The organism is Bacillus cereus group sp. RP32 (genome assembly GCF_040459735.1).
GTDB lineage: Bacteria > Bacillota > Bacilli > Bacillales > Bacillaceae_G > Bacillus_A > Bacillus_A wiedmannii.
Window position 1 is genome coordinate 1325003 of the sequence record NZ_JARVHO010000001.1, and the last position, 922746, is coordinate 2247748.

The following is a 922746-nucleotide window of genomic DNA, read 5'->3' on the forward strand; positions in this document are numbered from 1 at the left end:
TCTTCGGACTTGTATGGTTGTTACTTTTTATTGGAGCTGCTCTTGCGATCATTTATTTCCATGAAGATGTAAGCATGCAACAAGTGCACCAGCGGTTATATTACATGATTACGGGAGAATTTAAGGCGCAGCCACTGCTATTTCAAATTCCTTATTCAGTAGGTCTTGGGTTAGGTATGGTCTTATTTTTTAATCATGTATTTCAAAAGCGAATTAATGAAGAGCCGAGTCCGTTAGAAGTGGAGATGTTCCAATATCAGCAGTCACTTGACCAATATGTAATTGTTCATGAAAACAAGGACAATATGAAACAACTTGCCGATGATTGAGTCTGGGCTTGTTATTTTAATTGCTTTAGCGGGAGGAATTGCAGTGGGTAGCGGATATGTCGCATTTTTAGCTGTACTTGGTATAATCCCCCGTCTAGCTCAATTAACGAGAAGTGGAAAGCACATTCAATATTTTGAGTGGGCAGTTATTGCAGGTACGTTAACAGGAGCTTGGTGTAGTTTGAAAAACATTACATTTCAAACGTCGCAATATTGGCTTGTTATATTAGGAATATTTTGTGGCACATTCATTGGAATGCTTGCAGCCGCATTAACAGAAGTGTTAAATGTTTTACCTATTTTAGCGAAACGAGTAGGGGTAGAAGGGAAAATCGTTGTTTTACTCGTTGCTCTTGTACTTGGCAAAGTAATAAGCTCATTGTTTCACTGGATTTATTTCGTAAAGTAGGAGGCAGTATATAAATGACAGGGCGAAAACTAAAGGATGATTACATAAATAAAGTGAAGGAGTACCATCCAAAACCAAACTATTTCCTAAATTGTGTCAAGGCATTTCTTGTAGGTGGATTCATTTGTACTGTCGGAGAAGTATTGATGAAATTTTATATACATTATTTTCATTTCAGTGAACAAGAGGCAGGAAATCCGACAGTTGCAACGCTTGTATTATTATCGGCGATTTTAACAGGTTGTGGTGTATATGATAAAATCGGTCAATTTGCTGGAGCGGGATCGGCCGTACCTGTTACGGGATTTGCGAATTCTATGGCGAGCGCTGCGCTAGAACATAAGAGTGAAGGAATTGTGCTTGGGGTTGCTACAAATATGTTTAAGCTAGCGGGAAGTGTTATCGTTTTTGGGGTCGTTGGTGCATACGTTATTGGATTAATAAGATATACTTTTAACATTTTTATGTCTTAAAGGAGGGGCTAGTATGAGGTTGACCGGAAAACAAACGTGGGTATTTCAAAATGATATTTATGTGAATGCAACCGGTACTGCTGTCGGTCCAAAAGAAGCTGAGGGCCCTCTTGGGAAGGATTTTGATATTTCATATGATGATTTACATTGCGGAGAGGAAAACTGGGAACTTGCTGAACGAAGATTAATGTCAGATTCAATTCAACAAGTCTTGCAAAAAGGAAATGTAAAAACATCACAAATTGATTTCTTTTTAGCGGGTGATTTATTAAATCAAACAGTGACAGCAAATTATGTTGCGCGTAGGTGGGGGATTCCCTTTTTAGGGATGTTTAGCGCTTGTGCAACCTCGATGGAGACTTTAGCGGTTGGATCAGCCTTTATAGATGGTGGATTCGCAAATCGTGTTTTAGCGACGGTAAGTAGTCATAATGCAACGGCTGAAAGACAGTTCCGTTATCCAACAGAGTATGGGGGACAAAAACCAGGAACAGCAAATTCCACTGTTACAGGTGCGGGATCCATATTAATTAGTAAAGAAAAAGGTGCTATTAAAATTACGGCAGCTACGATTGGAAAAGTGCAAGATTTAGGGATTGCGAATCCTTTAGATATGGGGTCGGCGATGGCACCTGCTGCTGCTCATACAATTCAACAACACTTTGAAGATTTGAAGAGAAGTGCAGCAGATTATGATTTGATTGTTACCGGTGATTTATCAGCTATTGGGACACCAATAGCAAAACAACTGTTACTGGAAGAAGGTTATGATCTTGGGCATATATATAATGATTGCGGATTAATGATTTATGATCCCGGTCAAGAAGAAGTATTTGCCGGTGGTAGTGGTTGTGCTTGTTCAGCTGTTGTCACATATGGTCATTTATTAAGCGAGATGCAAAAAGGGAACTTACAACGAATTTTTGTCGTTGCTACTGGTGCGTTATTAAGTCCGACGATGATGCAGCAGAAAGAAACCATTCCAACAATTGCACATGGTGTCGTATTTGAGAGAGTGAAGGGAGAGTGAATTGTGGATTTTATATATGCATTTCTTGTAGGAGGCGCCATTTGTGTAATTGGACAGGTATTGTTAGATTTCGCAAAGTTAACACCAGCCCATTTAATGGCTACCTTTGTAGTTATAGGAGCAGTTTTAGATGGATTCGGATTGTACGATAAGCTTATAAAGTTTGCTGGTGCTGGGGCGACAGTTCCTATTACAAGTTTTGGACATTCACTATTACATGGGGCAATGCATGCGGCAGAAAAACACGGATATATTGGGATTGGTATGGGTATGTTTAGTTTAACGTCTGCAGGCATTTCTGCAGCGATATTATTTTCATTTTTTGTAGCACTTATATGTAAACCGAAAGGATAAATCAAATGAGACGAAGGGTTGTTTTGGTCACAGATGGAGATGAATATGCAAAGCGAACAATTGAGCTTTTAACGAAGGAATTTGGGGGAAGGTGTATTTCAGCATCACAAAGTAATCCAACCAAATTGACAGGGAAGAAAGTTGTTGAGCTTATTATGCAAACGCCATATGACCCTGTATTTGTCATGTTTGATGACAGTGGATTTATTGGAGAAGGATCTGGTGAAAAGGCTTTAAAATATGTAGCCACACATAAACAAATTGATGTACTGGGGATTTTGGCAGTAGCGTCTAATACACATCATTGGGAATGGGCACGTGTAGATGTCAGTGTAGATCGAAACGGGAATTTAACCGAATACGGTGTTGATAAATTTGGGCTTCCAGATGGTGAAATTGGCAGAATTAGCGGAGATACAATTTATTGTTTAGATGATCTGAATGTTCCTGTCATTGTGGGAGTTGGTGATATTGGTAAGATGTGTGGAAACGATGAATGGGAGAGAGGATCACCTATTACTAGAAAAGCGATTCAATTAATTTTGGAAAGGAGTGGTTTTTATGACGAAGCCTAAAAAAGTGGATATCCCTATTTCATCTTTCATAAGTGATAATGAAAATTACTTAAAGCAAACAGCTGGACTGGGTGTTACATACGACGTTGGCATTCGTAAATTTCAAATTTTAAATAAAGAAATTGGTGTGTTATTTGTAAACGGACTTTGTGATACAAATTATATTATCCCTATTTTAGAAGAAGCGGTGGATACAAATGAGATAAGGGATGTAGAAGAAGATACAGTGAAGCTTTTAGAGAATCGTTTAATCCATCAACAAGTAAGCAAAGTGAAAACGATGGATGAGGTAATGCTCCAAGTATTATCAGGACTTATCGTTATATTTGTGGAAGGTGAAACGGAAGCGTTCGCAATAGATGTTCGCAGCTATCCAGGACGAACACCGACAGAACCTGATACTGAAAAAGTAGTACGCGGTGCGAGGGATGGATTTGTTGAAAATATCGTTGTAAATACAGCGTTAATTCGTAGGAGAATTCGAGATCCACGTCTTCGAAATGAAATGATTCGAGTAGGAGATAGATCCCAAACTGATATTTGTATTACATATGTTCAAGATGTTGCAAATCCAGATTTAGTAAAGATTATAAAGCAAGAATTAAATAACATTGATGTCGATGGAATTACGATGGCGGATAAAACAGTGGAAGAATTTGTTGTAAAGCAAAGCTATAATCCATTCCCGCTTATTCGATATACAGAAAGACCGGATGTAGCGGCGAATCATTTATTAGAAGGACATGTGTTAGTACTAGTTGATACATCACCGAGTGCTATGATTACTCCAACAACATATTTCCACCATTTACAGCATGCGGAAGAGTTTAGACAAAATCCAGCTGTCGGTACATTTTTACGTTGGGTACGCTTTTTAGGTGTCTTATTCTCCTTATTTTTACTACCATTTTGGTTAGTGTTTGTATTTGATCCAACTCTTTTACCAGAAAACCTTGCTTTCATTGGACCGACTAAGATGACACATTTACCAATTCTATTACAGGTGTTGATGGCTGAAATCGGACTTGAGTTTTTAAGGATGGCAGCCATTCATACGCCAACGCCGTTATCTTCTGCAGCAGGGTTAATTTCCGCCATATTAATTGGTCAAATAGCAATCGATGTAGGTTTGTTTGTACCAGAAGTTATTTTGTATGTAGCAGTTTCTATGATCGGTGCATATGCAACACCGAGTTATGAATTAGGATTAGGAAATAAAGTTGGAAAATTGTTTGTTATTATTTTAACAGGTCTCTTCCATGAGATGGGATTTGTAATTGGTATGACGATATTGATTTTATTTTTAACGTCTATAAAAAGTTTACAAACGCCTTATTTATGGCCGTTTTTACCATTTGATTGGGGTGCATTAACAAAAATTCTACTTCGTCCGACGATGTCTAGTTTAAAAGTACGACCAAGTATTGTAAGACCTCAAAATGTAAAAAGACAAAAATAAACGGGATTATACACCCGTTTATTTTTTTAGCAAAAATTTATTGTTTTTTTACAAAAATCAAACATTTTTTGTGTACACTTAGAGTAGATATTGTGTATGGAAGGGGAAGAGGACATGATTAAATTATTTGTAAGTGATTTAGATGATACGCTCGTTTACAATGTGAATCATATGCAAAAAGAAGATGAACGTGCACTTTGTTGGTTAGCTGAAAAAGGGACAAATATTTGTTTTGCCTCTGGCCGCTTTACTCATCGAATTGATGAAGTCGTAAATAGGTTTGCATTCCCGTATTACACAACTAGTTTAAATGGAGCAACGATGTTACTGCCGGATGGAAAAATATTTCATGAATCAAGTTTTGAAGATGGGATTGCCCAGGAAATATATCGATATATCCATAAAAAGGGACTAGCAGATATTGTTTGTGCAAATGAGCAACGGTATACAAAAAGAAAGAATGAACATCATCATACTTTTGAAACGTATATGGGCGTGCATATTGCTGAGATAGAAGCATTAGAAGAGGAATTTGGTAAGACTGTACATCCTGCGAAATTGTTTGTTTTTGGGGAAGAAGAGACAATTGCAGCATTAGATCAAGAGTTACGAGATACATTTCAGAGCGAAGCGGAAGTTTTTATGTCTGGTAAACGCTATGTTGACATTATGCCAAGGGGAGTAAGTAAAGGGAGTGCTTTAAGGCGACTAATGGAACATTTACAAATTGAAGCAAATGAAGTTGCATGCATTGGAGATTCTTTCAATGATATTTCTATGTTTGAAGTAACTCCGCATTCATTTACTCTACATCATGCTCATCCATATGTGAAGAATAAGGCAAATCATATTGTTCGTTCGGTCGAAGAAGCTGTTATGAAATTGCCATTACTTGTATAAAAAAAGAAGCTCGTCACTGACGAGCTTCTTTTTTACTTGAATAACGATTTAACAAAATCAATGATACTTGAGAAGAAATCTTTAACTTTATCTAGGAAACTTTGCCCTTCTTCAGATCCTAAAAAGGCAGAAACGTGTTCTTTTGCTTTATTTAACTGACTGCCAACTTGATTCCAATCGATATTAAGATTTTTCATCTTATCAAATAACGCTACTAAGTTATCTAATTGTTCATCCGTTAATGTAATACCAAGTTGATCAGCAATTTTTTTAATTAATGAACGTAAATCTTCAGTCGTTTGTGGCTGCTCTTTTGCAATCTCTTCTTTAATTTTTGCAACAAGTTGAACTGCTTTTTCTTCACCAATTTTATCGCCGAGCTGGGCTGTTTGCACCATTTCTTCATTAGCTACTTTTTTTACTTCTTCAGGAATTGCTTTGTTCGATGTTGTTTCATAGGCCTTCATTAAACCTGTTAAAGCAGCAGTTCCTGAAACTTTAAATGGTGCGGTGATTTGAATCTCCGCATCTTTCACACCCGCTGTAATAAGTGCGTTTGTGTACATTGCATCTGTTATCGAATTAATGTTTTTTGAACGTACAATAAGACCAGATCCTGGTTTTGTGTATGTAATCATAGAAGAGGAAATTGCTCTCGTGCCAATTTGTGCTTTTGGAACAATGCCTTCTAGAAATTTATGTTCTTCCGCATTAGATACAGTAATGATCGTAGCATCTTTCGGTGCTTTCATTTCTTTTAACAGATCTTGCTTTTGCTGTTCGGACAAGTTCTCTCCTAGTGTAACAATTGATTCTCCCTCGATGATGTCTGCAAACGAAGCTGTTGGCATCATAAATACCGTTACAGCTAATAGCAGAGCTAGTAATTTCGTTTTCACGAAAAATCGCTCCCTTTCTCTTTCTAAAATTTTCGGGCAACACAGTTATTATAGTATATTTTTTTTATTTGTCACCTAGCTTTTTCCACATTTCAAAAAAGAAGTATGTAGATTGTCGGATTCTTTTTGTTTCTAGTCATGAATGTGGTAATATAGTGCTGAGATAGTTGAAAGGAGACATATACGTATGAAAACTTTAGGATACATATTAATGGAAAATGGTGAAAAAATCGAGTTAGAATTTTTCCCAGAAGAGGCACCAAAAACAGTAGAAAACTTTAAAAAACTAGCAGAGCAAGGATTTTATGATGGTGTGACATTCCACCGCGTTATTCCTGGCTTCGTAAGCCAAGGTGGAGATCCAACAGGAACAGGTGCAGGTGGCCCAGGTTACTCTATCCCATGTGAAACTGATGGAAATCCTCATAGACACCTTGTAGGTTCACTTTCTATGGCTCATGCTGGCCGTAATACAGGCGGTAGCCAATTCTTTGTTGTTCATGAGCCACAACCGCATTTAGATGGTGTACATACTGTATTCGGTAAAGCAACAAGCGGTATTGAAACAGTATTAAACATGCGTCAAGGTGATGTAATGAAAGAAGTTAAAGTTTGGGAAGAATAAGTTAATGAGAAAAGAGAGCTATGGCTCTCTTTTTTGTTTTTTTAATAGGAATGGGTATTCCGTTTACAGTACATGATACAAGTAGTATTGTAATTATGGTGAAAATATGTCGCTTATGAGAACAAAATTTTAACAAATTACATAGAATACATTAGGTTACGTGTTTCAATAAATATTTTTTATTAAATTAATTTTGCTAGAATTCATTTGCTCTAAGGTGATGAATATTGGAGTGGTAATGAGCGGTGGATGTTTCTTTTTACTTTCATATAACAGCGTTTCTTTGTTAATCTACTTAGAAAAAATAGTACTGAAACATATATTTGACTTTCTTCTTTTCGCTTTGTATGATTATCAAGTTGTTTTAGGCCCTTCTCACTCTGTTGAAAATATTGTAAAATGAATGTGATATGAAAAGAGTGGTTGAGGGGATTAATAGTTTGTAACTTTTGTAAGAAGGGATAAGGGTTATGTTAATTCGTTTTAAAAAAAGTTATGAAAAGATTGCAATGGGGCTTCTTTCATTTATGCCAACTGAAAAAGATGTGAAAACATTACAATTGACTATGAAAGATTATGAAGCAAAGGATGATTGGCAATTGTATTTGTGGAAACAAAACGAAGATTTTGTTGGGATAATGGGGATTGTAAAAAAAGAGAATCAAGTGTTGGAAATTCAGCATTTGAGTGTGAACCCGTCTCATCGTCATATGGGTATTGGAACGAAGATGGTTCAAGAGTTAAAGAGTAAATTTCTTGAGTTTACAATTTGCGGAAATGAGCAAACAGCAAGTTTTTGCAAAAAGTGTAAAGGGCTAGAACAAAATATACATTCGTAAAAGCAGAGATAAGTGGTTTATTATCTCTGCTTTCTTTTTTGTAATTGTTCGTTTCGTTCAGCGATGACCTCTGTTCGATCACGTAATGTGTGCTTATGTATTATATATTCATTAGAAGTAGCATTCACGTCTTTCCAAGGAAGGTTTTGTTTCTGACATAATTCCATGCAGTGCTTTTCTAATGCTGTATCCGATAACGGTAAAAATAACGGTGTAAAACTCTCTTCTTTCTGTATAGATTGCAATCTATCCTCGAGTAAGAATAGAAGTTGTGTCTGATTTATTCCTAAACTTAGTAAAGGTGCACTGTTTTTTTCTAAAATCGTTATGGCGCTTTTCATCATCTTTTCTGAGCCATTCCAGTTAGAGCGTCTTTGATGGTATAAAGAAACTGCAATTTGAATGAGACCGACTAAATAATTATCACGATTTCCTCTCGGTTTTGTTTTCCAATATTCTTCCAGTGTTTCGTGGCATTCAAAATAATCATAATCTCCGTGAAAATGAATTAAAAATTGTATGTATTCGGTAGGATACATTTTCTTCACCCCTGTTTAACGGTTATAAATACAAGTGTATCATAGAAATATGAACAATAAACGACTAGGGGATTCTCCCTAGTCGTTATTGTTCATATTAGCAGAAGCAAGCTGCCCCTACAATAATTAGTAAAATAAACAATACAACAAGTAATGCGAACCCACCGCTAAAACCGCAATCAACGTGACCCATAGTTTTTTGACCTCCTACATTGTTCTTACTACACTGTTATCATATGAAGCGGTGGGCATGATGATATAGGCATAGGTCTATTTTTAATTAAATTTCTTAAAAAGGTTGGATAGAGCATGAGTATGCTCTATACTTATGTTGTTATAGAAAAAATGTGGTGGGATGCTTTGTGCAGTATAATTTTAAAGTAGAGGCTTTTGAAGGGCCTTTAGATTTATTGTTACATTTAATACATCGTTATGAAATTGACATATATAATATTCCTGTAGCGGAAATTACAGAGCAATATTTATCTTATGTTCATACGATGAAAGAACTACAATTAGATGTTGCAAGTGAGTATTTAGTAATGGCTGCGACTTTATTACAAATTAAAAGTAAAATGTTGTTGCCGAAACATGAAGAAGATGTACTTGATAACGGTGATGACTTTATAGATGATCCTCGTCAAGAATTGATGGAGAGGTTAATTGAATATAAGAAATATAAGCAAGTTGCTACTGAGCTAAAAGAAAGAGAACAAGAAAGAGCACAGCTATATACACGTCCGCCAATTGATTTTACATCGTTACAACAAGAAGAGGAGACAAACTTGCCTCTTGATGTTACGTTATATGATATGCTAGCGGCATTTCAAAAATTAATGCGCCGTAAAAAAGCAAAGAAACCTGTAACAACACGTATTACTCGTCAAGAAATACCAATTGAAAAGCGCATGATTGATATTTTAAAACAGTTAGAAATACAAGGTGGTCGTCAAAGTTTTTATGATTTGTTTGTTGATGATGAACGGGAAATAATGGTTGTAACATTTTTAGCGGTTCTTGAGCTTATGAAAAATCAACAAATCATAATTGAACAGGAACATAATTTTGATGAAATTTTCGTATCAAGCTCTACTAAATCTGCATAGATTTAGTATGGAAAATGGGATGGAAATAATATATCTCATGCTAGGTTTGAATGTATCGTTTGGAACAAGAGAAAAAATATTGAACCGAACGCATTGATTGTGATTCGGTTTTTTGATGTGTATTTTTATGGAGAAAATTGGAGGAAGGAGCTTGTAAAATGGATAGAAAAGAACAGAAATCAATCATTGAAGGGCTTTTATTTGTTTCTGGTGATGAAGGGATTTATCCAGAACAAATAGCGAAAGTGCTTGAAATTGAAGGAAATGAAGTAATCGATATTTTAGAAGAAATGCAAAAAGAATGTGAAGGTGCACACCGCGGTTTGCAAATTGTACAGTATGCAAAAGTATATCGTTTTGCTACAAAGAAAGAACATGCTTCGTACTATCAAAAATTAATAGATATCCCAACAGCTGCTTCACTTTCTCAGGCTGCTTTAGAAACGTTAGCGATTGTGGCATATCGTCAACCTATTACAAGGACTGAAATGGAAGAGATTAGAGGGGTGAAAACCGATAAGGCGTTACAAACGTTAGTTTCACACTTACTTATAAAAGAAATGGGAAGAGCAGAAGGGCCAGGGCGTCCTATTTTATATGGAACAACGAAAGAATTTTTGGATACATTTGGATTGAAAACATTAGATGATTTACCGGCACTTTCTGAAGAGAATGAACAAATGAATGAAGCAGATTTATTCTTTGGTTCTTTACAGGAGATATCGAAATAAAAGCTTAGCATTTTGCTAAGCTTTTTTTGTATATCAATTATATACCGTGCCATACTAATTGAAAAAAGGAGACGAGTTATGAGAAGTATGCGAGGTATTTTATTGTTAGTTTCTGTTTTGTTATGCTTTTCTTTAAATAGTGCATCGGCTAAAAGATATATGATGTCTATTCATACCGCGTCTCCTTTACATATGCAGCGGCAACATTTTGGTAAAATGAAAGTGAGTTTTTTAAAAGTTGGACAAGGTGATGCGACACTTATTACATTGCCAAATGGACAAACGATGTTAATTGACGGGGGACCTTATGAAGCCGGAGAGGTTATCATTCAAAAACTAATCGAAAAAGGGATTAACCATTTAGATGCTATCGTCAGTACGCATCCTGATATGGATCACATTGGAGGACTTATTCCGATTGTAGAGCAAATGCCGGTATCGCTTATATTAGATAGTGGAAAAACATATAGTTCTTTTACATATCACACATACCGGAATCATATTAAAAAAAGAGGAATTCCTTTCGTTTCAGTAAAAGAGGGACAATATATCCCGCTGGATCCGCATGTTTCTATACAAGTATTAAACAATGGGAAATCAAAAGATGAAAATAATGAATCTTCAATTGTGTTGAAGGTACGATACGGAAAAGCGGATTTTTTACTAATGGGTGATGCTGATGTGCGGACGGAAACTGAAATATTAAAGCAATTTGATGTACATGCAGATGTGTTAAAGGTGGGACATCATGGCTCCTATACTTCAACAAGTGAAATGTTTATAAAAAAAGTAGAACCACAGTTTGCGATTCTTTCATATGGAAGCAGAAATCCATATGGACATCCGCATCAAAGTGTAGTGAGACGCTTAAAACAGCATGGTATAATGATATATGGAACAAATAAACGTACAGTAGAAATGGAAACAGACGGCGAGCATATTACAATAGGCTCTAGTGGATTAATGCCATTACTTAAGTGAGTAATATGATAGGGGATATTCTCCCTTTTTGGAAAACTGAATAACATATATTATAATTGCAAGAGACGTACTAAGTTTCCTTTTTGTTAAACAAAGAGGAAATTTTATTCGAATGTCTAGACAACTACTCGTGCATATATTAAGATGGAATTAGGCGAATAAGGTAATAATAACAAGTAGGTATTTCATGGGAAAGGATCGATGAAAATGAAAACGCAAGTTGTCATCAATGCCAAAATTTATACAGGTCAAGAAGTAGTGGAAAACGGATTTATTCGTTACGCAGAAACAATTAAAGAAATTGGTTTGATGGCTCAATATGTATCACAAGAAAATGAAGCGGTTTTAGATGCAGCAGGGAAGATTGTGATTCCAGGTATGATTGATGTTCATATTCATGGTGGATACGATATTGATGCGATGGATGCAAATAGCGATGGATTAGTAACTCTAGGTAAAGAAATGTTAAAAGAAGGAGTTACAACTTACTTTCCAACAACAATGACACAAGCTCCAGAAGCAATCGAAGCGGCACTACATGCTGCGAAGGAAGCGAAAGAAAAAGGAGCACATTTCGAATATATTCACTTAGAAGGACCGTATGTTTCAAAAAAACGTGCAGGTGCACAACCACTTGAACATATTGTTCCTGCGAATATTGAACAATTTAAACAATGGCAGGAAGCAAGCGGGAATCTAATTAAATTAGTAACATATGCACCTGAAGAAGAAGGTGCGTTAGAGTTTGAGCAGTATCTTGCTGAAACTGGTGTTGTTGGCACAATGGGGCATACAGATGCAATTGATGCGCAACTAAAAAATAGAAACATTACACATGCAACGCATTTATACAATCAAATGCGTGGATTACATCACCGAGAACCAGGAGTTGTTGGTCATGTGTTATTAAATCCAGATGTAATGGTTGAAGTAATTACAGATGGTATTCATATTCACCCTGATATGGTGAAATTAGCATATAAATTAAAAGGACCGAAAAAAGTAAGTGTTATTACTGACGCAATGCGTGCAAAAGGTCTTGAAGATGGATTATATGAGCTTGGCGGACAGCCAGTACATGTAAAAGATGGTAGTGCTCGATTAGAAGATGGAACGTTAGCTGGTAGTATTCTAAAAATGGATCAAGCTTTCCGAAATGTAATTGAATTTACAGGTTGTTCAATCGAAGATGCAGTACTGATGACATCAGTTAACCAAGCAGAAGAGTTTGGATTAAATCATAAAGGTGCATTAGCGGTAGGAAAAGATGCAGACTTTGTTGTGATGAATGAAGATTTACATGTATATGATACGGTTCGTTTAGGAATTCATATGAAGGAAGGGAAGTAATTAAATGAATATTCTTGTTGTAAAAACTCCAGAAGAACTAGCAGAAGCAGGATATAAATTAATTGAAGAAGTTGTAAAAACAAAAGAAAATCCAACATTAGGAATGGCTACAGGAAGCTCTCCATTAGGTATTTATGCAGAAATGCGAAAAAATAAACTTGATACAAGCCGTGTAACCACTGTAAACTTAGATGAGTACGTAAATTTACCACATGAAGATAAAAACAGCTATCACTATTTCATGCAAGAACAGTTGTTTGATCATCTTCCATTTAAACAAACTTATGTACCAAACGGGATGGCAAGTGATTTAGAGGAAGAGTGCAAACGTTACGAGGGCATTCTAGCTGCTAACCCAGTTGACCTACAGATTCTTGGAATCGGTGAAAACGGTCACATCGGATTTAACGAACCAGGAACACTGTTTAATTCTCCAACAAACATTGTTGAATTAACAGAATCTACACGCCAAGCAAACCTTCGCTTCTTCGAAAAAGAAGAAGATGTGCCAACGCATGCGATTACAATGGGAATTGGAAGCATTATGAAAGCGAAACAAATTCTACTTGTTGCTATGGGTTCTAAAAAGGCAGAAGCTGTGAAAGAATTATTGCAAGGTGAATATAGCGAAGCGTGTCCTGCTACAGTTTTACAACGTCATCCGAATGTAACCGTAATCGCTGATCAAGAAGCTCTATCTTTATGCAGTGAGGCGATTGCTGATGAACATCGACAAGTATTCACCATTTCCGATCTATTATCAGATTCAAGAGTGGGTGAAACAGCTAATTGAGGACGGCGAATGGAAGCCGGGAGATAAAATCCCATCTGAGAATGAACTTTGCGATAAGTTCGAAGTGAGTCGTATGACAATCAGACAGGCGATTAATAATTTAGTGGAACAAGGTTATTTATATCGGAAACGTGGAATCGGTACGTTTGTCCAACTTCCGAAAGTGGAACAAAAATTGCAAGGAATGACGGGATTCACAGAAGATATGATTTCTCGTGGGATGAACCCAAGTAGTCAATTACTTAGTTTCCGCCTAGTTCCAGCTACTGCGAAAATAGCAGACCGGTTGAGAATACAGGAGGGAGAGTCGGTTTATGAAGTGAGGCGTATACGTTTAGCTGATGATGAACCGATTGCTTTTGAGACGACATATTTGTCGCCAGCTCTTGTAAAAGATATTAACGAAGAAATATTGCAACAATCTTTATATGAACATTTAGAGAAAAAACTGGGCTTTAAACTTGTTAGCGCTACTCAATCAATTGAAGCTTCAATTGCAACGGATAATGAAGCTGAACATCTGCATATTCCTAAAAAGGCGCCAGTGCTTGTAATGCGTCAATGGTCATATTCAGAAGGTGAAGTACCGTTAGAGTATGTGAAATGTATTTATCGTGGGGATCGTTATAAGTTTATTACAAACATCGCACGTAACAAATAATATATTTCAGTTCGTGAAGTACAGTTAATGTCAAATTGTTTAACATGTAAAGAAAAAATACGACTCATCCTTACAAGGAGTGAGTCGTATTTTTATTATGAGTAATTACGTGGTTAACAGCATCTTTAACTGTATTTACTACATAGTGAGCGTGTTCTTTTACTGCTTCATCTGCTTGAGACATAGCAAAACTGTGAGGAGTTAAAGAAAACATCGGGATATCATTATAAGAATCCCCTATGCAAGCAACTTCCTCTGGTTGTAGTTGAAACTCTTTTAATAAAACAGAAATAGCAGCCCCTTTACTAATATTAGGTGGCATTACATCTAAACATTGTTCTGCTGAAATGAATGTACTAACTTTTCCGTGGAATTTTTCATCAATTTTTTTCTGAAGGAGTTGTAAGCTTTCCTTTGTTCCACCGACAGAGATTTTATTTGGGAAAATTGTATCATCAATTTTCTGTAATAGATGCGGTTCTTCAACAGAAGTCATCGTTACTTGTTGTTCAAGCTCATGAATGAACGGTGTTTTCTCTTCAATGTAATAATTATGCTCATCACTTACATAACGAAAATAAGGATCTTCATTTGTCATTGCTAACAGATCAGGTAGAATACTCGAATCGAATGTTGCGGATAATAGTTGCTTGTTTTCATGTGTGTACACGAAAACACCATTTACACTAATACGATGGAAATTTTTATTTACAGCTTTCATTAAGTCTGCAATTTCATTATCCAGTCGGCCAGAAGCGAAACAAAGAATAACATTTTGCTCAGCAAGACTACGAAGTGCTACAATATCCTGTTCGTCAATTAACCCTCCGTGTTGCATCATTGTACCATCGATATCGCTTACAAACATTTTAATCATGTTGTTATCTCCTTTCTATGTACAGTTGCTCTTACATTATACGCATCATATATAAACATGTCTAAAAAATGAATTTTTATGAAATGGTAGATGTTTTACATTGACGACAAAGAAGAATGTTCTGTAACATAAAAGCAGGCTATTTAAGTACGAGGGTGGTTTTATATGAATAATTATCTAGAAATTAAAAAAGTTTTAAATAATAATGTCATCATTGCTAGCCATCCTGAACATGAGGAAGTAGTAGTGATCGGTAAAGGAATTGGATTTGGGAAAAAAGCGAAAGATGTATTGGAGCAAGAACAAATTGAAAAAATGTTTGTTTTAAAAAATGAACGTGATCGTGAACAATACAAACTGTTAGTGCCGCATGTGAGTGAAAAACTAATTGAATTAATGAATGATATTATGTTCTACATTCAAGAAAAAGCAAAATCACCATTGAATGAACATATTCATATCGCTTTAACAGATCATATTTCTTTTGCGATTAAGCGGTTAAAACAAGGACTTACAATTGATAATCCTTTTTTAGTTGAAACGAAAATGCTCTATCCAGGGGAATATGAAATTGCTGGAGGTGTTGTAGACCTTTTAAATTCTCGTTTGCAAATTACATTGCCAGAAGGAGAAATTGGTTTTATTGCACTCCATATTTACAGTTCGCTTACAAATTCAGATTTATCTTCAGTTAATCAAAACTCCCGTCTCATTGCACAACTCGTATCTTTAATTGAGACAAACTTACAAATTACATTAGACCAAGAAAGTATCCACTATTTACGCCTTATCCGTCATTTACAATATGCTATTGAACGGGTGAAAAAAGGGGAGAAAGTAGAGGAATCACAAAGTTTTGCTGATTTATTAAAGGCAGAATATCCTGTCTGTTATAATTTAGCTTGGAAGCTGGTTAAGGTCATGCAAAAAGAATTGCAACTTCCTGTATATGAAGCAGAGAGCATATATTTAACGATGCACCTGCAGCGCTTAGTGAAAGCAGAGCATGTGTAAAAAGACATATATTTTTGTCTAAAATGAAAACGTTAAAAAAAATCATTGAATCGCTTACAATAGTTATGTATAATAACTATTGCAAAGCTATACAGATTTCGACAAACACATTAAGGTAAGTAACGAAAACGTTTGCCTTAATTATAGTGAACTTATACGTAAACCTATTTTTGACACGTGTTACTGATTCGATCAGGCATGAGTGGAGAAAAGTAAGGAATGTAAGCTAAAGAAAGGGATATACTACCCTTTGTATAGCTATCGTTCTATCTTTTTTTCCTCATGTCTTTTTGGCGTTTGTCGGAAGGTATCAATATAGATAAGAGAGGAAGGGTTTCCATGTTTAAGAAGATCTTTGGTGTTCTTCAAAAAGTCGGAAAAGCGTTAATGCTTCCAGTAGCGATTTTACCGGCAGCAGGTATTTTACTTGGATTTGGTAATGCATTTCAAAATCCACAGTTAACAGATGTTATTCCTGCTTTAAAAGCAGATTGGTTCGTAATGGTAGCAAAAATTATGGAACAATCTGGTGATATTATTTTCGCTAACCTTGCATTATTATTCGCAGTTGGGGTAGCAATTGGTTTAGCTGGTGGAGACGGAGTAGCTGGATTAGCAGCGTTCGTCGGCTACTTAATTATGAACAAAACGATGAGTGTGTTCTTAGAAGTAGATAAGCTAGTGAAAGTAACAAGTTCTGGAGCAGACCCAGTAAAAATTGGATTTACAGATCCAGCATATGCAAACGTATTAGGAATTCCAACGCTACAAACGGGAGTGTTTGGTGGTATTATCGTCGGTATAGTAGCGGCATATTGCTACAATAAATACTTCAACATTGAATTACCATCATACTTAGGTTTCTTCGCAGGTAAGCGTTTCGTACCGATCGCAACTGCAACATTCTCTTTAGTAGTAGGTATAATCATGTGTTTCATTTGGCCATACATTCAAGGTGGCTTAAATACGTTCTCACATCAAATGATTGATGCAAATAGAACATTAGCAGCATTCATATTCGGTTTAATTGAACGTTCATTAATTCCATTTGGATTACATCATATTTTCTATTCACCGTTCTGGTTCGAATTCGGTCAGTATACAAATGCAGCTGGCGAATTAATCCGTGGTGACCAAAAAATCTTTATGGCACAGTTAAAAGACGGTGTAGAATTAACAGCAGGTACATTTACAACTGGTAAGTATCCGTTCATGATGTTCGGTCTTCCAGCAGCAGCATTAGCAATGTACCATGAAGCACGTCCAGAAAATAAAAAATTAGCAGCAGGTATTTTAGGTTCTGCTGCATTAACATCTTTCTTAACAGGTATTACAGAACCACTTGAATTTTCATTCTTATTCGTAGCACCAGTACTATTCGGAATTCACGCAGTATTCGCTGGTCTATCATTTATGACAATGCAAATTTTAGGTGTTAAAATTGGTATGACATTCTCTGGTGGTTTAATCGACTTTATGTTATTCGGTGTACTGCCAGGCCGTACAGCATGGTGGTGGGTAATTATTGTTGGTCTTGTACTAGCAGTTATTTACTACTTCGGATTCCGCTTTGCAATCCGTAAATGGGATTTAAAAACACCTGGTCGTGAAGTAGCAAATGCGAATGACGGTGCAGGTAAAACAGAAGCAGGAGAACTTCCACGTGAAGTATTAGTAGCACTTGGTGGTAAAGAAAACATTGCTTCTTTAGACGCTTGTATTACTCGTTTACGTGTTCAAGTTAACGAACAAAAGAATGTAAACAAAGATCGCTTAAAAGAGCTTGGAGCAGCGGGTGTACTTGAAGTTGGAAATAACATTCAAGCTATTTTTGGACCGAAATCTGACACATTAAAATCACAAATTCATGATATTATGTCAGGTCGTACACCTCATGTTGAAAAAGAAGAGCCTGTAAAGGTAGAAGAAACTCCTAAACAAGTTGATGAAAACGAAACAATCGTATCACCAATTGAAGGGAAAATCTTACCGATTACAGAAGTACCTGATCAAGTATTCTCAGGAAAAATGATGGGAGACGGATTTGCAATCGAGCCAACAGAAGGAACAGTAGTTTCTCCAGTTAACGGTGAGATCGTCAACGTATTCCCTACAAAGCATGCGATTGGTATTCAATCTGAAGGCGGAAAAGAAATTTTAATCCACTTCGGTATTGATACTGTAAAATTAAATGGTGAAGGTTTTGAAGCACTTGTAGCACAAGGCGACAAAGTGAAACAAGGACAACCATTATTAAAAGTAGATCTTGCATTTGTAAAAGAAAATGCACCATCAATCATTACACCAATTGTCTTTACGAATTTACAACAAGGACAACAAGTCGAATTGAAAAAAGATGGAAATGTTAAGAAGGGCGAAAACGCTATTATTGACATTCAGTAGGAATTTGACGCAAAATGTTTATAATTATAATAGGCGATGTGGTTGACCGAACATCGCCTATTATATACAATAGATGATGTAGTACTCACGTCTATACAACTAAAAAAATACTGTAATTTAAAGGAGATAAATTATCATGGAAAAAATCTTTAAAGTAACTAGCGACTCAGGAATTCATGCTCGTCCAGCAACTCTACTTGTAAACACTGCAAGCAAATTTGGTTCTGACATTAACTTAGAGTATAACGGAAAAAACGTTAACTTAAAATCAATCATGGGCGTTATGTCTTTAGGCATTCAACAAAACGCAGAAATTAAAATCACTGCAAATGGTGATGATGCAGCTCAAGCACTAGCAGCTATCGAAGAAACTATGAAAAACGAAGGATTAGGAGAATAATGACTCTTAACATTCAAGGGATCGCTGCATCAAGTGGGATTGCTATTGCAAAGGCTTTCAGACTTGAGAATCCTGAATTTAACATCGAAAAGAAATCAATTACAAACGAAGCTGCTGAAATTGCACGCTTAGACGCTGCGCTTGAGAAAGCAAAAACTGAATTAGAAGCAATTAAGGACCATGCTTTTGCTGAGCTGGGTGCTGATAAAGCTGCGATCTTTGAAGCACATTTATTAGTGTTAAATGATCCAGAACTAGTAAACCCAGTAAAAGATAAAGTAAATAGCGAAAAAGTAAATGCTGAATTTGCAATGGATGAAGTTGCATCAATGTTTATTTCTATGTTTGAAAACATGGATAACGAATATATGAAAGAACGTGCTGCGGACATTCGTGACGTAACAAAACGTGTTCTTGCACATTTACTAGGCATTAACTTCTCAAATCCAGGTACAATTTCTGAAGAAGTAATCATTATTGCTGAAGATTTAACACCATCTGATACAGCTCAGTTAAACCGTAAGTATGCAAAAGGTTTTACAACTGATATCGGTGGACGTACATCTCACTCTGCAATTATGGCTCGCTCTATGGAAATTCCAGCTGTTGTTGGTACGAAAGTTGTTATGGAGAAAATCCAAAACGGCGATATCGTAATCATTGACGGTTTAGATGGAGAAGTAATTGTAAATCCATCAGAAGAAACTCTTCGCTCGTTTGAAGAAAAGAAAGCGAAATTTGAAGAGCAAAAAGCTGAATGGGCAAAATTAAAAGACCAAGCTACTGTAACAAGTGATGGACATCACGTTGAGCTTGTTGCAAATATCGGAACACCAAATGATGTACAAGGTATTATCGATAATGGCGGAGAAGGCGTTGGTTTATACCGTACAGAATTCTTATACATGGGCCGTGACAATCTTCCAACAGAAGAAGAGCAGTTCGAAGCGTATAAAGCAGTTCTTGAAGGTGTAAAAGAAGGACAACCTGTTGTTGTTCGTACACTTGACATCGGTGGAGATAAAGAGCTTCCATACTTACATTTACCAAAAGAAATGAACCCATTCTTAGGATACCGTGCAATTCGCTTATGTCTTGATGAGCAAGATGTGTTCCGTACACAACTTCGTGCATTACTTCGTGCTAGCGTATACGGTAACTTAAAAATTATGTTCCCAATGATTGCAACTCTTGATGAGTTCCGTCAAGCGAAAGCAATCTTATTAGAAGAGAAAGCGAAACTTGTAGAAGCGGGTACAACTATTTCTGATTCTATTGAAGTGGGTATGATGGTTGAAATCCCAGCTTCAGCAGTATTAGCAGACCAATTCGCAAAAGAAGTTGATTTCTTCTCTATCGGAACAAATGATTTAATCCAATACACAATGGCTGCAGACCGTATGAATGAACAAGTATCTTACTTATACCAACCATATAACCCATCTATTTTACGTCTTGTAAAAATGGTTATCGATGCTGCTCATAAAGAAGGAAAATGGGCTGGTATGTGTGGTGAGATGGCGGGAGATTCACTTGCTATCCCATTATTATTAGGATTAGGTTTAGATGAGTTCAGTATGAGCGCAACATCTATTCTTCCTGCAAGAACACAACTAAGCAAGTTGTCAAAAGCAGAAATGGAAACATTAGCAGAAAAAGCATTAATGATGTCAACTGCTGAAGAAGTTGTTGAACTAGTTAAAAGCATATAATCAATAAAAAAACCTGAGTCGATTTGAAATCGGTCTCAGGTTTTTTCTATGAGAAAAGTAAATCTTGTTTTCTTACTATAGAGGATAAGACACAGAACTAGATAGCGATAGCAACGATATCAGTTGGGCATACACGTAAAATACCATTAAAAGTATTACGTTGACGGTGCTTATCATCTTTGTTGTCGTCTTTATTATCTTTGTCATTATTATTACGAGCTAAAGCGGAGAAAAGAGCAACACCGTTAGCGAAACCTTCAAAAATTACATCGTTGAAAGATCCGATACCTTTAATGCTTAAAAGAGAAAGCTCTGTTCCAACTGAAATGCTAGCAAGTACGTTACATACAGCTGGTTGTTGTGGTTTTACCTCTCTCTCTCTCTCTTTCTCGCGATGGTCACGATGGTCGCACTCTCTTTCACGATGATGACAGTCTCTAAAGTTATCACAGCATCCAAATGATCCAAACATAATCCTCATCACCCCCTTCACACTTATAATCTATGTAAGTTCGGTAGTGAGTGACTGGACAGAGAGTGGAATTTTTTCTGGGGGATTTTCTCATTTTAAAAGACTAGCTGGGTGTTTAGTACGGAATGATGTTTAAAATAGGGGAAATGTCACAAAAAAGTGTAAAGACCACCGAAATGAATGAAATAGGTAGGCTTTACACTTTTTTACTTTTATATAAAACGATGATATATACAGGGAGAGCTAAGAGTAGTGGTGCAATGGATCTTGCAGTATGTTTTTCTGCGTCTAATTTGAACGCTTCTTCTTTTGGGAATTGTAACACTGATATGTTTGTAGCATCGCCAATAAAATATAACAGCAGTACAGTTACTATGTAACTTAAAAGTGCGATAAAGCTTCCGTATGAACTCAATGAAAATCCCTCTCTTGTTATCTATTTGTTATCATTGTATCATAATTGTAACAAAAATACACGGTTATATTTCGATACTTTAACAAAATTCGACACAAAACGCCATTTATGTGTATGGGAATAGCATGAAGTTTACTGTTTTTTTATGTATAGATGTCGAATAATACTTTGTAATATTACGGGTGTGTGACAGGATAAAAAAGAAACGAAGGTAATGAAATTACCTTCGTTTCTTTTTTATCCTGTATTAAAGAGCAGTAAGACCCCCACCTCAAAATTCAGCGAAAGCAAAGAAGTTAGGCGGAGGATTAACTGTCCATAAAAACCGATTATAGTTTCACTTTATTATTTTGCCCATTCACTCACTTGTTCTACGCTCATTCGTGGTGCAGGATGACCTTTTAAAGTTGATTCACCAATTGTAATAAGCATAATTGGTACGTAACGAGATGAAACATTGAATTCTTCTATAAGTGCTTGTGGGTTGAAACCACCAATAGCACAAGTATCCCAGCCAGTTGCTTTAGCCGCAAGCATAAGTTGCATTGCTGCTAAAGATGCATTTGAAAAGGCTGCATCTCTTGGGAATTGCTCACGAGCATATGCAGACTCAATATTTTTAGCTAAGCGCTCTTTTGCTTCTTCTTTCATAAATCCTTGTTCTACAATTGGACCATAAACTGGTTCAACGTTTTTATAAGCTTCTAAATCACCTAAAATAGCGACTACAGCAGAAGCATCAAGTATTTGTTGCTGGTTATAAGCAATTGGATGCAATCGTTTCTGTACATCTTCACCTTGGAATACAAGGAATTTCCAGTGCTGCAAGTTCCAAGCAGAAGGTGCTTGAGCAGCTCCCTTTAAAATCTCGTGTAACTCTGTAGATGAAATTTCTTTCTCTGGGTTGAATGCACGTGTAGATGTGCGTTCGTATAGAACATTAAAAAAGTTGTCGTTTGTCATTATATATCCTCCAAGTAGCATATCAAATTATAAAAAAATACATGTAATATATTCTACTTACATTTTGTAAGTTGTCGAATTTAAGAATATAATATATTTATTTTAATTGTCAAGTTTTAAAGAGGAAGCTAGGGCATTCATACAAACGATACAATTCCTATAATCATACACTAGAAAAGGAATTTATAGAGAAAAAGCGAAGAGAGCATTCTCAATTAGCTTGTTAATATGTATCCCTCACTCATTAAAGTATTTAGAGAACAGTCTTTTTATAAAATGTTTGTGAGGAATGCAGTAGAACAAGATATATGAAGTGAGTGAAGACTAGTGATGAACATACTACATTTTTTATTAGAGAATACGGTTTTCCAAAATGTATTACAAGATCTTCAGTTAAATGTCCTTTATATAGAAAATGGATGTACACATCAACAAACGATAGAAAATATTCATCCAAAATGTATGTTTATAGCAAATAGTTTTGAAGAAGGAGAATTATTGTTTCAGAGAACAAAACCACATATTGTAATTATGTATGTAACAGATTTTTCTCAAATAAAATATATAAAGAATATGTATAATCCACAGAGTACATTTATTGTCATTTGGGATCAACAGATAACAAGCGAGTTTGCAGAGGTGCTTACGTTAGGAATACGTAATATTGTGATAGCTCCTGTGACTCCACAAATGGTGTTAGAGGAAGTGAATAAGAGTTTGTATCAGCTTTCTTTAGTGCGGCAAGTAAGTTTGCAACAAGAATTACTTCAAACGATGTTTGATTTTCAAAATGATCTATTATTTATAGTAGAAGACGATGAGATTGTTGATTGTAATACAAATTTTTTAGAGTTTTTCGGATATGAAAATTTATTTGCCTATCGTGAGCAACATTTAGTATTTGCTGAACATTTTATTAGAGAAAACGGATACTATTCAACAACTCACGATATAACATGGTTAGATGATACATTATCATATGATAGAAGAATTAAGATGTCCAATTATGAAGGGGAAGTGTCAACTTTTTTATTGCGTGCGACACCACTGCCAGAAGATTTATCAAGATTTATTGTGAAGTGTACAGAGATTACAGAATTAGATGAAATCTATCAAGAACAAGAAAGGCTTGCTATGATAGATTCGTTAACAGAGATTTATAATCGTTTGAAGTTCCAACAAATACTAGAGGCAGAATGGGATAATGCAATGCGTAACGATGAAAAAATAGCACTTATTTTATTTGACATAGATAATTTTAAAACAGTAAATGACACGTATGGCCATGATTTTGGTGACTTAGCATTAATTCAGCTTGCAGAGCTTATGAAATCTAAAGTGGAGCAGCAACATGTATTTGCAAGGTGGGGAGGAGAAGAATTTATTATATTAGTAACTAACACAGTAGAAAAAGAAGCATTTCAGGTTGCGGAATCATTACGATTTTTCATTGAAACAAAGCATTTCTCCGGAATTTCGAAATTAACAGCGAGTTTTGGAGTCGCGTTATATGAACAAGGGATTACAAGAGAAGAATTAATGCAACGAGCGGATATTGCATTATATGAAGCGAAAAAAAATGGAAAAAATCAAGTGTGTGTATATAGAAAAGAAAAAAAGTGATTTTTCGCAACAAATTGTTGCGATTTTTTTTTATTGTTTGATAATAGAATGTGGGGGGGATTTTGAACGAAGGAATTATGGAGGAACAACATGATAAAAAAAATAATGACGATGGCTTCGCTGTCTGCTGTAGTTTGTGGTGGAGTATACTATTTTTTCTATAACCCCAATATAAAGGGAAGCACTGTATTGACAACTAAGGTGAATCCTACTATTGAATCAGAAGTACAGGAGAATATAGAAGAAAAAAAGAACAACAAATTGATTATGCTAGTATATCTCAAAAATTAGATCAACATTTAATAGGAAAGCAATTTAATGGGACAGTTTTAGTAACAGATAAAGAGCATGTTATATTGAATAAAGGATATGGATATGCTGATGTTCAATATAAGATAGAGAATACGACTCAAACAAAATCTCGTGTCGGTTCTATTACGAAAACCGTTGTGGCAACATCTATTTTACAGCTGCAGGAACAAGGGAAGTTAAATATTCAAGATAATGTAAATAAATATATTCCCTCTTTTCCAGTAGATAAAAATATTACTTTATATCATTTGTTAACACATACATCAGGTTTACCGGAAAGTGGAAAAGGGAAAGTGAATGCCGCTTCTCGTATAAATTTAGTAAATTGGATTGGAAGTCAAAAATTAGAATTTCCACCAGGCTCAGGTTGGAGATATACAGATTATAATTATATGGTGCTTGCCTATATTATAGAAAGTATATCAAAAAAACCTTTAGGAGATTACATAAAAGAAAATATATTTACTAAAGCAGAAATGCATGAATCTGGTATGGGAAATATGGTTCAGGGAGATCAGCATTTTACTAAAGGATATGTAAAGAAAGAGAATGTACTTGAACCTGCATAAAAATTGTTAATGGAGTGGTTATACGGATGCGGTGAGATGTATACGACAGTTGGTGATATGAAGAAGTTAGACGAAGCGATTATAAATGGGAAACTTCTTTATGAACAAAGTAGACAAGCGATGTTTTCACCTTCAACAGAACGAAAATATGCATATAGTTTTTACATATATCCGGATTATTTTCATAATCATGGTGTACTATCTGGTTGGAACACTTTCAATAATTTTAATAAAGAAAAAGGCACTTTTGTTATATTATTTTCAAATGTGAAAAATAGTATAGATGATGATTTTAATAATGAGTTTCGAAAGATGGTAAGTGATTTATTAGAACAAAGGGGATGAGAAAATGGAACGTAAAAATGTATCAATAGGTTTCATCGGTATTGGTGTAATGGGAAAAAGTATGGTGCGTCATTTAATGCAAGACGGCTATAAAGTATATGTATATAATAGAACGAAAACGAAGACAGACTCTTTAGTGCAAGATGGTGCGAATTGGTGTGATACACCGAAAGAGTTAGTGAAGCAAGTTGATGTTGTAATGACTATGGTTGGATATCCACATGATGTAGAAGAAGTGTATTTTGGGATAGATGGAATTTTGGAGAATGCAAATGAAGGTACGATAGCAATTGATTTCACGACATCTACACCAACATTGGCAAAACGTATTAACGAAACCGGTAAAAGTAAGAATGTATATACGTTAGATGCGCCTGTATCTGGAGGAGACGTTGGTGCGAAAGAAGCAAGGCTCGCAATTATGGTCGGTGGCGAAAAAGAAATATATGAAAAATGTTTACCGTTATTTGAAAAACTAGGGACAAATATTCAGTTGCAAGGACCAGCTGGAAGTGGACAACATACAAAAATGTGCAATCAAATTGCGATTGCTTCTAACATGATTGGAGTATGTGAAGCTGTTGCTTATGCGAAAAAAGCTGGACTAGACCCAGATAAAGTATTAGAGAGTATTTCAACGGGAGCAGCAGGTAGCTGGTCATTGAGTAACTTAGCTCCCCGAATGTTAAAGGGAGATTTTGAACCAGGGTTTTATGTAAAGCATTTTATGAAAGATATGAAGATAGCTTTAGATGAGGCTGAAAAATTGCAATTGCCAGTGCCAGGTTTAAGTTTGGCGAAGGAATTGTATGAAGAGTTAATGAAAGATGGGGAAGAGAATAGCGGAACACAAGTTTTATACAAAAAATACATAAGGGGGTAAATGAGATGGATCTTCAAAAATTTGATGAGATGATTGATACTGTTCAGCGAGCAACTTGTATACAAATTAGTGCAAAACAAAAAGAAGCTTTTAAACAAAAATATGATTTTGAGCCGGAATTCGAATATGGAAGAGATGAGAAGGGGCATTATGTTATTCGAGCTTCAAAAAAGATGTTAGAAGAAATGGATTTTTATTTGGCGTTGAAATATGATCGAGATGGGGTTGATCTTTATATGCAAGCAGAGATTGACGGTATATGTCACGTATCTGTTAGCTATAGTGAAGATGTCCTACATTTACAAGAATTGTTTCAATTTCTAGAAGAAAATAAATAAAAGTCCTCATTTGAGGACTTTTATTTATTTAGGTATATTTAATTTTTATAATTATAAGCTAGAAGCTCGGCGGCATCGTTCAATTGGGAATGGAATAACTTGCGCGATGTGATTAGGACCAAATTGTTTTGCACGAGCATGGCGTACTATATAAAATGCACACAGAATTGAAACAGGAATAGCGCCGAATAAACCAAAAAATAAAGCGCTTACACAAGATGCGACAAAACCTAAAACACCAACTTCTAACTCTTCCATAATAGCTCCTAGAATAACAGGAAGTGCTCCACACGTAACCCCTAGTATAAGTGCGATAAGTAAACTCATGATTATCCCCCTCTGTTTGCGATATTCTTTTCCTTTTTACTTAATAGTAGTATACCATACATAAAACAGAATTTTCAGAAAAAAATTCAAAAAAAGTTCAATAAATGTTCAAAAAGTGTTCAGAAATACACTTAAAAAATAGAAGGGAGAGGTTGTTTTTTTGAACGAAAGGAATCGTATGGTTAGGTACATAAAAAAACAGGCTTATTTCATTTTTTGAAATAAGCCTGTTCCATAGGAGGATGTATATATGTAGAGTGAATAAAAGGTTGGAAAAGGGGATCCAAGTCCTTTTATTCAACTAACTACCTTAATAAATTGGAACCCAGCCTTCAGTTGTAACAAAAATACGAATAGCTACAACTTGACGATCATCTTGCAAGGTAAAATAGTGTCTTGCATTTTCTGGAACAGATATGAGATCGCCTGGCTCAAGTTCAACGTCAAAGAATTTGCCATCTTTTCCTTCAATGGCAAAGATGCCATGTCCACTAACAATAAAGCGAACTTCATCATCGGTATGATGGTGTTCTTTTTGGAAATTAATTAATAATTCGTCAAGGTTAGGTGTGCTATTTGAAAGTGAAATTACATCATGTGCTTTATAACCTCGGCGCGCTGAAACATCAGCGATTTCTTTTGAAAACACAGCTAATATTTCAGCCTTGTTTTCATCTGTTAACGAATAATTTTCATTTAAATAAGTAGGAAGTTTAGAGATGTTCCATTTCTCATATAAAACGCCTTCCTCTTGTAGAAATTTAGATACTTCTACTTCATTTTCTATGCGAGTATTTACTTCATGAATACGAATTTGCGCCATTAGAAACGCCTCCTTGAATTGATAATAGTTTTATATGAAATTGGAATAAAAACTCATAAGCTTCTAATCTTTTCTTTGCATCAAAGCTATCTCGGCCCCATACGGTAATACCGTGGTTACGAATTAGTACTGCTCCCGAATCTCCTTGTATGTGCTTTCGGAAGTTTTCTCCAAGCGTTGGGATATGGGCATGGTTTTCGATAATAGGAATGTGAATTGTTGCACCTTCTTCCCAAATATCGAGAGCTTTAATAATTTCTTGATTTTGAAGGGTGACTGCATCACTATATAAATTTGTGATGACATTATTATCAGTTGTATGAACATGAAGTACGCACCCAGCATTCGTATTGTTATAAATATGTGTATGCAATATAGTTTCTGCTGAAGGGCGTAATTCAGTCTCTAATACGGGAACCCCTAGATGATCTACTAATAGAAAATCATCTGGAGTAGTTTTTGTTTTATCTTTACCACTTGCTGTAATAAGAAAAGTAAGTGGCTCATGACTAACCTTTATAGAAATATTACCACTCGTTGCTGGAAACCAATTTCGTGTTGTTAATTCTTTTTTTATCTCGCTTAAGTCATACCATTGACGAAAAAGTTGTTTCATGATTTCACCTCCAACAAATGTTTTAATTGGGTTTGAACATCGTGAAATGTTTCAAACGGTGTATAAGCAATATAATTCTCTTCACACTTTGTAATAAGGAAGTCGCGAGCGAATACTTTATCTGCTTGTTTCGCAGCTTGTAAATCAGTAATTGAATCTCCAATCACAATATGGAAGTCATTCGTATCACTTAATTTACGGATTAAAGATGATTTGCATAATCCGCAATGATTTTGACAATGATGATCACAAGGATGAGGCCACTTAACTGTAATGAATTCACTTGAAAAGTCTGTTTCATTACAGTAAATTTGCTCTTTTGGAATGATTCCTTGTAAGAGTGGATAGACGAAGAAATCCATTCCACCTGATATAACGTAAAAAGAAATGTTATTTTCATTTACAAATTGTATAAATTCATGAAAACCACTACGGATTTCAGCAGTTTTTATTAAAAATTGAATCATATCATCGTGTAGACTAGTAGGTATTAATTGAAATAATTGAGAAACACCTTCTTGAATAGACAGCTCTTGTGATAAAATTCTATTCTTTACTTCTTCGGCTTCTGGTGGTGCGAATTTTTCCATAATGGACATAATGTTATCATTATTTGTAATCGTGCCATCGAAATCACAAAATACTTGAATACTCATAATTTCACCTCATGAGAGGGATTTCCCCATATTTGTAGTGCACTATGCAAATTTATGTCATCTACTTCATGGAGTGGTGTATTTTGCAAAGTAGCATTAATTGCAGTACGGAAAGCTTTACCGCCCCCTTGCGCCCCACTTGGATGTCCATGTATCCCGCCGCCAGCATTAATAACAACATCTTTACCGAAATCTCGTAGAATAAAGGGAACGAAACCAGGGTGAATACCAGCAGACGGAACAGAAAAACTCTTCTTGAAAAATGCATCGTCTTCAGTTAAATGTTTTGAGATGGCAAGAGCCTCCTCTTTTTCTAGTGCAACACTTCCGTATGGAGATGGGAATAATGAAAAGTCAGCCCCAGCATAACGTAGTAGCTTTCCTAGTAATAATGGAGAGGAAACTCCATATAACTTGGATGATGAATAAACACCACTTACAGCAGGGTGTGCCATAATAGGAACTGGGATTTCATCATCTTCTGCAAGTGATTGTAGTACATCTAGTCCGTAAGCAAATACATTAAATAATAGAATATCTGCCCCAGCTTGCACTGCGCGTTTCGCATTTTCTTTTAAATCAAAAGTTCGTCCTGTTAAATTTACGGCATATAACGTTTTATGTCCGTATGTTTCATATACGGATTGTAAAACTTCTTTTCCAGATACAATGCGTTTCGTAAGTGGTGTTAATGTATTCTCAAATAATATTTCATCATCTTTTACTATATCTACACCACCAATTGCTTGATCGCGTAATTGCGTTTTTAAATACCCAATATTTCGTCCAATCATTCCTTTAAAAATACTCATTAAAAGGGGACGCTCATGCACTTGTAAAAGATTTCGAATACCATCTATCCCGAATTTTGGACCAGGGAAATATTGCTTTAACTCGTCTGAAAATGTTAAGTCGATTAATTTCACTTCACCATCAAGTGATAGCTTTCCGAATGTAGTTGTTAAAATTGCTGGTAAGTCCGGACTGAAGTTTAATAACGGATATTCGATTTTAATAATCCCGCGTTTAACTTTTTTACGTAAATACGAATTGGTATGTTCTTGTTCAGCTAGTTCCTCAACATGAATGACGTTGCCTTTATGCTGTTTTAATTGTTCTTGCAATAAGTGTGGCAAATGAGTCCAAGAGCCAATTGTTAAACCGAGTGCAATTTGCTCGGCTTTTTTTTCTAAGTTATGTGAATCATCATGGATTAAATACGTTGCTATAATTCCGCTCATTGTTAAAACCTCCTAGTTAAATAAAAAAACCTCTCAGCTAAGGAGAGGTTTTTTTACAACCAGCTCCTTATCTGTCAGCGTAATGCTGCGAGAATTAGCACCGTGTCTACAATTGTAGATCGGTTGCCGGGTTTCGTCGGGCTCGTCCCTCCACCTGCTCTTGATAAGAAGTATTTAGAAATGTTTAAATTTTTAAGATAACTGAATTTTGGCAGATATTTTTCATGTTGTCAATTACTTTTTGAAAAAATTTAATTTATCAATTCGATTAATGGCTTCTCGTAATCTATCTTCTGTATGCAAGAGACCAACACGGACATATCCTTCGCCATGTTCACCAAATCCAACACCAGGAGCAACTGCAACGTGTGCTTTTTCTAGTAAAATATTAGAAAATTGCTCAGATGTATATCCTTTCGGAACAGGAAGCCATGCAAAGAATGAGCCTGTTGGAATATCTACATTCCAACCAATTGAGTGACAAGCTGAAACAAGAGCGTTTCTTCGAGATTCGTAACTATTTACAAGGTCTATTACGCAAGACTGTGAACTTAATAGTGCTTCGCGGGCAGCATCTTGAACTGCACCAAAAATACTAACATACATATGATCTTGTAATAAGTTAATTGTCTCAATCACACTTTCATTCCCCACAGCAAAAGCGATGCGCCATCCAGCCATATTGAAAGTTTTCGATAGAGTGTAAATTTCAATACCTGTATTTTTAGCACCGTCTGCTTGCAAGAAACTAACAGGTTTTTGACCATCGAATCCAATAGCACCGTAAGCAAAATCATGAACGACTAATATATTATGTTTATTAGCAAAATGAATGGTTGCATCAAAGAAATCTTTTGATGCAGTAGCACCGGTAGGATTATTTGGATAGTTTAAAAACATTAACTTTGCACGCTTAGCGGTAGTGGCATCAATTTTTGTATAATCTGGTAAAAAATTATTTTCTGCAATAAGCGGCATTGTTTCAAATTGTGCTTTTGCTAAAGCAACTCCTGATAAATAATCTGGATAGCCTGGATCTGGAACGAGAATAGTATCACCAGGGTTTGTAAAACAAAGTGGTAATTCTACTAATCCAGCTTTTCCACCAAACAAAATAGCAACTTCTGTTTTTGGATTTACTACTACATCATATTCGCGTTGATAGAATGTTGCCACGGCTTCTTTTAAACTTTCGTGTCCGCGAAATGGCGGATATTTATGATGAATGGTCTTTTCGGCAGCATCTTGTAAAGCTTTTACGATATGCTGCGGTGTTGGTTGATCTGGATTACCTTGACCTAGATTAATAACATCGTGACCATCTGCAACGACTTTGTTAACTTTTGCAACAAGTGAAGCAAAAAATTGTGTAGGCAATGATGTTACTATCTCAGAAGGTTGAAATAATTTCATACTTTCCACCTCTTTTGAAAGTTGTTACAATTCTAGTGACAAATGATATAATCTTTCCAGTATTTTGTAAAGAAAAAATTAAGAATGGGGCTGACAAAATGAAAGTCGCATGTATTCAAATGGATATTGTCTTTGGAGATGTAGAAAAAAATATTGAGAATGCTAAAAATAAAATAAGCGAAGCGATGAAGGAAAGACCAGATGTGATTGTCTTACCAGAACTATGGACAACGGGATATGATTTAACGAGGCTTACTGAAATTGCAGATAGGGATGGATTGCAAACGAAAGAAAAGCTGAAAGAATGGTCGAAGCAATATGGTGTACATATTGTCGGTGGGTCTATAGCGAAGCAAACAGAACAAGGTGTTACAAATACAATGTATGTGGTAAACAAGGAAGGAGAACTAGTCAATGAATATAGTAAAGTGCATTTATTTCAGCTTATGGATGAACATAAATATTTAATTGCTGGAAATAGTACAGGTGAATTTAAGTTAGATGATGTAGAGTGCGCCGGCACAATTTGTTATGATATTCGTTTTCCAGAGTGGATGCGCGTTCATACTGCTAAAGGTGCAAAAGTTTTATTTGTTGTAGCAGAATGGCCATTGGTTCGTTTAGCGCATTGGCGTTTGTTATTGCAAGCAAGAGCAGTTGAAAATCAGTGTTATGTTGTTGCATGTAATAGGGCAGGAAAGGATCCGAATAATGAGTTTGCCGGTCATTCTTTAATTGTCGATCCTTGGGGCGAAGTTGTTGTAGAAGCGAATGAAGAAGAATCAATTTTATTGGGAGAGCTTCATTTTGAGAAAATTAAAGAAGTACGCAAAGGAATTCCAGTTTTTGCAGATCGTCGTCCAGAATTATACAAATAAAATGTTGACAAGTGATTTTTATTCTTGGTATAGTCTTCAACATAAAGTTAAAAATTCAAAAAATTATACAACTCTTATCAAGAGCAGGTGGAGGGATTTGGCCCGATGAAGCCCAGCAACCGACCGTAATACCATTGTGAAATGGGGCGTTTATTTACGCCAAAAGGCACGGTGCTAATTCCAGCAGAAAGTAAACCTTTCTGGCAGATAAGAGGGGAGAAGATAAACTTCAAACCTCTTTCTTTGTGGAAAGAGGTTTTTCTACGTCAGAAAAACCTCTGAATTAAAAAAGGGGGAGAAGACGATGGGATATTATTCATTAACTGAAACGACAGCTATACAATATGCGAAAGAACACGGTTATTTTGAAAAGAAAGCAAATGTAGTTTGTCATGAAATTGGAGATGGAAATTTAAATTACGTGTTCAAATTAGATGATGGAGAGAAGTCTATTATAATAAAACAAGCACTACCATATGCGAAAGTAGTTGGTGAGAGCTGGCCACTGTCTATAAAAAGAGCGACAATTGAAAGTAAAGCATTACAAATTTTTGCGAAGTATGTGCCGGAATATGTGCCGGTAGTGTACAGTCATGATGAAGAGTTAGCAGTAACAGTCATAGAAGATCTATCAAGGCTAATAATTGCAAGAAAAGGATTAATAGATGGAGAGGAGTACCCGCTTTTATCCCAACATATTGGTCGCTTTCTAGCACATGTGTTGTTTTATACTTCAGATTTCGGTTTACAATCTGAAGAGAAAAGGGTACTAGAAGGTGCATTTGTAAACCCAGATCTTAGTAAAATCACGGAAGATTTAGTGTTTACAGATCCGTTTAGTCATTATGATACGAATGATTATGAACCAGAGTTACAACTAGCGGTGGATGAACTGTGGAGTGACAAAAATTTAAAATTAAAAGTAGCACAGTATAAATATAAGTTCTTAACAAGAAAAGAAGCGCTTATTCATGGTGATTTACATACTGGTAGTATTTTTTCATCACCTGCTGAAACGAAAGTAATTGATCCAGAATTTGCAACATATGGTCCATTTGGATTTGATCTTGGCCAATTTATTGCAAATTTATTATTAAATGCACTATCCCGTGAAGAGGAAAAAAGAAGTGTGCTATTTTTCCATATTGAGAAAACATGGAGTTATTTTGTAGAAGCTTTTACGAAGTTATGGATTGGAGAAGGTGTAGAAGCATATACGAAAGAGAAACAATGGTTGCCAATTATTTTGCAAAATATTTTTACAGATGCCGTTGGATTTGCCGGATGTGAGCTTATCCGTAGAACAATTGGCTTAGCGCATGTAGCTGATTTAGATGGAATAGCAAATAAAGAAACGAGAATTCAAGCTAAGAAACAAGCGTTATCCTTAGGTAAAGAACTAATAAAATATGAATCTAAGAGTGCTGATATTCAACTGTTCCGAACATTATTTCAACAAACAGTTTCTGGAGGGATAAAAGCATGAGTACAATTGTTACTGTTCCGAGATCTGTCAGTTGGAAAGGTGATGCCATTGCAGTATTAAATCAAACAAAGTTGCCGCATAGTACAGAATACAAAACATTAACGACGATTGAAGAGGTATGGAAAAGTATTGTCATGCTAGAAGTACGAGGAGCACCTGCAATTGGAATTGTAGCTGCATTTGGCTTGGCACTTGCATCAAAAAAATATAATACTGTACATATGGAAGAATTTCAAAAGAAGTTTAATAGAGATTGTAATTATTTAGGAACGTCACGCCCAACAGCAGTCAATTTATTTTGGGCAATCGATCGTATGAGAGAATCAATTCGAGAAATTACTACAATAAAAGAAGCACAAAAAAAATTAGAAGAAGAAGCGCTTCTCATTCAGCAAGAAGATGAAGCAGTATGCCGGAGTATTGGAGAACATGCATTAACATGTTTTAAAGATGGTGATCACATTTTAACAATTTGTAACGCTGGAAGTATTGCAACTGCTAGATATGGTACTGCATTAGCACCGTTTTATATTGGGAAAGAAAAAGGTGTACGTTTACATGCGTATGCGTGTGAAACGAGACCGGTTTTACAAGGCGGGCGTTTAACGACCTGGGAATTAAAACAGGCAAATATTGATGTAACACTTATTACCGATAATACGGCAGCTCATGCTATTCAAACGAAAGAAATAAACGCGATTATTGTAGGAGCGGACCGAATTGTCGCAAATGGAGATACAGCAAATAAAATCGGAACAATGAATTTAGCTATATTAGCAAATTATTTCGATATTCCATTTTACGTTGCAGCTCCGTTATCTACGTTTGATATTACGAAACAAACAGGTACAGAAATTGTTATTGAAGAAAGAGATGAAACCGAAGTTACGAAAATTTTTGGAAAACAAGTGGCGCCAATTGGAACTGATGTTTATAATCCTGCATTTGACGTAACACCGAATGAATTAATTACAGGTATTATTACTGAAAAAGGCATCATACACGGAGATTATAAACGGGAAATTGCATCATTATTTGAAAGACAAGCTAATACATAATAGCTTGTTTTTTTTATGCCTAAATGTTTTCTTTTCTCTTATTTATATAATGGAAGGAGGCGGAAAAGATGGAAGAGTGGATCAGGATGGTAGGTAATGTAGGGTTTCCGATTGTTGTAACATTATATTTACTCCATCGTATTGAAAGTAAATTAGATGGGGTAATTGTTGCAATCGAGAAACTCCCTAAACAATTACTAAAGTAGGAAGGTCCTCGCGATAGAAAGTAAAATAAAGTTTGCTCTTCGTGAGCAAACTTTATTTTTTACCCCGCATTAATGGGCAGTAAAAGCCTTCACTTTATTGAGCAGTATAACCACCATCGATAACAACGGCTTGTCCAGTTATACCTCTTGCTTTTTCACTCGCTAAAAACATAGCATAATCAGAGATTTCTTGTACTTGCAATAAGCGTTTTTGTGGTACAAGTGGATAAATAACATCTTCTAAAACATTTTCAAGTGGTACATTTCGTGTAGTAGCTAAATCTTGTAGTTGATTACGTACAAGTGGGGTATCGACATAACCAGGACAAAGCGCATTAACGGTAATTCCGTGAGTAGCGCCTTCTAAAGCGGCAACTTTTGTTAATCCGATTACGCCATGCTTCGCGCTATTGTAGGCGGATTTTCCTGCAAATCCAACGAGGCCATTAATGGAGGCTACATTAATAATTCGGCCATACTTTTGTTTTTTCATGATTGGGAAGGCATGCTTAATTGTGATAAAAGGAGCGATTTGCATAATTTTAATAAGTAGTTCAAACTTTTCAGTTGGAAAATCTTCAATTGGTGAAACGTGCTGCATTCCTGCGTTGTTAATTAATATATGTAATGAACCGAAATGAGTAACGGTTTGAGAAATTGCAGCGGTAATTTCTTCTTCAGATGTAACATCACATTTTAAACCGATAGCTTGATAGCCTTCTTTTTGTAATTGTTCAGCAGCTTCTTTTGCACGTTCTTCAAGACGATCGGTAATCACAACTTTTGCACCTTCTTTTGCGAAAGCGTTTCCCATTTCATAACCAATACCGCTTGCAGCACCTGTTAAAAAGACAACTCGATTTGTAACCATGGTGAAAAACATCCCTTCGTAATAAAGTTCTCATATTGCTCTATTTAGAGAGGGGATAATAAAAATCCTGCAAAGATTTGGAAAAAAATTGTTAGCTATCTTGTTTTACAAAATAGTCTCTGCTATATTATTTTGTAAAGCAAGATACTTACGCTTATCTATCTTGTAAAACAAGATAGTGGGAGGATTTGAATTATGTCGACAAGTCAAATGCTGAAAGGGATTTTAGAAGGATGCTTACTTGCTATTATTTCTGAAGGTGAAATATACGGTTATGAAATGAGTGAAAAGCTAGCGAAGTATGGCTTTACTATGGCGAGTGAGGGAAGTATTTATCCGCTATTAATACGAATGCAAAAGGAAGGATTAATAACAAGTGTAATGAAGGAATCTCCATCTGGTCCAAAGCGGAAATATTATACATTAACAGAAAAAGGCGAGGAAGCACTTAATGAATTTATGGATCGCTGGGAAGCGATGCAAAGTAGTGTAGAGCGTTTACTTGAGGGGAAGGGAAAAAATAATGTTATCAAGTGAAGCACGAAAGTTTTTATTAGAAATGAGATTATTTTTAGCAGCAAAGGGTGTAAAAGAAAGCGATATTGAAAATTTTATAGAAGATGCAGAACTTCATTTAATCGAGGGTGAGAGTGATGGGAAAAGTGTAGAAGATATTTTCGGAAGCTCACCGAAAGAATATGCAAATGAACTTGTAAAAGTAATGGAAAGAGATAGACAGGAAACGTGGAGACAAATTGGTTTTACAGTAATGAATATCGTATCGTTTTGGATTATTGCTTCTATCCTAATAGTGAATAACGGATTATTACAGATCTCACTTATTCAGTGCGTTGGGTATAGTTTGTCATTGATTTTAGTTGTTATAGGTCCTAATTTTTTACTTCGCAAAATGACCTTCGTAACAAGCTTTACAAAAACGTGGTTTTCTATGTGGTTTTTAGTTATGGTAGCGCCAATGTTTTTAATGGGGGCTGTTACGATATTAGATGTAATCTATCCTACCAAAACGTTTACATTCACCCAAACGCAAAGTTATATATTAGCTGGAGCTATTTTTATGATCACAGTAGCGATAAATATATATTTTGAAGGATGGTTTAAAAACTTATATTTAATTATTCCACTTTCGATTATGTTACTGTTTAAAACATTTACATCAGAAGATCTCGTGCCAATGTTATTTCAAATTATATGTTTATACGGAAGTTTGTTTATTTTAATTTTCCTTGAAATTATGATGAAGACGAATAGAAGAGAAGTGGTTAAATGAGGGAGGGATTACCATGCAAATTTCTAAAGAAGGTGAAAAGTTTTTAATCGATACGAAAGTATATTTAATAACAAAAGGAATGAAAGAAGAAGATGTGGACGCTTTTCTAGAAGATGCAGAACTTCATTTAATAGAAGGTGAGAAAGAGGGAAAGACGGAAAGACGGTAAGGGATATATTCGGTGATTCACCAAAAGAGTATGCGGAAGAATTAGCGAAAGAGATGGAGAAGGATAAAGGTGGGAGTATAAAGAGTATTCTTGCGATGATAATTGGTATTGGCGGGTATTGGATATTAACTCATATTTTATTTAATAATCCAAATCAGCAATTTACACTAACGAATATACAGTTAATGGGCTATCCTACCGTCTTAATCATTACGATTGTTGGAACCATTGTTGCGTTTAGAATGTCTTCTTTTAAAAATAAATTTGTAGAGTTCGGGATTATTTACATAATAGTAATGATTCCCATTTTATTATTAGTATTATTGATGTTTGTTGATAAATGGTACGGTACACCTATTTTGCAATTATCGACAATGCAAACATATATATTAGCAGCAAGTATCTTTTTATTACTTTTCGTTGGAGAAGTGTATGTCCTTGGTTGGATGGGTGTTTTGGTGCTAATTGTTCCTTTAGCGATTATGTTTATATTTAAAGGATTAGAAGAAAAAAATGTATTTTGGGGAATTGCAAAGATATTACTTATGTATGGAAGTATATATGGGTTAATGAGATGGTCTTTAAAAATTGAAGAGAGAAAAAGTGTAAACTAGTATTTCAAAAAAAGTGGCTGCTCTGGATATACAAAAAATTATTTCCAAAGAAATACTATATTTTGATTTTTAGAGGGATTCGTTTTAGGTGTATAGTGTATCCTTTGCAGCCGGTATATCGTTTATTAATTGGAATAAATTGTTTTAAACAGTAACATGACAGTTACTGTTTTTTTTTTTGTAATAAAGAACTTTGTAAAGAGAGTGCTTTTTGTTCGTTTGTTAATAGGGATTGAATATGGACGTTTTCAGGACGAGGTACGATAGGGTACATAAGATTTGTTGGAGAAGGATGGTGCTCCGAGCCAGTTGGAGAATGAGGATCTGCGTGAGTAAGTTTTCCATGAACACGTCTTGTAAATAAAATATGACCGACTTCGTGAGCGAGCGTATATATATTTTTCATGGGAGCAGCCGAATTTGTTAAAACGATATAACCAGTAAGTTGCTGTTGTTTGGCTAAAGAGTACGCGCAGGCAATTACGGCTGTTTCTTTGAAATAATCACTGCCAATATAACAAATGTAAAGGTCGCATTCAGGAGCTTCATTTACACATGTTTGGAAAAAGGATGCTAATTTTTCCTGACTTTGAATAGAATTTTTATAACTAATTTCACGGTCAGAAAAACGAAAAAGTTCATTTAAAATAATTACGTCTTTAATTTGAAATGTAATGGGGTGCCAAATTGATTCTGCAACTGCTAAATCTTTTGCGATACGGTCATCAGAAATATCGGCGCCTGGAGTAATGCAAATACATATATTGACGTATGGATCCATAAGGAACACCTCAACTGAAAAAATTCTTTCTATAATATATGTTGGGAAAAGACCCTATGTATGGATAAAAGCCTTGTTTATTACAAGTCGAAAAAATTTCATAGTTCTATAACATGGTGTGGTCATCTTTTTGATATAGTAAAGAAAAGGGGGAGAATATATGTATACATTAAAAATCGTTTCAGACAGAGAAGCACTTTATCAATTTGCGAGTTATGTAAGAGTTGTACAAGGGGTTGAAGATGTATATGTAGAGGTGGGAGAATCTTTATATGAACATCCATTAATGAAGTTTTATGTACATATTAAGCTGGAGGAAACATATGAGCAACATAAAGCGTTACAAGAAATAGCAAGATTAGTAGAATTAGGGCGTTTTACATATGTTCATTATCGTAATGATGAAATTGAAGAAGCTTTTGAAGCTGTAAAATATGAAAGTTTTAAGAAATAAAAATGGAAAAAAGGAAGCGAAAGCTTCCTTTTTTTTCTTGGAAATTACATCAACAAAAGGAGAAGAATTTTGTTATGATAAGGGAGGGTAAGGAAAGGAGAATTTACATAATGGGGTATATTGAAGAGTTACGCAAAGTTGTTGGGACAAGACCACTTATTCTCGTTGGATCAGCAATAATTATACTAAATGATAATCAGGAAGTATTGCTTCAATATCGTTCAGATACATATGATTGGGGTGTACCTGGCGGCGCGATGGAACTAGGAGAAACGACGGAAGAAACTGCTCGCCGAGAATTATTCGAGGAGACGGGATTAACTGCAAAAATAATGCAATTTCTAGGTGTCTTATCAGGAAAGGAAGTATATTTCCGTTATCCTAATGGGGATGAAATTTTTAATGTTATTCATCTGTATCAGGGGCATCATGTGAGTGGAGAATTAAGGCTTGATCATGAGGGATTGAAGCTTCAATATTTTCCGGTAGATAAGTTACCAAAATTGAATGAAACGACAGAGAAAATTTTACAAAAATTTTTATACGCATTAACAGAATAGAAGGTTAATTCCTTCTATTTTTATTATATTAAATATTTTGATTTTTTAGTATGTTTATAGTATGATAGATGTAGACATACATCTTATGGAATTTCACCTAAAAACTGACTAGGGTACATAAGAGAGGGGCAAGTGCAAAATGCATAATGTTGTTATTACAGCTGCAGTTCGTTCGCCAATTGGAACTTTTGGAGGAGCGCTAAAAAATGTAACGCCAGTAGAATTAGCGGTTCCTGTACTTCAGGAAGCTGTAAAACGAGGCGGGGTAGAACCACACGAAGTTGATGAAGTAATTTTAGGTCATTGTATTCAAAGAACTGATGAAGCAAATACTGCAAGAACAGCTGCATTAGCGGCAGGATTTCCTGACACAGTTACGGGTTATACAATCCAACGCCAATGTTCTTCAGGTATGCAAGCAATTATGTCAGCTGCAATGCAAATTCAATTAGGTGTAAGTGATGTTGTTATTGCAGGTGGAGTAGAAGCAATGAGTTCAAGCCCTTATGCATTAAAACAGCACCGCTGGGGACAACGTCTACAGCACGGAGAAATTCGTGATACGGTGTGGGAAGTACTAGAAGATCCGATTCACCATATTATGATGGGTGAAACGGCTGAAAATTTAGTTGACCAATATGAAATTACAAGAGAGGAACAAGATGAAGTTGCGCTTCGTAGTCATACATTGGCACTGCAAGCAATCGAGTCTGGATATTTTGACGAGCAAATTGTTCCTATTACGATAAAAGAACGTAGAAAAGAAATAGTATTTTCGAAGGATGAACATCCACGTGCAGATATTACAGCGGAAAAATTAGCAGGATTAAAACCAGCTTTCCGTAAAGATGGATCTGTAACGGCAGGGAATGCATCTGGCCTTAATGATGGAAGTGCGGTTCTAGTATTAATGAGCGAAGAAAAAGCGAAAGAAAAAGGCTTACAACCGTTAGCTAGAATTGTTGGATATTCAGTAGCTGGAGTAGATCCGAAAATTATGGGTATTGGACCAGCACCAGCAATTCGTAAAGGGTTAGAAAAAGTAGATTGGTCATTAGAAGATGCTGATTTACTGGAAATTAATGAAGCTTTCGCGGCTCAATACCTAGCTGTAGAGAAAGAATTAGGTTTAGACCGTGAAAAAGTGAATGTAAACGGTAGCGGTGTAGGACTTGGACATCCAATCGGTTGTACAGGAGCTCGTATTACTGTAAGTTTAATTCATGAATTGAAGAGACGCGGTTTAGAAAAAGGAATTGCTTCTCTATGCGTCGGTGGCGGTATTGGGGTAGCATTATTTATAGAAGCACTATAAAAAAGAAGCAGCAATCGCTGCTTCTTTTTTATTAAGAATCAAATAAATGATGAAATAATCGATCACGATTTTCAAAGAAAAGTTTTGTCGTTTGGTAATGCTCGGTTTCTTCTAATGTGGATTCATGAATCCCTTCTTGTGTTAAAGAATATATAGTGGATTCAGGATAAGCCATTAAAATAGGAGAGTGCGTCGCGATAACAAATTGTGAACCTTGTTCCGCTAGTTCGTGCATTCGAATAAGCATGGAAAGTTGCCTCATTGGTGATAGAGCGGCCTCAGGCTCATCTAAAATGTATAAACCTTGTCCTGAAAAACGGTTCATAAATAAGGAAAAGAATGATTCACCATGGGATTGTTCGTGAAGTGAAACACCACCATAAGATTTTATAGCGTCTATCTCATCAATATAAGAAGCAACGTTATAAAATGATTCAGCACGAAGAAAGAAACCGTCGTTTGGTGTATTGAAACTTTTAGAAATTCGAAGGTATTCATGTAAAGATGAATGTGAATCGTTTGTGCTAAAGCGGAAATTCTTCGTTCCACCTTCTGCATTAAATCCTAAAGCGATTGCAATTGCTTCGAGTAATGTTGATTTTCCCGTTCCGTTTTCTCCAATAATGAATGTTACATTTGGGTGGAAGGCAAGTGATTGTAAAGTTCGGATAGCGGGTAGACAGTAAGGATATGCGGAAAAACTAGGGATATTTTCTTTTTTTAATGTGACATTTTTTAAAAAGGGTACGTCAATCAATATATAAACCTCAATTCATAACGGATTTTGATTCTAAAAAAGCAGCAAATACAAGGGTAAGGCAACTTGCAAATAGTATTGTATATTGAAGTGCGCCAAAGCCAAGACCTTCCCAGCCGAAAGTCATTCTCTTCCATATGAAAATAAAAAGAACGCTTATAAAACCAACGAGAGCAGGCATATATTTTATAATTTTTAAGTGCTTCCACAGAAAAAAGCTGATGTATGTAAGTACAAAGAAGATAAGCAGAATGAGAAAAAAGGCAAGTGTTAATGACACGTGAACCTCTCCTTATTTTCTGAATATTTCATGTGGATTATAACATGTAAACTATCATATTCCAATGTGAAAATAAATATTGCATCAAGATCAATTCTCTCGTTATGATAGATGGTATTCTATTGAAGATATGAAAAGGAGTTAAAACATGCCGTTTACATTTGCGCATCCAGCAGCAGTCCTTCCTTTTGTGAAAAGGCAGTCCAAATATATTTCAGTAACGGCTCTTATATTAGGGAGTATGGCGCCTGATTTTGAATATTTTTTACACTTTAGACCGTATGGTGTTATTGGGCATACATGGCTTGGGTTCTTATATTTAAATTTACCACTTGTAGTTCTATTCGCATATATGTATCATTACATTTTAAAAAAGCCGTTTATAACACATTTACCTAAACCATTTGCAGGCTATTTTGCATATGCAGTAGATGAGAGGTGGGGGCTTCATACATGGAAGGATTTCTTTGTATTTTGCTATTCTGCTTTATTCGGTATGCTCACGCATGTCGTTTGGGATGCGTTTACACATAAGACAGGCTACTTCGTTATGGAAATACCATTGTTACAAAGGGAATTACATAGTATCCCGGTGTATAAATATATGCAACACGGGAGTACATGTGTTGGTTTCTTATTACTATTATATGTATTATGGAAGTATAAAGATGAAACAGGGAAAGATATTATGATAGCTTCAGAAAAAAGGAAGTATTGGGTTTCGGCAGTCATTGTCGCAGCTCTAGTATTTATCGTTCACGCGTTTGTAGATCCCTATTTTCATATTTTCCAAATAGGGGGTATAATAGTATCTGGACTGACAAGTTCGTTTTGTGGACTTCTCATTGTTTCTATAGTCTACAAAGCAAAGGACTAATTTATATTAATGAATGATAGTGTTAGGAGAAATTATATGATGAAAGCATGGAAAAATATTTTTGTTTTATGTAGTTTTCTTCTTATGTTAAGTGGTTGCTTCCATCAAGAAGAAAAGAAAGTTGAACCGAAGAAGAAAGAATCTATTCCTGAAACAAAAGAATATGGTGGGCGTGAGCTGAAAAAAGTAGGACAAAAAGTGAAAGAAACAGGGTGGGGTACTTTTAAGTTAGAACAGATTCAATCTGTAAATCAAACATTTGAAGTAGCACCAATGAAAATTCACATACAAGATGTAAAAGTAATCTCTTTATCGCAGATGAGTAAAGATGCAAAAAATGCATTAAAAGTATTTACGGCATTAACTCCTGAAGAAGTAAAGCGTAGATTAGGAGATAAAGTAAGTCAAGAAGATGCGGAGTTATATGCATCGATAAGTGGTACAGAGATTAGTGATACGATTCGTTACGTTGAAATTACATATAAGGTGGAAAATAGTGGGAATAAAAATATGCAATTTTTCTCTATGAATGATGTTACGATTAATGATAAGCAACATTTTAAAGTAGCAACTCAAAACTTTTTATATGATGAAGATACGCTCGTTGGTACAAAAAATGTATCAAGGGAAGACTATAAGCCTGGTGAAACAAGAGATGGTATTATCGGCTTAATACTTGATGATGGAAAAGAAAAGGTAAAGGATATTAAGTTTACAACAGATAATGTAGTCGCAGCAGATATAGAAACGCAAGATGTTGTAAAAGAGGCACAAACTTTTAATATCTCACTTTCTGAGTAGGGGATTTTTAAAAACATAAAAGAAAAAACAGTCAGCGTTAAAAATATTATGCTGACTGTTTTTTCTTTTCTTTTATGTATGAATCTACATTTTGAAAAGGTACCTTAATTTTAAATGCATCTTTTTGTTCATTAAATTGCTTTTCATTATAAGGACCAAAACGTTTATTATGCTTTACGTCAATAATCCAATAATGCTCACTTTTTTTATTTGCAATTGCTCCGTCAGGGTTATTCGGATCTGACTTTTCCTCAATTTGTTTTGCAATAATGTATTTATCATCCCAAGCTATGTCTGTAATTTTTGCAGGAATGTATTGTGTGGCATATACAGCATCTTGCGATGGGAAAAGTTCAAATGCATTTCCAGAAGTACGTATGAGTTCGTATTCATCGTTAATCGTATAAGTTATATGATTTGTATTTCCAGCACAACCGGCTAATAGGAATGCGACGAATAGGATTATCCATTTTTTCAATATGGGAACCTCCTTTACAATGCTGTTGTAACACATTGTACAAGAAAAGTAAGAGAAACGCTAGTTTACAATGTTTTTTAGAAGTGGTACGATGAGACGGGTAAAGAAGGATATGAAGGAGTCGACATAAAATGAAGTTAAAGATGCATCGTCCAGCGCTTGTAATGAATCGCATAGGTGCTTCCCTAATTGACATGTTTTTAATCTCGGTTATGTATGGTGCAGTAGTAGCTATTATGACCGGAAATTATAGTGCTATTTTTAATCGCTTTAATATTAGTTTTGGTGATTATAGATATGATCTCGCAGTAGTTTTTATATTAATGGCGATATATTTTATTTTGGTACCCTTTATTTGGAACGGTGTTACACTTGGTAAAAAGGTAACGAGGATAAAATTAATTTCATTGAAGAGTGAAAAGTTAACATTACAAACATTAATTATTAGATTTTTTGTATTGTTATTACCGAACATAGTGCTACTTGGAATTCCGATATTATGTAACGTATATATGATGTTATTTCGCAAAGATAATTGTGGTTTTCAAGATTTAATTACAAAAACAAAAGTGATAAGTCTTGTATAATAAAACAGAGACCTTTTTATACATAAAATAAAAAGGTCTTTTTTTATTATACAAATATATTTTAAAGGATATATAATAGGAAAAAAGTTAATCCATATCATTTTTGATTTTAATAGATTGAAAATTAGGAAAATGTTATAATAATTAAAATAATATCTATATATAATAAGGGGGAAATTGAAATGACTGGAGGTAGCGTAATCTTTTGGGGGATTTTAATTTTCATCGGTTTAGTTTTCGATCAGCGTAATAGTAAGAAAAAAGAAGGAGTAAAAAAGTAATCGCTTACAAATAAATAAGCAACTTTTCTTGCTTGCAGACTAATCTCATAAAGGAGTATACTGAATGACGGTAAGACTTATAGAAGGGGTAATGAAAATGAAGCTTGCAGGAAAAGTTGCTATCGTAACTGGCGGTGGCATCGGTATTGGACGTAATACAGCTCTTTTGTTGGCTAAACAAGGCGCAAAAGTAATTGTGACGGACATTGATCAAGAAAGTGGACAAGCAACAGTGGAGGAAATTACGAATCTAGGCGGAGAAGCACTTTTTGTATCCTATGATATGGGAAAGCAAGGAGATTGGCAACGCGTTATCAGTATTACTTTGAATGCATTTAGTCGCATTGATATGCTTTTTCAAAATGCTGGTTTATATAAAATAGATTCTATTTTTTCTCGCCAACAAGAGAACGATTCCAATGTACTTTGTATTAATGACGTTTGGATAGAGATAAAACAATTAACGTCATCTTTTATGAAACAGCAAGAAGAAGTGGTGCTGAGTGACTTACCGATTTCCGGTATCATTGGCACGAAAGGACAATCATTTCATACAGTAGAAGCCCTCGTATAATAATGAAAACCGCCCTCAAAGTATGTGGACGGTTTTTTTGTATGTTATACAGAGGAAAATTATTTTTTAACGAATACGTTGTTCAGTTTGACTATCAAAGAAATGTGCTTTATTCATATCAAATGCTAGTTTAATTTGATCTCCAGGTGAAAATGTATGTCTTGCATCAACACGTGCTGCAAAATCTTGATCTCCAAGTTTCATATATAAAATAGATTCAGCACCTAGTAACTCAGCAACTTCGATTTTTGTTGTGAAGGCAGTAGATTGTGAAGCTTCTAAAAATAATAGTTCATCATGAATGTCTTCAGGACGAATACCTAAAACAATTTCCTTATTTACATAGCCTTGTTCACGTAACATCTTCATTTTTCCTTCAGTTACTTTGACTTTTAATGAATTATCTATAACGAAATCGGTTTCAGTCAATTTACCACGGAAGAAATTCATTGCTGGAGAGCCAATAAATCCACCAACGAAAATATTTTCAGGTGTTTCATATACTTCTTTTGGAGTTCCGATTTGTTGAATCTTTCCGTCTTTCATAACAACGAGACGTGAAGCCATTGTCATTGCTTCTGTTTGATCATGTGTTACGTAAATTGTTGTCGTTCCAAGACGGTGATGTAATTTAGAAATTTCTGAGCGCATTGCAACACGTAATTTAGCGTCTAAGTTGGATAAAGGCTCATCCATTAAGAACACTTTCGCGTCTCGAACAATCGCTCTCCCTAACGCAACACGTTGACGTTGTCCACCAGATAACGCTTTCGGTTTTCTATCTAAATATTGTTCCAGTCCTAAAATTTTTGCTGCATCTTTCACACGACGATCGATTTCATCTTTTGGTATTTTTCTAAGTTTTAATCCAAATGCCATATTATCATACACACTCATATGTGGATATAAAGCATAGTTTTGGAAGACCATTGCAATATCGCGATCTTTTGGAGGGACATCATTCATTAGCTTACCATCAATTGAAAACTCTCCTTTTGAAATATCTTCAAGTCCAGCCACCATTCGTAATGTTGTAGATTTTCCGCATCCAGAAGGACCGACAAATACGATAAACTCTTTATCTTGAATGTGTAAATTAAAATCTGTTACAGCTGTTACGTTATTATCATATATTTTATAAATGTTTTCTAATTTCAATTCTGCCATGGTATTGCCCCCTAGAAAAAAATATGCAAACGTTTTCTTTGAGTTCATTATAAACTAATAGATTCAAAAAATAAACAAAAAAATAAAACGTTTTCATTTATTAGAGGAATATTAGTAATTTGCGTATGTTTTCTTAGAAAAATAAGAATAAAAGTTGTAAGCGCTATTTTAAATTAAGATAGAATCTGTTATCATTCATTAATGAAAACGTTTGCGCCTTAAAAAAGAGAAAATCGAATTATTAATGAAATGGGGTAGCATAATGGAAAAACAGTGGTGGAAAGAAAGTGTAGTATATCAAATTTATCCTCGTAGCTTTATGGATAGTAACGGTGATGGTATTGGGGATCTTCGTGGGATTATTTCAAAGCTAGATTACTTAAAAGAATTAGGGATTGATGTCATTTGGTTATCGCCGGTCTATGAATCTCCAAATGATGATAATGGTTATGATATAAGTGATTATTGTAAAATTATGAATGAGTTCGGAACAATGGAAGATTGGGATGAGCTATTACATGAAATGCATGAACGTAATATGAAACTTATGATGGACTTAGTTGTTAACCATACTTCTGATGAACATAATTGGTTTATTGAATCACGTAAATCAAAAGATAATAAATATAGAGATTACTATATATGGCGTCCTGGAAAAGAAGGAAAAGAGCCGAACAACTGGGGAGCAGCTTTTAGTGGATCTGCATGGAAGTATGATGAAATGACAGATGAATATTATTTACATCTGTTTTCTAAAAAACAGCCGGATTTAAATTGGGATAATGAAAAGGTAAGACAAGATGTTTATGAAATGATGAAGTTTTGGTTAGAAAAAGGAATTGATGGCTTCCGTATGGATGTTATTAATTTTATTTCTAAAGAAGAGGGATTACCAGCTGTTGAAACCGAAGAAGAGGGATATGTTTCAGGTCATAAGCATTTTATGAACGGTCCAAACATTCATAAATATTTACATGAAATGAATGAAGAAGTATTGTCTCATTATGATATTATGACGGTTGGTGAAATGCCTGGTGTAACGACAGAAGAAGCGAAAATGTATACTGGAGAAGAACGAAAAGAATTGCAGATGGTATTCCAATTTGAACATATGGATTTAGATTCGGGAGAAGGCGGAAAATGGGATGTAAAACCATGCTCACTTCTTACTTTAAAAGAGAATTTAACGAAGTGGCAAAAAGAATTAGAGCATACAGGGTGGAATAGCCTGTATTGGAATAACCATGATCAGCCACGCGTTGTATCTCGTTTTGGTAATGATGGAATGTATCGCATTGAATCTGCGAAAATGTTAGCGACGGTGCTTCATATGATGAAAGGAACACCGTATATTTATCAAGGAGAAGAAATCGGAATGACGAACGTTCGATTTGAATCGATTGATGAATATCGAGATATTGAAACATTAAATATGTATAAGGAAAAAGTGATAGAGCGCGGTGAAGATATAGATAAAGTGATGCAATCTATTTATATAAAAGGCCGAGATAATGCTAGAACACCGATGCAGTGGAATGATAAAAATCATGCTGGATTCACAACAGGTGAGCCTTGGATTACGGTAAACCCTAACTACAAAGAAATCAATGTGAAACAAGCGATCCAAAATAAAGATTCAATTTTTTATTACTATAAAAAATTAATTGATCTACGCAAAAACAATGAAATAGTTGTGTACGGATCATATGATTTAATATTAGATAATAATCCTTCTATTTTTGCATACGTAAGAACATATGGAGAAGAAAAACTTCTTGTTATTGCAAACTTTACGGCGGAAGAAAGTGTATTTGAATTGCCTGAGGACGTTATTTATAGTGAATCAGAGTTATTAATACACAATTACGACGTAGAGAGTGGATCGATAGATAACATGACATTACGTCCATATGAAGCGATGGTATTTAAATTAAAATAAAAAAATCCTTATGCCACACCTTGGCATAAGGATTTTTTATTACCATTTTAAGATTGAGAATCCATATGGAGGAAGTGTAACCTGTAATACACTTGCTTCCGCTGAAAATTCTTCGTTTGTATAAATGTTAATAATTTTCTTTCCAGTGACATGGAGAGGGAGTGAAGCTGTAACATCACTATTAGTCGGATTTAAAACGAAAAAGATAGTTTCATCTTCATATGTTTTCGTATAAGAAATATAATTATGTTCATCATTTGCTTCAATGAATTGGAAAGTACCATGTCCTCCAAATGCTTTATATTGCTTTCGTAATGAAATTAATGTTTGTATATGTGTAAATAATAGATGATCTTGTTCTTTCGTATCCCAAACCATACATTTGCGACAATCTGGGTCCATACCACCGTCCATACCAATTTCGTCTCCATAATAAATACAAGGAGAGCCGATGAAGGAAAGATGGAATACATAAAGTAACTGTAACTTATTTTTATCTCCGTTACATGTTGTCAATATTCTTGGTGTATCATGACTGTCTAATAAATGAAACGCTGCTTCATTTACATTCATAGAGTAGGAATGTAGAGATTCTGTAATTTGTTTCATAAATTCATTTGCTTTAATGGAATCATTAGCAAAGTAAGACAGTAGAGCGTTTGTAACAGGGTAGCTCATTACAGCATCAAATTGATCTCCTTGTAGCCATGGAAGTGCATCGTGCCAAATTTCTCCTAAAATATATACTTCAGGATTTAATGCCTTTATCTCACTTCGGAATTCTCTCCAAAAGCTGTGGTCTACTTCATTTGCTACATCAAGGCGCCAACCGTCTATATTGAATTCTCTTACCCAATAACGCCCTACTTCAAGTAAGTATTCTTTTACATCTGGGTGTGCTGTATTTAATTTAGGCATATACGGTGTAAACGCGAAAGTATCATAATTCGGGAGTGGCTCCGTTACAATTGGAAATTCATGAATATGGAACCACTCTTTATAAGCGGACTTCTCACCGTTTTCTAGTACGTCTTGGAATTTATCGAAAAAGTATCCACTATGATTAAACACGGCATCGAGCATTACTTTTATACCGTGTGTATGACATGCCTGAACGAGTTCTTTGAACGTTTCTTTCGTCCCGAATTGCGGATCGATTTCCATGTAGTCAATTGTGTCATATTTATGGTTTGAATGTGCTTTGAAAATAGGTGTGAAGTATATTCCCGAAATTCCAAGCTTAACAAGGTAATCGAGATTTTGAATAATACCAGCAAAATCTCCGCCGAAAAAATTAGTTGGAGTTGGCTCAGCGCTTCCCCAAGAAAGAGTGTTTTCTGGATTTAGTGCACGATCTCCATTAGCGAACCGTTCTGGGAAAATTTGATACCAAACGGTGTCTTTAATCCAAGAAGGTGCTTGAAACACATCATTTGCATGAATAAATGGCAAACAGAAAAAGTTACCAACGTCATCATTTGGAATACTGGAAAAAAATCCTCGCTCTGCATAAATAAGCGTTTCTGTATCATTTTTTAATTCGAATCCATAACGTAAGCGCTTAAATTTAGGCTCGATGGAAATGGACCAATAATCAAACAATGCAGTAGAACCAGTTTTTTTCATCGGTGTGCTTGATGTAATCCATTTCCCGTCTTTCCATTCATAAGGATCACCGTAAATAAGAGTGGCGCTTTGAACATCTTCTCTTTTCGTACGTATTCGGATGTGAATCGTTTTTTCATCGTAAGCGTATGCGTAATTATCTTTTGGCCTATGATAAATAGCTTCTTTAAGCATATAGAAAATCCCCCTTTAATATCTCCATGCATATTGTTCCCTTAAGTATAATAATAAAGTATATGTTGCAAACGATTGCTTTTTGCATAGCTTTAATATTGCTTATAAGAGTAGTATTCATTTCATATAAAGTCAATGTATAAGGAGTGTAGTAATAATATTTTAAAATTAATATTTGCAAAATGAATAAAAGAATGTATAATGATAGACAAATAGCGCAAACGTTTTCATAGATTGAGATATTGTTTGTGCTTCTATTAAACCATTTAATGCAAACGTTTTCAATTAGTAAGGTACATATACAATTTAGGGAGGTTTTTGGGATGAAGAAAGCATTATCATTATTAACGGTTTCAGCATTATCAATTGGTATGTTATCTGCATGTGGACCGAAAGATTCAGGGAAGAAAGAAGAAAGTAAAGCGAAGAAAGATTACGACCTTCTCGTTTGGGAAGATGATAAAAAAGGTGTTGGTTTAGAACCAGCAGTGAAAAGTTTTGAGGAAAAATATAAAGTAAAAGTAAAAGTCGTTGAAATGCAAATGACAGATCAAGTGAAGAAGTTACGCCTTGATGGACCAGCGGGGACGGGACCAGATGTTGTAACATTGCCACATGATCAAATTGGAAACGCAGTAACAGAAGGTTTACTTTCTGAAGTGAAAGCTGATGATGCTGTGAAGAGTAGATTTACTGAATCATCAATAGAAGCACAGACATATAACGGGAAATTATATGGTTTACCAAAAGCAATTGAGACACCAGTCTTTATTTACAATAAAAAATTAATGCCAAAAGCACCAGAAACGATGGACGAGCTGTTTAACTTCTCAAAAGAATTTACGAAGGATGGCAAGTATGGATTTTTAACACTAGGAGATAACTTCTACTTTGCTAATGCATTCATGGCAGGTATGGGTGGTTATGTGTTTGGTGAAAAAGATGGAAAGCCAAATGCAAGTGATGTTGGATTAAATAATAGTGGGGCAGTACAAGGTGCTGAATATCTTCAAAAATGGTACAAAGAAAAGTTATTCCCGAAAGGTATTATCGGTGAATCGGGTGGACCTGCTGCTGATGGACTATTTAACGAAGGAAAAGCAGCATCTATCATGAATGGTCCATGGGCGTTCCAAGCAATGGAAAAGAACGGAATTGATTATGGCGTTGCTCCAATGCCGAAATTACCAAACGGTCAACCAATGAAAACATTTGTTGGGGTTAAAGGGTGGCATGTAACAAGTTTCTCTAAACAAAATGATTTAGCTACAAAGTTCACTGAATGGGTAACAAATGAAGAGAACGCAAAAATTCGATTTGAGAAAACAAAAGAAATTCCTCCAGTAAAAGCAGTAATGGAAGATCCAATCATTAAAGATAATGAAGCTGCAAAAGCAGTTGCAACACAATCTGAAAATGGAATTCCAATGCCGAACATTCCAGAAATGCAAGAAGTATGGAAACCAGCTGGAGATGCGCTTCAATTAGTTGTTACGGAAAAAGAGGCACCAAAAGCAGCACTTGACAATGCAGTGAAGCAAATTAAAGGTAATATTGAGGCAAATCATAGTAAGAAAAAATAAGGTGAAATTCGTGCCTCTCATATGAGGGGCATGAATTCTCTCCCAGAAAAAAGGGGGAAGGAACATGCAAACATCTATGGAACCAGCAAACGGCTTAAACGGTTCAAAACATAGGAAAATGGCAACCATGTTATCAATCATTCCAGGCATGGGCCAAATGTATAATAAACAATTTGTAAAAGGTCTTATTTTTCTAGTATTAACAGGTTCATTTATTGTAGCATTTGCTGATTTATTAAATATGGGATTATGGGGAATTGTAACGCTTGGTACAGAAGTTCCACGTGACCATTCTGTCTTTCTATTAGTAGAAGGGATTTTGGCACTCATTGTCATCATGTTTGGACTCGGAATATATGCATTTAATTTATATGATGCATATCAAAACGGGAAGAAACGTGATATAGGAACCCCATTAAACTCTGTAAAAGAGCAATACCGTAATTTACTAGATCAAGGTTTTCCATATTTAATGGTTTCACCAGGTTTTCTATTACTTATCTTTGTAGTTGTATTTCCAATCATCTTCGTAATTTTAATTGGATTTACGAATTATGATCTATACCACTCTCCTCCAGCTAAATTAGTAGATTGGGTGGGCTTCAAAAACTTTATTGATATCTTTACATTACCGATGTGGAGAGAGACATTTTTAAGCGTATTTTCTTGGACTGTCATTTGGACATTCGTTGCAACGACATTACAAGTTGCGCTTGGTATTTTCTTAGCGATTATCGTAAATCAGCCTGGTATTAAAGGGAAGGCAATTATTCGAACAATCTTCATTTTACCGTGGGCGGTCCCAGCATTCGTATCTATTCTTGTTTTCTCTGGTATGTTTAATGAAACATTTGGAGCAATTAACAATCAAGTATTGGCGTTATTCGGAATCGAAAAGATTGCTTGGATGACAGATCCATTTTGGGCAAAAATCGCTTTAATTATGATTCAAACGTGGCTTGGATTCCCGTTCGTCTTTGCAATGACAACAGGTATATTGCAATCGATTCCAGGGGAGTTATATGAAGCTGCTACAGTAGATGGAGCTACAGCTTGGCAACAGTTTCGTAAAATTACATTGCCACTTGTTCTATATGCAACAGCACCAATATTAATTACGCAATATACGTTTAACTTTAATAACTTTAGTATCATCTATCTATTTAACGGCGGAGGTCCTGCTGTAGCTGGACAAGACGCAGGTGGAACGGATATTTTAATTTCATGGATTTATAAGTTAACGATGACTTCGGCGCAGTACGGGAAAGCAGCAGCTCTTACAATGATCTTATCGTTAATCGTTATTACAGTTGCGTTATGGCAATTTAAGAGAACAAAATCATTCCAAGAAGAGGATATGATGTAAATGAATATTAAAAGACAAAAGATGTTACGTCTCTCATTAAGTTATTTCGTTATTTTCGTAATGTGTGCCATCATTTTCTATCCATTATTATGGATTATTGGCTCATCGTTTAATCCGGGTGATAGTTTATCTGGATCAAGTATTATTCCGCAAAATGCAACGTTAGATCATTATCGTAAGTTATTAGATTTAGAGAATAGTAATTATTTACTATGGTATAAAAACACATTAAAAGTAAGTGTTATAACGATGATTTTCTCAGTGTTAGCAATTAGTTTTACTGCTTATGCATTTTCAAGATACCGTTTTGTTGGAAGAAAAAATGGTTTATTAACATTTTTAATTCTGCAAATGATTCCAAACTTTGCGGCGCTAATCGCTCTATACGTATTAGCACAGTTAACAGGGTTAATCGATACGCACCTTGCATTAATTTTAATTTATGTAGGCGGGGCAATTCCAATGAATACATGGCTTATGAAAGGATATTTTGATACGATTCCGAAAGAATTGGATGAGTCAGCTCGTATGGATGGGGCAGGACATTTCCGTATTTTTTGGCAAATCATTATGCCACTTGCAAAGCCGATCGTAGCGGTTGTGGCGTTATTCACTTTCATCGGTCCATTTACAGATTTCATTTTAGCGAGTGTTATTTTGCGCACACCAGAAAATTATACGTTAGCAGTTGGGTTATATGAAATGGTAGCGAAGAAATTTGGTAATGAATTCACAACGTTCGCAGCGGGTTCAGTATTGATTGCAATCCCAATTTCAATTTTATTCCTATCACTACAAAAATACTTTATCTCTGGTTTAACTGCTGGAGGTACGAAAGGATGAAAAATGGGACATTATGTCCCATTTTTCTTTTCATCTCCCTATAAAAAGCTTTATAGGGAGATGAAAAGAGATTTGACATCACATATGAAAAGAAGTGAAATAAATAGTATATTATAGTATAGGAAAAAAGAGCTATATCCCTTACAATACATGGAGAGGGAGAATATGATAGGTATTACAAGATAGAATCAATGAAAGTTTATGATTGCTCCTATTACTTGCAACGGGTGCAAGATTAAAATATATAACAAAATGGCAGAGAAGTGAGAGGAGGGGGATTTTTATGACAGTTACAATTAAAGATGTGGCGAAGAAGGCGAATGTAGCACCATCTACCGTTTCTCGTGTAATTGCTGATAATCCAAGTATAAGTGAAAAAACAAAGCGTCGTGTTCGGAAAGTAATGAGTGAACTAGGGTATCATCCCAATTTAAACGCAAGAAACCTAGCTAACCAAACAACAAAAACACTTGGTCTTGTTATGCCAAGTTCTGCAAGTAAAGCTTTTCAAAATCCGTTTTTCCCAGAAGTTATAAGAGGGATTAGTTCATTTGCACATGTGGAAGGGTATGCGCTTTATATGTCGACAGGTGAGACGGAAGATGAAATTTTTAATGGTGTTGTAAAGATGGTACAGGGGCGCCAAATTGGTGGCATTATTCTTTTATATTCAAGAGAGAATGATCGGATTATTCAATATTTGCATAAACAAAATTTCCCGTTTGTTTTAATTGGGAAACCGTATGATCGAAAAGATGAAATTACATATGTAGATAATGACAATTATACAGCTGCAAGAGAAGTAGCAGAATATTTGATTTCATTAGGTCATAAACAAATCGCGTTCATCGGCGGTGGATCAGATTTACTTGTAACGAGAGATCGTTTGGCTGGTATGAGTGATGCTTTAAAATTAGCGGACATTGTATTACCAAAAGAGTATATTTTACATTTTGATTTTTCGAGGGAAAGTGGTCAACAAGCCGTTGAGGAGTTAATGGGACTACAGCAACCACCGACAGCAATTGTCGCAACGGATGATTTAATTGGACTTGGTGTGTTAAGTGCTCTTTCTAAAAAAGGATTCGTTGTACCAAAGGATGTTTCCATTATAAGCTTTAACAATGCTTTATTATCAGAAATTGCGAGTCCGCCACTTTCGACAGTTGATGTGAATATTTATCAACTAGGATATGAGGCAGCAAAAGCTTTAGTGGATAAAGTAGAGAATGCAGAGTCTACTGCAAAGTGTATTATTATTCCTCATAAATTACTAAAGCGCCAAACTTGCGATCATTATGCAACAAAAAGCTAAGAGTTTAACTCTTAGCTTTTTGTTGTAGAAAGGCCTCTAATCGATCACAGCCTTCTTTTAAAGTTTCAATACTATACGCATAGGACAAGCGAAGATAGCCTTCACCATATTCAGAAAATGCAGTTCCAGGAACGACAGCTAGTCCAGCTTCTTTGACAAGGTCAAGTGCAAAATCAAATGATGAAGATGTTAAATGACCAACATATGGGAATAAGTAAAATGCACCTGTTGGCTTTTCAACTGTTAAGCCCATTTGAATGAGTCGATTATATACATAATCGCGGCGTTTCTTGTATTGATGACGCATCATTTTTGGTGCATCTTTAGCAGCTGTTAATGCTTCAATTGCAGCATATTGAGCGATTGAAGTAGCACACGTTACGTTGTATTGATGAACTTTTAGTATATGTCCTGCTAAATAGCTTGGTGCGAATAATAGACCGATACGCCAGCCAGTCATAGAATGAGATTTTGATAAACCGTTAATGACGATAGTCTTTTCACGCATTTCTGGGAAATGAGCGATAGATGTATGCTTTTGTTCATATACAAGTTCGCTATAAATTTCATCAGAAAGGACGAAAATATTTTTATCTTTTAAAACAGTTACAATATCCTGTAATTCTTCTTTTGATAAAGTTACACCAGTTGGATTAGAAGGATACGGCAGTACGACGCATCTTGTTTTTTCTGTAATAGCATTTTCTAGCGCTTCGGCTGTTAAACGGAAGCCAGTTTCACGAACATCGATAAAAATAGGTGTAGCACCGCATAATCGAATAATTGGTTCGTATCCTGGATAAATAGGGGCAGGTAAAATAACTTCTGTTCCTGGCTCTAAAATCGTTCGGAATGCAATATCAATTGCTTCACTAGCACCGATTGTAACGATGGTTTCGTTTTCAGGTAAATACTGTAAATCGTAGTTATCTTTTACAAAGTTACAAGCTGCCTTGCGTAATTCTAGTAAACCAGCGTTATGTGTATAGCTTGTATAATTTTCTGTAATAGCCCGTTTTGCCGCTTCTTTTACGAGAGAAGGCGTAGGGAAATCGGGTTGTCCAATTGTTAAAGAGATAAGATTATCATAGTTTTGAATCATGTTAGAGAATTGACGGATTCCAGAAATTTGGATGTCCGTCACTCTAGGATTAATGAATTGTTCCATTGTATCTCCCTTTCTTCCGTTTGAAAATTAAGTTCATTTTAACATATTTTCTATGATTTCGCTTGCGTATATGTTATGTAGAAAGAGAGGGATAATAGAAAAAAAGCCGCTGTAAGCGACTTTTTAATATCCGTACTCCCAATCTATTTCATCTTCATTCCAAAGTACAGAGGATACTTTGCCAAGGTGAACAACTGATTCGTTCACAGCACATGTGCAATTTTCTTCTCCGGTTTTATGCTGTAACTCTTCATATACTGATTTTTCAACATTTTCTAGAACGACCAAATTTTCTTCTTTTAAAACAAGCGTAGTACCCGCCATATTTATCTTCCTCCTACTAAAATAATGATCACTTATTTGTAAACATAGATAGTATGGATTATATGCTGTATTTTGCTATAGTTGTCCGTCTCATGAAGTATTTTTTATTTTCTTTGTAATCCGTATTCATTGTATACTGTCAGGCCGAAATTTGGTACAGGGTTTACATTCATTTCGAAAATCTGTAACAATTATTATGTGCTGTTAACAAAGAATTAATAAATATGTTAAGAAAAATCAAAATTTTAAAACAAATAAACCCGTAAAATGATATAATCATATCAAAATACATATAGGGGATGAGAGGCTATGGAGCTGATCCGTGATTTAATGATCCAAATTGCCATCATTATTTTGCCACTATTTTTATATGAAGCGATTCGTTTAAATCGTTATCAAGAAATGCCTCCGAAGCCGAACCGCTACTTTATTATGTTTTTATCCAGCATTACACTCATTCTCTCCATGACATACTCTATTTGTTTTGGTGACATTTGTGGGTATAATTTTCACCCAATCCCGATTGTTAGTGGTTTTTTATATGGTGGAATTGTTGGTTTAATCCCGGCCGTTATTTTTGTTGCATATGAATGGGCGCTAAAGGGAATGAGCCTTCTTCCGGTCATAGAAGTAATATTTCTATTGATAGTTCCATTATTTTTATCAAAGAAATGGTCTCTATTTTCAAGGGATAAGAAGCTAATTTTAGCATTTATGATTTCATCATTGTACGTACTTGTTTCTTTAGTGATTGGTATGATTAACGTTCTGTTAGAAACGGGGTTTACACCACACATTTCACACTTATATAGCGGATATATATTTGCTTCGCTTATTATGGTTATGACTATGGTATTTCAAGTGTACTTAACAGAATATTTAAACGAAAATGCAATATTACGTACAGAGATGCAAAAGTCAGAAAAGCTTAATATTGTAAGTGAGTTGGCAGCAAGTGTTGCACATGAGGTTCGAAATCCGCTCACTGTTGTTCGTGGTTTTATTCAATTGTTAGAAAGTACGGAAGATGTGAAGAATAAGGATTATATGCGTCTCGTATTAGCCGAATTGGATCGGGCAGAACAAATTATTTCAGATTATTTGAATTTAGCAAGGCCGCAAATTGAGAAAAAAGAACACATTTGCTTATCCGCTCAATTAATTGAAATGACAACTCTTATGTCATCATTTGCAGCGATGCAAGGTGTATATTTGCAAGTTGAGATTTCTGAAAGTCTTTATACGATCGGTGATAAGACGAAATTGAAGCAAGCTATTATGAATGTTGTTAAAAATGGTATTGAAGCAATCCAAGGAAATAAAGGATATTTAAAAGTAACGGCTATGCAAAAAGATGAAACGATAGTAATAAGAGTTAAAGATAGTGGTGTTGGAATGACGAAAGAACAGTTAGTAAGACTGGGACAACCGTATTATTCTTTAAAAGAAAAAGGGACAGGATTAGGACTTATGGTAACATTTAGTATTTTACAAGCGCATAATGGTACGCTGGAATATAAAAGCGAAAGTGGGAAAGGAACTGAAGCGATTATTACATTGCCAGCTGTAAGAAATAAGGAATAAAAGTTACCGATGGAAGGTAACTTTTTATTTTATATAGGAAAAAAATATTATTTTATTCAGATGTTTTTTCTTGTTTTGATCGGCTAAATAAACTTCTAAATGATTGAAAAAAACTTTGTTCTTTCGAAGCTGCGACTAATCTTTTTGTTTCTTGAATTTCGCGAATCACTTGCATAAGTTGTGCATCCCGGTTGCTGTCTTTATTATAAATTTGATTTACGAGTTTATTCATTTTTTCCTCTTGCTTGGATTCTCGTTTATACATATGATTCATTAATAAGTCCATCTTTTCTTTTTGCAGGGCATCTGTTTGAGCGGCATGATCTACTAACTCTTGTAGCATTTTTTCTTGAGAGCCTTCTTTTACATAAACTTGTTGCATCAATTCATCTAGCTTTTCATCTTTTAAACGATTTTGGGTAATAAGGGTAGAATTTTGATGAATAATTGCTTCATTTAATTGAGCGAGCATTTCAAGTTTTAACATGAACTCCTCAAAGTTACGCCCATCTTCTTTTTCTTTCGTTTGTATTTCTTGCTTATCTTGTATAGCGGGTACAGGCGGGGCCTCTTTTTCTTTTAAAATAATAGGTATCGTTTCTGAAATATCTTCTTGCAGTTTAGCAGCTCTTTCATGTATAGATTTCAATAGTTTTAAATCATCCAGTTTATAAATACGAGCATCAGCTGTTTTTGAAATGATATAACCATGTTCCTCTAACAGTTGGCTATATTTACGGACTATATGTTTTGGGATGCCTGTTTTATTCGTGACATCTTTCGTTTTATAGATAGCTTCCATGTTATTTCCTCCCCAAAAAGTATCGTATATATCATTTCAATCTTTTATGAGGACTTCCTTTAAAAAAGAATGTCGGAAGGTTATTAGTTTTCTACAGCATTAGTGAAAAGATGAAGAAAAATGAGAGTTTTTGGCGGAATGGCGAAGAAGAGCTAAAATAATGTCTGAAAACATATACAGGAGAAGTTTGTTATAATAACTGAGGAAAAGAAACTGGTAGAAGCATGGAGGTATACATGAAGCAATTAAAAGGTATTATCATTTCAATTATTGCAATTCTTTCTATTGTAGTAGCGGTTTATGAAGTACTTGTTCCAGAGGAAACAAGTATCAAAAAAACCAATGCATATGATCAAGTTCTAGAATTTCCGAAAGAGCGCTATCCAGAGACAGGGAAACATATTACGGATGCTATAAAAGAAGGACATTCAGAAGTTTGTACAATCGACCGTGGTGGTGCTGCGGATAGAAGAAAATTATCGTTAGCTCCATACCCATCAAAAAAAGGGTATGATCGTGATGAATGGCCAATGGCGATGTGTAAAGAAGGCGGAAAAGGAGCACATATTGAATATATAAGTCCAGCAGATAACCGCGGAGCAGGGTCTTGGGTAGGAAATAAGTTAGATAAATACCCAGATGGTACGCGTGTGAAATTTGACGTAAAGTAGTAGTTGCATATTTCATAATGAAGGAGAAGGGGAACGATGGAGTTAACAATTTCTTATTCGCAATTAATGTTGATGAACTATGACGGTGATCAGCCTTACGTAGACTGGACGGATGAAGATTTTGAAAGAGGTTATGCGAAGGCGGATGGAACTGTTATTTTTGAAGCACTCTCTGATTATACTTGTGAAGTAAAAGTGACCCCTGGGAAACATATTGAGAAAGAAGAGGTGATTAGAACGGTTACAGTTCCTTTTACAGTTAAAAATGAATGTATCGTTGTAACAAGTATTCTTTCGAATAAATTCCAAATCCCTATTCCGAATGGTGAGTATACAGTTGTATTACAGGCAACTCCTCTTGAAGAACCAACGGATGATGAATTATATAAAATACAATACGAATTCTTTTTTGAAAGTAAAGAATAAAAAATGGGTTATCCTTTTTGAGGATAACCCATTTTTGTTATGCGTTTGTTTTTAGCAGGGAACGAGCATCTTTTGCTGCTTGCACCATGTGTTCTAAAGCCGGGATAACTTCTTCCGTTCTTCTCGTTTTTAAACCACAATCAGGATTAATCCAGAAATATTTAGGATCACATACTTCTAAAGATTGTTCTACGATTTTATACATTTCATCTTTACTCGGTACACGTGGGCTATGAATATCATATACACCTAGACCGATGCCTTTTTCGTATGTTGTATGTTTTAATGTGTCAATAAATTCACCGTGACTTCTTGATGTTTCGATAGAAATCACATCTGCATCTAATGCGCGAATCGCATCAACAATATCTTCGAAGTTACTGTAACACATATGCGTATGAATTTGTGTTTCATTTGCTACAGAAGAAGTTGCTAAAAGGAAGGATTGTACTGCCCATGTAATATAAGCATCCCAATCTTTTTCTTTTAGTGGCATTCCTTCACGAAGTGCTGGCTCATCGACTTGGATTACTCGAATTCCGGAAGATTCAAGTAGTTCAATTTCGTGACGAAGAGCTAATGCAATTTGATACGAAACTTCTTTTCTTGGAATGTCATTTCGAACGAAGGACCAATTTAAAATCGTAACAGGTCCAGTTAACATTCCTTTTACAACTTTCTCTGTTAAGCTTTGTGCATAAACCGTTTCCTTAATAGTCATTCCGTTAATAAAGGCAACATCGCCATAAATAACAGGTGGTTTTACGCAGCGAGAACCGTATGATTGTACCCAACCGTTTTTAGTGAATGAGAAACCAGCAAGGCGCTCACCAAAATATTCGACCATGTCAGTTCTTTCGAATTCACCATGTACAAGAACATCAAGACCAATTTCTTCTTGGTAACGAATCCATTTTTCTGTCTCTTTTTCAATAAATTGTTCATATTGTTCATTTGAAATAACACCGTTACGCCATTCTTTTCGAGTTTGACGAACTTCAGTTGTTTGCGGGAAGCTACCAATAGTCGTTGTTGGTAATAACGGTAACTCCAGGGCAACTTGTTGTAATTCGTATCGTTTTTCAAATGGAAGAGGACGTGAAAAATCTTCTTCTTTTAGTGCTGTTCGTGCTGCTTTAACATCTTCTCGGTTACGTGCAGCAGATGAACGAATTGTATGATGTACATTTCGGTATGTTTCCAGCTCATTACTAATGCTTTCTGTACCTTGAGTAAGAGCGGAATGAATAAGAACTAACTCTTCTAATTTTTGATTTGCAAATGCTAACGCATCGAATAGCTCAGTTGATAAGTGAGTTTCTTCTGTTTTATCAATTGGCGTATGCAATAAGCTACAAGAAGGCTGAACGATGAAATCTTTCGTTTGGACTTGTTTTTGTAACGTTGTAAATAACGTAAGAACTTCATCAAGGTCAGCTCTCCAAATGTTACGGCCATCTATACAACCGACAGCTAAAGTTTTATCAGCTGGGAATCCATATTTTGAAATAGCATTTAGATTACCTTCTTTACCATGAACGAAATCTAATCCAATACCGGATACAGGGAATGTAATAATTTCTTCATAGTTTTCTTCTACACTATCAAAATATGTTTGTAAAAGAAGATTCGCATTTGGAACTTCTTTACGAATAGCTTCATAAATTTCTTTTGCTTGTTGAACTGCTTCTTTCGTTAAAGAAGCAAAAATCGGTTCATCAACTTGAATGACTTGTGCACCAGCTGCATGTAGTTCTGAAATCAGTTGTACGTAAGGTGCAACTAACTGTTTTAAAATCGTAGCAAATTGCTCTTGTGTGTAGCCTTTAGCTAATTTTAAGAAAGTATATGGTCCTAAAATAACAGGTTTTCCATCTACTCCTAATTCTTGTTTTGCCTCTTCGTATAAGCGAAGTGGACGATTATCTTTTAAAGAGATTTGTAATCCCTCTTCATATTCAGGAACGATATAATGATAGTTTGTGTTAAACCATTTTGTCATTTCAGAAGCTACGTGATCTTTAGAGCCACGCGCCATTGCGAAATATACATCAAGGTAAGATGTAAACTCAGAAAAACGTGATGGGATAAATCCTAGCATATAAGCAGTATCCAAAACGTGATCATAATATGTAAAGTCGCCAATTGGAATGAGTTCAATCCCTTTTTCTTGCTGTACTTTTACGTGTTGAAGGCGAATTGTTTTCATCTTTGTTAAAAATTGTTCTTCATCGATTTTATTGGACCAAAAAGCTTCCAATGTCTTTTTCCACTCTCGTTGTAGTCCGATACGTGGATAACCTAAGTTACTTGTTTGAATTGCCATTTTAAATTCCTCCCTAATTGAAAGTAAGCATTTCCGTTTACTAGGAAATACCTATAACAAAAAGCATAAAGGCATAGAAAATAAGCCTTCCTTTTTGTTTTAACACCTCATCATCATCCGTGAATCTATCAGTGTTGTTAAAACAGGCAGGTCTCCTGACTTATGCTTCATATAATCTCTTTTACCTTCCCGTTTTCACAGTGGCATAGAAAAGAAATCTCAGCATTTACAGTGGCGGGACCGTGTTGGAGTTTCACCAAGCTTCCCTTTTAAACACGAAACGAAATTTTCGTGTACCTATTTTCCTTTTGAAAGGAAGTTAACAAGCGATATGATATTGAAACAAATTCTAACACAATTTTTGGAATTTTGTCTACTGTTTTAAAATAAGAAAATTCTAAAGTTTTTTATTTTTATTATTCGGATTATTCTGGTTTTTATAAGACGAAGAAAAGTAAGAGGAATTGAAAGTAAGTACGATTAAACATACAAAGAAGTATGTACTTGTACAGAGCTAAGATGCTAGTTATGTTATTTGAAAATTAATCCATATTCTGGAATGAGGAAGGGGATTGAATGGTTCATTTTGAAATAGTAAGTTATCACAAGAAAGAAAAAGGTTTCTGTATAAAGATACATATACTAAGTTTATAGAAATGGGGAATTTCAATTGGAACAAAGTACACAAAATATTTATTCACCACCAAAACATATAGTTTCAGCAGCGACAATTGTAATTAATGAACAAAAAGAAATCTTATTAATTAAGGGACCTAGAAGAGGATGGGAAATGCCAGGTGGACAAGTTGAAGAAGGAGAGTCTTTGAAGGATGCTGCAATAAGGGAGACTAAAGAGGAGACAGGTATTGATATTGAAGTTTTAAAATTTTGTGGAGTATTCCAAAATGTGAACCATTCAATATGTAATACGTTGTTTTTAGCTAGACCAGTTGGAGGTAAATTAACGACTACACCAGAAAGTTTGGAAGTAGGGTTCTATCCTATTGAGCAGGCGTTAGAGATGGTGAATTTTATGAATTTCAGACAAAGAATTGAATACAGTTTGGATGAAAATCAACAACCTTTTTATATAGAATTTTAAGAAATAATCTTCTATTATGGGATGCCGGTGATAAATAAATCTTTGTTATATTTTTGAGTGCAGTGAAATAAGTATCTTATAGCGAAAATAAAACAAGCATCCCCCGTCCTAAATTAGAACGGGGCTATGCTTGTTTTAGGGTGTAAAAAGAAATAACTTTATTGTCTTTTTACAGTTTCTTCTTTATAAGTTTAATTTGTATCTATATCAATTTCCGACAGTCGCCCTGCAACTGCATCTGTAAGGAGGGTGTTTAACCATTGCAATTCAACTGTAATATGTTCAATAACGCTTTGTAAAATATATAGTTGTGCACGTGGAATTTGTCCTTTACTACAATCATATATAGTTTGCATTTTATGTAAATATTGAACGGTATCATTTTTCTTTTTTTCTAAAATAGGAATTAACTCTTGATCATCACCAAAATGAGCGAAAGAGAGTGCTGAATAAATTGGTTTATATATTTGATTTTTTGCCTCGAATTGTTTTAATAGTAACGTGTGAAATAACCGTTTACCTTCTTCTGTTATATGAAAGATTGTTTTATCGGGTCTATTCGTATCTCGAACAATCGTGGTAATACGAATTGCACCCTGCTTTTCTAATTGCTCGAAGGCGTAGTAAAGTGATCCTTTTGCATATTTAATATAACAATCCATTTGTCGTTCTTTCATGATGTGCTGCACTTCATATGGATGTTTATCCCCTTCGAGTAGCAAGCCGAGAATGACTAGTTTCATGCTCATGCTGTCTCAACTCCTATAAATAAAAACTTTATACATAGTATAAACGGCATATCCGTTTTCATAAAGGGATATGCCGTTTCTTTTCTCTATATTAACTTACTTGCTTTTGTTTTTGTTTCGTTTTTGGACCTGTAAAGAGGCGTTCATTTCCCATAAGTAAAATACAAATAACACTTAGTACAGCCGGGATCAGTGCCCAGAAGAATGTACTGGCAATAGAGGTAGCGAGAGCATCTTTAATACCAGTTAATATTTCAGCTGGAATCTTCTCGGTAGCACCTTGTGATAATAAGAAACTTGTGTCTCCGCCTTTTGGAGCTAATTTAGCTAGTTCTGGAGGGAACACAGTGTTTAATTTAGTAGTAAAAATATGGTTTTGAATTGTACCAAAAATCGTTACACCAAGAGTCATACCGAGTGAACGGAAGAATGAGTTTGTTGATGTAGCAGAACCACGGTCTCGCATTTCTAACTTGTGGATAGAAGACATACTTAAAACTGAGAACGAGAAACCAACTCCAAGTCCAGTGAGAACCATAAATAGCGTTACAAGTAGACGAGGTGTATCCATTGTTAAAGTGCTTAGTAAATAAATACCAATTACGAAGAAAATGCCAGATACCATCATGATGTTACGATAGCTTGTTCGAGAAGCTAACTGTCCACCTGTTTGACTTCCAATTACAGAGCCAACCATCATAGGTGTTAAAATTAATCCAGCATTGGAGGCTGAACCACCGAGAACACCTTGAACGAAGATTGGGATATAAACTGTACAAATAATAAAAGCGGCACCATAGAAAAAGGCAACGCCTTGGCTAGCTGCGAATAAAGGTTTTTTAAATAGATGGAAAGAAATGATAGGCTCAGTTGCTTTTCGTTCTACGAAGAAGAAAATAATAAGCGTAATAACAACTGTTGTAAATAAACCGATAATTACAGTGGAATTCCATGCGTATTCTTTACCACCAAGTTCTAAGGCGAACATTAAGCAAACGATACTAATAACAAGTGTAATAGCGCCAGCCCAATCAATTTTTTGTTTTCTAAATTCTAGAGATTCACTGTAGTATTTAGTAATGAAGAAGAAGGAGATAATTCCTAATGGAATATTAATATAGAAGACCCAATGCCAACTTATATAGTCTGTAATATAAGCACCTAATAAAGGGCCAAATACACTAGATGTCCCGAAAACCGCACCAAATAGCCCTGTCATTTTTCCGCGCTTTTCTGGTGGGAATATATCGTACATAATCGTGAAGGCGATAGGCATAAGAGCACCGCCACCGATCCCTTGAATTGCTCTATAAATACTTAGTTGCTCAATACTAGATGCTGTCCCGCAAAGTGCAGAACCGAATAAGAAAAGAATGAGACCACCAATATAAAAGCGTTTCCGTCCGTACATATCAGAAAGTTTTCCGAAGATAGGCATCCCTGCCATTGTTGCTACCATATATGCAGACGTGACCCAAACAAACTTGTCAAATCCTCCTAAGTCTCCAACGATAGTTGCCATTGCTGTTGCAACGATTGTATTATCCATTGCCGCCATTAAAATACCAAGTAGTAAACCAGCAACAACAAATTTTGTATTGTTGGAGTCTTTTTTTGATAATTGAGATTCCAAATATAACCCTCCTTTAATAATAAGTAAACTATATGAAGTTTTGAGTGCAGCGCATAAAAATTTGAAATATAGTTTTTTAAATTAATTTACATAAGTGCACTGACAAAGCCATAAAGAATATTATAGTCAAATTTGACTAAAAGGCAAACTTTTTCTTCCGCCAAAATATTCTGTTGTATGGACAGAGAAAGAGTGAGCAATACTTAGTATTGGTGTAAAGTCAATGAAGGAAATTGTAAAAAAATATTTCAGTAAGAATACCTTCTGTTAACAGAGGAAAAATGGTTTTTTCTTTATATTGTCGAATAGGATAAAAGAAAGAGTAATAACTATATATCGTTTGTAACAAGCTTTATTAATATTGTGTGGAGAGGCAGAATAAGGTCGTATGGATATGATGCATCTGAAATGGGGTGAATATTATTATGAAAATATGGAAACGAATTTCAGATCAAGGTAGGCGTTCAATGCCGCTACAACCGGTGTTATGGATTGATGGCTCAAAAAAAGAAAACGAATGTCCTAATGTAGCAGTTACATTGCAAATCCGTAGTATGTATAAAGAAAAATTTTCATATGAACTGACCTATGATGTAAATGACATACTTATTATTCGAATTGAAGTTGAAAATAAAGGAATGGAAATGATTTCACGAGTTGTAGTAAGTCATATGATTCGAGATTATTTTGCCTATATTCCAAACTCATTAAAGGCTGATAAGGGGATGAGTGAGTTCCTGTTCCAGCTTGTAAGGTGGCGGATTGATAATTTATTACCGAATGAGAAGGTAGAACTAATTTGTAAAATAAAAGCAAATAAAGATAAAGCACTTAAAAACGCATTATTTCAGGCTACATATACATTTCAATATAAAGGAGTATCATATGGTCCACTGCAAACAAATGAAGTTGTTGTGCGGCAATGATAAAAAGGAACCTGTAAGAAAGGTTCCTTTTTTAATGAAGATTGTGTTTTTTGAGTACTTTTTTTTGCTCGATTCCTTTTTTCCTACATAATTATTTTTATAACCAAAATATAAAATGAAAAGAAAGGAAGCAACATTTACAATAGCATCAATTTGATCGTTTGTAATAAAGTTCACTCCGAAAGAATTAAACAGTAATTTTAATGATAATAGAAAACCTGCTAGTAAACGTATAATATCTGATAGATTCTCTTTTTGTAGCATATAAGTCACCTCTTTCTAAAACGATATATAGTATATATATGAAATAGAATAGAAATGGTAGACAAGCTTAAGCGGAAATGTACACTCAATATGTACATTTTTTATTTTGTAGAAAAACATAATTGTTATAGAAACATATATTGGTATAGAAAGGAGGAGAAGTATGAAACATAAAGGGAAAATTAGTGGGTTATTACTTGGGAATACAGTGGCAGTTACAGAATGGATTGCGCTTCAGGATGTAATTACAAAACTGGATTCGCGATCATTTTATACCGTCTTTATTATTTATATATTGCAAATGATACTCAGCTATTATTTTGGACATTGGTATGATAAAAGAGCGAGTGGGCGTATGGATACGGAAGTAGGGGGAATGGCAAGTAATGATTTTGTAGTTGATTTCTTTGAGAAAGTAGCTGCTTTATCAGAACGGGATTCTCATAATATTACAGTGTACATTCTTTCTGTGAAAGAATGGAAAGAACTAAAAGAAACAGTGCAAGAAAAAAAATTGGAGGTGTTAGTACAAAAATTGGAGAGTACGATTGTAAAGACAATTCGTAAAGGAGATGTCGTTACTAGGTGGGATGAAAATAAGTATGTTATTGTGGCGATTGATAACGGACATGAAAAGTCGACAATAACAAATCGATTAATGAAAAATATTGAAAGTGAAATAGAAAATGGTTTGTTAAGTATGACGCTATTATTTGGAGCTGCTAGTTATCCAATAGGAGGAAAAACTTTTGAAGAATTGTTAAGAAAGGCACAAAATCAATTGTACCAGCATAGGGATTTGTAAGAAAATGAGTGAAACTTTGATTTAAAGAAATATGATATGAAGAAGTTTTTAATGTAACATTTTTTTGACTTTTATTACAAAAAGAACTTTTATTGTAATAAAAGTCTTTAAAAATATATGGAATAAGCATATAATTATGATGGATGTGTCAATGCATTTTGCACAATGTGTTTCATTTTAAAAGTGTAGAGGGAAGCATGCTCTACACTTTTCCTTTTTAGGGAATGACAAGAATAATTGTAAGTTTTTGCAAGTTAGCATTTAAACTGTGTAAAATGAACAAAGAAATTATTTGATAGAAAGCGGAAAGGGAATGATAGAATGATAGACGTGAGAGAATAACGAACATCTTTTATCAGGTGAATTATTACTGTTGTTCTTCAAATTATTATGGCTGTGATGAATTCCGTTGTACTTTTATGTAATACATAGGATGAACAAGTTTTAAAAAGTACCAAGTAAAAGTATATGTAAAGATGGATACGAAACTGCTATTGAGTTCAAAGACGTAAAATGTAATTTCAAGTAATACAATTTGACAAGTATAATAAATAATATCAATGATTTTCGTAAAAAAGGTGCGAGTGTGGAGTTTATAGAAGGGTATATAATTTTCATAGCTTTTTACACGATGATCGTATATAAGTAGGAGGAAAAAGATGTTGAAGTATAGTAAATTAGCAATTGTAACTGCATTATCAATGACTTTATTAGCCGGTTGTTTCGGGCCGAAACCAGAAGAGGAATTATATGTTGCGTTTGAAAATGCTGCAAAGCAAGAAAAAACAATGTTTGAAGATGCAAAGAAACTTGAAACTTTAGAGAAAGAAGGACAAGAATTATATAACCAGATTGTTCAAGAAGGAAAAGATAATAATCAAACTGTTAAGGAAAAACTGAACCAAGCAGTGAAAAATACAGATGAACGAGAAAAAGTGCTAAAAAAAGAAAAAGAATCTTTAAATAAGGCACAAGAAGAAGTGAAATCAGTAGATAAATATGTGAAGAAAATTGAAGATAAGAAATTGAAAGATCAAGCAGGTAAAGTGAAAAGCACATATGAGAAACGACAAGATTCATTTAACAAGATGTATGATAGCTATAATAAATCGTTAAAACAAGAAAAAGAATTATATACAATGTTACAAGATAAAGGTACAAAATTAAAAGATATTAGTGAAAAGGTAAAAGTAGTAAATCAATCTTATAAGGATATTGAATCAGAAAAAGACAAGTTTAATGAATTTACGAAATCTTATAATACAGAAAAAATAGCTTTTTATAAACAAGCAAATATTAAAATTAAAGAAGAGAAAAAATAAAACAGTTTGGCCTACAATTGGCCAAACTGTTTTATTTTTTTGTATAAGTACGACTATACCATGGAACAGGTTCACTTAATTTTTTTTCTTGTTTCAATGCTTCAGGACCAATATAATCTTGAAGTGTTTTTTTTGCTACTGTTAAAGATAGGGTTGTTTTCGGATTTCGATAGGAGGATTCAAGATGACCAAGATGTGGTAGGATTCGAAAATCTTCTTTGGTAGGAGGAATATGGAAAAAATAATCACCTAAACGTATAAGAACATCAGATTGTTGTTGGCTAAAACGTGGATTTCTAGAAAAATGTAATCCTTCTTTAATAGCTTTTTTTTCAGCAATTAAGCGTTCTAAAGCCGTCTTTTTTAACCAGTATAAATACTTCGGATTAGTTGCAGCTTTAGCATGACGATTCACAACGAAAATAGATTGAGCTAGTCGATTAATAGAATGTTGGTTTTGTAATTGAGATTGTGGTTGTGAAGGTTTCATATTGAATCTCCTTTCAATTTTTCATTATTATAACATAAATAAAAGAGGTTTTTATTATATGCAAAAAGTGATTGTATATATTTTCAATATTAAAGCAATATTGTCACAAAAAACAACTATTTTGTATAATAGTAATAGAATGTGTTTTAGAAATTTGATAATGAAAGAGTGAGAAGTTTGAAAGAAATATTAAAACAGCAATATGCCATTATAGATATTGGATCTAATACAATGCGTTTAGTTATTTATGAAAAGCAAAACGGAGGTTTTTATAAGGAGATTGAAAATACGAAAGTGGTTGCTCGGCTAAGGAATTACTTAATTGATGGTGTGTTGAATGAAGAAGGAATAGAGGTATTGTTACAAACGTTATTTCAATTTCAAGAAAGTACACGATTCCACCAGTTGCATCATGTACTTTGTGTTGCAACAGCAACAATTAGACAGGCTGAGAATCAAGAGGCAATTAAAAAACTGGTTGAAGGACAAACAGACTTTACTCTTAGACTCTTATCAGAATATGAAGAAGCACGTTACGGCTATTTAGCGGTTATGAATTCAACTTCGTTCTCTGAAGGAATTACAGTAGATATTGGTGGAGGAAGTACAGAAGTTACATATTTTCGAAATAGAGAGATTCTAGAGTACCATAGCTTTCCTTTTGGAGCACTTTCTTTAAAGCAACAATTTATTAAAGGGGATATACCTACTGAAGACGAGTTGGAAAAGATTCAAACGTACTTAGAATATCAATTTCGAACATTACCATGGTTAATTGATAAGAAATTGCCTCTTATTGCAATTGGTGGTAGTGCGAGGAACTTAGTGAAAATCCATCAAAATTTAATTTGTTATCCTATAGCAGGGGTACATTTATATAAAATGAAAGAAGAAGATATTAAAAATGTGAAAGAAGAATTGGAAGCATTGTCGTTCATAGAACTTCAAAAATTGGAAGGATTGGCAAAAGATCGAGCAGATACAATTATTCCAGCAGTCGAAGTTTTTCATACGCTTGTTAATGTTATAGAGGCACCAGCATTTGTGTTAAGTAGAAAAGGGTTACGAGAAGGTGTTTTCTATGAAGAGTTGACAAAAGATTTGGGGATTTCATATTATCCGAACGTAGTCGAAGAAAGTTTGTATTTATTATCACATGAATATGAAATGGATATGGAATTTGTAATGCAGCTTATTAAACATGGAAGACTCATTTGTCAACAACTTGAAGAAACAGGGCTGATTTCTATGTCAGTAAAAGACTGGGAAGTATTTCATCAAGCAGCGAAAGTATTTAATATAGGTAAATATATAGACGAAGAAGCGAGCCGCTTACATACGTTTTATTTATTAGCGAATAAAACAATTGATGGGATGATGCATAAAGAGCGAGTTAGATTAGCGCTTATTGCGTCTTATAAATCAAAAATGTTATTCAAACAACATTTGTCCCCATTTGAAGGATGGTTTGATAAAAATGAACAAAAAAAAATCCGCCTATTAGGGGCTGTTTTACAGTTTTCAGCAGCTCTGAATATAAGACAAAGATCACTTGTTGAATCGATATCTATAACAGAAAGTAAAGAAGGATTAACATTTAAAATTGTATGTGAGCAATCGGCATTAGCGGAAAAAGTGCAAGCTGAAAAACAAAAAAAGCAGCTGGAAAGAGTGTTGAAAACGACTATTAATTTATCCTTCGAATCAAAACGTTAAGTTGTACGGATGTCTTTACAAAAAATTAACACCTTGGAATATTGTAATTTGCTAAAATAAAAGTAACTAAATTATAGTAAAAAAGTTTCAGGGGAAGTGTGAAGAGGATGGAAATGTTGATGGGGAATATAGTAAATTTAAATGATACAGCTTATTACAATAATCGAGAATTAAGTTGGTTAGCATTTAATGAACGTGTACTACAAGAAGCGCAGGATGAAACAAATCCGCTCTTGGAAAGATTAAAGTTTATTAGCATTTTCAGTTCCAATTTAGATGAATTCTTTATGGTACGCGTAGCAGGATTGAAGGATCAAGTGAGTGCTGGGTTTAACCAACCAGAAAATAAGGCTGGCTTAACACCAAAAAAGCAATTAAATAAAATTGCGATAAAGGCCCATGAATTAATGACTGTACAATATGATACGTTTAAAAATTATGTGTTGCCAGCGCTGGAGTTAGAGGGGATTGAACGTTTAACATTCCACGATTTGACGAAAGAACAGAGGGAATTTATAGAAGAGTATTTTGATGAGCAGATTTTTCCAGTCTTAACACCTGTAGCTATTGATGCATATCGTCCATTTCCGATGTTATTAAATAAAAGTTTGAATTTAGCTACTCTTTTATATGATGAGAAACAAGTGGAGGAAGAAAACCGCACGAAGTTAGGAATTGTACAAGTTCCTTCATTACTTGAACGTTTCATATTTTTACCGAGTGAGGGGCAAAAGCATAAATTTATTTTATTAGAAGATGTAATTAGTGGTTTTACTCATAAATTATTTACAGGATATAAAGTATCGTCTGTTACTCGTTTCCGTATTACACGCAATGCGGATTTAACGATTCATGAAGAAGGTGCGAGGGATTTATTAAAGGTAATTGAAAAAGAATTAAAAAAGCGTAAGTGGGGAGCTGCTGTACGTTTAGAAGTTGGCAAAGAGCATATTGATGAAAGAGTATTAGCATTATTATATGAGGTGTTGGAAGTAAAAGATGAAGATGTGTATATAATGGATGGACCATTAGATTTAACATGTCTATTTTCTTTATATAAAAAACTAGCTCCTTTATATGAACATCTAGTATATCCGGCTCTTATTCCGCAACGGCCTCAAGACTTGGGGGATGCGGAAGATGTATTCGAAAAAGCAATTGAGCATGATATTTTATTACATCATCCTTTTGAATCATTTCAGCCAGTAGTTGATTTTGTCCGTGATGCGGCAGACGATCCGAATGTACTTGCAATCAAACAAACATTATATCGAGTAAGTGGGGATTCGCCGATTATTCAGGCGCTAAAGGTAGCAGCTGAAAAAGGGAAGCAAGTTACGGTATTAGTTGAATTGAAGGCAAGATTTGATGAAGAAAATAATGTGCATTGGGCTAAAGAATTAGAAAAGGCAGGCTGTCACGTTATTTACGGTGTAAGTCATTTGAAAACACATAGTAAAATTACGCTAGTTGTAAGAAGAAAAAACGGAAAAATCGAAAGGTTCGTACATCTCGGGACTGGAAATTATAATGACGCAACAGCAAAGTTATATACTGATTTTGGGTATATTACATCACGAAAAGACTTTGGGGTCGATGCAACAAATTTCTTTAATTATTTGAGTGGTTATACAACCAAGCCACATTTTCATCATTTATCGGTTGCACCATTTGATATAAGAGAGCAATTTATGGATTTAATAGATGAAGAAATCCGTTATCATAGGCAATATGGAAATGGATATATTATCGCTAAGATGAATTCATTAACAGATAAACCATTAATCAAAAAAATGTATGAAGCATCACAAGCTGGAGTAAAGGTAGAGCTCATCGTTCGAGGAACGTGTTGTTTAAGGCCTGGTATTCCAAATGTAAGTGAAAATATTCGGGTAGTTAGTGTTGTCGGGAGATATTTAGAACATAGCCGAATTTATTATTTCCATCATAATGGAGAAGAGAAAATATACTTATCTTCAGCTGACTGGATGACGCGGAATATGGAGAAGCGAGTAGAAATATCTTTCCCGATATTAGATATTGAAATGAAGGCAAGAATTAAGGCGATTTTACAACTTATATTAGCTGATAATGTGAAAACACGTGAACAGAATAAATCTGGTGAGTACTACTATATTATTAATAGTAGTACAGAAGAAATTGATAGCCAAGTGAAGTTGTTTAAGATGGCGTATCAAAACACGGATGCTGAATAATGAGAACAAAGTAAAAAAACCTCTTTTTTTAAGAGGTTTTTTTACTTTGTTCTCTACTTATTATACATTCTCTAAATAGAAGGATGCGTAGAGAGAATAGTTTTTATTGTAAGCATGTTAATGGATCAGTTAAGAGAGGGAATAACATTGGTAGAATTGTTGGAGTACATTAATAATAGAATGGTTGTTGACAAGGTCCGCCATAACAAGGATAAGGTGTTGGCGGTGGGAAAGGTGGTGGATATGGTGGGTAATATGGTCTAGGACCGAAAGCTAATGCTCCACCGAGCAGTCCACCAGCAATCCCAGCTAGAAATGGAACACCAAAAAACGGAAAGAAGCGTGAGTCGCCTACTGGACCAATAGGTGCTGAACGGACTGGGATTGGTTGATAATATGGATACATGAACAAACCTCCTTTATTGGACTCATTTTTATCATATGGTAAATGAAACGTGGATGAGCGCGTACAAGAAAGGATATGTAAGAAAATAGGCGAATTATTACGAATGTTGGAGCGTAAAAATTGTAATTTCAGGTTTTGCCATAAATCGGAATGGGACGCGTGTTCTGCCAAGACCTCGATTGACATAGAGAGCTAAATCTTGAATCGTATAGAAACCTTCAACATAGTTTTTAGCAAGTGATGGGGTAATAATAGCACCTAAAAAGGGAATTTGTACTTGTCCGCCATGGCTATGACCAGAAAGTTGTAAGTTAACTGGATATTTAGCGATTTGTGGTGCAATATCTGGCTCGTGAACAAGAACAATGTTATAAGTGTTTTGCCTCGCGTGCTGTAGTGTTTTCTCTATTTTGGGTTTGCCTAGTAGTATATCATCAAGACCGAAAATTGAAATTTCACTATTATCCAGTAGACGAATTCTCTTTTCGCTATTTAGTAGTAGTTCAAATCCAGATTCACGCATGATGTGCTCGTAGTATTCCGTTCCATATCCGCCGTGATCATGGTTACCATAAATAGAAAATTTACCGAAGGGTGCTTGTATATTTTTTAAAATAGATGGAACGAAAGGAGTGTCAGTATATGTTTGATAATTATCAATGAGATCACCAGTGAAAAGAACAATGTCAGGTTTTACAGCATTAATTTTAGAAACGATTTGAGATAAATGTTGGAGAGAGAAATAGTATCCGAGATGTAAATCGCTAAATTGAAGAATCTTCATACCATGAAAACTTTTGGGTATGAGTTGTGATTTAAGTGTATGCTCTGTAAAAGAGAGTAAATGAGGCTCAATATATTTAGCGTAATAGTATCCGATGCTAGTGGTTATAAATGAATATAGACAAGTGCGCATTCCAGCTTTAAAAAAATCTCTTCTTGTAATTTTCTTCATAAAAATATGAGTATACCTATTTAACTTATATCACATGTTTTTGTTACATTTATAGGTTACTCAAATCTCCTTTCAGTTTATTTAAAATATATTTTAAATAATAAAAAAGTAGTATAGATTACGAAAAAAACGAATAAAAAGAAACCTCTTTACGTTAAAATATCAGAAAAGTTTAAAAATATAAAGATTTCTATTAAATAAAATGATAAAATGAATGTGTATTCATTTTTGGGAGGGGATGTATGTGAAAGAAAAGGTAGTTATTATAACAGGTGGATCGAGCGGAATGGGAAAAGGAATGGCGACCCGTTTTGCAAAAGAAGGGGCACGAGTTGTTATTACAGGACGCACAAAGGAAAAACTAGAGGAAACAAAGTTGGAAATTGAACAATTTCCGGGGCAAGTATTACCCGTACAAATGGATGTAAGAAATACTGATGACATTCAGAAAATGATTGAAGAGATTGATGAGAAGTTTGGTCGAATTGATGTTTTAATAAACAATGCAGCTGGAAACTTTATTTGTCCAGCAGAAGATTTATCCGTGAATGGCTGGAATTCAGTCATTAATATTGTATTAAACGGTACATTTTACTGCAGCCATGCTGTCGGAAAATATTGGATTGAAAAAGGTATAAAAGGGAATATCATTAACATGGTAGCAACATATGCATGGGATGCAGGTCCGGGAGTTATTCATTCGGCTGCTGCGAAGGCTGGAGTATTAGCAATGACGAAGACACTCGCTGTTGAGTGGGGCCGTAAATATGGAATACGAGTTAACGCTATCGCGCCAGGACCAATTGAACGTACGGGCGGTGCTGATAAATTATGGATTTCAGAAGAAATGGCTAAGCGTACGATACAAAGTGTTCCGCTTGGAAGACTGGGCACGCCAGAAGAAATTGCAGGTCTAGCTTATTATTTATGTTCAGATGAAGCTGCGTACATAAATGGAACTTGCATGACAATGGATGGAGGACAACATTTACATCAATATCCATTTTAAAAGGGATAAGAAAATGAATGTTTGATTCATATTCTCACGGTTAAATGTGACGGAATTGTGACATATGAAAGAAAAGTGTTTACAAGAGGTCATATATACGTTATATTTAAGACCTCTTTTTTCTTCATAGTAGAATTGCTAATTCCCCTTAGCATTTTACCCCTCTAATCCCTTCAGGAAAACTGAAGGGATTTTTTATTATTTTTCCGTAAATATCATGTTATAATTTTTGAAAAGTAAAGGGAGGGAAGCACATTGATAGATGCATTAGATGTAATGAGTAACTTGGATAAAGTCCTTCCTTATTATCAAGCTATTTTTAGTGCTGATGAGCATACTGTAATTGGATATGAAGTAGTAGGACGTATTCAAACAGAAGAGGGCATACAAAGTTTAGCTTCTTTCTTTCATGATGATTCTATTCCGAGTGAGTTTCAACTGGAAGCGGATAACATTATAGTAGAAAAAGCTTTAAATCGTTATTTAGAAAGTGATCAAAAACTATTATTATTTATACATCGGAATGCTAACGTATTAATGAACGATGATGATGAAAGTTTACTTCAACTTTTATTGATGTATGAAGAGCAAGGTTTAAATTTGAAACACATTGTTTTAGAAATTACAGAACATGAATGTAAAGAAGATATAGAGCAATTTAATCATTTGCTTATGTATTATCGTACATATGGTATTCAAATTTCGATTAATAAAGTCGGAACGGGTACAAGTAATTTAGAACGTATTAGCGTGTTAGCACCGGATATTTTAAAAGTAGATTTAACAAACTTAAGGCAAACTGCACTTTTACAATCTTATCAAGATATTTTATATTCTTTATCATTACTTGCTAGAAGAATTGGTGCAACATTGTTATATGAAGAAATAGATGCTTTTTATCAACTACAATATGCTTGGAAAAACGGTGGTAGATATTATCAAGGGAATTATTTGAAAGAGTGCTTACCTGATTTTATTGAAACGAATGTTTTGAAAGAACGACTTGGTAATGAGTGTCATCAATTTATTCAACATGAGAAGAAGAAATTACAAAAAATTTATAATTTAACAGAAATGTTACGTGATCGAATTGGTGATGTTCTAGCCAAACAGAAAAAGAATGAAGATATAAATGATTGGTTATTACAATTTAGCCAAAGTGTATCACAGTGTAGTTTCCGCATATTTATTTGTAACGAAGATGGTTTCCAACAATCAGGAAACGTTATGAAAAAAGATGGGGAATGGATTGTGATGCCTGAGTATTATATGAAGAACTGGAGTTGGCGTCCGTATTTTCTAGAAAATATTATGAAAATGCGTTTTGAGAATAAGGCAAGACTTTCAGATTTATATGCTGATATTGAAACCGGTGAGATGGTACGAACATTTTCCTTCCCAATTGATGATGAAAACTTTTTATTTATAGATTTATCGTATGAATATTTATATGAAGAAGATGTTTTATTTTAATGCACGAAGAGATTCGTGCATTTTTTGTTTGTTTTTATCATAAATTGGTAATAGTGAAAATGGTGATGAAAATGCTGTCTATCGTTGTAAAGATTTTACGAACGAAACCACCCCTGTCTTTGCATAATCATTGTTACAATGAATACTACAAAGACAAGTTTTCTTAAAAGGAAGGTGAAAAAATGAGGAAATATGGAATATGGTTAGTTCTATTTGTATGCGTTGCCTTTCTAGTTGGTTATAGTGTCACAACTGTTTTAGGAAAAGAGGAAGTGAAAGTCGATCGGGAAGAAGTGTTTACAACGATACAAAAGGGCTATGAAACCCAATTTTCAATTCGTGGGAAGCATTTGCCGATGAATAAGATGATAGAAACGTTATCACCATATTTTACAGAGAATTTCCTTCAAGTATTTACAGATGAAAATAGTAGAAGTGATAAACAAAGTGGTGAATATTTACTTCCAGCAAAAGAAGCGCCGTTTTCTTTTCATTCAGAAACGAAAATGTCATATGATGAAGAGCATAAAATTTTATATGTATATGAGCGGGCGAAAAGTGGACAATATCAAATTGTAACATTGCAAAGAGATCAAGGGAAATGGAAATTGGCCGGATATCATGAAAGCCAAGAACTTTTAACTGAAATAAAACGATTACAACAATTATAAAGTGAAACTGTAATTGGTGGGGGATGTTCATCTCTCACTGATTAATAGCTCGCACCAATCGGGCTATTATTGCCCACAAATAGTGGGATAAAAATAAGAATAGGTCTTTACCTATTCTTATTCAATATTGAGTAGCTGTTGTAATTTTTCAATTTGAAAACCAGCAACAACTTCTCCATCAATTACAACTGTTGGAGTTGAATACGAATCATAGTCGTATAAAAGACGATTGCGTGCAGCAGCGTCTTTTTTTACGTCAAATTCTTCATATACAACGTTATTATGCTTTAAAAATTCTTTCACAATGACACATGGCGGACAATCAGGTTGTGTGTAAACCTCAATTTTTCTCATTGTAATTCCTCCTTTTTTCTGTTTTTTATTATATTCTTCCAGTATAAAAATCGCAATAAAGAAGGGAAAAGATGTTCTTTCTGTTTTTTCCTTCGCATTTCGACAAATTTTTAGTTGAGTTTCTGGCCAATAACCTTTATCCTAGACTGTGGAACATTTTTTCTGTTATGACGGATAGAATGAGTATAGCTGTAAAACCTATTGGTAGGAAGATCAGAGAAAGGAGAGATTTCATGTCTCTACTCCAAGGAATTTTAACTCGACTTGTTAGTCTACAAGAACAAGCTGAAAGCGGTGAAGTAGCACAACGCTATTTTGAAGTGAACGGTGAGCGCAAATGTAGCGTGAAATTTTTCGATAAAAGTGAAATGTATGAGTTAGAAGTGTATCAACAAGGTGAAAAACCTCAAGTGTATCAATTCGATAATATCGATATGGTTGCAATTGAGATTTACGATATCATTTCTTGATACATATAAAAAAGGTGTTGCCATATGGCAACACCTTTTTTAGTTCTATTACTTTTTAGCATATATGTATAGGGAGTTTTCATTTTTCCTACAATGGTAATAAAGTGAAATTGTAATCAGTGGGGCTTCTTCGTCCTATACTGAATATTAGTCATCACCAATTGCTTGTTTACAGATAGCAAAAGCGAGATAAAAATAACGAGGAGGTGTGTTGTATGGAACGTTTACCAGTTGTGATTTGTCCTAAATGTCACAATTCTGCTGAGATTATTCATGTATTAACAGCTCAATCGAATCAAAATGTAATTTATACGTGCCAAGTTTGCCATTATGTAATTCGAAATATTGAAACGAATAAAGGATAGGAAGTTATAATTTTTATTTTTGTCCCATACAATGAGAATACGAAAAGTCTGTCTAATTGAAAGGACGTGACTATGTGGCCGGTGAACATACATTTTATAATGTTTCAGAGAGACATTTAAATTTTGATATGGTCTTTAGCCGTATTTGTAGTTTCATTGAAAAGGATCCACGAAATTTATATCGCTTATCCATTGGGACAGACTCACAAGCACATCAAAAGGATACGAGGTTTATTACGGCAATTCATATTCATCGCGTTGGAAAAGGTGCCTGGGGGTGTTTACACCATAAATCAGTGAAAGATAAGCCAGCAACTTTACGTGAGAAAATATATTTAGAAACGCAGTTTAGCCAAGAGATCGCATGCCTATTTACTCCAAATCATATACAAACAATATGGGATTTATTGCATCCATATGCTCAAGAGGGAGCTGGATTTATAATGGAAATTCACTTGGATATCGGAAATGATGGTTTAACAAAAGAATTTATTCTAGATATGACAGCGAAAATTCAAGCGATGGGATTAACTGCAAAAATTAAGCCAGATGCTTATGCGGCGTTTAGTTATGCAAATCGATATACGAAATAAAAAACAATTTTTATATATCCTTTGCTAAAAACTGAATATTACATCTATTAAATAGGTTGGAAATTATATATAATAAGAGTAACGATGCGAGTATAAGGAGAGGGGTATATGAAAAGGGAATTTGTTTTAACAGAAGAAGAAGAGAGTTTGTTACTAGATATTCTATTTCAGCAAAATTATGCGAGTGAAATTTTAGCTGTGGAAATTACAGATATTGAGAATGGTTTAAAACAGACAGATGTGACACAATATAAAAAAATCACAAGGTTATTTTACAGATTAAAAAATAAGGGGTATTAAGCGCTACCGGGATGGTAGTCTTTTTTTTGTGTTGTATGCTAAAATAGCTGTGTAATTTTGTTTTTATTGAAATAAAGTAAGGACAAAATAATAATATGAAAACGCTGTCATAAAATATGAATAGATTCGGTGATTAAAAGTAGGAAAATGGGGGATGTAATATGATTAGTATTCCGAAAGACGAGTTTCAACAAATTTTTGTGAAAGATTTAATGATTTCATCAGAAAAAGTAGCACATGTCCAAATGGGGAATGGTTTAGAGCATGCTTTACTCGTTCTTGTGAAGTCTGGATATTCGGCGATACCTGTTTTGGACCCGATGTATAAATTGCATGGGTTAATTAGTACTGCTATGATTTTAGATGGTATGTTAGGGTTAGAACGTATTGAGTTTGAAAGACTTGACGAAATGAAAGTAGAACAGGTGATGAAGGAAGACATTCCGGTTCTTAAGTTAGAAGATTCGTTTGCAAAAGCTTTAGAAATGACAATTGATCATCCTTTTATTTGCGCTGTCAATGAAGATGGGTATTTTGAGGGGATTTTAACACGTCGGGCTATTTTAAAATTGTTGAATAAAAAAGTAAGGCAACATAATCGATAATGTGAGAAAAGTGACTTCATAGAAGCGGAGAAGTCACTTTTTTTTCGTGCATATCAGTTGTGTATGTATTATATTTAAAAAGATAAAAAATATAAGAGTATATAGTTAAATTAAGGATGAAAAGCTTATTGAGATAAGGTGTATGGAAGCTAAGGAAAGAGGGAGAAAGTTGCAAATTGATGATTTTCAAATGATGGTTGTGTTAGCTCAGGAATCAAATATGAGAAAAGCGGCGGAACGTTTATTTGTTTCACAACCTGCGCTTAGTCAACGATTACAATCTATGGAGAAACAATGGGGAATGAAGTTTTTTATTCGCTCACAAAAAGGATTGACAATTACACCTGAAGGGGAAAAAGTCGCAAATTATGCAAAAGAAATGCTGCAAAAGGAAGAGGATATTAAAAGTGAGCTAGCTGTTTTTAGAACAGAAACTCATGGAACGTTAAAAATAGCTGTTGCATCAGTTATTGGTCAATATTGGCTTCCTCCTGTTTTGAAGAAGTTTGTACATAAATACCCTTCTGTGAAAATATCGCTGTTTACTGGCTGGAGTAGTGAAGTACAAAAGCAATTTTATGAAGGGGACGTTCATGTTGCTATATTGAGAGGAACACAAGAATATAAAGGTCAGAAGCAACAATTATTTGAAGATGAACTTTATTTAGTGGATAAAGAAATAAAAGATATTACGATGTTAAAAGAAACAAATAGACCATTTATTCAATTTAAAAGTGATTCGACTTATTATGGACAAATACAAAATTGGTGGTATGGTTTATTTTCTAATCCACCTAAGAGAACAATTGTGGTTGATCAAATTGAGACTTGCAAACAACTCGTTTTAAATGGTATAGGTTATGCTCTTTTACCTTCTACTGTTTTAAAAGAAGTACAGGAAAATATGTATAAAACACCTGTTCAATTAACGAGAGAAACATGGTTATTGACGAGTGAATCGGCCAGACAATTGAAGCAAGTAAGGGCATTTTTAGAAATTATAGAAGAAATTCAAATGGAAAAATAGGATTATTATCTTGCTACTCGCTCTATCGTTTGGTAGAGTAACATTATAAATGGATTTAGGAGGCAACAAGAATGAAAATGATGGACGCTAACGAAATTATTTCGTTTATTCAAAAAAGTGAAAAGAAAACTCCTGTAAAGGTATACATAAAAGGGGATTTAAAAGAAGTAACATTCCCTGAAACGGTACAAGCATTTGTAAATAAAAAGTCTGGTGTATTATTTGGAGAATGGTCTGAAATTAAGACAATTCTTGATGAAAATAGCAAGCACATCGTTGATTACGTTGTTGAAAATGACCGTCGTAATTCTGCAATTCCAATGCTTGATTTAAAAGGTATTAAAGCTCGTATTGAGCCAGGCGCGATTATTCGTGATCACGTTGAAATCGGCGACAACGCTGTTATTATGATGAATGCAACAATTAATATCGGTGCTGTAATTGGTGAAGGTACTATGATTGACATGAACGCGGTACTTGGTGGACGTGCAACTGTTGGTAAGAACTGTCACGTAGGTGCAGGTGCAGTACTTGCAGGTGTTATTGAGCCGCCTTCAGCAAAACCAGTTATCGTTGAAGATGATGTTGTAATTGGTGCAAACGTAGTTGTGTTAGAGGGAGTTACAGTAGGTAAGGGTGCAGTTGTAGCAGCAGGAGCTGTTGTAACAGAAGATGTACCTCCATATACAGTTGTTGCCGGTACTCCAGCACGTGTAATTAAAGAGATTGATGAGAAGACAAAAGCAAAAACTGAAATTAAACAAGAGCTTCGTCAATTAAACCCAGAGAAATAAACACAAAAAAAGCGTAAGAGCATAACAGGCTCTTGCGCTTTTTATAGATAGAGGTGCAAAAATGGCAGTAAGCAAATTCGTTCAAATTCGTAGAGACTTACACAAAATACCGGAAATTGGATTTAAAGAGTGGAAAACACAACAGTATATTTTAAATTACATAGGAACGCTTTCGAATGAATATGTGGAAGTGAAAGTATGGAAAACGGGTGTCATTGTTAAAGTAAACGGAAAAAATCCAGAAAAAATTATCGGTTATCGCGCAGATATAGACGGTTTACCAATTACCGAAGAAACTGGATATGAGTTTGCTTCTATTCATGAAGGAATGATGCATGCATGTGGACACGATTTGCATACAACAATCGGTTTAGGCCTTCTAACAGCAGCTGTAACAGAAAGAATAGATGATGACCTTGTGTTTCTATTCCAACCAGCTGAAGAAGGGCCAGGAGGGGCTCTTCCTATGTTAGAGAGTGAAGAGTTAAAAGAATGGAAGCCGAATATAATTCTTGGTCTTCATATTGCACCTGAATACGCTGTAGGAACAATTGCCACAAAAGAGGGGCTATTATTTGCAAATACATCAGAGTTATATGTTGATTTGAAAGGGAAAGGTGGACATGCAGCCTACCCGCATACTGCAAATGATATGATTGTAGCGGCAAGTCACCTTGTTACACAACTTCAATCCGTTATTAGTCGTAATGTGAATCCTCTTGATAGTGCAGTGATTACAATCGGAAAAATAACAGGTGGTACAGTTCAAAATATCATAGCAGAAAAGTCTCGGTTAGAAGGAACGATTCGAACTTTATCAGTGGAATCAATGAGGCGTGTTAAAAGTAGGATTGAGGCAATTGTTGCAGGTATAGAAGCTTCCTTCCAATGTGAAGCTGTTATTGACTATGGAGCGATGTATCATCAAGTATATAACCATGAAGTATTAACGAGAGAGTTTATGCAGTTTGTAAGTGAACAAACTGATATGAATGTAATTACATGTACTGAGGCAATGACAGGGGAAGATTTTGGTTATATGCTTCAAGAGATTCCTGGATTTATGTTTTGGCTTGGGGTAAATTCAGAATATGGTTTACACCATGCAAAATTAAAACCAGATGAAGAGGTTATTGAGAAAGCTATCGCATTTTTAGATCAATATGTAAAGTGGAAAGGAACTAGAAAGTAAACTCGCTCGCCAACTTTGAAAAAACTTACATTGGGTACTTGTTAGTTCCAAGACAAAAACATCTTTCATATTTGTTTTGGATACACATGGGCATACAAATGGATAAAGTAATGAGCAGCGGTTTTGAGCCGCTGCTCATTATTCATTATCGCTTATTGAGAAGATGATTAGTTAACTAGCTTATATATGTTTACATTTCGTGTAGAAAGTGTGTAAAATCAAGGTGAAACATAGAAAAAAGGGTGGGGAATTACGTGCAAATTAGCAGTGCAATGTTGTGTTTCGTCTTATATGCGTATGTTATTATTGCGGCGGTGTATTTTGGGATAAGTTTTTATGCCTACCGTTTAGTAGATAATCACGAATATGACGAAACATATAAATGGGTGAAAAGATATTTATCACCTGTATTAGAAATTATGAATGGGTTTGTGCTCTTTTTATTTATTGGATTAATTGCTTTCTCGACGAGTTTAGTAGGGAATAAAACGACATTATTTGTACTAGGTATCATTATTTTTATGTTGTTAGGGATACGGATTGGTAACACAGTGTTTTGGAATGAAAGAAAAGTAGATGGTTGGACTGGAATGTTAATCCCGTGTATGTTAGCGGCTATCGTGACAAACATAGAGCATGAGTATTATCAATTACATTTTTGGCTTATTATCGTTTTAACAATTCTTTCAGTTTTGTACATAAGTACGGTAGTACTCACATACATTGCACATGAAAAAGGTGATGTTAAAGGAACACGCTTCTTTAGAGGGCGAGCATTATTTTGGAGTGTGCCAACAATGGCTGTTATAGGAATTATTGCGATATTAGTAAATGGATATCAATTTACTAATTGGCAACTGTTTTTAGAAAATTGGTGGATTTTCATTATTTCGTTTATCGCTTTTTTAGGTGCAACACATTATTTATTCCATCAACATCATTATATATTGGCATTGCTATTCGCATTTACACAACTATTATTTGCTTTCTTCGGACAAGAAACGTTATTATTCGTTTTTGAAACATTTAGTTCATTTGGAAATATATTTGTATTTGGTATGTTAATTTTCAGTATCGCATTTTATTTACAACAGTATTTTTATATGCAAAAACAAAAATAAGAATGATATACAGGTTTTTGTAGCAAATCTAAAGTATGTTACAATAAAAATACATAGTATTCGATGTTATTGGAGGAATTCCTGTGGGTGAAAAAGAGAAAGAATTTGCTGTCATTGGGCTTGGACGTTTTGGTGGAAGTATTTGCCGAGAACTCGCTCAATTAGGTATGGAAGTAATGGCAATTGATTCAGATGAGGATAAAATTAATGAGTTTGCAAATATAGCTTCACATGCTGTAATTGCAGATTCAACAGATGAGATGGTATTAAAAAGTCTTGGTATTCGTAATTTTGATCATGTAGTCGTTGCTATTGGAGACAATTTAAATTCAAGTATTTTAACAACATTAATTTTAAAAGAGTTAGGTGTAAAAAATATTACTGTAAAAGCTCAAAATGATTACCATGAAAAAGTGTTAAGTAAAATAGGGGCAGATCACATTGTGCACCCCGAGCGTGATATGGGAAAAAGGATTGCTAATAATATTGCATCAAGTAATGTATTAGACTATCTTGAGCTTTCAGATGAGCATAGTATTGTAGAGATTATTGCAAATAAAAAAATTGATGGTCATTCTTTAATCGAATTAGATATTCGTGCGAAGTTTGGATTGAATATTGTAGCGATTAAACGTGGTAAAGAAGTTATTGTATCTCCTCGAGCTACGGAAAATATTCAAGCGGGAGATATATTAATTGTAATTGGTCATGACGATGAAGTAGATCGTTTTAAACACTTTTTAAGATAAGAGAAAAGGACAATACCATGAAGGTATTGTCCTTTTTCTTATATTTCCATAATGATTGGTAAAATCATTGGGCGACGTTTCGTTTTCTCATATAGGAATGGTGCTAATGTGTCTGTAATTTCATTTTTAATTTCAGACCATTGTGTTGTTTTGCGCTCCATTACTTTTTCTAAATGAGTTGTAATTAATGTTTGAGCATCATTAATTAAATCACTACTTTCGCGCATATACACGAAACCACGTGAGATAATATCAGGTCCTGCTGCAACTTTAAACTCTTTCATATCAATGCTTACAACTACAATAACAAGTCCTTCTTCAGAAAGAATACGACGATCGCGTAACACGATATTACCGATATCTCCAATACCATTTCCGTCAATATAGACAGATCCAGATGGTATTTTACCAGCTACGCTTGCTTCATCAGAACGAAGAGCAAGAACATCTCCATTATCCATGATGAAACAGTTTTCTTCTGGAATACCACAATCGTTTGCTAACTTCATATGCATACGTTGCATGCGGTATTCACCATGAATTGGCATGAAATACTTCGGTTTAATTAGACGAAGCATTAGTTTTTGTTCTTCTTGTCCACCGTGTCCACTCGTATGAATGTTTGACAGTTTTCCGTGGATTACATCAGCACCAGCACGATACAACATGTTAATTGTACGGCTTACACTAATTGTATTACCAGGGATTGGTGAAGAAGAGAAAACAACTGTGTCGCCAGGAATAATTTGAATTTGACGATGGGTACCATTAGCAATACGTGAAAGTGCTGCCATTGGCTCACCTTGACTACCTGTACATAAAATAACAACTTTATTAGCCGGTAGGCGGTTTAGTTGAGCTGTATCTATGAATGTATCCTTCGGACAGCGAATATAACCAAGGTTTTGTCCGATTTCAATCGCCGCTTCCATACTGCGACCGAACACAGCCACTTTACGATTGTTTTCAACAGCCGCTTCAACAACTTGTTGTAGACGATGGATATTTGATGCAAAGGTTGCAAAGATAATACGACCTTCTACTTTGCGGAAAATATCTTGAATACTATCACCAACACGGCGCTCAGACATTGTAAAGTTTGGAACTTCACTGTTTGTACTGTCAGATAAGAGACAAAGTACGCCGTCTTTTCCGATTTCAGCCATTTTTGTTAAGTCCGCTGGTTCACCGACTGGTGTGAAATCAAATTTGAAATCGCCAGTATGAACAACTTGTCCTTGAGGTGTTTTCACAACAACTCCGTATGAATCTGGGATACTGTGAGTTGTACGGAAGAAGGAAACAGATGTCTTTTTAAATTTAATAACATCATCTTCTTGAATTTCATAAAGTTTTGCTTTACGAAGTAATCCGTGCTCTTCTAATTTGTTTTTGATTAGTGCAATTGCTAATTTTCCGCCATAAATCGGGATGTTTACTTGACGTAATAAGTAAGGAATTCCACCGATATGATCTTCGTGACCATGTGTAATGAATAATCCTTTAATTTTATCTTCGTTTCGCACAAAATAAGTGTAATCTGGTATTACATAATCGATTCCGAGGAGTTCGTCTTCTGGAAATTTAATTCCAGCATCAATAATAATAATTTCATCTTGAAATTGAACAGCATATGTATTTTTACCGATTTCACCAAGTCCACCTAAAGCAAAAACGGCAGCTTGATCATTCTTTAGAAATTTCATATGACTATACGATTTCCGCTAATATTAAATCAGCGTTTTCTTTTTCATATTCAAGATGAGCACCAGTAACAGACTGAACGAACTCGATATTATATGCGAACTTATTTAATTTCTTACGAACATCTTTTTCAGACGTAGCCTCTAAATATAAAACTTTTGTATTTTCACGTACTGGAACCTCAGTCAATTTTACTTGATAAAATACTTTAAAAATCATTTGGAAAACCTCTCCTTGTCTATGTTTTGCATTATCTGTTACTTATTATAAAGCAAACAGTCACGATTTTCATGTTTTTTCGAATGAGAATGAAGAAAAAGCCCGAAATGGGCACAATTTAAGCGATTGTCTTTTTACGGACTAGATCTTTTAAATAACGCTTGAGCTTTTTCTTCAGCTTCTTCAGCATGATTACTCCTTCCTTTCCTTATTTAAAACATGCATATTACTAGTGAAAACTCCGTCTCTGATATAAGAAAGAAGACAAAAGTGAATGTTGAATCTTGTCCTTTCTCATACAGGGAAAGTTATTCTATAGTAACGATTAGTAGCCGTTAGTTATAGGTATAGTATGAGAAAGAATAGAAAAGAAAATTCATACGAACAAGTATCCACATTTTTTACTAATATATATATGCAGGTTTCATAAATAAGGTCAGAAAGTGAACGCTTTCTTCACAGATGTTTAATATGTTATACTTTTTTTTAGAATTTGAAAAGCGATAATCAAAATAGGAATATAGAGTAACAGAAAGGATTTTGACAAATGAATGATAAAATTGTCTTTTTTGATATTGATGGAACATTATTAGATCATGATAAGAAGATTCCGCAATCTACACGAGATGCAGTAAGACATTTACAAGAGAAAGGTGTGCATGTAGCAATTGCGACAGGACGTGCGCCATTTATGTTTGAAGATATTCGTGAGGAACTCAATATACATAATTATGTTAGCTTTAATGGACAGTACGTTGTATTTGAAGATGAGGTAATATTTAATAACCCGTTACATCCAGCTGCCTTACATAAGTTTACTCAGTTTGCAAAACAAGAAGGATATCCACTTGTATATCTTGATCATCAAGAAATGAGAGCATCAGTGGAATATCATGATTATGTGAAAGAAGGTTTTGGAAGCTTAAATTTTGAGCATCCGGCATATGAACCTGATTTCTATGAGAAACGTAATATTTATCAAACACTTCTTTTCTGTGAAGTGAATGAAGAAGAAAAGTTTATTAATCATTACCCAGACTTTCATTTTATTCGCTGGCATGCATATTCCATGGATATTATTCCAAATGGCGGTTCTAAGGCAAAAGGGATTGAGAAATTCATTGGAAAATTAGGATTTAACCGTGAACAAGTGTATGCATTTGGAGATGGTTTAAATGATTTAGAAATGATTGAAGCAGTTGGGACGGGTATTGTGATGGGGAATGGTCATGAAGACTTGAAAAAACTTGCAAATCATGTGACAAAGGATGTTAGTGAAGACGGCATATATCATGGCTTAAAATGGGCTGGATTGCTATAAGTGAATATGGAACCCATTTCATATAAAAAAAGGCGGAAGATTAACTCCCGCCTTTTTTATTATCGCTCTAAAGGTTTTGAATCGTCAGGAGCAGCAAATGGATTTTCTTTATTAATGTGATCATAGAACATAACACCATTTAAATGGTCAATTTCATGCTGAAATACGATTGCTGGTAAACCTTTTAAACGCAATTTTACTTCTTCGCCGTTGATAGATGTTGCTTTCACTGTAATTCTTGTGTAACGAGGGACATAACCAGGTACTTCACGGTCTACTGATAGACAGCCTTCACCACTTTGTAAATATGTACGCTCAATAGAATGACTAATGATTTTTGGATTGAATAATGCATGACTATATAATGTACCGTCTGTATCTGTTACATGAACCGCAATCATTTTCTTTGAAATACCGATTTGCGGAGCCGCTAATCCGATTCCAGGGCGTAAATTATATTTTTCAGCCATTTCAGGATCTTGGCTATTTATTACAAATTCAATCATTTCTTTAAGTGTATTTGTATCTTCTTCGCTCGCTGGTATTACTACCTCTTCTGCAACATTTCGCAAAATAGGATCTCCTTCGCGAATTACATCTTTCATTGTAAGCATATGTAATCTCTCCTTTCCCTTTTAGTCTACCAAAGGAGCCGAAAAAAGTCATCGACAAGTAGGGAGAAGCGCTTTGGAAAGAGTTCTATTGTATGTAATAAAAAGAAACAGACGGCAAAGCCGTCTGTTTCTTTCCATAGTTGTTTCATTTTACATTAGCGAATGCAAGCAGCACCAACGATAATTAAAAGAATAAACAACACAACGATTAAGGCGAAGCCGCGTCCAGACCCGCCACAAGAACCGCCATAACCGTAGGAAGGATATGAACAAGTTGGATAGCAATATGAGTATCCGTACATGAGATGACCTCCTTTATCATTTCCCGCTAATACTGCGGTTACTATAATGTATGGAGGGAAGAGTAGAAATGTATGGGTAATTACCTATAAAAGGAAGAAGAGTTTGTATATTTTTGCTAAGAAGGGAGAAAAACTAAAGAGAATTAAATCGTTTACATATTATTCTAAGAGAAAAAACAAGTTAAAAAGGGAATAATATAACAGCGGGTTAATGCTTACTAATACAGATGTGAAAAATAAAAACACGTTTGTGTAGAAGAAGCCTGCAGATTATTTATAAAAAAACGTATTCAAAGTAATTGACATCGTAATTAGAATAGTTGTAAACTAAAAAACGTGATCAAGATTGTATTAATATGTTTCTGAAAAAACATTAGTACAGATTGTTAGGTACACAAAATTATTCTCAACCGACAAATAAATTTGTTGGTTTACATTGTTGCGTTTTCAGTCTAGCCAATAGATAGTGAAAGCGTTTCAGAATATGGTTCAAGAGAGGAAGAGGTGAACGGAATGGGTACTAAAACAAAAAAGACCCTATTTAATGTTGATGAGCAAATGAAAGCTATCGCAGCTCAATTTGAAACATTACAAATTTTAAATGAAAAAGGCGAAGTTGTGAATGAAGCAGCTATGCCTGAATTATCTGATGATCAATTAAAAGAATTAATGCGTCGTATGGTGTATACTCGCGTATTAGATCAACGTTCTATTTCTTTAAACCGTCAAGGACGTTTAGGTTTCTACGCACCAACAGCTGGACAAGAGGCTTCTCAATTAGCAAGTCATTTCGCACTTGAAGCAGAGGATTTCATCTTACCAGGATATCGTGATGTGCCACAATTAGTATGGCACGGTTTACCATTATACCAAGCATTCTTATTCTCTCGTGGACATTTCATGGGTAACCAAATGCCTGAGAACGTAAATGCACTTGCTCCACAAATCATCATCGGTGCGCAAATCATCCAAACTGCTGGTGTTGCGTTAGGTATGAAACTACGTGGTAAAAAATCTGTTGCAATTACTTACACTGGTGACGGTGGTGCTTCACAAGGTGACTTCTACGAAGGTATGAACTTTGCGGGTGCATTCAAAGCTCCAGCAATCTTCGTTGTTCAAAACAACCGTTATGCAATCTCTACTCCAGTAGAAAAGCAATCTGCAGCTAAAACTGTAGCTCAAAAAGCAGTAGCAGCAGGTATTTACGGAATTCAAGTAGACGGTATGGATCCATTAGCTGTATACGCAGCAACTGCTTTCGCTCGTGAGCGTGCAGTAAACGGAGAAGGCCCTACTTTAATCGAGACTTTAACATTCCGTTACGGTCCACATACAATGGCTGGTGATGACCCAACTCGTTACCGTACAAAAGATATCGAGAACGAATGGGAACAAAAAGATCCAATCGTACGCTTCCGTGCATTCTTAGAAAACAAAGGCCTATGGTCTCAAGAAGTTGAAGAGAAAGTAATCGAAGAAGCAAAAGAAGATATCAAACAAGCAATTGCTAAGGCTGACCAAGCTCCAAAACAAAAAGTTACTGATTTAATGGAAATCATGTACGAAAAAATGCCTTACAACTTAGCTGAACAATATGAAATTTACAAAGAAAAGGAGTCGAAGTAAGCCATGGCTCAAATGACAATGATTCAAGCAATCACTGATGCTTTACGCGTTGAAATGAAAAATGACCCTAACGTACTTGTGTTTGGTGAAGACGTTGGTGTAAACGGCGGTGTATTCCGTGCTACTGAAGGTTTACAAGCTGAATTCGGTGAAGATCGTGTAATGGATACTCCACTTGCAGAGTCTGGTATTGGTGGACTTGCAGTTGGACTTGCATTAGAAGGCTTCCGTCCAGTTCCAGAAATCCAATTCTTCGGTTTCATTTATGAAGTAATGGATTCAGTTTCTGGTCAATTAGCTCGTATGCGTTACCGTTCTGGTGGACGTTGGACTGCTCCAGTAACAATTCGTTCTCCATTCGGTGGCGGTGTTCATACTCCTGAACTACATGCTGATAGCTTAGAAGGATTAGTGGCTCAACAACCTGGTCTAAAAGTTGTTATTCCATCTACTCCATACGATGCAAAAGGTCTTTTAATCTCTGCGATTCGTGACAACGATCCAGTTATCTACTTAGAGCATATGAAATTGTACCGTTCATTCCGTCAAGATGTACCAGAAGGCGATTACACAATTGATTTAGGTAAAGCTGATATCAAACGTGAAGGTACAGATGTATCTGTTATCGCTTACGGTGCTATGGTTCATGCTGCATTAAAAGCTGCTGAAGAACTTGAAAAAGAAGGTATCTCTTTAGAGGTAGTTGACTTACGTACAGTTCAACCATTAGATATCGAAACAATCATCGCTTCTGTTGAAAAAACAGGCCGCGTAGTTGTAGTTCAAGAAGCACAAAAACAAGCTGGTATTGCAGCTAACGTTGTAGCGGAAATTAACGACCGTGCAATCTTAAACTTAGAAGCTCCAGTTGTACGTGTTGCAGCTGCTGATACAGTATTCCCATTCTCTCAAGCTGAGAGCGTATGGTTACCAAACCATAAAGATATTGTTGAAGCTGTTAACAAAGTAATGAACTTCTAATTTTTAGCTTTTCATGTGCAAAAGAAATCAGCACATGCTGGTTTCTTTTGTACATATTCCATAATAATGAAATGAATCAGGGGGCTGAATTCCGTGGCATTTGAATTTAAACTACCAGATATCGGTGAAGGTATCCACGAAGGTGAAATCGTAAAATGGTTTATTAAACCAGGCGATGAAGTAAACGAAGATGATGTACTTCTTGAAGTACAAAATGATAAAGCAGTAGTAGAAATCCCTTCTCCTGTTAAAGGTAAAGTACTTGAAGTACTTGTAGAAGAAGGAACAGTTGCAATTGTAGGAGATACATTAATTAAATTTGATGCTCCTGGATACGAAAACCTTAAATTTAAAGGTGACGATCATGATGCAGCTCCAAAAGCTGAAGAAGCAGCAGTAGAAGCTCCAGCAGCGGAAGCTACTCCAGCAGCAACTGCAGAAGTAGTAAATGAGCGCGTAATCGCTATGCCATCTGTTCGTAAATATGCTCGTGAGAACGGCGTAGACATTCATAAAGTAGCTGGTTCTGGTAAGAACGGCCGTATCGTAAAAGCTGACATCGATGCATTTGCAAATGGTGGACAAGCAGTAGCAGCAACTGAGGCTCCAGCAGCAGTAGAAGCTACTCCAGCAGCAGCGAAAGAAGAAGCACCAAAGGCACAACCAATCCCAGCTGGTGAATATCCAGAAACTCGTGAGAAAATGAGTGGTATCCGTAAAGCGATTGCGAAAGCAATGGTTAACTCTAAGCATACAGCTCCTCACGTAACATTAATGGATGAAGTAGATGTAACAGAACTTGTTGCTCACCGTAAGAAGTTCAAAGCTGTTGCAGCTGACAAAGGTATTAAATTAACTTACCTTCCATACGTTGTTAAAGCTTTAACATCTGCATTACGTGAATACCCAATGTTAAACACTTCTTTAGATGATGCTTCTCAAGAAGTAGTTCATAAACATTACTTCAACATCGGTATCGCAGCTGATACAGACAAAGGTCTATTAGTACCAGTTGTTAAAGATACAGATCGCAAGTCTATCTTCACTATTTCTAACGAGATCAATGATCTTGCTGGTAAAGCACGTGATGGTCGTTTAGCTCCGGCTGAAATGAAAGGTGCTTCTTGCACAATCACAAACATTGGTTCTGCAGGTGGACAATGGTTCACTCCAGTTATCAATCACCCAGAAGTAGCAATCCTTGGTATCGGCCGTATCGCTGAGAAGCCAGTTGTGAAAAACGGTGAAATCGTTGCAGCTCCAGTATTAGCATTATCTCTAAGCTTTGACCATCGTTTAATTGACGGCGCAACTGCTCAAAAAGCATTAAACCAAATTAAACGTCTATTGAATGACCCACAATTATTAGTAATGGAGGCGTAATAACAATGGTAGTAGGAGATTTCCCAATTGAATTAGATACAGTCGTTGTTGGTGCAGGTCCTGGTGGATACGTTGCGGCAATTCGTGCAGCACAATTAGGTCAAAAGGTAGCAATTATCGAAAAAGCTAACCTTGGTGGCGTATGCTTAAACGTTGGATGTATTCCTTCAAAAGCGTTAATCAATGCAGGTCATCGTTATGAGAATGCAATGCATTCTGATGACATGGGTATCACTGCAGAGAACGTAAAAGTTGACTTTACAAAAGTTCAAGAATGGAAAAACGGCGTAGTTAAGAAATTAACTGGCGGTGTTGAAGGCCTTCTTAAAGGTAACAAAGTTGAAATCATTCGCGGTGAAGCTTACTTCGTAGATGCTAACACATTACGCGTAATGACTGAAGATGCAGCACAAACGTATACGTTTAAAAATGCTGTTCTTGCAACTGGTTCTACACCAATCGAAATTCCAGGATTCAAATACTCTAAACGTGTTATCAACTCTACAGGTGCTTTAAGCTTACCTGAAATTCCTAAAAAACTTGTTGTAATCGGCGGCGGTTACATCGGTATGGAATTAGGAACTGCATATGCTAACTTCGGTACAGAAGTTACTGTAGTAGAAGCTGGCGACGAAATCTTAGCTGGTTTCGAAAAAGCTATGAGCTCTGTTGTTAAACGTGCTCTTCAAAAGAAAGGTAACGTAAATATCCATACAAAAGCTATGGCTAAAGGCGTTGAAGAAACAGAAACTGGCGTAAAAGTTAGCTTTGAAGTTAAAGGTGAAATCCAAACTGTAGAAGCAGATTACGTATTAGTAACTGTAGGTCGTCGTCCAAACACTCAAGAAATTGGTCTTGAGCAAGTTGGAGTTAAAATGACTGACCGCGGCATCATCGAAATCGATGAGCAATGTCGTACAAACGTATCAAACATCTATGCAATCGGTGATATCGTTCCTGGACCACCATTAGCTCACAAAGCTTCTTACGAAGGTAAAGTAGCTGTTGAAGCAATTAGTGGCCATGCATCAGCAATCGATTACATCGGAATTCCTGCAGTATGCTTCACTGATCCAGAATTAGCATCTGTTGGTTACACTAAGAAACAAGCTGAAGAAGCAGGAATGACAGTATCTGTATCTAAGTTCCCATTCGCTGCAAACGGTCGTGCGTTATCATTAAACAGCACTGACGGTTTCTTACAACTTGTAACGCGTAAAGAAGATGGTCTTCTTGTAGGTGCACAAGTTGCAGGTGCAGGTGCTTCTGATATTATCTCTGAGATTGGTTTAGCTATCGAAGCTGGAATGACAGCAGAAGATATCGCTCAAACAATCCACGCTCACCCAACATTAGGTGAGATCACAATGGAAGCAGCTGAAGTTGCTCTTGGAATGCCAATTCACATTGTAAAATAATTATAAAAAAACGTCTTCTAAATTTAGAAGACGTTTTTTTTATTCTTTATTTTCAAATTGATACATTTTTTATTTGTACTAGTGTCATTATAAAGGAATAACACGATATCAGCATTTAGTTTTTCAAGTTCTTGTTTTACATTTTTGCTTGCCGCAAATCGTGGATCAATAAATGTTGTTTGTTCAAACTCTTGTGCAAATAAAGGATAAGTTGCATCTGCATAAGAATCTTTAATAATGACAGCATGTAGTTTGGTTTTTGCATCTGGATTTAAAATATTTATCTGTGCATAGTCTGTTTTGTAAACGGAACTATAGTCTGGTGAAAGCTTATTTTTGTCCACTGCAAAGAATTCCTTCATCGATTCTTCTGATTTTGGACCGAGATATACAGTTTAATTATCCCACATATTTGGGTTTTGCTTTAATTGTACATATGGGATTGTTTCAGGTGTTTCTATTAAATTATACAGTTGTTTATTCCAACTACCGATAAATTGTCCATTCGGTTTTTCTATAGTTATTTTATAATCACCTCGATTAACAGCATTACCTTTAAATGTTTTAGATTGCATTAGCAATGTGCTTCATTGTTTGCTCGTATGCATAAAATGCACCTTTCATATTCCAATGATGATCGGTCTTAAAGTATAGATCTTCTAATTGTTCATGAGTAAATTCCTTTAGTGAAATTTTTCATAGTTAGCCCTCCTTTAGAAGCGGAAGTAAATAAATGGATTGTAAGTTGCATTCGTTAAATACATCATAGTTATGATTAAGACACTCAAGTAATAAAGTGGAGATAAAATGACTACCTTTTTATTTGCTAATTGATTCTTGATCCAAGAGAAAAATGGAGCGGATATAATAATAGCAAGTATTAAAGATTCCCCGATAATTCATCACATAGAAATAACTCGTAATGTCAGTCAACGATCTATTTAATCCGAACATTTTTCCTACTCCGATTGCCATATCACTGTAACCTGAAAAATCGAAATAAATTTGTAATGTGTAAGCGATCGCACCAATCCAAGCGGTAGATACGCTCATTGTTGCTGGATCCATCGCAAATATTTCATCGGCAATAGCTCCTAATTGATTCGCAATTAAAACCTTCTTTCCTAATCCAATGATAAAATGACGAATTCCTTCTGAAAACTTATCAGCAGTAACTGTTCTAACATGTAATTGAAAAGCGATTGTATTATATTGAACAATGGGTCCTGCTACTAATTGTGGGAAAATAGTAAAGTATAGTGCAAGGTCAAATAGATTTCGCTGAGCTTCTACTTTTTTCTTATAAATGTCAATAATATAACTCACTGCATGGAAAGTGAAAAATGAAATCCCAATTGTAAGGGGATTTTTTCTAGTACAATGTTTGTATGAAAAATGCCATTTATATTATCTACTAAGAAATTAGCGTATTTAAAATATCCGAGTATAGCAGTATTGACAACGATTGCTATAGTCAGAATAACTTTTCTATTTGTACTAGACAGTCGGTCTTTATTAAGCCATATTTCGAACCAATAGTTGATGAAAATAGAAAAAAGCATTAGGAAGACATATATTGGTTCTCCCCAAGCATAAAATAATAAACTAAATAATAGAAGAACTATGTTTTGTAATTCTTTCCGTACTGAGTAGTACACGAAAAGAATTGCAGGTAAAAAAAGGCATAAGAAAAACAAATTGCTAAATACCATGTATCATTAAATTCTTTCTATCTTTTCTCTTTAAGGAGTATGCCATGCGATGAATGAATAATCTATCTTATAGGAGATATGAGAGAATGTATTGTTAAAAACGAGGAATATTCGCATTAGAATAGTTGGAGAATTTGAAAAAGAAAAATACAACGATGAATTAGGTGGGATTTGGAAAAGTCTACCTTCAAAATGTTAAGAGGGAAGAGCTGAAGCATATAATAGGAAGAAAAAGGAGGTAACGCTATGAAAATTACACTAGCTTCATTTTTTCATCTAGTTTTATGGAGTGGATTTTCAGTAGTGTTATTATTGTCAAGTCGTGATAAACTTCATTATAAAATTTTTCTTTTTCTTATATTTTTGTACTTAGCGTATGTAATAGCGTATGTCATACTAAGTGCAAGGAGAAAAGCGATGCTTCTTACTTGCACAAATAGTATGATCTTTCTAATCATTTATTTTTGTTTTTAAATTAACGTTTATAGAAATACATTGTTCTTCCATTAAATAATTGTAATTCTCCTTCTAATTTCTTCGCTAGAAAACGGCAAAATTCATTTGCTTTTCCTTTATCACCGAATGTTGCATTAGGTGGTAAAGAAATCTGAATAAAAGATTGTTCCTTTTCTATACCAACACCAACATATATGGAGTCATATCGATCGTGAGTAGCTTGTAGTTTTAATGTTGTTGCTGATGTATCTAAAATTTCATAAGGAAAAGCGGTATTTGTATAAGTGTAATTAATTTGAACACCAGTTTTGGAAGTAACTGTTTTATAGTACTGAAAAAGTTGTTTTATATCATCTGTTGAAACAGTTTGTTGATTGGATTTAGGTACAAGCGTAATAAAGGCATGTTGCATATAAGTTCCTCCTAACTTAGTAGAATACTATCATTCTACATCCTACTGAATTTTTTGACAATTAAAAGGAGTATTCCTTTTTTTGTTTAATATACTAATGAAAGGTGATGTAGAAAGGTGGAAACCGATGTTTGAAAAATTGTATGATGAGCATGAAAGTGTGAAGGTACGATTTTTGGGATTTATGACACATGATACTCGTTATGATTTTGGTGTTATTTATACAAATATGTTTTTTGGAAAGCCGCTCATTGTTTGTATGCAAACAGGAAGGTCTACTTTACTTGGAAGAGATGATGTAGAGAATGTGCAACATATACAGGAAGTTTTTAAATTAGGGTCAGAAGAGGAAGCAGCAGAGTTAGCTCAGTTTTTTAAATTTTTAGTCCCATCTACTTCTTTGCATGCGGAATATGAAGAATAATTAATGTAAAACAGTCGTACGTATAAATATGGCTGTTTTTTTGTTTGAATATCGCATACTAATTTAAATTAAAAATATTTAATGTGTTATACTAAAAACCTATTGACGTAAAAAGTATAACATATTAAAATAAAGACAGAAAGTTAAGCGGTTACAAAAGTTTTTGGGATTATAAACTTAGGGGGAAATGAAAAATGGGAACGATCGTATGTCAAGATTGTGAAAGTACAATTGCACACTTCGAGGATGAGAAAGTAACGGTACTTTACGGGAAATGTGGATCTTGCGGATGTGATCACACAGAGCATACAAAAGCCCAATAGTTGATAGGAAATGGACAGCTAAAAGTTTTTAGGACCATAAACTTAGGGGGAAATGAAAAATGGGAACAATCGTATGCCAAGTATGTGAAGGAACAATCGGACATTTTGAAGATGAAAAAACGACAGTGCTTTACGGAAAATGTGGTACAAATTGTGACTGTGCTAATAGAGACAAGGCGAAAGCTTAATTATAAATAAGTAGATTATTATTAAAACTCAGGGGGAAATGAAAAATGGGAACAATCGTATGCCAAGTATGTGAAGGAACAATCGGACATTTTGAAGATGAAAAATCAACAGTACTATACGGAAAATGTGGATCTCATTGCGAATGTGACCATAAAGAACATACAAAAGCTTAAATAAGAAGAAGCGCCTACATATACATATGTAGGCGCTTTTTTAATAAATTGTAGTTGTATGGCCAACTGTTGCAACGATTGCATCATCTCTAATCGGAATAAATCCTATCGATGTCTGTGGAGTGCTAGGAGAGGCGTAGTGGCTCATGAGACGGCTATCAATACGGGTAATAGTATCGGTCAAGAAAGCTGAAATAAAAGCGTAAGGGACTCGTCGTTCATTTAATGAGTATATAATTTCCTCTTTTGTTTTTACACCTACGCCATGTCCGTAAAAAAAGAAATTTCCTAGATAGATTGTATTTTCTCCTTGCCACTCGATCGTAGCTGGATTCACTTGTGGATTTTTAAAATAAACGAGATCACCTGGAACAAGATCGCCACCCGTTTTTGTTATGAGCTTTAAATCTTGATCGTAGTCCCACGTATAAAGTAAAAGGTTTGCAAAGAGACGGTTGAAAGTTTCTTCCTCATATAATGATAGTAAAGCTTTGTAAAAAATAATGATCATAGCGGTGGCGCATTCAGTTCCATATAGTTTTCCGTTTTTGAAAATATCTTGTATGGCAATGGAAGGGGGTATGTTTGGTAGTAGCTCGAATCCTCCAAGTGGTGTTCTTTTCCAATACTGGGGGTTGCAAAAGGATTGTTGAAATGTGCGAAACTGAAATCCACTTTGAAAAAGTTCTAATGCAGAAGTAATAATATTCACTCGCAAATTTAGATCAAAGCTGAGTTCATCAGATGTTCGGAAGGAATAAATTTCTTGATTTCCTGCCATTATCGATAAAATTTGTTGTTTCTCAGCTGCAAATGGCTCATATTCATTTGTGATATAAGGATGTACAATAGAACGGCCTATTACAATCATAATAGTATCCCCACCTATACGTTACATTACTTAATATCGTATGGGAAAAGAGAAAAAAGGTGAAAGAAAAGCCTATCAACTGATAGGCTTGTACTCTTTAATCACACGTAATGTTTGTAATGTCATATCTTCAGGACCTTGTACAGGTAAACCCGCTTCTAAGTTTTTACGAATATACTCTAAGTTATCTTGTGTAATAATTTCCCCTGGAGTAAAGATTGGAATCCCTGGCGGATAAACCATAACGAAATCAGCTATAATACGACCTGCTGCATTTTCAAACGGAATGACTTCTGTTTCCGAATAAAAAGCATCTCGAGGAGAAAGTGCTAGCACTGGTATTTCTGGAATTTCTACTTGTATTTGAACACCTTTATCGGCTTTATTTCTAAATGTTGCTGCTAAATCTTGTAATGCTGCAATAAGTGTATTTGTCTCACTTTCTGTATCCCCAAAAGTGACAAGACATAGTATGTTGTATAAATCCGAGAGTTCTACTTCAATGTTATATTGCTCTCTAAGCCATACTTCAGCCTGATGGCCTGTAATACCTAAATCTTTTACAGATACAATTATCTTTGTAGGATCGTAGTTAAAAGTAGCATCTGTACCTAGCATTTCTTTCCCAGGACAGTAAAGATCCTCAACAGCATTAATAGCATCACGAACTTGTTCCGCTAATTGAATTGTTTGTTCTATGAGTGCCGTTCCTTCTGTAGCAAGACGTTTTCTAGCAACATCTAGGGATGCTAACAAGATGTAAGAAGTTGATGTAGTCGTAAGCATGCTAATAATAGATTGAACATGTTTAACGTTCACAAGGCCTTCCTTCACGTTAAGAATAGAACTTTGCGTTAAAGATCCTCCTAATTTGTGAACACTTGTTGCTGCCATATCTGCACCGGCTTGCATCGCTGACATCGGCAATTCATCGTGAAAATGAATATGAACACCATGAGCCTCATCAACTAGTACAGGGATATCATAAGAATGGGCTAATTGGACAATCTGTTCTAAGTCCGCAGCAAAGCCAAAGTATGTTGGATTAATAACAAGTAAGCCTTTCGCATCTGAATGCTCTTCAAGTGCCTTTTTGACAGATTGAATTGTGATTCCGTGTGAAATACCAAGTTTTGGATCGATTTCAGGATGCATGAAAATCGGTTTTGCACCTGAGAAAATAATAGCTGACATTACTGATTTATGCACGTTTCGTGGCACTAGGATTTTGTCACCAGGACCGCACACGCTCATCACCATTGTCATTATTGCACCACTTGTACCTTGAATAGAAAAGAAAGTATGATCTGCACCAAATGCAGCGGCTGCTAAATCTTGTGCTTCTTTAATCATACCTTTTGGATGATGTAAATCATCGAGCGGCGCAATATTAATTAAATCAATTGCTAATGCATTATGCCCAATAAATTCGCGAAATGTAGGATCCATGCCCTGTCCTTTTTTGTGACCAGGAATATGGAATTGAATTGGATTTCGCTTACTGTGCTCAACTAAAGCGGTAAACAATGGTGTTTCGTATTGGGACAATCTATACACCCCTTCTTTTTCATAATATTTATTAGAGTTTGTTTTATATAATCTTGTTCTAAAAAAGTTAAGTGCTTTTTAGAATGAGACTTGTTTTTCTGCCAATCACAAAAGCATTTTTGAGATGGTAGGTTCACTTTATTTTCTATAAAACAAAAGCATTATATCACCAATAATTATAGATGTATAGAAAAAAATATTTTTACAGTGAGTATGTTAAATAGTTGTTTCCAATTAACTTATAGAGGAAGACAATTCCATCACAATGAATAAATAGTGTATAATGCAAAGTGGCTATAGTGAAGAAGAAAAAAATCCCTTTAAGATAGCATATTGAAATAAGAAGAAATGATAAATGAGGTGCGAAATGGAATATCAATATCCGTTAGATTATAATTGGTCAAATGAGGAAATGGTTGTAATTGTGAAGTTTTATGAAGCAATTGAGAAAGCATATGAAAAAGGAATTATAAGAGAAGAATTAATGGGATTATATCGTCGTTTTAAAGAGATTGTTCCATCTAAAGCAGAAGAGAAGAAAATTGATAAAGAGTTTCAAGAAGTAAGTGGATATTCTATATACCGTGCGATTCAAAGGGCGAAAGAAACTGAAGAACAAAAACTTGTGAAAATGTAAAAAAATTTTGAAAAATGAAAACTGAAGTGATATAATGTGATAACAACTAAAAACGGACAATATAAATTGTCCGTTTTCTACTATCGATTACAAAGTGCATATAAAGGAAGGAGTGATTGCATCGTAGATTCAATCTTAGCAAGGAATTGTTCGTTGGTCATTGCTGAAAACTCCTCTGGTGATATATGAATACCAACTAATAATTCTGCTTTTTTCACAGTAGCTAGACGTTCAATCATCTTTTGTAAGTCTTCTGTTTCAAGTGTTTTATGTAATTTTACACTTGGTTTAGTATGGTCAATGGACCAAACGAAGTCATTTGGAATATTTGTTTTTAAATCATTTAAATGTTCTAAGAAGGCGTGAGCCGTCTCCAATTTTTGTGGACACTCATAGATTAAACCAAAGTATATGAAGGCATGAGTACCCCATAATCCAATTTGGAAATGTGGCAGCATTTTATAACCGCGTTTATTTGTTGAAAAAGCAACCCAAGTATCGTTTGGTGGATTGACTTTGCGGCGTGCATGTTTTGCTACATGATAAAAAAAGTTCTCATCAGTTTGTTTGGATAAATACGTTGCAAACTGTTCCCCTAAAGCTTCAAGCTTAGGATGAATGTTCGTTTTAATTGCACTCATTCGTTCTTCGAGACCATCAACTGTAAAGACCTCAAAATCAGTTGACTTGAATGTTTGTAGTGTCATGATTGTTCCTCCAACTCCTATTTTGCTTTTATTTTAGCATAGCTTGTACTATTCATAAAAAAAACAGCACAAAAAAATTTAAATAAAAAAATATAATTTTGTTGCATAGATGATTTATCCAACATAGTATAGTATAAAACAAAAAATCAGAAAATTGAATCAATTCTAGTCCGAGGGCAGACGAATATTGGGAGGAGGCAAATAATATGAGACAGGTGATTAATGCGTTAAAGAGAACAGATGCTGAAAAGAGAATACCGGTGCTACGTTTGGAGCTAGATTATGAATTAGCAACTTTATATGATGCGATGATGGAAAATGATAAACTGAAAAAAGAAGAGTGTGTACAAAAGTTAGAAGTGTTAAGACTTGAAATGATTCGTTTAGAAGCGTAATAATAGTATATGTATAAAAAATTAGTTGGTGCGAACCTTATAAAGGGTTCGTTTTTTCTGTGAACAGTATAGATCGGAGTGTTTAAACATGCAAGAAGTATGGAAAGACATCGATGCACACGCCAAACAGTGGATTCGAGATGCAGGAGAGTTTTTAATGGCATCAATGGAAAAAGCACTTATTATAGAAACGAAATCCAATGCAGCTGATTTAGTAACAAATATGGACCGAGAAATAGAACAGTTTTTAATTGGGAAAATTAAAGAAACATTCCCGAACCATAATATTTTAGGAGAAGAAGGTTATGGAGATGAGGTAACTTCTTCTGATGGGGTTGTTTGGTTAATTGATCCAATTGATGGCACGATGAACTTTGTTCATCAAAAAAGAAATTTCGCAATTTCAATTGGAATTTATGAGAACGGTATCGGAAAGGTTGGACTCATTTATGATCCAGTTCATGATGAATTATACCATGCGGTAAAGGGAGCTGGGGCATTTTGTAATGAAGTACCAATACCTTTATTGGAAAAAGGAACTGTAGAGCAAGGTATTGTAGCTTTAAATGCGATATGGCTTACCGACAATCCAATGCTTAATAAGGAAAGTATGATGGCACTGGTTAAGAAAGCAAGAGGCACGAGATCATATGGCTGTGCAGCGTTAGAGATGGTATACGTTGCAACAGGAAGAATAGATGCATATGTAACGCCGAGATTATCACCATGGGATTTTGGTGGGGGACAGATAATTGTAGAGGAAGTTGGAGGCAAGGTGACAACTTTTTCTGGATCCCCGCTTTCTATCGTAGAGAAGAGCAGCGTATTAGTTGCAAAACCAGGAGTGTATGAAGAGTTGTTACGATTTATAGCGGAGTAACAAAAAAAGTAAGAGGCTGTATAAGCGCTTCTTACTTTTTGACGTTATTTCGATTTACGCATTTTTCTTTTTGTTACAAAACCGTATCCAACTGTAACAAATGTGCCGATAATGCAAATAATAATACCGATGGGACTATTTTCAGCAACCATAATGCCGATACCGATTAAGAAAATAACACCGATAATTGCAGTTAATAAAAAGCGATATTGAATGTGTTCCATTTCTTCACCCTCCAATCTCATTTTACTTTCACAAAAGTAAGAATACAACTATATTTTCATTCTTGATTTTATTTTGATTGCCATTGTATCCCCTTCGCTCTTATAATAGAGAAGGATTAAAAAGACATTAGGAGTTGGACATGTTGAAAAAACGACAAGATTTACGAAATATAGCAATTATTGCCCACGTTGACCATGGTAAAACAACACTTGTTGACCAGTTATTACGTCAAGCGGGGACGTTCCGTGCGAATGAACATATTGAAGAACGCGCAATGGACTCAAACGATCTAGAAAGAGAACGTGGTATTACAATTTTAGCGAAGAATACTGCGATTCACTATGAAGATAAAAGAATTAACATTTTAGATACACCTGGTCACGCTGACTTCGGTGGAGAAGTAGAACGTATCATGAAAATGGTTGATGGTGTTCTACTTGTTGTTGATGCATATGAAGGTTGTATGCCACAAACACGATTTGTTTTAAAGAAAGCTCTTGAGCAAAACTTAACTCCAATCGTTGTTGTAAACAAAATTGACCGTGACTTCGCTCGCCCTGATGAAGTAGTTGATGAAGTAGTTGACTTATTCATCGAACTTGGTGCAAACGAAGATCAGTTAGAGTTCCCAGTTGTATTTGCATCAGCAATGAACGGAACAGCAAGCTTAGATTCAAATCCAGCAAATCAAGAAGAGAATATGAAATCATTGTTTGACACAATTATTGAACATATTCCAGCACCAGTTGATAACAGCGAAGAGCCACTTCAATTCCAAGTAGCACTTCTTGATTACAATGACTATGTTGGTCGTATCGGGGTTGGACGCGTATTCCGTGGTACAATGAAAGTAGGACAACAAGTTGCATTAATGAAAGTTGATGGAACTGTAAAACAATTCCGTGTAACGAAATTATTTGGTTACATTGGATTAAAACGTCAAGAAATTGAAGAAGCAAAAGCTGGAGATTTAGTAGCTGTTTCGGGTATGGAAGACATTAACGTAGGTGAAACGGTATGTCCGGTTGAGCATGAAGAGGCTTTACCATTATTACGTATTGATGAGCCAACACTACAAATGACATTCCTTGTAAATAACAGCCCATTTGCAGGTCGTGAAGGTAAATTCATTACATCTCGTAAAATTGAAGAGCGTCTTCGTTCACAATTAGAAACAGATGTAAGTTTACGTGTAGATAATACAGATTCTCCTGATGCGTGGATCGTATCTGGACGCGGGGAATTACATTTATCTATCCTAATTGAAAACATGCGTCGTGAAGGTTATGAACTACAAGTATCTAAGCCTGAAGTAATTATTAAAGAAGTTGATGGCGTAAGATGTGAGCCTGTAGAGCGCGTGCAAATCGATGTACCTGAAGAATACACTGGTTCTATTATGGAATCTATGGGTGCACGTAAAGGTGAAATGTTAGATATGGTGAATAACGGAAACGGTCAAGTTCGCCTTACTTTCATGGTTCCAGCACGTGGTTTAATTGGTTACACAACAGAATTCTTAACATTAACTCGTGGTTACGGTATTTTAAACCATACATTCGATTGCTACCAACCAGTACACGCTGGACAAGTTGGTGGACGTCGCCAAGGTGTTCTAGTTTCACTTGAAACAGGAAAAGCATCACAATACGGTATTATGCAAGTTGAAGACCGTGGTGTAATCTTCGTTGAACCAGGTACAGAAGTATATGCTGGTATGATTGTTGGAGAACATACTCGTGAGAATGACTTAACAGTTAACGTTGTAAAAATGAAACAACAAACTAATATTCGTTCTGCGACGAAAGATCAAACTTCAACAATGAAAAAACCACGCTTAATGACTTTAGAAGAGTCATTAGAGTACTTAAACGATGACGAGTTCTGTGAAGTAACTCCAGAATCAATTCGTCTACGTAAAAAGATTCTTGATAAGAGCGAGCGCGAAAGAGCTGCTAAGAAAAAGAAATCTGTAGAAGCGTAAAATAATAGAACAGCTACCTTTGAGGGGTGGCTGTTTTTTATTGTATTTATTTTTGGAATATTTACTCTTTTTTTGTGGACAGTATTTTTTTTGCGGGTTACTCTTGTATTAAGTACATAAATAAAATTTGTTTCTTGTGAGAAAGGGGGATGAATGATGTTAGAAAGAATGTCGTTTTTTGCGAAATTATGTAAAGTTGATGAAAATCCGGAACTAGGGATGTGGTTGCTGTATGGCATCATTATTATATTAAGTGCACTTGTGTATAATTTAGGTTTTGCAAGAAAACTATCAATAATAAAAAATATAGTGATATATATATCGTTAGCGATTGGATGTACAGTTTTAACTTTCTTTGCAGTTTTTTTACCTGTTGGAGAGGGCCTTGTTGTAGCGGCAATTGTACTTGGGATTTATAGGTTGCGTTTACGTCAAGCGAGACAACAAAAAGCAGGGTGAGGGGGCAAATTTTTATGCGTTCAGTACAAGATGCGTTATATAATTGGTTAACAATTAAAACAGTTGCCGAAGCACGTCCAGATGATCGTGCTGCACAAGAAACGTATTTGTTATTTGAAAATATGATATATGAAGAACATAAATTAAAGAATGTGGAAGTTAAAAAGAATGAAGAAATGTATTTGATTACATATGAAATGAATGGAGAAAGAAAATCTGCAAGGTTTCCGTTAGAAGCTATTGATTGTTTTTTGGATCAAATGAATCGTGAACCTGAAAAATATAAATAAGTCCTTATCTATATGATTAAGGACTTATTTACATTTTACCAATCGTCTTCGACTTTTTTATCACGGTATAATCGGAAATTACCACTTGCATGACGTTCCATCGTACGTTCTGCAATTCGTTCCGAACATTCCATGCACATATATGTATGAATAGGGCGGTTACGTAGTTTTTTTGCCATAGGATTTTCATCATCTAACATATCTTTTTTATCACAAATCATACACTTGACTCTCATTTCGTCACCTCAATACGAATTCTATCAGTATAAGTATATCATGGAAGTGTAATATTTTTGAATAATAGCGGGAAAAAATAATATTTTCGCAATTCGAAAAATAAGTTATGATAAGGATATAGTAAGTATATTTGGAGGTGGAAATATGGCGAATGTAGTAGATCCTACATTAACAGATGATTTAGTACAAACGTTACGTAAAGAATGTATTGTTATGGTAGCAACAACAGACTTCGAAAAACAAGTTCCTAACGTAAGTGCTATTTCTTGGGTGTATGCAGTGAGTAAAACTAGTATTCGATTTGCAGTAGATCAACGTTCACGTATTGTGGAAAATATACGGCATAGTACTGGGCTAGTATTGACTATAATGGCGAATGAATCCGTATTTTCCATAAGTGGTGCAGGTGAAATTTTGACTGATAGAATGGAAGGCATTCCTCTAAAATTAACTGTAATAGAAGTAAATGTACAAGAAGTACGTGATGTTATGTTTTATGGAGCGAAGCTTGCAACTGAGCCAACCTATGAAAAAACATATGATATTCGCGCAGCGAAAAAGCTGGATAACCAAGTGTTAGTAGGAATAAAAGAATTATAAATGTGATAAATAAGAAAATAAGTTATTAACTTTTGTAATCAGTTATTGTGATTTTATGTTAATAATTATAATTAAAAGTAATATATTGAATAGAAATGAATAAAAAATAAATAAAAGGTTTCATGGTTATGAATTTCGATTCTACCTCGTTTATACGGTACATATAATTATAACAATGGTTCGTCCATATTTTATGGATGAAACCCTTGTTCTACAAATTTAAAAGTGGAGTCAGGGGGTAACAGGTTGGATAAAATTTATGTGTTAGATACGAATGTACTTTTGCAGGATCCTTTATCTATTTTTTCATTTGAAACAAATGAAGTAGTGATTCCAGCAGTTGTATTAGAAGAGGTTGATTCGAAAAAACGTTATATGGATGAAGTAGGACGAAACGCTCGTTATGTATCTAAGTTAATAGACAAATTTCGTGAAATAGGAAAGCTGCATGAAAGTATTCCGTTAGAAAACGGCGGTACATTTCGTATTGAATTAAATCATCGTTCATTTGTTCAACTACAAGATATTTTTGTAGAAAAAACAAATGATAATCGAATTTTAGCTGTAGCAAAAAATCTATCTTTAGAAGAACAAGAAAAAGAGGACGGGAAGTCTGTTATTTTAGTAAGTAAAGACGTGCTCGTAAGGGTAAAAGCTGATGCAATTGGTTTGAAGGCGGAAGATTATTTAAGTGATCGTGTAATTGAAGTAGATAATATATATTCAGGATTTTTAGAAGGGTATATATCAAAAGAGCAATTAGATTATTTTTATGAAAAAGGTGAATTGCCTTTATCCGAAATTGCAAATCACCCTTTTTATCCAAATCAGTTTGTAGTAATGAAAGATGCATTAGGGGGATCTAGTTCAGCACTTGGCATTGTGGATCATTTAGGTAAGAAGGTAAAGAAACTTATTTTTCACAATGAACAAGTATGGGGGATACGACCACGAAATGTGCAGCAAATTATGGGGTTAGAATTGTTGCTTCGTGAAGATATTCCGCTAGTAACGTTAACGGGGAAAGCTGGTACAGGAAAAACATTACTCGCGTTGGCTTCGGGACTCATGCAAACGGAAGATTTAGGACTATATAAAAAACTACTCGTTGCAAGGCCAATTGTTCCAGTCGGAAAAGATATCGGTTATTTACCAGGAGAAAAAGAAGAAAAGTTAAGACCATGGATGCAACCGATTTTTGATAATCTAGAGTACTTATTTAATACGAAAAAGCCAGGAGAGTTAGATGCTATTTTAGCTGGAATGGGTTCGATTGAAGTAGAGGCCCTTACCTATATACGTGGGAGAAGTATTCCAGATCAGTTCATTATAATTGATGAAGCACAAAATTTAACGAAGCATGAAGTGAAAACGATATTAACAAGGGTAGGAGAAAAAAGTAAAATTGTATTAATGGGAGATCCTCAGCAAATTGATCACCCGTATTTGGATGAATATAATAATGGTTTAACATATGTTGTAGAGAAGTTTAAAGAGCAACGTATTAGTGGTCATGTAAAGTTTGTTAAAGGGGAGCGGTCTAATTTAGCTCAACTTGCAGCGGATTTATTATAAAAGGAGTGAGCTGAGGCTCACTCCTTTTTCTTCCAAGTATACACTTTAAATAATTGTAAATTTACGGATGTTACGGATTGGATTTTGTCTATTAGATCCATCATTGTAATATAGATGAACAGGTCCATCCTCTTTTAATGGCTTTCCTTCTTTTGAAAAACCAAGAATAGCATTTTCTACAGTTTCTAATGGAAGTATTATTGTTTGATCTACTGTTTCAATTTCGACTTGCGTAGCGTCCTCTGAAATTTCGGCGTTAGCAAGAAATGGATGAAGTGGTATACCGAACGTTCCAGTAATTAGTTGTTCTTTTTTATATTTCTTTACACTTTGTTGTATCGGTGGAAACGCAGCACCATCACGGATTTCGCGATCCCAATGCTCTGAAGTGTTTTTTAAATAAGCTTCTAGTTCTGAAGTGTTTTCTCTTGTTTCATCAAAGTAAGTTGTCAAATCTACTTTTCGATCATCAAAGATCCAAACAGTTGGATCGATAGTGATTGGAAAACGAACTTTTCCATTAATAAATAAAATTTCGCTCATTGTTGTTCCCCCATTTGTGTTATACTCCCACTTTTCAGTATAATAGCATTAGACACGGTTGTCACAAAAAATGTTTCTATTGCAATTTACTAAAACTATCGCTAATATTAATAGATAGGAGAGAGTAGGACGGAAACGGAGGGAATCAATTTGGCGTCTGAGACAGTATCAAATCATCAGGAAAAGGCACTAGCCCTTCTACAAGCGGATGCGGAGAAGATTTTAAGACTTATTAAGGTGCAAATGGACAATCTTACAATGCCGCAATGTCCATTATATGAAGAAGTGTTAGACACACAAATGTTTGGACTATCCCGCGAGGTCGATTTTGCAGTTCGCCTTGGTCTTATTGCAGAAGAACAAGGGAAAGCAATGTTAGGAGAGCTTGAACGTGAGTTATCTGCACTTCATGAAGCATTTACGAACAAACAACAATAACGGGTTCAAATAGGGGGGCTCAAACTGAAATAGTTTGGGCTTTTTATTTGTATAATAAAGCAGGAAGAATCAATGTACATATGGAATACAACAATAATTAAATTGAAACAGAAAGAGGAAATGAAATGAAAAGAGTATGGAAATCAATGGATTATTCATTATTACTTCCTCTTGTTATCTTATGTGTGTTGGGAGTTATAATGGTATATAGTTCTAGTTCCATTGTCGCGATTTCGTCGAAATATAACTGGCCAGCAGATCACTTTTTTAAAAAACAATTAGTTGCTCTTGCTATTGGAACAGTAATACTAGTGATTGTCGCTGTAATTCCTTACAAATTTTGGAGGAAAAAAATAGTTCTTACAGCGATGGGGTTAGGGAGTCTGGGCTTACTAACAGCAGCTTTTCTTTTCGGTAAGGTAATCAATGGTGCAAAAGGATGGATACTAGGTATACAACCAGCTGAGTTTGTAAAAATAGCAGTTATTATTACGCTAGCAAGTTTTTTTGCTAAGAAACAAGAGAGGCAAACCCCTTTTTTTCAAGGGATAATACCTCCTATATTTGTTGTCGGTGGATCGATGGTATTAATTTTATTACAAAATGACTTAGGGACTGACATATTAATAGGTGGAACAGTGTTAGTTATGTTCTTCTGTTCAGGAGTTAATGTTAACTTGTGGATTAAAAGATTTTTATTAACATCTGTCGTGTGGGTTCCGGCGTTGTATTTTATCGGAAACTATAAATTAAGTCTATACCAAAAAGCTCGATTTTCAGTTTTTCTTGATCCATTTAGCGATCCGCAAAAAGATGGATTTCAATTAATAAATTCATTTATTGGAATTGCCTCAGGTGGGTTAAATGGTAGAGGACTAGGAAATAGTATACAAAAGTATGGCTACTTACCAGAGCCGCAAACGGATTTTATTATGGCGATTATATCTGAAGAACTAGGTTTTATAGGTGTAGCTATCATTTTAATCTGTTTACTACTTATTATCATTCGTTCGTTTAGAGTAGCGCAAAAATGTAAAGATCCATTTGGAAGTTTAATTGCAATCGGAATTGCAAGTTTAATTGGGATACAAACTTTTGTTAATGTTGGTGGTATGTCTGGATTAATACCACTTACAGGAGTACCTTTACCGTTTATTAGTTATGGTGGTAGTTCTTTATTGGCTAATTTAATTGCGATGGGTATATTATTAAATGTTGCTAGTCATGTAAAACGACAAGAGAAACAACAAAATGAGATAATGAAAGAAAGAGAGCAAGATGGACCGCGTCTTGTTGTAGTAAAATAAAAAACACATTGTGCTTTAGAGCGCGCTGTGTTTTTTTTATGTGCAAGAAACATTAAATAGGATGCATTAATTGGTATATACACTAAAAAATATATCACATTTAATTAAATGTGATATACAATTAAGTTGTTAGAAAAGGAAGAGGTATGCTATACTATTTTTGTGAAACAAATTGATCAGAAAACTTATCATTTGTTAAAAAATAAGGTATGATGGATAAAAATAAAGTGAAGCTTTCTAAGTATAATATAATGTAGAAAGTGAAGAACTTCACGCTCTTTAGGGTGTGTATATATTTTATCTCTAGAGTGGTAGGAAAGTAGAGGGGGAAAATCATGACAAAGCTGCAACGTATTCAAAAAGTATTGGTAGCTAACCGCGGAGAGATTGCAATTCGTGTGTTTCGAGCTTGTTCGGAACTTGGATTAAAAACAGTTGCAATCTATTCTAAAGAGGATAGTGGTTCTTATCATCGTTATAAAGCCGATGAGTCCTATTTAGTTGGGGAAGGGAAAAAGCCAATTGATGCTTATCTAGATATTGAGGGCATTATTGAGATTGCGAAAAGTAATCATGTAGATGCAATCCACCCTGGATATGGCTTCTTGTCAGAAAATATTCAATTCGCAAAACGTTGTGAAGAAGAAGGGATTATCTTTATTGGTCCAAAGAGTAAGCATTTAGATATGTTTGGAGATAAAGTGAAAGCAAGAACACAAGCGCAGCTAGCACAAATTCCAGTTATTCCTGGTAGTGATGGGCCGGTAAATTCAGTAGAAGAAGTTGGAGAATTTGCTGAAAAGTATGATTACCCGATTATTATTAAAGCTTCCCTTGGCGGTGGCGGTCGTGGTATGCGTATTGTACGTAGTAGTGAAGAATTAAGAGAATCGTATAATCGAGCGAAGTCAGAAGCGAAAGCAGCCTTTGGTAATGATGAAGTATACGTTGAAAAATTCGTTGAAAAACCTAAACATATAGAAGTTCAAATTTTAGCAGATGAAGAGGGCAATGTTGTTCATTTATACGAGCGTGACTGTTCTGTACAACGTCGTCACCAAAAAGTGGTAGAAATCGCGCCTAGTGTGTCGCTTTCAGATGATTTGCGTCAGCGTATTTGTGATGCTGCGGTGAAATTAACGAAAAATGTAAATTATTTAAACGCAGGTACAGTAGAATTTCTTGTAAAAGGTGATGAGTTTTACTTTATTGAAGTAAATCCGCGTGTTCAAGTTGAACATACAATTACAGAAATGATCACAGGGGTAGATATCGTTCAATCGCAAATTTTAATAGCTGATGGACATGCATTACATAGTAAAATGGTAGGTGTTCCGAAGCAAGAGGAAGTAGTTGTTCATGGATTTGCGATCCAATCTCGTGTAACGACTGAGGACCCACTAAATAATTTCATGCCGGATACAGGGAAAATTATGGCATACCGATCAGGCGGTGGTTTCGGTGTTCGTCTTGATACAGGTAATAGTTTCCAAGGTGCTGTTATTACACCGTACTATGATTCTTTACTTGTAAAAGTTACAACATGGGCACTTACTTTTGAACAAGCTGCTGCGAAAATGGAACGTAACTTAAAAGAATTCCGTATTCGTGGTATTAAAACAAATATTCCATTCCTAGAGAATGTAGTAAAACATAAAAACTTCTTATCAGGAGAATATGACACTTCATTTATTGATGCGTCACCTGAATTATTCCTGTTCCCGAAACGTAAAGACCGCGGAACAAAAATGTTAAATTACATTGGGTCAGTAACAGTAAATGGCTTCCCAGGAGTAGGGAAAAAAGAGAAACCAATTTTCCCGGATGCTCGTATCCCGAATGTATTACACTCAGAGCCGGTTCAAAATGGAACGAAACAAATTTTGGATGAGCGTGGAGCGGACGGATTAGTAAAATGGGTACAAGATCAAAAGCGTGTACTTTTAACGGATACAACATTCCGTGATGCGCATCAGTCATTACTGGCGACGCGTATTCGTACAAAAGATTTACATCAAATTGCAGAGCCGACAGCGAGAATGTTACCGAACCTATTCTCAGCGGAAATGTGGGGTGGTGCAACGTTTGATGTTGCATATCGTTTCTTAAAGGAAGATCCATGGGAACGATTACTAGATCTTCGTGAAAAAATGCCAAACGTTTTATTCCAAATGTTACTTCGTTCTTCAAACGCAGTTGGTTACAAAAACTATCCGGATAATTTAATTCGAAAATTTGTGGAATGTTCTGCTCAAGCAGGAATTGATGTGTTCCGTATTTTTGATAGCTTAAACTGGGTAGAAGGTATGAGAGTTGCGATTGATGCTGTACGAGACACTGGTAAAATTGCAGAAGCAACAATGTGCTACACAGGAGATATTCATGATCCGTTACGTAGTAAATATGATTTAAATTACTATAAAAAATTAGCAAAAGAGTTAGAAGCATCAGGAGCACATATATTAGGAATTAAAGATATGGCAGGCTTATTAAAACCTAATGCGGCATATGATTTAGTTTCTGCATTAAAAGAGACGGTATCGATTCCGATTCACTTGCATACACACGATACGAGTGGAAATGGTATATTAACGTATACAAAGGCAATTGAAGCAGGTGTTGACATTGTCGATGTAGCAGTAAGTTCTATGGCTGGTCAAACGTCACAACCAAGTGCGAACACGCTATACTATGCATTAGGTGGAAACGAAAGACAGCCAGACGTTAATATAGATTCATTAGAAAAACTATCTCATTATTGGGAAGATGTACGTAAATACTACGCACCGTTTGAAAGTGGTATGAATGCACCTCATACAGAGGTATATATGCACGAAATGCCAGGCGGACAGTATAGTAATCTACAACAACAAGCGAAAGCGGTTGGTTTAGGAGATCGCTTCGATGAAGTGAAAGTAATGTACCGCCGTGTGAATGACATGTTTGGCGATATTGTTAAAGTAACACCATCATCTAAAGTTGTCGGTGATATGGCATTATTTATGGTTCAAAATCACTTAACAGAACAAGATGTTTTAGAGCGTGGGCATTCTATGGACTTCCCAGGATCTGTTGTTGAAATGTTCTCAGGAGATTTAGGACAACCGTATGGTGGTTTCCCGAAAAAGTTACAAGAAATTATTTTAAAAGGGAAAGAGCCATTAACAGTAAGACCGGGTGAATTATTGGAGCCAGTAGATTTCGACGCGTTAAAAGAAGAGCTATTCCATAAGCTTGGACGCGAAGTGACGATTTTTGATGTTGTTGCATATGCATTATATCCAAAAGTATTTATGGATTACGAAAAAGTTGCTGAGCTTTATGGAAGTGTGTCTGTGCTTGATACACCGACATTCTTCTATGGTATGAGACTTGGTGAAGAAATTAATGTGGAAATCGAACAAGGTAAAACATTGATGGTTAAACTAGTATCAATTGGAGAGCCTCAGCCAGATGGAAATCGTATTCTTTACTTGGAGTTTAACGGTCAACCGCGTGAGATTGTTGTGAAAGACGAAAGTGTGAAAGCAACAGTGGCACAACGTGTGAAAGGAAACCGTGAAAATCCAAACCACATTAGTGCAACAATGCCAGGAACGGTTATTAAAGTAGTTGTAAAAGAAGGCGATGAAGTGAAAAAAGGCGATTCTATGGCAATTACAGAAGCGATGAAAATGGAAACGACAGTTCAAGCGCCGTTCAATGGTAAAGTGAAAAAAGTATATGTTAACGATGGAGATGCAATTCAAACGGGTGACTTACTGATTGAATTAGATCACTAAAAAAGAAAAAGAGCTGTGTAAATGCAGCTCTTTTTCTTTATCCCGCTATTCGCCGGGCAGTAAGACACCCGCCTCAAAATTCAGCGAAAACAAAGAAGTTAGATGGGGGATCAACTGCCCATAAAAGCCTGATTGGTGCGGGCTAATAATCAGTGGGGGATGAAGACCCCCACTGATTAAAGTTTCACTTTATTGCAAAAAATACCTTGCCAATTCAGCAAGGTATTTTAATTTAAATTTATTTTGTTTGTTTAGAAGTTGATTCAGCTTCTTTTGCATTCACTTTACTTCGTGTACCTAACATAACTAAATAGCATAGTACAGCAAACAAGCAAGAAATGAATAGTGAATGTAATAATGCCATTACTAAATTAGCATTTGTAAATACGACTAAAATTCCTACGATAGCTTGAAGTGTAACAAGGATAAATGAAATGATCCATCCCCAGTATACGACAGGCTGCTGTTTGTAATGGCGAATAGCGAGAATCATCGCGTATAGTATCCAAGCGAAAATTAACATCGCTGCAACTCTATGTCCCATTTGAACCCATTCATGTAGTTGAGTTGGCATAGGTCTATTTTTGCTACATAAAGGAAAGTCTGGACAGGCTAAGCTAGCTCGTTCGTGACGTACTAAAGCACCCGTGTAGACGACAATATAACTGTAAATTGTTACACCATAAATATGAAATTTCATTTTTTTGTCCATAATAAGTGAACGTGCATCAAATTTCTGATCAATTTCAAAGATAAGACACGTTAATAAAATGACAGAAGCAAATGAAATTAAGGAAATACCGAAATGGATAGCAAGTACAGCTGGCATTTGTCCCCAAACAACTGCTGCCGCTCCCATTAATGCTTGCGCAACTAAAAATACGAAGGATAAAATTGCTAACGTTTTTGTTTCGCGCACATGTTTATAATATTTCCAGGACAAAATACAAAGGAGAGTGACAAGAATTCCTGCTGATCCTGATGTAAGGCGGTGACTTAGTTCAATAATAGTTTCCATTGATAAATTAGATGGAACAAATTCACCGTTACAAAGTGGCCATGATTTACCGCACCCTTGGCCAGAACCTGTTTTTGTAACTAAGGCGCCTCCTAGTAAAACTATTAATAAATCAAGACTCGTAATGACTGCTAACCATTTAATAAAGCGTTGCAATCTATTTCACCATCTTTCTGCTATGAAGTTATTGCGAAATATTTTCATTCCATTATGTATAGAATAAAAAGCGCTAGTTCCTATGATATATAAAAAATAATAAAATAGCAAAGAAATGGCGGGGGCAGACAGGGGAGAGAAAATGGGTGTGGAAATAGGATATATAAGGGGATTTTTAGGTGAAAAACAGGCTATTTTGAAAAGATATGGGGAGAATACGTGTTAAATATGACAAAAAAGTTTATTATAGAAGGTAACATCATGTTATGATAAGGACAAGTAAGAATTAAGTTTTTATATTCGACACAAAAAGTTCATGTTTTCTTCACAAAATGTTCGGGAAATATGATTTAATATATTGGAGTATGGGCGTAGATTAGTAGTAGAATGGATTAACAATATTTCTACTGTAATAATATTGCTATATAGAAGCGAAATATTTCATTCGAAATAGGCGCAAAAAGAAAGATGAAAGTTTTAAGAGGGGGTTAAAGTGATGAGCCATGCAACAAGTGAGCTGCATGATGAGTCAGCTGTTACAAGTGTACCGGAAACAACTCGGCTACAAGATTTATCAGCGCTCGTTAAAATGGGGATTGTAAACTCAAATACACTTACTGTATTTACAGGATTTTGGTTGGCATTACATTTTAATGGATTAAGTGTGATGGACAATCTGGATAAGTTATTCTTTACAATCGTTGGTTCTGGATTAATTATGGCAGGGGTATGTTGTTTAAATAACTACATTGATCGAGACATCGACCCGTTAATGGAAAGAACAAAAACCCGTCCAACAGTTACTGGGAAGTATAAACCGGGATTTGCACTTACATTTGGACTAGTTATATTACTTCTTGGATTTGTATTTTTATTATTAACAACACCAATGGCTGTATTAATGGGATTTATTGGTGCTTTCACATATGTTGTCTTATATACGTTATGGACAAAGAGAAAGTATACACTAAATACTGTTGTAGGTAGTATATCTGGAGCAGTTCCACCTTTAATTGGATGGGCAGCAATCGATCCATCTTTAGGCCATCCAATTGCTTGGATGTTATTTTTAATTATGTTTATTTGGCAAATCCCACATTTCCTCGCATTAGCGATGAAACGTGTTGATGAATATCGAAATGCAGGAATTCCAATGCTTCCTGTAGTTCATGGATTTGAAATTACGAAACGCCAAATTATGATTTGGACAGTATGTTTATTACCACTACCATTTTATATGAGTGGACTAGGGATAACATTTATGGTAATTGCAACATTGTTAAACATCGGATGGATCGTTTTAGGATTTTATGGCTTCCGTAAGCAAGATGACATCAAATGGTCCGTACAAATGTTTGTTTATTCCCTAAATTATTTAACAATCTTATTTGTATCAATGATTGTAGTTACATTCTTCTAAGACAACGACATAATTGGATTTCTTTACGTTGAGATTTACTTTACTTAACTATAAAGTACAATCTAATTCACAAGGAAAGTGGGGGTTGTTTGTATGAAGAAACAGTGGCGACTGCTTTCGTTCGTTTCACTGCTGGCTTTACTGTTAGGGGGATGCGGTAAAGCCTTTCAATCTACTTTAATTCCGCAAGGAGAAGTAGCAAAAATGCAATATGATTTGCTCTTACTAGCAACTGCGATTATGGTAGGAGTAGTACTAGTAGTTACTATTATTTTCTTATATGTAATTGTGCGTTTCCGACAAAAGAAAGGTCAGGAAGATTATATTCCAGAGCAAGTTGAAGGGAATCACAAACTAGAAATTATTTGGACAGTTATTCCGATTATTCTTTTGTTAATCTTAGCTGTTCCGACGGTTACATATACATTCAAACTTGCTGATGTAAGTGCGATGGAGAAAAAGAATATTGATAAAGATACTATCGTTGTTGATGTAACAGCGAATCTTTATTGGTGGGAATTTTCTTATAAATCAGAAAAAATAGTAACTTCTCAAGATTTAGTCATCCCCACAGGTAAGAAAGTGTATTTGAATTTGAAGGGTGCCGATATTAAACATTCGTTTTGGGTTCCATCTTTAGCTGGGAAAATGGATACAAATACAGACAATGTGAACAAAATGTGGTTAAAGGCAGATAAATCGGGCACTTATAATGGTTTTTGTACAGAATTTTGCGGCCCATCACATTCTTTAATGCAATTCAAAGTGAAAGCTTTAGATGAAAGCGAGTACAAAAAGTGGCTTGCTGATATGAAGAAGATTGATGGGAAGAAAGAAGTAGCTTCAACAAAGGCGCAAGAGGGCCAAGAAATATTTAATAAAAGCTGTATTGGTTGTCACGCAGTTGGATCTAATGATAGTAGACCACCTTCCGCTCGTATCGCACCAAACTTAGCAAACTTTGCGGATCGCGATATGGTTGCCGGTATTGCCGAAAACAATGAAGAAAACTTAAAAAAATGGCTGAAAGATCCTGAAAATATGAAACCAGGAAATAAAATGACTGGTAAATATGGCAACTTAACGGATGATCAAATTGATGCATTAAATGCATACTTACAAACGTTAAAAGTTGAAAAGTAAAGAGGGATTATTCGCGAAGGGGAGGTTGAAAACGTGAGTTCTGTAGCAAAAAAACAGGGGATGGGTGCTGTCATATGGGATTATTTAACGACAGTAGACCATAAAAAGATTGCCATTCTCTATTTAATTGCAGGTGGATTGTTTTTTATAATAGGCGGAATAGAAGCTCTATTTATTCGCCTTCAATTAGCGATTCCTAACAACGCTTTTCTTGTTGGGGATGCTTATAATCAAGTATTAACGATGCACGGTACAACAATGATTTTCCTCGCAGCTATGCCACTCGTGTTTGCATTTATGAACGCCGCTGTACCACTTCAAATTGGTGCACGTGATGTAGCGTTCCCGTTTTTGAATTCACTCGGATTTTGGTTATTTTTCTTTGGTGGAGTATTTTTAAATTTAAGTTGGTTTTTAGGTGGAGCACCTGATGCAGGCTGGACATCTTATGCATCTTTAGCTTTAGCCTCTAAAGGCCATGGTGTTGATTTTTATGTACTCGGCTTGCAAATCTCCGGTATTGGTACATTAATTGGAGGTATTAACTTCCTTGTAACCATTATTAATATGCGTGCGCCAGGAATGACGTATATGCGTATGCCGATGTTTACATGGACGACATTTGTAACATCTTCTCTAATATTATTCGCTTTTCCACCGTTAACTGTAGGATTAGGACTTTTAATGTTAGATCGTTTATTTGGAACAAGTTTCTTTAATCCAGCATTGGGCGGGAATACGATTATATGGGAGCATTTATTCTGGATTTTCGGTCATCCAGAAGTATACATTCTTATACTCCCAGCTTTCGGAATATTCTCAGAAATCTTCGCGACATTTTCGAAAAAACGATTATTTGGTTATTCGTCGATGGTGTTCGCGACAGTATTAATTGGATTCTTAGGATTTATGGTATGGGCGCATCATATGTTTACTGTTGGACTTGGTCCAGTTGCAAATGCTATTTTCTCAGTTGCGACAATGGCGATTGCAGTACCGACCGGTATTAAAATATTCAACTGGCTCTTTACGATGTGGGGAGGAAGTATTCGTTTTACGACACCGATGATGTGGGCAGTAGCTTTCATTCCATCATTCGTAATGGGTGGAGTTACAGGTGTTATGCTAGCATCTGCACCAGCGGATTATCAATTTCATGATAACTATTTCGTAGTAGCTCACTTTCATTATGTAATTGTCGGCGGTGTTGTATTTGGTTTACTTGCAGGAGCTCATTATTATTGGCCACTGATGTTTAATAAAGTATTGAATGAAACGTTAGGAAAGATAACATTTTGGCTATTCTTTATCGGTTTCCATTTAACGTTCTTCATACAGCATTTCCTTGGTTTAATTGGTATGCCACGTCGTTACTACACATATCTTGAAGGCCAAGGGTTGGAAATGGGGAATATGATTAGTTCTATTGGAGCGGTATTTATGGCTCTTGGAACGATTGTTCTTCTATTCAATGTAATTAAAACGACAGTTTCAAAAGAAAAGGCTGGTCGTGATCCATGGGATGCACGTACATTAGAATGGACAATGCCAGCACCAACACCAGAATATAACTTTAAACAATTACCATTTGTTCGCGGGTTAGATCCGTTTTGGATTGAAAAACGTGAAGGGAATAAAGAGATGACAGCGGCGGAACCAATTGGTGATATTCATATGCCAAATCCATCGCTTTCACCATTTATCATTTCTTTAGGATTGTTTATAGCGGCATTCGGTGCAATGTATATGCAGGGTGGAAAAGATAAGTTTTGGTTATTAGTAGCAATTATCGGTTTAATCATTACATTTGGTACAATGTTCCTACGTTCAGTAATCGATGATCATGGATATCATATTCATAAGGAAGATTTAGAAGATAAGGGGGGCAAGGCATAATGCATGTAGATGAAAAATTAACGAATGAAACATTTCCAGCAGAGCCTGAAAAAGCAACCCTTGAGGGAAAAAATAAGTTCGTCGGTTTTTGGTTATTTCTTGGAGGCGAAACAGTATTGTTCGCTTCCTTGTTTGGCACATATTTAGCGTTAAAGAATTCTACAAATGGTGGACCAACATCTCAAGAGATGTTCCAAATGCCACTCGTTTTCATTATGACGATGCTTTTATTAACGAGTAGCTTAACGAGCGTATATGCGATGTATCATATGAAAAACTTTAACTTTAAGAAAATGCAACTTTGGCTATTAGTAACAGTGTTGCTAGGTTTAGGGTTTTTAGCATTTGAGATATATGAGTTTTATCATTATACGCATGAATTTAAGCATACTATGAGAAGTAGTGCATTTGGTTCCGCGTTTTATGCTCTTGTTGGTACACATGGTCTCCACGTATTGTTTGGATTATGTTGGATTTTAACATTAATCTTTAGAAATGCGAAGAGAGGTCTAAATTTATACAATGCACCGAAGTTTTATGTTGCATCGATTTATTGGCACTTTATTGACGTAGTTTGGGTGTTTATTTTCACTGTAGTATATTTGATGGGAATGGTGGGATAAACAATGGCGATAAAGCAAATGAATAATCCTAAAGTTGATCTTGTTTATCGGAAGAGAAAAAGTGCGGAGGAAATGAAGCATCAAGTTATTACATTTGCATTAATGATTTTTTTAACATTAGTTGCATTTGCAGCAGTCGCATATCCGAAAACTTTTAGTCCGACTTTCTCAGTACCATTTATTTTACTATTAGCAGTGGTACAAGTAATTTTTCAATTGTATTATTTTATGCATATGAGTCATAAAGGACATGAAGCGGCAAGTTTCTTTCTTTATTCTGGTCTGTTGATCGGGTTAATTACAATTTTAGCTTTTATGACAATTGTGTGGATTTGAAAAGTGAAGAATAAGGGAGCTTGTGTCGTCACAGCTCCCTCTTCATGTTATGTGAAAGGATAATCTTAAGAAGGTAGGTGTGACAATGAGTAACTTGTGGATATTTGGTTTTCAAGCTCTATGGAGTCCAATCTTTTTACTATTTATGCTTTCGATCCTTATCGGGTACTTTTTAATTATTGGGCCATATAGAATGCGATTTGAACATGCGACAAAGGTAAGTAAGAAGCAAGTTTTTTATTTTACGACCGGGATTGTTCTTTTGTATTTTGTAAAGGGAGGGCCTATTGATTTAATTGGTCATATTATATTTAGTGCACATATGTTTGAAATGGCAGTTATGTATATTGCAGTTCCACCGTTATTGTTGCTTGGTATACCAGTTTGGTTATATCGTTATATTACTTCTTTTAAGTTCGTTCAAATTATATTGAAGATATTTGCTAAGCCACTTATTGCATTGTTTGTATTTAATGGTCTGTTTTCTTTTTATCATTTACCAGTTGTTTTTGATACAGTAAAACAAAGTCAAATTGCTCATCCTATTTGTCTCGCTATATTGTTCTTTACGGCAATCATGATGTGGTGGCCGATGCTAAATCCATTACCAGAATATCAAACGTTAAGTGATATAAAGAAACTGGGTTATATGTTTGCTAACGGTATATTATTAACGCCAGCTTGCGCGTTAATCATTTTTGCGACGGCGCCATTATTTGCAACGTATACGGATCCGGCTGCTTGGATGAAGGCGATGGAACTATGTGTACCAGCGGGAACTTTATCTGATTTAAATATAACTGGACCAGAATTTTTACACTGGATGCCAGTCGTACAAGATCAACAAACAGGTGGCATCATTATGAAAATTGTCCAGGAAATAGTGTACGGTACGATTATTGGTTATGTATTTTTTAGGTGGGCACGTAGAGAGCGTGAAAAAGATAAAGAGCAGTTGCAACAATTACCGCCATATTTACAGACTAAGTAAAAAAGTGTATGGGTTTCCATACACTTTTTTAGTTTTAGTAAACTATAAAAAGATTGAATTTTCAATTTATTCATGTTAAGTTAGTGTAGGCATGTACTAAAAGTGGATATAAGATTTACTACTAGCTTTAATACGTAATGATTCCATGTGTAGTGCAAGTTTTTTAGAGAGTTACAAATTTATATTGTTATCTTTAATAAACAAGAACTATTTTAAGGGGGAATTTAAATGGGTAGTAGTGGAAGTATGGTAAAGCCAATTAGTGGTTTTTTAACAGCATTAATACAATATCCAGTACCTGTAGTAGAGTCACGTGCAGACATTGATAAACAAATTAAACAGATCATAAAAACAATTCATTCAACTAAATCAGGGTATCCTGGATTGGAATTGATAGTATTTCCAGAATATAGTACACAAGGGCTTAATACAAAAAAATGGACTACAGAAGAGTTTTTATGTACAGTTCCTGGGCCAGAAACAGACTTGTTTGCTGAGGCATGTAAAGAGTCTGAGGTATATGGTGTTTTTTCTATAATGGAAAGAAACCCTGATGGTGGAGAACCGTATAATACAGCAATAATTATTGATCCACAAGGTGAAATGATTTTGAAGTATCGTAAGCTAAATCCTTGGGTGCCAGTCGAACCTTGGAAAGCTGGAGATTTAGGCTTACCTGTTTGTGATGGACCTGGAGGAAGTAAATTAGCTGTTTGTATTTGTCATGATGGTATGTTTCCTGAAGTAGCTCGTGAAGCAGCTTATAAAGGTGCAAATGTCTTGATTCGTATTTCTGGATATAGCACACAAGTTAGTGAACAATGGATGTTAACTAATCGTTCGAATGCATGGCAAAACTTAATGTATACATTGTCAGTGAACTTAGCGGGTTATGATGGGGTATTTTATTACTTTGGTGAAGGACAAGTTTGTAATTTTGATGGGACTACTTTAGTGCAAGGACACCGAAATCCTTGGGAGATTGTTACTGCCGAAGTATATCCAGAGCTAGCAGATCAGGCTAGATTAGGATGGGGTCTCGAAAATAATATATATAATTTAGGTTCAAGGGGATATGTAGCGACTCCTGGAGGGGTGAAAGAAAACCCGTATACGTTTGTAAAAGATTTAGCTGAAGGTAAATATAAGGTTCCTTGGGAAGATGAGATTAAAGTAAAGGATGGAACTATTTATGGGTATCCAGTCAAAAAGACGATTCATTCTTAAGTAAGATAAATAGAAAAAGCGCATCAATATGATGCGCTTTTTCTATTTACTCAATGATTTGGAACTCTTTTAACTCTTTTTCGATATTTTGTAGGAGTTGTTCGCTTTTTTGAAGTACATTCGTTGGGAAAGTTTCACCATCACCATATTCAACGCCGTGAGGATAATAATGTTTTCCTAATAAGGGAGGAAGTAGCTTTATTTCAGCGTGTCTGCTACCAACATCACCTTCAACAGCCAAACCTTGTACGCGCAAATAATAAATATCATTTAATATTTCAAATTTATAATCGTATGTAACTCGTTCATAATCCCACTGTCCAGCAAGTACAAAATGGTTCTTTTCCATAATCTCTGTTAATAGTGTTAAATCAACGACTGCCCCATTAAATTTCGTATTTGTAAATTGCATATAATACCTCCTCTTTTCATGTTACATCATTATTTTTATAATAGTATGAATAATAAGAAAGTGCAATTCATATTGAGAGAAAAGGTAGAATCCAGACTTTTTTTGCGAAAATATGATATAGTGAAAAGAGTACGGTACACACAAAAAAGGAAAGAAAAGGATTTGTGTATATCTCAATTTATGTTTTGTGCAGGAGGTATATCGATTGAAGAAATTATTGCGTATCGTAATGATTACATTTTTAATTTTAGCTGTTGATTTATACGGGAAATTACTCGTTTCACAATATATATTAACCCCATCTCAATCAAAGCAAGAAAATAAAATTGTGAAAAAGAAAAAACAAGTAAATGAAGACTCTTCCGATACTGTTTTAAATATGATTGGTGGGGACTCTGAAAATTTATTAGCAAAATGGGGCGAACCATCTCGAATAGAGCCATCTGCTTACGGATATGAATGGTGGGTATATAATCAAGATTTAACTAAGTATGTTCAATTTGGAGTTGCAGAACGAAAAATTGTAACGGCGTATGTTGCTGGTGAGCAAGTTAAGGTGCCGCCTTATTATATAAATGAAAAGTATGAAGAAGTGTATAAAAAGAATCCACTCTCGCATGAGATTTCGTTAAAAAGAGGGAAAAATAGTTATCAATTTGAGTTATCTGACACGGAAGTGATGGAACAACCATTAATACCTGTAGAAGATGGCTGGGCACAATTATATTTTGATCATTTTACACATGAGCTTGTTGGTGTTCGTTATATGGATGATGAAACGTTATTACACCAAAGACCGTATCAGCTTGTTTATTCGGGTGAATTACTAGCTGAACAACCATTGACTCCAGATAAAATGAAACAAATAGAGAATGGGAATATGCAACAAATTTTTGATTTAACAAATATTATTCGAAGTCGCCATAAGTTACCGCTGTTAGCTTGGGATCAACAAACAGCAGAGGTGGCTATAGGGCATAGTAAAGATATGAAGGATAATAATTACTTTTCACACGATTCACCTACACTAGGTACGTTAGGAGATCGTTTACAGCGCGGGAAAGTAGGGTTTCAACTTGCTGGTGAGAACATAGCGGCGCAACATAGTGATGGAATTGCGGCGGTGCAAGGTTGGTTAAATAGTGAAGGGCATAGGAAGAATGTATTAAATGAACAATTTACAGGATTAGGTGTTGGGGTATACGATAAGTTTTATACACAAAACTTTATTCGAAAATAAAGTGAAATTTTAAGTTGTGTAGGGGAAACCTCACGTTTAAGTACTTCGTATTCACTGAAGTGTAGGTCGGAATCTTACCGTATGCAAATAGCAGGATAAAAAGGTGCATGAATCGTCTAAAAATAGGCGAACCATGTGCCTTTTTTTTCTTACTATATAGTAGATATACATGAAGAGGTGAGGATTATGCCAACAACAAAAGGGCCGTTACATCCATCGGTTCAACAGTTTAAAGAGTTTGTAAACCATCACCCTAAAATGGTTCATGAGGTTAGAAGTGGTCACAAAACTTGGCAACAGTTTTATGAAGAATGGTACTTACTTGGTGAAGAAGATCCGATATGGGCAACTTTTAGGCCTGATGGAGCGCCAGCTTTTTCTTCGGTAAAAGAAAATAAACAAGAAAAAGAAAAAGAAAAAGATAATCGAACTGAAGAGGAAAAAACTGCTGATGTGATGGGACAAATGCTTTCTTTCTTTAAAAAGCTAGATGTGGAACAGATGCAACACCATTTAGCTAATGTGACGAGTGCTATTGGTAGTGTGCAACAAGTTTTTCAACAATTTCAAGGGAAGCCCGCGCGGCAAGAAGAAAGTACTTCCGAAAATAATCCATTTTTCTTTCAGAAGGATTAGGGGGAAAGCGGATGAGAGCAGAAATTATGGAGTTTATAAAGGCTGATGAGGATTTATCTCGCTATATTAGGGAGCAACCGTACTGGTATAGAAAACTAACGCGAAACCCTGAAGAAAAAGAGGCATTTGAGTTAGCGGCTATGCAGCATTTCAAAAAAACGATACCAGATAAAGTTGAGAAATTTCAAAACCAATTGGCAGTTGCCTCCATTATGATCGATATGTTTCAGTATATGAAGCAGCAAAATACAACATAATTGGAAGGGAAAACTATGTCCGTCATGCAGAACTTTTGATACAATAGAAGCGGATTATTTAAAAAGGAGTTGCAGCATGAGCATGACGGAAATTTGTTTAGTACGACATGGACAAACTGATTGGAATTTTCAAGAGATTATTCAGGGACGTGAAGATATTCCACTTAATGAAGTGGGAAAGAAGCAAGCAAGTCAAAGTGCAGTTGCTTTGCAAGCGGAAGCATGGGATGTAATTATAAGTAGCCCATTAATTAGAGCGCACGAAACAGCTAAGGAAATTGCAGGGGCTGCAGGATTGCAATCGATTTTATTAGATGAGCGATTTGTTGAACGTAATTTTGGTGAAGCTTCTGGGAAGCCGGTTGCGACTGTTAGGGAGCTAATTGCAGAAGGTAAAGTAGAAGGTATGGAGCAAGATGAAGAGATTGTAACTCGTTGCTTTGCTGCTATAAAAGATGTTGCAGAAACCCATTCTGGCAAACGTATTATCATTGTAGCTCATTCACATGCGATAAAAGCAATTTTACATGCAATTGCACCAGAAGATATTTCGTTTAAGACACCATTAAAAAATGCATGTATTAGTTATGTGAAAGAAAATAGTGGGAAATGGGATGTTCTGAAATATAATATTGCGGAACATATTAATGTATAAGTATGTGCTGGGATTATACGGAAAATAGTTAGAGTGATATCTTTTTTAGTGAGACACTTCAATTAGTAGTTCTATTCTAAATGTGGTATGATGAATACTCGGAGGTGTCTCTCATGATTGTAGCGACGCTGGAAAGCGTATTGATATTAGATAAGGCAGAGCAGCTTGCAAAAGCGATTATCTGTTCAGATATAGCAGAAGACTATCGTAAGTGTTATAAAGAATTGCATGAAGATATGGAAGTTCAGACGTTAATTCAGCAATTTACAGCGATGAAAGAACGATATGAAGAAGTGCAACGTTTCGGTAAATACCATCCTGATTATACTTTCGTTTCGACGAAAATGAGGGAGTTAAAGCGTTCTGTAGACTTACATGATAAGGTTGCAGCTTTTAAACGAGTAGAAACAGCTTTGCAAAAGTTGTTAGATGAAGTTAGTGTAGCAATCGGTTCTGAGGTGTCTTCTTCCATCAAAGTTCCAACAGGAAATCCATTTTTTGATGCTGGTGGCTGTGGTGGCGGTTGTGGTACCGGCGGAGGTTGTGGCTGTAAAACGGGGTAAATTACCCCGTTTTTTAGAAGATAGAAGAAAACGTATACAGAGTTTGTCCTGTAATGTCATAAATTTCTGATTGGTTTTCATAAAATATAAAATATATGTTTTTAAAAGGAGAAGATGGAGAAGATTATGTTCGGGCAACGACAAAGTATGATTGTTTATTTACATTCATTGAAACATGCCAAGATTTTAAGGAAATATGGTAACATACATTACATATCAAAACGCTTAAAATACGCAGTAGTATATTGTGATATGGAACAAATTGAGCATATGATGCAAAAGTTGAACAAACTTCCTTTTGTGAAGAAGATAGAACAGTCGTACCGCCCGTATTTAAAAACGGAATTTGAAAATTCACGTCCTGATCGGGCAAAAGAATACGATTATAGTTAATAGAAAAAATCCCCTGCTAATTTTAGTAGGGGATTTTTTACTTGAAATAACACTTTATTTCATTGGAGGAATGAAATTATTCATTCGTAAAATACCAATTAAATGATTGAAAAACAGTTCTTTTTCTGGGAAAGTTGTGGATGGTTTTACCGTAAAGGTAGTCACTTTTCTTCCTAGTTGTTCTGCCGTTTCTTCAAATAAAATGACGCGTTTACTTTTTTTATTTTCAAGTACAGGAATGCCTTCACGACATATGTATAATGGTTGGAAATCACCAGTAGTAGTTGGTTTTAATATTACAACAAGTGAGCACACTTTTTTTTCATTTTTAATCGTTTCAAATTGTAACATATGTGTTATACGTTCTTGATTTGCTTTGGCAATTTCAAGTAATTCATATAAATCAGAGTAGCCTTCTCCGAGTTCTATAAAGCGTTGAATCATATTTTTTCCTCCTCTTTCTTTTACTTACTGTACCATCTCACTTTTTAAATGAAAAGTAGACAAAGAAAAAAAACCCTGCAAAGCAGGGCCCTTCTTATACTAGCATGTACTAGTAAGAAGGCAAAGGGAGAGGAGAAACCGGAGGAAGAACTTATGGGGAAACGTAAGTCTTCTCCGCGGTTGGCAACAACATCGAAGGTGATGTTGTTATAATTATTTATGTCCAATCTAAATGAAGATATACATCATGAAATTAAATTTTATGTTTGGCTTTTTATTTTTCTTTTTTTTATTTTATGATAGGATAAAAAAGATAAAGTGAAACGAATATACATAATGGGTTCGTGTTAGCGCATGGTGAGATGAATACATAAAAATGCAGAGCGGTTATTTTAAGCCAAAGTTCTCCTATTGTTCGTTGAGAAATGAATGGAAATTTTCATGGAATAGTATAGTTTGGTAGCGGTTACCGAATGGAGAAAGGTTTTCTATAATTGCTCGATAGATTGAAATAAAGGTAGTGACAACAGATGAGAGTAGTTTCAGGAAAATGTAAAGGGCATCCACTAAAAGCGGTGCCAGGTAATACAACACGTCCAACGACAGATAAAGTAAAAGAATCAATCTTTAATATGATAGGTCCTTATTTTGATGGTGGTATCGCTCTTGATTTATTTGGCGGTAGTGGTGGTCTTGGAATCGAGGCTATAAGTAGAGGGATTGATAAAGCAATTTTTGTTGATCGAGATAATAAAGCGATAAAAGTAATCCATCAAAATTTAGAAAGTTGTCGAATACAGGAACAAGCTGAAGTATATCGAAATGATGCAGAACGTGCGGTAAAGGCTCTTATAAAACGTGAAATATCATTCGATCTTATATTAATTGATCCTCCATATAAAGATCAAAAAATTGTATCTTTAATTAGTGTGATGGATCAACATGGATTGCTACATAGAGATGGATTAATTATGTCAGAGCATGGTAATGATGTGGTTTTACCTGATTCTATAGGGAGTCTTGTAAAAGTAAGAGCTGAAAATTATGGGATTACAGCAATATCGATTTATAAGTATGAAGGTGAGGGGACGGAATGACTAGTATAGCTATTTCTTCGGGAAGTTTTGATCCAATTACCCTTGGGCATCTGGATATTATTAAAAGGGGAGCAAAAGTATTTGATGAGGTATATGTAGTAGTTTTAAACAACTCGTCAAAAAAACCGTTCTTTTCAGTTGAAGAGCGCTTAGATTTAATTCGAGAAGCAACAAAGGATATCCCGAATGTAAAAGTAGATTCACATAGTGGACTACTAGTGGAGTATGCGAAAATGCGTAATGCAAACGCGATTTTGCGTGGGTTACGAGCGGTTTCTGATTTTGAATATGAGATGCAAATTACTTCTATGAATCGAAAATTAGATGAAAATATTGAAACCTTTTTTATTATGACAAATAACCAATATTCATTTTTAAGCTCGAGCATTGTAAAAGAAGTTGCGAGATATGGAGGAAGCGTAGTAGATCTTGTACCTCCTGTTGTAGAACGTGCTTTAAAAGAAAAGTTTCAAACCCCGTTAAAGTGAACGGGGTTTTTCTTTGTTGCTACGAAAAAATAATAAGATAACATATACATATAAACAAAATAAAGTAAAGATCGGTCCATAGTGTACAAAAGATGTCCAAATTTCTTGCAGTATAGAAGAATGATTCGATAAAAATACGGGGATATCTTTTTGCATAGGTGAAAAAGAGCTTACTTTTTCATAAAATGGTTTCCAAAATATAAAAGTAAAAATAGGAGCCAGAATACTTTGGATAATTCGTGCGAAAAAATAGGGCTTAAATCGGATGTCTGTTTCAGCTAATATGCTAGCAACTTGTGCCTGAATAGAAAGGCCGCTAAACGCTAAAATAAAGCTTGTTACCATAGCTTGCTGCAGGAGGGGTGTTTCATTTATTTGACTAATCATTTGGCTACCGAGTGTCATTTCAAAAATGCCTGATAAGATTGGAATACTAAATTCTGTAGTTAGTTGGAAGAATGATAAAATATGTTGCATAATAAAAGAAAGTGCTGCTGTAATATGAAATACAGTAATCATTTTATTTAAAACAGAGAATAAAATAATAAATCCACCAATCATAAGTAACGTTTGAATAGAAGAAACGATAGCGTCCCCAAGTAATTTTCCTAATGGTCTTTTTTCTTGCATGCGCGTCTCGTGTAGGACTGAAAAAGGGTTTTGAAAAGGACGTTTTTTAGTAGGATGTTGATCCTTTGTGGAAATATTGTTATTGCCGTAAAAACGCATCAATAACCCGACGGCAAAGTTACTTAAATAATGTGCAGCAGCTAATACGATTCCTAATTTCGGATTATTGAAAAAACCGATAGAAACAGCTCCAAAAATAAAAAGTGGATTAGATGAGTTTGTAAAAGATACGAGGCGTTCTGCTTCGATTTGTGTTAGCTGATTACTTTTACGTAGTCTAGCGCTTAATTTGGCGCCAGCAGGGAATCCAGAAGCCATTCCCATTGCCCAAACAAATCCGCCTACCCCTGGAACGCGAAAAAGTGGTCGCATGAGTGGTTCTAATATAACACCTATAAATTTTACAACACCAATACTAATTAGAAGTTCCGCAATGATGAAAAACGGTAAAAGTGAAGGGAATACAACTTCCCACCATATATTTAACCCTCGAATGGAAGCTTGCAAAGCAGCTTGGGGGTGAAGTACAAGAGAAAAGGTTAAAAACAGTGTTAATATGGTAAGAAAAGCCGTTTTCCATTTTTCATACATGTAAGTAAATCCCCCTTTGTCCCAAAAAACGTTCATTTCAGTATACGTGGATACGTTGTGCATTTAGACCATAAGTATGAAAAAGGAATGAAAAAAATTAAAGGGTGAGAAAAATGAAAGAACCGAAAATTGGTTTAGCTCTTGGATCTGGGGGCGCAAAAGGGTTTGCGCATATTGGTGTTATAAAAGTTTTAAGAGAAAATGGTATACCGATTCATATGATTGCAGGAAGTAGTATGGGGGCTTTAGTAGGTACGTTTTATGCAGCTAGCTCAAACGTTGAAAGGTTGTATAAACTGGCAAATGTTTTTAAGAGGAAATATTATTTAGATTTTACAGTTCCGAAAATGGGATTTATTGCTGGAAAACGTGTCAAAGATATGATTAAAATGTTTACATATAATAAAAATTTAGAAGAGTTAGATATCCCGACGGCTGTTGTGGCTACTGACATCTTGAAGGGGGAAAAAGTAGTTTTTACAAGTGGTCCTGTTGCAGAGGCTGTGAGAGCTAGCATATCTGTACCTGGAGTGTTTGTACCAGAAAAGATAGATGGACGATTATTGGTGGATGGCGGAGTGATTGATCGCATTCCAGTATCGGTTGTGAAAGAGTTAGGTGCCGATATTGTTATTGCTGTTGATGTATCGCCGATTAAAGTGAATGGAGAGGTTACGTCTATTTATGATGTAATTATGCAGAGTATTGAAATTATGCAACATGAGCTGGTGATGAATCGACAAATTGCATCGGATTTAATGATGCGACCAGCTGTAGAACAATTTAGTTCACGTGCTTTTACAAATATTGAAGACATTATTCGAGTTGGAGAAGTAGAGGCGGAAAAACATGTTGCAAATATTTATTTATTAATTGAGCAGTGGAAGGAGAAACATAATGTTTAAGCGTTTTCGGTTTATATATGCAATTTTAATAGGGGTTATATTGGCGATGTTACTTGTTTACGTACGTTTACCGTATTATGTAACAAAACCAGGAATGGCGGCCAAATTAGAGCCTTACGTTCAAGTTGAGGGTGGAACGAAAGAATCCGGTGATTTTATGCTTGTTACGGTTTCAATGGGACCAGCAAATGTGGTGAATTTAATAGCGGCACAGTTTAATAAATATACACATATTTCGAAAGCGGAAGAAATATTGCAAAAAGGTGAGAGTGATGAAGAATATCAATTTCGCCAAAATTATGCGATGAAAGATTCGCAAAATGCAGCAATCTATAATGCGTATAAACGTGCAAACCGTACTGTTTCTTTTGAAAATAAAGGTGTATTGGTTGCAGGAGTAGCGAAAGGGATGCCGTCAGAAGGAAAGCTTAAGCTTGGAGATGTCATCATAGCTGTCGACGGAAAAACATTTGAAAAGACGGAGCAATTTATTGAATATATGACAGGAAAAAAAGAAGGGGAAGCAGTAAATATTGAGTACAAGAGAAATGGAAAACAGTTAAAAGAAAATTTAAATGTAAAGACCATTCCGAATGGAAATGGGCGTGTCGGTATAGGGGTTTCTATCGTTACTGAAAGAGAATTAATGGTAGATCCGAAAGTGAAAATTGATTCTCATGAAATAGGCGGACCATCGGCAGGCCTAATGTTTACATTAGAAATATATAATCAACTTGTGGAAGATGATTTAACAAGAGGGCATGAAATAGCTGGAACAGGGACGATAAATGAAAAGGGAGAAATTGGCCCGATTGGTGGTATTCAGCAAAAAGTGGTTGCTGCAAGTGATGCTGGTGCTGAAGTGTTCTTTGCGCCAAATGAAAAAGGTGCGGAGAAATCGAATTATAAAGATGCGCTTGAGGCTGCGAAAGATATTAAAACAAGAATGAAAGTTGTACCAGTTGATACGCTGGATGATGCATTGCTGTATTTGGAAAAAATGGGCGAGAAAAAATAAACCTCTCTGAAAAAGAGAGGTTTTTTATAGAAATTTTGCAGTTGTTTCATCATAACGAATTGGATGGTGTGTTGCATCTTGTTTTAGTAGTTGTGTTCGTAATGGTTCTTGCATGATGGAGAAATATACAGAATTGGCTTTTCGCTCTATATGTAAAGTAGGATGGTCAAATGTTTTTGTATGGGTAAGGATGGGAAGTTCTATTTTTTTCTTGTTTTTTGAAAGGTAAGTTTGTCCTTTTTGTGACATGCCTAGTAGACGAATGTACGGTGCATGCTGATCTATATTTGCGCTATGTATTTCTTCTTTTGTTGTATTTGTTAAAATGTGTGTACAAGCTCTTTGTAATCTAGTCCATGTATAACGCTTCGTTTTTAATGCTTCCATGAATGAATGGAAGGAGGAACTGTTTTGTATTTTTGATAAAATACGATGCTCTAAACCTTCTTCTATTTCATATATATGTCGTAAGTCTTCTGGAGACATCGTCATGAGTTTGTATTTGAAAAATGAAAAGTATTGTTCCCAATTATGTAATATCCCGTAGTTTTGTTTGTAACTTGCTAAAAGAGAAGCAGTCGCTTTTGGGATAAAAGGCTCAATTTCTGTAAAAGAACTATTTTCGCTAAAAAGTTGTTTACGAATACTAGTTGCGCTTGCAATATGTTGGTCGCTAAATGTTTCATCATGATAATGAGATGCGAATCTTTTTATCGTTTGTGCTTGCATAGAACTATTTTGTAAGAAAATTGATTTCATGTATTGGAATCCTAATATGTTATTCGGTTGTGACATGTCTATGTTTTTTTCGGATGGTAAAATGTGTAGGAAGGCTTCAGATGTAGCTTTTGCGTAACTGTTGCCTGCATTCATAAATTGCTTTACAAGACGATTAAAAGTATCTTCTTCATTTTTTTGCACAGAGATGGTGTTATGAAAATTTTCAATCTGCCCATCTTCACTACCGAAACAAATTTCAGAAACACGCAGGGCGTTTAAAATAGAAATAGCGCCATTTGCAAAGGTTTCAGCCTTTTGTGTTGAGAAGGCGTATGGAAGCTCTACAACAAGGTCTACACCGCATGATAAGGCCATTTTGGTACGATACCATTTGGATATGAGTGCTGGCTCACCACGCTGTAAAAAAGGGCCACTCATAACAGCGATTGTAATATCGGCGTGTGTTAACTTTTTTGTTTGTTGCACATGATAATCATGACCGTTATGAAAAGGGTTATATTCAACAACAATACCACTGGCTTTTATGGTAATCTCTCCTTTCGATGTAGCATCTTTTTCAAAAACGTGATACTCTATATATTATTTACTATGATGACTTCATTATAGTGTAAAGAAAAAACATTGACAAATATAAAATGGCTAGCTATAATTTTGTTTGTTGCCTTGAGGTGATATGATATGAAATGGTCCATCCATCAATTGAATAAATTGAGAAATAAAGGATTGACATTGGATGAGATGGTAGATGTAAGTGAGCTACAAGAGGTCGAGAAAGATATTCGTGAAATTAATCCTGCTCATGTAACAGGAAGAGTTGATTTTGGCTCCGGTAAGTTTACGTTCCATCTACATATAACTGGAAGCATGGTTTTACCATGTTCTCGCTCTTTAGTAGATGTGACATTACCATTTGACATTAAAACAACTGAGGTGTTCCAAACTTCACAAGAAGAATTTGAAACTGAAGCTGAAATTCATTGTTTAGAAGGAGAAGTACTTGACTTACTGCCCGTAATCAAGGAAAATATACTTTTGGAGATTCCAATGCAAATTTTCAGTGATGATGTTTCTGGTGGAGCACCGATGCAAGGTCAAGACTGGCAAGTGATTTCGGAAGAAAACAAAGAAAAGACTGTTGATCCACGATTAGCAGGACTTGCAAAGTTTTTTGACAAATAATCGGAAGACTGGTTTAGGCCTTCATATGAAAATAACTATTTCTTTTAAGGAGGTGGGAAGAATGGCTGTACCTTTTAGAAGAACTTCTAAAACAGTAAAAAGAAAGCGTCGTACGCATTTCAAATTATCAGTACCTGGTATGGTAGAGTGCCCAAGCTGTGGTGAAGCGAAATTAGCTCACCGTGTATGTAAAGCATGCGGTACTTACAAAGGTAAAGAAGTAATCAGCAAGTAATTGCGGGAAAATAAACGTAGAAGATATCTTCTGCGTTTATTTTTTTTGTCTTATTCTTTATTTGTTGTATTCTATCTTTTCTAGTAACTGCATATGCTTAATAAAAAATGCATAGGGAGGACTAGAGAGATGGCGACAACAAGACAAGATGCTTGGACTGATGATGAAGATTTGCTTCTGGCAGAAGTAGTACTCCGGCATATTCGAGAAGGTGGAACGCAATTATCTGCCTTTAAAGAAGTGGGAAGACATTTGTCTCGTACACCAGCAGCATGTGGCTTTAGATGGAATTCTTACGTTAGAAAGCAATACAAAGAACGTATTGAAGAAGCAAAGCAACTACGTAAAGTAGAAAATTATGAAGTAAAAGAGACAAAGGTAGTAGAGCCTACGTCAATTACATTGAATGATGTTATTGATTTCTTGCAAAATTATAAAGATGAAAACTCTTTAATGGTGTTGCAACAGCAAATTGAATCGTTACAAACAGAGAGAGAGAGTCTTTTGGAGCGATTATCAGTATATGAGGAAGAGTATAGAACATTGCTTGATTATATCGATCAAAAAAGAAGTGTAATGGTAGCGGAAAGAAATAGCGCTCGTTCGAATGGGAAATTAGAAAAGTTAAAGAAATAAAAAAACAGCTGCTATGTAGCTGTTTTTTTATTTCTTATGCAGACTCTTCGTTTGTAACCGTATTCAAATTTGTTTCTGGGTTCCAAACATAAAAATCACCATCAGGTACTGATACAGGCTGGAAATTTAATTTATCCCAAAAACCAGCTGAATGGATACGTGCGATCGTTTTAATTGGGAACTGTAGCCCCTTCGCATAATTTACAAGCATTTCTCCGAATCCTTGTTTTTGGAAAGTTGGTAACACTTCAAGTTTATAGAGTTCTAGGTAAGTACCTGTAATTTCGAATGGTTCCCCGCCGTGCCTTTTCATATATAGACTCATACGTGCAATTAGTGATCCGCCATAATAAATACCGTAAAATGGAGATTCACTATCGTTTTCAATAATGTTTGCCTGTAATTCTTCTAACATGGATAATTCTTGAGCTCCGCAACCTTTAAATTTTTTAAATTCGTCTAATGTTTTATAATTGATGAGCAAGCGCTCAACTTTTGGGAATCCCATAACATCACATCCTTTTCTTGTCTCGTTGAATGCAGAAAAGTAAAAATATTTATAATAATATTATAACTCATTTTTTTATTTTTATGAAGAAGATAGGATATTTCTTTTATTATTTTTTTGAGGATTTGCTAAACTAAGAGTAGAAGCATATTAATAGGTAGTATATACATATTGAAAGAAGAGGTTGCATTTGTTTGTTAAAGAGTAATGAAATTGTAAACTATGTTCATGGAATTGAGAAAGGTAAAGTGAAACTGTAATCAGTGGGATTTGTTCACCTTTAGTTAATTATGATTCCGCACCAATCAGGCGTTTGCGGGATAAAAAGGGGGAGGGAAAAGGGACTTGTGTAACGTATTTATATGAGTTCCTTGTGTGAAAATGAAAATCGGAGTTGTGGGACCAGGAGCTATCGGTCTGTTATATGCATTTTATTTACAAAAAAGTAATCAAGATGTTACGTTGTTTACAAGGACAGCTAAACAGGCTGAGGAATTGAATAGAACGGGTGTAACTTGTATGAGGGAGGAAAAACGTGAAACCGTATTCCCACCTGCTTTACCAATAGAAAGTATGCTAGACCAGAAGCTAGACTATATATTTATTGCTGTTAAGCAATATCATATAACTGACATACTACCTTTTGTGCGAGGGGAATCCTCATTAATCTTTTTGCAAAACGGAATGTCGCACCTTCATGCTATGCAGCAAATAAGGAATGAAAATATTGCGGTTGGGATTGTAGAGCATGGTGCAAAAAAAGAAGAAAGACATATCGTTTATCATACGGGGATAGGTGTAACGAAGTTTGGAATCGTGCACGGCCAGTCTATACATTTTGAAAAAATATTTAATTGCTTTCCATTTCCTCATTTTCCGATTCAAATAGAAGATGATTGGAAGGATGTCATGCACAAAAAATTAGTAGTTAATGTATGTATCAATCCATTGACAGCATTATTACAAGTCCAGAACGGAGAGTTGATTACGAACCCGTTTTTTTATCGATTGATGGAGCAAGTTTTTCAGGAAGTCGTTTTTCTTGTTAAAGAAGAAAAAGAAATGGTATGGAAAATGGTACATCGCGTATGTGAAAGAACGTCTCGTAATACATCATCTATGCTGGCAGATGTAAGGGCAAATAGACAAACGGAAATCGGTGCGATTGTTGGATATGTATTAGAAGAAGCTAAGAAACAGCAACGATCTGTTCCGACACTGCAATTTTTGTTCGATGCAATAAAAGGATTAGAAGTAAAAGAATAAGTGTAATTCTTTGCTTTTACGTGCAACATTGACTACAATGTGGATTGGTGAGAGAACAGGATACGAAAGGAAGAATTATATGGAGATAAAAGAAATCTCTGTTCCGCAACAAGGTGTTGTAGCGGACTATATGAACGGTGAAAAAGAGATACAGTCGTGTTTTGACTATATGTTAACAGAAGATGCTTTTAAACAGCGTGTACATGATTTGCGTGAGAGGGAGTTTTTCCGCCAAGATTTAGTAGCGCATTTATTAGAATATAATACAAAATTACAAGCGGGAGAAGCTACGATTCAAAATGTAAAAGCGCTTGGAGATGAAAATACATATGTTGTTATAGCTGGACAACAAGCTGGGTTATTAACTGGACCACTTTATACAATTCATAAAATTATTTCAGTTTTACAGCTTGCGAGGGAAAAGGAAGAAAGTTTAGGTGTTAAAGTCGTTCCTGTTTTCTGGATTGCTGGTGAAGACCATGATATGGATGAAATTAATCATACTTTTGTAACGAAGAATAAAAAAATAAAAAAGACTATTTTTCATGACCGTAATCCGAAAGTGGCGAGTGCTTCAGAGTCCGAGCTTTCTTTGGAAGACTGTAGAAAGTGGATTGAAGAAATTTTCAAAACATACCCTGAAACGAATTTTACAAAGGATGTACTGCAATTTATTGATGATTCTTTGGGGAAATCGAATACGTATGTAGATTTCTTTGCCCATCTTATTATGAAAATGTTCGTTAATTCTGGTTTAATTCTTGTTGATTCGCATCATCCTGAATTAAGAAAATTAGAAGTGCCGTTTTTTAAGCAAATTATAGGTAAGTATAAAGAAGTGCAAGAGGGGCTTCATAACCAACAGGAAATAATTAAAGAATTAGGATATAAACCGATTATTGAAACAAAGTATAATGCAGTACATATATTCATGGAAATTGATAATGAGCGAGTATTACTTGAAGACGATCAAGGGAAGTTTGTAGGGAAGGGTGGAGCGTATTCCTTTTCATATGAGGAATTGATGGAAGAGATGGAAAGAAGTCCGGAACGCTTTAGTAATAATGTTGTAACGCGCCCTCTTATGCAAGAGTATCTATTTCCTACGCTCGCGTTTATTGGAGGACCAGGGGAATTAGCTTACTGGAGTGAATTGCAACAAGTTTTCCATACGATTGGTTTCCAAATGCCGCCTGTCGTTCCGCGTATTACAATCACTTATGTAGAGAGGGATATAGCGACAGATTTATACGATTTGCAATTGCAAGACAGTGATCCTTTTTTAAATAACGTAGATAAGTTGCGTGAAAACTGGTTATCTAATCAAATAGAGGAACCGATAGATGATCGATTTGTAGAGGCGAAAAAAGAAATAATTGATATCCATACGTCATTACAACAGTTTGTGAAGAAAATAGATCCTGGATTAAGTGCGTTTGCAGGGAAAAATGAATTCAAAATTAATGAACAAATTGAACTGTTGGAAAGAATGTTGAAAAGAAATGTTGAGAAAAAACATGAAGTACAGCTAAATAAATTCCGTCGCATACAATTTGCACTTCGTCCATTAGGGGCGCCGCAAGAGCGTGTGTGGAATGTATGTTACTATTTAAATCAGTTTGGTTTGGATTTCGTTGATCGTGTAATGGAAAAACCGTTTTCTTGGGACGGAAAACATCATGTTATAAAACTATAGAATCTTGCTCTTAGGAGCAGGATTTTATTTTTGTCTTGTTGAATTTACTGTGAAGTGAAATTTTTCTGAATTATCAATTTTAAAAAAGTGAATATCGTAATTATGCAGGATACTTAAATATATGACAAAATAGCACAAAATGTAAACGTATTATCATCTTTTTCGACAGTTTTTTATTTAAATTCCCGCAAAAGATGATAAAATTTAGTATATAATAAAAGAAAATAGCGATTTGTATAGTATGCTGCCTTTGTAGGCAAGTTAAATGAGTCGTTCTTTCATAGTATTTCGTTCTCTAATCGTGAAATATGCGTTTGGAGGAGGAGATGCATTCAACATAATTAATTGGAAAAAGAGTAGGTGCAACAATGTTTAAACACGTAACAGTGCTTTTGAAGGAAACAGTAGACGGCTTAGATATAAAGCCAGGTGGTACATATGTAGATTGTACACTGGGGGGAGGAGGACATAGTTCTTATTTATTATCCCAATTAACTGAAGGTGGAAGATTAATCGCGTTTGATCAAGATGAGATAGCGATTCAAAATGCGAAAGAAAGATTCTCTTCATACGGTGAGCAGTTCATAACAGTAAAAAGTAATTTCCGTTATTTATCTGAAAAACTACAGGAATTAGGTATAACAGAAGTAGATGGTATTTTATTTGATTTAGGCGTTTCATCCCCACAATTAGATACACCAGAGCGTGGCTTTAGTTATCATCATGATGCACCGTTAGATATGCGGATGGATCAAGATGCCCCATTAACAGCATATGATGTTGTAAATAGCTGGTCATATGAGCAACTTGTAAGAATTTTCTTCCAGTATGGTGAGGAGAAATTTTCAAAACAAATAGTAAGGAAAATTGAAGCGTATCGTGAGAATAAAGCTATTGAAACGACAGGAGAATTAGTAGAACTAATTAAAGAGGGTATTCCAGCTCCTGCTCGTAGAACGGGTGGACACCCTGCGAAGCGAGTGTTCCAAGCAATCCGTATTGCGGTAAATGATGAATTGAAAGTATTTGAAGAAGCGTTGGAATCTGCAATTGAGATGGTCAAGCCGGGCGGAAGAGTTAGTGTTATAACATTCCATTCTTTAGAAGACCGTATTTGTAAAACGACGTTTAAACGAAATAGCACAACGCCACAATTGCCACCAGGATTACCGATTATTCCTGATGAATTTAAGCCAAAATTAAAGCTTATTACGAGAAAACCGATTTTACCTTCTGATATAGAGTTAGAAGAAAATAATCGAGCGCGTTCTGCGAAATTGAGAATCGCTGAAAAACGATAAAAAGGGGAGAGAGGTATGAGTAACTTAGCTGTAAAGTACAAACAACAAGCGCAAGAAGAGATACAGATTCAAACGCCCCCACAGCAGATGGTTCAGCCAAAAGCTAAAGCGAAGATTACAAGAATCGAAAAACTGTTGTATGTAGCATTTATTGGCTTTTTATTGTATGCCTGTGTAGCGTTTATTGGAAATAAAGCAGGCCTTTATCAAGTTAATGTAGAAGCAGCGACGATAGAACAAAAAATTGTACAGAAGCAAAAAGAAAATCAAGAGTTACAGGCTGAAGTAGAGAAGTTAAGTCGCTATGAACGAATCGCTGAAGTTGCAAAAAAACACGGGCTAGAAATTAATGCGAATAATGTGAAGGGCCTCAAATAAGGCAATAGGTGTGAAGGGAAAATGAAGAGAAATATGACTAAATTTCATACCAATAAGGGAGCAGGGTATTTTATGATTTTATTCCTCCTGCTCTTTTTGCTATTATTAGCCCGATTTTTTTACATACAAGCAACAGGAACAGTGCATAATCAAGATTTGGATAAACTCGCTCAGCAAAAACATAGTAAAGCAGGAGTTCTCGAAGCAAATCGAGGAACGATTTATGACCAAAATGGTCATGTATTAGCGCAAGATGCAAACTCTTATAAACTTGTAGCGGAATTAAAAGGTGCGAAGCCGGTTGAGAATAAAGAGGACACTGCAAAGAAAATTGCAGGAGTACTTGGAAAAGGCGAAGAGGATATTTTAGCTGCGTTAAATAAAGATAAAAGTCAAGTGGAATTCGGGAAATTAGGTAAGGGCTTGACGAAAGAACAGAAAGATCAAATAGAAGCATTAAAATTGCCAGGTATATCTTTTATTACTGAAAATGCCAGAGTATATCCAAACGGTGATTTCGCATCCTATGTCGTAGGTCATGCGAGACCTGATGATAAGGGGATTGCTATAGGACAATTTGGTTTAGAAAAGAGTTTGGATAAGTATTTAGGAGCTTCTAACGGAGAAGTAGCTTATACAGGCGATCGTAGAGGCGTATCTCTTGACGGCGGAAAAGTGAATGTAAAGGCACCTAAAAATGGAGATAATGTATATGTAACGCTTGACCAGCGTATTCAAAGTTATTTAGAAGACGCAATGAAAGAAGCGAGTAAACATTATGAACCAGAAAGCTTAATAGGGATTGTTGCGGATCCAAAAACAGGGAAAATATTAGGAATGTCTACTAAACCTAGTTATGATCCGAACCGAGAGGATATTAAATATTTTTATAATGACGCAATTGCAAATGCATTTGAACCTGGATCAACAATGAAAATTTTCACGCTAGCAGCAGCTATTAATGAAGGTGTGTACAAAGGACAAGATTATTATCAGTCTGGTACATATCAAGTCGGAAACCGAAAAATAAAAGATCATAACGGTGGCGCTGGATGGGGATCTATCACATTTGATGAAGGGGTAGAGCGCTCTTCCAACGTAGCGTTTGCAATTTTAGGGGATCAAAAACTTGGACCAGAACGATTCCGAAAGTATATTCATAGTTTTGGATTAGATGAAAAAACGAAGATTGATTTACCTGGTGAAGGTTCAAATACAATTATATTCGATCAGCAAATACAGCAAGTAACAACAGCTTTTGGACAAGGTTCTACTGTAACACCAATTCAGCTTGTGCAAGCTGCAACTGCTATTGCAAATGACGGAAAAATGATGAAGCCTTATACAGTTGATAAAATTGTAAATCCAATAACAGGGGAAGTAAAATTAGAACATAAGCCAGAAGAAATGGGAAAACCTGTTACAAAAGAAACAGCAGCGCAAGTAAGACAGTTATTAGAACGTGTTGTTACATCGCCGAAAGGAACAGGAACCGCTTATAAAGTCGATGGTTATTCAGTTGGTGGTAAAACAGGAACAGCCCAAATTCCGGATGGAAAAGGTGGCTATATGACAGGGAGAGAGAATTATATATTCTCGTTCTTAGGTATGGCACCTATGGATGATCCGCAACTTGTTGTATATGTAGCTGTTAAACAACCGAAATTGAAAGATGATGAGAGTGGCGCACAACCTTTAGCTGATATTTTTAAATATGTAACGAAGAATAGTTTAGAGTATTTAAAGATTAAGCCTAATGAAGTGAAAGATCCGAAGAAATATGTGAAAGAGCAGCAAACTGCTGTTCCAGATGTAACCGGAAAAACGATGGAAGAAGCGAAAAAAGCTATTGATAAAGCAAAACTTCGTCCAATCGTATTAGGTGAAGGGAAAGTACAGCAGCAAGTGCCAAAAGCAACTGAGCAAACATTAAAAGGTGACCGAGTCTTCTTAGTAGGAGATAAACCTACAATGCCAAATATACAAGGCTGGGCACTGCGTGATGTTATGAATTTAGCGAAAACATTAAAGCTTAACCTAAAACCTACTGGTACCGGATATGTAACTGAACAAAGTGTGGCAGAAGGAACATTGTTACAACCTGGTACAGAGTTAGGTGTAACACTTGTACCGCCACTTGAACCACAACAAGAAGCAGAAGAACAGTAATGGTAAAAGAGAAGAAGTTCTAATTAAATAAGTACAAGCATATATTGGAACAAGCTAGGCGTAAGGGAGGCTTGTTCCAATATGCGTGTATCAAATGTAACGGTTAGAAAACGACTTATTTTTATACTCATATCAGGTATACTTATTTTCACTATCATCGATATTCGTCTTGGATATGTGCAATTTTTTCTTGGCAATATGTTAACGGATCGTGCGAAGGATTCATGGAGTCGAAATATTACTTTTGAACCTGAACGTGGGAAGATTTTAGACCGGAATGGTGTGGAACTTGCTACGAATAAAAGTGCCCCAACTGTCTTTGTTGTACCGAGGCAAATTGAAAAACCAGCAGAGACTGCAGAGAAGTTAGCTGCAGTATTAGGTGTGGAAAAAGATGAGATTTATAAGAGAATTACAAAAAAAGAATCAATTGTAAGGTTAGATAAAGGCGGAAGGAAAATATCACATGATAAAGCGAAAGAGGTACGAGGATTAAGTTTGAAAGGTGTTTATATCGCAGAGGACTCTATCCGGTACTATCCATTTGGCAACTTTTTATCACACGTATTAGGGTTTGCAGGTAGTGATAACCAAGGTCTTATGGGACTGGAAAAATATTATGATAAAGAGCTAAATGGTGATGAAGGTCATGTGCGTTTTTTTGCAGATGCAAAAGGACAAAGGATGCCTAATGTTGGCGATGATTTCAAAAAACCAGAAGCTGGTTTGAATTTAGGTTTAACAATTGATGCACGTATTAATAGAATTATGGAAAGAGAAATGAATATTGCAGAGTCGACATATAATCCAGATGGTATGATTGCGATTGCAATGAATCCGAAAAATGGTGAAATTTTAGGTATGTCGAGTCGGCCGAGTTTTGATCCAGCAGATTTTCAAAGTGTTTCTCCAGAAGTGTATAATAGAAATTTACCAGTATGGAGTACGTATGAGCCTGGTTCAACATTTAAGATCATTACGTTAGCAGCAGCCTTGAATGAAAATTTAGTAGACTTAGAGAAAGATACGTTTTATGATGATGGAGCAGCTGAAGTGGGTGGAGCTAGATTGAAATGCTGGAAAGCGGGAGGCCATGGTAGCCAAACGTTTTTAGAAGTAGTTCAAAACTCATGTAACCCAGGATTTATTGAACTTGGTGATCGTCTTGGTAAAGACCGATTGTTTAAATACATTCGTAATTTTGGCTTTGGACAGAAAACCGGAATTGATTTGCAAGGTGAAGGTAGTGGGATTTTATTTAATTTAGATAAAGTCGGTCCAGTCGAGCAAGCAACTACTTCATTTGGTCAAGGAGTTTCTGTAACACCAATTCAACAAGTAGCAGCAGTAGCAGCGGCTGTAAATGGTGGGACATTGTATCAACCGTATATAGCTAAGGAATTTATTGATCCGAAAAATAATCAAATTGTAAGTAAAAAGACACCTGTGGAAAAAAGAAAAGTTATTTCCAAGGAAACTTCAGAAAAAGTTCGGTATGCATTAGAGAATGTTGTAGCAAAGGGATCTGGTAAAGGTGCTTTCATTGATGGGTATCGTGTAGGTGGAAAAACAGGTACGGCTCAAAAGGTGAAAGATGGTAAATATTTAGAGAATAATTATATAGTATCTTTTATCGGTTTTGCTCCAGCGGATGATCCGGAAATTGTTGTCTATGTTGCTGTTGATAATCCGAAAGGTGTAACGCAATTTGGTGGAGTAGTAGCAGCTCCAATTGTTGGGAATATTCTTCGGGATGCACTTCCTGTTATGGGAGTGAAACCGAGAAAAGAACAAGTTGAGAGAGAATATAAATGGGGCGATACACCAACTGTGGAAGTTCCGAATTTAATTGGTATGAAAAAGAAAGACTTACAGACACAACTCGTCGACTTGAAGCTTGATATAAGTGGAGACGGAGAGAAAGTAATTAAACAATCCCCAGAAGCAGGAGCTAAAGTGAAAGAAGGCTCAAAAATTAGAATTTACTTCGGGAATTAAAGGTAACCTAGTACGTTTTATGGTACAATTGGTGGAAGTGAGTTCTTTATAGAAGAGTTACTTAATTTGAGGCTGTAAGAGCCCCAATTATAAATAAGTCTATTTATTAGACACAGTAGCACTTACCTCCTATTTTACATATTTAGGAGGTAACGTGTTGCTTATTAAAAAAGAGATAAATACACAATGTAGAGAGGGTTTAGTGAAATGAAGTTGCATACACTTTTATCATGTTTGCATGATTTTCCAGTTGTTCCAAAAGAAAATCCAGAAATCACATCTATAGAAGCTGATTCACGTAAAGTGAAAGAGGGAAGCTTATTTGTATGTATGAAAGGATATACGGTTGATAGCCATGATTTTGCTAAGCAAGCAGCGGCACAAGGAGCGGCTGCTATTGTTGCGGAAAGACCAATTGATGTTGACGTTCCAGTTGTACTTGTGAAAAACACTTTTCGTTCGTTAGCGGTTTTAGCTGATTATTTTTATGGTCAACCAACACACAAGTTACATTTAATCGGAATTACAGGTACAAATGGAAAGACAACAACATCGCATATTATGGATGAGATTATGCGCGCACATGGTCATAAAACAGGGCTGATTGGAACGATTAATATGAAAATCGGTGATGAAACATTTGAGGTGAAAAATACAACACCAGATGCACTAACACTTCAACAGACATTTTTAAAAATGGTTGAGCACGGTGTAGATAGTACAGTAATGGAAGTTTCGTCACATGCTTTAGATCTTGGTCGTGTACACGGATGTGATTACGATGTAGCAGTGTTTACAAATTTAACACAAGATCATTTAGACTATCATAAAACGATGGAAGAATATAAACATGCAAAAGGGTTGCTATTTGCACAACTTGGCAATAGTTATAACCATGATCGTGAAAAGTACGCGGTACTGAATAACGATGATGCTGTAACTGCGGAATATATGAGAAGTACTGCGGCAACTGTTGTAACGTATGGAATTGATACAACAAGTGATATTATGGCGAAAGATATCGTTATGACGAGTGCTGGAACTACATTTACGCTTGTAACACCGTATGAAAGTGTAAATGTTACGATGAAATTGATTGGGAAATTTAATGTATATAACGTACTAGCGGCAACAGCGGCAGGACTTGTTTCTGGTGTAAGTTTAGAAACGGTTATTGATGTAATAAAGCAACTAGCTGGAGTTCCAGGACGTTTTGAAGTAGTTGATGGTGGACAAAATTATACAGTTATTGTTGATTATGCACATACACCAGATAGCTTAGAGAATGTATTAAAAACAGCAAAACAGTTTGCAAAAGGCGATGTATATTGCATCGTCGGTTGTGGTGGAGATAGAGATCGAACAAAGAGACCAATCATGGCAAGTGTTGCAACAAAATATGCAACTCATGCAATTTACACTTCAGATAATCCAAGAAGTGAAGAGCCAGGAGCTATTTTAGATGATATGGTGCAGGGTGCAAATGGGAATAATTATGAAGTAATTATTGATAGAAAAGAAGCGATATACCATGCAATTGCTAACGCGAAAGCTGAAGATATCATCATTATTGCTGGTAAGGGTCATGAAACGTATCAAATTATTGGTAAAGACGTTCATCATTTTGACGATCGTGAAGTCGCTAAAGAAGCAATTACAGAGCGTTTAAACAACGAAGAGTAACAACGTGAGAGGAGGACTACATGTGCTTGAGCAAGGTTTATTAGTAACGGCTGGGGTAGCATTCTTAATTTCTGTTGCCCTTTCGCCATTGTTTATTCCATTTTTAAGGAAATTAAAGTTCGGACAGAGTATTCGTGATGAGGGACCAAAGTCACATCAAAAAAAATCAGGGACACCTACAATGGGTGGTATTGTCATATATGTATCTATGATGGTAACTTCACTTATTATGGCGATTAAGTTTAATCATTTAGGTGCAGAGGTTTCGTTATTATTATTAGTGACATTTGGCTACGGATTAATTGGATTTTTAGATGACTACATAAAGGTAGTTAAGAAGAGAAATCTTGGTTTAACATCAAAACAAAAATTAGTAGGTCAGCTTGTTATTGCTATTGCGTTCTTTTTAATTGGAAAAGGGCAAGCGTTCCATACATACATCATGATTCCGGGAACAGATGTTAAGTTTGAACTAGGTTGGGCGTATTTTGTACTTGTATTATTTATGCTTATTGGTGGATCAAATGCAGTTAACTTAACTGACGGTTTAGATGGTTTATTATCAGGAACAGCTGCTATTGCATTTGGAGCTTTTAGTATTATTGCAGTAGCGCAAGAGCAATTTGGAGTAGCGATATTCTGTATGGCAGTTGTAGGAGCTGTACTTGGATTTTTAGTATTCAATGCAAATCCAGCGAAAGTGTTTATGGGAGATACAGGTTCCTTAGCTTTAGGTGGAGCCATTGCAGCTGTAGCGATTTTATTAAAACAAGAATTACTACTTGTAATCATTGGTGGAGTATTCGTAATGGAAACTTTATCTGTTATTATTCAGGTCATTTCTTTTAAAACAACAGGAAAACGTGTCTTTAAAATGAGTCCATTACACCATCATTATGAATTATGTGGTTGGTCAGAGTGGCGTGTTGTTGTGACATTTTGGTCTGTAGGATTTTTATTAGCTGTGTTAGGAATTTATATCGGGGTGTGGATGTAATTGAAAACTGTAACTGAATTTCAAAATAAAAATATTCTTGTATTAGGCATTGCAAAAAGTGGTTATGCAGCAGCTACGTTGTTACAAAAATTAGGGGCAAATGTTATCGTAAATGACGGAAAGCCTTTAGCAGGTAATGTACTTGCTGCAGAATTACAAGCAAAAGGAATGGACGTTGTATGCGGTGGTCATCCTTTAGAATTGTTAGAGAGAAATATTTCTCTTGTAGTAAAAAATCCAGGAATCCCGTATTCTAATCCAATATTAGTTGCTGCGAAAGAAAAGCAAATTCCAATTGTTACGGAAGTTGAATTAGCATATCGTATTTCAGAAGCGCCATTTGTTGGGATTACGGGGTCTAACGGTAAAACGACGACGACAATGCTTGCATTTGAAATGCTAAAAGAAGGACAAAAGCATCCTATAATTGCAGGGAACATAGGAACTGTAGCGTGTGAAGTAGCACAGGATGCAAAAGAAAATGAAGTTGTAGTTACAGAGCTTTCATCGTTCCAACTGATGGGAGTAGAATTGTTCCAACCTAAAATTGCTGCGTTTTTAAATTTATTTGAGGCCCACTTAGATTATCACGGGACGAAGAAGGAATATGGTTTAGCAAAAGCAAATATTTTTAAAAACCAAACAGAAAATGATTATAGTGTAATAAATGCAGATGATGCAGATGTGATGGCTTTATCTGCTTATAGTAAAGGGGAAAAAGTACTATTCTCGACAAAGAAAGAAATTGAAGATGGTGCGTGTATAAAAGAGAATGCTCTTTGTTTTAAAGGTGAAAAAGTTGTTGAAGTAGGCGATATCGTTTTACCTGGTCAACATAATTTAGAAAATATTTTAGCAGCGATGAGTATCGCAAAATTATTGGGTGTTTCTAATGAAGCGATTACGGTGGTATTAAAACGTTTTACAGGTGTAAAACATCGTTTAGAATATGTAACAACTATTAACAATCGTAAGGTTTATAATGACTCAAAAGCAACGAATATGTTAGCGACTGAGAAAGCTTTATCTGCGTTTACACAACCGATTGTGTTATTAGCAGGTGGGCTTGATCGTGGAAATGAATTCGATGATTTAATTCCATATTTCAAAAATGTAAAAGCAATTGTAACATTTGGACAAACAGCTCCAAAACTAGTAAGAGCTGCAGAAAAAGCGGGATTAGATACAATTGAAAGTGTCGATACTTTAGATGAAGCGGTAGTGAAAGCTTATGCTCATTCTACAGATGGCGATGTAATTCTTCTTTCTCCAGCATGTGCAAGCTGGGATCAATTTAAAACATTTGAAGAAAGAGGAGACATTTTTATACAAGCTGTGCATAAACTTATATAAAGTAAATCAAAACATCAGTAGGCTAACACCTACTGATGTTTTGTTACATAGGGCAAAAGTTTCTGCCTAAAGAGGTGGTGTTTATGGGTAATGAAGAAAACGCCTGATTTTATTCTCATCATCGTTACACTTGCGTTGTTAACAATCGGAATGGTTATGGTGTATAGTGCGAGTGCGGTTTGGGCCTCTTATAAAATGGGGGACTCATTCTTTTTTGCAAAAAGGCAATTGCTATTTGCAAGTATTGGTGTAGTGGCTATGTTTTTAATTATGAAAATTGATTATTGGGTGTGGCGTACGTATTCAAAAGTAATTTTGCTAGTTTGCTTCATTCTTCTTATTCTTGTTCTTATTCCTGGGGTAGGACTTGTTCGAGGAGGAGCGCGAAGTTGGATTGGAATCGGGGCATTTTCCATTCAACCGTCAGAATTTATGAAGTTTGCGATGATTATTTTCTTAGCAAAATTTTTAGCGGAACGACAAAAATTAATTACCTCTTTTAAACGTGGTTTACTACCAGCTCTTAGTTTTGTATTTCTTGCTTTTGGGATGATTATGTTACAGCCAGATCTTGGCACAGGAACCGTAATGGTTGGGACATGTATTATTATGATATTTATCTCGGGGGCAAGGGTCTTTCACTTTGCAATGTTTGGTTTGCTTGGTGTAGCAGGATTTGTAGGGCTAATTGCATCAGCACCGTATCGAATGAAACGTATTACATCATATTTAGATCCGTGGTCAGATCCGCTTGGAAGTGGATTTCAAATTATTCAATCGTTACTCGCAATTGGACCTGGTGGATTATTCGGGCTTGGACTTGGACAAAGTAGACAAAAGTTTCTTTATTTACCTGAACCGCAAACAGACTTTATATTTGCGATCTTATCCGAGGAATTAGGTTTTATTGGTGGTTCATTTGTGTTATTATTATTTAGTCTATTATTATGGCGTGGGATTCGTATAGCTTTAGGAGCGCCAGATTTATATGGTACGTTTTTAGCAGTAGGTATTGTGGCGATGATTGCGATTCAAGTAATGATTAATGTTGGTGTTGTAACAGGATTGATGCCTGTAACAGGTATTACTTTGCCGTTTTTAAGTTATGGTGGATCAAGTTTGACATTGATGTTAATGGCAGTAGGTGTATTATTAAATATAAGTCGCCATTCTCGCTACTAAACCCTGTTTTATAAGACAGGGTTTTTCGTATGTGCGCGAAGAAACATGATGTATATAGAAATAAATACGACTGAAATAAGAAAAGAGAAGCGGAGGAGTTAGTAGTGCGTGTATTAGTAAGTGGTGGGGGCACTGGAGGTCATATTTATCCGGCTCTTGCTCTAATAAGAGAAATAAAAAAATTAAATCCGGAAGCAAGGTTTTTATATATTGGTACGGAGAGTGGATTAGAGAGCACAATCGTTCCAAAAGCAGGCATACCGTTTCAATCTATTGTTATAAGTGGATTTAAGCGTAAAATATCGTTAGATAACGTGAAAACGGTGATGCGTTTCCTAAAGGGTGTACAAGATAGTAAACGATATATTCGTCGTTTTAATCCAGATATTGTGATTGGAACGGGTGGATATGTATGTGGACCAGTTGTATATGCTGCAGCAAAATTAGGTATTCCAACCATTGTACATGAACAAAATAGTGTACCTGGTGTAACGAATAAATTTTTAAGCCGCTATGTTGATAAAGTTGCGGTTTGTTTTGAAGCGGCTGCAGAACATTTTCCACAGTCAAAAGTGGTGATGACAGGAAATCCAAGAGCATCAGAAGTAATGGATCAGAATGGAATGAAAGGAAAACGTTCAGTAGGTTTATCTCTTCCTAAAAAATCGGTACTTATTTTTGGTGGAAGTCGTGGGGCTAGACCGATTAACGATGCTTTCGTAGAGGCAATTGAACAGTTTGGAAATAAAAGTTACGAAATATTGTATGTAACAGGTGAAGTTCATTATGACAAAGTGATGGAAGCAGTGAAGCAAAAAGGGAATCCGAATAATGTTATTATTAAACCTTTCATTCATAATATGCCAGAGGTACTTACAGGTGTAGATCTTGTTGTTTCAAGAGCTGGGGCAACAACACTTGCAGAATTAACCGCGTTAGGTAAGCCAAGTGTGTTAATACCGAGTCCTTACGTAACAAATAACCATCAGGAAAAGAATGCACGTTCCGTTGTCGATAAAGGAGCAGCAAAAATGTTGCTTGAAAAAGATTTAACAGCAGAAACGCTTATTCGTGATATTGATGAGATTTTATTAGATGCACAAACATTACAAAATATGAAGCTGGCTGCGGGGCAATTAGGTATTCCAGATGCAGCAAATAAGCTGTATGAAGTAATGAATAAGCTTGTAAAAAAATAACGTTAGGTGAACGCCCTGCATACTACTGTAATAAGGATACTTAGTATGGGGGAGATTGTTTATGGAGCAATTAGTAAATGAGCTTATAGAAGCAAATGTTGGTCGCGTGTTAGTGAATGAAGCGTTAGCGCGTTATACCACTATGAAAATAGGTGGACCAGCTGATATTTTAATTGTGCCAAAGCATGTTGCCAGTATTGAAAAAACGTTGCAGTTAGTAAAAAAATATAAAACAAAGTGGACTGTAATTGGTCGAGGTTCGAACCTTCTTGTATCTGATCTAGGTATAGAAGGTGTCGTTATTCGTTTAGGAGAAGGATTAGACCACTTAGAAGTCGAAAAACATAGAGTAAGAGTTGGTGGTGGGTATCCCCTTATTAAATTATCAACTTTACTTAGTCGTCAAGGGTTATCCGGCCTGGAATTTGCCAGTGGTATTCCAGGAAGTGTTGGTGGTGCAGTGTATATGAATGCAGGAGCACATAAATCGGATATATCAAACATATTATCAAAAGCTCTTATTTTGTTTGAAAACGGAACAATTGATTGGTTAACACATGAAGAAATGGAGTTTTCCTATCGTACTTCTGTATTGCAAACGAAACGTCCTGGTATTGTTTTGGAAGCTGAGTTTCAATTGCAGGTAGGGGAGCGTGAGGGAATCGTAAGCGTCATGCAAAAGAATAAAGACTACCGTCGTGAAACACAGCCGTGGAATCATCCTTGTGCAGGAAGCATATTTCGGAATCCAATCCCATACTTTGCAGGAGACTTAATAGAAAAGGCGGGGCTTCGTGGTTATCAAATAGGCGGAGCTCAAATTTCTGAAATGCATGGGAATTTTATTATTAACACTGGGGGAGCCAGTGCGCAAGATGTCTTATCTTTAATTGCATTAATAAAACAAACAATCGAGGATAAATTTGGCGTAGAAATGCATACAGAAGTAGAAATCATTGGAAGATAACGGTTATTCGTTCCGCTCATTATCATTTATGTTATAATAAGAAGATAAGAACGGCATGAGGAACATGCCGTTTTTTATGTTACGTAGGGGGATCGTACATGAAAAATAGTAAAGTGATTAAACTACAGGATCGTGTACCAAAGTTAAAAAATCAACAGAAGAAAAACAAGAAAAATGTTAATCATCGGTTGATTTTATACATATCAATTTTATTTTTATTAGTGCTCTTTTTAATTTATTTTCGGTCTCCGCTAAGCAATATCAAAAAGATAAGTGTGTTTGGAAATCATTATATGACAGATGAACAAGTGATGAAGGAATCAGGTGTGACGTATGATACAAGTTATTTCCGAGTGACAGCACATAAAGCAGAAGAAAACCTAACGAAACGAAAAGAAATTAAAGCAGTAAATGTAAAAAAACGTTTTCCAAATAAAATTGATGTTCATATTGAAGAATATTTAACGATTGGTTATATAAACAAAGATGGGAAATTACAACCGTTACTTGAGAACGGGAAAACACTTGATGTACTTCCGAATGGAAAACTTCCTGTTGCAGCACCAATTTTTGAACCTTTTAAAGAGGAAAAAATGAAGGAGTTAATTGCTGAGCTTGAAAAATTAACACCAACTATTTTAAGGTCTATTTCTGAAATTCGTTATTCACCGACGAATGCGAATGAAGATCATCTTACTTTATATATGAACGAAGGGTACGAAGTGAGCACTACGATTCAAAATTTCGCAAAGCGTATGGAAGCTTATCCACTTATCTTAAAAACAATTGAGCCGGGTAAAAAGGTATTAATTGATTTAGAAGTAGGGGCATATACGAAAGAATTAGGAGCGGAAGAAAAAAAAGAATAGAACGATAGTTTTTACTACGTTCCTGTAGAAAAAACGAAACGAACGTTCTATTGAATGCATCTGAATTTACAAGAATGGTTCATTTGATGAAAAAGATGTAAAAATTCTTAGATTCATACTAGGATTGGTACAAGTTTCACTTTTCTATGAGTACATCTTAGTGTAGACTTATACTTGGCGGTAATCTTTACACTTGAAATAGAATTATTTCAAGATAAGCAGTTATTCACAGTTTACTGCGATATTCTTAAATGAATATTAAATAAAAATAAGAAAAATATAGGGTTAAAAAAGGGAAACGTATAAAGACGTTGAATATTTTTCTTATAAATAGTAAAGTTGCGATTGTTGTTCCATATATTGAGTTGTATGGTATAAATAAAGAAGGAGGTGCCAAAGAATGAACAGCAATGAAATATATGTTAGTCTTGACATCGGTACATCCAATGTTAAAGTCATCATTGGTGAAATGGTTAATGACAGCTTAAACATTATTGGTGTTGGAAATGTAAAATCAAATGGTTTAAAGAAGGGATCGATAGTTGATATAGACGAGACTGTTCGATCAATTAAAAAAGCAATTGAACAAGCTGAGCGCATGGTGGGAATCCACATTGAGCAAGTTGTAGTAGGTGTCAATGCAAACCAGGTACAGCTACTTCCTTGTCACGGAGTAGTCGCTGTTTCAAATGAAGATCGTGAAATCGGGAATGAAGATGTCTTACGCGTTCTAGATGCAGCACAAGTTGTGTCAATTGCTCCAGAGCGTGAGTTTATTGATGTGGTACCTCGACAGTTCATCGTAGACGGTCTTGACGAGATTAACGATCCACGCGGGATGATCGGTGTAAGATTAGAAATGGAAGGTACACTTATAACAGGCTCGAGAACTTTACTACATAACCTACTTCGTTGTGTAGAAAAAGCAGGTCTTGAAATAGTTGATATTTGTCTTCAACCTTTAGCGGCTGCAACAGTTGCTATATCTTCAGATGAAAAAAATAGAGGAGTAGCCCTTGTTGATATGGGGGGAGGATCTACAACTTTATCTATTTTTAAAGATGGAGAGTTACAAGCGACGAGCGTATTACCGTTAGGTGGAGACCATATAACGAAGGATATTGCGATTGGGTTGAAAACTTCAACAGACAATGCAGATCAAATAAAGTTGAAATATGGACATGCTTTTTATGATACAGCATCTGAAGAAGAGATGTTTACGGTTCCTATTATGGGAAGCGATCAAACAGAACAATATTCTCAGTTGGAATTATCGGATATAATAGAGGCTCGTGTAGAGGAAATTTTAATGTTTGTTCAAGATGAAGTGCGTAAGTTAGGAGTAAAGCAAGTAGCTTCTGGCTATGTACTAACTGGTGGAATTGCTTCTATGCCGGGTGTTCTTGATCTTGCATATGATATTTTACATGAAAATGTTCGTATAGCGACTCCTGATTATATTGGTGTGCGTGAGCCCCAATATACAAGTGGAGTAGGATTAATTAAACATTCTTATCAAAAAGCTAAATTACGTGGAAAAAATGTGCAGGAAAAGCAAGAACATTTTGAACCAGTACCAGCACCAGCACCAATGCCGGTACAACAGCAACCTGCGAAACAAAAAACTCGTAATCAAAACAATAATAATCAAAATGATGAACGTATGATGTCAAAAGTAAAACGTGTATTCCGTTATTTATGGGATTAAAATTGGACACGAAAAATGAGGTTCTAGGGGGATTTCGACATGTTAGAGTTTGATACTACTCAAGATCAATTAGCGAATATAAAAGTTATCGGTGTCGGCGGTGGCGGAAACAATGCTGTAAACCGTATGATTGAACACGGTGTACAAGGTGTAGACTTTATCGCTGTGAATACTGATGCACAAGCATTAAATCTATCAAAAGCTGAAACAAAAATGCAAATTGGTGGAAAATTAACACGTGGACTTGGTGCAGGTGCAAACCCTGAAGTAGGGAAAAAAGCTGCAGAAGAAAGTAAAGAACAGATCCAAGAAGCACTTCGTGGTGCGGATATGGTCTTCGTAACTGCTGGTATGGGCGGCGGAACTGGAACTGGTGCAGCTCCAGTTGTTGCTCAAGTTGCAAAAGAATTAGGTGCATTAACAGTTGGTGTTGTGACACGTCCATTTACATTTGAAGGACGTAAACGTGCAACGCAAGCAGCATCTGGTATTGCGGCATTTAAAGAAAATGTAGATACACTTATTGTAATTCCAAACGATCGCTTATTAGAGATTGTTGATAAAAATACGCCGATGTTAGAAGCATTCCGTGAAGCAGATAACGTATTACGTCAAGGTGTTCAAGGTATTTCTGATTTAATTGCAACACCAGGTTTAATTAACTTAGACTTCGCAGACGTAAAGACAATTATGTCTAATAGAGGTTCTGCTTTAATGGGTATTGGTTCTGGTAATGGAGAAAATCGTGCTGCTGAAGCTGCGAAAAAAGCGATTTCTAGTCCATTATTAGAAACATCTATTGATGGAGCTCAAGGTGTTATCATGAACATTACGGGTGGAGCTAACTTAAGCTTATATGAAGTACAAGAAGCGGCAGACATTGTAGCTTCAGCTTCAGATCCAGAAGTAAATATGATCTTCGGTTCTGTTATTAATGAAGGATTAAAAGATGATATCGTTGTAACTGTAATTGCAACTGGTTTTGATGATAGTGCTTCGACGCAGCCACCAAAACCAATTATCCGTCCGACTGCGAATCACACGCAACAACAGCAACAGCAAGTAGCTCAACCTTCAAAACAACGTGAAGTTAAGCGTGAAATGAAACGTGAAGAGCCGGTTGTGCATGAGCGTCATACAGATTCAGATGACATCGATATTCCAGCATTCTTACGTAACCGTCGTAGACGATAAAAGAAAAGGAGCTTTTATGCTCCTTTTTTGTTTTATACAGGGAAAAGATCTGCTAAGCAGGTCTTTTTTTATTTTATATATTTCGATTTATCCCGCTATTTGCTGGGCAGCCTGATTGGTGCGGGGTGATTAAAGTTTCACTTAATATATAAGTAAAAAGATATAGTATTCTATGAAACATATACTTTTATTTTTTACCGACAGATTTTGTCTAGAAAGCACAAAATAACAAAAAAACACCTCCGCAAATTGACACACTTTCCTATTGGATATGCATTATACTAGTCTCAACTTAAAAAAAGAGGTGAATTGTTTGGTTGTTTACGCCGACGTTGTTTGGTTGTTAAACGCCTGCATTGATTTTCTTTTACTTTTATTAACAGCAACCGTGTTAAAAAAGAAGATCAAAAGATGGAGGCTTGTGTTAGGGGCATTTATAGGTTCAACCATTGTTATTTTTGCCTTTACTCCTTTTGCTTCTATGATGACACATCCAATTATGAAACTACTGTACTCGTTACTTATTGTGTATACAGCATTTGGGTTTACAACGTTTAGAAACTATGCACAAACTGTTTTTACTTTTTACTTTGTAACCTTTATGGTTGGCGGAGGGTTAATTGGGACTCATTTCTTTTTGCAAACGAATGAAATGGTAAATGGATTGGTTCAATCTCAATCAATTTCTTACGGTGATCCAATTAGCTGGTTGTTTGTTGTTTTTGGTTTTCCAGTAATTTATTATTTTTCTAAAAAGCGTATTGAAAGCGTAGAGGTTACAAAAATACACTATGACCAAATTGTGAAATTGAAAATTCAATTAGCTGAAGAGGAACTAGAACTCGCAGGTTTAATTGATAGTGGGAACCAACTTTACGACCCGTTAACAAAAACACCCGTTATGATTATGCATATTTCATCATTAGAGCATTGCTTGCCAGCTTGGTTAACAGAACAAATTTATTCCAAAACAGAGATTCCTCAAATACCAGAAAATGATTCTGGCTGGGCGACAAAATTACGCTTAATTCCTTTCAGAGCAGTAGGAGTAGAGAATCAATTTTTATGGGCAATTAAGCCAGACAGTGTGCAAATTTATCATGAAGGTAGTTCTATTGTAGTCAGCAAAGTATTGATTGGATTAAATACACAACAGTTGTCAACCAATGGAGAGTATCAATGTATTGTGCATCCGAAAATGTTAATTTCGCAAAAAATGGTAATTGCTTAATAATGGGAGGCGGGATAATATGATGAAATTAAAATTTTATTTAGTATACCTTTGGTATAAAGTATTGTTGAAATTAGGAATTAAGACCGATGAAATTTATTATATCGGTGGAAGTGAAGCGTTGCCACCACCGTTAACGAAAGAAGAAGAGGAAGTTCTTTTGAATAAATTGCCAAAAGGAGATCAGGCAGCAAGATCGTTACTGATTGAACGCAACTTACGGTTAGTTGTATATATAGCAAGAAAGTTTGAAAATACAGGGATAAATATTGAAGATTTGATTAGTATAGGAACAATCGGCCTTATTAAAGCAGTGAATACATTTAATCCGGAAAAGAAAATAAAATTAGCGACATATGCCTCACGTTGTATAGAAAATGAAATTTTAATGCATTTGCGTCGGAATAATAAAAATCGTTCAGAAGTTTCTTTTGACGAACCGCTTAACATCGATTGGGATGGGAATGAACTTTTGTTATCAGATGTATTAGGTACAGATGATGATATTATTACAAAAGATTTAGAAGCTACTGTAGATCGTCATCTTCTAATGAAAGCATTGCATCAATTAAATGATCGTGAAAAACAAATTATGGAACTTCGGTTTGGGCTTGCTGGAGAAGAGGAAAAGACGCAAAAAGATGTGGCGGATATGCTTGGGATTTCACAGTCATACATTTCGCGTTTAGAAAAAAGAATCATAAAAAGATTACGAAAAGAATTTAATAAAATGGTGTAAAGAATAAGACCAGCCGTTATCTAGGCTGGTCTTATTCTCTTTCGTTGTATGAGAAGAGACAACGAAAATGAAAAATGAAGAGAAAACCGCATGCATAAAATCCCCTTCAAAGGAAATACTTTACACTGTACAGCAACTCCCGATAGGAGGGAACACTTTGACGAGAAACAAAGTAGAAATTTGCGGTGTTGATACAGCTAAACTTCCCGTACTAAAAAATGATGAAATGCGTAAATTATTTCGTGAAATGCAAAGTGGAGAGATAAGCGCAAGAGAGAAATTAGTGAATGGAAACTTACGTCTTGTACTGAGCGTCATCCAAAGATTTAATAACAGAGGAGAATATGTTGACGATTTATTTCAAGTTGGTTGCATCGGACTTATGAAATCCATTGATAACTTTGATTTAGGCCAAAATGTAAAATTTTCAACGTATGCTGTGCCGATGATTATTGGGGAAATACGCAGATATTTGCGTGATAATAATCCGATTCGCGTATCTCGATCATTACGAGATATTGCGTATAAAGCGTTACAAGTAAGAGAGAAATTGATTGCAGAAAATTCAAAAGAACCAACAGCAATGGATATTGCAAAAGTGCTTGAAGTGACTCATGAAGAAATTGTTTTTGCATTAGATGCGATTCAAGATCCAGTTTCATTATTTGAACCGATTTATAACGATGGGGGAGATCCTATCTTTGTTATGGATCAGTTAAGTGATGAAAAACAAAAGGACGAGCAGTGGGTTGAAGAGTTAGCGCTGAAAGAAGGGATGAAGCGTTTAAATGATCGTGAGAAAATGATTATTCGAAAACGTTTCTTTCAAGGAAAGACACAAATGGAAGTTGCAGAAGAAATTGGGATTTCTCAAGCACAAGTGTCACGTTTAGAGAAATCAGCTATTAAACAAATGAATAAGACGATTCAAGGATAAGGTTTCACCATTTATGGTGAAACCTTTTTATATGTAATATAGTTTGTCTTCGCTCATAGTAGGGAAGCTGTGTTCATATAATGAAAATAATATGGGATTAGTAGAGGGTGCTTCCTGTTAATTTGAGAAACAGTGTTTTTTCAATTCGTCATATATAAGGGAGAGGATGAAAATGATAAGAATTTCGGAGTTGCAGATGAAAGAGATAATAAATGTTTCAGATGGAAAAAGGCTTGGGAATATTGGAGATATTGAAATTGATATGAACACAGGGAAGATCGGGTCTATTATTATTTCCAAACAGGCACGTATGTTAGGGATCTTTGGGAAGGATGTAGAAATTGTAATTCCTTGGGAGGAAATTATGAAAATTGGGGAAGATGTCATACTTGTTAGAGTAAATCCTGTTAATTCTGTAACAGAATCAATACAAACACCGACAATTTCATAAAGAATATTACAAATTCCTCTTTTTTTTCTGTTGGCATTATGAAAAAATAAAAGTATGGTAAAATAGACAGGAAGTACCATGCTTTTTTATGTTATTTTAATTAAAAGGAGTCACTTTATGAGACAACCATTTAAATATGTGGACGGTATACTGTATTTACAAGCGTGGAAAGAACTTGGAAACATTACTGCTGGATTTACGACAAAAGATGGTGGGGTAAGTACGGGCTCCTTTCATGCGATGAATTTAGGATTACATGTGAATGATATCGTGGAGAACGTTCATGAAAACAGACGCATTTTAGCAAATAAGTTACAAAAACCATTAGAAAACTGGATTTGCTCTGAACAAGTTCATGATCATCATGTTGAAAAAGTAGGACAACAGGAAAAAGGAAGTGGCGTCTATTCATATGAAGACGGCATTTCAAAAACAGATGGCATTTATACGACTAATAATGATGTTCTTCTAACATCATGTTACGCGGATTGTGTTCCACTCTATTTTTATGCACCATCACATGGTATGATAGGACTTGCGCATGCTGGATGGAAAGGGACTGTAAAAGAGATTGCAAAGGAAATGATTCAAAAATGGAATGCAGAAGGGATTTCAAGTGATGAAATTCATGTTGCAATTGGACCAGCAATTGGATCTTGTTGTTACGTTGTTGATGATCGAGTGTTAACAGCAGCAGAGCAAGTAGTAAACGGCTCTGTCCCTTATAAAAAAATTTCTGATGGGCAGTACGCAATTAATTTAAAAGAAATTAATCGTATATTATGTGTACAATCAGGCATAAAAGAAGAGAATATTGTAATGTCATCTCTTTGTACAAGCTGTGAAGAACAACTATTTTTCTCTCATCGTCGTGATCAAGGTAAGACAGGAAGAATGTTGAGTTTCATAGGTTTTAAGGAGGAAGAAAGCAAGTGACAGTACAAAAAAATTTAACAACTGTAAATGAAGCAATTAAACAATCTTGCGTACGAGCGGGACGTTCGTTGCAAGATATTAAACTCGTTGCGGTTACAAAAACGGTAGGAATTGAAAAAACAAACGAAGTAATTGAAGCTGGAATTATCGATTTAGGTGAAAATAGAAATGAAAGTTTCTTACAGAAGTACGAACATTTCGGTTCAAAAGTGAATTGGCATTTTATTGGATCATTACAAACGAGAAAAGTAAAAGAAATCATTAATGAAATTGATTATTTACATTCGTTAGATCGTCTTTCACTTGCAAAAGAAATTCAAAAACGTGCTGATAAGAAAGTGAAATGTTTTATTCAAGTGAAAACATCATCTGAAGAATCAAAGCAAGGATTGGCAATAGAAGAAACCGTTTCTTTTATTCAAAGTTTGCAAGAATTGGATAAGATTGAAGTGGTGGGACTAATGACAATGGCTCCGTTTACAGAAGAAGAGGAAGAAATCAGACGCTGTTTTAAGGAGTTGTGTATGCTACAAACAGAGGTGCAGGAGCTAGAATTATTACATGCGCCATGTAAAGAATTATCAATGGGAATGTCTAATGATTACACGATTGCAATTGAAGAAGGTGCTACATATATTCGTTTGGGGACGATTTTAGTAGGAAAAGCGTAAAAGGAAGGAGAATCTTATTATGAGTTGGTCAAAAGTAAAATACTTCTTTTTTGATACACCGGAAGAAAAAGAAGCAGCTCAATATAGTTATGAAAAGGAGCAAACAGACATGAAGAAGCAGCAAGATCCGCCAGAACAACAAGATGTTGCGTTTCCAAAAGCGCAACCGAAACAAAATGTTGTGAGCATTGAAACGGCAAAGCAATCTTCAAAAGTTGTTTTATTAGAACCACGCACATATTCGGAAGCACAAGGGATTTCGGACCATTTAAAAGGTAGACGGGCTGTTGTGATTAATTTACAACGAATGTCTACTGATCAAGCTGTACGTATCGTTGACTTTTTAAGTGGTACTGTATACGCTATAGGCGGGGACATTCAAAAAATAGGACCGAAAACATTTATGTGTACCCCTGAAAATGTAGATATTGTTGGTGCAATTTCAGAGTTATTCGGTGAAGAAGAAGACACAAATATAAAGAGGTGGTAATACGCCATGGTAACAGTTTTAAACGTTTTAATTACTGCTATCGAGATCTACTCGTGGGCACTTATTATTTACATTCTTCTATCATGGTTCCCTGGTGCAAAGGAATCAACTTTTGGAGAAATTCTTGCGCGTATTTGTGAACCGTATTTAGAACCATTTCGCAGATTTATTCCGCCGCTTGGTATGATTGATATCTCTCCACTCGTTGCGATTTTCACGTTAAAGCTTGCTACGAATGGTTTAATAAGTATATTCAACTATTTCTTATAGTAAGAGGTTAAATACATGAGCATCTATGAACATTTCAGACCCGATGAAGAGGTCTTTGTGGATAAGGTGTTAGAGTGGAAGCGAGCAGCGGAGTACCATCAAGTGAAGTTAACAGACTTCCTTGATCCAAGACAACAACAAATTGTCACTATGGTAATAGGACAAGGGGATGTTGCTGTACAGTTTGATGGTGCAACGCCTCATGCAGAGCGTAAGAGAGCACTCATTTATCCGGACTATCTAGTAGTGAATGAAGAGGAATTTCAAGTAGAAGTATTGGAAATTGACTATCCTTCCAAGTTTTATACGCTAGAACATAGGCAAATATTAGGTACATTTATGTCTCTTGGTTTAACGAGAGAAAAATGTGGTGATATTTTGCTTCAAGAAGATCGTGCCCAAATTGTAGTCGCGAAAGAAGTTGTATCTTATATTGAGATGAACTTACAATCTATAGGGAAAGTGAAAGTCTCCTTATCACCAGTGCAAGGAGAAAAAATTTTACAGATGCAAGAAACGTGGGGAGAGAAATCTGGAACGGTTTCTTCACTTCGTTTAGATGTTATGTTAGCTGAAATGTTACATATATCCAGACAAAAAGTACAACCTTTCATAAAAAATGGTTTAGTAAAAGTTAATTGGAAAACAGTGGAGCAAACTTCTTATGAATGTTATCCAGGAGATGTTTTTTCAGTGAGAGGATATGGACGAAGTAAATTGTTTTCTGTAGAAGGTAGAACAAAGCGCGACAAATGGAGAATTTTGTATGGTATACTAAAATGATTGGTTTTTTAGAAGGAAATCCTCCTATTTTGTCGAAGAGAAGATATAATTGAAATAGGAAATTTAGATAACTACTTGGAGGTGGCGTTGTGCCGTTAACACCATTAGATATTCATAACAAAGAATTTGGTCGCGGATTCCGTGGCTATGATGAAGATCAAGTAAATGAGTTTCTTGATCAAATTATCAAAGATTATGAATTAGTCATTCGTGAGAAAAAAGCTTTAGAAGAAAAAGTTGCGCAATTAGAAGGGAAGTTAGATCATTTCTCTAATATTGAAGATACGTTAAACAAATCTATCATCGTTGCACAAGAAGCAGCGGAAGAAGTAAAACGTAATGCGCAAAAAGAAGCAAAATTAATCGTACGTGAAGCTGAAAAGAATGCAGACCGTATTATTAACGAAGCGTTAGTAAAATCAAGAAAAGTTGCCTTTGATATTGAAGAGCTAAAGAAACAAGCGAAAGTATTCCGCACTCGTTTCCGTATGTTATTAGAAACACAGCTTGAAATGTTAAACAACGATGATTGGGATAAACTAATTGAGTTAGAAGACGAAGTAGATGAACTGTTGAAAAAAGAAGAAACAGTGTAAGCTTGACGTTTTTCTCATTATTACATATAATTTTAAACAACATATTTATTAAGAAAAACGAAGATAGGGATAAGTACCTTTTTCATACCTTATATAGCGAACTGAGGATGGTGTAAGCTCAGGATAAGGAGATAATGGGAATATCACCCTGGAGTTCCGCGCTGAACAAATAGAGTAAGCGTAGGCGTATATTCGCGTTAAGAATATAAAGAGGATTGTATACATACGTATAGGATCTACTAGGGTGGTACCGCGGGAGACTTTCTCGTCCCTTTTTGGGATGAGAAGGTCTCTTTTTTATTCCGTTTTTTAAGTGTTTCTTTTATACATGTAAGGAGGAATTGAGCATGGAGTACAAAAATACATTACTAATGCCAAAAACAGAGTTCCCAATGCGTGGGAATTTACCAAAACGTGAGCCTGCAATGCAAGAACAGTGGGCTGAAATGAATATTTATGAAAAGGTACAAGAACATACGAAAGGTCGTCCTTTATTTGTACTGCATGATGGACCTCCATATGCGAATGGTGACATTCATATGGGACATGCATTAAATAAAGTGTTAAAAGACTTTATTGTTCGTTATAAATCAATGACTGGTTACTGCGCACCATATGTACCGGGTTGGGATACACACGGTTTACCAATTGAGCAAGCTTTAACAAATAAAGGTGTAAAGCGTAAAGAAATGACAGTTGCTGAGTTCCGTAAGTTATGTGCAGAGTATGCATATGAACAAGTAGAACGTCAACGTGAACAATTTAAGCGTTTAGGTGTACGTGCAGATTGGGATAACCCATATATTACTTTAGAGCCGGCTTATGAAGCGCAACAAATTAAAGTGTTCGGTGATATGGCGAAAAAAGGTTATATCTATAAAGGGCAGAAACCAGTTTACTGGTCTCCAACGAGTGAATCAGCTTTAGCAGAAGCTGAAATTGAATACCAAGATAAAAAATCAGCATCTATTTACGTAGCATTCCCTGTAAAAGACGGAAAGAACGTATTAGAAGGTGATGAGAAATTCATTATCTGGACAACAACACCTTGGACGTTACCTGCAAACTTAGGTATTTCTGTTCACCCAGAACTTGAATACGCTATTGTAAAAGTAAATGATGAAAAATATATTATTGCTTCTGAACTATTTGAGACAGTTGCAAAAACGTTAGAGTGGGAAAATGCTGAAGTTGTGAAAACGGTAAAAGGTAGCGAACTTGAGTATACAGTTGCAAAACATCCATTCTACGATCGTGATTCATTAGTTATGCTAGGAGATCACGTAACAACAGATGCAGGTACAGGTTGTGTTCATACAGCACCAGGACATGGGGAAGATGACTTCGTTGTTGGTAAAAAGTATGGATTAGAAGTACTTTGCCCAGTGGATGATAAAGGTGTATTAACAAATGAAGCACCTGGATTTGAAGGCTTATTCTATGATAAAGCTAACAAGCCAATTACAGAAAAATTAGAAGAAGTAGGCGCGTTACTGAAGCTAACATTCATTACGCATTCATACCCACATGATTGGAGAACGAAAAAACCAATTATTTTCCGTGCGACAGCACAGTGGTTTGCATCTATTGAAGCGTTCCGTAAAGAATTATTAGAAGCTGTTGCGGAAACAAAATGGGTACCAGCATGGGGAGAAACTCGTCTTCATAATATGGTTCGTGACCGTGGTGACTGGTGTATTTCTCGTCAGCGTGCATGGGGTGTGCCAATCCCTGTATTCTATGCAGAGAATGGTGATCCAATTATTACAGATGAAACAATTAACCATGTAGCAGATTTATTCCGTGAGCACGGTTCTAACGTATGGTTTGAGCGTGAAGCGAAAGATCTATTACCAGAAGGATTTACACATACAGGTAGCCCAAATGGTGAATTCCGTAAAGAAACAGACATCATGGATGTATGGTTCGATTCAGGTTCTTCTCACCAAGCAGTATTAGAAGAGCGCGAAGACTTACAACGTCCAGCTGATTTATATTTAGAAGGATCTGACCAGTATCGTGGTTGGTTTAACTCTTCATTATCAACAGCAGTTGCTGTAACAGGTAAAGCTCCATATAAAGGCGTACTAAGCCATGGTTTCGTATTAGATGGTGAAGGACGTAAAATGAGTAAGTCGATTGGAAACATCGTCGTACCGAAGAAAATTATGGATCAATTAGGTGGAGATATTTTACGCTTATGGGTATCTTCTGTTGACTATCAATCTGATGTACGTATTTCAGATGATATTTTAAAACAAGTAGCAGAAGTGTATCGTAAAATCCGTAACACATTCCGTTTCTTATTAGGAAACTTAGATGACTTTAAGCCAAGTGAAAATACAGTAGCTGTAGCTGAACTTCGTGAAGTAGATCGTTACATGTTAGTGAAATTAAATGACTTAATTACAAAAGTAAAAGAAGCATATGAAACATACGACTTCGCTGCTGTGTATCATGCAATTCATAACTTCTGTACAATTGATTTAAGTTCATTCTACTTAGACTTTGCAAAAGACATTTTATACATTGAAGGTGCAAACCATGAAGATCGTCGTGCAATTCAAACTGTATTATACGATGTTCTTGTTGCATTGACGAAACTTGTAACACCAATCTTACCGCATACAGCTGATGAAGTATGGCCATACATTCCGGGTGTAACAGAAGAAAGTGTACAATTAACTAATATGCCAGAAGCTGTACAATTAGATGGTGCGGAAGCATTAAAAACAAAATGGGATGCATTTATGACGCTGCGTGATGACGTATTAAAAGCGTTAGAAGTAGCTCGTAATGAGAAAGTAATCGGTAAGTCATTAAATGCAAGTATTACGCTATATCCGACTGTAGAAATGAAAACTATGTTAGAGTCTATTAGCGAAGACTTAAAGCAATTATTCATCGTTTCTGAGTATAAACTTGGTGGTATGATGGAAGAAGCGCCAGCAGATGCGCCGAAGTATGAGCATACAGCGGTTGTTGTTGCTCAAGCAACTGGTGAAACATGTGAACGTTGTTGGGTAGTTTCAGAAACAATTGGTAAAGACGCTGAACATGAAACATTATGTGAGCGTTGTGCAACAGTTGTTAAAGAAAACTATGTAAAATAATAAAAAAACTGACTGTGCGTAAGTACAGTCAGTTTTTTTGTTGATGATATATTAAAATAACTTTCACTCTCTTTCCTATGAAGGAAAAATGTGTGTGAGGTAAGCATAGAAATTTCGGACACACTAATCGTACATTGCAGCTGGGAGGAATGTACACGTGAATGAAATGTATATGGAAATCAAAGAAGAATTGCAATTGATGCGAAAAGAGTTACAAGAGAGGCTAGCTAAAGAGGTCATGCATAAATATGATACAGAGTTTAGCGAAGAGCTTGGATATGAAATTAAGGAAGAGATAAAGAAAAAACTCCTATTACATGATATAAAAGAGGACTTAAAAGATGTAGAACGTGCATTATTTAAAATGGAAATAGATATGTATGGTATTTGTGAAGAAACGGGGAGAGCAATTTCGGTAAAACAAATGAAGACGATGCCGACTGCCCGTACCATTCATGAATTTTTCTATGAAAAAGTAAATGTATGAATGCGCACAACGATATTATATTACCTTTTTTTAATTTATTTTATTCTTCTATAAAGGTTCATTGTGAAAAGGTTGCAGCTATGCTAAAATTTTGAGGTACACTGTCTTTGTGGGGGAAATGAAAATGATATATTATGTAATAGCGTTATTTGTCATTGCCATCGATCAAATATCGAAATGGCTAATTGTAAAGAACATGGAATTGGGTACGAGCATTCCGATTATCGATAATGTATTATACATAACATCACATCGAAATAGAGGAGCTGCCTGGGGGATTTTGGAAAATAAAATGTGGTTTTTCTACATTATTACAGTCGTTTTTGTAGTATTTATCGTAATTTATATGCAAAAATATGCGAAAACAGACAAACTTCTAGGGATTTCATTAGGTCTAATATTAGGCGGAGCAATTGGTAATTTCATTGATCGTGTATTTAGACAAGAAGTAGTGGATTTCATTCACGTGTATATTTTCTCGTACAACTATCCAGTATTCAATATAGCTGATTCAGCATTATGTATTGGTGTTGTATTAATTATTATTCAAACATTATTAGAAGGCAAGAAAACGAAGGAGTAATTGAATGAGTGAAGTAGTACAAGTAACAGTTGCAGAAGAACAAAAAAGTGAGCGAATTGATAAATTCGTTGCAGAAATAAACAGTGAATGGTCACGTTCACAAGTACAACAATGGATTAAAGATGATGTCGTTACAGTTAATGGAAAATCGGTAAAAGTGAATTATAAAGTTAAAGAAAATGATGAAATTACAGTAACGATTCCTGATCCAGAAGAGTTAGATATCCAAGCAGAAGATATGGGCTTAGAAATTTATTATGAAGATGCAGATGTACTCGTTGTAAATAAGCCACGTGGTATGGTTGTACATCCAGCTCCAGGGCATACAAGCGGTACGCTTGTAAACGGACTTATGCACCATTGTACAGACCTGTCAGGTATTAACGGTGTAATGCGTCCTGGTATTGTGCATCGTATTGATAAAGATACATCTGGACTATTAATGGTTGCTAAAAATGATGTGGCGCATGAGTCACTTGTAAATCAACTTGTAGCAAAAACAGTAACAAGACGTTACAAAGCGATTGTACACGGTGTGATTCCGCATGATAAAGGAACGATCGATGCGCCAATTGGTCGCGATAAGAAAGAACGTCAAAGCATGACAGTTGATGAAAATGGTAAGAATGCTGTTACACACTTCCAGGTGTTAGAACGCTTTAAAGATTTTACACTTGTAGAATGTCGCTTAGAAACGGGACGTACGCACCAAATTCGTGTTCATATGAAATATATTGGCTATCCACTTGCAGGAGATCCGAAGTATGGTCCGAAGAAAACATTAGACATGAATGGACAAGCACTTCACGCAGGTATTTTAGGGTTTGACCATCCTCGTACTGGTGAATATATTCAGTTTGAGGCACCGATTCCAGAAGTGTTTGAAGACGCATTAAATATTTTACGGAAATAGTATTGACAAATCATAAGAAAACTGAGATACTGACAACAGTTAAATAATGATCCTTTAACACAGCCCCGTGAGGTTGAGAAGGTAACGGTTTGAAATACATAGGGTATGCTGTACCCTTTTTTCAAAAGTCCTCTCGCACACGCTGAGAGGACTTTTTTTATATCATTACTCTCACGCAAGAAAAAAGCTTGGAGGTGTAGAGCATGCAAGAGAAAGCTGTCGTTTTAGATGACCAAATGATTCGCCGCGCTTTAACACGAATTAGTCATGAAATCGTGGAACGAAATAAAGGTGTCGATAATTGTGTTCTTGTTGGAATTAAAACTCGTGGAATTTTTATTGCACAACGTTTGGCAGAACGAATTGGTCAAATTGAAGGAAAAGAAATGGAAGTTGGAGAGCTAGATATTACGTTATATCGTGATGATCTAACACTACAATCGAAAAATGAAGAACCACTTGTAAAAGGTTCTGATATCCCTGTAGATATTACGAAGAAAAAAGTTATCCTTGTGGATGATGTATTATATACAGGAAGAACAGTTCGAGCAGCAATGGATGCTCTTATGGATTTAGGTAGACCATCACAAATCCAACTGGCGGTTCTTGTTGATAGAGGTCATCGTGAACTACCAATTCGCGCTGATTATGTAGGAAAGAACATTCCAACATCAAGTGAAGAGCGTATCGAAGTTGATTTGCAAGAGACAGATCAACAAGATCGAGTAAGCATATACGATAAGTAAAGCCCTTTTAAATGTAGTCCTGTGAGGCTGCCAAAGGGTCTTGGCTTTCATATGTCAAATTTGGCATACGAAAGTGTAGGACTCTTTGTGCACAGGCACAAAGAGTTTTTTTATTGCAAAGATTTAAACTGAAGGAGGATGTAACAATGGAACAAAAGCCAGTGTTAGACATTAATGAAGTACCGAAACCGGGAAAATGGTTATTTTTAAGTATACAACATTTGTTCGCGATGTTTGGATCAACAGTGCTTGTTCCGTTTTTAACAGGATTGAATCCGTCAGTAGCATTAATATCAAGTGGATTAGGAACGCTAGCGTTTCTTCTTATAACGAAAGGTCAAGTACCTGCCTATCTAGGATCATCATTCGCCTTTATCGCACCGATTATAACAGCGAAAACAGCAGGTGGACCTGGAGCAGCAATGCTTGGTGGTTTGTTTGCAGGACTTGTGTACATCTTAATCTCACTCGGAATTAAGAAGTCAGGATCAGAGTGGATTATGAAATTACTTCCGCCAATCGTAGTTGGTCCAGTCGTAATGGTAATCGGTCTAGCTTTAGCACATACAGCAGTTAACATGGCGATGAACGGTGCGGATGGCAAATATAGCTTTACACACTTTTCAGTAGCATTAGTAACATTAGCAATTACAATTATCTGCTCTATATTCGGAAGAGGGTTTTTCAGTATCATACCAGTGTTACTGGGCATTATCGGCGGATATATCTTTGCTTACTTCCAAGGGCTAGTAAACTTAAAGCCGGTAGCTGAGGCAAAATGGTTTGTTGTACCAGATTTCACAGTACCATTTGTAACATATACTCCGGAGTTTTCGTGGAAGATTGTACTCTTGATGGTACCAGTAGCATTAGTAACAATTTCAGAACATATCGGACATCAAATTGTACTAGGAAATGTTATTAAAAGAGATTTAATTGAAAAACCAGGTTTACATCGCTCAATCTTCGGTGATGGAATAGCAACATTGATTGCATCACTAATAGGTGGACCACCGAATACAACGTATGGTGAAAACATCGGTGTGTTAGCAATTACGAGAGCATACAGTGTATACTTATTCATCGGCTCAGCAGTGTTTGCAATCATGTTCGGATTTATCGGTAAGATTTCTGCACTGATTCATTCGATCCCAACACCAGTTATGGGTGGTGTATCAATCTTACTATTCGGTGTAATTGCATCAAGCGGATTACGCATGATGGTAGATGATAAAACAGACCTAAGTGACAAACGAAACTTAATGATTGCATCAGTAATACTAGTAATCGGTATTGGTGGAGCGGTACTCCACGTAGGAGAATCGTTCCAAGTAGAAGGAATGGCACTAGCAGCAATTGTAGGTGTACTATTAAATCTACTACTACCAGAAACGAAACAAATAAAACAATCTAAGCAGATTGCTTCATAATAATAACCTTTTAATTCAGTCCTGTGAGACCGGAAAGGGTGGCTTCTTCCTTGCACCCTAGTCTCAAATGACTAGGGTATTTTTATACAAAAGTTGTTATAAAAATACAAAAGTGGTAACATAAAAATCAGAAAGATGAGGGATGACGATGAGCCATTTGTTAACGATGAGTGAATTATCGGAAGTAGAAATTTCAGAAATCCTAAAAGACGCAGAAGATTTCGCGAATGGAAAAGAGAGCAAAACGACAGAGCAAACTTTTGTTGCGAACTTGTTCTTTGAGAATAGTACGAGAACGAGATTTAGCTTTGAAGTTGCTGAGAAGAGATTAGGACTTGAAGTTTTAAACTTTTCAGCGGATGCATCAAGCGTACAAAAAGGAGAAACTTTATACGATACGATAAGAACACTGGAATCAATCGGAACAAAAGCGGTGATCGTCCGCCATGAGCAAGATCGCTACTTCGATGAACTAAAAGAACAGGTAAATATCCCAATCTTAAACGCTGGAGATGGATGTGGAAACCATCCAACGCAGTGCCTACTCGATCTTCTTACAATTAAACAAGAGTTTGGAAGATTTGAAGGATTAAAGATTGCGATAGTAGGAGATATTCGTCATAGCCGAGTAGCACGTTCTAATGCAGAAGCATTAACGAAACTGGGTGCAACAATTTACTTTGCAAGTCCAGAAGAGTGGAAAGATGAAGACAGCACGTTTGGAACATACAAACCATTAGATGAACTTGTTCCAGAAGTGGATGTAATGATGTTACTTCGTGTACAACATGAGCGTCATGATCATTATGAAACAGACATTATGAAAGAGTATCATGAGAAACACGGATTAACAGTGGAAAGAGAAAAGCGTATGAAAGAAGGAAGCATTATTATGCATCCAGCTCCTGTAAACCGTGATGTTGAAATTGCAAGTGAACTTGTTGAGTGTGAGCGTTCACGCATATTTAAACAAATGGAAAATGGAGTTTACGTAAGAATGGCTGTACTAAAACGCGCCTTACCAAATGTATTAGGAGGAATGAAACATGAATTACTTGTTTAAAAATGGTCGTTATATGGATGAAGAAGGAAAAATCGTAGCAACAGATCTTCTCGTACAAGACGGTAAAATCGCTAAGGTAGCAGAAAATATTACGGCAGATAATGCTGAAGTAATCGATGTGAACGGAAAGTTAATCGCACCTGGATTAGTAGATGTACACGTACATCTTCGTGAACCAGGTGGTGAACATAAAGAAACAATTGAAACAGGTACACTAGCAGCGGCAAAAGGTGGGTTCACTACAATTTGTGCAATGCCAAATACACGCCCAGTACCAGATTGCAGAGAACATATGGAAGACTTGCAAAATCGTATTAAAGAAAAAGCGCATGTCAACGTACTACCATACGGAGCAATTACAGTACGCCAAGCTGGTTCTGAAATGACAGATTTCGAAACATTAAAAGAACTTGGAGCATTTGCTTTCACTGATGACGGTGTAGGCGTACAAGATGCTAGCATGATGTTAGCTGCTATGAAGCGTGCAGCGAAATTAAATATGGCAGTAGTTGCGCATTGTGAAGAGAATACTCTTATTAATAAAGGTTGTGTACATGAAGGGAAGTTTTCTGAGAAACACGGATTAAACGGTATCCCATCAGTATGTGAATCTGTACATATTGCAAGGGATATACTGCTTGCTGAAGCGGCAGATTGTCACTATCACGTATGTCACGTAAGTACGAAAGGTTCTGTACGCGTAATTCGAGATGCGAAACGCGCTGGAATTAAAGTAACAGCAGAAGTAACACCTCATCACTTAGTGTTATGTGAAGATGATATCCCATCAGCTGATCCTAACTTTAAAATGAACCCGCCACTTCGTGGAAAAGAAGATCACGCAGCACTAATTGAAGGTTTATTAGATGGAACAATTGATATGATCGCAACTGATCATGCACCGCATACAGCGGAAGAGAAAGCGCAAGGAATTGAAAGAGCACCATTCGGAATTACTGGTTTTGAAACAGCATTCCCACTTCTATACACAAACCTTGTGAAAAAAGGAATTATTACATTAGAGCAGTTAATTCAATTCTTAACAGAAAAACCAGCTGATACATTCGGCTTAGAAGCAGGTCGCCTGAAAGAAGGTAGAACAGCTGATATTACAATCATTGATTTAGAACAAGAAGAAGAGATTGACCCAACAACATTCTTATCAAAAGGAAAAAATACACCATTCGCAGGTTGGAAATGCCAAGGATGGCCGGTAATGACAATCGTTGGTGGTAAGATCGCATGGCAAAAGGAGAGTGCATTAGTATGAAAAGACAACTTATCTTAGAAGATGGAACAGTATTAATTGGAAAAGGTTTCGGAGGAGAAATCGAAAAGTCAGGTGAGGTTGTATTTACAACAGGAATGACTGGATATCAAGAAACATTATCTGATCCATCATATTGCGGTCAAATCGTAACATTCACGTACCCATTAATCGGAAACTACGGCATCAACCGTGACGATTTTGAATCAATTCACCCATCTGTAAATGGTTTAATCGTAAACGAAATTTGTGATCATCCATCAAACTTCCGTAATGAAATTTCGTTAAATGATTACTTAAAAGAAAGAAATATCCCAGGGTTAGCAGGAATTGATACAAGAAAATTAACGAGAAAAATTCGTCAATACGGTACATTACGTGGACGTCTATGTAACATGGATGCAGATGTAGAATACATCGTGAGCCAATTAAAAGCGACAGTATTTACAGATCACGTGAAACGCGTATCAACGAAAGATCCATACCCAAGCCCAGGCCGTGGACACCGAGTTGTACTTGTAGACTTCGGAATGAAACATGGTATTTTACGAGAATTAAATAAACGTGACTGTGATGTAATTGTAGTACCTTACAATACAACAGCAGAAGAAATTTTACGTCTTAGCCCAGATGGAATTATGTTAAGTAACGGACCTGGAGATCCAAAAGATGTACCAGAAGCAATTGAAATGTTAAAAGACATTATCGGTAAAGTTCCTTTATTCGGAATTTGCTTAGGACATCAACTATTCGCTCTAGCATCTGGTGCGAATACAAGTAAGTTAAAATTCGGTCACCGTGGTTTAAACCATCCGGTAAAACATCTTGCAACTGGAAAAGTAGCAATTACATCTCAAAATCATGGTTACGCAGTAGAAGAAGAATCAGTTAAAAATACAGAACTTGAAATTACACATGTTGCTTTAAATGATGGAACAGTAGAAGGTCTTCGTCATACGAAGTTCCCAGCATTTACAGTGCAATACCATCCAGAAGCTTCTGCAGGACCAGAAGATGCAAACGATTTGTTCGAAGATTTCTTAGCAATGATTGAAAACTTCAAGAAAGAAGGGGAAGAGTTATGCCAAAACGCCTAGACATTAACACAATTTTAGTAATCGGATCAGGACCAATTGTAATTGGGCAAGCAGCAGAGTTTGACTACTCTGGTACACAAGCTTGTCAATCTCTTAGAGAAGAAGGTTACAAAGTAATCCTTGTTAACTCTAACCCAGCAACAATTATGACAGATACTGCAACGGCAGATAAAGTATATATAGAACCATTAACACTAGAATTCGTAAGCCGTATCATTCGTAAAGAACGTCCAGATGCAATCTTACCAACATTAGGTGGTCAAACAGGCCTGAATATGGCTGTTGAACTTGCGAAATCAGGCATACTTGAAGAGTGCGGAGTTGAAATTTTAGGAACAAAATTATCAGCAATCGAGCAAGCGGAGGATCGTGATTTATTCCGTACCTTAATGCAGGAATTAAATGAACCAATTCCATCTAGTACCATTATTCATACGCTAGAAGAAGCACATGAATTTGTAAAAGAAATTGGATATCCAGTTATTGTTCGCCCAGCATTTACAATGGGGGGAACAGGTGGCGGAATCTGTAGTAATGAAGAAGAACTAATTGAAATCGTATCAGGTGGATTAAAACATAGTCCGGTAACACAATGTTTATTAGAAAAGAGCATTGCTGGTTGTAAGGAAATTGAATATGAAGTAATGCGTGATTCAAATGATAACGCGATTGTAGTATGTAACATGGAAAATATCGATCCAGTTGGGGTTCACACAGGTGATTCTATCGTTGTAGCACCGAGCCAAACATTAAGTGACCGTGAATATCAAATGTTACGAAACACTTCATTACGAATTATTCGTGCATTAGGAATTGAAGGTGGATGTAACGTTCAGCTTGCACTTGATCCACATAGCTTCCAATATTATGTAATCGAAGTAAACCCGCGTGTAAGTCGTTCATCTGCACTAGCATCTAAAGCAACTGGATATCCAATTGCGAAGCTAGCGGCAAAAATTGCAGTCGGTTTAACATTAGATGAAATTATAAATCCAGTAACACAAAAAACATATGCTTGTTTCGAACCAGCATTAGACTATATTGTTTCAAAAATTCCACGCTGGCCATTTGATAAGTTTGAATCAGCAAACAGAACACTGGGTACACAAATGAAGGCAACTGGTGAAGTTATGTCAATCGGACGTAACTTAGAGCAATCATTATTAAAAGCGATTCGTTCTTTAGAACTTGGTGTTTATCACTTAGAGTTAGAGCATTTAAAAGAGCTTGATAAAGAGACAATGAAAAAACGCATTATAAAAGCTGATGATGAGCGACTGTTTATTGTAGCAGAAGCAATTCGTCAAGGTGTAACGAAAGAAGAAATCAACAATTGGTGTGAAATGGACTTCTTCTTCTTACAAAAAGTTGAAAATATCGTAAACATGGAACGCGAAGTAAAAGCAAATGTAGGAAATATGGAAGTATTACAATCAGCGAAAGAAATGGGCTTCAGTGACCATTACATCGCCAATGCTTGGAACAAAACAGAGCGTGAAATTTACGATATGCGTAAAGAAAGCAATATAACTCCTGTTTATAAAATGGTAGATACTTGTGCGGCAGAGTTTGAATCTGCAACACCATACTACTACAGCACATATGGTGACGAGAATGAATCAGTTAGAACAGATCGTAAGAGTGTAGTAGTTCTAGGATCTGGTCCAATCCGTATCGGTCAAGGTGTTGAGTTTGACTATGCAACAGTTCACTCTGTATGGGCAATTAAAGAAGCGGGATATGAGGCAATCATTGTTAATAACAATCCAGAAACAGTTTCAACAGACTTCAGTATTTCTGACAAATTATACTTTGAACCATTAACAATCGAAGATGTAATGCACATTATCGATTTAGAAAAACCAGAAGGTGTTATCGTCCAATTCGGTGGACAAACGGCAATTAACTTAGCTGCTAAATTAGAGGCTCACGGTGTGAAAATCTTAGGAACATCACTTGAAGATTTAGACCGTGCAGAAGATCGTGATAAGTTTGAAGCAGCTCTAACACAACTTGGTATTCCGCAACCAGTTGGTAAAACAGCAACGACTGTAGAGCAAGCGGTAGCAATCGCTGACAAAATTGGTTACCCAGTATTAGTAAGACCATCTTACGTACTAGGTGGACGCGCGATGGAAATCGTATATCGTCAAGAAGAACTGCTGCACTACATGAAAAATGCGGTTAAAGTTCACGCAGATCACCCAGTATTAATCGATCGTTACATGGTTGGTAAAGAAATTGAAGTAGATGCAATTTCAGACGGTGAGAATGTATTCATTCCAGGTATTATGGAACATATTGAACGCGCTGGAGTTCACTCTGGTGACTCAATCGGAGTATATCCACCGCAAAGCTTATCTGCAAAACTGAAAGAACAAATTATTGAACATACAATTGCACTTGGAAAAGGTTTAAACATTGTTGGATTACTAAACATTCAGTTTGTAGTATTCAAAGATGAAGTGTATGTAATTGAAGTAAATCCACGTGCGAGTCGTACAGTACCATTCTTAAGTAAAATTACAGGCGTACCGATGGCGAATGTTGCAACGAAAGTTATTTTAGGTCAAGATCTTGTAGAACAAGGATATGGAACTGGTTATCACCCAGAAGAGAAAGAAGTGTATGTAAAAGCACCGGTATTCTCATTTGCGAAGCTACGTTCAGTTGATACAACATTAGGACCTGAAATGAAATCAACAGGGGAAGTAATGGGTAAAGACTTAACACTTGAAAAAGCATTATACAAAGGGTTAGTTGCTTCAGGAATTAACATCCCAACGCACGGATCAGTAATCATCACTGTAGCGGATAAAGATAAAGAAGAAGCAATGGAAATTGCAAAACGTTTCCACGAAATCGGCTATAACTTATTAGCAACAGCTGGAACAGCACAATCGTTAGCAGAGCAAAACATTCCAGTGCAAGTTGTAAATAAAATTGATTCTGAAGAATACAACTTACTTGATATTATCCGTCAAGGAAAAGCACAGTTTGTAATCAATACATTAACAAAAGGCAAACAACCAGCGCGTGATGGTTTCCGCATTCGCCGTGAATCAGTAGAAAATGGTGTGGCTTGCTTAACATCACTTGATACAACGAGAGCAATCTTACGAGTACTAGAATCTATGACATTCTCAGCTCATTCAATGAAAGAAATTACGCAAACGAAGCGTCACGAGGTGGTACATGCATGATGCAAAAGCAAAATATGATCGTCGTTAACCAAAAAGAAATCGCAAAAAACATTTACGAATTAGTGCTTCAAGGGGATCTAGTGCAGCAAATGAACGATCCAGGGCAGTTTGTACACATTAAGGTAGCAGAGGGCATTACGCCCCTTCTGCGCCGCCCAATTAGTATTTGTAATGTCGATCAAGACAAGAACGAATTTACAATGCTATATCGTGCGGAAGGACAAGGAACAAAAACATTAGCGAAAAGAAAACAAGGCGAACTTGTAGATGTGTTAGGACCACTTGGACATGGTTTTCCTGTAGAAGAAGCGGAAGCTGGACAAACGGCTCTATTAGTTGGAGGGGGAATTGGTGTACCACCACTATATGAATTGTCACAGCGTCTTGTAGCAAAGGGAGTACGCGTTATTCACATCTTAGGTTTCCAAACGAAAGATGTTGTCTTCTATGAAGAGAAATTCGCAGAGCTTGGTGATACGTATGTTGCAACAGTTGATGGTACGCATGGTACAGAAGGCTTTGTAACAGATGTAATTGATAGCTATGGAATCGACTTTGACATTCTATACTCATGTGGACCTTTAGCGATGCTTCGTGCATTAGAAGGACGCTATAAAGAGAGAAAAGCCTACATTTCATTAGAAGAGCGTATGGGCTGTGGCATTGGAGCATGTTTTGCATGTGTATGCCATTTACAAGCAGATCCGAGTGGACATTCTTACAAGAAGGTGTGTAGCGACGGACCAGTATTTCCAATCGGGGAGGTTGTACTATGAACAGATTGCAAGTTGAATTACCAGGGTTATCATTAAAAAATCCAATCATCCCAGCATCTGGTTGCTTCGGATTTGGTCGTGAGTATGCACAGTTCTATGATTTAAGTGTACTTGGATCAATTATGATTAAAGCGACAACAGAACAGCCTCGTTACGGAAACCCAACGCCTCGTGTTGCGGAAACACCAGGCGGAATGCTAAATGCAATCGGGCTTCAAAATCCTGGATTAGAAAAGGTAATGAATTCTGAATTACCTTTTCTCGAGCAATTTGATCTTCCGATTATTGCGAATGTTGCTGGCTCACAAGCTGAGGATTATGTAGCAGTTGCGAAAGAAATTTCAAAGGCACCTAATGTTCATGCGCTAGAATTAAATATTTCTTGTCCAAACGTAAAAACGGGTGGTATCGCTTTTGGTACGAATCCTGAAATTGCTGCTGATTTAACGAAGCGAGTAAAAGAGGTTTCTGAAGTACCGGTATATGTGAAATTGTCACCGAACGTGGCAAACATTGTGGAGATTGCAAAAGCAATTGAAAATGCGGGTGCGGACGGTTTAACGATGATTAATACATTGCTTGGTATGCGTCTAGATTTAAAAACAGCTAAACCAATTTTAGCAAACCGTACAGGCGGATTATCAGGTCCTGCGATTAAGCCAGTAGCAATTCGTATGGTACATGAAGTAAGTCAAGCGGTTAACATTCCGATTATCGGAATGGGTGGTATTGAAACTGCGGAAGATGTAATTGAATTCTTCTATGCTGGCGCAAGCGCGGTTGCAGTTGGAACAGCGAACTTTATCGATCCGTTCGTATGTCCGACAATTATTGAAGAATTACCAGCATTACTAGATGAATTAGGATTTGATCACATTTCGGAATGTCAAGGAAGGAGCTGGAAGCAAACATGTCACAGTCGTTAATCGTTGCACTAGATTTTCCAGAGAAACAAGATGTAGAACAATTCTTACACCACTTTGAAGGGGAAGAGTTATTTGTCAAAGTGGGTATGGAGTTATTTTACAAAGAAGGCCCTGCGATTATTACGTACTTAAAAGAAAAAGGGCATAAGATTTTTCTAGATTTAAAACTCCATGATATTCCGAATACAGTAAAAAGCGCTATGCGTAGCCTAGCTAGTCTAGATGTTGATATGGTAAATGTTCATGCTGCTGGGGGAAGCAGTATGATGAAAGCTGCGATTGAGGGATTAGAGGAAGGTAAGCAAGAAGGAAAAGAGAGACCGATTTGTATTGCAGTTACACAACTAACAAGCACTTCGGAAGCTATGATGAAAAAAGAGATTGGCATTGAGAAAACGTTAGAAGAAGCGGTTGCTCATTATGCAAAACTAACGAAAGAAAGTGGACTTGATGGTGTTGTTTGTTCAACACTTGAAGTTCCGAAATTACGTGAAGTATGCGGAAATGAATTTGTAACAGTAACACCAGGGATTCGTCTTGCAAGCGATGATGTAAATGACCAGGTGCGCGTAGCAACACCGAAACGTGCGAGGGAACTTGGCTCAAGCTACATCGTAGTTGGACGTAGTATTACAAAAGCGGGAAATCCGCTTGAAGCGTATAAAACAGTAAAACAACAGTGGGAAGGTGTAACAGTATGAAAAAAGAAATCGCATCGCGTTTATTAGAAATTGGAGCAGTATTTTTACAACCGAATGATCCATTCACTTGGTCTTCAGGTATGAAATCACCAATTTATTGTGATAATCGTTTAACTTTATCTTATCCAAAAGTACGTCAAGCGATTGCAGCTGGATTAGAAGAGTTAATTAAAGAGCACTTCCCAACTGTAGAAGTTATTGCAGGAACAGCAACTGCTGGTATTGCGCACGCTGCATGGGTAAGCGATCGTATGGATTTACCAATGTGCTACGTACGTAGTAAAGCAAAAGGTCACGGTAAAGGGAACCAAATTGAAGGAAAAGCTGAAAAAGGTCAAAAAGTAGTAGTAGTAGAAGACTTAATTTCAACTGGCGGTAGTGCAATTACATGTGTAGAAGCACTTCGCGAAGCTGGATGTGAAGTATTAGGAATCGTATCAATCTTCACATACGAGCTAGAAGCAGGAAAAGAAAAACTAGAAGCAGCTAACGTAGCATCATACTCTTTAAGCGATTACAGTGCATTAACTGAAGTAGCAGCAGAAAAAGGTATGATCGGACAAGCTGAAACGAAAAAATTACAAGAGTGGCGTAAAAATCCAGCAAACGAAGCTTGGATCACAGCGTAACACGAAAAAGACGACCGCGGGGGAACGCGGTCGTCTTTTATAGTATTGTTAAAATTTTATGTGAAGTTCCATCGACATCAAAGAAAATCATATGACAATATCCTTGTTAATAATTATTTAGCGTTTTCCGCAACTTCATATCCTCTTACAAACAATAGCGTCATATAAGAAACAATAAATGAGAAAATGCTATACATGCCAACCCAAAAGAAAAATTTTGGAGTAAAGGCGATAACACCTATTATTAAAAAACTAGCAAACGTTACAATCGGCATTACGTAATACGTTTTCGTCTTGCGCGTTCCAATAACAGAAACGATAAAGATAAGTAATGGACAAATTAATAAGACGAAAATCAATTCATTCATAGTTATGTCCCCTTTTCTAATGGAAGTAATCTGTTTCTCGTAAACGTTTTGGAATAAATACTCTCTTAATATAATTTCGCTAACATATACATAACTCCTTTTGAAAGCCAGTAATTCATGATGAATTTTACAATAAAAAAACATAAGCAAGAGAACACTTGCTTATGTTATAGGATAAACATCGCAACGATTGTGGTGACAATTAAGCCAATCACAACCGGTAAAAAATTTCGTCTTGCAAGTTCAAATGGATCCACTTTACAAATGGCAGCGGCAGGAATAAGCGCCCAAGGAATTAAAGTCCCGCCTCCGGTCCAGATTGCAGCAATTTGCCCGAGTGCTGTTAATGTAGCTGTTCCATGCCCAAGTGCTGTTCCGAAAAGATTGGCAATTGAACCAGCAAGTGATATACCGGAAAAACCAGACCCATCTAAGCCTGTTATGACACCAACGATAGTTAATGTTCCCGCCGATACATATTGGTTTAAAGGAACAGTTTGAGATAAGGCGATCCCTAAGTCGTTAATGATTCCATGTGAACCTTTCGGTAAATAGTCTCCGATAATTTTTACAAAACCGCTATCTCCTAAATAAAAGAGTGCAGCAATTGGAATAACTGGGCCGAAAATTTTAAATCCAAATTGGAGCCCTTCTATAAAATAATCGGTCGTTTTATTCAGTCCATTTCCTTTGTAAGCGATGAGGGAAATAATGATAATTATAATAACAGTCGTCCCGCCGATAAGTGCAGTTGCGTCGCTTCCTTGTAGTTTAAATAGCATCATGCAAAGGATATCGATGGCATATACGATCGGAATACAAATAGCGAGCCATTTTTTTGTCCGAGGAGATAATGAAGTGAGCGTTTTAGAAGACTCAGTTGATGGGATAGATTCTTGTATAGATAAGCCTGTATGGAATTCTTTTCGTAAGAAGAAAAATGCGACGGAAGTTGTCACAATACCCATAACGATAACGAGGGGAACACTGGCAGAAACAACGCTGGAAACAGGAAGACCAGCAGCATCCGCTGTTAATTTCGGTGCACCTTGAATAACGAAGTCACCAGATAAGGCGATGCCGTGTCCGAACAAGTTCATAGCAATGGCAACTCCAATTGGCGGAAGGCCGACGCGTACAGCCACGGGTAATAAAATAGCTCCCATTAAAGCGACAGCTGGAGAAGGCCAAAAGAAGAAAGAAATTGTCATCATTAAAAGGCCGATAATCCAGTAGGCGAGGGTAGGGGTACGAATCATCTTTGTAAATGGTGAAATCATCGTATCATTTATGCCAGTATGAACGAGTAGATTGCTCATTGATACGATAATAGAGATGATTAATATAGTTGGTAATAGCTCAGTAATAGCGTAAATGAAACTTTGAAAAATACCGCTAACGGCAAGAGGGATAGAACTTGTAGCAGTTAATGCTAATAAAAAGATAAAAACGATACAAATAATCGTCGTATCTTTCCGGAGAATAAAAAAAGTAATAATAGTGAGTAAACAAAGAATATAGAGAGCATGCAACAGCGTTAATTCAACTTCCATAACATTCACATCCTTTAGGCATTCGTGTAGTTTATTGTATGAAAGCAGTAAAAGTATGTGAGTATAGGAAAAAGAAAAAAAGTGAAATTTCATGTACTGTAATGGTAAGAAGTAAAAATGGATGTTACAATACAATTAATCCTAAAAATGGAATTTGAGGAGGGTTTATGCGCAAAAAAATTGGGTTTTGGGGATTCATCCTTTCTTGTAGTCTATTAATCATTTTGAATCTGTTTACAAGTAATGAATGGATCAGTATTATACCTGTTTTCGGATTTGTATTTATACTTTTATATAACTGGGATGATATGAAACAATATAGTAAGAAAAGTATCGGATGTATGATAGGCATTATTGTTATTTGTTCATTTGTCGCAGGGATTATTTTAATAGAGGGGCAGAAGCAAATGGAGAAAATGTCTATTTTTCAAGAATGGATGTCATCTGCGAAGGGTCTTTATATTGTAATTTCAGTAGTTATTTTTCTGAAAATTGTTATAAGTATAGCAAGTTACATATTAAAGAAGTAGTAGAATGGGGGCGTACGAATGAGAGAGAAAATAGGTTATTATGGTGTGCTCGTTTGTTTACTATTATCAGTTGTTTCAGGGCAATTTCTTAAAAGTGAATGGGTACCAGTTATATTATGTATAGGAGTATTGATTTTTGCACCTATGTATCGCTGGAAAGAATGGAAGGCATATAGCCGAAAAAAGAAAATTGTTTTCAGCATCGAGTTTGTCATTGTAATAAGCACGATTCTATTTTTGTTATTGAAAGGAAATGAGATAATAGATGGAATTGTAATGTTTCAAGGCTGGTTATTTATTGCGAAATCAATATATTTAATATGCATTTTAATGTTGGTAGCGGTAGTCGCTAAAAAAGTAAATGAAAAGCTATTCGCTAATGAATAAAAGAAAATGCCACCTTATTCGGTGGCATTTTTTTCTATGATTTCAACAAGGGATAACAATTAGTTCCCGATTTGATTTTGTAATAACTTCATATCCGTCTTTTGTAATGACAATATCATCTTCAATTCTACAACCGCCCCAGTTTGGTATGTAAATACCAGGTTCAACGGTAACAACCATACCTTCTTCTAAAGTAGCCTTACTTTCTTGGGATAGACGAAGAGGTTCATGTATTTCTAACCCAAGACCATGACCAGTAGAGTGTCCAAAATATTGACCGTATCCATGTTCTGTAATGTAATCTCTCGTTATATCATCGATACTTTTCGCAGTTTCTCCAGGTTTAATTGCTTCCGTCCCACGTTTTAACGCTTCTCGTACAACATTGTATATCTTTTTGAATTCTTCTGATGGTTCTCCGATTGCTACAGTACGAGTTATATCGGAACAATATCCATCGTAAAGTGCACCGAAATCTAATGTAACAACTTCGCCTCGTTCGATTATTTTATTTGATGCAACTCCATGAGGAAGTGAAGAACGAACGCCAGAAGCTACAATGATTTGGAATGAAGAGGATGTAGCTCCTTTTTTTCGCATGAAAAATTCTAACTCATCTCGTACATCATTTTCACTTATTCCTGGTTTTAGAAACGTAAGGATGTGGTGAAATGCTTCGTCAGCAATATTAGCTGCAATTTTCATTGTTTCTATTTCAGGCATGTCTTTAATAATACGAATATTTTCGATGATTTCGCACACTTGAACCATTTCCGCATGTACGTATTTTTGTAAGTTTTTATATTGTTGCAATGTCATGTTGTTCTCTTCAATTCCGAGTTTTTGAATGTTTAATTTTGATACTTGATTTGCAATTTCTTTTTCTAAATTTCCTTTATGCATAATAATTTCAGCATCTTTTATTTGTGATTTTGCTTGATCTACATAGCGAAAATCAGTTATAAAAACAGCTTTATCCGCAGAGATTAAGACGACGCCAGCACTACCTGTAAAGCCTGTTGCATATTGGCGATTTTCTTTTTTTGTAATCAGTAATCCGTCAATTTCATAGTTTTGTAGTTGATTTTGGATTTTATTAATTTTTAAAGTCATGTTAATTCCCCCTATTCACAGTATTGAATAAAGCAAATAGCGTGCCAAAATATATATTTGGAGAAAAGATAGTAGGAACAACATATATTTTAGGGGAGATAAAAAATAGCAGGGGGATGAAAAAATATTGATTGGAGTTGCACTTTATTTACATGCTGTAAAAAAATTTATACAACTGTGAAATGACACTGTCAATTTTTTTGACAATATTGAAGGGGAGAATGATGTTTTGAGTTATTGAATGGATATAGGAACTAAATTGAAAAAATATAAAAAATGCGTTACTTATAAGCAACGCATTTTTTATTTACGCTTTTAATTTCATTACAGTATCAGCATCAGGTGTTACATATACGGTTTGCTGATTGTCGTACGTAACAAAACCAAGTTTTGCACCACTCGGTTTTTTGACATGGCGTATTTTGGTGAAATCTACAGGAACAGAACTAGAATCTTTTGCTTTACTGAAATAGGCAGCGATTTTAGCAGCTTCTAACACAGTTTCTTCGGTAGGTTCAAGAGAACGAATGACAACATGAGACCCAGGGATATCTTTCGTATGTAACCAAATTTCATCACGACGGGCAAACTTCGTTGTTAAATAATCATTTTGCTTGTTGTTTTTACCGACGAAAATTTCTGTTCCGTCACTAGCTAAATATTTGTCTAATACCGGCTTAGTTGGTTTCTTCTTAGCATTTTTTGCTTTACGATTGCGCATATAACCTTCTTCAGCTAATTCCTCGCGAATTTCTTCAATATCTTTTGAAGAAGCAGCTTCCATTTGTTGAAGTAAGCTATCAAAATAAATAATTTCTTCATTTGTTTTTTCGATTTGTTCTTCTACAACAACAACTGAATTTTTCGCTTTTTGGTACTTTTGGAAATAGCGTTGCGCATTGTCAGATGGTGTTTTTAAAGGATCTAATGTAATTTTTACAGTTCCGCCATTTTCTTCGTAATAGTTAACGACTTCAATATCTTTATCACCTTTTTTCAAAGCGTACATATTGGCTGTAAGTAGTTCTCCGAATAGTTGATATTTATCTGCTTTTCCGGCATCTTGTAATGTTTTTTCTAGTTTAATGAGTTTCTTCTCATTTTTATTTTTTTCGTTTTGCATAAAGCGCTCTAAATCATAAGCTTGTTGTTTTACACGGTCGCGCTCTGCTTTTCCGAAAAAGAAACGGTCTAGCAATTCACTAACAGATGAGAATGTCTTGTCTTCTCCTGCTAAGTGCGCAAGAGGGAAAAGATAAAAGAATTCTTTCCCATTTGAAGTAGTCATTGTTGGTGAATATGTATGAGTTAGTAATGGTTTTTGTATGGAGAAAAATGCGTCCGCTAATGCTTTTTCATTTACCATACCTGCTTTTTTCACTACTTCTTTTGCGAATAACGGCGAAATTCCCGTGAAGGTGCCGACAAGCTGTTTATCCATGTTTCCAGATAGAAAGTCTAGCGGTCTAATAAATTCATCATTTGTTTCAATCTGGAGTGGGTTAATTTTATGTTGTGCTGGTGGTGCAATGTACTCCGCTCCAGCATATACAGTTCGATGTCTGTTTACCGCTAAAGAAACGTGTTTTAAGCTATCTAAAATATTGTTTGTTTTTGTGTCTACTAAAATGATGTTACTATGTCGTCCCATTATTTCAATTACTAATGTTTTTAGCGATTCGTCACCAATTTCATTTCTGCTACGAACGGTAATTTGAATAATGCGCTCTAAATCAATTTGTTCAATTTTTTCAATGAACCCACCTTCTAAATGCTTACGAAGAAGCATACAAAACATTGGCGGAAGTGCAGGTGAATCGTAATTTTGATTTGTTAAGTGTAAACGTGCATATGTCGGATGAGCGGAAAGAATTAGTTTTTGATTTTTTCCGTTTGCTCGAATATGTAATAAAATCTCGTATTTTGAAGGTTGATATATTTTGGAAATTCTTCCTGTGTAAAGAGAATTTGCAATTTCATGTGTAATTGCTCTTGTAAATAATCCATCGAATGCCATAAATGAACACTCCTTTCTAACTAAAAGTTAATTATAGCATTTTTTTGGACGAGGCTGAATAAGCTTTCAATAGAGTATGTCTGGAATCAGGAGGTCGATAGCGGGATGAACTGGTATGGAATGCGCGCACACGAAGTGGAAGAAAGAACGAATACGAATGTGAAGGTTGGGCTTACAGAGAAGGAAGCAGAAGGGCGAATAAAAAAATTTGGTACAAATGAATTAGATGAAGCCAAAAGGCCTTCTGCACTGATGGTATTTTTGGCGCAGTTTAAAGATTTTATGGTACTTGTTTTATTTGGTGCAACAATAGTTTCAGCTTTTTTAGGTGAATACATTGATTCTATTGCGATTGTTGCGATTGTTATTATCAATGGTATTCTTGGCTTTTTTCAAGAAAGAAAGGCTGAAAAGTCACTGGAAGCTTTAAAAGAGCTAGCCGCCCCGCAAGTTACTGTAATGCGGAATGGAAATTGGGTAAAAGCACCGTCTAAAGCACTTGTTTTAGGTGATATCATTAAATTTTCTAGTGGTGATCGTATTGGGGCGGATGTACGTCTTGTTGAGGCATCAAGTTTATATATCGAAGAATCAGCTTTGACAGGAGAGTCAGTACCGGTGCAGAAGAAGGTAGAAGCTCTGCAGGGGCAAGATGTTTCAATTGGTGATCAAAAAAATATGGCTTTTATGGGTACGATGATTACACGAGGAGCTGGAACAGGGGTCGTTGTAGCAACTGGTATGAATACAGCGATGGGCCAAATTGCAAATATGTTACAAAATGCAGAGCAAATGGAAACACCACTGCAAAGAAGATTAGAGCAACTCGGGAAAATATTAATTATTGTGGCTCTTATTTTGACAGCGCTTGTCGTATTAGCCGGTGTGTATCAAGGGAATGAAGTGTATCATATGTTTTTAGCAGGCGTGTCGCTAGCTGTTGCTGCTATTCCTGAAGGATTACCAGCAATTGTTACAGTAGCTTTATCGCTTGGTGTACAGCGTATGATTAAAAAGAGAGCAATTGTAAGGAAGTTACCAGCGGTAGAAACGTTAGGATGCGCTTCTGTTATATGCTCTGATAAAACAGGAACAATGACGCAAAACAAAATGATGGTAACACATATGTGGTCAGGTGGGGAATTATGGAAAGTTACGGGTCAAGGATATGAACCTAATGGCTCTTTTTTGAAAGGTGAAAAAGAATGCGATCCAGCTAAAACAAAAGCACTGTATCAACTACTAACATTTGGTTCACTTTGTAATAACGCAAATATTATTCAAAAGAAAAAGGCGTATGTATTAGATGGAGATCCAACTGAGGGAGCACTTGTAGCTGCAGCAATGAAAGCGGGGATAACGCGTGAGGCACTGAAAAGGAAATTTGAAATTATTCGTGAATTTCCATTCGATTCAACTCGAAAAATGATGAGTGTTATTGTGCGAGATAGAGAGGGGAAAAAGTTTCTTGTTACGAAGGGAGCACCAGATGTCCTCCTGCAAATGAGTCAAACGATTTTATGGGGGGATAAGCAACAGCCGTTAAGTGAGTTGTATAGAAAAGAAGTACAGGCGGCTATTCATAGTTTAGGTAGTCAAGCGCTCCGAACAATTGCAGTTGCATTTAAGCCATTAAAAGTAACAGATTCTGTTGAACATGAAAGAGACGTTGAAAAAGATTTTATGTTGGTCGGGATACAGGGAATGATTGATCCGCCAAGACCAGAGGTAGAACAGGCTGTAAAAGAGTGCAGAGAAGCTGGTATTCGAACAGTGATGATTACAGGAGATCATAAAGTGACAGCAATGGCAATTGCGGAACAATTAGGGGTTTTACCACCTGGTGGACGTGTTGTTGAAGGAGTAGAACTCGCGAATATGGATGTAGAGGAACTAGAAAGTGTTGTAGAAGATACGTATGTATTTGCTCGAGTATCACCTGAACATAAATTGAAGATTGTTAAGGCGTTGCAAAATAAAGGGCATATAGTAGCGATGACAGGTGATGGAGTAAACGATGCTCCAGCTATAAAAACAGCGGATATTGGGATAGCGATGGGAATTACAGGGACAGACGTTGCGAAAGAAGCTTCTTCTCTTGTTTTGCTAGATGATAATTTTGCTACGATTAAATCAGCAATTAAAGAAGGTAGAAATATATACGAGAATATACGTAAGTTTATTCGTTATTTATTAGCATCGAACGTAGGAGAAATTTTAGTCATGTTATTTGCAATGTTACTTGCATTACCGCTGCCGATGGTTCCCATTCAAATTTTATGGGTGAACTTAGTGACTGACGGATTACCGGCGATGGCATTAGGATTGGATAAGGCGGAAGGAGACGTTATGAAGAGAACGCCGCGTCATCCGAAAGAAGGGGTATTTGCTAGAGGGCTTGCCTGGAAAATTATAAGCCGTGGCTTTCTAATTGGAGCAGTGACGTTAGTGGCGTTTATTATTGCATATAATCAACATCCAAATGAACTGAAATATGCACAAACTGTGGCATTTGCGACATTGGTACTTGCACAACTTATTCATGTATTTGATTGCCGGAGTGAACATTCTATCTTCCACCGTAATCCGTTTGGGAACGTGTATTTAGTAGGAGCGGTTATTATTTCTTTACTGTTAATGTTAGTGGTTATATATTACCCACCGCTACAACCGATCTTTAGTACAATGCCAATACAAGCGAGAGATTGGTTGTTAATTGGAGGTTTGTCATCAATTCCGACCTTCTTGTTAGTAGGTTCTTTATTAACAGGGAAAAAGGGGAAGAAGGAAAAGCCAGTATTATATAAGAAGGGATTAAACTTGAAATAGTCAATGATATGAAAATGTGATATAATTTACAGAAGGTAGTAGAGCCTTGTCTCTATTACCTTTTTCATTGAGTTATTTCATGGCTTGGATGTGATAAAAATGATTTGTAGTATGACAGGATTTGGAAGATCGAAAGTAGAAAATGATACTTTTCAAATTACAGTAGAAATGAAATCGGTGAACCACCGTTTCCTAGAGATGAGTATTCGACTTCCGAAGCAAATGATGATATTTGAAGAAAAAATTCGTAAAATAATTGCAGAACAAGTTCGGCGTGGACGCATTGAAGTGTCTATTAGTATAACGGGTGAAGGGCTTGTTGAAAGAAAATTAAGTGTGAATTGGTCGCTTCTTGAGCAGTACCAATCGATTATGGAAGATATAAAAGGAAAATTTCAATTACAAGATTCTATTACACTTCAGCAATTAATGGAAATGCCAGAAGTAACAGCGATTGAAGAAGTAGAAAATGTAAATGAACAATTTGAGAACGGTTTATATGAGGCTGTTCGCCAAGCTGCTCATATGTTAAAAACGATGAGAGATGGCGAAGGAGAACGATTACATAAAGATATAGCGTATCGTTTACAAGAGATTCACAATTGTGTAAATGCAATTATTCCGCATGTACCGATTGTTACACAAAAATATCGTGAACGATTAGAAAATCGCTTAAAAGAATTACATAATCAAGATCTAGATGAACAAAGATTGTTAACAGAAGTCGCAATCTTTGCAGAGCGTTGTGATATTCACGAAGAGTTAGTTCGTTTGCAAAGTCATTTAGAGCAATTTCGTGAAACACTGCAGATTGAAGAGCCTGTTGGAAGGAAAATGGATTTCATCGTGCAAGAGATGCATAGAGAAATTAATACGATTGGTTCTAAGGCAAATGACTTAACAATTTCAAAATATGTTGTAGAAATGAAAAATAACCTTGAAAAAATTCGTGAACAAGTACAAAATATTGAGTAGCTTTCAAAAAATATATAAAGTTATACGTGGTGGAGAAATCGGATAGACTTACTAGGAGGCGCAAACTATGGCCATGCGGTTTTTAAATATTGGATACGGAAATATTGTATCTGCTCATCGAATTATTGCTATTGTAAGTCCGGAGTCAGCTCCTATTAAACGAACAGTACAGGAAGCACGCGAACATAATGCTTTGCTTGATGCTACGTATGGGAGAAAAACAAGGGCGGTTATTGTTATGGATGATGGGCATGTGGTATTAAGTCCAATTCAGCCAGAGACGATTGCACATCGTTTGAATAATAAAGAAGATTTAAGTGAGGAAGGGTAGGTTTTACATATTTATGAGAAGTAGAAGAGGATTGCTCATCGTTCTTTCAGGACCTTCTGGGGTTGGTAAAGGAACGGTTCGAAAAGAGCTGTTTAGTCATGAGGATACACGTTTTCAGTACTCCATTTCAGTAACGACACGTAAGCCACGTGAAGGTGAAGTAGATGGTGTGGATTATTTCTTTAAAGAGAGAGAAGAATTTGAGGAAATGATTCGTAATGAAAAATTACTTGAGTGGGCTGAGTTTGTAGGTAATTATTACGGAACACCGATTGACTATGTTGAAAAAACATTACAAGAAGGAAAAGATGTATTCTTAGAAATTGAAGTGCAAGGAGCAATTCAAGTTAAGAAAGCTTTCCCAGAAGGTGTATTTATTTTCTTAGCACCTCCAAGTTTATCTGAACTAAAGAACCGTATTGTCGGCCGTGGTACAGAAACTGAAGATGTTATTGAAAATCGTTTAACGGTAGCGAAAGAAGAAATCGAAATGATGGACGCTTACGACTATGTTGTAGAAAACGATCAAGTTGAATTAGCTTGTGAAAGAATTAAAGCAATTGTGGTTGGTGAACATTGCCGCCGCGAAAGAGTAGCAAAATATTATAAAGAAATGACGGAGGGTCTATAATTATGTTAAATCCATCAATTGATTCATTATTAACAAAAATCGATTCTAAATATACACTTGTAACAGTAGCTGCAAAACGTGCGCGTGAAATGCAACTTGCTGATAACTGTGTTATCGAGCAACCTGTTTCTCATAAATGTGTAGGTAAATCATTAGAAGAAATCGATGCAGAAGTATTAAAATATGTACCAAGCGAAGGCAAAATCATCGATTAAGACATTCTTTTCGACAAATTAAAACATAGACTTTATAATTTTCTATGTAACGGTAACAACCTATTTACAAGTAGGTTGTTATTTTTTTACGATAGGGAAGAAATATTGGTACTGATGAGCTGGGAATTCTGTTTCAGTATTATAAGTTTGAAAAAGAAAGAGGACGAGCCATATGCTAAAAGGGAAAAAGATACTTCTATGTGTAACAGGAGGCATTGCGGTCTTTAAAGCGGCTGCGTTAACTAGTAAATTGACACAAGCTGGTGCTATTGTAAAAGTAATGATGAGTGAGTCGGCAATGAAGTTTGTTACGCCTCTTACATTTCAAGCACTTTCTCGCCATGACGTATATACAGATACATTCGATGAGAAAGACTCGGCTGTTATTGCACATATCGATTTAGCAGATTGGGCAGATGTAGTACTTGTTGCACCTGCTACTGCCAATTGTATTGGGAAGTTAGCTGGTGGTATTGCAGACGATATGATTACAACTACTTTGTTAGCTACTACAGCCCCAGTGTGGATTGCACCTGCTATGAATGTGCATATGTATGAAAACAAAATTGTACAAAAAAATATGATGACGTTGAAAACGTTAGGATATACATTTATTGAGCCTGGAGAAGGTTTTTTAGCGTGTGGTTATGTTGCGAAGGGAAGACTAGAAGAACCGGAAGCAATTATTGCACGGTTAGAAGAGGCTTTTTCCGAACAAAAACCGTTGCAAGGAAAAAAAATATTAATAACTGCTGGCCCAACTCGTGAAAAGATTGATCCAGTGCGTTTTATGACCAATTTTTCTTCTGGGAAAATGGGATATGCAATTGCGGAAGTGGCAGCGAAATTAGGTGCTGATGTCATACTTGTTTCGGGACCGACAGCATTAAACCCACCATTACATGTAAATACGGTACAAGTGGAATCTGCACAAGATATGTTAGAAGTAGTTCTGCAACAGTATCAAAACGTAGATGTTGTCATTAAAACAGCAGCAGTTGCAGATTATCGCCCGAAATATGTTCATGATAATAAAATGAAAAAGAAAAATGGAGATGCTGTAATCGAACTCGAGAGAACAGTAGATATTTTAAAAACGTTAGGTGAGATGAAGGATCAACAGTTACTTATCGGTTTTGCGGCTGAAACGACAAAGGTAGAAGAGTACGCAACAAAAAAATTACGTGAGAAAAATGCGAATATGATTGTTGCGAACGATGTAAAGGCACAAGGAGCTGGATTTGGTACAGATACAAACATTGTAACAATGTATAGAAAAGATGGAGAAGTTATCGAGTTACCACTTTTAACGAAGAAAGAGGTTGCTCGTGAAATATTAAAGCAAATTGAAATGATGTTAGAAGATGATCGTCTATGAAATTTGCAAGTGTAATTGTTGATGTACCTGCACGTCAGACAGATCGACCATTTGATTATATTATCCCTAAAAAGTGGGAAGATATTGTCCAGACAGGCATGCGTGTAGTAGTTCCATTTGGCCCAAGGAAATTGCAAGGCTTTATTATTGGGATTAAAGATTCGGCTGAAGTAGAAAGTAAGAAGCTAAAGACAATCCATGAAATATTAGATGTAACACCAGTTTTAAACGAGGAATTATTAAAGCTTGGATATTGGCTTACAAGCGAAACGTTATGTTATATGATTTCAGCCTTTCAAGTCATGCTTCCAACGGCGATAAAAGCTACGTATAAAAAGCGTCTACAACTTCGTAAACAAGAAGAAGTAGCACCTGAACTACTGTTTTTATTTCAGGACAAAGAAGCGATAGATTGGGAAGCTATTGAGACGCAGCCGCATCTATACCGCACGATTCAACAAGAAATTAAAAATGGCACGATTGAAGTTGTTTATCAGGTAAAAGATAAAGTGCAAAAGAAGAAACAAAGAGTCGTTCAACCGGAGTTGTCAGAAGATAAATTGGAATTAGCAGCATTTGAACTGAAAAGTAAAAAACAACAAGATGTACTTTATTATTTTGTGGAAAATTATAAAAGTGTGCCGTTGAAAGTGATAACAGAAGAGTTGCAAATAACAGACGCTCCGATTAAAGCACTTGTTAAAAAGGGGCTAATTTCAGAAAAGTATGTGGAAGTGTACCGAAATCCGTATGACGATGATGATTTTGAACAAACGAAACCATTCCCACTTACGGAGGAACAAAAGCAAGTTATTGCACCGATTTTATCATCAATTACAAATGAAACTTACAATCCATTTTTACTATATGGTGTTACAGGAAGCGGAAAAACAGAAGTATATTTACAATCTATAGCAGCGGTGCTCGCGAAAGGGAAGGAAGCTATTGTACTTGTTCCTGAAATTGCACTCACGCCTCAAATGGTAGATCGTTTTAAAGGCAGATTTGGCTCGCAAGTTGCGGTTCTTCATAGTGCGCTGTCTGTTGGAGAAAAATATGATGAATGGCGTAAGATTTTAAGAAAAGAAGTGAAAGTTGTAGTTGGTGCACGTTCAGCTGTATTTGCTCCTTTTGAAAATTTAGGGATTATTATTATTGATGAGGAGCATGAATCGAGCTATAAGCAAGAAGATAATCCGAGGTATCATGCAAGGGATGTAGCTGTCTGGAGGGGGCAATATCATAAATGTCCTATCGTTCTTGGTAGTGCAACACCGACACTTGAATCGTTTGCAAGAGCGAAAAAAGGTGTGTATGAATTACTAACGATGGAAAAACGTATGAATAAACAAGCGTTACCAACAGTAGAGATTGTTGATATGCGTGAGGAACTTCGTGACGGGAATCGTTCCATGTTTTCGAAGGCATTGCATGAAAAAATAGCAGATCGATTAGAAAAGAAAGAACAGATGGTACTCTTTTTAAATAGAAGAGGTCATTCTACATTTGTTATGTGCCGTGATTGTGGGTATGTTGTACAATGTCCGCATTGTGATATCTCGCTGACATATCATAAAATGAACCATCGTTTAAAATGTCATTACTGCAGTCACGAAGAGAATATGCCGACTGCGTGTCCTGCTTGTCAAAGTACATATATTCGTTTCTTTGGTACAGGTACACAAAAGGTAGAAGAAGAAATTACAAAACTATTTCCAGAGGCACGAGTCATTCGAATGGATGTAGATACGACAAGTCGCAAAGGAATGCATGAAAAATTATTAAAGGCGTTCGGGGAAGAAAAAGCAGATATACTACTTGGAACACAAATGATTGCGAAAGGATTAGATTTTCCTAAAGTAACGCTTGTCGGGGTTTTAACTGCAGATACGATGCTTCACTTGCCTGATTTTCGAGCGAGTGAAAAGACGTATCAGTTATTGACGCAAGTAAGTGGACGAGCAGGCAGACATGAATTGCCAGGGGAAGTTATAATTCAAACGTATACGCCAGAACATTACAGTATAGAGTTAGCAAAGAACCAACAATATGATGTGTTTTTTGACCAAGAAATGCAAATGAGACGAACAAGACAATATCCACCTTATTACTATGTTGTACTTGTAACAGTATCTCATCCAGAATTATTAAAGGCAGTGCAAGTGACGGAAAAAATTGTCGGTCATTTACGGGCGCACTGCACAGAGCAAACGATGGTGTTAGGACCGGTTGCTTCAGCAATTCCAAGGATAAAAGATAGATATCGTTATCAATGCATGATAAAATACAAACGGGAACCAAACTTAAAGAACGTGCTCAAAATGGTAAATGAACATTATCAAGCAGAAATGCAAAAAGAGCTACAAATCTCAATTGATTTTAATCCAACAATGTTAATGTAGCGGAGGGAAATATGGCAGTTTTAGAAATAGTAAAGCATCCAAATGAAGTGTTAGAAACACCATGTGAAAGAGTAATTAACTTTGATAAAAAGTTAGTGAAATTGTTGAAAGAGATGCATGAAACAATGTTAATTGCGGACGGAGTCGGTTTAGCTGCGCCTCAAGTAGGTGTGAGCTTGCAAGTTGCGGTAGTTGATATCGGTGATGATACGGGGAAAATCGAGTTAATCAATCCATCGATACTAGAAAAACGTGGTGAACAAGTAGGTCCCGAAGGCTGTCTAAGCTTCCCGGGACTTTATGGTGAAGTGGAACGTGCGGATTATATTAAAGTACGTGCTCAAAATCGCCGAGGTAAAGTATTTTTACTAGAAGCAGAAGGATTTTTAGCACGTGCAATTCAACATGAAATCGATCATTTACACGGTGTGTTATTTACATCGAAAGTGACAAGATATTATGAGGAAAACGAATTAGAATAGGTATTAAAAGGAGCGGTTTTTGAATGATAAAAGTAGTATTTATGGGAACACCGGACTTTTCAGTGCCGGTGCTTCGTCGTCTTATCGAAGATGGCTATGATGTAATAGGTGTTGTGACGCAGCCTGATCGTCCGGTAGGTAGAAAAAAAGTATTAACACCTACGCCTGTTAAAGTTGAAGCAGAAAAACATGGTATTCCGGTGTTACAACCGTTAAGAATTCGTGAAAAAGACGAATATGAACAAGTCTTGGCATTAGAGCCTGATTTAATTGTAACAGCTGCTTTCGGTCAGATTGTACCAAATGCAATTTTAGAAGCACCGAAGTATGGATGTATTAACGTCCACGCGTCTTTACTACCTGAACTTCGTGGTGGTGCACCAATCCATTATGCAATTATGGAAGGTAAAGAAAAAACGGGTATTACAATTATGTATATGGTAGAGAAATTGGATGCTGGTGATATCTTAACGCAAGTAGAAGTTGAGATTGAAGAGCGTGAAACGACAGGCTCTTTATTCGATAAGTTAAGTGAAGCAGGGGCACACCTTCTATCGAAAACAGTACCTTTATTAATTCAAGGTAAGTTAGAACCAATTAAACAAAACGAAGAAGAAGTAACGTTTGCATATAATATAAAACGTGAGCAAGAGAAAATTGATTGGACAAAAACAGGTGAAGAAGTATACAATCACATTCGCGGATTGAATCCATGGCCAGTCGCTTATACGACTTTGGCAGGACAAGTTATTAAAGTATGGTGGGGAGAGAAGGTCTCTATTACAGAGAAAGCTGAACCAGGTATAATAGTAGCTCTTGAAGAAGATGGATTTGTTGTTTCAACAGGGAATGAGACAGGTGTTAAAATCACTGAATTGCAACCTTCTGGTAAAAAACGTATGAGTTGTTCGCAATTTTTACGTGGCACAAAACCTGAAATTGGAACGAAGTTAGGAGAAAATGCATGAGACAAAATGTTCGTGAGTTAGCTCTTGATGGCTTAATTCAAGTAGAAAAAAGTGGTGCATACAGTAACTTACTTTTAAATAATCTAATTGAAAAAAATGCAATTGATAGAAAAGATATTGGTTTGTTAACTGAAATTGTATATGGAACGATTCAACGTCGTGACACATTAGATTATTATTTACAGCCTTTTTTAAAAAAGAAGGTTGAGGCGTGGGTAAGAGTATTACTTCGCTTATCTTTATATCAAATGATTTATTTAGACCGAGTGCCAGAAAGAGCGGCTATTCATGAAGCAGTTGAAATTGCAAAGCGTCGCGGGCATAAAGGGATTGCTGGTATGGTAAACGGGGTATTACGTTCGATTCAGAGAGAAGGGGTACCTTCTGTAGATGAAATCAAGGATCCAATAGAACGTTTGGCAATTGCAACAAGTCATCCAATGTGGCTTGTGCGAGACTGGGCTTCTGAATATGGTTTAGAGACAGCAGAGAAAATGTGTGAAGTGAACATGTTACCCCCGGTACCAACAGCGCGTGTAAATGTTGATAAAATAACAGTAGAAGAAGCAATAGAGTTGTTGGCTGGTGAAGGTATAGAAGCGAAGCGCGGCGATTTATCAGAGGATGCAATTCAAATTGAAAGAGGGAATGTAGCGCATACAGATGCGTTCAAAAAGGGTTTTCTTTCTATTCAAGATGAAAGTTCTATGCTTGTAGCACGCGCTTTAGAACCGAATGAGGGAGATGAAGTTCTTGATAGTTGTGCTGCTCCGGGCGGAAAGACAACGCACATTGCAGAGCGATTAAAAGGAACAGGTCAAGTTATGTCTCTTGATTTACATGCACACAAAGTACGTTTAATTAAACAACAAGCGGAGAGACTTGGTCTAGAAAATGTCGAAACAAAAGCACTAGATGCTAGAAAAGTGCAAGAACACTTTGCGAATGAAACATTTGATAAAATATTAGTAGATGCACCATGTTCTGGATTTGGTGTTATTAGACGTAAACCTGATATTAAGTTAGGTAAAAATAAAGGCGATAGTGAAAGATTATCGACGATTCAACTTGCAATACTAGAAAAAATAGCACCGTTATTAAAACAAGGTGGTCGCCTTGTTTATAGTACGTGCACAATAGAAAAAATAGAAAATGAACAAGTAATAAAGCAATTTTTAAAAGAGCATCCTGAATTTGAATGGGATACTACGATAAAAGATCGCATGCCAGAAAAGTTAAATCCGTATATTGATGAAGGTCAAGTGCGAATTTTACCGCATTATTTTGCAACAGATGGCTTTTATATTGCTTGTTTAAGGAAGAAGGTGTAGCATCGTGGAAACGACTGTGAGAAAACAAAAGAAAAATCTAGAAACGAAGAAACCATCAATTTATTCTTTACAACTTCATGAAATGCAAGATTGGTTAAAGGAACAAGGAGAACCTAAATTCCGTGCAGGACAAATCTTTGATTGGCTATATAAAAAACGTGTAAAAAATTATGACGACATGTCGAACCTTTCTAAAGGATTACGCGATAAATTGTCGAATTCCTTTGATATTACTACTTTAAATACATTAGTAAAACAAACATCTTCTGATGGAACAATTAAATTTTTATTCCAATTATATGATGGTTATTCTATTGAAACAGTGTTAATGCGACACGAATATGGAAATTCTATTTGTGTAACAACACAGGTTGGATGCCGTATTGGTTGTACGTTCTGTGCATCTACACTTGGTGGGTTAAAACGAAACTTAGAGGCTGGAGAGATTGTAGCGCAAGTAGTAGAAGTGCAACGTGCACTTGATGAAACAGAAGAACGTGTAAGTTCGCTTGTTGTTATGGGAATTGGAGAGCCGTTTGATAATTACGACAACTTAATGTCATTCTTACGCATTGTAAACCATGAAAAAGGAATTCATATTGGTGCAAGACATATGACAGTTTCAACAAGTGGAATTGTTCCAAAAATTTATAAGTTCGCTGAAGAAGATATGCAAATTAATTTTGCGATTTCATTGCATTCTGCAAATACAGAGTTACGTTCAAAATTAATGCCGATTAACCGTGCTTATAAGCTACCAGACTTAATGGAAGCTGTTAAATACTATGTAAATAGAACAGGGCGTCGTATTACGTTTGAATATGGCTTATTTGGAGGAGAAAATGACCAAGTTGAGCAAGCTGAAGAACTTGCTGCGCTTTTAAAAGGTGTAAAATGTCATGTAAACTTAATTCCGGTAAACTACGTACCTGAACGTGATTATGTACGTACGCCACGTGAACAAATTTTCTTATTTGAAAAAACGTTAAAAGATCGTGGAGTGAATGTAACAATTCGCCGTGAACAAGGTCATGATATTGATGCAGCCTGCGGTCAGTTACGTGCGAAGGAGCGTAAAGAAGAGACGAGGTGACGAGATGAAAGCCGTGTTTCTATCAGATAAAGGAAAAGTTCGTCAACATAATGAAGATAGTGCGGGAGTTTTTCACAATTTAGATGGAAATATTTTAGCGGTAGTAGCAGATGGAATGGGAGGTCATCGAGCTGGTGATGTAGCTAGCTCGATGACCATTCAATTATTCCATGATTATTGGAAGCAAACGCATAATATGAATGAACCAAAAAAAGTAGAAGAGTGGTTACATACGAGTGTTGGGATTATTAATGAGCGTATATATGAGTACTCTAAGCAACATGTAGAATGTAATGGTATGGGAACAACACTTATAATAGCGATTTGTACGCCAAACTTTGTGACAATAGGTCATATAGGAGATAGTCGTTGTTATATGGTATCAGAGGGAGAAATCTCGCTTGTAACGGAAGATCACTCACTTGTAAATGAACTTGTAAGACATGGTGAAATTTCAAAAGAAGACGCAGAATATCACCCGAAAAAGAATGTTTTGTTAAGGGCATTAGGAACAGAAGAAAAAGTCGGATTAGATGTTAAAACATTGGTGCTTGAGGAAGATGATCAGTTACTTCTTTGCTCGGATGGGTTATCTAACAAAGTTTCTATTGCTGATATGCAACAAATTTTACAGTTAAATGAACAGCTTGAAACTAAGGGACAACGTCTCATTCAATTGGCGAATGATCGTGGCGGGGAAGATAATATCACCCTTGTTCTTATTGATTATGCGGGTTCGACAAACGAAAGTAGGTGAAGTGCAACGTGCTGATTGGAAAACGCTTAAATGACCGTTATAAGCTGCTGAAAATGATTGGTGGTGGTGGAATGGCCAATGTGTATTTAGCTCATGATGATATACTTGGCCGAGATGTAGCGGTAAAAATATTAAGACTCGACTATTCAAATAATGAAGAGTTTATTAAACGTTTCCATCGAGAAGCGCAGTCTGTTACAACGTTGTCGCATCCAAATATTGTGAATATGTATGATGTCGGAGAAGAAGATGGTATATATTATCTTGTAATGGAGTATGTACCAGGACAAACATTGAAGCAATACATAATTGAGCGAGGGATGTTACCTATAGGAGAAGCTCTTGATATTATGGAGCAGTTAACATCCGCCATGGCACATGCCCATCATTTTGAAATTGTGCACCGTGATATTAAACCGCACAATATTTTAATTCGAGCTGATGGAGTAATAAAAGTAACAGATTTTGGAATTGCGACAGCTACAAGTGCAACAACAATTACACATACAAATTCGGTACTCGGTTCGGTGCATTACTTATCACCAGAACAAGCACGCGGCGGGATAGCAAATAAACAATCAGATATTTATTCCCTAGGAATCGTTATGTTTGAGTTGTTAACAGGAAGACAACCGTTTTCTGGCGAATCTGCTGTTGCTATAGCTTTAAAACATTTACAAAGTGAAATTCCGTCTCCAAAGAGATGGAATGAAAATATTCCGCAAAGTGTTGAAAATATTATATTAAAGGCAACTGCGAAAGATCCGTTTCACCGATATCAATCTGCCAATGCGATGAAACGAGATATTGAAACGGCGCTATATCCAGAGAGGATAAATGAGCAGCCATTTTACATACCGGAAGATATGGAAGCGACAAAAGCGATTCCGATTATTCAACAAGAACAATTATTCGAAAATGTAACTGATGAAACAATTGTTTTAAAAGGAAGTAAAGTGGATGAACAGAAAAGAAAAGAAGAAACGGAATTATATAAGAAGAAAAAACGAAGTAATAAATGGATCAAAGTTTTAATTACGACATTTTTACTTTTAGCAATTGGAATAACGTTAGCGCTTACTGTTATTCCGGGATTCTTTATTCCAAAAGATGTAAAAGTCCCTGATGTGGCTGGTATGAAGTATACGACAGCAGTAAATACATTAGTTGAAAAGGGTTTTGAGGTTACGGAACCTAATATTGTATATACAGATGATGTTGAAACCGGTGATGTGATAAAAACAGACCCTGTGGCAGGTAGAGTCGTGAAAGAAAACTCTAAAATTACTATCTATCAATCAGGTGGGAAAAAGAAAAGTAAGATGAGTGATCTCACAGGAAAAGATTTTGAGAGTATAAGGAATGAATTAGAAGAAAAATATAAGCAAGTTACAATAAATTATATTGAAAATGATAGGCCAAAAGGTGAAATCGTAGAGCAAATTCCGACGCCTGATCAAATGGTAGTAGAGGCGGAACAAGAACTGAAAATTTGGGTAAGTAAAGGTCCTTATCAAATTAGACCAGGTGATTTTTCAGGATGGACTGAAAATAGCGTAAATGGTTATTTGAATGAGAGAAAACTAACCCCAGATATAAAACGAGAGTATTCCGATACTGTTGATAAAGGACTTGTAATTTCGCAATCTCCAAAACCAGGAACGCCGTTAAAAGAAGGAGATAAAGTGACGATTATCATCTCAGAGGGGCCTAAGCCGAAAGTAACGAAAACAGTGAAAGTGGATAATATTTCTATTCCGTATGAGTCTTCTATAATTGGTGAGAAAAAACCGCAAACAATAGAAATTTATAAAGAAGATATGCAACAAAAAATGGATAGACCAATTGAAACTAGAACAATTTCAGAGTCGGCAACTATTTCTTTAGAATTTGTAATTCAAGAAGGTACAAAAGGACACTATAAAATTGTACGAGATGGTGTAACGATTATCGACAAAGAAGTACCATACCCAACTCAATAATAATGACTTCCATTTTCTTTCTAGAGGGGATGGAATGTATTACTCTTGCCTGTTATGCTGTCTACATATAGTGGACTGTATAACAGGCAAAAATATATGATTCAAAAAGCTATAAAAGTGATACTGTTATAAATAATATTTTAAATTTGATGGTAGATTAAATATATTAACTTGTATATATGACGGGTTTTGAAATAAGTATTTAAAGAATTTTAAACCATTTAATATTAATGACAGCTTCACCTTATACAAAATAAAGGAGAATTATATGCCAGAAGGAAAAATTGTAAAAGCTCTAAGTGGATTTTATTATGTGCAGCATGAAGAAGGGATTACACAATGCCGTGGGCGTGGTGTGTTCAGAAAAAATAAAATTACGCCACTGGTAGGAGACCAAGTTGTCTTTCAAGCAGATAATCCAACTGAAGGATATGTGCTTGAAGTATTTGATCGGAAAAATGAACTTGTTAGGCCCCCTATTGCTAATGTTGATCAAGCAATTCTCGTTTTCTCTGCAGTAGAACCAGATTTTAATCCGGGACTATTAGATCGATTTTTAGTGCTGATCGAATATCATAACATTAAGCCGATTATTTGCATTAGTAAGATGGATTTAGTGGATGAAAAAATGAGAGAGACTGTTGAATCTTATGCAAATGACTATCGTGAGATGGGATATGATGTATTATTTACTTCTATAAATACATCGGAAAGTATTGATATTTTAAAACCATTCTTAGAAGGTTGTATTTCTGTCGTTGCAGGGCAATCTGGTGTTGGGAAATCTTCTATGCTTAACGTTTTACGTCCAGAGTTAGAACTGAAAACGAATGATATTTCCTCGCATTTAGGACGCGGGAAACATACGACAAGACACGTGGAATTAATTGCGGTTGGAAGCGGACTAGTTGCAGATACACCTGGTTTTAGTTCACTTGATTTCATAGATATAGAAGTAGAAGATCTTACATATTGTTTTCCAGAGTTGAAAGAAGCGAGCCAATACTGTAAATTTAGAGGGTGTACACATCTTTCTGAACCGAAATGTGCTGTGAAGACAGCAGTTGAAGAAGGGAAGATTACAGAATATCGTTATAAAAATTACAAACAATTCGTAGAAGAAATTAGAGAGAGAAAGCCGAGGTATTAGTTATGATTAAAATTGCACCATCGATCTTATCAGCAGATTTTTCAAAATTAGGGGAAGAGATTAAAGATGTAGAAAAAGGCGGAGCGGATTACATTCACGTCGATGTAATGGATGGACATTTCGTACCAAATATTACGATTGGACCATTAATTGTAGAAGCTATCCGTCCAATTACATCTTTACCATTAGATGTACATTTAATGATTGAAAATCCTGATAACTATATCCCGACTTTCGCAAAAGCGGGAGCGGATATTATTACTGTTCATGTAGAGGCGTGCCCTCATTTGCATCGTACAATTCAGCTAATTAAGTCTCATGGCATTAAAGCGGGAGTTGTATTAAATCCGCATACGCCAGTTTCGACGATTGAGCATGTATTAGAAGATATCGATATGGTATTGCTTATGACAGTAAACCCTGGATTTGGTGGACAGAAATTTATCCATTCTGTATTACCGAAAATTAAACAAGTGGCAGAAATGGTTAAAGAGCGCAATCTAGAAGTAGAAATTGAAGTTGATGGTGGTGTAAACACTGAAACAGCACGACTTTGTGTTGAAGCAGGAGCAAATGTACTTGTAGCTGGATCAGCAGTATACAATCAAAAAGACCGTGGTGAAGCAATTCGTGTCATTCGTGGATAATGAATGAACGAGTCTTTATCCTAGTGAAACTGCTAGTGTAGTAAGTTTTCACTATTTATAAAGGATAGAGAAAAAATATGTAAAAAGGCAATCTACCGAATGGCAGATTGCCTTTTTACAATAGAAGGGGAAGGAAACATGATTATTCATATTTTAGCGGGTGGACCTGCGGAATATTGTGCAGATTTTTCTCGATATGAAAATGAGAAAGTAGTGTGGGCGGCAGTTGATAGAGGAGTATATCGTCTATTAAAAGGAGGGATTACTCCAGCTGTTGCATTTGGAGATTACGATTCAGTTACTGAAGAGGAATTAGTATGGATGGACCAGCAAACAAATGACTTACATATTGTTCCTCGTGAAAAAGATCAAACAGATTTAGAAATTGCGATTAACTGGGCGTTAGAACAAAATCCGACATTGATTCGTATTTTTGGTGCCACCGGTGGAAGGCTGGATCACGGTTTAGCAAATATACAGATGCTTTTAAGAGGGTTAGAAGTAGGGATAGAAATGTGTATTGTAGACAATAAAAATGAAATAAGCGTGAAAAAAGTGGGTACACATATAATTGAAGAAAATAAAAATTTCCCTTATGTATCTTTTGTGCCGGTTACTGAAATAGTAGAAGGGATTACATTACTTGGTTTTAAGTATCCTCTAACTAATAAAACAATAGAATGGGGATCAACACTTTGTATTAGTAATGAACTCGTTGAGGAAAAAGGTACTTTTTCATTTACTTCTGGCATATTAATGGTGATAAGAAGCACTGATTAAAGAAACAATTTTGCTCCTTACATCATATAGTGAACAAGTGGAGTAATGGGGATTAGGAGGGAAACCATGAGATTTTATACAATTAAGTTACCTAAATTTCTTGGTGGAATTGTTCGTGCCATGTTAAATACCTTCAAAAAAGATTAAAAAAAGCACCTATTACCGGTGCTTTTTCCATTGTCATAGTAAAAAAAGAGCCTAGCGGCTCTTTTTTTTATTATTAAACACGTTCGATTTTGCCAGATTTTAATGCTCTAGCAGAAACGTAAACACGTTGAACTTTTCCGTCGATGCGTACGCGAACTTTTTGAAGGTTAGCGCCCCATTTACGTTTTGTAGCGTTCATTGCGTGAGAACGAGAGTTACCAGAACGAGCTTTTCTTCCAGTGATAGCACAAACACGAGCCATTTATATTTCCCTCCCTTGATACCTTACCATACGTAATTTTTCAATGTTAGTCTTTTTTGCGATGCTAAAAACACTACTATAATTTAACACAACTAAAAAGAGAATGCAACACCGTAGAAAAAAGAAATCAAGAAAAATTACTTGACACCATATGTCGATGATGAAAAGTTGAAATCAAGAAAAATTGCTTGACATATTATAGTGGTACATGTTGTATAATAACAATGGACTATTTTGCTCATCATAAAAAATGTGATTTAAAACATAAAATATGAGAGTGAAAAGAAAGAACGATGGAATTTTCTTTAAAAAGATTATATGATAGTAACTAAAGTAGTCTAGCTCACTTTCACCATTTATGAAGGGGGAAACGAGATGTCAATTGAAATTAAAACGAAGTATGGTCAAATTGATATTAGTACAGATGTAATTGCAACAATTGCTGGAGGTGCCGCAGTAGATTGCTACGGTATCGTAGGTATGGCATCAAAAAATCAGTTAAAAGATGGTTTAACAGACATTTTACGAAAAGAAAACTTCACTAGAGGTGTTATTGTTCGTAAAGATGAAGATGAAGTACATATTGATATGTATATTATTGTGAGCTATGGTACGAAAATTTCAGAAGTAGCACATAACGTGCAGACGAAAGTGAAATATACATTAGATCAAACTGTAGGACTAGCAGTAGATTCTGTAAACATCTACGTACAAGGAGTTAAAGTAATAAACTTGTAATGTGCATTAAGGAGGAAAATCTGTGTCAATTCAAAAAATTGATGGGAAACGTTTATCACAAATGATCATGCAAGGAGCGAATAATTTAACAAATAATGTTCAGCTTGTTGATGCATTAAACGTATTTCCAGTTCCAGATGGCGATACCGGTACGAACATGAACTTATCAATGACTTCAGGCGCGCGTGAAGTGAAAGCAAATCCTTCACAGCATGCTGGTAAAGTCGGCGTAAGTTTAGCCAAAGGATTATTAATGGGAGCACGTGGTAACTCTGGAGTTATTTTATCTCAGTTGTTCCGTGGTTTCTCTAAATCCATTGAACAAAAAGAAGAATTAACAACAGTTGATTTTGCTGCAGCTTTAGATGCTGGGGTAGAAGCGGCTTACAAAGCGGTTATGAAACCGATTGAAGGAACGATTTTAACGGTTGCAAGAGAAACGGGTAAATATGCAGTGACAGTTGCGAAAAAACAGCGCGACTTTGTTTTGTTTATGGAAGACGTTGTGAAAGAAGCGAATGCATCGTTAAATCGTACGCCGGATTTATTACCTGTATTAAAACAAGTTGGCGTTGTAGATAGCGGTGGTAAAGGTCTTGTTGTTGTATACGAAGGATTTTTAGCTGACTTAAAAGGAGAAACGATTTCTTCTAATGTGTCTGCCCAACCATCTATGAATGACATGGTACGCGCAGAACATCACCGTAGTGTACAAAGCCAATTGAGTACAGAAGATATTAAGTATGGATATTGTACGGAATTCATGGTGAAATTAGAGCCTGAAAAAATGAAAGAACATAATTTCTCTGAACAAAAGTTCCGTGAAGATATTAGTGTGTACGGAGATTCACTACTTGTTGTATCAGATGATGAGGTTGTTAAGGTTCATATTCATGCGGAACATCCTGGAGATCCTATGAATTATGGACAACGCTATGGTAGTTTAATTAAGATTAAAGTAGAAAATATGCGTGAACAGCATACTGCTTTATTAGATGAGCCTACTATGATGCCTGAGCCAACTAGCCAGTCTAAAGAGAAACAACCGTATGGTATCGTAACTGTTGCTATGGGATCTGGTATTAAAACTTTATTTGAGAGCATTGGCGCGACGAAAGTTATTGAAGGTGGCCAAACGATGAATCCAAGTACGGAGGATATTGTGAAGGCGATTGAAGAAGCGAATGCTGAAAAAATCATTATTTTACCGAACAACGGAAATATCGTGATGGCAGCAGAACAGGCAGCGTCAGTTGTGGATCAAGAAGTGATTGTAATTCGTTCAAAAACAGTTCCTCAAGGTATGGCTGCAATGTTAGCATTTAATCCAGTTGGAACGTTAGAAGAGAACGAAGAAAACATGAAAGAAGCTTTATCTCATGTGAAAACCGGTCAAATTACGTATGCTGTACGTGATACGGAAATTGATGGTGTAGCGATTCAAAAAGATGATTTCATGTGTATTGCAGATGGGAAAATCGTATCAACAAATGCTGCAAAAGTAGGAGCTGCAAAGCAATTACTAGAAGCACTTATTGATGAAGATTCTGAGATTGTAACGATTCTACAAGGTGAAGATGCAACTGACGAAGAAGTAGCTGAGTTAGTTGCATTTGTAGAAGAGAATTTTGAAGATGCAGAAGTAGAAGTACATGCTGGAAACCAACCGGTGTATTCGTTCATCTTCTCTGTAGAATAAGAAAAAATTCGTTTTGAAAATAAATGGATTACTTACTTGCTAATGGATAAGAAGTAGTAATATGAAGTTAATTACTAGTTTTTATTCAAAAGGCTAGCATATTGAAGATAAAAAAGAGCCTTGCTGCTAATAGTGAGGCTCTTTTCTTTCGTATTGTTTATGAGGGATTTGAGTAGTTTCTCTAAGAATGCCTATGATAGAATATATAGGGTGAAAGAGAGCGATTACAGATGTCAATAGTATGAATGAATCAAAGAAAATAATGTGACGGAGCGTGAGAATCTTGAATGAAGTTGTACAAGTTCCTGTTACGGATGTAAAGGGAATCGGAGGAGAAACATCTGAATTACTACACGAGATGGGGATTTATACAGTTTCTCATCTATTAGAACATTTTCCGTACCGTTATGAAGATTATGCGATGAAAGATCTTGCTGAAGTAAAGCATGATGAACGTGTAACAGTTGAGGGAAAGGTTCATAGTGCTCCTTTACTGCAATATTATGGGAAGAAGAAGTCTCGTCTTACGGTTCGTGTCCTCGTCGGTCGTTATTTAATTACAGCTGTATGCTTTAATAGGCCGTACTATAAGCAGAAGTTAAATTTAAATGAAACAGTAACGATTACTGGTAAATGGGATCAGCACCGTCAAACGATTGCGGTATCAGAGCTTCATTTTGGACCAGTTGTACGTCAACAAGAAGTAGAGCCTGTATACTCAGTGAAAGGGAAACTTACAGTAAAACAGATGCGCCGTTTTATTGCCCAAGCGTTCAAGGAGTATGGAGAATCTATAGTTGAAGTGTTACCTGATGGATTGCTAAGTCGATATAAATTATTGCCGCGTTATGAAGCGCTTCGGGCGTTGCATTTTCCAGCAGGACAGGAAGATTTAAAACAAGCACGTCGCCGTTTTGTATATGAGGAGTTTTTCTTATTTCAGCTAAAAATGCAAACATTACGGAAAATGGAGAGGGAAAATTCGAAAGGGACGAAAAAAGAAATTCCTTCAGCAGAATTGCAAGAGTTTATTGATGCACTTCCGTTTCCATTAACTGGTGCACAGCGTCGGGTAGTAGATGAAATTATGAAAGATATGATATCTCCTTATCGGATGAATCGTCTGTTGCAAGGTGATGTAGGTTCTGGGAAAACAGTCGTTGCAGCGATTGGCCTTTATGCAGCGAAGTTAGCACATTATCAAGGTGCTTTAATGGTTCCTACAGAAATTTTAGCAGAGCAACATTATCAATCGCTTGCAGAGACGTTCTCGCACTTTGGTATGGATGTTGAATTGTTAACCAGTTCTGTTAAAGGTGTAAGGCGTCGAGAGATTTTGGCAAAATTAGAACAAGGAGAAATAGATATCCTTGTTGGAACACATGCTTTAATTCAAGATGAAGTTATCTTTCATAGGTTAGGTCTCGTTATTACTGATGAACAACATCGATTTGGTGTAGCGCAGCGACGAGTTTTAAGGGAGAAAGGTGAAAGTCCGGATGTTTTATTTATGACGGCGACGCCAATTCCGCGTACGTTAGCAATTACTGCATTTGGAGAGATGGATGTTTCTATAATCGATGAGATGCCAGCTGGTAGAAAGGTAATTGAAACATACTGGGCAAAACATGATATGTTAGATCGAGTTCTCGGTTTTGTGGAGAAGGAGATAAAAAAAGGAAGACAAGCATATGTTATTTGTCCCCTTATTGAAGAATCTGAGAAACTTGATGTACAAAATGCGATTGACTTACATAGTATGCTGACTCATCATTATCAAGGGAAATGTCAAGTCGGATTAATGCATGGCAGACTCTCATCTCAAGAAAAAGAAGAGATAATGGGACAATTTAGTGAAAATAAAGTGCAAATTCTTGTGTCGACAACAGTTGTTGAAGTAGGTGTGAACGTACCGAATGCGACTGTAATGGTTATTTATGATGCAGAGCGTTTCGGTTTATCGCAGCTCCATCAGCTCAGGGGACGTGTTGGGCGTGGTAGTGAACAATCATATTGTTTATTGATCGCGGATCCAAAATCGGAAACGGGAAAAGAGCGAATGCGTATTATGACCGAAACGAATGATGGATTTGTATTGTCAGAAAAAGATTTAGAGTTAAGAGGTCCTGGAGATTTCTTTGGAAGTAAGCAAAGTGGTTTACCAGAATTCAAGGTTGCTGATATGGTACATGATTATCGAGCGTTAGAAACAGCTAGACAAGATGCGGCGTTACTAGTAGAATCAGAAGCGTTTTGGCATAATGATCAGTATGCTTCGCTGCGTACTTATCTTGACGGGACAGGTGTGTTCCAAGGAGAGAAGCTCGATTAAAGGGAGGCAACGAAAGTTTTTGTTGCATTCTACTTTTAATGATTATATACTACTGTTAGTACCTAGTCATAAAAATGGATGGTGCGGTATGAAAAAAAGAAGAAATAAAAAAGAAAGACAACAATTATTACAACAAACAATAGAAACGAATCCTTTTATTACGGATGAAGATTTAGCAGAAAAATTTCAAGTGAGTATACAAACCGTACGTCTTGACCGTATGGAATTATCTATTCCTGAATTAAGAGAAAGAATTAAACATGTAGCTACAAAGCAACATGAAGAAGATGTGAAATCTTTACCGTTAGAAGAGGTTGTCGGAGAAATTATCGATATAGAATTAGATAGACATGCGATTTCTATCTTTGAAGTGAAGGTAGAACACGTATTTAAAAGAAATCAGATTGCCCGTGGGCATCATTTGTTTGCACAAGCAAACTCACTAGCTGTTGCGGTTATTGATGAAGAATTAGCTTTAACTGCAAAGTCTACCATTCGATACATTCGTCCTGTAAAATTAGGAGAGCGTGTTGTTGCAAAAGCGCGCGTTGAAGATGTAGAGAATGATAAAGGACGGACCGTTGTCAAAGTGCGTAGCTTTGTTGGAGAAGAACTTGTTTTTACAGGCACTTTTGAAATGTATCGATCTAGTAATTATAGTGAGGAAGGTAACAACTTATGAAAATCGCAATAGATGCAATGGGCGGCGATCATGCTCCAAAGGCTGTCGTATTAGGAGCAATGAAAGCTATTAAGGAATATTCTGATTTACATATTACGTTAGTAGGGAAAGAAGAGGAAATTCGTCAATACTTAACGAGTGAAGAACGAATTACTATACTTCATACAGATGAAAAAATCGAATCGACAGATGAACCAGTAAGAGCGGTTCGACGAAAAAAACAAGCCTCAATGGTACTAGCAGCGCAGCAAGTGAAAGACGGCGTAGCGGATGCTTGTATATCAGCTGGTAGTACAGGAGCTTTAATGGCGGCTGGATTGTTCGTTGTAGGTCGTATGGAAGGAATTGAGCGACCAGCTTTATCCCCTACAATGCCAACGGTTGATGGAGAAGGTTTTGTTATGTTAGATGTTGGAGCGAACGTTGATGCAAAACCAATTCATTTATATCAATATGCAGTAATGGGATCTGTATACGCTGAGAAAGTAAGAGGAATTAAAAATCCTCGTGTTGGACTTTTGAACGTTGGAACAGAGGATGGCAAAGGGAACGAGCTTTCCAAACAAGTCTTTGCAATGCTTAAGGATGCCCCAATTAATTTCGTTGGGAACGTTGAATCAAGAGATTTATTGCAAGGTGTAGCAGATGTTGTTGTATGTGATGGTTTTACAGGGAATGTAGCGCTAAAATCATTAGAAGGAACAGCACTTGCGTTATTTTCTATGTTAAAAGAGCAGTTAATGAGTTCGTTTACGAGCAAATTAGCAGCAGCGGTATTAAAGCCAAAACTTATGGTATTAAAAGATAAAATGGATTATTCGGAGTATGGAGGAGCGGCATTATTTGGATTGAAAGCTCCAGTCATTAAGGCTCACGGTTCTTCCAATGACCAATCAATATTTAGTGCGATTCGTCAAACGAGAGAAATGGTAGCGAAAGAAGTTATTCCTACTATTTCAAGCGTAATGGAGAAAGAGCCACTCCAATAAGAGGAGGATTTGAAATGGGAAAACTAGCATTTCTTTTTCCGGGCCAAGGTTCACAGGCAGTTGGAATGGGTAAACAGTTAGCGGAGAATAATAAAGAGGTTGCAAATGTGTTTGCGAAAGCAGATGAGGTGTTGCAAGATTCACTTTCAGAAGTGATTTTTGAAGGGCCGCAGGAAAAGCTTACGTTAACGACAAATGCGCAGCCGGCCTTATTAACAACGAGTTTTGCTATTTTGACAGCTTTGAAAGAGTATGATATTACACCAGACTTTGTTGCAGGGCATAGTTTAGGTGAATATAGCGCTCTTGTAGCAGCGGGTGCAATAACTTTTGAAGACGCTGTATATGCTGTAAGAAAACGTGGGGAATATATGGAAGAAGCTGTTCCTGGTGGAGAAGGTGCAATGGCGGCTATTTTAGGTGCTGATCCACATATGCTGAAACAAGTTACAGAAGAAGTAACAAGTGAAGGATATGCAGTGCAAATCGCTAATATGAATAGTACGAAGCAAATTGTGATTTCTGGAACAAAGCAAGGAGTTGAGATTGCTTCTCAAAGAGCGAAAGAAAATGGTGCAAAGAGAGCAATTCCGCTTAAGGTAAGTGGACCGTTCCACTCTTCGCTTATGAAGCCAGCAGCGGAGAAGTTCCAAAGTGTCTTAAAAGAAATTACAATTCAAGATACGAATATTCCTGTTATCGCAAATGTAACAGCAGACGTTATTACAAGTGGTGCACTTATTCAAGGAAAGCTAATTGAACAGCTCTATTCGCCTGTCTTATGGTACCCGTCCATTGAAAATATGGTGAATCAAGGGGTAGATACATTTATTGAGATTGGACCTGGGAAAGTGCTTGCTGGACTTATGAAGTCAATTGATTCATCAGTGAAAGCATATGCGATATACGATGAAGAGACATTAAAAGATGCCATTTCAAATTTGAGAGGAGAAAACTGATGTTAAAAGGGAAAGTAGCATTAGTAACTGGCGCTTCACGTGGAATTGGTCGTGCGATTGCGATTGATTTAGCGAAACAAGGGGCAAATGTTGTAGTAAATTATGCTGGTAATGAGCAAAAGGCGAATGAAGTAGTTGATGAAATAAAGAAATTAGGTTCGGATGCAATTGCAGTAAGAGCAGATGTTGCAAATGCTGAAGACGTTACAAATATGGTGAAACAAACTGTAGATACATTTGGACAAGTTGATATTCTTGTAAATAATGCAGGTGTAACAAAAGATAATTTATTAATGCGTATGAAAGAGGAAGAATGGGATACAGTTATTAATACAAATCTAAAAGGTGTATTCTTATGTACGAAGGCAGTATCTCGATACATGATGCGCCAGCGTCATGGACGTATTATTAATATCGCTTCTGTTGTTGGAGTGACAGGTAATCCAGGACAAGCAAACTATGTTGCTGCTAAAGCGGGTGTAATTGGATTAACAAAAACATCAGCAAAAGAATTAGCGAGCCGTAATATTACTGTAAATGCAATTGCTCCAGGTTTTATTGCGACTGATATGACGGATATATTAGATGAAAATATAAAAGCCGAAATGTTAAAGTTAATTCCTGCAGCTCAGTTTGGTGAAGCGCAAGATATCGCAAATACTGTAACGTTTTTTGCTTCTGATCAAAGCAAATATATTACAGGGCAAACGTTAAATGTTGATGGCGGAATGGTAATGTAATAAAAGAATTGATTTCAACTAGTTTTTTTGGCCAATATTTAATATAATATTTGAGGGGAGGTGAATGGAATGGCAGATGTTTTAGAGCGTGTAACAAAAATCATCGTTGATCGTTTAGGTGTAGAAGAAACTGAAGTAGTACCAGCTGCGAGCTTTAAAGAAGATTTAGGCGCAGACTCCCTAGATGTAGTAGAACTTGTAATGCAATTGGAAGATGAATTCGAAATGGAAATTTCTGATGAAGATGCTGAAAAGATTGCTACTGTTGGCGATGCTGTGACTTACATAGAGAGTCATCTATAATGCTTAAGTGAAGTCCCGTTTTTTAGCGGGGCTTCTCGGCTTATATCTGGAGGGACTTATGCCGTACCGAAAACATAGAGAAAAAAAATACGAAACAAAATATCGTGAAGCGTTTAAAGTATTTCAAGAAGAGATAGGTATTACGTTTTCAGATGAAAAATTATTGATTCAAGCATTTACGCATTCATCGTATGTGAATGAGCATCGAAAAAAACCGCATGAAGACAATGAGCGTCTCGAATTCCTTGGAGATGCAGTATTGGAACTTACTGTGTCACAGTATCTGTTTCAAAAATATCCGACAATGAGCGAAGGAGAGTTAACGAAACTACGTGCAGCTATTGTATGTGAACCATCTCTTGTTCGTTTTGCAAACGAGTTGTCATTTGGTAGCCTTGTTTTATTAGGAAAAGGTGAGGAAATGACAGGTGGACGTGAACGACCAGCTTTATTAGCGGATGTCTTTGAAGCGTTTATTGGTGCCCTTTATCTTGATCAAGGGTTAGAAACAGTATGGGGCTTCTTAAAAGAAATTGTATACCCTAAAATTAATGAAGGTGCTTTTTCTCATGTGATGGATTATAAGAGTCAATTACAAGAGTTGATTCAGCGTGATGGTAGTGGCAATATTGAGTATCAAATTTTGCAGGAAAAAGGACCGGCCCACAATCGAGAATTTGTGTCACGTGTTACGTTAAATAACGTGGCTTTAGGTCTTGGTAGTGGCAAGTCGAAAAAAGAAGCAGAGCAACAAGCTGCTGCAGAAGCATTGAAAAAATTAAAAGAACAACTATAAGGAATCCCCCTTTGAATGAGGGGGATTCCTTATGCATAGAATGAAACTTTCTTTTTATTTGTGAATAAAGGGAAGGGAAATCCGTATAATAGCTTGTTTTTGTATAGACAACAGTTATAACAACGGAGAATAGGAGGAAGGCCTTTCGTGTTTTTAAAAAGATTAGAAATAGCAGGGTTTAAGTCTTTTGCTGAGCGTGTATCTGTTGATTTTGTCCCAGGTGTAACTTCCGTAGTAGGACCTAATGGAAGTGGGAAAAGTAATATTACTGATGCGATTCGCTGGGTACTTGGTGAACAATCTGCAAAATCATTACGTGGTGCAAAGATGGAGGATATTATTTTTGCAGGCAGTGATACGAGAAGAGCAGTTAATGTTGCTGAAGTAACATTAACTTTAAATAATGAAGATCAACGTTTACCGATTGAATATAATGAGGTGTGTGTAACGCGTCGTGTATCTCGTTCTGGTGATAGTGATTTTTATATTAATAAACAATCATGTAGATTGAAAGATATTATCGATTTATTTATGGACTCTGGTATGGGAAGAGAAGCTTTTTCAATTATTAGCCAGGGGAAAGTTGAAGAGATTTTAAGTAGTAAATCAGAAGAACGTCGTGGTGTATTTGAAGAAGCTGCGGGAGTGCTGAAATACAAACTTCGTAAAAAGAAAGCTGAAGTGAAATTAGCAGACACACAAGAAAACTTAAATCGTGTACAAGATATCATTCACGAATTAAGTAGTCAAGTAGAACCTTTAGAAAGACAAGCTTCTATTGCGAAAGATTATCTCGAGAAAAAAGAAGAATTAGAGAAAGTAGAAGCGGCGCTTATTGTACATGAAATTGAAGAATTACATGAGAAATGGGAAGCGCTTCGAAATCAGTTTGGGCATAATAAAAACGAAGAAGCTAAAATGTCAACGCATTTACAAAAAGGTGAAGAAGAGCTTGAGGAATTACGAGGACAATTACAAGCAGTAGATGAGTCTGTAGATTCCTTACAAGAAGTGCTGCTTCTTTCTAGTAAAGAGCTAGAAAAGTTAGAAGGACAGCGTGAGTTATTAAAAGAGAGAAAACAAAATGCAACGACGCATTGTGCACAACTCGAACAGTTAATTGTTGAATTAACAGAGAAAGCTACAAGTTATGATGGTGAAATTGAATCCAGTACAGAAGTGTTGATGCAATTTGTAAATCAAGTAAAAGAGTTGGAGACAAAATTGCATGATAATGAGCTACTGCTTGCAACTTTTGCTGACAATTTAGAGGAACAAATTGAGAATTTAAAAGGTGACTATATTGAACTTTTAAATCAACAAGCCAGTCATCGTAATGAGTTATCTATGATTGAAGAACAATCTAAACAACAAAACTCAAAAAATGAACGCCTCGATGAAGAAAATGCGAAATATGTAGAAATACGCATGGAAATTACAGCGAAAAAGACGAAACTTGTGGAAAGTTATGAACAAGTGAAAGAAAAAGTAGCTGGTATTCTTTCAAATATACAAAAGACAGAAGCGGCACTTGGGAAATGCAAGACGCAGTATAGTGAAAATGAAACAAAACTGTATCAAGCGTATCAATTTGTACAACAGGCACGTTCTCGAAAAGAAATGCTAGAAGAGATGCAAGAGGATTACTCTGGTTTCTATCAAGGGGTACGTGAAGTATTAAAAGCTAGAGAAGATAGGTTGCAAGGTATCGAGGGTGCTGTTGCAGAACTGCTAACGGTACCGAAAGAATATGAAATTGCAATGGAAATTGCTCTAGGTGCAGCGATGCAGCATATTGTCGTACAAAAAGAAGAACATGCTCGTAATGCAATTACGTTTTTAAAACAAAATAAACATGGACGAGCAACGTTTTTACCACAAGCTGTTATTAAAAGTAGATCGTTATCATTTGAACAATTACGTATTGTAAATCAACACCCATCGTTTGTAGGTGTGGCGGCAGAACTTGTGCAATATAACAATAAATATGAAAATGTAGTTTCAAATTTATTAGGTACTGTTATTGTTGCGAAAGATTTACGTGGGGCGAATGAGTTGGCGAAACAACTGCAATACCGTTATCGCATTGTAACAATCGAAGGTGATGTAGTGAACCCTGGTGGTTCTATGACTGGTGGAGCGGTAAAACAGGCGAAATCTTCTTTATTAGGACGTCAACGTGAGCTAGAAGAGTGGACGAACAAGTTAACTGATATGGAAGAAAAAACGACTAAGTTAGAAAACTTTGTTAAAGCAGTAAAGCAAGAGATTCAAGAAAAAGAAGTGAAAATACGGGAACTAAGGCAAAGTGTAGAAGCAGAGCGTGTAGATGAACAGAAATTAAGAGAAGAAATTAGTCGCTTAGAATTAGAAGAACATCGTATTAATGATCGTTTATCTATTTACGATTTAGAGATTGAAGGATTCTTACAAGATCAAGTGAAAATACAGGGACGTAAAGAAGAGCTAGAAAAGATTTTAGCAACGCTTCAAGCGGAGATTACGGAATTAGATAGCAAAATTGTCGCTTTAACAAAACAAAAAAGTGAGCAGCATTCTTCGAAGGAAAAAGTGCAAAAAGAAATGACTGAGTTAAAAGTGTTGGCGGCTGAAAAGCAACAACGCTTATCTAATCAAAAAGAAAAAGTTGAACGATTGACGAAGGAAAAAGAAGAAACGGATGCAACGCTTGTCAAAACGAAAGAGGATTTAGCATTCTTAAAACAAGAAATGACATCTAATTCAAGTGGTGAAGAACAGATTACGAATATGATTGAGAAGAAAGCATATGATCGTAATCAAACTTCAGAGTTAATTCGCTCTCGTCGTGAACAACGCGTATCGTTACAAGAGAGAGTAGAATATTTAGAACGTAATCTGAAAGAAACAACAGGTAAACATAAATACATTCTTGAGATGCTGAAAAATCAAGAAGTAAAAATAAACCGACTTGATGTAGAGTTAGAAAATAGATTACAACATTTACGTGAAACATATACGATTTCATTTGAAGCAGCAAAACTGAAGTATACAATGATGATGCCTGCAGAGGATGCACGTAAAAAGGTGAAACTAATTAAATTATCCATCGAAGAGCTAGGCGCAGTGAACTTAGGGGCAATTGAAGAGTATGAGCGTGTAGCAGAGCGTCATACATTCTTACTAGAGCAAAAAGATGACCTAGAAGAAGCGAAAGCGACATTGCACCAACTTATTACCGAAATGGATGAAGAAATGAAAAAACGTTTTTCTACTACGTTTGAAGGAATTCGAATGGAGTTTCAATCGGTATTCTCTGAATTATTTGGAGGCGGTAGAGCGGATTTAGTCATGACGAATCCAGAGGACTTATTAAATACTGGTATTGATATTGTAGCGCAACCGCCAGGGAAGAAACTGCAAAACTTAGGTTTACTTTCTGGTGGGGAGCGTGCTTTAACAGCAATTGCGCTGTTATTCGGTATTTTAAAAGTGCGCCCGGTCCCATTCTGTGTATTAGATGAGGTAGAGGCGGCTCTTGATGAGGCGAATGTTGCCCGTTTTGCGCAGTATTTAAAGAGATTTAGTGATGAGACACAGTTTATTGTCATTACACATAGAAAAGGTACAATGGAAGAGTCTGACGTATTGTACGGTGTAACAATGCAAGAGTCAGGGGTATCTAAACTTGTTTCGGTTCGTTTGGATGATGGAGAAGAACTAGTTGCAAGTAATTAGGAAGGATGGGACAGTATGAGTTTTTTAAAAAAATTAAAAGAAAAAATTTCAAAACAAACAGATACGGTAACAGAGAAATTTAAACATGGATTAGAAAAAACGAGAAATTCGTTTGCAGATAAAGTAAATGATTTAGTTTATCGTTATCGTAAAGTAGATGAAGATTTCTTTGAGGAATTAGAAGAAATTTTAATTGGTGCAGATGTCGGAGTTTCGACGGTAATGGAATTAATTGATCAATTGAAAGAAGAAGTGCAACGTCGTAACATCCAAGATCCAAAAGAAGTACAAGCTGTTATTTCAGAAAAGTTAGTAGGAATTTACAAAGGCGACAGTGAGTTTAGTAACGAAATTAATATGCAAGAGGATCAATTAACAGTTGTTTTATTTGTCGGTGTTAACGGTGTAGGGAAAACGACGACGATTGGTAAACTAGCACATAAATTCAAATCAGAAGGTAAGTCTGTCCTATTGGCGGCAGGAGATACATTCCGCGCAGGAGCGATTGAACAATTAGAAGTATGGGGCAATCGCGTTGGTGTAGAAGTGATTAAACAAGGGTCAGGATCTGATCCAGCGGCGGTTATGTATGACGCTGTACAAGCCGCGAAAGCACGTAAAGTAGACGTATTACTATGTGACACAGCAGGACGCTTACAAAATAAAGTAAACTTAATGAAAGAGTTAGAGAAAGTGAAGCGTGTAATTGAGCGTGAAGTACCGGGGGCTCCTCACGAAGTATTACTTGTTATTGATGCAACAACAGGACAAAACGGTTTAAGTCAAGCGAAGACATTCCGTGAAGCAACGAATGTTACTGGTATTGTTTTAACGAAGTTAGATGGAACTGCTAAAGGTGGTATTGTATTAGCGATTCGTAACGAAATGGATGTACCAGTGAAATTTGTTGGATTAGGAGAGCAAATGGATGATTTGCAGCAGTTTGATCCAGAACAATATGTGTATGGTTTATTTGCGAACTTAGTAGAAACAGAAGAAGTGTAAGTGAAAGAAGCGGTCTTTTCCGCTTCTTTTTCTATAAAAATATGTGATGTTAAGAAAAAAACTTGACACTCTTTTGTACTCCATGTAAACTAATTCATGTAAAGGGAAATCACTTAACAAAGGATGATCCAACATGCTCGAGAAAACAACGAGAATGAACTATTTATTTGATTTTTATCAATCGTTGTTAACGCAAAAACAAAGAAGTTATATGTCGCTTTATTATCTAGATGATTTATCTCTTGGTGAAATTGCGGAAGAATTTGATGTAAGTCGCCAAGCCGTGTATGATAACATTAAACGGACTGAAGCGATGCTTGAAGAATATGAAGATAAATTAGTATTACTTCAAAAGTTTCAAGAGCGACAGCGACTTGTTGCAAAGCTAAAACAGCTAATCAGCGAAGAAGAGCATGTGAATGAAGAAATGAAACAAGTTGTTGAAGCTATCGAAAAATTAGATTAGGAGGGCGGCAATATGGCATTTGAAGGATTAGCCGACCGACTTCAACAGACAATGCAAAAAATCCGCGGCAAAGGAAAAGTTTCTGAAGCCGATGTGAAAGAAATGATGAGAGAAGTTCGTCTAGCTCTTTTAGAAGCGGACGTTAACTTTAAAGTAGTAAAAGATTTTGTAAAGCGTGTGTCTGAACGTGCTGTCGGACAAGATGTAATGACAAGTTTGACACCTGGACAACAAGTAATTAAAGTCGTACAGGAAGAACTTACAGAACTTATGGGCGGAGAGCAAAGCAAAATTGCTGTTGCTAATAGGCCACCGACTGTTATAATGATGGTTGGTCTGCAAGGTGCGGGTAAAACAACGACGACAGGTAAGCTTGCGAATTTGCTTCGTAAAAAGCATAATCGTAAACCAATGCTTGTTGCAGCGGATATTTACCGTCCAGCAGCGATTAAACAGCTTGAAACATTAGGGAAGCAATTGGACATGCCTGTATTCTCTTTAGGAGATCAAGTAAGTCCTGTTGAAATTGCGAAACAAGCGATTGCAAAAGCAAAAGAAGATCATCACGATTATGTTTTAATTGATACAGCAGGTCGCCTGCATATTGATGAAGAACTAATGGATGAATTAGCGAAAGTGAAAGAAGTTGCGAAACCGGATGAAATTTTCCTTGTTGTCGATGCGATGACGGGACAAGACGCGGTAAATGTTGCACAAAGTTTCCATGAACAGTTAGGTTTAACAGGTGTTGTATTAACGAAATTAGATGGTGATACGCGCGGTGGTGCGGCATTATCTATTAAGGCGGTAACAAATACACCGATTAAATTTGCTGGTATGGGTGAAAAACTAGATGCGATTGAAGCGTTCCATCCAGAGCGTATGGCATCCCGTATTTTAGGGATGGGAGACGTCTTAACATTAATTGAAAAAGCGCAAGCTACAGTTGATGAAGAGAAAGCAAAAGAACTTGAGCAAAAAATGCGTACGCTTTCGTTTACGCTTGACGATTTCCTAGAACAACTTGGACAAGTGCGTCAACTTGGACCGCTTGATGAATTGTTAGGAATGCTTCCTGGTGCAAATAAAATTAAAGGGCTGAAAAATGCGCAAGTTGATGAAAAACAAATTGGGCATATTGAGGCAATTATTCGTTCTATGACTAAATTAGAGCGAGAACAACCGGAAATAATCAATGCTAGTCGCAAAAAGCGCATTGCCAAAGGTAGCGGTACAACGGTACAAGAAATCAATCGTTTAATCAAGCAATTTGATGATATGAAAAAGATGATGAAAACGATGACGGGAATGCAAAAAGGTAAGAAAAAAGGACTAGGTGGATTGAAGTTTCCATTCATGTAAGGAAAAAAGATGGCTCTGTTAAGAAAAAATACTTTACAAAGCAATAGTCTTTTTGCTAATATAATTATCTGTGTGAAATAAATTCGGAGGTGCTTTATAAATGGCAGTTAAAATTCGTTTAAAACGTATGGGAGCTAAAAAAACTCCTTTCTATCGTGTAGTTGTTGCAGATTCTCGTTCTCCTCGTGACGGACGTTTCATTGAGGAAATCGGTACTTACAATCCGGTTGCTCAACCAGCTGAAGTTAAGATCAACGAAGAAGCAGCATTAAAATGGTTAGGAAATGGTGCTAAACCATCTGATACAGTTCGTAACTTATTCTCTAACCAAGGTATCATGGAGAAATTCCACTTATCTAAACAAGGTAAGTAATTGAGGCAATGACTATGAAGAAGTTAGTCGAGACGATTGTCAAGCCTCTTGTCGATCATCCTGAAGATGTAAAAGTTACACAGGAACTTTACAACGGAGAGATAAAGTATCGATTAACTGTACATCCTGAGGATGTTGGAAAAGTCATTGGAAAGCAAGGGAAAGTTGCGAAAGCAATTCGAATGCTCTTGTATTCAGTGGGACATCATAATGATGAAAAAGTAACACTGGAAATTCAATAAACGTAAAAAGGGCGAGGAGTTATTTCCTCTCCCTTTTTTAACATTTAAAGAGAAGTTGCATGTTCCATATGTGAAATGGAGATGCTTAATTTATATAGAAACCAGGGGTGACATACTATTTATGACAAAATGGTTTAACGTAGGGAAAATTGTAAATACTCATGGCGTAAGAGGAGAAATACGTGTTATTTCTCGTACTGATTTTCCAGAAGAGCGATATAAAGTAGGAAACACGTTATACATAAGTAATGAGAAAAGTGCAGACTACCTTCCAGTGAAAGTAACTTCTCATCGTCAACATAAGACATTTGATCTATTAACATTTGAAGGATACAACAATGTAGATGAAGCAGAGAAGTTTAAAGGTTCTTTAATAAAAGTACCAGAAGAGCAGTTAGGTGAACTAGCTGAAGGCGAATACTACTACCATGAAATTATTGGTTGCAGTGTTGTAACGGAAGAAGGAGAAGCGTTAGGAACAATAAAAGAAATTTTATCTCCTGGTGCAAATGATGTTTGGGTAATTAAACGTCCAAAAGGTCAAGATCTATTAATTCCTTATATTGATGATGTTGTACTTCAAGTTAACATTGAGAATAAATTAGTAACCATTCATGTAATGGAAGGGCTATTATAATGAAAATTGACATTTTAACATTGTTTCCAGATATGTTTACGGGTGTGTTTGGATCTTCAATTTTAAAGAAAGCACAAGAAAAAGAAGCGGTAGAGCTTCGTGTTGTCAATTTCCGCGATTATACAACGAGTAAGCATAATAGCGTAGATGATTATCCGTATGGTGGTGGCGCTGGGATGGTATTAACCCCCCAGCCTATCTTTGATGCAGTGGAAGAGTTAACGAAGGAAACAGACCGTAAACCGAGAGTTGTCCTAATGTGTCCACAAGGAGAGCGTTTTACGCAGAAGAAGGCAGAAGAACTTGCTGAAGAAGAGCATGTTATTTTTGTGTGTGGTCATTATGAAGGGTACGATGAACGAATTCGTGAGCATCTCGTAACGGATGAAATTTCTATCGGTGACTACGTATTAACCGGCGGAGAGTTAGCCTCTATGGTTATTACGGATAGTGTCGTGCGTCTCCTCCCGGGAGTGCTAGGAAATCATGCTTCACAAGTCGAGGATTCGTTTAGTACAGGTTTATTAGAACATCCTCATTATACACGTCCAGCTGATTTTCGTGGTATGAAAGTACCGGATGTACTAATGTCAGGAAATCATAAAAATATTGATGAATGGCGACACAAAGAATCACTACGTCGTACGTACATGCGTAGACCGGATTTACTGGAAGAACGAGAATTATCTAAGCAAGAAGCGAAATGGCTAGAACAAATTAAAGAAGACAAGTAAGGGCTTGATATATTTTCTATTGCAACAGTCCTAGCAATATGCTATTATAACACTTGTGCTACTGAAATCAGTGGCCGTATTAACGATGTTCCGCTGTAATTTATTAAGACTTTATAAGAGCATCTGTTTAAAGGAGAGAATTTAATATGCAACAATTAATCGCAGAAATTACTCAAGGCCAATTAAAAACTGACCTTCCTTCATTCCGTCCTGGAGACACTTTACGTGTACACGTAAAAGTAGTTGAGGGAACTCGTGAAAGAATTCAGCTTTTCGAAGGTGTTGTAATTAAACGTCGTGGTGGCGGAATCAGTGAAACATTCACAGTTCGTAAGATTTCTTACGGTGTAGGTGTTGAGCGTACATTCCCAGTTCACACGCCAAGAATCGCGAAACTTGAAGTACTTCGTCGTGGTAAAGTACGTCGTGCTAAGTTATACTACTTACGTAACCTTCGCGGTAAAAAAGCACGTATTAAAGAAATTCGATAAGACATGTATGGGAGCTTGTAAATACACAAGCTCCCTTTTTCCAATCTATATAAAATTTTGATATAATACGAGCAGCCTACATAATCGTGGAGGGGAAATGCATGAAAAAAGAAAAGAGTTCACTTTGGGAATGGATCAAAGCAATTTTGATTGCTGTTGTATTAGCGGGTGTTATTAGACAGTTTTTCTTTGCTCCAATTCTCGTAGATGGAGTATCGATGGCGTCTACTTTACATGATCGCGATCGAATGATTGTCAATAAAATTGGTTATCACATAGGAGATCCGAAACGATTTGATATTATCGTATTCCGAGCAACGGAAGATAAAGATTATATTAAGCGCATTATCGGCCTGCCAGGCGATGAAATAGAGTATCGTAATGATAAACTATATGTTAACGGAAAGGCTTATGAGGAGCCGTATTTAGACAAGCAAAAAAAACAAATTGCTGACGGACCGCTTACATATGATTTTACTCTTGAAGAAATGACAGGGAAGAAAACTGTTCCAGAAGGTCAATTATTTGTTTTAGGCGATAATCGTCGTTTTAGTAAAGATAGCCGTTCGATTGGTACAATTTCAATGGACCAAGTGATTGGAAAAGCAAATATACTATATTGGCCGTTAAAAGATGCTCGTATTGTGAAATAAAAGAAAAAGAAGGTGGCAACATGGTAATTCAATGGTTCCCGGGACATATGGCAAAGGCTAGACGCCAAGTAACAGAAAAATTAAAGTTAATTGATGTTGTAATTGAGCTTGTAGATGCTCGATTACCTTTATCTTCTCGAAATCCAATGATCGATGAGATTATTACACATAAGCCGAGGCTTGTTGTTTTAAATAAAGCGGATATGGCAGATGATCGTTTAACAAAGCAGTGGATTGCATATTTTAAAGAAAAAGGCCAAATGGCAATTTCAATTAACGCACAAGCTGGACAAGGTATGAAGGAAATTGTAGCGGCTTGTAAAGTGTTGGTGAAAGAAAAATTTGATAAAATGGTTGCAAAAGGTATTAGACCGAGAGCAATTCGTGCATTAATTGTAGGTATACCGAATGTTGGTAAATCTACGTTAATTAATAAGTTGGCGAAGAAAAATATTGCTAAAACAGGAGATCGTCCTGGTGTAACAACAGCTCAACAATGGATTAAAGTTGGGAAGGAAATGGAACTGTTAGATACACCGGGTATTTTATGGCCTAAATTTGAAGATCAATTAGTGGGTCTTCGTTTAGCGACAACAGGCGCAATTAAAGATTCAATTTTAAATTTACAAGATGTTGCTGTTTACGCTTTACGTTTTATGGAAAAACATTATCCAGAACGTTTGAAAGATCGATATAATTTAAATGAAATTCCAGAAGATATTGTGGAGTTATTCGATGCAATTGGAAAAAATAGAGGCTGTTTAATGGGCGGCGGAATGATTGATTATGATAAAACATCTGAGCTTATACTTCGTGAGCTTCGTGGTGGGAAACTTGGGAAAATGACGTTTGAAACACCAGAAGAGTTTGCGGAGCAAGTAGAAGGTGTTGAAAAAGTAGAAGAAGTATAAGACGTGCGTTTGTACGTCTTTTCTTTTTTGTATATAAAAGGAGTGTGCGTGAATGCAAAAAGTGACTATTCAAGAAGCGGAACATTTACTGCAAAAAATTATGAGTGAAGAGGACGACCGCTTTCAAATATTAATGAAAGATGAGCGAAAAGGGGTACAAAAGCTCATTTTGAAGTGGCATAAACAAAAAGAGTTAGCGCAGAAAGAAAAAGAAAAGTTTTTCGAAATGTCCAAGTATGAGATTGCATTACGTGAAAAAGGGCTCACATTTATTGCAGGTATAGATGAAGTAGGGCGTGGGCCGCTAGCTGGGCCTGTCGTGACGGCAGCTGTTGTCCTTCCGGAAGATTTTTATATTCCAGGGTTAAATGACTCGAAAAAGCTGAGTGAGGCGAAGCGAGAGCGTTTTTATGATGAAATTAAAGCACAAGCAATTGCAATTGGAGTTGGAATTGTATCACCACAAGTTATTGATGAGATAAATATTTATCAAGCGACGAAACAAGCGATGTTAGATGCGGTTGCGAATTTATCTTGTGCACCAGAACATTTATTAATTGATGCGATGAAACTTCCTACACCAATTCCGCAAACATCCATTATTAAAGGTGATGCGAAAAGTATTTCTATTTCAGCTGCATCCATTATTGCGAAAGTAACGAGAGATCGTATGATGAAAGAGCTTGGAGAAAAGTATCCTGCATATGGATTTGAACAACATATGGGATATGGCACAAAACAACATTTAGAAGCGATTGAAGCGCATGGAGTATTAGAAGAACATCGCAAATCGTTTGCACCAATTAAAGATACGATTCACAAATAAGCTGCGAATATGCAGCTTATTTTTTTTATTTTGGTATATGAACATTATTATTTTCAAAAAAGAATAAAGCGATTTCAGTTTTCTGACACTTTATTGTAGACAGCGTGCCAATCATCTTATACAATGGCAATGTAATGTTTTTTAAACATTTAAAAACTTTTCGAGTAAAACAGGAAAACAGGGGAGGATGGGACCATGAATATCCATGAGTACCAAGGTAAGGCAGTCCTTAAAAGCTATGGGGTTAGCGTTCCGAACGGGAAGGTTGCATTTACAGTAGAAGAAGCTGTAGAAGCAGCGAAAGAATTAGGAACGGATGTATGTGTAGTAAAAGCACAAATTCACGCTGGTGGACGCGGCAAAGCTGGCGGAGTAAAAGTTGCAAAAAATTTAGATGAAGTTCGTACATATGCAGAGAGCATTTTAGGAACTACACTTGTGACACATCAAACAGGTCCTGAAGGTAAGGAAGTAAAACGCTTACTTATCGAAGAAGGTTGCGATATTAAAAAAGAATATTATGTTGGTCTAGTTTTAGATCGTGCAACTTCTCAAGTTGTTTTAATGGCATCTGAAGAAGGTGGAACAGAAATTGAAGAAGTAGCAGAGCAAACACCTGAAAAGATCTTTAAAGAATATATTGATCCAGCAGTAGGCTTACAAGGCTTCCAAGCACGCCGAATCGCGTTTAACATCAATATTCCAAAAGAGCTTGTAGGACAAGCTGTGAAGTTTATGATGGGCTTATACCGTGCGTTTATCGAAAAAGATTGCTCTATCGCGGAGATCAATCCACTTGTTACAACAGGTGACGGTAAAGTTATGGCATTAGATGCGAAATTAAACTTTGATTCTAATGCTTTATATCGCAATAAAGACATTTTAGAACTTCGTGATCTTGATGAAGAAGATTCAAAAGAAATTGAAGCTTCTAAATATGACTTAAACTACATTCCTTTAGATGGAAATATCGGTTGTATGGTTAATGGTGCAGGTTTAGCGATGGCTACAATGGATATCATTAAACATTACCATGGCGATCCAGCTAACTTCTTAGATGTTGGTGGCGGTGCAACAGCTGAAAAAGTTACAGAAGCATTCAAAATTATCCTTTCTGACAAAAATGTAAAAGGTATCTTCGTTAACATTTTTGGTGGCATTATGAAGTGTGATGTTATCGCAGAAGGTGTTATTGAAGCGACGAAACAAGTAGGTCTTGAATTGCCTTTAGTTGTACGTCTTGAAGGTACAAACGTAGAGTTAGGTAAGAAAATTTTAAATGAGTCTGGCTTAAATATTGTTGCAGCAGAATCTATGGCAGACGGTGCACAAAAAATTGTTTCACTAGTGGGCTAATAGAAAGCGGGGGAGAAAAATGAGCGTATTAGTTAATAAAGATACAAAAGTTATTGTTCAAGGTATTACAGGTTCTCAAGGTTTATTCCACACAAAACAAATGATTGAATACGGTACGAAAATTGTCGGTGGTGTAACGCCAGGTAAAGGTGGCACTGATATTGAAGGTGTACCAGTATTTGATACTGTAGAAGATGCAGTGAAAGCAACAGGCGCAAACGCTTCAGTTGTATACGTTCCACCCGCTTTTGCGGCTGATGCAATTATGGAAGCAGTTGATGCAGAAATCGATTTAGTAGTATGTATTACTGAAGGTATTCCTGTATTAGATATGGTAAATGTAAAGAGATATATGGCGGGTAAACATACACGTTTACTTGGACCAAACTGTCCTGGTGTTATTACGCCTGATGAATGTAAAATTGGTATTATGCCAGGGTACATTCATAAAAAAGGCCATGTAGGTATCGTATCTCGCTCTGGTACATTAACGTATGAGGCTGTACATCAGTTAACACAAGAAGGTATTGGCCAATCTACTGCTGTAGGTATCGGCGGGGACCCAGTTAACGGTACGGACTTTATAGATGCGTTAAAAGCATTTAATGAAGATGAAGAAACACATGCTGTAATTATGATTGGTGAAATTGGTGGTACAGCGGAAGAAGAGGCGGCTGAATGGGTGAAAGCTAATATGACAAAACCTGTTGTAGGCTTCATTGGTGGCCAAACAGCGCCTGCTGGCAAACGTATGGGCCATGCTGGTGCAATCATTTCTGGTGGTAAAGGAACTGCTGCTGAAAAGATTAAAACGATGGAAGCTTGTGGTATTAAAGTAGCGGAAACTCCAGCGGTTATGGGTGAAACACTAATCTCTGTCTTAAAAGAAAAAGGTCTATTTGAGACTTGTAAAAACTACTAATCTGTAAAAAGACACCTTCTTGCTTGAAGGTGTCTTTTTACGCAATTCTTGTTTACATAATAAAAATTATGGGTAAGGAGAATTAAGATGAAAAGAGAACGATTATTACATCTTCATTATTTTTTAGCAGATCATTGGAAGGCAATGGAAAGACTACTATATGTCGATCCTGAATTGAAGGGAATATACACTTTTAATACAAAACAAATGGAATACTACACTGGAATATCCTCGAAAAAATCTTTAGAATTAGTAAATTTTCTTCAAAGTTCAAATCTCCCGCAATATATATCTTATTTAGAGAAAAATCGAATCTTCTATATGACTATATGGGACGAAGATTATCCACAATTATTACGTGAAATACAGGATCCCCCATTTGTATTATATGGAAAAGGAGAGAAGTGTTTTCTCAGTAAAGCGAATAAATTAGCAGTTATTGGAACGAGAGAACCGATTTTATATGGACATGAGAGTTTAAAATTTATTTTACACCCATTATTAGAAAGGGAATGGCTTATTGTCAGTGGGTTTGCAAGAGGGATAGATACAATGTCTCATGAAATTACAGTAAGACGGCATTGCCCGACTATTGCAATACTAGGACATGGATTATCGTATATGTATCCAAAAGAGAATAGACATTTATATGAAACGTGGAATGAATATATATTGTTATTAACAGAGTACCCGCCGCACTATGCACCGAAAAAATGGTATTTTCCAAAAAGGAACCGGATTATTAGTGGTATAAGTAAGGGTGTTTTAGTTGTAGAAGCGAAATCAAGAAGTGGAACACTTATTACTGCGGACCTTGCTTTAGAGCAAAATAGAGAGGTATTTGCACTTCCTGGACCTATATTTATAGATAGTGCATCAGGAACGAATCATCTGATTCAACAAGGAGCAAAACTAGTAAGAAATGCAGAAGATATCTTGGAAGAAGTTTTAAATTAACTTTATATTTTTATGTTTTTATTAAACAATTATTGACAAATGGTAGATAGGCACTGTATGGTATATTCATTCTTGATTGACAAAAACAAGAGAAATCAATAAGATTGATGAAGACTTGAATCCACCTCTTAAGGAGGCACTAGCATGTCAGATTACCTCGTAATCGTGGAGTCGCCTTCTAAGGCGAAGACCATTGAGAAATATTTAGGGAAAAAATACAAAGTTGTCGCGTCTATGGGACACGTTCGCGATTTACCTAAAAGCCAAATGGGGATAGAAGTAAAGAACAACTTCACCCCGAAGTATATTACCATTCGTGGTAAAGGTCCCGTCTTAAAAGATTTAAAATCAGCGGCCAAAAAAGCAAAGAAAGTCTATCTCGCGGCCGATCCAGACCGTGAAGGGGAAGCGATTGCTTGGCATTTAGCCAATACGTTAAATGTGGACGTTGAATCAGATTGCCGAGTTGTGTTTAATGAGATTACAAAAGATGCAATAAAAGAATCATTTAAACATCCTCGTGCGATTAATATGGATTTAGTAGATGCACAGCAAGCAAGGCGTATACTAGATCGTCTTGTTGGTTACAATATTAGTCCTTTATTATGGAAGAAAGTAAAAAAAGGATTAAGTGCAGGACGCGTACAATCTGTAGCAGTTCGTTTAATTATCGAACGTGAAAAAGAAATTCAAATCTTTGAGCCTGAAGAATTCTGGACAATTAAGACAGAATTTGTGAAAGGGAAAGACACATTTGAAGCAAGTTTTTACGGTGTAGATGGTGAAAAAGTTCAATTAACGAATGAAACGCAAGTGAATGAAATAATTGAACAGATGAAAGATAATGCGTTTTCAGTTGAAAATGTAACGCGAAAAGAGCGAAAACGTAATCCTGCATTACCGTTTACAACATCTTCCTTGCAACAAGAGGCAGCTCGTAAGTTAAACATGCGAGCAAAGAAAACAATGATGCTCGCGCAGCAATTGTATGAAGGGATAGATCTTGGAAAGCAAGGGACTGTAGGTCTTATTACGTATATGAGAACTGACTCAACACGTATCTCAGAAACAGCTCAAACAGAGGCGCGTACTTACATTACTGAGGCGTTTGGTGCGGAATACATAGGGACAGAAAAGAAGAAAGAAACGAAAAAGTCGAACGCGCAAGATGCGCATGAGGCAATTCGTCCTACTTCGGTAATGAGAAGGCCAGAGGAACTAAAGAGTTTCTTAAGTCGTGATCAACTTCGGTTGTATAAACTGATTTGGGAGCGATTTGTTGCAAGTCAAATGGCGTCTGCTATAATGGATACTGTGACAGCTAGACTCATTAATAACAATGTTCAGTTCCGTGCAAGTGGATCGGTTGTAAAGTTTCCAGGATTTATGAAAGTGTATGTAGAGTCGAAAGATGACGGGGCTGAAGAAAAGGATAAAATGTTGCCACCTTTAGAAGTAGGGGAAACGGTATTTTCGAAGGATTTAGAACCGAAGCAACACTTTACACAACCTCCGCCGCGCTATACAGAGGCTCGTCTAGTAAGAACACTTGAAGAGCTTGGAATTGGAAGACCGTCGACTTACGTACCGACACTTGAAACGATTCAAAAACGTGGATACGTAGGTTTGGATAATAAACGCTTCGTTCCAACTGAACTTGGTGAAATAGTAATTGAACTTATTTTAGAGTTTTTCCCAGAAATTATTAACATTGAATTTACTGCTAACATGGAGCAAAGTCTTGATGAAGTAGAAGAAGGAAATGCGAATTGGGTAAAAATTGTTGATGATTTCTACGTAGGCTTTGAACCGCGTTTAGAAAAAGCGGAAAAAGAAATGCGTGAAGTGGAAATTAAAGATGAACCAGCTGGGGAAGACTGTGAATTGTGTGATCACCCAATGGTCTTTAAAATGGGTAAATACGGGAAATTTATGGCTTGTTCGAATTTCCCAGATTGTCGTAATACAAAACCGATTGTGAAAGAAATCGGTGTTACTTGTCCGAAGTGTGATAAAGGTCAAATTATTGAACGCCGTAGTAATAAAAAGAAACGTCTTTTCTATGGATGCGGTACGTATCCAGAGTGTGACTTTGTATCTTGGGATAAACCAATTGGTCGTAAATGTCCGAAGTGTGAAGGTATGCTTGTAGAGAAGAAGTTGAAAAAAGGCGTGCAAGTACAATGTATTTCGTGTGATTATGAAGAAGAACAACAAATGTGAGCGTAACTGCTCACATTTTTTTCGGGAAGAAAAGGAAAGGTGATAAATATGACAACACAAGTAGTAAACGTCATTGGCGCAGGTCTTGCAGGAAGTGAAGCAGCTTACCAAATTGCAAAACGTGGTGTCCAAGTGAAATTATATGAAATGAGACCAGTAAGGCAAACGCCAGCTCATCACACAGATAAATTTGCAGAGTTAGTATGCAGTAACTCGCTTCGCGCAAACACATTAACAAACGCTGTTGGTGTTATTAAAGAAGAAATGCGTTTAATGGACTCTGTTATTATTCGTGCAGCTGATGAGTGCTCTGTACCAGCAGGAGGAGCTTTAGCTGTAGATCGTCATGAATTTGCGGCAAAGGTAACAGAGTATGTGAAAAACCATCCGAACGTAACTGTGATGAATGAAGAAATTACTGAAATTCCAGAAGGGCCTACTGTTATCGCGACAGGTCCACTTACGTCTCCTGATCTTGCTGCACAATTAAAAGAATTAACAGGTGAAGATTATTTTTATTTCTATGATGCAGCAGCACCGATTGTTGAGAAAGATAGCATTGATATGAATAAAGTATATTTAAAGTCTCGTTACGATAAAGGGGAAGCTGCATATTTAAACTGCCCAATGACGGAAGAGGAATTTGACCGTTTTTACGAGGCATTAATTGCTGCTGAAACAGTACCTTTAAAAGAATTTGAAAAAGAAATTTTCTTTGAAGGTTGTATGCCGGTAGAAGTTATGGCAAGTAGAGGAAGACAGACGCTAGTATTTGGACCGATGAAACCTGTTGGATTAGAAGATCCGAAAACAGGAAAAACGCCATATGCTGTTGTTCAGTTACGTCAAGATGATGCAGCAGGAACATTATACAATATCGTAGGTTTCCAAACGCATTTAAAGTGGGGACCACAAAAAGAAGTGTTACAGTTGATTCCAGGACTGGAAAATGCAGAGATTGTACGTTATGGTGTAATGCATCGTAATACGTTTATTAATTCACCTAACTTGCTTCGTCCAACATATCAATATAAACAACGTGATGATTTATTCTTCGCTGGCCAAATGACTGGAGTAGAGGGATATGTTGAATCGGCGGCATCAGGGTTACTAGCGGGTATTAACGCTGCTCGACTTGTGAAAGGTGAAGAACCGGTTGTATTACCGCCTGTAACTGCAATGGGAAGTATGGCGAATTATATTACTGCGACAAACGCGAAAAACTTCCAGCCGATGAATGCAAACTTCGGTTTGTTTGCACCGTTAGAGAAGAAAATTAAGAGGAAAGCAGAACGAAATGAAGCATATGCAACACGCGCTTTAGAAACAATTCAAAATTTTGTAAATATTTAGTTAAATTTCTTGCAAAGGCTACTAAGTTGTGATACGATTTAGTAGCCTTTATTGAGGTGAATTGTGTGAATGTGAAGAAATTGTTACAATTATTCGTTGGATATTTACAAATTGAAAGAAATTATTCAAAATATACAATTGCAAGTTATCAAAATGATTTAGAACATTTTGTGCAATTTATGGAGCGAGAAGGCATATCCTCTTTTTTAGATGTTACATACGCGGATGTTCGTTTGTACTTAACGACGTTGCACGATGAAAAGTTAGCCCGTAAATCTGTCGCAAGAAAAGTATCAAGCTTACGAAGTTTATATCGTTTTTTGATGCGTGAAGGTTATCGGAAAGATAATCCGTTTGCACTTGCGTCACTCCCCAAAAAAGAATTGTCAATCCCAAAGTTTTTATATGCTGAAGAATTAGAGGAATTATTTGAAGTTGCTGATACGGAAACACCGCTAGGTCAAAGGAATCAAGCTTTATTAGAGTTGATGTATGCGACTGGGATCCGTGTGAGTGAATGTGTCAATTTACAACTTACCGATATTGACTTCGCGGTGGGAACAATTTTAGTAATGGGAAAAGGAAAAAAACAAAGGTATATTCCGTTCGGAAGCTATGCGCAAGATGCTTTAATTACTTATATAGAGAACGGGAGAAAACAGTTGGCTCACAAAACTGAAGAACACTCTCATATGGTATTTTTAAATGCGAAAGGCACGCCGCTAACAAGTCGAGGGGTACGCTATGTATTAAACGAACTCATTAAGAAGGCTTCACTGACAATGCGGATAAGTCCCCATATGTTAAGGCATACATTTGCTACACATATGTTAGATGAAGGGGCAGATTTACGTACTGTACAGGAGCTACTCGGTCATGAGAATTTGTCGACGACACAAATTTATACGCATGTCTCTAAAGAAAGATTGCGTTCGGTCTACATGAAGCATCACCCGCGGGCATAAATTGCTTTTAAAGCTATAAAAACATATAAAGGAGTTTTTTCTATGGGAAATTTCCACGCTACAACGATATTTGCAGTTCATCATAATGGAGAATGTGCAATGGCTGGAGATGGTCAGGTGACAATGGGAAATGCAGTTGTAATGAAACATACTGCTCGTAAAGTCCGTAAACTTTTCCAAGGGAAAGTTTTAGCTGGCTTTGCAGGTTCCGTTGCTGACGCGTTTACTCTTTTTGAAATGTTTGAAGGGAAATTAGAAGAGTACAATGGGAACTTGCAGCGTGCTGCAGTTGAGATGGCAAAACAATGGCGTGGCGACAAAATGTTACGTCAGCTAGAAGCGATGCTCATTGTCATGGATAAAACAACTATGCTTCTTGTTTCAGGTACAGGAGAAGTGATTGAACCAGATGATGGGATTTTAGCGATTGGATCTGGTGGGAATTATGCGCTTTCTGCAGGTCGTGCTTTAAAGCAATATGCAAGTGAACATTTAACAGCGAAGCAAATTGCGAAAGCAAGTTTAGACATTGCTGGCGATATTTGTGTTTATACAAACCACAATATAATTGTGGAAGAATTGTAGAATCGTAAGGGAGGCATTTTATATGCATTTACATTTTACTCCGCGTCAAATTGTGGAAAAATTAGATCAATACATTATCGGTCAAAAAGATGCGAAGAAAGCGGTTGCTGTAGCTTTAAGAAATCGATATCGTCGAAGTAAATTAGCTGAAAATCTACGTGATGAAATTGCGCCTAAAAATATTTTAATGATTGGACCGACAGGTGTTGGTAAAACAGAGGTAGCACGACGAATGGCGAAACTCGTTGGAGCACCTTTTATTAAGGTTGAAGCTACCAAATTTACAGAAGTTGGATATGTAGGTAGAGATGTAGAATCGATGGTACGTGATCTTGTGGAAACGTCAGTTCGTATCGTGAAAGAAGAAATGGTAATTAAAGTACAAGACAAAGCAGAAGAACAAGCGAACCAACGTCTTGTTGAAATTTTAGTGCCGAGTCCGGAGAAACAATCTGGATTTAAAAACCCATTAGAAATGCTATTTGGCGGTGCTCAAAATTCGAATCAAACATCTGATGCACAGGAAGATGGTGAAATCGAAAAGAAACGTCAAGATGTGGAAAGAAAGCTTGCTGCAGGACTTCTTGAAGATGAAATTGTATCGATTGAAGTGACTGAGCAACAGTCTTCCATGTTCGATATGTTACAAGGAACTGGTATGGAACAAATGGGAATGAATTTCCAGGATGCATTAGGAAGTTTTATGCCGAAAAAAACAAAAAAACGTAAACTTTCTGTGAAAGAAGCAAGAAAACTCTTGACAAATGAGGAAGCACAGCGCTTAATTGATATGGATGAAGTTACACAAGAGGCTGTTTATCGTGCTGAACAGCTCGGGATTATTTTTATCGATGAAATTGACAAAATTGCTGGTAAGCAGTCGAATAGCGTAGATGTATCACGTGAAGGTGTGCAACGTGACATTTTACCAATTGTAGAAGGATCGAATGTTGCGACAAAATACGGATCAGTAAAAACGGATTATATTTTATTCGTTGCAGCTGGAGCGTTTCATATGTCTAAACCGTCGGATTTAATTCCGGAACTGCAAGGGAGATTTCCGATTCGAGTAGAATTAACAAAATTATCGACAGATGATTTTGTTAAAATATTAATCGAGCCTGACAATGCGTTAATTAAACAATATATGGCTTTATTAGCGACTGAAGGTATAGAAATTGAATTTTCAGACGAAGCTATTCGTAAGATTGCTGAGATTGCTTATCAAGTTAATCAGGATACAGATAATATTGGAGCAAGAAGACTTCATACGATTATGGAGAAACTCCTTGAAGATTTATCGTTTGAAGCATCTGAAATTACGTTAGAGAAAATAACGATAACACCTCAATACGTTGAGGAGAAATTAGCAACGATTGCTAAAAATAAAGATGTGAGCCAGTTTATTTTGTAATAGTGTCATCAGGTGACTCGCCCTAGTTTCCAAGTGATGAAAAAATATGTAAGTAACATGTAGGAGGAACTTTTGAAATGGAATTATTAGCAAAAACAAGAAAATTAAATGCGTTATTACAGAGCGCAGCAGGAAAGCCTGTAAACTTTAGAGAAATGTCTGACACAATGTGTGAAGTAATTGAAGCGAACGTATTCGTAGTAAGTCGTCGTGGTAAATTACTAGGTTATGCAATTCACCAACAAATTGAGAATGAGCGTATGAAACAAATGCTTGCAGAGCGTCAATTCCCGGAAGAGTACACGCAAAGCTTATTCAACATTACAGAAACATCTTCAAACTTAGATGTAAACAGTGCTTACACAGCATTCCCAGTAGAAAATAGAGAATTATTCGGTCAAGGTTTAACTACAATCGTACCAATCGTTGGTGGTGGTGAGCGTCTAGGCACATTAGTGTTAGCTCGTCTTGGTCAAGAGTTCTTAGACGATGATTTAATCCTTGCTGAATACAGTTCAACTGTAGTAGGTATGGAAATCTTACGTGAAAAAGCAGAAGAAATCGAAGAGGAAGCACGTAGTAAAGCTGTTGTTCAAATGGCGATTAGCTCATTATCTTACAGTGAGTTAGAAGCAATCGAGCATATCTTCGAAGAATTAAATGGAACAGAAGGTTTACTTGTTGCAAGTAAAATTGCTGATCGCGTAGGAATTACTCGCTCTGTAATCGTAAATGCACTACGTAAATTAGAAAGTGCTGGTGTTATTGAGTCTCGCTCTTTAGGTATGAAAGGAACATACATTAAAGTGCTAAACGACAAGTTTCTACAGGAACTTGCTAAATTAAAAACAAACTAATTTATAAAACTCTCCTCGTTTTTTGAGGAGAGTTTTTTGTGTATAAAAGATTAATGGTGTCTGTAAAAAGCGTCATAATCGTGTTCTTTGGAAAAGCTATGAGTTGAATTTCACTTTTTTGCTTAAAAGAAATGCAGGTTGGTAATACTAGAATTCGAGTGTGAACAAAGAAAGTTTTACATTGTTCGCATTTTCGACTTGATTGTAATATTTCAGTATGATATAGTAAGCAGTGGTGTCAGTACAAAGTACACACGTTTGCTGATTTAAGTGTTGGTGCTACGTTTGTAGTTTCGCTTAGAGATGAAGTAAACGGAGGATATCAAAAACCATTTAGGAGGAACTATATTATGTCAGTAATTTCTATGAAGCAATTGCTTGAAGCTGGTGTTCATTTCGGACATCAAACTCGTCGTTGGAACCCAAAAATGAAGCGTTACATTTTCACAGAGCGTAACGGTATCTACATCATCGACTTACAAAAAACTGTGAAAAAAGTTGAGGAAGCTTACAGAACGATGCGCGACATCGCTGCTGAAGGTGGAGACATTTTATTCGTAGGTACTAAAAAACAAGCACAAGAAGCTATTAAAGAAGAAGCAACTCGTGCTGGTATGTACTTCGTTAACCAACGTTGGTTAGGTGGAACTTTAACAAACTTCCAAACAATCCAAAAGCGTATCAAGCGTCTTAAAGACATCGAAAGAATGCAAGAAGATGGTACTTTCGAAGTACTTCCTAAGAAAGAAGTTGTTCAACTTAAAAAAGAGTTAGAGCGTCTTGAGAAATTCTTAGGCGGTATTAAAGATATGAAAGGTCTTCCAAGTGCATTATTCATAGTAGACCCTCGTAAAGAGCGTATTGCAGTTGCTGAAGCACGCAAATTACACATTCCAATCATCGGTATCGTTGATACAAACTGTGATCCAGACGAAATCGATCACGTTATCCCAGCAAACGATGATGCAATTCGTGCTGTAAAACTTCTTACATCTAAAATGGCAGACGCGATCCTTGAAGCAAAACAAGGTGAAGAAACTGTTACTGCGTAACAAATTTGGAAAGGTGATAAGGGGTTCGGCCTTTTATCACCTTTTTTAAGGTATAAACACCTTTATAAAAGGTATAAATACATATTTTAGGAGGATGAAAAATATGGCAATCACTGCACAAATGGTAAAAGAACTTCGTGAAAAAACAGGCGCAGGTATGATGGACTGCAAAAAAGCTTTAACTGAGACTAATGGCGACATGGAGAAAGCAATTGACTTCTTACGTGAAAAAGGTATTGCAAAAGCTGCTAAAAAAGCAGACCGCATCGCTGCTGAAGGCTTAACTTTCATCGAAACAAACGGTAACGAAGGTTTAATCTTAGAATTAAACTCTGAAACTGATTTCGTTGCGAAAAACGAAGGTTTCCAAGCATTAATTAAAGAATTAGCTGCACACTTATTAACTAACAAACCAGCTAACATTGAAGAAGCTATGGCTCAAACAATCGAAGGCGGCAAAACAGTAGAAGAGCACATCAACGAAGCAATCGCTAAAATTGGTGAAAAACTTACACTTCGTCGTTTCGAAATCGTATCAAAAACTGATGCTGATGCATTCGGCGCTTACCTACACATGGGTGGACGTATTGGTGTATTAACAGTTCTTGAAGGTTCTACTGACGAAGCTGCTGCTAAAGATGTAGCAATGCACATCGCAGCAGTTAACCCTAAATACATCGACCGCGATGCTGTAACAGCTGAAGAAGTTGAGCATGAGCGTCAAGTATTGACACAACAAGCTTTAAACGAAGGCAAGCCTGAAAAAATCGTTGCAAAAATGGTTGAAGGCCGTCTAGGCAAATTCTTCGAAGAAATTTGCTTACTTGACCAAGCATTCGTTAAAAACCCTGATATGAAAGTTCGTCAGTTCGTTGAGTCTAAAGGCGGAACATTAAAAGGATTCGTTCGCTACGCTGTTGGTGAAGGTATCGAAAAACGCGAAGACAACTTTGCTGAAGAAGTAATGAACCAAGTAAAAGGTAGCAACTAATAAAGATTAGGGAACACATTGTGTTCCCTTTTTTAAAATAAAGATGTAAGCAATTGGAGGTTCATTATGAGTAAACCGAAATATAATCGTGTCGTATTAAAGCTAAGCGGAGAAGCGTTAGCTGGCGAACAAGGATTTGGAATTAACCCGTCTGTTATTAAATCAGTTGCGGAACAAGTGAAAGAAATTGCAGAACTTGATGTAGAGGTTGCTGTTGTTGTTGGTGGCGGAAACATTTGGCGTGGAAAAATCGGAAGTGAAATGGGAATGGACCGTGCTGGAGCAGATTACATGGGTATGTTAGCAACAGTTATGAACTCATTAGCTCTTCAAGATAGCCTAGAGAACATTGGAATTCAAACTCGTGTTCAAACTTCAATCGAAATGCGTCAAGTAGCAGAGCCTTACATTCGTCGTAAAGCAATTCGTCATCTAGAGAAAAAACGTGTTGTGATCTTTGCAGCAGGTACAGGTAACCCATATTTCTCTACAGATACAACGGCAGCACTACGTGCAGCGGAAATCGAAGCAGACGTTATCTTAATGGCGAAAAACAATGTAGATGGCGTATATAATGCAGATCCATCTCTTGACCCAACAGCTACGAAATACGAAACACTTACTTACTTAGATGTATTAAAAGAAGGTTTAGGTGTAATGGATTCAACAGCTTCTTCTTTATGTATGGACAATGATATTCCATTAATTGTATTCTCGGTTATGGAAAAAGGTAACATTAAACGTGCCGTTTTAGGCGAAAATATCGGAACAGTTGTAAGGGGGAAATAAATATGGGACAACAAGTATTGAAGTCTTCAAATGAAAAAATGGAAAAAGCAGTTGCTGCTTACTCTCGTGAATTGGCAACAGTTCGCGCAGGTCGTGCAAGCTCATCTGTATTAGATAAGGTACAAGTTGATTACTATGGTGCACCAACACCTGTTGTGCAATTAGCGAACATTACAGTTCCAGAAGCACGTTTACTTGTAATTCAACCTTATGATAAAACTTCTATCGGTGATATTGAAAAAGCAATCTTAAAAGCAGATTTAGGCTTAAATCCTTCTAATGATGGAACTGTAATTCGTATTGCATTCCCTGCATTAACAGAAGAGCGTCGTCGCGATCTTGTAAAAGTTGTGAAAAAATATGCTGAAGAAGCAAAAGTTGCTGTTCGTAACGTACGTCGTGACAGTAACGATGATCTTAAGAAGCTTGAAAAAGCTGGCGATATTACAGAAGATGATTTAAGAGGATATACTGAAGATATCCAAAAAGAAACAGATAAATATATTGCAAAAGTTGACGAAATCGCAAAAAACAAAGAAAAAGAAATCATGGAAGTGTAATAGCGATACCTTCGCAAATATGACCCTCTTCTTAAGGGGGTCTTTTTACACTTTTAGGCATACGTCTGCTTGCTGGAGGGTATGAATGATGTTTAAAAACTTTCCTTTTTTTAAAAGTAAAAAGGTCGCATCGTTTGATCATCTCGTTGAAAAAGTGAAAAAAGGATACATCCCAGAACATATTGCCATCATTATGGATGGTAATGGAAGATGGGCAAAGAGGAGAGCGATGCCTCGTATTGCGGGACATCATGAAGGCATGCAAGTTGTAAAGAAAATCACAAAATTTGCAAGCAAACTTAATGTGAAAGTGTTAACTCTTTATGCTTTTTCAACTGAGAACTGGAAAAGACCGAAAAAGGAAGTTGACTATTTAATGAGACTTCCAGAAGAATTTCTAGGTACATTTTTACCAGAATTGATTGAAGAGAACGTACAAGTCCGAGTGATAGGACAACAAGATCGTCTTCCTACGCATACACGCAGAGCGATGGAAAAGGCCATGGAAGATACGAAAGAGAATACGGGATTAATTCTTAATTTCGCGTTAAACTATGGAAGTCGAGATGAGATCGTTTCTGCTGTGCAACATATGGTGAAAGATAGTGAGGAAGGAAAAATTCGTGTTGAAGATGTAAGTGAAGAAATGCTTTCTTCCTACTTAATGACGAGTTCTTTACCTGATCCAGAGTTGTTAATCCGTACGAGCGGAGAGCTACGTATTAGTAATTTCATGTTATGGCAAATTGCGTATTCGGAGTTTTGGTTTACAGATGTGTATTGGCCAGATTTTACCGAGGAACATTTGCTAAATGCGATTACAGACTTTCAACATAGAGGGCGCAGATTCGGAGGCGTGTAGAAAGAGAGGGTTTGGTAGTGAAACAGAGAATTATTACTGGAGTGGTTGCTGCCGCGCTATTCATTCCCATCGTAATTTACGGTGGCGTGCCTTTTACGGTTTTAGTGTATGCACTTGCTTCTATAGGTTTATATGAATTAATTCGTATGAATAAGCTTACGCTTATTTCAATACCAACAGTTTTAGCTGCAGTATTATTATGGGTTATTTTAATTCCAAGTAGTGCATCAGAACTGTTTACTTGGATTGGATTAGGTAAATTAGAAATCACATTTGTGATTGTTTTATTACTTTTATCATATACAGTCCTTTCTAAGAATACATTTACTTTTGACCATGCTTCCTTTTTACTAATGGCAACAACATATGTTGCAATGGGATTCTTATATTTGAATGAAACGAGAATTTTAGGAATTAAATATGTGTTTTGCGCATTATTTGTTATATGGGCTACCGATTCAGGCGCATATTTCGTAGGGAAAGCATTAGGAAAAAGAAAATTATGGCCAGAAATTAGTCCGAATAAAACGATTGAAGGTTCATTAGGCGGCATCGTTTGTGGGATTGTTGTGGCACTTGTTTACAATATGTTCTTCCCAGTTGAGGCTAATGTAGGGATTTTAATTGTGTTGACAATTATCATTTCTATTTTTGGACAAATTGGTGATTTAGTACAATCTGCATTTAAACGTCATTATGGCGTAAAAGATTCAGGTACAATTTTACCTGGACATGGTGGTATATTAGATCGAACAGATAGTTGGTTATTTGTTTTACCAATTCTCTACTTCTTATTACAATACAATTAATAAATGAACGAGGGGTTGGAGTCATGAAAAACATTAGTTTATTAGGTGCAAGCGGATCAATTGGTACACAAACTTTAGATGTATTACGCTCGCACCCAGACCAATTCCGTCTCGTTGCTTTTTCTGTAGGGAAAAATATTGACTACGCAGTAAAGGTAATTCAAGAATTTTCTCCGCAAATTGTCTCTGTGCAAAGAGAGGAAGATGTTTTAAAATTACAAGCTGTCTCTGGTAATACAAAAATTGTATATGGTAGTGAAGGGCTTTTAGAAGTAGCATTACATCCAGATGCAGAGATTGTAGTAAATGCTGTTGTAGGTAGCGTAGGGTTGTTACCAACACTTCGTGCAATTGAGGCGAAAAAAACAATCGGAATTGCAAACAAAGAAACGTTAGTAACCGCAGGGCATCTTGTAATGGAAGCAGCACGAAAACATAATGTTTCGTTACTTCCAGTAGACAGTGAACATTCAGCTATTTTTCAATGCTTGAATGGTGAAAATGAAAAAAGAATTTCTCGACTAATTATTACGGCTTCTGGTGGAAGTTTCCGTGATAAGACGAGAGATGAATTGCATCATGTGACCGTAGAAGATGCGCTTCGACATCCAAACTGGTCAATGGGTTCGAAAATTACAATTGATTCTGCTACAATGATGAATAAGGGGCTAGAAGTAATTGAAGCACATTGGCTTTTTGGTATCCCTTATGAGCAAATCGATGTTGTTTTACATAAAGAAAGTATTATTCATTCTATGGTTGAATTTGAAGATCGTAGTGTGATGGCACAGCTTGGCTCACCTGATATGCGAGTACCAATTCAATACGCACTTACATATCCTGATCGATTACCTCTTTCAGACACAAAGCAGTTAAATTTATGGGAAATGGGAACATTGCATTTTGAGAAAATGAACCAAGAACGTTTCCGTTGTTTGCGTTTTGCGTATGAAGCTGGAAAAACAGGTGGAAGTATGCCAGCTGTAATGAATGCAGCGAATGAAGTAGCTGTTGAAGCGTTTTTACAAAAGAGAATTGGTTTCTTAACAGTGGAAGACCTCATTGAAAAAGCAATGAACCATCACAATGTCATTGCACGTCCGAGCTTAGAGGAAATTCTGGAAATTGATGCAACCACAAGACGGTTTGTGATGGAACAAATTTAGCAAAGGTGGTATGGAATTGAATACAGCGATTGCCTTTATATTAATTTTCGGTGCACTCGTATTTTTCCATGAGCTAGGGCATCTATATTTCGCAAAAAGAGCAGGTATTTTATGCCGTGAGTTTGCGATTGGTTTTGGTCCGAAAATATTCTCATTTGAAAAGAATGAAACGGTGTATACGATTCGATTACTGCCCCTTGGTGGCTATGTAAGAATGGCTGGCGAGGATGCAGACACAGTTGAGTTAAAGCCTGGAAAAAAGGTTGGCCTTGTATTAAATGAAAAAGACGAAGTTGCGAAATTAGTTTTTGATGGATATGAAAAGTATCCAAATGTTCGTGTCATTGAAGTCGAACAAGCTGATTTAGAGCATAATTTAACAATTTCGGGCTATGAAGAGTACGAGGAAGAGCTTCAAACATTCCGAGTGAATGAAAAGGCTCGTATTATTACTGCTGGTGAAGAAATACAAATTGCTCCGTATAATAGGCAATTCGGCTCCAAGAAATTGGGTCAACGTGCCTTAACAATCTTTGCAGGTCCTGCAATGAACTTCATTTTAGCATTTGTTATTTTTGTGATTCTTGGATTTGTACAAGGTGTTCCTGTTGACAAGCCAATGGTCGGAAAAGTAATGGAGAATAGTGCAGCCGAGCAAGCCGGATTAAAAGAAAATGATACAATTCAAGCAATCGATGGGAAAAACACAAGTACATGGAAAGATGTTGTTACCATTGTACGTGAAAACCCAAATAAAGAAATTACGTTACAAGTAAAGCGTGATAATGAACAGTTTAATGTAAAAGTAACGCCAACACTCGATAAAGAAGGAAAAGACGAAGTAGGTAGAATTGGTGTTTACTCTCCAGTAGAGAAAACAGTAATGGGTTCTATTAAATCAGGCTTTGAACAAACATACCAATGGACAAAACTAATTTTTGATTCACTTGTGAAATTAGTAACTGGTCAATTCTCTATTAATGAGTTGTCAGGTCCAGTAGGAATTTATAATCTAACAGATCAAGTCGTAGATTATGGATTTACGCGTGTATTAAGTTTAGCAGCAGTTTTAAGTATTAACCTTGGTTTATTTAATTTACTACCAGTCCCTGCTTTAGACGGTGGACGTTTGTTCTTCTTCTTAATTGAAGCGTTACGAGGGAAACCAATTGACCGCCAAAAAGAAGGAATGGTTCACTTTATTGGTTTTGCATTATTAATGTTACTTATGTTAGTTGTAACTTGGAATGACATTCGTAAGTTTTTCTTGTAAAATAAAGTGAAACTTATAATGAAATAGAGCTCGTAGAATAAAATCCCTCACCTAACTCGAGGTGAGGGGTTTTACTGCGTGTAAGAGTAAAATGAAGAGGTGCGAATAAATGAAACAAAGTATGGTATTCAGTCCTACATTACGTGAAGTTCCAGCTGATGCGGAGATTAAGAGTCATCAGTTATTACTTCGTGCAGGTTTTATGCGTCAAAATGCTTCTGGTATTTATAGTTTTCTACCATTTGGATTAAAAGTACTACACAAAGTAGAACGTATCGTTCGAGAAGAAATGGAGCGCGCAGGAGCTGTAGAATTATTAATGCCAGCGATGCAAGCTGCAGAATTATGGCAAGAATCAGGCCGTTGGTATTCTTACGGATCTGAATTAATGCGTATGAAAGATCGTAACGCTCGTGAATTCGCATTAGGAGCGACACATGAAGAAGTAATTACGGATCTTGTACGTGATGAAGTGAAATCATATAAAAAATTACCGTTAACATTGTACCAAATTCAAACGAAATTCCGTGATGAACAAAGACCTCGTTTCGGTTTATTACGTGGAAGAGAGTTTCTAATGAAAGATGCATACTCTTTCCATGCTACACAAGAGAGTTTAGATGAAGTATACGATCGCTTATACAAAGCATACTCTAACATTTTTGCTCGTTGTGGCTTGAATTTCCGTGCAGTTATTGCTGACTCTGGAGCAATGGGCGGAAAAGATACGCATGAATTTATGGTATTATCTGAAGTCGGTGAAGATACAATTGCATACTCTGATACATCTAATTATGCAGCAAACATCGAAATGGCTCCTGTGGTAGCTACAGCTACGTATACGAAGAGTGATGAAGCAGAAAAGGCACTTGAAAAAGTAGCAACACCAGATCAAAAAGCAATTGAAGAAGTATCTGCATTCTTAAACATTGAAGCTGACAAGTGCATTAAGTCTATGGTATTTAAAGTAGATGAGAAATTAGTAGTTGTACTTGTTCGTGGTGATCATGAAGTAAACGATGTAAAAGTGAAAAATGTATACGGTGCTTCAGTTGTTGAGCTTGCTTCTCATGAAGAAGTGAAAGAGTTATTCAACTGTGAAGTTGGTTCTTTAGGACCGATTGGTGTAACAGGTAATATCGAAATTATCGCAGACCATGCTGTAGCATCAATTGTTAACGGATGTTCAGGAGCGAACGAAGAAGGATTCCATTATGTAAATGTAAATCCAGAACGTGACTTTAAAGTAAGTCAATATACAGATTTACGCTTCATTCAAGAAGGAGACCAGTCTCCAGATGGAAATGGAACAATTCTTTTCGCACGCGGAATTGAAGTTGGCCATGTATTCAAATTAGGAACTCGTTATAGTGAAGCAATGAACGCAACATTCCTAGATGAAAACGGAAAAACACAACCACTTATTATGGGTTGTTACGGTATCGGTGTATCTCGTACAGTGGCAGCAATCGCAGAGCAGTTTAATGATGAGAACGGTTTAGTTTGGCCAAAAGCTGTTGCACCGTTCCATGTGCATGTAATTCCAGTAAATATGAAATCTGATGCGCAACGTGAAATGGGTGAAAACATCTACAACTCATTACAAGAGCAAGGGTACGAAGTATTACTAGATGATCGTGCAGAACGTGCAGGTGTTAAATTTGCAGATGCAGATTTATTCGGCCTTCCAGTTCGCGTGACAGTTGGTAAAAAAGCAGACGAAGGTATTGTAGAAGTGAAAGTACGTGCTACAGGCGAGTCTGAAGAAGTGAAAGTAGAAGAACTTCAAACATATATTGCAAATATTTTAAAATAAGAAGAGGTACCTCGTAATGAGGTACCTTCTCTTTCTTTGTAAACGTATTTTGTAAAAGAAGAAGGGAGAAATCTTTCTTTGTAGTACGTTTCAATTTATAATAGCAAATGGAAGGAGAGTGCTTATGTCTTTAACAAATGAACAACAAGAGCGATTTCAAATTTTGCTCCAGCAGTTGCAAATACCAGACGACCTTATAAATCAATATTTACAAGGTGGTGGCATTGAAAGGCTCGTTATTGATAAAACGAATAAAAGTTGGCATTTTGATTTACAAGTGCCACGAATTTTGCCTACAGAATTATATGAATTGCTAGAAACAAAGCTTAAGCAATCATTTTCTCATATTGCAAGAACAACATTTGCATTAGAAACAGAGAATAAACAATTTACAGAAGAAGAAGTGAGGGCGTATTGGCCACTTTGTACGGAACGAATTACATTTTCACCTATGTTTGCTTACTTAAAAAAGCAGCTTCCGCAGGTGAATGGAGTGAAGTTGCTAATAAATGTGAATAATGAACTGGAATCTACTGCTTTAAAGAAAAACGTTGCGAAACCAGTAGGGGATCAATACGAAACTTTTGGATTCCCGCGTTTTCATTTAGACACACATATACAGCAAAATACAGAAGAAATGCAAAAGTTTCGTGAGCAAACGCAGCAAGAAGATCGTGAACGTGTTATACAAGCTATGGAAGAAATGGCAAAGAAGCAAGCTGAAGAAAGTAGCGTTGTGCATGAAGGACCGGTTGTACTCGGATATCTTATTAAGCCGGATGAAGAGATTACACCGATGCGAGAAATTCAAGATGAAGAAAGAAGAAAAACAGTTCAAGGGTATGTCTTCCATGTAGAAACGAAAGAGCTACGTAGTGGCCGTACGTTATTAACTTTAAAAATAACAGACTATACGGATTCAATTATGATCAAAATGTTCTCGCGTGACAAAGAAGATATTCCAATGCTGCAATCCTTGAAAAAAGGAATGTGGGTGAAAGCGCGTGGTTCTGTTCAAAATGATACATTCGTTCGAGATTTAGTAATGATTGCAAATGATATAAATGAAATAACAGGACCGTCTCGTAAAGATAAAGCGCCAGAAGGTGAAAAACGTGTAGAGCTGCATCTTCACACACCGATGAGCCAAATGGACGCGGTTACTCCTGTTTCTAGACTTGTTGCCCAAGCAGGTAAATGGGGACATGAGGCAATCGCTGTTACAGACCATGCTGTTGCGCAGTCTTTCCCAGAGGCATATTCTGCGGGTAAAAAGGCTGGGGTTAAAGTTATATATGGTGTAGAGGCGAATTTAGTTAATGATGGTGTACCGATTGCATATAACGAAGCGCATCGTTTACTTGCAGAGGAAACTTATGTTGTTTTCGACGTTGAGACGACAGGTTTATCAGCTGTATATGATACTGTTATCGAGTTAGCGGCTGTAAAAGTAAAAGGTGGCGAAATTATTGACCGCTTTGAATCTTTCGCAAATCCACATCAACCATTATCTGCGACGATTATTGAATTAACAGGTATTACAGATGATATGTTAACGGATGCACCAGAAGTGGACGAAGTGTTTAAAAGGTTTGAAGAATGGATGGGCGACCATACACTTGTTGCTCATAACGCAAGTTTTGATATGGGCTTTATTAACGTAGGTTTTAAAAAGGCTGGACTAGAAAAAACGAATAATCCTGTTATTGATACGTTAGAACTTGCAAGATTCTTATTCCCGGAAATGAAAAACCATCGATTAAATACGATGTGTAAAAAGCTTGATATTGAATTAACGCAACATCACCGTGCGATTTATGATACAGAAGCAACGGGATACTTACTTGTGAAAATGTTAAAAGATGTGATTGAAAAGGGATTTGAATATCACGATCAATTAAATGATAGCATGGGGCAAGGGGATGCGTATAAGCGTGGACGTCCAAGCCATATGACGTTACTTGCGACATCAGATGTAGGGTTGAAAAATTTATATAAACTTGTTTCCTATTCTCACCTAAATTACTTTTACCGTGTACCACGAGTACCAAGGTCACTATTAAAAAAATATCGTGAAGGAATTTTAGTAGGAACGGCTTGTGATAAAGGTGAAGTGTTTGAGGCGATGATGCAAAAAGCTCCTGAAGAGGTAGAAGAAATTGCGCAGTTCTATGATTACATTGAAGTAATGCCTCCAGAGGTGTTACGTCATTTAGTAGAGCGTGAACTTGTTCGAGATGAGGGACAATTAAAAACAATTATTTCTAACTTAGTAAAACTAGGTGAGACGTTAGATAAACCAGTTGTTGCTACAGGAAACGTGCATTATATAGATCCAGAGGATGCAATGTATCGTAAGATTTTAGTCAGTTCGCAGGGCGGAGCCAATCCGTTAAACCGACATTCATTACCACCTGTACATTTCCGTACAACGGATGAAATGTTAGAGTGTTTTTCATTCTTAGGTGAAGACGTAGCGAAAGAAATTGTTGTAACGAATACACAAAAGATTGCATCATTAATTGGTGATGTTCATCCAGTGAAAGATGATCTATATACACCGAAAATTGAAGGTGCAGATGATGAGACGCGTGATATGAGTTATAAAATGGCGCGTAGCATTTATGGTGAAGAGTTACCTGAAATTGTAGAAGCGCGTTTAGAAAAAGAATTAAAAAGTATTATTGGGCATGGATTTGCCGTAATTTATTTAATTTCACATAAGCTTGTGAAAAAATCGTTAGTAGACGGATATTTAGTAGGTTCGCGTGGATCGGTAGGTTCATCATTCGTTGCAACGATGATGGAAATTACAGAAGTAAACCCATTACCACCACACTATGTATGTCCGAAGTGTAAGCAATCAGAATTCTTTAATGATGGTTCTGTAGGTTCTGGTTTTGACTTGCCGGATAAAGAATGTCCTGCATGTAATGTTCCATACGTGAAAGATGGACATGATATTCCGTTCGAAACGTTCCTTGGATTTAAAGGAGATAAGGTACCCGATATCGATCTGAACTTCTCCGGGGAATACCAACCACGTGCCCATAACTATACGAAAGTACTGTTCGGTGAAGATTATGTATACCGTGCGGGTACAATAGGTACAGTTGCGGAAAAAACGGCTTATGGATATGTAAAAGGTTATGCAAATGATCATAATTTAACGATTCGAAATGCAGAGATTGACCGCTTAGTAGCAGGATGTACGGGCGTAAAACGTACAACCGGACAGCATCCAGGTGGTATTATCGTTGTGCCAGATTACATGGATATCTTTGATTTCTCACCAATTCAGTTTCCGGCAGATTCAATAGGGGCTGAGTGGAGAACGACACACTTTGATTTCCACTCCATTCATGATAATTTATTGAAACTTGATATACTAGGACACGATGATCCTACTGTTATTCGTATGTTACAAGATTTAAGTGGTATTGATCCGAAAACAATCCCAACAGACGATCCGGAAGTAATGAAAATTTTCTCAGGCCCGGAATCGTTAGGGGTAACGGAAGAACAAATTAACTGTAAAACAGGTACACTTGGTATACCAGAGTTTGGTACGAAATTCGTAAGGCAGATGTTAGAAGAGACGAAACCTACGACATTCTCTGAGTTAGTCCAAATCTCTGGACTATCACATGGTACAGACGTATGGCTTGGTAATGCAAACGAGTTAATTTATAACGGTACATGTACGCTGAGTGAAGTTATCGGTTGTCGTGATGACATCATGGTATATTTAATCTATCAAGGTTTAGACCCATCATTAGCCTTCAAAATCATGGAGTCAGTTCGTAAAGGTAAAGGTGTACCGGAAGAATGGGAAGATGCCATGAAAAGTAATAATGTACCAGGTTGGTATATTGATTCATGTAAGAAAATAAAGTACATGTTCCCTAAAGCCCATGCGGCTGCTTACGTACTTATGGCTGTACGTATTGCATACTTTAAAGTACATTTCGCGCTTCTATTCTATGCGGCATACTTTACAGTTCGTGCAGATGACTTTGATGTAGAGGCGATGGCGAAAGGTTCAGCATCTATACGTGTAAGAATTGATGAAATTGCGCAAAAAGGTTTGGATGCAGCGCCGAAAGAGAAAAGTTTATTAACAGTACTAGAAATGACACTTGAAATGTGTGAGCGTGGATACTCATTCCAAAAGGTTGATTTATACCGTTCGCATGCAACAGAATTTATTATTGATGGGGATACTTTAATTCCTCCATTTAATGCAGTGCCTGGACTTGGTACAAATGCAGCTTTAAGTATTGTAGAAGCACGCAAAAATGGAGATTTCTTATCAAAAGAAGATTTACAGCAGCGCAGTAAGGTTTCGAAAACAATTATTGAGTATTTAGATAGTCAAGGTTGCTTAGGCGATCTACCTGATCAAAACCAGTTATCACTGTTCTAATAGGTAGGAAAATTCTTTGCAAATCAACATTTGCTATGGTATACTATTAACCGAGATAACCATGTCATGTATATTGTGTAAAAAAAAGAGTGGGGAAACCCACTCTTTCGTGTTACTATCTACGTTTTATTGATGTGGAGAGGTAAGAAATTTCTGTCGTATATACATATTTTGTTACAAGTTTTACTTCTTAAATTTGGTAATACTAAGACAGATATTCCCTGCTTAACGGCAGGGGCTTTTGTTAGCTAACGAGAAAGAATAAGATGGACCGTTTTTATGGACGGGGTCTTTTCTTGTAAATGGTACATGGCGGCAGGAAGGAGGCTGTTTATGGATAAGAAAGTCACAGAAGTTGTAGAAGCATTTGCGCAGCCAATCGTTGAAGAGTTAAATCTTGAACTTGTAGATGTAGAGTATGTGCAAGAAGGACAAGACTGGTTCTTACGCGTATTCATCGATTCTGAAAAGGGAGTCGACATTGAAGAATGCGGTGCGGTAAGTGAACGTTTAAGCGAAGCTTTAGATAAAGAGGATCCAATTCCTCATCTTTACTTTTTGGATGTATCATCTCCTGGAGCGGAACGCCCATTAAAGAAAGAGAAAGACTTCCAGCAAGCGGTAGGAAAACAAGTGGCAATTAAAACATATGAGCCGATTGATGGTGAAAAAATGTTTGAAGGAAAGCTACTTTCCTACGATGGTACTACAATTACATTATTATTAACAATTAAAACACGTAAAAAAGAAATCCAAATTTCAATGGATAAAGTTGCAAATGCGCGACTTGCTGTTACGTTTTAGTTAGAAGGGGGATCTTCATGAGCACTGAGTTGTTAGATGCCTTGCTCGTATTAGAGTCAGAAAAAGGAATTAGCAAAGATATTATTATTGATGCGATTGAAGCAGCGTTAATCTCTGCTTATAAACGCAATTTTAACCAAGCACAAAACGTTCGTGTGAGCTTTAACCCAGAAGTGGGAACAATTCAAGTTTTAGCACGTAAAGACGTTGTTGATAATGTGTTTGATCCACGTCTTGAAATTTCTGTTGAAGAAGCAAGACAAATTAATCCAAACTATCAAGATGGTGACGTACTAGAGATTGAAGTAACACCAAAAGATTTCGGTCGTATTGCAGCACAAACTGCAAAACAGGTTGTAACACAACGAGTGCGCGAAGCAGAGCGTGGTGTTATTTACTCTGAGTTTAGTGACCGTGAAGAAGATATCATGGTGGGTATCGTACAACGTCAAGATGCTCGTTTCATCTATGTAAGCTTAGGGAAAGTAGAAGCTTTATTACCTGTAAGTGAGCAAATGCCAAACGAACAGTACAAACCACATGATCGTATTCGCGTATTCATTACGAAAGTAGAAAAAACAACGAAAGGACCACAAATTTACGTATCACGTACACATCCTGGTCTTTTAAAACGTTTATTCGAAATGGAAGTTCCTGAAATTTATGATGGAACTGTTGAAATTCGTTCTGTAGCACGCGAAGCAGGCGATCGCTCTAAAATTTCTGTACATGCAGAGAACATTGATGTTGATCCAGTAGGTTCTTGTGTAGGACCGAAAGGACAACGTGTACAACGCATTGTAGACGAACTAAAAGGCGAAAAGATTGACATCGTTCGCTGGTCAAATGATCCAGTAGAATATGTTGCAAATGCTTTAAGCCCATCACAAGTTGTTAAAGTGCTTGTAGATGAAGAAGAAAAAGCAACAACAGTTGTTGTTCCAGACCACCAACTGTCATTAGCTATTGGTAAACGTGGACAAAATGCACGTCTTGCAGCTAAATTAACAGGTTGGAAAATTGATATTAAGAGTGAGTCTGATGCGAAACAACTTGGTATTGTAACAGAAGAAGATAGCGTAATCGCATTCGGATTCGATTCAGTTGAAGACGAAATCGAATAGAGGTGATGAGTATGAGCAATCGAAAAGTTCCGTTACGAAAATGTGTTGCAACGCAAGAAATGAAATCAAAACGAGAGCTCGTTCGCATTGTTCGTTCCAAAGAGGGAGAAGTGTCCATTGATTTAACTGGAAAGAAATCAGGACGAGGTGCTTATTTATCAAAAGATAAAGAAAGTATTCTTCAAGCCCAAAAGAAAAATGTTTTGGAACATCATCTAAAAGCGAAAATCGACGGTTCTCTATACGAAGAGCTTCTTGAGCTTGTTGAGAAGGAGTCGAAATAAGTGTCCGATTGGAAATCGTTTTTAGGACTAGCAAACCGGGCTCGGAAAATTATTTCGGGTGAAGAACTTGTTTTAAAAGAAGTACGAAGTGGCAAAGCAAAACTTGTATTGCTATCTGAAGATGCGTCAGCAAATACTACAAAACGCATCACGGATAAAGCGACGTATTACAACGTACCAATGAGAAAGGTCGAAAATCGACAACAATTAGGGCATGCGATTGGGAGAGACGAGCGAGTCGTTGTAGCTGTGTTAGATGAGGGCTTTGCGAAAAAGCTGCGTAGCATGCTCGATACAAATTACCGGGGGTGAAGGTATGAGTAAAATTCGAGTGCATGAATATGCAAAACAACATAATATCTCAAGTAAAGATCTTATGACAAAACTAAAAGAAATGAATATCGAGGTTTCGAATCATATGACAATGTTAGAAGATGAAGTAGTAAATAAATTAGATAATGCGTATCAAACTGAAAAACCTTCTGTTGCAGATGAGTTTGAAGTAGAAGAAAAAGTTGTTCGTAGTAAAAAGAACAGCAATAAGAAAAAGAAAAAAGGCAAAGGAAATGAAGACAAACGTCAAGATAACTTTGCTGGAAGACAACAAACACAAACTGTAGAAACACCAGATAAAGTTACTTTCTCTGGAAGTCTTACAGTAGGTGAGCTTGCTAAAAAATTAAGCAAAGAGCCATCTGAAATTATTAAGAAGCTCTTTATGCTTGGAATTATGGCAACAATTAACCAAGACTTAGATAAAGATACAATTGAGTTAATTGCTACTGATTATGGTATTGAAGTAGAAGAAGAAGTAGTTGTAAGTGAAACTGAATTTGAAACATTCATCGATGAGCAAGATGATGAAGAGAACTTAAAAGAGCGTCCAGCTGTAGTTACAATTATGGGGCACGTTGACCATGGTAAAACAACTTTACTTGACTCTATCCGTAATTCAAAAGTAACTGCAGGCGAAGCAGGTGGAATTACTCAGCATATTGGTGCATACCAAGTTGAAGTAAATGACAAGAAGATTACATTCTTAGATACGCCTGGTCACGCGGCATTTACAACGATGCGTGCTCGTGGTGCGCAAGTAACGGATATTACAATCCTTGTTGTTGCAGCTGATGACGGTGTTATGCCACAAACAGTTGAAGCAATTAGCCATGCGAAAGCAGCTGGAGTACCAATTATTGTAGCTGTGAATAAAATGGATAAACCAGCGGCAAATCCTGATCGTGTAATGCAAGAATTAACAGAATATGAATTAGTTCCAGAAGCTTGGGGCGGAGATACAATTTTCGTACCAATTTCTGCAATTCAAGGTGAAGGAATTGACAACTTATTAGAAATGATTCTTCTTGTAAGTGAAGTAGAAGAATATAAAGCAAATCCAAACCGCTATGCAACTGGTACTGTAATCGAAGCACAGCTTGATAAAGGTAAAGGAACTATCGCGACATTACTTGTTCAAAACGGTACACTTCGAGTTGGAGATCCAATCGTTGTTGGTACTTCATTCGGACGTGTTCGTGCAATGGTAAGTGATATTGGTCGTCGTGTAAAAGTTGCTGGTCCATCAACTCCTGTTGAAATTACAGGTTTAAACGAAGTACCACAAGCGGGAGATCGTTTCATGGCATTCGCTGATGAGAAGAAAGCTCGTCAAATCGGTGAATCACGTGCACAAGAAGCGTTACTTGCTCAGCGTGGTGAAAAATCTAAATTAAGCCTTGAAGATTTATTCCAACAAATCCAAGAAGGCGATGTAAAAGAAATTAACTTAATTGTGAAAGCAGACGTACAAGGTTCTGTAGAAGCAATGGCAGCGTCACTTCGTAAAATTGATGTTGAAGGTGTTAAAGTTAAAATTATCCATACAGGCGTAGGTGCGATTACAGAATCTGATGTTATTTTAGCTTCTGCATCTAATGCAATTGTAATTGGATTTAACGTACGCCCTGATGTGAATGCGAAGCGTACAGCTGAATTAGAGAATGTTGATGTTCGTTTACACCGTATTATCTATAAAGTAATCGAAGAAATCGAATCAGCAATGCAAGGTATGCTGGATCCAGAATTCGAAGAAAAAGTAATCGGTCAAGCGGAAGTACGCCAAACATTCAAAGTAACAAAAGTTGGAACAATCGCAGGTTGTTACGTAATTGACGGTAAAATTACACGTGATAGTGGCGTGCGTATTATCCGTGATGGCGTAGTAATTTTTGAAGGACAACTTGATACGTTAAAACGTTTCAAAGATGACGTAAAAGAAGTTGCACAAAACTATGAGTGTGGTATTACAATTGAGAGATATAATGATCTTAAAGAAGGGGACATCATTGAAGCGTACATTATGGAAGAAGTGAAGCGATGATTATCGCTTCACTCTCATTCGAGTGTATGATTTACGATGTGCATTCTTTAAAAGAGAAACGAGCAATTTTGCAACGGGTGCTAACTCGTGTGAAGCAGCGTTATAATGTAGCTGTTTCAGAAGTAGGGCATCAAGATGTATGGCAACGTACAGAAATTGCAATTGTTTCTGTATCCTCTAATCGTGTTATTTGTGAAAAAGAAATGAATCGTGTACTCGAGTACATCGATTCATTTCCTGAAATTGAACGTACAATAACACAATTGGAATGGTATTGAATGAGGTGAAGAGTTATGAAATTACGTGCAAACCGTGTAGGCGAGCAAATGAAAAAAGAATTAGGCGACATCATCAGTCGTAAAATTAAAGATCCACGTGTTGGATTTGTTACAGTAACAGATGTACAAGTGAGTGGAGATTTACAAATTGCTACAGTATATATTTCTGTTTTAGGTGATGAGGAACAGAAAGAAAGTACATTAAAAGGTTTAGCGAAGGCAAAAGGTTTCATTCGTTCAGAAATTGGCCAGCGTATTCGTCTTCGTAAAACACCGGAAATTTCCTTTGAGTTTGATGAGTCTATCGGATATGGTCATCGAATTGATACACTTTTACATCAAATTAATAAAGACGGTAAACGTGAAGAATAATGGATAGACATTTGTCTATCCATTTTTTCAATGCAAAATTAATTTTGGATAATTACTATGAAAGAATTATGATGAGGTGAACATATATGGAAGGTGTAGTATTATTACATAAGCCAAAAGGCATGACATCACATGATTGTGTATTTAAATTAAGAAAGATATTGCGTGAGAAACGAATTGGTCATACAGGAACATTAGATCCAGATGTAACAGGAGTATTACCTATTTGTGTAGGACGAGCAACGAAGATTGCACAATTTTTAACAAGTGAGACGAAAACATATGAAGGTGAAGTAACAATTGGATTTTCAACGACAACTGAAGATGCTTCTGGTGAAGTTGTTGAAACGAAAAATGTAGATCGTGTTATTACTCGTAAGGAAGTAGAAGGGGCTCTTGCTGCATTAACAGGTACGATTGAACAAATGCCTCCGATGTTTTCAGCTGTAAAAGTTAACGGAAAAAAATTATATGAATATGCAAGAGCAGGACAAGAAGTTGAACGTCCAGTTCGTACAATTACAATTCATGAATTTGTATTACTAGATGACCGTGAAGTATTTGAGGGGGAAAATATTTCATTCCGTTTCCGTGTAACGTGTAGTAAAGGGACATATGTAAGAACGTTAGCAGTAATGATTGGTGAAAAACTTGGTTTCCCATCACATATGTCTCACCTTGTAAGAACAGCTTCTGGTGAATTTTTATTAGAAGATTGCATATCATTTGAAGAAATTGAAGAAAACGTGCAAAATGGAACAGTAGAGTCTATCTTCATTTCAATTGATGAAGCATTAAGTAAGTTTCCGAAAATGGTTGTAGATGAAAAGCAAGCAGAGAAAATAAAGAATGGTATGTTCTTAAAAAATGAATTGCAAATAACGGCGCCATTTATAACAGTGTTTGATACAAATAATCGCTGCCTTGCAATTTATGAGCACCATCCAAAACACCCTGGTATGCTAAAGCCGATGAAAGTACTTGTGAATAATCAAGAACTAAAGCTATAATGAATTATTGGAAGGATTATTACAGAAAAAGGTGAATTCAAGCGTGAAACTTATTCATTTAACTCATCCACATGAACAAAATAAATTAGAATTACCACCTACTGTAATGGCATTAGGATTTTTTGATGGCATTCATTTAGGACATCAATGTGTGATTCGAACTGCGAAACAAATAGCTGATGAACGAGGATATAAAAGTGCAGTTATGACATTTTATCCGCACCCATCTGTTGTTTTAGGAAAAAAGGAAGCGCATGCGGAGTATATTACACCAATGTGTGATAAAGAAAAAATAGTCGAAAACTTAGGGATCGATATATTATATGTTATTAAATTTGATGAATCGTTTGCAGGCTTATTGCCACAACAATTTGTAGATGATTATATTATTGGTTTGAATGTAAAGCATGTAGTAGCAGGGTTTGATTATTCATATGGACGTTTAGGAAAAGGAAAGATGGAGACTTTACCATTTCATGCAAGAGGGGAGTTTACACAGACTGTGATTGAAAAAGTTGAATTTCAAGAAGAGAAAGTAAGTTCTACAGCATTACGAAAGTTAATTCGAAATGGCGAAATGGAACGAATTCCATCTATTTTAGGTAGAGCATATACAGTAGGGGGAACGGTTGTACACGGTGATAAGCGTGGACGTCAAATTGGTTTTCCTACAGCTAATATAGGTTTAAGTGATGAGTATCTATTACCACCTGTAGGTGTTTATGCAGTGAGATTAAAAGTTCACGATGAATGGTACGATGGTGTATGTAATATTGGGTATAAACCAACTTTTAAAGAAGATGAGCGTCAATTATCTATTGAAGTGCACTTATTTGAATTTAACAAAGACATATATGATCAAAATGTTACAGTAGAGTGGCATATGCGTATAAGAGAAGAAAAGAAATTCAATGGCATCGATGAGTTAGTTGAACAAATTGCAAAAGATAAGAAAACAGCACAAGAATATTTTGCGAACGAAAAGAATATACTTGCTTTTTCAAATGAAAAGTAGTATTCTATGTTATGTACTTTATGACAACCATTGCTTGGCATTGCGACTCACCGACGCTTGCTAGGTAATTGGGGGTTTAATTAATAGGAGGTGAAATAGGATGGCTTTAACACAAGAGCGTAAAAATGAAATCATTGCACAATTTAGAACTCATGAGACTGATACTGGTTCTCCAGAGGTTCAAATTGCTGTCCTAACGGAGCAAATTAACACTCTAAACGAGCACTTACGTACTCACAAGAAAGATCATCATTCACGTCGTGGTCTATTAAAGATGGTTGGTAAACGTCGTAACTTACTAACTTACCTTCGTAATAGCGATATCACACGTTACCGTGAATTAATCACAAAGCTTGGCTTACGTCGATAGTCAAAGAAGCGGGAATATTCCCGCTTTTTTGTTAGGTAAAAATATATCTTCTACCCTTTATAGCTTACTTCATTTTCGGTAATACTAGAGGTAGAATATTGTGATATACTATCCATTTACATAGAAGAATTGAATACTTTAAATTGAGAGGGGTACTTAAATGAGTCAAGAAAAGCAAGTCTTCTCGATAGATTTAGCTGGTCGCCAGCTAACAGTTGAAACAAGTCAGCTTGCGAAGCAAGCGAACGGAGCAGTATTAGTAAGATATGGCGATACAGCGGTTCTATCTACAGCAACTGCATCAAAAGAACCAAAAAATGTAGATTTCTTCCCGCTTACAGTAAACTATGAAGAGCGTTTATATGCAGTCGGAAAAATTCCTGGCGGTTTCATTAAACGTGAAGGTCGTCCGAGTGAAAAAGCAATTTTGGCAAGTCGTTTAATCGACCGCCCAATTCGTCCACTTTTCGCAGATGGTTTCCGTAACGAAGTACAAGTTGTCAGCATAGTAATGAGTGTTGATCAAGATTGTTCTTCTGAAATGGCAGCTATGCTTGGTTCTTCATTAGCGTTATCGATTTCAGATATTCCATTTGAAGGCCCAATCGCGGGTGCAACAGTTGGTCGTATTAACGGCGAATTCGTTATTAATCCAACAGTAGAACAGCAAGAACAAAGTGATATTCACCTTGTTGTGGCTGGTACGAAAGATGCAATTAACATGGTTGAAGCAGGAGCAGATCAAGTGCCTGAAGAAACAATGTTAGAAGCAATTATGTTTGGACATGACGAAATTAAACGTCTAATTGCATTCCAAGAAAAGATTGTACAAGCTGTAGGTAAAGAGAAATCAGAAGTGAAACTTTATGAAGTTGACGCTGATCTTAATCAAGCTGTACGTGAAATGTCTGAGAAGGATATGCATTCTGCAATTCAAGTACATGAGAAACATGCACGTGAAGACGCAATTAATGAAGTGAAAAAGCGTGTAATTGAGCATTACGAAGCGCAGGAAGCTGACGCTGATACATTAGGACAAGTAAGTGAGATTTTATATAAAATTGTAAAAGAAGAAGTACGTCGTCTTATTACAGTTGAAAAAATCCGCCCAGATGGCCGTAAAGGTGACGAAATCCGTCCATTAGCATCAGAGGTTGGTATTTTATCTCGTACACACGGTTCTGGTTTATTCACACGTGGACAAACACAAGCATTAAGTATTTGTACATTAGGTGCATTAGGCGATGTACAAATTTTAGATGGTCTTGGTGTAGAAGAATCAAAACGTTTTATGCACCATTACAATTTCCCATCATTTAGTGTTGGTGAAACAAGACCGATGCGTGGACCAGGTCGTCGTGAAATTGGTCACGGTGCACTAGGAGAACGTGCTCTTGAGCCTGTAATTCCATCTGAAAAAGATTTCCCATATACAGTACGTCTTGTATCTGAAGTTTTAGAATCAAATGGTTCTACTTCACAAGCAAGTATTTGTGGTAGTACTTTAGCAATGATGGATGCTGGTGTTCCGCTTAAAGCTCCAGTTGCAGGTATTGCAATGGGTCTAGTTAAAACTGGTGAGCATTACACAATTTTATCTGATATTCAAGGTATGGAAGATCATTTAGGTGATATGGACTTTAAAGTAGCAGGTACAGCAAAAGGTGTAACTGCACTGCAAATGGACATTAAAATAGATGGTCTATCTCGTGAAATTTTAGAAGAGGCATTACAACAAGCGAAAGTTGGTCGTGTGCACATTCTAAATCATATGTTATCTGTTATTGCAGAGCCACGTACTGAATTATCAGCTTATGCTCCAAAGATTATTACAATGACAATTAACCCAGATAAAATCCGTGACGTTATTGGGCCGAGCGGTAAACAAATCAATAAAATTATTGAAGAAACTGGCGTTAAAATTGACATCGAGCAAGATGGTACAGTATTCATTTCTTCAATAAATCAAGAAATGAATGACAAAGCTAAGAAAATTATCGAAGATATCGTTCGCGAAGTACAAGTAGGTGAAATCTACGAAGGAAAAGTGAAACGTGTTGAGAAATTCGGTGCTTTCGTTGAATTATTCAGCGGTAAAGACGGATTAGTTCACATTTCTGAACTTGCACTTGAGCGTGTAGGTAAAGTAGAAGACGTTGTGAAAATCGGTGATGTAATTACAGTTAAAGTTATCGAGATTGACAAGCAAGGTCGCGTGAATCTATCTAGAAAAGTATTGCTAAAAGAAGAGCAAGAAAAAGAAGCTGCTAAAGAAGAAAACAAACAAGAGCAGCAATAAGTAAAAGCCAGTTAAACTGGCTTTTTTTGTTATGTAAAAAATATGATTTACATATATTTTTATGTCAGTATAGGTATAGTTTTCATTATAACGCTCAAATTAACAAAGATAAGAAGAAAAAAGGTTTTTATATAGTTAATGGGAGGGTTTATATGAAAGCTCGTGTATTGGCATACATATGTATATTCTTTTTATATGTCAGTGTAGGCTCTTATTCCGTTTTTGCACAGGATAACTTATATGAAGAAATTCAAAAACATGCAAAACAATATGAGATTGCACCTCAAAATGCGATGATTGATAAGATATGGAAAGCAACACCAGGGTATAATGGAAGACAAGTTGATATCGAAGCATCCTATAATAATATGAAGAAGCTAAAGAAATTTGATCAAAAAAATCTTGAATTCAAGGAAGTATCACCGAGTGTCCACTTAAAAGATTTATCACCAGCTCCAATTTATAGGGGACATCCAAATAAAAAGATGGTGGGATTAACAATAAATGTGGCATGGGGAAACGAGTATTTGCCTCGTATATTAGAGATATTGAAAAAGCATGATGTGAAGGCGACTTTCTTTTTAGAAGGACGCTGGGTGAAAGAAAATTTGCGATTTGCAAAAATGATTGTCGATGCAAATCAAGAAGTCGGAAATCATTCTTACACACACCCTAATATGAAAACGTTATCTTCTGATGAAATACGAGATCAGTTACAAAAAACAAATCGAATGATCGAAGCAGCTACGAATCAAAAGGTGAGATGGTTTGCTCCGCCGAGTGGAAGTTTTCGGGATGAAGTCGTGAAAATTGCTGATGATTTCCAAATGGGAACGATTATGTGGACTGTCGATACAATTGATTGGAAGCGACCTGATCCAGATGTACTATTGCAGAGAGTGATGAGCAAAATACATCCAGGTGCTATCGTATTAATGCATCCAACGTCATCTACAGCAGAAGCATTAGATACAATGATTACAAAATTGAAGGAACAAGGATATAAAGTAGGGAATATAACAGAATTACTGGATGAAAAACGTGTGGATTAAATACATTTGCATGACATTCATCCTTAAACTTGTTATCATTAAATAATAGCACTTATTTAGAGAAACTGGCAGTAGGAGGAAAGTTTTTGATTAAAAAATATACTTGTAAAAATGGTGTAAGAATTGTTATGGAGAATATACCAACTGTAAGATCGGTTGCGATTGGTATTTGGATCCATGCGGGATCAAGAAATGAAAATGAAAAAAATAACGGGGTTTCCCACTTTTTAGAGCATATGTTCTTTAAAGGAACAGAAACACGTAGTGCACGCGAAATTGCAGAATCATTTGATAGCATTGGTGGGCAAGTGAATGCTTTTACTTCAAAAGAATACACTTGTTATTATGCAAAAGTGCTAGATGAGCATGCTAAATATGCTTTAGATGTATTAGCAGATATGTTCTTTAATTCAACATTTGATGAGGAAGAACTGAAAAAAGAGAAGAATGTCGTATGTGAAGAAATTAAAATGTACGAAGATGCTCCAGATGATATTGTGCATGATATGTTAACGAAAGCAACATATGAAACGCATCCGCTTGGATATCCTATTTTAGGAACAGAAGAAACGCTTGATACGTTTACAGGTGATACGCTACGCCAATATATCAAGGATCATTACACACCTGAAAATGTCGTTGTTTCAGTTGCAGGGAATATTGATGAAGCCTTTTTACAAACAGTAGAGCAATATTTCGGTAGTTATGAAGGAACAACAAATCGTGAACAAGTACATAGCCCAATTTTCCATTTTAATAAGGTAGCACGTAAAAAGGAAACAGAACAAGCTCATTTATGTTTAGGATATAAAGGCTTACAAATGGGACACGAAGATATTTATAACTTAATTGTATTAAATAACGTTTTAGGCGGTAGTATGAGTAGCCGTTTATTCCAAGAAGTACGTGAGCAACGCGGGTTAGCCTATTCAGTATTTTCTTACCATTCTTCTTATGAAGATACAGGTATGTTAACGCTGTATGGTGGAACAGGTAGCCAACAATTAGATACACTGTATGAAACAATGCAAGAAACATTAGAAACATTGAAAAATACAGGTATTACAGAAAAAGAGCTTATTAATAGTAAAGAGCAATTAAAAGGAAACTTAATGTTAAGTTTAGAAAGTACGAATAGCCGTATGAGCCGTAATGGTAAAAATGAATTGCTACTTCGTAAGCATCGTTCACTTGATGAGATTATTGAAAGTGTAAACACAGTAACAAAAGAAAATGTTGATGAGTTAATTCGTAACATGTTTACAGATGAATTCTCTGCAGCATTAATTAGTCCAGATGGAAAACTTCCAAAAGGAATAAAACTATAATTGCTTTATATGAAGTATGTAAAAATAACCGTATCTCTTTTAAATGAGATACGGTTATTTTTTTTGGATATACAGAATAGGTACTAATTATAGATAACTTAAATTCATAATTCGGTAGGGGGAGAGTGTATGCGATTAAGTGAATTAAGTGGCAAAGAGATTGTAAATTTAGAAAGAGCAGAAAAAATGGGAGTTTTAGGTTATGTGGATTTAGAGATTGATGAGAAGGATGGCCAAATACAGGCTCTTATCATACCGGCTGGGAAATGGGGAGGTTTTAAAAAGGAACCACAAGAAGTAAGAGTCACGTGGAGCCAAATTAAGAAAGTAGGGCACGATATGATCCTTTGTGATATTACGGATCATTCAAATTCGAAGTGAAAGGTGGCCATTTTGGTCATCTTTTTTTGTTCATTCTCCTCTGAGTAAAAGCTCACATGAATCGAGCGTTTACCGGAAATCAATTTCCCGTATAATGTCCTCTCATATGTCGAATGTTGAGATGGAGGTCTAACTGCATACAAATAGCGGGATAAATCATACGTGCTTTTGTTTTTCAATCACCTAAAACTCGTACATTACATATGATGTGGAGGAAAAAGAAAAAGTAGGCACTTTTCTTATAAATGACAGAAAAAGAAGGTGAATTAGGGAATGTTGACTGAGATGCATATTGCTGTCATAGGAGGAGATGCAAGACAGCTAGAAGTAATTCGCAAGCTAGTTGAATTGGATGCGAAACTTTCATTGATAGGGTTTGATCAGTTAGATCATGGCTTCACAGGGGCAGCAAAAGAAAGTATACAAAATTTAGATTTCACTTCTGTAGATGCAATTATTTTGCCAGTTGCAGGTACAAATGCCAAGGGAGAAGTAGATACTATTTTTTCAAACGAAAAAGTTTCTATAACGAAAGAACAAATTGAAAATACACCAGAACACTTTACTATATATTCAGGTATTGGTACGCCTTACTTGGAAAATCTCGTATCTACTACAAACCGCAAACTTGTTAAATTATTTGATCGTGATGATGTGGCAATCTACAATTCTATACCAACTGTAGAAGGTACATTAATGATGGTAATTCAACATACCGACTATACAATTCATGGTTCCAATGTAATGGTTTTAGGATTTGGTAGAACAGGGATGAGTGTTGCCAGAGCATTTCAATCATTAGGAGCCCATGTCAAAGTTGGAGCAAGACGATCGGAACATATTGCACGTATTACAGAAATGATGTTTTCTCCTTTTCATATGCAAAATATTGAGAAAGAAGTAGGAAATATCGATATTGTCATTAATACAATTCCGCATCTCGTCGTGACAGCGAATGTTATTTCGAAAATGCCGGCTCATACGTTAGTAATTGATTTAGCTTCTAAACCAGGCGGTACCGACTTTAGATATGCGGAAAAAAGAGGAGTCAAAGCGCTGTTAGCACCTGGATTACCAGGTATTGTTGCTCCAAAAACAGCAGGACAAATTTTAGCGAACGTTCTTTCTCAGTTACTAGTAGAAGACGTAATAGCAAGAAAGGAGAATGGGGAATGAATTTAAAAGGGAAAAGAATAGGGTTTGGTTTTACTGGTTCACATTGTACGTATGAAGAAGTAATGCCTCATTTAGAAAAATTAATTGCTGAGGGAGCAGAAGTACGCCCCGTTGTTTCTTACACTGTTCAATCAACAAACACGAGATTTGGAGAAGGAGCAGAGTGGATTAAAAAGATTGAAGAAGTAACAGGATTTAAAGCAATTAATTCAATCGTTGGCGCAGAACCACTAGGACCTAAAATTCCACTAGATTGTATGGTAATTGCACCACTAACAGGAAATTCTATGAGTAAATTTGCAAATGCAATGACAGACTCTCCAGTACTAATGGCAGCGAAAGCGACGTTAAGAAATGGCAAGCCTGTCGTATTGGCTGTTTCGACGAATGATGCTTTAGGGCTGAATGGAGTAAATCTAATTACACCAATAAGGTGACGACAAAGCATAAACGCTTATATGTCGCCATCTTGAGGGAGCTTAGGGTAAAGAACAAGTTCGAAGTCATCGAGCCTTTGCCACTTTTCCTTTTTATAAACAGCCTTTTCTAAAACCGACTTTAGGAGGCTGTTTTTCTTTTTGGGATCATCTGTTTTAAAGTATAGATCTAGAACATGCTCTACTTGAGGTATTGTATCTTTCTTCACTTTTTCCTTCTTAATTTCTGTTTTAATTTCTTTCTTTAAGTTTTCCATCGTGGAAGTAATTTCAGTAATGCGATCAGAAATTATATTCGAACGTTCTAAAAACATATCGACTGTGTAAACACCACGTTCTAATAAATCATGTAAATTATTTTTTTGTTTTTGGACATCCACCAATTCTTTATCAAGCTTGCGTAATGCAGCTTCATTCATTTGAATAACTTGTGTCTCTTTTAATTTGTCATTTTGCTTATGTTTTTCAAAATCAGCTTTATAATTGATATACCACTCTTTTAATGCCTCGAGTAAACGCTTCTCAATTAATTCCGTATAGCTTGATTTGTTTTCGCAACCGCGATGCTTACAATCCATCGTTTCTTTTCGGTTCTTCGGATAACGTTGGACCATACTATAACCGCATTTACTACATTTAATAATACCAGCCAATGGATTCTTTATTCCGTTCGTATTGTAAGGAACGTGATATCTTGAGTTTAATTTTTCTTGCACTTGTTCAAATAAGCTTTCGGGTATGATAGGCTTATGTTTTCCATCAGCAATAATCCAATCGGATTTATCTTGTCTTGCACAGCTACGTTTTACGGCGTCAGGACGTTTTACTTCTTTTCGTTTTTGCCACGTTACTTTTCCGATGTACACATTGTTCTTTAATATATCTAAGATGCTATAAGGATTCCATTCGTTTCCTAACTTACTTTTGTAGCCAAGATCATTTAACTTGCTCCTAATTGCATTTGCTCCCATATCCTCATTTGCATACCAATCAAATATCATTCTAACGACAGAGGCTTCTTCTGAATTAATTGTTAAAGTACGTTCTCGCTTATTTAAACGATGGATATCATAACCGAATGGTGCATGTGTACCAAGGTAATTGCCAGCCTCTACACTAGCGACACGGCCACGTTGCATACGACGTGTAATAATCTTTAACTCCTTACGAGCCATAAACGCTTCAAATTCGCTGTATTCTTCATCCCACTCATCATTAAGGTCATAAGTCTTCCTAGGTGTCATAATCTTTGTATTCGAGCGTTTAAACGTCTCTAAAATGATTCCTTGCTCTTTCATACCACCACGACCTAAGCGGTCCATATCCATACAAAGAACAACATCATATTTGTTATCTTCAATTTCTTCAAGCAGCGCTAACATTTCAGGCCGTTTTACTAAGCTCTCACCAGAAACAATTTCCTCATGGACAGATAAAATATTTAAGTTCATTTCCTTGGCAATTTTCAGCAGGGTAGAGCGATGCTTTGCTAATGTTTCTCCTTCGCCGCGTGCTTCGGCTTCGAGATCGGCACGGGATTTTCTTAGGTAGATTGCGGTTTTCATAATTTGACCTCCTTATTAGTAGTTATTATATATAAGGTTAAAATATTAAAGAAGTAAATGTAATTAATAAAATATAAAGCCCCAAAAAGGGACTTTATATGAATACATATTTATGAAGTTATGTATTTTCTCCTTCATTTGATAAAATGAAAAAAGGAGTTTTATCAAATTAATCAATTTTTAAACGATTATATTAATTTAACTCAAGGACAATTGTTAGTTAAATATTGGTGGTTATGCTTACTTATAATTCTTTGCACAATGACTGTTGCATATTTACGATTTGATAAGAAGTAGTCAATCTTTCTTTAAGCAAAATTGTACAAACTTGATCCCATAGTCAGTAATTGAAATGTAGGTATCATGAGTCATATCTCCAGTGAACCCTGGTTTAAATCGTTCTTCCATTTCAATGAATCCATAAGATTGTAAACGGTGCATGGCGCCGCGTTCTTGAAACTTGCTTGATGCACCAGACATAACAGAGTCCATAGTCACTCTCCCAAATTCATTATAGAGATGCAACATGCTGTTACATTCTATTAAAGTCATCTTTGCTAAAGTATCTAAAAAGAACTTTTTATTATCATAGTCAACTCGTTTTGGATGTAGGATATTATTTATAAAATAAGTTTTAAAATAGTTCCGTTTTTCTTCAATATGCTCACGTTCAACTTTTTCATTTAAATCTTCAATGATACTGAGGAGTTCATCCATATCTGGAGTTGCCGATGAATTTTGCATGGTAACTTTTAGAGCACCTATTTCCACTAATAGCTCATTATAAAAGGATTCGAGTCGTTTAAGTTGTTTTTCTTTTTGATAACCATAGAAAGATGTTGAAATAGCCCCACCAACAGTGGGGATTAGTTGTAAGCACGCTTCTATACCGAGATGTAATTTTTCTTTTGAATTTAATTTAACATCGTTATTACTCACTATTAGTCACTTCTTTCCTTGATATTTCTCTGAATAAGCTAACTTGCATTAGAAATTAATTATCTATTCTTAAAAAACATAATCGGTTTCAAAAGTCTTTTAAATGATTTTGAAGTCGCCTTATAGTTCTCACGATATATGACCCTTTTTTTTATATCCTCTTTTAGTAGGACTACAGAAAAATCATCTTTAGGATTATTAGATCCTTCAGTGAGTCGTGGATGACTATATAATAGTATTTCTGTTTTATTCATACTTTTGATAATATATAATTTTCCATGATTCTCATGCATAATAAAGTGAGCATAATTCCCAAGATAATCTGGAATAATTAAACGGTATGTGAGGAAACTACTGATAAATAAGAAAGTGAAGCATGCTAAATAAGAAGCTATTAAACTTGTTAAATTAACTTTCTCAGGCCCCAGTAAATTAGAACAAACAATTGGCGTAAATAAAATAGATAGTACCATCGACATAATTACTATGTGAGCAAAACGGATAAGGATATTCTTTTCCATAGAGAAAAATATCTTTTCTACATTTGAACTTAATAACAAGCTAAAACCTTTAAGTGCGATGATAATTACGGTACTTATCATCAAGATATACGGAAACGGTAATTCCTTAAGAAGAGTTTGTAATTCTCCCATGTTTAGTTCCTCTCCTCTGTTTACTATAAAAATGATATTTTATTGAACTGTAACAAATTTCTTAAAGAATGCCTTACGTTTTGTTTTATCATACACGTATCGATCGTTAAACTTTTTGACCCAAGACTTGTCTTCAACTTTTAAATCTTCAATCTTAAATCCAAGATATGAATTTAAAGAATTTCTATCCAAGCTAGTGCTATATGTTTTCCCATCGAATGGAAGATTCATTTTTATCGTGTTTAAATCCGGAAATTGTCTTAGCAATCTAGCAGGTTCGCTTACAAACATTTTTTCAATAGCATCTCCAGTTGAAAAATATTGTTTATATTGATCTTCTGTATTAGAGCTAGTAGGGTTAGCTGATTTATATGATGCAAATGAATCATGGAATGTAATTTCAGCCTCATTATTGCTAAGTTTCATATCTTTAATAAAATTGCCACCTCTGATGTTTTTAGCGTAAGATACGAACTCTTTTTGCTTTTCTTCAGCCTTTTTTTGTTCCTCAGCTAATTTTTTTTCTTCAGCTTTTTGTTTATTCTCAGCATCTTTTTGCTCTTTAGCCTTTTGTTTCTCTTCTGCTTTTAGCTTATCCTCAGCATCTTTTTGCTCTTTAGTCTTTTGTTTTTCTTCAGCTTTCAGCTTATCCTCAGCATTTTTTTGCTCTTTAGTCTTTTGTTTTTCTTCGTCTTTTTGCTTCTCTTCAGCATCTTTTTGTTCTTTAGCTTTTTGTGCTTCTTCATTTCTTAACTTTGCATCAGCTTTTTGCTTATCTTGAATTTCTTGCTTTTCTTCAGGAGTCATACTCATATTAATTCCTACAAATGAAATGATAGTTAAAACAAAAGCCATACCAGTGAACTTTAAAAACTTTTTCGTTTTTGAGCTCTTTTTAAATAGAAGTATAAGAGAAGTAATTAATAAAACAGTAGTAGTTAAAGTGGCCAATACTAATAAAAGGGAGAAAAATATTTTCATAGATGTAACTCCTAACATATAAAATTGTATTTTAAATTCATATTAATAGGTTTTTAAACGAGCAAAATTTTTAGGAATTCCATAGATTTCAGCTACTTCTTGAATTGATAGATTTGTATCTTGATATTCAGAAATCATTTCATCAGGTAATAAGAGCTCAACTGCAAATGTATTTGCTTCAATCTCTAATCGATCTATAGAAAACAAGGTTTTATTTCGTAAAAATGGAGTATTAGCTTTGGGATGTAATAGGGCATGTCCTAGTTCATGGGCACACACAAAGCGTTGTGTAGTTTCATCAATCCTATTATTAATATGAATGAATTTAAAGCGTTTATAAGTGTTGTAAAAACCAAGAGTATTCCCAAGGTCTTCAAACAACACTAAAATATTTTTTCGTTTAGCAATTTCAAAAGGGTTTGCTGTGCTGTGTTTTTTAACGATTTTGAGTACGTATTCTTTAATTTCCATTTCTCGCTCCGTTCAATCTTTTTTATACTTGTTTGGAGTGAATTTTTGTTTTGCTAATTGTTTTGCCATGCGCATAGAGTTTTCTAGAGAAATACGAATCATTTCTTTTGTGTGTTCGTCTATGGGTTCTCCATCAAACATTAAAGCATCTTCGCTATTTTCTAAGTCTTTTAAAGTCTTTTCTAAGTCACGAGCGATATCACGAGTATCTTTTTTGTTTAAATCAGGAAGCGCATTAGATACTCTTGATTCATCTTCTCTTCCTAATAAATAATCTGTTGTTACTCCTAAAACATTCGCTAAATCTTTTAGCATTTCGTTTGAGGGAGTGCTATGACCATTCTCATAGTTACTAATGGTGCCTTTAGTGGTATTTACTTTATCGGCTAATTCTTGCTGAGTGAGTTTACGCGTTTTACGCATCTCTTTTAGCCTTTGTCTCAACATTTTTAGCACCTCCTGTTAATAAAAAGTACAAAGATATTGTACCTTATATAGATAGATTGTAAAACTTTGTACAAGATAATTGTACATTTATGTTGACGTACAAGAATCTTATACTTATAATGAAAGTACAAAATACTTATACAAGGAGCGAGACAGTGAACAAAAATATCAAATTAATTAGAGCTAGGAAAAAAAGTAAGTTAACGCAACAAAATCTTGCAAAAAGAATGCAAGTTACAAAATCTACAATAAGTAATTGGGAAAATGGTTATAGTAATCCAAATCTTGAAAAGGCTATTAGACTAGCCGCTATTCTTAGTAGTGATGTAAAGGATTTAATTTGATGTACAAATGTACAAGAATCTTATACTTTTGGTTAGAAAGTAGGTGAGAAAATGCCATCAACTAACATGGCAGTACCAACAGAACTGTCGCATAAACATATAAAAAGCACTTCAAGAGGTGACACCATGAGCCAACAAGAAGAATATGCGGCGACTTATGAATTTGGAAAAACGAAAGTCCATGTTGTGGCTCCTGAGCCAAAATCACAAAAGGATATTGATAAAATCCGTCAAGCATATTATAAGGCTGGTTGGGCCATCATCAAAGAAATACAAGTAAAAGAAAATGTTGAGGAATAGTTCCTCTCTTTTTATACGAAAAGTAGACAAGTTACATATGTACTAAGTTCATTGTAACCATTTGAAAACTAAATATGGAGGCGAACAGATATGGGAACAAGCATATACTGCAATTCAGCAATAGGAGAATTATTACAGAATGCTAGAGAATGTTGTGACAATGTTCAGCTGAAAACGAAGAAAGGGCTATCTAAGTACCTTGGTATTACACATGAACGATTAACCCGTATTGAATCTGGACTTTCTAAACCAGAATTTGAACTTGCGATGGATTGGTGCCATGCAACAGGAGCAAAGTTAAATCAACAAGCAATTAAACATATTTATGGTGTTGGGTTACCGCCTACAGATCAACGCTTAACTCAAGATGTAAATCTACAATTGATGAACTACATTAAGCAAGCTGAAGAGGGAATTGCGGCAGCAAAGGAAATCATGAACTTACAAGTTACAACAAGGTCATGGAAGCATGATGAAAAAAGGAAACATGAATACGCGGTTCATGCAAAAGAAATCTTCGATACAATCCAAGCTACTCAATGTGTAGTACAAGCCCTTGAACAAGTTCATTTTGGCATTATGGAACAAATACAAAGAAGTTGGTTGCAAAAGGCTATGGCGGAGAACGTTATTATTCAATCGGTGGATAGCTTAATGACTTTAACAAAGATGCTGTAAAGGAGGAAGAAAAATGACAGTAGATTATAAGAAACCTAGTTTAAAAGAATATAAGGAATTAATTCGATATGACGCAAAATTAACTGGTGAAATAAAAATAGCAGAATTACTTAATGAGGATTTAAAAACAGTTGAGTTAAAGCAAGAGAAGAAATTGTTGGGGATTCGAATCAAAATTATTGAAGCATCATTTATTTTGAAACATAAATGGGTAAATAAAAAAGCTACCGCCTAGACAACAGTAGCTCTGAAAAATATCGTAAAGCAATTATAACATTATATAAATCATTCGGACAAGCCACTGTGCTTGTCGTTATGACCAGAAAGGGATTGTTCCTCCCATACCTCTACAATGTTCCTTTCTGGTTGTAACGATGCGTACAGCATCAATTTAATTAGAAAGGAGATGTAATTCATGAACGATAAAAACAATCGTCTTCATGATCTAGTTCTTCTTGGAGATTTTTCATTTGCGAATAAACTTCGTAACTGTATGAGTGAATGTATTTATTACATGTTTAATGCAGAATCAATCGAAGAATCAAATCACTGGGAAGAAGAGCTGAAGCGATGTATGAGGGAATTTAAAATGCTTCGTGATACAAAAGAGGAACATGAGGCATCGATGAGTTATCGTGTAGTGATTAAAGATTTAAGAGCAAGAGGAGTTAACGCTTCGCTGGTAACACGTAGAAAATAAAAAGATCTATCACTTGGCAGAGTGATAGACAAACGGTCTTGCAAAAGATCTTAGGATTAATTATATCAAATTAGCATTCGTATAACAACGGAGTGTGCTACATGCTTTTAGACAAATCGTTACATAGAGTGTTGTTGAACCCTAATGTATTACAACAAGCAACATCAGAGCAACACCTAATTTACTTAGTAAAACAATATCTCAAAATAGGATACAAGAATTATCGCTTATTACGTGTAGAGGACGGATTCGCGATATGTAAACGGGAGGATGAATAATATGGCAGTTTATAGACCAGTACACGTTTCATTTTGGCAGGATTCATTTGTTTTAGATCTTACACCGGAGGAGAAGTATTTCTACTTATATTTGATGACAAATAGTAAGACATCTCAATCAGGAATCTATGAGCTTCCACTTCGCATCATTGAAACGGATACAGGATATAACCGTGAAACTGTTATGAAGCTATTAGAACGTTTTGTTGAGTATGGAAAAATTAATTACAACCAAAAAACAAAAGAGTTGTTCTTAATCAACTGGTTGAAATTCAATCCAATTAAAAATGTAAACATTGAAAAGTGTGTCTTAAAAGAGATTCAATCTGTGAAGGACCAGGATTTTTTAGTTGATTTCTATGAAACCTGTTTGCAATTAGAACGTGAACAAGATTTCAAAATCCCTCGTATTAAGGAGTATTTATCAATCCGTTTGGAGGGGCTTATAAGGGGCTTCCAAGACCCTAGCAAGGAAGAAGAAAAAGAAAAAGAAAAAGAAAAAGAACAACAACAAGAAGAACGCGCAAGCGCGGAAGAAGTTGTTGAGGTTAATCCAATTTCTTTTTACGAGCAAAACTTCGGACTGATTACACCTTTTATTGCAGACGGTATTCATGCATGGATAGATGATTTAAATGCAGAGCTTGTTGTAAAAGCTATGGAAATCGCTTTAGAGAAAAATACAAGAAACATGAACTACGTAAATACGATTTTAAGAGATTGGCATCTTAAGGGATTGAAAACAATAACGGACGTTGAAACAGCTGATAAAGCATTTCGTGATCAACGATTAGCAAAGGGACAGCAGCAAACTCAAGCACCTTATCAAAATAAAGGTTTATCAGCATCTACTCAAAACGTATTACAGCAGCAACAAGCGTGGGAGCAGAACATTCCAACAGAAGAAGAACTTGCAGTACTTAATCAACAGAATGCATGGTTGGCCAAATGAGCAACGATATGATTCGTAACGTAGAAGCTGAACAAAGTGTTTTAGGTAGCATTATCCAAGAAGGTGATTTAATTAAAGATTGTCAGCTAAAGGTAAAACAGTTTTCTTCACCTACGCACCAAGTGATTTTTAAGACGATGAGAGAATTAGAGGATGCCGAGGTTCCGATAGATCTTGTTGCTCTCATGGGGAAATTTGAAGACAGTTTTATGAATCAAATTGGTGGTATTGCGTTCTTTGTAAACTTAACTGAAGTTGTTCCAACTACTAAAAATTTCTCGTATCACGAAGGGTTAATTATTGAATCTTGGAAAATGAGACATGCTCAAGAGGTTGCTGGTAATTTATATAATCGTCTTCAGCAAGAAAGAGATATGAGCGCTATTAGTACTTCGATTGATGAGTTAAGCGCCATTGAGGAAACAGGTTATTCAGATGAATTTAACTTGAAAGAAACACTTGTTGATTTGTATAAGAATATGCAAGTTGATGTAGGTGATTTAACTGGGATACCAACTGGTTATGACGATTTAAACAGAATGACAGCAGGATTACAAGAAGGTGATTTAATCATAATTGGTGCTCGTCCTTCGATGGGGAAAACAGCATTTGTATTAAACGTCGCTTTTCATGCAGCAAGTGCTCATACAGCAACAGGAATCTTCTCGCTCGAGATGGGGGAAGAACAGCTACTTAAACGTATGATTTCGAGTACTGGAAATATAGATGCTACGAAATTAAAGAATCCTAAAAAACTATGTAATTTAAAGGATTGGGAAAAGATTAGTCAAGCGATGGGATTAATTAATGATTTGCCATTAGAAATTTACGATAAAGCAAATGTAACGATGCAAGAGATTTATGCAAAGGCTAGGAAATTAAAGCGTAAGTACCCTGATAAAAAGGTGTTAATCGCAATTGATTATTTGCAGCTTATTGTGGGAGATCCAAAGCATAGAGGGAACCGCATGCAAGAAATAGGTGAGATTAGTCGTAAGTTAAAACTGATGGCAAGAGAATTAAATGTATGTGTAGTTGCATTATCACAGTTAAGTCGTGCAGTAGAAAGTAGGCAAGATAAGAGACCATTGCTATCAGATTTACGTGAGAATGGTCAAATTGAGCAAGATGCGGATTTAATAGCATTCTTATACCGTGAAGATTACTATGATCGTGAAACGGAAAATAAAAACATAACGGAAATTATTTTAGCGAAACAGAGGAACGGTCCAGTTGGTGTTGTTGAACTAGCATTTATTAAAGAATTTAGTAAGTTTGTAAATTTAGAGAGAAAGTTTATCCATCAACAGGAGGCTTAATCATGTTGTTACATCAGGAAGTAGAACGTAGAAAACTAATAATCATTCGTAAATTATTGGGCTTAGGATTAGCTGAAATTAACGGACAAACATTAGATCAATTAACGTTAATGCAGCTTGAAGGGATTCTAATAGCAAGTTTGCAGGTATTGGAGGGGAAAAACAATGCCAAAGCAATTAACAATTTTTGACGTGGAACCAGTTTTATCATTTAATCCTAAGAAAGCTCATATTCACCGTTTGAATTCAAGATTACGGTATGCAGATGTGGTTGTGCAAATACCACGTCAAGCCAAAGCAATTGATGAATTAAAACCGACAACAGCGCCTGATGAGCGCTATGAGTTGTTTGAAGATTACGTAATAGGGATTTGGCGTTACAAAAGAGCGGAGGATAAACAATGTGTATGGGAAGAGGCTGAAAAAATGTGTAAGCAAGCAAGGGATGAAAAAAAGCCGATTCCAATACGGCTCCATTTGTCACTTGAACAATCATTTGTTCCAGAAAATGTTGTGCGATATCTATAGACAAATAAAAAAAGTTGAGATCACTCTCAACTTACTTCGACAAAGTAATTATAACATATGGGAGTGATCTTGGTGGGAATTAGAAAAGAAAATCTTGTTGAAATGACAGCTGAAATAGATTTGAAAACAAACGGAATATATATTGTTAAAAATGGTCAGGTTCAGCTAATAGAACCACCTCAAGGTGGATTTGGTGAACAATCATTTGTATATCAAAGTGGGAAAGTAATTCGTATGGAAGAACGAAAAACACAGTTATTATAATCAAATTTGAATTTTATTAAGAAATGGGGGAATGGGATATGAACAAACGATTACAGGAAGTGAAAGAAAATGTCACAAACATAGCAGATCATGCAATTTGTATGACGAAGTTTGATTATGATTGGTTAATTGAACAAGTTCGGAATTCAAATTTAGAAATAGATGATTGGAAACAAAGTCATGATAAGGTCGCAAGAGCATTAGAAAAGAGTGAATGTGAACACCTTGAAACCATGAACCTATTACATGATACGAATAATATGAGAACTGAAGTTAAATGGTTTGCTGAACAGATGGAAAGCAAGTTGCAGGAGAATGACCATAAAGGCGGTTGGCAAGATTGTGATTGCTATTGGCTTCTCAATAGAGCAATAAAAGAGTGCGTGGAGTTATCGCGTGAATTGGATGCTCATAGAGATTTAGGTGACAACAAGGAGAAAATTATTAAAGAATGCTCAGATGTTGCCAATTTCGTAATGATGATTGCGGATAAGGTGCGTAAAAACTAAACAAAAGCGTTATTTGAATAGAAAAGGGGCAAGCAAAGATAAAATAAGACCGCTCCTTTTATAGGAACGGTCGTACAAATATCATGTGCTGGAGGTCGCTCCAAATGGCATAAGATGTTTTCTCTAAAAAGTATGGACAAGAAGTTTTACGATTATACGTAAAAAACGGCAGGCAACTAATTAAGTTACCCACCTGTTCTCAAGTGGTACGGAGGAGAGAGCTCCGTTTTGAAAGAGTACAGCCGTGGGAAATCGGCTTGCAGATAGTATGTACGATATAAAAAAGATTATTCGTAAAGTGAAATATGAATGATTTTTTAATGAAAATATTATTTTGTAAATGAAAAAATAGGAGTGCTTGACCAAAGCACCCCCATGACGCTAACAACAACACCCTATAAAAATATATGCTCGTGTTGCCTAAAAATGATTTTTATAATGAAAATTTAAACAAAATAGTTATTGTGTGATGAAAAAATTAAAGAACCTGTTAGTACTAACAGGTTCTGTGTACAAGGAGTTCAAGGAATACAAGGAAACCGGTCCAGAGAAACCTGTGTATTTCTTGGCTTAATAGTAATGTATTCAAAATAAGCAAAAAAATGAATGAAAGTTAAACAAAAGTTTTTTATGACCAAAAATAAAATAACCCACTATTTAAAGTAGGTTATTTCAATGAGGTGTGCAAGGAATTCAAGGAAACTGGACCAGAGAAACCTGTGAAATTCCTTGTGATAATAATGTATGCAAAGGAATCAATAAGGTTGATGAATTTTAAACAAAATTCTTATTTAATAAAAAAATCGTGTACAAAAAATGTACACGATTATATAGAAACTATGTCTTGCGTGCTCATTGCATTCTATGTTTATTGTATGTAAAACGTGATACATTGCAATACATTAAAAGAGCACTTTTGACAGTGCTCTCTGACCAAAACTAACTGCTTGTTGTACAAAAGAAACGCTGCGCTTACAGAAATAGTTTGTAACTTTAAGTTACAAAAATAGTATGAACAGGGTTGAAAATGTTATTCGGAAATGAAAGAAAATAAAAAAGAGCACCATGCATAAGTGCTCTTTAAGATAGGAGGTAACACTTTGAGCTGGATGTTTAGGTTAAAAGTATATGATGTAGAAAAGAAATAAGACCTAAAACTTATTTTTAACTAAATACAAAAGAGCAGCTAGCATAGGCTAACTGCTATAAGAACATTACATCCACGAATTTAAGGAGTATAAATATTTCGTGAGTTTTGTATAGTATGGATAAAAATATCAAGTTTATGTAATGAAAATTAAAATAGAGCAGTCATTTGCATTAACTGCTCCATTCGATACAACCTGGGTAAGAAGCAGATTGTATTGTGATTATGATTAGCAGGATATTGAATTTTATGCAGTTCTTTAACAAAATCCTTATTTAATAAAAAAATCGCGTACAAAAAATGTACACGATTATATAGAAACTATGTCTTGCGTGCTCATTGCATTCTATGTTTATTGTATGTAAAACGTGATACATCTAAATAACTTAAAAGAGCACTTTTAAAAGTGCTCTTAAGACCAAGACTCTTATTGTAAAAGAGTACATGATAATATATGTACCTTTTTCTAAGAATGTGAATCGTTTAACCAGAATTTTTACATGAAAACTAAAGAGCGCTGATCGAGAGCGCTCCTTATGTCTCATTATAACGAAAGTGACGAGCTCACATTATATAGAAAGGCAATATTATTGTATGCCAAAGTATGAGATTAGTGAATGGGTTTAGACAAAATCGTTAATTGGTTAGAGGTGAAGAATCTTGAACTACTATGAAATGGGATTAGAAATTGCTGCAATATGGTTGTCACTTGATATGCGTAGCGGGCAAATAACAGATAACTATAGAGATAACGTTCATTGTAAGAATCTAAACGAAAAGGATTTAGAGTGGGTAGTTAATATGGCGAAAGAACGGTTAAAAAATAAAAACTAAACAAAAACGCTATTTTAATTTTAAACAAAAGAACAGCCAGCAAAAGCTAACTGCCTCGTTTTGGAGGAAAATCAATTGTTACAGACTGGCATATTCAAAGTATGTACAGAAATTGGAGATTTATTCAGACATAACTAAAAAGAGCACTTTTAAGTAGTGCTCTTAGTAAGTTAGTTCTGAGAGAGTAGTGTTGTACACAGGATAATATATGTGAGTTATTCATTGTTGTGCAAATTTCTAATAAAAATTTCATTTTGTATTAAGTTGGAATATAAAAAGGGCACTTAGTAAAGTGCCCTCGTGACGAGACCCATTTTATAACGACTATTTTATAAAGAAAGGAACTCAGAATATTATATGTGCGCCAGTTAATTGAGTACCTTGTACAAATAAAGAGCAGCTAGCAAAAGCTAACTGCCTAATACAAGGAGATACAGAGAAGGCTACTTTAAATGAGTGTTGGCATACAGCCTACATACAGTATTGACCGAATATTTATTTTAAATCCAATTTATTTAAAGTAAACATCCCAACAGATAAAATAGCTGCGCCGGCTGCAGAACCTAGCCAATCTCTCCAGCCTAATTTATTTAAAGGTGTATCTGTTAGATCCATAATTAAGAAGACAGCAAACATAAATACACCGAATGCTAAGCATCCCCAAAATGTTTGTAAAGATTTAATTATCTTCTTTCTGAACTTGTTCATATAAATCACCCTTACCAATACTTTGTATTTTTATAAATAAATTATTGCATGTATGAAAATTGAAAGTACTGAATATGCAATATTGCATATTGGAACTTAACAAAATAATCCTTTTGATTTAAAAATATTAATCATTCTCATAAATTCTTGGTATTAAATTGTTAGATCGAATATTCCGGATAAAAAAATTAAATCGTCTAATAATATATTAGACAATTTGTGTCAAGGAAAAGTAAGAGCTTAGCTTATATTAAAAAGGAAGGGGGATTTTATGGCACTATCTATGAGAAATGTAACTAGAGCGGCATCGACAGCGGTAGACCGGGTAGCAGAAGCAGCGGCAGCGGCTGAAAGAGCAGTTAGAGAAGAGGCAGCTAGAGCGGCAGAGAGGGCAGCAGCAGAAGCAAAAGTAGCAGCAGAGGAATTGGCTAAACAGGCTGAAGAAGAAGCGAAGAAGCAAGCCGAAGCATTAGCTGAACAGGCAAGGAAAGCTGAAGAAGCAGCAAGAAAAGCGGCGGAAGCGATACAAGCAGCTAAGGAGGAAGCAGAACGTTTAGCCATAGAGGCAGCACAAAAAGCAGCGGAAGAACTAAAAAAACAAGCGGAAGCTGTTGTGAAAAATCAAATTCAACAGACTCTAAATTCAGTTGTGGGGGATATAGAGCAGTTTACTGAAACAGGTCAACAATTTGTAAGACAGTTACAGGATGAAATACAGAATTTAATTGAATTAGCTAATATTGATGCATTAAAAAGAAAACTGCTAAGCAAAGCGGAAGAATTAAGTGAGGAATATTTAAATAACAAAGTTCAGCCACTTGCTGAACCAATTCAATTAGGAGCAGTATCAGATGTGAAGTTGGATTTATTAACCACAGAAATAAAAGTGGATGTGTACGTATATTTTATGCTTTTAGAGAATAAAGATAAGGATCCAGGTGAAAATGCTATTGCTGTATTAACAACTGAAGTGCAGCAAAGTATTACGAAATTAAAACTTCCTGATGTGCAGGTACAGTTTACATTTAATAAAGATAGATTGGAAGCGAATCTACAAGAAATGATTCAAGAAAAAATTGAGAAAGAAAAAGAAGCATTAATTAAAGGATTTTTGATGACGTTTTTCTCAGATTATGTTGCGGTTTTTGAAAAGATTATGGCATACCTTCCTAAATGATAAATCAATGAATGAATGAAACAGAGGTTAACACTAAATCTTATGTGAAGAAAAAGACGATTGTTCGTCCTACAAAAGTTATAAAAGCTGCTGAGAAAGAATCATCAAATCATAGATATAAATTGCAGGGGGATATTTTAAAGGTAATAAAAACAGTATATAGTCCGGCTAGAAAACTAGAGGACACCAATTTTTAGAGCAGCAATTAAAGCTGCTTTAAGGATGGTGTCCTTTTTATTTTGAAAAGGGAGATGGGGAGAATGAAAGCGCTAAGAGATCAATTACGGGAATGGAAAAAGAAATCCAAGCAAGGAAAGAAGAAAAATAAGAAAAAATCAAAAGAGAAATTAAGTACTCGTGAAATCGAGGATTTAATGAGGATGCATAGACCTTGTTATGAACGAAGACGCGGAGCATTAAGACAAAAGTAATTTAAAAATAAAAAGGAGTGGTCTTACATGACTAAACAATTATCTTTCTTACCAAAAATTGATAGAACAGCAACACAAGAGGAATTAGAAGGTGTGTTGGAAAGCGTACGTATACATAGACAATTTGGGATGATGCGTAAAGAAATGAAAGTCACTCCTTCTTATGAAGTACGTGAGCATGGTCCTACACATACAGTTGGAAAACCATTAGAAGATGTTGCTATGGCAAATATTCAACAAAGTAAACGAGAAGAGTGGCTTGAAAGAATGTCAGTACGTATTGATCAGTTTCTAAATCGATTAGGGAACGGACGTGCAGGAAGCATTCAAAGAGATATTATTTATAAACGTTATTTAGAAGAAGAGGACGTATGTGATTACATGGTTTACAACGAAATAGGGATGTCAGAGCGTACTTATCGACGTTGGAAGTCTAAAGCATTTTATAAGCTTGCTTTTGCGCTTGGATTAGAAGTTTACGAGACAGAAGAGACTGGAGGTAATGAATAATGAATTTTGTTCAGCCAATACGTAATCCAGAAGAAATACAGCAGCTAAAAGAGTATTTTAAAGAAAAGAGTTTACGTAATTACATTCTCTTCATTATGGGAATCAATACAGGCCTGAGAATCTCGGACATTTTGAAATTGAAGGTAGGAGATGTCAAAGGTAGTCATATATCTATGAGAGAAAAGAAAACAGGGAAGCAAAAAAGAATACAAATTACAGCAGCATTGAAAAGAGAACTGAAATGGTTTATTGAAGAAAGAGAAGACAATGAGTATTTATTACAAAGTAGACAAGGTAGGAATCGTCCAATTGGTCGTAGCATGGCATATAAGATATTAAGTGGAGCGGCGGCGGAGTTCGGATTAGATGAAATAGGAACACATACGCTGAGAAAGACGTACGGTTACCATATGTACATGCAAACGAAAAACATAGCATTACTCATGGAGATATTCAATCACTCGTCAGAGAAGGTCACACTACGCTATATAGGTGTAAACCAAGATGCAATGGATAAAGCAATGACTAGGTTTAAAATCTAAGCGTTGCTTTTTCTTTTTAAATCTATACAGTTACTCATAAATTTCGTACTGTGTAACTCAAAAGAGAAAGTGAAACCAAATCAATGATAGCAAGGGATTCAGCAAAGGTGTCAGTTACACACAATATAAGATATGGGTAAGTGAAGCAACGGCATAAAACAAAAGCATGATTTATCAAATGGACGTAAAGATTCATTATCATCAAGTTAAGAAATTCATTGTTTCCAATTAATAGTATCCGTTTTTATGTAGTTGTTATTGATTTTGAAAAAATAAAAAATCGCCTCATTAAAGGCGATTCATAGTTTATTCATTTTGCATTCTTTTGATAAGTAAGTATCTTTTAAATACAATGTTCTATATTAACGTCTTTCTGGTTCTTTTTCTTTTCTTCTAAGACCAAATAAACCTGCTAGTCCTAATAAACCAAGCCACGCCCAATTATTATTATCATCACGATCATTGTTCAAATCATTTGTTGTATTCACATTTCGAGTTCTAGTATCATTATTAACTCTATTCATGTCATTGTCATTAACTCGAGTTGTAATATTATTATTATTAACTCTATCCATATTATTTCCATCGTATTCAGCATGAACATTGGTACCAAAAACCATAATAGTTAGTAATAGAGCACTTAAAATAGATGAGAATTTTTTCTTCATAGTTTTTCCCTCCTTTCATATTCAGTAATGTCTCCAGTTTCTTTAGACAATATTCGTTTGAAAATATATAAAACCATTTGAATTGAAATTATGATAAACATCTTTAATTTTTATTATTAAAAGTACTTATAATAATGGATTAAGTTAATTGAAATGTATTTATTATTTATAAGAATAAATTTTTGGTAACGGTACATTCTATGAGGGAAAATTACTATATTTGGGTAAGGTGTTCCGTATGAGTTATAAGAACTTATTTTCTTCAATCCAGAACATGGTTAGGAAAATTTTTTCTATAGTAAGTATTGTTGCTAAAAGTTTAATTTCTTTAAGGAGGAATATTTTTATGGGTATTTTAAGTGGAAATCCACAAAATGAACCAATGCACTACGGAGAAGTCTTTGGGATTTGGAGTTATCTTGCAGCAGCACAAGGCACAATTGCTGGATATCAAGTTCTTATTAACCACACAGGGGACGAGGATTTAAAGGAATTTTTAGAAAACCTTGTAGAGAATGGTATCCAATCAGAGGTTGAAGAATTAAAAAATTTATTAAAATTAAATGGAGTTGCATTACCACCAGCACCTCCAGAAAGACCGGTTGCATCTATTGAAACGATTCCTCCTGGTGCTCGTATTAATGATGCGGAAATTGCAGCTAAAGTTTCTATGGATCTTGCTGCTGGGTTAGTAGCATGTAGTCAAGCTATGGGACAATCTCTTCGAGAAGATGTTGGAATGATGTTTGGTCAATTTCATATGAAAAAAGCACAAGCTGGAGCTATATTACTTCGTCTGAATAAGAAAAAAGGTTGGATTATTCCGCCTCCATTACATGTTCTACAATCAGATCAAGCATAATACCTAAATAAAATTTAATCTATTCTTTATGACTGTTGCAGTGAGGTTGTCTAGGGAAATAAAGGCTATTAGTAAATTGAAATAAGTGGCAGAGTTGTGACCGCTTTTTGGCAGTAAATATGCCGGTTGTTTTGGAATCAGCGTGCTATATTTGTATTGTGAGAAGTGGCGGAAAACATAACTCATAAAGATTTCTTTATAATCTATATGTTGTCTAAACGGTTTCATAATGACGGCACATAAAATCCGAAACCAGCAGATGGTAATGATTGAATGATACCGTTATTAAGGAGAGCTTTTGCTCTTCTTTGAGCTAACAACATCCTATGCAGACGGAATGAAGAGACCCGATAAGTCGGACAAGATTTTCTGTTGTGATTGTTAGCTGAAAGAAGAATAAAACTTCACATACCGTAATTCAAAAATAAATAATTAAATGATGACAAAGCATCCATTCGGGTGCTTTTTATTTTGGGGGGAGAATTGATATGGAAGAGTGTAAAGTAAGTCTTAGGTATACTTAGGATTGAACATCATACAATGATACAGAAAGGCCTTACCAAACGTGTTACCAACCCTAATTCATTTTAAAAAGAGCACTCGAACTGAGAAGTGCTCTTTTTTCTTGCACATAAGGGATTTCTAAACATACAATATTGAGTCGATGCTAACCCACACACTCCTTTTCAGAGGGACTTATATTCCGCAATAGAGCTGCGCCATATGAAAAGGAAAAGCATTGCTATGTATTTCATACTCAGAACCTTTCAAGGGTACTTAACAGTGCTCTTTTTTTATTGAACAAAATGGATATTTGAATAGAAAGGATGATATAGGAATGGCTAAAAATAAATTAACTATCAAAGTGGATGCTGATACAACAGAAGCATTAAAACAAATGAGGGAAGTAACTGAAGCTGCTAATGAATGTGTGGCTACGTTGGAGAAGTTAGAAACGGTTACGGGTAAGAGTGAATTGAATGGAATCACAGTAAAAGTTCCTACTGTTTTAGATGGGAAGACAATTAGTGAAGCTGTTTCTAGAATTCAAAGAACAGAAGATAAAATTGTTTCAAAAACATGCTAAGGAAAGGTAGGGGGAATAACGAATGAAACTAACTAAACAAGAACAAGCGGTTGTGATTGGAACATTCATTTCAATGTTAGGACAAGACCTTGTAAACGAACGTATCGATAAACAGAAATTAGAAAGTGTTATCCCAATCTTTAATGAGATGGAAGATAATACAACACCAAAGCAAAAGAGAGAAGCAATGGTTAGTTTGCTGGGTAAAGCGGTGGATGAATTCCTTGATGGTAAGGAGTGAGTATAGATGCAATTAACAAAAATTGAGAAAGCAATCGCTCTTGGTACAATCCTTAATGCTATTGATGAAGACAAGCTTGAAGAGTATGTGGAATTAGAAACATTGCGACCAGTAGTTAAAGTATTAAACAGGTTAAACAAAAGAACAAAGTCGGAAGAAAAGAAAGAAGCTATAACAAGTTTAATTAGTAAGTTGATGGATGATTTATTAAACGACAAGGAGTGAGATAGAATGCTATGGTTATTAGCTTATCTTATTGTAGGTATGGTTTACATTTCTTCTGGGATGCATTCAACTGCACGTAAGTTGTTAAAAGATGATAAAGGTGATCCGAATCAAGAGATGATAACAATTGCAGTAATGTTATTTCTTATTTGTATCTTCACACCTGTGTGGCCAGCGTTAGTAACAATGAGGATTGCTGGTAAGTTTTATAAGAATAAAGTAAAGGAGTGAGAACAAATGGCCAGTGGTTTAAACGGTAGGGTTGCTGCGCTTGGTCTTATACCTATTGATAAGAAAGCATACATCAAATACTTTAAGCCTAATGAGAAAGCGTACAAGAAGTCTGGGATTGATATTAATCGCTTTAAATATTATAAGCTGCATGAACAGGAGCCAATGTTTTACTCTATAGAATATCTTATGCAAACACCAATAAAAGATTTATTGGAAAGGGATAAAGAGAATCAAACACGCTGGATAAAGACAAATGAATGAATATAAAACCAAACAACAGAAGCGTAAGTTCTATGACAGTGGTGAGTGGAAGAGTATACGTGAACAAGTAAAGAAGCGAGACAACTATGAATGCCAAGAATGTAAGCGCAATGGTCGATTACAAACAGACACGAACGAATACAGTGAGAGTGCTAAGCGCAAGAAGATTCAACTCGTTGTCCATCATATAAAAGAACTAGAACATCATCCAGAACTTGCATTAGAAATGGATAATCTCGAAACAGTCTGTGTGGATTGCCATAATAAAGAACATGGTAGAGTATTCAAAAAGAAAATCAACAAATGGGAACACGATGAAAAATGGTAAAAAAGAATCAGCAATAACAATCCCCCCCTTAAAAAATTTCATCAAAAAATGCTCTAAGGGGCACCGGAGGAGGGGGTTAACTGTCAGGTTTTTTTCGGAATTACGCACGTAAGGGGGGTGGGTAGATGGCTGTTAGTATTGTAAGGTTAAAGGAACAGCTTATGAATAGTATTGATACGACAGATTTAGTTGAAGTTGAAAAGGTAGAACGCTATATTGATCTAGTTAAAGCATTTCGAAAAATTAATAAAACGATAACTAAAGAAGGGGAATCCGTAACAATTAAAAATGGAACTCAAGTTTTCGTTAAGGCCCACCCTCTTATAAGTGAGAGGAATAAAATTAACAGTTCTTTAATTGCATTAGGGAGAGATATAAAGTTTGTTGTTAAGAATACTATCCCTAATACAGGTTATAGCAAAAGTGATCTTACATGATTAAGCAAAAGTATGTGGAAGAATATATTGAACTTTATCGAAGTGGGAAAGTAAAGTTCAATAAAGAAAGAGAACTGTTAATTAAATATCTAGAAAAATATGTTTTAAACAGAGACGATTTGTATTTTGATGATGAAATGATTGAGGATTGTATCAACTTTGGTGAGAAGTGGTATTTTCCGTTGCAGCCATTTCAAAAATTCTTAATAGCATTCGTCTTTTTATTTTATAAGAAAAATGGACGTGTGTTTTATCGTAAATTCCTATGGATGCTAGGACGTGGCGGCGGTAAAAACGGTCTGATTTCTGTTATTATTCACTTTTTAATTAGTGAATTACATGGCATTCCAGAGTATAACATTTCAGTTGTAGCGAATAGTGAAGAACAAGCAAAAACAAGCCCTGACGAAGTTCATAAATGTGTGAAGAAGAATGAGGTCTTGAAAAGAGCCTTTAAAACAACGTTAACTCAAACAGTTTCAAAGGCTACTGAAAGTGTACTGAAGTTTAGAACTTCAAATGGAGATACAAAAGATGGTTTGCGTGATGGTGCGGTTGTATTTGATGAAATACATCAATACGAAAGCAATAAAGATGTCCGTGTTCATATCAGTGGTTTAGGGAAAAAGAAAAACCCACGTGAATTTTACATTGGTACAGATGGATATGTTCGTGACGGTTTCTTAGATAAGCAAAAAGAAAAGGCAATGAAGGTATTAAACGGCGAAGCACGTCCAAATGCTGTCTTTCCTTTTATTTGTAAATTGAATGACGAAACTGAAGTAGATAATCTTGATAATTGGGAGCTTGCGAATCCCATGTTATCTAAGCCTTTAAGTGAGTATGCTGAAGGGTTACTTGAAACAATTAAGGAAGAATATGAAGATTTAGAAGACGACCCTAGTAATAGAGAAGAGTTCATGACAAAGCGTATGAACTTACCTGTTACTAATTTAGAACGCTCTGTTGCAAAATGGTCAGAAATTCTTGCTACAAATCGACCGTTTCCAGATTTACACGGACAAGAATGCATTGGATCGTTAGACTTTGCAAGCATTCGAGATTTCGCGGCATGTGGTCTTTTATTTAGACAAACTGGAGAGTATATTTTTAAAACTCATTCCTTTGTACGAAAAGAATTTGTTGATATCTATTATGGATATTCAAAAAAAGCAGGAGAGTTCAAAAAACAGAAGTTTGCGCCAATAAAAGAATGGGAAGAACAAGGCTTGCTAACTGTTGTGGACGAGCCAACTATCAATCCTCAACACATTGTTGATTGGTTTGTAAAAATGCGTGAACAATATGGCATTAAAAAAATTATAGCTGATAACTTCCGAATGGAAGCGATAAGACCTTTATTAGTAGCAGAAGGGTTTGAAATCGAAGTTATACGAAACCCAAAAGCAATTCATAGTTTATTAGCGCCACGGATTGAAATGGCATTTGCAAATGAGCAGATTGTTTTCGGTGATAATCCTCTTATGCGTTGGTATACACAGAATGTATTGGTTGTGATTAAGGGTGACGGAAACAAAATATATGAAAAGAAAGAACCGGTGCGAAGAAAAACTGACGGATTCCAAAGTTTTGTTCATGCTCTTTATCGAGCGGATGAGATACAAGAAGCAACGGACTTCATACTAAGCGATATTAAATTCTAATAAAGGGGGTGATGACCATTGGATGGTTAGGTTCAGTATTTAAAAAAAATAAAGAACTACAATTTATGGTTGATCTGGATTTGATTGCTGATACAGCAAACAGGGTTCATATGAAACGACTAGCAATCGATACATGCGTATCATTCTTAGGAAGGACGATTAGTCAGTCAGAATTCAGAGTAAGAAATGGTAAAGCATTTGAGAAGAATGAACTTTATTATCGATTAAACGTTAGACCAAACAAGAATATGACGGCAAGCACTTTCTGGAAAAGATTTATTCGTAAACTTATTTATGATAATGAATGCTTAGTTATACAAGCAGATGATGGCGATTTGCTTATTGCCGATGGATTTCAACATAATGAGTATGCTGTGTATGAAGATACTTTTACTGATGTAATAGTAAAAGACTACACGTTTAAGAGAAGTTTTAAGCAAAGTGAGGTTATTCATTTAAAGTATCGAAATGATAAATTGTCTCCGCTTATTGATGGAGTATTTGCAGATTATGGGGACTTATTTAGTAGGATATTAAACTCACAAAAACGTAAAAATCAAGTTCGTGGCACGGTCGATATGGATATGATTGGTGCCAAAACAGAAGAACAAATAGAGAAGTTACAAGAGTTTATCGACAATATGTATAAGGCGATTGGTACGAAAGATATCGCTATTGTTCCACAACAAAAGGGTATTAATTATAACGAAATATATAATGGTGTTGCGAATGGGCCGAGTGTGGAAGAAATAAACAAAGTAACCAGTGGTTTTTTAAATCAAGTAGCAATGGCCATCGGTATTCCGACAGCTTTATTATATGGAGAAATGGCTGATGTAGAGAAGCAAACGAAAAATTATATGCTTTTCACAGTAAGACCATTATTAAAAAAGCTATCTGATGAAGCGAATGTTAAATTCTTTGAAATGAATGAATATCTTTCAGGACAAAAGATTATAGTTAAGGCTGTTTCTTATCAGAGTATATTTGACCTTGCAACAAGTATTGATAAGCTTATTTCTTCAAGTGCATTTACAGGAAATGAGATTCGTTCAGAAGTAGATTATGAAGATTCTAATGATCCGAACTTAAATATCCATCATATTACGAAGAACTATAAGAAACTAAATGAATCTGAAGGAGGTGAGAAATGATGGAACATTTGAACATGAATAAGCTTTTAAATTTAAAACGAGATATTCGTTTTGAGGCAAAAGGTGAAAATGAGTACAAGTTAACTGTTTATGGGGCAATCGGTGGATGGTTTAGTGAAAATAACGCTGAATCAGTAAGAAGAAAAATTCAAGATGTAAAAGCAGAAAAAATTCACGTTCATATTAATTCGGGTGGAGGTTCAGCGTTTGATGGTGTAGCAATTTGTAATCAGTTAAAGCAGCATGATGCCGAAATTATAGTTCATATTGATGGTTGGGCAGCAAGTGCCGCATCTGTAATTGCAATGGCAGGTGATAAAATCATTATGCCTAGTAATACTATGATGATGATTCATCAAGCGAGTACCTTTGAATATGGAAATGCAGATCTATTTGAAAAAACAGCACGAGATCTACGGAAGATTGATTCAGCTTTAGCAGCATCTTATAAGAAACGTTTTGTTGGAACAGATGAAGAATTAAAACAACTTTTAAAAGATGAAACTTGGCTAACGGCAGAGGAAGCAGTTGCTCTTGGTTTAGCTGATGAAATTGCTGATGAAATTGAAATAGATGATACGCAGGAAGAGGAAGAAGAGGAAGTTGTAGAAAATTTTAAAGAAGATTTAGTAGCTAAGTATACGAAACAGCCAAATAATCAAAAACCAAAAGAGCTTATTCAAGAGCCTGTTAAAACAAAACAGAATCTGAGTACGCTCTTTTTAAACTTAGGAGGAAAATAAATTATGGTAATTAAATTTAATAACTTTGAAGATAAAAAACTAGCTTTTGCAAAAGCAACGCAGGAAGGAACGCCAGAAGAACAAACAGCAGCTTTAAATTCCATGATTGAAGCACTTGCTACAGATGTTCGTTCGGATATCTTGAATCAAGTCAATGAATCTATTGTAGACCGTTCTATTATGCAGTCTCGTGGTTCTAACGTATTAACGAGTGAGGAAATGAAATTCTTCAATGCAGTCGTTCAAGATGGTGGATTTAAAGATACTGAAACATTGCCTAAGACAACGCAAGAACGAATTTTTGATGATTTAGTTCAAGGTCATCCGTTGTTAGAACATATCGGATTAGAAAACTTAGGTGCTGTGACAGAATTTATCTATGGAGATCCAGAAGGTGCAGCTGTATGGGGACCATTATTCGGTGATATTAAAGGACAACTAAATGCTACATTCCGAAAAGAGTCTATCTCTCAACTTAAATTAACGGCATTTATCCCATTGGCAAATGACATGCTTAAACTTGGTCCAGTGTGGGTGGAACGATATGTTCGTACAATGATTTCAGAAGCTATGTCTGTAGGTTTAGAACGTGGATTTGTAATTGGTACAGGTAAAGATGAGCCTATCGGATTGTTAAAAGATCCAAGTGGAAGTGTTGTTGGCGGAGTGTACCCAGATAAAAAGCCAGCAGGAACTTTAACTTTTGAACCTGGTCGTAAAACAATCAATGAACTGAAAGGCGTTGTTAAACTATTAGCTAAGAAGCTAAATGCAGATGGTACAGATGCAGACAGACCGAAAAATATTGCAGGAAAAGTAGTTATGGTAACAAATCCGTTTGATACTTTTGACATTCAAGCGAATGCAACAATTCAAAATGCAGCTGGAGTGTATGTAACGAGCTTACCTTTCAATCCAACCCCTTCAGAATCAGTATTTGTACCTCAAGGGAAAGTAATGTTCTTTGTTAAAGGCGAGTACATTGCAGCGATGGGCGGAACGGAGCCAATCAAAAAGTTTGAAGAAACTCTAGCTTTAGAAGATGCAACGCTTTATATCGCTAAACAATATGCTACAGGTAAACCAAAGGATAAATACACTTCACAAGTTTACACATTAAAACTTGAGGAAGTAACGCCACCAACACAAGGATGATGTAAATGGAAATAGTAATTTCAGAGGAAATACTACAGCAATTCAAAGATAGGATGCACTTAGGCGATGATGAAGATGATAACCTAAGACGCATCCTTTTTGCATCCACCAAAGCTTTAATAAAAGATTGTGGAGCATATGACATAAACGAAGATGAGACGTTCAAAGAATTGGTTTTTGAACGTTCTCGTTATGTTTATAATGACGCGCTTGAGTATTTTACTAAGAATTTTTTAACCGAAATTAATAGTTTTGGCATTGCAAAAGCATTAGAAGAAATTAAGTTGGACGGTGAGTAATATGCGTCCTTTTCAGTATAAAAAACCACTGAATACTGGCGATTGTAGAAATCGAATTATCATTGAACAACCTGAAGTAATAAAAGATGAATTGAATCAAGAAGTTGAAACAGGCAATTGGCAAGAAGTTAAAAAGGCATGGGCAATGATAAAAACGGTAAAAGGTTCGGAGTACATTGAAGCTTCAGCTTCACAGTCTACACGAATTTATCGGTTTGTAATGCCTTATACAACAGGTATTACAGAATTAATGCGAATTACTATGAAGGGTCGTATCTTTGACATTATCGAACCGCCAATGAATGATGATGAAATGTATCAAACATTGACTATTATCGCAAAGGAGCATACTTAATATGAATGATTTTGCGAGTGATCTTGCTAGAGAATTACAAAGGTATGCGAATGTTGTAGAAGAAGAATTGCTAACAGCACAAGAAGAAGTAGCTGATCATGCTGTAAGTAAATTAAGGCAAAGTGGTCCTAAAAAAACAGGTGCCTATCGTAAAGGGTGGCGTAAGAAAAAAGAAGGTAATAGTGTTGTTGTCCACAATACAAAAGGACAACTAACGCATCTTTTGGAAAATGGCCATGCAAAGGCTGGTGGTGGACGTGTTCCGGCTCAAGTGCATATTCGTCCAGTTGAAGAGTATGTAATTAATGAATTACCAAGACGAATTGAAAGGGCGCTTGAATAATGACATTAGGTGAATTAACAAAAATCCTTGAAGCTACAGGTTATCCTGTGGCTTATTCGCATTTCATAGCAACGCCAGGTAAGCCAGTGCCAGCGCCACCTTATATTTGTATCCTTGTGGATGGATCAGCAAATTTAATGGCTGATAACAAGGTTTATCACAAGATAGACGATGCAAATATTGAGCTTTACACAACTAAAAAAGATTTAGTTGCAGAAGCAAAACTTGAAAAAGTCCTAGACGATCATGAGATTCCTTATGAATCGTATGGGACTTTTATTGAATCTGAAAAAATGTATCAAAAAATATATGAAACGAGGTTGATATAAATGAATGAAAACAAAGTATCTTATGGTTTAAAAAATGTTCATTATGTACCATACAACGTAACTGATGGAGTCGTTACATTTAAAACGCCAATTCCAATGCCTGGTGCAGTTGAACTAACAAATGAGCCGCGCGGTGATTTAATTGAATTCTACGCAGACGATATGCTTTATTATTCAGCAGATAATAACCAAGGTTATGAAGGAGCGCTGAATATCGCTACTATTCCAGAACAATTTGCTATCGATGCATTAGGAGAGCAATTAGATGAAACGGATGGTGTATTAAATGAGTTAGCTGATGCAAAAGGTCAACCATTCGCACTATTATTTGAATTTGATGGCGATGTAAAAGCAACTCGACATGTTATGTATAACTGTTCAGCGAGTCGCCCTAACATTTCATCTAAATCAAAAACGAATTCCGCTGAACCAAATACAAATGAATTGAAATTCGTTGCTAGCCCACTGATTTTAGCGCCTGGCGGAAGACCAATGGTTAAAACGAAGACAACCGCTAAAACAACTCAAGCAATTTATGATAACTGGTACAAAGAAGTTTACATTAAAAAACCAGCAGCACCAAAAGGAGCGTAATAGTAAATGGAAAAGACAATTACAATAGACGGAAAACAAGTCAGATTAAAAAGTACAGCGGCAACGGTTAAAAAGTATAAAGCACAATTTAGACGTGATTTATTTGCAGACATGCTCAAATTAGGAGTTATTGCTCCTTCAAATCCTCAAGCTGGCGCTACTATTGATTTAGCAAATGCGGATTTAAGTAAAGTAGATTTTGAGGTTGTTTATGATCTGGTTTGGTTATATGCAAAAACAGCAAATCCAGAAATTGCTGATCCAATTACATGGTTAGATGGTTTTGATGAGTTCCCTATCTCTGAGATTCTTCCAGAAATTATGGACATGATTCAAAGTACGATGGGCGCAAAAAAAAAATAAAGAAAAGTAATGGAGAGCAAGGAGCTTTCAGTGATGAAGAATTAACCACTGATACGTTTCTTGCTCTTTGTTATAAAGCGAAACTAACAAGTTGGGATTTAGAAGATATGACAATCGGTGATTGTTTTGATTACATTGCTGAATTCGCTGAAATGGAGAACCCAGATAAAGAAAAAGTTAGAAAAGCAAATCAAAAAGACTTTGATTCATTCTAAGAAAGGAGTGAGATAATGGCTAGCGGAAGAATTAAAGGGATTACGATTGAAATTGGTGGAGAGACTACGGGTCTTCAAAATGCATTGAAAGATGTTAATAAGCAGAGTGATAACTTAGCAAAAGAACTAAAAGATGTTGAGCGGTTGCTAAAGTTTGATCCTGGTAATGTGGAAGCATTAGCACAAAAACAACAGTTACTTACACAACAAATTGAAAATACAACACAAAAACTAGACAAGTTAAAAGCAGCTGAACAACAAGTTCAAGCTCAATTTCAAAACGGTAAAATTTCTGAAGAACAATATCGTGCTTTTAGGCGTGAGATTGAATTTACAGAAGGGTCTCTTAATGGTCTGAAAAATAAGCTTGGAAATATGAAGGCTGAACAAGACAATGTAGCGAGTTCCACAAGGCAATTAGAAACATTGTTTAGCGCAACTGGGAAAAGTGTGGATGATTTTGCAGGAGCATTAGGAAATCGTCTTGTGAATGCAATTCGAAATGGAACGGCTACAAGTAAGCAATTAGAGCAAGCAATTGGAATTATCGGTCGTGAAGCATTAGGAGCAGGAACAGATATTGATAAATTACAACGTGCTCTTCGTTCTGTGGATGGCGGTAACTCAATACGGCAAGTGCAAAATGAGTTAAGAGATTTACAACAAGAGGCTGGTAGAACAGAGAAGAAGTTTGAAGGTCTAAAAATAGGGTTAGAAAATGTTATTGGCGGATTAGCAGCAGGTGGTGGAATTGCAACCGCAATTGAAAAAGCAATGGATATGTCAAAGTTACAAACAAAAATTGATGTATCTTTTGATGTCCCTGAATCCTCGAAAAAATCAGTAGAAGAAGCTGTAAGAGGAATTTCAGCTTATGGAGTGGATGCGGAAGCATCTTTAGAGGGTGTACGCCGACAATGGGCTTTAAATAAAGGCGTAAGCGATGAAGCGAATGCAGCAATCGTAAAGGGAGCAGCCGCAATTGCTCAATCTTATGAAGGGATTGATTTTACTGAGTTAATTCAAGAAACAAATGAAATCGGAAGTGAATTAGGGATTTCGCAAGAAGGCGCTCTTGGTATGGCTGATGCTTTACTTAAACTAGGATTTCCACCAGAACAATTAGATATTATTGCTGAATATGGAGGGCAGCTTACAAGAGCGGGATATTCAGCTGAAGAAGTACAAGCGATTATGGAAGCTGGGGTTGAAACAGGAACCTGGAATATTGATAATTTGCTAGATGGTTTAAAAGAAGGACGTATCAAAGCGGCTGAGTTCGGTCAAGGTGTCGATAAAGCTATGAAAGAATCACTTGAAGGCACAAAAATTTCAGCGGAGCAAGTTGAAAAATGGGGTCAAGCAGTAGCTAAAGGTGGTAAAGATGGTTCGGCAGCTATGACTGAAATTGCACAGGCTTTATCAGAAGTTGAGGATGAAACAAAGCGTAATGAATTAGGTGTTAAATTTTTTGGTACGATGTACGAAGACCAAGGGCAAAACATTATTAATACTTTACTAGGTGCGAAAGAAAAGACTGTTGATTTTAAAAAGAATCAAGATCAATTAAATGATTCCGTTAAGAAAATGGATGCAAATCCGGCAGTTAAGTTTCAAAAAGCAATGCAAGATTTACAAGTAGCCCTCAAGCCAGTTCTAAGTGTTATAGCTGATGTTGTTGCTAAAATAGCTGATTGGATTTCTAATAATCCAAAGCTAGCGGCTACCTTGGCAGCTATAGCAATAGCTATTGGAGTAATTGCAGGGGCGTTTATGGCTTTAGCGCCAATCGTTGTCGTCATATCGAGTATAGGGGCTGCAATGATGGGATGGGTCGCACTAATTGCCGTAGTTGTAGCCGCTGTAGTTGCCTTGGGCGTTCTAATCTATCAAAATTGGGATTCTATAAGGCAATGGACCATTGATGCTTGGAATGCAATTGGAGAGTTCTTAGTAGGAATATGGGATGGGATTGTACAATGGGCAAGTGATACCTGGAATAGTATTAGTGAAACTACATCGGAAGTCTGGAATTCAATTAAGGAGTTCTTAATAGGCTTATGGAATGGAATAGTTGAGTTTGTTGTAACCTGGGGAACCGCTATTCTAGAAGCATACATTGGTATTTGGACTTCTATTTTTAATTTTTGTATGGAAATTTGGAATGGAATTGTCGAATACCTTACTTCTGTCTTACAGGGAATAGCAACCTTCTTCACTGAGGTATGGACTTCAATTTCAACGTTTTTCCAAGAGACATGGAACGGATTAGTTGCCTTTTTAACTCCAATTTTACAAGGAATCGCAGATTTCTTTTCTATGATTTGGAATGGTATTTCCACAGTAATTCAAACTGTATGGAATTTTATCACTCAATACTTACAAGCGATTTGGACAGCAATTTTATATTTCGCCACTCCAATTTTCGAATCTATACGAGAGTTTTTAGCTTCGGTATGGGAAGCTGTTAAGCAAAAAGCTATAGCGGTGTGGGATGCACTTACAAATTTTTTAAAGACTTGTTGGAATGGAATAGTATCAATTGCGACAACTGTATTTGATTGGATTAAAAATACAATTACAACCGTTTGGGATGCAATCAGTTCAGCAACAATGACTGTATGGAATGCAGTGAAAAACTTCTTACAATCATGTTGGAATGGATTAGTTGCTTTTGTGACGCCAATATTTAATTCAATAAAAGACTGGATTGTAAACACCTGGAACACGATTAGCTCCACTACAAGTGCGGTATGGAATACAATTAAAAGTTATCTTTCTAGTCTATGGAATTCAATTGTTTCTACAGCAAGTTCGGTATTCAATAACATCAAGCAAGCTATCTCTACTGTTTGGAATATGATCAGTAGTACAAGTAGTAGTATCTGGAATGGGATTAAGTCCACGCTATCAAGCATATGGAATGGCATTAAATCCACAGCATCGTCAGTGTGGAACGGATTAAAGGATGCTATTATGACTCCTGTCCGCTGGGTAACAAATGCTGTGAGCGGAGCGTTCGAGGGGATGAAATCAGCGGTATTAGGTGTATGGGATGGTATTAAAAGTGGCATTCGTACAGCTATCAATGGAATCATTCGTATCATTAATAAATTCATAGATGGATTTAATACACCAGCGGAATTATTAAATAATATACCAGGTGTTAGTGCTCCAACTATTCCACATGTACCAATGCTTGCTAAAGGTGGAAAACCTGTAGGTGATGGTTCATTTATTACAGGTGAAGCTGGACCGGAATTGTTTACGAAAAAAGGTAATTCCATCACAGTTACACCTTTATCATCAAAAGAAAAATCACTTGGTATTACTGGAACCATGAATCAATTAATGGGTGATATGAGCCGTATGATGGCTAGTTCTATGAATCAATTATCAGGCTTGAAAACTGTTATGAGTGGTGTTTATGGAAATATGTCTAATAGTAGACAAGCTATGACAAATACGGTTGCAAACCAAGTGGTTAATTATTCTCCTGGACAAACAGGTGGAAATGGAATGATTCCAACACAAGGTGGAGATTTGGTTATTGAAGTGCCAGTTATTTTAGAGGGACGAGATGTGGCGCGTGGTACTTATCGATATACAAAAGAGTATCAAGAAAGAGAAGAACAAAGAAACTCAGCCTTTTAGGTTTGGGTTTCTTTTATTTTATACAGAAATGAGGTGTCAAAATGAGCTCTTTTACATTTAACAATGCACGTAAAGAATTTGTCCAAATTGCAAAAGGGTGGAAAAGACCGACTTGGGCACCATTGAAACGTAATTTTCTAAGTGTTCCAGGATATCCAGGTGCAAGGCTATTAAACACCCAAACGGAAATGCGTGTTTTATCTATACCTGTAGGAATCATTGTTCCTGATGGCGGGAACTTAGAGTTATTAAAAGAAGAAATTGCAAGTTGGTTAATTACCGATCAACCAGCCGAGCTTATTTTCGATGTAGAGCCAGATAGAACATATTTAGCAGTTGTGGATGATAGCTTTGATCCAGATGAATTTGTAACACTCGGAATCGGTACAATTAAATTTGTCTGCCCAACACCTTATAAACTAGGGAAAGTACAGACTCACACTTTCACACAAAGTTGGTCAACTGAGATTACTTCTTATTTCACGAATAAAGGAAGCGTAGAAGCTCCGGCATTAATTGAAATGACTGTAAAAAAACCAAGCACTTTTTTAGATGTATGGTTTGGTAAATATCCTTTAGAACGAAACTATTTCCGTATCGGTTATCCTCTAACTGTGGAGGAATCAACGGTACAAGAGCGTGAGCGTGTGTTATGGGATGAAATGGCTTCACCTATAGGTTGGACTCCTGTTACTGGGCAATTTGATGACATGAAAGGGACAGGTACTTTTAAATCAAAAGGCGGTTACGCACTATATTGTGAAGAATACGGAGAAGGGAAAGGGTTTTACGGTGCAATAGCTAAGAAAAGTATTCCAGGCGGTCCATTACAAGATTTTGAAATAGAGGCATGGATGACTTTAAAGTCCAAAAATATTGAGGAAATGGGGCGTTGTGAAGTCCTCTTATTGGATGAGGCAAGTAATTTGGTAGCTCGTATTAACATGAATGATTTATACGTAACGGCAGAAATTACAAAGGCACATATGAAAATCGGGAATAGCGGAACACCTAATAGCATTCGTAAATTAGTAGATACAAGTGGCTATTACTTATCTACTTTCAATCAATTTCGGGGACGCCTGCGTATTGCTAGAAGAGGGACAAAATGGTCTGTATATGTAGCTAAATTTATAGATGGTAAAGAGATAGACGGAGCTTCCCTAGTTGAACAATGGAACGATGTTGACAACAGTAATCCAATGACAAACCGAAAAATCGCACAAGTTATGATTGCGCTGTGTAAGTGGGATAATCACCAGCCTGTTAACGAAATGCAATTTGATGATTTGAAAATTTGGAAGGTAAACAAAGTCCCTTCTAATACAAAGCCTTATATTTTCGATGCAGGAGACAAAGTGATTATTGATACAGAAAAAAGTCTTGTTACGATTAACGGGAAAGATGCTATTAATATTAAAGATATTTTTAGTGAGTTTCCTAAGATCATACGTGGAGAGAACCGGATTGATATTATGCCGCCAGACGTTACAGCGACAATCAGTTACAGGGAGAGATACAGATGAGAACGCCAAGTGGTGAATTGCATGTTGTTGATTTTAAAACAGAACAAATTGTAGCATCTATTCAGCCTGCAGATTATTGGGATGATAAAAGACATTGGGAAATCAAAAATAACATTGATACGTTAGAGTTTCGAGTATTTGATAATACAAGGCATTCATCCACACTTATGCAGCAAAACTTAGTATTAAAAGAAGTGCGTGATGGTCGTATCGTTCCTTATGTAATTACTGAAATTGAAAAGAATTCCGATGATAGATCAGTAATTGCTTATGCATCAGGAGAATGGATTCAACTTGCTAAAGCTGGAATTATTCCACCACAAAAACTAGAAGGTAAGACAGTAATTGAAATGGTTGATATCGCTCTTGCAGGTACGAAGTGGCAAAAAGGAAATTTAGAATATGCTAGTTTCCGTTCTATGACGATTGATGAGTTTATCGATCCATTAACTCTCCTTAAAAAGATAGCTTCATTATTCGAATTAGAAATTCAATACCGTGCTGAAGTCGTAGGCTCTCAAGTCGTTGGTCGTTATGTAGATATGGTTAAGAAGCGTGGTCGAGAAACAGGAAAAGAAGTAACTCTTGGCAAGGATTTAATGGGGATTAAGCGTATTGAGAACTCTCAAAACATTTGTACAGCCTTATTAGGTTTTGTGAAAAAAGAAGGTGGAGAGTTTGTTACCATTGCAGAAATAAATAATGGTGTTCCTTATCTTGTGGACAATGATGCGTTTCAAAGGTGGAATGAGAAAGGGCAGCATAAATTTGGTTTTTACAGTCCAGAAACAGAAAACGAGGACATGGATTCAAAACGTTTAATGACTCTTATGAACACAGAGTTAAAAAAGCGTGTCAATACATCCGTTTTTTATGAAGTTGAAGCACAATCAATTGGTCGTGTGTTCGGCTTAGCTCACGAATTAATTAATGAGGGCGATACGATTCGAATAAAAGACATTGGATTCACACCTAAGCTTTATTTAGAAGCAAGGACAATCGCTGGTGATGAATCATTTAAAAATCCATTACAAGATAAATATGTATTTGGTGATTATCATGAGATTATTGATCCAAATGAGGAATTAAGAAAGATTTACAATCGTATTCTTAGTTCACTTGGCAATAAACAAGAAATGATAGATCAGCTTGATAAATTAGTGAAAGAAGCGAATGAAACCGCTAGTAATGCTAAAAAAGAATCAGAAGCAGCAAAAGCACTAGCTGAAAAAGTACAAGAGAATATTAAAAATAATACGGTTGAAATTATAGAATCCAAGAATCCACCGACAACAGGACTGAAACCTTATAAAACGCTTTGGCGTGATATTAGTAACGGAAAGCCCGGTGTTTTAAAAATATGGACAGGTGAAGCTTGGGAATCGGTTGTACCCGATGTGGAATCAGTCAAAAAAGAAACATTAGAGCAGGTTAATAAAGATATAGAAACCACAAAAACAGAGTTAAATCAAAAGGTTCAAGAAGCACAGAACCAAGCGACAGGTCAATTCAATGAGGTGAAAGAGAATTTACAAGGCGTTAGTCGTACGATTTCTAATGTCGAGAACAAACAAGGTGAAATCGATAAGAAAGTAACTCAGTTTGAGCAAGATTCAAGTGGATTTAAAACTTCAATTGAATCGTTAACGAAAAAAGATACTGAAATTAGTAATAAATTAAATACAGTTGAATCAACTGTTGATGGCACGAAAAAGACGATTACCGATGTGCAGTCAAAAGTGGATAATATGAAAATGGATATGCAAAATTTAATCGTGGATTCTGAGTTCAAATTAATGACTGATTGGATAAAAGGATCACAAATAAAAGTAGAGACTGGAATTAAATCATATAACGTTATTAACGCTTCTATTAAAGGTGAGGGTTTTGTAGATTTTACACAGTATATAGAGGTAGAATCGAATACAGAATATACATTCTCCTGTAATGCTGGTGGTAGTTTTAAAATCTTTTTATGGGAAAAGAAAGCTGATAAAACACCTACAGCAGTATATAAAGATAATCAAGCTACATATTCAGGCAAACCATGGGATATGTCTTCCTCACGGAGTGATTTTACTAGAACCATTAAAACACAACCTGATACGAAATTGATTCAATTTATTTTTAGAGTTGAGGATATTTCAGCCGATAAAACCGGAACAGGTGGACGTCTTGGTTTACCTAAATTATCTAAAGGGAATGTAGATACTGGATGGTCACCTTCTCCTAAAGACACGACTTCTGTTGCTGATTTTAAAAAAGTTACAACTGAAATTACAGAACAAGCAGGTAAAATCAGTGAAAAGTTAACAAGTGTAGAAACGAAAGTTGCTAATACAAAAATAGGTGGACGCAATACTGTTCTTGGTACATCCATTCCAGCTAGTGTAGTTGGTAACAATGCAGCAAACCAAACAGTAAATATTTATAGTTTTGCAGGTGGGGACTCTAGCGCGATTTTAAATAAAGAAATTTGCGTTTCTTTTGACTGGAAAATTGAAGGTACTACAGCACCAACGGGTACTATGTATATGCAAGGGAGCAATCCTTATCCCCTTATTGCATCCAGAATTACATTTTCTTCTCAAAACTTAAGTGGAAAATATTTGGGTGTAATCACGATTAGTGGTAGTGCTTTTAAGGATGTAAATATGAGATTAGATAATTTCACAACTGGAGCAAAAATTATCATTTCTAATTTTCAAATTGAAATAGGCAATACAGCTACTGAATGGACACCAGCTCCAGAAGATCAAGTAACAACCGATGAATTCACCAAGAAAACAACCGAGATTGAAAAAAGTGTGGAGGGCGTAAAAACCACTGTAACAAATGTCCAAAATAGCCAAGATGGATTTGAAAAACGCATGAGTAATGTGGAGCAAACAGCAACTGGATTATCTTCTACCGTAAGTAATTTAAACAATGTAGTATCCGATCAAGGAAAAAAGCTTACTGAAGCAAATACAAAACTTGAACAGCAGGCAACAGCAATCGGGGCAAAAGTTGAACTTAAACAAGTAGAGGATTATGTTGCTGGTTTTAAGATTCCAGAGCTGAAGCAAACGGTTAATCAAAATAAACAAGATTTATTAAATGAATTAGCCAATAAGCTTGCAACTGAACAATTTAACCAGAAGATGACTCTGATTGATAACCGTTTCACTATCAATGAACAGGGTATCAATGCCGCAGCAAAAAAGACGGAAGTATATACGAGATTACAAGCAGATGGACAATTTGCTACAGATTCTTATGTAAGAGATATGGAATCACGCCTTCAAATAACAGAAAAGGGCGTTAGCATATCTGTAAAAGAAAATGATGTAATCGCAGCTTTTAACATGAGTAAAGAAAACATTAAGTTAAATGCCGCACGAATAGATTTAGTTGGTAAAGTTAATGCTGAGTGGATTAAAGCGGGAATGCTAAGTGGTTGCCAAATTAGAACATCAAATACAGATAACTACGTAAGCTTAGATGACCAATTTATACGTCTCTATGAAAAAGGGGTTGCTAGATCATTTCTAGGACATTACAGAAGAACAGATGGTTCAGTACAACCAACTTTTATTTTAGGAACAGATGAAAAGACTAGCGCTCCAGCAGGCGCTTTATTTATGTCTCAAGCAGGTGCAGGATGGTCAGGGGCGTATGCGAGCATTGGTATTAGCGATGGCATAGTTGATGGTACAGTCCAAAAATCTGTGTACTGGGAGTTGCAAAGAAACGGACTAAGTGTTCTAAATGCTAATGATTACCATGTTTTTTATGCTGGTAATGGGAGTTGGTATTTTAGACGGGGAAAACCGGGGTTATATCAAACTTCGTTAGTCGTTGAAGATAATAGTACAGATTCTGATTTAAGACTACCTAACATCACTTTACGTAATAGCCGTGCAGCAGGATATACAGGTATCATTCAAGTCAAGTCACCTGTTACTCAGAATGGATGGGGTTCTGTTCAAGGTAATTTTATGAGCCCTTCATTACGGGAATATAAATCTAACATTCGTGATGTTTCTTTTTCCGCCCTAGAAAAAATCAGGAATGTACGAGTGAGACAATTTAACTATAAGAATGCAGTAAACGAGCTTTATAAAATGAGAGAAGAGAGAGATCCTAATGAGCCACCTTTGACAACAGAAGATATTAAAACATACTACGGGGCAATTGTAGATGAATGTGATGAATCATTTATTGATGAAAGTGGTAAAGGGATTCACTTATACTCATATTCGTCACTTACAATCAAAGCTTTACAGGAATTGGAAGTTAAGCATGATGAAGAAATTAAAGCATTAGAAGAGAGACACACGACGAATATGGAGCAGATGAACCGTAGAATTGAAGTGTTAGAACAATTATTAGTTCAAAAATTAATAAATGAGAAACTAGAGCAGCAGTTATAAGCTGTTTTTTATTTTCGCAAAATACGGCTTTTATAGGCACTCGAAGGGATGTTTTTCTTTTATCTATTTATTTTATATCTAATCTAGTAGATTTTTTATGGTAAATGGTGATTAAAAGAGAAAGATATAGTAATTTATAACAATTAGCTGACAGGATTTCTTTTTTTGTTAAATACTTTAAAAATAATTAATTATAATATAAAGTAATAGTAATATAATTATTAGTGTTATATATTCAATTTAATATCACATTTAGGAGGTATATTATGAAAAAGAAGTTTATGTTAATGATGCTTCTGTTTGCATTGATGGTAGGATTACATCCTAATTCAATGACAAAAGCAGAAACCACAAGTACACAAGGTGAACAATTCGAACAAGGAAAGTATAATCTGCAAGCTGAATTTCCATTTGGACAGAACTGGAACAAAAACTCACCTTATGCTGGAACAGAAACAAGTAAAGTGAAATGGGAATACAGGCTTTATGAAGAAAATGGTGGTATTCAATTGTTTAGTGCTCCACCAGCAATTGGAAGTGATGGGACGATTTATATTGGAAACTACAATGGGAAATTGCATGCGTTAAATAAAGATGGTTCCATTAAATGGATTAAAGATGATGTAACATATTTAAATAGTACACCGGTTATAGCAGAAGATGGAACTATTTATGTTGTAAAAGGAAAACTAACAGCTTTAAATCCCGATGGTTCCATTAAATGGCAAGTTAAAGATATAAATACTTATAATACTCCTATTATAGATAGTGAAGGTACAGTTTATGTATATAATTCAAAATCAATAACTGCTTATAACTCGAATGGATCAAAGAAATGGGAATCAAGTCCGATGTTTAAAGAAGCTACTAGTGGTAAAAATTCTATGCTTATGTCAAAAGATGGAACTATTTACACCTTACTTTCAAGTGGCGAAAACTATTTTCTCTATGCCCATGATAAAAATGGTAAAGAATTATGGAATAAAAAGGCTAAGGGGAATGGGGGGAATCCAGGTTTTTCTTTAGGATTAAATAATGAATTATATATAAATGGTGGATCTGTTATCCATGTTTTTGATAAAGATGGAAATCTAATAAAGCAGTGGAAGCGAAGTGAGATAGGTGCGAGACCTGCTCCTACAATCTCTTCGACGGATGGGACAATTTATATAGCTGGAGGTAGCGGGGTAACTGCGTATAATCAAGACTACACATTAAAGTGGCAATATTCAGCGGGTGGAGGAGTTGGGAACTCACCAATAATAGATAAAAATGGTGTAGTTTATGTCCATTCAAAGCAAGCATTATTCGCAGTAAATCCAGATGGAACACTAAAATGGAAGATGCCATTTTCAACATTTCATCCTGGTTCTTCAAATGATTCTATAAGCATTGGTAAAGATGGAACTTTATATATGATTGGATATGTGCCAAAACCAAATAACAACGGTCCTAAAGAAACGTATTATTCATTAGTCGCTATTGGCGACTCTTATACAGACACTGTATGTACTAAAGATAGTACATACATGCAAGTACTTAAATCACTTGAAGCGAAAAGTAAGAATGCTAAATTAACAGATGAAGAGAAGAAAGAAGCACGTGATATTTTAAAGAAATTATCAGATGATCTTGATAAAATAGATAAGTAAACTCAATTGTGTTAATAGAATTGAATGGTTTTTGAGAAAAGAGAGACAAGCGTCTCTCTTTTTTTATTCTAAATAAGGAGATGAAAAGATGGATCGTATTGACGTATTATTGAAAGCATTTGTAGCTACGTTTGGTGGCTTCTGTGGGTATTTCTTGGGAGGATGGGATGCAACATTGAAAGTTTTAGTTACGATGGCAATCATTGACTACCTAACAGGGGTGATTGCAGCGGGATTCCACGGAGAATTAAAAAGTAAAGTAGGTTTCAAAGGCATCGCCAAAAAGGTGGTGCTTTTTCTTTTAGTTGCAGCAGCCACTCAAGTTGATGTGATCATGGGAACAAATAGTGCAGTTCGTGAAGCAACAATCTTTTTATTCATTGGAAATGAGCTGTTGTCTCTTTTAGAAAATGCAGGACGTATGGGGATTACTTTACCTACAGCCTTAACGAATGCAGTTGAAATTTTAGGTGGTAAACAAAAACAAGAAATTAAAAAGGGAGATGTTGAATAATGGCTAGATATAGTTTACATGGTGGTCATACTGAATTTGTACAAGGGGCTAACTGGGGAAATAGAAAAGAGCATGTCATGGATCGACAGGTTAAAGATGCGGTTGCAGCTAAATTACGTGAGCTAGGTCATACGGTATACGATGACACTGATGAGGTAGGGGAAACACAAGCGCAAAACCTATCAAATATTGTTCGTAACTGTAATTCACATTATGTAGACCTTGTTATCTCATTTCATTTAAATGCTTATAACGGATCAGCTAACGGTGTGGAAGTTTGCTATTATGATCAGCTAGCTTTAGCAGCTAAAGTATCAGCGCAGCTTTCAAAAGATATTGGTTGGTCAAATCGTGGAGCGAAGCAACGTACTGATCTTTATGTGTTGAATGAAACAAAAGCGCCAGCAATCCTAATCGAACTTGGATTTATTGACAATGAAGCAGACATGGATAAATGGCATGTAGATAATATTGCTAACTCAATTGTATATGCTCTAACTGGACAAATCGCTAGCAATTCAAGTGGTAGTTTTACTGGAACACCAAAAACTAATTCGGTTCAAACAGGAGCATTTAGCCCTTACGAAGCAACTGATGCATCGTTAGCTTTAACTTCTTTAAAAATGACAGGTAAGTTTATTCTAGAGCCTTCTGGGTTATTTTACATTGTAACTGATGGTACTTCTAACGTTCAACGTAAGGCATTCACTGAATGGCTAGATAAAAAAGGTTGGTGGTATGAAGTTAAATAAAACAAAAGAATAGTTTTATGAACAAAAATTATCATCTGGTCCTATATGTAGATAATTATATATTGATTTTCATCTTTATAAATGTTAGGGTAAATATACACCGTTTCTTATTTATCTATGAGTACTGTCTGTAGAACGAATAGAATAATTTGAAAAAAATCCCCTTTTGCATCCATATGCAGAAGGGGATTTTTATTTTTATGAGATTTAAAATTTACTTTTAGATAATGCTTTTAATATTGGATTTATTATTCTACTCAACAAACGAAATACGTTAAATATTGAACGAGTGACTTTCATAAAGGTAGAATTTCTTTTTATTTTAAACACCTACTTTTTATGTACTAGTTATTTTTTTCTGTAGAATTTAGTACCTGTTCCTTTTAGGATCAATTTGTTTCCGGAATCAGCTTCAGCTTGCCTGAATTGCTCTATCTGTTGTAACGATGCAATTGTATTAGATTATTTTTTTTCGCAAGCAAATCCGTCTTTATCACGATCTAACTTAGCACTGTATGCCGGATGAGAAGATGGTACTCCATTCGGGTATTTTTTTCGTAATTCTGTACAATTTGAGAAACTTTCACTAGCATCGCTGTTATTAATGGTAGATTTACTAGTAGATTCCTGTTGTTTTTGAGCTTCCTCAAGTTTGCGTTGTTCCTCTTGTTTTTGAGCTTCCTCAAGTTTGCGTTGTTCCTCTTGTTTTTGAGCTTCCTCAAGTTTGCGTTGTTCCTCTTGTTTTTGAGCTTCCTCAAGTTTGCGTTGTTCCTCTTGTTTTTGAGCTTCCTCAAGTTTGCGTTGTTCCTCTTGTTTTTGAGCTTCCTCAAGTTTGCGTTGTTCCTCTTGTTTTTGGGCTTCTTCAAGTTTACGTTGTTCCTCTTGTTTTTGGGCTTCTTCGAGTTTACGTTGTTCCTCTTGTTTTTGAGCTTCTTCTTGTCTACGTTTTTCTTCAGCAGCCTTTTTCTCTTCTTTAGCTTTTATTTCCTGCTCTTCTTTTTCCTTTTCCTTTTCACTTTTCTCTTGCTCTTGTTTTTCTTTTAATACTTTCTCTTCAGTTCTTTTTTTATCAATGGCAGCTCTTTCTTCTGGAGTTATTGACTTATTAGCAAATACACCTGTTAAAATAAACGAAATGAATAATACCGGTAAGAAAATTAATATAACTAGACCTCTTGTTTTTTTGTTGCCAAAACGAATTACTTTTCCTGGCTTAATTAGACCAATAATCAATGTAATTATTGCTAGCACTGATAATAGTAAAAATAAAAATGTTAATGCAGTAAACAAATAAAAAACCTCCTAGATGAAATAATAACGATATTATTATATCAAACTTTAGAGATATTAGGGTTGTTTATGAAAGAATAAAATATATGCTTAGAAATTTTTGCTTCCATATAAAATCATAACAATTTAACTGATCATGATTTACACATATAATAGAAGAAATTAAAAAATCCTACTTTTGTTATCACCCTGTTGTCGTCAACCTCATGCGCTTAATGGCAACAAAAAACATCTACTTCGTCCCATTCGGTCAAGATGCACCAGAGAAAAAACCAAACTCAATGGTAGCTCGCATGGAGCTGCTGGAAGATACAGTATTAGAAGCGCTGCAAGGGAAGCAATTGCAACCGGTTGTCGTAGAAAAATTCAGATATATGAATTAAAAAACGAAAAAAAACGGACAATTTTTGATGAAACCATCATTCTTACTGTAGAATATGATAAAATTAACGTTATTAAGATTAGAAGGGGTATTGTATACTCCTTCTAATTCTAAGTTATAGAAGGATTGGTATCTAGAAAGGGGCATAGTGATGGAAAAGCAAAAAACTTTTCATGTCGCTGTAGTTGGAGCAACCGGCGCAGTTGGTGAACAAATGTTAAATACTTTAGAGAAACGAGAATTTCCAATCGGGAAGTTAACGTTACTTTCATCTAAACGATCTGCAGGTAAGAAACTTGTATTTAAAGGCGAAGAATTTACAGTTCAAGAGGCAACTCCTGAAAGTTTTGAAGGAGTAGATATCGCACTATTTAGTGCTGGTGGATCTGTATCAAAACAATTAGCGCCAGAAGCAGCAAAGCGCGGTGCGATTGTTGTTGATAATACAAGTGCATTCCGTATGACAGAAAACGTGCCACTTGTTGTACCTGAAGTAAATGAAAACGACTTAAAAGAACATAATGGTATTATTGCAAATCCAAACTGTTCTACAATTCAAATGGTAGTAGCTCTTGAGCCAGTTCGTCAGCAATATGGTTTAAAACGAGTAATCGTTTCCACATATCAAGCTGTATCAGGTGCTGGTGCGGCAGCGATTGAAGAACTTCATGAACAATCACAAGCAATCTTAAATGGTGAAGAAGTGAAGGCAAATGTTTTACCTGTATCAGGTGATAAGAAACATTTCCAAATTGCTTTCAACGCGATTCCACAGATTGATAAATTCCAAGATAATGGATTTACGTTTGAAGAAATGAAAATGATTAATGAAACGAAAAAAATTATGCATATGCCTGAATTAGAAGTAGCGGCAACATGTGTACGTTTACCAGTTGTATCAGGTCACTCTGAGTCTGTTTACATCGAAGTAGAAAAAGAAGGTGTAACAGTAGAAGAATTCAAGAGCTTACTTGCAAATGCGGAAGGTATCGTTCTGCAAGATAATCCAGAAGAGCAGTTATATCCAATGCCAGCTACTGCAGTAGGTAAAAACGAAGTATTCGTTGGAAGAATCCGTAAAGATTTAAATAACGATAAAGGATTCCATCTTTGGGTCGTATCTGATAACTTATTAAAAGGCGCTGCATGGAATTCTGTTCAAATTGCAGAGCGCTTAGTAAAATTACAATTAGTGTAAACGGCTAAGAGAAGGTGCAAAATATGAAAATTATTGTTCAAAAATTTGGTGGCACATCCGTACGTGATGAAAATGGACGTAAGCATGCGCTTCATCATATAAAAAAATCGCTAGATGCGGGTTATAAAGTAGTTACTGTCGTATCTGCTATGGGCCGTAAAGGTGAACCATATGCAACTGATACTTTGTTAAGTCTTGTAAATCAAGAGGAATCTCGCATTTCTAATCGTGAGCAAGATTTATTATTATCATGCGGAGAATTAATCTCAGCAATCGTCTTCTCTAACATGTTAAATGAGAACGGTATAAAAGCAGCGGCATTAAATGGTGCACAAGCTGGTTTTGTAACAAATGATGATTTTACAAATGCTAAGATTATTGAAATGAACTGTGATCGTATACATGAAGAGCTAGAAAATCTAGATGTAATCGTCGTTACAGGATTCCAAGGACAAACGAAAAAAGGTGATACGACAACACTTGGACGCGGAGGTAGCGATACTTCAGCTTCTGCATTAGGTGTTGCGCTTCATGCTGAATTTATTGATATCTTTACAGATGTAGAAGGTGTTATGACTGCGGATCCTCGCATTGTAAAAGATGCACGTCATCTTCAAACGGTAACATACAATGAAATTTGTAACATGGCATATCAAGGTGCAAAAGTCGTTCATCCACGTGCAGTTGAAATTGCGATGCATGCCAAAGTACCACTTCGTGTACGTTCTACGTATTCTGATAGTGAAGGTACGCTTATTTCAGCATCGGACGGTGCGACAAAAGGCCGTGATGTAGAAGAACGTCCTGTTACAGGTATCGCTCATGTATCAAATGTGACGCAAATTAAAGTGCTTGCAAAAGAAACAGCATATGATTTGCAACAGCATGTGTTTAAAGAAATGGCGAATGAAGGAATCAGTGTCGATTTAATTAACATTTCACCTACTGGGGTAGCTTATACGGTGAGTGATAGTGTATCAAGTCGTGCAGTTGAATTATTAAAAAACCTTGGATATGAGCCAATTGTGACAGAGCATTGTGCAAAAGTATCTATTGTAGGAGCTGGAATGGCAGGATACCCAGGGGTTACTGCGAAAATCGTTACAGCTTTAGCGGAAAAAGGTATTCAAATTCTGCAATCGGCAGATAGCCATACGACAATTTGGGTTCTTGTAAAAGAAACTGATTTAGTGGAGGCTGTAAATGCATTACATAGTGCGTTTGAGCTTTCAAAAGAAAAGCAACTGGAACAATAAGGAGTGAGACCATGATAGATTTTGGGACAATTGCAACCGCGATGGTAACTCCGTTTGATAAAAACGGAAATATCGATTTTGCGAAGACAACGAAATTGGTAAATTATTTAATAGATAACGGTACAACAGCAATCGTGGTAGGAGGAACGACAGGAGAATCTCCTACATTAACTTCAGAAGAAAAAGTAGCGTTATATCGCCATGTCGTATCTGTTGTCGATAAAAGGGTGCCCGTAATCGCTGGAACAGGTAGTAATAATACGCATGCTTCTATTGACTTAACGAAAAAGGCGACAGAGGTTGGTGTTGATGCAGTAATGCTAGTAGCACCGTATTATAACAAACCGAGTCAAGAAGGAATGTATCAGCACTTTAAAGCAATTGCTGAAAGCACGCCGCTTCCGGTTATGCTATATAACGTTCCAGGACGATCTATTGTACAAATCTCCGTTGATACAGTTGTTCGTTTATCAGAAATAGAAAACATTGTTGCGATTAAAGATGCAGGCGGCGATGTGTTAACAATGACAGAAATCATTGAAAAAACAGCGGACGACTTTGCAGTATACAGCGGTGATGATGGTTTAACGTTACCAGCTATGGCAGTTGGAGCGAAAGGTATCGTTTCTGTAGCATCTCATGTGATTGGAAATGAAATGCAAGAAATGATTGCAGCATTCCAAGCAGGAGAATTTAAAAAGGCGCAAAAATTACATCAATTACTTGTAAGAGTAACGGATTCATTATTTATGGCGCCAAGCCCAACGCCAGTAAAAACAGCGTTACAAATGGTTGGGTTAGATGTAGGTTCTGTACGTTTACCACTTCTTCCATTAACAGAAGAAGAAAGAGTAACGTTACAATCTGTTATGCAATCTATCCCTCGTTAATAAAAAAATGACCTAGTGTAGAACTAGGTCATTTTTTTATGGTATGAAAATCTTTGCCGCTCTTTTTTACCTGCCATATTACTCCATGTGTTTGATCGCTTTTTCATTATGTATTGCAACATGTACAAGAAAATAATTGTACCCCTTTAAATGAATCAAAAAAACACAGTTATTATAGAATAAACATTTGTATAAACGTAATAAACTATCGATTCTGTTTTTCAGAGGAATTGTCTCGAATGTGACGTGATTCATAAAAAAGCTTCATTTTATAAGTGTTTTTGTTCGGTTCTAGAAAAATAAGTCTTGAAAATCCATATAATGAAATAAATTTAGCGTATTTATGGCTATTTCTTCAAAATAATATGGAGTATAAAATCGGAGTAAATATAAAGGAAATACGCTCGATACTTTTGTTGTAATTCCGTTCTTTTACTTTCTCTTTCGCACGATTTAACTTGTGTTCTATTTCTTGTATCAGGTATAATATGGCTAAGTAGCTTAGTACGGGTATGCTTAGCAAAATTGGTAAAAATTATAATTTGATTACATTTTCATATCATATCGAATAAGATATTTGATTTATATAATGAAAGAGAGGTGAAACCTGGTTTAAAAAATAAACAAGGACATGATATCGCATAACGGTAAGGACATTCGTCTTGGACGGTGAATATATGGTGGTTGTAGAGTTTCCCCTGGTGTCTCTGCAATTTTCGTGAAATCAGTGTTTGAAAGATTTTTAAACCAGGCAACAACATGAAGAGAAAAGAGAATGAGTCTGTTAAAGTATTTGCTCTTGGTGGAGTAGGTGAAATCGGGAAAAACATGTACTGTGTTGAAATTGATTCTGAAATCTTTATTGTAGATGCAGGATTAATGTTCCCAGGAGATGAAATGTTTGGAATTGATATCGTTATTCCTGATATTACATATTTAGTGGAAAACCAAGAGCGAGTAAAAGGTTTATTTATTACTCACGGTCATGAAGATCATATTGGTGGAATTGTTTACGTACTTCGTAAATTATCAATTCCAGTGTATGCAACGAAATTAACAGTAGGACTTATACAAGAAAAACTTGGCGAAGCGGGTATGTTAGGCCGTGTAGACTTAAAAACAATCGATTCAAATTCAACAGTAGAGTTTAATACTACAACGGTGTCATTCTTTGGAACGACACATAGTATTCCAGATTCTGTTGGTGTTTGTTTCCATACATCAAAAGGTGCTATCGTATACACGGGAGACTTTAAATTCGATCAAACTCCAATTGGAAATAGTGGAGCAGACCTTGGAAAAATGGCACAAATCGGAAATGAAGGCGTACTGTGCTTATTATCTGATAGTACAAATGCTGAGCGTCCAGGCTATACAGGTTCTGAAAAAGAAGTTGGTGTAGAAATTTCTAAAGTGTTCTACGGCGCAGAAGGACGTATTATCGTTGCTTCATTTGCATCGAATGTACATCGTATTCAACAAGTATTTGATGCAGCTGCTGAAACAGGACGAAAAGTAGCGGTTGTAGGACGTAGTATGGTGAAAGTGGTAGATATCGCAAGACGTCTTGGTTATTTAGATGTTCCAGAAGGTATGGTTATTTCACTACAAGAAGTAGACAATTTTCCAGAGAAAAAGGTAGCTATTTTAACGACAGGTAGCCAAGGTGAACCGATGGCAGCACTTTCTAGAATGGCGAAGCAAGCTCATAAACAAATTTCAATTCGTAAAGGCGATACGGTTATTATTGCGGCTTCTCCAATTCCGGGTAATGAAATATCTGTATCGAAAATTATTGACTTGTTATTTAGAGCTGGAGCTGATGTTATTTATTACGGTGAAAGAAAAGTTCACGTTTCAGGTCACGGTAGCCAAGAAGAATTAAAGTTAATGTTAAATTTAATGAAACCGAAATATTTTGTACCCGTACATGGTGAGTTCCGTATGCAAAAAGCACATGCATATTTAGCTGAAGATGTAGGTATTGCAAGAGAGAATATCTTTATCGTAGAAAAAGGTGATGTGATTGCTTTTGGTGACGATGACGCAAACTTAGTTGGCAAAGTACAAGCTGGTAATGTGTTAATTGATGGATTAGGTGTAGGTGACGTTGGTAATATCGTTCTTCGAGATAGAAAAATGTTATCTCAAGATGGAATATTAGTAGTTGTTGTAACACTTGGTAAAGATGAAAAGAAAATTATCTCGGGTCCAGAAATCATTTCACGTGGTTTTGTGTATGTTCGTGAATCAGAAGCGTTAATTGACCGCTCTACAGAGATTGTACGTATGATTGTTGAGCAATCGATTAAAGAGTATTCAATTGAATGGTCTATGTTAAAACAAAATATTCGTGAATTATTAGGGCAGTTCTTGTACGAAGAGACAAAGAGAAAACCTATGATTTTACCGATTATTATGGAAGTATAAAAAAGATCACCTTTACGGGTGATCTTTTTTTCTTTTTAAACTCTATCGAATGAAATTTATAACTTAAGAAATAATAGTTATATACGAGTGAAAGGGGATGCGATATGACAGAACGTGATCGTTATACAAATGAAGGGAAAGAGGCTGAGCCGAAAGAAACTGGGAAAGAAGCTTCGATAGTGGAGAAAATTCAACAGCTAGGGCAAACGAATGTACCACAAATGAATGAATCAAGTATTCATTGTTTAACAATCATCGGGCAGGTGGAAGGTCATGTTCAGTTGCCGCCGCAAAATAAAACAACAAAATATGAGCATATTATTCCGCAAATTGTTGCGATAGAACAAAATCCGAAAATTGAAGGTTTGCTTTTAATATTAAACACGGTCGGAGGTGACGTTGAAGCAGGGTTAGCAATTTCTGAGATGGTAGCTTCGCTTTCAAAGCCAACGGTATCACTTGTTCTGGGCGGAGGGCATTCTATCGGTGTACCAATCGCCGTCTCTACGGATTATTCATTTATTGCGGAAACTGCGACGATGACAATTCATCCCATTCGTCTAACAGGTCTTGTTATAGGTGTGCCGCAAACATTTGAGTATTTAGATAAAATGCAAGAAAGAGTCATTCGGTTTGTGACGAAGCATTCGAAAGTAACCGAAGATCGTTTTAAAGAACTTATGTTTGCGAAAGGGAATTTGACGCGAGATATTGGGACGAATGTAATTGGTGGCGATGCAGTGAAATATGGTCTTATAGATGATGTCGGTGGTATTGGGAATGCGATTCGAAAACTGAATGAATTAATAGATGCTCGCATGGATGATAGTGCAGAAGGGACAATGTTACAATGATTTTATACACAATTATGCCAGAGCAACTTGTATATCCAGCTGATTATTCGCAATGTGAAAGCCAAAAATTTGTAAATATAAACGGTGTTGAATTAATGGTTTCTGAAGAAGAACATGGGTGTTATTCTATTGTACGTGTGTTAAGTACGGATCCGCTACACTACTTAGAGTTTGAGCCCGGCCAGAAAATAACCTTTTAGCAAAAAGAAGGATTTTGTTTAGAAGCTATGGTATAATATAAAAAACAAGACGGTTGAGCAGCCATGAGAGGGCTGCTTTCTTCTGTTTATTTAACAATTTACAAGAAGTGTAAAAATAGAAGATATAAGACCTGAAAAAATAGAGAAAACAGACATATAAGTAGTGCTTTTTTAAGGAAGCCCTACTTACATGTAGAACACGAGGTGAAGAAATGGCAAAACAAAAGCAAAGAGGGACGAAGGCAAAAGCAAGACGCACGATAAAGCCAACTTTGTATTATGAAATCGTCGGTTTAACTCTTTTTGCACTTTCAATCATTACGATTTTACAGCTAGGTGTTGTAGGGAAATCGTTTGTGTTATTTTTTCGCTTCTTCTTTGGTGAGTGGTACATAATTGGTGTGTTAGGTGTAATAGCTTTATCGGTTTCGTTTGTTATCAAACGTGGATGGCCGAACCTTTTAAATAAACGGTTAATTGGTTTTTATTTAATAGTATTGGCGATATTAATGTTTAGTCATATTACATTATTTAACCTTCTTACGAAAGATGGAGCAGTGCAAAATACTTCTGTTATTGTGAGTACGAAAGATAACTTCTTTCTTGAAATGAAAAAGGGGCCGGATAGCGTTCATTTAGGCGGTGGTATGTTTGGTGCGCTTATGTTCGCGACGTGTTACTTCTTATTTGACGAAGTAGGAGCTTATATCATTGGCATTATTTTAGTGATTCTCGGCATACTTTGTATAACAAATAAGCATATTGGGGAAGTGCTTGCCCCTGTAGGAAGAATCCTTAGAAGTCAATTTGAAGTAATGCAAGGGGATTATAAAGATTGGAGATCCAAAAGGACGGCTGAACAAACAGAAAAGAAAAAAACAACGAGAAGCACAAGGAGTAAACGTGCTGCAGAACAAGAAGAGATTATTGAGCCGATGGAAGAAATCTCAATTGATCCCCCAATTATTTCGAATTTCACTGAGAATTATCCTGTAAATGAAGAAGAGAATAAACGAATTAGCGAAGAACAGGAAGCAGAGTTAATAAATTCACCGTCTATTGAAGAGGCTCCGCCTGTTGAAGAATCTAAGAAAAAGCGTGGAGAAAAGATTGTAGAATCTTTAGAGGCGGAAACAAGTGCCCCACCAATGCAATTTTCAAATGTAGAAAATAAAGATTACAAGCTTCCTGCACTTGATATATTGAAATTTCCTAAGAATAAGCAAGTTACAAATGAAAATGCAGAAATTTATGAGAATGCTCGTAAATTAGAACGTACATTCCAAAGTTTTGGAGTGAAAGCGAAAGTAACAAAAGTACATAGAGGTCCTGCAGTTACAAAATATGAAGTGTATCCTGATATGGGAGTAAAGGTAAGCAAAATCGTTAGTTTGAGTGATGATTTAGCACTTGCTTTAGCTGCGAAAGACATTCGTATTGAAGCACCTATTCCCGGGAAATCAGCTGTAGGGATTGAAGTTCCGAACTCAGAAGTATCTATGGTAACGCTTAGAGAAGTTCTTGATTCTAAGGCTAATAATCATCCGGAAGAGAAGTTGTTAATTGGTCTTGGACGAGATATTACAGGTGAAGCTGTATTAGCCCGTTTAAATAAAATGCCCCATTTACTAGTAGCTGGTGCGACAGGTAGTGGGAAAAGTGTATGTATTAATGGTATTATTGTTAGTATTTTAATGCGTGCAAAACCACATGAAGTAAAATTAATGATGATTGATCCGAAAATGGTAGAGTTAAATGTATATAACGGTGTTCCGCATTTATTAACACCAGTTGTAACTGATCCGAAAAAAGCATCACAAGCTTTGAAAAAAGTCGTGAGTGAAATGGAACGACGTTATGAATTATTTGCTCATAGTGGCACGCGTAACATTGAAGGATATAATGATCATATTAAAGAACATAATAGTCAATCAGAAGCGAAACAACCGGAATTACCTTATATTGTAGTAATAGTGGACGAGTTAGCCGATTTAATGATGGTTGCTTCATCAGATGTAGAGGATGCGATTATGCGTTTAGCACAAATGGCTCGTGCGGCTGGTATTCATTTAATTATTGCGACGCAGCGTCCATCGGTTGATGTTATTACGGGAGTTATTAAAGCGAATATTCCATCACGTATTGCATTCGCGGTATCTTCTCAAACGGACTCTCGTACAATTCTTGACGGTGGTGGTGCAGAGAAACTGCTAGGTCGTGGAGATATGCTGTTTATACCAATTGGTGCATCGAAGCCTGTACGTGTACAAGGTGCATTTTTATCCGATGATGAAGTTGAGAGAGTTGTAGAGTATGTTATTGGTCAGCAAAAAGCGCAATATCAAGAAGATATGATTCCACAAGATGTTCCTGATACGAAGCAGGAAGTAGAAGATGAATTATATGATGAAGCAGTTCAGCTTGTAGTGGAAATGCAAACAGCATCTGTTTCTATGTTGCAACGTAGGTTTAGAGTAGGTTATACGCGAGCTGCCCGTTTAATTGATGCAATGGAAATGAATGGTGTAGTAGGTCCGTATGAAGGTAGTAAACCACGAGAAGTGCTCATTAATGATGTACAAGAAAAAAGTTCATAAAAAAAGCCTAATTGTTTTTACAATTAGGCTTTTTTATATGCTATTTTTGTTATATACTATATTCAGTGATAAAGAAAGGGCTTACATCTAAAGCGATTCTTTAGAATACGAATACTTTTATTATGTTTTTAATGAATGTTCGATATTTAATGTAGAAAAATGTTGAATTTTGTTGACACGTATGGGAGCAAGTGGTAAGATTACTTCGAAAAGAATCACTGCCTCATATAATCTTGGAGATAAGGTCCATAAGTTTCTACCCGGCAACCATGAATTGCTGGACTATGAGGGGAAAAGTGTGTAACAAAGGATGTAAGAGATCTTTGTGCCGAACTTTTTCTCGAAATGAGGAATGTTTATGGTGCGAAGTTTTTTTTATGCAGTAAAGAGTGAAAATTTCATCTTGAAAAATTATTAATATTTATTCGACAATTAAGTTTATTCTTAGTATTTAGCAATTTTTATTATGTTGTAAGTTGAAAAAAGAGAAAAGAAGTCTTACATCAGAGGTCGAATAATTGAAATGCGGGGGAGTCTTATGTCAGTAAAATCCGATAGTCGTCACCTATATTTACGGGTGATTGATCACATCAAAGAAAAAATTAAAGATGGAGCTTACAAAGAAAGACAGAAGTTACCATCAGAGTTTGATTTAGCGAAAGAACTTGGTGTAAGTAGGGCGACTTTAAGGGAAGCGCTGCGTATTTTAGAAGAAGAAAATGTTGTCATTCGTAGACATGGTGTAGGAACATTTGTAAATGCAAAGCCGTTATTTTCTTCTGGGATTGAACAACTTTCTAGTATTACAGATATGATTTCTAGTGTGGGGAAAACACCAGGAACTATCTTTTTATCATCATCTACAACAAGTTTAACAGAAGAAGAAAAAGAGAAGTTTAATAGTGAAGACGGTTTTAATGCCGTAATGATTGAGCGTGTGCGTACAGCAGATGGGGAACCTGTTGTATATTGTATCGATAAACTTGCAAAAGAAATCTTGCCAGATTTATCGGGATACAACGAAGAATCGTTACTTACAGTGATACATAACAATACGCACAAACGTATCACATACGCAGTTGCTCACATTGAGCCAATTGGCTATCATCCGAAAATCTCACCGATTTTAGAATGTGAACCGGAAACGGCACTGCTAGTTTTAAAACAAATGCACTATGATCAAAATGATGAGCCAATCTTATATTCTATCAATTACTTTAGAGCTGATAAGTTTAGCTTCCACGTATTAAGAAAACGTATGTAGGTAAGTTCCATTTTAGGGAGGTGACAGCAAGAAGTTAGGGACAGCAGCGTAAGAATAAAGAGATATATATAATTTTAGGAGGGGTTTCTAGTATGAAGAAAAAAACAGGTCTTTTATTATCATTAACATTAGCAGCAAGCGCGGTTTTAGGTGCGTGTGGTAACTCGGATAAAGCGAGTAGCGACAAAAAAGAGTTCAAAGTTGGTATGGTTACAGATGTTGGGGGTGTTGATGATAAATCATTTAACCAATCAGCTTGGGAAGGTTTAACGAAATTCGGTAAAGACAATGATTTAAAGAAAAATGAAGGATATCGTTATCTTCAATCAAGTAAAGATGCAGACTATATTCCAAACTTAACAAAATTTGCGAAAGATCATTATAACACAACATTCGGAATTGGATTTTTAATGCAAGACTCGATTGAAAAGGTTGCAAAACAATATCCGAAAGAGCAATTTGCAATTGTAGATAGTGTAGTGAAAGAGCCGAATGTAACAAGTATTACATTTAAAGACCATGAAGGTTCATTCCTAGTTGGTGCTGTAGCAGCAATGACGACAAAATCCAATAAAGTTGGATTTGTTGGCGGCGTGAAGAGTCCATTAATTACAAAGTTTGAATCAGGTTTCAAAGCTGGTGCAAAAGCAGTAAATCCAAATATCGAAATTGTAGCGCAATATGCAGATGCATTTGACAAACCAGAAAAAGGATCTGTATTAGCTTCAGCAATGTACGGTGGTGGAGTTGACGTAATTTATCATGCTTCAGGTGCAACTGGTAATGGTGTATTCACAGAAGCGAAAAACCGTAAGAAAAAAGGTGAAAACGTTTGGGTAATCGGTGTTGACCGTGACCAAAATCAAGAAGGTATGCCTGAAAACGTAACTTTAACTTCTATGGTAAAACGTGTTGATATTGCAGTAGCAAAAGTAGCACAAGAAGCGAAAGATGGTAAATTAAAAGGCGGTAAAGTAGAAGAGTTCGGATTAAAAGATGACGGTATTGGTATTGCGAAAACTACTGACAATGTGAAAAAAGTAAATCCAGAAATCTTAACAAAAGTAGAAGAGTTTGAGAAGAAAATCACTGACGGTGAAATTAAAGTACCTGCAACTGACGAAGAATATAAAACATATGAAGCTTCTCTAAAGAAATAATAATAGAGAAATAGCAAAGGTTAGTTCTTAGAACTAACCTTTGTATATATAAAAATACCTTTAATAGACTGCAATTGGGGAGTGTTCCCTGCTAGAAGGAGGAACAAAATGGAATACGTAATTGAGATGAACAATATTACAAAAGTATTCCCAGGCATTGTAGCAAATGATGATATTACGCTGCAAGTAAAACAGGGAGAGATACACGCTTTACTTGGAGAAAATGGTGCAGGGAAATCAACATTGATGAATGTACTGTTCGGTTTGTATCAACCAGAACAGGGAGAAATTAAGATTAAAGGAAAACCTGTAAAAATTACAAATCCGAATATAGCAAATGACCTTGGTATTGGGATGGTCCATCAGCATTTTATGCTTGTTCATAATTTTACAGTTACAGAGAATATTATTCTTGGAAATGAGCCGAAGAAAAAAGGAAGGATTGCTGTTGAAGAGGCTGCGAAAGAAATTAAACAATTATCTGAACAGTACGGTTTAGCAGTTGATCCAAATGCAAAGATTGAAGATATTTCGGTTGGGATGCAGCAAAGGGTTGAAATATTAAAAACGCTTTATCGTGGTGCGGAGATTTTAATATTCGATGAACCAACTGCGGTGTTAACTCCTCAAGAAATTCACGAGTTGATTCAAATTATGAAAAAGCTTGTGCAAGAAGGAAAATCTATCGTTCTTATTACACATAAATTGAAAGAAATTATGGAAGTTTGCGATCGTTGCACAATTATTCGTAAAGGTAAAGGAATTGGTACAGTTGACGTTGCGGAAATGAATGAACATAAACTTGCAGAATTAATGGTCGGACGTCAAGTGAATTTTAAAACAGAAAAAATAGAGGCTAAACCGAAAGAAGAGGTTCTATCTGTTTCGAATATTGTCGTTCATGATGCACGCCAATTACCTGCTGTAAAAGGCCTTGACTTAACTGTTCGTGCAGGAGAAATCGTTGGTATTGCAGGGATTGATGGAAATGGACAAAGTGAATTAATAGAGGCAATTACTGGTTTACGAAAAGTTGAGTCAGGTTCTATTGCAATTAAAGGAAAAGAAATAACAAATTGGCCTGTTCGAAGAATTACAGAGGAAGGAATTGGTCATATTCCAGAAGATCGTCATAAACACGGTCTTGTGCTTGATTTTTCTGTTAGAGATAATATAGTTTTGCAAACGTACTATAAAAATCCATTCTCAAAGAAAGGGATTTTAAACTTTAGTCAAATCACACAAAAAGCAAAAGCGCTTATTGAGCAGTTTGATGTGCGTACACCAGGTGAACACACGTTAAGTCGTGCACTATCTGGTGGAAACCAGCAGAAGGCAATTATCGCACGTGAAGTGGATCGTAATCCAGATTTATTGATTGCAGCACAGCCAACACGTGGTTTAGATGTAGGTGCGATTGAATTTATTCATAAAAAATTAATCGAGCAGAGAGATAAGGGGAAAGCAGTATTGCTTCTATCGTTAGAACTGGATGAAATATTAAATGTAAGTGATCGAGTTGCTGTTATATATGAAGGGAAAATTGTAGCAATTGTTGATGCGAAAGAAACAAATGAACAACAGCTTGGTTTGTTGATGGCTGGCGGAACGGAGAAAGAGAAGGTGAATACAAATGGCTAAAAAATTTTTAACGGAGCGAACAATTAATATTTTAGTTCCTGTATTATCCGTTATTTTTGGTTTACTTGTTGGTGCCATTGTAATGTTATTTAGTGGATATGATCCAATTGTTGGGTATGCAGCGCTTTGGGAAGGAATGGTTGGAAATCCACAAGCAATTGGTGAAACATTACGTACGATGATTCCGCTTGTATTAGCAGGACTTTCTGTAGCATTTGCATTCCGTACAGGCCTTTTTAACATCGGAGTAGAAGGGCAGTTATTAGTCGGGTGGCTTGCTGCTGTTTGGTTTGGATATGCAGTATCATTACCGGCAATTTTACATATTCCGTTGTCAATTTTAGTAGCGGCAATAGCTGGTGGGCTATGGGGATTTATCCCGGGATATTTGAAAGGGAAATTTAAAGTAAATGAAGTAATCGTAACGATTATGATGAATTATATTGCACTTTACGTGACGTATGATTTAATTAAGCGCTTCTTACATGAGGCAAATGAGAAGTCATATGATATAAAATCTAGTGCTTCTTTATCTTCTGAATGGTTATCCTCTTTAACAGATGGTTCTCGTTTGCACTGGGGGATTGTCGTAGCGATATTAGTAGCAATTATTATGTGGTTCTTATTGGACAGAACCACATTGGGATACGAATTGAAATCTGTTGGATTTAATCAACATGCTTCTCAGTATGCGGGGATGAAAGTTTCTCGAAATGTTGTACTATCTATGACGATTGCGGGTGCATTTGCAGGGATTGGTGGTGCTATGGAAGGACTTGGTACATTCCAAAACATGACAGCGATGTCTTCGTTTACTGGTATCGGATTTGATGGGATTGCGGTAGCTCTACTTGGGGGGAATAATCCGTTTGGTATATTATTAGCGGCTTTACTGTTCGGTGGTTTGAAAAGTGCAGCCCCTCAAATGAATTTTGAAGCAGATGTACCTTCTGAGTTAATTAACGTTATTATTGCATGTATTATTTTCTTTGTAGCGTGCAGTTATGTTTTACGCTGGGCACTTACACGCATGAGCAAGGAGGGGAAATAAATGAGCTTTTTAGATATTTTAGCCATTCTTGTGACGGGTACGTTATATACGGCAGCGCCACTTATTTTTACGGCGTTAGGTGGAGTGTTTAGTGAACGTTCTGGGGTTGTAAATATAGCGTTAGAAGGTTTAATGTTATTTGGTGCATTTACTGGTATCGTTACAACGTTATTAATGGGTGATACGTGGGGAGCGATGACTCCTTGGATAGCTCTATTATTTGCAGCGATTGGTAGTGGGTTATTTGCACTTCTTCACGCAGTAGCATCTATTACATTCCGTGCAGATCAAGTAGTGAGCGGGGTAGCGATTAATTTCTTAGCTCTTGGTTTAACGGTATTTGCGATTAAGAAAATCTTTGGCAAAGGACAAACTGATTTCATTCAATACCGTATTGAAAAAATCGATGTTCCGGGTCTTTCGGATATTCCGGTAATCGGAGAAATCTTTTTCTCAAATGTACCGTTAACATCGTATATTGCTATTATTTTAGCGTTTGTCGTTTGGTATGTCATTTATAAAACGCCGTTCGGTCTTCGTCTTCGTGCGGTTGGTGAACATCCAATGGCAGCAGATACGATGGGGATTAATGTATATAAAATGCGTTATATTGCAGTTGCTATATCTGGAATGTTTGCAGGGGTTGGTGGAGCGGTCTTCGCTATGTCGATTTCGGGTAACTTCTCAGGTGCTACAATTACGGGACAAGGTTTCTTAGCGCTAGCAGCTATGATTTTCGGTAAATGGAATCCACTAGGTGCTCTTGGAGCGGCTCTGTTCTTCGGATTTGCTCAATCACTAGGAATAACAGGTGGTACCATCCCGGTACTGAAAGAAATTCCAAGTGTATTCTTAACGATATTACCGTATGTATTCACAATATTAGCACTTGTTGGTTTTGTAGGTCGTTCTGAAGCTCCGAAAGCGTTAGGAACGCCGTATGAAAAAGGAAAACGATAAGTATAAAAAGCTTGCACATTAGTGCGGGCTTTTTTACATAGAATATATGTAATACGGAATTTTACTATGTTCCTTACATATGAAAGTTTTTAGAAAGAGCCTCATGTAAGTATAGTGAGGAAGAAAAGTTGATTTTTCATTTCTAAAAACTGTATATTGAAGAGGAATATTCCTATATACGTAAAGGAGGGCTATAAATGAAACTAATGGAACAACAGTTACATGAGTTAGGTGGTTTGCGAGTACATATTATTCCGACTGATAAATATAAAACAAATACTTTTGTATTTCGTTTTAAAGCACCTTTAAATGAGGAGACGGTGACAGAGCGTGCCCTATTGCCATACGTATTGCAAAGTGCGACAGAAAAGCTTCCTTCTGTAATTCGTCTTCGTCAATATTTAGAAGAATTATACGGATCTTCTTTGGCAGTAGATGTAAGTAAAAAAGGAGAAGACCATATTATCTCTATTTATGTAGACATTGCAAATGAAGTATATTTACATGATGCACCACCGCTATTTGAAAAAGCGCTTTCTATGTTATCGGATATCGTTTTACATCCAGCAACAGAGGGGAATGGTTTTTTACCTTCTATCGTAGAAAGTGAAAAGAGAGCGCTCTTGCAACGAATTGAAGCTACGTACGATGATAAAATGCGCTATGCAAACGAGCGTTTAATTGAAGAAATGTGCAAAGTAGAACCGTATCGTTTAAGTGCACATGGGAAAAAAGAGATTGTTTCTTCTATTACAAATGAAAGTTTGTATCAATATTATCAAAAAGTGTTAGCAGAAGATGAAATGGATCTATACATTATTGGTGATATTTCAGAAAACGCAGTGGATCTTGTAAGTAAGTATTTTTCTATTTCAGCGCGTCCTGCGAGAGAAAGAAATGTACTTCTTCATAAGAGAAATAATGAAGAAAAAGAAGTTGTTGAAAAACAAGAATTAAAACAAAGTAAATTACACATTGGTTATCGTACGTTTATTACGTATAAAGACGAAGATTATTTTGCGCTACAATTGTTCAATGGATTGTTTGGAGGATTTTCTCATTCGAAGTTATTCGTTAACGTTCGTGAAAAAAATAGTTTAGCGTACTATGCGGCATCCCGCTTTGAAAGTCATAAAGGCTTATTGTTTGTCATGTCAGGGATCGAAGCGAAAAATTATGAAAAAGCTGTTGAGATTATTAAAGAACAAATGTTAGCGATGCAAAATGGTGATTTTTCTGAAGAAGAGATGCATCAAACGAAAAGTGTTATTCAAAATCAAATATTAGAGGCGATTGATACACCACGCGGATTTGTGGAGATGCTGTATCATGGTATTATTTCAGATCGTACGCGTCCGGTTGAAGAATGGCTTACAGGCATTGAAAGTGTGACGAAAGAAGAGATTGTGAAAGTTGCTAAAAATATTGAACTAGATACAATTTACTTTTTACAAGGAACGGAGGGAGAATAAATGGAGAAAATTGTTTATGAGCAATTAAAAGAGACACTCTATTATGAAAAACTTCCTAATGGATTAGATGTATATATTTTACCAAAGCAAGGATTTAATAAAACATTTGCAACTTTTACGACAAAATATGGTTCTATGGATAATACATTCGTACCACTAGGTAAAGAAGAAATGGTTCGTGTGCCTGATGGAATTGCTCATTTTCTTGAACATAAATTATTTGAAAAAGAAGATCACGATGCTTTCCAATTGTTTAGTAAACAAGGAGCATCAGCAAATGCTTTCACATCTTTCACAAGAACAGCTTACCTGTTTTCATGTACATCAAATGTAGAACAAAATTTAAATACATTGTTAAACTTCGTACAGGAGCCTTACTTCTCTGAAAAAACAGTTGAAAAAGAGAAGGGGATTATTGGGCAAGAAATTCAAATGTATCAAGATAATCCAGATTGGCGCTTATACTTTGGATTAATTGATAGCTTGTTTGTAAAGCACCCAATTAAAATTGATATTGCAGGGACAATCGAGTCTATTAGTAAAATTACGAAAGACTTATTATATGAATGTTATGAAACATTTTATCATCCGAGCAATATGTTATTGTTCGTTGTGGGGGCAATTGATCCAGAGAAAACAATGGATTTAGTACGTGAAAATCAAGCGAAAAAAGATTATAAAAACCAGCCAGAAATTGTACGTTCATTTGAGGAAGAACCAGATGAGGTAAATGAAAAGAAGAAAATTATTTCCATGCCTGTACAAACACCGAAATGTTTAGTTGGTATTAAAGCGACAAATTTAAAAGAAAAAGGGAAAGCCCTTTTAAAACAAGAAATTGCGCTTACGTTACTTTTAGATTATTTATTTGGGAAAAGCTCCGTTCATTACGAATCTTTATATAATGAAGGTCTTATTGATGATTCGTTCTCGTATGATTATACGGAAGAGAATAACTTCGGTTTTGCAATGGTTGGCGGCGATACGAAGCAACCTGATGAGCTGGAAGAGCGTTTGAAAAGCATTTTACTAAATACAAATTATGATCAATTAGATGAGGTGGCATTAGAACGAGTAAAGAAAAAGAAAATAGGTGGCTTTTTACGCTCGTTGAATTCGCCGGAATATATTGCAAATCAATTTACACGATATGCGTTTAATGAATCTAGTCTGTTTGAGGCATTGACTGTATTAGAAAGTTTAACTGTTCAAGATTTACAAGAAGTAGCCAAATTATTATTATCAGAAGAGAAAATGAGTGTTTGTCAAGTTTTACCGAAAAAATAAAAGATTTCATAATAATACCCTCATCTTATCATTGATAAATTGTAAGATGAGGGTATTATTTATAGGAGAAAGACTTTGTTGAGATAAGAGAGGAATTGTATGAAAAAGTATGCATTAGTAACTGGAGGAAGCGGAGGGATTGGCTCTGCTATTTCAAAACAATTAATTCAAGATGGATATACAGTATATGTTCATTATAATAACGGTGAAGAGAAAGTGAACGAGTTGCAGAAAGAATGGGGTGAAGTGATTCCTGTTCAAGCGAATTTAGCTTCTACTGATGGGGCAGAGCAGTTGTGGGAGCAAATTGAACATCCTCTTGATGTTATCGTATATGCAGCTGGGAAGAGTATCTTTGGACTCGTAACAGATGTAACGAACGATGAATTGAATTATATGGTAGAACTTCAAGTGAAGAGTATCTATAAATTATTATCAAGGGCGCTGCCATCTATGATTCAGCGGAGAAGTGGTAATATTGTACTTGTTTCTTCTATATGGGGCCAAATCGGCGCATCATGTGAAGTGCTTTACTCGATGGTAAAAGGTGCACAAAATTCATATGTGAAAGCTTTAGCGAAAGAAGTTTCATTAAGTGGATTAAGGGTTAACGCGGTGGCGCCAGGTGCAATTGAAACGGAAATGTTACAAGTATTTTCAGAAGAGGATAAGAATGAAATTGCTGAAGAGATCCCGTTAGGCAGGTTGGGACTACCAGAAGAGGTAGCGAAAACAGTGTCATTCCTCGTATCACCAGGAGCATCTTACATAACTGGACAAATTATCGGAGTAAATGGTGGTTGGCATTGCTAAAAATTTCTTACATAAAAAATGAAAAACTGTACAAATTAAGCATGATTCTATTACTAAGTAGTGAGGTGCTTACACATGTCAGTTTTAGATAATTTTGATCAATGGAAGAGCTTTTTAGGAGAACGTTTAGAACAGGCATCAGGAAAAGGTCTTGATGGTGGTGCTGTATCAGATATGGCATTTCGTGTTGGAGATTATTTAGCAAATGAAGTAGAAGCGCGCAACGATCAAGAGAAATTATTGTCTGAGCTTTGGAAAGTTGCTGATGAACAAGAGCAACATACAATCGCAAACTTAATGGTGAAGTTTGTACAGCATAAGTAAAAAATAGAGAGGAGATTCTCCTCTCTATTTTTTTTGTATAATAATTGAACGGGATAGATTATACATTTAGCTTCCCTATTAAGGTGAAATCATATAATATAGTACGTAGGTGTAAAGTAAGCAAGGGGAGTGATCTTGGATGATTGAATGGTATTTTGAATATGAAATACATAAAAACCGACCTGGCTTGCTTGGTGACGTTTCTTCGTTAATCGGTATGCTCGGCATTAATATTGTCACAATTAATGGTGTAGATAATGCACGACGTGGATTACTCCTTATGTGTGATAATCAAGAGCAAATCTCTAGACTTGAATCAATTTTAAATACGATGGATAACATAACGGTAACGAAATATCGTCCGCCAAAGCTAAGAGATAAGCTAGCGGTTAGACATGGTAGGTACATACAACGAGATGCAGATGATAAGAAGACATTTCGATTTGTACGTGATGAATTAGGGTTACTTGTAGACTTTATGGCTGAAATAATGAAAAAAGAAGGTCATAAACTAATCGGGATACGAGGAATGCCTCGTGTCGGAAAAACAGAATCCATTGTTGCCGCAAGTGTTTGTGCAAATAAAAGATGGTTATTTGTATCATCTACTCTTATTAAGCAAACTGTTCGTAGTCAATTGATTGAAGATGAGTATAGCGACGACAATATTTTTATCTTAGATGGAATCGTGTCAACAAAGCGTGCTAACGAAAGGCATTGGCAGCTTGTTCGTGAAATTATGAGATTACCTGCAACGAAAGTTGTGGAACATCCTGACGTATTTGTGAGTCAGTCAGAATACACATTGGATGATTTTGATTATATTATCGAGTTGCGTAACGATTATGATGAAGAAATTCAATATAATTTAGTAGATGAAATTGAGCAAGGTACGCAAAATAATTTCTCTATGTTTGACTTTTAAAGAAATATTGAGGTGTTAGTAGTGACAGAATTAGGACAAAAGCTGAAAGAAGCAAGAGGAACGAAGGGCTTGTCTATGGATCAGCTGCATGAGATTACAAAAATTCAAAAACGCCATTTAGTAGCGATTGAGGAAGGCAATTATGATGTATTGCCCGGAGCTTTTTATGCGCGTGCATTCATTAAACAATACGCAGATGCGGTTGGGTTAAATGGAGAGGAACTGCTTGTAGAATATCAGAGTACGATACCACAATCTGAAAAACGCGACGTTCCACAAGTATCAACAGGACAGAAAACACAAGAAACAATGCAAAAATCTTCATCATGGCCAATTGCAGATCATATGCCGAAAGTTTTAGTTGCGCTATTAGTAATTGCATTTGGAGTGGTAATTTGGTTTGTTTTCCAAGCGTTAACTGGAAAAGGTGATGAGAAAGTTCCGAATGCTCAAAGTGAGAAAATTGAAGTTAAAAAAGCAGAAAACTCTCCGTTAGATACGAAGAAAGATGAAGTGAAAGCGGAAGAGCCGAAAAAAGAGGAACCAAAGAAAGAAGAGCCAAAGAAAGAGGAACAACCAGCACAACCAACGGGACAAGAAGAAGTGAAAGTAGTTGGTACAACTGGTAAAGTATCTACTTTGGAAATTCATAACAATAAAACATTAGAACTGGAAATATCGGGTAAAGGTGCGAGTTATGTAGATGTTAAAGATGATGCGGGGAATGTGATTCTAAACGCTACAGTACAAGAGGGCCAAATAGAAAAACGTGATGTATCAACATTAAAAGAAGTGCGACTTAATATTGGGAATGCAACGAATGTTGAAGTTAAACTGAATGGCCAAGTGGTCGCTTATCCATTGGATCCAGAAAAAGAACTTCACCAAAGATTGGTGATAAAAAACCAAGGGATAGGGCAACCTGCACAATAATAGTCATCGCTTCGATGACTTTTTTCAATGAACAAATGTTTTTGATATGATGGAGGAATAGCTGTGAATTTACCAAATAAAATTACAATATCTAGAATCTTCTTAATTCCAATTTTTATGGTAATTATGTTAGCGCCCTTTGATTGGGGTTCATACACAATTGGTGATGTTGATTTACCAATTCAACATTTAGTAGGGGCACTTATCTTTATTATTGCTTCGGCTACAGATTGGATTGATGGACATTACGCAAGAAAGTATAATCTTGTAACGAATTTAGGGAAGTTTCTTGACCCGTTAGCTGATAAATTACTTGTTTCAGCAGCGCTTATTACATTAGTTGAGATGCAATACGTACCTGCTTGGATCGTTATTGTAATTATCAGCCGTGAGTTTGCAGTAACTGGTTTACGCCTTGTACTTGCTGGAACAGGAGAAGTGGTGGCAGCAAATCAGTTAGGGAAAATTAAGACGTGGACACAAATTATTGCAATTGCGGCGTATTTATTACACGATGTACCTTTAAATTTAATCCATATCCCAGTTGCTGATATTTTCATATGGATTGCATTAATCTTTACTGTTATTTCAGGGTGGGATTATTTCTGGAAAAATAGAGCTGCTTTTGTAAACTCAAAATAGAAGTTTATGGGGGAATTGGGATGAATGCTGAAATTATTGCGGTTGGAACTGAATTATTACTTGGACAAATTGCAAATACAAATGCCCAGTTTTTATCTGAAAAGTTAGCTTCAATCGGAATTAATGTGTACTACCATACTGTAGTTGGAGATAATAACAAGCGATTACAGCAGGCGATTGAAGTTGCGGAAGAACGTGCTGACATACTTATTTTCACAGGTGGATTAGGCCCGACAAAAGATGATTTGACGAAAGAAACGATATCTTCTAGGTTGGGTGAAGAGCTTGTATATGATGAAAAGGCATTAGCATCGATAAGCGAGTACTTTAAGCGTACAGGTCGCGAGTTCACAGAGAATAATAAAAAGCAAGCGCTCGTTTTGAATGGAGCAACTGTATTTGCGAATGATCATGGCATGGCACCTGGTATGGGGCTAAATAAGAACAGGAAAGTTTATATTTTATTACCAGGACCACCGAAAGAGATGAAGCCGATGTATATAAGTTATGTAGAGCCTTTTTTACGTAACTTTACAACAGGAGAAAACATTTATTCTCGTGTGCTTCGCTTTTTCGGGATTGGGGAATCTCAATTAGAAGTGAAAGTTCAAGATTTAATTGATGGACAAACGAACCCGACAATCGCCCCCCTCGCGAATGATGGAGAAGTGACACTACGTTTAACTGCCAAACATCAAAATGCTGATGAAGCTGCGAAACGCATTCAGCATATGGAAGATTTGATTTTAGAAAGAGTAGGAAAATTTTTCTACGGGTATGATCAAGAGTTTCTGCATGATAAGGCGATAGAATTATTGAAGAGAAAAGGATTAACTTTAGCGTGTGCAGAAAGTTTAACCGGTGGTCTCTTTGGCAATCAAGTAACAGAAAGTGCTGGTGTGTCTTCAGTATTTAAAGGCGGTATCATTTGTTATCATAATGATGTGAAGCAACATGTTTTACATGTACCTGCGGAAGTGTTGTCTACTGATGGTGCAGTTAGTAAAGAATGTGCTCGTTATCTTGCTGAAAATGTTAAGGGCTTATTAAAAGCGGATATCGGAATTAGTTTCACTGGGGTAGCAGGACCGGATGCTTCAGAACATAAAGAGCCGGGAACAGTATTCGTTGGATTGGCGATTAAGGATGAACCAACTGTAGTCTTTCCTCTTATTTTAAGTGGAAGTCGTCAACAAATTAGGGAACGTTCGGTGAAATATGGATTTTATCATTTATATAAAAAGCTAGAAGAGATATAAGTTTCTTCTAGCTTTTTTTATGCTTAAACTCATTTTTATTTAATGGAAAATAAAAAAATCGAATAAATGTTCGATTTTGTTGGCAAATTGAATTGAAAATAGGTATAATAAGATTAGCAATTGAGTTAAGGAGGAATTTTGAATGAGTGATCGTCAAGCGGCGTTAGATATGGCGTTAAAACAAATAGAGAAGCAATTCGGTAAAGGTTCAATTATGAAATTAGGAGAACAAGCGGAGCGTAGAATTTCTACAATTTCAAGTGGTTCTTTAGCACTTGATGTGGCATTAGGGGTAGGCGGATACCCACGTGGCCGTATTATCGAAATTTATGGACCAGAAAGTTCAGGTAAAACAACAGTTTCATTACACGCAATCGCGGAAGTACAGCGTCAAGGTGGACAAGCAGCGTTTATTGATGCGGAGCATGCAATGGATCCTGTATATGCACAAAAATTAGGCGTTAACATAGATGAATTACTATTATCACAACCTGATACAGGGGAGCAAGGACTAGAAATCGCAGAAGCACTTGTACGAAGTGGCGCGGTTGATATTATCGTAATTGACTCTGTAGCAGCTCTTGTACCGAAAGCTGAGATTGAAGGAGACATGGGTGACTCACACGTAGGTCTACAAGCTCGTTTAATGTCTCAAGCACTTCGTAAGCTGTCAGGTGCAATCAATAAATCAAAAACAATCGCAATCTTTATTAACCAAATTCGTGAAAAAGTTGGGGTTATGTTCGGGAACCCAGAAACAACTCCAGGTGGTCGTGCGTTGAAATTCTATTCAACAGTTCGTCTTGAAGTGCGTCGTGCGGAGCAATTAAAGCAAGGTAACGACATCGTTGGTAATAAAACAAAAGTAAAAGTAGTTAAAAATAAAGTGGCACCACCATTCCGTGTTGCTGAAGTTGATATTATGTACGGAGAAGGTATTTCAAGAGAAGGTGAAATCTTAGATATGGCTTCTGAACTTGATATCGTTCAAAAGAGTGGTGCTTGGTACTCTTATAATGAAGAGCGTTTAGGGCAAGGTCGTGAAAATTCGAAGCAATTCTTAAAAGAGAATACGGATTTAAGAGAGGAAATTGCCTTCTTTGTTCGTGACCATCACGGAATTGGTGAAGACTCTGGTGCTGAAGAAACGGAAGATTCAAATCTTCAAGATTAAAAAATAAAAGACACGGTTCCGTGTCTTTTATTTTTAATTATTATGAAAGCGTTGTATATCGTTGGAGATAAAATATTTAATCTGCCTAAAAGGCTATGTATAAAGAGGGATATATGCATGTTTTGTATGCATAAACTGGAATTCACTAAGGTTTTCCAGGATAATATGCTGTCTTCTTTTTAAATTCATATATGAATTAGAGCTGAAGGTAAAGAAAGTAAAAGTAGACAACGCTTGACAATGAAAATTGCGATAGATACAATGAGAATGTATATTTTTTCTTATATACGAAACACTCTTCTCAAGAAGAGAAGTAATATTCGGAGTAAGACTTAAATCTTGCCGAAATAATAATATGACATTTTAATTGTGAAATGAAGAAAGTCCCTTAAAAAAGCGGGACGACGGTCTTTGCTGTATGTTGGTATTCAATGTACATGCCGACAGTCTTTTTTCATTCATAGCAAGGGGAGGTGAAATCATGAGTAGTACAGTTTGGATACTCATCTCCATTTTGCTTGCAACAGTCGGTGCAGTTGTTGGCTTTTTTGTTCGAAAGTCTATTGCTGAAGCGAAGATTAATGGTGCAGCTAACGAAGCGAAACGTATTCTAGACGAAGCGAATCGTGAGGCTGAAGCACTTAAGAAAGAAGCGCTTTTAGAAGCAAAGGATGAAATTCATACACTTCGTACAGAAGCTGAATTAGAAATTCGTGACCGTAGAAGCGAATTACAAAAACAAGAAAATCGTTTAATGCAAAAAGAAGAGAACCTTGATCGTAAAGACGAAACGCTCGATAAACGCGAGCGACAGTTAGAAAAGAAAGAGGATTCTCTTGTAGCGAGACAACAACAGATTGAAGAGTTGGAAAGCAAAGTGGGAGAGTTAGTTCAAAAGCAACAAACAGAATTAGAGCGCATTTCCAATCTGACACGCGAACAAGCGAAAGCAATTATTCTTGGTAAAGTAGAAAGTGAAGTTTCTCATGAAATTGCCGTAATGGTAAAAGAAAGTGAAGTTCGTGCGAAAGAAGAAGCGGATAAGAAAGCAAAAGAGATTTTATCTCTTGCAATGCAAAGATGTGCAGCTGATCATGTTGCTGAAACAACCGTTTCGGTTGTAAATCTTCCAAATGACGAAATGAAGGGACGTATTATCGGACGTGAAGGTCGAAATATTCGTACGTTAGAAACGTTAACAGGTATTGACCTAATTATCGATGATACACCAGAAGCGGTTATCCTTTCTGGATTCGACCCAATTCGTCGTGAAACAGCTCGTATCGCTCTTGATAAACTAGTACAGGACGGACGTATTCACCCAGCGCGTATTGAAGAGATGGTCGAAAAATCAAGACGTGAAGTGGACGAGTATATTCGCGAAGTCGGAGAGCAAACAACGTTTGAAGTGGGTGTTCACGGATTACATCCAGATTTAATTAAGATTTTAGGTCGTTTAAAATACCGTACAAGTTACGGACAAAACGTCTTAAAACACTCTATGGAAGTTGCATATTTAACTGGACTTATGGCAGCGGAGCTTGGTGAGGATGAAAAACTAGCAAGACGTGCTGGTCTATTACATGATATCGGTAAAGCAATTGATCATGAAGTAGAAGGTAGCCACGTTGAAATTGGTGTCGAACTCGCAACGAAGTATAAAGAGCATCCTGTAGTTATAAACAGTATTGCATCTCACCATGGGGACACAGAACCAACTTCTATCATTGCAGTTTTAGTTGCAGCAGCAGATGCATTATCAGCTGCAAGACCTGGAGCTCGTAGTGAAACACTTGAGAACTATATTCGTCGTCTTGAAAAGTTGGAAGAGATTTCAGAGTCTTATGAAGGCGTAGAAAAATCATTCGCAATTCAAGCAGGACGAGAAGTTCGTATTCTGGTAAAACCAGATACAATTGATGATTTAGAAGCTCATCGTTTAGCTCGTGATATTCGAAAACGTATTGAGAATGAACTGGATTACCCAGGACATATTAAAGTAACTGTTATTCGTGAAACACGTGCAGTGGAATACGCAAAATAAAGTGGTGAAACACCACTTTATTTTTTTGTGTTGGAATTGGTTAAAATAAAGGGAATTAGTATACAAGTGAAACAAACTTATAATAAATATATTGTAAGGAAATCACTTGAAGCTATAGTAATAAAAAATGTAGTACATAGGAAGGGTAAGGCATATGAGAATATTATTTGTTGGGGATGTAGTAGGATCTCCTGGTAGAGGTATGATTCAACAATACGTACCGGCATTAAAGAAGAAATATACACCTACAGTAACCATTATTAATGGAGAAAATGCAGCAGGTGGACGTGGAATTACGGAAAAAATATATCGAAACTTTTTAGAATGCGGGGCACAAGCGGTTACACTTGGAAACCACGCTTGGGATAACCGTGAAGTATTTGAATTTATTGATGACGCAAAATATCTTGCAAGACCAGCTAACTTCCCAGAAGGAACTCCAGGAAAAGGACTTATCTTTGTGAACTGCAATGGAACAGAAGTGGCAGTTATTAACTTACAAGGACGTACATTCCTTCCTCCAATTGATTGTCCATTCCGTAAAGTGGATGAATTAATTAACATTGCAAAAAAACGTACGAATATTATCTTTATTGATTTTCATGCGGAAACTACAAGTGAAAAACAAGCGTTAGGTTGGTATGTAGATGGTCGTGCTACAGCAGTAGTGGGTACACATACACATGTTCCTACAGCAGATAATCGTATTTTACCAAGCGGAACTGCATATATCACAGATGTTGGTATGACAGGTCCTTACGATGGGATTTTAGGTATGGATCGAGAAGCGGTATTGAAGAAGTTTTTAACAAACTTACCAGTACGATTTGAAGTGACAAGTGGTAGAACACAATTAAGTGCAGTGCTAGTTGATGTGGATCCTAATACAGGAAAAGCTAAGAAAATCCAGCGTATCTTAATTAATGATGATCAGCCATTTTTTGAGTAATTTCTGGGTAAGATTTAGAAAAGTTATTATTTTTTAATTTTTTAGAAAAATTACAGAAATTTAGCAGGAATACGCGTCATTCCTCGTGAATATAAGTTAAAGTGAAATAATTGCTAATACTTTTTATAGAAACGAGGAGGAAACGCGGAATGGAAATATTAAAAGTTAAAGCAACGTCGGTCCCTAATTCTGTAGCTGGTGCACTTGCAGGTGTTATTCGCGAACGCGGAACAGCAGAAATTCAAGCCATTGGTGCAGGTGCATTGAACCAAGCGGTAAAGGCAGTAGCAATTGCAAGAGGATTTGTAGCGCCTAGTGGTTTAGACCTGATTTGTATCCCAGCGTTCACAGATATTATGATTGATGGGGAAGAGCGTACAGCAATAAAATTAATTGTAGAACCTCGTTAAGTTTAAACAACCTGTTTGCAGTATGCAAACAGGTTGTTTTTATAATGGAGGAATGGAAATGAAAATTTTTGATGCTCATTGTGATGTACTCTTTCGGTTATGGAGTGCACAGGGGAAAAAGGATTTTAAAAACGATCCGCAATTACATATTACATTTGAACAGTTAAAGAAAAGAAAAGGAAGTATACAATGTTTTGCTATATATGTGCCAGAAACGGTCCTATATGAAAAACGATTTGAAGTGGCATTACAAATGGTAGATATTTTTTATAATGAAATTTTATCATTACCGGGTGTAAAGTTTATTCAGACAAAAGATGATATTAACATGTTAAAACAGGACGAGATTGGAGCGATATTAACACTAGAAGGATGCGAAGCAATTGGAAAAGATGCAATGAAATTACGGTTGTTTTATCGTCTAGGAGTACGTTCTTTTGGACTAACATGGAATTATGCCAATTTATTAGCTGATGGTGCGCTAGAGACACGTGGGGCGGGTTTAACGACCTTTGGTAAACACGTTGTACAAGAACTTAATACGTTACATGTATGGACCGATGTGTCGCATCTGAATGAAAGAAGCTTTTGGGATGTGATAGAAATTGCAAAAAATCCTATTGCCTCCCATTCAAATTGTACGAAACTTTGTCAGCACCCACGTAATTTAAACGATGAACAACTTAGAGCTCTTATAAAGCGAAATAGCATGATCGGTGTTACTTTCGTACCACAGTTTCTAATAAGTGAAAAACAAGCGAATATAGCAGATATAGTAAAACATATCGAATATATTTGTTCATTAGGTGGAGAGAACAATATAGGGTTTGGTTCGGATTTTGATGGGATATTAGAAACAGTTGTAAATGTATCAGCGTATGGAGAATATGAAAATATAATTAATGAGCTTTGTAAACACTATGCTGCATCTACTGTAGAGCGATTTTTATATGATAATTTTGTTGAACATATAAGCTTTTAAGATTTTTGTTTTAAAAATCCAGAAAAATTAGAATTAATTCATTTGATATTATTGCTTTTTTTAAGACCTAATACTAGAATGAAAAACAAAATAGCTTTATACTAAAGATTCAGGGAAATCAGAAGAGGCATAATTTGCGTCCGTTGTAGTTTATTTGTATAAAAAATGCTAAACTATTACTGTAAAAAAATACACTACAATGAATGCAGCCAAAAGGGGTGTAGGAGATGATTAGTCAACTTTCATGGAAAGTTGGAGGCCAACAAGGTGAAGGAATTGAAAGTACAGGAGAAATCTTCTGTATTGCATTAAACCGATTAGGATATTACCTATACGGTTACCGCCACTTCTCATCACGTATTAAAGGCGGCCATACAAATAATAAAATTCGTGTAAGTACAACAGAAGTACGCGCGATCTCAGATGATTTAGATATTTTAATTGCTTTTGATCAAGAAACAATTGATTTTAACTTCCACGAACTACGTCCAGGTGGAATTGTAGTTGCGGATGCGAAATTTAATCCAACAATACCTGATAATACAGATGTAAATCTATATGTGATACCGTTTACAGATATTGCTTCAGAATTAGGTACATCATTAATGAAAAACATGGTTGCTGTTGGGGCATCAAGTGCGGTATTAGGATTAGATGAAACAGCTTATTTAAATGTTGTTGAAGAGATCTTTGGTCGTAAAGGAGAGCAAGTCGTTCAAAAGAATATGGACGCAATTAAACGTGGCTCTCAATATATGAAAGAGTTGCTAGGTGAGAAAGTTAACATGATGCAGCTTGAAAAAGCTGATGGTAAGAAACGCATGTTTATGATTGGAAACGATGCAATCGCATTTGGTGCGGTAGCTGGTGGTGCTCGCTTTATGTCTGCATATCCAATTACACCTGCATCTGAAATTATGGAATACTTAATTAAAAAATTACCAAAAGTTGGCGGAACAGTAATCCAAACTGAGGATGAAATTGCAGCTTGTACAATGGCAATCGGTGCAAACTATGCTGGTGTTCGTACATTAACTGCATCTGCTGGTCCGGGTCTATCTTTAATGATGGAAGCGATTGGTTTAGCGGGGATTACAGAAACACCATTAGTAATTGTTGATACACAACGTGGTGGTCCAAGTACAGGATTACCAACGAAACAAGAGCAGTCGGATTTAATGGCGATGATTTACGGTACGCACGGTGAGATTCCAAAAATCGTAATGGCGCCAAGTACAGTTGAAGAAGCTTTCTATGATATTGTAGAAGCATTTAACCTAGCTGAAGAATATCAAGTACCTGTTATTTTCTTAACGGATTTACAGCTTTCTCTAGGAAAACAAACTGTAGAACCGCTTACGTTAGATAAAGTGGAAATTCGTCGCGGTAAGCTTGATTTAGAAGCGGAATTACCAGAACGTGAAAATAAAGCATACTTCAAGCGTTATGAAGTAACCGAAGATGGCGTTTCACCACGTGTTTTACCTGGTATGAAAAATGGTGTTCACCATGTTACAGGTGTAGAACATGATGAAACTGGTAAACCATCTGAATCAGCAATAAACCGTAAAGATCAAATGGACAAACGTTTCCGTAAAATGGAGAACTTGAAGTTTAACACCCCTGTCTATAAAAATGTTAAGCATAAAGAAGCGGACGTATTGCTTGTTGGGTTTAACTCAACTCGTGGTGCAATCGAAGAGGCAATGGAGCGCTTAGAACAAGAGGGTATGAAAGTAAACCATGCTCATGTACGTTTAGTTCACCCGTTCCCAACAGCTGAAATCGATCCACTTGTGAAAAATGCGAAGCGTGTTGTAGTGGTAGAAAACAATGCAACAGGTCAGCTTGCTAACATTATGAAAATGAATCTTGGTAACGGTGAGAAAATTTCTAGTCTTTTAAAATATGATGGGAACCCATTCTTGCCGAAAGAGATTTACAACGAATGCAAAAAAGGGGTTGTATTAAATGGCAACATTTAAGGACTTTCGTAACAGCATAAAACCAAACTGGTGCCCAGGTTGCGGAGACTTCTCGGTGCAAGCTGCAATTCAACGTGCGGCAGCTAACGTTGGTTTAAATCCAGATGAACTTGCTGTTATCTCCGGTATCGGTTGTTCAGGGCGTATTTCAGGTTATATTAATTCATATGGTGTGCATAGTATTCATGGTCGTGCCCTTCCAATTGCACAAGGTGTGAAAATGGCAAATCGTGATTTAACAGTTATCGCATCAGGTGGTGACGGTGATGGATTTGCGATTGGTATGGGACATACAATCCATTCTATTCGTCGTAACATCGACATTACGTACATCGTAATGGATAACCAAATTTACGGATTAACAAAAGGGCAAACTTCACCGCGTAGTGAAGCTGGATTTAAAACGAAAAGCACACCACAAGGTTCAATTGAACCGTCACTAAATGTTATGGAAATGGCTTTAACAGCTGGTGCTACATTTGTGGCGCAAAGCTTTTCAAGTGATTTAAAAGAACTAACACAAATTATTGAAGCTGGTATTAACCATAAAGGATTTTCATTAATTAACGTATACAGCCCATGTGTTACTTACAATAAAGTAAATACTTACGATTGGTTTAAAGAGAATTTAACAAAACTAAGTACAGTAGAGGGATATGATCCATCTAATCGCATGATGGCTATGCAAACGTTAATGGAAAATAACGGATTAGTAACAGGTTTAATATATCAAAATACAGCGCAACCTTCATACCAAGAACTTGTAAAAGGCTATAGTGAGAAGCCTTTAGTGCAAGCTGATTTAAATATGGATCAGAAAATGTTTGATGAACTCGTAGCTGAATTTATGTAATGTAAGAAGAGGAGGTTGCCATTTGGTAACCTTTTTTTATGAGTAAAAAATATAGGATAGTCTTATTTACTTAGAAAATTCAGAATGGTAAAATAATATATAAATCGTTGTATGAAAATGGCGAGTTCATTGCTGATGAAATGTAAGATCAGACAGAGCCTCTTTCTTGTTAAAATTGGCGCAACGCTTCATACTATGGTAATGTTTATAGGGATAAAGCAATATGCTTTTGGATAGGACAAAAAGAAGTATGAAAAGGGAATGTCTATTTGTGTGGGGAAGACTTCATTCTTATGAATGATTAGATTGATTACTCAAGTTTCAAAGGACAAGTTATCTCTCAAGCTATCTAACCATTTTTGAGGTGAGTCAAAGCGCATTAAAATGGACTATAGAGTGTGTATAGTTAAGGGTGAAAGGAGATTACCAATGAACGAGCAACAACGATTAGCAAGTCGACAAGCAAATTCCTCTACGAAAAAAGAAGAGAAAGATTATAGTAAATACTTTGAAAGTGTATACCAACCACCTTCCTTAAAAGACGCGAAAAAACGAGGGAAAGAAGAAGTTAAAATTGAACGGGATTTTGGCTTATCTGAAGAATTTCGCAATTTTGGTATAGGAAGAAAGTTCTATATTCGTACATATGGTTGTCAAATGAATGAGCATGATACGGAAGTAATGGCGGGTATTTTCACCGCACTTGGATATGAGCCAACCTTTTCAACTGAAGATGCAGATGTAGTTTTATTAAATACTTGTGCAATTCGTGAAAATGCTGAAAATAAAGTTTTCGGTGAACTAGGTCATTTAAAGTCATTAAAAAGAAGAAATCCGGACCTTTTAATTGGTGTATGTGGTTGTATGTCTCAAGAAGAATCTGTTGTAAATAAAATTATGCAAAAAAATCAGCATGTAGATATGGTGTTTGGAACGCATAATATTCATAGATTGCCGTATATTCTTAAAGATGCGATGTTCTCGAAGGAGACGGTAGTTGAAGTTTGGTCAAAAGAAGGGGATGTAATTGAAAACCTTCCGAAAGTACGCCGTGGTGATATTAAAGCTTGGGTAAATATTATGTATGGCTGTGATAAGTTCTGTACATATTGTATCGTGCCGTATACACGTGGAAAAGAGCGAAGCAGACGTCCAGAAGACATTATCCAAGAAATTCGTCATTTAGCTGCGAATGGTTATAAAGAAATTACATTACTTGGCCAGAACGTAAATGCATATGGTAAAGACTTTGAAGATTTTGAATACGGTCTTGGCGATTTAATGGACGAACTCCGTAAAGTTGATATTGCCCGTATTCGTTTTACAACGAGCCATCCACGTGATTTCGATGATCACTTAATTGAAGTGCTTGGAAAAGGTGGAAACTTAGTAGAACATATTCACTTACCAGTTCAATCTGGAAGTACAGATATGTTAAAAATTATGGCGCGCAAATATTCACGTGAGCATTATTTAGAACTTGTAAGAAAAATTAAAGAAGCAATTCCAAATGCAGTATTCACAACTGATATTATCGTTGGTTTCCCGAATGAAACAGATGAGCAATTTGAAGAAACGATGTCGTTATATCGTGAAGTAGGATTTGATACTGCCTTTACCTTTATTTATTCTCCGCGCGAAGGTACACCAGCTGCAAAAATGAAAGATAATGTACCGATGGAAGTGAAAAAAGAACGTCTTCAACGCTTAAATACACTAGTAAATACGTTGGCGATTGAAAAGAATAATCGTTACAAAGGTCAAATTGTAGAAGTGTTAGTTGATGGGGAAAGTAAAAATAATCCAGAAGTGCTCGCAGGTTATACTCGTACGAATAAACTTGTAAACTTCGTCGCTTCAAAATCTTTAATTGGTCAGCTTGTGAAAGTAAAAGTAACGGAAGCAAAAACTTGGTCTCTTAACGGGGAATTAGTTGAAGCGCCGATTGAGGTGGAATAATAGATGAAAGCATATTCGAAAGATGAAATTGTTGAACAAGCGAAAGAATTAGCAAAAATGATTTCTGAAACAGAAGAAGTTGATTTCTTTAAGAAAGCAGAGGCGCAAATTCATAAAAATGAAAATGTAAAGCGCGCAATTGATGAAATTAAAGCACTGCAAAAACAAGCAGTAAACTTGCAGCATTACGGGAAATGGGAAGCTTTGAAAAAAGTAGAAGCTGACATTGATGCATTGCAAGATAAGTTGGATAGTATCCCAGTTGTGCAAGAATTTAAATCTTCACAAACATATGTAAATGACTTACTGCAGCTAGTTGCAAGTACGATTTCTAACAACGTAACAGATGAAATATTAATTTCAACTAATGGCGATGTATTGAAGGGTGAAACGGGCGCAGCGGTAGAAAGTAAAAAAGGAAATTGTGGTTGTTAAAGAGATGTCGAATTGACATCTCTTTTTTTAATGGGTTAAACGTAAGTTCTTCTCGAAAAAAGAATGACACATTCCGCTATTGTCACGCATATGATTAAGTGAATAGTGATTGAGGAGGGTTACGAATGTCCGAATTTAGAGAGATTATTACAAAAGCAGTGGTTGGAAAAGGACGTAAGTATACAAAGTCAACGCATACATGTGAATCGAATAATGAGCCAACAAGTATTTTAGGGTGCTGGGTAATTAACCACTCGTACGAAGCAAGAAAGAATGGAAAGCATGTGGAAATTGAAGGTTTCTATGATGTGAACACTTGGTATTCATTTGATGGTAATACAAAGACAGAAGTTGTAACAGAACGTGTGAACTACACTGATGAAGTGAGTATTGGGTATCGTGATAAAAACTTTTCTGGTGATGATTTAGAAATTATTGCTCGTGTCATTCAGCCACCAAATTGTTTAGAAGCTCTTGTATCACCAAATGGTAATAAAATTGTTGTAACTGTAGAACGTGAATTTGTAACAGAAGTAGTTGGGGAAACGAAAATTTGTGTAAGTGTAAATCCTGAAGGTTGCGTAGAATCAGACGAGGATTTCCAAGTCGATGATGATGAGTTTGAAGAATTAGATCCGAACTTTATCGTCGATGCAGAAGAAGAGTAATAGAAAGCTAGGGAGAAGTTCTTCCTAGCTTTTTACTTTACATAAGTGATGCTTGAATGAACATGACTCCTTATGAAATGTGCTATAATGAGGAAAGACTCCTGAAATAGGAGATATGGATGTCCGTGAAGTGTGACATATATGAAAATTGATTACTATGTAAGAATTATGGAGGAAAAGTATGACTCAATATACCCCTATGATACAGCAATATTTAAAGGTTAAGGCAGACTATCAAGATGCCTTTTTATTTTTCCGATTAGGTGATTTTTATGAAATGTTCTTTGAAGATGCGGTTAAAGCAGCTCATGAACTTGAAATTACATTAACGAGCCGAGATGGTGGTAGTAGTGATCGTATACCGATGTGCGGTGTACCACATCATGCAGCTAAAAATTATATTGAACAACTTGTTGAAAAAGGATATAAAGTAGCTGTTTGTGAGCAAGTGGAAGATCCAAAAACAGCTAAAGGTGTAGTACGCCGTGAAGTAGTACAACTAATTACGCCAGGAACGATGATGGAAGGGCGTACTATTGATGAGAAAGAAAATAACTTCTTAGCAGCATTAACACATTTTGAAGATGGATCGTATGCTTTAGCTTGTAATGATTTAACGACTGGACAAAATACAGTAACGTTGTTAACAGGTTCAGTAGAAGATATTTTATTAGAAGTGTATGCAACTGGTTCAAAAGAAATTGTTGTAGATTCTACATTTTCAAAAGATGAATTAAATAAATTAACTGCAACATTAAAAATGACGATTTCGTATGAAGATGCAACAACGATTCCGGAAGGGTTAGAACATCTTGTGAAAAACGTTTCGCAAGCAAAGTTAATTAAAGCAGTTGGACGTTTATTTAACTATGTAATAAGAACGCAAAAACGTTCGTTAGACCATTTACAACCAGTGGAAATTTATTATACGAATCAATTTATGAAAATTGATGTGCATTCAAAGCGAAATTTAGAGCTGACAGAAACACTCCGAACGAAAGAAAAAACAGGATCATTATTATGGCTATTAGATAAAACGAAAACAGCTATGGGTGGTCGTATGTTAAAACAGTGGATGGAACGTCCGCTGATCCAAAAAGAAAAAGTAGAAGAGCGTTTAGAAATGGTTGAAACATTTGTAAATGATTACTTCTTACGTGAAGATTTAAAAGAAAAATTAAAAGAAGTATATGATTTAGAACGTTTAGCAGGGAAAGTTGCATTTGGTAATGTGAATGCACGGGACTTATTACAGTTAAGACGATCTTTACTTCAAGTACCGGCTATTTTAGAAGCGATTAGTTTGTTAGATAATGCTTATGCAGCAAGGTTAATTCAAGGTGCGGATCCATGTGAGAGCTTAACTGAATTACTAGGAAGAAGTATTCAAGAAAACCCACCGCTTTCTATTAAAGATGGAGATATTATTAAAGACGGTTATAATGACAAGCTTGATCAATATCGTTACGTTAGTAAAAACGGGAAAACGTGGATCGCTGAGCTTGAAAAACGAGAGCGTGATATTACAGGAGTTAAATCGTTAAAAATCGGGTACAACCGTATTTTCGGCTACTACATTGAAGTGACGAAGGCGAATCTTGCAGCGCTTCCAGAAGGCCGCTATGAGCGTAAACAAACGCTTGCTAATGCGGAACGTTTCATTACAGATGAATTGAAAGAAAAAGAAACATTAATCTTAGAAGCAGAAGAGAAAATTGTACAATTAGAATACGATTTATTTACAGCGCTTCGTGAAGAAGTAAAAGTATTTATTCCGAAATTACAACATTTAGCGAAAGTAATTAGTGAATTAGACGTACTGCAAAGTTTCGCGACAGTTAGTGAAGAAGAACAGTTTGTAAAACCTGTTTTAACAACTAAGCGCGAAATCTTTATTAAAGATGGTCGTCATCCTGTCGTTGAAAAAGTATTGAACGGGAAATTGTATGTACCGAATGATTGTATTATGCCGGAGAAGATGGATGTCTTTTTAATTACAGGACCGAACATGTCTGGTAAAAGTACGTATATGAGACAATTAGCACTTGTAACTGTTATGTCACAGATTGGTTGTTTCGTACCAGCAACAGAAGCGGTATTACCTGTATTCGATCAAATCTTTACGAGAATTGGTGCAGCGGATGATTTAATTTCGGGTCAAAGTACATTTATGGTCGAAATGTTAGAAGCGAAAAATGCAATTGCAAATGCATCAGAAAGAAGTTTAATTTTATTCGATGAAATTGGACGCGGTACATCTACGTATGATGGTATGGCACTTGCACAAGCAATTATTGAACATATTCATGACCAAATTGGTGCGAAAACGTTATTCTCTACGCATTATCATGAATTGACGGTGCTAGAAGAAAGTTTAGGACAATTGAAGAATGTACACGTTTCAGCTATTGAAGAGAATGGAAAAGTAGTATTCCTTCATAAAATCCAAGATGGAGCAGCTGATAAAAGTTACGGAATTCACGTTGCGCAACTTGCGGAGCTTCCAGATAGCTTAATCGCTCGTGCGAAAGAAGTGTTAGCGCAACTAGAAGGACAAGAAGAAATTATTATTCCAAAGCGTACAGAAGTGAAAGTACAAGAAGTGGCTCCAGAACCAGCTGTTGTAAAAGAAGAACCAGCAGAAATACAAGAGACGAAAGTAGAGACTGAGGAAGAATCGCAATTATCATTCTTTGGTGGAGAACAGTCTTCGAAAAAACAAGACAAGTCAGTTCTAGATGCAAAAGAAACGGCAGTACTTGCGCAAATTAAAAAAATTGATTTACTTGATATGACACCTTTAGAGGCGATGAACGAACTGTATCGCTTGCAGAAAAAGTTAAAGAAAGGATGAGTAAGTAGATGGGGAAAATTCGCAAACTCGATGATCAACTCTCTAACTTAATTGCGGCAGGGGAAGTAGTAGAGCGCCCTGCCTCAGTCGTAAAAGAACTTGTGGAAAATTCTATCGATGCGAATAGTACATCTATTGAAATCCACTTAGAAGAAGCTGGTTTATCAAAAATTCGCATCATTGATAATGGGGATGGCATTGCAGAAGAAGATTGTATCGTCGCTTTTGAACGACATGCGACGAGCAAAATTAAAGATGAAAACGACCTGTTTCGCATTAGAACACTCGGTTTCCGTGGTGAGGCACTGCCGAGTATTGCCTCAGTTAGTGAATTAGAATTAATCACTAGCACAGGTGATGCGCCTGGTACACACCTTATGATTAAAGGTGGAGACATTATAAAGCAGGAGAAAACAGCGAGCCGAAAAGGAACAGATATTACAGTACAAAACTTATTCTTTAATACACCAGCGCGTCTTAAATATATGAAAACCATTCATACAGAGCTTGGGAATATTACAGATATCGTGTATCGTATTGCAATGTCACATCCAGAAGTATCATTAAAGCTGTTTCATAATGAAAAGAAATTGCTTCATACATCAGGAAATGGTGATGTAAGACAAGTACTTGCATCAATTTATAGCATTCAAGTTGCGAAGAAGCTTGTTCCAATTGAAGCTGAATCTTTAGATTTTACAATTAAAGGCTATGTCACATTACCAGAAGTAACGAGAGCATCTCGAAATTATATGTCAACGATCGTAAATGGTCGTTACGTTCGAAATTTCGTATTAATGAAAGCCATTCAGCAAGGATACCATACATTACTGCCAGTCGGACGATATCCAATCGGCTTCTTATCGATTGAAATGGATCCAATGCTTGTTGACGTTAACGTACATCCAGCGAAATTAGAAGTTCGTTTTAGTAAAGAACAAGAATTACTAAAGCTTATCGAAGAAACATTGCAATCGGCATTCAAAAAAATACAGCTCATTCCAGATGCAGGTGTAACAACGAAGAAAAAAGAAAAAGATGAAAGTGTGCAAGAACAGTTCCAGTTTGAGCATGCGAAGCCGAAAGAGCGATCTATGCCAGACATTGTTTTACCGACTGGCATGGATGAAAAACAAGAAGAACAACTGGCTGTGAAACAGCCAGCACAACTGTGGCAACCGCCGAAACAAGAATGGCAACCACCACAGTCGCTCGTAAGGGAAGAACAAAGTTGGCAGCCATCTACTAAACCGATAATGGAAGAACCAATTCAAAAAGAGAAATCGTGGAACAGTAACGATGAAGACTTTGAATTAGAGGAATTGGAAGAAGAAGTTCAGGAAATAGAAGAGATTGAAATGAACGGTAATGACTTACCACCGCTTTATCCAATTGGACAAATGCACGGAACATATATTTTCGCTCAAAATGATAAAGGCTTATATATGATTGACCAACATGCCGCGCAGGAGCGTATTAATTATGAATACTTCCGTGATAAAGTAGGAAGAGTAGCGCAAGAAGTACAAGAACTACTTGTACCATACCGTATCGATTTATCTCTTACTGAATTTTTACGTGTCGAAGAGCAACTAGAAGAACTGAAAAAAGTTGGCCTATTCTTAGAACAATTCGGCCATCAATCCTTTATCGTCCGCTCGCATCCAACATGGTTCCCGAAAGGGCAAGAAACAGAAATTATCGACGAAATGATGGAACAAGTCGTCAAACTAAAAAAAGTTGATATTAAAAAACTACGCGAAGAAGCAGCCATCATGATGAGCTGTAAAGCATCCATTAAAGCAAATCAATATTTAACGAACGATCAAATATTTGCTTTACTGGAAGAACTTCGTACAACAACAAACCCATACACATGCCCGCACGGAAGACCAATTCTTGTGCATCATTCTACTTATGAGCTTGAGAAGATGTTTAAGAGGGTTATGTAGGGAGACTGTCAAAAAGGAAAAATTAATTAGACTAGAGAAAAATCAAAAGGAAATAAATTATTTTTGTTATTATTTTGGAAAAATGATGAGCTGAGAAAACGAAGTGATTAAAATAAGTCGCTTCGTTTTTATTAATTTTTTAGGTTCTGATGTAAGTAGGTATCGCCGTCAAGGTAAGAAAAGGAAATATCTCAAAATGAAAAAAGAAAAGAGAAGCTTTATTTCAAACTTATAATAAGATGGAAGATAATAGGGTTATCTTCGAGAAGAATTTAAGAGAAAAATCTAAAGTTAGTGAAGGATAGCTTGAAATCTTTTTTCAAATTTGTGCTGGGAAGCTAGAAAAACTAAAAAAGTGTCCTTTTTGCTTTTTAGTTTTTTTATGTTATTTTGTGGAAATTAATCTAAATAAAAATACCTATAAATATTGAAGGTTCTCATTTTACTCTATCTAGACCTTGCTATTTTGTGTAGCAAGGTCTTTTATTAAATGTTCTATTTATGAAAGTAAATTTAGTACGATAGAACATTTTCAATGCTCCTAGAAATCATAGCCGTGCTTTTTTTGTTATATAGGATAATATCATATAGGAGTAGAAGCCATGCATATGATAAAAAAGAACAATTTCAGTAGAAATCCTGATTGTTCCTAGAAATGTGTCCTATATTTGCACCAGAACCGATTAAAACGTTGGAGGAAGGAACCTTATAGTATCTTTGCAGTGATTTTATTTATATAATTATGTTATATGAATAAAAAGATGATAGAAGGGTAAGTGAATATTATAATTAATTTTGAACCATTTAATCCAACAATAAATGACATAGCAATAAAACTTGCTATGGTACTGTTTATACCGTTATTCTTAGCATTGCTTGTAAAAGTCATACTTATGAAATTTATGAGAGAATCAATTGCTGGCAGGCTAGCCTATCTATCTTGTCTATTTTTTATGTACTATGTATTTAAATTTATTACAGAATAGATAGGCATCTTATGATGCCTTTTCTTTATAAACAAAGTAACGTAGTATTTAAACCTATACGTTCACGCAAGATTACATGTATTTAGTTCTATAAATCTGCAAAATTTTAGTTTAGAATAAAATATCCATCAAATTATTCTTAATTAATAGATTCATGAGAAATAACATATTCTATTTTAATAATTATATATCACATTCACTTATACAAAAAACAAGAAACTTCTTATAATTAAGGAGCTTCTTGTTTTTAACTTTAGACAAAGCAAATTTATATCAGTTTTAAATAATTAACACAACTATAGATGTTAGAGCAATAGCATCTATATACTTAGTAGTATGGGGATTTTCCCATTGGATTCCTTTTGGTTATCTTGCCAACTTTTCAATGATTGGAGCTTTAGCAGATAAATCACCACTTGCCATATTACTCATAAAATCCGCACCATAAATAGTAACGGTATCCCCAACTTGAATATCCTCAAGTACTTTAGAAGAAACAACAGCAGTAACAGTCAGGCCTTCACTAGAAATTTGGATTGTTTCCTTCGTTTTATTGATTACACTTCCAGTGTGCATTTTATATTGTTTTTTTAGTACGTTTTCTTCATTTTCTTTTTGAACAATTGCATATTTAGCTGTAGCTGGCTCACCTGGTATTGAGCCTATAAACATAGGAGCATAAATGGTAACGGTATCCCCAATCTGAATATCTTTAAGTACCTCAGGGGAAGAAACGATGGCGTATACACTTGAGTTTTTACCAGAAACCACTAATCCGTCTTCTGTTTTTTCAATTACTTTACCTGAAAGTTTTTGGTGTTGATCCAGAGCATTTTGTTCTTTTTTATCGACTTTTGATATAGATTCCGATTTATCTACACTTGTATTAGGAGTCACTGTCTTACTTGCCAACTTTTCAATAATTGGAGCTTTAGCAGATAAATCACCACTTGCCATATTACTCATAAAGGCTGCCCCATAAATAGTAACGGTATCCCCAACTTGAATATCCTCAAGCACTTCAGAAGAAACAGCAGCAGTAACAGTCAGGCCTTCATTAGAAATTTGGATTGTTTCCTTCGTTTTATTGATTACACTTCCAGTGTGCATTTTATATTGTTTTTTTAGAACGTTTTCTTCATTTTCTTTTTGAACAATTGCATATTTAGCTGTAGCTGGCTCACCTGGTATTGAGCCTATAAACATAGGAGCATAAATGGTAACGGTATCCCCAATCTGAATATCTTTAAGTACCTCAGGGGAAGAAACGATAGCGTATACACTTGAATTTTTACCAGAAACAACCAATCCGTCATCCGTTTTTTCAATTATTTTGCCTGAAAGTTTTTGGTGCTGATTTAGAAGAGTATTAGTATTAGTACTTGTATAGTCTTTTTCTTTTAATTCACTATTCATATCTCTTGACAGCATATCAGTTTTAGCAGTAAGTTGAGCGGCTTCAGCTCTTGTTATGAATCTATTAGGTTGCCAACCGTTATCAGTACCAACTGAGATTTTTAAGTCAATTAAAATATTGGCGAATCTTTCACCCCAATGTCCTTTTAAATCCTCAAATTTACTTTGGCCATTTTCATGTGTTGTACTTTGTAATTTATAAGCATTTACTAGCATGGTCGCCATGGCAGCACGAGTAACTTTACCGGATGGATTGAAGATGCCATTCCCTTCTCCTTTAATGATGCCAGCTTTTTCAGCTGCAGCAATATAGGGAGTAGCCCAGTGGTCTTGGGCATCTGTAAAGGAAGGTTTGGCTGTTGTTTCAATTTTTATCCCTAAGGCTTTTGTTATAATTGTTGCGGCGGAAGCTCGATCTAACGTAGCGTTTGAGCCAAAGGTACCATCTGGTAAACCTGATATAGCTTGTTTTTCTACTAAATAATTAACAGATTGCTCTGCCCACTTTGGAACATCAGGAAATTTGTGAGTATCCGCAAAAATACTAGAAGAATAGGATAATATAGCCCCCGCAAGGATACCTGTTGTGATTAATTTGTGCTTCATAAAAATATACACCTCTACCAATCTATTGTATTACCAAATTGAGATTTTCTTTTTTTAATTTATATGTTTTTGATGATGCTGACATCTATCCAATTTGGTGTAACGATTATAGTTACTTATATGCATGAGTGTCAATGAATAACTTTAACAAAAATGTTTAATATTCACAAATAAAATCAATATAAATTAATTTTATTTACTAAAAATTAATAAATTGTTGACGCATTAATGTATACTTAACTATAATTAATCGATATTAATTGAGATTAATTTTCAAGTTTGTTTACTAGTTTAACAAGTATACAAACTTGAATTTAATTGGAAAAGTTGAATATAAACTTATATTTGTTCATTGACACTTATATACAGGTAGCTAAAATCGTTGAACCAAATGTATGTTATACTTAAAAATTTTTAAAAGATACATATTGATAGAAAACCTTTTCTCTATATACTCTGTTGGATAAAGAACCTTTATTTATGCAACTCCTTATATATAGTCCATTAACAATATAATTAATTATTCAATAAGCTCACCAACATTTATTGCAATTTCTTATTATTATATCTTAATAAAGAAATAATGTAAATTGAATGCATGAAAATGGATAGAAATTAAGATTTAGAAGGAGAATATTTTATGAAATCCAAGTTAATTGCTACAGGAATTATTGCAGGAAGTCTACTATCCTACTCATCTAATATATTTGCAGATACTCACAAATTTCCTGATGTTCCAAAGTGGGCAGAGCAATCTGTTAATTATTTAGTAGATAAACATGTATTAAGTGGCTATCCAGATGGGATTTTTGGGTCAAATGATTCATTAGACAGAGCTTCTGCGGCGACTATTATGACAAGGGTTTTGGATATGCAAATTGACTTCAATGCCAAACCTTCCTTTACAGATTCTCAAGACCACTGGGCTACTCCCTATATTGCTGCAGCTGAAAAAGCTGGCATCATTAAAGGAGAAGGGAATGGCATCTTCAATCCATCCGGTAAAGTTACTCGTGCTGCCATGGCGACCATGCTAGTAAATGCTTATAAATTACAAAGTACAACACATGAAAATGGCCAAAGTAAATTTGAGGATTTAAAAGGACATTGGGGTGAAAGATTCGCCAATATTTTAATTGACTTAAAAATCTCAGTTGGTACTGATAACGGTTGGCAACCTAATAGATTCATAACAAGAGCTGAAGCCGCTCAACTTACTGCTAAAACTGATATGTTGCAACAAAATCAAAATAATGGTTTAAAAGACAAAGAAATCATTACTGCTACTTCGTATGAGGATTTAAATTTAACAGTGGCTTCGAAAATTACAGCCCAAGAGATTGATAGTTTTATTGCAAAATACCATTCAGATAGTCCGTTAGTTGGACATGGGCAAGATTTTATTAATGCGCAAAATCAATACGGTGTCAATGCACAGTATTTAGCAGCACATGCAATTTTAGAGTCTGGATATGGAAAATCAGAAATCGCATATCGAAAACACAATTTATTTGGGTTACGCGCGTATGATAAGGATCCGTTTAAATATGCAAAATATTTACCAACCTACGGTGACAGTATTGCTTATAATGCCAATTATGTACGAGAAAGATATTTAGAAGAAGATGGCATGCACTATAATGGACCAACATTAGCTGGTATGAACGTAAAATATGCATCAGACAAAGGCTGGGCTGGAAAAATTGCAAATATTATGGAACGTATTAAACCTTTCCGTGCGGAAGACTATACATCTGCAAAAAAATTACCAATGAATCCTGAAACATTAGATGTTGAAGCGTTATCTAATAACATTCCATATAACATGTATGAAGATGGGACAACAGCAAATGTTGTATCAACAGCTGCTTATTACCATGTACCGTATCCATTTAACTTAAAAATTAAAAGTAAATCAGATGTAGCAGTCGAGGAAAATAAAGTTGGTACAGTAACTCGTGGAACAAACATCTTTATTTATCGTGAAGATCCAAATGGATGGGTGGAATTCTCTTTTGACACTACTGGAGAAAAATACTGGACATTAAAAAGTAAATTAAGTATGTAATTAGAAAGGTCTCTTTCACTACTCATAATCGTTTAGATTTAAATGACATATAATTATGAGACAAGTTTTTTACTTTTTTAAAATATAGTTATGTATACAAAAAAGTTAGAGAATTATTTTCTCTAACTTTTATGCGCTAGTACTTCAAATTAAAAAGATGGTGGGGTTACTCCAAATATAACAGTGACTTTGTGTAAAGAAGTGTTTTCCCATTTATGTTTTGCGTATGGTGGGATTTTAACACTATCACCTGGGTTAAGAAGTAAAACCTCATCATTTAGATATAGTTTTACTTGTCCTTCCATAACAAATGCTATTTCTTCACCTTTATGTGCCATAGGCTCCATAGAAGAAGCGGTTTGAGGTAACAGATTCATTAAAGCTAATTCCAGTGATCCATTTAAATTAGGTGATAATAACTCATACGAAACATTGCCGCTTTCAGGGAAAGTTATTTTTTTTCTTTGATTAGCTCTTACAACTAATTCTTCTGTATTGGTATCTTCTAAGAAAAAATTAAATAAAGCAATATTTAATGCTGCAGAAATTAGTTTTAGTGTTTGTAAGGATGGATTCGTGGTTCCTTTCTCAATCTGACTTAACATGGAAGGTGTTATATCAGCTAATTCAGCTAACCGTTTACTAGTTAATCCAGCACCTTTTCTAAATACCATAATTTTTTCACCGATATTAATATTGTTCATATGCGTAATCCCCTTTAAATAAGTAAATAAAATTAAAATTAAAATTAATTTTATTCACTTATACTAAACATGTTGTTAATATACTTAATTATAATAAAGTATGATTAATTTTCAAGCACCTGCATAGTTGTGAGAATAGTAAATAAGACGAGAAATGATGGATACTTATTCTTCCATGTGAACTATTAAGTGTGATGACCTGATTATATGATTGAATTTCTGTCTAAGATTTTGGGATTGACAATAATACAATAGCGGATGGACTGGCACTTGGAATAGCATCTGGGTTTGTAGGGAAAGCAATGGAACCATTTTTAAGTGGGGCATATACAGTTGGTGATAATCATTTATATAAACTATTAAAAGAAATAGTGGGTAAAGAGGATATTTAGCTAGAACCAACAACATTAGCAGGAATGATTAGACCTGTTAAATTGCATAAAGGGGGGAGAGGAGGAAGTATGATTCCAAAAAAAGTAATGGAAGAATACTATCAAACAGGTTCTCAGTTAATTAAAAAGAAGTTCTAATAAGTAAATGACAACATATGAGTAAACACCAATGCTTAATTATAAAATTTTTTAGGAAGTGAAAACATTATGAAATCAGCTTTAACTAACATTATGATCTCCTTGATTCTTGCAGTAGGAGGGGTCATTTCGCTTTTGTTTACTTTAATGGGAGGTCAAGATTGGATCTGGGATTGGGTAGGGCTATTACTGGCATATCTATCTTTAGGCATTCTAATAGGCTTATATAATAAAACGGTGGATTACAAAACATTTCCTAGAATACTAAAAAGAATTTTATTTATTTCCTTTAATGCTACAGTATTAGGAATAATAATAGGGATAACATGCCAACTATTAGGAAAGGTGAATCTTACTATAATGATGTATTATTGGTTGATAATGTTACTACTACATTTCATTACTATAATAACATTAGTTATCCTAGTATTTGCACATTCAAATAGTCAAAATTATAGCCTGTTATATACATTTATTGTGATTTTTAATATTTTCCTTACCCTAGGACCAGTATTATATCCTTTGGTTCTAACTATCATAGGAAATGGCATGAATGTTAGTGCAGGACACTAATTTTTACCTATATAGATTATTAAAATAAGTAATCCAAAATTGAGAGTGGTTAAGTTAAAAAAATTTATAAACTAATAGGATAATATAACTAAACAACATAAAGTGGAATAATAGGATGGAAAGAAGATTATAATATGAAAATTAAGCTTAAGAAAAAAAGAATTATCAGTGTATTGTTGGCTATTACATTAGTAGCAATAGGGTATTACATGTTTCAATCTATTACGAATCCTAAGCTGGTAAATGCGGAAGAGGTAAACAGTGTTCAACAAGTGAGCAGTCTACCTAAAAATGAATTAAAAAAATCGATACCTACTCGTTTTGATGGTAAAGAAAGAAAAGTTGTATATTTAACTTTTGATGATGGACCAGGAAAATATACAGCTAATTTATTAGATGTATTAAAGGAAAATGATGTGAAAGCAACATTCTTTTTAATTGGCGACAATGTGAAAAGGTTCCCAGATTTGGTGAAACGAGAGCATGTAGAGAACCATTATGTGGGCATGCATAGTATGACACATGATTTTAAAAAGTTATACACTAATCAGGAATATGTTAAGGAAATGAAAGAAGATCAATCTTTAATTCGGAATGTTATTGGAAACACACCGAAATTAACACGTCCACCATATGGATCAATGCCTGGCTTAAATGAATCACTTCGAAATGAAGTGGTCAAAAATAATTTAAAAGTATGGGATTGGACAATTGATTCTCTAGATTGGAAATACAATAAATTACCTGTGGATGTAGCAGCCGCAAAAATTGTTCAAAATGTCTTAGCAGGTGCGACGTCTTCGAAGGAAATCGTTTTAATGCACGATATTCATCCACAATCTGTTGCGGCTGTTCCAGCAATTATAAAAGGATTAAAAGAAAAAGGGTATGAATTTGAAGCTTATGATGAGAACAATCATTTTCCAATAAACTTCTGGCATGATAGCCGGATATAAAAGTATTTATGAGTTAAATGAATGGAATAAGAAATTGATATAGGGTTTAAATATATGTAAGAGCGCGTTGATCTAAATATATACCAACACGCCCTTTTAACCATTTATTTTTTATTATTTAAATTTAAGTATAAGGTTTTTATTGTATATAAATAATTAAATATCTTTTTTATACAATAAATTATTTAATCATTATATAAAATGGAGTGAATTTAATTGTCGTTTTTAAAAAACAGTAAAATTGGCACAACACTAAACGCAATGGTAGTTATAGCAAGTGTCTCTTGTATTATATTATCTATACTAGGGTTTTGGGGCCTTAAAAAAGGGGAACATGCTTCTACTACTATGTATGAAGATAGTTTATTGCCAATTCAGTGGATAGGAGCTATAGAGTCTAATTTTTATCTGATCAATATGAATGTAAAGGAAACGATCCTATCAAAAGATGAAAAACGAATAAAAGAACTTTTAACAGAAATAGATGTGACTCGTGCAGAAACTGATCAGTTATTAAAGAAGTTTGAGACAAGAGTTAGTTCTAATAGAGAAAAGGAATTGTATAACACATTTTATACAATATTCAAAGACTTAAGAACACAACTGAAAAAAGTGCAAGATTTGGGACAATCTAATAATGAAGAAGCATATGCTTATTACCTAAAAGAGGTTGATCCTAATATGAAAAAGTCAATTCAGGCAATTCGCGAACTTATCCAATTTAATAATAATAATGCAGATCAATTACAAAAAAATAATACTGACAGTGCAACAAATACCATGAAGCTATTTGTTAGTATCTCCATTATAGCAATTGCAATTGTTATTTTTATTGGCTATATCATTAAAAGCGCGATTAAACAACCAATTGTACTATTAGAAAGAGATATGGAAGGGGTATCTGCAGGTAATTTAACGATACGTACTTCTTATAAATCAAATAATGAATTGGGAAGCATTGTGAAGTCTTTTAATAGCATGTTGGATAACTTACAACAATTAATTGGTCAAGTAAAAATCACAACACAAGAGGTTATTTCTTCGACCGATGGGATGTTACAAGATACTAAACGAGCATCCCATATTTCAAGAGAAGTTGTTCAAACAATATCTGAGGTTGATAAAAAAATAGAAGTGCAAGTTACAAGTATTCAAGAAAGTTCATCATCAATGGAAGAAATTGCGACTGGAGTTCAAACAGTAGCTGAATCTTCAGCAACGGTTACAGAAGTAGCTGTCACAACAACAGAACAAGTCAATTCTGGTAGTGAAGTGATAAAACAATCTATACTTCAAATGAATAGTATTCATGAGGTTGTTGAAGAAACTTCTAAAGTAATTGAGAGGCTTGTTACACGTACGCAACAAATAGATAAAGCTCTGGATGCAATCACTAATATTGCTGAACAAACAAACCTACTTGCCTTAAACGCATCAATTGAAGCTGCACGTGCTGGAGAAAATGGCAAAGGATTTGCAGTAGTGGCAGCGGAAGTAGGAAATTTAGCTGAGCAGTCTAAAACATCTGCATATGAAATCAATCATTTAATACAAGCCATTCAAAAAGATACAAAAGATACAGTTGCTGCAATGCAAAAAGGCCAACAAAAAGCTTCAGAAGGAAAAGAAACAGCTAATAAAGCAGATCAAGCATTCTCATCTATTATGTCGGCTATTAATAAAATCACTAGTCAAATTCAAGAAGTATCTGCAGCGACAGAAGAAATGTCTGCTGGTACAGAAGAAGTCAATGCCTCTATGTCCAGTGTTTCTGAAACTGCCACGCAAGTAGCTAAGGAAACAACTCAAACTGTACAGTCTATCCAATCACAAGCAGCATCAATCGAGGAAATATCGAATCAATCTAACAAAATAAAAGAAAAAGTAGAAGCATTGTCAGCATTAGTTTCAAAATTCACTATCGAGAAGCAAGACAAAGAGCAATCAAATATAATGTAAGAATAATAAAAAAGACCATCGTAACTTTTATAAGGTATAATGGTCTTTTTTATTGGATAGATGTTCTAAAAATTCTTCACATCATTAAATACAAAAATCACATTAATTTATGTTTTAATTAAATTGTTAATAGAACAGGAGATGTATTTGTAATAAATTACTGTTAACTTATAGAAGTACAATTGATTACTAGTAGTTCAAATTGTTATTAATAAATTGTATTTTTATGGTAATCAAAGGTTACAAATGTAATTTTACATACAAACGCAATGATTTACTATATTGAGATATAATAATTAATGTAGTTATTTGACTAATTTAGATAATTAGTTATTTATCTAAAACTAAAAAAGGATTGATATAAAATGTCAAGAATGAGTATAACAAAGTCTCAAGATAGTGTAATGATTGCTTGGCAATCAGCAGAGATTACCATCCCCTTAAAAGATATAATTACTATATCTATGAATGACGTTCCTTATAATAAGCTTGGCCATGTTGTTTATATTGGAACGCCATCTTCCTCGAAGAATAGAATACTGATACATACTACACACTTAAACTTCATTATATTCACTTCTAATCCATCTATATTATTAGAAGAAATTAATATTAATTAATGCTGTTCTAATTAAAACACGAGCTTAAATAAAGTTTTTTAATTATGTTTAGTTATTAGATTCGGAAAAATGTACTGTCAGAGAAGTGGAGTGTTAAGGTGATTATTCACCTCATAAAAAGTTCAAGAAGTGAAAGTACAGACTTTCTTGTCTAAATAGTTTAGAGTTTCATGTCCTTGTACAACATTGGTGTACAAAGACATGAAAGTAGGAACTTATTTTATAGTGAAAAATGCTGCTTTATCTACAGATACATTGCATTTAGTACCCACTTTCCTGTCCATATATCGAGACAAGAAAATGGGTACTTTTTTAAACAAAGACACCAAAGTGGAAACTTTGTAAAAATAGCAAATACTAAATAGATGTGAAGTTGAAATCCAGTTCTATATTAGTAACAAAAATATTCATGAAGGATTTACTTTCTTATCTCATTAGCAGGACATGAGAGTCTAAACTTCTCTTAATTTTTTCCATTCTTATCTTGATAGGTATAGGAAAGGATTCCACAAACACCAAACAAGCTTGACAACAAGAGATTACAAGTGTAATATTCAATTGTGGATTACAAATGTAATCAAAGGAGGGTGTAATTTAAACTAATGAAACAATTACCTAAAATTTCGGAAGCTGAATTAGAAGTAATGAAAGAATTGTGGTCAAAATCTCCACAAACGGCAAATGAAGTAATTGAAGCGTTGGAGGTAAAAATGGATTGGAAACCGAAAACGATTCGAACACTGATTAATCGATTAGTTCACAAAGAAGCAGTGGCTTATCATCAAGATAAAGGGCGTTTGTACTCTTATTATCCTTTGGTATCGCAAGATAGTTATTTACAAGTAGAAACGAAATCTTTACTTAAACGTTTCTATGGTGCAGCATTTAAACCTTTACTTGTAAATTTCTTAAAAGAAGAAAAGCTGTCTTCAGAAGATATTAACGAACTTAAACGTATTCTGGATGAGAAAACTGAGGAAAATCAGAGGAAGGATAGATTATAGTGATAGAAAAATTTATAAATATCTATCTACCTGCTTTTTTTGATTGGATGATTGAGACTTCCATTATGGCTAGTATATTAGTGGGCCTAATCTTGTGTATCAAGGTCTTGTTTAGAAATAAGTTAACTCCACGTTGGCAATATATGCTATGGATCATATTAATTATAAGACTTGTATTACCTTGGTCGCCAGATAGTTCCTATAGTATCTATTCTGTTCTTACTTACAAGAATGATGATGCATTCATTTCTAGGGGAAATCCTGTAGCTAAGTTTCTTACAAAAGAGAGTACGCAAGAATTAAAAGGTATAGACGATACAAAGGTTCTCACAAAAGAAGATACTTATACCGCAAGTTCAACAAAAACTGTTCAGGCAAACAAGACACAAGCAGGTATTAATGAAAAGCAGGACGATGAGTCGATATCATTTTATACAATCTGTATATACATTTGGCTTACTGGCGTTATCCTTCTAAGCGTTGCTACTTTTATAATGAACAGGCGTTTATTACTTTACATAAAAAAACAACCTGTTATTACAGACGAGAAGATTGTCCAGATTTTTGAAAAGTGTAAACAATCTATGTCTATTCAACGGAATATCCCTCTATTTGTATCTGGAAAGGTTTCCAGTCCAACAGTGTTTGGATTTATTCGTCCCAAGTTGCTATTGTCAACTGTACATATGAAAATATTAGATGAGCAACAGTTACGATATATTTTTCATCATGAATTAGCTCACATCAAGCGAAGAGATGTTGGTGTGAACTGGCTTATGCATGGCTTACTCATTTTAAATTGGTTTAATCCAATTCTATGGTATGCCTACTCATGTATGCGGGAAGATCAAGAACTAGCATGCGATGCATTAGCTCTTACATGTATAGATGCAGAGGAACAAATTGCGTATGGACATACTATTATTAGTCTATTGGAACACTACTCAAGTTATTACCAAGTACCAAGTATAGCAAATTTTAGTAAAAACAAGAGAGCGTTAAAAAGGAGAATTCTAATGATTAAAAAATTCCAAAAAAAATCATATCGTTGGTCTGCGATAGGGGCTGTGGCAATTATTGTCGTTTCATCTGTATCCTTATTAAACGCCCGTGCTGATAAGCCGACTAGCCCTGAGAAACAACAAATAGAAGTGAAAAATAATATAAAGGAATTAAAAACACAATCCGATATTCCTATACAGCAAATTGTAGAAAAAATGATTGGTACAAAAGAACAAGCAGAAGCAAAATTTTTTGTTTCAGAAGGAGACTATAATACTTTACTTACAGAGCTTGGAGTGGCGAGGAATCTGTTTACGAAAGAAGAATTTGATCGATTCATTACTTTGGAAACAGAAGCACATATTTTAGATAAAAAAGTAAGGCAAGTAGGAAGTCCTGAAAAGTTAGACCCAGAAGAGGAAAAAAAATATGAGAAAAACAGTGAAGAAATTGGACCATTTAGAGAGAAAATTCATTCGCATTTTAGATTAACTAAAAAGGAAGCACAGAAATATGTTGATTTTCCAATTAAGACCCCAAGTTATGTGGTAAAAGGGTTTAAATTAACTGGAGAAGGTGTTACAACACCGATGACTACTGGAAAAATGAATCCCGATTTTATTTATGAATATCAAAATGAAAGTAAAGATAATGTATATATTGTGCACCAATCTGCAGTTACTGATGATGCAAAAGAATTCTCGAATAAAAGAGCGGAGTATAATGAAAAGGTAACAAATTATGAATTAGAAGGTACAAAAATAACCTTAGTTGAAAGTCTTGATACAGAGGAACCCTCTAAAGTAATGCAAATGATTGTTCCTGCAAAAGGAAAGAATAGCGCTTATCAAGTCATAATTCTTGCAGGTGATTTAAGTAAAGAAGAAACAGAGAAAATTATGCTGTCCTTTCTAAAATAAATATAGAGTCTCAGAAGTCCATTTAAATGGACTAAACTAAGAAGAGGGTATTATGTTCAATATACGAGCATATATCCTCTTTTCTTATACATATTAGATTAGTAATACAGATATTGAAAATCATGATAATTATACACGTATTTATATATAACTGAAGCAACTCCTTTATAAAAAAGTATCCATTTTCATGTCTTTGTACAATTGGAGGAGGGGAGTTAATTGCAAATCTCATCTTCGCGTTAAATCCTAATTTAAAGAATAATTTTGTTGCGTGAACTGAAAACAAGAAATTACATATTTCAAAAATAAAAGATACTAAAGTTTTTTTATGAAAGCAAAAGTAAAAAGGAATGCGTGTAAATTTAATTATGTAAATTACATTTCATATGCGATTTACCAGAAGAAAACTAATTATATGTTGAAAAATTCTTGAGTTGAAAACTTACAAAAAAGTTACCCTTTTTAATCTAACATGTTTAGAAAGGATAACTTTATCCTTTTCGGCAAGAAAACTCCATCTGATTTGTGTTACGGGTGAAACCCAACAATTCAGGTGGAGATGAATTGCCGTCAGAAGGTAGGCTGAACTCTTTTGTTTTTTGTCTTACGATACAATCTGCCCTTAGATAAGGAGGGAATATATCTTAAGATAACGAAATTGGATAATATTCATTACTTTTGGTTACTTGCACCAAAAGTAATGAATAAGTTTAATGAACTCTCTGAGAAAGGTGGTGAAAACAATGGTTAGAAAGAAAACAGTGAAAGTATTACGTAAACAAAAGAAAAGAGAAAATATACAACGATTCACGCAGAAACAAAATATCGGACGAGCTTGCCTCACAGCTAAAGAATTCCGCTTACTGCAACGCATGTCACATAGTTCAAAAGCATTGCGGAATGTTGGATTGTACACGATAAAACAAAGTTACTTGAACCATAATAAAATGGCTACTATAAAAGAAGTTGACACTGCTATGCAAGCCGATTTGAATTACTGGGGCATGCAATCAAACTCTGTGCAGGCTATTCGTAGAGCCTTATTTACAGAAGTGAAGAGCTTTTTTAAAGCATGGGAACAGTGGAAGAAAAATCCTGAGAAGTTCATAGAGCGTCATAAGTTTCCGAATTATTCTCGTTCTACTGACAAACGAATCATTGAAATCTATCAAGTTCCAAAAGTGGATGAGAACGGGTATTGGATGATTCCAATGAGTGTGGCATTTAGAAAAAAATTCGGTTCCATTAAAATACGTATGCCGAAAAACTTAAGAAATAAAAAAATCTCCTACATTGAGATTGTACCGAAGCAAAAAGGTCGGTTCTTTGAAGTGCATTATACATATGAAATGCATATTTCTCAAATGAAGAAACAATCCACGACTACGAGTAACGTTTTGAGTTGCGATTTAGGTGTAGACAGATTAGTAAGTTGCGTGACAAATACAGGCGATACTTTCTTAATTGATGGAAAAAAATTAAAATCCATAAACCAATACTTCAACAAAATGATACGAAATCTGCAACTGAAAAATATGGACAATGGAATTCCAAAACGTGTTGTAACGAATAAAATGGCTGCACTTTGGCATAAACGAGAACGACAAATAAATGGTTACATTTCACAAACTGTAGGCCTGTTGTTCAAAAAAGTGAAAGCATTTGGCATAGATACGATTGTCATAGGCTATAACGCTAGTTGGAAACAAAAATCTGATATGGGAAAAAAGAATAATCAAAAGTTTGTTCAAATCCCATTCCATAAACTGATTGCGGCAATTGAGAATAAATGTATAAAAGAAGGTATACGATTTTTAAAACAAGAAGAAAGCTATACTTCAAAAGCTAGTTTTCTTGATAAAGATCCGGTTCCAGTTTGGTCTAAGGATGAGAGGACGCATTATCGTTTTAGTGGCAAACGAATGAATCGTGGTCTGTACCAAAGTAAAGCAGGAACATGTATCCATGCTGATATTAATGGTGCATTGAATACATTGCAAAAGTCAAGAGTTGTAGAATTGGATGAAAATCTTAAAGTGAAAACGCCGATTCTATTAGAAGTGCAAAAACGTAAGGCCGTTGCTTCGCGCATAGCTTAGTGGGTGCGTCAACCATCCATGTGTACTCAACTTGTCGGGGCTTGTAGCACACGCCAGAGTCATCTGAGTGGTGGCTTCTTCCATAAGGAAGAACTGCTCTTTTTTGAAAGGGTGGTGCAAGTGGGAAAGCAATCGTTCGTTGCCAGTACCAACCAAAAACATACTTGGGGTGTCACCATAAGGTGGCATGGATGCTAGAGCGTCAACTGTCTAGCGATAGACGAAAAGACCTAGCGTTCGAACTCAAGCCCCCACTGAAACGATTCATCTCAGTGGGGGAGTTGACGAAAACTAAGTAGCTTTGAAACAACTTTTAGTAAATTTTTAAATATATATAATAAAGCAATAATGGCCAATATAATTCTTGGGTGCTTCTTTAACTTTGTGATTTATCATAAAGTTACTCCTTTTTTCAATGACTCCAACGAGTAAAAATATGCTAGTAGGAGCATTGGCTAAGAAACTTATTTTTAATTAAACTAGTTTTTATTTTTTCTAGAGGAGCCATTAAAGTGCTACTAGGTAAAATAAATATGGGCGTACTTTATTTATAAATAGTAAAGAACAAAAAGGGTATGGAAACTATCCATACCTTTTTTGTTCTTCTATTATCTATGTATAAAAAAGCGCTGTATATCAGCACTTTTTAAAAGTACATGAGTTGTATAAGAAAAATTTATTTATTACCTATAACTATGCAAGGTCTAATATAGATTCTTATTCGATTAATTGTTATAAGGGCCTATAAGGTTATTTGTTTTTATTATTATTAATTTTTTCCGTATATAACACCTGTTCTTTATAGTGTTTTTTAATTGGGAAAGTATGTGTACCAGAGCCGTTTTTGAAAGTTTTATTGATGGGGTTTTTTAGCGGGATTGTTGTAGTTTCAGTAAATTCATATGGGTAATTTATTTTAGATTTATCTTCAAACATGAAAATGCCTCCTTTTAGGATTTCCTGAATTCTTTACTATAACATGATATGCATATAGATTTTTTTTGGACTAGTTATTTATAGAGGTTAATGCAATTAAATTACGTAACTACTGAAATATTTCAAAGGAAAACAATGTGAGGAAATATATGATAATGCTTCTTTTATTAGGGAAGGGAATATTGCATATATATTCGTTATAAATTGTTTTTATAATATAGGTTTATATAGAATTTTCCTGATAATATAATGCGGGAGATTATAGTGTTATTAGGTTATTAGGAACATTTAATGCTGTTTCATAACTGAAAGGAAATTGAAAAAAAACTGAAACTTTTCTCATAAAAATTCAATCTAACTTGAAAAATGAAAGGAAAATGAAATTTTCCAAAAGATATTCTTTGTTAAGATAAAAAGCATACATACAAAAAGTATTGACATATCTTAAAAATGTATTTTCAAGATATAGTGGGGGAAAAGATGAGAGTAGAAAAACAATTAATAAAAAAGATGTATTATGAAACATTCCTAATGGAGAATGAAACAAAATCACCTCTTGACGTACTTGGAGAAGCTTATGTAAACGAAGAAAGAAATGAGATTTCTGATGGATCTTACATTCGTTTTGCACAAGGTGAATTTTATTATCGCCATCAAGATTTTGAAGCAGCTATTTTTAAATGGGAGAAAGTTAGTAATGAATTAGAACCATGGGCACAAAAAAATATTGCCGATGCTTATTTCGAGCTTAATCAATTACCAGTTGCTGAAAATGTTTATACTTCCATTACTACTGATAATATAATATTGATGACGGAGATTAGATTACAATTACTTTCTCTTTACATAGAGCAAAATAATTTTGACTCTGCTTTCGCTGTTATTAAAGAAGCAGTTTCTTTAAATCCGGATTATCCAAATGTCACAAAAATTGCCCGTTCCTTTTATGAGGAGCAGCAAGATTTTGATAGTGCAGTAGAGCTTGCTGTGAATGAGTTAATTCGAACAGAATCTTATCCGTGGTTTGAGGTTTTAAAAGGATATATCGATAAAAGATTTACTAAACATATTTCACCAGATTATTTTTATGAAGTATTAGTTACGTTAAATAATGTAGATCAAGTACAATTTACGCAAATGGTTTCATCACTTTGGAATAGTTATAAAAACGAACAAAATTACTTATCATGGCTTAACACAATAAATGAATTTTTCTTACATATTGAAATACATTCGTCCGATATATGGGACAAAATTTCTTCTCTTTACGAAGGAACATACTTTGAATTAATTCAAGGTCAATATATGCTTAAACAATTGCACGATATCATTCCAAACTTGTTAACAAATTGGTTAAAGGTTGTCAATCCATCTTATGCTGTATTTCCATCTGCAGCTGTATTGGCATGGGATGAGATTTTCCCTTCCGAAATAGATTCAGCAAATATAAAACATGCTGAAAACCTGTTGTTATATTCTATTAATCATGTGAACGGCTTAGAGTATAGTTTGCATCTTTTTGAATCTATTACAGAGTGGGCACAAAAGCATAATATAGAAATGGGTCACCGATTTAGATGGTTAGTTGGAGAGCTCGCAGATTTAAGCACAAATCGCATTTTAGTAACGGGAACTTCAGGAAACGGAAAAACTAAATTTATTAACTCTATATTAGGAGAAAATATATTAGAAAAATCAATTTCAAATGTAGTAGTTTTAAAAAATGATGCGCATACAGAAATTAACGCCATAACAGACTTAGCAATTACAACAACTGAAGATGTCTCGGATTACCATAATATGATGTCTCAGCACCATCAAACATATAGAGATAGAGCATGTGTTGAATTTAAATTACCATGCAGATTTTTAAGTGAAAATAAACTTACATTTGTAGTTACACCTGGATTTAATAGGAATAACGATACTAGAGATGAGGTATTCGAATATTTAAATTCTGTAGACGAATTACTATTCGTATTGAATGCGGATTCACCTTTTACTGACAAAGAACGTGATATTCTATTAAGCATTCAAGAATATACACCAAATTTACAAATTCATTTCTTATTAAATAAAATCGATAACATTTACAGTGATGCAGAAGTGAAAAGAGTATTACATGATACGCAAGCGAGAATAAACACATATTTCCCGCATGCGAGAATTTTCCCTTACTCTTCGTTATATACAAGTAGTCAACAATTAAATGATTTAACTGAGTTTATTCATTTTAACTTTAATCATAAAAATGTTGATGTAGAACGTACGGAAAAGCTATTGTTTTTCATTCGAAAAACAATTACATATCTATTGGATAAACGCGTTGAGAAAGAAAACAATTTAGTGGATTCTATTCATTGGAATGAAGATATGCTAGTGAAACTAAATGGTAGCATTAATAATCTTACTACTTTTGAGAAGGAAAAAATTCATTTCATTACAAAATCATATCGCACAATGAAAATGGAAATTACGAATGAACTTACTGAAAATATTCCGAAGATATTACAGAGTTGTTCGGATTTAATTAGTGAAGAAAGCGATTTCGGGCACATTGATACGGAACTAAATAAAGCGATGAATGAAAGAGTACATAAATATTTAGAACAAACTGTATTACCTAATTTTGCTCTTTCTATGAAAAATTGGATTGCGATTTCTAATAATGAGCTCCTTCAAAGTCAATCGTACTTAGAAGAACTTAGTGAAGGACTTAATTCTTTATTTGGAGAAAATCGAATACAGTTAGAATGTGATTTTAAAGTGCTTGATGACTGGCGCAGAGATACTGACAGAATGACGACTAGAATACAACTGGATGAAGTAAATATTTTACGTCGCTTTACACCAGCACAATTTTTACTGAAAAGTGCTGGTAAATTATTTGGAGTTCTTCCTAAAAACAAAGGTATGCTATATAACAAATACAAACAGTATGTAGAAAATGAAGATTATACTGAGGTAACGGCTTCTATTATGAAGAAATTTTTCTTGCAATTTGAGCTATTTGAAAACACGCAAGAGCGGGATATTAACATATTCTTTAGGAATCCATTTAACTCCTTGAAACAAGCTGTAGAAAATACTCATTTAGAAATACAAGAAAAACAAGAGATGTTACATAAGATGAAATCACAACCTGAAGTTTATCATGATTCTATCATGCTCTTTGAATTGAGATTACGTCAATGTGAAGTAATTTTAAATATAGGTGATGATCATACCTATACAGATGTAACTTTAGAAACAAGCGTAGAATAAAAGTAAAATATACGAGGTTTTTATACATTGCATCATATGTTATACGATAGTAAAAGGGAGCAACTTATTACAGTTGCTCCCTTTCATATTTAGATTATTTTTCAGTCTCTTTAATTTTAGTTTGTACTTCGCCAGTTTTAATTTTATTACTTTCTGAGAAACGTAATAAATCGCCTTCAATAATTTTGTCAGACATTCGTAATTCATTTTGTGCACGGTTAATGAGTGCTTGTGCTTCTTTTTTTGGTAAATCTACAATTTCACCTGTTATGCGGTCATAGAAAGTGTTGTTTGTGTATGCATACTTGTTTGTAATAAAGCTACCATCACGTAAAACAACAAAACCGGTATATTCATCTGAAAACATATCATGACCAAAACGGATATCGTTCGTAGTATTAATCCCTAATAAATTTAGAATAGTAGGTTTTATATCGATTTGCCCCGTAGGTTTTGAAATCGTTTGACCTTCTGTTTGGCCAGGCATATGAATATATAAAGGTGTGCGTTGTAAATTTAAAGTATCAAATTCTGTTATTTGATCTTTTTCTAAAAACTGTACCATTGCACGATTGTGTTTTTCAGAAATACCATAATGATCACCATACAACACAATAATAGAATCATCATACATTCCCTCGGCTTTTAAACGCTCAATAAATTTTTTAATTGATTCGTCTAAGTAACGTGCTGTTACGATATAACGATCAAATACGCCATTACCAGAGTTGTATGGTTCAATGAATTTTGTATCTTCATCATAAGTAAATGGATAATGGTTCGTTAAAGTAAGGAAACGAGCGTAAAATGGTTGGTCCACAGTTTTTAATATATCTACTGATTGATCAAAGTATTCGATATCTTTTAATCCCCAATTTAAATTTGTTTCGGGCGTAATTTTGTAATCAAGTTCATTATAGTAACGATCATAACCGAGAGCAGAGTACATAATGTTACGATTCCAAAATGTTGCGTTATTCGCATGGAATACAGAAGTGAAATAACCTTGTTGACGTAAAATTTCTGGAGTCGCAGTATAATCATTGTTACCGTGCGTGAAAAATACAGCTCCTCGATTTAATGGATACAGCGACGTATCGATTAGAAATTCAGAATCGGACGTTTTTCCTTGCCCAGTTTGGTGGAAAAAGTTATCGAAGTAATAGCTTTCATTGATGAATTCATTCAAGAATGGTGTAACTTCTTGACCGTTAACTGATGCGCCTATTAAAAAGGTTTGCAGGGATTCAAGAGTGACAACAATTACGTTTTTTCCTTTCGCTGCACCAAACATGTTAGGGTTTGGCTCACTTTGGTTTGCCTTTACGTAGCTTTCAGTTTCTTGTAATTTACTACTATCAGCAAGTGCTTTTTGTGATCCTGCTTTTACTTGCAGTGTTAAATCATATATTTGATGAGTGTATAGTCCTAAATTTTTAACAAGCATGACTCGGTCGAATGATCTCGTTAATAGTTCAGGGCGCTCTTTTTCTGCAAGGTGTAGATTCGTAAAAAATACACCAATCGTTAAAAGAAAATATACGAAGCGTGCCGGATGAGTTACACGTCCGGTTTGGAAGACTAGTGCCTTCTTATTTAACAAAATAAAGAAGAAAATAATGTCTACGAATGCGAGAATAATTTTGTAGTTCAATATTTCTATAATACTGCCGCCTAATTGGCCAAAGTTTGATGTTTGTCCAAGTACTGGTAACGTAACGAAATCACTATAAAAATCATAGAACATTACATTCCCAACAAGTACGATTGTTAATAAGAGATTAATACATAGCGCTATATAATTTCGCTTTTCACCGGTTGCAAATAATGCTAATCCGACAAAAGTTAATGATGCAGCGAGAGGGCTAATAAACAAAATAAGCTCTTGTGTAGAAGACTCAATTTTTAAATCAAAACTGAATCTTGTAATAAGATATGTTTTTAACCATACTGCTAACGCAATTATTAAAACAAAGCTTATATTTTGCATTTGTAAATTAATTTTATTTTTCATTTTTACACCTTCTTTATACGATTTATTTAACTTGAGTTATATATTATATTTTCATAACTATTAGAGTGTAATGAACCATTTAATGGTTTCTAAAGGTAACAATATGAAGTATTCATATACGTACAATAGGGAATTTTAAAGCGCAAATCTATTTTTGGAAATAGAACAGAAAAAGTCATAGTTGTAGTAAAAAATACTTATAGACATCCTAACATATTAAACACTATGATGATGTTACAAAATATCGAACAAATGAAAGTGGAAATGAATAGAGGCTTTTAAAACTGTTGACATTCAATTTGTTAGAATTGAATGTCGATAGTTTTACCATACATAGTTATGTTAAATATGTATCTCGTAAAATCCCGATTTTTGGTGGGATAATCATTAGCGGGGGAAGGACAAGGTACATAAATAAAGCGTTATGGAAGTTAAAATATTTGATTGCTATCTTAATGAAAGAAATTAAATATGAGATAAATATTTTCCAACATACAAACCACTTGCAGCAGCTTGAGATAATGAATGAGTGACGCCTGAACAATCTCCAACTAAAAATAGTCCATGCACACTTGTTTCAAAATGGTTATTTATTTTTATCGTAGGAGCATAGAATTTTCCGTCAATTCCATATAATAAAGTATCTTTATCGATCGGTTCTTGGATGAATTGTTCTAAACGTAATAAAAATTCTTTAAGCCCTTCAATATATAATGGAGGAATTTCTGTATGCAAATCGCCATAATCTCCTTGTAGTGTAGGCTGTATACGGTTATGTTTCATGCCTTTCTCTGTTGTAGGTTGTTTATTTAGTAAGTCCTCTAAGCGCTGTATAACAATTCGATCTCGTCCTTGGTTAATGCTTTTAATAATTGAACTTGCGTATACATTTGCTTCTTTGAGAGTTGAAAAATAGCGCGGGATAAATAAAGTGAAATTTAAGTTAGGTGTGCCAGTTCCTTCCTCTCGAAAATTTTGACCGTCAGGCATAACTAAACCTTCTTCGTACTTTCTAATGATGCGTCCTTTCGGATTCATACAGTACGTAGTTGCTGTGAATTGTTCATGCTCATAAGAAAGTTTTGTCTCAAATGTATCTTTTAATATAGAACGTAATTGGTGTTCTTTCATCTCTACTCTAATACCTAAATCTACACGAGTTTGTTCCTGAGAAATATTTAGAGAAGTGCACATTTCTTTTAACCAATCCGCTCCGGAACGCCCAGTTGCAAACACTAGTTGCTTAGATTGAACTATTCCTTCATTTGTCTCTATTGTAAAATGATCTTTCTGTTTCATAATATGTTGTACATCTATATGAAATTGAATATTTATTTTCGTAAGTAAAAATTCATAGAGCTGCTGAAAAATGTCACTTGAAAGGGTAGTACCAAGATGTCTTACTTCTGTTGTTAGCATTTGTAAACCACACGTTTCAGCTCTCTTATTGAGATTTGGATTTTCTGTAGAGTATTTTGAAACAGAACTTCCTCCGAACTGACATAGAATTTCATCTACTTCAGCCATGAGTTGAATAAAGCTTTCTTTACCGACTTTTTGCTCAAGTTCTCCGCCAAATCCGTTTGTATAATTAAATTTCCCTTCAGATTTTCCTAAACCACCAAATCCGAAATATTTATCACATGTAGTACAAGTACACACTTTTCCTTCGTCTAAAGGACAATGGCGATCTTCTAGCGTTTTACCTTTATCAAGAATTAAAACCTTTTTGTTACTTTTAGTCAGTGAATAAGCCATAAAAATGCTACTTACTCCAGCACCGATAATTGTAACATCATACATATTTTTTCACCTGCTAACGAATAGTTTGTTTTTATTTTTCTAGTGTATAACAATTTTATGAAGTTAAGAAATAGCTTTTATTAATAAAGAGGGAGTTTTTGAACTCGATGCTTCTTTAATTTTTCGGAGTGATGAAGTAAATATAAATGTCTTTATTTAAAAGAAGAAATAGTTTTCAAAGATCACTATGTCATATGATAAATAAATTCTTACATATAAAAAAACAGACCTTTTAAGTGAGAAGGTCTGTTTTTTATATGTTATTTAGCGAAGACGTGGTTACCAATTACTGCTACTATTTGACGTGTCGTAATCCATTTGTCTGTTGATGTTTTTGGATTGTAAAAATAAAGCCAATCAGAATGTATTCCATTTGTGGAGATAGCTTCTTCTACTGCCATTTTTGCTTCTGGGCTTGCAGGCTGATTAATTCTTCCATCTGTAACAGGAGTAAAGGCATACCCGTATTTAATAGGTTCATAAATAACGCCTGTTATTGTATTTGGAAAACCTTTTGCATTTACACGATTTAGTATAACTTTTGCTACAGCTACTTTACCTTTATAAGATTCGCCACCTGCTTCAGCGGTAACTAAGCGTGCCATTAAGTCTTTTTCTTTTTCTGAAATGCTTGAGTTAATTTTTAAATGTTGTCCTGTATAAAGCTTGTTTCCGGCTGTATTGTTAATTTGTTTTATAGATTGAACGGTAACGTTGTAACGCTTTGCTATCGTTTCTAATGAATCTCCCTGTTGTACTTGATAAATAATTTGTCTAGAAATGTTCGCAGGTTTGGGTTTGGCATTTTGACGAACGGTGATTTCATTTGAATTCATGGACCCTGGAATATTTAACTGCTCACCAATAAAGGTTTGATCGTTTCCTTTATTGTTAGCCTGTTTAATGGATTGTATTGAAACCCCGTATTGTTTACTAATGCCCCAAAGTGTATCATTCTTTTTTACTGTATGAATGGTAGATGCTTCAGCTGTACTTTGATGACATACGAATGTAATTGCAGCTGCAGATATAGGGATTATATGTTTTATTTTTAATAATTTCATTGTAAATCCTCCTAGCAAAAATAAGGTGAAATTGTTAAGTAATATAGTTCAGAATGTCTATACATAATATTTTAATATAAGTATATTAGCACGTATAAAATAAATAATCATCATAAGTTTCTTATTTATGTAGTATAGAGTCCGAATATGAAATATTGCATATGAAAATACATTGAAGTTCATATTGCTGATTACTATAATCTATTTAGTAGAAAGGGAATATGTTAAATAAGTAAAATCATTATAGATTAATATAATGATTACATATTATTGATAGGAGGAGTGATGTAATGAATATATTTAAAAGAATATCTGTTTCAGCTGTAATTATTTCAATATTTTTAGGAATAGGGGACACGGTCAATAGTGTAAAGGCTGATTCTGTAGAACAGCAGAGTAAATTAGGGATAGAACAAGAAACAGATAAGCAAATCATTGTAAAATTCAGAGCGGATTTGAAATTGCCATATGAAGATGGTATTGAAAAACAAATACAATCTCAAACGAACGATAAAGTACTAGAAGATTTTTTTGCAGAATATCCAGATGTAACATTTAATCGTTTATTCACATCTTTAAGCCCGGAACAAATACAAAACCTTGAAGTGAAAGCACCCAATAATATATCTACAAGTTTATTAAACTACTATATTCTTCAAACTCAAAATGGTGAGCAGGAAGAAGAACTAGTAGATAAGTTAAAGACATCTTCTTTAATAGAAGATGTGTATGTGAAGAAACAAGAAAAAATAACGCCACCGGAAGTACAACCATTAAGTGTATCTTTTAATCCTAATAACAATCCTAGATATAAAAAACAAGGTTACCTTGATGCGGCACCATACGGTATTAATGCGCCCTTCGCCTGGGGAGTTCAAGGCGGTAATGGAAATGGTATAACTTTTGTTGATATGGAATATGGATGGCTATTAAATCATGAGGATTTAGTACATCAAAATATTGAATTAATGTCTGGAAGAAATATAGATCAGCATGTTGGACATGGAACGTCTGTACTAGGAATTGTATCCTCTGAAGATAATGAAGTGGGGAATATTGGGATTGCGCCAAAAGCGAAAGCGAAAGTGATTTCTCAAATAAGAGATAACGGGCAGTATAATACAGCTGATGCAATATTAAGTGCTGTAAATCAGTTAGAAGCTGGGGATGTTTTATTATTAGAGGCACAAGCTTCCTTTGATGGATATGGTGATAAATATTTACCTGTTGAAATACAACCAGATATCTTTGATGCGATTCGTGCTGGTACAGATAAAGGTGTTGTCATTATAGAAGCTGGAGCAAATGGGTGGAATGATTTAGATCAATTTAAAGATAGAAATGGTAAACAAGTCTTAAATCGTAATAGTAAAGATTTTAAAGATTCAGGTGCAATTATGGTAGGCGCGGGCTCTTCATCTTTCCCTCATGAGCGTATGTGGTTTTCAAATTATGGAAGTCGGATTGATGTGTACGGCTGGGGAGAAAATGTAGATACAACTACAGCCGAGCAAAGTCGAAGTGCTGTAAATCTTTATACTTCAAGCTTTAGTGGAACATCTAGTGCTTCACCCATTATCGCAGGAGCAGCGACTTTAGTACAAAGTATTGCTAAAGAAAATTTAGGACAACCATATAGACCAAGTGAATTAAGAACGATATTAAGTAACCGTAACACTGGAACGAAATCTAAAGATCCATCTTCAGATAAAATTGGTGTTTTACCAGATTTGAAGTCTATACTAGTAGATTTAAGGTATGAACGAAGAGAACTGAACGGTGGGAATGAGTTACAAGTAACAGAAAATGAACCAAATAATGAACGTAGACAGGCAAATAAAGTTAACTTTCATACACCAATGAAAGGAACACTATATAATCGTGATAAGGTAGATGTATTTACTTTCCAAATTGACTCACCAGAAAATATTAATATTTCTCTACTAAATGAACAAAACATTGGAATGACATGGGTACTTCATCATGAATCAGATTTAAACAACTATGTAGCATATGGTGAAAATGAAGGGAATGTAGTTAAAGGAACTTATAATGCAAAGCCAGGTAAATATTATTTATATGTTTATAAGTATGAGAATAAAGATGGTTCATATATATTGAATATAAAATAAACGAAAGGAACTTCAGATGAAGTTCCTTTAAATTTTTCTAATTCAGTATATGTGAATGATTTTTTAACTTTACTTCTATGCAATATTTCATATTGATAAAATGTTATTTATTTTTTATGAACTAGCTTATATTATATTCAATAAGTTTGATATAAAACAGAAAAAGGAGGAATAATAATGAGCAATAAGAAGTTTATTTTGAAATTATTCATATGTAGTATGATATTTATCACATCTGTATTTGCTTTACATGATAAGCAAGTCGTTGCAGCTAGCTCTGTTATTGAACTTGAAAATTGGTCAAAATGGATGCAACCTATACCTGATAACATCCCGTTAGCACGAATTTCAATTCCAGGAACACATGATAGTGGTACGTTTAAATTACAAAATCCAATAAAGCAAGTATGGGGAATGACGCAAGAGTATGATTTTCGTTATCAAATGGATCATGGAGCTCGTATTTTTGATATAAGAGGCCGTTTAACAGATGATAATACGATAGTTCTTCATCATGGGCCATTATATCTTTATGTAACACTGCATGAATTCATAAACGAAGCGAAACAATTTTTAAAAGATAACCCAAGTGAAACAATTATTATGTCTTTAAAAAAAGAGTATGAGGATATGAAAGGGGCAGAAGGTTCCTTTAGTAATACGTTTGAAAAAAATTATTTTGTTGATCCTATCTTTTTAAAAACAGAAGGAAATATAAAACTTGGAGATGCTCGAGGGAAAATTGTACTACTAAAAAGATATAGTGGTAGTAATGAATCTGGAGGATATAATAATTTTTATTGGCCAGATAATGAGACGTTTACGACAACTGTAAATCAAAATGTAAATGTAACAGTACAAGATAAATATAAAGAGAGTTATGATGTGAAAGTAAAATCTATTAAAGATACGATTAAGGAAACGATGAACAATAGTGAGGATTTAAATCATCTATATGTTAATTTTACAAGCTTGTCTTCTGGTGGTACAGCATGGAATAGCCCATATTATTATGCCTCTTATATAAATCCCGAAATTGCGGCATATATTAAACAAGAGGATCCAAAAAGAGTTGGTTGGGTGATCCAAGATTATGTTAGTGATAAGTGGTCACCGATTCTCTATCAAGAAGTTATAAGAACTAATAAGTCAATTTAAGTTTCACCATAATCTCATAGAAACAATGTAACGCTATTAAAAGTCTTGTGGAATTCCCATAAGACTTTTTAGTATTTGATATTATGAGAATCAAAGTTCTTTGAATAGGTTTATATAGTTAATATAATAATTTAATGCAGTTATAAAATTGACACAAAAAATGTCGATAAATGTCGAATTATATTGTAATATAAAACATATAAGTATAATATACAGATGAGGTGGATTTGTTGTCTTTTATTAAAAATAGTAAAATTGGAACGAAATTAAATGTGTTAGTCATTATATCGAGTTTGGCTTGTATCATGTTATCTTCTCTAGGGTTTTTAGGGCTTCAAAAAGGTGAAAATACATCTTCTAGTATGTATGACGAAAGGCTATTACCAATTGAATGGATAGGAACTGTAGAATCAAATTTTTACCATGTTAATATGAATTTTATGGAGATTATGATATCGAAAGATGAAAAAAGAATGAAAGAACTAATAACAGAAATGGATAAGACTAGGAAAGAAAATGATGAGTTATTAAAACAATTTGAAACTAGAATTAGTTCTCATAAAGAAAAGGGCTTGTATAATGCATTTCAAAGTCAATTCAAAGATTTAAGAATACAAATGAAGAAAGCACAGGATTTGGGACTGATTAATAATGAAGAAGCGTATAGCTATTATTTAAAAGAAATTGAGCCTAATATGGGAAAAACAATTCAGTCTATTCGTGAACTTATTTTATATAATAATACCGCGGCTGAACAACTACAAAAAGAGAATATCAATAGTGTGAAAAATACGATAATAACATTTGTAATTATTTCATGTGTTGGAATCATAATAATTATTTTTATTGGTTTTATAATAAAAAATGCTATAAAAAAACCAATTGTATTATTACAAAAAGATATGGAACGAGTATCTGCTGGAGATTTAACAATTCGAACTTCTTATAAATCCGAGAACGAATTAGGCCATATTGTACAATCCTTTAATAGTATGTTAGATAACTTGCAACAATTAGTCGGTCAGGTGAAGGTTACAGCAAAAGAAGTGATTATTTCAACTGAAAATATGTTACAAGAGACAAAAACGGCAGCACATATATCAAACGAGGTTGTTCGAACTACTTCTGAAATAAATAAAGAAATAGAGGGACAAGTGACTAGTATTCAAGAAAGTTCAACTGCGATGGAAGAAATTGCAACTGGAGTTCAAACAGTAGCTGAATCTTCAGCGATGGTTGCTGAAGTTGCTGTTGCAACAATAGACCAAGCAAATTCTGGTAGTGAAGTTATAAAACAATCTATTCGTCAAATGAATAGTGTGAATGAAGTTGTCGAAGAAACTTCTAAGGTCATTGATAGACTTGTTACACGTACACAACAAATTGAAGAAGCGCTAGATATTATTATTAATATTGCAGAACAAACGAATTTACTGGCCTTAAATGCTGCAATTGAGGCAGCACGCGCCGGAGAAAATGGAAAAGGATTTGCAGTAGTTGCAGCTGAAGTAAGAGGTCTGGCCGAGAAATCTAAAACATCTGTAAATGATATAAATAATTTATTACGTTTTATACATCAAGATACACAGGATACAGTTCATGTAATGAAAAAAGGTCAACAACAGGCTAGTGGTGGTAAAGAAGCAGCATATAAGGCAGAACTCGCATTTTCATCTATTATGCAAGATATTAATAGAATAACGTCCCAAATTCAAGAAGTGTCTGCTGCTACAGAAGAAATGTCTGCTGGGACAGAAGAAGTGAATGCCTCTTTATCAATAGTTTCTGAAACTGCAACACAAGTCGCACAAGAAACGAATCGAACAGTACAATCAATTCAAGCACAAGCCACATTGATTCAAGAAATAACGACGAAATCTAATGAAATGAAAAAGAAAGTCGAAAATTTAGAAATGCTAATTTCACAATTCATTATTGAAGAATAAGTTTGTTAACATTTATCAGTAGTATAAACTTTAAGATACTCAATATAGTGCTGCGTTGCACAATTTGAAAAAGGACCTTCATAGGTTCTTTTTTTGTAAATGGTGTGAATGCTATGTTTAATTATAGTGAAAAACAGAAATTTATTATATAATAATCATTCAAATTTGTACCTATAAATTTTATATGTAATAATGAATTTGATTTATTCTAATGAAATGGAGGTATATACTATGAAGTTTCCACATGATTTTTTATTCGGAGCTGCTTCAGCTTCTTATCAAGTAGAAGGTGCATGGAATGAGGATGGAAAAGGTGTTACGAATTGGGATGAGTTTTCAAAAATTCCTGGCAAAACATACAATGGAACAAATGGTGATGTAGCGGTTGATCATTATCATCGATATAAGGAAGATGTTCGTTTAATGGCTGAGATGGGATTGGAATCGTATCGTTTTTCGATTTCTTGGGCGAGAATATTGCCGAATGGAGATGGAGAGGTAAATGAAAAAGGCATTAAATTTTATAACAATTTAATTGATGAATGTTTAAAGTACGGGATTGTACCGTTTATCACTTTATATCATTGGGATCTACCATTACCGTTAGAAAAGGATGGTGGGTGGACGAATAAACGAACAGCAGATGCTTTTGTAAAGTATGCCGAAATTTGCTTTAAAGCATTTGGTGATAGAGTGAAACATTGGATTACTTTTAATGAAACAGTAATGTTTTGTGGATTAGGCTATTTAAAAGGTGCACATCCACCAGGAATAAAAAATGATGTTCCAAAGTATTTTCAAGCGACTCATTATGTATTTTATGCACATGCGAAAACAGTTGCGGTGTACAAGCAGCTGAAACAATATGGGGAGATTGGGATTACACATGTTTTCTTACCTGCTTATAGTGTGGATGATGAAAAAGAAAATATACTAGCAGCAAATCATGCGAATGAATATGAAACGTATTGGTATTATGATCCAGTTTTAAAAGGTGAGTATCCACCTTATGTTGTTCAACAATTAAAGGAAAAAGGGTGGACTCCTAATTGGACGGTTAAAGAATTAGAAACCATTAAACAAAATGCCGAAAAGAATGATTTTATTGGCTTGAATTATTATCAACCAATACGAGTAGAAAGATACGATATGGATATAAAGAGTGATGTGCATTCTCGAGAAAACTCAACACTTGCTCCAGGTAATCCTTCTTTTGATGGTTTTTATCGCACAGTAAAAATGGATGATAAAACATATACAAAATGGGGATGGGAAATATCTCCCGAAGGTTTCTTAGATGGATTGCATATGTTGAAAGAGCGTTATGGTGACATAAAGATGTATGTAACGGAAAATGGACTTGGTGATGAAGATCCAATCATTGAAGGAGAAGTTGTAGATGTTCCGAGAATTAAATTTATTGAAGAGCATTTAAAAGTAATAAAGCGTGCAATTGAAGAGGGAATCAATTTAAAAGGTTATTATGCATGGTCAGTGATTGATTTATTAAGTTGGTTAAATGGGTATAAAAAGCAATATGGCTTTATTTTTGTCGATCATAATGATAACTTAAAACGTAAGAAAAAACTTTCGTTTCATTGGTATAAACATGTGATCGAAACGAGAGGAGAAGAGTTATAACAGATAAAAGAGTATTTTAGGAGAAAGTGTATGAGTGCAAAGTATAAACAAATTGCAGATGTGTTAGAGCAAAACATTCGAGATGGGCTTTTTAATGAAACGAAAAAACTACCTACAGAAGAAGCTTTGATGAATCGGTTTGAAGTAAGCCGTAATACGATACGTAAAGTAATTAGTCAGCTTGTAAATAGAGGTTATATTTTTCAAGTGCAAGGTAGTGGTATGTTTTTACGTGAAACTTCTGTAACAGATTACATTAATTTAGGAAGTTTACGTGGATTAACGAAAAATCTCGTTTCGCAAAATATTGAAACGAAAGTGTTAGAGCTTGAAGTAATAGATGCGGACGAAGATATAGCAAAGCGGATGCAATGCGAAGCTGGAACTAGGATATATTTTTTGAAGCGTTTAAGAATTGTAGATGGTAAACCATTCTCTATTGAAGTAAGTTATTTCAAAAAGGATATTATTCCATATTTGAATAAAGAAATAGCATTAAGCTCTGTATACAGTTATTTCATTGAAGATTTACGATTAAATATTGGCTTTGCCGATAAAGTTATTAGTTGTGAAAAAGTAAATAAAGAAAACGCGCAGCTGTTAGAATTAAATGAAGGTGATCCGGCGCTTCTTATTGAAAATACAGTGTGTCTTGTAAACGGGACAATTTTCGAGTTATCTCAATCGATGTTTCATTATGAAAAGACTAAACTTTTAAATCGAATTAATTTCAAATAAAAATAGAAAATAATTTATCGTGTGAAAAGCAACTGAGTCCAAAGTGATCAGTTGCTTTTCATTTTCAAAGTGGATGAGCAAAAAAACACAAAAGTGGTTGGTCCGTTTTTTGTAAACATCTATTATGATAAGAGAAGAAAGGTAGTATGTTATTAAAGTTTTAAAGAGGAAGTTCTTTATTAAAATAGATTGTCTTTAGAGAGGTGAAAATACAATGATTTTTGCAATTTCACTAGTGGTTATTATTGTAATTGGATCCCTGTTTGGGACCGTGTTAGTTGCACGAAATGTGGAGGAGAATTACGGCAAGTCTACAAAGAGAAATGTGAAAAACTTATCAACTATTTATATTCTTCTTCTTTTCGTACTACTTGTTGGGGTAACGTGGTATGCGGTAGTGATTTAATAGTTTTGAAAGAAAAAAGTTAATATTGTATATGATGGAGGAGTATGATTTTGATAAAAAATGAACGCCACGTTTTAATTGTTTTTCCGCATCCAGATGATGAGTCATATTGCGTGGCAGGTACAATTTTAGCTTATGCGCAGCGAAATGTTCCTCTTACTTATGTTTGCTTAACGTTAGGTGAAATGGGGAGAACGATGGGGAATCCTCCTTTTGCAACACGTGAATCATTAAATGTTATAAGAGAGACGGAACTAAAGAGGGCTACAAATATTTTAGGGATTAAAGATTTACGTATGATGGGATATCGTGATAAAACTCTTGAATTTGAAACTCCCGGAGAGTTAAGACGTGTAATACAAAAATGTGTAGAAGAAGTGAATCCTTCGTTAGTTATTTCTTTTTATCCGGGATATGCGGTTCATCCAGATCATGATGCAACAGGAGAAGCGGTAGCAGAGGCGTTAGCTAATATTCCGGAATATAAAAGGCCAACATTTTATGCGGTAGCTTTTTCGAAGAATCATGAAGCGGAAATAGGTCCTCCGCATTTTAAAAATGAAGTGAAAGAATATGTTCCCAAAAAATTAGAGGCATTGCAAGCACATGCATCACAATTTGCGACGAAAGTAACGGAACTAAAAAGAGAGTATGAAGAAGGTGTACCGGAAACAGTAGAGTGGTTAGAAAAGGAACCATTTTGGATATATTCATTCAAAGATAAGAGCAAGTGACGTTATAGCTGAAGGTGATGAATATGTATTTTGAATATAAGAATCGGAAAATTTCTTACAATATAGAAGGATCGGGCCCTGTTATATTGTTATTACACGGTCTTGGTGGGAACGCAAACAATTGGCTATATCAAAGGCAATATTTCAAAGAGAATTGGACGGTGATTTCTCTTGATTTACCGGGGCATGGGAAATCTGAAGGGCTGGAAATTCTTTTTAAAGAATATGCAAATGTATTGTATGGGTTATGCAGTTATTTAAAGCTACAAAAAGTAGTTATGTGTGGTCTTTCAAAAGGAGCTAGAGTCGGTATCGATTTTGCTATTCAATATCCAGGCTTTGTTTCTAGTTTAATTGTTGTAAATGCATTTCCCTATTTGGAGCCTGAAGGTCGAAAAGAACGAATTGAAGTATATGATTTACTTAGCTTACACGATAATGGAAAAACATGGGCGGATACATTATTGAAGGCGATGGGAGTAGCAGATAATGAAGTAATTGTTAGGGGATTTTATCAATCTTTACAGTCTATTAATTCGGTGCATATTCAAAGATTATTTGCTGAATTAGTAGATTATGATCAAAGACCGTTTCTTTCAAATATTTCATGTCCTACTTTAATTATAAGAGGGGAAAATGATGATTTCGTTCCCGAGAAATATGTAAGAGAGTTTGAAAGACGTTTGAAAAATACAACTTTTATTGAGTTTAAAAATAGTGGACACTTACCTTATTTAGAACAGCCGACTAGCTTTAATATGACGGTAGAAAGATTTTTAAATCATGTAATTAATTAATACTATTATTAAAGTTAATACTGTTATTAGGGAATCAAGGATAGTTCGTTTTGAGAGGGGGCAACAAGGTGGAATGGAAACCAAATCGTGCAGATAAGACGCCTGTATATAAACAAATAGCGGATTATATGGAAAGGGGTATTTCTTCAGGTGAGTTTCCTTCTGACAGCAAGTTACCTTCTGAGCGTACGTTAGCGAAAGAATTACAGGTGAACCGGAGTACAATAGTAGCTGCGTATGAAGAATTAAAATCACTTGGAGTAGTAGAACGGCAAAAGGGAAGCGGAACAAGGGTCAATACAGATATATGGGGTGTCTCACATAAACGAATACCGAACTGGGGTAGGTACGTGGAGGATGGATCGTTCTTACCTAACGTACCACTCGTTCAACAAATTAGAACGGAAACACAAAAAGACGACTTAATTAATTTAGCGAGTGGTGAATTGTCACCAGAATTGATTCCGAGCGATAGATTCCGAATGATTTTGTCGGAGAAAACATTTATGGAAAACCTCGGTTATGACCATCCGCTTGGAAATGAAATGTTGAGAAAAACAATTGCAGCACATGTTCAGCAATATAAACAAATTGAAGCAGATTCGAATTCTATCCTTATTACATCTGGCGCACAACAGGCACTTAACCTTATCGTGCAATGCTTATTAAAACCAGGAGACGCGATTGCAATTGAAGATCCGTCGTATTGTTTTTCATTGCCGATGTTTAAATCTGCTGGCTTAAAAATATTCCATCTACCTGTTGATCAGCATGGAATGAATCCAGATGACTTAATTGATTTGCATAAAAAGCATCGTATTCGTATGGTATTTTTGAATCCAGATTATCAAAATCCAACGGGAACTGTGTTGTCATTAGCAAGGCGTAAAAAGGTTTTAGAGCTGTCTTCTGAATTTGGTATACCGATTGTAGAAGATGATCCGTATAGTTTAACTTCATTTAATGGAGAAGTGAATCCTACATTAAAATCAATGGATCAAAACGGGAATGTTCTTTATATAAGTTCATTATCAAAAATTGTTGCATCAGGATTACGTATTGGCTGGGTAATTGGCCCTACGCGTGTAATAGAACGTTTAGCGGATGCAAAACAGCAAGTTGATTTTGGCCATAGTGTATTTACGCAGTGGGTGGCAAATCAATTTTTAGAATCAGAAGATTTTCATGCACATATTACAATGCTTCGTGAGCAATTGAAAGACAGAAGAGATGTGTTAATTAGAAAGCTTGAAGAAATATTAGGGGACCAGGTTGAATTTTTTGTTCCAGAGGGTGGAATACATTTATGGTGCAAAGTGCAAGGAACATTTGATGAATATCATTTATTAGGCGAATCTATACGAAATGGTGTAGCGTTTGTCCCGGGAAGTGTTTTAGGTACTAAAAATGAATATATTCGTTTTACTTTTGGGAGAGTAGATGTCGAACAACTTCAACTGGGAATTACGAGGTTTGCGGAAACGTTAAATGAGATCTCATAATAGTGATGCGTAATATTGAAATGAGGGAAAGAAATGAAGTACGTGGCGCTTTTACTGCAAGTAGGCGTGCTATATGTATTTAGCTTAGTTGGAACGTGGATTCAAGGAGTATTCCATTTATCAATGCCAGGAAGTTTAATAGGGATGTTAATGCTGTTTCTGATCCTTTCTACTCGTATTTTACCATTAAAGTGGTTTGAGGAAGGTGCGGAAAAGTTAATCGTATTTTTACCGTTATTTCTAGTTCCTTCGACAACAGGGCTGATGGAATACGGGTCTTTTCTTTTCGGTAAGGGGAGTGTTACATTCCTTTTAGTAGTTGCAAGCACGGTGGTAACTTTGGTTGTTTCAGGGTATATAAGTCAATTATTAGTAACATCAAAAAAATAAAATCGACAAGGTGCACGATGCAAATGGTCTTAATTATTATTACTGTAGTAATGTATGTATTGGCGACAAAGTTATATAAAAAATTCCCGTTTCCATTTACGTTACCGGTGTTAACAGTTACAGCAAGTATGATTTGCTTATTTTTGATTTTAGGTATTTCGCATCATGAGTATAGAGAAAATGGAGGAGATATTCTTTCCAGTTTATTGAGTCCTGCAATTGTAGCGTTAGCGATACCTTTATTTAAAGAGCGAAATATACTTATGAAAAACTTTTTGTCGATACTTATCGGCGTAGCGGTAGGTATAGTGGCTTTAACGAGTATGAATGTAGTGATTGGCGGAATGTTAAATATAGATAAGGAGCTCATATTAACAACACTGCCGCAATTAGCGACGATGCCTATCGCCATTTCATTAGCGGATCAAATTGGTGGTATTCCATCTATGACTTCTAGTTTTGTAGTTGTTGCAGGAATAACAGGTGCTATTATCGGACCAACAGTACTTAAGTTTTTCCGAATAACAAGTACGATTGGAAAAGGGGTGGGGATGGGCTGCGCATCACATATTATTGGTGTGAGCCGTCTCGTGAAGGAAGGCGAGAAAGAGGCGACGATTGGTTCAGTGACGATGATTGTAACCGGAATACTCATTAGTATATTTATACCTTATGGAACGAAATTTATATTTTAAAATGTAATGGAGATGATGAAAATGACAACATGGTTTATAGTTACATTATTTATTTTTGGCGCTCTTAAAGTACTAGTTTCTAGTATGCCAACTTCTGTTGTAGAATCAATTATTAGTAGATTTGAATTGCATCAAAAACTTGAAGAAGAGAATACCTCTATATCGATAGATGGAAAAAATATAGAGGGAGAAATGAAACTACAAGTTATTCATGAATTTAATGAGGCTTTATTTTTAGATAAACATTATTTCCCACCGCACGGGGAAGGAACACCGATCGTTATTAACACGAAGAAAGGGAATAAAGAGATTAGGTTTTCTCTATATAGCCATGAGGAACATGTTGATGTAATTAAGCAATATAAGAAGAAAATCGTTGCCTACCGTTTACGTTCAAAAATCCTTCAAAATCCTGCATCATTAGCAATAACCGAAGATTATGCTTAAGAAGAGATCGATTATGGTCTCTTCATTTTTGTATGAAATGATATACTTTCCAAATAAAAGAAAAGAAAATCATATAGCCAAATAAAGAATATGTATGATTCCAATCCAAGCTATGAATAAAGAAACCGAATCTTTCAGCAACTTGTTCAAAAATGCTGGCAAAAATGCCTATTGAAATAATAAATAGAACTCTAGAAACTGCAGATAATGGTTTTGAAATTTGAATGAAAAACATTGTTAAAATCGGTAGTACAAACAAAGTAAAGCAAATGTTAACTGAAAATATGGATGGGAATGGTCTAACGGGAAAGGAATACATTTGTTTCGCAACAAAGAAAGCATCTAAGCAAGTTCCGATAATAGAAGAGAGTAAGATTGTAACTGTTAATGCTAGAAAATCACTCTTCTTCTCGAAGGAGGACGTTTTTCTTTGCAAGAATTGCCAACTCAATTGTTTCGAGTGTTTTACAGTAGTCTTCTGTAATTTGTCCATTTATATTTTCCTCCTTATCTACTAAGTAATTTACAACTTGCCAGTCCGTAAACCAATCTTCATTGTCAACTTCTTCATGCTTCATATCTCGCCATGCATAGATGAGTGCAGGACTGTATATACGATAAGCACCACTACGCAACTGGCATTTCTTTATTCGCCGCTTATAAAACTCGCGGGAAAAAGATTCATTCACACTTGAAAATAAATGAGGCCAGTAATCTTTCCTTGATCCTGTATGCGGATGGTGCTGGGCCCAGCTTATTATTTGAGATAAAACATGTGTGTCTCGAAATAATAAGGAATACAACCTTTTTCCAATTAAGATTCGTTCGTGTAAGGAAGTGAAATGTTTCATTGTATCACCAAATAGTAATACTTTGAGTTTCTTATCATTTTCGTAGAATGGGAAAAGGATATGATTAAACTGAAAGAAATCAAAGAGTTTAAATCCAATACTATTAAGTACAGTCTTTTTAAATTGTATATTTTGAATTACTCTTTTTTCTAAGTAGTGTTGTTCATTAATAATAGTTGCAATGGCTAATGTTTTTTTGTTACCTGTTTTCCAAAAATCGTTCCACATCGTTTCCATAAATGTAGAAACATTTAGGTGAGGGAGAAGGTGAAATAGTTTTTGTGCTCTTTTTACACTTTGTTCATAAAGTAAAAATTGAGGGTATACATCTTGGAAAATAAGCCAATTCCCTCTTTCTAAAAAAGAAAAGAATGTGATTTGATCTTTCTCTGATAAAATTTTCGTATATAAATCGCCCTTTAAATCAGTCATATTCCAACCGCCGTTACGTGATACCATATGCCCAAGTAGTGCCCAATGTATTTCTGGATATTGAATGTAAAATTGGTAGTATGCGCGTGTTCTTGTCACATTATTTTTATTTAGCTGTTCTGTTTGTATTTTTATGTTGTTGATGATGAGTTGATCTTCTTTCGTTAATTTATACATCGTGCCAGAATGTATGAGTTTGCTTTTTTGTTTTAATTCATTTTTTACATCAAATAGGGAGAGAGGCAGTGCTTTGGAAGGTCCGTTATATGTATGATTTGAATTGCTTCGGTACATTCCGTTACCTCCATTTTTCATAAATTTAAACATGATTATTGGCTATGAATCATTCTATTTATTTTATTACGAGTATAAGAAATAAATGAGCGGTGTTTTTTACAAGGGTTTAGTTATCATGCAAAAAGTATAAAAAATCTTACTGTTGTGAGGTGAAATAAAAAACAGAAACTATTTTTAATAGTTTCTGTTTTTTTATTTTGTCAATTAAATGTAACAAACGACAATTATGATTTAAATCAATTGAAAATAATTCAATAAATTTTATAAATACAATTCTAATTGAAACATGTGGTAGGAGGAAAAGAAATGCTAAATAAAATAATTTTAATTACTGGTGGTACAGGTTCGTGGGGACATGAACTTATAAAACAATTATTAGAAAAATCACCGAAAGAAATTAGAGTTTTTTCAAGAAATGAAACGGTTCAGTTTGAAATGCAGCAACAGTTTATAAATGATGATAGATTAAAATTTATTATTGGAGATATTCGTGATAAAGATCAACTAGTCTATGCATGCCAAGGTGTCCATTATGTATTCCATCTTGCAGCTTTAAAACATGTTCCAGTATGTGAGTATTATCCTTATGAAGCTATAAAAACAAATATACATGGTACACAAAATGTAATTGAAGCATCTATACAGATGCAAGTTGAGAAAGTTATATATGTTTCAACGGATAAAGCAGCCGATCCATCAAATACGTATGGGATGACAAAAGCAATTGGTGAGAAGTTAATGGTGCATGCGAATATGCAAACGGAGAAAACAAAATTCATTTGTGTTCGTGGTGGAAATGTTTTGGGGACGAGCGGAAGTGTGGTACCACTTTTTAAAAAACAAATTAAAAAATCTTCACAAGTAGGGATTACCGATGCAAATATGACTAGATTTTTCTTAACGATTGAAGATGCTGTTGGATTGTTATTTAAAGCCGTATATCAAGGTAGAGGTGGGGAGATCTTTGTTATGAAAATGCCGGCATGTAAAATAACAGATTTAGCGGAAGTGTTAATTGAAGATTCGAAAAAGGAAAACGTGAAGGTAAAAGAAGTAGGGATAAGACCGGGTGAAAAATTAAGTGAAATGCTTTTATCTGAGGTAGAGAGTAAAACAAGTATAAGTTTTGATCAAAATTATTTTGTGGTACTACCGACTATTCCTATAGAAGGACTGCAAGAATATTATGCTAGCTATCCGCTTGTGGATGTGAAGAGTTTTAGTTCTCAACAAGACTTACTTACAAAACATGAGGTGAAACAAATGTTATTAAAAGGAGGGTTTTTACGATGAAAAAAAATGCGATTCTTTTAATAACTGGTGCAAATGGTTTCACAGGACGCCATGCTTGCCAATATTTTTTAGAGCAGGGCTTTCATGTAATTCCTATGTTTCAAAATCGTGCACATAGAGAAATAATTGGGAATGGTATTACTTGTAATTTAACTAATAAGAGCGAAGTAATGAAGGTAATGAAACAAATAAAGCCAGATTATGTATTGCATTTAGCAGGAAGGAATTCGGTCATAGAGTCTTGGACAGCTGCTCTTGAATATGTAGAGGTTAATGTAATAGGGACATTATATTTATTAGAAGCAATTAAGCAAGAAGTACCTCACTGTAGAACATTGGTTATAGGATCTGCTTTGCAAGCAGATAGTATGAACAACATAAAAATTTCAAATCCATATAGTTTAAGTAAAACGATGCAAGTCATTATTGCAGAGGCGTGGAGTGAATTAATGAATTCAAATATTATCATTGCAAAGCCCTCGAATTTAATTGGTCCAGGAGTATCGAATGGTATTTGTTCTATTCTTGCAAAAAAAATGATAACTATAGAGTCGAATAAAAGTGAAGCAATTATTGAAGTAAACAGTTTGAAAGATAGTAGGGATTTTCTAGATGTACGTGATGCGGTTAAAGCGTATCATGTGTTATTACGCGATGGAATAAATGGAAAACAATATAATATTGGATCAGGGGTAAAACGGTCTTTATTAGATGTAATAGAACAATACAAAGAATTAACACAGCTGAGTTTTTCCATAAAAGAAGCAGAGCATGGTGGAAGGGAATCAAATGAGAGTTTAGTAATAGAGGATATAAAAAGGTTAGGTTGGGTCCCAGAAATTCAATTCCATCAATCATTAAAAGATGTACTCGAGTATGCGAAGTGTAGTGAAATCTGTATTCAATGAAAAATGAAAAGGATGTAAGAAATATATGAATGGCTATAAAACAATAGATAATCAAAATACGCTATTTCTTTTAATTGTTGATACGCTGGACTGGAAAGATGAGGAAGAGCATGTTTTGTGTATCTATGAGGCGATAAATAAATGTCGAGCCTATGTGGAAGGTAAAAAGGATGATAGGGAAAATCCAGTAATAGGTACAGGAACTAGGCCTGTAATTCAAGTCTTTGCTCAGTATGAATGTAGTGAATATGGAAATGATTTTTATGATCTCATTAAAGATTTTTTGCAAGATATAGGATTTGAGCTAAATGTTTATATAAATAATAGTAAGTTTACTTACATTTAATAGATAAGTATAAAACAAGATTTTTAATGATAAAGGTGGATATAAATTATGAATAAAAAGATTCTCTTTACTGGGGGCGGTACAGCCGGACATGTAATGATTAATATGGTATTGATTCCTAAATTTATGGAAAAAGGATGGGGAGTTGAGTATATTGGATCTCAAAATGGAATTGAAAAACTATTAGTTCAAAATGTGAAATACAATAGTATTTCAACGGGGAAGCTTAGGAGATATTGGGATTGGGAGAACTTTAAAGATCCTTTTAAAATAATAAAAGGTTGCATACAAAGTTATAAATTGATGAAACGAATAAAACCAGATGTTGTTTTTTCGGCAGGAGGATTTGTGTCCGTTCCTGTAGTAATAGGAGCGTGGATGAATAAAGTACCTGTAATAATACGTGAACCAGATAGTACGTTAGGATTAGCAAATAAAATAGCATTACCTTTTACTACAAAACTATGCACAACATTTCCTCAGACAGGAGAAAATGTAAGTAATGAGAAGAAGGTTTATGTAGGACCAATTGTAAGGGAAGAAATTGAGAGGGGCAACGTATTGCGGGGAAGAAGCTATTGTAAATTTCAGCAAGATAAACCAGTATTGTTAATTATGGGTGGGAGTCAAGGTGCTCAATGGATAAATGATATGGTAAGGGAAAGTTTGGAAACATTACTATTAAATTTTAATATTGTTCATATGTGCGGTAAAGGGAAGGTGGATTCATCTATTGGTATGGAAGGTTATATGCAATTTGAGTATATAGGGGACGAGTTGCCGCATATACTAAATATGGCGAGTGTTGTAGTTTCTAGAGCGGGTTCTACTGCTATTTCTGAATTGCTATTTTTGAAGAAACCGATGTTGCTTATCCCGTTAACTAACAGTTCCAGTAGGGGAGATCAAGTTTTAAATGCTGAATATTTTTCTCGGCAAGGATATGCGGAAGTTTTACTCCAAGACAGAATAAGTACGAATGTATTCATACATGCAGTAAATAAGTTGCATACAAATAAGGAGAGATATATTCAAAACATGAATGGATATAAGAAAACAAATGATGAGGGGATTCATCAATTAATAGATATAATAAATGAAGTGGTGAAGGAATAGAAATTTAAATAAAAAAACAAAAGGAAAGAAGATATCTTCTTTCCTTTTTACTATAGTTGTTCAAATTCATTATTACTTATCCAAATTAGCTATATACTATGGGTGAATACCGATTTCTAATAGCTCAGTAAATGCATGAGTATGGATAGGTTTACTATAATAGTAACCTTGAATAAACTGACATTTATTTTTTTGAAGGAAATTCACATGTTCTTTCGTTTCTACACCTTCAGCAATGACAGACATTTCTAATGTATGTGCTAATGTGATAATCGTTTTAATAATTTCCATTCCATCTTCACACGTTTCAGACATTGTTATAAATTCTCTTGGGATTTTTAACGTATCTATTGGATATAAAGGTAAATACGCTAGTGAAGAATAACCTGTACCAAAGTCGTCGATTGAAATGTGAACTCCTAAACCCTTTAGTGTGCGGAGCTTTATCAATGTTTCTCGCTCATCCATCATTGCAATGCGCTCTGTTAATTCAAGGTCGAGAGAACTTGCCGGTAAGCCTGTAGTTACTAATGTAGAAGAAATAGACTTTACAAAATCTTCTTGTTCAAATTCTTTAGCAGATAAGTTTACACCAATTTTTAAATGAGAATATCCGAGTGTGTGCCAACGTTTCATTTGCTCACAAGCTTGCTGTAACGTCCATTTTCCTATTGGAATAATTTGTAGTGTTTCTTCTGCAATCGGAATAAACTCGTATGGAGAAATAACGCCTAATTCAGGATGATTCCACCTGATTAGAGCTTCTGCACCGATAATTTTATTAGATTCACTATCAACTTGAGGTTGATACAAAAGGAACAATTCTTCATTTTGTATTGCGTTTGGTAAATCTTTTTCTAATCGTAATCGTCTTTCAATTTTTTTAGCGATTACATCGTCATAAATAGAGACAGAGTTAAGTTTTTTTGCTTTCGCATCATACATGGCAACATTAGCGTTTTTCAAAAGTGTAGCGGTATCGATTCCGGAATGTGGATAAATAGCAATGCCGATACTAAGTGATAAAGTTAATGTATGCTCATGTATGACAAACGGTTTTTCCATGCATTCAAATAACTGGTTGCATAAATCGAATAAGGAATCTTCGTCAGTATAGTTTTCAATTAAGATTGTAAATTCATCGCCACCGATTCTTGACAGATGAGTATGTGATGGAAGACATGATTGGAATCGCTTCGCTACTTCTTCTAATATGTGATCTCCTGCCGAATGTCCAAGTGTATCGTTAATTGCTTTAAAGCGATCTAAATCTAAATATAATAATGCAAACTCGCTTTCTGTCGTTTTAGCATGTTTTATAATTTTTTTTAATTTCTTATGGAAAAAGGCACGGTTCCCAATTTTCGTTACAGTATCATGGAATGCTAAATACTTTATTTCTTCTTGTTGCTTTTTTAGTGCGGTAATATCTTTTACCATAATATAGCTTCCTGAAATTTGTCCGTCTATTATAATAGGGACGATGGTAACGTATAAAAAATAAGTAAAACCATCTTTATATTTAGAACTTAGTTGTAAGTATGCCGATTCTTGTTGTTTCACCTTTTCTAATGCAAATGTTAGTTTATGTTTGTCTTCATCTAAAATAATTGAAAAACATGTTTCACCGAGTAACTCATCTGTTGGTGCCCCAAGTAGTATACTCCCGGCTTGATTTACATTTAAGAATACGCCGTGTAAATCAATTGTAAAAATAGGATCAGGGTGATATTCATATAACGATTTAAACTTTTGTTGTTTTTGAGATAGAGCCTCTGATTTATGAACTAAATCAGAAGTCCGTAAAGTCACTTTTTCTTCTAGTTGCGCATTAAATGCCTGTAAACGTTTTGTTAGGGAATTGTTTTGCATACGTACAATAGAATGACGAATGAGTACGAAAATGAAAGTAATACAATTTCCTGTAATGAGAGTTGAAGATGCTGTTTGTTCTTTTAATGTAAACCCGATTAGTATTGCAACAGCAAGATAGGGAAATACAACTAAAGCCTTTTTTCCTATTATAGGGTTAACAATGAAATAATTTTTATGGCTATTACGATCTGCTGAAATAGATCCAGCTATTGCAATAAATAATATAGGTATTCTATATAAAAGACGTAATAATGTTATCGTTTCAGTTGATAAATGGTTATTTAAGTAGAAATAAATATAGTTAAAAGTTGCAGAACTTATTAATACAAAAATAAAGATATAAATCTTCCGTTTAGAATTAAAAATTGTCGGACGGAAAAAGAGACTAACGCCTAGTAGAAGAAATAATAAATCTGCAATTGGATATAGAAATGAAAGGAAAACATCTCCTAGTGAAAGAGAGAATATATTTAAATTTGGTTGATTAAATAAATACCACTCTAATGTGAATATGGAAGTAAGTACTATACATATATCACAAATAAAGAACGCTTTTTCCCATTTATCGCATTCTTTTAAAATTTTATAACTGAAAGCGATAAGACAAAAGAGTAGAAAAAACATGTAAAATACATCAGAAATAGTAAAACGATGTATTGGAATTTCGAAGAAGCTATCTTGATATGTATATACTATTTTTCCTAATAAAAAACTCCCAATTGCTATTGTGATACATACCCAAAATGGATTTGAACTGACTTTTTTAGAATATATAGAATAAATTAGTGATACAAATGTAATGGCTTCAACGATAAGTGAAGCGAAGCGTACATCCGAATTTGAAAAATGAGTAGGGAACAGATAAAAAAATATAAAATAGATTGAATAGCATATTAATGTTCCGATTAATATACATAGTTGTAAATTTTTATTTAATTTCAATAAAATCACCTTCTTTAATTATGTACTATATTCGTAATATCTGTACATAATAATATTATTTAAGAATTGTATCAGATTTCCTTGTGAAAATCTTGTTTATAAGGAAAGTATTGAAGAGTTTAAAACTTCTTAAAATTGAAAAATATTGAGTTTGATAATATGTACTTCATCAAGATTTTAAATGGAAATTGTATATTTAGTCATCCTTTGAATTGTAAAGGTTTTTTAGTAATTTGTAAGTGGAGATGCACAATTGCATATAAAATGATGAGAATCCTCTTTTGAGCTGATCTTTTGATTGTTATAGGCTATTTTAAGTAAGGTTTTTATTTTTAATCTGAAAATTAACATTTGTAAAAATGTTACAAAAGGATATAAAATAAGAACGTGTATTCTTACAGAGTGGATAGTATTTTCACTAAATAGGGAGGACTTTTTATGTTATTTCGAATGAAAGGTGCAGAAGTATACTATGAAATTGTGGGTGTAGAAAGATTATGGACAGGAAAATGAAACTGCATATACGGAGTATGTTTTAATGGGAATTTTTAAAACATACTCTTTTCTTATAGAAAGAATCTTTATCAACTATTTTTAGAATCTTAAATCAATAAGTAATTATTCAATTTCTGAATAATATAAACGGAAGTTGGTTTAAGGAAACAATTTTAAATTTGACGAAACTCCAAACGTTGGATTTATATTCAAACAGAGAAAAAGATGTAGAATTTTGTCTTACGGTCCCCGTTTACTTTTCATTTCATTACATATAGGCTTTGTGGTGTAAAGGGGAACATCATCTTTACACAAAATTTATAAGGAGGACATCGTGATGAAAAAGATTAAAAAGTTTGCGGGAGTTGTTTTAGCAGGGACGATTGGATTAAGTGGACTACTGTTTTTAGAACCAAGTGTAAGCACTGCGGAAACAAAGCAGGTGAAAGAAGGAAATTTCAATGCAATTGATGTAACGATGAATCAAAGTGAATTTTATGTATTGAGTGGTAGAAGTATTGATATTCTTTCTGGAGATAAAGAAGCAATTCAGTTAAATAAATACACAATTCGTTTTAGTAAACCAGGGAAGTATGTAATTAAAGTAAATGGCTGTATTTATGATGATATATATACATTTATTGTGAATGAGTAGTATATATTCTGAAATTGTGAGATGAAAAAAGAAACACCCTATTTGCGGTGAGCGTCGTAAATAGGGTGAATTTATTTGTATTAAACTGTACTTTAAATATGTTCACTAATTTTCTTTTTGTTATGCAAAGTATGTAAGAGTGTTTGAAACATCTTAAATGATTGCTGAAAGATCGGACTTTGAATAAAGGTGTACAGAAAAGTTACGATGAAAACAGGACCTCCTAGCATAAATCCAATAACTAGTACAACACATTCTACTATAATTCTAGCACGGCTAATAGATAGTCCTGTTTTGTCTGAAATAGTAAGCATGAATCCATCGCGAGGTCCAGCACCAATCCCAGCCGCAACATACATCCCTCCCCCAATACCTGTAATTGCAATCCCAGCAAATAAAATGAGTAAGTTTATCCATAAATAATCACTAGCGTTTGGAAGGATGTTTGATCGTAAGAATAAGTCCATAATGGGACCGATAAGTAGTGCATTTAAAAATGTACCCACATTTATATATTTTCGATCTACTAGTAAAGAAATGAGAACGAGACATAATCCGCATATGACACTCCACGTACCAATCGTCCATCCAAACCTTTGGTAGAGAGCCATGTTTAAAACTTCCCAAGGATGTAAACCGAGAAATTTAACTTTGACTGCAAGAGCATTTCCAAGGCCGAAAAAAATTAATCCTAAGAAAAAAAGAAAATAGCGAAAGAGAGTTAGCCTCATCTTTAATACCTCCCATATTTTATAATTATGTATATTACATGTAAGAGTTTTAATGTACAAATATTACGACTTTTTAGTTGTTGTTTAAAATCGCTAAAATACAAATGAAATATATGCATTCGCAGTCAAAAAAGTTAAAATATTTCGTTTTAAGGATTATAATAGGGAGAGAAACATAAAAGGGAGTGAACAAGTTTGAAACAAGAACTTATTGAAAGATTTACGAGATATGTAAAGATTGATACACAATCAAATGAAGAAAGTCATACAGTACCAACAACACCTGGACAAATTGAGTTTGGTAAGTTATTAGTGGAAGAGTTAAAAGAGATTGGGTTAACAGAAGTGACGATGGATGATAATGGGTATGTAATGGCAACACTTCCTGCTAATACGGATAAGGATGTTCCTGTAATCGGCTTTTTAGCACATTTAGATACGGCAACAGATTTTACAGGGGAAAACGTAAAACCACAAATTCATGAAAATTTTGACGGCAATGCAATTACGTTAAATAAAGAGCTAAATGTTGTGTTAACGCCAGAACAGTTCCCAGAGTTACCATCGTATAAAGGGCATACGATTATTACAACGGATGGTACGACACTTCTTGGAGCAGATGATAAAGCTGGTCTAACTGAAATTATGGTTGCAATGAATTATTTAATACATAATCCGCAAATTAAACATGGGAAAATAAGAGTAGCATTTACGCCGGATGAAGAAATTGGTCGTGGGCCAGCGCATTTTGATGTAGAAGCATTTGGTGCATCATGTGCTTATACGATGGATGGAGGTCCATTAGGTGGTTTAGAGTATGAAAGCTTTAATGCTGCAGGTGTTAAGTTAACGTTTAACGGAACGAATACACATCCCGGAACAGCGAAAAATAAAATGCGTAATGCAACTAAACTTGCTATGGAGTTTAATGGGCACTTACCAGTAGAAGAGGCACCAGAATATACAGAAGGCTATGAAGGATTCTATCATTTACTTTCATTAAATGGTGATGTTGAGCAAAGTAAAGCGTATTATATTATTCGAGATTTTGATCGTGAAAATTTTGAGGCGCGTAAACATAACGTTGAAAATATTGTGAAGCAAATGCAAGAGAAGTATGGACAAAATGCAGTCGTTTTAGAAATGAATGATCAATACTATAACATGCTTGAAAAAATCGAACCAGTGAGAGAAATTGTTGATATTGCATATGAAGCGATGAAAAGTTTAAATATCGAACCAAACATTCACCCGATTCGTGGTGGAACAGATGGATCACAATTATCGTATATGGGATTACCAACGCCGAATATTTTCACAGGTGGTGAAAACTATCACGGTAAATTTGAATATGTTTCGGTGGATACGATGGAAAAAGCTGTTCAAGTTATTGTGGAAATCGCAAGACGCTTCGAAGAACAAGCTTAAAAAAAACCAAGTAGTGCGGATGCGCTACTTGGTTTTTTAGTATAATACTCGCCACAAATAAAAAGTTGCGTAAGACTCCCAGTTGGTCCAATTTGCCGCAAAATCTTTTATTTCCTGTTTAGTCGGTTTACTTTCAGAACCTGTTATATATTTAATTGCATTGTGCAAGCCAACATCGTCAATGGGAAAAGCGGAAGGAAATCGTAAGCAGCGCATTAAAACATAGTTGGCAGTCCACGGTCCTATACCATGTATAGCAGTTAATTGTTTTTCAGCTTGTTGCACATCTTGTATTTGCAGTAAAGATTCTTTTGATAATTTTCCTTCTGTAATAAGCTTTGCAATACCTATTACATATTCGCATTTTCTAGTCGTCATTTTTAAGTTTTTGAGATCCTCTACATGTAAATTGGCAATCGTTTCAGGAGAAGGGAATATCCAATGTTTACTATCGTTCCATTCTACATAATTTCCAAAGTGTTCGACTAATCTTCTTTTTAGTGTATAAGCATATGTGAGATTAATTTGCTGACCGATAATTCCCCAGGAAAGTGCTTCAAATAAGTCTGGAATACCTAAAGTACGAAGCCCATAATATTGTTCAATTGGTCCTTGAAGGAGTACATCATGTTTAGCTAATGTATAAAAGGGAGCTAAATCAGTAGTTAAATCAAACCACTCTTTTACATAGTGAGCTACAGCTTCGCATATCGATTCTTCAGACGTATATGATTCTTCTAAAAAACGTATTTGAATATTATCATCCGAGTTCATACTAATTTCAACTAAAGGATGTACATCCTGAACAGGGATAACTTTATAAATTTTGTTATCTTCAATGTGGAACATACATTCATTGTTAGAACGTAATAGATAGCGTAAATTTTCTTGGAAACTAAATTCTGTTGGAACTGCTAAAGTTAATGTGCTAGTATATTTTGCTGTCATATGCATTCTACCTGAGACTTTTCTAATGTAAGCAACACTTTCTTCATTTCTAATCCACCTCTAAAACCGGTTAGTTTACCATTCTTTCCAATAACACGATGGCAAGGAATTGTAATGAGAAGAGGGTTGGCAGCAATAGCAGTAGCAACGGCACGCACAGCAGTAGGTTTTTGCATTCTTTCGGCAATTTCTGAATAAGAATATGTCCCCCCATAAGGAATTTCACGTACCGTATTCCAAACAGATAATTGAAAATCAGTTCCGTAAGCATCGATAGGGAATGTAAAAGTTTCTCGTTTACTTTCTAAATACTCGATAACTTCTTTCGTATATGATTGTAGGTAATCTGGATTACATGCCAATATATGTTGTGGCAATTTCTTTCTAGCCCATATATTTAGTTCTTCAAATTTTTCATCTTGTGATCCAATGAAGCATAGTCCATTTTCAGTTGCAGCAATATGAAACTGCCAATTTTCATGTGTAAGTAGCGTCCAATATATAAATTTATTTTTGGAGGAATTCATTATTGTATCCTTCTTTCATTTCGTTCTTTTTTCGATATTCAGTAGGAGTGAATCCGGTTTTCTTTTTAAATAAAGTTGCGAAATACTCTGGGTTTTCTATCCCGACAGCAGTACTAATTTCTTTAATGGATTGATTTGTGTGTAAAAGGTGTTCTGCCGCTTTAACAATCCTAAACTGCTGTATATATTCTATTGGACTTATTCCTGTTACTTTTTTGAAAGTGCGTTGCAAATGAAATGGGCTACCATGACATATTTCAGCAAGTATGTTGAGAGTTAATAATTCGTTAAAGTGCTTTTTGATATAATCTTTAATTTGTTCTACCCACTCTTCATTAGGTAAAGTGAGCCCATTTGGTTTACAACGTTTGCAAGGGCGGAATTTTTCGCTTAATGCTTGCTCTGCATGATGAAAAATTCGTACATTGTTTCTATTCGGTATTCTTGATTTGCATGACGGTCGGCAAAAGATTCCGGTTGATTTCACAGCATAAAAGAATTTACTATCATAGGAAGAATCATTATGAATAATTGCTTGCCAATGCTCATTTGTTAACGTAATCCCTTCATTGTGCAAAGAACATCACCTCTGAAATTAGTATAACCTGAATAAAGTGCGTATGTATGTATTCACAAATGTAAGAGCAAGATTACAAAGGTGAAAATATGATTGTTTTTCTATTTTGTGATAGCATGAAATTTGAAAGTGAACATCAAGAGGAGGACTATAGGTGAAGTTAATTTCGTGGAATGTAAATGGTTTGCGAGCAGTTATCACAAAAGGTGGATTTTTAGAATATCTTGAGGAATCAAATGCTGATATATTTTGTTTACAAGAGATTAAATTACAAGATGGGCAAATTGATTTGAATCCAGAGGGATATTATACATACTGGAATTATGCTGTGAAAAAAGGTTATTCAGGAACGGCTATTTTTTCGAAAAAAGAACCGCTATCTGTAACATACGGTTTAGGAATTGAAGAGCATGATCAAGAAGGACGAGTTATTACTTTAGAATTCGAAGATTTTCACATGATAACGTTATATACACCAAACTCAAAACGAGGATTAGAACGATTAGATTACAGAATGAAATGGGAAGATGATTTCAGGGCTTATATTAAGCAATTAGATGAAAAAAAGCCCGTTGTTTTTTGCGGTGATTTAAACGTTGCTCATAAAGAAATCGATTTAAAAAATCCAAAAAGTAATCGTAAAAACCCTGGATTCTCTGATGAGGAACGAGAGAAATTCACATGTATTTTAGAAGAAGGATTTATTGATACGTATCGTTATCTGTATCCTGATCAGGAAGGGGCATATTCGTGGTGGTCGTATCGCATGGGAGCGAGAGCAAAAAATATTGGATGGCGTTTAGATTATTTTGTTGTTTCGGAAAGAATGAAAGACAAAATAACAGAGGTGAAAATTAATAGTGAAGTGATGGGATCAGACCATTGCCCAGTTGAATTACATATAAATTTCTAAAAAAAGAAGTATCTTCCTAAGATTAGGCGGATACTTCTTTTTTATTCAGTTTGTTAAAATTTTTCAAATCTTTCTTGAAATAATTGCATATTAAATATATACTTAGTAACGATAATCATTATCATTGAAAAGTGTTATCAATAGATGAGGTGTAAAAGAATTATAGTTTAGGGGAAGTGAACGAGAATGAGTTCTGGATAGAATTATTAATCTAATGAAATATATATGTGAGACAAGTTTCATATAGTTAAATTTTATTGAGAATATAGTTTGAGAATTCGAGAGGAGTTATATAAAGATGAACAAGAAGTTATTTACTTTAGGGATGGTTACAGTTTTAAGTGTAGGACTAGCAGCATGCAATAGTACGGATAAAACTTCAGGAGAACAAAAGCAACAGACAAAAGCTACGGAAACGAAAAAAGACGAAAAAAGAAAAATTACATATTTAGGTAAAGAATATACAGTACCAGCAAAAGTAGATAAAATTGCGACAGCTAGTTTAGAGTCAATGGAAGATGCAGCGGTACTTGGTATTAAGCCGGTAGGTGCCATTACTATTGGTGGTAAATTACCGAAGTATCTTGAGAAAGATTTAGAGGGTGCGAAATCTGTTGGCGAGAAAATGCAACCAAATTTTGAAACATTACTACAATTAAAGCCAGACGTTATTACATCAAGTACGAAATTCCCAGCAGAAACAGCTGAAAAGTTTACGAAAGTAGCTCCTACATTCCCGGTATCACACGTTTCAACAAATTGGGAAGATAACTTAAAGTTAATGGGAGAATTAACTGGTAAAAAAGATAAAGCAGAAAAAATTATTAAAGATTACAATTCAGACGCTGAAAAGGCAAAAGCAAAACTAGGAGATAAGTTAAAAGACAAAAAAGTACTTGTCATTAGACTAAGAGCAAACGAATTATTCCTATATCCAGAAGGAGTATACTTCAACCCTGTCATTTATAAAGATCTTGGATTAACTGCTCCAGAACAATTGAAAACTGTAAAAGCACAAGAGAAAATTTCATTTGAAAAACTTGCTGAACTGAACCCAGATTATATTTTCTTACAATATGAGACAACTGAAAATAAAAATCCGAAAGTACTAGAAGAAATTGAAAGTAATCCAATTTGGCAAAGTATGAATGCTGCGAAGGAAAAGAAAGTATTTGTAAACGTTGTAGACCCAATGGCACAAGGTGGTACTGCTTGGAGTAAAACAGCATTCTTAAAAGAAGCAGTGAAAAATTTATCTAAATAATACAATAAGTAAGGTGCGTTGAATGATATGCAGAAAACAAATGCAGTACCAGTGACTATATTATGTATAGCACCCATACTCATCTTATTTACAGTTATATTTTCTATTTTGTATGGGGCGAAGAGTATTGATGCTGAAATAGTGTGGAACGCATTATTTCATTTTGATTCAAGCGATGTAAATCATAATATTATTATTACTTCACGTTTACCAAGGGTAGTTGCAGCTCTTTTAGTTGGAGCATTTCTAGCCATATCAGGAGCACTTATGCAGGGGATGACAAGAAACTATCTTGCATCCCCTTCTATTATGGGTGTGACGGATGGGGCAGCCTTTGTTATTACACTTTGTATGATTTTTCTTCCGGGAATGTCATCAATTGGTATGGTTTTATGTTCAATGATTGGTTCTGCACTAGGAGCCGGTATCGTGTTTGGTTTTGGCTCGCTCCTTCAAAATGGCTTATCACCAGTTAGGTTAGCGATTATCGGAACAGTTATTGGAACATTTTTAAGTAGTGTATCGGCCGCGATGGCATCATATTTCCAAATCTCTCAAAATGTTAGTTTTTGGTTTAATGCAAAGTTAGACCAAGTGGATCCTAATATCATTAAAATCACGATACCGTTTGGGATAATTGGAATAATTTTAGCGTTGTTAATATCAAAATCTATTACCATTCTTTCTTTAGGAGAAGAAGTTTCTATTAATCTAGGGCAGCGTACAAAACTAGTTAAAGCGATGGCAATTTTATCAGTTATCTTTTTAACAGGAACAGCAGTTGCTTTAGTAGGAAAAGTTGGTTTTGTAGGTTTAATTATTCCGCACATTACTCGCTTTATAATTGGGGTAGATTATAAGTGGATTTTGCCATGTGCAGGCGTTATTGGTGGAGTTTTCTTAGCGTTATGTGATGTTTTAAGTAGATTTGTAAACTATCCATTTGAAACACCTATTGGGGTCGTTACCTCCTTAATTGGAATTCCTTTCTTCCTTTATTTAATTCGTACAAGAGGAGGAGAGAGACATGCTTAAAAGTTCAAGTCAACGTTTCGGAATGACGATGGGGATTAGTGTATTTTTAATACTATGTGCTATTTATATTAGTTTAACGAATGGTACGTTTGATATTACGATTACAGATGTATTTAAAACACTCTTTAGAATAGATCCAGTACCAGACCATGATTTAGTTATTTTTGAGTTTCGTCTTCCTCGTATCGTAATTGCTGGGCTAGTAGGATTAGGCCTAGGCGTTGCAGGTGCTGTTATTCAAGGGATTACGAGAAATGGATTGGCAGACCCAGGTATTTTAGGAGTGAATGCTGGGGCCGGCACAGCAATCGTTATTTTTATGTTTTTCTTTCAAGGGCAATTAAAGAGCACAGACTGGATGTCTATTATGATGATGCCAATGTTTGGTTTAGTCGGCGGATTAGGTGCAGCTATCATCATTTATCTGTTTTCATGGAAAAACGGTAAGCTAGACTCCCAACGTCTTTTATTAACAGGGATTGCGATTGGGTCAGGATTTGGAGCATTTTCTATGTACTTATCACTCAAAATGAAGTCAACTGATTTCGAGATGGCTGCAGTTTGGGTGTCAGGAAGTATATATAGTGCAAACTGGAAGTATATTATTGCTATGTTGCCGTGGCTTATCATATTAATTCCGCTTATACAAAAGAAAGCTTATTTATTAGATTTATTTCAATTGGAAGAAACGAGTATTACAAGTTTAGGTGTTTCAGTAGAAAGAGAGAAATCTATTTTACTATTAAGTAGTATCGGACTTGTAAGTGCATGTGTTGCAGTTTCAGGAAGTATTGGTTTCATTGGATTAATGGCACCGCATATAGCAAAAAGGCTTGTCGGTATTCAGCATAAGCATATCATTCCTACGTGCGGAGTAATTGGAATGTTCCTTGTAATAGCTTCAGACTTTATTGCAAAAACAGTTTTCACCCCTGTAGAGTTACCTGTTGGGATCGTTATTTCTATTGTCGGTGTACCGTATTTCTTATATTTACTTTATAAGGCGAAAGCGTAAGAGGAGGAATAAAAGTGAGTATTTTAAGTGCAAAAAATTTAGAAACGAGTTATGAAAAGCTTACAGTGTTTCGCGATTTAAATGTGGAAATACAAGAAGGAAAAGTAACGACAATTATAGGGCCAAACGGGTGCGGGAAATCAACACTGTTAAAAACAATGGGAAGAATTTTAAAGCAAAAGAGCGGTAAAGTATATTTGCAAGGACAGGATTTAAATACGATTCCAACAAAAGAAATTGCGAAGCAGTTAGCTTTACTCCCGCAAACTCCAATTGCACCAGGAGAACTTAAAGTGGAAGAATTAATTTCCTATGGACGCTATCCACATCGAAATAATGTAAATAAGTTAACTTCAAAAGATAAAGAGATGATTGATTGGGCATTAGATATAACGAAAACTTCTGAATTTCGAACGAGACAAATTGCAAATTTATCAGGCGGTCAAAGACAAAAGGTATGGCTAGCGATGGCTTTAGCACAAGAGACAGAAGTGTTACTACTAGATGAACCAACTACATATCTCGATATGTCTCATCAATTAGATGTATTACAAATTGTGGAGAAGTTAAATAAAGAACATAATTGTACGGTTGTTATGGTACTACATGATATTAACCATGCAGCAAGGTTTTCAGATGAAATTATTGCGATGAAGGAAGGGGAAATCGTTACAACTGGTAGCCCAGAAGAAATCATTACAAATGAAGTGTTAAAAGAAGTATTTCATATTGATGCGCGTGTCATGATTGATCCGTATAATGGGTCTCCTGTTTGTTTTGGATACGATAGTGTTGCACTTCAAGAAGAGAAAGTAGAGATATATGTAACGAGTTAAGAAGGGGGGAATATAAGATGAATACTACTATGGAAAAACAGCAGATTATAACATCTAATACGGAACAGTGGAAAATGTATTCGAAAATAGAAGGTAAGGAATATCAAATTCATATTTCAAAGCCGAGGCAGCCAGTACCAGAGTCAGGCTATCCTGTTATATACGTATTAGATGGCAATGCATTTTTTCAAACATTCCATGAAGCGGTTAAAATACAATCAGTTAGAGCGGGAAAAACAGGTGTTTCACCAGCCATTATAGTAGGTATTGGTTATCCAATTGAAGAGGCATTTTCAGGAGAAGAAAGATGTTATGATTTTACGCCAAGTGTAATTTCAAAAGATGCGCCTTTAAAACCAGATGGCAAACCGTGGCCTAAAACAGGAGGAGCACATAACTTCTTTACTTTTATGGAAGAAGAACTGAAACCTCAAATTGAAAATAATTATAAGATTGATAAAGGAAAGCAAACATTATTTGGGCATTCGTTAGGTGGCTTATTTGCTTTACATATATTATTTACAAACGTAAATGCCTTTCAAAATTATTTTATTAGTAGTCCATCAATCTGGTGGAATAACCAATCTGTGCTTGAAAAAGAAGCGAATCTTATAAATGAATTAAACAGTGCCAAGTTTCAAACGGGAGTGTTCCTTACAGTTGGGTCACTAGAACGGGAGCATATGGTTATAGGGGCAAATGAATTATCAGAGCGCCTTCTCCGAGTAGAACACGATCAGTTTCGATTTACGTTTTATGAAGCTGAAGGGGAGAATCACGCATCTGTTGTGCCGACTTCTTTAAGTAAAGGATTAAGATTTATTAGTTACGTATAAATTGAAATGAATATCTAAAAAAATGCAAACAAAAGGCTATGGGAAATTTTCCATAGCCTTTTGTTTGTGCAAGTAGAATTGTCCTTTTTGAACGTTTTGTTTCAACTTTTCGTCTAAAGAGACAAAAAGTTGTCACAATTCGGTCACAATTAGCATAAACATAAAATAGACGAAATGAACTTATTTCCAAAAAGGCTTGATTCATTCCATTCATGATTAGTAGAGCTGAAAAAGCATGGATTAAAAGTTCACTATATTCTCAAGGAGGTAGATCGTATGAAAACTATTCTTGCTATCGCTGGGCTTATTTGGGTTTTATCACATGGCATTCCAATTTATGAAGGAGAACAAATTCGCAGTGCTCTGAATAAAAATTTTAATGAATATCACGTTATTGATCGGCAAGATAATGTCGTGACAGTTCGTGTAAATGACTGTTTTCATACGGTAACCGTTGAAGGAACTTCAGTAGTGAATGATACAAAAGTATGTGATCAGCAATAATTATATATAGGAAGAAAAAAGCCTCAATTTACACGTGTGAAAATTGAGACTTTTATATTTGTGGATGAATAATAAGCGGGGATGGATAATCCCTGCTTATTATTGTTTTTTGAAAAAAAGGCAAGGGTATCATAATAATTGAGTCTGAGAAGCTAATAAGTTGTTAAGAATAAGCATAGAGCGGAAATATACTCATATGGGGTATCATACGTAGATAATTAATGCTATAATTGGTATACTCGTAAAAGCAATTGTTTTATTGGATGAAGAGAAACTTTAAGAAGGTGATAATTATGGATCATAAAGAGCATGAAGCAGTAACACATAGATCAGAAAAAGAAAAAGAACAGATTATAAATAGATTAAAGAGAATTGAAGGACAGGTCCGTGGTATTCAAAATATGATTGAAAATGATCGTTATTGCGTGGATATTTTAGTACAAATTTCAGCGATTAATGCAGCGATGAAAAAAGTAGGAATGGGTGTATTAAAAAACCATACAAGTCACTGTGTTTCAGGTGCTATTAAAGATGGCAATGGTGACGAAGCAATTGAAGAATTAATGACTGTATTTGAACGTTTTTCAAAAGCATAAAAACAAGCTAGTATGTAACTGGCTTGTTTTTTGTTTACCTTCATATAAGATTTCGGGGTATTGATGTGAAAAAGTGTATGTAAAATAAACTTTTAGAAAATAATTGAAAAATCATGATACAAAACCATTGATTACCTTAGGGGGGTATGGTAAGATGTAATTGTGATTAACAAACAATGAAGAAACAAGAGGAGGATTTTAAATGGAACAGTTAACATTAAAAGTTGAAGGTATGTCTTGTGGACATTGTGTAAATTCTATTGAAAGCAGTGTGAAAGAACTAAACGGTGTTGAACAAGTGAAGGTTCAATTAGCAGAAGGAACTGTTGAAGTTACTATCGACTCGTCTGCTGTAACACTAAAAGATATCGTTGCTGTAATTGAAGATCAAGGATACGATGTTCAATAATTATTTTTAGATATGGAAATAAATCGTACTTTATAGGAAGTACGATTTATTTTGTTAATAATTATACCTTATGAGGGTATATAGAGGTGAGAGACATGAATGAACAGAAAGAGGCTAATCTTCAAATATCAGGAATGACATGTGCGGCATGTGCAAATAGAATTGAAAAAGGTCTGAAAAAAGTAGAAGGTGTTCATGATGCAAATGTAAATTTTGCACTTGAAAAAACAAAAATAATGTATGATCCCCAAAAAACAAATCCGCAACAGTTTAAGGAAAAAGTTGAATCGTTAGGATATGGAATTGTAAGTGATAAAGCTGAGTTTACTGTTTCAGGGATGACATGCGCAGCATGTGCCAATAGAGTAGAAAAGCGTTTAAATAAGTTAGAAGGTGTGAACGGAGCGACAGTAAATTTCGCTTTGGAATCAGCTACAGTAGATTTTAACCCTGATGAAATTAATGTAAATGAAATGAAGAGTGCAATTACGAAATTAGGATATAAATTGGAAGTGAAATCAGATAAGCAAGATGGATCAACTGATCATCGCTTACAAGAAATTGAGCGACAAAAGAAGAAATTTATCATTTCATTTATTTTATCATTCCCGTTACTGTGGGCAATGGTAAGTCATTTCTCATTTACATCGTTTATTTATTTACCTGATATGCTTATGAACCCTTGGGTGCAGCTAGCTCTTGCAACTCCAGTTCAGTTTATCATTGGTGGGCAGTTTTATGTTGGAGCTTATAAAGCGTTACGAAATAAAAGTGCCAATATGGATGTTCTCGTGGCACTTGGAACGTCGGCAGCGTATTTTTACAGTGTGTATTTAAGTATTAGGTCGATTGGTTCTTCGGAACATATGACAGACTTGTATTTTGAAACGAGTGCAGTACTTATTACATTAATTATTTTAGGTAAATTATTTGAGGCGAAAGCAAAGGGACGCTCGTCAGAAGCAATTAAAAAATTAATGGGATTACAGGCGAAAACCGCTACTGTTGTACGAGATGGAACAGAAATTAAAATTTTAATCGAAGAAGTGATAGCTGGTGATATCGTTTATGTAAAACCTGGTGAAAAAATCCCGGTAGATGGAGAAATTGTAGAAGGAAAGTCAGCAATAGATGAATCGATGTTAACAGGTGAGAGTATTCCAGTTGATAAAACAATTGGGGATGTAGTAATCGGTTCTACAATAAATAAAAATGGATTTTTAAAAGTGAAAGCAACTAAGGTAGGAAGAGATACTGCATTAGCTCAAATTATTAAAGTAGTAGAAGAGGCGCAAGGTTCAAAAGCTCCTATTCAAAGGGTAGCTGATCAAATTTCAGGTATTTTCGTACCCGTTGTAGTTGTGATTGCTATTATCACATTTGCAGTGTGGATGCTATTTGTTACACCTGGTGATTTTGGCGGAGCACTTGAGAAAATGATAGCCGTACTTGTTATCGCTTGTCCATGTGCATTAGGTCTTGCGACACCTACATCTATTATGGCTGGATCAGGAAGATCAGCTGAGTATGGTATTTTATTTAAAGGTGGAGAGCATTTAGAAGCAACGCACAGATTAGATACAGTTATTCTAGATAAAACAGGTACTGTGACAAACGGGAAGCCTGTTTTAACAGATGTAATTGTAGCAGATGGATTCCATGAAGAAGAAATACTACGTTTAGTCGGTGCGGCAGAAAAAAATTCTGAACATCCACTTGCAGAAGCGATTGTAGAAGGAATTAAAGAAAAGAAAATTGATATCCCAAGTTCAGAAACGTTTGAAGCGATTCCAGGATTCGGTATCGAATCAGTTGTAGAAGGGAAACAATTATTAATTGGTACACGTCGATTAATGAAGAAATTCGATATTGATATTGAAGAAGTTTCTAAATCGATGGAAGAGCTAGAACGAGAAGGAAAAACAGCAATGCTTATTGCGATCAATAAAGAATATGCTGGTATAGTGGCCGTTGCAGATACTGTAAAAGATACTTCAAAAGCAGCTATCACAAGACTTAAGAAAATGGGTCTAGACGTTGTTATGATTACAGGAGATAACACACAAACTGCTCAGGCAATCGCTAAGCAAGTTGGTATTGATCACGTAATTGCAGAAGTATTACCAGAAGGAAAAGCAGAAGAAGTGAAAAAACTCCAAGCACAAGGTAAGAAAGTAGCAATGGTTGGAGATGGAATAAATGATGCTCCTGCTCTTGCTACGGCGGATATCGGTATGGCAATTGGAACAGGAACGGACGTAGCGATGGAAGCGGCAGATATTACGTTAATCCGTGGTGATTTAAATAGTATTGCTGATGCAATCTTTATGAGTAAGATGACGATAAGAAATATTAAGCAAAATTTATTCTGGGCACTAGCTTATAACGGATTAGGAATCCCGATTGCGGCGTTCGGCTTCTTAGCACCTTGGGTTGCAGGAGCGGCGATGGCATTTAGTTCTGTATCGGTCGTATTAAATGCATTACGATTGCAAAGAGTGAAATTGAAATAATAAAAATGTAAATCTATAGAATAATTGAATATGCTTTTAAACAAAAAAACAATACTTTGAAATAAGTATTGTTTTTTGTTTATATAGAAAGAAAAAAGATATAATAAAGCAGAAATATTGAATACTAGATGGTAGAAAAGTTAAATGATAGTTTAGTAAGGAGGTTCATATATGTTAAAAGATATGATCATTAGAACATTCCATAAAGAGGATTTAGAACAAGTATTACAGTTATTCTATGAAACAGTTCATACAATTAATGCAAAAGATTATAACGTGTTACAGCTACAGGCATGGGCACCAGATCGACTAGAGAGAGAAAGCTGGTTAAAGTCTTTAGAGAAGAATATTAGTTATGTAGCGGATCATAACGGTGTGATAGTGGGATTTGGGGATTATAATGATGATCATTACGTGGATCGCTTATTTACGCATAAAGATTATCAAGGAAAAGGGATAGCTTCCTACATACTACAGAAGTTAGAAAAAGAAGCAGTAAGCTTGGGTCATAGGGAGATATATACAGAGGCGAGTATTACAGCAAAACCTTTCTTTGAAAGTAACGGTTTTATTTGCATAAAGGAACAAAAGAAACAGCATAATGGTCAGATTTTTATTAATTATGTAATGAAAAAAATAGCCTTCTCATAAACGAGAAGGCTATTTTTCATTATTTTACAGCTTCTTTTAGTTCTTTACCAGCTTTGAAAGCAGGTACTTTAGAAGCTGCGATTTGCATTTCTTCACCAGTTTGTGGGTTACGGCCTGTACGAGCAGCTCTTTCGCGAACTTCGAATGTACCGAATCCGATAAGTTGTACTTTCTCACCAGCAGCTAAAGTGTTAGTGATTGATTCTACTACAGTTTGTAAAACTACAGTAGCTTCTTTTTGAGAAATCTCAGCATTTTGTGCTACGTTTTTAATTAATTCTGTTTTATTCATGTTTTTCACCTCATATGTAAATAATGCTATTTAAGTTGTTATTATAACGTATAAAACATTCGAGAACAAGTGTACGCACATATATTCGTAAAAAAAATGAAATTTGTAATATTTTTTAGAGCCACTGTATAGACAGTTCATTTAAGCGGATACAGATTTTTTCTTTAATTCGGCTTGCTCTTTATTGGAAGGGAGTTTCTTATTATATGATATGAAATAAGGTAAAGCCACAAATAACATACCTCCTACTAAGTTTCCGAAGAAAACAAAAATGAAGTTTGGAAAATATTCAATCCAAGTTAAATGACCGGCAAAAATTGCAGCTGGGATGACAAACATATTGGCTACAACGTGTTGAAATCCAATCGCAACAAAAGTCATAACTGGGAACCAAAGACCGATAATCTTCCCGATAAATTCTTTACTTCCCATACTGAGCCAAACAGCTAAACAAACGAGCCAATTACATCCGATTGCAGAAATGAAGGCTTGAAGTGGTGTATCTTGGAGTTTAGCTTGCGCAATAGAAACTGTTTTCGCTAAAAAAGCACCTTCTGTTAATCCAACGATATGACCGAAAAAATAAGCAACGAATACAGCACCTATGAAGTTGCTTAACGTAACAATAACTAAATTTTGAATGAAGTGAAATAAATCGATTTTTTTGTGAAGCCACGCCATTGAAACGGTCATCATATTGCCAGTTACTAACTCACCGCCTGCAAGAATAACGAGTATAAGACCGATAGGAAATACAGCAGCGCCTAGAAAACTAGTAAAGGATCCCCAAGACTTTGGCATTGTTCCAATAACATGAATATCGAGTAAATACCCTAATGCTATGAAAGCACCACCGAAAAAGCCGAGAATTAACATAGGAAGTAATGATAAATGAGCTTTTTTTCTTCCGGAATTAGCAGCAAGTTTCGTAATTTCTTCTGGTGTAAATACAGACATGAATAATCTCTCCTTAATAAAATGGTAGAATAAATAGAAGGAACATTTTTAAGAATCTATGTATTATAAAAATATGTTATGTCTTCTGTATAAAATTGTCAAAGTGAATGGGGATAGAATTGGATATAACTAACATTGTTCATATTGTCACATTAATGTAACAATAAGGCTTTAAAGTACTTCTAGAGGTGAGAACATGAATACGCATCATGTAAAAAAAGAACAAAAAAAATCAATCGTCAAGATATGTATAATCAGTTTCATAAGTATAGTAATGATTTCAATAAGTTTGTATTTCTATGCGACAGAAATAGAACGAAAACTAGTAACAGTTACGTGGAATGAAATAGAAGCTTCTACAATTCCTAAAGAGTTTAATAACAAAAAGATATTACAATTCTCAGATGTGCATTTAGGGCCAGAATTTACATTGAAACAACTAGAAAATTTGGTAGAGAAGATGAATACGTTACATCCAGATATAGTAGTTTTTACAGGGGATTTAATAGATAAGTTTGGATCGTATAAGGCAGAAAGAGAAGAAGCGCAAAGCATTTTGCAGAAAATACATGCGCCCTTAGGGAAATATGCAGTGTTTGGGAATCATGATAGGGGCGGGGGAGGTAGTTTATTTTATAAAAAGTATATGGAGGAAGCTGGTTTCTCTGTGTTAGTAAATGAAGTGCATAAAATTAATGCGGAAAATGGCAAATATATTACAATATCAGGTTTGGATGATTTTTTATTAGGGAAGCCGCAAATAGACGCGACTTTAAAACAAGTAAGGCAACAAGATTTTAATATGCTATTAGTACATGAGCCGGATGTTGTAGATAAAGTAGCTCGTTACCCAGTTGATTTTCAAATGTCAGGCCATAGTCACGGAGGACAAGTTCAAATTCCTTTTATAGGCCCATTAATTACTACAAAATTAGCTGAGAGCTATGTGGAAGGTATGTATGAATTAGAAGGGAAGAATAAGCCGTTACATTTATACGTAAATCGTGGTGTTGGGACAACTCGGATGCCTGTTAGATTTTGGAGTGTACCTGAACTTTCAGTATTTGTGTTAAAGCAAAATAGCAACTAGACTATTTTAGAGTAGTAACAGGACTTTCAGAGAAAGTTCTCTTTTTTATATTGGGTAAATACAGAATGTTATGTGATTTTTATTTAAAGTGTTAAAAAGGAAAGGGGAATTTCTATGGTAGAAACATGGCATAAAGAATTGGAAAGTTTATATAACGAAATGGTTTCGTGGCAAATTCCTTTTAAGTATTGTAAATAGTTATGTAGAGATGGAAAAGAATCTTTTCATCATGTAGAAGTGAAAAAGTAATTTATATAAATAAAAACAACAATAGGTTAAATAACCTATTGTTGTTTTTATTATTTTTGCAAGGGAATAGCATCAAAATATGTTCTATAGTTATTAGAGAATTCAAAGTTGTTTTTTGCATCCCAATTAATAGACCAAGACATTAGGCCGCGGAATGCAGGGTAGCCACTCTGATTTGAAAGTTTATACTTTCCTCCGAAAGGAATTCCTTTAATGATATAATCTAAAGCTTTTTTCATTTCAGTTGGAGAAATATATCCGCCACTTGGAGCGGCCGCTGGTGCTGCAGGAAGTCCAATCATGACTTGATCCGAACGAAGAGCTGGGAAAATGTTAGTTGCATTACCACCTACAGGAAAACCATGTAAGAGCATATCTACCATAGCGACTTCGTAGTCTGCAGTGCCTTGATTGTAGTTATTACCGTCCATTCCAATCCCGCTACCAGCGTTGTAGTGTTGAACGTGAATGTATGTTAGTTTGTCTTTTACTCCGTAAATAATCGGTAAATAAGCACCCCAGATGCTTCCGTATGCGCTATAACCACCTTGAACATAAGCTGTTTCAGGAGCCATGCTTAATAAAAAATCTGGACCGTAATGATCTGAGATTGTTCGAATAGCTGAGATAAGATTTACGATTTGAGGAGTAGTTGGGTTTTTAAAATTGGTGTCATTTCCGTTTAAGTAAATACCTGATTCAAGGTCAATATCTATTCCATCAAAACCGTATTTATCGATCAGAGATTGTAGGGAATTAATAAAACGTTGCTTAGCCGCATTGTCAGGAAGTAAAACGACCCCATTTTGTCCACCTATTGAAAGAACTATTTTCTTACCTTTACTTTTTAAATAAGAAATATCTGATTTAAACTCTGCATCTGTACCATACACAGGAGAAAATTCAACAGTGGAACGATCACCACCAGTTTCACCGAAAGATACATTGATTACATCCCATTTTGGTGAAACGTCCCTTAATTTAATAATACCAGTACCGTTATCGAAGTTATGCCAGTATCCAACGAGTAATTTTGATCCTAAATTGTTTGCAGCTTGTGCTTGGAAGGGAGCTAGCGGTAGCAGTAAGAAAATTACTAAAGTACAACAAATAAATTTGAACTTGTTTAACATATCAACACTCCTATACAAAAAGTTGTCTAGATGTATAATCTTGTTTATTTCATGATATCTGAAAATTTTAACTTTTGTAAGGTGACTATAATTTTCTCAACAATTGTGTATGGAAAATTATTAAACCTAATGTAATAATTTTTGGAGGAGGTCGAATTACAATTGTTAAATCCAGAATATTTTGATGTATTTTAAAGTATAGGACAAGATTTTTCGCATAATACTCTTACATAAAGTGAAACTTTAATTAGTGGGGGCTTTGTTCATCCCCCGCTGATTATCAGCCCTCACCAATCGGGCTTTTACGGGCAGTAGATTCCCACCTAACTTCTTTGCTTCCGCTGAATTTTGAGGTGGGGGTCTTAATGCCCGTTAATGCGGGGTAAATTTCAAAATTAAGTTTGGAAGGGGATGTACAAGAGTTGGATAAAAATCTTAAGAAAGACCTTAAAATACGCCACATTACAATGATCTCAATTGGTGGCGTAATAGGAGCAGGTTTGTTTGTTGGAAGTGGTGCAGTTGTGCATTCAGCAGGGCCAGGTTCTATCGTTTCATATGCATTAGCAGGACTTCTAGTTATTTTCGTTATGAGAATGCTAGGAGAAATGGCAGCTATTAACCCGACAAGTGGTTCATTTGCAACATATGCAAGGGAAGCAATTGGTCCATGGGCGGGTTATACAATTGGGTGGCTATATTGGTTTTTCTGGGTAATTGTAATTGCAATAGAAGCTACAGCAGGTGCTGGTATTATTCAATATTGGATTCCAGAAATCCCGCTCTGGTTATTAAGCTTAATATTAACGATTTTATTAACGTTGACGAATGTTTTCTCGGTGAAATCATTTGGAGAGTTTGAATATTGGTTTTCATTTATTAAAGTAATAAGTATTGTTTTGTTCCTTTGTCTTGGACTAGCTGTTATTTTAGGATTTGTACCAGGAACGGAAGCACCTGGCACTTCGAATTTAGTAGGGCAAGGAGGATTTATGCCAAATGGTATAAGTTCGGTGCTACTTGGAATTACCGTCGTTATATTTTCATTTATGGGATCTGAGATTGTTGCAGTAGCCGCTGGTGAATCTGCCGAACCTGTAAAAGCAGTAAAAACAGCAACAAATAGTGTAATTTGGCGTATTCTCGTATTTTTCATTGGATCAATCGCTGTAGTTGTTACACTCCTTCCGTGGAATTCAGCGAACATACTAAAAAGTCCGTTTGTAGCGGTACTGGAACATATAGGAATACCTGCGGCAGCGCAAATTATGAATTTTATCGTTTTAACAGCTGTACTTTCTTGTTTAAATTCGGGTTTATATACGAACTCAAGAATGCTTTTTTCGATGGCAGAAAGAGGAGATGCTCCAAAGGCATTTTTGAAATTGAATAGTAGTGGTGTTCCAGTTCGGGCGGTTTTATTTGGAACTTTCTTTGCTTACATTGGAGTTGTTTTTAGTTATATATCTCCAGATAAAGTATTTTTATTTTTAGTGAATGCATCTGGCGGGATTGCGTTACTCGTTTATCTCGTTATAGCGGTTTCTCATTTAAGGATTCGTAAAAAAATGGGGAAAGTCGAACAACAAAACTTGAAAGTGAGAATGTGGCTTTTTCCGTATGTAACGTATGTTACAATTGCTGCGATTATAGCAGTTTTAGTTGCCATGCTTGCAATTGAATCTTTACGTTCACAGGCGCTTTTAACGATGCTTGTTACTGTTCTTATAATAATTTCTTATTTTATTTTTAATAGAAATAAAAATAGTACAGTGTTGAATCCTAAAAGTAAGAATGAGGAATCTGTTCGATTCTAATTTCTTGTTTTAGAAGAGAGTTACACCCAATCATTGCTATAAAAGAATCATATATAATCATAGAAACAAGTAATTACTATTGTCATAGTGAATATAAACTTTTTTCTTGACTTTTTATACGAAGGCGAGCAAAATGGTAAAAAAGGAAGGGGGGATGACGATGGAAGAATACGTATTAGAGCTGTATAACTTGTTATATACGACAGAATGGCAAGATATTGTTTCGTTTCTAGGAATAATGTTTTGTATGAAAATTGTAATTGTATATATGGAAGAGCAAGGTATGTTCTATTCCTTCTCATCTCCGTTCGATGTGCAACGCGAGCCGTTGCCAAACTATGCCAAGGTAAATTACGAACAATTTCCTTTTGTGATTTTCTTTATGATTCGATTTATAACAGCAATTGTAAAGAAAAAGGAAAGTGACGATGAAGAGTACCACTCAACTTGTAATATAGCGACTGCTTTATAGGCTAAATACAAGGAGGAGATTTATATGTGGTTTCGATTTCTTATGATTGGTTTCTTTTCATTAACAGCAATTTCTTTAATGGGATATCAAGTGTCTGAAATTTATCAAGCATATAGCAATATGTTTTTTAACAAAAACTAATTACATTGCTATTTAAATAATAAAGCGATAAAATCCTTCTTAAGAAGTTTTATTAAGAAGGATTTTTTTCTTTGCTCTGTCTTACTGTGTCAAACTATTGTCACATTTACACTGTGAATAATATGTTAAAATAGTGAGGTTACGTATACATATTTGAAGGAAGAGGAGTGACCATTTTGGTGGATCAATCAACTAATCAGAAAAGCTATGCTCCTATTGTGATAACGCTTTCTGTAATTGTAAATGCGATTATTTTATTTTTGTTCTTTGGACCTGTTGGCTATGAAGGAGAAGTACATTTTGATGTAACAATTTTACCAATGTTAAATGCAATTTTTAATAGCTTTACGTTCGTATTCTTATTAGCAGCTTTATACTCTATTATTAAGAAGAATGTGAAAATGCACCGTGGTTTCATCCTAGCAGCATTTACAACGACGTTGCTATTTTGTGTTTCTTATTTATCGTATCATTACTTGGCGCCAGCAACACATTTTGGTGGAGAAGGATTCATTAAATATGTGTATTTCATCATTTTAATTACACATATTATCCTGGCAGCAATTATTGTACCACTTGCATTGTTTGCACTTGTATTTGGTTTTACAAATCAATTAACACGTCATCGTAAAATTGTACGTTGGACGATGCCAATTTGGTTATATGTAAGTTTATCTGGTGTTATTGTTTACTTAATGATCTCACCTTATTATCAATAAAAAATCTCAGCCTTTAGGCTGGGATTTTTTTGTTAGGCAAATATTTTTGTGAAATGAAAAAAATATGGTATACAAAAGTATAGTTGCTTTTCATATAGAAGGGATGGTAAAGGGATATGCAAAATTTTGTATTTCGTAATCCAACGAAACTTATTTTCGGTAAAGGTCAATTAGAACAGTTAAAAACTGAAATTCCACAGTTCGGTAAAAAAGTTCTTCTCGTATACGGGGGAGGCAGCATTAAAAGAAACGGTATTTATGATAATGTAATTTCTATTTTAAAAGATATAAATGCGGAAATATTTGAATTGACAGGTGTTGAACCGAATCCTCGTGTATCAACTGTAAAGAAAGGGATTCAAATTTGTAAAGATAATGGCGTCGAATTCATATTAGCGGTTGGCGGAGGAAGTGTAATCGACTGTACGAAAGCAATTGCTGCTGGTAGCAAATATGATGGAGATGTATGGGATATTGTAACGAAAAAAGCATTTGCTAGTGAGGCATTACCATTTGGTACGGTACTTACGCTTGCGGCAACAGGATCTGAAATGAATGCTGGTTCTGTAATTACAAATTGGGAAACGAATGAAAAATATGGCTGGGGTAGCCCAGTTACTTTCCCGCAGTTTTCGATTTTAGATCCAGTTCATACTGCGTCTGTGCCGAGGGATCAAACAATTTACGGTATGGTAGATATTATGTCACATGTATTAGAGCAATATTTCCATCATGGAACAAATACAGAATTACAAGATCGTTATTGTGAATCTGTTTTAAAAACAGTAATTGAAACTGCTCCTAAGCTTTTAAGTGATTTAGAAAATTATGAGCATAGAGAAACCATTTTATATTGCGGTACTATGGCGTTAAACGGTATTTTAGCGATGGGAGTAAAAGGAGATTGGGCGACTCATAATATTGAACATGCAGTTTCTGCGGTTCATGATATACCACACGGGGGTGGCCTTGCGATTTTATTCCCGAACTGGATGAAGCGTGTTGTAGATGAAAATGTAAGTCGTTTTAAACAGTTCGCTATTCGCGTATTCGATGTAGAAACAGATGAAAAGACTGATCGAGAAATTGCGTTAGAAGGAATTGAGGCGTTACGTCAATTTTGGACTTCAATTGAGGCACCAGTAACGTTAGCGGATTACGGTATTGGGGAAAATGAAATTGATTTAATGGCTGATAAAGCGATGGCTTATGGTGAATTTGGTAACTTTAAAAAATTAAATAAAGACGATGTTTTAAGTATATATAAAGCTTCTTTATAAGTGAATCGAAAAAAGAAACCCATTTGATATAACAATCAAATGGGTTTCTTTTTTGTTGTTTATAACTGTTTATAACTGTTTGTGACTGTTTATGGTTATTTGTGAATGTTTATGGTTGATTTTTGTGATCGTTTTCATTATACTGTAATCAAAGAAGAGGTGAATAAAATGTTAACTCCTGAACGTCATCAAATGATATTGCAACTTGTAAAAGAGCAGAAGGTTGTTAAATTACAGCAATTAGTGGAAAGAACAGAAAGCTCTGAATCAACAATTCGTCGTGATTTAGCGCAATTGGAAAAGCAAAGGTTATTAAAAAGAGTTCATGGTGGTGCTGCTGTTTTAACAGGAAAAGGACAAGAGCCAACGATGGTTGAAAAATCATCCAAAAACATTCAAATAAAACAACAAATTGCGAAGTATGCGGCTAGCATTGTTGAACAAGGTGATTGCATTTATTTAGATGCAGGAAGTACAACATTTGAAATGATTCCATTTTTAATAAATAAAGATGTTACTGTCGTTACGAATGGACTTATGCATATTGAAGCTTTAGTTGAAAATAATATTCGTGCGTATTTACTAGGCGGAATGATGAAAAGTAGGACGAAAGCTTTAATTGGTGCTATGGCACAGGAAAGCATGCAGAAGTACCGTTTTGATAAATGTTTCTTAGGAGCGAATGGTGTGCATGAACAGCTTGGTTTTACAACTCCAGATCCAGAAGAGGCACTTTTAAAACAAATGGCATTAACATTAGCAAACGAAGGATATTTCTTAATTGATGAAAGTAAGTTTTCAGAAGTTGCGTTTGCGAAAATTGCCAATGTTGAAGAAGCAAATATTATTACAAACCATTTAGAAATTGATTTAGAAAAATATAAAAGACAAACCAATGTAATTGAGGCTGATAAACAATGATCTATACAGTTACTTTAAACCCATCTATTGATTATGTAGTACAAGTTAATTCCTTCGATTTAGGAGCAGTAAATCGAGCAGAGAAAGATATGAAATTTCCTGGAGGGAAAGGCATTAACGTTTCTCGTGTTCTTCATCGTTTAGGTGTTGAAAATGTAGCGCTTGGATTTACTGGTGGATTTACCGGTCGATTTATTAAAGATGTATTACAGGCGGAAGGTGTAACAACAAACTTCGTCCAAGTAGACGGTGATTCCCGAATTAATGTGAAAATAAAAGGGCAAGAAGAGACAGAATTAAATGGGCAAGGTCCTAATGTGACAAATGAACAATTTGAACAATTAATGAAACAAATTGAAAGTATGAGGCAGGGAGATTGTGTTGTACTAGCTGGAAGTGTACCGGCGTCTATCTCAACTACTTTTTATGAATCAATCGCAGCGCTCGGAGCTGAGAAAGGTATTCGCGTAGTAGTTGATGCAAGTGGAAGTGCGCTGCAGCATGTAATTAAAAATAAACCATTTTTAATAAAGCCTAATCATCAGGAACTTGGTGAGTTATTCGGAGTAGAGATTTCAACAGTAGAAGATGTTTTACCGTTTGGAAGAAAATTAGTTGAACAAGGTGTAGAGCATGTTATCGTATCAATGGCTGGAGATGGGGCTTTATTATTTACGGCAGAAGGTATATATGAAGCAACTGTTCCAAAAGGTGTTGTAATTAATTCGGTTGGGGCCGGAGATTCTCTCGTTGCAGGATTTGTAGGTAAATATGAACAGACAAAAGATATTGAAAAGGCATTTCAATATGGCGTTGCAACAGGGAGTGCAACAGCATTTTCAGCTGATTTATGTGAAAAAGAAAAAGTAGAAGAATTATTGTCGCAAGTAATTGTAACTAAGCGATAGGGGGAAGTAATATATGAAAATTACAGAACTATTAAAAAGGGATACAGTTATTATGAATTTGACAGCTTCAAATAAAGAAGCTGTCATAGATGAATTAGTTGAGAAATTAGACGGAGCAAATCGTTTAAATAGTAAAGCTGAATTTAAAGAAGCTATTTTAAAGCGAGAGTCACAAAGTACAACTGGTATAGGGGAAGGGATTGCAATACCTCATGCGAAAACAAAAGCTGTTAAGCAACCAGCGATTTGTTTTGGTAGAAGTGTAAGCGGTATCAACTATGAATCGCTTGATGGGCAGCCTGCACATTTATTCTTTATGATTGCTGCGAGCGAAGGGGCGAATAATACTCATTTAGAAACGTTATCGCGCCTATCTACATTATTAATGGATGAAGGATTTCGTAAGCAATTGTTAGAAGCGAAGGATGAAGAGGAACTTCTTCGTTTATTTGATGAAAAAGAGAATGAAAAAGAAGAAGAAGACATTGAAGTTGCAAAACCAGAAGGAAATGAACCATACGTACTAGCAGTTACGGCTTGCCCAACTGGAATCGCTCACACCTATATGGCAGCGGATAGCTTGAAAGGAAAAGCAGCAGAGCTAGGAATAGCGATTAAAGTTGAAACGAATGGATCAACAGGTATAAAAAACGCTTTAACGAAAGAGGACATTGAACGAGCAACAGCTATTATCGTTGCCGCAGATAAACAAGTAGAAATGAACCGTTTTGCTGGGAAGCATGTTATTCAAGTGCCAGTCGCTGATGGGATTAGAAAAACGGAAACACTTCTTAATCGAGCTGTAAAACAAGACGCGCCAATCTTTAATGGAATAAAGGAAGATGGGAAGACAGAAAGTACAGAGAAAGAAAAAGGGTTAGGAATTTATAAGCACTTAATGAACGGTGTAAGTAATATGCTTCCATTCGTTGTGGGTGGAGGAATTTTAATTGCACTAGCATTTTGGATTGGTGGTATAAAAGCAGAAGGACCATTGGCTGAATTGTTAATGTCTATTGGTGGAGGCAAAACAGGTGCGTTTTTATTCCTCGTACCAATTTTAGCTGGATTTATTGCGAGTTCTATTGCTGATCGTCCAGGATTTATGCCTGGTGTTGTCGGTGGATTTTTAGCAGCACATGCGAATGCTGGATTTTTAGGGGGATTAATTGCTGGTTTCTTAGCTGGGTATGTTGTTTTAGGATTGAAAAGATTATTTTCAGGATTACCAGCACAGTTAGAAGGAATTAAACCTGTATTGTTATATCCGGTCTTTGGATTGTTGATTACAGGAGTTGTTATGCAAAAAGTAGTAATTCCGCCTGTAGTAGCATTGAATGAAATGTTAACAGGATGGTTAAATGGTTTGAACGGTACAAATGCTATATTACTAGGTCTTATATTAGGTGGTATGATGGCAATTGATATGGGTGGTCCAATTAATAAAGCTGCATTTACATTTGGTATTGCTGCAATAGAAGCGCAGAACTTTGGCGTACACTCTGCTGTTATGGCCGGTGGTATGGTACCACCATTAGCGATTGCATTCGCAACTACTTTCTTTAAATCAAAATTTACTGAAGCAGAGCGTAAATCTGGTTTAACAAATTATATTATGGGAGCATCGTTTATTACAGAAGGTGCGATTCCATTTGCAGCTGCAGATCCGATTCGAGTAATAGTAAGTTGTGTTGTAGGTTCAAGTATTGCAGGTGCATTATCTATGTTATTCCAAATTACATTACCAGCACCGCATGGTGGATTGTTTGTTATCGCATTAGTAAATAAACCGGTGCTATATATTTTCTCGATATTCATAGGGACAGTTATTTCAGCTCTTATGATGGGGATTTGGAAAAAGAAAGTTAAATAACACATGAAAAAGGAGTAGCTTTTATTAGCTGCTCTTTTTTATTACAAAAAAGGAGATTAATAATTGGAGAATGATGAATTTTGGTAAAAGATGTAATGAAATATGGTTTTTTTGTAACAAAAAAGTAATACTGTAATTTTTTTTGGAAAAAAATTCTGGGCTAGTATGTGGAAAATATATGAAAACTATTGGGAATTCTATTAGAAATGGAATTCATTAATATGGAAATTTATGTTACAACTCATTAATCGTGTATTACGAATGGTTTGTAATTGTGTGATTTCTAAAAATCCTAAAAATCTGTTGCTATAATGAAAATACGAAAACAAAGCAAATGGAGGCTATTCATGAAAAAATTATTAGGTATAGCAACGGCGGCAGTTTTTGGTCTTGGGATTTTTGCAGTTTCTGCGAAAGCAGAAACGATTGTAACAACAGACGTATTAAATGTTAGAGAAAACCCAACTGTAGAGTCAAAGCTTGTAGGTAAAATGTTAAGTGGAAATAAATTAGATGTTATAAATACAGAAAACGGATGGGCAAAAATTAAATTAAATGGTAAAGAAGCGTTTGTAAGTGCTGAATTTACAAAAAGTACATATTATGTAACGCCGGGCGTGTTAAATGTTCGTGCTGGAGCGAATACTGACTCTGAAATTCTTGGTAAACTGAATAAAGATGATGTAATTGAAACGACAAATCAAGTTCAAAATGAATGGTTACAATTTGACTATAATGGAAAAACGGGATATGTTCACATGCCATTTTTAACAGGGACGGCACCTGTAATTGAAAAGAAAGAAGTTGTAACGCAAGAAGAGGCGCCAGTAAGAGTAAATACGCCAGTTAAAAATAATAAAGTAGTTAAGAGCAAAGAGTCTGTTAAAAATGTAGAATCAAGTAAACCTGTGGCAAAACAGCAGTCAACTACGAAACAAGTTACGAAATCTACTGAAACAAGTGCACCTGCTGGTGGACGTGAGATAACAGTAGAAGCGACAGCGTATACAGCGCATCCAAGTGAGAATGGTACGTATGGTGGTCGTGTATTAACTGCAATGGGGCATGATTTAACAGCAAATCCGAATATGAAAGTAATTGCTGTTGATCCTAAAGTAATTCCGCTTGGATCAAAAGTATGGGTAGAAGGATATGGAGAAGCGATTGCTGGAGATACTGGTGGTGCGATTAAAGGAAATCGTATTGATGTATTAGTCGGTTCAGATGGTAGTGCCGATAGCTGGGGGCGCAAATCTGTAAAAGTGAAAGTAATCAAATAGTGTATATGTATTAATATAAAAGGCGGTTGCTTGAAAGTATGTAGGCAACCGCTTTTTATGGATTATTGAAAAGGATAAATAGTTTTACCTGTAATAATTTTATATGCACTGCAAAATTGATTTTGTATATACTCTGTATTTTTATTTTCTGGATGTAATGTTGTTTCTTGGAGAGTAGAATGAAAAGAACGTAGCAAACAATTTAAGGCGAAATATAATTCTTCTTGTGAACAATTTTGTTCTTTTGTAGCAGTAGCTAAAATAAGGTCTTTTGTTAAAGATGAAAAATTGATGGTGGATTGTTTCATAGTCAACTCATCCTCTCGAAGGTATTTTTAATCATGTATATGCGGAATTGGACAAACTATGTTCTTTTTTATTTGTAATTTCATGTACCGGAATGAAAGAACTTGCAATCATGCCGTTAAAATTGGTAAGATTGGATATAATCAATAGATGGAGTACATTACATAAAGAGAGTTGAATGATATGGGAGAAGTGCAACGTGAAAAAGTTGCTGTCATCATTGGACCAACTGCTGTTGGAAAGACGAAGTTAAGTATTGATCTTGCCAAAGCGTTGAATGGTGAAATTATAAGTGGAGATTCCATGCAGATTTATCGTACGATGGATATTGGAACTGCAAAGGTGACAAAAGAAGAGATGGATGGAATTCCGCATTATATGGTCGATATAAAAAATCCGGAAGAATCATTTTCTGTTGCCGAATTTCAAGAACGTGTTCGTAAGCATATTCGAGAGATTACAGAGCGTGGTAAATTGCCAATTATCGTTGGTGGAACTGGTCTGTATATACAATCTGTTTTATTCGATTATCAGTTTACGGATGATGCTGGCGATACTATATACCGAGAACAAATGGAAAAGTTAGCATTAGAACGTGGCGTGGAATATGTACATAAGAAATTACAAGAAGTAGACCCAGAAAGTGCTGAGCGTATTCATGCAAATAATGTACGTCGTGTCATTAGAGCGTTAGAAATTTTCCACACGACGGGTGAAAAAATGAGTGATCAACTTGAAAAACAAGAAAACGAGTTATTATACGATGTTTCCTTGATTGGCTTGACAATGGATCGAGAAATGCTATACGATCGCATTAACTTACGAGTTGATATAATGATGGACCAAGGGTTATTAGAAGAAGTAGAAGGATTGTATAATAGAGGGATACGAGATTGTCAATCTATTCAAGCGATTGGGTATAAAGAGATATATGATTATTTTGAGGATCGTGTCTCTCTAGAAGAAGCGGTATCACAATTAAAGACGAATTCACGTCGTTATGCAAAGCGTCAATTAACGTGGTTCCGTAATAAGATGGATGTCACGTGGTTTGATGTTACAGGCGGTGAAAAAACGTCAGAAATTTTACGATACATAGAAGGAAAGTTACAACTAAAGTCGAATAATAGTAAGTAGAGAAAAAGAGGAGGATTCGACATGAAGCAATCAATCAATATTCAAGATCAGTTTTTAAATCAACTCCGTAAAGAAAATACGTTTGTTACGCTGTACTTATTAAATGGTTTCCAGCTTCGTGGATTAATTAAAGGATTTGACAATTTTACAGTCCTACTGGAAACAGAAGGTAAGCAACAGCTTATTTATAAACATGCAATTTCTACATTTGTACCACAAAAAAATGTTTCAATTGAATTAGAGTAGTAATGAATTATTGTACATAACAAAAAAAGAGCGAATTTCTCGCTCTTTTTTTATTTGCCATAAACGATACATAGTGAAATTTAAGCGATTCTAAATACAGTAAGGCGAATGTTAGTGTTTCCTGTTTCAGGAATTGTAATTTCGCTAAGGGTAGGTTTGACGGAAATGTTTGCGCCGGCAGCTAATGTTTCGATCGTAGTGAATGAAAGTGAGTCGCCTATTAGATTTGAAGAGAAGTTGTCAGTTGCGACTGCTCCATTTATTGAAATTCCTACTCCAAGTGGAGCGCATCCTGGTGCAGTTGTAGAGATGGATACGCTAATGACATAAATACCAGCGTTGATAACAGTAACTGTATCTGTGCCATTGAAGATAATGTTGTTTACGTTAATTGCAGTATTAAAAATGAAGTTGTTAAATTGGAGTACTGTTTGTTGAATGTTGTTTGTAACAACAATTGTTGCTACAGGGAAGCTAGGTCCAGTAGGCCCGGTTGGTCCAGTAGGTCCACCAGAAGGTCCAGTAGGTCCAGTAGCTCCTATACCAGTGGCGCCAGTAGCACCTGTTGGTCCTTGAACGCCTTGAGGTCCAGTAGCACCCGTGTTACCTTGAGCCCCTTGAGGACCAGTGGCACCAGTAGCGCCCGTGTTACCTTGAACGCCTTGAGGTCCAGTAGCACCCGTGTTACCTTGAACACCCTGAGGCCCAGTAGCACCCGTGTTACCTTGAGCCCCTTGAGGACCAGTGGCACCAGTAGCACCCGTGTTACCTTGAACACCTTGAGGTCCAGTAGCACCTGTGTTGCCTTGAACACCCTGAGGTCCAGTGGCACCCGTGTTACCTTGAGGCCCCTGAGGTCCGGTAGGTCCAGTAGCACCCGTGTTACCTTGAGCACCTTGAGGTCCAGTAGCACCAGTAGCACCAGTAGCACCCGTGTTGCCTTGAGCACCTTGAGGTCCAGTGGCACCCGTAGCACCTGTGTTACCTTGAGCACCTTGAGGCCCAGTAGCACCTGTGTTACCTTGAACACCTTGAGGTCCGGTAGCGCCCGTGTTGCCTTGAGCACCTTGAGGTCCAGTAGCGCCGGTAGCGCCAGTAGCACCCGTGTTACCTTGAACACCTTGAGGTCCAGTGGCACCGGTAGCACCTGTGTTACCTTGAACACCTTGAGGTCCGGTAGCGCCCGTGTTGCCTTGAGCACCTTGAGGTCCAGTAGCACCAGTAGCACCCGTGTTACCTTGAGTACCTTGAGGTCCAGTAGCACCAGTAGCACCTGTGTTACCTTGAGGTCCCTGAGGTCCAGTAGCGCCGGTAGCACCAGTAGCACCAGTAGCACCCGTGTTACCTTGAACACCTTGAGGTCCAGTGGCACCGGTAGCACCAGTAGCACCTGTGTTACCTTGAACACCTTGAGGTCCAGTGGCACCGGTAGCACCAGTAGCACCTGTGTTACCTTGAACACCTTGAGGTCCAGTAGCGCCGGTAGCGCCCGTGTTACCTTGAACACCTTGAGGTCCAGTAGCGCCAGTAGCACCCGTGTTACCTTGAACACCTTGAGGCCCAGTAGCACCGGTAGCACCAGTAGCACCTGTGTTACCTTGAACACCTTGAGGCCCAGTAGCACCGGTAGCACCAGTAGCACCTGTGTTACCTTGAACACCTTGAGGCCCAGTGGCACCGGTAGCACCAGTAGCACCTGTGTTACCTTGAACACCTTGAGGTCCAGTAGCGCCGGTAGCGCCAGTAGCACCTGTGTTACCTTGAACACCTTGAGGTCCAGTAGCGCCGGTAGCGCCAGTAGCACCCGTGTTACCTTGAACACCTTGAGGTCCAGTAGCGCCGGTAGCGCCAGTAGCACCCGTGTTACCTTGAACACCTTGAGGTCCAGTAGCGCCGGTAGCGCCCGTGTTACCTTGAACACCTTGAGGTCCAGTAGCGCCGGTAGCACCCGTAGCACCTGTGTTACCTTGAACACCTTGAGGTCCAGTGGCACCGGTAGCACCAGTAGCACCTGTGTTACCTTGAACACCTTGAGGTCCAGTAGCGCCGGTAGCGCCAGTAGCACCTGTGTTACCTTGAACACCTTGAGGTCCAGTAGCGCCGGTAGCGCCAGTAGCACCCGTGTTACCTTGAACACCTTGAGGTCCAGTAGCGCCGGTAGCGCCCGTGTTACCTTGAACACCTTGAGGTCCAGTAGCGCCGGTAGCACCCGTAGCACCTGTGTTACCTTGAACACCTTGAGGCCCAGTAGCACCGGTAGCACCAGTAGCACCTGTGTTACCTTGAACACCTTGAGGCCCAGTAGCACCAGTAGCGCCTGTGTTACCTTGAGGCCCAGTAGCACCGGTAGCACCTGTGTTACCTTGAGGCCCAGTAGCACCAGTAGCGCCTGTGTTACCTTGAGGCCCAGTAGCGCCAGTAGCGCCTGTGTTACCTTGAGGCCCAGTAGCACCGGTAGCACCAGTAGCGCCTGTGTTACCTTGAGGCCCAGTAGCACCAGTAGCGCCTGTGTTACCTTGAGGCCCAGTAGCGCCAGTAGCGCCTGTGTTACCTTGAGGCCCAGTAGCACCGGTAGCACCAGTAGCGCCTGTGTTACCTTGAGGCCCAGTAGCACCAGTAGCGCCCGTGTTACCTCGAGGTCCAGTAGGCCCGGTAGGACCTCTGCCGAACGAAGCCGAATTAACTAGAGTAGTTTGTAACTCTGCAATTAATTTAAGGAGTTCTTGGAGTGTACAATGATCGATTCGGAATAACTTTGTGATGTAAAGTAAATAATTAATTAAAATTTGGAGTTCAACAAATACAGCACTTGCTATGAAGGTTGGGTTTCTTAATATAGTTATTAAGTTTTTTATAATAGCTAATCCTTGCGCTTTCAGGGAGGAAGTAGCGTCTAGCGAACAAATAAATTTACTTAGTAGGTTCAATGTATCAATTAAATCTTCAATGTTTTGGGGAGATGGATTTGCGAAAAGTTTTGGGATTATTTTTGTTAAGTCGATAATGATTGCGCGAAATGTTCTAAGTTGTGCCTTAGTAATTGGGATTGATGGGGTATTTGGAATTCGCCCAGCGCTACTTGGAAAGCATGGTTTGGAGAATTTGTTTTGACTGTCGTCATAACGAGACATTAAATCTCTCCTTTCTAATGAGAATGTGAATGAAACTCATCATAGTAGATGCAAAAATTAGTTAAATGGTCATAGTAAAATCGTTTGTTTGAAGAAAAATAGAAAAAACGCCTTATCATAAGGCGTTTTTTCTATTTTCTGCGTATTGATAATAGCGTTTTAGTGAAATTTTCGATTTGAACCCAGCTAGTTTTATAATTTCTGACTCTGGAGTTTCTTTTTTTATTAAGTTTAAAATATAGGTGTTACGAAAGTGTTGTCCTGATATTCCTTTGCGTAAATTAGCTCTAGATACTTCAAGGCGAATCATTTTTTGGATAGCGATTTCTGTTAATCCTTTTGGTGCATCATTTTCGTATACCCATCTGTATGTTCCGCGATTAAAATCGAATGCGACAAATAATGGATCATTACTATGGTATTTTGGACGAACGGGTTCAGGGATGCTTTTGTAATAAGTATATACTTGTTTTTTGTCTTCGCTGGTTAATGTAATTGTTCTTTCTACCCCTGCGGTTGCTGGGATAGATAATGTGTTAGTTTCAAAGTGGACGTGATTCATAGTTAATGCTGTAAGTTCCTGTAAGGATAATCCATAGTCGATTAATAAGTTTAAAATAACGATATTGCGATCTATCAATAAAGGGCGCACAGGAAGTTGTTTTTCTGAAAGTCCTTCTAATGAAGTGACTATATGTTTTAATCTTTTTTCTTCATCAGATGAAATGAAATCTTCATTGCGAAGTGTGCGATCTGGTTGAATAGAAATTTCCATGTTCTTTAATGGGTTAGGGATGTTTAGAAAGTGATGCATTCTATTTAATACAATAAATACACGGTGCATCGTTTTCTCTGAGTAATGTCGATTCTTTTTTAAGTCAGAAAAGTAATCTTCGTAGTCTTTTGTACAAAGTGTAGCCCATATATTACTGGAAGGGAGCTTTTTGTTTTTTTCTAACCAATGTCCGAAATCTTCAATGTCATAAACATAACGTTTAATGGTTGAAGGTTTTCGGCCTTTATTCAATAAAAAAATAGAAAAGGCTTGTATTGTATCATGGAATTCCGTTGTCTCCATAGTCCCACCACCTTCATTATTTCTTATATTATAGCAAACTTTTCTGAAAATAGTCATTTGCAAGGGAGGCAGGAATAATAATATTTGGTGAGTGGATAAAATGAGGTGATTGTATGGAACAATCGATGCGAAAGAAAAATAATAATCAAATTAATATTGTGTTAAATCATCGAAAGAAAATTTCTTTACCAGCCGCAGAAAATAAAACAGTAATTTCAAATGAAACTACTACGAAACATGAGATGCTGCAAAGAATTGAAGAAGAAATGGGAAAGCTTATTGGGATGGATGATATAAAAAAGATAATAAAAGAAATATATGCTTGGATTTATGTAAATAAAAAAAGACAAGAAATAGGGTTAAAGTCTGAGAAGCAAGTACTCCATATGTTGTTTAAAGGGAATCCAGGTACAGGGAAGACAACTGTGGCTAGAATGATAGGGAAATTGTTGTTTGAGATGAATATTCTATCAAAAGGGCACTTAGTTGAAGCTGAACGTGCGGATCTTGTAGGAGAGTACATCGGTCATACAGCTCAAAAAACAAGAGATTTAATAAAAAAAGCAATGGGAGGTATTTTGTTTATTGATGAGGCGTATTCATTAGCCCGAGGGGGAGAAAAAGATTTTGGGAAAGAAGCAATTGATACGCTCGTAAAACATATGGAAGATAAACAACACGGTTTTGTATTGATTTTAGCTGGATATTCAAGAGAGATGAATCACTTTCTTTCATTGAATCCAGGACTACAATCCCGTTTTCCATTTATAATTGAATTTGCGGATTACTCAGTAAATCAACTGTTAGAAATTGGGAAGAGGATGTATGAAGAACGTGAATACCAGTTATCGAAAGAGGCTGAATGGAAATTTAGAGATCATTTACATGCCGTAAAGTACTCATCGCAAATTACATCGTTTAGTAATGGAAGATATGTACGGAATATTGTTGAAAAATCGATTCGTACACAGGCTATGCGGTTGTTGCAAGAGGATACGTATGATAAATATGATTTAATTGGGATATCAAGTTGTGATTTGATGCTTGAAGAGGAGACGCACAGTACGTAAACTGTGCGTCTGTTTTTTGTATAAGTGCTTTTACTCTTTTTTTGCTTTTTCTTGATAAGATTTATGGAAGTTTTCCATTTTAGCGCTTTTTTCGTGTGCAGAATTAGGATCGTGTCCAATTTGACCTACTGAGCTTTTTTGAGCACCTTTATTCACATGGTTTGTCATTTGTATTCACCTCGCTTTGAGAATTAGTATAAACATTATGTAGGGAAAAACTCATTAGAAAAGAAAAACCCCTTTACCATATGTAAAGAGGTTAGATTGCTATTTGTGCATTGAACGTTCGTTTGTGTCGATGCGCCTATGCGGTAAGTGCCATTTGTAATGAATAGAAACCATGCGGAAGCAAACAATTAAAATGAATAAGGTGTATAGAGCCCAATCGCTAACAATAATTTGAGCGCCAATTAAGAAACCTGCTAAAATCGTCCAAAAAGCATATACATCAGCTCGAAGAACGAGAGGTTTTCTGCGGGCTAAAAGATCGCGGATGATACCACCGCCAATACCAGTTAAAACAGCTGCTACGATTGTAGCGCTAATTGGTAAATTTAATTTTTGAGCATATAATGCTCCTTGTACGGCGAATGCTGATAAGCCGATAGCATCAGTGATATTTTCCCACTTTTTCCAATGTCTAATTAATTTATTAGGAAAAAGAAAAATAATCGTCATTGATAGTAGTGCGATTTGGAATAACATGTCTTGTTGCCAAAACGCGACAATCGGATAACCGATTAATAAATTACGAAGGGCACCTCCCCCAAATGCGGTTGCCATTCCTAAAATATACACCCCGAAAATATCATAATCCTCTTCCATTGCAACAATGGCTCCGCTTAGTGCGAAAGCGATTGTGCCTATGATGCTAAAAATCTCCCACGCCATGAATTTTCTCCCCCGCTAACTAGATGAAATGTGCTTCCTCTGCTATTATATTAGAAGGTTTAAATTTCGAAAAGGATGAGTGAACATATTTGATGGAAGAAAAAGAAAAAGTCATATTAGTAGGCTGTCAATTGCCACAAGATGATGATGAAAAGTTTATGCATTCCATGAAAGAGCTTGCATCGCTAGCGAAGACTGCACGAGCAGAATTGTTAGTGTCTACAACGCAAAAACGACCGAAGTTTCATCCGGCGACTTATATAGGTAAAGGTAAATTAGAAGAGCTTACAATGTTAACGGAAGAATTAGAACCGGATGTTATCGTATTTAATAACGAATTAACGCCGAGTCAAATTCGGAATTTATCCTCAGTATTAGATGCGAGGGTAATTGATCGAACGCAACTAATATTAGATATTTTTGCGCAACGTGCGAAGTCGAGGGAAGGTAAGCTTCAAGTAGAATTAGCTCAGTTGCAATATACAATGCCACGTCTTATGGGGCAAGGATTGTCTTTATCACGTCTTGGTGGTGGTATTGGAACGAGAGGGCCGGGTGAGACGAAACTTGAGACGGATCGTCGTCATATTCGATCACGCGTTGATGAAATAAAGAAACAACTTGCAGTTGTTGTGGAGCATCGAAAAAGATATCGTGAGAGAAGAAAAGATAATAAAGTATTTCAAGTTTCATTAATAGGGTATACGAATGCGGGAAAATCTACACTGTTTAATAGATTGACGGAAGTAGATACGTTTGAAGAAAACTTGTTGTTTGCAACGCTAGACCCGATGACAAGGAAGATGCCGTTACCTTCAGGTTATACAGTATTACTAACTGATACGGTGGGCTTTATACAAGATTTACCTACGTCATTAATTGCTGCTTTTCGTTCGACATTAGAAGAAGCTGGTGAAGCGGATGTTATTTTACATGTAGTTGATTCAGCGGATCCTAATTATGTAGGGCATGAGAAAACAGTAAAACAATTATTGTCAGAACTTGAAATTAATCATATTCCTATTATTACGTTATATAATAAAAAAGATGAATTACATCAAAACTTTATTCCGTTTCCGAAAAGTGACTTCTTAATGACTAGTGCCTTTGAACAAAGTGATTTATTGCATATAAAAGAAGCGATAGAAACGAAAATGAAGGAAGAAATGAATCGTTATCAAGTGGAAATTCCACCGAGTGAAGGTAAGTTGTTAACGCTATTAAAGACGGAGACGCTATTAACAAAGATGGAGTTTCTGGAAGATAAATTTGTATATAATTGCGTGGGGTATATTTTTGCTCATTCATCGCTTAATGTGCAATTAAAGAGATTTTTAGTGGAAGAAGGAGAAAATAAAAATGTTTGATCGTTTGAAAAATGGAGAAAAAATTGCTCCAATCGTAAAAGAAGTAGAGAGCCAGATTACAGAAGTACATAAACGCGCGGATGAAGTAATTGAAAGCAATCAGTTTCGAGTGTTAGAAAGTTTCCGTAAACATAAAATTAGTGACTCGCATTTTATTCCGACGACAGGTTACGGTTATGATGATATTGGCCGTGATACGTTAGAAAAAGTGTATGCGGATGTATTTGGAGCGGAAGCTGGTCTTGTTCGTCCGCAAATTATTTCAGGTACTCATGCTATTTCTACAGCGTTATTCGGTGTTTTACGTCCGGGAGATGAGTTATTGTACATCACTGGCAAACCGTATGATACATTAGAAGAAATCGTTGGTGTACGCGGAAAAGGTGTAGGTTCATTTAAAGAATATAATATTGGTTATAATGCAGTTCCGCTTACTGAAGAGGGGCTTGTTGATTTTGGAGCTGTTGCGACTGCAATTCATAGTAATACGAAGATGATTGGGATTCAGCGCTCAAAAGGTTATGCTACTCGTCCATCGTTTACTATTTCTCAAATTAAAGAGATGATAGCATTCGTTAAAGAAATTAAACCTGATGTTGTTGTGTTTGTAGATAACTGTTATGGTGAGTTTATTGAAGAGCAAGAGCCATGTCATGTAGGTGCAGATTTAATGGCAGGTTCGCTTATTAAAAACCCTGGTGGTGGAATTGTTAAAACTGGTGGTTACATTGTTGGTAAAGAACAGTATGTTGAAGCGTGTGCATATCGTTTAACATCTCCGGGGATCGGTGCGGAAGCAGGGGCATCTTTATACAGTCTGCAAGAAATGTATCAAGGTTTCTTCTTAGCGCCGCATGTAGCGGGACAAGCGCTAAAAGGTGCGATTTTTACAGCTGCATTTTTAGAGAAGTTAGGAATGAATACATCACCAGCATGGAATGCACCAAGAACAGATTTAATTCAGTCTGTTCAATTTGATGATAAAGATCGTATGATTGCATTCTGCCAAGCGATTCAATATGCATCTCCAATTAATTCTCACTTCACTCCATATGCCAACTATATGCCGGGTTATGAAGATGATGTAATTATGGCTGCGGGAACGTTTATTCAAGGTGCAAGTATTGAATTGTCAGCTGATGGTCCAATTCGTCCGCCTTATGTTGCTTACGTGCAAGGTGGGTTAACTTATTCACATGTGAAGATTGCAATTTGTTCTGCAATTGATGCGTTAATTGAAAAAGAATTATTAACAATTTCTTAAGGGGAAGCTGTCGATTTCGACAGCTTTTTTCGTGTGAAAGTAATGATTAATCTCATTAGAAAAAAGAATGAAAAAATTTATAAAAAAATCATGTAAGAAAAGCTAACATCTATTGACACTAAACATAACATGGTATAAAATGAGAAGCAGTTAAGGCGAAGGAGGAACTGAAACAATGAAAGAAGATAGACGTTCTGCCCCGCTGTTTCCTATTGGTATTGTTATGGATTTAACACAATTATCTGCACGTCAAATTCGCTACTATGAAGAGCATAATCTTGTTTCTCCAACCCGTACAAAGGGGAATCGTAGATTGTTTTCATTTAACGATGTAGATAAGTTGTTAGAGATTAAAGATTTATTAGATCAAGGCTTGAATATGGCCGGTATTAAACAAGTGTTACTAATGAAAGTAAATCAAACAGAAACAGTGAAAGTAAAAGAAGAAACGAAAGAAATTTCAAAAACTGAGCTTCGCAAAATACTTCGAGATGAACTACAACATACAGGTAGATTTAATCGGACTTCATTGCGACAAGGTGACATTTCAAGGTTTTTTCACTAAAGATAACTGATTCTGAAGGTGTTTAGAGGGACTAAGGAGGAAATTATAATGGCTAGGTACACAAGAGAAGATATTTTCCGTTTGGCGAAAGAAGAGAATGTAAAGTATATCCGCTTACAATTTACGGACCTTTTAGGAGTAATTAAAAACGTAGAAATTCCAGTGAGCCAATTAACAAAAGCTCTTGATAACAAAATGATGTTTGATGGATCTTCTATTGAAGGTTTCGTACGTATTGAAGAATCTGATATGTACTTATATCCAGATTTAGATACTTGGGTAATTTTCCCTTGGACAGCTGAAAAAGGAAAAGTAGCTCGATTAATCTGTGATATTTACAATGCAGATGGCACTCCATTTGATGGCGATCCACGTAACAACTTAAAGCGTGTATTAAAAGAAATGGAAGCATTAGGATTCTCAGATTTCAATCTTGGACCAGAGCCAGAATTCTTCCTATTTAAAGTAGATGAAAAAGGAAATCCAACATTAGAATTAAACGATAACGGTGGATACTTCGACCTTGCGCCGATGGATCTAGGGGAAAACTGTCGTCGTGATATCGTTCTTGAACTTGAAGAAATGGGCTTTGAAATTGAAGCGTCTCACCATGAGGTTGCTCCAGGGCAACATGAAATTGACTTTAAATATGCAAATGCAATTCGCTCATGTGATGACATTCAAACATTCAAACTTGTTGTAAAAACAATTGCTCGTAAACACGGTTTACACGCAACATTTATGCCAAAACCATTATATGGTGTGAACGGTTCAGGTATGCACTGTAACTTATCACTATTCAAAAATGGTGAGAACGTATTCTTCGATCAAAACGGTGACTTACAATTAAGTGATGATGCTCGTCACTTCATCGCAGGTATTTTAAAACACGCACCAGCATTTACAGCGGTAGCAAATCCAACTGTAAACTCTTACAAGCGTTTAGTACCTGGATACGAAGCTCCTTGTTACGTAGCATGGTCTGCACAAAACCGTAGCCCATTAGTACGTATCCCTGCATCTCGTGGTATTAGTACACGCGTAGAAGTACGTAGTGTTGACCCAGCTGCAAACCCATATTTAGTAATGGCTACATTATTAGCAGCAGGTCTTGATGGAATTAAAAACAAATTAACTCCACCAGCTGCAGTAGACCGTAACATCTATGTAATGACAAAAGAAGAGCGCGAAGAAGCAGGTATCGTTGACTTACCAGCAACATTAGCGCAAGCATTAGTTACATTACAATCTAATGAAGTAGTATGCGGTGCACTAGGAGAACATTTACTTGAGCACTTCATCGAAGCAAAAGAGATTGAGTGGGACATCTTCCGCACGCAAGTTCACCAATGGGAACGCGATCAATATATGTCTCTATACTAAGAGAGAAAAAAGCCTTGATACTACGGTATCAGGGCTTTTTTTATTTGTGGGCAAATATAAAGGTTTGTGAAATGAATTAGGCGGGTGCCCGCAAAATGCCCGAAAAAAGTCATGTGGATTATTTAAAATGCGTGCTAGCTATGAATGAAAATGTGGAAGTTGAAATATGGTGTGGATGTATTTAATTCGAAAATTAAGTATTGAAAAATATAGTACCTTGCAATGAATAATACTAAGTGGTATATTATGGATATAACGGGTACCGTGTATTGAATAGTACTGAAATGAGAAAGGGGGATTGACCTTGAACGTTCAGTTTAAAAAAGGCGTGTTAGAACTGTGTGTTTTAGCACTTGTGAAACGTAAAGATTGTTACGGCTATGAACTTGTTCAGCAAATCTCAAATAAATTTTTAATATCGGAAGGGTCAGTGTATCCTTTATTACGTCGTTTAACGAAAGAAGGATATTTTCAAACGTATTTAAAAGAATCTACAGAGGGACCGCCTCGTAAATATTATCAACTAACTGAGCAAGGGGAAACACAACTGAATTTGTTAGTAACGGAGTGGCGTGATTTTGCAAAAGGCGTACAAGAAATTATTGAAGGGGTGGAATGGGATGAGTAAAGAACAGTTTCTTAAAGAATTATCAAGTCATCTTAGAAAGTTACCGGAAGAAGAGAGGAAAGATATTTTATTTGATTATGAAGAGCATTTTCAGTTTGGAATAGAAGAAGGAAAAACTGAATCGGAAATAATAAAGGGCCTTGGCTCTCCGAAAGTAATTGCAAAAGACTTACTTGCTTTGTATCGCTTTGACGAAATGAAAAAGGACCCATCAACTACCAATATAACAAGGGCTGTTATAGCAGCGATTGGACTTAGTTTGTTTAATTTTATTATTGTGTTAGGCCCGTTAGTTGCAATTATTACTTTTATATTTTCCTTCTGGCTCGGTGGAATTGCTAGTGTAGTGACACCATTTTTCGTTATTGGAAAAGTATTTATGGGTACTTTTATATGGTTGGATTTATTCGTTAGTATAACGTTTGTTGGAGTAGGTTTGTTGTTATGTATGATCGCTTATTATAGTACGAAGTGGTTTAAAAAGTTATGCGTACGTTATGTAATATGGAACTTCAAAATGATAAAAGGGGAGTAGATGATGAAGAAAATATTGTTAGTAGCTATCGCTTGTATCATTATTGGAGTAATAGGGATTTCACAAACATATGAAAAAGCAGTGCAAACTGCAGAAGAAGGAAATAAAGAAGACGTAATTAAAAACGAAACACTAAAAAATATAGAAGTTAAGTTAGATGCTGGGGATATTGTTGTCCAAAAATCTCCCGACTCTTCTCTTTATGTAAAGCAATCAGGAGATGTACGTAAACACGAGGTTCGTATTGCCGAAGATGGTGACACATTAAAAATTATTGGGGAAAGAGAAAAAGGTGCTTCATTTGATTTTTCTTTTTACGATTTTAGATTTCAAACGTCTACAATAACTCTCCTTGTGCCTGAACGTTCATACCAAGAGATAAAAATAAATTCATCAGCTGGACAAATAGAAATAAGTGATGTGAAAAGTGATTGTGTAAGTGTTGGGACACTCGCTGGAGAAGTAGATTTGAAAAATGTCACAGCAAAAAGTGTGGAAGGATCTTCAAAAGCTGGTGAGGTGAGCTTTAAGAAGGTAATAGGAAAAGTAACTGCGAAGTCGGCTAGCGGGGAAGTGCATATTATGGATCATGATCCTAAATATGATGTAGAGGCAAGTTCAACCGCTGGGGATGTAAATATTACTTTATTAGAAAAACCACAAGATACAGTTATAACTGGGCAAAGTGCTGCTGGCGAAGTAATGATTTTTAATGAAGAAAATAAAAATATAACAATTGGCAATGGTAGTAAAAAGATTAGTGGTAAAACAGCTGCTGGCGATGTGACGATTGAAACTCGTTCATAAGAAATAAAATGTATGAAAATCTATCAAAATACAAAAAAAGAAGATAATTACCGTATATAAATAAGGTAATTATCTTCTTTTTTTATTCTTAATGTAAATCACGATATACGCCAATTACTTTTCCAATAACTGACACTTGTTTTAAAATGATAGGTTCTAATGAAGAGTTTTCCGGTTGTAGACGGAAATGGTCTTTTTCTTTATAGAAACGTTTAACAGTTGCTTCGTTATCTTCTGTTAAAGCGACTACAATTTCACCGTTGTATGCAGACTGTTGTTGGCGAACAACAACTAAATCCCCATCGAAAATACCAGCTTCAATCATACTATCTCCGGAAATACGTAACATAAATACTTGGTCTGCTCCAGCAACAATGCTAGCTGGAAGTGGGAAATGATCTTCTACACTTTCAACTGCTGTAATAGGTAATCCAGCAGTAACTTTTCCGACAATTGGAACTTGAATAACAGATTGTGTCTCTGTATCCATTCGGTTGTCACCTAAAATTTCAATTGCTCGTGGTTTTGTTGGATCGCGTCGAATATATCCTTTTTCTTCTAGTCGTGATAAATGTCCGTGCACTGTAGAACTAGAAGCGAGGCCGACTGCTTGACCGATTTCACGTACGGAAGGTGGATATCCTTTTTCTTGTACTTTTAGCTTAATAAAGTCGAGAATGTCTTGCTGGCGTTTCGTTAACTTTTCCATGTTTTCTAACACCTCGTTTTCTTTCATTTTTCTTATTAATAAGTATAACATGCGAAAAAACATTCTACAAACATAAGTTCGAACGAAAGACGAATTTATGATACACTATAAGGAAAATATAGTGAGAAAGAAGGGTTCAATATGAATGCAATTATTTATGCACGTGTGAGCACAACAAAAGAAGAACAGGAAACATCATTATTGCGTCAAAAAGATGAATTATTGCATTTAGCTGAGCGCTATCAAATGAATGTTGTAAAGGTGATTGAGGAGCAGGCTAGTGGTTATACAATTGAACGTGATGGCATATTAGAAGTGCTAGATACAATTCGCGATGAACAAGTTGATGTACTTCTCATACAAGATGAAACGCGCCTTGGTAGAGGGAATGCAAAGATTGCATTAATGCACTGTTTACATAAAGAGGGAATAAAAGTATATACGCATACGCATAATGGAGAATTAGAACTCTCTGACTCTGATTCGATGGTACTAGATATAATTGGGATTGTTGAAGAGTATCAAAGAAAGATCCACAATTTAAAAATTAAACGTGGCATGCAAAGAGCGGTAGAGAAAGGATTTCGTCCAGAGAATAATTTGAAAAATCGTCATTTAAGTATAGGACGTGAGAAAAAAGAAGTGCCAATTGAGGAAATTGTACGTTTACGCCGGAATGAATTAACTTTTGAAGAAATTGCAGCAACACTTCGTGGTTTTGGTCATGATGTTTCAAAAGCAACTGTACATCGAAGATATGTAGAATATACAAAGCAATTGCTTGATAAAGAGGACTAACTATTGTATGATAATAATCAGTTTTGAGTAAAAGGGGGATTCGAGATGCAAAGTCACGAACTCATTGAACGCATTAACTTCTTAGCGAAAAAAGCAAAAGCTGAAGGTTTAACTGAAGAAGAACAACGTGAGCGCCAATCGCTACGTGAACAATATTTAAAAGGATTTCGTCAAAATATGTTAAACGAACTTAAAGGAATTAAAGTTGTTAACGAAGAAGGTACTGATGTTACACCGGCGAAATTAAAAGCTTTAAAAAAGCAAGATAATGCAAAATTAAACTAAAAGATGGGCGAAGCCCATCTTTTTTATTTATTATATCCGTTATTTAATAACTTTCCAGTTGTTATTGACTGTTGCTTCTATCTTTTTGTGCTTCAATATATAGTTAGCGATAAGTTCAGACATATCTGTTGGTATGTCTTTTATTACGGGCTTATTTTGAAACATAAAGAAGTTCCCTCCGCCACTTGCGCGATAATTATTCATAACGACGTCATATTCTTCATTCATATGAAGTGGAGCGCCTTTATATTGTAAGGATTCTACTCTCTCGCCAATTGGTTTGGAAATGTTTAATACGTACGAAATTCCTTCCCACATATCGTAATTATAGTGTTGCGGCTTTGGTTCTATGTAGGTAGGGTTTACGATGATAGTTCCATCTGCTTTTAATATGAAATAAGAAGCAGAGAGTTCAAGGGCATCTTTTATATCCGCTCCAGTTATTCTAATTACTTTTAATGTATTTGGATAAATATAATTAGAAACGATGTCACGCATTGTTACATATTTCGGGAAACCTGGAGATGTATTATGGAATAAGCTTGTACAAGAAATGGAAACATTAGCTATATCCATCTGTATTTTATTTATGAATTCAATAAAAGGATGGTCTTGCAAACGAGTTTGCATAGCATCTGAAATTTGCATGTTCCCATAGATTACTCCAATAGGTTGATCGAGCCAATTTTGTGTTTTTTCTTCATAATCGGCAACCAAGGAAAGAATATGTTGGTCAGCCTCAATTCCTTGTACGGGCAATAATTGTGAATCACTCTCTTTTTTTACCCATTTTTTTTCTGTTTTTTCGAATGTTACTGTTACTTTTCCAACGGAGTGTCCATTGCATCCAGTCTGTAAAATTGTTACACCATTCATTACGGTGTGAGCGATTTCCCGGTGTTGGTGGCCTGTTAGTAAAATGTCTATGCCTTCAATTTCATGGCACATTGCATATCCTTGGTTTTCACCTGTTAAAACTTCAGTCGGTACCCCAGTTTGTAAATCGCGTTCAAATCCCCCATGGTAGGCTACGACTAATAAATCGGGTTTCTCGTGTTCGCGAATGTAAGAAACCCATCTTTTTGTTGTTTCTAATCCATCTTCAAATTGTAAATCTTGAATGTGATGGGGTTGTTCCCAATTGGGAATGTAATGCGTTGTCATCCCTAAAATAGCAATTTTTATATTTGATTCAATATGTTTTATTATATATGGTTTCCCGAAATAAGGTTCTTTTCTGTTTTTATCTAAAATATTTGCTGATAGATACGGAAAGTTTGCAGTAGAAATAGCATTATTTAATATGTCCATTCCATAATTAAATTCATGATTCCCAATAACTGCAGCATCATAACGTAAATAGTTCGCTAATAAAGACATTGGATTTTTCTTATCTTCTTCATATGTAGCGTAATGATAAGTAAAGGGTGTTCCTTGTATGAAGTCACCGTTATCAATTAAAAGAACGTTTCTATTTTGGGAACGTTCTTTTTTTATAAGAGTAGAAATTTTGGCTAAACCAATTTCAGCTTGGGAGTTATCTTGGTAGTGAATTGGATAAACAGTGCCATGTATATCACTTGTTAATAAAATGTTTAAAGTTACAATTTGATTTGGATTCAATATCATTCACCTTTTCTATTGTTATCTACTAATTAAGCATATCAAATATATGAAGAGAATTTTAATGAGAATGTATAGAATGTGTAAAGATTCTGTAAATAAGAAAATATATGTGAAAATGTGTGATATATTTCTTCATGTTTACGGAAGGCAATTTTATAACAACAAAATTGGAGGCATTAATATATTGAAAAAAGTTTTTGCAATGAGTACGACAGTTGTACTAGCGGCGGGATTATTAAGTGGTTGTGGAACGAAAGAATCAAGTGCAAGTAAAACTGAAGATACGAAAAAAGGTTATGTACCGAAGACTTTAAATGTTCAATTTGTTCCTTCTCAAAATGCAGATACGTTAGAGGCAAAGGCAAAACCATTGGAAAAGTTATTAAGTGATAAATTAAATGTTCCGGTAAAAGTTAGTATTTCAACGAATTACAATACAATTGTAGAAGCGATGGCGTCTAAGCAAGTAGATGTAGGGTTTTTACCTCCAACAGCGTATGTGCTAGCGCATGAGAAAAAGGCTGCAAACGTAATTTTACAAGCACAACGTTTTGGAGTAGATGATGAAACGGGAGCTCCTACAAAGGATTTAGTAGACTTTTATAAATCTGAGTTTGTAGTTAAGAAAGATTCAAATATTAACAGTGTAAAAGATTTAAAAGGTAAAAAAATTGGTTATCAAGATGTAACGTCATCAGCGGGGTATGTATGGCCTGCGGCTGTATTGTTAAAAGAGGGGATTGATCCGCTAAAGGATGTGAAACCTGTTACATTAAAAGGTCACGATCAGTCGCTGATTGCTCTTTTAAATGGTGATGTAGATGTATCTGTTGTATTCCAAGATGCTCGTAATATTGTGAAAAAAGATTATCCGAATATATTCGATCAAACGAAAATAGTGAAATTTACGGAAAAAATTCCTAACGATACGATTTCGGTACGTTCTGATTTAGATGCAGAGTGGAGTAAGAAATTACAAGACGCTTTCATTGAAATAGGAAAGAATGAGGAAGGTCACAAAATCATTAAAGAAGTATATTCACATGAAGGATATGTTAAATCTGATGATAGTAAATTTGATATCGTTCGTGAATATGGAAAGAAAGTAAAAACGCAATAATACATATGGAAATGGCAGCTAACTGGAAGGTGTATGTTTCCAGTTAGTTTGCCATTTTGAATACATAGAAGGTAGGTAAGATGTGTGATAGAATTTCGAAATGTTTCCAAAATGTATCCGAATGGTACAAAAGGATTGAATAATATAAACTTGAACATTCAAAAAGGTGAGTTTGTTGTAATGGTAGGGCTGTCGGGGGCTGGAAAGTCTACACTTCTTAGATCGGTAAATCGCCTTCATGAGATTACAGAAGGAGAAATCTTGATTGAAGGTGAGTCTATTACTGCTGCGAAAGGAAAAGAATTACGACGCATGCGCCGGGATATTGGTATGATTTTTCAAAGTTTTAACCTTGTAAAACGATCAACGGTTTTGAAGAATGTATTAGCTGGGCGTGTTGGATACCATTCGACTTTTCGTACAACGTTAGGTCTATTTCCAAAAGAAGATTTGGAGCTTGCCTTTCAATCGTTAAAAAGGGTGAATATTTTAGAAAAAACATATGCGCGAGCTGATGAATTATCAGGAGGACAACAGCAACGTGTATCGATTGCTAGAGCGTTGGCACAAGAAGCAAAAATCATATTGGCAGATGAACCTGTTGCGTCGTTAGATCCGCTAACAACAAAGCAAGTATTAGATGATTTGAAAAAAATTAATGAAGATTTTGGGATTACAACAATTGTAAACTTACATTCTATTGATTTAGCTAGGCAATATGCGACACGCATTATTGGATTACATGCAGGCGAAATTGTTTTTGATGGTTCAGTAGAAGAGGCAACGGATGAAAAATTTGCTGAAATTTATGGAGACGTAGCGCAGAAAAGTGAATTATTAGAGGTGGCAGTTAAATGAATGACGCGACGATATATTCGAAATCGATACCGAAGCCGCCGAGTAAGTTGAAACATATGTTAACGGCTATTCTAGTCATTTTACTGTTGTGGGGAAGTAGTGTACAGGTCGACGCATCATTTTCAAAACTAGTAGTTGGTTTTCCTAATATGATTGATTTGTTAAAAGAGATGGTGCCGCCTGATTGGAGTTATTTTCAAGTTATTACAACAGCGATGTTAGATACAATACGTATGGCGATTATTGGGACGACTTTAGGGGCGATTTTAGCTATTCCACTGGCACTATTTGCGGCAAGTAATGTGTTTACTAGTACATTTTTGTACGGTCCAGCTCGATTGGTTTTAAATTTTATCCGAACGATACCAGATTTATTATTAGCGGCAATTTTCGTAGCTATTTTTGGAATAGGACCACTTCCAGGTATTTTAGCTCTTACTTTTTTCTCAATTGGGCTCGTGGCGAAATTGTTGTATGAGTCAATGGAATCGATTGATCCAGGTCCATTAGAGGCGATGACAGCAGTAGGAGCAAATAAAGTGCAATGGATTGTGTATGGGGTAATTCCGCAAGTGAAAGCACATTTTGTCTCCTATGTTCTTTATACATTTGAGGTGAATGTACGTGCAGCAGCTGTTTTAGGTTTAGTAGGAGCGGGTGGTACTGGGTTGTATTATGACCGTACACTTGGATTTTTACAATATCAACAAACTGCATCTATTATTATTTATACTCTTGTTGTTGTATTGTTAATTGATTATGTAAGTACATTGTTGCGGGAGAAATTATAATGAGTAAAACGACGATAATTGTACCAAAACCGAAGAAACCGAGTGTGTATCGCTGGTTTATTTTTATAGCACTTGCATTTGTTTATGTATGGGCTTTTTCAGGAGTCCCGCTAGAGGGAATAAAGGATACGGCAGGAGAAATTACAAAAGCAATTATGACAGGTGTATTGAATCCAGATTGGTCGTATGTATCTTTGCCAGATGGTGAAGATTTATTACATGGTTTAATTGATACGTTGGCAATTGCGATATTAGGCACATTTATTTCTGCCTTTTTATCTGTTCCATTCGCTTTTTGGGCGGCAACGAATATGAGCAGTGGAAAATTAACGGCAGGAACTGGGAAATTTGTACTTAGTTTTGTTCGTACATTTCCTGAATTAGTTATGGCTCTTTTATTTATAAAAGCTGTTGGACCAGGCTCCTTTGCCGGAGTTCTAGCTTTAGGATTACACTCTATCGGAATGTTAGGGAAGTTATATTCAGAAGGAATTGAAAATATAGATAAAGGACCGACGGAAGCGTTAATAGCTACAGGTGCGAATCGCTTTCAAATACTTTGGTATGCAGTATTGCCACAAGTATTACCGGATTTTCTATCGTATACGTTATACAGGTTCGAAATTAATGTACGATCCGCTGCCATTTTAGGTGTTATTGGAGCAGGTGGGATTGGTACGCCTCTAATTTTTGCACTGAGTTCACGCAATTGGTCTCGTGTGGGGATTATTTTATTGGGTATCATTTTAATGGTAATTATCATTGATTTTATTTCAAGTTCGATACGGAAGAAAATTGTATAATTTATTTTAAGCACCTATAAAAGGTGCTTTTTTATATAATAAGAATAATAAATGTGAGCAATAGGGGGGATAATTTGGCTTTACAGCACGAGTTTGTATTTGTTTCGAATGAAAAAAAAGGGTTGGATTTTATAGGTATAGATTGGATTGAACTTTGTTTTCTATATAAAGAAGAGGCAACGATAGATGAGTGTGTTGTATTAAGTGATGAGCTAATCGTATATCTATTAGATTTTACCCATTGGATTCCGACCTATTATCCAGCGAAAAGAGCAGAAGGATTTGGAATTCACTATTATGGTATTACGAAAATAGAACAGCAAGGGGCAGTGATAGCAGAACAGTTATTTTGTTCGCTAGTTAACATGTTTTCTCTAGCGCCAGAAACAATCGAACTGACAGGGCAGTTTCAATGGGAAAATGATAATAATACTGATGGAGAATATGAAAGATACGTATTTGATCGAGATAAATTATGCCAAGATTTAAATTCTTTTATTCGTTTGCTTTGCAGAGTGAAAAAAGGGGAAGGATATATTTTGCATTATGGAATTTGAAAATGATGAATAAATATACAGATAATTCCCTTTCTTTTTAAAATAACAATAATGAAAAAGTATGTCATATTGAATACCCATACATTCCCGAAATCATTGATTTTTTTATGGAAAACCAAAAAAATATCAACATATTTGTCGATACATGTTGTATAATCTTGCGTGGGAAGCTATCATATAAATGTATAAAACGTTTACTAATATAAGCGAAGGGAAGAATAGCATGTCACATTCAATCGAACAACTTTCTATCAACACGATTCGCACATTATCCATCGATGCGATTGAAAAAGCAAACTCTGGTCACCCAGGAATGCCAATGGGTGCAGCACCAATGGCTTATACATTATGGACTCAATTTATGAAACACAATCCAAATAACCCAACGTGGTTTAACCGTGATCGTTTCGTATTATCTGCAGGTCATGGTTCAATGTTACTATACAGCCTACTTCACCTATCTGGTTATGATGTAACAATGGATGACTTAAAGAACTTCCGTCAATGGGGAAGCAAAACTCCAGGACATCCTGAGTACGGTCATACAGCAGGTGTAGACGCAACTACTGGTCCACTTGGACAAGGTATTGCAACTGCTGTAGGTATGGCAATGGCTGAAAGACATTTAGCGGCTAAATATAACCGTGATGCGTATAATGTAGTAGATCATCATACATACGCTATTTGTGGTGATGGGGATTTAATGGAAGGCGTTTCTGCTGAAGCATCTTCATTAGCTGCTCATTTACAATTAGGTCGTCTTGTTGTGCTTTATGATTCAAACGATATTTCATTAGATGGCGATTTAAATCGTTCATTCTCTGAAAGTGTAGAAGATCGTTACAAAGCATACGGATGGCAAGTAATCCGTGTTGAGGATGGAAACGATATTGAAGCTATCGCGAAAGCAATCGAAGAAGCGAAAGCTGACGAAAAACGCCCAACGCTAATTGAAGTAAGAACGACAATTGGTTTCGGTTCTCCAAACAAATCAGGAAAATCAGCTTCACATGGTTCTCCACTTGGTGTAGACGAAACAAAATTAACGAAAGAAGCATATGCTTGGACTGCTGAGCAAGACTTCCATGTAGCAGAAGAAGTATATGACAACTTCCGTAAAACTGTACAAGATGTTGGTGAAACTGCGCAAGCAGCGTGGAACACTATGCTAGGTGAATATGCACAAGCATACCCAGAATTAGCAAACGAATTACAAGCGGCAATGAATGGTCTTCTTCCAGAAGGTTGGGAGCAAAACTTACCAACTTATGAATTAGGATCAAAAGCAGCAACTCGTAATTCTTCAGGTGCTGTAATTAATGCAATTGCAGAGTCTGTACCATCATTCTTCGGTGGATCTGCTGACCTTGCTGGTTCTAACAAAACATACATGAATAACGAAAAAGACTTTACAAGAGATGATTACAGCGGAAAAAACATTTGGTACGGTGTACGTGAGTTCGCAATGGGTGCAGCAATGAACGGTATTGCACTACATGGCGGTTTAAAAACTTACGGTGGTACGTTCTTCGTATTCTCTGACTACTTACGTCCAGCAATTCGTCTTGCAGCATTAATGCAATTGCCAGTAACGTATGTATTCACACACGACAGTATCGCTGTTGGTGAAGATGGTCCAACACATGAACCAATCGAGCAATTAGCAGCGCTACGTGCAATGCCAAATGTATCTGTTATTCGTCCAGCTGATGGTAACGAATCTGTTGCAGCTTGGAGACTAGCTCTAGAATCTACAAACAAACCAACTGCTTTAGTATTAACTCGTCAAGACCTTCCAACATTAGAAGGTGCAAAAGAAGATACGTATGAAAAAGTAGCAAAAGGTGCATATGTAGTTTCTGCAAGCAAGAAAGAAACAGCTGATGTAATCTTACTTGCATCTGGATCTGAAGTAAGTCTAGCTGTTGAAGCGCAAAAAGCGTTAGCAGTAGACGGCGTTGAAGCAGCTGTTGTCAGCATGCCATCTATGGATCGTTTTGAAGCTCAAACAGCTGAGTACAAAGAATCTGTATTACCAAAAGCAGTAACAAAACGTTTCGCAATCGAAATGGGTGCTACATTCGGATGGCACCGTTACGTAGGTCTTGACGGAGATGTGTTAGGTATCGATACATTCGGTGCTTCTGCTCCTGGTGAGAAGATTATGGAAGAGTATGGATTTACTGTAGAGAACGTTGTTCGTAAAGTAAAAGAAATGCTTTAATGATTTTAGAAAAATCTCTCCGGCATGGAGAGATTTTTCTATGTAAATGAGTTTTTTCGACAGAAAAAGTTTTTTATCTCTCCGCAGTCAGACAATCATTGCAAAATTTCTTCTATATAATGAAGGGAAAAGTTTGTCCAGATTGGGAGGCGAAAGATGAAAACGTATGAATTGTATTTAATTCAAGAGGATATTGCGAAAGCTTACTTTGGTCGTGAATATTTGTTTTTTGATTTATTTGCTAGATTTTCAGAATCTGGGTCCCTTTCGGAGAAAAAAGTGTTATATAAACAAATGATGTATATAACGATGCCATTACAAGTAATGAAAATTCACCATAAATTAGAACAAGCTTTGCGCGTTCTTGGTAAATATGATCGAACACATCATACACATACACTTTATACAGGAGCGGAATACGGCGAAATAATGGTGAAACCGCACTATATTCGCATGAATACCTCTGGAAACGTTTCTATGGAAACGACTTTCTTTGAGGTGTTAAGAAAGTGTGAATTAACATTTTTAGCTATGGATTATGCAAATACAAAGTACGGATGGCTGAATCCTCTAAAACAAGTACGAACATATGTGTAAAAAATGTCGAATTGTATCTTGTCTTATTGAAAAGGTTTTAGTACACTGTAAGGTAGACAACATGAAGGAGGAAAATATATGCCAATTTGGTTAGGTATTCTAGTGGGCGTAGTAGCACTAGTAGCAGGCGTGGCGTTAGGATTTTTCATTGCCCGCAAATACATGATGAACTACTTAGAAAAAAATCCACCAATTAATGAACAAATGTTAAAAATGATGATGATGCAAATGGGACAAAAACCTTCCCAAAAGAAAATCAATCAAATGATGAGCGCGATGAGCAAGCAACAAACGAAATAAGCGCTAAAAGACACTCGCTAAGAGTGTCTTTTCTTTTTGTTAGTTATGCAGTTTAAAACTTTTAAAAATTCTGTATTTTTGGTAAACTGAAAACATCGCTCATTTTAAGGGAGGAGGATAAAAATGAAGGTATTTATTAATTTAGCGTGGTTTTTTAAACAAGAAAAACGAGCGTACATAATCGGAATTATTATGTTATTTGGTGTCGCGCTTCTTGAACTTGTAGCTCCGAAAGTACTAGGTATTGTAGTAGATGAAATTAATAATGGAACATTAACATCTGAAAAATTGTTGAAGTGGGTTATTCTGTTAGTAGTTGTAGGGATTACTATGTACATATTACGTTATTTATGGCGTATTATGATTTTTGGATCTTCGTTAAAACTAGCCCGTCAATTACGAAAGAATTTATATGAACATTTTACAAGGATGAGCCCATCTTTCTATCAATCACGTCGTACGGGTGATTTGATGGCGCATGCGACTAATGATATTCAGGCGATTCAACAAACTGCTGGATCGGGCGTTTTAACACTGGTTGACTCATTAGCGGTTGGGGGATGTGTACTCGTAGCGATGGGTTTTACAATTAGTTGGAAGTTAACATTGTTAAGCTTAATTCCAATGCCGATTGTAGCGATTTCGACAAATTATTATGGAACTTTATTACATAAAAGGTTTCATAAAGCGCAGCAATCGTTTTCAGAAATCAATGATAAAGTGCAAGAGAGTATGAGTGGGATGAAGGTAATTCGATCACTTGGACAAGAGAAAGAAGATTTACAAGCATTTCGAAAAAAATCAGAAGATGTTGTACATAAAAATATGTTAGTCGCACGTATTGATTCGTTGTTTGATCCAACAATCTCTCTTATCGTTGGATTTTCTTTTTTAATTGCAGTGTGTTACGGGTCAGTATTAGTTGTGAGGGGTGAATTAACTGTAGGTGATCTCGTTACATTTACAACGTATTTAGGTACCCTCGTTTGGCCAATGTTAGCCTTTGGATGGTTGTTTAATATTATGGAGCGTGGGCGTGCTTCGTATGACCGTGTAGAAAAAATTCTCTCGCAAAAATCAGATGTAGTAAATAGAGAAGATGCTGTACATAAAGTAGCAAGCGGTGATGTTACATTTGCGGTCGATTCATTTTCATATAAGAAAAATGAACTGTTACAGCTAATAGATGTTCACTTTGATTTGAAGAAGGGGGAAACACTAGGAGTTGTCGGACGTACAGGAGCAGGGAAAACGACTTTATTAAAATGTTTAATCCGTGAGTATGATCATTTTAGTGGTGAATTAAAAGTTGGGGAGCGGGATATTCGCGATGTAACACTTTACGGTGTCCGTTCTGCCATTTCATACGTGCCGCAAGATCATTTTTTATTTTCAGCGAGTATTGGGGAGAATATTGCCTTCGGAAAGGCGGATGCTACATATAATGAAATAACCCGCGCTGCAGAGATTGCTTGTATTCATAATGACATCCTCCAATTTTCAGAAGGGTATGAAACGGTAGTAGGAGAAAGAGGCGTTTCGTTATCTGGAGGCCAAAAACAGAGAATCTCTATTGCACGTGCTTTATTAACAAATGCGGAAATTTTAATTTTAGATGATTGTTTATCAGCGGTAGATGCAAAAACAGAAGAAACGATTTTAAATGCATTAAAGAGGGAAAGAGCAGGAAAAACAACGATTATTACTGCTCATCGTTTGAGTGCAATTCAACATGCCAATCTTATACTTGTTGTGGATGAAGGCAGAATTGTGCAACGAGGTACACATGAACAATTAATGAAAGAAAACGGTTGGTATAAAGAAATGTACGAGAGCCAGCAGTTAGAAGCATTGGTCGAGAAAGGAGGCGTATGATGACCGAGAAGAAGCGGAGTGATTTAAGTAGATTACTTTCTTATATGAAGCCATATAAAAGGTTACTATCTTTAGCATTTATCTTTTTAGTTGGTGCAACTGTAACTGAAATGATGGGTCCTTTTTTAATTAAACAATTTCTTGATGAACATTTAGTACCACGTAACTTTGATCAATCAGCACTTGTTACTCTATTTGTAGTGTATCTTATTGCTCACTTATTAAAAGTATTATTTACTTATTTAGACTTATTGTATTTTCAAAATATCGCTTTTAAAATTGTTCAAGATATGCGTGTTGAAGTATATAATCATGTTCAAAAGTTGTCATTAAGTTTCTTTGATCGTACGCCGATTGGTACGCTTGTATCGCGCATAACGAATGATACGGAAGCAATTAAAGATTTTTATGTCAGTGTATTATCCACATTTGTCAAAAATGTAGTCTTTTTAATAGGTATTTTAGTAGCAATGTTTTTATTAAATGTAAAACTAGCTCTATTTTCTCTCGTATTAATTCCGATAATGTTTGCAATTATGGTGCTATATCGTCGGAAGAGTGCAGCCTTTTATTTAGAAGTACGTAATCAATTAAGCGTGTTAAATGCAAAGTTGAATGAGTCCATTCAAGGAATGAATATTGTTCAAGTGTTCAGGCAAGAAAAGCGTATGAGAAAAGAGTTTGAAGAAGTGAATAATAAACATTATAGTGCAGGGCGACGGACGTTAAAGTTAGACGCGTTACTTTTACGTCCAGCAACTGATTTAGTTCATATTGTGGCTATTGCGTTAGTACTTGGTTTATTTGGCATTGATGCTTTGAAGAGTCCTGTTGAAGTAGGTGTCTTATATGCGTTTGTTAACTATATACATCGTTTCTTCCAGCCTGTAAATGAGATGATGATGAAATTATCATTTTTCCAACAGGCACTTGTTTCATCATCACGTGTATTTCATTTAATGGATGAGAAAGATTTAGCTCCAGTTCAAAAAGGGGATGGAAATCCTCAAGTTGTTAATGGAGAAATTGAATTTAAAAATGTTACTTTTTCGTATGATGGAAAACGTGATGTTTTAAAAAATGTATCTTTTCACGTGAAACAAGGGCAAACAGTTGCTTTCGTTGGGCACACTGGTAGTGGAAAAAGTACTATTATGAATTTGTTAATGCGATTTTATAATATTAAGTCCGGAAATATTGTAATAGATGGTGTAGATTTAGAGAAATTTGAAGAAAGAGAAATTAGAAAGAAAATAGGACTCGTATTGCAAGATGCATTTTTATTTGCGGGAAATGTAAAACAAAATATTCGTATGTACAATGAAGAAATTACGGATGAAGAAGTAAAAGAAGCGGCACAATTTGTGCAAGCGAATACGTTTATTGAAAAATTACCAGAGCAGTATGAAACGGAAGTAGTAGAAAGAGGAGCTGCATTTTCTAGTGGTCAACGACAATTAATTGCTTTTGCTAGAACGATAGCAACGAATCCGAAAGTATTAGTATTAGATGAAGCAACAGCTAATATTGATACAGAAACAGAAGATGCGATCCAAACAGCATTACAGCAAATGCGAAAAGGGAGAACGACTATAGCAATTGCACACAGATTATCTACAATTCAAGATGCAGATCAAATTTTTGTTATGCATGATGGAGAAATAGTAGAAAGAGGAACACATCAAGAATTACTGAGTGAGCAAGGGTTGTATTATAATATGTATTTACTACAAAATAAAGGAAGTTTACAAAAGGCCTTGTAATTATAAGGCCTTTTTACTTTGTTTATAAAATATGTTTACTCTCAATATCTATAATATAAACGTCGTGACCCTTTATTAAAGTTGTACATATTGTATGTATACGAAATGAAAAAATTGATAGGAGCTTTTATATGCAAGATAGATCTAGTTCAAATATTACGTTTATCGATGTGTCTCATTGGGAAGGGAACATTGATTGGAATGCAGTGAAGGGATCGGATCGGGTATTTCAGCGGCGTATGCAAAAGCGACAGAAGGTGTGAATAATCTTGATCCTACTTTGGTTCAAAATGTACAAGCAGCACGAAATGCGAATGTATTAATCGGTGCATACCATTTTGCACATCCAGAACTAAATGATGCAATTTCAGAAGCGAAACATTTTGTGAACATATTACAAAGCAATCAGACAGACTTAATGCCAGTTTTAGATTTAGAATCACCGATAGATCCGAGTAATAGTAATTTAACTGGTACTGCTATATCTAATTGGGCAAGAAGTTTCATAAATTATGTGAAACAGGCTACTGGAAAAGATGTCATGTTATATACAGGAGTTTGGTATATTAATGAGTTTGGAATTAACGGATTAAGCGATATTCCACTTTGGATTTCTAAATACTCTAGTACGCCGCCTGCTGATGCTGGTGGATGGACAGAGTGGACAGCATGGCAATACATAGATTCTGTTCAAATTTCAGGTGTAGTAGGAAATTGTGACGTATCAGCAGCGGTTTCATTAGAAGCTTTGCAAGGAAATGGAACAAATGGTGGTGGAAATGTTTCTCCACCTAGTACTGCTACTACAGTCTACGGCGTTGCTGTAATTAAAGGTGATAATGTAAATTTACGGAGTGGACCATCTTTACAATCTAGTGTAATTCGCCAGCTAAATAGAGGAGAATCATATGAAGTTTTGAATGAACAAGATGGTTGGCTTGCTTTAGGTGGAAACGAATGGATATACTATGATCCAAGTTATATTCAGCATGGTGTACAATAAAATGCACGTAAAAGGTATCTCGCCTGAGATGCCTTTTATTCTGCTATTTGCGGGCAGCCTGAAACAATCAGTGGGGAATGGGGAAAATCGCTTATTAAAGTCTCGCTTCATTAAAAATATGTGATTTTTACAAAGTGTATATTGAAAACATAGTATAATATAATGGATGTTTATAAAAATAAATGAAAATGGAATAAAGGAGTAAAGATATGGATTATGTGCTAATAGGTGTGGTTTTATTATTATTAGCTGTAGTATTCGTGCTGTTCTATAAAAATAAACAGCTAGAATCAGAGAGTCAGCAAGTAGAATTTGAAAAGAAACAAGCAATTGAAACGTATGAAAATGAAATTGCAGCTACGGTTACAGAGCATAAAGAACAACAAAATACATTGAAAAATATGGAACAGAAGAAATACAATGATTTACAAATAAGTGCAGCTAGAGAACTTGAAAATATGCGTATGATGAAAAATCAATTAGCTGTGCAACATAGTAAAGAACGCAGTGAAATGCAAGAAAAACATAGTAACGAAATTCATATGTTTCAAAAGTTAATTGCAAATTTGCGAGAGTATACGAAAAATGGAGCTGAAGTGAATACACACGAAACATTACATTATATGAAGCGTGGCTTCGTAGAGCAAGGCATAATACTAGACACTGAATTTCATATTATGCCAAATGTTTTTATTAGAAATCAGCATGGAGGAAATGATTGTCGCATTCATCATCTTGTCTTAAGTAAAACGGGTATGTATCTACTTGAGACGAAAGAATGGACAGGGAAATTAATTCATGGCTTAACGAAAGAAAATGCTAGTATATATTCATTTATGATTGATGAAATTGGCAAGTATCAACAAGAAGTAGAGAAAGAAGAGACATTTGAATGCGTTACAGGTGAAGATTCATTAACGATACAAGTGAAAAATGAAGGGAATCCAGTATATAGAGCGAAGAAATTATCTCATATTCTATACAATTGTTTGAAAGAAATACAAGTTGATATTGTAATGGAAAAAGTAAAACCGATTGTATATTTTTATAATGAGAGTGGGAAAGAAGTGCTAGATCTGTCTGAAGAAAAAACGCCGAGATTAAAAGATAGAGAGCAAATTGTAACGTTCTTCAGAAATGAGATCTTAACAGGGAAAGTAATATATACAGATCAAGAGTTAGAAAAACTTCGAGAAATCATTAGCCGGATGAATTATAAAATAAATTAAAAAGAGGTGGGCTTTTTGAGTGCTATATTAAGGGGTATTTTGTATGTTTATGTTTGTTTGTATATACTAATGTATCTTGCGTTTATGTTTGTTATTGATGTGGTTCATATGTCAGTAAGTGTAAAAAGTATGTTTGTAGTAGTCATGCCATTTGCTATATTAGTCGTAATTCAAAAGTTCGTCTTACGTACTTCTGTAAATCGTAATACAGAAAAAAAGCAAATGCTAGGTGTAATGATAGTAGGTTGTATTCTATTGATAGTGTGCACTGCGCAATTAAGTATGAATACATACACCTCTAAGTTTAATCAAGATCGGTGGTTACATGCTGAGGAGAAACGGGTACATATGGTAGATGATCTAATGCAAAAATATAAATTAACAGGGAAGTCAAATGAAGAAATCACAAAATTATTAGGAACGCCTACTGAAACGAGAAATGGAGAAGAAGGGATTACCACTTCGTACTATCTTGGAAATGAACGTGGCTTTATTTCAATAGATAGTGAACAGCTTGTTTTACAATTTGATAGAGATGGTAGAGTTATGGAATATAAGGTGCATAGAGGTTAAAGAAATGTAGAGGGAAGCTATATATTATAGCTTCTTTTTATATTCCAATATAGTAAATGTAGGCAAATAGTAGTCATTCCTATCTATACGAATCGGAATGAGTCTGTTATATTGTAAATGGTTATGTAGTTTAATAGTTTACTAGATGTCCTATATTTTGGTTGAGGAGGGGGAAATTAACACGAATTTAATTATGGCGTGTTAAGTATTATGATGAAAAAAAGATTTTATAATGTTTTAGCTGCATCGATTGTATTTAGCGTGGTAACGATTCCGAATTATTCCTATGCTAATGAGTTGGAAAAAACTGTAGCGGTTTCACCTGATGAACAAGCTTTAAAAAGTATTGAAAACCATATGAAAGAGGAAGATGGTCGAGGAGAAGATAAAGGAGTAAAAAATGAAGTGCAAGGCGAATTTCTTGTACAAATAGTGAAAGAAGTACCTTTATATGATTCTAGTAATTTTCAAAAAGAGACAGGGGTTCACATTTCGAATCAAGTTGTAAAAGCTGAGAAGAGAAAAGGAAACGCTTACTATGTTCGGACTTCATCTGGAACTGGATGGATAGAAAATAGTGAGGGGAATGTAGAGGTTAAAGAATTTCACCCTTTATTAAGTGAAAAGTTGGTTATTAATGAAGTAACCTCTACTTACTCTGAACCATTTACTTCATACAAAGAAGAAAATGTATTGGAGCCACAAAATATTCAAGCAATTGGACAGGCCGGAGAATGGTTCCAAGTAAAAATAAATGATGAGATAAAATGGATTTATTCACCTTCAGCAAAATTTGAAGGAACAAAAGCTTCAATTATTCAAGAGGCAACACCAGCACGTACAAAACGTGCAGCAGTTATGTATGCTGCACCAATAGAAGAGAAAACAACGGATATTTATGGTGTAACTTTAAAAGAAATGATTGTACCGAAAGGAAATGAAAATATCCGTCCCGGTTATGCGATGAAGCCGAAGTATATTACGATTCATGAGACAGATAATTACAGTGTTGGGGCAAATGCTAAAAACCATGCAATATATTTATATAACCAAGCAACGGGAACGGAAGATCGTTCAGCGTCATGGCACTTTACGGTAGACGATAAAGAGATTTATCAACATCTTCCATTAAACGAAAATGCTTGGCATGCAGGAGATGGAGCAGAAGGAACTGGAAATCGAGAATCAATTGCGATTGAAATTGCTGTAAACGAAGATGGTGATTATAATAAAGCTGTTGAAAATGCTCGTAAATTAACAGCTTATTTAATGGGAGAATTACATATTCCTTTAGAAAATGTGAAGAAACATCAATTCTGGAGTGGAAAGAATTGTCCGGCTATTATGATTAAAAATAATGCGTGGGAACCATTCTTACAAGGAACAAAGGTTTATTATGATGCGAACCATAAAGATGATATAACAGGTGGTTGGTACGAAGCAGACATTCGTGAATTAGATAAACGAGGCATTATGATTGGGGATGGGAAAGGTTCTTATTGGCCAGAGCGTCTTGTCACACGTGGCGAATTTGCGAATTTAATTTCAAGATCATTACAGTTACCTGAAGGATCATCGAATTTTAATGATTTAAATACAGCACATCCATCGCTAATAGATGGTATTAATCGTGCAGCAACTGCCGGGATAATAAGTGGTAGAGGAAATGGGACGTTTGCTCCAAATGATACGATTAAACGAGATGAAGCTGTTATCATGATTGATCGTGCACTGCAATATAAAAAAATTAAAGGTAACTTAGTTCCGTTACCATTCTCGGATCAAGATTTAGCATATGATAAACAAGCTGTACAACGTGTTTATGGATTAGGTATTGTAAAAGGAAATGAAAATAATGAATTTATGCCGAAAGGTTCTGCAACGCGTGGAGAATCGGCAGCATTTATTAATAGAATGTTAAAAGTAATAGAAAGTAAATAATGAAAAAGCACTCGCCTTTGCGAGTGCTTTTTTATTTTTCAATATGTTACGGAAGGGAGAGAAGGATTTTGAGTGGAATAAGGAATGAAAGCGGAGGTGATGCATATATATGGATGCATTGGGTTGTTTTTATCTCGCTATTTGCGGGCAATAAGACTCCCACTTCAAAGTTTCACTTTATCATATTGTATAAATGAAAAGGAGGTAAGACGGTGAAAGTAATCCCGACTGATGTCCTGAGTAAAGAATTAATGGAAAGAGAAGGAGTTATATCTATTACAGTAAAAGAATTTGAAAAGATAGAAGTAGCTGGAGTAGTAGTCGCTGGTCCGGCAGTTATTTTGATTAATCAAGATTAAGTACATATTATTGAAATAAAAAGCATCCATCTAGGATGCTTTTTATTTGTATACAAGGAAGAATATGATGGATAATTGCTTTACTGGAGGGAAAGTCTGTGGCAATTATTATAACGATGTTAGTAATGGGAGTTTTATTAGGATTTGTTGGAGCAGGGGGAGCTGGTTTTATTATCGCAATACTCACTTTAGTATTCCACATTCCTATTCATGTTGCACTTGCAACGTCTTTAACTGCAATGGCATTTACGACATTATCTGGGGTTATAAGTCATTATCGTGAAGGAAATGTTGTAGTTACTATAGGAGGGATTGTTGGTGGATGTGGAGCACTTGGTTCTTATATTGGTGCAAAGCTTGGTTCACTTATACCACCGCATCTTCTTCATTGGTTTACAGCTGGGATGTTATTTTTATCTGCAATTTTTATGTTTGTTAAATTAATTAAGTTTCAAAATAGGGAAGAACTACTTTTAGCAGAAATTAAAGATTTTTCGAAAGACAATATAATGAAATGTATATGTCTCGGATTAGTCACTGGAATGATGGCTGGTTCATTTGGGATTGGTTCTGCACCATTTATTCAACTTGGATTAATGGTTCTATTAGGATTAACAATCCAGCAATCTGTAGGAACAACAATGCTTGTCATATTGCCGATTGCGATTGGAGGTGGGCTAGGATATAGTTCAGAAGGCTACCTAGATTATATACTGTTATTGCAAGTATTAATGGGCACGATGTTAGGAGCGTATATCGGGGCGAAGTTTACAAATTATGCACCACGTATGCTTTTGAAGCTTTCAATGATTATGACACCAGTTGTAGCTGGATGTATGTTATTGATGGAATAAAAATAATATAGCAAACTAATATGTTTTACGAATGAATTATGTAAGTAATTCATATTTCCCATATAAAAGGATTTACTTTAATATAATGAGTGTAAAGTTCGAGTATTCGAAGAACTACTTGAATTATATCCCTATCCCTTTTCTAAAAATGCGAACAAGTTTTGCCCTATTCTATTCAATAATTAATTGCATAGAAATATATTGTTCGATGACCATTATGGAACGTACATAATGGGAAAATCCCGATCCTTAAAGAGGATGCCCCTAATCTTCATGTGAAAATATGATCGGATAAGAAAGCTGACCAATTTATGGTCGGCTTTCTTTTTGTTCAAAATTTATTTCTTCTTTAATTTCTGTTTGCAATAATAAAGCTTTTCCGAAACGACGTTTACATTCCGCACGCACTTTTTCAATGGCTAGTAGCTGAGTAGTGGCGGGAACTGTTACGATAGCTTGGCGTGGTTTTCGATTTTCTTCACAAAAGACACATTCCACAACATATTTAGAAATCATATTTTCATCCTTCCGTTTTTAATTTCTAAGAAGGGATTGTCTATGAAGTTAATGTGATTTTTCGTCATTAGTTTACTTTTTTCCTCTTTTTTCAAGGAGAAAATGATAAAGAAGGTGAATTTTTGTAGGGGAGGGATGTATATGGAAAGATGGATAGGTTGTGCAGCAGTATGTATAAATGAAAAAAATGAAGTTTTAATGGTGTTGCAAGGGCAAAAGGGTGAAGAAAAAAGGTGGTCTGTTCCAAGTGGAGGGCTTGAAAAGGGAGAGACACTAGAAGAATGTTGTATTCGAGAAGTTTGGGAAGAAACAGGTTACAATGTGGAAGTTGTAAATAAAATATACGAAAAAGAAGGTATTACATACGGGGTTCCTGTATACGTTCATTATTATGTCGTTAAAAAAATAGGCGGTAGTATGAAAATCCAAGATCCTGATGAGTTAATACATGAAATTGCTTGGAAGAGGATAGATGAAATGAAGGAATTAACGCTATCTTTCCCGGAGGATTATGAGGTTTTAAATAAATATATAAATAAAAAAGCGAGTGTTTAAACACTCGCTTTTTCAATGTATCCACGACAAGAAAAGCGGAACGATAACTAAACTAGCTCCTGCTGTTAAAAGCATAGATAAACTTGCAATGGTTCCTTCTACAGGGCCGATTTCGAATGCTTTTGATGTACCGGTTCCATTTGCGCTAGTGCCTAACATAATGCCTTTTGCGAGCGCTGTTTTAATACGGCATATACGTATGAGAGCAGGTCCGAGCAATGCTCCTGTTAACGCAGTTAAAACAACAAATACAGCTGTTAATTGTGACATACCACCGATCATTTCTGAAATGGCCATTGCAATTGGTGTCGTTACAATATGAGGCGCTAAACTATGTTCTAACGATGAATCAATTTGAAAATAATTAGCTAGTAGTGCTGAAGTAATAACTGATAAAAATGAGCCGACAATGACATTAAGTAAAATAGCTATTCCATGTTTCTTGAGTAAATCAAAGTATTTATAGATTGGCCATGCGAAAGCAACTGTTGCAGGCTTTAATAATTCTGTTAACCATTGACCACCTGTTTCATATGTTTCATAAGGTGTGTCTAGTCCGAGTAATAAAGCAATTAAAATAATAGGGCAGACGAGAAGAGGAGAAAGTAAGCTCCAATTCCAGCGTTGATACATTTTCTTCGATATCCAATATGTGAATAGTGTTAATAGTAAACAAAGAAAGCCGATCATTGTGTTGATCCTTTCCGCTTTAGTAGCAATTCTGTTAGGAGTCCTGTAGCGAGAGTGACACAAAGTGTACTAATCATAATAATTAAAATGAGATCGATTCCATATTGTGATAGTGTATCTTTGTAGCGTATGACAGCGACTGCAGAAGGAATGAAAAATAAAATAAGTTCTTTTAATAAAAAGTCTGCTCCGTCCTGTACCCACTCTTTTTTCATTAGGTTAAATTTTAATGAAATTAACAATAAAAAAATACCGAGTATACTTCCTGGAACTGGGAGGTGTGCCTGTTTTGCAATCCATTCACCTGTCCAAGCGAAACAAAATAATAATAAAATTTGTCCGCTTAATTTCCACCATTTCATACAGTACCCACCTCTTTCTTTTTTTACATAAAAATTGTAAAAAAGAATTAACAATTTCTACTATACGTTCATTCGAAAAATTTGTCTAATATATAAATTATATGTTATTAATATATTAGATGTATTAATTGAAAGTGAAAAGGGTGTCCAAAATGGAATTACGGCATTTGCAATATTTTGTTGTAGTGGCAGAGGAGTTACACTTTGGACGAGCAGCTGCTCGTTTACAAATGACACAACCACCGCTTAGTCAACAAATTCAGCAATTAGAAAAAGAAATGGGAGTTATGTTATTTTCAAGAACGAAGAGAAAAGTTGAATTAACAGAAGCTGGAGAAATGTTTTTAAAAGAAGTAAAAAAAGCGTTCGAACAAATTGATAAAGCAGTAGAAGTTGCACAAAGTGCCCAAAGGGGAGAAGTGGGATCACTTTCAATTGGTTTTGTAGGTGCGGCGATATATGATATTTTACCATCTATCGTAAGGGAGTATAGAAAGAAATTTCCGAGAGTGTCTGTTGCATTACATGAACTGTCAACACCGGATCAGGTGCATGCACTTCACGATAACCGTATTGATATTGGCTTTTTGCGTCCGCCAATTCCAACGCAATTACTAGAGTTAGAACCAATTCAAAAGCTTTCTTGTACGTTATGTTTACCGAAGGCACATCCACTTGCTGAAAAGGATGAAATACATATTGAAGATTTAAGAGACGAACCGTTCGTATTTATTACGAGACCGGTATGGCCAGCGTTATACGATACAATTTTATCACTTTGCCGCGACGTAGGATTTAGTCCACACATTGTACAAGAAGCAACGGAATATCAAACAGTTATGGGACTTGTAGCGGCAGGAATCGGAATTACGGTAATACCTGTATCGGCGAATAAATTGTATAAAACAGAAGTCGTATATAAAGAATTATGTGATTCTAATTTTGTTGCAGAAATGTCAGTAGCTTACAAGAAAATGAATACTAACCCAGAGCTTTTAGAGTTTTTGAAAATTGCAAGAGAGAAGAAAAGAATTGAAGTAGAGGATGAGATTAATTAAGCTATTAAAAAGTACACCTCATTAAACACTAAAGCGGAAATGCAATACTATTGCATTTCCGCTTTAGTGTTCTTTTTTAGTTCTATGCTAAAGAGATAAACATGTTCGTTTTCTTGTAATAGTTGGTCAATAGAGTTTTTTTCCTCAAACATTAGCACTCTTACGGTTTCATTATTTGTTTTTATAATAGCCGCTAAAGTCGTTTTTTGATTGTATGTTAAGTTAATAGCAGATTGAATAGTAGTAGATGTAGAGCTATTTATGTTTGGTGGTGTTTCTTCAGGAACGAGCATGGAACTACCTTCAATATTAACATACCAATGTTTTTGCGCTTGTACATCTTTATCGAGTTGGGATTGAGGTGGCAAAAAAGAAAGCTTTACTTTCTTTTTTGGAAAATGTGAGGTAGCTATATTCGCAATTTCGTTTGTTTTTTTACCATTTTGATAATAATCAATCGTAGCATGTATTTCATCTTGTTTATTTTTTAGTGTAACGTTATAAAACATGCTGCTTCCTTCTTGAAAAGGAGTCATTTGTAAAATAGAAGATTGCTCTTCTGTTAATTTATATGGCTCAACAATGGCAACTTCATTATTTTTAAGTGGGTTACAACTAGTGAGAAATAATAAAGACAAGGTTAATAGTAATTTCATACGCATGTAATCCCCCTCCTTTTTACAATTATATTCTTAATATGATTTTTTCACCATTTTATTTTCTAGGACTAAAGACTTAGAACGAATTCAGGTTGTGGTGCGATGTTTAAAATGTCATATTTTTATACACTAGTAGTATAGAATGAGTATGGTATGAAGTAAGGTAGGGGAAGAACATATGTCTTTATGTCAGTTAGTGAGAAAAAATATAAGAACATTTGCTGCCAAAAGGATGAAGCAATTCATGTGGGTTGCTATGAGCACTATGATTTTATTTTTTATGATATCGCTCCAATTTAATGAAGGAGCTATTGGGAAATTAGAGACTACACTTTTATTTCAAATGAGCTTTTACATGCTGTTTATTGTATTCATTTTTATTTGTATTTTTACTACATATAAAATAACGTTTTCTCTTCTGCAAGTGAGGAAAGAGGAAATTAAATCTTATGTAGCAGAGAATAGGAAGAGAAATGACGTACTATGTTTATTATGTCAGGAGCAATTATTTATTTATGGAGCAGCGTTTGTTTTTGGATTAGTGAATGGGATGTTATTTTTGAAATTATTTACGATTATCTTTATGAAAATAGCAGGAATACAAGGGATAAATAGTGCACCGATTACAATATATGCAATAGTAGTTGTTAGTATAATTATGATTGTTATCGTCCTAGTATCGATGATACAATGTTTTCGATTTGTTCAAAGTTTACAAGATGAAAATTCGTTTTAATTCAAGGAAAAGGCATGAGAAATCATGCCTTTTCCTATTTTACACATAAAAATAATCATGTTACAGTGTAAAGACCTGACAAAGAATGGGAAGGAAAGGTTGTATAGTATGACAAATGAACAATCAATTGTAAAGGTTGAGCGGTTAACGAAGCGAATCGGTTCAAAGACACTTGTAGAAAATATTAGTTTCGAAGTTAAAAAGGGTGAAGTAGTTGGCTTGCTCGGACCAAATGGTGCTGGAAAAACGACTTTAATGAGAATGATGGTCGGCATGATTCGTATGACAGAGGGCGAAGTTTGGATTGACGGTCAATCTGTAAAACAGCAATTTGAAAGTACTGCTTCGAAAATTGGAGCAGTAATTGAGACACCGGAATTTTATCCTTTTTTGAGCGGCTATGAAAATTTAACATATTTCGGACGAATGAATGGTAACGTGACAGAAGAACGTATCGATGAAGTAGTGAAATTGTTAGGGATGGGCCAAGTAATTGATCGTAAAGTAAAAGCATATTCACTCGGCATGAGACAACGTTTAGGAATTGCTCAAGCGCTTATTCACGATCCAGATGTATTAATATTAGATGAACCAACGAATGGATTAGATCCTAGTGGAATACATGAAATGAGAATGTACATAAAGAAAATTGCACATGAACAAGGAAAAGCGGTACTTGTATCTAGTCACTTACTTTCAGAAGTTGAATTAATGTGTGACAGAGTTATCATTATTCAGCATGGAGAATATGTGGCGACGCAAAATATTCAGCATAGTCAAAGCGAAGAGATGGAGACAATCCGTATACGTGTAGATGATGCAAATAAAGCAGCAGAAATGTTAGACCAAGATGTTTTAATAAAAGGTAATGATTTACTTATTCATGTAAAAGATGAAGAAATCCCAAATGTTATTCGTACATTGCTTGAGAAGGACATTCAAGTTTATCGTGTATATGAAGAAAGAAAAACGTTAGAAGAGCAATTTTTAGAATTAACAGGGGGAAAAGATATTGTTTAATTTAGTGTATAACGAACTGTATAAAATATTTAAGCGAAAGCGAACGATTATTCCCTTTGCAGTTATTGCAGTATTAATAATTGGATTAGGGTGGGTTACGGTAAAGTATTTAGAACCGGAAACAAAAGGATGGAAAGCCGATTATACAGAACGAACTGTAGAAATAGAGAAAAAGCTGGGTATGAAAAAAGAAGCTATATTAGCAGAACGATCTGGGGACGAGCTTGTAAAGGAATATCAGCTTAAGATGAAGCATTTAGATACAGATACAGCACCGGCAAGCAGTTCTCCACTTTCTTTCGTGAGAGATACAGGTTTTATCGTATTTCCAATATTGCTCCCATTTATCCTCGTGTATGCAAGTACAATTTTTGCGAATGAATATAGCTGGGGAACATATAAATTTTTAACGATACGACCAGCGAGTCGATTTAAAATTTTGACAGCTAAATTTTTAGCAATTGTGATATTTGCAGCGTTATTGTTTATATTTAATATGATTTTCTCCACTTTATGTGGACTTGTTATTTATAAATTCCAACAGCCTGCATGGAGCGAGCTTATTTTCCAAGATGGAAATATTATAAAACAAAATATTTTTGTGGAGGCTAGTAAATATTATATTTTATCGTGGTTGCCGACCATTGTGTACGCAGCGTTTGCATTTATGATTTCTGTATTAACAAGATCTAGTGGGGGCGCGATTGGTATTTCACTATTTCTTGCTTTATCAGGAAATATTGCATTACTAGCAGCAACTAGATATGATTGGGTGAAATATTTATTGCCAGCAAACACAGATTTATACAGTATTGCAAAGAATGGAAGTTTTATTGATGGAGTAACATTCCCGTTTGCTTCATGTATGTTATTACTATATTTATTTGTATTTTTAAGCATTTCCTATACAGTATTTTTAAAACGCGATTTAACTTAAAAAAGAGCCGTTAAGTATTTCTTAACGGCTCTTTTTTTATGCAAATTGTTTAAGTGCTTTTTCAGCTAACAAAGCGAAGTATTCTGCACTTATAGGTAATGCTTGCTCATCTACTGTAAAAGCTGGATGATGCCATTCATGTGTACCACTCGTTCCCATAAAAACGAATGAACCAGGTATTTCTTGTTGATAAAAAGAAAAATCTTCTCCGGCCATTGACGGGGTAGGAGAGATGATATTTAAATTCATTTTTTCAGCAACTTGAGAGGATAAGTTTGTTAAAGATGTATCGTTATGAACAGCAGGAGGACCTGCATAAAAACGAAATTCTGTTTTTACACCTAATGCATCAGAAACCCCTTGAATAATACGTTTCATGAGAGCTGGAATCTTTTCACGTGTTTCAGTTTGGAATGTACGTACAGTTCCTTCCAGCGTTGCTTTTTCAGGAATTACGTTCCACGTATTTCCTGAATGGATGTTTGTGACACTGACGACGGCATTATGTGAAGAGCTTATATTTCGGCTTACAATTGTTTGGAGTGCCATCACGATTTGAGAGGACGCGACAATAGGGTCTACCCCAGCATCAGGTACAGCTGCATGTGTACCAACTCCGTGAATTTTAATTTCAAATCGATCGACCCCGGCCATCAGTGGACCATCTTTAATACCGATTGTACCTACTGGTAAATCAGGTTTATTATGCATACCGAAAATAGCTTGCACGCCATGTAAATGCCCGGCTTCAATTACTTTGCGAGCACCATTGCTACTTTCTTCAGCTGGTTGGAATATAAAGCGTACAGTTCCGCTAAGAGAAGATTCTTTTTCTTTTAATAAATAAGCGGCACCTATAATAGCAGCTGTATGAAAATCATGCCCACAAGCATGCATTTTACCGGAAATTTTTGAAGCGTACGGTAAATGTGTTTCTTCTTGAATAGGAAGGGCATCAATATCAGCACGGATTGCTATAATTGGTCCGTTATTATTCCCTGAAATTTCAGCAATAACGCCTGTTTCTAAACTAGAATTTATAATCGTAATGTTTTTCTCTTCTAACCAATTTTTTATAGTCTTCGTCGTTTCAAATTCTTCGTATGATAATTCTGGATGCTCATGTAAATTTCGACGAATAGAAATTAGCATCTCAGTTAATTGCTCTAGATTTGCTGCCACGTATAATGCCTTCTTTCTTAATTAATGTATTTACATTAATTATACAATAAGAAAAGAGAGGATTCTCAAATGAAAATCCTCTCTCGTTTTATGCTGCCAATTTTTTGTGTGTATGATGTTTATGATAACGTCCACGCATTGCATAGGCAATTTGCGGGATTGCAATACCGATTAAAATAAGTGATACACCGATCCATTGTGAAGATAGCACCGCTTCTTTTAAAACGAATACAGACATAATTGTTGTAACTGGTAGTTCTGCTGCACCAAGAATAGTCGCTAAGCCAGAACCGATCTTTGGAATACCGATTGTAAAGGCGATAGAAGGAATAACGATACTAAATGTTCCTAATCCTAAACCGTATTTCCAAAGTCCTTCAGAAATTGCACCGCTAAAAATAAATGTTGGCGGGAATACGATCATTACTAAAGTTAAAGCGCCAGTCATTAAGAGAACACCGCGCGGTAATGAAGGTACTTCAACAGCAACTTTTCCGCTCACGAAAATGTATGTTGCGAATGTAACAGCAGATAATAAACCTAGTATGATTCCAGTCATATCGAAATCACCTGCTGATTTTTCTAGTAAACCACTTGATAAAAATGTACCTGCAAGTAAGAAAATAACGGAAATAACCTTTTCTCTTGAAGGTAATGTTTTTGTTGCGACTGCTTCAATAATAATTCCGACCCAAACGAATTGGAATAAAAGTATAATTGCAATAGATGCTGGTACAGTTTTTAATGAAGCATAATAAAAAATTCCAGTAAAACTTGCAGATGTACCTGCAACGAATAAAATTAACGCTTGTTTTAATGGAACACGATGTCTAGAAAATAGAAGAGTAATAGCAAGCAAAATAATCCAACCGAACAAATATTGGCTGCCAATTACCTCTCCAAGTGAAAATCCTTCTGCATAGGCAAGTTTAACGAAAATAGCTAAAATCCCATAACTACACGCTCCTAATAAAACTAAAAGAGAATAACGAAGCATGAAAAATTCCTCCCATCTATATGAAATTGTTCCTAACGGACATATATAACTAGAGGGAAGTACACAAAATTAAAAATAAAGGGTCAAATAAAAGAAAAGTGTGACATTTTATAGAATAATAATAAAAGTATGATATTTATGCATAATCTTGAAATTAATAATAATAAAAGTATTGTAAAATCAGCTTCCTATTGTATAAAGACAGCATTTGAAAAAATATTTTTTAGGGAGATAGAAGGGTAGTCCATTATAGTGTGCTAATCATTTGAGGAACTATGTTACCTTTGTTATGTTAATAAAAATTAGAGAAGTTTCGTAGTCCCATTGAGATTGTTCTATATAATAGAAGGAAATGAAAACGTTTTATTAGAAACTGTTTGCAAGGGTAGTTTTTCTTATTATCACGTTGTTAAAGTGAGTTCACGAATTGTTCATAGTATTTTTATGTGTTTTTGCTACAATATGTAAGGAGAGGAGTGGAATCATGCAAGATATTAGTATTTTTTTAGCGTTTGGCGCTGGATTTTTATCATTTATTTCCCCATGTTGCTTACCGCTTTATCCGGCATTTTTATCGTACATAACAGGTATGTCGGTTTCTGAGTTGAAAGAAGAAAATGCAATGCTTCGCAAAAGAAGTATGATACATACAGCGTTTTTCTTACTTGGATTTTCAATTATATTTATTGCAATTGGGTTTGGTACAAGTTTTATTGGAGGCATCTTTACAAATTATAAAGATTTAATTAGACAGTTAGGTGGTATATTTATCATCGTGTTCGGTCTTATTATTGTCGGTGTGTTTAAGCCAAAGTTTTTAATGCAAGACCGTAAATTTACGTTTAAAAATCGTCCGAGTGGCTATTTGGGATCCGTTCTAATTGGGTTGGCCTTTGCTGCAGGGTGGACACCATGTACTGGACCTATTTTAGTGTCTGTAATTGGATTAGCTGCAACAAATCCAGAATCAGCAATGATTTATATGATAGCATACATACTTGGGTTTGCTATCCCATTTTTTGTACTATCATTCTTTATTACGAAAATGTCTTGGATTAAAAGAAATAGTATGAAATTCATGAAGATTGGAGGATACGTTATGATTGTCATGGGTATCTTCCTATATTTCAACTGGATGACGAAAATTATCGTATATTTCTCAAGTTTATTTGGTGGTTTTACCGGTTTTTAGTATTATTCTGTGAAAATGTTGGAAATACTAACGGAAAAGCATATAATGAAAGTATATTTTGCATATAGCCACAAAAAAGGATGAGAAAATATGAACATAGTTGTTTTATCCAGTATCGTTGCTGTTTGTATGGCTGTTGGTGCGATGTTTATTCGTTTAAAAGCAGCTAAGAAACCGGCAACATTGAAAAAAATTATACTTCCACCATTTTTTATGAGCACGGGAGCGTTGATGTTTGTTTTTCCTGAATTTCGATTAACTCCAGCAGAAATGTTAGAAGCAATTGGCGTCGGTTTGTTTTTCTCTATTTTTCTTATTAAAACATCTAAATTTGAAATTAGAGGACAAGAGATTTATTTGAAGCGTTCAAAAGCATTTGTTTTTATATTAATTGGATTACTTGTCGTGCGGATTGTATTTAAAACATACTTAAGTCAATCTCTTGATTTAGGACAACTTAGTGGCATGTTCTTCTTACTGGCGTTCGCGATGATTGTGTCATGGAGAATTGCTATGTACCGTTCCTTTACGAAATTACAGAAGGAAATGGAAAAAGAAGATGGTTTTTATAATGAAAAAGATATGAAACTAACTTAAAAACTGTATATGTATAAAATAAAAAGACAGCGTTTTTTGACGCTGTCTTTTTATTTATATTGTTAACATCTTCTGTCCCAGCCGCGGCGTATAAAACGTTCCCCATTAAAGAAACAATTTAAATTTGGTGAGACGAATGGACCGATAAACGGAATAATATTTGGTTCCGAAGTCTCATCAACAGGAATCGGTGGTTTAGTAGGATCTGGTCTCACTGTATATCTAACTCGCGCCGCATTTCGGATAAGCCCGTTTTGTGGCGTACTTGTTACTTGTACGATGAAGCGAACGATAACCGATTCACCTGGATTAACAGTTTCAATAAGAATACCAATAGTTGGATTACTTCCAGGACGTGAAACACCGTTTACTGTTACTGAATTTGGATAGAAAGTAACTTCGGGAGGTAGTGGATCGGTAATGAGTACATTATTTGCAGGGGTAGCGCCATTGTTAGTAAAGATAAGTGTATATGTGATGAAGTCACCGAGCTCCACACTATTTACATTTGCGGTCTTAATGAATGTGTTTGGCACATTAGGGTTTACTTCTATCGTAATTGGTGGTGTTGTTGTCGTTGTTGTGACAGGTGGTCTAGTAGGATCAGGTTGAGAAGTATACGTAATAGATGCGATATTTGTAATCATTCTATTAGCTGGAAGTATAATAACACGTACTTGGAATGAAATAGTTACTGATTCTGCCGGATCAAGGTTTCCAACAGGAATTCCTGTGGATGGATTTGCGTTTGGAAATGGAATGTTATTAATTGTGACACTGTTTGGAATGAATGATGTACCGGCAGGAAGTGAATCTGTAACAGAAATATCAGTGACAGGAATTGTACCTTCGTTTTGGAATGTGATAGTAAACGTAATTGTATCGCCTACTGAAACGATGGATTTATCAGCGGTTTTTATCGGATTAATAGTTCCGACGTTTACAGGGGTTATTGTCGTAGGCGTAGGTGTAGTAACGGATACAGGTGGCTTAGTAGGATCAGGTTGGTATTGGAATGAAACGTTACCTTGGTTTTGAATTTCTCCGTTTGGTGGAATCGAAGTAACTAGGACACGGAAAGAAATTGTTGCAGATTCAGAAGGAGCAAGTGTTGAAATAGGGATGCCTGTTGATGGATTTGCGGTTGGTTGCGGCACGTTGTTAATTGTAACACTATTTTGAATGAACGAAGTACCGACAGGAATTGTATCAGTTACAACTATATTATTAGCAGGAATGGTACCTGTATTTTGGAGTGAAATCGTATACGTAATGATATCACCTAGTGTAACTGTTTCTGGCGTAGCTGTTTTTTGCGGATTTAATATAGCTGTATTTACATTCGTTGTGTTAATTGGAGTAGGGTCTGTAATGGTAATAGGAGGTTCACCAGGAATTGGTTCATATGTGAAAGTAACAGTTGCTTGATTTCGAATGATACCACCAGGTGGTACACTTGTTACTCTCGCTTGGAATTGAACAGTTATTATACCGTTCGGATTGACTGTTCCTACAGGTATACCCGCTACAGAATTTGCGCCAAGATTCGGAATGCCATTTATTATAACGGTACCTGGAACAAATGTTAATCCATTCGCTAACGGATCAGTAATGATAACGGAAGTTGCAGGGACTGATCCGCGATTTTGGAACGTTACGGTATAAGTGATGATTTCATTTATATCTACAATTTGTTTGTCTGCTAGTTTATTTGGGTTAGGGGTAGGTGTAATAACAGATACTTCAACTGTTGGAGTAGGATCTGTAATGGTAATAGGAGGTTCACTAGGGTTTGGCTGGAATGTGTAAGTGACAGTTGCAGTGTTTTTAATTATACCGTCTGGCGGGAGTGCACTTACAGTAACTTGATAAGCTAGCGTAACAATTTGCCCTGGAGTTACAGTTCCGACATTTACACCACTATTTGGATTTGCTCCAGGTGAAGAAACGCCATTTATCGTAACGCTATTGGGAATAAAAGTAGTACCACTTGGAGTAGGGTCTGTAATAATCACATCTGTCGCATTTATATTTCCGACGTTTTGGAACGTAACTGTATAAGTGACAGTATCACCAAGATTAATAACTTGAGGGGATGCTTGTTTGTTAGGGTTAGTAGTAACTTCACTTACTTGCGTCTTTGTAGTAGGTGTAGGGGTAGTAATAGATACAGGTGGTCTAGTAGGATCTGGCTGGTATTGGAATGAAACTGTCCCTTGATTTTCAATAAAGCCTGTTGGTGGTATTGATGTTACTTGAACTTGGAAAGTTACAACGACTGAAGTGTTAGGTTCTAATGTACCGATAAGAATTCCGGAACTAGGAATGATGCCTGGTTGTGAAACACCATTTATCGTAACGCTATTCGGTATGAAAGTGGTACCGGCTGGAATAGGATCGGTTACAAGTACATTTGTTGCAGGGACAGTTCCTGTGTTTTGTAAGGAGATTGTATAAGTGATTGTGTCACCTAATAAAGCAAATACTTTATCAGCAGATTTTGTAGGATTCGTTGTTGCAGTGTTGACATTTGTAGTAGTAGGGGGCGTTGGAGTAGTTACTGTTACTGGTGGTTCTCCAGGATTAGGTTGGAATGTGTAGGTGATAGTAGCTTCATTTACAATAATTCCGTTAGGTGGTATGGAAACAACGCGAACTTGGAAAGTTACAACGACCGATTCACTAGGGGTTAATGTGCCAAGAGGTATGCCAAGGGCTGGATCTATATTACTAGTTGGAGTGCCGTTAATTGTAACGCTATTTGGAATGAAAGTAGTTCCTGTTGGGATGGGGTCTGTAAAAACGATGTCTGTCAGTTGTACAGTTTGTAAGTTTTGGAAGGTAACGGTGTACGTAATAATATCACCTATATCAACGTTGTTTCGATCAGCTGTTTTCGATGGATTAATAATACTATTAATGATTTCAGTATTAACTGGTGGTGTTTCTTCTGTTTCTGTAATAGGAGGTTCATTTGGATTAGGCTGAGATGTAAAGTTGACTGAACCAACATTTGTAACAACCCCGTTAGGAGGTATATTTGTAACCGTTACTTGGAACGTGATGGTTACGATTTGATTTGGTTGTATTGTACCAATAGGTATCCCGATACTTGGGTCAACACCTAGTTGCGAAATCCCATTTACTGTAACAGAATCCACAATGAATTGTGTGCCTACTGGTGCTTGATCCATGACAGATACATTTGTCATTGGAATATTTCCGAGGTTTTCAAGGGTGATCGTATAAGTGAGTGCATCTCCAATGTTGGCGATTTGTAAGTCTACTGTTTTTGTTGACTCTAACTCTGCATTTTGTACAATTGTTTCTGCAATTGGAGTAGGGGTAGTTGTTGTAATAGGCGGAAGGTTGGGGTCTGGTTGAGATGTGTAAGTGACATTAGCTTCATTTGAGATAATCCCATTTGGTGGTAGAGCAGTTACTTGTACTTCTAAAGTAACAGTCACTATTTGTCTAGGGTTTAATGTTCCAACTGGGATTCCTGTTGTTGGTGTTAAATTAGGTTGTGAAATACCATTAATCGTGACACTACCAGGAATAAATGTAGTTCCAGTAGGGATAGAATCAGTAATAATAACATCAGTTGCAGGTATATTACCATTGTTTTGGAGAGTAATTGTATAAGTGAGTGTATCTCCAATACTTGCAAACTCGCGATCTACTGTTTTTTGCGGGTCTGGATTAGCAGTACGAACTGGTAATGTTACAGTCGGGGTTGTTTCTGTTGTTGTAATAGGTGGTTCGCCAGGAGTTGGTTGCGAAATATAGGTCACGCTTGCTGTATTTTCTATTTTTCCGTTAGGTGGAATAGCATTTATTTGTACTTGGAAAGTAACAGTGACGGTTTCGCCAGGGTTAACTGTACCGACGGAAATGCCTGAAATCGGGCTTACACTAGGTTGAGGGATAGTATATTTACTGTAACGCTATTCGTAACAAAAGTTGTACCAGGTGGTAAAGAATCTGTAATTGTTACACCTGTAGCAGGTATAGTTCCTTGGTTTGTAAATGTAACAGTATAAGTTACAATATCGCCAATTTCTGCAAACGTAAGGTTTGCTGTTTTTGTTGGACTTATGACTACAGTTTGGATAGGAGTCGTTGTTTCAGGAGTTGTTTCTGTTTTTGTAACTGGAGGTAAATTTGGATCCGGTTGATAATTAAATGTTGCACTCCCTTGATTGCGTATTTCTCCACTAGCAGGAATGTTTACTACTCGTACTTGGAAAGTAATGGTCGCTCGTTCGGATGGTGCTAAAGTTCCAAGTGAAATTCCTGATGCTGGATTGGTTCCTGCTTGAGGAATCCCATTAATCGTAGCACTATCTGGAACAAACACAGTACCAGCAGGGATAGAATCTATTACTGTTATATTCGTAGCGGGGACAGTACCGGTGTTTTGGAATGAGAGCGTATAGGTAATGATATCATTTAATGCAACGAAGGAACGATCAGCTGTTTTTTGTGGATTTAGTGTTGCAGTATTAACTGCCGTTTCTGTTTCAGGAGTTGTAATAGTTGTTGTAACGGGAGGTTCATTTGGATTGGGCTCATATGTGAATGTTATAGTTGCTTGATTTCTAATAACTCCCCCAGGCGGGATGCTATTTACTACACCTTGGAAAGTAACTGTTATACTTTGACCAGGATTTACAGTACCGACTGGAATACCAATTTCGGGATTTTCTCCAAGTTGTGATGTTCCATTCACGACAACGCTACCTGGAACGAATGAAACACCAGATGGAAGTGTATCTTGCACAATAACATTAGTTGCAGGTACGGTTCCTCTATTTTGGAATGTTACAGTAAAAGTAATCGTATCTCCTAAATCAGCAATTTGTCGATCTGCAGATTTTGTAGTTGTCGGATTTGGATTGTTAATTGGAATGTTCACACTTGGAGTCGTAGTAGTTGTTGTAACGGGGGGCTCACTTGGATTCGGTTGATATTGATAAGTGAAGGAGGCTTCGTTTCTAATTGTTCCGTCCGGAGGCAAGTTTGTAACTGTAACTTGATAGGTAACTGTAACTGTTTCCCCGACATTGACTGTCCCAAGTGAAATGCCGAGCTCTGGGTTTTCTCCAGGTGTAGGCACACCATTAATTGTGACGCTATTTGTAATGAATGCTGCTCCAGGCGGTATAGGGTCAGTAAGGGTCACATTTGTAGCAGGAACGGTTCCTAAGTTTTGGAATGTGACAGTGTAGGTAATTGTATCTCCGATATCGACAAATTGACGATTAGCAGATTTCGTCGGTGTAACAATGACAGTATCTACGTGTGTTTCAGTTATAGGAGTTGGTGTAATTTTAGTGACAGGAGGTTCTGAAGGGGTTACTACATATGTTGAGGATACGGTACCTTGATTTTGAATAATTCCGTTTGGAGGAGCACTAATAACGCGGACTTGAAAAGTAATTGTAGTCGCTTGATTTGGATTTAATGACCCAATTAATATACCGTTTGCAGGATTCGCATTTGGTTGTAACACTCCGCCGACTGTAACACTATTTGGAATGAAAGTTGTTCCATTTGGTATAGGATCAGTAAGGATTACACTAGTAGCGGGAACCGTCCCGTTGTTTTGTAAGCTAATCGTATACGTAATGGTATCACCGATATCAACGAAGGCGCGATTAGCAGATTTGGTTGGATTAACTGTAGCTGTATTAACTGCGACAGTTGTAGGTGTAGTCGGTTCCGTCGTTGTAACAGGTGGTAAGTTCGGATCAGGTTGATACGTATAAGTTGTTGAAGCCTCGTTTGTAATAACACCACCAGCTGGTACTTGTGTAACAAGAACTTGGAATGATAGTGTTTTTGTTTCACCGGGGTTAATTGTACCAACTGGAATTCCAGTTGCAGGGTTCGAGTTTGGAACAGGAGCGTTATTTAAAACTACACTATTTGGAATAAATGTTGTACCGGCAGGAATTGTATCTGTAAAAATTACGTTTGTAGAAGGGATAGTGCCATCGTTGTTAAATGTGACAGTATAGGTAATGATATCGCCAATATCAACAGCGGTTTTATCAGCCGTTTTTATCGGATTCGTAATTGCTGTATTAACGGGTACAGTGGTAGGCGGAGTAGGATTTGTTGTTGTAATTCCGGGTTTTGTTGCGTCAGGTTGATAGGTAAATGTTACATTTCCAACATTTCGAATGACTCCGTTTGCAGGGAGGGAGTTTACTTGAACTTGGAAAGTAACCGTTGATGTGGAGCCAGCTGCAATGGTTCCAACTTGTATGCCGCCAGATGGATTTACACCAGGTTGTACGGTACCATTTATTGTCACGCTGTTTGGAACGAAAGTAGTTCCAGCCGGGATTGGATCAGTCACAATAACATTAGTTGCGGGTATATTTCCTGTATTCGGTAATGTAATCGTATACGTAATCGTATCGCCAATATCGACAATTCGTGGACTAGCAGATTTTGTTGGATTTACAATTGCAGTTCGTACAGAAGTAGTTGTTGGAGGTGGTGTTGTCGTAGTTGTCGTTGGAGGTTCAGTAGGGTTCGGTTGCGATGTAAATGTTATATTTGCTTCATTAGTAATCGTTCCATTAGCCGGAAGAGAAGTGACTTGAACTTGAAATGTGACAGTTGTAGTTTGACCAGCAGGAATCGTACCTAGCGGAATATTTGTTGGTGTTACGCCAAATTGTGTCGCTCCATTAACTGTAACACTGTTTGGAATAAAAGTAGTACCAGTAGGGATAGGATCGGTGATAGAAACATTTGTTGCTGAAATATTACCGTTATTTGGGACAGTAATCGTATACGTAATGATGTCACCAATATTCACAATTTGTTGGTTTGCACTTTTAGTCGGATTAATGATAGTAGCATTAATTTGTGTTTCAACTATATTACTTGTAGAGTTTCTGTTAATTGGTGGTTGGTTTGGTGGATTATATTGAAAGCTTGAAGTTGCACTATTTGGAATAGGGTTTGGTGTAGGAAGGGTATTAACTCGAACTTGAAACGTAATTGTAGCATTCCCGTTTGCAGCAATCGTTCCTACATTTATACCAGTAGCAGGATTATCCGTAGTAGAAGTACCATTTACTGTAACGCTACCCGGTACGAACGATGTGCCGGGAGGGGGTGTGTCTGTAATGATAACATTATTAGCAGCTAAGGGGGCTTGATTTGTGGCGGTAATTGTATACGTAATCGCATCACCGATGGTAGCAATTGCTTTATCTACTGCTTTTGTTAATGCGACATTAGCTGTGAAAATATCTGTATCAACTATATTGCTTGTTGTTGTACGTGTGATAGTGGGTGCGTTAGGTGCAGGTTGAAATTCGTATCCAAATGATGCTACGTTACTGGCGACAGGTGGGGTAGGAATACTTGTTACATCTACTTGAAAAGTAATTGTAACAGAACCACCAGCTGGAATATTATTAATAGGAATTCCAGTTGAAGGATCGCCGGCTGTTGGAGTACCGTTAACAGTTACACTGTTTGGAACGAAAGTGGTGCCAGCTGGTATAGGGTCTGTAAATGTAACGTTTTGGGCAGGAAGTGTTCCAGTATTTTGGACAACGATTGTATAGGTTAAACGACTTCCTATTGTAGCTATTGCCATTAGATTCGTCCTTTCTAAATGAATTTAAATCCGATCAATAGTTAGACACTTACAAATAGCATCAATTCAAAATTTAAAACTGGTTCTATTTGTAAAAAATATGAAAAATGAACTCGTCATTGCATCCTATTCAAATATAAATGAATAGGAATAGGCAAAGGCTTTTTTTTGCCTAAATGAGCTCGTACGTATATAAATGGAACTTTTTCTTTTTACTCGCATTAAATGAAATAGCGAATAAATATTTATTTTCATAGAAAGGAAGTGAGGTTGTTGGCCTTTGTACAAACATATACAAAAACGGATTCGCTTTTTATGGTGCATACAGGAAATACGTTAGGGATGCGCGGTATTACGACAGCTACTGCATATCAATATAACGCATTAATTTCCACAAATACAAATTTGATTTTTGCTGGGGTGCCATCTTCTACAGATGCGGATACCTTCGCAGGAACAACAAATGATTGGACTTTAAATGGATCATTGGCGAGGCTTAATCCATCTGTAACAGATGTACCAACAACGGCTAAAGTCGACTTTGCAATGTTAGTTTGGCAAGGAACATTGGGGGGGACTGTTACAGAGGCGATAGTAAATGCGAATATTCCAACATTCAGAACCCCGGATAATGTGACTCACACTATTACAAGTACGCCTGCCTGGGGAGAAACAAGGTCGAGTGGGACATTTCAAGGTACGATTTATACACGTGCAGCTAATGTGACGAGTATTCTTCAAGGACTTCCTAATCGTGCTGTAGGTGATTATTTTGTAGAACGTGTTCCAACGGCAAATCCACCTTTGCAAGGAACAGGGGTAGGGTGGACATTAGTTGTTGTATACCGTGATAATTCATACTCAATAAGGAATGTTAGTTTATATAGTGGGTTACTTATTTCCACCTTGGGTGAGACAGCAACAATCTCCAATTTTATCACTCCAGCTGTAGCTCCGGTTAACGCTCGTGTATTTACAATGGCAATAAATGGTGATACGGATGCGGTTGACGATAGATTTATTTTAAATGGCAGTGCACTTTCAGGACCTAACAATGCTAATCCGAATTTTTTCGCTTCGCAAGTCAATAATTATTTAGGTAATTTAAATACAATTGGTAGTTTTGCAGATAGAAATATGCCGATTGGAACTGCTGCAACGAATCGGCGTGCTGAATTTGATGTGACGAATGTCCCAGCGAACGGTGTATTAACAGCTGGTTCAACTTCTACGACAGTTAATATCCCAAATACATTTGACTATCTTTATGCTGGTGCTGTAGGTTTGCAAATAGAGTTAGGAGAGGCGCGTCTATCTGCTACAAAATCAGTAACTGTAAGTTAAAGTAATTGAAAATATTAGTGAAAAATCTTTTTTATAAAATAATAGGAGTGATCTTTATTGGCCTTCGTTCAAGCTTACGGTAAAAATGATAATTTATTTATGATGCACACGGGCAATACGATGGGAATGCGTGGTACTGCTAATACAAACTTTGCTTACAATGCACTTATTACATTAAATACTGATTTAACTTTTGGAGGGGTTCCTTCATCAACAGATCCAAATACATTTGGAGGTACGACGAATGATTGGACGCTAGATGGTTCATGGGCTGAATTAAATCCATCAACTACGATTGTTCCAACCACAGCGGTTGTAGATTTTGCATTACTTGTTTGGTCAGGTGGGTTGGATACGGCTGTTACAACGGCTGTTGTTGATGCGAATCCACCAAATTTAGTTACGCCTGATGGAACGAGTACACAAGTGACAATAAATTCAGCATGGTCATCAGGAGGGATGAATTTACCTTTCATAGCCAATGTTTATAATCGAGCAGCAGACGTAACATCTTTACTACAAGGATTACCAAATCGAGCAGTAGGAAGGTATAGCGTAACAAGATTACCTACACGTCAGCCAGTCGGTTATGGTGCTGGATGGTCGTTGATTGTTGTATATCGTGATTCTTCATATCCGATGAGAAATGTGAGTTTATTTCCAGGTTTTTTATTATCAGGTACACCACAAACCCTTTCTGGATTTTTCACACCAGCTGCAGGGACAGTGACAGCAAGAGCTTTTGTAATGGCGGTAAATGGTGATCCGAACTTTACAGGTGATAATTTTCAATTGAACTCTGTGACATTAACAGGACCAAATAATCCAATAGGAAACTTTTTTAGAGGGCAAGTAAATGATATTAATGGAAATTTAAATACAATTGGTAGTTTTGCAGATCGTAATTTTTCTGGAACAACTACAAATGCAAATGCGAGAGCTGAGTTTGATATTACAAATGTAAATGCAACAGGTTCTATTGCACCAAATACGACATCCACACAAGTCAACATTACAGGCACAGGCGATACGATTTATACGAGTGCGGTCGGATTACAAATAGACTTGGCAGAAGCTAGATTAACAGCCGTAAAATCAGTAACTGTAAGTTAAAAAAAGATTGCTATAATCTAGCAATCTTTTTTTATGAGGAGGATTTTGTCAGTAAAGATTCATAATGAGAATAATCAATCTCTTTTTCTTGTAGTTTTTTCACTAAAAATTTATGGTCGCGTTTTGGTGTAGCAATAATATATCCTTTAATAATTAAATCTTGTGTAATTTGAGAGGCTTTTTCTTGTAATGCCAATTCTCCAATTTTGCCAGCAATTTTTGATTTAGCGACATCGCGAAATAGTTCTGGAACAGGACTTACGAGCTCTTCTAACAATTGTTTTTGTTCTTCATCCCATAAATGTCTAGTTTTATTAATATAGTGCTCTTCCCAATCTAAAATGGACATACCATCTTCTTTAGGTAATCGTTTTAGAAATTTTCTGAACATAAAGTATCCACCGATAGACATAAGTCCTAATAAAATAACAGTCCATAGCACTATGAACCAACTGAACCATCCATCGAGCAAGCTTATCCCCCCTTAATGATTGCGGTTTTCTATTATTCATATTATAAACAGTGAGATTCATAGAAAGCAAGAACGCTTGGTCATTTTGACCAAGCGTTATCATTTAAACGAAGTATAGTTGTTCCACACATAAATTATTATTATCATCTTCTACATATTCAATGATTAATGTGCCAACTTTACGATCTTTATCTTCAGTTGTGAAAATAGAGTAAGAAGTAAAACGTGCTGTTGATAGGCCGCTTATATGTGTAGGTAAAGAAATGTAGTCGTTATCGCGGAAGAATTCCATCAGTTCAATATCCTCAAATTCTTTTCGGTCAACTTGTTTGTTTGTATAGCGGCGTTGAAGTTGTTTTAAAGACTCATTCCAAGAAATTGCTTTTGTATCGTATACCATTGTTCTATCTGCTACAAAAAATATAGACAAATGTATATTCTTAGAGTATTCCTGCTTCTCAGTGTCCTGTCTCGCCACTCGCTCACTACTACAGTTTACTGTAACACTCCACAGGCGTAAATTCCGATGTAGCCCACCGTACATATATACAATCTATTTATGTTAGTATTGTATATTCTTTTGCTTGTAAAAGATTGATTGCTACGTTCAAATCTCTATCCATTACATTGCCACAGTCACATGTATATACTCGGTCAGATAGCTTTAAATCTGCTTTTTTTTGACTACAACATGAGCACAATTTTGACGATGGATAAAATCGGTCTACTTGGCGTAGTTCAATTCCATATTCGTTACATTTCGTCAATAACCATGCTTTAAATGTATAAAAGCACTGCTTAGCAATTGCTTTAGATAGATGTTTGTTCTTCATCATACCTCTCACATTCAAATCTTCTACTGTAATAAATGTTGGCTTGGTTTTCACCACATTATTTACAATAGACTTTATATGCTCTAGTCGAATATTTGCTAATCGAGCACATAACTTTTGCACCCTAAAAATATTTTTATCTATATTTGCTCTTTTGTTAGTAACAGATTGTTCACCTCTCTTTTTTAGATTTTCAAACTTACGTGATAAAGAGCGTTGTTCACGTTTTAAACGTTTTTCTATCTTTTTTACTTGTACTGTTTTATTTATATTTTTGTGCGTTTTTCCATCGCTACGTACAGCGAAATCCTTCACTCCCAAATCAATCCCTAAACCTGTTGAATAGAGTGTTGGCTTCGTTTTTATTTCTTCCAATTCGCAAAGCACAGATACAAAGTATCTTCCTGCTCTTTTACTTAGCGTTCCACTTTTTACAATCGCATTTTTGGGGATATACGCATATTCTTTTAACCTCATCCAACCAATCGTTGGGACTTTTACTCTATGCCTTTCTACTGTCCAATCTGTTTTGTTGTTTTTCGGAAAATAGCACTTTACATCTTGCTGCTTCTTTTTCTTATATCGTGGAAACTTAGATAAACCCTTAAAAAATCTTTTAAAAGCTTTATCTCCATTCATAATTGCTTGTTTTATTGCTTTACTAGATACTTCTTTTATCCATTGGCTACATTCTTTTGTATGGACATTGTTTAGCCATTTAGAAAAATCATATCCACTCAAAAACTTCCCCTCTGTTTCATATATCTCCTTGTTTTTTGAGATATACAGGTTGTAAACGTACCTACACACTCCAATTGTTTGATTAATCTTTGTTATTTGTTCATTTGTCGGTTTTATCTCTATAAAATATGCTCTTCTCATATTTCTTTATCCCTCGACATTTTTTGTATTTTCTCAATCATATATCTTACGATTACATACATGAATGATAGATAGCAAATCTTGAACAAGTTCTTCTTGTGGAGATCGTTTTTTATTTGTTTTTTGATTTCGATAAGCAATTAAAACACCTGGATTATCCCAATTTTTCAATACTTTAATAGACGTATGAACCATTCCCGAAAATTCTTCAACTTGTACAAATTCATCATTATATTTTAATACATATGTCTATGAAGATTTACTTTTTTGATTACTGTTTTTTTACTGTATGTACAATAAAGAACGTACGTTCTTTAATAGTATACTTTCTTTATTAGAAAAGAGAAAGCAAAAAATAATGTAAGCTTGGATTTCCAAGCTTACATTATCGATGCGTCCGTCATAATCTCTATTTTTTATTATAAGTTACATAAGAATAAGAAACAAGATGATATATATTTTGTTGATAGTTTTCAAAATTCTGTATATCATAGGTGTACTAAAGTGTAAAGGACTGAGAGGAATGGCGTATGTAATTTCGCTCCAAGGACCGATGGCAAGCGGAAAAACAACATTGGCTAAAAGGTTAGAGCAATGTGGATTTTCAGTTATATATGAAAATCCTTATCCAATTGTAGAAAAGCGAAAGCAATTAAATTTGGATATGAATTCAAAAGAAGGATTTATTATAAATCAAAAAATGTTTATGGAAGCAAAAATAAAGGAGTTTCAAAATGTGAAAGATTCAGTTGTAATTTTTGATCGTGGACCTGAAGATATTGAATTTTATACACTTTTTTATCCAATGATTATAGGGAAAGGGTGGGATATAGAAACTGAATTGAAAGATGAATTATATAAATTAAGAGAATGCCGTTCAGATGCTATTTTTTATTTAGATGTGACGAAAAAGAATGTATATGATAGAAAAAATAATGATAGAACAAGAAACAGAAGTACATTTGAGGAGCAATTTAAATTAGTAGAAACTGAAAAAGACTGGTATAAACAATTTCCTGTAACTTATGTGGACGCGAATAGGTCAACAGTGAACGAATTAGAGGCATATTTTATGAGATGGTTGAAGGAGAGAGGGTTATGAAAAAAATACTTTTATTCGTATATCCAACATTTGCAGAGTTTGAAATAACGGTAGCTACAGCATTGCTGAAAAATAAATTTGAAATCATTACAGCACAGAGGCATGCATTTGTACCATTTGGAATAGCGATTGCCTCTTATTTTGGGGTAACAAACGAACATAATATAAATTTTTATAGCGGTAAGGGGAATGTGATGATGGAGGAGCTTTTTTCTTTTTGACATCGATAAATGGCTAACGTTTTCGGATCGCGCCATATACCGTTATGAAGTAACAATTCATTTTCTACTTCTTCTTTTAGCCATTCCTTCATTTCGGCGTGAAGATATGTACTATCAGGTATATTTAGTGATGGAAACATGCTAGAAATATAGCTTACAATCGGAGTAGCATGATGAAAAACGAGAGCATTATGAATAACTGTTTCTTCAACAGTTGGAAAAACAGACTGTAATATCTCTTTACCATTTTCTAAACAAAATGGAGTGACTGAGGATGTTGTTTTCGGTAAATCAAATGCGTCTAACATGCGGTTACACATTTCAACTATATGAGGTAATGTAACGTCAGAATTTGTTGTAGCTAAAAGTGAGCCTCCGGGACGAATTACTTTATGGAATCCTTGAACTGTTTTTTCGACATCTTTCATGTGATATAACATATGTCTTGCGATGACCCAGTCATAGCAATTAGCTTCAAAAGGAAGTTTACCAGCATCACCTAGTTTCCATTCAATTATGCTATTCTTTATTGCAGCTTCAGAAAGCATCGTTTTTGATTGATCAAAACCGGTTAGTTGGCCTTTATGACCGTTAGTTTGTAAAAGGGAAAGAAAATTTCCATTAGCACACCCAACCTCTAATATTTTTTCTTCTCCTTGAAGTTGTAAATGTTCCATGACGAATTCATCTAAATTTACTTGTTTTTCTTCGTAATGTTTATGCGTATCGATACGTGTTTGTAAATGGTTGCTTACGTTATATTGGCGTTTTACATCATTCATTTTTTCACATTCCACCTTCGTGCAAAATTGCTGAATCGCGTGTGTTAATACGTCGGTTTTCTTTAAACCTTCGTAATGGAGTGCAGATTCAAACCTTTCAAGTAATTTTTCTTCAATTCGAAAATGAATATCTTTTCGTTTCGTCATTGAAATATCGCCCCTTTGCATCTGTTAGTGAGACTATAGCACGCCTGAAAAATTCGTGTAAATAATTTGTGTACACAAATGGAGGGGATGAAAAAATTGTTCGAATGTGAGTTTAAACTATTGACGATTTAACCATTTTCATATATTCTTAAATTAAGAAATATTCAAATAATTAAAAGAAATGAGAGAGTCACATGCTTCTTCAAGGAACACATCGAATTGGTCGTATGGCCATGTTGTTGGCACTTGCGGATGAGAATGAAAGCCCTGTATTATCTATTCCAAAAGGTTGGAAGTATTGTACGGGGAAAGTGGGTTCGATGAATTCGCAAAAAGTTGTAGCAGCAATGGAAACAGCGGCTAAGAGCACCCAAGTTATTGAAACAGATGTTTACAGAGAAACACATGCACTTTATCATGCAATTATGGAAGCTTTGTACGGAGTGACGAGAGGTCAAATTCAGTTAGCAGACGTTCTTCGTACAGTAGGACTTCGCTTTGCGATTGTGCGCGGTAGACCATACGACGGAAAAAAAGAAGGCGAATGGGTTGCTGTTGCATTATATGGAACGATTGGTGCACCTGTAAAAGGATCTGAGCATGAGGCGATTGGTTTAGGAATTAATCACATATGATTTGCCCATAGTCTATTAGTTAGAAGGGGGCCTTACTTTTTTGGGACAGAAGTCTGTCTTAAAAAGATAAGGTCCCCTTTTGCCTTTTTAAGGAGGAAAAAGAATGATTACGTTAACAGGACACACATTGACAATTGAAGAAATGAAGAGGTTGTTACTTGAAGGGGAAGGTGTAACAGCTTGTCCAAATAGTATGCAAAAGGTGGCGGAGTGCCGCGAAGTTGTTGAGAAAATTGTAGAGGACGGAAAAGTCGTTTACGGTATTACAACTGGATTTGGAAAGTTCAGTGATGTGCTTATTCAAAAAGATGATGTAAAGGCACTTCAACACAATTTAATTCAGTCACATGCATGCGGTATAGGTGATCCATTCCCTGAAGAAGTATCACGCGGTATGTTAATTTTACGAGCGAACACGATGCTTAAAGGAGTATCTGGTGTTAGACCACTTGTTGTAAATATGCTTCTTGAGTTTGTAAATCGTAAAATTCACCCAGTCGTTCCGCAACAAGGGTCACTTGGTGCGAGTGGCGATTTAGCACCTTTATCTCATCTTGCGCTTGTATTATTAGGCGAAGGTGAAGTGTTCTATAAGGGGAAACGCGTTCATGCGATGGTTGCTCTTACAGAAGAAGGGCTTGAACCGATTGAACTTGAAGCGAAAGAAGGGCTTGCATTAATCAATGGTACGCAGGCGATGACAGCGCAAGGAGTTCTTTCTTATATAGAAGCAGAAGCAATGGCGTATCAAGCTGAATTCATTGCTTCGATGACAATTGAAGGATTACAAGGCATTATTGATGCATTTGATGAAAATGTTCATAAAGCACGTGGTTATAAAGAGCAAGTGGAAGTAGCGAGCAGAATTCGTGACATCCTTCATGATAGTAAATTAACAACAAAACAAGGAGAACTACGAGTACAGGATGCATATTCACTCCGTTGTATCCCGCAAGTACACGGTGCTTCTTGGCAAGTTTTAAATTATGTGAAAGAAAAATTAGAAATTGAAATGAATGCAGCAACAGATAATCCGCTAATCTTTGATGGCGGAGAAAAAGTAATTTCGGGTGGGAATTTCCATGGTCAACCGATTGCGTTTGCGATGGACTTCTTAAAAGTAGGAATGGCGGAACTTGCAAATATTTCAGAGCGTCGTATCGAGCGTTTAGTAAATCCGCAATTAAATGATTTACCTCCATTTTTAAGTCCAGAACCAGGACTTCAGTCTGGTGCAATGATTATGCAATACGCTGCAGCGTCACTTGTTTCTGAAAATAAAACGTTAGCACATCCAGCGAGTGTTGATTCAATCCCGTCATCAGCTAACCAAGAAGATCACGTAAGTATGGGAACAATCGCTTCACGCCATGCACATCAAATTATTCAAAATGTAAGACGTGTTCTTTCAATTGAGATGATTTGTGCGATGCAAGCAGCAGAATATCGAGGTATTGAAAACATGAGTACAGTGACGAAGAGCTTCTACCATCAAGGCCGTCAACAAGTACCTTCTATTACAAATGATCGCATATTCTCAACGGATATTGAAAATATTACGCACTGGTTAAAAGCGAATTATTCGATAAAAGAAAGATTAGATGTAAACGCGGCACTATAAAATGAGAAAAGGGAGAGATTGAAATGGAAAAAGTTAAACAAACAATTCGCGCGCCAAGAGGTACTGAATTACAAACGAAAGGGTGGGTTCAAGAAGCTGCACTTCGTATGTTAATGAACAATTTAGATCCTGAAGTTGCTGAAAAACCAGAAGAATTAGTTGTATATGGCGGAATTGGCCGTGCAGCTCGTAACTGGGAAAGCTACCATGCGATTGTAGATTCATTAAAAACGTTAGAAAGCGATGAAACATTACTTGTTCAATCAGGAAAACCAGTTGCAATCTTTAAATCGCATGAAGATGCACCTCGCGTTCTTTTAGCGAACTCAAACTTAGTACCAAAATGGGCGAACTGGGATCACTTCCGTGAACTAGAGAAAAAAGGTCTTATGATGTACGGACAAATGACAGCAGGTAGCTGGATTTACATTGGAACACAAGGTATTTTACAAGGAACATATGAAACGTTTGGCGAAGCGGCACGTCAACATTTCGATGGTTCATTAAAAGGTACATTAACACTTACTGCTGGCTTAGGTGGTATGGGTGGTGCACAACCTCTTGCTGTAACGATGAACGGCGGTGTTGTCATTGCTATTGATGTTGATAAGCGCAGCATCGATCGTCGTATTGAAAAGAGATACTGTGATATGTATACAGAATCATTAGAAGAAGCATTGACGGTTGCGAACGAGTATAAAGTGAAGAAAGAACCAATTTCAATTGGTTTATTAGGAAATGCGGCAGAGATTTTACCAGAATTAGTGAAGCGCAATATTACGCCAGATTTAGTTACGGATCAAACATCTGCTCATGATCCATTAAACGGTTATATTCCAGTAGGTTTCACATTAGAAGAAGCAGCGAAACTTCGTGAAGAAGATCCAGAACGTTACGTACAATTATCAAAAGAAAGCATGACAAAACATGTAGAAGCAATGCTTGCTATGCAAGAAAAAGGCGCAATTACATTTGATTATGGAAATAACATTCGCCAAGTTGCTTTCGATGAAGGTTTGAAAAATGCATTCGATTTCCCAGGATTCGTTCCAGCATTTATCCGTCCATTATTCTGCGAAGGAAAAGGACCATTCCGCTGGGTAGCACTTTCTGGTGATCCAGAAGATATTTATAAAACAGACGAAGTAATATTACGTGAGTTTGCGGATAATGAGCATTTATGTAACTGGATTCGTATGGCTCGTCGGCAAGTTGAGTTCCAAGGCCTTCCATCTCGTATTTGTTGGTTAGGTTACGGTGAGCGCGCGAAATTTGGTCGCATTATTAATGAAATGGTGGCAAATGGTGAATTATCAGCACCAATCGTTATCGGTCGTGACCATTTAGATTGCGGATCAGTAGCATCTCCAAACCGTGAAACAGAAGCGATGAAAGACGGTAGTGATGCAGTAGCAGACTGGCCAATTTTAAATGCATTAATTAATAGTGTAAACGGTGCGAGTTGGGTATCTGTTCACCACGGTGGTGGCGTTGGTATGGGTTATTCACTTCACGCTGGAATGGTTATCGTTGCAGATGGAACAGAAGCAGCAGCAAAACGTATTGAGCGCGTATTAACTTCTGACCCTGGTATGGGTGTTGTTCGTCATGTTGATGCAGGATATGACTTAGCTGTAGAAACTGCGAAAGAAAAAGGCGTTAACATTCCGATGATGAAATAAGGAGGAGAAAACATGTTGGACACTTTACTAATAAATATCGGTCAATTACTAACAATGGATCAAGAAGATGGCTTGTTAAGACGGGAAGCGATGAACACGCTTCCTGTTATCGAAAATGGTGTGGTTGGAATTGAAAACGGCGTAATTACTTTCGTTGGAACAGTGGAAGAAGCTAAAGGATTACAAGCGAAAGAAGTTATTGATTGCGGCGGGAAAATGGTTTCTCCTGGTCTTGTTGATCCGCATACTCACCTTGTATTTGGTGGATCTCGTGAAAATGAAATCGCATTAAAATTACAAGGAGTTCCGTACTTAGAAATTTTAGAACAAGGTGGAGGTATTCTTTCAACTGTAAATGCAACGAAAAAGGCATCGAAAGAAGAACTTGTTCAAAAAGCGAAATTCCATTTAGACCGTATGCTATCTTTCGGAGTTACAACTGTAGAAGCGAAGAGTGGTTACGGATTAGATGATGAGACGGAATGGAAACAATTAGAGGCAACTGCACAATTACAAAAAGAGCACTCGATTGATTTAGTTTCCACATTTTTAGGTGCTCACGCAGTTCCGAAAGAGTATAAAGGTAGATCGAAAGAATTTTTACAATGGATGTTAGACCTACTACCAGAAATGAAAGAGAAGCAATTAGCTGAATTCGTTGATATTTTCTGTGAAACAGGTGTGTTCTCTGTTGAAGAGTCAAAAGAGTTTTTATTAAAAGCGAAAGAGCTTGGGTTTGATGTGAAAATTCATGCAGATGAAATTGATCCTCTTGGTGGCGCGGAAGCAGCGGCTGAAATTGGTGCAGCATCAGCGGACCATTTAGTTGGCGCTTCTGATAAAGGAATTGAAATGCTTGCAAACTCTAATACAGTAGCGACTTTATTACCAGGAACAACTTTCTATTTAAATAAAGAAAGCTTTGCTCGTGGACGTAAAATGATTGATGAAGGTGTTGCAGTTGCTTTGGCTACAGACTTTAACCCAGGTAGTTGTCCAACTGAGAACATTCAGCTTATTATGAGCATTGCAATGCTCAAGCTGAAAATGACACCAGAAGAAGTTTGGAATGCAGTAACAGTTAACTCTTCTTACGCAATTAATCGTGGCGATGTAGCTGGGAAAATTAGAGTTGGTCGCAAGGCAGATTTAGTTTTATGGGATGCTTACAATTATGCTTACGTACCGTATCATTACGGCGTAAGTCATGTAAATACAGTATGGAAGAATGGTAATATCGCATATACAAGAGGTGAACAATCGTGGAGCACGGCCACTATTTAAAGAAAAATGCAAAGTTTATCGATCGTGAAGTGACGAAATGGAGTGAGATGATTAAAGATTGGGAGGAAGGCTTGGAAATATTCGGTGCTGCCTTAATTGGAGCACCCCTTTCTAAACCATCTATTAGTCATTCAGGAGCAAGTTTTGCACCAAAAACAATTCGTGCAATGTTAGATGCATATAGCACGTACGCAATTACAGAAGAACATGATATGAAAGAAAGTGTCTTATATGATTGCGGCGATATTACGATGCATGTGACGGATATAAAAGAAAGTCATAAGCGAATTGCGAAAACAGTTGGTCATGTAACGAAAGTAAATCCGAACATGATACCAATCGTTCTTGGTGGTGACCATTCGATTAGTTTTCCGAGTATAACAGGGTTTGCAAATAGTAAAGGGAAGGTCGGCGTTATTCAATTTGATGCCCATCATGATTTACGTAATTTAGATGATGGTGGCCCATCAAATGGGACACCGTTCCGTAGTTTACTAGAAAATGATGTCATTACAGGAAAACAACTCGTTCAAATCGGAATTCGTAATTTTTCAAATGCACGAGCGTACCATGAATATGCAAAAGAACATGGCGTGACAGTGTATACAATGAAAGATGTACGAGAGCGACAAATCAAAGATATTATCACAGAAAGTATTGAAGTATTAAGAAATCAAGGCGTGACTTCTATTTACATTTCTCTTGATATGGATGTACTAGATCAAGCATTTGCACCAGGTTGTCCAGCAATTGGTCCTGGCGGAATGGATAGTATGACGTTACTTGATGCGATTGAATTTCTTGGTAAAGAACCGCTCGTTCAAGGGATGGATATAGTAGAAATTGATCCAACCCTTGATTTCAGAGATATGACAAGTCGAGTAGCTGCGCAAGTGATTATGAGTTTTCTTTTAGCGAGAGAGACAGTACGTAAGCAGGTTAGTGTATAGGCGTGAAATTAATAGGGAATGTTTAACGATTCCGTATAAAAAACACATTACTATTTATATGTAGTAATGTGTTTTTATGTAAAAAGAGAAGGTGAAATTAGAATGTATATATGTGCGGAAAAGTTAATAAGGTTGCGGGTTTTTAATGATATTTGACGAAATTATTTTCTTAGTTCGAAAGGATTGACATTAAAAATAATTTTATGATAAAATAAAAATTTTGCTAAAAAATTGATTGTGTGTTAAGATTGAGAAGGTTACCATATATGGAGGTGGATTATTTGTTTCAAATTGGCGATAACATTGTTTATCCAATGCAGGGAGCAGGTATAATTAAAGCCATAGAAGAGAAGGAAATCACAGGAGAAAAACAACAATATTATGTTATAAAAATGTCAGGTAGTAATATGGAAGTAATGATCCCGGCAGGGAGAATATTGAGCTCAAATATACGACCAGTCACGGATATAACGGCAATAGCACACATATTGGATATTTTTCAACATGGAGAATCTGATAGATTACTTACGTGGAAACAAAGGTATAAATTGAACACTGATAAAATAAAGACGGGTAAAATACAAGAAGGTGCTGAAGTTGTACGTGATTTATTACGTATGCAGAAAGAAAAAGCACTTAATGCAAGCGAAAAGAAAATGTTAGATAACGCACACGAATTTTTGATTAGTGAACTGGGATTAATTGAAGGTATCACAGAAAGTCAAATAAAAAGCTTTTGTTAAGATTCATTACAAATAATGTATTAGATCCCAAAAAAGGTTTTGAATTTTTTGGGAACATAATTATAGAGAATTAATCATTTCAAAGACATTCAATTCTTTCAAACCACTTTTAGAGCATTAACCTCTTTTGTTATTACTACAATCAAATCCATTTTTATTTTTTAAATTCTTTACGAATATTCGAAGTTTAATTAAACACTTCGATAGAATAGTTACTTGATTTTTGCAATCCTGATTCACACTGGCACGGACGAGGAGCCGTAAGGATGAAAGAGAGGTAGGGCTTTCATTGTTTTAGGTTTATAAGTTATTATTTTTAGAAGAATACTGAACCATTCTCACTTCTACTGCTAAGGAATTTTTTATATGTGAAGAGATAATAATTGTTTATATTCTTTATATTAAAGAGATAAATGAATTGTTAGCCATATACGGTCAACTAAAAAGGAGTGTTATATAGTCGATAATTCGACTATATAACAGCTCCTTTTTTCATGGGGATTAGGAACGGATAAATAGAAAAAATACGTTCAACTATGTAGGAGTCTTTTATTCGTTCCTAAAATTTTGTTTGTATAATAAAAAACAAATGAATGATTGAAGTCTCGTTACTGTAAGGTTGAATATAGTACAGTGGAAATCGTTTTTTTAGTAAATAGTTTGAAAAACAATTACCAATATATTCTATAGTAATAAAACTAGAAGAAAAGAAAACATCCACTTAACAAGTATTTTCCTCATCCACTTACTGAATATAAGAATAGAAAGTAGAGATTTGAATTCTAGAACCCTTATAGTAATAAAACGGTTCGTTTTATTATGCGAATATTTCTACATAAGAGCGTATAAATTGACGTTACTATCTAAAAGTAAGTATGATGCGGTTATAGTAAGAATTTTTTAGGGGGAAGAAAAATGACAAGTTCAAATAATAAAGCAGCAAGTATTTATGAAGGAACAAACATAAATGATTGGGGATCTTTTGAAAATATTGAAGAAACGAAGTTATTTGACTCGATTCAAATTGGATCTTGGTCTCTTCGTAATCGCATAGCAATGGCACCGATGACGAGATGTTTCGCGAATCATGAAACGGGAGTCGTTGGTGCTGATGTAGTTGAGTATTATAGAAAGCGTGCAGCTGATGGAGTTGGATTAATTATTACAGAGGGAATCGTCATTAGCCCAAGAGCAAAAGGAAATCCAGGAGTACCAGGGATTTATACACAAGAACAAATCGATTCGTGGAAGCCTGTTACAGAGGCAGTACATAAAGAAGGTGGAACGATTATTGCTCAAATATGGCATGTTGGCCGTATGAGTCATCACGAGATAATTGGTGGGCAAATGCCACAAGCACCGTCTGCTATCGCTGCAGAGGGAAATGTTCCGCGTTTTCGTAAACCGTTCGACACGCCAGAAGCAATGACGTTAGAAGAAATACAAGAGGTGATTGGTCAATACGCACAAGCTGCGAAAAACACGATCGAAGCTGGATTTGATGGAGTAGAAATACACGGTGCACACGGATATTTAATCGATCAATTTACTTATGAGTTCGCAAATAAGCGTACTGATAAATACGGCGGAGATTTAAAGCAAAGGCTAACGTTTATGAAAGAAGTAACGGAGGCTGTAATAGAAGCTGTTGGGGCTGATAAAACACTTCTTCGCTTCTCTGCTTTCAAAGGTGATAATCCAACTTATATGTGGGAAAACCCTGAGCTTGCAATTGAAACGTTTGTAAATATGTTCAACGAAGTTGGATTAACGATGATTCACCCTTCAACGATGAATTATACAGCAGTTATTGCTGACGGAAAGAATTTTCATCAATTAGTAAGAAAATATTGGGATGGTACGATTGTAGGAGTAGGGAATTTAAATCCGAAAGAGGCTGAAGAAGCGTTGCAAGAAGGAACAATTGATGTAGTGGCATTCGGAAGACCTTTAATAGCTAATCCAGATTTTGTTCATCGAATTAAAAATGCTGAAAGTTTAGTTGAATATGATGCGAAAGAGCATCTTGCTACGTTAATTTGAATAAAGATAAAAGGAGAACACATCAGGTGTTCTCCTTTTATTATGGATTTTCATAGGAGGAAGCGGGATGAGTGAAACGCTACTCGTTATTATTAGTATATTGCTCTTATTGATGTTACTATTAATCATTTTTTTTATTATTACATTTTTTATTAAAAAACGGACGCATCATTCTATATTAAAGCTGCATCCATACTTAGGAAGGATGCGTTATTTACTTGAAAAGATAGGACCGGAATTTAGGCAATATTGGTTTGATCATGATACGGATGGAAAGCCCTTTTCACGTTATGATTTTCAAAGTGTAATGTTTCTAGCGAAATACCGTTCAGAAATACTCGGTTTTGGATCAAAACGAGATTTTGATGCATCTGGATATTATATTGCTAATACATTATTTCCGATATTAACAGATGAATTAAGTGTGAATGTAACGCAAGAATGTGAAGGGAAAAAGTATGTGATTCATAAAGAAGGGTTATTTTCACGAAGAGAAAAATTGACAGCGGATACAACGAATCTTTGGTTATATGAAGAAGACGATGCAATTATCGTCGGTGAAAACCGCAAATATCCGTGGAAACTACATGGCATGTTTGGGGCATCTGCGACTTCTTACGGTGCGATTGGCGAAAATTATATTTTAGCGAGCGGATTTGGTGCGAAGATGGCTGGCGGATCGTGGATTAATACTGGCGAAGGTGGCGTTATTCCAGAACATTTACATACAGGTGCGAATATCGTTGCGCAAATTGGTCCGGGTTTATTTGGGTACCGTGATGAGGATGGTAATTTTTCAATGGAGAAATTTATGGAGAAAGCAAAAGAAAGCAATATTAAAGCATTTGAATTGAAATTTGGGCAAGGTGCGAAAATACGTGGTGGTCATCTAGAGGGACAAAAAGTAAATGAGAAAATTGCTTCTGTTCGGAATGTGCGAAAAGGAGAAACGATTAATTCACCGAATCGATTTCCATTTTTAAAGAATGCAGCAGATACACTTTATTTTATTCAACGTTTGCAAGAAAACGGCGGTAAACCAGTCGGGATGAAGATTGTAATTGGACAGCAGGAGCCGTTGGAAGATTTATTCAAAATGATGAAAGAGTTAAGCATCTATCCAGATTTCATTACAATTGATGGTTCAGAAGGTGGATCAGGAGCAACGTATAAATCGATGGCAGATAGTATGGGGATGCCGCTTATTCCAGCGTTACTGACATGTATTGATACGGCGAATCATTATGATGTTCGGGACAAATTCAAAGTGTTTGCCTCGGGGAAATTAATTACACCAGATAAAGTGGCAATTGCTTTAGCTATTGGTGCAGATGCTGTAAATTCAGCACGCGGATTTATGATGGCAAGTGGCTGCATAATGGCACTTCAATGTAATTCCGGACAATGTCCATCTGGAGTTGCCACGACGAATCCGCACTATCAAAAAGCGCTAGATCCGTATGAGAAGAAATGGCGAGTAATGAATTATGTTGTTAGCATGAGATATAGTTTGTTCTCACTTGCGGCCGCAGCGGGAGTAAAGAGTCCGCGTCATTTAACGAGAGAGCATATTGTGTTTAAAGATGAGGTGGGGCGGATAGTTCCTCTTTCAGAATTGTTTCCTACTAGTAAATAGAAGATAAGCTATGTTTAATAGATTAAAAGTCATACATTCGTATGGCTTTTTTCTTTTAAAATTTGTCTGATAAGTGAATGAAAATAAGGTGTGAAAAAACGGTATTTTATTTTTTGAATATTTTTACTTTAATTTATTTTAAAACCGGGGTAATCCACTGGGATAAAGGCGTTTATAAAGGTTTTCACATGTAGTGAAAAGGGCTTGTTCACTTGAAAGAACAAAAAATGTTTGTTAAGGTAGGGAACCATAAGCGAAAACAAGAAAATAGAAAAAGTCATTTTTCGAAATTTTGAATGGCTTATGTAACTAAGGGAGAGATTTGGTGAAGATTGAGATTATGGTTTCGCTTGCTATTTATATGGCAGGTATGTTGTATATCGGTTATTGGTCTTATAAGAAGACATCCGATTTATCAGATTATATGTTAGGCGGAAGGGGACTCGGTCCAGCAGTTACAGCTTTATCAGCTGGTGCTTCTGACATGAGTGGTTGGATGCTAATGGGATTACCTGGTGCGATGTATGCAACAGGATTATCTAGTGTATGGATTGCGATAGGGTTATTAATAGGTGCTTATGCAAACTATTTAATTCTTGCCCCGCGTTTGCGAACGTATACAGAAGTGGCAAATGATTCAATTACGATTCCAGACTTTTTAGAGAATCGATTTAAAGATCGTACGAAAATACTTCGTTTTGTCTCCGCTATCGTCATTTTAGTATTTTTCACATTTTATGCGTCGGCTGGTTTAGTATCAGGTGGGCGTTTGTTTGAAAACTCTTTCAATCTTGATTACAAAATTGGTTTATTTGTAACTGTCGGTGTCGTAGTTGCTTATACACTATTCGGTGGCTTTTTAGCAGTAAGTTGGACCGACTTTGTGCAAGGATGTATTATGTTTATTGCGCTTGTATTAGTACCAATTGTTGCTTTTACAGATGTGGGCGGTGTAACAGAAACATTCAATACAATTAAGCAAGTTGATGCATCGCGTTTAGATATGTTTAAAGGGACTACAATTCTTGGTATTATTTCATTTTTAGCATGGGGTCTTGGGTATTTTGGGCAACCGCATATTATTGTTCGCTTTATGGCAATTACCTCTATTAAAGATTTAAAAACTTCTCGTAGAATCGGTATCGGTTGGATGACGATTTCAATTATAGGTGCAATGCTTACTGGTCTAATTGGTATTACTTATTACGCTAAAAATAATGAGACATTACAAGACCCAGAAATGGTCTTTGTAACATTCTCAAATATTTTATTCCATCCGTACATTACTGGGTTTTTACTATCAGCTATTTTGGCTTCGATTATGAGTAGTATTTCCTCGCAATTACTTGTTATTTCAAGTGCAGTAACGGAAGATTTCTATAAAACATTTTTCCGTCGGGACGCTAGTGATAAAGAACTTGTATTTATCGGTAGACTGTCAGTATTAGTAGTAGCTATGATTGCAGTTGTTTTAGCATATCATCCAAGTGATACAATTTTAACACTTGTCGGTTATGCTTGGGCAGGATTTGGTTCAGCATTCGGACCCGCTATTTTATTAAGTTTATATTGGAAGAGAACGAACAAATGGGGCGTTCTTGCTGGGATGATTGTAGGTGCAGTAGTTGTTATTACTTGGGTACAAATTCCAAGTTTAAAAGCCACTATGTATGAAATGGTACCTGGATTCTTCTGTAGCTTATTAGCTGTTATTGTTGTAAGTTTATTAACGAAAGAACCAGTGAAAGCAATTCATCGTGAATTTAATGAGATGGAAGCAGTGTTGGAAGAGGAAACGAAATAATTAGCGAAGAGAGTAAATGATAACTAGCATTTACTCTCTTTTGATTTAAAATGAAAATAAGTAACTTGTTGACAACTAAAAGTAAGTAACTTATAATAAATCTTAAGTTCAAGATAATTTATTTCCGAATAAAGATTTCAGATGGAGTAAATATTTTTTGGAAATTATCTCGAATTCGAGATGAATTCAGTGATATAGAAGATAATGCGTGATTTCACAGCTTATATCTCGAATTGAAGATAAAATCATAACGATGGATTTTACTTTGCAGTATGGACAAAATGAATAATGAATTTTAATGTATAAAAGTTTTTAAAATGAAATAAAAAGGGGCGGAGAAAATGGAAAAGAAAACAATGGGAATTCATCACATTACAGCAATCGTAGGACACCCACAAGAAAATGTAGATTTTTATGCTGATGTGTTAGGTTTACGTTTAGTGAAACAAACAGTGAATTTTGATGATCCAGGCACGTACCATCTTTATTTTGGTAATGAAGGAGGAAAGCCTGGAACAATTATTACGTTTTTCCCATGGGCAGGTGCTCGTCAAGGAGTTATTGGTGACGGTCAAGTAGGCATTACGTCTTATGTCGTACCAAAGGGTGCAATGGAGTTTTGGGAAAATAGATTAGAAAAATTCGATATTTCGTATACAAAAATGACTCGATTTGGAGAGCAGTATTTAGAATTTGATGATCCACATGGTTTGCATATAGAATTAGTAGAAAGAGAAGAAGGCGAATTAAATAATTGGACTTTTGGAGAAGTTACGCCAGAAGTAGCAATTAAAGGATTTGGTGGTGCTGTTCTTTTATCTGCACAACCTCAAAAAACAGCTGAATTGTTAGAGCATGTTATGGGTCTTGAGAAAATTGGAGAAGAAGGTGAATTCGTTCGATTCCGTTCTTCTGCTGATATTGGGAATATTATCGACTTGAGGCTATCGACAATCGGGCGTGGCCAAATGGGTGTTGGTACAGTCCACCATATTGCTTGGAGAGCGACTAACGATGATGATCAACTAGACTGGAAAGAGCATGTGTCTCGTTTTGGATATCACGTAACTCCTGTACAAGATCGAAATTATTTTAACGCAATTTATTTTAGAGAACACGGGGAAATCTTATTTGAAATTGCAACAGACCCTCCTGGTTTCGCTCATGACGAATCGTTAGAGACGATGGGTGAGGAATTAAAGTTACCGGAGCAATATGAACCACATAGAAAACAAATTGAACAAACACTTTTACCATTTGAAGTGAGAAATTTAGACGAAAAGTGATTGAAAGGGGAAATGGATTATGATGAAACATATTTTTCAAAAAGGAAAAGATACGTCAAAACCAGTGTTGTTATTACTTCATGGTACAGGAGGTAATGAATTAGATTTATTACCACTTGCAGAAATAATTGATCGGGAAGCATCTGTGTTAAGTGTTAGGGGGAATGTATTAGAAAATGGCATGCCACGTTTCTTCCGCCGATTAGCAGAAGGTATTTTTGATGAAGAGGATTTGATTTTCCGTACGAAGGAATTAAATGAGTTTTTAGATGAAGCGGCTAAAACATATGAATTTGATAGAAACAACATTGTAGCTATCGGTTATTCAAATGGAGCAAACATTGCTGCAAGCTTATTATTCCATTACGAAAATGCATTAAAAGGTGCTGTCCTTCATCACCCAATGGTACCTAGAAGAGGAACACAATTGCCTAATTTAGCAGGGAAATCAGTATTTATCGCTGCTGGGACAAATGACCCGATTTGTTCATCAGCGGAGTCAGAGGAATTGAAGGTACTATTAGAGAATGCAAACGCTACTGTTACAATGCATTGGGAAAATAGAGGACATCAATTAACGATGGGTGAAGTAGAAAAAGCAAAAGAATGGTATGTCAATACAGTATTATAAAAGTAAAAAAAGAAGCATCTGCTAACAATTAGCAGATGCTTCTTTTTTACGACTGAATTGCAAGATGAGACGAAGAAAGTGGTAGCTGAATATCAACGATCGTACCTTTATTTAATTCGCTTGAAATGTGTAATTTACCATGATGTTCTTCAATTATTTTGTAACACATCATTAATCCTAGTCCTGTTCCCTTTTCTTTTAAACTATAAAATGGTTCACCTAAACGAGAGATACGATCTTCTGGGATACCGCAACCTTCATCGATAATACGTATTAAGATGAAAGTATCCTCTAATGGCTTTGTTTGGATGTAAATATTTCCGCCATTTGGCATTGCTTCTATCGCATTTTTTAATATATTTATAAAAACTTGTTTTAATTGGTTACCATCACATTGAATATCATGTTTGTAATCAAAATGATCCATAATGATATGAACACTATGCATAATAGCAGTTGGTAAAATAAATGTAACTACCTCTTCAATTAAAGCTTGTATGTTACAAGTTTGGATAGATAATACTTGTGGTTTAGACATCGCCATAAATTGACTCGTGATAGATTCCATCTGTGAAATCTCACTTAACATAATATCGATATACCATTTCTGCTCCTCATTTATTTCAGGGAGTAGCAATGTTAGAAAACCTTTTAGAGAAGTGAGTGGATTTCGAATTTCATGTGCAATTCCAGCTGTCAGTTGTCCGACTACTGCGAGCTTTTCTGATTTTCGTAATAACTTTTCCGTTTCTTTTAGCTCGGTAACATCTCTTCCCATTACGATAAGACCTTTACGGGAGCCGTCAGAATGATAAAGTGGAACTTTCGATATACTTAAGATTAGATCGAAATCATCTCTATGAATAATAAATTCCTCGCCATGAAGAATTTGTCTTTGTTGCCATGCTAGTTCGTCGACTTCTTCACAATGTAAAAAAGCCTCTCGGTACGCTTCGTTATATTGAATGAGTTCACTATCTTTTTTCCCGTGGTAAGGTACATGATGGAAATTGAAACAAGAAAGTGCGTAGTCATTTGCCTCAAGCCAGCGCCCCTCATGATCCTTAAATATAACAAACGCAGGCATGGAGTTCACTAATGTACGTAACCTCTTCTCACTTTCTTTTAGCATATTCTCAATTCTTTCTGATTTTTCAAGAGGCTTCATAATGGCATATACGCCAGTTAGACGATTTTGGACAAAAATAGGAACTAGTTTTGTCACGACGTCTAATAAGAATCCATTTTTATGATAAATTGATAAGATATACTCTTGTTGATTATCCGCTCCAGTATTCTTTATATTTTGTAATACTTGCTCAGAAATACGAGCTTCTAAAATAGAGGTAATATTTTTCTGTTCTAATTCTAAAGAAGTGTAACCTAATATTTTTTCGGCAGAAGGATTTATATGTAGTATAACTCCCTCTAAATTTAATGAAATAATACTATCAGGATTGTGTTCGAACAGAGATGCGTACATTTCTGTTAATGAACGATTTTGTATATGGTTTCGCAAACGTCTAGAAATGTTCGGATGACGTTTTCTTTGAGTTGATGAATATTTTTTACGACTCATAATAGTTCCTCCGTACAAATAGCATCTAAAAAGATTTGTCTATTCATAACTATAATATAGATGTAATGTGTATTTCTATAAAAAATGGAAGTTATATAATAAATTTTGTTTTCTTTATTTTTTGCAAAGTGAGTACAAGGTGGTAATAAGGGGAGCTTATATTGTTTTATAACTCTTTTGTAAGTTACAAAAGTAGGTTTTCTTTATAACATTAGGGTAGAAGAGGGGGAAAGAAAATGAGACATTATATTCAAGGTATCGATCATGTACAAGTAGCTGCGCCTGTAGGATGTGAAGAAGAAGCAAGAGCGTTTTATGGTGGGAAAATAGGTATGGAGGAAATACCGAAGCCGGAGGAATTAAAGAAGCGTGGTGGGTGCTGGTTTAAGTGTGGAAATCAAGAGATTCATATTGGAGTTGAGCAAAACTTCACCCCAGCTAAAAAGGCGCATCCAGCTTTTTATGTTTTAAAAATTGATGAATTTAAACAAGAATTAATAAAACAAGGTATTGAAGTAATAGATGATCATGCACGGCTAGATGTAATTAGATTTTATGTGTCAGATCCGTTCGGAAATCGAATTGAATTTATGGAAAATAAAAACTAGGTGGGAATCCACCTAGTTTTTTAACCTTTTCTAAACAATCCTAATACTTCAACCGTTTCGGTAATGTTAACGAATGCATGAGGGTCAATTTCGGAAATTGTTAATTTCATACTTGCTAATTCTTCACGAGAAACGACGGTCATAAGTACACGTTTTTTTTCGCTGGAATAAGCACCTTCGCCATCAAGTAATGTAATTCCACGTACAACAGTTGAAAGGAGTTGTTTTTTCATTTTTTCTGCTTCATTTGTTACAATCATAAGTGTAACCTTTCGATGTTTCGTATGAATAGCATCGATTACTTTACCAGTTACATAAATTGAAAGTAAGCTTGTAAGAGCAACATCCCAAGTGAAGAAGAATCCTGCAATTATTACAACGACTGCATTTAAAATAATAAGGAATCCACCAAGTTTAATGTCTCTTTTTCGAGACAATAGCATACCGATAATATCAAATCCACCAGTTGATCCATTACAGTTAAAAACAAGGCCGATACCAGCTCCGGCAACGACACCACCAAAGATAGATGATAAAAGTGGGTCTGTTGCTACGACTTTTACTGGAACGTAGTATAATGCAACAGATAATACAATAACAGAGATAACAGTGTTAAAAATCACTTTTTTTCCAAGACCTATGTAACCTAAAATAAGGATAGGTAAGTTTAATACAAAGTTAATAATACCCGTGTTTACAGGAGTTACAATCCCTAAAATAATAGCAATTCCGCCAATTCCACTACTTAAAATTTTGTGGGGGATAAGGAAAAGATTAAATGCAATCGCAATAATAATAGAACCGATAATAACACCAAGAAATCTGACCATCTCTTTCCCGTCCTTCACTAAAAAATTCACATTATTTCAAGATTATATATGATATTAAAAGTTTTGGGTAAAAACAGTTTATTTCGGAAAATTAGATTAATCAAAATAATTCGAGTATTTTTTCGTTTGAAAGGGGATACAGATATGAGGATAAAAACGTATCAACAGAAAAGCCCGTTGAAGCAAGAATGTGAGGATTCTTATTTTTGTAATGAAGAAAAAAAGATGTATGGTGTATGTGATGGTGCAACACCGCTCGTCCCGTTTCGTGATGAAAAGGGACATAATGGAGCATACATCGCTTCGCATTTATTTGCAAGTTATTTTGCTTCATTACGTGAAAATCATAGTTTGCAAGTTGCCGTTGCAAAAGCAAATGAAGCATTGCAAAGCAAAATGTTAGAGTATGGAGTAGATACGAGAAAGAAAGAGCATTTGTGGTGTACATGTATTGCGGCAGTTCAAATAGATGGTGAGAAAATTGAATACGCACAGTTAGGGGACTGTATGATTGTCGCAATACTTCAAAATGGAACGATGCAAGTATTAACGCAAGACACGGTTGAAGGAATTAGTAAACGAGCAAAAAAGAAGAGAGAAGAAGATCGTAAAAAAGGGTTATCTGTACCAGAAGAACATGTTTTTCAAGATGTGCGAGAACAGTTAAAATATAATCGTTATCTTGCAAATATGCAGGGCGGATATTCCGTTGCAAATGGAATGAAAGAAGCGATACATTATTTACAACACGGTGAATTACATATAGATGAAGTAAGCGGGATTTTTATTTGTTCAGACGGATTATTCCACCCAGATTGGCCACTGGAACAAACTGTTGCATATATAAGAAAGAATAGTATAAAGGAATATGTAGCAATTATTGAAGAGCTAGAAGGGAAAAAGAGAATAAGACCAGATGATAAAACAATTATGATTATTGATTTGTAAGGGGGATGTTCAAATGGAAATTAAATGTGTTAATTTAACATTTCAAGATGAATTAGTTCCTTTAGAAAAAGTAAACAAACTGATTATCCACCATACATCCGAAGATGGATGGGATGTGTATAAAACACATGAATTTCATCAAAAAGTAAGAGGATGGAGCGGGATCGGTTACAATTATTTTATTGAAGAAGATGGAACTATAGTCGAAGGACGAGGTTTACATATTGGAGCGCATGCGAAAGATAATAATAGAGATACAATTGGGATATGTATGACGGGTAATTTTGATAAATATGATCCAACTACCGCACAAATGAATGCATTATATTTTTTATGTAAAATGTTTATGAAGCAGTTTACTATAAAGAAAGAAAATATACTCGGTCATAGGGAGCTAGAGGGCGTTACAAAAAGTTGTCCTGGAAAGCGTTTTTCTATGGTAGAGTTAAGAAACGGACTAACTTACATATAGAGGAGTAACAAATGATGATGAATATAAAAATACCAAATGATAAAAAAGAAGAGCTTGTGGCACAAATTCAGCAATTTTTCGTTGAAGAAGATTTAGATGAAATTGGACGTTTCCAAGCAGAGCGATTAATAGAAGAAATGATTAAATTAGTAGGACCGTTTGCATACAATCAAGCAATTGGAGATGCTAGAAAGCTTGTAACAGAGAAACTATCTAATATTGAAGAAGATTTGTATGTGTTAGAGAAGAATGAAGGGAAGTAAAAAGAGCCATTTTGGCCGTATTCCGTCAATTATAAAATAAGTATTATGCCACGGCTTTTTCCGATGTTCTGTTTGGAAAAGGCCGTGAAGTTGTTTTTGGGCATATAAAATAAAGTTTCATTTTTTTTGTCAAAAAGAACCCTAGAACTAAAAACGTTATTCTTTCTTAACAAGCTAGATGAGAAAGAATAACGTTTTTTAGATTGAGATTAAAAATATATTATCTTAATTTTATCTTTTTTTAATAATTTATTTATAGGCAATTTATAGTTGCTATTTATAATTCCTATATATAGCAGCTATGGATACTACAAAGAAGAAATTTGGATGTGTAACACTTTGTATCCAATTAGCTATAATCAAAATTTAAAACATGAATTGCTCACATAGAATCTTCTTTTGGAAGATAAGTGGTGTAATTCTTTGTTAAATGAAGGAAGGGATTGGGAAGCTATGAATAAAACAATTTTAAAAACATGTATCATATCAGCAGTTTTAGGTGGAAGTTTATTAAGTGAAACGAATGGAGAGGTGAAAGCAGAAGAGGTTACACCAAACACGAATCATACTGGTGTATTCAAAGATGTTCCAAAGGGGCACTGGGCATATGAGGCGATTCAGCAATTAACAGGTGAGAAAATCATTTTTGGCTATGATGATGGAAGATTTGGTTTTGGAGATAACGTAACACGTGAACAAGTTGCAGCTTTAATGTATCGTTATTTTAATATGGAAGAAAACAAAAATTATCAAAACCCATACGGTGACGTAAGTGAAGATTCAACAAGCTATATAAAGGAAATTTTATCTTTAACAGAAATGGGTGTTTTTAAGGGGGATGAGCATGGAAACTTTAGACCGAAGGCATCCTTAACACGCGCAGAAATGGCACAGGTTCTTACAAATGCTTTTCATTTAAAGGCAAAGAGTGATCATACTTTTAATGACGTTGCAACGAACTCATGGGCAAGAAATGCAATTAGTGCTGTTCAAACAAATAATATTGCAAAAGGAGTAGGAGAAGGGAAATTTGCTCCAAGTATGGATGTGACACGTGAACAGTATGCACAATTTTTATACAATGCAATACAAGAAACCGAGCAAATTCAACAAACGAAAGGGCAACTACTAGCTAGCATACTGGGTGAAACAAACTGGAAAGGGACAAAAGTCTATGACAAAGATCATAATGATGTAACGAAAGAAAATCAAAATTTCATCGGGCTTGCAAAATATGATGCTAAAACTGCAAGGTATGAATTTTTTAATGCAAGTACAGGAGAGAGTCGCAATGATAGCGGTACCTTTTTTATAACGAATGATGGAAAGAAAAGGGTGTTAATTTCTGAAACGCAAAATTATCAAGCAGTTGTTGAATTAACGCAATTAGACAAGGAGAAATTTACATATAAAAGAATGGGGAAAGATGCAAAAGGGAACGATGTAGAAGTGTTTGTTGAACATGTTCCTTACCATGGAAAAGAACTTTCTTTCACGCGACCTGATAAAAAGTTAGAAAGCTCGACGGGGAAAATAGTTACAGACGTTGATGGAGATGAAATTTTATCTAGTACACTATGGAATGGAACGGTGGTATTAGACGAACAGGGTAATGATGTAACAAAATACAACTCAAACTTAATCAGTCTAGCAAAATACGATAAAAATACAAATAAATACGAGTTTTTCAATGCGAATACAGGAGAAAGTCGTGGAGACTATGGTTTCTTTGATGTTGTACATGGTAATAAAATAAGGGCTCACGTTTCGTTAGGAAATAATAAATATGGTGCGGTCCTTGAACTGACTGAGCTAAATAAAGAGAAATTTACGTATACAAGAATCGGGAAAGATGCGAATGGAAAAGATATAAAAATCTTTGTTGAGCATGAACCGTATACAGGTGACCTAAAACCAAATTTCACAAAGTAATATGTAAAATAGTTGTTTATAGACAAAAAGATGCCTTGAGGCATCTTTTGTCGTTTTAAAATGATTTTATAGGTAAATATAAAATACAAATTCTCTTTTCTCAAATCTAGTAACTTACTACTTGCACAACCATATATCCTAGTTCTTTTTTATTTATTCTCTTTATGCTCTTTATATTCATGTACTTTCTCTTTTACATTACCAACCGTATCTTTAGCAGTGCCTTTCACTTTATCCCATTTTCCTTCAGCTTGTAATTTCTTATTGTCAGTTACTTTTCCGACAACTTCTTTTACTTCACCTTTTACTTTATCAATGGCACCTTCTACTTTTTCCTTTAAACCATGATCATTCTTAGTCATACATTTCTCCTCCTTGTAGTTTGATTAGAATTCTCTTTTCATATTGCAAGTTGAACGATGTATCTAGTAATAGCGTAACAAATCTAGTTTGAATATTCAAATGATTAATAGGATAGAAAAGGAATTGTCATGAAATGTATAAAATTGTAATGAGAAGAGAAAGCATGTAAATTACATGTCTTTTGCAGTCCATATTGATTTTGTATAAGCAATTTTCATATGGGCACGTTCCATATTATTTTGACTTCCGCTACCGAACCTTGCTTGTCCGACTATTAAATGACAGTTTTTCGCTAGAGCTTTTTCTATTCGTTTTTGAATTAAGGCAGTATGACAGCCTTTACGCTGAAATTCTGGCAAAGTAGCAGAAGCAGCTAATGAAGCAATCCCATTATTTATATACAGGACACCAATGCCTGCAGGAGTATTTTGAACTTCGGCTATGAAAAAATGCCAGCCAGGTTTATTGTAGAGAATTTCGTTATTTTGGCGTACGCCATCTTTTGTAAAGGGTGGCATGTTAAATCCACGTACATATATGTCTGCAAAAATATGAAATTCATTTTCTTTTAGTTGGCGTACTGAAATGTTAGAAGTAAGTAGGGATGGATCTTCTCTCGGTATACTATATAAAGCGGTATGGAAGCTGGATTGGTAAAATCCTTTTTGAGATAAGTATTGAAATAATTCAGCTGTACCTTGAGCGGGTGTAATTTCAAAACGACAAGGGATTTGTAGCGATTGATAATAAGAGACGATTTCATCTATCTCATCTGTATTTGTAAAGGTAACGCCTTTTACTGTGTTAAAAGCAGGACCAAAAATTATTTTTGATGAAAAGGCAGTGGCATTCCCGAACTTTTTCATTTGTATTTGCATTGGATTTTCAGCTAACGCTTGTAGTGCTTGTAGTCTAGAAGAGAGCATATGTATTTCTGCGTTTTCAATTTCTTGAGCTGCATTGAGTGTCATAATTGTACTCATAATATTCCTCCGTCAATAAATATATTTCATAGTACATATACGATGTTTGTTCGGAGATTCCTGTTGAAATGTAAGAGAATAAGAGGTTTTTTGGAAGGGAAATGGAAGTGAACTGTCGAAGGGAGTGGAAACAGATTAAAGGTGGTGCTCTCATGAAACAGGAAGACGTGCAGACATGCTCTAATTGTGGTTCTCATAACATAGGAGAAGGGGAGTTTGTCGGTTATGCACAAATACGGAAAAAGGAGACGATGTTCACATCTTCACCAGTAGATGCTTATATTTGTACAGATTGCGGGAATATCCTTTTATTAAAAGTACGACATTATGAAAAGTTTAAGCAGAAGCCGTTATGATTATGGAGAAGTGTTTTTATTAGGAAAGTTAGAGGAGTAATATTTTACATATATATATGAGTATGTCCTTATATAAAGAGATGACAACATATACTGTGTGGGATGCTTATTAATCGTTGCACGACATACAAAAATGTATAGAAGAAATTGTGAATCAATATGGGGAAGACAAATTAACCCTTATTGGAATACTTCATATCGAAAACTCCTTTAAATGAATAAGGGAGTTTTTGTTTTTTTGTAACAGTAATTACCTTTAATTATTATAATTGGTTATTGGGAGAGGGTATTTTATTAACGTCATAATCATAGAAGAAAACTAGCTAAATCGTATAGAAAACGGCTATATAACACAATCGCAACCATAAGTTGACAAAGTGCAACTGCAGGAAGATAGAGATAAGGGTAATGTTTACATACAATTTAGTTAAGAAAACAAAGGGGGACACACATATGGGATTTGGTGAAAAACTTTTTAAATTAAGAAAGGAAAAGGGCCTTTCTCAAGAAGCATTAGCTGAAAAATTAAACACAACAAGGCAAGCGGTTAGTAAATGGGAAAACGGTCAAGGTTTTCCTGAAACTGAAAAGTTAATAATGATTGGAAATGTATTTGAAGTATCACTCGACTATTTATTAAAAGAAACTGCTGAGCAAAGTAATGAAAATGTGGAGGACTATTACGTAAGTCAGGAAATGGCAGAAGGGTATATGGTGTATGGGCAAAAAATTTTTAAATATATTGCGTTAGGATTTAGTTTGCTCATTTTATCGACAATACCGTATTTATTATTTAAAGAAAATGCAACAATGTCGACATTTCTTGTCATTATCATTGCTGTCCTTGGAATTGGAGCAATGATGGTACCGGCAACGATAGAAGAGAGTCGATACAATGTATTGAAAAAAGAAGAACTACTATTTGATCAAAACTTTCTAAAAGAATTGACAAAAAGATATGAAGTAATTAAGAAGAAGTATGCTGCAGTAATGATCGTTGGATTTTGTTTTATAGCAGCAGGAGCGATACCATTTTTATTTGAGAAAAAGCATATCACTTCAGGAGAATTAGTGCAGTATTATCCGTACTGTGTTGTACTTATTGCGATTGGAGTCTATCTTTTTGTTCGTGTTGTAGGAGTGTGGGAGATATATCGAATTTTAGTAGAGAATAAAGAATATAGCAATCGTATTATTTTTAAAATGAAAAAGAAAGTAAGAAAAAAGGTAGATAGTTTATAAAAAATAAAAAACATGTTTCGAATCAATGTATTCAAAACATGTTTTTTATCGTTCTGAATTATTTCCAAAGAAATAATTCGGAAAATACAGAAAAATGTCGTAATCACTTGTAGAAGTCTGTTATAATGAACGAAATGAAAACGCTTTAAAGGGGGATATAACCAATATGATGAATGTACCGTTAACAATTAGTTCTATGATGGAAAGAGCAGAAAAACTGTTTTCAAAGAAAGAAATTGTTTCACGGACACATGATACAGTTACGACATTAACGTATAAGCAGTTAGGTGAAAGGACGAGAAGGCTTTCTAGTGCGTTACAAAAGCTTGGGATTAAAGAAGGCGAGCGTATAGGAACGTTAGCGTGGAATCATCATCGACATGTGGAAGCGTATTTTGCTATTCCTGGTATTGCTTCCGTTTTACATACAATTAATATTCGTTTATCTCCTCAACATATTTCATACATTATTCAGCACGCAGAAGATCGAATTCTACTTATAGATGAAGATCTCGTACCACTTGTTGAAAATATTCAATCACAATTATCAACTGTACAAGCCTACATTATTATGACTGATAAAGATGAACTTCCCAATACTACGCTAGAACCTGTATATCATTATGAAAAGCTATTAGAAGAAGGCGATCCAACTTTCCAATTTGTAAAAGATATTGATGAAAATACACCTGCTGGTATGTGTTATACGTCAGCAACTACAGGAAACCCAAAAGGTGTTGTATATACGCATCGTAGTACTGTATTGCATTGTATGGCACTCGGTTTAGCGGATACAGCTGCTTTATCGGAAAGTGATGCGGCGATGGCAATTGTACCGATGTTCCATGTGAACGCTTGGGGGCTTCCTTTTGCAGCTACTTGGTTTGGAACTAAACAAGTACTGCCAGGACCAATGTTTACTCCAAAAATTTTATTAGAGATGATTCAAGCTGAAAAAGTAACGATAGCAGCAGGTGTGCCGACAATTTGGCTCGGTGTATTACAAGAGTTAGAAAATAATAGTTACGATTTATCTAGTATAACGAGAATATTATGCGGTGGTGCTGCTGCACCGAAAAGCGTTATTAAAGCATTTGAGCAAAAATATAATGTTCCTTTCGTACATGCATATGGTATGACTGAAACAAGCCCACTCGTAACACTTGCACGTTTAAAAAGTTATGAAACAGAATTATCATATGAAGAGCAATTAGAAATCCGCTCAAAACAAGGGTATCTTGTCCCTGGTGTAGAGATGAAAGTAGTCGGTACAAACGGTGAAGTGAAGTGGGATGGTACGGAAATGGGAGAATTATGTTTACGAGCACCATGGATCGCTGAAAGTTATTATAACGATGAACGTACTGTCGAAGGTTTTCGTGATGGTTGGTTATATACAGGAGATGTCGTTACGGTTGACGAGGAAGGCTGCGTGAAAATTGTTGACCGTACGAAAGATGTTATTAAAAGCGGAGGTGAGTGGATTTCTTCAGTTGACCTTGAAAATGCATTAATGGCACATGATGCTATATTTGAAGCAGCTGTCGTTGCCGTTCCTCATCCGCAGTGGCAAGAGCGACCAATTGCCTGCGTCGTTCAAAAGAAAAATAGTACAGTAACAAAAGAAGAAATATATGAGTTTTTAAAACCACAGTTTGCGAAGTGGTGGTTACCAGATGATATTGTATTTATGGAAGAAATACCGAAAACATCTGTTGGGAAGTTTTTAAAACAGGCGCTTCGGAAAGAACTTGAGCATTTGCATAAAGAGAAATAATTGAAAAAATATTTGTAAACCTATATTTAAAACAAGTTGACAAAGACTAGATAGAAAGATAATATAACTCCTATAATATGTTATCTGAAAATCATTTTAAGTTTACAAATAGGAGAAGCAAATATGAATACAAAAAACTTAGTTTTCGTCGCTTTATTTAGTTCTATTATGGGAGTGTTAGGGTTAATACCTCCAATTGCTCTTGCTATTACACCAGTTCCGATTACATTACAATCACTCGGTGTTATGCTTGCTGGTGGATTGTTAGGATCACGTCTTGGTGCGTTAAGTCAGCTTATTTTCTTACTTATAGTTGGAGTTGGAGCACCATTACTTGCTGGTGGACGCGGTGGTCCAGGCGTATTTGTTGGGCCAAGTGCAGGATATTTACTTGGTTATATCGTTGGAGCGTTTGTCATTGGTTATTTAATTGAGCGTTTACGTGAAGTTTCTATAATAAAGGTATTATGTATTAATATAATTGGTGGTATTTTCGTAGTTTATGTATTTGGTATTATTGTACAAGCTTTCTTTATGGATGTTTCTATATGGCAGACGATGAAAGTAAGTGCCGTATTTTTACCAGGTGATTGCATAAAAGCGATTATAGCAGCAATTCTTGTAACGAAATTACATCGTTCATTGAAACATATTATTACGCCTGCTCTCAAGAGTGGGAAATATACAAATGCGGGATAAGAAAGAGAAGAAACACGTTTATTGCGTGTTTCTTTTTATTATTTTGTAAAGAAAGGACGTCTCAAATGGGGATTACAAAAGAATATAAAAAGTATGCCTCTTTACAAACAAATAAAATAGCAATAAAGGAAAATGATCGAGTATTAACATTTAAAGAATGGTTTGAGTCAGTATGTAAAGTAGCAAACTGGTTGAATGAAAAAGAATCGCAGAATAAAACAATAGCAATTGTATTAGAAAATAGTATGGAGTTTTTACAACTATTTGCTGGTGCTGCTATGGCCGGATGGGTTTGTGTGCCGTTAGATATAAAGTGGAAACAGGATGAGCTCAAAGAAAGAATTGCGATCAGTAATCCGGCTATGATTGTGACAGAGCGATATAAGGTAAAGGATTTACCGGATGAAGAAGGAAGAGTAATTGAAATTGATGAGTGGAAAAGAATGATAGAGAACTCTCTGCCTGCATATGCCCCTGTAAAAGATGTACAACATGCTCCGTTTTATATGGGATTTACATCAGGATCGACTGGGAAGGCAAAAGCATTTTTACGTGCACAACAATCGTGGGTTCATAGTTTTGATTGCAATATACATGACTTTCATATGAAAAAAGAAGATTCTATTTTAATAGCTGGGACGCTCGTTCATTCTCTTTTTTTATACGGCGCAATAAGTGCATTATATGTAGGGCAAACGGTGCATATTATGAGAAAGTTTATTCCAGATCAAGTACTGGAAAAGTTAGAAACAGAAAATATTTCGGTCATGTATACAGTTCCGACAATGCTAGAATCTTTATATAAAGAAAATAGAGTAATAGAAAATGGGATGAAAATTATTTCGTCAGGAGCGAAATGGGAAGCTGAAGCGAAAGAAAAAATAAAGAGTATATTTCCTTATGCGCAAAAATATGAATTTTACGGTGCATCGGAACTAAGTTTTGTAACAGCACTTGTTGATGAAGAGAGCGATAGAAGGCCAAATTCAGTAGGAAAACCTTGTCACAATGTTCAAGTTCGAATATGTAACGAAGCAGGAGAAGGAGTACAGAAAGGCGAGATAGGAACTGTTTATGTGAAAAGTGATCAGTTTTTTATGGGCTACATATTGGATAAGGTTTTAGTTCCAGAGTTGACTACGGATGGCTGGATGACAGTGCGAGATGTAGGTTATGAAGATGAAGAAGGCTTTATATACATAGTGGGTAGAGAGAAGAACATGATTTTATTTGGAGGAATTAATATTTTTCCAGAAGAAATAGAAAGTGTATTACATGAACACCCAGCTGTTGATGAAATAGTTGTAATTGGTGTGAAAGATAGTTACTGGGGTGAAAAACCTGTCGCCATTGTAAAAGGAAGTGCTACGAGGCAACAATTAAAAAGTTTTTGCTTACAACGATTATCCTCGTTTAAAATACCGAAAGAATGGCATTTTGTAGATGGAATACCGTATACAAATAGCGGGAAAATCGCTCGTCTTGCAGCAAAAAATATGATTGGAAACCTGGAGAAAATATATGAATAGAGCGGTTATTGTAGAAGCGAAAAGGACACCTATTGGTAAGAAGAATGGGATGTTGAAAGATTATGAAGTTCAGCAATTAGTAACGCCGCTTCTTACGTTTTTAAGTAAAGGAATTGAGAGAGAAATAGACGATGTCATATTAGGTAATGTTGTTGGACCAGGAGGGAATGTTGCGAGATTATCTACTTTAGAGGCAGGACTTGGCTATCATATTCCTGGTGTAACGATTGATCGGCAATGTGGTGCGGGTTTGGAAGCAATTCGCACCGCATGTCATTTCATTCAAGGCGGGGCAGGTAATTGTTATATTGCAGGAGGAGTAGAGAGTACAAGTACATCACCATTTCAAAATAGAGCGCGATTTTCACCAGAAACAATTGGTGATCCTAATATGGGAGTGGCGGCTGAATATGTTGCAGAGCGTTATAATATAACGCGAGAAATGCAAGACGAATACGCTTGTCTTAGTTATAAACGGACACTGCAAGCAGTAGAAAATGGATATTTACAAGATGAAATACTTTCTTTTAATGGATCTTTAGATGAGGCTATAAAACGAGAAATGAAGTATGAAAGAATGATTAAAAGAACTAAGCCCGCATTTTTACAAAATGGTACAGTAACGGCAGGTAATTCGTGCGGTGTAAATGACGGAGCATGTGCTGTTCTTGTAATGGAAGAGGGGCAAGCCCGAAAACTAGGATACAAGCCTGTTCTTCGTTTCGTTCGTAGTGCTGTAGTTGGAGTGGATCCAAATCTTCCGGGGATTGGTCCGATATTTGCGGTGAACAAATTATTAAACGAAATGAATATGAAAGTAGAGGACATCGATTATTTTGAAATAAATGAAGCATTTGCTTCAAAGGTTGTTGCTTGTGCAAAGGAGTTACAAATTCCTTTCGAAAAATTAAATGTAAATGGTGGTGCAATTGCGCTCGGTCATCCGTACGGTGCATCTGGAGCTATGCTTGTGACGCGTTTGTTTTATCAAGCGAAAAGAGAGCATATGAAATATGGAATTGTGACGTTAGGAATTGGTGGTGGAATAGGGCTTGCGCTATTATTTGAGAAAGTAGAAAACTAGAAAGGGACTAGTTTTCTACTTTTTGAGGAACATAAGCATTGCTACCAGGTTTTGCTTTTATTTCATTCCAAGCAGCGATAGCATCAGCTTTTGATTTCCCTTTGTTATTTGGATCTTCGAAAAAGTCGCGAGTGAAACGATTGTATTCAAACTGCGTGCTAATAGTTGTTTTGTATGTAGGATCTTTTTTTCGTTCGTTTTCTTCATACCAAAACGTTAGCGCGTCTTCATATGTTTTTCCGACATTCTCTTTAAAAAACTTTTGAAGAGCTACTGTAAAGCGGAAGTTTGCTCCGATTTTTTCTTTGAAAAAAGCACGAACTTCTTCGCTGCAGCGGTGATTGTTAGTAATAACAGTTTGAAGTGAAAGATCTTTATAGAATAGGGAGGCTTTACTCACTTTTTGCTCAGAACTGTTTTTTAATATTTTACCAGTAGTTAAATAATGTGAGATACGCTCAGTTATTTCAATCTTAGAGCCACTAGCTGGCAAACCATGCTCACGACAAAATGTTTGGAGTTCTGCTTTTAACCAATAAAAGTTTTGGAAATCTTCAAGTGATATAGACTTTGTTAAAGGTGGACGCATAGATGTAACAACTTCTTTCTTCCATAATTTTCTTTAATTATAAAACGTATGTTCTTTTTGTGGAAGGATTAATTTGTAAATATAAGGGGAAGAGGAGATTACATATGGAAAGTGTAATGCAAGTTCGTGTTACGGGAATTTTAATTGAACATGAAAAAGTATTGCTAGTAAAGCAAAAAGTTGCTAATCGCAATTGGTCTTTACCTGGGGGAAGGGTAGAGAATGGTGAAACGTTAGAAGAAGCGATAATTCGAGAAATGAGAGAAGAAACAGGGTTAGAAGTTAAAATTAAGAAGCTACTGTATGTTTGTGATAAACCGGATGCTAGCCCATCTTTATTACATATTACGTTTCTGCTTGAAAGGATTGAAGGTGAAATTACGCTACCTTCTAATGAGTTTGATCATAATCCAATTCAAGATGTGCAAATGGTACCGATTAAAGATTTAAGTCAATATGGTTTTTCGGAAACTTTTATAACTCTTATAAGTGAAGGTTTTGCAAGTGCAGGGAGTTATCAAGGCTTGAAACAAAATATAGGCTTGTAAATATAGTTGAAGGATAGCAGTTAGCTATCCTTCATAAACATGTTTTACACTTCTGACTGTAAAGAAGAAACAAGTTGATTTAAAAATTCGTCCCCGGTCATAACCGCTTTTCCGCCACCGCGAGCACTCTTTTTATTTCCGCCACCTTTTCCTTCAATTGTAGGAAGAGCATCTTTTAAAAGTGTGTTCATATTGAGTGATACTGATTTTCCGCAAGCAAGGATACATTGTAATTTGTCTTCATTTTCAATAACGAAATATGTAATGGTATGCTCTTGTTGTTCTGTAATAATAGCAGAAAGCTTTGCGATTTCTTGCATAGAGCGATTTGTAAATACTTTAGAAATAAGTATGCCAGTATGTATTTCCGTAGGCTGTTGAAGTAGTTCATTTGCCTCTGCAAATAATAATTTTTCATTCATTATTTGTATTGCTTTTTCATTTTCTTTTTGAGAAGTAAGAAGTTGTGCTACTTTTGCTGGGATATCACTCTCGCTACTGTTTAATTGTTTAGAAACATCTTTCATAATTTGTAGTTGTTGGCCCATTAAATTTAGTGTGCGCCAACCAGCGATAAACGTTAATCGTATGCCACCTTTATTGCGCTCCCACCCTAGTACTTGAATAGGACCTACTTCACCTGTACGTTTCGGATGCGTTCCGCCACAACCATTGTAGTCATAGTTTTCGATAATAACAACACGTATGTTTTCTGTTAAAGTCGGTTCTTTACGAAGAGGTAACGTTTTCGCTTCTTCTAAGTTCATCCACAGGGTACGGATTGGATGGTTTTCAAAAACAATTTTGTTTGCAATTTGTACTGCTTTTTCAACTGTTTCTGCATGAAGATTTTCTGTTTCTAAATCAATTGTTACCGTTTCTTTACCAAGGTGGAATCCAATCGTATGTATGTTAAAATGGTCCCAAAAAGCAGCAGATAAAATGTGCTGAGCCGCATGTTGCTGCATATGATCAAAACGGCGCTCCCAATTGATTTTACCTTCTACTTCTTCAGTATGTAATTGTTCTACAATGAAGTGACGAATTTCTCCATGTATCTCTTCTACATTGATTACATCGATATCATTTAATGTACCAGTATCATGCGGTTGTCCGCCACCTGTCGGATAAAATGCGGTCTCGTTTAAAACGACGTATAAGTTACCGTCTTTATCATAATCTTGCTTTATAACTTTTGTAGTAAAGTCTTGCTTATAAGCGTCAGTGTAATATAATTTTTGCTCCAATTTTCTTTCCCCTTTCGTGTTCACTAGTTTCATTGTAAAGCAATTGAAATTAGTTTCCTAATATTTCAGAAGAAAGAAACTATTTTTAGAATTTTCTTGCTATAATAAGAAAAAGAAAATGCGGGGGTGGAATGAATATGTTATATGAAAACGGCGTAGATAAACTACTTAGTTTAAGCAAAAATATTTCTGAATTGTATCGAGAATTAAATGAAATGACCCGGATTTTAACGGACTGTAATCGAGAAAGTGTGAAGTTTGATCGGTTATATGTAAAAGAGGTACTGTGGAAGAAAGAAGATGTAATAGAGAAATATGACGAGCTGCTTGTACAACTTTGTATAAATGAATGTTTTGATTTAAAAAGTGTCATTACAGGGGAATATAAGTATACATATGAAGAAGTAGAAAACATCGTTTTACAATTTAATGAGAAGTATAATGTTGCAATTTTAATTAAAGATGTTTGTAAAGAATTACAGTTTACATATGGCATAGATATGGATATAACGAGAACTGCTCGGGTAACAACATCTCAAGTATAAAAAGGGAAAGAAAGCAGATCCTTTGCTTTCTTTTTTTATGTAAGAACAGGGAGAGTAGGTTTAAAGATGAAGGGGAAGTTAAAGCATATTCATCCACTTGGAATGAGTATTATTTTAGGGACATTGTTTGCTAGATTTGCTACTTCAATGAGTATTCCTTTTTTAGCAATTTATTTAACGACTGTTAAAGGTGTATCAGCTGGAATGACGGGTGCTATTATCGGAACGAGTGCACTTGTTGGAGTGTTTGCTAGTTTTATTGGAGGGAATTTATCGGACCGATTCGGCCGGAAAACGATTATGATTTGGTCCATGATCGTTTGGGTGTTTGTATTTATAGGTTTTTCACTTGCAGATCATGTTTTAAGTTTCTTTTTATTAAATGCTTTGAATGGATTATGTAGGTCCTTTTTTGAACCGACGTCAAGAGCGTTATTATCAGATTTAACAAAACCAGAGTATCGTTTACTCGTATATAACTTACGATACGGTGCAATAAATGTTGGGGTTGCAATTGGACCAATTGTTGGATTACAAATTGGAAGCGCAAAATCTACAATTCCTTTTTTAGTAGCAGCAGGAGTATATGTTCTATATACAGTTATATTAGCGTTCCAATTCAAGAAATATCCACTGCAACAAAAGAAGGTTAATAAAGAAAAGCCTGTTACAATACTAAATGCGCTGCGTATATTACGAAAGGATGTAGTATTTTTGGTTGCGTTAGTTGGCATTATTTTGAGTAATTGTGGGTTTTCACACTTAACGACGACAGTGTCTCAATATTTTGCAAATGCACATATATTTCAGGATGGAGTGAAGCTGTTCTCATATATGCTCGCTTTAAATGCAGTTGTTGTAGTGGTTATCCAATACCCTGTTATTCAAATGTGCAAAAAGTATACACCATTAGCATCCATTATGGTTGGAACTTTATTTGTGAGCGGGGGATTATTTGGCTTTGGAATAGTAGAATCTATGCTAGGTGCTGCCATTTGCACAATTATTTTTACAATTGGAGAAGTATTAATGTTTTCAATGACGGATGTATTTATAGATGATATAGCTGTTTCACATTTAAAAGGAACATATTTTGGAGCAATGGGATTTTCAGGAATTGAAGCAGTAATAGGTCCATGGTTTGGGGGAGTACTTCTCGATTATTACGGGTACCAAAATGGATTTTTAGTATTTTCAGCGCTAGCTATATTTTCAACTGTAGCGTTTCCAGTTCTGTTAGTTACGAAAGGTTTATTGAAAAAAAGATATGATGGAAATTCTAATATGAAAGTACATGCGAAATAAGATAAGCCCCAGTAGACGACTGGGGCTTATCTTTGTATTTATTTTAATTCTCAATTTGAAAAAGAACTTTCTCTTCATGTTTATTAGCTACTTCGTTTTTGGAAATATGAATGGCTAAAAATCCATTCTCTAAGCAGGCTAGCATCTTCTTATAAATAATATTAGTGGGTAAAGGAATAATCCTCTGTAAAGAAATATTTTTATGAAGTATGCAAATGTTTAGGCCTGTCTCCATCTTTTTAATGACTACATTTTGTTCAGAGACATTTGGTACATCTGTTTCCAAAATGTACTCTTGTTCAGTTTCACAAAGGTCAATATGAATTTGATTTGGAAAACTAAAGTTACTACAAGAATCAGAACAAAATTGATCCATCCATTCTTCGAAACCATCAACATGAAAAAGACAATCCTTCTTTTTCTTGCCCATGTAAGACACCCTCCGTAAAATCTCAATTCATACTATGTTATGCATGAATGAAGTAAGGGTGAAGAATAAATGGAAAAATATAAACATTGTATGTGGCAAAGGTAGCTAGTGTGAACCTATTGTTTTACATATCATGATGTGCATGATTTTTTTGGCGTGAATGGTTACGGTTTTTTACTTTATGAGATCCGCTTAATGGTTCAGGTTGTCCTTTTTTTTCTTTCGCTTCACGATTGTTTTTTCCCATTGTATGTGACACCTCCTCTTTCTCTTTAGAATGAGAGAAGTTTGCAAATTTATACGAGAATGTTTTTAGAAAAAAAGGTAAAGATAAATGGGACTAACTATTATGGAAAGGGGATTGTATAATGCCATATCATAAAGACAAACAACAAGCATTTCAAGCAGCTCAGCAAGGCGTTACACAAGCAGAAAATGCATTTAACAACATTGTGAAAAATGATCCAAACTACGGTCATGATTTAAAAGAGTTACGCCAAGAGGTTCAGGAGGCGTATGAACAGATTCAAAATGCACTAGAAGTAGCTTCGGAAACACAACGCCCGCAACTTGAGCAATACGAAAATAATCTTCAAAACATTATGCAGCATGTAGATCAATTAGAAAAGTAAATGAGGTTGTTGTGTATTCGACAACCTTATTACTTTAATGAATGTTATGTTAAAACAGAAAATTTTTCTATTCGTTTTTTCTTTACTATGCGCAGTACATATATTTCAAGTTGAAAAAGTGGAAGCGAAAATGTTGCTCAGAAAAGAGCTAGAACCAACTGGCTATGTAACGTGGGAAGTACCTAATAATGAAAAGATTATTGCCATTACATTTGATGATGGACCAGATCCAACTTATACACCACAAATTTTAAATTTATTACGTCAATATAAAGCAGAAGCGACATTTTTTATGATTGGATTTCGAGTTCAACGTAATCCATATTTAGTGAAACAAGTGTTAAAAGAGGGACATGAAATTGGAAATCATACGATGAATCATTTATATGCGAGTAATTCATCGGATGAAAAATTAGAAAATGATATTTTAGATGGAAAGAAATATTTTAAAAAATGGGTGAAAGAACCTTTGCTATTCCGTCCACCTGGCGGATATATTAACGATGCTGTATTTAAAACAGCTAAAGAAGCTGGGTATCAAACTGTTCTATGGTCGTGGCATCAAGACCCACGTGATTGGGCGAATCCTGGGGTTGGATCCATTGTGAATCATGTTCTGAAAAATGCTAAAAGTGGAGATATTGTATTGTTACATGATGGAGGAAATGATCGTAGTCAAACAGTATCGGCACTTGCAAAAATTTTGCCTGAGCTGAAAAAACAGGGGTATCGATTTGTAACTGTTTCGGAATTATTACGTTATAAACATTAGAAAAAATCCCAAAAGGTGTATGTTCCTTTTGGGATTTTTCGTTATTGGTTCTTTTTACGTTTCTTATTATTTTGTCGCTCTGCAGGAGTTAAATTCTCATTTGCAAACTCTTCGTTATAACCAGCACCTTGTCCTTGTGCGGATGCAGCATTCATTCCTGAAATAGTATGATTTGCTTTTCGTTTACCCATTTTATTTCACCTCTATAACATTTTTTGTATGTTGAATGATGAGCAGTTCATAGTATGTATGAACTGTAAGTAAACCGCTAATAAAGCACTTTACTTTATGGTAATAGTATTCATAAGGAGCATGAAAGCTATTCAAATTTAGAAACATAAAGAAAACTTATGATAATCTATAAGTTTCTTATTATTTACTTATTTAGAAAGTTGTAATAAGATATTATCGTAAGGTATTGAAAAGTTTGTCTACATTTTATATTCAGACAACTTAGTCACGTTTAACAGGGGGGAAACATAATGGTCAAACATAATCCATTTCAATCACGTGCAACTTTTGAAGTAGATGGAAAAACGTATCATTATTATGATTTGAAAGCGCTTGAAAATGCAGGGGTTGGCAACGTATCTCAATTACCATATTCCGTGAAAGTTTTACTTGAATCAGTACTTCGTCAAGTAGACGGACGTGTAATCACAGAAGAGCATGTTACAAATTTAGCAAAATGGGGAACGAAAGATGTGCAAGATATCGATGTTCCATTTAAACCATCTCGTGTAATTTTACAAGATTTCACTGGTGTTCCAGCTGTTGTAGATTTGGCTTCGCTTCGTAAAGCAATGGCAGACATGGGTGGGGATCCTGATAAAATTAATCCTGAAATTACTGTAGACCTTGTAATCGATCACTCGGTACAGGTTGATAGAGCGGGTACAGCAGACGCGCTTGCATTCAACATGGACTTAGAGTTTAAACGTAATGAAGAACGTTATAAATTTTTAAGCTGGGCACAAAAATCATTCGATAACTATCGTGCGGTTCCACCAGCAACAGGTATTGTACACCAAGTAAACCTTGAATATTTAGCACCAGTTGTTCATGCTGTGAAAAATGCTGAAGGTGACTTAGTTGCATACCCGGATTCATTAGTTGGAACAGACTCACATACAACAATGATTAACGGTATCGGTGTTCTTGGATGGGGCGTTGGTGGTATTGAAGCAGAAGCAGGAATGCTTGGACAGCCTTCATACTTCCCAGTACCTGAAGTAATCGGTGTGAAATTAACTGGTACACTTCCAAGTGGCACTACAGCAACTGACGTTGCATTAAAAGTAACACAAGTATTACGTCAAAAAGGTGTAGTTGGTAAATTCGTTGAGTTCTTCGGTAATGGACTAAAGAGCATGCCTTTAGCTGACCGTGCAACAATTTCAAACATGGCACCAGAATACGGCGCAACTTGTGGATTCTTCCCAATCGATGATATTTCATTAGAATACTTACGTTTAACAGGTAGAGATGAAGAGCAAATTCGCGTTGTTGAAGAATACTGTAAAGCAAATGGCTTATTCTATACAGCAGACAGCAAAGATCCAATCTACACGGATCTTGTTGAAATTGATTTAAATACAATCGAATCTAACCTTTCTGGACCGAAACGTCCACAAGATTTAATTCCACTTTCAGATATGAAAGATGCGTTCCACAAAGCTGTTGTAGCACCAGTTGGAACACAAGGACTTGGATTTAATGAGCAAGAGTTCGATAAAGAAGTGAAGGTTACATTAGAAGATAAAGAAGTAACGATGAAAACAGGTGCAATTGCAATCGCTGCAATTACAAGCTGTACAAATACATCAAACCCATACGTATTAATTGGGGCAGGTTTAGTTGCGAAGAAAGCAATTGAAAAAGGACTTGTAGTACCTGAGTACGTAAAAACGTCATTAGCGCCAGGATCTAAAGTTGTTACAGAGTACTTAGATAAATCAGGTTTAACAACATATTTAGATCAACTAGGTTTCCAAACAGTTGGTTACGGCTGTACGACTTGTATCGGTAACTCTGGTCCATTAGCAGACGAACTAGAAGAAGCAATCGCAGCAAACGACTTACTAGTAACATCTGTTTTATCTGGTAACCGTAACTTTGAAGGTCGTATTCACCCACTTGTAAAAGCGAACTATTTAGCATCACCACCACTTGTTGTGGCATATGCACTTGCAGGTACTGTTGATATTGACCTGAAAAATGATGAAATTGGTAAAGATGCAAATGGCAATGCTGTTTACTTCAATGATATTTGGCCATCAGCTAAAGAAATTGAAGATGTAGTTCAAAACGTTGTTACATCTGAACTGTTCAAGAAAGAATATGCACAAGTATTTAACAGCAATGAGCGTTGGAATGAAATTCAAACTTCAAACGAAGCTTTATATACTTGGGATAATGATTCAACATACATTCAAAATCCACCGTTCTTTGAAGGATTATCTAAAGAGCCAGGTGAAGTTGAAACATTATCAGGCTTACGCGTAGTTGGTAAATTTGGTGATTCTGTAACGACAGACCATATTTCACCAGCAGGTTCAATCGGTAAGCACACACCAGCTGGGCGCTACTTATTAGAGAACGGCGTACAACCAGTTGACTTCAACTCTTACGGTTCTCGTCGTGGTAACCATGAAGTTATGATGCGTGGTACATTCGCGAACATCCGTATTAAAAACCAAATCGCACCAGGAACAGAAGGCGGATATACAACATATTGGCCAACTGGTGAAGTAACATCAATCTATGATGCTGCTATGAAATATAAAGAAGATGGCACAGGCCTTCTAGTTGTTGCAGGTAAAGATTACGGTATGGGAAGTTCTCGTGACTGGGCTGCGAAAGGTACAAACTTATTAGGTATTAAAGCAGTAATTGCAGAAAGCTTCGAGCGTATCCACCGTAGTAACTTAGTATTAATGGGCGTATTACCACTACAGTTTAAAGATGGCGAAAGCACTGAAACATTAGGTCTTGTTGGTAACGAGTCATTTGAAATTCAAATCGACAAAACAGTTAGACCACGTGATCTAGTAAAAGTAGTTGCAACCGATTTAGATGGCAACGAAAAACAATTTGAAGTAGTAGCTCGTTTCGATAGTGAAGTTGAAATTGACTACTACCGTCACGGTGGTATTCTGCAAATGGTTCTTCGTGAGAAAATCGAAGAGTCTAAAGTGTCAAACTAAATAATTGAAATGAACGATAAGGAAGCTAACAACTGTTAGCTTCCTTATTTTATGGAAAGGGATGAAACCATTTGGTTTCATCCCTTTCTTTTTACTATAAAAAACGGAGGAAATGTCATGAAAGAATATAAAAGAATATTGTTACCGTTACAGAAAGAAAAAATATTAGTAATAGCAGCTGTATGCAGTGGGCTTTTTGTAGCTATTCTAAATTTATCCCGTCCACTATTTATGGGGCTAATTGTAGATAATCTCATTCAACAAGAGCTGAAAGGGGCGTATCTTTACATTACTTTGTTTACAGCTAGCCGCTTGTTGATGTGGGTGAACAATCTTTCATTTGATTATGTAAGCTCCAAAGCGAGTCAGCGAATATTACGAGAGAAGCGTATAGATGTATTGCGTCATTTTTTCTTATTACCATTTGAAGAGAGTGAGAAAATCAAACAAGGAGAGTTGGAAACTTTAGTCGTATCTGATATTCCGAACTGGGTCAGGTTATATGGTTCTATATTAATAGAATATATACATGCCATTGCGCAATTTATCGGTGCGATCATAGCGCTGCAACATATAGATACACAGTTCATCTGGTGGATAACTCCGTTTTTATTTCTAAGTGCAGTTGTTCCAATGATTATGGGCAAAAAGGTAAGAAATATCGCAAGTATTGCTCAAAAAAATCAATCAAGTGTTGTAGAGATGGTTTCACAGTTTGTAAAAGGTGCACAAGATTTACGTAGTTTGCAAAAAGAAAAATGGGCTATTGGCTTATTTAAAGGAGTAACGGCACAATCTTATAAAACAGAAGTAAAGAAGACGATGATGCAACACTGTATTGGAGTAGTTGGAACAGTGATTGAAACAGGAGCATATATCGTTGTTCTTATTATAGGTGCGCAAAAAATAATGCAGGGGGAAATGGAGGTTGGTTCACTTGTTGCAGTTTTAGCGACAATAGAGATGCTCTTTTTCCCTGTCCGTTATGTGGGAGATTTATTAATGATGACACAAGTTGCAGCTGCTTCGGCAAGTAGAGTTTTTTCCTTTTTAGATAAACGAGTGGCAAATAGTAATGTAGAAAGAGCGATGGGGATGACAATAACAAATGTTTCATTTCAGGAAAATGATGAAGAGAAATGCAGAATTCATAATATTGATTTGCAAATTAACCCTGGTAACTCATTATGATCGTAGGGGAAAGTGGTGCAGGAAAAACAACGCTTTTAAAATTAATGACAGGCTTGTATAAACCATCTAACGGTAGCATTGTTTATTATGGTAATGAGGCTCGATTGACTACAGTGTGGCAAGAACCTCGATTCTTTCGGACGACAGTAAAAGAGAATATGTATTTCGGGGAAGTGGGCTTAGAAAACGAGTTAGAAAAAAATGCTGAACTTGTAAGTGTAACGCCGATTATTAGTGAATTGCCTGAAGGGATTCAAACTGTACTACATAAAAGCGGTGAAGAGTTTTCGGGAGGGGAAAGAAAACGTCTTGCATTATTGCGAGCAATTGTTTCAAATCCGAATCTTATTATTTTAGATGAACCAACTGCGGGATTAGATCCGAGCAATCAAGAAGTTGTTTGGAATATGATAGAAGGGCTAGGAAGAGGGGGAACGAGAATTGTAGCAACACATGATGTAGAGAAAGTGATACTAGCAGATTGTGTTGTTATCATGAGAGAAAGAAGTATTGTTGCATGTGGAAGTCCTGAAAAATTAATAAATAGTCATTCATTTTTAAAAGGGTGTAAATAAAGATAAGAGCAATGCTCTTATCTTCATTCACCGTCATTTATTTGATACTCGATAGATTCAGAATGATTCAGATCAACATTAAAAGTAGCGGTCATAAGGAAAGTTGCAATTCCAAGGATTACGAAAAGGACGAATGAAACTAGAGCGATGTAAAGACAAATACGCCCTATTTTCTTTTTTTCAAGATCTTTACTAAAGAGTGAAATGATCCATGCAATAATACCGATTGGATATAAAAGAAAACTAAGAATATATAATGTTATTTTTTCGAATGAATTCATACACAATCCCCCTTTTGTTGAAGGTTATATAAGAAAGTAAAAAGGTGAATGGGTCCATAAGGAGATAGGAAACACGTCATCTGTTTTTCTAATTATATGATAAAAAGGAAAAAATTTCACTTTAAATAAGAATATTCTAATTATTTTGACTGTGAATATTTCCAAGCTTGTCCGTATAAGCTAAAATAAGGTATATAGTATTTGGGTAATTAGGTTAATAAGAAGATAAATACGTTAGGGTGATATAAAATGTGGCGGAAGCTTACGATTATTGTAGTGTTACTTTGTTTAGCGGGATATGCAGCTTATGAACAGTTTGGTAAAAGCGATCAGGCGGCCCAAGGAGAACAAGAAAAAAGTGAAGCTGCTATGAAAGAGATGATTGCAAGTAATGGTATCGAAATAGGGAAGAGTGCGCCAAACTTTGAATTAACGAAGTTAGATGGAACGAATGTAAAGTTATCAGATTTGAAAGGAAAGAAAGTGATTTTAAACTTTTGGGCAACGTGGTGTGGACCTTGCCAGCAAGAAATGCCGGATATGGAGGCTTTCTATAAAGAACATAAAGAAAATGTAGAAATTTTAGCAATAAATTATACGCCTTCAGAAAAGGGCGGGGGAGTAGAAAAGGTAAGCAATTTTGCAAAAGAAAAAGGAATTACTTTTCCTATTTTATTGGACAAGAACATTGATGTGACAACAGCGTATAAAGTAATTACGATTCCAACTTCGTATTTTATAGATACGAAAGGTGTCATTCAAGATAAGTTTATTGGACCGATGACGCAAAAAGAGATGGAGAAACGGATTGCTAAATTAAAATAATGGTGAAAAGGTAGAGGTGGAAAGTTACCATTTCTGCCTTTTCTTTTTCACGTAGTGATAGCAGCATGTTATGATAAAAGAAATATAAACGTTTAGAGGTAAAGGAGTGTTTGGAGTGGGGAATATATCCTTACCGTTAGATTATGTTGTAATTGATTTTGAAACAACAGGATTTAACCCTTATAATGATAAAATTATTCAAGTAGCAGCAGTGAAATATCGTAATCATGAACTAGTAGATCAATTTGTTTCCTATGTGAATCCAGAGCGTTCAATTCCGGACCGAATAACGAGTTTAACAGGTATTACAAATTATCGTGTTTCAGATGCACCGACGATTGAAGAAGTATTACCTCTATTTTTAGCATTTTTACATACAAATGTTATTGTCGCTCATAATGCATCTTTTGATATGCGTTTTTTAAAAAGTAATGTAAATATGCTTGGGCTGCCTGAACCTCAAAATAAAGTGATTGATACTGTGTTTTTAGCGAAGAAATATATGAAGCACGCACCTAATCATAAACTTGAAACGTTAAAGCGAATGCTTGGCATTCGTTTAAGTTCTCATAATGCATTTGATGATTGTATTACGTGTGCAGCTGTTTATCAAAAATGTGCATCTATTGAAGAAGAAACAAACAGGAAATCGAATATAGAAGTACTTGATGAAACAGCAGTATATGAAGCAGTAAAAAAGATACTTGTACGAAATAAACGTGATATCGAATGGATTCGTTGTATGAATGTAGGAAGCTATTTAGATATAAAAGCTTTTTATCCAGTTATGAGAGTAAAAGTAAAAGGGCGAAAGAAATACGTATTAACAGAGATATTAGAAGATGATGTGAAAGAAATATGTACGAGTTTAAATTGTGAACCGGCGTTAAAAAGTGAAGTTGGTAATACGAGAATTATGCTTAATAGCTTAGAGGATGTCCTGAAATTAGAAAGTTATATTTTAGGACAGTATGATTTTGTACTGCAAGCGCTAAGTGAGTATAAACAAAGTGAAATGAATGCGGATGAAAAGCTAAAAGAATATTTAAATATGATGGTATAAAAAACTCCGTGTACAAGAAGTTGTGCACGGAGTTTTTTTAGGAGTACTAAAACATAAAATTTTCTTACAAATCTGATTAAAGAGTTTTTCATTTGCTCATACTATGTATAGTAAGAATGCGAAGGAGAGAGGGTGAACAGCATGAGAAGAAGTCGCCGTAAATCATTTGACGAACTTGTGAAAGAAAATAAACAACAATTATTAAGTGATCGTGATGCAATCGATCGCATTGAAGAGCGTATTGAAAAACGTTATGAAATGCAACTTTTTAAGCAAGCTGAATAATTCTTAACACTAGTACGATACTAGTGTTAAGGAGGCGATAGTAATGGGTAATCCGAAAAAGAATTCAAAAGACTTTGCACCGAATCATATTGGAACACAATCAAAAAAAGCTGGTGGCAATAAAGGAAAGCAAATGCAAGACCAAACAGGCAAACAACCGATTGTTGATAACGGTTAAAAAGGGAGAATGTTGTCATTCTTCTTTTTGTGACGGATTTTTAATAGTCAAAAAGGGCTGACTTATGTCAGCCCTTTTTCGTAATCGTAAAATTTTCAACGAGTAAACGCCAATTTTGCGGGAATGGTAAGCCAATCTTCCAGTAACTAATACCGCCTATACCTTGTTCTTTCATTAAATTGAATTTGCTTTGAACAGACCGTGAATCTTCAAACCAAACTTCGTGTTGTACGCCGTTTTCGTCAAAGTAATTAAAATGAGGAGTTTGAGCTGTGAAATCATAGCGGATAGGAACATTGTATTTACGAGCTAGTGCAACAGCTGCGACAGAGCTAATTGCTTTTGCAGGCGGGTTACCTTGTTTGAACGGAAGTTTCCAATCGAATCCGTATAAGTTTTGCCCCATCATAATTTTTTGGGGAGGCATTTGAGATTTTGCGTATTGAAGTACTTCTTTTACAGGACCAATAGGAGAAATAGCCATCGGTGGACCACCTTGCCAACCCCAGTCGTATGTCATAATTACGACGAAATCAACAATTTGTCCTTGTGCCTTATAATCGTGAGCTTCGAAAAATTTGCCCTTTTGATTTGAACTTGTTTTCGGTACAAGCGTTGTACTCAATGTGTACCCGCTAGGTAAGCGTGTTTTTACAGTTCGTAAAAAACGATTATACGCTTCACGATCTTCAGGTGCCACACTCTCGAAATCAAAATGAATGTCTCGCATACCGTATTTCTCAGCTGTTTGTAAAATGTTAGTAATAAATTTGTTTTGAATCGATGCATCGCGTAAAATAACCGATGTCAGATCGGCACTGAAATTTCCATTTTCAATATTTGTAATAACAAGCATCGGGATGGTTTTGCCTTGCGCTGCAATATTAGCGATTTTAGCTGTTTCAGTTGGTTCTTTTAACGTACCATCTCTTTTTGCCTCGAAACTGAAGTAAGCCAAATATGTTAAAAATGGATTAATGGCACGCGTAGCGTTAACCAAACTTTCTTTTATTGGTATTGTTGAAGGTTGTAAATAAGCGATGGATTCTACTGCGCGTTTTGTCCCTTTTGGTATATATAATTGCTGTCCAACATGGAGAATGGATTTTAAAGATAAGTTATTAACCTTAGCTAAACTAGCGAGTGGTACGTTATATGTTTGAGAGATTCGATATAGGCTATCGCCAGGCTGTACATAATAATTATTCCCTTTCGTATTAACGATCAGTGCCTGACCTACAACGAGTGTTTCAGCTGGATTTAGTCCATTGTCCTTTACTATTTCGTCAGGTGTTGATCCGTACTTTGATGCCAAGCTATATACGCTATCACCGCTACGAACAGTTACAATTTGAATCATATGCTTGCTCCTTTCAGTAAAAGATTCACTGTTTTTATTTTATTTTTGATGTCACTGTATTATGATTAAATGTATGCAAGGTAGCAGAAGTGAAAGAAGGCGAATACATATGTTTGTAGCAGAACATGAAGTTGAAATCCGTTATGCGGAAACAGATCAAATGGGTGTTGTTTACCATTCAAACTATTTGGTGTGGCTTGAACTAGGTCGCACGAAACTTATACAAGATTTAGGATTTTCATATGTTGAAATGGAGAAAGAGGGAATTATTTCTCCTGTGTTAGATTTGCAAATTTCATATCGTAAAGCGATGCGTTACGGAGAAAAAGCAATTGTGAAAACGTGGATTGATACTGTTAGTCCGCTTCGCGTTGTATATGGTTATGAAATATATAACGGTGAAGGTGAACTTTGTATTACTGCAAGTACGACGAATATTTGCGCGAAAAAAGAAGGGTTCAGGCCTGTATCATTTAAAAAGTTATATCCAGAGTGGTATGCGAAATATGAGGAAATTAAGAAAAAATAAAAAAGCGTGGCAGAAGCCACGCTTTTTTATTTTTCATAATTAAATTGCGGGAAATCATCACCGTCGTTAAATGTAACAGCTAAATTATGTCCATCGAAGAACCACTCATCATCGCCTTCAATAAAGAAGTTAATACCTTCTTCTTGAGTTTGAACAGCAGGATGTGCAGGATCATCTTTACGAATACCTAAAGAAAGTCCTTTTTGCACAGTACTGCAACCGCCGTATTGTACGAAAAGGCGTAGTGTTTCACCCGATTGTAAGTTTAATTCGTTTTTATACCATTGTGCTGCTTCTTTTGTTACGGAAAGATTCATGTATAGTTCCTCCAAATTATGTTGCTTTTTCTTTAGTATAAAAAATAACGCAAAAAGACGCTATTAATATGCTTCACGTTTTCTTTTTGCGTTATGTGGGTTACGATCTTATTTTTGCTTTTTTGAAAAGTTTGCTTTCGGTTCAGTTTTATTTATAATTCGTCCGATATTTGCACGGTGTTTATAAATAACCATACCTGCTAATAAACACATCGCAATAATGAAGATTTTATCCCCGCTAACAATGGATGCAATAACAGCAACGACGGCTGTTACCATAGAAGAAAGTGATACGTATCTTGTTGTAAATAAAAGGCTGAAAAAGACAACAGCTAATATTGCAAAAACAACTGGAGAGTAGCATAATAGCACGCCAGCAGAAGTTGCAACAGCTTTACCACCACGGAATTTCGCGAAAATCGGATACACATGTCCAAGAACAGCTGCTAATCCGAACCATAGTGGGTGAACATCTAAACCGAAAATAATCGGTAGACTTGTTGCTAATGTACCTTTTAAAATGTCAGCAATTGTAACGATAAAACCTGCTTTTTTCCCTAGTGTGCGGAATGTATTTGTTCCGCCTAGATTACCGCTTCCGTGCTCACGAATATCGATTCCGTAGCCGATTTTTCCAACGACTAGTGCGAATGGAATCGAGCCAAGTAAGTAGGCAACGATAAATAAAAGATATGTAATAACCATAAGTTCAGTCTCCTTTATTCAAATGTGTTGATAAAGGGTAAAAAGAGTTTTTCCCGTATATTGTACCATACATTTGTAAAGAGCACATTTCTTTTTTGTAAATGAAAAATTCATTATTTCGTGAAAAAAATTTCACAGGAATGTTACATTTCTCACAGAAACACCAAGACTATATGTAGTAACATTTTAATCAAAAGACAACAACATATTGGTGGAGGGTTATAAATGTTACAACGAAATGTACGTGGAGAAGAATTAATGAGAGTGTTTGAGACGATTGTCCACGGTAGTGAGCAAGATTTAATGCAAGAAAATGCAAATGTAGATGGTCGCTCTCCAATGGGAGTAATGGGAACGTTCGCATCAGAGAGTGCGAAATATTATGCAGTTGAAAATTTATTGTCAGATCAAGTGAAAAAAGCGATAAATCAAAATATATTATATCCACATGACTTAGATTTTTATGCGACAGGAACGACGACTTGTTCGCAAATTCCGTTAGCGCAAATGCTTGCGGACGGTTTTCATACTGGACATGGGCATATGAGACAACCGCAGGATATTAAAAGTGCATTGGCTCTTTCGTCTATTATTTTTCAGGCGAATCAAAATATGCAGCACGGTGGTCAATCATTTGCACTCTTTGATATTGATTTAGCTCCATATGTGAGAAAAACAGTAGCGAGACATAAGAAACGATTACAGTCATATCCGCTTACGAAAGAACAAATAGAAGAATTTGCATGGAAAGAAACAGAAAATGATACGTATCAGGCGTGTGAAGCTTTCGTTCATAATTCAAATAGTATGCACAGTAGGGGCGGGGGACAAGTACCGTTTATTTCTATTAATTATGGAACAGACACATCAAAAGAGGGACGGTTATTAGTTAGACAACTTTTAAAAGCGACACAAGCTGGTCTTGGTAAAGGAGAAACACCAATTTTTCCGATTCAAATTTTTAAAATGAAAAAAGGTGTGAACTTTGAAGAATGTGATCCGAACTATGATTTATTTGAATTAGCGTTAGAGACAACGGCTGAACGATTATTCCCTAACTTTTCATTTTTAGATGCGCCATTTAATGCAGTGCATTATGACGGACGACCGGAAAGTGAAGTATGTTATATGGGATGTCGTACCCGTGTCATGTCTAACATACATGGAGAAGAAACAGCGATTGGAAGAGGCAATTTATCATTTACGTCTATCAACTTAGTGAAATTAGCGTTAATTAGTGGTTCAAAAGAAGCATTTTTTGAAGCGTTAAATTATTACTTAGATTTAGGGATTAAGCAATTATTAGAGAGATTTGAGTATCAAAGTACGAAGCGAGCAAGAGATTTTCGATTTTTATATTCACAAGGTGTATGGCGCGGTGGAGAGAAGTTACAGCCTGAAGATTCTGTAGCATCCATTTTAAAGCAAGGGACGTTAAGTCTTGGTTTTATCGGTCTTGCGGAGTGCTTAGTAGCTTTAACAGGAAAGCATCATGGAGAAGATGAAGAATCATGGAAACTCGGATATGAAATCATTTCCTTTATGAGAGATAGAATGGATAAAGCGACGGAAGAACATGAACTGAATTTCTCAGTAATTGCAACTCCTGCAGAAGGGTTATCAGGGAAGTTTGTGAAAAAAGATAGAGAAGAATTTGGTGTGATTAGCGGTATAACGAACCATAATTATTATACGAATTCATTCCATATCCCAGTTTACTATAGCATTCAAGCGATAAATAAAATTCGTTTAGAAGGACCTTTCCATGCCCTATGTAACGGGGGACATATTACGTATATTGAGCTAGACGGAGCAGCTATGCATAACAAACAGGCGTTAAAACAAATTGTACGAGCGATGGCAGATCATGGCGTTGGATACGGTTCAATTAATCATCCTGTTGACCGTTGTAAGTGCTGCAGTTATCACGGAGTTATTGGAAATGAATGCCCAATTTGCGGAAATGAAGACGAGGCTAATATAGAAAGAATTCGCCGTATTACAGGCTATCTTGTAGGGGATATGTCGAAGTGGAATAGTGCAAAACGTAGTGAAGAAATGGATCGGGTGAAGCATCAATGAAAGTGATGAATATCATTCATGATAGTGTAGTAGATGGAGAAGGGTTGCGGACAGTCGTGTTTTTTGCGGGCTGCCCGCATCGTTGTTTCGGTTGCCATAATCCGAAATCGTGGAATATTTGTAATGGAACTGAAATGACAGTAGTAGAAATTGTGAAAGAGATTGCAAGTAATTCATTAACTGATGTAACATTTTCAGGTGGAGATCCATTCTTCCAAGCTGCGGAAGTGAAAAAAGTAGCAAAAGCTGTGAAAGACTTGAAAAAAAATCTTTGGATGTATACAGGTTATACGTTAGAAGAGATACAGAGTTCTCAAAATAATGATATGATAGAGTTGTTACATTATGGGGATGTTTTAGTCGATGGAAGATTTGAAATCGAGAAAAAAGATTTAACACTTCCATTTCGCGGAAGCTCCAATCAACGTATTATTCGATTGAAAGAGTAAAAAGGCGGGATAGATGATATGAATAAAACAGTGTTACTAGTTGAAGATGAAAGAAGATTACGTGAAATCGTTAGTGATTATTTTCGTAATGAAGGCTTTGAAGTAATCGAAGCAGAAGACGGGAAAATAGCGTTAGAATTATTTGCAGAGCATGAAATTGATTTAATTATGTTAGATATTATGTTACCAGAAATAGATGGATGGTCTGTTTGTAGACGAATTAGAAAAGAATCAGCAGTACCGATCATTATGTTGACAGCACGTTCGGATGAGGATGATACACTACTAGGGTTCGAATTAGGTGCAGATGAGTATGTAACGAAACCTTTCAGCCCGAAAGTGTTAGTAGCTCGTGCGAAGACGTTATTGAAACGTGCGGATGGTGTGGTAGGAGTAGCGGAAGAAAATGCTATGTCTTTAGCTGGAATAGAAGTGAATCGTCTATCTAGAACCGTTTTAGTAGATGGAGAAGAAATTATATTGACACATAAGGAATTTGAACTTCTTGTTTATTTAATGGAGAACAAAGGAATTGTGTTGTCACGTCAACATTTATTAGATCAGTTATGGGGATATGATTACTACGGTGATGACCGAACGGTTGATACTCATATTAAAAAACTACGAAATAAGCTAGGAGATAAAGCGAAGCATATCGGTACTGTTATTCGAGTTGGTTACAAATTTGAAGAATAACCTTTAAATTACTATGCGCTTTGGCTTTGGAATATAGCAAATTTATACTCTCTTTTGTAGGTGGAATGTACAAAAAATACTTTTCTTGTCTACAATGTTAGATAAGAGTATTTTTTTAATTGGATTTCACGATGAGTTCACAAGAAGGACACAAAACGTGACTATACTGAAAATACGAATTCACCAGAGAGGGGAAGTAAACATGGGATATTACGACGGACCAAATTTAAATGAAGAGCATAGTGAAACGAGAGAAGTGAGAAAATCAGGTAGTAAAAAAGGTTATTTTTTCACAGGTTTAGTCGGAGCTGTAGTTGGGGCTGTCACAATTAGTTTTGCGGCACCATATATGCCATGGGCTCAAAATAATGGAGCGGCTGTATCATCATTCAGTTCGGATTCAAAAGTTGAAGGTACTGTAATTCCTGTTGTCAATAAAGCAAAAAATGAAACTGATTTACCTGGTATGATTGAAGGCGCGAAAGATGTTGTTGTAGGTGTTATTAATATGCAACAAAGTGTTGATCCATTTGCAATGCAACCGACAGGCCAAGAGCAACAAGCTGGCTCAGGATCAGGTGTTATTTATAAAAAAGCAGGAAATAAAGCGTATATTGTAACGAACAATCATGTAGTAGATGGAGCAAATAAACTTGCTGTAAAATTAAGTGATGGTAAAAAGGTAGATGCAAAACTTGTAGGGAAAGACCCTTGGTTAGATTTAGCGGTTGTAGAAATTGATGGATCTAATGTAAATAAAGTTGCCACTTTAGGTGATTCAAGTAAACTTCGTGCGGGTGAAAAAGCGATTGCAATTGGTAACCCACTCGGTTTTGATGGAAGTGTAACGGAAGGTATTATTAGTAGCAAAGAACGTGAAATTCCAGTAGATATCGATGGCGATAAGCGTGCAGATTGGAATGCTCAAGTTATTCAAACAGATGCAGCAATTAACCCAGGTAATAGTGGTGGTGCGTTGTTTAACCAAAATGGTGAAATAATTGGGATTAATTCAAGTAAAATTGCACAACAAGAAGTTGAAGGAATTGGATTTGCTATTCCAATTAATATTGCAAAGCCAGTTATTGAATCACTTGAAAAAGACGGAGTGGTGAAACGTCCAGCTCTTGGAGTAGGTGTCGTTTCATTAGAAGATGTGCAAGCTTATGCAGTAAATCAATTGAAAGTACCGAAAGAAGTAACAAACGGCGTTGTATTAGGTAAAATTTACCCAATATCACCTGCAGAAAAAGCTGGTTTAGAGCAATATGATATTGTAGTATCATTAGATGATCAAAAAGTAGAAAATTCACTTCAATTCCGTAAATATTTATATGAAAAGAAAAAAGTAGGCGAGAAAGTAGAAGTTACATTCTATCGTAACGGTCAAAAAATGACGAAAACAGCTACTTTAGCAGATAATTCAGCTACAAAGAATCAATAATTGAAATAAAAGAAAGTCTCTTTCATATTGAAAGAGACTTTCTTTATCGGCTATACTAAAGGAATAGGAGGGATAAATTATGACAATTGAAAACCCAACTCGTACGGAAATTGGTGAAGTATTAAAGAAAAGCAAAACGATTGCAGTTGTTGGATTATCGGATAAGCCAGAACGTACATCGTATATGGTTTCAAAAGCAATGCAAGATGCTGGGTATCGCATTATTCCAGTAAACCCAACAGTAAATGAGGTGCTTGGAGAAAAAGCAGTTTCTTCACTAAAGGATATTAAGGAACATGTTGATATTGTAAATGTATTCCGCCGTTCAGAATTTTTAATGGATGTTGCGAAAGAGTTTGTAGAGATTGATGCAGATGTTTTTTGGGCACAATTAGGAGTACAAGATGAAGATACATATAAACTTTTGCAAGAAACAGGCTATACTGTAATAATGGATCGTTGCATTAAAGTAGAACATGCGATGACAAAATAGTATAGGTTTTAAAGAGAGAAAGATTGATTCAGCCCTCGTTATAAATAAGTAGGGCCGATGAACGAGGTGTTCATCATGAGATTTTTTAAAGGCTGTTTTTGGGGATTGTTACTTGTTATCCCATTTTGGATATTGATCATTTGGATCATGATAAAGGTTTGGAATGTATAATCTTGGCATACATATCCATTTCTCGTTGACAAACGATTATTTTTCTGAAATAGTAGCCTAGAGGAATCCTTGTGAAAAAACAAGGATTTTTCTATTGAAAATGGTATATAAAAGAGATAAGATAACTTGCCAAAACTATAGTCGAGGCGTTATTCTATAATAGAAACATATGTTCTGATTTGATTAGGAAAGGGGCAAGGAGTTTGGCAAAGCATCAGTTCCAATATAATGAAGATGCAATTCAAGTGCTAGAAGGACTTGAAGCCGTTCGAAAACGCCCGGGTATGTATATCGGGAGTACGGATAGCCGTGGATTGCATCATTTAGTATATGAAATAGTAGATAACTCCGTTGATGAAGCGTTAGCGGGATTTGGCGACGAAATTTCTGTCGTAATACATAAAGATAATAGTATTAGCGTTATTGATAAAGGGCGAGGAATGCCTACGGGAATGCATAAACTTGGGAAACCTACACCTGAAGTCATTTTAACTGTACTTCATGCCGGTGGTAAGTTTGGTCAAGGTGGCTATAAAACAAGTGGTGGTTTACACGGTGTTGGGGCATCAGTTGTAAATGCCTTGTCAGAATGGTTAGTAGTGACGATTAAACGTGACGGAAATATTTATGAACAACGCTTTGAAAATGGTGGTATTCCTGCAACGACACTGGAGAAGATCGGGAAGACGAAAGAGTCTGGTACGACAATACATTTTAAACCGGATACAACGATTTTCAGCACAACAAATTACAATTACGAAACATTATGTGAAAGATTACGTGAATCTGCATTCTTATTAAAAGGGATGAAAATCTCAATAAAAGATGAGCGAAATGATTTAGAAGATGTCTTTCATTATGAAACAGGAATTGAAGCTTTCGTTTCATACTTAAATGAAGAAAAAGATTCAATCCATCCGGTTGTATATTTTACTGGTGAACAAAATGGAATTGAGGCAGAGCTAGCATTTCAATTTAACGATGGCTACTCAGAAAATATTCTTTCGTTTGTAAATAATGTACGTACAAAAGATGGTGGAACACACGAAGCTGGGTTTAAGACAGCAATGACACGTGTGTTCAATGAGTATGCTCGTAAAGTATCGTTATTAAAAGAAAAAGATAAAAACTTAGAAGGTACAGATATTCGTGAAGGTGTAGCGGCTATCGTTTCTGTACGTGTACCAGAAGAAGTACTTCAGTTTGAAGGGCAAACGAAAGGGAAACTTGGTACAAGTGAAGCTCGTTCTTCAATTGATGCAATTGTATCTGAGCATTTAGCTTACTTTTTAGAAGAAAACCCGGATGTTGCTACACTTCTTGTGAGAAAGGCAGTTAAAGCAGCGCAGGCACGTGAGGCTGCTCGTAAAGCGAGAGAAGAAGCGCGTACTGGTAAAAAGAAAAAGAAATCAGAAGGTACATTAAGTGGTAAGTTAACACCAGCACAATCACGTAACCCGCAAAAAAATGAACTGTACCTAGTAGAGGGTGACTCTGCGGGTGGTTCCGCGAAACAAGGTCGAGACCGACGTTTCCAAGCGGTATTACCGTTACGTGGTAAAGTAATCAATACAGAAAAAGCAAAACTTGCTGATATCTTTAAAAATGAAGAAATTAATACAATCATTTACGCTATTGGCGGTGGTGTAGGGAATGAATTCGCTGTTGAAGATATTAACTACGATAAAATTGTAATTATGACCGATGCTGATACAGATGGTGCGCACATTCAAGTATTGTTACTAACGTTCTTCTACAGATATATGAAACCACTTATCGAAGCTGGCAAAGTATTTATTGCACTTCCTCCTTTATACAAAGTAAGTAAAGGAAAAGGTAAGAGTGAAGTGATTGAGTATGCATGGTCTGATGAAGAATTAGATGGTGTAACAAAAAAGGTCGGTAAAGGCTACATGCTGCAGCGCTATAAAGGACTTGGCGAAATGAATGCCGATCAATTATGGGAAACGACGATGAATCCTGAAACACGTACGTTGATTCGTGTGAAAATTGACGATGCATCAAGAGCGGAGCGCCGAGTTACGACATTGATGGGTGATAAAGTAGAACCTCGCCGTAAATGGATCGAACGAAATGTACAATTTGGTATGCAAGAAGAAGGAAACATTTTAGAAAATGAAATGATTATGGAGACGGAGGTGGAATAACATGCAGGCAGAGAAGTTTCATGACCTCCCGCTTGAAGACGTGTTAGGTGACCGCTTTGCACGTTATAGTAAATATATTATTCAAGATCGCGCGCTTCCAGATGCGCGTGACGGTTTAAAACCGGTACAAAGACGTATTTTATATTCTATGTATGTAGAAGGAAATGTACATGATAAAGCATTTCGTAAATCAGCTAAAACAGTTGGTAATGTTATTGGTAACTACCATCCACACGGTGATTCCTCTGTATATGAGGCGATGGTACGTTTAAGTCAAACTTGGAAAGTACGTAATGTTTTAGTTGAAATGCATGGTAATAATGGTAGTGTGGATGGCGATCCAGCAGCGGCAATGCGTTATACGGAAGCACGATTATCACCAATTGCATCTGAGTTATTACGTGATCTCGATAAAGAAACAGTAGAATTCGTGTCAAACTTCGATGATACGAGTGAAGAACCTGTTGTACTTCCAGCGATGTTCCCGAACTTATTAGTGAACGGATCTACAGGGATTTCAGCTGGTTATGCAACAGAAATTCCTCCGCATCACCTTGGAGAAGTAATTGATGCGACGATGATGCGTATTGATAAGCCGAATAGTACTGTTGATGATTTATTAACAGTTATGAAAGGACCAGATTTCCCAACAGGTGGTATTATTCAAGGGATTGATGGTATTAAAAAAGCGTATGAAACAGGAAAAGGTAAAATTATTATTCGCGGAAAAGCGGAAGTTGAAACGATCCGTGGTGGGAAGCAACAAATCGTTATTACAGAAATTCCGTATGAAGTAAATAAAGCGAACCTTGTTAAAAAAATGGATGAATTACGTCTAGATAAAAAACTAGATGGAATTGCTGAAGTACGTGATGAGACAGATCGTACAGGTCTTCGAATCGTTGTAGAGTTAAAAAAAGAAGTAAATGCTGAAGGTATTTTAAATTATTTATATAAGAACACAGATTTACAAATTCCATATAACTTTAATATGGTAGCGATAAATAATCGTCGTCCGACACTTATGACATTACCTAAGATTTTGGATGCGTATATTGGGCATCAAAAAGAAGTTGTTACGAGACGCTCACAATATGAATTAAGAAAAGCAGAAAACCGTCAACATATTGTAGAAGGTTTAAAGAAAGCATTATCGATTTTAGATGAAGTGATTGAAACAATCCGTGCTTCTAAAGATAAACGTAATGCAAAAGATAATTTAAGTACGAAATTTGGATTTACAGAAGCGCAATCAGAAGCAATTGTTTCGCTGCAACTATATCGTTTAACGAATACAGATATTACGGCGCTAGAACAAGAAGCAGACGAGCTTAATAAGAAGATTATAGAGTTACAGTCAATTTTACAAAGTGAAAAAAGACTTCTTCAAGTTATTAAAACAGATTTGAAGAGAGTCAAGAAAACATATAGTGATGATCGCCGTGCTATTATTGAAGAACAAATTGAGGAAATTAAAATCGATGTGGAAGTTATGATTCCGCAGGAAGATGTCATCGTTACTGTAACGAAAGAAGGATATGTGAAACGAACAGGTTGGCGTTCACATAATGCATCGAACGGAAAAGACTTCGGTATGAAAGAGGGTGACATCTTACTGGAGCGATTCGATACGAATACGACAGAGACAGTCCTCTTATTTACGAATAAAGGAAACTATATATATCTGCCAGTATATGAAATGCCAGAAATTCGTTGGAAAGATTTAGGTCAACACGTTGCGAATCTCGTTTCACTCGAGCGGGATGAAATGATTATTTGGGCGACCGTCGTACCGAATTTTGAAGAAGAAAAACGATTTATCGTATTTGTTACACGAAATGGTATGATTAAGAAAACAGAATTAAACCAATATAAAGTTCAGCGTTATTCAAGAGCGTTCGTCGCTGTGAATTTGAAAAAAGATGATTATGTTGTAGATATATTTGCAACAGATGGAACGAGTGATATTGTTCTTGCAACCTATGGTGCATATGCACTTATTTTCCATGAAGATGAAGTAAGTCCAGTCGGTGTAAGGGCTGCTGGTGTAAAAGCAATTAACTTAAAAGAAGATGATTATGTCGCTTCGGGTAAACCGTTAAATGGTGACAAAGATCAACTTATTCTTGTTACGCAGCGAGGTGCTGTAAAACGTCTAAAAGCATCAGAAATTGAGAAATCAACGAGAGCGAAGCGAGGTCTTGTTATTTTTAAAGAGTTAAAACGTAATCCATACCGTATTGTCGGTATTGAAATTGTTCGAGATGATGAACTAGTATATATGAAGACTGAGAAATATATTGTAGAAGAAATTGATCCGAAAGCGTATCGAAATAAAGACCGGTATAGTAACGGTAGTTTAGTACTAGATGTTAATGATACTGGTGAAGTTATTGAAACGTGGACAAAAAAACGACCGGAGTAAAAAAGCATCTTGCTATGAATAATGGCAAGATGCTTTTTTCTAGGCAAATTATTATGTAAATAATAATAATCTTGATATAATAACTGAATGAAATCGTTCTCATAAAGTGAAACTTTAATCAATCGGACTTTTACGAGCAGTTGATTCCTCAACTAATTTCTTTGCTTGCGCTGAATTTTGAGGTAGGAATCTTACTGTCCGTTAAAGCGGGACAGATGGAGGGGCAACATGGAAAAAATAGGTGTAGGCATTGTAGGATTTGGATTTTCTAGTACAACATTTCACATCCCATTATTACAAACGATAGAAGAATATGATATTCGTGCTATTTTATCTTCAAAAGAAGAACTAGTGAAGCAAGCATTACCAAATGCTGAAGTTGTTGGCACAATTGAGGAATTAGTAAATCGTGCTGATATTGACTTAGTGGTCATTACTTCACCGAATACAACTCATTTCCCATATGTAAAAGAAGCAATTTTACATGGTAAGCATGTAGTTGTGGAGAAGCCATTCGTTGTTTCAATTGAAGAAGGCGAAGAACTAATTTCACTAGCAAAACAGCATAATGTGGTGTTAAGCGTGTATCATAATCGCCGTTTTGATAATGATTTCTTAACGATAAAGAAATTGTTAGAAGAAAATAGAGTAGGGAATCTATACGCATATGAAGCGCATTTCGATCGTTTTCGCCCGAATGTACGTGATCGCTGGAGAGAAAAGAATTTACCAGGATCAGGTATACTGTATGATTTAGGATCGCATTTAATTGACCAAGCATTATCATTATTTGGGAAACCAGATGCGATAAGTGCAGATGTAATCAAACAACGACCAGGTGCAGAAATTGATGATTACTTCCATGTTATACTTCACTACGGTGTTAAACGTGTCACTTTACATAGCAGCAGTTACGTAAAGCAAGAAGGTCCACACTTTACATTGCATGGAGATAAAGGTTCTATCGTGAAATACGGTATGGATTCACAGGAAGAACAATTAAAAAATGGAATGAAGCCAGGCGATAACGGTTATGGAGTAGATGCTGAAGAGAAATTTGCTACTTTACATACGGAAGAAAAGCTAGAGCGTATTCCAACAGAAGTTGGCTGTTATGACATGTATTATAAAGGTGTAAGAGATAGTATAGTAAATGGTGAGAAACCACCTGTAACAGCACAAGAAGGCATAGAAGTTATTCGACTTATTCAATTAGCGATTGAAAGTAGTGAAACCGGTAGAGTCATCACTGTAAAGTAAAAAAGACACGAATTTCGTGTCTTTTTTATTAGGAATATGTGAATATGGATAATTATTTAGTTTAATCGTTTGTCATACATTAACTGGATTTGTATGCCGTATGGATCTTCAATAATCCCATATGCTTCACTAAAGATATTTTTTTCTAGTGGAGAGATTACCTTCACGTTCTTATCGGAAACTAAATTATTATAAAATCTTTGTATTTCTTCTAAATTAGCGCTTTGAATGCAAAGTGACATGTTATTTCCGACGTTATAACGTTCCTTAGGATTCATTGTATCTTCTGCTATCATTAGCTTTGTATTCCCAATTTGTAAAACAGAGTGAGCAATATGATCTTTATTTTCACTTGTAATTTTAAAAGAACTATCTCTTTTGGCCAGTTCTCCATATGTAACAATCATTAACTGCGTAGCTTCTAAATTACGTGTGTAAAAATTAATTGCCTCCTTTGCTTGCCCATTCATTGAAAGAAAAATAGCTATTTCTAATGTCATAAATATATAACTCCTTTATTAGTTAATAATTATAATATAGACTAAAAAGGTTTCAATACATGACACCTTTTTGGGAGGGAAATATGAAAAAAACGGAACGAATAAATGATATGCTTATTTTCTTAAATAATAAAAGATATTTTAATTTAAAAGATTTAATGGCTAGATATGATATTTCTAAAAGTACCGCGTTGCGAGATATTCAATCATTGGAAGAAATAGGTGTACCAATATATTCTGAACTGGGTAGAAATGGAAGTTATAAAATTATAGAAAATAGTGTGTTATCGCCAATTTATTTTAGTGTGGATGAAATGTATGCGTTATACTTTTCGATTCTTACGCTAAATGGATACAAGACAAAACCATTTAATGTAGAAAGTATTGCGCTTGAAAATAAATTTAAACATGTATTACCTGATAATGTGAGTAAAAATATTTCAATCATGGAACGAACGCTTTCTTTTGAAGTAACAAATCATAGTAATTTTAGTCCGTTCTTAAAAGAAATTTTACAGGGGATTTTTGCTGAGCGAGTTTATCATTTAACATATTTAAAAAAAGATGAGGAAAAAGTATTGGTCGCCCAATTTATTCGAATAGAATCTAAATTTGGCCAGTGGTATGCTAAAATCTTTAATTTTGAGACAAATAATGTTCAAATAATTAGATGTGATAAAATTCTTTCTATTGTGGAAACAAGTAATACGAATCCAAAAAACCTTGAAGAATTATTAAGTTATCTTGCTACTTTTCACAGAAAGCCGGATGCAATTGATTTTCGTGTCATTGTTAATCAAAAAGGAAAAGACATTTTCGATAAAGAGAGTTATCCTTCCATGAGGATACAAAAAGAAAATGAAAATTATAGTATAACAGGTTATTTTAACAAGCAAGAAGTTGAGTTTATTTCAAGTTACTTTCTGAATTTCGGTGAAACAATTATCTCAATTCAGCCAGTTATGCTAAAAGAGTTAATCTATAATAAGGTATTATCTATAAAGCAGCATTTAACTGCTTTAAGATAAAGTTAGTTTTAATCATTTTATTGACATGAAAAAGCCCTTGAGATTTAAATATCCAAAGGGCTTTTTTTGTGATGGTATTTGTTCTTTAGAAACATTATTTTTCTGGGACGGACAGCCCATAAAAGAACATCGTAACGATATCTTGTATATGTTTTTCGCGATCTCCTTCAAGAAACTGAGCCCCGAAATCATCACCTAGTTTAGTGAACATTTGAATGTATAGTAGCATCATTTCTTTAGTAAGATGAGGGTTAATTTCATTTTTTTGCTGTGCTTGTTCTAGTATTTCTAAATACCAAGGCAGGATTTTTTCGTTTTGATAACTATAAATAAACTCTCGGAGCTCTTCATCTCTTTGCATCATTTGTAGTAACATATCTGGCTGAAATAACCCACCAGTATTCATTTTTCTTACAATCATTTTTTGCATCATCTCATGAAAAGGTAATTTGTCCTCTGCAAGATCTTTATAAAATTGAAATTCAGATATGATAAATTCTTGTATAAGCTCTCTAAATAATGCATCTTTACTTCCGAAATGATTATAAATGGTAACTTGAGAAACATTTGCTTCTTTTGCAATATGTTCTATTTTCACTTCATTAAATCCACGTTCTGAAAATAATAAGAAGGCTGCCTCTTTAATGGCACGTTTTTTCTTTTCTTTCACTTTTTCAAAGCCGTTCAATGCAATCACCTCAATTAAAATATACAAGAAAAAATAATGGAAAACAATAATTTTGAAATATGGACATATAAATATTTCAAAAAGTTGTTGCGAATATGAAAGATGAGGAGTACAATAATTTTGAAATATCACATATTAAATATTTCAAAAAATGAGGTGGAATTATGATTTCAGTTCAAAATGTCACAAAACAGTTTTCAAATGGAAAAGGTTTGTTTCATATTACATTTGATGTAAAAGAAGGGGAAGTATTTGGTTACTTAGGACCAAATGGTGCTGGGAAATCCACAACAATTCGTAATTTAATGGGATTTATAAAACCGACAGCTGGTAAAGCGACAATTTTTGGATTAGATTGTTGGAATGAAGCGGCGAAAATCCAAAGGAAAGTTGGTTATCTGCCAGGTGAAATTTCTTTTATTGAAGGAATGAACGGATTAGATTTTTTAAAGTTAATGCAAGGAATGCGCGGGTTAAAGGATACGAAAAGACGAGATGAATTAATAGAACGTCTACAATTTGATGTGAAAACACCGATTCGAAAAATGTCTAAAGGAATGAAGCAAAAAGTAGGAATTGTTGCTGCTTTTATGCATGATCCGGAAGTGTTAATTTTAGATGAACCAACATCAGGACTCGATCCACTTATGCAGCAAGTGTTTATCGATTTAATATTAGAAGAAAAGCAAAGAGGGAAAACAATCCTTATGTCATCGCACATTTTTACTGAGATTGAGAGAACTTGTGATAGAGTGGCTATAATTAAAGATGGTCGCCTTGTAGCGATTGAAAATATTCATGATTTACAAAGCTTGAGACGACAGGTAATAGATGTAACCGTATCATCGCAAGAAGAGATTGAATCTCTGGCGCAATGTGATTTGCAATTTGAAGCGGTGAAAGGTAGAGAAGCATCGATTATTGTGCAAGGAAACTATCAAACTGTTTTACAAACACTTTCAAACTATAATGTAACGGCGCTTCAAACGAGGGCAATGGATTTAGAACATTTATTTATGCATTATTACGATAAGAAAGAAGGGGTAAAGCATGAATAAGCAATTGTTTTTAGCTAATTTGAAAGAAACACAAAAAAGTATTTTGAGTTATGCAACTGGTGCAGCTCTATATTTATGGTTATTAATTTGGATCTTCCCTTCAATGGTATCAGCGAAAGGGTTAAATAAATTAATAAGTGCTATGCCTGATAGTGTGAAAAAAATTGTTGGAATGGAAAGTCCGATTCAAAACGTAATGGATTTTTTAGCTGGCGAATATTATAGTCTATTGTTTATTATCATATTAACAATTTATTGTGTAACAGTTGCAACGCATTTAATTGCTCGTCATGTAGATAAAGGAGCGATGGCATACTTGCTAGCAACACCTGTATCTAGAGTGCAAATTGCAATCACGCAAGCGGTTATTCTCGTATTAGGGCTACTAATCATAGTAACTGTTACGTATGTAGCGGGTATAGTAGGTGCAGAGTGGTTTCTACAAGATAATAACTTAAATAAAGAATTATTCCTGAAGATAAATATAGTGGGTGGGTTAATATTTTTAGTCGTTAGTGCGTATTCATTTTTCTTTTCTTGTATATGTAATGACGAAAGAAAGGCACTTAGCTACTCAGCAAGTTTAACTATTTTATTTTTCGTAACGGACATGGTAGGTAAATTAAGCGATAAGTTAGAGTGGATGAGAAATATATCATTATTTACGCTATTTCGTCCGAAAGGAATTGCTGAGGGAACGTATAATATATGGCCAGTGAGTATAGGTTTAATTGCTGGAGCACTTTGTATTTTCATAGTAGCAATTGTAGTGTTTAGAAAGAGGGATTTACCGTTGTAAAGTAGAAAGTCCACTGAGAAAGTGGGCTTTTTTTGATGAGGAGGAAACGAATGAATCATTTGTTCCGGGTTAAGCTATATGTAAATGATATTGAGAAGTCATTATTGTTTTATGAAGAAGTAATTGGTTTACAGTTGTATAAAAGAAGTATGCATGCAGCACGCTTTAATCACGATCAGTTTTCTCTGTTACTAGCTACTGATTGAACATTGAGTGAAAATCACTATTTTTACAATCGAAAAGACATGAAGGGGAATGGCTTTGAACTAATTATTGTTGTCAATCGGATTGAAGAAGTATATGAACGTTGTAAAGAGAAGCGATGCACAATACAAGAAGAAATTCAAACTTATCCGTGGGAGATGCGGGGATTTAAAGTTGTCGATCCAGATGGATATTTCCTTAGAATTACATCTGAGTAAAGGTAAACATGAAGAATGTTTACTTTTTTTATGGAAATATTCAAAAAATGAACCTTTTTCTAGGCTCATCCGTCTAATACATGTAAAGTTAAATTTGAAGTGAGGATGAAACAGGAGGAGCAATTGTGAAAGTAATCCCTTTATATAAAATGATTGTAAAAGAAGAAACCGATGTTTCCTTAGCGAAAAAAGGTGATCATGAAGCGTTTATGGCGCTTATACATACAGAAAAAGTGAAGATGTATCGTATTGCAAAGGCTATGTTACGCGATGAGACAAATATAGAGGATGCGATACAGGCAACAATTTTAAAAGCCTATGAAAATATAAAAAAATTAAAGAAAGAAGAGTTTTTTCAAACTTGGTTAATTCGAATTTTGATAAATGAGTGTAACAACATTATTAGATCATACAAAAAGATAATGGTAATAGAAGAAAATGATTACAATATGAGTGCTTATGATCAGTATGAAGATATAGATTTGTGTAATGCGATTCAATCATTACATGAAGAGTTAAGAGCTGTTACGGTGCTTTTTTATTATGAAGATATGAATCAAGAAAGTATAGCGAAGCTTTTAGAAGTGCCAAAAGGAACAGTGAAATCGAGATTGTCACGCGCGAGGGAACAATTGCAAAAGCGATTAAAGATGGAATAGGAGGTGTATAGGATGGATAACGAAAAATTATTTGATGAGAAAATAAAAAAGAGAATAAAAGAAGAGAATGTTATAGTACCACCAGAGTTAAATGAAAAGATTAATCGTACACTACATAATCTTCCGGTAAAAAAGAAAGGTTACAAAGTTTATATGATGGCTATAAGTGCTGCAGTTCTAACACTGTCCATTGTGTCTATGTCGGAGTTTTCTGATCAAATTTTTGCTCAAAATGGTGGGGTATTTGAATATGTAAAGAAAAAGGCGTTTTCTGATTATGAAAATGAAGAAGAAATAAAATCGAACGTAAACTATCCAGATAAAGAAAAGATTCATGAAAAGATGCTGGATTCCATTGATCATTTTAAAAATATTTCAGGACAATTTGAGGAATATTCTAGTTCGTCAAGAATTGCTACAACATACAAATATGCGATTGATACGGAGCAACAAAGAGGTATCTCTTCGAAAGAAGATAAGCTAACGAAAAAACGAACAATTATATATAACGAGGGCAAGAAAAAAGAATTTGATGATGAGAAGTATACATATAGAGAGACAAAATGGAGCCCGAAGGAAAGAAACTATGAACTATTAAAATTAAATCCTACGGAAAGATTATTGAGAAAATCAGGTGAAAAGAAACGATATGATGACGAATATGTGGGATTTGCGAAGTATAGTATGCAATCAGAATTTGCTGAGCTATTAATTCGATATAAAGATTGGAATTATAAAGAAACGAAGTATCTTGGACTTGATTGCTACAAAATAGAAGGGACAATAAACATAGAAATGCCTGTAAGTACATCTGAAGATTTAAGAGGGAAATTTGAAATGGTTGTAGAGAAAAATACGGGGATTATGCTAAAGTTCCTTAGTTTCCACGAAGGTATGATTCAATATTCGATTACAACTGAATGGATACAAATAAACAAAGGGTTGAAAGAGAATGTATTTCAAAAGGATAGTACTAATTATGAAAAATTGAAAAATATATTAGATGAATAGAAAACGGAGGGAACGATATGGAGAATACCTCTTCTTCAAGAGAAAAGAAAAATAAAAGAAAATATAAAAAGACAACGATAATAAGTGTCTTGTTAGTAGTATTACTATTTGGCGGAGTTGGATATGGTACTTATGTATATATGAAAACTTCTAATCTCGTACAAAAGTCTAGTTTAAATTTAGCGCGTGGTGAAAAATCACATTTACGTGAGGAAACTGTAAAGCCAATTGCAAACAATGTTTCACTTTTAATTATGGGAATTGATGAAAATCAAGAACGACAAAAGGAGTATAATGGTGCTTTCCATACAGATGCACTACTGTTAGCTACTTTTAATAAAGATGATAAGACAGTGAAATTAACGAGTATACCACGTGATACATACACATATGTTCCAGTTGAAAAGAAAAAAGATAAAATAACGCATGCATATGGAAGTGGTTTCGTTAAAAATGGTAAAGATGGAGGGCCACAAGCTTCAATGGAAGCGGTAGAAAAATTGTTACAAGTGCCTGTTGATTATTTTGTGAAGTTTAATTTTAATGCATTCACGAAAATTGTTGATGGATTAGATGGGATTGAAGTAGATGTCCCGGTTGAATTTACGGAGCAAAATAGTAAAGATGAACCTGACGCAATTCATTTGAAAAAGGGACTACAAAAATTAACAGGGGAAGAAGCACTTGCACTGGCAAGAACGCGTCATATTGATAGTGATGCAATGAGAGGTCAGCGCCAACAGCTTGTTATTGAAGCGATGTTAAGTAAATTAAAAAGTGTAGGCTCGATTACGAAGCTAGAAAAAATAGTTGAGGCGGTTGACGGCGATTTTAAAACAAACTTAGTAATGGATGATATTTTATCTTTTTATAAATACGGTTTAAACGGTTCAGTTGAAAAAATACAATTAGCTGGTGATGATTTATATTTACCTAACGGTCCAAATGGGCAACGTGTATATTATTATAACCCTAATAAAAAAGATCTACAGAGTTTGAGTAATACGCTTAGAACACATCTAGGATTAAGTGAAAAGCAGATTGAGGAGAATTAAAGCAGGCATAATGTCTGCTTTTTTATTTTTGTAGAAAAGAGGTTTGTTACGATATACATTATTTATTAACAATAATTTACAAGTGTTTTATAGTGTAGGGAGATAAAGACTATTAAATCAATACATAGAATTCAATGAGATATAGTGTTTCGAAAGAGTATGGAATTTTTATGAATATTACTGTAAAAAAATAATTTTTTAAAAATTTTCAATAATAATACTTTACAAAACTCGAAAAATTAGTAGAATAATAGTTAATAAGAATCTTCTGATAAATATATAAAGAAAAACAGAATTATCAGAAAATTCTTAAATGAGAGCGTTAAGAATTAGGGAGGGTACAGAAAGTGAAAAAGAAAAAAATGAAAAAACTAACAGCGGTTGTAGCACCAGTTTTAGCAATGAGTATGGCATTAACAGCATGTTCTACATCAGGCGGAGATAAGAAGACAAACACAAATTCTAGCTCTGGCGGAGATAGCAAATCAGAAGAAAAATTAGCAGCGAAACAAGTGTTCAATAAAACAGAAAATCAGGAAATTCCAACAATGGATACGTCGAAGAGTACAGATACTTTGGGCTCTCAAATTTTAGGAAACACAATGGAAGGCTTATACCGTTTAGATAAAGAGAATAAACCAATCCCAGCTGCTGCAGAATCAAGCACGAAGAGTGAGGATGGTAAAAAATATACATTTAAATTACGTAAAGATGCAAAATGGTCAAATGGTGATCCTGTAACAGCGAAAGATTTCGTATTTGCATGGCAACGTTTATTAGATCCAAAAACAGCTGCTGAGTATGCATTCATTGCATTCCCAATTAAAAATGCAGAAGCGGTTAATAAAGGTGAAAAACCTGTAACAGAACTAGGAGTTAAAGCAGTAGATGACCTTACTTTAGAAGTTGAATTAGAACAAGCAGTACCATACTTCTTAAACTTAGTAGCATTCCCATCGTACTATCCATTAAATGAGAAATTTGTAAAAGAAAAAGGGGATAAATACGGTTTAGAATCTGATACAACAGTATATAACGGACCGTTCGTTCTTACTGATTGGAAGCATGAGCAAGGTTGGAAACTGAAGAAGAATGATCAATATTGGGATAAAAAGACTGTAAAATTAGATGAAATTAACTATAGTGTTGTAAAAGAGCCAGCAACTAATGTGAATTTATATGATAGTGGTCAAATTGATTTCTCCTTATTAACAGGTGAATTTGTTGACAAATTTAGAAATAATAAAGAGGAGTATGGGGTGTATAACGAACCAAGTACGTTCTTTATACGTTTAAACCAAAAACGTGGTGGACAAGATACACCATTAAAGAGTAAAAAATTACGTGAAGCAATTGCGCTATCAATTGATAAAAAGAATTTAACAAATGTTATTTTAAATGATGGGTCAAAACCTGCAGATTATTTAGTGCCGAAAGGCTTAGCAGCTGGACCTGATGGGAAAGACTTCCAAGAAACGTTTAAAAACGGTATTAAACCAGATGCGAAAAAAGCAGCTGCTGCATGGGAAGAAGCGAAAAAAGAACTTGGAAAAGATCAAGTTACAATTGAGTTTTTAAACTATGATACTGGTAATGCGAAAAAAGTTGGGGAATATGTAAAAGATCAAATTGAGAAAAACTTAAAAGGTGTAACAGTAAATATTAAACTGCAGCCGTTTAAACAAAAACTTAAATTAGAATCAGAGCAAGATTATGATATTTCATATGGTGGATGGAGCCCAGATTATGCGGATCCAATGACATATTTAGATATGTTTGAAAGTAAGCACTCTCATAACCAAATGAGTTTCTCTGATCAGAAATATGATGAAATAATTAAAAAAGCTGGTGGGGAATTAATGAGTGATGCGAAGAAACGCTGGGAGGAACTAGGAAAAGCAGAGAAACTACTTCTTCAAGAAGATGTAGCTCTTGTACCTTTATATCAAAGTGCTAGATCTTATGTTATGAAACCGCATGTAAAAGGTGTTGTTAAGCATAATATTAGCCCAGAATACAGCTATAAGTGGGCATATGTTACTGGAAAATAATAGAGTTGAAAAAGTACTTCAAAGCAGTCTACATGCCTTGAAGTACTTTTTTTATTGTACAATTGAACGTGAAAATGAAAGAGTAGAGAAGAAATGAAATGTAGTAGATGGAGGATACGTGTAGTATGGTCATAGAAAATAGAATGTTACTATCGTTAAGTAAAATAAATTTTCTTAATATTTTTAAAAATAACTTTACAAAAATAGAAAAGTCAGTAGAATATTAATTAATAAGAATTTTCTGATAAATGATTATTAGAAAATCTCTCAAAATTAGTTTCGTACATATAATTGGGGAGGGTACAAAAATGAAGAAAAAGATGAAAAAGTTCACGGCGGTTGTAGCGCCAGTTTTAGCGATGAGTATGGCGTTGACAGCGTGTTCTGGATCTGGTGGGGAAAAGAAATCAAGTACGACGTCTAGTGTTGGTGGGGAAGAGAAAAAATCAGAAATTAAATACGCAGCGAAACAAGTGTTAAATCGTACAGAGAATCAAGAAATTCCAACGATGGATGTTTCAAAATCTACTGATACATTAGGTTCTCAAATTTTAGGGAACACAATGGAAGGTTTATATCGATTAGATAAAGATAATAAGCCAATCCCAGCTGCTGCAGAATCTAGTACGAAAAGCGAGGATGGCAAAAAATATACATTTAAATTACGTAAAGATGCAAAATGGTCGAATGGTGACCCTGTAACAGCGAAAGATTTCGTATACGCATGGCAGCGCTTACTTGATAAAAATACAGCTGCAGAATATGCGTTTATTGCTTACTATATTAAAAATGCAGAAGCAATTAATAAAGGGGAAAAACCTCTAACAGATTTAGGAGCAAAAGCCGTAGATGATTATACGCTAGAAGTAAAATTAGAAAAGCCAGTACCATATTTCTTGAATTTAATGGCATTCCCATCTTACTATCCTTTAAATGAAAAGTTCGTAAAAGAAAAAGGAGATAAGTTCGGTTTAGAAGCAGATACAACGTTGTATAACGGACCATTCGTTATGGCTTCATGGAAACATGAACAAGGATGGCAGCTAAAGAAAAATGATAAGTATTGGGATAATAAGACTGTAAAATTAGAAGAAATTAACTATAGTGTAGTAAAAGAAGTTGCGACGAAAGTAAACTTATATGATACAGGATCAATTGATTTCACATTACTATCAGGAGAATTCGTTGATAAATATAAAACAAACAAAGAAGAGTACGGTGAGTATTCAGAAGCAAGTACATTCTTCTTACGTTTAAATCAAAAGCGTAACGGACAAGATACACCGTTAAAGAGCAAAAAACTACGTGAAGCAATCGCATTATCAATTGATAAAAAAGGTTTAGCAACCGTTATTTTAAATAACGGTTCAAAAGCAACAGATCAATTAGTACCAAAAGGACTTGCGACAGGACCAGACGGTAAAGATTACCAAGATACATTTAAAAACGGTCTAAAATATGATCCGAAAAAAGGTGCAGCAGCTTGGGAAGCAGCGAAAAAAGAACTTGGAAAAGATCAAGTGACAATTGAATTACTAAGCTATGATGATGGAACTGCGAAAAAAATTGCTGACTACTTTAAAGATCAAATTGAGAAAAACTTAAGAGGTGTAACGGTTAACACGAAAATTCAGCCATTCAAACAAAAACTAAAATTAGAGTCTGCACAAGATTATGAAGTTTCGTTTGCTGGTTGGAGCCCAGATTATTCGGATCCAATGACATTTATTGATATGTTTGAATCGAAGAGCCCATATAACCAAATGAGTTATTCGAATCCAAAATACGATGAAATGGTAGCGAAAGCAGGTAATGAATTATTATCTGATCCGAAAAAACGTTGGGAAACGTTAGGAAAAGCAGAGAAATTGTTCCTTGAAGAAGATGCAGGATTAGTACCTTTATACCAAACAGGTAGAGCATATGTAATGAAGCCGAATGTAAAAGGAATTGTGAAACACAACATTAGTCCAGAATATAGCTTTAAGTGGGCTTATGTAACGGAAGGGAAATAAGAAAAAAGAGCGTTTAAAAAATATATTATTTATTTTTTAAAACGCTCTTTTACTATTCAATTAAATTTAAATAAATAGAGAAGAATAAGAAAAGTGGTACTTACATATAGTAGATGGGGGAGAATTCGCATAGTAGTAATAGATTGTTATTGAAGTAAAAAAATAATTATTATGAATATTTTTAAAAATACTTTACAAATCAGGAAAAATTAGTAGAATAATAATTAGTAATAATTTTCTGATAATTTAAATTAAAAAAGAAATCTCTCAAAGTTAGTTTCGTACATATAATTGGGGAGGGTACAAGAATGAAGAAAAAGATAAAAAAGTTCACGGCGGTTGTAGCGCCAGTTTTAGCAATGAGCATGGCGTTAACGGCATGTTCTGGATCTGGCGGGGAGAAGAAAACGACTACAACATCTAATAATGGTGAGGAAGAGAAGAAATCTGATATTAAATATGCGGCAAAGCAAGTGCTGAATCGTACAGAAACGAATGAAATTCCGACGATGGATACTTCAAAAAATACAGATACACTTGGCTCACAAATTTTAGGGAATACGATGGAAGGTTTATATCGCCTTGATAAAGATAATAAGCCAATCCCAGCTGTAGCAGAGTCAAGTACGAAGAGTGAAGATGGTAAAAAATATACATTTAAATTACGTAAAGATGCAAAATGGTCAAACGGTGATCCTGTAACGGCGAAAGATTTCGTATTTGCATGGCAACGTCTAGTAGATCCAAAAACAGCTGCTGAGTATGCATTTATTGCTTACTATATTAAAAATGCAGAAGCGATTAATCAAGGAAAAGGAGAAGTTTCTACATTAGGTGTAAAAGCGACAGATGATTATACGCTTGAAGTAGAACTAGAAAGACCTGTACCATATTTCTTGAACTTAATGGCATTTGCGTCATACTATCCATTAAATGAAAAGTTCGTAAAAGAAAAAGGAAATAAATTCGGTTTAGAGTCTGATACAACACTGTATAATGGTCCATTCGTGCTTACAGACTGGAAACATGAGCAAGGCTGGAAGTTAAAGAAAAATGATCAATATTGGGATAAAAAGACTGTGAAACTAGAGGAAATCAACTATAGTGTAGTAAAAGAACCAGCTACTAGAGTAAATTTATATGATACAGGTGCAATTGATTTCGCACTTTTATCAGGAGAATTCGTTGATAAGTATAGAAATAATAAAGAGGAATTTGGAGCATATTCGGAAACAAGTACGTTTTACTTACGCTTAAACCAAAAACGTGGTGGGCAAGATACACCGTTAAAGAGCAAAAAACTACGTGAAGCAATTGCATTGTCAATTGATAAGAAAGCTTTAACGAACGTCATTTTAAATGATGGTTCAAAGCCAGTGGATTACTTAGTACCAAAAGGTTTAGCGAGTGGACCAGACGGTAAAGATTTCGCAGAAACGTTCAAGAATGGTTTAAAACAAGATTCTAAAAAGGCAGCAGCAGCTTGGGAAGCAGCGAAAAAAGAGCTTGGAAAAGATCAAGTGACAATAGAGTTATTAAATTATGATACTGGTAATGCGAAAAAAGTTGGGGAGTATGTAAAAGATCAAGTTGAAAAGAATTTAAAAGGCGTGACAGTAAATATTAAACTCCAACCATTTAAACAAAAACTAAAATTAGAATCGGATCAAGATTATGATTTTTCATACGGTGGCTGGAATCCAGATTATGCGGATCCGATGACATATCTTGATATGTTTGAAACAAAAAATTCGCAAAACCAGATGAGCTACTCAAATTCAAAATATGATGACGTTATTAATAAAAGTAAGACAGAATGGATGGCTGATGCAAAAAAACGTTGGACAGAGTTAGGGAAGGCAGAGAAATTGTTACTTGAGGATGATGTAGCACTTGTACCTTTATATCAAAGTGCTAAATCATATGTAATGAAACCAAATATAAAGGGCATTGTGAAGCATAATATTAGTCCAGAATATAGCTTCAAATGGGCGTATATTGAAGAGAAATAAAAAAGAGAAGAGCATTTACAAGTTGCGGTATATAGCACTTGGAAATGCTTTTTTTATGTGCACGATTTATTGATGGGTGAATATATGTATTATAGAAAATTTAAAGGAGAATTTTATGAAACGAAATACTTACATCGATTTCTTAGCTTATTACGGAATAGGGAGTGCTCATCCTGGTGGTTTTACGTTAACAAAACAATTGTTAGCACAACTGCCTTTTAGATATGGAGCGAATGTCCTTGAGATAGGCTGTGGTACGGGGAAAACAGCGGCATATATGACAAAAGAATATGGTTATAAAGTAACGGCAGTTGAAAAGAATGAGATTATGATTCAAAAGGCGAAAGATAGATGGTCGTTTGAAGGAATAGACATTGAATTAATTGAGGGAAATGTAGAGCAATTACCTTGTTTACATGACTCATTTGAGTTCGTACTCGGAGAATCGATACTTGCTTTTACAGAGAAAGAAAAGGTCATTTCGGAGTGCTATCGTGTACTACAGAAAAACGGTAAGCTTGTTGTCATTGAAATGATTATTGATAGGCACATTGATAAGAGTGAGGAAGAAAAAATCGCCCGACTATACGGGATGAAAGAACTATTAACTGAGAATGAATGGGTACAATTATTTCAGAAAGCAAATTTTAAAAGAATTACAATTGCTGGCGGTGGTACAATTGCAGAAACAATCTCTGGCTATATAGAAGAGCCAGAATGGAATGTATCACAATTTATCCCAAATGAGTTATATGAGGCATGGGTACAGCATGAAAATGTACGACTTATGTACCAACATATTTTAGGGCATCGTATTTTTATATGTGAAAAATAAAGAAAGAGAGTTGACTAAAGGTAGTCAACTCTTTACTATGTTAAATGAAAAATAATGCAGCTAATGTAATTCCGAAGATGAAACCAAATCCGAGTTCAACGCCCCAGCCGCCGCCTCCCCAGCCGCCACAACTACCGCAACCACGACCGCCACATCCACAGCCGCTGAATCCACCACCACAACCAAATCCGCAACTATCACATCTGCTAAGGCCCCCGCAAAGGTCACAGCCACCGTTTGCATATGCGTCATAGTATCCAAATCCTGTATCAAAAGATGAGCGCTGTTGCACTGGTTCAATCCATACAGAGCTTTTTGTCACATCAATTATTTTGCCTAAATGAATGCGACCATCACGATCTTCAATTCGAACGACTTTACCGAAATAACGTCGGCACGTATCGTAACATTTTTGTCTATGCATGTTCTTTCCTCCTTCCCCATTACAGTAATACGATATGTAATGGGGACAAGTGCGGCTTGTACGAATGTCCTATCTATCATAATTGTTATAGGAAAGGGGAAATATAGGAGAAGGATATATAAGGAGGAAAAGGCAATGAAATCTACAGATCAGTTTCAGATATACGAAGTACCGTGGGAAGAGTTTATTGAAGCTTTGCGAGAGGAAATGAAGAAGCAAGTTGGGGCAGATATTATTGATACAGTAGTTTGCAATTTAAAAGATGGTTTTGAAGTGTATACATATGTGCAGGGGGATTTAGATTTTGAATATAAGGAAGCGCTGGAAAGGAAATATGGGAGCGATGCAAAAACTCCTAATGTGTTAACGATTATGTTATTAGCTAACATTTATAGTACAAGTGAAGAGAATTTACGCTTACATGCGGATAATAAAGATAATCCGATTGTTGAAGTGTATGTGAAGCAATAAAACACGCTGTGAAAGGCGTGTTTTTTATTTGTGTGATAAAATGTTAGAAAATTAAGAAAGATGGTGATGGTTTGAAAATTAAACATCTTAATTTAACAGTTTCAGATGTAGTAGCTGCTAGAGAGTTTTTAGAAAAATATTTTGGTTTAACTTGTAGCGGGGCAAGGGGAAATGGCTTTGCGGTTATGCGTGATAACGATGGGTTTATATTAACGTTAATGAAAGGGAATGACGTACACTATCCAAAAACATTTCATGTAGGATTTCCACAAGAAAATAATGAACAAGTAGATAAGATAAATCAAAGATTGAAGGAAGATGGATTTTTGGTTGAGGCTCCTAAACGTGCACATGCGTATACGTTTTATGTGGAAGCACCTGGCGGATTTACAATTGAAGTGATGTGTTAATTCAAAATCAAACTTTTTGTTATGTGTTTTTAATATAAAAAGTAGGAAAAGTCTGTTTAAGTGAAGAGTTTAAACAGGCTTTTTTTACTTATATTATCAGATAAAAAACGATAGAAGGAATTATATTCAGTTTATAAAACTGTTTACATAATAAAGTTATGGTGTGTTAGTTGTCCTAAAATACAAGTCATATATCTTGTATCCTCTCATAAATTTAAACATAGGAATTTGTCTACAAAGGTGGCGAAGCCTCATCATGAAAATTCGAATTTGTGCCACATTCATGTTGTTTCTATTTATATGGTTACATCCTTTTTGGACTTTTGCAAAAGGAGAGGAGGGAAAGGAAAGGGTCGTTTCACTTGTATATGATGATTCGGGCAGCATGAGAAATAACGATCGCTGGAAATATGCCAATTACGCTTTGCAAAGTTTAGTTGCGCTATTAGATGAAAAAGATACATTTTCTTACGTTCCAATGAGCAAGCCGAATGATCCATTAAACATTTCGTTAACGAAGGATAAGAGACAAACAGAAATTGAGGGAATTGGAGCATGGAAGACGTATTTAAATACTCCGTTTAGCGCAGTAGAAACGGCGATGCAATCTATAAAAAAGGAAGCAGATATAGATGGAAAACGTGAATTTTGGCTTATTGTCTTAACTGACGGGGCATTTAATGATTTAGAGAAAGATAAGGTTGGCGGAAAAGAACAAATTTTGCAGAAGCTAGCGCAGTTTAAGAAAGATATGGATGCAAAAAAGATATCGTTACATCCAATTTTAATTACGATGGAAGAGGACTTAGGACAGCAAGAAAAGGCACAACTAAATACGTTTAAAGAAATATGGAAGAAAGAGATAAATGGTGTTACGATGCCGTCTAGTGGAGAGGATGGTATTGTAAAAAGCGTCAATCAAGTGGCAGCATTAGTTGCAAATCGTGATCCGTTCTCCTCTGTTGAATCGATTGTAAAAACGAAAGTAGCAGGGAAGAAAGTAGAAATTACAACACCATTTCCATTAAAGCGTATGACGCTTGTACGACAATCGCCTTCTTTGTCTAATTATCAGGTCACACAAATTTCTAAACCATTACAATTACAATCTTCTTTTTCCATACATGCACCAGGAGAAGCGAAATTATTCGGAAATATAGTCCATATCAGTACGGAAAATGAGGAAGTTATTAAGCCAGGAACTTATACGATAGAGGTGGATCGAGATATTGAGAAAGAAGGACTACAAGTACTAGTTGAACCGGCGCTTAACTATACTGTTTCTACTTATGACAAAGATGATAGTAGTCAAAAGAATGTGGGAAAAATGTATGAAGGTGTTACTGCTGTTATTGAAGCGAAGCCTACGGAATTACCAATTCAATCTTCATATTTTCAGGCAGAAGTAGAAATAGACGGAAAACAGTACCCGATGAAGTGGGACGATAAAAAACATGTATTTTACTACGAAATGAAGGTTGATAAAGGGCTAGTGCGCGGGAAAGTTCATATGAACATAAAGGGTTTTTACAGACAGACGAAAGAATTTAAAATCGAAGTAACGGAAAAACCAAAATTATCACTACAAACGATTACGAAAGATTATGAAGAAAAAGTAACAAATTTAGAGAATAGTAAACCGTTTGTTATACAACCACAGTTAGATGGTAAGCCGATGACAGAAGAGGCTGTAAAGAAACTATTAAAATCTACTGGTGTCACATCTAAACAATCAATCAACTATGAAATAAAACAACATGGTAATCAAATTTATATTTATCCTCGCCCTCATTACTCCGACACATTCAATTTCACAGATACCGGCACCGTAGAAGCTACCATCGTAGTGCAAGATTCAAAATTACAAGAAATAAAGAAAAAAATATCACTTCATATTCAAAATGCACCGTTTTATGAAAAATATGCGCTTATCTTTAAGTTTGTTATTCCTATCACTTTATTACTGTTAATAGTAGGAATAATCATTTTAGGTTGGATTGTCCGTCCAAGATTTCACCGGAAAGCACTATTGTATTACGAATGGGATCAAGAAGTAGCGAAAGATTGGTTATATCAATCTGAGCCAGAATTACTTAAAAATAAATGGTGGAAACATTATTTTGGTATTCCGTATAGAGCGGAAAGGAAGACAGTACAATCCGTTACGTTTATAGCAAAGAAGGGATCGAAATCGATATTTGTAGCGAAAGAATCCCAAGTAGTAGGAATGATTATTGATGGGATGTTTATAACAGAGGATGAGGTTGGAATGGAACATAAGACGTTATATCCAAATGAACTTTTAGTAATTGATAGAGGATATGGTAAAGAGATTTACAGGTACGAGTGTGAATAGTAGATAGGGCAAAGAGGGGGATTTTAATTTTCCCTCCTCTTTTCAAACAAGCAAGAATAGGAAGGTGGTTCACATGACGTTACAAGTTCCAACGATATTAATTGGTTTAGGTGGAATCGGTAGTACTGTGACACATCAAATATATGAAAGGCTACCTGAGGAACGCCGAAAAAAGGTAGCAATGCACGTATTTGATACAGATGTGAATACATTGAGTAAATTTGATCATATTCGAAAGTTTAAAACACAAACGAGTTCGAGTAAAACGCCAAGAGAGTATATTGCGGGAGATCCAACGATTCCAGAATGGTTTCCAATGGACCCGACTATACTTGATAAACCACTGACAGAAGGGGCAGGACAGTTACGCGTCATTTCCCGTTTAGCGTTACGTGCTGCGATGAAAGAAGATAAATTGACGTCCTTTTGGCAAGAAATTGAGAAGATTTTTCCGGTTACAAGCGATCAAACGGAATATGGAGTGCGTGTCATTATCGTAACATCACTAGCGGGCGGAACAGGTTCAGGGATGTTTCTACAAATTGCACTATATTTACGTGAAATGCTTCGGAAAAAACTGCAACATCACAACATTTTAATACGTGGTGCGTTTTTAATGCCGGACGTGTTAGTTAAGACGAGAACGGTTAGTGCGAAAGAGTTTGAAACGGTGCAAGCAAATGGCTATGCATCGCTAAAAGAATTACATGCCATTACACTCGGTTCTACTGGAGAATTATCAAAACGCGGTGGTGTCACGATTGAATTAGAATATCGACCTGATCAAGTAGATGAAGACGGTAGAACAAATCATACAATTAAACAACACCATCTACCGTACAATTATTGTTTCTTATACGATTACGAAAATCTACACGGACACCATCTGCACAATTTATCAGATTATATGGAGCAAATGGCAAATACGATTTATTTACAGTTATTTAGTCCGATGTCTGCAAATCATTTTGCACAGGAAGATAATCAAATTCAGCAATTAGCAGAATCGAGCGGGAAAGGACGATATTGCGGGGCAGGAACGGCAAAGATTATTTATCCATATGAGCACGTGTTAAAATATTGTGCTTTAAAATGGGCAGTGCAAGGTTTAGATGAATCGTGGCTGCATTTAGATCAACTGTTTCAAGAGAAGAAGCAAAGATACGATCAAGATGTAAAACGTGGTATGCAACGTGAAAAGCCAGAGCGCGGGAAAAGTTATTTAGAAGACTTAGAACATCTTGCTACTCGCCCAGAACAGGCTCATATTTTTTATAGACAAATGTATAATGAAACGCGTGAAGGAGCAGAAGGCGGTAAGGTCGGTGTTGCGAAATCAAAACTGTTTTTAGAAGCTGTAGAAAGTTATGTACAGCGTACGGTGCAAAAAGATGAAGAATTAAATCGTCTGCAGCATGAGTGTAAAATTTCAGCTGCAAAGCTGAAAATGATGGAACAAATGAAAGGTGAAGTAGCAAGGGTAGACCATGCGGTTCGTTTATATGCGTATGCGATTCCGAGCCGCGTACATGAACATGTAACGACACTTTTATATGACATGATTGAATCAGACCGTTTTTCACCAAGTGGTTCTGAGGGACAGTCATATCAACTAAATACATGGTTTTTAAAGAAAACAGATCCTGTTCATCCAGTATCCGCTCGTTTTATGTTATATGAAATTCGAAAGCAGTTAGTCGAGAAAATGAATCGACTACATGAAAATAATGAACAAAAGCGTAATTTAATTCAAAACTACGATAAGAAATTTAATGTGAGTAATATTGATGGAACGGTAACAGCTGTGCGCCGAGTAGAAATCGCGCAGCAACAAGGCTGGTTTGGAAAAATGATTAATAATCAGCAGCGTTTATTTAAAAAGGAATTTGAAGATATTGTAACGCAGTACGTACACAAATTAAACGAGTATCGTAAAGAAATGCTATTAGAACTCGTATATCAATCGCTATATCAAGCGGTTAATAAAATGATTCAATATTGGGAAAGATTTTTTGATAATTTACACGAAACACGTGAAAATTTATTGTTCGAAATTCAAAAACGAAGCAAGGAGTTTGAAGGGAAAACAAACCCAACGAATGTATACGTATTAGCTGAAGAGAAGTTACAAGAAAAGATATGGCAAGATATGCAGCAACATTTGAATTTAGGTGTATTACCGAAAGATATATCTGCGGAAATTTATATGAGTTTATACGGGGAATATTGCCGGGATGCAAAAACAGAAGAGATTCAATCGAAAAAGGTAGAAGACTTTTATCGTGAGCACATACTAAGTTATTGCTACGATGAATTACAAATACGCTATCGTGATAAATTAGAGCTGAATATTGTTGAGGCGTTACGAAAAGAGGCGGATTATAAGAAGCGTGATCGTGATGAATACGTCCGTGAAAAAATTGAAGACTTGTTCCATTTAGCAAGTCCATTCGTGCCGAAAGTTTCACATCATAGGGAATTACAATATTGGGGCATACATCCATCTTTAAAGAAAGAACTGCAAGAGGAATTAATTCAAGAAATGTTTAAAGAAAAGGATACAGTACATGAAGCTTTTTCACCATTTGAAGTCATTTGTTATCGTGCGCATTACGGTTTATCACTGCAAGATTTTCCTAAGCTTTCGTCTGGACATATTGCAAATGGATTTATGAATGATAAAGGTGATTATTTTCAGTCTTACTATCGCCGCGTAAACAAGTTGAATAGTAAAAAATCTAGTTTAACGCCGCATTTAGATAAGTATTGGCACTTACCGGCATTCATGCCAGACTTAAATGCAACGCAAACGAAGTTAGATTATGATAAATGTAATCGAGCTCTTCTATACGCGTATATGTATCGCTGGATAAGTTTAGTTGCTGTTGATGGCCAGTTCGTGTACCAATATAACGGCGTTGGTCGTAGCTTCTTAATTCAGTCGATGGGGAAAAATATTTCAAGCGAAAGTTATAAATTGCATAGAGCGTTGCTTCATAATCCGTTCATTTATGAAAACATCTTATCTAGATTTGAAGAAGAACAAGAAAAGGCGATGATACAAGGTGGACATTTATATACACATCCATTTGTATTAGGTGCTCAAGATATTAGATGGCTTCGTAAAGAGCATGTCCATAATATTTTAGATATGATTTTAATGTATGACCGTGAAGCAAAGTATGATCCAACGTTAGAAGAAACTTCTGATGAATTATTAAGGTTATTCCTTGATGAAATTGAGTTATATTTCCAAAACTATTACGGTACAGGTGCCGATATGGTTGCAAAGAAAGAGAAAGAAATGTTTATTAAACAATTGTGGGATCGTTCGTATGCGAAAGGTTATGTAGATCCAAATAGTGCTCCTTATAAAAAGTGGCAAAATTTATTAAGTGTTCAAGATGAAGAAGAAACGCCAAAAACGAATGTATAATGAATGAAAAGGGAATCCTTAAAAGTGGCAATACAACTTTAGAAAAGAGGGATTCTGATGCCGTTTTTAGGAAGTGTATATCAAATATTTGGATTGTATCCAGAACTTTATTATGGAATGATTTCAGCTGAGATAGAAGAAGAAGCTCAGAAAGAGAATCTTGAAAATAGTAGTGCAGAAGCTGAAGTGAAAGAATAAAAAAAGTGCAGATGAAAATCTGCACTTTTTTATTCGCTTAAAAAGGTTGCATAACTTCAAATGAATTATTATTTAAAGATAGCATTTTGATTAAAGGTATGATGATTTCATTTGAATTTTATGTAATGTAAATTGTATAAAAATCAGTGAGGGGAAATGAATATGAACATGAAAGTAGAAAGAAACAATGTTTTCGAGAAAATAATTATGTTTAAAAATAACATTTGATACATAATTAACCGTATTCGTTTAATTAATTTTATTGTTGACAATATAATTAATTGTATGATAAATTCAATCAGCATTCTTAGAGATGTATTTTCAGAATAATTATTTTTTGGATTTACTACGAATTAAAAAGATTGATTTTTCTGTTTTTAAGATTGCTAAGTCTATAAGAGAAAAGGAGTAAAGTTTGTATAATTTTATTTTCTAAACAGAACAGTAATAAAGATTGTAATTAGTAAGAGATAAACTTGAAAAAGAGGTTTCAATGAATGAGTCTTTTAATAAAGAAAACAATGGATGAAGAAAAGAAAAAAGTATTGAATCAAACTTTAGGAGCGATTGATTTAACTCTTTTAGGAATTGGAGCGATTATTGGTACAGGGATTTTTGTATTAACTGGTATCGTAGCGGCGAAACATGCTGGTCCAGCGATTGTATTATCATTTATATTAGCGGCCATTGTATGTGCATGTGTAGCTTTCTGTTATGCTGAATTTGCATCTGCAGTTCCAGTTTCAGGAAGTGTATATTCGTATACATATATGACATTAGGTGAGATTTTTGCATTTATTGTTGGTTGGTGTGTGATGTTGGAGTACTTATTAGCAACTTCTGCGGTGGCAGCAGGATGGTCAGCTTATTTTCAGTCATTGCTACTAGGGTTTAATATTCACATCCCTACAACCTTTGCATCAGCACCTGGCATGGGGAAGGGTGGAATTATTGATTTACCAGCGGTTCTGATTATTTTAGTTGTCACATTTTTATTAAGTCGTGGTGCAAAAGAAAGTGCCCGAATTAATAATATAATGGTTATTATTAAACTGGCTGTTATTGTAGGATTTATTATTGTAGGGACACAATATGTAAAACCAGAAAATTGGCAACCATTTCTACCGTTTGGTTTTCACGGTGTGGTAGGAGGAGCAGCCACTGTATTCTTTGCTTTTTTAGGATTTGATGCAGTTGCAACAGCTGCAGAGGAAGTGAAGCGTCCACAGCGTAACGTACCGATTGGGCTACTTGTTTCTTTATTCATTTGTACCGTTCTATATGTAGGAGTTTCATTCGTGTTGACTGGAATGGTTCCGTTTACGGAGTTGAATGTTGCTGATCCAGTTGCATATGCGTTGCGCACTGTAGGAGAAGATAGAATTGCTGGCTTGTTATCGGTGGGGGCAATAGCGGGGCTAACGACAGTTCTGTTAGTAGCTATGTTTGCATTTGTTCGTGTATCTTACTCGATGAGTCGAGATGGGTTGTTACCAAAAAGACTTTCCAGTGTTCATAAACGTTTACAAACGCCATTTTTTAATACATGGGTTACAGGTATACTAGCAGCTTTATTAGCGGGATTAGTGGATTTGAATTTATTGGCTAATTTAGTGAATATGGGAACGATAACAGCATTTGTTTTTGTATCTATAGCTGTCATTGTACTAAGGAAGACACATCCTAATATGAAAAGACCATTCCGTGCGCCCCTAGTACCTTTTTTACCTATCGTTGCAATAGTAAGTTGTATATATTTAGCTTTGAACCTTTCTAAGCTTACTTTAATTAGTTTTGTGGCATGGATTATAATCGGTGTTTTTATATATTTTATATACGCAAAAAAACATAGTAATGTTAGAAACAGAAATAGAGTATAGTCTGTTGAAATAATACTTGTAATGTAAAGGAAAACACGCTATCTGTTCTTATAAGTATAAGAACAGATAACGTGTTTTTATTATTTAATAATCCCGTTCTCTAAAATTTTAATAGTAGGTGCTACTTTCACATTAGCCTTTGAAAAGGCACTCGGCCAATCGTCTTCAACCGTTTTCCATTCTTTATATTGAAATGCTCTCGCATAATCACCAAATCCGAATGGATCGAGTTGTTGTTTTTGAATTTTTTGGATTAAATCGTTTAAGTCTTTGTTTAGTTGTTTTGTAATAAGTGAAGTTAATTTCTTTCTATCTTTATCTATATCCATGTTGAATGTAAGTTCAGATACGGAAATTTTAAAATCCATTGCAATATTAAATTTGAAGTGGTTGTCGCTATAGCCTGTGTGAATGTCACGATTCATGCTAAGAACATTTATTGTTACGAAATCGTCACCTTCTGTATCTTTTCGATGACTATTACTTTCAACTGAATGAGAAGGGATTTTCAGTGTAAGTGAAACAGGTATATTCGCTTTTTTTTGCAACATAAGAAGAAGGGCACTTTCATAGCGATTTAAAGATATTTTATAGATTCCACGAGAAGTTAATAGTGCAGAACCGGTAACAATCACATCTTTTTTTCCTTTTTTTATTTCTGAAATGGCAGGTGTTATACCTTTATTAAACGTCTGCCTATGAAATTCATGAAATGGTGTAAAAACTGTCCGATTGTATAACTTGTTTGTATTAATTAAATCTGTTAAATATTCAGGAAGTGCAGGCTTATCTTTAAAGTTATTATATATAACGGAAGAAATTGGACCGTCTACTGCAACCATACGCATATTTCCAGTATTTTTAGGATCGCGATACCAAACATCAAGGTAAGGCATAGCTCCTTCTTGTTTTAAAAATTTCGTGCTAAATAAAATGAGTTGTAACTTTTCTGTAGATACTAAACCGCTACTTGAACTATTAAATGTTGCTTTTGCTTCTTGAGGGGTATGTACTGTCGCTTCATGAGTTTCGTATTTTTTCTCCACATCTTCATTAAAAATAGGGTTTACGTGGTATACAATTAATTTTCCTTTTGCTTTTGCGTCAAACCCGTAAATTAATGAAATGGATTGTTTTTCTAGGTCGAGCCGATCTCCTCCACATCCTGTTAAAAAGGTTATGAGAAAGCAAAATATAGTGAAAATAAAGCGTCTCATTTAAATTTTTCTCCTTTTCCAATGCTGATAAAGTGTCATGTATAAGAGAAATACGACTGGGAATAGAAAAACGATAAAATAACTTGCAGTTCCCCAAAATTTCCGCAATGCACTTATTTGATACGAGGATGGGATATAAAAAAATGAAACGAAAACACACCCGAATAATAAAAACCAAACAGGTAATAATCTGTACCCTTTGTAAAGGACATTTTGAAAAAAGTTAGGCAACACCAAGAAGATGATTTCTGTATCCAACAGGAGTCATCTTTTTTAAATTCCATTGATATCTATAGTGATTATAGTACGTCATATATTTCTTAATCTCTTGTTTCAACTCAGTAAAAGACTCGCAAGGTTTTATATGTGCTTCATCTTTCAGATGACCAAAAAATGATTCTTGTGGAGCGTTATCCCAACAGTTCCCTCTTCTTGACATAGATTGTCCGAGCTTTAGCTTTTTGACTAATTTTTGGTAGGTAGGGCTTGTGTAGTGGGCTCCTTGATCTGAATGAATATATGCGCCTTCAGTCAATGGAATCCTCTTATTCCGTTTTAGTTTATGAAGAGTTGTTGTTACGAGGTCTAATGTCATCTGTTCTGAAACATGGTAAGCTAAAATTTCATTGGTTGAGCCATCTAAAATTGTAGATAAATAAGCTCTTTTATTCTTACCGTAAATTAAATAAGTGATATCTGTAAGAAGCGTTTTTCCTGGGATATTTTGTTTAAATTCTCGATTTAATTGATTCGGCACTACTCGATGTTCTTTTGAAGCTTTCAGCATTCTTTTATAAGGATTTGCTTTCCGAATCGGACAGACAATCTCATATTTTTTCATGATTCTACGGATACGCTTTAAATTGTAGACAACTTGAAAATGACCCACCAATGTCATTTTTATTTGACGAGCCCCTTTCTTTCGATTTCTAAATCGAAGTGCTTTTAATATGATTTCTTTCACGATTTCATCTTGATTGTTCTTTTGTTTCCGTTGTTCTTGAGATGAAATGGAAAAATAATTATAGTATCCCGAACGGGATACACCAGCTACTTTACACAAATAACTCACCATATTTCTTAAGTTATATTTTATGATAACAGAACGAATCAGGATATATTTCTGACTAGGTGATAACGTTATTTCCTTCTCATCCTCCCTTCCATAAGTTTGATCTTTTTTAACAATTCATTTTCTGCCTTTAGTAAGTTCCGTTCGGCTTCTAAACGAGCATACTTCTCTTCTAACGTAAGCTCTCTCTCAAGAGTTCTTCCCGCGTTTTCGGTGCGTGTATCTCGCAAACCAAATACACCATTTTTTCTGTAAGCAGCACGCCATCTACTTCCTGATGACATAATTCGTTTCATTCCAATTATATCTATATCAAAACCACATTCTTCAAAAATATTTCGAGGTAGTTTTCCTTTCTCATTTTCCTCAATAAAAATACGCTTAAATTCATCTGTATAAGTGATACCTTTCTGACTTACAGATTTTATGTAGGGGTTATTTGATAGAATTTGAATGTCTCTTTCCGTAAATAGCTTTTTTGTCATTTTGAACTTTCTCCGATCCCAATTTTCTCTCATTATACAAGAAATACCCTATAGAATAGACTTTTTTTCAGTGTCTATTCTATAGGGTACATTTTATAATGAACTCCCTTTTTTGTTAAGTAACTGATTGATTCCATCTGAAGCAGTGAAAATATAAGGAATGCAAGAATCAAAAATAATGAAGAGATAAAATGACAAAAAGATAATTTCAAACCGTTCCAGAAATGAAAAGTGAAATGGTGTAACAAGAGAAAGAGTGGGCCATAAAAACTTAGTTATACCATCTGGGCTAAAATAAACGAAAGAAACGAACGTAACTTGCAGGTAAACGAATAAAGTAATCATATTTGCAATAACGATTCCTTTTTTTGCAGATGATTTATTACTGAGATAAGGATAAAGGACAAATGCAAACTCAAATCCGAGAAAGGCAATAATAGTTGATTTTACTGTGTTGAAAACTGGTAGCCATCCCTCTTTAAGGAGAGGAAGAAGATAAACCCAATGCCCGTCTTTAAGTGGGATAAATAATAGTAATGGCATCCAGAGTGTAAATAAGACAGTAAAAACAGCATAGCGGCTAATAATAAGAACACCTTTACATGCGAGCATAACCATTGGGATAGATAGTAACATCATAATTAAAAACATTGGAGATCTAGGTAAAATCCAAATGTGAATAACGTATAAGAGGGAAAAAATTAAGGATACAGCTGCAAGAACAGCATATAAAATCCAAAAAATCATTCCTACTCTTCCTAGCCACTTCCCAAGATAACGAGTTAGCACATCAAGTAAAGTATACCCGGGATGTTTTTCCATAATTTTTACAATACATAGACTGACTAAAGTAGTGATAGCGCATCCTATTATAATAGACATCCAGCCATCTGTATTCGCCCCTTGCGCAACTTCACGTGGCAGTGTAAGTACACCGAACCCTACTTGAACACCACTAATTGTTAAAATGTATTGAAATAAACTAATCTCCCTCTTTGCACGCTTTGTCACTTATCTTCCTCCGTTTCTTCTATATCGCGTTGTCGATTCTCTTGTTTTAAGTTAAGGGATAGTGGTCGTTTCTTCATTAGTTTCCATGGTAACCGTACAAGAATGTCTTTTAAATCCGAAGCAAATGACGGAGAAAAAGGACTACCATAAGGAACACCAAGTGATTCCATAGAAAGAATATGGATGATGATAACTGCCATCCCGACCATAATTCCAATGACCCCAAACAAAGAAGCGGTTATCATCATTGGAAAGCGAAGAAGCCGAATTCCTGCTGACATTTCCATGTTAGGGATGATAAAAGAAGCGACTGCAGTAATAGATACGACGATGACCATAACATTACTTACTATTCCTGCTTGAACCGCAGCTTGTCCAATGACAATCCCTCCTACGACTCCAATCGTTTGTCCAACGGGACCAGGAAGCCGAACCGCAGCTTCGCGGAGCATTTCAAGTACTAATTCCATCAAAAGTGCTTCTAATATAGGGGGGAAAGGAATTTTAGCTCGAGATTCTCCAATTGTTAACAATAATTTAAGTGGAATCACTTCATAATGAAAGGAAATCATAGCAATATAAAGAGCTGGAGCAAATATTGCAATAAATAGTCCGGTAAAACGAAGTAGTCGTATGAAAGATGGAATCATTGGCCGGAAGCTGTAATCATCTATCGTCTGAAAAAAAGATGAAAAGGTCATAGGCCCAATTAATACGCCGGGTGAGCGGTCTACAACAACAGCAATTCGTCCATCCAAAATGTGATGGGCCGTTGTATCAGGGCGTTCGGTTATTGATAATTGCGGAAAGAGAGTATAGGAATTATCTTCAACAAATCCTTCTAATTCTCCGGTAGTAATAATGGCATCCACTTTGATTGATTCGATGCGGCATGCCATTTCTTGTACAACGTCTTCGTTTGCAACGTCTGCTAAGTACAGCAAAAAAACCTTTGAAGTAGCTCGTTCACCAACAGTGAATTCCTTCACTTTCAATTCGCGATTTGGAATATATCGACGAATAAGTGCAAGACTGTCGCTCGCTACTTCATTAAATCCTTCGTGTGAGCTTTTTATGGCAGTTTCTGTTGTAGGTTCTTCAATACTTCTTTTTGGCGCCGATTGTGTATCTAGTTCTAATGCTGTTGGTTGTCCGTTTATAAATAAAATGCTTTTACCATGTAAAAGGGACTGTTCAATGTCTGACCATTGCTGAACTTTTTTTACATTTCCGATTGTAACGGAAGATTCCCAAAAATCATCTTCATTCCACTCTTTAAATAGGAGGGGGCGAAGAATATCAATGTTAATAACGGTTTTGTCTACAAGTCCTTCCATATATATAAGGGCAGCTTCTTTTCCGTTTTTTAACGGAAAAGTACGTGTAATTAATTCTGGAATACCGCTAAAAAGTTTGGACAAGTGCTTTAGATTAAGGGAAAGAGAGGAAGAGATAGATTTATTTAAAAGGTGATCAGCTTGTTCTTGTGCAGAGAAAGATTTTTCACCACGTATCCATTTATTAAAAGACCCCATTTGTTCGCTTACTCCTTGTTATGTTTTATATGGGTTATTATGGATAGTTCCGCGCTGACATATGCGTAGTTTAAATTTTATATTGTATATTTTTAGCTTTAACGCTATAATTATAGTGTTAAAGATGGAATCGTGATATGACCTGTTATGAATCTATCGTTTTATTTATGAATAAATGGATTGGTATTTTAGCAAGATGTGCTAATAAACTACTCCACCATGATAATAACGTGCCGAAATGTGGTGCGTATATTTTCGTGGTGGAGTTTTTTTTATTCTCAAAAAGGGGGAAAGACCATGAATAACAACATGGTTCATATTACAATTGACGGAAAAAAGTATACAGCGGAGCCTGGTTCAACGATATTGGGTGTTATTAATGAGAATGGGATTGAACATCCGCAAATTTGTTACGTGCCAGAAGTAGATCCTATTCAAACATGTGACACTTGTATTGTAGAGGTTGACGGAAAGTTAGTGCGCTCTTGTTCGGCAGTAGTGACAGAAGGTATGAACATTGAACGTAATTCTGCTCATGCCAAAGAAGCACAAACAGAGGCAATGGATCGGTTACTAGAAAATCATTTATTATACTGTACAGTATGTGACAACAACAATGGGAATTGTAAACTGCATAATACAGCAGAATTAATGGAGATTGAACATCAAAAATATCCTTATGAACCAAAAGTAGATGCAAGTGAAGTTGATATGACGCATCCGTTTTATCGCTACGATCCTAATCAATGTATTGCATGCGGTCAATGTGTTGAGGTATGTCAAAACTTACAAGTAAATGAAACGTTATCAATAGACTGGGAAGCGGAACGCCCACGAGTTATTTGGGATGAAGGAGTAAATATTAATGATTCTTCATGCGTGAGCTGTGGTCAATGTGTAACCATTTGCCCTTGTAATGCTTTAATGGAGAAAACGATGCTCGGTGAAGCTGGATTTATGACGGGATTAAAACCAGATATTCTTGAACCGATGGTAGATTTAATTAAAGAAGTTGAGCCTGGATATAGCGGCATTTTTGCGGTATCAGAAGTGGAAGCGGCCATGCGTGATACTCGTACGAAGAAAACGAAAACAGTATGTACATTTTGTGGTGTAGGTTGTTCATTTGAAGTGTGGACGAAAGGGCGTAAAATTCTTAAAGTACAGCCTTCTTCTGATGCGCCAGTTAACGCAATTTCTACTTGTGTAAAAGGAAAATTCGGTTGGGATTTCGTAAATTCTAAGGAACGGATTACGAAACCTTTAATTCGTAAAAATGGAGCGTTTGTTGAATCTACATGGGAAGAAGCACTAAATGTAGTTGCAAGTAAATTAGGATCGATTAAAGAAGAATACGGTAAAGATGCTATCGGTTTTATTTCTTCATCTAAAATTACGAATGAAGACAATTATGTTATTCAAAAATTAGCTCGACAAGTATTTGAAACGAATAATATTGATAACTGCTCACGTTATTGTCAATCACCAGCGACGGACGGATTATTCCGTACAATCGGTATGGGTGGAGATGCTGGAACGATTAAAGATATCGCAAAATCCGGTCTTGTTATTATTGTAGGTTGTAATCCGACAGAAGGTCATCCTGTTTTAGCTACACGTATTAAACGTGCGCATAAATTACACGGACAAAAATTAATTGTGGCTGATCTTCGTAAAACAGAAATGGCAGAGCGTTCAGACATCTTTATTAGTCCAAAACAAGGAACAGATCAAGTATGGTTAATGGCTGTTACGAAATATATGATTGACCAAGGCTGGCACGATCAACGATTTATTGATGAGAATGTAAACTTCTTTGAAGATTTCAAAGAGAGTCTGAAAGAATATACACTTGAATATGCAGAAGAAATGACTGGTATTTCAAAAGAAGCACTTATTCAAATGGCTGAAATGATTCGTGATGCAGATGGTACATGTATCCTTTGGGGTATGGGAGTAACGCAAAATACAGGTGGATCGGATACTTCCGCTGCGATTTCAAACTTACTGCTTGCAACAGGTAATTATCGTCGTCCAGGTGCTGGTGCATATCCACTTCGAGGCCATAATAACGTACAAGGTGCTTGTGATATGGGTACTTTACCAGGATGGCTTCCTGGATATCAGCACGTTACTAACGATATGGAACGTGCGAAATTTGAAATGGCTTACGGAGTGAAAATTAATAGTGAACCAGGTCTTAATAATATTGAAATGCTTCACGCAATTGATGAAGGGAAAATGAAAGCTATGTATCTTGTCGGAGAGGATATGGCTCTTGTAGACTCTAATGCGAACCACGTACATGAAGTGTTATCAAGCCTTGATTTCTTCGTTGTGCAAGACGTTTTCTTATCTAAAACTGCTCAATATGCAGATGTTGTATTACCGGCAGCACCGTCTCTTGAGAAAGAAGGTACTTTCACAAATACAGAGCGTCGTGTACAAAGATTGTATCAAGTTCTTCCTACGCTTGGAGATGCGAAGCCAGATTGGTGGATTGTGCAGGAGATTGCGAATAAATTAGGTGCAAACTGGAATTATAGCCATCCAAGTGAAATTTTTGCTGAAATGGCAAGTTTATCACCACTATTCTCACAAGCAAATTATGAAGTACTTGAAGGATGGAATAGTTTCCATTGGGGAAGTTTTGATGGAATGAATACACCACTTCTGTTCCAAGATGGATTTAACTTCCCAGATAAAAAAGCTCGTTTTGCAATTGCTGACTGGGTACGTCCAGCTGAATTCCCAGCGGAGTACGATCTTCACATTAATAACGGTCGTATGCTTGAACATTTCCATGAAGGGAATATGACAAATAAATCAACAGGTATTCAAACGAAAGTACCTGGTGTGTTTGTTGAAGTTTCTCCAGCACTTGCAAAAGAACGTGGAGTGAAAACAGGTTCATTAGTTCGCCTTGTCTCTCCTTTTGGAGCATTAAAATTACGTGCACTTGTAACAGACCGTGTAAAAGCGAATGAGTTATATTTACCGATGAACTCTACAGATAATGAAACAGCAATTAATTTCTTAACAGGTCCTGCTGTGGACGTACGTACGAACACACCTGCTTATAAACAAACGAAAGTGCGTATGGAAGTGCTAGAAGTTGATGGCGCAAATCCGATGCCAAAAGCGAACCCGCGTAACAAAAAACGTCATCCTCAAGCTGGTATTGAGGTAAATCGTAAGTGGGCACGTCCAGGGTATGTGCATTTAACGGATAAGTAGGAGGAGAAAAATATGGCTGCACCTATAAAAATGATTCAAAAACAAGAATTAACTGAGGAAGAAATAAAACAGCAAAAATTGGATGATTTAAAAGAGCTCCTAGCTAATAATGAAGAAGCTTTAAATCAAATGTTTAATATTGTTGGGGAATTAAATGACATCGGAATGCTAGAAGCTGCAAATTCTATGCTAAAGGCGAAAGAACCAATCGCAAAGATTGTTCTTGGCCAAGTGACTCGTGAGCCTGTTACAAATTTAATTAATAATATGATGGGTGCTGCAGGTGCTTTAACAGAACTTGATCCGGGGCTTACGAAAAAGCTTATAGGTAGCTTATTAGTAGGATTAGAAGAAGGTAATGAACATCTAGAGAGTAACAAAAAAGTAGGGGTATTCGATCTTATGAAAGTATTGAAAGACCCAGACATTAACCGTGCTATCGGGTTTGGACTTCATTTCTTAAAAGGTATGGGGAAAGGGTTAAAAGACGAATAAACTTCATGAAGTGAACCTTTTCGCCCAAATGTTTGTACGAAATAGTTTGGGCGGAAGGATCATTTCGGTAAAATATATAATAAAGTAAAATGGGGCTTTTGGGAGGTATAATTGTATGTCAAAAAAAGTACATGAATTTAATGATATGATACGAAAACTTCGAAAAGAACTTTTCGGAAAAGGGCCAGAAAGAATTCATACTGTATTTGCTGAAAATATGGCGATTGCAACCCTTTATGGAAACTTAACACCTACTGAAAAATTCATTTCAAGTACGATGGACGGTGCGGAAATGGTTCATATGGCTAGAACGAAAATGATTCAAGAAGTGTATGCTGCGAATTCCCGTGAACATTTGGAGGAACTTGTTGGAGCGAAATTAGTGAATTTATTTTCAGATATGAAAGTAGAAGAGGATATTGCAGTTTCGGTATTTGTTTTTGATAAAAATATAACGTGAGAGAAGGGTACTGATCGTGAAACCGATACAGGTAGAAAGAGAAATCTTCCGTTATGAACAAGGGGCGTTTAAACATATAGAGGACAGCATTGTAACAGAGTTTCCAGTCACGATCAAAATGAACGGACAGGAGTTTGTTACAATGGTTAGTACTCCAGAATATATAGAAGACATGGTAATCGGGTTCTTGGCATCTGAAGGAATCATTCGGAAGTATGAAGATATTGATGACATATGGGTACAGGAAAAAGAAGGATTTGTACATGTAACAACGACAAAAGTAAATCCGTATTATGAACAAATGCAAAATAAACGATATATTACTTCCTGTTGTGGTATGAGTAGACAAGGGTTTGTTTTTGCAAATGATGCACTAAGCGCTAAAAAAATGAATGGTATCCATGTAAAGGTTGATGTAGAGGACTGTTTTCGGTTAATGAAAGAAATGCAGCAATCTGCGGAGACATTTCGTCATACAGGCGGCGTTCATAATGCATCTTTGTGCGATGTGAATGGTATTATTTTAAGCCGAATGGATATCGGTAGGCATAATGCGTTAGATAAAATTTACGGTTATTGTTTAAAAAATAATATTTCTATAAAAGATAAAATTATTGTTTTTAGTGGTCGTATTTCTTCGGAAATATTATTGAAAGTTGCAAAGATCGGTTGTGAAATTATATTGTCAAAATCAGCTCCAACCGAGTTGGCTTTGCAGCTAGCAGAAGAATTAGGTATTACTACGATAGGGTTTATTCGGAATCAATCCTTAAATGTATATACGCATCCAGAGCGTGTTATAAATATAAAATAAGTAAAAGCGAGGCAATAAAGATGAAATCTGTCACATTAGACAAACTACAACGCCCTTTAAAGGATTTACGTATTTCTGTTACTGATCGCTGTAATTTTCGCTGTCGCTATTGTATGCCAGAAGAAATATTTGGTCCGGATTATTCGTTTTTGTCTAATGATAAAATTTTATCTTTTGATGAGATTGAAAGGATAACACGTATTTTTGTTTCTTTAGGTGTAAGAAAGTTACGAATTACGGGCGGAGAACCGTTACTTCGAAGAGGTCTTCCGCAGCTTATTGAGCGTCTTAATAAAATAGATGGTGTGGAGGATATCGGTTTAACAACCAATGGATCACTACTGAAAAAGTTTGCTCCTGATTTATATAAGGCGGGTTTATCACGTGTGACAGTTAGTTTAGATTCCTTAGAAGAAGATCGGTTTTTCTATTTGAATGGTAATAGAAGCAAAGTGCAAAGGGTCCTGGAAGGAATACAGGCTGCAGCTGAAGTTGGTATGAAAATTAAAATTAACATGGTCGTTCAAAAAGGGAAAAATGAACAAGATATTTTGCAGATGGCGCAATACTTTAAGGAAAATAAGCATATTCTTCGTTTTATTGAGTATATGGACGTTGGGAATTATAACGGTTGGGAATTAAGAGAGGTCGTCTCGAAACAAGAGATAGTAGATGCCATTCATCAAGTTATGCCATTAGAACGGATAGAAGCAAATTATGCAGGTGAAGTTGCGACTCGCTATCGTTATATTGGAAGTGATGAAGAGATAGGTATTATTTCATCAGTAACAGATTCCTTCTGTTCATCATGTACGAGAGCACGTATTTCTGCAGAAGGAAAATTATATACTTGTTTGTTCGCTTCTAAAGGAAATGACTTGAGAGAACTACTTCGATCTGGATACAGTGACGAGGAAATAACATATATCGTACGTGATATATGGAACAACCGAGAAGATCGTTATTCAGATGAACGCTTAAGTCATACAAGTAAAAAAAGATCGCCTAAAATTGAAATGTCACATATTGGTGGTTGATATATAAGAGTGACGCTTTGAGGAAGTATATACAAAATGGAAAGTATGCAACGTTTGTAGATTTTCTATTTTATAGTAACAGTGATGATTGATATCTCTGTAAAAGATGTGCAGAGAAATTAAGCAGCATTCAAAAACCTTTATTTTGAGGAGGTTTTTTGAAGCTGCTTTTTTATTTGGAGAAAATGGAGGAATTGGTAATGGCATTTCATAAACCGGAACAAATTGCTGAGCTTGTAATTGAGGCCGGTGTTCAAAAAGTAAGTCAGACGTTGCCAGCAATGCTTATTCTCGGTTTTTTAGGAGGAGCGTTTATTTCGCTCGGTTTTTTACTTAACATTCGCGTTTTAGGTAATTTACCTGAGCGCTGGGGTAGTTTAGTCAATATTTTAGGAGGAGCGGTTTTTCCTGTTGGATTAATGCTCGTCGTATTAGCAGGAGGAGAATTAATTACCGGAAATATGATGTCACTTTCTATGGCGCTTTATGCAAAGAAAATTACATTGGTAAGTGTACTAAATAATTGGGTTTGGATTACTTTCATGAATTTCGTGGGAGCTATTTTTGTTGCGTATTGTTTCGGTCATCTTGGCGGATTAACAGAGGGAGATTATTTAAATAAAACGGTAGCGATAGCGGAAGGGAAATTACATGAATCATTTGGGAGAACTTTAATATTAGCAATTGGTTGTAATTGGCTCGTTTGTCTTGCGCTTTGGCTCGCTTATGGAACGAGTGATTTTGTCGGGAAAATAATCGGAATCTGGATTCCAATTATGGCATTTGTAGTGATTGGATTTCAGCAAGTAGTAGCAAATATGTTTGTCATCTCGGCAGTTATTTTTGCAGGTCATCTGACGTGGATGGATCTTGCTAAAAATTTTGTTCCTGTTTTTATCGGAAATGTAATTGGAGGAGCTGGATTTGTTGGATTTGCTTACTTTGCTTGTTATCAAAAACAACATTCTAATATGAAATAGAGTTCTTGAGAGGAAGGGTATGTAATGGCTGAGCGGTATTCACGACAACAGTTGTTCAAACCGATTGGGAGTAGAGGGCAAGAAAAAATTCGAAATAAACATGTGTTAATTGTAGGAGCAGGCGCATTAGGAAGTGCAAGTGCCGAAAGTTTCGTACGTGCAGGTATTGGCAAGTTGACGATTATTGATCGTGACTACGTTGAATGGAGTAATTTACAAAGGCAACAATTGTACTCTGAACAAGATGTGAGAGAGAAAATACCGAAAGCAATCGCTGCTAAAAATCGGCTAGAACAAATTAATTCGGAAGTACAAATACATGCTTTCGTAATGGATGCAGTTGCAGAAAATATGGAAGACCTATTAAAAAATGTAGATGTAATAATTGATGCAACAGATAATTTCGATATTCGATTTGTAATAAATGATTTATCACAAAAACATAATATTCCTTGGGTATATGGTTCTTGCGTTGGATCGTACGGTATGAGTTATACGGTTATTCCGCAAGAGACACCATGTTTACATTGTGTGCTGAAGAACGTTCCTGTTACAGGTGTGACATGTGATACAGCTGGAATTATTAGCCCGACTGTTCAAGTTGTCGCAGCATATCAAGTGGCGGAAGCATTCAAAATTTTAGTAGGAGATTTCTCAGCAATTAGAAAAACATTTTTCATGTTTGATATATGGAGTAATCAAAACCATTTTATAAAACTAGGGAAAATAAAAACAGACGATTGCCCTTCGTGCGGTTCGAATCGAACTTATCCTTATTTATCATACGAAAACCAAACGAAGGTAGCTGCTTTATGCGGAAGAAATACAGTGCAAATTAGGCCAGTAGAAAATAGAAAGTACGATTTTGACGATATAGAAAAAGTATTAAACAAACTAGGGAAAGTAGAGCGGAATCTGTATTTACTATCTTGCCAACTAGATGATTACCGCGTCGTTATTTTTCGGGATGGTCGTGTTTTCATTCATGGTACAAATGATATTTCGAAAGCGAAACAATTATATTATCGCGTATTCGGTTAATAGAAAGGGTTGTCAATAATGGAAAGAAGAGTGCCAATTACGGTTGAAGAAGCTGTTCGTAAAGTAATGGGATTTGCTAATGAGGGATTAAAGGAACTACTACCTATTGAATTAGCTTACGGACGTATATTAGCGGAGGATTTAGTAGCTGACCATGATGTACCTTCATTCAATCGTTCACCGTATGATGGGTTTGCTATTAGAGCAGAAGATACGAATTTAGCGGGTTATGAAACGCCAATTGTATTTAAAGTAGTTGGTGAAATTGGCGCAGGATCGCTATTCGATGAGAAAGTAGGTCCGTTTCAAGCGGTTCGGATTATGACGGGAGCACAAATTCCGAATGGGTGTGATGCGGTTGTTATGTTAGAGCTGACTCGTCAATATGAGGAAGCTGGCAACAATTATATGGAAGTGAAGCGATCATTCAAAATGGGCGACAATATTTCTTTTCAAGGTGAAGATGCTCGTAAAGGAACGGTTCTTGCAAAAAAAGGATCATACATTCATCCAGGGATTTCAGCTCTTCTTGCTACGTTCGGATATAGTGAGGTACCAGTGGCGAGAAAGCCTGTAATTGGATTGTTAGCGACTGGTAGTGAATTACTGGATGTAAATGATTCATTACAGCCAGGGAAAATCCGAAATAGTAATACGTATATGATATTGTCTCAAATTCGAAGAGCAGGCGGAAGAGTAAAATATTTTGGGAAGTTTAGCGATGATTTTCATACATGTTTCACAGCTGTAAAAGAAGCGTTAAGCCAAGTGGATATGCTCATTACAACAGGCGGTGTATCAGTAGGGGATTACGATTATTTACCAGCTATTTACGAAAAGTTAGGTGCATCGGTTCTTTTCAATAAAGTTGCAATGCGGCCAGGAAGTGTTACGACTGTAGCGCAATTAAATGGCAAGTTATTATTTGGTTTATCAGGAAATCCATCTGCTTGTTACGTAGGATTTGAATTATTTGTAAGGCCGTGTATTCGGACGTATATGTTTAGTGAAAAAGCACATGTAAAAAGAGAAAAAGCGTTATTAGGAGAAGATTTTTTAAAACCAAATCCATTTACAAGATTTGTGCGAGCAAAACTGACATATAACGAAGGGCAATTAATTGCTTATCCGTCAGGGTTTGATAAATCTAGCTCGGTTTCTTCTCTAGCAGAGACAAATATATTTATTGTACTTCCAGGTGGTACGAGAGGTTATAAAAAAGATATGTTCGTAGATGTTCTCTTGCTGGAAGATAACGAAGGTAGTGAATGGCCTTGGGCATTTTATAAAGTGAGAGGTGTTTCTAATGGGACAAGCGCTATTTGAGATTGTAGATATACTGATTGTAGTTGAAGAAGTAACGAATAAAGTCGCAAGAAGAGAAGCAGGTGCAATTACAACTTTTATTGGTACGGTGAGAGAGTTAACAAAAGGAAAACGAACATTACATTTAGAGTATGAAGCATATAAACCGATGGCAGTAAAACAACTTACGAAAATTGGTGAAGAAATTAATGGAAAATGGCCGGACGCAAAAGTAGCAATTACGCACCGAGTAGGGCGGTTAGAAATCATGGACATTGCGGTCGTCATTGCAGTTTCATCACCGCATCGTAAAGTTGCTTATGAAGCAAATGAATACGCGATTGAACGTATAAAGAGAATCGTCCCCATTTGGAAAAAAGAATTTTGGGAAGATGGAACGATGTGGATTGGAGATCAACTTGAAAATACGGCATATCCAGAAGGAAAACCGAAGAAGGAAGAATGAGAAGATGATTACAATTTTATTGTTCGCAAATTTGCGTGAGGAAGTCGGATTGGATCGATTCGTAATTTTAGAAAAACAAGAAATGACAGTGCAGCAATTAAAAGAATGGCTCAAAGCAAGCTATTGTTTACAATCGCTTGATAGAGTGATGGTGGCTGTTAATGAAGAATTTGTAACGAATGAAGAGATGATAAAAGCTGGAGATGTAGTAGCATTCATTCCGCCTGTTAGCGGGGGATAATAAGATTTTTCGCCAAGAAGATGTTGTATATAAATTCGAATACGAGAAGGGATGAGTTTTATGATTACTCAAGAACAAATAATGAGCGCGTTAAAACATGTAGAGGATCCGGAGTTACACAAAAGTATTGTAGAATTAAATATGGTTAGAAATATACAAATGAATGGAACAGAGGTTAAACTTGAAGTAGTGTTAACGATTCAAGGTTGTCCATTAAAGGCAAAAATTCAACAAGACGTGGAAGAGTCTCTTCAGGCAATTGGTGCATCTAAAGTAGATTTGACATTTGGTTCTATGACACAAGAAGAACGAGCTGCGCTAACAGAGAAGTTAAAGAAAAATAGTAGAACAGAAACTGGTATGCCGAGCATGCTTCGCCTTGATTCAGGAGTACGATTTATTACTGTAACGAGCGGAAAAGGTGGAGTTGGAAAATCGACAGTGACAATTAATCTTGCGACTGCTTTAGCTCGTATGGGCAAAAAAGTGGGGATATTAGATGCAGATATATATGGTTTTAGCATTCCAGCTATGATGGAAACGAATCAAAAACCGACGATGATTGATCAAACAGCAATTCCAGTCGTTAGTCACGGTGTGAAAATCATGTCGATGGGATTTTTTACGGAAGGAAATAACCCAGTTATGTGGCGCGGGCCGATGTTAAATAAATGGATTCAAAATTTCCTTGCGAATACGCACTGGGGAGAATTAGATTATTTACTTCTTGATTTACCACCTGGTACAGGAGATGTTGCTATTGATGTTGCAGCAATGATTCCGCAGGCGCAAGAAATTATCGTTACAACACCACATAATGTAGCTTCATTCGTAGCATCTAGAGTAGGGGTAATGGCAAAACATACGAAACACGAGATTTTAGGTATTGTGGAGAATATGGCTTATTATGAAGAACAAGATGGATCAAAAAACTATCTCTTCGGAAAAGGTGGCGGCGAAATGCTTGCAGACCAATTGCAAACAGAAGTGATTGCGCAAATACCTTTTGCAAAACGAGAAGAAAATAACGGTTCATCTGTATATGATGAAGACTCTCTTGTAGGAGAAGTGTTTGCAGCATTAGCGGAGGATATTATTTATAAAGAATAGAGGAGGAATTTTTTATGGCTTGTAATATCGATCATTCTATGAAAGATGTAATGAATAAGCTGGAAAGTCAGAAGAGTTTTTTACCGGAAGGGATTTTTACAGGATTGAAGGGGTTTTTGCAACGTAATCATCCACAAGAAATATTAAACGATATCTTTCATCTTTTAAAAAAGTATGACTTAGTTAGTGAAGAAGAAAGAGAGACGAGAAATACTCAATTATTGTTGATTATAAAATAAATACGCTTTGGCTTTTGTTTTTTTGCAGAAGGGGTGAATGTAATGAATATGAAAAAGATGATTGAAACGATAGAAGCAACTAAAGTGACTAACGAAGAATTATCGATTTCTACTTTACATCAAAAGCTTGTGAAGTTGTATAGTCAAAAAGATAGTGCGGAGTATACGGAGATATTAAAATATATTTTATCATTATCCGTGCAGCTGAACCTACATTTCGTATTGAAATATTTTGGTGTGCGCCCGGTTGTTGCTGCAGATGAACGTATGCAATTTCAAGAGATATTTAAATGTTTAGCTAACAAAGATGATAATGGCGAATGGTTTCTAAATTTCGTTTCTTTATATGTAGGGCTAATCGTAGTTCTTCATTTTGATGAAAAAGAGATTGAGAGAAGTTTTTTCGATGATATGGTAGTGGGTGAAGGGAATGAAATATAAGATTCTGCTCATATCATCTTTCTATTTCATTGCTTTAACTGCGATTTTAGTTGGTTATGTAAATATGAAGGTAACTAGTTAATGAAAAGCGTTCTTCAGTTGTTTCCGTCGTTTTTTCATGTTACCATTAAGCGAATTTTTCATAGGGAGAGAAAGCGATGAAATGGATTTATTTTATTATTATTAACGTTATAGCTTTTAGCCTTATGGGTCTTGATAAACGAAAAGCGAAGAAGAAACAGTGGAGAACGCCAGAAAGTACGTTGTTTTTATCAGCGGCAGCTGGAGGCGCAGTTGGTGCTTGGATCGGTATGTATATGTTTCACCATAAAACACATAAAAAGAAATTTGTTTTCGGTATACCGTTACTTATCGTTATAACAGTATGTTTACTTTTTGCTGTATGAGAAATGTCGAAAGAATTGCAGATTGATTATTGGTAAAGTGAGCATGCGGGACCGTATAATGGAGAAAAATGAGAAGAGGAGAAAAAGGAAGATGGGGAGTCAATCAGCACAGCAAAAAAAAGGAATTATATATGCGGCTGGTGCTTATACGATGTGGGGAATCCTACCAATCTATTGGAAATGGGTTGAGGAAGTTCCAGCAGATGAAATATTAGCACACCGCATCGTTTGGGCGTTCGTTTTTATGTTACTTGTATTAGGTGTTACGAAGAGATTTCGTCAGTTTATTGGGGAGTTCGTGAATCTTTTTAAACGACCTAAATTATTAATGTCATTAACAATAGCTTCAGTCTTGATTAGCGGAAACTGGTTTGTCTACATATGGGCCGTTAATCATAATCATGTCATTGAAGCAAGTCTTGGATATTATATTAATCCGCTTATTAGTATTTTACTTGGTACAGTCGTTTTAAAGGAAAAGTTAAACTTTTGGCAATATGTTGCAGTTGGTTTAGCTGGAATAGGGGTTATCATTTTAACAGTCCGTTTCGGATCTATTCCGTGGGTTTCTTTATCACTTGCCTTTTCATTTGGATTATACGGATTAACAAAAAAATTGTTAAACTATGATGCGACAATTGGTCTTACGATGGAAACGATGTTAGTGACGCCGTTTGCGATTATCTATCTCGTTATGACAGGAGCGCATGGATTCGGTTCATTTGGATCTATTTCCATGTCATCGACGTTACTATTAATAGGAGCGGGCATTGTTACAGCTTTACCACTTTTTTATTTTGCAAAAGGAGCACAACTTATTCCGCTTTATATGGTAGGATTTTTACAATATATTGCACCAACGATTAGTTTAATTTTAGGTGTATTCGTATTTGGTGAACATTTCACATCTACTCATATGATGGCATTTTTCTGTATATGGGTTGCATTATTTGTGTTTTCAATAGCGAAAACAAAGTTTTTAGTGCAGAAACAACCGAAATTTATAAAAAATAAATCAGCAAAAGTATCATAATGCGTAGTATTTTCTACGCATTTTTCTTTATACTGATACTATATAGATTTCCATTATAGTCAGTAGGGAGCTGAGAACGTGGAAACAATTTTACATAATGATCCGCTTATGGCCGCTGTAATTTCATGGTTTCTAGCACAATTAACGAAAGTAGTCTTTAAATTATTCAAAACGGGTGAATTTGATTTTGCAAAGTTTTTCGCTTCAGGTGGGATGCCGAGTTCTCATGCTTCAACTGTTACAGCACTTGCGACAGGTGTTGGCGTTGTAGAAGGTGTGGAAAGTACCTTATTTGCTATTGCTGCTATCTTTGCAATAATTGTTATGTATGATGCTTCAGGAGTAAGACTTGCAGTTAGTAAACAAGCGAAAATATTGAATGAGTTCTTTCACGGTAGACAAACAGAATATAAGAAGTTAAATGAACTTGTCGGGCATACACCGTATGAAGTAGTAGTCGGTGCTTTAGTAGGGATTATTGTCGGAGTGGGATATTGCTTATGAGCAGAACATTTTATATGTTCTGTTTTTCTTTGTTTTCATACATATTTAGCTACCTTTTTGAATATCGTTATACGGATTTCGAAAGGGTGGGTGAGTAACTTGTTATTATATGAAAAAGTGCATGAAGAAATAGCGAGAAGAACAACTGCACTTCAAACGATGCAACGGCAAGATGGTACGTGGCAGTTTTGCTTTGAAGGAGCACCATTAACAGATTGCCATATGATTTTTTTATTAAAATTATTAGGTAGAGATAAAGAGATAGAACCGTTTGTAAAAAGATTAGCATCACTTCAAACAAATGAAGGAACATGGAAATTGTATGAAGATGAAGTGGGTGGTAATTTATCTGCTACAATTCAATCTTATGCTGCCTTACTAGCTTCAAAAAAATATACAAAAGAAGATGCGAATATGAGGCGAGCCGAAATGTTTATTAAGGAACGTGGAGGCGTGGCGCGTGCTCATTTTATGACGAAGTTTTTATTAGCAATTCATGGAGAATATGAATACCCTTCGCTCTTTCATTTGCCAACACCGATTATGTTTCTGCAAAATGATTCACCCCTCAGTATATTTGAATTGAGTAGCTCAGCACGTATCCATTTAATTCCGATGATGGTTTGTTTAAATAAAAGATTTCGAGTAGGAAAAAAGTTACTGCCAAATTTAAATCATATCGCAGGCGGGGGCGGGAAATGGTTTCGGGAGGAGCGGTCTCCGTTGTTTCAAACGTTATTAAGTGATGTAAAACAAATCATATCGTATCCACTTTCTTTACACCATAAAGGATATGAGGAAGTCGAACGTTTTATGAAAGAGCGTATCGATGAAAATGGAACGTTATATAGTTACGCAACTGCCTCATTTTATATGATTTATGCTTTACTCGCGTTAGGACATTCTCTTCAATCATCAATGATTCAAAAAGCTATAGCAGGGATAACATCTTATATATGGAAGATGGAAAGAGGGAATCATTTGCAAAATTCTCCTTCAACTGTATGGGATACGGCTTTACTCAGCTATACGTTACAAGAGGCCCACGCTTCGAAAGATAATAAGATGATTCAACATGCAGCAGCGTATGTATTAAAAAAACAGCATACCAAAAAAGCTGATTGGAGCGTACATGCTCCGGCGCTGACTCCAGGCGGTTGGGGTTTTTCGGATGTGAATACGACAATTCCAGATGTCGATGATACAACAGCTGTGCTAAGAGCGTTGGCAAGAAGTAGAGGGAACGAAAATGTAGATAATGCTTGGAAGAAAGGGGTCAATTGGGTTAAAGGATTACAAAATAATGATGGTGGCTGGGGAGCGTTTGAAAAAGGTGTGACGAGCAATTTATTAGCAAATTTACCAATCGAAAATGCAAGCGATATGATTACAGATCCTTCCACACCAGATATTACAGGAAGAGTGTTAGAGCTTTTCGGGACATACGCGCAAAATGAATTGCCTGAGAAACAAAAACAAAGTGCGATAAATTGGTTAATGAATGTGCAAGAGGAAAATGGATCATGGTATGGGAAATGGGGGATTTGTTATATATATGGTACGTGGGCTGTTATGACTGGTTTACGGTCACTCGGAATTCCATCTAGCAATCCATCAATGAAAAGAGCAGCTTTATGGCTGGAACATATACAGCATGAAGATGGTGGGTGGGGGGAATCGTGCCACAGTAGCGTGGAAAAAAGGTTCGTTACTTTACCATTTAGTACACCATCCCAAACAGCATGGGCGTTAGATGCTCTCATTTCTTACCATGATGAAGAAACACCAGCTATTCGAAAAGGTATTTCATATTTGCTTGCGAATCCTGATGATAATGAACACTATCCTACCGGAACAGGTTTACCAGGTGGGTTTTATATTCGTTATCATAGCTATGCATATATATATCCGCTACTTACTTTGGCACATTATATAAAAAAATATAGAAAATAAACCGAGAGGATATCTCTCGGTTTATTTTATTGGGTAGTAGGTCCCTGTTGAAAAGAATAAGGTTGTGCGTTCCTTATTTTTCTATTGACTGGCGTTTTTGACGTGCATCAGCGGCATTTGCACGTGTGTTTGCTTCTAAGTCATCGTGGTCAGCGAGTTCACGAGAGAACTCAACATCAATGCCATCAGCAGCTTTGTTTTGCTTGAAATTTTTTTTGTTCATTCGACACAATCTCCTTGTGTTTTATGCGACGTTGCAAAGTTAGTTTGACACAAATAGACTTTTTTATACAAAGAGGAATTGGGAAGCAAAGAGCCGAAATATACAGTATAAGTAATAGAAATGGGGGATAGGGATGGAGTTTTTAAATGGGAAAACGGCTGTAGTAACAGGAGCTGCACAGGGAATTGGAAAAGAGATTGCAAGGGTTTATGCAAAACTAGGGGCTAAAGTATTAATTAGCGATGTAAATGAAGAGAAGCTACAAAAAACGACACGTGAGTTATCAGATGAAGGATATGAAGTGAAGCAGTATCGTTGTGATGTGAGTAATCAAAATGATGCGAAGTCCTTAATTGAATACGCTGTCCAAACATTTGGTACACTGCACATTTTAGTAAATAATGCAGGAATTACGCGAGATGCTATGTTACATAAAATGGAGAAACCGGAATGGGAACAAGTACTGCAAGTAAATTTAACAGGTGTTTTTTATTGTATGCAGCCAGCACTTCTTTACATGAGACAACAAGGGTATGGACGCATTATTAATATATCTTCAATTAGTAAAGAAGGAAACATAGGTCAAGCGAATTATGCGGCTACGAAGGCAGGCGTTGTAGGTTTAACGAAAACGGCAGCGAAAGAAGTTGGAAGTTTCGGCATTACGTGTAACGCGATTTGCCCAGGATTTATGGATACAGATATGACAAAAACGATACCAGATAAAGTGAAAGAAAAGATGGTTGGCGCGATTCCGGTTGGTAGAATTGGAACGCCAGAAGATATTGCGAACGCAGCGGCCTTTTTAGCATCAGAGTACGCATCCTATATTACAGGAGAAGTATTAAATGTGAGCGGGGGATTGCAAGTTTAAATGAATACATAATGAAAAGAACCTGACCGGATAGGCCAGGTTTTTTTTTCGTTAATTTAAGTTGAGCCAAACACTCTTCACTTCTGTATAGTTATTTAATGCGTAAGATCCCATTTCACGACCAAGACCAGATTGTTTAAATCCTCCGAATGGAGATGCTGCATCAAAGACGTTATAACAGTTTACCCATACTGTACCAGCACGTACTTTACTTGCAACATAATGTGCTGTTTTAACATTTTCTGTCCACACACCAGCCGCTAAGCCGAATTGTGATTTATTTGCACGTTCAATTACTTCATCAATATCGTTAAAAGGTATTGCAGAAATAACTGGACCGAAAATTTCTTCTTTTGCGATGGTCATTTCGTCATTTACGTCAGCGAATACTGTAGGAGAAACGAAGTAGCCTTGATCGAATGGATTGCCTCCTCCGCAAAGTACTTCAGCGCCTTCTTCAATCCCTTTTTCAATGTAGCCCATTACACGTTTTTGTTGTTCTTCGGAAACGAGAGGACCGATTGTTGTTTCAGGGTTAAGACCGACACCTTGATTTAGTTTTTTAGAATAGAGGACGAGATCAGCCATGACATTATCATACATTTTCTTCGGAACAAATAAGCGTGATCCAGCAGAGCATACTTGTCCTTGGTTAAACATAACACCAGAAAGTGCACCAGGAATCGCGCGAGATAAATCAGCATCTGGCAAGATGATATTTGGTGATTTACCGCCTAACTCAAGTGTAACGCGTTTTAATGATTCAGATGCTTGTCGCATAATTTGTTTACCGACTGGAGTAGAACCAGTAAATGCAATTTTATCAACGAGTGGATGATTAACGAGAGCTTGTCCAGCTGATTCACCGAATCCAGGAACGATATTAATAACACCTTTCGGGAATCCAGCTTCTTCAATTAATTCAGCTAAGTATAGAGCGGATAGTGGAGTTTGCTCTGCAGGTTTTAAAACGATTGTACATCCTGTAGCAAGCGCTGCTCCCATTTTCCACATTGCCATAAGAAGTGGGAAGTTCCAAGGAATAATTTGACCGACGACACCAACAGCCTCATGGCGTGTATAGTTAAAGAAATTACCAGAAACAGGAATTGTTTGACCGACGATTTTCGTAGCCCAGCCAGCATAATAGCGCATATGTTCAATTGCAAGTGGTATGTCTGCTGCCATTGTTTCACGGATTGGCTTTCCGTTATCTAATGTTTCGAGCTGTGCAAGCTCTTCTTTATGTTCTTCCATTAAATCAGCTAACTTGTACATAAGACGGCTTCGCTCAGCAGTGCTCATGCGAGACCAAGGACCTTCGTCGAAAGCCATGCGAGCTGCAACGACAGCTTTATGAATATCTTCTCGACCAGCCTCAGAAACGACGGCAAGTGTTTCGCCGGTTGCTGGGTTAGGTGTTTTAAATGTTTTTCCGGAAGCGCTTTCAACGAAAGATCCATTCACATATAACTTTTTTGTACCTTGAAGAAACTTTTCTACCTTTTCATGAAGATTTACAGCTAGTTGACTCATTGTATAACCCCCTTGAAAATATAATGTAAACGCAGTACGAGACGGCGTTTATTCCGAAATCAAGGATGTGGGAACTAGATGGAAAGCCTCTAATTTTAATCATAATTAACAAATACTGAAAATTCAAATTTCATTTGTGTTACAATTGTAAAAAATATGTAATGTAAGAGGAACTTCTATATGATTATAAAAAATCCTGCTTGTTTTTGCTTTCTAGTAGGAAAAACTAGAAGAACAATGGTACAATAATACATCGTGAGAGGAGGGAGAAAATGAAGAATTATCATGATGATCCACGCTTTCGAATTGCCCATAGAGAAGCGTTAATTGGTCTTGGACTTGCTATTATCAATTTTATAATATGGTACGGATTTGCTTATGGGCTTGGTAGTAAAAATCCAAGTGAATATACATATGTATTCGGTTTTCCAGCATGGTTTTTTTATAGCTGTATCGTTGGATTTATCGTTATGGTTATTTTACTTAGTTTAGTTGTTCGTTTTGTATTTCAAGATATTTCACTCGATGAGGAAGAAAAAAGTGAGGAATAATAGATGAATTGGTATGTAATCATTCCAATGATAATTTCGTTTATCGTTGTATTTTTAATTGGTGTATATGCTTCAAGACGCGTACAAGCGACTGCTAATAATAAATTTTTACAAGAATATTTTCTTGGTGGGCGTGAACTTGGCGGTTTATTATTAGCGATGACAATGATTGCTACGTACGGTAGTGCTAGTAGCTTTATTGGTGGTCCAGGTATTGCGTACAATATGGGCCTCGGATGGGTATTATTATCTGCGATTCAAGTTGTAACAGGGTATATCGTTTTAACGGTTATCGGTAAAAAGTTTGCAATTATCGCTAGGAAGATGGAAGCCATTACTCTTATCGATTATTTAAAGGGAAGATACAATAATAAAGCAGTTGTTATACTTTCTGCGTTATGTATTATTATCTTCTTATTTTCAGCAACAGTAGCTCAATGGGTCGGCGGTGGCCGATTAATTGAATCACTAACGGGTCTATCTTATACAACAGCACTATTTTTATTTACTTTTTCTGTACTTGTGTACGTATTAATTGGTGGATTTCGTGCAGTTGCTTTATCAGATACGTTATTAGGAATCATTATGTTAGTTGGAACGACAATTATTTTAATTGCTACTGTCATTGCTGGTGGTGGAATTGAAAAGATTATGCAGGAGCTTATTCAAATCAATCCAAATTTAATTACACCATTCGGAGCGGATGGTAGTTTAACGAAATCATATGTGACATCATTTTGGATTTTAATTGGAATTGGTGTTGTTGGGTTACCGCAAATTAGCGTGCGTGCCATGTCTTATAAAAATTCAAAAGCTATGCACCAAGCGTTAATAATTGGAACGGTTGTTGTAGGTACAATTATGATTGGTATGCATTTAACAGGTGTATTTGCGCGAGTCGTACTTCCGGGGATAACGGTACCGGATAAAGTCATGCCGCTACTCGCGATGGAAGTGTTGCCACCTTGGCTAGCTGGAGTTTTCTTAGCTGCGCCAATGGCAGCAATTATGTCTACAGTAAACTCGTTATTGTTACTTGTAAGTTCATCAATTATTAAAGACATATACGTAAATTACATAAATAAAGATGCAGCAGACAGTACGATTAGAAAAGGAAGTTTGTGGATTACTGGTATCGTAGGGCTGCTCGTTTATGCAGCAGCAATTAAACCACCAGATTTTTTAATATGGTTAAATTTATTTTCTTTCGGTGGTTTAGAAGCAGCATTCATTTGGCCAATAGTATTAGGGTTATATTGGAGAAAAGGAAATGCAACAGGAGCGCTTGCCTCTATTTTAGTTGGGGTAGGCTCATATATGTGTATTCATCTTTTCTATCCAAATCCGTTCGGTATACATACAGTTGTCTTCCCAATTTGTTTTGCGTTTATAGCTTATATCATTGGAAGTATGAGTGCTGCGAAGAAAAACAGTATAGGTTAGTGAAAAAACGTAGTCCTTATAGGACTGCGTTTTTTCGTATGAATTTGTTCTTTTTATTCTGTATACCTATTGTTATTCATAAATTAATAACAATTGAGGGGATGGAGTTGAGGTCGATGAAAAAAGTATTATTTTTGGGAGACCCAGGAATTGATGACTCTTTAGCAATTATGTATGGATTGTTGCATCCTGATATTGATATTGTCGGCGTAGTAACGGGATATGGAAATGTAACGCAAGAAAAGGCGACGAGTAATGCAGCATATTTATTACAATTAGCAGGAAGGGAAGATATACCGGTTATTAATGGTGCGAAGATTCCTTTATCTGGAGATATTACAACATACTATCCGGAAATTCACGGGGCAGAAGGTTTAGGACCAATTCGTCCTCCGAAAAATCTTTCTCCGAATATAAAGCCTTTTTGTGAGTTTTTTGATATTCTTGAAAAATATAAAGGAGAATTAATCATTGTCGATGCTGGCAGGTCAACGACACTTGCGACAGCGTTTATTTTGCAAAAGCCGATGATGAAGTATGTGAAAGAATATTATATAATGGGTGGTTCTTTCTTAATGCCTGGAAATGTTACACCAGTTGCAGAGGCGAATTTTCATGGTGATCCGATTGCGTCACAATTAGTTATGCAAAACGCCAAGAATGTGACATTAGTGCCACTTAACGTTACATCTGAAGCAATTATTACGCCAGAAATGGTGAATTACATTACGAAACATTCTAAAACGAATTTTAATAAATTAATTGAACCGATTTTTACGTATTATTATAAAGCTTATAGAAAGCTAAATCCGAAAATAAAAGGAAGTCCAGTGCATGACGTTGTCACAATGATGGTTGCGGCAAATCCGTCTATTTTGGACTATGTATACCGCCGTGTCGATGTAGATACAGTAGGGATTGCAAAAGGAGAAAGTATTGCTGATTTTCGTCCTCAACCTGATGCAAAATCCTTAAAGAATTGGGTGCGAATTGGTTGGTCATTACATTATAAAAAATTTCTCGAAGACTTCGTGAAAATTATGACGTAGACATAATAGGAGAATACAAGTTAAAATAATGGAGATGATTACTAAAATAATCATCTCCATTATTTTGTTTGAAAGAGATAGATAGAGAAGAGTTATACAATAGGAGAGGAATTTTACTTGAAAAAAACTATAGTATGCGCAGTGATTGTGGGTATTTTCGTTTTGCTAATATCGGGTAATTTTTTAGTGAAAAAAGTGTGGAGTTCAAATAATGATGATGCACAGTATATCGCATCCTTTATTGAAGAACATAAAGATGAAAAAAATAGTGCGCTTCTCGTGAAGAGAAATGATAAAGTTGTTTATTCTGTAAATCCAAATGTTGTATTGCCAGTTGCTAGTACGATGAAGTTAATTGTGGCGCTTGAATATACGAAACAAGTTACGGAAGGGAAAATTGATCCGTCTAGTTTCGTTTCCATTAATGATATAAATCGTTATTATGTGCCGAATACAGATGGCGGTGCGCAAGATAGATGGCAAAGGTATTTGCAAAAGACAGACAAGATAACAGAAGGGGCAGTTTCTTTAGAAGAAGTGGCAAAAGGAATGGTTAAGTTTAGTTCGAATGCGAATGCTGAATATTTGATGGAAGTGTTAGGATTAGATAATATTAATCGTAATTTACAAAGTTTATCGCTTCCAGCACATCAGCCGCTATTTCCGATTGTTTCATCTTTATACATCCCTGGATATTTGCATAAAGAATTACATGTTCCGAAATATAAAATAGAGAAAAAGTTAAAAGAGATGTCTCAAGAGCAATATCGTGAATATGCGATGATTATACATGAACGCTTAAAGAAGAAGGGACCATTATTACAGAAGGAAATTCCTCTTTATTTAGAGGAACGTTACGATAAAATTTGGTCAGATCGATTACCAGCAGCTTCTGCAAACGATTATATGGTACTGCTTCAAAAGGCAAATCATAAAGGTGGCCTAACAGAAGCCGAAGAAAAAGTGTGGGCGAATATCGTTGAAACAGATATGAGTGCTAAAAAATATCGTAAAACATTTAGACATGCAGGGCAAAAAAATGGCTATACGCCATGGACAGTTACAAAAGCAGTTTATGCGATGGATAAACGCGGGAATTGTACAGAAATAGTGTTTTTAGCAAATAATTTAAATGAGGACGACAGTGCAGAAATACGGAAACATTTAGCGAACTTACATTTCCAAGTGCTGCAAAGTGATAAGTATGATGCGACTTTTATTAAGTAAACTCGGTGCAGAGAGCACCGAGTTTATTTTTATCCCGCTTTAATGGGCAGTAAGACCCTCACCTCAAAATTCAGCGAAAGCAAAGAAGTTAGGTGGGGGATCAACTGCCCCTAAAAGTCCGATTGGTTCAACTAATAATCAGTGGGGGATGAAGAAAACCCCCACTGATTAAAGTTTCACTTTATGTACAAGCACTTTTTCGCCATCTCTGGGTATGATGGGTAGTAATACTTAGGTGAGAGGGGAAAAGGTGATGAAACAAAGTAAAGAAGAGTTTATAAAGAGTGAAGGCGCTGATTTCCCTGGAAAAACATATGTAGATTGCGTATTACAACATGTATTTCATTTTCAGCGAAATTACTTATTGAAAGATATGTTTCAAGTGCATAAAGCACATATCACGATGCTGACTGAAGAAAATTTAATGAAAAAGGAAGAAGCTAAAGTTATACTACACGCATTAAAAAAGGTAGAGGGAATTCCAGAAGAGCAATTGCTTTATACAGAGCGGCATGAAGATCTCTTTTTTTTAGTGGAACATTTAATTTCTCAAGAAGCGAAAAGCGATTTTGTAAGTAATATGCATATTGGTAGAAGTAGAAATGATATGGGTGTAACGATGTATCGCATGAGTTTAAGACGATATGTATTACGATTAATGGAACATCATTTATTATTGCAAGAAAGTATATTACAACTTGCCGATGATCATAAGGAAACGATTATGCCAGCTTATACACATACACAACCAGCACAGCCCACAACATTTGGTCATTATACGTTAGCGATTTATGATACGATGCAAAGAGATTTAGAACGAATGAAACGAACGTACAAACTTTTAAATCAGTCTCCAATGGGAGCCGCCGCTCTTTCTACAACAAGTTTCCCAATTAAACGAGAGCGAGTTGCCAATTTACTTGGGTTTACAAATGTAATTGAGAACTCATATGATGCTGTTGCTGGAGCGGATTATTTATTAGAAGTTAGCTCGTTACTTATGGTAATTATGACGAATACGAGTAGATGGATTCATGACTTTTTACTATTAGCGACGAAAGAATATGGTGGTATTACTGTTGCAAAGCCATATGTACAAATAAGTAGCATTATGCCGCAAAAGCGAAATCCAGTTTCCATTGAACATGCCCGTGCGATTACGAGTAGCGCTTTAGGAGAAGCATTTACAGTATTTCAAATGATTCATAATACACCATTTGGTGATATTGTCGATACAGAAGATGATTTGCAGCCGTATTTATATAAAGGAATTGAAAAGACCATTCGTGTTTTTTGTATTATGAATGCAGTTATTCGAACAATGAAAGTAGAAGAAGAAACGTTGAAGAGTCGTTCTTATAAACATGCAATTACGATAACTGATTTCGCAGATGTTTTAACAAAAAACTATAGCATTCCATTTCGGCATGCGCATCATGCAGCGAGTGTTATTGCGAATATGTCATTGGAGCAGAAAAAGGAGCTACATGAATTACATTTCAAAGATATAAATATATACTTACAAGAAAAATTTAAAATAAAATTATTAGAAAAAGAGTGGGAAGAAATTGTATTACCAGAAGCTTTTATACAAAAAAGAAATGTATACGGTGGACCGAGTAAAAAAGAAATGGAGCGCATGATTAAAAATCGAAAAGAATCATTTCAAAAAGAAGAAGAGGTATTTGAAAAAGAAAAACAGAGAATTTTACAAGCTGAAACTGATTTGAATATGTTAACTTCGCATAGTATTGAATCGTAAAAGAGGGATTTAATGAATTAATCGCCAATACTTAATGAAACTATAAATAGAGAGAAGAGATTGTCGATGATTCAATTACATGTATATGAAGAGATTCTTACTTTTAAAGAAGAGGTTACACCATTTTTAGAAAAGAATGAGCAGGAAAATAATCTCATATTAGGTGTATTACAAATGGTCCAACAACCGATATTTATGGGAGTAGCAAAACAAAGAGAAGAAATTAAAGTTGTATTTCTTCAAACAGAAGAGAAGAAACAAATCATTGTTGCTACGTCTGAAATGATGGAAGAGGAAATTGTGGAACTTGCAAAAAGATTAGCAGAAGTATATCCAAATGTTCCTGGATTGATCGGTAATAAGAAAACTGTACAGAGATTAGCGGAAGAGATTGCCGTGTTAGAAAATAAGAAAACGAATGTTGTAATGGAACAAGGTGTGTATGCATTACAACAAGTTAAGAAGAAGTGGACCGAGGATGGGGCTTTTCGAGAAATAGGTAGTGATGAGCTACCATTAATAGAACAGTGGATTTATCAATTTTGCGAAGATGTAAGGCTTCCTACTACGAAAGAAGAAGCGAAACAAACCGCTCATACATTAATTACGAACCGTCGTCTATTTGGTTTAGATGTAGATGGGAAGCTTGTTTCTGTAGCTGCAAAAACGAGACCGACTACAAACAATATAACAGTTAATTTCGTATATACACCGAAAGAAGCGCGGAAAAAAGGGTACGCATCTAGTTGTGTCGCTGCACTTAGTCAACGTATGTTAGATGAAGGATATAAGACGACTACGTTATATACTGATCTAGCGAATCCTACGTCTAATAAAATTTATCAAGAAATTGGTTATGAACAAATTGCGGAGTCTGTACTTATATTTTTAGAGAAATAAAATGAAAAGGCACGCTATTAGAGCGTGCCTTTTTGTTATTCATCAATTCGAATGACTTCACCTTGCGGGAAATTCTCAGTTTCTAGTAAGCTACGAATTGCTTTCGCAACGTATTCAGGTGACAGTAGTTTTCCTTCTTCTTTTAGTGCGATGAAGCGGTCTAAATTTATGAAGTCTTCTTTATTTGTTTCGCGGATTTGTGCTTGCATACTTGTGTCAACAACACCAGGTGCAAAAGAGACGATTTTTACTGGATATTCTTTTTCTACTTCTTCGGTTGCTACGCACTGTGTAAACATATTTACACCAGCTTTCGTCGTGCAATAAGCACCCCATCCGAAATAAGGATTTTTCCCTGCACCAGATGAAATGTTTATAACACGTTTATCTACTTTCCAGTCTTTCGTATGTTTCATGAAAGTGGAGGTAAGAATCATCGGTGCAAGTAAATTAATTTGAACGTTCGTAATGAGCAGTTCACTTTCAGCTTTTTCTATTGGTTTCATCGGTGCGAGTGTACCAGCATTATTAATTAAATGAATAGATGATACAGTGTCTTTTTGAATAGATGAAATGATTTCGTTAAAGTTCGTTTCTAAATTATGTACATCTTGAAGATCTAAGGAGTGGAAAACACAATTGCTGTTATATTGCTGTGCAAGTTTCGTAAGTTCTTTATTTTCTCTTCTAGAAATAGAGATGATACTTGTGTTTTCTTCTAACAATTGCGCGGCAATTGCCTCACCTAAACCTTGTGAAGTTCCTGTTACGATAACATAGCGCATAGTGTAGTAAGCTCCTCTCGTATGTGCGGAATTTTGTTGGACAAAGTACATTGCATAGTTTGTCTACATTTTATAGTATAGAGCACTTTTTACTATAATTGAAATGAGATGATTGTGTGCCTTTTATAAATCGTTTTACAACAACAGTACCTGGTGCCGTCACGTTCACTGGGAATACGTTAGGGCTAAGCCCTACATCGCCTGCGCCAGGTAATATTTTTGGTACACTTGCTGTGTTTACGACAGTAAATACAGCGTTGCAAGTACCAGGATTCCCAGCAGGGACAACAGATGAATGGCAGTTGAATTCTTCAAGTGCAATTTTAAATCTTCCAGCGGGAAGTAGTGTGTTATATGCAGAATTAGTTTGGGCTGGTACTTTCCGGACTGATACGGAAGATGTTTTACCGTTTTTAAATGATAATATTACATTTACAACACCGGCTGGGACTTTTTCTGTTACGCCAGATCCTGCTACTGCGCAGCAAGGTTCAGTAGGGAATCAGTTTTATTATGCGCGCTCTGCCAATGTAACGAATCTTGTTAGTGCAGGCGGGGCAGGAACTTATACTACAGGTGCAGTGCCAGCTGCAAGAACTTCATTTGATCCAACTATTAGTCGTTCGGCTGGTTGGACACTTGAGGTTGTGTATCAAAATGCCAGTTTGCCACTTCGGAATTTATCAGTTTATGCAGGTCAAGAAATTATCGATGCTTCATCACCACCAGTGGATGCTATTATTTCAGGATTTGCTACCCCAGCGACAGGAGCTGTAACAGGGCGAGTGCTCGTAACTGCTCAAGAAGGTGATTCTAACATTGTTGGAGATCAACTTCGCTTTGGACCGAATGCAAATACTACAGTTGCATTATCCGGCCCGAGAAACCCCGCAAATAATTTTTTTCAGTCACAAGTTTGTAACGATATTGGAGAGTTAGATACAACTGGAACGTTTGGAGATTTGAATCAGCCTTTAGGGATAGCTTTAGCCGTCCGAAGACAAGGGTGGGATATTACAAATGTAAATGCCTCTGCATCATTAGTAAATAATCAAACGTCAGCAACGGTTCGATTCGTTACTAATGGAGATGGATATGCTGCAGCTGGTTTTGGGGTTCAAATTGATGCAACGGGGCCAATTATTAATCCTGTTAAATCGGTCAATAGAACAGTTGCAGGAGTTGGAGATATTCTTACCTACACAATTACAGTTCCTAATACAGGTACGGGAAGTGCAGAAAATGTTATATTACAAGATAGTATTCCGAACGGAACGACGTTTGTTACAGGTAGTGTAACGGTAGGTGGAGTAACACAGCCGAATGCGAACCCTGCTAATGGAATTAATTTAGGCACAATCCCAACTAACGCGCAAAGAGTTGTTACATTTCAAGTGCGAATAACATCGTTTCCGAACCCAAATCCTATTCCGAATCGCGCAATGGTGTCATATCAATTCCGTCCTTTCGTCGGTAGTCCACCAATTACAAGTATGTCTTCTTCAAATTCAGTACAAACGACAGTGAATCAAGCAACTATAAGTATGCAAAAATCTGTAGATTTACAGACAGCAACCCTTAATGATGTATTAACATACACAGTTAATGTGACGAATAATGGAAATGTCACTGCAAATAATGTTGTTTTTGTTGATAGTATCCCTGGTGGCACAACATTTGTTCCAAATAGTGTCACGGTAAATGGGGTAGCACGTCCAGGAGCAAATCCAGCAAGTAGTATTAATCTAGGAAGTATTAATGCTTCGCAAACGACTGTAGTGCGTTTTCAAGTTCGAGTAACATCTAATCCGCTTGTAAATCCAATTCCAAATCGTGCGAGTGTAACATTTAACTTTACTCCAGTACCTGGTCAACAACCAATTTCAGGACAGGCGACAAGTAACACTGTATTTACTACAATTAATGTAGCTGATATAAGAACGAGAAAAGCAGTGGATAGAGCTTTTGCGACAGTGAATGACGTTCTTACGTACACTATTACAATTGAGAATGCCGGAAATGTACTTGCGACAAATGTTATTTTTCAAGATCCAATTCCAATTGGAACAACTTTTATCGCAAATAGTGTGACTGTAGATGGGGTTTCACAACCAGGAGCAAATCCTTCGACTGGGTTTGCGGTAGCAAATATTTCTCCAGGTGGAAGTAGGACAGTGCGTTTTCAAGTCCGAGTGACATCTACGCCATCCGGAGGCACGATTGCGAATCGCGGAAATGTATCTGCTAATTTCGTCGTTATTCCGAATCAACCACCAGTGACGATTAATAGACAAACGAATACAGTTGTGACGCAAGTTAATACAGGCGGTTTAAATGTAATAAAAGAAGTGAATACGACACAAGCGGCAGTAGGGGACACTTTAACGTACACGATTGCCGTTCAAAATACAGGAAACGTTCCGTTAACAAATGTATTTTTCCAAGACCCTATTCCTTCCGCTGTTTCTTTCGTTGCAAATTCTGTAACCGTTAATGGAGTATCGCAAAGTGGATTGAATCCGAATACAGGATTCTCTCTTCCGAATATTCCTGCGGCTCAAACAGTTGTAGTCACATTTGACGTATTAATTGTACAGGATCCAGAAAATGAAGATATTTTAAATCAAGCAAATGTAACAGCGAGTTTTCAAGTGAATCCGAGTGAACCACCAGTAACAATCAATGTTCCGAGTAATGTTGTGAATACAACAGTACAATCAGGGAACTTTGAAGTTGTGAAATCAGTGAATACGAATGTTGCAACGGTAGGGGATGTTTTAGTATATACAATTGAAATCATAAATGCAGGTAGTGTAACAGCTACAAATGTGTTTTTTCAAGATTCAATTCCACAAGGGACATTATTTATTGAAAACAGTGTAGTTGTTAATGGGGTTTTACAAGAAGGGGCAGATCCAGAACTTGGATTCCCATTAAATAATTTGCCTACTGGTGCGAGTGTAATTGTTGGGTTTGAAGTATTAATTGATGAAATTCCTCAAGGAAATAATGTCGTAAATAATGCGAATGTAACTGGAGATTTTCTTGTAAATCCAACAGAGCCACCGATAACTGTAACAGTACCAAGTAATACTGTTATGACAGTGGTGAATTCTTCAGGGTTAAATGTAATAAAAAGTGTAAGCGCTGCTGAAGCAGGTGTAGGAGATACGTTAACGTATACAGTTCGTATACAAAATAGTGGAACAGTAGCAGCGACAAATGTATCATTCGTTGATCCAATTCCATCTGGAACAACGTTTGTAGTAAATAGTGTAACGATAAATGGAACGCCTCAGCCAGGTTTAAGCCCAATAATTGGATTTCCACTTGCTAACATTCCGGTAGGAGGGATGGTAACAGTTACTTTTCAAGTGACGATTACGAGTGTACCACCAAATAGAGTTCTTCCGAATAATGCGAATGTAACTGCTGATTTCCAAGTAAGTCCTCTCCAGCCACCAGTTACAATTGTAACGATTAGTAACATTGTTGTGACGCGAGTGAATGTAGGATCACTTAATGTAATGAAGAGTGTAAATACACCACAAGCAGGAGTAGGAGATACGTTAACGTATACGATTCTTATTCAAAATACAGGAACTGTTCCTGCAACGAATATTATTTTTCAAGATCCAATTCCGTCTGGTGCTGCGTTTGTAGCAAATAGTGTGACGATAAACGGAGTCGTTCAGCAAGGCGCGAATCCTATGGTAGGTTTCCCAGTACCAAATATTCCGGTCGGGCAAACATCTACGATTACGTTTCAAGTTACAGTGACGAGTGTTCCGAGCGGTGGAAATATAAGAAACCAATCGAACGTTACTGCAAGTTTTCTTATAAATCCAGCAAACCCTCCAATAACGACTGTTACGAATAGTAATTTCGTTGTGACGCAAGTAAACACTGCTCGATTAAATATACAAAAATCTTCATCTGTACAACAAGCTGCACTTGGAGAGACTTACACGTATTCTGTAGTCATTCGAAATAACGGCACAGTAACAGCAACGAATGTTTCCTTCATTGATCCAATTGCTCCAGAAACAACATTTGTAGCAAATAGCGTAACGATAAATGGAACGCCTCAACCTGGATTTGATCCAAATATAGGTTTTACGCTTCCTAATATCGCTGCTGGAACATCATTGACTGCAACGTTCCAAGTAACAGTAGTTGCGCCATCCACGCGCGGAGCCGTATTAAACACGGCATCTGCAACAGCCACTTTTTTATTAAATCCTTTACAGCCCCCTGTAACAACAACCAATTCAAGTAATACGACAGTAGTTACGATACCGTTACCTCCTCCTGGTGAAGTAACAGCGGTAAAAACAGTTGACGTTGCTTCAGGAGCTGTTGGAGATGTATTAACGTATACAGTGCTAATAACAAATGTAGGAATTATCCCTGTTACAGATGTACTCTTCCAAGATGTCATTCCAGAAGGGACGACGTTTGTTGAAAATAGTGTAACGATAGGCGGGGTGCAGCAACTTGGTTTAAATCCAGAAACAGGATTTCCGGTTATCCCGTTATTAAATGCAGGTGCAAATATTGCTGTGACGTTCCAAGTGACGATTACAGAAATTCCAGATAATGAAGTCATATTAAATGATGCAGACGTTACATTTACTTCACAACCAAATCCGCAGGAACCACCGATTACGGAAACGATATTAACGAATTTAGTCGTTACGACGATTAATATAGCTTCGATTTTCCCATTAAAATTAGTAGATAAAGAAATAGCCACTGTAGGAGAAATTTTAACGTATGATGTATTAATCTTTAATTTCGGTACAGTGGCAGCGACCAATGTTGAATTTATCGATACTACTTCCGCCGGTGTAGCATTTGTACCGGGAAGTGTGAGCATAAACGGGGTGCCGGCACCAGGATTAGATCCTTTCATTGGTTTTACAGTTCCAGATATACCTGTAGATAATTTTGCACGTGTCACATATCAAGAGATGGTAACGAGCATACCGGAAGGTGGAACCGTTGTTAACTTTGTAGACGTTACAGCTACATTTGCTGTAAGTGAAACAGAGCCGCCTATTACGGAAACAACGACAAGCAATACGACATTAACAAAAATCAATGAGCCTGGTTTGAATGTTTTAAAATCAGTGAGTCAGCTGGTCGTTGCAGTAGGTGATACAATCACATATACAACAGTAGTTCAAAATACAGGGACAGTGGTAGCGACGAATGTTCAGTATAGTGATGTATTACCTTCCTCTATAACATTCGTGCCGAACAGTGTAACAATAGGCGGTGTAACACAACCTGGATTGAATCCTAATAATGGATTCCCACTTCCAGATATAAACCCAGGAGCTAGTGTAGAAGTTACATTTCAAGTAACGGTAGTCAGTGTTCCATCAAACGGAACAATTGCCAATACGGCAAATGTTACAGGAAGTTTTATATTAGTACCAGGAGAACCACCAGTTGTAGTGAATCAGCCAAGTAACACGACGCTCACAACTGTAAATAGAGGACGATTTACTGTTATTAAACAAGTAAATAGAGCAGCTACTCTCGTTGGAGATGTATTAACGTATACGGTTCAAATAACGAATACAGGAACAGTAACAGCAAATGATGTTCAGTTTATTGATACAATTTCAGCAGGAGCGTCATTTGTATCGAGTAGTGTAACGGTAAATGGAGTTTCGCAACCAAACTTAAATCCGATTACTGGCTTTGGAGTAGGAGATATACTAGTTGGAGAAACAGTTATCGTGACGTTTCAAGCGACAGTTACAAACATCCCGTCATCAGGAACCATTACGAACGTTGCAAATATAACAGGAAGCTTTACTTTAGTACCAGGAGAGCCACCGGTTGTAGTAACAGAGCCGAGTAATACGACAATAACAAGAGTAAATAGAGGACGATTTAATGTTATAAAAACCGTAAATAAGCAAGCAACACGTTTAGGAGATACGTTAACTTATAGTGTGCAAGTTACGAATACAGGAACGGTAGCTGCAACAAATGTTCAGTTTATTGATGTTCCATCACCTAGTTTAGAATTCGTTCCAGGAAGTGTACAAATAAATGGGATTCCGCAAGTAGGTTTAGATCCTTTTGTAGGCTTTCCATTACCTGATCTTGCAGTAGGGGACAGTATATTAATTACATTTGAAGTAAATGTAATCGCAATTCCGCCTTCTAGTAGCATTATGAATACAGCGAGAGTAACTGGTGATTTCGAATTGATTCCAGGAGAACCACCGTTTACAATTACGAACTCAAGTAATACGACAGTCACACCAGTAAATCGAGGTAGTTTAGATATGCTGAAAGAAGTAGATAATTCGGTTGTTGGAGTGGGAGAAACGGTAACGTATACTGTTCGTATATTAAATACTGGTACGGCTGATGCGATGAATGTTCAATTTATAGACGTGTTATCTCAGGAAGCTGAGTTTGTTCCAAATAGTGTAACGATAAATGGAGTTCCGCAACCAGGGTTAAATCCACAGGCTGGATTTACGATACCAGACATCCCAGTCGGTGAGACGGCACTTGTAACATATGAAGCTACGATTACAAGTTTTCCAGATGGTGGTACAGTAGTGAACGTTGCTGGGGCGTTAGCAGAATATATTTTAGTACCAGGAGAACCGCCAGTTACAGTGATGGATACGAGCAATACAGTTATAGTGACGGTAAATACGGCAATCTTATTTGTTGCAAAAGGAGCGGATTTTGAAGTAGCGATGGTAGGAGATGTTGTCACTTACGGAATTGCTGTTATAAATGATAGTACAGTTCCTGTGACGAATATTGTTTTAACAGATATCATTGATCCGAATACGTTATTTATAAATGGCTCGGTAACGGTAAATGATGTACCTTTTCCATTTGCCAACCCGAATACAGGTATTCCGTTAGGTGATTTTCAGCCAAATGATGCAGCAATTATTAATTTCCAAGTTGTAATAACAGGAGGGCAAATAAATAACTTAGTTACAAATACAGCTACGGCGAGTGGGCTTGCAATTGTGAATCCAAATGAACCGCCTGTAGTAGTTGAAGGCGATAGCAATACAGTTGTTATCCCGTTTATTCCTCAAAATGTCTCAACGACAGTCGTAAAAACGGCGGATCATCAAACAGCGACAATTGGAGATGTTATTACGTTTACGACAGTTATTACAAATACGGGGGATACTGTCATACAAAATATTCGTTTTCAAGATATGTTAGATAGTAGTGTTCGATTTGTTCTTGGAAGTGTAAAGGTTGATAATACGCTAGTGCCAAATGTAAATCCAGTATCAGGATTTCTTACAGGAAGTTTAAATCCAGGTGAAGCAAGCACAGTCTCGTTCCAAGTAGTAGTTCAGAGCGCGCCAAGTGGTTCAGGAAATTATATAAATCAAGCGAGTATTCGCTTCGAACATCAAGTAGGTACAGTGTTACCACCTGTTACACAAATAATAGAAAGTAATATTGTGGTCATACCATTCGTCCCAACGATCGAACAAATTTGTGAAACAAACTTTAATTGCTTAGATAAAATTCCATTTCAATGTTCTCCGTGTAATCAGTTGCACCAACATAAAAAATAAAAACAAAAAGAGCATCTAGAAAGAATTGGATGCTCTTTTTGTTTTATCATATAGACTCATTTTCAGACGAGGTAAAAAACTCGTTAATTTTGTTGGAGAGTAGAAATGGAATAGCTCCTTTTATAACAGAAATATCCCAGTCCCACCATGCTAGACTCTCTAGTTTGTCAATCGTTTCTTGCGGGAAACGATATCGAACAAATTTTGCAGGATTACCAGCTACAATTGCATATGGAGGTACGTCTTTTGTAACAACACTCTTTGCCCCAATAATGGCTCCGTTACCAATTGTAACACCAGATAAAATGCAGGATTGATAACCAATCCATACATCGTTGCCGACTATGATGTCACCTTTTGAAGAAGGATGACCAGTAATATGTGCTCCTTCATTAAAAAATGCATTAAATGGGTATGTCGTTATCCAGTCTGCGCGATGTTCACCGCCAAGTATAAAAACGACTTCTTCTCCTAATGAACAAAACTTACCTATTTTTAATTTTGTTTCATCATTCCAAGAAAAAATGGTTGGACCTACTTTACTATAAGTATAATCACCAATATCATATTTATTATATTCAGGTTTTTGATTTAAAAATAACATAACAAATTTAGCATCCTCTCTAAAGCAAGTAATGGATATGGAACATTATATGCAACTTGGAATAAGTCGAACTGTGTTGTATGAATTGGTAATGCACAAAAATAGTAGTAGGCGCAATGAATAAAAAAGGAGTGGAATGAATGATATACGAAATGGGGCTATATAATAAACTTTTTCAATCAATTCAATTAGGGAAAAAAGTATATGAAGTACGTTTATACGATGAAAAACGTCAACTTATAAAACAAGGCGATAATATTGTATTTACGAACCTTACGACAGCGGCAACGATGACTGTAAAAGTAACGGAAATAAAACGATACGCAAGCTTTAAAACAATGTACGAACAAATTGATAAAAAATTATTGGATTGTGAAAATGATGGTTTAGAGGAAATGCTAGAAAGTACATACAAAATATATACGAAAGAACAAGAACAAAAGTGGGGAACAGTTGCGATTCGTATTGAGGTAATAAAATGATAAGAAATCGCGGCGGGGCTATCATTGTGCAGGAAGGGAAAATTGCTCTTATAAAACGTATTCGAGAAGGGGAAACATATTATGTTTTTCCAGGCGGAGGAATTGAAGAAGGAGAAACAGCTGAAGAAGCAACGAAGCGAGAAATTTATGAAGAATTAGGGGTACATATAAAAGTGGAGCATAAAGGTACGGAGTATTATTTTAATGCTCATATTACAGATGGGGTTTTCGGAAGTGGTAAAGCTGAAGAGTTCAAACAGAAAGATAGAGGGAGTTATATTCCGTTGTGGTTGCCGATACACGAGTTGGAAAAAGTGAATATAAAACCGTATGAAGTGGTCGGAAGTATGTTCAATCATTATAAAAAGTAAGGTCTGACAACATACAAAAAAAACCATTGACATAGTCTTCTGATTTAAGTATTGTATTCGAGTATGTTTATAATCAGGAGGTTTATATGAGCAATCAATCTACTACACATCATGTGAAAATGACAACAGCAGATCCATCTGGAATTGGTCTATTTGGATTAGCGATGGTAACACTTGTAGCATCATCTCAAAAGTTAGGCTTAACAGATGGCGTTTCACTTGTATTACCGTGGGCAATCTTTTTAGGAGGATTTGCACAAATCTTTGCGTGCATTCACGATGCAAAGCATAACAATACGTTCGGTACAACAGCATTCGGTGCATACGGCCTATTTTGGTTAGGTGTTGGAATGACTTGGTTAATTCAACTTGGAGTATTTGGCGAAAAATTAGCACAAGCTGCAGATTCAAAACAGCTGGGTGTAGCCTTTATTGGATATTTGATTTTCACAATCTTTATGACAATTGGTGCAATGGAAACACATAAAGTATTATTTATGATTTTCGTCCTTATTGATTTCTTATTTATTGGTCTTTCATTAAGTACTTTAGGTGTTATGCCGCATGCAATGCATAATTTAGCAGCGTATTCTGAACTATGTATTTCATTATTATCTTTCTATGGTTCAGCAGCAGCAGTGTTAAATACACACTTCGGTAAAGTTGTATTACCAGTTGGAAAGCCGTTTGGTATTTTTAAAAAGTAATAAAAAAGCACAGGTGATTGTATAGTCATCTGTGCTTTTTTATATGGAATAAATAAAAACGAAAAAATATAATTGAAATTGATTCTCATTATTAATATAATGAGAATGAGAATCATTTATTGTAAGAGGGGGATGCCGAAGTGGCAAAAATTTTAATAGCTTATGCAAGTATGTCAGGAAATACAGAGAGTATTGCTGATTTAATAAAAGTTAGTTTAGATGCTTTTGATCATGAAGTAGTATTGCAAGAAATGGAAGGCATGGATGCTGAAGAATTATTAGCCTATGATGGAATCATTTTAGGATCTTATACGTGGGGCGATGGTGAATTACCGTTTGAGGCGGAAGATTTCCATGAGGACTTAGAAAATATAGATTTAACAGGGAAGAAAGTAGCGGTATTCGGATCAGGTGATACGGCGTATGAACTATTTTGTGAAGCGGTAAGGATATTTGAAGAAAGACTTGTAGAACGCGGTGCAGAGCTTGTACAAGAAGGGTTGAAAATCGAACTAGCTCCAGAAGATGAAGAGGATGTTGAAAAATGCAGTAATTTTGCAATTGCATTTGCTGAGAAGTTCTAAGAATGGGAGTGTCAACGTGGAGACAATGTTAAGTGCGACCGCTATTACAAAGTTAAGAGATGGAAAACTTATGTTAGCTACTACATATAATGGCTTATTTATTGAACGAGACGGAGAATGGAAACAAATATTAAAAGGTTTTCAAAAACGAATTAGGGATTTACATAGCGAAGATAATGTAGTGTATGGTGTAGGTGACGAAGGGATTTTTATTCGTAGTATGAATGGTGGAGAGAACTGGACGGTTCAGCGTTTTCCAACAAAAGCAACGAGTTGGAATGTGTGTAGTAATGTACAAGGAACAGTCATTGCTCATGGAGATAAAACGTTGTATCGTTCTAATGATTTTGGTTCGACATGGGAAACCATTCATCCATTTCTTGAGTATGGTGGCGGGGCACCATCTATTCGATCGTTATTTTTATATAAACATTACTTATTTATCGGTACGAAAATACATGCTAAATATGGTGGTGTTTGGCTCTTTAATTTGGAGACACGTAAATTAAAGAGGATTAAAATCGTGATGAATCAGATGATCTCAGCGTTGACTGTACACAATTCTTATATAGTAGCAGCGAGTGGATCGTGCAAGGGGATTAGCGGGAATATTTCTTTTTGTAAAATAGATGAAAGTATTAAGAGTGAAAAAACATATTGGCACACATGTCAAAGTGAGCAGAAAGCAAGTAGCTATTTAGCCTTGAGTGTAGATCAACATGTGCTATATACAACGTCAACGCAAAATAAGGCGGGGATTAGTACGGTTTGTCGTGTACTTTTAGAAGAAGGACTTGTTACAGTATGTGACTCAGTTAAAGGGCATGGCTGGCGCATCGTTAACCAAAAAGAGGGTTATGTTGTAGCTGGATCAGGTGAATCAAAAGCGATGCAGTGGAAGAAAAAAATTATATAGCAAAAAAAACTTTGCTTTTATTATTTTGATATGATATAGTTACTTTAAACCATTTTACTTTTAATAATATAGAGATTTAAATGAGCTGTAACTTCCGAGGAGGATAGCAATGTTAAATCTCCTCTGGGGTTGCAGTTTTTTAATGTTTGAAGTATTATTGTAAAGTGGTTGAAAATGAATATGTACATATAGGTACATTGTAGGAGGATTTTTTAAATGCAAAACGGTAAAGTAAAATGGTTTAACGCAGAAAAAGGTTTCGGTTTCATCGAAGTTGAAGGCGGAGAAGACGTATTCGTTCATTTCTCAGCTATCCAAGGCGACGGCTTCAAATCTTTAGAAGAAGGTCAAGAAGTTACTTTCGAAGTAGAACAAGGTAACCGTGGACCTCAAGCTACAAACGTTAACAAGAAGTAATTACGGAAAAAAGAAGGGCTTGCCCTTCTTTTTTTTGCATTTTTATTGAATAACCTCCTATGTACATATAATAATGAGATTAAATTTTCGTTTATTAGACGAAGTATTTCATGCATAAAGTGTATGAATGAATAAATAAATACTGAAAATAGAGTATGTGTGTGAAAAGGAATTTAGAAAGAGGTAAATAAATTGGAAAACACTACACATTTTATTGTGTTCGATATAGAGAGAAATTTCAGGCCGTATAAATCAGAAGATCCGTCAGAGATAGTTGATATCGGAGCTGTAAAAATAGAAGCAAGTACAATGAAGGTAATTGGAGAATTTTCGGAGTTAGTAAAGCCGAGTGCACGACTCACTCGTCATACGACAAAATTAACGGGAATTACAAAGAAAGATTTAATTGGTGTGGAGAAATTCCCGCAAATTATAGAGAAATTTATTCAATTTATCGGAGAAGACTCTGTATTTGTTTCATGGGGAAGAGAAGATTATCGTTTTCTATCTCATGATTGTATGTTACACGGTGTAGAATGCCCATGTATGGAAAAAGAGAGAAAATTTGATTTGCAGAAGTTTGTTTTCCAAGCGTATGAAGAGTTATTTGAGCATACACCAAGTTTACAATTTGCAGTAGAACAGCTCGGTTTAACGTGGGAAGGGAAGCAGCACCGAGCTTTAGCGGATGCTGAGAATACAGCGAATATACTTCTTAAAGTATATAGCGAGAGAGACATTCATAAACGGTACAAAAGACATGGTGAGCTTGAACTTGTAGAGAACGGAAAACTAACAGAAAAAGCGAAAAAAAAGATGCGAAAATGGGTATTTAAAGAAATGAGAAAAAATACAGAGCGTCCTTTCGTTTGGAGTGCATTTGAAAATAGTGACACGTGGGAAAGTATAACGGAAAGATATTATATAAGTGAAGCTACAATAGCACTTCTGAAAAAGCATTTTCCTACGGCGGTGAGAAAAGCGGAAAGGCAGATTAGGTATTTGGCTGAGATGGAGGAGAATGTAGAGGTTAAATGACATTCTCCTCTATTTCTAGCTACATAAATTTAACGTCATTGTACTGATGGATGAATAAAGTATTCATATTAAATAGGAATTGATTTGTTGTGATTGGGCCATTATAATTGCTTTGAAAATTAAGGTGTGGTAAGAATTTTTAAATACATTCATGAAATTAGAGCGCATAGAAATGAAAAAGGGTAGAGTTAAATGGAAGCAATCTTTAACATTGTAACAGTTTTAGTTTTTGGGATAATATTTACCACGCTATTAGCAGTAATTACACTTCCTTTCATAGCAAAGAAGAAAAATTGGAAAACGCTTAATATATCTTTAAATCGTGGTGTATTAAAGATTAAAATCGAAGAATAAGATAAGAGTTTTATACAAGGGAGGTGTGATAGTGATAGACTTGGATATCAAAGACGTCACCGTAAAGATGGAATTAAACGGGGTCTTTTGGAATGAGGATGGGATCGCTGAAATGACGGTGACTACAAAAGAAGAGCATTCTCTTCTTCTTCGTCTAGTAGTTGACTTAGAAAGTAAAACTATTAGGGCGAAGAGTGCCGAAATAGTGAATGGATTCTGCCCTCTGTGCAAACAGAAAAGGGACGAATGTAGTGAACTTAATGACTTACAAAACAAAATGGATATTTTAGAAGAAGCTTACGATTGGGTGAGAGAGCATCCAGAATATCGTTTTCAATTATCTTTTTACGAGTACAATAAATTTGAGGTAGTGAAGTGAAATTTTCATTTTACCAATATACATAGTGACTACTCTAATGGAAATACACTTGTACAACAAGGAAGGAATCTACTGGATTCTGCAACAATTGTTATCTTGGATTAAAAATAAGCATATTTTGTTTTAAAGCAGAAAAACCGATTCTTAGAAGAATCGGTTTTTTTATATAACTGTCAACTATGTCCCAAATAAAAGAGCGTTTGTTAACAGCGCTCAGTAAAAATAGTTATATGGAAGGATTTATCCCGCATTAACGGGCAGTAAGACCCCCCACCTTAAAATTCAGCTGAAGCAACGAAGTTAGGTGGGGGATCAACTGCCCGTAAAAGCCCGATTGGTTCAACTAATAATCAGTGGGGATGAACAAAACCCCCACTGATTAAAGTTTCACTTTATTCAATCCCGTTCGGATCATAAGAATACTGCTGCTTATTCTCAATCCGCTCAATCACATCTTGCAATTCATCTGGCTTCAGAAACTCAATCGGAGAGAAGCCTTTCTCAAACGTAAGTGTATCAGCCTCAATCATTAATACGTATCGATCATTTACCTTTGCGATATGTATTTGATCCCCGAAATCAGCAAGCAGGGCCTTCACAGAGATATGATCTGCTTTTAGCTTTAATTCCACTTCAGGAGCATGCTCGACGATTTGAGCGGTAGCTTCCATTACTTCTTCGGTTGAAAATTGTTCCATAATTTCGCGTTTCGGACTGGCAGCCCATACTTCCATTGCTTGGTCGAATTGTTCGCGTTCTTCCGTACCTTCTTCAAATACATCTTCAATTTGGTCGTATACCATGTCCATTACTTGTGTTTTCATAATTTCAGGCATAGAGCGTTCGTACTCGACGAATTTTAAGAAGTCTTCAAAGTAGCGGGCGTGTGATGCTTGGTGAATTTTTAGCTCACCCACTTCGACCATACCTTCTTCAGGCATGTACGGATATTGGATAGATTTCATGTTTTTTGTTGTGATGGCCATTTCAACGTTACGAATCAGTGTGGATTCATCTGAAATAGAAGCGACTTTCGGTTCGAAGTCACATTTCATAACGAAAACGAATGGATCATCAAAGTATTTGCGTAGTTTTGCTTGCGCAATTAAAAATACACCACCGCGTACAGCGCTTGTGTCCAGATATGTATAAACGAGAGGTTCACTCATATCTTTGAAGTTTTCCTTTGTTTCCGCAAAGCGAATGCGATTAAAGAGGTTGTAATGAGGGTTTGAATCAAGTTCGTGCCCTTCTTCTACAATGAAGCGACCAATCTTTGTCGGAGCTTGTTCTGTTTTCGCATGACGTTCTACTTTTCGCTTTGAAATTTTTAATAATTCACCATTCAAAAATTCTTTTAAGGAGCTATCTTCATACTCTTCAGCGTCTAACGTTTGAAAATGTTTGTAGCGTTTATCAACAGCTTCACCTTTTCCTTCTACTTGTACAACATAAAAGGAAAGATAATTTATTTCAAAATCCATATTTATCACCTTGTTTCATTTCATTAACTCTTATCAGTATAGAGATGGAAAAAACTTTCGTCAATTTATATAAGGAAGGGGGAGCCCCTTCCTTTATATATTTTTTCCTTTCGAAATTAAAATCCGTCTTCTAATGCTGAAAATGGAATGTTTAGTCTGTTTTCTATTGTACGTAAACGTTGGTTTAATCGGTTTAATCTACGTGTATGACGCTCAACCGTGTTTTCTAATTGACGTACTCTTTGTTCAAGCTCATTTACTCGTCTTTCTAGTTGACGGTTTCCAGTACCAGGAAAAGAGATTGGAAGTTGGAATTGTCGATTTTGATCATATGGATTAACTTGTTCTGCTGGATCTATATATTGTTGGTATTGTGCTTGTAAATCATATTGAGGTTGATAACCATTTTGGTTATATGGATCGTAGGGGTACATAAAAACATCCTCCATTTCTTTAAAATAGGTTAATTCACCATAATGTATGTGTAAAAGCGGAGTGTGGCACGGCAAATACCTATTTATGTTCACAGGATGTTCCTTTATAAATAAGAATATGGAGTTTTACATTTGTATTTCTTTCGTTTTATGGTATATACTGGATAAAAAGGTGAGGTTACATAAAGGTTACAATTCTATCGAACTCCAACTTTTATATAAATATGTATAGACATTTAGAAAAGAAAAGAGTAATTTATATAGAGTGAAAAATAACTTGTAACATTTTATAAATATATTGTAAAATGATTGTAACAAAACATACATGAAAATGAAATAATACATAAAAGTAATATTGGGAAAAAGGGGAGAGTATATTGTTCCGTAAAGTAAAGGGTATATTAGTTGGGGTGTTATGTGTAGCTATAGTGAGTGGTTGTGGTGCAAAAGTAAGTGATGTTGCATTAGTAAGTGACATTGGTGGCCACACGGTAGAGGCTAAAGCAGAGGTACAGGATTCTATTAGTTTAGTAGATGGTCGTACTGGTACGGAAGTGAAAAAGCTAGATTTATCGAGTCTAGGTTATTTTGAAGACGAAGCAAAATTTAAAAAATCGGTAACGAAGGTTGCTAGCGAGGTTGGAAAAAGCGTTGACAAAAAGATGGTCCCTTCACGTGTAGCACCTGATGGAAGTTGGCAAGAAGGAAAACCTTCTTATGAATTAATGGAAAAAGAATTAGTAGATAAATTATTAAACGTTGGCATGTGGGATTCTTCATATCAATTACCGATTATTGAGAAAAAGCCTATCGCAACATTAAGTGATGCGCAAGGAAGTGGTACGGTAATTGGTAGATATGAAACGAATTTAGGTGGCTCAGCAGGTGGCCGTATTGAGAATATTCGTTTGTCAGCAGCGAGCATAAATGGGGTTGTATTAGCAAAAGGAGATAGTTTCTCTTTCAATGCATTAATTGGTGATACAACGCCAGATAAAGGATATCAACTAGGAAAAGAAATTGTAGATGGTAAATTAGTAGATGGATACGGCGGTGGTGTTTGTCAAACATCATCAACATTATACAATGCAGCAGATCAAGCTGGTTTGAAAATGGTAGAGAGAACGACACATTCTAAAACGGTAGGTTATGTTCCACAAGGAAGAGATGCTACAATTGCATATCCATACTTAGACTTAGTATTTGAAAACACGAATGATGCACCTGTGAAACTTTATATGGGCATTCAGGGCGGAAAGTTAGTTGCTGAAGTACATAAAATGAAATAAGAGTTATAAAGCCATATCTTCTGAAAGTTAGAAGATATGGCTTTTTTATTATGAAAATAAAAAGTGTATAAATTCTGACTTTTCTTATTTACATAGGATGATTTTAGTTGTATCCTTCATAGTAACGGTTATATGAAATAGGAAAATATCGGGATAAGGAGATGGAGTAATTCATGGTACAAATTCATCCGAAAACACGTATTGGTCATGTTGAGTTTAAAGTACAAGATTTAGAGCGCCAAATTGCTTTTTATGAGAATGTAGTAGGCCTAGAAGTAATTCAGCGTGAGGAGAATAAAGCATATTTATCAGGAAAAGGTGGAAAGAACACGTTACTTGTTCTTGAAAAATTAGAGGACGGGGTACTGCAAGAACCGCGTACGACTGGTATATATCATGTAGCCTTTTTAGTTCCGACTCGTGAGGCTTTTGCTTCGGCATTATTTGGTGTGATTCGTAATAAGAATGTAATTGATAGTCCGGCTGAGCAAGAAGGACGTTATACATATTCAAATGAAATTTTACCGATCTCAAGGTTTAATAGTGCAAGTGATCATACGTATAGCGAAGCGTTTTATTTACAAGATTTAGAGGGGAATGGTATAGAAATTTATGCAGACCGTCCGCGCGAACAATGGGGAGAAGGACCAGGAGGCAGTACGCCGCTTGATTTAAAAGAACTGGCAACACTCGTTGATTATGAGGTTGATGGGTTGCCTGCTAATACTGTCGTTGGGCACGTACATTTACGAATAGCAGATGTAGAGAAGTCACACGAGTTTTATGTAGAGACAGTAGGATTTGAAGTACAACAGCGTGAAGATGACTGCTTATTCATTTCTGCAGGAGGATATCATCATCATATCGGTGCAAATACGTGGAACGGAGTAAATAATCCACACCCACTCGCACATGCAACTGGACTTAAAGTGTATACAATTGTATTACCACATAAAGAAGCGTTAGATGAAGTGAAAGAAAGATTAATAGAAAAACAACATAAAGTAAACGAAAGTACAAACGGATTTACAGTAGTAGATCCTAGTGGTATTACAGTGCAGTTTGAAATAGAGAAAGCATAAAAGAAGTCGGAAGGTGTATAATCACTTTCCGACTTCTTTTTGATACGTAATCCAAGTAGCACAAGGATTGAAAGGAAAAGATTTTAATATCTCCATTGCGTATATACTCGTTGAATCGAATTCACCTTGAATGAAAGAATAACCGTGTTTACTTGTATACATAGCTTGTTTGAAAACGAGAAGTTTCAGTAAGGATAAATTTTCTGTAGTGTGAGTCCCACACCATCCTAGTTCTACCGTATTATCCTTTTCTGATGTATGGAGGAAAGAGTACGCAATAATTTTATTCTCTTCATCTATCATTACAAAGCTCCCATCTAGTAACACATCATCAGTTAAGATCTGTTCTTTCCAAGTTTCGAGCGGGTATGAGGCAACGGGATTTGCTAAGTGAGTATCCTCATAATTCGTTTTTACTAAGTGAGCTAGCTTTTCAAAGGAGCTATTATTGGATAGGATGATTGATAAGCTTTGTACATCATAATTTGAATGAAGCTTTGTATCGATAGCTATGATTTTGCGTACTTCTAATATCGGCATATATGTTCTTCGGATTTCCATAAAATTATGTTCTTCATAATAGGCTTTTAAATGAGCCGATGTTCCCCATATAGAGGTTTGTAATGGTAGTTTGAAGTTTTCTCGTTTTTGAATCTCGTTTAATAAAAATTGTTCAATGTGTACCTCTGAATAGAACGGATTTGTATACATTCGAAAGTATGTGCAGTATGGATGGAAGTTACTGTTCCACGTGAAAAAGACGCCTACTACATCTTTTTTATAGTAGGCAATATACGCACATTTTTTTTATTATCTCGTAATAAGTTAAATAGATAAGAGTCTTCATTGTATAAATCAATAAATTGTTTTACTTTTAGCTCATTACTTCTACTATATTTCTCTATAACAAGATTATTTTCATTGGATGACTTCTTCATAGCTCAATCCAAAATCTTCTTACTACATTTCCATCTTCCTCAATGAAATCATCATCACGAAGCCCGCCGTTATGTAAAATTGTTTTTTCTGAAGCTGTATTCACTTCGTCGCAAACGACAAGTGCTTTCGTAATGTTTAATTCCTTCGTTTTTTCTAGCGATAATTTTAATAACTTCGTAGCATAACCTTTTCTTCTTTCAGAAGGGCGAATGCCATAACCGATATGACCTCCAGCGTTAAATAAATGCGCGGTTAAACTATGACGTATATTAACAGCTCCTACAATTTTATTTTCATCTGTAACGAGCCAATACGTAGAGTCTGGTACCCAAGATTCAGGGAGGTTTATTCCGTTATGAGCATCGTGAAGTTCTTGAATCATTGCCGTGAAATTAGAGGGATCTTTTGAGATAACCCACGGAATCATTGTTTCACCGCTATCTTTCCATTCGTTATAAAAATCTAAGTATTCTTCTTGTAAATCGATAGTAGGTGTAAGTAAAGAGACGTTCATTGTTAGTAAGCTCCTTTATTTATTTAGTATGTATAAAAAAATACGGTGTAAAATGTAAGCGTTTTCTAAACTTTCTCAACCTCATTTCATGTAATCCACCTTTGTTTTTTAAGAAAATTAGTGGAGTTTTAAAATTAGAAGTTATTTATTTTATGTTAATATTTAAAATATTAACATAAAACGGTTGGGGTATTAAGTGTATTTTAGCAAAATTCCTTCATATCGATAAAAGGATGTGTGTGATAATTTTTGTTTTATCTATCTATAATGAATGAAAGGGGGAAGGGCTCGTGAGTGTAAATTTTGATTTGATTATACGAATCGGTGTTGCGGGTTTGTTAGGAGCAATAATCGGTATTGAAAGGGAAATTCGATCAAAAGAAGCGGGATTAAAAACACATTTCCTAGTAGCGGTAGGAAGTGCATTAATAATGGTCGTTTCGAAATATGCTTTTTCAGATATTATGAATGAGGAACATATGGCTCTTGATCCGAGCCGTATTGCAGCACAAGTTGTAAGTGGAGTAGGGTTTTTAGGTGCAGGTACAATTATTATTCAAAAACAGGCAGTGAAAGGATTAACGACAGCGGCTGGTTTATGGGCTACAGCAGGAATTGGATTAGCAATTGGGGCTGGCATGTATGTAGTAGGCATTGGAGCGACGATTCTAGTTTTAATTGGTTTAGAGATTGTGAGTCGTATTTTTAAGGTGCAATTTTTATTTCCGCAAAATATAACAGTGCAAATGTGTATAAATAAACATGAGGTGGTACAACAAATAGTAGAAACGCTACAAGTGAAAGGTATTCCAATACTGTCATATGAAGTGGAAGCTTTGCAGCGAGGTACAGAAATAGTTTATAAGGTAGGGATGCAACTGAAAAATATATCGTCAGAAGAAAAGAATGAATTTATTCAGCATATGCAAACATTACCGGAAGTTACGTTTATAAAGTTAAAATCATAGCGTTGAAAACGAGGATAGATATAGCAGGAATTTCGCTATTATCTATCTTTTTTGATATAAAATTCACATAAAGTCAAGTGTTAATTTTGCGCGGTATGGATACATATGTGAACGTTCCCTTATTTTTTCTCAATACAGAATAAAAAGTAAGAATAGTAAAATAATGGTGCGGGACACTAAAAAATGTAAGGTAGGGGAGAGCATGAAAGGCTATTCAAAAAAAGTGTTAGTAGGGGTAAGTTTTGCTAGTTTAATGTTAGGGAGTTTTCAAGGGAGTACATTGGCAGAAAGTAAAAAGGGAGAGCAAGTTTCTTATCGGAATGTGCTCAAAATGGAGCCAGTTGGTGTACAACTGCCAATGCAAGAATTAGCTCATTCATCAAAAGTGCTTGAAAATAAGTCTTTTGAGAAAAGGCTACAATTTGCTGATTTGTCGCAAAGGCCACCTGAAGTAAAAAAAGAAAGTAAGCAATTAGCTGCAGCGAAAACTTATACAATTGCTGAATTAAATCAATTAAACAATCAGCAATTAGTAGATCTACTCGTAACAATTGATTGGGAGCAAATTACGGGTCTATTTCAATTTAATAAGGATAGCCTTGCATTCTATCAAAATGATAGTAGGATGCAGGCAATTATTGATAAATTGAAGCAGCAAGGACAAGCTTATACGAAGGATGATTCTAAAGGGATTGAGACTTTAGTAGAGGTATTACGCTCAGGGTTTTATTTAGGATTTTATCATACAGAATTAAGTAAACTAAATGAGCGGAGCTATCATGATAAATGCTTACCTGCATTACAAACGATTGCGAATAACCCGAATTTCAAGCTCGGTACGTTAGAACAAAATAGAGTAGTATCATCATACGGAAAATTAATAGGGAATGCTTCGAGTGATGTGGAAACGATAACATCAGCTGCAAAGATTTTTAAACAATATAACGATAATTTTTCTACATTGGTAGACAATCTTTCAGCTGGAAATGCGATTTACGATATTATGCAAGGTGTTGATTACGACATTCAATCGTATTTGTACGATACGAGAAAAGCACCGAAAGATACAGTATGGTACCAAAAAATTGATAGCTATATTAATGAATTAAGTCGTTTTGCTTTAATTGGAACGGTGACAGAGAAGAATGGTTGGTTAATTAATAATGGTATTTATTATACAGGTAGACTTGGTACGTTCCATAGTACAGGAACGAAAGGATTGCAAGTTGTAACGGACGCAATGAAAATGTATCCGTATTTAGGAGAGCAATATTTCGTAGCGGCTGAGCAAATTGCGACGAACTATGGCGGGAAAGATGCAAATGGAAATGTTGTGAATTTAGATCAAATACGAGAAGACGGGAAGAAAAAGTATTTGCCGAAAACGTATCCGTTTGATGATGGGGCAATTGTTTTAAAGGCTGGAGATAAAGTGACAGAAGAAAAAGTAAAACGTCTATATTGGGCGGCAAAAGAAGTAAAGGCACAATTTCATCGTACAGTTGAAAGTGATCAACCTTTAGAAAAAGGAAATCCTGATGATGTATTAACGATGGTTATTTATAATAGTCCAGCTGAATATCAATTTAATCGTCAATTGTACGGATATGAAACGAATAACGGTGGCCTTTATATAGAAGGAACAGGTACGTTCTTTACTTATGAACGTACGCCAGAAGAAAGTATTTATAGTTTAGAAGAATTGTTCCGACATGAGTTTACTCATTACTTACAAGGTAGATATGAAGTACCAGGGCTTTGGGGACAAGGTAAGATGTATGAGAATGAGAGATTATCTTGGTTTGAAGAAGGGAATGCGGAGTTTTTTGCGGGGGCAACGAGAACGGATAATGTTGTACCGAGAAAGAGCATTATAGGAGGAATATCTTCAAATCCAGCAGAACGTTATACGGCAGAGCGAACGTTAAATGCAAAGTATGGAACGTGGGATTTCTATAATTATTCATTCGCTTTACAATCGTATATGTACAATAAGAAATATGATATGTTTGACAAAGTTCATGATCTTATTAGAAAAAATGATGTAACAGCATATGATGCATACCGCTCTGCATTAAGTAAAGATGCGAATTTAAATAAAGAGTATCAAGACTATATGCAAATGTTAGTCGATAACCGAGAGAAATATAATGTTCCATTAGTATCAGATGATTATTTAGCAACTCACGCACCAAAACCAGTTTCAGATATTGCGGCAGAAATTACAGCAGAAGCAAAATTAAGTAATGTATCAGTTAAGAAAAATAAATCACAGTTCTTTAATACATTTACACTGCAAGGAACGTATACAGGTACTACTGCAAAAGGGGAATATGAAGACTGGAAAACAATTACACAAAACGTAAATGATACGTTAAAACGTTTAAGTGCAAAAGAATGGACAGGCTATAAAACAGTAACAGCTTACTTTGTAAATTATCGTGTGAATGCATCAGGACAATTTGAATATGATGTTGTATTCCATGGTATGAATACAGAAGAAGGTGCTGTGAATAAAGCACCAGTTGCGGTTATAAATGGTCCATATAACGGAAATTTAAATGAAACAATTTCGTTTAAAAGCGATGGATCAAAAGATGAAGATGGAAAAATTGTTGCTTATAAATGGGAGTTTGGTGATGGTACTGTAAGCAATGAACAAAATCCAACTCACGTGTATACAAAAGAAGGAACGTACACGGCAAAATTGACAGTAACAGACGACAAAGGATTAACGAATACTGTTACAACGAATGTAACGGTTCAAAAGAAAGAAGATAACAGTGTAGAAAAAGAGCCAAATAATTCATTCCAAACAGCAATTAAACTGCAATTAAATCAAGTTTTACGTGCTAGTTTAGGAAATGGTGATACGAGTGATTACTTTGAAATAAATGTGGAAACTGCGAAAAACCTACAAATTAATGTAACGAAGGAAAATAATATCGGAGTAAACTGGGTTCTTTATTCAGAAGCGGATTTAAATAATTATGTTACGTATGCCCAGCAAGAAGGGAATAAGTTAGTAGGAAGTTACTACACATATCCAGGAAAATATTATTTACATGTGTATCAGTATGGCGGGGGAACAGGGAATTATACGGTAGAAGTGAAATAGCAAAAGAGAAATTGTCTTTCAATGAATGGAAATTAATTTAAGTCTATATCAAGTAATACAGGTTACAATATCAGTTATGAAGATAAAAATTGGTATCTTTATGAATAGTAAAAAGTTAATATTTTAAATAAAAGAATAACTGTAGGTAATGTATCTAATGATATTAAGAAATCAAGTATCAAGAGACCTTATCTTGAAGTTAAGTAGACCTAATCAGGAAATGAGATACAATCGATGAATTATGATTTCATAGAAATGTGAGCAAAGTAATAAAATTTAAGTATGTTTGATTTAATTAAAGGACTAGAGTTTATCCGTAAAAATAGATAAACTCTAGTCCTTATTACTTTTAATTCATTCAAGAAATCAAGATGATTAATAAGTCAAGTAGCGGCAATTTTGAAATTTATTTAATAAGTTAAGTAGAAAAATTTTATCATTTAAATAATTCCGTCATATTAGCAGGGGATACTAATGGAAAATCGTGTACCTTGACCTAATTTACTCTCTATCTCTATATCACCGTTTAATTCTTTAATAATACTATAAGCAATCATAGTACCAAGCCCAGTTCCTTTTTCTGTTGTTGAATAGAATGGCAAAGCAATTCGTTTTATTTGTTGAGAGGACATTCCAATCCCTGAATCAATAATATCGATTATAATATTACCTTTTATTTTCTGTATATTTATTTGTAATACTCCACCATTTATCATGGCCTCAATTCCGTTTTGTATGATGTTGTTTAGACAGAGTCTGAATTTTTCGGGGTCTCCATTTATATAAAAGGAATCTGTACTATTTTGTTTTATTTCAACTTTGTATGATAGAGCGAGTGATGAAATAGTGTCTTTCACTTGATTTAAAATATGATTAATATCTATTTTCTCTTTTAGGATGTTCTGTGGTTTTGTTAAAGATAAATAGTTATTAATAGTAGATTGTATTTGTTGCATTTCAATTAACATGATTTCTAAGTACTGATCCTGAGGTAGCTTAGAGGCATGTTTTTCATTTAACAATTGAGTGAATCCATGTACTGTGGTTAGTGGATTGTGGATTTCGTGCGCAATGGACGCCGCTAGTTCGCTAGCTATATAAAATTTTTCAGCCCGTTGTAGCTTTTCTTTCATTTTATATTTCTCAATCATTCCCTCTATTAAATACACTGATAATAATACTGTGAAAATATTAATGATTATATAATTTAATAAAAATTCTATGAGAGTAGAGTCTATTTTACTACCTGTATGTATTTGAGTTACAATACCGCAGATAGAAAGTGAAGTTGTACATACTAAAATAAGAAGCAAGCTCAATAATATCTTTTTTTCTTTAACATATAGAGGTAATAAGTAATGGAAGAGCATTGTTATAACAGAAATAATAGTAAAAATAATAAATGATGGAAGAACGCCATTTCCGCCTAAGTAAAATCGATAAGAAAGATATAAAATTCCTATAAAAATAATGTTTTTTGTATTTCCGTATAGAAAAACTAATATGATAGGAATAAAACGTAAATCATAAATAAATCCAGCATGTAAATGAAAAGGAAACGTCATGCAAAAAATAATAGCAATGGCGGAAAGGATAGAAATCAATATATTATTACATGTTATTTTTTCTTTAAATTCTAACCAAAATACGTGGTAGCTAAGGATACAAATTATTATTATAAAGGTATTTAATAAAAGAGTAGAAATTCCCATAGTTTTGCATCTCCGATAGTTTGTATATTGGATTATGTATGAGTTAAACTTAGATGTTTAGTTATCAGTAGACTTTCTATCTAAAAAAGGAAGAGCGCTTGAAAAAGTACTATTATATTATACGTATTAGAATTGATAAGGAAGTTAGAAGAAATAATAGATAAAAAAATCTAATTGGATATTTATATCTATAAAACTAGAACTCGATTTTTGTATAGATGAAAGTTGGATTGAGTTACTGATAAAATAATGATTTTTTAAGTGTGAATATTCTGTGAAGATAATATATGTGGTGACTTCTGTTTTGTAGCCTTCGTTATATTAACATGGAATATATCAAATTACAAAGCGAAAATTTCAAAATTTTTTATTAGTATATTTTATTTGAAATGGAAACACTATTTATTGGGGTGTCTTGGTACTTAATTGTATGAATTCTTGTGAGAAAAAGACTTTGAAATTTACATGTTCTTTTTTATGAAGCATAATACTGTAGCCTTATCTATGTCAGTTTCTTAATTACCATTAAGGTATAAAGTTAAAATATATAGGTTTAAATATATGAATTATTACATAAAAACGTACTTGAAAAAGAATGTATGATGGTAATAGATTACAAACATCAAGGGGGAACTTAAAATGAAGTTAAATAAACTAGTGCTTAGTTGTGGAGTAATTTCAGCATTAACACTTGGTGTGTTAGGAAATAATACTTATGCTGAAGAAGTAAACAAAATGAATGATACAATTCATATAGTTGAACATATTCCCACAAACATATTATTAACTCAAACAATGGATTATAGTGGAGAGGCTATAACTTCTTTTGTATATAGTGGGAGTGAAAATTTAAGCTTCTTTATGAAAAATAATGGTCAAAATACAATGGGATATAGTGTAAAAGGTCCAAATATGGAGCTAATTGTTGGTGGTTATATAAAACCTGGAGAACAACAAATTAATGTTACAAATGTACGGAATGCTTTATCTCCATTACCAATTGGAACGTATAGTATTTACGTTTCAATTGGTAATGGTTCTAAGGGACAATTCCAAGTTGCAGTAAGATCTATGAATTAAATTTAAAACGCCTTGTTTATAAGTTAATTTAGTCTTTACTTACTGGAAAAAAACTATATTGAAATGAGAATTACACATAAAAGTAAAAACGAGCACCTTATGTAATTACGAGAGGGTGCTCGTTTTTTGCTATAAAACAGAAGAGAATTGTTTTCAACTATTTATAAATACATGTTGATATTTTTATTGCTAATTTACTAGTTTGTGTAAAAAAGAGGATGTCGGTTGTGAGAAATCTTAAAGTAAAGGTAACTTAACATTCAGTTAAGTTACATGGAAAACTAGAAAAACCACTTATATAAGTGGTTTTTCTAGTTTTAGGATATACATTTAAAATTAGGCTAAGTTAAAGTAAGAAGCATTTTATTTGTTTAGATTATTTTGGTTCTGGATAATGATTGTAGTACGAAATTCTAATAAATTCTTGGTATACATTTGTTAATTTAGCATCTCTAAGAGCGTCATTGAATTTTTGCATACGAACACTACCTTGAGCGTAGCCTCCGCCAGGAACATAAGGGTTTCTAGCTTCAAAATCATCCATAAAGGCTTTTAATGTTTTATAGTCCTGAGATTGATAAAAAGCAGACGCTTCTTCAGGAGTGACATCAAAGTAAGAAGATGATGTTGAGTTATAAGAAGCTGCTTGAGCAATAGGTGTTTCTAACATAGTTGTTGCTCCACCAAACATAGTAAGCGCTATAGAAGATACAATGATTTTTTTAAACATAATAAAACCTCCATGTGGAATATTTGGATTAATAGTAATCCTGTAATCATTATAGTTACAATGAAAATGATTATCAAATGCAATATTGCATAATTCATTATTTGAACGAGAAGTCTCCTTTATCTCTACATGGAGAAGTTTAGTAGGAGATTAATAGATTAAAAGAGGTTTACATAGCATTGAGGTTAAACAGAAAATGAAATAAAAAGGATATTTTAATTGAGGAAAGTTAAAAGGATCTGTTATTAAAGACAGTGATTTTTAAAAAAGGTATGACAGTTACCAGCTAGAGATACCATTATAGGGGAGCTAGCTACGTTTATTGGTGTTGAGAAATACATAATATATGCTGTCTGTATAAGATAAAATGAAGAAACATTTCTTTTGGATTTTACAATATGTGTAAGGGGAATCAAGATTTTGATTTGTACTTAAACAAGGGAGAAAAGTATTACTTTTTAAGTAACAAAGAATATTAAGTCTCATTCAAAGTCATATAATAGACTATAAAATAATCCTTTTAAAACAAAATATAGTTTGGTTAAAAATTAGAGGGCATCAATTCATTGGAACAGTAAAAACTGTTTATAGGATTGATGTCTTTTTTTTGTTTAAGAACGAGAATATATTTTCTCAACAGGACAAATGGTAAATATCTATAAGTACTACTTATAAGGATAATTGGAAAATAGAAATTAATAATAAAGGGGAATGCGAAATGACAACATTAATATCTAATAGAGATCTAGCTAAAATCCGAGAGGAAGATGTAGATGTATTAAAGGTAATGGCACATCCCGTTAGATTAAAAATTGTAAATGAATTAATGCACCATAAACTGTGTAATGTTACACAGTTGACAGAAATATTAAAACTCCCACAATCCACTGTTTCACAGCATCTATCAAAATTAAGGGGAACCGTGCTCCGTGCAGAAAGACGAGGATTAGAGATGCATTATTATATTGATAATGCTAAGGCTCGCCAGATTGTAGGAATTCTAGGTTTGTAGCTTTATAATTCGTAAAAATTTTCCTAATAGAATCAGTGGCGTACAAAGTAAAAAGAGCACTTTCAAAAGTGCTCTTTTTAAGGTGTGCATTAAGACTTGAAAGAGGCATCAATGATAATTTAGAAAGAGTGTGCTTTGAATCAATCTTTGCTTAAAATAAAAGATAATTATTTATATTGTTTAATAATTACTTAATATATTATTAAGTTGGTTACCTTACAAAACTGTAAGGTTATTTCAATTGACACTCGTACATATAAGTAACTATACTAGTTACACGATGTTAGTGAATATATTTAATAGTTTCAATCTATAAGTGTATGTCTGAAGATTCTTTTCGGAATAATAGTTCGATTAAAAATTATTCATTTGTAATATAGTGTTAGTGCCAACTTAATCTATTCTTTATTCTAAGGAGTATTATGTAAAGATTAACTATAAATGATATATTTACTAACTTGTAATAAATTTTTAGAGGTGCTAAATTTTGAAGAACAAATTAATTGCTACAGGAATTCTTGCTGGAAGTTTACTATCTTATTCTTCTAGTATTTTTGCAGATACTCACAAATTCCCAGATGTTCCTGCATGGCATGGGCTGACAAATCCGTTAATTATTTAGTTGATAAAGAAGTATTGAGTGGTTATCCAGATGGAACTTTTGGCTCAAGTGATACACTAGATAGAGCTTCTGCAGCAACCATTATGACAAAGGCTCTTGGTATACACATTGATTTAAATGCAAAACCATCTTTTAAAGATTCACAAAACCACTGGGGAACCCCTTATATCGCCGCAGCTGAAAAGGCAGGAATAATTAAAGGTGAAGGAAATGGAATATTTAATCCTTCTGGAAAAGTTACTCGTGCTGCTATGGCTACTATGCTAGTAAATGCATATAAACTACAAAATAAAAACACTAGCAATGGACAAAGTAAATTTGAAGATTTAAAGGGACATTGGGGTGAAAAGTTCGCAAATACTTTAATTGATTTAAAAATTTCAGTTGGTACAGATAATGGTTGGCAACCAAATAGGTTCATAACACGCGCTGAAGCTGCACAACTAACCGCAAAAACAGATATGCTTCAATATAGTCAAAGTAATCCTTTAGAAAATAAAACAATAATTATTGATCCCGGACATGGTGGCGTAGATCCTGGAAAAGACACAAAGGGATTACCTGAAAGTAAGATTGTACTTGACACTTCTTTACGTCTACAACAATTGCTTGAAAAACATACACCATTTACAGTTTTACTAACTCGTGAATCTAATACTAGACCTGGATATGATCAAAAAAGCTCTTTACAGGAACGTGTTAAATTTGCTAAACAAAATCAGGGGGATATCTTTATAAGTGTTCATGCAAATGCTTATAATGGTAATGCAAAAGGGACAGAAACATACTATTATAAATCTTCTAAATCTGAAAAAACAAATCCTCATGTGGAAGAAAGTCGTGTTTTAGCTGAAAAAATTCAAACTCGATTAGTAGATGCTCTTCAAACACGTGATAGAGGAATTAAACATGGAGATCTTCATGTTATAAGAGAAAATGACATGCCAGCTGTGTTAACGGAACTTGCTTTTATAGATAATGGTATTGATTACAGTAAGTTATCTACAGAAAACGGAAGGCAGATTGCAGCAGAAGCCATTTATGAGGGGATTTTAGATTATTATGAATGGAAAGGGAATAATGTATCTGAATATAGGTTGCAATAAGTAAATGAAAATATAGTAATTCTCGAAATAAAGAATTCTATAATTTTTTTGCACTTTTTTAAACAATAATTTTAAATACATATTTAAAATTATTGTTTAAATCGTTATTCTGTGTTTTAATGATATTAATAATAGTTATCAGTAAAAAAGAGATGAAAATTAGAAAAACAAGTGTTGATAGTTATTGTCATAAAGATTAATAAATTTCTTCATTGTAATGTTATGATTCTATCTCTAGTATTGACAACTAAAAATAATACGTTTATATCTTTTAAATGTTTAAGAAGGAGTGGCTGTCTATATGAAAAAAACAAAGGGAATAGCTAAAAGTGTTGCGGTAGCGTCCGTTATTATGTCTGGATCACTTGGTTTACAAGCAACATCTGCATTTGCAGATTCTAAAGGAACTGTAGAAAATCTTCAAAATGGTGGAAAAGTCTATAATAGTTTTAAAACTACTTATGACATGAAGCAGAATATTAAAAATTCAATAAAGGTTTCTTTTATTGAGGATCCTTACGCAGATAAAAAGATTGCAATTGTTACCACTGATGGTAGTAATATAGATGCTAAATATACAATTAATGGCGGATACTATAACGCAGGTTTAAAATGGCCATCGGCATATCATACGGAAGCAGAAATAACAAGTGTTGATAGCGCTCAATTCCATAAAGCTGCCCCAGTTAATACAATGACTTCAGCAAAGGTTACTTCTGAGGTTGGGTATACACTTGGTGGAAGTGTTAAAGTTGGGGTAAATGATAAAGGGCCAAATGCCGATGCAAGTATTACAGGTAGCTTTGCTTGGAAAGAAAGTGTATCTTACGATCAAGTAGACTATAAAACGGTATTAGAGACTCACACAGATAAAAAATTAAATTGGAAAGTAGGATTCCAATCATTTAATTTCCCAGAGTGGGGAATTTATAATCGTGATTCATTTAATACTTTCCACGGTAATCAACTATTTATGAAATCACGTAGTTATAATGAAGGAACGAATAATTTTGTTTCAAAAGACACAGTACCAGCTTTAACAGGATATGGTTTTTCTCCTAATGTAGTAGCGGTTATTACTGCTGATAAAACAGAATCTACATCAGATTTAAAAATAACAAATCGTAGAATTTCAGATCAGTACAATATTGAATGGGTAAGTTCAAAATGGTGGGGAACAAATAATAAGGATACATATAATGAGTTCTTTACAAACAACTATAAATTAGACTGGAAAAACCATCAAGTTACTCTTGATAACCAAAAAGCCCTTGAAGAACAAATGAGTAGTATCAAAAATGTGAATAACCAACTTAACAATGGAAAAGGGAAATTATCTTTTTCAATGAATGGAAACCAACTCAAAGCGACCTCTAGCAATGCTGGCTATGGTATCAGTTACGAAGATAAAAATTGGGGTATCTTTGTAAATGGTGAAAAGGTCTATACTTTTAATGAAAAAACAACTGTAGGAAATATCTCAAATGACATTAACAAATTAAACATCAAAGGACCTTATATTGAGATTAAACAAATCTAATCAGTAAATGAGGTACAATTGATGGATAATTATTTCATCAAGATATGAGTATAAAGGTTTACTTCAAATCTGTATAATGTAATGAAAGGACCAGAGTTTATCTGTAAAAATAGATAAACTCTGGTCCTTATTATTCTTTGTTCATTCTTATACTCAATTAGAAAAGAGCGTGAAGTATTTGAAAGTTGTTCATGCTATACAGCGGGATATTGTTTTAAGTATGGTGTTTATTTTTATTTCATTTTTAAATGAATTCTTTGTATGATGACATAGGGTAGGAGAGATTTAGGGGATGTTTCATTTTGAGGCGTACGCTGTGTGGCGAATAGTTTAAAGTAATCAAGACTTCATCGGTTGTTAAGTTACTACTTTAAATATATAATTAAATTTCATTAAAAAGATACTCTATTCAAAGTCCTTATTGGGTTTTTGAAGTGAAATATATTATTTGAGGTGTGTGAAATGGGGAAATCTCGAGAGCAGACGATGGAAAATATTTTGAAGGCTGCTAAGAAAAAATTTGGAGAGCGTGGCTACGAAGGTACGAGCATACAAGAAATCGCAAAAGAAGCGAAAGTGAATGTCGCTATGGCTTCATACTATTTTAATGGGAAAGAAAACCTGTATTATGAGGTATTTAAGAAATACGGCCTTGCTAATGAGTTACCTAATTTTCTTGAGAAGAATCAATTTAATCCTATCAATGCTCTTAAAGAATATTTAACAGTCTTTACTACACATATAAAAGAAAATCCTGAAATTGGAGTATTGGCATATGAGGAGATTATTAAGGAAAGTGCAAGATTAGAAAAGATTAAACCCTATTTCATAGGTAATTTTGAACAGTTAAAAGCAATATTACAGGAGGGTGAAAAACAAGGAGTTTTTCATTTTTTCTCCATAAATCATACGATACATTGGATCACTTCTATTGTTTTATTTCCAAAGTTTAAAAAGTTCATTGATTCTTTAGGACCAAATGAAACGAATGATACGAATCATGAATGGATGCCAGAAGACTTAGTGAACAGGATTATTTCTGCTTTAACAGATAAGCCTAACATATAAATTATTCATTGTTTATGAATTTTAATTTTCCTATTAAAAAGCCTAATTTCTCAATGTATTGTAGAGAGATTAGGCTTTTTTGGACACTTCATTCAAATACTTTATAGACTACTGGCTTGATTTATTGATGATTCGAGTGGAGTTACATAGATATAGTTTTCGTTGCAATGGTTTGTTGAAATGCCTTATCATGCTCAACAATAATCATTGTGGGATTAAATTGTTGAATCAGCTCTTCGATCTGCATACGTGAATAAATATCTATAAAGTTTAATGGTTCATCCCATATATACATATGGGCTTTTTCACATAAACTTTTAGCGATAAGCAGTTTTTTCTTTTGTCCACCAGAATAATGAGATATATCTTTTTTAAATTGAATTTGGTCAAAATCCATCTTTTGTAGGATGGATTTAAATAATGTCTCATCAATCTTGTGCTCTTCAATAAAATTTGATAGCGATCCCTTCAAATGAGAAGTATCTTGTTGGACATAGGAAATGGTGAGTCCTGTACCTAAAGTAACTAAACCTGTATGCTGTATCGGATGCCCTAGAATTAGTTTTAGGATACTGCTTTTCCCGCTCCCATTTTTGCCATCAAGTACAATTCGTTCACCTTGTTCAACTACGAAGTTAATTGGCTCATTCACGACTTGGTCATTGTACTTAACAGATACGTCAGCCAAAGTAACCAATTCATTTGACTTGAACTTCAATGCTTCTAATTTTAATGACTCAGTTTTTTCCACATTTTTTAGTAATTTTGACTTTTCTTCAATAGCTTTTTGTTGCCTTGATTCTAGGTTTTTTGCTCTTTTCATCATCTTGGCTGCTTTATGTCCTACAAATCCCTTATCCAACTTAGAACCTGAATTCCTTGTTCCATTTTTTGAAGCTTCTACATCATGAGACCAACTTGCTGAACGCTTGGAAGACTGTTTTAATCTTCCTATGTCTTTTTGTAGACGCTCATTAGTAGCTTCTTCGTGCTCTTGTTGTCTATCAAAATTTAATTTCCAAGAAGAATAGTTCCCACTTTGAACTTCAATATTCGCTCTATTTATAGATAAGATATGGTCAACGCATCCATCTAAAAAGATTCTGTCATGTGAAATTAAAATAAACCCTTTTTTCTTCTTTAGATAATCAGAGACTATTTTTCGTGCATCAGTATCTAGGTGATTTGTTGGTTCATCAATTAATAGAAATTGGCTCTCATTTAAAAATAGTGCAGCGAGCAACACCTTTGTTTGTTCTCCATTTGATAAAGTTTTAAACGGTCTGTACATGACCTCGAAATCAACATTTAAATAGGATATTTCACGTAGAAATTCCCAATCTTCTGCTTGGGGACAAATTTCTTCAAGGATTTCATGAGTAAATTTGTTCTTATCTGCAACAGGGGAGGGGAAGTAATTGAATTCTACAGAAGCAAGGATTTTTCCACTATACTCATAATTTCCTAATAATAAATTAAAGAATGTTGTTTTACCTCGTCCGTTTCTACCGATAAATCCTAGTTTCCAATCCGTATCTATTTGAAAGTTTACACCTTCAAAAATATTATCAAAGCTACCTGGGTATGAAAAAGTTAAGTCTTGAACTTTTATCATTGACATAATAATTCCTCCTTTATATATCAAAACGTTTCATATAAAGTCGGAACATTCATCCATTTTTTAATTCCTCTATATAAGTTTGATGGATATTAACGACTTATATAGAGCATTACATGTGTAACAATAGTGTCTGAATTAGCCATTTTTCTCGCTCCTTTATTTGTTAGGTAAATTTAGCGATTAATAAATTTCAACTTACATAAAAGGGAATAAAAAAATCCCCCAATTTTTAATCGGAAGGATTAGTCTGTCGTTTATACTAATAAGTACTTATTAAACATTTGAATCATGACAAATAAAGTATGAAATGAATTATAAAAATGGATAGACTAACCCTATATTTTGTAGTTTGAAGTTATAAAATTTAACTTAAAATATAAATTAGTTAATCATTATTCATCCATCATTCCTTTCACCATTCTATTTTTAGGGTAACAGTCTTTTGGTGGAGATGCAATATCATCTTCACTTAATGCTAGATCATTTATATTTCTTTGGTTAGGTCGATATAACATTACACCTTTTTTATAAACATCTTATTTTTGTTCAAAATGTCACGTCTTTTGTCCATTAAAAGGAGAGGCATTTGAAATTGACAGCACTCTTATGTGTAACTATAATAGTTACAGCCAGTTTAGTAATTTAATTCGAATTTCTAAGTTAACGATAATATATTTCCCTTCTTTCTAAGTGTGACAATAAGCGACTAACTATGTTGTAATGGAAGGTTAGATTCTATCTCATATTTAAAGAACAGTTAAGTTGTATCATTCAAATTTATGATGAGTAAATAAGACTGCGGTATGTAGAAAGAAATCTTTTAAAAAAGGTCATAATATGGAATGGTAGGTAACACTCATTTTAATGAATACGAGCTGTGCCTTATCAAGTCATTTTTAATAAAAGTCTAGAAAAAATCAAGAAGGTGGTCCATTGCGTAAACATTCACATGTACAATTTTATGTATTGATATTAGCTCTAATAGCTTATTTAAGCTTTTGCTTTATATTTTTATTTGTTTTTCCGAATCACTATTTTGTATCAGATTTTAATATACGACTATCATCCTTAGTTGTTGAAATTACAGTATTTATCTCATTACTTTACTCTATAGCATCAAGAAAAATTAAACTAGGAGTCTTTTGGGTTTGTATTACAATTGCAATAGGGTGTTTCTTGATAGGGAATTTTATATCTGCTTTTCAAGTACTTAATGTAGAATTACCAATAGAAAATTTTAATATCTCTGATGTATTTTTGTTGTTTTTCTTATTCTTCTTTCTCCTTGCGTTCTTTTATAAAATCATTATGGAATGTAACAAGTGGGAAAAAGCGTATTTAATTTGTGATTTATGTATTGTTGTTACTGCTATTTTTACCTTAGAGTGGTACCTATTTAATAAACCTTCTGCAAATATCTTATTCTTATCAATTGGAGATGTTTTTCTTTCATTTATTTTCCCAATTATAGATCTATTGCTTCTATTACTAGGAGTTAGCCTTATTTTTCGACCAGCAATTTTTAATGCGAAAAGTAAATTATTTATTTTTATCTTAGTATTAACTGGCTTGTCTATTACGGACTATTTATATTTCTATTTACAAGATGATTTATCACATCGTTCACTCATATTATTAAGGTGTTTGTATAGAGTTTTTCTATTATTGATTGCCATTGCTGCTACTATCCCAAGGAGTACAACTTCTAGAAGAAATTATTTTATTATTAATCCGACATTTGGAAAGAAACTTCTTGTCATATTCCCTTATCTTGCAGTTGTAATCTTAATTGGTTTTACTTTGAAAGAGCAAACTTCTTCACCTACACTGATTACGGGAAATTGTATTGCCTTTGTATTTGTACTGATTCGTCATACAATTGTACGCATGCAAAACAAAGATTTAACTGAAACATTAAAAGTGTTTAATAATCAATTAGAGCAAAAAGTATCTCAAAGAACAGCAGATTTAATAAAAAAATCTAATGATTTGGTAAAAAATCAAGAGAGGTTTAAGTCCTTATATGAGTATCATCCAGATCCTATATTAACAGTTGATCCAAATGGTATCGTATTAAATATAAACCAGTCTGGAAGTATATTATTAGGAAAAGATAGTGGTGCATTAATAGGAAAAGAGTGCTTCTCTATTTTTTTAGGTGAAGATAAACTTGAATTGGAAGCAGCTCTAAAGAAGGGGAAACGATGTAGTTCGTCTTCATTACAGTTACGTGTGAAAAATAATAATGAGAAGGATATACATTTTTGGTATGTCACCATTGTTCCTATAATGATAGAAGGACAAACTTTTGGGAGTTATGTAATGGTAAAAGACATAACAAGGATGAAGCAACAACAGGATGAGATAAACTATCTAGCATTTCATGATACGGTGACGGAGATTAGGAATCGAATATTCTTCCAACAAGAATTAGACAGATCCATTGAGCGTGTACAAAAAACACAGGATAAGTTTGGACTTCTGTATATAGATTTAAACCGCTTTAAGACCATTAATGATACACTGGGTCATGCAATTGGTGACAGTGTTTTAAAAGAAGTTGCCAAACGTTTTAGGACATGTCTGTCACCAGCTATTCCTTTAGCAAGAATAGGGGGAGATGAGTTTGCAATCATTGTCCATAACAAAACAGAGCAACAGCTATTGGATTTGTGTGAGACACTATTTCGTATAACTGAAAAACCATTTGTAGTAAATCAACATAGCTTTTACTTATCACTTAGTATAGGAATAGCGTTGTATCCATTTGGAGGAACAAATGCCAAAACACTTTTACAACATGCTGATATCGCCATGTATAGTGCAAAGGAAAAAGGTAGTAATGCTGTTTGTATGTACGACGAGACATTATCTCAAAAAATAACAAGACGATTACGATTAGAGCAGGATTTACCAAATGCAATTGAGAATAATGAATTGTTTTTATTGTATCAACCTCAAATTGATAGTATGGCAGGTAAGGTTATTGGTGCAGAGGCATTAATACGTTGGAAACATCCAGAGCTGGGGCTAATTTCACCTTTTGAGTTTATACCTATCGCGGAAGAAACATTGCAAATTATTTCAATTGGAAAATGGACGCTACAGCAAGCGTGTCTACAACTGAAAGAATGGCATTCTGCAGGTTATACAAATCTAAAAATGGGGATAAATTTATCAGCTATAGAGTTTGAACAGAAAGATTTTGTTCAAACGATTATATCTACCATAGAAGAAATAGGAGTACCAGCTAATTTGATTGATTTGGAATTAACAGAGCGAATTGCCATGGTAGATGAAAAAGAAACTTTATTGAAGTTAAAAGCATTAAAATCATATGGTGTACATTTATCAATTGATGATTTTGGTACAGGATATTCTTCATTAGCATATCTACCTTTATATCCAATTGATACTTTGAAAATTCCAAGAGAATTTGTGAATAGGATTGGAACTTCGAATGATGGAGATGAAATTATACAAACTATTATTTCGCTAGCTCATACTTTAAATATGAAAGTGATTGCGGAAGGAGTAGAAACGAAGAAACAATTAACAGTGTTACAACAAAATGCATGCTATTTAATTCAAGGCTATTATTACAGTAAACCTGTAAATGAAGATGAGTTTCTCAAGTTTTTAAGCAGGGAATAAGTGAGAACTATGTACTTGTGAAGTAAAGGGAAAAGAAGTTCTACCTATATTAAGTAGAACTTCTTTTTTAGTTAACTAGCAGTTAGGTTTCCAAAATATTTTGCATTAAGATGTATCATTACTCAAGCTGTTATCTTGTTCTTAAGTGATTCCTTTTTCATGACTTGTCTTCTCGTCAAGAAATTTGAAGGGATCGTATTAAAGGTGCAGGTCATACTGTCTAAAGTTATTTTATTATTTATCGTTTATTACATTTGAAATGACTTTTAATGTGTATATAAGCACGTGATAAGTAAATTAAATAAACAAAGGGCCCTGTAAAAAATACAGGGCCGGATACAGGGTTAAGGGAACACATAGTTTCTTATTAATATATTAGCATAAACTTTTCATGTAGCTACATAAGAGTTTTGACAACTTTAAGAACAAAATAGAGTGTTTGTAAGAATAAATACACTAATTTAAATTAGAATTGTGATTTAAATTAGTGTGGTTATAATGTGAAAAAACAGATGAGTATTTTAATCATAATAACTTTTAGGAATGTATATGTAAGAAATATTTTTTGATTAGATTAAAAGTGAACTCTGACAATTTATTATATGTTATACCCAAATAACTTTAAGTTTTCTCCAGAGTCTGAAATTATCTCTTCGAACTGAAATCCTACTTTTTCTAAAAGATTTCCTGAATTGATGTTATCAATAGTAGTAATTGCTACAATTCGTTTCAGCGCGAGCTTTTGTACACCGTAGTCGATTACAGCAGAAACGGATTCAAAGCCATACCCCTTTGAACGGAATTTCTCTAAAAAGGCAAAGCCGATATCAACATCTTCTAATGAATCTCTTTTAATAAGACCGCACATACCAAGTGGAGTGAGATCTTCTTTTCGCTCTACTAAGTAAAGACCAAAGCCTATTTTATTATACATATCAACGGGTCCGTTTAAGATGTATTTTTTTGCATCGTCTAAGTTTTTAATTCTTTTATCACCAATAAACTGAATCCATGCAGGATCGTTTACTAATTCTAGAATAAATGGAGCATCTTTTATATCAAACCAGCGAAGAACGAGTCGTTCAGTTTCAAGAACTATCAATCCATTGCACCACCTTTAATAGTTATAACAATTAGTATGGGTTGCGAAATACAAAAGTGCAACATATTTTCATTATGCTCTACTTGTTCACATAAAGTTCGTTTGTTTTGTATAAAGGGATATTTTATAATTAGAATTGATTGTAAAGAGTGAGATACTTATACAATGACTCCTAGGTAACTAGGAGTTTTTACTATATAACTATCATTATTACTAAATATGACACACTACACATTCTACTCAAGGAGGTACATAATGAAGAAATTATATAATGCATCGTTTACGTATTTGATTATCGGTTTATTATCAGGAATTTTCGCCAGGGAGTATGGAAAGTATAAGGGGATTTTAGGCTCTACTTTGTTAAATTTATTGCATACACATACACTTGTACTTGGCTTTTTCTTCTTTTTAATTGCTTTAGGATTAGCAAAAGTATTCGCGTTTCATGAAGCGAAAAGTTTTAATAAGTGGTTTATTTTACATAACATTGCATTAACTTTAATGTTAGGTTCATTAGCAGCGAGAGGGCTTCTCCAGCTAAATGGAGCGGACTTTAAAGGGTTAACTTATATTGTAGGGTTTTCCCATTCGTTAATGGCAGTTACTTTAGTTTGGTTTATGTTGTTAATAAAGAAGTCATTTAAAATATAGTTTTGTAGAAAAGAACTTGCAATATTTATTGCAAGTTCTTTTTGTTTATTCGACAGTAGGAAACGAATTTTATATGTATAAAACTTGAATTATTTAATTTTTCGGATTATTATGTATAAAAGTTAACATATTTTGTAATTCAAATTTATAGGAAGTAGGCGAGTATACGATGGAAATAACGGTAGAGCGTTTAGTAAATGAATTAAAGGGTGTACTTCCCGAAGATCGAGTAGTTGTGAATACGACAGTAAGAGAGTTACATAGTAAAGATGAATCTTATCATACTAGTAGTTTACCTGATGTAGTTGTTTTTCCGAAAACGACCGAAGAAGTTAGTAGGATAATGAAAGTAGCGAGTGAGCATGGAAAACCTGTCGTTCCTTTTGGGGTAGGTTCTAGTTTAGAGGGACATGTTATTCCATATGAAAAAGGAATTACAATGGACTTTTCGCTTATGAATAACATACTCGAAATAAGAGAGAAAGATTTCCTTGTAAGAGTACAGCCAGGAGTGACTCGCTCTCAGCTTAATAAAGAATTGAAAAAGTATGGATTGTTTTTTAGTGTAGACCCAGGTGCAGATGCAACGTTAGGTGGAATGGCTGCCACAAATGCGAGCGGAACGACAGCAGTTAAGTATGGGGTAATGCGTGATCAAGTTCGTGATTTAGAAGTCGTTCTTGCTGATGGGGAAGTAATACATACTGGAAATTTAGCAGCGAAGTCATCATCAGGTTACCATTTAAATGGTGTTTTTGTAGGATCAGAAGGTACGCTTGGATGTTTTACAGAGTTAACATTAAAAGTATACGGCATACCAGAACATGTTATGGCTGCGAGAGCATCGTTTCCAACTATAAATAATGCAGTAGAAGCTGTTATTAATATACTACAAGCGGGTATTCCAATTGCAAGAATTGAACTTGTAGATGAATTGTCTATGAAACAAGTAAATCATTATAATGAAACAAGTTACAGAGAAGAACCTACACTGTTTTTAGAGTTTCACGGTAATGAAGCAGGGCTAAAGCAAGATATTGAATTCACGAAGGAAATTGTTTTTGATCATAAATGTAAAGAAGTCGCTTTTGAAACGGAAACTGCGGCGAGAAATAAATTATGGGATGCGCGGCATAATCTAGCATACTCTTACGTTCATAGCTATCCTGGTAAAAAGCTTATGAGTACAGACGTATGTGTACCCATTTCAGAATTAGCTGGTGCAATCCAACATGCGAAAGAGACGTTAGATAAAGTAGGTCTTATCGGTGGTATTCTTGGGCATGTGGGAGACGGGAATTTCCACGTGCTCTTAATGGTTAATCCAAACGATAAAGAAGAAGTGGAAAAGGCGGACGAAATAAATGAAAGTATCGTTTTATATGCTCTTAAACGAGATGGAACGTGTACGGGAGAACATGGCGTTGGAATCGGAAAACGAAAGTATCAAGAAGAAGAACATGGGGCGGCATTACTCGTAATGGAAAAAATAAAGAAAGCTCTTGACCCACAAAACATTTTGAATCCGAATAAAGTTTTTCAGTTGAAGGATAGGGGATGATTGGGTGAAAGTACTAGAAGCGATAAGTAATATAGCTGGAAAGTATTTTGCATTTTGGGTTATTTGTATTGCAGCTATTGCATATTTCATTCCTGGACCATTTCTCGGGTTAACTAGTTATATAACAATTTTACTCGGGATTGTAATGTTTGGGATGGGATTAACATTAAAGGCTGTTGATTTTAAAATCATTGCTACAAAACCATTGCCAGTTATTATCGGTGTATGTGCTCAGTTTATTATTATGCCACTTGTCGCATACGTACTAGCCTACGTTATGAAGTTACCAGCCGAATTAGCAGCTGGATTAGTGTTGCTCGGTTCAGTACCGGGTGGCACTGCATCAAATGTTATGGTTTATTTAGCAAAAGGGAACTTAGCTTTGTCTATTGCAATGACGTCATTATCAACGTTACTAGCACCAATTGCTACACCTCTTATTTTATTATTACTTGCGGGACAATGGATGCCAGTAAATGCTATGTCTATGTTTCTTTCTATCGTACAAGTCATTATCCTACCTATTATTTTAGGGTTAGTAGTGAAGAAGTTTTTCCCTACAACTGTTACGAAAGGAATGACTGTTATTCCTTTAATATCAGTTGTAGCAATTATTATAATTGTTTCAGCAGTTGTTTCAGCGAATGTAAGTAGCATTAATTCTTCAGGCCTGCTTATCTTTATTGCAGTGATGCTTCATAATGCATTTGGTTTTTTACTCGGATATATAACAGCGTTCGTACTTGGACTAGACGAAGGAACAAGAAGGGCTATTTCAATAGAAGTAGGAATGCAAAATTCAGGCTTAGGTGTTGCGCTGGCAACAGCGCATTTTGGACCAGCAGCTGCACTTCCAAGTGTATTAGCAGTAGTGTGGCATAATATTGCAGGACCGATTTTAGCAACCATCTGGTCAAAAAATGCAAAGAATACTTTCAGTGATGAAAATTTATCGGTAAATATAGAAAAATAGGAATGATAAAGAATGCAAAAACGTATTGTACATTTTGAAGGACTTGTTGTTTTGTTAGCCACAATTTATGCGTATTCAATATATGAATTTAGTTGGATTATATTTTTTGTGTTCCTTTTATCACCGGATTTATCCATGTTAGCGTATGGTATAAATAATTATGTTGGTGCTAAAATTTATAATATTTTTCACACATATATTATATCGATAGTAATAGTTATAATAGGTGTCTATTTTAAGGTAGATACCGTTATAACGATTGGCTTAATATGGACAGCGCATATTGGAATGGATCGAATGTTTGGATATGGATTGAAATATGAGACGGATTTTAAAGATACTCATATTCAAAGGTTATAAATTGTTTTGAAAAGAGGGATACATTGAAACAGAGAATTACTATCGAAGAATATAACATCAAATGGGAAAGTAAATTTAATAAGCTACAATCGCTCATTAACAATGTAATAAAAGAACTTATTTTGTCCATTGAGCATGTTGGGAGCACATCTGTTAAAGGACTTGCATCGAAGCCAATATTAGATATTGATATAGTAATAGAAGAGTACGAAATTTTTCCTGAAGTAGTAAAAAGGCTTGAAACGATAGGGTATTACCATCAAGCAGACTGGAGCTTCAAAGGAAGAGAGGCGTTTGGCAGAAAGGACGCTTTCGTTCCATGGAACGGGGAAAGTACAGTTTGGATGGAACATCATTTGTATGTGTGTGACAAAAATAGCGAAGAGTTAAGAAGACATATAGCGTTTCGGGATTACCTTCGTGAACATACCGATGTTGCTATTGAATATGGTCGTCTAAAGGGAAAGTTAGTAAGAGAGTCGAAAAATCGAGTGAGCTATAGTGAAGGTAAGACGGCATTTATTACAAATATATTAGAAAAAATAAACTAAGGCGGCATGGAATACATGCTGCCTATTCTTTTTTAATTGAAAGCTGTCACTATAAAATAATGACAAACTGGCCCTATTGATTGATGCAATTATTAAATATAATAGGAAATAAAATAGAAAAGACCTGAAAAGAGTGAGCTTATGTACATACCAAAATATTTCGTAATAGAAGATGAAAAGATGAAGTATGAGATAATGGAACAAAATAGCTTTGCTACATTATTTTCTCAACATAACGGGGAACCATATGCAACACATTTGCCGTTGTTATTAAATAGGGTGACTCTAACTTTACATGGTCACTTCGCACGTCCAAATGAACAGTGGAAAGATAGTGGGAATCAACAAGTACTCGCTATATTCCAAGGGCCACACAGTTACATATCGCCGTCATGGTATGAAACAAAGGATGCAGTGCCAACATGGAATTACGTTGCAGTGCATGTATATGGAGAGTTGGAAATTGTTGAGGATGAACAGGAGTTATTAAATTCTCTTCAAGAGTTAGTACATAAATATGAAGATCCACAGAGTAGCTACTCGTTAAATGAGGTAGATTCGAATTATATGGCAGGATTAAGTAAAGGGATAGTTGGTTTTAAAATTAAGATTAGTAAAATAGAAGGAAAAGTGAAGTTAAGTCAAAATCATTCTGTGGAGAGACGGAGTTTAGTTGTGGAGGAACTTGAGAAACTTGGTAGTGAGGGGAGTAGAGGGATTGCGGAGTTGATGAGAAAATAAAGTCTACATGAAAGGAAAACATTCTAAATAAGTGTATTTAAAAAGACCTTCTTAATTGAAGGTCTTTCGTTTTTTAAAGTGTTTTTTCAGCAGCTGTTGTTGAGTTATAGTCTTTACCTACGTCAACGGATTGAACAAGGTCAGGCCTTTGTGGTGAAGGGAAATCTGCATGACTTGCTTGATATGTAAACGAACTATTTACCCCAATAGACACAATTCCGATAACAGATAATCCTAATAAGATGGAACCAATTTTTCTTATCATTTTAATGCCCCTTTCTCAAACGTTTTTTCTTTTGCTTGTAACGCTTTATGAAAATACTCGCTTGCTTTTATATGATTATTTTCATCGTAAAGTTTAACGGCTAACTTTTCTGAATATTCCTGAGTGTAGTTATATAAAGATTCTTTGTCGAAATACGCAATTCCTTCAAGAATAATTTTTTCTAAGTCTTCAGTTGACTCGTTATTGTTAAGGGACTCTAAAATTTTAAAGTGAAGCATATATTCTTCATTGTTAAGTTCTGTACAAATTTTTAATCCTTTTTTTATAAGTTCTGAAGCGATATTTATTTCACCAAGTTTAGAATGTTCCCTAGCTTGTAAGAAAATTGCTTTGAAATGACTAGGCATTTTTGTCGTTACTTCAGATAGATGGCGAATAGCCAGTGTTGATAGGTTTTGATTGGCATATAGCCAGCCTAAATTATTACGAACTCTTAAAAGTAAAGATTCTTCATTTTGTTTTTGTAAAATATTGATTGCGGAGTTGTAGTGTTCTTCAGCTTGCTCGTATTGTCTTAATTGTACACATGATGCACCTATAACGCTTTCACATGAAGCGACATTTTTTTCATAATCTCTATACATGAAAAATATTTCTCGAGCTTTATTAGCATATTGAATTGCTTCAATAGGTTTATAAAAATGTTGATTAAAGATAGCGAATCGGTAATTATATTCTGCTTCCTCTAGTTTATCTGAAACATTAACTAATAGCTTTTCAGCTTTTTCATAATGTTCACTTGCTAAATTATAATTTGTTGTTAAAGTAGCATGAATCGCTTTAAATAAATGATAGTAGTAAGAAAGTTGGTGATTAGGTGAAATCGCGTAAGAATCTATTTTATTGAAACTGTCTTTTGTGATGCTTAAACCATCAGTTAAAACTTTGAAACGAAAATTTAGTAGAGAATAGTATAACGCTAAGTTTTCATCTTCCTCAAAGTTTAGTTCCTTTTCCTCAATTTCATGTTTTAAGTTTGTCGCCTGAGACACATCTTGTTTAAGCATAGCTAAATACCAATCATTAAATAATTTCGTAATTTGTTCATTACCTTGTAGTTGAACGTTCATGAAATCCCCTCGCTTTTTGAATATTCTTATAAAATATATTATCAAAAATAACAATATTTAGAAATGTAATTTTTATTTCTCAATATTTGTTTAACAAGCTCATGAGTAAGTCTATTGGAATAGTTAGGTTTTTGTTTTGGAGTAAAGAAAAGGAATCGGGGGAAGTGCATTTTAAAGTTCTAGTTGAGAGGCGAGAGTATAAAAAAGGTGTGTTCACACAATCTGTATGAACACACCTTTTTACATATTAAACAATCAAGTCCCACAAAAAGTACGATAAGGACGATTCGTCGGTACAGGTGGAACGCAGTATTCTTCTTGATCTGTAGCATACGCATAAGGATTTGATAGAGCTTCAAGAAGTTTTTCCATTACGCTATAGTCGCCATTTGCCACAGCTGCTTCTAGCGCTTCTTCTACGCGATGGTTCCTTGGGATGATGGATGGGTTGTTATTTTTCATTATTTCGTAGGCGTTTTCTTTCGATTCTTCTTGTCTTTCTAATCGAGATTGCCACAGTTTGTACCATTCTTTAAATTCAGGACTTTCAAATAGAGCTGTATTTTCTATAGTATCAAGAGTTAATGAACGGAATGTATTTGTGTAATCTGCTTTAAATTTCTCCATCATTTTTAAAAGTTGCTCAATAAGTGATTGATCATGTTCCTCACTGCTAAATAGTCCTAATTTCTTTTTCATTCCAACGAACCACAGGTTTTCATATTGTACGCTAAATTTTGAAATTTCGTCTTGAGCAATTTTTAATGCTTCTTCTTCATCTTCATGCAGAATTGGTATTAAAGATTCTGCTAGTCGCGCCAGGTCCCATGCGGCCATATATGGTTGATTTCCATATGCGTAGCGACCTTGTGTATCAATAGAGCTAAATACAGTTCCTTGGTCGTAATTGTCCATAAATGCACAAGGGCCGTAATCAATCGTTTCTCCACTAATCGTTATATTGTCAGTGTTCATTACGCCATGGATAAATCCAACAAGTTGCCATTTAGCGATGAGAATTGCTTGTTTCTTTATGACTTCTTGTAGTAATGCAGTATATCGATTTTCATGTGCTTCAATTTCTGGATAATGCCTTTTTATCGTATAGTCAGCTAGCGATTTAAGGTCATCGATGGAACCTCGAGCAGCAGCATATTGAAATGTGCCGACACGTATATGACTGCTAGCGACTCTAGTTAAAATTGCTCCAGGTAACTTTGTTTCCCGATATGTTGGCTCGCCTGTTGTGACAACTGCTAAACTGCGAGTAGTTGGAATATCAAGTGCATACATTGCTTCACTAATAATATACTCACGTAGCATCGGACCGAGTGCAGCACGACCATCACCACGGCGTGAATACGGAGTAGGGCCAGAACCTTTCAGTTGAATATCAAAACGTTTACCTGAAGGAGTAATTTGTTCACCTATTAAAAGCGCGCGACCGTCGCCTAACATATTAAAATGTCCAAATTGATGACCTGCATACGCTTGTGCTAATGGATGAGCTCCTTCTGGGAGTGCATTACCAGCGAAAATAGCAATTTCAACTTCTTTTTTCAATTCTTCAGGATTAAAGCCAAGAGATATTGCTAGCGAATGATTTAGTTTAACTAGCTCCGGTGAACTTACTGGAGTAGGGGGGATTTCTGTATAAAATGATTGTGGTAAAGTCGTATAACTATTATCTAAATTCCAACCAGCTTCATTATTTTTAGTCATTTTATCTCCTCCTTGTTTATTTTTTATTATGTATTTGTACGTATGTATTCTTTGTAAAATTAGCTAAAAGTATAACATGATATTTCCCCTTAAAATCTATTGTAAGGACTTCAGTGTACTATGTCTATTTAACAGCAAATATAAAAACTCCATTTAAAAAAATGGAGTTTTTATTACTACTTAATTTTTACGATTATTTTTCCTTTTGCTCTTCCAGCCTCTGAATATTCCATTGCTTTTTGAGTGTCTTCAAAAGGGAAAACTCGATCGATTACCGGTTTGATTTTTCCAGATTCAATATAGTTTGCGATAGTACGTAATTGATCCCCACTTGGCTTCATAAATAAAAATGAATATTGAGCATTATGCTTTTTTTCAAGTGCAGTAAGTTTTTTGCTTGCTAATGAAAATAAGAGTGTTTTAAAAAATCCGGAACCAAATTCTTTACCGAAACGAGCATTTGGCATTCCTGAAACGGAAACAATGTTGCCGCCGCTTTTTATAATATTGAATGATTTTTCAAGTGTTGTACCGCCGATTGTATCAAATACTGCATCATAATCTTTTAGTATTTCTTCAAATTTTTCTGTTTTGTAATTAATAATCTCATCTGCGCCAAGAGACTTTACTAAATCAGAACCAGCTTCACTAGCAGTCGTTGTAACGGTAGCGCCCATTATTTTCGCTAATTGAATTGCGAAAGTACCAACACCACCAGATCCAGCGTGAATTAATATTTTTTGTCCTTTTTGTAAGTGCATAATGTCATGTAGTGCTTGATATGATGTTAAACCAACGAGTGGAATCGACGCCGCTTCCTTAAAACTTAAATTTTTTGGTTTTAAAGCTATATCATCCTCATGAATGGCTATATATTCCGCGAAAGTACCGATCTTATTTTTTCTTGGACGTGCATATATTTCATCGCCGACTTTAAAACGAGTCACTTTTGATCCAACCTTTACGATAATACCGGAAAAGTCATTCCCAAGAATTAAGGGCATTTCATATTTAAGTAACATCTTTACTTTTCCATCGCGTATTTTAAAATCAATTGGATTAATACTAGCTGCATGAATTTCTGCCAGCACTTCATGTTCATTTATTTCAGGGGTAGGTACTTCTGCCATACGCATTGGAACTTGCCCGTATTTATCAATTATCATTGCTTTCATTTCTTATACCTCCACATTTCAATAAAAGTTGTGCAATAGCTTTTCAATATTTAATACAAGATTTTTTAATAAACTTAATTTTGTACGTATATCAATATAATAAAAGTTTTTTGTACCTTCTTTTCGCATTAAAATAATACCGGCTTCTCGTAAAATTCTAAGGTGATGTGATACCGCTGGTCGAGAAAGGTGTGTTTGTTTCGTAATTTCTCCTACACGTAATCCGGTTTGACATTCCGTTTCCATGAGAACTAACAAAATAGCTTGACGTGTTTCATCGCCAATTGCCAATAATACTTTTTGAGAATCAATAAAATCTTTTTTTATAACATTTAATTGTTCTTGTTTATTCATTTCAATCACTTTACCTCCTGGTAATTAGTCGAAAGGTTTAAGATGATGAACCATTACATCGATACGGTAATGCTACATGATTGTTGTATGAGCTGCAATATTGGGAAAGAAAATCGAGACGAATGAAATTATATGTGTTGAAAATGAGAGGGAATAGAAAAGAATTTCATAATATATTGTTTACAGGAGATAAAGGATGAGGGTTTTATAAAAAATAAGCGGTCGTAACCCTGTATAACTTATAGGGTTACGACCGCTTATAGTGTTTTTATTATTTTGGTGTTTACTAAAGTGAGTTGTTTCGTTTTACTCTTTCATACATGCATAAAGCAAGCAGATTATAGATATATGAAAAAGTAAAAGTAATTTGGGACGTAATCTATCTATATGATAATTTAAAATGAAATATAAGTCTATATCTTTGTTGTTTTTTTGATTATATTTATGTCACTGAGCTCAGGACAATGATGTGGAGGGGAAATTTATGAAATCGAATGATGTACCAGTTTTAATTGTTGGAGGAGGATTATCAGGATTAGCATCTGCGCTATTCCTTGCAAAACATAACATTAATTATTTACTGCTTGAAAGGCATCAGTCTACTGCAATTCACCCGAAAGCAGGTGGAATCACTTTTCGTACGATGGAGTTATTTCGAGAATTGGGTTTAGAACAAAGAATTAGATTGGCGGGTAAAGCGTTAGAAAATTGCCGAGGGAGAATAGCAGTTCATACAATAGCAGAGGCCGATAAGGAAGAATTGGCACAAATGAGGGCGACTCAGTATGGAAACGATGAGAAGTTACTTCAAAAAATAGAAGAGATTAGTCCATCAAAACAAACAGCTTGTTATCAAATTATTTTAGAAGAGATGATGTTGCAAGAAGCGAGAACATTAGGCGGAGAATTATCTTTTTATCATGAATTAGTTTCTTATGAACAAAATGAGCATGGAGTAATCGCAACGATTCGAGATCGCGAAACGGAAAAAGAGAGCGTTGTTCATTGTGACTACGTAATTGCAGCAGATGGGGCAAAAAGTAAAATACGTGAGCAACTAGGGATAAGTGCCGAGGGACGAGGTACAATCGGTGGCTATTATATGAATATTTATTTTGAAGCGGATTTAAGTGAGTTTATACAAGGAGATGCATTTGGTTTTACTATGGTACTTCATCCCGAAGTACTTGGTGCGCTTATACCAGTTGATAACGAAAGAAGATGGATTTACCATGTATCCTACGATCCATTAAAAGAAGAGGGACCAGAGGATTTCACTATAGAACGTTGTAAACAAATTATTCAAACCGCAATTGGAAGCACAAATGTTGAGCCAGAAATAGTAAGTGTTTTACCGTGGGAAGCGACTGAAAGTACTGCTACAAAACTTCAAGATAATCGCATTTTTTTAGTTGGCGATTCTGGCCATATTATGCCGCCAACAGGAGGATTTGGTTCAAATACAGGCATACAAGATGCGCATAACTTAGCTTGGAAATTAGCGGCTGTAATAAAAGGAAAAGCAAATCCAAAATTGTTAGAAACATATCATAAAGAGAGATATCCTGTTGCAAAATTAACGACAGAGTATGCGAGTAGTTTATTGTTCCGTGCTGCAAGTAGAGAGGAAGGCAGTTTGAATAATATGGATGGTTTAGCTGTAACTGTCGGGTATCAATATTGTTCAAAAGCAATAATAGATGACTCAGCCACTCCACATAGAATGGATATCATAGATTTGAACGGAAGACCTGGAACGCGAGCACCTCATTTTTTTGGAATGTATGAAGGGGAGAAGGTTTCTATATTAGACTTATTCGGTAACAATTTTGTATTACTTACTGAAGTAGAAAATAGTTCTTGGGTTGAAGCTGTATGTGATGTTTCATCTAAATTAGGAATAATTATTAAAATGTATCGAGTAGGGGTAAGTGGAGACTTTATTGCTCAAGAAAATGTTTTTCGTGAATTATATGGGATAGAGAATGAAGGAGTTGTACTAATTAGACCAGATGGATTTATTGGATGGCGTTCGGAAAAAGCGGTGGTAAATCCAGCTGTAATACTGGAGGAGGTAATGAGTAATTTATTATGTGATTTTTAAGTAACTACGGAAGTATTGTCTTATATGCTTCATTTTACTGGAAAAATAATATTCACAAATTTTAATAGGTTTGGTATGATTAATTTCGACAAGTTAATCGAGGCCGGAGATATTTGAGACAAGCCATAAATTTATTTAGGGATACAGAAGTTTCCTCTAAATAATTTATGGCTTTTTTTATTGAATGAACTGTAAGCAATAGTGAGTTACATGTGAAAAGGAGGGATATAGAAAATAAATAGTGTAGTAATAACATAGGGGAATTGTATTTGAAAGATTGGAATTTTAATATAAGCTTATAAAAATAATGAAAGTATATCTTCTATTTCGTGTAAATCTCATTAACTTGTTGAAATTTGCAACGTAGGAAGGGTTAGAAGGATGAGAAAAATTATTAGCGTGTTAGTTATTTTCTTTATGATGGGAAGTATCTTTGCTGGAGGAGCTGTTCATGCAAAAGCAGAAGGGAAGCATGAATGGAATACGAATAAATTTTTAAACATTGCACATCGTGGAGCAAGTGGACATGCACCTGAGCATACTTTTGCTTCTTATGATCTTGTGAAAAAAATGAAAGCGGATTATTTGGAATTAGATATTCAGTTAACTAAGGACGGCCAGTTGATTGCAATGCATGATACAGCAGTTGACCGCACTACAAATGGTACAGGTGAAGTACGAGATAAAACATTAAGTGAAATAAAGAGCTTAGATGCAGGATCTTGGTTCAATAAAGCTTATCCAGAAAAGGCTAAGCAAGAGTATGTTGGTCAAAAAGTTCCGACTCTTGAAGAAATCTTCCAAAAGTATGGAAGAAGCATGAAGTATTACATTGAAACAAAATCACCAGATGTGTATCCAGGAATGGAAGAGAAGTTATTAGCTTTATTAAAAAAATATAATTTAGTAGGTCAAAACATGTCTTCTAGCCGTGTTATGATTCAATCATTTAGTAAAGATAGTTTAACAAAGATTCATAGTATGAATAAAAATATTCCGTTAGTTCAACTGCTTTGGTATTATCCAAATGAAAACAATGAGATTGTTGAATGGTTTGGCATTACACATGAACCGAAAAGTGTAACAAATGAAGATTTTCAAGAAATCAAAAAGTATGCAGTTGGTATTGGTCCAAACTTACGTAATGATGACGGAGAACTAATTATTGATGAGTCATATATGAAAATGGCTAGGAAAAATGGACTGTTAATTCACCCTTATACAATAAATGAGAAACCAGATATGAGATTGTTAATTAAATGGGGTGCTACAGGAATGTTTACAAATTATCCTGATCGATTACATAGTGTACTAAAAGAAAAATAAGTGAGATAGGATAAAAGGTATACCGACGTTTTGGTATACCTTTTTCTATTATGCTAGATTATAGTAGTAGGATACATATTCTTCTAAACCTTGAACTTCTTTTTCAGGTGGCTCAATGCCACCTTTTCTACCGTAGCAAATATTTCTCAAGTATTCTCCGAAAATCATAGAGCGACTCTTTTCATTTTCCATCCAATTATATCTATTAATGATAAACTCACCATCGAAACTTGTATCAAATGTATACGGTATACAAGTAATAGTATTAGGTAGGTGTTTTTTTAATACTCTATATTGCCGACCAGCACCTAAACTTTTGCATACAAATAGTAGCCGATTAATTTTTGTGAAATCAAAAATCTTTTTCGCTTCAATTATATTAGCGATAGAATGGAGGGAGTTTGTCTCGAATAGGATAGCGTCTTTTGGTACGCCATGTTCAATTAATTTATGTACAATTACTTCTGCTTCTGACAAATCCCCGTAATTCCAGCTCGGATGTTTCATGCCATGCAAACTAGTACCGCCTGTAACGATAATTTTATTTCCTAAACCTTGTCGATAACCTTCTAGAGGAGCTTGCCAATTGCCAGGATGAGAACCGCCGAAAACGAAAATGGCATCACATTTTTGTGGTTTTATTTCTTTTAGAAAAGTGATTTCTGTAATTTGATCGATTTGTTCTTTCGTAAGAGTAGGGACATCAGGATATTTAGGGATTACCATTTGAAAACCTCCTATATAGTAAAATGATAAATTTATTATATAGCGCTTTTGTTAGGTGAAAAAAGGGAAGCTTTTCATTTGAAAGTTCCCCTTTTAAGATAATTCTCCAACAAACCAAATCTCTTTTTCATCGATTGTATCCTCATCATAAATGACTTCTTGAAAGTGCAATGTTTGGACAGTAGGACAAATTGAAATTCCCCATGTCTTCCAAAAATCAGATTCATTTGAAAGAGGAATCCATTTTTGAAATTCACTATTTCTATTAAAAAAATTATGAAAGTACCCCTCATTTTTAAATATAATAATTTGCGAATCCCACAAACTTTCTATAGAAATCAAAACAACAACTCGATATGTATGTGTATCGCTCGGTTTTATTTTTATTAAATGGTTTGCTTGATTTAATAAGGTTTGTATACACGATCGTTTTACTTTTCTAGGTGTTTTATACGAATCGATAAAAGCTTGGGAAACTGGTAAAGGCATATAACAATATTCATCGTTATAGAAAGCAGAAGGGAACGTTTTTGTATGTTCTTCAATTCGCTTTATCATAGTGTTAGTTTTACGCTTCATACCACGTATTTTCTTTTCACGCATTGTTAAATCATCTCCATAAATTTTTGTAATGCAGCTGAGTGATATATATCTTTTCTAGTAATAAAAGTAGTAGGAACCTTTTTGAATCTATTTGGTAAAGGGTTGAATGATAAGTTATGTGCATGACCATTTAAAATAGATTTCATCATAATTGCTACGCCCATATTTGATTTTACACAGGCGAGTATCGCTTCAATTGTTCCAAACTCTAATACTCGTTTAGGTGAGATTCCTTCTTCTTGAAGCCAGTCTTCTAATAAACTTCTATAATAGCAACCGTGACTAAAAGCGAGTAAATTCATATCTTTTATGTCTGTAAGAGAGGGTAAAGGTTTTTTACTAATAAGAACTAATTCTTCTTCACGAAATACATTTGTATGAAGTTCAGCGTGCGGAGTAGCTCCAACTATAAACGCTCCGTCTAGTTTTCGTTCTAACACAAGCCTAATTAGTTGTTCGGTCGTATTTGTTTCTAAAATTAATTCGACTTTTGGATATTTCTCATAATAGGCAGTTAATATAGATGGCAGCCTTACCGCGGTTGTAGATTCTGTACACCCAATTTTCAAAGTGCCTTTAGGCTCGATTCCATTACTTTGAACCGCTTTTATAGATTGATCCATTAAGTGGATAATTTGTTTGGCATATGTGAATAAAATCTCACCGTTAGAAGTTAAAGTTACACCTTTTCCGTTACGGTAAAATAAAGGCACGCCTAATTCATTTTCTAGTTGTTTCATACGCATTGTTACGCCTGATTGTACATAGTTCAAATTTTTAGCTGCGTGAGAAATATTATTTTCCTTCGCAACTTCGTAAAATACAGTTAAATCTTTTATGTCCACGTATCATCCCTCCGAAAAGGTATCAATTTTTTTGATGGATTATATGATGAATCTTTATTTTATATGATATCAGAACTTTCATACAATGGAAGTGGGTGGAGGGATGATTGTGTTAATCGAAGAAAGGATGAAAAGTACTTATAAGTGGATGATGTTAATTGTTGCGACGATTGCTCAAACAACAGCGACACTTATAACGTATGGTGTTGGAGTTTTGGCGTTATTTTGGAAAGAAGAATATGGGCTTACGAATATGGAGAGTGGATTGTTAGTAAGTGTTGTAAATGTTGGACCATTATTTTGTATGCTTTTTGTTGGGCGGCTACTTGATCAATATAATGAAAAGTTGTTAATTTCTATAAGTTCATTTTTGCTAGGAGGTTCGCTTTTACTAACTAATATAGTAAATGGATTTAATGGACTGTTATTTGTACTTTTATTAGTAGGAATGTTTTATAGTGTTTCCCAGCCAGGAGGAAGTAAAGTGATTTTAAAATGGTTTCCAAAAGAAAATCGTGGATTAGCGATGGGAATAAGGCAAGCTGGTATACCGATTGGTGGCGCGTTAGCGGGAGTTTTAATCCCGTTTCTTACGATACAATATAATGTGACTTATGCGATAAATAGTATGGCATGCATTTGTATAATTGGAGGTTTATTATTTTTTATGTTTTATAAAGAGCCATATGTCCAAGAGGATGTAAGGAAAGAATATATTAAAAATTCTTTATGGATGCAGCTAAAAGTATTGATATGTAAAAAAGAGTTGTATCCAATTTATATAACAGGTATTTGCATGATTTCATTACAAATGGTGTTAGTTGGACACTTTATGAAATTTTTAGTAAGGGAACAATCCATTACATCTATTGTAGCCGGAACAGTATTTTCAGTTATGTTCTTTTCTGGAATGATTGGCCGTGTTGCATTAGCAGCTATTAGTGATGTGTTTTATAAGGGGAATCGGCGCATACCTTTATTTATATCTGTCTGTGCTTCTATCAGTTTGATTCTATTGTTAGTAATGAGCATACACACAGTAACGAGTGGAGTATTGTATGGTGTCAGCGCATTGTTAGGCTTCTTTTCAATTGGTTGGTTTAGTCTTTTTGTCGTCGAAGTTGCTGAATTGGCAAGTGAAGAAGCTGTTGGAATAACAGTTAGTTTGGCGCTGACATTCAATCAAATTGCTATTATTGTTGCACCTGTTTTATTTGGTTATATTGTCGATGAGAAAGGGTATACGTGTGCGTGGTTGTGTATAGTGGTATTACTAAGTATTTCGGCAGTGAGTTTATATAGTAAAAGCAAAAAATAAAAGAAAGTTAGCAATGTAAATTTTTTATGAAGAAAGTCTAAAGAAATGCCGAATGAGCGACATTTCTTTTTTTATATGTTGTATAATCAAAATATAAATGATATTCGTTTTCAATGACGTTCATTGCCTCTTTTGAAATCTCCTGTCACTTTAGCCATAATGAGTTGTTTTTCTGTATCGTTATGTGCATGATTTATTTTGTTTAAAAAATTTTCAGCATCCTGTCCTTTTAATATTAAAATCCTTTTTACGTAATATTCAATTAAAACTATGTTATTTTTTGTTACCCTGTAATGAAACATCATGTCATCTAAACGGTTGCGTCTATCAGTATTTTTCATGTTTACAACTCCGTTCTTTATGATATGTAACAAATGTTACATAAGATGTTGAAATTATAGTAGGGTGTATACGATTGTAAGGTGGAAATTTTGCAAGAAAGAAATACAATAAAGAGTAGCCAAAAACTGAATATGAGAAAAAGGAATCTAGTTGACTTGGGTGAATAACAGATAGATAATATTATAAAATATTTGAAAATTAAAAGATATAGAATAGAATGGATGCATGTTAAGTGAAACTAGATAAAAGAGGGTTCCTATTATGCTAAAGAAATGGTTAATTGTTTTCTTTATTTTTGCTATTTTTTGTGGGAGTGTCGTTACACTAATACATGCAAATAAAGGTAAGAAATATGATATAAAGGCATTTTCTAATGTAAATAGTAAGAAAAAGGGCGATATGCAAGAAGTTGATGCGAATGAGAAAAAGCGCTATGAAGTCGTAGCTGGAAAACTAGATCAATATTTAAAAGATAAAGGATTTAATGGGAGTGTTCTTGTAGCCAGTAAAGACCATGTGATTTTACGAAAAGGTTATGGGTATGCAAATGTGAAAGATAAAGTAGCGACAACGCCAAGAACGAAATATCGTATTGGTTCTATTACGAAAACAGTCGTTGCAATATCTATTATGCAGCTAAAGGAAAAAGGGAAATTAAATATTGAAGACAATGTAAATAAGTATATTCCATCGTTTCCAGCAGATAAAAACATTACGTTACGAAATTTGTTAACACACACGTCCGGGTTACCAGATCAAGGACAAGGTAGGGTGAATGCGGCGTCACGATTAAAGTTAGTAACATGGATTGGAGCGCAAAAATTGCAATTTCCTGCAGGGACAGGGTGGAAATATACAGACTATAATTATATGGTACTTGCGTATATTGTAGAAAAGATAGCAAATAAACCGCTCGCTGAATATGTGAAAGAAAATATTTTTACGCCTGTTGAAATGCATGAATCTGGAATGGGTGCAACTCTCCCTGAAGATATTTTTTTAGCAGAAGGTTATACGAGAAAAGATAATGAGTTAATAACTACACCCCGTTTGAAAATGAACTGGTTGTATGGGTGTGGTGAAATGTATACGACTGTTGAAGATATGAAAAGATTAGATGAGGCTATTATGGATGGAAAGTTGATTTCTAAACAAAGTGTATCAGATATGTTTACTGCATCATCTGTAAGAAAATATGGGTTTAGTTTCTATACTAATCCAGATTATTATCATAATCATGGTGTATTAGCTGGTTGGAATACATTTAATAATTTTAACCGGGATAAACGAACGTTTGTCATATTATTCTCTAACGTACAAAATGGTATGAATGATACGTTTAATCAGGAGTTTAGGAAAATGGCGAATGATTTAATAGAAGGTAAAGGGACATGAAAGAGAAAGAGCCTCTAGCGAGAGGCTCTTCTTTTTTATAGAGCTAAAAATTCTTCAACAAGTGAGCTAAAACGATTTAGTGCACTTTCAATCGGTTCTGGCGTAGTTAAATCAACACCAGCTTTTTTCAGTAAGTTTAATGGATAGTCAGAACTTCCGCCTTTAAGGAATTCAATATAATGTTTTTGAGCATTTGGATCGCCGCTCAATAACTTATCAGCAATTTGGATTGCAGAAGCGAATCCAGTTGCATATTTGTACACGTAAAATGGACGATAGAAATGCGGTATTCTAGCCCAGCCGTATTTTACTTCTTCGTCAAATACGAGAGAGTCACCATTATACTCTCTAAACAAGTTTTCATAAACTTCGCTAAAGACTTGGGCATTTAATGGTTTACCTCGCTCAGCCATTGAATGTGTGATTTTTTCAAACTCAGCGAACATGATTTGTGTAAAGAAAGTGCCTTTAAATTTCTCGATGAAATGGTTTACTAAATGATTACGTACATTAGCATCTTTTGCTTCTTTTAATAAATGATGAATTAATAGCACTTCATTTACTGTAGAAGCGACTTCTGCAACAAAAATAGTATAGTGTGCAGAAATTCTTGGTTGGTATCCGTGTGAGTAGTGCGTATGCATACCGTGTCCACATTCATGAGTGAGAGTGAAAAGGCTATTTAAATCATCGTGATGATTTAAAAGAATGAAAGGATGAACACCGTATACACCAAAGTTATAAGCGCCGGAACGTTTTCCGGGTGTTTCTCTTACGTCGATATAGCGTTTATCTTTAAAACTTTTTAATGTTTCAATATATTCTTCACCTAATGGAGCTAGTGATTCGATCATTATGTCAAACGCTTTGTCATATGGAATGTCTTGTTTTACACCCGCTACTAAATCAACGCCCAAGTCGTATTGACGTAGTTCATCTACATTTAATTTTTCTTTTCGAAGTTCATTATAGGTATGTAGTGATTGAATATTTTTTTTCGTCGTCTCAATTAAATTTTCATATACTTCTTTCGGAACCATGTCGCCAAATAATGACTTTTCTAATGCTGATGGGTATTTTCTTAGCTTTGAAACAGTAACATTATTTTTAATAGCAGCAGATAAAGTAGAAGCGATAGAATTTTTTAATTGAACGTATGGTTTGTAATAAGCTTTATAGGCTTCTTTACGTTTCTCACGATTCTCATCTTCTATTAACTTTGCATACATTCCGCGCGTTAGAGTAACTTTTTTTCCCTCATCAGTAGTCACTTCACCAAATAGTATATCTGCATTATTTAACATGCCGTATGTATGCTGAGGAGAGGAAAGTGCTTCACCCATTTGTGATAAAATCTCTTCTTGGTCCTTATTCAATACGTGTTTTTTATAACGATATAATTCAAATAAGTCTTCTTTATAATATTGTAAGCCTTCTGCTTCTTCTATGTAAGAATGTAATGTGTCTTCATCTATGCTAAGTAAGAATGGGGAAAAGAAAGATTTAGCCGCACTTACTTTCACGTGCAATTGTGACACTTTATCGACAAGAGATTGAGCGTCAGTATCACGCGTATCAAGATCAGATTGTAATCGCGCATAAGCAAACATTAAAGATATTATGCTAGAAATTTCTTCGCTCTTTGTTAAATAGGCTAATAAACTATTACCATCGTAAATATTTCCATTAAATTCGTGTAATTCTTTCGTTAACAATTCAATTTTATGAAAATCGCTTTCCCAATCTTCAATTGTATGGTAAATATCCGTTAAATCCCATTTCTCTTTCTCATCTACTTGTAGTCGATCTTTAAGTTCAGTCATAATCATTTCCTTTCTAAATATGTAGTTATATTCCTATATAACTATGAAATACAACAAATTGCAAAAAATCCCTGCTGAAAATTGAAAAGCCTTGAAATGGCAAGGCTTAAAGAATTATAATGTAATTCCGAATTTTGAATGTAAAAGATTTTTATATTGCACATTTGTAACGGTTTTTTTCGTTTTTTTACCGCTTTCCGCTATTGTCAGACTGTCCTTTGTTAAAGATGCATGCCCATCTTCAGTTAATTTTACAATAAGAGGTACTTTGTTAAATGGCGAGCCCTCATGTTCAACAATAATTTTTTGTGCTGCATTTGCTTTTTCTTCATCCACTTCTTCTATATAAAATGCATAGCCTAACGTCCAATCATCAGCAGAAGATTGATCCAAAAACTCATTGTTTTTACGCATCTCTAACATGTAGTTTCCCTTTTCGGTCATTTCTTTACGAATACGATAATCTCCTGTAACGGAGTGAATGACTTCACCTGAGAAAGGGACAGGTGCAAGAGGTAAGTATGATCCGAATCCCACTTCAATTAAATAAAGTTCATTATGATGTGTTAAAACGGTTGCGATATGGCCAGAATCAACAGCCCATATAGAATTTGCAGCATTGTACACTGTTCCTGAAACGAGATGAACGTCAAATCCAGCGTCTTTAAGGAAGTAGTACATAGTAGGATTGAGTTCATAACAAAGACCGCCACGGTTGTTTACTAAAATTTTTTCTTTTAGATTTTCTTTTGATATTTCTGTAAAGTTGTTCTCGAGTATATTTAAGTTTTCAAAAGGGACAGTTTGTGCCATTGCGTACATAATGTTAGGTAAATCTTCAAATGAAACTTTGTCTTTTTCTTCTATATGCAATCGTGCGAAAAATTGTTTTTGAAAGTCGGTCATAGAAATCCCTCCGTCATGCTTTTATAGATAAATTGTAAACAATCTTGAATGAGATGTGAAATGAAAACTACGTTGAAGTATTTGTTGAATATGTGAAGTTAGACTAAAAAATAATGTGGGAGAGTGAGAGATTGCTACTTTACTAATCTTAGAACGAATATTATAATAATTTCGATAAACTATGCAAACGTTTTCTTGAAAGGGGATGGTGTAAATATGTTGAAAAGAATAATAGTAGTCGGCTTGTCGGTTGTTTTGTTTTTACCTAGTATATATGGGGGAAGTAAAGCATATGCAGATACGGTTAATAATGGAACATTAATGCAGTATTTTGAGTGGTATGCTCCGAATGATGGGAATCATTGGAATCGCTTGCGTTCAGATGCTGGAAATTTAGCTCAAAAAGGAATTACATCTGTCTGGATACCGCCTGCATATAAAGGAACTACGCAAAATGACGTAGGATATGGAGCGTATGATTTATATGATTTAGGGGAATTCAATCAAAAAGGAACGGTGCGGACGAAATATGGGACAAAAGCACAGTTGAAATCTGCAATTGAAGCTTTACATAAGCAAAACATCGATGTATATGGCGATGTAGTTATGAATCATAAAGGTGGAGCGGATTATACTGAAAATGTAACAGCTGTTGAGGTAGACCGTAACAATCGAAATATTGAGGTATCAGGTGATTATGAAATTAATGCATGGACAGGGTTTAACTTTCCAGGGCGTGGAGATGCTTATTCTAATTTCGAATGGAAATGGTATCATTTTGACGGAACGGATTGGGATGAAGGAAGGAAATTAAATCGAATTTATAAATTTAGGGGGATAGGTAAAGCATGGGACTGGGAAGTGTCTAGCGAGAATGGAAATTATGATTATTTGATGTATGCAGATCTTGATTTTGATCATCCAGATGTTGCGAATGAGATGGAAAATTGGGGAACGTGGTATGCAAATGAATTAAATTTAGATGGCTTTCGTTTAGATGCTGTTAAACATATTGATCATGAATATTTACGCGATTGGGTAAATCATGTCAGACAGCAAACAGGAAAAGAAATGTTTACGGTGGCTGAATATTGGCAAAATGATATCCAGACTTTAAATAATTATTTAGCGAAAGTCAATTATAATCAATCTGTATTTGATGCACCACTGCATTACAACTTTCATTATGCTTCAAAAGGAAATGGGAATTATGATATGAGAAATATTTTAAATGGGACAGTAATGCAAAATCACCCTGCACTTGCAGTTACTCTCGTTGAGAATCATGATTCTCAGCCTGGACAGTCATTAGAATCTGTAGTAAGTCCGTGGTTTAAACCGTTGGCATATGCATTTATTTTAACTCGTGCAGAGGGCTATCCTTCAGTTTTCTATGGTGATTACTATGGGACAAACGGAAATAGTAGTTATGAAATTCCAGCGTTAAAAGATAAAATAGATCCGATTTTGACGGCAAGAAAAAACTTTGCATATGGTAAGCAGCGTGATTATTTAGACCATCCAGATGTAATTGGATGGACAAGAGAAGGTGATGGTGTACATGCGGATTCTGGTCTAGCAACATTAATCTCAGATGGGCCAGGAGGATCAAAGTGGATGGAAGTTGGAAAGAATAACGCAGGGGAAGTATGGTACGATATGACGGGTAATCAAAAAAATACTGTAACAATTAATAAGGACGGATGGGGACAGTTCCATGTAAGTGGAGGATCAATTTCCATATATGTTCAGCAGTGAATTGGTGATAAAAAAGAAGAGGAAGACTGAAATATAAGTCTTCCTCTTCTTTTTATATTGTTATCATTCCTAAATTTTTATTTTCATAAATGAACTAGTCGACTTTTAAAACAACGAGAGATGCGTTGGAATAAATAGTGTCACCCGTGGCTTCTCTTATTCGTACTCGAAGAACATCTCCTTGGTTTAAAGGTAATAAATCAGTTCTGGCGGATGTAGCTCTTACCCCAGAACCACCACCAACTCGTGTTTCAATTGCGAATTGAATCGAATCGTTTATTGTAAGATTTAATATATTAGATGAGATAGCTTGTATCGCAAATACGATTGAAAAGGATACAGAGTATACACCAGTGGTATTAATTGTAATGGAGTTGTCTACTGGGTTTAGAGTAGTTCCACTAACAGGTCCTGGAACGGTAAAATTAACATTTGTATTAACTACTGCTGAAAAACCGATACCTATTTCAGAAGTTATTGTTCCAAATACGGGGAGAATCCCTAAACCGGTTGCTCCAGTGGGGCCAGTTATTCCAACTCCAGTAGGTCCTGTAACCCCAGTAGGACCAGTTATTCCAATTCCAGTGGGTCCTGTAACCCCAGTAGGACCAGTTATTCCAATTCCGGTAGGTCCTGTAACCCCAGTAGGACCAGTTATTCCAATTCCAGTGGGTCCTGTAACCCCAGTGGGACCAGTTATTCCAATTCCAGTAAAACCTGTCGCACCGGTAGGACCAGTTATTCCAGTAGGTCCGGTCGGAAATGTAAATGGTGGAATTGGTGGTAGTGTGGGGCCAATTAAATTTGTTTCAAGAGCAGTTCCATATAAAATAATATATTCTTCGCTCATGTAGTAACCTCCTATGATTGCTTGTCATAATTATTAAATGTAGTAGGGGAAGCAAATGACATTCGCAATAGCGGAGGCACTTATTTAATTTTTTTTGCAGTGAAATTAAAGTTATTACTTTAAAGTTCGATACAATAAAAAAACAGTATTGTGATTGCTATAGAACTAAATATTAGTATGTTTTTAACGTGATTTTCATAGATATTATATTTGCTTTACGATAAAATAATTATAGTGTAAAATTACACTATAAGTGTAAAGTGATGGCAAATGAGTATTTTGACACTTTTGGTTATTAGAAGAAGTTCTTTATATAAATCGTAATTTAAAATCTATAAGGAAATTTCTGTACAGGCAGTAGTAGCAAAAGGAGAGGCAATATGAAAAGAACAATAATGAAATATAGCATAATGTTTAGTTTATTACTATTAACATCATGTGATATATCGGATAAAGAAATTGAACAAAAAGCACAAAGTTATACAAAATCGGAGCATGGTATTTCTGTAAAACTAGATCGAATTGAAATAGCCGACCAAGGTAAGGATTTTTTAGGTTCAAACACACGAACAGCTTATGTACAGCAAGTAGATGAACCGCATTTACAATTTCAAATATCCTTCGATGGACGAAGTTCTCCAAAGGTAAATAATGATAACTATAAAATAAAAAAAGGAGCAAATGATTTACGAGAAAGATTCAATACATATTATGAAGAAAAAGGGACTAATACTATACTTACTTTCGAGCAAATGCAGACGGGGGATATTGTTTTCGATAATGATGCAGAGAAAAGAATAGTGAAGAAACATCCGAAGCATTATGTTACGGCAGTTTTCAAAAGTAATATCTTTTTGGACGTAAACAACCGTGCACATATGGAAACGTTAGCGGAGCTTGCGAGAAGTATTCAGGAATTTAATAAGATAATTGAAAATAGTAAGAGTAGTGTGGATGATATAACGATTCAGTTGCCAAATGATAATAAGGATGTATTACAACATATTCCGGTAGATTATATAGTAACGGCTGAAGAGGCGAAAAAGACACTTGAGAAAAATGTTGATTATATGAAAGCTTTACAGTCTGTAATGAAATAGTCTGACACCTTTACTTCTCACAAAACATATAGTATGATGATTTCAGTAAATTAGATTTCAATGACTATAATATAAATTAACGAGAGGTGCTTTTTGTGAGTGCGGTAGGTACTAAATAGGAAAAATTTAATGAAATAAATCGGATAAGAACAGGGGATTTTTATGTATACCATACCCCTAATTTTGTCATGGATTTATTTCGAAACCTATGAAGATACCTACAATACTTTATAAAGCGTGTAATAAGGGGATTGCCATCTGTTTTTTATGGCTTATTTCCTCATATGTTATTACACATGCCTTGTAAATGTAAAAGCTGCGGTATCCCCGCAGCTTTTTTGTATATTTTTTGAATGTATAAAAATGGTAAATGAATCATGTAGAACTCATTGGAATCTAATGAGTAGGTATCTTCATTTATGATAAAAATCAATCATAGTGAGGAGAAATAAAATGAATACGATGACTTTTGAAAAGTTACAATATAACGAATTAAAAGAAATAGTGAAATCATATTGTGTAAGTGGATTAGGTAAGGAATTATTAAATAAATTAGAGCCGAGTACGAGTATAAAAGTAGTGAGGAATCGCTTGAATGAAACGACAGAAGCACGAGCTATAGTAGATGCAGAAGGGCATGTTCCTTTCTTCGGCATTTCAAATATTGCTAGTACAATTCAAAAATTAGAAAAAGGGATGATTTTAGATCCTGAAGAGTTAGTAAGTGTTTCTGACTTTTTACGCGGCTGTAGAAAGATTAAAAAATTTATGTTAGATAAAGAATTTTTTGCGCCAGTATTAGCTTCTTATGCGAATTCAATGACTGAATATAAAAGTATTGAAGAGGAAATCAACTTTTCCATTAAAGGTAATAGTATTGATGCAGCAGCGAGTAAAGAGTTAAAACGAATTCGAAATAACATTGATTCTGTAGACGGAAAAATAAAAGAGCGCTTAACGAAGTTTTTAAATAGTAGTGCAAATAAGAAGTATATTCAAGAGTTCTTTATTAGTAAGAAGGATGATCGGTATACAATTCCAATTAAATCTTCTTATAAAAATCAAGTTGCGGGAAGTATAGTTGAAGCGTCCGCTAAAGGCTCTACTGTATTTGTAGAACCGCATACGGTTACAAAGTTAAATGCGGAACTCGCAAGTTTGAAAGCAGAAGAAGCGATGGAAGAGTATCAAATTTTAGCGACTTTATCAGGAATGGTAGTAGAAAACATTTATCATATAAAAATTAATATGGAATTGATTAGTCAATATGATATGGTATTTGCGAAAGCAAAGTTTAGTAAATCGATTAATGGAATAGAGCCTAAGTTAAATGATCACGGCTACGTTCATTTAGTGAATTGTAAGCATCCGCTTTTAAGTGGAAAAGTAGTACCGTTACACTTTGAAATCGGTCAAAACTATCGTAGTTTAATTATTACGGGACCGAATGCGGGTGGGAAGACAATTGTATTAAAAACAATTGGACTACTAACATTAGCGACAATGTCAGGCCTGCACATCGTTGGAGATAAAGAAACAGAAATTGCTATTTTCGAAAATGTATTTGTAGATATTGGTGATAATCAAAGTATTGAAAATGCACTAAGTACATTTTCATCTCATATGAAAAATCTATCTGAAATTATGAGGATGTCAAATAATAATACGCTATTATTATTTGATGAGATAGGAAGCGGGACTGAACCGAATGAAGGGGCAGCACTTGCAATTTCTATTTTAGAGGAGTTTTATCTTGCGGGGTGTATTACAGTTGCGAGTACACATTACGGTGAAATTAAACGATTCTCAGAAATGCATGATGATTTTATGAACGCAGCCATGCAGTTTAATAGTGCGACACTAGAACCGCTTTATAAATTAGTGATCGGTAAATCAGGTGAAAGTAATGCGCTTTGGATTGCGAATAAAATGAACGTAAGAGAACATGTACTGAAAAGAGCGAAAGAGTACATGGAAAATAAAGAATATTGTTTTGAAAAACTGAATGAAAGCAAAATTAGAAAACCGAAATTTTTACAAGAAAAAGGAGAAAATCATTATGAGTATAAAATCGGCGATCGTGTAAATTTATTAGATTATGATGATTTTGGTATTATCTATAAGGAAATAGATAATTTCTATAACGTCGTTGTATATTATAACGGTGAATTCGTTGAAGTGAATGTAAAACGTATTACGTTAGAGGTAGCAGCAAAAGAATTATATCCAGAGGGATACGATTTAAATACACTATTTGTCGATTATAAAGAAAGAAAAATGCAGCATGATATAGAGCGCGGATCGAAAAAAGCGCTTCGTAAAATCCAAAAAGAAATAAGGAAGAATAGAGGATAGTATAGAATGGTAACGATTAGACAAGAACAACAAAATGATTATAGTAAAACTGAAGAAGTTGTAAAAGCAGCATTTTTAAATGAAGAATTCAGTGATAAAACAGAACATGAACTTGTGAGTCGTATTAGAAAATGTGATGCGTTTGTTCCTGAGTTATCTATTGTTGCGGTAGATGAGGAAATAGTCGGTCACATTATGTTATCGAAAATTACGATAGAAAAAGATGGAGCTTCTGTAGATTCATTAGCGCTTGCGCCAGTATCAGTTGCTAGGGGCCATCAGAAAAAAGGCATTGGCGGTAAACTTATTGTAGCTGCGTTAGAAAAAGCAAAAGGCCTTGGATACGGGTCAGTTGTAGTATTAGGCCATCCAGAGTACTATCCGAAATTTGGTTTTAAGAAAGCAAGTGAGTGGAATATAAAAGCACCATTTGAAGTACCGGATGAAGTGTTTATGGTGATGGAACTGAGAGGGAATGCTCTTGAAGGTGTAGAAGGGGTTGTTCAGTATTCGAGTGCATTTGCTGAATAGGAATATCAGTTAAGAAATGTAATCATAAAAGATGCTATCTTTTTGTAGAGATATACAGAAAGATAGCTTTTTTATTAAACAAATGCACTTACGTATATTTTGCTCAATGAATAATTAAGATGGTAAAATTGATATAGAAATGTAAAGGGAGAGAATTGAATGAAGAAGCGAGAAACAGATAGCAATGAGAATGTAGTTACGTTATATGTTACAAGACACGGTAAAACAATATTAAATACGAATCATCGCGCGCAAGGTTGGGCAGACTCTCCGTTAGTAGAAAAAGGTGTGGAAGTTGCCTCTAATTTAGGAACGGGATTAAAAGATGTTCATTTTGCGAATGCATATAGTAGTGATAGCGGCCGAGCGATTGAAACTGCTAATTTAGTATTAAAATATAGTGAGCAAAAAAAGTTAAAACTTGAGAAAAGAAAAAATTTACGAGAATTAAATTTTGGTATTTTTGAAGGTGAAAAACTTGAAAATATGTGGGATGCGGTTGGAAAAGCTGCTGGCGTTGCATCACCAGAAGAACTTATGAAGTTTTCTATTCAAGAAGTGATTAATCTTATTAGAGCAGCAGACCCTACGAAACAGGCGGAAGATTGGGAATTATTTTCTACTCGTATAAAAGAAGAGATTGATAAAATTAGTGAAGAATCTGCTGCAAATGGTGGCGGTAATGTTTTAGTTGTCGTTCATGGGCTTTTGATTACTACCTTAATAGAAATGTTAGACAGTAGCCAAACAAAACTTGGAGTAGAAAATGCTAGTGTGACGAAGATTGTATATAAAGACGGAACATACACAGTCGAGTCGGTTGGAGATATGAGCTATGTTGCAAAAGGGAAAGAAAGTGTGGAAATATAAAAATAAGAAAAGGAAGGTAGAGAAATCTAGCTTCCTTTTTATGTTGTTAATTATGGGATCAATAAAATCTTCCCAGTACTTTTTCTGCTCTCTAATAATTCATGTGCAAGAGCACCATCTTGTAAGGCGAATGTAGTAGGACTCGCGATGTTTAATTTACTAGTAGCGATCCAATCAAATAATTGAGTAGATCGCTTTTTACGTTCTTCATACGTAGTAAGCACGTTCCAAAGGTCTTCGCCAGTTAAAGTTTTCGAAGTATCCATAAGCATACGCGGATCAACGGGCGTAGGATTACCGCCAGCCATTCCGTAAAATACGACAGTACCACCAGTTTTAGTTGCGCTAAAACTTTTCTCTAACGTAGAACCTACTGATTCATATACAACATTTACTCCATCACCGTTTGTTATTTCAAGTACTTTCGCAGGCCATGCTTCAGTATATAAAAATACGTGATCAGCACCAGCTAATGTAGCTATTTGTGCTTTTTCTTTTGATGACGTGAGGCCGATTACTTTTCCGCCTAGTAGTTTAATTATTTGGATAAGAAGTTGCCCAACACCTCCAGCAGCGGCATGTACTAAAGCTATATCACCTTGTTTTATTTGATAGCTATCTTTCGTTAAATAATGTGCTGTTAATCCTTGTAATAAGACAGAAGCGGCTGTTTCAAAAGAAATAGAATCTGGAAGCTTAATTGCTTTCTCAGACGGAACAGCAACTAGCTCTGCATTTGCAAATGGAACGTCAGCAAATGCGATACGGTCTCCAGGATTAATATTCGTAACGTCAGCTCCTACTTTTTCAACAATGCCAGCCCCTTCATAACCTAATATATACGGTGAATTGCCAGCGAGATGATAATTGCCGCGGCGTCTATAAATATCAGCAAAGTTTAATCCAATTGCTTTCGTACGGATAAGAATTTCATTTGGGTTTATGATTGGGTCATGTATTTCTTTATATTGTAGTACATCTGGATTTCCAAACTGTTCGAAACAAAGTGCTTTCATATGGAATACCTCCATTTTTATTGTTTGTCGATGCTCTTTATCATACAATACAAATATCAATAGACAAAGAAGATTATTTCGATGAAATCAATCGGAAATAACGATTGAAAAGAGGGACGATAAATGGAGATAAAACAATTAGTTACATTTAAAATAGCCGCGGACAATTTGAATTTTACACAAACTGCGAAGAAATTAAACTTTGCTCAATCGAGCGTAACAGCGCAAATTAAAACGTTAGAAGCTGAGCTAGGTACGCCGTTATTTGAAAGATTAGGAAAACGCCTTTTCTTAACTGAAGCAGGCAGGAAGTTTCAACTATATGCCGACAAGATGATTGCGCTCAGCAACGAAGCGAAAATGGCTGTGAAAGATGATGAAGAAATAGCAGGTACGTTAATAATCGGTGCACAAGAGAGTCAATGTACATATAGGCTCCCATCTATATTAAAGAGATTTAAAGCACAATTTCCACAAATAAAGCTTATATTTAAACCAGCACATTCCAATAAAGATGCGAAGGAACAATTGATGGAGGGGAAAGTCGATCTTGCCTTTATTTTGGACGAATGTAAAACAGAAGATGCTTTACATGTGGAGCCGCTTATGAAAGAAGAATTAAAAATAGTAGCTGCTTCAGGGCATCATTTACTCGAGAAAGCTTCCATTTCTACAAAAGATTTAGAAAGTGAGACGCTGTTGCTAACAGAGCTAGGGTGCTCGTACCGGACTTTATTTGAAGAGCTACTTCGTACAGAAGATGTGTATCCAGCAAATAAAATTGAGTTCGTTAGTGTAGAGGCAATTAAACAATGTGTTATTGCAGATTTAGGAATAGCTGTTTTACCAGCGATAGTAGTAGAAAAAGATATACGAGAAGGGACGATAAAAGAGTTACATGTAGAAAGTGCAATCTCACCAATTTATACACAAATTGCTTGGCATAAAGATAAATGGATGACAGTGCCACTGCAGCAATTTATTGATGTAACGAGGGAGTTTCTTACAACGGATTAAGTGGAGAAATATTTATTTTATATAATAGTAAAAATGGCAATTTTGTATAAAGAACTGATGCTTGCATGAAACGAGTATCGGTTCTTTTATGTTTTAAATAAAGAATGCTATAAAGTGAAACTTTAATCAGTGGGGGGGTTCTTCATCCCCCACTGATTATTAGCCCTCACCAATCGGACTTTTATGGGCAGTTGATTCCCCACCTAAATTCTTTGCTTTCGCTGAATTTTGAGGTGGGGGTCTTACTGCCCATTAAAGCGGGATAACATGTGTATTTCTCAACTTTTTTTCTTAGACGGATACGTAAATTTCTTCGTATATTCCAATAATCATAAGGAAATTTACAACGTTTAGTCGTTTCTGTAAGATGCCTCTAGGAAGTATGAAAGGAGGGGCGTACATAGGGGATAGATTGTCTTTATTATACGTACTTATTTTGAGGGGGGGAGATTTACAATGTTTAAAAAGTTAATGAAAGCATGTGTGTTAAGTGTAGCGAGTGTAGGGGTATTATTTAGTTTCCAAGGAAGTACATTTGCTGCTACTGATTTAAGTAGTTACTATGACGGGAAAAATCCAGCAACAACGAAAGTATACGGAGGTAGTACAACGTGTGATGCAGATGGATTTAATGCAAAGTCTACAGCGGTGTACGAAGGGAGTAAAAAAGTAGGGACAGTGTATTTACGTTACAGCAATAAATGTCATGCAGCTTGGGCTAAGTTTGTTTTAGATCAACCAGCACCAGCTGTTTCGGGCGGAGTGTATGCGTACGCTGTTGTGAATAAATACAAAAATGGTGTATTTCAAAAATCAGTCACTTCTAATCAGGGAAACGGCACAATAAAAACAGGTCAAACGAGTACGTATACAGGAATGGTATTTGATTTAACTGCTGATTTCGGATACACAGCAGATGCTGAAGCGGTTACTTTTAATAACGGTTATGGAAAAACTGGACGCTATTAAAAAGGAGCGGATTGCTATGAAACTTTTAATAAAGGTAAGTGCATGTTTCTGTCTATCATTGCTCGTTTTAACTAGTGTGTTTAGTACGACGAATAATGATAAAGCATATGCAGAAAATCATTCGTATGATGGGAAAAGTCCGTATTACAATAGTTGTGATCAATCCGCAGTAACGAAAGAAAAGAAATGGATTGATTCCAATTCTTATGTGGAATTAAAATTTAGCACGACGTGTAAGACAGCATGGGCAAAAGTTACTGTAACTCGTCCAGCAGTTTATAATAACGAAGCTGATGCAAGAATTGTAAGAAAAACAGATGGAAAGGCATATACTTGCGGGAGTGCTGGAGGAAATGGTGTTGTGAATAAAGGGCAAACATCATGCTATACGCCAATGGTATATGATTTAGATCCAAGAAAGGCACAGGCGCAAGGGAAACATGCTATTCCGAATAGTGACGCATATAATTATGCGGAGACTATTTGGTATTGATCATATTATAAAAAATTAAGATAGCATATTTAAAGAGCATGTTTTGATTGGTTTTCAAAGCATGCTCTTTGTTTATCCAGGCTTAAGGAATAGTAAGACTCTAACTTCGAATCTCAACTGAAGTAAAGCAGGTAGTGGGATTGTTTGTAAAGATCTAATTAAGTATGGATGTTTCTTTCGATTTTTGGGATTATTTAACATGAATAGTTTTCATATCTCCTTATTTATGCTCTAATTAAACCAAAGGAGGGGAGTAGATGAGTAATGAGATTAAACGATATGTAATGTGCACTTTAATATTTACATGGATACTATGGGGGTTACTAATTAACTTAATAAAATTTAACATTACGACATTTGGTACACCGCTAGCGATGATAGTATTTGTTTTTGGGGGAATCATGCCGGCAATCGTTGCAATTAGCTTAAAGAAAAAATATGGATCAAAAGAAGAGTTCAGAGTGTTTATAAAAAATGTTGTTAATCCTAAGTGCCATTTTTTATGGTATATTCTAATCGTTGTTTTGGCTTTTATTAGTTGTTATCTGCCAATAATATTTGGTGGAGCAACGATGCAAAAACCATTATACGTGGCATTGCTTAGTTTTCCAATAATGATCGTTGGTGGTGGTCTTGAAGAAATTGGATGGAGAGGATTTTTACAACCTGCCCTTCAGAAAAGGTTTTCGGAATTATTTAGTACGGTTATTGTGAGCGTTATATGGGCTATTTGGCACTGGCCGTTATGGTTTATTCCGGGCACAAATCAAACTCAAAGGGATTTTCTAGCCTTTATAATTACGACAATTGCCATATCGTTCTTATTAACTACAATTTTTAACGCAACTAAAAGTATTTTTATGTGTCTAATTTTCCATGCGCTTCTTAATTCTTTTTGGAGTGTGAACGTGCCAAATGATAAAATGTTACCAGCATTTTCAACTTTTATTTTTGGAATTTTCGTGTTTATTTTGTATAAAGTCGTAATAAAAAGAAAGAACCTCTTATTGGTTAGGTAACTGAAATAATAAAAGGAAACATATTAATATGTTTTTTTATGGATATGAAACTAATTAATAAGAACACGACACAAACATAATTAAAATATAATACCGGTTTGTGCCGCAAAAAATTGTAAAACTATAAACAACGTCAAAAAGAATGAAGAGCCTTTCCGTATACATAAACAATGTTAACGACAGTTATAGTAGTTCATTTGTTAAAACAACCGAATTAACTAAGGTCTGTATCAGGAGGCGTGTATCCAAGGTGACGAGCCATCGATACAATTTGTCCTTTATGATGAAACTCATGTGTCTCTGTATGAGTTAAAAGCCATAGCGGTGTTGTGCTCCAAGGTTCTTTTTGCCATTTCACTTCATTTGCTATATTTTCGAGCCAACGGTCATTGTATTCATCTAAAAAGTGTTGTACAACTTCATCTACTAACTTAAACCTAGCACGGATTTTCTCGACATCTGCATGCTCAATTCCATAATCACTAGCAAATGAAAAATCTGCCCGTTTTTGCTTGAATGCGAATGATCCAAGCCAGTACCGATAGCAATCGGCTACATGAATATGTGTCTTTATAATGCTACCGCTCCCGAAGTTCGGAACAGTGCTATGTAATTTTTCTAGCGGGATTTCTTCCAAAAACGAAAATAGAGTTTCTCTTGTAGAGCTAATAAGATTATATTGTTGTTTTAAAATATGTAACATGAAATTGACACTCCTCTATTATTTACTAAACTAACTGTGTAGTAAGTAATTCTATATGTACGAGAGGTGAACCTTTTTATTATTTGTACTAGGCATATTAGATGTATTTCTCCATTGTTTCTGATAGATTAAACAAGGTGAAACTTTAATAAGTTAAACATTCTTAGTTCATAATAAATGGCAAATCAAAAAGGGGACCGATAAAATGAATAGACTAGTTGGCTTAAAACAATTTGAAATAACGCGTGGGTCATTACTTAAATTTATGGAAACGTTAGATGATAAAACTGCGGATACACAGCCAGAAGGTTTTAATAATACAATTCGTTGGCATATTGGTCACGTGTTAACAGCAGCAGAAGTTTTCATGTTTGGAAAAGAATTCAAACAATTACCAAATGAATATCCAGGTATGTTTGGGTATGGATCAAGACCATCTAAATGGAAAACAGAAGGACCATCGTTAGAAGTGTTAACGGCTCAGTTAAAAGAACAAGCGAAACGTATTAACGAAATTCCAGCAGAAGCATTTGAAAATAAACTGCCAGAGCCATTCCTAGGATTGGAAACGGTAGGGGAGCTTTACGGCATGATGCTTTATCATGAAGCGGATCATATTGGGCAAATGAAGGCGATGGAGCGTATTATTAAAGCTCTTTAGTTGTAATTGCATATAAAAAACGAAATTATATTGTGAAATATTATAACGACAAAAAGGATAGATAATTTATTATCTATCCTTTTTGTCGTTGAGCTTAAAGAATTATGAACGCTTGACATCGTGATACTGATAAAATAGGAATAGTTATTGTATTTGTTTCACATGATAGGAAAATATTGAGGGAAATGCAGAATTAAGGTTGCGAAACCTGCATGAAATATAAGTATAATAAAAGAGAAAAACTAGAAATAGGGGTGAATACTATGATTACATTAGAACAAAAGTTGGAGCAATACACATATACATATGCACAGTTAAAGGGAGAACTAAAATGGAAAACGAGTGATTCTCGAACAGGTATGATGATTGCTGCTATGTATACAGGTAGTGATAAGTTGTTTGATCTCGGACGTTTTTTAGAGATTAGTAGTTATATTAAAAATCAAGTAGGGATGTTTTCATACTTAAAGTCTTATCATCGCTTTGTGGTGGCCGCAACTTTAGATATTCACTTTACAGATTACAAGAAGGCTTTTCGAAAGTTTTTAGATTTATATGAACAATTGGTTGCTGGTGGTTTTAGTCGAAGTATATTTACTTATCTCGCAGCATCTGTGCTTTTAACAGAAGAAAATGAACAGCATGGCACGCACATTCAGCGTTCGATGCAAGTATATAAACGTATGAAAGAGGATCACCTTTTTCTTACAAGTACAAATGATTACCCACTTGCAGTTTTACTAGCAGGACAATCAGAGAATGTAGAAACACTTATGGATCGTGTAGAACGTCTGTATCAGAAACTAGCGAAATCTGGTTTGCGTAAAGGGAATGATCTTCAGTTTTTAAGTCATATCCTTTCACTAAAGAAGGATGTTCGTGAAGAAATGTTAGTTGCAACATGTACAAACATATGGAACTCGTTAAAAAAAGAAAAGGTAAAAGTGAAACAGATGCATTACCCAGCCATAGGGCTACTAGCGTTACTTGAGGATGGAGAAAAAGAAATTCATTCTATTACAGCGTTGATTGAAAAATTGCAAGGGGAGAAATTATTCCGTTGGCATACAGACACAAATATTCTTATTGCTATTCAACTGTTCGTAAGTCAGAAAGGTGAGGAAAGTAAAGCTACCAACACAGGTTTACAAACTATGATAGAAGTCCTCATACAAGCACAACAGGCAGCTATGATGGCAACGATTGCTGCTTCATCTGCTGCAACATCTTCTGCTAGTAGTAGCTCATAATGTGTAACTCCTTTAATAAGGAAGGTAAAAAAGCCCATCACTTTCTAATGAGTGATGGGCTAACCATTTTTACATAATCAGCATTATTTTTTCGACTCCTTCAAATGTTTGAGTTGTGTAACAATCATAATGCTAATAACAACGAGTAAAAACCATGAACTAATTTTGCTTAAGTGAACGAGATTCCATGCTTCCCGTTGATTTGGATATTGCCATGCTCCGAAAAATGTTGCGATGTTCTCTGCAATCCAAATAAAGAAACCAATAAGGAAAAAGGAGAGAACGAGTGGCATTTTATATGTAACGCCTCGTAATGAAAATTCTACAAATGTCCGAAAGAAAACGATGAATAAAAGTACAGTTAATACCCATCTAAAGTCATATAGAAAATGATGTGTAAAAAAATTAAAGTAAATCATTGCTCCTAGAGGTATTGCAAAAATAGCTTTTGGCCAATGATGCATTTGCAAATGTAATCTTCTCCACGCCTGGCATATGTAACTAGCAACACTTGCATACATAAAGCCACTGTAAAGCGGCACTCCAAAAACTTTTGAATATGCCTCTTCCGGATAACTCCATGAACCGAAATGTACTTTATATATTTCTAGTAAAAGCCCGATAAGGTGAAAAACAGTAATTACTTTTAATTCGTCTTTCGTCTCAAGTCCAGTCTTATACATAATCCACTGCATAAGAAGACATACGATGAGTATGAAATCATATCGGTACAACCCTGGAATCGATATGATTTTTGAAAGAGCAAGTGTTAAAAAAATAATGACTGGGAATAAACAGGATAATGCTTGCTCGTAAGTGAAGTGTAGTAGTTGTTTTATAAAGAACATTGCGTCACCTTCGATACTTTTGTTAGAAAACTCGAAATAATGACTAAGTATACTACAATTTTAAAAATAAGCCAGTAGTCTATTTTGCATGTATTTGTAAGTTTTAGAAAGGAATTGTAATAAGTATTTTAATATTTAACAAATTAAAAAAATAGTTTGCTATTTTAAAAAAGTGGGGATATAATTTCTAAATGAAAATGATAATTGTTATCAATAATAATTATAAATTAAAAATAATTATAAAAAACAACTGAATATAAAGGATGAAATGAAACATGTTACATAAGTCTGCTGTACATGCTGGCAATAAGCTCATGAAACATATTAAGTTCATATGTTTCATGAACTTATCAATTTTATGTTTAATCGGATCTATATTCTTAGCTATTGCATTCGGTGCAAAGGATATCCATTTGCAAACCGTATGGACAGCGGTTTTTGATTATAATCCGAAATTAACGCAGCACCAAATTATATATGAATTAAGGCTCCCAAGGGTAATTGGAGCAGCAGTTGTAGGAGCAGCTTTTGCGGTCGCTGGGGCTGTTATGCAAGGAGTAACACGAAATCCTTTAGCTGATGCAGGTGTGCTTGGCATAAATGCAGGTGCGATGTTTGTAGTAGCACTTAGTTTTGCCTTTTTTCCGCATATGCCATATTCCTATTTAATGATTGTCTCTTTTATTGGAGCGGTTTTAAGTACAGTACTCATTTTTATTATCGGATCGGCCACATCAGGCGGATTAACACCGATGAGGTTAACGATCGCTGGGGCAGTTATGGCAGCACTTTTACATTCGTTAAGTTCAGGTGTTGCAATTTATTATGACTTAAGTCAAGATTTAGCGTTTTGGTACGCTGGTGGTGTTGCAGGGGTTAAGTGGGAACACTTGAAATTTTTAGTTCCTATTATTATTATAACGATTGTTTTTGCGACAGTGTTAGGGCGGTCTATTTCACTCATATCAATGGGGGATGATGTTGCTACGAATTTAGGAGTAAAAACGAACCGTACGAGAATACTAGGGATGATTACAGTAGTCATTCTTGCAGGCGTATCTGTTTCAGCTGTTGGCTCTATTGGATTTGTAGGACTCGTTATCCCGCACATTGCTAGAAAATTAGTTGGTGTTAATTATAGACTCATTATTCCTATGTCAGCATTTTTAGGAGCTATGTTATTAGTTTTAGCTGACTTAGGGGCAAGAACAGTAAATCCTCCTAAAGAACTCGCGATAGGGATTATGGTAGCTCTTGTTGGAGTTCCGTTCTTCCTCTATATAGCACGTAAAGTTGGGAGAGAGTTGTAAGTGAAGAAGATTTTAAACACGGATAAAAAGAGAGCCGTTACTGTAACTACAATATTTGGTTGTATTGGTATCGCTGTCATTTTGCTTGGCTTAAATACAGGGACACTTAGCATTGCACCGATCAAAGTAATTCAAACGCTTTTCGGTTATGGTGATTTTGAAAGTGCAACCGTACTATACGATTATCGTATGCCAAGAATTATAATCACAATGTTAGCTGGCATTGGCCTTGGGATTTCCGGTGCGATTTTGCAAGGATTATCACGTAATGCACTTGCAGACCCTGGTATTTTAGGATTACATTCCGGTGCGTCTTTCGGTCTTATCGTATTTGTTACTTTCTTTCATTCTATTAATGAGAGTGCATCTATTTTAATACCGTTATTTACATTTGGCGGAGGAGTATTAGCTGCATTTCTTATTATTTTACTTGCGAGTGATCGGTCAAAAGGTTTACTTCCTATTAGACTTATTCTCGTTGGTATTGCTGTTTCAGCTGGATTTAGTGCGATTTCGTTATTTTTCTCTCTCAAGTTAAATGATGAGACATATACATTCGCTTCCAGATGGTTAGTTGGTAACGTGTGGGGAAGGGATTGGATTCATGTCCTTGCATTATTACCTTGGATTTTCATACTAACTCCGTATGCATGGCTAAAATCTAAAACGTTAAATGCATTGTCACTAGGTGATAGTGTGGCAGCAGGACTTGGTGTTTCTGTTCAAAAAGAACGGTTACTCCTTTTAGCTACAGCGGTTGGATTATCTTGCGCGAGTGTATCGATGGCAGGAGGGATCGGTTTTATCGGTTTAGTTGCTCCGCATATCGCAAGAAAGTTAGTAGGTACTACGTATCAACATTTCCTTCCACTAGCTGGCATTATCGGAATGATTATTTTAGTACTAGCAGATACGATAGGTCGTTCTATATTTGAGCCAAACTCTATTCCGGCTGGTGTAGTAGTGGCCGCATTAGGAGCACCGTATTTTCTTTATTTACTTACAAAAACAAAATAAATACTTCAAAGAGGAGAACATATGAAAAAGAAACTTACTATTTTATTTAGCATCATGTGTATTTTAGTATTAGCAGCATGTGGTCAAACGAAATCTAATGAAGAGGCAACGAAAAAAACGGAAAAAAGTAATGACCCAAAAATTGCTTCAATGTCTATTCATTTAACAAATGATTTACTTGCATTAGGAATTACACCAGTAGGTTCTGTAATTGGTGGAGATTTAAAAGATTTCTTACCGCATGCAAAAGAACAACTGAAAGATACGAAAAAACTTGGTGTTATAACTGATCCGAATATGGAAGCATTACTTCAATTAAAGCCTACTGAAATTTATGTGGATGAAAAATACGCGGGTAAAGATGTAGCGAAATACGAAAAAATTGCAAAAACGCATACTTTCAATTTAGATGAAGGTACGTGGAGAGACCATTTAAAACAAGTTGGTAAACTTGTAAACCGTGAGAAAGAAGCGGATACATATATTCAAGATTACGAAGAGCAATCAAAGAGAGTAAAAAGTTTAATCGATAAAGAGCTAGGTAATAATGAAAAAGTAATGGCAATTCGCGTTACTGCAAAAGAATTACGTGTATTTAGTACGAAAAGACCTATGGGACCAATTTTATTCCAAGACTTAGGATTACAACCTGCAAATGGTGTAGAGAAAATCGATGGAAACCGTCCTTTCGAAGTCATTTCACAAGAAGTATTACCTGACTTTGATGCAGGTGCTATATTTGTTGTTGTAAATAGAGATGATAAGGCAAAAGCTGCATTTAAAAAACTTCAAGAAACACTAATCTGGAAAGACTTAAAAGCTGTTAAAGGCAAGCATGTATACATTATTAATGACCAACCATGGCTTGACTATTCTGCTTTAGGTAACAAAATGGCAATGGATGAAGCGGAGAAAATGTTTACGAAATAATATCGATTCGATGTTAGGAAGATCCTCTAAATTTTGAGGGTCTTTTTTATTGTTAGAATAAATAAAAAATTATACAATAAATTTAATTTAATGCAGAGGAGATATGCCAATGTCAGCGCTTATTGTATGTATCCCGTTTATAAAGCAGTTTATGAAACTAGGGGATAAATAGGCTAATCATTATCCCCGTTATTAAAAAAAGGGGGAGTTTGAAATGACAATGAATCTTTTTCAAAATAAAACGATTAAATTATCAGTTATGAGAGAAAACGACGCTGAAGTAATGGCTAAATGGCAAGAAGATAGTGAGTATTTAAGAAACGTCGATACAGATATAGCATTCCCGCAATCTTTACAGGAAATAGCAAGTGATGGTCTACTAAAGGGAAGGAGATCGAATAGTGTTTCTTTCATGGTAAGGACAGTTCAAGATGATCGCTTAATTGGTTTTGTTGCAATTCATGGCATAGAGTGGAATAACAGAATGGGTTTATTAGCCATTGGTATAGGAGATGCAAATGATAGAGGGAAGGGATATGGAAGAGAAGCGATCCATCTTATCTTAAAATATGCTTTCTATGAATTGAATTTGCGCCGCGTCGGTCTGGATGTTATTTCTTATAATAAAGCTGCTATTGAGTTGTATAAAAAGATGGGTTTTCAGATGGAAGGTTGTATGAGAGAAGCAGTTCAAAGAGATGGGAAGTGTTTTGATCGTATCATTATGGGGATATTAAGGGATGAATGGATAGAGCTGCAAGGTTAGAAAGTACATTCGAAATTATATATGTAGTATGCAGGAGATATAATAATAATTGGCGAATTTTTACAATGTACTGATTGAACTTATAAGGAGTCATGCAAAATGAATTTAGACAAAGCAAAACCAGTAAATGAAGAAGTCGCTGAATTAAAGGAACTTATTAAAGAATTACACGGAAGTGTACATCAACTGCAAAGTGAAGTGCAGCAACTAAGGCACGAAAGACCGGTTGTTGAAGTGCGAAAGGGTGTTCAATTATCACCAACAATCATCGGACAAATTGGTGGTATGATTTTAGGTGGATTAGCAATTATCGGTATATTTTGGTGAACGAAAAAAAGGTATGCAATTTAGAGCTGCATACCTTTTTCGTTGTCGTTATTTGTCGGTAAGTCGATATTCTCTGTCGCATCGTCGATATAATTTCACACACTACAACTTTTACATTAAATAACGCAAATATATATAAGCGTGTGATAATAGTAATGCAATGATTGTTAACGGTAACCCGATTTTTAAGAAGTCCATATACGAGAATCCATGTCCTTCACGTTTTGCAATACCAGCAACGACTACGTTTGCGGATGCTCCAATTAATGTTCCGTTTCCTCCTAAGCAAGCTCCAAGTGATAACGCCCACCATAGTACTTCGATTTGTGGAGAGTCGACAGATAGTCCGAGCCCTGTAGCTAAATCTTGAATAAGTGGGATCATCGTTGCGACAAAGGGGATATTGTCAATTGTCGCAGATGCAATGCCTGATACCCATAAAATAAGTACCGCAGCGAAACCGATATCGCCATTTGTTACGTCAAGTACTTCTTTTGCAAGTGAAGAAATAAGCCCGATATCAATTAACCCGCCAACGAGAACGAATAGTCCAGCGAAGAAGAAAATGGTTACCCATTCAACGTGGGCAAATACATCTTCAATATCATGTTCTTTTACTCCGATTAGCATAAGAAGTGTAGCGCCTGTCATCGCGATAACCGCAGCGTCTACATGAATAATCGAATGAAGTACAAAGCCTAAAATAGTTAGCCCTAAAATTGAAATGGATTTTAAAAGGAGGCTTTGATCTTTAATATAATCTTTTTCGTTCAATGCCATTAATATTTTAATTTGCTCAGTTGTTGTTTTTAGTTTGTTGCGATACATAAAGTAAATAATACCAAGTGTAACGATAGAGATAATGATTACGATTGGAGCTAAGTTTAGTAAAAAGGCATTAAAGTCTAAATGCTTGTTTGCTGATCCAATCATAATGTTAGGTGGATCACCGATTAATGTTGCTGTTCCACCTATATTTGAAAATAGTACTTCTGAAATCAAATAAGGAACAGGGTTTACTTTTAAAATACGTGTAATGGACAGTGTAACAGGAACGATTAGTAGAACGGTCGTTACGTTGTCCAAAAAGGCAGAACCGACAGCAGTTAATAAGGATAGCAATAATAAAATGCGGATTGGTTTTCCACCAGCTGCCTTCGCTGCTTTAATGGCCACAAATTCAAATACGCCTGATTGACTCGTAATATGTACGAGAATCATCATCCCAATTAAAAGGGTAATCGTTTCCCATTGAATATGTGATGTGAAAGCAGTATGTAAATCTACAACTCCAAAAATAATCATAATAGCAGCGCCGAATAGTGCGATTACAGCACGATTCAATTTCTCAGAAATAATAAATCCGTACGTGATTAAAAATACGGCAATTGCAAAATAATATTGCCAATTTGCTACTTCATGTGCTGATTGTTCCAATCATGTCACCTTCTTTAAAGTATGTATTCAATTGTCAAAATGTATCTCGCTGCATAAATACAGGATAAAATATATTGTAGCAAATTCAAAAAAGAAAGAAAACTATTTAACAAAGTGAAGGAAAAAATATGATTTTTACATATCATATAAAAAACACAGTGCAAATTATTAGGAAAAGTGAGCGTTGTCCTCTAATATAGAGATAGCAATTTACATTATTTTTGCGTAAAATGGTTTAAAGAGGTGAATTCCGATGGAAATAGTAAAAGATAGTTCTCTTATTCAAAATGAAATTGAACGTTTTGTAAATAAAGATGTATATATTCATTTAGAAACAACGAACGGAGCGTATGCGTCACACTTTAACGAAAAGATGATGACGGTTGGTGCATTCATTCGAAATGCAATTATTCACTTTGAACGCGGGAAGATTACTGGAACGAATCCATACCGAGTTGGTTTAAAAATGGATCATGGCTGGGTATATGCAGAAGGTATTACGCACTGGGAAGTAGACGATAAAGAGCGTTTATTACTTGCAGGGCACGATAATCAAGGTCGCTTAGCAGTTGCACTTGAGTTAAGCTTAACACCATTTAAGTAAGAAGGAGGGAAACTTATGGAGAGACATGTACTTGTTGTATTTCCGCATCCAGATGATGAAGCATTTGCTGCGGGAGGAACAATTCGCTTATTAACAGATCAAGGAGTACCTGTAACGTATGCGTGCGGTACTTTAGGACAAATGGGACGTAATATGGGGAAAAACGTATTCGCTAACCGTGAAACGATTCCAAATATCCGTGAAAAAGAATTAAAAGATGCATGTGAAGCGATGGGAATTCAAGATTTAAGAATGCTTGGTTTCCATGATAAAACGTTAGAATTTGAAGATGTTGATTTCGTTGCAGATAAAATTGAAGCAATCATTCAAGAAGTAAATCCATCTCGAATTATTACATTTTATCCAGAGCACGGCGTACATCCAGATCATGATGCATTTGGCCGCGCAGTTGTTCGCGCTGTATCACGTATGCCAAAAGAAGAACGTCCAGTCATTCATGCAGTTGCAATTACGAGAAATCGCGAAGCTGTATTAGGTGAGCCGGATGTTGTAAATAATATTAGTGAAGTATTCGAGCATAAATTAGCTGCACTAGGCGCGCATCGTTCACAAACAGAAGCGATGCTAGAAGAAACACACGCAAAAATTAAAAACAAAGATGCAGCAACATTAAAATGGCTGCAACTTGAACAATTTTGGACTTATAAATGGGAGTAGGCTAGAAGGGAACCTTCTAGTAGCTCTTACATAGAAAAAGCACCGTCATTTGTGACGGTGCTTTTTTAGTGAATAATCTTTATTCTCTAGCTATTTGCGAGCAGATTTCACTTTATCTCGTACTCCATTCTTTTGCGAATTCATCATGATATGCTTCGCTCCAATGGTATGGCTGCAATTCTTTTAACGGTTTGAAAATAATATCTTGTTTAGAATTTGTAATGGCGCATAGTACTTCTGGTCCCCAATAAAATAAACGTTCTTGGCATACACCACAAGGTGATAATACTTTTAATTCAGAATGCTCATTTTCCCTTGCAAAACAAATCGAATGTGTAACTTTCTTATGAAATTTATGTGCCTCTAAAATCGCACCTGTTTCCATACAAAGTTCTGTTGAAGCATTTATTACGTCTGGGGCAACACTTGTATAAATGGATCCATCTTCTACACGAATTGCTGCAGCTCCGCCCCAATTATGCGGATATCTTTGGTCAATTAAACTTTTCACTGCATCATATAATTGTTGTTCAATGCTCAATTGTATTTCCTCATTTCTGCTTAATTTTCGATTCAATGACTGTTATTTTTTATTAATACCGATTTCAAACTATGAATGTAAGAATTACTCTTCATCTGCATACTTTTCCTCTAAAGAAATTAATAGAGTAATTAACCCCAGTACTACAATAATTAAAGTGGTTATAAAAGATTTAGAAAGAGAAAAAGAACCTGCAATGAAAGGTGATAAAAACTTGAATGAAAGTATACTAGCTAGTAAGGACACTGCTAAAATGGTAAAAAGAGCTATATTTTTATTATTGATAGATGTTTGTAAAAAGTCTTTAATAAAGCCAATAGAGACAAATATAGTTAGTATGATAAGTGAAATAAAATAATGTGTTACATTTGTCATACTAATAGTAGGATCGTCTATTATGTAGGCAAGTAACTTAGATATTAACATACCGCCAAACAATAGAATAATAAAAGCGAGTAATTCTGTTGACATATAAGTGCTGAAATTGACTTTCTTTTTAAAGAGCTTATAGCTTAGAGTAGCCTGGATTATTTGAATGATAAATAAAGCGATAATCCACACATAATATACAATTGGTAATTCTCCTGAGAATAGCGCAATCAGGAAATTTATTACTGTCCTTAAAATTTCAATCACTATAAAAATCCTCCTGTTTGTAAGCTTTGCGACATTAGAAATATGCTAGTTTATCACTTAATAATTAGATCTATAAATTCAAACTATTTCTAATTATTCCATAAAAAGGTGGTAACTTCAAGTTATCTTTTTAACAAAGCATCCAAGGCTCAACACTAGAAAAAGAAACGCAATATGTAATATAATTGAAAAAGTATATATTAAAATCAATGTTAATATTACCCTCCTATAAGTATTAACATAAGTAATTGAGGTGTTTTCTTTGTTGTTTTATGATCGGATTTCTATAATGGCCCCTCCTGTTCCGTAGCTAAGGAAAGTCTTTTTATTTCTGAGATTTTCAAAGTTATAGGAGGGTATGAAAAATGAAAAAAGTCTCAGTACCATCACTTTTGTTAATGATCATTCTTGTCGCATTTCCGCAAATTAGTGAAACGATTTACACACCGTCTTTACCTGATATTTCAAAGGCGTTACATGTAAGTAATAATGAGGTACAGTTAACACTTAGTGTGTATTTTGCTGGATTTGCTTTAGGTGTATTTTTTATTGGATGGTTATCAGATATAATTGGCCGTCGCCCGGCAATGTTATTTGGAATTGTCGTATATGGCGTTGGGAGTTTCTTATGCTTTATTGCAAATTCCATTGAAGTTTTATTGCTAAGTCGTTTTATTCAAGCGTTTGGAGCAAGTGCTGGCTCTGTTGTGACACAAACGATTCTTCGTGAAAGTGTAGAAGGGCATAAAAGGCATGTTATGTTTGCTCAAATCTCGGCAGTCATTGCTTTTACACCAGCAATAGGACCATTAATCGGTGGCTTTCTTGATCAAATGTTTGGATTTAAAATCGTATTTTTAAGTTTAGTAGTTATGAGTATCGGGATTTTTCTGTATACGTTTGTTTCTCTTCCGGAAACAAAAACGGACTCAGTAACGAATAAAATAAATGTATTTTCTGTTTTAAAACGACTGATTACAAATCCGAAAGTAGTAACATATGGGTTATTAATTGGAGGAGCGAATGGTGTTTTATTTAGCTATTATGCAGAAGCGCCGTTTATCTTTATTGAATACTTTCAGTTATCGCCTAGTATGTATGGACTTCTAGGAATTGTTGTTGCTTCCGCTTCTATTATTGGAGCGAAAGTTTCAAAACGATTGCTTGCCACGTATAAACCAGAGAAGATTATATATATCGGTTGTCTCGTAATGACAGGAGGAGCTATCCTTTTATCTGTTATTACGTTTGTTGGATCAAATCCGAATGTAATATATATGATTGTATTTTTAGTAGCGATGTTTATATTGCTATTAGGAATTGGAGTAGCGTTACCTAACTGTTTAAGTTTAGCATTAGTAGATTTTCAAGATGTCATTGGTACAGCCGGAGCTTTGTTTAGCTTAGGGTACTATGTAATTGTAACGATGACAGTTTGGGGAATGAGTCAACTTCATACGGGCTCGTTACTGGTGATGCCACTTTATTTTCTGGCTATTGTAGTTATCATGATGGTGTTTACTAAAGTATTTATTTTAGGTAAACAAACTTCAAAAATGATTTAAATATGAAATGGTAAAAGAGTCTCATTAAAAATGAGACTCTTTTATATTTTATCCTGCTGTTTTGAGGCAGTAAGATTCCTACCTTAAAATTGGGCTGGACTAAAGAAATTAGTAGTTTATTAATATATTAAATTTCTGGTTAGTATATGAATCGGACGTGTGGGAAATTACGTTATCAACTATAAAGATTGAAGTACATGAGATGTGAAACCTAGGAAGAAATACTCTCCTCGGTTATTTATACTGTAATAATATTCATACCGGAATCATATTGAATAGATGTATTTTATTGTTAATTTAGTTAAAAATTAATCAGAATTCTGTATAATGATTTATTGAAAAATAATTGAACTTTTCAGATAAATGAATTAATATAAGGTAAGTAATTTTAAGATTTATAGAATATTGGAAGATGAAAGGTTTTGGGAATTTTGTAAGAGGCAAAAAACGATTTTAGGATAGCTTTAAAGCTAGTGTAAAATGACGTTTGCTTCATCATTTTCAGGGCCGAAAGGAATTAGGGGAAAGCATCTTGTTTTAAAATGCGGCTATGAATCATCTAAGAGGGGGAAGTGAAGTGGCAAACAAAGAATTGAAAAGAGGCTTAGAAGCACGTCATATTCAAATGATCGCTTTAGGCGGAACGATTGGTGTTGGCTTGTTTATGGGGTCAGCCAGCACAATTAAATGGACAGGTCCGTCAGTAATGCTTGCCTATGCAATTGCGGGTATTTTTATCTTCTTCATTATGCGTGCGATGGGTGAAATGTTGTATATGGAACCAAGTACAGGTTCGTTTGCGACGTTCGGTCACAAGTATATTCATCCGTTAGCTGGTTATATGACAGCGTGGAGTAACTGGTTCCAGTGGGTTATCGTTGGGATGTCAGAAATTATTGCGGTTGGAGCGTATATGAAGTATTGGTTCCCAGACTTACCAGCGTGGATACCAGGCGTAATCGCAATGGTTATTCTTGGCACAGCTAACTTAATTTCTGTTAAGTCATTTGGTGAATTTGAATTTTGGTTTGCGATGATTAAAATCGTTACGATTCTATTAATGATTATTGCGGGATTTGGACTTATTTTCTTTGGAATTGGTAACGGTGGAGAAGCGATTGGCATATCTAATCTTTGGTCAAATGGCGGTTTCTTTACAGGTGGTTTTTCAGGATTCTTCTTTGCATTATCACTTGTAGTTGGTGCATACCAAGGTGTGGAATTAATTGGTATTACTGCTGGTGAAGCGAAAAATCCGAAGAAGACACTTACAAGAGCAATTCAAAGTACAATTTGGCGTATTTTGATTTTCTATATTGGTGCTATTTTCGTTATTGTAACTGTATATCCGTGGGATCAATTAAGTACAATTGGTAGTCCGTTCGTAGCAACTTTTGCGAAGGTTGGTATTACGGCAGCAGCTGGACTGATTAACTTCGTTGTTATTACAGCGGCGATGTCGGGTTGTAATAGTGGTATTTATAGTGCGGGCCGTATGCTTTATACGTTAGGTGTAAATGGACAAGCACCGAAATATTTCACGAAACTTTCTGGAAATGGTGTACCTTTATTCGGTACAGTTGGCGTAATTATCGGTTTAGCGGTTGGTGTTGTATTAAGCTATATTGCACCGAAAAACTTGTTCGTATATGTATATAGTGCGAGTGTACTGCCTGGTATGGTACCATGGTTCGTCATTTTAATTAGTCAAATTAATTTTAGAAAAGAAAAAGGGGCAGAGATGAAAGATCATCCATTCAAAATGCCATTTGCTCCTGTTACAAACTATTTGACGATTGCCTTTTTAATTATGGTATTAATCGGAATGTGGTTTAACGATGATACGCGTATTTCACTAGTTGTAGGTATTATTTTCTTAGCTATTGTTACAATTAGCTTCTATGCTTTCGGAATAGGGAAACGACCTCCGTTAGATGTTCCAAATGATCAAGAGATTTCAAGTAAATAAAGATAATAAAAAGTCCGATTTCTCATTTGGAAATCGGACTTTTTGTTATTAAAACTTTTCTAAAACGATTTTCCCAATTGTACTTCCGCTTTCAAGCAGGGCATGTGCTTTCTTTACGTTTTCAGCGTTAATTGGTGTGAATGTTTCATTTAATGTAGTCTTTAAAATGCCTTCATCTAGTAGTTCACTTACTTTATTTAATAGTTCGTGCTGCGTAATCATATCGCCAGTTTCATACATCGCTTTTGTGAACATAAACTCCCAAACGAATGTAGCACTTTTGCTTTTTAAAATCCCCATCTCAAGAGGGTGTTCATTTTCTACGATAGAGCAAATTTTTCCTTGTGGTTTAATGAGATCACATATTGCTTGCCAATGTTGATCTGTATTGTTTAAGCAGAAAATATAATCTACATCTTTTAGCCCAAACTCTAATATTTGATCTTGTAAAGGTTGGTGATGGTTAATGATATAATCGGCACCGAATTTTTCAGCCCAGTGTATCGTTTCATTGCGTGATGCAGTTGTGATTACATTCAGTCCAGCCCATTTTGCTAATTGAATTGCAATCGAGCCAACACCACCAGCTCCGCCGATAATTAAAATGTTTTTAAATGTATTTGTATCCTTCTTATTATAATCAATGCCTAAACGTTCAAATAAACCTTCCCATGCTGTAATAGCTGTTAAAGGAAGTGCTGCAGATTCAGCATCACTTAACGTTTTTGGTTTTTTACCAACAATTCTTTCATCAACTAAATGATATTCACTATATGTACCTTGTCTCGTAATGCTTCCAGCGTAAAAAACTTCATCGCCTTCTTTAAATAACGTACAACTTTCGCCAGTTTGCACGACAACACCACTAGCATCCCAGCCAAGTATTTTCGCTACATCTTCTTTTTTATCTTTCGGAGAGCGAACTTTTGTATCAACTGGATTAACGGAAATAGCGTTAATTTTAACAAGTATATCTCTTCCTGTAGCAACAGGTCTTTCAACTTCAATATCAATTAAACTGTTTTCTTCTTCAATAGGTAAGTATTCATGTAAACCAATTGCTTTCATTTGTATTCCCTCCATTAAAGTAAGAGTTTTTCTCTTTTATTATAGTAGGTAAAGCGTCATTATGTAAAAAAGTTGAGTTCTTTCCATTTTGTAAAAGAGCTGTTTCAACTTCATTTAGAACTTTGTAACTGGCGAGCAACATCCATCACTCTGATTTTATAAGCGTCGGATGAGAGGTATACTTATTTTTCCAGTGTACCTTGCAATGAACAATACCAAGTGTTATATTATACTTGTAGTTATTCGTTATAAAACAGTACTAAATAATAAACAGTAGTGGATATCAATTAGAATAGGGTGAATGAATATTGAATGTACAATTTAAAAAAGGAGTTTTAGAACTTTGTGTTCTTGTCTTACTGGATAAGCAAGACCGTTATGGATATGAATTAGTTCGAAATATTTCCAATCGAATTGAAATATCAGAAGGGTCTGTTTATCCTCTTCTTCGAAGGCTAACTAAGGAAGAATATTTTACAACGTATTTACAGGAGTCTTCAGAAGGGCCTTCAAGGAAATATTATACACTGACGGATAAAGGTAGAACGTATTTGTACCAACTTTTGGAGGAATGGAATGAGTTCTCACAAGGTGTTAATCAATTAATTAAAGAAGGTGTATGTAATGACGAAAGATAAATTTTTACAACAATTAAATGTATCTCTAAAAAGGTTATCTGATAAAGAGCGTGAAGATATTTTAAAAGATTATGAAGAACATTTTACTTTCGGATTAGAGGAAGGGAAAAGCGAAGAAGAAATTGCAGCTTCATTAGGTTCTCCATCTCAAATCGCCAAAGAGTTATTAGCAGATTATCATATTGAGAAAGTAACAACAAGTGCGACAACAGGAAATGTTTTCCGGGCAATTTGGGCAGTAATTGGATTAGGTTTTTTCAATTTGTTAATCGTGCTTGGACCTGCAATTACATTAGCGGCATTGATTTTTTCAGGATGGGTTCTAGGTATCTCATTTTTAGGCGCACCATTACTTGTTTTAGTTGATACTATTATACATCCAAATACATTCTTGCTATTTAATCTATTTATTTCTTTAGCACTTTGTGGACTTGGATATTTCATTGTTATTGCTATGTTATTTTTAACGAAGCTAGCAAAAAGTGGATTTGTTCGTTATTTAAAGTTCAATATAGCATTAGTAAAAGGTGGTTTTAAGCATGATAAATAAAAAGAGTCTTTCAATCATTGCAGGTATTATTTTCATTATTGGTATTATCGGAAGTTTATTCACTTATCGTTCAATTGCTGCAGTACCAATTTCAGAAGAAAAGGTCATTAATAATAATAATGTGTCAAGCGTCATTATCGATACGAATAACGTTCGTGTTAACATCAATCCTACAACAGATAGTAACTTGAAAGTGAAATTAGATGGCGAGATTAATCCTAACGTAAAAAGAACATTAGCAACGGATGAGAAAGATTCAACGCTTCTCATTTCTTACAAAGAAAAGCAACAGAGCTGGTTCAACTTTAATATTTCTGAAATAATGTCGCCATTAACATTAAATGTGTATCTACCCGAAAAACAGTATGATTCATTAAAAGTTTCCAATAATAATGGCTACGTTGCTGCTAAAAAACTAAACGCAACACATTTTAATATCCATACAAGCAATGGACGTGTTGAATTAAGAGAAATCAATTCACCAAAAATTATCGCAGAAGCAAACAATGGAATTATGGATTTCAAAGATGTATTGGCACAAAATATTCATGTGAAATCGAATAACGGACGAATAATGCTAGACCATGTTGAAGGTGAAATAGAGGGGCAAACTAAAAATGGAAGTCTTACTCTTAAAACGAATGAACTGGATCGAAATCTCAATTTTATGACTCATAATGGGAAACTTAATATTGAAACCGAAAAAGAACCAACTAATGTTCAATTTAATGTTTCTGTCGACAACGGCAGCGCGAATATCCTTGATAAATATAATGGAAATACGGTTATTGGAAAAGGAGAAAATGTAATTAAATTAAACACACATAACGGAAATATTACAGTGAAAAAACAATAGCATATTACCTTTTATAATCTCAGCTCGCCGCATATAAAGAGCAATAATAAATAAAAAAAGAACCGACTCCTTTTCTCAACATATAGGAAGTCGGTTCTTTTATATGTAACATTCGTTTAAGGGGGTATGTATCCTTTTCATATTTCAAAATACAAACAGTTGATTTCTTACTCTCGATTTTTAGGGAAATAACGAATAGAAATTAATAATGTAAGGAGAATTTGTGAATGACTCAAAAATAATAGTTGAAACATTGAAAGAAGAGAAGGAGTTTATTTCTAACAGGAGGAATTTTTTACTGTGAACTTTATCCAAAACTAAATGTAAAGGTGGATACATAATGACAGTAAAGAAGCTTTATTTCATCCCAGCAGGTCGTTGTATGTTGGATCATTCGTCTGTTAATAGTACATTAACACCAGGAGAATTATTAGACTTACCTGTATGGTGTTATCTTTTGGAGACAGAAGAGGGGCCTATTTTAGTAGATACAGGTATGCCAGAAAGTGCAGTTAATAATGAAGGTCTTTTTAACGGTACATTTGTCGAAGGGCAGGTTTTACCGAAAATGACTGAAGAAGATAGAATCGTGAATGTTTTAAAACGGGTTGGTTATGAGCCGGAAGACCTTCTTTATATTATTAGTTCTCACTTGCATTTTGATCATGCAGGAGGAAATGGCGCTTTTATAAATACACCAATCATTGTACAGCGTGCTGAATATGAGGCGGCGCAGCATAGCGAAGAATATTTGAAAGAATGTATATTGCCGAATTTAAATTACAAAATTATTGAAGGGGATTATGGAGTCGTACCAGGAGTTCAATTATTGCATACACCAGGCCATACTCCAGGGCATCAATCGCTATTAATTGAGACAGAAAAATCCGGTCCTGTATTATTAACGATTGATGCATCGTATACGAAAGAGAATTTTGAAAATGAAGTGCCATTTGCTGGATTTGATCCAGAATTAGCTTTATCTTCAATTAAACGTTTAAAAGAAGTTGTGATAAAAGAGAAGCCAATTGTTTTCTTTGGGCATGATATAGAGCAGGAAAAGGGATGTAAAGTGTTCCCTGAATATATATAGTGGAAAAAGTCATGAGCTCACTTGCTCATGACTTTTTCGTTTAAATGATTTTTTTAAATAAGTTATAAACTTTTTTAGAACTATCTTCATTTAATTGATAGTACGTAAGGTTTACATCATCAGGAGCATCTTGTTGAGCAATCATCACTTCGTTACTGTGATGGTCAACTATCCATATGAAATATTTTTTATAAGTCCCATCCTCGAAAGTAATCCACATATCACAGTCTATTAAATCTGATCCTTCTTCATCTAATGTTAATTTTCCTTTTTTGGCGGTATCCATACTGTTAATGAATGTTTTTAATTCATCTGTTTTTGTGAGAAAGATATCTTTTTTTGTTTTAATTGACTCGACATGTATATCTTTTATTTCCTGTTTTCCTAAAAAGACAGGGGGCTTATTTGGATCTCTTTGAGTTGAAATGATAGTAGCTTTCTTCTTTGGTTTATTTGCTGTATAGAAATCTTGAATAGATTTCCCAGAGTTGAAAAACCATGCGATTCCAAAAATAATCAATGCACTACCTAGCAGTAAAATGATTTTTTTAATAGAATATTCTCCTCTCTATCACTTCGTATGAAGAGCTTTTCTATTAATATATGATAGGGAAACGTAAAGTATTATAGTTGAACTTGGTTATTCTGCACAGTTTTAACAGGGCGATCTACGAGTAAATTGTAAGTGAGTCCGATTAGTACAAAAATGCCACCGACAATCTTTCCTATAGAGAGTTCGTGTGACAAGATGAAATCAATGATAGTCCCCGCAAATAATTGTCCGATAAAGATGAGTAACGTTAAATAAAATGCTGATATTTTAGGTGTAATATAGTTCGATAACGAGATGACGATAACGCCTACTAATCCGCCTAAGTAAACAGCGATAGGAATAGATTGCAACGTATGACTAGGAATGTACATTGAATCTGAACTGAAAATTAAAAATAACATAGAGAAAAATAATCCAGTAATATAATTAAAAAACGTACCTTCCCAATTACCGATTTTCGCTGCTAAATTTGCGTTAATAATTCTAGCAACAACGATAGAAACACCAGCTAAAATAGCGATCGTAATATATAACATTTTTCTGCCTCCATTAATAAATTGTCATGATTATAATTCCGGAAGAGATGAAACATAATCCAATTAGTTTTTTCTTTTCAAACTTTGCAACTTTCATTCCTAATAAGCCGAAATGATCAATAACGATGGAAGCAATGGATTGACCAAGTAAACTTAATGCGATCGTAATAGAGGCACCAAGGATGGAGAAACTTATATTATTAAAAAGGACAGTGAATACTCCAATCGCTCCAGCGCTATATAGAAAAAGTGGAATGCTTTTATCAAAATAAATTTTATTTTTGTTTACGATTAAAATGAAGATAACTGCAATTAAACCGACAAGGTGAATGACAACGCTCGCTGTATACTTGCCAATTAATTCAGATAAAATCCCATTCAATGGAAGCATAACGGCGATGAGCACACCAATAAAGACAGAAAGAAAGTTGTACAATGTAATATCCCCTTTAATTTTCATATTTGTAATGACTGTATCATGCTGAAATTGTGAATTACTATGACATATGTCATAGTGGAAGGAGAAAATTTTGATTACAATGGGGAGTAGTTGTAAAGGCGGGGGAACTATGAAGAAAATATGTAATTCTATTAAATTAACAAATTATATGAAACAAAATAATATTGACTCCTTTTTTAGTAATGATATGAAACCATATATGGAACTAATATTTTTTAAAAAGAATGAGTTTATTTGTAGAGAGAATGAAGAGATAGATTATTTATTTTTCTTCGTTGAAGGAAAAGCGAAAGCGTTTAATACATTAAGTAACGGGAAATCTGTATTGTTATGCTTTTATGATAGCTTACAGCTGTTAGGAGATGTGGAGCTAATTCATTCTCAAAAGACAGCTTCAAACGTACAAGTGATGGCAGATTCATATTGTGTTGGTTTGCCTTTAGGGAAAGTGAGAAATCAACTATTTCATGATGCGAAATTTTTACGGTGTATTTGCGGATCATTAGCACATAAGTTAAATCGGCTTTCAAAAAACAGTACAATTAATTTACTATATCCACTTGAAAATAGACTTGCGAGTTACATGTTAGCAGCAGGGGAACGAGCGGTGCAGCATGGAAATAGAATTGTATTTAGTGGGAATTTAACGGAAACAGCGGAATTGTTAGGAACGAGTTATCGTCATCTATTACGTACATTAAATATTTTTTGTGATAAAGAGATAATAAAAAAGAACAATGGTTGCTTCGAAGTAGTAAATGTGGATGTTTTGAGGGAATTGGCAGCAGATGTTTATAAATAGGAGGAGATTAGAATGATTACACCTATATTTAGAATTTTTGATGTTGAAAAAGCAAAGCTATTTTACATAGATTTTTTAGGGTTTAAAATGGATTGGGAACATCGGTATGAGGAACATATGCCATTATATATACAAATTTCGTTACATGATGCTGTAATACATTTATCAGAACATCATGGGGATGCTTCGCCAGGCGGTGCGATTCGCGTGAAAATAGATAATGTAGAGGATTATCATTCTATATTATTGAATAAAGAATATGCTTATTCGAAGCCAAATATAGAAGAAACACCTTGGGATACAATCGAATTAACTGTAATTGATCCGTTTTCAAATAGAATCGTATTTTATGAGGAGAGATGGTAGAGCCGGAAGGGATTAATATATAAATTTTTTAGAGATAGTGCAGTGTAATTGGGTATTAAATAAATGTAATGAAGAGTAGTTCATAAAGTAGCGAACTACTCTTTTTCCTTTTGTTAAACAAATTGAATTATTGGTAAATAAATCGTATCATAAAACATATGAACGAATGAGTATATGTTCATACGTTTGGGGAGGAGGAAAAAAATGTTAGATGCAATTATCGTTGGAGCTGGTCAAGCTGGATTAACAATGGGATATTACTTGAAGCAAGAAGGTTATAATTTTTTATTACTTGAGGCAGGAAACCGAATTGGGGATTCATGGAGAAACAGATATGATTCTTTGCAACTCTTCACACCGAGGGAATATAGTAGTTTACCAGGTATGATAGTAAAAGGAGAAGGAAAGGGATTTCCGTGTAAAGATGAAATGGCAACGTATTTAGAAGAATATGCAAGGTACTTTAAATTACCGGTCCAATTGCAAACCGAAGTTTTAAAAATAAAGAAAGAAAAAGAGATATTCAAATTACATACTCCTACAGAAATTTTACAAGCAAAAAAGGTTGTTATCGCAACAGGTGGTTTTCAGCAACCATACATCCCCTCATTTTCACAACATCTTTCATCGCATGTTTTTCAAATACATTCATCACAATATAAATCACCATCACAAATTCCTAAGGGGAATGTACTAGTAGTAGGTGGCGGGAATTCAGGAATGCAAATTGCAGTAGAACTTGCAAAAACTCATGAAGTTACAATATCTATCAGTCATCCTTTAACATTTTTACCGTTACGTCTTTTTAGAAAAAGCATTTTTTATTGGTTAGAAAAATTGGGTTTATTGTACGCCGAAGTAAATACTAAGAGGGGAAAATGGTTTCAGAAGAGAAAGGATCCTATTTTTGGTTTTGAAGGCAAAGAACTTATTCGTAATGGAGCAATTAAACTAGAGGAAAAAGTGGTTAGTGCATCAGAAAAAAATATTATGTTTCAAAATGGTGGCACGTATAGTGCAGAAAGCATTATATGGTCAACTGGTTTTATTCAAAACTATAAATGGATTGAAATAGAAAAGGCAGTGAATGAGAAAGGATTTCCTAATCATGTAAAGGGAATAAGTCCCGTGAGAGGGGTATATTATATCGGTTTGCCGTGGCAATCTCAAAGGGGCTCTGCACTTATTTGTGGTGTAGGAAAGGATGCAGCTTATTTACTCTTTCTGAAATCAAAAAAATAGATCAGTAGCAGCGACTACTGATCATCCATATGTACATGAATTAGGAGAGGTCAAACATTTATTAACTTTATTATAATAGATTTTCATGAGAATAAAAACTGAAAATTCTAATTTTATGTTGAGAAAGTTTTTTGTATCGAAATATATAAAAGAATAGGGGTTTTTAGTAAAAAGAAATATGATATTTATATTTTAATAAATTGTGATATAGTTTATAAAGAACAGATTACATAAAATGTTATTTTATTACATATAAAGTAAGGGGGGATGGTTGTGAAGTTTGATGATCAACGCCTACTAGGAGTACGATTAGGTTCTATACTTGTAACAGAGGAAAATCAATATTTAGTAATTAAGAAAAAAGATCATTATGCACTTTTAAATATACATAATTTAGAATGCACACATGTTGAAGTGCAGCTAGAACATATTGAAGAAATGTTGCAGGAAGATTTTCAAGAAAGTATAACGGAGATTATCGCACCAGAACATATAAAAATTGTTGCCAAAAATGTAATATAAAGAAAGAAGCTGGAAGGAACAGCTTCTTTCTTTTCGTTAAAAGGATAACGTTTTTAACACGTCACCAATAATCCCTTCCATTTGATGAACGCCTAAGTCAGCGTTCGTCATTATAACAGCACCATTACCTCGGTATGGATAGCATATCATCATACATTGAAATCCAACGCCCCATCCAAGTGAATACATTTGTAAGTCTTTATTCGAATCATCTAGAAACACACCTAATCCAGTCCATTTTGAGCAACCTTGAGGAGAAATCATATCTTGTACTAATTTTTGAGAAAGTTTTAGTTTGCCCTTTCCTTGTAAGGAATGAATGATTTCAATTACTAAAGTTGATAAGTCTGTTGGTGTTGTCCAAATACCTGAAGAAGCTGCGAATGGATAAAATGGATACTTCTCATTTGTAACGGTGCCATCTTTATTATGCCCACAAGCAAAGGCCTCCATTTTATTTATATCTTTAGTAGAGAATAGCATGCTATTTTTCAGTTGTAGTGGATGAAAGATATATTCTTCAAGTAAAAGATTGAATGGTTTTCCAGTTATATCTTCAAGTAGTAGTTCAATAATACAAAAGTTTGCATCAGAGTAGTGAAATTCGCTTTCTGGTTTATAAGTTATTTCTATCAGTACTGGACAATATGATGTTTTACCGGCAAGGATTTCAGACATGTTTGGTCGCCCTTGTGCAAGTGTATAATGCTCAAAACTATTAGGAGGATCAATGATTCCAGATTGGTGGCTTAATAAATTTCGCAGGGTGACTTTTTTCTGTGAGGTAAATAGATTGGTAGGTATGTTCCAAGATGTGAGCCTATCATTTACGTCTTCATCTAAATGCACGATCTTTTGATCTGATAATGTTAGTACGAGCATTGTAGTGAAGAATTTACTAATAGAACAAGAATTGAATATGGAATTCGTAGTGACAGTTTTAGTTGTTCCAGATTCAAGTGTTCCGCAGGCAGTTGCTTCATCTAGTTTACCATCACGTATAACGGCAAGGCTTAAACCTGCAACGGAATATTGGTTCATTTTCTCGTATATATTGTTACTTTTTAAGTTCATAGTGACTCCTTTCTTTGAAAAGACAGAATGTTAGTTCTATTATACAGTGGCTAATAGAGAGAAAAAGAAAAAACTTCATCTTTTATCGATGAAGTTTTTTTAGTTAATTCGAAGTGAGTGTTTTAAAAAATTTGTCTCGGTACATGTACATAAGCCATGAGGTTGTTAGTAAAGAAATAATGATTTGTTTGTTTTGAATTGGCGCATTGAAAACAAGCCAGCCAACGAGATCAAATAATAAATGTAGTGCAATTGAAAGAACTACAAATTGTAGTAACGTATTTAAAAATCTTTTCATAAAGTGTCCCCCTAAAATAAAAGATTTTATCAGAAATGTTGTATATTACTATTATACATTAAATGTGTTTTATAGTAAAATTTACATAAGATAGTTAAATAAAACAAATGAAAGCTAATAGGGGGGATAGTCATGGAATTTTGGATAATCATACCGATAGCGGTCTTTGGGTTTATTTATATTGCTGAAAAATTAAATAGAATCGAAAAGAAAACGGATGCACGTTTAAAGAGGATGGAAGATAGATTACAGCTAATTACGAAAGAAATGGGAATTATAGATAGAGAACCTGAAATTAATAAAGAGTTACGCCAGCTTATGGAAGAAGGAAAAACAGTTACAGCAGTTAAGAGAGTAAGAGAGGCTTTTGGGTTTTCATTATTAGAAGCGAAGCAATATGTTGATAAATTATAAAAAAGATCATCCATTTTGGTGATCTTTTTTCAATGCACCATGCGTGTATTTACATAAGCAGCGATTATAACGTGGCCAATTATAATGATAGGAAATAAGATTTTGACATTAGGGGTAGTGAAGACACTACCAATTGTGGCAATAGCACCGGCAGTTAAATTATAAAGACCAACTATTTTTGATAACTTATCTTTATCTGGCACACGGCGTTCATTGAATCCTGATAAGAGCCAAGTGTATTGTTTAACTCCGATGAAATAGGCTAGTGCAAATGAAATAATTGCTAGTATGAATAATGATGGGGAAGCGAAGAGAGTCATTGAAAACACCTCCGTTAAAGGGTTATAAATAAATTATAGTATGAATGTTATAATTTAACAAAATATAAGTGTAATAGAAAACGGAGTATTTATCATGAAGGGAGATTAAGTATGAATATTGTGGAATTCCAGAGATATGCATCAAATTTCAGTAAAGAAAAAGGATTTCAAGATACAACGATTGAAGAGCGAACGATGTATACGATGGCGGAATTAGGTGAATTAGCGGAAGTGATATTAAAGCGTGATAAAATACAAGATTCGAAAAGAGAGATTGGTTTAGAAATGTTTGATGTCATTTGGAATGTATGTGATTTAGCAAACAAGTTAGAAATTGATTTAGAGAAGGCATTTGAAGAAAAAATGAGGATTAATAAAAAACGTGAATGGTAAGTGGAATATTAATGTGTAAAGATGGGGGATATGGATGAAAAAGAAGCTTATTATAGGCGGAGTCTTTACCTTAATTAGTGTAATGAGTGTTGTCGCTTACTTAGTTTTTCAAGGCATATTTATTCCGAATCAAATAAGTGCGGATAAGTATGAAATAAAAGGTGTAGATGTCGCATCGTATCAAGGTGATATAGATTGGAGGGAGTTGGAAAAGCAAAATATGAAGTTTGCGTTTATAAAGGCTACTGAAGGAAGCGCGTTTGTGGATAAGTACTTTTCGAAAAATTGGACGAATGCGAATAAGACAAGTATGCGCGTCGGAGCGTATCATTTTTTTAGTTTTGATAGTAAGGGTGAAACACAAGCAGAGCAATATATACGAACTGTTCCAAAATATAAACAAGCATTGCCACCAGTAATTGATGTTGAGTTTTACGCTAATAAAAAAGATAATCCGCCTAAGCGTGAAGATGTTGTGAAAGAGTTGTCGGTCATGATAAAAATGCTAGAAAAACATTACGGTAAGAAAGTGATTTTGTATGCAACTCAAGAGGCATATGATTTGTATATAAAGGATGCGTATCCTCAATGTGATATATGGATTCGTAGTGTCTTTACAAAACCGAGTTTATCTGATGAGAGAAAATGGACGTTTTGGCAATACACGAACCGCGGGAGATTAAATGGTTATAATGGAAAAGAGAAGTATATTGATTTGAATGTATTTTATGGTAACGAGGAAGAGTTTGAGAATTATGGAATAAAAGGTTAAGTTTTAAAGCGTACAAAATTTTGTACGCTTTTTTGTTACTTACATAAAAATATACAAGTAAAGATGGAACAAACATTTAAGATGAATTGTCTAATATAGGTAATAACTATTTCGTTTGAAAGAAAGGGTGGAGAAAATGAAAAATACATTATTAAAAGTAGGGGTATGTGTTAGTTTATTAGGAACAATGCAATTTGTTAGTACAATTTCTTCTGTGAAAGCGGAACAAAAGCTAGAGCAAAAAGTAATAAAAAATGAGTCAGGAACCATTTCAATTTCTCAGTTAAATAAAAATGTATGGGTTCATACGGAGTTAGGTTACTTTAACGGAGAAGCAGTTCCTTCGAACGGGCTAGTTCTTACTACTTCTAAAGGGCTAGTACTTGTCGATTCTTCTTGGGATGATAAGTTAACGAAGGAATTAATAGAGATGGTAGAAAAGAAATTTAAGAAGCGCGTAACGGATGTCATTATTACACATGCGCACGCAGATCGAATTGGCGGAATAAAAACGTTGAAAGAAAGAGGCATTAAAGCGCATAGTACAGTATTGACTGCCGAACTAGCAAAGAAAAATAGATATGAAGAACCACTTGGAGATTTACAAACAATTACGAATTTGAAGTTTGGAAATATGAAAGTAGAAACATTTTATCCAGGGAAAGGGCATACAGGAGATAATATCGTCGTATGGTTACCGCAATACAACATTTTAGCTGGAGGCTGTTTAGTGAAATCTGCGGAAGCTAAAGATTTAGGAAACGTTGCTGATGCTTATGTAAATGAATGGTCTACATCGATTGAGAATGTGCTGAAGCGATATGGAAATATAAATGCAGTAGTGCCTGGTCATGGGGAAGTAGGGGACAAAGGATTACTTTTACATACATTGGATTTGTTGAAATAAGAAACTGTGGGAATATAAAAGCGAGGAGAAATAATTTTCACCTCGCTTTCTTCTAGCTATATTTAAATGCGAAGCCATCAATTATGCCTGCATACATTACTGAGATTTTAATTCCAAGTATACAAATACCAGTACCGTCATAATTGCTATAACAACGTAAGTAATATCGAGCATTATAAGTGTTTTTAAAGTTTCAGTCATCCTAATTCACCCCTGGTATGAAAATATAACATAATCTCTTATCAATCAGATCAGAGATTATAAAGATAACAATGTACATGAAATTTCTTAAGTAGTTTCTATATAAATATATCATATAAATAATGTAAGTAATGTTAAGATAGTGTAAATGTATTGTAAATAAAGTGATTTTTCATAAAATATTTAATCAAAAAATTGATAGTTCTTAAAAATGAAAAAACGCTATTCTTTCTGTTGAATAATAAAAAGAAAGAATAGCGTTTTTGTATGTCTATTTCTGTTTTCTTAAGAGATTCATAGTACGAAATTTTCCTTTCGTACTATGAACTAGAAAGTTAAATATGTGATTCAGCAATAGTCTAGCTATTTGAAAACTTGAACAACAGGGGTATGTAATGGTTTTTTTTTTGTGTGTGTCAATAAAAATATTATGTAAACAATATAAATTGTCACAAATTTATACATATTATTGTGATTGATATCACATCTCTTTTCCTCAATGAGTATTATGCTTGATTTGTAAGGAATGATTGGGAGAGGGTGGGATGAGAATGTTTTGTTATCAATGTGAACAAACGCCAACAGGTGGATGTAAAGTGATGGGTGTTTGCGGTAAAAATGAAACAATTGCAAGTTTACAAGATACGATTGTGTTTGGGCTAAAAGGAATTGCAGCTTATCGTACGCATGCTGCTCAGCTAGGGTATACTGATACATTTGTAGATGCTACAACGCAAGAAGCACTGTATATGACATTAACAAATTCTAACTTTAATGAACAAGAACATATTGATATGGCTATGAAAGTAGGGAAATCGGCTTTACGAGTAATGGAGTTGTTAGATGAGGCACATACGAATCACTTTGGTGTTCCAGAGCCTGTTCAAATTACGCAAAACCATGTGGAAGGTAAGGCAATTGTAGTTACTGGTCATAATTTATTTGCGTTAGAAGAATTATTAAAACAAACAGAAGGAAAAGAAATTAATATTTATACACACTCTGAAATGTTACCAGCACACGGTTATCCGCAGCTGAAAAAATATAAACATTTAAAAGGAAACATCGGTAAGGCATGGTATGATCAACGACGTCTTTTTGAAAAATTTACAGGTGCTATATTAGCGACAACGAACTGTGTTATGCCAATTAAAGGATCATACTCTGATCGATTCTTTTCATATGATATTGCCGGTTTAGAGGGTGTACAAAAAATTGAAAGTGATGATTTCACGCCATTGATTCAAAAAGCGCTAGAACTTCCAGAAGTACATATGGAGTCGGATGAACAGTTAGTAACAGGTTTCCATCATAATACAGTATTATCATTAGCTCCGGAAATTATTAAGGCAGTAGAAGAAGGAAAGATTAAGCGTTTCTTTGTCATCGCAGGTTGTGATGCCCCGGGAAAAGGCGGAGAATATTATCGTGAATTAGCAACGTCACTTCCACCAGAAACGGTTATTTTAACGACTTCTTGCGGGAAATTCCGTTTTAATGATGTGAGTTATGGTGTTGTACCTGGTACAGAGATTCCGCGTTACATTGACTTAGGGCAATGCAATAATTCAATTTCAACAGTGAAAATAGCAGCCGCTTTAGCAGATGCTTTCCAATGCGAAGTGAACGAACTGCCAGTTAGTATTGTCTTATCATGGTTTGAACAAAAAGCGGTTGCAATTTTACTTGGGCTATTTAGTCTTGGTATTCAAGATATTCGCATCGGTCCAAAGGCGCCTGAATTTATTTCACCTGGCGTGCTTGATGTATTACAAGAAACATTCGGTTTAAAACTAATTACAACTGCAGCGGAAGATATGGATATGATGTTATCGTAACAGAAAAGATGTTTTCATTTAATTATGGCTTTATAAATCATTTGTATGTGCGTGAGTAAACGTACATACAAATGATTTATTTTATTAATAAAGAGAAGCTGCTATATCTATAAAATTTATGATTTTATAAGGCTTTTAAAGGGTACCACCATATGTCTATAAACTTAAGATTTGTAAGTAACCCCAAAATGAAATTTCTACATGAATATCTATAATTTCACCTCTTTTTCATTTGATTTAAAAATATTGAAAAAAGCCCCACTCATTTTGATTACACTTTTCAAAATGGAGGGCTTTTTTTACTGTAACAATAAGTTGGGGTACAGAAGCATACCCATCAACCATTTATTATAAAGTAACCTCTGAACGTATTATATTATTGTTTTTTCTTGACAGACATAAAAATGATTCATTTGTTTTATTGATAATTTATAAACGTTATTATAAAATGTTTATGTATATATAAACTTATTTTATTTTTGTTTGTTTTCATTTGGTGCGCAGGGAATGTTGATGGCAATAAAAAAATGGGTATATCACCTGCAAAAAGAGTGGAACTAATACGGGAAGGATGCGTTTGTTAAAAAATTAAAAAAGTAAGCATTGTTAGCTCTTGAAGAAAAATGACTAAAAAAGTTACAAGCATATGGAGAACAGGTTTATTTAAAAAAGTCCTAAAGGGGGACGGAATTATGGAACAAAGAAAGTATTTGGTAACACCTCAAGATCGAATGAATTATTTATTAGGTCTTTATTCTGCAGACCAACAAATTAATGTAGTTCTTTATTTTCCTGTAGGTATATCAAAGGAAATACTTGAAGAATCAGTAAGGATAACGTTACAATTGCAGCCAGTTTTGAACAGCCGGTTTGTAGAAAATGATATTCCTTACTGGGAGGAACATTCATCTGGCACTAACTCATCCATTTGCCTTTTTGCAGAAGGAAATAATCAAGAACTTGAAATAATGGCGATAGATTTTATTAAGGAACCTGGGGATCGTATTCAGGGACCTATGGTTCAAACGAAATTATTACGGGGCACTACAACAGATATGTTAGTTGTGAAATTATCTCATCTATGTTCAGATGGTGCAGGAGTCAAGGAATATATCAAATTACTTGGAACAATATATACTTACCTTTCATGGGGGCGATCTAAGAATCAAATTATAAAGGAATTTGGTGAGGGAAATGAGAGGTGTCGAGATCAATCACATGTATTCAAATATGCTGGAGTATCGGACATAAAAAGTGTGTATCGTCCTAACAAAGAACAACAGGCATCGTTATGGTCTTTTCCATCTCAACCTAACAAAAATAAATTCCCCCAGATGTCCGTAAGGCGGTTGAGCCATGAGCAAACTTTACGTCTAACCCAATGGACAAAAGTACAACAGGCTACCTTGAATGATGTAATCATGACTGCATACTTCCGGGCTTTATCACATTTCACTGTGTATGCAGAACCTCGCACCGCAGAAAAAATGATTGGTTTGACAATTGATTTACGTAGATATCTGCCTAATTATACAACTGGTGCTATTTGCAACTTATCTGGTATGGAAATGCCAGTGATTAAAATGGAAGACGATGAAACATTTAATCAGACTCTTGTTCGAGTTAAACAATCAATGGATAAAATAAAGTCTCAAAACCCAGGTCTTTCTTCAGCAGCAGGAATGGAGCTACTGGCAGAAATGAAGCTATCTACAGTGAAGGAAATGTATAATCAGCAATTCGAACGGGCTGTACAGATGAGGATGGCGTTGCCATTACTGACAAATTTGGGAGTGATCGCTGATGAACCGATTCAGTTTGGTGAAAATCAAGCTGAGGACGGGTATATGACATCACCTATTATGTATGCACCATTCTTTTCAATGGGAGCAAGCTCTTATAATGGAAGACTTACATTTACGATTGGTTATCACGCGCCGGATACATCAAAAGAAAAGGTAGAAGAATTTTTAGATAGTGTTGTGAATCAACTATCATAAATAAAAGAGAATACAGCGTAAAAATTTTTAATGTGGATGGTATTTTAGAGGCTCGTCTCATGTACGGCTAATCTTTGATCGCACCTATTTTTATGTTTTATATTTATAGAAAATCGTAGTGAGAAACAAAATGTATCGGTATAAAAGCACTAAAAAAGAGCTGATTTAAACTACACTTTGAATCAGCTCTTTTTATTATTTTTTTGAAATGTTTCATACATATTACTCATAATAGGAGTAATATGTATGCTCATCAACCCAAGATTTTAATATATCCTCAAAACCAAAATTTTATATCTCTACAGTTGCGAAATGAGAGGAAATTGCCAAACGGTTATGTAAGAGATACGGTTGTATCCCGTTAGGGTAAAGCGGATTTTTAATTTTTTTGAAAATCGAGTTGACATTCTTTCTACTCAGTCATACAATGTAGTTGTAGTAAGTAATACTGAATAGTGTGGTTTTACTCAAAAACTATTCAGTAAAAATTCGCCTTAGTACTCTGTGATACTGAATATAAGTCAGACAGAATAGGGGGTAAAGGAGGATCATAACATGGAAAATTTAACTGAAATGCTGAAAGGTTCACTGGAAGGGTGTGTGCTGGAAATCATTAGTCGCCGTGAAACGTATGGCTATGAGATTACCCGCCACCTGAATGATCTTGGGTTTAATGAAGTTGTGGAAGGGACAGTTTATACTATCCTCGTACGATTAGAAAAGAAAAAGCTTGTGAATATTGAAAAGAAACCATCACATATGGGACCGCCCCGTAAGTTTTATTCATTAAATGAGGATGGCCGTCAGGAGCTTGAATTGTTTTGGAAAAAATGGGATTTTGTATCTTCAAAAATTAACGTCTTGAAGTCAAACTAGCCTCATAATATAAAATGTTCCGGCTCATATTTGGAGAATTTCTTGTTCTGCTTTATAAAAAAGGAGGAAAATAAGATGTTGGAAATGTTTAAAAAATTAATTGGTGATAAAAAAGAGTACAAAATGATGATGGCACGTGTTGGAGCACTGCCAGAGGACTATCAGTTTGTGTTTAAGAAAATTCAAAACTACATGTGGAATTTCTCAGCGGGTAATGGAATGGATATGCTGCACATACAGTATGAATTAATCGATTTGTTTGAAGCAGGTGCAGCGGAAGGGAGACAAGTGCTTGACATTACTGGGGAGGACGTGGCATCCTTTGCTGACGAACTAGTGGCAAACGCTAAAACGTATGTCTCCAAGTATCGTGAAGATTTGAATGAAAGTATTATGAAGAAATTGAGAAAAAAATAAATGCAATTAGTAATACCGACTGATTAGCTGGTTACAAATGTGAATTGCCGCCATCGCTATTCAGTTATATTTTTAAACTAGTACTAAGTAATACAGATTATCAGTGATACTAAATAGAGGGTGTGTGTAATCTAATTTTATAAGGGGGAAAAGTATGAGCAATACAGCGATTTCTATAAAAGGGTTAAAAAAATCTTTTAAAGATAAAGAAGTCTTAAAGGGAGTGGATTTTGAGGTGCAGCGTGGTGAAATTTTCGCGCTGCTAGGCTCAAATGGAGCTGGCAAGACGACAACGGTTAATATTCTTTCGACGTTAATGAAACAAGATGATGGTGAAGTAAGTATTTGCGGTTTTGACGTCCAGCGACAACCAGATCATGTTCGTCAAAGTATCAGTTTGACAGGACAGTTCGCAGCTTTAGACGGCATGCTTACTGGAAGGGAAAACTTGATAATGATTGCTAAGTTACGTGGTGTTTCCAATCCCGCACAAGTTGCTGATAATCTACTTGCAAGATTTAGCCTGACTGATGCGGCCAACCAGAGGGCAGACCAGTATTCAGGCGGGATGAAGCGCCGACTTGATATCGCGATGAGTTTGATTGGGGCGCCAGCAATTATTTTTCTTGACGAACCAACGACTGGACTTGATCCGGAAGCGCGGATCGAAGTGTGGGATACAGTCAAGGAACTTGCCGGCAGCGGCACAACGATTTTGCTCACGACTCAGTACTTGGAGGAAGCAGAACAACTGGCGGACCGTATCGCTATTTTGCATGGCGGAAAAATTATTACGACAGGTACTCTTACTGAACTGAAAGAGATGTTCCCGCCAGCAAAAGTAGAGTATATCGAGAAGCAGCCGACGTTGGAAGAAATTTTCCTTGCGATTATCGGTAAAAAGGAGGAGATGTAAATGAAAAGCAAAACAGGGGTATTACTAGGGCGCTTAATGCGTAATATTATGCGTAGTCCGGATACAATTATTACAGTAGCGATTACACCGATTATGATGATGCTATTATTTGTTTATGTATTTGGTGGGGCTATAAAGACAGGAACGGATAACTACGTTAATTATTTATTGCCGGGAATTTTGTTAATGGCTATCGCATCCGGTGTAGCTTATACTTCTGTACGATTATTTACGGATGTAAAGAGTGGGCTGATGGCACGTTTCATTACGATGCCTATTAAGCGCTCATCAATATTGTGGGCTCACGTTTTAACTTCTCTTGTTGCTAATGTACTTACTATCGTGGTGGTTATTCTTGTTGCGCTCTTAATGGGCTTTCGTTCTAGTGCAAATATGCTAGATTGGCTTGCGGTAGCGGGAATACTGGGGATGTTTACGTTAGCGCTCACATGGTTAGCTATCATTCCAGGGCTGAAAGCGAAGTCTATGGAAGGGGCGACAGCTTACTCGTACCCGCTAATTTTTCTTCCATTTATTAGTTCGGCCTTCGTACCTACTGAAACGATGCCTAAAATTGTTCGTGCGTTCGCTGAGAATCAGCCTGTAACTTCAATCGTGAATGCGATTCGCGCCCTATTATATGAAGGGACTGTTGGCAACGATATTTGGAGTGCACTCGCTTGGTGCGTGGGTATCATGATCATCTCTTACTTTTTCGCTAGCAAAGCATTTAAACGTCAGTTAGGATAAGTGAATTAAGTCATCCGAAATTATATATATTTTTGAAAAAGCACGGGAGGTTTTCCGTGCTTTTATTATTTATTGTGCTCTCATGGTAAAAAATATAGGAAACTGGTAACGAATAAACCTCAATATTTTGAGGTTTAACCGATCACTGCTTATGGAGAATATAAACATAACCGCTCTTGTAAATCGTTTAATATTTCTTCAGGCATTTCCTTAATTGTAATATCCTTCCCTAGGAAAAGCAGCCAATTTGTCATCTCTGTCACTTCACCGGAATTGTGAATATCGATAAATGTTTTTAAAATAGCTGTAGATTGGTAAGGATTTGTATAAGATATAGAAACTTTGAAAGGATGGTATTTTTTGTACTGGGCAATCGCTTTTGGACCAAGTTCAAGTACAAGGTTAATTGCTTCGTCCTTCTTACTGAGTTTTTCCAAAATCTTTTTCTTATTTAACCTCTTTTTCGTTGTGTACGGTTCGATATTGATGAGGTCATCGACAGGAAACATCAGCTTCTTTTCTTCTTTTAAGTCAAATCCTTCAATAATCCAATGACTCTTTTCTTGATAAAGGTGTAATAGGTAAATTGGATAAGACTTGATTTTTTCTTCTTTGACAGTAATCAATAAATGTCTATCCAATAGAAGGATTTGAATGAGTTTTTCTAACATCGGATGGGGGAGGTCAGAAAGCTCAAGTAGATCGGGATTATGGGGGTTAGTCCCTTCAAAAAGTAAGAGTTGATTTAAAAGAACAAGGTCATCTTGTTGAGTTTCAGAAATGAGTCCTAGTAGTTTTTCGGCTAAAGATTGGCGACTCTTTAGATAGGGAAGTTGTTGATTTCTTGTAGCCATAAAGGCAATAAAAAGAGCTTTGACTTCATTATCAGTAAAGCGAACAACGGGCAGGATAGAGTTATGCATAACAAAATACCCACCAGTTCTTCCAACTTCAGCGACAAGTGGCATGCCCATAGCTTCAATTTCTCTTATGTCTCTAATAGCTGTCGATCGTGATATGTTAAATTCTCGTATGATTTCAGTAATTGTAAAGTGGGAGCGATTATTGATATACCGCATAATTGTATTAATCCGTTCAACTTTTTTCATTGGAGTCTCCTAAACAGTATCATTTTTTGACATGATTTAAAGATATTATAAACTTATCAAATGAAAAGATAAATCATTTGATTCATTTTAAAAGAAGGAAGGTTTTGAATGTGAAAAATTATACGATTGAAGAAAAAGATAGCTTTATTGTGTTAGGTATTGGAACTGAAATTGAGAGTGACTATACAGACTTTGCTGGAATCAATAAAGAAAAGGAAGACTTTTGGTCGGCTGTTAAAGAAGATGGAAGGCTCGATACTTTAAAAGCTTTAGCTACAAACGAATACATTTTTTCTGTGAGTGAAGCGGTGAATAACAAGATGATGTATTATGCTGGTGTTATGACAGAGGCACAAATAGAAGAAGCATCTAGAGTAATCCAGTTTCCGAAGGGAGAATACTTAGTAGTGAAAGGGGAAGATAAAACGGCTGAAGAGCTTAGTAATAAGTTGACTGGCATCGCCTTCGGTCAAGCTTTACCAGATGCAAAAGATTTTGCCTATGTTGGTGGGCCAAATACAACAGTTGAGATGGGACAAAGAAATGGCTTAGTATTTGGTGAAATGTGGATTCCAGTTGTTAGGAAGTAAAGTGATAAAAGGTACGAATATGGAAAGTAGAGGCTAACAATATTGAATTGTTGGCCTTTTTGACATGAATAAAATATTCATATGCTGCTACATATTATGTTCTGGTAAAATGGAATGAAAGGTAATTATTGTAAGGTGGTGAGGTGAATAAAAAAAGGCTTTTTGAGCTATTCATAGTAATGTTTGTGTTTCTATTCCTTCATGCAAGCACATTTACTAATGAAAAATTTAACGATAAATTGGGATCCTTTACTTTCATTGTGCTACTTCATATGCTTTCTATTTACAGCGTATTTATAGAAAAGTATTTTGATGATATACAAAAGTGGATTCGAAATATCACATTTTGTTTTGCGTTGTAGTAGTAGTTTTAGTAGCTCTATGGATAGGTTATTTTTAGAACCTTACTTCAGGGACAGTTCATTTAGTGCCCAATATTTTGTCTATCTATAGGAAAAGGGAACTAGGTAATTCTTTAAATGGAGACACCAAAGTGGATATTCTTTTAAATAAAAAGGCTTTCTTTTGTACAATATAGGATAAAAAGGAGAGGTATGTGAAAAAGAGATTGGTAGTATGCATAATATACAGCGTCCAAAAAGCTACATTTGCTAAAAACGAATCCCCCTCTCATAAGCAGTAAATACTTTTTATGAGAGGGGGTTATTCAATTTAAGTCTATAAAAATTGAATGAAAGCAATGCAAGTTCTCACTTATCTAGAATAAGAGAAAAGATGATGTTTTATTTGTTCAATAAAATACTGATGGTGTATATTATCGTTCGATACTCGACTTGCCATAATAGCGCCCTCCATTGAAGATGCAAGAAAAGAAGCGAGCGATCTAATGTCTATATCTTCTTTAAGTTCATGTTTCTCTATTCCTTCTTTAATGAGAGAAGCCATTAACATTACTGTATCATCATAACCTTTTGCTGCTGCTGTTTGTAATTCTGGGAATACTCCAGTACTTTCAATTGCGCTATTAAGCAATGGACAGCCTCCAGCAATAGGGGGATTATTAGCTGCATCTTGATATACAAGGAAAATGGCAAGAATTTTATCGATTGCTGTCTTTTTATTTGCCATTGCTTTATGAAAATGATCCCACATAATCTCACCACTTTTGTTGTAGGAAGCAAGGACAATTTCTTCTTTATTTTTGAATCTACGATAAATAGATCCTTTAGGTAGTTCAGTAGCTGTCATTATATCCTGGATGGATGTGCGAGTTATCCCATTAGTATTGAATAAATATAAAGATGTTTCAATAATTTTTTCCTTTACCGTATCAACTTTAGTCATGCTTTGTAGTCCTCCTAATAAAAATGAGCTTAATATTCCAGGTAATGTTTATCCTTTGTTTTTTTGTAAGTATAGATAAGTGTGAAGCAAAAATATATTATCAATCCCTATCTTATGGAAACCTCAAACAATACAGTTTGAACAGAGGTTAATCAAATTATATTATTTATATTTTTTAAATGAATTTTCTGTCAAAAATAACATAATCAATTGTTTAATTTAGTCATGTTAGACAACTAATTTTACCTAAAATCGTAGAAGATGTAAAAATATATAGTTAATTTTAACGTATAGACATGTGATTATTATATATAATTTTTATTAATATGTTTAGCTAAAGTGTTTGAACTACTCCCACTTTCACTTCTTATTTAATAATATCTCTCGCAGTTCTTGTGGGTAAAAGCCTGATCACTTCATTCTACAAAAGAAATAATTAATGAGTACTGGAATGTGATTGTAAATAAGAAACCGAGTTATAAATATATTTGCTTTTTTCTATTTTGTTAATCATTTGTAAAAAGGGTTTAAAAAACTAGAAACTTATAGTATCATTAGATTTCGGACCGAACGGTTCGGTCCGAAATGTTGTATAAATATATTTAGAAGGAGTACGTTATGCAGAAAGAAAAATCAAAGATTGTAGGTAATTTAATTAGGAGGATAATAAAATGAACTTTATAAAAATGAATAAAAAAGAACTTATTATGTTAGTAATCTTTACACTGTTTGTACCATTTCAAATTGGCTTGTTCATATTATTTGGCATATCACTTTTAACTAATGTCAATTTAGTTGAATCAGAATTTCTTCTTAGTGCCATCGGTTTTACTGTACCTGCTATTGTAGGAATAATTTTCTTTAGGAAAGAAATCATTCAAAGTTTTACTTATTTTAAAGAGAAAACAATTTTGAAAATAGTGAGTATTCCTATGGTGGTTTTACTTATGGTGATTATTGAGAATTCTATTATGCATTTTCTAGCAACTGGTCAGCCAGAAAACCAAGAACAGCTCCTTGAAAGGGGTGGGGAGGTACCTCTTATATTTACATTGCTTGTATTTGGTATTCTGGGTCCAATACTTGAAGAAATTGTGTTTCGTTATATTTTAATAAATCGCTTTTCTCATTATATTGGTACTGCTATTGCATCTATCATTTCGATTCTAATCTTTACATTCCTTCATACGAACCAGCTTTCGGATTATGCCATTTATTTACCAGGCGCGGTGATACTTACGATGGCTTATCTGATTTCTAAAAGATCCCTTGCATATGTCATGGCGATACATATGTTAAACAATTGCCTTAGTTTCATACTGTAAGAAATTAGCATTGCTTCTGTTACAGAGTTAAAAAAATAGAAACAGATATTGATAACTCATTAGATAGTCAACTAATGAGTTATGTAATTCCTTTTGTACGTCGAAAAAACGCACTTCGTGAAGAAAATTTGATACATATGGAGACTGGGACTTACTTAAAAATCCAAAAGTAATATTAGCTTATCTAAAAGGAAATAATCAAAAATATGCAGATAAGACATATTATGATAATCAAGAAAGATAACAATAGAGAAAATCGGTAGGAAATAGTGAGAACAGTAGATATTCTTACATATAATGAAAGTCCAACTTAATTTAATAGATATTATAAGAAAACCATTGATTAGCCTTTTTTCAAATCAATGGTTTTTATTTTTTTATAAAAATATTTTTTGACCCCCATAAAACTTTGTATTCCTCCGAATATGTATAGAGAAGAAAAATGATTATGAGAGAATATTGAAGTGTTAATAAAATTGCTAGATTAATTGAGGAAGTCGAAAGAAAAGGCTGAAATTACCAGAAATATAGAGAAGAGTTATTTAAAGATTGCAGATAAAATAGAAAAAGGGCAAGCAAAAAATATAAGGAATGAAAATGCAGATTTAGCTTTTATATAAACAGAACAGAATAATCATTAAGAAAACGATGAGGAAAGTCGTTTTTGAAAAATATGAGCAAGAAGACAAGCTCAAAGAAAAGTACTAACAAAATGTGGTTGAATGGTCACTTGTTTAGTGACCATTTTGCTATGTGAAGGAGGCTGGGAGATTACAAGTGTTGAGTTTAGTAATGAAGATCTTAAGAAAACCAAAAATAGAAGATATCGTATATAACATACAAAATAACGAAGAAGATAAAGAAGCTTTTATCGTGCAGTATCAGCCGTTTATTAGAAAATCAATCTCGTCTGTCTGCCGCCGATATATTACAGAACAGGATGATGAATATAGTATTGGATTGTTTGCATTTAATGAAGCAATAGAAAAGTATTCATATAAAAAGGGGAAATCTTTTCTAGCGTTTGCTGATCTTCTTATAAAAAGAGATGTAATTGACTATATACGCAAGGAGTCAAAGCATAACCTTGTCTTTTTAAAAGAAGATGAGCAAGAGGAAATGTTAGAAATGCAAGTATCACTTACGGAGTATATGAAAGAGATGGAAAATAGTAACCGTAAGGAGGAAATTCTTCATTTTCAAACTGTGTTAGCTGAGTTTAAAATCACATTTTCAGAGCTTGCTAAAGAATCCCCTAAGCATCGTGATACGCGTGAACACTTAATAGAGATTGTGAAGATTATTATAAAAGAAGAGGAAATGATGGAAGAGCTGTTCCGAAAGAAAAAATTACCGCTTAAACATATTGAACCGCGTGTTAGGGTAAGTCGTAAAACGTTGGAGCGACATAGAAAATACATTATTGCAATGTGTATTATCTTTGCAAACAACTATACATATATTCTTGATTACATAAGAGGGGGGAAGAATGATGAATAAAGGAATTGTAATGGATATAAAAAAACATAACGTAGTTGTATTAACTCCAAATGGAGAGTTTATTACGTTTAAAAGAAAAGCGCACTCTTACATGGTTGGGGAGGAAATCTCGTTTGATGAAGAAGAACAAAGGTCACCGCGTTTTACAATGCCTCCTTTTTTAAAGCCTGCATCAATACTTGTTACTTGTTGTCTATGTGTGTTTCTGTTTTTCTACAACCAACCGGAAGAAAAAGCTTTTGCTTATGTTTCAGTTGATATAAATCCAAGTTTAGAGGCGAGCGTAACGAAGGATCTTCGTGTTATAGATTTGCGAGCTTGTAATGATGATGGAAGGCGTATTTTAAAAGAAATGAAGCAATGGGAAAATAAACATGTGCAAGACGTAATACGTACTATTATAAAGCTGAGTCAAGAAGATAAGTACTTAACGAATGATAAGGAAGTTATGTTAACAGCTGTTGCAAAGGACAAGTTGCTTGAACCACAGTTGGAAAAGGCTATGCAGGAATTAAAGAAAGAGTATGCGATAAAACATGTTACAGTCGTATATCAAACCAGTACGATGCAAGTACGCGAGAATGCCAAGAAAGCAGGAATTGGGACAGGGGTTTATATAAAGCAAGAGAATGAGAAGAATAAACCGCTTACGCCTCCTGCCACGCCGTCTAATCCGGTGGAAAACGAAGAAGAAGTGCAACCGCAGCCGGAGTCATCTCCTGATGCATCACCAGAGTTGTCTCCTGTAAAAGAAAAAAAATATGAGAAGCCACAACATCAAGAACAAAAGAAAACAGAGGAACAGCCATCTAGGCAAATAAAAGAAAATAATGGACAACAGCAAGGAAATAACGGAAGAGGGCCTCAACAAGGGAATAATGGGAATGAGCAAGGAAACAACGGAAGAGGGCCTCAACAAGGGAATAATGGGAATGAGCAAGGAAACAACGGAAGAGGGCCTCAACAAGGGAATAATGGGAATGAGCAAGGAAACAACGGAAGAGGGCCTCAACAAGGGAATAACGGAAATCAGCAAGGAAACAACGGAAGAGGGCCTCAACAAGGGAATAATGGGAATGAGCAAGGAAACAACGGAAGAGGGCCTCAACAAGGGAATAACGGAAATCAGCAAGGAAACAACGGAAGAGGGCCTCAACAAGGGAATAATGGAAATCAGCAAGGAAACAACGGAAGAGGGCCTCAACAAGGGAATAACGGAAATCAGCAAGGAAACAACGGAAGAGGGTCCCAGAAAGAAAATAATGGGAACGAGCAAGGTAACAATGGAAGAGGCTCTCAACAAGAGAATAGGGGCCAACAACAAGGAAATGAAAAGAAGAATCAATAGAATATGGAAATGAGAGATTCAATCTAAAGGTAAAAGGAGTTATCTCGCTATTGTGGGCAGTAAGACCCCCACCTCAAAATTCAGCAGAAGCAAAGAAGTTAGGTGGGGGATCAACTGCCCGTAAAAGCCCGATTGGTGAGGGCTGATAATCAGTGGGGATGAACAAAACCCCCACTGATTAAAGTTTCACTTTATTATTCTATAGTTCTATTAAGAAGGAGTATGTGAGGAATATAATGGAGAAAAACATTCAACAAGAGAAAGATAAATCAAAACCTATTTTTTATGATCCGAAAGGAAGGAGAAACATAGCTTTTATCTCGTTTCTATGTATCTCAATAGTTAGCGTAAGTATTGTATTTTATTTTTTCTTTCAAAGTATTTTTACAACACCAGAAATTCCAAATATGAATCCTACTGTAAAACAAGATACGAAACTTGTACCAATTAATCAAAAGCTTAGTGATGAGCAGTTAAAGAAGGAAGAATTCAAACCAAGTACCGAAATGAAGGATAATAAAAAATTGGTAAATTCGACAAACGATAGTAAACAACCTAAAGAAGTGTATGGTTTTTATGTAAATTGGGATGAAAATAGTACAGCGTCTTTAAAAGAAAATATCGATTCATTAACCACGTTAGTACCAGAATGGTATCATTTAAAAGAAGATTTAACGATTAGAAGTGAGATAAAACCTGAGATTGTAAAACTAGCAAAAAAAAATCATGTGAAAATTATGCCGTTACTTACTAACTATACAGAAAAAGCTTCTGGCCCTGATAGTGAGCTTATCCATAAGTTATTGAATTCGCCGAATGATGTGAAGAAGAAATTTATTAATGATTTAGTAAACCAAGTTGAAAAGAATCAGTTTTCAGGTATTAATATTGACTTTGAGGCCGTACGTGAAAGCGATAGAGAGTACTTAACAAATTTCATGAAAGAACTTACTACGGTCTTTCATAAACATGATTTACTCGTTACACAAGATGTTCCAGCTAATGATAAAGCTTTTGATTATGGTGCATTAGCAAAAATAATAGATCGTATGATTGTAATGATGTACGATGAGCACTATGGAGCCGGGGAACCAGGACCAATTGCTTCAAATAAGTGGTTCCAACATACATTGAATGAACTGAATATTCCGTCTAATAAACTTATAGTTGCTTTCGGTAACTACGGATATGATTGGGAAGTAAATAGTAAAAAACCTGCGAAGTCTTTAACTTTTTCAGAAGTTATGACAATGGCGAATGATTCCAATATGAAAATTCAATGGGATAACATGAGTGGAAATCCTTATTTTAGATATAAAACAGGAGAGAAAGAACATACTGCTTGGTTCTTAGACAGTGTTACTCTCTATAATCAAGTGAAAATCGCAATGGACAACAATGCTAAGGGATTTGCGTTATGGAGATTAGGAGCAGAAGACCCTACAATATGGAAAGTTTTAGAAAATCCGATTGAGGTACAAAAAAATCTTGATGCATTACATAAAATTACTAGTTTAGATGAAGTGAATTATTCTGGACAAGGTGAAATTTTACAGATTGAGAATGAAAGAAAAAATGGGTTGAGAGATTTTAAAATAGGCAAAGATGGTTATCTTACAGATGAAGTATATAGATCCTTACCATCTGCATACGAAGTGCAACGATATGGAAAACCAAAGGGGAAACAAGTAGTATTAACATTTGATGATGGACCAGATCCGAAATATACACCGGAAATTTTAAATATATTAAAAGAGAATAAAATAAACGCTGCTTTTTTTGTGCTTGGTGAAAACGCGCAACTAAATCCAAGTATTGTGAAAAGAATATATGATGAAGGGCATGAAATTGGCAATCATACTTTCAAGCATCCTAACGTCGCTGATACGTCTTTACTACGAACAAAAGTAGAGCTTAATACGACGCAACGTTTAATTCAGGAAATAACTGGACATTCTACGGTTTTATTTAGACCACCATATGAAGCGGATGCTAATCCAGATTCATCAAATGAAATATTGCCTATTTTACGTGCGCAAAATATGAACTATACAATGGTGGCGGAAAAAGTTGATCCTGAAGACTGGGCAACACCATCAACTAATGAATTAGTAAAGCGTGCTCTTACTCCCATTTATAAGGGGGAGGGAAATGTTATTCTTCTCCATGATGCAGGAGGGAATCGTACCCATACGGTAGAAGCGCTGCCGATTATTATTAAAGAACTTAAAAAAAATGGATATAGTTTTGTAACAATTTCAGATTTAATGAATAAAGAACGAGATGAAATTATGCCTCCTGTTTCTTCTGAGGGTGAGCAATATTTACTTTACAATAAAGCTGTCTTTTCAGGAGCGGGATACTTTAAACATATAGTAACAACTATTTTTTATATTGCTATTGGATTAGGTATTTTTCGATTCTTATTCTTAATTTATTTTGCATGGAAGCAGAAAAGAAAAACGTTATCTCGTTGCGCTACTGCGTCCTATCAACCTTTTGTTAGTGTTGTCATAGCGGCATATAATGAAGAAAAGGTGATAGCCAAGACGATTCGCTCAATTTTGGATAGTCACTATAAAGAATTTGAAGTTATAGTTGTGGATGACGGATCGAAAGATAATACTTCAAAAGTAATGCAAGAAACATTTAATAAACACCCTAAAGTTCGTTTAATCCAGAAAGAAAACGGCGGAAAATCATCGGCAATGAATTTAGGGTTTCAACAATCACGAGGAGAAATCATTGTTACGTTAGACGCGGATACAATTATTGCGCACGACGCTATTTCTGTAATGATTAGACATTTTGAAGATCATAATGTTGCAGCCGTTTCAGGGAATGTCAAAGTGGGAAATAGACGCAATTTGTTAACTACTTGGCAACATGTTGAATATATTACAGGATTTAATTTAGAACGCAGAGCGTTTGATGAGTTAAATTGTATTACAGTAGTTCCTGGAGCTGTTGGAGCATGGCGTAAAAAAAATGTAGTTGAATCTGGATATTTAAGTGAGGATACGTTAGCAGAAGATACGGATCTTACTATTACATTTTTACGTCAAGGGTATAGAATTGTATATGAAGAAAAAGCGTATGCTTATACGGAGTCACCTGAAGATGTAAAAAGTCTCATTAAACAGCGATATCGTTGGTCATATGGTACACTCCAATGTCTTTGGAAACACCGAAAAGCATTGTTTCATACAAAACATAAAACGTTAGGATTTATTGCATTGCCTAACATGTGGTTATTCCAATATGTTCTGCAATTCATTGCTCCTTTAGCAGATATATTAATGATCATGGGGCTATTCGGTAGCGATCCGCTAAAAGTTTTAGGGTTTTATCTTGTATTCTTTTTATTAGACCTTTTTGCATCTCTGTTTGCATTTAAATTAGAGAAAGAGGACCCTAAACCGTTAGTGTGGTTAATTTTACAACGCTTTATTTATCGTCAATTTATGACTTATGTTGTCATTAAATCTATATTCTCATCAATTCGAGGAGTAGCGGTAGGGTGGAATAAATTAAAGAGAATGGGGAGTGTTAAACATTCCACGGAACATAAGGAGGCATCATAAGAGGGCAGTTTACCTGCTCTCTTTTTTCATTGGTTTTAGTAAGTAATATGTAATATAAAGCCTTCGCTTCCATAACAAAATTCCTAATCATTACTGATAGTGAGACGTTATGTTAAGACACTCCTTGAATTTCGGAAAAAAATTTTTGTTTTTTTAAAAATGACGGACACAAAATCTTATATCCTTTCGAATTATATATATGGATATCAATAATATTTATATAAAAGGGGAGAAAAAATATGAAAGAAATGTATGAAGAAATCACTGAAGTATTGAAAGTATTGGCACATCCTGTCCGTTTATCATTAGTAAAAATAATGCTTGCAAAAGGCCCAATTAACGTAACGACAATGTATGAAACGTTACAAATGCCTCAAAGTACAATTAGTCAACATTTATCTAAACTAAAAGCTACGAAAGTCGTTACAGGTACTCGGAAAGGGTTAGAAATTTATTATGAGGTAACGGACCATCGCACAAAATCAATATTAGCATGTTTAGTTTAAATACTGATTGTCTAGACATTAAGAAGAGGATGCTAAAGTAATTGTTTGACTACAATTTTTAAGATTTTATACAAAAGTAATATGTATAAGTGTATGTGATTTTCTTACTTACATAAGTTGTATGTAGACTGGTTATTAATTTGTTATACATCTTAGTTAGATTATTTTATTTATTTAATAATATTGTATGATCTTCACCTTGTTAAATTTAACAAGGTGAAGGATTATTTATGTACACATGAAATATTTTATAAAGAGTACGACTTTACTCCAAAGTTACATTTTTAGTTTTTTATCTATAGATCTAATACTAAAGGGAAAATAACTGAAATATAAATGTAATTGAAAGGAGTGGAGTAACAATGGAGGTAAGCCTTTTTTTAGGATTTTTTTGGGGGTGGATAACGGTTATCATCTCAGGAATACTTTTTGTGCGACCATCTATACTACGTGAACTGAAAAAATTAGTGGTAGAAGACAGAGGATTTGGAATTATGTATGGCTTTCTATCAATTTTCCTAGGATTAGGTACTGTTATCCTACATAATGTTTGGGAACTTAATTGGCAGGGACTCATTACACTTATTGCATGGCTCGCACTATTAAAAGGGATTTATGTAATTGCATATCCTGAACCATCCAAGAAAACCGATTTCGAAGTAAGGGTACTATCTACTCGTATAGTGCTTGCTATACTTGGTGCTTTATCTTTATGGATGCTTATCATACTTTATATGAAATAGAGACAAATATTTTTGATCATGGGAGTATGTAGGTGGGGAGTTTTGGGTAGTCCTTTGGAACGGGATTTTATAGTTAACTGTAAATGTAGTGTTTCTTCCGTTGTAGATATGTTTTTATAAATAGTGAGATGGGCAAAACGAAGAGAGTCCTAAATAAATAGGATTCTTTTCGTTTTATAAAAATGAATTTATTTTGTATCACTAATACAATTGATAATCATTTTTCTGGACTATTCGTAGTTTTAATGAAGTAGTAGTGGTTGTAACTCGACTTCAAATAATTCGCTTTCAATTTCATTAAGTGCATACATTGATACAGGATGTGGAGAGGTATTAGATAAGACTTGTGATGAAAGAAGTTCTCCTGATGATGAGTAAAATGTAACAAACACTTGAGAAAATGGAGGGACCATAATGATTACACGGTCAGTTTTTTGTAACGTATTAACCAACTCCAAAATAGTATAGTTTTATAAAAATCAAAAAACAATAGATAAATATAAAGATATTATTATGGGTACTTTTCCGATAGTGAATTAAGCAAATTAATAAACTCTTTATTTTATTGTAAATAGTTTAAGAGCACACAAATATGCGTGCTCTTAGAATAGAAAGGTAGTTTTCTATGAGTAGGGAGTCTCCATACAATAAAATATGCTTGTCCAATTTAAATGTGAGAAGTTTTTTATAAAAATTCTATTTGGTAAGTCTATTTGAAAAATCACCTTGTACAGGAACTCTTTGCAAAGTATTTTGTCTGCAGTCATGATTATTAAAGTTGATGAGAGCTGTTATCCGAATAATAAAACCACATCTCAAATTGTTGACTATATGTCTAACAACTAGGATGCGGTTCAATGAATAAAAAGTGTCCGAATAAAATATAAGGTAAAAAGTATAGGATACTTTTGTTATAAAGAGTATTTATAGATGAATGTTATTGTTTTTTACTTTTGAAAGATTTGGGCTTCTAAATTACGAGTTGTTGGAGTACCTCTAATATAAAATTTCAGTAGAAATATTGAACTACTAATATGAATGTAGAAGATTTAATAAAGACGGTAATGTTCTTTTAGTCATGTAATCTTTTCATTTGATGATCTTTTCCCCATTCACATAGTTCATCCATAATTTGCATTAAAGAGTTCCCGTATTCGCTTATTGTGTACTCAACCTTTGGTGGTACTTCTTGATATACAGTACGATGGATAATCCCATCAGCTTCAAGTTGGCGAAGTTGTTGAGTTAGAACTTTTTGCGTAATGTTTGGGATTTCTCGTCGGATTTCGTTTGTTCGCATTTTTCCATCCATCAACACACATAAAATATGAACTTTCCATTTTCCGCCGATTACATCGAGTGTCGTTGCAATTGGGCAGTCTTCATTTTGATTCATATAACACCTCCACAGGTACTTTAAGGTTCCTATAGCACTTTAAAGTACGTACTTTTCAATTATATGTGACTCACTCATACTAATACGTAAAGGATTGAATAATTTAAAAAGGGGATGGAAGATGATGAGAACACTTGTAATTGTAGCACACCCTGATATTGAAAAATCAAAAATTAATAAAAGATGGATCGAAGAACTTGAGGAACATTCGGATGAAATAACGGTGCATGAATTATATAAAGTGGCACCGAATTGGGAGTTTAATATTGAGGAAGAGCAAAAGCTATTAGTAGAACATGACAGATATATATTTCAATTTCCGCTTTATTGGTACAGTTCACCACCATTATTAAAAAAATGGTTTGACGATGTATTAACATATGGATTTGCGTACGGATCAAAAGGAGATAAAGTGAAAGGGAAAGAATTTGGTCTAGCTATTTCTATAGGTGGATTAGAAAAAGACTATAAAAATAGCGGAATTACAATGGATGAGTTAACGAAACCATTTCAAGCTACGTGCTTATATACAGACATGAAATTTATACCTTCATTTTATTTATATGGTGCCGAATATAAATTAAGTGATGAAGAGATTAATAAAAGTGCACCGGAGTATGTGCGCTATGTGATGAATAAGGAGTATTCTAATATATAAGAGGAAATAGCCATTTACTTGTTAAGTAGATGGCTATTTTTATTGATTTTATATTCACTAAGTGTAATCTTTAGTAAATTAATAGTTAATCTGGTAAAATAAAAAACCTAATATATATAAAGGGGAGTTTTACTTGAGAACGATGCAAAAATTATTACAAAAAAGAGCAATGCAATCACCAAATTTGGAAGCGCTTGTAGGGGGAGAGAAAAGGTATTCGTTTCAGCAGTATAATGAACGAGTAAATCAGCTTGCACACTATTTGTTACAGAACGGTGTACAAAAAGGAGATCGTATTGGAATACTATGCAAAAATAATCATCCATTTCCAAGCGTTATGATGGCAAGTTTAAAAATTGGAGCGGTATGTATTCCGCTAAATCATCAGCTTACTGTGTATGAATTAGAAACGATTGTAAAAGAAGCAAAATTAAAAGTGTTAGTTATTGATGAAGAATTTCATGAAGCTTTAAAGATTGATGCTGTTAAAGAAATTCCTTATGTAATTAAAACGACAAAAGAAGGCTTTGGTTCATTTGAATTAATATTACAAGCACAGCCAAGTACAGAGCCGAACGTAGAAGTTCATGAAGATGATGATGCGATTTACTTATTTACTTCAGGAACGACTGGACAGGCAAAAGCATGTGTAATTGGACATAAAAACTTACAGCATTATTTTGCTGAGATTGCGGGCCAAAGAGAGATTCCAGCAGGTGAACGCTTTTTATCCGTACATCCATTGTTCCATATGAGTGGCGTGCTTTCTATTTTAAATTGCATTTATCATGGCGTTACGATGATCTTCTTAGCTGATTCGAATCCTACTCTTATTTGGGATAAGATTGAAGAAGAGAAGATTACGACGATGCTTGCGTTCCCAGCTGTTTATAGCTACATGCTTGATGAGCTAAATAAAAAAGAACGTAACATTTCAACTTTTAAAGTAGCGCAAAGCGGTGGTACAAAAGTGCCAGAAACACTTATTCAAAAATATATGGAAAAAGGAATATATATGGTGCAAGGATATGGGAGTACAGAAGGTTGGGTAGTCACTTCTTGGCATCCAATGATGGGAAAAGAAAAGATGTCTTCTGTAGGAAAAACTCTTAAACATGTAGAGCTGAAAATTGTCCATCCAGAAACAGGTGATGAACTAACAACAAATGAAGTTGGCGAGATTCATGTGAAAAGTCCATACATGTTTAAAGGGTATTGGAATAATGAAAAGGCGACAAAGAAGGTAGTAAAAGATAGTTGGTTTAACATGGGCGATGCTGGCATGATAGATGACGACGGATTCCTGCATATTATGGGAAGATATAAAGACGTTATCATTCGCGGTGGTGATAACGTATATCCAGATCAAGTAGAAGATGTCATTCATGAACTACATGGTGTTTTAGAAGTTGCAGTAGTTGGAGTTCCAGATGACTTTTGGGGAGAGATTCCGACAGCGTACATTGTAAAAGATATGCAAACGTCTTTAACGGAAGAAGAAATTATGCAGCATTGTAAAGAGAAACTAGCAAGTTATAAAATACCATACGTTGTATTTATGGAAAAATTACCGAAAAATGCTTTAGGGAAAGTTTTGAAGAGGGAATTAAGAGAAGGTGTACTTGTAAAATAAAAAGTTATTAGATGGTGAGGAATCCAGTTATGTACAAAGCATAACTGGATTTTTTGGTGTAATATTGAAAATAAAGGAATTTCATTCATTTCAGTACAAGGGGGAGAAAATATGGCTATAAAATTAGAAACTGAGCATTTATGTATACAACCTTTTACCAATGATGATGTATGTAGAATTAAAGAATTGGCTAATGACAAGGTATTAGCCAATATTCTTGGGCTCCCACACCCATATAAATTGGAGTTCGCGCAAGATTGGGTTGATATGCAACCAGAACTTATAAGGCAAGGAATCGAATATCCTTTAGGAATCATTTCTAAAGAATCAAGAGAAATTGTAGGTACAATTACACTAAGAATTGACAAAGGTAACAATAGAGGAGAACTTGGTTATTGGATTGGTAAGAATTATTGGGGCAAGGGTTTTGCAACCGAAGCGGTAAATAGAATGATTCATTTTGGTTTTATTGAATTAGGTCTAAACAAAATTTGGGCATCTGCTATTTCTAGAAATAGATCATCGATTAAGGTGTTAGAGAAGGCGGGTTTACGTAAAGAAGGCACATTGAGACAGAATAGGCTTTTATTAAATACATATGAAGATGTTGATGTTTATGGAATATTAAAAACAGAATACAACGTTTTAAATTACAGATAAGATTGGTAGTGTAGTGGCAAAAGGAAACCCTTAAGAGCAGGGTTTCCTTTTTGTATGTCTCAAAAATCAACATTGTAGTTTAGTAGAGTCTTGTTTATCAAAAACATAATAATTTACTAGATTTTGTATTTCGTGTAAGATAATAAAGAATATTCAATCATTAATTAAAGGAAGAGATATAAATGAAGCTGCCGCTATTACAAATAGAGACAGAGAAACTTATGATCCGTCCGTTCCAAAATGATGATTATGAAAGTTGGTTCGATGGATTTCATAAGAGACTACCATCGCAGTATAAATATGACGATGGCTATCAAGTTATGACATCATCAACAAAAGAATGGTTCACGGAATGGATTAGAGGATTTGATGAAGCAGCACATCGAGATGAGATGTATGTATTAGGTATTTTTCGTAAAGAAGACAGAGCTAATATTGGAAAGCTAGAGCTAATAAAAATTTTACGTATGGACTATCAATGGGCAATAATGGGCTATTCCATCCATAATCAATACTGGAAAAATGGATATGGCGTGGAAAGTGTGAAAGCTGCGTTACCGTTATTTTTTAATAGTCTTCATTTTCATAGAATTGAATTACATATACGTGTTGATAATGAGCCATCCATTCGTCTTGCGGAACGAGCAGGTTTTTCTTTTGAATGCACGAGGGAGGCGTTTTCTTTAGAGAATGGTAAGTGGATGGATTTTCTTATTTATTATAAAAATAAGGAGATGGATATATGAGAGTGTTTATTACAGGTGGAAATCGTGGATTAGGGTTACAGTTAGTCAAAGTATTCCATGAACATGGGCATATCGTTTATCCGTTAGTTAGAACTGAGGCTGCGGTAACACAATTGAAGCAAATGTTTAGTTGTAGATGTTTTCCTATATTGGCAGATTTATCGATTGATGAGAGTACGGAGCAAATTAAGAACCAGCTTGCGGAATATACAGGGTATTTGGATCTAGTTGTAAATAACGCTGGAATTACTGGAAACGAGACTGAAGTTTTACATACGAATTCAGAAGAGTTAACGGACTTATTTAATATTCATTGTTTAGGTGTAATTCGAGCTGTAAAAGGTACATATGTAGCTTTAGAAAAATCGAATCATCCAAGAATAATAAATGTGTCTTCTCGCTTAGGATCATTACATAAAATGGCGCACAAAGAGTTTCCGCAAGGTCAGTTTTCCTATTCCTATCGAATTGCTAAAGCTGCACAAAATATGTTAACGCTTTGTCTGCAACAAGAGTTTGAAGATAAAGGAATTCGTGTAACTGCCATTCACCCTGGAAAATTAAAGACTGACATTGGTGCTTTTGATGCGAATATGACTCCGGCTGAAGGAGCTAAAAATATATATGATTGGTTAATCGATTCAAATGAGGATGTTTCAGGAAAGTTTATTGAGCCGGGGATAGGAGAGTTAAAGTGGTGAAGTACGATCTTACAGTTGTTCAAAGTTTATTTGGTCCTTCGAAAAAAGTATTAAATGGTTTACCAAATGCAGTAACGATTGAAGAGATAGAAGAAGATGTTTTTTATAACGTACAAACTTATAAAGAAAAGATAAGTAGATTTGAAGAAATTTGTTTTAACTGGGAGTTAAAAAGAGCGAGTATTGTATTAAATAAAAGGTTTAGTAGTTATAACTCAAGTGCGAGAGTGTTACTTGATGCGGATTTTTCTTTACATGCAGCAAAGATAGAAGTGTGTAGAGAGTTAGACGATGTAGAGGCGCTTGAAAAACAATTTACATACCGTTCAATAGAAGAAAGGTTATCAGAAAAAGAATTTAAACGCATTTGGGAGCAATGTATGTTGAACTCAGGAAATCAAACTTCCATTTTAAATATCGATGAGCATTTTTATTCAGTACAAACAGAGTTAGGTAAAGGTTGGGAGAAGTCATGCATTGTTTTTTATGATAAAAATAAGCCGATTGGTATGTCCATACCGCATATAGAAACTGGAACAGAAAGTGAAGGACGGTTATTTTACTTTGGGGTAATGCCTCATTATCGAGGGAAAGGAATCTCTTCCCAACTGCATCTTCAATCTTTACATATGTTAAAGGAAATGGGCGCTACTTATTACATCGGAAGCACACATACTTCAAATGAAAAGATGCAGAAGATATTTTGGAGAAATCATTGTTCGGTGGAAACGGAGATAGAGCTTTATTATAAAATTTTTAATGAGGGTTAGGGGAAAAGAAAATGAAGACTATAAATGTATTTCATTATGACGCATTTACGAATGAACTGAATATGGGTAATCCAGCAGGTATTGTATTAGAGGCGGATGGATTAACGGAAGAGGAAATGCAGCGTATTGCTGAAAAAGTTGGATTTAACGAAACAACTTTTGTTCTTTTCTCAGAAGTAGCAGATATAAGAATGCATTATTTTACACCTGGTTATGAAATGGATTTATGTGGTCATGGGACAGTTGGGACTATTTATGCCTTGCATGAAAGAGGTTTATTAGAAGAAAAAGCAAACCTTACGATTGAAACGAAGGCTGGGATTTTACCGATACAAATAGTTGTAAATGAAAATGAAGAAACCTTCATTAAAATGAGGCAGGCAGCACCTCAGTTTAAAGATTTTGCAGGTTCAACAGAAGCATTAGCTCATAGTATTGGTTTAGAAGTAAATGATTTAGATATAAGTTTACCGATTGTATATGGAAGTACGGGAAACTGGACTGTAATTGTATCACTTAAAAATCTAGATGCATGTGAGAGAATGAAACCTCATAATGATGCATTCCCATCAGTATTAAAAGAAATACCTGATGCTTCTATTCATCCAGTTTGTTTAGAAACTTATGATGAACAGGTACAAATGCATGGGCGTCATTTCTCATCAGCTTATGCTGGAACGATTGAAGATCCAGTGACAGGAACAGCTTCAGGTGTAATGGGAGCGTATTATGCGACGTATTTGGAGAAAGGTTTTGACCATGAAATGGAGTTAATCGTTGAACAAGGACAGGAAATGAATAAAGATGGTCGTGTAACGGTATATGTAACGAAAGATGTAGAAAATGAGAATTTACAAATAGATATTGCTGGAACAGCGGTGTATGTGAAAGAGTTTGAAGTTTCAATATAAAAAAAAAAGCCCGGAATACGTCCGGACTTTCATTATCTGTTCAATACTTCAATATACGAAGCATCTCCAGTTGTTCTTAGGGCAGAGCGGAAATTGTTATTTTCTAACGTTTCAGCGACTTGTTTTAACTGCTGTGCATCATCATGGTGAATAAGTAAACTATCTGCACCGCTTTCTTCTATATGAATGTGTTCAACATTTCCGATTGCATCATGTACAGCTTTTAAAAATTCAGGTTTCATATTTGTCCTCCTATATGTATGTAACGTTGTTATTTAGTATTTCCTTATTTTTGAAATGTAAAAGTGAATGAATTTTTGCTATATTAAGATTTTGGAAGGAGTTCCCTGTTCATTTGTCAAATAATAGTAAAGTTGTCTCTTGAATTAGGAGAAACTTCGGAATTAAAGGGTGAGGGAATGGACATTTCAATAATTGTTGCACAACTAGTTAAGGAGAAAGTGATTTCACATTATCCAAATAGCATAAAAGTGTTGAACGGAGGAACGACAAGTACAGTATATTTGTTGGACGAAAAATATGTTGTAAAGCTGAACGAAGCAGAAGTAATACGTGAAGAAGCTAATTTTCTCTCACTTTATGAGGAGAACGCTTTATTTTCAAAGCTTTTGTATAAGGAGCCTTTACATACGTATATCGTGTATTCTTTTCTTGAAGGAAATACTTCTTACAAACAAGGACATAAACGAATTACGCTTAGTACACTTGTACAAGAAGTTATTAATAAGTATGAAATAGTTTCAGGTATAGATGGCTGGGGATGGAAAGAAAGTCCGGCTCAATCTTGGAGTGAATTTTTAACGACAAATGTGATGGAAGCTCATGAAAATGTAAGACCGTACATAAGTGAGGAAGAGTATAGAACGGTCCTTAATTTAGCAAATAGTCCAAGTAGGGGGACTGGAATAAATCAGCCGTTTTTATTACATGGTGATCTTGGATTCCATAATTTTATATTTCAAGGAAATAAGCTGCACGGTGTAATTGATCCCTTACCAGTGTTAGGAGACCCCATATATGATTTGATTTATGCGTTTTGTTCAACCCCTGAAGATTTAACGAAAGAAACGATTGGTTATGCGATGAAACAATGTGTATTTCATAAAAAAGACCGTGATTTATATGAAGAAATAGTTATAGGCTTATATTTGCGTATAGATACGTGTTTAAGACATCACCCGAAAGATTTAGAAGATTATTTAGCAGCTTGGCGTTATTGGATGGACGAGGTTGAGGCTACTTTATAGCACAAATATTTTGGGGGAGATCGTGAAATGAATGTTTCAGAAGCGAAAAAGGATTTAGCAATAAAAACGAAGAGAGGCTTGCCAATTATATTAGCTGGCGTTTTATTTTGGATAGTTATGAGTATAACGGGCTTTGTTCTTTCGGAAAAACAAGTGGTGTGGGTATATTTAATCGGTATGGGATGTGTGTTTCCTTTCGGCTTAATGATAGCTGCTATATTGAAAATTGATATGTTTGCGAAAGGAAATCCCTTAGGGGTTTTGGCAGGATTAATTGGTGGGATCAATGTATTGAATATTCCGCTTGTATTACTTGCCTATTTTCAATTTCCAGAATGGTTACCTTTTGTAGTAGCGATGTTAATAGGTGTTCATTTTATCCCGTACGTATGGATTTACGAAAGTAAAAGTTATGGTTTATTGTCAGTAGGAACTGTATTCGTAACGTCAGTTTGCGGGATTCTTTTTGAGGAAAAAGGATTCACTGTAATTCCATTGTCAGTTACAGTTGTCTATTTACTTACTTTTATAAGTTTATTAATTGAAAATAAAAAATCAGATTATTATCAACAAAAATCAGCTTAATAAAAATAGAGGGATAGGGGGAATTATGATGAAAAATTTCGTTTGTACAACATGTGGTGTGCAGTATGCAGCGAGTGTGGAAGAACCGGTAAGTTGTGTTATTTGTGATGAGGAGAGACAATATGTGAATCCGAAAGGGCAGTCTTGGACGACTTTAGAAAACTTGCAATCGAGTGGTACTTATAAAAATGAAATGATAGAAGAAGAAAATGGGCTTTATAGTATTACGACAAAACCGGCATTTGCGATTGGGCAAACGGGATATGTAGTAAAAACGGAAGCGTATCGTTTACTATGGGATTGTATTACTTATTTAGATGAAACGACAATTGAGAAGATAAAGGAGTTGGGCGGGTTAGATGCGATTGCACTATCTCATCCGCATTATTATTCAACTCAAGTAGAGTGGGCAGAAATATTAGATGTACCAATTTATATACATGAAGACGATAAAGAGTGGGTAGTACGCCCGAGTAGCCGTATTATTTATTGGTCTGGTGAGTCTTTACAATTAGCGGATGGAATTACTATTCATCGTCTCGGAGGACATTTTAGCGGCGGTTCTGTATTACATTGGGAAGAAGGAAATGATGGGAAAGGTATTTTATTAACAGGTGATATTATTCAAGTTGTAGCGGATCAGCAGTGGGTGAGTTTCATGTACAGCTATCCAAATTTAATTCCATTACCGGCAAGAAAAGTGGAGGAAATGGCGAATCGAGTGAAGCCGTTACAATTTAATCGTTTATATAATGCTTTTCACAGAGTAGTGAAAGAGAATGCTAATGAGGCAGTGGAACGTTCTGCGGAAAGATATGTGAAAGCGATAGAAGGAAAACTGTTTCATACGTAAAGGAGTGTAGAGTAATGAAAACGTTAGTATGCTTTGGAGATAGTATTACAGCTGATGAAACGTTTTTTGATGAAACGCCGAGGTTAACACCGCGTTTGCGGGAGATGTTTCCGAATTGGAAGGTGGTAAATGCGGGGGTTCCGGGTGATAATACGTTCGATGCGTTACATAGGATTGAAGAGGATGTACTATCACATAAACCAAACTTTGTAACAGTTTTTCTTGGTACGAATGATTCGGTATTATTTGATCCAGTACCATTACAAGTATACAAAGATAATTTAGGGAAGATTGTAAGTATGATTTCACCAGAAAAGGTATTACTTATTAGTCCTACGCCAGTTGATGAAGAACGTCAGCATAATAGAACCAATAAAGTACTTGGTCAGTATGCAGACGTAGTAGAGGAAGTGGCGAAGGAGACAGGAAGTTATTTTCTAAATTTATATGCTGAAATGATTCAAGAGCCTCATTATAAAAGATTAGTAGAAAATGATGAAAAAGACGGTTTACATTTTGGCCGACAAGGTTATGAGTATGTAGCGGAGTTAATTGGTAAAAAGTTAAAAGGGATTTTGTAAGAAGCAAAGTGTGCGCGCTTTGCTTTTTTGCTCGCGTATTTCCTCCTACAATGTTGCTGTGTTCAATGTAGTAGCTTTTATTATGCTAAACATGTAGGGAAGAACGGAATAAAGTGGAATATAATTTGTTTCGCTAATGGAATGCATCCAAGACTTAACAGTTGATTAATTGAACTGTAAAGTTTAAAATTACAGTATAGTTTTTAGAAGCGAGTTGCTATTGTTTGTAAAAAATAGATAAATTAAATATTCTCGAATAAATAATATAACGTGTATTTCATTATAAACTGTAATTTTTTTTAATACATTTCAATAATCTATATAATAATTTTAAAAAGTAAAGGAGTGTGTAAAATATGGTGATTTTATATACGACAGCAAGCTGTAGTTCATGCCGAAAAGCAAAAGCGTGGCTTGAAGAACATCAAATTGATTATACCGAAAAAAATATCGTATCAAATTCGCTTACAGTCGATGAACTTAAATCCATTCTTCGTTTAACTGAAGATGGTGCTACTGAAATTATTTCAACTAGATCTAAAACTTTTCAGGAATTAAATATAAATATTGAGGCGCTTTCACTTAGTGAGTTTTATAAATTAATAATTGAGTATCCTCAAATGTTACGTCGTCCAATTATGCTGGATGAAAAAAGATTACAGGTTGGTTTTAATGAGGAAGAAATTCGTAAATTTTTACCGCGTAGCGTTCGAACATTTTTGAATGTTGAATTGCAAAAAATGGCTAATTAATAAGTAATATTTTGAAAGGAGGAAATAGAAGTGATTGAAGTATGTGTTACAGTTAATTATAAAGATAGAAACTATCGAACAAATGTTCTTGTGAGTAAAGATACGATTTGGACAAAAATTAAACAATTGGCAGAAGAACAAGTTAAGAGACAGTGGACTGTTTAAATTGATTTGCAACTTAAAAAGCTACATGAAGTTAGAAGATATAGGGGAGTTCTGATAAAATATAAAGGGATTTATTTTTTCATGCTAAGCATGCTTCTTATATATTTTAATAACCTATCTGTAATATTTATGGATACAGTATGTTACGAAGAGCGGAATCATTTTTTATCGTAGGAGGACAACGATGAACAGCGACTTTACCTTGGCCATTCATAGTTTAACTTATTTAGCGTTACAACCAGATCGGATGTCAACAAGTAATGCTATTTCCGAAAGTGCAGGTGTTCATCCAGTACGCATCCGCAAAGTGCTAAGTTTGTTAAAAAAACATAAGTTTATACAATCAAAAGAGGGGACGGGTGGAGGTTTTATTTTTGCCCGTGATTTAAGTGAAATTAATCTTTGGAATATGTATCAAATAACCTCTGAAGGGGCATTGCAGCCGAAGTGTCCAGAATCAAATGATCAGTGTATTGTAGGTTCGAACATGAGGAAAGTTCTTTTTGCTATTTTCTTAGGTGCGGAAGAACATCTAGGTGAATATTTAAAGAATTATACAATGAAAGAAGTTGTTGACCTTATTAATCAAGAACGTTAAGCGGCTTAATTATTATGTAGCTGTGAGTTCTTTGAAAAACTGTAATTAAAAATATTACAGTATAAGTTAGTTTTTATATCTTTTTATCGTTACAAAAAATATTTATAAGAAGGTGAAAAGTATGATGTCAAATAATAATCATGTTTTAAAAGTGGGAGATTGGGTTCGTGGAATATCAAATGAGGGTGAATTCATAGTTGGTTACATTGTATCACTTGATGAAGTAGAAGATGTAGTTACAGTTAGCATTGTGAAACGCGACGACAAGTACACAAAAAACGAAGCGATTTTACTCTTTAGTAAACACGTTAACAAACTCCCTGAATCAAAGGTAATAAATAAGGAGCAAATCCTTTATCTTATAGACCTTGCATTATTAACAGGGGATGAAGAATGGTTTATTGAGCTCTCTGCAAAATTAAACTTGATAAAAGAGCTAGTTAATGAGGGATTGTAAAGATTACATTATTATATTTTCTATGTAACTGTGGAAATTCAAACTTTTGAAGGGGCACACAATCCGCCTTATGGAGAGGACACAATTACTTTTCGTATAAAAGGAAATGAAATAAAACCCATTCAATACAAACATAGAAATATCCCTGAAGAAGAGTTGAAAAAACTAAAATTAAGATGACATTGAAGTGATTCGTTTGTCCACTCCTAATAATGATAATGATGTAAATAAGCTGTCCATATGGGCAGCTTATTTTTTCGTTGAGCAAAATGTTACCGGTTTTCTCGTTACCATCAAGTTAAAAATGTATGTGAATGCAATATCTGTAATATATATCCTGTAAAGTGTTTTATGCATTTGAAGAGATATTTCTTTTTAACTACATTAATTATTTACTAGAATATCTTTTTTGAATCAAAATAAAATTTTTCGGTAAAGAAGGATATAAGTATTTTTAAAATGAGTAGCTTAGATAGACAATATTTTACTCTGTTTTATGCTAATTAATTCCGTTATAAGTGATAGGAACAAGGGTTGCATGCTAACTGTAAATTATTATCCATGTAAAATTATATCCATTAAATATTTCTGAAAATATAAAAATATTAATTTTATAAATATACACGTTATAATGAGGGCGTCGAGAGAAATTTTATGATCTCTGGAGAAAATATAAAAAATGCGATTAATAGAAAGAAAGGCGTGTGATTAGAGGCGAAATGTATGTAAAGTGCTTCAGTGGCTTGTGTAATCAATACCATAAATGCTGCCGAAGTTATGAAAGTGATGTATAGAATTGAGAAAGAAATGCCTCATAAATGAAGAGAGGCCGGTTTATCTAAAATTACTGTTACAAGTAAGTAAGAGAAACCATTAAAGTAATACATTGTTATTAGAAATGTTGCAACGTATTTATGAAGTCTATTCAATATTGTTCTCTTAAGCGGTCTTTATATAAAGAGCGGATAGTACGAGTAAACTTTTTTGTGAACGCTAACATTTATGTTAGGACGCTAACTAGCGAATGTTTCAATTTGGATTCATTATGATGAAGGACATACAATGTGGGGCAACTTGTAAGGAATTTATTTTCCCAAAAAGGGGAATGTTCGTTAGCTATAAAGAGATACGCAAGAATAGGATACAAGGGGGAGTTATTATATGAACGGGAATACTGCAAAGAAAATAGAAGTTCAAGCTGAAAATATCGCACTAGAAAATGAGCAATATGCAGATCCGAAAAAGTGGCATAAGCAGGATACTACATGGGCATTGAGCCTATTTGGAACTGCAATTGGAGCAGGGGTGCTCTTTTTACCGATTAATGCAGGTTCAGGTGGTTTATTATCATTACTACTAATTACATTGCTTGCATATCCAGTTATGTATTACTCACATAGGGCACTTGCTAAAATGATATACGCTTCTAATTCTGCTGATGAGGGGATCACAGGTACAATTAGAGAGTATTTCGGAAATAAAGCAAGTATCATTTTTAACATCGTATATTTCGGTTCAATTTACACAATCGTACTAATGTATTCGGTTGCGCTTACAAATACTGCAAGTAGTTTTATCGTGCATCAATTGCACATGCCAGAGCCTCCAAGGGCTATTTTATCACTTGTATTAGTTCTTGGTCTTATCGCTATACTGAATTTTGGTCAAGATATTACTGTAAAAATCATGAGTATGCTAGTGTATCCTTTCATAGCTTCTCTACTTTTTATCGCAATATCTTTAATTCCACAGTGGAATACGTCAATGCTTAGCTTTTCAGCTGTTTCTACTGCTTCAACAGGAACAGGATATTTTGGAACGATACTGTTGATTCTACCAATCATCGTATTCTCATTTAATCATTCACCTATGATTTCATCATTTGTTGTAAAACAGAGAGCTACGTATGGAATAGAAGCTACTGATGCTAAATGTGCGCAAATACAAAAAGTTTGTTATATCATGACATTCGCTGTAGTTATGTTCTTCGTTTGGAGTAGTACATTAAGCTTGACTCCAGAGGATTTAAAAATGGCAAAAGAGCAAAACTTATCAATCCTTTCATATCTTGCTAATGAGCTTAATTCACCTGTAATCACGATTGCAGCTCCAATCATTGCTTTTGTGGCTATTACAAAATCTTTCCTTGGCCATTATATCGGAGCATTTGAAGTAATGCGTGACATGATTATTAAGTTCGGTAAATCACGTGGAAAAGTTATTGAAGAAAAAACAATTAAGACAATCGTCCTTACTTTTGTTGTATTATCATGCTGGTTTGTTGCTTATACAAATCCAAGTATTCTTGGACTTATTGATTCTCTAAGCGGTCCATTAGTTGCTGCTATCTTATGTCTATTACCGATGTATGCAATCAATAAAGTACCAGTACTAGCTAAATACAAAGGGAAAATGAGTAACGTATTTGTTATTATTGTAGGTGTACTTACTGTTTTAGCAAGTATTAAATCATTATTCTAATTCACGATTGTTAGTTGTAATGCAAAATAGAACAATTTTGGGACAGGTTTCTCCGTTTGGAGAGTCTGTCCCTTTTTAATGCGTTACAGTTTGATCTTATTGATTTTATGAGGGATTCACGCATAATTGTAACTAAGGGAGATGATTTTAAAATGAATAAACTGAATATTAGCGCAACGGTTTCCGGAGATATAATTGTTACTCGTCTTATAGGCAAGATTAAAACAGATGATGTTTATGAATGGTTTAATGGCTTCGAGCAAGTTTGTCAGCAATTCATTTCCGAAGGGCGGAAATACAAATTGTTGGTCGATAGAAAAGGATACATACCAGATCACTTTTCTGTTCAAAAAGCATGGAAAGAGAAGTTTTTCAATGAAACGATTTTGAAACACAGTAAGGCAATTGCTTTTCTTCTTGAAGAAGGAGAGATACTGAATTATTTACAACAATCTAATACAAAAGAATCTGTAAAATTTTTCGATGATTATGAACAAGCATTCCTTTGGTTGAATGAATATTCTAGATAAAACTTTTAGTGAACCAGTTGCTTAAGTAACTGGTTTTTTTATGCTTGTAAGTAGTAGCAGGAAGAAAACTTCTATACGAAATGTTTAGTACGAAAGGACATACATTTTTAAGGCGTTAAATATAATTCATAATAGCACCAAGAAGAAAAGAATACGCTTTACGTTATTAGTTATATGGAAAGTCCGTACGGTAGGGTCGCATAATTTTAAAAAAGGCAATGTGGCATAAAGTGAGTAAGGGGGATAAACATATGAGTACTTCAAATTTGAATGAAATAAGTAAACAAATTTTAATAGAGGAGGAAACACTTCAATTTTCCTCTTTTACAAATGAGGATGCACTGCAAATAGGTTTATTTATCGTTGAAACAGCGAAAAAGGAAGGGAAATTGATTGCTGTTGATATAGCGAAAAATGGTGTGCAATTATTTCATTTCAAGATGACGGGGACAACTGAGGAAAATACGAAATGGATTGAGCGTAAAAAACGAGTTGTTTCTTTGCACAATCATAGCTCGTATTATATGCAAATACAAAGTGAAATAACGGGTGTTCCATATAATGAAAAGTATCTTTTAGATAGGTCGGATTATGCTGCGTTTGGTGGTTGCGTTCCTGTGCAAATAAAAGACGTAGGGGTTATTGGAATGATAACAGTTTCAGGGTTACCACCAGAAGAAGATCATGAATTAGTTATAAGGGCAGTTAAAAATCATTTAAAGCAATAATAAAAAGGAAAAACCGAACAAGAATATGTTCGGTTTTTCCTTTTTATTATTCAGTTCATGAACATATTTTTAATAAGATGTTACGAAATGAAAAATCTTTAATTCAAGACACTTTCCTTGACGATAATAATCTATGTAGTTAATATGATAGACATAAAGTAACTTAATTACTTTTTATAATTGAGTTATTTTATGTAAGTATAACTGAGTAAGTAGGATGTGGGGAAAATGTTTTGAATTGCCACTATTAATATTGGGGACAATTAGAAAGCGACAAATATAAAAAATTAGAAGTTAAGAAGTAAGGTTGGATCAACAATAATAGTAGCTTCTATACAATGCATTCTTACTATATTGGCAATGACTATACATCACGAGGAGGACTGAAATTGGAATCGATGACCTTTGTTTTATTTGGAGCGACAGGGGATTTAGCGAAAAGGAAAATTTACCCCGCGCTATATAACTTATATAGAGATCAAAAGCTTCCAAAGCCAATATCCGTTATCGGGCTTGGAAGACGTGAAGTATCTCATGTAGATTTTCAAAAAAGAGTAAAAGAATCCATAGAAACTTTTTCTCGTCGCAGAGAAGAAGGTACTCCGAAAATAGAAGATTTTTTAGAGTATTTTCGTTATTGTCCGTTAGATGTGAATAAGCCAGAAGATTATAAAAAGTTATTACAAGTAGTTCATGAAAGGGAAGAAGAACAAAATATACAAGGGAATAGAATGTTCTACCTTTCAGTTACTCCTGACTTCTTTGAGACCATTGCTTTAAATATTAAAGAAAGTGGACTTGATAAAACAGATGGATGGAAGCGCCTAATGATTGAGAAACCGTTTGGTCATGATCTTACATCTGCCCGAGAGCTGAATGATAAGCTTAGTCGAACGTTTGAAGAAGACGAAATATACCGTATTGATCATTATTTAGGTAAACCGATGGTTCAAAATATTGAAGCACTTGAATTTGCAAATCCTGTTCTTCAATCGATTTGGAATAAAGAACATATAGCGAATGTACAAATAACAGCTAGTGAAACGGTTGGGGTAGAAGAAAGGGCAGCATATTATGATCATGCAGGAGCCATTCGCGATATGGTTCAAAATCATATGCTGCAAATATTAATGATGACTGCTATGAATCTGCCGGAAAAGATTAATGCATGTGAAATTCGTGAGGAAAAACGAAAAGTGATGGAGACTCTTCGTAAAGTGAAAAAAGAAGACGTTCAGAACCATATCATTCGCGGACAATATGCTTCAGGGGAGATAAAAGGACAACAAGTTGTGGCGTATAGAGAGGAGCCAGGAGTAAATCCTTCTTCTCAAACAGATACATTTGTTGCGGCTCGCTTATGGATTGATAACCCATTTTGGACTGATGTTCCTTTTTACATACGAACAGGAAAAAGAATGAAAGAAAAGTCTACTCGTATTGTAATTGAGTTTAAAAATACATTAAAACAGCAGTATCAAGATAGTAATCCAAATGCAGCGCCTAATTTGTTAATCATTGAAATTAGCCCAAATGAAAATGTTTCACTCCAATTAAATAGTAAAAATCCATTGAACAATGGAGAGCTTGAACCGATCCGTATTCATTTTACTTGTGAGCAAACAGGAGTGGGAATACCTGAAGCTTACGAAAGGCTTATCTATGATGCTGTATGTGGAGATTCTACATTCTTTGCACACTGGAGAGAAGTTGAATTGTCATGGGAATGGGTGCAGCCAATACTTGAAGCATTCGAAGAAAACTTGTTACCACTTCATGAATATAAGTCGGGTTCGTATGGTCCAGATGCTGCAAATGCTCTATTACAAGAAAGTGAGTTTAAATGGTGGTTAGATGAGGAATTGAAAAAATAAGTACATTCTTACATGAAGGTATTTCATACGTTTCTTTATATGTAAAACAATATGACAAAAAGATATTCATCATTTTATTAACATGTATTTATGATGAAAGGTAATTCAAGGAGGAATTATATTATGAGAGTAGGATTAATTGGTTTAGGTAAAATGGGATTAAATTTAGGGAAGAATTTAATGGATCATAAACATGAAGTAGCAGCATTTGATTTAAATACGAGTGCAGTGGAAGAAATGAAAGAGTATGGTGCTACAGGTGTATCTAGCTTAAGTGAACTCGTTCAATCATTACAATCACCAAGAATTCTTTGGGTTATGGTACCACACGCTGTCGTTGATTCTGTTATTGATGAAGTTACACCATTGCTATCAAAAGGAGATATTTTAATTGAAGCTGGTAATTCACATTATAAAGAGTCAATTCGCCGATATGAGCAACTAAAGAAAGATGGCATTCACTTTATGGATGCAGGAACTTCTGGCGGAATGGAAGGCGCGCGTAATGGAGCTTGTTACATGATCGGAGGAGATCAAGAAGCTTGGGACATCGTTGAACCTATCTTCTGTGATACTGCTGTAGAAAATGGATTCTTATATGCTGGAAAAGCTGGTAGTGGTCACTTCTTAAAAATGGTTCATAACGGAATTGAATACGGTATGATGGCTGCTATTGGTGAAGGATTTGAGATTCTAGAGAAAAGTGAATTTGATTACGATTATGAAAAAGTATCAAGAGTATGGAACAACGGTTCAGTCATTCGTTCATGGTTAATGGAATTGACTGAAAACGCATTTTCTAAAGATGCAAAACTGGATGAAATTAAGGGCGTCATGCATTCTTCTGGTGAAGGAAAATGGACAGTAGAAACAGCATTAGACCTTCAAACAGCAACTCCTGTTATCGCAATGTCTCTATTAATGCGCTACCGCTCATTAGACAATGATACATTTACAGGAAAAGTTGTAGCAGCACTGCGTAATGAGTTTGGTGGACATGCAGTAGAAAAGAAATAAATATCTTAAAATTATAACTCGTTAACGTTTAAAAAATGGAGGGAATGAATTATGAAGTTTTTTATTGATACTGCAAATCTTGAGGACATAAAAAAAGCATATAAACTTGGAGTTTTAGCCGGCGTTACAACGAATCCTTCTTTAGTAGCGAAAGAGGGCATTAAGTTTGAAGACCGTATTGCAGAAATTTGTCAGGCAGTGCCTAAAGTTGAATCTGTTTCGGCAGAAGTAACTCCAGATGTTGTTGCAGCTGAAGAAATGATCGCACAAGCAGAAGAACTGATTAAAATTAACGGTGGCGATAAAAACATCACGATAAAACTTCCAATGACGCTAGCAGGATTAGAAGCTTGTCGTTACCTTACTGAAAAAGGTGTGAAAACGAACGTTACCCTTATTTTCACTGTGAACCAAGCCCTTTTAGCTGCTAGAGCAGGTGCAACGTATGTTTCACCATTTTTAGGTCGCCTAGATGATATTTCTGAAGATGGCGTACTATTAGTTGCTAAAATAGCTGAATTGTTCGATATTCATCAATTAGATACACAAATTATTGCGGCTTCTGTTAGACATCCAGACCATGTCACTCGTGTAGCAATGGCAGGTGCTCACATTGCAACAATTCCTTATAAAGTAATTGAACAACTTGCTATGCACCCATTAACAGACCAAGGTATTGAGAAGTTTGCTGCGGATTGGGCGAAGGCGCCTAAGTTATAAGGAAGTAAAGTTTACACAAATTGCTTTTTCACGAGAGGACCAATCTCTATGTAACTTCATCCTTTAAAATAAATCTCGAGTTTGGTACCTTATTACGTAAAAGCAGCGATATGAAAAGACACCATGCATTTTCAAAACAGCACAATGGTTATAAAAAGGATCCCCTTATGAGAGTGAAGTTTATGAAAACGTAGCTCTCATAAGGGAGCGTCTTTTTGTAGACACCATGGTGCTCTTTTGTTATAGGAATGATTTGAAAGGGGTTACATAGTGAGTTCGAAATATATGATTGGTGTAGATATTGGGACAACTAGTACAAAAGCAGTTTTGTTTTCAATCGATGGATCTGTTATTGCAAGCCATGGGATTGAATATCTTTTATATTCGCCCGCACCAGAAATAGCAGAACAAGATCCAGAAGAGATTCTTCAAGCGGTCATACATACGATTAAAGAAACTATACAATCAAGTAATGTGCAGCCAGGTGATATTCTTTGTGTTTCTTTTAGTTCGGCAATGCATAGTGTCATTGCAGTAGATGAAGCAGGGAATCCGTTAACGAGATGTATCACTTGGGCAGATAATAGAAGTGCGAGCTGGGCAGAGAAAATAAAGAATGATATGAATGGTCATGAAATTTATTTACGTACTGGGACACCAATCCATCCTATGTCACCACTTTCGAAATTAGTTTGGCTTAAAAATGAGCATGCTGAGTTGTTTGCAAAAAGCTCTAAATTCATCTCAATTAAAGAGTATGTTTTCTATAAGTTATTTAAAGAATATGTAATTGATTATTCTGTTGCATCAGCAACAGGACTGTTCAATTTGAAATCTTTAAAATGGGATGAAGAGGCCTTGCGTGTGGTAGGAATTACAGATGAAAAGCTATCTACAGTTGTTCCAACGACGCACAGTTTAATAGGGATACATGAAGAACTTGCAAGAGAGATGAATGTACTTGTTACGACTCCTTTTATAATAGGAGCGAGTGATGGGGTACTATCGAATTTAGGTGTAAATGCAATAGAACCTGGAGTAGTTGCTATTACAATTGGTACGAGCGCTGCAGTGCGAGTTGTCACAAATCATCCTGTAACGGATCCGAAGGGTAGGACTTTTTGTTACGCGTTAACTGAGGACCTTTGGGTAATTGGTGGACCGGTGAATAATGGCGGTATGATTTTTAGGTGGGTTCGTGACCAGTTATGTGCGTTAGAAGTTGAACAAGGGAAGCGCTTAGGAAAAAATCCTTATGAATTGCTTACGGAAATAGCAGCAAAAGTGAATCCGGGATCGGATGGTTTATTGTTTCATCCGTATTTAGCAGGGGAAAGAGCTCCTTTATGGAATGCAAATGCGCGAGGATCTTTCTTTGGGCTTGGACTACACCATAAGAAAGAGCATCTTATCCGTGCTGTTTTAGAGGGAATCATTTATAACTTGTATACAGTTCTTCTTGCTTTAAAAGAGCTAATTGGTGAACCGAAAAAAATTCAAGCGACAGGCGGTTTTGCAAGATCGGAACTTTGGAGACAGATGATGGCGGATATTTTTCATCAAGACGTATATGTTCCGGAAAGTTTCGAAAGCTCTTGCTTAGGAGCTGCAATCCTCGGTTTATATAGTTTAGGTGAAATAGATACATTATGCGTAGTATCTAAAATGGTAGGTGCGAATTTCCACCATGAACCAAACATGGAAAGTGTGGAAAAATATAAAGATTTAACACCAATCTATATTCGTCTGTCCCGTCAATTGGAAGAAGAATATGAAAGTATAGCAGCGTATCAAAAAAAGTGGGTTTAAAGGCTATTTAGCAGAGAAATATGGTAACGTATAAAGAAGTACTCCGATTTTTTTAGGATACTCTTTCAACATAAAATATTTTAAGTAGTATGGTGAATGAAAAATATAGGGAGAGAGGGTTATGAAAATGAAGGACAACAAAGAGTTTATTGGATATGTTGGAACGTACACGAAAGAAAATAGTGAAGGAATATATAAGTTTACTTTAGATACGGAAGCAAAGAAAATTAGTAATGTAACACTTGCGGCTAAGCTGGATAACCCTACATATGTAACGATTAGCCAAAATAATGAATATCTCTATTCTGTTGTTAAGGAAGGCGAATCTGGTGGTGTAGCTGCTTATTCGATTCATAGTCATACTGGAGAGCTAACGGAAGAAAACAGACAAGTAGTAGAAGGGGCTTCTCCTTGTCATATTAGTGTGGATAGTGGAAATCGTACGGTAGTTACAGCGAATTACCATAAAGGAACGATTGAGTCTTTTGTAGTTAATGAAGAAGATGGAACTGTAAATCCTGCCACATCTATTATGGCACATGAAGGTTCAGGTCCGAATAAAGAAAGACAAGAGAAACCACATGCACATTATGCGGGATATACTCCTGATGAAAAATATGTAGTGGGTGTTGATTTAGGAATTGATAAAATACTTACGTATGAAATAAGAGATAGTAAGTTAAAAGAAGTGAATAGTTTGTCTGTAAACCCAGGAAGTGGTCCGAGACATATTGCTTTTCACCCGAACGGAAAGCATGCTTATGTCATGACTGAACTTAGCTCGGAAGTTATTGCATTATCATATAATCCGGAAGAAGGGTCTTTTACAGAGTTGCAGTATATTTCTACCGTTCCAAAAGAATTTGATGACAATAGTCAAGGAAGTGCGATTCATATTTCTTCTGACGGCCACTTTGTATATGCAGGTAATCGCGGTCATAATAGTATCGCTGTTTTCAGTGTGGATCAAAATTCAGGTCAGCTTACATTTGTTGCACATACATCTACAGAAGGAAATTGGCCAAGGGACTTCGTATTAGATCCGACTGAAAAATTTCTTATTGCTACAAATGAAAAGTCACATAATCTTGTTTTATTTTCAAGAAATGAAACGACAGGGAAGTTAGCATTGTTACAATCTGATGTTATTGTACCAGAACCTGTTTGTGTGAAGTTTTTAAATGTTTAATTTGAGTTGAAGTTCAATGCATATAGCGGTGTCGTTATTTGTCGGTAAGTCGATATTCTTTGTCGAAACGTCGATATATTTGAAAAATCGTTGATATAATTTCAAATCCCCAAAAATAGAAAAAAGCAAAGCGATATCGCTTTGCTTTTTTCTATTGCTTCTTCGGTCTACGTACTAATTCGCCGCCGCAGTTTGGGCAAACGTTGTGTCTTTCTTCTGTACACGGTGCACAAAATGTACATTCATACACGCAAATGTAGGCTTCGGAATTTGATTCGAGAGATTGATCGCAAATTTGACAGTTTGTTTTCATTTCGAGTGCCATAGTAAGTCTCCTTTTAGTTTGAATATTTATAATTTAATTATAATTCATTAGATAGAGACTGTCTTTTTCAATTGAAAGGAAATTGAATGATAAAGTTATGAATTGAAATGAAAGATGCTCTTTTATTTTAAAATTGATTATTTAGTGCAGTTGGAATATTATGAAATAGTCAAAAGACAACAGGGGGTATATATTTTGACTCATTATAACGATCATTTAAAAGCAAACTGTGAAAAATGCTTCGGTTTATGTTGCGTGGCGTTACCGTTCGCAGCATCGGTAGATTTTGCGGTGAATAAAGATGGTGGGAAGCCATGTTCTAATTTACAGTCAGATTATAAATGTAGCATACATAAAGATCTTAGAGGAAAAGGTTATAAAGGTTGTACAGTGTTTGAGTGTTTCGGTGCTGGGCAGAAGATTTCGCAAGTTACGTTTAACGGGATTGATTGGCGGAAAGATGCTAAGCATGCGAGAAAAATGTACGATGCTTTTCCAGTTATGCATCAGCTTCATGAAATACTGTGGTATTTGAATGAAGCGATTCTTTTACAGGCGACACAATCGATTCATAAAGAACTAAGTAAAGCAATTGAAGAGACGGAGCGCCTTTCGAATTTAAATGCGGACGAGTTAATGAAAGTAAATATTCCATTACACCGTGCGGAAGTAAATGTGTTACTTTTAGAAACGAGTGAGCTAGTTTGGAAGGAAATGAATGCCGCGCGTAAGAAACGAATGAGTCATCGCGGAGCAGACCTTATGGGGGCAAATTTGAAGAAGAAAGATTTGCAAGGAGCGAATTTAAGAGGAGCGTATTTAATTGCGGCTAACTTAAATGGAGCAGATTTAAGAGGAGCAGATCTTATCGGAGCAGATTTACGAGATGCAGATATTCGCGGAGCCGATTTTACAAATAGTATCTTTCTGACGCAAGTTCAAATTAACGCAGCGAAAGGGGATAAACATACGAAATTGCCGAAAATGTTGTCCCGTCCATCGCATTGGAGTGCGTAAAGAATGTGGAACAGGCAGAGATTAAGAATCTCTGCCTGTTTTTTCATTTCTTTTCAAACGTAGTAATGAAAACACTACATATAATAAGAATACCACCAATAAAAAAGTTAATATTTAATGTCTCATTTAAGAGTAACCAACCGAGCAATGATCCGACGATGGGTTGGAAGAAGAAAAATAACGAGCCGATGCTTGCGTCCATTAATTCTAACCCTTTATTCCAAAGGAAAAAGGCACCTGCTGTTGAGACGACTCCTAAGTATAACACGCCTAATATTACGTACGTATTTACTGTTTCGATAGAGGTTGATTGTAGTTCCCATACCATAAAAGGAGTAATAAAAAAGAGTGAAAAGAATATGGCGTACGTTGTAATAATTAAAGATGAAAATTGAACTGAAGCAATCTTCACATAAATGGATAGTAAAGCCCACGTAATAGCGGCCCCAACTAATATGATTGTACCGATAAAATAGGAGCCAATTTCAATATCCCATCCGATTACGATAATGACACCGATTGTCACTATGATAGTAGATAGCAGTCTACGAGCGGTGAGCTTTTCTTTTAAAATGATCGCTGCAAATATAACCATAAATGCAGGTGTAGCTGACGTTACTAACGAGCCTGTATGAGCGTCGGATAATTTTGTTCCGATAAATTGACATGTAATCGAAATGAAATAGCCGATAAATCCAATCCAGGCGAAGAGTAGCCAATCTTTTTTGTGAATGGTTACTTTTTTCTTTTGCTTTTTTTCAGCTATTTTCAAAATGAAATATAAAACAACGAAAGCAATAATAAAGCGTAGCCAAACGAGTGTAAGCGGTGGGATAAAGTCGAGTACGTATTTACTAACGACGTACATACCGCCCCATATACTAGCTGCTAGTGATAAACATATAGCTCCTAAAATTGTTTGTTTCATGTAAAGTACCTCCGTCTATTTTTAGGGTATTATGAATTCCCTAAGACGAGGCATAATGCACGTGTTATATGAATGCCCGTCTTAGTTTATAGACGGCCTACAGGTTGATCGTTTTCGAATGAAGTGTTGTAGTACATGAGTGCATTCCTCCTTCATAATTTTATAATGATATTATAACTTAATTTTCAGTTTATTGGGATGGTTATTGTACGAAGTTGATTCTTTAGAAAATGGTGGTTTTCTAAGAAAGCATAGTATATGGTAGAAAAACATATTTTTAAAATAAGAGAAACCAATGACATAACTAATAAGTATAGTAAGAGTAGTATGAAAAAGTAGATTAATAGAGAACGAGGAGGAGATTGTTATAACTACAACCGTTATTTCTCATTTTTATAACGAAGAGTATTTATTACCGTGGTGGCTTGCTCATCATACGAAACTGTTTGATCATGGTATTTTAATTAATAAAGGTTCAACAGATCGTTCGGTTGAAATTTGTAAAAAGTTTGCACCGCACTGGGAGGTACGAGATTCTGCAAATCCAGAATTTGATGCGTTAGCGACAGATCATGAAGTGATGGTGATAGAGCAAGAAGTAACGGGATGGAAAATGATTTTAAATACGACTGAGTTTCTTTGTGTGCAAGATAAAAATCAGTTTTGGAAATCACTGAATGAATTGGGAGGGAGGATGTATTGGCTGGAAGGGCTTATTATGGTCGATGATTTTAACTACAATTATCCGGACCTTAACTTTGGAATACCTTTAATGAAACAGCGATTCCACGGTTATTTACCAGAAGATTGGCCGTTATGGAGAAGAGGTAGATTTATTCATAATCATGAACACGGAAGTTATACTGTTGGAAGACATTTATCTGCACATGAATCTATGATTTATCCGCCACTTGCGTGTATTGCATGGTTTGGTTTCAGCCCTTGGAACGATGCGATGAGAAAGCGCAAATTACAAATTGGTCCGACTCTTTCTGAAGCTAGTAAGCATGGGGGGATGGGAACGCATCATATTATTACACCTGAAAAATTAGAAGGATGGTATAAGGATTTAGCGAGAGGGACGAAGGATTTACGTTTTAGTGGTGCGTATCGTTATGCTTTTTTATAAATGATTCCCACCATAAAATTGTTTCTTCGATCCCAGTATTTAGATCGTATGTTGGTTTCCAGTTTACTTCAGTTTTTAAACGCTCTACATTAACGCCGACGAATAAAGGTTCATCTTTAGAGAAAGGGATCGCACCTAGTTTAATTAAATGTTCTTTTCCAATCTTTTTAGCAATGATAGAAGCTAATTCTTTAATTTGTACAGATTGACCAGAAGCGATATTGATTGTGTCTGTAACGCCATGTTCTAATACTGTTACGAGAGCATCAGCGACGTCGCTCACATGGAGGAAATCTCTTGATTGTTTTCCATGTGTACATAGTGCTTCCTCATTTTTTAATAAGGAAGTGATAATGTTAGAAACGAGCCGATTTCCTTGTTCGTGAGGCCCATACATATGGAAAATGCGGCCCCAACAGATGCTGAGGCCGGTTTGTTGTGCGTACGTTTGTAGCCAGGAGTGTAGTGCATTTTTACATAATGAATACGGGTTTTTATACGAAAGAAGCGGTGAATCTTCAAATAATACGCCGTTAAACCATTCATATTCTGCGCCAGTACCTGCAATAATGACTCGCTTTCCACCGCATGTTGTGAAGTGTTGAATCAATGAGATACTGCACGTAAGCCAATAGTAATTATTAATAGATACGTAACACGCTGGCGGCACTGCTTCCCAAGCTAAATGAATGAGATGACTAGGTTTAATGTCGTAAATGAGTTTTTTTATTTCTTCATCGCAAAGTAAGTTTACTTTATGCCAATGGCAAGAAAGGTGAGAAGGCTTATTTGTATGATAAGTGGCGTGCACTTCATAGCCCTTTTGTATAAGAGAATTTACAACATATTTACCAATCCATCCGCTACCGCCTGTTACAAGGATTTTTGTCATGGCTCAATCACCTTAACTTCTGGAATCGTTACTAAAAATTTGCCACCCCATTCACGAATGAAAGAGCATTCTTTCATAATTTCATCTTTTAAATTCCAAGGAAGTATGAGAATGTAATCAGGTTTTGTACGTTTAATTTCTTCTGGGGATTTTATTGGAATGCGGCTACCTGGTAGAAGGAGATTTTGTTTGTGAGGGTTTTTGTCTACTGTATAAGCTAGAAATTCTTTTCCTATCCCGCAATAATTTAAAAGGGTGTTTCCTTTAGCAGGAGCGCCGTAACCGATAATTTGTTTGTTTAAAGCTTTTGCTTCGATAAAAAACTTTAAAATATTTATTTTCAATTGTTCGATGCGTTTAGAAAAAAGGAGATAGCAATTTAATGTATCTAACCCGTAATCTACTTCTTTTTGGATTAATTTTGTAACATTGGAATGGATAGTGGATGAGGCACTATGATGGTTTATAAAAATACGCAAGGAACCACCGTGCGTTGAAAGTTCTTCTACATCGATAATTTGTAAATGATGATGAGCTAAAACTTTTTGAAGACTTATAAGTGAGAAGTAAGAGAAATGCTCATGATAAATTGTGTCAAACTGTTTAAAGGAAATTAGGTTTAATAAGTGTGGGAATTCAATTGTTATCGTACCGTCTTGTTTTAATAACGTTTTTAAACCGGCAACAAAATCATGCAAGTTTGGGACGTGTGCTAATACGTTATTTGCGACGATTAAATCCGCTTGTGGTAATTTCTCTGCTAAATCATTGCTGAAAAAATTCACTTCAGTAGGAATTCCTTTTTGGATAGCGATTTCTGCTACATTTTTTGCTGGTTCAATTCCTAACGTTTCGATATTTTCTTTTTGAAAGTATTGTAATAAGTACCCGTCGTTACTCGCGATTTCAATCACTTTCGAATGGTTTGTTAAGTTGAAACGCTTAATAGCCATTTCTACATATTGCTTAGCGTGTAGTAGCCAACTTGATGAGTAAGAGCTGAAGTATAAATAGTCATGAAAAATATTGTGTGGAGATTCAAATTCATCTAATTGTACAAGTAAACAAGAGTTACAAACAAATGTGTGTAGCGGATAAAATGGTTCCATTTTATATGAGTTTTCAGGAGCGACAAATGAGTTAGCGAGAGGGGAAACTCCTAAATCTAAAAAAGTATTTGTTAGTAATGAGTGGCAAAAACGGCATTTTTTCTGTTCCATTTTATAGCCCCCTTATAAATTTTTGAATGCATCGATTTGTTGTCGCGTGAAAGATTTCATATTTTCACGAGATGCATATTTTTTGTACCAATCAACAGTCCAAGCGATAGAATGATCTGTTGATAACTTAGGAGTCCAACCGAGTTTATTTACTGCTTTTGTACTATCGATTGTTAAAATAGGTGATTCATAAGGAGTGTTTGTATGAGGAGAAAGGATTGTTAGTGGTTTATTCCATAATGTCATTATAGATTGAATGACATTATGAACGGTTCTGTTAGGTTCATTTATCGGGCCGAAATTCCACGCAGCTGCACATTCGGCGTCTTTCCAAAGTTTTTCAGCTAAAAGGATATAGCCGTGTAAAGGATCTAATACGTGTTGCCACGGGCGAATAGCGTTTTTGTTTCTAATATTTAATGTACCATCTTGTAAATATGCACGAATGATATCCGGGAATAATCGGTCTTCTGCCCAATCACCACCGCCGATGACGTTACCTGCTCTTACTGAGGCAAGATGCAGAGTGTTAGTGCGAAAGAATGATTTTTGATATGATGTTGCAACTAGTTCAGCGCAAGCTTTACTAGCACTATAAGGGTCGAAACCTCCTAGCCGGTCAGTTTCCACGAATGCCCGGTTACCGCTCCCGTCATTTTCATAACATTTATCACTTGTAACATTAATGATGCCGCGTATATTTTCTATATGTTTTGCCGCTTCTAATACGTGAACAGTACCTAAAACATTCGTCTTAAATGTTTCGATGGGATTTTTGTATGAAGTGGTGACGAGTGGCTGGGCTGCTAAATGAAATAGTATATCAGGGTTATGTTGCTTTAGGGCATGGAATAAAGAATCGTAATCTGTAATGTCGCCATGAATTGATGTGCACTCATTTGCTACATTACCTTGTTCAAAAAGGCTAGGATTGGAGGGGAGTTGATAGGAGTATCCGATTACTTCTGCGCCTAAAGAAGTTAAAAAAAGGGTGAGCCATGAGCCTTTAAAGCCAGTATGTCCTGTAATGAATACTTTTTTCTTATTCCAAAAAGATGATGAAGCCATATTACCAAACCTTCCACGGAGCATTGTTACTTTCCCATAGCTCGACTAATTTATTTTTATCGCGCAATGTATCCATCGGATGCCAAAAACCAGTATGTTGATATGCGGCTAGTTCATTTTTGTTTACTAACTGAACTAAAGTGTCTGTTTCAAAAACAGATTTATCTCCGCTAATGTAATAGAAAACATCAGGATTTAAAACGAAAAATCCACCGTTAACCCATCCGCCATCACCTAATGGCTTCTCTTGAAATGATGTTACAGATTGTTTATCTAAGACGAGAGAACCGAATCTACCAGGAGGTTGTACGGCTGTAACAGTAGCCGTTTTGCCGTTTTTTTTATGAAATGCAATGAGTTCTTTTATATTTACATTACTTAATCCATCGCCATAAGTGAGGCAGAAAGGTTCGTCCCCGACGTAATGTTGTATTTTTTTAACTCGTCCACCTGTTTCAGTATTTAGACCGGTATCAATTAATGTAACTTTCCACGGTTCTATACGATGAGAATGGTTAGTAATTGTATTGTCACTTAAATGTATCGTGAAATCGGACATGTGTAAGTTGTAATTTAGAAAAAATTCTTTAATTGCATATCCTTTATAGCCTAAGCAAATAATAAATTCAGTAATCCCGTAATGGCTATACAAACTCATAATGTGCCATAGAATAGGTTTTGTTCCAATTTCGATCATAGGTTTTGGTTTTAAATGCGTTTCTTCCCCAATCCTTGTTCCGTATCCACCTGCAAGAATAACAGCTTTCATTTTTTCCTCCTAAAATAAAAATTTATAATATATACAGTATTCATATGAAATACAAATGGTATGGTTTTTAGCTAAGTGCGTAAAAATGTGTGGAACATGATAGGATGAGAAATATTAAGGTTTGAATTTAGGGAATAAATGTTGATACTCAGGGTGATTACGTAGATCCTGTGTTGAATTAGTTAACATTAAAAATCGAGTTTCGAGTTCTTCAGAGGACCGACCATATTGTGTTTGAAGTCCCAATCGAATGCCCTTTTTTGAGAGGGTGGGTGTAATTTGTAATTTTCTTGCCTTTGTATGTTCGTTCCAAGGGCTAAAATAAAATTTAAAAATGAATGAAGGGGAGTTATAAACGATATGTTGGTGCCGTGTAAAATGTCTGCCTGGTAAATAGGCACCATCAAGATGGTTGTGTATAAATCTCCAGGCACATCCGACTTCTGGTTTATAAGGAAAAAGCCCGTGATATCGTTGTTCTACTAAAGGAATGGAATATCTTAGTTTTGAATAATTGTAATCATGCTTATCAATCATGACAATCATTCTAATCGCATACATATTTTGTTCTAGCGTGTGAAGTGATGAGAAAAATTCTTCTACATTGTTACAACAAAGAAATTCTGTAGTATTTAATACCATCTTCCAACCTGAAACTTCTCTTTCAATTTCCATTACTTCAATGTCAGTATTAGTGGGATCGAATTCAAGGAATCTTGAATTTCGTACTTCCCAGTGGGGAGCAAATAATTTGCAAATTTCAACTGAACGATCTGTAGAGCCTCTATTAATTAAAATACCGTGATCGAATATTTTTGTGTGATGCATAAGCCACCATGGTAATAAATACTCCTCGTTATAAAAGTGAGAGATAATTGTCCTAGTGATGTTAATCTCCTCCAATTGCATAAATAATAATTTTATTTCAATATTATTATCATATGTTTTTAATTAAGAAAGGTTGAAAGGAACGTATGATTCCATTCTTACATTTTGGTATCGGCATATCGAAAAAACAGTAATCTAACTATATGGATAGAGTTATAGAGTGTGAATATACTACATACTTAGATGGCATGTGGATTTGTGTATAAATTATGAATAATAAACCGTCACGTTTGACTGTACAGTTTATGTATTGTATGATGTTAGTAATATAAACAAGGGGGGAAGATCGTTGGGAAGGTGTATCGAATCGGACAGTTGGCTCTCATGGCTCACGTGTCGAAACGCACGATTGATTATTATACGAATCTAGGAATCTTAAAAGCGGAGCGATCTCAATCTAATTATCGCTATTACGATGAAACAGCATTTGAGACATTACAATTTATTGAGAAGTGCAAAGAAATGCATATGCCGCTTTGTGAGATTAAAGAGAAAATCGAGGAGAAGAAGAAGCTGCTCGGTATCAATGAACACGTTTCGAAACAAGTGAATGAAGTGACCGACCATATTCATCGATTAGAAGCAGAGTTAACGGAGTTAAAGCCGCTTTTAGATGGATTGACTGATTCACAACGTGAAAAAATATCGAAATCTTTATCTGGTCAAACGACAGCTTTAATACAGACACTTGTTCTATTATTATAGAAAAAAGTGAAATCCGACCTCTTTAATTTTTGTATCGGGCTATGTTTTCTAATGAACAAATAAGAAAACATTATAGTATACAGGAGGTGGACACCTTAGTTTTTTAAACTAAGGGGATTCATTGGAAATATTTAATTTAGTCATGGTTGCGATTTTAATCGCATTTACTGGATTTTTCGTAGCAGCAGAGTTTGCGATTGTAAAAGTACGTTCAAGTCGTATTGATCAGCTTGTTGCGGAAGGGAAACGCGGTGCTTTAGCAGCGAAAAAGGTAACAACAAATTTAGATGAATATTTATCTGCTTGTCAATTAGGTATTACAGTTACAGCTATGGGATTAGGTTGGTTAGGTGAACCGACAATTGAAAAGTTATTACACCCGTTATTTGAGAAATGGAACATAAATCCTTCTATCTCATCAGTATTAACATTTGGTCTTGCTTTTATGCTAATGACGTATTTACACGTTGTAGTAGGGGAATTAGCTCCGAAAACGATGGCAATTCAAAAGGCTGAACAAGTAACATTGTTATTGGCAGGTCCGTTAATGATGTTCTATAAAGTCATGTATCCATTTATTTGGGTATTAAACGGTTCGGCTCGTGTTGTAACTGGCTTATTCGGTTTAAAACCAGCTTCAGAACATGAAGTAGCTCATACAGAGGAAGAATTACGCCTTATCCTTTCAGATAGCTATGAAAGTGGCGAAATTAATCAAGCTGAATACAAGTATGTAAATAACATTTTTGAATTTGATAATCGTATTGCAAAAGAGATTATGGTACCGCGAACAGAAATCATTGGTTTCTACCTGGAAGATTCAGTAGAAGAACACATGAAAGTAATCCAAAATGAAAGATACACACGTTATCCGATTTTTGGAGAAGATAAAGATGATATTATCGGTATGGTCAATGTAAAAGATTTCTTTATTCGATATATGAACAACGATAAAGAAGATTTATCATCGATTCGCACGTATATGCGTCCGATTATTGAAGTGATGGAAACAACTCCAATTCACGATTTATTACTTCAAATGCAGAAGAAGCGAATTCCGATGGCTGTTTTATATGATGAGTACGGAGGAACAGCCGGAATTGTAACGCTTGAAGATATCTTGGAGGAAATCGTCGGCGAAATTCGTGACGAATATGATGAAGATGAAGCACCACCAATTCAGCATGTGAATGAGCACCATAAAATCGTTGATGGAAAAGTGCTTATCTCCGAAGTGAAAGATTTATTTGGATTACACATTGAAGAAGATGATGTGGATACAATCGGTGGTTGGATTATGATGCAAAATCATGAAATTGAAGAAGGACAACACGTTGAGGCGGAAGGTTATGAATTTAAAGTGCTAGAAAAAGATGCTTACCAAATTAAACGTGTTGAAATTCGTAAGATGGAACAAGAGCAAGAAGAAGAGAAAGCAGCAACTGTGTAAGTTGCTGCTTTTCTTCTAAAGTATAAAAAATGCGAAATTAGGAGCGGATATTTTGATTCAAGCAGCCTTACGTGTATATCGATTACAATTGTATGCGATCTTTAGTGGTTTACTACTTATGTGGACGATTACTCCGTTTGGAAAACAAGTAACAGGGTTTGGTATCGGCTTAGCTGTAAGTGCATATTGTCTTTGGTTATTAGCTCGCAGAGTGGAGAAACTTGGGAAAAGTATCGTCATGAAAGAAAAGGCTCCTGGATTAGGAGTTTTAAACCGATTTGCAGCAGCCATTTTAGGAGCTATTATTATGTATGAAATTGAGCATGAAATGGAAATGTGGGCATTCGGTACAGGCATTTTAGGTGGTCACTTTTTAATGATTGCAAATTTAGCTTATGCAAATATACAGTTAGTGAAAGAGGAAGAGAAGCAAAGGGAACATGCTTCGAAAAACATAGAGCTATGATGAAAGGGGCCTAATGGGGTTCCTTTTTGTGTTTAAAGCGAGCTAATGAAAGGAATCAAATTTACGACAAATATAATACGCTTCTTTTTTACGTTTTTCAATAGTATGAAAAATAATGTAAAAAAATTTAAAAACCCATCGATTTCTAAAGGTTATGTATGTTATTATGACAAAAGACTTTTTGAAAGAGGTGGATACCAATGTTACAAGCGTTACTTATTTTTGTGCTTCAAATTATTTACGTTCCCATTTTGACAATCCGTACGATTTTGCTTGTAAAGAATCAAACAAGATCCGCTGCTGGTGTTGGATTGTTAGAAGGAGCTATTTACATTGTCAGTTTAGGTATTGTGTTTCAAGATTTATCAAATTGGATGAACATTATTGCCTATGTCATTGGCTTTAGTACGGGACTATTATTAGGCGGTTATATAGAGAATAAATTAGCAATTGGTTATATTACGTATCAGGTTAGTTTGCTAGACCGTTGTAATGAATTAGTAGATGAATTACGTCACTCAGGATTTGGCGTTACAGTATTTGAAGGCGAAGGTATTAATTCTATACGTTATCGCTTAGATATCGTTGCAAAGCGTTCTAGAGAAAAAGAACTGTTAGAAATTATTAATCAAATTGCACCAAAAGCGTTTATGTCTTCTTATGAAATCCGTTCATTTAAAGGCGGATATTTAACGAAGGCGATGAAGAAGAGAGCGTTAATGAAGAAGAAAGATGAACATGCATCGTAAAGAAAGTGAGTAGTGTAACTTTAAAAGTACGTCATAATCCCATATGTAAAAGAGAGGAATCTATTTTGAATAAGATTCCTCTCTTTTTTTATGTATTATTTTTTTCTACTCTTTCTCAGATTAACAAGTAACCATACAACTTGAATAATTATTGGTAATATAAACGCGATTAATAAAACGATAAATGCTATTAATTTCAGCTCAGGTGTTTGAGTAACGCCTGTCCCGTCAACCTCTCGTAACCAAATAATAGCTGCCAATATCCCGAAAGTGATAATCCAAAATATGTTACCAATCCACCAATAAATCCATCTTCTTTTCATGCTAGCACCCCTTACATTTACCCTCTGTTAAAAGTGAATTTTCGTTCGTTACATTTATAATGAAATACCTATAAAATTAATTTTTTTTAACTGTATATCTAACTTGTTTAAACGTTACCATCTCTCCATCTTTATGATCATCTTGCGTTTGCAAAAGTTGAACTTTTGGTTTGTAATCTGTCCTATGAGCGTGCTCGATATCTTTAATGTTAACTTTGTAGGATTCGCCATTATTAATTTTTTGTTCCAATACTTTTTTATTGGCGACATAAATAAACGTCACTTTATTTTCATCAATGCCTTCAGTCTTAAATTTTAATTCGTTATCTTTTGTTGTAATCGTCGGTGTTAATAATTCAATACTGCCTTTTCCAGTTTCTAAAGAATTTTCTGCTATAGTTGAACATCCGGATAATATGATTCCAGTGAATAGCAGAACAATTAATTTCTTTTTCATAACATCCCCCAATTTCAAGTGATTTTTGATTTTGGCATTGCTAGACTGCTAGTGTGGAACGTAAATGTTTAGCTAGCGCTCTGTTTAATTGTACCATAATATGTAAAATTAAACAGGCTGTATATCCAATTTAAGGGGTTTGAAAAGTGTACTTATTGTTTTAAATCAGTATCTTTCCAGTAGGTATATATTTTCTGTAGAAAGCAGTGTTGTCAAAATCATTATGAATTGGCTATCCAACTATATGATGACATGTAGACAGGCGAAAGAACTTATTTTTATGGAAATTTCAATTTTTTCATATTAAAATAACGATGTGGAATAGATGAATTCATTCACTTCAGAGGTAGTTACTTGAACATTAACGAGAAGGCAATTGAAATGTTTGAACAAAATGAATATGAGGAAGCAATGGAACTGTTTCAACGAGCTGTACATGAATCTAGAGGTGTACAATCTCTCAATAATCTTGCTTGGATGTACTTTTATGAGGAAGAGAATGATGCTAAAGCTCTTGAATTGATAAAAGAAGTTGTTAAGTTGAATCCTTCTTCTTACTTCCCTTATAACATTTTAGGGGACATTTACATAAAACAAGAAAAGTGGACAGAAGCGAAAGAAGTATTACAAAAGTCTATTTCGATTCAACCATCGGATGAAGCATATCACAATGTAGCTGTAGCGCATTATAACCTTGGAGAGCTGGAAGAAGCTTCGAAATTTTTCTTGCGAGTTGCAGGGGATTCGGACTATATCATGTATTGCTATGTAAAATGTTTAATTGATTTAGGGCGAACGACAGAAGCGAAAGAGAAGTTAGATGCTTTTAACAGGAAATCCGATGATTTTTTAGGAGGAGTTAATATAGCAGATTTATATGTTGAGTTGAATTGCTATAACGAAGCAATTGAATGGTTCGAAAAGGGATACAAAGAAGTTTGGAAAAGCCCTAATTGGATTAGTAGGTTTGTGTATGCTTTATATAAAGCTAATAATTTCACACGTATAAATGAAGTTATACGGGAATCAATCGAAGCGAAAACAGCAGAAATAGAAGATGTTCAGAATGAAGAAGTAGAAGAAAACTGGACAGAAGAAGATAAGAAAGAGTTAATTGAGGAATATACAGAAGAGAATAATTGTTATAAAACAATGATAGAACGTATCAAATCTGGATATGTTCCAGGATTAGAATTTGAAACGGACTATGTAGGGGGTTGCTATTTATTTGGCTGTAAAAGACATAATTATCTTGAATATAAAGAATAAAAAAATTCGGCTGTCACATATGACGGTCGAATTTTTTATTATAGGTCGTTTGTTTAAAGGTACTATTTCAATTGTAATGTGTTAAAGGTGTTTCGTATCATTACATAGGTATATATCTTCTTTAGGGAATCCTTTTTTAATATTTAAAATATGTAGTGAAATAAAACCAATAAGTCCTATTCCGCCGAAAATAAGCCATGGTGTATACATTCCATTTAAATTGGATGTAAAAGATGTACCGGTATAATTACCGATGATAAAACCAAATGCGAGTGATAGTTGATAAAATCCGAAGTAAGTAGCTGTATATGATTCGTTACTGTAATTTGCAATAGCGATATCAGCGTTAGGTAATACGAGTGTTTCACCGATTGTAAATAAAATTACACAAATAAATAGCCAATATGGGTGTTGAAATAAAGGGATAAGTAAAAAGGAAATACTCATTAATAAAACACCGTATTTAATAATCGAAAGTGTGTTGTATTTATGAAATAGTTTTCGGAATAACACCATAAATATGACGCCTGTTATTGCATTTATCGTAATGACTAATGTAGCAAGCTGATTGCTATTACTAATGTTTTTCATATGAAGTGGAAGTGCGACAGTAAGCTGAGTAAACATAATATAGAAGAAAATCATGATAAATGAAAACAGAAGAAAAGGCTTGTTTTGTAAGATAGCCTGTATTCCAAATGTAATAGACGTGTTTTCAGTAGTGACTTGGAAGTGATTTTTAAGTAAGTAAAAGATAAAAGCGAATAACAGCATAAGTGATCCTGTTAGAGAGAAAGCATAGATGGGATTGAGTAAGAGTAAGAACCCTCCTGCAATTGGTCCGATTATTGCACCGCAATTAAAACTAAGGTTTAAATATGTAAATAAATTTTTTCTCATATGAGCTGGTTGTGAGCCGAATATGGCGCGCGCAGCAGGTTCGTAAAATGCAGTTCCGAAGCCAATAAGTGCAGAAGAAATAGAAATTGTATAGAAATCAGAGCATATTCCTAAAGCGATAAATCCGATTCCTCTTAAAAATAATCCGGCTATCATCATAATGATATAGCCTATTTTGTCAGCAATTAATCCTGAGAATAAAGGGATAACTCTTGATGTGATTGTCATAACTGTCAACACTGTTCCTACTTGGACAGCAGAAAAATGAAGAAAGCTTAATAGATAAATAGCTAAAAATGCGTATACTGCAAAATAGCCAAAAGACATAAAGAATGAAGAAATAAGCATGAAACGTATCGGTATTGAGAAACTTTTCATAGAACTCCTCCTAATGTTGTAACCAGTAAAATTATTTAATGGTTAACTAATTTATATTATAATTATACATAAAGTCAGAAAAAAGTAAATTTTAAGAAGAAGGTGGATGGAATTGAATCAAAATGCACCAAATGAATTAGAATATATTCGGGAATTTTTAAATACATGGAAAATACCAAACGAAACGAGAGAGCCAATTGACATGCTGCAAACAGAAGAGGATATAAAGCTCTTTATGAAAGAATATTTTCATGAAGAGGTTCCATTCCATACGATAGAGGAATTAAAAAGTTTTCGAGAAGATATTCGGGTGGCAATTGAAGGCGAAGGATCATTGCAAAAGTGGTTAGAGAAATACCCATTTCATGTACATGTAAGGGAAGATATGAAAGGTATTACATATGAGCCTGTGCACGAAGAGAATGTATATACAAAAGTATTAAGCATTGTGTTAATGTCAATTCAAGAAAATTTGTGGGGAAGGTTAAAAGCATGCCCAGATTGTCGCTGGGTATTTTATGATCATTCGCGAAATGGAAGTAAAAGATGGTGCGGTATGTATGCTGGAGAAGCAGGAGGAAGAGCGTGCGGTACGATTGCGAAAGTGAAAAATTACCGGGCGAAGAGAAAAGGAAGATCAGGTTATAATGTGTAATTTATATTAGGGAAGAAAATGGAATGGGGGAATGTAGAGTATGAAAGATACAAAAATGTTAGCGTTAAATAAAAAGTGTTGGGACACAGTTGCACCATATTTCTTTCAAGTAGATTGTTTACCGAAATATGGCCCGTATACAGCGTCTGAAGATGAGATTCATTTGTTTGATTCAATTAGAAATAAAAAGGTTCTTGATATTGGATGTGGAAGTGGGCATTCGCTGCAATATATGGGAGAGTATGGTGCGGAAGAGTTATGGGGGCTTGATCTTTCAAGTGAACAAATTAAAACAGCGAATGAAACGTTAAAGTGTTGGAATCCAAAGTTAATATGCGGAGCAATGGAAGAAGAAGGAGATATTCCGAAAGAGTATTTTGATATTGTATATTCCATTTATGCATTAGGGTGGACTTCGAATTTAAGAAAAACGTTGGAACTAATTTATTCGTATGTAAAGCCAGGCGGAAGTTTTATTTTTAGCTGGGAGCACCCAATATATTCAAACTTACAGTATGGTACAGAAGAAATTGTTTTAAAGTCTTCATACCATGAGGAAACACCTATTACGTTTGAAACATTTAAAAGAGAAAATGTACAAGCGACATTATATAAGAGAAAAATAAGTACATACATAAATGAGTTAAATAGAGCGGGATTTACAATTGAGAGAATAGAAGAACCTGAACCATCTAGCTCATTTGATGAAGAACGAGCTGAGCCATCTACGAAATATTATTCTTTATATAAAGCTAGGATGGTACCAACTACTTTTATTATTAAGGCGAGAAAGTAAGTAGTGTTATATAAAGGGGGAGGAAAATGGTCCATGTGAGTATGGTGAAGATTGGTGAAGTACAATCTTCTATAGACGAGAAAGTGTATCTTAATTGGGGAAGTATTGTTTCAAACATCAAAATATATCCAGAGTATATTGGAGGATTAGCAGGTCTTGAGGATTATTCTCATGCAATTGTTATTTTTTATATGAATGATTTTCAGGAAGAAAATAAACAGTCTTGGGCTAGAAAGCCAAGGGGACTAAGTGATTTTGATGAAAAGGGATGTTTTGCTCAGCGGACAAAGCATCGTCCAAACCCTATTGGAATTACTACTGTTGAAATATTGTCGATTGAAAATAACGTTATGACTGTGCAAGGATTAGACGCTAATGATCGAACGGCTATTTTAGATATAAAACCATATATCGCTGCTTTTGATACAAGAGAAAATGCTCGTGTGCCAGATTGGATGAATAAGTTAATGGAAAATTATTTTTAATAGTAATACAAAAAGCGTTGCGATTCAGAATCGCAGCGCTTTTTGTATTAAATTATATTATACGTATGGTTTCCTTATCTTTTCGGCTGAAAAATATGCTGAAAGAAGTATTTGTGATGTAAGTTATCTACAACTTTATTAGCTTGATATGTGCGATGTTGTTCGAGTCGAAGTCTTTGCTCCATCATTTTTATTGCGTGATCAGATAAACGTAACATTATACATGTCTCCTTTTCTATAAATATAGGTGTCTATTGGTATCGATCCCATATTTATAATTAAGGAGGTACACTGTGTAACATAGGCAAAAAGCACCTTCCTCTCCCATTACGCTTACGAGGTTAGCTGTCGGACTCGGGAAGTGAGAGTTTCCCTACTTAAATAAGATTCGCCCCAAGTAGCATGGCTACAAAAATGGTTCCCCCGCTCCAAAATTTGGACTCAGCAAAAGGATTTATAAAGTAAAGGATAACATAAAAAAAATGATGAGTCAAACTATTTTATGTTTTCTGATTTTTTGAGTGAGGTTAAAACCACTCCATCGGGTAATATGATATCCTTTATTTCAATAAATCCATGTTTTTTATATAAAGAAAGAGCAGCGGTATTTTTTTTCCCTGTTTGTACAATATATGTTTTGGAAGGGGAGAACATGTCAAATACATAAAGTAGTAGTTTTGTGGCGATTCCTTTATGAAAATGATCGGGGGATACTACTAAACGATGAATATCAACTTCCTCTTCATTCATTTTAAAAGAAATAAACCCAGCAAGTGTATCTTCATAAAAATAGCCGTAAAAAATTTCATCACATAATTGAATATCGGCTACAGTATCATAAAGGCGAGGGATAGCCGTACTATTTATATATTTTGCTTCAATTTCATAAGCGGGTATTTGAATGTTTAAAATAGAAGTAGCGGTGTTGTGAGAAGTTGTTACTAATTTTTGAATCATAGGGTAAAACCTCCTTATAGGCTTTATTTTCATAGATTTGACAAGATTTTTCTTTATTGGATATAATAATTATAATAGTTACATAACAATTTAGTATCAAAAAGAAATACACTATAATAGAAATGGAGGACTAAAAATGGGATGGATTATCACATTAATAGTTGGTGCTATTATAGGTGCAATTGCAGGTTCTATAACGGGTAAAAATTTTCCGGGTGGTATGTTTGGAAATATTATCGCAGGTTTATTAGGTGCTTCGTTAGGTGGTAGATTATTTGGATCTTTTGGGCCATCATTTGGTGGGATTCATGTCGTGCCAGCATTATTAGGTGCAATCGTATTAATTCTTATTGTATCATTTGTAGTGAAAGCTGCAAGAAAATAAAGATATAGATAATGATGAAAAGCCCTGAATAAGGGCTTTTCATCATTCGAAGAGGTGGTTTCATTGGAGAAATTAAATATTAGAAAAAGAGATAAGTTGAAAAAGTTTTTTAGAGAACAAAATTATTTAGCGGTGTTACTCGGCTTTGCGTTATTGTTTATTAACATATTACTGCTAACGAAAATTTCTTTTGTTTTTACTCCGTTTATCGTCTTTTTAAAAACAATTTTCTTCCCCGTATTATTAGCGGGAGTGCTATTTTATATTTTGCATCCATTCGTTTCGCTTTTAGAAAAGAAAGGTGTTTCAAGAATCGTATCAATCGCTTCTATATATATAATAGTACTGGGGTTATTTGTATTTTTAGTTGTGACAGTAATCCCGATTATTAAAGATCAAATTGATGCATTAATAGATAACTTACCGTATTTCGGTCATGAAATTGAACGAGCAGCACGTAGATTCGGGGAAAGTAATTTACTAGGTAAAATTCAAGAGAATTTAAATGTTGATGTAGCGAGTATGGTAAAAGACTACACAGTTGATTTTACGAAGTCGCTATCATCAGTAACTGGAAATGTAACTGGATTTTTAAGTACTGTTACAGAGGTCGTTTTAACGTTTGTAATGGTTCCGTTTATATTGTTCTATCTTTTAAAAGATGGTGAGCAATTACCGAACCACTTTTTAAAGTTTATTTCAGAGCAAAGACAACCAGCAGCGATGAGAATACTAGATGATATGCATTATGCGATTAGCTCGTATATTAGAGGACAAATTATCGTTAGCTTGTTTATCGGTATTATGCTATTAATCGGTTACCTTATTATTGGTATTAAATATGCGGTATTACTCGCTATTTTAGCAATGATTGTAAATATCGTTCCGTACGTAGGACCAATCATTGCAATTACACCAGCATTAATTATCGCATTTATTGACTCGCCATCAATGGTGTTAAAAGTAATTATTGTAATGATGGTCGTACAATTAGCAGAAGGTAAATTTATTTCTCCGCAAGTCATGGGGAAAAAGCTAGATATTCATCCAATTACAATCATTTTTATTATTTTAACTGCCGGAAATCTATTTGGAATTATGGGTATTATTTTAGCAATTCCAGGATATGCGATATTAAAAGTGTTGGTAACGCATAGCTATAGATTTGTTAAGTTGAATACGTAAAAAAAGAGCTAAAACAGATAAAACTGTTTTAGCTCTTTTTTATTAATAATTGATTTGCGTATTGGCGTGCCCATTGATCAGCTTCTAATATAGCATCGAGTGAAGGATCTTTTACATTATGATGAGCTTCAACTGTATTGTAAATTGTTTTTTCGATATCGAAAAATGCAATTTCATTTTTAAGAAATAGTGCATTTGCAATTTCGTTCGCTGCATTTAATACAGCTGGAGTTGTACCGCCAATTTTGCCACATTCAAATGCGTATTGTAGACAGGGGAACTTCTCTAAATTTGGTTTTTCAAAATGCAAACTACCAATTTCTAATAAATTTAATTTTTCATAGGATGAAGGTAGTCGAGTAGGGTAGTGAAATGCATATTGAATCGGCATTCTCATATTAGGGGCACCGAGCTGTGCCATGACTGATCCATCAATAAACTCTACTAAAGAGTGAATGATACTTTCTTTATGAATCATAACATCAATTTTTTCATAAGGAATATCGAATAGCCACTTAGCTTCCATCACTTCAAACCCTTTATTCATTAACGTGGCAGAATCTATCGTTAGTTTTGCCCCCATTAACCAGTTTGGGTGTTTTAAAGCATCCTTCGCTTGTAATGTTTTCATTTCTTCACGTGTTTTATCACGGAATGCACCGCCAGAAGCTGTAACGATTAATTTGTCTATTTCTTTATTATTTTCTCCGTTTAAACATTGGAAAATAGCTGAATGTTCGCTATCGACTGGAATTAAACGACATCCGTTTTGTTTGGCCAGTTCAGTTACGATATGACCAGCTGCAACTAACGTTTCTTTATTAGCGATGGCAATATCTTTCTTCGCTTTTAATGCTTCAATTGTTGGGAGTAATCCTGAAACACCAACGACGGAACTTAATACAAGATTTGAATCAGGGTGAGTAGCTACCGCAATTAAGCCATCCGTTCCGTATGTAATTTTTGTGTTGGTTGAAATACGCGTACGAAGCGTGTCTGCTAATTCTTTTGTCGCAACGCTTACAATGCAAGGTTGAAACGTTTTGATTTGTTGCTCAAGAAGATCGATATTATAATTTGCGGTTAAACCGATGATTTTAAAATGTTCAGGATGAGCTGAAACGACATCTAATGCAGATGTGCCGATGGATCCTGTTGAACCTAAAATGGATATATATTTTACCATGAAAAAACCTCCAAAGTTGTTTCGAGTATTTCTGCAAACCTATATAATATTAGACAATTGAAGTGGAAATTCCTGCTATATAAAACAGAAAATTAGGGTTTAATTGGAAAGGGAATGTGATAAACTGTAAAAAATAACGAAAAAGCAATGAAAGAGAAGAGTACATATTCGAAACTTTTCAGAGAGCTGATGAGTGGTGAAAATCAGTAAGGGATGAATATGGAATGGGCTCCGGAGCTTCTAGCTGAAATGAGTAGGCAAAGACGGTTACTTCACGTTAAGAAGTTGAAGCGAGCTATTAATGATAGCTAATGAAGGTGGTACCGCGGGAGTCTCTCGTCCTTTTTATAGGATGAGGGGCTCTTTTTATTTTAAGGAAGGAGGAGTTAGGGTGAGCGAAAAAATAATGTTAACAGGAATTAAGCCGACAGGTTATCCTCATTTAGGAAATTATATTGGTGCGATTAAACCTGCGTTGCAAATGTCAAAGAAGAATGAAGGGAAAGCATTGTATTTTATAGCGGATTATCATGCGTTAAATGCTGTTCATGATCCAGAGAAGTTCAGTAGTTATACGAAAGAGGTAGCAGCTACTTGGTTATCACTTGGACTTGGTGAAGACGTTATTTTTTATCGGCAAACAGAAGTGCCGGAGATTCTAGAATTAGCTTGGATATTAGCTTGCCTAACTCCGAAAGGGATTATGAACCGTGCCCATGCATATAAGGCGAAGGTGGAGCAAAATAAAGAAGCGGGTTTAGAGGTAGATGCAGGCGTGAATATGGGATTATATACGTATCCTATTTTAATGGCAGCTGACATATTACTATTTCAAGCTACTCATGTACCTGTCGGAAAAGACCAAATTCAGCATATTGAAATCGCGCGTGATATTGCGATGTATTTTAATCATACATTTGGTATGACATTTACGCTTCCGGAGTATGTCATACAAGAAGAAGGTGCCATTTTACCTGGTCTTGATGGAAGGAAGATGAGTAAAAGTTACGGGAATGTAATCCCATTATTTGCAGAAAAAGAAAAACTACGAAAATTAATATTTAAAATCAAAACAGATTCTTCACTTCCAAATGAACCGAAAGAACTAGAAACATTATTTATGATATATAAAGAATTTGCAACAGAAGATGAAATTCAGTCATTACGTGAAAAATATAGGACTGGAATCGGATGGGGCGATGTGAAAAAAGAGTTATTCCGCGTTGTAGACCGTGAGTTAGCAGTACCTCGGGAGAAATATGCAATGTATATGCAGGAGCCAAATTTATTATATGAAGCGTTAGAAAAAGGTGCTGAACGGGCAAGAGAAATCGCGAAGGTAAATTTAGCGGAAATTAAAAAACGGATTGGATTTGAGAGGGGACGTTAAGTGTTCCCTTATTTTTTTGCAAAAAAAACCGAACGAAATTTCAATTTGTTACCAATATAGAGTGAGGAGGGATAGAAATGATTACAACTCTCGAGTTAAAAGTGGTGTTATTCCAAATAGGAACAGAAATTGTACCACCTAGTAATCTAAAAGAAAAAATTCTAATTCAGGTTAATTTGGTGGAGGGAATAAAACTTAATAATGTTGAGGTGAATAATGATGAGTGAAGTTGTGTTAACAGTTCAAGATTTAAGTAAAACATATGAGAGTGTAGATACAAATGTTAGGGCATTACAAAATGTATCTTTGGAGTTAAATAAAGGAGAACTCCTTGCCATAATGGGAACGAGTGGATCTGGAAAGAGTACATTACTTAATATTCTTGGTGCTCTAGATAAGCCTGATGAGGGGGTTATCTATGTAAAAGGTGAAGTACCTGAAAATATGTTCATTGAACCGTATGCGACAGAGTACAGAAGGGATAACATAGGATTTATATTCCAGTCATTTCATTTATTAAAGGATTTATCTGTAGAAGAAAATATTACGTTACCCCTCATATTATCAGCTGATTCAGAAGAGGAGATACGAGAAAAAACAAATAAAATATTAGATGTTCTTGGTTTAGTAAATTGGAGAAATCATCGACCAGTTCAGCTTTCTGGGGGACAACAACAACGTGTTGCAATTGGTAGGGCGTTAATAACATTTCCTCCAATTGTTCTTGCAGATGAACCTACTGGAAATTTAGATTTCAATACGTCTAATGATATTTTACGAGTACTAGTCGATATGAAACAAAGATTCAAACAAAGTATGATTCTTGTTACTCATGATCCTCACATTGCTACGTATGCAGATCGGGTTCTCTTCTTTCATGATGGAAAAAATGTTGATGATTATACGTGTACTCATGGAGTAAATGATATGAATATCATTTTAGATAAATTTAAAAAATTATTGGAAAAATCAAAATGATAAAATCAGTACGAGGATTAAGTTTACGCTTTTTTAAGACGAATAAATTCACTGCTATTTCCTCTATAGTTAGCGTTATGTTGGCTGTTTCTCTAATTGTTACGATGATTGTATTTTCGAGTCATGCGAAACAGTCTGTTATAAATGAAGTGAAAAATGTATATGGAGATATGGATTTATCAGTTGGATATAACCCTGATCAAAATAAGTTGATAGATAAATCTTTACTACAAAATATTAAAGAACAAAAAAATATTGAATACATATCAAAAATATTAGTAAATCATTTGCAAGTGAATAAATTGAATACCGCTATTTATACAGTAGGTGTTCAAAATGATTCGTTATCTAAAAGTCGATATCACTTCTCTAAAAATCTATCAAATGAAGAAGTAACATTAAATCATGGATTAGCGGAAACTTTACAAGTAAAAGTTGGGGAAAAGATTGAAATAGAAAATAAATCCTATGTAGTAAAAGAAGTGTTATCTGATATAGAAGCTGGAGGTTCAGCTCCAGATATACTCATTTTATCGGAAGGTGCGGTGAAACAGCACGTATATGAAAAAACGGGTAAACAAAATGAAGCTACTTATGTGTTGATAAAAGCAAAAGCGAATGCGGATGTACTAGCTTTGTCTAATCAAATTCATAAAATAGACAAAGAATTAAGAATCGATATTGCGGAGGAAGATGAGTTTTTAAAAAGTAACTTAGCGTCATTACATATTTTTATAGTTATTTTATCTGTATTAATACTTATTATTACTTCGTTATTATTGATGTCTAATTTTGAAGTGTTTTTATATAAATATAAAAGTCAATTTGCTATTATGCGATCAATGGGAGCAACAACGAAACAAATGTTTACAGTTATATTCATTCAATGTAGTGTAATTAATTTCTTTGGTGGAATATTTGGTTTGTTACTAGCTGTAATAAGTAACCGTTTTTTACAAAGTTGGCTAGAGCATTTATTTGCTTTTCAAATGAATTCAATGAGTTTCGACTATAAAATAGCAATTGTAACAGTGATTTGTAGTAGCTTTTTTATTGAACTGTTTATGTTATATCCGTCATATAGAAGTTCAAAAATATTGCCAGTAAAGCTTATGCGCGAAAATGAAGAATCCGATTTTTCTAATAAAAAAACACGCAGTATTATGGGGAAATTTCTTTTAATTAGTAGTATATTTTTAACTGTTTTAGGTGGATTTGTAGCAAATACGGGAGATACGCAGGCAATAGTGATATTAATAGGAGCTATATTTCTCGTTTTAGGAGTATATATTTTATTTCCGACTTATCTTTCTTCGATATTAATAGCATGTCTACCTATAATGAAAAAAGTATTTGGAAGGAATACATTTGTTGCTATTAAAAATGTAATTCCGCAAGTAAGGAAAAATACATTTGTTATCTTAATGATAAGTACAATGATGGTGATAGTTGTCTTCGGCTCCACTATATTTAAAACGATGCAAAAAAATAATGAAAGATATTTAAAACGAGAATTTCCAACACATATTGTTGTGGAAAATCGTTTGACTAATGATTCAACCATTACCTTACCTCATATACAAAATATATTTAAAGAAATAAGTAGTGTAAAAGGAGCTAGTACAATTAGTACGAACTCACTGGCAGAATTAAAACAAGGTGAAAATTATATTACTTTTGACTATAATTTAGGTGATTTAAAGGAAATGGAAAAGCAAGGATTATTGCCAGAAGTACCTGCAAATTTAGAGAATAGTATAATTGTTACAAAAGAGTTAGCGGAGCGGTATAAACTTCATGTAGGTGATATCGTTCAATTGGGTCTATTTTCAGAACAGGAACAAAAAGTTAAACCGACTAGTAAGGTAGAAATCGGATTAATTGTTAATGAGCTACCGAATTCTCCTTCAGTACTTATGGATTGGAGTAATGTAACATATAAACAAGATTATACAGTTTTTGAGCGAGCATTTATTAGTTCAAATAATGAGAGAGAGACGTTGGAGCAATTAAAGAAAGTGAAAGGTCAATATCCACAATTAAAAATAAGTAGTTATACTCAATCGTTAAAACAATCTAATTTAATATTTCAGCAAAGGTGGTCCATTTTCATCGTTGTTATTGTAGTAATTTTGTTTAGTGTAACATTAGGGGTATGCAATACACTTATAAATAATATTCAATCTAAAAGAAAAGAGTTTGCTATTTTACGAGCAATAACAGTTAAGAAAAAAGGGATTGTACAAGTTATTTTGACGCAAGTTAATTTATATGTACTTATTGGAATCGTACTAGGGGCTGTAATAGGAATATTATTAACCTATATGGTAAGTATAATAGATCGTACACCTTTATTTTTTGATTTCAAACTTATCGTAACCGTAATAGCGGGGATGTACGGAATAGTCCTTATTATTTTTATACCTTTTGCTAATAGAATAGGAAAAAGGGATATTGTACAAGAGTTAAATAAGGATAATAAATGAAAGAGATTAACAATTGATTTGCATATTGGTGTGCTCATTAATAAACATATAGTATAGCGCCTAAAGGAGAGGATTTCATGTGATGATGAGTCTCAACAGTGTTAATGAAAAACAAGGGATCAATCATTATATTAGTTAAATGCTACCAAGTAATATCATTAGGTGAAGCAAGGAGTTCGCATTTCCTTTCGAAACTTATTAGTTGCATATGTTAAAAAGTATGTTAACATAGGGATACTTATTAAATGTGTTTAATAAGTATATTTAAAGTGACTTATTAAAGATATTTAATAAGTAGAACTCATTTGATTATGAAGGAGAGGATTGTATGAAAACGGAAAAAGAAAAGATGTTGGCGGGAGAAATGTATATTGCGGATGACGAAGAATTAGTAGCTGATAGGGTGGAGGCAAAACGTTTAACACGCCTTTATAACGAGGCGATGGAGATAGGAGATGAAAAACGTTTTACGTTATTAAATCAGCTTTTAGGTTCTTCAGCTGACGGGAAAGCCCAAATCAATCCTGATTTTCGTTGTGATTACGGCTACAACATCCATGTTGGAAAGAGCTTTTTCGCAAATTTCAATTGTGTGATTTTAGACGTTTGTGAAGTGCGAATCGGTGATAATTGTATGTTTGCACCTGGTGTTCACATTTATACTGCTACGCATCCTTTACACCCGGTAGAGCGGAATTCTGGCAAAGAATATGGGAAGCCTGTAAAGATTGGTAACAATGTTTGGGTTGGCGGGGGAGCTATTATTAACCCTGGTATTTCAATTGGAGACAACGCTGTAATTGCTTCAGGGGCAGTTGTGACAAAAGATGTACCTAATAATGTAGTTGTTGGTGGTAACCCAGCTAAAGTTATTAAAACGATAGACTTATAGAAATCGTTTTTTACGGGTACATGAATAAACTGGTGTCGTATCGTATAGACAATGTGAAAGGTGTTTCATATGAAGAAAAATAGTGCGGACAATCGTACGAAGACATTACTTACTTCTTGAAACGCTCTTTTTCTTATTTGTTTTTCCGGTTTTCTCGTTTGCTGTAAGTTTCTATCATCGGTTATCAGCCTTTTTAGCCGGCTGGTATACTAGGGGAATCATTCAGAATACGTAATGCCTTGCTAGCTGTTTGTTCTATTATCTGGAATTGTATGAATACATGAAGCGAAACAGAGAGTGCATGCATCGGAAATATATCATCTTTATTGCTTTAGAAAATGATGTATGATATATTGTCAACGCAACTTATTAAAAGTGTTTAATAAGTATGTTGATTAAGGTGGTGAGCGATTTGAGTGAACAATTTGTTACTCAAAAATCGATTAAAGAGACGATCCTTCGCGGCATTCGTACAGCTCTACTAGAGCAAGGTAGTGCAACGAAAGTTGAACTTAGTAATACATTAGAAATTAGTTTTCCAACGATAAGTAAATTTATAGAAAATATGAAACAAGACGGTGAAGTCACTTTAGTCGGTTTAGATGATTCAAGTGGCGGAAGAAGAGCGAAACGATATGCGTATAATCCGGAATATATGTTAGGATTAGCGATATTTTTAGAGAAAAATGAGACAAACTACACAATTTTCAACTGTTTAGGAGAAGTAAAAGAACAAGGAAGTACTTCAAGTGTATTAATTGATACTGGCGTAAATGTATTATCTAAACATATTGAAAGTCTTATAGCTACATTCCCGAAAATAAACTCTATATCAATTGGTGTGCCTGGTTCGGTTGATAATGGTCGTATTTTTTATATACCTGGTTATGAAAATTTCCAAAATTTCAATTTGAAAAGTCATTTGGAGGATCTGTTTTCTATACCTGTAGTAATAGAAAACGATATGAATGCCGCAGTGCTTGGTTATTATAAAAACACTGGAAACTATGACAATTCCTCTCTTGTATATTTGTATTCAGGTCAAAATGGTCCAGGTGCAGGTATTATGATAAATGGAGATGTAGTACGAGGAAGTACATTTTTCTCAGGAGAGATATCTTTCGTTCCGCAGTATGATAATAAAAATTTCTTACAAGCTTTGAGAAATGGAGATGAAGTGAGAGATTCCAATAATCCAGAGGAATATAATATAGATGCTATTACTCGTTTAATAGCTACATGTATAGCTATTATTAACCCTCATGCCTTTATCTTCTGTGATGATGAAGTGAATCAATTTGTAATAGATCAAATTGTAAAAAGTTGTCCGCAGTACATTCCGGCAGAACATATTCCGAAAATAACAGTGAGTAATTGGAAAGAAGATTATTTATATGGATTGAAAAGCCTTGGACTTGATTTGATGATAACAAGAACAAGCAAAGAAAATTAAATATCAAATTGTTGGTTGAATACTGTAAAAGAAAAGGTGTCGACTATGAAAATTGAACATGTAGCAATTTGGGTAAATGATTTAGAAGGTATGCGTGATTTCTATAAACAGTACTTTGGTGGTGAAGAAAATAGCTTATATCACAATCCGAAAAAGCAGTTTGAGTCTTATTTTATAACTTTTGAAGGTGGAGCACGTCTAGAACTTATGAGGCAAGTAGGGATAGACGATAATACACAAACACAAACAATAGGATATGCGCATATTGCTTTTTCTATAGGTAGTAAAGAAAAAGTGAATGAATTAACTAATACATTAAGAGAAGCAGGATACCCTGTGTTAAACGGCCCACGTACTACAGGGGATGGTTACTATGAAAGTGTAGTAAGTGATCCTGAAGGAAATCAGATTGAGATAACAGTCTAACATTTTACTTACTAATAACGAATAAAAAGATAAAACTTTGTTGTTCCCCAAAATGTTTACGAGAAACCTATTATTTCTTCAGAAAGGGGGACATAACATTGAGTGAGTCAATTTTTATTTTCTGTATATATCCATTGCTTATTTGTATTTTTTCAATAGCTGGGACATATAAAGTAGGTACATTATACGTGATGCCAATGATAACATTTCTTATTTTTCTTATGTTAAATGTTACAGTGTATAATCCAGTATTTTTCTTTTGGGTTGGCATGTATACTATTTTTTCATTTATTGTTTCTTATATAATTATACTTTTTGTAAAGGGATATAAAGTTGTAGAAAGAGAACGCTAATATCATTTTTGGGAAATAGGGATTGACGGTGAACGATAAAAACCTCATTTCACGTTAGAATGGCTCTTCCTTTCATTTTATATTACTATATAAAATGAAAGGAAGAGCCATTCTATTTCACGTATGAATTGGATTGCTGGAATTCCTTAATAATACGCTCAATAACTGGATGAAGCGTAATAGGCAATTCATCAAGCAGAAAAAAGCGTAGTTCTTTCGATTCCGTTTGGTCGCATACAAGTTCACCGTGGAATTCTCGGCAAATATAAACAACGAGTACACCGTGTACTTGATCGCCATTTGGATAGATTTGAAAGAAATCTGGTCCTGAGTATGTACGGAATAGTTCTGGATTTTTAATAATAAGTCCAGTTTCCTCATATACTTCTCGCTTTAAAGCGTCTTCTAACGTTTCGTTATATTCTAAGGCGCCGCCAATAATGCCCCAGCGGTTAAAATCTGTACGTAGCTGCAGTAATATTTCATCTTTCTCATTTAATATAATGGCGTGTGAACCTATTAAAATAAGTGGATGGTTTCCTACTAAATTTCTCATGTCTTCAATATAACCCATGTTATTTCTCCTTGTTTTTAATAATAGTTAGGAAGTTCTTTTAACATTCTTTCTGTTTTACGTGCTGTATAGGCTAAGTTATGATCATCTTTCGTTCTGAAAAATAATGTGCGTAAAAAGGTTTTAATGTTGGCACATAATATACAATACTCATTAAGCGAAAGGCGTTTTCTAATTTGAGGAAGCCTTTTTGTTTTTTTATAAATAATTGAAATTAACTCATCTTGCGGAAAATCATGATATAGCATCGATAGTAACGGTGTAACAATTCGTTCATCTTCATTATTATGAAATAGATCCGATGGGATAAAAATTTTATTTAATAAACAATGAATTAATTCTTCATACCATTCAAAGGTCGTATAGGAATTGTGAACAATTTCAGTAAAAGCATCAGATACGTGGGCAAGACAATGAGCCCATCCTTTATTTTCAATATAGCCTCGAAAATCCATTTCTAAGTTTGTATATGTAATGAGTTTATTTTTTATTTCTTCAATATCCTCCTCTGTGAAAAAGTAGTGCGAGTTAGCGAATTGGAGTATTAACGCAAGTAACGAAACAGTGTAAGAACGTGTGAAAACCCCATCTGTATGTGGGGAGTAAATATCACAATATAAATATTCATCACTTAAACAAGTTTGTAGAAGTAATTTCAGTTGATCGTCCATAAGGAATTCATGATGAATGAAATGTGCAAAACATTTATATATAAGTTGGTAACGAACGTAACTATCAGTTGTTCCGATATAATGAAGCATATTGAGCGTTAACTCATTCAAATCTATATGTTGCAGTTGCGTATAATCATTTTGTTGTATAAGCTCTAACTGTTGTTGCAATGCTATAATATCCAATGGAGAACCTCCTCCGCACTTTAAAGATGCAATGTTTTCTAGTATTCTATATATTCAAGGACAATCCTGCTCATGCAAGGAGAACAAGTAGAAATTCGAGTATGACATAGATGAGGGAAGTATATGATGACTATAGAACAGTTAGAAAAATATTTTAAAATAAGAAGAAATGCTTCTTCTATAATAATAAAAGAAAATAATGCAGAGCCTTTTACAGAAGAGAAATTAAAGGAAATAATGCAATATTGCATTGCTGAGACTGAAAAAGAGGGAATAGAAAATTTACATTTTGAAATTTCTTCAAAAAGCCCAAATTATGATGTATATAAGAAATCTTTCGAAACGTATTCATTTGAATATACTACTGAAAACATGATTGTATTTAAGGATATATATGAAGTAGAAGGTGTAGAAAGTGAGATTGATTTTAAGCTTATTGAAGAGATAGGCGAAGACGCTTTTTATTCACTGTGGAATGATGTGACGGGAGAACAAATCGATTATGATCACTTTGTACATATGATGCTACAAGAAATTGGTGAGCAATGGAAAGAGCATTGTTTAACAGCGAGTGTCGATGAAGAGCCGATAGGAATTGTAATCCCGCATATTGAAAGAGGTACGTTAGAAGAAGGAAAACTAATGTATTTCGCAGTTGCTCCAAATATGCGAAATAAAGGGTATGAAGCAGCGTTCTTTACAGGGGCAATGTTTGTCTTAAAAGAAATAGGCGCATCTTATTATATTGGCGAGACAAATGTACAAAATGAGTGGATGAAGGATGTTTTTGAAAAGAATGGATGTCAGTTGTTAAGTTGTACTGAGCGATATGTGAGAAGGTTTTAGGAGGGGGGAAAGGTTCTTGAACTTGTTTAACGGGAATCCGTGTACAAATTTTGAACAAGTAAAAGAACTTCTAGCCTGTTTGTAAGATAAAAAGAAAAATGAGAACGACAAAATAGATATTCCTATAATACAATAGAGAAAGATTCGATTATACGAGAAAGTGTTGGTGAAAGAATGGAGCAGCAAAGAAATTGGTTACAAGCAACTGTAGAAAGAAATGAAGACAATACGCTATATATAAAGTGGGGAAATAATATAGAAGAAGTTCGCATTTATTGGAGTACTTCACCAGAGCATATTGAAGAAACGGGAGAATTACTTGTAACGGTAAATGGAGAATCATCATGTACAGTTCAAAACCCGAGTGAAAATGAGCGTCCATATTTTAGACTAGTTGGAAGTAATGGACAAGCAGTGACAGTAGCTGAGCGTAGATTACCATTACAAGGCGCGTTTAACTTCCGTGATATGGGAGGTTATGAAACGACTGAAGGCCGTAAAGTAAAATGGGGTAAATTGTACCGTTCTGAAGAATTAGCAGGACTAACAGAGTGGGATATCGACTATTTACAAAAGTCTGGCTTAAAGTTAATTTGTGACTACCGTACAGATTTTGAAGTGAAGCATAAGCCGAATCCAGAGATTACGGGTGCTCGTCAAGTGTGCTTACCAGTTATGCAAGACTTGGCGAAAGACTTGAACATAAATGAATTTTTCCAAGTTGGTGACCTTTCTATGTTAGGGAAACCAGGCGAGTATCTTGTGAAGATGAATCAAGATTTCGTAAGTGGTAATGAAGCATTCGTGAGCTTCTTAAACTTAGCACAAAACCCAGAAAACTTACCGTTAGTAAACCACTGTACAGCTGGAAAAGACCGTACTGGATTCGGATCAGCACTATTATTACTTTTACTAGGTGTACCGGAAAAAACAGTAATGGAAGATTATTTACTAAGTAACGGCTTCCGTGAAAAATTAAATGAAAAAATGATGGCCTTTTTAGGTGCAAAACTACAAAACGATGAAAGTAGAGCAATATTAGGCGCAATGTTTGAAGCGCGCGCTGAATATTTACAAGCTGCGATTGATGAAGTGAAAAAGCAATACGGTTCAGTTGAAGTGTATGCTGAAAAAGCACTTGGCTTTACGAAAGAGTCGTTAGAAGACATGAAAGTGTTATTGCTAGAGGATAAATAATGAGGAGGGAGGCTAATTGGATTAGCCTCCTGTTTCTATTATGAAATTTTTCGTTGTCTTATTATTCCTATGACAATTGGAATAACTGTCCCAATTAACAATATCGGTAAAAATAATTTTCCGAAACCGCCGCTCCAATCTAAAGCTATTGAAATTGTTTCAAATTGGATGAAAGCAAAAATAAGTAAACAGACATTTTTTAATTGATTAAGCATTTTTCTGCTATTTAAATAAAACAGCGGAGCATTCGATTCATTAAGTCTTTGTGGGTAGTTATGAACTTCTGGAAACTTTTCTAAAGTTTGCATTAAAAGGAGTATGAATGCCCCAATTCCTGGTAGAAGCAAAAGTTGCCACTTTGATCCCCAGCGATCTACAGCCCCATATGCGTTATAATGTGTGGGTACTTCCTCGGGTAATCTTCCCCAAATGATAATCAAAAAAATGATTGATCCAAAGAATAATGAATATCCAATGATATCTCCAACCCATTCACTTTTTGTTTTTTGGATTTGTATTTTAGGTCTTCCCCATGAATTTACTATGTCTTTCCGCCCCTTTCTATTCCTGTATTCCCTTTTTTAAAATTGGATTCATTATCCAAATTATCTCAAATTTATAGTATTTTCACAATTAATTATTTTTGAATAACATGATTCGTGTGTCTGAAACAACTTTAAGATTGCTGTACAGCTATTATTCGTAAAGGGAAAAAGTTCGACTTAAGAGACGATTAATGAGAAAATACAAGTTGTAAATAACGTACTAGTTGAGGAGAGCATAATGAAATACAAAGTTATATTATTCGACGTAGATGATACATTATTAGATTTTCCTGAGACGGAAAGAAACGCATTACATAACGCGTTTGTACAGTTTGGCATGCCTACAGGGTATGATGATTATCTTGCAAGTTATAAAGAGATTAGTAATGGATTATGGAGAGATTTAGAAAATAAAATGATTACACTAAGTGAATTAGCGGTAGATCGATTTAGACAATTATTTGCACTGCATAATATAGAAGTAGATGCGCAGCAATTTAGTGATGTATACCTTGAAAACTTAGGGAAAGAAGTACATCTTATAGAAGGTGCAGTACAATTATGTGAGAAACTACAAGATTGCAAGTTAGGTATTATTACGAATGGATATACGAAGGTGCAACAATCGAGAATTGGAAATTCGCCTTTATGTAATTTCTTTGATCATATTATTATTTCAGAAGAGGTTGGTCATCAAAAACCAGCGCGTGAGATTTTTGATTATGCATTTGAGAAGTTTGGGATTACTGATAAATCAAGTGTACTAATGGTCGGAGATTCGCTCACTTCAGATATGAAAGGCGGAGAAGATTACGGTATTGATACGTGTTGGTATAATCCGAGTTTGAAAGAAAATAAGACAGATGTTAAGCCGACTTATGAAGTGGAGAGCCTGCTACAAATTTTAGAAATTGTGGAAGTGGCGGAAGAAAAGGTAGCTTCATTTTAATCGTGTTGATATTTGTCGATAAGTCGATATTCTTTGTCGAATCGTCGATATATTGAAAAAATCGTTGATATATTTTGAGTTACGGTAGATATATTGGAAAAATCGTCGATATAATTTGAGTTACGTTCAATTTATAGGTACGATCGGTGTAATAACTAGAGGTGAGTGAAAGATGTTAACGTTATTATTTGAGTTAGACAAGAGTATTCCGCAGAAAGATGAGCCACGGTATGCTGCTTATGCAAATGGCTTTATTGAAGGGGATTTAACGATTCATGTGGGTGACAGAGTACTTTTTCAAAAGTCATGTATGAAGGTCGCAGAGCTCGGCATTTATTTAGGACAGTGGATGGAACAAGTGCAACATGGGAAGAACGAACAGTTGAATTATGAAACGAGTGACCGTGAGGAAGTAATTCTCGGATTCGTATATGAAGAGGAAGATCAGTGGAGAGTTGCTTCCAGTTGGCAGCAATTTGAACTTCAAGAGCGTATATCGACTACAGTATTAGTAGAGAGCGTTCAACGTTATTTGAATGAGCTCAATAAGGAGCTGCGCGCGATAGAATATCCTGTGACGTTTGATCAGTACTTAAGAGGAGAGCGAATGATGCAGCTTTCTTATAAACGACTGTGTGATAGTAAAGCGGATACGACTTCAATAGAGGTTTACAATGGAAGCGAAGGAGTAGGCGTAGTACGGGGCTATTATAAAAATGCGTTGATGAAAGTGCTAGACTTCATTCCGAAAGTCGGTAGTAATATCATTTATGAAATAAAGGATAGTAAGGACAATATTCGTGTCATTGCAAAGGATGTAAGTAGGCAGCGTCAAAGAAGAATTTTAGTAACGTACATCGATAATAATGATGCAGAGCATGAAATACTTGTATGTGACGGAAAGTTATTAGATGCAAATTTCTTATTTACTTTTACATATAAGGGAGAAGAATATGTTGTTCACAAAACTTCAATTGGGCTTGGAAAGTTATTACGAAACGGCTATGTAATCGCAGATTGGAATATTCGTCTTGAGGAAGATATGTATGATATTGAGATGAATGTATATGATGAGAATTATATAGAGGATCAATATTTATTGTTAGGAGTATTTCATGCTGTTTTGTATGGTTGATAAATGAGAAGTACCGGCATTCTTCATGGGAAGGATGCCGGTATTTTTATGTGATTTTGTGCCCTTAATTAATCCTCAAAAATAAAAATCTCATCAATCGTACTATGAAGTGCCTTCGCTATATCGTGAGCGAGTTGTAAGGAAGGGTTGTATTTTCCTTTTTCGAGATGGCTTATCGTTTCACGACGTACACCAACAGTTTTCGCTAAATCTTCTTGTGTCATGTTCGATTTGACGCGGTATTCTTTTATTCTCGTTACGAACGCCATGGCGCATCTTCCATTTCATCAACAGGTTTATCATAAAAGAACATAGAGAAGCCGAACGTAAGAATGAGTGTGCTGAAAATAAGAGCGATATCAATCTCTTGTAGCGCCGGGTTTGGAAATAACATTTCAATAAACATAATGATAGCGGTCGTTAGTAATGTAACGATAAATGCATTGCGGCACGATTTATTGACGATTTGTTCAAATAGTTCATCGTGTTGAACCGTTCTATACGTTGTGAAAAAGGAGAAGAAACAAAACATAGTAAACAATCCTTTTTCATAAAAAAAGCCGAGGAAACCGAAGAAACCGAGAAATCCTAAATATTTTATCCAAGTTGTTTTCATGATAGGCCCTCCTTATAATGTTATAAATATATCACATATGGAAATGTATAGTAATAATAGTTTTCCAATTCTTTTCATAATAATAGTAAAAAGAGGAAATATAATGCGAAATAAAGAGGATAATATTGTAAAATGGTTGTATGGAGGGGGAGGAAGGCATGTTAAATTGGATCATGATCGTTGTATTACTTGTAGTCATTACTGTAGTGGCAACGGTGTTAATTGGGCGAAATGGTGATGCGAATTATAGTAAAGCGACAAAAGGGAATATTAAACGGCTGACGATGATTTATATTATATTAGCTGTCGTTTTAATCGTTGGATTAGGCGTGTATATTTATTTTAAAGGTTAAAAAACTGAAAAAATATAAAAATCTAAAAATAGAAGTATGCTATAATATTAATATAGTTATTTGGTAATTAAGGAAAGGATTGGATGGAATGATTGAAATTACGAATGTGTCAAAAAGTTATAATGGGTCTACCTATGCAGTAAAAGATTTAAGTTTATCTGTGCCTAGCGGAGAAATCTTTGGATTTTTAGGTCCGAATGGTGCGGGTAAATCAACGACAATTAAAATGATTACTGGTATTCATGGGGTGGACAAAGGGACGATTACGATTAACGGTAAAGATATTATGAAAAATCCGATGGAAGCGAAAAAGACGTTTGGTTATGTTCCAGATAGCCCAGATATGTTTTTGCGATTAAAGGGAATTGAATATTTAAACTTTATGGCAGATATGTATGAAGTGCCGAAAGAAGTACGCCAAGAACGAATCGAGTCTTTAGCGAAGAAATTTGATCTTTACAATGCGTTATCGGATCAAATTCAAAGTTACTCGCACGGTATGAGACAAAAAATCGTTATTATTGGTGTGCTCGTGCATGAGCCAGATGTATGGATTTTAGATGAACCGTTAACGGGGCTTGATCCGAAATCTGCATATATTTTAAAAGAAATGATGAGAGAACATGCGGATAAAGGAAAGATTGTATTTTTCTCTACACACGTATTAGAAGTAGCGGAAAAAATATGTGACCGCGTTGCGATTATTAATAAGGGAAATCTTCAGTTTAAAGGGAATTTAGATGAAATGAGAGATCATTTTAAATCCAATGAATCACTTGAAAAAATGTTCTTGGAGATGACGGGCAATGAGTAAAATTTGGACGTTAACGAAAGTATTATTGAAATTAAATTATGCAGATTTCATAACAGATAAGAAGAAGCGATGGGCGTATGTATTTTCATTTGCAGCCATTTTATTTGTTGGCTTTTTAATATTTGGTTCGATGACGCACGGAATGTATGAGGGTATGAAACATTTAGGGCAAGACCCAGGAATGATTATCGCAATGGGACTTGCGATTGCGAGCATATGGGTATTTTTAATGAGTATAACGAACATTTTAACTGTATTTTACTACAGTAATGACATTGAAATGTTATTGCCATTACCATTAAAACCAGCACAAATTATTTCGGCAAAATTTTTAACGGTATTAATTACACAATACGTAATGAGTTCATTTATTTTATTACCAATCTTTATTACGTACGGGTTAAAAAGTAGCGCATTTATTACATATTATATATACATGATTTTTATTTACTTACTCTTCCCGATTGTGCCGTTAGTATTAGCTTCATTACTGATGACAGTTATTATGAGGTATACAAATATAGCGAAAAACAAAGATCGAGGCAATATATTTATTGGAATCGTAAGTATACTATTTATTGTAGGAATTAATGTATTTTTACAGTGGAAAAATAAAAGCTCGTTTTCTGAAGATGCACTTACGAATTATCTTGCGAACAACCAATCTTCTCTTTTAGTACAAATGACAAATTATTTTCCAACTACATATTTTGGAGCAGTGGCATTAGTAGAAAATGCAAATTGGAAGGGACCTTTATACGTAATCATCTTTGCACTTATTTCATTTGTATTTTTTGTGTTGTTTTATTACATTGCAGAGCGTACATATTTAAAAGGGGTTATTGGACTTTCAACGAGTACAGCAAAAAAAGAGGTCATTTCAGCAGAAGGTTTACAAAAATCAACGGTACAAAGTTCACATTTAAAAGCGTATGTGAAAAAAGAATTTAAAACGTTATTCCGTACACCGCAATTTTTCTTAAATTGTATCGTACAAACTTTCGTTATGCCGATTATGTTATTCTTTGTTTTATTCGTGCAAGATGGGAATTTAAAATGGATTACAGGGTATATTGATAACCCAAAATCAGCAGGGCTTGCAATTGGCGTTGGTCTTTGTGCATCGTTATTTTTAATGGGAAGTAACGTTATCGCAACAACATCATTTTCACGTGATGGAAGCTCTTGGTTTGTGAATCGTTATTTACCTGTAAAAGCTTCGGATATCTTTTTTGCGAAAGCGATCACTGCTTGGTTAATTAATGTGATTATTTTAGCAGTATTCGGTATTACGATGGCAGTTGTAGCTGGGATTTCTCCTGTTTTCATGTTACTGTGGTTTTTACTAAGTGCGAACGGTTTACTGTTAATTAATTTAATTGGTACACGCTGGGATGCACAAACTGCAGATATACATTGGGATACAGAACAGAAATTATTTAAGAGCCGCTATACAACATTGTGGAATTTTTTAGCTAATATCTTTATTGCTTTAGTTATTGTAGCGGGAGTAAGTCTATTATACTTCTTCCTTCAAGTAGGACTGTGGGTTATGTTTATCGTTTTATTTGTAATGTTTACGATTGTAAATTATATCTTCATTAAAATTTTAAAATTAGGTGCAGAACGCATATTGTCAAATATTGAATAAAAAGATAGATCCTCTGTATTCGTGCAGGGGATTTATCCATAGATGGAGGAGAAAAGGTGAAGAAAATAGCAATTGTAACAGGGGCAACTCGTCTGAATGGAATTGGTGCAGCTGTATGCAAGGTGCTTGCTCAAAAAGGGATAGACATTTTTTTCACGTACTGGTCTCAGTATGATAAAGCGATGCCGTGGGGAATGCATGACAAAGAGCCCTTTTTGTTGAAAGAGGAGATTGAAAGTTTAGGTGTTCGATGTGAAATGGTAGAAATCAATTTATCGCAGTCGTATTCGCCAAATCGTTTGTTTTATATGGTCTCAGAACGTTTAGGTGATCCATCTATTTTAATTAATAATGCAGCGTATTCTACACATACGAGAATTGAAGAATTAAATGTAGAACAGCTAGATAAACATTATACAGTAAATGTCCGCGCTACTATGTTATTAAGTTCATTATTTATAAAACATTATGCACTGAAAACGAATGGAAGTATTATTAACCTTACTTCAGGACAGTCACTAGGGCCAATGCCTGATGAACTAGCATACGCAGCAACGAAAGGAGCAATTGAAGCATTTACAAAATCAGTAGCACCAGTTGCGATGGAGAAGGGGATTACAGTGAATGCTGTTGATCCAGGACCGACGAATACAGGATGGATTACAGAGGAGCTGAAGCATCATTTAGTATGGAAGTTCCCACAAGGTAAAGTAGGAGAACCGTTAGATGCAGCACGCTTAATTTCTTTTTTAGTAAGTGAAGAAGCAAAATGGATTACGGGGCAAGTCATTCATTCGAACGGTGGTTACTCATAAATATATTATGTTAACAATTGTTGAGAAACAAAAAAATAAAAGAAAATTTTATTTTTTTGTTTAAATAAAATGTCAAGAAAGATAAAAATTTGATAGGAGAGTATATCGTCAAATGAATATAGTAATTCTTCATTTGACAATATACTCTTTTTCTTTTACTACAGAGAAGAAAAATGAAGTAGAAGAAACTCGAATATTCAAATGGGTTTATCAGTTTTTGTACGTATTATTATGAAGATTACTGTCGGAAAGATGGTAATTCATGTGAAAAGGGATTTTTTAAGGGGAAATCGAATCGTAAAGGGGAGGATAAATAAAGTAAACATAGGGGGATTTATATGAAAATGAAAAAGGTCGCTATCGCATCGATAACAATTGGTACAATGCTTACTATGGCAGCTTGTAGTCCTTCAGCAGATAAAGAGACAGAAAAGAAAGAGCAAGTAACAGCGCAAAATGAAGGAGAATCAAAAACGACAAGTGCAGATGAGACGTCAAAAACAACGAAAGATACTGAAAAAGATACAAATACTTCTTCAAATGAAAAAACAGATAAGGATGCAAAAAATACGAAAGAATCATCAGGAACAGAGAGTAACGGCAAAACATCAACTCAAAATGAGAATGGGAAAACAAAAGAAAAAGAAACGACAGGAAAAACGAATGACGAAACGACTAGCGGAAAAACAACAGATCAAAGCACAAGTACAAACAATAACGGAAAGACAACGAAAGATCCGAAGAAAAACGTCGCTGTGAAAGCAAATGTAAAAGAAGTCGTTACATTAATTGAAAGCCTAGATAAGCAATTAGCTGCAAATCCTAAATTAGAAACAGTAAATAAACTTGGAAAACAAATTAATGAGAAGTGGGATGTAATTGAAAAAGATATAGAAGCATCACATCCAACTGAATACAAAACAATTGAACAAAGTTTGTATCCATTAATTATAAGAGCGGAGAAAGAAAAGATAGATATTAATAAAATGAAATCATTAACGACGAAAACGAAAAAAGATTTAAATCAGTTATTAACGAAACTTTCGTAGTTTCAAAGGCCTACTTGTGTGAGTAGGCTTTTTTATGTTGAGAGTGTAAGTAAAGTTTATGGGAATCCTAACGAAAAAGGAGGGTAATAAAAATGACAATCGATCGAGTTTGTACAATTGGGCCAGCAAGTAATAATAAAGAAACGTTAGCGCAGTTAATAAACAATGGTATGAAAATAGTGCGCTTGAATTTATCACATGGCACGCATGAAAGTCATAAAGACATCATTCGTTTAGTCAAATCGTTAGACGATTCTATTAAAATTTTAGGCGATGTACAAGGTCCTAAAATAAGGTTGGGTGAAGTAAAAGGAGAACAAATTACACTTCAGGCGGGAGATTCTTTTATTTTACATACGCAAGCAGTTACAGGGAGCAATAGAGAAGCAAGTGTTGATTATGAAGGAATCACGAATGATGTGAAAGTTGGAAGTAGAATTTTAATTAATGATGGAGAAGTTGAGTTAATCGTTGAAACGGTAAGTGCGGATAAAATAGAAACAAAGGTCAAAATAGGTGGTAATATCTCATCTCATAAAGGGGTGAACTTACCAGGGGCAATCGTTAGTTTACCAGCTATTACAGAGAAAGATAAAAAAGACATTCAGTTTCTTCTAGAAGAGGATGTTGATTTTATCGCATGTTCTTTCGTACGGAAACCTAGTCATATAAAAGAAATACGAGATTATATACAACAGTACAAAGAAACGTCACCTAATGTAATTGCCAAAATAGAAACGATGGAAGCGATCGAGAATTTTCAAGATATATGTAAAGAAGCAGACGGAATTATGATTGCAAGGGGTGATTTAGGAGTTGAGTTGCCATTTCAATTTATTCCGCTCTTGCAGAAAATGATGATTCAGGAATGTAATCGAACGAATACATATGTTATTACAGCAACACAAATGCTTCAATCTATGGTAGATCATTCTATTCCAACAAGGGCGGAGGTAACTGATGTGTTTCAAGCTGTACTGGACGGAACGAATGCAGTTATGCTTTCTGCTGAAAGTGCATCAGGCGAGCATCCAATTGAAAGTGTAAGAACATTACGTCTCGTTTCTGAATTCGCTGAGCATGTGAAAAAAGACGGTCCTTTTGTGATGAAAGATGTACTGGAATTGTTGCATAAGTCTTTGGGTGAGTGATAAAGTGAAACTTTAATCAGTGGGGGTTTTGTCCATCCCCCACTGATTATCAGCCCTCACCAATTGGGCTTTTACGGGCAGTTGATCTCCCACCTAACTCCTCCGCATTTGCCGAATTTTGAGGTGGGAGTCTTACTGCCCGGCGAATAGCGGGATAAATAAAAAGAGGGCGGATATGCATCCACCCTCGTGTTTTTCATTCATATTATTCTTGCTCTTGCTCGTCCAAAATTTTATCAAAAGCAGCAGATACTTTATCAAACTCTTCATCATTTTCAATGTATGAAAACTCATTATCTTCTTCTACTTTTAAAAAGAAAATATCAATGTCTTCCTCAGATTCTGTTTGAATGTCTTCTACGAAGGCAACTGCAATATATTCTGCACCTTCGACATCCATCGCTCCAAGTACTTCTACTTCCTGATCCTCATTATTCTCATCACTGAGAGTAAACACTTCGCCAACTTCAATATCAGACATATCCATTCTCCTCCTATTCGACTCTAAAAAATAGAGCGCTCAAACTGTATACATACTAACATATCTTTCCATAAAAAATCAATTTCATACATTAGAAAAACAACTGATTCTTCAATAGAATAAGTATTTAGCTAGAAGGAGTTTTATTTGTGAGTGTTATATTACTAAATCCATTCAATAATTGTATCCATAGTCTGTCTTGTTTTATCACGCTTTGGCTCTTCTTTACGGTAACCAAAGGCAACCATAACAGATACTTCAAGATTATCGTCTTTTATAATGCCTTCTTGACGAAGTAAAGAATCTATTTTCTCTTTATCAAATCCTTCTATTGGACAAGAATCAATGCCGATTTGAGCTGCACTCGTCATCATATTACCTAAAGCAATATAAGTTTGCTTAGATGCCCAATCAAATACAGCACGATCGGATTGTAATAAGTTAAAATCTGTTTCCTGGAACTTTTTGAAGAATTCATATCTAATTTTTTGAGTGTCTTCAGGTAATCCAATAATATCGTTCATCATATGTTTAATATACTCTGCATCATAATGCATATCTTTAATATTTCTTGAAAGAACAATGACAAAGTGACTAGCTGTTGCAAGTTGCCCACCAGCGCCCCATGAATACGGTTGTAGTTTTTCTCTTAATTCTTTATTTTGTACGACAATAAATTTCCAAGGTTCATAACCAAAAGAAGAAGGAGATAATCTGCCTGTTTCTAAAATGAAATGGAAATCCTCTTCTGAAATTTTGTGCATAGGATCGAACTCTTTACATGCATGTCTGAAATGGAAAGCCTCCATAATTTTCTCTTTTGTAATTTGTTTTGTATTTGTCATAAAAGTTCCTCTTTTCATTAATTTATTTTTGTAAGTAAATTATATTTTTAAAGTAACATAGATACAAGTACGCACATTTATGTGTTATAGTATCAAAAAAGATACTATTGGTAAGGGAAGGGACTTATGATGGATTGTTCAAACGAAAATAATATAAATTACCCATTTTTAAATAAATATTCTTGTCCAGTGGAAGCTATGGTTGAGGTTATTGGCGGAAAATGGAAAGGGGTTATTTTGTATCATTTATTAGATGGTACAAAGAGATTTAATGAATTAAAAAGATTAAAACCTAATATCACACAAAGAATGTTAACATTGCAGCTGAGAGAACTTGAAGCAGATGGCATTATACATCGTGAAGTATACCGTGAAGTGCCGCCAAAAGTAGAATATTCGTTAACGGAGCTTGGTGAATCACTACGTCCAATGATTCTATTAATGATGGAATGGGCAACTCATAATATGGAGAAAGTTTTGGAGAGTAGAAATACGAAAAATAATAGTTAAGAGTTGTAGAAATAAAAGGTGTTTTCCATATGTGAAGAAACCTTTTATTTTTTACTTTCTTAAATTTTGGTTGTAATTAAAATGCATGTGAATCTATTCTGGGGATGTGCTGTTGGTTTTGCTATGAATTAAAAACTTCCTTTTTAGTAGTAGAAGCTGCATCTAATAAAAGGAAAACAGCTGCTATAATATGTAGAACGACGTCTATATAAGGAAAGAAGGCAACTAGAGTAACGATAATACCTATATAATGAGCGTACGTATTCATGCCTGCTTTGTTAGCTAATAAAATAGTAGTAATATGTAAAGCAATCAATAGTAGTAAAGGTATCCCGTCTAGGTTAATAAAACTTGGAAATAAATAACAACAAGGAAGTAATAATAGGTAATTGGATATTAAATACTTGTGATTTTTAGTAGAATATAATTGTTTTATGTTAACTAATGGTTTCGTTATCTATAAAATAGAAAAACCACCCAAACGAGGGTGGTTCGTATTATAAATAACTATTTAAAGAAGAAAGGGGAACCTTCACCTCACTACCTTCCTTCATATTCCGCAGCATAACGGTTTCTGTACTAAGTTCTTCTTCCCCAATAATAAGCACATAAGGGATGTTTTCCTTATTGGCATAATTAAGGGCCCGTTTTAATTTGCGTCCTGCTAGTTCGAGTTCGACTTTTAAGGAAGTTGTAGAACGTAATTGCTGGGCAATTTGTAAGCATTGTAATTCTGTCCCGAGTGGGATGATAAATACATCCGCTGTAGATGATATTGTTTCTTTCTGCGATAGTGCTGTGTAAATAACGTCTAAACCGAATGAAATACCGACTGTTGGATAGTTAATATTATCACCACGGAATGCTCCGATAATATTATCGTATCGACCACCGCTACCGATGCTGGATGTAATCGAGCCATCTTTTAAAAAGATTTCATACACGGTACCTGTATACATTGTAAGTCCTCGTGCTAAAAATGGATTGAATATAGCATTTTCATTTATTCCAAGGGCAATTAAGTATTGCTGTAATTGTTGTAGTTCGTTTACTCCATCGGCAACGAGTGGAGTATTGAAAGCGTCTTTAAAGTCATTAATTGAAAGCTTTAGACAAGATAAAACGGTATTACATATCGTATCAGCCATTTCTTCAGTAATTCCGCGCTCTAGTACATCTTTTCGTACACCATCAATCCCAATCTTTTCGATTTTGTCTAATGATAAAATGACGTCACTCGTTCGTTCAGTAGGGATGTTAATAGACTGGAGAATACCGTTCAACAATTTTCGGTTATTATATTGGATCGTTACTTCTAAGTTTAACGTTCGGAACAGTTCAAACGCCATACTCATAAGTTCCGCTTCTGCCATGACTGATTCTACACCGGCTATATCAACGTCACATTGAATGAACTCACGAAATCTTCCTTGTTTAATGGGCCCATCTCGAAAGACTTTTCCAATTTCATACCGTTTAAAAGGGAAGCGGATGTTCGGATTCATTGCCACGACTTTTGCGAATGGAATGGTTAAATCATAACGTAAGGCAAGTTCGCGTTTTCCTTGATCTTGAAGTGTATATATTTCTTTTAAAATTTCATCACCGCCGCCGTATTTGTAAGACATAAGCTCATACATATTTAACGTTGGTGTTTCTAACGGTTTACATCCGTATCGTTCAAACGCATCTTCACAGGCTCTTTTAATTTTATTTCGCAACACTTGCTCCTCTGGTAAATAGTCTTTCGTTCCTTTTACATTTTTCATTTCCATTGTAATCACTCCTTTTTAAAATTAAAAAAAGCTATGCAGGTATAAAAATACCCACATAGCTTTATGAACGCTTCGTGGGTCAACAGGAAAAGCCCTGTACCCACGAAGAAAAATTTTTCTTCGGATACACGGCGTTACGTATGATGATGAAGTTGGAAAGAAGTATTAACATTTCGCATGACAAATCTCTCCTTAACATAAGTTTTTCCAAATTATATCAGATGATTTTTGAATTATCAATATTTTTAGTTGTGAAGCGAAATGTATTCAGTGCACATTGCCTACAAGATGTTTTCTGTTCGTGCCATTTTTATCGCTTCTTCACGATTGTTAACACCTAGTTTTGAATAGAGATTTGAGCAGTAATTACGGATTGTTCCTTCAGATAAAAATAGCTTAGCGGCAATAGATTTATAGCGTAATCCGTTTGATAGATGTTCTAAAATTTCCATTTCTCGTTTTGTAAGCCCATATGGAGAAGTTTGTTTAGTTGATTTGATTTTCGCTAATTGCTCACGTTGAATTTTCATTTCTTCAAAAATGCGTGTGGCAACTGATTGGTCAATCCAAGTTCCACCGTTATAAATAAGTTTCAAGGCCTCCTTCATTTCTTGTGGATGAATAGATTTCAACATGTAACCTTCAGCTCCATGTTCGAGTGCTGTTGCTGCTTGTAAGGAATCTTCAAATGTTGTCATAAGTACAATCTTCATATTAGGCCAACGTCGCTTCATTTCTAGTAAAGCCTCAATACCATTCATTTCTGGCATCTGAATGTCCATTAGTACAATGTCAGGTTGTAATTGTTCACATAATTTTAATGCATCAGATCCATCATATGCCTTACCAGCAACAATAAAATCAGTTTGGTGCTCTAAAATTTGCTCTAAACTATTTGTAATAAGTGCCTGATCATCAACGACCAATAAGCGAATGATGTCATGTATAGGTTTTGTTTGTAATGGAATATTACAAATAATTAATGTCCCCTGTTCAACATTAGACTGAACCGATAATGTCCCCTGAACTTGTTCAAGTCGCTCTTTCATTCCACTGAGTCCAAAGCCAAATTGAATTTCTTTCATTCCAATCCCGTTATCTTCAATTTGCAATCGAAGTTGTTGGTCGTCGAAATGTAGTTGAACGGATATGTTGCTCGCTTTACCGTGTCGAACAGCATTTGTTAACGACTCTTGAAGACAACGGTATAGGCAAAAATTCACTTTTTGCATTACAAGGGTTTCGTTTCCGATCATACGAAATGTAACGGTTGTACCTGTAGATTTCATAAATTCATCTGTTAATTGTTGCAAGAATTCACTTAATGAATTACTAAGTGGATTATGAGATAGCTCATGTAGATGCTTTCGAATATCATTTAGACTATGCTGAGCAATACTGATAAGGGAATCAATTCGTTCAAACTGTGAATCCGGTACTGATGATCTTAGTGATGTGACGCCAGCGATGAGAGAAGTAAGTGTATGACCAATTGTGTCATGTAGTTCATGTGACAGTCGATTACGTTCTTCTATTAAAGTAAGCTCTTCAATCCTATTAATATGTTGCTCTAATAGTAATTTTTGCTCTTCAATAATTCGAGATTGCTTATGATACTGAATTAATATATTAAAAGAAATACCAATGGCAAAACCGAGACTACAACTAACGATTAGTTCATATGGCGGTCGGTTGGCAATCCAAGCATTCAATAGCGGAAATGCAAATCCACAAAAAATACCGCTCCATATATAATTATTTCGATTACTACATAGTCCAATAATGATTACGACTAAAATGAAAGACCAAAGTAAATTTGGAGCTACGGATGCTAAGTAAAGATAAAAACAACCCGCAGTGATAATATCGAATGCAGGGTACCATTCTGGCTTCTTATATCGAATAATTAATGGTACAAGGTAAACGACAAAAGTGAGAGAAAGTACAATCATACTTGATGTATGAATGGATGTTGGGAACATAAAATTAGCGCTGATAATAACAATTAGCCAAAATGTTCGTATGAGCACAAATATCCAGTCATACCAAATCCATTCTTTTGTGAATGAGAACATAAATTAAGCACCTACTTGTATTTTAAGATTAATTATTAATGATTCAGATTCATCATGTAACATATCTTTGAAATCGTCAATAGAAAAACAGTCAACAAACTATGTCATATGAAGCAGTTGACAGTTTGTCACATGTTTTATATGACATAGTTGCATAAAGCGTCATAAATAAATTAAAACGTTTTGTCACTATGTGATTTAACAATATTGAAGGTAAGGTGAGGGAGTGAGGCAACAGAAAAATTTAAAATAATAGGAGCGATGCATAATGAAGTCATTTATCTTAAAAAAAGGAACAGCCCTTACTTTAACAGGAGCAATATTGGTTGGAGCGTTAGCGATACCTTCTTATGAAAACGTACATGCGGTAAAGAAAAGGACATCAATTGAACAAGTTATTGATAAAGCTGCCGATGCAAAGAATATTCCAGGAGTTATTGTTACTGTGAAAAATGGAGAGGCAAGTTGGGCATATGCTTCTGGGGAAGGTAATATTGAGAGAAATCATAAAGTAGATGCTGATTCTGCTTTTAGAATTGGGAGCACAACGAAGACCTTTGTAGCTACAGTAGTATTGCAGCTTGCGGGTGAAAAGAAGTTAAGTCTTGATGATACGGTAGAGAAATGGTTGCCGGGACTTATAAAAGGGAAAGGTTATGATGGCAGCAAAATTACGATTCGCCAACTATTAAATCATACAAGCGGAATTGCTGATTACTTGACTCCAGATCTTAAAGAGAAATTAATAGAGAATCCAAGTGAGAATTATACAGCGGAACAATTAATTTCTCGTGCCTTACAATTAGAACCAGTAAAAGGATGGTCATACTCGAATACGAATATGGTTATTATTGGATTACTTATTCAGAAAGTAACAGGGGAATCATATGCTGAGCAGATACAAAAACGAATTATTGATCCTCTTAGTTTAAAAGAAACAGTTCTTCCTGGAAGCTCAATGGATATTCCGAAAAAAAATGCCCGTGGCTATTTAAATACGGGAGATAAATTAGTAGATATTACTTTGTTTAATCCATCGTTTGCTAATGCTAGTGGTGAAATGATTTCGACAGGAGAAGATATGACAACGTTCTTCCGTGCCTTATTAGGTGGTAAATTACTAACACCGGAAATGCAGAAGGAGATGGTGACTCACACAGTAGATACCCCATTAGGAAAGTATGGACTTGGTATTCACGCAACAAAATTACCAGATGGTACTGAAGTATGGGGACATGGTGGTGGTATCCCTGGTTTTACTAACTTTGCTGGTGGAACGAAAGATGGTCAGCATGTTATCTCGATAAATATTAATGTATTAGGCGCAGAGAAACAAATTAATAATATTTTAGCTTCAGAATTTGCGGCAAAATCAAAAAAGGAACCCACTGATAAGGAAAAGAAAAGTAAACATCGAGAAGAAGTACAAAATGTAATGGATCAAGTAGTAACGAATAAAAAAATTCCTAGTGTTATAGCTGGCGGATTAAAGGATGGAAAGCGTTGGTCGTATGCTACCGGAACAGCTAGTTATGAGATGTCACGCCCTGTAGAAACGAATTTTTCGTTCCGTATCGGAAGCATAACGAAGACTTTCACTGCTTCTGTTGTACTGCAATTGGCTGAAGAGAAACAATTAAACCTTGATGATACAGTTGAAAAATGGTTGCCAGGAGTTGTACAGGGTAACGGATATGATGGGAGTAAAATTACAATTCGTCAGTTATTAAACCATACAAGTGGGATTGCAGCATATACTGATTTAGATATGCGAGATATTACATTGCCTCAAAACCCATTTCGTTATTATAGTACCGATGAGCTCATAAGTTTAGCACTTGCAAAGCCGCCTGTATTTGCACCAGGGGAGGGCTGGGACTATTCAAACACAAATACTGTTATAGCCGGGGAAATTATTCGGAAGGTAACAGGAGATACGTATGCGGAGCAAATTAGAAAAAGATTTATTGAACCGCTCGGGTTAAAAGAGACATTTGTAATGGAAGCAAGTTCGCACATACCGGGTAAGCATGCTAATGGATATAATATGGATAGATCAGGTCGTTTATATGATTTGACAGAAATTAATCAGTCATGGGCAAATGCAGCTGGAAATATGGTTTCAACAGTGGAAGATTTGACTACATTCTTCAGTGCACTGTTGGGTGGAAAGCTCTTAAATCAAGAGCTAATGGATCAGATGTTCACAACAGTAGATTCACCTATAAGTAAGGTTGGACTAGGAATTTATGAAGAGAAAACATCAGATGGACAATCGTATTGGGGGCATGCTGGTGGGACTTTTGGATTTGAAACAAGGGTTGGTGGACCTATTGGAGGAGAACATATTTTAGTAACTGCTATTAACGCAGTAGGACCAGAAGTTATTACAGGCAGGGATAAAATATTTAATAAAGAGTTTGGACGTTAAATGTAAAATCGACATCGAGCCTTCCGTTTGAAGGCTCGATGTCGATTTTCTTTATCCCGCATTAACGGGCAGCCCGATTGGTTCAACTAATAATCAGTGGGGGATGAACAAAATTTCCCACTGATTAAAGTTTCACTTTATGTGATTTTAAATTTAATGGGAAATAAAATCTTTGTAGGATGATGCATAAATATATCTACAAAAATGTGAAGTTATGCAGGTAAAATGGAAAAGGGTGTATAATAAAAGAAAACTTAATAATATGAAATAACCTTTTAAGGAGACCGCTATGAAAAAAGATAAAACAAATGCGATGCGAATATTAGATAAAGAAAAGATCGAATATTCGATGATGTCATATGATCCGGACGATGGAAAAATTGATGGCGTGTCAGTAGCTGAGAAAATTGGACGAGAAGTGAGAGAAGTATATAAAACGTTAATCGCTCAAGGGAATAGTAAAAATTATCATGTGTTTATCATTCCAGTAGATGAGGAACTGAACTTGAAAGCTGCCGCAAAAGCGGTTAGTGAAAAGAAGATTGAAATGATTCCTGTAAAAGATATTACGAAAGTGTCAGGATACATTCGCGGTGGTTGTTCACCAGTAGGGATGAAGAAGTTATTTTCAACATGCATTGATGAGAGTGCGCAATCGCTTGAAACGATCATAGTGAGCGGCGGGAAGATTGGTATACAAATTGAGCTGAATGTGGATGACTTAGCGAAAGTGACGAGAGCGCAGTTTGGTGAAATAACGAAATAATGATACATAGGAAAAAAGGTTCTAGTTTTATAGGATAATTAGTCCATTATGGGGGCTGATTAACCTTTTTTATACATTTTTAGGGCTAATATATAGATTTGGATTTTCTGAAAAGAGTATTTGTAAATGATAAAGAATGTTTAAATTATCAAATGAAATTTGACTATAATACGATGATTGTTCTCGAACCACTGCTAAAAATTGATTTTGGTTGCGATTAAGTAATAGTCTTAGTGCACGAAAATTAATAAATTTATTTTCTTCGCAATTATCATTTTCCAGCCTGAATACAAATTTCCATAATTCTTTAAATAAATTTTTACTTAATGCTTCGTTAATTTTACTAAAGTATTTACTTTCCAGGTATCTACTTAAATCTTCATCTTTAACCAAATCATTTTTTATGGATTCAAGATCTAATACAAATGGTACAATCAACTTGTTAGATAATAATGGTGATTTACATAACACGCCATCCAACATGTTTCGCATATGGGATCTTACATTTTCTTTGTTGGGTCTAAATAGAATATCTAGTTGATCTAAAACAGGGTGAGCGGATAAATTTCTATGTCTTTTTAAATGATCTAGATTTTCTTTGTCATGAACCTCAAGTAAGTTAGTTTTAGTATAAATTTCATCTATTAAAACACTCTCCCAATTAGGGCTGTTGGGGTTTTGGTGTTGTTGCTCCCTAATATTTTCTAACCATCTCTTCTCTTATTTCCAGCGAATTCGTATCCTAGATGCTACCGTATTTCAAGTGCCAAATGCTTTAGAGAATGTATATCCAGGCTCTGGAGGATGTGCCCAAACAGCCGGAATCAAAATTCAATTAGAATATGATCTGCACAGTGGGGAATTTCTTAACTCTCAAGTTGGACCAGGGAAAAATAATGACAAAACATTTGGGACGGAGTGCTTAGACACCTTACGACCAGGAGATTTATGTATTCGTGATTTGGGTTATTTTTCATTGGAAGACTTAGATCAAATGGATCAACGAGGTACATACTATATTTCTCGTTTAAAATTAAATACGAATGTATATGTGAAAAATCCAAACCCAGAACACTTTAAAAATGGTGTAATTAAGAAACAATCGGAATACATACAAATCGATGTGAAACAGATTTTGGAACAACTACAGCCCGGGGAAACATTTGAATTAAAAAATGCTTATATTGGTGATAAACAACAACTGTTTGCACGTGTTATTTTTAATCGATTAACAGAAAAACAATTAAAAAAACGACGAACGAAGATCGCAGAAAAAGAAAAAGCAAAGAATAGAACGTACTCAGAGAAAAGTAAAATGGTCGCTGGATTAAACGTGTACGTGACAAATATACCTTGGGAATGGGTTCCGATGGAACAAGTACATGAGTTATATACTTTACGTTGGCAAATAGAAGTTGTCTTTAAAACGTGGAAATCACTCTTCAAGATAGACCATTATCGTAATGTAAAACAGGAACGATTAGAGTGCCAATTATATGGAAAATTAATCGCTATTTTCCTGTGCTCTTCTACTATGTTTAAAATGCGCCAACTTCTTTTACAAAAGAAGAAAAGAGAATTAAGCGAATATAAAGCGATGGGGGATGATCCAAGATTATGTATATCTTTTGTATCAAGCTATACAGAAAGACACTCGAGAAATAACAAAGATTCTAATCCGCCTATTCCACCTACTACAGAAAAATGGACGGAAATCTCATCGATATGAGAAGAAAACAGTCTTTGATATTATGGGTGTTGTCTATGAGTATAGTGGATTTAGAAGACAAAAGAAATCTGCATAATCTTTAAAAATGATACCTACCTAGGTTTATTTAGCATGCTCATTTTTAAGAATAAAAAGTGTTTTAAGAGTGTTGCAGTTTATTTGAACGAAAGTTCATTTTGTTTCCGTTCTTAAGTTGATGGGCATGGGGTCACCATATCATTTTGGGAAAATTGTACTTTTAGACATATTTTGGACACAAATAAACCAATTCCTTAAGGTACAAGGAATTGGTTTATTTGTCTTCATTACTCTTGCTAAAATAATTTGCAAATTATATGTTGTTTTCATTCGATTTTTCCTATGCTAAGGAACTATTGGTAGAAGCAATGATGGATATTTAATTTGTAACTAACATTGTTTTAACTCAGATTTTTGCTCTTGTCTAAAATTATTCCAGATTTTTATTGAGACAAGAGCTATTAAAGTGAATGACATGATAACTAAAACAATACCAACAGCGGATTTACTAAGACTAATTCCAATAAAACTATATAAAACCGTTAAAGGGATATTCGAAATAATTACTGTTAATATATATGTTGAATATTTTAAACCAGCTGTTGCTGATAAAAAGCATATTATGTCGGTTGGGGCTAGTGGACAAATAATTCCTAGCGCTAAAAATTTATAGCTATAAGTGTCCAATAACCTTTTTAATTCGGGATATTTACGTTCTAATGAATGATTATTTTTTTTACTAAAAAACACTTTTGATAATATAAAAATTAAAGTTTGACTTAAAGCTATTCCAGCCATCGATAAAAAAAGGCCGGGCATTGGATCAAATGCTATTCCTCCTAAAACCATAAAGGTTGTTCCTGGAATGAAAAGTAAAGGTCTAACTATCCAAAGAGTAACGAACAATATCATTGCGTACTCTCTATTTTCAGAAATTAATTCCTTCAGCGTATTCATATCGAGCGATAATAAATGATTTTGCTTTAATATATAAATGACAAGGATCCAAATAAATACAATAATAATTTTCTTTTTCAATTTTTCCACCTTCCTCATTTCTTATACATACATCATAAAAAATGAGAATTAAGAAGTACTTTACAAAATCCTTAAGGTTTCTTAACTTTACTATAAAAAACATCACCAAATCAAAAATTCGCCCCGTGATGAAATTAGAACACAAAGTATGAAAATTTATTTTATACTTGCCCTAGAATTTATAACTCCATAAAAAAATGATGGACTCTAACTTAAAAAATATAAACCCTCTTAGGATATTCCAATTAGTATTGATAATCTTGCCTCCTAACTAAACCTTTCCCTTCCTAAAATGATCCAGCAGACGCTTGCGGGTCTTTGTCTCTGTTTAATTCTTTCGACATTCATTTCATAACGCACTTATCATGTTAAGTATTCTTAAGAATTTTACAGATAGTATGTTAAGGATTTATAGATATATTAGTTCATATGGAAAAAGCTTTAAAAAGTATATTGATAATTATAAGTACAGTAAGAAAATATGTTTAACATATCAGGAGGATACAATTATGTTCGATAAAGTATATTGGTTATGTATGGGTGTATTGTACTTAGCTGGAATTATATATGTACTATTTATACCTAAAAATAAAATATATATAGAAAATACGTGTAAAAATAAAAAAAGTAGTTCTCATACTACATTTTATTTTATTATAGGAAAATTTTTTATGATTACATCTTTTAGTGTTATCTTATCCTTTATAGTATCACAATTTCTACGTTTCTAATCCTAAATGCTATGTAAAAGATTAAAGCCAATATCTCATTGATTAGTTGAGATATTGGCTTTTCGTTACCAAATGAATGTATATAGTTTTAAACGAAAGAAAGTGCAGTATTAGAAAAAGTCTGCGAGAAAAAAATAAAAACTAAGCATGGGAATCAAAAAAATTCCTACCAAAATAAATAGAACTCCAACATGAATAAAAATGAGAAGTATAACTATCCATATAGCAGTTAATAACAATAATGCATATTTCGTGTTTCCAGATATAAACCCTTTCAGCTCATCTATATTAAGCGGTAACAAATGATTTTGTTTCATTATATAAATAGTAAGGATCAATAAGACTATAATAGCAACATTCTTTTTCAATTTCTTCACTCTCCTCATCGCTTTCAATACATACATGATAAGCAATAGGAATTAAGAAACACTCTTTAAATTCCTTAAGGATTCTTAAACTACTAAAAAAAGGGTTATGGAATTAAAAATCCCATAACCCTTTATATTTGTATTGGATGTTCAACAACAAAGCTCATTCGACCTTCTTTATATTCTGCATAAATGTTTCCATTATGAAGCTCAACAATCCTTTTAGAGATAGCAAGTCCAATACCAGTCCCTTGATTATTCATTCTAGCTTTATCACCCGTAAAAAATCGCTCAAATAATTTATTTACATTATCTATGGGCGGATTCTTAACTTTATTTGATACTTTCAAAATTGCTTTGTTACCAACTAATTCTAGATGTATTGATAATTCAGACGGTTTGAAACTGTATTTTATGGCATTTATAAACACGGACCATTTTTTCTATATCTATACACACTAGTATCTCCTCATCCGTTATTGATTTTTTGATATTTAAATTTTCCTTTTCAAATATAGGAATGTACTCACCAACTATTTGCTCTAATAAGCCCACCAAATCAATCTTTTTCAAATTCAGCTGAAAATCAGGGCTTGATAAACGAGTGTATTCAAACAGTTCATCAATTAAATGTTTCAGTCTCTGTGATTTTGAATAAATAGTTTCAATATATTCTTGAAGTTGTGTTCCGCTGTCATATTTTCCTTTTTTTAATAAATCCAAATAACCTATAATTGATGTCAAAGGTGTACGTAAATCATGGGATACATTTGTAATAAGTTCATTTTTTGCCTTTTCTAATTCCCTTTCGTATTTAAACTTATTCTCTAATTCTTTAGACATATAATTAATATTTTGTGCAAGCTGAGACAATTCATCCCTATTTTATTTCAAATTAGTCTTCCAAAGTATCTTGTACATGATACAAGGTTTCGACATTTAAAAATGTAATTCCTTTTCGCAATTTGTTTTTATAAGCGATTATTTAAATAGAGAGGAGAGGGAAGTAAATAAGGATCAATAAGAAAAAGGTTAATTTTGAAAAATTACGTCCATTATGGGAAACTAAAATTAATAGAAAGTAATAAAAACCCGATTCTTTAAATACATGAGAATCGGGTTTTGTATGTAAAATATTTCCTTAACGTACAATTTTCTTTTTTGGGGAGTCAATAACAAGTGAATGAAGTATGTAGCAGGTAAAATTGAAATGAACACAAAGATAGGTTTTGCTAAAAAGATGAGTAGCGCCCCTGCGATAAGAGTCCCTAAGCCCCATGATGTAGGGTTAAATGTATTTTCATCACAAATTAAAGTGCCCTCATCCTCATTTGTCAATTTCCATACTTGTGCTAAGAGTGAAGCTACTAGTAAGCCTACTCCGAAAGTAATGTACATAAAACCGAAAACATAGTTAATTTCCATGGTAAATTCTCCTTTCGAAAAAATGAATATATATATACGGTAGGTGAATAAATTTGCTATTGCAATACCTAAAAATCGTTTTTCTTACAACCTAAAAAATGGAAAAATATAAATTTGTTGTTTACATATTTGTTCTATTAGGTTTAGGTTGTCCAAGCCACTTTGATGTAAGAAGTCAACTATTATAACATGTGACGAAATAATGACAATTTTATTTAGAAGAAAAAATTAGAAGAAAAACACTAGATAGAGAATGTTAAAATAAAAAACGCTACTTAATTAGAGTAGCGTTTTTTTGAATTGAGGTCTTTAATTTGGCATGAAATATATTCATTCATTTTTATTTTGTGGTATTGAATCCACTCTTCAGGTGTCATATTAGATTCTCTAGCAAATTTTTTAGCATATTTATGGACTGTTTTAGTTGTCTCTTTGAATCCGTATAAAGTAATGCCACCGGTGGTTTCTCCTATAAAATTAAATTCTTTATGTTCACCAGGATAATAATTAAAAGCAATCTGATGAATAGTAGTGTCAATTACATAGTCGTCAAAAAGAATATAAGAATGTAGTCCGAAAGCGCCGTTTTGATACATATTTTTAAGGATATGTTGCTCGTGAAATTCGTGATGATAATATCCTTGCATTAAAGATAGTTTGTTTTTTGATACTTCATTTGTTTCTAAGAGTAAGTAATATAGTAAAACAATTGCGTAGATACATAAGCCACCTTTTTCATTACATTTCAGAGTCTCTGTCCAAGCTGTATCGTCTTTTTTTAGGAAAGAGGATACTAGGCTGTGATCTTCGTATAAAGCTGCGTGAGTTAGTTTTGTTAGATACAGAATAGGTTGTATAGTCTGTGCATTAAATAGTTGACCAGGTGCTTTTCGACTTTGATAATGAAGAGGTTGTTGCTTTTTGTAATCATAACTTGTTAGCCATTCTTTCTTGAAAACAGAGTAAATCTTTTTAACAGCTTCACTATGGGGTTTCTTATTTTTGTGTAGTTTTGGTGATATATCCATAAGGACACTCCAATCTTCATATAATTCCACGTACCGTATTGTTAGTAATTTTATAAATTGATACATATAGTATAGGCTTATTATATATGTAAAATAGGTTTTACCCTAAAAAATTTCTCAACATGAAAAATCGCTTGCGGCTAAAGGAATTGTGTTAATATTTAAATAATATGTAGTATATAAAGAGAGGGTGACGGGCGATGGAAACAAGGGATTTCACAAATACAGGATATGCATTATTACAAGAATGGTATCTTGAAATGGTTTCGCAGCATACTGAAAAAACGATTGCCTTGAAACAAGTTATAGATGAAAAATTTAATAGTATGAAAGAATATGACGAGCTTTTAGATTATTACACCTTATTTAATTGTCGTTTCCAAATGTTAATCGGTAACTTTGAACATGATCTAGGAAGTCTTTCGCATCTTCAGGAGCAATCTGATTCAAGATTGCAATACTATTATCACTTTTTTAAATTCATCTATACAACAGAAATGGGACAGTATCCAAAAGCAGAACATCATTTGAGACTTGCAGAAGAATTACTACCAGTCCTTAATGACGAATTAGAAAATGCAGAGTTTCAATATAGAGTAGGCTTGTACCATTATTATTTATCACAACCCACTTTAGCGGTGAAACATACATCAAATGCCCTAGAATACTTCGAAAAAGATAAAGAATTACATTCGTTTCATGCGAAGGTTGGAGCGTGTAAAAATACAATAGGGATGTCCCTTATTACACTTGATCAGCATGCTATGGCAGAAGAAAATCTAATATCTGCCTTAAGTATACTAGAGGATGAAAAGGAATCGAAAGCAGCCCTAACGGTTCGTTATAATTTAGGTGTTTTCTATTCGAATCAAAAGCTGTGGGAGATATCTCTACGACATTTAGAAGATGTATATGAAAAATTCAGTTCTCCTCGATTACCGTATCAGAAAAAAGGTATACATACCTTGGCGGAAGTTCACTATAATTTAGGGAATTATGAAAAGGCAAGAATCTTTATTGCTGAAGGGTTAGAAGACTGTACGGAAGAATATCACCATCGTTATAATATCTTGAATGCTTTAGTTGATAAGGTTGCTATCGAAGAATTAGAGCCTATTGTTTTGGAAGCTATTGCTTATTTTAAAGATCAAAATATTTCGAAAGAAATTCAAAATTATTCTGAATTTTTAGCTAATAAGTGTTATAATGTAGGAATGAAAGATAAGGCTTCGGATTACTATCGTATGAGTTATGAAGCTAAAATTTCAATAAAGGAAAAGGGGTATTTAAGATGAAAAAAATCAAGATTTTCGTCCTAAGTCTAGTAACTGTCGCTGTATTATCTGTTGGATTAAATAACCCTGTGATTCATCAAGATGCAGCAAAAAAAGTACCTGTTGTACAATATATGACTGAACCAGGTGGAGGAATCTAGTAAAAGGTTCATTACCCCCTTTAAAAACCGATAATTATGATTCCTAAGAAAATCCTATCTCGTAAAGAAATGATGAGATATTTAAACAAAAAGGAATTCCTTGTACAAGATTTAGATGGTTATTTACTAAGGTTTGTTCAGGTTCTGTAAAGTATAACAAGGGCCGATATTTGCCTATTTTACTTCTAAATTAAATAATTTTATTGTTCTTAACAGGATAACTTAAAGCAATAAAATAACAACTTTAATAGCCTACCGTCGTTTACACTGACGGTAGGCTATTGTGTTTCAAGTGAGAAAATTAAAAGACCTTATTATCCGTATACACTTTTGTTGAGGCATAAAATCGTATATTTTACGAATAGGTCAAAAGGCTAGAGCAGCAGGTATTTATGTGATTTGTGGCACTCAAAGACCGGAAGTAAAAGTTGTAGACGGGTTAATCAAGGCGAATTTACCAACGAAAATTGCTTTTAGTTGTGGTAGTTATCATGACTACAAAACGGTTTTTGGGAGTGCACCAGGCGTGAAGTTACTTGGTAAAGGTGATGCTTTATTAAAAAGTCCTGTCATGAGCGAAGAATACGTAAGGTTTCAAAGTCCTGTAGTTGACTTATCTAAAGGCAAAACTAAGGATATATTGCAAAATATATGTGATTTGTTCCCTTATGAACGTCCAAACAATGGTTTAAACATAAAGCCATTACCAACACCATATGAGCGGATAAAGTCTTATATTATAGAAACAGGGGATACGGCAGTGACACGTGTAAAACAGGAAATGAAACTAGATGTGAATGTAGTTCGTAATAATATGGATCAGTTAGTTGATGAAGGTTTACTTATAAAAACAGGAAAAGGAAGATTTAAACTGTTAGATGAAGCAGATGAAAAAAGTACGAAAATCCATTAATTATTTTAAGACAATTAAAGGGGGATTTTATTATGAAAAGTTTTGTCTCTTTTACTTATCATGCTCCTGGGTGTTTTCGAAAAGAAAAAAAACATTTTGAAGATAATGTGTTAGCAGAGCGATTTGTATATTCTTTAATTGCTCAATCGGTTTCAGCGCTTTCTAATTATGAAGTAGAAAAATATATGCAAAGTGAAGAAGAAGAATTTGAGAAGACAATGGAGTATTTCTTCGATACAGAAGAAGGCTATTATCTAGATTTATTAATTGAAACACCAATTCAAAAAAGAGAATTGAATAGATTAATAATATAACTCGCATATAGTTAAAGATATATAACTACAATTAAGTATTATAAATAAAAGTAGCACCTATCGAAAGTTACTTAGTAATTTTTGATTGATGCTACTTTTATTTAGGTCGCTCTATATACAGCAAAAAGATCGAATGCTACTTTACAGGTTTCCGTCAGTATTTCAAAAAACACGTTTAAATTATGCAGGATTTTATACAATGTTTCAGATAATCAAGTAACTAACAAGAAACCTAAAAACGCGCTATAATAGTAATATATAAAGAGATGAATAGTATCATAGAAAGAAGAAAAGGAAGAACTCTTATGAGAGTAAGAGTTCTTCCTTTTATTTGCTACTGATAATGAGACGTTATGTTAACCGATCATGAATAAAATATACATATCAAAATGAACTATCTTATAAACAAATTCATGTGTAAACTTTAAATGAGCAACAATTTCTACAGGGGGGAAATAATATGATGTTTCCAATAGGAGAACAGCCAAAAATTATTAAGGACTTAAAAACATTAGAAAATATGCCTGATGAGTTAGCGATAGATGGAAAAACCAAAAACCTAGAAAAACTGCCATCATTCTCTGAAATCAATAAATTATGGATTTTTACAGTGAATCAAAAACAATTCGAGACGATCCTCAATTACATAAAGCCCAAAATTCTTTACATTTATGAAATGAGAGTAGAAGATTTATCACCACTTGAAAAACTCACTGACATTGAAGAATTACACATGTGTTGGAATACAAAAGCAACAACATTATGGGATTTGACTCACAACATTAAACTTATCTCATTATCGATAGAAGATTTCTCAAAACTAGACAATGTAAAACCCTTAAAACATGGTGGAAATCTTAAAAAACTTAATTTATCAGGAGGAATATGGAAATCACTCAATATTGATACATTAGAACCTTTAAAATATTTATCTAACCTTAAAAAGCTTACTTTAATGAATATTAGAGTGAAAGATGAGTCTTTGGAACACTTATCATATTTGCATCAATTACAAGAACTAAATATATCAAATCAGTTTCCAACTGAGGAGTATGCAAGACTTTCAGTAATTCTTAAAAATACTAAATGTGATTTTTTTCAACCTTACGTTAAAATGTCAGATCCTATTGATAGTAAAAACATAATGGTCATTGGAAAGCGTAAACCTTTTCTTAACTCTGATACTGATTTTAAAAAAATTAAGAAGTACGAAGAACAATTCAAGATATTTCAAGATAAATATAAGAACATATCGATTATTGATGATATTTAACTTCCAATAACGAGAATTATGATAACTTGAATAGTATATAATCCTTATTTTTAGAGAGGAATGGACAATATGGAAATATACGACTATTTAGACAAAATGCAAACGGAATTATTAAAACATTCATGTCCAGAGATTGAAGCGAAATACTACGACCTATGCTCCAAATTAGTAGGAGAAGAACAAGCAAAACGAATCCAAAATATAAATTTAGATTTGTTTCAAAGTAAGTTGAAAGATGCCTTTTCTACCTCCCTACATATAGCTAATCAAAATTCGACAGAAGCCATTTATTTTGAATATGATATGGACAACGACTGGAACAGTACTTTCTTTATTTACGACGAGTATACAAAGTTATCTGAAGAAGATGATGATTGGGCATGTGATTGGATTAGTGAAGTAGAAGGTCCTGACTTAAAAGAATTTGCGCAGATTTACGCTGAAAATGGATTTGATAATAATGAAAAAGCACTAGGCACAACATTATATCTTATTGCTAGAACTGTTGTCGCATTAAAAAAAATTATTACAACAATTCATCTCCCAATTTGTATTGGTTATCATGATCAAGATCCAATCATGAGAATCCAAGAATAACTTCTGATAACGATAATTATGTAGACACGTCATAACAAATCTTTTTCTAAATAGTATAATTGATAAAAAAAGGAGGGTCCTGATGAAATGGGCAAACTTTATAAAAAACATATCAACAGATTATAAATTTAATCGACCTGCAACTGAAGCTACGATAACAAAAATCGAAGATATGTTTCAGGTTAAACTCCCAGATGAATTGAGGAACATTCTTTTTGAAACAAATGGGATTGAATACAGTGAATTCAATCTACCTCTTGTCTGGAATACAGACCGGGTCCAGAAAGAAAATTACAAAATGCGTAATGAAAAGTTTTTTAAAGAAATGTACATGCCATTTGACTCTCTTTTATTTATAGCTGATGCGGGAAATGGAGATTTATTTGGTTATCGTGTATTAAATGGACTAATTAACAACTATGATATCTATATCTGGAATCATGAAAATGATAGCCGAACATGGGTTGCTCCCAATCTACAAATATTTATAGAGAGGTGGTACAAAGGTAAAATTTCAATCTAGCAATGTGTAAATTCCAATAACGAAATTTATGTAATAAGCTGTCCTTTTGGGCAGCTTATTGTATTTTTGTCTTAGCTTTTTTGGGGGATTTGACATGAAGTTATACTGTATTAAGTAAAGGTGAACTGTTTATGTTGAATTCTCATCAAACATTTTTATAAAAACTGTGTATTAGTTTAAAAGATTTATTTTATTTTCAAACAATCTTTTTTCAAAGTATTAAGGACTCTCCTTTTATATAAACACTTTTTAGTATGATTTGAATCAAGATATATTTATAAGTAACACCTCTATCTTTATATCTTTATACCCCACTTTAAAGCTAATATGTATTTTATTGTTTTAACTATAAATATTCCCTGTATCATCTCTTACTTTCTTAGTTTTGGTAGAAGAAATTTATATACTTAAAGTAAAGGGCTTAATTTCAATTAAGGGGGAGGATAATTTGGAGGTATTTAACTCAGCTGCTCCTGCACAAACAAATAATGAAGAGTTACCATTCGATATTTCCTGGATGACTGATTGGATTGTAGACTGGTTTGGTTCTTTGTTTAATGGCGGCAGTGATGTCATTAAAGATGGGGGAGATAAAATAGATGGCGCAGTCCATGCGAGTGTGCCTGCATTTTTTGATGTTATTTTCCTTATTCTTTCTGTAGTAATCTTAATATCATTATTAGTTTTTGGAGCTTCTTTATGGTTTAAACATATAAAGTGGAAAAAAAGATCTATATATTTTGGAGTAGGATCCTTCATTCTCATACTACTAATAAGGATTTTACCGGTGTTAATGCTGACAACACGTTCTTTTGATTTTCAAACTTTTATGAGTAATATGGTGGGTTTAATCACTTCTATAATTTTAGGGACGGCTGTATTAATGTTTTTAATATCTCTAGCACTAGGTATGCTTTATAAGAAATTTGAACATCCGAAATATGGGAAATGGAGTTCGAGTTTGAGATATAGTTCAATTTTTATATTTGTAATGACATTGATAGTACCGGCCTTGCTGCGCCATTTATAATCTATGTTTATTTGGCGGAAGGAGGGAATAGTGCAGATAATTTCTATTATTTCTCTGTGTAATTATACTAGCACTTGTTCTCCTCTAATTTTCTGTATTAAGTCTTGAACATTAAAAGGAATTTTGTTGTATGAAGTTTTGGCAAAGGGGGGAGAGGTACTAGTGACTAATTTTGTTGTCATGGTGAGTATATTCTTAATTCTGTTCGTAATTGGTCCTAAAGCGACTAAGAAAAAAGAACAAAGAGATAAAATTGAAAAAGAACATAAAGAGAAAATGGAGGCTTTAGAGGAAGAAAAAATTGACTTAGATATTAACGGGACTAAAGTACGGTTACACAAGAAGCCTAAGCTAAAGAACAGTATCTATAGGATAAAGAGTAATCGGTAGCTAAAATTGAATTGCATTTAAGGGAGAATACAGTGATGGCAGCAAAAAATTAAATCAAGTTTTATATAACTACTAAGGGGGATTACTAATGTTTAATCGAACTAAAGAAGTACCCAAATATCAACAAATACATTCAGGAGTATATAAGTTTGAATTACCTTACGTTACAGGGCTATTTAAGTCCACGGAATCAAATGAAGATAAGGTACGGGAGGTACAACGATTTCCTGTAGAAGTGTATGTTCTTAATGATAAAGACATAGCAAGAGATATAGGCGCAAGATTTGTTATGTATAGTAATGGTAATCGATCAGTAGGAGATCGTTATGCTCAATTGGCAACAATTTTAAGGAGAGCTTATTTTACAGCACTATTTATTCCGGATGTTCCCCAAAAAATAAAATGGATTGAATACCGTGATTCTAAAAATACAGTACTGAATAAAGAAGAAATATTGGAAGTCGAATTAAAATGGGACGAGAAATCGGCATCTTATAGCTTTGTAGGAAATAGCTTCCTCAATAGTATTTTTGACTGAAATATCAAACGGAGAAATTTTTATGAAGCAAAATCAAAATAGTTTTTATGGAAAACCGATTACAAAATATCCCTCTGTAACAGTAGAATGCAAGGATATTGAAACTGGGTTTCATTTAAATGTCGGTGGTGTATATGTATTTTATTCGATTACTGGGGTTACTTTGTATGTGGGAATGTCTAACAACTTGAGAGGACGTATCCTTGAACATTTAAAAGGAAAAAGCAACGGTACAGAGCTTTTAAATCATTATTTTCATCGGGTAAAGGTATATCTTGTAGAAGATGAAAATGAAAGGGAATCTTATGAACATGAACTAATTAATGAATTATTTCCATTGTTCAATATTGCTGGGAATGACAGTATGCATAGAGACTTTCTGAGTCGTCTTCGTTCATTTGTAAAAGAGATTATTTCAGAACAAGAACAAAAAATTAAAGAACTTGAAAAACCAAGTGAAGAGAAAATAGATTTCTTTGGTTAATTTTGTTCAGGATTGTATAACCTATTCACAAATAATAAAGATGTTTAAAAAATAATGAAGATATTTAAAAGATAATATAGTTGTTTAAAAATTGAGATGGTATGATGGATAATCATACCATTTTTTCGTTTCATGTATAATGAGATAAGGGAATATTTCATTATTCAATTAATTAAAATAAGGGCAGTATAGTAGTTAAAGGGGGAGAATGATGGATAAGTTATTGCAAGAAATCATAAATTGGGTTAGTAGGACTAATGAACAGGTTGTTATTGGTGTTTCAGGACATGGCGCTGCTGGAAAAACAACGTTTGCTAGTATGCTTGTAGACCTACTAAATCAAAATGAAGTGAATTATATTAATACAGATCCATACATTGTTAGTTCGGACATACGAAAGCATGCGATTATTCACTATACATATCAAAACGAAAATCATCATTATAAAATGACGGCTTGTCATCCATCAGCGCATCATTTGTCTGCTTTAGAAAGAGATGTTCAGATGGTAAGAGCGGGTTTAGATTTTTATACGATAGATACGCATTATATGAAAAGCGAGTTGATTTCTTCTAAAAACAAAGTGACGATTGTAGAAGGAATGTGTGTCGCATTTGTTAATCCAGATTTATTTGATTTAAAAATTTACTTCTATACAGATGATGAAACGGAATTAATGAGAAGGTCTAGCCGCGATATTGCTGAAAGGGGAGCCGATATCAATTATTTAAGGCAGTCTCATGAAGAACGTCGGATTCAGTATAAAGTGTTTATGCATCCATACAGTCAACGGTTTGATATTATTATCAAAAATTCCGATGAAGCAATATGTCTAGAAAAAAATACATTTGAGTTTTATGGAGTTTAAATGCAAATGCCCTATTTGTTATGTTAATTATGAGGGTTCATTTTCATTATTTGGCTCTCAAATGAAGCAACATTATTATTCACTCAAAAAGCCATTCTCTATCAAACAACTAGTTTTTAAACGATTTTAATAGCCTTCTGCCAGTTACATAGACAGAGGGCTATTGTATTTTTGGCGGCAATATTAAATAACTTTTTTATTACTTTACATAACCCCGCTTATATTTAAGCGGGGTTATACTTTATGGAGTGTTTAATTATAGTCATTTTCTTTGTTTATCCGTACATATGCAATGTTATCAACTAATTGAAAGTCATTTTCTATTAATTGGGTAATGCTTCAATTGAAGATGATGTTGTCTCATACTTTGCTGAACATCCAGATATGCCTAGAATTAAGTATTTCCATCCCTTGAACTACTCACCACTTAACGTCCTTACGGAATGTCTGAAGTGGGAGATTCCTGCGAACACCGATGTATCCACCGGTTATCTTAGCAGGCTCTACCCGTAGTCCCTACGGTGAAAACATAAGTATCTTGTACGTTTACTCACCACACTACCTAATTTAGCTTGGTTTTCGCAACTTCGGTAAGCGTGGGGCGATAGAACGTTGAAGATTTCATGAAAGCTGAACGCAAAGTTATTCTTTCTACCTTTGCTCCAAATATTAGTCGCGTTCAGCAAGTCGTGAATGCAGCGCAAAAAACAAATCGAAAACTTGCGTTGCTTGGACGAAGTATGGTTAATGTTATAGCGGTTGCTATGGAACGTGGTTATTTAACAGTTCCAGATGGAATGTTAATTGACCCACATGAAATTAATGAAATGGCTCCTGAAAGGGTGGCTATCTTATGCACGGGGAGTCAAGGAGAACCATTGGCTGCTCTTGCTCGCCTGTCCACTGGAAACTTTCGCGGTGTCGACATTTTACCTGAAGATACGGTTATCTTTGCAGCAGGTCCAATACCCGGGAATGAACGAAATATCACAAGTATCGTAGACAACCTATTTACACTTGGAGCCAAAGTGATTTATGGATCAGGAAGTACATCCGGAATGCATGTTTCTGGCCATGGTTATCAAGAAGATTTAAAACTAATGCTTACATTAATGAAACCAAAATATTTTATTCCCATTCACGGTGAATTTAGAATGCTACACCATCACCGTTTGTTAGGTGAATCCGTTGGAGTAGAGCAAGGAAACACTTTTATCATCAATAATGGCGATGTCGTCGATATTGAACATACCATTGCCCGTCAGATCCGGAAAATACCGGTGGGGAATACCTACGTAGACGGGGGGGATGTCGATAATATTGGGGAAATTGTGTTACGAGACCGCAAACAACTTTCAGAGGATGGGATGCTCATGATTGTTTTAACTATGAGCAAATCGGAAGGAAAACTGATTTCTGAACCCGATACCATTTCTCGTGGATTTGTGGATAGAGATTTCTCGGAACTCCGAAGAGACGTTAATCGACTTACTATAAAAACCGTTAACGAGCTACAAGAAGCAAATAGAAACCAATGGAATGTAATGAAAAAACAAATAAAAAAATCAATACGACAATATGTATATACACATACTAAGAAAAAGCCAATGATCGTTCCTATACTTATTGAAATTTAATAGGGGGGGAGTTTTTTTAAAAATGAATTAATTAATTTTCAACAATTGGGCGCGATTGTGGAGCAACATAGGTAGGAAGTGACCAAACTTTTTTATAAAAGAATGAACCAGCCAAATGAAAATATTAAGAGCGTGTTTTAATCAATCTTTTTTTAAACATGCTCTTTTCTATGATTGTTTACCAAGGTTATTAGTATCAATTTAGTCAAACTTTATTTTAAAGCAACAATTGGTAAAGATTGTGCACTACTTATATGGTAAAATATCATAAAAATTCAATTCATCTTTATCAATTGCACGATAGAGATAACGCCATTCCCCCTTAACTTTGATATACGTCTCATCCAAATGCCAAGATAAGCGTGCAGATTTATTTTTTACTTTCCAAATTTGATAGATGAGATTTCCATAGGACATCGAAGATCGATTAGAGTGTTGGTAGCCTTTAACATAGCTAGTAGCTAGTTTATTTAAAAACGAAAAAGTATTTAAATAAGTTTCAATAATTTGGTATAATATTTCTGATATGATTTATATCTATTTATAAAACTTATTGGATTTGGGGAGAAAATCTATGAAACAGAAAAAGATTAGTTTACTAGTATTTACAATTATCATTTCCTTAATTTTTTCAGGTTGTAGTAATAAAACTAATAAAACTGAAGCTGGAAGTCAAAAACAGGTATTAAACTTAACGATACCGGAAGAAATTCCATCTCTAGATACGGCAATAGCGATGGATGGTACGTCATCACATATTATGCAAAATATATTTGAAGGATTATATGTACTGGATAATCAAGATAATCCTATTCCTGGTGTAGCGAAGTCATTTGAGAGAAGTAAGGATGAGAAAAAATATACATTTCATTTGAGAAAAGATGCTAAATGGTCAAATGGTGAAATGGTAACTGCACATGATTTTGCTTTTGCTTGGAAACGAACATTAAGTCCTGAAACAGCATCTCAATATGCATACATGTTATTTTATATAAAAAATGCCAAAGAAATAAACAAAGGTATAGTTGCTGCCGATCAGTTAGGAGTAAAAGCAATAGATAATTATACGCTAGAAGTGGAATTGGAACAGTCTGTTCCATATTTATTGCAATTATTAGCACTACCTATTTATTTACCTCAGCATGAATCGTTTGTGAAAGAAAAAGGAAGTAGTTATGGTTTAGAACCGGAGAATCTTATATATAATGGGCCATTTGTGTTAGAAAAGTGGAAGCATGGACAAGAATTTCAATTGAAGAAAAATAATAGATATTGGGATAAGAAACAAGTAAAGCTGGAGGCAATAGATTTTAATATTGTAAAAGATTCAATGACGGCAATAAATTTATATGAATCGGGTAGTATTGATCGTGCTCCAATTACTTCAAAATATTTTGAGCAATATAAGGGCAACAAGGAATTACATATGAAAGAAGAAGCTGGAATAGCTATGTTACGTTTTAATGAAAAGAACACTACACTAGCAAATAAAAAAATCAGACAATCTATTTCTTTAGCACTAAATAAAGAGGAGATAGTAAATCATTTTAGCAATACTGGAGCAACACCTGCAGAAGGTCTTATACCAGCAGGATATACGAATGAAGCAACTCAAAAAGATTTTCGAAAGGAAAATGGTTCTCTTGTTTTGTATGATTTACAAAAGGCTAAACAAACTTGGGGAGATGCAAAAAAAGAACTTGGTATAGAAAGTGTCACACTTGAGCTTCTAGCATTTGAGCAAGATAATGAAAGAATGATAGCAGAGTATATAAAAGGAGAACTTGAAAAACATTTACAGGGTTTAACAATACAGATTAAGCAACAGCCATTTAAACAAAAATTGCAGCTTGAACAAACAGGGCAGTATGAAATCTCTATGGTAGGTTGGGCACCTGATTATAAAGATCCAATTAGTTTTTTAGAATTATTTACGACAGATAATCCAAATAATAAAATGAAGTATTCAAATTCGAGTTATGATGATTTTATAAATAAAGCTAAAAATGAAGTTGTATTAGATCAACAGAAGCGATGGGATTATTTACTAGAAGCTGAGAGAGTGTTGTTAGAAGATGCTGCTGTTGCTCCCCTTTATCATACTGGTAAAGCATATGTGCAAAAGGGTTATGTAAAAGGAATTGAAAAGCATCAATTTGGTGGTGCTTATACTTACAAAAATGCATTTTTGATTCAAAAATAAAAAGCTTAAAATTGAAAGAGTTGAGTACTTGATACAAAAAGTATTCAACTCTTTTTTACTTTTCACAAAGGGTCCTATAATATTTTTAAATTATGATATATACAATTGTTTTTATTATTCAATAGAAACAAAATTAAGAATGAGTTTCAGTTATTTCAAATAGAAAAATAAGAAATCAGAAGAATCTAAATTGTGATTTAAAGCTACCTATTCCACTAGCTAAAAAATAATGTAGAAAATTAATAACTTGAGCAAAAGAACTGCTTTTCTCCGCAGGGGTATTTGGAAGTAATAACTTTCTCATTGCTGGATGGACGGGAGTATTTGCTGCAGTAATGCTGATGTACATGAGTTATTGGCTTCATAGTAAATCTAGTATTGCGGAGTGGCAGCGGTATATTCGTAGCCAAAGTACAAAAGCATTGGATACAGGAAGTCTCTGGTCATTAGCGATTCTGTCATTCCTTGCGGTATTTCGTGAAGGAACAGAAACTGTATTGTTTTTCATTGGTATGGCATCTTCCATTAAAATATCAAGTCTGCTAATCGGAATTACGCTTGGAGCTTGTATAACATTACCGCTAGGAGCGAAGCTATCTGATCGTATTTTATGTAAAACAGGGAATCTTCGTTTAGCTCGAACAGGGTTACCGATTATTGCTTTATTACTTACAGCGATTTGTTTTAGTTTCATTCCAGCGATGGACAATTATATAGCTGTATTAGCGCTTATGTCGCTTGGAAATGCGTTTGCTTTTTTACCAAGTTCTTTATTTTGCGCAATTATTGTCGATACGGCTCCTGCTCACTCAGGAACATATAGTGGAATTATGCATTTCATCGCTAATATCGCGACAATCTTAGCTCCAACTTTAACTGGATACTTAGTTGTAAGTTACGGCTATCCTTCTATGTTTATCGTAGCTGCCATTTTGGCCGCTATTGCAATGGGGGTAATTAAGAAGCTTAGGTTGATAGCGATGGGGCTAATTCAGTAACAAACAAGAACAATAAAACCGCGTTAGGATAGGAATGTGTAAATATAGATTTATAGAACTAAAAAGAAGATTCCTTTGTAAGAGCGGGGTTATCCTTTTTTTTGCTAGTGATAATGAGCCGTTATATTGACTGATCATGTATACAATATGCAACTCATTCAACATAAAAACACTATACAAAATTAACTGAAAAATGTTAAAATTGGTTGATTTGTACAAAGGGAATATTTATGAAGGTGTATTATAGCGAACGAGCTCGTGAATATGAAAAGGTTTATTTTAGAAACGATCCAATTCGTCAAGAAGAACAAACTCTCATTCAACAGAAACTTCAAAAACTATTTACGGACCATTCTATTTTAGAAGTAGCATGTGGGATAGGCTATTGGACACAGTTTATAGCTAAAACAGCAAAACATATAACAGCAAAACATATAACAGCAAAACATATAACAGCCATAGATTACTCCAACGAGGTATTAAACATCGCAAATCAAAAAGATATTCCTCCTTCTAAAGTAAGTTTTCTTCAAGGAGATGCCTACCAGCTTGATAAAATCCCTGGAAACTTTGAAGGATGTGTTGCAAACTTTTGGTTTTCACATATACCAAAGTTTAGAATTCAAGAATTTTTAAATAAATTACACGATAAGCTTGACTCTGGAACAACAGTTTTTATGGCTGATAATATTTATATGGATTCCATGGGTGGAAATCATACAAGAAGGTTTAGATAAGGGTAAAGAATATGAAGTTGATGGTGGGGTTGAAAGATTAGAGACTGCTTCTAAGTTAATAGATAAAGCAAACAAAGAATTGAAAAAATCTAAGTAACCTAACTATAGGGGAGTGTGTTATATCTATAGGTTATCCTATAATTAATGGATCCTAAAGCTTAATACATAATAAAAATACCGGTTCTAATAAGAACCGGTATTTTTATTGCAGTTTATAAGATATGATGGATTTTTTGATGGCGTAAGCTACTTCTCAACTAAAGTGGATAACTACTCTGCTGCAACAGCCGTACTTTATAAAATTCCTGTTCAAAATGGAGCAACTAAAGGTCTTTGTCCAAAATTACAAAGTAAATTTGATGTTTCCGATGCAGTACCGTGGAAGATGTATAAGGATTCACATCATTGTCTCCCCCATGAGGGAGAGAAACGAGTTGAACATGAATTTATTGAGGGAATGTATTCAATCTATAGATTCAAATGTTTAGGAGACTAAATGAATTTATGATATATTTTTAAAGTAGTGCACAAGTGCAAAATCACAAAAAAGATCACCTATGAAATTTTGTAGGTGGTCTTTTCATGTTCATTAAATAAACTTTGGATTCAATTAGTATAGATGTTTTTTACGAATTTTCAATAGATAAAACTAAATGAAAAAATAGGTAAAAAAGTGGGGGGGTATTTGTCTAAATATATAGAATTTTTAACAAAAATCCATAATTATGTTATATAATAGTGTTAACAAACCATATTTTAAGCATTACCCCCGATTGTGTAGAATAAATGATTTTTTGATGAGTTAAAGTGTTTGGCTAAAAGAACTTGTAGCGGGGCCTTGCTACAAGTTCTTTTATTTTTTCAGTAAAGGAAAATAAGAAAAAAGAAGGGGACACAAGTATGATCGGAAATTTAAAGAAAGCAGCACTGAATTCGTTAGATGGGAAATGGGGGGTAGGTATAGGGGTATCAGCTTTATTCTATTTTGTACCAACCTTAAGTGCATCAGCAATCGCCACTTTTATGTATTTAATATTTGTACTGTTTATCGGGATAATTGGCCCTGATGCATTATTTATTTATTCCATTGGTGGGCAACCACAAGTAGATCCAATAGCACTTGCTGTACTTATTTTAAGTTATATTTGTTTAGGTGGGGTTTGTTTCCTAATTTACAGTGTTATCCAAGGTATCTTTAATTATGGATATTCTGTTTTTACTTTACACTTAGGGAAACAAGAAGAAGCTAAGGTAGACGATGTATTTTTAGGATTTAAAAAGAAGAATTTGTTTAAATCAATGAAGTTAGGTTTGATGCAAGCTATTTTTCTTTTTTTATGGAGCCTATTATTTATTGTTCCAGGTATTATTAAATATTTTTCTTATTCCATGTCGTATTACATATTAGTAGAGAATCCTGATTATACAGCAAGTGAAGCATTGAGAGAAAGTAAAAGAATAATGAAAGGACAAAAGTTAAAGTTATTCGTTCTTTGGCTATCATTTATTGGTTGGTTTTTATTAGCTGCATTTATAGGAATGTTTACGTTTAATCTATCATTTATTTTCATTTCTCCTTATTACAATACAACTGTCTCACATTTTTACTTAAATTTAATTAAAAAACAGGATATTGGAGAAGCGAAGGTAAGTATATAAAGAAGAAAGTGTAGAATAGGTGAAATGTATACTATTCTTAATAGTGGGTATGCAATTAAGCATATCCGCTTTTAATATTATGTTAAAAATCGGGTATATTACGTTTGTTATGATTTGAGCAAGGATACCGCAAACATGTTGAAAGTTGGAGTGAATAGGGTAAGGATATCGCAAACATGTTGAAAGTTTGATAAAATAGGTATAGCACCACATCACTTTCAAGCTACGGTTATAAAGTCCTCCTAAACAAAAAAATTATCTCTTTACAATTATTTATGAGCATTTAGTTTAGCTTTATCAATCATATAATTACCTACCTTTTGCATTTAATATATCATTGTAAAGACAGAAATGGATTATGGCTATAATTCTATATAGGCTTTTTCAGCACCTGGGACTTTAAATTTATTTACATTATATTCGCTAATTATATATACCTTTATCTCTTCAAAATCTTAGCTAGATGGCTATGTATCGGTATCCCACGATAAAAAGGCAGGAACATATCACAAATATGTTCTTGCCTTTAATTTTAGAGAAATGTTTCCTAACAGTTGATTTTGTTAACGAAAGTCGACTTTAAATCCATATTTTGTATAGAATATAGTACATATTTTAGGGATTCGAGTATTATCTAACAATAAAACAAACGGCGGAAAATACAATCCAAATACAGCGGCGGCAAATCAAGAATATGTATATGAAGTAGTTAAAAAGTATATAGATTCGATACCAAATAAATAGTAGTAGTTCTGTCTCAATATAAAAATGTTATCATTACTGCGCAATGTGTTGTGAACTCAGAATTACCAAAGTTTCTTTAATTAAAATAGATTGGTGCCTTACATGGTATCCAATCTATTTTTGTACTTATTTTTCAGAGGAAGAAGGGTTTTACACCAAAAAATAAAGACAATTATAGAAAAAGGAAAAGTCGAACGATTTATCAAATATGCATAATTGCATGAAAAAATTGAAATTTATAAGTTAACATTAAACTACTTTTTAATTGTAAAGAATATTTTAATAATCTTTACTAGAGAAGGATATTCCTTGAGAAGTAGATAAACCAAAAGTGTGGAAATAATACAGACTCAATAGAGTTTTGTATTAAATAAAAAGAAAAGGATGGGTATGGCTTTCTAAAAGTTTTTGGGGGTTAGAAAGCATTTTTTAGTTAATGGCTTCAAATTATATTTTAAAGGGGAAATGGGTATATGAAGTTTCGAAATACAAAGCTTGCTATGGTTACACTATCTTCATTTTTTATTTTAGGTACTGCATCTCTATCCTTCACAGATATCATACACGGTGAAGTAGCTTCTGCATCACCACAAGAGATTACTGTAAAAAGCTATGATGATACATATTATAATAATGCAATAGGAAAAACGGGTTTAGAATTAAAGAAGGAACTTCATAATATTATTGATGATCATACAAAGTTATCATACAGTGCGGTTTGGGAAGCACTAAGAGATACTGATGAAGATCCAAATAATAAAAACAATGTGATACTCTTATATACTGGGCGTTCGCAAGGGAAACTTACGAATGGTTCAGGAGTTGATAATTGGAACCGAGAGCATGTTTGGGCAAAATCTCACGGTGATTTTGGAACGACTGCAGGAGCTGGAACAGATTTGCATCATTTAAGAGCGACGGATGTATCTGTAAATAGCTCACGTGGAAATCTGGATTTTGATAATGGTGGTGTGAATCATTCGGAAGCGACAGAATGTAAATATGATAGTGATTCTTGGGAACCTCGTGATAGTGTAAAAGGAGATATCGCTAGAATGCTATTTTACATGGCTGTTCGTTATGAAGGAGACAACGGCGAAATAGACTTAGAATTAAATGAAAAGGTGAATAACAATAAAGATCCATACATGGGCAAACTATCCGTTTTACTAAAATGGAATGAACAAGACCCTGTAGATGATTTAGAGCGAAAGCGTAATGAAGTGATTTTTACGAAATATCAACATAATCGTAATCCTTTTATTGATCATCCGGAATGGGTAAATAAAATTTGGAAGTAAAATACTTAAAGGTATTTTACTTTGAGAGAAGGGATTGATCACTATGATCAATCCCTGTTTATATCTATACTAGAATAAGTGATTTTTATAGGATTGGAGAATAGAATCGATATTTTATTAAGTAAAGTATAATATGAGTCTTTTAATACGGTCCCCACTCAATATTCACGCCAATAATAAGAAAAATAAGTCCGATGATAAACCAAATGAATGCAAGTGGAGCCATGAAGCGAATCCATTTGCCGTAAGAAATGCCGCTCGCTGCGAGTACGCCCATTAAAACACCGGAAGTTGGATTGAGGCAGTTTACTACACCTTCTCCAAGCATAACAGCTTGTACTGTAACTTGACGTGTAATGTGCATGAAATCAGCTAATGGAGCTAATATCGGAATGAAAATAACAGATTCTCCTGTCCCGGATGAAATGAGGAAATGTAATGCGGCACTACTTACATACATGCCGATAACGCCAAATACAGGGCTTTGTCCTTCGAGAGACTGTGCGAGTTGGTTAACGATTGTATCAAGTAATTTGCCTTGTTCTAAAATGACTGAAATACAACGAGCCATTCCGACGATCAAAGCACCGTATATGAGATTTTGGCAGCCTGCTAGAAAAGTAGAAGCGATATCGTTCGCTTTCATACCACCTATTATTCCAGCTGTAATTGCTATGAAAATAAAAGTAGCGGTCATTTCTGCGTCCGTCCAATGTAGACGAAAAGCGCCTATTAAAAATGCAATTAACGATAAAGCTGAAACGAGTAAAATTAATTTGTGGCGTATTGTCCAAGGAACTTCTGTTTTCTCTGTTTCTTTCTCACTTGAAAGAGCGTTACTTGGAAACCAGTTGTCACCGAGAATGCTTCCTTTATTCGATTTCTTCAAACGTTTTACGTACCAATTAATATATAAAATGGTAGCAATTAAAAAAGAGATATAAATTGCCGTGCGTAAACCAATCCCCGAAAACATCGGAAGTTCTGCAATTTTTTGTGAAATGCCTAAAGGTGAGGGAGATAAAATAGTAGCATTAAACCCAGCATAAGTGCCTAAATAAATAATTGCTACACCAACGATAGCGTCCCATTTTAATGTGCGTGCAACGATGATACCGATGGGGATAAAGCCGATAACTGAGTTAACGATAATACCAGTCGTTCCGAGAATAGAAAAGAGTGCAGCGACAATACAAATGAAAAGTAATTGCTGATTGCGAAATTTATTAATAACATGATAGATTAAACCGTCAAGAGTGCCTGTTTTTTCAAGAATGGCGATGGCTCCACCTGTAAATAAAATTAAAAAGATGATTGGAGCAGCAAGTGTCATTCCTTTTTCAATAGCGGTAAAAAAAGAAACAAATCCTACCGGCGATTGTGGAACAGAATGATAACTTCCTGGTATTGTCGTTGTAACAGTACCGTTTGTAACTCTTTTAAACTCCCCAGCAGGAACGAAATAGGTAGCAATGGCACAAAGTAAGGCAATAAAAAATAGTAGTACGTACGCGTCAGGCATTTTAAACTTTCGTTTACTCGGCTGTTTTTTTACCTCGGTATGTAATTGCATAAAAAACCTCCTTTTTCACCTAGTTAATTTTAAATATTCCGAATCTTATCTGTGAAATAGATTATAATAAAGGTGGCTTCTTAAGGCAATAGTTTTTCTATCCTTTTCTTACACATACAAATTCTTGCAACATTAGACAGGGAAACGAAAAAAATCAAAGAATATGTTATATAGAAAGAATAAGGAAAAGAGGGAAAAAGATGTGGAAAACTACGGATCTATGTGATGAGTTTGAAAAGGATTTACAAATATGTCGCCAGTCTTTTCGGTCTTTTGGGAAGAAAGAACAATTTCACGGGAAAATTGCAACGGTAAAAGTGAAGGATGATAACGTACTAGTGAAGGAAGGATTGCAAACATTACCAGAAGGAACGGTATTAGTCGTTGATGGCGAAGCGTCTACGAATTGTGCGTTACTTGGCGATAATTTGGCAGCTATTGCAGAGGAAAGAAAGCTGGCAGGAATTATTGTGAATGGATATGTTCGTGATTCTAGTGAACTAAAGAATATTAATATTGGTATTTTAGCGTTAGGAACGATGCCAAATAGAAGTATAAAAGAAGGAAAAGGAGAGCGTGGTATTTCATTGCAATTTGGACAAGTAGAATGGAAGCCGAATGAATATGTTTATGCGGATGAAGATGGCGTCATTATTAGTGAAAAGAGTTTGCATCGTTAAAGGATAGTAAACTACTATTCTTAGAAAATAAATCCGATAAAGCATGGACAAAATTCTTTGTCAATAGTAAAATAATACAGAAATTTATAATTAACAGAATGTATAGGTTTATCGTTTTACGATAACTGAAATGGAAGTAAGTAGTGCCTAGAAAAGTGAATGTTATCACAATGATACGTTCATAAACAAAATTATTTTTCCTATACAAATATAGCCGCGAATGATGTGGGTAGGAGGTGTTGCACAGTTTGTTCGACACTTACAAAAAAAGAGTGTCAATTGCACGCCCTTGAAGGGTCTTTTTTTGTGTGAATAGTAGTAAGGGAGGAAATTTTGGGATGGCAATGTTGAAAAAATGGCTGCTTACGTCGTTAATGGCAGTTACACTCGTATTTGTTTCTTTTGCGAATACAGTACATATTACGTTTGCTGAAGGAAATACAGCAAAACTTGCAATTATTGGTGAATCACAAAAGGGCATTATGTTATGCCCGAAAGAAGAGCAAATTACAGATGGGGAAACAGCTTTAAGTTTGCTGCAAAAAGTCATGGGGGACAAAGTAACAGCAGAGACGATGTCGTTTGGAACGTATGTTAAAAGCATTGACGGCTTAATGGCTGGGGACACAAGCGGCTGGTTGTATGATGTAAATGATAAATCTGCAGAAGTTGGAGCAGATAGTTATAAATTAAAGTCTGGAGATGTTGTTGTCTTTCGTTTTGTTGCAGACTGGAGCAATATGAGCCAGGAAACATTACAGCAAACATTAGATAAATTTGGTACTTGTAAAACTGTAGAAGAACCAAAGACAGATGACCCAAAACAAGAAAAACCAGAAGAACCAAAAACAGATGATCCAAAACAAGAAAAACCAGAAGAACCAAAAACGGATGATCCAAAACAAGAAAAACCAGAAGAACCAAAGACAGATGATCCAAAACAAGAAAAACCAGAAGAACCAAAAACAAATGATGAAAAGGTAGAACAACCAAAGCAAGAGAACATTCAAGTTCCAGTAGCACAAGTAAATGACGCGATCTTTAAGACATCTGAAAAGATGTTACAAGATGGAATTGAAAGTGATTGGGTAGCTTTAGGCCTTTCTCGTTCTGGAAAGAATGTTCCAATTGAGGCGAAATTAAATTATGTTAAGTCAGTAACTGAAAAAGTAGAAAAGCGCATTAACCGTTTTTCAGCGACAGATTTAGCTAGAACGATTATTATGATGAATGCAATGCAAGCAGACCCTACAAAGGTTGGCGAACATAATTTAGTTCAAAAATTGTACGAATCAGATAAAGTGAATTCTGTTACAGGTTATACATTTGCTTTACTTGCATTTGATACGAAGAAATATGAAGTGCCAGTGAATTCAAAATGGAATCGAGTTGCTTTAGTAGATGCGCTTTTAAACGCACAGCATACAGATGGTGGCTGGACTTACGATAGCGCAAGCAGTAAAGACAGTGCTAGTAGCGTTGATGTAACAGGTATGGTTTTATCAGCATTAGCTCCTTATCAAGAACGAGAAGATGTGAAACCAGCTGTGCAAAAGGCTGTTGCCTATTTATATAACGAACAGCTAGAAAACGGTGGTTTTTCTGCTGATGGACAAGAAAATTCTAATAGTGTTGCACAAGCAATTATTGGATTATCTCTTGTACAAGATGTAGATCAAAATCGTCTACATAAGGCAATGCAAAATCTATTGTCATATCAACTTCCAAATGGTGAATTTAAATGGTTACCAAGTGATCAAAACGGTAGCGGAATGGCTACAGAGCAAGCATTCTTAGCTTTACTTCAGTTTAAAGACATTGGAAAATCGATTTATGATTGGTCAACTGTATCTGTTCCTGAAATTGATACGAAACCAAATGTGGATGCAGAAAATATTGTAGTAGAAAAAGAAGTTACTGAACAACCACAAGAGCAAAAAGAACAAAAACAAGTACAACAAGAAACAAAAGATGATAATTTAAAAGTTGTTGTTGATAACGAACCGGTTAAAAGCAAAAAGTTAGGAAACGGTAGCACGTTACCAAAAACAGGAGCATCTTCTCATAGTGCAGCTACAGAAGTAGGTATGGGTGTATTATGTATTGCTTCTGCATATGTATTATGGAGACGTAAAGCAGCTTAACAAAAATTAGGAGCAATCATTTGCTCCTAATTTTATTATGAAAGGTGAGAGGCAATATGAGTAAGATGAAATGGTTTATTTCTTTAATGCTTTCACTTGGGCTACTTGCCGGATGTGAAGAGGCAGCTGTAAAGCCTGAGAAGAAAGTAGAACCAAAGCAAGAAGAGGTAGCAAAACAAGAAGAGAAAAAAGATGAAGCGAAACCGGAAGAAAAACCGGAAGAAAAACAAGCTGAACAAGAGCAAAATAATCAAGAAGAGCAGAAAGAGAAACAAGAGCAAAAAGTAGAAGAGAAGCCGAAAGAAGAAAAGGCACAGGCACAACCGGAAGTAAAGAAAGAAGAGAAACCTCAGGAACAGCCTGCTACTAAGCAACCAGAACAGCAAAAAGCACAAGAAGAGAAACAACCGAAAGCGCAAGAAATAAAAGAAGAAGCGAAGGTTGTGAATCAGCCGAAAGAAACACCGAAGCAGGAGCAAAAGGTTGATCCGAATAAAGAGGAGAAAACGATACCGACTCCGCCAGTACCAACTCCTGAACCACCAAAACCAGATCCAGTACCAGTACCTAAAACACAAGCAAAACAAGTCACTATCTCAGTAAAAGGTGATAAAGGCTACTTATTAGGTGCGAAAAAAATGGATGTACAAGAAGGCGATACAGTGTATAAAGTATTGCAACGTACAGGTTTAGATGTGGATGCAATGGGCTCTAAAGGTGATATTTATGTAAAAGGTATTAATGATTTATATGAAAAAGATATTACAGATACTAGTGGATGGAAATATCGTGTGAACGGTGCGTTTCCAAACCATAGTGCAGGTGTAGTAACAGTTAAACCAGGAGATACAATTGAGTGGGTGTATGTATTAAAATAAGAAAGGCATTCGGTAAAGGACTATGAAAATAAGTTTTTCTTCTTTACATCCTTTTGTGAATTTTTTCTATTATATCGGGGTGATGATACTATGTATGATGTGTCTTCATCCTCTTTTTTTAATTGGAGCAATACTATTAATCGTCATAATCAATATAATGCAAGGGAATAGCGAAAAGATAAGAAAGATGTTACCGAGCACAATCGTTTTCTTTTTTATGGTCATTTTATTTAATTCGTTATTAACACATAGAGGGCGAACTACGTTATTTTGGTTAGGTGATAGCCGTATTAAGCTTGAGGCGATTATGTTTGGAGTAGTAATGGGATTATTATTAGTTGCGATTATGTTTACGTTTGCTTCGTATAATGATATTATTTCGAGTCATAAATTTTTATATTTATTTTCTAGAATTTCACCGAAAGTAGCATTGTTAACGATGATTACGGTGAGGTTTGTTCCTTTGTTTATGAGGCGATTACAGAAAATAACACTCGTTCAAAAAACGAAAGGTGTACAAGTAGACGCAGGTTCCATTGTAGAACGGGTGAAAAATGGTATGCAATTGCTGCAAGTATTATTAATTTGTTCATTAGAAGATGCGCTGCAAACAGCAGATTCTATGCAAGCCCGTGGATTTGGTGTAACGAAGCGTACGACATATATTCGGTATAGAATGGAAAGACGAGATTGGTATACGCTCAGTTATTTAAGTATTCTACTTATCATTGCTATTATATGTAGTACGTATGGCGGGGGAAAGCTAATCATTTATCCGAAAGTCGAATCTATTCTATTTCAGCAATACGATGGAGTGATGTTCGGAGTATTTATGATGTTTATTAGTCTACCAATTATAATGGAAGGAAAGGAATGGATATGGTGGCGCATGCAGAAATAAACAATTTATCATTTGTATATGCTGATGAAAACGAAAAAGCGTTACAGCATATTTCTCTTTCTATTCAAAAAGGAGAGTTTATTGCACTTGCCGGCGGGTCAGGCTCTGGAAAGACGACTTTATTGAAACATTTTAAAAAGGAATTACTTCCAATCGGTACACGTTCAGGAGAAATTTTTTATGATGACGTTTTATTAGAGGAAGTACCTGATTTATTATCTGCACAAGAAATTGGTATGGTATTTCAAAATCCAGAAAATCAGCTCGTAATGGATACAGTAATTCAAGAATTAGCATTTTCTTTAGAAAATATCGGGTTACCATCACAGATTATTCAAAAACGAATAGCAGAGCTTATTAGCTTCTTAGGATTTCAAGATTTATTGCACCAATCTGTTCATACGTTATCTGGCGGGCAAAAGCAGCTCGTCAATTTAGCTGCGGTATTAGTTATGCAGCCAAAACTATTATTATTAGATGAACCGACGGCGCAGTTAGATCCCATTGCTGCGAAAGAGTTTTTAGGATTGTTAAAACGTATTAACGAAGAACTTGGAATTACAATCGTTTTAAGTGAACATCGTTTAGATGAGGTGATACCACTTGCAACACGCGTTATTTGTATGAATAACGGCCGAATCGTGTATGACGGTAGTCCTAAAGCGGTTATAGCGAATATGTGGGAAGTAGAAAAGTTCCGTCCATTTATTCCGCAAATTCCAAGATTGTTTTTAGAGTGGAATGCGAAAGATATTCCGTTTACAGTGCGAGAAGCACAAATGAAGATGAATGATTTTTCAGTGATGTCATATGTAAACGAGCCAGTAGCACAAAGTGAAAAGCAAGAAGTCATTTTACATGCAGAGCATATTTCTTTTCAATATGAAAAAAACAGTCCGCTTATTTTACGAGATTTAACAGTTTCGATTGAAAAAGGGAAATGGGTGGCTCTCGTTGGAAAAAATGGTACGGGTAAGTCTACACTGTTAACGATTTTAGCTGGATTACAAAAAGCGAGAAGAGGGAAAGTAAAGTGGAATGGGAAAGTGATACATAAAATTGATTCGAAAGAACGATTTAAAAGGATCGGGTATGTATCACAGCATCCGTATTATCATTTTACATTTGATACAGTGTGGGATGAGGTTTATGAACGAACGCGTGAATTATACGGAGAACAAGGAAAAGAAATAGCAGAAGATACGCTAAAACAGTTTTGGTTGTATTCGCTTAAAGAGCGCCATCCGCATGATTGTAGCGGGGGAGAGCAACAACTACTTGCGTTATGTACAACGTTATTATCAAAGCCGACTTTATTGTTACTTGATGAACCGACAAAGGGATTAGATCCGTGGAAAAAAGAAAGAGTAGGAGAGCTATTTAGAAAGCTGCAAAAAGAAGGTACAACAATTGTAATGGTAACGCATGATATTGAGTTTGCAGCGAAATACGTTGATCAATGCATGATGTTATTTGACGGAGCAATCATCATGAATGATACACCAAAAGAATTCTTTAGTGGCAACTTCTTTTATACAACCTCTATTAATCGATTTATTCGAAAAGAGTTACCATATGCATTAACGTGGGAGGATGTGTACGAAGCGTGTCCAAACGATATGTTGCATTCATAATATGTATTTTTGCAGTAATAATAGGCACACTACTCTTTACTACACTTATCATGGACGGTTATTACATGTTAAGTAGTTTGTTTTTATTAGTTGTTATTATGTTACCGTTTTATATCCGTTTTGAAAGAAAGGCTTTTGTTTCACGTGAAATTGTGCTCGTTGCTGTGTTAGCGGCAATTGCAGCAGTTAGCCGTGTACCATTTTCTATTTTACCAAGTGTACAACCGACTTCATTTGTCATTATCGTTTCTGCAATTGTGTTTGGGAGTGAAACTGGTTTTATGATCGGTGCAACAGCGGCTATCGTATCTAACATCTTTTTAGGACAAGGTCCGTGGACGCCGTGGCAAATGTTTTCTTGGGGCATGATTGGTTTTATAGCTGGATTATTACGTAATACATTTTTAATGAAAAAGCTATGGGGAAGACTTCTATACGGATTATTTGTTGGGTTTTTATTTGGCTGGATTATGAACTTATGGGGGCTTCTCGGTTTCATACGTGAGGCAACGTGGGAAGCAGTCGTTTCGTATTATATTGCAAGTTTTTATTTCGATTTGAGTCATGCAATTTCGAATGTTATTTTCTTACTACTATTTAGTACGTCTTGGATTACGATTCTTACGAGATTTAAAAAGAAATACGGCATATTAGATAAGCATAACATGGCATAGAAAAGCATACTCATATAAGGTAGGGTCGCGACTTACATATTCGTTTGCCTCTTTCATGCTTCTTACACATTGTAAGGAGCATTTTTTATTGTCAAAAAATAGTCCAATATATATACGTTACTATATAAAATTATTTGTATAATAGTAGGTGAGAACTGCTTTCAAAAGGGAGGTGTATAGTTAATGAAGTTAGTTATTCCGAAGCAACATGGTGCATGGGCCATGCTCGTTATACCATTTCTATTAAGTGTCATGCTTGGGAAACCTACTATGTATCATATTCCATTGTTTTTAGCTTGGTTCTTTATCTATTTAGCTACGTATCCATTTCTTACGTACATAAAGCAAAAACGAAAAAAAGAGTTTTTACATGCTGCAATTGTATATTTTATCATCGCTTTCGTATTTGGGATGATCTCTCTATTATATGAATGGCGCATTCTTTTATTCATAGCAGTAATGATTCCGTTATTTATAGTAAATATGTATTACGCTCGTCAAAAGAATGAAAGAGCGTTACTAAATGACATTAGTGCGATTATTGTTTTCTGTATTGGTGGTTTAGTTAGTTATTATTTTTCAATGAAACTTATAGATAAAACAGCATTATTTATTGCGCTTATTTCATTTTTATATTTTTTAGGAAGTACATTTTATGTAAAAACGATGATTCGCGAGAAAAATAACCCGAAGTATCGTCTTATATCATGGGGGTATCATATTGTATTAACAGTCATTGTCTTTGCTATCAATCCGTGGTGTTCTCTTATTTTTATACCGAGTGTCATTCGAGCAATTATGTTATATGGCAAAAAAATTTCTATTATAAAAGTAGGGGTTTTAGAAATTGCTAATTCTGTATATTTTTTAATTATAACGGTAATAATTATGAAGTATGCCATTTGAAAAAACTTCCCACCTTATGATGGGAAGTTTTTTCAATCTTGTTCTAAAATATGAACCGTGTAATCACAGCGTTGAATAGCTTGTTCGATCGCATAAAGTGATTGTTCAATACGAGCGCGATTAAAATCTTTTTCAACAGTCTGTAGCGCTTCTTCTAAACAATGTTTTGCTTCTTGTAATGATTGAAAAGAATTTTGGACATATCCGCGAGCATTTTCGTGCATTTCATAATCCTCCTTGCATATTCATATATGTATAGTATGAACAGTAAGGAACAAAATATAATTTGTTATATTTGTTTGACAATTAGAATGAAATTACGTATAGTAAGAATTAAGTGAATATTTTCTTATCCAGAGAGGTGGAGGGACTGGCCCGATGAAACCCAGCAACCGCGATGCAGGTGCTAATTCCAGCAGAACATATTTGTTCTGGGAGATAAGACGAAGATATATACGTAACTTCTTCTTATCGGAGAGGTTTTTTTGTTGCAAAAAAACCGATTACGAAAATTTATATTAAGAAGAAAGGGGTTGCGAAGTACTGTGACACTCGAAAAATACGTAAAACTGCGTAGTACAGTTTATGAATATATGATAGAGCAAGATAAGCCAATATCATTGTTAGATATTCAAGAACATATCGTTTCGCATCATGAAGGAAAATTCACGAAAAAGATGTTACATCAATTTTATTTATCAAGACTATTAGATGAACTGAAACTGGATGGGAAAATTACATTAGCTGATGAATATCTCTATACTGAAAAAGGGGTATTTTATAAGGCGGGAAAAGGGAGCTAAGCTCTCTTTTTTTTGAAGTATGTAGAGTAAAAGACTGCTTAAGCAGCCTGATACAAGGGAATGGTGTTGAGTGTGTAGTGTCAAAGATTGAATGTGCCTGAAAGAGGCACTTCATATCGGCTGCAAATGAAAAGAGACACCTCCGCCGAATAGGTGTCAGTCGTTTTGTCATATAGACTTGCTATTTGACAGTTATTAGAATAACATGCAGGGTTTTGGAAGTCAAAAGGGAATTAAAGGAAGAGGTGTTGTTATGTACGCTTACTTACTAAATGATATAACGAAATGGATTCCTAAGTACATTATGGATAAAGGTTATGAATATTATGAAGAAGGACATGTAGAAGATGTTGAAATACAAGAAAAGAAAATATTTGCTTTTGTTACTGGAAATGCAGGAAACTATGAAGTAATGATTGATCTTGAAAATTTTACAGAAAGTAGCTGCGAGTGTCCATATGAGAATTATTGTAAGCATATGGCGGCAGTTGTTTATGATATTCAAAGTGCTGGTGAGAGTACGGTGAAAGAGAAACTGAAAGATTTAGAAAAGGAAGTGTTACTTACATTATTAAATCGTTTATTACAAAGTTCGAAAAACGTGCAAATTGTAGAGAAGATGTTAAAGAAGGGGAAACTTTAACTTATAGAGGGAGTTGTTATGTAGTGAATGTACTAATTGTATACGCTCATCCTAGTCCTTCCAGTTTTAATGCGGGGATATTAAAGCATGTGCAAAAAGGATTACAAGAAACAAATCATTCGGTTACGGTACTTGATTTATATAAGGAACAATTTGATCCCGTCCTTGTATTTAATGAGGAGAAGAAAAGACGTGATTTAGTAAATGAAGAAGAGACAGCTCGGTACAGAACGTTAGTGGAAGAAGCGGATACTCTTCTCTTCATTTATCCAATATGGTGGTGGGGGATGCCAGCTATTTTAAAAGGGTTTATTGATCGCATTTTCGTAGCTGGTTTTGTTTATAAATATGAAGGTGCCCTGCCGAAAGGCTTATTGAAAGGTAAGAAGGCATGGGTAATTAATACGTTAGACTCACCGTTATGGTACGTCGCACTACTATATCGATCAGCCGATTGGATTATAATGAAGAGAGGTATTTTACGTTTTTGCGGCATTCGCGATATAAAACGATCTGTTTTTCAATCTGTGAAAACGAGTAAACGAGAGAAGCGGGAAAAATGGTTATTACATATAGAAGAAAAGGCTCGTACGTTATGAATGAAATGGAACGTATTATAAAATGTTGTGGGTATGATAACGAACTTTTACGAACGTATATTACGTGTTTACTTCAATTGAAAAAATGTAGCGCAATATTTCAGCGAATTCAAATAGAGTTAAGAAATGATTATTTAATAAGAGGAATTTGTGAAAGAGAAGTTGATGAAGTAGTACGGGGAAGTAAAGAATATGAAATACATTTTCTTCCTAAAGTATTACAGTGGAATTTCTTGAGGGAAAATCCACATCTGATTGAAAAAGTATGTGAAGATTTTTTTGCATGTGAGGCATTACATCTTACGGATATAGAGTGGAGAGGTATTATAAATTGCATGGGAAATAAATAATTTATTATGTAAAAAAGCTAGTATAAAACTAGCTTTTCGTTTAAATAAATAGGAAACATAGACTTATGATAAATCCTGCATATAGTAAGTTGACAACGCAAAATCCCATAATATCACGAGCGCCTAAACCGGCTATCGCTAATGCCGGTAATGCCCAGAAAGGTTGAATTAAATTTGTCCAAGCATCCCCCCACGCAATGGCCATTGCTGTTTTTGCAGCAGGTACACCAAGTTCAGCGCCAGCTGGAATCATAATTGGTGCTTGCACAGCCCATTGACCACCACCAGATGGAACGAAAATATTAACGATGCCAGCACTTAAAAAAGTAAAGAGTGGGAAAGTCGTTTCGTTTGAAATGCTAATAAAGTAATTCGAAATAGCCCCTCCAAGTGAAAGTCCTTCACTATTCGCTCCAATCATCATCCCCATAATTCCTGCGTAAAACGGAAATTGAAGTAAAATGCCAGAAGCACTTTTCGTAGAATCTGAAAAAGTACGAATATATTGAATTGGAGTGCGGTGAAAAATAAGACCAGCAATTAATAACATAAAAATCACGATATCGAGAGTAAGGCTAAAACCTTTCGTATAAAAGTAATTGAAAATATAAATGAGACCTAACAAGCCAACGCAAAGTGTAATAATGATGCTATTTTCCATTTTTTCAGCGAACGTATTGTTTCCTACTTCTTGAGCGGCAGCTTCTTCATGGAATACGCTAGGATCTACAGTTATCGTATGTTTTTCATCTGGATGCATCGCTTTATTAATGAGAGGCATCGTAACGAGAAAAATAATAACTGGTACAAGTGCGTATGGTGAGAATAACGTTTCTGTTATTGGAATCGCTTCTTTAATACTTCCAGCTGTCGTTTTAATTAACGTTTCGCCGCCTGTTGCTAACGTAAGAGGAATAGAAGCAGAAAGCCCCGCATGCCAAATGAGAAATCCAGAGTAAGAAGAGGCAATGGCTAGTCTATAGTCTAATCCTTCAAGCTGCCGTGCTACTTCTTTTGCATATAAAACAGATACAACAATACCAAATCCCCAGTTTATGTATGCACCTAGTAAACTTACGATTGAAATGGCAATAATACCTTGTCCATTCGTTTTCGGTAGTTTTGCCGCTTTCGTTAATCCTTTATTAATGAGAGGCGCGTTTGCTAAAGCAGATCCTGTCACGAGTACAAGTGCCATTTGCATAGAAAAGGCGAGTAGTCCCCAAATGCCATTACCCCAGTGATTAATCATTTCCACAGGTGTTTGGTGAGTCGCAAACATGCCGAAGAAAATAACAAAAACAGTTAATAAACATGATAAAATAAACGGCTCTGGCAAGAAACGTTGCACTAAGGCGACGCAACCATTTGTAAAAGAACGAAACAAAATAGATCAACCTCCGTATGTATATTTATTACAATTATTCGAGGTTGTTTAGCTCATAACCTTTTATAATTAGAAAATTCCGATATTTTTATAGGGATTGAAATATTTTAAATAAGGGTATTACCATCATCACCTTGACAGAAAAAGCTGCTCTTTCTCCAATATGAAATATTGCATATAAAAATGAATTGATGCAAATGCAAAAGCTTATTATAATGAAAGCATAAATATACAACACATCTTAATACAGCAAAGAGGAGGAAGTAATATGGAAATCGCAATGGCAGTTTTAAAATTTTTAGGTGGAGTAATTCCTTTAGTTCAAGAACTTTTAAAAGCGTTTATGTAAGGTTATTAGTTAGCTATCATATATCAATCATTATTATATCTTACTAAAAAAGAACGGGGTGATTTTTCTGAATAATAAGAAAAATACCAAAAGAAGAAAGTTCCTTGCATGTTTATTAGTTAGTCTATGCACGATTCATTATTCGTCTATTTCTTTTGCAGAAACACAAGCCGGTAATGCAACTGACATAACTAAAAATGCTAATGGCATTAATACTGGTATAGCAAACCTTAAATATAATAATCAAGAGGTTTTAGCTGTAACTGGCGATAAAGTAGAGAGTTTTGTTCCGAAAGAAAGTATCAATTCAAATGGTAAATTTGTAGTAGTGGAACGCGAGAAAAAATCACTTACAACATCACCAGTCGATATTTCAATTATTGATTCTGTAGCAAATCGCACGTATCCAGGAGCTGTACAACTTGCTAATAAAGCTTTTGCAGACAATCAACCGAGTTTATTAGTGGCTAAGAGAAAACCTTTGAATATTAGTATAGACTTACCTGGCATGAGAAAAGAAAATACAATCACTGTCCAAAATCCGACATATGGTAATGTGGCTGGAGCAGTAGACGATTTAGTATCTACTTGGAATGAAAAGTATTCTACAACACATACGTTACCTGCAAGAATACAGTATACAGAATCTATGGTTTATAGTAAATCACAAATCGCAAGTGCTCTTAATGTTAACGCGAAATATCTTGATAACAGTCTAAATATTGACTTTAATGCGGTTGCAAATGGAGAAAAGAAAGTGATGGTGGCCGCATATAAACAAATATTTTATACTGTAAGTGCTGAACTACCTAACAATCCATCTGATCTCTTTGATAATAGTGTTACTTTTGGTGAGTTAACTCGTAAAGGAGTAAGTAATTCGGCTCCACCTGTTATGGTTTCAAATGTAGCTTATGGTAGAACGGTTTATGTAAAATTAGAAACAACATCTAAGAGCAAAGATGTACAAGCTGCTTTTAAAGCTTTACTTAAGAATAACAGCGTTGAAACGAGTGGACAGTACAAAGATATTTTTGAAGAAAGTACCTTTACTGCTGTCGTATTAGGCGGAGATGCAAAAGAGCATAACAAGGTTGTTACAAAAGATTTCAATGAAATCCGAAATATCATTAAAGATAATGCTGAATTAAGTCTTAAAAATCCAGCATACCCAATTTCATATACAAGCACTTTCTTAAAAGATAATGCAACTGCTGCTGTTCATAACAATACAGATTATATTGAGACGACAACTACAGAATATTCAAGTGCAAAAATGACACTTGATCATTACGGTGCTTACGTTGCTCAATTTGATGTATCTTGGGATGAATTCACATTTGATCAAAATGGTAAAGAAGTATTAACACATAAAACATGGGAAGGTAGTGGCAAAGACAAAACGGCTCATTACTCTACAGTTATCCCTCTTCCACCAAATTCCAAAAATATAAGAATCGTAGCAAGAGAATGTACAGGTCTTGCATGGGAATGGTGGAGAACCATTATTAATGAACAAAATGTTCCATTAACAAATGAAATAAAGGTTTCAATTGGAGGAACAACATTATACCCAACTGCTAATATTAGTCATTAGGTTGGAGCAAAGTGCCCTGGTTATAGGGCGCTTTTTTACTTGTTTGAAAGAATATCGGTGTTTTTAGATGTATCATAATCAATTCGCAAATCTTGTAATCATATTTTTTTATGGCTGTATCAATGTTATTAATGATTGCATTCCCCATTATTAAATCCCCATAAATGTAGCCTATCTTAGGTTGATAGTGATGCATGGTGCCTCCATGTATATAAATGCATTTTGTCGAAATTATTAAAAAGGGGAATTTTTCTATTTGAAGAACTAATAATTGATTGTCAATATGTATTAGAAATCTCAATCTAAACTAAAGGAGAACAAAATGGGACAAAACAATAAGGGCTTTTCTGAAACAGGATTGCGCAAAATGCGCAATATATTGGCGCGGCATGTCGATTCTGGAAAGATTCCTGGGCTCGTCGCCTTAGTCAGCCGAAACGGTGAGACGCATGTCGAAGCGCTTGGAACAATGAGGCATGATGGTGGTGCACCAATGCGTCGGGACACGATTTTTCGATTGGCGTCCACTAGCAAGCCAATCGCAGTTTCACCAGTAATGGTTCTGCTCGATGAGTGCAAACTGCATTTAGACGACCCAGTAGACAAATGGCTACCGGAACTCGCCGACCGGCAAGTGTTGAAACAGCCCGATGGCCCGCTAGAAGAGACCGTCCCAGCACGGCGTCCTATCACTGTACGAGACTTGTTGACCTCCACATTCGGGCTCGGAGTGGATCTCACGTTGATGGGTTCTCCAATCATGAACGCGTTCTTCGAGAGTGGGATATTCGACACGCCAGGGCAGGATATGCCCGATCCAAATGAGTTTATGCGTCGCCTAGGTGGACTTCCGCTAAGCTATCAGCCCGGAGAGCGGTGGCAGTATCATATCAGTATAGAAGTAATCGGCGTTCTTGTTGCCAGGGTCACGGGTCAGACGTTCGAGTCGTTCTTGCGCGAACGTATATTCGATCCGCTAGGAATGAAGGACACTGGATTCTACGTACCTCAGCTCAAGATTGATCGGCTTCCACCAGCCTTCAACCCCAATCCGCAGACAGGTGAATTCATCGTGTGGGATGAGGGGGCGGATGGACGTTATAGCAAACCTCCAGCATTCCAAGCAGGCGGTGGTGGACTGCTTGGAACCGTCGACGATTATCACGCGTATTTGCAGATGCTTTTGAATAAAGGGATGCACGGTACTAAACGGATCCTGTCTAGGCCCGCAGTCCAGCTGATGACCACCAACCGTCTTACTCCGGAACAACAAGTATACCGAGACGATTTGGCCAAAAATAACGTCCATTTGTCGTTCGGACAAGGGATCCAAGGTGGCTGGGGCTTTGGGATGGCGGTGCGTACCTATCTTGGAGACTACGCGTCTATTGGTCAATTCGGCTGGGATGGTGGAACCGGTACTTCAGCTTACGCTGATCCAGATAAACAGTTTATTGGAATTCTGTTCACCCAGGTTGGGATGTCCACTCCGGCCCCATCGCATCTTATCCAAGACTTCTGGACTACGGCCTATCAAGCAATCGAAGACTAGGGTACGTTTAAAGGAAAACGCCAAGACGGATAGATAATCATAGGCTTGATGGCCACGATCAACACCATGGTTAAAAGTTAGGATAGGACCGTGTTGGAAGTACTGCGGTAACAGTTGGGCATTATTAATAATAGCACAACAAAAAATCCTCTTGGATGCAAGAGGATTTTTTTATTGGGAATAGTAAGGACGAGAGGAGGTGCATTACATATGGGAAAAGGTAGAAGTAATAATGCTGGTAAAAAGCAACCGAATTTCGATGATTCATCTAATTTCGCTAAACAAAGCCAACCGACAGAAAAGAAGAAGAAGTAAAAAAAGGATCTCTCTTGATAAAGAGAGATCCTTTTTTAATATATTGACGTTTCGGCACAACATATCGATTGCTCAACCAAATAGTCATTATAGTCATTCATGCAAGGCTTAAACTCCTTCGAATGGAAGTTAATTTAATATTATTTTCCTGTTTTTTATAATGCTTCTTCACGTTTACCTTATTTAAAAAGCCAATAAAAAAAAGACACGTTTCCTAAATAAACGAGCTCTTAATGGAGTATTATCTTTATTTTGAGCATTTAATAAAATTCTCCAATGTATATTTTACTCTAATGGTCTATGAAATTTAAGTGATTGAATGTAAAATTTATATAGATAGTTATATCGAAGTTAAAAATATCGGTTACGTTATTCTACAATCGGGTCAAATTATAGAGTAAAGGTTGTACTATGGCTAAAAATATTGATAAACACGAGGAGAGGATTACATTGACTATTTATGAGCAATTCATAGAGGCTCTTAAAGAAAAAATAGGCGATACTGTAACATCTGCAGAAATTAATAACAAAATTTAATACAAAACCGGGGAGTATTAATCCTGCTGATTATTGTTATAACCGTTATAACAAAGGGAGAGTGTTTAATAAAAATTTGTTTATATATATAAATAAAAAAACTTATAGATATGTAGGTGAAAATTATCCTTATACAGGATTAGTTTTTCACAAACCTAAAGGGACAGATTGTGAATCTGTTGTAGGTGAGTGGGATAATGGGAAACTTCTTGTCTATAAGGATAAGGATAAAATAGGAATCTTACAAATTAAAAAGTTATATGAGGCATACTTTGAAATGTTACGATTTGAAATGAATGTTCTTGGTTGTAAGGCGACTGAATTAAGACATCTTATAGGTCGTTTAGGTGAATTTTTTTGTGTTCTTTATACGAATGGTGAGCTATCCAAAGTGACGAATCAGCATGGATATGATGTCATCAAAGAAGGGAGAGGAATAAGTGTTAAAACAACTGCCCAAGAAAAAGGGTTTATCACGATCAATCAAAACACATTTGACCAATTTGATGACTTCTTTATAGTTCAGTATAAAGATGATGAGTTGAAAGTATTATTTTATGGGCCAAAGGAAGAACTTTCGGCGCTTAGACCATATGGGAATAATTATGAGGTCGATATAAATTCTTTAAAGAGAATAGAAAAGACACTATGATAAGATTGTCTTTTCTTATAGTTTTTTAGCAGAAGCAAGCAGCTCCAACGATGATTAATAAAATAAACAATACAACTAATAAAGTAAAACCTTCAGCAAAATCGCAACTACCCCCAAATCCCATAATAGTTCCTCCTTTAATAAGAGGGAACAACAGGGGTATGCTCATGTAATTACATTCTAAACAAAAACATATTTGGAGCCACTTGGCGTTCTTATCATTAATTTTAACTTTTTGTTCAGGAATACAAGCTCTAGCATTTTGGACAATCCGTTTAGATTTTGATATTTCTTGGTGGATCCCTAATTTATATTTATTAGTCTATCCATGCTTCTTTTTAAAAAGCGTTTGGAGAGAGTGTGGATCGTATGAGACTAGCATGAGAAAAGAAAGAAAAGAATTCATGTAATATAGGAAAGATAGGACCTTTAAGCACATTCGAATTCTAGATGCAACAACATTTCGGCTTCTAGATAAGTTTTTTCGCTAGCCATACAGTAGTAGTCAAAACAATTTTTGAAATGAAGATAGCCGATGATTCCTATGGTAAGGAAACATCGGCTTGTATTATGTATATTGAGTGAGTTCACGTTTCTGGAATAATTGTAATAGCGATGGTCCGAACCGGAGCCTCTATTTCGTTATTTTTACTTTGGCTATTGTAGTATTTAATCATTAATTCGTTAAGTTCGTTTTGAAATTTTCCAAAGCGTTCCTCATCTAGCTTTAATTCTACTACAGAAAAAGTAGACTTATCTTCTTGACTGTTTTGTTCCTCTAATTTCTTAAGGTAACTTTGATATTGTGTCATAAGTGATAACTGATAATAGGAAATGTAGTTTAACTTTTCATCATCAGATAATCTTTTCCATTCACTTCCTTCAATTTTTGCATCTTCTTCATTGATTGCGTAATATTTTTCAGAAACAGATTTTACCTTTTTTTCTTTAATTACATGGACGATACCAGAATCAACCATAGTTTGTAGCTGTCTATATAGTGTTGCTTGCGGTACATTTTTAATGATTTTTACCATTTCTAATGGTGTTAGCCCATCTTCTTTATTTCTCATTAACACTTGGCAAATTTTCATTCTTACCGGATGCATTAAAATTTCAACTTTATTACTCATTATATCACCTTATGTATTATTTTTTATTCTCATTATAAATAATGAGAATAATGATTGCAATCCATCCGTTTTTATTTTATCATTATCAATAATGATAATGAGATTTAAAAGGAGTGATGACAATGAAAATACATTATGGATTGAATGATCTTAAAGACATTGATATTATGGCTTTTCTACCCATTATATTGCCAGTTATTGCAGTGGGAGCACTTTTAGTTTTAATTGCATTCATTGATTTATATCGACATAGGAAAACAAGAAAAAATGTACTTGTATGGACGTTAATTATTCTTTTCGTTAATATATTGGGACCTATCTTGTACTTTGTTATAGGGAGAAAGGACAGTGAGAAATTATGAAATTAGAGATTAAAAATGTAACAAAATCATTTAAAGGAAAAATTGCTGTCAATAATTTCTCGATGGAACTGCAAGCGGGGGAATGCGTCGGATTAATTGGACCAAACGGAGCAGGGAAATCCACATTAATAAAAGTAATTTCGGATATTACTAATCCAACTGCTGGTGAAGTTTTATTGAATGGGATAAAAATATCAACAATGAAAAGTGAAATTGGTTATCTACCCCAATACCCTAATTTTTTCCATTGGATGACAGCGAGAGAAACGCTTACGTTTATGGGCCAACTTTCGGGGTTGAAAAAAGAAGAATTGTCAAAGTCGATTCCAAAAATGTTGGAGAAAGTTGGACTAAAGGAAGAAGAAAATGCAAAGGTTAGTACATTTTCTGGTGGAATGAAACAACGACTTGGTATTGCACAAGCATTACTGCATAAACCGGCGCTTATTGTCATGGATGAGCCAGTATCCGCATTAGATCCAATAGGTAGAAGGGAAGTATTAAATCTCATTGAAGAAATAAAAAAAGATACGACTATTTTATTATCAACCCATATATTGAGTGATGCAGAAGAAATCTGTGAACGATTTGTCATGATTAAAGATGGAGCAAAGATAGAAGATACAACAATTACTGAGCTTTTACACCGTAATAGCGAAAATAAATTAATCATTGAAATCACAGCTAAAGATCGAGAGTGGATTGACGTTGTAAAAAATTTGCCTTATGTGAAGGATGTAGAAGTGATTGGACTTAAAGTCAAAGTGAAGGTTGAAAGTATCAAAATAAATAAAAATATGTTACTGCAAAATGCACTCGAACATAAAGTGGACATCGTTAAGTTTGAAATATACAACGATACTTTAGAAGAAATTTTCTTGAAATTGGTGGTGCAAAAATGAATAACTCAATGATATTGATAAAAAAAGAATGTGTTCAAATGTTACGTGATTTTAAGATCATTTGGCTACCAATTGTTTTTATATTTTTAGGGGCAACACAGCCAATAGTAACGCATTACTTACCATCCATTTTAGGAGCATTAGGTGGAGGGCAGGGAATTACCATCGATCCAAGTATGACATCACAAAAAGGAGGCGAAGTATTAGCGAGTACTTTGGGGTCTCAGTTTGATCAGCTCGGACTTATGATTCTAGTGATTTCTATGATGGGTGCTATTCAAACAGATAAAGCTAACGGTATGTTGGCCTTTATTTTAACGAGACCTGTTACGGTTACTTCATATATAGTGGGGAAAATAGTATCAAATTATGTAATAGTAGCGCTTAGTGTAATGATTGGATACTTTACCTCTTATCTATATACAAACTATCTTTTTACTGTTGTTCCGTTTTCGCACATGATTACTGGATTACTATTTTATTTAATTTGGGTTCTTTTTATCGTATCTTTCACAACAATGATAAGTGCTATTTTTCACAGTCAAGGTATTATTGCACTAATTTCAATTGTTGTTCTTTTAGCTTGTAGAATAATCGTCGGTTTGAGTCCAATAATAGATCAAGTTAATCCAGCCAGTATGAGTAAACACGCAATGGAAACGTTAGTCACAGGGGGAGTGAATGCAACTGCAATGGTCAATGTACTACTAACGATTATTTGGATCTTATTGACACTCTTCGTGACAAATTATTGGATTGCTAATAAAAAATTCACGTATGAATAAGAAAAGAATAATCGTGATGAGGGGATTTATTAAAATAAATACCCCAATAAGAAAAAGCTTCCACTACTGTGGAAGCTTCTCTAAATGATGTGCAATATCAATATACATATTTGAGTAGACTGAATGTATTTCATTACTTGGCGTAGCGTTAGAAGAGAAGTGGACAATGACCATATTTGCTTTCGGATCGATGTAAAGTGTTTGTCCGTAACTGCCTAACACTTCGAAAGCACCTTGTTCATTGTGCGGAATCCACCATTGATTATGATAAGAAATGGAAGCTCCAGGGCCAACTGCAAGTTCACCTTCTTGGACATTTTTTATATCTTCAGTAATAGAAGAAGGGAGAATTTGTTTTCCATTATATTCCCCGTTGTTTAATAGTAATTGCCCGAATCTAGCCATATCTCTAGCGGTTGCATTTAAACCAGCGCTTGCTTGTTCTACTTTCGTTTCATCTGTAACGTAATACGCGTTTTCTTCCATACCAATTTGAGACCAAATTCGTTCACTAACATTTTCCGCTAATGATTTACCTGTGATCTTTCGAATCACCCAAGCGAGTGTTTCAGCTGATCCGTTATCGTAAGAAAAATCGGAACCAGGCGGTGCAGTTTCTTCTGCTTCTCGTAACATATCATAAATTTTCATCGGACCGTCGTAGTTTTTACTTCTAGGTAAAATATTGCTCGCTAAATATAGTTGTGCATCTTGATTTTCTAACGCTGGATGTTCATATCCGTGAGTAGGGTATTCTACAGAAACTTGCATATCCAATAATTGCTGAAGTGTGGCATTACCGAACGGTGTATTTTTTAATTCTTTTATATATGCGTCAGCTGTTTTTTCTAAGTCAATACGGTTTTCTTCAGCGAGAGATTGTATAATTGCTCCGGTAAAGACCTTTGCTAATGACGCCATGCCATGAGGTTCACTCTCGTTATATCCATTGAAATATCGTTCATAAACAAGTTGTCCATTGTGTACAACGACAAAAGCATCCGTTTTGTTATCGTCTAAAAGTTTTTTTAGAGGAGTTGTATTTCCAAATCTACGCTCCACAGCAAAATCGTCTAAGTTTTGCAATGCGGTAGAGAAGTGGGATACTTGATCCGGGTTATTTTTCACCTCGTTAATTAAAGTGAATTCTTTCATATGTGTGTAAGACCAACGTAAGTAAGGATCATCTAACCAATTTTTTTTCGTCACGTTATTTTTCGATGGGATTGTTTTATTATGTTTGAAGTATGTAAAACCGAGCCCTGTAATTACAAATATGAATGTGATTATGAGTAAGAGTAGGGGAGATTTTTTAAGTTTCATATCGGTCCCTCCTTTTTTATTTCTATTATAAGTATACGCTTCTATTAAAAGAAATACAAAATAAGGAAAGTAAACGGGGAAGTTTACTTTCCTTATTCATGTTAAGCGGAAACTTTTCCATCTGTATGTTGTTTCTTGAATTTTTGTTTTCGTCCGTGTAATCCATAATATAGAAGTAAAGTGAAGGCAACGATAATAGCTGCGATAAAATACATATTATGGTAACTGGATTTCGCTGCGACGATACCTAAAATGAAAGAACCAAAGCCAATACCACTATCAAAGAATGAGAAGTAAGTAGCTGTCGCAGAACCACGTCGGTGGTTTGGAGCGGCAGAAATCGCAATCGTTTGGAAGCTAGGAATTAATGTCCCGTAGCCTAAACCGATTAGCATACCTGCGCCAAGGAACCAAAATGAAGTTTGTGCTTGGCTTAAAATAAACATCCCAATTGTGAAAATAATGATAGCAGGATAAACAAGTACATTTTCACCGAAGCGATCAAAAATCTTTCCTGTAAATGGACGAGAAATTACAACAACAAGTGCGTATACAATAAAGAAGTAACTAGCAACTTCTCCTAAACCGATCTCTTTTGCATAAATAGGAATAAAGGATAAAATGCCACTATAAGAAAAGGCTAAAACAAATCCTGTCAGAGCGATCGGAATAGAGGATGGTTCAATTAAGTCCTTCCATTTCATTTTTTCTCGTTTTTGTTTGTTCACTGGTGCTTCATGCGGAATATTTACAAGTAGTCCTAATAAAAATGCAAGCAATGAAAATACGGAACAAACGATAAATAGTACAGTAAATGAAAAATGAGAAATAATTGTTAAACCTAAAAAAGGACCAATTACCATCGGCAGACTCATGAATACGCCGAAATAGGCAAGTGCTTCGCCTCGTCTATGAGCTGGCGCCACATCTGTGACAATCGTACCAGTTGCTGTCGTTGCCATACCGAACCCAATACCATGTAAGAAGCGAAGGGCAAGTAATAAAAATAAACTTTGTGCACCGAAATACATAACAGTAGCAGCTAAAAATAATGAAAGTGAAATAAATAATATTTTCTTTCTTCCTAAATCATCGAGCCATTTACCTGTAAATGGTCTACATAAAACAGATGAAATAAGAAAAACAGTTGCAACTAAACCAATTTCCTCAGGTTTTCCTTTTAGGCCGTCTATTACATAGACAGGCAAAGTAGTCATAAGCATGTAAAATGTTAAGAAGAGAAATAGACTACTAAAACAAGTTCCGAGGAAATCCTTCGTCCAAAGTTTCTCACTTTGCATCGTCATCCCTCCAATTTAATCTAAATTTTTAATGATTTTTTGTAACACTTCAAATGCTTGATGTAAATCATCCTCGTTAATATCTTCTAGTGTTTTTTCTTCGAAAGTATCAACTTCTTCTTGCCATACCGGAATCATTTTTATCGCTGTTTCTGATAAAGAAATGAGCTTCTCACGACGATCTTTTCCTTCTGTACGAATAATCCATCCCATCGTTTCCATACGTGTTAACGTACGAGTCATCGTTGGTGATTCAACATTTAAATACTGGCATAACTCTGTTTGTGTACAAGAACCAGTTTGATTAATGCGGAAAATAACAGCCCATTGCGCACTAAATAACCCAGTGGGAGATACGCGTTCATTAAATTTCTTCGTAAACTTGCGAGAAGTCTGGCTGACAATGTGAAAAAAATGTTGTTTTTCGTCCATGTATTTTGATCCTTTCAAATTAGTTACCTAGCTAACTATATACTTTTTCATAATAATTGTCTAGTAATAGACATGTTGATTTATGTAAAAATTTCGTATAGGTTTTATGTTGCGAACGTATATTCTGCATGCTATTCTTTAAGTAAGTAAAGAATTTTCTTTCTATTAAAAAGAATGGGGGAACTTGTGATGATTAAGCCTGCAACAATGGAGTTTGTTTCACTATCGAACGGAGAAACGATTGCGTATCAGGAAGTTGGAAGGCAAAATGCAGAAATTCTTGTACTCATTCACGGAAACATGACATCGTCACAACATTGGGATTTAGTAATTGAAAAGCTGCAAGACCGATACCATATTTACGCTCTTGATTTAAGAGGATTTGGACAATCAACATATAATAAATCGATAGATTCATTACAAGACTTCGCAAGAGATGTAAAACTATTTATTGATCAATTAAAACTAGAGAAATTTTCATTAATGGGCTGGTCAATGGGCGGGGGTGTTGCGATGGAATTTACAGCAAATCACCCAACGTTTGTCGAAAAGTTAATTTTAGTAGAATCAGTGGGCATGAAGGGATATCCAATTTTTAAAAAAGATATAAACGGGCAACCGATCGTATCAAGTTTAGTAAAGACAAAAGAAGAAATCGCGCAAGATCCCGTACAAATTGCACCGGTGCTAGACGCGATAAAAAATATGAATAAATTATATTACCGAACAGTATGGAATTTATTAATATATACACATAATCAACCGGAACCGGATCATTACGAAAAGTATTTAGATGATATGTTAACGCAACGTAATTTCGTGGATGTAAATTATGCGCTCATTACATTTAATATTTCGGATGAACATAACGGGGTTGTAGAGGGAAATAAGCAAATTCATCATATTAAAGCTCCAACACTCGTCATACAAGGTGACAGAGATTATGTCGTACCGCAAGTAGTCGGTGAGGAATTAGCAAAACATTTGCCGAATGCAGAGTTGAAAGTGTTAGAGGATTGCGGTCATTCGCCGTTTATTGATTGTTTAGATGTATTTATAAAACATGTAGAGGATTGGTTAGAAGAGAAATAATCCCCGAAATGATAAGTATTGCATATACTATAACATTGTAGGTAAAAGGGGAGATTATCCATGCATCATCCGTTCTTAATTGCGCATTCGCCATATAATCATCACTTATATACAAAAATAATGATAGCTCCGATGTATATGCAAGTTTCACCAGCTGTAGTTCCTTTACAAATGCAATACCCGCAGCCACCAATTGCTCATGCACAGCAATACGTGTATGAAACTGCTTTTTATAAACATCCGTATTTCAAGCAATTCCATAACAATGTGAAAGCGCAAGTATGGGACGGGTAAGAAGCTAAAAGATTCATTCTTTTAGCTTCTTTTTTATTCATAATATTCGTACACGCATTTGAAGAAACAGTTTATAATGAGAAGTGGACAGCGTGAGAAGGAGAGGGAAAGGGATGTCGATGCGTTTTACTTTTTGGATTATGGTTGGAATTGTAGCAATCTCGGGTTTGTCACAAGGGATGCTTTTACCGGCCATTGCAATGATTTTTGAACAAGAAGGGGTAAGTTCAAGTATTAACGGTATTCATGCGACGGCATTATACATTGGGATATTAGTTATTTCACCGTTTCTTGAAAAACCGATGCAAAAGTTTGGAATGAAGCCAATTATCGTTATTGGTGGGTTTCTCGTTATTATTTCATTATTCTTTTTTACACAAACTTTTTCATTTTGGGTATGGTTTATTCTTAGATTTCTAGTTGGAGTCGGAGATCATATGCTTCATGTCGGAACACAAACATGGATTACGACAACATCAGACCCGAGTAAAATAGGGAGACAAGTATCGATATACGGTGTATTCTTCGGAATTGGTTTTGCCGTTGGTCCGTATTTAGCAAGCACTGTGCAGTACGGTCTTGCAACGCCATTTATTATATCTACTATACTTTGCTTAATAGGTTGGCTATTATTACTTCCAACGAAAAATGCATTCCCGGCGCAAGATGAAAGAGAAGTGAAGAGTGAATCATCATTTTCTCGTTATAAACAAGTTGTTGGATTAGGGTGGATTGCATTACTAGGACCACTTGCATATGGCGTACTAGAAGCAATGTTAAATAGTAACTTACCAGTATACGCGCTTCGTAAAGGATGGTCTGTATCAGATGTATCCTTCTTATTACCAGCGTTCGCAGTTGGGGGTATTATTACACAAATTCCACTCGGTATATTAAGTGATAAATACGGAAGAGATCGTATTTTAACGTGGACGTTCAGCGTAAGTACGGGCATTTTCCTACTTGCAGCAGTATTTGATCACTATTACTGGATCGTCTTTGCCTGTATGCTGTTAGCGGGTATGGTCATTGGATCATGCTTCTCACTAGGTCTTGGATTTATGACAGATTTATTACCGAGACATTTACTACCAGCAGGTAATATATTATCTGGAATCGCCTTTAGTTTAGGAAGTATTATGGGACCTGTATTAGGAGGCGTATTTATAGAAAAAATACAGTATACAAGCTTTTTTATTGCGGTTATGATTATAATGGGAATTCTCGCAATGGTATATATGGTCTACATGAAGAATCAATTCGCATCAAGAAAAATAGAAAGTAGGTTAGGGCATGACAAAACAACCTAATAAAAAGAAATTTGAAGTACTCGAAAACGAAACAATTACAGACTGCTTAGCACGTATGGAACAAGAAGGCTATGCACCGTCTCGTCGTATGGAAGAACCAATCTTTCATGAAGTGAAGAAAAACGGCAAAACAGAAGTTGAACCGTGCGGTAGAAAGATTGTCTTTGAGGGGAAATTGAAGTAATACGTTATATAAAAAGAATTTGCTTTTGGGTACAAACAAGATAAAACATAAAGTCACATAAGAAAACGCTATTGATTCCAATATCAATAGCGTTTTTATTTTTAACAAATATATAGATCAAAATGAATTTCTGCTTGAATGGAACTAACAAAATCAATAATGTTTTTTTGTAAATACATCGCGGGTGATTCGTTATTCTCCACTTGCATTACTACCATAAAAAGAAACTCTAAACTATACTTCTTCTTGAGATGTTTTAATTGCTCTGTTTTTCCTTCAAGGGATTTTAGAATAACTTGCAACTGATTATTTATATCGTATGATTCTTGATAGCCGGTGCTGAAAGTCCAATTAGTTTCTTTTCTATATAGGGTTTTGGTGGATACAAGATTCGGATTATCACGTTTTGCAACAACATCACCTTTTTTATAAGTTCTTGTAGGCTCGATACTTAGGGCGTCGGTAATTGCTTCAACAGGGAATATATTACCCGTTGCACTAAAATAAGCCATAACTTTTGTTTTATCCAGAATGGCTCCTCCTCTATTATTAAGATATTAATCTTATTACATTATAAAAATTTATGAATGTAAATAGAATTTTTATCCTGCTATTTGTGGGCAGTAAAACTTCTAATGGGAGGAAATTAGGTGAGAGCCAATTATCCATAAAAGCATGATTAGTGTGGGGAATAAAACCGCACTAGTTTCATTGTATTGAATTCCGGCGTTGAGGCATTAGTTAAAGATGGATACCTATACATTTGTAGGACAGAACAATTATACAAAAGTAGGATGCTTAAAAATATAAATATTTGTATGATAAAAACAAAATATATTTTAAAAATCAGAATGTAGAGGAGAGGGAAATATATAATGATACAAAGCATATATGAAACTCATTTACATGTAAGAAATTTAGAAAAGGCGATAGATTTTTATCAAAATAAGTTAAGCTTAACAGTAGCAAAAAAATTATCGGAAAGACGAGTTGCGTTCTTTTGGGTAGGAGAAAGTAAAGAGCAAATGCTCGGATTATGGGAAGTACATACGAATGAAGAGTTTGAGACGAAACACTTCGCTTTTCGTGTAGATTTAGAGTTTTTAAAGATTTCTAAATTATGGCTAGAGAAGCGTGGAATAGAGGTAGTAGGGAGTCAAGGGAAAGGAAATCGAGAACCAATTGTCCAAAGGTGGATGCCAGCTGCAAGTGTATATTTTCTAGATTGTGATGGAAATAAATTAGAGTTTATTTCTATGTTACATGATGATCCAGATGAATTAGAATATGCAACGTATTTAAGTGAATGGGATGCGGAGCATCAAGAAAAATAAAGTTTAAACAGTAGGAGTTATATAGTTTTGGATTATATTAAATAGATAGAGACAAATAAAATCCCTCAAGAAAAAGCACGTTCTTGAAGGATTTTTTATGCTTTATATATTTTATATTGCTTGTAACTTATTAATTGAATTTATTTTTAGATATTTCAGCGCGTTGAATATAACCATCAGAGAAGCTGAAATAAAGAGAATAGCTTCCTCGATTATATATAAAGCCTTCACTAGTCATATCCTCTCCGATTCCATCTGGCTCACCAAACCACTCTTTTAATTCATTAATAGTGATATCCATTTTCACTGAAATATATCTAGCGTCCGAAGGGTACATGTCAATATTATAATCGCCGTATACCGCTATATTAGGTGCATCACATTCTGTACATGATGCTTGCTTCCAAACATCAGGCGCTCCAAATTCTTTTTTCACTTCAGATATATCTTTACCTAGTGCATCTAATTTAAATGGACCAAACGTCCCATTCTGTAAAGCTGTTGTTAACATTTGTTTCATTTCTTCTTTTGTATTGATGTTGAAATTATAAGATCGGTTCTTTGCTATTGCATTATAGAAAAATTGTGCATATTGCTCACGCTTCACAATCATGTTGCCATTAAAATTACCTGATTCGTCACCTTGTGCTATACGGTTACTACGCACTGCATTTACAGATTCATAGGCCCAATGACCTTTTGGTACATCTTTAAAGCTCCCTTGTCCTTTTGATTCTAAATGAAATGCTTTTTGTAACACTACTGCCATTTCATATCGAGTTAATACATCATCTGGACGAAATGTACCTGATCCATCACCTGTCATAATTCCAGCTTGCGCAATGGCTTTAATATCCTTTTCAAACATATGATTTGTAATGTCACTAAACATATTCGCCTGTTTATCATCTGCTATTAAACCTAAATGTCGATTGACTAAAGAAGCTACCTGTCCTCTAGTAACATTGTCCCCAAAACCAAATTTCCCATTTCCGTATCCTTTATAAATTCCTGCTGACGCTAAGTAATCGATAGCATCTTTTGACCAGTGGTCCTTTGGTACATCTGTAAATACAACGTTCGCATTGCTAGCTACCTTATAGCTATTTTCATTACCGTTTGTTTTCGTAGTTGTTTCTGCATTTACTGTGCCTACCATCGTTGTAGTTGCTAGTGCTGCGGTTATTACGAATCCCAAAAACTTTTTAACTTTACTTGTTTTAATGCCCATTTGGGAACCCCCTGTTATATTAAATGTTTACATCGTAATTATAACATATAAATGATAAATGTTTCCCATAAATTTCTATGGAATAAATATCTATTTTGCTAATCTGCATGAAACTTAATCATAGTATCTATAAATATTCATCTCTATTTAAAAATGGTATATAGAGTGAAATGTAAAGTAACTTAAAAATATACAATAAAAGTTGATTTTGAAGTTATTTTTGCTTAATTTACTTCTATAAATCGATTCAACGAACTCATTTAAATTCCTTTTCGCTATTTGTGGACAATAAAACACTCCTTTTTTCAATCTACGATAGAAGATAGAACATATATTTGGTATAATCAAAACATACTATATGAAACGATGTACATGAGTTTGAGATTTATGTAATAAGGTAAGTAATACATAACAATAACTACTCTTTATAGGGTTCAGTTCATGTTATACAAATCGATCGTTAGAAAGGAAAAGAAGTAATGAATCAAATTTCATTTGAAGATTTATTTGAAGAAGAAAACGAGAAAGAAAAGGTGGAGGTAGCTGAAATACCAGTACCTTTATCACCATTGCAAAAAGATATATTGGAATTAATGGATTCTGAAGAAATAAGTGCTCTTGAGCTATGCGAACAATTAATACGATCTGGAAAAATATCAGATGAAAGATTCACAACGAATAAGCCTAAAGCATATGGAGAAGTATGCTTACTATTAGAAGGTTTTGTTAAAGAAGGAAAGCTTATGTTCGTCAAAAGTGATGAGAAAAGAGACAGGGTTTATAAATTGAATGTAGAAATGTTTAACGAATAAAGGTGTACAGGGGGGAATGAATAATTTCCAGAGGGAGTTCATTCATTTTTCTGATCAAAAAGGTGTCAATCTTGCTTAGATTGACACCTTTTTGATTATTTAACATCTAACATACTTACGTTTGAAACCAAGTCTTCCTCTATCAAGTTCTTTCTGAATACTTTCGGAAGCATTTAACAAACTGCTTTTTTTATTATCACGTTTTACTTCGACTATACCAACTTCTTTTGCAGCCTCAGCCGCCTTTTCGTGTAGTGGCACATATGAAATTGCTACAGTGTTTAGAAAATTATTCATAGCGGATTTTGTTCGTTCTGGTGAATCATGGATCGTATTTTTTACCATTTCAAGCATAGTGGAAATTTTGCTTTCAGAAAACTCATTGTCTTTGCGATTTCCTAAAAGCCAGCAGTAGCAACTCCAGCCCGCTGACATTCGTAGTTCGTCTCCACTTGCAATCCATTTATCAGCAACATCTTGTGCAATATTTGATTCTGATAAAGTTACTGCCACCACATAATCGGACAACATATAAAAATATGCTCCGTCTATCCAGCGATCAAAATCAGACTCACTCATAGCTTTCGGATCTGCAATAATGCCTGCAAAATACATAGCATCGTAGTTGCCTGTCGCATACAGTTCTTCAGCTAACTCTTGGTTTAATTTTATTTTTTTAGCGATTGGTTTCATAGCGCCTGTAGCTACGCCGAAAACTGGCTCGTGCGCACCGTTAGATATGTATATTTTTTTCGTTCTTTCCTTACCGAGGGATTCAAGCTCTTGCATAACTGTTTTTAAATCCATAGCTGTGCACTTCCTTCCTTCATATAAAAATCATTTTAATTGCGATCATCTAGTTTAACTTTTTTATCATGTTTTCCATACTTCCTAATTTTAAATCTTATGTGAGTAGGATGTCTACTTTCTATAATTTATCGATAATTCAGTTAGTGATTTTGAAAGTCTAGCTATCTATAATTGTAAGGGTACTATATGAAAGTAGACGGGAAGGAAATACAGAAGTATAGCTTTTTACATAGATTGTTGGGATGAAAATAATATTTTACCTTTGGCTCTTTCTCGGTATTATCATGTTATTATTTGGAAAGGGAATAAATAGAATTTAAAGTTAAACATGTGAGGTTGGTTATAAGTGATAAAGAAATTTACTAGAGTAGTATTAACTGCAATTATGCCAATTGGTATGATTGCGGGTTGTGGAAATACTGAAAAAACTGAAGCAAAAGAGCCGAAAGCGGTACAATCGGAGAAAAAGGATTATACGGATTACTCGTATGGAAGCAAAGGTATAGTAGTAAGCGGCAAAGCGAAAGAACGTCAACAATACGAGGTTGGATATATGGATGACAATAAGTTAATTGGAATTGATGAAAATATTGAGGATTGTATTATTTTAGATAATAAAGATGAAGCAGGTCTCGTTTGGAAACAAATAGAGCGTGGGTCTATTATTGAAGTGCAATATGGTAAAGACCGCAATGATATTGTAGGCGTACAATTAGTAGGAGATCGTGAGCCATACGAAATTAGTGATAAGTTTGATCGGAATACGATAAACGAGATTGTCGAAAACGTTAAAGGGAATTTGTAATAGATGTACTTCGCTAGTATAGGATTTATTATTATAAAATGATGAATCGCATATGTGAAAATTTAGAATCAACGGCATTTTTTATATGAAAATGCCGTTGATTTGTGTTAAAAAGTAAATGCTATTCTATAGTCTTGTAGAAAAACACGTATGAAACATAAATGAATTATTCTTCTTTTAGCTGTTATGATCGCCGTAAGGTTATTATCCAAAATAAAAGAGCACAAGCACTAACAGATACACCTAATATGCATACTCCATCCCAACCATATTTTGCATACGTATTTGTTGAAAGAATTGCACCTGTTGCACTACCGATAGAGTAAAAAATCATGTAACTGGCAGTGAGTCGACTTCTCGCTTCAGGACGCACTGTGAAAAGCATACTTTGATTGGTGACATGTACAGCTTGCACGGCTAAATCTATAAGGATAATGCCGAAAACTAGTAACAATAGAGAGTGGTTAATAGATTTAATTAGGAGCCATGAAAGTACTAATAATGATAAGGCTATGCCAGTTGTTCTTTGTCCTAACCCTTTATCAGCTAATTGTCCAGCTTTAGTAGCAGCTAATGCACCTGCAACTCCAGCAAGGCCGAATGCGCCAATAGCTGTATGGGATAGATTATGTGGTGTAGCACTTAGAGGTAATACTAAAGAAGTCCATAAAATACTGAATGAAGTAAAAATGAGAAATGCTAGTATTCCGCGAACGCGTAAAAGTCGTTCTTCTACAAATAATAAGAGAACAGAGTGTATTAATTTTCGGTAAGACATAGTTGTCACTTTTTTATGTTCAAGAGTTGGTAAGTTCCGGTGTAACAAAACAGTTACGAAGAGTAAAAGAATAGCGGAGGTGAGATAAACGGACCGCCATCCAGCTAAATCTGTTAATGTGCCTGCAAATGTACGGGCGAGGAGAATACCTAGTACAACGCCACTTGTAACGAAACCTACTATGCGTCCACGTTCAGCTGGATTAGCTAAAATTGATGCATATGCGACGAGTGTTTGCGTAACAGTTGCAAGAATTCCTACTAAGGCCATACCTATAAAAAGTACGGTGCTTGAGGAAGCGACCCCGATTATAATTAAAGCGAAAACAGATAAAAGCATTTGGAGAATTATTATTTTCTTTTGGTTTAATAAATCACCGAGTGGAACGAATAAAAGTAAACCGAGTGCATAACAAACTTGAGTAATAGTAATCACAATACCGATAGTTGAATGACTAATCTTAAATTCATTTGACAATGAATCAAGTAGTGGATGAGCAAAGTATATGTTTGCTACAGCCATCCCACAAGCGATTGCGAATAATAGAGTCATATAGCGAGACATCGTTGCATGAACAGGTGAATGTATCTGAGTATGTGTTAGAGTGGTCATCATTTTTTCTTTGCTATTCATAAAATCAGCTCCTTTTTGTATTATTGAAATAACATACCGAACGGTATGTTATTTTATAAGTAAAATATAATCTTGAAGAAATAGTTATGTCAAGTTTATTTTGAGTTAATTATATTTTTTTTGACATGTCGTTTATAATCTAATACGATATATAACATACTGATTGGTACGTAAATGGCGATGTGTAATCTTAATAAATAGATATAGAAAGGATATGGTTTTAAATGGCACGACTACGTGAATTTGATGAAGAAAAAGCTTTGGATGCTGCTATGCAACTTTTTTGGGAGAAGGGATACGCAGCTACTTCATTAAGCGATTTAACTGCAAAAATGGAAATACAAAAGCCGAGTTTATATTCAGCCTTTGGTGATAAAGAGGGTTTATTTGAAGCGGCATTAAGGAGATACACAAATTTACATGCGGCTAATATACGAACAAAACTTCAAAACGAACAATCTGTAAAAGGAGCAATTCGGACGTTTTTTGAAAATATGGTGGAAGAGGAATATAAAAAAGAGTTCAGCAAAGGTTGTTTTTGTATTAACACAATGGTTGAACTTGCTACTCATAATGAAAAATTTGAAGTACTGACTAGAGAACATCAAATGTATCTTGCAGTTATTTTTCAAGAATTAATTACGAAGGGAATACGATCAGGTGAACTGCAAAATGATTTGAACGCTAAAGCATTAGCGCAAACATTAGTCACGTCCTTAATTGGATTAACAGTGTTAATGAAATCACGCCCAGAACGTTCCGTTATAGATAATTCGATATCGATAATAGTATCGTTAGTAAAATAATAATTGTAGAAGTATGTTTCAATGTAATACATTTTAAGGTTTTACGTGGCGTGTTATTTGAGAAGTAAGAATGAATTCATCAAAAAAATCCATTGGAGATCCAATGGATTTATATATAATAATTTTTTTGAGACTTCATTCAACATCATAACAAATTATTAATAAACAGTCTATATTTGGGGTTAGATTTTTTATATAGTTTGGTTGATAGCAAAACTATATAAAGGGGGTGTTATTCATTGGGAAACACTTGTCACCTTGATCAATCTGATTTACAGGAGTATATGCAAAAGGTATTTGGTACTAGTTATTTGGTTTCTAATGTAACGAAAATGCATGGCGGTGCACAAAAGGTAGTCTATAAGATTGACTGCAGCAATGGATTTTCCAGCGTTCTATATGTGTGGGATCTTACCATGAATTATTTTCAAGAAGAAATAGCAAACGGAGATATACATGAGCAATCCTATAGTAGTGATTTATTTGGATTAAATAACAAGTATTTAATCCAACAGGGAATTCAAACCCCCATTCTATATGATCTGAATAAGGAAAGAAGCCGTTATCCTTATGATTATGCTCTCGTTGAATATGTAAATGGACAAAAGGCAGAAGTGTATTTTCAACATACGGATTCATATGTAAAAGATAAAGTGTTTCAGCGGATAGGAGATATGCTGACAGGTATGCATGCCAATGAGAGAAATACTTATGGGAAAGCGAATCAAAGTGGAGTCAACACGGAAAAATGCCATCACTTGCAAATGAAGCATGCAAAAAAAGATTTAGATTACGCATCTCAACATATTGACAGCATCAAGGCAAGTCATAGCAAGCTACTCGATACATTGTACAAGCTTGAATCAAAAATTGAGCCAAGAAATCGATATGGATTTATACATGGGGAATTAGGCCCAGATCATGTATTAATTGATGACAAACTAGAACCTTATTTGATTGATATCGAAGGAGCCAAGTTCTTTGATATTGAGCATGAGCACAGTTTTTTACAGTTTCGATTTGGGGATTATTATCGATATTTAAAGAATGATACTCTTGATCCCAACAGGATGTTATTTTATCGGTTCCATCATCATATATCTTTAACTTCAGGCGGCTTGAGATTGCTTCACAGAGGGTTTCCAAATCAACAATTTGCAAAAGATCTAACTGATCACCATTCCCATTGTACACAGCGTTTTATTGAAGGGTGATGTCTTTAAGTTAAATATTATCTTTCCTTATAACGACAAAACTACCATGTTAGAAAGTGATTTTCTTACATTTCCTGTGGTGAAACTCTGTTTCATGGTTGGCTAACAGCATGTTTCTTTAAGAAAAAAATCTTTTAAATACAAATGTAACTAGAAATGATCTTCCGCAATCCAGCGATATTGTTGAATAAAACTTACAGTAATTTAATAGATACATGATAGTTATGAAAAATCATAAAGGTCCTTCTTGTTGAAGAATCAGTAAAAGGTATCCTAATTTATTTTTTGAGAAGTAGTGGGCGAAGGCGGATTTTCTTTTTAAAGTAAAGGGGATAAGTGTTTTTGACGGCAATTGCAATTGGTTATAAAATAATGTCTGTTAAGGGATTTTATAGAAACTATCATTCACCTGCTGGGGATAAAATGAAAGCATGTATAAAAGGATGAATATACATAGGTGATGAAAAAGTTTTGTTACAAGTACATAGTAGATTCATAGTCTTTCACGAGTGAGAATAGAAAGGGAGGTTGAGGTATTTACACGAACAATGTAGATATCGATTACAGCAATGAATAAAATTATAAAAAAAAGAGTAATTGCACTATCAACAAGTTTAGTAATGTTAGGGAGTGCACCTTTAGCGATATCAGCAGAAGAGAGCAAAAACCTTCAAACGGATCAACTTCGTATCGCACAAGGGGAACGTGGAACGAGCGGATTAAGTTATTCGAATTTCAATCTAGAAACTCCTGATCACATGCAAATTAACAAAGCAGAAGTATCAGAAAACGAGAAAATACTTCTAGAAGAATATAAGCATAAACATGATGAAACAGAAGAACTAAATAAAATGAAGGAAGCTAAAAAAGGTCAAGTAGCAGAAGATGAAGCTATTTCAAACATTGAAAAGGCATTTGAACATGTAGACGGTCGAAATGATGGCTCTACTCGTGAAATGAAGCCGGTTGAAAAGCCAAGAGCCATTCAGTATAGTGCATCGATGACTACAAAGAAATATGGAACACTTGCAGGTACTCCATTTGTAGAGTGGATTGTTCCAGCAGGAAATCCTGATATTCGCCCTGCTAATCCGATGAAAGCACGCTACATTACAATTCACGAGACTGCAAACACAGCCCGTGGTGCGAATGCTGAAAATCATGCGAAATATTTGTATAAACAAGCAACGGAAGGTACGTTCCGAACAGCTTCATGGCATTTTACTGTAGACGACAAACAAATTTATCAGCACTTACCAACAAATGAAAATGGATGGCATGCAGGAGATGGCGATGGCTCAGGAAATAGAGAGTCTATCGGTATCGAAATTTCAGTTAACCAAGATGGAGATTACAATAAAGCGTTAGAGAATGCAAAGAGACTTGCAGGTTATTTAATGAACAAAGAAGGTATTAGTGCGGATCATATTTACAGGCATCAACAATGGAGCGGAAAAAACTGTCCTGATATTTTAATTTCGCGTGGGAATTGGACTGGCTTCGTACAAGGTATTCAATGGTATGCAAATGTTAATGCGCAAATTGACTCGCCTTTACAAGAAAGAGATGAGCTATTTGATTCAAATGAATATAATCCAGCTGAACCTAATATGGAGCTTGTAGTGAATGGTGACGGTATAAACGTACGTAGTGGCGTAGGACTTGAGCATCATATTGTTCGTAAAGCTTCAAACGGAGATCGTTACAAAGTGTTAGCAGTTAAAAATGGTTGGTATAAAATAGGTAATGATGAGTGGATTTTCTATAACCCAAGTTGGATTAAGATAAACTATAATGTGCCAAATAAAGAAGTGCAAAAACCAAAGGATGATATTACAGGTGGATGGTTTGAAGGGCATATTCGTAAGCTGAACAGCCTAGGAATTATGCACGGTGAAGGAAATGGTGTATTTGCGCCTTATCGTAATGTAACGAGAGCTGAGTTTGCGACATTAATCTCAAACGCTCTAAAGCTACCAGAAGGAAATAAGTCATTTGTAGATATTAACAAAGCGCATCCATCACTTCATATCGGTATTAAACGTAGTGCAAGTGCAGGAATTATTAACGGTCGTGGCGGAGGGATTTTTGATCCTAACGCATCTATCACACGTGAAGAAGCATCTATCATGATTGACAACGCACTACAGTATAAAGGTGTTACAGGTAAATTAGTCGCATTACCATTTACAGATCAACATTTGATTACATACAAACAGCCAGTTCAGCGGTTATATAGCTTAAAGGTAGTTATAGGTGTTGGAAATAATGAGTTTAATCCTAAAGGGACAACAACTCGTGGTGAAGCAGCTGCCTTTTTAGTGAAGATGTTAGACTCTATGCAGAAATAAATGAATTGTATGTAGTAGTTTGTACTGGTACAAGAAAAAGTAATAAGGATTTTAAAGGAGCTATTCAAATGGAACAGCTCCTTTTTATATTAGCCACTATTAAGCCCCTTCCAAGCCCCTCATAAGCACCTACCAAGTAATAAATCACTAAGAAAAAACAATACAAAACAAAAACAACTACAAGAACAAAAAGCGCGAAAAAATAAAACCGTCGTTGTAGTAGTTAAAAAAATTAGAATTCAAATGCAAAAACTAAGCCCTCATCCCTATATGTATATTGAAGGGTTGAAATCTGACTTTATATGAATACAAGGGGAGGTAAATATATGGCGGTGTACCGTAATGTGCAGGTGAACTTTTGGCAAGATGAATTCATATTAGATTTAACGCCAGAGGAGCGTTATTTTTACATATATTTGTTAACTGGTACGAAAACGAAGCAATGTGGAATTTACGTATTACCGATGCGAGTGGCAGAGCTTGAAACAGGCTACAGTATGGAGACTGTTGAGAAATTGTTGAACAGGTTTATTGAATACGGAAAGATTTTATACGATGCGGAAACGAAAGAGTTATACATAATAAATTGGCTACACTACAACCCTATTGTAAACACGAATGTAGAAAAGTGTGTGTTGCGTGAATTAAAGACTGTGAAAAATAAAGAGTTCATACGTATGTTTTTACGTAAATGTTTGGAAGAAGAATGGAAGATTCCATTGTTATTGCAGCATTTTGGTATGCCAGAGGAAGAGGTTAATAGTAGTTTACAAGAAGTTGTTGAGGAGGAAGATATAGAAACGGATACTCCGCATAGTGAAGTCTATAAGTTTTACGAACAAAATATAAGTAGTCTATCCCCATATATCGTGAAGGAATTGAAGAATTGGATACAAAGACTTTCAGGAGAGAAAGTATTAGAGGCGCTTAAAATTGCGTTTGAACATAATAAGCGAACGTTTGCTTATGTGAAGGGGATTTTGAGGAATTGGTGTAAGAAAGGGCGGGGAGATTTCAGTGGAAGAAAGGAAGGAGAAGTCTGTTTACATGATCCATAGCATAAGAAAAGATGGATTTTTCCTATTCTAAAAGGTTCTTTCAAAATAGAAGCGAATAGTTTGAGAAAGGAGGGGTTATATGGAAGTCGTCATAAAGAAGAAACGAACTAGAGGGAAGAAAATTTTTATTTGGTCTAGTAGTATCGTTCTTTTGGTAGTTATTTGTACAGTGATTTTTTTGAACATATATACGCTTAGTTCTGTGCCAAAGATAGATGGGACGATAAAGCTAGAGGATTTACAACATGCTGTTCAAGTAAAGCGAGATAGTAAAGGGGTACCGCATATTAAAGCGGAAAATGTACATGATTTATATTTTTCGCAAGGGTATGTACAAGCGCAAGATCGTTTGTTTCAAATGGATTTAAGTAGAAGGCAAGCTTCTGGGATGTTGAGTGAAGTTGTAGGGGAAGCAGCTGTTGATCGAGATAAATTGTTTCGAACACTCGGTTTACGACGAGCAGCCGAAGCGTCTGTTAGTCAATATGACGGGGAAGCGAAATATACCTTGCAGTCATTTGCTGATGGAGTGAACGCTTTTATACGTGAGGCAAAAGAGGAAAAGAAATTGCCAGTTGAGTTTACTATATTAGGCTATGAGCCTGCTGAATGGTCTATTGTTGATACGTTAACGATTGGAAAGTATATGGCGTTTGATTTAGGTGGACATTGGCACGGACAGGCGTTTCGATATTGGGCGCTGAAAAATTTGCCGAAAGAGCAAGCAAATGAGCTATTTCCTACATATCCGAAAGATGCGCCTAGATTGCTAGCTGAACTGAAAAATACAAATGTGAATGTAGCACAAAGTTTTGCAAAAACGATTATTCCGCCAGAGATTAATGGTAGTAATAATTGGGTCATAAGCGGTGAGAAAAGTGCGTCTGGTAAGCCAATCTTAGCGGATGATCCTCATTTATCTCTTGCGACGCCTTCAATTTGGTATCAATCGCAACTCGAAATGAAAGATTTACATGTGAGTGGCGTTATTTTCGCAGGAGTACCAGGTGTTATATTAGGTCACAATGACAAAATAGCATGGGGCGTTACGAATACAGGTCCTGATGTGCAAGATTTATATATTGAGAAGCGGAATCCCAATAATGAAAATGAATTTTTGTATAACGATAAGTGGGAAAAAGCTACAGTTGTTGATGAATCTATTAAAGTAAAAGGCGGGAAAACAATTCTGTATAATGTGACGGTTACGAGGCATGGTCCAGTTATTTCAGAGTTTGCGGATAAAGGAAAAGAGAAAACAAAAACAGTATTCGCTTTGAAGTGGACTGCTTTGGAACCTTCCGCTGAATTAAAGGCTGTATTAAATATGAATAAAGCGAAAGATTGGAATGAGTTTGAAACGGCACTTCAAGATTTTCATACTCCAACTCAAAACTTTGTATTTGCATCAAATGACGGCACAATTGCTTATAAAGCAAATGGAAATATACCAGTGCGTAAAAAAGGTGATGGGAGTTTGCCAGTGCCAGGGTGGACAGATGAATATGAATGGGAAGGGTATATCCCATATGATCAACTGCCAAAAGTAATAAATCCAAAACAAGGGTTTATTTCAACTGCGAATAATAAAATTGTAGATGATAATTATCCGTACCATATTAGTAATACGTGGGCACAGCCATATAGGCAAATGCGTATTCAAGAATTTTTACAAGAGAAAGAAAAGTATACGGTGAAAGATTTAGAAGAGTTACAGATGGATCAAAAAAATTTATACGGGAAAGAATTTGCTCCTATATTGTTAAAAGAGTTAAATAAAGCATCTTTAAATGAAGTAGAGAAAGAAGGCGTAAAACAATTAACAAAGTGGAATTTTTACGATAGTAAAGATGAAGCGGCACCATTAATATTCCATTTGTTAATGAAAGAGATTTCAAATACGTTATTTTCAAAAGAAATACCGAGAGATGTGATGGAGTTATTTGAAGGGAAGTCACAAGTTGTTGATGAATTGATTCGAAAAGAAGTAGCAGGAGAAAACGGCGCTTGGTTTACGAAGTACGGAGGATTCACGAAAGTTGTGCATACATCGTATGAAAATGTAATGAAGAAATTACAGAAGGAATATGGACCTGATGTTGCGGAGTGGAAGTGGGGCGATTACCATCAACTTGCTTTTACACATCCAATCTCAAAATCATCTAGTATGTTAGCGTTACTTGCATTTAATCGCGAAAAACCAGTTCCAATTGGCGGCAGCCAAGTTACCGTTCAAGCAGCGAGTTACGGAGATAACGGTATTGTCAATCACGGAGCTTCTTGGCGATTCGTTATTGATACGAAAGATATGTCAAACGGTTATCATATTGTAGGGCCAGGACAATCAGGACATTTTAGAAGCGATTGGTATCATGATCAAATCGATGATTGGGTAAACGGAACGTATCATACGACTACATTGAATACGGAGGGGATAGAGGGGAAAGTGTTAAATTTAGAGCCGAAGTGATAATATTTTCACTGATAAAAAATTATAAATTAGAATATAACCCAGTTCTTAAATAATTTTAATAGCCTACTATCAGTTAAGTGGATAGTAGGCTTTTGTATTTTAGAGGATAAGATTCAATGATTTTATTTTAAACATATCATCCACCAGTATGGCCATGAGCATATTGTACAATTTTATCCTCGCTAAGTGCTTTCTGTGAATCATCTACATTACCAGAGTTAAACAACATTGTGAATGCAGCTGTAATTCCAATTAAGCTGAAAATTAATTTTTTCATTTTAAAGCCTCCTTTTCTACATTGTGTTCTTCTGCTTCTTCAAATTGTTTTAAATGTGTACAAGCCAAGCCGATTAAATTATCACATAGTGCAATAGTAGCTTCATATCCTGCATGCTTTTTAAAGGTTTCTATAGCTTTTATAGCTTCTTTAATTGCTGCAAGAAGCTTATAAATATAGTAAAGGAAGGTCGATTATTTGAAATGAAATTCAGCGTGTTCAATTTCATCAGGAATATGATTTAATAGTGCTTCGGCCTCGTTATAATGTTCCTTTACACTTATGAAGTTACCAGTAATATTTGAATGCATAGTTTTAAAGAAATAGTAGTATGATAAAAATTGATGCTCTGGTACTCCACTCCAATTGAATCAACTTTATCGAAACTATCTTTCTCAATACTTAAACTATCAATCAAGTATTGATGACGAAAATCTAAAAGGTAATTATAAAAGTAGATTTTGGTCTTCTTCAATATTAAGTGTTTTTTGATCTATCTCGCAATTTAATTTGTGAGCTTCCCCCGTATGTCTGGGACGAATCTCTATGTACCAGTCATTTAACAATTTTGTAATTTACTTATTCCTCTTTATTGAAGCAATCATTATTTATTCCCACATTCTTTAGAAGTATTTTAATTCCATTTATTATCGGTATAACAAACTGAAAATGCTTTTTTAGAGAGTATAATTTGTTTTCTAATAAAATACAAAATATTAAGTTAATTCGCTTGGTTTTTTATTATCTTGTCGTGTTTATCCTATATATTGATCATATTAGCGTGTTAATTAAGAATGATAGAATAAATAATTTTAGAAAGGGTTGCATTAAGGATAATTCTATATTATAATATTTGGATTTAAGATATGGTAATCAGTAAACAATTTATCATCAAGAGTCAGAAAATATAGGTATATAATCGGAAAGTATTTATTAATAATGAAAACACATATATTCAATACATTCGGAATTTACGATATAATGTAAGATATCATAACTAATAAATGATTTTGCTAGAATGATTAAAGGTATAGGATGATTTTAGGATACATTCATACGCCTTTCCTTATTTGTGCATATCAAGTTAACAATTCATATCATATAAAATAGGAGGATGAGATATGATATTAAGAATAAAACATGTAAAAATAGCCTTAGGTATAATATTTATCATGCTTATTATATTTTCAATCTTTAATTTTATATCTACCGATATAATGCTGTATATTGGAAATGCTATTGAATATAAGTTGGGAGTGCATTCTAATATAGATGTTGAAAAAATAAGATCCTTTATCACGACAATTTCTTCAGGAGTATTGGGCAGTGCAATTGTTGCAATGATATTTTATTTAAATGAGTATAACTCAGAAAAAGCGGAGAAAATACGAAAAATTCTTCGTGAAAACAACAAAATTCAGAAAATATATAAAGAGATTCCTTTTCTAGAACATGAAGGAGACTATTATAAAAAAGAACGGAATTTTTATTTCGAATACTTAGATAATAAAAATAAAAGAAAAATCAACGAGACATTAGATGATTTTGTACGCACTGCACCTAAAAAAATGAAAAGAAAAATCAGAGAGTATAATAAGGAATTTAGAAAAGTAGAATCATTTAAGTCTAGAAACGAACTTAAAGAAGTGCTAGAGAAGCATCCGGAAATTAGAAAAAGTAGATTTAGTGATGATGTAATTGAAGTTGATCAAAGACTCAGAGATATAATTATTGAGTATGACATGTATGTTGAAAAAATGATGGAAATTATTAGAATACTAAAAAGACATGATCTGGAAGAGCTAAAGTTATGTGTAGAAGAATATAAATGCGCATTTAATTTTACTAAAGCTAAAAAAAGAAAAATATTGAAATGTTTTAATCCAAAGATAGAAGGGATAGAAAGAATATATCCTTATGGTTTAAATGAAAATGTTTCTTCAGAAGTCATTGCGAATAGAATATATAAAATACATAAGAGACTTATTGAAAAGATTGATGCCCGTATGCAGAAAATTGAAGATATTAATCAAACTAGGGATAGAATACAAGCATTTAGCTTATTTCTTTCATTACAAGATGAGATATATGGAGCGGGCATAGGGAATATTCCAGTAACTTCAAATAATGAAGTTACTTCGAACATAGAAATTCATTATGCTTACAATAAAATAAATATGTGTGTAGATAATTTACAATGGATTTTATTTGGAGAGTTGACTAATGGGTATAAGTATCGTTCACAAGGATATTATGCAAAAAAAATAGAATCATTTGAGAATGGTATTAAGACTAAAACGATAGAAATGGATGGTCGTACGGTGTTTGGGGATATTTATAGGAAGTAATATATAACTACTGATAAGCGCATTATGATAGTTTTTGGAATAACGGGAATTTTCATGTAGATAAAAGGACTGGCGACAATCCAGTCCTTTTATCTTTTTTTTAATATTATTTAAACTTACATGTTCTTTATCTAATGATAATACATCTAATATTATTAAAGACCTTTAAAGATATGAGTGTAGTTTTTAGCGGTTATAAGAGAAGAGGGGATATATGAATTTGAAACTTATTCTTACGCTCTTAATAATAAATATCAATTTTACAATAAATCCGCTTTTAATATATAATTAAATGAATTTAACGAGTGGTATATAATGTAATTAAAATATAAGGTTGGTTGGAGGTCCTATAATATTGAATTATAAAATGGTTGCGAAAATCTATAATATTAATGTTTTATCAACTCTCAATAAAGGGAAACTAATTGATGATGACAATATGAGATTATCTAATAGTTTGGCTACATTTAATCAACTTTTTAATAATGAAGAATTTACTCGTACAATCGGTTTCCTTGAATTTGAATCTTTACGAAATAGTACGTATATGTATCAAACTGGAGAATTAAAGCAACTTCAAGAAACTTTTAAAAGCCATGCAATTACGGGTGAAGTAAATTACTATTACATTAATTCTTTTATAAGAAAATAGATATATTTACGGTAGCATTATGGTTAGTTAAAGATCATAGTGTAAATATAGAATCAGGATTTATAGGTACAGGCACAAAAGAGAATTTTTATTCGGTTACAAGTAGCAATGCAGCATTTTTATCTTCTAAATCAAATGGATTAATTAATGATACTATGTTTTCCATAGAGGAAATAAATGAAGCTATTCAATATTATAAACTGTTAAATCCGGAATATAACGATAATATTGGAAAGCAGATAGCTGATGGGCCATACAAAGTTAAATCATTAAGGGTACAGCGGGCTTTTTACTTTCTTCAGGCTGCAAGACATGAAACGGATGTTCCTGTGAAAATAATGAAATATTGTACAATTTTAGAGTGTTTATTTACAACTGGTCGTGACGAAATTACACATAAAATTTCGGAGAGATTTGCTAGACTTATGTCTGATCAATTGGAACAAAGAGAAGGCTATTTTTTATTGGTGAAAAAGTCTTATGCCATTCGTTCCACTGTAATTCATGGACAGTCTATGTCAGAAAAAAGATACGCAGATGCTCTCGAACTTGCTATAGAGTTAGATAATGCAATTCGAGAATTATTGCTTAAGATCATATTGAATAGTGAACTGGAAGAAAATTTTGAACAGAATGAAGAGGATTTAGAGAAATGGTTTAGAAAATTGATTCTTACATAAAGGGCTAAATTTATCTCTTTATTTTCCTAATAGTATTTTATCTTAAATAGAAGTATATTAATTGTTATAATCATATATAACGTTTTAAGGTTTAAGGCGGAAAATGAGTAATCACGAAAAACAAGAGTATCAAACAAATGTAGAACATCAGAAAAAATGCCTAAATATATCATTGAAAATATTGTGGGGAAACGAAGCTCTCCGCTACCATTTTGTATGCATATTAAATGTTTTATTAGGTCTTGTATCTCTTTTATTCCATATCAAAAATAGGTGTAATAAGCGAACTGATTTTTATAGTAAAGAATTAATCAAAGCTCTTACAAGAATATATAGAGCAGTTAAATTTAAACCTGAACGGTATTAGTCTTTCAATAATCTGAAAAGCCTACTATCATCTAAGTTGATAGTAGGTTTTTCATTTTAGAGAACAAAATGAAACGATTTAATTATGAAACATCAATAAAGTTATCACATACAGATGAAAGGAACAAATAGATTCGCCATAAAGATAAATAATGAAGTAAATGTAAAAGTAATACAAACAAAAAGCGAATATAGATAAAAATTTTTTAATACATTTCTGAGTATAAAAATTTAATTATACGAAAAAATAGATTCGGTTAGGGTATCAGAAAAAATTAAATAACTTCAATTGTAAAAAGATAAAAAAGGAGCGGAAATACGCTCTTTTTTTATTTACCTTACTATTTTTAGGAGGTTAGTATGAATAAGATATGGATAAAGGGTGAATAGCATTTTTATTGATGAAATTTCATTAAATATTCTTGTGGAATATATGTGAAACATTGTATAGAATAAGCAAGAATGCCAAAAATTATAGGAGGAAAGTTGTGAAGAAAAATAAGAGTTTAGTAAGTTTTTTAGGGGTGTTTATTATGTTGTTTTCTTTTTGTTTTCAAGGAAATGTACAGGCAGATGTAAATACTGTTCAACCTGGAAAAATCAAATCAGGAAATGTAACGGTATGGGAAGTTGGAAATGTGGCGAAAGTGTTAGCTGATGTAGAGCGCTTAAATTTAAATACAGTAAATGTACCCATTCAGGTAGATATTCCGAATGTAACTTCTACGAACATGGTAATTAATCAAGCGCAAAAGCAACAGGCTATTCTTTTAATTCAAGAATTATTAAAGCGTAATATTCAAGTTATTGTGGAGCCGTTCCCATATATTCAGCAAGGAAATGTTGGGGAAACGGAATGGAATCCGAGTAATATTAATGATTTCTTCTGGAATTGGAAAACGGTTATTCTACAAGACATCTTTAATTCAATTACAAGTAAATACAATGTGTACGGGCTCAAGATTGCTTCTAATTTTGTGAATATGGAATATGCAGAAGGATATTGGAGCGATACGATTGATTTCGTCCGTCAGCAGTATAAAGGAAATGTTTTGTATCAAATGAATTGGTGGTTAACAGCAAGCTTTGATCCATCTTATGAAGCGAAGTTTATAGAAAAAATAAATCGTCCATATTTAAAAAAGGTGGATATTGTTAGTATTGATAGTTGGTTTGAAGTTTCAGGAAAGAGAAATCCATCATACGAAGAAGTGAAGCAAAGTTTATTTGCCACAACAGTATATAATCGTGGGCAAAATGTTGTGCAGCAGTTAGAACAATTACATAATGCAACAGGAAAACCGGTTTATTTTGGTGGATTTAATGTTCCAGCACGTGAACTTGGACTACAAAATCCGTGGAATCCAGATGTATCTAATGTGCTTTCAAAGGACGTACAATTAAACGGATGGCGTGCTTACCGAGATGTATTAGAACCAAAACCATATTTTAAAGGTTTTTCAATTTGGTTTATTGGCTCTCATAATAGTACGCATGCGTATCAAATACATAGTAAAGAAGCAGAGGCAGTTATTAACGGCTGGTACCGAAAATAATTTTTATTAAATAGGTAAGTTTTGAATTTTACCACATATATTTCTAGTGAAAGGCCTTTCACCATCTTATCACCTAGGGGGCAATCATAATGAAATTTTTGTCTTACCTTACAGTAATTTTGGTGATTCTTGGCGGTTTGAATTGGTTGTTTGTAGCGTTAGATTACAATGTAGTTGAGAAATGGTTTGGTTCTATGCCGGCGCTTGTGGACACTATTTATTGGCTCATTGGTCTTTCTGCTATTTATCAAATTTTTGATCGGTTCTTCACGGACAATTAGCAATTATACTTTATTACTAGAGTGTTAAGTACGATTATGTACTTAACACTTTTTTGTATGTTTATAAAAAGTAGTTTGCACATGCAAGCGATTCCATTGCGTCTTACGCCGTAATAATAGAAAACAAATTGACCACGTATTATATTTTAGGTTATAATTCAGAAAGTTTAAAAATTAATAAAAATAAGAAATAGGGAGGTTATCAGGGTGATGGAGAGAGTATATAATTTTTCAGCTGGACCATCAATACTCCCTTTGCCAGTTTTAGAGAAAGTGCAAAAGGAGCTTGTAAATTATAACGGGACAGGCATGTCTATTATGGAAATGAGTCATCGATCTTCTTATTTTCAAAGTATTATAGATGAAGCGAGTAGCCTAATTCGTGAATTAATGAACATTCCTGATGAGTATGAAGTACTGTTTTTACAAGGCGGTGCGTCATTACAATTCTCTATGATACCGTTAAATGTAATGAATATGTACAAGAAAGCAGGGTACGTATTAACTGGCTCATGGTCTAAAAAGGCGATGCAAGAAGCTGAAAAAATAGGGGAAGTACAAGTGCTTGCTTCTTCTGAAAAAGAGAAGTTTACTACAATTCCTAAACTGGATGGTTTACCAAATGATGAAAAACTAGATTATATACATATTACAACGAACAATACAATTGAGGGTACGAAATATGTGGACATTCCACGTTTAGATAGAGTACCGCTCGTTGCGGATATGTCCTCAAATATTTTATCAGAACAATATGATGTTACGAAGTTTGGTCTTATATATGCGGGAGCGCAAAAGAATTTAGGGCCAGCGGGCTTAACGATTGCAATTATAAAAAGAGATTTAATTGGGGGTGCAGATCGCTCTTGTCCTACGATGTTAAACTATGAAACTTACAGCAAAAATAAATCCTTATATAATACACCGCCATCCTTTAGTATTTACGTAACGAAACTTGTACTAGAGTGGCTAAAAGAGCAAGGCGGCGTATCTGCGATTGAAGAACAGAATAGAATGAAATCTTCACTTCTTTATAATTTCTTAGATGAATCAAAATTGTTTACTTCACCAGTTGATCCTACGTATCGATCACTTATGAACATTCCGTTTACAACACCGTCAGAAGAGCTGAACAATGAGTTTTTACAAAAAGCGAAAGAACGCGGCCTCGTTACGTTAAAAGGACATCGCTCAGTCGGTGGTATGCGCGCTAGTATTTACAATGCGATGCCAGTGCACGGCGTACAGCAATTAGTAAATTATATGAAGGAATTTGAGCTTGAGAATAGATAGGGAGATGGGGATATGTTTCGTGTTCAAACGTTAAATCAAATTGCAGAAAAAGGTTTGCAAGTACTTAGCGGAGAGCGCTATGAAGTAGGGGATAGAATGGACCACCCAGACGGTATTTTACTTCGGAGCTATTCTTTACATCAAGAAGAATTTTCAAAAGACTTAAAGGCTATTGCAAGAGCTGGTGCTGGTGTAAATAATATTCCTGTCGAGCGATGTACAGAAGAAGGGATTGTAGTATTTAATACACCAGGAGCTAATGCCAATGCAGTAAAGGAACTTATTATCGCCAGCCTTATTATGTCTTCACGTAACATTATTAACGGTGTAAGCTGGACGAAAAATTTAGAGGGTGAAGAAGTACCGCAGCTTGTTGAATCAGGAAAAAAACAATTCGTTGGATCAGAAATTGCAGGGAAACGTCTAGGTGTAATTGGCCTCGGCGCAATCGGTGCTTTAGTTGCGAACGATGCGTTAGCTTTAGGGATGGACGTTGTCGGATATGATCCTTACATTTCAGTTGAAACAGCATGGCGCCTTTCTACACATGTACAAAGAGCATTTAGTTTAGATGAAATTTTCGCAACATGTGATTATATTACACTTCATATTCCTCTTACGAATCAAACGAAGGGAATTATTGGTGAACACGCTGTAGAGAAGATGAAAAAAGGTATGCGTTTATTCAATTTCTCTAGAGGAGAACTTGTAGATGAAAATGTTCTTCAAAAAGCGTTAGAAGAAGATGTTATTACGCATTACGTAACAGATTTCCCGAATGAAAATGTGATAAAGATGAAAAATGTAACAGCGACGCCTCACCTTGGTGCATCTACGTCCGAATCAGAAGAAAATTGTGCATTCATGGCAGCGCGCCAATTACGTGAATATTTAGAGACAGGAAATATTCGTAATTCAGTAAACTATCCAAATGTTGAACTCCCTTATATCGGAAAGAAACGTATTACAATCATGCATCAAAACGTTCCGAACATGGTAGGACAAATTACAGGATGTTTAGCAGAACATCATATTAATATTGCGGATATGATTAATCGTAGTAAACATTCTTGGGCGTATACAATGATTGATATTGATAACGGAATTGATGATATAATAAAAGAGAACATTGTGGAAAATATAAGCAAAATTACAGGTGTTGTAGCCGTTCGAATGATTGTGTAAAGGAGAGAGGAAAACTTGGCAAAAATCCGACCGTTTCGGGCCATTCGTCCAGTAGAAGAAAAAGCAGCGGAAGTTGCAGCTTTACCGTATGACGTATTAAATAGTAAAGAGGCAAGAGAGGTTGTAAAAGGGAATCCGTATTCTTTCTTACACGTTGATAAAGCAGAAATTGATTTAGACCCGGCACTTTCACCGTACGATGATCGTGTATATGAAAAAGCGGGTGAAAATTTAAATCGATTTATACGAGAAGAAGTATTCATACAAGATGAAGAGCCAGCACTGTACATTTATGAACTGACGATGCAAGGAAGAACGCAGTCAGGTCTTGTCGTTTGTACATCTATTGATGAGTATGAAGATGATACAATTAAAAAACATGAAAGAACGCGTCACGAAAAAGAATTAGATCGTATACGCCACGTAGATGTGTGTGATGCAAATACGGGGCCTATCTTTTTAACGTATCGTACAAAAGAAGATGTGAAACGTATCATTGCAAGCTGGAAAGAAGAGCATGCGCCAATCTATACATTTACAGCAGAAGATGGCGTGGAGCATGTTGCCTGGAAAATAGTTGATGAGGATGTAATTGCTACTTTAGTAAACGCATTTGAAGATATTTCTAATCTTTATATTGCAGATGGACATCATCGCTCTGCATCAGCTGCAAAAGTAGGGCTTATGCGAAGAGAACAATATCCGAATTACACAGGAGAAGAGGAGTTTAATTTCTTCTTATCTGTTTTATTCCCTCACGATGAATTATCCATTTGGGACTATAACCGAGTTGTGAAAGATTTAAACGGCTTATCAGAAGAACAGTTTTTAAAGCAAATTGCACAATACTTTTATGTAGAAGAAGCAGCTGTTTCTCCGTATAAACCAAATGAGCCAAAAACATTTGGTATGTACGTAAACGAGAAATGGTATAGACTCACAGTGAAAGAGGAAACGTTTGATGCGAATGATCTCGTTAAAGGTTTAGATGTATCTATTCTGCAAGATCATTTATTAAGCCAAGTACTTGAAATACACGACCCGCGATCTGATTCACGCATCGATTTTGTCGGAGGAATCCGCGGAGTAGAAGAACTAGAACGCCTTGTAAAGAGCGGTGAATATAAAGCAGCGTTTTCATTATATCCGACATCAATGGAAGCTTTATTAGCAATCGCAGACACTGGAGAAGTTATGCCGCCAAAATCAACGTGGTTTGAACCAAAACTGCGCAGCGGGTTGTTTGTACATTCTTTAAAGTAAATATAGACTTCGTTAGATTGAAAAACCGAAATGATTATAGTTTCGGTTTTTCTTATGTTAAAAGTGTTTTTGAGGAGGGGTATGGATGGAATTGAAAGTAGGAGAAAAAATCACCTTTGAACGAACTTTTACAAAAGAAGATGTTGCGTTATTTACGGAAGTATCGAAAGATGAAGGTGTTCATCATGTTACACCAGATGAGCAGGGGAGATTCGTTGTACAAGGACTGTTAACATCAACATTGCCTACAAAAATTGGCGGTGATTATAACGTATTAGCTCGCAAGATGGATTTTGAATTTTTACGTCCTGTTTTTAGCGGTGATACGATTCGTTGTGACGTAACTATGGAACAATTTGAGCCCGATGAAAAAAATCGTACAAAAATTATTGCGATGTTTATATGTAGGAATCAACTTGAAAAAGAAGTTATGCAGGGGAGTTTTTCTGGGATTATTCTTTAGTTAGTAGGAAAAGTAATGAATAGGTGGGGGACACATGCCTCTCGGGCTTAGATTTTTAATTCCCCCCATAACGAAAATTTTATGCATTGCTGAATACTGATAATAAGACGTTATGTAATATACTCTGTTCTTTTCTTAACTAATAGAAGAATAGTTGAATAAGCTTGTCAACAAAAAAAGGACATTCCTAGTATTACAAGAAATGTCCTTTCCACTAAATTATAGGATATTTTGCTGAAATTCAAACTCTAAAATTAGTTTACTGGTTTGACCTGTAAACTGATAATTATAGGACCCTCTCAGATTTTCTAAGTTACCAGTAGCTTTAATAATTGTTCCTGGGGAATTTAGATTTCCTTTATCGAATATTCCTTGCTCTATAGCTGTAAATGTCCCTTGTTGCCCCTTATAAATTCCTTCAAAGTGTAAAAATCCAGAAATTTTAGCAGTAGCCAAGTGACCATCATTTATATTTGAGTCTAAATAATATAATAAGTATTCAACAAAAGCTTTTCCTTTTAATTCCCCATCAATAGCATATTCAACATGGGCAATATTAATAGGGAAATCTTTTCTAGTATCATCAATTAGTTTTTCATCCCATTTACTTACTGTAAATGTTGCTTCCATACACGTAAATCCCCCTTTATCATTAGATAAGTAATCTCCCTAAAATGAAAAAATACGCTATTCTTCCTGTAGGATCAGGAAAACATAATTATAAAACTTATGGCTATACTTATTTAAAGTTTTCCTTTATTCCACGCCACTATCTAAAATAGAGAAAGACCCATTTTCACAATCAATTTCTGCCATCGCACCGTAAGGTAAAATAAACTTCGGCTCGGTATGACCAAAATTTAAATTATAAAGAATCGGCAAATCTTCTAAGTTATGTTCTTTCATAACTTGCAGTATTTCATGTTTATATTCTTCATAATACATTTCGTCTTTTGGTTTACCAAAGATGATACCCTTTGCTTTTTGGAGAATGCCTTGCGCTGCGTAATTTCGTAACCAATACTTTATATAGCTTGGTTCTGGATGGTCTTCAGAAGTTTCAAAGAAAAGGATACTATTTTCCCAATGTTTTTTCTCAGGCCAAAGCTCCGTTCCTTTTGCAAATTCCAATACTTCTATACAACCACCAATTAAGCGTCCTTGTACGGTAGTAGAGCCTTGAAGTAGTTCATAGCCATTGTTTTGTTGCATCGTACGCCTTGTATCTTTATTTACCTCTATCCATTCTAAACGCTCACTCGTCCATTCATGAGCTGGTTGAATTTCGCCAATTGTCTCATTTGAAAAGAGAGTCCGATTTACCATTTCAACTGTATATGGATCCATCTCTATATTTTCGGCAAAATCAGTTAAAATTGCTGGACCGTAAAAACAGGAAATTCCTGCTTTATGACAAAACAAGTGTGAAATGGTAACGTCAGAGTATCCCATAAAAATTTTCGGATTTTCACGTATTACATTAAAATCTATATAGGGAAGTAAGCGAATGCTATCTTCACCGCCAATATTCGCAATAATTGCTTTCACGCGCGTATCCTTAAAAGCTGTCATTAAATCTTCCGCACGAGCCTGTGGATTGTTATAAATGAATTCGCTACCTTTTAAACTATTTGGCATTGGGACAACCGTAAGACCGAAAACTTCTTCTAATCTCTTTACTCCTTGTTCATAACGCCATCTTATCTCAGAATCACCTGCGCCTCCCCATGAAGGACTTACTGTTGCTACGATATCGCCTGGCTGTAATCTGTTTGGTTTCTTTAACATATTAACTCCGCTCCTACATAATGTAATGGACTACGATTATACAAACTGTAGTATTGAAAAAATATGATGCATCACATTAGTTTCTTCATCATCAATCCGTTTCCCTGCTGTGATTCAAGAATTTAGCACTCGTGTTGAATATAGGAATAATCGATTTATATTTAAAAGTTACAGTATGCAACATTGCATAAGAAAGATGGTTGCTATTTTATACAACCTGTAACTATAATGATTACAGGTTGGTCGTATCCAATCAAAAAATATAATCATCATGAATGGAGAGGTTACATATGAGTATGAAAAAATTAATTTTAGCAGGTGCTTTAGGGATCGCAGCATTATCAGGAACGAATTTACCAGGATTAGAACTATCAAAAGCGAGTGCAGCTTCTATTGAATCGAATTTCTCGACGTTAGAAGGACGAGTAGTAGAAGTAGATAACGGTGTAATTGTCGTAAAATCTAAGCAATATGAGGAGCCTGTAAGTGTATATATAGATTCTCTTTCAAATGTGAAAGTAGGAGATGAAGTAAAAGCTACTGGATCTATGATGCGTAACTTTACTGAATATATGGTTGCAAATACAGTTGAAAATACGTCAAATAAATTAGGTATGCACATGAAAGAAGATGGTTCTCCTGATTATGTGATTGGGGAAGTATCAAAAGTAGGAACGAGGGAAGAGGAAGGAGAAGGTTCTACTAAATATGTCGTAGTTGAGTATCCATCACTAAATGGGAAGAAAGTTATTATTGATGTTTTCTTAACGAAGGGACAAGTATTTCATACAGGTGAGAAAGTAAAAATTGATATGAAGTTTGTAGGATGGGGTGGAAGTTCTATTAACTGGAACACAACGGATCATATCGAAAAAGTGTATGAGGTAAAGAGCAACGTTGAAAATAATGATGATGTTTGGATTTGGTCTTAATTAGACGCTTGTAAATAACAAATGTATCATGCAGTACCCATCGAATCATCAAATGTATGATTCGATGGGTACTTTTTTGTTTTATGTTTTTTTGAGAATAACGGATTTCCGATTAGAATATGATGTTAATACTGGGGCGAAGGTGATAAAACAATATGGAAAGAGGTGTTTAAGGGTGGAGCAAGATGAGGTTTATTTACGAGCTAAAAAAAGGGTGGAGAATTTAAAAGCGTTTTATATTCATTTAACGGTTTATATACTAGTGAACTTAATGCTTTTTATTATAAATATAAGTTCTGATTCAAGTAAATTATGGTTTTTATATCCACTTGCAGGTTGGGGGATTGGTATCGTTATACACGGATTGACAACTTTTCCATTTGGGGTATTCGGAAAAGAGTGGGAAGAACGAAAGATTAAAGAATATATGGAGAAAGATAAGTAAATTTATTTCTGAAATGTATGAATATAAATCTCTGTGATAACATGTTTGATGCGAAGTCTATTCTATAGCTTCGCCTATTTGTTTTGTATTCGAAGTTTGTGCGAGTGCTCATATTCATTTTTTTAGCATCAACTGCATGTGAAATCAAAACTTTACTTGTAGTACATAATAAATACAGTTGTTTTACTTTTTAAATTACATGTGGATATAGGATAAAGTTGTTTTATCATCCTATATTAAAATAAAAATAAACCACTGTTCGATTTGAATATTCCACGATATAATGGTGAGAGTTTATGACAGAATAAATATTTACATAAGAAGTGAGGTACTGTATGAAAAAAAGAACGACAGACATTATTTTTATTATTATTGGTGCATTTCTTTTTGCGTTAGGTGTCAATTTGTTTGTTATCCCGAACGAGTTTGGTGAGGGTGGAGTAACTGGTATCACGATTATTACGTATTATTTATTTGAATGGTCACCAGGCTTAGTTAACTTAATTTTAAATGCGATTTTGTTAATAGCTGGTTATAAATTTTTAAATAAGATTACAACAATTTATACGATTATCGCTGTAGTTACGAACTCGCTATTCCTTCACTTGACAGAAGGTTGGACGATTGCTTCGGATGAAATGCTCGTAAATGCCATTTTCGGAGGAATATTTATTGGGTGCGGGATTGGTCTTATTATTCGTGTTGGCGGAACAACAGCAGGTACTACCATCTTAGCAAGGATGACGCATAAATATTTAGGATGGAGCATTAGCTATGGTTTACTGTTCTTCGATTTAATTGTTGCGTTTTCATCTTATTTCATCATTGGTGCAGAAAAACTGATGATAACAATTATTATGCTATATGTAGCAACGAAAGTGATGGAATTTGTAATTGAAGGTTTAAATCCGAAGAAAGCCATTACGATTATTTCTGATAACCCGAATGAAATTGCCGGAAAGGTAACTACATTAATGGGCAGAGGGGTTACTGTGTACTCAGGTCATGGCTATTACACGAAAACGCCGAAGGAAATTCTTTATGTTGTTATTAATAAGCAAGAAGTAGTGAAGCTAAAACGGATTGTTCAAACGACGGACCCTGCTGCGTTCATCGCTATACACGATGTTCGTGACGTATTTGGAGAAGGATTCGTTGATATTTCTAAAGCTTAGAACATATTTTCCATTAAAATAATCTTAATACTGAAACGTAAGAATCTATTTTGAATAATCTTTTTTCAAAATAGATTCTTTTTATTTATCTTAAAATGTTGGTTTGTTTTTCTTTTTCTTGCAAAAAATCCAATTGTTTCTTAAGGTAAGGATGTAGAAGGATGAACAAGAGAGGGTTTAATGAAGATGATACATATTTTATTAGCTGATGATGATAAGCATATTAGAGAATTGTTGCATTACCATTTGCAAAAAGAGGGGTTTAAAGTTTTTGAAGCGGAAGATGGAAAGGTAGCGCAAGGCGTATTAGAGAAAGAAAATATTCATCTTGCGATAGTAGACATTATGATGCCGTTTGTTGATGGCTATACGTTATGTGAAGAAATCCGGAAGTATCATGATATACCGGTTATTTTATTAACTGCGAAAGATCAGTTAGTTGATAAAGAAAAAGGATTCATTTCTGGTACGGACGATTATATTGTAAAACCATTTGAGCCAGCTGAAGTCATTTTCCGTATGAAAGCATTGCTGCGTCGTTATCAAATGCTTAATGCTGATATTATAACGCTGCACGGTACAACAATTGACCGAAAAGGGTTTGAAGTGAAGTGTAACGGTCAAACAATTTTACTACCGCTAAAGGAATTTGAATTGTTATCGCAACTGGCTAGTTATCCTGGAAGAACATTTTCAAGGGAAGAATTAATTGAATTAGTATGGGGAATGGATTTTGAAGGGGATGAACGAACGGTTGACGTTCATGTGAAGAGGCTACGAGATCGCTTCTCAAAACGAACGGATGATTTTCAAATTACGACAGTACGCGGACTCGGTTATAAGTTGGAGTTGAAATAAAATGAAATCATTATACTCTAGATTTGTTTTCATGACGGTTGGGATCATGCTACTTAGCAGTATTATCGGTTTTTTATTAACAAATGTGTACTATCAAGTGAAGTTAAAACCGTACAATAGTGAAAAGATTTTAATGTATGCGGAAGAAGTAAAATCGTTATATGAAAAGCAAAGTGAAGAAAATCAAGAGGCATACTTACAGTCTATTGCGAAGTTAGGATATGAAATTTATATTGTCGATGATAAAAAGAATGGAAAACGTATCGGCAACGCGTTTCGTAAGACAACAATAAGTGATGATACCGTTCATAAAGTATTGAATGGCGAAACGTTTAATGGTGTTTCTACGTATCCAACACGTCTCTTTATTACAGGTTTTTTCGATAATGAATTAATAAATAGTGTCGGTGTACCAGTGCAACACGGTGATAAACAGTACGCTTTATTTATTCGTCCTGACATTCAGAACCAATTTGGCGAGATGCGAATTTTCTTAGCGGTATTACTTGGGTTTATCGTACTATTAAGTATTATCTTTATAGCGATTGCAGCAGGTTATATCGTTCGTCCCATTCGAACATTTACGAAAGCGACTCAAAAGATTGCAAGTGGTGAATATGATATCGAATTAGATGAAAATCGAAAAGATGAAATTGGAACATTAGCAACTAATTTTCAAAAGATGACGAAAAGTATTAAAGAATTAGATGAGATGAGACAAGAATTTGTTTCGAATGTTTCTCACGAATTCCAATCGCCGCTTTCTTCTATACAAGGGTTCTCAAAAACGTTACAGTCAGAAGAGATGAGTGCGGAAGAAAGAAACCATTACTTACAAATTATTGAGGGCGAAAGTAAGCGAATGTCTAGTTTATGTAAACAGTTACTTACGCTTGCTTCACTAGATAAAGAAGAAAAAGTATTACAAATAAAAGAATTCAATTTGCAGAAGCAAATTAAAGACGTTATTTTTATGCTCGAATGGAAATGGCGTGAAAAAGATATTGCCGTTGAATTTGACGTGCCAAATATCGCTATAAAAGGTGATGAAAACTTACTTCATCAAGTATGGAGTAATATTTTTACGAATAGCATTAAGTTTTCAAACGACGGCGGAACGATTGAATTTGTTGTAGAAGAATTAGAGTCGAGCATTATGATCTCTATATCAGACAATGGAATTGGTATGGAAAAAGAAGAGATGGATCGTATATTTGATCGTTTTTACAAAGTAGATACGGCAAGGGCAAGAAACGTAGAAGGTAGTGGTTTAGGATTATCGATTGTGCAGAAAATTGTTGAGCTGCATAACGGAAACGTTTCAGTGTATAGTATGAAAGGGGAAGGGACGACTGTTCAGGTGGAGCTTCCGAAATAGATGGAAGAGGCTGCTTGGGAACAGCCTCTTCTTTTTGTCGTTTTTTGTCGGTAAGTCGATATATTATGAAAATCGCTGATATAATTTGAGTTGCGCCGATATAATTTGAGTTGCGCCGATATATTATGAAAATTGCTGATATAATTTGAGTTGCGCCGATATATTATGAAAATCGCTGATATAATTTGAGTTGCGCCGATATATTATGAAAATCGCTGATATAATTTGAGTTGCGCCGATATATTATGAAAATCGCTGATATAATTTGAGTTGCGCCGATATATTATGAAAATTGCTGATATAATTTGAGTTGCGCCGATATATTATGAAAATCGCTGATATAATTTGAGTTGCGCCGATATATTATGAAAATCGCCGATATAATCCGAGTTGAGCTGATATATTTGAAAAATCGCTGATATAAATTTCACGTACTGCCACTTCTGCTATAAAGCTGTACTTTTCCCACGCTCTACTTTAAACCGAACCCCAAAAGTATCCGCTGTAATCTCATCAGCTTTCGGCAATGCTCGTAATTTTGGATGAAGTAGCCATACGAGAGAAATAAATAAAATACCGATGCTAGCGAGCGCGAAAATGAGTTGGCTACTAAATACATTTGCGGCGTATCCACCAATTAAAGAACCGAACGGCATAGCAATTGTGCCCATACTTCGCATGACTGAGTTTATGCGTCCAATATACTGATTTGGAATTACAATTTGACTAATTGTCGCAAATAATATGTTGGTTGCACCAATTGGAATCCAGGCTAGACCGAATAAGAGAATAGACAACCACTGAAACGGTACGATCGTAGAGAGAAACCAAAAGATAGCACCAGTCGCAAAGCCAATAATAGAGACACGGCCAACATTACGTTTACCAACCCATGAACTGAATAATGCTCCAATTAAACTGCCGGCTGATATAGCGGCTAAGAAGAAGCCATATGATTTCACGCCTCCTAAAGAATCAGCGAAAGAAGGGAGTATCGCCATCGTCATACCGATTGAAAAATTAGAGACTACTGAACCGATTAAGAATACGCCCATTAATGAACGGAAGACGATCGAAAAACCTTCTTTTAAATCAGAGAAATATTGTTTAGTTGAAAGTGATGTATTGGTTTCTGCTTGCTTTGGCATTTTCAACGAAAAGAATAATAGGGCAGTAATCGCGAATGTAAAAGAGTCGATTACATATAAAGTGATTGCGCCAAATAGTGCTACTAGTATGCCAGAAAGCGTCGTACAAATTAAATCGATGCCTTGATATGCAAATGAAAAGAGTGAATTTCCTTTTAATAATTGTGTTTTATGCAGTAGAAGTGGTAAAGCTTTTGATTGTGCGGGATAGGCAAATTGTTCGATAAAGGCTACGATGGGCATGATGATGAGTAGTAGTTGAACTGTTAATAGATCGAAGTAGTGTGTAATAGGAATGATTAATATAAGAATGCATTGCAGAACTTGTGTGATGACGAGGGTGTTTTTGATTGACCATCTATCGACGAATGGACCGGTAAGAAATTGAAGTGCAGAAGGTAATAACGTAAGAAAACCAGCCAATCCAGAATAAAAAGGATTACCACTTAGCTTATATACGAGCCACATCGCGGCTACATAGTATAAGCTATCTCCTATGTTTGTAAAAATTCTCCCTAAAAACAGTAAGAGGAAATTCCGGTTTTTTAATATGTCCATTTAATCTACTCCTTTATAATAAATTTATTCGGTAAAATAAATTTGACCGTTACTGTAAAAAAAATCGTATTACGATTTTTCTTCTTTTTTCACAAAGCGCTGCATTGCTCGTTCGTCGATTTGTAGTGCAGTAGTAGAAATGTAGTAAGATTTACTATTTGGATCTTTATCCGCGTCTTTTGTGATCTCGTTTAATTCACCCATCAATTCATAAAACTTTTTCACCCACATTTGAAATTGTTCTGGCGTGGCATCAAACTCCCAGCAAGATGAAACGTAATTCCACTCAGCTGGATCTTCGCTTACTTTTCGTAATGTAAAAGCTTCTTCTGGTGCAGCGAGAATATGGCTTTTCGTTCTTTCCGTCATTTGTAAAAAGATTTGGCGACCTGATTCGCTTAATATTTCTAAATGAGGTAATAGGTCCGCGGCAGGGGTGAAGCCTCTAGCGACAGATTGATAAAACTTTTGAATGATGCCATTCTTTTCTTCTGTATAAACAATTTCTATAAAACCATTCTTTTCTAATTCTTTTAAATGATAATGAATTTTAGCCCTTGGAATGCCGAATTTATCAGATAGTAGTTGTCCTGTATAAGGACGTTCGCATAGACGCATCATCATTTCGACACGAAGTGGATCGCTTATTGCTTTTAGTTGGCTATAAGTAGTTAGTGTTAACATGGGCTTCAACAAGATCAACTCCTCAAATAAAATTACTCTGTCAAGATTATTTGACTGAATTGTATCAAGGATTCTGATTATTTTCAATACTTTCTGAAAATTAAATCTTATCCTCTGTAATCTTCTGTTCATATTCCGTTCATATTTCTTTTTTATGATAAGTGCATAGAAAGAAAGAGGAAGGAGCGAGCGAAATGTTTTTAGCTCTGCGTGAATTAAAACAATCAAAATTAAGATACGGATTAATCGGACTGATTATGGTGTTATTATCATTTTTAGTTCTTGTTATTTCAGGATTAGCAAATGGATTATCATATGATAATGCTTCATCGATTCAAAATATGGAGGCAAATAAGTTCGTATTAGCAGATGATGCGGAAAATAAATTACTTCGTTCACAAATTAAGAAAGACGATGTTGATAACGTAGTAAATCAAGTAGGCGAGAAAGAGGCTGTTCCGTTTCGTGTGAAAGTTTCAACGTATGAAAAGAAAGATAGTTCGAAAAAGGTTGATATCGCTATTTTCTCAAGTGAGCGCGATTCATTTTTAGAGCCGAACATTGTAAAAGGTGAGAAATTAGGCACAGCAAATAATGAAATGGTTGCTGATGAATCAATTAAAGAAAAAGGAATTGATATTGGAGATACAATTATCGATCCCGTTTCAAAGAAAGAATTTACAATCGTTGGATTTACGAAAGATCAAATGTTTAGCCATACACCAGTCGTTTATGTAAATGAAGACGTATGGGGATCTATTTCACAACCAAACCAAAAAGATTATAGTGCAATTGCACTGAATACAGATAAAGAAATTAAAAATGCACATGTTATCGACAAAAAAGAAGTACTGCAAAGTATTCCAGGATTTAAAGAAGAGCAAGGAACATTAACGATGATCATTGCATTCTTACTTGTTATCGCTGCGTTACTAATCGGTGTATTCTTCTACGTCATTACACTGCAAAAAACACAGCAATTAGGTGTATTAAAAGCAATCGGTACGAAGAATTCTTATTTAGCAAATAGCTTAGTTGTACAGGCGTTATTCTTATCAGTCGTTGCGATGTTAATCAGTATTGTTCTTGTACAAGGATTAGAACAAATTTTACCAGCGGGTATGCCGTTCTTATTAACAACACCGATGATTGCACAATATGCAGCAATCTTCATCGTCATTAGTATTTTAGGAACACTTATTTCGTTATATCAAGTATTAAAAGTTGATGCATTAGAAGCAATTGGAGGTGGGATGTAATGACTTCATTATTAAAATTAGACAAAGTAAGTAAAGTGTACGGAGAAGGGAATACGGAAGTAACAGCCCTTCATCCGATGTCGCTTGATGTGAAAGCTGGAGAATTTATCGGAATCGTCGGTCCTTCTGGATCAGGGAAAAGTACGTTATTATCGATCGCGGGTGCTTTATTATCACCTTCAAAAGGGGATATTTACATTCGTGAGCAAAATATTACGAAGTTATCGGAAAAGGAAATGACAGACATTCGCTTGAAAAAAATCGGCTTCATTTTCCAGTTTGCAAATCTTGTTCCATATTTAAATGTAAAAGAGCAATTGCTTTACATTGCAAAGCTAAAAAAAGAAAACAAACAAGAATCAGAAAAGCGTGCGGATCATTTATTAGCAGCATTTGGATTAGGAGAAAGAAAAAATCATTATCCAAATCAACTGTCTGGCGGAGAAAAACAAAGGGTAGCAATCGCTCGCGCGTTTATGAACAATCCGGATTTAATATTAGCGGATGAACCAACAGCAAGCTTAGACTCAAAACGTGCACGTGAAGTTGTAGAAATGATGAAACGTGAAGTGAAAGAGAGCCAAAAAGCAGCAATTATGATTACGCATGATGAAAGAATGCTTGATGTATGTGATCGTATATTGACGCTAAGAGATGGGAAGTTAATATAAAGAAAAAAGACAATCGCACAAGTGTGCGGTTGTCTTTTGTATAATTGCTTTATTTTGAGAATAACGCTTTAATTTTATTTCGTGTAATTAATAAAACGCCGCCTAAGACAGATAACATACCTAAAGCCATATTGTTTGATTGCTCACTACCAGCGTTAGGAAGTTCTTTAGCGTTATTGTTTGTGTTTGTAGTACCAGTCTTTGTTTCTGTTTGTTTCGATTGAGATACTTCATTAATTTTGTTATCTACATTTTGCTTCGTTGTATGTACCTCAGCTAATTTGTCCTCAATTTTTTTCTCAGTATGTTTAAAGTCGTTGATTTTAATATCTAAGTCTTGTTTTTTCTTTGTTAAATCGTCTGAAACAGTTTGTTTCGCTTGTTTTATTTCGTTAATTTTATTTAGTAAATCTTCTCTAGCTTTTTGTAATTCAGCTAGTTTGTTTTTTACATCTTGTTTCGCTAGTTCTAAGTTAGCGGAAAGACTATCTAAATTGCCTTTAATTTTCTTAAGTTCCTCTAACGTGTTCCCAGTATGCGGCTTATTTTCTTTTAGCTCAGCAAGTTTGTCCTCAGCAGTTTGTTTCGCTTTCTTTAACTCAGCTAATTTTTCATCTACCTGTTTTTTAACTTCCTTAAGTTCATTAACCTTTTGATCAATGTTCTCTTTATGTTGCTTAATTTCATTCACTTTTTCATCGACAGTTTGTTTATGTTCTTTAATCTCATTCACTTTATTATCGATATTTTGCTTATGTTCTTTCACTTCAGCAACTTTATCTTCTACTTGTTTTTTATGCTCTTTAATTTCAGCGATTTTATCTTCGGCGATTTGCTTGTCTTGCTGAAGTTTTGCATCTAACTCTTCTTTACGTTGTTTCATTTCGTTAATTTTTTCATCAGCAACTTGTTTACGCTCGTGTAGTTCATTAACCTTCGTATCAACATTTTCCTTAACTTGGTTAAGTTCATTCAATGTTTGATCCACGTTTTCTTTATGCTGCTGCAATTTCGCATCTAAATCTTGTCTATGTTGCTTAATTTCAGCTAATCGATCTCCTGTACTTTGCTGAGGAGTAGCATCAGTTACTTCCGCATGAGCAGAGTTTGCGCCAGCAATCATTGCTAAAGCTAGTGTAGACGCAGCGATTGTTTGTTTTGTTTTCATATTTTTGTACCTCTTTTCTTTCATATGCATGAGTTGTTTTGTGTAGAATTGAGCATATAGAAGTAGATTATCTTATCATTATATACCATGTAGGATGTCTAGAGGAAGTATTTGCATAATAATCTATCATTATGTAATGCTTATAGTCTATTATTTTTGGATAGGGGAGAGATCTTTAGCTAGATGAACAATTTCTTCTATAGTAGAGTTTACATCCTTACGATTACGAATAACAAACAAATAATCAGCCTCGTTTTCTATAGGATTTACCACATCTTCGTGAAGTGATTCAGACTGTTGTCGATCGAGTACTTCTTTGAAACTAGAATAATCACCTCTAAAAATATTGGTACTTCGCGTGCTTCGAGCTACTCTTTCGTAAAGTACATCATCAGGAATGTCAAAATGAACGAGTATGCGTACATATTCCTCTTTTTGAAACAATTCATTTAGTAAATACATCCGGCCGTTTCGGCTTCTATTTGAGTTGCAAATAATAAGATGTAAATTTGTATGTTCTTTTGCATAATCAACAATGAATTTCGAAAGACCGTATTTAAATGTATTTGGGCCTTCGTCCGGCTGTAATTTTTCATAATGCGTGTTAATGAATTCAGCTTGGTTATCTTGATCCATAACGAAAGAGTGGGGTAACTCTTTTTCTAGTTCTTTAGCAAATGTAGTTTTTCCTACTGTAATGATCACTAATCGTTTCATATTGGTCTCCATATGTATTGTTATCATTTGGGACATTCGATGTGAATTGACAATTTTCCTGCTAGAGAATATACAAAGTGTCGAAGTAGTAGTAGGCTGAAAACTTGACAAAAAACTTATTTATGCTATAATTTACCAATATAAAAATAAAGTGTATAATTGGGTTCTCCTGGCCAGGGGAACCCTATTTTTGTTGTGAAAATGAAGGAGTGTATGTGCGTGAAAAAAGGTGAAGCGAGTGTAACGTCGCTAGTATCAGCTTTCGGAAGGGCGTACCATAGTGAATTTGATAGTCCTAAAATTTTTGATGATTATGTAGCTAAAGATTTCATTTCAAAAAAAGAACGTAACGATATTGAAACAAATATGGTCCAAGGAATCCATTTTTTCAATACAGACATTGCACAAAAGTTTCAAGACAATCCACAAGAAATAGTAAAATGGATTACACAAGTTCAATTATCACCAACACCTTTGGCGCGTGCGGCATATTGTGAAAGAGTTTTGCTACATGAAATTACATTAGGCGCAAAACAATACGTCATACTCGGTGCAGGCTTAGACACATTTAGTTTTAGACACCGAGAGTTAGAAAATAAAATAGAAATATTTGAAGTGGATCATCCTTCTACGCGAGCGTTTAAAATACAAAGAGTGAAAGAAGCAGAGTATGAAATTCCAAACAACCTTCATTTTATTTCGATGGATTTTACTAAAGATTTCTCGAAGCAAAAATTAGTAAATGAAGGATTTGAAAATAAAAAGACTTTCTTTAGCCTATTAGGTGTTACGTACTATTTAACGAAAGAGGAGCTTTCTAGTTTAATAGAAAATTTATTCGAGATGGTTCCAGTGGGGAGCTCTATCGTATTCGATTATCCGGATGAAAACTTATTTACGGAAAAAGGATTGTCCAATCGAGTTGAAAATATGGTAAAAATGGCTGCAGTAGGCGGGGAAACGATGAAATCGTATTTTTCTTATGCTGAAATGGAAGCACTGTTAGAGAAGGTAGGCTTACTCATTTATGAGCATTTATCGCCAGAAGACATAAATAAATTATATTTTGAAGGACGAAATGATTATTTAGAAGCTTTTGAGACGGTGCATTATGTGCATGCGGTGAAGAAGTAGAGGATTAGTAGGCATGGGGAGAAATCTCTGTGTCTTTTTTTTGTGAGAACAGGGGGATTAAATAGGAAGGGAGATTCAATAATGTAAATAATATGAAGTATGAATGTAATAAATTAAGTAGCAATGATAAAGGAGAACGTAATGTACACAATTGGACAAGTTGCTAAATTTTTAGATGTATCTAGAGATACTTTGAAGTTTTATGAGGAAAAAGGTTTGGTCAAGCCGAAGCAAAATATTGAGAATGGGTATAGAAAATATAATCATTTTGATATATATGATATAACAACGGTCAATTTCTATAGGGAAATGGATATCGAAATAAAAAAAATTCAAGAATTAAGAAAAAGTAAGAGTATAGAGGGAATAAAATCATTGTTAGAAGAGAAAGAACAAGAAGTTTTAGAGGAGATAGAATATAAAAAACTTCTTTTAAAAAAGCTTCAAATTGTAAAAGAAGATTGTGAAAAAACAACACAATTCTTAGGGGAATACGTAGTAAAAGAAATGGAGCCATTAGAAGTAAACGGAGAAATAGAGCATTTTACTGCATATGATGAATATGAATCTTTGAAAAAGAATACGGATAGTTTAAAAAAAGCAGTTACTTTAACATCTTTACGAAGAGTTATAAGTTTTAATAAAGAAGGTATTATAGAAGATAAATTTATAATCGTAAGAAAAATAGAAGACTTTGATAAAGAATTAGAAGGGGAAATTCTATCGCATCCAAAATGTATTTATACAGTTATTGAAGATGGAAGGTGGGCAACTGGTGGGAAAAGTATTGATCATAATGTGGAATCCAGTTTAAGAAAAGCAGCGATAGAACAAGGGCATGAACTTTTGGGGCTAGTGTATATAAATATATTACTTACCACTTATGAAGAGGGACTTGAACGTATATTTTTAGAGATTTATGCACCTATAAAATAATGCAGATATGTATTGACCTGTGAGTAACCCTTAGGTTTAAGCTGAAGACATTCGTAAATATAAATACTATTATGTTCACGAAATACTTAGTTTGAAATGGGGATTGCGCATGAATAGAGAAAAGAAGTTAAAAAAACCAGTAGCAAGTTTTATTCTACTAACCAATATCATATTTTTTCCACTTTTTTGTCTTGTAGGAGCTATAAGTGTTTTGGGGTTTCCTGGATGGGTAGTTGATGTAATGTTCTGTATATCAGCTTGGTCCTCAACCTTTGCTTTTGCAATACTATTTAAAAAGATATATCCTGGGCGGAGTTTTATCCAATTTGTAAAAGAGAAATTCAAGAATAAACTTAAACTTACTGTGATTATTACTACAATTATGATTCAAGCCTTCGTATTTTTGATAATTTTATTTCTCGTATCTAATAATAGTTCAGTAGACTCTATTTTTACTATATCTTCATGGGGAACGCTGGTTTATTTCTTTTTAAAAACCCTTTTTTCAGGGCCATTAGGAGAAGAATTAGGGTGGAGAGGTTTCGCTCAAATTGAGCTCCAAAAGAAGCATTCGCCATTAAAAGCTTCGATAATCATAGGATTTTGGTGGGGAATGTGGCATCTACCCATATGGTTTACTACAGGGTATGTGGGCATTGATCTAATCAAATATATTATATTCTTTATGCTTGCAATCATATCTACTAAGATCGTTATGACAGCATTTTATAACTTAAATCAAAATTTAATCATTCCAATCATCATCCATCAATTCTTTAATTTCTTTATTGGCATCATAAACGGAAACTTAATTGATCTAATCATGTATAACGCGATTTTTTATTTAGTAGTTGCAGTTGTTTTAATTGTTGTGAACCCAAAGAGGGCTCTGTATGGGACGAAATGATGAAAAGTTATATAGAGGTAGTCGCTGCTATAAGCATCTTTTTCCTTACAATTGTTTTCCTATATTTCAATCCGTATAGCGATGAAGCGCTTGATAAGGAAGTATATATCACTGTATTTTTCATGTTCTTATTTCCTTCTTTTTTAGCAGTAATTGCGGCAGTTGCTAGGAAAAAGACTTTTACGATCGTTTGCTGCAGGTGGATGTTACCAGGAACTCTGTATTTGAGTGTCGCTGTAATACCCTCGTTATATATTTTCTATCGATTGTTTGGATGAGAGAGAGAAATATTTAAAAGAGTAGTTCTTTTTTTATTATTTTTTTGAAAGGGTGAGAGGTGTAGTGAAGCAGAGATTATCGAAATTAGCAGATATACTAGTCAATCATTCTACAAAAGTACAGCCTGGTGATCAAGTGTTGATCCAAAGTGTTACAGAAATAGATCCCGCAGTCGTTCGTGAAATTATTAAGTCCGTAGAAAAAGCAGGTGGATATGCGCATGTATCAATGCGCGATGTGTCTGTAACGAGGCAATTAATTTTGTCAGGATCTGAAGAACAATTTAAGGTGTTAGCAGATTGGGAGTGTTACCGATTAAGTAAGATGCAAGTGTATATTAATCTCCGAAGCCCTAGAAATGCATATGAATTAGCAGATGTACCAGCAGAAAAAATGAAATTATATCAAAAGGTATTTGGAAAAGCGCATAGTGAAGCAGTGTATAAAACGAGATGGGTGACAACGCGAATTCCGAATGCAGCATCTGCACAAGAAGCGAATATGAGTACTGAGGCTTATGAAAAATTTTATTTTGATGTATGTACGCTAGATTATAATAAAATGTCCAAAGCAATGGAGCCATTAAAAGAATTAATGGAAAAGACAAAACGAGTGAGGATTATTGGAGAAGGAACGGATTTGGAGTTTTCCATTGAAGGAATAGGCGTTTTAAAGGGGGATGGCACGGATAACATTCCGGATGGCGAAATATATACAGCACCTGTCAAAGGTTCTGTAAATGGAGTAATAACATTTAACACAGTATCTGTTCAACAAGGTTATGCATTTCGAAATATAAAGTTACATATGAAGCATGGGAAAATAATAGAGGCATATGCAAATGATACAGAACGAATAAATCGAATTCTTGATACGGATGAGGGAGCAAGATATATTGGAGAATTTGCACTGGCGTTTAATCCCTATATATTACACCCGATGAATAATACGTTATTTGATGAAAAAATAAACGGTAGTTATCATATAGCAATTGGAGATTCGCTACAAGGTGCAGACAACGGAAATAAATCAGCGATACATTGGGATTTAGTAAACATTCAAAGGCCAGAGTATGGCGGCGGTGAAATTTGGTTTGATGATGTACTGATAAGAAAAGATGGACGGTTTATTTTACAAGAGTTGTTCGGATTAAATGAAGAAAATTTGAAGGGGTAAAGTGCTTTATTGAAATGATTGTCACTTTACCTATAAGTGACCGTTTAGGCCATCCTATTCTTCTTGTTACAATGATGTAAAGCAAATTAAAATACAACGCATTGAATTAAATGATTTTTCGCATAATTTTACATTCAGTTAACATTAATAGGTTAATAGAAAAATTAGTACGAATTGTTATATAAGACGTGTAAAAAAGACAAAACCCCTTAAAAAACTCTTAATTTTTTACCCAATCAACATTTACAATCCCTCCTTATAATGTGAATTGGACAAGCACCTAAGAGAAATCAGAACATGTCAGTTTATACATTCTATTATTAGGGGGAGAATTTGTATGAAAAAGGCAGTTGCTTCATTAGCTGTTATGGCGGCATTATTACCGACATTTTCAGCACATGCGGAAGGGAAAGAGCAAACCCGAAAATCAGCTACAACTTTTAATGTTATTAGTGACATTCAAGGGGATTTAGGAGACTTTGATCATGTGTTAAAAGATATGAACAAAGTGACGCCACTTTCTAGAGCGCTTATTATGAATGGGGATATAACGCCAACTGGACAACAGTCACAATACGATGATGTGAAGCGTGTGTTAAACAAAAATAAGCATCCAGAGAATGTATGGTCAACTGTTGGGAATCATGAGTTTTATGCTGGTAAATGGACAGCTGATGGGAAGCTATCTCAAAGTACATGGCCAAATGGTGTAACGGAAGAAACGCTATTTAACCGCTACTTACAATTTAGTGGGCAAGAAAAGGTATATCATAAAAAAGAATTAGACGGTTATCCGCTTTTATTTTTAGGAACTGAAAAATATATGAAATACCACGATTCAAAAATGTGGGATGAAGTATTTATGAGTGATGAGCAACTAGGTTGGTTAAAACAAAATTTAGAAGAATATAGTCAAAAAGATAAAAATAAGCCAATCTTCATTTTCTCTCATCACGTTTTACCTGATACAGTATCTGGATCGAGACAATCACCGTATTTAAATGACTATTTAAACGTGGATAAATTGTACGATATATTAAAAGACTATCCGCAAGTTGTTTTCTTCACGAGTCATACGCATTGGGATTTAAACTTACCAGACTGGGCTGGTAAAAAGAAAATTGCAGGCGGAGATGAAAAAGGATTTACAGTTGTAAATACGGGTGGGATTGAAACAGGCTGGATGTCAGCTGGACCAAATGGCGGAGAGAAGACTGCTCCAGATGGATATTCATTTAAACAAGGATTACAAGTGAAAGCATATGGTAACGATGTAATGGTAACAGCTTACGATTATAAACATGATAAGGATATAAAGAAGCTATTAATTAGTGATGCGAAAGTCGCACAAATGGCACCAAATATAACAGCTGACGATAGTAAAAATGTAATTGTCGGTGCAACGGAATATATGGAGTACTCTGTAGAAGGAACGAGTGAGTGGAATACGTATAATCCAGGAAACCCACCAAAATTTGATGGGGACAAAATTGTACACGTACGTCATAAAGGCGAAATGAATTTAGAGCCAGGATTAACACAGCTTCTTCGATTTTCGGCAAATAAGTGATTAGTAAGGGCCTACTTTTTAATAAGTGGGCTCTTTTGTGTTGTCGTTTTTTATCGGTAAGTCGATATATTTCAAGTTATGGACGATATATTTGAAAAAATCGTTCATATAAACTTCATGTACCGAAATAAAGTGAAAGTTATTAATGTAATTTCACGTACCGTATTGGAGTTAAAATTATTAATACAATTCCATTCACAAAAACCGAATTCCAACACATTTTTCACCCAGAAAGATGACTTCATCATTTTTACATGTAATAATAGTATCGTTACATACATTGTGAAAGAAGTACAAAAGGAGCGTTATTAATGAATTTAGCTAAATTCCCGAGAAAAAAATATACAGAGTCATATACTCCAATTGAAAAATTAAACAATTTTTCTGAAGCACTTGGTGGGCCGACTATTTATTTTAAACGAGATGATTTACTTGGTTTAACAGCTGGTGGTAATAAGACGAGAAAGTTAGAGTTTCTAGTTGCAGATGCACAGGCAAAAGGTGCAGATACGTTAATTACAGCTGGTGGTATTCAGTCAAATCATTGCCGTCTAACACTGGCAGCTGCGGTAAAAGAAAAAATGAAATGTATCCTTGTATTAGAAGAAGGGCTTGAGCCAGAAGAGAAGCCAGACTTTAACGGAAACTATTTCTTATATCATTTACTAGGTGCTGAAAATGTAATTGTTGTACCAAACGGAGCAGATCTTATGGAAGAGATGCATAAAGTAGCGAAAGAAGTAAGTGAAAAAGGTAATACACCATATGTAATACCAGTTGGTGGATCAAATCCTACTGGTGCAATGGGATACGTTGCTTGTGCGCAAGAAATTATGGCACAATCATTTGACCAAGGAATTGATTTCAGTACAGTTGTTTGCGTAAGTGGTAGTGCTGGTATGCACGCTGGTTTAATTACTGGTTTTGCTGGAACACAAAGTCACATTCCTGTAATCGGAATCAACGTAAGTAGAGGAAAAGCAGAACAAGAAGAGAAAGTAGCAAAACTTGTAGAGGAAACGTCAGCTCACGTTGGTATTCCGAACTTTATCCCGCGCGAAACTGTTACATGCTTTGATGAATATGTAGGACCAGGTTACGCGTTACCAACACCAGAAATGGTGAAAGCAGTTCAATTACTTGCGAAAACTGAAGGTATTTTACTCGATCCAGTATATACAGGTAAAGCAGTAGCGGGACTAATCGACTTAATTAAAAAAGGTACATTTAATAAAGAAGACAACATTTTATTCGTACATTCAGGTGGTTCACCAGCGTTATATGCGAATACGTCTTTATTTGCGTAAGTGTGAAAAGCATTGGGTATCCAATGCTTTTTTGTTATATAATGGAATTATTATGAAGTGAGAAGGGGGAGTATATGAGTACAAATGTAAAATGGACCATATATACGGTACTTAGCATTTCTATGTTACTAATTTTATTTGTGGCTTATGGAGTTTATTTATATTTCAATTAAGTGAAATGGTAACCAAACCAAAGGAAAAATAAAATAATTACTGTGTTAAATAGAGTAAAACATAAACCGATAATGGCTAAAATTTTCTTCTCAGATCGGCTACAAAAAGAGATAACTGCTAATATTATTGCTATAACAGCAGAAGCTAATATGAAATAGGCGAAAGGTACAACATATTCTACTCCAACTCTGTCTAAAATAGGTGAGAAGAGAAAGAGATTAATAGTAACGAATATACTTACAATGAGAAACGTATAACTTTTCCAAGTGTATGTTTGTAACTGCATGGAACGATACTCCTTTCTCTTTATTATGTATATTTTTAAGTTTAAATTAATTACCTTTATTTTACAAAATAAAATATTTTGTATTGAAAAGAGGGTATGAATATGAAAATTAGAAATTGGTCTCTAGTCTTTATTGCGATCTGTATACTCATAATAACCGGCTGTTCAAATATATCAGGCAATGAAGATCAAAGAATCCAAGTGCAAAAACATATTGGTGATAATGAATATGAAGATCTTAAGGTAGTGAAAGATAATAATGAAGTGTTGCAAGTAAAGAAAATATTAAATGATATTACTTTTGAAAATAAAAAAGTGGAAATGTCTCGTCCAGCTGATTATCACTTTATTGTTCAATTTAAAAATCCGAAAATAGAGGCGAGAGCTGTGTTGTATCAAATTTGGGTAAGCCCTAATAAGGATAAAATAGAAATCAAGACGGGGGATAATCGGTACGCTCAATTAGAAGGGAAACATGCAGCCACTTTGTTTCAGATTGTTACAGGGGAGAAACTAGTTGAATAAACGTATATAGGGTTATAGGAACTCAGCTCGTATTGTTCATTTTGGAGATAATTAGTATTCAACAAAAATAGCTATCTTTTTATATTGGAATAAATATTGAGAATCGGATAAAATGGAAATTGGACATTGACTTGATGAGCATGAGGTTCTCCGCTTATAAGCAGATTAATGAACATTAAGGTGTCCATTAATCCGCCATTGAATAATAATGCTAGGAAATATATTGTTTTTACAAAGATTCGATGTTATGTTTAATTTTCTCAATATAATATTTTCCTTATATAGGAGTGGCTATTTGAAGAAGTTAATATTATTAGTTTTATTGGCTACATGCTGTCTCACCATTGCAGGATGTTCTAATAATAGGATTACACCAAAAAATGAGTTTAAAACTTCAACATCTGTAAAGATTAAACGTATCAACAAAGCGTGGTACAAACATATTTAATAGTTTTAAGAAACTTGAAATTGTTGATGATAAAGGTCATAAGGTGAAATTCGTTAGGCTGATAGTAGAGGTTGTGAAACCTGGTGAAAAGCGGGAAGCATAGTTTGCATTTGAATTTATAAAAAATGCGACATTAAAATATTCACAAAAAAGAGTCTTCATGTAGTCCTTTTTTTGTGGATATTTTTCATAAATAATAGACATTCTATGGTGCCTTCCTCTGATTTGAACCATCCGGAAATTATTTTACCAAGTTAAGTAGTGTCGCCCTTCAAAATTCGGCGAATGCGAGGGACCCGTAGTAGCTCGATTGATATGGTCCTTTTTTCACTTTATCTACCATCTTAATGTATCTGTCTATTAAAAAATCTAACTTTAATCGATTAAATGAGATGAAATCTGTTAAAAATAATGAAATTTCAGGAAAAATAAGGTACACTATTCAATGGTTTTGGTTTAAAATCGATTGACGTTAATGTATACGGGGGAAAGATTAATGAACAACAATACAGTAAATGAATCTGTTGAAGAAGTTGAGAAAAAACGGGTAAGATCAAAAAAACGCTTTACAAATTGGAAGCTTATCGCAGCGGGTGGCGGTTTAATTGCACTTCTTATTGGAGGAATGAGTTATTATCAAGCAACTCACTTCAATTCGAATGTTACGATTAACGATACAAAAGTCGGTGGTTTGAGCGCTGATCAGGCAATACAGAAATTAAAAACATCTGGACTAGCAAACAAGGTCTATATTGATCAACAACAAATTTTAGATGAACAAGATACAAAAACGGAACTGACGGAAAAAGACTTGCCACAAGTTAAGAAACTATTAAAAAGCCAGTGGACATTTTTCCCTTCTGTAAAGGAAAAAGATTATTCATTGCTACCGGAAAAGGCGGATCAGTATCGTAGTGAAACGATGAAAAAACTTGTAGAAGAAAAGCTCGTTTCTATGAATGAAAAATTAAAAGCGCCTCAAGATGCTATGGCAAAGCTTGAACAAGGGAAAGTTGTAATTTCGAAGAGCGTTGATGGAAAACAGTATGACGTTACAAATCTACTAAAAGATTACGACAAGCAGAAGCATAAAAGCGAAATTCATCTGAAGTCTGCATACATACAGCCTATTAAAGAAGACGATCCAATCATCAAAAAAGAAGAGAAAGCATTACAAAATCTTCTTACGCAGTCTGTTGATTATAAAGTGCAGGAGGAAGTGTATTCATTAAAAGCGAAAGATCTAATTCAAAATGCTACTATGTCAAAGGATATGAAAGTAAAAATCGATGCAAGCGACATTAAGAATAAGGTTGCTGAAATTAATAAGGCTAAATCTACATTACATAAAGACTTCGCTTTTAAAACACATTCTGGCTCGGTTATTTCAGTAAAGGGACAAGGATACGGCTGGGCACTAGATGTGGAAAAAGAAACAAAACAAGTTCAACAAGCCTTTGAGAAAGGCGAGAAATCGCTTTCTGCTTCTAATATTCAAGGGAATGGTTGGGAGAAGGAAGGGATCGGCTATAAAACAACATCGAATAATGGCATTGGAGACACATATGCAGAAGTTTCTATTGCAGATCAACAAATTTGGATTTATAAAGATGGGAAATTAGTCGTCACAACAAATGTAGTAACGGGTAAACATAGCACGAGTGAAGATACATCACCAGGTGTGTGGTACGTTCTATATAAACGAACACCATACACGCTTAAAGGAAGCGCAGTAGGTAAAGCTGATTATGCAGTGAAAGTAGATTACTGGGTTCCATTCACAAATAGCGGTCAAGGATTCCATGATGCAGGCTGGCGAAAAGACTGGGGAAATAATGCTTATTTAACAGGAGGATCAGGCGGGTGTGTAAACCTTCTTCCTAACGTTGCAAAAACTGTATATGATAGTTTGAACACGTATGACCCAGTTATTGTTTACTAATAGCTATGTATTAAGAGCATAAACGAATAAACAAAGCAAGAAATCTTACTTGATGTATATGAAAAAAAACCTCTTGAATTCGCATGCAAATTGAAGAGGTTTTTTTGTTTGAAAACAAGAGTTCATTGCTTATAAGAAACAAAGTAGAAAGAGATTGAGATGAAGAAACAGGTATTCAAATAGTCAATAAAATTGACATTGAATATCATTTTCACTTATTATAGAATCATTGCATTTAATTAGACATGACTTTTTTATTAATATAATAGATTTCTAATAAGGTGTCCCATTTGAGAATTTAAACGTAGGAAAGGGTAATATAAAAATGAACTGGAAAAAAGGCGGATTATGGATTATTATTTTTTTCATTGTAAAAGGTACGATTTCTACACTTTTAATCGTTACAGGTGCTAAATATTTTAATTTATCATTTATGCAACTTTTCGCACTAGTACTGATCTTATTACTGATTTCTCTCATAAGCCGAAAATTGCTGCATAGACATAAACAAAGCAAAAAGCAAAAAGAGCTAAATATATAATGAAGCCCCAGAGACCTTTGGATTTCTGGGGTTTTATTTCTATAGTTTTTTCTACATGTATATCAACTTAACAGAACAGGTTGTCCAAAATGATAAAGTCGATGCTGATTAAAATGCGTTGGTTACTTTTATATAAGGATTGAAGAATCTTTATTCTGGAGCTACACACATTCATAAATTATGCTTGTTTTTCCATTGGTAGTTTAAATGTAAACGTACTGCCTTCTCCTAATTTACTTTCAACTGTAATTTCTCCTCCGTGTAGTTCGACAATCCATTTTACCATCGACAATCCTAAACCTGTGTTTCCGGTGCTTGAAGATGTTCGTGCTGCGTCAACTCGATAGAAGCGGTCCCATATTTTCGTAATATGTTGCTCGCTGATGCCAATGCCATTATCGGAGACTTTACCTATTATGTTGTTTCCATCACAGAACAGTTGCATATGCACAGTGCCGTTCGCTTTGCTATAAGCAATCGCATTCGTTAGTAAATTCATTAATAAACGCATCATCAATGTTTGATCTGCTTTCATAAACAGCTTTTCCTCTATATGAGTTGTTATATCAATCGAAGATTCTTGAACCATTAATGAAAGCTCTTCAACAACGATTTCCGTTAATTCACTCATATTGATACATTCAAATTGGAAAGTATTATGGTTTTCTTGGTCAGCTCTTGCTAATAATAAGAGTTGTGAGATTAGCGCGGACATTTTACGTGATTGCTTTAAAATTACTTCTAACGATTCTTCCATTTCTTTCGGATTATTCCTCAGTGATAAAGCGTATTCGCATTGCGAAATAATAACAGATGTTGGTGTTCTTAATTCATGAGATGCGTCAGATGTAAATTGTTTTTCACTTTCGAATGATGTCTCCAATCGCTCAAACATTTTGTCAAAGGTTTGTGCTAAATGATACATTTCGTCTTTCGGTGAACCTTGTAAATTAATTCTCTTCGAAAGGTCTTTACCATCACCAATTTTACTAGCTGAATCACTCATTTGTTGCACAGGTCGAAACGCTCTTTGCGTAATAAAATATCCTCCCACTGCCGCAATGAGAATAAGTAATGGGAATGAGATGAGTGTTATGACAATAAGCGTATTCATCGTTGACGATAATTGGCTCATGGTCATTATTCCACGAATCCAGACTTGCTCATCGCCGCCTGCATTATGGAGAAAATCATATACAATCCATTCTTTATTACCGTTTTTAATGGTTTGTATTTCATCGGATTTAAGCGGTATCTTTTTATTAAAGCTTGTTGGACTATTACCTGCCAGCAGCTCACCTTGTTTATTATAAATGATGATATTTACTCCATCTTCTAAGGGTTCAAAATCATCGTCCATCTTTAATTGTCCATGCTTATATTCAATATCTTCTATGTTTTCTTTTACTGTGCTCTTCAATTGATCTTTCATATTAAAAAGCAAAACTTTATCTGAAGAAGTTAAAATAAAAGCTAACACGAGTGCCATAATAACTACAATTAGCCCTGTATACCACAGGGTCACTCTCATTTTTATTGATAGTCTTTTCATGATTCTACTCGCAATACGTAACCAGTTCCTCGTACTGTATGAATTAACTTCGTTTCAAACTGGCTATCAATTTTTTTACGAAGATAGCGGACGTAAACATCAATAATATTTGAGCCACCTTCATAGTCGTAATTCCACACATGTTGCTCAATTTTATCTCGTGTCAACACAACTTCCTTATTACGAATCATATATTCTAAAATAGCAAATTCTTTACTCGAAAGAGTGATAACTTGGCCTCCTCTTGTTACTTTATGCATATTGCAGTCTACCACTAGGTCAGCGATTTCAAACACATTAGATGTGCTTCCTGTATTTCTTCGCATTAACACTCGAATTCTTGCTAGCAGTTCGTCAAAAGCAAACGGCTTTACTAAATAATCGTCCGCACCTAAGTCGAGTCCTGTTACGCGATCATCAATTGAATCTTTAGCTGTAAGAAGCAACACAGGGGTTGTATGATTATCCGCGCGTAATCTTTGTAATACTTGTAAACCATCTATTCCGGGAATCATAATGTCAAGTACAATCAAATCGTAGGTAGCCATGTTTATATAATCTAAGGCATCTTCTCCATTCCCACATGCATCGACACTATAATGTTCAGCATTTAATCGTTTTACCAATATATTTTGTAAGTCTTGTTCATCTTCGACAATAAGAACTCGCATTACCATTCTCCTTTTCTTCTTATTAATATGTATCACTATAATTCAAAAACATTAAAGAAAGATTAGAAACTATTTAATTATATCATTTTATTTTTTTGTACATTAATCTTCCTTTAATGTTTGTTCAGTAATATAAAGGCAAGGATAAGGTGCACATGTAAAGGGAGGAAAACAGAATGAGAAAGTGGATGTTGATTGGAGCAATGTCTTGTTTATTGTTAACAGCTTGTTCTACTCAAGCTGATAACAATACAGAAGTACAACAACTGAAAGTGGAAAATGATACATTGCAAAAAGAAAGTGCTCAACTACAACAAAAACCACACAAAACAGGGCCTGCTACGAATGATACGAAGCAAATACAAGATTTTAAAGACGAAGTCACATCTATCGTTGAAAAGGCAAATAACACGAAACCAGTTGGAGCAAAAGAAGAAAACTTAAATACGTACTTAGCAGCAAAAAAAGAAATTGATCAATTAGATGACAAAATAGATCTATCTGATAATCAGCTAGAAGCAAATTATCACGCTGGAACGATAACTGTTGAACAATATGAAACGCAAGAAAGAGAACACGATATACTAGAAGATCAATTAGAGCAAGCAGAAAATGCACTTGAAGCAAGATTCGGAATAGATGATTAATCATGAAGGAGTGGATGAAAATGTTAAAACATAAAAAGAAAATAATGATAAGTGTAATTGCTATTTTGGTAAGTGGTATTGCTATTGTTGGTGGATATTATGGTATGGGTTACAATTATGCCAAAAAGAACGAAAACTATACAGAGAAACAAGTTCGTGAAATTGCTTTAGCGCATACAAATGGAGAAATTATGAATGTGAAAAAAGAATTCGAATTAGAAGATGACAAATTAGCACAATCTACATTTGAATATGAAGTGGAAATTAAGACACCTGATAATCTGTTAAATAGTTTAAAAGTTAGTGCTAGAACAGGTACAATAGAAATCAATAATGAAGATTGAAAAAATATCGACAAATAAAATATTACGTATTTGAAAAAATCCAATAAGCTGCCCATATGGGCAGCTTATTTACATACTTCTTGTTATCGGTAGCGAAGAAAGAGACGAATCCCTACTCTCACAAGGGAATCGTCTTTTTCGTTCTATGGATCTATGCATTTTTTTATACATTCCTATCCTGGTGCCGTTTTAGGTTCCTTGTCTGTTATTGGATTAACCGAAAAAATTTATAAAATCTTGTATATTCTTAGTGTGTTTTTTTTCCGAAATACTGGCGGTACCCCATCACCATCAAGCTAATATTTTCATATCCCCCTAAATTAAAATTTTCTTTCTCTACAGATAGCTATTCTGAGAAGCCGCTCATTTTTTCGTTTTGGGGACATTTCTTTTTCTTAAGTTGATACGCATGTATGGTGCCCCCTATTAGACGATAGTGAATGAACAATTTCGGGGTTCAGTTCAACTTTATTCAAAATAAGATTTTTTTGCAGTAAAATCAATGTTAGTGGAACTTTTTTAATCAAACTTTTTTCTAAATTAACATAAATACTTGCAATATTTAAATTAGTACTATATAGTTCTAGTTATGACAAAGGTAAAATTAATGAATCAAAAACGTGTGATTGAAGTAGCTGCAACATTATTTTTAGAAAAAGGGTTTGCTTATACAAGTATGGATGAATTAGTACGTGTAAGCAAAGTTTCAAAGTCTAATGTGTATTATCACTTTTCTAATAAGGAAGTATTATTAGAAGGGGTCGTTGATTATTGGATTGAAATGTATCAATCTGCAATTGATGACGTACTTTCTCAGAACCAATTTTTAGTTGAAGATCGTATCCAACTGTTTTTAAAGCAATTATCACAAGGAGTTCAGTCGAGAGAGTATAAGGGGAGCTGTCCATTTATTACTCTTTATATTCAAAGTCCTAAACAGGCCACGCAAATAAAAGAAAAAATAGGTCTTTTTTTTACAGGATTACAAAAGAAAGTTTCTCTATTACTTAAACAAGGGGTAGAGAATGGAGAATTCAGAAATACGATTAATATTGATGAGGTTGCATCACTTTTTATTACAAATCTTGAAGGAGCGTTATTTATTTCAGAAACATTGAAGGATGCAACTGTAATTACGAAAACAGCAGATCATTTTTTAAAATTGCTTCGATAAAAGAAGCATTTTTTTTACATCAAATTAGTACTGGGTAGTACTAAAAAGGGGATTTTATATGAGAACAGTATTTTTAACTGGTGGAACAGGCTTTATTGGAAAGCAATTAGTAAAAGAATTAGCCAAAGAGGATGTTAAAATTCTTCTTTTAGTAAGGTCGAAAAGTAAAGCAATACGCATTTTTCAAGAAAGAGGCATCTTAAAAAAGGCAGTTATGCACTTTATTGAAGGTGATTTGACGAAAATAGATTTAGGTCTAAGTGCTGAAGATAAGGAGAGGGCATTGAAAACGGATGTGATTATTCACGCAGGAGGCCCCATGGATATTCAAGCGACAAGTAAAGAGGCAGCTTCCGTATTTTTAAATGGCGCCAAACACATTAGTGAATTAGCTAAAAGCATTCATCAATTGAAGGGCTTGCAACAATTTATTCATGTTGTAGGTTATATGAGTCCCTTTGATGATAAAAATAGCAAGATTGCAATTGATGTGTTTAAAGAAGGAAACAATTATTTGAAAATAAAAAATCCATATGAGAGAACAAAATTTTTAGCAGATCTTTATATCCGTCACCAGGCATCAGCAGTAGGTTATCCGCTTTCTGTAATTAATCCGCCAACTGTAGTCGGTAGTAGTAAAACAGGGAGTACAGAGCAGATAGCAGGATTAGGTTTGCTTGTGATGAGTATGCGAAGAGGGCTCATGCCAGTGATTCCTGGAGGTAAGGGATATAGGTTACCACTTATTTCAAACGATGAGCTTGCGAAGTTTATTGTGCAGGTTTTCAGATTGGAGCAACCGACTATACAAACATATACACTTGTTGAAGACAAACAGCACGATCAGAACATTGCTGAATTATTAAGTATTATGTCGGAAAGTATGAATATGAGGGCACCAAAAATCTCTGTCCCAATGCCACTTATGAAAGCAATTATGAATAGTGGAGTAAGTAAAATAACAAAAATTCCTTCTGATGGACTGAATTTTATTACAAAACGAAAATTTTCAAATGTTTCAGCGAAAAAAATTATGGGAGGAGATTGGTTTAAGAAGACGAGTGTAATGAAATTTTTCCCTGCCGTAGTAGCTGATCTGGATTATCGAATGATGTATCAAAATGGCCAGCATAATCATTTATTTAAACGAACATTATGCGATAACAATACCCTTTACCAATTACAAGGAGAGGGTAAACCGTTTATTTTATTACATGGTCTATTGAGTGATGGAGAGGATTTATTTCCTTTAGCACAAGAGCTTCATGAAAAAACTGGTCAACCTGTATGGATCGTGGATCTTCCAGGTTTGGGACGTTCTCCTTTTAAACAAGAGAAAAATCTTCTAGATATCTATTTGAATGTAGTGAAAAAGTTATTGGAGAAAGCTACTAATGGTGCACATCTAATTGGCCATTCATTCGGTGCGTTTATTCTTCTGGAAGCATTGGTACAAGAGTACATAGATAAGAAGTATTCAATCACTTTACTTCAGCCACCTGTTGCTAAAAAAAATGCTAAATCGCTAAATGTTCCTCAATTTATGAACAAATGGACATTAAAATTGGCAACTGCTAATTTGATAGGGCGTTATTTATTAAGTAATGGTTTGTTTGAAAGTATGGAGAGTATCCCTGAACATTATATTGAAAAAATAAGTAACAGTTTTACTTCTCCTAGAATTTTAAATACTACGGTTCAGCTTAACAGTTTACTACTGAAAAACGATCAAGGTGATTTCAATGAAGTAACAAAGTATAATCTTCACATTATTTGGGGGGATTATGACAGAGGCTATTCTGCTCCATCGCATCTTGGTAAGGTTGATTTTGTTCCATATGGCCATCATTTTCCTCTTAGCCATCCGAGTGAAACGGCAACATTAGTAATAAAAAATAGTAATACTAGCAGATGAGAGTGTAGGATAAATAAACAGTGTGTAGTAAGATCGTTGTGTCTTTGAAATAAAATTGTACTGTTTGGGGTCCCACTCTATGCCCATCAACTTAAAGATTTCATAACACCCCAAAACGAAAAAATGAGTCAAATTTTTATAAATAACTGTAAAAAGGTAAATTTCTCGTAATGGAGATGTCTCAAAATGTTAGCTTGATGGGCATGGGATCCCGCCCGCATTTTAACGAAAATATACGCTAAGCAAATTCCAACATAAAGCGAGCCGAATTTTCTACTCTTAAGAAAAATTTCGGTTCGTTTTATGGTTTCATGACAAGTTGTTTACTGAACAATAAAGTTCTTTATTGGAACAGGCTACTTTCTTCAACAATCGGGCCAGATTGTTGAAGAAGAAATATAATAAAAATGCTTTTGATTGTTTTATTAAACGAATTAAACCGCAAAAAACAAGAAGAATTCCCCCCCTTTTACTAGTACACTAAATCCTATAAAAGGGGGGAGATCATGAACAATAAAGCCATTGGATTATTTCAAGGAATTGCGTTATACATTTCAGCTATTCTAGGATCAGGTGTCCTTTTTTTATCGGGGGTAACGGCCTCAATAGCGGGCCCTGCATCTATTGTATCCTGGTTTATCGTTATTATAATTAGTTTTCCGCTTGCTTATTCCTTTGCTAGTTTGGCACGGATATATCCTGATTCCGGTGGAGCAGCAACCTTTGTTAGAAATTCTTTTGGATATCATCTTGGCAATATCGTTGGGTGGTTTTACTTTGTAACAGCAGCAGTTGGTCAAACGATTGTATCTTTAACTGGTGCTTTTTACGTCAGTCAGGCATTTGGATTTTCGCATTTTGAAACAATTTTAATTGCCGTCTTTATTTTGGTAATTGCAGGTGTTTCAAATTATTACGGCGTAAATGTTAGTGGTAAAGTTGCAGTGATTTTAAGTTCCTTATTACTGATTCTTTTAGCGTCAGCTGTATTTGTGGCGTTTCCAAGAATACAATGGGGAAATTTTACTCCCTTTGTTCCAAATGGATGGTTTTCTATCGGGAACGCTATAACGGTTATCTTTTGGGCATTTTTCGGTTGGGAGGCGATTTGTAATCTGGCTGAGCACTTTAAAAGGCCAGAAAAAGATATTGTCAAAGGAGCAGTTATTAGTGCAGTTGTCATTGGATTATTATTTTTAGCGCTAAGCCTTGTCACTATTGGAACGGCCACGTATGGCAGTCAAGAAAGCAACCTGTCTCCTATTGGTGTTATAATGGGAGATACAGTAGGCGGAGGTGCCAAAGTCGTTACAGCTGTTTTAGCTTTAATTATTTGTACAGGGACAGCGAATGCTTTTGTAGCCAGCCTAACGCAATTAGGATATTCATTAAGCAGAGATGGTGCTTTCCCAAAATTTTTCTCAAGGTTGCATGCAACTACTCAAATTCCAAGACAGATGGTATTGTTTGTTATCTGTTTTTCGGTAGCAGGTGTGTTAGTGACAAAAGCTTTGTCACTAACGTTTGATGATATTTTGTTTATACCGACTTCTCTTGGGATTCTAGTTTATGTTCTTTCAATGGCAGCAGGCGTTAAATTATTTAGGAAGAACACACCGGCATGGTGGGCATCGTTAATCTCTTTCATTTTATGTTTGTTGGTGATTCCATTTTTTCAATTGTATATATTTGTTCCGTTAATTGTCGTGGCTATATATGTGATTTATATGATTTTGAGTAATAAGATTTTCGCCTACAAGGGAGGATTAAAATCTAATGAAGGATCAAAATAACCTTTCCAGAGATACCATGTGGAAAGCAACAGTATCATGTGATTCAGCGTATGACGGGATATTCTTTTACGCAGTCAAGACAACTGGAATTTTCTGCCGGCCTTCTTGCAAGTCTAAGGTTCCTAATTATGAAAATGTATCCTTTTTTTCAAATGCGCACGAAGCTCAAAGGGCAGGCTATCGCCCATGCAAAAGATGCCGATCAGATCTAAATATAAAAATATACGACCCGTTCGAATGCGTTTTGGAAGATACTATGCGATTGATAAAAAATAATTATGTTCAAAACATGTCTTTAAATGAAATTGCATCAAGGGTAGGAGTTAGTCGTTTTCATTTAAATCGGATTTTCAAAGAAAGAACAGGGTATACTCCTCGAATATATTTAGAAAGGATCAGAGTTAAGAAAGCAAAGGAACTGCTCTTGACAACGGTCTTTAATAGTACAGAGATTGGCTATCAAACAGGCTATCAAAGTGTATCTAGCTTTTATAATGCATTTAAAAGAAATACAGGATTTTCACCGAGTCAATTCCGTGCTTTCCATAGTGGAAATACCGTAAACCAAGAACTTGACTGAATTCACGTTCTTTAACAAAAGATAGCATGAATTAACAAGAGTGCTTTGTACTCATCGTATTTTTCGATAAATCATTACTGATTAATTAAAAGTAAACAACTTTGTATTGAACAATAATAAGCCATTTTTTCTCTGTTATAGAATTGTAAGCTTTTTAATTCAATCCTCAACAAACGGGCAGGATTATTGAACAAGTTTTATGAACTTTAGTGGTAGCATCATTAGTGAAATGCTTTATAACAACTAATTAAGGGAGCAACTACTGCTAAGCTAGATGTAAATGAAATTCCGCATATGTTACATCATAGGTATCTATCTGTACGCGGCTACAATGCTGACTCAATGATTGTAGAAGCAAGGGTTACAGAAGGTGTAAATTTAAGAGAAAATATAGATGGAATTTTTGATAATAAAGAAGTAGAATATATTCACATTCTTAACGCTAAACCAGGATGCTATAACTGCCTTGTTAATAGAGTGTAAAAAAATTGAAAATACAAACTTCTATTATCCTATAAGGGGTACCACCAATCGCTATCAAGTTAATTCAACAAAATCCCCCCTAAAATGAAAAAAATACGCTATTCTTTTTGTAGAATCATAGGAAAGGATGGCGTTTTTGTATGTCTATTTCTGTATCTGATGAATTACAACTATTTGCTCAAGAGATTCAAAGTTTTTTATCTCCAAATACCTTACGGGATCTTGCTAGAGATGTTGGTTTCGTACAGCATTGATGTTCATTTTTATCGTTTTGAGGAAACTTTTTCTGTTAAGTCTATAGATTATAAAATAGAGTACTAAGCATCCGATTTGAAAGCAGACATCCCTAAATCATAATTTTTATGAAAATGAAAACTCTTTTGATCACCCAGACGCAGGAGGATCATTCTGTTTTGCCGATCCAGATGAAAAGTTAGGTTATGCTTATGGGATAAACAAACATGGATTTGCATGGCCAATGAACGAAGAGAACTTGCACTAATAAAAGCTCTTATACGGTTGCCTCTGAAAAAATGAAAATAAGTAAAAATAGTTGGGGATATTTTTATGTTGTACGGTTTTTGGCTATGAATAGTGGAATAAATAGTAAGTATTCAACAGTTCAAATAAAACGAGACATCTTTTTATTTTAAGAAAAAAGATGTCTCGTTTTATGATAAAATTCACTTAGTGTATATTTTCGTTAAAATGTGGGTGGGCCCCCTTTTAGCAAAACCGGAGTGGAAATGATGAGTATAAACAGTTTTGTGGGATTGATAAAGGACGAATTATTAAAAGAGGTAAGCATTAGAAGTGAGGATGAATTCGAGCCTGTAGTAGTTAAAGATATTCCTAGACTTTGGCAGTGTTTAGGGATAGGTAATTATGCCGCAGTATTTTTGCACAAGGAATATAAAGATTGGGTAGTGAAAGTTTACGCACGAGAAGGAGAAGGAATTGAAAAAGAGTCAGAAGTATACCGAAGAATCGGAAATCATCCTTCTTATTCGAAGCTTATATATAAAGGAGAAAATTTCATAGTATTGAAACGTTTAAAAGAAATTACCTTATACGATGCTGTTCATAAGGGGATTAAAATTCCTAAGCAGGTAATCCTTGATATCAATGCAGCTTTAGAATATGCAAGGGAACAAGGATTAACTCCTTGTGATGTTCACGGAAAAAATGTGATGATGGAAAAGGGAAGGGGATATGTAGTCGATGTATCTGATTTCTTAAAAACAAAAGAAGATAGTAAGTGGAGAGACCTAGAAAAGGCATATTTTACATTTTATTTGCCTTTCATTTATAAATTTCCTTTCCCTGTTAAGGTACCGTATTTTATGTTAAACATTGTTAGACGTTCGTATAGAAAATATAAGAAGCTTAAAAAGAAATTCAAATTGTAAAAGGACTACATACTTATCTTTAGGTTAGATAAGTGAACCACTAGTAAACAAAAGGACCGTACATTTTAGATATGTCTAATATGTACGGTCCTAATTTTATAACTTTATGAAGTAATCAGTAAGCTTTACATTTCCTTTTTCACGCAATTACTTATTTTCTTCCTCAAACCCTTTATTCTTTTTCTCTAACTTTTCAATTCTTCTTTTAAGTAAAGCAATGCCGGCATTTTGACTGTTCTCGTTCCGTTTAATCCTAGGGTCCACAAATACTTTTTCTTGTTGATTTTGCAAGGAATTGATGCGTTTTTTGAGCACAGTATGGTTTTATTCACTCCGGCTTCTTTCTGTCACACTCTTGAAGTTAATTATATTTTTCTACGTACTAAATAAAAAGATAAGGCCCCCATAATAACAGGTGCAACGAAATCAAAGAAATGGGAAAAATTAAAAGGAAAAAGTAAAAGAAATGGTATAAGTGTATAGATAACTGCTAGTCCTATAAATACAGGAATTCCAAATTGAAATTCTCTACATCGTTTGATTTTCCTGTATAACACTTCCCCAATTAGACAAGCTACAAGAGCCGGTATACTACCATAAGTGACGATCGTTTTAATGGATCCTAATACAACGTTCGGGTGAATAAAGCTAGGATGAGAAATATATGAAATCAAGAACCATCCAAAAATAAAAGCAAACAGACTTGCAGCATAACTAATTACAAATTTTATCAACGTAATCATCCTCACAGTTTTCTAATATTAACTCTATCGTATGACATGAAATCCTATTATTAGTAGTAAGAAAAAAGCGAATCCCTACTCTAAAAAGGCATCCACTCATCCTGCTATACTTATTTTATTTTCTTTGCCCTTGCAAACTTCCAAAAAGCTGCAAGTAGTATGAGAAATGGTATTCCCTGAATGAAGAGAAATCCTCCGAAAAAATAAAGCGCACGACTAACTAGAGGAGGGGCCGTTTCCGACTCACCCGCAAAATAAGCTCCATAATTAGCCGCCACTCCTGCATAATCAGCTATCCCGCCTATAAGAAAAGCCGCTGGACTTATGATTAGATTTATCCCTAAACAGACCATTATCGATGATAGGTTTTTAGCCTTAATTTTTGGTGAAACAGACAAGAAAAATAAGAATATTGCAGTGCCGTTTATAAGAAGTAGTGTTATTACAAAAAAATCCCCATAATATCCCTCCATGATTTTAATTGTACCATCAGCAAGGACAACTTTGTGTAAATTTGGATGAATAGGGTCTTCATGTGAGGTTAACATAACGTCTCATTAACAGTAATCAATGATGCATATAATTTTCGTTTTTGGGGGTAGGTGCTTTTCTTAGCTTGATAACGATGGGATGAGTCCTCAATAGTGGCAAATATCCATACTGCTATTAACTGGTTAATTAAAGAAGAATTTGTTCCACAACTCTTAAGTTATTATAATATGAAAAAATTAAATTCACCTTCTGCAACTTATTCAAATGGCTCAATCTCCGCATCTTTTGAATGCCCCGAAAGTGCATAAGCAAAATAATTAACATATCCTATGCAAGAAAGTTGGGCTAGTTAATCGCATATGTTTTATTGAAAGGATTTGATTGAACTATGGAACGGCCGAATTGGGGGATTGGAGGATTAGTATTCGTTGGCTGCATGTTTCTTGGTGGAGGAATGGGTTCTATGTTAGGTAATGCCCAAACAGGATGGCTAATAGGTATGGGTGTTGGATTTCTTGGGATGGCTTTAACGAGACTGATTAGAAAGTGATATAATGGGGGATTCTTCTTCCGGTAAATAAGGAAATATGTATGTAAGTAATGAATGGTAAGAGTTCTATAAATTATAGTTAGAAGCTTCTCTTTTCTAAATTTCTCCATACATAGATATGATTCTCGAGTTGGAGTATGGCACCTTAAGGTGTTTTTTTTATGCTCTTTAAAAATGTCTTAACATATAATAGACTTCGTTAGATTCCGATAACCTTTTATATATAAGATGAAGGGGTTTTCTTGTATTTCATTAATTAAGTTTAATTGACTAGCAAACGAACGTAATTTCTATGCACGAATCGATATAATAATAATTTCCGCTTGTATTGTAGTGTCAGTCTTTTAGTAGAAATTCCATATATACGACAAATTGCGACAAAGAAATACATATACTTTTGTTATGCTATGAAAGTTATTGATTTGTAATGTATATATAGGAGGATTTTTTAATGTTAAAGAAATTGTTATTATTTGTACTTTTGAGTTGGTGTGTAATGTCTTTAAGTGCTTGTAAAGGTGAGGAAGAAAAATTAAAAATAGCATCAGATGAGCAAAAAATAGATGAAGATAAAAAAGTAGCGGAGGAAGAAAAACGTAAGCAAGAAGAGCAAGAAGAGCAACAAAGAGTAGAGGAAGAAAAACGTAAACAAGAAGAGCAGCAAAGAGTAGAAGAAGAGAAGCGTAAACAAGAAGAGCAGCAAAGAGTAGAAGAAGAGAAGCGTAAACAAGAAGAGCAACAAAGAGTAGAAGAAGAAAAACGTAAACAACAAGAGCAGAAGACTCAGCAACAACAGTCTATACAACAAGAGAGAACACAAAAACAAGAAAAAACAACACAAGCAACAGGTGGGAAACCAACAAGATCACAAATTTCAGTTGGTTCACATGTAGTTATTCAATTAGATAATGACTATAGCAAAACTGTAAGTGGTGTTGTGAAAGACATTTTGACACATAGTGAAACACATACATACGGCATTAAAGTTCGATTACAAGATGGACAAATTGGCCGTGTTCAAAGTGTTAACTAGTGAAAGAAGATTTGACTACTTTTCAAATAAATAAAAACTACAAAAAACCGGTTCTTTCGTAAAGGAACCGGTTTTTTGTAGCGTTTTGCTTAGCGTACGAAATTTGCGTTTTGTTGATGTCACCATACTTCTATCAAGTCATTACATACAAGGTAATAGATGTTTTTTATAATTTGAAAGGAGAGGAAGCGAACTTGGAGGGAGTATGTTTGAGAAGATTAAAGGAAATGTTTTTTGTTCTGGGTTATGGACTTATTCGCCTGTTCTAATTAATTAAAAGAAGAACTTTCCCATACCGATTAGACTACTAAGCATTCCGATTCCATTCATGGTGCCTTTTCCTACTGTCAGTAAGTTTCCAAGCATTCCTGGCTGACCGTTATTCCCCCATCCCATAGGACTTACCTGTCCTCCCCATCCTGGAGGGTTTCCAAAAATACCCCAGTTATTATTGGTATTAAAATTAAAAGCTTTAGCTGGTGGCGATAGTAAAGCGGCGAGATGACCTTGTGCGAACATCCCTTTATGATTGAATGGTTGAGCCCAGGGTAATGGAGGTTTTTGGAAATTACCTGCATGGCCTGGTAATGGAGTCCAATTAGCGGGATGTCCTTGGGGCATCATCCCTGCATAATGGATTGGCTGACCTAAAGAGAAGGGAGGGGGCTCGGGATTGAAACCCGTATAATTGGCTGGTGAATCCCAACCAAATGGATAGCCTCGACAACTCCAATTCTCAGGAATCTTCAGACCATTCATTTCCTCAGCCTTAGTCATTTGGTGCTGTAAATATAATGATGACATTGCAATTTGGTTCGTATATCGCTCACCGTTGTCCTCTGAATTCAAATACCAATATTGGTACATAAGTTTATTCCCCTCACTTTAAAAATGTAATGTTAGACTTAGCCTATGTAATATTCCTTTTTATGGATGGTTACATAACTAGATTTACAAGCCTGTATTTAAAGGAATAGGTGTATGGTCTAGTTGATTTATCCTACTATTTGTGGGCAATAAGACAACCCCCCCTCAAAATGTAGCCTAATTTAATTTCGGTTAACAAACGTGTTTATAAAGGTTTAATCAGTAAAAAAATTTTAACATTTTATGTCGAGCAAGTAGAATTATTAAAAAGAGAATATCCATTCGAAGAGTTTGGCAAAATACTGAAAGAATAATGTATTCTTGTGCAGATATGCAAACGATTTGAACTAATTAATGGAATTTATAATGAAGGGGCAAATGAATATATGAGTGAAACATTACATAAAAGAAAGCCACCATATTTAATGCTTGTGATCCTTTTTATTGGAGCATTTGTTTCATTTCTAAATAACTCGCTTTTAAATGTAGCCTTGCCATCGATAATGAAGGATTTAGACATTCAAGATTATTCAACGATTCAGTGGCTTTCTACAGGGTATATGCTTGTAAGTGGTATATTAATTCCGGCCTCAGCATTTTTAATAACCCGCTTCTCCAATAGGAGCTTATTTATTACATCTATGTTGATTTTTATTCTTGGTACGGGCTTAGCGGCTTTAGCACCGAACTTTAGTTTATTACTTACTGGTCGGATGGTTCAAGCAGCAGGTTCTTCAGTCATGGGGCCTTTGTTAATGAATATTATGCTAGTAAGCTTTCCGAGGGAAAAAAGGGGAACAGCAATGGGGATTTTTGGATTAGTTATGATTACAGCCCCTGCAATTGGACCGACACTATCGGGTTATATTGTAGAGTATTATGACTGGCGTTTACTTTTTGAAATGATATTACCGTTAGCAATCATTAGCTTACTGTTAGGGATTTGGAAATCGGAGAATGTCATGAGACAAAATAAAAATGCAAAACTTGATTATCTCTCATTATTATTATCTTCTGTCGGTTTTGGCGGTTTGTTATATGGATTCAGTTCTGCAAGTTCCGATGGTTGGACGAATAAAGTTGTTTTAACAACTTTAATCATAGGCGCTATTGCCCTAATAGCTTTCATTATACGTCAATTAAAAATGAATGAACCGTTATTGGATTTACGTGTTTACAAGTACCCAATGTTTGCACTTGCGTCTGTAATTGCAATTGTTAACGCAGTGGCCATGTTTTCGGGTATGATTTTAACACCAGCTTATGTACAAAACGTCCGCGGTATTTCGCCGCTGAGCTCTGGGCTGATGATGCTTCCAGGTGCGGTAATAATGGGGATTATGTCACCAATTACAGGTAAACTATTTGATAAATATGGCCCTCGGATTCTTGGTATAGTAGGACTTTCCATTACAGCCGTTTCAACTTATATGCTGGCAAACCTGCAACTTGACTCTAGTCACACACATATTATTCTTATTTATACACTGCGGATGTTTGGGATGGCGATGGTGATGATGCCACTTATGACAAATGGTCTTAATCAATTGCCAACTCGCTTAAATCCGCATGGTACAGCTGTTAATAATACAGCTCAACAAGTATCCGGTTCAATTGGTACTGCTATCCTTGTTACGATTATGAATACTGTAACAAAAACAAAAGCTGAAAGTTTAATGGCTGATGTAGATCCAACAACCTTCACAGAAACTACGAAGGCAATGTTAATTCAGAAGGCTTTATTATCCGGAATTCAATATTCGTTCTATGTAGCGCTTGGCATGAATATTGTTGCACTACTATTAGTTTTTTTCGTTAAACGTGTAGATACAAGGGCGGAAGCTGTCGAGAGGTTAAATAGGTAGAGTAAAATAAAACTTTAGATCATGATTCCTATAAGTTTTTACTGTTTAGTTAGACTATGAAGAAATACAAATTTCTGCTGCTAAGGCGCTGGTATTTAAATCTGGAAAAGAATCAGTGAAATAATTATATATAGTAAAAAGGATCTGATATTCATATCAGATCCTTTTTCATTAGCAACAAAGTATACTTACTTATCGTATTTGTTTGAATTGACATTAGAAACTACTGGTTTTCCCAATACTACAATCTTTAGCTCTCAATTTCTGATAAACATTATAATAATACGCTTCATTTTTATTTAGTATTTTTTCTGCAAGCTATAAATGTAATAGCAACAAACAACTTAGATTACCAACCTTATAAGTAATATCATAATCGTGAATAGTTAGGGAAAAGATAAAATAAGGTAATCAATTACATATCTTTATCCCAGGCGATTCATTGCTATCTTCTTTTTATTGAATGGGATATTTTATTTTATGCTTTTTTGAAAGGGTGTTTTTAATGGATAAAAAAGTATCTGCCATTCCTCAACCGAAAACATATGGATTGCTGGGGAATCTCCCATTAATCGATAAAGATAAACCGACCTTATCTTTTATCAAGATAGCGGAAGAGTATGGTCCCATTTTTCAAATTCAAACTTTAAGTGATACCATCATTGTCGTTTCTGGACATGAACTGGTAGCAGAAGTCTGTGACGAAACAAGATTTGATAAAAGTATAGAGGGTGCTTTAGCGAAAGTTCGCGCCTTTGCTGGAGACGGATTATTTACAAGCGAGACTCATGAGCCTAACTGGAAAAAAGCTCATAATATTTTGATGCCTACATTCAGCCAACGAGCAATGAAAGATTATCATGCTATGATGGTCGATCTTGCTGTACAACTCGTTCAAAAATGGGCACGGCTTAATCCGAATGAAAGCGTAGATGTACCGGAGGATATGACTCGCCTTACATTGGATACAATTGGTCTATGTGGTTTTAATTATCGATTTAATAGCTTTTATCGTGAGACCCCTCATCCTTTTATTACTAGCATGAGCCGTGCTCTAGATGAGGCGATGCACCAATTACAGCGGCTGGATATAGAAGACAAACTCATGTGGAGAACGAAACGTCAATTTCAGCATGATATTCAATCTATGTTTTCCTTAGTGGATAATATTATTGCTGAACGTAAAAGCAGTGGAAATCAGGAAGAAAATGATTTACTTTCCCGTATGTTAAATGTGCAGGATCCGGAAACTGGTGAAAAATTAGATGATGAAAATATTCGTTTCCAAATTATCACTTTTTTAATAGCTGGGCATGAAACAACAAGTGGATTATTATCTTTTGCAATCTATTTTTTATTAAAGAATCCGGATAAATTGAAAAAAGCCTATGAAGAAGTAGATCGGGTTTTGACAGATCCTACTCCAACATACCAACAAGTTATGAAACTTAAGTATATACGGATGATTTTAAATGAATCGCTACGTCTATGGCCTACTGCTCCAGCATTCAGTCTCTATGCAAAAGAAGATACAGTGATTGGTGGAAAATATCCAATTAAGAAAGGAGAAGATCGTATTTCTGTTCTTATTCCACAGTTACATAGGGATAAAGACGCGTGGGGAGACAACGTGGAAGAATTCCAACCTGAACGATTTGAAGATCTGGATAAGGTTCCTCATCATGCTTATAAGCCATTTGGAAATGGTCAACGGGCATGTATCGGTATGCAGTTTGCACTTCATGAAGCTACACTCGTAATGGGAATGCTTCTTCAACATTTTGAATTCATTGATTATCAAGACTATCAGCTGGATGTAAAACAAACATTAACGTTAAAGCCTGGTGATTTTAAAATTAGGATTCTACCCCGAAATCAAACTATTAGCCATACTACTGTTCTTGCGCCTATAGAGGAGAAACTGAAAAACCATGAAACCAAGCAGCAAGTTCAGAAGACTCCTTCTATTATTGGGGCCGATAATCTTTCACTTCTTGTTCTATATGGATCAGATACAGGGGTAGCAGAAGGTATTGCAAGAGAACTAGCAGATACAGCTAGTTTAGAAGGTGTTCAAACGGAAGTGGTAGCTCTTAACGATCGAATTGGAAGTCTGCCAAAAGAAGGGGCGGTTCTTATTGTAACTTCTTCTTATAACGGAAAACCACCAAGTAATGCAGGGCAGTTTGTGCAATGGTTGGAAGAATTAAAACCGGATGAGCTAAAAGGTGTTCAATACGCAGTTTTTGGTTGTGGAGATCATAATTGGGCTAGTACCTATCAACGAATTCCAAGATACATTGATGAGCAAATGGCTCAAAAAGGAGCAACAAGATTTTCTACACGTGGAGAAGCGGATGCAAGTGGTGATTTCGAGGAACAGCTCGAGCAATGGAAACAAAGTATGTGGTCTGATGCGATGAAGGCATTTGGATTGGAACTTAACAAAAACATTGAGAAAGAACGCAGTACATTAAGTTTACAATTTGTTAGTCGTCTTGGAGGATCTCCTCTGGCGCGAACATATGAAGCAGTTTATGCGTCTATACTAGAAAATCGTGAACTTCAATCATCTAGCAGTGAAAGAAGCACGCGACATATTGAGATATCCTTGCCAGAAGGCGCTACGTATCAAGAAGGTGACCACCTTGGTGTGCTGCCAATTAATAGTGAGAAAAATGTCAACCGAATTTTAAAACGCTTTGGATTAAATGGGAAGGATCAAGTCATACTGAGTGCAAGTGGACGAAGTGTAAATCACATACCTTTAGACAGTCCTGTTAGTTTATTTGACCTTCTTAGTTATAGTGTAGAAGTGCAAGAAGCAGCCACTCGAGCACAAATACGAGAAATGGTGACATTCACAGCATGCCCTCCTCATAAAAAGGAATTGGAATCATTATTGGAAGAGGGAGTTTATCATGAACAAATATTAAAGAAACGTATGTCAATGTTGGATCTTCTTGAAAAGTATGAGGCTTGTGAAATCCGATTTGAACGCTTTTTAGAACTTCTTCCTGCGCTCAAACCGCGTTACTATTCTATTTCAAGCTCTCCACTCGTTGCACAGGATCGTCTGAGCATTACGGTTGGGGTTGTTAATGCACCTGCATGGAGTGGGGTAGGGACATATGAAGGAGTCGCTTCTAATTATTTAGCTCAGCGTCATAATAAAGATGAGATTATCTGTTTCATTCGAACGCCACAATCGAACTTTCAATTACCTGAAAATCCAGAAACACCAATTATCATGGTTGGACCAGGTACTGGAATTGCACCATTCCGTGGATTCTTGCAAGCGCGTCGTGTTCAAAAGCAAAAAGGTATTAACTTAGGACAAGCACATCTATATTTTGGTTGTCGTCATCCTGAAAAGGATTATCTCTATCGTACAGAACTAGAAAATGATGAAAGAGATGGATTAATCTCGTTACACACAGCTTTTTCTCGCCTAGAAGGACATCCTAAAACATATGTACAGCATTTAATAAAACAAGATAGAAGCAATTTAATTTCGCTATTAGATAATGGAGCTCATCTTTATATATGTGGTGATGGAAGTAAAATGGCTCCTGACGTAGAAGACACCCTTTGTCAAGCATATCAAGAAATTCATGAAGTAAGGGAACAAGAGGCAAGGGATTGGTTGGATTCTTTGCAAGATGAAGGGCGATATGGAAAAGATGTTTGGGCTGGAATCTAAATTCTTCTTAATTAGATAAGTAATATTTCATTCACGAACTTCTTTCGACTAAGTATAATTTTAAACAAAATAAACTGATTTATAAAAACCCTGTATTTTTTATTGAATATGGGGTTTTCTTATATTTAAATAAAAGGGACGTATATGTTGATTCAAAATCCAATAATCTTTATGCTTTATATACACAACATGGTAGATTTGACTTAATAAAAAGGGGAACCCTCAGGGAGAAGTAGACTTTAATTTAAACTCAACAAAACCTTCACACAAATCTGGGGGATATGATTTGAAAATGGGTTAAGAAAGGATTCGTTTATGAATGAATGAGTAAGAAAAGCAATCCAACATTTTTATGTAAATGGAGCTGTAAATGAATATTTACTTAGGTGTGAAAATGAAATTGAATTACCTAAAGAATTAACTGTATTTATTCATAATGCAGACATTCAAACAATGCCTGTCAACATTGATGATATTTGGCCAGCAGAAAAATATGTATTCGATTTTAAACCATATAAGAATGAAGTTAATAGTAAACGAAATTAAGAATAGTTAAGAAAAAGCTATTTCCGCTCTTAATTGACACAATTTTCGAAAATATACAAATGTTAATATTTGTTATATGATATATTTGTCAAAGTACTGTTCCTGTAGTTTCTATAATGAATCTGTAAGATAGTTTGTTTGTCTCATATATTCACCTTAAACTAAAAAGAACTTGCAGAGATTCCTACAAGTTCTTTTTAGTTTAAGGGTTGAATGTGGATTTGAAATAAAGAAACGATTTTTTGAGAGGAGAAAAGTAAATGTTTATAAGAGCAGAAAGATTATTAATACGAAATTTTGAGTTCAAAGATTGGCAAGCTGTCCATGAGTATACATCAGATAGCAATGTTATGAAATACATACCCGAAGGAGTTTTTACTGAAGAAGATACAAGAAACTTTGTAAATAGAAATATGGGTGAAAATGCAGAGAACTTTCCTGTGATACTGGTAGATGAAAATATTCTGATTGGTCATATTGTTTTTCATAAATATTTTGGTGAGCATACTTATGAGATTGGGTGGGTATTCAATCCTAAATATTTCAATAAAGGATATGCTTCTGAAGCAGCACAAGCTACATTAAAATATGGGTTTAAGGAAATGAAATTACATAGAATTATAGCTACATGTCAGCCACAAAATACCCCGTCATATCGAGTGATGGAGAAAATTGGAATGAGAAGAGAAGGATATTTCAGGAAGTGTATACCCCATGGAAATGAATGGTGGGATGAATATTATTACGCTATTTTAGAAGAAGAGTAGTGTCTCAGAACGCATTGTTCAAATCAAAATCATAATTAAAATTGTGCTATCTTTTCAACCGAACATTCAATAGCAACAGCTCGCAAAGGAAGCAACCATTGGATAAAAACTGAGGATGGTAATAAATCACACTGGGCATTAGATAATTATCAAGAAGAAGGAATCAGAGTACACAACTGGTTTGTTGACGATAGTGTGGTTATTTACCATAGAACTGTTGCCACATTAATAAATACTTTAATTGAACACGGGCTTTCTCTGGATAAAATAATCGAACCACAAGCAACTTTGGCAGGGATAGAGAAAATGCCAGATTTAATAAACGAATCGCGAAGTTCATCTTTTATTATAATCAAGTCAAAAAAAACAAAATAATATTTAAAAATATATACCGCAATCTGGGAGCTTTTATTGAATTACGAAAACAGCCGTTTCACTAAGGAATGGCTGTTTTTTTAAACATAACCTAAGGCCGTTAAACTGTATGCGTTCAAGTTGCTATCATTTTGTAATTATTTTATCCCGCATTAACGGGCAGTAAGACTCCTCCCTCAAAATTCGGCGAATGCGAGGGAGTTAGGTGGGAGATCAACTGCCCGTAAAAGTCCGATTGGTGAAGGCTAATAATCAGTGGGGGATGGACACCCCCTCCACTGATTAAAGTTTCACTTTATAAAAGGGGGCGTGAATATGCAGGTGAAATTTCAAATGAGTGCAGGAATAATAGCAGTACTCATTTAAGATATTACCTGCATTCGAATTGAAAATATTGAACATAGGAGTGAGTGAAAATGGCATATTTATTACAAGTGGATTTTCCGTTTGAAGGTCCTTTTGGTGAAGAAATGGAAAAAGCATTTTTGGATTTAGCAAAAAGTATTAATGAAGAAGAAGGATTCCAATGGAAAATATGGACGGAGAATGAAGAAACGAAAGAAGCAGGAGGCATCTATGTATTTGAAGAAAAACAAGATGCTGAAAAATATGGAGAAATGCACAAAAACAGACTTCAAACATTTGGTGTTAAAGATATTAGAGTAAGAATTTTTGCCATTAATGAAAAGTTAACGAAACTGAATCGTGGTTATAGTAAATAGTAAGGGTAATTCAAAAAAAGAAGGGGATAATCCCTTCTTTTATGTTTTATAGAGCATATAGTTCCTTGTAAAAGGGTGTGCCCCTTACTTGGAGGTAAGAGGCACAGGAAATGCAAATTTAATCGAAAGTTCTTTAACAGTGTAAATTTACATTTTATTAAAGTTATCCCATCGCCATCAACCTAAGAAATCAAGTCTCGCAAAAAACGATAAACTATATTTCTTTATTAAGAAAAGGCTTGAAAAATGCCCAAACAAGATGGCTAATAGGAATGGGGGCTGGATTTCTTGGGATGACTTTAACGGGACTCTTCTTCTGGTAAATGTGGAAAAATGTATGTAAGTAATTCATAGGATAAGAGTTCTATAAATTATAGTTAGCAGCTACTCTTTTATAGTGGTCTTTTCTAAATTTCTCTATATATAAATAGGATTTTCAAGTCAGAGGATGGCGCCTTATGGTGTCTTTTTTATGCTCTTTAAAAATGTTTTCACATATAATAGCCAATTTTTCTTTCAGTTCCTGATGCCCATAAAGCTAATAAAATGGATTTCAAAAAAATAATAAAAATGAGTTTCATAACTATGATTTCTAGAAATTTGAACTGTTGTTGTGAATGAATTTAAAGCTGCTGAAACAAAATAGACTCACTTGAGCAAAAAACCTTGCAAAACTAAAAAAAGAGATGTATATTAGTTGACATATCAATTATTGATACGTCAACTGTTTTTGGTTAGAAGTTTGAAGAATGCAATGGTATTAGTCAATCCCGATTGGAATTGCTCGCTATGTACCAATTATGCTTCTTTCTATCGATAAAGCAGCCGACGAAGGGAATCGTTTCCTAGTTGATAGAATTCACAATGGAAATAATATAGAACGGATATTACGGAGAGAGGGGGTAGAATGGTATGGAAATAATCGCAGCTATTTTAGTCGGGATTGTAGCATTAGAACATTTGTTTATCATGATCCTCGAAATGTTTTTTATTAATTCAAAAGTAGCGAAACGTGCTTTCAAATTACCGAAGCATTTAGAAGGAGATCGAAACGTGGCTGTTATGTTTGCAAACCAAGGGTTATATAATGGATTTTTAGCCGCTGGTCTCATTGGGGACTTATAATTGGGTTTAACCCAATTGGTTATATGGTGCAATTATTTTTTGTGATTTGTGTAGTGAGCGCAGCTATTTTTGGAGGTTTCACATCTAATAAATCAATTATTGTGAAACAAGGACTCCCTGCTATTTTAGCATTGGTTGCTCTATTATCTGTGATGTAGAAACGAAGATTTCAATAAAAGAAACAATCTTGTCTAAAAATAACTTTGCATAATCTTAACTTGATAGGCATGTAGGGATACCCCATTAAGAAAAGAAATAGGAGAGAATATCCTATTTCTTTTTATTTCTATAAAAAAATATAACTGCTAAATCTAAAGTTATGATAATAATTAGAAGTAATACTTCTATAAATGCATCAGTTTTCCTGTTTAATAAAGACTTTATAAAGAAATCCCATTCTGTTTCATAGGGAGGCTCTGACCAATTTCGTTGCATTCCTAAAGCTATTCCATTTATGAAAAAGATAATACTTAATAGAATTCTTCCAACAAATACGGCAACTACTTTTAAATTCCAATGCTTTATCTTAATTACATACAGGATTGGAAATAGAATAAGTATCCAAAAAACAATAATATAAATTGCATTTATCATTCTTTACTCCTAATAAAATGATTGTTTTTAATCTAGGCGATTCTTTGGGTTGAAGATATGTTTCGTTAAAAATAAGGGCCGGAATTCCGGCTCCTTTTCTATACTAAAGTCTTACTTTATCTCGTTGTCTCAAAAAACTCAATCCATTCCCCATCAGGACCAGCGAAGAATATGTAACGTGTTCCATCTGGTAATGTTTCAATTTCTTCTCCTAGTAGGAAGGTTACGCCGTGTTTTTGTATTCTTTCGATTTCATCCTCTAATGAATCCACTTTAAAGCAAATATGATGTACTTTTCCTTCTGCCGGAAGAGAAGAGTTGTAGCCTTCAATTAATTCAAGTATCGTTTCCTGCGATTCTTCCACACCTAAAAAAGCGAGTTTTAAGTCGGGATTCGGGTGACCCATACGTTTAATGAGCTGTAAGCCAACTACTTCTTCATAAAATGAAATAGATGCTTCTAAGTTTGCGACCATAAGACCGACGTGTTCAATTCTTCTAACTGGCATGTAGATCCCTTCTTTCTGAAAATTATATACAATATGTTATTGAAAATTAAGAAAATAAGCAAGATAAAAACCTTACAAATTTTAGCGTGTTATATGGTATAGTGAGAAAGTATGTTTGGGGAGAAGGAAGGAGATTATACGATGAATACACCTACTCAAACTCCTTCATTATCGGCAACGATGAAAGAGTGGCATTATGCATTAGCGTATGAAATTAAACATTGGAAAACGATAGGTGGTAGTAAAATTTCTATCATGAACGGTCGTTTTTTATATACAGATTATGAAAGTACAGTATACGTATTTCAGCTCATATCGGAAGTAAGCTTACCGGAAGGTTCACCAATTCGAATTGAGTTTGATGGTGAGGAAGCGACAGGAGAGGTATTATCTGTACATGGATTAGAAATAGAACTGAAATTAAATGATTATATACAAGGTGAAATACGAGAAGCTGTTTTATACAGTGAACCGTGGCAATTGTTAGAGCAACTACAAGAGCGATTGAAAGAGGCACATAAAGATAAGCTAAAACGTAATCGTATAAAGCGTCTTGTTGATGGGACGAGCAGTCCGAAACATATTGAGAAGATGAAAAATCCGAAAAATGAATTGGCGTATCGTTCGTTTTATAATCCGACAACGTACGTATGGGGACCACCTGGAACAGGGAAGTCTTACAATTTATCACGTATTATTTCGGCTCATTATCAAAAAGGAAAATCGGTACTTGTATTAGCTCATAGTAATGCGGCAGTAGACGTATTAATGAGCGAAGTAACGAAGCAAATTGAGAAGAAAAAAAAATGGACACCTGGCGAAATTGTTCGTTACGGTTATAGTCAACATGAACATATACGAAATCATGAAACATTACTTACGTCGAAGCTAGTTGAAACGACGAACGGATCATGGGGAGAAGAAAGACTCTATTTAGAAGAAACACGACAAGATCTTCGTGAAAAGATTTTATCATATAAAGCGACTTCTGCTGATAAGAGGCGTATACAAGAGATTGAAAGTGATCTTCGAAAGCAAAAAGCGAAAATTAAAGAAGTAGAAAAAGAATATATTGAAAATGCAAAAGTAATCGGCGCAACTTTATCGAAATGTGCCATTGATTCACTTATTTATGAGCGTACATTTGATTTAGTTGTCGTAGATGAAGTGAGTATGGCATATGTTCCGCAAATTGCATTAGCAGCTTCACTTGGAAAACGTATCGTCGTTTGTGGGGACTTTTTACAGTTACCTCCAATTGCGATGGCGAACCATGAACTCGTTCGAAAATGGCTTGGGGAAGATATGTTTTACCATGCTGGGATTGTTGAGTCTGTCAATAAATCAGAAGCACATCCGAACCTATTTATGTTGCAGGAACAAAGACGTATGCATGCGGATATATCGAAGTTTACAAATTCATTTATTTATAAAAATAGAGTATATGATCATCCGTCTGTTTCAGAGTGTAAAGAACTTGCGCAGCTACAACCGTTCGCAAATGAGGCAAGTGTTTTATTTGATACGAGCTTAATGGGAGCCTTTTCGTTAAAAGACGCTGCTTCAGGTTCTCGTTTTAACATTATGTCTGGTTTAGTAGCGATGCAAATGATGTTAATCGGACTGTTAGATGGTGTTCAATCGATCGGTGTTGTTACACCTTACAGGGCACAATCCCGCTTTTTATCAACGTGTATTAGAGAAATGTTGCAGAGAACGAAATATCAAAACATACCAGTTTTAGCGGCGACGGTTCATAAGTTTCAAGGCTCTGAAAGAGATATGATGATTTTTGATACAGTGGATAGTTATCCGCAAGAACGACCTGGCGTGTTATTCTTTGACCATAAAAACCATCGCCTCGTCAATGTAGCCGTAACGAGAGCGAGAGGGAAGTTCATTCAATTATCAGATTGCCATTATATGCGTAAAAACCTTTCGAGAAAACAAGCGTTATCACAATTAACGGCTCATATAGAACGTCACGGAGATGTGTATGATCGTACGACATCAAGACAATTGTGGGAACGAAAAATTTCGAAACGTTTACGCTGGTTTATGGAAATGAATCTTGAAGAACCGAAAGGGCTATTGAAAGATATTTTAGCTGCAAAACAAAAAATTATTATTTCACTTCCAAGCACAAAACAAGTGGATAAGCGAGTATGGCAAGCGTTAATGCGTACAAATGCGCAAATAACGGTGTATAGTGATGGACCAGTTCCATTGAAAAATGTAAAGTTACAAAGGCAAAACAAAGCATTCCCTTTTATCGTAATCGATGATGAAATCTTTTGGGCAGGGGCACCGCTCACATCTCAAATGATGTTTGAAGGTAGTACGGAATTTCCGTACGTATGTGCAAGACTGCAAGCACCAGAAACAATTGGTGTGTTAAAAGGGTTTTTAGATATTCGGTAAATTCGGATATGAATTCCTTGACTTTTAATCGGAATAAACTTAGAATAAATGTAATTTAATATAATTTTATGAAAATTCTTATCGTGAGAGGTTGAGGGACTGGCCCTATGACACCTCGGCAGCGGATTCTTTATGAATACTGTGCCAATTCCAGCAAGGTAACTTGAAAGATAAGAAAGAAGCTCATTTTGACTGTATATACAGAAGCCTCTTTCTATCTTTTAGAAAGAGGCTTTTTTACGTGAAAATATAAGGGGGAAGAAAAATGGGAGCGACAGGAGTAACGTCACAAAGAAAAACAATTGAAGAGAGTATTGAAAGAAATAAGGAAAAGTACATAGAAACAAGTCACGGTATTCATGCGAATCCGGAGATTGGTAACCAAGAGTTTTACGCATCAAGAACGTTAAGTTTATTGCTAGGAAGCGCAGGGTTTCAGCTGCAGCACAATATAGCTGGACATGAAACAGGTTTTATCGCGCGAAAAAGTTCAGGAAAACAAGGGCCAGTCATCGCATTTTTAGCTGAGTATGACGCTTTACCAGGACTTGGTCATGCGTGTGGTCACAATTTAATTGGCACAATTAGCGTTGCGGCTGCGATCGCATTATCAGAAACGCTTGAAGAAATTGGCGGAGAAGTTGTCGTGTTTGGTACTCCAGCTGAAGAAGGAGGACCAAACGGTAGTGCGAAAGCGAGTTATGTAAAAGCGGGGTTATTTAAAGATATTGATGCGGCACTTATGATTCATCCGAGCGGAAAAACAGCGCCAACGAGTCCTTCACTAGCAGTCGATCCACTTGATTTTCATTTTTACGGAAAAACAGCTCATGCCGCAGCTTCACCGGAAGAAGGAATTAACGCATTAGATGCGATTATTCAGCTGTATAACAGCATTAATGCACTTCGCCAGCAACTTCCGTCAGATGTGAAAATTCATGGCGTTATTACAGAAGGCGGAAAAGCACCTAACATTATTCCTGACTACGCCGCAGCAAGGTTCTTCATCCGCGCAGCAACGAGAAAAAGATGTGCGGAAGTAACAGAGAAAGTAAGAAACGTCGCACAAGGTGCAGCATTAGCAACAGGTACGAAAGTGAAAATTCATCAATTCCAAAATGAAATCGATGAACTACTCGTAACAAAAACATTTAATGACGTCGTAGCCGAAGAATTAGAATTACAAGGTGAAGACGTAAATCGGAAAGAAAGATTTGGCATCGGCTCAACAGACGCAGGAAACGTAAGCCAAGTCGTACCGACCATTCATCCGTACATTAAAATCGGTCCAGACGATTTAATTGCGCATACGAATGAATTTAGAGAAGCGGCCAGTTCAGATTTAGGAGACAAAGCATTAATTACATCCGCAAAAGCACTAGCAAATACGGCGTATCGATTAATTACGGAAGAAGGGCTGTTAGAGAAGGTGAAGGAGGAGTTTAGAGAGGCGCAGAGGAATCAGGGGTAAGGGTACTCTATTCGAAGAGGAATCTAATTAATAAGTAGAGATACAAAAAAGAACATTGAAATATCAATGTTCTTTTTTGTTTACTAATCATTGATTTTGTTGGTTTTTCTCATAAAAGAAAAACTTTTACTGTTAGCGGGGGATAATACGTATCTCTTTATCAGAACGACAATTTCTCCTCGAACTCACTCTTTAAAACAATCAAAGGAGATGATAATCCGAATTGCATTAATGAGTCTAAAAATGTAGCGAGAGAATCCATCGAATCGCTCATGACTTTCATCATATAATTAAATTCCCCGCTAATTCGATATAAATCAGTTACTTCAGGAGCGGCATTGAAATATTGGATAAAATCAGAGCATTGGCTCGTTTTAAACATGATGAATGCTTGAATGTTTTTATTAATTTTAGAAGGCTCAAATTTTGTTCGGTAAGCTGCTATAACTCCTTGATCTTCAAGTTTATTAATAAGCTCTTTTACAGCAGGCTGTGTCATGGATATGATCCGTCCTATTTCTGAAACGGAAATTCTCGCATTTTCATATAACAAGTTCATAATTTTATGATCGATTTCATCCAGTTTTACTGTGTTTTGCATTGTGTAGCCTCCTTGCTTTATTTTCTAAAGTGAATCGTAAAGTTGCAAAATTTTCTACATGAAGCTACACTCTAGAAAACAGGATCTAGGGGAATCAGACATGAGATATTTTAAAGGAAAACAATTCAAGAAAGATGTTATTTTAGTAGTTGTCGGCTACTACTGCCGTTTTTCTTTCGGTTATCGTGATGTATCTGAAATCCTGAAAGAACGTGGTATTTCAGTGCAACCAACAACCATCATGCGATGGATTCATAAATATGGCAACCCCATCTATCGAATTTGGAAAGTAAAAAATAAATCTGCACGCTTATGAAACCATTCATACCCTATATAAACAAAGGTGAAGTCTTCAAAGAGACTCCGCCTTTTCAACGTACAATGAACTTCAACAATTACTAGCTACTTCCTAAACATTGTTCTGCATTTATCAACCTGTCTATGCTTTTTTCAAACTTTGCAACAGAACCAGTTTAACCATCATCATGTTCATGGAACTTTAGGTTATTTAAGTTCAGTTGAGTTCAGAAAACGAGCCCTTAAAAAAGCAGTCTGAATTTGTGTTGACAATCACCCTCCATCAATACTATCAAAAGAACCTTTATACTGTTACAGCTTGAGAAATCCATTGAGCAGTTAGTTCAGGAGATTCAACAGGAAACTGATGACCGTACTGAATACGTGTAATATCCAAGTGTTCAAACTGCTTTGGGACATGATGATCCTTATCCAAAGCTCCCCATAGTATCTTAATTTTCCTCTTATCCCATGTCTCGGGATTTAACTGGATGGATTTTGATATATTTAAGCAAGACATGACCGTAGCGTTAGTTTTGCGTATACGGGGGGATTTTAAATTACGGACTACAGAATGAGCATAATTACTCAATAACTGACTGGATGTTCTGAAGCTATTGGTTTGAAGTAGCTCTTTTTCCAAACGGGCGGGCTCCATATATTTTAAAACGAAACTTGTAATACGTCGAAATCTATATTTAGGTTGGATAGGATGCAGTACTGGTTGCAATAAAATGAGTTGTTTGATCAGTGAGGGCAGCCGTTCCATCACTTGAGCCGCAATCAATCCGCCAAATGAATGCCCCACTAATATAACGGGTCTGTTCAACTCAGTGATCATAGTGGAAATGCTCTCTACATAGCCTTCTATCACAGAAGGATTATGGTGATAAGGGGTACGCCAAAATCCAGGTAAATCTACGAACCAAGTATTTAAACCGCTTAAAAATTGTGAGAGGGGCAAAAGGGCATCGGCATTGCTGAACGTCCCATGAAGAAAAATAATAGGTGTTTCATTCCTATCTTTCTCTAGCGAAACTAAGTTAGCCCTTCTTCGTTGACTAAAATCTTTCTGCTCATTTTGATTCAGGCCTAAATGATTTAACCGATAATCCAAATCACTAATGATAAAAGGGAGCGTGGACGGAACTACGAATAAATTTCTGCCGTTCCTTTGTTCTATTTCTAATTTACTGTAAACAGGGAATTCCGACTTAACAAGAAAACTCATAGATTCTTTAGGAATACCAAGCATCTTATCAGCACCCATTCTAAGCACAGTTTTCAATAACGGAAGCGGTATAGTTCCTAACGGCTTTGTTGTCTGCAATTCGTGTGCCATGAGTTTGATGAAAGTTCGGATCGACGGACTTTCTTGCTTAGAATCTAAAAGATAGTAGGTATTGCTTGATAACCCTTCTGTATTAACAAGTTTTGAAATAAATGAAGCCACATGATCAATATGAACCATTGGTAACCAATAATCGTCGCCGCCTGGAACAAGCGGCATAAGATTTCGCCTTACAGCATCGACTAAGATACTAAGGCCTCCAATCTGTTCTGTTTTCCCTGAGAAGGAGTCTCCGACGATTACACTAGGATTAACAGTAGATAAGGGAATGCTCATGTTATGAAGAGATTTTCGTATATAAGAGTCGGCTAAAAACTTCATTTTTTCATAAGGCGGTTGATTGTCCAGCAAATGATCTAGATCCAACAATGCATTTTGTTCATGATAGGGACTCATAAAGCCTGCGACATTGATAAAATGCTTTAATTCTTTTTCAGCGTGGATATCCTGTGCTAGCCGAACAAGGGATTTTGCAGGGGTGAGGAAAGACTGCTCAGCTTCAATGAGGTTCAACTCAATATTCATTGGACCTCCTGCATGAATAATTAGATCAGTTGCAAGTAATTGTTTGTAGCTGTCATCACTTAAACCTAATCGAGGCTGCGTTAGATCACCGATAACAGGAACAATGTTGTTCTGTTGATCGGGTGCCAGTTGATTGATGATGGTAAGAAGACGATTTTTTTGACGTACAAGTGCATAAATCTGATGCTGAGAAGCTAACTCAGCGATTAAATGACGTCCAATATAACCAGTTCCGCCGGTCATGAAGATATTCATAATAAAAACACTCCTTTATTATTTTATAGTACTAAATAGTACTAATGTATCTAAAGATATTACTTTAGCATGGAAGCTAAAGTAGGAAATAAATTTTTGATCATATCTTGGTTGTTAGAAGCTTGGGCCAAGAAGAGAGCACCCTCAATAGAGGAGACAATCAACATAGCTGTTTGTTTAACGGGCAGCTCTTTCTTTAGTTCTTGTCGTGCAATCCCTTGGGCTAAAATCAATTCAACACCATGCAGCTGTTTTTCAAAAAAACTCTTGATTCTATCTCTAATTTCAACCGCTTCCTGTACGTTAAGGGACTCGTTATTTTTTTTACAGTTTTTTATTATGAAATTCTAAATAACTAATTATAATAGGTGAAAAAAACGATCAATAGTTAGGTTACGGAAAGGATTCGAATTTACATTCTTTCTCAATACATATTATGGATAAATAAAGTAAAATATGGGTTGGGGTTATGTCTCATGTTGTGTTAATCCTAACAATAACTAAGGGTACATAATATGCTTTCATACCTTTGAATAATTTTGTTATAGGAGGGGATGGAGATTTAAATGGCTCGAATTGTTGGTATTGATAGATACCTTTGTACTGGAGCTTTAATCTATATGCGTGAGGGCCTTTCCCTTAGTCTTGTCAGGAAGTAAGGAGCAGTAAGCAAACACTTATACAATATGAATAGAGGAGAGGAATGCCTTATGAAAATACGTAGTCAAATTACATGTGCAAGTCTGGCCCTTTTAATAGCTGGAAGTTCCCTGTTATATACAACACCAACCTCAATTGTAAAAGCAGAGCCCACTCAAAATGTATCTAGTTCGTTACAAACAAATACTCAACGAGATCGTACTTCCGTCAAGCAAGCAATGCGGGATACATTGCAACTTGGATACCCGGGGATACTTGCCAAAACTTCTGAGGGTGGAAAAACGTGGGGGTATGCCGCTGGAATAGCGAATCTGAGAACCAAGAAACCAATGAAAACAGATTTTCGCTTTCGCATTGGGAGTGTGACGAAGACGTTCACCGCAACAGTTGTACTTCAATTAGTTGGAGAGAATCGCCTGAAGCTAGACGACTACATCGAAGACTGGTTGCCTGGTGTCATTCAAGGAAATGGATATGATGGTAACAAGATTACTATCCGGGAGATATTGAACCATACAAGTGGTATCGCTGAATACTCAAGGTCAAAAGACGTTGATTTTACGGATACAAAAAAATCGTATACGGCTGAAGAGTTAGTGAAGATTGGGATTTCTCTTCCCCCAGACTTTGCTCCAGGAAAGGGCTGGTCTTATTCAAACACAGGATACGTATTACTGGGTATCCTTATTGAAAAAGTAACTGGAAACAGCTATGCGGAAGAGGTTGAAAATCGAATTATTGAACCACTTGAATTGTCGAATACATTCCTACCAGGCAACTCAAGTGTTATTCCAGGCACTAACCATGCCCGTGGATATTTCCAACCAGACGGACCAAGTGAGCTAAAAGACGTTACTTATTATAACCCAAGTGCAGCTAGCTCTGCTGGAGATATGATTTCTACTGCTGACGACTTAAACAAATTCTTCTCTTACTTGCTCGGTGGCAAATTACTGAAGGAACAGCAACTAAAACAAATGCTTACTACAGTTCCTACAGGAAAAGAAGGAATCGATGGATATGGTCTTGGAATCTATGAAACTAAGCTTCCAAGCGGTGTCTCGATATGGGGACACACAGGTGGCATTCTAGGATTTACTACTCTTGTTGGAGGTAAACTTGGAGGCAAGCATACGTTGGTCGTCAATTGGAATAGTTTGGGTAGAACTGATAGTCCTAATCCTTTTAAAAATATTTTACTTGCTGAATTTAGCAAGTAGGAAAAAAGGAAAAATTCATCGTAGTTTTCATAGTTGAAAATGTACTTTTCTGGTTCAAAAGCCCCAACTTATTTTCAAGAAAACTTTGGGGCTTTTTTTGTTTTGGTGGCGTTTATTCTCCTTAAGTTGATGGATGTGGGGGAGCACCACATTACTATCAAGCTAAGGTTTTAATATATCTCCTAAATGAACATTTTCTTTTTCTACAGGTAGTTACTTTGAGAAGGTAGCTTATTTTTTCGTTTTGAGGGCGTTTATTTTTCTCAAGCTGATGGATATGGAGTATCCGCCCTAAGTTAAATAAATTTTGACTTAAAAACAAGTGATTTTAACAACGTTAGGAGTGTTTCATGCAGCACAATGTCATTTGTGTTGTATTGCAAGAAGAAAATTCACATTAGAAAAGAGTCAGAATTCATCCTGTTAAGGGTAAATCGACTCTTAATATTTAAAAGGATGGTAAAAAGAAACACAGAAGTAAAAAAAACTGTGTTTCTTTTTGATTAATATATTTACTGAACTTTACGGCACAGATGCTCCTTCTTATCCTATTATAAAAGCGATTTTGAAAGTAAGTAATTTGTAAGAAATGGGTAAGAAAAAAGAAATTTTCATTCTGTATGATAAAAATATAAAGAGGCGTGAAAGGCGGAACAGATATGACTTATATATGAAAAACAGACTAGTAACAAGACTGTTTCAAGGAAAAGAAGTAATTTATGTGGTTAACATATATGTGGAAAAAGAGGGATTTACCCAGGACAGAATGGCGTTTGTAAAAATAGTAAATATGAAGATGATTACGAATTCAATGTTGACCTTTTTTCATTGGTGGAGATGGTAGTTGTGTGGTTAATACGAAATAGCAAGAAACCACCTATACAATATGAATAGAGGAGAGGAATGCCCTATGAAAACACGTAGTCAAATTACATGTGCAAGTCTGGCCCTTTTAATAGCTGGAAGTTCTCTGTTATACACAACGCCAACCTTAATTGTAAAAGCAGAACCTACTCAAAGTGTATCTAGTTCGGTACAAACAAGTACTCAACGAGATCGTAATTCTGTCAAGCAAGCAGTGCGGGATACATTGCAACTTGGATTCCCGGGGATACTTGCTAAAACTTCTGAGGGTGGAAAAACATGGAGTTATGCCGCTGGGGTAGCGAATTTGAGCAGCAAAAAACCAATGAAAACAGATTTTCGCTTTCGCATTGGTAGCGTGACGAAGACGTTCACGGCAACAGTTGTACTTCAATTAGCCGAAGAGAACCGCTTGAATCTAGACGACTCTATTGAAAAATGGTTGCCTGGTGTCATTCAAGGAAACGGGTATGATGATAAACAGATTACTATCCGGCAAGTATTGAACCACACAAGTGGTATCGCTGAATACACAAGGTCAAAAAGTTTTAATCTTATGGATACAAAAAAATCGTATAGGGCTGAAGAATTAGTAAAGATGGGGATTTCGATGCCCCCAGATTTTGCTCCTGGAAAGAGCTGGTCTTATTCAAATACAGGATACGTATTACTAGGGATCCTTATTGAAACAGTAACCGGGAACAGCTATGCGGAAGAGATTGAAAATCGGATTATTGAACCGCTTGAATTATCGAATACATTCTTACCTGGCAATTCAAGCGTGATTCCAGGAACCAAGCATGCCCGTGGATATATCCAACTAGACGGAGCAAGTGAGCCAAAAGATGTTACGTATTATAACCCAAGTATGGGGAGCTCGGCTGGAGATATGATTTCTACTGCTGATGATTTAAACAAATTCTTCTCTTACTTACTTGGAGGTAAATTAATAAAAGAACAGCAACTAAAACAAATGCTTACTACAGTTCCAACAGGAGAAGCTGCACTTGGCAGATATGGTCTTGGAATCTATGAAACTAAGCTTCCAAACGGTGTCTCAATATGGGGACACGGAGGTAGCATTCCAGGGTTTGTTACTTTTGCTGGAGGTACACTTGGAGGCAAGCATACATTAGCTGTCAATTTGAACAGCCTTAATGCTGATAGTCCTGATCCTTTTAAAAATATTTTACTTGCTGAATTTAGCAAGTAGGCCAAAAGGAAGAACTGATAAATTTTATCATATTTTCATAGTTAAACAAACAAATGATGAAATTGATCACTTATCTAAGGAGGCAATTCCCTCATGAAAAATAAACTAACTGGTGTATTAGCCGCTACATTAGCGCTAACTATGATTCTACCAACAGGGGCGAAAGCATTTTCTGACAGTAAGACTACAGTTGTATCTAACGCAGAACTAGCTAGCCAAGAGCTGAAGAAGATTGCAGCAGAGAAGGCTGCGCTACTCACGAAGTCCCATGGTACGACTAGCGTGCAGTATGCGCTAATTGATAATGGCAAGCTTACTTTGTCGGGGCAGGCTGGAAAGAACGATATGGAAGGGGAACAGCCACTAACCAAAGATACTCTATACGGGATTGGTTCAGTCAGTAAAATGTATGCAACAGCGGCTGTAATGAAATTGGTCGACGAAGGAAAAGTCGATTTGGATGCTCCTGTGGTTAACTATGTTCCTGATTTTAAGATGAAAGATGGGCGGTACAAACGCATTACCCCGCGTATGTTGTTGAATCACTCCTCCGGCTTGCAAGGTTCCACGTTAAGTAATGCATTTTTATTTAACGATAATGATACCTATTCCCATGATTTCTTGTTGCAGCAATTGTCCAACCAGAGCCTGAAAGCAGACCCTGGCGCGTTCTCGGTATACTGCAACGATGGTTTTACGCTGGCCGAAATTTTGGTGGAAAGAGTCAGCGGTATGAGCTTTACCGAATTTCTACATCAACAGTTTACAGAACCCTTAAAGATGAATCATACAAAAACGCCGCAGGACAAATGGAGAGACGAAAAGCGGGCTGGACTTTATTTTCCGGCGTACCAAGGGCAGCTTCCAATTGAATCGGTGAATGTGATTGGTACGGGAGGGGTCTCTTCCACGGCAGAAGATATGGTACGATTCTCACAATTATTTATGGGACAGGGAAAAGGGATCCTCTCTGATAAGGTAGTCAAGGCGATGGAGCAAGAGGAATATAAAAAAGGAATGTGGCCGGGGGATGGAGATAATATTTTTAACTATGGTCTTGGCTGGGATAGTGTGAAACTATACCCATTCAGTGAATATGGGATAAAAGGCTTGGCTAAGGGCGGCGACACGGCACTGCAACATGCTATACTGGTCGTGCTTCCGGAACAGAAAATGGCAGCGGCTGTGTTGTCATCCGGTGGACGAAGCTCTACAAATCAACTGCTGGCAACTGAATTGCTGCTCGCCGTGCTTAAAGAGAAGGGGACAATTAAGAACATCAAGCCGAACAAATCTTTTGGCAAGCCGGTCAAGGTCAAGATGCCTCAAGACGCGGCAAAGAAAGCGGGCTTTTATGGCAATAGCGAAACTCATTTCAAAATTGAAATTACGAAGAATGGAGAACTGTTCTTACCATCTAATCGAGAAGAAAAATATGTATATACTGTGGATGGAAGCTTTATTAATGAGAAGGGTACTTCTAAGCTCAACTTTGTCACCGAGAAGAATGGAAGAACTTATTTGAGGGAGAGCACATATAAATCGACACCAGACTTAGGGCAAGGTGCGATGACTCACTATTTAGCCGAGAAACTAGAAGACAATGTACTATCGAAGAAAACCGCTGCCGCATGGGCGAAGCGGGAAGGTGTCAAGTTCTATCTCGTGAATGAGAAATTTAGTTCTATTGAATATCTCGTACAACCGAAACTTATTACCACACAAATTACTCGTAAGGAAGGCCTGGCGGGCTATTGGGAGGGCAGAAAAATTACAGGTCCGAACACCGCGGCGCATCAGTTCCAGATCCCCGTGATGAATGGCCGTGATACGACGGAAACGCATTTCTATACAGAAGGCGGCAATGAATATATGGAAATGGCCGGGTTGTTATACGTAAGTGGAAACAACGTAAAACCACTTGATGCTGGCCAATCATCCAAAGTTACGCTGCAAGCAAATGGGCATGCTAAATGGTTTACGATCCCGCAAGCGGCAGCAGGAAAAAGGATGACCGTGACATTGCCATCGAAGGGTGCGTTCGCGGTGTATGATGAGAATGGAGTATGCGTCAACTTTACCATCGTGAGCGGCAATAACAAAGTAAAACTACCGAAGAATGGAACGGTTGTAATTGCTGGGGCACCGAACTCAGAATTTGCAATTACGTTGAACTAGCTACAATTCAAAATGGACTTCAACAAAACCAGTACGACATAGGAACGGTGTTTTGCTGGTTTTGTTTGTATTTACGTATTATCTTTAAGAAGAGAATTTCAACGAATAATATCACGCTCAAACTCTGCAAAAACAGCAATCAAACCAATTTAGGGCAATCATCATTTGCTCCATTAATCTTCTTGATGTAAATACGTTCGCAGCCGGTATTATGATGTACAAGCCCTATACGATACAGGAATTATCCGAGGTGTTTCAGCTACTAAGTTTACGCCATATGGCACACTCACACGTCAACAGGCAGCACTTATGTTAGAACGAACTCTAGAATATCTAGGTGTAGAAAAAGAGTCAAATATAGGGCCCTACCACATCGCTATCAAGCTAAGAAAAGCATAAATCCCCAAATAGTAAAATTGAGATCCCCAGAGTAAAAATCATTGTTTTTGGGTAGCATAAAACCTTAGTATGTTAGCGATGTGATGCTAACCCAAATTTGAACCCTATTCCTCAATGAATCAAACAATTTAACATGGTAAAAGTATATTTGGATGAGAGTCCAATACTTACTATTGAAATTGTGATGGTTCACGTTGGAAGAAGGCACTTTAGGGTGTCTTTTTTTATGAAAAAAATTCCCGCACAATGTACAGGGATAAAAAATTATAAGTCATGGTGGGACAGTTCCTGTTTTAGTTAATCAGGTAGTTTCTATTAAAGGTAAAAACAAAATGTAATGCTTTGAAAAAAACTATGTACTAGAACTGGTACTCTGTCGGTAAGCCATGAAAGAGGTACTTATATTATTTGTTTTGTAAATTATCTTGAATTTGTTGTTCCATATTTACTAGTGATGTTTTTAGGGAATTACTAAGCTTTTTAACAAATTTAAGAACAAGAAGCCAGTTTTTAATAATAGAATTCTAAAAGCGTTAGGGTAGAAATTTATTGTTTTTGTTAAAAAAGAATTGACTTCTACTATAGTTGTAACTAATATGGTTACATAAGGTTGTAATCGAATTAGTTACAACCTTATGACTATTTAAAGTGAAAATAAGGTTTATATATTTAATTAAGGATGGTAGTCCACATGTTATCGCCCGGTGTAGAAAGTTACTAACATATTTAAATCAAGATATATTCCGAATTTTAGTATCTTCTATTTTGGAGCAATGATGCGCAGTGCTATCTTTCATTAGAAATCTTATCTAATCTTTTTGGGAAGGGTTAGTTTTGAAAAATATAGTAAGGTAACTCAAAAAAGAACAAGATATAAAAAAGATGTACTTATATAAACCAAAAAGTTAGCTGAGAATTTTAAGTGATAGCTGGACTGGTTAATAAAAATAAAGGTAGGAGATTTAAATGAAGACGAAACAAGATAATCTTATATACGTATGGGACGCATATTGTGGATGGTGCTATGGATTTTCAGAAAGTATTAAAGGATTTTACAAAGAACACACTGAAATGCCGTTAACAGTTTTATGTGGAGGATTATTTTTAGATGATTTACCAATAAAAAATTTCTCATATATAGAAGAGGGGAATAAAAGAATTAATCAACTTACAGGTGCAGAATTTGGTCCTTCATATCAAAAATTGGTGGAAGAAGGGACTTTTAAAATGAATTCGAAAGATGCTGCAATTGGCTTTTCAGCTTTA

891 protein-coding genes, 35 pseudogenes, 7 riboswitches and 2 other annotated features (2 of these 935 only partly in view) are annotated in these 922746 nt (G+C 35.2%); of the genes and pseudogenes, 704 read left to right on the top strand and 222 right to left on the bottom strand.

Features of this window, described 5'->3' with window-relative positions; translation table 11 throughout:
* From spoVAA to QCI46_RS07005, 8 genes are all read left to right on the top strand, one after another.
* Window positions 1-329 carry the 3' portion of a stage V sporulation protein SpoVAA gene (gene spoVAA / locus QCI46_RS06970; protein ID WP_098857181.1) on the top strand. It extends 292 nt beyond the left edge of the window, so the window shows 329 of its 621 coding nt (coding positions 293-621); its start codon lies off the left edge, out of view; it ends in the stop codon at window positions 327-329.
* Entirely contained in the window at window positions 322-738 is a 417-nt protein-coding gene (gene spoVAB, locus QCI46_RS06975; RefSeq protein WP_353839854.1) for a stage V sporulation protein SpoVAB, read from the top strand. Before spoVAA ends, spoVAB begins: the two co-directional genes overlap by 8 nt.
* Window positions 739-752: 14 nt before the next feature.
* Window positions 753-1211, top strand: a complete 459-nt coding sequence (gene spoVAC / locus QCI46_RS06980; RefSeq protein WP_000147730.1) for a stage V sporulation protein AC — start codon at window positions 753-755, stop codon at window positions 1209-1211.
* A 13-nt stretch (window positions 1212-1224) separates the two neighbouring features.
* Window positions 1225-2241, top strand: a complete 1017-nt coding sequence (spoVAD, locus tag QCI46_RS06985) for a stage V sporulation protein AD (RefSeq protein WP_327959299.1) — start codon at window positions 1225-1227, stop codon at window positions 2239-2241.
* A 3-nt stretch (window positions 2242-2244) separates the two neighbouring features.
* A complete protein-coding gene (gene spoVAE, locus QCI46_RS06990) occupies window positions 2245-2595 on the top strand; it encodes a stage V sporulation protein AE (RefSeq protein WP_000345909.1) in 351 nt (116 codons plus the stop codon).
* 5 nt (window positions 2596-2600) lie between these two features.
* Window positions 2601-3170 carry a stage V sporulation protein SpoVABEA gene (gene spoVAEA / locus QCI46_RS06995; RefSeq protein ID WP_001254416.1) on the top strand — a complete coding sequence of 190 codons (570 nt, stop codon included), beginning with the start codon at window positions 2601-2603 and terminating at the stop codon, window positions 3168-3170.
* Window positions 3157-4629: a spore germination protein SpoVAF gene (gene spoVAF, locus QCI46_RS07000; protein WP_048546238.1), complete on the top strand. Its 1473-nt coding sequence runs from the start codon at window positions 3157-3159 to the stop codon at window positions 4627-4629. Before spoVAEA ends, spoVAF begins: the two co-directional genes overlap by 14 nt.
* A 96-nt stretch (window positions 4630-4725) precedes the next feature.
* On the top strand, window positions 4726-5529 hold the full coding sequence (locus QCI46_RS07005) for a Cof-type HAD-IIB family hydrolase (RefSeq protein WP_002008448.1): 804 nt from the start codon (window positions 4726-4728) through the stop codon (window positions 5527-5529).
* A gap of 32 nt (window positions 5530-5561) precedes the next feature.
* On the opposite strand, the gene QCI46_RS07010 is transcribed toward QCI46_RS07005, so the two are convergent.
* Window positions 5562-6428, bottom strand: a complete 867-nt coding sequence (locus tag QCI46_RS07010) for a DUF1002 domain-containing protein (protein WP_060632144.1) — start codon at window positions 6426-6428, stop codon at window positions 5562-5564.
* 187 nt (window positions 6429-6615) lie between these two features.
* Here QCI46_RS07010 and QCI46_RS07015 point away from each other — a divergent pair, with 187 nt between their 5' ends.
* The gene (locus QCI46_RS07015; RefSeq protein WP_000853789.1) at window positions 6616-7053 is read left to right on the top strand and encodes a peptidylprolyl isomerase; all 438 of its coding nucleotides are present in this window, start codon (window positions 6616-6618) and stop codon (window positions 7051-7053) included.
* Between the two features lie 470 nt (window positions 7054-7523).
* Entirely contained in the window at window positions 7524-7892 is a 369-nt protein-coding gene (ribT, locus tag QCI46_RS07025; RefSeq protein WP_000908397.1) for a GNAT family N-acetyltransferase RibT, read from the top strand.
* Between the two features lie 20 nt (window positions 7893-7912).
* Here the strand turns inward: ribT and QCI46_RS07030 are convergent, their stop codons facing one another.
* Both QCI46_RS07030 and QCI46_RS07035 read right to left on the bottom strand, forming a co-directional pair.
* Window positions 7913-8431 carry a DUF309 domain-containing protein gene (locus tag QCI46_RS07030; RefSeq protein ID WP_353839855.1) on the bottom strand — a complete coding sequence of 173 codons (519 nt, stop codon included), beginning with the start codon at window positions 8429-8431 and terminating at the stop codon, window positions 7913-7915.
* 97 nt (window positions 8432-8528) lie between these two features.
* Window positions 8529-8624, bottom strand: coding sequence for a YjcZ family sporulation protein (locus tag QCI46_RS07035; protein ID WP_000510194.1), 96 nt, complete (start codon window positions 8622-8624; stop codon window positions 8529-8531).
* Window positions 8625-8793: 169 nt separating this feature from the next.
* Between QCI46_RS07035 and scpA the strand changes: the two genes are divergently transcribed.
* From scpA to phnF, 6 genes are all read left to right on the top strand, one after another.
* Window positions 8794-9537 (top strand): segregation/condensation protein A, encoded by a 744-nt coding sequence (gene scpA / locus QCI46_RS07040; RefSeq protein ID WP_001199757.1) that lies wholly within the window; start codon window positions 8794-8796, stop codon window positions 9535-9537.
* 158 nt (window positions 9538-9695) lie between these two features.
* Entirely contained in the window at window positions 9696-10268 is a 573-nt protein-coding gene (gene scpB, locus QCI46_RS07045; RefSeq protein WP_000375162.1) for a segregation/condensation protein ScpB, read from the top strand.
* A 78-nt stretch (window positions 10269-10346) separates the two neighbouring features.
* Window positions 10347-11249, top strand: a complete 903-nt coding sequence (locus QCI46_RS07050) for a ComEC/Rec2 family competence protein (RefSeq protein WP_001257286.1) — start codon at window positions 10347-10349, stop codon at window positions 11247-11249.
* A gap of 207 nt (window positions 11250-11456) precedes the next feature.
* Entirely contained in the window at window positions 11457-12599 is a 1143-nt protein-coding gene (gene nagA, locus QCI46_RS07055) for an N-acetylglucosamine-6-phosphate deacetylase (RefSeq protein ID WP_002107769.1), read from the top strand.
* A 4-nt stretch (window positions 12600-12603) separates the two neighbouring features.
* On the top strand, window positions 12604-13392 hold the full coding sequence (gene nagB, locus QCI46_RS07060) for a glucosamine-6-phosphate deaminase (protein ID WP_001024205.1): 789 nt from the start codon (window positions 12604-12606) through the stop codon (window positions 13390-13392).
* Window positions 13322-14053: a phosphonate metabolism transcriptional regulator PhnF gene (gene phnF / locus QCI46_RS07065; protein ID WP_002194085.1), complete on the top strand. Its 732-nt coding sequence runs from the start codon at window positions 13322-13324 to the stop codon at window positions 14051-14053. The genes nagB and phnF overlap by 71 nt, the downstream gene beginning before the upstream one ends.
* Window positions 14054-14123: 70 nt before the next feature.
* Here phnF and QCI46_RS07070 read toward each other — a convergent pair whose 3' ends face one another.
* Window positions 14124-14930 carry an HAD family hydrolase gene (locus QCI46_RS07070; protein ID WP_353839856.1) on the bottom strand — a complete coding sequence of 269 codons (807 nt, stop codon included), beginning with the start codon at window positions 14928-14930 and terminating at the stop codon, window positions 14124-14126.
* 165 nt (window positions 14931-15095) lie between these two features.
* Between QCI46_RS07070 and glcT the strand changes: the two genes are divergently transcribed.
* The 4 genes from glcT to ptsP all read left to right on the top strand — a co-directional run bounded on the left by glcT (window position 15096) and on the right by ptsP (window position 20459).
* Complete coding sequence (gene glcT, locus QCI46_RS07075) at window positions 15096-15944, top strand: glucose PTS transporter transcription antiterminator GlcT (protein ID WP_353839857.1); 849 nt, start codon at window positions 15096-15098, stop codon at window positions 15942-15944.
* A gap of 339 nt (window positions 15945-16283) precedes the next feature.
* Window positions 16284-18347, top strand: a complete 2064-nt coding sequence (ptsG, locus tag QCI46_RS07080) for a PTS glucose transporter subunit IIABC (RefSeq protein WP_075308186.1) — start codon at window positions 16284-16286, stop codon at window positions 18345-18347.
* Between the two features lie 136 nt (window positions 18348-18483).
* A complete protein-coding gene (ptsH, locus tag QCI46_RS07085) occupies window positions 18484-18747 on the top strand; it encodes a phosphocarrier protein HPr (RefSeq protein ID WP_000411080.1) in 264 nt (87 codons plus the stop codon).
* On the top strand, window positions 18747-20459 hold the full coding sequence (ptsP, locus tag QCI46_RS07090; RefSeq protein ID WP_075308188.1) for a phosphoenolpyruvate--protein phosphotransferase: 1713 nt from the start codon (window positions 18747-18749) through the stop codon (window positions 20457-20459). The genes ptsH and ptsP overlap by 1 nt, the downstream gene beginning before the upstream one ends.
* Before the next feature lie 97 nt (window positions 20460-20556).
* On the opposite strand, the gene QCI46_RS07095 is transcribed toward ptsP, so the two are convergent.
* From QCI46_RS07095 to QCI46_RS07105, 3 genes are all read right to left on the bottom strand, one after another.
* Window positions 20557-20931, bottom strand: coding sequence for a DUF3915 domain-containing protein (locus QCI46_RS07095; protein ID WP_172552703.1), 375 nt, complete (start codon window positions 20929-20931; stop codon window positions 20557-20559).
* Between the two features lie 196 nt (window positions 20932-21127).
* On the bottom strand, window positions 21128-21346 hold the full coding sequence (locus tag QCI46_RS07100; RefSeq protein WP_088064340.1) for a hypothetical protein: 219 nt from the start codon (window positions 21344-21346) through the stop codon (window positions 21128-21130).
* Window positions 21347-21691: 345 nt separating this feature from the next.
* Entirely contained in the window at window positions 21692-22309 is a 618-nt protein-coding gene (locus QCI46_RS07105) for a nitroreductase family protein (RefSeq protein ID WP_061679120.1), read from the bottom strand.
* Between the two features lie 330 nt (window positions 22310-22639).
* On the opposite strand from QCI46_RS07105, the gene QCI46_RS07110 reads away from it, so the two are divergent.
* From QCI46_RS07110 to QCI46_RS07125, 4 genes and pseudogenes are all read left to right on the top strand, one after another.
* Window positions 22640-23932 carry a GGDEF domain-containing protein gene (locus tag QCI46_RS07110; RefSeq protein ID WP_001023199.1) on the top strand — a complete coding sequence of 431 codons (1293 nt, stop codon included), beginning with the start codon at window positions 22640-22642 and terminating at the stop codon, window positions 23930-23932.
* 90 nt (window positions 23933-24022) lie between these two features.
* Window positions 24023-25158 (top strand): annotated as a pseudogene (locus QCI46_RS07115) (serine hydrolase domain-containing protein).
* A gap of 4 nt (window positions 25159-25162) precedes the next feature.
* The gene (locus QCI46_RS07120; RefSeq protein ID WP_048546219.1) at window positions 25163-26041 is read left to right on the top strand and encodes an NAD(P)-dependent oxidoreductase; all 879 of its coding nucleotides are present in this window, start codon (window positions 25163-25165) and stop codon (window positions 26039-26041) included.
* A 5-nt stretch (window positions 26042-26046) separates the two neighbouring features.
* A complete protein-coding gene (locus QCI46_RS07125) occupies window positions 26047-26379 on the top strand; it encodes a DUF3909 family protein (protein WP_088608102.1) in 333 nt (110 codons plus the stop codon).
* A 51-nt stretch (window positions 26380-26430) separates the two neighbouring features.
* On the opposite strand, the gene QCI46_RS07130 is transcribed toward QCI46_RS07125, so the two are convergent.
* From QCI46_RS07130 to QCI46_RS07155, 6 genes are all read right to left on the bottom strand, one after another.
* Entirely contained in the window at window positions 26431-26706 is a 276-nt protein-coding gene (locus QCI46_RS07130) for a hypothetical protein (protein ID WP_000054671.1), read from the bottom strand.
* A gap of 310 nt (window positions 26707-27016) precedes the next feature.
* Entirely contained in the window at window positions 27017-27529 is a 513-nt protein-coding gene (locus QCI46_RS07135) for a 1,2-dihydroxy-3-keto-5-methylthiopentene dioxygenase (RefSeq protein ID WP_000057324.1), read from the bottom strand.
* Entirely contained in the window at window positions 27507-28145 is a 639-nt protein-coding gene (locus QCI46_RS07140) for a methylthioribulose 1-phosphate dehydratase (RefSeq protein WP_000811328.1), read from the bottom strand. The genes QCI46_RS07135 and QCI46_RS07140 overlap by 23 nt, the downstream gene beginning before the upstream one ends.
* The gene (locus QCI46_RS07145) at window positions 28142-28801 is read right to left on the bottom strand and encodes a 2-hydroxy-3-keto-5-methylthiopentenyl-1-phosphate phosphatase (protein WP_000027484.1); all 660 of its coding nucleotides are present in this window, start codon (window positions 28799-28801) and stop codon (window positions 28142-28144) included. Before QCI46_RS07145 ends, QCI46_RS07140 begins: the two co-directional genes overlap by 4 nt.
* Window positions 28798-30042 (bottom strand): 2,3-diketo-5-methylthiopentyl-1-phosphate enolase, encoded by a 1245-nt coding sequence (mtnW, locus tag QCI46_RS07150; protein ID WP_353839858.1) that lies wholly within the window; start codon window positions 30040-30042, stop codon window positions 28798-28800. The genes QCI46_RS07145 and mtnW overlap by 4 nt, the downstream gene beginning before the upstream one ends.
* Window positions 30043-30106: 64 nt before the next feature.
* Window positions 30107-30212, bottom strand: a riboswitch (SAM riboswitch).
* A 64-nt stretch (window positions 30213-30276) separates the two neighbouring features.
* Complete coding sequence (locus QCI46_RS07155; RefSeq protein ID WP_353839859.1) at window positions 30277-31455, bottom strand: pyridoxal phosphate-dependent aminotransferase; 1179 nt, start codon at window positions 31453-31455, stop codon at window positions 30277-30279.
* A gap of 14 nt (window positions 31456-31469) precedes the next feature.
* On the opposite strand from QCI46_RS07155, the gene QCI46_RS07160 reads away from it, so the two are divergent.
* The 4 genes from QCI46_RS07160 to QCI46_RS07175 all read left to right on the top strand — a co-directional run bounded on the left by QCI46_RS07160 (window position 31470) and on the right by QCI46_RS07175 (window position 35083).
* On the top strand, window positions 31470-32333 hold the full coding sequence (locus QCI46_RS07160) for a carbon-nitrogen family hydrolase (RefSeq protein ID WP_142293422.1): 864 nt from the start codon (window positions 31470-31472) through the stop codon (window positions 32331-32333).
* Between the two features lie 71 nt (window positions 32334-32404).
* A riboswitch (SAM riboswitch) is annotated at window positions 32405-32547 on the top strand.
* Window positions 32548-32637: 90 nt separating this feature from the next.
* Window positions 32638-33819: an S-methyl-5-thioribose kinase gene (gene mtnK / locus QCI46_RS07165; RefSeq protein ID WP_327958803.1), complete on the top strand. Its 1182-nt coding sequence runs from the start codon at window positions 32638-32640 to the stop codon at window positions 33817-33819.
* Complete coding sequence (mtnA, locus tag QCI46_RS07170) at window positions 33816-34877, top strand: S-methyl-5-thioribose-1-phosphate isomerase (RefSeq protein ID WP_098047889.1); 1062 nt, start codon at window positions 33816-33818, stop codon at window positions 34875-34877. Before mtnK ends, mtnA begins: the two co-directional genes overlap by 4 nt.
* Window positions 34878-34945: 68 nt before the next feature.
* Window positions 34946-35083: a YvrJ family protein gene (locus tag QCI46_RS07175; protein ID WP_000393345.1), complete on the top strand. Its 138-nt coding sequence runs from the start codon at window positions 34946-34948 to the stop codon at window positions 35081-35083.
* Window positions 35084-35177: 94 nt separating this feature from the next.
* Here the strand turns inward: QCI46_RS07175 and QCI46_RS07180 are convergent, their stop codons facing one another.
* Window positions 35178-35954 (bottom strand): 3-hydroxybutyrate dehydrogenase, encoded by a 777-nt coding sequence (locus QCI46_RS07180; protein WP_353839860.1) that lies wholly within the window; start codon window positions 35952-35954, stop codon window positions 35178-35180.
* Between the two features lie 195 nt (window positions 35955-36149).
* Here QCI46_RS07180 and QCI46_RS07185 point away from each other — a divergent pair, with 195 nt between their 5' ends.
* The 4 genes and pseudogenes from QCI46_RS07185 to QCI46_RS07200 all read left to right on the top strand — a co-directional run.
* Window positions 36150-36491 carry a PadR family transcriptional regulator gene (locus QCI46_RS07185; protein WP_353839861.1) on the top strand — a complete coding sequence of 114 codons (342 nt, stop codon included), beginning with the start codon at window positions 36150-36152 and terminating at the stop codon, window positions 36489-36491.
* A complete protein-coding gene (locus QCI46_RS07190; protein WP_353839862.1) occupies window positions 36478-37245 on the top strand; it encodes a DUF1129 domain-containing protein in 768 nt (255 codons plus the stop codon). The genes QCI46_RS07185 and QCI46_RS07190 overlap by 14 nt, the downstream gene beginning before the upstream one ends.
* Window positions 37246-37258: 13 nt before the next feature.
* A pseudogene (locus QCI46_RS07195) lies at window positions 37259-38028 on the top strand (DUF1129 domain-containing protein).
* A gap of 11 nt (window positions 38029-38039) precedes the next feature.
* Window positions 38040-38176, top strand: a pseudogene (locus tag QCI46_RS07200) (DNA-binding protein); the annotation flags it as partial.
* A gap of 15 nt (window positions 38177-38191) precedes the next feature.
* Here the strand turns inward: QCI46_RS07200 and QCI46_RS07205 are convergent.
* On the bottom strand, window positions 38192-38809 hold the full coding sequence (locus QCI46_RS07205; protein WP_353839863.1) for a DUF955 domain-containing protein: 618 nt from the start codon (window positions 38807-38809) through the stop codon (window positions 38192-38194).
* Between the two features lie 160 nt (window positions 38810-38969).
* On the opposite strand from QCI46_RS07205, the gene QCI46_RS07210 reads away from it, so the two are divergent.
* From QCI46_RS07210 to QCI46_RS07220, 3 genes are all read left to right on the top strand, one after another.
* Window positions 38970-39263, top strand: a complete 294-nt coding sequence (locus QCI46_RS07210) for a DUF3928 family protein (protein WP_212954678.1) — start codon at window positions 38970-38972, stop codon at window positions 39261-39263.
* A gap of 110 nt (window positions 39264-39373) precedes the next feature.
* Window positions 39374-39823, top strand: a complete 450-nt coding sequence (locus QCI46_RS07215; RefSeq protein ID WP_000540530.1) for an NUDIX hydrolase — start codon at window positions 39374-39376, stop codon at window positions 39821-39823.
* A 139-nt stretch (window positions 39824-39962) separates the two neighbouring features.
* Entirely contained in the window at window positions 39963-41138 is a 1176-nt protein-coding gene (locus QCI46_RS07220; RefSeq protein ID WP_000552069.1) for an acetyl-CoA C-acetyltransferase, read from the top strand.
* A 31-nt stretch (window positions 41139-41169) separates the two neighbouring features.
* Here QCI46_RS07220 and QCI46_RS07225 read toward each other — a convergent pair whose 3' ends face one another.
* Both QCI46_RS07225 and QCI46_RS07230 read right to left on the bottom strand, forming a co-directional pair.
* The gene (locus tag QCI46_RS07225; RefSeq protein ID WP_000567976.1) at window positions 41170-41895 is read right to left on the bottom strand and encodes an AAA family ATPase; all 726 of its coding nucleotides are present in this window, start codon (window positions 41893-41895) and stop codon (window positions 41170-41172) included.
* A 10-nt stretch (window positions 41896-41905) separates the two neighbouring features.
* Window positions 41906-42175 carry a hypothetical protein gene (locus tag QCI46_RS07230; RefSeq protein WP_048562416.1) on the bottom strand — a complete coding sequence of 90 codons (270 nt, stop codon included), beginning with the start codon at window positions 42173-42175 and terminating at the stop codon, window positions 41906-41908.
* 148 nt (window positions 42176-42323) lie between these two features.
* Between QCI46_RS07230 and QCI46_RS07235 the strand changes: the two genes are divergently transcribed.
* Window positions 42324-43052: a DUF4184 family protein gene (locus QCI46_RS07235; protein WP_353839865.1), complete on the top strand. Its 729-nt coding sequence runs from the start codon at window positions 42324-42326 to the stop codon at window positions 43050-43052.
* A gap of 36 nt (window positions 43053-43088) precedes the next feature.
* The gene (locus tag QCI46_RS07240; RefSeq protein ID WP_353839866.1) at window positions 43089-43853 is read left to right on the top strand and encodes a CREC-EF hand family protein; all 765 of its coding nucleotides are present in this window, start codon (window positions 43089-43091) and stop codon (window positions 43851-43853) included.
* A gap of 46 nt (window positions 43854-43899) precedes the next feature.
* Here the strand turns inward: QCI46_RS07240 and QCI46_RS07245 are convergent, their stop codons facing one another.
* Window positions 43900-44331 carry a DUF3997 domain-containing protein gene (locus QCI46_RS07245; RefSeq protein ID WP_000758773.1) on the bottom strand — a complete coding sequence of 144 codons (432 nt, stop codon included), beginning with the start codon at window positions 44329-44331 and terminating at the stop codon, window positions 43900-43902.
* Between the two features lie 131 nt (window positions 44332-44462).
* On the opposite strand from QCI46_RS07245, the gene QCI46_RS07250 reads away from it, so the two are divergent.
* The 3 genes from QCI46_RS07250 to QCI46_RS07260 all read left to right on the top strand — a co-directional run bounded on the left by QCI46_RS07250 (window position 44463) and on the right by QCI46_RS07260 (window position 45773).
* Window positions 44463-44918 (top strand): RDD family protein, encoded by a 456-nt coding sequence (locus QCI46_RS07250; RefSeq protein ID WP_098092797.1) that lies wholly within the window; start codon window positions 44463-44465, stop codon window positions 44916-44918.
* Window positions 44919-45100: 182 nt separating this feature from the next.
* Window positions 45101-45199: a hypothetical protein gene (locus QCI46_RS07255; RefSeq protein ID WP_000145657.1), complete on the top strand. Its 99-nt coding sequence runs from the start codon at window positions 45101-45103 to the stop codon at window positions 45197-45199.
* Window positions 45200-45263: 64 nt separating this feature from the next.
* Window positions 45264-45773, top strand: coding sequence for an SDR family NAD(P)-dependent oxidoreductase (locus QCI46_RS07260; protein WP_000218425.1), 510 nt, complete (start codon window positions 45264-45266; stop codon window positions 45771-45773).
* A 66-nt stretch (window positions 45774-45839) separates the two neighbouring features.
* Here the strand turns inward: QCI46_RS07260 and QCI46_RS07265 are convergent, their stop codons facing one another.
* Window positions 45840-46940: an ABC transporter ATP-binding protein gene (locus QCI46_RS07265; protein ID WP_000818929.1), complete on the bottom strand. Its 1101-nt coding sequence runs from the start codon at window positions 46938-46940 to the stop codon at window positions 45840-45842.
* A 262-nt stretch (window positions 46941-47202) separates the two neighbouring features.
* On the opposite strand from QCI46_RS07265, the gene malL reads away from it, so the two are divergent.
* Window positions 47203-48879, top strand: coding sequence for an oligo-1,6-glucosidase (gene malL / locus QCI46_RS07270; RefSeq protein WP_353839867.1), 1677 nt, complete (start codon window positions 47203-47205; stop codon window positions 48877-48879).
* Window positions 48880-48918: 39 nt separating this feature from the next.
* On the opposite strand, the gene QCI46_RS07275 is transcribed toward malL, so the two are convergent.
* Window positions 48919-50679 carry an alpha-glycosidase gene (locus QCI46_RS07275; RefSeq protein WP_353839868.1) on the bottom strand — a complete coding sequence of 587 codons (1761 nt, stop codon included), beginning with the start codon at window positions 50677-50679 and terminating at the stop codon, window positions 48919-48921.
* A 323-nt stretch (window positions 50680-51002) separates the two neighbouring features.
* Here QCI46_RS07275 and QCI46_RS07280 point away from each other — a divergent pair, with 323 nt between their 5' ends.
* The 4 genes from QCI46_RS07280 (at window position 51003) to malR (ending at window position 55786) form a co-directional block, all read left to right on the top strand.
* Complete coding sequence (locus QCI46_RS07280) at window positions 51003-52262, top strand: extracellular solute-binding protein (RefSeq protein ID WP_000709925.1); 1260 nt, start codon at window positions 51003-51005, stop codon at window positions 52260-52262.
* A 64-nt stretch (window positions 52263-52326) separates the two neighbouring features.
* Window positions 52327-53628, top strand: coding sequence for a maltosaccharide ABC transporter permease MalC (gene malC, locus QCI46_RS07285; protein ID WP_327958792.1), 1302 nt, complete (start codon window positions 52327-52329; stop codon window positions 53626-53628).
* The gene (gene malD / locus QCI46_RS07290; RefSeq protein WP_001022594.1) at window positions 53629-54471 is read left to right on the top strand and encodes a maltosaccharide ABC transporter permease MalD; all 843 of its coding nucleotides are present in this window, start codon (window positions 53629-53631) and stop codon (window positions 54469-54471) included. It abuts the gene before it with no gap.
* 283 nt (window positions 54472-54754) lie between these two features.
* On the top strand, window positions 54755-55786 hold the full coding sequence (gene malR, locus QCI46_RS07295) for a maltose operon transcriptional repressor MalR (RefSeq protein ID WP_048546170.1): 1032 nt from the start codon (window positions 54755-54757) through the stop codon (window positions 55784-55786).
* Window positions 55787-55790: 4 nt separating this feature from the next.
* On the opposite strand, the gene QCI46_RS07300 is transcribed toward malR, so the two are convergent.
* Together QCI46_RS07300 and QCI46_RS07305 are read right to left on the bottom strand one after the other, a co-directional pair.
* Window positions 55791-56954, bottom strand: a complete 1164-nt coding sequence (locus QCI46_RS07300; protein WP_353839869.1) for an aminotransferase A — start codon at window positions 56952-56954, stop codon at window positions 55791-55793.
* Window positions 56955-57077: 123 nt separating this feature from the next.
* Entirely contained in the window at window positions 57078-57278 is a 201-nt protein-coding gene (locus tag QCI46_RS07305) for a hypothetical protein (protein WP_000929285.1), read from the bottom strand.
* A gap of 309 nt (window positions 57279-57587) precedes the next feature.
* On the opposite strand from QCI46_RS07305, the gene kinB reads away from it, so the two are divergent.
* A complete protein-coding gene (kinB, locus tag QCI46_RS07310) occupies window positions 57588-58862 on the top strand; it encodes a sporulation sensor histidine kinase KinB (RefSeq protein ID WP_327958788.1) in 1275 nt (424 codons plus the stop codon).
* A 52-nt stretch (window positions 58863-58914) separates the two neighbouring features.
* Here the strand turns inward: kinB and QCI46_RS07315 are convergent, their stop codons facing one another.
* Window positions 58915-59664, bottom strand: coding sequence for a DUF3967 domain-containing protein (locus QCI46_RS07315; RefSeq protein WP_000387495.1), 750 nt, complete (start codon window positions 59662-59664; stop codon window positions 58915-58917).
* Window positions 59665-59900: 236 nt separating this feature from the next.
* Here QCI46_RS07315 and nucA point away from each other — a divergent pair, with 236 nt between their 5' ends.
* Window positions 59901-60335, top strand: a complete 435-nt coding sequence (nucA, locus tag QCI46_RS07320; protein WP_000811502.1) for a DNA-entry nuclease — start codon at window positions 59901-59903, stop codon at window positions 60333-60335.
* A 36-nt stretch (window positions 60336-60371) separates the two neighbouring features.
* Entirely contained in the window at window positions 60372-60761 is a 390-nt protein-coding gene (gene comJ, locus QCI46_RS07325; protein WP_000424016.1) for a competence protein ComJ, read from the top strand.
* A 37-nt stretch (window positions 60762-60798) separates the two neighbouring features.
* On the opposite strand, the gene metE is transcribed toward comJ, so the two are convergent.
* The gene (gene metE, locus QCI46_RS07330) at window positions 60799-63087 is read right to left on the bottom strand and encodes a 5-methyltetrahydropteroyltriglutamate--homocysteine S-methyltransferase (RefSeq protein WP_327958787.1); all 2289 of its coding nucleotides are present in this window, start codon (window positions 63085-63087) and stop codon (window positions 60799-60801) included.
* Window positions 63088-63215: 128 nt separating this feature from the next.
* Window positions 63216-63403, bottom strand: a riboswitch (cobalamin riboswitch).
* 354 nt (window positions 63404-63757) lie between these two features.
* Here metE and QCI46_RS07335 point away from each other — a divergent pair.
* Window positions 63758-64189: an NUDIX hydrolase gene (locus QCI46_RS07335; protein WP_128853570.1), complete on the top strand. Its 432-nt coding sequence runs from the start codon at window positions 63758-63760 to the stop codon at window positions 64187-64189.
* A gap of 191 nt (window positions 64190-64380) precedes the next feature.
* Here QCI46_RS07335 and QCI46_RS07340 read toward each other — a convergent pair whose 3' ends face one another.
* Both QCI46_RS07340 and QCI46_RS07345 read right to left on the bottom strand, forming a co-directional pair.
* Window positions 64381-64938, bottom strand: coding sequence for a PadR family transcriptional regulator (locus QCI46_RS07340; protein ID WP_060488391.1), 558 nt, complete (start codon window positions 64936-64938; stop codon window positions 64381-64383).
* A 91-nt stretch (window positions 64939-65029) separates the two neighbouring features.
* Window positions 65030-66571, bottom strand: coding sequence for an MDR family MFS transporter (locus QCI46_RS07345; protein WP_353839870.1), 1542 nt, complete (start codon window positions 66569-66571; stop codon window positions 65030-65032).
* A 425-nt stretch (window positions 66572-66996) separates the two neighbouring features.
* Between QCI46_RS07345 and QCI46_RS07350 the strand changes: the two genes are divergently transcribed.
* On the top strand, window positions 66997-67497 hold the full coding sequence (locus tag QCI46_RS07350; RefSeq protein ID WP_000708184.1) for a hypothetical protein: 501 nt from the start codon (window positions 66997-66999) through the stop codon (window positions 67495-67497).
* 31 nt (window positions 67498-67528) lie between these two features.
* Here the strand turns inward: QCI46_RS07350 and QCI46_RS07355 are convergent.
* Window positions 67529-67761, bottom strand: a pseudogene (locus tag QCI46_RS07355) (SPP1 phage holin family protein).
* A 163-nt stretch (window positions 67762-67924) separates the two neighbouring features.
* On the opposite strand from QCI46_RS07355, the gene QCI46_RS07360 reads away from it, so the two are divergent.
* Together QCI46_RS07360 and QCI46_RS07365 are read left to right on the top strand one after the other, a co-directional pair.
* Window positions 67925-68566, top strand: coding sequence for a diguanylate cyclase domain-containing protein (locus QCI46_RS07360; RefSeq protein WP_087985096.1), 642 nt, complete (start codon window positions 67925-67927; stop codon window positions 68564-68566).
* 659 nt (window positions 68567-69225) lie between these two features.
* Window positions 69226-69888: a YkyA family protein gene (locus tag QCI46_RS07365; RefSeq protein WP_088608085.1), complete on the top strand. Its 663-nt coding sequence runs from the start codon at window positions 69226-69228 to the stop codon at window positions 69886-69888.
* Window positions 69889-69919: 31 nt separating this feature from the next.
* Here QCI46_RS07365 and QCI46_RS07370 read toward each other — a convergent pair whose 3' ends face one another.
* A complete protein-coding gene (locus tag QCI46_RS07370) occupies window positions 69920-70378 on the bottom strand; it encodes a YkyB family protein (protein ID WP_000804864.1) in 459 nt (152 codons plus the stop codon).
* A gap of 168 nt (window positions 70379-70546) precedes the next feature.
* On the opposite strand from QCI46_RS07370, the gene ppx reads away from it, so the two are divergent.
* Together ppx and QCI46_RS07380 are read left to right on the top strand one after the other, a co-directional pair.
* Window positions 70547-72094, top strand: coding sequence for an exopolyphosphatase (gene ppx, locus QCI46_RS07375; protein ID WP_327958783.1), 1548 nt, complete (start codon window positions 70547-70549; stop codon window positions 72092-72094).
* Between the two features lie 107 nt (window positions 72095-72201).
* A complete protein-coding gene (locus QCI46_RS07380; protein WP_353839871.1) occupies window positions 72202-74310 on the top strand; it encodes a polyphosphate kinase in 2109 nt (702 codons plus the stop codon).
* A 169-nt stretch (window positions 74311-74479) separates the two neighbouring features.
* On the opposite strand, the gene QCI46_RS07385 is transcribed toward QCI46_RS07380, so the two are convergent.
* The gene (locus tag QCI46_RS07385) at window positions 74480-74716 is read right to left on the bottom strand and encodes a hypothetical protein (RefSeq protein WP_000283744.1); all 237 of its coding nucleotides are present in this window, start codon (window positions 74714-74716) and stop codon (window positions 74480-74482) included.
* A gap of 97 nt (window positions 74717-74813) precedes the next feature.
* Complete coding sequence (locus QCI46_RS07390) at window positions 74814-75671, bottom strand: metallophosphoesterase (protein ID WP_048546146.1); 858 nt, start codon at window positions 75669-75671, stop codon at window positions 74814-74816.
* Between the two features lie 244 nt (window positions 75672-75915).
* On the opposite strand from QCI46_RS07390, the gene fadH reads away from it, so the two are divergent.
* The 3 genes from fadH to QCI46_RS07405 all read left to right on the top strand — a co-directional run bounded on the left by fadH (window position 75916) and on the right by QCI46_RS07405 (window position 78824).
* Window positions 75916-76680, top strand: a complete 765-nt coding sequence (fadH, locus tag QCI46_RS07395; RefSeq protein ID WP_000660912.1) for a 2,4-dienoyl-CoA reductase — start codon at window positions 75916-75918, stop codon at window positions 76678-76680.
* 255 nt (window positions 76681-76935) lie between these two features.
* Window positions 76936-78153, top strand: a complete 1218-nt coding sequence (locus QCI46_RS07400; protein WP_000564300.1) for an EAL domain-containing protein — start codon at window positions 76936-76938, stop codon at window positions 78151-78153.
* Window positions 78154-78335: 182 nt separating this feature from the next.
* Entirely contained in the window at window positions 78336-78824 is a 489-nt protein-coding gene (locus tag QCI46_RS07405; RefSeq protein WP_001233813.1) for a DUF3993 domain-containing protein, read from the top strand.
* Between the two features lie 117 nt (window positions 78825-78941).
* Here QCI46_RS07405 and QCI46_RS07410 read toward each other — a convergent pair whose 3' ends face one another.
* Entirely contained in the window at window positions 78942-79178 is a 237-nt protein-coding gene (locus QCI46_RS07410; RefSeq protein ID WP_001225788.1) for a glutaredoxin family protein, read from the bottom strand.
* A gap of 233 nt (window positions 79179-79411) precedes the next feature.
* Here QCI46_RS07410 and QCI46_RS07415 point away from each other — a divergent pair, with 233 nt between their 5' ends.
* From QCI46_RS07415 to QCI46_RS07460, 10 genes are all read left to right on the top strand, one after another.
* Window positions 79412-79648 (top strand): YkuJ family protein, encoded by a 237-nt coding sequence (locus QCI46_RS07415; RefSeq protein ID WP_000055151.1) that lies wholly within the window; start codon window positions 79412-79414, stop codon window positions 79646-79648.
* Between the two features lie 215 nt (window positions 79649-79863).
* Window positions 79864-80013: a hypothetical protein gene (locus QCI46_RS07420; RefSeq protein ID WP_000440533.1), complete on the top strand. Its 150-nt coding sequence runs from the start codon at window positions 79864-79866 to the stop codon at window positions 80011-80013.
* A 74-nt stretch (window positions 80014-80087) separates the two neighbouring features.
* Entirely contained in the window at window positions 80088-80606 is a 519-nt protein-coding gene (locus QCI46_RS07425) for a ribonuclease H-like YkuK family protein (protein ID WP_000896655.1), read from the top strand.
* 108 nt (window positions 80607-80714) lie between these two features.
* Window positions 80715-80906, top strand: coding sequence for an antirepressor AbbA (gene abbA, locus QCI46_RS07430; RefSeq protein WP_048546142.1), 192 nt, complete (start codon window positions 80715-80717; stop codon window positions 80904-80906).
* 161 nt (window positions 80907-81067) lie between these two features.
* The gene (gene cbpB, locus QCI46_RS07435; protein WP_000623572.1) at window positions 81068-81511 is read left to right on the top strand and encodes a cyclic-di-AMP-binding protein CbpB; all 444 of its coding nucleotides are present in this window, start codon (window positions 81068-81070) and stop codon (window positions 81509-81511) included.
* Between the two features lie 142 nt (window positions 81512-81653).
* On the top strand, window positions 81654-82538 hold the full coding sequence (locus tag QCI46_RS07440; protein ID WP_002008407.1) for a transcriptional regulator CcpC: 885 nt from the start codon (window positions 81654-81656) through the stop codon (window positions 82536-82538).
* A 71-nt stretch (window positions 82539-82609) separates the two neighbouring features.
* On the top strand, window positions 82610-83332 hold the full coding sequence (gene dapD, locus QCI46_RS07445; protein ID WP_000783245.1) for a 2,3,4,5-tetrahydropyridine-2,6-dicarboxylate N-acetyltransferase: 723 nt from the start codon (window positions 82610-82612) through the stop codon (window positions 83330-83332).
* 61 nt (window positions 83333-83393) lie between these two features.
* Window positions 83394-84524, top strand: a complete 1131-nt coding sequence (locus QCI46_RS07450) for an N-acetyldiaminopimelate deacetylase (RefSeq protein WP_353839872.1) — start codon at window positions 83394-83396, stop codon at window positions 84522-84524.
* 254 nt (window positions 84525-84778) lie between these two features.
* Window positions 84779-85645 (top strand): hypothetical protein, encoded by an 867-nt coding sequence (locus QCI46_RS07455; RefSeq protein ID WP_046956446.1) that lies wholly within the window; start codon window positions 84779-84781, stop codon window positions 85643-85645.
* An 83-nt stretch (window positions 85646-85728) separates the two neighbouring features.
* Entirely contained in the window at window positions 85729-86394 is a 666-nt protein-coding gene (locus tag QCI46_RS07460) for a potassium channel family protein (protein WP_000504032.1), read from the top strand.
* Between the two features lie 38 nt (window positions 86395-86432).
* Here QCI46_RS07460 and rnjA read toward each other — a convergent pair whose 3' ends face one another.
* Both rnjA and QCI46_RS07470 read right to left on the bottom strand, forming a co-directional pair.
* Window positions 86433-88100: a ribonuclease J1 gene (gene rnjA / locus QCI46_RS07465; protein ID WP_000670370.1), complete on the bottom strand. Its 1668-nt coding sequence runs from the start codon at window positions 88098-88100 to the stop codon at window positions 86433-86435.
* 4 nt (window positions 88101-88104) lie between these two features.
* Window positions 88105-88317, bottom strand: coding sequence for a DNA-dependent RNA polymerase subunit epsilon (locus QCI46_RS07470; protein ID WP_048546139.1), 213 nt, complete (start codon window positions 88315-88317; stop codon window positions 88105-88107).
* 547 nt (window positions 88318-88864) lie between these two features.
* Here QCI46_RS07470 and QCI46_RS07475 point away from each other — a divergent pair.
* Window positions 88865-89638, top strand: a complete 774-nt coding sequence (locus tag QCI46_RS07475; protein ID WP_172552736.1) for a Cof-type HAD-IIB family hydrolase — start codon at window positions 88865-88867, stop codon at window positions 89636-89638.
* A gap of 59 nt (window positions 89639-89697) precedes the next feature.
* On the opposite strand, the gene def (QCI46_RS07480) is transcribed toward QCI46_RS07475, so the two are convergent.
* Together def (QCI46_RS07480) and QCI46_RS07485 are read right to left on the bottom strand one after the other, a co-directional pair.
* Window positions 89698-90252, bottom strand: coding sequence for a peptide deformylase (gene def / locus QCI46_RS07480; protein WP_353839873.1), 555 nt, complete (start codon window positions 90250-90252; stop codon window positions 89698-89700).
* Between the two features lie 155 nt (window positions 90253-90407).
* Window positions 90408-90554, bottom strand: a complete 147-nt coding sequence (locus QCI46_RS07485) for a YjcZ family sporulation protein (RefSeq protein WP_000274562.1) — start codon at window positions 90552-90554, stop codon at window positions 90408-90410.
* A 513-nt stretch (window positions 90555-91067) separates the two neighbouring features.
* Here QCI46_RS07485 and pdhA point away from each other — a divergent pair.
* From pdhA to lpdA, 4 genes are all read left to right on the top strand, one after another.
* Window positions 91068-92183 (top strand): pyruvate dehydrogenase E1 component subunit alpha, encoded by a 1116-nt coding sequence (gene pdhA / locus QCI46_RS07490; RefSeq protein ID WP_000536893.1) that lies wholly within the window; start codon window positions 91068-91070, stop codon window positions 92181-92183.
* Window positions 92184-92186: 3 nt separating this feature from the next.
* On the top strand, window positions 92187-93164 hold the full coding sequence (gene pdhB / locus QCI46_RS07495) for a pyruvate dehydrogenase complex E1 component subunit beta (RefSeq protein ID WP_000068162.1): 978 nt from the start codon (window positions 92187-92189) through the stop codon (window positions 93162-93164).
* Between the two features lie 93 nt (window positions 93165-93257).
* Window positions 93258-94547: a pyruvate dehydrogenase complex dihydrolipoyllysine-residue acetyltransferase gene (gene pdhC / locus QCI46_RS07500; RefSeq protein ID WP_000863412.1), complete on the top strand. Its 1290-nt coding sequence runs from the start codon at window positions 93258-93260 to the stop codon at window positions 94545-94547.
* Window positions 94548-94552: 5 nt separating this feature from the next.
* A complete protein-coding gene (lpdA, locus tag QCI46_RS07505) occupies window positions 94553-95965 on the top strand; it encodes a dihydrolipoyl dehydrogenase (protein WP_353839874.1) in 1413 nt (470 codons plus the stop codon).
* A gap of 39 nt (window positions 95966-96004) precedes the next feature.
* Here lpdA and QCI46_RS07510 read toward each other — a convergent pair.
* Together QCI46_RS07510 and QCI46_RS07515 are read right to left on the bottom strand one after the other, a co-directional pair.
* A pseudogene (locus QCI46_RS07510) lies at window positions 96005-96649 on the bottom strand (DHHW family protein); the annotation flags it as partial.
* 29 nt (window positions 96650-96678) lie between these two features.
* A pseudogene (locus tag QCI46_RS07515) lies at window positions 96679-97677 on the bottom strand (MBOAT family O-acyltransferase).
* A gap of 246 nt (window positions 97678-97923) precedes the next feature.
* On the opposite strand from QCI46_RS07515, the gene QCI46_RS07520 reads away from it, so the two are divergent.
* Window positions 97924-98151 (top strand): hypothetical protein, encoded by a 228-nt coding sequence (locus QCI46_RS07520; RefSeq protein WP_048546134.1) that lies wholly within the window; start codon window positions 97924-97926, stop codon window positions 98149-98151.
* Window position 98152: 1 nt separating this feature from the next.
* Here QCI46_RS07520 and QCI46_RS07525 read toward each other — a convergent pair whose 3' ends face one another.
* Complete coding sequence (locus QCI46_RS07525) at window positions 98153-98545, bottom strand: DUF1885 family protein (protein WP_097908344.1); 393 nt, start codon at window positions 98543-98545, stop codon at window positions 98153-98155.
* A 127-nt stretch (window positions 98546-98672) separates the two neighbouring features.
* Between QCI46_RS07525 and QCI46_RS07530 the strand changes: the two genes are divergently transcribed.
* The 4 genes from QCI46_RS07530 to QCI46_RS07545 all read left to right on the top strand — a co-directional run bounded on the left by QCI46_RS07530 (window position 98673) and on the right by QCI46_RS07545 (window position 99654).
* Window positions 98673-98969 (top strand): DUF3055 domain-containing protein, encoded by a 297-nt coding sequence (locus QCI46_RS07530; RefSeq protein ID WP_033656384.1) that lies wholly within the window; start codon window positions 98673-98675, stop codon window positions 98967-98969.
* Window positions 98970-99163: 194 nt separating this feature from the next.
* A complete protein-coding gene (locus QCI46_RS07535) occupies window positions 99164-99292 on the top strand; it encodes a GapA-binding peptide SR1P (RefSeq protein ID WP_048563226.1) in 129 nt (42 codons plus the stop codon).
* A 59-nt stretch (window positions 99293-99351) separates the two neighbouring features.
* Window positions 99352-99480 carry a GapA-binding peptide SR1P gene (locus QCI46_RS07540; protein WP_000536801.1) on the top strand — a complete coding sequence of 43 codons (129 nt, stop codon included), beginning with the start codon at window positions 99352-99354 and terminating at the stop codon, window positions 99478-99480.
* A gap of 45 nt (window positions 99481-99525) precedes the next feature.
* Window positions 99526-99654: a GapA-binding peptide SR1P gene (locus QCI46_RS07545; RefSeq protein WP_000536796.1), complete on the top strand. Its 129-nt coding sequence runs from the start codon at window positions 99526-99528 to the stop codon at window positions 99652-99654.
* A 40-nt stretch (window positions 99655-99694) separates the two neighbouring features.
* Here QCI46_RS07545 and QCI46_RS07550 read toward each other — a convergent pair whose 3' ends face one another.
* Together QCI46_RS07550 and speA are read right to left on the bottom strand one after the other, a co-directional pair.
* Entirely contained in the window at window positions 99695-100525 is an 831-nt protein-coding gene (locus QCI46_RS07550) for a protein-glutamine gamma-glutamyltransferase (protein WP_000635322.1), read from the bottom strand.
* Window positions 100526-100600: 75 nt separating this feature from the next.
* Window positions 100601-102073 (bottom strand): arginine decarboxylase, encoded by a 1473-nt coding sequence (gene speA, locus QCI46_RS07555; RefSeq protein ID WP_000084901.1) that lies wholly within the window; start codon window positions 102071-102073, stop codon window positions 100601-100603.
* Between the two features lie 367 nt (window positions 102074-102440).
* Between speA and QCI46_RS07560 the strand changes: the two genes are divergently transcribed.
* Window positions 102441-102710, top strand: coding sequence for a UPF0223 family protein (locus tag QCI46_RS07560; protein ID WP_000456567.1), 270 nt, complete (start codon window positions 102441-102443; stop codon window positions 102708-102710).
* A gap of 80 nt (window positions 102711-102790) precedes the next feature.
* Here the strand turns inward: QCI46_RS07560 and QCI46_RS07565 are convergent, their stop codons facing one another.
* Window positions 102791-103417 carry a YktB family protein gene (locus QCI46_RS07565; RefSeq protein ID WP_353839875.1) on the bottom strand — a complete coding sequence of 209 codons (627 nt, stop codon included), beginning with the start codon at window positions 103415-103417 and terminating at the stop codon, window positions 102791-102793.
* 206 nt (window positions 103418-103623) lie between these two features.
* Here QCI46_RS07565 and QCI46_RS07570 point away from each other — a divergent pair, with 206 nt between their 5' ends.
* Complete coding sequence (locus QCI46_RS07570) at window positions 103624-103812, top strand: hypothetical protein (RefSeq protein WP_001250166.1); 189 nt, start codon at window positions 103624-103626, stop codon at window positions 103810-103812.
* An 88-nt stretch (window positions 103813-103900) separates the two neighbouring features.
* Window positions 103901-104692, top strand: a complete 792-nt coding sequence (locus tag QCI46_RS07575) for an inositol monophosphatase family protein (RefSeq protein WP_048546124.1) — start codon at window positions 103901-103903, stop codon at window positions 104690-104692.
* Between the two features lie 44 nt (window positions 104693-104736).
* Here the strand turns inward: QCI46_RS07575 and QCI46_RS07580 are convergent, their stop codons facing one another.
* Complete coding sequence (locus QCI46_RS07580) at window positions 104737-104916, bottom strand: DUF5325 family protein (protein WP_000400128.1); 180 nt, start codon at window positions 104914-104916, stop codon at window positions 104737-104739.
* Between the two features lie 140 nt (window positions 104917-105056).
* Between QCI46_RS07580 and typA the strand changes: the two genes are divergently transcribed.
* The 3 genes from typA (at window position 105057) to QCI46_RS07595 (ending at window position 107650) form a co-directional block, all read left to right on the top strand.
* Window positions 105057-106901, top strand: a complete 1845-nt coding sequence (typA, locus tag QCI46_RS07585; protein WP_000914755.1) for a translational GTPase TypA — start codon at window positions 105057-105059, stop codon at window positions 106899-106901.
* A gap of 156 nt (window positions 106902-107057) precedes the next feature.
* Entirely contained in the window at window positions 107058-107360 is a 303-nt protein-coding gene (locus tag QCI46_RS07590; protein ID WP_000893656.1) for a YlaH-like family protein, read from the top strand.
* A 14-nt stretch (window positions 107361-107374) separates the two neighbouring features.
* Entirely contained in the window at window positions 107375-107650 is a 276-nt protein-coding gene (locus tag QCI46_RS07595; RefSeq protein WP_046956451.1) for a hypothetical protein, read from the top strand.
* 35 nt (window positions 107651-107685) lie between these two features.
* Here QCI46_RS07595 and QCI46_RS07600 read toward each other — a convergent pair whose 3' ends face one another.
* Window positions 107686-107886 carry a YlaI family protein gene (locus QCI46_RS07600; protein WP_001995040.1) on the bottom strand — a complete coding sequence of 67 codons (201 nt, stop codon included), beginning with the start codon at window positions 107884-107886 and terminating at the stop codon, window positions 107686-107688.
* Between the two features lie 145 nt (window positions 107887-108031).
* On the opposite strand from QCI46_RS07600, the gene QCI46_RS07605 reads away from it, so the two are divergent.
* Both QCI46_RS07605 and QCI46_RS07610 read left to right on the top strand, forming a co-directional pair.
* Window positions 108032-108487, top strand: coding sequence for a PNPOx family protein (locus QCI46_RS07605; RefSeq protein WP_000024571.1), 456 nt, complete (start codon window positions 108032-108034; stop codon window positions 108485-108487).
* Between the two features lie 246 nt (window positions 108488-108733).
* A complete protein-coding gene (locus QCI46_RS07610) occupies window positions 108734-110062 on the top strand; it encodes a PhoH family protein (protein ID WP_000358079.1) in 1329 nt (442 codons plus the stop codon).
* A 45-nt stretch (window positions 110063-110107) separates the two neighbouring features.
* On the opposite strand, the gene QCI46_RS07615 is transcribed toward QCI46_RS07610, so the two are convergent.
* Window positions 110108-110605 carry a molybdopterin-binding protein gene (locus QCI46_RS07615; RefSeq protein ID WP_353839876.1) on the bottom strand — a complete coding sequence of 166 codons (498 nt, stop codon included), beginning with the start codon at window positions 110603-110605 and terminating at the stop codon, window positions 110108-110110.
* 150 nt (window positions 110606-110755) lie between these two features.
* Between QCI46_RS07615 and QCI46_RS07620 the strand changes: the two genes are divergently transcribed.
* The 3 genes from QCI46_RS07620 to pyc all read left to right on the top strand — a co-directional run bounded on the left by QCI46_RS07620 (window position 110756) and on the right by pyc (window position 116132).
* Window positions 110756-111043: an Fpa/YlaN family protein gene (locus QCI46_RS07620; RefSeq protein WP_000135698.1), complete on the top strand. Its 288-nt coding sequence runs from the start codon at window positions 110756-110758 to the stop codon at window positions 111041-111043.
* A 125-nt stretch (window positions 111044-111168) separates the two neighbouring features.
* Entirely contained in the window at window positions 111169-112350 is a 1182-nt protein-coding gene (gene ftsW / locus QCI46_RS07625) for a putative lipid II flippase FtsW (RefSeq protein ID WP_353839877.1), read from the top strand.
* A 335-nt stretch (window positions 112351-112685) separates the two neighbouring features.
* Window positions 112686-116132, top strand: a complete 3447-nt coding sequence (gene pyc, locus QCI46_RS07630; protein ID WP_353839878.1) for a pyruvate carboxylase — start codon at window positions 112686-112688, stop codon at window positions 116130-116132.
* A 238-nt stretch (window positions 116133-116370) separates the two neighbouring features.
* Here the strand turns inward: pyc and ctaA are convergent, their stop codons facing one another.
* Window positions 116371-117306: a heme A synthase gene (gene ctaA / locus QCI46_RS07635; RefSeq protein ID WP_001188735.1), complete on the bottom strand. Its 936-nt coding sequence runs from the start codon at window positions 117304-117306 to the stop codon at window positions 116371-116373.
* Window positions 117307-117802: 496 nt separating this feature from the next.
* On the opposite strand from ctaA, the gene ctaB reads away from it, so the two are divergent.
* The 7 genes from ctaB (at window position 117803) to QCI46_RS07670 (ending at window position 124942) form a co-directional block, all read left to right on the top strand.
* Window positions 117803-118726 carry a protoheme IX farnesyltransferase gene (gene ctaB, locus QCI46_RS07640; protein WP_000017546.1) on the top strand — a complete coding sequence of 308 codons (924 nt, stop codon included), beginning with the start codon at window positions 117803-117805 and terminating at the stop codon, window positions 118724-118726.
* Window positions 118727-118819: 93 nt separating this feature from the next.
* On the top strand, window positions 118820-119869 hold the full coding sequence (gene coxB / locus QCI46_RS07645) for a cytochrome c oxidase subunit II (RefSeq protein WP_000745278.1): 1050 nt from the start codon (window positions 118820-118822) through the stop codon (window positions 119867-119869).
* Between the two features lie 60 nt (window positions 119870-119929).
* Window positions 119930-121765 carry a cytochrome c oxidase subunit I gene (gene ctaD, locus QCI46_RS07650; RefSeq protein ID WP_353841846.1) on the top strand — a complete coding sequence of 612 codons (1836 nt, stop codon included), beginning with the start codon at window positions 119930-119932 and terminating at the stop codon, window positions 121763-121765.
* Entirely contained in the window at window positions 121765-122388 is a 624-nt protein-coding gene (ctaE, locus tag QCI46_RS07655) for a cytochrome c oxidase subunit III (protein ID WP_000557858.1), read from the top strand. The genes ctaD and ctaE overlap by 1 nt, the downstream gene beginning before the upstream one ends.
* Window positions 122389-122391: 3 nt before the next feature.
* A complete protein-coding gene (ctaF, locus tag QCI46_RS07660) occupies window positions 122392-122724 on the top strand; it encodes a cytochrome c oxidase subunit IVB (protein ID WP_000985692.1) in 333 nt (110 codons plus the stop codon).
* 85 nt (window positions 122725-122809) lie between these two features.
* Window positions 122810-123715, top strand: a complete 906-nt coding sequence (ctaG, locus tag QCI46_RS07665) for a cytochrome c oxidase assembly factor CtaG (RefSeq protein ID WP_048530645.1) — start codon at window positions 122810-122812, stop codon at window positions 123713-123715.
* 228 nt (window positions 123716-123943) lie between these two features.
* Window positions 123944-124942, top strand: a complete 999-nt coding sequence (locus tag QCI46_RS07670) for a formamidase (protein WP_000535797.1) — start codon at window positions 123944-123946, stop codon at window positions 124940-124942.
* A 46-nt stretch (window positions 124943-124988) separates the two neighbouring features.
* Here the strand turns inward: QCI46_RS07670 and QCI46_RS07675 are convergent, their stop codons facing one another.
* Complete coding sequence (locus QCI46_RS07675) at window positions 124989-125354, bottom strand: YugN family protein (protein ID WP_001160938.1); 366 nt, start codon at window positions 125352-125354, stop codon at window positions 124989-124991.
* Between the two features lie 205 nt (window positions 125355-125559).
* Between QCI46_RS07675 and QCI46_RS07680 the strand changes: the two genes are divergently transcribed.
* From QCI46_RS07680 to QCI46_RS07705, 6 genes are all read left to right on the top strand, one after another.
* A complete protein-coding gene (locus tag QCI46_RS07680) occupies window positions 125560-126594 on the top strand; it encodes a CAP domain-containing protein (protein WP_353839879.1) in 1035 nt (344 codons plus the stop codon).
* Window positions 126595-126780: 186 nt separating this feature from the next.
* Window positions 126781-127230: a YlbD family protein gene (gene ylbD / locus QCI46_RS07685; protein ID WP_001143337.1), complete on the top strand. Its 450-nt coding sequence runs from the start codon at window positions 126781-126783 to the stop codon at window positions 127228-127230.
* An 11-nt stretch (window positions 127231-127241) separates the two neighbouring features.
* Window positions 127242-127487, top strand: coding sequence for a YlbE-like family protein (locus QCI46_RS07690; protein WP_001200991.1), 246 nt, complete (start codon window positions 127242-127244; stop codon window positions 127485-127487).
* Window positions 127488-127569: 82 nt separating this feature from the next.
* The gene (locus QCI46_RS07695; RefSeq protein ID WP_033657734.1) at window positions 127570-128142 is read left to right on the top strand and encodes a histidine phosphatase family protein; all 573 of its coding nucleotides are present in this window, start codon (window positions 127570-127572) and stop codon (window positions 128140-128142) included.
* A gap of 113 nt (window positions 128143-128255) precedes the next feature.
* On the top strand, window positions 128256-128705 hold the full coding sequence (locus tag QCI46_RS07700) for a YlbF/YmcA family competence regulator (RefSeq protein ID WP_000634355.1): 450 nt from the start codon (window positions 128256-128258) through the stop codon (window positions 128703-128705).
* A 126-nt stretch (window positions 128706-128831) separates the two neighbouring features.
* Window positions 128832-129098 (top strand): YlbG family protein, encoded by a 267-nt coding sequence (locus QCI46_RS07705; RefSeq protein WP_002080814.1) that lies wholly within the window; start codon window positions 128832-128834, stop codon window positions 129096-129098.
* A 54-nt stretch (window positions 129099-129152) separates the two neighbouring features.
* Here QCI46_RS07705 and QCI46_RS07710 read toward each other — a convergent pair whose 3' ends face one another.
* Window positions 129153-129542, bottom strand: a complete 390-nt coding sequence (locus QCI46_RS07710; protein WP_000616012.1) for a DUF7147 family protein — start codon at window positions 129540-129542, stop codon at window positions 129153-129155.
* Window positions 129543-130072: 530 nt separating this feature from the next.
* Between QCI46_RS07710 and rsmD the strand changes: the two genes are divergently transcribed.
* The gene (gene rsmD / locus QCI46_RS07715; RefSeq protein ID WP_001266975.1) at window positions 130073-130639 is read left to right on the top strand and encodes a 16S rRNA (guanine(966)-N(2))-methyltransferase RsmD; all 567 of its coding nucleotides are present in this window, start codon (window positions 130073-130075) and stop codon (window positions 130637-130639) included.
* Entirely contained in the window at window positions 130636-131127 is a 492-nt protein-coding gene (coaD, locus tag QCI46_RS07720) for a pantetheine-phosphate adenylyltransferase (RefSeq protein WP_000200598.1), read from the top strand. Before rsmD ends, coaD begins: the two co-directional genes overlap by 4 nt.
* On the opposite strand, the gene ylbJ is transcribed toward coaD, so the two are convergent.
* Window positions 131119-132348, bottom strand: a complete 1230-nt coding sequence (gene ylbJ / locus QCI46_RS07725; protein ID WP_353839880.1) for a sporulation integral membrane protein YlbJ — start codon at window positions 132346-132348, stop codon at window positions 131119-131121. The two genes, coaD and ylbJ, sit on opposite strands and share 9 nt — an antisense overlap.
* A gap of 113 nt (window positions 132349-132461) precedes the next feature.
* Here ylbJ and QCI46_RS07730 point away from each other — a divergent pair, with 113 nt between their 5' ends.
* Both QCI46_RS07730 and QCI46_RS07735 read left to right on the top strand, forming a co-directional pair.
* The gene (locus QCI46_RS07730; RefSeq protein ID WP_000662602.1) at window positions 132462-133253 is read left to right on the top strand and encodes a patatin-like phospholipase family protein; all 792 of its coding nucleotides are present in this window, start codon (window positions 132462-132464) and stop codon (window positions 133251-133253) included.
* The gene (locus QCI46_RS07735; protein ID WP_353839881.1) at window positions 133246-134271 is read left to right on the top strand and encodes a SepM family pheromone-processing serine protease; all 1026 of its coding nucleotides are present in this window, start codon (window positions 133246-133248) and stop codon (window positions 134269-134271) included. Before QCI46_RS07730 ends, QCI46_RS07735 begins: the two co-directional genes overlap by 8 nt.
* Window positions 134272-134295: 24 nt before the next feature.
* Here the strand turns inward: QCI46_RS07735 and QCI46_RS07740 are convergent, their stop codons facing one another.
* Window positions 134296-135537, bottom strand: coding sequence for a nucleotidyltransferase (locus QCI46_RS07740; protein WP_353841847.1), 1242 nt, complete (start codon window positions 135535-135537; stop codon window positions 134296-134298).
* Window positions 135538-135690: 153 nt separating this feature from the next.
* Between QCI46_RS07740 and QCI46_RS07745 the strand changes: the two genes are divergently transcribed.
* The 3 genes from QCI46_RS07745 to QCI46_RS07755 all read left to right on the top strand — a co-directional run bounded on the left by QCI46_RS07745 (window position 135691) and on the right by QCI46_RS07755 (window position 137062).
* Window positions 135691-136191: a YceD family protein gene (locus QCI46_RS07745; RefSeq protein ID WP_000872150.1), complete on the top strand. Its 501-nt coding sequence runs from the start codon at window positions 135691-135693 to the stop codon at window positions 136189-136191.
* 61 nt (window positions 136192-136252) lie between these two features.
* On the top strand, window positions 136253-136426 hold the full coding sequence (gene rpmF / locus QCI46_RS07750) for a 50S ribosomal protein L32 (RefSeq protein ID WP_001984764.1): 174 nt from the start codon (window positions 136253-136255) through the stop codon (window positions 136424-136426).
* 129 nt (window positions 136427-136555) lie between these two features.
* Window positions 136556-137062, top strand: coding sequence for an RsfA family transcriptional regulator (locus tag QCI46_RS07755; protein ID WP_000246481.1), 507 nt, complete (start codon window positions 136556-136558; stop codon window positions 137060-137062).
* A gap of 34 nt (window positions 137063-137096) precedes the next feature.
* Here QCI46_RS07755 and QCI46_RS07760 read toward each other — a convergent pair whose 3' ends face one another.
* Complete coding sequence (locus QCI46_RS07760; RefSeq protein WP_000506689.1) at window positions 137097-137570, bottom strand: N-acetyltransferase; 474 nt, start codon at window positions 137568-137570, stop codon at window positions 137097-137099.
* A 375-nt stretch (window positions 137571-137945) separates the two neighbouring features.
* Between QCI46_RS07760 and panE the strand changes: the two genes are divergently transcribed.
* The 39 genes from panE to pyrE all read left to right on the top strand — a co-directional run bounded on the left by panE (window position 137946) and on the right by pyrE (window position 181568).
* A complete protein-coding gene (gene panE / locus QCI46_RS07765; RefSeq protein WP_098089498.1) occupies window positions 137946-138836 on the top strand; it encodes a 2-dehydropantoate 2-reductase in 891 nt (296 codons plus the stop codon).
* Window positions 138837-138915: 79 nt separating this feature from the next.
* Window positions 138916-140532 carry a bacillithiol biosynthesis cysteine-adding enzyme BshC gene (gene bshC, locus QCI46_RS07770; RefSeq protein ID WP_353839882.1) on the top strand — a complete coding sequence of 539 codons (1617 nt, stop codon included), beginning with the start codon at window positions 138916-138918 and terminating at the stop codon, window positions 140530-140532.
* Window positions 140533-140900: 368 nt separating this feature from the next.
* A complete protein-coding gene (rsmH, locus tag QCI46_RS07775; RefSeq protein ID WP_000472512.1) occupies window positions 140901-141833 on the top strand; it encodes a 16S rRNA (cytosine(1402)-N(4))-methyltransferase RsmH in 933 nt (310 codons plus the stop codon).
* 15 nt (window positions 141834-141848) lie between these two features.
* A complete protein-coding gene (ftsL, locus tag QCI46_RS07780; protein WP_000067078.1) occupies window positions 141849-142211 on the top strand; it encodes a cell division protein FtsL in 363 nt (120 codons plus the stop codon).
* A 21-nt stretch (window positions 142212-142232) separates the two neighbouring features.
* Window positions 142233-144380, top strand: a complete 2148-nt coding sequence (locus QCI46_RS07785) for a penicillin-binding protein (RefSeq protein ID WP_483299013.1) — start codon at window positions 142233-142235, stop codon at window positions 144378-144380.
* A gap of 81 nt (window positions 144381-144461) precedes the next feature.
* Window positions 144462-146378, top strand: a complete 1917-nt coding sequence (locus tag QCI46_RS07790; RefSeq protein WP_088064309.1) for a stage V sporulation protein D — start codon at window positions 144462-144464, stop codon at window positions 146376-146378.
* A 207-nt stretch (window positions 146379-146585) separates the two neighbouring features.
* The gene (gene murE / locus QCI46_RS07795; RefSeq protein ID WP_048546093.1) at window positions 146586-148061 is read left to right on the top strand and encodes a UDP-N-acetylmuramoyl-L-alanyl-D-glutamate--2,6-diaminopimelate ligase; all 1476 of its coding nucleotides are present in this window, start codon (window positions 146586-146588) and stop codon (window positions 148059-148061) included.
* A 22-nt stretch (window positions 148062-148083) separates the two neighbouring features.
* Window positions 148084-149058: a phospho-N-acetylmuramoyl-pentapeptide-transferase gene (mraY, locus tag QCI46_RS07800; RefSeq protein WP_000893058.1), complete on the top strand. Its 975-nt coding sequence runs from the start codon at window positions 148084-148086 to the stop codon at window positions 149056-149058.
* A complete protein-coding gene (gene murD / locus QCI46_RS07805) occupies window positions 149059-150411 on the top strand; it encodes a UDP-N-acetylmuramoyl-L-alanine--D-glutamate ligase (protein ID WP_353839883.1) in 1353 nt (450 codons plus the stop codon).
* A 90-nt stretch (window positions 150412-150501) separates the two neighbouring features.
* Complete coding sequence (spoVE, locus tag QCI46_RS07810) at window positions 150502-151593, top strand: stage V sporulation protein E (RefSeq protein ID WP_000753516.1); 1092 nt, start codon at window positions 150502-150504, stop codon at window positions 151591-151593.
* Window positions 151594-151697: 104 nt separating this feature from the next.
* Entirely contained in the window at window positions 151698-152792 is a 1095-nt protein-coding gene (murG, locus tag QCI46_RS07815; protein ID WP_001265424.1) for an undecaprenyldiphospho-muramoylpentapeptide beta-N-acetylglucosaminyltransferase, read from the top strand.
* A 61-nt stretch (window positions 152793-152853) separates the two neighbouring features.
* Complete coding sequence (gene murB / locus QCI46_RS07820) at window positions 152854-153759, top strand: UDP-N-acetylmuramate dehydrogenase (RefSeq protein WP_048546089.1); 906 nt, start codon at window positions 152854-152856, stop codon at window positions 153757-153759.
* Between the two features lie 98 nt (window positions 153760-153857).
* Window positions 153858-154628 carry a cell division protein DivIB gene (gene divIB / locus QCI46_RS07825; RefSeq protein WP_000798232.1) on the top strand — a complete coding sequence of 257 codons (771 nt, stop codon included), beginning with the start codon at window positions 153858-153860 and terminating at the stop codon, window positions 154626-154628.
* 400 nt (window positions 154629-155028) lie between these two features.
* Window positions 155029-156336 (top strand): cell division protein FtsA, encoded by a 1308-nt coding sequence (ftsA, locus tag QCI46_RS07830; RefSeq protein ID WP_353839884.1) that lies wholly within the window; start codon window positions 155029-155031, stop codon window positions 156334-156336.
* Window positions 156337-156375: 39 nt separating this feature from the next.
* Window positions 156376-157530, top strand: a complete 1155-nt coding sequence (gene ftsZ, locus QCI46_RS07835; protein ID WP_000888983.1) for a cell division protein FtsZ — start codon at window positions 156376-156378, stop codon at window positions 157528-157530.
* Between the two features lie 313 nt (window positions 157531-157843).
* On the top strand, window positions 157844-158761 hold the full coding sequence (gene spoIIGA / locus QCI46_RS07840) for a sigma-E processing peptidase SpoIIGA (RefSeq protein WP_000261976.1): 918 nt from the start codon (window positions 157844-157846) through the stop codon (window positions 158759-158761).
* Window positions 158762-158780: 19 nt separating this feature from the next.
* Window positions 158781-159500, top strand: a complete 720-nt coding sequence (gene sigE, locus QCI46_RS07845) for an RNA polymerase sporulation sigma factor SigE (protein ID WP_000976947.1) — start codon at window positions 158781-158783, stop codon at window positions 159498-159500.
* A 157-nt stretch (window positions 159501-159657) separates the two neighbouring features.
* Window positions 159658-160437, top strand: a complete 780-nt coding sequence (gene sigG, locus QCI46_RS07850) for an RNA polymerase sporulation sigma factor SigG (RefSeq protein ID WP_000197753.1) — start codon at window positions 159658-159660, stop codon at window positions 160435-160437.
* Window positions 160438-160609: 172 nt separating this feature from the next.
* A complete protein-coding gene (locus tag QCI46_RS07855) occupies window positions 160610-160888 on the top strand; it encodes a YlmC/YmxH family sporulation protein (RefSeq protein ID WP_000619414.1) in 279 nt (92 codons plus the stop codon).
* Between the two features lie 117 nt (window positions 160889-161005).
* Complete coding sequence (gene pgeF / locus QCI46_RS07860) at window positions 161006-161824, top strand: peptidoglycan editing factor PgeF (RefSeq protein WP_046956465.1); 819 nt, start codon at window positions 161006-161008, stop codon at window positions 161822-161824.
* Complete coding sequence (locus tag QCI46_RS07865) at window positions 161821-162495, top strand: YggS family pyridoxal phosphate-dependent enzyme (RefSeq protein WP_000218035.1); 675 nt, start codon at window positions 161821-161823, stop codon at window positions 162493-162495. Before pgeF ends, QCI46_RS07865 begins: the two co-directional genes overlap by 4 nt.
* Window positions 162496-162514: 19 nt before the next feature.
* Complete coding sequence (locus tag QCI46_RS07870; RefSeq protein WP_000119131.1) at window positions 162515-162985, top strand: cell division protein SepF; 471 nt, start codon at window positions 162515-162517, stop codon at window positions 162983-162985.
* 6 nt (window positions 162986-162991) lie between these two features.
* The gene (locus QCI46_RS07875; protein ID WP_000259082.1) at window positions 162992-163255 is read left to right on the top strand and encodes a YggT family protein; all 264 of its coding nucleotides are present in this window, start codon (window positions 162992-162994) and stop codon (window positions 163253-163255) included.
* A 15-nt stretch (window positions 163256-163270) separates the two neighbouring features.
* A complete protein-coding gene (locus QCI46_RS07880; protein ID WP_000029706.1) occupies window positions 163271-164038 on the top strand; it encodes a YlmH family RNA-binding protein in 768 nt (255 codons plus the stop codon).
* An 89-nt stretch (window positions 164039-164127) separates the two neighbouring features.
* The gene (gene divIVA, locus QCI46_RS07885) at window positions 164128-164634 is read left to right on the top strand and encodes a septum site-determining protein DivIVA (protein ID WP_001131609.1); all 507 of its coding nucleotides are present in this window, start codon (window positions 164128-164130) and stop codon (window positions 164632-164634) included.
* Window positions 164635-164685: 51 nt separating this feature from the next.
* Window positions 164686-164910, top strand: a binding site (T-box leader).
* 71 nt (window positions 164911-164981) lie between these two features.
* Window positions 164982-167747, top strand: a complete 2766-nt coding sequence (gene ileS2 / locus QCI46_RS07890; RefSeq protein WP_000455964.1) for an isoleucine--tRNA ligase — start codon at window positions 164982-164984, stop codon at window positions 167745-167747.
* A gap of 157 nt (window positions 167748-167904) precedes the next feature.
* On the top strand, window positions 167905-168234 hold the full coding sequence (locus QCI46_RS07895) for a TraR/DksA C4-type zinc finger protein (RefSeq protein WP_001004658.1): 330 nt from the start codon (window positions 167905-167907) through the stop codon (window positions 168232-168234).
* Window positions 168235-168358: 124 nt separating this feature from the next.
* Entirely contained in the window at window positions 168359-168817 is a 459-nt protein-coding gene (gene lspA / locus QCI46_RS07900) for a lipoprotein signal peptidase LspA (protein WP_000642186.1), read from the top strand.
* A 4-nt stretch (window positions 168818-168821) separates the two neighbouring features.
* Window positions 168822-169730, top strand: coding sequence for an RluA family pseudouridine synthase (locus QCI46_RS07905; protein WP_000005846.1), 909 nt, complete (start codon window positions 168822-168824; stop codon window positions 169728-169730).
* Window positions 169731-169933: 203 nt separating this feature from the next.
* Entirely contained in the window at window positions 169934-170476 is a 543-nt protein-coding gene (gene pyrR / locus QCI46_RS07910; RefSeq protein WP_001156490.1) for a bifunctional pyrimidine operon transcriptional regulator/uracil phosphoribosyltransferase, read from the top strand.
* 146 nt (window positions 170477-170622) lie between these two features.
* Window positions 170623-171906, top strand: coding sequence for a uracil permease (gene uraA, locus QCI46_RS07915; RefSeq protein ID WP_353839885.1), 1284 nt, complete (start codon window positions 170623-170625; stop codon window positions 171904-171906).
* 148 nt (window positions 171907-172054) lie between these two features.
* Window positions 172055-172969, top strand: coding sequence for an aspartate carbamoyltransferase (pyrB, locus tag QCI46_RS07920; RefSeq protein WP_048546070.1), 915 nt, complete (start codon window positions 172055-172057; stop codon window positions 172967-172969).
* Window positions 172953-174239 (top strand): dihydroorotase, encoded by a 1287-nt coding sequence (pyrC, locus tag QCI46_RS07925; RefSeq protein WP_353839886.1) that lies wholly within the window; start codon window positions 172953-172955, stop codon window positions 174237-174239. The genes pyrB and pyrC overlap by 17 nt, the downstream gene beginning before the upstream one ends.
* Window positions 174236-175333 carry a carbamoyl phosphate synthase small subunit gene (locus tag QCI46_RS07930; protein ID WP_000828668.1) on the top strand — a complete coding sequence of 366 codons (1098 nt, stop codon included), beginning with the start codon at window positions 174236-174238 and terminating at the stop codon, window positions 175331-175333. Before pyrC ends, QCI46_RS07930 begins: the two co-directional genes overlap by 4 nt.
* Window positions 175318-178536, top strand: a complete 3219-nt coding sequence (gene carB, locus QCI46_RS07935) for a carbamoyl-phosphate synthase large subunit (protein WP_353839887.1) — start codon at window positions 175318-175320, stop codon at window positions 178534-178536. The genes QCI46_RS07930 and carB overlap by 16 nt, the downstream gene beginning before the upstream one ends.
* Window positions 178533-179312 carry a dihydroorotate oxidase B electron transfer subunit gene (gene pyrK, locus QCI46_RS07940; protein WP_000983346.1) on the top strand — a complete coding sequence of 260 codons (780 nt, stop codon included), beginning with the start codon at window positions 178533-178535 and terminating at the stop codon, window positions 179310-179312. Before carB ends, pyrK begins: the two co-directional genes overlap by 4 nt.
* A complete protein-coding gene (gene pyrD, locus QCI46_RS07945) occupies window positions 179309-180238 on the top strand; it encodes a dihydroorotate oxidase B catalytic subunit (protein WP_001081053.1) in 930 nt (309 codons plus the stop codon). The genes pyrK and pyrD overlap by 4 nt, the downstream gene beginning before the upstream one ends.
* Window positions 180223-180939: an orotidine-5'-phosphate decarboxylase gene (gene pyrF, locus QCI46_RS07950; RefSeq protein ID WP_353839888.1), complete on the top strand. Its 717-nt coding sequence runs from the start codon at window positions 180223-180225 to the stop codon at window positions 180937-180939. The genes pyrD and pyrF overlap by 16 nt, the downstream gene beginning before the upstream one ends.
* Window positions 180936-181568, top strand: coding sequence for an orotate phosphoribosyltransferase (pyrE, locus tag QCI46_RS07955; RefSeq protein WP_353839889.1), 633 nt, complete (start codon window positions 180936-180938; stop codon window positions 181566-181568). The genes pyrF and pyrE overlap by 4 nt, the downstream gene beginning before the upstream one ends.
* A gap of 113 nt (window positions 181569-181681) precedes the next feature.
* On the opposite strand, the gene QCI46_RS07960 is transcribed toward pyrE, so the two are convergent.
* Window positions 181682-181936 carry a YbeF family protein gene (locus tag QCI46_RS07960; protein ID WP_001003934.1) on the bottom strand — a complete coding sequence of 85 codons (255 nt, stop codon included), beginning with the start codon at window positions 181934-181936 and terminating at the stop codon, window positions 181682-181684.
* 167 nt (window positions 181937-182103) lie between these two features.
* Window positions 182104-183489, bottom strand: coding sequence for a hypothetical protein (locus QCI46_RS07965; RefSeq protein WP_353839890.1), 1386 nt, complete (start codon window positions 183487-183489; stop codon window positions 182104-182106).
* Window positions 183490-183656: 167 nt separating this feature from the next.
* Here QCI46_RS07965 and QCI46_RS07970 point away from each other — a divergent pair, with 167 nt between their 5' ends.
* Window positions 183657-184019, top strand: a complete 363-nt coding sequence (locus QCI46_RS07970) for a YoqO family protein (RefSeq protein ID WP_353839891.1) — start codon at window positions 183657-183659, stop codon at window positions 184017-184019.
* An 18-nt stretch (window positions 184020-184037) separates the two neighbouring features.
* Window positions 184038-184406, top strand: a complete 369-nt coding sequence (locus QCI46_RS07975; protein ID WP_353839892.1) for a YoqO family protein — start codon at window positions 184038-184040, stop codon at window positions 184404-184406.
* 42 nt (window positions 184407-184448) lie between these two features.
* Here the strand turns inward: QCI46_RS07975 and QCI46_RS07980 are convergent, their stop codons facing one another.
* Both QCI46_RS07980 and QCI46_RS07985 read right to left on the bottom strand, forming a co-directional pair.
* On the bottom strand, window positions 184449-185519 hold the full coding sequence (locus QCI46_RS07980) for a M24 family metallopeptidase (protein WP_353839893.1): 1071 nt from the start codon (window positions 185517-185519) through the stop codon (window positions 184449-184451).
* A gap of 307 nt (window positions 185520-185826) precedes the next feature.
* A complete protein-coding gene (locus QCI46_RS07985; RefSeq protein WP_353839894.1) occupies window positions 185827-187536 on the bottom strand; it encodes an Rqc2 family fibronectin-binding protein in 1710 nt (569 codons plus the stop codon).
* A 105-nt stretch (window positions 187537-187641) separates the two neighbouring features.
* On the opposite strand from QCI46_RS07985, the gene QCI46_RS07990 reads away from it, so the two are divergent.
* The 17 genes from QCI46_RS07990 to spoVM all read left to right on the top strand — a co-directional run bounded on the left by QCI46_RS07990 (window position 187642) and on the right by spoVM (window position 205634).
* Window positions 187642-190365: a calcium-translocating P-type ATPase, SERCA-type gene (locus QCI46_RS07990; RefSeq protein ID WP_353839895.1), complete on the top strand. Its 2724-nt coding sequence runs from the start codon at window positions 187642-187644 to the stop codon at window positions 190363-190365.
* Window positions 190366-190464: 99 nt separating this feature from the next.
* Entirely contained in the window at window positions 190465-191340 is an 876-nt protein-coding gene (locus tag QCI46_RS07995; protein ID WP_000563111.1) for a YicC/YloC family endoribonuclease, read from the top strand.
* Between the two features lie 67 nt (window positions 191341-191407).
* Window positions 191408-191671 (top strand): extracellular matrix/biofilm regulator RemA, encoded by a 264-nt coding sequence (remA, locus tag QCI46_RS08000; protein ID WP_001251456.1) that lies wholly within the window; start codon window positions 191408-191410, stop codon window positions 191669-191671.
* A 13-nt stretch (window positions 191672-191684) separates the two neighbouring features.
* Window positions 191685-192302 carry a guanylate kinase gene (gene gmk, locus QCI46_RS08005; RefSeq protein WP_001257740.1) on the top strand — a complete coding sequence of 206 codons (618 nt, stop codon included), beginning with the start codon at window positions 191685-191687 and terminating at the stop codon, window positions 192300-192302.
* Window positions 192303-192304: 2 nt separating this feature from the next.
* On the top strand, window positions 192305-192517 hold the full coding sequence (gene rpoZ, locus QCI46_RS08010) for a DNA-directed RNA polymerase subunit omega (protein WP_000933965.1): 213 nt from the start codon (window positions 192305-192307) through the stop codon (window positions 192515-192517).
* Window positions 192518-192689: 172 nt separating this feature from the next.
* A complete protein-coding gene (gene coaBC / locus QCI46_RS08015; protein ID WP_353839896.1) occupies window positions 192690-193895 on the top strand; it encodes a bifunctional phosphopantothenoylcysteine decarboxylase/phosphopantothenate--cysteine ligase CoaBC in 1206 nt (401 codons plus the stop codon).
* Window positions 193892-196297 (top strand): primosomal protein N', encoded by a 2406-nt coding sequence (gene priA, locus QCI46_RS08020; RefSeq protein WP_000666707.1) that lies wholly within the window; start codon window positions 193892-193894, stop codon window positions 196295-196297. The genes coaBC and priA overlap by 4 nt, the downstream gene beginning before the upstream one ends.
* An 11-nt stretch (window positions 196298-196308) precedes the next feature.
* Window positions 196309-196779 (top strand): peptide deformylase, encoded by a 471-nt coding sequence (gene def / locus QCI46_RS08025; protein ID WP_353839897.1) that lies wholly within the window; start codon window positions 196309-196311, stop codon window positions 196777-196779.
* Window positions 196780-196802: 23 nt separating this feature from the next.
* Window positions 196803-197747 carry a methionyl-tRNA formyltransferase gene (gene fmt / locus QCI46_RS08030; RefSeq protein ID WP_353839898.1) on the top strand — a complete coding sequence of 315 codons (945 nt, stop codon included), beginning with the start codon at window positions 196803-196805 and terminating at the stop codon, window positions 197745-197747.
* Entirely contained in the window at window positions 197744-199078 is a 1335-nt protein-coding gene (rsmB, locus tag QCI46_RS08035; RefSeq protein WP_353839899.1) for a 16S rRNA (cytosine(967)-C(5))-methyltransferase RsmB, read from the top strand. Before fmt ends, rsmB begins: the two co-directional genes overlap by 4 nt.
* 4 nt (window positions 199079-199082) lie before the next feature.
* Window positions 199083-200171 carry a dual-specificity RNA methyltransferase RlmN gene (gene rlmN / locus QCI46_RS08040; RefSeq protein WP_000450539.1) on the top strand — a complete coding sequence of 363 codons (1089 nt, stop codon included), beginning with the start codon at window positions 199083-199085 and terminating at the stop codon, window positions 200169-200171.
* Window positions 200172-200175: 4 nt separating this feature from the next.
* A complete protein-coding gene (locus QCI46_RS08045; protein ID WP_000648694.1) occupies window positions 200176-200928 on the top strand; it encodes a Stp1/IreP family PP2C-type Ser/Thr phosphatase in 753 nt (250 codons plus the stop codon).
* An 8-nt stretch (window positions 200929-200936) separates the two neighbouring features.
* Window positions 200937-202910, top strand: coding sequence for a serine/threonine protein kinase PrkC (prkC, locus tag QCI46_RS08050; RefSeq protein ID WP_088064291.1), 1974 nt, complete (start codon window positions 200937-200939; stop codon window positions 202908-202910).
* Window positions 202911-203178: 268 nt separating this feature from the next.
* A complete protein-coding gene (rsgA, locus tag QCI46_RS08055) occupies window positions 203179-204060 on the top strand; it encodes a ribosome small subunit-dependent GTPase A (RefSeq protein WP_001113945.1) in 882 nt (293 codons plus the stop codon).
* A gap of 2 nt (window positions 204061-204062) precedes the next feature.
* A complete protein-coding gene (gene rpe / locus QCI46_RS08060) occupies window positions 204063-204707 on the top strand; it encodes a ribulose-phosphate 3-epimerase (RefSeq protein WP_000589963.1) in 645 nt (214 codons plus the stop codon).
* Window positions 204708-204806: 99 nt separating this feature from the next.
* Window positions 204807-205487 (top strand): thiamine diphosphokinase, encoded by a 681-nt coding sequence (locus QCI46_RS08065; RefSeq protein WP_353839900.1) that lies wholly within the window; start codon window positions 204807-204809, stop codon window positions 205485-205487.
* A 66-nt stretch (window positions 205488-205553) separates the two neighbouring features.
* The gene (spoVM, locus tag QCI46_RS08070; RefSeq protein ID WP_001213599.1) at window positions 205554-205634 is read left to right on the top strand and encodes a stage V sporulation protein SpoVM; all 81 of its coding nucleotides are present in this window, start codon (window positions 205554-205556) and stop codon (window positions 205632-205634) included.
* Window positions 205635-205707: 73 nt separating this feature from the next.
* Here spoVM and rpmB read toward each other — a convergent pair whose 3' ends face one another.
* The gene (rpmB, locus tag QCI46_RS08075; RefSeq protein ID WP_000124776.1) at window positions 205708-205896 is read right to left on the bottom strand and encodes a 50S ribosomal protein L28; all 189 of its coding nucleotides are present in this window, start codon (window positions 205894-205896) and stop codon (window positions 205708-205710) included.
* Window positions 205897-206271: 375 nt separating this feature from the next.
* Between rpmB and QCI46_RS08080 the strand changes: the two genes are divergently transcribed.
* The 56 genes and pseudogenes from QCI46_RS08080 to dpaB form a co-directional block, all read left to right on the top strand.
* Window positions 206272-206634, top strand: a complete 363-nt coding sequence (locus QCI46_RS08080) for an Asp23/Gls24 family envelope stress response protein (RefSeq protein WP_000021109.1) — start codon at window positions 206272-206274, stop codon at window positions 206632-206634.
* 22 nt (window positions 206635-206656) lie between these two features.
* Window positions 206657-208333: a DAK2 domain-containing protein gene (locus QCI46_RS08085; protein ID WP_000027123.1), complete on the top strand. Its 1677-nt coding sequence runs from the start codon at window positions 206657-206659 to the stop codon at window positions 208331-208333.
* A 283-nt stretch (window positions 208334-208616) separates the two neighbouring features.
* Window positions 208617-210665, top strand: a complete 2049-nt coding sequence (gene recG / locus QCI46_RS08090; RefSeq protein WP_353839901.1) for an ATP-dependent DNA helicase RecG — start codon at window positions 208617-208619, stop codon at window positions 210663-210665.
* Window positions 210666-210753: 88 nt separating this feature from the next.
* Window positions 210754-211347 carry a transcription factor FapR gene (gene fapR, locus QCI46_RS08095; protein WP_098199908.1) on the top strand — a complete coding sequence of 198 codons (594 nt, stop codon included), beginning with the start codon at window positions 210754-210756 and terminating at the stop codon, window positions 211345-211347.
* The gene (plsX, locus tag QCI46_RS08100; RefSeq protein ID WP_000684108.1) at window positions 211344-212336 is read left to right on the top strand and encodes a phosphate acyltransferase PlsX; all 993 of its coding nucleotides are present in this window, start codon (window positions 211344-211346) and stop codon (window positions 212334-212336) included. Before fapR ends, plsX begins: the two co-directional genes overlap by 4 nt.
* Window positions 212337-212350: 14 nt before the next feature.
* Window positions 212351-213295, top strand: coding sequence for an ACP S-malonyltransferase (fabD, locus tag QCI46_RS08105; protein WP_353839902.1), 945 nt, complete (start codon window positions 212351-212353; stop codon window positions 213293-213295).
* Window positions 213295-214035, top strand: coding sequence for a 3-oxoacyl-[acyl-carrier-protein] reductase (fabG, locus tag QCI46_RS08110; RefSeq protein WP_000911777.1), 741 nt, complete (start codon window positions 213295-213297; stop codon window positions 214033-214035). Before fabD ends, fabG (QCI46_RS08110) begins: the two co-directional genes overlap by 1 nt.
* Window positions 214036-214104: 69 nt before the next feature.
* Window positions 214105-214338: an acyl carrier protein gene (gene acpP, locus QCI46_RS08115; RefSeq protein WP_000786062.1), complete on the top strand. Its 234-nt coding sequence runs from the start codon at window positions 214105-214107 to the stop codon at window positions 214336-214338.
* A gap of 58 nt (window positions 214339-214396) precedes the next feature.
* Window positions 214397-215134 carry a ribonuclease III gene (gene rncS, locus QCI46_RS08120; protein ID WP_001146867.1) on the top strand — a complete coding sequence of 246 codons (738 nt, stop codon included), beginning with the start codon at window positions 214397-214399 and terminating at the stop codon, window positions 215132-215134.
* 147 nt (window positions 215135-215281) lie between these two features.
* Window positions 215282-218851, top strand: a complete 3570-nt coding sequence (smc, locus tag QCI46_RS08125; protein WP_353839903.1) for a chromosome segregation protein SMC — start codon at window positions 215282-215284, stop codon at window positions 218849-218851.
* A gap of 15 nt (window positions 218852-218866) precedes the next feature.
* Window positions 218867-219856 carry a signal recognition particle-docking protein FtsY gene (gene ftsY, locus QCI46_RS08130; RefSeq protein ID WP_353839904.1) on the top strand — a complete coding sequence of 330 codons (990 nt, stop codon included), beginning with the start codon at window positions 218867-218869 and terminating at the stop codon, window positions 219854-219856.
* Window positions 219857-219989: 133 nt separating this feature from the next.
* Window positions 219990-220322 (top strand): putative DNA-binding protein, encoded by a 333-nt coding sequence (locus QCI46_RS08135; RefSeq protein WP_000891061.1) that lies wholly within the window; start codon window positions 219990-219992, stop codon window positions 220320-220322.
* 12 nt (window positions 220323-220334) lie between these two features.
* Window positions 220335-221684 carry a signal recognition particle protein gene (gene ffh / locus QCI46_RS08140; RefSeq protein ID WP_000863466.1) on the top strand — a complete coding sequence of 450 codons (1350 nt, stop codon included), beginning with the start codon at window positions 220335-220337 and terminating at the stop codon, window positions 221682-221684.
* 100 nt (window positions 221685-221784) lie between these two features.
* Window positions 221785-222057: a 30S ribosomal protein S16 gene (gene rpsP, locus QCI46_RS08145; RefSeq protein ID WP_000268750.1), complete on the top strand. Its 273-nt coding sequence runs from the start codon at window positions 221785-221787 to the stop codon at window positions 222055-222057.
* A 14-nt stretch (window positions 222058-222071) separates the two neighbouring features.
* Entirely contained in the window at window positions 222072-222299 is a 228-nt protein-coding gene (locus QCI46_RS08150; RefSeq protein WP_000737397.1) for a KH domain-containing protein, read from the top strand.
* A 121-nt stretch (window positions 222300-222420) separates the two neighbouring features.
* Window positions 222421-222936: a ribosome maturation factor RimM gene (gene rimM, locus QCI46_RS08155; RefSeq protein ID WP_353839905.1), complete on the top strand. Its 516-nt coding sequence runs from the start codon at window positions 222421-222423 to the stop codon at window positions 222934-222936.
* Window positions 222936-223670 (top strand): tRNA (guanosine(37)-N1)-methyltransferase TrmD, encoded by a 735-nt coding sequence (trmD, locus tag QCI46_RS08160; RefSeq protein ID WP_353839906.1) that lies wholly within the window; start codon window positions 222936-222938, stop codon window positions 223668-223670. Before rimM ends, trmD begins: the two co-directional genes overlap by 1 nt.
* Window positions 223671-223816: 146 nt before the next feature.
* Entirely contained in the window at window positions 223817-224161 is a 345-nt protein-coding gene (gene rplS, locus QCI46_RS08165) for a 50S ribosomal protein L19 (RefSeq protein ID WP_001186518.1), read from the top strand.
* Between the two features lie 101 nt (window positions 224162-224262).
* A complete protein-coding gene (lepB, locus tag QCI46_RS08170) occupies window positions 224263-224814 on the top strand; it encodes a signal peptidase I (RefSeq protein ID WP_000711857.1) in 552 nt (183 codons plus the stop codon).
* Window positions 224815-224834: 20 nt separating this feature from the next.
* Entirely contained in the window at window positions 224835-225725 is an 891-nt protein-coding gene (ylqF, locus tag QCI46_RS08175) for a ribosome biogenesis GTPase YlqF (protein WP_353839907.1), read from the top strand.
* Window positions 225726-225777: 52 nt separating this feature from the next.
* Window positions 225778-226551 carry a ribonuclease HII gene (locus QCI46_RS08180; protein WP_088064287.1) on the top strand — a complete coding sequence of 258 codons (774 nt, stop codon included), beginning with the start codon at window positions 225778-225780 and terminating at the stop codon, window positions 226549-226551.
* Window positions 226552-226746: 195 nt separating this feature from the next.
* Window positions 226747-227907, top strand: coding sequence for an ADP-forming succinate--CoA ligase subunit beta (gene sucC, locus QCI46_RS08185; RefSeq protein WP_001020778.1), 1161 nt, complete (start codon window positions 226747-226749; stop codon window positions 227905-227907).
* A gap of 19 nt (window positions 227908-227926) precedes the next feature.
* The gene (sucD, locus tag QCI46_RS08190; protein WP_000115178.1) at window positions 227927-228829 is read left to right on the top strand and encodes a succinate--CoA ligase subunit alpha; all 903 of its coding nucleotides are present in this window, start codon (window positions 227927-227929) and stop codon (window positions 228827-228829) included.
* 87 nt (window positions 228830-228916) lie between these two features.
* On the top strand, window positions 228917-229786 hold the full coding sequence (gene dprA, locus QCI46_RS08195) for a DNA-processing protein DprA (protein ID WP_048546002.1): 870 nt from the start codon (window positions 228917-228919) through the stop codon (window positions 229784-229786).
* A gap of 144 nt (window positions 229787-229930) precedes the next feature.
* Entirely contained in the window at window positions 229931-232009 is a 2079-nt protein-coding gene (gene topA / locus QCI46_RS08200) for a type I DNA topoisomerase (RefSeq protein WP_001286953.1), read from the top strand.
* Between the two features lie 48 nt (window positions 232010-232057).
* The gene (gene trmFO / locus QCI46_RS08205) at window positions 232058-233362 is read left to right on the top strand and encodes an FADH(2)-oxidizing methylenetetrahydrofolate--tRNA-(uracil(54)-C(5))-methyltransferase TrmFO (RefSeq protein WP_000211996.1); all 1305 of its coding nucleotides are present in this window, start codon (window positions 232058-232060) and stop codon (window positions 233360-233362) included.
* 65 nt (window positions 233363-233427) lie between these two features.
* Window positions 233428-234327, top strand: coding sequence for a tyrosine recombinase XerC (gene xerC, locus QCI46_RS08210; RefSeq protein WP_001101235.1), 900 nt, complete (start codon window positions 233428-233430; stop codon window positions 234325-234327).
* A 42-nt stretch (window positions 234328-234369) separates the two neighbouring features.
* Window positions 234370-234912, top strand: coding sequence for an ATP-dependent protease proteolytic subunit HslV (gene hslV / locus QCI46_RS08215; protein ID WP_000526271.1), 543 nt, complete (start codon window positions 234370-234372; stop codon window positions 234910-234912).
* 22 nt (window positions 234913-234934) lie between these two features.
* On the top strand, window positions 234935-236326 hold the full coding sequence (hslU, locus tag QCI46_RS08220; RefSeq protein WP_060488429.1) for an ATP-dependent protease ATPase subunit HslU: 1392 nt from the start codon (window positions 234935-234937) through the stop codon (window positions 236324-236326).
* A 77-nt stretch (window positions 236327-236403) separates the two neighbouring features.
* Window positions 236404-237183, top strand: coding sequence for a GTP-sensing pleiotropic transcriptional regulator CodY (codY, locus tag QCI46_RS08225; protein WP_000421290.1), 780 nt, complete (start codon window positions 236404-236406; stop codon window positions 237181-237183).
* Between the two features lie 350 nt (window positions 237184-237533).
* A complete protein-coding gene (gene rpsB / locus QCI46_RS08230; protein ID WP_048546000.1) occupies window positions 237534-238235 on the top strand; it encodes a 30S ribosomal protein S2 in 702 nt (233 codons plus the stop codon).
* 103 nt (window positions 238236-238338) lie between these two features.
* Window positions 238339-239226 (top strand): translation elongation factor Ts, encoded by an 888-nt coding sequence (gene tsf / locus QCI46_RS08235; protein ID WP_048545999.1) that lies wholly within the window; start codon window positions 238339-238341, stop codon window positions 239224-239226.
* A 66-nt stretch (window positions 239227-239292) separates the two neighbouring features.
* Window positions 239293-240015: a UMP kinase gene (gene pyrH / locus QCI46_RS08240; protein WP_000042666.1), complete on the top strand. Its 723-nt coding sequence runs from the start codon at window positions 239293-239295 to the stop codon at window positions 240013-240015.
* A 2-nt stretch (window positions 240016-240017) separates the two neighbouring features.
* Window positions 240018-240575 carry a ribosome recycling factor gene (gene frr, locus QCI46_RS08245; RefSeq protein WP_000531506.1) on the top strand — a complete coding sequence of 186 codons (558 nt, stop codon included), beginning with the start codon at window positions 240018-240020 and terminating at the stop codon, window positions 240573-240575.
* An 85-nt stretch (window positions 240576-240660) separates the two neighbouring features.
* Window positions 240661-241437 (top strand): undecaprenyl pyrophosphate synthase, encoded by a 777-nt coding sequence (gene uppS / locus QCI46_RS08250; RefSeq protein WP_000971311.1) that lies wholly within the window; start codon window positions 240661-240663, stop codon window positions 241435-241437.
* Between the two features lie 17 nt (window positions 241438-241454).
* Window positions 241455-242246 carry a phosphatidate cytidylyltransferase gene (cdsA, locus tag QCI46_RS08255; protein WP_048545995.1) on the top strand — a complete coding sequence of 264 codons (792 nt, stop codon included), beginning with the start codon at window positions 241455-241457 and terminating at the stop codon, window positions 242244-242246.
* A gap of 23 nt (window positions 242247-242269) precedes the next feature.
* Window positions 242270-243412 carry a 1-deoxy-D-xylulose-5-phosphate reductoisomerase gene (gene dxr / locus QCI46_RS08260; RefSeq protein WP_000790363.1) on the top strand — a complete coding sequence of 381 codons (1143 nt, stop codon included), beginning with the start codon at window positions 242270-242272 and terminating at the stop codon, window positions 243410-243412.
* A gap of 16 nt (window positions 243413-243428) precedes the next feature.
* Window positions 243429-244685 carry an RIP metalloprotease RseP gene (rseP, locus tag QCI46_RS08265; RefSeq protein ID WP_001090238.1) on the top strand — a complete coding sequence of 419 codons (1257 nt, stop codon included), beginning with the start codon at window positions 243429-243431 and terminating at the stop codon, window positions 244683-244685.
* A gap of 109 nt (window positions 244686-244794) precedes the next feature.
* The gene (locus QCI46_RS08270; RefSeq protein ID WP_353839909.1) at window positions 244795-246501 is read left to right on the top strand and encodes a proline--tRNA ligase; all 1707 of its coding nucleotides are present in this window, start codon (window positions 244795-244797) and stop codon (window positions 246499-246501) included.
* A 124-nt stretch (window positions 246502-246625) separates the two neighbouring features.
* Window positions 246626-250927, top strand: a complete 4302-nt coding sequence (locus QCI46_RS08275; RefSeq protein ID WP_353839910.1) for a PolC-type DNA polymerase III — start codon at window positions 246626-246628, stop codon at window positions 250925-250927.
* Between the two features lie 333 nt (window positions 250928-251260).
* Window positions 251261-251731 (top strand): ribosome maturation factor RimP, encoded by a 471-nt coding sequence (rimP, locus tag QCI46_RS08280; RefSeq protein WP_000359099.1) that lies wholly within the window; start codon window positions 251261-251263, stop codon window positions 251729-251731.
* A 17-nt stretch (window positions 251732-251748) separates the two neighbouring features.
* Window positions 251749-252855 carry a transcription termination factor NusA gene (gene nusA / locus QCI46_RS08285; RefSeq protein WP_000102596.1) on the top strand — a complete coding sequence of 369 codons (1107 nt, stop codon included), beginning with the start codon at window positions 251749-251751 and terminating at the stop codon, window positions 252853-252855.
* Between the two features lie 11 nt (window positions 252856-252866).
* Complete coding sequence (gene rnpM, locus QCI46_RS08290; protein WP_000071127.1) at window positions 252867-253139, top strand: RNase P modulator RnpM; 273 nt, start codon at window positions 252867-252869, stop codon at window positions 253137-253139.
* The gene (locus QCI46_RS08295; protein ID WP_001286521.1) at window positions 253140-253451 is read left to right on the top strand and encodes a YlxQ family RNA-binding protein; all 312 of its coding nucleotides are present in this window, start codon (window positions 253140-253142) and stop codon (window positions 253449-253451) included.
* Between the two features lie 4 nt (window positions 253452-253455).
* Window positions 253456-255516, top strand: coding sequence for a translation initiation factor IF-2 (infB, locus tag QCI46_RS08300; RefSeq protein ID WP_000036353.1), 2061 nt, complete (start codon window positions 253456-253458; stop codon window positions 255514-255516).
* Complete coding sequence (locus QCI46_RS08305; RefSeq protein WP_000582364.1) at window positions 255513-255794, top strand: DUF503 domain-containing protein; 282 nt, start codon at window positions 255513-255515, stop codon at window positions 255792-255794. Before infB ends, QCI46_RS08305 begins: the two co-directional genes overlap by 4 nt.
* Window positions 255795-255809: 15 nt before the next feature.
* Window positions 255810-256166 (top strand): 30S ribosome-binding factor RbfA, encoded by a 357-nt coding sequence (gene rbfA, locus QCI46_RS08310; protein WP_000776445.1) that lies wholly within the window; start codon window positions 255810-255812, stop codon window positions 256164-256166.
* 86 nt (window positions 256167-256252) lie between these two features.
* Window positions 256253-257176, top strand: a complete 924-nt coding sequence (gene truB / locus QCI46_RS08315; protein WP_353839911.1) for a tRNA pseudouridine(55) synthase TruB — start codon at window positions 256253-256255, stop codon at window positions 257174-257176.
* Between the two features lie 43 nt (window positions 257177-257219).
* A complete protein-coding gene (gene ribF / locus QCI46_RS08320) occupies window positions 257220-258191 on the top strand; it encodes a bifunctional riboflavin kinase/FAD synthetase (protein WP_353839912.1) in 972 nt (323 codons plus the stop codon).
* A 100-nt stretch (window positions 258192-258291) separates the two neighbouring features.
* Complete coding sequence (rpsO, locus tag QCI46_RS08325; protein WP_001229392.1) at window positions 258292-258561, top strand: 30S ribosomal protein S15; 270 nt, start codon at window positions 258292-258294, stop codon at window positions 258559-258561.
* A 160-nt stretch (window positions 258562-258721) separates the two neighbouring features.
* Window positions 258722-260860, top strand: coding sequence for a polyribonucleotide nucleotidyltransferase (gene pnp / locus QCI46_RS08330; RefSeq protein ID WP_353839913.1), 2139 nt, complete (start codon window positions 258722-258724; stop codon window positions 260858-260860).
* A gap of 152 nt (window positions 260861-261012) precedes the next feature.
* Window positions 261013-261912, top strand: coding sequence for a polysaccharide deacetylase family protein (locus tag QCI46_RS08335; protein ID WP_353839915.1), 900 nt, complete (start codon window positions 261013-261015; stop codon window positions 261910-261912).
* A gap of 86 nt (window positions 261913-261998) precedes the next feature.
* Window positions 261999-263240 carry a M16 family metallopeptidase gene (locus tag QCI46_RS08340; RefSeq protein WP_000593006.1) on the top strand — a complete coding sequence of 414 codons (1242 nt, stop codon included), beginning with the start codon at window positions 261999-262001 and terminating at the stop codon, window positions 263238-263240.
* 129 nt (window positions 263241-263369) lie between these two features.
* A complete protein-coding gene (locus QCI46_RS08345) occupies window positions 263370-263621 on the top strand; it encodes a YlmC/YmxH family sporulation protein (RefSeq protein ID WP_001239751.1) in 252 nt (83 codons plus the stop codon).
* Between the two features lie 273 nt (window positions 263622-263894).
* Window positions 263895-264797 carry a dipicolinic acid synthetase subunit A gene (gene dpaA / locus QCI46_RS08350; protein WP_353839916.1) on the top strand — a complete coding sequence of 301 codons (903 nt, stop codon included), beginning with the start codon at window positions 263895-263897 and terminating at the stop codon, window positions 264795-264797.
* A pseudogene (gene dpaB / locus QCI46_RS08355) lies at window positions 264794-265219 on the top strand (dipicolinate synthase subunit B); the annotation flags it as partial. The gene dpaA and the pseudogene dpaB, both read left to right, overlap by 4 nt.
* A 32-nt stretch (window positions 265220-265251) precedes the next feature.
* Here dpaB and QCI46_RS08360 read toward each other — a convergent pair.
* The 6 genes from QCI46_RS08360 to QCI46_RS08385 form a co-directional block, all read right to left on the bottom strand.
* On the bottom strand, window positions 265252-266799 hold the full coding sequence (locus tag QCI46_RS08360; RefSeq protein WP_353839917.1) for a recombinase family protein: 1548 nt from the start codon (window positions 266797-266799) through the stop codon (window positions 265252-265254).
* Window positions 266800-267096: 297 nt separating this feature from the next.
* Window positions 267097-267738: a hypothetical protein gene (locus tag QCI46_RS08365; protein WP_353839918.1), complete on the bottom strand. Its 642-nt coding sequence runs from the start codon at window positions 267736-267738 to the stop codon at window positions 267097-267099.
* 59 nt (window positions 267739-267797) lie between these two features.
* Window positions 267798-268391 (bottom strand): hypothetical protein, encoded by a 594-nt coding sequence (locus QCI46_RS08370; protein WP_353839919.1) that lies wholly within the window; start codon window positions 268389-268391, stop codon window positions 267798-267800.
* 39 nt (window positions 268392-268430) lie between these two features.
* Window positions 268431-269372 (bottom strand): hypothetical protein, encoded by a 942-nt coding sequence (locus tag QCI46_RS08375; protein ID WP_353839920.1) that lies wholly within the window; start codon window positions 269370-269372, stop codon window positions 268431-268433.
* Window positions 269373-269414: 42 nt separating this feature from the next.
* Window positions 269415-269843 carry an ImmA/IrrE family metallo-endopeptidase gene (locus QCI46_RS08380; RefSeq protein ID WP_353839921.1) on the bottom strand — a complete coding sequence of 143 codons (429 nt, stop codon included), beginning with the start codon at window positions 269841-269843 and terminating at the stop codon, window positions 269415-269417.
* Window positions 269844-269855: 12 nt separating this feature from the next.
* Entirely contained in the window at window positions 269856-270290 is a 435-nt protein-coding gene (locus tag QCI46_RS08385) for a helix-turn-helix domain-containing protein (protein WP_098296982.1), read from the bottom strand.
* A gap of 155 nt (window positions 270291-270445) precedes the next feature.
* Here QCI46_RS08385 and QCI46_RS08390 point away from each other — a divergent pair, with 155 nt between their 5' ends.
* From QCI46_RS08390 to QCI46_RS08450, 13 genes are all read left to right on the top strand, one after another.
* A complete protein-coding gene (locus tag QCI46_RS08390; RefSeq protein WP_353839922.1) occupies window positions 270446-270634 on the top strand; it encodes a helix-turn-helix transcriptional regulator in 189 nt (62 codons plus the stop codon).
* Window positions 270635-270685: 51 nt separating this feature from the next.
* Window positions 270686-270934, top strand: coding sequence for a hypothetical protein (locus QCI46_RS08395; RefSeq protein WP_086407609.1), 249 nt, complete (start codon window positions 270686-270688; stop codon window positions 270932-270934).
* 90 nt (window positions 270935-271024) lie between these two features.
* Window positions 271025-271612 carry a sporulation sigma factor-processing peptidase gene (locus QCI46_RS08400; protein WP_353839923.1) on the top strand — a complete coding sequence of 196 codons (588 nt, stop codon included), beginning with the start codon at window positions 271025-271027 and terminating at the stop codon, window positions 271610-271612.
* 13 nt (window positions 271613-271625) lie between these two features.
* A complete protein-coding gene (locus QCI46_RS08405; RefSeq protein ID WP_098300026.1) occupies window positions 271626-271847 on the top strand; it encodes an RNA polymerase subunit sigma in 222 nt (73 codons plus the stop codon).
* Between the two features lie 180 nt (window positions 271848-272027).
* The gene (locus tag QCI46_RS08410) at window positions 272028-272312 is read left to right on the top strand and encodes a hypothetical protein (RefSeq protein WP_353839924.1); all 285 of its coding nucleotides are present in this window, start codon (window positions 272028-272030) and stop codon (window positions 272310-272312) included.
* Window positions 272313-272413: 101 nt separating this feature from the next.
* Window positions 272414-272590: a hypothetical protein gene (locus tag QCI46_RS08415; RefSeq protein WP_179863101.1), complete on the top strand. Its 177-nt coding sequence runs from the start codon at window positions 272414-272416 to the stop codon at window positions 272588-272590.
* Window position 272591: 1 nt separating this feature from the next.
* Window positions 272592-273542, top strand: coding sequence for a DnaD domain-containing protein (locus tag QCI46_RS08420; protein ID WP_353839925.1), 951 nt, complete (start codon window positions 272592-272594; stop codon window positions 273540-273542).
* Complete coding sequence (gene dnaB / locus QCI46_RS08425; RefSeq protein ID WP_353839926.1) at window positions 273539-274861, top strand: replicative DNA helicase; 1323 nt, start codon at window positions 273539-273541, stop codon at window positions 274859-274861. Before QCI46_RS08420 ends, dnaB begins: the two co-directional genes overlap by 4 nt.
* Window positions 274862-274863: 2 nt before the next feature.
* A complete protein-coding gene (locus QCI46_RS08430; RefSeq protein WP_353839927.1) occupies window positions 274864-275052 on the top strand; it encodes a hypothetical protein in 189 nt (62 codons plus the stop codon).
* Window positions 275027-275389 carry a cell division protein SepF gene (locus QCI46_RS08435; RefSeq protein WP_353839928.1) on the top strand — a complete coding sequence of 121 codons (363 nt, stop codon included), beginning with the start codon at window positions 275027-275029 and terminating at the stop codon, window positions 275387-275389. The genes QCI46_RS08430 and QCI46_RS08435 overlap by 26 nt, the downstream gene beginning before the upstream one ends.
* A 72-nt stretch (window positions 275390-275461) precedes the next feature.
* Window positions 275462-275653, top strand: coding sequence for a DUF3954 domain-containing protein (locus QCI46_RS08440; protein WP_016077319.1), 192 nt, complete (start codon window positions 275462-275464; stop codon window positions 275651-275653).
* A 38-nt stretch (window positions 275654-275691) separates the two neighbouring features.
* On the top strand, window positions 275692-276162 hold the full coding sequence (locus tag QCI46_RS08445; protein ID WP_353839929.1) for a hypothetical protein: 471 nt from the start codon (window positions 275692-275694) through the stop codon (window positions 276160-276162).
* Between the two features lie 1807 nt (window positions 276163-277969).
* Window positions 277970-278143, top strand: a complete 174-nt coding sequence (locus QCI46_RS08450) for a hypothetical protein (protein WP_353839930.1) — start codon at window positions 277970-277972, stop codon at window positions 278141-278143.
* A gap of 495 nt (window positions 278144-278638) precedes the next feature.
* On the opposite strand, the gene QCI46_RS08455 is transcribed toward QCI46_RS08450, so the two are convergent.
* Window positions 278639-278851 (bottom strand): hypothetical protein, encoded by a 213-nt coding sequence (locus tag QCI46_RS08455; protein WP_353839931.1) that lies wholly within the window; start codon window positions 278849-278851, stop codon window positions 278639-278641.
* A 271-nt stretch (window positions 278852-279122) separates the two neighbouring features.
* On the opposite strand from QCI46_RS08455, the gene QCI46_RS08460 reads away from it, so the two are divergent.
* The 4 genes from QCI46_RS08460 (at window position 279123) to QCI46_RS08475 (ending at window position 281511) form a co-directional block, all read left to right on the top strand.
* A complete protein-coding gene (locus QCI46_RS08460; protein WP_353839932.1) occupies window positions 279123-280028 on the top strand; it encodes a hypothetical protein in 906 nt (301 codons plus the stop codon).
* 260 nt (window positions 280029-280288) lie between these two features.
* Window positions 280289-280459, top strand: a complete 171-nt coding sequence (locus QCI46_RS08465) for a hypothetical protein (protein WP_353839933.1) — start codon at window positions 280289-280291, stop codon at window positions 280457-280459.
* A gap of 27 nt (window positions 280460-280486) precedes the next feature.
* Complete coding sequence (locus QCI46_RS08470) at window positions 280487-280969, top strand: ArpU family phage packaging/lysis transcriptional regulator (RefSeq protein ID WP_000166190.1); 483 nt, start codon at window positions 280487-280489, stop codon at window positions 280967-280969.
* Window positions 280969-281511: a site-specific integrase gene (locus QCI46_RS08475; protein WP_050842997.1), complete on the top strand. Its 543-nt coding sequence runs from the start codon at window positions 280969-280971 to the stop codon at window positions 281509-281511. The genes QCI46_RS08470 and QCI46_RS08475 overlap by 1 nt, the downstream gene beginning before the upstream one ends.
* Before the next feature lie 362 nt (window positions 281512-281873).
* On the opposite strand, the gene QCI46_RS08480 is transcribed toward QCI46_RS08475, so the two are convergent.
* On the bottom strand, window positions 281874-282179 hold the full coding sequence (locus tag QCI46_RS08480; protein ID WP_106383370.1) for a WGxxGxxG family protein: 306 nt from the start codon (window positions 282177-282179) through the stop codon (window positions 281874-281876).
* Window positions 282180-282525: 346 nt separating this feature from the next.
* Here QCI46_RS08480 and QCI46_RS08485 point away from each other — a divergent pair, with 346 nt between their 5' ends.
* From QCI46_RS08485 to QCI46_RS08600, 24 genes are all read left to right on the top strand, one after another.
* Complete coding sequence (locus QCI46_RS08485) at window positions 282526-283041, top strand: DUF3231 family protein (RefSeq protein ID WP_106383369.1); 516 nt, start codon at window positions 282526-282528, stop codon at window positions 283039-283041.
* An 838-nt stretch (window positions 283042-283879) separates the two neighbouring features.
* Window positions 283880-284128: a hypothetical protein gene (locus tag QCI46_RS08490; protein ID WP_106383368.1), complete on the top strand. Its 249-nt coding sequence runs from the start codon at window positions 283880-283882 to the stop codon at window positions 284126-284128.
* Window positions 284129-284150: 22 nt separating this feature from the next.
* Entirely contained in the window at window positions 284151-284369 is a 219-nt protein-coding gene (locus QCI46_RS08495; protein WP_106383367.1) for a hypothetical protein, read from the top strand.
* A 6-nt stretch (window positions 284370-284375) separates the two neighbouring features.
* Window positions 284376-284594 (top strand): hypothetical protein, encoded by a 219-nt coding sequence (locus tag QCI46_RS08500; RefSeq protein WP_106383366.1) that lies wholly within the window; start codon window positions 284376-284378, stop codon window positions 284592-284594.
* Between the two features lie 6 nt (window positions 284595-284600).
* Window positions 284601-284825 (top strand): hypothetical protein, encoded by a 225-nt coding sequence (locus tag QCI46_RS08505; protein ID WP_106383365.1) that lies wholly within the window; start codon window positions 284601-284603, stop codon window positions 284823-284825.
* A gap of 6 nt (window positions 284826-284831) precedes the next feature.
* Entirely contained in the window at window positions 284832-285089 is a 258-nt protein-coding gene (locus QCI46_RS08510; RefSeq protein WP_353839934.1) for a hydrolase, read from the top strand.
* Complete coding sequence (locus tag QCI46_RS08515; protein WP_353839935.1) at window positions 285082-285417, top strand: HNH endonuclease; 336 nt, start codon at window positions 285082-285084, stop codon at window positions 285415-285417. The genes QCI46_RS08510 and QCI46_RS08515 overlap by 8 nt, the downstream gene beginning before the upstream one ends.
* Window positions 285418-285542: 125 nt before the next feature.
* Window positions 285543-285854 carry a P27 family phage terminase small subunit gene (locus tag QCI46_RS08520; protein WP_002128755.1) on the top strand — a complete coding sequence of 104 codons (312 nt, stop codon included), beginning with the start codon at window positions 285543-285545 and terminating at the stop codon, window positions 285852-285854.
* Window positions 285851-287518, top strand: coding sequence for a terminase large subunit domain-containing protein (locus tag QCI46_RS08525; RefSeq protein ID WP_353839936.1), 1668 nt, complete (start codon window positions 285851-285853; stop codon window positions 287516-287518). Before QCI46_RS08520 ends, QCI46_RS08525 begins: the two co-directional genes overlap by 4 nt.
* 11 nt (window positions 287519-287529) lie before the next feature.
* Window positions 287530-288672, top strand: a complete 1143-nt coding sequence (locus tag QCI46_RS08530) for a phage portal protein (RefSeq protein ID WP_483299014.1) — start codon at window positions 287530-287532, stop codon at window positions 288670-288672.
* Window positions 288672-289415: a head maturation protease, ClpP-related gene (locus QCI46_RS08535; RefSeq protein WP_353841849.1), complete on the top strand. Its 744-nt coding sequence runs from the start codon at window positions 288672-288674 to the stop codon at window positions 289413-289415. The genes QCI46_RS08530 and QCI46_RS08535 overlap by 1 nt, the downstream gene beginning before the upstream one ends.
* Before the next feature lie 3 nt (window positions 289416-289418).
* Window positions 289419-290570: a phage major capsid protein gene (locus QCI46_RS08540; protein ID WP_353839938.1), complete on the top strand. Its 1152-nt coding sequence runs from the start codon at window positions 289419-289421 to the stop codon at window positions 290568-290570.
* Between the two features lie 5 nt (window positions 290571-290575).
* Window positions 290576-290869: a hypothetical protein gene (locus tag QCI46_RS08545; RefSeq protein WP_088047296.1), complete on the top strand. Its 294-nt coding sequence runs from the start codon at window positions 290576-290578 to the stop codon at window positions 290867-290869.
* Window position 290870: 1 nt separating this feature from the next.
* The gene (locus tag QCI46_RS08550) at window positions 290871-291224 is read left to right on the top strand and encodes a phage head closure protein (protein ID WP_353839940.1); all 354 of its coding nucleotides are present in this window, start codon (window positions 290871-290873) and stop codon (window positions 291222-291224) included.
* Window position 291225: 1 nt separating this feature from the next.
* A complete protein-coding gene (locus tag QCI46_RS08555) occupies window positions 291226-291567 on the top strand; it encodes an HK97 gp10 family phage protein (protein WP_098768182.1) in 342 nt (113 codons plus the stop codon).
* Complete coding sequence (locus tag QCI46_RS08560; protein ID WP_353839941.1) at window positions 291567-291896, top strand: hypothetical protein; 330 nt, start codon at window positions 291567-291569, stop codon at window positions 291894-291896. Before QCI46_RS08555 ends, QCI46_RS08560 begins: the two co-directional genes overlap by 1 nt.
* Window positions 291897-292490 (top strand): major tail protein, encoded by a 594-nt coding sequence (locus tag QCI46_RS08565; RefSeq protein WP_353839942.1) that lies wholly within the window; start codon window positions 291897-291899, stop codon window positions 292488-292490. It begins immediately after the preceding gene.
* A gap of 6 nt (window positions 292491-292496) precedes the next feature.
* Complete coding sequence (locus QCI46_RS08570) at window positions 292497-292853, top strand: hypothetical protein (protein WP_098093424.1); 357 nt, start codon at window positions 292497-292499, stop codon at window positions 292851-292853.
* Between the two features lie 230 nt (window positions 292854-293083).
* Entirely contained in the window at window positions 293084-296722 is a 3639-nt protein-coding gene (locus QCI46_RS08575; RefSeq protein WP_353839943.1) for a phage tail protein, read from the top strand.
* A 41-nt stretch (window positions 296723-296763) separates the two neighbouring features.
* Window positions 296764-298248 carry a distal tail protein Dit gene (locus tag QCI46_RS08580; protein ID WP_353839944.1) on the top strand — a complete coding sequence of 495 codons (1485 nt, stop codon included), beginning with the start codon at window positions 296764-296766 and terminating at the stop codon, window positions 298246-298248.
* Entirely contained in the window at window positions 298245-302663 is a 4419-nt protein-coding gene (locus tag QCI46_RS08585; protein ID WP_353839946.1) for a phage tail spike protein, read from the top strand. The genes QCI46_RS08580 and QCI46_RS08585 overlap by 4 nt, the downstream gene beginning before the upstream one ends.
* 266 nt (window positions 302664-302929) lie before the next feature.
* Entirely contained in the window at window positions 302930-304315 is a 1386-nt protein-coding gene (locus QCI46_RS08590; protein ID WP_353839948.1) for an outer membrane protein assembly factor BamB family protein, read from the top strand.
* Between the two features lie 88 nt (window positions 304316-304403).
* Window positions 304404-304829 carry a phage holin family protein gene (locus QCI46_RS08595; RefSeq protein ID WP_353839949.1) on the top strand — a complete coding sequence of 142 codons (426 nt, stop codon included), beginning with the start codon at window positions 304404-304406 and terminating at the stop codon, window positions 304827-304829.
* The gene (locus QCI46_RS08600; protein ID WP_353839950.1) at window positions 304829-305581 is read left to right on the top strand and encodes an N-acetylmuramoyl-L-alanine amidase; all 753 of its coding nucleotides are present in this window, start codon (window positions 304829-304831) and stop codon (window positions 305579-305581) included. Before QCI46_RS08595 ends, QCI46_RS08600 begins: the two co-directional genes overlap by 1 nt.
* A 462-nt stretch (window positions 305582-306043) precedes the next feature.
* Here the strand turns inward: QCI46_RS08600 and QCI46_RS08605 are convergent, their stop codons facing one another.
* A complete protein-coding gene (locus QCI46_RS08605; RefSeq protein ID WP_353839951.1) occupies window positions 306044-306871 on the bottom strand; it encodes an excalibur calcium-binding domain-containing protein in 828 nt (275 codons plus the stop codon).
* A gap of 197 nt (window positions 306872-307068) precedes the next feature.
* On the opposite strand from QCI46_RS08605, the pseudogene spoVFB reads away from it, so the two are divergent.
* The 34 genes and pseudogenes from spoVFB to QCI46_RS08775 all read left to right on the top strand — a co-directional run.
* Window positions 307069-307254, top strand: a pseudogene (spoVFB, locus tag QCI46_RS08610) (dipicolinate synthase subunit B); the annotation flags it as partial.
* 150 nt (window positions 307255-307404) lie between these two features.
* A complete protein-coding gene (gene asd, locus QCI46_RS08615; RefSeq protein WP_000414854.1) occupies window positions 307405-308451 on the top strand; it encodes an aspartate-semialdehyde dehydrogenase in 1047 nt (348 codons plus the stop codon).
* Between the two features lie 23 nt (window positions 308452-308474).
* On the top strand, window positions 308475-309707 hold the full coding sequence (gene dapG / locus QCI46_RS08620) for an aspartate kinase (protein WP_000692477.1): 1233 nt from the start codon (window positions 308475-308477) through the stop codon (window positions 309705-309707).
* An 11-nt stretch (window positions 309708-309718) separates the two neighbouring features.
* Window positions 309719-310597, top strand: a complete 879-nt coding sequence (gene dapA / locus QCI46_RS08625; protein WP_000564777.1) for a 4-hydroxy-tetrahydrodipicolinate synthase — start codon at window positions 309719-309721, stop codon at window positions 310595-310597.
* A 759-nt stretch (window positions 310598-311356) separates the two neighbouring features.
* Window positions 311357-313027, top strand: a complete 1671-nt coding sequence (locus tag QCI46_RS08630) for a ribonuclease J (protein ID WP_000823079.1) — start codon at window positions 311357-311359, stop codon at window positions 313025-313027.
* 104 nt (window positions 313028-313131) lie between these two features.
* Entirely contained in the window at window positions 313132-313881 is a 750-nt protein-coding gene (tepA, locus tag QCI46_RS08635) for a translocation-enhancing protein TepA (protein ID WP_000139828.1), read from the top strand.
* Window positions 313878-314081, top strand: coding sequence for a YlzJ-like family protein (locus tag QCI46_RS08640; RefSeq protein WP_353839952.1), 204 nt, complete (start codon window positions 313878-313880; stop codon window positions 314079-314081). Before tepA ends, QCI46_RS08640 begins: the two co-directional genes overlap by 4 nt.
* 212 nt (window positions 314082-314293) lie before the next feature.
* Window positions 314294-316678, top strand: a complete 2385-nt coding sequence (locus tag QCI46_RS08645) for a DNA translocase FtsK (RefSeq protein WP_088064281.1) — start codon at window positions 314294-314296, stop codon at window positions 316676-316678.
* A gap of 203 nt (window positions 316679-316881) precedes the next feature.
* A riboswitch (purine riboswitch) is annotated at window positions 316882-316983 on the top strand.
* A 233-nt stretch (window positions 316984-317216) separates the two neighbouring features.
* A complete protein-coding gene (locus tag QCI46_RS08650; protein WP_000114176.1) occupies window positions 317217-317942 on the top strand; it encodes a GntR family transcriptional regulator in 726 nt (241 codons plus the stop codon).
* Window positions 317943-318034: 92 nt separating this feature from the next.
* Window positions 318035-319102 carry a BMP family lipoprotein gene (locus QCI46_RS08655; RefSeq protein ID WP_048545975.1) on the top strand — a complete coding sequence of 356 codons (1068 nt, stop codon included), beginning with the start codon at window positions 318035-318037 and terminating at the stop codon, window positions 319100-319102.
* Between the two features lie 108 nt (window positions 319103-319210).
* Window positions 319211-320743: an ABC transporter ATP-binding protein gene (locus tag QCI46_RS08660; RefSeq protein WP_088064278.1), complete on the top strand. Its 1533-nt coding sequence runs from the start codon at window positions 319211-319213 to the stop codon at window positions 320741-320743.
* Complete coding sequence (locus tag QCI46_RS08665) at window positions 320736-321794, top strand: ABC transporter permease (protein ID WP_001074492.1); 1059 nt, start codon at window positions 320736-320738, stop codon at window positions 321792-321794. Before QCI46_RS08660 ends, QCI46_RS08665 begins: the two co-directional genes overlap by 8 nt.
* Window positions 321795-322754: an ABC transporter permease gene (locus tag QCI46_RS08670; protein ID WP_353839953.1), complete on the top strand. Its 960-nt coding sequence runs from the start codon at window positions 321795-321797 to the stop codon at window positions 322752-322754.
* A gap of 197 nt (window positions 322755-322951) precedes the next feature.
* Window positions 322952-324226 carry an EF-P 5-aminopentanol modification-associated protein YfmF gene (gene yfmF, locus QCI46_RS08675; protein ID WP_048545971.1) on the top strand — a complete coding sequence of 425 codons (1275 nt, stop codon included), beginning with the start codon at window positions 322952-322954 and terminating at the stop codon, window positions 324224-324226.
* Window positions 324227-325513, top strand: coding sequence for an EF-P 5-aminopentanol modification-associated protein YfmH (yfmH, locus tag QCI46_RS08680; protein WP_048545969.1), 1287 nt, complete (start codon window positions 324227-324229; stop codon window positions 325511-325513).
* Between the two features lie 99 nt (window positions 325514-325612).
* Window positions 325613-326326: an elongation factor P 5-aminopentanone reductase gene (ymfI, locus tag QCI46_RS08685; RefSeq protein WP_000759593.1), complete on the top strand. Its 714-nt coding sequence runs from the start codon at window positions 325613-325615 to the stop codon at window positions 326324-326326.
* 75 nt (window positions 326327-326401) lie between these two features.
* Complete coding sequence (locus tag QCI46_RS08690; RefSeq protein ID WP_000114455.1) at window positions 326402-326650, top strand: DUF3243 domain-containing protein; 249 nt, start codon at window positions 326402-326404, stop codon at window positions 326648-326650.
* 139 nt (window positions 326651-326789) lie between these two features.
* Window positions 326790-327575 (top strand): DUF3388 domain-containing protein, encoded by a 786-nt coding sequence (locus QCI46_RS08695; RefSeq protein ID WP_000574107.1) that lies wholly within the window; start codon window positions 326790-326792, stop codon window positions 327573-327575.
* A gap of 21 nt (window positions 327576-327596) precedes the next feature.
* Entirely contained in the window at window positions 327597-328508 is a 912-nt protein-coding gene (locus QCI46_RS08700) for a helix-turn-helix domain-containing protein (protein WP_000137490.1), read from the top strand.
* A 63-nt stretch (window positions 328509-328571) separates the two neighbouring features.
* A complete protein-coding gene (gene pgsA / locus QCI46_RS08705) occupies window positions 328572-329150 on the top strand; it encodes a CDP-diacylglycerol--glycerol-3-phosphate 3-phosphatidyltransferase (protein ID WP_046956497.1) in 579 nt (192 codons plus the stop codon).
* 20 nt (window positions 329151-329170) lie between these two features.
* On the top strand, window positions 329171-330409 hold the full coding sequence (gene cinA / locus QCI46_RS08710; RefSeq protein WP_353839954.1) for a competence/damage-inducible protein CinA: 1239 nt from the start codon (window positions 329171-329173) through the stop codon (window positions 330407-330409).
* A gap of 142 nt (window positions 330410-330551) precedes the next feature.
* The gene (gene recA, locus QCI46_RS08715) at window positions 330552-331583 is read left to right on the top strand and encodes a recombinase RecA (protein WP_048545964.1); all 1032 of its coding nucleotides are present in this window, start codon (window positions 330552-330554) and stop codon (window positions 331581-331583) included.
* Window positions 331584-332064: 481 nt separating this feature from the next.
* Window positions 332065-333627: a ribonuclease Y gene (gene rny / locus QCI46_RS08720; protein ID WP_000099775.1), complete on the top strand. Its 1563-nt coding sequence runs from the start codon at window positions 332065-332067 to the stop codon at window positions 333625-333627.
* Window positions 333628-333781: 154 nt separating this feature from the next.
* Window positions 333782-334576, top strand: a complete 795-nt coding sequence (locus QCI46_RS08725; protein ID WP_001221093.1) for a TIGR00282 family metallophosphoesterase — start codon at window positions 333782-333784, stop codon at window positions 334574-334576.
* A gap of 149 nt (window positions 334577-334725) precedes the next feature.
* A complete protein-coding gene (spoVS, locus tag QCI46_RS08730) occupies window positions 334726-334986 on the top strand; it encodes a stage V sporulation protein SpoVS (RefSeq protein WP_000404341.1) in 261 nt (86 codons plus the stop codon).
* Between the two features lie 58 nt (window positions 334987-335044).
* A complete protein-coding gene (locus QCI46_RS08735) occupies window positions 335045-335968 on the top strand; it encodes a dipeptidase (protein ID WP_353839955.1) in 924 nt (307 codons plus the stop codon).
* A 227-nt stretch (window positions 335969-336195) separates the two neighbouring features.
* On the top strand, window positions 336196-337953 hold the full coding sequence (locus QCI46_RS08740; RefSeq protein ID WP_048545957.1) for a 2-oxoacid:acceptor oxidoreductase subunit alpha: 1758 nt from the start codon (window positions 336196-336198) through the stop codon (window positions 337951-337953).
* The gene (locus tag QCI46_RS08745; protein WP_353839956.1) at window positions 337940-338806 is read left to right on the top strand and encodes a 2-oxoacid:ferredoxin oxidoreductase subunit beta; all 867 of its coding nucleotides are present in this window, start codon (window positions 337940-337942) and stop codon (window positions 338804-338806) included. Before QCI46_RS08740 ends, QCI46_RS08745 begins: the two co-directional genes overlap by 14 nt.
* A gap of 429 nt (window positions 338807-339235) precedes the next feature.
* Window positions 339236-340765, top strand: a complete 1530-nt coding sequence (gene miaB / locus QCI46_RS08750; protein WP_353839957.1) for a tRNA (N6-isopentenyl adenosine(37)-C2)-methylthiotransferase MiaB — start codon at window positions 339236-339238, stop codon at window positions 340763-340765.
* A 3-nt stretch (window positions 340766-340768) separates the two neighbouring features.
* Window positions 340769-341200 (top strand): YlbF/YmcA family competence regulator, encoded by a 432-nt coding sequence (locus QCI46_RS08755; RefSeq protein ID WP_000649386.1) that lies wholly within the window; start codon window positions 340769-340771, stop codon window positions 341198-341200.
* Between the two features lie 125 nt (window positions 341201-341325).
* On the top strand, window positions 341326-341868 hold the full coding sequence (gene cotE, locus QCI46_RS08760; RefSeq protein WP_001288802.1) for an outer spore coat protein CotE: 543 nt from the start codon (window positions 341326-341328) through the stop codon (window positions 341866-341868).
* A gap of 181 nt (window positions 341869-342049) precedes the next feature.
* The gene (gene mutS / locus QCI46_RS08765; protein ID WP_076539630.1) at window positions 342050-344722 is read left to right on the top strand and encodes a DNA mismatch repair protein MutS; all 2673 of its coding nucleotides are present in this window, start codon (window positions 342050-342052) and stop codon (window positions 344720-344722) included.
* Window positions 344723-344730: 8 nt separating this feature from the next.
* Window positions 344731-346674 (top strand): DNA mismatch repair endonuclease MutL, encoded by a 1944-nt coding sequence (mutL, locus tag QCI46_RS08770; RefSeq protein WP_353839958.1) that lies wholly within the window; start codon window positions 344731-344733, stop codon window positions 346672-346674.
* A gap of 776 nt (window positions 346675-347450) precedes the next feature.
* Window positions 347451-347660 carry a hypothetical protein gene (locus tag QCI46_RS08775; protein ID WP_042596075.1) on the top strand — a complete coding sequence of 70 codons (210 nt, stop codon included), beginning with the start codon at window positions 347451-347453 and terminating at the stop codon, window positions 347658-347660.
* A 366-nt stretch (window positions 347661-348026) separates the two neighbouring features.
* Here the strand turns inward: QCI46_RS08775 and QCI46_RS08780 are convergent, their stop codons facing one another.
* On the bottom strand, window positions 348027-349682 hold the full coding sequence (locus QCI46_RS08780; protein ID WP_353839959.1) for an S-layer homology domain-containing protein: 1656 nt from the start codon (window positions 349680-349682) through the stop codon (window positions 348027-348029).
* Window positions 349683-350322: 640 nt separating this feature from the next.
* Between QCI46_RS08780 and QCI46_RS08785 the strand changes: the two genes are divergently transcribed.
* A complete protein-coding gene (locus QCI46_RS08785) occupies window positions 350323-351750 on the top strand; it encodes an S-layer homology domain-containing protein (RefSeq protein ID WP_353839960.1) in 1428 nt (475 codons plus the stop codon).
* A 149-nt stretch (window positions 351751-351899) separates the two neighbouring features.
* On the opposite strand, the gene QCI46_RS08790 is transcribed toward QCI46_RS08785, so the two are convergent.
* Entirely contained in the window at window positions 351900-352454 is a 555-nt protein-coding gene (locus QCI46_RS08790) for a helix-turn-helix domain-containing protein (protein ID WP_353839961.1), read from the bottom strand.
* Window positions 352455-352681: 227 nt separating this feature from the next.
* Between QCI46_RS08790 and QCI46_RS08795 the strand changes: the two are divergent.
* From QCI46_RS08795 to QCI46_RS08830, 8 genes and pseudogenes are all read left to right on the top strand, one after another.
* Window positions 352682-352984 (top strand): annotated as a pseudogene (locus tag QCI46_RS08795) (pyridoxal-phosphate dependent enzyme); the annotation flags it as partial.
* A 69-nt stretch (window positions 352985-353053) separates the two neighbouring features.
* A complete protein-coding gene (locus QCI46_RS08800; protein WP_353839962.1) occupies window positions 353054-353557 on the top strand; it encodes a DUF3902 family protein in 504 nt (167 codons plus the stop codon).
* 134 nt (window positions 353558-353691) lie between these two features.
* A complete protein-coding gene (locus QCI46_RS08805; protein WP_353839963.1) occupies window positions 353692-354513 on the top strand; it encodes a peptidoglycan-N-acetylglucosamine deacetylase in 822 nt (273 codons plus the stop codon).
* Window positions 354514-354729: 216 nt separating this feature from the next.
* Entirely contained in the window at window positions 354730-356472 is a 1743-nt protein-coding gene (locus QCI46_RS08810) for a methyl-accepting chemotaxis protein (protein WP_353839964.1), read from the top strand.
* A 374-nt stretch (window positions 356473-356846) separates the two neighbouring features.
* Window positions 356847-357092: a SunI/YnzG family protein gene (locus QCI46_RS08815; RefSeq protein WP_483299028.1), complete on the top strand. Its 246-nt coding sequence runs from the start codon at window positions 356847-356849 to the stop codon at window positions 357090-357092.
* A 602-nt stretch (window positions 357093-357694) separates the two neighbouring features.
* Window positions 357695-358096 carry a BlaI/MecI/CopY family transcriptional regulator gene (locus QCI46_RS08820; protein ID WP_149236912.1) on the top strand — a complete coding sequence of 134 codons (402 nt, stop codon included), beginning with the start codon at window positions 357695-357697 and terminating at the stop codon, window positions 358094-358096.
* Window positions 358096-360018, top strand: a complete 1923-nt coding sequence (locus QCI46_RS08825) for a M56 family metallopeptidase (RefSeq protein ID WP_353839966.1) — start codon at window positions 358096-358098, stop codon at window positions 360016-360018. Before QCI46_RS08820 ends, QCI46_RS08825 begins: the two co-directional genes overlap by 1 nt.
* A gap of 743 nt (window positions 360019-360761) precedes the next feature.
* Window positions 360762-362117, top strand: coding sequence for an RNA-guided endonuclease TnpB family protein (locus QCI46_RS08830; RefSeq protein WP_353839967.1), 1356 nt, complete (start codon window positions 360762-360764; stop codon window positions 362115-362117).
* A 750-nt stretch (window positions 362118-362867) separates the two neighbouring features.
* Here the strand turns inward: QCI46_RS08830 and QCI46_RS08835 are convergent.
* Complete coding sequence (locus QCI46_RS08835; RefSeq protein ID WP_000461129.1) at window positions 362868-363053, bottom strand: hypothetical protein; 186 nt, start codon at window positions 363051-363053, stop codon at window positions 362868-362870.
* A 480-nt stretch (window positions 363054-363533) separates the two neighbouring features.
* Here QCI46_RS08835 and QCI46_RS08840 point away from each other — a divergent pair, with 480 nt between their 5' ends.
* Entirely contained in the window at window positions 363534-366317 is a 2784-nt protein-coding gene (locus tag QCI46_RS08840; RefSeq protein WP_353839969.1) for a dynamin family protein, read from the top strand.
* Between the two features lie 94 nt (window positions 366318-366411).
* Here the strand turns inward: QCI46_RS08840 and QCI46_RS08845 are convergent, their stop codons facing one another.
* The 3 genes from QCI46_RS08845 to QCI46_RS08855 all read right to left on the bottom strand — a co-directional run bounded on the left by QCI46_RS08845 (window position 366412) and on the right by QCI46_RS08855 (window position 371198).
* Window positions 366412-368331: an LTA synthase family protein gene (locus QCI46_RS08845; RefSeq protein WP_353839970.1), complete on the bottom strand. Its 1920-nt coding sequence runs from the start codon at window positions 368329-368331 to the stop codon at window positions 366412-366414.
* 465 nt (window positions 368332-368796) lie between these two features.
* Window positions 368797-370134, bottom strand: coding sequence for an NAD(P)/FAD-dependent oxidoreductase (locus tag QCI46_RS08850; RefSeq protein WP_097889685.1), 1338 nt, complete (start codon window positions 370132-370134; stop codon window positions 368797-368799).
* Window positions 370135-370394: 260 nt separating this feature from the next.
* A complete protein-coding gene (locus QCI46_RS08855; protein WP_353839971.1) occupies window positions 370395-371198 on the bottom strand; it encodes a cell wall hydrolase in 804 nt (267 codons plus the stop codon).
* Between the two features lie 290 nt (window positions 371199-371488).
* On the opposite strand from QCI46_RS08855, the gene QCI46_RS08860 reads away from it, so the two are divergent.
* From QCI46_RS08860 to QCI46_RS08915, 12 genes are all read left to right on the top strand, one after another.
* Window positions 371489-373330 carry a S8 family peptidase gene (locus QCI46_RS08860; protein ID WP_353839972.1) on the top strand — a complete coding sequence of 614 codons (1842 nt, stop codon included), beginning with the start codon at window positions 371489-371491 and terminating at the stop codon, window positions 373328-373330.
* Between the two features lie 177 nt (window positions 373331-373507).
* On the top strand, window positions 373508-374488 hold the full coding sequence (locus tag QCI46_RS08865) for a phosphatidylinositol-specific phospholipase C (protein ID WP_353839973.1): 981 nt from the start codon (window positions 373508-373510) through the stop codon (window positions 374486-374488).
* A gap of 230 nt (window positions 374489-374718) precedes the next feature.
* Window positions 374719-376434 carry a methyl-accepting chemotaxis protein gene (locus QCI46_RS08870; RefSeq protein ID WP_353839974.1) on the top strand — a complete coding sequence of 572 codons (1716 nt, stop codon included), beginning with the start codon at window positions 374719-374721 and terminating at the stop codon, window positions 376432-376434.
* A gap of 231 nt (window positions 376435-376665) precedes the next feature.
* On the top strand, window positions 376666-378075 hold the full coding sequence (locus QCI46_RS08875; RefSeq protein ID WP_353839975.1) for a glycoside hydrolase family 1 protein: 1410 nt from the start codon (window positions 376666-376668) through the stop codon (window positions 378073-378075).
* A gap of 30 nt (window positions 378076-378105) precedes the next feature.
* A complete protein-coding gene (locus tag QCI46_RS08880) occupies window positions 378106-378813 on the top strand; it encodes a GntR family transcriptional regulator (protein ID WP_046956514.1) in 708 nt (235 codons plus the stop codon).
* 214 nt (window positions 378814-379027) lie between these two features.
* A complete protein-coding gene (locus QCI46_RS08885; protein ID WP_000575326.1) occupies window positions 379028-379219 on the top strand; it encodes a hypothetical protein in 192 nt (63 codons plus the stop codon).
* A 53-nt stretch (window positions 379220-379272) separates the two neighbouring features.
* Window positions 379273-379953, top strand: coding sequence for a bacillithiol biosynthesis deacetylase BshB2 (gene bshB2, locus QCI46_RS08890; protein ID WP_137015124.1), 681 nt, complete (start codon window positions 379273-379275; stop codon window positions 379951-379953).
* A 23-nt stretch (window positions 379954-379976) separates the two neighbouring features.
* The gene (locus QCI46_RS08895) at window positions 379977-380750 is read left to right on the top strand and encodes an alpha/beta fold hydrolase (protein ID WP_353839976.1); all 774 of its coding nucleotides are present in this window, start codon (window positions 379977-379979) and stop codon (window positions 380748-380750) included.
* A gap of 68 nt (window positions 380751-380818) precedes the next feature.
* Entirely contained in the window at window positions 380819-382252 is a 1434-nt protein-coding gene (gene pdxR / locus QCI46_RS08900) for a MocR-like pyridoxine biosynthesis transcription factor PdxR (RefSeq protein ID WP_353839977.1), read from the top strand.
* A 33-nt stretch (window positions 382253-382285) separates the two neighbouring features.
* Window positions 382286-382642, top strand: coding sequence for a CidA/LrgA family holin-like protein (locus QCI46_RS08905; protein ID WP_353839978.1), 357 nt, complete (start codon window positions 382286-382288; stop codon window positions 382640-382642).
* A 23-nt stretch (window positions 382643-382665) separates the two neighbouring features.
* Window positions 382666-383337: an LrgB family protein gene (locus QCI46_RS08910; RefSeq protein WP_353839979.1), complete on the top strand. Its 672-nt coding sequence runs from the start codon at window positions 382666-382668 to the stop codon at window positions 383335-383337.
* A gap of 21 nt (window positions 383338-383358) precedes the next feature.
* A complete protein-coding gene (locus tag QCI46_RS08915) occupies window positions 383359-383784 on the top strand; it encodes a YfmQ family protein (protein ID WP_098093347.1) in 426 nt (141 codons plus the stop codon).
* A gap of 22 nt (window positions 383785-383806) precedes the next feature.
* Here QCI46_RS08915 and QCI46_RS08920 read toward each other — a convergent pair whose 3' ends face one another.
* Both QCI46_RS08920 and QCI46_RS08925 read right to left on the bottom strand, forming a co-directional pair.
* Window positions 383807-384220: a CBO0543 family protein gene (locus QCI46_RS08920; RefSeq protein WP_353839981.1), complete on the bottom strand. Its 414-nt coding sequence runs from the start codon at window positions 384218-384220 to the stop codon at window positions 383807-383809.
* On the bottom strand, window positions 384183-385361 hold the full coding sequence (locus QCI46_RS08925; RefSeq protein ID WP_327958725.1) for a DUF2515 domain-containing protein: 1179 nt from the start codon (window positions 385359-385361) through the stop codon (window positions 384183-384185). Before QCI46_RS08925 ends, QCI46_RS08920 begins: the two co-directional genes overlap by 38 nt.
* A 309-nt stretch (window positions 385362-385670) precedes the next feature.
* On the opposite strand from QCI46_RS08925, the gene QCI46_RS08930 reads away from it, so the two are divergent.
* Genes QCI46_RS08930 through QCI46_RS08945 form a run of 4 tightly spaced genes read left to right on the top strand, consistent with a single transcriptional unit; the run spans window position 385671 to window position 389027 of the window.
* Complete coding sequence (locus QCI46_RS08930; protein WP_353839982.1) at window positions 385671-386657, top strand: UDP-N-acetylglucosamine 4,6-dehydratase family protein; 987 nt, start codon at window positions 385671-385673, stop codon at window positions 386655-386657.
* Window positions 386654-387565, top strand: coding sequence for an SDR family oxidoreductase (locus tag QCI46_RS08935; protein WP_353839984.1), 912 nt, complete (start codon window positions 386654-386656; stop codon window positions 387563-387565). The genes QCI46_RS08930 and QCI46_RS08935 overlap by 4 nt, the downstream gene beginning before the upstream one ends.
* A 25-nt stretch (window positions 387566-387590) precedes the next feature.
* A complete protein-coding gene (locus tag QCI46_RS08940; protein WP_098093339.1) occupies window positions 387591-387911 on the top strand; it encodes a DUF6572 domain-containing protein in 321 nt (106 codons plus the stop codon).
* A gap of 48 nt (window positions 387912-387959) precedes the next feature.
* Window positions 387960-389027: an undecaprenyldiphospho-muramoylpentapeptide beta-N-acetylglucosaminyltransferase gene (locus QCI46_RS08945; RefSeq protein WP_353839986.1), complete on the top strand. Its 1068-nt coding sequence runs from the start codon at window positions 387960-387962 to the stop codon at window positions 389025-389027.
* Between the two features lie 96 nt (window positions 389028-389123).
* Here the strand turns inward: QCI46_RS08945 and QCI46_RS08950 are convergent, their stop codons facing one another.
* Window positions 389124-391844, bottom strand: a complete 2721-nt coding sequence (locus QCI46_RS08950; RefSeq protein ID WP_353839987.1) for an EAL domain-containing protein — start codon at window positions 391842-391844, stop codon at window positions 389124-389126.
* An 832-nt stretch (window positions 391845-392676) separates the two neighbouring features.
* On the opposite strand from QCI46_RS08950, the gene QCI46_RS08955 reads away from it, so the two are divergent.
* On the top strand, window positions 392677-392994 hold the full coding sequence (locus tag QCI46_RS08955; protein WP_353839988.1) for a hypothetical protein: 318 nt from the start codon (window positions 392677-392679) through the stop codon (window positions 392992-392994).
* 92 nt (window positions 392995-393086) lie between these two features.
* Here QCI46_RS08955 and QCI46_RS08960 read toward each other — a convergent pair whose 3' ends face one another.
* Window positions 393087-393725 (bottom strand): YczE/YyaS/YitT family protein, encoded by a 639-nt coding sequence (locus QCI46_RS08960; protein ID WP_353839989.1) that lies wholly within the window; start codon window positions 393723-393725, stop codon window positions 393087-393089.
* Window positions 393726-393920: 195 nt separating this feature from the next.
* Here QCI46_RS08960 and pepT point away from each other — a divergent pair, with 195 nt between their 5' ends.
* Complete coding sequence (gene pepT / locus QCI46_RS08965; RefSeq protein WP_353839990.1) at window positions 393921-395153, top strand: peptidase T; 1233 nt, start codon at window positions 393921-393923, stop codon at window positions 395151-395153.
* Between the two features lie 36 nt (window positions 395154-395189).
* Here the strand turns inward: pepT and QCI46_RS08970 are convergent, their stop codons facing one another.
* The 3 genes from QCI46_RS08970 to QCI46_RS08980 are packed head-to-tail and all read right to left on the bottom strand — an operon-like array spanning window position 395190 to window position 397205.
* Window positions 395190-396101: a DNA-3-methyladenine glycosylase family protein gene (locus tag QCI46_RS08970; RefSeq protein ID WP_353839991.1), complete on the bottom strand. Its 912-nt coding sequence runs from the start codon at window positions 396099-396101 to the stop codon at window positions 395190-395192.
* A complete protein-coding gene (locus QCI46_RS08975; RefSeq protein ID WP_327958719.1) occupies window positions 396098-396628 on the bottom strand; it encodes a methylated-DNA--[protein]-cysteine S-methyltransferase in 531 nt (176 codons plus the stop codon). The genes QCI46_RS08970 and QCI46_RS08975 overlap by 4 nt, the downstream gene beginning before the upstream one ends.
* Window positions 396609-397205: a bifunctional transcriptional activator/DNA repair enzyme AdaA gene (locus tag QCI46_RS08980; protein WP_353839992.1), complete on the bottom strand. Its 597-nt coding sequence runs from the start codon at window positions 397203-397205 to the stop codon at window positions 396609-396611. The genes QCI46_RS08975 and QCI46_RS08980 overlap by 20 nt, the downstream gene beginning before the upstream one ends.
* A gap of 154 nt (window positions 397206-397359) precedes the next feature.
* On the opposite strand from QCI46_RS08980, the gene QCI46_RS08985 reads away from it, so the two are divergent.
* The 11 genes from QCI46_RS08985 to QCI46_RS09035 all read left to right on the top strand — a co-directional run bounded on the left by QCI46_RS08985 (window position 397360) and on the right by QCI46_RS09035 (window position 407777).
* Window positions 397360-398118 carry an exodeoxyribonuclease III gene (locus QCI46_RS08985; RefSeq protein ID WP_353839993.1) on the top strand — a complete coding sequence of 253 codons (759 nt, stop codon included), beginning with the start codon at window positions 397360-397362 and terminating at the stop codon, window positions 398116-398118.
* Between the two features lie 298 nt (window positions 398119-398416).
* Window positions 398417-399382 carry an iron-hydroxamate ABC transporter substrate-binding protein gene (locus QCI46_RS08990; protein ID WP_327958716.1) on the top strand — a complete coding sequence of 322 codons (966 nt, stop codon included), beginning with the start codon at window positions 398417-398419 and terminating at the stop codon, window positions 399380-399382.
* A 27-nt stretch (window positions 399383-399409) separates the two neighbouring features.
* On the top strand, window positions 399410-400417 hold the full coding sequence (locus QCI46_RS08995) for a FecCD family ABC transporter permease (RefSeq protein WP_088122939.1): 1008 nt from the start codon (window positions 399410-399412) through the stop codon (window positions 400415-400417).
* A complete protein-coding gene (locus QCI46_RS09000) occupies window positions 400410-401432 on the top strand; it encodes a FecCD family ABC transporter permease (protein WP_087984997.1) in 1023 nt (340 codons plus the stop codon). Before QCI46_RS08995 ends, QCI46_RS09000 begins: the two co-directional genes overlap by 8 nt.
* 14 nt (window positions 401433-401446) lie before the next feature.
* Complete coding sequence (locus QCI46_RS09005) at window positions 401447-402268, top strand: ABC transporter ATP-binding protein (protein ID WP_046956533.1); 822 nt, start codon at window positions 401447-401449, stop codon at window positions 402266-402268.
* A 17-nt stretch (window positions 402269-402285) separates the two neighbouring features.
* On the top strand, window positions 402286-403104 hold the full coding sequence (locus tag QCI46_RS09010) for an alpha/beta hydrolase (RefSeq protein ID WP_327958714.1): 819 nt from the start codon (window positions 402286-402288) through the stop codon (window positions 403102-403104).
* A 276-nt stretch (window positions 403105-403380) separates the two neighbouring features.
* Entirely contained in the window at window positions 403381-403608 is a 228-nt protein-coding gene (locus QCI46_RS09015; RefSeq protein WP_000849106.1) for a hypothetical protein, read from the top strand.
* A gap of 293 nt (window positions 403609-403901) precedes the next feature.
* Entirely contained in the window at window positions 403902-404204 is a 303-nt protein-coding gene (locus tag QCI46_RS09020) for a metal-sensing transcriptional repressor (RefSeq protein WP_000349636.1), read from the top strand.
* A 202-nt stretch (window positions 404205-404406) separates the two neighbouring features.
* Window positions 404407-404613 (top strand): copper chaperone CopZ, encoded by a 207-nt coding sequence (gene copZ, locus QCI46_RS09025; protein WP_002014669.1) that lies wholly within the window; start codon window positions 404407-404409, stop codon window positions 404611-404613.
* A gap of 95 nt (window positions 404614-404708) precedes the next feature.
* The gene (locus tag QCI46_RS09030; protein WP_353839994.1) at window positions 404709-407126 is read left to right on the top strand and encodes a heavy metal translocating P-type ATPase; all 2418 of its coding nucleotides are present in this window, start codon (window positions 404709-404711) and stop codon (window positions 407124-407126) included.
* A 171-nt stretch (window positions 407127-407297) separates the two neighbouring features.
* On the top strand, window positions 407298-407777 hold the full coding sequence (locus tag QCI46_RS09035; RefSeq protein ID WP_353839995.1) for a GNAT family N-acetyltransferase: 480 nt from the start codon (window positions 407298-407300) through the stop codon (window positions 407775-407777).
* Window positions 407778-407796: 19 nt separating this feature from the next.
* On the opposite strand, the gene QCI46_RS09040 is transcribed toward QCI46_RS09035, so the two are convergent.
* Both QCI46_RS09040 and QCI46_RS09045 read right to left on the bottom strand, forming a co-directional pair.
* A complete protein-coding gene (locus QCI46_RS09040; RefSeq protein ID WP_001043902.1) occupies window positions 407797-408069 on the bottom strand; it encodes an HU family DNA-binding protein in 273 nt (90 codons plus the stop codon).
* A 141-nt stretch (window positions 408070-408210) separates the two neighbouring features.
* The gene (locus QCI46_RS09045) at window positions 408211-409026 is read right to left on the bottom strand and encodes a formate/nitrite transporter family protein (RefSeq protein WP_353839996.1); all 816 of its coding nucleotides are present in this window, start codon (window positions 409024-409026) and stop codon (window positions 408211-408213) included.
* Window positions 409027-409222: 196 nt separating this feature from the next.
* Here QCI46_RS09045 and QCI46_RS09050 point away from each other — a divergent pair, with 196 nt between their 5' ends.
* Entirely contained in the window at window positions 409223-410116 is an 894-nt protein-coding gene (locus tag QCI46_RS09050; protein WP_353839997.1) for a metallophosphoesterase, read from the top strand.
* Between the two features lie 299 nt (window positions 410117-410415).
* Here the strand turns inward: QCI46_RS09050 and QCI46_RS09055 are convergent, their stop codons facing one another.
* The gene (locus QCI46_RS09055) at window positions 410416-411498 is read right to left on the bottom strand and encodes a chitinase (protein WP_353839998.1); all 1083 of its coding nucleotides are present in this window, start codon (window positions 411496-411498) and stop codon (window positions 410416-410418) included.
* A 422-nt stretch (window positions 411499-411920) separates the two neighbouring features.
* Between QCI46_RS09055 and gabP the strand changes: the two genes are divergently transcribed.
* The 8 genes from gabP (at window position 411921) to entD (ending at window position 420909) form a co-directional block, all read left to right on the top strand.
* On the top strand, window positions 411921-413315 hold the full coding sequence (gene gabP, locus QCI46_RS09060) for a GABA permease (RefSeq protein ID WP_353839999.1): 1395 nt from the start codon (window positions 411921-411923) through the stop codon (window positions 413313-413315).
* A gap of 133 nt (window positions 413316-413448) precedes the next feature.
* Window positions 413449-413787: a hypothetical protein gene (locus QCI46_RS09065; protein ID WP_137051028.1), complete on the top strand. Its 339-nt coding sequence runs from the start codon at window positions 413449-413451 to the stop codon at window positions 413785-413787.
* Window positions 413788-414104: 317 nt separating this feature from the next.
* On the top strand, window positions 414105-414647 hold the full coding sequence (locus QCI46_RS09070; RefSeq protein WP_000228316.1) for a DUF420 domain-containing protein: 543 nt from the start codon (window positions 414105-414107) through the stop codon (window positions 414645-414647).
* Window positions 414648-414763: 116 nt separating this feature from the next.
* Window positions 414764-415927: an iron-containing alcohol dehydrogenase gene (locus tag QCI46_RS09075; protein WP_046956536.1), complete on the top strand. Its 1164-nt coding sequence runs from the start codon at window positions 414764-414766 to the stop codon at window positions 415925-415927.
* Window positions 415928-416095: 168 nt separating this feature from the next.
* Window positions 416096-416848 (top strand): DeoR/GlpR family DNA-binding transcription regulator, encoded by a 753-nt coding sequence (locus QCI46_RS09080; RefSeq protein ID WP_000957277.1) that lies wholly within the window; start codon window positions 416096-416098, stop codon window positions 416846-416848.
* A complete protein-coding gene (gene pfkB, locus QCI46_RS09085) occupies window positions 416845-417756 on the top strand; it encodes a 1-phosphofructokinase (protein ID WP_353840000.1) in 912 nt (303 codons plus the stop codon). The genes QCI46_RS09080 and pfkB overlap by 4 nt, the downstream gene beginning before the upstream one ends.
* Before the next feature lie 13 nt (window positions 417757-417769).
* Window positions 417770-419629, top strand: a complete 1860-nt coding sequence (locus tag QCI46_RS09090; RefSeq protein WP_353840001.1) for a PTS fructose transporter subunit IIABC — start codon at window positions 417770-417772, stop codon at window positions 419627-419629.
* A gap of 347 nt (window positions 419630-419976) precedes the next feature.
* Window positions 419977-420909 (top strand): cell wall-binding protein EntD, encoded by a 933-nt coding sequence (entD, locus tag QCI46_RS09095; RefSeq protein WP_353840002.1) that lies wholly within the window; start codon window positions 419977-419979, stop codon window positions 420907-420909.
* 62 nt (window positions 420910-420971) lie between these two features.
* Here entD and QCI46_RS09100 read toward each other — a convergent pair whose 3' ends face one another.
* Complete coding sequence (locus QCI46_RS09100) at window positions 420972-421217, bottom strand: hypothetical protein (protein ID WP_000814419.1); 246 nt, start codon at window positions 421215-421217, stop codon at window positions 420972-420974.
* Window positions 421218-421398: 181 nt separating this feature from the next.
* Here QCI46_RS09100 and miaA point away from each other — a divergent pair, with 181 nt between their 5' ends.
* Both miaA and hfq read left to right on the top strand, forming a co-directional pair.
* A complete protein-coding gene (miaA, locus tag QCI46_RS09105; protein WP_000504945.1) occupies window positions 421399-422352 on the top strand; it encodes a tRNA (adenosine(37)-N6)-dimethylallyltransferase MiaA in 954 nt (317 codons plus the stop codon).
* A gap of 21 nt (window positions 422353-422373) precedes the next feature.
* Entirely contained in the window at window positions 422374-422598 is a 225-nt protein-coding gene (hfq, locus tag QCI46_RS09110; RefSeq protein WP_000813896.1) for an RNA chaperone Hfq, read from the top strand.
* A gap of 80 nt (window positions 422599-422678) precedes the next feature.
* Here hfq and QCI46_RS09115 read toward each other — a convergent pair whose 3' ends face one another.
* Both QCI46_RS09115 and QCI46_RS09120 read right to left on the bottom strand, forming a co-directional pair.
* A complete protein-coding gene (locus tag QCI46_RS09115) occupies window positions 422679-425729 on the bottom strand; it encodes a Gly-Xaa-Xaa repeat protein (RefSeq protein ID WP_353840003.1) in 3051 nt (1016 codons plus the stop codon).
* A gap of 115 nt (window positions 425730-425844) precedes the next feature.
* Entirely contained in the window at window positions 425845-426807 is a 963-nt protein-coding gene (locus QCI46_RS09120; protein WP_353840004.1) for a tyrosine-type recombinase/integrase, read from the bottom strand.
* 113 nt (window positions 426808-426920) lie between these two features.
* Here QCI46_RS09120 and spoVK point away from each other — a divergent pair, with 113 nt between their 5' ends.
* Window positions 426921-427877, top strand: a complete 957-nt coding sequence (spoVK, locus tag QCI46_RS09125) for a stage V sporulation protein K (protein WP_087982006.1) — start codon at window positions 426921-426923, stop codon at window positions 427875-427877.
* A gap of 30 nt (window positions 427878-427907) precedes the next feature.
* On the opposite strand, the gene QCI46_RS09130 is transcribed toward spoVK, so the two are convergent.
* Together QCI46_RS09130 and QCI46_RS09135 are read right to left on the bottom strand one after the other, a co-directional pair.
* A complete protein-coding gene (locus QCI46_RS09130) occupies window positions 427908-428045 on the bottom strand; it encodes a hypothetical protein (protein ID WP_327958519.1) in 138 nt (45 codons plus the stop codon).
* Between the two features lie 99 nt (window positions 428046-428144).
* Window positions 428145-428768, bottom strand: a complete 624-nt coding sequence (locus QCI46_RS09135) for a trimeric intracellular cation channel family protein (protein ID WP_000312265.1) — start codon at window positions 428766-428768, stop codon at window positions 428145-428147.
* A 92-nt stretch (window positions 428769-428860) separates the two neighbouring features.
* Between QCI46_RS09135 and hflX the strand changes: the two genes are divergently transcribed.
* The 7 genes from hflX to QCI46_RS09170 all read left to right on the top strand — a co-directional run bounded on the left by hflX (window position 428861) and on the right by QCI46_RS09170 (window position 435317).
* Window positions 428861-430135 (top strand): GTPase HflX, encoded by a 1275-nt coding sequence (gene hflX, locus QCI46_RS09140; RefSeq protein WP_353841850.1) that lies wholly within the window; start codon window positions 428861-428863, stop codon window positions 430133-430135.
* The gene (locus tag QCI46_RS09145) at window positions 430128-431399 is read left to right on the top strand and encodes a methionine gamma-lyase family protein (RefSeq protein ID WP_000460307.1); all 1272 of its coding nucleotides are present in this window, start codon (window positions 430128-430130) and stop codon (window positions 431397-431399) included. The genes hflX and QCI46_RS09145 overlap by 8 nt, the downstream gene beginning before the upstream one ends.
* Window positions 431400-431574: 175 nt before the next feature.
* On the top strand, window positions 431575-431964 hold the full coding sequence (gene glnR / locus QCI46_RS09150) for a transcriptional repressor GlnR (RefSeq protein WP_000656785.1): 390 nt from the start codon (window positions 431575-431577) through the stop codon (window positions 431962-431964).
* Between the two features lie 48 nt (window positions 431965-432012).
* A complete protein-coding gene (glnA, locus tag QCI46_RS09155; protein ID WP_000135338.1) occupies window positions 432013-433347 on the top strand; it encodes a type I glutamate--ammonia ligase in 1335 nt (444 codons plus the stop codon).
* 304 nt (window positions 433348-433651) lie between these two features.
* On the top strand, window positions 433652-433975 hold the full coding sequence (locus tag QCI46_RS09160; RefSeq protein WP_001102620.1) for a PadR family transcriptional regulator: 324 nt from the start codon (window positions 433652-433654) through the stop codon (window positions 433973-433975).
* The gene (locus QCI46_RS09165) at window positions 433968-434510 is read left to right on the top strand and encodes a DUF1700 domain-containing protein (RefSeq protein WP_353840005.1); all 543 of its coding nucleotides are present in this window, start codon (window positions 433968-433970) and stop codon (window positions 434508-434510) included. Before QCI46_RS09160 ends, QCI46_RS09165 begins: the two co-directional genes overlap by 8 nt.
* Window positions 434511-435317 carry a DUF4097 family beta strand repeat-containing protein gene (locus QCI46_RS09170; RefSeq protein ID WP_353840006.1) on the top strand — a complete coding sequence of 269 codons (807 nt, stop codon included), beginning with the start codon at window positions 434511-434513 and terminating at the stop codon, window positions 435315-435317.
* Window positions 435318-435405: 88 nt separating this feature from the next.
* On the opposite strand, the gene lexA is transcribed toward QCI46_RS09170, so the two are convergent.
* Entirely contained in the window at window positions 435406-436026 is a 621-nt protein-coding gene (gene lexA, locus QCI46_RS09175; protein WP_000413737.1) for a transcriptional repressor LexA, read from the bottom strand.
* Between the two features lie 141 nt (window positions 436027-436167).
* On the opposite strand from lexA, the gene QCI46_RS09180 reads away from it, so the two are divergent.
* Both QCI46_RS09180 and QCI46_RS09185 read left to right on the top strand, forming a co-directional pair.
* On the top strand, window positions 436168-436824 hold the full coding sequence (locus QCI46_RS09180; RefSeq protein WP_046956545.1) for a YneB family resolvase-like protein: 657 nt from the start codon (window positions 436168-436170) through the stop codon (window positions 436822-436824).
* Window positions 436825-436869: 45 nt separating this feature from the next.
* Window positions 436870-437109, top strand: a complete 240-nt coding sequence (locus QCI46_RS09185; protein WP_001190582.1) for a DUF896 domain-containing protein — start codon at window positions 436870-436872, stop codon at window positions 437107-437109.
* Window positions 437110-437148: 39 nt separating this feature from the next.
* Here QCI46_RS09185 and QCI46_RS09190 read toward each other — a convergent pair whose 3' ends face one another.
* Window positions 437149-438732, bottom strand: coding sequence for a bifunctional metallophosphatase/5'-nucleotidase (locus QCI46_RS09190; RefSeq protein ID WP_353840007.1), 1584 nt, complete (start codon window positions 438730-438732; stop codon window positions 437149-437151).
* Between the two features lie 184 nt (window positions 438733-438916).
* Here QCI46_RS09190 and QCI46_RS09195 point away from each other — a divergent pair, with 184 nt between their 5' ends.
* From QCI46_RS09195 to QCI46_RS09270, 16 genes and pseudogenes are all read left to right on the top strand, one after another.
* Window positions 438917-439855, top strand: coding sequence for a phosphate/phosphite/phosphonate ABC transporter substrate-binding protein (locus QCI46_RS09195; protein WP_088064232.1), 939 nt, complete (start codon window positions 438917-438919; stop codon window positions 439853-439855).
* Between the two features lie 84 nt (window positions 439856-439939).
* Window positions 439940-440713, top strand: a complete 774-nt coding sequence (phnC, locus tag QCI46_RS09200) for a phosphonate ABC transporter ATP-binding protein (protein ID WP_087982021.1) — start codon at window positions 439940-439942, stop codon at window positions 440711-440713.
* Window positions 440710-441504, top strand: coding sequence for a phosphonate ABC transporter, permease protein PhnE (gene phnE / locus QCI46_RS09205; RefSeq protein WP_353840008.1), 795 nt, complete (start codon window positions 440710-440712; stop codon window positions 441502-441504). The genes phnC and phnE (QCI46_RS09205) overlap by 4 nt, the downstream gene beginning before the upstream one ends.
* Complete coding sequence (phnE, locus tag QCI46_RS09210) at window positions 441504-442307, top strand: phosphonate ABC transporter, permease protein PhnE (protein ID WP_048565869.1); 804 nt, start codon at window positions 441504-441506, stop codon at window positions 442305-442307. Before phnE (QCI46_RS09205) ends, phnE (QCI46_RS09210) begins: the two co-directional genes overlap by 1 nt.
* Window positions 442308-442381: 74 nt before the next feature.
* A complete protein-coding gene (locus QCI46_RS09215; RefSeq protein WP_353840009.1) occupies window positions 442382-442864 on the top strand; it encodes a coproporphyrinogen III oxidase in 483 nt (160 codons plus the stop codon).
* Window positions 442865-443087: 223 nt separating this feature from the next.
* On the top strand, window positions 443088-445088 hold the full coding sequence (gene tkt / locus QCI46_RS09220; protein ID WP_353840010.1) for a transketolase: 2001 nt from the start codon (window positions 443088-443090) through the stop codon (window positions 445086-445088).
* Window positions 445089-445244: 156 nt separating this feature from the next.
* Entirely contained in the window at window positions 445245-445685 is a 441-nt protein-coding gene (sirA, locus tag QCI46_RS09225) for a sporulation inhibitor of replication protein SirA (protein ID WP_353840011.1), read from the top strand.
* Window positions 445686-445763: 78 nt separating this feature from the next.
* Entirely contained in the window at window positions 445764-445985 is a 222-nt protein-coding gene (locus QCI46_RS09230; protein WP_001123316.1) for a YneF family protein, read from the top strand.
* A 123-nt stretch (window positions 445986-446108) separates the two neighbouring features.
* Entirely contained in the window at window positions 446109-447860 is a 1752-nt protein-coding gene (locus QCI46_RS09235) for an ABC transporter ATP-binding protein (protein ID WP_048544175.1), read from the top strand.
* Complete coding sequence (locus QCI46_RS09240; RefSeq protein ID WP_098048197.1) at window positions 447860-449623, top strand: ABC transporter ATP-binding protein; 1764 nt, start codon at window positions 447860-447862, stop codon at window positions 449621-449623. The genes QCI46_RS09235 and QCI46_RS09240 overlap by 1 nt, the downstream gene beginning before the upstream one ends.
* A gap of 131 nt (window positions 449624-449754) precedes the next feature.
* Window positions 449755-450614: pseudogene (locus QCI46_RS09245) on the top strand (GH25 family lysozyme); the annotation flags it as partial.
* A gap of 221 nt (window positions 450615-450835) precedes the next feature.
* Window positions 450836-451855, top strand: coding sequence for a nuclease-related domain-containing protein (locus tag QCI46_RS09250; protein WP_353840012.1), 1020 nt, complete (start codon window positions 450836-450838; stop codon window positions 451853-451855).
* Window positions 451856-451861: 6 nt separating this feature from the next.
* A complete protein-coding gene (locus tag QCI46_RS09255) occupies window positions 451862-452428 on the top strand; it encodes a hypothetical protein (protein WP_087982038.1) in 567 nt (188 codons plus the stop codon).
* A 213-nt stretch (window positions 452429-452641) separates the two neighbouring features.
* Window positions 452642-454369: an S-layer homology domain-containing protein gene (locus tag QCI46_RS09260; protein WP_088064494.1), complete on the top strand. Its 1728-nt coding sequence runs from the start codon at window positions 452642-452644 to the stop codon at window positions 454367-454369.
* A 212-nt stretch (window positions 454370-454581) separates the two neighbouring features.
* A complete protein-coding gene (locus QCI46_RS09265) occupies window positions 454582-454728 on the top strand; it encodes a BC1881 family protein (protein ID WP_353840013.1) in 147 nt (48 codons plus the stop codon).
* 98 nt (window positions 454729-454826) lie between these two features.
* Window positions 454827-455582 carry a sulfite exporter TauE/SafE family protein gene (locus QCI46_RS09270; protein WP_098115240.1) on the top strand — a complete coding sequence of 252 codons (756 nt, stop codon included), beginning with the start codon at window positions 454827-454829 and terminating at the stop codon, window positions 455580-455582.
* Between the two features lie 309 nt (window positions 455583-455891).
* Here QCI46_RS09270 and QCI46_RS09275 read toward each other — a convergent pair whose 3' ends face one another.
* Window positions 455892-456098, bottom strand: a complete 207-nt coding sequence (locus QCI46_RS09275) for a DUF3903 domain-containing protein (protein ID WP_353840014.1) — start codon at window positions 456096-456098, stop codon at window positions 455892-455894.
* 141 nt (window positions 456099-456239) lie between these two features.
* On the opposite strand from QCI46_RS09275, the gene QCI46_RS09280 reads away from it, so the two are divergent.
* Window positions 456240-456653, top strand: a complete 414-nt coding sequence (locus QCI46_RS09280; protein ID WP_000442959.1) for an NUDIX hydrolase — start codon at window positions 456240-456242, stop codon at window positions 456651-456653.
* A 12-nt stretch (window positions 456654-456665) separates the two neighbouring features.
* On the opposite strand, the gene QCI46_RS09285 is transcribed toward QCI46_RS09280, so the two are convergent.
* Both QCI46_RS09285 and QCI46_RS09290 read right to left on the bottom strand, forming a co-directional pair.
* Window positions 456666-457343, bottom strand: coding sequence for an LrgB family protein (locus QCI46_RS09285; protein WP_000578955.1), 678 nt, complete (start codon window positions 457341-457343; stop codon window positions 456666-456668).
* Complete coding sequence (locus QCI46_RS09290) at window positions 457340-457705, bottom strand: CidA/LrgA family holin-like protein (protein ID WP_353840015.1); 366 nt, start codon at window positions 457703-457705, stop codon at window positions 457340-457342. The genes QCI46_RS09285 and QCI46_RS09290 overlap by 4 nt, the downstream gene beginning before the upstream one ends.
* Window positions 457706-457857: 152 nt before the next feature.
* On the opposite strand from QCI46_RS09290, the gene alsR reads away from it, so the two are divergent.
* Window positions 457858-458763, top strand: coding sequence for an acetoin biosynthesis transcriptional regulator AlsR (alsR, locus tag QCI46_RS09295; RefSeq protein WP_000423221.1), 906 nt, complete (start codon window positions 457858-457860; stop codon window positions 458761-458763).
* A 47-nt stretch (window positions 458764-458810) separates the two neighbouring features.
* Here alsR and QCI46_RS09300 read toward each other — a convergent pair whose 3' ends face one another.
* The gene (locus QCI46_RS09300) at window positions 458811-459425 is read right to left on the bottom strand and encodes a histidine kinase (RefSeq protein WP_353840016.1); all 615 of its coding nucleotides are present in this window, start codon (window positions 459423-459425) and stop codon (window positions 458811-458813) included.
* 175 nt (window positions 459426-459600) lie between these two features.
* Here QCI46_RS09300 and QCI46_RS09305 point away from each other — a divergent pair, with 175 nt between their 5' ends.
* The 3 genes from QCI46_RS09305 (at window position 459601) to QCI46_RS09315 (ending at window position 462115) form a co-directional block, all read left to right on the top strand.
* Window positions 459601-460158, top strand: coding sequence for an ABC transporter permease (locus tag QCI46_RS09305; protein WP_353840017.1), 558 nt, complete (start codon window positions 459601-459603; stop codon window positions 460156-460158).
* Window positions 460159-460266: 108 nt separating this feature from the next.
* Window positions 460267-461178: an ABC transporter ATP-binding protein gene (locus tag QCI46_RS09310; RefSeq protein ID WP_137050695.1), complete on the top strand. Its 912-nt coding sequence runs from the start codon at window positions 460267-460269 to the stop codon at window positions 461176-461178.
* The gene (locus tag QCI46_RS09315) at window positions 461171-462115 is read left to right on the top strand and encodes an ABC transporter permease (protein WP_353840018.1); all 945 of its coding nucleotides are present in this window, start codon (window positions 461171-461173) and stop codon (window positions 462113-462115) included. Before QCI46_RS09310 ends, QCI46_RS09315 begins: the two co-directional genes overlap by 8 nt.
* Window positions 462116-462151: 36 nt before the next feature.
* Here the strand turns inward: QCI46_RS09315 and QCI46_RS09320 are convergent, their stop codons facing one another.
* Window positions 462152-463297: a M20 peptidase aminoacylase family protein gene (locus tag QCI46_RS09320; RefSeq protein WP_353840019.1), complete on the bottom strand. Its 1146-nt coding sequence runs from the start codon at window positions 463295-463297 to the stop codon at window positions 462152-462154.
* Window positions 463298-463385: 88 nt separating this feature from the next.
* On the bottom strand, window positions 463386-464294 hold the full coding sequence (locus QCI46_RS09325) for an EamA family transporter (protein WP_087982059.1): 909 nt from the start codon (window positions 464292-464294) through the stop codon (window positions 463386-463388).
* 324 nt (window positions 464295-464618) lie between these two features.
* Here QCI46_RS09325 and QCI46_RS09330 point away from each other — a divergent pair, with 324 nt between their 5' ends.
* The 3 genes from QCI46_RS09330 to QCI46_RS09340 all read left to right on the top strand — a co-directional run bounded on the left by QCI46_RS09330 (window position 464619) and on the right by QCI46_RS09340 (window position 466083).
* On the top strand, window positions 464619-464762 hold the full coding sequence (locus QCI46_RS09330) for a peptidase T (protein ID WP_087944407.1): 144 nt from the start codon (window positions 464619-464621) through the stop codon (window positions 464760-464762).
* A 16-nt stretch (window positions 464763-464778) separates the two neighbouring features.
* Window positions 464779-465486: a cytochrome c-type biogenesis protein CcdA gene (gene ccdA, locus QCI46_RS09335; protein ID WP_001152685.1), complete on the top strand. Its 708-nt coding sequence runs from the start codon at window positions 464779-464781 to the stop codon at window positions 465484-465486.
* A 90-nt stretch (window positions 465487-465576) separates the two neighbouring features.
* Entirely contained in the window at window positions 465577-466083 is a 507-nt protein-coding gene (locus tag QCI46_RS09340) for a CcdC family protein (protein ID WP_001028637.1), read from the top strand.
* A 62-nt stretch (window positions 466084-466145) separates the two neighbouring features.
* On the opposite strand, the pseudogene QCI46_RS09345 reads toward QCI46_RS09340, so the two are convergent.
* Window positions 466146-473710, bottom strand: a pseudogene (locus QCI46_RS09345) (DUF7927 domain-containing protein).
* Between the two features lie 273 nt (window positions 473711-473983).
* Between QCI46_RS09345 and QCI46_RS09350 the strand changes: the two are divergent.
* Together QCI46_RS09350 and QCI46_RS09355 are read left to right on the top strand one after the other, a co-directional pair.
* Window positions 473984-475054, top strand: coding sequence for a hypothetical protein (locus QCI46_RS09350; RefSeq protein ID WP_353840020.1), 1071 nt, complete (start codon window positions 473984-473986; stop codon window positions 475052-475054).
* Between the two features lie 57 nt (window positions 475055-475111).
* Window positions 475112-476167: a hypothetical protein gene (locus QCI46_RS09355; RefSeq protein ID WP_327958503.1), complete on the top strand. Its 1056-nt coding sequence runs from the start codon at window positions 475112-475114 to the stop codon at window positions 476165-476167.
* Between the two features lie 31 nt (window positions 476168-476198).
* Here QCI46_RS09355 and QCI46_RS09360 read toward each other — a convergent pair whose 3' ends face one another.
* From QCI46_RS09360 to QCI46_RS09375, 4 genes are all read right to left on the bottom strand, one after another.
* Window positions 476199-476639 carry a DUF2621 domain-containing protein gene (locus QCI46_RS09360; RefSeq protein WP_327958502.1) on the bottom strand — a complete coding sequence of 147 codons (441 nt, stop codon included), beginning with the start codon at window positions 476637-476639 and terminating at the stop codon, window positions 476199-476201.
* Window positions 476640-476742: 103 nt separating this feature from the next.
* A complete protein-coding gene (locus tag QCI46_RS09365; RefSeq protein WP_000262403.1) occupies window positions 476743-477039 on the bottom strand; it encodes a hypothetical protein in 297 nt (98 codons plus the stop codon).
* Between the two features lie 157 nt (window positions 477040-477196).
* Window positions 477197-478354 (bottom strand): RNA-guided endonuclease InsQ/TnpB family protein, encoded by a 1158-nt coding sequence (locus QCI46_RS09370; protein ID WP_353840021.1) that lies wholly within the window; start codon window positions 478352-478354, stop codon window positions 477197-477199.
* Window positions 478355-478387: 33 nt separating this feature from the next.
* Entirely contained in the window at window positions 478388-478549 is a 162-nt protein-coding gene (locus QCI46_RS09375; RefSeq protein ID WP_353840022.1) for a hypothetical protein, read from the bottom strand.
* A 328-nt stretch (window positions 478550-478877) separates the two neighbouring features.
* On the opposite strand from QCI46_RS09375, the gene QCI46_RS09380 reads away from it, so the two are divergent.
* Window positions 478878-479456 carry an AAA family ATPase gene (locus tag QCI46_RS09380; protein ID WP_353840023.1) on the top strand — a complete coding sequence of 193 codons (579 nt, stop codon included), beginning with the start codon at window positions 478878-478880 and terminating at the stop codon, window positions 479454-479456.
* A complete protein-coding gene (locus tag QCI46_RS09385) occupies window positions 479453-479677 on the top strand; it encodes a hypothetical protein (RefSeq protein WP_353840024.1) in 225 nt (74 codons plus the stop codon). Before QCI46_RS09380 ends, QCI46_RS09385 begins: the two co-directional genes overlap by 4 nt.
* Here QCI46_RS09385 and QCI46_RS09390 read toward each other — a convergent pair.
* Complete coding sequence (locus tag QCI46_RS09390) at window positions 479629-480606, bottom strand: class I SAM-dependent methyltransferase (protein ID WP_353840025.1); 978 nt, start codon at window positions 480604-480606, stop codon at window positions 479629-479631. The two genes, QCI46_RS09385 and QCI46_RS09390, sit on opposite strands and share 49 nt — an antisense overlap.
* A gap of 194 nt (window positions 480607-480800) precedes the next feature.
* On the opposite strand from QCI46_RS09390, the gene hutP reads away from it, so the two are divergent.
* From hutP to QCI46_RS09445, 11 genes are all read left to right on the top strand, one after another.
* Window positions 480801-481241, top strand: a complete 441-nt coding sequence (gene hutP / locus QCI46_RS09395; RefSeq protein WP_000926520.1) for a histidine utilization transcription antiterminator HutP — start codon at window positions 480801-480803, stop codon at window positions 481239-481241.
* A 103-nt stretch (window positions 481242-481344) separates the two neighbouring features.
* On the top strand, window positions 481345-482862 hold the full coding sequence (gene hutH, locus QCI46_RS09400; RefSeq protein ID WP_353840026.1) for a histidine ammonia-lyase: 1518 nt from the start codon (window positions 481345-481347) through the stop codon (window positions 482860-482862).
* 23 nt (window positions 482863-482885) lie between these two features.
* A complete protein-coding gene (gene hutU / locus QCI46_RS09405) occupies window positions 482886-484544 on the top strand; it encodes a urocanate hydratase (RefSeq protein ID WP_353840027.1) in 1659 nt (552 codons plus the stop codon).
* Window positions 484545-484556: 12 nt separating this feature from the next.
* Entirely contained in the window at window positions 484557-485828 is a 1272-nt protein-coding gene (gene hutI, locus QCI46_RS09410; protein WP_048544131.1) for an imidazolonepropionase, read from the top strand.
* On the top strand, window positions 485807-486778 hold the full coding sequence (hutG, locus tag QCI46_RS09415; RefSeq protein WP_353840028.1) for a formimidoylglutamase: 972 nt from the start codon (window positions 485807-485809) through the stop codon (window positions 486776-486778). Before hutI ends, hutG begins: the two co-directional genes overlap by 22 nt.
* Before the next feature lie 281 nt (window positions 486779-487059).
* Window positions 487060-487521, top strand: coding sequence for a CarD family transcriptional regulator (locus QCI46_RS09420; RefSeq protein WP_170771247.1), 462 nt, complete (start codon window positions 487060-487062; stop codon window positions 487519-487521).
* 915 nt (window positions 487522-488436) lie between these two features.
* Window positions 488437-489564, top strand: coding sequence for an alkene reductase (locus QCI46_RS09425; protein WP_353840029.1), 1128 nt, complete (start codon window positions 488437-488439; stop codon window positions 489562-489564).
* Between the two features lie 67 nt (window positions 489565-489631).
* A complete protein-coding gene (locus QCI46_RS09430; RefSeq protein ID WP_353840030.1) occupies window positions 489632-491200 on the top strand; it encodes a glutamate synthase-related protein in 1569 nt (522 codons plus the stop codon).
* Window positions 491201-491525: 325 nt separating this feature from the next.
* A complete protein-coding gene (gene putP / locus QCI46_RS09435; protein ID WP_353840031.1) occupies window positions 491526-493004 on the top strand; it encodes a sodium/proline symporter PutP in 1479 nt (492 codons plus the stop codon).
* 341 nt (window positions 493005-493345) lie between these two features.
* Window positions 493346-494290 carry a ring-cleaving dioxygenase gene (locus QCI46_RS09440; RefSeq protein ID WP_353840032.1) on the top strand — a complete coding sequence of 315 codons (945 nt, stop codon included), beginning with the start codon at window positions 493346-493348 and terminating at the stop codon, window positions 494288-494290.
* 19 nt (window positions 494291-494309) lie between these two features.
* Window positions 494310-494921 carry an alpha/beta hydrolase gene (locus QCI46_RS09445; RefSeq protein ID WP_087982089.1) on the top strand — a complete coding sequence of 204 codons (612 nt, stop codon included), beginning with the start codon at window positions 494310-494312 and terminating at the stop codon, window positions 494919-494921.
* A 46-nt stretch (window positions 494922-494967) separates the two neighbouring features.
* Here QCI46_RS09445 and QCI46_RS09450 read toward each other — a convergent pair whose 3' ends face one another.
* Complete coding sequence (locus tag QCI46_RS09450; RefSeq protein ID WP_353840033.1) at window positions 494968-496500, bottom strand: BA3702 family sensor histidine kinase; 1533 nt, start codon at window positions 496498-496500, stop codon at window positions 494968-494970.
* A gap of 236 nt (window positions 496501-496736) precedes the next feature.
* Here QCI46_RS09450 and QCI46_RS09455 point away from each other — a divergent pair, with 236 nt between their 5' ends.
* Window positions 496737-497108 carry a VOC family protein gene (locus QCI46_RS09455; protein ID WP_048544119.1) on the top strand — a complete coding sequence of 124 codons (372 nt, stop codon included), beginning with the start codon at window positions 496737-496739 and terminating at the stop codon, window positions 497106-497108.
* Window positions 497109-497128: 20 nt separating this feature from the next.
* Here QCI46_RS09455 and QCI46_RS09460 read toward each other — a convergent pair whose 3' ends face one another.
* Window positions 497129-497938: a YitT family protein gene (locus QCI46_RS09460; RefSeq protein WP_353840034.1), complete on the bottom strand. Its 810-nt coding sequence runs from the start codon at window positions 497936-497938 to the stop codon at window positions 497129-497131.
* Between the two features lie 144 nt (window positions 497939-498082).
* Here QCI46_RS09460 and QCI46_RS09465 point away from each other — a divergent pair, with 144 nt between their 5' ends.
* The 4 genes from QCI46_RS09465 to QCI46_RS09480 all read left to right on the top strand — a co-directional run bounded on the left by QCI46_RS09465 (window position 498083) and on the right by QCI46_RS09480 (window position 501553).
* On the top strand, window positions 498083-498886 hold the full coding sequence (locus QCI46_RS09465; protein WP_353840035.1) for a protein phosphatase 2C domain-containing protein: 804 nt from the start codon (window positions 498083-498085) through the stop codon (window positions 498884-498886).
* Window positions 498887-498899: 13 nt separating this feature from the next.
* Window positions 498900-499358: a peptidoglycan recognition protein family protein gene (locus tag QCI46_RS09470; protein WP_353840036.1), complete on the top strand. Its 459-nt coding sequence runs from the start codon at window positions 498900-498902 to the stop codon at window positions 499356-499358.
* Window positions 499359-499369: 11 nt separating this feature from the next.
* Window positions 499370-499621 (top strand): DUF2164 domain-containing protein, encoded by a 252-nt coding sequence (locus QCI46_RS09475; protein WP_001994665.1) that lies wholly within the window; start codon window positions 499370-499372, stop codon window positions 499619-499621.
* A 453-nt stretch (window positions 499622-500074) separates the two neighbouring features.
* On the top strand, window positions 500075-501553 hold the full coding sequence (locus QCI46_RS09480; RefSeq protein WP_353840037.1) for a DUF4822 domain-containing protein: 1479 nt from the start codon (window positions 500075-500077) through the stop codon (window positions 501551-501553).
* A gap of 149 nt (window positions 501554-501702) precedes the next feature.
* Here the strand turns inward: QCI46_RS09480 and QCI46_RS09485 are convergent, their stop codons facing one another.
* Window positions 501703-501915, bottom strand: a complete 213-nt coding sequence (locus QCI46_RS09485) for a CsbD family protein (RefSeq protein ID WP_016077378.1) — start codon at window positions 501913-501915, stop codon at window positions 501703-501705.
* A 171-nt stretch (window positions 501916-502086) separates the two neighbouring features.
* Window positions 502087-502899, bottom strand: a complete 813-nt coding sequence (locus QCI46_RS09490) for a GNAT family N-acetyltransferase (RefSeq protein ID WP_048544092.1) — start codon at window positions 502897-502899, stop codon at window positions 502087-502089.
* A 152-nt stretch (window positions 502900-503051) separates the two neighbouring features.
* Here QCI46_RS09490 and QCI46_RS09495 point away from each other — a divergent pair, with 152 nt between their 5' ends.
* The 6 genes from QCI46_RS09495 to QCI46_RS09520 all read left to right on the top strand — a co-directional run bounded on the left by QCI46_RS09495 (window position 503052) and on the right by QCI46_RS09520 (window position 509586).
* Window positions 503052-503255: a hypothetical protein gene (locus tag QCI46_RS09495; protein WP_048544090.1), complete on the top strand. Its 204-nt coding sequence runs from the start codon at window positions 503052-503054 to the stop codon at window positions 503253-503255.
* Between the two features lie 453 nt (window positions 503256-503708).
* Window positions 503709-504497 carry a helix-turn-helix domain-containing protein gene (locus QCI46_RS09500; RefSeq protein WP_353840038.1) on the top strand — a complete coding sequence of 263 codons (789 nt, stop codon included), beginning with the start codon at window positions 503709-503711 and terminating at the stop codon, window positions 504495-504497.
* A gap of 166 nt (window positions 504498-504663) precedes the next feature.
* A complete protein-coding gene (locus QCI46_RS09505) occupies window positions 504664-506274 on the top strand; it encodes a long-chain fatty acid--CoA ligase (RefSeq protein ID WP_353840039.1) in 1611 nt (536 codons plus the stop codon).
* Window positions 506275-506397: 123 nt separating this feature from the next.
* On the top strand, window positions 506398-506973 hold the full coding sequence (locus QCI46_RS09510; protein WP_001093321.1) for a biotin transporter BioY: 576 nt from the start codon (window positions 506398-506400) through the stop codon (window positions 506971-506973).
* 65 nt (window positions 506974-507038) lie between these two features.
* Complete coding sequence (locus tag QCI46_RS09515; RefSeq protein WP_353840040.1) at window positions 507039-508502, top strand: acyl-CoA synthetase; 1464 nt, start codon at window positions 507039-507041, stop codon at window positions 508500-508502.
* The gene (locus QCI46_RS09520; RefSeq protein ID WP_353840041.1) at window positions 508495-509586 is read left to right on the top strand and encodes an acetyl-CoA C-acyltransferase; all 1092 of its coding nucleotides are present in this window, start codon (window positions 508495-508497) and stop codon (window positions 509584-509586) included. The genes QCI46_RS09515 and QCI46_RS09520 overlap by 8 nt, the downstream gene beginning before the upstream one ends.
* A 7-nt stretch (window positions 509587-509593) precedes the next feature.
* Here the strand turns inward: QCI46_RS09520 and QCI46_RS09525 are convergent, their stop codons facing one another.
* A complete protein-coding gene (locus QCI46_RS09525; protein ID WP_353840042.1) occupies window positions 509594-510175 on the bottom strand; it encodes a DUF6434 domain-containing protein in 582 nt (193 codons plus the stop codon).
* Between the two features lie 104 nt (window positions 510176-510279).
* Here QCI46_RS09525 and QCI46_RS09530 point away from each other — a divergent pair, with 104 nt between their 5' ends.
* Window positions 510280-510723, top strand: coding sequence for an NUDIX hydrolase (locus tag QCI46_RS09530; RefSeq protein ID WP_353840043.1), 444 nt, complete (start codon window positions 510280-510282; stop codon window positions 510721-510723).
* Window positions 510724-510767: 44 nt separating this feature from the next.
* On the opposite strand, the gene QCI46_RS09535 is transcribed toward QCI46_RS09530, so the two are convergent.
* Window positions 510768-511970, bottom strand: a complete 1203-nt coding sequence (locus tag QCI46_RS09535; protein WP_353840044.1) for an alanyl-tRNA editing protein — start codon at window positions 511968-511970, stop codon at window positions 510768-510770.
* Window positions 511971-512107: 137 nt separating this feature from the next.
* Between QCI46_RS09535 and QCI46_RS09540 the strand changes: the two genes are divergently transcribed.
* Together QCI46_RS09540 and QCI46_RS09545 are read left to right on the top strand one after the other, a co-directional pair.
* A complete protein-coding gene (locus QCI46_RS09540; RefSeq protein WP_353840045.1) occupies window positions 512108-512515 on the top strand; it encodes a hypothetical protein in 408 nt (135 codons plus the stop codon).
* Window positions 512516-512581: 66 nt separating this feature from the next.
* A complete protein-coding gene (locus tag QCI46_RS09545) occupies window positions 512582-513820 on the top strand; it encodes an MDR family MFS transporter (protein ID WP_353840046.1) in 1239 nt (412 codons plus the stop codon).
* 43 nt (window positions 513821-513863) lie between these two features.
* On the opposite strand, the gene QCI46_RS09550 is transcribed toward QCI46_RS09545, so the two are convergent.
* Window positions 513864-514250 (bottom strand): Hsp20/alpha crystallin family protein, encoded by a 387-nt coding sequence (locus QCI46_RS09550; protein ID WP_353840047.1) that lies wholly within the window; start codon window positions 514248-514250, stop codon window positions 513864-513866.
* Between the two features lie 124 nt (window positions 514251-514374).
* On the bottom strand, window positions 514375-514497 hold the full coding sequence (locus tag QCI46_RS09555; RefSeq protein ID WP_000517650.1) for a small acid-soluble spore protein P: 123 nt from the start codon (window positions 514495-514497) through the stop codon (window positions 514375-514377).
* A gap of 121 nt (window positions 514498-514618) precedes the next feature.
* On the opposite strand from QCI46_RS09555, the gene QCI46_RS09560 reads away from it, so the two are divergent.
* Together QCI46_RS09560 and pdaB are read left to right on the top strand one after the other, a co-directional pair.
* Window positions 514619-514882: a hypothetical protein gene (locus tag QCI46_RS09560; protein WP_001146294.1), complete on the top strand. Its 264-nt coding sequence runs from the start codon at window positions 514619-514621 to the stop codon at window positions 514880-514882.
* A 46-nt stretch (window positions 514883-514928) separates the two neighbouring features.
* Complete coding sequence (pdaB, locus tag QCI46_RS09565; RefSeq protein ID WP_353840048.1) at window positions 514929-515654, top strand: polysaccharide deacetylase family sporulation protein PdaB; 726 nt, start codon at window positions 514929-514931, stop codon at window positions 515652-515654.
* A 41-nt stretch (window positions 515655-515695) separates the two neighbouring features.
* Here pdaB and sspO read toward each other — a convergent pair whose 3' ends face one another.
* Window positions 515696-515845, bottom strand: coding sequence for an acid-soluble spore protein SspO (gene sspO, locus QCI46_RS09570; RefSeq protein WP_000518052.1), 150 nt, complete (start codon window positions 515843-515845; stop codon window positions 515696-515698).
* A 291-nt stretch (window positions 515846-516136) separates the two neighbouring features.
* Between sspO and acnA the strand changes: the two genes are divergently transcribed.
* Window positions 516137-518860 (top strand): aconitate hydratase AcnA, encoded by a 2724-nt coding sequence (acnA, locus tag QCI46_RS09575; protein WP_327958476.1) that lies wholly within the window; start codon window positions 516137-516139, stop codon window positions 518858-518860.
* 117 nt (window positions 518861-518977) lie between these two features.
* Window positions 518978-520626, top strand: a pseudogene (locus QCI46_RS09580) (ABC transporter ATP-binding protein).
* A 23-nt stretch (window positions 520627-520649) separates the two neighbouring features.
* On the opposite strand, the gene QCI46_RS09585 reads toward QCI46_RS09580, so the two are convergent.
* Window positions 520650-520907, bottom strand: a complete 258-nt coding sequence (locus tag QCI46_RS09585; protein ID WP_353840049.1) for a hypothetical protein — start codon at window positions 520905-520907, stop codon at window positions 520650-520652.
* Between the two features lie 249 nt (window positions 520908-521156).
* On the opposite strand from QCI46_RS09585, the gene QCI46_RS09590 reads away from it, so the two are divergent.
* From QCI46_RS09590 to sspN, 4 genes are all read left to right on the top strand, one after another.
* On the top strand, window positions 521157-521732 hold the full coding sequence (locus tag QCI46_RS09590) for a TlpA family protein disulfide reductase (RefSeq protein WP_353840050.1): 576 nt from the start codon (window positions 521157-521159) through the stop codon (window positions 521730-521732).
* A 115-nt stretch (window positions 521733-521847) separates the two neighbouring features.
* Window positions 521848-522795: a 3'-5' exonuclease gene (locus tag QCI46_RS09595; protein ID WP_353840051.1), complete on the top strand. Its 948-nt coding sequence runs from the start codon at window positions 521848-521850 to the stop codon at window positions 522793-522795.
* 141 nt (window positions 522796-522936) lie between these two features.
* Window positions 522937-523080 carry an FbpB family small basic protein gene (locus QCI46_RS09600; protein ID WP_001254698.1) on the top strand — a complete coding sequence of 48 codons (144 nt, stop codon included), beginning with the start codon at window positions 522937-522939 and terminating at the stop codon, window positions 523078-523080.
* Between the two features lie 43 nt (window positions 523081-523123).
* Window positions 523124-523258 carry an acid-soluble spore protein SspN gene (gene sspN, locus QCI46_RS09605; RefSeq protein WP_000527987.1) on the top strand — a complete coding sequence of 45 codons (135 nt, stop codon included), beginning with the start codon at window positions 523124-523126 and terminating at the stop codon, window positions 523256-523258.
* A gap of 67 nt (window positions 523259-523325) precedes the next feature.
* Here sspN and QCI46_RS09610 read toward each other — a convergent pair whose 3' ends face one another.
* Window positions 523326-524618, bottom strand: a complete 1293-nt coding sequence (locus QCI46_RS09610; protein ID WP_353840052.1) for a glycoside hydrolase family 18 protein — start codon at window positions 524616-524618, stop codon at window positions 523326-523328.
* 109 nt (window positions 524619-524727) lie between these two features.
* Here QCI46_RS09610 and QCI46_RS09615 point away from each other — a divergent pair, with 109 nt between their 5' ends.
* The gene (locus tag QCI46_RS09615) at window positions 524728-525147 is read left to right on the top strand and encodes an acyl-CoA thioesterase (RefSeq protein WP_000495804.1); all 420 of its coding nucleotides are present in this window, start codon (window positions 524728-524730) and stop codon (window positions 525145-525147) included.
* A gap of 26 nt (window positions 525148-525173) precedes the next feature.
* Here QCI46_RS09615 and QCI46_RS09620 read toward each other — a convergent pair whose 3' ends face one another.
* Together QCI46_RS09620 and plsY are read right to left on the bottom strand one after the other, a co-directional pair.
* The gene (locus QCI46_RS09620; RefSeq protein WP_001054448.1) at window positions 525174-525464 is read right to left on the bottom strand and encodes a HesB/YadR/YfhF family protein; all 291 of its coding nucleotides are present in this window, start codon (window positions 525462-525464) and stop codon (window positions 525174-525176) included.
* A gap of 108 nt (window positions 525465-525572) precedes the next feature.
* Window positions 525573-526169 (bottom strand): glycerol-3-phosphate 1-O-acyltransferase PlsY, encoded by a 597-nt coding sequence (plsY, locus tag QCI46_RS09625; protein ID WP_000237189.1) that lies wholly within the window; start codon window positions 526167-526169, stop codon window positions 525573-525575.
* 225 nt (window positions 526170-526394) lie between these two features.
* Here plsY and QCI46_RS09630 point away from each other — a divergent pair, with 225 nt between their 5' ends.
* From QCI46_RS09630 to QCI46_RS09665, 8 genes are all read left to right on the top strand, one after another.
* Window positions 526395-528251, top strand: coding sequence for an anaerobic ribonucleoside triphosphate reductase (locus QCI46_RS09630; protein ID WP_353840053.1), 1857 nt, complete (start codon window positions 526395-526397; stop codon window positions 528249-528251).
* Window positions 528248-528700, top strand: a complete 453-nt coding sequence (gene nrdG, locus QCI46_RS09635) for an anaerobic ribonucleoside-triphosphate reductase activating protein (RefSeq protein WP_048544052.1) — start codon at window positions 528248-528250, stop codon at window positions 528698-528700. The genes QCI46_RS09630 and nrdG overlap by 4 nt, the downstream gene beginning before the upstream one ends.
* An 18-nt stretch (window positions 528701-528718) precedes the next feature.
* Window positions 528719-529396, top strand: coding sequence for a response regulator transcription factor (locus QCI46_RS09640; RefSeq protein WP_001044675.1), 678 nt, complete (start codon window positions 528719-528721; stop codon window positions 529394-529396).
* Between the two features lie 202 nt (window positions 529397-529598).
* Window positions 529599-530840: a S1C family serine protease gene (locus QCI46_RS09645; protein ID WP_353840054.1), complete on the top strand. Its 1242-nt coding sequence runs from the start codon at window positions 529599-529601 to the stop codon at window positions 530838-530840.
* A gap of 79 nt (window positions 530841-530919) precedes the next feature.
* Entirely contained in the window at window positions 530920-531333 is a 414-nt protein-coding gene (locus tag QCI46_RS09650; protein WP_000151395.1) for a CoA-binding protein, read from the top strand.
* Window positions 531334-531707: 374 nt separating this feature from the next.
* A complete protein-coding gene (gene parE, locus QCI46_RS09655; protein ID WP_001062189.1) occupies window positions 531708-533672 on the top strand; it encodes a DNA topoisomerase IV subunit B in 1965 nt (654 codons plus the stop codon).
* Between the two features lies 1 nt (window position 533673).
* Entirely contained in the window at window positions 533674-536097 is a 2424-nt protein-coding gene (gene parC / locus QCI46_RS09660; RefSeq protein ID WP_353840055.1) for a DNA topoisomerase IV subunit A, read from the top strand.
* Between the two features lie 228 nt (window positions 536098-536325).
* A complete protein-coding gene (locus QCI46_RS09665; protein ID WP_353840056.1) occupies window positions 536326-537357 on the top strand; it encodes an oxidoreductase in 1032 nt (343 codons plus the stop codon).
* A 56-nt stretch (window positions 537358-537413) separates the two neighbouring features.
* Here the strand turns inward: QCI46_RS09665 and QCI46_RS09670 are convergent, their stop codons facing one another.
* Entirely contained in the window at window positions 537414-537857 is a 444-nt protein-coding gene (locus QCI46_RS09670) for a VOC family protein (RefSeq protein WP_353840057.1), read from the bottom strand.
* 59 nt (window positions 537858-537916) lie between these two features.
* Between QCI46_RS09670 and QCI46_RS09675 the strand changes: the two genes are divergently transcribed.
* A complete protein-coding gene (locus QCI46_RS09675) occupies window positions 537917-538885 on the top strand; it encodes a helix-turn-helix transcriptional regulator (RefSeq protein ID WP_353840058.1) in 969 nt (322 codons plus the stop codon).
* Window positions 538886-538979: 94 nt separating this feature from the next.
* Here the strand turns inward: QCI46_RS09675 and QCI46_RS09680 are convergent, their stop codons facing one another.
* Window positions 538980-539600 (bottom strand): TetR/AcrR family transcriptional regulator, encoded by a 621-nt coding sequence (locus QCI46_RS09680; RefSeq protein WP_353840059.1) that lies wholly within the window; start codon window positions 539598-539600, stop codon window positions 538980-538982.
* Between the two features lie 137 nt (window positions 539601-539737).
* Between QCI46_RS09680 and QCI46_RS09685 the strand changes: the two genes are divergently transcribed.
* The 10 genes and pseudogenes from QCI46_RS09685 to QCI46_RS09730 all read left to right on the top strand — a co-directional run bounded on the left by QCI46_RS09685 (window position 539738) and on the right by QCI46_RS09730 (window position 551490).
* Window positions 539738-540631: an ABC transporter ATP-binding protein gene (locus tag QCI46_RS09685; RefSeq protein WP_353840060.1), complete on the top strand. Its 894-nt coding sequence runs from the start codon at window positions 539738-539740 to the stop codon at window positions 540629-540631.
* A complete protein-coding gene (locus tag QCI46_RS09690) occupies window positions 540624-541430 on the top strand; it encodes an ABC transporter permease subunit (RefSeq protein WP_353840061.1) in 807 nt (268 codons plus the stop codon). Before QCI46_RS09685 ends, QCI46_RS09690 begins: the two co-directional genes overlap by 8 nt.
* Before the next feature lie 50 nt (window positions 541431-541480).
* Window positions 541481-541852 (top strand): annotated as a pseudogene (locus QCI46_RS09695) (VOC family protein).
* Window positions 541853-541977: 125 nt separating this feature from the next.
* Window positions 541978-542511, top strand: a complete 534-nt coding sequence (locus QCI46_RS09700; RefSeq protein WP_098048241.1) for a sigma-70 family RNA polymerase sigma factor — start codon at window positions 541978-541980, stop codon at window positions 542509-542511.
* 12 nt (window positions 542512-542523) lie between these two features.
* A complete protein-coding gene (locus QCI46_RS09705; protein WP_060487378.1) occupies window positions 542524-543522 on the top strand; it encodes a hypothetical protein in 999 nt (332 codons plus the stop codon).
* Window positions 543523-543539: 17 nt separating this feature from the next.
* On the top strand, window positions 543540-544577 hold the full coding sequence (locus QCI46_RS09710) for an LCP family protein (protein WP_353840062.1): 1038 nt from the start codon (window positions 543540-543542) through the stop codon (window positions 544575-544577).
* 347 nt (window positions 544578-544924) lie between these two features.
* Entirely contained in the window at window positions 544925-546628 is a 1704-nt protein-coding gene (locus QCI46_RS09715) for a peptide ABC transporter substrate-binding protein (RefSeq protein WP_353840063.1), read from the top strand.
* 308 nt (window positions 546629-546936) lie between these two features.
* Window positions 546937-548643: a peptide ABC transporter substrate-binding protein gene (locus QCI46_RS09720; protein ID WP_353840064.1), complete on the top strand. Its 1707-nt coding sequence runs from the start codon at window positions 546937-546939 to the stop codon at window positions 548641-548643.
* Between the two features lie 308 nt (window positions 548644-548951).
* Window positions 548952-550655, top strand: a complete 1704-nt coding sequence (locus QCI46_RS09725) for a peptide ABC transporter substrate-binding protein (RefSeq protein ID WP_353840065.1) — start codon at window positions 548952-548954, stop codon at window positions 550653-550655.
* Between the two features lie 115 nt (window positions 550656-550770).
* The gene (locus QCI46_RS09730) at window positions 550771-551490 is read left to right on the top strand and encodes a class I SAM-dependent methyltransferase (RefSeq protein WP_353840066.1); all 720 of its coding nucleotides are present in this window, start codon (window positions 550771-550773) and stop codon (window positions 551488-551490) included.
* Between the two features lie 40 nt (window positions 551491-551530).
* Here QCI46_RS09730 and QCI46_RS09735 read toward each other — a convergent pair whose 3' ends face one another.
* Window positions 551531-551914 (bottom strand): hypothetical protein, encoded by a 384-nt coding sequence (locus QCI46_RS09735; RefSeq protein ID WP_098880510.1) that lies wholly within the window; start codon window positions 551912-551914, stop codon window positions 551531-551533.
* Between the two features lie 135 nt (window positions 551915-552049).
* Between QCI46_RS09735 and QCI46_RS09740 the strand changes: the two genes are divergently transcribed.
* The 6 genes from QCI46_RS09740 to QCI46_RS09765 all read left to right on the top strand — a co-directional run bounded on the left by QCI46_RS09740 (window position 552050) and on the right by QCI46_RS09765 (window position 560665).
* Window positions 552050-552385, top strand: coding sequence for a hypothetical protein (locus QCI46_RS09740; RefSeq protein ID WP_353840067.1), 336 nt, complete (start codon window positions 552050-552052; stop codon window positions 552383-552385).
* A gap of 71 nt (window positions 552386-552456) precedes the next feature.
* Entirely contained in the window at window positions 552457-552795 is a 339-nt protein-coding gene (locus QCI46_RS09745; protein WP_000693979.1) for a VOC family protein, read from the top strand.
* A 256-nt stretch (window positions 552796-553051) separates the two neighbouring features.
* Window positions 553052-555151 (top strand): vWA domain-containing protein, encoded by a 2100-nt coding sequence (locus QCI46_RS09750; protein WP_353840068.1) that lies wholly within the window; start codon window positions 553052-553054, stop codon window positions 555149-555151.
* 73 nt (window positions 555152-555224) lie between these two features.
* Window positions 555225-558587 (top strand): tubulin-like doman-containing protein, encoded by a 3363-nt coding sequence (locus QCI46_RS09755; protein WP_353840069.1) that lies wholly within the window; start codon window positions 555225-555227, stop codon window positions 558585-558587.
* Window positions 558588-558644: 57 nt separating this feature from the next.
* Window positions 558645-558785 (top strand): hypothetical protein, encoded by a 141-nt coding sequence (locus tag QCI46_RS09760; protein WP_001116188.1) that lies wholly within the window; start codon window positions 558645-558647, stop codon window positions 558783-558785.
* A gap of 497 nt (window positions 558786-559282) precedes the next feature.
* Entirely contained in the window at window positions 559283-560665 is a 1383-nt protein-coding gene (locus QCI46_RS09765) for an APC family permease (protein WP_353840070.1), read from the top strand.
* 80 nt (window positions 560666-560745) lie between these two features.
* On the opposite strand, the gene gerSC is transcribed toward QCI46_RS09765, so the two are convergent.
* The 5 genes and pseudogenes from gerSC to gerSA form a co-directional block, all read right to left on the bottom strand.
* Window positions 560746-561882 (bottom strand): spore germination protein GerSC, encoded by a 1137-nt coding sequence (gene gerSC, locus QCI46_RS09770; protein ID WP_353840071.1) that lies wholly within the window; start codon window positions 561880-561882, stop codon window positions 560746-560748.
* Window positions 561883-562068 (bottom strand): annotated as a pseudogene (locus QCI46_RS09775) (spore gernimation protein); the annotation flags it as partial.
* 37 nt (window positions 562069-562105) lie between these two features.
* A protein-coding gene (locus QCI46_RS09780; RefSeq protein WP_353840072.1) for an IS3 family transposase occupies window positions 562106-563439 on the bottom strand; the annotation gives its coding sequence in 2 pieces (ribosomal slippage) (window positions 562106-563052 and window positions 563052-563439; 1335 coding nt in all).
* A 96-nt stretch (window positions 563440-563535) separates the two neighbouring features.
* Window positions 563536-564450 (bottom strand): annotated as a pseudogene (locus tag QCI46_RS09785) (endospore germination permease); the annotation flags it as partial.
* The gene (gene gerSA, locus QCI46_RS09790; protein WP_353840073.1) at window positions 564447-565985 is read right to left on the bottom strand and encodes a spore germination protein GerSA; all 1539 of its coding nucleotides are present in this window, start codon (window positions 565983-565985) and stop codon (window positions 564447-564449) included. The gene gerSA and the pseudogene QCI46_RS09785, both read right to left, overlap by 4 nt.
* A 297-nt stretch (window positions 565986-566282) precedes the next feature.
* Here gerSA and fdhF point away from each other — a divergent pair, with 297 nt between their 5' ends.
* From fdhF to QCI46_RS09875, 17 genes are all read left to right on the top strand, one after another.
* Window positions 566283-569222: a formate dehydrogenase subunit alpha gene (gene fdhF / locus QCI46_RS09795; protein ID WP_353840074.1), complete on the top strand. Its 2940-nt coding sequence runs from the start codon at window positions 566283-566285 to the stop codon at window positions 569220-569222.
* A 12-nt stretch (window positions 569223-569234) separates the two neighbouring features.
* Window positions 569235-569717, top strand: a complete 483-nt coding sequence (locus QCI46_RS09800; RefSeq protein ID WP_000729895.1) for a helical membrane plugin domain-containing protein — start codon at window positions 569235-569237, stop codon at window positions 569715-569717.
* Window positions 569718-569832: 115 nt separating this feature from the next.
* On the top strand, window positions 569833-570177 hold the full coding sequence (locus QCI46_RS09805) for a Na-translocating system protein MpsC family protein (protein ID WP_000039582.1): 345 nt from the start codon (window positions 569833-569835) through the stop codon (window positions 570175-570177).
* A gap of 16 nt (window positions 570178-570193) precedes the next feature.
* Window positions 570194-570991 carry a formate dehydrogenase accessory sulfurtransferase FdhD gene (fdhD, locus tag QCI46_RS09810; protein ID WP_000802678.1) on the top strand — a complete coding sequence of 266 codons (798 nt, stop codon included), beginning with the start codon at window positions 570194-570196 and terminating at the stop codon, window positions 570989-570991.
* A gap of 20 nt (window positions 570992-571011) precedes the next feature.
* Window positions 571012-572028 (top strand): GTP 3',8-cyclase MoaA, encoded by a 1017-nt coding sequence (gene moaA, locus QCI46_RS09815; RefSeq protein ID WP_000844132.1) that lies wholly within the window; start codon window positions 571012-571014, stop codon window positions 572026-572028.
* Window positions 572029-572228: 200 nt separating this feature from the next.
* Entirely contained in the window at window positions 572229-573008 is a 780-nt protein-coding gene (locus QCI46_RS09820) for a formate channel (RefSeq protein WP_000864002.1), read from the top strand.
* Window positions 573009-573032: 24 nt separating this feature from the next.
* Window positions 573033-574049 carry a molybdopterin-synthase adenylyltransferase MoeB gene (locus QCI46_RS09825; protein WP_353840075.1) on the top strand — a complete coding sequence of 339 codons (1017 nt, stop codon included), beginning with the start codon at window positions 573033-573035 and terminating at the stop codon, window positions 574047-574049.
* Between the two features lie 18 nt (window positions 574050-574067).
* The gene (moeA, locus tag QCI46_RS09830) at window positions 574068-575375 is read left to right on the top strand and encodes a molybdopterin molybdotransferase MoeA (RefSeq protein WP_353840076.1); all 1308 of its coding nucleotides are present in this window, start codon (window positions 574068-574070) and stop codon (window positions 575373-575375) included.
* Window positions 575356-575820, top strand: coding sequence for a molybdopterin synthase catalytic subunit MoaE (moaE, locus tag QCI46_RS09835; RefSeq protein ID WP_353840077.1), 465 nt, complete (start codon window positions 575356-575358; stop codon window positions 575818-575820). Before moeA ends, moaE begins: the two co-directional genes overlap by 20 nt.
* Before the next feature lie 4 nt (window positions 575821-575824).
* Entirely contained in the window at window positions 575825-576061 is a 237-nt protein-coding gene (moaD, locus tag QCI46_RS09840) for a molybdopterin converting factor subunit 1 (RefSeq protein ID WP_353840078.1), read from the top strand.
* Window positions 576062-576121: 60 nt separating this feature from the next.
* Window positions 576122-577171 carry a P-loop NTPase gene (locus tag QCI46_RS09845; RefSeq protein ID WP_166703942.1) on the top strand — a complete coding sequence of 350 codons (1050 nt, stop codon included), beginning with the start codon at window positions 576122-576124 and terminating at the stop codon, window positions 577169-577171.
* A gap of 14 nt (window positions 577172-577185) precedes the next feature.
* The gene (locus tag QCI46_RS09850) at window positions 577186-577410 is read left to right on the top strand and encodes a group-specific protein (RefSeq protein ID WP_166703941.1); all 225 of its coding nucleotides are present in this window, start codon (window positions 577186-577188) and stop codon (window positions 577408-577410) included.
* 42 nt (window positions 577411-577452) lie between these two features.
* Window positions 577453-577851: a nucleoside triphosphate pyrophosphohydrolase family protein gene (locus tag QCI46_RS09855; RefSeq protein ID WP_353840079.1), complete on the top strand. Its 399-nt coding sequence runs from the start codon at window positions 577453-577455 to the stop codon at window positions 577849-577851.
* A 158-nt stretch (window positions 577852-578009) separates the two neighbouring features.
* Complete coding sequence (locus QCI46_RS09860) at window positions 578010-578258, top strand: DUF1294 domain-containing protein (RefSeq protein WP_098078856.1); 249 nt, start codon at window positions 578010-578012, stop codon at window positions 578256-578258.
* 91 nt (window positions 578259-578349) lie between these two features.
* Window positions 578350-579291 carry an EamA family transporter RarD gene (gene rarD / locus QCI46_RS09865; RefSeq protein ID WP_000535553.1) on the top strand — a complete coding sequence of 314 codons (942 nt, stop codon included), beginning with the start codon at window positions 578350-578352 and terminating at the stop codon, window positions 579289-579291.
* A 78-nt stretch (window positions 579292-579369) separates the two neighbouring features.
* Window positions 579370-579795: a divergent PAP2 family protein gene (locus QCI46_RS09870; RefSeq protein WP_000447816.1), complete on the top strand. Its 426-nt coding sequence runs from the start codon at window positions 579370-579372 to the stop codon at window positions 579793-579795.
* A gap of 99 nt (window positions 579796-579894) precedes the next feature.
* Window positions 579895-581748 carry a terpene cyclase/mutase family protein gene (locus QCI46_RS09875; RefSeq protein WP_075311542.1) on the top strand — a complete coding sequence of 618 codons (1854 nt, stop codon included), beginning with the start codon at window positions 579895-579897 and terminating at the stop codon, window positions 581746-581748.
* Between the two features lie 73 nt (window positions 581749-581821).
* Here the strand turns inward: QCI46_RS09875 and QCI46_RS09880 are convergent, their stop codons facing one another.
* The gene (locus QCI46_RS09880; RefSeq protein WP_137035771.1) at window positions 581822-581971 is read right to left on the bottom strand and encodes a YfhD family protein; all 150 of its coding nucleotides are present in this window, start codon (window positions 581969-581971) and stop codon (window positions 581822-581824) included.
* A 133-nt stretch (window positions 581972-582104) separates the two neighbouring features.
* Here QCI46_RS09880 and fabG (QCI46_RS09885) point away from each other — a divergent pair, with 133 nt between their 5' ends.
* Entirely contained in the window at window positions 582105-582845 is a 741-nt protein-coding gene (gene fabG / locus QCI46_RS09885; protein ID WP_353840080.1) for a 3-oxoacyl-ACP reductase FabG, read from the top strand.
* Window positions 582846-582896: 51 nt separating this feature from the next.
* On the opposite strand, the gene dhaS is transcribed toward fabG (QCI46_RS09885), so the two are convergent.
* Window positions 582897-584381 (bottom strand): aldehyde dehydrogenase DhaS, encoded by a 1485-nt coding sequence (dhaS, locus tag QCI46_RS09890; RefSeq protein ID WP_353840081.1) that lies wholly within the window; start codon window positions 584379-584381, stop codon window positions 582897-582899.
* Between the two features lie 272 nt (window positions 584382-584653).
* On the opposite strand from dhaS, the gene QCI46_RS09895 reads away from it, so the two are divergent.
* The 6 genes from QCI46_RS09895 to QCI46_RS09920 all read left to right on the top strand — a co-directional run bounded on the left by QCI46_RS09895 (window position 584654) and on the right by QCI46_RS09920 (window position 591313).
* A complete protein-coding gene (locus QCI46_RS09895; RefSeq protein ID WP_000800722.1) occupies window positions 584654-584932 on the top strand; it encodes a YhdT family protein in 279 nt (92 codons plus the stop codon).
* Between the two features lie 3 nt (window positions 584933-584935).
* Window positions 584936-586375, top strand: a complete 1440-nt coding sequence (gene panF, locus QCI46_RS09900) for a sodium/pantothenate symporter (protein ID WP_075311538.1) — start codon at window positions 584936-584938, stop codon at window positions 586373-586375.
* Between the two features lie 38 nt (window positions 586376-586413).
* Complete coding sequence (locus tag QCI46_RS09905; RefSeq protein WP_483299015.1) at window positions 586414-587424, top strand: nucleoside hydrolase; 1011 nt, start codon at window positions 586414-586416, stop codon at window positions 587422-587424.
* Window positions 587425-587541: 117 nt separating this feature from the next.
* Complete coding sequence (locus tag QCI46_RS09910) at window positions 587542-588651, top strand: serine hydrolase (RefSeq protein ID WP_087982182.1); 1110 nt, start codon at window positions 587542-587544, stop codon at window positions 588649-588651.
* Between the two features lie 235 nt (window positions 588652-588886).
* Complete coding sequence (gene argH / locus QCI46_RS09915) at window positions 588887-590413, top strand: argininosuccinate lyase (protein WP_353840082.1); 1527 nt, start codon at window positions 588887-588889, stop codon at window positions 590411-590413.
* Window positions 590414-590479: 66 nt separating this feature from the next.
* Entirely contained in the window at window positions 590480-591313 is an 834-nt protein-coding gene (locus QCI46_RS09920; RefSeq protein WP_353840083.1) for a GNAT family N-acetyltransferase, read from the top strand.
* A 35-nt stretch (window positions 591314-591348) separates the two neighbouring features.
* Here the strand turns inward: QCI46_RS09920 and QCI46_RS09925 are convergent, their stop codons facing one another.
* Window positions 591349-592098, bottom strand: coding sequence for a (S)-benzoin forming benzil reductase (locus QCI46_RS09925; RefSeq protein WP_075311528.1), 750 nt, complete (start codon window positions 592096-592098; stop codon window positions 591349-591351).
* Window positions 592099-592214: 116 nt separating this feature from the next.
* Between QCI46_RS09925 and QCI46_RS09930 the strand changes: the two genes are divergently transcribed.
* Window positions 592215-599687 carry a DUF7507 domain-containing protein gene (locus tag QCI46_RS09930; RefSeq protein WP_353840084.1) on the top strand — a complete coding sequence of 2491 codons (7473 nt, stop codon included), beginning with the start codon at window positions 592215-592217 and terminating at the stop codon, window positions 599685-599687.
* A 46-nt stretch (window positions 599688-599733) separates the two neighbouring features.
* Here QCI46_RS09930 and QCI46_RS09935 read toward each other — a convergent pair whose 3' ends face one another.
* Window positions 599734-600291 carry a CatB-related O-acetyltransferase gene (locus QCI46_RS09935; protein WP_353840085.1) on the bottom strand — a complete coding sequence of 186 codons (558 nt, stop codon included), beginning with the start codon at window positions 600289-600291 and terminating at the stop codon, window positions 599734-599736.
* Window positions 600292-600431: 140 nt separating this feature from the next.
* Between QCI46_RS09935 and QCI46_RS09940 the strand changes: the two genes are divergently transcribed.
* The 9 genes from QCI46_RS09940 (at window position 600432) to QCI46_RS09980 (ending at window position 605539) form a co-directional block, all read left to right on the top strand.
* Window positions 600432-600773: an ASCH domain-containing protein gene (locus tag QCI46_RS09940; protein ID WP_353840086.1), complete on the top strand. Its 342-nt coding sequence runs from the start codon at window positions 600432-600434 to the stop codon at window positions 600771-600773.
* Window positions 600770-601144, top strand: coding sequence for an NUDIX hydrolase (locus QCI46_RS09945; protein ID WP_353840087.1), 375 nt, complete (start codon window positions 600770-600772; stop codon window positions 601142-601144). Before QCI46_RS09940 ends, QCI46_RS09945 begins: the two co-directional genes overlap by 4 nt.
* Before the next feature lie 86 nt (window positions 601145-601230).
* Entirely contained in the window at window positions 601231-601851 is a 621-nt protein-coding gene (locus tag QCI46_RS09950) for an acetate uptake transporter (protein ID WP_000070921.1), read from the top strand.
* A gap of 140 nt (window positions 601852-601991) precedes the next feature.
* Window positions 601992-602435, top strand: coding sequence for a flavodoxin (locus QCI46_RS09955; protein WP_353840088.1), 444 nt, complete (start codon window positions 601992-601994; stop codon window positions 602433-602435).
* A 16-nt stretch (window positions 602436-602451) separates the two neighbouring features.
* Window positions 602452-603351 carry a WD40/YVTN/BNR-like repeat-containing protein gene (locus QCI46_RS09960; RefSeq protein WP_353840089.1) on the top strand — a complete coding sequence of 300 codons (900 nt, stop codon included), beginning with the start codon at window positions 602452-602454 and terminating at the stop codon, window positions 603349-603351.
* A gap of 216 nt (window positions 603352-603567) precedes the next feature.
* Window positions 603568-603768: a cold shock-like protein CspB gene (cspB, locus tag QCI46_RS09965; protein ID WP_001179147.1), complete on the top strand. Its 201-nt coding sequence runs from the start codon at window positions 603568-603570 to the stop codon at window positions 603766-603768.
* Window positions 603769-603960: 192 nt separating this feature from the next.
* Window positions 603961-604806, top strand: a complete 846-nt coding sequence (locus QCI46_RS09970; RefSeq protein ID WP_353840090.1) for an exonuclease — start codon at window positions 603961-603963, stop codon at window positions 604804-604806.
* Window positions 604807-604998: 192 nt separating this feature from the next.
* Complete coding sequence (locus tag QCI46_RS09975; protein WP_353840091.1) at window positions 604999-605160, top strand: hypothetical protein; 162 nt, start codon at window positions 604999-605001, stop codon at window positions 605158-605160.
* Window positions 605161-605191: 31 nt separating this feature from the next.
* On the top strand, window positions 605192-605539 hold the full coding sequence (locus tag QCI46_RS09980; protein WP_131934504.1) for a hypothetical protein: 348 nt from the start codon (window positions 605192-605194) through the stop codon (window positions 605537-605539).
* 392 nt (window positions 605540-605931) lie between these two features.
* Here the strand turns inward: QCI46_RS09980 and QCI46_RS09985 are convergent, their stop codons facing one another.
* Window positions 605932-607023 (bottom strand): DUF3900 domain-containing protein, encoded by a 1092-nt coding sequence (locus QCI46_RS09985; protein ID WP_000345047.1) that lies wholly within the window; start codon window positions 607021-607023, stop codon window positions 605932-605934.
* A gap of 116 nt (window positions 607024-607139) precedes the next feature.
* On the bottom strand, window positions 607140-607472 hold the full coding sequence (locus QCI46_RS09990) for a hypothetical protein (RefSeq protein WP_353841851.1): 333 nt from the start codon (window positions 607470-607472) through the stop codon (window positions 607140-607142).
* Window positions 607473-607834: 362 nt separating this feature from the next.
* Between QCI46_RS09990 and QCI46_RS09995 the strand changes: the two genes are divergently transcribed.
* Together QCI46_RS09995 and QCI46_RS10000 are read left to right on the top strand one after the other, a co-directional pair.
* Window positions 607835-608746 (top strand): VanW family protein, encoded by a 912-nt coding sequence (locus tag QCI46_RS09995; protein WP_098090585.1) that lies wholly within the window; start codon window positions 607835-607837, stop codon window positions 608744-608746.
* A 173-nt stretch (window positions 608747-608919) separates the two neighbouring features.
* A complete protein-coding gene (locus QCI46_RS10000; RefSeq protein ID WP_353840092.1) occupies window positions 608920-609828 on the top strand; it encodes a VOC family protein in 909 nt (302 codons plus the stop codon).
* Between the two features lie 21 nt (window positions 609829-609849).
* Here the strand turns inward: QCI46_RS10000 and QCI46_RS10005 are convergent.
* Both QCI46_RS10005 and QCI46_RS10010 read right to left on the bottom strand, forming a co-directional pair.
* A pseudogene (locus QCI46_RS10005) lies at window positions 609850-610766 on the bottom strand (GNAT family acetyltransferase).
* A complete protein-coding gene (locus QCI46_RS10010; RefSeq protein ID WP_353840093.1) occupies window positions 610763-611281 on the bottom strand; it encodes a GNAT family N-acetyltransferase in 519 nt (172 codons plus the stop codon). Before QCI46_RS10010 ends, QCI46_RS10005 begins: the two are co-directional and overlap by 4 nt.
* A gap of 290 nt (window positions 611282-611571) precedes the next feature.
* On the opposite strand from QCI46_RS10010, the gene QCI46_RS10015 reads away from it, so the two are divergent.
* The 3 genes and pseudogenes from QCI46_RS10015 to QCI46_RS29875 all read left to right on the top strand — a co-directional run.
* Window positions 611572-612249, top strand: coding sequence for an MgtC/SapB family protein (locus tag QCI46_RS10015; RefSeq protein ID WP_088608875.1), 678 nt, complete (start codon window positions 611572-611574; stop codon window positions 612247-612249).
* Between the two features lie 202 nt (window positions 612250-612451).
* A complete protein-coding gene (gene colA, locus QCI46_RS10020) occupies window positions 612452-615367 on the top strand; it encodes a collagenase ColA (protein ID WP_353840094.1) in 2916 nt (971 codons plus the stop codon).
* Window positions 615368-615385: 18 nt separating this feature from the next.
* A pseudogene (locus tag QCI46_RS29875) lies at window positions 615386-615574 on the top strand (beta-channel forming cytolysin); the annotation flags it as partial.
* A 251-nt stretch (window positions 615575-615825) separates the two neighbouring features.
* Here the strand turns inward: QCI46_RS29875 and QCI46_RS10025 are convergent.
* Window positions 615826-617079, bottom strand: coding sequence for an ATP-binding protein (locus tag QCI46_RS10025; RefSeq protein WP_353840095.1), 1254 nt, complete (start codon window positions 617077-617079; stop codon window positions 615826-615828).
* Window positions 617080-617718: 639 nt separating this feature from the next.
* On the opposite strand from QCI46_RS10025, the gene QCI46_RS10030 reads away from it, so the two are divergent.
* Window positions 617719-618159 carry a hypothetical protein gene (locus QCI46_RS10030; RefSeq protein WP_353840096.1) on the top strand — a complete coding sequence of 147 codons (441 nt, stop codon included), beginning with the start codon at window positions 617719-617721 and terminating at the stop codon, window positions 618157-618159.
* Between the two features lie 376 nt (window positions 618160-618535).
* On the opposite strand, the gene QCI46_RS10035 is transcribed toward QCI46_RS10030, so the two are convergent.
* Complete coding sequence (locus QCI46_RS10035; protein WP_353840097.1) at window positions 618536-618889, bottom strand: hypothetical protein; 354 nt, start codon at window positions 618887-618889, stop codon at window positions 618536-618538.
* Between the two features lie 718 nt (window positions 618890-619607).
* On the opposite strand from QCI46_RS10035, the gene QCI46_RS10040 reads away from it, so the two are divergent.
* The 4 genes and pseudogenes from QCI46_RS10040 (at window position 619608) to hlyIIR (ending at window position 624237) form a co-directional block, all read left to right on the top strand.
* Entirely contained in the window at window positions 619608-619901 is a 294-nt protein-coding gene (locus tag QCI46_RS10040) for an ArsR/SmtB family transcription factor (protein ID WP_353840098.1), read from the top strand.
* A 487-nt stretch (window positions 619902-620388) separates the two neighbouring features.
* A pseudogene (locus QCI46_RS10045) lies at window positions 620389-621629 on the top strand (N-acetylmuramoyl-L-alanine amidase).
* A gap of 301 nt (window positions 621630-621930) precedes the next feature.
* The gene (hlyII, locus tag QCI46_RS10050) at window positions 621931-623169 is read left to right on the top strand and encodes a hemolysin II HlyII (RefSeq protein ID WP_353840099.1); all 1239 of its coding nucleotides are present in this window, start codon (window positions 621931-621933) and stop codon (window positions 623167-623169) included.
* A 462-nt stretch (window positions 623170-623631) separates the two neighbouring features.
* Entirely contained in the window at window positions 623632-624237 is a 606-nt protein-coding gene (hlyIIR, locus tag QCI46_RS10055) for a hemolysin II regulator HlyIIR (RefSeq protein ID WP_353840100.1), read from the top strand.
* 142 nt (window positions 624238-624379) lie between these two features.
* Here hlyIIR and QCI46_RS10060 read toward each other — a convergent pair whose 3' ends face one another.
* Complete coding sequence (locus QCI46_RS10060; RefSeq protein WP_353840101.1) at window positions 624380-625858, bottom strand: Lsa family ABC-F type ribosomal protection protein; 1479 nt, start codon at window positions 625856-625858, stop codon at window positions 624380-624382.
* A 392-nt stretch (window positions 625859-626250) separates the two neighbouring features.
* Window positions 626251-626373: a hypothetical protein gene (locus QCI46_RS10065; RefSeq protein ID WP_353840102.1), complete on the bottom strand. Its 123-nt coding sequence runs from the start codon at window positions 626371-626373 to the stop codon at window positions 626251-626253.
* A gap of 418 nt (window positions 626374-626791) precedes the next feature.
* On the opposite strand from QCI46_RS10065, the gene QCI46_RS10070 reads away from it, so the two are divergent.
* Window positions 626792-629512: a sensor domain-containing protein gene (locus QCI46_RS10070; protein WP_353840103.1), complete on the top strand. Its 2721-nt coding sequence runs from the start codon at window positions 626792-626794 to the stop codon at window positions 629510-629512.
* Between the two features lie 598 nt (window positions 629513-630110).
* On the opposite strand, the gene QCI46_RS10075 is transcribed toward QCI46_RS10070, so the two are convergent.
* On the bottom strand, window positions 630111-630614 hold the full coding sequence (locus tag QCI46_RS10075) for a GNAT family N-acetyltransferase (RefSeq protein WP_353840104.1): 504 nt from the start codon (window positions 630612-630614) through the stop codon (window positions 630111-630113).
* A gap of 255 nt (window positions 630615-630869) precedes the next feature.
* Here QCI46_RS10075 and QCI46_RS10080 point away from each other — a divergent pair, with 255 nt between their 5' ends.
* The 6 genes from QCI46_RS10080 to QCI46_RS10105 all read left to right on the top strand — a co-directional run bounded on the left by QCI46_RS10080 (window position 630870) and on the right by QCI46_RS10105 (window position 635454).
* Window positions 630870-631268 carry a DUF2871 family protein gene (locus tag QCI46_RS10080; protein WP_088122780.1) on the top strand — a complete coding sequence of 133 codons (399 nt, stop codon included), beginning with the start codon at window positions 630870-630872 and terminating at the stop codon, window positions 631266-631268.
* A gap of 169 nt (window positions 631269-631437) precedes the next feature.
* A complete protein-coding gene (locus tag QCI46_RS10085; RefSeq protein WP_353840105.1) occupies window positions 631438-632829 on the top strand; it encodes an FAD-binding oxidoreductase in 1392 nt (463 codons plus the stop codon).
* A 4-nt stretch (window positions 632830-632833) separates the two neighbouring features.
* The gene (locus QCI46_RS10090) at window positions 632834-633802 is read left to right on the top strand and encodes a bile acid:sodium symporter family protein (RefSeq protein WP_353840106.1); all 969 of its coding nucleotides are present in this window, start codon (window positions 632834-632836) and stop codon (window positions 633800-633802) included.
* A gap of 12 nt (window positions 633803-633814) precedes the next feature.
* Entirely contained in the window at window positions 633815-634162 is a 348-nt protein-coding gene (locus tag QCI46_RS10095) for a DUF4260 domain-containing protein (RefSeq protein WP_353840107.1), read from the top strand.
* 23 nt (window positions 634163-634185) lie between these two features.
* The gene (locus tag QCI46_RS10100) at window positions 634186-634713 is read left to right on the top strand and encodes a GrpB family protein (RefSeq protein WP_353840108.1); all 528 of its coding nucleotides are present in this window, start codon (window positions 634186-634188) and stop codon (window positions 634711-634713) included.
* A 141-nt stretch (window positions 634714-634854) separates the two neighbouring features.
* The gene (locus tag QCI46_RS10105) at window positions 634855-635454 is read left to right on the top strand and encodes an FMN-binding negative transcriptional regulator (RefSeq protein WP_353840109.1); all 600 of its coding nucleotides are present in this window, start codon (window positions 634855-634857) and stop codon (window positions 635452-635454) included.
* 73 nt (window positions 635455-635527) lie between these two features.
* On the opposite strand, the gene QCI46_RS10110 is transcribed toward QCI46_RS10105, so the two are convergent.
* The 5 genes from QCI46_RS10110 to QCI46_RS10130 all read right to left on the bottom strand — a co-directional run bounded on the left by QCI46_RS10110 (window position 635528) and on the right by QCI46_RS10130 (window position 640070).
* The gene (locus QCI46_RS10110; RefSeq protein ID WP_098199749.1) at window positions 635528-635719 is read right to left on the bottom strand and encodes a Phr family secreted Rap phosphatase inhibitor; all 192 of its coding nucleotides are present in this window, start codon (window positions 635717-635719) and stop codon (window positions 635528-635530) included.
* Entirely contained in the window at window positions 635716-636810 is a 1095-nt protein-coding gene (locus QCI46_RS10115) for a response regulator aspartate phosphatase (protein WP_353840110.1), read from the bottom strand. Before QCI46_RS10115 ends, QCI46_RS10110 begins: the two co-directional genes overlap by 4 nt.
* A 255-nt stretch (window positions 636811-637065) precedes the next feature.
* Window positions 637066-638532: a protein adenylyltransferase SelO gene (locus tag QCI46_RS10120; protein ID WP_353840111.1), complete on the bottom strand. Its 1467-nt coding sequence runs from the start codon at window positions 638530-638532 to the stop codon at window positions 637066-637068.
* Between the two features lie 176 nt (window positions 638533-638708).
* Window positions 638709-639707 carry an NADP-dependent oxidoreductase gene (locus QCI46_RS10125; RefSeq protein ID WP_353840112.1) on the bottom strand — a complete coding sequence of 333 codons (999 nt, stop codon included), beginning with the start codon at window positions 639705-639707 and terminating at the stop codon, window positions 638709-638711.
* 18 nt (window positions 639708-639725) lie between these two features.
* Complete coding sequence (locus QCI46_RS10130) at window positions 639726-640070, bottom strand: ArsR/SmtB family transcription factor (protein WP_353840113.1); 345 nt, start codon at window positions 640068-640070, stop codon at window positions 639726-639728.
* Between the two features lie 475 nt (window positions 640071-640545).
* On the opposite strand from QCI46_RS10130, the gene QCI46_RS10135 reads away from it, so the two are divergent.
* Complete coding sequence (locus QCI46_RS10135) at window positions 640546-642165, top strand: FAD-dependent oxidoreductase (RefSeq protein ID WP_353840114.1); 1620 nt, start codon at window positions 640546-640548, stop codon at window positions 642163-642165.
* Between the two features lie 381 nt (window positions 642166-642546).
* Entirely contained in the window at window positions 642547-643491 is a 945-nt protein-coding gene (locus tag QCI46_RS10140) for a glycerophosphodiester phosphodiesterase (RefSeq protein ID WP_353840115.1), read from the top strand.
* 48 nt (window positions 643492-643539) lie between these two features.
* Here QCI46_RS10140 and QCI46_RS10145 read toward each other — a convergent pair whose 3' ends face one another.
* From QCI46_RS10145 to QCI46_RS10155, 3 genes are all read right to left on the bottom strand, one after another.
* Window positions 643540-644217 carry a YdcF family protein gene (locus QCI46_RS10145; protein ID WP_088092345.1) on the bottom strand — a complete coding sequence of 226 codons (678 nt, stop codon included), beginning with the start codon at window positions 644215-644217 and terminating at the stop codon, window positions 643540-643542.
* 93 nt (window positions 644218-644310) lie between these two features.
* The gene (locus tag QCI46_RS10150; RefSeq protein WP_098134249.1) at window positions 644311-644820 is read right to left on the bottom strand and encodes a DUF3916 domain-containing protein; all 510 of its coding nucleotides are present in this window, start codon (window positions 644818-644820) and stop codon (window positions 644311-644313) included.
* A gap of 2 nt (window positions 644821-644822) precedes the next feature.
* Window positions 644823-645665, bottom strand: a complete 843-nt coding sequence (locus QCI46_RS10155) for a LysR family transcriptional regulator (protein ID WP_353840116.1) — start codon at window positions 645663-645665, stop codon at window positions 644823-644825.
* A gap of 85 nt (window positions 645666-645750) precedes the next feature.
* Between QCI46_RS10155 and QCI46_RS10160 the strand changes: the two genes are divergently transcribed.
* On the top strand, window positions 645751-646983 hold the full coding sequence (locus QCI46_RS10160; protein WP_353840117.1) for an MFS transporter: 1233 nt from the start codon (window positions 645751-645753) through the stop codon (window positions 646981-646983).
* A 110-nt stretch (window positions 646984-647093) separates the two neighbouring features.
* On the opposite strand, the gene QCI46_RS10165 is transcribed toward QCI46_RS10160, so the two are convergent.
* Window positions 647094-647324: a hypothetical protein gene (locus tag QCI46_RS10165; protein ID WP_353840118.1), complete on the bottom strand. Its 231-nt coding sequence runs from the start codon at window positions 647322-647324 to the stop codon at window positions 647094-647096.
* 262 nt (window positions 647325-647586) lie between these two features.
* On the opposite strand from QCI46_RS10165, the gene QCI46_RS10170 reads away from it, so the two are divergent.
* Complete coding sequence (locus tag QCI46_RS10170; protein ID WP_353840119.1) at window positions 647587-648720, top strand: serine hydrolase domain-containing protein; 1134 nt, start codon at window positions 647587-647589, stop codon at window positions 648718-648720.
* 35 nt (window positions 648721-648755) lie between these two features.
* Here the strand turns inward: QCI46_RS10170 and pepF are convergent, their stop codons facing one another.
* Window positions 648756-650543, bottom strand: a complete 1788-nt coding sequence (gene pepF / locus QCI46_RS10175; RefSeq protein WP_353840120.1) for an oligoendopeptidase F — start codon at window positions 650541-650543, stop codon at window positions 648756-648758.
* 114 nt (window positions 650544-650657) lie between these two features.
* On the bottom strand, window positions 650658-651449 hold the full coding sequence (locus QCI46_RS10180; protein ID WP_353840121.1) for an arylamine N-acetyltransferase family protein: 792 nt from the start codon (window positions 651447-651449) through the stop codon (window positions 650658-650660).
* Window positions 651450-651665: 216 nt separating this feature from the next.
* Between QCI46_RS10180 and amyS the strand changes: the two genes are divergently transcribed.
* Window positions 651666-653207: an alpha-amylase gene (gene amyS / locus QCI46_RS10185; protein ID WP_353840122.1), complete on the top strand. Its 1542-nt coding sequence runs from the start codon at window positions 651666-651668 to the stop codon at window positions 653205-653207.
* 94 nt (window positions 653208-653301) lie between these two features.
* On the opposite strand, the gene QCI46_RS10190 is transcribed toward amyS, so the two are convergent.
* A complete protein-coding gene (locus QCI46_RS10190) occupies window positions 653302-654057 on the bottom strand; it encodes an exosporium leader peptide-containing protein (protein WP_353840123.1) in 756 nt (251 codons plus the stop codon).
* Between the two features lie 380 nt (window positions 654058-654437).
* Between QCI46_RS10190 and QCI46_RS10195 the strand changes: the two genes are divergently transcribed.
* The 4 genes from QCI46_RS10195 to QCI46_RS10210 all read left to right on the top strand — a co-directional run bounded on the left by QCI46_RS10195 (window position 654438) and on the right by QCI46_RS10210 (window position 658913).
* Window positions 654438-655157, top strand: a complete 720-nt coding sequence (locus tag QCI46_RS10195; RefSeq protein ID WP_353840124.1) for a hypothetical protein — start codon at window positions 654438-654440, stop codon at window positions 655155-655157.
* Window positions 655158-655610: 453 nt separating this feature from the next.
* The gene (locus QCI46_RS10200; protein WP_353840125.1) at window positions 655611-657512 is read left to right on the top strand and encodes an endonuclease MutS2; all 1902 of its coding nucleotides are present in this window, start codon (window positions 655611-655613) and stop codon (window positions 657510-657512) included.
* 6 nt (window positions 657513-657518) lie between these two features.
* Window positions 657519-658043 (top strand): GNAT family N-acetyltransferase, encoded by a 525-nt coding sequence (locus QCI46_RS10205; RefSeq protein WP_353840126.1) that lies wholly within the window; start codon window positions 657519-657521, stop codon window positions 658041-658043.
* 159 nt (window positions 658044-658202) lie between these two features.
* Window positions 658203-658913, top strand: coding sequence for a histidine phosphatase family protein (locus tag QCI46_RS10210; protein WP_353840128.1), 711 nt, complete (start codon window positions 658203-658205; stop codon window positions 658911-658913).
* A gap of 50 nt (window positions 658914-658963) precedes the next feature.
* On the opposite strand, the gene QCI46_RS10215 is transcribed toward QCI46_RS10210, so the two are convergent.
* Window positions 658964-659929, bottom strand: coding sequence for a quinone oxidoreductase family protein (locus QCI46_RS10215; protein WP_353840129.1), 966 nt, complete (start codon window positions 659927-659929; stop codon window positions 658964-658966).
* A 123-nt stretch (window positions 659930-660052) separates the two neighbouring features.
* On the opposite strand from QCI46_RS10215, the gene QCI46_RS10220 reads away from it, so the two are divergent.
* From QCI46_RS10220 to QCI46_RS10235, 4 genes are all read left to right on the top strand, one after another.
* The gene (locus QCI46_RS10220; RefSeq protein ID WP_353840130.1) at window positions 660053-660946 is read left to right on the top strand and encodes a LysR family transcriptional regulator; all 894 of its coding nucleotides are present in this window, start codon (window positions 660053-660055) and stop codon (window positions 660944-660946) included.
* A gap of 456 nt (window positions 660947-661402) precedes the next feature.
* Entirely contained in the window at window positions 661403-661915 is a 513-nt protein-coding gene (locus QCI46_RS10225) for a YjfA family protein (protein ID WP_353840131.1), read from the top strand.
* Window positions 661916-661931: 16 nt separating this feature from the next.
* Window positions 661932-662408, top strand: a complete 477-nt coding sequence (locus tag QCI46_RS10230) for a DUF2690 domain-containing protein (protein ID WP_353840132.1) — start codon at window positions 661932-661934, stop codon at window positions 662406-662408.
* 257 nt (window positions 662409-662665) lie between these two features.
* Window positions 662666-663427 carry a CPBP family intramembrane glutamic endopeptidase gene (locus QCI46_RS10235; RefSeq protein WP_353840133.1) on the top strand — a complete coding sequence of 254 codons (762 nt, stop codon included), beginning with the start codon at window positions 662666-662668 and terminating at the stop codon, window positions 663425-663427.
* Window positions 663428-663641: 214 nt separating this feature from the next.
* On the opposite strand, the gene QCI46_RS10240 is transcribed toward QCI46_RS10235, so the two are convergent.
* The gene (locus tag QCI46_RS10240; protein WP_353840134.1) at window positions 663642-664130 is read right to left on the bottom strand and encodes a DinB family protein; all 489 of its coding nucleotides are present in this window, start codon (window positions 664128-664130) and stop codon (window positions 663642-663644) included.
* Window positions 664131-664335: 205 nt separating this feature from the next.
* Here QCI46_RS10240 and QCI46_RS10245 point away from each other — a divergent pair, with 205 nt between their 5' ends.
* Both QCI46_RS10245 and QCI46_RS10250 read left to right on the top strand, forming a co-directional pair.
* Complete coding sequence (locus QCI46_RS10245) at window positions 664336-664791, top strand: DinB family protein (protein ID WP_353840135.1); 456 nt, start codon at window positions 664336-664338, stop codon at window positions 664789-664791.
* Between the two features lie 212 nt (window positions 664792-665003).
* Complete coding sequence (locus tag QCI46_RS10250; protein WP_353840136.1) at window positions 665004-666041, top strand: DUF4003 domain-containing protein; 1038 nt, start codon at window positions 665004-665006, stop codon at window positions 666039-666041.
* A gap of 83 nt (window positions 666042-666124) precedes the next feature.
* Here the strand turns inward: QCI46_RS10250 and QCI46_RS10255 are convergent, their stop codons facing one another.
* Window positions 666125-666889 (bottom strand): DUF817 domain-containing protein, encoded by a 765-nt coding sequence (locus QCI46_RS10255; RefSeq protein WP_353840137.1) that lies wholly within the window; start codon window positions 666887-666889, stop codon window positions 666125-666127.
* Between the two features lie 275 nt (window positions 666890-667164).
* Between QCI46_RS10255 and QCI46_RS10260 the strand changes: the two genes are divergently transcribed.
* The 5 genes from QCI46_RS10260 to QCI46_RS10280 all read left to right on the top strand — a co-directional run bounded on the left by QCI46_RS10260 (window position 667165) and on the right by QCI46_RS10280 (window position 671239).
* Window positions 667165-668199: a FecCD family ABC transporter permease gene (locus tag QCI46_RS10260; RefSeq protein WP_353840138.1), complete on the top strand. Its 1035-nt coding sequence runs from the start codon at window positions 667165-667167 to the stop codon at window positions 668197-668199.
* Entirely contained in the window at window positions 668200-669216 is a 1017-nt protein-coding gene (locus QCI46_RS10265) for a FecCD family ABC transporter permease (protein ID WP_353840139.1), read from the top strand.
* A 21-nt stretch (window positions 669217-669237) separates the two neighbouring features.
* Window positions 669238-670146, top strand: a complete 909-nt coding sequence (locus tag QCI46_RS10270; RefSeq protein WP_353840140.1) for an iron-hydroxamate ABC transporter substrate-binding protein — start codon at window positions 669238-669240, stop codon at window positions 670144-670146.
* A 214-nt stretch (window positions 670147-670360) separates the two neighbouring features.
* Complete coding sequence (locus QCI46_RS10275) at window positions 670361-670912, top strand: GNAT family N-acetyltransferase (RefSeq protein ID WP_353840141.1); 552 nt, start codon at window positions 670361-670363, stop codon at window positions 670910-670912.
* A 99-nt stretch (window positions 670913-671011) separates the two neighbouring features.
* Window positions 671012-671239, top strand: coding sequence for a coiled-coil domain-containing protein (locus QCI46_RS10280; protein WP_166703237.1), 228 nt, complete (start codon window positions 671012-671014; stop codon window positions 671237-671239).
* A gap of 111 nt (window positions 671240-671350) precedes the next feature.
* On the opposite strand, the gene QCI46_RS10285 is transcribed toward QCI46_RS10280, so the two are convergent.
* Window positions 671351-672676, bottom strand: coding sequence for an ArsB/NhaD family transporter (locus QCI46_RS10285; RefSeq protein ID WP_353840142.1), 1326 nt, complete (start codon window positions 672674-672676; stop codon window positions 671351-671353).
* A gap of 253 nt (window positions 672677-672929) precedes the next feature.
* On the opposite strand from QCI46_RS10285, the gene QCI46_RS10290 reads away from it, so the two are divergent.
* Together QCI46_RS10290 and bshB2 (QCI46_RS10295) are read left to right on the top strand one after the other, a co-directional pair.
* Complete coding sequence (locus QCI46_RS10290) at window positions 672930-673280, top strand: YojF family protein (RefSeq protein WP_128282332.1); 351 nt, start codon at window positions 672930-672932, stop codon at window positions 673278-673280.
* A 15-nt stretch (window positions 673281-673295) separates the two neighbouring features.
* Window positions 673296-673958, top strand: coding sequence for a bacillithiol biosynthesis deacetylase BshB2 (gene bshB2, locus QCI46_RS10295; protein ID WP_000439466.1), 663 nt, complete (start codon window positions 673296-673298; stop codon window positions 673956-673958).
* Between the two features lie 112 nt (window positions 673959-674070).
* Here bshB2 (QCI46_RS10295) and QCI46_RS10300 read toward each other — a convergent pair whose 3' ends face one another.
* Both QCI46_RS10300 and QCI46_RS10305 read right to left on the bottom strand, forming a co-directional pair.
* On the bottom strand, window positions 674071-674499 hold the full coding sequence (locus tag QCI46_RS10300) for a cytidine deaminase (protein WP_353840143.1): 429 nt from the start codon (window positions 674497-674499) through the stop codon (window positions 674071-674073).
* A gap of 84 nt (window positions 674500-674583) precedes the next feature.
* Complete coding sequence (locus QCI46_RS10305) at window positions 674584-675135, bottom strand: DUF5823 family protein (protein ID WP_353840145.1); 552 nt, start codon at window positions 675133-675135, stop codon at window positions 674584-674586.
* A gap of 365 nt (window positions 675136-675500) precedes the next feature.
* On the opposite strand from QCI46_RS10305, the gene QCI46_RS10310 reads away from it, so the two are divergent.
* Complete coding sequence (locus tag QCI46_RS10310) at window positions 675501-676700, top strand: multidrug effflux MFS transporter (protein ID WP_353840146.1); 1200 nt, start codon at window positions 675501-675503, stop codon at window positions 676698-676700.
* A gap of 577 nt (window positions 676701-677277) precedes the next feature.
* The gene (locus QCI46_RS10315; protein WP_353840147.1) at window positions 677278-678669 is read left to right on the top strand and encodes an amino acid permease; all 1392 of its coding nucleotides are present in this window, start codon (window positions 677278-677280) and stop codon (window positions 678667-678669) included.
* Between the two features lie 48 nt (window positions 678670-678717).
* On the opposite strand, the gene QCI46_RS10320 is transcribed toward QCI46_RS10315, so the two are convergent.
* Entirely contained in the window at window positions 678718-679737 is a 1020-nt protein-coding gene (locus tag QCI46_RS10320; protein WP_353840148.1) for a zinc-binding alcohol dehydrogenase family protein, read from the bottom strand.
* A gap of 308 nt (window positions 679738-680045) precedes the next feature.
* Here QCI46_RS10320 and QCI46_RS10325 point away from each other — a divergent pair, with 308 nt between their 5' ends.
* The 4 genes from QCI46_RS10325 to aiiA all read left to right on the top strand — a co-directional run bounded on the left by QCI46_RS10325 (window position 680046) and on the right by aiiA (window position 682874).
* Window positions 680046-680375 (top strand): PadR family transcriptional regulator, encoded by a 330-nt coding sequence (locus tag QCI46_RS10325; protein ID WP_353840149.1) that lies wholly within the window; start codon window positions 680046-680048, stop codon window positions 680373-680375.
* Window positions 680362-680925 (top strand): HAAS signaling domain-containing protein, encoded by a 564-nt coding sequence (locus QCI46_RS10330; RefSeq protein WP_353840150.1) that lies wholly within the window; start codon window positions 680362-680364, stop codon window positions 680923-680925. The genes QCI46_RS10325 and QCI46_RS10330 overlap by 14 nt, the downstream gene beginning before the upstream one ends.
* On the top strand, window positions 680915-681781 hold the full coding sequence (locus QCI46_RS10335; protein ID WP_353840151.1) for a DUF4097 family beta strand repeat-containing protein: 867 nt from the start codon (window positions 680915-680917) through the stop codon (window positions 681779-681781). Before QCI46_RS10330 ends, QCI46_RS10335 begins: the two co-directional genes overlap by 11 nt.
* A gap of 340 nt (window positions 681782-682121) precedes the next feature.
* Window positions 682122-682874: a quorum-quenching N-acyl homoserine lactonase AiiA gene (gene aiiA / locus QCI46_RS10340; RefSeq protein ID WP_353840152.1), complete on the top strand. Its 753-nt coding sequence runs from the start codon at window positions 682122-682124 to the stop codon at window positions 682872-682874.
* Between the two features lie 40 nt (window positions 682875-682914).
* On the opposite strand, the gene QCI46_RS10345 is transcribed toward aiiA, so the two are convergent.
* From QCI46_RS10345 to QCI46_RS10355, 3 genes are all read right to left on the bottom strand, one after another.
* A complete protein-coding gene (locus QCI46_RS10345; RefSeq protein WP_353841852.1) occupies window positions 682915-683409 on the bottom strand; it encodes a hypothetical protein in 495 nt (164 codons plus the stop codon).
* A gap of 89 nt (window positions 683410-683498) precedes the next feature.
* Window positions 683499-683963 (bottom strand): DMT family transporter, encoded by a 465-nt coding sequence (locus QCI46_RS10350; protein ID WP_098273774.1) that lies wholly within the window; start codon window positions 683961-683963, stop codon window positions 683499-683501.
* Between the two features lie 13 nt (window positions 683964-683976).
* Window positions 683977-684423 carry a DMT family transporter gene (locus QCI46_RS10355; RefSeq protein WP_353840153.1) on the bottom strand — a complete coding sequence of 149 codons (447 nt, stop codon included), beginning with the start codon at window positions 684421-684423 and terminating at the stop codon, window positions 683977-683979.
* Between the two features lie 109 nt (window positions 684424-684532).
* Between QCI46_RS10355 and yeiL the strand changes: the two genes are divergently transcribed.
* The 4 genes and pseudogenes from yeiL to QCI46_RS10375 all read left to right on the top strand — a co-directional run bounded on the left by yeiL (window position 684533) and on the right by QCI46_RS10375 (window position 687355).
* Complete coding sequence (gene yeiL, locus QCI46_RS10360; RefSeq protein ID WP_046954909.1) at window positions 684533-685225, top strand: transcriptional regulator YeiL; 693 nt, start codon at window positions 684533-684535, stop codon at window positions 685223-685225.
* Window positions 685226-685237: 12 nt separating this feature from the next.
* Window positions 685238-685591: a glyoxalase superfamily protein gene (locus QCI46_RS10365; RefSeq protein ID WP_088092320.1), complete on the top strand. Its 354-nt coding sequence runs from the start codon at window positions 685238-685240 to the stop codon at window positions 685589-685591.
* 204 nt (window positions 685592-685795) lie between these two features.
* A pseudogene (locus tag QCI46_RS10370) lies at window positions 685796-686841 on the top strand (flavin-containing monooxygenase).
* Window positions 686842-687106: 265 nt separating this feature from the next.
* A complete protein-coding gene (locus QCI46_RS10375) occupies window positions 687107-687355 on the top strand; it encodes a hypothetical protein (RefSeq protein ID WP_000666938.1) in 249 nt (82 codons plus the stop codon).
* 36 nt (window positions 687356-687391) lie between these two features.
* Here QCI46_RS10375 and QCI46_RS10380 read toward each other — a convergent pair whose 3' ends face one another.
* Window positions 687392-688429: a serine hydrolase domain-containing protein gene (locus tag QCI46_RS10380; RefSeq protein WP_353840155.1), complete on the bottom strand. Its 1038-nt coding sequence runs from the start codon at window positions 688427-688429 to the stop codon at window positions 687392-687394.
* A 103-nt stretch (window positions 688430-688532) separates the two neighbouring features.
* Window positions 688533-688727, bottom strand: a complete 195-nt coding sequence (locus QCI46_RS10385) for a hypothetical protein (RefSeq protein ID WP_353840156.1) — start codon at window positions 688725-688727, stop codon at window positions 688533-688535.
* Window positions 688728-688859: 132 nt separating this feature from the next.
* Between QCI46_RS10385 and QCI46_RS10390 the strand changes: the two genes are divergently transcribed.
* The gene (locus tag QCI46_RS10390) at window positions 688860-689141 is read left to right on the top strand and encodes a hypothetical protein (protein WP_353840157.1); all 282 of its coding nucleotides are present in this window, start codon (window positions 688860-688862) and stop codon (window positions 689139-689141) included.
* Window positions 689142-689170: 29 nt separating this feature from the next.
* On the opposite strand, the gene QCI46_RS10395 is transcribed toward QCI46_RS10390, so the two are convergent.
* Window positions 689171-689461, bottom strand: coding sequence for a DUF3784 domain-containing protein (locus QCI46_RS10395; protein ID WP_353840158.1), 291 nt, complete (start codon window positions 689459-689461; stop codon window positions 689171-689173).
* A 111-nt stretch (window positions 689462-689572) separates the two neighbouring features.
* On the opposite strand from QCI46_RS10395, the gene QCI46_RS10400 reads away from it, so the two are divergent.
* The 9 genes from QCI46_RS10400 (at window position 689573) to QCI46_RS10440 (ending at window position 698531) form a co-directional block, all read left to right on the top strand.
* On the top strand, window positions 689573-689854 hold the full coding sequence (locus QCI46_RS10400; protein ID WP_353840159.1) for a MazG nucleotide pyrophosphohydrolase domain-containing protein: 282 nt from the start codon (window positions 689573-689575) through the stop codon (window positions 689852-689854).
* 34 nt (window positions 689855-689888) lie between these two features.
* On the top strand, window positions 689889-690626 hold the full coding sequence (locus QCI46_RS10405; protein ID WP_353840160.1) for a glycoside hydrolase family 25 protein: 738 nt from the start codon (window positions 689889-689891) through the stop codon (window positions 690624-690626).
* Window positions 690627-690762: 136 nt separating this feature from the next.
* Window positions 690763-691533 carry a BcII family subclass B1 metallo-beta-lactamase gene (bla2, locus tag QCI46_RS10410; RefSeq protein ID WP_353840161.1) on the top strand — a complete coding sequence of 257 codons (771 nt, stop codon included), beginning with the start codon at window positions 690763-690765 and terminating at the stop codon, window positions 691531-691533.
* Between the two features lie 752 nt (window positions 691534-692285).
* The gene (hcp, locus tag QCI46_RS10415; RefSeq protein ID WP_353840162.1) at window positions 692286-693572 is read left to right on the top strand and encodes a hydroxylamine reductase; all 1287 of its coding nucleotides are present in this window, start codon (window positions 692286-692288) and stop codon (window positions 693570-693572) included.
* 692 nt (window positions 693573-694264) lie between these two features.
* The gene (locus tag QCI46_RS10420; protein WP_353840163.1) at window positions 694265-695572 is read left to right on the top strand and encodes a condensation domain-containing protein; all 1308 of its coding nucleotides are present in this window, start codon (window positions 694265-694267) and stop codon (window positions 695570-695572) included.
* Between the two features lie 555 nt (window positions 695573-696127).
* Entirely contained in the window at window positions 696128-696448 is a 321-nt protein-coding gene (locus tag QCI46_RS10425) for a PadR family transcriptional regulator (RefSeq protein WP_353840164.1), read from the top strand.
* A 75-nt stretch (window positions 696449-696523) separates the two neighbouring features.
* Window positions 696524-696865: a DUF1048 domain-containing protein gene (locus tag QCI46_RS10430; RefSeq protein ID WP_000891990.1), complete on the top strand. Its 342-nt coding sequence runs from the start codon at window positions 696524-696526 to the stop codon at window positions 696863-696865.
* Window positions 696866-697019: 154 nt separating this feature from the next.
* Entirely contained in the window at window positions 697020-697781 is a 762-nt protein-coding gene (locus tag QCI46_RS10435) for an ABC transporter ATP-binding protein (RefSeq protein ID WP_353840165.1), read from the top strand.
* Window positions 697782-698531 (top strand): ABC transporter permease, encoded by a 750-nt coding sequence (locus tag QCI46_RS10440; protein WP_327961027.1) that lies wholly within the window; start codon window positions 697782-697784, stop codon window positions 698529-698531.
* 149 nt (window positions 698532-698680) lie between these two features.
* On the opposite strand, the gene QCI46_RS10445 is transcribed toward QCI46_RS10440, so the two are convergent.
* Entirely contained in the window at window positions 698681-699640 is a 960-nt protein-coding gene (locus QCI46_RS10445; RefSeq protein WP_353840166.1) for a helix-turn-helix transcriptional regulator, read from the bottom strand.
* A 110-nt stretch (window positions 699641-699750) separates the two neighbouring features.
* Between QCI46_RS10445 and QCI46_RS10450 the strand changes: the two genes are divergently transcribed.
* Both QCI46_RS10450 and QCI46_RS10455 read left to right on the top strand, forming a co-directional pair.
* Window positions 699751-700230 (top strand): GyrI-like domain-containing protein, encoded by a 480-nt coding sequence (locus tag QCI46_RS10450; protein WP_353840167.1) that lies wholly within the window; start codon window positions 699751-699753, stop codon window positions 700228-700230.
* A 143-nt stretch (window positions 700231-700373) separates the two neighbouring features.
* A pseudogene (locus QCI46_RS10455) lies at window positions 700374-700630 on the top strand (DUF3963 domain-containing protein).
* Between the two features lie 314 nt (window positions 700631-700944).
* Here QCI46_RS10455 and QCI46_RS10460 read toward each other — a convergent pair.
* Window positions 700945-701535, bottom strand: coding sequence for a TetR/AcrR family transcriptional regulator (locus tag QCI46_RS10460; RefSeq protein ID WP_353840168.1), 591 nt, complete (start codon window positions 701533-701535; stop codon window positions 700945-700947).
* 671 nt (window positions 701536-702206) lie between these two features.
* Here QCI46_RS10460 and QCI46_RS10465 point away from each other — a divergent pair.
* The 7 genes and pseudogenes from QCI46_RS10465 to QCI46_RS10495 all read left to right on the top strand — a co-directional run bounded on the left by QCI46_RS10465 (window position 702207) and on the right by QCI46_RS10495 (window position 710541).
* A complete protein-coding gene (locus QCI46_RS10465; RefSeq protein ID WP_353840169.1) occupies window positions 702207-702860 on the top strand; it encodes a CPBP family intramembrane glutamic endopeptidase in 654 nt (217 codons plus the stop codon).
* A gap of 121 nt (window positions 702861-702981) precedes the next feature.
* Window positions 702982-703104: pseudogene (locus QCI46_RS10470) on the top strand (glycosyl transferase family 2); the annotation flags it as partial.
* Between the two features lie 533 nt (window positions 703105-703637).
* Window positions 703638-704360 (top strand): RNA polymerase sigma factor SigI, encoded by a 723-nt coding sequence (gene sigI, locus QCI46_RS10475; RefSeq protein WP_087984105.1) that lies wholly within the window; start codon window positions 703638-703640, stop codon window positions 704358-704360.
* On the top strand, window positions 704350-705708 hold the full coding sequence (locus tag QCI46_RS10480) for an anti-sigma factor domain-containing protein (protein WP_353840171.1): 1359 nt from the start codon (window positions 704350-704352) through the stop codon (window positions 705706-705708). Before sigI ends, QCI46_RS10480 begins: the two co-directional genes overlap by 11 nt.
* A gap of 236 nt (window positions 705709-705944) precedes the next feature.
* Window positions 705945-709292: a trifunctional glycoside hydrolase family 18/polysaccharide deacetylase/glycosyltransferase family 2 protein gene (locus tag QCI46_RS10485; protein ID WP_353840172.1), complete on the top strand. Its 3348-nt coding sequence runs from the start codon at window positions 705945-705947 to the stop codon at window positions 709290-709292.
* 239 nt (window positions 709293-709531) lie between these two features.
* Entirely contained in the window at window positions 709532-709798 is a 267-nt protein-coding gene (locus QCI46_RS10490; RefSeq protein WP_087984108.1) for an ArsR/SmtB family transcription factor, read from the top strand.
* A gap of 362 nt (window positions 709799-710160) precedes the next feature.
* A complete protein-coding gene (locus QCI46_RS10495; RefSeq protein WP_088064083.1) occupies window positions 710161-710541 on the top strand; it encodes a hypothetical protein in 381 nt (126 codons plus the stop codon).
* Between the two features lie 1072 nt (window positions 710542-711613).
* Here the strand turns inward: QCI46_RS10495 and QCI46_RS10500 are convergent.
* Complete coding sequence (locus tag QCI46_RS10500) at window positions 711614-711937, bottom strand: winged helix-turn-helix transcriptional regulator (RefSeq protein WP_353840173.1); 324 nt, start codon at window positions 711935-711937, stop codon at window positions 711614-711616.
* Between the two features lie 124 nt (window positions 711938-712061).
* On the opposite strand from QCI46_RS10500, the gene QCI46_RS10505 reads away from it, so the two are divergent.
* The 7 genes from QCI46_RS10505 (at window position 712062) to QCI46_RS10535 (ending at window position 718016) form a co-directional block, all read left to right on the top strand.
* Entirely contained in the window at window positions 712062-712595 is a 534-nt protein-coding gene (locus QCI46_RS10505; protein WP_353841853.1) for an NAD(P)H-dependent oxidoreductase, read from the top strand.
* A gap of 133 nt (window positions 712596-712728) precedes the next feature.
* A complete protein-coding gene (locus tag QCI46_RS10510; RefSeq protein WP_353840174.1) occupies window positions 712729-714228 on the top strand; it encodes a class I adenylate-forming enzyme family protein in 1500 nt (499 codons plus the stop codon).
* A gap of 111 nt (window positions 714229-714339) precedes the next feature.
* A complete protein-coding gene (locus QCI46_RS10515; protein ID WP_172554418.1) occupies window positions 714340-714888 on the top strand; it encodes a GNAT family N-acetyltransferase in 549 nt (182 codons plus the stop codon).
* A gap of 182 nt (window positions 714889-715070) precedes the next feature.
* Entirely contained in the window at window positions 715071-715634 is a 564-nt protein-coding gene (locus QCI46_RS10520; protein WP_353840175.1) for a GNAT family N-acetyltransferase, read from the top strand.
* Complete coding sequence (locus QCI46_RS10525) at window positions 715631-716335, top strand: SDR family NAD(P)-dependent oxidoreductase (protein WP_353840176.1); 705 nt, start codon at window positions 715631-715633, stop codon at window positions 716333-716335. Before QCI46_RS10520 ends, QCI46_RS10525 begins: the two co-directional genes overlap by 4 nt.
* Window positions 716332-717105 (top strand): GNAT family N-acetyltransferase, encoded by a 774-nt coding sequence (locus tag QCI46_RS10530; protein ID WP_353841854.1) that lies wholly within the window; start codon window positions 716332-716334, stop codon window positions 717103-717105. The genes QCI46_RS10525 and QCI46_RS10530 overlap by 4 nt, the downstream gene beginning before the upstream one ends.
* An 11-nt stretch (window positions 717106-717116) precedes the next feature.
* Window positions 717117-718016, top strand: a complete 900-nt coding sequence (locus tag QCI46_RS10535; RefSeq protein ID WP_353840177.1) for a PhzF family phenazine biosynthesis protein — start codon at window positions 717117-717119, stop codon at window positions 718014-718016.
* Window positions 718017-718048: 32 nt separating this feature from the next.
* On the opposite strand, the gene QCI46_RS10540 is transcribed toward QCI46_RS10535, so the two are convergent.
* Window positions 718049-718258, bottom strand: a complete 210-nt coding sequence (locus QCI46_RS10540) for a hypothetical protein (protein ID WP_000801648.1) — start codon at window positions 718256-718258, stop codon at window positions 718049-718051.
* 177 nt (window positions 718259-718435) lie between these two features.
* On the opposite strand from QCI46_RS10540, the gene QCI46_RS10545 reads away from it, so the two are divergent.
* The 17 genes and pseudogenes from QCI46_RS10545 (at window position 718436) to QCI46_RS10625 (ending at window position 733623) form a co-directional block, all read left to right on the top strand.
* Window positions 718436-719284 carry an aminoglycoside phosphotransferase family protein gene (locus tag QCI46_RS10545; protein WP_353840178.1) on the top strand — a complete coding sequence of 283 codons (849 nt, stop codon included), beginning with the start codon at window positions 718436-718438 and terminating at the stop codon, window positions 719282-719284.
* A gap of 27 nt (window positions 719285-719311) precedes the next feature.
* Window positions 719312-719869 carry a DUF7010 family protein gene (locus QCI46_RS10550; protein WP_353840179.1) on the top strand — a complete coding sequence of 186 codons (558 nt, stop codon included), beginning with the start codon at window positions 719312-719314 and terminating at the stop codon, window positions 719867-719869.
* A 28-nt stretch (window positions 719870-719897) separates the two neighbouring features.
* Complete coding sequence (locus QCI46_RS10555) at window positions 719898-720722, top strand: MBL fold metallo-hydrolase (protein WP_353841855.1); 825 nt, start codon at window positions 719898-719900, stop codon at window positions 720720-720722.
* Between the two features lie 14 nt (window positions 720723-720736).
* Complete coding sequence (locus QCI46_RS10560; RefSeq protein ID WP_353840180.1) at window positions 720737-721303, top strand: SGNH/GDSL hydrolase family protein; 567 nt, start codon at window positions 720737-720739, stop codon at window positions 721301-721303.
* A gap of 356 nt (window positions 721304-721659) precedes the next feature.
* A complete protein-coding gene (gene spxA, locus QCI46_RS10565) occupies window positions 721660-722055 on the top strand; it encodes a transcriptional regulator SpxA (protein ID WP_172554425.1) in 396 nt (131 codons plus the stop codon).
* Window positions 722056-722085: 30 nt separating this feature from the next.
* On the top strand, window positions 722086-722220 hold the full coding sequence (locus QCI46_RS10570) for a BA3454 family stress response protein (RefSeq protein WP_172554426.1): 135 nt from the start codon (window positions 722086-722088) through the stop codon (window positions 722218-722220).
* A gap of 184 nt (window positions 722221-722404) precedes the next feature.
* Window positions 722405-722818 carry an Rrf2-family transcriptional regulator SaiR gene (gene saiR / locus QCI46_RS10575; RefSeq protein ID WP_001083471.1) on the top strand — a complete coding sequence of 138 codons (414 nt, stop codon included), beginning with the start codon at window positions 722405-722407 and terminating at the stop codon, window positions 722816-722818.
* A gap of 121 nt (window positions 722819-722939) precedes the next feature.
* Window positions 722940-723275 (top strand): IDEAL domain-containing protein, encoded by a 336-nt coding sequence (locus QCI46_RS10580; RefSeq protein WP_353840181.1) that lies wholly within the window; start codon window positions 722940-722942, stop codon window positions 723273-723275.
* A 15-nt stretch (window positions 723276-723290) separates the two neighbouring features.
* Window positions 723291-723455, top strand: a pseudogene (locus tag QCI46_RS10585) (DUF3888 domain-containing protein); the annotation flags it as partial.
* A gap of 981 nt (window positions 723456-724436) precedes the next feature.
* Entirely contained in the window at window positions 724437-725756 is a 1320-nt protein-coding gene (locus tag QCI46_RS10590) for an aromatic amino acid transport family protein (RefSeq protein ID WP_001014152.1), read from the top strand.
* Window positions 725757-725863: 107 nt separating this feature from the next.
* Window positions 725864-726286 carry an STAS/SEC14 domain-containing protein gene (locus tag QCI46_RS10595; RefSeq protein WP_353841856.1) on the top strand — a complete coding sequence of 141 codons (423 nt, stop codon included), beginning with the start codon at window positions 725864-725866 and terminating at the stop codon, window positions 726284-726286.
* Between the two features lie 218 nt (window positions 726287-726504).
* A complete protein-coding gene (locus tag QCI46_RS10600; RefSeq protein WP_170968437.1) occupies window positions 726505-727014 on the top strand; it encodes a heme-degrading domain-containing protein in 510 nt (169 codons plus the stop codon).
* Window positions 727015-727403: 389 nt separating this feature from the next.
* Window positions 727404-728888: a glucose-6-phosphate dehydrogenase gene (gene zwf / locus QCI46_RS10605; protein ID WP_353840182.1), complete on the top strand. Its 1485-nt coding sequence runs from the start codon at window positions 727404-727406 to the stop codon at window positions 728886-728888.
* 123 nt (window positions 728889-729011) lie between these two features.
* Window positions 729012-729905 (top strand): phosphogluconate dehydrogenase (NAD(+)-dependent, decarboxylating), encoded by an 894-nt coding sequence (gene gnd, locus QCI46_RS10610; protein WP_353840183.1) that lies wholly within the window; start codon window positions 729012-729014, stop codon window positions 729903-729905.
* 51 nt (window positions 729906-729956) lie between these two features.
* Window positions 729957-730625, top strand: coding sequence for a fructose-6-phosphate aldolase (gene fsa / locus QCI46_RS10615; RefSeq protein ID WP_048546534.1), 669 nt, complete (start codon window positions 729957-729959; stop codon window positions 730623-730625).
* A 267-nt stretch (window positions 730626-730892) separates the two neighbouring features.
* Complete coding sequence (gntK, locus tag QCI46_RS10620; RefSeq protein ID WP_353841857.1) at window positions 730893-732434, top strand: gluconokinase; 1542 nt, start codon at window positions 730893-730895, stop codon at window positions 732432-732434.
* A 121-nt stretch (window positions 732435-732555) separates the two neighbouring features.
* Window positions 732556-733623 (top strand): lactonase family protein, encoded by a 1068-nt coding sequence (locus tag QCI46_RS10625; protein ID WP_353840184.1) that lies wholly within the window; start codon window positions 732556-732558, stop codon window positions 733621-733623.
* Between the two features lie 151 nt (window positions 733624-733774).
* Here QCI46_RS10625 and QCI46_RS10630 read toward each other — a convergent pair whose 3' ends face one another.
* Window positions 733775-733948 carry a DUF1272 domain-containing protein gene (locus tag QCI46_RS10630; protein WP_327959312.1) on the bottom strand — a complete coding sequence of 58 codons (174 nt, stop codon included), beginning with the start codon at window positions 733946-733948 and terminating at the stop codon, window positions 733775-733777.
* A gap of 195 nt (window positions 733949-734143) precedes the next feature.
* On the opposite strand from QCI46_RS10630, the gene QCI46_RS10635 reads away from it, so the two are divergent.
* Complete coding sequence (locus tag QCI46_RS10635; RefSeq protein ID WP_327959313.1) at window positions 734144-734965, top strand: pentapeptide repeat-containing protein; 822 nt, start codon at window positions 734144-734146, stop codon at window positions 734963-734965.
* Window positions 734966-735008: 43 nt separating this feature from the next.
* On the opposite strand, the gene QCI46_RS10640 is transcribed toward QCI46_RS10635, so the two are convergent.
* Window positions 735009-735893 (bottom strand): DMT family transporter, encoded by an 885-nt coding sequence (locus QCI46_RS10640; RefSeq protein WP_353840185.1) that lies wholly within the window; start codon window positions 735891-735893, stop codon window positions 735009-735011.
* Between the two features lie 343 nt (window positions 735894-736236).
* Here QCI46_RS10640 and QCI46_RS10645 point away from each other — a divergent pair, with 343 nt between their 5' ends.
* Window positions 736237-737022 carry a glycosyltransferase family 2 protein gene (locus QCI46_RS10645; RefSeq protein WP_327959375.1) on the top strand — a complete coding sequence of 262 codons (786 nt, stop codon included), beginning with the start codon at window positions 736237-736239 and terminating at the stop codon, window positions 737020-737022.
* On the opposite strand, the gene QCI46_RS10650 is transcribed toward QCI46_RS10645, so the two are convergent.
* From QCI46_RS10650 to QCI46_RS10670, 5 genes are all read right to left on the bottom strand, one after another.
* Window positions 736991-737914 carry an NAD-dependent epimerase/dehydratase family protein gene (locus QCI46_RS10650; RefSeq protein WP_327959315.1) on the bottom strand — a complete coding sequence of 308 codons (924 nt, stop codon included), beginning with the start codon at window positions 737912-737914 and terminating at the stop codon, window positions 736991-736993. The genes QCI46_RS10645 and QCI46_RS10650 overlap by 32 nt on opposite strands.
* Complete coding sequence (locus tag QCI46_RS10655; protein ID WP_353840186.1) at window positions 737911-739134, bottom strand: methyltransferase domain-containing protein; 1224 nt, start codon at window positions 739132-739134, stop codon at window positions 737911-737913. Before QCI46_RS10655 ends, QCI46_RS10650 begins: the two co-directional genes overlap by 4 nt.
* A 12-nt stretch (window positions 739135-739146) precedes the next feature.
* Window positions 739147-740202, bottom strand: coding sequence for a CDP-glucose 4,6-dehydratase (rfbG, locus tag QCI46_RS10660; RefSeq protein ID WP_353840187.1), 1056 nt, complete (start codon window positions 740200-740202; stop codon window positions 739147-739149).
* A gap of 1 nt (window position 740203) precedes the next feature.
* The gene (rfbF, locus tag QCI46_RS10665; protein ID WP_353840188.1) at window positions 740204-740971 is read right to left on the bottom strand and encodes a glucose-1-phosphate cytidylyltransferase; all 768 of its coding nucleotides are present in this window, start codon (window positions 740969-740971) and stop codon (window positions 740204-740206) included.
* A gap of 114 nt (window positions 740972-741085) precedes the next feature.
* Window positions 741086-741880, bottom strand: coding sequence for a glycosyltransferase family 2 protein (locus tag QCI46_RS10670; protein ID WP_353840189.1), 795 nt, complete (start codon window positions 741878-741880; stop codon window positions 741086-741088).
* Between the two features lie 276 nt (window positions 741881-742156).
* On the opposite strand from QCI46_RS10670, the gene QCI46_RS10675 reads away from it, so the two are divergent.
* From QCI46_RS10675 to QCI46_RS10690, 4 genes are all read left to right on the top strand, one after another.
* Window positions 742157-742564 (top strand): MerR family transcriptional regulator, encoded by a 408-nt coding sequence (locus tag QCI46_RS10675; RefSeq protein WP_000285638.1) that lies wholly within the window; start codon window positions 742157-742159, stop codon window positions 742562-742564.
* Window positions 742565-742685: 121 nt separating this feature from the next.
* Window positions 742686-744014 carry a hemolysin family protein gene (locus tag QCI46_RS10680; RefSeq protein WP_046957914.1) on the top strand — a complete coding sequence of 443 codons (1329 nt, stop codon included), beginning with the start codon at window positions 742686-742688 and terminating at the stop codon, window positions 744012-744014.
* A gap of 52 nt (window positions 744015-744066) precedes the next feature.
* On the top strand, window positions 744067-744480 hold the full coding sequence (locus QCI46_RS10685) for an ATP synthase subunit I (protein WP_061678950.1): 414 nt from the start codon (window positions 744067-744069) through the stop codon (window positions 744478-744480).
* Between the two features lie 200 nt (window positions 744481-744680).
* Window positions 744681-745229, top strand: a complete 549-nt coding sequence (locus QCI46_RS10690) for a DUF2179 domain-containing protein (protein ID WP_088064064.1) — start codon at window positions 744681-744683, stop codon at window positions 745227-745229.
* Window positions 745230-745324: 95 nt separating this feature from the next.
* Here QCI46_RS10690 and QCI46_RS10695 read toward each other — a convergent pair whose 3' ends face one another.
* Window positions 745325-745552 (bottom strand): DUF3923 family protein, encoded by a 228-nt coding sequence (locus QCI46_RS10695; RefSeq protein ID WP_000830332.1) that lies wholly within the window; start codon window positions 745550-745552, stop codon window positions 745325-745327.
* A 76-nt stretch (window positions 745553-745628) separates the two neighbouring features.
* A complete protein-coding gene (locus QCI46_RS10700) occupies window positions 745629-746009 on the bottom strand; it encodes a hypothetical protein (RefSeq protein ID WP_353840190.1) in 381 nt (126 codons plus the stop codon).
* Between the two features lie 354 nt (window positions 746010-746363).
* Here QCI46_RS10700 and QCI46_RS10705 point away from each other — a divergent pair, with 354 nt between their 5' ends.
* Window positions 746364-747278 (top strand): tetratricopeptide repeat protein, encoded by a 915-nt coding sequence (locus QCI46_RS10705; protein WP_353840191.1) that lies wholly within the window; start codon window positions 746364-746366, stop codon window positions 747276-747278.
* A gap of 81 nt (window positions 747279-747359) precedes the next feature.
* On the opposite strand, the gene QCI46_RS10710 is transcribed toward QCI46_RS10705, so the two are convergent.
* Window positions 747360-748556 carry an MDR family MFS transporter gene (locus QCI46_RS10710; RefSeq protein WP_353840192.1) on the bottom strand — a complete coding sequence of 399 codons (1197 nt, stop codon included), beginning with the start codon at window positions 748554-748556 and terminating at the stop codon, window positions 747360-747362.
* Between the two features lie 112 nt (window positions 748557-748668).
* Between QCI46_RS10710 and QCI46_RS10715 the strand changes: the two genes are divergently transcribed.
* Genes QCI46_RS10715 through tsaA form a run of 3 tightly spaced genes read left to right on the top strand, consistent with a single transcriptional unit; the run spans window position 748669 to window position 750492 of the window.
* A complete protein-coding gene (locus QCI46_RS10715; RefSeq protein WP_137051350.1) occupies window positions 748669-749211 on the top strand; it encodes a CGNR zinc finger domain-containing protein in 543 nt (180 codons plus the stop codon).
* A gap of 40 nt (window positions 749212-749251) precedes the next feature.
* Window positions 749252-750007 carry a class I SAM-dependent methyltransferase gene (locus QCI46_RS10720; RefSeq protein ID WP_353840193.1) on the top strand — a complete coding sequence of 252 codons (756 nt, stop codon included), beginning with the start codon at window positions 749252-749254 and terminating at the stop codon, window positions 750005-750007.
* A 26-nt stretch (window positions 750008-750033) separates the two neighbouring features.
* The gene (tsaA, locus tag QCI46_RS10725; protein WP_353840194.1) at window positions 750034-750492 is read left to right on the top strand and encodes a tRNA (N6-threonylcarbamoyladenosine(37)-N6)-methyltransferase TrmO; all 459 of its coding nucleotides are present in this window, start codon (window positions 750034-750036) and stop codon (window positions 750490-750492) included.
* Between the two features lie 74 nt (window positions 750493-750566).
* Here tsaA and QCI46_RS10730 read toward each other — a convergent pair whose 3' ends face one another.
* Together QCI46_RS10730 and QCI46_RS10735 are read right to left on the bottom strand one after the other, a co-directional pair.
* Complete coding sequence (locus QCI46_RS10730; RefSeq protein ID WP_000945246.1) at window positions 750567-750710, bottom strand: hypothetical protein; 144 nt, start codon at window positions 750708-750710, stop codon at window positions 750567-750569.
* A gap of 96 nt (window positions 750711-750806) precedes the next feature.
* Window positions 750807-750949, bottom strand: a riboswitch (cyclic di-AMP (ydaO/yuaA leader).
* A gap of 38 nt (window positions 750950-750987) precedes the next feature.
* Window positions 750988-751449 (bottom strand): GNAT family N-acetyltransferase, encoded by a 462-nt coding sequence (locus QCI46_RS10735; protein WP_353840195.1) that lies wholly within the window; start codon window positions 751447-751449, stop codon window positions 750988-750990.
* Between the two features lie 136 nt (window positions 751450-751585).
* On the opposite strand from QCI46_RS10735, the gene QCI46_RS10740 reads away from it, so the two are divergent.
* Window positions 751586-751834: a GlsB/YeaQ/YmgE family stress response membrane protein gene (locus tag QCI46_RS10740; protein WP_000539721.1), complete on the top strand. Its 249-nt coding sequence runs from the start codon at window positions 751586-751588 to the stop codon at window positions 751832-751834.
* 63 nt (window positions 751835-751897) lie between these two features.
* Window positions 751898-753019, top strand: coding sequence for an AI-2E family transporter (locus tag QCI46_RS10745; protein WP_327964146.1), 1122 nt, complete (start codon window positions 751898-751900; stop codon window positions 753017-753019).
* Between the two features lie 28 nt (window positions 753020-753047).
* On the opposite strand, the gene QCI46_RS10750 is transcribed toward QCI46_RS10745, so the two are convergent.
* Window positions 753048-754205, bottom strand: coding sequence for a 1-deoxy-D-xylulose-5-phosphate reductoisomerase (locus QCI46_RS10750; RefSeq protein WP_353840196.1), 1158 nt, complete (start codon window positions 754203-754205; stop codon window positions 753048-753050).
* A gap of 138 nt (window positions 754206-754343) precedes the next feature.
* Window positions 754344-754552 (top strand) — a binding site (T-box leader).
* Between the two features lie 5 nt (window positions 754553-754557).
* Between QCI46_RS10750 and QCI46_RS10755 the strand changes: the two genes are divergently transcribed.
* The 8 genes from QCI46_RS10755 (at window position 754558) to QCI46_RS10790 (ending at window position 762183) form a co-directional block, all read left to right on the top strand.
* Window positions 754558-755595 carry a tryptophan--tRNA ligase gene (locus tag QCI46_RS10755; RefSeq protein ID WP_353840197.1) on the top strand — a complete coding sequence of 346 codons (1038 nt, stop codon included), beginning with the start codon at window positions 754558-754560 and terminating at the stop codon, window positions 755593-755595.
* A gap of 77 nt (window positions 755596-755672) precedes the next feature.
* Window positions 755673-755822 carry a hypothetical protein gene (locus tag QCI46_RS10760; RefSeq protein ID WP_353840198.1) on the top strand — a complete coding sequence of 50 codons (150 nt, stop codon included), beginning with the start codon at window positions 755673-755675 and terminating at the stop codon, window positions 755820-755822.
* Window positions 755815-756573, top strand: a complete 759-nt coding sequence (locus QCI46_RS10765; RefSeq protein ID WP_353841858.1) for an ABC transporter ATP-binding protein — start codon at window positions 755815-755817, stop codon at window positions 756571-756573. Before QCI46_RS10760 ends, QCI46_RS10765 begins: the two co-directional genes overlap by 8 nt.
* Window positions 756570-759059 carry an FtsX-like permease family protein gene (locus QCI46_RS10770; protein WP_353840199.1) on the top strand — a complete coding sequence of 830 codons (2490 nt, stop codon included), beginning with the start codon at window positions 756570-756572 and terminating at the stop codon, window positions 759057-759059. The genes QCI46_RS10765 and QCI46_RS10770 overlap by 4 nt, the downstream gene beginning before the upstream one ends.
* 328 nt (window positions 759060-759387) lie before the next feature.
* On the top strand, window positions 759388-759951 hold the full coding sequence (locus tag QCI46_RS10775) for a maltose O-acetyltransferase (protein WP_353840201.1): 564 nt from the start codon (window positions 759388-759390) through the stop codon (window positions 759949-759951).
* A 412-nt stretch (window positions 759952-760363) separates the two neighbouring features.
* Window positions 760364-761404, top strand: coding sequence for an ROK family transcriptional regulator (locus QCI46_RS10780; RefSeq protein ID WP_353840202.1), 1041 nt, complete (start codon window positions 760364-760366; stop codon window positions 761402-761404).
* Window positions 761405-761449: 45 nt separating this feature from the next.
* The gene (locus QCI46_RS10785; protein ID WP_353840203.1) at window positions 761450-761830 is read left to right on the top strand and encodes a VOC family protein; all 381 of its coding nucleotides are present in this window, start codon (window positions 761450-761452) and stop codon (window positions 761828-761830) included.
* 98 nt (window positions 761831-761928) lie between these two features.
* Window positions 761929-762183: a YbeF family protein gene (locus QCI46_RS10790; protein ID WP_137051357.1), complete on the top strand. Its 255-nt coding sequence runs from the start codon at window positions 761929-761931 to the stop codon at window positions 762181-762183.
* A 112-nt stretch (window positions 762184-762295) separates the two neighbouring features.
* Here QCI46_RS10790 and QCI46_RS10795 read toward each other — a convergent pair whose 3' ends face one another.
* Together QCI46_RS10795 and QCI46_RS10800 are read right to left on the bottom strand one after the other, a co-directional pair.
* On the bottom strand, window positions 762296-762757 hold the full coding sequence (locus QCI46_RS10795; protein ID WP_353840204.1) for an NUDIX hydrolase: 462 nt from the start codon (window positions 762755-762757) through the stop codon (window positions 762296-762298).
* 17 nt (window positions 762758-762774) lie between these two features.
* A complete protein-coding gene (locus tag QCI46_RS10800; protein WP_353840205.1) occupies window positions 762775-763614 on the bottom strand; it encodes a DUF2785 domain-containing protein in 840 nt (279 codons plus the stop codon).
* A 123-nt stretch (window positions 763615-763737) separates the two neighbouring features.
* Between QCI46_RS10800 and QCI46_RS10805 the strand changes: the two genes are divergently transcribed.
* On the top strand, window positions 763738-764460 hold the full coding sequence (locus tag QCI46_RS10805; protein WP_353840206.1) for a GNAT family N-acetyltransferase: 723 nt from the start codon (window positions 763738-763740) through the stop codon (window positions 764458-764460).
* Between the two features lie 174 nt (window positions 764461-764634).
* Window positions 764635-765657: a tyrosine-protein phosphatase gene (locus QCI46_RS10810; RefSeq protein ID WP_353840207.1), complete on the top strand. Its 1023-nt coding sequence runs from the start codon at window positions 764635-764637 to the stop codon at window positions 765655-765657.
* Window positions 765658-765695: 38 nt separating this feature from the next.
* On the opposite strand, the gene QCI46_RS10815 is transcribed toward QCI46_RS10810, so the two are convergent.
* The gene (locus tag QCI46_RS10815; RefSeq protein WP_327959376.1) at window positions 765696-766169 is read right to left on the bottom strand and encodes a DUF1648 domain-containing protein; all 474 of its coding nucleotides are present in this window, start codon (window positions 766167-766169) and stop codon (window positions 765696-765698) included.
* A 271-nt stretch (window positions 766170-766440) separates the two neighbouring features.
* Between QCI46_RS10815 and QCI46_RS10820 the strand changes: the two genes are divergently transcribed.
* Together QCI46_RS10820 and QCI46_RS10825 are read left to right on the top strand one after the other, a co-directional pair.
* On the top strand, window positions 766441-767151 hold the full coding sequence (locus tag QCI46_RS10820) for a YjjG family noncanonical pyrimidine nucleotidase (protein ID WP_353840208.1): 711 nt from the start codon (window positions 766441-766443) through the stop codon (window positions 767149-767151).
* Between the two features lie 172 nt (window positions 767152-767323).
* On the top strand, window positions 767324-768286 hold the full coding sequence (locus tag QCI46_RS10825; protein WP_353840209.1) for a tubby C-terminal domain-like protein: 963 nt from the start codon (window positions 767324-767326) through the stop codon (window positions 768284-768286).
* A 68-nt stretch (window positions 768287-768354) separates the two neighbouring features.
* On the opposite strand, the gene QCI46_RS10830 is transcribed toward QCI46_RS10825, so the two are convergent.
* Together QCI46_RS10830 and QCI46_RS10835 are read right to left on the bottom strand one after the other, a co-directional pair.
* Window positions 768355-768555 carry a helix-turn-helix transcriptional regulator gene (locus QCI46_RS10830; RefSeq protein WP_353840210.1) on the bottom strand — a complete coding sequence of 67 codons (201 nt, stop codon included), beginning with the start codon at window positions 768553-768555 and terminating at the stop codon, window positions 768355-768357.
* Window positions 768543-768902 (bottom strand): DUF3796 domain-containing protein, encoded by a 360-nt coding sequence (locus tag QCI46_RS10835; RefSeq protein ID WP_033656368.1) that lies wholly within the window; start codon window positions 768900-768902, stop codon window positions 768543-768545. Before QCI46_RS10835 ends, QCI46_RS10830 begins: the two co-directional genes overlap by 13 nt.
* Before the next feature lie 158 nt (window positions 768903-769060).
* Here QCI46_RS10835 and QCI46_RS10840 point away from each other — a divergent pair, with 158 nt between their 5' ends.
* The 6 genes from QCI46_RS10840 to QCI46_RS10865 all read left to right on the top strand — a co-directional run bounded on the left by QCI46_RS10840 (window position 769061) and on the right by QCI46_RS10865 (window position 774735).
* The gene (locus QCI46_RS10840; protein WP_098095090.1) at window positions 769061-769255 is read left to right on the top strand and encodes a hypothetical protein; all 195 of its coding nucleotides are present in this window, start codon (window positions 769061-769063) and stop codon (window positions 769253-769255) included.
* A gap of 88 nt (window positions 769256-769343) precedes the next feature.
* Complete coding sequence (locus QCI46_RS10845) at window positions 769344-770069, top strand: ABC transporter ATP-binding protein (protein ID WP_000570199.1); 726 nt, start codon at window positions 769344-769346, stop codon at window positions 770067-770069.
* Window positions 770062-771720, top strand: a complete 1659-nt coding sequence (locus QCI46_RS10850; RefSeq protein ID WP_088064044.1) for a putative ABC transporter permease subunit — start codon at window positions 770062-770064, stop codon at window positions 771718-771720. The genes QCI46_RS10845 and QCI46_RS10850 overlap by 8 nt, the downstream gene beginning before the upstream one ends.
* A 56-nt stretch (window positions 771721-771776) precedes the next feature.
* Window positions 771777-772535, top strand: a complete 759-nt coding sequence (locus tag QCI46_RS10855) for an SDR family oxidoreductase (RefSeq protein WP_353840211.1) — start codon at window positions 771777-771779, stop codon at window positions 772533-772535.
* A 338-nt stretch (window positions 772536-772873) separates the two neighbouring features.
* Window positions 772874-773584 (top strand): hypothetical protein, encoded by a 711-nt coding sequence (locus QCI46_RS10860; protein WP_353840212.1) that lies wholly within the window; start codon window positions 772874-772876, stop codon window positions 773582-773584.
* Window positions 773585-773676: 92 nt separating this feature from the next.
* Window positions 773677-774735: a pyruvate kinase gene (locus tag QCI46_RS10865; RefSeq protein ID WP_353840213.1), complete on the top strand. Its 1059-nt coding sequence runs from the start codon at window positions 773677-773679 to the stop codon at window positions 774733-774735.
* A gap of 205 nt (window positions 774736-774940) precedes the next feature.
* Here the strand turns inward: QCI46_RS10865 and QCI46_RS10870 are convergent, their stop codons facing one another.
* Window positions 774941-775222 (bottom strand): DUF1292 domain-containing protein, encoded by a 282-nt coding sequence (locus QCI46_RS10870; RefSeq protein ID WP_002008111.1) that lies wholly within the window; start codon window positions 775220-775222, stop codon window positions 774941-774943.
* A 158-nt stretch (window positions 775223-775380) separates the two neighbouring features.
* Window positions 775381-776061 carry an NAD(P)H-dependent oxidoreductase gene (locus QCI46_RS10875; RefSeq protein ID WP_327959338.1) on the bottom strand — a complete coding sequence of 227 codons (681 nt, stop codon included), beginning with the start codon at window positions 776059-776061 and terminating at the stop codon, window positions 775381-775383.
* A gap of 129 nt (window positions 776062-776190) precedes the next feature.
* On the opposite strand from QCI46_RS10875, the gene QCI46_RS10880 reads away from it, so the two are divergent.
* Complete coding sequence (locus tag QCI46_RS10880) at window positions 776191-776571, top strand: winged helix-turn-helix transcriptional regulator (protein ID WP_000340656.1); 381 nt, start codon at window positions 776191-776193, stop codon at window positions 776569-776571.
* A 121-nt stretch (window positions 776572-776692) separates the two neighbouring features.
* Here QCI46_RS10880 and QCI46_RS10885 read toward each other — a convergent pair whose 3' ends face one another.
* The 3 genes from QCI46_RS10885 to QCI46_RS10895 form a co-directional block, all read right to left on the bottom strand.
* The gene (locus QCI46_RS10885; protein WP_353841859.1) at window positions 776693-776968 is read right to left on the bottom strand and encodes a hypothetical protein; all 276 of its coding nucleotides are present in this window, start codon (window positions 776966-776968) and stop codon (window positions 776693-776695) included.
* Between the two features lie 100 nt (window positions 776969-777068).
* Complete coding sequence (locus QCI46_RS10890; protein ID WP_353840214.1) at window positions 777069-778346, bottom strand: histidine--tRNA ligase; 1278 nt, start codon at window positions 778344-778346, stop codon at window positions 777069-777071.
* 281 nt (window positions 778347-778627) lie between these two features.
* Window positions 778628-780421, bottom strand: coding sequence for a hybrid sensor histidine kinase/response regulator transcription factor (locus QCI46_RS10895; RefSeq protein WP_353840215.1), 1794 nt, complete (start codon window positions 780419-780421; stop codon window positions 778628-778630).
* Between the two features lie 268 nt (window positions 780422-780689).
* Between QCI46_RS10895 and QCI46_RS10900 the strand changes: the two genes are divergently transcribed.
* Both QCI46_RS10900 and ybaK read left to right on the top strand, forming a co-directional pair.
* Window positions 780690-782852, top strand: a complete 2163-nt coding sequence (locus QCI46_RS10900; protein WP_353840216.1) for a serine hydrolase domain-containing protein — start codon at window positions 780690-780692, stop codon at window positions 782850-782852.
* A gap of 289 nt (window positions 782853-783141) precedes the next feature.
* Window positions 783142-783618, top strand: coding sequence for a Cys-tRNA(Pro) deacylase (gene ybaK, locus QCI46_RS10905; RefSeq protein WP_353840217.1), 477 nt, complete (start codon window positions 783142-783144; stop codon window positions 783616-783618).
* A gap of 69 nt (window positions 783619-783687) precedes the next feature.
* Here the strand turns inward: ybaK and QCI46_RS10910 are convergent, their stop codons facing one another.
* Window positions 783688-784110: a hypothetical protein gene (locus QCI46_RS10910; protein WP_353840218.1), complete on the bottom strand. Its 423-nt coding sequence runs from the start codon at window positions 784108-784110 to the stop codon at window positions 783688-783690.
* A gap of 211 nt (window positions 784111-784321) precedes the next feature.
* On the opposite strand from QCI46_RS10910, the pseudogene QCI46_RS10915 reads away from it, so the two are divergent.
* A pseudogene (locus QCI46_RS10915) lies at window positions 784322-785423 on the top strand (IS4 family transposase); the annotation flags it as partial.
* A gap of 332 nt (window positions 785424-785755) precedes the next feature.
* On the opposite strand, the gene QCI46_RS10920 reads toward QCI46_RS10915, so the two are convergent.
* The 4 genes and pseudogenes from QCI46_RS10920 to QCI46_RS10935 all read right to left on the bottom strand — a co-directional run bounded on the left by QCI46_RS10920 (window position 785756) and on the right by QCI46_RS10935 (window position 789955).
* Window positions 785756-786403 (bottom strand): TVP38/TMEM64 family protein, encoded by a 648-nt coding sequence (locus QCI46_RS10920; RefSeq protein ID WP_353840219.1) that lies wholly within the window; start codon window positions 786401-786403, stop codon window positions 785756-785758.
* Window positions 786404-787633: 1230 nt separating this feature from the next.
* Window positions 787634-788384: pseudogene (locus tag QCI46_RS10925) on the bottom strand (sensor histidine kinase); the annotation flags it as partial.
* Between the two features lie 189 nt (window positions 788385-788573).
* Window positions 788574-788927, bottom strand: coding sequence for a hypothetical protein (locus QCI46_RS10930; RefSeq protein ID WP_353840220.1), 354 nt, complete (start codon window positions 788925-788927; stop codon window positions 788574-788576).
* A gap of 275 nt (window positions 788928-789202) precedes the next feature.
* Entirely contained in the window at window positions 789203-789955 is a 753-nt protein-coding gene (locus tag QCI46_RS10935) for a hypothetical protein (protein ID WP_353840221.1), read from the bottom strand.
* 200 nt (window positions 789956-790155) lie between these two features.
* Between QCI46_RS10935 and QCI46_RS10940 the strand changes: the two genes are divergently transcribed.
* The 13 genes and pseudogenes from QCI46_RS10940 to QCI46_RS11000 all read left to right on the top strand — a co-directional run.
* Window positions 790156-791250, top strand: a complete 1095-nt coding sequence (locus tag QCI46_RS10940; protein ID WP_353840222.1) for a response regulator aspartate phosphatase — start codon at window positions 790156-790158, stop codon at window positions 791248-791250.
* Entirely contained in the window at window positions 791247-791390 is a 144-nt protein-coding gene (locus QCI46_RS10945; protein WP_353840223.1) for a Phr family secreted Rap phosphatase inhibitor, read from the top strand. The genes QCI46_RS10940 and QCI46_RS10945 overlap by 4 nt, the downstream gene beginning before the upstream one ends.
* Before the next feature lie 394 nt (window positions 791391-791784).
* Complete coding sequence (locus QCI46_RS10950; protein WP_353840224.1) at window positions 791785-792303, top strand: hypothetical protein; 519 nt, start codon at window positions 791785-791787, stop codon at window positions 792301-792303.
* Between the two features lie 32 nt (window positions 792304-792335).
* On the top strand, window positions 792336-792617 hold the full coding sequence (locus QCI46_RS10955) for a hypothetical protein (protein ID WP_353840225.1): 282 nt from the start codon (window positions 792336-792338) through the stop codon (window positions 792615-792617).
* Window positions 792618-793077: 460 nt separating this feature from the next.
* Complete coding sequence (locus QCI46_RS10960) at window positions 793078-793890, top strand: leucine-rich repeat domain-containing protein (protein WP_353840226.1); 813 nt, start codon at window positions 793078-793080, stop codon at window positions 793888-793890.
* 69 nt (window positions 793891-793959) lie between these two features.
* Window positions 793960-794487, top strand: coding sequence for a hypothetical protein (locus QCI46_RS10965; RefSeq protein WP_353840227.1), 528 nt, complete (start codon window positions 793960-793962; stop codon window positions 794485-794487).
* A gap of 82 nt (window positions 794488-794569) precedes the next feature.
* Window positions 794570-795010 (top strand): SMI1/KNR4 family protein, encoded by a 441-nt coding sequence (locus QCI46_RS10970; RefSeq protein WP_353840228.1) that lies wholly within the window; start codon window positions 794570-794572, stop codon window positions 795008-795010.
* Window positions 795011-795440: 430 nt separating this feature from the next.
* Window positions 795441-796040, top strand: a complete 600-nt coding sequence (locus QCI46_RS10975; protein WP_353841860.1) for a hypothetical protein — start codon at window positions 795441-795443, stop codon at window positions 796038-796040.
* A 162-nt stretch (window positions 796041-796202) separates the two neighbouring features.
* Complete coding sequence (locus tag QCI46_RS10980; RefSeq protein WP_353840229.1) at window positions 796203-796430, top strand: hypothetical protein; 228 nt, start codon at window positions 796203-796205, stop codon at window positions 796428-796430.
* A gap of 88 nt (window positions 796431-796518) precedes the next feature.
* Window positions 796519-796968 (top strand): hypothetical protein, encoded by a 450-nt coding sequence (locus QCI46_RS10985; protein ID WP_353840230.1) that lies wholly within the window; start codon window positions 796519-796521, stop codon window positions 796966-796968.
* A 22-nt stretch (window positions 796969-796990) separates the two neighbouring features.
* Entirely contained in the window at window positions 796991-797452 is a 462-nt protein-coding gene (locus tag QCI46_RS10990) for a GIY-YIG nuclease family protein (protein ID WP_353840231.1), read from the top strand.
* Window positions 797453-797663: 211 nt separating this feature from the next.
* Window positions 797664-798320: a uridine kinase family protein gene (locus QCI46_RS10995; protein WP_353841861.1), complete on the top strand. Its 657-nt coding sequence runs from the start codon at window positions 797664-797666 to the stop codon at window positions 798318-798320.
* Window positions 798321-798940: 620 nt separating this feature from the next.
* Window positions 798941-799957: pseudogene (locus QCI46_RS11000) on the top strand (ribonuclease J); the annotation flags it as partial.
* Between the two features lie 282 nt (window positions 799958-800239).
* On the opposite strand, the pseudogene QCI46_RS11005 reads toward QCI46_RS11000, so the two are convergent.
* A pseudogene (locus QCI46_RS11005) lies at window positions 800240-800368 on the bottom strand (DDE-type integrase/transposase/recombinase); the annotation flags it as partial.
* 163 nt (window positions 800369-800531) lie between these two features.
* On the opposite strand from QCI46_RS11005, the gene QCI46_RS11010 reads away from it, so the two are divergent.
* From QCI46_RS11010 to QCI46_RS11040, 7 genes and pseudogenes are all read left to right on the top strand, one after another.
* Window positions 800532-802160: a peptide ABC transporter substrate-binding protein gene (locus QCI46_RS11010; RefSeq protein WP_353840232.1), complete on the top strand. Its 1629-nt coding sequence runs from the start codon at window positions 800532-800534 to the stop codon at window positions 802158-802160.
* 269 nt (window positions 802161-802429) lie between these two features.
* Window positions 802430-803119, top strand: a pseudogene (locus QCI46_RS11015) (MFS transporter); the annotation flags it as partial.
* Between the two features lie 269 nt (window positions 803120-803388).
* Complete coding sequence (locus QCI46_RS11020; protein ID WP_353840233.1) at window positions 803389-803895, top strand: class I SAM-dependent methyltransferase; 507 nt, start codon at window positions 803389-803391, stop codon at window positions 803893-803895.
* A gap of 205 nt (window positions 803896-804100) precedes the next feature.
* Window positions 804101-804391 carry a hypothetical protein gene (locus QCI46_RS11025; protein WP_353840234.1) on the top strand — a complete coding sequence of 97 codons (291 nt, stop codon included), beginning with the start codon at window positions 804101-804103 and terminating at the stop codon, window positions 804389-804391.
* A 404-nt stretch (window positions 804392-804795) separates the two neighbouring features.
* On the top strand, window positions 804796-805554 hold the full coding sequence (locus QCI46_RS11030) for a DUF975 family protein (RefSeq protein ID WP_353840235.1): 759 nt from the start codon (window positions 804796-804798) through the stop codon (window positions 805552-805554).
* A 606-nt stretch (window positions 805555-806160) separates the two neighbouring features.
* Window positions 806161-806298: pseudogene (locus tag QCI46_RS11035) on the top strand (5'-methylthioadenosine nucleosidase); the annotation flags it as partial.
* Between the two features lie 473 nt (window positions 806299-806771).
* Window positions 806772-807599 carry an endonuclease I family protein gene (locus QCI46_RS11040; RefSeq protein WP_061679196.1) on the top strand — a complete coding sequence of 276 codons (828 nt, stop codon included), beginning with the start codon at window positions 806772-806774 and terminating at the stop codon, window positions 807597-807599.
* Window positions 807600-807741: 142 nt separating this feature from the next.
* Here the strand turns inward: QCI46_RS11040 and QCI46_RS11045 are convergent, their stop codons facing one another.
* Window positions 807742-809172, bottom strand: coding sequence for a YfcC family protein (locus QCI46_RS11045; RefSeq protein WP_353840236.1), 1431 nt, complete (start codon window positions 809170-809172; stop codon window positions 807742-807744).
* A 200-nt stretch (window positions 809173-809372) separates the two neighbouring features.
* Between QCI46_RS11045 and rraA the strand changes: the two genes are divergently transcribed.
* From rraA to QCI46_RS11080, 7 genes are all read left to right on the top strand, one after another.
* A complete protein-coding gene (gene rraA, locus QCI46_RS11050; protein WP_088064029.1) occupies window positions 809373-809852 on the top strand; it encodes a ribonuclease E activity regulator RraA in 480 nt (159 codons plus the stop codon).
* Between the two features lie 338 nt (window positions 809853-810190).
* The gene (locus QCI46_RS11055; RefSeq protein WP_353840237.1) at window positions 810191-811996 is read left to right on the top strand and encodes a DUF4430 domain-containing protein; all 1806 of its coding nucleotides are present in this window, start codon (window positions 810191-810193) and stop codon (window positions 811994-811996) included.
* 56 nt (window positions 811997-812052) lie between these two features.
* Window positions 812053-812874 carry a DUF4430 domain-containing protein gene (locus QCI46_RS11060; RefSeq protein ID WP_353840238.1) on the top strand — a complete coding sequence of 274 codons (822 nt, stop codon included), beginning with the start codon at window positions 812053-812055 and terminating at the stop codon, window positions 812872-812874.
* Window positions 812875-812896: 22 nt separating this feature from the next.
* A complete protein-coding gene (locus tag QCI46_RS11065; RefSeq protein ID WP_353840239.1) occupies window positions 812897-813775 on the top strand; it encodes an energy-coupling factor transporter transmembrane component T in 879 nt (292 codons plus the stop codon).
* The gene (locus tag QCI46_RS11070) at window positions 813748-815409 is read left to right on the top strand and encodes an ABC transporter ATP-binding protein (protein WP_353840240.1); all 1662 of its coding nucleotides are present in this window, start codon (window positions 813748-813750) and stop codon (window positions 815407-815409) included. The genes QCI46_RS11065 and QCI46_RS11070 overlap by 28 nt, the downstream gene beginning before the upstream one ends.
* Entirely contained in the window at window positions 815382-816083 is a 702-nt protein-coding gene (locus QCI46_RS11075) for an ECF transporter S component (RefSeq protein WP_000044898.1), read from the top strand. Before QCI46_RS11070 ends, QCI46_RS11075 begins: the two co-directional genes overlap by 28 nt.
* Before the next feature lie 183 nt (window positions 816084-816266).
* Window positions 816267-816989, top strand: coding sequence for a YwiC-like family protein (locus QCI46_RS11080; protein WP_098134387.1), 723 nt, complete (start codon window positions 816267-816269; stop codon window positions 816987-816989).
* A 32-nt stretch (window positions 816990-817021) separates the two neighbouring features.
* Here the strand turns inward: QCI46_RS11080 and QCI46_RS11085 are convergent, their stop codons facing one another.
* Window positions 817022-817213, bottom strand: coding sequence for a hypothetical protein (locus tag QCI46_RS11085; RefSeq protein WP_000545003.1), 192 nt, complete (start codon window positions 817211-817213; stop codon window positions 817022-817024).
* Between the two features lie 122 nt (window positions 817214-817335).
* Window positions 817336-817434: riboswitch (SAM riboswitch) on the top strand.
* A gap of 40 nt (window positions 817435-817474) precedes the next feature.
* Here QCI46_RS11085 and QCI46_RS11090 point away from each other — a divergent pair.
* From QCI46_RS11090 to QCI46_RS11105, 4 genes are all read left to right on the top strand, one after another.
* On the top strand, window positions 817475-817792 hold the full coding sequence (locus QCI46_RS11090; RefSeq protein WP_002096439.1) for a hypothetical protein: 318 nt from the start codon (window positions 817475-817477) through the stop codon (window positions 817790-817792).
* Window positions 817793-818045: 253 nt separating this feature from the next.
* Window positions 818046-818435, top strand: a complete 390-nt coding sequence (locus QCI46_RS11095) for an SWIM zinc finger family protein (RefSeq protein ID WP_353840241.1) — start codon at window positions 818046-818048, stop codon at window positions 818433-818435.
* A 23-nt stretch (window positions 818436-818458) separates the two neighbouring features.
* Window positions 818459-819034 carry an NAD(P)H-dependent oxidoreductase gene (locus QCI46_RS11100; protein WP_353840242.1) on the top strand — a complete coding sequence of 192 codons (576 nt, stop codon included), beginning with the start codon at window positions 818459-818461 and terminating at the stop codon, window positions 819032-819034.
* The gene (locus tag QCI46_RS11105) at window positions 819031-819384 is read left to right on the top strand and encodes a group-specific protein (RefSeq protein WP_353840243.1); all 354 of its coding nucleotides are present in this window, start codon (window positions 819031-819033) and stop codon (window positions 819382-819384) included. The genes QCI46_RS11100 and QCI46_RS11105 overlap by 4 nt, the downstream gene beginning before the upstream one ends.
* Window positions 819385-819424: 40 nt before the next feature.
* Here the strand turns inward: QCI46_RS11105 and QCI46_RS11110 are convergent, their stop codons facing one another.
* A complete protein-coding gene (locus tag QCI46_RS11110) occupies window positions 819425-820771 on the bottom strand; it encodes a short-chain fatty acid transporter (RefSeq protein ID WP_353840244.1) in 1347 nt (448 codons plus the stop codon).
* Window positions 820772-821178: 407 nt separating this feature from the next.
* On the opposite strand from QCI46_RS11110, the gene alo reads away from it, so the two are divergent.
* The 3 genes and pseudogenes from alo (at window position 821179) to QCI46_RS11125 (ending at window position 825773) form a co-directional block, all read left to right on the top strand.
* A complete protein-coding gene (gene alo, locus QCI46_RS11115) occupies window positions 821179-822717 on the top strand; it encodes an anthrolysin O/cereolysin O family cholesterol-dependent cytolysin Alo (RefSeq protein ID WP_353840245.1) in 1539 nt (512 codons plus the stop codon).
* A gap of 322 nt (window positions 822718-823039) precedes the next feature.
* Window positions 823040-824269, top strand: a complete 1230-nt coding sequence (locus tag QCI46_RS11120; protein ID WP_353840246.1) for a serine hydrolase domain-containing protein — start codon at window positions 823040-823042, stop codon at window positions 824267-824269.
* Between the two features lie 765 nt (window positions 824270-825034).
* A pseudogene (locus tag QCI46_RS11125) lies at window positions 825035-825773 on the top strand (DUF7225 domain-containing protein).
* Window positions 825774-825798: 25 nt separating this feature from the next.
* Here QCI46_RS11125 and QCI46_RS11130 read toward each other — a convergent pair.
* Window positions 825799-825897: a YjcZ family sporulation protein gene (locus QCI46_RS11130; protein WP_088064019.1), complete on the bottom strand. Its 99-nt coding sequence runs from the start codon at window positions 825895-825897 to the stop codon at window positions 825799-825801.
* 49 nt (window positions 825898-825946) lie between these two features.
* On the opposite strand from QCI46_RS11130, the pseudogene QCI46_RS11135 reads away from it, so the two are divergent.
* Window positions 825947-826183, top strand: a pseudogene (locus QCI46_RS11135) (DUF5360 family protein); the annotation flags it as partial.
* 177 nt (window positions 826184-826360) lie between these two features.
* Here QCI46_RS11135 and QCI46_RS11140 read toward each other — a convergent pair.
* Window positions 826361-826906, bottom strand: coding sequence for a transcriptional regulator (locus QCI46_RS11140; protein WP_353840247.1), 546 nt, complete (start codon window positions 826904-826906; stop codon window positions 826361-826363).
* A 122-nt stretch (window positions 826907-827028) separates the two neighbouring features.
* Between QCI46_RS11140 and QCI46_RS11145 the strand changes: the two genes are divergently transcribed.
* The 3 genes from QCI46_RS11145 to QCI46_RS11155 are packed head-to-tail and all read left to right on the top strand — an operon-like array spanning window position 827029 to window position 828955.
* Window positions 827029-827268 (top strand): PLD nuclease N-terminal domain-containing protein, encoded by a 240-nt coding sequence (locus tag QCI46_RS11145; RefSeq protein WP_000690914.1) that lies wholly within the window; start codon window positions 827029-827031, stop codon window positions 827266-827268.
* Window positions 827265-828170: an ABC transporter ATP-binding protein gene (locus tag QCI46_RS11150; protein WP_353840248.1), complete on the top strand. Its 906-nt coding sequence runs from the start codon at window positions 827265-827267 to the stop codon at window positions 828168-828170. The genes QCI46_RS11145 and QCI46_RS11150 overlap by 4 nt, the downstream gene beginning before the upstream one ends.
* Window positions 828167-828955, top strand: coding sequence for an ABC transporter permease subunit (locus QCI46_RS11155; protein ID WP_088064016.1), 789 nt, complete (start codon window positions 828167-828169; stop codon window positions 828953-828955). Before QCI46_RS11150 ends, QCI46_RS11155 begins: the two co-directional genes overlap by 4 nt.
* 63 nt (window positions 828956-829018) lie before the next feature.
* On the opposite strand, the gene QCI46_RS11160 is transcribed toward QCI46_RS11155, so the two are convergent.
* The 3 genes from QCI46_RS11160 to QCI46_RS11170 all read right to left on the bottom strand — a co-directional run bounded on the left by QCI46_RS11160 (window position 829019) and on the right by QCI46_RS11170 (window position 832011).
* Window positions 829019-830278, bottom strand: a complete 1260-nt coding sequence (locus tag QCI46_RS11160; RefSeq protein ID WP_353840249.1) for a serine hydrolase domain-containing protein — start codon at window positions 830276-830278, stop codon at window positions 829019-829021.
* A gap of 101 nt (window positions 830279-830379) precedes the next feature.
* Window positions 830380-831579: an MFS transporter gene (locus QCI46_RS11165; RefSeq protein WP_087984184.1), complete on the bottom strand. Its 1200-nt coding sequence runs from the start codon at window positions 831577-831579 to the stop codon at window positions 830380-830382.
* Window positions 831580-831594: 15 nt separating this feature from the next.
* Entirely contained in the window at window positions 831595-832011 is a 417-nt protein-coding gene (locus tag QCI46_RS11170) for a MarR family winged helix-turn-helix transcriptional regulator (RefSeq protein WP_064475837.1), read from the bottom strand.
* A gap of 174 nt (window positions 832012-832185) precedes the next feature.
* On the opposite strand from QCI46_RS11170, the gene phaZ reads away from it, so the two are divergent.
* The 4 genes from phaZ (at window position 832186) to QCI46_RS11190 (ending at window position 834891) form a co-directional block, all read left to right on the top strand.
* Window positions 832186-833103, top strand: a complete 918-nt coding sequence (gene phaZ / locus QCI46_RS11175) for an intracellular short-chain-length polyhydroxyalkanoate depolymerase (RefSeq protein ID WP_353840250.1) — start codon at window positions 832186-832188, stop codon at window positions 833101-833103.
* 60 nt (window positions 833104-833163) lie between these two features.
* Complete coding sequence (locus QCI46_RS11180) at window positions 833164-833397, top strand: hypothetical protein (protein WP_098201161.1); 234 nt, start codon at window positions 833164-833166, stop codon at window positions 833395-833397.
* 113 nt (window positions 833398-833510) lie between these two features.
* The gene (locus QCI46_RS11185; RefSeq protein WP_088064012.1) at window positions 833511-834707 is read left to right on the top strand and encodes an MFS transporter; all 1197 of its coding nucleotides are present in this window, start codon (window positions 833511-833513) and stop codon (window positions 834705-834707) included.
* Complete coding sequence (locus tag QCI46_RS11190; RefSeq protein WP_000166305.1) at window positions 834691-834891, top strand: NETI motif-containing protein; 201 nt, start codon at window positions 834691-834693, stop codon at window positions 834889-834891. The genes QCI46_RS11185 and QCI46_RS11190 overlap by 17 nt, the downstream gene beginning before the upstream one ends.
* A 101-nt stretch (window positions 834892-834992) precedes the next feature.
* Here the strand turns inward: QCI46_RS11190 and QCI46_RS11195 are convergent, their stop codons facing one another.
* The gene (locus QCI46_RS11195) at window positions 834993-835403 is read right to left on the bottom strand and encodes a DUF4279 domain-containing protein (protein ID WP_088064011.1); all 411 of its coding nucleotides are present in this window, start codon (window positions 835401-835403) and stop codon (window positions 834993-834995) included.
* Window positions 835404-835766: 363 nt separating this feature from the next.
* On the opposite strand from QCI46_RS11195, the gene QCI46_RS11200 reads away from it, so the two are divergent.
* Window positions 835767-836225 (top strand): VOC family protein, encoded by a 459-nt coding sequence (locus QCI46_RS11200; RefSeq protein ID WP_098134404.1) that lies wholly within the window; start codon window positions 835767-835769, stop codon window positions 836223-836225.
* A gap of 130 nt (window positions 836226-836355) precedes the next feature.
* Here the strand turns inward: QCI46_RS11200 and QCI46_RS11205 are convergent, their stop codons facing one another.
* Window positions 836356-837456, bottom strand: a complete 1101-nt coding sequence (locus QCI46_RS11205; RefSeq protein WP_353840251.1) for an S-layer homology domain-containing protein — start codon at window positions 837454-837456, stop codon at window positions 836356-836358.
* 479 nt (window positions 837457-837935) lie between these two features.
* On the opposite strand from QCI46_RS11205, the gene QCI46_RS11210 reads away from it, so the two are divergent.
* Window positions 837936-838268 carry a DUF3895 domain-containing protein gene (locus tag QCI46_RS11210; RefSeq protein WP_137052231.1) on the top strand — a complete coding sequence of 111 codons (333 nt, stop codon included), beginning with the start codon at window positions 837936-837938 and terminating at the stop codon, window positions 838266-838268.
* A gap of 99 nt (window positions 838269-838367) precedes the next feature.
* Here QCI46_RS11210 and QCI46_RS11215 read toward each other — a convergent pair whose 3' ends face one another.
* Window positions 838368-839075 (bottom strand): DNA alkylation repair protein, encoded by a 708-nt coding sequence (locus tag QCI46_RS11215; RefSeq protein ID WP_353840252.1) that lies wholly within the window; start codon window positions 839073-839075, stop codon window positions 838368-838370.
* Window positions 839076-839424: 349 nt separating this feature from the next.
* Between QCI46_RS11215 and QCI46_RS11220 the strand changes: the two genes are divergently transcribed.
* Window positions 839425-839883, top strand: a complete 459-nt coding sequence (locus QCI46_RS11220; RefSeq protein ID WP_088609319.1) for a hypothetical protein — start codon at window positions 839425-839427, stop codon at window positions 839881-839883.
* A gap of 184 nt (window positions 839884-840067) precedes the next feature.
* Here QCI46_RS11220 and QCI46_RS11225 read toward each other — a convergent pair whose 3' ends face one another.
* Window positions 840068-841294, bottom strand: coding sequence for an MFS transporter (locus QCI46_RS11225; protein WP_353840253.1), 1227 nt, complete (start codon window positions 841292-841294; stop codon window positions 840068-840070).
* Between the two features lie 224 nt (window positions 841295-841518).
* Between QCI46_RS11225 and QCI46_RS11230 the strand changes: the two genes are divergently transcribed.
* The 5 genes from QCI46_RS11230 (at window position 841519) to QCI46_RS11250 (ending at window position 849193) form a co-directional block, all read left to right on the top strand.
* Complete coding sequence (locus tag QCI46_RS11230) at window positions 841519-842100, top strand: TetR/AcrR family transcriptional regulator (protein WP_353840254.1); 582 nt, start codon at window positions 841519-841521, stop codon at window positions 842098-842100.
* 284 nt (window positions 842101-842384) lie between these two features.
* Window positions 842385-843314, top strand: a complete 930-nt coding sequence (locus QCI46_RS11235; RefSeq protein WP_353841862.1) for a phosphotransferase — start codon at window positions 842385-842387, stop codon at window positions 843312-843314.
* 569 nt (window positions 843315-843883) lie between these two features.
* Entirely contained in the window at window positions 843884-845665 is a 1782-nt protein-coding gene (locus QCI46_RS11240) for an S-layer homology domain-containing protein (protein ID WP_353840255.1), read from the top strand.
* 326 nt (window positions 845666-845991) lie between these two features.
* Entirely contained in the window at window positions 845992-846723 is a 732-nt protein-coding gene (locus QCI46_RS11245) for a DnaD domain-containing protein (protein WP_353840256.1), read from the top strand.
* 79 nt (window positions 846724-846802) lie between these two features.
* Entirely contained in the window at window positions 846803-849193 is a 2391-nt protein-coding gene (locus tag QCI46_RS11250; protein ID WP_353840257.1) for a penicillin acylase family protein, read from the top strand.
* A gap of 139 nt (window positions 849194-849332) precedes the next feature.
* Here QCI46_RS11250 and QCI46_RS11255 read toward each other — a convergent pair whose 3' ends face one another.
* Both QCI46_RS11255 and QCI46_RS11260 read right to left on the bottom strand, forming a co-directional pair.
* A complete protein-coding gene (locus QCI46_RS11255; protein WP_353840258.1) occupies window positions 849333-849473 on the bottom strand; it encodes a hypothetical protein in 141 nt (46 codons plus the stop codon).
* Between the two features lie 446 nt (window positions 849474-849919).
* Window positions 849920-850039, bottom strand: coding sequence for a response regulator aspartate phosphatase (locus QCI46_RS11260; protein WP_353840259.1), 120 nt, complete (start codon window positions 850037-850039; stop codon window positions 849920-849922).
* A gap of 555 nt (window positions 850040-850594) precedes the next feature.
* Between QCI46_RS11260 and QCI46_RS11265 the strand changes: the two genes are divergently transcribed.
* The 9 genes from QCI46_RS11265 to QCI46_RS11305 all read left to right on the top strand — a co-directional run bounded on the left by QCI46_RS11265 (window position 850595) and on the right by QCI46_RS11305 (window position 859560).
* On the top strand, window positions 850595-851821 hold the full coding sequence (locus tag QCI46_RS11265; protein ID WP_353840260.1) for a hypothetical protein: 1227 nt from the start codon (window positions 850595-850597) through the stop codon (window positions 851819-851821).
* Between the two features lie 355 nt (window positions 851822-852176).
* Window positions 852177-852473, top strand: coding sequence for a hypothetical protein (locus QCI46_RS11270; RefSeq protein ID WP_353840261.1), 297 nt, complete (start codon window positions 852177-852179; stop codon window positions 852471-852473).
* A 155-nt stretch (window positions 852474-852628) separates the two neighbouring features.
* Entirely contained in the window at window positions 852629-853153 is a 525-nt protein-coding gene (locus QCI46_RS11275; protein ID WP_353840262.1) for a hypothetical protein, read from the top strand.
* Between the two features lie 854 nt (window positions 853154-854007).
* A complete protein-coding gene (locus QCI46_RS11280) occupies window positions 854008-855075 on the top strand; it encodes a glycoside hydrolase family 113 (RefSeq protein ID WP_353840263.1) in 1068 nt (355 codons plus the stop codon).
* 89 nt (window positions 855076-855164) lie between these two features.
* Window positions 855165-855356 (top strand): DUF378 domain-containing protein, encoded by a 192-nt coding sequence (locus tag QCI46_RS11285; RefSeq protein WP_000670803.1) that lies wholly within the window; start codon window positions 855165-855167, stop codon window positions 855354-855356.
* Window positions 855357-855566: 210 nt separating this feature from the next.
* Window positions 855567-856649 (top strand): 3-phosphoserine/phosphohydroxythreonine transaminase, encoded by a 1083-nt coding sequence (serC, locus tag QCI46_RS11290; protein WP_353840264.1) that lies wholly within the window; start codon window positions 855567-855569, stop codon window positions 856647-856649.
* 12 nt (window positions 856650-856661) lie between these two features.
* Window positions 856662-857834, top strand: coding sequence for a 3-phosphoglycerate dehydrogenase family protein (locus QCI46_RS11295; protein WP_353840265.1), 1173 nt, complete (start codon window positions 856662-856664; stop codon window positions 857832-857834).
* A 15-nt stretch (window positions 857835-857849) separates the two neighbouring features.
* The gene (locus QCI46_RS11300; protein WP_353840266.1) at window positions 857850-859097 is read left to right on the top strand and encodes a DUF1015 domain-containing protein; all 1248 of its coding nucleotides are present in this window, start codon (window positions 857850-857852) and stop codon (window positions 859095-859097) included.
* An 85-nt stretch (window positions 859098-859182) separates the two neighbouring features.
* On the top strand, window positions 859183-859560 hold the full coding sequence (locus QCI46_RS11305; protein ID WP_353840267.1) for a hotdog family protein: 378 nt from the start codon (window positions 859183-859185) through the stop codon (window positions 859558-859560).
* 219 nt (window positions 859561-859779) lie between these two features.
* On the opposite strand, the gene QCI46_RS11310 is transcribed toward QCI46_RS11305, so the two are convergent.
* Complete coding sequence (locus QCI46_RS11310; protein WP_353840268.1) at window positions 859780-860190, bottom strand: DUF3224 domain-containing protein; 411 nt, start codon at window positions 860188-860190, stop codon at window positions 859780-859782.
* 126 nt (window positions 860191-860316) lie between these two features.
* The gene (locus QCI46_RS11315; RefSeq protein ID WP_353840269.1) at window positions 860317-861348 is read right to left on the bottom strand and encodes a S66 family peptidase; all 1032 of its coding nucleotides are present in this window, start codon (window positions 861346-861348) and stop codon (window positions 860317-860319) included.
* 290 nt (window positions 861349-861638) lie between these two features.
* Between QCI46_RS11315 and QCI46_RS11320 the strand changes: the two genes are divergently transcribed.
* The 5 genes from QCI46_RS11320 (at window position 861639) to QCI46_RS11340 (ending at window position 866136) form a co-directional block, all read left to right on the top strand.
* Entirely contained in the window at window positions 861639-862280 is a 642-nt protein-coding gene (locus QCI46_RS11320; protein ID WP_088092934.1) for an ATP F0F1 synthase subunit alpha, read from the top strand.
* A 175-nt stretch (window positions 862281-862455) separates the two neighbouring features.
* Entirely contained in the window at window positions 862456-862725 is a 270-nt protein-coding gene (locus tag QCI46_RS11325; protein ID WP_353840270.1) for a 2TM domain-containing protein, read from the top strand.
* A 335-nt stretch (window positions 862726-863060) separates the two neighbouring features.
* Complete coding sequence (locus QCI46_RS11330) at window positions 863061-863900, top strand: YitT family protein (protein ID WP_000747488.1); 840 nt, start codon at window positions 863061-863063, stop codon at window positions 863898-863900.
* 180 nt (window positions 863901-864080) lie between these two features.
* The gene (locus QCI46_RS11335) at window positions 864081-864758 is read left to right on the top strand and encodes a response regulator transcription factor (protein WP_002033085.1); all 678 of its coding nucleotides are present in this window, start codon (window positions 864081-864083) and stop codon (window positions 864756-864758) included.
* A gap of 1 nt (window position 864759) precedes the next feature.
* Window positions 864760-866136 carry a sensor histidine kinase gene (locus QCI46_RS11340; RefSeq protein WP_353840271.1) on the top strand — a complete coding sequence of 459 codons (1377 nt, stop codon included), beginning with the start codon at window positions 864760-864762 and terminating at the stop codon, window positions 866134-866136.
* Window positions 866137-866582: 446 nt separating this feature from the next.
* Here the strand turns inward: QCI46_RS11340 and QCI46_RS11345 are convergent, their stop codons facing one another.
* Together QCI46_RS11345 and QCI46_RS11350 are read right to left on the bottom strand one after the other, a co-directional pair.
* On the bottom strand, window positions 866583-867842 hold the full coding sequence (locus tag QCI46_RS11345; protein WP_353840272.1) for an MFS transporter: 1260 nt from the start codon (window positions 867840-867842) through the stop codon (window positions 866583-866585).
* Between the two features lie 69 nt (window positions 867843-867911).
* A complete protein-coding gene (locus QCI46_RS11350) occupies window positions 867912-868535 on the bottom strand; it encodes an ArsR/SmtB family transcription factor (RefSeq protein ID WP_353840273.1) in 624 nt (207 codons plus the stop codon).
* Window positions 868536-868720: 185 nt separating this feature from the next.
* On the opposite strand from QCI46_RS11350, the gene QCI46_RS11355 reads away from it, so the two are divergent.
* Together QCI46_RS11355 and QCI46_RS11360 are read left to right on the top strand one after the other, a co-directional pair.
* Window positions 868721-869785, top strand: a complete 1065-nt coding sequence (locus QCI46_RS11355) for an ABC transporter permease (protein WP_353840274.1) — start codon at window positions 868721-868723, stop codon at window positions 869783-869785.
* Window positions 869785-870456, top strand: a complete 672-nt coding sequence (locus QCI46_RS11360) for an ABC transporter ATP-binding protein (protein WP_000202604.1) — start codon at window positions 869785-869787, stop codon at window positions 870454-870456. Before QCI46_RS11355 ends, QCI46_RS11360 begins: the two co-directional genes overlap by 1 nt.
* Before the next feature lie 49 nt (window positions 870457-870505).
* On the opposite strand, the gene QCI46_RS11365 is transcribed toward QCI46_RS11360, so the two are convergent.
* Window positions 870506-871624 (bottom strand): LPXTG cell wall anchor domain-containing protein, encoded by a 1119-nt coding sequence (locus tag QCI46_RS11365; protein WP_353840275.1) that lies wholly within the window; start codon window positions 871622-871624, stop codon window positions 870506-870508.
* Between the two features lie 150 nt (window positions 871625-871774).
* The gene (locus tag QCI46_RS11370) at window positions 871775-872341 is read right to left on the bottom strand and encodes an AAA family ATPase (RefSeq protein ID WP_353840276.1); all 567 of its coding nucleotides are present in this window, start codon (window positions 872339-872341) and stop codon (window positions 871775-871777) included.
* A 213-nt stretch (window positions 872342-872554) separates the two neighbouring features.
* Here QCI46_RS11370 and QCI46_RS11375 point away from each other — a divergent pair, with 213 nt between their 5' ends.
* The 7 genes from QCI46_RS11375 (at window position 872555) to cuyA (ending at window position 879650) form a co-directional block, all read left to right on the top strand.
* A complete protein-coding gene (locus QCI46_RS11375) occupies window positions 872555-873475 on the top strand; it encodes a class I SAM-dependent methyltransferase (RefSeq protein ID WP_353840277.1) in 921 nt (306 codons plus the stop codon).
* 141 nt (window positions 873476-873616) lie between these two features.
* Window positions 873617-874411, top strand: a complete 795-nt coding sequence (locus tag QCI46_RS11380; protein ID WP_353840278.1) for a MerR family transcriptional regulator — start codon at window positions 873617-873619, stop codon at window positions 874409-874411.
* 109 nt (window positions 874412-874520) lie between these two features.
* Window positions 874521-875318: a CPBP family intramembrane glutamic endopeptidase gene (locus QCI46_RS11385; RefSeq protein ID WP_353840279.1), complete on the top strand. Its 798-nt coding sequence runs from the start codon at window positions 874521-874523 to the stop codon at window positions 875316-875318.
* A complete protein-coding gene (locus tag QCI46_RS11390; RefSeq protein WP_353840280.1) occupies window positions 875315-875596 on the top strand; it encodes a hypothetical protein in 282 nt (93 codons plus the stop codon). Before QCI46_RS11385 ends, QCI46_RS11390 begins: the two co-directional genes overlap by 4 nt.
* 64 nt (window positions 875597-875660) lie before the next feature.
* Window positions 875661-876773: an aminopeptidase gene (locus QCI46_RS11395; RefSeq protein WP_353840281.1), complete on the top strand. Its 1113-nt coding sequence runs from the start codon at window positions 875661-875663 to the stop codon at window positions 876771-876773.
* A 337-nt stretch (window positions 876774-877110) separates the two neighbouring features.
* A complete protein-coding gene (locus QCI46_RS11400) occupies window positions 877111-878343 on the top strand; it encodes a DUF4073 domain-containing protein (protein WP_353840282.1) in 1233 nt (410 codons plus the stop codon).
* Between the two features lie 311 nt (window positions 878344-878654).
* Window positions 878655-879650: a D-cysteate sulfo-lyase gene (cuyA, locus tag QCI46_RS11405; protein WP_353840283.1), complete on the top strand. Its 996-nt coding sequence runs from the start codon at window positions 878655-878657 to the stop codon at window positions 879648-879650.
* A gap of 169 nt (window positions 879651-879819) precedes the next feature.
* On the opposite strand, the gene QCI46_RS11410 is transcribed toward cuyA, so the two are convergent.
* The gene (locus QCI46_RS11410; RefSeq protein ID WP_088609341.1) at window positions 879820-880110 is read right to left on the bottom strand and encodes a hypothetical protein; all 291 of its coding nucleotides are present in this window, start codon (window positions 880108-880110) and stop codon (window positions 879820-879822) included.
* Window positions 880111-880212: 102 nt separating this feature from the next.
* On the opposite strand from QCI46_RS11410, the gene QCI46_RS11415 reads away from it, so the two are divergent.
* The 3 genes from QCI46_RS11415 (at window position 880213) to QCI46_RS11425 (ending at window position 883566) form a co-directional block, all read left to right on the top strand.
* Window positions 880213-880635 (top strand): YhfM domain-containing protein, encoded by a 423-nt coding sequence (locus tag QCI46_RS11415; RefSeq protein ID WP_353840284.1) that lies wholly within the window; start codon window positions 880213-880215, stop codon window positions 880633-880635.
* A gap of 944 nt (window positions 880636-881579) precedes the next feature.
* Window positions 881580-883025: a L,D-transpeptidase family protein gene (locus QCI46_RS11420; protein ID WP_353840285.1), complete on the top strand. Its 1446-nt coding sequence runs from the start codon at window positions 881580-881582 to the stop codon at window positions 883023-883025.
* 325 nt (window positions 883026-883350) lie between these two features.
* Window positions 883351-883566 carry a hypothetical protein gene (locus tag QCI46_RS11425; RefSeq protein ID WP_353840286.1) on the top strand — a complete coding sequence of 72 codons (216 nt, stop codon included), beginning with the start codon at window positions 883351-883353 and terminating at the stop codon, window positions 883564-883566.
* Between the two features lie 178 nt (window positions 883567-883744).
* Here the strand turns inward: QCI46_RS11425 and QCI46_RS11430 are convergent, their stop codons facing one another.
* Together QCI46_RS11430 and QCI46_RS11435 are read right to left on the bottom strand one after the other, a co-directional pair.
* The gene (locus tag QCI46_RS11430) at window positions 883745-885118 is read right to left on the bottom strand and encodes a sensor histidine kinase (RefSeq protein ID WP_353840287.1); all 1374 of its coding nucleotides are present in this window, start codon (window positions 885116-885118) and stop codon (window positions 883745-883747) included.
* Window positions 885115-885789, bottom strand: coding sequence for a response regulator transcription factor (locus QCI46_RS11435; protein ID WP_353840288.1), 675 nt, complete (start codon window positions 885787-885789; stop codon window positions 885115-885117). The genes QCI46_RS11430 and QCI46_RS11435 overlap by 4 nt, the downstream gene beginning before the upstream one ends.
* Window positions 885790-885965: 176 nt before the next feature.
* On the opposite strand from QCI46_RS11435, the gene QCI46_RS11440 reads away from it, so the two are divergent.
* The 8 genes and pseudogenes from QCI46_RS11440 (at window position 885966) to QCI46_RS11475 (ending at window position 894134) form a co-directional block, all read left to right on the top strand.
* A complete protein-coding gene (locus tag QCI46_RS11440; RefSeq protein WP_353840289.1) occupies window positions 885966-886436 on the top strand; it encodes a putative periplasmic lipoprotein in 471 nt (156 codons plus the stop codon).
* Window positions 886437-886456: 20 nt separating this feature from the next.
* A complete protein-coding gene (locus QCI46_RS11445) occupies window positions 886457-886780 on the top strand; it encodes a PepSY domain-containing protein (RefSeq protein ID WP_327960190.1) in 324 nt (107 codons plus the stop codon).
* A gap of 607 nt (window positions 886781-887387) precedes the next feature.
* A complete protein-coding gene (locus tag QCI46_RS11450; RefSeq protein WP_001072320.1) occupies window positions 887388-887954 on the top strand; it encodes a TetR/AcrR family transcriptional regulator in 567 nt (188 codons plus the stop codon).
* A gap of 58 nt (window positions 887955-888012) precedes the next feature.
* On the top strand, window positions 888013-889869 hold the full coding sequence (locus tag QCI46_RS11455) for an alpha/beta fold hydrolase (RefSeq protein WP_353840290.1): 1857 nt from the start codon (window positions 888013-888015) through the stop codon (window positions 889867-889869).
* 506 nt (window positions 889870-890375) lie between these two features.
* Window positions 890376-891662: an APC family permease gene (locus QCI46_RS11460; RefSeq protein WP_353840291.1), complete on the top strand. Its 1287-nt coding sequence runs from the start codon at window positions 890376-890378 to the stop codon at window positions 891660-891662.
* Window positions 891646-892242 carry a bifunctional transcriptional activator/DNA repair enzyme AdaA gene (locus QCI46_RS11465; RefSeq protein WP_000654819.1) on the top strand — a complete coding sequence of 199 codons (597 nt, stop codon included), beginning with the start codon at window positions 891646-891648 and terminating at the stop codon, window positions 892240-892242. The genes QCI46_RS11460 and QCI46_RS11465 overlap by 17 nt, the downstream gene beginning before the upstream one ends.
* A 249-nt stretch (window positions 892243-892491) precedes the next feature.
* Window positions 892492-892725 (top strand): annotated as a pseudogene (locus QCI46_RS11470) (DUF1203 domain-containing protein); the annotation flags it as partial.
* A 746-nt stretch (window positions 892726-893471) separates the two neighbouring features.
* A complete protein-coding gene (locus tag QCI46_RS11475; RefSeq protein WP_327961162.1) occupies window positions 893472-894134 on the top strand; it encodes a protein kinase family protein in 663 nt (220 codons plus the stop codon).
* Window positions 894135-894499: 365 nt separating this feature from the next.
* Here QCI46_RS11475 and QCI46_RS11480 read toward each other — a convergent pair whose 3' ends face one another.
* On the bottom strand, window positions 894500-894877 hold the full coding sequence (locus QCI46_RS11480) for a hypothetical protein (RefSeq protein WP_327961164.1): 378 nt from the start codon (window positions 894875-894877) through the stop codon (window positions 894500-894502).
* A 110-nt stretch (window positions 894878-894987) separates the two neighbouring features.
* Window positions 894988-895350 (bottom strand): hypothetical protein, encoded by a 363-nt coding sequence (locus QCI46_RS11485; RefSeq protein WP_353841863.1) that lies wholly within the window; start codon window positions 895348-895350, stop codon window positions 894988-894990.
* Between the two features lie 407 nt (window positions 895351-895757).
* Between QCI46_RS11485 and QCI46_RS11490 the strand changes: the two genes are divergently transcribed.
* A complete protein-coding gene (locus QCI46_RS11490) occupies window positions 895758-895919 on the top strand; it encodes a hypothetical protein (protein ID WP_353840292.1) in 162 nt (53 codons plus the stop codon).
* A gap of 451 nt (window positions 895920-896370) precedes the next feature.
* Window positions 896371-896952: a YwbE family protein gene (locus QCI46_RS11495; protein WP_353840293.1), complete on the top strand. Its 582-nt coding sequence runs from the start codon at window positions 896371-896373 to the stop codon at window positions 896950-896952.
* Window positions 896953-897225: 273 nt separating this feature from the next.
* Here QCI46_RS11495 and QCI46_RS11500 read toward each other — a convergent pair whose 3' ends face one another.
* Window positions 897226-897819, bottom strand: a complete 594-nt coding sequence (locus QCI46_RS11500) for a hypothetical protein (protein ID WP_353840295.1) — start codon at window positions 897817-897819, stop codon at window positions 897226-897228.
* Window positions 897820-898205: 386 nt separating this feature from the next.
* On the opposite strand from QCI46_RS11500, the gene QCI46_RS11505 reads away from it, so the two are divergent.
* From QCI46_RS11505 to QCI46_RS11530, 6 genes and pseudogenes are all read left to right on the top strand, one after another.
* Window positions 898206-899684, top strand: coding sequence for a DHA2 family efflux MFS transporter permease subunit (locus QCI46_RS11505; RefSeq protein WP_353840296.1), 1479 nt, complete (start codon window positions 898206-898208; stop codon window positions 899682-899684).
* A 505-nt stretch (window positions 899685-900189) separates the two neighbouring features.
* Window positions 900190-903387 carry a bifunctional P-450/NADPH--P450 reductase gene (gene cypD / locus QCI46_RS11510; RefSeq protein WP_353840297.1) on the top strand — a complete coding sequence of 1066 codons (3198 nt, stop codon included), beginning with the start codon at window positions 900190-900192 and terminating at the stop codon, window positions 903385-903387.
* A gap of 806 nt (window positions 903388-904193) precedes the next feature.
* Complete coding sequence (locus QCI46_RS11515) at window positions 904194-904700, top strand: GNAT family N-acetyltransferase (RefSeq protein ID WP_088063957.1); 507 nt, start codon at window positions 904194-904196, stop codon at window positions 904698-904700.
* Between the two features lie 48 nt (window positions 904701-904748).
* A pseudogene (locus QCI46_RS11520) lies at window positions 904749-905075 on the top strand (SAM-dependent methyltransferase); the annotation flags it as partial.
* A gap of 416 nt (window positions 905076-905491) precedes the next feature.
* The gene (locus tag QCI46_RS11525; protein ID WP_353840298.1) at window positions 905492-905797 is read left to right on the top strand and encodes a monooxygenase; all 306 of its coding nucleotides are present in this window, start codon (window positions 905492-905494) and stop codon (window positions 905795-905797) included.
* A gap of 912 nt (window positions 905798-906709) precedes the next feature.
* Window positions 906710-907080 (top strand): annotated as a pseudogene (locus tag QCI46_RS11530) (DUF1304 domain-containing protein).
* A gap of 112 nt (window positions 907081-907192) precedes the next feature.
* Here QCI46_RS11530 and QCI46_RS11535 read toward each other — a convergent pair.
* Entirely contained in the window at window positions 907193-907516 is a 324-nt protein-coding gene (locus tag QCI46_RS11535) for a hypothetical protein (protein WP_353840299.1), read from the bottom strand.
* Between the two features lie 116 nt (window positions 907517-907632).
* On the bottom strand, window positions 907633-908025 hold the full coding sequence (locus tag QCI46_RS11540; protein WP_353840300.1) for a VOC family protein: 393 nt from the start codon (window positions 908023-908025) through the stop codon (window positions 907633-907635).
* Window positions 908026-908136: 111 nt separating this feature from the next.
* Between QCI46_RS11540 and QCI46_RS11545 the strand changes: the two genes are divergently transcribed.
* Entirely contained in the window at window positions 908137-910446 is a 2310-nt protein-coding gene (locus QCI46_RS11545) for an AAA domain-containing protein (protein ID WP_353840301.1), read from the top strand.
* A 75-nt stretch (window positions 910447-910521) separates the two neighbouring features.
* Window positions 910522-910623: riboswitch (SAM riboswitch) on the top strand.
* Between the two features lie 88 nt (window positions 910624-910711).
* On the top strand, window positions 910712-911917 hold the full coding sequence (locus QCI46_RS11550) for a M20 family metallopeptidase (protein WP_353840302.1): 1206 nt from the start codon (window positions 910712-910714) through the stop codon (window positions 911915-911917).
* 160 nt (window positions 911918-912077) lie between these two features.
* On the opposite strand, the gene QCI46_RS11555 is transcribed toward QCI46_RS11550, so the two are convergent.
* Complete coding sequence (locus QCI46_RS11555; RefSeq protein WP_353840303.1) at window positions 912078-912518, bottom strand: Lrp/AsnC family transcriptional regulator; 441 nt, start codon at window positions 912516-912518, stop codon at window positions 912078-912080.
* 100 nt (window positions 912519-912618) lie between these two features.
* Here QCI46_RS11555 and QCI46_RS11560 point away from each other — a divergent pair.
* Window positions 912619-912825 (top strand): annotated as a pseudogene (locus tag QCI46_RS11560) (IS6 family transposase); the annotation flags it as partial.
* Window positions 912826-913119: 294 nt separating this feature from the next.
* Here the strand turns inward: QCI46_RS11560 and QCI46_RS11565 are convergent.
* Both QCI46_RS11565 and QCI46_RS29880 read right to left on the bottom strand, forming a co-directional pair.
* Entirely contained in the window at window positions 913120-914946 is a 1827-nt protein-coding gene (locus QCI46_RS11565; protein ID WP_353840305.1) for an alpha/beta fold hydrolase, read from the bottom strand.
* Between the two features lie 59 nt (window positions 914947-915005).
* A complete protein-coding gene (locus QCI46_RS29880; RefSeq protein ID WP_412677825.1) occupies window positions 915006-915287 on the bottom strand; it encodes a TetR family transcriptional regulator C-terminal domain-containing protein in 282 nt (93 codons plus the stop codon).
* 369 nt (window positions 915288-915656) lie between these two features.
* On the opposite strand from QCI46_RS29880, the gene QCI46_RS11570 reads away from it, so the two are divergent.
* From QCI46_RS11570 to QCI46_RS11590, 5 genes and pseudogenes are all read left to right on the top strand, one after another.
* The gene (locus tag QCI46_RS11570; protein WP_353840306.1) at window positions 915657-916826 is read left to right on the top strand and encodes a serine hydrolase domain-containing protein; all 1170 of its coding nucleotides are present in this window, start codon (window positions 915657-915659) and stop codon (window positions 916824-916826) included.
* Between the two features lie 910 nt (window positions 916827-917736).
* Entirely contained in the window at window positions 917737-918903 is a 1167-nt protein-coding gene (locus QCI46_RS11575) for a serine hydrolase domain-containing protein (RefSeq protein WP_087984251.1), read from the top strand.
* Window positions 918904-918996: 93 nt separating this feature from the next.
* Complete coding sequence (locus tag QCI46_RS11580) at window positions 918997-921081, top strand: serine hydrolase domain-containing protein (protein WP_353840307.1); 2085 nt, start codon at window positions 918997-918999, stop codon at window positions 921079-921081.
* 222 nt (window positions 921082-921303) lie between these two features.
* Window positions 921304-921480: pseudogene (locus QCI46_RS11585) on the top strand (S-layer homology domain-containing protein); the annotation flags it as partial.
* Window positions 921481-922446: 966 nt separating this feature from the next.
* Window positions 922447-922746: the start of a DsbA family protein gene (locus QCI46_RS11590; RefSeq protein ID WP_353840308.1), read on the top strand. 321 nt of this gene lie beyond the right edge of the window; 300 of the gene's 621 nt are visible here — the first part of the coding sequence; its start codon is at window positions 922447-922449; its stop codon lies beyond the right edge, outside the window.

Bases quoted from the DNA above. Each gene is read 5' to 3' on its own strand.
- QCI46_RS09615 (WP_000495804.1), top strand. From the start codon at position 524,728: ATGTTTGTAGCAGAACATGAAGTTGAAATCCGTTATGCGGAAACAGAT.
- rsmB (WP_353839899.1), top strand. From the start codon at position 197,744: ATGAGACAAAATGTTCGTGAGTTAGCTCTTGATGGCTTAATTCAAGTA.
- QCI46_RS10860 (WP_353840212.1), top strand. From the start codon at position 772,874: ATGAAAATGAAAAAGGTCGCTATCGCATCGATAACAATTGGTACAATG.
- QCI46_RS09100 (WP_000814419.1), bottom strand. From the start codon at position 421,217: ATGAAACAATCCACCATCAATTTTTCATCTTTAACAAAAGACCTTATT.
- QCI46_RS07035 (WP_000510194.1), bottom strand. From the start codon at position 8,624: ATGGGTCACGTTGATTGCGGTTTTAGCGGTGGGTTCGCATTACTTGTT.
- QCI46_RS07350 (WP_000708184.1), top strand. From the start codon at position 66,997: ATGAAAATATGGAAACGAATTTCAGATCAAGGTAGGCGTTCAATGCCG.
- rncS (WP_001146867.1), top strand. From the start codon at position 214,397: ATGCCGTACCGAAAACATAGAGAAAAAAAATACGAAACAAAATATCGT.
- bshB2 (WP_000439466.1), top strand. From the start codon at position 673,296: ATGGAGAGACATGTACTTGTTGTATTTCCGCATCCAGATGATGAAGCA.
- ctaD (WP_353841846.1), top strand. From the start codon at position 119,930: ATGGGTGCTGTCATATGGGATTATTTAACGACAGTAGACCATAAAAAG.
- hfq (WP_000813896.1), top strand. From the start codon at position 422,374: ATGAAGCAATCAATCAATATTCAAGATCAGTTTTTAAATCAACTCCGT.
- QCI46_RS09850 (WP_166703941.1), top strand. From the start codon at position 577,186: ATGGCTTGTAATATCGATCATTCTATGAAAGATGTAATGAATAAGCTG.
- QCI46_RS07700 (WP_000634355.1), top strand. From the start codon at position 128,256: ATGATTGTAGCGACGCTGGAAAGCGTATTGATATTAGATAAGGCAGAG.
- def (WP_353839897.1), top strand. From the start codon at position 196,309: ATGGCAGTTTTAGAAATAGTAAAGCATCCAAATGAAGTGTTAGAAACA.
- QCI46_RS09765 (WP_353840070.1), top strand. From the start codon at position 559,283: ATGAGTCTTTTAATAAAGAAAACAATGGATGAAGAAAAGAAAAAAGTA.
- QCI46_RS11285 (WP_000670803.1), top strand. From the start codon at position 855,165: ATGAAATTTTTGTCTTACCTTACAGTAATTTTGGTGATTCTTGGCGGT.
- QCI46_RS11375 (WP_353840277.1), top strand. From the start codon at position 872,555: ATGTGCGTGAAAAAAGGTGAAGCGAGTGTAACGTCGCTAGTATCAGCT.
- QCI46_RS11055 (WP_353840237.1), top strand. From the start codon at position 810,191: ATGGCAATGTTGAAAAAATGGCTGCTTACGTCGTTAATGGCAGTTACA.
- QCI46_RS08345 (WP_001239751.1), top strand. From the start codon at position 263,370: ATGCGATTAAGTGAATTAAGTGGCAAAGAGATTGTAAATTTAGAAAGA.
- QCI46_RS11310 (WP_353840268.1), bottom strand. From the start codon at position 860,190: ATGGAAGCAACATTTACAGTAAGTAAATGGGATGAAAAACTAATTGAT.
- QCI46_RS07590 (WP_000893656.1), top strand. From the start codon at position 107,058: ATGTTAGAAAGAATGTCGTTTTTTGCGAAATTATGTAAAGTTGATGAA.
- QCI46_RS10835 (WP_033656368.1), bottom strand. From the start codon at position 768,902: ATGAAAACAACTTGGATAAAATATTTAGGATTTCTCGGTTTCTTCGGT.
- acnA (WP_327958476.1), top strand. From the start codon at position 516,137: ATGGTCAAACATAATCCATTTCAATCACGTGCAACTTTTGAAGTAGAT.
- QCI46_RS08470 (WP_000166190.1), top strand. From the start codon at position 280,487: ATGACTAAACAATTATCTTTCTTACCAAAAATTGATAGAACAGCAACA.
- pyrR (WP_001156490.1), top strand. From the start codon at position 169,934: ATGCAAGAGAAAGCTGTCGTTTTAGATGACCAAATGATTCGCCGCGCT.
- QCI46_RS09925 (WP_075311528.1), bottom strand. From the start codon at position 592,098: ATGCGCTATGTTATCGTAACAGGAACTTCACAAGGTTTAGGTGAGGCA.
- rpe (WP_000589963.1), top strand. From the start codon at position 204,063: ATGATTAAAATTGCACCATCGATCTTATCAGCAGATTTTTCAAAATTA.
- ftsL (WP_000067078.1), top strand. From the start codon at position 141,849: ATGAGTAACTTAGCTGTAAAGTACAAACAACAAGCGCAAGAAGAGATA.
- QCI46_RS08975 (WP_327958719.1), bottom strand. From the start codon at position 396,628: ATGAATTCCTCCAAAAATAAATTTATATATTGGACGCTACTTACACAT.
- QCI46_RS07755 (WP_000246481.1), top strand. From the start codon at position 136,556: ATGGCGACAACAAGACAAGATGCTTGGACTGATGATGAAGATTTGCTT.
- coaD (WP_000200598.1), top strand. From the start codon at position 130,636: ATGACTAGTATAGCTATTTCTTCGGGAAGTTTTGATCCAATTACCCTT.
- phaZ (WP_353840250.1), top strand. From the start codon at position 832,186: ATGGGGGAACTTGTGATGATTAAGCCTGCAACAATGGAGTTTGTTTCA.
- QCI46_RS08495 (WP_106383367.1), top strand. From the start codon at position 284,151: ATGAAACTAACTAAACAAGAACAAGCGGTTGTGATTGGAACATTCATT.
- QCI46_RS07250 (WP_098092797.1), top strand. From the start codon at position 44,463: ATGAAGTTAAAGATGCATCGTCCAGCGCTTGTAATGAATCGCATAGGT.
- QCI46_RS08375 (WP_353839920.1), bottom strand. From the start codon at position 269,372: ATGAAAATATTTTTCTCCCTTTTATTAGTATTGGCCACTTTAACTACT.
- QCI46_RS10730 (WP_000945246.1), bottom strand. From the start codon at position 750,710: ATGTTACGTTTATCTGATCACGCAATAAAAATGATGGAGCAAAGACTT.
- pyrF (WP_353839888.1), top strand. From the start codon at position 180,223: ATGTCACAGTCGTTAATCGTTGCACTAGATTTTCCAGAGAAACAAGAT.
- QCI46_RS07470 (WP_048546139.1), bottom strand. From the start codon at position 88,317: ATGATTTTTAAAGTATTTTATCAAGTAAAATTGACTGAGGTTCCAGTA.
- QCI46_RS10335 (WP_353840151.1), top strand. From the start codon at position 680,915: ATGATAAATAAAAAGAGTCTTTCAATCATTGCAGGTATTATTTTCATT.
- QCI46_RS10250 (WP_353840136.1), top strand. From the start codon at position 665,004: ATGAAATATAAGTATAATAAAAGAGAAAAACTAGAAATAGGGGTGAAT.
- QCI46_RS11370 (WP_353840276.1), bottom strand. From the start codon at position 872,341: ATGAAACGATTAGTGATCATTACAGTAGGAAAAACTACATTTGCTAAA.
- QCI46_RS09825 (WP_353840075.1), top strand. From the start codon at position 573,033: ATGGCTGAGCGGTATTCACGACAACAGTTGTTCAAACCGATTGGGAGT.
- QCI46_RS09550 (WP_353840047.1), bottom strand. From the start codon at position 514,250: ATGGGCAAGAAAAAGAAGGATTGTCTTTTTCATGTTGATGGTTTCGAA.
- QCI46_RS07575 (WP_048546124.1), top strand. From the start codon at position 103,901: ATGCAAGAAGTATGGAAAGACATCGATGCACACGCCAAACAGTGGATT.
- QCI46_RS09065 (WP_137051028.1), top strand. From the start codon at position 413,449: ATGGTAAAAAAGGAAGGGGGGATGACGATGGAAGAATACGTATTAGAG.
- QCI46_RS10280 (WP_166703237.1), top strand. From the start codon at position 671,012: ATGAATTTAGACAAAGCAAAACCAGTAAATGAAGAAGTCGCTGAATTA.
- QCI46_RS07140 (WP_000811328.1), bottom strand. From the start codon at position 28,145: ATGAAACAACTTTTTCGTCAATGGTATGACTTAAGCGAGATAAAAAAA.
- QCI46_RS09730 (WP_353840066.1), top strand. From the start codon at position 550,771: ATGAAACGAAATACTTACATCGATTTCTTAGCTTATTACGGAATAGGG.
- QCI46_RS10865 (WP_353840213.1), top strand. From the start codon at position 773,677: ATGACAATCGATCGAGTTTGTACAATTGGGCCAGCAAGTAATAATAAA.
- QCI46_RS07220 (WP_000552069.1), top strand. From the start codon at position 39,963: ATGCATAATGTTGTTATTACAGCTGCAGTTCGTTCGCCAATTGGAACT.
- infB (WP_000036353.1), top strand. From the start codon at position 253,456: ATGAGTAAAATTCGAGTGCATGAATATGCAAAACAACATAATATCTCA.
- QCI46_RS09475 (WP_001994665.1), top strand. From the start codon at position 499,370: ATGATGATGAATATAAAAATACCAAATGATAAAAAAGAAGAGCTTGTG.
- QCI46_RS07185 (WP_353839861.1), top strand. From the start codon at position 36,150: ATGTCGACAAGTCAAATGCTGAAAGGGATTTTAGAAGGATGCTTACTT.
- rsmH (WP_000472512.1), top strand. From the start codon at position 140,901: ATGTTTAAACACGTAACAGTGCTTTTGAAGGAAACAGTAGACGGCTTA.
- panF (WP_075311538.1), top strand. From the start codon at position 584,936: ATGAATTGGTATGTAATCATTCCAATGATAATTTCGTTTATCGTTGTA.
- QCI46_RS11480 (WP_327961164.1), bottom strand. From the start codon at position 894,877: ATGATTACGTTGATAAAATTTGTAATTAGTTATGCTGCAAGTCTGTTT.
- QCI46_RS08395 (WP_086407609.1), top strand. From the start codon at position 270,686: ATGCCATCAACTAACATGGCAGTACCAACAGAACTGTCGCATAAACAT.
- QCI46_RS11150 (WP_353840248.1), top strand. From the start codon at position 827,265: ATGAAATTAGAGATTAAAAATGTAACAAAATCATTTAAAGGAAAAATT.
- QCI46_RS08530 (WP_483299014.1), top strand. From the start codon at position 287,530: ATGACCATTGGATGGTTAGGTTCAGTATTTAAAAAAAATAAAGAACTA.
- QCI46_RS07360 (WP_087985096.1), top strand. From the start codon at position 67,925: ATGAAACATAAAGGGAAAATTAGTGGGTTATTACTTGGGAATACAGTG.
- pnp (WP_353839913.1), top strand. From the start codon at position 258,722: ATGAGTCAAGAAAAGCAAGTCTTCTCGATAGATTTAGCTGGTCGCCAG.
- QCI46_RS09940 (WP_353840086.1), top strand. From the start codon at position 600,432: ATGATATACGAAATGGGGCTATATAATAAACTTTTTCAATCAATTCAA.
- QCI46_RS07370 (WP_000804864.1), bottom strand. From the start codon at position 70,378: ATGAAACCTTCACAACCACAATCTCAATTACAAAACCAACATTCTATT.
- QCI46_RS09645 (WP_353840054.1), top strand. From the start codon at position 529,599: ATGGGATATTACGACGGACCAAATTTAAATGAAGAGCATAGTGAAACG.
- QCI46_RS07315 (WP_000387495.1), bottom strand. From the start codon at position 59,664: ATGGAAGCTATCTATAAAACGAAAGATGTCACGAATAAAACAGGCATC.
- murB (WP_048546089.1), top strand. From the start codon at position 152,854: ATGGAGCAATTAGTAAATGAGCTTATAGAAGCAAATGTTGGTCGCGTG.
- uraA (WP_353839885.1), top strand. From the start codon at position 170,623: ATGGAACAAAAGCCAGTGTTAGACATTAATGAAGTACCGAAACCGGGA.
- QCI46_RS10720 (WP_353840193.1), top strand. From the start codon at position 749,252: ATGAAAGATACAAAAATGTTAGCGTTAAATAAAAAGTGTTGGGACACA.
- QCI46_RS09650 (WP_000151395.1), top strand. From the start codon at position 530,920: ATGACAATTGAAAACCCAACTCGTACGGAAATTGGTGAAGTATTAAAG.
- QCI46_RS09740 (WP_353840067.1), top strand. From the start codon at position 552,050: ATGAAATCTACAGATCAGTTTCAGATATACGAAGTACCGTGGGAAGAG.
- QCI46_RS10465 (WP_353840169.1), top strand. From the start codon at position 702,207: ATGAACTTTATAAAAATGAATAAAAAAGAACTTATTATGTTAGTAATC.
- colA (WP_353840094.1), top strand. From the start codon at position 612,452: ATGAAAGGCTATTCAAAAAAAGTGTTAGTAGGGGTAAGTTTTGCTAGT.
- QCI46_RS09040 (WP_001043902.1), bottom strand. From the start codon at position 408,069: ATGAATAAAACAGAATTAATTAAAAACGTAGCACAAAATGCTGAGATT.
- QCI46_RS11140 (WP_353840247.1), bottom strand. From the start codon at position 826,906: ATGAGTAATAAAGTTGAAATTTTAATGCATCCGGTAAGAATGAAAATT.
- QCI46_RS08640 (WP_353839952.1), top strand. From the start codon at position 313,878: ATGATTTTATACACAATTATGCCAGAGCAACTTGTATATCCAGCTGAT.
- QCI46_RS07960 (WP_001003934.1), bottom strand. From the start codon at position 181,936: ATGAATGAATTGATTTTCGTCTTATTAATTTGTCCATTACTTATCTTT.
- hslU (WP_060488429.1), top strand. From the start codon at position 234,935: ATGCATTTACATTTTACTCCGCGTCAAATTGTGGAAAAATTAGATCAA.
- QCI46_RS11060 (WP_353840238.1), top strand. From the start codon at position 812,053: ATGAGTAAGATGAAATGGTTTATTTCTTTAATGCTTTCACTTGGGCTA.
- QCI46_RS10200 (WP_353840125.1), top strand. From the start codon at position 655,611: ATGAATACGATGACTTTTGAAAAGTTACAATATAACGAATTAAAAGAA.
- acpP (WP_000786062.1), top strand. From the start codon at position 214,105: ATGGCAGATGTTTTAGAGCGTGTAACAAAAATCATCGTTGATCGTTTA.
- QCI46_RS11295 (WP_353840265.1), top strand. From the start codon at position 856,662: ATGTTTCGTGTTCAAACGTTAAATCAAATTGCAGAAAAAGGTTTGCAA.
- QCI46_RS11535 (WP_353840299.1), bottom strand. From the start codon at position 907,516: ATGATAAATGCAATTTATATTATTGTTTTTTGGATACTTATTCTATTT.
- QCI46_RS10135 (WP_353840114.1), top strand. From the start codon at position 640,546: ATGAAATCGAATGATGTACCAGTTTTAATTGTTGGAGGAGGATTATCA.
- QCI46_RS11485 (WP_353841863.1), bottom strand. From the start codon at position 895,350: ATGGAGGGATATTATGGGGATTTTTTTGTAATAACACTACTTCTTATA.
- nucA (WP_000811502.1), top strand. From the start codon at position 59,901: ATGAAGCAATTAAAAGGTATTATCATTTCAATTATTGCAATTCTTTCT.
- QCI46_RS11070 (WP_353840240.1), top strand. From the start codon at position 813,748: ATGGATATGGTGGCGCATGCAGAAATAAACAATTTATCATTTGTATAT.
- QCI46_RS10445 (WP_353840166.1), bottom strand. From the start codon at position 699,640: ATGAAAAAAGTTGAACGGATTAATACAATTATGCGGTATATCAATAAT.
- QCI46_RS10060 (WP_353840101.1), bottom strand. From the start codon at position 625,858: ATGTCAATGATAAAAGTTCAAGACTTAACTTTTTCATACCCAGGTAGC.
- QCI46_RS08180 (WP_088064287.1), top strand. From the start codon at position 225,778: ATGCAAAAAGTGACTATTCAAGAAGCGGAACATTTACTGCAAAAAATT.
- QCI46_RS08940 (WP_098093339.1), top strand. From the start codon at position 387,591: ATGAATGGCTATAAAACAATAGATAATCAAAATACGCTATTTCTTTTA.
- QCI46_RS10830 (WP_353840210.1), bottom strand. From the start codon at position 768,555: ATGGCGTTCGTAACGAGAATAAAAGAATACCGCGTCAAATCGAACATG.
- QCI46_RS09540 (WP_353840045.1), top strand. From the start codon at position 512,108: ATGTTATATGAAAACGGCGTAGATAAACTACTTAGTTTAAGCAAAAAT.
- QCI46_RS09845 (WP_166703942.1), top strand. From the start codon at position 576,122: ATGATTACTCAAGAACAAATAATGAGCGCGTTAAAACATGTAGAGGAT.
- QCI46_RS09690 (WP_353840061.1), top strand. From the start codon at position 540,624: ATGAATAAGCAATTGTTTTTAGCTAATTTGAAAGAAACACAAAAAAGT.
- QCI46_RS08275 (WP_353839910.1), top strand. From the start codon at position 246,626: ATGTCTTTAACAAATGAACAACAAGAGCGATTTCAAATTTTGCTCCAG.
- QCI46_RS07875 (WP_000259082.1), top strand. From the start codon at position 162,992: ATGGTAACAGTTTTAAACGTTTTAATTACTGCTATCGAGATCTACTCG.
- QCI46_RS08065 (WP_353839900.1), top strand. From the start codon at position 204,807: ATGGCAGATTGCCTTTTTACAATAGAAGGGGAAGGAAACATGATTATT.
- QCI46_RS07485 (WP_000274562.1), bottom strand. From the start codon at position 90,554: ATGTACGGATACTCATATTGCTATCCAACTTGTTCATATCCTTCCTAC.
- QCI46_RS08945 (WP_353839986.1), top strand. From the start codon at position 387,960: ATGAATAAAAAGATTCTCTTTACTGGGGGCGGTACAGCCGGACATGTA.
- QCI46_RS10595 (WP_353841856.1), top strand. From the start codon at position 725,864: ATGAGGGATTCACGCATAATTGTAACTAAGGGAGATGATTTTAAAATG.
- spoVS (WP_000404341.1), top strand. From the start codon at position 334,726: ATGGAAATATTAAAAGTTAAAGCAACGTCGGTCCCTAATTCTGTAGCT.
- QCI46_RS08840 (WP_353839969.1), top strand. From the start codon at position 363,534: ATGAGAGTAGAAAAACAATTAATAAAAAAGATGTATTATGAAACATTC.
- QCI46_RS10785 (WP_353840203.1), top strand. From the start codon at position 761,450: ATGAAAATTGAACATGTAGCAATTTGGGTAAATGATTTAGAAGGTATG.
- rny (WP_000099775.1), top strand. From the start codon at position 332,065: ATGAGTAGTACAGTTTGGATACTCATCTCCATTTTGCTTGCAACAGTC.
- QCI46_RS08665 (WP_001074492.1), top strand. From the start codon at position 320,736: ATGGCTAAAAAATTTTTAACGGAGCGAACAATTAATATTTTAGTTCCT.
- QCI46_RS09805 (WP_000039582.1), top strand. From the start codon at position 569,833: ATGTCAAAAAAAGTACATGAATTTAATGATATGATACGAAAACTTCGA.
- QCI46_RS11385 (WP_353840279.1), top strand. From the start codon at position 874,521: ATGAATAGAGAAAAGAAGTTAAAAAAACCAGTAGCAAGTTTTATTCTA.
- mtnK (WP_327958803.1), top strand. From the start codon at position 32,638: ATGGGATATTATTCATTAACTGAAACGACAGCTATACAATATGCGAAA.
- QCI46_RS07450 (WP_353839872.1), top strand. From the start codon at position 83,394: ATGGCAGTAAGCAAATTCGTTCAAATTCGTAGAGACTTACACAAAATA.
- QCI46_RS09495 (WP_048544090.1), top strand. From the start codon at position 503,052: ATGAAACAGGAAGACGTGCAGACATGCTCTAATTGTGGTTCTCATAAC.
- QCI46_RS08820 (WP_149236912.1), top strand. From the start codon at position 357,695: ATGAAACAATTACCTAAAATTTCGGAAGCTGAATTAGAAGTAATGAAA.
- rpsO (WP_001229392.1), top strand. From the start codon at position 258,292: ATGGCTTTAACACAAGAGCGTAAAAATGAAATCATTGCACAATTTAGA.
- scpB (WP_000375162.1), top strand. From the start codon at position 9,696: ATGGATAGAAAAGAACAGAAATCAATCATTGAAGGGCTTTTATTTGTT.
- QCI46_RS07475 (WP_172552736.1), top strand. From the start codon at position 88,865: ATGAATGATAAAATTGTCTTTTTTGATATTGATGGAACATTATTAGAT.
- QCI46_RS08670 (WP_353839953.1), top strand. From the start codon at position 321,795: ATGAGCTTTTTAGATATTTTAGCCATTCTTGTGACGGGTACGTTATAT.
- QCI46_RS09725 (WP_353840065.1), top strand. From the start codon at position 548,952: ATGAAGAAAAAGATAAAAAAGTTCACGGCGGTTGTAGCGCCAGTTTTA.
- QCI46_RS09180 (WP_046956545.1), top strand. From the start codon at position 436,168: ATGAATGCAATTATTTATGCACGTGTGAGCACAACAAAAGAAGAACAG.
- QCI46_RS07880 (WP_000029706.1), top strand. From the start codon at position 163,271: ATGAGCATCTATGAACATTTCAGACCCGATGAAGAGGTCTTTGTGGAT.
- QCI46_RS11215 (WP_353840252.1), bottom strand. From the start codon at position 839,075: ATGGATTTAAAAACAGTTATGCAAGAGCTTGAATCCCTCGGTAAGGAA.
- miaA (WP_000504945.1), top strand. From the start codon at position 421,399: ATGGGAGAAGTGCAACGTGAAAAAGTTGCTGTCATCATTGGACCAACT.
- QCI46_RS09490 (WP_048544092.1), bottom strand. From the start codon at position 502,899: ATGAGTACAATTATGACACTCAATGCAGCTCAAGAAATTGAAAACGCA.
- QCI46_RS10670 (WP_353840189.1), bottom strand. From the start codon at position 741,880: ATGCAATTGGAGGAGATTAACATCACTAGGACAATTATCTCTCACTTT.
- QCI46_RS11120 (WP_353840246.1), top strand. From the start codon at position 823,040: ATGGGACAAAACAATAAGGGCTTTTCTGAAACAGGATTGCGCAAAATG.
- QCI46_RS08430 (WP_353839927.1), top strand. From the start codon at position 274,864: ATGTTGTTACATCAGGAAGTAGAACGTAGAAAACTAATAATCATTCGT.
- QCI46_RS09235 (WP_048544175.1), top strand. From the start codon at position 446,109: ATGAAGGTATTTATTAATTTAGCGTGGTTTTTTAAACAAGAAAAACGA.
- QCI46_RS07380 (WP_353839871.1), top strand. From the start codon at position 72,202: ATGGAAATGTTGATGGGGAATATAGTAAATTTAAATGATACAGCTTAT.
- QCI46_RS08565 (WP_353839942.1), top strand. From the start codon at position 291,897: ATGAATGAAAACAAAGTATCTTATGGTTTAAAAAATGTTCATTATGTA.
- QCI46_RS08585 (WP_353839946.1), top strand. From the start codon at position 298,245: ATGAGAACGCCAAGTGGTGAATTGCATGTTGTTGATTTTAAAACAGAA.
- QCI46_RS11445 (WP_327960190.1), top strand. From the start codon at position 886,457: ATGTTAAAACATAAAAAGAAAATAATGATAAGTGTAATTGCTATTTTG.
- carB (WP_353839887.1), top strand. From the start codon at position 175,318: ATGCCAAAACGCCTAGACATTAACACAATTTTAGTAATCGGATCAGGA.
- QCI46_RS09990 (WP_353841851.1), bottom strand. From the start codon at position 607,472: ATGGAGGATGTTTTTATGTACCCCTACGATCCATATAACCAAAATGGT.
- QCI46_RS08405 (WP_098300026.1), top strand. From the start codon at position 271,626: ATGACAGTAGATTATAAGAAACCTAGTTTAAAAGAATATAAGGAATTA.
- QCI46_RS11500 (WP_353840295.1), bottom strand. From the start codon at position 897,819: ATGTACCAATATTGGTATTTGAATTCAGAGGACAACGGTGAGCGATAT.
- ybaK (WP_353840217.1), top strand. From the start codon at position 783,142: ATGAAAAAAGATAAAACAAATGCGATGCGAATATTAGATAAAGAAAAG.
- QCI46_RS07340 (WP_060488391.1), bottom strand. From the start codon at position 64,938: ATGAGCATGAAACTAGTCATTCTCGGCTTGCTACTCGAAGGGGATAAA.
- QCI46_RS09450 (WP_353840033.1), bottom strand. From the start codon at position 496,500: ATGAGTCGTAAAAAATATTCATCAACTCAAAGAAAACGTCATCCGAAC.
- QCI46_RS10275 (WP_353840141.1), top strand. From the start codon at position 670,361: ATGACAATGAATCTTTTTCAAAATAAAACGATTAAATTATCAGTTATG.
- QCI46_RS09035 (WP_353839995.1), top strand. From the start codon at position 407,298: ATGTTAAAAGATATGATCATTAGAACATTCCATAAAGAGGATTTAGAA.
- QCI46_RS08925 (WP_327958725.1), bottom strand. From the start codon at position 385,361: ATGTACCGAAGCAATTCAAATCATACATATAACGGACCTTCCAAAGCA.
- QCI46_RS10095 (WP_353840107.1), top strand. From the start codon at position 633,815: ATGCAAAAACGTATTGTACATTTTGAAGGACTTGTTGTTTTGTTAGCC.
- dxr (WP_000790363.1), top strand. From the start codon at position 242,270: ATGAAAAACATTAGTTTATTAGGTGCAAGCGGATCAATTGGTACACAA.
- hutU (WP_353840027.1), top strand. From the start codon at position 482,886: ATGGAAAAAGTTAAACAAACAATTCGCGCGCCAAGAGGTACTGAATTA.
- QCI46_RS10940 (WP_353840222.1), top strand. From the start codon at position 790,156: ATGGAAACAAGGGATTTCACAAATACAGGATATGCATTATTACAAGAA.
- truB (WP_353839911.1), top strand. From the start codon at position 256,253: ATGGAAGGTGTAGTATTATTACATAAGCCAAAAGGCATGACATCACAT.
- QCI46_RS09710 (WP_353840062.1), top strand. From the start codon at position 543,540: ATGGAGAATACCTCTTCTTCAAGAGAAAAGAAAAATAAAAGAAAATAT.
- QCI46_RS07030 (WP_353839855.1), bottom strand. From the start codon at position 8,431: ATGTATCCTACCGAATACATACAATTTTTAATTCATTTTCACGGAGAT.
- QCI46_RS09530 (WP_353840043.1), top strand. From the start codon at position 510,280: ATGGAAAGTGTAATGCAAGTTCGTGTTACGGGAATTTTAATTGAACAT.
- QCI46_RS09920 (WP_353840083.1), top strand. From the start codon at position 590,480: ATGATTCAATTACATGTATATGAAGAGATTCTTACTTTTAAAGAAGAG.
- QCI46_RS08385 (WP_098296982.1), bottom strand. From the start codon at position 270,290: ATGTTGAGACAAAGGCTAAAAGAGATGCGTAAAACGCGTAAACTCACT.
- alsR (WP_000423221.1), top strand. From the start codon at position 457,858: ATGGAATTACGGCATTTGCAATATTTTGTTGTAGTGGCAGAGGAGTTA.
- copZ (WP_002014669.1), top strand. From the start codon at position 404,407: ATGGAACAGTTAACATTAAAAGTTGAAGGTATGTCTTGTGGACATTGT.
- QCI46_RS10460 (WP_353840168.1), bottom strand. From the start codon at position 701,535: ATGACTAAAGTTGATACGGTAAAGGAAAAAATTATTGAAACATCTTTA.
- QCI46_RS09390 (WP_353840025.1), bottom strand. From the start codon at position 480,606: ATGACGAAACGAAAAGATATTCATTTTCGAATTGAAGAAAAATTACTT.
- QCI46_RS09860 (WP_098078856.1), top strand. From the start codon at position 578,010: ATGAAATGGATTTATTTTATTATTATTAACGTTATAGCTTTTAGCCTT.
- rarD (WP_000535553.1), top strand. From the start codon at position 578,350: ATGGGGAGTCAATCAGCACAGCAAAAAAAAGGAATTATATATGCGGCT.
- QCI46_RS08360 (WP_353839917.1), bottom strand. From the start codon at position 266,799: ATGAAAACCGCAATCTACCTAAGAAAATCCCGTGCCGATCTCGAAGCC.
- cbpB (WP_000623572.1), top strand. From the start codon at position 81,068: ATGATTAGTATTCCGAAAGACGAGTTTCAACAAATTTTTGTGAAAGAT.
- hutH (WP_353840026.1), top strand. From the start codon at position 481,345: ATGATTACGTTAACAGGACACACATTGACAATTGAAGAAATGAAGAGG.
- ptsG (WP_075308186.1), top strand. From the start codon at position 16,284: ATGTTTAAGAAGATCTTTGGTGTTCTTCAAAAAGTCGGAAAAGCGTTA.
- QCI46_RS08725 (WP_001221093.1), top strand. From the start codon at position 333,782: ATGAGAATATTATTTGTTGGGGATGTAGTAGGATCTCCTGGTAGAGGT.
- QCI46_RS10420 (WP_353840163.1), top strand. From the start codon at position 694,265: ATGGAACAAAGAAAGTATTTGGTAACACCTCAAGATCGAATGAATTAT.
- QCI46_RS11425 (WP_353840286.1), top strand. From the start codon at position 883,351: ATGAACTGGAAAAAAGGCGGATTATGGATTATTATTTTTTTCATTGTA.
- QCI46_RS09520 (WP_353840041.1), top strand. From the start codon at position 508,495: ATGAATAGAGCGGTTATTGTAGAAGCGAAAAGGACACCTATTGGTAAG.
- rpsB (WP_048546000.1), top strand. From the start codon at position 237,534: ATGTCAGTAATTTCTATGAAGCAATTGCTTGAAGCTGGTGTTCATTTC.
- QCI46_RS08830 (WP_353839967.1), top strand. From the start codon at position 360,762: ATGGTTAGAAAGAAAACAGTGAAAGTATTACGTAAACAAAAGAAAAGA.
- QCI46_RS07615 (WP_353839876.1), bottom strand. From the start codon at position 110,605: ATGAGCGAAATTTTATTTATTAATGGAAAAGTTCGTTTTCCAATCACT.
- QCI46_RS10890 (WP_353840214.1), bottom strand. From the start codon at position 778,346: ATGGAAATGAAAAATGTAAAAGGAACGAAAGACTATTTACCAGAGGAG.
- ileS2 (WP_000455964.1), top strand. From the start codon at position 164,982: ATGGAGTACAAAAATACATTACTAATGCCAAAAACAGAGTTCCCAATG.
- QCI46_RS10490 (WP_087984108.1), top strand. From the start codon at position 709,532: ATGAAAGAAATGTATGAAGAAATCACTGAAGTATTGAAAGTATTGGCA.
- QCI46_RS11240 (WP_353840255.1), top strand. From the start codon at position 843,884: ATGAATAAAATTATAAAAAAAAGAGTAATTGCACTATCAACAAGTTTA.
- QCI46_RS10485 (WP_353840172.1), top strand. From the start codon at position 705,945: ATGGAGAAAAACATTCAACAAGAGAAAGATAAATCAAAACCTATTTTT.
- QCI46_RS08910 (WP_353839979.1), top strand. From the start codon at position 382,666: ATGGTCTTAATTATTATTACTGTAGTAATGTATGTATTGGCGACAAAG.
- QCI46_RS08885 (WP_000575326.1), top strand. From the start codon at position 379,028: ATGATTTTTGCAATTTCACTAGTGGTTATTATTGTAATTGGATCCCTG.
- QCI46_RS07050 (WP_001257286.1), top strand. From the start codon at position 10,347: ATGAGAAGTATGCGAGGTATTTTATTGTTAGTTTCTGTTTTGTTATGC.
- QCI46_RS07550 (WP_000635322.1), bottom strand. From the start codon at position 100,525: ATGATTGTAATAGGCCGTTCTATTGTACATCCTTATATCACAAATGAA.
- rnpM (WP_000071127.1), top strand. From the start codon at position 252,867: ATGAGCAATCGAAAAGTTCCGTTACGAAAATGTGTTGCAACGCAAGAA.
- QCI46_RS08515 (WP_353839935.1), top strand. From the start codon at position 285,082: ATGAATGAATATAAAACCAAACAACAGAAGCGTAAGTTCTATGACAGT.
- QCI46_RS08445 (WP_353839929.1), top strand. From the start codon at position 275,692: ATGAACAAACGATTACAGGAAGTGAAAGAAAATGTCACAAACATAGCA.
- QCI46_RS10440 (WP_327961027.1), top strand. From the start codon at position 697,782: ATGAAAAGCAAAACAGGGGTATTACTAGGGCGCTTAATGCGTAATATT.
- ptsH (WP_000411080.1), top strand. From the start codon at position 18,484: ATGGAAAAAATCTTTAAAGTAACTAGCGACTCAGGAATTCATGCTCGT.
- QCI46_RS07905 (WP_000005846.1), top strand. From the start codon at position 168,822: ATGAGTGAAGTAGTACAAGTAACAGTTGCAGAAGAACAAAAAAGTGAG.
- miaB (WP_353839957.1), top strand. From the start codon at position 339,236: ATGAACGAGCAACAACGATTAGCAAGTCGACAAGCAAATTCCTCTACG.
- QCI46_RS08995 (WP_088122939.1), top strand. From the start codon at position 399,410: ATGCAGAAAACAAATGCAGTACCAGTGACTATATTATGTATAGCACCC.
- QCI46_RS10380 (WP_353840155.1), bottom strand. From the start codon at position 688,429: ATGAACTTAAAAAGTAACAATATATACGAGAAAATGAACCAATATTCC.
- QCI46_RS08540 (WP_353839938.1), top strand. From the start codon at position 289,419: ATGGTAATTAAATTTAATAACTTTGAAGATAAAAAACTAGCTTTTGCA.
- QCI46_RS11460 (WP_353840291.1), top strand. From the start codon at position 890,376: ATGAACAATAAAGCCATTGGATTATTTCAAGGAATTGCGTTATACATT.
- mtnA (WP_098047889.1), top strand. From the start codon at position 33,816: ATGAGTACAATTGTTACTGTTCCGAGATCTGTCAGTTGGAAAGGTGAT.
- QCI46_RS11365 (WP_353840275.1), bottom strand. From the start codon at position 871,624: ATGAAAACAAAACAAACAATCGCTGCGTCTACACTAGCTTTAGCAATG.
- sigE (WP_000976947.1), top strand. From the start codon at position 158,781: ATGATGAAATTAAAATTTTATTTAGTATACCTTTGGTATAAAGTATTG.
- QCI46_RS09000 (WP_087984997.1), top strand. From the start codon at position 400,410: ATGCTTAAAAGTTCAAGTCAACGTTTCGGAATGACGATGGGGATTAGT.
- QCI46_RS11490 (WP_353840292.1), top strand. From the start codon at position 895,758: ATGGAACGGCCGAATTGGGGGATTGGAGGATTAGTATTCGTTGGCTGC.
- tkt (WP_353840010.1), top strand. From the start codon at position 443,088: ATGTCACATTCAATCGAACAACTTTCTATCAACACGATTCGCACATTA.
- QCI46_RS07215 (WP_000540530.1), top strand. From the start codon at position 39,374: ATGGGGTATATTGAAGAGTTACGCAAAGTTGTTGGGACAAGACCACTT.
- rpsP (WP_000268750.1), top strand. From the start codon at position 221,785: ATGGCAGTTAAAATTCGTTTAAAACGTATGGGAGCTAAAAAAACTCCT.
- QCI46_RS08305 (WP_000582364.1), top strand. From the start codon at position 255,513: ATGATTATCGCTTCACTCTCATTCGAGTGTATGATTTACGATGTGCAT.
- QCI46_RS10290 (WP_128282332.1), top strand. From the start codon at position 672,930: ATGGAAATAGTAAAAGATAGTTCTCTTATTCAAAATGAAATTGAACGT.
- QCI46_RS09975 (WP_353840091.1), top strand. From the start codon at position 604,999: ATGGAAGCAATCTTTAACATTGTAACAGTTTTAGTTTTTGGGATAATA.
- QCI46_RS11230 (WP_353840254.1), top strand. From the start codon at position 841,519: ATGGCACGACTACGTGAATTTGATGAAGAAAAAGCTTTGGATGCTGCT.
- dapA (WP_000564777.1), top strand. From the start codon at position 309,719: ATGATAGATTTTGGGACAATTGCAACCGCGATGGTAACTCCGTTTGAT.
- QCI46_RS11205 (WP_353840251.1), bottom strand. From the start codon at position 837,456: ATGGGCATTAAAACAAGTAAAGTTAAAAAGTTTTTGGGATTCGTAATA.
- entD (WP_353840002.1), top strand. From the start codon at position 419,977: ATGAAAAAATTATTAGGTATAGCAACGGCGGCAGTTTTTGGTCTTGGG.
- QCI46_RS08875 (WP_353839975.1), top strand. From the start codon at position 376,666: ATGAAGTTTCCACATGATTTTTTATTCGGAGCTGCTTCAGCTTCTTAT.
- QCI46_RS07265 (WP_000818929.1), bottom strand. From the start codon at position 46,940: ATGGCAGAATTGAAATTAGAAAACATTTATAAAATATATGATAATAAC.
- QCI46_RS08905 (WP_353839978.1), top strand. From the start codon at position 382,286: ATGAAGTACGTGGCGCTTTTACTGCAAGTAGGCGTGCTATATGTATTT.
- QCI46_RS07705 (WP_002080814.1), top strand. From the start codon at position 128,832: ATGTTCGGGCAACGACAAAGTATGATTGTTTATTTACATTCATTGAAA.
- QCI46_RS09510 (WP_001093321.1), top strand. From the start codon at position 506,398: ATGAATACAAAAAACTTAGTTTTCGTCGCTTTATTTAGTTCTATTATG.
- fsa (WP_048546534.1), top strand. From the start codon at position 729,957: ATGAAGTTTTTTATTGATACTGCAAATCTTGAGGACATAAAAAAAGCA.
- QCI46_RS10030 (WP_353840096.1), top strand. From the start codon at position 617,719: ATGAAGTTAAATAAACTAGTGCTTAGTTGTGGAGTAATTTCAGCATTA.
- QCI46_RS08525 (WP_353839936.1), top strand. From the start codon at position 285,851: ATGATTAAGCAAAAGTATGTGGAAGAATATATTGAACTTTATCGAAGT.
- recA (WP_048545964.1), top strand. From the start codon at position 330,552: ATGAGTGATCGTCAAGCGGCGTTAGATATGGCGTTAAAACAAATAGAG.
- QCI46_RS09465 (WP_353840035.1), top strand. From the start codon at position 498,083: ATGAGGATAAAAACGTATCAACAGAAAAGCCCGTTGAAGCAAGAATGT.
- QCI46_RS08930 (WP_353839982.1), top strand. From the start codon at position 385,671: ATGCTAAATAAAATAATTTTAATTACTGGTGGTACAGGTTCGTGGGGA.
- QCI46_RS11180 (WP_098201161.1), top strand. From the start codon at position 833,164: ATGCATCATCCGTTCTTAATTGCGCATTCGCCATATAATCATCACTTA.
- hflX (WP_353841850.1), top strand. From the start codon at position 428,861: ATGGAAGAAAAAGAAAAAGTCATATTAGTAGGCTGTCAATTGCCACAA.
- fapR (WP_098199908.1), top strand. From the start codon at position 210,754: ATGAAAAAAAGAAGAAATAAAAAAGAAAGACAACAATTATTACAACAA.
- QCI46_RS07235 (WP_353839865.1), top strand. From the start codon at position 42,324: ATGCCGTTTACATTTGCGCATCCAGCAGCAGTCCTTCCTTTTGTGAAA.
- QCI46_RS10350 (WP_098273774.1), bottom strand. From the start codon at position 683,963: ATGTTATATATTACGATCGCTATTTTAGCTGGTGTTTCTATCGTTGTT.
- QCI46_RS08600 (WP_353839950.1), top strand. From the start codon at position 304,829: ATGGCTAGATATAGTTTACATGGTGGTCATACTGAATTTGTACAAGGG.
- QCI46_RS07300 (WP_353839869.1), bottom strand. From the start codon at position 56,954: ATGGAACAATTCATTAATCCTAGAGTGACGGACATCCAAATTTCTGGA.
- QCI46_RS08135 (WP_000891061.1), top strand. From the start codon at position 219,990: ATGCTCGAGAAAACAACGAGAATGAACTATTTATTTGATTTTTATCAA.
- fabD (WP_353839902.1), top strand. From the start codon at position 212,351: ATGGGAAAACTAGCATTTCTTTTTCCGGGCCAAGGTTCACAGGCAGTT.
- QCI46_RS11435 (WP_353840288.1), bottom strand. From the start codon at position 885,789: ATGCGAGTTCTTATTGTCGAAGATGAACAAGACTTACAAAATATATTG.
- QCI46_RS07985 (WP_353839894.1), bottom strand. From the start codon at position 187,536: ATGGCATTCGATGGATTATTTACAAGAGCAATTACACATGAAATTGCA.
- yfmF (WP_048545971.1), top strand. From the start codon at position 322,952: ATGAAACTAATGGAACAACAGTTACATGAGTTAGGTGGTTTGCGAGTA.
- QCI46_RS07735 (WP_353839881.1), top strand. From the start codon at position 133,246: ATGTTTAAGCGTTTTCGGTTTATATATGCAATTTTAATAGGGGTTATA.
- QCI46_RS09945 (WP_353840087.1), top strand. From the start codon at position 600,770: ATGATAAGAAATCGCGGCGGGGCTATCATTGTGCAGGAAGGGAAAATT.
- QCI46_RS11575 (WP_087984251.1), top strand. From the start codon at position 917,737: ATGAAAACACGTAGTCAAATTACATGTGCAAGTCTGGCCCTTTTAATA.
- QCI46_RS09020 (WP_000349636.1), top strand. From the start codon at position 403,902: ATGGATCATAAAGAGCATGAAGCAGTAACACATAGATCAGAAAAAGAA.
- QCI46_RS08535 (WP_353841849.1), top strand. From the start codon at position 288,672: ATGGAACATTTGAACATGAATAAGCTTTTAAATTTAAAACGAGATATT.
- QCI46_RS09895 (WP_000800722.1), top strand. From the start codon at position 584,654: ATGAAGAATTATCATGATGATCCACGCTTTCGAATTGCCCATAGAGAA.
- QCI46_RS11420 (WP_353840285.1), top strand. From the start codon at position 881,580: ATGAACAACAATACAGTAAATGAATCTGTTGAAGAAGTTGAGAAAAAA.
- malC (WP_327958792.1), top strand. From the start codon at position 52,327: ATGCAAACATCTATGGAACCAGCAAACGGCTTAAACGGTTCAAAACAT.
- QCI46_RS08630 (WP_000823079.1), top strand. From the start codon at position 311,357: ATGAAGAGAAAAGAGAATGAGTCTGTTAAAGTATTTGCTCTTGGTGGA.
- QCI46_RS07525 (WP_097908344.1), bottom strand. From the start codon at position 98,545: ATGCAACATGCCTTTATTACGCTTGTACCTAAATCCAATCAACAAACT.
- QCI46_RS11315 (WP_353840269.1), bottom strand. From the start codon at position 861,348: ATGTTAAAGAAACCAAACAGATTACAGCCAGGCGATATCGTAGCAACA.
- QCI46_RS10085 (WP_353840105.1), top strand. From the start codon at position 631,438: ATGGAAATAACGGTAGAGCGTTTAGTAAATGAATTAAAGGGTGTACTT.
- QCI46_RS11105 (WP_353840243.1), top strand. From the start codon at position 819,031: ATGAATGAAATGGAACGTATTATAAAATGTTGTGGGTATGATAACGAA.
- divIB (WP_000798232.1), top strand. From the start codon at position 153,858: ATGAAAAATAGTAAAGTGATTAAACTACAGGATCGTGTACCAAAGTTA.
- QCI46_RS11330 (WP_000747488.1), top strand. From the start codon at position 863,061: ATGAAAAAAAGAACGACAGACATTATTTTTATTATTATTGGTGCATTT.
- QCI46_RS07280 (WP_000709925.1), top strand. From the start codon at position 51,003: ATGAAGAAAGCATTATCATTATTAACGGTTTCAGCATTATCAATTGGT.
- gnd (WP_353840183.1), top strand. From the start codon at position 729,012: ATGAGAGTAGGATTAATTGGTTTAGGTAAAATGGGATTAAATTTAGGG.
- QCI46_RS08815 (WP_483299028.1), top strand. From the start codon at position 356,847: ATGAGTATAACAAAGTCTCAAGATAGTGTAATGATTGCTTGGCAATCA.
- comJ (WP_000424016.1), top strand. From the start codon at position 60,372: ATGGAGTTAACAATTTCTTATTCGCAATTAATGTTGATGAACTATGAC.
- QCI46_RS08650 (WP_000114176.1), top strand. From the start codon at position 317,217: ATGTCAGTAAAATCCGATAGTCGTCACCTATATTTACGGGTGATTGAT.
- QCI46_RS08510 (WP_353839934.1), top strand. From the start codon at position 284,832: ATGGCCAGTGGTTTAAACGGTAGGGTTGCTGCGCTTGGTCTTATACCT.
- QCI46_RS09855 (WP_353840079.1), top strand. From the start codon at position 577,453: ATGAATATGAAAAAGATGATTGAAACGATAGAAGCAACTAAAGTGACT.
- QCI46_RS08990 (WP_327958716.1), top strand. From the start codon at position 398,417: ATGAACAAGAAGTTATTTACTTTAGGGATGGTTACAGTTTTAAGTGTA.
- trmFO (WP_000211996.1), top strand. From the start codon at position 232,058: ATGACAACACAAGTAGTAAACGTCATTGGCGCAGGTCTTGCAGGAAGT.
- QCI46_RS10805 (WP_353840206.1), top strand. From the start codon at position 763,738: ATGATGACTATAGAACAGTTAGAAAAATATTTTAAAATAAGAAGAAAT.
- QCI46_RS09590 (WP_353840050.1), top strand. From the start codon at position 521,157: ATGTGGCGGAAGCTTACGATTATTGTAGTGTTACTTTGTTTAGCGGGA.
- QCI46_RS09250 (WP_353840012.1), top strand. From the start codon at position 450,836: ATGGATTATGTGCTAATAGGTGTGGTTTTATTATTATTAGCTGTAGTA.
- ctaE (WP_000557858.1), top strand. From the start codon at position 121,765: ATGCATGTAGATGAAAAATTAACGAATGAAACATTTCCAGCAGAGCCT.
- fdhF (WP_353840074.1), top strand. From the start codon at position 566,283: ATGAATAACAACATGGTTCATATTACAATTGACGGAAAAAAGTATACA.
- spxA (WP_172554425.1), top strand. From the start codon at position 721,660: ATGGTGATTTTATATACGACAGCAAGCTGTAGTTCATGCCGAAAAGCA.
- spoVAB (WP_353839854.1), top strand. From the start codon at position 322: ATGATTGAGTCTGGGCTTGTTATTTTAATTGCTTTAGCGGGAGGAATT.
- QCI46_RS10235 (WP_353840133.1), top strand. From the start codon at position 662,666: ATGAGTAATGAGATTAAACGATATGTAATGTGCACTTTAATATTTACA.
- QCI46_RS09055 (WP_353839998.1), bottom strand. From the start codon at position 411,498: ATGTTAAACAAGTTCAAATTTATTTGTTGTACTTTAGTAATTTTCTTA.
- QCI46_RS07600 (WP_001995040.1), bottom strand. From the start codon at position 107,886: ATGAGAGTCAAGTGTATGATTTGTGATAAAAAAGATATGTTAGATGAT.
- QCI46_RS10765 (WP_353841858.1), top strand. From the start codon at position 755,815: ATGAGTGAAGTTGTGTTAACAGTTCAAGATTTAAGTAAAACATATGAG.
- QCI46_RS10520 (WP_353840175.1), top strand. From the start codon at position 715,071: ATGAAGCTGCCGCTATTACAAATAGAGACAGAGAAACTTATGATCCGT.
- QCI46_RS10355 (WP_353840153.1), bottom strand. From the start codon at position 684,423: ATGAAAATTAAAGGGGATATTACATTGTACAACTTTCTTTCTGTCTTT.
- QCI46_RS10195 (WP_353840124.1), top strand. From the start codon at position 654,438: ATGAAAAGAACAATAATGAAATATAGCATAATGTTTAGTTTATTACTA.
- aiiA (WP_353840152.1), top strand. From the start codon at position 682,122: ATGACAGTAAAGAAGCTTTATTTCATCCCAGCAGGTCGTTGTATGTTG.
- QCI46_RS10930 (WP_353840220.1), bottom strand. From the start codon at position 788,927: ATGGAAATTAACTATGTTTTCGGTTTTATGTACATTACTTTCGGAGTA.
- QCI46_RS10180 (WP_353840121.1), bottom strand. From the start codon at position 651,449: ATGACCGACTTTCAAAAACAATTTTTCGCACGATTGCATATAGAAGAA.
- pyrE (WP_353839889.1), top strand. From the start codon at position 180,936: ATGAAAAAAGAAATCGCATCGCGTTTATTAGAAATTGGAGCAGTATTT.
- moaD (WP_353840078.1), top strand. From the start codon at position 575,825: ATGATTACAATTTTATTGTTCGCAAATTTGCGTGAGGAAGTCGGATTG.
- QCI46_RS09365 (WP_000262403.1), bottom strand. From the start codon at position 477,039: ATGGTATACGATACAAAAGCAATTTCTTGGAATGAGTCTTTAAAACAA.
- QCI46_RS07135 (WP_000057324.1), bottom strand. From the start codon at position 27,529: ATGGCGCAAATTCGTATTCATGAAGTAAATACTCGCATAGAAAATGAA.
- rimM (WP_353839905.1), top strand. From the start codon at position 222,421: ATGACAAAATGGTTTAACGTAGGGAAAATTGTAAATACTCATGGCGTA.
- QCI46_RS10245 (WP_353840135.1), top strand. From the start codon at position 664,336: ATGAATAGACTAGTTGGCTTAAAACAATTTGAAATAACGCGTGGGTCA.
- QCI46_RS08655 (WP_048545975.1), top strand. From the start codon at position 318,035: ATGAAGAAAAAAACAGGTCTTTTATTATCATTAACATTAGCAGCAAGC.
- QCI46_RS10210 (WP_353840128.1), top strand. From the start codon at position 658,203: ATGAAGAAGCGAGAAACAGATAGCAATGAGAATGTAGTTACGTTATAT.
- QCI46_RS08580 (WP_353839944.1), top strand. From the start codon at position 296,764: ATGAGCTCTTTTACATTTAACAATGCACGTAAAGAATTTGTCCAAATT.
- QCI46_RS10160 (WP_353840117.1), top strand. From the start codon at position 645,751: ATGGAAGTGGGTGGAGGGATGATTGTGTTAATCGAAGAAAGGATGAAA.
- QCI46_RS07695 (WP_033657734.1), top strand. From the start codon at position 127,570: ATGACGGAAATTTGTTTAGTACGACATGGACAAACTGATTGGAATTTT.
- QCI46_RS10945 (WP_353840223.1), top strand. From the start codon at position 791,247: ATGAAAAAAATCAAGATTTTCGTCCTAAGTCTAGTAACTGTCGCTGTA.
- QCI46_RS10625 (WP_353840184.1), top strand. From the start codon at position 732,556: ATGAAAATGAAGGACAACAAAGAGTTTATTGGATATGTTGGAACGTAC.
- pepF (WP_353840120.1), bottom strand. From the start codon at position 650,543: ATGACTGAACTTAAAGATCGACTACAAGTAGATGAGAAAGAGAAATGG.
- QCI46_RS08550 (WP_353839940.1), top strand. From the start codon at position 290,871: ATGCGTCCTTTTCAGTATAAAAAACCACTGAATACTGGCGATTGTAGA.
- QCI46_RS10545 (WP_353840178.1), top strand. From the start codon at position 718,436: ATGGACATTTCAATAATTGTTGCACAACTAGTTAAGGAGAAAGTGATT.
- QCI46_RS09600 (WP_001254698.1), top strand. From the start codon at position 522,937: ATGAGAAGAAGTCGCCGTAAATCATTTGACGAACTTGTGAAAGAAAAT.
- pyrB (WP_048546070.1), top strand. From the start codon at position 172,055: ATGAGCCATTTGTTAACGATGAGTGAATTATCGGAAGTAGAAATTTCA.
- QCI46_RS11165 (WP_087984184.1), bottom strand. From the start codon at position 831,579: ATGCAAAGTGAGAAACTTTGGACGAAGGATTTCCTCGGAACTTGTTTT.
- QCI46_RS08150 (WP_000737397.1), top strand. From the start codon at position 222,072: ATGAAGAAGTTAGTCGAGACGATTGTCAAGCCTCTTGTCGATCATCCT.
- rfbF (WP_353840188.1), bottom strand. From the start codon at position 740,971: ATGAAAGCTGTTATTCTTGCAGGTGGATACGGAACAAGGATTGGGGAA.
- QCI46_RS08695 (WP_000574107.1), top strand. From the start codon at position 326,790: ATGATTGAATGGTATTTTGAATATGAAATACATAAAAACCGACCTGGC.
- rsmD (WP_001266975.1), top strand. From the start codon at position 130,073: ATGAGAGTAGTTTCAGGAAAATGTAAAGGGCATCCACTAAAAGCGGTG.
- ylbD (WP_001143337.1), top strand. From the start codon at position 126,781: ATGCCAACAACAAAAGGGCCGTTACATCCATCGGTTCAACAGTTTAAA.
- QCI46_RS09560 (WP_001146294.1), top strand. From the start codon at position 514,619: ATGCCATATCATAAAGACAAACAACAAGCATTTCAAGCAGCTCAGCAA.
- ffh (WP_000863466.1), top strand. From the start codon at position 220,335: ATGGCATTTGAAGGATTAGCCGACCGACTTCAACAGACAATGCAAAAA.
- mutS (WP_076539630.1), top strand. From the start codon at position 342,050: ATGACTCAATATACCCCTATGATACAGCAATATTTAAAGGTTAAGGCA.
- QCI46_RS10140 (WP_353840115.1), top strand. From the start codon at position 642,547: ATGAGAAAAATTATTAGCGTGTTAGTTATTTTCTTTATGATGGGAAGT.
- dpaA (WP_353839916.1), top strand. From the start codon at position 263,895: ATGTTGACTGAGATGCATATTGCTGTCATAGGAGGAGATGCAAGACAG.
- rsgA (WP_001113945.1), top strand. From the start codon at position 203,179: ATGCCAGAAGGAAAAATTGTAAAAGCTCTAAGTGGATTTTATTATGTG.
- QCI46_RS11525 (WP_353840298.1), top strand. From the start codon at position 905,492: ATGGCATATTTATTACAAGTGGATTTTCCGTTTGAAGGTCCTTTTGGT.
- QCI46_RS08645 (WP_088064281.1), top strand. From the start codon at position 314,294: ATGGCAAAACAAAAGCAAAGAGGGACGAAGGCAAAAGCAAGACGCACG.
- yfmH (WP_048545969.1), top strand. From the start codon at position 324,227: ATGGAGAAAATTGTTTATGAGCAATTAAAAGAGACACTCTATTATGAA.
- spoVK (WP_087982006.1), top strand. From the start codon at position 426,921: ATGGAACAATCGATGCGAAAGAAAAATAATAATCAAATTAATATTGTG.
- QCI46_RS11235 (WP_353841862.1), top strand. From the start codon at position 842,385: ATGCAAAAGGTATTTGGTACTAGTTATTTGGTTTCTAATGTAACGAAA.
- QCI46_RS10955 (WP_353840225.1), top strand. From the start codon at position 792,336: ATGAAAAGTTTTGTCTCTTTTACTTATCATGCTCCTGGGTGTTTTCGA.
- QCI46_RS07260 (WP_000218425.1), top strand. From the start codon at position 45,264: ATGACGGTAAGACTTATAGAAGGGGTAATGAAAATGAAGCTTGCAGGA.
- QCI46_RS09240 (WP_098048197.1), top strand. From the start codon at position 447,860: ATGACCGAGAAGAAGCGGAGTGATTTAAGTAGATTACTTTCTTATATG.
- QCI46_RS09230 (WP_001123316.1), top strand. From the start codon at position 445,764: ATGCCAATTTGGTTAGGTATTCTAGTGGGCGTAGTAGCACTAGTAGCA.
- QCI46_RS11080 (WP_098134387.1), top strand. From the start codon at position 816,267: ATGAAGTTAGTTATTCCGAAGCAACATGGTGCATGGGCCATGCTCGTT.
- QCI46_RS10395 (WP_353840158.1), bottom strand. From the start codon at position 689,461: ATGACTCTCTTCGCTTCCCCATCATTATTCATACTAGCAATTATTTCA.
- QCI46_RS09455 (WP_048544119.1), top strand. From the start codon at position 496,737: ATGAGACATTATATTCAAGGTATCGATCATGTACAAGTAGCTGCGCCT.
- QCI46_RS09325 (WP_087982059.1), bottom strand. From the start codon at position 464,294: ATGCTTCGTTATTCTCTTTTAGTTTTATTAGGAGCGTGTAGTTATGGG.
- QCI46_RS09750 (WP_353840068.1), top strand. From the start codon at position 553,052: ATGAAAATTCGAATTTGTGCCACATTCATGTTGTTTCTATTTATATGG.
- phnE (WP_048565869.1), top strand. From the start codon at position 441,504: ATGAGTAAAACGACGATAATTGTACCAAAACCGAAGAAACCGAGTGTG.
- QCI46_RS09610 (WP_353840052.1), bottom strand. From the start codon at position 524,618: ATGATTCAAATTGTAACTGTTCGTAGCGGTGATAGCGTATATAGCTTG.
- QCI46_RS09555 (WP_000517650.1), bottom strand. From the start codon at position 514,497: ATGGGAAAAAACAATCGTGAAGCGAAAGAAAAAAAAGGACAACCTGAA.
- QCI46_RS08745 (WP_353839956.1), top strand. From the start codon at position 337,940: ATGGCAACATTTAAGGACTTTCGTAACAGCATAAAACCAAACTGGTGC.
- QCI46_RS11430 (WP_353840287.1), bottom strand. From the start codon at position 885,118: ATGAAAAGACTATCAATAAAAATGAGAGTGACCCTGTGGTATACAGGG.
- fabG (WP_000911777.1), top strand. From the start codon at position 213,295: ATGTTAAAAGGGAAAGTAGCATTAGTAACTGGCGCTTCACGTGGAATT.
- QCI46_RS07785 (WP_483299013.1), top strand. From the start codon at position 142,233: ATGAAGAGAAATATGACTAAATTTCATACCAATAAGGGAGCAGGGTAT.
- pyrD (WP_001081053.1), top strand. From the start codon at position 179,309: ATGAACAGATTGCAAGTTGAATTACCAGGGTTATCATTAAAAAATCCA.
- QCI46_RS08800 (WP_353839962.1), top strand. From the start codon at position 353,054: ATGAAATCAGCTTTAACTAACATTATGATCTCCTTGATTCTTGCAGTA.
- QCI46_RS10985 (WP_353840230.1), top strand. From the start codon at position 796,519: ATGTTTAATCGAACTAAAGAAGTACCCAAATATCAACAAATACATTCA.
- sucC (WP_001020778.1), top strand. From the start codon at position 226,747: ATGAATATCCATGAGTACCAAGGTAAGGCAGTCCTTAAAAGCTATGGG.
- QCI46_RS07210 (WP_212954678.1), top strand. From the start codon at position 38,970: ATGTATACATTAAAAATCGTTTCAGACAGAGAAGCACTTTATCAATTT.
- QCI46_RS10600 (WP_170968437.1), top strand. From the start codon at position 726,505: ATGTGGCATAAAGTGAGTAAGGGGGATAAACATATGAGTACTTCAAAT.
- QCI46_RS07275 (WP_353839868.1), bottom strand. From the start codon at position 50,679: ATGCTTAAAGAAGCTATTTATCATAGGCCAAAAGATAATTACGCATAC.
- QCI46_RS10495 (WP_088064083.1), top strand. From the start codon at position 710,161: ATGGAGGTAAGCCTTTTTTTAGGATTTTTTTGGGGGTGGATAACGGTT.
- QCI46_RS11380 (WP_353840278.1), top strand. From the start codon at position 873,617: ATGTACACAATTGGACAAGTTGCTAAATTTTTAGATGTATCTAGAGAT.
- QCI46_RS11160 (WP_353840249.1), bottom strand. From the start codon at position 830,278: ATGAAACTTAAAAAATCTCCCCTACTCTTACTCATAATCACATTCATA.
- saiR (WP_001083471.1), top strand. From the start codon at position 722,405: ATGAACAGCGACTTTACCTTGGCCATTCATAGTTTAACTTATTTAGCG.
- sucD (WP_000115178.1), top strand. From the start codon at position 227,927: ATGAGCGTATTAGTTAATAAAGATACAAAAGTTATTGTTCAAGGTATT.
- QCI46_RS08805 (WP_353839963.1), top strand. From the start codon at position 353,692: ATGAAAATTAAGCTTAAGAAAAAAAGAATTATCAGTGTATTGTTGGCT.
- QCI46_RS10630 (WP_327959312.1), bottom strand. From the start codon at position 733,948: ATGGCACTCGAAATGAAAACAAACTGTCAAATTTGCGATCAATCTCTC.
- QCI46_RS09675 (WP_353840058.1), top strand. From the start codon at position 537,917: ATGACACCTTTTTGGGAGGGAAATATGAAAAAAACGGAACGAATAAAT.
- rpmB (WP_000124776.1), bottom strand. From the start codon at position 205,896: ATGGCTCGTGTTTGTGCTATCACTGGAAGAAAAGCTCGTTCTGGTAAC.
- topA (WP_001286953.1), top strand. From the start codon at position 229,931: ATGTCAGATTACCTCGTAATCGTGGAGTCGCCTTCTAAGGCGAAGACC.
- sspO (WP_000518052.1), bottom strand. From the start codon at position 515,845: ATGGGTAAACGAAAAGCAAATCATACTATTTCAGGAATGAATGCTGCA.
- QCI46_RS07670 (WP_000535797.1), top strand. From the start codon at position 123,944: ATGGGTAGTAGTGGAAGTATGGTAAAGCCAATTAGTGGTTTTTTAACA.
- QCI46_RS10900 (WP_353840216.1), top strand. From the start codon at position 780,690: ATGAAGTCATTTATCTTAAAAAAAGGAACAGCCCTTACTTTAACAGGA.
- QCI46_RS10025 (WP_353840095.1), bottom strand. From the start codon at position 617,079: ATGGGAATTTCTACTCTTTTATTAAATACCTTTATAATAATAATTTGT.
- spoVAD (WP_327959299.1), top strand. From the start codon at position 1,225: ATGAGGTTGACCGGAAAACAAACGTGGGTATTTCAAAATGATATTTAT.
- gerSA (WP_353840073.1), bottom strand. From the start codon at position 565,985: ATGGGGTCTTTTAATAAATGGATACGTGGTGAAAAATCTTTCTCTGCA.
- QCI46_RS09130 (WP_327958519.1), bottom strand. From the start codon at position 428,045: ATGACAAACCATGTGAATAAAGGTGCTCAAAAAAGCTCAGTAGGTCAA.
- hlyIIR (WP_353840100.1), top strand. From the start codon at position 623,632: ATGGGGAAATCTCGAGAGCAGACGATGGAAAATATTTTGAAGGCTGCT.
- nagB (WP_001024205.1), top strand. From the start codon at position 12,604: ATGAATATTCTTGTTGTAAAAACTCCAGAAGAACTAGCAGAAGCAGGA.
- QCI46_RS07105 (WP_061679120.1), bottom strand. From the start codon at position 22,309: ATGACAAACGACAACTTTTTTAATGTTCTATACGAACGCACATCTACA.
- QCI46_RS10935 (WP_353840221.1), bottom strand. From the start codon at position 789,955: ATGGATATATCACCAAAACTACACAAAAATAAGAAACCCCATAGTGAA.
- QCI46_RS07095 (WP_172552703.1), bottom strand. From the start codon at position 20,931: ATGTTTGGATCATTTGGATGCTGTGATAACTTTAGAGACTGTCATCAT.
- QCI46_RS10710 (WP_353840192.1), bottom strand. From the start codon at position 748,556: ATGAAAAGTTTCTCAATACCGATACGTTTCATGCTTATTTCTTCATTC.
- QCI46_RS11010 (WP_353840232.1), top strand. From the start codon at position 800,532: ATGAAACAGAAAAAGATTAGTTTACTAGTATTTACAATTATCATTTCC.
- QCI46_RS09165 (WP_353840005.1), top strand. From the start codon at position 433,968: ATGAGTAAAGAACAGTTTCTTAAAGAATTATCAAGTCATCTTAGAAAG.
- QCI46_RS07070 (WP_353839856.1), bottom strand. From the start codon at position 14,930: ATGATTAAAATGTTTGTAAGCGATATCGATGGTACAATGATGCAACAC.
- QCI46_RS11565 (WP_353840305.1), bottom strand. From the start codon at position 914,946: ATGAATATCTTCATGACCGGCGGAACTGGTTATATTGGACGTCATTTA.
- QCI46_RS09090 (WP_353840001.1), top strand. From the start codon at position 417,770: ATGAAAATTACAGAACTATTAAAAAGGGATACAGTTATTATGAATTTG.
- QCI46_RS11320 (WP_088092934.1), top strand. From the start codon at position 861,639: ATGAGTATGAAAAAATTAATTTTAGCAGGTGCTTTAGGGATCGCAGCA.
- QCI46_RS11515 (WP_088063957.1), top strand. From the start codon at position 904,194: ATGTTTATAAGAGCAGAAAGATTATTAATACGAAATTTTGAGTTCAAA.
- QCI46_RS07980 (WP_353839893.1), bottom strand. From the start codon at position 185,519: ATGACTTTAAAAATTAATAAAATCCAAAATCAACTACAAAACTATGAA.
- QCI46_RS10770 (WP_353840199.1), top strand. From the start codon at position 756,570: ATGATAAAATCAGTACGAGGATTAAGTTTACGCTTTTTTAAGACGAAT.
- QCI46_RS07240 (WP_353839866.1), top strand. From the start codon at position 43,089: ATGATGAAAGCATGGAAAAATATTTTTGTTTTATGTAGTTTTCTTCTT.
- pyrC (WP_353839886.1), top strand. From the start codon at position 172,953: ATGAATTACTTGTTTAAAAATGGTCGTTATATGGATGAAGAAGGAAAA.
- QCI46_RS10125 (WP_353840112.1), bottom strand. From the start codon at position 639,707: ATGAAAGCAATGATAATTGATAAATACGGGCAAGTTCCAATGCGTATG.
- spoVAEA (WP_001254416.1), top strand. From the start codon at position 2,601: ATGAGACGAAGGGTTGTTTTGGTCACAGATGGAGATGAATATGCAAAG.
- QCI46_RS11190 (WP_000166305.1), top strand. From the start codon at position 834,691: ATGACAAAACAACCTAATAAAAAGAAATTTGAAGTACTCGAAAACGAA.
- QCI46_RS10960 (WP_353840226.1), top strand. From the start codon at position 793,078: ATGATGTTTCCAATAGGAGAACAGCCAAAAATTATTAAGGACTTAAAA.
- QCI46_RS10840 (WP_098095090.1), top strand. From the start codon at position 769,061: ATGTTAAATTGGATCATGATCGTTGTATTACTTGTAGTCATTACTGTA.
- malL (WP_353839867.1), top strand. From the start codon at position 47,203: ATGGAAAAACAGTGGTGGAAAGAAAGTGTAGTATATCAAATTTATCCT.
- QCI46_RS09685 (WP_353840060.1), top strand. From the start codon at position 539,738: ATGATTTCAGTTCAAAATGTCACAAAACAGTTTTCAAATGGAAAAGGT.
- QCI46_RS10330 (WP_353840150.1), top strand. From the start codon at position 680,362: ATGACGAAAGATAAATTTTTACAACAATTAAATGTATCTCTAAAAAGG.
- QCI46_RS09290 (WP_353840015.1), bottom strand. From the start codon at position 457,705: ATGAAATGGTGGAAATTAAGCGGACAAATTTTATTATTATTTTGTTTC.
- moaE (WP_353840077.1), top strand. From the start codon at position 575,356: ATGGGACAAGCGCTATTTGAGATTGTAGATATACTGATTGTAGTTGAA.
- QCI46_RS10170 (WP_353840119.1), top strand. From the start codon at position 647,587: ATGCTAAAGAAATGGTTAATTGTTTTCTTTATTTTTGCTATTTTTTGT.
- QCI46_RS11400 (WP_353840282.1), top strand. From the start codon at position 877,111: ATGAAAAAGGCAGTTGCTTCATTAGCTGTTATGGCGGCATTATTACCG.
- QCI46_RS08835 (WP_000461129.1), bottom strand. From the start codon at position 363,053: ATGTTTGAAGATAAATCTAAAATAAATTACCCATATGAATTTACTGAA.
- QCI46_RS10205 (WP_353840126.1), top strand. From the start codon at position 657,519: ATGGTAACGATTAGACAAGAACAACAAAATGATTATAGTAAAACTGAA.
- QCI46_RS09310 (WP_137050695.1), top strand. From the start codon at position 460,267: ATGACAAATGAACAATCAATTGTAAAGGTTGAGCGGTTAACGAAGCGA.
- QCI46_RS07155 (WP_353839859.1), bottom strand. From the start codon at position 31,455: ATGAAATTATTTCAACCTTCTGAGATAGTAACATCATTGCCTACACAA.
- QCI46_RS09585 (WP_353840049.1), bottom strand. From the start codon at position 520,907: ATGAATTCATTCGAAAAAATAACATTATATATTCTTAGTTTTCTTTTA.
- QCI46_RS09515 (WP_353840040.1), top strand. From the start codon at position 507,039: ATGGGGATTACAAAAGAATATAAAAAGTATGCCTCTTTACAAACAAAT.
- QCI46_RS07305 (WP_000929285.1), bottom strand. From the start codon at position 57,278: ATGGCGGGTACTACGCTTGTTTTAAAAGAAGAAAATTTGGTCGTTCTA.
- QCI46_RS11145 (WP_000690914.1), top strand. From the start codon at position 827,029: ATGAAAATACATTATGGATTGAATGATCTTAAAGACATTGATATTATG.
- QCI46_RS08545 (WP_088047296.1), top strand. From the start codon at position 290,576: ATGGAAATAGTAATTTCAGAGGAAATACTACAGCAATTCAAAGATAGG.
- hlyII (WP_353840099.1), top strand. From the start codon at position 621,931: ATGAAAAAAACAAAGGGAATAGCTAAAAGTGTTGCGGTAGCGTCCGTT.
- QCI46_RS08735 (WP_353839955.1), top strand. From the start codon at position 335,045: ATGAAAATTTTTGATGCTCATTGTGATGTACTCTTTCGGTTATGGAGT.
- QCI46_RS10260 (WP_353840138.1), top strand. From the start codon at position 667,165: ATGTTACATAAGTCTGCTGTACATGCTGGCAATAAGCTCATGAAACAT.
- QCI46_RS09800 (WP_000729895.1), top strand. From the start codon at position 569,235: ATGGCTGCACCTATAAAAATGATTCAAAAACAAGAATTAACTGAGGAA.
- QCI46_RS11495 (WP_353840293.1), top strand. From the start codon at position 896,371: ATGTTAAAGAAATTGTTATTATTTGTACTTTTGAGTTGGTGTGTAATG.
- QCI46_RS09115 (WP_353840003.1), bottom strand. From the start codon at position 425,729: ATGTCTCGTTATGACGACAGTCAAAACAAATTCTCCAAACCATGCTTT.
- QCI46_RS10405 (WP_353840160.1), top strand. From the start codon at position 689,889: ATGAAAAAGAAGCTTATTATAGGCGGAGTCTTTACCTTAATTAGTGTA.
- malD (WP_001022594.1), top strand. From the start codon at position 53,629: ATGAATATTAAAAGACAAAAGATGTTACGTCTCTCATTAAGTTATTTC.
- QCI46_RS10230 (WP_353840132.1), top strand. From the start codon at position 661,932: ATGAAACTTTTAATAAAGGTAAGTGCATGTTTCTGTCTATCATTGCTC.
- QCI46_RS10225 (WP_353840131.1), top strand. From the start codon at position 661,403: ATGTTTAAAAAGTTAATGAAAGCATGTGTGTTAAGTGTAGCGAGTGTA.
- QCI46_RS09665 (WP_353840056.1), top strand. From the start codon at position 536,326: ATGGAAAAAATAGGTGTAGGCATTGTAGGATTTGGATTTTCTAGTACA.
- QCI46_RS08555 (WP_098768182.1), top strand. From the start codon at position 291,226: ATGAATGATTTTGCGAGTGATCTTGCTAGAGAATTACAAAGGTATGCG.
- QCI46_RS10320 (WP_353840148.1), bottom strand. From the start codon at position 679,737: ATGAAAGCAATTGGTTTACATGAATACTTACCTATTGAAGAAGAAAAC.
- QCI46_RS09440 (WP_353840032.1), top strand. From the start codon at position 493,346: ATGGAAAAGAAAACAATGGGAATTCATCACATTACAGCAATCGTAGGA.
- QCI46_RS08780 (WP_353839959.1), bottom strand. From the start codon at position 349,682: ATGAAGCACAAATTAATCACAACAGGTATCCTTGCGGGGGCTATATTA.
- QCI46_RS11020 (WP_353840233.1), top strand. From the start codon at position 803,389: ATGAAGGTGTATTATAGCGAACGAGCTCGTGAATATGAAAAGGTTTAT.
- gerSC (WP_353840071.1), bottom strand. From the start codon at position 561,882: ATGAGACGCTTTATTTTCACTATATTTTGCTTTCTCATAACCTTTTTA.
- QCI46_RS11355 (WP_353840274.1), top strand. From the start codon at position 868,721: ATGTTTTTAGCTCTGCGTGAATTAAAACAATCAAAATTAAGATACGGA.
- QCI46_RS08880 (WP_046956514.1), top strand. From the start codon at position 378,106: ATGAGTGCAAAGTATAAACAAATTGCAGATGTGTTAGAGCAAAACATT.
- rpoZ (WP_000933965.1), top strand. From the start codon at position 192,305: ATGTTAAATCCATCAATTGATTCATTATTAACAAAAATCGATTCTAAA.
- QCI46_RS10700 (WP_353840190.1), bottom strand. From the start codon at position 746,009: ATGAAAAAGAAATTAATTGTTCTGCTATTCACTGGAATCATATTATCC.
- QCI46_RS10150 (WP_098134249.1), bottom strand. From the start codon at position 644,820: ATGCGTGAAAAGAAAATACGTGGTATGAAGCGTAAAACTAACACTATG.
- QCI46_RS10740 (WP_000539721.1), top strand. From the start codon at position 751,586: ATGGGATGGATTATCACATTAATAGTTGGTGCTATTATAGGTGCAATT.
- QCI46_RS08895 (WP_353839976.1), top strand. From the start codon at position 379,977: ATGTATTTTGAATATAAGAATCGGAAAATTTCTTACAATATAGAAGGA.
- sspN (WP_000527987.1), top strand. From the start codon at position 523,124: ATGGGTAATCCGAAAAAGAATTCAAAAGACTTTGCACCGAATCATATT.
- QCI46_RS08465 (WP_353839933.1), top strand. From the start codon at position 280,289: ATGAAAGCGCTAAGAGATCAATTACGGGAATGGAAAAAGAAATCCAAG.
- glcT (WP_353839857.1), top strand. From the start codon at position 15,096: ATGAATAATTATCTAGAAATTAAAAAAGTTTTAAATAATAATGTCATC.
- QCI46_RS10270 (WP_353840140.1), top strand. From the start codon at position 669,238: ATGAAAAAGAAACTTACTATTTTATTTAGCATCATGTGTATTTTAGTA.
- QCI46_RS10400 (WP_353840159.1), top strand. From the start codon at position 689,573: ATGAATATTGTGGAATTCCAGAGATATGCATCAAATTTCAGTAAAGAA.
- ftsA (WP_353839884.1), top strand. From the start codon at position 155,029: ATGAACAGCAATGAAATATATGTTAGTCTTGACATCGGTACATCCAAT.
- QCI46_RS09015 (WP_000849106.1), top strand. From the start codon at position 403,381: ATGAAAACTATTCTTGCTATCGCTGGGCTTATTTGGGTTTTATCACAT.
- QCI46_RS09525 (WP_353840042.1), bottom strand. From the start codon at position 510,175: ATGCGTCCACCTTTAACAAAGTCTATATCACTTGAAGATTTCCAAAAC.
- uppS (WP_000971311.1), top strand. From the start codon at position 240,661: ATGATGTTTAAAAACTTTCCTTTTTTTAAAAGTAAAAAGGTCGCATCG.
- typA (WP_000914755.1), top strand. From the start codon at position 105,057: ATGTTGAAAAAACGACAAGATTTACGAAATATAGCAATTATTGCCCAC.
- QCI46_RS07180 (WP_353839860.1), bottom strand. From the start codon at position 35,954: ATGGTTACAAATCGAGTTGTCTTTTTAACAGGTGCTGCAAGCGGTATT.
- QCI46_RS10165 (WP_353840118.1), bottom strand. From the start codon at position 647,324: ATGAAAAATACTGATAGACGCAACCGTTTAGATGACATGATGTTTCAT.
- QCI46_RS09045 (WP_353839996.1), bottom strand. From the start codon at position 409,026: ATGTCTGTATTTACACCAGAAGAAATTACGAAACTTGCTGCTAATTCC.
- pdaB (WP_353840048.1), top strand. From the start codon at position 514,929: ATGTTAAAACAGAAAATTTTTCTATTCGTTTTTTCTTTACTATGCGCA.
- QCI46_RS10120 (WP_353840111.1), bottom strand. From the start codon at position 638,532: ATGACTAAAAATAATGAAGCTGGTTGGAATTTAGATAATAGTTATACG.
- QCI46_RS10655 (WP_353840186.1), bottom strand. From the start codon at position 739,134: ATGGAACAGAAAAAATGCCGTTTTTGCCACTCATTACTAACAAATACT.
- QCI46_RS08955 (WP_353839988.1), top strand. From the start codon at position 392,677: ATGAAAAAGATTAAAAAGTTTGCGGGAGTTGTTTTAGCAGGGACGATT.
- QCI46_RS08045 (WP_000648694.1), top strand. From the start codon at position 200,176: ATGAAAGCCGTGTTTCTATCAGATAAAGGAAAAGTTCGTCAACATAAT.
- QCI46_RS09080 (WP_000957277.1), top strand. From the start codon at position 416,096: ATGTTAACTCCTGAACGTCATCAAATGATATTGCAACTTGTAAAAGAG.
- QCI46_RS08845 (WP_353839970.1), bottom strand. From the start codon at position 368,331: ATGAAAAATAAAATTAATTTACAAATGCAAAATATAAGCTTTGTTTTA.
- QCI46_RS07440 (WP_002008407.1), top strand. From the start codon at position 81,654: ATGGAAGCTAAGGAAAGAGGGAGAAAGTTGCAAATTGATGATTTTCAA.
- QCI46_RS09305 (WP_353840017.1), top strand. From the start codon at position 459,601: ATGTCTTTATGTCAGTTAGTGAGAAAAAATATAAGAACATTTGCTGCC.
- QCI46_RS07205 (WP_353839863.1), bottom strand. From the start codon at position 38,809: ATGGATCCATACGTCAATATATGTATTTGCATTACTCCAGGCGCCGAT.
- rplS (WP_001186518.1), top strand. From the start codon at position 223,817: ATGCAACAATTAATCGCAGAAATTACTCAAGGCCAATTAAAAACTGAC.
- QCI46_RS09285 (WP_000578955.1), bottom strand. From the start codon at position 457,343: ATGATCGGCTTTCTTTGTTTACTATTAACACTATTCACATATTGGATA.
- QCI46_RS09985 (WP_000345047.1), bottom strand. From the start codon at position 607,023: ATGGATTTTGAAATAAATTATCTTTCCTTTTATGTTGTACAAGTAGAA.
- QCI46_RS07015 (WP_000853789.1), top strand. From the start codon at position 6,616: ATGAAAACTTTAGGATACATATTAATGGAAAATGGTGAAAAAATCGAG.
- QCI46_RS11030 (WP_353840235.1), top strand. From the start codon at position 804,796: ATGATCGGAAATTTAAAGAAAGCAGCACTGAATTCGTTAGATGGGAAA.
- ftsZ (WP_000888983.1), top strand. From the start codon at position 156,376: ATGTTAGAGTTTGATACTACTCAAGATCAATTAGCGAATATAAAAGTT.
- ctaF (WP_000985692.1), top strand. From the start codon at position 122,392: ATGGCGATAAAGCAAATGAATAATCCTAAAGTTGATCTTGTTTATCGG.
- QCI46_RS07130 (WP_000054671.1), bottom strand. From the start codon at position 26,706: ATGAGTTTACTTATCGCACTTATACTAGGGGTTACGTGTGGAGCACTT.
- QCI46_RS09935 (WP_353840085.1), bottom strand. From the start codon at position 600,291: ATGTTATTTTTAAATCAAAAACCTGAATATAATAAATATGATATTGGT.
- moaA (WP_000844132.1), top strand. From the start codon at position 571,012: ATGAAATCTGTCACATTAGACAAACTACAACGCCCTTTAAAGGATTTA.
- QCI46_RS10365 (WP_088092320.1), top strand. From the start codon at position 685,238: ATGATTACACCTATATTTAGAATTTTTGATGTTGAAAAAGCAAAGCTA.
- ylbJ (WP_353839880.1), bottom strand. From the start codon at position 132,348: ATGTATGAAAAATGGAAAACGGCTTTTCTTACCATATTAACACTGTTT.
- QCI46_RS08420 (WP_353839925.1), top strand. From the start codon at position 272,592: ATGGCAGTTTATAGACCAGTACACGTTTCATTTTGGCAGGATTCATTT.
- QCI46_RS08370 (WP_353839919.1), bottom strand. From the start codon at position 268,391: ATGGGAGAATTACAAACTCTTCTTAAGGAATTACCGTTTCCGTATATC.
- serC (WP_353840264.1), top strand. From the start codon at position 855,567: ATGGAGAGAGTATATAATTTTTCAGCTGGACCATCAATACTCCCTTTG.
- QCI46_RS10430 (WP_000891990.1), top strand. From the start codon at position 696,524: ATGTTGGAAATGTTTAAAAAATTAATTGGTGATAAAAAAGAGTACAAA.
- phnF (WP_002194085.1), top strand. From the start codon at position 13,322: ATGAACATCGACAAGTATTCACCATTTCCGATCTATTATCAGATTCAA.
- QCI46_RS10525 (WP_353840176.1), top strand. From the start codon at position 715,631: ATGAGAGTGTTTATTACAGGTGGAAATCGTGGATTAGGGTTACAGTTA.
- QCI46_RS07690 (WP_001200991.1), top strand. From the start codon at position 127,242: ATGAGAGCAGAAATTATGGAGTTTATAAAGGCTGATGAGGATTTATCT.
- QCI46_RS08520 (WP_002128755.1), top strand. From the start codon at position 285,543: ATGGCTGTTAGTATTGTAAGGTTAAAGGAACAGCTTATGAATAGTATT.
- QCI46_RS08915 (WP_098093347.1), top strand. From the start codon at position 383,359: ATGACAACATGGTTTATAGTTACATTATTTATTTTTGGCGCTCTTAAA.
- abbA (WP_048546142.1), top strand. From the start codon at position 80,715: ATGAAAAGGGAATTTGTTTTAACAGAAGAAGAAGAGAGTTTGTTACTA.
- QCI46_RS09135 (WP_000312265.1), bottom strand. From the start codon at position 428,768: ATGGCGTGGGAGATTTTTAGCATCATAGGCACAATCGCTTTCGCACTA.
- QCI46_RS11275 (WP_353840262.1), top strand. From the start codon at position 852,629: ATGTTTTCCATAGAGGAAATAAATGAAGCTATTCAATATTATAAACTG.
- QCI46_RS07125 (WP_088608102.1), top strand. From the start codon at position 26,047: ATGGATCTTCAAAAATTTGATGAGATGATTGATACTGTTCAGCGAGCA.
- QCI46_RS10000 (WP_353840092.1), top strand. From the start codon at position 608,920: ATGGTACAAATTCATCCGAAAACACGTATTGGTCATGTTGAGTTTAAA.
- remA (WP_001251456.1), top strand. From the start codon at position 191,408: ATGGCCATGCGGTTTTTAAATATTGGATACGGAAATATTGTATCTGCT.
- QCI46_RS07995 (WP_000563111.1), top strand. From the start codon at position 190,465: ATGATTTGTAGTATGACAGGATTTGGAAGATCGAAAGTAGAAAATGAT.
- QCI46_RS09670 (WP_353840057.1), bottom strand. From the start codon at position 537,857: ATGACATTAGAAATAGCTATTTTTCTTTCAATGAATGGGCAAGCAAAG.
- QCI46_RS10990 (WP_353840231.1), top strand. From the start codon at position 796,991: ATGAAGCAAAATCAAAATAGTTTTTATGGAAAACCGATTACAAAATAT.
- QCI46_RS10795 (WP_353840204.1), bottom strand. From the start codon at position 762,757: ATGGGTTATATTGAAGACATGAGAAATTTAGTAGGAAACCATCCACTT.
- bla2 (WP_353840161.1), top strand. From the start codon at position 690,763: ATGAAAAATACATTATTAAAAGTAGGGGTATGTGTTAGTTTATTAGGA.
- spoVE (WP_000753516.1), top strand. From the start codon at position 150,502: ATGAAGAAAACGCCTGATTTTATTCTCATCATCGTTACACTTGCGTTG.
- QCI46_RS10535 (WP_353840177.1), top strand. From the start codon at position 717,117: ATGAAGACTATAAATGTATTTCATTATGACGCATTTACGAATGAACTG.
- QCI46_RS10875 (WP_327959338.1), bottom strand. From the start codon at position 776,061: ATGACAAATACAAAACAAATTACAAAAGAGAAAATTATGGAGGCTTTC.
- QCI46_RS10995 (WP_353841861.1), top strand. From the start codon at position 797,664: ATGGATAAGTTATTGCAAGAAATCATAAATTGGGTTAGTAGGACTAAT.
- ribT (WP_000908397.1), top strand. From the start codon at position 7,524: ATGTTAATTCGTTTTAAAAAAAGTTATGAAAAGATTGCAATGGGGCTT.
- QCI46_RS10965 (WP_353840227.1), top strand. From the start codon at position 793,960: ATGGAAATATACGACTATTTAGACAAAATGCAAACGGAATTATTAAAA.
- QCI46_RS10190 (WP_353840123.1), bottom strand. From the start codon at position 654,057: ATGAGCGAAGAATATATTATTTTATATGGAACTGCTCTTGAAACAAAT.
- QCI46_RS11345 (WP_353840272.1), bottom strand. From the start codon at position 867,842: ATGGACATATTAAAAAACCGGAATTTCCTCTTACTGTTTTTAGGGAGA.
- QCI46_RS09640 (WP_001044675.1), top strand. From the start codon at position 528,719: ATGAATAAAACAGTGTTACTAGTTGAAGATGAAAGAAGATTACGTGAA.
- QCI46_RS08505 (WP_106383365.1), top strand. From the start codon at position 284,601: ATGCTATGGTTATTAGCTTATCTTATTGTAGGTATGGTTTACATTTCT.
- dprA (WP_048546002.1), top strand. From the start codon at position 228,917: ATGAAAAGAGAACGATTATTACATCTTCATTATTTTTTAGCAGATCAT.
- QCI46_RS10550 (WP_353840179.1), top strand. From the start codon at position 719,312: ATGAATGTTTCAGAAGCGAAAAAGGATTTAGCAATAAAAACGAAGAGA.
- frr (WP_000531506.1), top strand. From the start codon at position 240,018: ATGGGACAACAAGTATTGAAGTCTTCAAATGAAAAAATGGAAAAAGCA.
- QCI46_RS07410 (WP_001225788.1), bottom strand. From the start codon at position 79,178: ATGAGAAAAATTGAGGTTTACACACAACCTGATTGTCCGCCATGTGTC.
- QCI46_RS07605 (WP_000024571.1), top strand. From the start codon at position 108,032: ATGGCGAATGTAGTAGATCCTACATTAACAGATGATTTAGTACAAACG.
- QCI46_RS10220 (WP_353840130.1), top strand. From the start codon at position 660,053: ATGGAGATAAAACAATTAGTTACATTTAAAATAGCCGCGGACAATTTG.
- QCI46_RS09425 (WP_353840029.1), top strand. From the start codon at position 488,437: ATGACAAGTTCAAATAATAAAGCAGCAAGTATTTATGAAGGAACAAAC.
- rpmF (WP_001984764.1), top strand. From the start codon at position 136,253: ATGGCTGTACCTTTTAGAAGAACTTCTAAAACAGTAAAAAGAAAGCGT.
- QCI46_RS09505 (WP_353840039.1), top strand. From the start codon at position 504,664: ATGATGAATGTACCGTTAACAATTAGTTCTATGATGGAAAGAGCAGAA.
- metE (WP_327958787.1), bottom strand. From the start codon at position 63,087: ATGGCAATTCAAACAAGTAACTTAGGTTATCCACGTATCGGACTACAA.
- rbfA (WP_000776445.1), top strand. From the start codon at position 255,810: ATGAAATTACGTGCAAACCGTGTAGGCGAGCAAATGAAAAAAGAATTA.
- coxB (WP_000745278.1), top strand. From the start codon at position 118,820: ATGAAGAAACAGTGGCGACTGCTTTCGTTCGTTTCACTGCTGGCTTTA.
- QCI46_RS08485 (WP_106383369.1), top strand. From the start codon at position 282,526: ATGGGTATTTTAAGTGGAAATCCACAAAATGAACCAATGCACTACGGA.
- tsaA (WP_353840194.1), top strand. From the start codon at position 750,034: ATGGTCCATGTGAGTATGGTGAAGATTGGTGAAGTACAATCTTCTATA.
- QCI46_RS07530 (WP_033656384.1), top strand. From the start codon at position 98,673: ATGTTTGAAAAATTGTATGATGAGCATGAAAGTGTGAAGGTACGATTT.
- QCI46_RS11465 (WP_000654819.1), top strand. From the start codon at position 891,646: ATGAAGGATCAAAATAACCTTTCCAGAGATACCATGTGGAAAGCAACA.
- QCI46_RS10810 (WP_353840207.1), top strand. From the start codon at position 764,635: ATGGAGCAGCAAAGAAATTGGTTACAAGCAACTGTAGAAAGAAATGAA.
- QCI46_RS10385 (WP_353840156.1), bottom strand. From the start codon at position 688,727: ATGAAAAGATTTTTAAATACGTTACTACAATTTGTAGTTCTTTCAATT.
- QCI46_RS10215 (WP_353840129.1), bottom strand. From the start codon at position 659,929: ATGAAAGCACTTTGTTTCGAACAGTTTGGAAATCCAGATGTACTACAA.
- QCI46_RS08865 (WP_353839973.1), top strand. From the start codon at position 373,508: ATGAGCAATAAGAAGTTTATTTTGAAATTATTCATATGTAGTATGATA.
- gmk (WP_001257740.1), top strand. From the start codon at position 191,685: ATGAGAAGTAGAAGAGGATTGCTCATCGTTCTTTCAGGACCTTCTGGG.
- plsX (WP_000684108.1), top strand. From the start codon at position 211,344: ATGAAAATCGCAATAGATGCAATGGGCGGCGATCATGCTCCAAAGGCT.
- QCI46_RS10690 (WP_088064064.1), top strand. From the start codon at position 744,681: ATGTTACAAGCGTTACTTATTTTTGTGCTTCAAATTATTTACGTTCCC.
- lexA (WP_000413737.1), bottom strand. From the start codon at position 436,026: ATGGAAAAGTTAACGAAACGCCAGCAAGACATTCTCGACTTTATTAAG.
- spoVAF (WP_048546238.1), top strand. From the start codon at position 3,157: ATGACGAAGCCTAAAAAAGTGGATATCCCTATTTCATCTTTCATAAGT.
- QCI46_RS07790 (WP_088064309.1), top strand. From the start codon at position 144,462: ATGCGTGTATCAAATGTAACGGTTAGAAAACGACTTATTTTTATACTC.
- QCI46_RS09030 (WP_353839994.1), top strand. From the start codon at position 404,709: ATGAATGAACAGAAAGAGGCTAATCTTCAAATATCAGGAATGACATGT.
- QCI46_RS07405 (WP_001233813.1), top strand. From the start codon at position 78,336: ATGAGGAAATATGGAATATGGTTAGTTCTATTTGTATGCGTTGCCTTT.
- QCI46_RS08660 (WP_088064278.1), top strand. From the start codon at position 319,211: ATGGAATACGTAATTGAGATGAACAATATTACAAAAGTATTCCCAGGC.
- tepA (WP_000139828.1), top strand. From the start codon at position 313,132: ATGACAGAACGTGATCGTTATACAAATGAAGGGAAAGAGGCTGAGCCG.
- QCI46_RS10065 (WP_353840102.1), bottom strand. From the start codon at position 626,373: ATGTTATATCGACCTAACCAAAGAAATATAAATGATCTAGCATTAAGT.
- cinA (WP_353839954.1), top strand. From the start codon at position 329,171: ATGAATGCTGAAATTATTGCGGTTGGAACTGAATTATTACTTGGACAA.
- QCI46_RS10640 (WP_353840185.1), bottom strand. From the start codon at position 735,893: ATGAAACAAACAATTTTAGGAGCTATATGTTTATCACTAGCAGCTAGT.
- QCI46_RS11505 (WP_353840296.1), top strand. From the start codon at position 898,206: ATGAGTGAAACATTACATAAAAGAAAGCCACCATATTTAATGCTTGTG.
- ymfI (WP_000759593.1), top strand. From the start codon at position 325,613: ATGAAAAAGTATGCATTAGTAACTGGAGGAAGCGGAGGGATTGGCTCT.
- QCI46_RS09445 (WP_087982089.1), top strand. From the start codon at position 494,310: ATGATGAAACATATTTTTCAAAAAGGAAAAGATACGTCAAAACCAGTG.
- QCI46_RS10310 (WP_353840146.1), top strand. From the start codon at position 675,501: ATGAAAAAAGTCTCAGTACCATCACTTTTGTTAATGATCATTCTTGTC.
- QCI46_RS09500 (WP_353840038.1), top strand. From the start codon at position 503,709: ATGGGATTTGGTGAAAAACTTTTTAAATTAAGAAAGGAAAAGGGCCTT.
- QCI46_RS08790 (WP_353839961.1), bottom strand. From the start codon at position 352,454: ATGAACAATATTAATATCGGTGAAAAAATTATGGTATTTAGAAAAGGT.
- QCI46_RS09735 (WP_098880510.1), bottom strand. From the start codon at position 551,914: ATGCATAGACAAAAATGTTACGATACGTGCCGACGTTATTTCGGTAAA.
- QCI46_RS08500 (WP_106383366.1), top strand. From the start codon at position 284,376: ATGCAATTAACAAAAATTGAGAAAGCAATCGCTCTTGGTACAATCCTT.
- QCI46_RS10825 (WP_353840209.1), top strand. From the start codon at position 767,324: ATGTTAACGTTATTATTTGAGTTAGACAAGAGTATTCCGCAGAAAGAT.
- QCI46_RS09905 (WP_483299015.1), top strand. From the start codon at position 586,414: ATGAATTTGTTCTTTTTATTCTGTATACCTATTGTTATTCATAAATTA.
- QCI46_RS09275 (WP_353840014.1), bottom strand. From the start codon at position 456,098: ATGATTTCTAAATATGTTGTGGAATGTGTCTTTTGTGAAGAAAATCGA.
- QCI46_RS10970 (WP_353840228.1), top strand. From the start codon at position 794,570: ATGAAATGGGCAAACTTTATAAAAAACATATCAACAGATTATAAATTT.
- QCI46_RS09385 (WP_353840024.1), top strand. From the start codon at position 479,453: ATGAAAAAAATACTTTTATTCGTATATCCAACATTTGCAGAGTTTGAA.
- QCI46_RS10650 (WP_327959315.1), bottom strand. From the start codon at position 737,914: ATGACAAAAATCCTTGTAACAGGCGGTAGCGGATGGATTGGTAAATAT.
- lepB (WP_000711857.1), top strand. From the start codon at position 224,263: ATGAAAAAAGAAAAGAGTTCACTTTGGGAATGGATCAAAGCAATTTTG.
- QCI46_RS08490 (WP_106383368.1), top strand. From the start codon at position 283,880: ATGGCTAAAAATAAATTAACTATCAAAGTGGATGCTGATACAACAGAA.
- QCI46_RS09340 (WP_001028637.1), top strand. From the start codon at position 465,577: ATGAACATAGTTGTTTTATCCAGTATCGTTGCTGTTTGTATGGCTGTT.
- QCI46_RS08855 (WP_353839971.1), bottom strand. From the start codon at position 371,198: ATGAAATTATTAAAAATAAAACATATAATCCCTATATCTGCAGCTGCA.
- QCI46_RS07110 (WP_001023199.1), top strand. From the start codon at position 22,640: ATGAACATACTACATTTTTTATTAGAGAATACGGTTTTCCAAAATGTA.
- QCI46_RS10425 (WP_353840164.1), top strand. From the start codon at position 696,128: ATGGAAAATTTAACTGAAATGCTGAAAGGTTCACTGGAAGGGTGTGTG.
- QCI46_RS11225 (WP_353840253.1), bottom strand. From the start codon at position 841,294: ATGAATAGCAAAGAAAAAATGATGACCACTCTAACACATACTCAGATA.
- QCI46_RS10515 (WP_172554418.1), top strand. From the start codon at position 714,340: ATGGCTATAAAATTAGAAACTGAGCATTTATGTATACAACCTTTTACC.
- QCI46_RS09050 (WP_353839997.1), top strand. From the start codon at position 409,223: ATGAATACGCATCATGTAAAAAAAGAACAAAAAAAATCAATCGTCAAG.
- QCI46_RS07545 (WP_000536796.1), top strand. From the start codon at position 99,526: ATGGGAACAATCGTATGCCAAGTATGTGAAGGAACAATCGGACATTTT.
- QCI46_RS11130 (WP_088064019.1), bottom strand. From the start codon at position 825,897: ATGGGATTTGGGGGTAGTTGCGATTTTGCTGAAGGTTTTACTTTATTA.
- QCI46_RS08785 (WP_353839960.1), top strand. From the start codon at position 350,323: ATGAAATCCAAGTTAATTGCTACAGGAATTATTGCAGGAAGTCTACTA.
- QCI46_RS11040 (WP_061679196.1), top strand. From the start codon at position 806,772: ATGAAGTTTCGAAATACAAAGCTTGCTATGGTTACACTATCTTCATTT.
- QCI46_RS07675 (WP_001160938.1), bottom strand. From the start codon at position 125,354: ATGCAATTTACAAATACGAAATTTAATGGGGCAGTCGTTGATTTAACA.
- QCI46_RS10845 (WP_000570199.1), top strand. From the start codon at position 769,344: ATGATTGAAATTACGAATGTGTCAAAAAGTTATAATGGGTCTACCTAT.
- QCI46_RS09280 (WP_000442959.1), top strand. From the start codon at position 456,240: ATGGAAAGATGGATAGGTTGTGCAGCAGTATGTATAAATGAAAAAAAT.
- QCI46_RS08690 (WP_000114455.1), top strand. From the start codon at position 326,402: ATGTCAGTTTTAGATAATTTTGATCAATGGAAGAGCTTTTTAGGAGAA.
- QCI46_RS09755 (WP_353840069.1), top strand. From the start codon at position 555,225: ATGACGTTACAAGTTCCAACGATATTAATTGGTTTAGGTGGAATCGGT.
- QCI46_RS07255 (WP_000145657.1), top strand. From the start codon at position 45,101: ATGACTGGAGGTAGCGTAATCTTTTGGGGGATTTTAATTTTCATCGGT.
- QCI46_RS08590 (WP_353839948.1), top strand. From the start codon at position 302,930: ATGAAAAAGAAGTTTATGTTAATGATGCTTCTGTTTGCATTGATGGTA.
- QCI46_RS11245 (WP_353840256.1), top strand. From the start codon at position 845,992: ATGGCGGTGTACCGTAATGTGCAGGTGAACTTTTGGCAAGATGAATTC.
- QCI46_RS08455 (WP_353839931.1), bottom strand. From the start codon at position 278,851: ATGAACAAGTTCAGAAAGAAGATAATTAAATCTTTACAAACATTTTGG.
- QCI46_RS10760 (WP_353840198.1), top strand. From the start codon at position 755,673: ATGATTACAACTCTCGAGTTAAAAGTGGTGTTATTCCAAATAGGAACA.
- QCI46_RS08560 (WP_353839941.1), top strand. From the start codon at position 291,567: ATGACATTAGGTGAATTAACAAAAATCCTTGAAGCTACAGGTTATCCT.
- QCI46_RS09630 (WP_353840053.1), top strand. From the start codon at position 526,395: ATGTTACAACGAAATGTACGTGGAGAAGAATTAATGAGAGTGTTTGAG.
- QCI46_RS10010 (WP_353840093.1), bottom strand. From the start codon at position 611,281: ATGAACGTCTCTTTACTTACACCTACTATCGATTTACAAGAAGAATAC.
- QCI46_RS11570 (WP_353840306.1), top strand. From the start codon at position 915,657: ATGAAAATACGTAGTCAAATTACATGTGCAAGTCTGGCCCTTTTAATA.
- QCI46_RS09375 (WP_353840022.1), bottom strand. From the start codon at position 478,549: ATGGTTCATACGTCTATTAAAGTATTGAAAAATTGGGATAATCCAGGT.
- rraA (WP_088064029.1), top strand. From the start codon at position 809,373: ATGTGGAAAACTACGGATCTATGTGATGAGTTTGAAAAGGATTTACAA.
- QCI46_RS09720 (WP_353840064.1), top strand. From the start codon at position 546,937: ATGAAGAAAAAGATGAAAAAGTTCACGGCGGTTGTAGCGCCAGTTTTA.
- QCI46_RS10080 (WP_088122780.1), top strand. From the start codon at position 630,870: ATGAAGAAATTATATAATGCATCGTTTACGTATTTGATTATCGGTTTA.
- ptsP (WP_075308188.1), top strand. From the start codon at position 18,747: ATGACTCTTAACATTCAAGGGATCGCTGCATCAAGTGGGATTGCTATT.
- QCI46_RS07990 (WP_353839895.1), top strand. From the start codon at position 187,642: ATGAACTGGTATGGAATGCGCGCACACGAAGTGGAAGAAAGAACGAAT.
- QCI46_RS07870 (WP_000119131.1), top strand. From the start codon at position 162,515: ATGAGTTGGTCAAAAGTAAAATACTTCTTTTTTGATACACCGGAAGAA.
- QCI46_RS10850 (WP_088064044.1), top strand. From the start codon at position 770,062: ATGAGTAAAATTTGGACGTTAACGAAAGTATTATTGAAATTAAATTAT.
- pyc (WP_353839878.1), top strand. From the start codon at position 112,686: ATGACAAAGCTGCAACGTATTCAAAAAGTATTGGTAGCTAACCGCGGA.
- QCI46_RS10775 (WP_353840201.1), top strand. From the start codon at position 759,388: ATGAAAACGGAAAAAGAAAAGATGTTGGCGGGAGAAATGTATATTGCG.
- QCI46_RS10560 (WP_353840180.1), top strand. From the start codon at position 720,737: ATGAAAACGTTAGTATGCTTTGGAGATAGTATTACAGCTGATGAAACG.
- QCI46_RS10750 (WP_353840196.1), bottom strand. From the start codon at position 754,205: ATGGTAAAATATATATCCATTTTAGGTTCAACAGGATCCATCGGCACA.
- pgeF (WP_046956465.1), top strand. From the start codon at position 161,006: ATGAGACAACCATTTAAATATGTGGACGGTATACTGTATTTACAAGCG.
- asd (WP_000414854.1), top strand. From the start codon at position 307,405: ATGGAAAAGCAAAAAACTTTTCATGTCGCTGTAGTTGGAGCAACCGGC.
- fmt (WP_353839898.1), top strand. From the start codon at position 196,803: ATGATAAAAGTAGTATTTATGGGAACACCGGACTTTTCAGTGCCGGTG.
- QCI46_RS11550 (WP_353840302.1), top strand. From the start codon at position 910,712: ATGGGAGCGACAGGAGTAACGTCACAAAGAAAAACAATTGAAGAGAGT.
- QCI46_RS09145 (WP_000460307.1), top strand. From the start codon at position 430,128: ATGTTTGATCGTTTGAAAAATGGAGAAAAAATTGCTCCAATCGTAAAA.
- QCI46_RS09545 (WP_353840046.1), top strand. From the start codon at position 512,582: ATGAAGGGGAAGTTAAAGCATATTCATCCACTTGGAATGAGTATTATT.
- QCI46_RS08595 (WP_353839949.1), top strand. From the start codon at position 304,404: ATGGATCGTATTGACGTATTATTGAAAGCATTTGTAGCTACGTTTGGT.
- rimP (WP_000359099.1), top strand. From the start codon at position 251,261: ATGGATAAGAAAGTCACAGAAGTTGTAGAAGCATTTGCGCAGCCAATC.
- QCI46_RS11545 (WP_353840301.1), top strand. From the start codon at position 908,137: ATGTTTGGGGAGAAGGAAGGAGATTATACGATGAATACACCTACTCAA.
- trmD (WP_353839906.1), top strand. From the start codon at position 222,936: ATGAAAATTGACATTTTAACATTGTTTCCAGATATGTTTACGGGTGTG.
- dapD (WP_000783245.1), top strand. From the start codon at position 82,610: ATGAAAATGATGGACGCTAACGAAATTATTTCGTTTATTCAAAAAAGT.
- QCI46_RS11210 (WP_137052231.1), top strand. From the start codon at position 837,936: ATGAATCAAATTTCATTTGAAGATTTATTTGAAGAAGAAAACGAGAAA.
- QCI46_RS10040 (WP_353840098.1), top strand. From the start codon at position 619,608: ATGACAACATTAATATCTAATAGAGATCTAGCTAAAATCCGAGAGGAA.
- QCI46_RS10895 (WP_353840215.1), bottom strand. From the start codon at position 780,421: ATGTTCTCATTCACAAAAGAATGGATTTGGTATGACTGGATATTTGTG.
- glnA (WP_000135338.1), top strand. From the start codon at position 432,013: ATGGCTAGGTACACAAGAGAAGATATTTTCCGTTTGGCGAAAGAAGAG.
- QCI46_RS10880 (WP_000340656.1), top strand. From the start codon at position 776,191: ATGGATTGTTCAAACGAAAATAATATAAATTACCCATTTTTAAATAAA.
- QCI46_RS11555 (WP_353840303.1), bottom strand. From the start codon at position 912,518: ATGCAAAACACAGTAAAACTGGATGAAATCGATCATAAAATTATGAAC.
- QCI46_RS11410 (WP_088609341.1), bottom strand. From the start codon at position 880,110: ATGCAGTTACAAACATACACTTGGAAAAGTTATACGTTTCTCATTGTA.
- QCI46_RS11580 (WP_353840307.1), top strand. From the start codon at position 918,997: ATGAAAAATAAACTAACTGGTGTATTAGCCGCTACATTAGCGCTAACT.
- QCI46_RS08410 (WP_353839924.1), top strand. From the start codon at position 272,028: ATGAACGATAAAAACAATCGTCTTCATGATCTAGTTCTTCTTGGAGAT.
- priA (WP_000666707.1), top strand. From the start codon at position 193,892: ATGAAATTTGCAAGTGTAATTGTTGATGTACCTGCACGTCAGACAGAT.
- QCI46_RS09820 (WP_000864002.1), top strand. From the start codon at position 572,229: ATGGCATTTCATAAACCGGAACAAATTGCTGAGCTTGTAATTGAGGCC.
- QCI46_RS08575 (WP_353839943.1), top strand. From the start codon at position 293,084: ATGGCTAGCGGAAGAATTAAAGGGATTACGATTGAAATTGGTGGAGAG.
- cypD (WP_353840297.1), top strand. From the start codon at position 900,190: ATGGATAAAAAAGTATCTGCCATTCCTCAACCGAAAACATATGGATTG.
- QCI46_RS10110 (WP_098199749.1), bottom strand. From the start codon at position 635,719: ATGATAAGAAAAATTGGTTCCATCTTATTAGGATTATCTGTTATCGGA.
- QCI46_RS11475 (WP_327961162.1), top strand. From the start codon at position 893,472: ATGATGAGTATAAACAGTTTTGTGGGATTGATAAAGGACGAATTATTA.
- QCI46_RS09460 (WP_353840034.1), bottom strand. From the start codon at position 497,938: ATGGTCAGATTTCTTGGTGTTATTATCGGTTCTATTATTATTGCGATT.
- QCI46_RS07570 (WP_001250166.1), top strand. From the start codon at position 103,624: ATGAGACAGGTGATTAATGCGTTAAAGAGAACAGATGCTGAAAAGAGA.
- QCI46_RS11170 (WP_064475837.1), bottom strand. From the start codon at position 832,011: ATGGACGAAAAACAACATTTTTTTCACATTGTCAGCCAGACTTCTCGC.
- QCI46_RS11085 (WP_000545003.1), bottom strand. From the start codon at position 817,213: ATGCACGAAAATGCTCGCGGATATGTCCAAAATTCTTTTCAATCATTA.
- spoVM (WP_001213599.1), top strand. From the start codon at position 205,554: ATGAGATTTTATACAATTAAGTTACCTAAATTTCTTGGTGGAATTGTT.
- QCI46_RS08270 (WP_353839909.1), top strand. From the start codon at position 244,795: ATGAAACAAAGTATGGTATTCAGTCCTACATTACGTGAAGTTCCAGCT.
- dnaB (WP_353839926.1), top strand. From the start codon at position 273,539: ATGAGCAACGATATGATTCGTAACGTAGAAGCTGAACAAAGTGTTTTA.
- ylqF (WP_353839907.1), top strand. From the start codon at position 224,835: ATGGTAATTCAATGGTTCCCGGGACATATGGCAAAGGCTAGACGCCAA.
- QCI46_RS10390 (WP_353840157.1), top strand. From the start codon at position 688,860: ATGGAATTTTGGATAATCATACCGATAGCGGTCTTTGGGTTTATTTAT.
- QCI46_RS11390 (WP_353840280.1), top strand. From the start codon at position 875,315: ATGATGAAAAGTTATATAGAGGTAGTCGCTGCTATAAGCATCTTTTTC.
- QCI46_RS10255 (WP_353840137.1), bottom strand. From the start codon at position 666,889: ATGTTCTTTATAAAACAACTACTACACTTCACTTACGAGCAAGCATTA.
- QCI46_RS07385 (WP_000283744.1), bottom strand. From the start codon at position 74,716: ATGTATCCATATTATCAACCAATCCCAGTCCGTTCAGCACCTATTGGT.
- QCI46_RS07005 (WP_002008448.1), top strand. From the start codon at position 4,726: ATGGAAGGGGAAGAGGACATGATTAAATTATTTGTAAGTGATTTAGAT.
- QCI46_RS11045 (WP_353840236.1), bottom strand. From the start codon at position 809,172: ATGCAATTACATACCGAGGTAAAAAAACAGCCGAGTAAACGAAAGTTT.
- def (WP_353839873.1), bottom strand. From the start codon at position 90,252: ATGCTTACAATGAAAGATGTAATTCGCGAAGGAGATCCTATTTTGCGA.
- QCI46_RS08970 (WP_353839991.1), bottom strand. From the start codon at position 396,101: ATGACAGCAAAATATACTAGCACATTAACTTTAGCAGTTCCAACAGAA.
- QCI46_RS07580 (WP_000400128.1), bottom strand. From the start codon at position 104,916: ATGGAACACATTCAATATCGCTTTTTATTAACTGCAATTATCGGTGTT.
- dapG (WP_000692477.1), top strand. From the start codon at position 308,475: ATGAAAATTATTGTTCAAAAATTTGGTGGCACATCCGTACGTGATGAA.
- QCI46_RS08860 (WP_353839972.1), top strand. From the start codon at position 371,489: ATGAATATATTTAAAAGAATATCTGTTTCAGCTGTAATTATTTCAATA.
- nrdG (WP_048544052.1), top strand. From the start codon at position 528,248: ATGAAAGTGATGAATATCATTCATGATAGTGTAGTAGATGGAGAAGGG.
- QCI46_RS11540 (WP_353840300.1), bottom strand. From the start codon at position 908,025: ATGCCAGTTAGAAGAATTGAACACGTCGGTCTTATGGTCGCAAACTTA.
- ctaG (WP_048530645.1), top strand. From the start codon at position 122,810: ATGAGTAACTTGTGGATATTTGGTTTTCAAGCTCTATGGAGTCCAATC.
- QCI46_RS10590 (WP_001014152.1), top strand. From the start codon at position 724,437: ATGAACGGGAATACTGCAAAGAAAATAGAAGTTCAAGCTGAAAATATC.
- sirA (WP_353840011.1), top strand. From the start codon at position 445,245: ATGAAAACGTATGAATTGTATTTAATTCAAGAGGATATTGCGAAAGCT.
- QCI46_RS08935 (WP_353839984.1), top strand. From the start codon at position 386,654: ATGAAAAAAAATGCGATTCTTTTAATAACTGGTGCAAATGGTTTCACA.
- QCI46_RS11305 (WP_353840267.1), top strand. From the start codon at position 859,183: ATGGAATTGAAAGTAGGAGAAAAAATCACCTTTGAACGAACTTTTACA.
- QCI46_RS11440 (WP_353840289.1), top strand. From the start codon at position 885,966: ATGAGAAAGTGGATGTTGATTGGAGCAATGTCTTGTTTATTGTTAACA.
- QCI46_RS09380 (WP_353840023.1), top strand. From the start codon at position 478,878: ATGGCGTATGTAATTTCGCTCCAAGGACCGATGGCAAGCGGAAAAACA.
- pfkB (WP_353840000.1), top strand. From the start codon at position 416,845: ATGATCTATACAGTTACTTTAAACCCATCTATTGATTATGTAGTACAA.
- QCI46_RS07145 (WP_000027484.1), bottom strand. From the start codon at position 28,801: ATGAGTATTCAAGTATTTTGTGATTTCGATGGCACGATTACAAATAAT.
- QCI46_RS09705 (WP_060487378.1), top strand. From the start codon at position 542,524: ATGGATAACGAAAAATTATTTGATGAGAAAATAAAAAAGAGAATAAAA.
- ftsY (WP_353839904.1), top strand. From the start codon at position 218,867: ATGAGTTTTTTAAAAAAATTAAAAGAAAAAATTTCAAAACAAACAGAT.
- nagA (WP_002107769.1), top strand. From the start codon at position 11,457: ATGAAAACGCAAGTTGTCATCAATGCCAAAATTTATACAGGTCAAGAA.
- moeA (WP_353840076.1), top strand. From the start codon at position 574,068: ATGGAAAGAAGAGTGCCAATTACGGTTGAAGAAGCTGTTCGTAAAGTA.
- QCI46_RS10755 (WP_353840197.1), top strand. From the start codon at position 754,558: ATGAGGGGCTCTTTTTATTTTAAGGAAGGAGGAGTTAGGGTGAGCGAA.
- QCI46_RS07420 (WP_000440533.1), top strand. From the start codon at position 79,864: ATGGAACGTTTACCAGTTGTGATTTGTCCTAAATGTCACAATTCTGCT.
- QCI46_RS07565 (WP_353839875.1), bottom strand. From the start codon at position 103,417: ATGACACTACAAACATTCAAGTCAACTGATTTTGAGGTCTTTACAGTT.
- QCI46_RS09430 (WP_353840030.1), top strand. From the start codon at position 489,632: ATGAGTGAAACGCTACTCGTTATTATTAGTATATTGCTCTTATTGATG.
- QCI46_RS07560 (WP_000456567.1), top strand. From the start codon at position 102,441: ATGGAATATCAATATCCGTTAGATTATAATTGGTCAAATGAGGAAATG.
- QCI46_RS07970 (WP_353839891.1), top strand. From the start codon at position 183,657: ATGCGCAAAAAAATTGGGTTTTGGGGATTCATCCTTTCTTGTAGTCTA.
- QCI46_RS08480 (WP_106383370.1), bottom strand. From the start codon at position 282,179: ATGAAGAAAAAATTCTCATCTATTTTAAGTGCTCTATTACTAACTATT.
- nusA (WP_000102596.1), top strand. From the start codon at position 251,749: ATGAGCACTGAGTTGTTAGATGCCTTGCTCGTATTAGAGTCAGAAAAA.
- fabG (WP_353840080.1), top strand. From the start codon at position 582,105: ATGGAGTTTTTAAATGGGAAAACGGCTGTAGTAACAGGAGCTGCACAG.
- amyS (WP_353840122.1), top strand. From the start codon at position 651,666: ATGTTGAAAAGAATAATAGTAGTCGGCTTGTCGGTTGTTTTGTTTTTA.
- QCI46_RS10735 (WP_353840195.1), bottom strand. From the start codon at position 751,449: ATGATTCAAAAATTAGTAACAACTTCTCACAACACCGCTACTTCTATT.
- QCI46_RS08415 (WP_179863101.1), top strand. From the start codon at position 272,414: ATGCTTTTAGACAAATCGTTACATAGAGTGTTGTTGAACCCTAATGTA.
- QCI46_RS07520 (WP_048546134.1), top strand. From the start codon at position 97,924: ATGAAAATTACACTAGCTTCATTTTTTCATCTAGTTTTATGGAGTGGA.
- lspA (WP_000642186.1), top strand. From the start codon at position 168,359: ATGATATATTATGTAATAGCGTTATTTGTCATTGCCATCGATCAAATA.
- QCI46_RS10580 (WP_353840181.1), top strand. From the start codon at position 722,940: ATGATGTCAAATAATAATCATGTTTTAAAAGTGGGAGATTGGGTTCGT.
- QCI46_RS10435 (WP_353840165.1), top strand. From the start codon at position 697,020: ATGAGCAATACAGCGATTTCTATAAAAGGGTTAAAAAAATCTTTTAAA.
- codY (WP_000421290.1), top strand. From the start codon at position 236,404: ATGGAATTATTAGCAAAAACAAGAAAATTAAATGCGTTATTACAGAGC.
- lpdA (WP_353839874.1), top strand. From the start codon at position 94,553: ATGGTAGTAGGAGATTTCCCAATTGAATTAGATACAGTCGTTGTTGGT.
- QCI46_RS07975 (WP_353839892.1), top strand. From the start codon at position 184,038: ATGAGAGAGAAAATAGGTTATTATGGTGTGCTCGTTTGTTTACTATTA.
- QCI46_RS07390 (WP_048546146.1), bottom strand. From the start codon at position 75,671: ATGAAGAAAATTACAAGAAGAGATTTTTTTAAAGCTGGAATGCGCACT.
- QCI46_RS07930 (WP_000828668.1), top strand. From the start codon at position 174,236: ATGAAAAGACAACTTATCTTAGAAGATGGAACAGTATTAATTGGAAAA.
- QCI46_RS07760 (WP_000506689.1), bottom strand. From the start codon at position 137,570: ATGGGATTCCCAAAAGTTGAGCGCTTGCTCATCAATTATAAAACATTA.
- QCI46_RS08435 (WP_353839928.1), top strand. From the start codon at position 275,027: ATGCCAAAGCAATTAACAATTTTTGACGTGGAACCAGTTTTATCATTT.
- hutI (WP_048544131.1), top strand. From the start codon at position 484,557: ATGTTGGACACTTTACTAATAAATATCGGTCAATTACTAACAATGGAT.
- spoVAC (WP_000147730.1), top strand. From the start codon at position 753: ATGACAGGGCGAAAACTAAAGGATGATTACATAAATAAAGTGAAGGAG.
- hcp (WP_353840162.1), top strand. From the start codon at position 692,286: ATGTTTTGTTATCAATGTGAACAAACGCCAACAGGTGGATGTAAAGTG.
- parC (WP_353840055.1), top strand. From the start codon at position 533,674: ATGCAGGCAGAGAAGTTTCATGACCTCCCGCTTGAAGACGTGTTAGGT.
- QCI46_RS08570 (WP_098093424.1), top strand. From the start codon at position 292,497: ATGGAAAAGACAATTACAATAGACGGAAAACAAGTCAGATTAAAAAGT.
- QCI46_RS09010 (WP_327958714.1), top strand. From the start codon at position 402,286: ATGAATACTACTATGGAAAAACAGCAGATTATAACATCTAATACGGAA.
- QCI46_RS11255 (WP_353840258.1), bottom strand. From the start codon at position 849,473: ATGAAAAAATTAATTTTCAGCTTAATTGGAATTACAGCTGCATTCACA.
- cuyA (WP_353840283.1), top strand. From the start codon at position 878,655: ATGAATTTAGCTAAATTCCCGAGAAAAAAATATACAGAGTCATATACT.
- QCI46_RS09480 (WP_353840037.1), top strand. From the start codon at position 500,075: ATGAATAAAACAATTTTAAAAACATGTATCATATCAGCAGTTTTAGGT.
- QCI46_RS07365 (WP_088608085.1), top strand. From the start codon at position 69,226: ATGTTGAAGTATAGTAAATTAGCAATTGTAACTGCATTATCAATGACT.
- rfbG (WP_353840187.1), bottom strand. From the start codon at position 740,202: ATGGCTTCATCATCTTTTTGGAATAAGAAAAAAGTATTCATTACAGGA.
- QCI46_RS10555 (WP_353841855.1), top strand. From the start codon at position 719,898: ATGAAAAATTTCGTTTGTACAACATGTGGTGTGCAGTATGCAGCGAGT.
- glnR (WP_000656785.1), top strand. From the start codon at position 431,575: ATGAAAGAAGATAGACGTTCTGCCCCGCTGTTTCCTATTGGTATTGTT.
- QCI46_RS08335 (WP_353839915.1), top strand. From the start codon at position 261,013: ATGAAAGCTCGTGTATTGGCATACATATGTATATTCTTTTTATATGTC.
- QCI46_RS11195 (WP_088064011.1), bottom strand. From the start codon at position 835,403: ATGGCTTATTTTAGTGCAACGGGTAATATATTCCCTGTTGAAGCAATT.
- QCI46_RS08960 (WP_353839989.1), bottom strand. From the start codon at position 393,725: ATGAGGCTAACTCTCTTTCGCTATTTTCTTTTTTTCTTAGGATTAATT.
- QCI46_RS09620 (WP_001054448.1), bottom strand. From the start codon at position 525,464: ATGAATCTTTCCGTAACAAAAGAAGCAGCACAATGGTATAAAAACGAA.
- QCI46_RS08850 (WP_097889685.1), bottom strand. From the start codon at position 370,134: ATGTATGATGTTACAATTATCGGTGCTGGAGTAAGTAGCATTTTTATG.
- QCI46_RS11360 (WP_000202604.1), top strand. From the start codon at position 869,785: ATGACTTCATTATTAAAATTAGACAAAGTAAGTAAAGTGTACGGAGAA.
- QCI46_RS11250 (WP_353840257.1), top strand. From the start codon at position 846,803: ATGGAAGTCGTCATAAAGAAGAAACGAACTAGAGGGAAGAAAATTTTT.
- QCI46_RS09185 (WP_001190582.1), top strand. From the start codon at position 436,870: ATGCAAAGTCACGAACTCATTGAACGCATTAACTTCTTAGCGAAAAAA.
- mutL (WP_353839958.1), top strand. From the start codon at position 344,731: ATGGGGAAAATTCGCAAACTCGATGATCAACTCTCTAACTTAATTGCG.
- QCI46_RS11265 (WP_353840260.1), top strand. From the start codon at position 850,595: ATGATATTAAGAATAAAACATGTAAAAATAGCCTTAGGTATAATATTT.
- QCI46_RS10145 (WP_088092345.1), bottom strand. From the start codon at position 644,217: ATGGTAATCCCTAAATATCCTGATGTCCCTACTCTTACGAAAGAACAA.
- ctaB (WP_000017546.1), top strand. From the start codon at position 117,803: ATGAGCCATGCAACAAGTGAGCTGCATGATGAGTCAGCTGTTACAAGT.
- kinB (WP_327958788.1), top strand. From the start codon at position 57,588: ATGGAGCTGATCCGTGATTTAATGATCCAAATTGCCATCATTATTTTG.
- QCI46_RS09260 (WP_088064494.1), top strand. From the start codon at position 452,642: ATGAAAAAAAGATTTTATAATGTTTTAGCTGCATCGATTGTATTTAGC.
- plsY (WP_000237189.1), bottom strand. From the start codon at position 526,169: ATGGTTATTACATATCTTTTATTTATCGTTGCCTACTTACTTGGCTCG.
- QCI46_RS10480 (WP_353840171.1), top strand. From the start codon at position 704,350: ATGATGAATAAAGGAATTGTAATGGATATAAAAAAACATAACGTAGTT.
- bshC (WP_353839882.1), top strand. From the start codon at position 138,916: ATGGAGATAAAAGAAATCTCTGTTCCGCAACAAGGTGTTGTAGCGGAC.
- QCI46_RS08460 (WP_353839932.1), top strand. From the start codon at position 279,123: ATGGCACTATCTATGAGAAATGTAACTAGAGCGGCATCGACAGCGGTA.
- QCI46_RS07190 (WP_353839862.1), top strand. From the start codon at position 36,478: ATGTTATCAAGTGAAGCACGAAAGTTTTTATTAGAAATGAGATTATTT.
- QCI46_RS11065 (WP_353840239.1), top strand. From the start codon at position 812,897: ATGAAAATAAGTTTTTCTTCTTTACATCCTTTTGTGAATTTTTTCTAT.
- malR (WP_048546170.1), top strand. From the start codon at position 54,755: ATGACAGTTACAATTAAAGATGTGGCGAAGAAGGCGAATGTAGCACCA.
- yeiL (WP_046954909.1), top strand. From the start codon at position 684,533: ATGAAGAAAATATGTAATTCTATTAAATTAACAAATTATATGAAACAA.
- QCI46_RS11185 (WP_088064012.1), top strand. From the start codon at position 833,511: ATGTCGATGCGTTTTACTTTTTGGATTATGGTTGGAATTGTAGCAATC.
- pdhA (WP_000536893.1), top strand. From the start codon at position 91,068: ATGGGTACTAAAACAAAAAAGACCCTATTTAATGTTGATGAGCAAATG.
- QCI46_RS07535 (WP_048563226.1), top strand. From the start codon at position 99,164: ATGGGAACGATCGTATGTCAAGATTGTGAAAGTACAATTGCACACTTC.
- QCI46_RS09370 (WP_353840021.1), bottom strand. From the start codon at position 478,354: ATGAGAAGAGCATATTTTATAGAGATAAAACCGACAAATGAACAAATA.
- QCI46_RS10500 (WP_353840173.1), bottom strand. From the start codon at position 711,937: ATGAATCAAAATGAAGACTGCCCAATTGCAACGACACTCGATGTAATC.
- QCI46_RS08740 (WP_048545957.1), top strand. From the start codon at position 336,196: ATGATTAGTCAACTTTCATGGAAAGTTGGAGGCCAACAAGGTGAAGGA.
- dhaS (WP_353840081.1), bottom strand. From the start codon at position 584,381: ATGAGTCAACTAGCTGTAAATCTTCATGAAAAGGTAGAAAAGTTTCTT.
- QCI46_RS07745 (WP_000872150.1), top strand. From the start codon at position 135,691: ATGAAATGGTCCATCCATCAATTGAATAAATTGAGAAATAAAGGATTG.
- QCI46_RS07175 (WP_000393345.1), top strand. From the start codon at position 34,946: ATGGAAGAGTGGATCAGGATGGTAGGTAATGTAGGGTTTCCGATTGTT.
- QCI46_RS10240 (WP_353840134.1), bottom strand. From the start codon at position 664,130: ATGTTACATATTTTAAAACAACAATATAATCTTATTAGCTCTACAAGA.
- QCI46_RS11450 (WP_001072320.1), top strand. From the start codon at position 887,388: ATGAATCAAAAACGTGTGATTGAAGTAGCTGCAACATTATTTTTAGAA.
- pyrK (WP_000983346.1), top strand. From the start codon at position 178,533: ATGATGCAAAAGCAAAATATGATCGTCGTTAACCAAAAAGAAATCGCA.
- ftsW (WP_353839877.1), top strand. From the start codon at position 111,169: ATGAAAAGAGTATGGAAATCAATGGATTATTCATTATTACTTCCTCTT.
- QCI46_RS09470 (WP_353840036.1), top strand. From the start codon at position 498,900: ATGGAAATTAAATGTGTTAATTTAACATTTCAAGATGAATTAGTTCCT.
- QCI46_RS11455 (WP_353840290.1), top strand. From the start codon at position 888,013: ATGAGAACAGTATTTTTAACTGGTGGAACAGGCTTTATTGGAAAGCAA.
- QCI46_RS10820 (WP_353840208.1), top strand. From the start codon at position 766,441: ATGAAATACAAAGTTATATTATTCGACGTAGATGATACATTATTAGAT.
- tsf (WP_048545999.1), top strand. From the start codon at position 238,339: ATGGCAATCACTGCACAAATGGTAAAAGAACTTCGTGAAAAAACAGGC.
- QCI46_RS08380 (WP_353839921.1), bottom strand. From the start codon at position 269,843: ATGGAAATTAAAGAATACGTACTCAAAATCGTTAAAAAACACAGCACA.
- QCI46_RS08475 (WP_050842997.1), top strand. From the start codon at position 280,969: ATGAATTTTGTTCAGCCAATACGTAATCCAGAAGAAATACAGCAGCTA.
- QCI46_RS07120 (WP_048546219.1), top strand. From the start codon at position 25,163: ATGGAACGTAAAAATGTATCAATAGGTTTCATCGGTATTGGTGTAATG.
- pdhB (WP_000068162.1), top strand. From the start codon at position 92,187: ATGGCTCAAATGACAATGATTCAAGCAATCACTGATGCTTTACGCGTT.
- QCI46_RS09760 (WP_001116188.1), top strand. From the start codon at position 558,645: ATGCCGTTTTTAGGAAGTGTATATCAAATATTTGGATTGTATCCAGAA.
- QCI46_RS11415 (WP_353840284.1), top strand. From the start codon at position 880,213: ATGAAAATTAGAAATTGGTCTCTAGTCTTTATTGCGATCTGTATACTC.
- QCI46_RS07595 (WP_046956451.1), top strand. From the start codon at position 107,375: ATGCGTTCAGTACAAGATGCGTTATATAATTGGTTAACAATTAAAACA.
- QCI46_RS11095 (WP_353840241.1), top strand. From the start codon at position 818,046: ATGTACGCTTACTTACTAAATGATATAACGAAATGGATTCCTAAGTAC.
- QCI46_RS10870 (WP_002008111.1), bottom strand. From the start codon at position 775,222: ATGGATATGTCTGATATTGAAGTTGGCGAAGTGTTTACTCTCAGTGAT.
- QCI46_RS10105 (WP_353840109.1), top strand. From the start codon at position 634,855: ATGTACATACCAAAATATTTCGTAATAGAAGATGAAAAGATGAAGTAT.
- mtnW (WP_353839858.1), bottom strand. From the start codon at position 30,042: ATGAGCGGAATTATAGCAACGTATTTAATCCATGATGATTCACATAAC.
- QCI46_RS10505 (WP_353841853.1), top strand. From the start codon at position 712,062: ATGAGAACACTTGTAATTGTAGCACACCCTGATATTGAAAAATCAAAA.
- coaBC (WP_353839896.1), top strand. From the start codon at position 192,690: ATGCTAAAAGGGAAAAAGATACTTCTATGTGTAACAGGAGGCATTGCG.
- rnjA (WP_000670370.1), bottom strand. From the start codon at position 88,100: ATGAAATTTCTAAAGAATGATCAAGCTGCCGTTTTTGCTTTAGGTGGA.
- QCI46_RS07855 (WP_000619414.1), top strand. From the start codon at position 160,610: ATGATAAGAATTTCGGAGTTGCAGATGAAAGAGATAATAAATGTTTCA.
- cspB (WP_001179147.1), top strand. From the start codon at position 603,568: ATGCAAAACGGTAAAGTAAAATGGTTTAACGCAGAAAAAGGTTTCGGT.
- QCI46_RS10115 (WP_353840110.1), bottom strand. From the start codon at position 636,810: ATGAACGTTCAACTACAAGGTAATGAACAAATTACGAAATTATTTAAT.
- cotE (WP_001288802.1), top strand. From the start codon at position 341,326: ATGTCCGAATTTAGAGAGATTATTACAAAAGCAGTGGTTGGAAAAGGA.
- QCI46_RS11335 (WP_002033085.1), top strand. From the start codon at position 864,081: ATGAAGATGATACATATTTTATTAGCTGATGATGATAAGCATATTAGA.
- phnE (WP_353840008.1), top strand. From the start codon at position 440,710: ATGAATGACGCGACGATATATTCGAAATCGATACCGAAGCCGCCGAGT.
- QCI46_RS09950 (WP_000070921.1), top strand. From the start codon at position 601,231: ATGAGCAATCAATCTACTACACATCATGTGAAAATGACAACAGCAGAT.
- QCI46_RS11200 (WP_098134404.1), top strand. From the start codon at position 835,767: ATGATACAAAGCATATATGAAACTCATTTACATGTAAGAAATTTAGAA.
- QCI46_RS10540 (WP_000801648.1), bottom strand. From the start codon at position 718,258: ATGAAACCTGAATTTTTAAAAGCTGTACATGATGCAATCGGAAATGTT.
- QCI46_RS08080 (WP_000021109.1), top strand. From the start codon at position 206,272: ATGTCAATTGAAATTAAAACGAAGTATGGTCAAATTGATATTAGTACA.
- pyrH (WP_000042666.1), top strand. From the start codon at position 239,293: ATGAGTAAACCGAAATATAATCGTGTCGTATTAAAGCTAAGCGGAGAA.
- hutP (WP_000926520.1), top strand. From the start codon at position 480,801: ATGCTTCTTCAAGGAACACATCGAATTGGTCGTATGGCCATGTTGTTG.
- ccdA (WP_001152685.1), top strand. From the start codon at position 464,779: ATGCAAGATATTAGTATTTTTTTAGCGTTTGGCGCTGGATTTTTATCA.
- QCI46_RS07730 (WP_000662602.1), top strand. From the start codon at position 132,462: ATGAAAGAACCGAAAATTGGTTTAGCTCTTGGATCTGGGGGCGCAAAA.
- QCI46_RS10910 (WP_353840218.1), bottom strand. From the start codon at position 784,110: ATGCGAAACATGTTGGATGGCGTGTTATGTAAATCACCATTATTATCT.
- QCI46_RS09120 (WP_353840004.1), bottom strand. From the start codon at position 426,807: ATGGAGACAACGGAATTCCATGATACAATACAAGCCTTTTCTATTTTT.
- QCI46_RS07415 (WP_000055151.1), top strand. From the start codon at position 79,412: ATGTCTCTACTCCAAGGAATTTTAACTCGACTTGTTAGTCTACAAGAA.
- QCI46_RS11155 (WP_088064016.1), top strand. From the start codon at position 828,167: ATGAATAACTCAATGATATTGATAAAAAAAGAATGTGTTCAAATGTTA.
- hslV (WP_000526271.1), top strand. From the start codon at position 234,370: ATGGGAAATTTCCACGCTACAACGATATTTGCAGTTCATCATAATGGA.
- QCI46_RS08755 (WP_000649386.1), top strand. From the start codon at position 340,769: ATGAAAGCATATTCGAAAGATGAAATTGTTGAACAAGCGAAAGAATTA.
- QCI46_RS09300 (WP_353840016.1), bottom strand. From the start codon at position 459,425: ATGCGTATGAAATTACTATTAACCTTGTCTTTATTATTTCTCACTAGT.
- QCI46_RS10695 (WP_000830332.1), bottom strand. From the start codon at position 745,552: ATGAAAAGAAGATGGATTTATTGGTGGATTGGTAACATATTTTGGATT.
- QCI46_RS07710 (WP_000616012.1), bottom strand. From the start codon at position 129,542: ATGATTCAACGCTTTATAGAACTCGGAGAAGGCTACTCTGATTTATAT.
- QCI46_RS09880 (WP_137035771.1), bottom strand. From the start codon at position 581,971: ATGAACAAAAAAAATTTCAAGCAAAACAAAGCTGCTGATGGCATTGAT.
- QCI46_RS09485 (WP_016077378.1), bottom strand. From the start codon at position 501,915: ATGACTAAGAATGATCATGGTTTAAAGGAAAAAGTAGAAGGTGCCATT.
- QCI46_RS09075 (WP_046956536.1), top strand. From the start codon at position 414,764: ATGCAAAATTTTGTATTTCGTAATCCAACGAAACTTATTTTCGGTAAA.
- QCI46_RS10035 (WP_353840097.1), bottom strand. From the start codon at position 618,889: ATGTTTAAAAAAATCATTGTATCTTCTATAGCGCTTACTATGTTTGGT.
- QCI46_RS11340 (WP_353840271.1), top strand. From the start codon at position 864,760: ATGAAATCATTATACTCTAGATTTGTTTTCATGACGGTTGGGATCATG.
- QCI46_RS09170 (WP_353840006.1), top strand. From the start codon at position 434,511: ATGATGAAGAAAATATTGTTAGTAGCTATCGCTTGTATCATTATTGGA.
- QCI46_RS08400 (WP_353839923.1), top strand. From the start codon at position 271,025: ATGGGAACAAGCATATACTGCAATTCAGCAATAGGAGAATTATTACAG.
- murE (WP_048546093.1), top strand. From the start codon at position 146,586: ATGAAGTTGCATACACTTTTATCATGTTTGCATGATTTTCCAGTTGTT.
- QCI46_RS07540 (WP_000536801.1), top strand. From the start codon at position 99,352: ATGGGAACAATCGTATGCCAAGTATGTGAAGGAACAATCGGACATTTT.
- QCI46_RS07965 (WP_353839890.1), bottom strand. From the start codon at position 183,489: ATGGAAGTTGAATTAACGCTGTTGCATGCTCTCTATATTCTTTGTTTA.